Source organism: Arthrobacter sp. B3I9, from assembly GCF_030816935.1.
GTDB lineage: Bacteria > Actinomycetota > Actinomycetes > Actinomycetales > Micrococcaceae > Arthrobacter.
Map to the genome: position 1 here is coordinate 3304597 of NZ_JAUSYO010000001.1, position 818671 is coordinate 4123267.

715 protein-coding genes, 12 tRNA genes, 6 rRNA genes, 1 other RNA gene, 21 pseudogenes and 5 riboswitches (1 of these 760 cut by a window edge) are annotated in these 818671 nt (G+C 66.2%); of the genes and pseudogenes, 356 read left to right on the plus strand and 399 right to left on the minus strand.

Annotation, left to right across the window (positions count from 1 at the left end; genetic code table 11):
- Positions 1-988, plus strand: the 3' portion of a protein-coding gene (locus tag QFZ65_RS15310) for a DUF58 domain-containing protein (protein WP_306911553.1). 443 nt of this gene lie to the left of the window's left edge; only the last 988 of its 1431 coding nucleotides appear in the window; the start codon falls outside the window, past its left edge; the stop codon is at positions 986-988.
- Entirely contained in the window at positions 985-3507 is a 2523-nt protein-coding gene (locus QFZ65_RS15315) for a DUF3488 and transglutaminase-like domain-containing protein (protein ID WP_306911554.1), read from the plus strand. Before QFZ65_RS15310 ends, QFZ65_RS15315 begins: the two co-directional genes overlap by 4 nt.
- Positions 3508-3528: 21 nt before the next feature.
- Here QFZ65_RS15315 and QFZ65_RS15320 read toward each other — a convergent pair whose 3' ends face one another.
- Together QFZ65_RS15320 and rsmI are read right to left on the minus strand one after the other, a co-directional pair.
- A complete protein-coding gene (locus QFZ65_RS15320; protein WP_306911555.1) occupies positions 3529-5028 on the minus strand; it encodes an NAD-dependent succinate-semialdehyde dehydrogenase in 1500 nt (499 codons plus the stop codon).
- Positions 5029-5248: 220 nt separating this feature from the next.
- On the minus strand, positions 5249-6136 hold the full coding sequence (gene rsmI, locus QFZ65_RS15325; RefSeq protein ID WP_306912604.1) for a 16S rRNA (cytidine(1402)-2'-O)-methyltransferase: 888 nt from the start codon (positions 6134-6136) through the stop codon (positions 5249-5251).
- Positions 6137-6203: 67 nt separating this feature from the next.
- Here rsmI and QFZ65_RS15330 point away from each other — a divergent pair, with 67 nt between their 5' ends.
- Positions 6204-7916: a dolichyl-phosphate-mannose--protein mannosyltransferase gene (locus QFZ65_RS15330; RefSeq protein WP_306911556.1), complete on the plus strand. Its 1713-nt coding sequence runs from the start codon at positions 6204-6206 to the stop codon at positions 7914-7916.
- Here QFZ65_RS15330 and QFZ65_RS15335 read toward each other — a convergent pair.
- From QFZ65_RS15335 to QFZ65_RS15355, 5 genes are all read right to left on the minus strand, one after another.
- On the minus strand, positions 7913-9226 hold the full coding sequence (locus QFZ65_RS15335) for a TIGR01906 family membrane protein (RefSeq protein ID WP_373427601.1): 1314 nt from the start codon (positions 9224-9226) through the stop codon (positions 7913-7915). The two genes, QFZ65_RS15330 and QFZ65_RS15335, sit on opposite strands and share 4 nt — an antisense overlap.
- A 145-nt stretch (positions 9227-9371) precedes the next feature.
- Complete coding sequence (locus QFZ65_RS15340) at positions 9372-10595, minus strand: Ig-like domain-containing protein (protein WP_306912605.1); 1224 nt, start codon at positions 10593-10595, stop codon at positions 9372-9374.
- A gap of 64 nt (positions 10596-10659) precedes the next feature.
- Positions 10660-12138, minus strand: a complete 1479-nt coding sequence (ahcY, locus tag QFZ65_RS15345) for an adenosylhomocysteinase (protein ID WP_306911557.1) — start codon at positions 12136-12138, stop codon at positions 10660-10662.
- A 163-nt stretch (positions 12139-12301) separates the two neighbouring features.
- Positions 12302-12547, minus strand: a complete 246-nt coding sequence (locus tag QFZ65_RS15350; protein ID WP_306911558.1) for a Trm112 family protein — start codon at positions 12545-12547, stop codon at positions 12302-12304.
- A gap of 82 nt (positions 12548-12629) precedes the next feature.
- Positions 12630-13019 carry a DUF3499 domain-containing protein gene (locus QFZ65_RS15355; RefSeq protein WP_306911559.1) on the minus strand — a complete coding sequence of 130 codons (390 nt, stop codon included), beginning with the start codon at positions 13017-13019 and terminating at the stop codon, positions 12630-12632.
- Positions 13020-13130: 111 nt separating this feature from the next.
- On the opposite strand from QFZ65_RS15355, the gene QFZ65_RS15360 reads away from it, so the two are divergent.
- Positions 13131-13667, plus strand: a complete 537-nt coding sequence (locus QFZ65_RS15360) for a metallopeptidase family protein (RefSeq protein WP_306911560.1) — start codon at positions 13131-13133, stop codon at positions 13665-13667.
- A 51-nt stretch (positions 13668-13718) separates the two neighbouring features.
- Here QFZ65_RS15360 and QFZ65_RS15365 read toward each other — a convergent pair whose 3' ends face one another.
- From QFZ65_RS15365 to QFZ65_RS15375, 3 genes and pseudogenes are all read right to left on the minus strand, one after another.
- Positions 13719-15413 (minus strand): DUF5719 family protein, encoded by a 1695-nt coding sequence (locus tag QFZ65_RS15365; RefSeq protein WP_306911561.1) that lies wholly within the window; start codon positions 15411-15413, stop codon positions 13719-13721.
- Positions 15406-18805, minus strand: a pseudogene (locus QFZ65_RS15370) (glycosyltransferase family 2 protein). Before QFZ65_RS15370 ends, QFZ65_RS15365 begins: the two are co-directional and overlap by 8 nt.
- A 29-nt stretch (positions 18806-18834) precedes the next feature.
- Positions 18835-19380, minus strand: coding sequence for a WhiB family transcriptional regulator (locus QFZ65_RS15375; RefSeq protein WP_306911562.1), 546 nt, complete (start codon positions 19378-19380; stop codon positions 18835-18837).
- Positions 19381-19745: 365 nt separating this feature from the next.
- On the opposite strand from QFZ65_RS15375, the gene QFZ65_RS15380 reads away from it, so the two are divergent.
- Complete coding sequence (locus QFZ65_RS15380; protein ID WP_306911563.1) at positions 19746-20450, plus strand: TIGR03089 family protein; 705 nt, start codon at positions 19746-19748, stop codon at positions 20448-20450.
- An 82-nt stretch (positions 20451-20532) separates the two neighbouring features.
- On the opposite strand, the gene QFZ65_RS15385 is transcribed toward QFZ65_RS15380, so the two are convergent.
- Positions 20533-21096, minus strand: a complete 564-nt coding sequence (locus QFZ65_RS15385) for a GtrA family protein (protein ID WP_306911564.1) — start codon at positions 21094-21096, stop codon at positions 20533-20535.
- Positions 21097-21325: 229 nt separating this feature from the next.
- Between QFZ65_RS15385 and QFZ65_RS15390 the strand changes: the two genes are divergently transcribed.
- The 5 genes from QFZ65_RS15390 to QFZ65_RS15410 all read left to right on the plus strand — a co-directional run bounded on the left by QFZ65_RS15390 (position 21326) and on the right by QFZ65_RS15410 (position 27139).
- Complete coding sequence (locus QFZ65_RS15390; protein ID WP_306911565.1) at positions 21326-22522, plus strand: 5-(carboxyamino)imidazole ribonucleotide synthase; 1197 nt, start codon at positions 21326-21328, stop codon at positions 22520-22522.
- Positions 22523-22602: 80 nt separating this feature from the next.
- Positions 22603-23127 carry a 5-(carboxyamino)imidazole ribonucleotide mutase gene (purE, locus tag QFZ65_RS15395; RefSeq protein ID WP_306912606.1) on the plus strand — a complete coding sequence of 175 codons (525 nt, stop codon included), beginning with the start codon at positions 22603-22605 and terminating at the stop codon, positions 23125-23127.
- Positions 23128-23138: 11 nt separating this feature from the next.
- Positions 23139-24770, plus strand: coding sequence for an LCP family protein (locus QFZ65_RS15400; protein WP_306911566.1), 1632 nt, complete (start codon positions 23139-23141; stop codon positions 24768-24770).
- A gap of 94 nt (positions 24771-24864) precedes the next feature.
- Positions 24865-26145, plus strand: a complete 1281-nt coding sequence (gene manA / locus QFZ65_RS15405) for a mannose-6-phosphate isomerase, class I (protein WP_306911567.1) — start codon at positions 24865-24867, stop codon at positions 26143-26145.
- A 4-nt stretch (positions 26146-26149) separates the two neighbouring features.
- Positions 26150-27139 carry a peptidoglycan bridge formation glycyltransferase FemA/FemB family protein gene (locus QFZ65_RS15410; RefSeq protein WP_306911568.1) on the plus strand — a complete coding sequence of 330 codons (990 nt, stop codon included), beginning with the start codon at positions 26150-26152 and terminating at the stop codon, positions 27137-27139.
- Between the two features lie 294 nt (positions 27140-27433).
- Here QFZ65_RS15410 and glpX read toward each other — a convergent pair whose 3' ends face one another.
- Entirely contained in the window at positions 27434-28456 is a 1023-nt protein-coding gene (gene glpX, locus QFZ65_RS15415; protein ID WP_306911569.1) for a class II fructose-bisphosphatase, read from the minus strand.
- Between the two features lie 221 nt (positions 28457-28677).
- On the opposite strand from glpX, the gene QFZ65_RS15420 reads away from it, so the two are divergent.
- The 3 genes from QFZ65_RS15420 (at position 28678) to QFZ65_RS15430 (ending at position 31493) form a co-directional block, all read left to right on the plus strand.
- A complete protein-coding gene (locus tag QFZ65_RS15420; protein WP_306912607.1) occupies positions 28678-29358 on the plus strand; it encodes a DUF4245 domain-containing protein in 681 nt (226 codons plus the stop codon).
- 9 nt (positions 29359-29367) lie between these two features.
- Entirely contained in the window at positions 29368-29982 is a 615-nt protein-coding gene (locus tag QFZ65_RS15425; protein WP_306911570.1) for a carbonic anhydrase, read from the plus strand.
- Between the two features lie 74 nt (positions 29983-30056).
- Positions 30057-31493: a class II fumarate hydratase gene (locus QFZ65_RS15430; RefSeq protein WP_306911571.1), complete on the plus strand. Its 1437-nt coding sequence runs from the start codon at positions 30057-30059 to the stop codon at positions 31491-31493.
- 141 nt (positions 31494-31634) lie between these two features.
- On the opposite strand, the gene QFZ65_RS15435 is transcribed toward QFZ65_RS15430, so the two are convergent.
- Positions 31635-32303, minus strand: a complete 669-nt coding sequence (locus tag QFZ65_RS15435) for a vWA domain-containing protein (RefSeq protein ID WP_306911572.1) — start codon at positions 32301-32303, stop codon at positions 31635-31637.
- Between the two features lie 182 nt (positions 32304-32485).
- Between QFZ65_RS15435 and QFZ65_RS15440 the strand changes: the two genes are divergently transcribed.
- Positions 32486-33157, plus strand: coding sequence for a TetR/AcrR family transcriptional regulator (locus tag QFZ65_RS15440; RefSeq protein WP_306911573.1), 672 nt, complete (start codon positions 32486-32488; stop codon positions 33155-33157).
- Positions 33154-34848, plus strand: coding sequence for an MDR family MFS transporter (locus QFZ65_RS15445; RefSeq protein ID WP_306911574.1), 1695 nt, complete (start codon positions 33154-33156; stop codon positions 34846-34848). Before QFZ65_RS15440 ends, QFZ65_RS15445 begins: the two co-directional genes overlap by 4 nt.
- Positions 34849-34957: 109 nt before the next feature.
- Here the strand turns inward: QFZ65_RS15445 and QFZ65_RS15450 are convergent, their stop codons facing one another.
- Genes QFZ65_RS15450 through QFZ65_RS15460 form a run of 3 tightly spaced genes read right to left on the minus strand, consistent with a single transcriptional unit; the run spans position 34958 to position 36890 of the window.
- On the minus strand, positions 34958-35770 hold the full coding sequence (locus tag QFZ65_RS15450; RefSeq protein WP_306911575.1) for an alpha/beta fold hydrolase: 813 nt from the start codon (positions 35768-35770) through the stop codon (positions 34958-34960).
- Between the two features lie 39 nt (positions 35771-35809).
- The gene (locus QFZ65_RS15455; RefSeq protein ID WP_306911576.1) at positions 35810-36280 is read right to left on the minus strand and encodes an NUDIX domain-containing protein; all 471 of its coding nucleotides are present in this window, start codon (positions 36278-36280) and stop codon (positions 35810-35812) included.
- A 58-nt stretch (positions 36281-36338) separates the two neighbouring features.
- Entirely contained in the window at positions 36339-36890 is a 552-nt protein-coding gene (locus QFZ65_RS15460) for an A24 family peptidase (protein WP_306911577.1), read from the minus strand.
- A 59-nt stretch (positions 36891-36949) separates the two neighbouring features.
- Between QFZ65_RS15460 and QFZ65_RS15465 the strand changes: the two genes are divergently transcribed.
- Both QFZ65_RS15465 and QFZ65_RS15470 read left to right on the plus strand, forming a co-directional pair.
- Positions 36950-37777, plus strand: a complete 828-nt coding sequence (locus QFZ65_RS15465) for a hypothetical protein (protein WP_306911578.1) — start codon at positions 36950-36952, stop codon at positions 37775-37777.
- Between the two features lie 36 nt (positions 37778-37813).
- Positions 37814-38464 (plus strand): GNAT family N-acetyltransferase, encoded by a 651-nt coding sequence (locus tag QFZ65_RS15470; RefSeq protein WP_306911579.1) that lies wholly within the window; start codon positions 37814-37816, stop codon positions 38462-38464.
- A gap of 447 nt (positions 38465-38911) precedes the next feature.
- Here QFZ65_RS15470 and QFZ65_RS15475 read toward each other — a convergent pair whose 3' ends face one another.
- Positions 38912-40351 (minus strand): PhoH family protein, encoded by a 1440-nt coding sequence (locus tag QFZ65_RS15475; RefSeq protein ID WP_306911580.1) that lies wholly within the window; start codon positions 40349-40351, stop codon positions 38912-38914.
- A gap of 234 nt (positions 40352-40585) precedes the next feature.
- The gene (locus QFZ65_RS15480) at positions 40586-41347 is read right to left on the minus strand and encodes an isoprenyl transferase (protein ID WP_306912608.1); all 762 of its coding nucleotides are present in this window, start codon (positions 41345-41347) and stop codon (positions 40586-40588) included.
- Positions 41348-41558: 211 nt separating this feature from the next.
- On the opposite strand from QFZ65_RS15480, the gene QFZ65_RS15485 reads away from it, so the two are divergent.
- Positions 41559-42221 carry a hemolysin III family protein gene (locus QFZ65_RS15485; protein ID WP_306912609.1) on the plus strand — a complete coding sequence of 221 codons (663 nt, stop codon included), beginning with the start codon at positions 41559-41561 and terminating at the stop codon, positions 42219-42221.
- A gap of 54 nt (positions 42222-42275) precedes the next feature.
- Here the strand turns inward: QFZ65_RS15485 and QFZ65_RS15490 are convergent, their stop codons facing one another.
- The 3 genes from QFZ65_RS15490 to mca form a co-directional block, all read right to left on the minus strand.
- Positions 42276-44513: a thioredoxin domain-containing protein gene (locus QFZ65_RS15490; protein ID WP_306911581.1), complete on the minus strand. Its 2238-nt coding sequence runs from the start codon at positions 44511-44513 to the stop codon at positions 42276-42278.
- Positions 44491-44907 carry a hypothetical protein gene (locus QFZ65_RS19135; RefSeq protein WP_373427602.1) on the minus strand — a complete coding sequence of 139 codons (417 nt, stop codon included), beginning with the start codon at positions 44905-44907 and terminating at the stop codon, positions 44491-44493. The genes QFZ65_RS15490 and QFZ65_RS19135 overlap by 23 nt, the downstream gene beginning before the upstream one ends.
- A 190-nt stretch (positions 44908-45097) precedes the next feature.
- Positions 45098-46003, minus strand: coding sequence for a mycothiol conjugate amidase Mca (mca, locus tag QFZ65_RS15500; protein WP_306911582.1), 906 nt, complete (start codon positions 46001-46003; stop codon positions 45098-45100).
- A 124-nt stretch (positions 46004-46127) separates the two neighbouring features.
- Between mca and QFZ65_RS15505 the strand changes: the two genes are divergently transcribed.
- Together QFZ65_RS15505 and greA are read left to right on the plus strand one after the other, a co-directional pair.
- Positions 46128-46586 (plus strand): DUF4307 domain-containing protein, encoded by a 459-nt coding sequence (locus QFZ65_RS15505; protein ID WP_306911583.1) that lies wholly within the window; start codon positions 46128-46130, stop codon positions 46584-46586.
- A 185-nt stretch (positions 46587-46771) separates the two neighbouring features.
- Positions 46772-47266 (plus strand): transcription elongation factor GreA, encoded by a 495-nt coding sequence (gene greA, locus QFZ65_RS15510; RefSeq protein WP_306911584.1) that lies wholly within the window; start codon positions 46772-46774, stop codon positions 47264-47266.
- Between the two features lie 117 nt (positions 47267-47383).
- On the opposite strand, the gene QFZ65_RS15515 is transcribed toward greA, so the two are convergent.
- Genes QFZ65_RS15515 through QFZ65_RS15530 form a run of 4 tightly spaced genes read right to left on the minus strand, consistent with a single transcriptional unit; the run spans position 47384 to position 51595 of the window.
- The gene (locus tag QFZ65_RS15515; RefSeq protein WP_306911585.1) at positions 47384-48007 is read right to left on the minus strand and encodes a rhomboid family intramembrane serine protease; all 624 of its coding nucleotides are present in this window, start codon (positions 48005-48007) and stop codon (positions 47384-47386) included.
- Positions 48008-48012: 5 nt separating this feature from the next.
- Positions 48013-49251 (minus strand): threonine ammonia-lyase, encoded by a 1239-nt coding sequence (gene ilvA, locus QFZ65_RS15520; protein WP_306911586.1) that lies wholly within the window; start codon positions 49249-49251, stop codon positions 48013-48015.
- 21 nt (positions 49252-49272) lie between these two features.
- The gene (locus QFZ65_RS15525; protein WP_306911587.1) at positions 49273-50580 is read right to left on the minus strand and encodes an AI-2E family transporter; all 1308 of its coding nucleotides are present in this window, start codon (positions 50578-50580) and stop codon (positions 49273-49275) included.
- Between the two features lie 43 nt (positions 50581-50623).
- A complete protein-coding gene (locus QFZ65_RS15530; protein ID WP_306911588.1) occupies positions 50624-51595 on the minus strand; it encodes an aldose 1-epimerase family protein in 972 nt (323 codons plus the stop codon).
- A 149-nt stretch (positions 51596-51744) separates the two neighbouring features.
- Here QFZ65_RS15530 and QFZ65_RS15535 point away from each other — a divergent pair, with 149 nt between their 5' ends.
- Positions 51745-52323: a DoxX family protein gene (locus QFZ65_RS15535; protein ID WP_306911589.1), complete on the plus strand. Its 579-nt coding sequence runs from the start codon at positions 51745-51747 to the stop codon at positions 52321-52323.
- A gap of 58 nt (positions 52324-52381) precedes the next feature.
- Positions 52382-53617 carry an acetyl-CoA C-acetyltransferase gene (locus tag QFZ65_RS15540; protein WP_306911590.1) on the plus strand — a complete coding sequence of 412 codons (1236 nt, stop codon included), beginning with the start codon at positions 52382-52384 and terminating at the stop codon, positions 53615-53617.
- A 122-nt stretch (positions 53618-53739) separates the two neighbouring features.
- Here QFZ65_RS15540 and QFZ65_RS15545 read toward each other — a convergent pair whose 3' ends face one another.
- Positions 53740-54672, minus strand: a complete 933-nt coding sequence (locus tag QFZ65_RS15545; RefSeq protein WP_306911591.1) for a Bax inhibitor-1/YccA family protein — start codon at positions 54670-54672, stop codon at positions 53740-53742.
- 546 nt (positions 54673-55218) lie between these two features.
- Here QFZ65_RS15545 and QFZ65_RS15550 point away from each other — a divergent pair.
- The 4 genes from QFZ65_RS15550 to QFZ65_RS15565 are packed head-to-tail and all read left to right on the plus strand — an operon-like array spanning position 55219 to position 59341.
- Positions 55219-56502, plus strand: coding sequence for a branched-chain amino acid ABC transporter permease (locus tag QFZ65_RS15550; RefSeq protein ID WP_306911592.1), 1284 nt, complete (start codon positions 55219-55221; stop codon positions 56500-56502).
- 9 nt (positions 56503-56511) lie between these two features.
- Positions 56512-57480, plus strand: a complete 969-nt coding sequence (locus QFZ65_RS15555; RefSeq protein ID WP_306911593.1) for a branched-chain amino acid ABC transporter permease — start codon at positions 56512-56514, stop codon at positions 57478-57480.
- Positions 57477-58571, plus strand: coding sequence for an ABC transporter ATP-binding protein (locus QFZ65_RS15560; RefSeq protein WP_306911594.1), 1095 nt, complete (start codon positions 57477-57479; stop codon positions 58569-58571). The genes QFZ65_RS15555 and QFZ65_RS15560 overlap by 4 nt, the downstream gene beginning before the upstream one ends.
- Positions 58568-59341: an ABC transporter ATP-binding protein gene (locus QFZ65_RS15565; protein WP_306911595.1), complete on the plus strand. Its 774-nt coding sequence runs from the start codon at positions 58568-58570 to the stop codon at positions 59339-59341. The genes QFZ65_RS15560 and QFZ65_RS15565 overlap by 4 nt, the downstream gene beginning before the upstream one ends.
- Before the next feature lie 152 nt (positions 59342-59493).
- On the opposite strand, the gene QFZ65_RS15570 is transcribed toward QFZ65_RS15565, so the two are convergent.
- The 24 genes and pseudogenes from QFZ65_RS15570 to QFZ65_RS15685 all read right to left on the minus strand — a co-directional run bounded on the left by QFZ65_RS15570 (position 59494) and on the right by QFZ65_RS15685 (position 85640).
- A complete protein-coding gene (locus QFZ65_RS15570; RefSeq protein WP_306911596.1) occupies positions 59494-60846 on the minus strand; it encodes an ABC transporter substrate-binding protein in 1353 nt (450 codons plus the stop codon).
- Positions 60847-61131: 285 nt separating this feature from the next.
- Positions 61132-61205, minus strand: a tRNA-Leu gene (locus tag QFZ65_RS15575).
- A 94-nt stretch (positions 61206-61299) separates the two neighbouring features.
- Positions 61300-62241 carry an N-acetyltransferase gene (locus tag QFZ65_RS15580; protein ID WP_306911597.1) on the minus strand — a complete coding sequence of 314 codons (942 nt, stop codon included), beginning with the start codon at positions 62239-62241 and terminating at the stop codon, positions 61300-61302.
- A gap of 119 nt (positions 62242-62360) precedes the next feature.
- Entirely contained in the window at positions 62361-63809 is a 1449-nt protein-coding gene (locus QFZ65_RS15585) for an NAD(P)/FAD-dependent oxidoreductase (RefSeq protein WP_306911598.1), read from the minus strand.
- Between the two features lie 133 nt (positions 63810-63942).
- Entirely contained in the window at positions 63943-65364 is a 1422-nt protein-coding gene (locus QFZ65_RS15590; RefSeq protein ID WP_306911599.1) for a S8 family serine peptidase, read from the minus strand.
- A gap of 92 nt (positions 65365-65456) precedes the next feature.
- Positions 65457-66458: a Ppx/GppA phosphatase family protein gene (locus QFZ65_RS15595; protein WP_306911600.1), complete on the minus strand. Its 1002-nt coding sequence runs from the start codon at positions 66456-66458 to the stop codon at positions 65457-65459.
- Positions 66455-67204: a DUF501 domain-containing protein gene (locus tag QFZ65_RS15600; protein WP_306912610.1), complete on the minus strand. Its 750-nt coding sequence runs from the start codon at positions 67202-67204 to the stop codon at positions 66455-66457. The genes QFZ65_RS15595 and QFZ65_RS15600 overlap by 4 nt, the downstream gene beginning before the upstream one ends.
- An 89-nt stretch (positions 67205-67293) precedes the next feature.
- Positions 67294-68109: a septum formation initiator family protein gene (locus QFZ65_RS15605; RefSeq protein ID WP_306911601.1), complete on the minus strand. Its 816-nt coding sequence runs from the start codon at positions 68107-68109 to the stop codon at positions 67294-67296.
- 144 nt (positions 68110-68253) lie between these two features.
- On the minus strand, positions 68254-69534 hold the full coding sequence (eno, locus tag QFZ65_RS15610; protein ID WP_306911602.1) for a phosphopyruvate hydratase: 1281 nt from the start codon (positions 69532-69534) through the stop codon (positions 68254-68256).
- A gap of 146 nt (positions 69535-69680) precedes the next feature.
- Positions 69681-70316 carry a MazG nucleotide pyrophosphohydrolase domain-containing protein gene (locus tag QFZ65_RS15615; RefSeq protein WP_306912611.1) on the minus strand — a complete coding sequence of 212 codons (636 nt, stop codon included), beginning with the start codon at positions 70314-70316 and terminating at the stop codon, positions 69681-69683.
- 67 nt (positions 70317-70383) lie between these two features.
- Positions 70384-71526: an adenosine deaminase gene (locus QFZ65_RS15620; RefSeq protein ID WP_306911603.1), complete on the minus strand. Its 1143-nt coding sequence runs from the start codon at positions 71524-71526 to the stop codon at positions 70384-70386.
- A 108-nt stretch (positions 71527-71634) separates the two neighbouring features.
- Positions 71635-72372, minus strand: coding sequence for a DedA family protein (locus tag QFZ65_RS15625; protein ID WP_306911604.1), 738 nt, complete (start codon positions 72370-72372; stop codon positions 71635-71637).
- Between the two features lie 150 nt (positions 72373-72522).
- On the minus strand, positions 72523-73239 hold the full coding sequence (locus QFZ65_RS15630) for a VTT domain-containing protein (RefSeq protein WP_306911605.1): 717 nt from the start codon (positions 73237-73239) through the stop codon (positions 72523-72525).
- 184 nt (positions 73240-73423) lie between these two features.
- Positions 73424-74755 carry a thymidine phosphorylase gene (locus QFZ65_RS15635; protein ID WP_306911606.1) on the minus strand — a complete coding sequence of 444 codons (1332 nt, stop codon included), beginning with the start codon at positions 74753-74755 and terminating at the stop codon, positions 73424-73426.
- Complete coding sequence (locus QFZ65_RS15640; protein WP_306911607.1) at positions 74752-75156, minus strand: cytidine deaminase; 405 nt, start codon at positions 75154-75156, stop codon at positions 74752-74754. The genes QFZ65_RS15635 and QFZ65_RS15640 overlap by 4 nt, the downstream gene beginning before the upstream one ends.
- A gap of 5 nt (positions 75157-75161) precedes the next feature.
- Entirely contained in the window at positions 75162-76505 is a 1344-nt protein-coding gene (locus QFZ65_RS15645) for an ABC transporter permease (RefSeq protein WP_306911608.1), read from the minus strand.
- Positions 76502-77755, minus strand: coding sequence for an ABC transporter permease (locus QFZ65_RS15650; RefSeq protein WP_373427603.1), 1254 nt, complete (start codon positions 77753-77755; stop codon positions 76502-76504). Before QFZ65_RS15650 ends, QFZ65_RS15645 begins: the two co-directional genes overlap by 4 nt.
- 158 nt (positions 77756-77913) lie before the next feature.
- The gene (locus QFZ65_RS15655; protein WP_306911609.1) at positions 77914-79533 is read right to left on the minus strand and encodes an ABC transporter ATP-binding protein; all 1620 of its coding nucleotides are present in this window, start codon (positions 79531-79533) and stop codon (positions 77914-77916) included.
- 166 nt (positions 79534-79699) lie between these two features.
- Positions 79700-80809 (minus strand): BMP family protein, encoded by a 1110-nt coding sequence (locus QFZ65_RS15660; protein WP_306911610.1) that lies wholly within the window; start codon positions 80807-80809, stop codon positions 79700-79702.
- Between the two features lie 257 nt (positions 80810-81066).
- Positions 81067-82099: pseudogene (locus QFZ65_RS15665) on the minus strand (NADP-dependent oxidoreductase).
- Positions 82096-82527: an organic hydroperoxide resistance protein gene (locus tag QFZ65_RS15670; RefSeq protein ID WP_306911611.1), complete on the minus strand. Its 432-nt coding sequence runs from the start codon at positions 82525-82527 to the stop codon at positions 82096-82098. The pseudogene QFZ65_RS15665 and the gene QFZ65_RS15670 overlap by 4 nt, the downstream one beginning before the upstream one ends.
- Before the next feature lie 52 nt (positions 82528-82579).
- Complete coding sequence (locus QFZ65_RS15675; RefSeq protein WP_306911612.1) at positions 82580-83044, minus strand: MarR family winged helix-turn-helix transcriptional regulator; 465 nt, start codon at positions 83042-83044, stop codon at positions 82580-82582.
- A gap of 129 nt (positions 83045-83173) precedes the next feature.
- Positions 83174-84373 carry an amidohydrolase gene (locus tag QFZ65_RS15680; RefSeq protein WP_306911613.1) on the minus strand — a complete coding sequence of 400 codons (1200 nt, stop codon included), beginning with the start codon at positions 84371-84373 and terminating at the stop codon, positions 83174-83176.
- Between the two features lie 97 nt (positions 84374-84470).
- Positions 84471-85640, minus strand: a complete 1170-nt coding sequence (locus tag QFZ65_RS15685; RefSeq protein WP_306911614.1) for a mannose-1-phosphate guanylyltransferase — start codon at positions 85638-85640, stop codon at positions 84471-84473.
- Positions 85641-85898: 258 nt separating this feature from the next.
- On the opposite strand from QFZ65_RS15685, the gene sdhC reads away from it, so the two are divergent.
- The 5 genes from sdhC (at position 85899) to QFZ65_RS15710 (ending at position 90439) form a co-directional block, all read left to right on the plus strand.
- Positions 85899-86279, plus strand: a complete 381-nt coding sequence (gene sdhC / locus QFZ65_RS15690) for a succinate dehydrogenase, cytochrome b556 subunit (RefSeq protein WP_306911615.1) — start codon at positions 85899-85901, stop codon at positions 86277-86279.
- 2 nt (positions 86280-86281) lie between these two features.
- The gene (locus QFZ65_RS15695; RefSeq protein WP_306911616.1) at positions 86282-86764 is read left to right on the plus strand and encodes a succinate dehydrogenase hydrophobic membrane anchor subunit; all 483 of its coding nucleotides are present in this window, start codon (positions 86282-86284) and stop codon (positions 86762-86764) included.
- A gap of 161 nt (positions 86765-86925) precedes the next feature.
- Positions 86926-88725 (plus strand): succinate dehydrogenase flavoprotein subunit, encoded by a 1800-nt coding sequence (gene sdhA, locus QFZ65_RS15700; protein ID WP_306911617.1) that lies wholly within the window; start codon positions 86926-86928, stop codon positions 88723-88725.
- 1 nt (position 88726) lies between these two features.
- A complete protein-coding gene (locus tag QFZ65_RS15705) occupies positions 88727-89506 on the plus strand; it encodes a succinate dehydrogenase iron-sulfur subunit (protein WP_306911618.1) in 780 nt (259 codons plus the stop codon).
- A gap of 168 nt (positions 89507-89674) precedes the next feature.
- Positions 89675-90439 (plus strand): S9 family peptidase, encoded by a 765-nt coding sequence (locus tag QFZ65_RS15710; RefSeq protein WP_306911619.1) that lies wholly within the window; start codon positions 89675-89677, stop codon positions 90437-90439.
- On the opposite strand, the gene QFZ65_RS15715 is transcribed toward QFZ65_RS15710, so the two are convergent.
- From QFZ65_RS15715 to glyA, 7 genes are all read right to left on the minus strand, one after another.
- Complete coding sequence (locus QFZ65_RS15715) at positions 90402-91565, minus strand: YihY/virulence factor BrkB family protein (protein WP_373427604.1); 1164 nt, start codon at positions 91563-91565, stop codon at positions 90402-90404. The two genes, QFZ65_RS15710 and QFZ65_RS15715, sit on opposite strands and share 38 nt — an antisense overlap.
- A complete protein-coding gene (locus QFZ65_RS15720; RefSeq protein ID WP_306911620.1) occupies positions 91510-92145 on the minus strand; it encodes a 2'-5' RNA ligase family protein in 636 nt (211 codons plus the stop codon). Before QFZ65_RS15720 ends, QFZ65_RS15715 begins: the two co-directional genes overlap by 56 nt.
- A gap of 4 nt (positions 92146-92149) precedes the next feature.
- Positions 92150-93265, minus strand: coding sequence for a tryptophan--tRNA ligase (gene trpS, locus QFZ65_RS15725; protein ID WP_306911621.1), 1116 nt, complete (start codon positions 93263-93265; stop codon positions 92150-92152).
- 18 nt (positions 93266-93283) lie between these two features.
- Positions 93284-94117, minus strand: coding sequence for an exodeoxyribonuclease III (locus QFZ65_RS15730; RefSeq protein ID WP_306911622.1), 834 nt, complete (start codon positions 94115-94117; stop codon positions 93284-93286).
- Positions 94118-94127: 10 nt separating this feature from the next.
- On the minus strand, positions 94128-94703 hold the full coding sequence (locus QFZ65_RS15735; protein WP_306911623.1) for a hypothetical protein: 576 nt from the start codon (positions 94701-94703) through the stop codon (positions 94128-94130).
- A 199-nt stretch (positions 94704-94902) separates the two neighbouring features.
- Positions 94903-95835 (minus strand): bifunctional methylenetetrahydrofolate dehydrogenase/methenyltetrahydrofolate cyclohydrolase, encoded by a 933-nt coding sequence (locus QFZ65_RS15740; RefSeq protein WP_306911624.1) that lies wholly within the window; start codon positions 95833-95835, stop codon positions 94903-94905.
- A 4-nt stretch (positions 95836-95839) separates the two neighbouring features.
- A complete protein-coding gene (gene glyA, locus QFZ65_RS15745; RefSeq protein ID WP_306911625.1) occupies positions 95840-97141 on the minus strand; it encodes a serine hydroxymethyltransferase in 1302 nt (433 codons plus the stop codon).
- Positions 97142-97517: 376 nt separating this feature from the next.
- On the opposite strand from glyA, the gene purU (QFZ65_RS15750) reads away from it, so the two are divergent.
- From purU (QFZ65_RS15750) to QFZ65_RS15760, 3 genes are read left to right on the plus strand one after another with little or no spacing between them, the layout of a single operon-like run.
- The gene (purU, locus tag QFZ65_RS15750) at positions 97518-98378 is read left to right on the plus strand and encodes a formyltetrahydrofolate deformylase (RefSeq protein WP_306911626.1); all 861 of its coding nucleotides are present in this window, start codon (positions 97518-97520) and stop codon (positions 98376-98378) included.
- 21 nt (positions 98379-98399) lie between these two features.
- Positions 98400-98798, plus strand: a complete 399-nt coding sequence (locus tag QFZ65_RS15755) for a class I SAM-dependent methyltransferase (protein WP_306911627.1) — start codon at positions 98400-98402, stop codon at positions 98796-98798.
- Positions 98799-98836: 38 nt separating this feature from the next.
- Positions 98837-99358 carry a gamma carbonic anhydrase family protein gene (locus QFZ65_RS15760; RefSeq protein ID WP_306911628.1) on the plus strand — a complete coding sequence of 174 codons (522 nt, stop codon included), beginning with the start codon at positions 98837-98839 and terminating at the stop codon, positions 99356-99358.
- Positions 99359-99423: 65 nt separating this feature from the next.
- Here the strand turns inward: QFZ65_RS15760 and QFZ65_RS15765 are convergent, their stop codons facing one another.
- Positions 99424-101133 carry an NAD(P)/FAD-dependent oxidoreductase gene (locus QFZ65_RS15765; protein WP_306911629.1) on the minus strand — a complete coding sequence of 570 codons (1710 nt, stop codon included), beginning with the start codon at positions 101131-101133 and terminating at the stop codon, positions 99424-99426.
- Complete coding sequence (locus QFZ65_RS15770; protein WP_306912614.1) at positions 101130-102728, minus strand: amino acid permease; 1599 nt, start codon at positions 102726-102728, stop codon at positions 101130-101132. The genes QFZ65_RS15765 and QFZ65_RS15770 overlap by 4 nt, the downstream gene beginning before the upstream one ends.
- Positions 102729-102898: 170 nt before the next feature.
- On the opposite strand from QFZ65_RS15770, the gene QFZ65_RS15775 reads away from it, so the two are divergent.
- Entirely contained in the window at positions 102899-104569 is a 1671-nt protein-coding gene (locus QFZ65_RS15775; RefSeq protein ID WP_373427644.1) for a PucR family transcriptional regulator, read from the plus strand.
- Here QFZ65_RS15775 and QFZ65_RS15780 read toward each other — a convergent pair.
- Positions 104548-105369: a nitrilase-related carbon-nitrogen hydrolase gene (locus QFZ65_RS15780; RefSeq protein ID WP_306911631.1), complete on the minus strand. Its 822-nt coding sequence runs from the start codon at positions 105367-105369 to the stop codon at positions 104548-104550. The two genes, QFZ65_RS15775 and QFZ65_RS15780, sit on opposite strands and share 22 nt — an antisense overlap.
- A 205-nt stretch (positions 105370-105574) precedes the next feature.
- Between QFZ65_RS15780 and QFZ65_RS15785 the strand changes: the two are divergent.
- From QFZ65_RS15785 to QFZ65_RS15820, 8 genes and pseudogenes are all read left to right on the plus strand, one after another.
- Positions 105575-106767: pseudogene (locus QFZ65_RS15785) on the plus strand (ROK family transcriptional regulator).
- 131 nt (positions 106768-106898) lie between these two features.
- Positions 106899-108455: a multiple monosaccharide ABC transporter ATP-binding protein gene (gene mmsA / locus QFZ65_RS15790; protein WP_306911632.1), complete on the plus strand. Its 1557-nt coding sequence runs from the start codon at positions 106899-106901 to the stop codon at positions 108453-108455.
- 55 nt (positions 108456-108510) lie between these two features.
- The gene (mmsB, locus tag QFZ65_RS15795; protein WP_306911633.1) at positions 108511-109782 is read left to right on the plus strand and encodes a multiple monosaccharide ABC transporter permease; all 1272 of its coding nucleotides are present in this window, start codon (positions 108511-108513) and stop codon (positions 109780-109782) included.
- Positions 109783-109844: 62 nt separating this feature from the next.
- Positions 109845-110942, plus strand: a complete 1098-nt coding sequence (locus QFZ65_RS15800; RefSeq protein ID WP_306911634.1) for a sugar-binding protein — start codon at positions 109845-109847, stop codon at positions 110940-110942.
- Positions 110943-111099: 157 nt separating this feature from the next.
- Positions 111100-112170: a Gfo/Idh/MocA family protein gene (locus QFZ65_RS15805; RefSeq protein ID WP_306911635.1), complete on the plus strand. Its 1071-nt coding sequence runs from the start codon at positions 111100-111102 to the stop codon at positions 112168-112170.
- Positions 112171-113018: 848 nt separating this feature from the next.
- The gene (locus tag QFZ65_RS15810; protein WP_306911636.1) at positions 113019-114278 is read left to right on the plus strand and encodes a hypothetical protein; all 1260 of its coding nucleotides are present in this window, start codon (positions 113019-113021) and stop codon (positions 114276-114278) included.
- 503 nt (positions 114279-114781) lie between these two features.
- Positions 114782-116038: a serine/threonine-protein kinase gene (locus tag QFZ65_RS15815; RefSeq protein WP_306911637.1), complete on the plus strand. Its 1257-nt coding sequence runs from the start codon at positions 114782-114784 to the stop codon at positions 116036-116038.
- On the plus strand, positions 116035-116622 hold the full coding sequence (locus QFZ65_RS15820; RefSeq protein WP_306911638.1) for a mucin-associated surface protein: 588 nt from the start codon (positions 116035-116037) through the stop codon (positions 116620-116622). Before QFZ65_RS15815 ends, QFZ65_RS15820 begins: the two co-directional genes overlap by 4 nt.
- Before the next feature lie 105 nt (positions 116623-116727).
- Here the strand turns inward: QFZ65_RS15820 and QFZ65_RS15825 are convergent, their stop codons facing one another.
- Both QFZ65_RS15825 and purH read right to left on the minus strand, forming a co-directional pair.
- Positions 116728-118947, minus strand: coding sequence for an NADP-dependent isocitrate dehydrogenase (locus tag QFZ65_RS15825; protein ID WP_306911639.1), 2220 nt, complete (start codon positions 118945-118947; stop codon positions 116728-116730).
- A 530-nt stretch (positions 118948-119477) separates the two neighbouring features.
- Positions 119478-121163: a bifunctional phosphoribosylaminoimidazolecarboxamide formyltransferase/IMP cyclohydrolase gene (gene purH / locus QFZ65_RS15830; protein ID WP_306911640.1), complete on the minus strand. Its 1686-nt coding sequence runs from the start codon at positions 121161-121163 to the stop codon at positions 119478-119480.
- Positions 121164-121310: 147 nt separating this feature from the next.
- On the opposite strand from purH, the gene QFZ65_RS15835 reads away from it, so the two are divergent.
- Entirely contained in the window at positions 121311-122663 is a 1353-nt protein-coding gene (locus tag QFZ65_RS15835; RefSeq protein ID WP_306911641.1) for an MFS transporter, read from the plus strand.
- Between the two features lie 89 nt (positions 122664-122752).
- Here the strand turns inward: QFZ65_RS15835 and QFZ65_RS15840 are convergent, their stop codons facing one another.
- Both QFZ65_RS15840 and purN read right to left on the minus strand, forming a co-directional pair.
- The gene (locus QFZ65_RS15840) at positions 122753-124234 is read right to left on the minus strand and encodes an exosporium protein (RefSeq protein WP_306911642.1); all 1482 of its coding nucleotides are present in this window, start codon (positions 124232-124234) and stop codon (positions 122753-122755) included.
- Positions 124235-124729: 495 nt separating this feature from the next.
- A complete protein-coding gene (gene purN / locus QFZ65_RS15845) occupies positions 124730-125302 on the minus strand; it encodes a phosphoribosylglycinamide formyltransferase (protein ID WP_306911643.1) in 573 nt (190 codons plus the stop codon).
- A gap of 39 nt (positions 125303-125341) precedes the next feature.
- Between purN and QFZ65_RS15850 the strand changes: the two genes are divergently transcribed.
- Positions 125342-125773, plus strand: coding sequence for a hypothetical protein (locus QFZ65_RS15850; protein ID WP_306911644.1), 432 nt, complete (start codon positions 125342-125344; stop codon positions 125771-125773).
- Positions 125774-125793: 20 nt separating this feature from the next.
- On the opposite strand, the gene QFZ65_RS15855 is transcribed toward QFZ65_RS15850, so the two are convergent.
- Entirely contained in the window at positions 125794-127110 is a 1317-nt protein-coding gene (locus QFZ65_RS15855) for a DUF6350 family protein (protein WP_306911645.1), read from the minus strand.
- Between the two features lie 152 nt (positions 127111-127262).
- Between QFZ65_RS15855 and QFZ65_RS15860 the strand changes: the two genes are divergently transcribed.
- Positions 127263-127730 (plus strand): DUF4383 domain-containing protein, encoded by a 468-nt coding sequence (locus QFZ65_RS15860; RefSeq protein ID WP_306911646.1) that lies wholly within the window; start codon positions 127263-127265, stop codon positions 127728-127730.
- Between the two features lie 581 nt (positions 127731-128311).
- On the opposite strand, the gene QFZ65_RS15865 is transcribed toward QFZ65_RS15860, so the two are convergent.
- Positions 128312-128491 (minus strand): hypothetical protein, encoded by a 180-nt coding sequence (locus QFZ65_RS15865; RefSeq protein WP_306911647.1) that lies wholly within the window; start codon positions 128489-128491, stop codon positions 128312-128314.
- A gap of 54 nt (positions 128492-128545) precedes the next feature.
- Here QFZ65_RS15865 and QFZ65_RS15870 point away from each other — a divergent pair, with 54 nt between their 5' ends.
- The 6 genes from QFZ65_RS15870 to QFZ65_RS15895 all read left to right on the plus strand — a co-directional run bounded on the left by QFZ65_RS15870 (position 128546) and on the right by QFZ65_RS15895 (position 137400).
- The gene (locus tag QFZ65_RS15870) at positions 128546-129475 is read left to right on the plus strand and encodes an HNH endonuclease (protein ID WP_306911649.1); all 930 of its coding nucleotides are present in this window, start codon (positions 128546-128548) and stop codon (positions 129473-129475) included.
- A gap of 245 nt (positions 129476-129720) precedes the next feature.
- Positions 129721-131157 (plus strand): flotillin family protein, encoded by a 1437-nt coding sequence (locus QFZ65_RS15875; RefSeq protein ID WP_306911651.1) that lies wholly within the window; start codon positions 129721-129723, stop codon positions 131155-131157.
- Positions 131150-131389: a hypothetical protein gene (locus QFZ65_RS15880; RefSeq protein ID WP_306911653.1), complete on the plus strand. Its 240-nt coding sequence runs from the start codon at positions 131150-131152 to the stop codon at positions 131387-131389. The genes QFZ65_RS15875 and QFZ65_RS15880 overlap by 8 nt, the downstream gene beginning before the upstream one ends.
- Before the next feature lie 200 nt (positions 131390-131589).
- Positions 131590-133914, plus strand: coding sequence for an EAL domain-containing protein (locus QFZ65_RS15885; protein ID WP_306911655.1), 2325 nt, complete (start codon positions 131590-131592; stop codon positions 133912-133914).
- A gap of 231 nt (positions 133915-134145) precedes the next feature.
- Complete coding sequence (locus QFZ65_RS15890) at positions 134146-136275, plus strand: bifunctional diguanylate cyclase/phosphodiesterase (RefSeq protein WP_306911656.1); 2130 nt, start codon at positions 134146-134148, stop codon at positions 136273-136275.
- Between the two features lie 144 nt (positions 136276-136419).
- Positions 136420-137400: a diguanylate cyclase domain-containing protein gene (locus QFZ65_RS15895; protein ID WP_306911658.1), complete on the plus strand. Its 981-nt coding sequence runs from the start codon at positions 136420-136422 to the stop codon at positions 137398-137400.
- A 79-nt stretch (positions 137401-137479) separates the two neighbouring features.
- Here the strand turns inward: QFZ65_RS15895 and QFZ65_RS15900 are convergent, their stop codons facing one another.
- Positions 137480-138325, minus strand: coding sequence for an SDR family NAD(P)-dependent oxidoreductase (locus QFZ65_RS15900; protein ID WP_306911660.1), 846 nt, complete (start codon positions 138323-138325; stop codon positions 137480-137482).
- A gap of 190 nt (positions 138326-138515) precedes the next feature.
- On the opposite strand from QFZ65_RS15900, the gene QFZ65_RS15905 reads away from it, so the two are divergent.
- Entirely contained in the window at positions 138516-139910 is a 1395-nt protein-coding gene (locus QFZ65_RS15905) for an FAD-binding oxidoreductase (protein WP_306911662.1), read from the plus strand.
- A 92-nt stretch (positions 139911-140002) separates the two neighbouring features.
- Here QFZ65_RS15905 and rrf (QFZ65_RS15910) read toward each other — a convergent pair.
- The 3 genes from rrf (QFZ65_RS15910) to QFZ65_RS15920 form a co-directional block, all read right to left on the minus strand.
- Positions 140003-140119: ribosomal RNA gene (gene rrf, locus QFZ65_RS15910) — 5S ribosomal RNA — on the minus strand.
- Between the two features lie 229 nt (positions 140120-140348).
- Positions 140349-143485: ribosomal RNA gene (locus QFZ65_RS15915) — 23S ribosomal RNA — on the minus strand.
- A gap of 515 nt (positions 143486-144000) precedes the next feature.
- A 16S ribosomal RNA gene (locus tag QFZ65_RS15920) occupies positions 144001-145523 on the minus strand.
- Together the 16S, 23S and 5S rRNA genes form the textbook arrangement of a ribosomal RNA operon.
- Before the next feature lie 663 nt (positions 145524-146186).
- Between QFZ65_RS15920 and QFZ65_RS15925 the strand changes: the two genes are divergently transcribed.
- Entirely contained in the window at positions 146187-147080 is an 894-nt protein-coding gene (locus QFZ65_RS15925; protein WP_306911664.1) for a glucose 1-dehydrogenase, read from the plus strand.
- Between the two features lie 169 nt (positions 147081-147249).
- Here QFZ65_RS15925 and QFZ65_RS15930 read toward each other — a convergent pair whose 3' ends face one another.
- Together QFZ65_RS15930 and QFZ65_RS15935 are read right to left on the minus strand one after the other, a co-directional pair.
- On the minus strand, positions 147250-147717 hold the full coding sequence (locus tag QFZ65_RS15930; RefSeq protein WP_306911665.1) for a hypothetical protein: 468 nt from the start codon (positions 147715-147717) through the stop codon (positions 147250-147252).
- Positions 147718-147811: 94 nt separating this feature from the next.
- Positions 147812-148006 (minus strand): hypothetical protein, encoded by a 195-nt coding sequence (locus QFZ65_RS15935; RefSeq protein ID WP_306911667.1) that lies wholly within the window; start codon positions 148004-148006, stop codon positions 147812-147814.
- A 140-nt stretch (positions 148007-148146) separates the two neighbouring features.
- Here QFZ65_RS15935 and QFZ65_RS15940 point away from each other — a divergent pair, with 140 nt between their 5' ends.
- Positions 148147-149949 carry a tetratricopeptide repeat protein gene (locus tag QFZ65_RS15940; protein ID WP_306911669.1) on the plus strand — a complete coding sequence of 601 codons (1803 nt, stop codon included), beginning with the start codon at positions 148147-148149 and terminating at the stop codon, positions 149947-149949.
- A 315-nt stretch (positions 149950-150264) separates the two neighbouring features.
- Here the strand turns inward: QFZ65_RS15940 and QFZ65_RS15945 are convergent, their stop codons facing one another.
- From QFZ65_RS15945 to QFZ65_RS16015, 15 genes are all read right to left on the minus strand, one after another.
- Complete coding sequence (locus QFZ65_RS15945) at positions 150265-150582, minus strand: hypothetical protein (protein ID WP_306911671.1); 318 nt, start codon at positions 150580-150582, stop codon at positions 150265-150267.
- 9 nt (positions 150583-150591) lie between these two features.
- Positions 150592-151308, minus strand: coding sequence for a GAF domain-containing protein (locus QFZ65_RS15950; protein ID WP_306911673.1), 717 nt, complete (start codon positions 151306-151308; stop codon positions 150592-150594).
- Positions 151309-151435: 127 nt separating this feature from the next.
- Positions 151436-152188: a GAF and ANTAR domain-containing protein gene (locus QFZ65_RS15955; RefSeq protein ID WP_306911674.1), complete on the minus strand. Its 753-nt coding sequence runs from the start codon at positions 152186-152188 to the stop codon at positions 151436-151438.
- Positions 152189-152639: 451 nt separating this feature from the next.
- Entirely contained in the window at positions 152640-152843 is a 204-nt protein-coding gene (locus tag QFZ65_RS15960) for a cold-shock protein (protein WP_056738746.1), read from the minus strand.
- A gap of 175 nt (positions 152844-153018) precedes the next feature.
- A complete protein-coding gene (locus QFZ65_RS15965; protein ID WP_306911677.1) occupies positions 153019-154206 on the minus strand; it encodes an acyltransferase in 1188 nt (395 codons plus the stop codon).
- 28 nt (positions 154207-154234) lie between these two features.
- Positions 154235-155479, minus strand: a complete 1245-nt coding sequence (locus QFZ65_RS15970) for a S8 family serine peptidase (protein WP_306911679.1) — start codon at positions 155477-155479, stop codon at positions 154235-154237.
- 151 nt (positions 155480-155630) lie between these two features.
- A complete protein-coding gene (locus tag QFZ65_RS15975; RefSeq protein ID WP_306911681.1) occupies positions 155631-156311 on the minus strand; it encodes an SDR family NAD(P)-dependent oxidoreductase in 681 nt (226 codons plus the stop codon).
- The gene (locus QFZ65_RS15980; protein WP_306911683.1) at positions 156301-157569 is read right to left on the minus strand and encodes an exo-alpha-sialidase; all 1269 of its coding nucleotides are present in this window, start codon (positions 157567-157569) and stop codon (positions 156301-156303) included. Before QFZ65_RS15980 ends, QFZ65_RS15975 begins: the two co-directional genes overlap by 11 nt.
- 5 nt (positions 157570-157574) lie before the next feature.
- On the minus strand, positions 157575-158366 hold the full coding sequence (locus QFZ65_RS15985) for an HpcH/HpaI aldolase/citrate lyase family protein (RefSeq protein ID WP_306911684.1): 792 nt from the start codon (positions 158364-158366) through the stop codon (positions 157575-157577).
- A gap of 71 nt (positions 158367-158437) precedes the next feature.
- Positions 158438-159427, minus strand: coding sequence for an aldo/keto reductase (locus tag QFZ65_RS15990; protein ID WP_306911686.1), 990 nt, complete (start codon positions 159425-159427; stop codon positions 158438-158440).
- 67 nt (positions 159428-159494) lie between these two features.
- A complete protein-coding gene (locus tag QFZ65_RS15995; RefSeq protein ID WP_306911689.1) occupies positions 159495-160328 on the minus strand; it encodes an ATP-binding cassette domain-containing protein in 834 nt (277 codons plus the stop codon).
- Positions 160321-161265, minus strand: a complete 945-nt coding sequence (locus tag QFZ65_RS16000; RefSeq protein WP_306911690.1) for an ABC transporter ATP-binding protein — start codon at positions 161263-161265, stop codon at positions 160321-160323. The genes QFZ65_RS15995 and QFZ65_RS16000 overlap by 8 nt, the downstream gene beginning before the upstream one ends.
- Before the next feature lies 1 nt (position 161266).
- Positions 161267-162208 carry an ABC transporter permease gene (locus QFZ65_RS16005; RefSeq protein ID WP_306911692.1) on the minus strand — a complete coding sequence of 314 codons (942 nt, stop codon included), beginning with the start codon at positions 162206-162208 and terminating at the stop codon, positions 161267-161269.
- Entirely contained in the window at positions 162205-163140 is a 936-nt protein-coding gene (locus tag QFZ65_RS16010; protein WP_306911693.1) for an ABC transporter permease, read from the minus strand. The genes QFZ65_RS16005 and QFZ65_RS16010 overlap by 4 nt, the downstream gene beginning before the upstream one ends.
- A gap of 3 nt (positions 163141-163143) precedes the next feature.
- Positions 163144-164718: an ABC transporter substrate-binding protein gene (locus QFZ65_RS16015; RefSeq protein ID WP_306911695.1), complete on the minus strand. Its 1575-nt coding sequence runs from the start codon at positions 164716-164718 to the stop codon at positions 163144-163146.
- Positions 164719-164907: 189 nt separating this feature from the next.
- On the opposite strand from QFZ65_RS16015, the gene pdxA reads away from it, so the two are divergent.
- Both pdxA and QFZ65_RS16025 read left to right on the plus strand, forming a co-directional pair.
- Positions 164908-167274 carry a 4-hydroxythreonine-4-phosphate dehydrogenase PdxA gene (gene pdxA / locus QFZ65_RS16020; protein ID WP_306911697.1) on the plus strand — a complete coding sequence of 789 codons (2367 nt, stop codon included), beginning with the start codon at positions 164908-164910 and terminating at the stop codon, positions 167272-167274.
- A gap of 105 nt (positions 167275-167379) precedes the next feature.
- Positions 167380-168168 (plus strand): DeoR/GlpR family DNA-binding transcription regulator, encoded by a 789-nt coding sequence (locus tag QFZ65_RS16025; RefSeq protein WP_306911699.1) that lies wholly within the window; start codon positions 167380-167382, stop codon positions 168166-168168.
- A 686-nt stretch (positions 168169-168854) separates the two neighbouring features.
- Here the strand turns inward: QFZ65_RS16025 and QFZ65_RS16030 are convergent.
- The gene (locus tag QFZ65_RS16030; protein ID WP_306911701.1) at positions 168855-170093 is read right to left on the minus strand and encodes a S8 family serine peptidase; all 1239 of its coding nucleotides are present in this window, start codon (positions 170091-170093) and stop codon (positions 168855-168857) included.
- Positions 170094-170388: 295 nt separating this feature from the next.
- On the opposite strand from QFZ65_RS16030, the gene QFZ65_RS16035 reads away from it, so the two are divergent.
- On the plus strand, positions 170389-170841 hold the full coding sequence (locus QFZ65_RS16035; RefSeq protein ID WP_306911703.1) for a DUF4383 domain-containing protein: 453 nt from the start codon (positions 170389-170391) through the stop codon (positions 170839-170841).
- Positions 170842-170985: 144 nt separating this feature from the next.
- Here the strand turns inward: QFZ65_RS16035 and QFZ65_RS16040 are convergent, their stop codons facing one another.
- On the minus strand, positions 170986-171849 hold the full coding sequence (locus QFZ65_RS16040; RefSeq protein ID WP_306911705.1) for an SDR family oxidoreductase: 864 nt from the start codon (positions 171847-171849) through the stop codon (positions 170986-170988).
- A 98-nt stretch (positions 171850-171947) separates the two neighbouring features.
- Between QFZ65_RS16040 and QFZ65_RS16045 the strand changes: the two genes are divergently transcribed.
- Positions 171948-172343 (plus strand): helix-turn-helix domain-containing protein, encoded by a 396-nt coding sequence (locus tag QFZ65_RS16045; RefSeq protein ID WP_306911707.1) that lies wholly within the window; start codon positions 171948-171950, stop codon positions 172341-172343.
- Positions 172344-172444: 101 nt separating this feature from the next.
- Here QFZ65_RS16045 and QFZ65_RS16050 read toward each other — a convergent pair whose 3' ends face one another.
- The 5 genes from QFZ65_RS16050 to QFZ65_RS16070 form a co-directional block, all read right to left on the minus strand.
- Positions 172445-173422, minus strand: a complete 978-nt coding sequence (locus QFZ65_RS16050) for an aldo/keto reductase (RefSeq protein WP_306911709.1) — start codon at positions 173420-173422, stop codon at positions 172445-172447.
- Positions 173423-173531: 109 nt separating this feature from the next.
- Positions 173532-174425 (minus strand): SDR family oxidoreductase, encoded by an 894-nt coding sequence (locus QFZ65_RS16055; RefSeq protein WP_306911712.1) that lies wholly within the window; start codon positions 174423-174425, stop codon positions 173532-173534.
- A complete protein-coding gene (locus QFZ65_RS16060; protein ID WP_306911714.1) occupies positions 174422-175402 on the minus strand; it encodes a helix-turn-helix transcriptional regulator in 981 nt (326 codons plus the stop codon). Before QFZ65_RS16060 ends, QFZ65_RS16055 begins: the two co-directional genes overlap by 4 nt.
- 95 nt (positions 175403-175497) lie before the next feature.
- Positions 175498-176097, minus strand: coding sequence for a dihydrofolate reductase family protein (locus tag QFZ65_RS16065; RefSeq protein ID WP_306911716.1), 600 nt, complete (start codon positions 176095-176097; stop codon positions 175498-175500).
- A complete protein-coding gene (locus QFZ65_RS16070) occupies positions 176060-176812 on the minus strand; it encodes a DUF998 domain-containing protein (protein ID WP_306911718.1) in 753 nt (250 codons plus the stop codon). Before QFZ65_RS16070 ends, QFZ65_RS16065 begins: the two co-directional genes overlap by 38 nt.
- A 99-nt stretch (positions 176813-176911) precedes the next feature.
- Between QFZ65_RS16070 and QFZ65_RS16075 the strand changes: the two genes are divergently transcribed.
- Positions 176912-177400, plus strand: a complete 489-nt coding sequence (locus tag QFZ65_RS16075; RefSeq protein ID WP_306911721.1) for a hypothetical protein — start codon at positions 176912-176914, stop codon at positions 177398-177400.
- A 32-nt stretch (positions 177401-177432) separates the two neighbouring features.
- On the opposite strand, the gene QFZ65_RS16080 is transcribed toward QFZ65_RS16075, so the two are convergent.
- The 3 genes from QFZ65_RS16080 to QFZ65_RS16090 form a co-directional block, all read right to left on the minus strand.
- Positions 177433-177843, minus strand: a complete 411-nt coding sequence (locus QFZ65_RS16080; RefSeq protein ID WP_306911722.1) for a MerR family transcriptional regulator — start codon at positions 177841-177843, stop codon at positions 177433-177435.
- A gap of 9 nt (positions 177844-177852) precedes the next feature.
- Complete coding sequence (locus QFZ65_RS16085; protein WP_306911723.1) at positions 177853-178314, minus strand: hypothetical protein; 462 nt, start codon at positions 178312-178314, stop codon at positions 177853-177855.
- 144 nt (positions 178315-178458) lie between these two features.
- Positions 178459-179718 (minus strand): ATP-binding protein, encoded by a 1260-nt coding sequence (locus QFZ65_RS16090; RefSeq protein ID WP_306912615.1) that lies wholly within the window; start codon positions 179716-179718, stop codon positions 178459-178461.
- Between the two features lie 308 nt (positions 179719-180026).
- On the opposite strand from QFZ65_RS16090, the gene QFZ65_RS16095 reads away from it, so the two are divergent.
- The 8 genes from QFZ65_RS16095 to QFZ65_RS16130 all read left to right on the plus strand — a co-directional run bounded on the left by QFZ65_RS16095 (position 180027) and on the right by QFZ65_RS16130 (position 185771).
- On the plus strand, positions 180027-180290 hold the full coding sequence (locus QFZ65_RS16095; RefSeq protein ID WP_306911725.1) for a hypothetical protein: 264 nt from the start codon (positions 180027-180029) through the stop codon (positions 180288-180290).
- Positions 180250-180531 carry a hypothetical protein gene (locus QFZ65_RS16100; RefSeq protein WP_306911727.1) on the plus strand — a complete coding sequence of 94 codons (282 nt, stop codon included), beginning with the start codon at positions 180250-180252 and terminating at the stop codon, positions 180529-180531. The genes QFZ65_RS16095 and QFZ65_RS16100 overlap by 41 nt, the downstream gene beginning before the upstream one ends.
- 66 nt (positions 180532-180597) lie before the next feature.
- Positions 180598-180993 carry a TfoX/Sxy family protein gene (locus QFZ65_RS16105; RefSeq protein WP_306911728.1) on the plus strand — a complete coding sequence of 132 codons (396 nt, stop codon included), beginning with the start codon at positions 180598-180600 and terminating at the stop codon, positions 180991-180993.
- Positions 180994-180995: 2 nt separating this feature from the next.
- Entirely contained in the window at positions 180996-182279 is a 1284-nt protein-coding gene (locus QFZ65_RS16110; protein ID WP_306911729.1) for an NAD(P)/FAD-dependent oxidoreductase, read from the plus strand.
- A 331-nt stretch (positions 182280-182610) separates the two neighbouring features.
- On the plus strand, positions 182611-183516 hold the full coding sequence (locus tag QFZ65_RS16115) for a diacylglycerol kinase family protein (RefSeq protein ID WP_306911731.1): 906 nt from the start codon (positions 182611-182613) through the stop codon (positions 183514-183516).
- A gap of 118 nt (positions 183517-183634) precedes the next feature.
- Positions 183635-183784, plus strand: a complete 150-nt coding sequence (locus QFZ65_RS16120; RefSeq protein ID WP_306911732.1) for a hypothetical protein — start codon at positions 183635-183637, stop codon at positions 183782-183784.
- 5 nt (positions 183785-183789) lie between these two features.
- A complete protein-coding gene (locus QFZ65_RS16125) occupies positions 183790-184941 on the plus strand; it encodes a N(5)-(carboxyethyl)ornithine synthase (protein WP_373427605.1) in 1152 nt (383 codons plus the stop codon).
- Between the two features lie 143 nt (positions 184942-185084).
- Positions 185085-185771 (plus strand): TetR/AcrR family transcriptional regulator C-terminal domain-containing protein, encoded by a 687-nt coding sequence (locus QFZ65_RS16130; protein ID WP_306911736.1) that lies wholly within the window; start codon positions 185085-185087, stop codon positions 185769-185771.
- A gap of 137 nt (positions 185772-185908) precedes the next feature.
- On the opposite strand, the gene QFZ65_RS16135 is transcribed toward QFZ65_RS16130, so the two are convergent.
- Complete coding sequence (locus QFZ65_RS16135) at positions 185909-186145, minus strand: hypothetical protein (protein WP_306911737.1); 237 nt, start codon at positions 186143-186145, stop codon at positions 185909-185911.
- Positions 186146-186863: 718 nt separating this feature from the next.
- Here QFZ65_RS16135 and QFZ65_RS16140 point away from each other — a divergent pair.
- A complete protein-coding gene (locus QFZ65_RS16140; RefSeq protein WP_306911738.1) occupies positions 186864-187646 on the plus strand; it encodes an ANTAR domain-containing protein in 783 nt (260 codons plus the stop codon).
- A gap of 28 nt (positions 187647-187674) precedes the next feature.
- Here the strand turns inward: QFZ65_RS16140 and QFZ65_RS16145 are convergent.
- Positions 187675-188193: pseudogene (locus tag QFZ65_RS16145) on the minus strand (integrase core domain-containing protein); the annotation flags it as partial.
- A 277-nt stretch (positions 188194-188470) separates the two neighbouring features.
- On the opposite strand from QFZ65_RS16145, the gene QFZ65_RS16150 reads away from it, so the two are divergent.
- Positions 188471-188719 (plus strand): GIY-YIG nuclease family protein, encoded by a 249-nt coding sequence (locus QFZ65_RS16150; protein ID WP_306912616.1) that lies wholly within the window; start codon positions 188471-188473, stop codon positions 188717-188719.
- Between the two features lie 191 nt (positions 188720-188910).
- Here the strand turns inward: QFZ65_RS16150 and QFZ65_RS16155 are convergent, their stop codons facing one another.
- A complete protein-coding gene (locus tag QFZ65_RS16155) occupies positions 188911-189144 on the minus strand; it encodes a hypothetical protein (RefSeq protein ID WP_306911740.1) in 234 nt (77 codons plus the stop codon).
- A gap of 36 nt (positions 189145-189180) precedes the next feature.
- Between QFZ65_RS16155 and QFZ65_RS16160 the strand changes: the two genes are divergently transcribed.
- Positions 189181-189342, plus strand: coding sequence for a hypothetical protein (locus QFZ65_RS16160; protein ID WP_306911742.1), 162 nt, complete (start codon positions 189181-189183; stop codon positions 189340-189342).
- Positions 189343-189432: 90 nt separating this feature from the next.
- On the opposite strand, the gene QFZ65_RS16165 is transcribed toward QFZ65_RS16160, so the two are convergent.
- Positions 189433-190371: a LysR family transcriptional regulator gene (locus QFZ65_RS16165; protein ID WP_306911744.1), complete on the minus strand. Its 939-nt coding sequence runs from the start codon at positions 190369-190371 to the stop codon at positions 189433-189435.
- Positions 190372-190612: 241 nt separating this feature from the next.
- Between QFZ65_RS16165 and QFZ65_RS16170 the strand changes: the two genes are divergently transcribed.
- Positions 190613-191731, plus strand: a complete 1119-nt coding sequence (locus tag QFZ65_RS16170; protein ID WP_306911746.1) for a PrpF domain-containing protein — start codon at positions 190613-190615, stop codon at positions 191729-191731.
- 12 nt (positions 191732-191743) lie between these two features.
- Complete coding sequence (locus tag QFZ65_RS16175) at positions 191744-193207, plus strand: SLC13 family permease (protein ID WP_306911748.1); 1464 nt, start codon at positions 191744-191746, stop codon at positions 193205-193207.
- Positions 193208-193426: 219 nt separating this feature from the next.
- Here QFZ65_RS16175 and QFZ65_RS16180 read toward each other — a convergent pair whose 3' ends face one another.
- On the minus strand, positions 193427-193822 hold the full coding sequence (locus tag QFZ65_RS16180) for a helix-turn-helix domain-containing protein (RefSeq protein ID WP_306911750.1): 396 nt from the start codon (positions 193820-193822) through the stop codon (positions 193427-193429).
- On the minus strand, positions 193740-194933 hold the full coding sequence (locus QFZ65_RS16185) for a GAF domain-containing protein (protein WP_306911752.1): 1194 nt from the start codon (positions 194931-194933) through the stop codon (positions 193740-193742). Before QFZ65_RS16185 ends, QFZ65_RS16180 begins: the two co-directional genes overlap by 83 nt.
- A 163-nt stretch (positions 194934-195096) precedes the next feature.
- Here QFZ65_RS16185 and QFZ65_RS16190 point away from each other — a divergent pair, with 163 nt between their 5' ends.
- Genes QFZ65_RS16190 through QFZ65_RS16200 form a run of 3 tightly spaced genes read left to right on the plus strand, consistent with a single transcriptional unit; the run spans position 195097 to position 197989 of the window.
- Positions 195097-196143 carry an amidohydrolase family protein gene (locus QFZ65_RS16190; RefSeq protein ID WP_306911754.1) on the plus strand — a complete coding sequence of 349 codons (1047 nt, stop codon included), beginning with the start codon at positions 195097-195099 and terminating at the stop codon, positions 196141-196143.
- Positions 196140-196958, plus strand: coding sequence for a metal-sulfur cluster assembly factor (locus QFZ65_RS16195; protein WP_306911756.1), 819 nt, complete (start codon positions 196140-196142; stop codon positions 196956-196958). The genes QFZ65_RS16190 and QFZ65_RS16195 overlap by 4 nt, the downstream gene beginning before the upstream one ends.
- A complete protein-coding gene (locus tag QFZ65_RS16200; protein WP_306911757.1) occupies positions 196955-197989 on the plus strand; it encodes an NAD(P)-dependent alcohol dehydrogenase in 1035 nt (344 codons plus the stop codon). Before QFZ65_RS16195 ends, QFZ65_RS16200 begins: the two co-directional genes overlap by 4 nt.
- A gap of 108 nt (positions 197990-198097) precedes the next feature.
- Here QFZ65_RS16200 and QFZ65_RS16205 read toward each other — a convergent pair whose 3' ends face one another.
- Positions 198098-199000 (minus strand): amidohydrolase family protein, encoded by a 903-nt coding sequence (locus QFZ65_RS16205; protein WP_306911758.1) that lies wholly within the window; start codon positions 198998-199000, stop codon positions 198098-198100.
- Between the two features lie 225 nt (positions 199001-199225).
- On the minus strand, positions 199226-200011 hold the full coding sequence (locus QFZ65_RS16210; protein ID WP_306911760.1) for an IclR family transcriptional regulator: 786 nt from the start codon (positions 200009-200011) through the stop codon (positions 199226-199228).
- Positions 200012-200186: 175 nt separating this feature from the next.
- Between QFZ65_RS16210 and QFZ65_RS16215 the strand changes: the two genes are divergently transcribed.
- Together QFZ65_RS16215 and QFZ65_RS16220 are read left to right on the plus strand one after the other, a co-directional pair.
- The gene (locus QFZ65_RS16215) at positions 200187-201005 is read left to right on the plus strand and encodes an Asp/Glu racemase (RefSeq protein ID WP_306911762.1); all 819 of its coding nucleotides are present in this window, start codon (positions 200187-200189) and stop codon (positions 201003-201005) included.
- Between the two features lie 12 nt (positions 201006-201017).
- Positions 201018-202409, plus strand: coding sequence for an SLC13 family permease (locus QFZ65_RS16220; RefSeq protein WP_306911763.1), 1392 nt, complete (start codon positions 201018-201020; stop codon positions 202407-202409).
- Positions 202410-202530: 121 nt separating this feature from the next.
- Here the strand turns inward: QFZ65_RS16220 and QFZ65_RS16225 are convergent, their stop codons facing one another.
- Positions 202531-203151, minus strand: a complete 621-nt coding sequence (locus tag QFZ65_RS16225) for a flavin reductase family protein (RefSeq protein WP_306911764.1) — start codon at positions 203149-203151, stop codon at positions 202531-202533.
- A gap of 44 nt (positions 203152-203195) precedes the next feature.
- Between QFZ65_RS16225 and QFZ65_RS16230 the strand changes: the two genes are divergently transcribed.
- A complete protein-coding gene (locus QFZ65_RS16230) occupies positions 203196-203942 on the plus strand; it encodes a haloacid dehalogenase type II (protein WP_306911765.1) in 747 nt (248 codons plus the stop codon).
- 150 nt (positions 203943-204092) lie between these two features.
- Here QFZ65_RS16230 and QFZ65_RS16235 read toward each other — a convergent pair whose 3' ends face one another.
- Positions 204093-204752 carry a dihydrofolate reductase family protein gene (locus QFZ65_RS16235; protein ID WP_306911767.1) on the minus strand — a complete coding sequence of 220 codons (660 nt, stop codon included), beginning with the start codon at positions 204750-204752 and terminating at the stop codon, positions 204093-204095.
- A 151-nt stretch (positions 204753-204903) separates the two neighbouring features.
- On the opposite strand from QFZ65_RS16235, the gene QFZ65_RS16240 reads away from it, so the two are divergent.
- Positions 204904-205410, plus strand: a complete 507-nt coding sequence (locus QFZ65_RS16240) for a GNAT family N-acetyltransferase (protein WP_306911769.1) — start codon at positions 204904-204906, stop codon at positions 205408-205410.
- 159 nt (positions 205411-205569) lie between these two features.
- Here QFZ65_RS16240 and QFZ65_RS16245 read toward each other — a convergent pair whose 3' ends face one another.
- Genes QFZ65_RS16245 through QFZ65_RS16275 form a run of 7 tightly spaced genes read right to left on the minus strand, consistent with a single transcriptional unit; the run spans position 205570 to position 213324 of the window.
- On the minus strand, positions 205570-206352 hold the full coding sequence (locus QFZ65_RS16245) for an SDR family NAD(P)-dependent oxidoreductase (RefSeq protein WP_306911771.1): 783 nt from the start codon (positions 206350-206352) through the stop codon (positions 205570-205572).
- Positions 206353-206356: 4 nt separating this feature from the next.
- Positions 206357-207514 (minus strand): dihydrodipicolinate synthase family protein, encoded by a 1158-nt coding sequence (locus tag QFZ65_RS16250; protein ID WP_306911772.1) that lies wholly within the window; start codon positions 207512-207514, stop codon positions 206357-206359.
- Positions 207511-208377 (minus strand): sugar phosphate isomerase/epimerase, encoded by an 867-nt coding sequence (locus QFZ65_RS16255; RefSeq protein ID WP_306911775.1) that lies wholly within the window; start codon positions 208375-208377, stop codon positions 207511-207513. Before QFZ65_RS16255 ends, QFZ65_RS16250 begins: the two co-directional genes overlap by 4 nt.
- 8 nt (positions 208378-208385) lie before the next feature.
- Positions 208386-209516, minus strand: a complete 1131-nt coding sequence (locus QFZ65_RS16260; RefSeq protein ID WP_306911776.1) for a Gfo/Idh/MocA family protein — start codon at positions 209514-209516, stop codon at positions 208386-208388.
- Positions 209513-210886, minus strand: coding sequence for an MFS transporter (locus tag QFZ65_RS16265; protein WP_306911778.1), 1374 nt, complete (start codon positions 210884-210886; stop codon positions 209513-209515). The genes QFZ65_RS16260 and QFZ65_RS16265 overlap by 4 nt, the downstream gene beginning before the upstream one ends.
- 57 nt (positions 210887-210943) lie before the next feature.
- Entirely contained in the window at positions 210944-211948 is a 1005-nt protein-coding gene (locus tag QFZ65_RS16270; RefSeq protein WP_306911780.1) for a zinc-binding dehydrogenase, read from the minus strand.
- On the minus strand, positions 211945-213324 hold the full coding sequence (locus tag QFZ65_RS16275; RefSeq protein ID WP_306911782.1) for an FAD-dependent oxidoreductase: 1380 nt from the start codon (positions 213322-213324) through the stop codon (positions 211945-211947). Before QFZ65_RS16275 ends, QFZ65_RS16270 begins: the two co-directional genes overlap by 4 nt.
- Before the next feature lie 198 nt (positions 213325-213522).
- Here QFZ65_RS16275 and QFZ65_RS16280 point away from each other — a divergent pair, with 198 nt between their 5' ends.
- The 4 genes and pseudogenes from QFZ65_RS16280 (at position 213523) to QFZ65_RS16295 (ending at position 217537) form a co-directional block, all read left to right on the plus strand.
- Positions 213523-214536, plus strand: coding sequence for a LacI family DNA-binding transcriptional regulator (locus QFZ65_RS16280; protein WP_306911783.1), 1014 nt, complete (start codon positions 213523-213525; stop codon positions 214534-214536).
- A 126-nt stretch (positions 214537-214662) separates the two neighbouring features.
- Positions 214663-215055: pseudogene (locus QFZ65_RS16285) on the plus strand (GNAT family N-acetyltransferase); the annotation flags it as partial.
- Positions 215056-215180: 125 nt separating this feature from the next.
- The gene (locus QFZ65_RS16290) at positions 215181-215657 is read left to right on the plus strand and encodes a hypothetical protein (protein ID WP_306911784.1); all 477 of its coding nucleotides are present in this window, start codon (positions 215181-215183) and stop codon (positions 215655-215657) included.
- 29 nt (positions 215658-215686) lie between these two features.
- Positions 215687-217537, plus strand: a complete 1851-nt coding sequence (locus QFZ65_RS16295; RefSeq protein ID WP_306911785.1) for a glycoside hydrolase family 15 protein — start codon at positions 215687-215689, stop codon at positions 217535-217537.
- 106 nt (positions 217538-217643) lie between these two features.
- Here the strand turns inward: QFZ65_RS16295 and QFZ65_RS16300 are convergent, their stop codons facing one another.
- The 5 genes from QFZ65_RS16300 to QFZ65_RS16320 all read right to left on the minus strand — a co-directional run bounded on the left by QFZ65_RS16300 (position 217644) and on the right by QFZ65_RS16320 (position 221961).
- Positions 217644-217874: a hypothetical protein gene (locus QFZ65_RS16300; RefSeq protein ID WP_306911786.1), complete on the minus strand. Its 231-nt coding sequence runs from the start codon at positions 217872-217874 to the stop codon at positions 217644-217646.
- A 133-nt stretch (positions 217875-218007) separates the two neighbouring features.
- Entirely contained in the window at positions 218008-219051 is a 1044-nt protein-coding gene (locus QFZ65_RS16305; protein ID WP_306911788.1) for an Lrp/AsnC family transcriptional regulator, read from the minus strand.
- 114 nt (positions 219052-219165) lie between these two features.
- Positions 219166-220413: an amidohydrolase gene (locus QFZ65_RS16310; protein ID WP_306911790.1), complete on the minus strand. Its 1248-nt coding sequence runs from the start codon at positions 220411-220413 to the stop codon at positions 219166-219168.
- A gap of 59 nt (positions 220414-220472) precedes the next feature.
- A complete protein-coding gene (locus QFZ65_RS16315) occupies positions 220473-221204 on the minus strand; it encodes a hypothetical protein (protein ID WP_306911792.1) in 732 nt (243 codons plus the stop codon).
- Between the two features lie 22 nt (positions 221205-221226).
- On the minus strand, positions 221227-221961 hold the full coding sequence (locus QFZ65_RS16320) for a DUF5058 family protein (protein WP_306911794.1): 735 nt from the start codon (positions 221959-221961) through the stop codon (positions 221227-221229).
- A gap of 143 nt (positions 221962-222104) precedes the next feature.
- On the opposite strand from QFZ65_RS16320, the gene QFZ65_RS16325 reads away from it, so the two are divergent.
- The 8 genes from QFZ65_RS16325 to QFZ65_RS16355 all read left to right on the plus strand — a co-directional run bounded on the left by QFZ65_RS16325 (position 222105) and on the right by QFZ65_RS16355 (position 236320).
- The gene (locus QFZ65_RS16325; RefSeq protein ID WP_306911795.1) at positions 222105-222902 is read left to right on the plus strand and encodes a hypothetical protein; all 798 of its coding nucleotides are present in this window, start codon (positions 222105-222107) and stop codon (positions 222900-222902) included.
- A gap of 1147 nt (positions 222903-224049) precedes the next feature.
- The gene (locus QFZ65_RS16330; protein WP_306911797.1) at positions 224050-225714 is read left to right on the plus strand and encodes an N-6 DNA methylase; all 1665 of its coding nucleotides are present in this window, start codon (positions 224050-224052) and stop codon (positions 225712-225714) included.
- 21 nt (positions 225715-225735) lie between these two features.
- Entirely contained in the window at positions 225736-226965 is a 1230-nt protein-coding gene (locus QFZ65_RS16335) for a phospholipase D family protein (RefSeq protein WP_306911799.1), read from the plus strand.
- 357 nt (positions 226966-227322) lie between these two features.
- Entirely contained in the window at positions 227323-228531 is a 1209-nt protein-coding gene (locus QFZ65_RS16340) for a DUF6361 family protein (RefSeq protein WP_306911801.1), read from the plus strand.
- Positions 228524-230404 (plus strand): phospholipase D family protein, encoded by a 1881-nt coding sequence (locus QFZ65_RS16345; protein WP_306911803.1) that lies wholly within the window; start codon positions 228524-228526, stop codon positions 230402-230404. The genes QFZ65_RS16340 and QFZ65_RS16345 overlap by 8 nt, the downstream gene beginning before the upstream one ends.
- The gene (locus QFZ65_RS16350; RefSeq protein ID WP_306911805.1) at positions 230394-233546 is read left to right on the plus strand and encodes a DEAD/DEAH box helicase; all 3153 of its coding nucleotides are present in this window, start codon (positions 230394-230396) and stop codon (positions 233544-233546) included. Before QFZ65_RS16345 ends, QFZ65_RS16350 begins: the two co-directional genes overlap by 11 nt.
- A gap of 114 nt (positions 233547-233660) precedes the next feature.
- The gene (locus QFZ65_RS19140) at positions 233661-234374 is read left to right on the plus strand and encodes a hypothetical protein (RefSeq protein WP_373427606.1); all 714 of its coding nucleotides are present in this window, start codon (positions 233661-233663) and stop codon (positions 234372-234374) included.
- Positions 234375-235117: 743 nt separating this feature from the next.
- Positions 235118-236320, plus strand: coding sequence for a hypothetical protein (locus QFZ65_RS16355; RefSeq protein ID WP_306911807.1), 1203 nt, complete (start codon positions 235118-235120; stop codon positions 236318-236320).
- Positions 236321-236322: 2 nt separating this feature from the next.
- Here the strand turns inward: QFZ65_RS16355 and QFZ65_RS16360 are convergent.
- From QFZ65_RS16360 to QFZ65_RS16370, 3 genes and pseudogenes are all read right to left on the minus strand, one after another.
- Positions 236323-239443: pseudogene (locus QFZ65_RS16360) on the minus strand (DUF3427 domain-containing protein).
- Positions 239444-239565: 122 nt separating this feature from the next.
- A complete protein-coding gene (locus tag QFZ65_RS16365) occupies positions 239566-240330 on the minus strand; it encodes a hypothetical protein (RefSeq protein ID WP_306911809.1) in 765 nt (254 codons plus the stop codon).
- Positions 240331-240590: 260 nt separating this feature from the next.
- On the minus strand, positions 240591-241670 hold the full coding sequence (locus tag QFZ65_RS16370; protein ID WP_306911810.1) for an ImmA/IrrE family metallo-endopeptidase: 1080 nt from the start codon (positions 241668-241670) through the stop codon (positions 240591-240593).
- A 519-nt stretch (positions 241671-242189) separates the two neighbouring features.
- Between QFZ65_RS16370 and QFZ65_RS16375 the strand changes: the two genes are divergently transcribed.
- The 6 genes from QFZ65_RS16375 (at position 242190) to QFZ65_RS16400 (ending at position 252592) form a co-directional block, all read left to right on the plus strand.
- Positions 242190-242432 carry a hypothetical protein gene (locus QFZ65_RS16375; RefSeq protein WP_306911812.1) on the plus strand — a complete coding sequence of 81 codons (243 nt, stop codon included), beginning with the start codon at positions 242190-242192 and terminating at the stop codon, positions 242430-242432.
- A 383-nt stretch (positions 242433-242815) separates the two neighbouring features.
- Positions 242816-244162, plus strand: coding sequence for a ThiF family adenylyltransferase (locus tag QFZ65_RS16380; RefSeq protein ID WP_306911814.1), 1347 nt, complete (start codon positions 242816-242818; stop codon positions 244160-244162).
- A 109-nt stretch (positions 244163-244271) separates the two neighbouring features.
- On the plus strand, positions 244272-245822 hold the full coding sequence (locus tag QFZ65_RS16385) for a TIGR02677 family protein (RefSeq protein WP_306911815.1): 1551 nt from the start codon (positions 244272-244274) through the stop codon (positions 245820-245822).
- A complete protein-coding gene (locus tag QFZ65_RS16390; protein ID WP_306911817.1) occupies positions 245819-247123 on the plus strand; it encodes a TIGR02678 family protein in 1305 nt (434 codons plus the stop codon). Before QFZ65_RS16385 ends, QFZ65_RS16390 begins: the two co-directional genes overlap by 4 nt.
- The gene (locus tag QFZ65_RS16395; protein WP_306911819.1) at positions 247116-251291 is read left to right on the plus strand and encodes a TIGR02680 family protein; all 4176 of its coding nucleotides are present in this window, start codon (positions 247116-247118) and stop codon (positions 251289-251291) included. The genes QFZ65_RS16390 and QFZ65_RS16395 overlap by 8 nt, the downstream gene beginning before the upstream one ends.
- Before the next feature lie 119 nt (positions 251292-251410).
- On the plus strand, positions 251411-252592 hold the full coding sequence (locus tag QFZ65_RS16400; protein ID WP_306911821.1) for a TIGR02679 family protein: 1182 nt from the start codon (positions 251411-251413) through the stop codon (positions 252590-252592).
- A gap of 194 nt (positions 252593-252786) precedes the next feature.
- Here the strand turns inward: QFZ65_RS16400 and QFZ65_RS16405 are convergent, their stop codons facing one another.
- A complete protein-coding gene (locus QFZ65_RS16405; RefSeq protein WP_306911822.1) occupies positions 252787-253095 on the minus strand; it encodes a hypothetical protein in 309 nt (102 codons plus the stop codon).
- 166 nt (positions 253096-253261) lie between these two features.
- On the opposite strand from QFZ65_RS16405, the gene QFZ65_RS16410 reads away from it, so the two are divergent.
- The 9 genes and pseudogenes from QFZ65_RS16410 (at position 253262) to QFZ65_RS16450 (ending at position 260853) form a co-directional block, all read left to right on the plus strand.
- A complete protein-coding gene (locus tag QFZ65_RS16410) occupies positions 253262-254299 on the plus strand; it encodes a LacI family DNA-binding transcriptional regulator (protein WP_306911823.1) in 1038 nt (345 codons plus the stop codon).
- 125 nt (positions 254300-254424) lie between these two features.
- The gene (locus QFZ65_RS16415) at positions 254425-255438 is read left to right on the plus strand and encodes an extracellular solute-binding protein (RefSeq protein WP_306911824.1); all 1014 of its coding nucleotides are present in this window, start codon (positions 254425-254427) and stop codon (positions 255436-255438) included.
- 82 nt (positions 255439-255520) lie between these two features.
- Positions 255521-255748: a hypothetical protein gene (locus QFZ65_RS16420; RefSeq protein WP_306911825.1), complete on the plus strand. Its 228-nt coding sequence runs from the start codon at positions 255521-255523 to the stop codon at positions 255746-255748.
- 83 nt (positions 255749-255831) lie between these two features.
- On the plus strand, positions 255832-256863 hold the full coding sequence (locus QFZ65_RS16425) for a carbohydrate ABC transporter permease (protein ID WP_306911826.1): 1032 nt from the start codon (positions 255832-255834) through the stop codon (positions 256861-256863).
- The gene (locus QFZ65_RS16430) at positions 256860-257774 is read left to right on the plus strand and encodes a carbohydrate ABC transporter permease (RefSeq protein WP_306911827.1); all 915 of its coding nucleotides are present in this window, start codon (positions 256860-256862) and stop codon (positions 257772-257774) included. Before QFZ65_RS16425 ends, QFZ65_RS16430 begins: the two co-directional genes overlap by 4 nt.
- On the plus strand, positions 257771-259405 hold the full coding sequence (locus QFZ65_RS16435; protein WP_306911828.1) for an alpha-amylase family glycosyl hydrolase: 1635 nt from the start codon (positions 257771-257773) through the stop codon (positions 259403-259405). Before QFZ65_RS16430 ends, QFZ65_RS16435 begins: the two co-directional genes overlap by 4 nt.
- 277 nt (positions 259406-259682) lie before the next feature.
- Positions 259683-259829, plus strand: a pseudogene (locus QFZ65_RS16440) (helix-turn-helix domain-containing protein); the annotation flags it as partial.
- Between the two features lie 417 nt (positions 259830-260246).
- Entirely contained in the window at positions 260247-260549 is a 303-nt protein-coding gene (locus tag QFZ65_RS16445) for a YciI-like protein (protein WP_306911829.1), read from the plus strand.
- A gap of 70 nt (positions 260550-260619) precedes the next feature.
- Positions 260620-260853 carry a hypothetical protein gene (locus QFZ65_RS16450; protein WP_306911830.1) on the plus strand — a complete coding sequence of 78 codons (234 nt, stop codon included), beginning with the start codon at positions 260620-260622 and terminating at the stop codon, positions 260851-260853.
- Positions 260854-260986: 133 nt separating this feature from the next.
- On the opposite strand, the gene QFZ65_RS16455 is transcribed toward QFZ65_RS16450, so the two are convergent.
- Both QFZ65_RS16455 and QFZ65_RS16460 read right to left on the minus strand, forming a co-directional pair.
- Entirely contained in the window at positions 260987-261262 is a 276-nt protein-coding gene (locus QFZ65_RS16455) for a hypothetical protein (RefSeq protein ID WP_306911831.1), read from the minus strand.
- A 577-nt stretch (positions 261263-261839) separates the two neighbouring features.
- A complete protein-coding gene (locus QFZ65_RS16460; protein WP_306912617.1) occupies positions 261840-262655 on the minus strand; it encodes an excalibur calcium-binding domain-containing protein in 816 nt (271 codons plus the stop codon).
- A 324-nt stretch (positions 262656-262979) separates the two neighbouring features.
- Between QFZ65_RS16460 and QFZ65_RS16465 the strand changes: the two genes are divergently transcribed.
- Positions 262980-263333 (plus strand): hypothetical protein, encoded by a 354-nt coding sequence (locus QFZ65_RS16465; RefSeq protein WP_306911832.1) that lies wholly within the window; start codon positions 262980-262982, stop codon positions 263331-263333.
- A gap of 127 nt (positions 263334-263460) precedes the next feature.
- On the opposite strand, the gene QFZ65_RS16470 is transcribed toward QFZ65_RS16465, so the two are convergent.
- A complete protein-coding gene (locus QFZ65_RS16470) occupies positions 263461-264168 on the minus strand; it encodes an LmeA family phospholipid-binding protein (protein ID WP_306911833.1) in 708 nt (235 codons plus the stop codon).
- 58 nt (positions 264169-264226) lie between these two features.
- Here QFZ65_RS16470 and QFZ65_RS16475 point away from each other — a divergent pair, with 58 nt between their 5' ends.
- Positions 264227-264979: a metalloregulator ArsR/SmtB family transcription factor gene (locus tag QFZ65_RS16475; protein WP_306911834.1), complete on the plus strand. Its 753-nt coding sequence runs from the start codon at positions 264227-264229 to the stop codon at positions 264977-264979.
- A gap of 92 nt (positions 264980-265071) precedes the next feature.
- On the opposite strand, the gene QFZ65_RS16480 is transcribed toward QFZ65_RS16475, so the two are convergent.
- The 5 genes from QFZ65_RS16480 to QFZ65_RS16500 form a co-directional block, all read right to left on the minus strand.
- Positions 265072-265437: a hypothetical protein gene (locus QFZ65_RS16480; RefSeq protein WP_306911835.1), complete on the minus strand. Its 366-nt coding sequence runs from the start codon at positions 265435-265437 to the stop codon at positions 265072-265074.
- 166 nt (positions 265438-265603) lie between these two features.
- Positions 265604-267103, minus strand: coding sequence for an MFS transporter (locus tag QFZ65_RS16485; protein WP_306911836.1), 1500 nt, complete (start codon positions 267101-267103; stop codon positions 265604-265606).
- Positions 267104-267263: 160 nt separating this feature from the next.
- Positions 267264-268043 carry a carbon-nitrogen hydrolase family protein gene (locus tag QFZ65_RS16490; RefSeq protein WP_306911837.1) on the minus strand — a complete coding sequence of 260 codons (780 nt, stop codon included), beginning with the start codon at positions 268041-268043 and terminating at the stop codon, positions 267264-267266.
- 19 nt (positions 268044-268062) lie between these two features.
- Positions 268063-269412 (minus strand): APC family permease, encoded by a 1350-nt coding sequence (locus tag QFZ65_RS16495; RefSeq protein WP_306911838.1) that lies wholly within the window; start codon positions 269410-269412, stop codon positions 268063-268065.
- Positions 269413-269421: 9 nt separating this feature from the next.
- On the minus strand, positions 269422-270300 hold the full coding sequence (locus tag QFZ65_RS16500; protein WP_306911839.1) for a carbon-nitrogen hydrolase family protein: 879 nt from the start codon (positions 270298-270300) through the stop codon (positions 269422-269424).
- A gap of 97 nt (positions 270301-270397) precedes the next feature.
- On the opposite strand from QFZ65_RS16500, the gene QFZ65_RS16505 reads away from it, so the two are divergent.
- The 3 genes from QFZ65_RS16505 (at position 270398) to QFZ65_RS16515 (ending at position 273152) form a co-directional block, all read left to right on the plus strand.
- The gene (locus tag QFZ65_RS16505; protein ID WP_306911840.1) at positions 270398-271138 is read left to right on the plus strand and encodes a FadR/GntR family transcriptional regulator; all 741 of its coding nucleotides are present in this window, start codon (positions 270398-270400) and stop codon (positions 271136-271138) included.
- 109 nt (positions 271139-271247) lie between these two features.
- Complete coding sequence (locus QFZ65_RS16510; protein ID WP_306911841.1) at positions 271248-271700, plus strand: SRPBCC domain-containing protein; 453 nt, start codon at positions 271248-271250, stop codon at positions 271698-271700.
- Between the two features lie 219 nt (positions 271701-271919).
- Positions 271920-273152, plus strand: coding sequence for an MFS transporter (locus QFZ65_RS16515; RefSeq protein ID WP_306911842.1), 1233 nt, complete (start codon positions 271920-271922; stop codon positions 273150-273152).
- A 41-nt stretch (positions 273153-273193) separates the two neighbouring features.
- Here QFZ65_RS16515 and QFZ65_RS16520 read toward each other — a convergent pair whose 3' ends face one another.
- Complete coding sequence (locus QFZ65_RS16520) at positions 273194-273433, minus strand: DUF805 domain-containing protein (protein WP_306911843.1); 240 nt, start codon at positions 273431-273433, stop codon at positions 273194-273196.
- Positions 273434-273633: 200 nt separating this feature from the next.
- Between QFZ65_RS16520 and QFZ65_RS16525 the strand changes: the two genes are divergently transcribed.
- From QFZ65_RS16525 to QFZ65_RS16565, 9 genes are all read left to right on the plus strand, one after another.
- On the plus strand, positions 273634-274704 hold the full coding sequence (locus tag QFZ65_RS16525) for a DUF1524 domain-containing protein (RefSeq protein ID WP_306911844.1): 1071 nt from the start codon (positions 273634-273636) through the stop codon (positions 274702-274704).
- A 186-nt stretch (positions 274705-274890) separates the two neighbouring features.
- Positions 274891-275640: a hypothetical protein gene (locus QFZ65_RS16530; RefSeq protein WP_306911845.1), complete on the plus strand. Its 750-nt coding sequence runs from the start codon at positions 274891-274893 to the stop codon at positions 275638-275640.
- A 102-nt stretch (positions 275641-275742) separates the two neighbouring features.
- Positions 275743-276291, plus strand: a complete 549-nt coding sequence (locus tag QFZ65_RS16535) for an RNA polymerase sigma factor (RefSeq protein ID WP_306911846.1) — start codon at positions 275743-275745, stop codon at positions 276289-276291.
- The gene (locus QFZ65_RS16540; RefSeq protein ID WP_306911847.1) at positions 276288-277088 is read left to right on the plus strand and encodes a hypothetical protein; all 801 of its coding nucleotides are present in this window, start codon (positions 276288-276290) and stop codon (positions 277086-277088) included. The genes QFZ65_RS16535 and QFZ65_RS16540 overlap by 4 nt, the downstream gene beginning before the upstream one ends.
- Before the next feature lie 68 nt (positions 277089-277156).
- The gene (locus tag QFZ65_RS16545) at positions 277157-279127 is read left to right on the plus strand and encodes a GAF domain-containing protein (protein ID WP_306911848.1); all 1971 of its coding nucleotides are present in this window, start codon (positions 277157-277159) and stop codon (positions 279125-279127) included.
- A gap of 181 nt (positions 279128-279308) precedes the next feature.
- On the plus strand, positions 279309-280559 hold the full coding sequence (locus tag QFZ65_RS16550) for an iron-containing alcohol dehydrogenase (protein WP_306911849.1): 1251 nt from the start codon (positions 279309-279311) through the stop codon (positions 280557-280559).
- Between the two features lie 36 nt (positions 280560-280595).
- Positions 280596-282071: an NAD-dependent succinate-semialdehyde dehydrogenase gene (locus QFZ65_RS16555; RefSeq protein ID WP_306911850.1), complete on the plus strand. Its 1476-nt coding sequence runs from the start codon at positions 280596-280598 to the stop codon at positions 282069-282071.
- A 42-nt stretch (positions 282072-282113) separates the two neighbouring features.
- Positions 282114-283487 carry an MFS transporter gene (locus QFZ65_RS16560; protein ID WP_306911851.1) on the plus strand — a complete coding sequence of 458 codons (1374 nt, stop codon included), beginning with the start codon at positions 282114-282116 and terminating at the stop codon, positions 283485-283487.
- Between the two features lie 176 nt (positions 283488-283663).
- Positions 283664-284248 (plus strand): histidine phosphatase family protein, encoded by a 585-nt coding sequence (locus tag QFZ65_RS16565; RefSeq protein ID WP_306911852.1) that lies wholly within the window; start codon positions 283664-283666, stop codon positions 284246-284248.
- 75 nt (positions 284249-284323) lie between these two features.
- Here the strand turns inward: QFZ65_RS16565 and QFZ65_RS16570 are convergent, their stop codons facing one another.
- Positions 284324-285151: an alpha/beta fold hydrolase gene (locus QFZ65_RS16570; protein WP_306911853.1), complete on the minus strand. Its 828-nt coding sequence runs from the start codon at positions 285149-285151 to the stop codon at positions 284324-284326.
- 397 nt (positions 285152-285548) lie between these two features.
- Here QFZ65_RS16570 and QFZ65_RS16575 point away from each other — a divergent pair, with 397 nt between their 5' ends.
- Entirely contained in the window at positions 285549-286979 is a 1431-nt protein-coding gene (locus tag QFZ65_RS16575; protein ID WP_306911854.1) for an FAD-binding oxidoreductase, read from the plus strand.
- Between the two features lie 51 nt (positions 286980-287030).
- Here the strand turns inward: QFZ65_RS16575 and QFZ65_RS16580 are convergent, their stop codons facing one another.
- From QFZ65_RS16580 to QFZ65_RS16590, 3 genes are all read right to left on the minus strand, one after another.
- The gene (locus QFZ65_RS16580) at positions 287031-287411 is read right to left on the minus strand and encodes a VOC family protein (RefSeq protein WP_306911855.1); all 381 of its coding nucleotides are present in this window, start codon (positions 287409-287411) and stop codon (positions 287031-287033) included.
- Between the two features lie 383 nt (positions 287412-287794).
- Entirely contained in the window at positions 287795-288997 is a 1203-nt protein-coding gene (locus QFZ65_RS16585) for a cation diffusion facilitator family transporter (protein ID WP_306911856.1), read from the minus strand.
- Positions 288994-289359 (minus strand): metalloregulator ArsR/SmtB family transcription factor, encoded by a 366-nt coding sequence (locus QFZ65_RS16590; protein WP_306911857.1) that lies wholly within the window; start codon positions 289357-289359, stop codon positions 288994-288996. The genes QFZ65_RS16585 and QFZ65_RS16590 overlap by 4 nt, the downstream gene beginning before the upstream one ends.
- Positions 289360-289551: 192 nt before the next feature.
- Between QFZ65_RS16590 and QFZ65_RS16595 the strand changes: the two genes are divergently transcribed.
- Positions 289552-290622 carry a glycerophosphodiester phosphodiesterase family protein gene (locus tag QFZ65_RS16595; protein ID WP_306911858.1) on the plus strand — a complete coding sequence of 357 codons (1071 nt, stop codon included), beginning with the start codon at positions 289552-289554 and terminating at the stop codon, positions 290620-290622.
- Between the two features lie 92 nt (positions 290623-290714).
- Here the strand turns inward: QFZ65_RS16595 and QFZ65_RS16600 are convergent, their stop codons facing one another.
- The 3 genes and pseudogenes from QFZ65_RS16600 to QFZ65_RS16610 form a co-directional block, all read right to left on the minus strand.
- The gene (locus QFZ65_RS16600) at positions 290715-291131 is read right to left on the minus strand and encodes an ester cyclase (RefSeq protein WP_306911859.1); all 417 of its coding nucleotides are present in this window, start codon (positions 291129-291131) and stop codon (positions 290715-290717) included.
- A gap of 186 nt (positions 291132-291317) precedes the next feature.
- A pseudogene (locus QFZ65_RS16605) lies at positions 291318-292678 on the minus strand (MFS transporter).
- A 256-nt stretch (positions 292679-292934) separates the two neighbouring features.
- Positions 292935-293270 carry a cupin domain-containing protein gene (locus QFZ65_RS16610; protein ID WP_306911860.1) on the minus strand — a complete coding sequence of 112 codons (336 nt, stop codon included), beginning with the start codon at positions 293268-293270 and terminating at the stop codon, positions 292935-292937.
- A 146-nt stretch (positions 293271-293416) separates the two neighbouring features.
- On the opposite strand from QFZ65_RS16610, the gene QFZ65_RS16615 reads away from it, so the two are divergent.
- Positions 293417-295201, plus strand: coding sequence for an ATP-dependent DNA helicase RecQ (locus QFZ65_RS16615; protein ID WP_306911861.1), 1785 nt, complete (start codon positions 293417-293419; stop codon positions 295199-295201).
- 96 nt (positions 295202-295297) lie between these two features.
- Here QFZ65_RS16615 and QFZ65_RS16620 read toward each other — a convergent pair whose 3' ends face one another.
- On the minus strand, positions 295298-295603 hold the full coding sequence (locus QFZ65_RS16620; protein ID WP_306911862.1) for an acylphosphatase: 306 nt from the start codon (positions 295601-295603) through the stop codon (positions 295298-295300).
- 170 nt (positions 295604-295773) lie between these two features.
- Between QFZ65_RS16620 and QFZ65_RS16625 the strand changes: the two genes are divergently transcribed.
- The 3 genes from QFZ65_RS16625 to QFZ65_RS16635 all read left to right on the plus strand — a co-directional run bounded on the left by QFZ65_RS16625 (position 295774) and on the right by QFZ65_RS16635 (position 298419).
- On the plus strand, positions 295774-296037 hold the full coding sequence (locus tag QFZ65_RS16625; protein ID WP_306911863.1) for a YegP family protein: 264 nt from the start codon (positions 295774-295776) through the stop codon (positions 296035-296037).
- Between the two features lie 145 nt (positions 296038-296182).
- Complete coding sequence (locus tag QFZ65_RS16630) at positions 296183-297145, plus strand: ABC transporter ATP-binding protein (protein WP_306911864.1); 963 nt, start codon at positions 296183-296185, stop codon at positions 297143-297145.
- 5 nt (positions 297146-297150) lie between these two features.
- Positions 297151-298419, plus strand: coding sequence for an ABC transporter permease (locus QFZ65_RS16635; protein ID WP_306911865.1), 1269 nt, complete (start codon positions 297151-297153; stop codon positions 298417-298419).
- Between the two features lie 28 nt (positions 298420-298447).
- Here the strand turns inward: QFZ65_RS16635 and QFZ65_RS16640 are convergent, their stop codons facing one another.
- On the minus strand, positions 298448-299512 hold the full coding sequence (locus tag QFZ65_RS16640) for an alpha/beta fold hydrolase (RefSeq protein ID WP_306911866.1): 1065 nt from the start codon (positions 299510-299512) through the stop codon (positions 298448-298450).
- Between the two features lie 76 nt (positions 299513-299588).
- The gene (locus tag QFZ65_RS16645) at positions 299589-300002 is read right to left on the minus strand and encodes a hypothetical protein (RefSeq protein ID WP_306911867.1); all 414 of its coding nucleotides are present in this window, start codon (positions 300000-300002) and stop codon (positions 299589-299591) included.
- 73 nt (positions 300003-300075) lie between these two features.
- Here QFZ65_RS16645 and QFZ65_RS16650 point away from each other — a divergent pair, with 73 nt between their 5' ends.
- Positions 300076-300696: a PadR family transcriptional regulator gene (locus QFZ65_RS16650; RefSeq protein ID WP_306911868.1), complete on the plus strand. Its 621-nt coding sequence runs from the start codon at positions 300076-300078 to the stop codon at positions 300694-300696.
- On the opposite strand, the gene QFZ65_RS16655 is transcribed toward QFZ65_RS16650, so the two are convergent.
- The 3 genes from QFZ65_RS16655 to QFZ65_RS16665 all read right to left on the minus strand — a co-directional run bounded on the left by QFZ65_RS16655 (position 300668) and on the right by QFZ65_RS16665 (position 302206).
- Positions 300668-301144, minus strand: coding sequence for a hypothetical protein (locus QFZ65_RS16655; protein ID WP_306911869.1), 477 nt, complete (start codon positions 301142-301144; stop codon positions 300668-300670). The genes QFZ65_RS16650 and QFZ65_RS16655 overlap by 29 nt on opposite strands.
- Entirely contained in the window at positions 301107-301397 is a 291-nt protein-coding gene (locus QFZ65_RS16660) for a hypothetical protein (protein ID WP_306911870.1), read from the minus strand. The genes QFZ65_RS16655 and QFZ65_RS16660 overlap by 38 nt, the downstream gene beginning before the upstream one ends.
- Before the next feature lie 77 nt (positions 301398-301474).
- Positions 301475-302206 carry a hypothetical protein gene (locus tag QFZ65_RS16665; RefSeq protein WP_306911871.1) on the minus strand — a complete coding sequence of 244 codons (732 nt, stop codon included), beginning with the start codon at positions 302204-302206 and terminating at the stop codon, positions 301475-301477.
- Positions 302207-302397: 191 nt separating this feature from the next.
- On the opposite strand from QFZ65_RS16665, the gene QFZ65_RS16670 reads away from it, so the two are divergent.
- Entirely contained in the window at positions 302398-303651 is a 1254-nt protein-coding gene (locus QFZ65_RS16670) for a mechanosensitive ion channel family protein (protein WP_306911872.1), read from the plus strand.
- Between the two features lie 506 nt (positions 303652-304157).
- On the opposite strand, the gene QFZ65_RS16675 is transcribed toward QFZ65_RS16670, so the two are convergent.
- Positions 304158-304955 (minus strand): alpha/beta fold hydrolase, encoded by a 798-nt coding sequence (locus tag QFZ65_RS16675; protein WP_306911873.1) that lies wholly within the window; start codon positions 304953-304955, stop codon positions 304158-304160.
- A 95-nt stretch (positions 304956-305050) separates the two neighbouring features.
- Positions 305051-305947, minus strand: coding sequence for a glycosidase (locus tag QFZ65_RS16680; protein ID WP_306911874.1), 897 nt, complete (start codon positions 305945-305947; stop codon positions 305051-305053).
- 642 nt (positions 305948-306589) lie between these two features.
- Here QFZ65_RS16680 and QFZ65_RS16685 point away from each other — a divergent pair.
- Positions 306590-307036 carry a CPBP family intramembrane glutamic endopeptidase gene (locus tag QFZ65_RS16685; protein WP_306911875.1) on the plus strand — a complete coding sequence of 149 codons (447 nt, stop codon included), beginning with the start codon at positions 306590-306592 and terminating at the stop codon, positions 307034-307036.
- Between the two features lie 241 nt (positions 307037-307277).
- Positions 307278-308252, plus strand: coding sequence for an aldo/keto reductase (locus QFZ65_RS16690; RefSeq protein WP_306911876.1), 975 nt, complete (start codon positions 307278-307280; stop codon positions 308250-308252).
- A gap of 97 nt (positions 308253-308349) precedes the next feature.
- Here QFZ65_RS16690 and QFZ65_RS16695 read toward each other — a convergent pair whose 3' ends face one another.
- Positions 308350-309441 (minus strand): adenosine deaminase, encoded by a 1092-nt coding sequence (locus tag QFZ65_RS16695; RefSeq protein ID WP_306911877.1) that lies wholly within the window; start codon positions 309439-309441, stop codon positions 308350-308352.
- 48 nt (positions 309442-309489) lie between these two features.
- Between QFZ65_RS16695 and QFZ65_RS16700 the strand changes: the two genes are divergently transcribed.
- Together QFZ65_RS16700 and QFZ65_RS16705 are read left to right on the plus strand one after the other, a co-directional pair.
- The gene (locus tag QFZ65_RS16700; RefSeq protein WP_306911878.1) at positions 309490-312114 is read left to right on the plus strand and encodes an excinuclease ABC subunit UvrA; all 2625 of its coding nucleotides are present in this window, start codon (positions 309490-309492) and stop codon (positions 312112-312114) included.
- Positions 312115-312354: 240 nt separating this feature from the next.
- Positions 312355-313032: a transglycosylase family protein gene (locus QFZ65_RS16705; protein WP_306911879.1), complete on the plus strand. Its 678-nt coding sequence runs from the start codon at positions 312355-312357 to the stop codon at positions 313030-313032.
- A gap of 122 nt (positions 313033-313154) precedes the next feature.
- On the opposite strand, the gene QFZ65_RS16710 is transcribed toward QFZ65_RS16705, so the two are convergent.
- Positions 313155-313727: a hypothetical protein gene (locus tag QFZ65_RS16710; protein WP_306911880.1), complete on the minus strand. Its 573-nt coding sequence runs from the start codon at positions 313725-313727 to the stop codon at positions 313155-313157.
- Between the two features lie 144 nt (positions 313728-313871).
- On the opposite strand from QFZ65_RS16710, the gene QFZ65_RS16715 reads away from it, so the two are divergent.
- Positions 313872-314771, plus strand: a complete 900-nt coding sequence (locus tag QFZ65_RS16715) for an MSMEG_6728 family protein (protein WP_306911881.1) — start codon at positions 313872-313874, stop codon at positions 314769-314771.
- Positions 314772-314850: 79 nt separating this feature from the next.
- Here QFZ65_RS16715 and QFZ65_RS16720 read toward each other — a convergent pair whose 3' ends face one another.
- Entirely contained in the window at positions 314851-315306 is a 456-nt protein-coding gene (locus tag QFZ65_RS16720; protein WP_306911882.1) for a hypothetical protein, read from the minus strand.
- 199 nt (positions 315307-315505) lie between these two features.
- Between QFZ65_RS16720 and QFZ65_RS16725 the strand changes: the two genes are divergently transcribed.
- Together QFZ65_RS16725 and QFZ65_RS16730 are read left to right on the plus strand one after the other, a co-directional pair.
- Positions 315506-316450, plus strand: a complete 945-nt coding sequence (locus tag QFZ65_RS16725) for a response regulator transcription factor (RefSeq protein ID WP_306911883.1) — start codon at positions 315506-315508, stop codon at positions 316448-316450.
- Positions 316451-316597: 147 nt separating this feature from the next.
- Positions 316598-317695 (plus strand): GAF domain-containing sensor histidine kinase, encoded by a 1098-nt coding sequence (locus tag QFZ65_RS16730; protein ID WP_306911884.1) that lies wholly within the window; start codon positions 316598-316600, stop codon positions 317693-317695.
- 29 nt (positions 317696-317724) lie between these two features.
- Here the strand turns inward: QFZ65_RS16730 and QFZ65_RS16735 are convergent, their stop codons facing one another.
- Complete coding sequence (locus QFZ65_RS16735; protein ID WP_306911885.1) at positions 317725-318255, minus strand: signal peptidase I; 531 nt, start codon at positions 318253-318255, stop codon at positions 317725-317727.
- 365 nt (positions 318256-318620) lie between these two features.
- A complete protein-coding gene (locus QFZ65_RS16740; protein ID WP_306911886.1) occupies positions 318621-319214 on the minus strand; it encodes a TasA family protein in 594 nt (197 codons plus the stop codon).
- A gap of 189 nt (positions 319215-319403) precedes the next feature.
- On the opposite strand from QFZ65_RS16740, the gene QFZ65_RS16745 reads away from it, so the two are divergent.
- From QFZ65_RS16745 to QFZ65_RS19145, 4 genes are all read left to right on the plus strand, one after another.
- Complete coding sequence (locus tag QFZ65_RS16745; RefSeq protein WP_306911887.1) at positions 319404-320312, plus strand: NAD-dependent epimerase/dehydratase family protein; 909 nt, start codon at positions 319404-319406, stop codon at positions 320310-320312.
- A gap of 54 nt (positions 320313-320366) precedes the next feature.
- Positions 320367-320753 (plus strand): DUF1622 domain-containing protein, encoded by a 387-nt coding sequence (locus QFZ65_RS16750; protein ID WP_306911888.1) that lies wholly within the window; start codon positions 320367-320369, stop codon positions 320751-320753.
- A 42-nt stretch (positions 320754-320795) separates the two neighbouring features.
- Positions 320796-321560, plus strand: coding sequence for a YqjF family protein (locus QFZ65_RS16755; protein ID WP_306911889.1), 765 nt, complete (start codon positions 320796-320798; stop codon positions 321558-321560).
- 86 nt (positions 321561-321646) lie between these two features.
- The gene (locus QFZ65_RS19145; protein ID WP_373427607.1) at positions 321647-322348 is read left to right on the plus strand and encodes a hypothetical protein; all 702 of its coding nucleotides are present in this window, start codon (positions 321647-321649) and stop codon (positions 322346-322348) included.
- Positions 322349-322404: 56 nt separating this feature from the next.
- Here the strand turns inward: QFZ65_RS19145 and QFZ65_RS19150 are convergent, their stop codons facing one another.
- The 9 genes and pseudogenes from QFZ65_RS19150 to QFZ65_RS16800 form a co-directional block, all read right to left on the minus strand.
- Positions 322405-322722 (minus strand): hypothetical protein, encoded by a 318-nt coding sequence (locus tag QFZ65_RS19150; RefSeq protein ID WP_373427608.1) that lies wholly within the window; start codon positions 322720-322722, stop codon positions 322405-322407.
- A gap of 275 nt (positions 322723-322997) precedes the next feature.
- Positions 322998-323852, minus strand: coding sequence for a hypothetical protein (locus QFZ65_RS16770; protein ID WP_306911891.1), 855 nt, complete (start codon positions 323850-323852; stop codon positions 322998-323000).
- A gap of 666 nt (positions 323853-324518) precedes the next feature.
- Positions 324519-324908, minus strand: coding sequence for a hypothetical protein (locus QFZ65_RS16775; protein ID WP_306911892.1), 390 nt, complete (start codon positions 324906-324908; stop codon positions 324519-324521).
- A 36-nt stretch (positions 324909-324944) separates the two neighbouring features.
- Positions 324945-325400: pseudogene (locus tag QFZ65_RS19155) on the minus strand (recombinase zinc beta ribbon domain-containing protein); the annotation flags it as partial.
- On the minus strand, positions 325390-325728 hold the full coding sequence (locus QFZ65_RS16780; RefSeq protein WP_306912618.1) for a recombinase family protein: 339 nt from the start codon (positions 325726-325728) through the stop codon (positions 325390-325392). The pseudogene QFZ65_RS19155 and the gene QFZ65_RS16780, both read right to left, overlap by 11 nt.
- On the minus strand, positions 325718-325930 hold the full coding sequence (locus QFZ65_RS16785) for a recombinase family protein (RefSeq protein WP_306911893.1): 213 nt from the start codon (positions 325928-325930) through the stop codon (positions 325718-325720). The genes QFZ65_RS16780 and QFZ65_RS16785 overlap by 11 nt, the downstream gene beginning before the upstream one ends.
- Before the next feature lie 1281 nt (positions 325931-327211).
- Positions 327212-327343, minus strand: coding sequence for a hypothetical protein (locus QFZ65_RS16790; RefSeq protein ID WP_306911894.1), 132 nt, complete (start codon positions 327341-327343; stop codon positions 327212-327214).
- Position 327344: 1 nt separating this feature from the next.
- Positions 327345-328739, minus strand: a complete 1395-nt coding sequence (locus QFZ65_RS16795) for an OFA family MFS transporter (protein WP_306911895.1) — start codon at positions 328737-328739, stop codon at positions 327345-327347.
- Positions 328740-328914: 175 nt separating this feature from the next.
- A complete protein-coding gene (locus QFZ65_RS16800) occupies positions 328915-331476 on the minus strand; it encodes a Tex family protein (RefSeq protein WP_373427609.1) in 2562 nt (853 codons plus the stop codon).
- 229 nt (positions 331477-331705) lie between these two features.
- On the opposite strand from QFZ65_RS16800, the pseudogene QFZ65_RS16805 reads away from it, so the two are divergent.
- A pseudogene (locus tag QFZ65_RS16805) lies at positions 331706-335388 on the plus strand (TM0106 family RecB-like putative nuclease).
- 10 nt (positions 335389-335398) lie between these two features.
- Here the strand turns inward: QFZ65_RS16805 and QFZ65_RS16810 are convergent.
- From QFZ65_RS16810 to QFZ65_RS16875, 14 genes are all read right to left on the minus strand, one after another.
- Positions 335399-336214, minus strand: a complete 816-nt coding sequence (locus QFZ65_RS16810) for a triose-phosphate isomerase family protein (protein ID WP_306911896.1) — start codon at positions 336212-336214, stop codon at positions 335399-335401.
- A gap of 49 nt (positions 336215-336263) precedes the next feature.
- The gene (locus QFZ65_RS16815; RefSeq protein ID WP_306911897.1) at positions 336264-337610 is read right to left on the minus strand and encodes an MFS transporter; all 1347 of its coding nucleotides are present in this window, start codon (positions 337608-337610) and stop codon (positions 336264-336266) included.
- Between the two features lie 104 nt (positions 337611-337714).
- Entirely contained in the window at positions 337715-337843 is a 129-nt protein-coding gene (locus QFZ65_RS16820; protein WP_306911898.1) for a hypothetical protein, read from the minus strand.
- 14 nt (positions 337844-337857) lie between these two features.
- Positions 337858-338625 (minus strand): SDR family NAD(P)-dependent oxidoreductase, encoded by a 768-nt coding sequence (locus QFZ65_RS16825; protein ID WP_306911899.1) that lies wholly within the window; start codon positions 338623-338625, stop codon positions 337858-337860.
- A 35-nt stretch (positions 338626-338660) separates the two neighbouring features.
- Positions 338661-339647, minus strand: a complete 987-nt coding sequence (locus tag QFZ65_RS16830; RefSeq protein WP_306911900.1) for a 3-hydroxyacyl-CoA dehydrogenase family protein — start codon at positions 339645-339647, stop codon at positions 338661-338663.
- Positions 339648-339649: 2 nt separating this feature from the next.
- The gene (locus QFZ65_RS16835; protein ID WP_306911901.1) at positions 339650-340132 is read right to left on the minus strand and encodes a ribose-5-phosphate isomerase; all 483 of its coding nucleotides are present in this window, start codon (positions 340130-340132) and stop codon (positions 339650-339652) included.
- A complete protein-coding gene (gene dhaL / locus QFZ65_RS16840) occupies positions 340129-341931 on the minus strand; it encodes a dihydroxyacetone kinase subunit DhaL (RefSeq protein WP_306911902.1) in 1803 nt (600 codons plus the stop codon). Before dhaL ends, QFZ65_RS16835 begins: the two co-directional genes overlap by 4 nt.
- Positions 341932-342006: 75 nt before the next feature.
- On the minus strand, positions 342007-343011 hold the full coding sequence (locus tag QFZ65_RS16845) for a sugar phosphate isomerase/epimerase (RefSeq protein ID WP_306911903.1): 1005 nt from the start codon (positions 343009-343011) through the stop codon (positions 342007-342009).
- Between the two features lie 64 nt (positions 343012-343075).
- Positions 343076-344197 carry a 2-hydroxyacid dehydrogenase gene (locus QFZ65_RS16850; protein WP_306911904.1) on the minus strand — a complete coding sequence of 374 codons (1122 nt, stop codon included), beginning with the start codon at positions 344195-344197 and terminating at the stop codon, positions 343076-343078.
- Positions 344194-345534 (minus strand): MFS transporter, encoded by a 1341-nt coding sequence (locus tag QFZ65_RS16855; protein ID WP_306911905.1) that lies wholly within the window; start codon positions 345532-345534, stop codon positions 344194-344196. The genes QFZ65_RS16850 and QFZ65_RS16855 overlap by 4 nt, the downstream gene beginning before the upstream one ends.
- A 138-nt stretch (positions 345535-345672) precedes the next feature.
- Positions 345673-346383 (minus strand): GntR family transcriptional regulator, encoded by a 711-nt coding sequence (locus tag QFZ65_RS16860; protein ID WP_306911906.1) that lies wholly within the window; start codon positions 346381-346383, stop codon positions 345673-345675.
- Between the two features lie 210 nt (positions 346384-346593).
- Positions 346594-347664 (minus strand): alkene reductase, encoded by a 1071-nt coding sequence (locus QFZ65_RS16865; RefSeq protein ID WP_306911907.1) that lies wholly within the window; start codon positions 347662-347664, stop codon positions 346594-346596.
- Between the two features lie 92 nt (positions 347665-347756).
- Entirely contained in the window at positions 347757-348560 is an 804-nt protein-coding gene (locus QFZ65_RS16870) for a hypothetical protein (protein WP_306911908.1), read from the minus strand.
- A 143-nt stretch (positions 348561-348703) separates the two neighbouring features.
- Positions 348704-349357 carry a DUF6318 family protein gene (locus tag QFZ65_RS16875; RefSeq protein WP_306911909.1) on the minus strand — a complete coding sequence of 218 codons (654 nt, stop codon included), beginning with the start codon at positions 349355-349357 and terminating at the stop codon, positions 348704-348706.
- A gap of 172 nt (positions 349358-349529) precedes the next feature.
- Between QFZ65_RS16875 and QFZ65_RS16880 the strand changes: the two genes are divergently transcribed.
- Positions 349530-349970, plus strand: a complete 441-nt coding sequence (locus tag QFZ65_RS16880) for a very short patch repair endonuclease (RefSeq protein WP_306911910.1) — start codon at positions 349530-349532, stop codon at positions 349968-349970.
- Positions 349971-350057: 87 nt separating this feature from the next.
- Here the strand turns inward: QFZ65_RS16880 and QFZ65_RS16885 are convergent, their stop codons facing one another.
- The gene (locus QFZ65_RS16885; protein WP_306911911.1) at positions 350058-350699 is read right to left on the minus strand and encodes a TetR/AcrR family transcriptional regulator; all 642 of its coding nucleotides are present in this window, start codon (positions 350697-350699) and stop codon (positions 350058-350060) included.
- 113 nt (positions 350700-350812) lie between these two features.
- On the opposite strand from QFZ65_RS16885, the gene QFZ65_RS16890 reads away from it, so the two are divergent.
- Complete coding sequence (locus QFZ65_RS16890) at positions 350813-351109, plus strand: hypothetical protein (RefSeq protein ID WP_306911912.1); 297 nt, start codon at positions 350813-350815, stop codon at positions 351107-351109.
- A 64-nt stretch (positions 351110-351173) separates the two neighbouring features.
- Here the strand turns inward: QFZ65_RS16890 and QFZ65_RS16895 are convergent.
- The 11 genes and pseudogenes from QFZ65_RS16895 to QFZ65_RS16945 form a co-directional block, all read right to left on the minus strand.
- A pseudogene (locus QFZ65_RS16895) lies at positions 351174-351305 on the minus strand (restriction endonuclease); the annotation flags it as partial.
- A gap of 5 nt (positions 351306-351310) precedes the next feature.
- Complete coding sequence (locus QFZ65_RS16900; protein WP_373427610.1) at positions 351311-351568, minus strand: hypothetical protein; 258 nt, start codon at positions 351566-351568, stop codon at positions 351311-351313.
- 191 nt (positions 351569-351759) lie between these two features.
- Positions 351760-352206, minus strand: coding sequence for a thioesterase family protein (locus QFZ65_RS16905; RefSeq protein ID WP_306912620.1), 447 nt, complete (start codon positions 352204-352206; stop codon positions 351760-351762).
- A gap of 41 nt (positions 352207-352247) precedes the next feature.
- Entirely contained in the window at positions 352248-354290 is a 2043-nt protein-coding gene (locus QFZ65_RS16910; RefSeq protein ID WP_306911914.1) for an ABC transporter ATP-binding protein, read from the minus strand.
- Positions 354287-356020, minus strand: coding sequence for an ABC transporter ATP-binding protein (locus QFZ65_RS16915; RefSeq protein WP_306911915.1), 1734 nt, complete (start codon positions 356018-356020; stop codon positions 354287-354289). Before QFZ65_RS16915 ends, QFZ65_RS16910 begins: the two co-directional genes overlap by 4 nt.
- A 361-nt stretch (positions 356021-356381) precedes the next feature.
- Complete coding sequence (locus tag QFZ65_RS16920) at positions 356382-358601, minus strand: MFS transporter (protein WP_373427611.1); 2220 nt, start codon at positions 358599-358601, stop codon at positions 356382-356384.
- Between the two features lie 4 nt (positions 358602-358605).
- Positions 358606-359091, minus strand: a complete 486-nt coding sequence (locus tag QFZ65_RS16925) for a MarR family winged helix-turn-helix transcriptional regulator (protein WP_306911916.1) — start codon at positions 359089-359091, stop codon at positions 358606-358608.
- 202 nt (positions 359092-359293) lie between these two features.
- A complete protein-coding gene (locus QFZ65_RS16930) occupies positions 359294-360958 on the minus strand; it encodes a thiamine pyrophosphate-binding protein (protein WP_306911917.1) in 1665 nt (554 codons plus the stop codon).
- The gene (speB, locus tag QFZ65_RS16935; protein WP_306911918.1) at positions 360955-362022 is read right to left on the minus strand and encodes an agmatinase; all 1068 of its coding nucleotides are present in this window, start codon (positions 362020-362022) and stop codon (positions 360955-360957) included. Before speB ends, QFZ65_RS16930 begins: the two co-directional genes overlap by 4 nt.
- Before the next feature lie 80 nt (positions 362023-362102).
- Positions 362103-362531, minus strand: a complete 429-nt coding sequence (locus tag QFZ65_RS16940; RefSeq protein WP_306911919.1) for a hypothetical protein — start codon at positions 362529-362531, stop codon at positions 362103-362105.
- Positions 362531-363106: a helix-turn-helix domain-containing protein gene (locus tag QFZ65_RS16945; protein ID WP_306911920.1), complete on the minus strand. Its 576-nt coding sequence runs from the start codon at positions 363104-363106 to the stop codon at positions 362531-362533. Before QFZ65_RS16945 ends, QFZ65_RS16940 begins: the two co-directional genes overlap by 1 nt.
- A gap of 306 nt (positions 363107-363412) precedes the next feature.
- Between QFZ65_RS16945 and QFZ65_RS16950 the strand changes: the two genes are divergently transcribed.
- Entirely contained in the window at positions 363413-364936 is a 1524-nt protein-coding gene (locus QFZ65_RS16950) for a sodium:solute symporter (RefSeq protein ID WP_306911921.1), read from the plus strand.
- Between the two features lie 90 nt (positions 364937-365026).
- Here QFZ65_RS16950 and QFZ65_RS16955 read toward each other — a convergent pair whose 3' ends face one another.
- A complete protein-coding gene (locus QFZ65_RS16955) occupies positions 365027-365260 on the minus strand; it encodes a hypothetical protein (protein WP_306911922.1) in 234 nt (77 codons plus the stop codon).
- A gap of 258 nt (positions 365261-365518) precedes the next feature.
- Here QFZ65_RS16955 and QFZ65_RS16960 point away from each other — a divergent pair, with 258 nt between their 5' ends.
- Positions 365519-366694, plus strand: a complete 1176-nt coding sequence (locus QFZ65_RS16960; RefSeq protein ID WP_306911923.1) for a VIT1/CCC1 transporter family protein — start codon at positions 365519-365521, stop codon at positions 366692-366694.
- Positions 366694-367629, plus strand: a complete 936-nt coding sequence (locus QFZ65_RS16965; RefSeq protein ID WP_306911924.1) for a matrixin family metalloprotease — start codon at positions 366694-366696, stop codon at positions 367627-367629. The genes QFZ65_RS16960 and QFZ65_RS16965 overlap by 1 nt, the downstream gene beginning before the upstream one ends.
- 33 nt (positions 367630-367662) lie before the next feature.
- Here QFZ65_RS16965 and QFZ65_RS16970 read toward each other — a convergent pair whose 3' ends face one another.
- Together QFZ65_RS16970 and QFZ65_RS16975 are read right to left on the minus strand one after the other, a co-directional pair.
- Positions 367663-368796, minus strand: coding sequence for an LOG family protein (locus QFZ65_RS16970; protein ID WP_306911925.1), 1134 nt, complete (start codon positions 368794-368796; stop codon positions 367663-367665).
- Between the two features lie 10 nt (positions 368797-368806).
- Positions 368807-369286 carry a polyketide cyclase / dehydrase and lipid transport gene (locus tag QFZ65_RS16975; protein WP_306911926.1) on the minus strand — a complete coding sequence of 160 codons (480 nt, stop codon included), beginning with the start codon at positions 369284-369286 and terminating at the stop codon, positions 368807-368809.
- A 164-nt stretch (positions 369287-369450) separates the two neighbouring features.
- Here QFZ65_RS16975 and QFZ65_RS16980 point away from each other — a divergent pair.
- Positions 369451-370163 (plus strand): annotated as a pseudogene (locus tag QFZ65_RS16980) (gamma-glutamyl-gamma-aminobutyrate hydrolase family protein).
- Positions 370164-370171: 8 nt separating this feature from the next.
- On the opposite strand, the gene QFZ65_RS16985 reads toward QFZ65_RS16980, so the two are convergent.
- Positions 370172-371467, minus strand: coding sequence for an MFS transporter (locus QFZ65_RS16985; RefSeq protein WP_306911927.1), 1296 nt, complete (start codon positions 371465-371467; stop codon positions 370172-370174).
- 174 nt (positions 371468-371641) lie between these two features.
- Here QFZ65_RS16985 and QFZ65_RS16990 point away from each other — a divergent pair, with 174 nt between their 5' ends.
- Complete coding sequence (locus QFZ65_RS16990) at positions 371642-372091, plus strand: MarR family winged helix-turn-helix transcriptional regulator (protein WP_306911928.1); 450 nt, start codon at positions 371642-371644, stop codon at positions 372089-372091.
- A gap of 48 nt (positions 372092-372139) precedes the next feature.
- On the opposite strand, the gene QFZ65_RS16995 is transcribed toward QFZ65_RS16990, so the two are convergent.
- Positions 372140-373543: a sugar porter family MFS transporter gene (locus tag QFZ65_RS16995; RefSeq protein ID WP_306911929.1), complete on the minus strand. Its 1404-nt coding sequence runs from the start codon at positions 373541-373543 to the stop codon at positions 372140-372142.
- A gap of 194 nt (positions 373544-373737) precedes the next feature.
- Here QFZ65_RS16995 and QFZ65_RS17000 point away from each other — a divergent pair, with 194 nt between their 5' ends.
- Positions 373738-374097 (plus strand): helix-turn-helix transcriptional regulator, encoded by a 360-nt coding sequence (locus QFZ65_RS17000; protein WP_306911930.1) that lies wholly within the window; start codon positions 373738-373740, stop codon positions 374095-374097.
- Between the two features lie 2 nt (positions 374098-374099).
- Positions 374100-374582 carry an SRPBCC family protein gene (locus QFZ65_RS17005; protein WP_306911931.1) on the plus strand — a complete coding sequence of 161 codons (483 nt, stop codon included), beginning with the start codon at positions 374100-374102 and terminating at the stop codon, positions 374580-374582.
- 200 nt (positions 374583-374782) lie between these two features.
- Here QFZ65_RS17005 and sucD read toward each other — a convergent pair whose 3' ends face one another.
- The 4 genes from sucD to QFZ65_RS17025 form a co-directional block, all read right to left on the minus strand.
- Complete coding sequence (gene sucD / locus QFZ65_RS17010; protein WP_306911932.1) at positions 374783-375685, minus strand: succinate--CoA ligase subunit alpha; 903 nt, start codon at positions 375683-375685, stop codon at positions 374783-374785.
- Positions 375686-375697: 12 nt separating this feature from the next.
- Complete coding sequence (gene sucC / locus QFZ65_RS17015) at positions 375698-376867, minus strand: ADP-forming succinate--CoA ligase subunit beta (protein WP_306911933.1); 1170 nt, start codon at positions 376865-376867, stop codon at positions 375698-375700.
- A 426-nt stretch (positions 376868-377293) separates the two neighbouring features.
- The gene (pcrA, locus tag QFZ65_RS17020; RefSeq protein WP_373427645.1) at positions 377294-379798 is read right to left on the minus strand and encodes a DNA helicase PcrA; all 2505 of its coding nucleotides are present in this window, start codon (positions 379796-379798) and stop codon (positions 377294-377296) included.
- Positions 379799-380112: 314 nt separating this feature from the next.
- Entirely contained in the window at positions 380113-380931 is an 819-nt protein-coding gene (locus QFZ65_RS17025; RefSeq protein WP_306912622.1) for an inositol monophosphatase family protein, read from the minus strand.
- A gap of 117 nt (positions 380932-381048) precedes the next feature.
- Here QFZ65_RS17025 and QFZ65_RS17030 point away from each other — a divergent pair, with 117 nt between their 5' ends.
- Positions 381049-381702, plus strand: a complete 654-nt coding sequence (locus QFZ65_RS17030) for a hypothetical protein (RefSeq protein ID WP_306911935.1) — start codon at positions 381049-381051, stop codon at positions 381700-381702.
- 263 nt (positions 381703-381965) lie between these two features.
- Here the strand turns inward: QFZ65_RS17030 and QFZ65_RS17035 are convergent, their stop codons facing one another.
- Complete coding sequence (locus QFZ65_RS17035; RefSeq protein WP_306911936.1) at positions 381966-382991, minus strand: hypothetical protein; 1026 nt, start codon at positions 382989-382991, stop codon at positions 381966-381968.
- Positions 382992-383189: 198 nt separating this feature from the next.
- Between QFZ65_RS17035 and QFZ65_RS17040 the strand changes: the two genes are divergently transcribed.
- Positions 383190-383342 (plus strand): hypothetical protein, encoded by a 153-nt coding sequence (locus tag QFZ65_RS17040; protein ID WP_306911937.1) that lies wholly within the window; start codon positions 383190-383192, stop codon positions 383340-383342.
- A gap of 109 nt (positions 383343-383451) precedes the next feature.
- Here QFZ65_RS17040 and QFZ65_RS17045 read toward each other — a convergent pair whose 3' ends face one another.
- From QFZ65_RS17045 to QFZ65_RS17055, 3 genes are all read right to left on the minus strand, one after another.
- Positions 383452-384975 (minus strand): bifunctional diguanylate cyclase/phosphodiesterase, encoded by a 1524-nt coding sequence (locus QFZ65_RS17045; protein ID WP_306911938.1) that lies wholly within the window; start codon positions 384973-384975, stop codon positions 383452-383454.
- Positions 384965-385426 (minus strand): hypothetical protein, encoded by a 462-nt coding sequence (locus tag QFZ65_RS17050; RefSeq protein WP_306911939.1) that lies wholly within the window; start codon positions 385424-385426, stop codon positions 384965-384967. Before QFZ65_RS17050 ends, QFZ65_RS17045 begins: the two co-directional genes overlap by 11 nt.
- A gap of 223 nt (positions 385427-385649) precedes the next feature.
- Positions 385650-386405, minus strand: a complete 756-nt coding sequence (locus tag QFZ65_RS17055; RefSeq protein WP_306911940.1) for a DUF998 domain-containing protein — start codon at positions 386403-386405, stop codon at positions 385650-385652.
- Positions 386406-386623: 218 nt separating this feature from the next.
- Between QFZ65_RS17055 and QFZ65_RS17060 the strand changes: the two genes are divergently transcribed.
- From QFZ65_RS17060 to QFZ65_RS17075, 4 genes are all read left to right on the plus strand, one after another.
- Positions 386624-387046, plus strand: coding sequence for a nuclear transport factor 2 family protein (locus QFZ65_RS17060; RefSeq protein WP_306911941.1), 423 nt, complete (start codon positions 386624-386626; stop codon positions 387044-387046).
- A gap of 127 nt (positions 387047-387173) precedes the next feature.
- Positions 387174-387246 (plus strand) — tRNA-Arg (locus QFZ65_RS17065).
- Between the two features lies 1 nt (position 387247).
- The gene (locus QFZ65_RS17070; protein ID WP_373427612.1) at positions 387248-387742 is read left to right on the plus strand and encodes a DUF6314 family protein; all 495 of its coding nucleotides are present in this window, start codon (positions 387248-387250) and stop codon (positions 387740-387742) included.
- Positions 387739-388143, plus strand: coding sequence for an NUDIX domain-containing protein (locus tag QFZ65_RS17075; RefSeq protein ID WP_306911942.1), 405 nt, complete (start codon positions 387739-387741; stop codon positions 388141-388143). Before QFZ65_RS17070 ends, QFZ65_RS17075 begins: the two co-directional genes overlap by 4 nt.
- On the opposite strand, the gene QFZ65_RS17080 is transcribed toward QFZ65_RS17075, so the two are convergent.
- Together QFZ65_RS17080 and QFZ65_RS17085 are read right to left on the minus strand one after the other, a co-directional pair.
- Entirely contained in the window at positions 388140-390053 is a 1914-nt protein-coding gene (locus QFZ65_RS17080; RefSeq protein ID WP_306911943.1) for an ABC transporter ATP-binding protein, read from the minus strand. The genes QFZ65_RS17075 and QFZ65_RS17080 overlap by 4 nt on opposite strands.
- A complete protein-coding gene (locus QFZ65_RS17085; RefSeq protein ID WP_306911944.1) occupies positions 390050-391750 on the minus strand; it encodes an ABC-F family ATP-binding cassette domain-containing protein in 1701 nt (566 codons plus the stop codon). The genes QFZ65_RS17080 and QFZ65_RS17085 overlap by 4 nt, the downstream gene beginning before the upstream one ends.
- A gap of 255 nt (positions 391751-392005) precedes the next feature.
- On the opposite strand from QFZ65_RS17085, the gene QFZ65_RS17090 reads away from it, so the two are divergent.
- From QFZ65_RS17090 to QFZ65_RS17100, 3 genes are all read left to right on the plus strand, one after another.
- Positions 392006-392737 (plus strand): hypothetical protein, encoded by a 732-nt coding sequence (locus QFZ65_RS17090; RefSeq protein ID WP_306911945.1) that lies wholly within the window; start codon positions 392006-392008, stop codon positions 392735-392737.
- Positions 392734-393447: a hypothetical protein gene (locus QFZ65_RS17095; RefSeq protein ID WP_306911946.1), complete on the plus strand. Its 714-nt coding sequence runs from the start codon at positions 392734-392736 to the stop codon at positions 393445-393447. The genes QFZ65_RS17090 and QFZ65_RS17095 overlap by 4 nt, the downstream gene beginning before the upstream one ends.
- Before the next feature lie 141 nt (positions 393448-393588).
- Positions 393589-394314, plus strand: coding sequence for a hypothetical protein (locus tag QFZ65_RS17100; RefSeq protein WP_306911947.1), 726 nt, complete (start codon positions 393589-393591; stop codon positions 394312-394314).
- A gap of 192 nt (positions 394315-394506) precedes the next feature.
- On the opposite strand, the gene QFZ65_RS17105 is transcribed toward QFZ65_RS17100, so the two are convergent.
- The 9 genes and pseudogenes from QFZ65_RS17105 to QFZ65_RS17145 all read right to left on the minus strand — a co-directional run bounded on the left by QFZ65_RS17105 (position 394507) and on the right by QFZ65_RS17145 (position 405278).
- On the minus strand, positions 394507-397539 hold the full coding sequence (locus QFZ65_RS17105) for a glycoside hydrolase family 38 C-terminal domain-containing protein (protein ID WP_306911948.1): 3033 nt from the start codon (positions 397537-397539) through the stop codon (positions 394507-394509).
- A 95-nt stretch (positions 397540-397634) separates the two neighbouring features.
- Positions 397635-398505 (minus strand): annotated as a pseudogene (fdhD, locus tag QFZ65_RS17110) (formate dehydrogenase accessory sulfurtransferase FdhD).
- A gap of 78 nt (positions 398506-398583) precedes the next feature.
- Positions 398584-400146, minus strand: coding sequence for a molybdopterin molybdotransferase MoeA (locus tag QFZ65_RS17115; RefSeq protein ID WP_306911949.1), 1563 nt, complete (start codon positions 400144-400146; stop codon positions 398584-398586).
- Positions 400143-400430: a DUF6457 domain-containing protein gene (locus tag QFZ65_RS17120; RefSeq protein ID WP_306911950.1), complete on the minus strand. Its 288-nt coding sequence runs from the start codon at positions 400428-400430 to the stop codon at positions 400143-400145. The genes QFZ65_RS17115 and QFZ65_RS17120 overlap by 4 nt, the downstream gene beginning before the upstream one ends.
- Positions 400427-401110, minus strand: a complete 684-nt coding sequence (locus tag QFZ65_RS17125; RefSeq protein WP_306911951.1) for a molybdenum cofactor guanylyltransferase — start codon at positions 401108-401110, stop codon at positions 400427-400429. The genes QFZ65_RS17120 and QFZ65_RS17125 overlap by 4 nt, the downstream gene beginning before the upstream one ends.
- A gap of 102 nt (positions 401111-401212) precedes the next feature.
- Positions 401213-401713, minus strand: coding sequence for an HNH endonuclease (locus QFZ65_RS17130; RefSeq protein WP_306911952.1), 501 nt, complete (start codon positions 401711-401713; stop codon positions 401213-401215).
- Between the two features lie 241 nt (positions 401714-401954).
- Positions 401955-402788 (minus strand): NlpC/P60 family protein, encoded by an 834-nt coding sequence (locus QFZ65_RS17135; protein WP_306911953.1) that lies wholly within the window; start codon positions 402786-402788, stop codon positions 401955-401957.
- A gap of 311 nt (positions 402789-403099) precedes the next feature.
- A riboswitch (cyclic di-AMP (ydaO/yuaA leader) is annotated at positions 403100-403293 on the minus strand.
- A 110-nt stretch (positions 403294-403403) separates the two neighbouring features.
- The gene (locus QFZ65_RS17140; protein ID WP_306911954.1) at positions 403404-404219 is read right to left on the minus strand and encodes a M23 family metallopeptidase; all 816 of its coding nucleotides are present in this window, start codon (positions 404217-404219) and stop codon (positions 403404-403406) included.
- A 4-nt stretch (positions 404220-404223) separates the two neighbouring features.
- A riboswitch (cyclic di-AMP (ydaO/yuaA leader) is annotated at positions 404224-404433 on the minus strand.
- A 149-nt stretch (positions 404434-404582) separates the two neighbouring features.
- Positions 404583-405278 (minus strand): metal-dependent transcriptional regulator, encoded by a 696-nt coding sequence (locus QFZ65_RS17145; protein WP_306911955.1) that lies wholly within the window; start codon positions 405276-405278, stop codon positions 404583-404585.
- A gap of 313 nt (positions 405279-405591) precedes the next feature.
- Here QFZ65_RS17145 and serC point away from each other — a divergent pair, with 313 nt between their 5' ends.
- A complete protein-coding gene (serC, locus tag QFZ65_RS17150; protein WP_306911956.1) occupies positions 405592-406722 on the plus strand; it encodes a phosphoserine transaminase in 1131 nt (376 codons plus the stop codon).
- Between the two features lie 29 nt (positions 406723-406751).
- Here the strand turns inward: serC and QFZ65_RS17155 are convergent, their stop codons facing one another.
- The 3 genes and pseudogenes from QFZ65_RS17155 to QFZ65_RS17165 form a co-directional block, all read right to left on the minus strand.
- Positions 406752-408098, minus strand: coding sequence for an MFS transporter (locus QFZ65_RS17155; protein WP_306911957.1), 1347 nt, complete (start codon positions 408096-408098; stop codon positions 406752-406754).
- Between the two features lie 251 nt (positions 408099-408349).
- Positions 408350-408889 (minus strand): annotated as a pseudogene (locus QFZ65_RS17160) (DUF3027 domain-containing protein); the annotation flags it as partial.
- Between the two features lie 242 nt (positions 408890-409131).
- Positions 409132-409515, minus strand: coding sequence for a cold-shock protein (locus QFZ65_RS17165; RefSeq protein ID WP_306911958.1), 384 nt, complete (start codon positions 409513-409515; stop codon positions 409132-409134).
- A gap of 174 nt (positions 409516-409689) precedes the next feature.
- On the opposite strand from QFZ65_RS17165, the gene QFZ65_RS17170 reads away from it, so the two are divergent.
- The 5 genes from QFZ65_RS17170 to QFZ65_RS17190 all read left to right on the plus strand — a co-directional run bounded on the left by QFZ65_RS17170 (position 409690) and on the right by QFZ65_RS17190 (position 416490).
- Positions 409690-409923, plus strand: coding sequence for a hypothetical protein (locus QFZ65_RS17170; RefSeq protein WP_306911959.1), 234 nt, complete (start codon positions 409690-409692; stop codon positions 409921-409923).
- A gap of 10 nt (positions 409924-409933) precedes the next feature.
- Positions 409934-412426, plus strand: coding sequence for a helicase-associated domain-containing protein (locus QFZ65_RS17175; protein ID WP_306911960.1), 2493 nt, complete (start codon positions 409934-409936; stop codon positions 412424-412426).
- A complete protein-coding gene (locus QFZ65_RS17180) occupies positions 412423-414069 on the plus strand; it encodes a DNA repair helicase XPB (protein WP_306911961.1) in 1647 nt (548 codons plus the stop codon). The genes QFZ65_RS17175 and QFZ65_RS17180 overlap by 4 nt, the downstream gene beginning before the upstream one ends.
- A gap of 67 nt (positions 414070-414136) precedes the next feature.
- On the plus strand, positions 414137-414847 hold the full coding sequence (locus tag QFZ65_RS17185; protein WP_306911962.1) for a response regulator transcription factor: 711 nt from the start codon (positions 414137-414139) through the stop codon (positions 414845-414847).
- Positions 414848-414849: 2 nt separating this feature from the next.
- Positions 414850-416490: a cell wall metabolism sensor histidine kinase WalK gene (locus QFZ65_RS17190; protein WP_306911963.1), complete on the plus strand. Its 1641-nt coding sequence runs from the start codon at positions 414850-414852 to the stop codon at positions 416488-416490.
- Between the two features lie 112 nt (positions 416491-416602).
- Here QFZ65_RS17190 and QFZ65_RS17195 read toward each other — a convergent pair whose 3' ends face one another.
- Both QFZ65_RS17195 and QFZ65_RS17200 read right to left on the minus strand, forming a co-directional pair.
- Entirely contained in the window at positions 416603-417016 is a 414-nt protein-coding gene (locus QFZ65_RS17195; protein ID WP_306911964.1) for a hypothetical protein, read from the minus strand.
- On the minus strand, positions 417013-417897 hold the full coding sequence (locus tag QFZ65_RS17200; RefSeq protein ID WP_306911965.1) for a hypothetical protein: 885 nt from the start codon (positions 417895-417897) through the stop codon (positions 417013-417015). The genes QFZ65_RS17195 and QFZ65_RS17200 overlap by 4 nt, the downstream gene beginning before the upstream one ends.
- 395 nt (positions 417898-418292) lie before the next feature.
- On the opposite strand from QFZ65_RS17200, the gene QFZ65_RS17205 reads away from it, so the two are divergent.
- Both QFZ65_RS17205 and QFZ65_RS17210 read left to right on the plus strand, forming a co-directional pair.
- Positions 418293-418529: a hypothetical protein gene (locus QFZ65_RS17205; protein ID WP_306911966.1), complete on the plus strand. Its 237-nt coding sequence runs from the start codon at positions 418293-418295 to the stop codon at positions 418527-418529.
- A 177-nt stretch (positions 418530-418706) separates the two neighbouring features.
- On the plus strand, positions 418707-418994 hold the full coding sequence (locus QFZ65_RS17210) for a WXG100 family type VII secretion target (protein ID WP_306911967.1): 288 nt from the start codon (positions 418707-418709) through the stop codon (positions 418992-418994).
- Positions 418995-419030: 36 nt separating this feature from the next.
- Here the strand turns inward: QFZ65_RS17210 and QFZ65_RS17215 are convergent, their stop codons facing one another.
- The 6 genes from QFZ65_RS17215 to QFZ65_RS17240 all read right to left on the minus strand — a co-directional run bounded on the left by QFZ65_RS17215 (position 419031) and on the right by QFZ65_RS17240 (position 424760).
- Positions 419031-420026, minus strand: a complete 996-nt coding sequence (locus tag QFZ65_RS17215; RefSeq protein ID WP_306911968.1) for a ribonuclease HI family protein — start codon at positions 420024-420026, stop codon at positions 419031-419033.
- A gap of 167 nt (positions 420027-420193) precedes the next feature.
- Positions 420194-421831 carry a chaperonin GroEL gene (gene groL, locus QFZ65_RS17220; protein ID WP_306911969.1) on the minus strand — a complete coding sequence of 546 codons (1638 nt, stop codon included), beginning with the start codon at positions 421829-421831 and terminating at the stop codon, positions 420194-420196.
- Positions 421832-422146: 315 nt separating this feature from the next.
- On the minus strand, positions 422147-423481 hold the full coding sequence (locus QFZ65_RS17225) for an ABC transporter substrate-binding protein (RefSeq protein WP_373427613.1): 1335 nt from the start codon (positions 423479-423481) through the stop codon (positions 422147-422149).
- A complete protein-coding gene (locus tag QFZ65_RS17230) occupies positions 423481-423684 on the minus strand; it encodes a cold-shock protein (RefSeq protein WP_264356172.1) in 204 nt (67 codons plus the stop codon). The genes QFZ65_RS17225 and QFZ65_RS17230 overlap by 1 nt, the downstream gene beginning before the upstream one ends.
- A gap of 48 nt (positions 423685-423732) precedes the next feature.
- The gene (locus QFZ65_RS17235; protein ID WP_306911970.1) at positions 423733-424362 is read right to left on the minus strand and encodes a LytR C-terminal domain-containing protein; all 630 of its coding nucleotides are present in this window, start codon (positions 424360-424362) and stop codon (positions 423733-423735) included.
- Between the two features lie 80 nt (positions 424363-424442).
- A complete protein-coding gene (locus QFZ65_RS17240; protein WP_306911971.1) occupies positions 424443-424760 on the minus strand; it encodes a DUF3263 domain-containing protein in 318 nt (105 codons plus the stop codon).
- A gap of 84 nt (positions 424761-424844) precedes the next feature.
- Here QFZ65_RS17240 and QFZ65_RS17245 point away from each other — a divergent pair, with 84 nt between their 5' ends.
- Together QFZ65_RS17245 and QFZ65_RS17250 are read left to right on the plus strand one after the other, a co-directional pair.
- Positions 424845-425708, plus strand: coding sequence for a uracil-DNA glycosylase (locus tag QFZ65_RS17245; protein WP_306911972.1), 864 nt, complete (start codon positions 424845-424847; stop codon positions 425706-425708).
- A gap of 35 nt (positions 425709-425743) precedes the next feature.
- Entirely contained in the window at positions 425744-426583 is an 840-nt protein-coding gene (locus tag QFZ65_RS17250) for a siderophore-interacting protein (protein WP_306911973.1), read from the plus strand.
- Here QFZ65_RS17250 and QFZ65_RS17255 read toward each other — a convergent pair.
- Positions 426580-428076 (minus strand): threonine/serine exporter ThrE family protein, encoded by a 1497-nt coding sequence (locus QFZ65_RS17255; protein WP_306911974.1) that lies wholly within the window; start codon positions 428074-428076, stop codon positions 426580-426582. The two genes, QFZ65_RS17250 and QFZ65_RS17255, sit on opposite strands and share 4 nt — an antisense overlap.
- A 31-nt stretch (positions 428077-428107) precedes the next feature.
- On the minus strand, positions 428108-429181 hold the full coding sequence (locus QFZ65_RS17260) for a peptidoglycan bridge formation glycyltransferase FemA/FemB family protein (protein WP_306911975.1): 1074 nt from the start codon (positions 429179-429181) through the stop codon (positions 428108-428110).
- Between the two features lie 140 nt (positions 429182-429321).
- Here QFZ65_RS17260 and QFZ65_RS17265 point away from each other — a divergent pair, with 140 nt between their 5' ends.
- Positions 429322-429876 (plus strand): TspO/MBR family protein, encoded by a 555-nt coding sequence (locus tag QFZ65_RS17265; protein ID WP_306911976.1) that lies wholly within the window; start codon positions 429322-429324, stop codon positions 429874-429876.
- A gap of 4 nt (positions 429877-429880) precedes the next feature.
- Here QFZ65_RS17265 and QFZ65_RS17270 read toward each other — a convergent pair whose 3' ends face one another.
- From QFZ65_RS17270 to QFZ65_RS17290, 5 genes are all read right to left on the minus strand, one after another.
- Positions 429881-431293 (minus strand): L-serine ammonia-lyase, encoded by a 1413-nt coding sequence (locus QFZ65_RS17270; protein WP_306911977.1) that lies wholly within the window; start codon positions 431291-431293, stop codon positions 429881-429883.
- Between the two features lie 127 nt (positions 431294-431420).
- Positions 431421-431816 (minus strand): glycine cleavage system protein GcvH, encoded by a 396-nt coding sequence (gene gcvH / locus QFZ65_RS17275; protein ID WP_306911978.1) that lies wholly within the window; start codon positions 431814-431816, stop codon positions 431421-431423.
- Between the two features lie 56 nt (positions 431817-431872).
- Entirely contained in the window at positions 431873-433021 is a 1149-nt protein-coding gene (gene gcvT, locus QFZ65_RS17280) for a glycine cleavage system aminomethyltransferase GcvT (protein ID WP_306911979.1), read from the minus strand.
- Between the two features lie 10 nt (positions 433022-433031).
- Positions 433032-435893, minus strand: coding sequence for an aminomethyl-transferring glycine dehydrogenase (gene gcvP, locus QFZ65_RS17285; protein ID WP_373427614.1), 2862 nt, complete (start codon positions 435891-435893; stop codon positions 433032-433034).
- Between the two features lie 153 nt (positions 435894-436046).
- Positions 436047-436145, minus strand: a riboswitch (glycine riboswitch).
- 231 nt (positions 436146-436376) lie between these two features.
- The gene (locus QFZ65_RS17290) at positions 436377-436916 is read right to left on the minus strand and encodes a TetR/AcrR family transcriptional regulator (RefSeq protein ID WP_306911981.1); all 540 of its coding nucleotides are present in this window, start codon (positions 436914-436916) and stop codon (positions 436377-436379) included.
- Between the two features lie 66 nt (positions 436917-436982).
- Here QFZ65_RS17290 and QFZ65_RS17295 point away from each other — a divergent pair, with 66 nt between their 5' ends.
- Entirely contained in the window at positions 436983-438590 is a 1608-nt protein-coding gene (locus QFZ65_RS17295; RefSeq protein ID WP_306911982.1) for an MFS transporter, read from the plus strand.
- Between the two features lie 81 nt (positions 438591-438671).
- Here the strand turns inward: QFZ65_RS17295 and QFZ65_RS19160 are convergent.
- The 3 genes and pseudogenes from QFZ65_RS19160 to QFZ65_RS17310 form a co-directional block, all read right to left on the minus strand.
- Positions 438672-439076 (minus strand): annotated as a pseudogene (locus QFZ65_RS19160) (SRPBCC domain-containing protein); the annotation flags it as partial.
- Between the two features lie 172 nt (positions 439077-439248).
- Complete coding sequence (locus tag QFZ65_RS17305) at positions 439249-439731, minus strand: Dps family protein (protein WP_306911984.1); 483 nt, start codon at positions 439729-439731, stop codon at positions 439249-439251.
- 152 nt (positions 439732-439883) lie between these two features.
- Positions 439884-440702 (minus strand): sigma-70 family RNA polymerase sigma factor, encoded by an 819-nt coding sequence (locus QFZ65_RS17310; RefSeq protein ID WP_306911985.1) that lies wholly within the window; start codon positions 440700-440702, stop codon positions 439884-439886.
- 221 nt (positions 440703-440923) lie between these two features.
- On the opposite strand from QFZ65_RS17310, the gene flgN reads away from it, so the two are divergent.
- The gene (gene flgN, locus QFZ65_RS17315; protein ID WP_306911986.1) at positions 440924-441472 is read left to right on the plus strand and encodes a flagellar export chaperone FlgN; all 549 of its coding nucleotides are present in this window, start codon (positions 440924-440926) and stop codon (positions 441470-441472) included.
- On the opposite strand, the gene QFZ65_RS17320 is transcribed toward flgN, so the two are convergent.
- From QFZ65_RS17320 to QFZ65_RS17330, 3 genes are all read right to left on the minus strand, one after another.
- On the minus strand, positions 441469-441720 hold the full coding sequence (locus QFZ65_RS17320; RefSeq protein ID WP_306911987.1) for a carbon storage regulator: 252 nt from the start codon (positions 441718-441720) through the stop codon (positions 441469-441471). The genes flgN and QFZ65_RS17320 overlap by 4 nt on opposite strands.
- Before the next feature lie 153 nt (positions 441721-441873).
- Positions 441874-442419, minus strand: a complete 546-nt coding sequence (locus tag QFZ65_RS17325) for a hypothetical protein (RefSeq protein ID WP_306911988.1) — start codon at positions 442417-442419, stop codon at positions 441874-441876.
- A 150-nt stretch (positions 442420-442569) separates the two neighbouring features.
- On the minus strand, positions 442570-442875 hold the full coding sequence (locus QFZ65_RS17330) for a DUF4193 domain-containing protein (RefSeq protein ID WP_306911989.1): 306 nt from the start codon (positions 442873-442875) through the stop codon (positions 442570-442572).
- Positions 442876-443013: 138 nt separating this feature from the next.
- Here QFZ65_RS17330 and QFZ65_RS17335 point away from each other — a divergent pair, with 138 nt between their 5' ends.
- Positions 443014-443361: a hypothetical protein gene (locus QFZ65_RS17335; RefSeq protein ID WP_306911990.1), complete on the plus strand. Its 348-nt coding sequence runs from the start codon at positions 443014-443016 to the stop codon at positions 443359-443361.
- 48 nt (positions 443362-443409) lie between these two features.
- Here QFZ65_RS17335 and QFZ65_RS17340 read toward each other — a convergent pair whose 3' ends face one another.
- The gene (locus QFZ65_RS17340; protein WP_306911991.1) at positions 443410-443898 is read right to left on the minus strand and encodes a GyrI-like domain-containing protein; all 489 of its coding nucleotides are present in this window, start codon (positions 443896-443898) and stop codon (positions 443410-443412) included.
- A 66-nt stretch (positions 443899-443964) separates the two neighbouring features.
- On the minus strand, positions 443965-447651 hold the full coding sequence (locus tag QFZ65_RS17345) for a choice-of-anchor D domain-containing protein (protein ID WP_306911992.1): 3687 nt from the start codon (positions 447649-447651) through the stop codon (positions 443965-443967).
- Positions 447652-448028: 377 nt separating this feature from the next.
- Here QFZ65_RS17345 and QFZ65_RS17350 point away from each other — a divergent pair, with 377 nt between their 5' ends.
- Positions 448029-449063 (plus strand): NAD-dependent epimerase/dehydratase family protein, encoded by a 1035-nt coding sequence (locus QFZ65_RS17350; protein WP_306911993.1) that lies wholly within the window; start codon positions 448029-448031, stop codon positions 449061-449063.
- A 56-nt stretch (positions 449064-449119) separates the two neighbouring features.
- Here QFZ65_RS17350 and QFZ65_RS17355 read toward each other — a convergent pair whose 3' ends face one another.
- The 3 genes from QFZ65_RS17355 to QFZ65_RS17365 all read right to left on the minus strand — a co-directional run bounded on the left by QFZ65_RS17355 (position 449120) and on the right by QFZ65_RS17365 (position 452039).
- Entirely contained in the window at positions 449120-450439 is a 1320-nt protein-coding gene (locus QFZ65_RS17355; RefSeq protein ID WP_306911994.1) for a hypothetical protein, read from the minus strand.
- 417 nt (positions 450440-450856) lie between these two features.
- A tRNA-Thr gene (locus QFZ65_RS17360) sits at positions 450857-450930 on the minus strand.
- 218 nt (positions 450931-451148) lie between these two features.
- Positions 451149-452039 carry a DsbA family protein gene (locus QFZ65_RS17365; protein ID WP_306911995.1) on the minus strand — a complete coding sequence of 297 codons (891 nt, stop codon included), beginning with the start codon at positions 452037-452039 and terminating at the stop codon, positions 451149-451151.
- A gap of 294 nt (positions 452040-452333) precedes the next feature.
- On the opposite strand from QFZ65_RS17365, the gene QFZ65_RS17370 reads away from it, so the two are divergent.
- From QFZ65_RS17370 to QFZ65_RS17385, 4 genes are all read left to right on the plus strand, one after another.
- The gene (locus QFZ65_RS17370; protein WP_306912625.1) at positions 452334-453743 is read left to right on the plus strand and encodes a trehalose-6-phosphate synthase; all 1410 of its coding nucleotides are present in this window, start codon (positions 452334-452336) and stop codon (positions 453741-453743) included.
- Positions 453733-454533, plus strand: a complete 801-nt coding sequence (gene otsB / locus QFZ65_RS17375; protein ID WP_306911996.1) for a trehalose-phosphatase — start codon at positions 453733-453735, stop codon at positions 454531-454533. The genes QFZ65_RS17370 and otsB overlap by 11 nt, the downstream gene beginning before the upstream one ends.
- A gap of 238 nt (positions 454534-454771) precedes the next feature.
- Positions 454772-455854 carry an ABC transporter ATP-binding protein gene (locus tag QFZ65_RS17380; protein ID WP_306911997.1) on the plus strand — a complete coding sequence of 361 codons (1083 nt, stop codon included), beginning with the start codon at positions 454772-454774 and terminating at the stop codon, positions 455852-455854.
- A gap of 243 nt (positions 455855-456097) precedes the next feature.
- Entirely contained in the window at positions 456098-457516 is a 1419-nt protein-coding gene (locus tag QFZ65_RS17385) for a DUF4032 domain-containing protein (RefSeq protein WP_306911998.1), read from the plus strand.
- Positions 457517-457616: 100 nt separating this feature from the next.
- On the opposite strand, the gene QFZ65_RS17390 is transcribed toward QFZ65_RS17385, so the two are convergent.
- The 8 genes from QFZ65_RS17390 to QFZ65_RS17425 form a co-directional block, all read right to left on the minus strand.
- Positions 457617-458984 carry an FAD-binding oxidoreductase gene (locus QFZ65_RS17390; protein WP_306911999.1) on the minus strand — a complete coding sequence of 456 codons (1368 nt, stop codon included), beginning with the start codon at positions 458982-458984 and terminating at the stop codon, positions 457617-457619.
- A 92-nt stretch (positions 458985-459076) separates the two neighbouring features.
- The gene (locus tag QFZ65_RS17395) at positions 459077-459577 is read right to left on the minus strand and encodes a hypothetical protein (RefSeq protein ID WP_306912000.1); all 501 of its coding nucleotides are present in this window, start codon (positions 459575-459577) and stop codon (positions 459077-459079) included.
- Positions 459578-459680: 103 nt separating this feature from the next.
- Positions 459681-459797: ribosomal RNA gene (rrf, locus tag QFZ65_RS17400) — 5S ribosomal RNA — on the minus strand.
- Positions 459798-460022: 225 nt separating this feature from the next.
- Positions 460023-463158, minus strand: a 23S ribosomal RNA gene (locus QFZ65_RS17405).
- 549 nt (positions 463159-463707) lie between these two features.
- Positions 463708-465230, minus strand: a 16S ribosomal RNA gene (locus QFZ65_RS17410).
- A gap of 453 nt (positions 465231-465683) precedes the next feature.
- Positions 465684-469418: a 1,4-alpha-glucan branching enzyme gene (locus QFZ65_RS17415; RefSeq protein ID WP_306912001.1), complete on the minus strand. Its 3735-nt coding sequence runs from the start codon at positions 469416-469418 to the stop codon at positions 465684-465686.
- A gap of 1 nt (position 469419) precedes the next feature.
- Positions 469420-471213, minus strand: a complete 1794-nt coding sequence (gene treS / locus QFZ65_RS17420; protein WP_306912002.1) for a maltose alpha-D-glucosyltransferase — start codon at positions 471211-471213, stop codon at positions 469420-469422.
- Positions 471214-471218: 5 nt separating this feature from the next.
- A complete protein-coding gene (locus QFZ65_RS17425) occupies positions 471219-473291 on the minus strand; it encodes an alpha-1,4-glucan--maltose-1-phosphate maltosyltransferase (RefSeq protein ID WP_306912003.1) in 2073 nt (690 codons plus the stop codon).
- Between the two features lie 150 nt (positions 473292-473441).
- On the opposite strand from QFZ65_RS17425, the gene glgP reads away from it, so the two are divergent.
- A complete protein-coding gene (gene glgP, locus QFZ65_RS17430; RefSeq protein ID WP_306912004.1) occupies positions 473442-476060 on the plus strand; it encodes an alpha-glucan family phosphorylase in 2619 nt (872 codons plus the stop codon).
- Between the two features lie 43 nt (positions 476061-476103).
- Here the strand turns inward: glgP and QFZ65_RS17435 are convergent, their stop codons facing one another.
- Complete coding sequence (locus tag QFZ65_RS17435) at positions 476104-476460, minus strand: barstar family protein (RefSeq protein WP_306912005.1); 357 nt, start codon at positions 476458-476460, stop codon at positions 476104-476106.
- On the minus strand, positions 476457-478610 hold the full coding sequence (glgX, locus tag QFZ65_RS17440) for a glycogen debranching protein GlgX (protein WP_306912006.1): 2154 nt from the start codon (positions 478608-478610) through the stop codon (positions 476457-476459). Before glgX ends, QFZ65_RS17435 begins: the two co-directional genes overlap by 4 nt.
- Before the next feature lie 113 nt (positions 478611-478723).
- On the opposite strand from glgX, the gene QFZ65_RS17445 reads away from it, so the two are divergent.
- Positions 478724-479533 carry a carbon-nitrogen hydrolase family protein gene (locus QFZ65_RS17445; protein WP_306912007.1) on the plus strand — a complete coding sequence of 270 codons (810 nt, stop codon included), beginning with the start codon at positions 478724-478726 and terminating at the stop codon, positions 479531-479533.
- Between the two features lie 578 nt (positions 479534-480111).
- Here the strand turns inward: QFZ65_RS17445 and rlmB are convergent.
- The 6 genes from rlmB to QFZ65_RS17475 form a co-directional block, all read right to left on the minus strand.
- Complete coding sequence (rlmB, locus tag QFZ65_RS17450) at positions 480112-481098, minus strand: 23S rRNA (guanosine(2251)-2'-O)-methyltransferase RlmB (protein WP_306912008.1); 987 nt, start codon at positions 481096-481098, stop codon at positions 480112-480114.
- Positions 481099-481231: 133 nt separating this feature from the next.
- Positions 481232-482692 carry a cysteine--tRNA ligase gene (cysS, locus tag QFZ65_RS17455; protein ID WP_306912009.1) on the minus strand — a complete coding sequence of 487 codons (1461 nt, stop codon included), beginning with the start codon at positions 482690-482692 and terminating at the stop codon, positions 481232-481234.
- Positions 482693-482760: 68 nt separating this feature from the next.
- The gene (locus QFZ65_RS17460; protein ID WP_306912010.1) at positions 482761-483108 is read right to left on the minus strand and encodes a hypothetical protein; all 348 of its coding nucleotides are present in this window, start codon (positions 483106-483108) and stop codon (positions 482761-482763) included.
- A gap of 41 nt (positions 483109-483149) precedes the next feature.
- A complete protein-coding gene (ispF, locus tag QFZ65_RS17465; RefSeq protein WP_306912011.1) occupies positions 483150-483698 on the minus strand; it encodes a 2-C-methyl-D-erythritol 2,4-cyclodiphosphate synthase in 549 nt (182 codons plus the stop codon).
- Positions 483699-483700: 2 nt separating this feature from the next.
- Positions 483701-484480 (minus strand): 2-C-methyl-D-erythritol 4-phosphate cytidylyltransferase, encoded by a 780-nt coding sequence (gene ispD / locus QFZ65_RS17470; RefSeq protein WP_306912012.1) that lies wholly within the window; start codon positions 484478-484480, stop codon positions 483701-483703.
- A 180-nt stretch (positions 484481-484660) separates the two neighbouring features.
- On the minus strand, positions 484661-485143 hold the full coding sequence (locus QFZ65_RS17475; protein WP_026266570.1) for a CarD family transcriptional regulator: 483 nt from the start codon (positions 485141-485143) through the stop codon (positions 484661-484663).
- Positions 485144-485515: 372 nt separating this feature from the next.
- Between QFZ65_RS17475 and QFZ65_RS17480 the strand changes: the two genes are divergently transcribed.
- On the plus strand, positions 485516-486127 hold the full coding sequence (locus QFZ65_RS17480; protein ID WP_306912626.1) for a hypothetical protein: 612 nt from the start codon (positions 485516-485518) through the stop codon (positions 486125-486127).
- Between the two features lie 89 nt (positions 486128-486216).
- Here the strand turns inward: QFZ65_RS17480 and QFZ65_RS17485 are convergent, their stop codons facing one another.
- Both QFZ65_RS17485 and QFZ65_RS17490 read right to left on the minus strand, forming a co-directional pair.
- A complete protein-coding gene (locus QFZ65_RS17485) occupies positions 486217-486897 on the minus strand; it encodes a response regulator transcription factor (protein WP_306912013.1) in 681 nt (226 codons plus the stop codon).
- Positions 486894-488165, minus strand: a complete 1272-nt coding sequence (locus QFZ65_RS17490) for a cell wall metabolism sensor histidine kinase WalK (RefSeq protein WP_306912627.1) — start codon at positions 488163-488165, stop codon at positions 486894-486896. The genes QFZ65_RS17485 and QFZ65_RS17490 overlap by 4 nt, the downstream gene beginning before the upstream one ends.
- Positions 488166-488372: 207 nt before the next feature.
- On the opposite strand from QFZ65_RS17490, the gene phoU reads away from it, so the two are divergent.
- A complete protein-coding gene (gene phoU, locus QFZ65_RS17495) occupies positions 488373-489035 on the plus strand; it encodes a phosphate signaling complex protein PhoU (protein ID WP_306912014.1) in 663 nt (220 codons plus the stop codon).
- A 98-nt stretch (positions 489036-489133) separates the two neighbouring features.
- Here phoU and QFZ65_RS17500 read toward each other — a convergent pair whose 3' ends face one another.
- Positions 489134-489880, minus strand: coding sequence for a phosphoglyceromutase (locus QFZ65_RS17500; RefSeq protein WP_306912015.1), 747 nt, complete (start codon positions 489878-489880; stop codon positions 489134-489136).
- A 92-nt stretch (positions 489881-489972) separates the two neighbouring features.
- Here QFZ65_RS17500 and QFZ65_RS17505 point away from each other — a divergent pair, with 92 nt between their 5' ends.
- Positions 489973-490839: a class I SAM-dependent methyltransferase gene (locus tag QFZ65_RS17505; RefSeq protein ID WP_306912016.1), complete on the plus strand. Its 867-nt coding sequence runs from the start codon at positions 489973-489975 to the stop codon at positions 490837-490839.
- A gap of 32 nt (positions 490840-490871) precedes the next feature.
- Here QFZ65_RS17505 and QFZ65_RS17510 read toward each other — a convergent pair whose 3' ends face one another.
- Both QFZ65_RS17510 and QFZ65_RS17515 read right to left on the minus strand, forming a co-directional pair.
- Positions 490872-491228, minus strand: a complete 357-nt coding sequence (locus QFZ65_RS17510) for a DUF2516 family protein (protein WP_306912017.1) — start codon at positions 491226-491228, stop codon at positions 490872-490874.
- A gap of 9 nt (positions 491229-491237) precedes the next feature.
- Positions 491238-492422, minus strand: a complete 1185-nt coding sequence (locus tag QFZ65_RS17515) for a PLP-dependent aspartate aminotransferase family protein (protein ID WP_306912018.1) — start codon at positions 492420-492422, stop codon at positions 491238-491240.
- 88 nt (positions 492423-492510) lie between these two features.
- Between QFZ65_RS17515 and tmk the strand changes: the two genes are divergently transcribed.
- The 5 genes from tmk (at position 492511) to QFZ65_RS17540 (ending at position 496734) form a co-directional block, all read left to right on the plus strand.
- Positions 492511-493167, plus strand: coding sequence for a dTMP kinase (gene tmk, locus QFZ65_RS17520; protein WP_306912019.1), 657 nt, complete (start codon positions 492511-492513; stop codon positions 493165-493167).
- Positions 493164-494306, plus strand: a complete 1143-nt coding sequence (locus QFZ65_RS17525; protein ID WP_306912020.1) for a DNA polymerase III subunit delta' — start codon at positions 493164-493166, stop codon at positions 494304-494306. The genes tmk and QFZ65_RS17525 overlap by 4 nt, the downstream gene beginning before the upstream one ends.
- Positions 494307-494387: 81 nt before the next feature.
- The gene (locus QFZ65_RS17530) at positions 494388-495956 is read left to right on the plus strand and encodes an alpha/beta hydrolase (protein WP_306912021.1); all 1569 of its coding nucleotides are present in this window, start codon (positions 494388-494390) and stop codon (positions 495954-495956) included.
- Between the two features lie 160 nt (positions 495957-496116).
- Positions 496117-496189 (plus strand) — tRNA-Thr (locus QFZ65_RS17535).
- A gap of 260 nt (positions 496190-496449) precedes the next feature.
- Positions 496450-496734 (plus strand): hypothetical protein, encoded by a 285-nt coding sequence (locus QFZ65_RS17540; protein WP_306912022.1) that lies wholly within the window; start codon positions 496450-496452, stop codon positions 496732-496734.
- 57 nt (positions 496735-496791) lie between these two features.
- Here QFZ65_RS17540 and QFZ65_RS17545 read toward each other — a convergent pair whose 3' ends face one another.
- Positions 496792-497754: a hypothetical protein gene (locus tag QFZ65_RS17545; protein ID WP_306912023.1), complete on the minus strand. Its 963-nt coding sequence runs from the start codon at positions 497752-497754 to the stop codon at positions 496792-496794.
- 746 nt (positions 497755-498500) lie between these two features.
- Here QFZ65_RS17545 and QFZ65_RS17550 point away from each other — a divergent pair.
- The 3 genes from QFZ65_RS17550 to QFZ65_RS17560 all read left to right on the plus strand — a co-directional run bounded on the left by QFZ65_RS17550 (position 498501) and on the right by QFZ65_RS17560 (position 502827).
- Complete coding sequence (locus QFZ65_RS17550; RefSeq protein ID WP_306912024.1) at positions 498501-499958, plus strand: aminotransferase class I/II-fold pyridoxal phosphate-dependent enzyme; 1458 nt, start codon at positions 498501-498503, stop codon at positions 499956-499958.
- Between the two features lie 261 nt (positions 499959-500219).
- The gene (locus tag QFZ65_RS17555) at positions 500220-501485 is read left to right on the plus strand and encodes a LysM peptidoglycan-binding domain-containing protein (RefSeq protein WP_306912025.1); all 1266 of its coding nucleotides are present in this window, start codon (positions 500220-500222) and stop codon (positions 501483-501485) included.
- Positions 501486-501660: 175 nt separating this feature from the next.
- Positions 501661-502827 carry a cytochrome P450 gene (locus QFZ65_RS17560; protein WP_306912026.1) on the plus strand — a complete coding sequence of 389 codons (1167 nt, stop codon included), beginning with the start codon at positions 501661-501663 and terminating at the stop codon, positions 502825-502827.
- Between the two features lie 74 nt (positions 502828-502901).
- Here the strand turns inward: QFZ65_RS17560 and QFZ65_RS17565 are convergent, their stop codons facing one another.
- Positions 502902-503414: a hypothetical protein gene (locus QFZ65_RS17565; protein ID WP_306912027.1), complete on the minus strand. Its 513-nt coding sequence runs from the start codon at positions 503412-503414 to the stop codon at positions 502902-502904.
- Positions 503415-504007: 593 nt separating this feature from the next.
- On the minus strand, positions 504008-504721 hold the full coding sequence (locus QFZ65_RS17570) for a TetR/AcrR family transcriptional regulator C-terminal domain-containing protein (protein ID WP_306912028.1): 714 nt from the start codon (positions 504719-504721) through the stop codon (positions 504008-504010).
- Positions 504722-504963: 242 nt separating this feature from the next.
- On the opposite strand from QFZ65_RS17570, the gene QFZ65_RS17575 reads away from it, so the two are divergent.
- From QFZ65_RS17575 to QFZ65_RS17590, 4 genes are all read left to right on the plus strand, one after another.
- Entirely contained in the window at positions 504964-505221 is a 258-nt protein-coding gene (locus QFZ65_RS17575) for a hypothetical protein (protein WP_306912029.1), read from the plus strand.
- A 299-nt stretch (positions 505222-505520) separates the two neighbouring features.
- Positions 505521-505676, plus strand: coding sequence for a hypothetical protein (locus tag QFZ65_RS17580; protein ID WP_306912030.1), 156 nt, complete (start codon positions 505521-505523; stop codon positions 505674-505676).
- A gap of 203 nt (positions 505677-505879) precedes the next feature.
- The gene (locus tag QFZ65_RS17585) at positions 505880-506923 is read left to right on the plus strand and encodes a hypothetical protein (RefSeq protein ID WP_306912031.1); all 1044 of its coding nucleotides are present in this window, start codon (positions 505880-505882) and stop codon (positions 506921-506923) included.
- Between the two features lie 39 nt (positions 506924-506962).
- Positions 506963-507142 (plus strand): hypothetical protein, encoded by a 180-nt coding sequence (locus QFZ65_RS17590; protein ID WP_306912032.1) that lies wholly within the window; start codon positions 506963-506965, stop codon positions 507140-507142.
- A gap of 141 nt (positions 507143-507283) precedes the next feature.
- Here the strand turns inward: QFZ65_RS17590 and QFZ65_RS17595 are convergent, their stop codons facing one another.
- The 7 genes from QFZ65_RS17595 to QFZ65_RS17625 all read right to left on the minus strand — a co-directional run bounded on the left by QFZ65_RS17595 (position 507284) and on the right by QFZ65_RS17625 (position 513843).
- Positions 507284-508129: an aldo/keto reductase gene (locus tag QFZ65_RS17595; RefSeq protein WP_306912033.1), complete on the minus strand. Its 846-nt coding sequence runs from the start codon at positions 508127-508129 to the stop codon at positions 507284-507286.
- A 172-nt stretch (positions 508130-508301) separates the two neighbouring features.
- A complete protein-coding gene (locus QFZ65_RS17600; RefSeq protein WP_306912034.1) occupies positions 508302-508757 on the minus strand; it encodes a hypothetical protein in 456 nt (151 codons plus the stop codon).
- Between the two features lie 7 nt (positions 508758-508764).
- Positions 508765-509232: a bacterial proteasome activator family protein gene (locus tag QFZ65_RS17605; RefSeq protein ID WP_373427615.1), complete on the minus strand. Its 468-nt coding sequence runs from the start codon at positions 509230-509232 to the stop codon at positions 508765-508767.
- A 275-nt stretch (positions 509233-509507) separates the two neighbouring features.
- Positions 509508-509699, minus strand: coding sequence for a YbdD/YjiX family protein (locus tag QFZ65_RS17610; RefSeq protein WP_306912036.1), 192 nt, complete (start codon positions 509697-509699; stop codon positions 509508-509510).
- Between the two features lie 13 nt (positions 509700-509712).
- Positions 509713-512013 carry a carbon starvation CstA family protein gene (locus QFZ65_RS17615; RefSeq protein WP_306912037.1) on the minus strand — a complete coding sequence of 767 codons (2301 nt, stop codon included), beginning with the start codon at positions 512011-512013 and terminating at the stop codon, positions 509713-509715.
- A gap of 159 nt (positions 512014-512172) precedes the next feature.
- Positions 512173-512709 (minus strand): PadR family transcriptional regulator, encoded by a 537-nt coding sequence (locus QFZ65_RS17620; protein WP_306912038.1) that lies wholly within the window; start codon positions 512707-512709, stop codon positions 512173-512175.
- Positions 512710-512859: 150 nt separating this feature from the next.
- Positions 512860-513843, minus strand: coding sequence for an NAD(P)H-quinone oxidoreductase (locus QFZ65_RS17625; protein WP_306912039.1), 984 nt, complete (start codon positions 513841-513843; stop codon positions 512860-512862).
- Between the two features lie 160 nt (positions 513844-514003).
- Between QFZ65_RS17625 and QFZ65_RS17630 the strand changes: the two genes are divergently transcribed.
- A tRNA-Ser gene (locus QFZ65_RS17630) sits at positions 514004-514091 on the plus strand.
- Positions 514092-514239: 148 nt separating this feature from the next.
- Here the strand turns inward: QFZ65_RS17630 and QFZ65_RS17635 are convergent.
- Positions 514240-514674, minus strand: a complete 435-nt coding sequence (locus QFZ65_RS17635) for an acyl-CoA thioesterase (RefSeq protein WP_306912040.1) — start codon at positions 514672-514674, stop codon at positions 514240-514242.
- Between the two features lie 133 nt (positions 514675-514807).
- Between QFZ65_RS17635 and QFZ65_RS17640 the strand changes: the two genes are divergently transcribed.
- Positions 514808-515611: a VOC family protein gene (locus QFZ65_RS17640; protein ID WP_306912041.1), complete on the plus strand. Its 804-nt coding sequence runs from the start codon at positions 514808-514810 to the stop codon at positions 515609-515611.
- A 213-nt stretch (positions 515612-515824) separates the two neighbouring features.
- Here QFZ65_RS17640 and QFZ65_RS17645 read toward each other — a convergent pair whose 3' ends face one another.
- Positions 515825-517876 (minus strand): FAD/NAD(P)-binding domain-containing protein, encoded by a 2052-nt coding sequence (locus QFZ65_RS17645; RefSeq protein WP_306912042.1) that lies wholly within the window; start codon positions 517874-517876, stop codon positions 515825-515827.
- 91 nt (positions 517877-517967) lie between these two features.
- Here QFZ65_RS17645 and QFZ65_RS17650 point away from each other — a divergent pair, with 91 nt between their 5' ends.
- The 3 genes from QFZ65_RS17650 (at position 517968) to QFZ65_RS17660 (ending at position 522195) form a co-directional block, all read left to right on the plus strand.
- Complete coding sequence (locus QFZ65_RS17650) at positions 517968-520298, plus strand: prolyl oligopeptidase family protein (RefSeq protein ID WP_306912043.1); 2331 nt, start codon at positions 517968-517970, stop codon at positions 520296-520298.
- Positions 520299-520362: 64 nt separating this feature from the next.
- Positions 520363-520450, plus strand: a tRNA-Ser gene (locus QFZ65_RS17655).
- A 233-nt stretch (positions 520451-520683) separates the two neighbouring features.
- Positions 520684-522195, plus strand: coding sequence for an MFS transporter (locus QFZ65_RS17660; RefSeq protein WP_373427616.1), 1512 nt, complete (start codon positions 520684-520686; stop codon positions 522193-522195).
- Here the strand turns inward: QFZ65_RS17660 and QFZ65_RS17665 are convergent.
- A complete protein-coding gene (locus QFZ65_RS17665) occupies positions 522140-524353 on the minus strand; it encodes an ATP-dependent DNA helicase RecQ (protein ID WP_306912045.1) in 2214 nt (737 codons plus the stop codon). The genes QFZ65_RS17660 and QFZ65_RS17665 overlap by 56 nt on opposite strands.
- A gap of 134 nt (positions 524354-524487) precedes the next feature.
- Here QFZ65_RS17665 and QFZ65_RS17670 point away from each other — a divergent pair, with 134 nt between their 5' ends.
- Together QFZ65_RS17670 and QFZ65_RS17675 are read left to right on the plus strand one after the other, a co-directional pair.
- Positions 524488-525906: a phosphomannomutase/phosphoglucomutase gene (locus tag QFZ65_RS17670; RefSeq protein WP_306912046.1), complete on the plus strand. Its 1419-nt coding sequence runs from the start codon at positions 524488-524490 to the stop codon at positions 525904-525906.
- Between the two features lie 6 nt (positions 525907-525912).
- Positions 525913-526440, plus strand: a complete 528-nt coding sequence (locus QFZ65_RS17675; RefSeq protein WP_306912047.1) for a hypothetical protein — start codon at positions 525913-525915, stop codon at positions 526438-526440.
- Positions 526441-526548: 108 nt separating this feature from the next.
- Here QFZ65_RS17675 and QFZ65_RS17680 read toward each other — a convergent pair whose 3' ends face one another.
- Both QFZ65_RS17680 and QFZ65_RS17685 read right to left on the minus strand, forming a co-directional pair.
- Entirely contained in the window at positions 526549-527934 is a 1386-nt protein-coding gene (locus QFZ65_RS17680) for an FAD-binding oxidoreductase (RefSeq protein WP_306912048.1), read from the minus strand.
- Between the two features lie 415 nt (positions 527935-528349).
- Positions 528350-530182 carry a phosphoenolpyruvate carboxykinase (GTP) gene (locus tag QFZ65_RS17685; protein ID WP_306912049.1) on the minus strand — a complete coding sequence of 611 codons (1833 nt, stop codon included), beginning with the start codon at positions 530180-530182 and terminating at the stop codon, positions 528350-528352.
- A gap of 277 nt (positions 530183-530459) precedes the next feature.
- Here QFZ65_RS17685 and QFZ65_RS17690 point away from each other — a divergent pair.
- The 6 genes from QFZ65_RS17690 to QFZ65_RS17715 all read left to right on the plus strand — a co-directional run bounded on the left by QFZ65_RS17690 (position 530460) and on the right by QFZ65_RS17715 (position 536149).
- A tRNA-Arg gene (locus QFZ65_RS17690) sits at positions 530460-530533 on the plus strand.
- Positions 530534-530675: 142 nt separating this feature from the next.
- Positions 530676-532130 (plus strand): NAD(P)/FAD-dependent oxidoreductase, encoded by a 1455-nt coding sequence (locus tag QFZ65_RS17695; RefSeq protein ID WP_306912050.1) that lies wholly within the window; start codon positions 530676-530678, stop codon positions 532128-532130.
- Positions 532131-532259: 129 nt separating this feature from the next.
- Positions 532260-532961 (plus strand): ABC transporter ATP-binding protein, encoded by a 702-nt coding sequence (locus QFZ65_RS17700; protein WP_306912051.1) that lies wholly within the window; start codon positions 532260-532262, stop codon positions 532959-532961.
- Positions 532958-535003, plus strand: a complete 2046-nt coding sequence (locus QFZ65_RS17705) for a YhgE/Pip domain-containing protein (RefSeq protein WP_306912052.1) — start codon at positions 532958-532960, stop codon at positions 535001-535003. The genes QFZ65_RS17700 and QFZ65_RS17705 overlap by 4 nt, the downstream gene beginning before the upstream one ends.
- Positions 535000-535632 (plus strand): TetR/AcrR family transcriptional regulator, encoded by a 633-nt coding sequence (locus QFZ65_RS17710; protein ID WP_306912053.1) that lies wholly within the window; start codon positions 535000-535002, stop codon positions 535630-535632. Before QFZ65_RS17705 ends, QFZ65_RS17710 begins: the two co-directional genes overlap by 4 nt.
- Before the next feature lie 25 nt (positions 535633-535657).
- Positions 535658-536149, plus strand: coding sequence for a hypothetical protein (locus QFZ65_RS17715; protein WP_306912054.1), 492 nt, complete (start codon positions 535658-535660; stop codon positions 536147-536149).
- 77 nt (positions 536150-536226) lie between these two features.
- Here QFZ65_RS17715 and QFZ65_RS17720 read toward each other — a convergent pair whose 3' ends face one another.
- The 5 genes from QFZ65_RS17720 to QFZ65_RS17740 all read right to left on the minus strand — a co-directional run bounded on the left by QFZ65_RS17720 (position 536227) and on the right by QFZ65_RS17740 (position 539977).
- A complete protein-coding gene (locus QFZ65_RS17720) occupies positions 536227-536724 on the minus strand; it encodes a hypothetical protein (RefSeq protein ID WP_306912055.1) in 498 nt (165 codons plus the stop codon).
- A gap of 111 nt (positions 536725-536835) precedes the next feature.
- Positions 536836-537363, minus strand: a complete 528-nt coding sequence (locus QFZ65_RS17725; protein WP_306912056.1) for a histidine phosphatase family protein — start codon at positions 537361-537363, stop codon at positions 536836-536838.
- A gap of 9 nt (positions 537364-537372) precedes the next feature.
- Complete coding sequence (locus tag QFZ65_RS17730; protein ID WP_306912057.1) at positions 537373-537537, minus strand: hypothetical protein; 165 nt, start codon at positions 537535-537537, stop codon at positions 537373-537375.
- A gap of 154 nt (positions 537538-537691) precedes the next feature.
- Positions 537692-538558, minus strand: coding sequence for a winged helix-turn-helix domain-containing protein (locus tag QFZ65_RS17735; RefSeq protein ID WP_306912058.1), 867 nt, complete (start codon positions 538556-538558; stop codon positions 537692-537694).
- A gap of 552 nt (positions 538559-539110) precedes the next feature.
- Positions 539111-539977: a hypothetical protein gene (locus tag QFZ65_RS17740; protein ID WP_306912059.1), complete on the minus strand. Its 867-nt coding sequence runs from the start codon at positions 539975-539977 to the stop codon at positions 539111-539113.
- A 240-nt stretch (positions 539978-540217) separates the two neighbouring features.
- Between QFZ65_RS17740 and QFZ65_RS17745 the strand changes: the two genes are divergently transcribed.
- Positions 540218-540958: a response regulator transcription factor gene (locus QFZ65_RS17745; RefSeq protein WP_306912060.1), complete on the plus strand. Its 741-nt coding sequence runs from the start codon at positions 540218-540220 to the stop codon at positions 540956-540958.
- 3 nt (positions 540959-540961) lie between these two features.
- The gene (locus tag QFZ65_RS17750) at positions 540962-542548 is read left to right on the plus strand and encodes a cell wall metabolism sensor histidine kinase WalK (protein WP_306912061.1); all 1587 of its coding nucleotides are present in this window, start codon (positions 540962-540964) and stop codon (positions 542546-542548) included.
- Between the two features lie 72 nt (positions 542549-542620).
- Here QFZ65_RS17750 and QFZ65_RS17755 read toward each other — a convergent pair whose 3' ends face one another.
- Entirely contained in the window at positions 542621-543364 is a 744-nt protein-coding gene (locus QFZ65_RS17755) for a FadR/GntR family transcriptional regulator (protein WP_306912062.1), read from the minus strand.
- A 241-nt stretch (positions 543365-543605) separates the two neighbouring features.
- Between QFZ65_RS17755 and QFZ65_RS17760 the strand changes: the two genes are divergently transcribed.
- Genes QFZ65_RS17760 through QFZ65_RS17770 form a run of 3 tightly spaced genes read left to right on the plus strand, consistent with a single transcriptional unit; the run spans position 543606 to position 546267 of the window.
- On the plus strand, positions 543606-544577 hold the full coding sequence (locus QFZ65_RS17760) for an aldo/keto reductase (protein ID WP_306912063.1): 972 nt from the start codon (positions 543606-543608) through the stop codon (positions 544575-544577).
- A gap of 57 nt (positions 544578-544634) precedes the next feature.
- A complete protein-coding gene (locus QFZ65_RS17765) occupies positions 544635-545480 on the plus strand; it encodes a fumarylacetoacetate hydrolase family protein (RefSeq protein WP_306912064.1) in 846 nt (281 codons plus the stop codon).
- Between the two features lie 28 nt (positions 545481-545508).
- The gene (locus tag QFZ65_RS17770) at positions 545509-546267 is read left to right on the plus strand and encodes an SDR family NAD(P)-dependent oxidoreductase (RefSeq protein ID WP_306912065.1); all 759 of its coding nucleotides are present in this window, start codon (positions 545509-545511) and stop codon (positions 546265-546267) included.
- Between the two features lie 98 nt (positions 546268-546365).
- Here QFZ65_RS17770 and QFZ65_RS17775 read toward each other — a convergent pair whose 3' ends face one another.
- Positions 546366-546713, minus strand: a complete 348-nt coding sequence (locus tag QFZ65_RS17775) for a carbohydrate ABC transporter permease (RefSeq protein WP_306912066.1) — start codon at positions 546711-546713, stop codon at positions 546366-546368.
- A gap of 9 nt (positions 546714-546722) precedes the next feature.
- On the opposite strand from QFZ65_RS17775, the gene QFZ65_RS17780 reads away from it, so the two are divergent.
- The 5 genes from QFZ65_RS17780 (at position 546723) to QFZ65_RS17800 (ending at position 553723) form a co-directional block, all read left to right on the plus strand.
- Positions 546723-546899 carry an FCD domain-containing protein gene (locus tag QFZ65_RS17780; protein WP_306912067.1) on the plus strand — a complete coding sequence of 59 codons (177 nt, stop codon included), beginning with the start codon at positions 546723-546725 and terminating at the stop codon, positions 546897-546899.
- A 241-nt stretch (positions 546900-547140) separates the two neighbouring features.
- Positions 547141-547323, plus strand: a riboswitch (cyclic di-AMP (ydaO/yuaA leader).
- Complete coding sequence (locus QFZ65_RS17785) at positions 547324-548133, plus strand: hypothetical protein (protein ID WP_306912068.1); 810 nt, start codon at positions 547324-547326, stop codon at positions 548131-548133.
- 215 nt (positions 548134-548348) lie between these two features.
- Complete coding sequence (locus QFZ65_RS17790; RefSeq protein WP_306912069.1) at positions 548349-549782, plus strand: bifunctional glycosyltransferase family 2/GtrA family protein; 1434 nt, start codon at positions 548349-548351, stop codon at positions 549780-549782.
- On the plus strand, positions 549779-551761 hold the full coding sequence (locus QFZ65_RS17795) for a glycosyltransferase family 39 protein (protein ID WP_306912070.1): 1983 nt from the start codon (positions 549779-549781) through the stop codon (positions 551759-551761). The genes QFZ65_RS17790 and QFZ65_RS17795 overlap by 4 nt, the downstream gene beginning before the upstream one ends.
- Before the next feature lie 9 nt (positions 551762-551770).
- Positions 551771-553723 (plus strand): glycosyltransferase family 39 protein, encoded by a 1953-nt coding sequence (locus QFZ65_RS17800; RefSeq protein WP_373427646.1) that lies wholly within the window; start codon positions 551771-551773, stop codon positions 553721-553723.
- A 106-nt stretch (positions 553724-553829) separates the two neighbouring features.
- On the opposite strand, the gene QFZ65_RS17805 is transcribed toward QFZ65_RS17800, so the two are convergent.
- From QFZ65_RS17805 to QFZ65_RS17815, 3 genes are all read right to left on the minus strand, one after another.
- Complete coding sequence (locus QFZ65_RS17805) at positions 553830-554195, minus strand: VOC family protein (protein WP_306912071.1); 366 nt, start codon at positions 554193-554195, stop codon at positions 553830-553832.
- An 81-nt stretch (positions 554196-554276) separates the two neighbouring features.
- Positions 554277-554912, minus strand: coding sequence for a uracil phosphoribosyltransferase (gene upp, locus QFZ65_RS17810; protein WP_306912072.1), 636 nt, complete (start codon positions 554910-554912; stop codon positions 554277-554279).
- Between the two features lie 12 nt (positions 554913-554924).
- Positions 554925-555785, minus strand: a complete 861-nt coding sequence (locus QFZ65_RS17815) for a phosphatase PAP2 family protein (protein WP_373427618.1) — start codon at positions 555783-555785, stop codon at positions 554925-554927.
- A gap of 61 nt (positions 555786-555846) precedes the next feature.
- Here QFZ65_RS17815 and QFZ65_RS17820 point away from each other — a divergent pair, with 61 nt between their 5' ends.
- A complete protein-coding gene (locus QFZ65_RS17820) occupies positions 555847-556350 on the plus strand; it encodes a nucleoside deaminase (protein WP_306912073.1) in 504 nt (167 codons plus the stop codon).
- Between the two features lie 33 nt (positions 556351-556383).
- Here the strand turns inward: QFZ65_RS17820 and QFZ65_RS17825 are convergent, their stop codons facing one another.
- The 4 genes from QFZ65_RS17825 to QFZ65_RS17840 all read right to left on the minus strand — a co-directional run bounded on the left by QFZ65_RS17825 (position 556384) and on the right by QFZ65_RS17840 (position 560446).
- Entirely contained in the window at positions 556384-557679 is a 1296-nt protein-coding gene (locus tag QFZ65_RS17825; RefSeq protein ID WP_306912074.1) for a DNA glycosylase AlkZ-like family protein, read from the minus strand.
- Positions 557680-557792: 113 nt separating this feature from the next.
- Positions 557793-558989 carry a glycosyltransferase family 4 protein gene (locus QFZ65_RS17830; RefSeq protein WP_306912075.1) on the minus strand — a complete coding sequence of 399 codons (1197 nt, stop codon included), beginning with the start codon at positions 558987-558989 and terminating at the stop codon, positions 557793-557795.
- A gap of 7 nt (positions 558990-558996) precedes the next feature.
- A complete protein-coding gene (locus QFZ65_RS17835) occupies positions 558997-559395 on the minus strand; it encodes a 6-carboxytetrahydropterin synthase (protein ID WP_306912076.1) in 399 nt (132 codons plus the stop codon).
- A 55-nt stretch (positions 559396-559450) separates the two neighbouring features.
- Positions 559451-560446, minus strand: a complete 996-nt coding sequence (locus tag QFZ65_RS17840; RefSeq protein WP_306912077.1) for a dehydrogenase — start codon at positions 560444-560446, stop codon at positions 559451-559453.
- Positions 560447-560608: 162 nt separating this feature from the next.
- On the opposite strand from QFZ65_RS17840, the gene QFZ65_RS17845 reads away from it, so the two are divergent.
- The 6 genes from QFZ65_RS17845 (at position 560609) to QFZ65_RS17870 (ending at position 565151) form a co-directional block, all read left to right on the plus strand.
- A tRNA-Ser gene (locus QFZ65_RS17845) sits at positions 560609-560695 on the plus strand.
- A 138-nt stretch (positions 560696-560833) separates the two neighbouring features.
- A complete protein-coding gene (locus QFZ65_RS17850; protein ID WP_306912078.1) occupies positions 560834-561832 on the plus strand; it encodes a hypothetical protein in 999 nt (332 codons plus the stop codon).
- 359 nt (positions 561833-562191) lie between these two features.
- The gene (locus tag QFZ65_RS17855) at positions 562192-562383 is read left to right on the plus strand and encodes an alcohol dehydrogenase catalytic domain-containing protein (protein WP_306912079.1); all 192 of its coding nucleotides are present in this window, start codon (positions 562192-562194) and stop codon (positions 562381-562383) included.
- Between the two features lies 1 nt (position 562384).
- Positions 562385-563341, plus strand: a complete 957-nt coding sequence (locus QFZ65_RS17860) for a glutathione-independent formaldehyde dehydrogenase (protein ID WP_306912080.1) — start codon at positions 562385-562387, stop codon at positions 563339-563341.
- A 63-nt stretch (positions 563342-563404) separates the two neighbouring features.
- A complete protein-coding gene (locus QFZ65_RS17865) occupies positions 563405-564553 on the plus strand; it encodes a zinc-dependent alcohol dehydrogenase (protein ID WP_306912081.1) in 1149 nt (382 codons plus the stop codon).
- Between the two features lie 13 nt (positions 564554-564566).
- The gene (locus QFZ65_RS17870; protein WP_306912082.1) at positions 564567-565151 is read left to right on the plus strand and encodes a hypothetical protein; all 585 of its coding nucleotides are present in this window, start codon (positions 564567-564569) and stop codon (positions 565149-565151) included.
- Positions 565152-565254: 103 nt separating this feature from the next.
- Here QFZ65_RS17870 and QFZ65_RS17875 read toward each other — a convergent pair whose 3' ends face one another.
- On the minus strand, positions 565255-566328 hold the full coding sequence (locus tag QFZ65_RS17875) for a LacI family DNA-binding transcriptional regulator (RefSeq protein WP_306912083.1): 1074 nt from the start codon (positions 566326-566328) through the stop codon (positions 565255-565257).
- A gap of 213 nt (positions 566329-566541) precedes the next feature.
- Between QFZ65_RS17875 and QFZ65_RS17880 the strand changes: the two genes are divergently transcribed.
- The 9 genes and pseudogenes from QFZ65_RS17880 (at position 566542) to QFZ65_RS17920 (ending at position 575419) form a co-directional block, all read left to right on the plus strand.
- Positions 566542-567024: a hypothetical protein gene (locus QFZ65_RS17880; protein ID WP_306912084.1), complete on the plus strand. Its 483-nt coding sequence runs from the start codon at positions 566542-566544 to the stop codon at positions 567022-567024.
- A 156-nt stretch (positions 567025-567180) separates the two neighbouring features.
- Positions 567181-568233: a substrate-binding domain-containing protein gene (locus QFZ65_RS17885; protein ID WP_306912085.1), complete on the plus strand. Its 1053-nt coding sequence runs from the start codon at positions 567181-567183 to the stop codon at positions 568231-568233.
- 52 nt (positions 568234-568285) lie between these two features.
- Entirely contained in the window at positions 568286-569791 is a 1506-nt protein-coding gene (locus QFZ65_RS17890) for a sugar ABC transporter ATP-binding protein (RefSeq protein ID WP_306912086.1), read from the plus strand.
- Between the two features lie 3 nt (positions 569792-569794).
- A complete protein-coding gene (locus QFZ65_RS17895; protein ID WP_306912087.1) occupies positions 569795-570781 on the plus strand; it encodes an ABC transporter permease in 987 nt (328 codons plus the stop codon).
- Between the two features lie 5 nt (positions 570782-570786).
- On the plus strand, positions 570787-571941 hold the full coding sequence (locus QFZ65_RS17900; protein WP_306912088.1) for a Gfo/Idh/MocA family protein: 1155 nt from the start codon (positions 570787-570789) through the stop codon (positions 571939-571941).
- The gene (locus QFZ65_RS17905; RefSeq protein ID WP_306912089.1) at positions 571938-572753 is read left to right on the plus strand and encodes a sugar phosphate isomerase/epimerase; all 816 of its coding nucleotides are present in this window, start codon (positions 571938-571940) and stop codon (positions 572751-572753) included. Before QFZ65_RS17900 ends, QFZ65_RS17905 begins: the two co-directional genes overlap by 4 nt.
- Before the next feature lie 72 nt (positions 572754-572825).
- Positions 572826-573998 (plus strand): Gfo/Idh/MocA family protein, encoded by a 1173-nt coding sequence (locus QFZ65_RS17910; RefSeq protein ID WP_306912090.1) that lies wholly within the window; start codon positions 572826-572828, stop codon positions 573996-573998.
- A gap of 63 nt (positions 573999-574061) precedes the next feature.
- On the plus strand, positions 574062-574385 hold the full coding sequence (locus QFZ65_RS17915) for a putative quinol monooxygenase (protein ID WP_306912091.1): 324 nt from the start codon (positions 574062-574064) through the stop codon (positions 574383-574385).
- Positions 574386-574416: 31 nt separating this feature from the next.
- Positions 574417-575419, plus strand: a pseudogene (locus QFZ65_RS17920) (sugar phosphate isomerase/epimerase family protein).
- A 106-nt stretch (positions 575420-575525) separates the two neighbouring features.
- Here QFZ65_RS17920 and QFZ65_RS17925 read toward each other — a convergent pair.
- Positions 575526-576194 (minus strand): HNH endonuclease family protein, encoded by a 669-nt coding sequence (locus QFZ65_RS17925; RefSeq protein WP_306912092.1) that lies wholly within the window; start codon positions 576192-576194, stop codon positions 575526-575528.
- A 147-nt stretch (positions 576195-576341) separates the two neighbouring features.
- Entirely contained in the window at positions 576342-577133 is a 792-nt protein-coding gene (locus QFZ65_RS17930) for an endonuclease/exonuclease/phosphatase family protein (RefSeq protein ID WP_306912093.1), read from the minus strand.
- A gap of 673 nt (positions 577134-577806) precedes the next feature.
- Here QFZ65_RS17930 and QFZ65_RS17935 point away from each other — a divergent pair.
- From QFZ65_RS17935 to QFZ65_RS17950, 4 genes are all read left to right on the plus strand, one after another.
- Positions 577807-578415 carry an SRPBCC family protein gene (locus QFZ65_RS17935; protein ID WP_306912094.1) on the plus strand — a complete coding sequence of 203 codons (609 nt, stop codon included), beginning with the start codon at positions 577807-577809 and terminating at the stop codon, positions 578413-578415.
- Positions 578416-578446: 31 nt separating this feature from the next.
- Complete coding sequence (locus QFZ65_RS17940) at positions 578447-579097, plus strand: DUF4232 domain-containing protein (protein WP_306912095.1); 651 nt, start codon at positions 578447-578449, stop codon at positions 579095-579097.
- A 137-nt stretch (positions 579098-579234) separates the two neighbouring features.
- On the plus strand, positions 579235-584385 hold the full coding sequence (locus tag QFZ65_RS17945) for a DEAD/DEAH box helicase (RefSeq protein WP_306912096.1): 5151 nt from the start codon (positions 579235-579237) through the stop codon (positions 584383-584385).
- A complete protein-coding gene (locus QFZ65_RS17950; protein WP_306912097.1) occupies positions 584378-585319 on the plus strand; it encodes a DNA-formamidopyrimidine glycosylase family protein in 942 nt (313 codons plus the stop codon). The genes QFZ65_RS17945 and QFZ65_RS17950 overlap by 8 nt, the downstream gene beginning before the upstream one ends.
- Before the next feature lie 31 nt (positions 585320-585350).
- On the opposite strand, the gene QFZ65_RS17955 is transcribed toward QFZ65_RS17950, so the two are convergent.
- A complete protein-coding gene (locus QFZ65_RS17955) occupies positions 585351-585974 on the minus strand; it encodes a YitT family protein (RefSeq protein ID WP_306912098.1) in 624 nt (207 codons plus the stop codon).
- A gap of 154 nt (positions 585975-586128) precedes the next feature.
- On the opposite strand from QFZ65_RS17955, the gene QFZ65_RS17960 reads away from it, so the two are divergent.
- Complete coding sequence (locus tag QFZ65_RS17960; protein WP_306912630.1) at positions 586129-587091, plus strand: RluA family pseudouridine synthase; 963 nt, start codon at positions 586129-586131, stop codon at positions 587089-587091.
- A gap of 90 nt (positions 587092-587181) precedes the next feature.
- A complete protein-coding gene (locus QFZ65_RS17965) occupies positions 587182-587808 on the plus strand; it encodes a DedA family protein (protein ID WP_306912099.1) in 627 nt (208 codons plus the stop codon).
- 33 nt (positions 587809-587841) lie between these two features.
- Here the strand turns inward: QFZ65_RS17965 and QFZ65_RS17970 are convergent, their stop codons facing one another.
- Together QFZ65_RS17970 and ppc are read right to left on the minus strand one after the other, a co-directional pair.
- The gene (locus tag QFZ65_RS17970; RefSeq protein WP_306912100.1) at positions 587842-588147 is read right to left on the minus strand and encodes a hypothetical protein; all 306 of its coding nucleotides are present in this window, start codon (positions 588145-588147) and stop codon (positions 587842-587844) included.
- Between the two features lie 51 nt (positions 588148-588198).
- Positions 588199-591018, minus strand: coding sequence for a phosphoenolpyruvate carboxylase (gene ppc, locus QFZ65_RS17975; protein ID WP_306912101.1), 2820 nt, complete (start codon positions 591016-591018; stop codon positions 588199-588201).
- A gap of 229 nt (positions 591019-591247) precedes the next feature.
- Between ppc and QFZ65_RS17980 the strand changes: the two genes are divergently transcribed.
- Positions 591248-592114 carry a DUF1684 domain-containing protein gene (locus tag QFZ65_RS17980; protein WP_306912102.1) on the plus strand — a complete coding sequence of 289 codons (867 nt, stop codon included), beginning with the start codon at positions 591248-591250 and terminating at the stop codon, positions 592112-592114.
- Here the strand turns inward: QFZ65_RS17980 and QFZ65_RS17985 are convergent.
- Together QFZ65_RS17985 and QFZ65_RS17990 are read right to left on the minus strand one after the other, a co-directional pair.
- The gene (locus QFZ65_RS17985) at positions 592111-593346 is read right to left on the minus strand and encodes an acyl-CoA dehydrogenase family protein (RefSeq protein ID WP_306912103.1); all 1236 of its coding nucleotides are present in this window, start codon (positions 593344-593346) and stop codon (positions 592111-592113) included. The genes QFZ65_RS17980 and QFZ65_RS17985 overlap by 4 nt on opposite strands.
- Positions 593346-594164 carry an SDR family NAD(P)-dependent oxidoreductase gene (locus QFZ65_RS17990; RefSeq protein ID WP_306912104.1) on the minus strand — a complete coding sequence of 273 codons (819 nt, stop codon included), beginning with the start codon at positions 594162-594164 and terminating at the stop codon, positions 593346-593348. The genes QFZ65_RS17985 and QFZ65_RS17990 overlap by 1 nt, the downstream gene beginning before the upstream one ends.
- A gap of 202 nt (positions 594165-594366) precedes the next feature.
- Between QFZ65_RS17990 and QFZ65_RS17995 the strand changes: the two genes are divergently transcribed.
- The 5 genes from QFZ65_RS17995 to QFZ65_RS18015 all read left to right on the plus strand — a co-directional run bounded on the left by QFZ65_RS17995 (position 594367) and on the right by QFZ65_RS18015 (position 601577).
- On the plus strand, positions 594367-595611 hold the full coding sequence (locus QFZ65_RS17995; protein WP_306912105.1) for a glycoside hydrolase family 76 protein: 1245 nt from the start codon (positions 594367-594369) through the stop codon (positions 595609-595611).
- Positions 595612-595776: 165 nt separating this feature from the next.
- Positions 595777-596838 carry an iron ABC transporter substrate-binding protein gene (locus QFZ65_RS18000; RefSeq protein ID WP_306912106.1) on the plus strand — a complete coding sequence of 354 codons (1062 nt, stop codon included), beginning with the start codon at positions 595777-595779 and terminating at the stop codon, positions 596836-596838.
- A 5-nt stretch (positions 596839-596843) separates the two neighbouring features.
- Positions 596844-598436, plus strand: coding sequence for an iron ABC transporter permease (locus QFZ65_RS18005; protein WP_306912107.1), 1593 nt, complete (start codon positions 596844-596846; stop codon positions 598434-598436).
- A gap of 50 nt (positions 598437-598486) precedes the next feature.
- The gene (locus QFZ65_RS18010; protein WP_306912631.1) at positions 598487-599626 is read left to right on the plus strand and encodes an ABC transporter ATP-binding protein; all 1140 of its coding nucleotides are present in this window, start codon (positions 598487-598489) and stop codon (positions 599624-599626) included.
- A gap of 58 nt (positions 599627-599684) precedes the next feature.
- On the plus strand, positions 599685-601577 hold the full coding sequence (locus tag QFZ65_RS18015) for a glycogen debranching N-terminal domain-containing protein (protein ID WP_306912108.1): 1893 nt from the start codon (positions 599685-599687) through the stop codon (positions 601575-601577).
- Positions 601578-601602: 25 nt separating this feature from the next.
- Here the strand turns inward: QFZ65_RS18015 and QFZ65_RS18020 are convergent, their stop codons facing one another.
- Together QFZ65_RS18020 and QFZ65_RS18025 are read right to left on the minus strand one after the other, a co-directional pair.
- A complete protein-coding gene (locus tag QFZ65_RS18020; protein ID WP_306912109.1) occupies positions 601603-602445 on the minus strand; it encodes a phosphatase PAP2 family protein in 843 nt (280 codons plus the stop codon).
- Positions 602446-602518: 73 nt separating this feature from the next.
- A complete protein-coding gene (locus QFZ65_RS18025) occupies positions 602519-603118 on the minus strand; it encodes a YdeI family protein (protein ID WP_306912110.1) in 600 nt (199 codons plus the stop codon).
- 93 nt (positions 603119-603211) lie between these two features.
- Here QFZ65_RS18025 and QFZ65_RS18030 point away from each other — a divergent pair, with 93 nt between their 5' ends.
- The 6 genes from QFZ65_RS18030 to QFZ65_RS18055 all read left to right on the plus strand — a co-directional run bounded on the left by QFZ65_RS18030 (position 603212) and on the right by QFZ65_RS18055 (position 608758).
- Positions 603212-604027, plus strand: coding sequence for a VOC family protein (locus QFZ65_RS18030; RefSeq protein WP_306912111.1), 816 nt, complete (start codon positions 603212-603214; stop codon positions 604025-604027).
- A gap of 42 nt (positions 604028-604069) precedes the next feature.
- Entirely contained in the window at positions 604070-604609 is a 540-nt protein-coding gene (locus QFZ65_RS18035; RefSeq protein WP_306912112.1) for an NUDIX hydrolase family protein, read from the plus strand.
- 129 nt (positions 604610-604738) lie between these two features.
- Positions 604739-605812 carry a DUF6707 family protein gene (locus QFZ65_RS18040; RefSeq protein ID WP_306912113.1) on the plus strand — a complete coding sequence of 358 codons (1074 nt, stop codon included), beginning with the start codon at positions 604739-604741 and terminating at the stop codon, positions 605810-605812.
- A gap of 49 nt (positions 605813-605861) precedes the next feature.
- Positions 605862-606587: an SRPBCC domain-containing protein gene (locus tag QFZ65_RS18045; RefSeq protein WP_306912114.1), complete on the plus strand. Its 726-nt coding sequence runs from the start codon at positions 605862-605864 to the stop codon at positions 606585-606587.
- A 42-nt stretch (positions 606588-606629) separates the two neighbouring features.
- Entirely contained in the window at positions 606630-607919 is a 1290-nt protein-coding gene (tgt, locus tag QFZ65_RS18050) for a tRNA guanosine(34) transglycosylase Tgt (RefSeq protein WP_306912632.1), read from the plus strand.
- Between the two features lie 89 nt (positions 607920-608008).
- On the plus strand, positions 608009-608758 hold the full coding sequence (locus QFZ65_RS18055; RefSeq protein ID WP_306912115.1) for a dienelactone hydrolase family protein: 750 nt from the start codon (positions 608009-608011) through the stop codon (positions 608756-608758).
- A 173-nt stretch (positions 608759-608931) separates the two neighbouring features.
- On the opposite strand, the gene QFZ65_RS18060 is transcribed toward QFZ65_RS18055, so the two are convergent.
- Positions 608932-610347 carry an MFS transporter gene (locus QFZ65_RS18060; protein WP_306912116.1) on the minus strand — a complete coding sequence of 472 codons (1416 nt, stop codon included), beginning with the start codon at positions 610345-610347 and terminating at the stop codon, positions 608932-608934.
- Between the two features lie 142 nt (positions 610348-610489).
- Here QFZ65_RS18060 and QFZ65_RS18065 point away from each other — a divergent pair, with 142 nt between their 5' ends.
- Positions 610490-611353, plus strand: a complete 864-nt coding sequence (locus tag QFZ65_RS18065; RefSeq protein ID WP_306912118.1) for a hydroxymethylpyrimidine/phosphomethylpyrimidine kinase — start codon at positions 610490-610492, stop codon at positions 611351-611353.
- A gap of 35 nt (positions 611354-611388) precedes the next feature.
- Here the strand turns inward: QFZ65_RS18065 and QFZ65_RS18070 are convergent, their stop codons facing one another.
- Both QFZ65_RS18070 and QFZ65_RS18075 read right to left on the minus strand, forming a co-directional pair.
- The gene (locus QFZ65_RS18070) at positions 611389-613137 is read right to left on the minus strand and encodes a pyruvate dehydrogenase (protein ID WP_306912120.1); all 1749 of its coding nucleotides are present in this window, start codon (positions 613135-613137) and stop codon (positions 611389-611391) included.
- A gap of 818 nt (positions 613138-613955) precedes the next feature.
- A complete protein-coding gene (locus QFZ65_RS18075; RefSeq protein ID WP_306912122.1) occupies positions 613956-615440 on the minus strand; it encodes a helix-turn-helix transcriptional regulator in 1485 nt (494 codons plus the stop codon).
- Positions 615441-615609: 169 nt separating this feature from the next.
- Here QFZ65_RS18075 and aceA point away from each other — a divergent pair, with 169 nt between their 5' ends.
- Entirely contained in the window at positions 615610-616956 is a 1347-nt protein-coding gene (gene aceA / locus QFZ65_RS18080) for an isocitrate lyase (RefSeq protein WP_306912124.1), read from the plus strand.
- 261 nt (positions 616957-617217) lie between these two features.
- The gene (gene aceB, locus QFZ65_RS18085) at positions 617218-618882 is read left to right on the plus strand and encodes a malate synthase A (protein ID WP_306912125.1); all 1665 of its coding nucleotides are present in this window, start codon (positions 617218-617220) and stop codon (positions 618880-618882) included.
- A gap of 104 nt (positions 618883-618986) precedes the next feature.
- On the opposite strand, the gene QFZ65_RS18090 is transcribed toward aceB, so the two are convergent.
- A complete protein-coding gene (locus tag QFZ65_RS18090) occupies positions 618987-620180 on the minus strand; it encodes a CynX/NimT family MFS transporter (protein WP_306912126.1) in 1194 nt (397 codons plus the stop codon).
- Positions 620181-620281: 101 nt separating this feature from the next.
- Positions 620282-621442, minus strand: a complete 1161-nt coding sequence (locus QFZ65_RS18095; RefSeq protein WP_306912633.1) for an ROK family protein — start codon at positions 621440-621442, stop codon at positions 620282-620284.
- 478 nt (positions 621443-621920) lie between these two features.
- Between QFZ65_RS18095 and QFZ65_RS18100 the strand changes: the two genes are divergently transcribed.
- The 6 genes from QFZ65_RS18100 to QFZ65_RS18125 are packed head-to-tail and all read left to right on the plus strand — an operon-like array spanning position 621921 to position 627928.
- Positions 621921-622973, plus strand: coding sequence for a zinc-binding dehydrogenase (locus QFZ65_RS18100; RefSeq protein WP_306912128.1), 1053 nt, complete (start codon positions 621921-621923; stop codon positions 622971-622973).
- 44 nt (positions 622974-623017) lie between these two features.
- The gene (locus tag QFZ65_RS18105; RefSeq protein WP_306912130.1) at positions 623018-624370 is read left to right on the plus strand and encodes a sugar ABC transporter substrate-binding protein; all 1353 of its coding nucleotides are present in this window, start codon (positions 623018-623020) and stop codon (positions 624368-624370) included.
- Complete coding sequence (locus tag QFZ65_RS18110) at positions 624370-625302, plus strand: carbohydrate ABC transporter permease (RefSeq protein ID WP_306912133.1); 933 nt, start codon at positions 624370-624372, stop codon at positions 625300-625302. Before QFZ65_RS18105 ends, QFZ65_RS18110 begins: the two co-directional genes overlap by 1 nt.
- 11 nt (positions 625303-625313) lie before the next feature.
- On the plus strand, positions 625314-626147 hold the full coding sequence (locus QFZ65_RS18115) for a carbohydrate ABC transporter permease (RefSeq protein WP_306912134.1): 834 nt from the start codon (positions 625314-625316) through the stop codon (positions 626145-626147).
- Between the two features lie 53 nt (positions 626148-626200).
- A complete protein-coding gene (locus tag QFZ65_RS18120) occupies positions 626201-627040 on the plus strand; it encodes a sugar phosphate isomerase/epimerase family protein (RefSeq protein ID WP_306912135.1) in 840 nt (279 codons plus the stop codon).
- Entirely contained in the window at positions 627041-627928 is an 888-nt protein-coding gene (locus QFZ65_RS18125; RefSeq protein WP_306912137.1) for a sugar phosphate isomerase/epimerase, read from the plus strand.
- Between the two features lie 161 nt (positions 627929-628089).
- Here the strand turns inward: QFZ65_RS18125 and QFZ65_RS18130 are convergent, their stop codons facing one another.
- Together QFZ65_RS18130 and QFZ65_RS18135 are read right to left on the minus strand one after the other, a co-directional pair.
- A complete protein-coding gene (locus QFZ65_RS18130) occupies positions 628090-628947 on the minus strand; it encodes a sugar phosphate isomerase/epimerase (RefSeq protein WP_306912140.1) in 858 nt (285 codons plus the stop codon).
- Between the two features lie 45 nt (positions 628948-628992).
- Positions 628993-630024, minus strand: coding sequence for a zinc-binding dehydrogenase (locus tag QFZ65_RS18135; RefSeq protein WP_306912142.1), 1032 nt, complete (start codon positions 630022-630024; stop codon positions 628993-628995).
- Between the two features lie 302 nt (positions 630025-630326).
- Between QFZ65_RS18135 and QFZ65_RS18140 the strand changes: the two genes are divergently transcribed.
- The 8 genes from QFZ65_RS18140 to QFZ65_RS18175 all read left to right on the plus strand — a co-directional run bounded on the left by QFZ65_RS18140 (position 630327) and on the right by QFZ65_RS18175 (position 638194).
- Complete coding sequence (locus tag QFZ65_RS18140) at positions 630327-631733, plus strand: sugar ABC transporter substrate-binding protein (protein WP_306912144.1); 1407 nt, start codon at positions 630327-630329, stop codon at positions 631731-631733.
- A gap of 32 nt (positions 631734-631765) precedes the next feature.
- Positions 631766-632746 (plus strand): carbohydrate ABC transporter permease, encoded by a 981-nt coding sequence (locus QFZ65_RS18145; RefSeq protein WP_306912146.1) that lies wholly within the window; start codon positions 631766-631768, stop codon positions 632744-632746.
- Positions 632746-633606 (plus strand): carbohydrate ABC transporter permease, encoded by an 861-nt coding sequence (locus QFZ65_RS18150; protein ID WP_306912148.1) that lies wholly within the window; start codon positions 632746-632748, stop codon positions 633604-633606. The genes QFZ65_RS18145 and QFZ65_RS18150 overlap by 1 nt, the downstream gene beginning before the upstream one ends.
- Before the next feature lie 47 nt (positions 633607-633653).
- Positions 633654-634805 carry a Gfo/Idh/MocA family protein gene (locus tag QFZ65_RS18155; RefSeq protein WP_306912634.1) on the plus strand — a complete coding sequence of 384 codons (1152 nt, stop codon included), beginning with the start codon at positions 633654-633656 and terminating at the stop codon, positions 634803-634805.
- Position 634806: 1 nt separating this feature from the next.
- Positions 634807-635817 (plus strand): Gfo/Idh/MocA family protein, encoded by a 1011-nt coding sequence (locus tag QFZ65_RS18160; protein ID WP_306912149.1) that lies wholly within the window; start codon positions 634807-634809, stop codon positions 635815-635817.
- 11 nt (positions 635818-635828) lie between these two features.
- Entirely contained in the window at positions 635829-636824 is a 996-nt protein-coding gene (locus QFZ65_RS18165; protein ID WP_306912151.1) for a sugar phosphate isomerase/epimerase, read from the plus strand.
- A 36-nt stretch (positions 636825-636860) separates the two neighbouring features.
- Positions 636861-637397 (plus strand): GNAT family N-acetyltransferase, encoded by a 537-nt coding sequence (locus tag QFZ65_RS18170; protein WP_306912153.1) that lies wholly within the window; start codon positions 636861-636863, stop codon positions 637395-637397.
- 89 nt (positions 637398-637486) lie between these two features.
- Positions 637487-638194 (plus strand): DsbA family protein, encoded by a 708-nt coding sequence (locus tag QFZ65_RS18175; protein WP_306912155.1) that lies wholly within the window; start codon positions 637487-637489, stop codon positions 638192-638194.
- 108 nt (positions 638195-638302) lie between these two features.
- On the opposite strand, the gene QFZ65_RS18180 is transcribed toward QFZ65_RS18175, so the two are convergent.
- The 5 genes from QFZ65_RS18180 to QFZ65_RS18200 form a co-directional block, all read right to left on the minus strand.
- Entirely contained in the window at positions 638303-638704 is a 402-nt protein-coding gene (locus QFZ65_RS18180; protein ID WP_306912157.1) for a hypothetical protein, read from the minus strand.
- A 224-nt stretch (positions 638705-638928) separates the two neighbouring features.
- Positions 638929-639888: a carbohydrate kinase gene (locus QFZ65_RS18185; RefSeq protein ID WP_306912159.1), complete on the minus strand. Its 960-nt coding sequence runs from the start codon at positions 639886-639888 to the stop codon at positions 638929-638931.
- Positions 639889-639989: 101 nt separating this feature from the next.
- Positions 639990-640784 carry an ATP-binding cassette domain-containing protein gene (locus QFZ65_RS18190; protein ID WP_373427619.1) on the minus strand — a complete coding sequence of 265 codons (795 nt, stop codon included), beginning with the start codon at positions 640782-640784 and terminating at the stop codon, positions 639990-639992.
- Complete coding sequence (locus QFZ65_RS18195) at positions 640781-641827, minus strand: ABC transporter permease (protein ID WP_306912163.1); 1047 nt, start codon at positions 641825-641827, stop codon at positions 640781-640783. The genes QFZ65_RS18190 and QFZ65_RS18195 overlap by 4 nt, the downstream gene beginning before the upstream one ends.
- Positions 641828-641941: 114 nt before the next feature.
- Entirely contained in the window at positions 641942-643060 is a 1119-nt protein-coding gene (locus tag QFZ65_RS18200; protein WP_306912165.1) for a substrate-binding domain-containing protein, read from the minus strand.
- A 164-nt stretch (positions 643061-643224) separates the two neighbouring features.
- On the opposite strand from QFZ65_RS18200, the gene QFZ65_RS18205 reads away from it, so the two are divergent.
- The 4 genes from QFZ65_RS18205 (at position 643225) to QFZ65_RS18220 (ending at position 648336) form a co-directional block, all read left to right on the plus strand.
- Complete coding sequence (locus tag QFZ65_RS18205; RefSeq protein WP_306912635.1) at positions 643225-644223, plus strand: LacI family DNA-binding transcriptional regulator; 999 nt, start codon at positions 643225-643227, stop codon at positions 644221-644223.
- Positions 644224-644279: 56 nt separating this feature from the next.
- Positions 644280-644573, plus strand: coding sequence for a putative quinol monooxygenase (locus tag QFZ65_RS18210; RefSeq protein ID WP_264357464.1), 294 nt, complete (start codon positions 644280-644282; stop codon positions 644571-644573).
- A gap of 294 nt (positions 644574-644867) precedes the next feature.
- A complete protein-coding gene (locus QFZ65_RS18215) occupies positions 644868-647483 on the plus strand; it encodes a GH32 C-terminal domain-containing protein (protein WP_306912166.1) in 2616 nt (871 codons plus the stop codon).
- 178 nt (positions 647484-647661) lie between these two features.
- Positions 647662-648336, plus strand: a complete 675-nt coding sequence (locus QFZ65_RS18220; protein ID WP_306912168.1) for a TetR/AcrR family transcriptional regulator — start codon at positions 647662-647664, stop codon at positions 648334-648336.
- Here the strand turns inward: QFZ65_RS18220 and QFZ65_RS18225 are convergent, their stop codons facing one another.
- Both QFZ65_RS18225 and QFZ65_RS18230 read right to left on the minus strand, forming a co-directional pair.
- A complete protein-coding gene (locus tag QFZ65_RS18225) occupies positions 648337-649011 on the minus strand; it encodes a LytR C-terminal domain-containing protein (RefSeq protein WP_306912170.1) in 675 nt (224 codons plus the stop codon).
- Entirely contained in the window at positions 649004-649303 is a 300-nt protein-coding gene (locus QFZ65_RS18230; protein WP_306912171.1) for a type II toxin-antitoxin system VapB family antitoxin, read from the minus strand. The genes QFZ65_RS18225 and QFZ65_RS18230 overlap by 8 nt, the downstream gene beginning before the upstream one ends.
- 176 nt (positions 649304-649479) lie before the next feature.
- Here QFZ65_RS18230 and QFZ65_RS18235 point away from each other — a divergent pair, with 176 nt between their 5' ends.
- Entirely contained in the window at positions 649480-650394 is a 915-nt protein-coding gene (locus QFZ65_RS18235) for a hypothetical protein (protein ID WP_306912172.1), read from the plus strand.
- Positions 650395-650599: 205 nt separating this feature from the next.
- Positions 650600-652163, plus strand: a pseudogene (locus tag QFZ65_RS18240) (stealth family protein).
- Positions 652164-652169: 6 nt separating this feature from the next.
- Here QFZ65_RS18240 and QFZ65_RS18245 read toward each other — a convergent pair.
- Complete coding sequence (locus QFZ65_RS18245; protein WP_306912173.1) at positions 652170-653111, minus strand: phosphodiesterase; 942 nt, start codon at positions 653109-653111, stop codon at positions 652170-652172.
- 225 nt (positions 653112-653336) lie between these two features.
- Positions 653337-654557, minus strand: a complete 1221-nt coding sequence (gene fdhA, locus QFZ65_RS18250) for a formaldehyde dehydrogenase, glutathione-independent (RefSeq protein ID WP_306912174.1) — start codon at positions 654555-654557, stop codon at positions 653337-653339.
- Between the two features lie 404 nt (positions 654558-654961).
- On the opposite strand from fdhA, the gene QFZ65_RS18255 reads away from it, so the two are divergent.
- A complete protein-coding gene (locus QFZ65_RS18255; protein ID WP_306912645.1) occupies positions 654962-655825 on the plus strand; it encodes a hypothetical protein in 864 nt (287 codons plus the stop codon).
- A 74-nt stretch (positions 655826-655899) separates the two neighbouring features.
- Here the strand turns inward: QFZ65_RS18255 and QFZ65_RS18260 are convergent.
- A pseudogene (locus QFZ65_RS18260) lies at positions 655900-656253 on the minus strand (M23 family metallopeptidase); the annotation flags it as partial.
- Positions 656254-657044: 791 nt separating this feature from the next.
- On the minus strand, positions 657045-658814 hold the full coding sequence (locus tag QFZ65_RS18265; RefSeq protein WP_306912175.1) for a M23 family metallopeptidase: 1770 nt from the start codon (positions 658812-658814) through the stop codon (positions 657045-657047).
- A 438-nt stretch (positions 658815-659252) separates the two neighbouring features.
- Here QFZ65_RS18265 and QFZ65_RS18270 point away from each other — a divergent pair, with 438 nt between their 5' ends.
- The gene (locus QFZ65_RS18270; protein ID WP_306912176.1) at positions 659253-660164 is read left to right on the plus strand and encodes an oxygenase MpaB family protein; all 912 of its coding nucleotides are present in this window, start codon (positions 659253-659255) and stop codon (positions 660162-660164) included.
- A gap of 101 nt (positions 660165-660265) precedes the next feature.
- Here the strand turns inward: QFZ65_RS18270 and QFZ65_RS18275 are convergent.
- A tRNA-Ser gene (locus tag QFZ65_RS18275) sits at positions 660266-660350 on the minus strand.
- Positions 660351-660630: 280 nt separating this feature from the next.
- Between QFZ65_RS18275 and ffs the strand changes: the two genes are divergently transcribed.
- The 4 genes from ffs to QFZ65_RS18295 all read left to right on the plus strand — a co-directional run bounded on the left by ffs (position 660631) and on the right by QFZ65_RS18295 (position 666206).
- An RNA gene (ffs, locus tag QFZ65_RS18280) (signal recognition particle sRNA small type) lies at positions 660631-660727 on the plus strand.
- A 27-nt stretch (positions 660728-660754) separates the two neighbouring features.
- The gene (locus tag QFZ65_RS18285; protein ID WP_306912177.1) at positions 660755-663931 is read left to right on the plus strand and encodes a DNA polymerase III subunit gamma and tau; all 3177 of its coding nucleotides are present in this window, start codon (positions 660755-660757) and stop codon (positions 663929-663931) included.
- Between the two features lie 53 nt (positions 663932-663984).
- Entirely contained in the window at positions 663985-664584 is a 600-nt protein-coding gene (gene recR, locus QFZ65_RS18290; RefSeq protein ID WP_306912178.1) for a recombination mediator RecR, read from the plus strand.
- 263 nt (positions 664585-664847) lie between these two features.
- Positions 664848-666206 carry an aspartate kinase gene (locus QFZ65_RS18295; protein WP_306912179.1) on the plus strand — a complete coding sequence of 453 codons (1359 nt, stop codon included), beginning with the start codon at positions 664848-664850 and terminating at the stop codon, positions 666204-666206.
- Positions 666207-666386: 180 nt separating this feature from the next.
- Here QFZ65_RS18295 and QFZ65_RS18300 read toward each other — a convergent pair whose 3' ends face one another.
- Positions 666387-666614, minus strand: a complete 228-nt coding sequence (locus QFZ65_RS18300) for a hypothetical protein (protein WP_306912180.1) — start codon at positions 666612-666614, stop codon at positions 666387-666389.
- A gap of 148 nt (positions 666615-666762) precedes the next feature.
- Positions 666763-666987: a hypothetical protein gene (locus QFZ65_RS18305; RefSeq protein WP_306912181.1), complete on the minus strand. Its 225-nt coding sequence runs from the start codon at positions 666985-666987 to the stop codon at positions 666763-666765.
- 83 nt (positions 666988-667070) lie between these two features.
- Between QFZ65_RS18305 and QFZ65_RS18310 the strand changes: the two genes are divergently transcribed.
- From QFZ65_RS18310 to QFZ65_RS18325, 4 genes are read left to right on the plus strand one after another with little or no spacing between them, the layout of a single operon-like run.
- On the plus strand, positions 667071-667574 hold the full coding sequence (locus QFZ65_RS18310) for a MarR family winged helix-turn-helix transcriptional regulator (protein ID WP_306912182.1): 504 nt from the start codon (positions 667071-667073) through the stop codon (positions 667572-667574).
- Positions 667575-667602: 28 nt separating this feature from the next.
- A complete protein-coding gene (locus tag QFZ65_RS18315) occupies positions 667603-668154 on the plus strand; it encodes an SSI family serine proteinase inhibitor (RefSeq protein ID WP_306912184.1) in 552 nt (183 codons plus the stop codon).
- Positions 668111-669106, plus strand: coding sequence for a 3-methyladenine DNA glycosylase (locus tag QFZ65_RS18320; RefSeq protein WP_306912186.1), 996 nt, complete (start codon positions 668111-668113; stop codon positions 669104-669106). Before QFZ65_RS18315 ends, QFZ65_RS18320 begins: the two co-directional genes overlap by 44 nt.
- Complete coding sequence (locus QFZ65_RS18325; protein WP_306912188.1) at positions 669103-669483, plus strand: serine protease inhibitor; 381 nt, start codon at positions 669103-669105, stop codon at positions 669481-669483. The genes QFZ65_RS18320 and QFZ65_RS18325 overlap by 4 nt, the downstream gene beginning before the upstream one ends.
- Positions 669484-669591: 108 nt before the next feature.
- On the opposite strand, the gene QFZ65_RS18330 is transcribed toward QFZ65_RS18325, so the two are convergent.
- Together QFZ65_RS18330 and QFZ65_RS18335 are read right to left on the minus strand one after the other, a co-directional pair.
- On the minus strand, positions 669592-672804 hold the full coding sequence (locus QFZ65_RS18330) for a S8 family serine peptidase (protein WP_306912190.1): 3213 nt from the start codon (positions 672802-672804) through the stop codon (positions 669592-669594).
- Positions 672805-673334: 530 nt separating this feature from the next.
- Positions 673335-673520, minus strand: a complete 186-nt coding sequence (locus tag QFZ65_RS18335) for a hypothetical protein (RefSeq protein ID WP_306912192.1) — start codon at positions 673518-673520, stop codon at positions 673335-673337.
- Between the two features lie 312 nt (positions 673521-673832).
- Between QFZ65_RS18335 and purS the strand changes: the two genes are divergently transcribed.
- Genes purS through purL form a run of 3 tightly spaced genes read left to right on the plus strand, consistent with a single transcriptional unit; the run spans position 673833 to position 677165 of the window.
- Positions 673833-674084, plus strand: a complete 252-nt coding sequence (gene purS, locus QFZ65_RS18340; protein WP_015935902.1) for a phosphoribosylformylglycinamidine synthase subunit PurS — start codon at positions 673833-673835, stop codon at positions 674082-674084.
- A 1-nt stretch (position 674085) separates the two neighbouring features.
- Positions 674086-674859 (plus strand): phosphoribosylformylglycinamidine synthase subunit PurQ, encoded by a 774-nt coding sequence (purQ, locus tag QFZ65_RS18345; protein ID WP_306912201.1) that lies wholly within the window; start codon positions 674086-674088, stop codon positions 674857-674859.
- Positions 674856-677165 carry a phosphoribosylformylglycinamidine synthase subunit PurL gene (gene purL / locus QFZ65_RS18350; protein WP_306912203.1) on the plus strand — a complete coding sequence of 770 codons (2310 nt, stop codon included), beginning with the start codon at positions 674856-674858 and terminating at the stop codon, positions 677163-677165. The genes purQ and purL overlap by 4 nt, the downstream gene beginning before the upstream one ends.
- 67 nt (positions 677166-677232) lie before the next feature.
- Here the strand turns inward: purL and QFZ65_RS18355 are convergent, their stop codons facing one another.
- From QFZ65_RS18355 to QFZ65_RS18385, 7 genes and pseudogenes are all read right to left on the minus strand, one after another.
- Positions 677233-678174 (minus strand): hypothetical protein, encoded by a 942-nt coding sequence (locus QFZ65_RS18355; RefSeq protein ID WP_306912205.1) that lies wholly within the window; start codon positions 678172-678174, stop codon positions 677233-677235.
- 135 nt (positions 678175-678309) lie between these two features.
- Positions 678310-678603, minus strand: a complete 294-nt coding sequence (locus tag QFZ65_RS18360; protein ID WP_306912206.1) for a DUF503 domain-containing protein — start codon at positions 678601-678603, stop codon at positions 678310-678312.
- Between the two features lie 75 nt (positions 678604-678678).
- On the minus strand, positions 678679-678996 hold the full coding sequence (locus QFZ65_RS18365; protein ID WP_306912208.1) for a putative quinol monooxygenase: 318 nt from the start codon (positions 678994-678996) through the stop codon (positions 678679-678681).
- 57 nt (positions 678997-679053) lie between these two features.
- Positions 679054-679656: a hypothetical protein gene (locus tag QFZ65_RS18370; RefSeq protein WP_306912210.1), complete on the minus strand. Its 603-nt coding sequence runs from the start codon at positions 679654-679656 to the stop codon at positions 679054-679056.
- 14 nt (positions 679657-679670) lie between these two features.
- A complete protein-coding gene (locus QFZ65_RS18375; protein ID WP_306912212.1) occupies positions 679671-680219 on the minus strand; it encodes a DUF1990 family protein in 549 nt (182 codons plus the stop codon).
- Positions 680220-680293: 74 nt separating this feature from the next.
- Positions 680294-680698 (minus strand): annotated as a pseudogene (locus QFZ65_RS18380) (MmcQ/YjbR family DNA-binding protein); the annotation flags it as partial.
- Positions 680699-680746: 48 nt separating this feature from the next.
- Entirely contained in the window at positions 680747-681172 is a 426-nt protein-coding gene (locus tag QFZ65_RS18385) for a CoA-binding protein (protein WP_306912214.1), read from the minus strand.
- A gap of 350 nt (positions 681173-681522) precedes the next feature.
- Between QFZ65_RS18385 and QFZ65_RS18390 the strand changes: the two genes are divergently transcribed.
- The 7 genes and pseudogenes from QFZ65_RS18390 (at position 681523) to QFZ65_RS18420 (ending at position 689577) form a co-directional block, all read left to right on the plus strand.
- Complete coding sequence (locus tag QFZ65_RS18390; RefSeq protein WP_306912215.1) at positions 681523-682371, plus strand: ABC transporter ATP-binding protein; 849 nt, start codon at positions 681523-681525, stop codon at positions 682369-682371.
- A 141-nt stretch (positions 682372-682512) separates the two neighbouring features.
- Positions 682513-683571 carry an aliphatic sulfonate ABC transporter substrate-binding protein gene (locus tag QFZ65_RS18395; protein WP_306912217.1) on the plus strand — a complete coding sequence of 353 codons (1059 nt, stop codon included), beginning with the start codon at positions 682513-682515 and terminating at the stop codon, positions 683569-683571.
- Positions 683571-684482 carry an ABC transporter permease gene (locus QFZ65_RS18400; protein ID WP_306912219.1) on the plus strand — a complete coding sequence of 304 codons (912 nt, stop codon included), beginning with the start codon at positions 683571-683573 and terminating at the stop codon, positions 684480-684482. The genes QFZ65_RS18395 and QFZ65_RS18400 overlap by 1 nt, the downstream gene beginning before the upstream one ends.
- Positions 684458-686524: an acetate--CoA ligase gene (acs, locus tag QFZ65_RS18405; protein ID WP_306912221.1), complete on the plus strand. Its 2067-nt coding sequence runs from the start codon at positions 684458-684460 to the stop codon at positions 686522-686524. The genes QFZ65_RS18400 and acs overlap by 25 nt, the downstream gene beginning before the upstream one ends.
- An 8-nt stretch (positions 686525-686532) precedes the next feature.
- Positions 686533-687726 (plus strand): dimethylsulfone monooxygenase SfnG, encoded by a 1194-nt coding sequence (sfnG, locus tag QFZ65_RS18410; protein WP_306912223.1) that lies wholly within the window; start codon positions 686533-686535, stop codon positions 687724-687726.
- Positions 687726-689086: pseudogene (locus QFZ65_RS18415) on the plus strand (O-acetylhomoserine aminocarboxypropyltransferase/cysteine synthase family protein). The gene sfnG and the pseudogene QFZ65_RS18415 overlap by 1 nt, the downstream one beginning before the upstream one ends.
- Positions 689083-689577: a CoA-binding protein gene (locus tag QFZ65_RS18420; protein WP_306912225.1), complete on the plus strand. Its 495-nt coding sequence runs from the start codon at positions 689083-689085 to the stop codon at positions 689575-689577. The pseudogene QFZ65_RS18415 and the gene QFZ65_RS18420 overlap by 4 nt, the downstream one beginning before the upstream one ends.
- Before the next feature lie 96 nt (positions 689578-689673).
- Here the strand turns inward: QFZ65_RS18420 and QFZ65_RS18425 are convergent, their stop codons facing one another.
- Together QFZ65_RS18425 and QFZ65_RS18430 are read right to left on the minus strand one after the other, a co-directional pair.
- Positions 689674-690558 (minus strand): glycosyltransferase family 2 protein, encoded by an 885-nt coding sequence (locus QFZ65_RS18425; protein ID WP_306912227.1) that lies wholly within the window; start codon positions 690556-690558, stop codon positions 689674-689676.
- 20 nt (positions 690559-690578) lie between these two features.
- Entirely contained in the window at positions 690579-690710 is a 132-nt protein-coding gene (locus QFZ65_RS18430) for a hypothetical protein (RefSeq protein ID WP_306912229.1), read from the minus strand.
- Positions 690711-690970: 260 nt separating this feature from the next.
- Here QFZ65_RS18430 and QFZ65_RS18435 point away from each other — a divergent pair, with 260 nt between their 5' ends.
- Together QFZ65_RS18435 and QFZ65_RS18440 are read left to right on the plus strand one after the other, a co-directional pair.
- The gene (locus tag QFZ65_RS18435) at positions 690971-692383 is read left to right on the plus strand and encodes an FAD-binding oxidoreductase (RefSeq protein WP_306912231.1); all 1413 of its coding nucleotides are present in this window, start codon (positions 690971-690973) and stop codon (positions 692381-692383) included.
- 46 nt (positions 692384-692429) lie between these two features.
- Positions 692430-693797, plus strand: a complete 1368-nt coding sequence (locus tag QFZ65_RS18440; protein ID WP_306912233.1) for an MFS transporter — start codon at positions 692430-692432, stop codon at positions 693795-693797.
- 171 nt (positions 693798-693968) lie between these two features.
- Here QFZ65_RS18440 and QFZ65_RS18445 read toward each other — a convergent pair whose 3' ends face one another.
- Positions 693969-695258: an adenylosuccinate synthase gene (locus QFZ65_RS18445; RefSeq protein WP_306912235.1), complete on the minus strand. Its 1290-nt coding sequence runs from the start codon at positions 695256-695258 to the stop codon at positions 693969-693971.
- A 286-nt stretch (positions 695259-695544) separates the two neighbouring features.
- A riboswitch (SAM riboswitch) is annotated at positions 695545-695649 on the plus strand.
- A gap of 8 nt (positions 695650-695657) precedes the next feature.
- Between QFZ65_RS18445 and QFZ65_RS18450 the strand changes: the two genes are divergently transcribed.
- Complete coding sequence (locus QFZ65_RS18450) at positions 695658-696866, plus strand: cobalamin-independent methionine synthase II family protein (protein WP_306912237.1); 1209 nt, start codon at positions 695658-695660, stop codon at positions 696864-696866.
- Between the two features lie 188 nt (positions 696867-697054).
- Positions 697055-697687 carry a uracil-DNA glycosylase gene (locus QFZ65_RS18455; protein ID WP_306912239.1) on the plus strand — a complete coding sequence of 211 codons (633 nt, stop codon included), beginning with the start codon at positions 697055-697057 and terminating at the stop codon, positions 697685-697687.
- 128 nt (positions 697688-697815) lie between these two features.
- Here the strand turns inward: QFZ65_RS18455 and QFZ65_RS18460 are convergent, their stop codons facing one another.
- The 4 genes from QFZ65_RS18460 to QFZ65_RS18475 form a co-directional block, all read right to left on the minus strand.
- Positions 697816-698238 (minus strand): DUF3151 domain-containing protein, encoded by a 423-nt coding sequence (locus QFZ65_RS18460; protein WP_306912241.1) that lies wholly within the window; start codon positions 698236-698238, stop codon positions 697816-697818.
- On the minus strand, positions 698238-699260 hold the full coding sequence (fbaA, locus tag QFZ65_RS18465) for a class II fructose-bisphosphate aldolase (protein ID WP_306912243.1): 1023 nt from the start codon (positions 699258-699260) through the stop codon (positions 698238-698240). The genes QFZ65_RS18460 and fbaA overlap by 1 nt, the downstream gene beginning before the upstream one ends.
- 205 nt (positions 699261-699465) lie before the next feature.
- Positions 699466-700254 carry a hypothetical protein gene (locus QFZ65_RS18470; protein ID WP_306912245.1) on the minus strand — a complete coding sequence of 263 codons (789 nt, stop codon included), beginning with the start codon at positions 700252-700254 and terminating at the stop codon, positions 699466-699468.
- Positions 700255-700393: 139 nt separating this feature from the next.
- Entirely contained in the window at positions 700394-701074 is a 681-nt protein-coding gene (locus QFZ65_RS18475; protein WP_306912248.1) for a TrmH family RNA methyltransferase, read from the minus strand.
- Between the two features lie 52 nt (positions 701075-701126).
- Here QFZ65_RS18475 and QFZ65_RS18480 point away from each other — a divergent pair, with 52 nt between their 5' ends.
- Positions 701127-701981, plus strand: a complete 855-nt coding sequence (locus tag QFZ65_RS18480; protein ID WP_306912250.1) for an HAD-IIA family hydrolase — start codon at positions 701127-701129, stop codon at positions 701979-701981.
- A 42-nt stretch (positions 701982-702023) separates the two neighbouring features.
- Here QFZ65_RS18480 and QFZ65_RS18485 read toward each other — a convergent pair whose 3' ends face one another.
- The 5 genes from QFZ65_RS18485 to QFZ65_RS18505 form a co-directional block, all read right to left on the minus strand.
- Positions 702024-703064 carry an alpha/beta fold hydrolase gene (locus tag QFZ65_RS18485; protein WP_306912251.1) on the minus strand — a complete coding sequence of 347 codons (1041 nt, stop codon included), beginning with the start codon at positions 703062-703064 and terminating at the stop codon, positions 702024-702026.
- An 87-nt stretch (positions 703065-703151) separates the two neighbouring features.
- On the minus strand, positions 703152-703703 hold the full coding sequence (locus tag QFZ65_RS18490; RefSeq protein ID WP_306912253.1) for a hypothetical protein: 552 nt from the start codon (positions 703701-703703) through the stop codon (positions 703152-703154).
- Between the two features lie 111 nt (positions 703704-703814).
- A complete protein-coding gene (locus tag QFZ65_RS18495) occupies positions 703815-704609 on the minus strand; it encodes a GAF and ANTAR domain-containing protein (protein WP_306912255.1) in 795 nt (264 codons plus the stop codon).
- Between the two features lie 101 nt (positions 704610-704710).
- A complete protein-coding gene (pyrE, locus tag QFZ65_RS18500) occupies positions 704711-705295 on the minus strand; it encodes an orotate phosphoribosyltransferase (protein WP_306912256.1) in 585 nt (194 codons plus the stop codon).
- 135 nt (positions 705296-705430) lie between these two features.
- On the minus strand, positions 705431-706672 hold the full coding sequence (locus QFZ65_RS18505) for an FAD-dependent oxidoreductase (protein WP_306912259.1): 1242 nt from the start codon (positions 706670-706672) through the stop codon (positions 705431-705433).
- A 103-nt stretch (positions 706673-706775) separates the two neighbouring features.
- Between QFZ65_RS18505 and nadE the strand changes: the two genes are divergently transcribed.
- Positions 706776-707630 (plus strand): ammonia-dependent NAD(+) synthetase, encoded by an 855-nt coding sequence (gene nadE / locus QFZ65_RS18510; RefSeq protein WP_306912261.1) that lies wholly within the window; start codon positions 706776-706778, stop codon positions 707628-707630.
- A 140-nt stretch (positions 707631-707770) separates the two neighbouring features.
- On the opposite strand, the gene QFZ65_RS18515 is transcribed toward nadE, so the two are convergent.
- Complete coding sequence (locus QFZ65_RS18515; protein ID WP_306912262.1) at positions 707771-708547, minus strand: IclR family transcriptional regulator; 777 nt, start codon at positions 708545-708547, stop codon at positions 707771-707773.
- A gap of 223 nt (positions 708548-708770) precedes the next feature.
- Here QFZ65_RS18515 and QFZ65_RS18520 point away from each other — a divergent pair, with 223 nt between their 5' ends.
- The 10 genes from QFZ65_RS18520 (at position 708771) to QFZ65_RS18565 (ending at position 719165) form a co-directional block, all read left to right on the plus strand.
- Positions 708771-709532 carry a CoA transferase subunit A gene (locus QFZ65_RS18520; RefSeq protein WP_306912264.1) on the plus strand — a complete coding sequence of 254 codons (762 nt, stop codon included), beginning with the start codon at positions 708771-708773 and terminating at the stop codon, positions 709530-709532.
- Positions 709533-709571: 39 nt separating this feature from the next.
- Positions 709572-710276, plus strand: a complete 705-nt coding sequence (locus QFZ65_RS18525) for a CoA transferase subunit B (RefSeq protein ID WP_306912267.1) — start codon at positions 709572-709574, stop codon at positions 710274-710276.
- Positions 710273-711469, plus strand: a complete 1197-nt coding sequence (locus tag QFZ65_RS18530) for an acetyl-CoA acetyltransferase (RefSeq protein WP_306912269.1) — start codon at positions 710273-710275, stop codon at positions 711467-711469. Before QFZ65_RS18525 ends, QFZ65_RS18530 begins: the two co-directional genes overlap by 4 nt.
- A gap of 80 nt (positions 711470-711549) precedes the next feature.
- Positions 711550-712605 (plus strand): zinc-dependent alcohol dehydrogenase family protein, encoded by a 1056-nt coding sequence (locus tag QFZ65_RS18535; protein WP_306912636.1) that lies wholly within the window; start codon positions 711550-711552, stop codon positions 712603-712605.
- A 132-nt stretch (positions 712606-712737) separates the two neighbouring features.
- Positions 712738-713055 (plus strand): hypothetical protein, encoded by a 318-nt coding sequence (locus tag QFZ65_RS18540; RefSeq protein WP_306912271.1) that lies wholly within the window; start codon positions 712738-712740, stop codon positions 713053-713055.
- 9 nt (positions 713056-713064) lie between these two features.
- A complete protein-coding gene (locus QFZ65_RS18545; protein ID WP_306912274.1) occupies positions 713065-715800 on the plus strand; it encodes a PEP/pyruvate-binding domain-containing protein in 2736 nt (911 codons plus the stop codon).
- 180 nt (positions 715801-715980) lie between these two features.
- Positions 715981-716385, plus strand: coding sequence for a nuclear transport factor 2 family protein (locus QFZ65_RS18550; RefSeq protein ID WP_306912276.1), 405 nt, complete (start codon positions 715981-715983; stop codon positions 716383-716385).
- A complete protein-coding gene (locus QFZ65_RS18555) occupies positions 716382-717929 on the plus strand; it encodes a cytosine permease (protein WP_306912278.1) in 1548 nt (515 codons plus the stop codon). The genes QFZ65_RS18550 and QFZ65_RS18555 overlap by 4 nt, the downstream gene beginning before the upstream one ends.
- A gap of 191 nt (positions 717930-718120) precedes the next feature.
- The gene (locus QFZ65_RS18560) at positions 718121-718648 is read left to right on the plus strand and encodes a YbhB/YbcL family Raf kinase inhibitor-like protein (protein ID WP_306912280.1); all 528 of its coding nucleotides are present in this window, start codon (positions 718121-718123) and stop codon (positions 718646-718648) included.
- A 313-nt stretch (positions 718649-718961) separates the two neighbouring features.
- Positions 718962-719165: a cold-shock protein gene (locus QFZ65_RS18565; protein WP_013599688.1), complete on the plus strand. Its 204-nt coding sequence runs from the start codon at positions 718962-718964 to the stop codon at positions 719163-719165.
- Between the two features lie 156 nt (positions 719166-719321).
- Here the strand turns inward: QFZ65_RS18565 and QFZ65_RS18570 are convergent.
- Positions 719322-720459: pseudogene (locus QFZ65_RS18570) on the minus strand (acyl-CoA dehydrogenase family protein).
- Positions 720460-720718: 259 nt separating this feature from the next.
- Here QFZ65_RS18570 and QFZ65_RS18575 point away from each other — a divergent pair.
- From QFZ65_RS18575 to QFZ65_RS18585, 3 genes are read left to right on the plus strand one after another with little or no spacing between them, the layout of a single operon-like run.
- Complete coding sequence (locus tag QFZ65_RS18575; protein WP_306912282.1) at positions 720719-722485, plus strand: AMP-binding protein; 1767 nt, start codon at positions 720719-720721, stop codon at positions 722483-722485.
- Between the two features lie 35 nt (positions 722486-722520).
- The gene (locus QFZ65_RS18580; protein ID WP_306912283.1) at positions 722521-723039 is read left to right on the plus strand and encodes a MarR family winged helix-turn-helix transcriptional regulator; all 519 of its coding nucleotides are present in this window, start codon (positions 722521-722523) and stop codon (positions 723037-723039) included.
- The gene (locus QFZ65_RS18585) at positions 723040-723468 is read left to right on the plus strand and encodes a DUF1761 domain-containing protein (protein WP_306912286.1); all 429 of its coding nucleotides are present in this window, start codon (positions 723040-723042) and stop codon (positions 723466-723468) included.
- A gap of 56 nt (positions 723469-723524) precedes the next feature.
- Here QFZ65_RS18585 and QFZ65_RS18590 read toward each other — a convergent pair whose 3' ends face one another.
- The 4 genes from QFZ65_RS18590 to QFZ65_RS18605 are packed head-to-tail and all read right to left on the minus strand — an operon-like array spanning position 723525 to position 727890.
- Positions 723525-724304, minus strand: a complete 780-nt coding sequence (locus tag QFZ65_RS18590; RefSeq protein WP_306912288.1) for an enoyl-CoA hydratase — start codon at positions 724302-724304, stop codon at positions 723525-723527.
- A gap of 49 nt (positions 724305-724353) precedes the next feature.
- On the minus strand, positions 724354-725295 hold the full coding sequence (gene mmsB, locus QFZ65_RS18595) for a 3-hydroxyisobutyrate dehydrogenase (RefSeq protein ID WP_306912290.1): 942 nt from the start codon (positions 725293-725295) through the stop codon (positions 724354-724356).
- The gene (locus QFZ65_RS18600; protein WP_306912292.1) at positions 725288-726391 is read right to left on the minus strand and encodes an enoyl-CoA hydratase/isomerase family protein; all 1104 of its coding nucleotides are present in this window, start codon (positions 726389-726391) and stop codon (positions 725288-725290) included. The genes mmsB (QFZ65_RS18595) and QFZ65_RS18600 overlap by 8 nt, the downstream gene beginning before the upstream one ends.
- On the minus strand, positions 726391-727890 hold the full coding sequence (locus QFZ65_RS18605) for a CoA-acylating methylmalonate-semialdehyde dehydrogenase (protein WP_306912294.1): 1500 nt from the start codon (positions 727888-727890) through the stop codon (positions 726391-726393). Before QFZ65_RS18605 ends, QFZ65_RS18600 begins: the two co-directional genes overlap by 1 nt.
- Before the next feature lie 133 nt (positions 727891-728023).
- Between QFZ65_RS18605 and QFZ65_RS18610 the strand changes: the two genes are divergently transcribed.
- Positions 728024-728830 (plus strand): exodeoxyribonuclease III, encoded by an 807-nt coding sequence (locus tag QFZ65_RS18610; RefSeq protein WP_306912296.1) that lies wholly within the window; start codon positions 728024-728026, stop codon positions 728828-728830.
- Between the two features lie 31 nt (positions 728831-728861).
- Positions 728862-729794: a hypothetical protein gene (locus QFZ65_RS18615; protein ID WP_306912297.1), complete on the plus strand. Its 933-nt coding sequence runs from the start codon at positions 728862-728864 to the stop codon at positions 729792-729794.
- Positions 729795-729810: 16 nt separating this feature from the next.
- Here QFZ65_RS18615 and QFZ65_RS18620 read toward each other — a convergent pair whose 3' ends face one another.
- The 11 genes from QFZ65_RS18620 to QFZ65_RS18670 all read right to left on the minus strand — a co-directional run bounded on the left by QFZ65_RS18620 (position 729811) and on the right by QFZ65_RS18670 (position 738412).
- Positions 729811-730878 carry a LacI family DNA-binding transcriptional regulator gene (locus tag QFZ65_RS18620; protein ID WP_306912298.1) on the minus strand — a complete coding sequence of 356 codons (1068 nt, stop codon included), beginning with the start codon at positions 730876-730878 and terminating at the stop codon, positions 729811-729813.
- 146 nt (positions 730879-731024) lie between these two features.
- Complete coding sequence (locus QFZ65_RS18625) at positions 731025-731291, minus strand: hypothetical protein (protein ID WP_306912299.1); 267 nt, start codon at positions 731289-731291, stop codon at positions 731025-731027.
- On the minus strand, positions 731288-732184 hold the full coding sequence (locus tag QFZ65_RS18630; protein WP_306912301.1) for a carbohydrate ABC transporter permease: 897 nt from the start codon (positions 732182-732184) through the stop codon (positions 731288-731290). Before QFZ65_RS18630 ends, QFZ65_RS18625 begins: the two co-directional genes overlap by 4 nt.
- The gene (locus QFZ65_RS18635) at positions 732181-733218 is read right to left on the minus strand and encodes a carbohydrate ABC transporter permease (protein ID WP_306912303.1); all 1038 of its coding nucleotides are present in this window, start codon (positions 733216-733218) and stop codon (positions 732181-732183) included. The genes QFZ65_RS18630 and QFZ65_RS18635 overlap by 4 nt, the downstream gene beginning before the upstream one ends.
- A 7-nt stretch (positions 733219-733225) precedes the next feature.
- Positions 733226-734521, minus strand: a complete 1296-nt coding sequence (locus QFZ65_RS18640; RefSeq protein WP_306912305.1) for an ABC transporter substrate-binding protein — start codon at positions 734519-734521, stop codon at positions 733226-733228.
- Positions 734522-734739: 218 nt separating this feature from the next.
- Positions 734740-735351, minus strand: a complete 612-nt coding sequence (locus QFZ65_RS18645) for a hypothetical protein (protein ID WP_306912307.1) — start codon at positions 735349-735351, stop codon at positions 734740-734742.
- Entirely contained in the window at positions 735348-735911 is a 564-nt protein-coding gene (locus QFZ65_RS18650; RefSeq protein WP_306912637.1) for a hypothetical protein, read from the minus strand. Before QFZ65_RS18650 ends, QFZ65_RS18645 begins: the two co-directional genes overlap by 4 nt.
- 71 nt (positions 735912-735982) lie before the next feature.
- Positions 735983-736366 (minus strand): hypothetical protein, encoded by a 384-nt coding sequence (locus QFZ65_RS18655; protein WP_306912308.1) that lies wholly within the window; start codon positions 736364-736366, stop codon positions 735983-735985.
- Positions 736363-736554 carry a hypothetical protein gene (locus QFZ65_RS18660; protein WP_306912310.1) on the minus strand — a complete coding sequence of 64 codons (192 nt, stop codon included), beginning with the start codon at positions 736552-736554 and terminating at the stop codon, positions 736363-736365. The genes QFZ65_RS18655 and QFZ65_RS18660 overlap by 4 nt, the downstream gene beginning before the upstream one ends.
- Positions 736554-737012 (minus strand): Asp23/Gls24 family envelope stress response protein, encoded by a 459-nt coding sequence (locus QFZ65_RS18665; RefSeq protein ID WP_306912312.1) that lies wholly within the window; start codon positions 737010-737012, stop codon positions 736554-736556. Before QFZ65_RS18665 ends, QFZ65_RS18660 begins: the two co-directional genes overlap by 1 nt.
- A 155-nt stretch (positions 737013-737167) precedes the next feature.
- Positions 737168-738412 carry a cation:proton antiporter gene (locus tag QFZ65_RS18670; protein ID WP_306912314.1) on the minus strand — a complete coding sequence of 415 codons (1245 nt, stop codon included), beginning with the start codon at positions 738410-738412 and terminating at the stop codon, positions 737168-737170.
- A 265-nt stretch (positions 738413-738677) separates the two neighbouring features.
- On the opposite strand from QFZ65_RS18670, the gene QFZ65_RS18675 reads away from it, so the two are divergent.
- Positions 738678-739022: a hypothetical protein gene (locus QFZ65_RS18675; RefSeq protein WP_306912316.1), complete on the plus strand. Its 345-nt coding sequence runs from the start codon at positions 738678-738680 to the stop codon at positions 739020-739022.
- Between the two features lie 50 nt (positions 739023-739072).
- Here QFZ65_RS18675 and QFZ65_RS18680 read toward each other — a convergent pair whose 3' ends face one another.
- The 5 genes from QFZ65_RS18680 to QFZ65_RS18700 all read right to left on the minus strand — a co-directional run bounded on the left by QFZ65_RS18680 (position 739073) and on the right by QFZ65_RS18700 (position 740752).
- Positions 739073-739420 carry a hypothetical protein gene (locus tag QFZ65_RS18680; RefSeq protein ID WP_306912318.1) on the minus strand — a complete coding sequence of 116 codons (348 nt, stop codon included), beginning with the start codon at positions 739418-739420 and terminating at the stop codon, positions 739073-739075.
- Between the two features lie 179 nt (positions 739421-739599).
- Positions 739600-739675: transfer RNA gene (locus QFZ65_RS18685), tRNA-Phe, on the minus strand.
- Between the two features lie 48 nt (positions 739676-739723).
- Positions 739724-739797 (minus strand) — tRNA-Asp (locus tag QFZ65_RS18690).
- A 95-nt stretch (positions 739798-739892) separates the two neighbouring features.
- A tRNA-Glu gene (locus QFZ65_RS18695) sits at positions 739893-739965 on the minus strand.
- Between the two features lie 184 nt (positions 739966-740149).
- A complete protein-coding gene (locus tag QFZ65_RS18700) occupies positions 740150-740752 on the minus strand; it encodes a LysE/ArgO family amino acid transporter (RefSeq protein WP_306912638.1) in 603 nt (200 codons plus the stop codon).
- A gap of 69 nt (positions 740753-740821) precedes the next feature.
- Between QFZ65_RS18700 and QFZ65_RS18705 the strand changes: the two genes are divergently transcribed.
- The 4 genes from QFZ65_RS18705 (at position 740822) to QFZ65_RS18720 (ending at position 744207) form a co-directional block, all read left to right on the plus strand.
- On the plus strand, positions 740822-741715 hold the full coding sequence (locus QFZ65_RS18705) for an ArgP/LysG family DNA-binding transcriptional regulator (protein WP_306912320.1): 894 nt from the start codon (positions 740822-740824) through the stop codon (positions 741713-741715).
- Positions 741716-741800: 85 nt separating this feature from the next.
- Positions 741801-742808, plus strand: coding sequence for a DMT family transporter (locus QFZ65_RS18710; protein WP_306912322.1), 1008 nt, complete (start codon positions 741801-741803; stop codon positions 742806-742808).
- Between the two features lie 30 nt (positions 742809-742838).
- Positions 742839-743270, plus strand: coding sequence for a metallopeptidase family protein (locus QFZ65_RS18715; RefSeq protein WP_306912324.1), 432 nt, complete (start codon positions 742839-742841; stop codon positions 743268-743270).
- Between the two features lie 10 nt (positions 743271-743280).
- A complete protein-coding gene (locus tag QFZ65_RS18720; protein WP_306912326.1) occupies positions 743281-744207 on the plus strand; it encodes a cation diffusion facilitator family transporter in 927 nt (308 codons plus the stop codon).
- Positions 744208-744267: 60 nt separating this feature from the next.
- On the opposite strand, the gene QFZ65_RS18725 is transcribed toward QFZ65_RS18720, so the two are convergent.
- The 4 genes from QFZ65_RS18725 to QFZ65_RS18740 all read right to left on the minus strand — a co-directional run bounded on the left by QFZ65_RS18725 (position 744268) and on the right by QFZ65_RS18740 (position 748284).
- A complete protein-coding gene (locus QFZ65_RS18725) occupies positions 744268-745068 on the minus strand; it encodes an ABC transporter permease (RefSeq protein ID WP_373427647.1) in 801 nt (266 codons plus the stop codon).
- 76 nt (positions 745069-745144) lie between these two features.
- The gene (locus QFZ65_RS18730; RefSeq protein WP_306912328.1) at positions 745145-746185 is read right to left on the minus strand and encodes an ABC transporter ATP-binding protein; all 1041 of its coding nucleotides are present in this window, start codon (positions 746183-746185) and stop codon (positions 745145-745147) included.
- A 42-nt stretch (positions 746186-746227) separates the two neighbouring features.
- Positions 746228-747331 (minus strand): hypothetical protein, encoded by a 1104-nt coding sequence (locus QFZ65_RS18735; protein ID WP_306912329.1) that lies wholly within the window; start codon positions 747329-747331, stop codon positions 746228-746230.
- 191 nt (positions 747332-747522) lie between these two features.
- Complete coding sequence (locus tag QFZ65_RS18740) at positions 747523-748284, minus strand: hypothetical protein (protein WP_306912331.1); 762 nt, start codon at positions 748282-748284, stop codon at positions 747523-747525.
- A gap of 342 nt (positions 748285-748626) precedes the next feature.
- Here QFZ65_RS18740 and QFZ65_RS18745 point away from each other — a divergent pair, with 342 nt between their 5' ends.
- Both QFZ65_RS18745 and QFZ65_RS18750 read left to right on the plus strand, forming a co-directional pair.
- Complete coding sequence (locus QFZ65_RS18745; protein ID WP_306912333.1) at positions 748627-749712, plus strand: S-(hydroxymethyl)mycothiol dehydrogenase; 1086 nt, start codon at positions 748627-748629, stop codon at positions 749710-749712.
- Positions 749712-750332 (plus strand): MBL fold metallo-hydrolase, encoded by a 621-nt coding sequence (locus QFZ65_RS18750; RefSeq protein WP_306912335.1) that lies wholly within the window; start codon positions 749712-749714, stop codon positions 750330-750332. Before QFZ65_RS18745 ends, QFZ65_RS18750 begins: the two co-directional genes overlap by 1 nt.
- A gap of 162 nt (positions 750333-750494) precedes the next feature.
- On the opposite strand, the gene QFZ65_RS18755 is transcribed toward QFZ65_RS18750, so the two are convergent.
- From QFZ65_RS18755 to QFZ65_RS18780, 6 genes are all read right to left on the minus strand, one after another.
- Positions 750495-753002 (minus strand): FAD-dependent oxidoreductase, encoded by a 2508-nt coding sequence (locus QFZ65_RS18755; RefSeq protein WP_306912338.1) that lies wholly within the window; start codon positions 753000-753002, stop codon positions 750495-750497.
- Between the two features lie 36 nt (positions 753003-753038).
- Positions 753039-754013 carry a formyltetrahydrofolate deformylase gene (purU, locus tag QFZ65_RS18760; protein WP_306912340.1) on the minus strand — a complete coding sequence of 325 codons (975 nt, stop codon included), beginning with the start codon at positions 754011-754013 and terminating at the stop codon, positions 753039-753041.
- A 9-nt stretch (positions 754014-754022) separates the two neighbouring features.
- Positions 754023-755963 (minus strand): BCCT family transporter, encoded by a 1941-nt coding sequence (locus QFZ65_RS18765; RefSeq protein ID WP_306912342.1) that lies wholly within the window; start codon positions 755961-755963, stop codon positions 754023-754025.
- A gap of 391 nt (positions 755964-756354) precedes the next feature.
- A complete protein-coding gene (locus tag QFZ65_RS18770; protein ID WP_306912343.1) occupies positions 756355-757164 on the minus strand; it encodes an IclR family transcriptional regulator in 810 nt (269 codons plus the stop codon).
- 41 nt (positions 757165-757205) lie between these two features.
- Positions 757206-759860: a PEP/pyruvate-binding domain-containing protein gene (locus QFZ65_RS18775; RefSeq protein WP_306912640.1), complete on the minus strand. Its 2655-nt coding sequence runs from the start codon at positions 759858-759860 to the stop codon at positions 757206-757208.
- A gap of 167 nt (positions 759861-760027) precedes the next feature.
- Complete coding sequence (locus QFZ65_RS18780) at positions 760028-761059, minus strand: universal stress protein (RefSeq protein ID WP_306912344.1); 1032 nt, start codon at positions 761057-761059, stop codon at positions 760028-760030.
- 503 nt (positions 761060-761562) lie between these two features.
- Between QFZ65_RS18780 and QFZ65_RS18785 the strand changes: the two genes are divergently transcribed.
- Complete coding sequence (locus tag QFZ65_RS18785; RefSeq protein ID WP_306912346.1) at positions 761563-762201, plus strand: NAD(P)-binding protein; 639 nt, start codon at positions 761563-761565, stop codon at positions 762199-762201.
- 32 nt (positions 762202-762233) lie between these two features.
- On the opposite strand, the gene QFZ65_RS18790 is transcribed toward QFZ65_RS18785, so the two are convergent.
- Positions 762234-762857, minus strand: coding sequence for a copper resistance CopC family protein (locus QFZ65_RS18790; protein WP_306912348.1), 624 nt, complete (start codon positions 762855-762857; stop codon positions 762234-762236).
- A 111-nt stretch (positions 762858-762968) separates the two neighbouring features.
- Here QFZ65_RS18790 and QFZ65_RS18795 point away from each other — a divergent pair, with 111 nt between their 5' ends.
- Positions 762969-764411, plus strand: coding sequence for an NCS2 family permease (locus tag QFZ65_RS18795; RefSeq protein ID WP_306912350.1), 1443 nt, complete (start codon positions 762969-762971; stop codon positions 764409-764411).
- A 116-nt stretch (positions 764412-764527) separates the two neighbouring features.
- Complete coding sequence (gene hutG / locus QFZ65_RS18800; protein WP_306912351.1) at positions 764528-765541, plus strand: formimidoylglutamase; 1014 nt, start codon at positions 764528-764530, stop codon at positions 765539-765541.
- Positions 765542-765610: 69 nt separating this feature from the next.
- Here the strand turns inward: hutG and QFZ65_RS18805 are convergent, their stop codons facing one another.
- From QFZ65_RS18805 to QFZ65_RS18825, 5 genes are all read right to left on the minus strand, one after another.
- Positions 765611-766918, minus strand: a complete 1308-nt coding sequence (locus QFZ65_RS18805) for a sodium:proton antiporter (protein WP_306912352.1) — start codon at positions 766916-766918, stop codon at positions 765611-765613.
- A 113-nt stretch (positions 766919-767031) separates the two neighbouring features.
- The gene (locus QFZ65_RS18810; RefSeq protein WP_306912354.1) at positions 767032-767268 is read right to left on the minus strand and encodes a hypothetical protein; all 237 of its coding nucleotides are present in this window, start codon (positions 767266-767268) and stop codon (positions 767032-767034) included.
- A 150-nt stretch (positions 767269-767418) separates the two neighbouring features.
- Positions 767419-769011, minus strand: coding sequence for a histidine ammonia-lyase (gene hutH, locus QFZ65_RS18815; protein WP_306912356.1), 1593 nt, complete (start codon positions 769009-769011; stop codon positions 767419-767421).
- 113 nt (positions 769012-769124) lie between these two features.
- Positions 769125-770879: a urocanate hydratase gene (locus tag QFZ65_RS18820; protein WP_306912358.1), complete on the minus strand. Its 1755-nt coding sequence runs from the start codon at positions 770877-770879 to the stop codon at positions 769125-769127.
- A gap of 160 nt (positions 770880-771039) precedes the next feature.
- A complete protein-coding gene (locus QFZ65_RS18825) occupies positions 771040-771891 on the minus strand; it encodes an IclR family transcriptional regulator (RefSeq protein WP_306912359.1) in 852 nt (283 codons plus the stop codon).
- Between the two features lie 178 nt (positions 771892-772069).
- Here QFZ65_RS18825 and QFZ65_RS18830 point away from each other — a divergent pair, with 178 nt between their 5' ends.
- Positions 772070-772723: a LysE family translocator gene (locus QFZ65_RS18830; RefSeq protein ID WP_306912361.1), complete on the plus strand. Its 654-nt coding sequence runs from the start codon at positions 772070-772072 to the stop codon at positions 772721-772723.
- A 46-nt stretch (positions 772724-772769) separates the two neighbouring features.
- On the opposite strand, the gene QFZ65_RS18835 is transcribed toward QFZ65_RS18830, so the two are convergent.
- The 3 genes from QFZ65_RS18835 to QFZ65_RS18845 form a co-directional block, all read right to left on the minus strand.
- The gene (locus tag QFZ65_RS18835) at positions 772770-773687 is read right to left on the minus strand and encodes a hydroxymethylglutaryl-CoA lyase (RefSeq protein ID WP_306912363.1); all 918 of its coding nucleotides are present in this window, start codon (positions 773685-773687) and stop codon (positions 772770-772772) included.
- Positions 773687-774958 carry a CaiB/BaiF CoA-transferase family protein gene (locus QFZ65_RS18840; protein WP_306912365.1) on the minus strand — a complete coding sequence of 424 codons (1272 nt, stop codon included), beginning with the start codon at positions 774956-774958 and terminating at the stop codon, positions 773687-773689. Before QFZ65_RS18840 ends, QFZ65_RS18835 begins: the two co-directional genes overlap by 1 nt.
- A 117-nt stretch (positions 774959-775075) precedes the next feature.
- Positions 775076-775873: an IclR family transcriptional regulator gene (locus tag QFZ65_RS18845; RefSeq protein WP_306912367.1), complete on the minus strand. Its 798-nt coding sequence runs from the start codon at positions 775871-775873 to the stop codon at positions 775076-775078.
- A gap of 258 nt (positions 775874-776131) precedes the next feature.
- Between QFZ65_RS18845 and QFZ65_RS18850 the strand changes: the two genes are divergently transcribed.
- The 13 genes from QFZ65_RS18850 (at position 776132) to QFZ65_RS18910 (ending at position 789999) form a co-directional block, all read left to right on the plus strand.
- Complete coding sequence (locus QFZ65_RS18850) at positions 776132-776971, plus strand: ABC transporter ATP-binding protein (RefSeq protein WP_306912369.1); 840 nt, start codon at positions 776132-776134, stop codon at positions 776969-776971.
- Positions 776968-777813 carry an ABC transporter permease gene (locus tag QFZ65_RS18855; protein WP_306912371.1) on the plus strand — a complete coding sequence of 282 codons (846 nt, stop codon included), beginning with the start codon at positions 776968-776970 and terminating at the stop codon, positions 777811-777813. The genes QFZ65_RS18850 and QFZ65_RS18855 overlap by 4 nt, the downstream gene beginning before the upstream one ends.
- A gap of 102 nt (positions 777814-777915) precedes the next feature.
- Complete coding sequence (locus tag QFZ65_RS18860; protein WP_306912373.1) at positions 777916-778995, plus strand: ABC transporter substrate-binding protein; 1080 nt, start codon at positions 777916-777918, stop codon at positions 778993-778995.
- A 165-nt stretch (positions 778996-779160) separates the two neighbouring features.
- Positions 779161-780345, plus strand: coding sequence for an MFS transporter (locus tag QFZ65_RS18865; protein WP_306912375.1), 1185 nt, complete (start codon positions 779161-779163; stop codon positions 780343-780345).
- A 189-nt stretch (positions 780346-780534) separates the two neighbouring features.
- Positions 780535-781521 carry a helix-turn-helix domain-containing protein gene (locus QFZ65_RS18870; protein WP_306912377.1) on the plus strand — a complete coding sequence of 329 codons (987 nt, stop codon included), beginning with the start codon at positions 780535-780537 and terminating at the stop codon, positions 781519-781521.
- Between the two features lie 211 nt (positions 781522-781732).
- On the plus strand, positions 781733-782686 hold the full coding sequence (locus QFZ65_RS18875) for a VOC family protein (protein ID WP_306912380.1): 954 nt from the start codon (positions 781733-781735) through the stop codon (positions 782684-782686).
- A 30-nt stretch (positions 782687-782716) separates the two neighbouring features.
- Positions 782717-783907 (plus strand): acyl-CoA dehydrogenase, encoded by a 1191-nt coding sequence (locus tag QFZ65_RS18880; protein ID WP_306912382.1) that lies wholly within the window; start codon positions 782717-782719, stop codon positions 783905-783907.
- A gap of 124 nt (positions 783908-784031) precedes the next feature.
- Positions 784032-784568, plus strand: coding sequence for a flavin reductase family protein (locus QFZ65_RS18885; protein WP_306912641.1), 537 nt, complete (start codon positions 784032-784034; stop codon positions 784566-784568).
- Between the two features lie 28 nt (positions 784569-784596).
- Positions 784597-785247, plus strand: coding sequence for an alpha/beta hydrolase (locus QFZ65_RS18890; protein WP_306912384.1), 651 nt, complete (start codon positions 784597-784599; stop codon positions 785245-785247).
- Between the two features lie 118 nt (positions 785248-785365).
- Positions 785366-786256 (plus strand): alpha/beta fold hydrolase, encoded by an 891-nt coding sequence (locus QFZ65_RS18895; RefSeq protein WP_306912386.1) that lies wholly within the window; start codon positions 785366-785368, stop codon positions 786254-786256.
- A complete protein-coding gene (locus tag QFZ65_RS18900) occupies positions 786253-788019 on the plus strand; it encodes an FAD-dependent monooxygenase (RefSeq protein ID WP_306912388.1) in 1767 nt (588 codons plus the stop codon). The genes QFZ65_RS18895 and QFZ65_RS18900 overlap by 4 nt, the downstream gene beginning before the upstream one ends.
- Complete coding sequence (locus QFZ65_RS18905; protein ID WP_306912390.1) at positions 788016-789080, plus strand: maleylacetate reductase; 1065 nt, start codon at positions 788016-788018, stop codon at positions 789078-789080. Before QFZ65_RS18900 ends, QFZ65_RS18905 begins: the two co-directional genes overlap by 4 nt.
- A gap of 13 nt (positions 789081-789093) precedes the next feature.
- Positions 789094-789999 (plus strand): dioxygenase, encoded by a 906-nt coding sequence (locus tag QFZ65_RS18910; protein WP_306912391.1) that lies wholly within the window; start codon positions 789094-789096, stop codon positions 789997-789999.
- A 69-nt stretch (positions 790000-790068) separates the two neighbouring features.
- Here the strand turns inward: QFZ65_RS18910 and QFZ65_RS18915 are convergent, their stop codons facing one another.
- Entirely contained in the window at positions 790069-790818 is a 750-nt protein-coding gene (locus tag QFZ65_RS18915; RefSeq protein ID WP_306912394.1) for a 3-hydroxybutyrate dehydrogenase, read from the minus strand.
- A 140-nt stretch (positions 790819-790958) separates the two neighbouring features.
- On the opposite strand from QFZ65_RS18915, the gene QFZ65_RS18920 reads away from it, so the two are divergent.
- On the plus strand, positions 790959-791876 hold the full coding sequence (locus QFZ65_RS18920; protein WP_306912396.1) for a LysR family transcriptional regulator: 918 nt from the start codon (positions 790959-790961) through the stop codon (positions 791874-791876).
- 28 nt (positions 791877-791904) lie between these two features.
- Here QFZ65_RS18920 and QFZ65_RS18925 read toward each other — a convergent pair whose 3' ends face one another.
- Positions 791905-792813: a spermidine synthase gene (locus QFZ65_RS18925; protein ID WP_306912398.1), complete on the minus strand. Its 909-nt coding sequence runs from the start codon at positions 792811-792813 to the stop codon at positions 791905-791907.
- A 221-nt stretch (positions 792814-793034) separates the two neighbouring features.
- On the opposite strand from QFZ65_RS18925, the gene QFZ65_RS18930 reads away from it, so the two are divergent.
- From QFZ65_RS18930 to QFZ65_RS18955, 6 genes are all read left to right on the plus strand, one after another.
- Positions 793035-793889, plus strand: a complete 855-nt coding sequence (locus QFZ65_RS18930; RefSeq protein ID WP_306912401.1) for a hypothetical protein — start codon at positions 793035-793037, stop codon at positions 793887-793889.
- Positions 793886-794299: a phage holin family protein gene (locus QFZ65_RS18935; RefSeq protein ID WP_306912403.1), complete on the plus strand. Its 414-nt coding sequence runs from the start codon at positions 793886-793888 to the stop codon at positions 794297-794299. The genes QFZ65_RS18930 and QFZ65_RS18935 overlap by 4 nt, the downstream gene beginning before the upstream one ends.
- Before the next feature lie 18 nt (positions 794300-794317).
- The gene (locus QFZ65_RS18940) at positions 794318-794968 is read left to right on the plus strand and encodes a DUF3618 domain-containing protein (protein WP_306912404.1); all 651 of its coding nucleotides are present in this window, start codon (positions 794318-794320) and stop codon (positions 794966-794968) included.
- A gap of 81 nt (positions 794969-795049) precedes the next feature.
- Positions 795050-796234, plus strand: coding sequence for a YihY/virulence factor BrkB family protein (locus QFZ65_RS18945; RefSeq protein WP_306912406.1), 1185 nt, complete (start codon positions 795050-795052; stop codon positions 796232-796234).
- A gap of 73 nt (positions 796235-796307) precedes the next feature.
- On the plus strand, positions 796308-797291 hold the full coding sequence (locus QFZ65_RS18950) for a universal stress protein (protein ID WP_306912408.1): 984 nt from the start codon (positions 796308-796310) through the stop codon (positions 797289-797291).
- Positions 797292-797374: 83 nt separating this feature from the next.
- Positions 797375-798370, plus strand: coding sequence for a zinc-dependent alcohol dehydrogenase family protein (locus QFZ65_RS18955; protein WP_373427648.1), 996 nt, complete (start codon positions 797375-797377; stop codon positions 798368-798370).
- Here QFZ65_RS18955 and QFZ65_RS18960 read toward each other — a convergent pair.
- Positions 798367-799044: an O-methyltransferase gene (locus QFZ65_RS18960; protein ID WP_306912412.1), complete on the minus strand. Its 678-nt coding sequence runs from the start codon at positions 799042-799044 to the stop codon at positions 798367-798369. The genes QFZ65_RS18955 and QFZ65_RS18960 overlap by 4 nt on opposite strands.
- 58 nt (positions 799045-799102) lie before the next feature.
- Positions 799103-799474 (minus strand): thiamine-binding protein, encoded by a 372-nt coding sequence (locus QFZ65_RS18965; RefSeq protein WP_306912414.1) that lies wholly within the window; start codon positions 799472-799474, stop codon positions 799103-799105.
- A 131-nt stretch (positions 799475-799605) separates the two neighbouring features.
- Between QFZ65_RS18965 and QFZ65_RS18970 the strand changes: the two genes are divergently transcribed.
- Together QFZ65_RS18970 and QFZ65_RS18975 are read left to right on the plus strand one after the other, a co-directional pair.
- Positions 799606-800238 (plus strand): TetR/AcrR family transcriptional regulator, encoded by a 633-nt coding sequence (locus tag QFZ65_RS18970; protein ID WP_306912416.1) that lies wholly within the window; start codon positions 799606-799608, stop codon positions 800236-800238.
- Positions 800238-800660, plus strand: coding sequence for a YkvA family protein (locus tag QFZ65_RS18975; RefSeq protein ID WP_306912417.1), 423 nt, complete (start codon positions 800238-800240; stop codon positions 800658-800660). Before QFZ65_RS18970 ends, QFZ65_RS18975 begins: the two co-directional genes overlap by 1 nt.
- A gap of 75 nt (positions 800661-800735) precedes the next feature.
- On the opposite strand, the gene QFZ65_RS18980 is transcribed toward QFZ65_RS18975, so the two are convergent.
- The 9 genes from QFZ65_RS18980 to QFZ65_RS19020 form a co-directional block, all read right to left on the minus strand.
- Positions 800736-801047 carry an AzlD domain-containing protein gene (locus QFZ65_RS18980; protein WP_306912419.1) on the minus strand — a complete coding sequence of 104 codons (312 nt, stop codon included), beginning with the start codon at positions 801045-801047 and terminating at the stop codon, positions 800736-800738.
- A complete protein-coding gene (locus QFZ65_RS18985; RefSeq protein WP_306912421.1) occupies positions 801044-801805 on the minus strand; it encodes an AzlC family ABC transporter permease in 762 nt (253 codons plus the stop codon). Before QFZ65_RS18985 ends, QFZ65_RS18980 begins: the two co-directional genes overlap by 4 nt.
- Positions 801806-802001: 196 nt before the next feature.
- Positions 802002-803177, minus strand: coding sequence for an ROK family transcriptional regulator (locus tag QFZ65_RS18990; protein ID WP_306912423.1), 1176 nt, complete (start codon positions 803175-803177; stop codon positions 802002-802004).
- A gap of 62 nt (positions 803178-803239) precedes the next feature.
- Positions 803240-804604 carry a glycogen debranching protein gene (locus tag QFZ65_RS18995; protein WP_306912424.1) on the minus strand — a complete coding sequence of 455 codons (1365 nt, stop codon included), beginning with the start codon at positions 804602-804604 and terminating at the stop codon, positions 803240-803242.
- Positions 804601-805683 (minus strand): ABC transporter ATP-binding protein, encoded by a 1083-nt coding sequence (locus QFZ65_RS19000; protein ID WP_306912426.1) that lies wholly within the window; start codon positions 805681-805683, stop codon positions 804601-804603. The genes QFZ65_RS18995 and QFZ65_RS19000 overlap by 4 nt, the downstream gene beginning before the upstream one ends.
- A gap of 48 nt (positions 805684-805731) precedes the next feature.
- Positions 805732-806574: a carbohydrate ABC transporter permease gene (locus tag QFZ65_RS19005; protein ID WP_306912428.1), complete on the minus strand. Its 843-nt coding sequence runs from the start codon at positions 806572-806574 to the stop codon at positions 805732-805734.
- The gene (locus QFZ65_RS19010; protein WP_306912430.1) at positions 806571-807464 is read right to left on the minus strand and encodes a carbohydrate ABC transporter permease; all 894 of its coding nucleotides are present in this window, start codon (positions 807462-807464) and stop codon (positions 806571-806573) included. Before QFZ65_RS19010 ends, QFZ65_RS19005 begins: the two co-directional genes overlap by 4 nt.
- A complete protein-coding gene (locus QFZ65_RS19015; RefSeq protein ID WP_306912432.1) occupies positions 807464-808804 on the minus strand; it encodes an ABC transporter substrate-binding protein in 1341 nt (446 codons plus the stop codon). The genes QFZ65_RS19010 and QFZ65_RS19015 overlap by 1 nt, the downstream gene beginning before the upstream one ends.
- 97 nt (positions 808805-808901) lie before the next feature.
- Positions 808902-809669, minus strand: a complete 768-nt coding sequence (locus QFZ65_RS19020) for a transcriptional regulator (protein ID WP_306912433.1) — start codon at positions 809667-809669, stop codon at positions 808902-808904.
- A 132-nt stretch (positions 809670-809801) separates the two neighbouring features.
- Here QFZ65_RS19020 and arfB point away from each other — a divergent pair, with 132 nt between their 5' ends.
- On the plus strand, positions 809802-810224 hold the full coding sequence (arfB, locus tag QFZ65_RS19025; RefSeq protein WP_306912436.1) for an alternative ribosome rescue aminoacyl-tRNA hydrolase ArfB: 423 nt from the start codon (positions 809802-809804) through the stop codon (positions 810222-810224).
- A gap of 121 nt (positions 810225-810345) precedes the next feature.
- Positions 810346-811284, plus strand: a complete 939-nt coding sequence (locus QFZ65_RS19030; RefSeq protein WP_306912438.1) for a threonine/serine dehydratase — start codon at positions 810346-810348, stop codon at positions 811282-811284.
- A 31-nt stretch (positions 811285-811315) separates the two neighbouring features.
- Here QFZ65_RS19030 and QFZ65_RS19035 read toward each other — a convergent pair whose 3' ends face one another.
- The 3 genes from QFZ65_RS19035 to QFZ65_RS19045 all read right to left on the minus strand — a co-directional run bounded on the left by QFZ65_RS19035 (position 811316) and on the right by QFZ65_RS19045 (position 813697).
- Positions 811316-811735, minus strand: coding sequence for a nuclear transport factor 2 family protein (locus tag QFZ65_RS19035; RefSeq protein ID WP_306912439.1), 420 nt, complete (start codon positions 811733-811735; stop codon positions 811316-811318).
- 134 nt (positions 811736-811869) lie between these two features.
- Positions 811870-812550 (minus strand): HAD-IA family hydrolase, encoded by a 681-nt coding sequence (locus QFZ65_RS19040; RefSeq protein ID WP_306912442.1) that lies wholly within the window; start codon positions 812548-812550, stop codon positions 811870-811872.
- A gap of 64 nt (positions 812551-812614) precedes the next feature.
- Entirely contained in the window at positions 812615-813697 is a 1083-nt protein-coding gene (locus QFZ65_RS19045; protein ID WP_306912444.1) for a LacI family DNA-binding transcriptional regulator, read from the minus strand.
- A 163-nt stretch (positions 813698-813860) separates the two neighbouring features.
- Between QFZ65_RS19045 and QFZ65_RS19050 the strand changes: the two genes are divergently transcribed.
- From QFZ65_RS19050 to QFZ65_RS19070, 5 genes are all read left to right on the plus strand, one after another.
- The gene (locus tag QFZ65_RS19050; protein WP_306912446.1) at positions 813861-814736 is read left to right on the plus strand and encodes an ABC transporter substrate-binding protein; all 876 of its coding nucleotides are present in this window, start codon (positions 813861-813863) and stop codon (positions 814734-814736) included.
- A gap of 106 nt (positions 814737-814842) precedes the next feature.
- Positions 814843-815631, plus strand: a complete 789-nt coding sequence (locus QFZ65_RS19055; RefSeq protein ID WP_306912448.1) for an amino acid ABC transporter permease — start codon at positions 814843-814845, stop codon at positions 815629-815631.
- The gene (locus QFZ65_RS19060) at positions 815628-816410 is read left to right on the plus strand and encodes an amino acid ABC transporter ATP-binding protein (RefSeq protein WP_306912450.1); all 783 of its coding nucleotides are present in this window, start codon (positions 815628-815630) and stop codon (positions 816408-816410) included. The genes QFZ65_RS19055 and QFZ65_RS19060 overlap by 4 nt, the downstream gene beginning before the upstream one ends.
- A complete protein-coding gene (locus QFZ65_RS19065) occupies positions 816410-817453 on the plus strand; it encodes a Gfo/Idh/MocA family oxidoreductase (protein ID WP_306912451.1) in 1044 nt (347 codons plus the stop codon). Before QFZ65_RS19060 ends, QFZ65_RS19065 begins: the two co-directional genes overlap by 1 nt.
- A gap of 54 nt (positions 817454-817507) precedes the next feature.
- Positions 817508-818629, plus strand: a complete 1122-nt coding sequence (locus QFZ65_RS19070; protein ID WP_306912452.1) for an FAD-binding oxidoreductase — start codon at positions 817508-817510, stop codon at positions 818627-818629.
- Positions 818630-818671 lie beyond the last annotated feature (42 nt).

The following is an 818671-nucleotide window of genomic DNA, read 5'->3' on the forward strand; positions in this document are numbered from 1 at the left end:
CGACCCGTTCGGGCTCTCGCTGCACCGCCACGCGATCGACGACGGCGATATTCTCACGGTGACGCCCGCCGCCGTCGAACTCCCGGTGACCGGCCTGGCCGGCGCCCGCGGGCACGACGGCGTCACCGCGACGCGGACCCGCGCCAACCCGAGCGACGACGACGTCATGACGCGCGAATACCGCCACGGCGATCCGATGCGCCGCGTGCACTGGGCCGCCACGGCACGGCACGGTGAACTCATGGTCCGGCAGGAGGAATCAGTCACCACCCCGGAGGCCACCGTCATCCTGGACCAGCGTCTCGCGGCCTTTCCCCGGGGTGCCCACCCCGGTGTCTCCGCTGTGGCGGACGCGGACGGCCATGAACTCAGCACAAGTGCGGCCTTCGAATGGGCCGTCACGGCGGCCATGTCCATCTCCGCGCACCTCGCCGAGCGCAATTACGCCCTGCGCTTCCTGGACACCGGCGGCGAGCCGGCGTTCCTTCATTCCCCCTCCGCCCCGGAGCCTGAAGCTGAGGAATACATCGGCTCCGCAGGGCTCCAATCGGTCGCCGAGAGCCTGGCTGCCATCCACCTCACCGGGCCGCTCCACCCGCGCCGCGACTCGAAAGGCACCTCGCGGCACGGAGCTCCGGACGGAACAGACTCCGGGCTTCGGCCCTTCGACGACCGGCTGATGGACAAGCTGGCCGCGCACCGGTTGCGCGGACCGGTCCTCGCCATCCTGGGAACCCTTACTCCGGGTGAGGCCCGGGACCTCGCCCCGGCGGCGGGCTTCGGAGCACATGCCTTTGCCCTGGTCGTCAGCGAGCAGGTGCACGAATCCAGCCAAGTTCTCGAGGCATTGCGGCTCGGCGGCTGGCGGGCCGTTGCCGTCTCCGCTGCAACCTCTCTCCCGGACGCCTGGTCGGCCTTTGACCAGGACCAGGCGGCCGGCTTTGCCGGCGCTTCGGATGCCAGGCGCAGTGCGGGGGCGCGGCCATGACACTCACCCCGCAACGGCGCACTCCGGCGGACGACGTCCCCTGGCGGGGCGCAGCCGCGGCCGTCATCCCTTCCCCCGGCGCCGCCCGCCGGCGCCGCGTCGGCGCCCAGCCCTGGATCATGGCCCTGGCCATCGGTACCGCCGTCGCCGGGGCAGCCCTGGGACTCAACGGTGTCCTGCGGGGCTGGGCCTGGTACTCCCCTGTGGTGACAACCGTATTCACAGTCTCCCTGACCATGGCAGCGCTCCGGGCCCTGCGGTGGCGCACCGTTTTCGTAGGTCTGGGTGGCCTGGTCTCGCTCGTTCTGATCCTCACGTTCACCTTCTTCCGCCCGCACAGCATCATGGGTTTCATCCCCTCCGGAGCCACCATGACCCAGCTGGGCCGGTTCCTGCGCCGTGCCAGCGAAACAGTCCTGGCCGAGAGCGCCCCCGTGGCCCCCAATACCGGGATCGTGCTGCTGACCTGCGCCGTCCTCGGGTTGCTGGTGCTGCTCATCGATGCCCTGGCGTTCCCGTTGGCATTGCCCGCAACCAGCGGGTTGGGAATTCTGGCCATCCTGGTGGCCCCCGCCATGATCAAGCCGCAAAGCGTGGGCGTGCTGGGGTTCGTTGGTGCCGCCGTCGGGTACCTGCTCATCCTCGCCTGCAGCGAGTGGTTTGCGCCGGATCCCCGGACCCGGGCGGACACGGCCCGCAATCCCGGGCAGATCCGGCGGGCCGGCCTCACCGGGGCCCTGGCACTGACCGTCACCCTTCTGCTGCAGCTCGTGATTCCAGGTTTCGACCAGGGCACCTTCCCCCAGGGTTCGCGGTTGAACCCGTTCGGCACCGCCACGGGGCTCAACCCGATGATCAGCCTGGGCAACAGCCTGCGGAGTCCCACCGGTGAGGGCCGGATCACCTACGCCACCAATGCCCCCTCCGCCCCGTACCTCCGGTCCGTCACCGTCGACAGCTTCAACGGCGACTCCTGGTCGCCGGACGACCGGGAAGATACCCGCCGGGTAGGCACCGGACGGATGGATCCGGGGCTCGAGTCAGCCGCGACCGAAGTCCGGGTTGTCACGGCCGTCAACACCGGCCTGTTCACCAGCCCCTATCTTCCGGTCCCCTACGCTCCCGAGGCCGTGAACGGCCTCACCGGGCGCTGGAGCTGGGATCCTGCGACGCTCAGCATCAAGGGAGTCGACACCAACTCGAGGGACCAGCAGTACGTCGTGCTCTCCGCGGCCCCGCAACTGACACCGGACCTGCTGGAGCAGGCCCCGCCCCCGGGCCAGGGTGTCGCGGAGCTGTTCCTCCGGCCGCCGGCCAACGTCCCCGAGGTCGTACGCACAACTGCCGCAACAGTCACGGGAGGCAGCGGGACCGCGTATGCCAAGGGGGTGGCGATCCAGAAGTACCTGCGCTCTCCCGAATTCACCTACTCGTTGCAATCCCCGGTGCAGGGCGGCTACGACGGCAACGGTCTGTCCGTGCTGGCGGACTTCCTTGTGCAGAAAAGCGGGTACTGCATCCACTTCGCCTCTGCCATGGCCGTCATGGCGCGGCTGGAGGGTATTCCGAGCCGTATCGCCGTCGGCTACGCGCCGGGGCGCCCCACGGGAGCGACGGTGTCCATCGCCGGCCAGGGCGCGCTTCCGGAGTTCGAGGTGGACGCTCGGGATGCCCACGCGTGGCCGGAACTGTACTTCCAGGGCGTGGGCTGGATTCCGTTTGAACCGACTCCGTCCCGGGGCGTCGTCCCGTCCTACTCCACCGAGAACGCTCTTCCCAGCGGCGCCAGCACCAACGAAAACAACGACGGCCTGATCCAGCCGGAGGAGGAAAACGCCTCCGTCCCCTCCCAGGTTGCTCCGGTCCCGCTGCCCGGCGCCTCAGCCCCCGCCGATGCCGGCACCCAGTGGCTGCCCGCGCTTTACGGTGCCGGTGCACTGCTGCTGGTGGGCGGCCTTGTGGCGTCCCCCCAGCTGGCCCGCCGCCGGGTCCGGCGCCGTCGTTTGAAGGCCGACGGCGGAGCCGGCGGGTCTGCTTTCGCGGCCTTCGCCGAGCTGCGCGATCTTGCAACGGACTACGCCGTTGCACCCCGTACCAGTGAGACGCCGAGGCACTTCTCGGAGCGGCTGCGGCGCTCCGACGCCCTCGGCGATGCGGGAGGTGCCGCGGCTGCCGCGCACGGCGCTGTAACTTCCCTGACCGGTGATTTCGAGCGGCACCAGTACGGGCGGCCCGGCGGAGGGGCGGGCATCCTGCCCGCCGGCCGCACGGCCGACCGCACGGCCAACGCTTCTGCTGCCGCGGCTGTTGCCAGGATCGCCGCGGTCCAGGCCGCGTTGCGGGCAAACGCGCGGCCGCTGGTACGGCTCCGTGCGGCCTGGCTGCCACCCTCCGTCATGGCCAGCTGGCGCAGGACGGTTTCGGCGCCCGCCCGTGCCCTCTCGCAGCTGGCACAGCGCACCCGGCGGGCCGCCAGATCAAGGATCCGCAGCGGGTTCCGCCGGGTGCGCCGGGGCTAGGCCTGCTGTGCCGGCTTCTTCCTAGCCGGCGTAGGGGTCTGCGATGCCGATGTACTGCGTGTAGAGGTATTCCTCGATGCCTTCGAGGCCGCCTTCGCGTCCGAGTCCGGACTGCTTGACCCCGCCGAAAGGCGCTGCGGCGTTGGAGATCACGCCGGCGTTCAGGCCCAGCATGCCGGTTTCGAGCCGCTCGCCCATCCGCAGGCCGCGGTTCAGGTCTTTCGTGAAGACGTAGGCCACCAACCCGTACTCGGTGTTGTTGGCAAGCCGCACGGCCTCATCTTCGGAGGAGAACGTGACAATCGGAGCGACGGGCCCGAAGATCTCCTCGGACAGGATCCGTGCGCCTTCCGCGACGCCCTTCAGGATGGTCGGCTGGTAGAAGTAGCCCGGCCCCTCCACCGGGCCGCCGCCGACCACCGCCACGGCGCCGGAGGAGAGCGCATCGCTGACGAGCTCGTGGACCTTGTTCCGGCTCTTGGCGTCGATGAGCGGGCCGACCTTGGAATCCTGCTCGGTTCCGCGGGCAGTCGTCATCGCGCCCATTTTTGCGGCGAACTTCTCGGCGAACTCCTCGGCGACGGACTCGTGGACGATGAAGCGGTTTGCGGCCGTGCAGGCTTCACCCATGTTGCGCAGCTTCGCCAGCATCGCCCCCGCGACCGCGGCATCGATGTCGGCGTCCTCGAACACGACGAACGGGGCGTTGCCGCCGAGTTCCATCGAGGTCCGCAGCACCGTCCCGGACGCATCCGCGAGCAGTTTCCGCCCGACCTCGGTGGAGCCGGTGAAGGAGAGCTTGCGCAGCCGGGAATCCTTGATCAGGGGACCCGTGGTGGCGCCGGCGGTGGAGGTGGGGATGACGTTCAGGACGCCGGCGGGCAGCCCGGCCTCCATCATCACGGCCGCGAACAGCTGCGACGTCAGCGGCGTGAGGTTGGCGGACTTAAGGACCATGGTGCAGCCGGCGGCCACGGCGGGGGCAATCTTGCGCGTGGCCATCGCCAGCGGGAAGTTCCAGGGCGTGATCAGCAGGCAGGGGCCCACCGGCTTCTTGGTCACGAGGAGACGGGACTTGCCGTCCGGGGAAACGGAGTACCGGCCGAAGGCACGGACGGCTTCCTCGGAGAACCAGCGCAGGAACTCGGCCCCGTAGGTCACTTCGCCGCGGGCCTCGGCAAGCGGCTTGCCCATTTCGAGCGTCATCAGCAGCGCGAAGTCCTCGGCACGCTCGGTCACCAGCTCGAACGCACGGCGGAGGATCTCCCCGCGCTCACGCGGCGGCACCTTCGCCCACGAGTCCTGCGCGGCAGCTGCGGCATCCAGGGCAGCGGCCCCGTCCTCGGCTCCGGCGTCGGCGATGCTCAGCAGCACCTTGCCGGTTGAGGGGTCTTCCACATCGAAGGTCTTTCCCGACGCGGCCGGGCGCCACTCGCCGTTGATGAGCAAACCTGTTGGAACAGTCGCAAGCAGCGCGCCCTCGCGCTCCGCAGTAACACTGGGCTGGGCAGTTACAGTCACGGTTGACTCCCTCGTCGGCAATTCGGGTTAACAGGTAAACATGGGTCGGCTACAGCGCGGCAACAGGCGCTGGATTTACCCTCACGGTACTGCCGGGTTCTTGGCGATGTCTATCCTCGACTGCCCTACTGCGGCCCGGATTCACTGTGCAGCTGCACAGCCTCATCCTCTCGTCCCCCTCCCCGCTCCCCGGTGCGTCCCGGGGCGCGGAGCCTCCGGGTCAGCGGGACGCGAGAACCGCGGAATAGAGCTCCCGCTTGCTGACGCGGGTGTCTTCTGCCACGGCGGCGACGGCTTCCTTGAGCCGGATACCCTGCGCTATGAGCGCATTGACGGCTTCCACGTGGTCCTCCGGTTTGCCCGGCTCGCGTTCCGGGGCGCCGCCGACCACAACGGCGATTTCGCCGCGCACCTCGCTGCTCTCGGCCCACTCCAGCAGTTCGCTCAGGCTCCCCCTGATGACTTCCTCGTAGGTCTTGGTCAGTTCCCGGCAAATGGCGGCACGGCGGTCCGCGCCGAACCGCTCGCGCAGGGCCCGGAGCATCGGCTCCAGCCGGTGCGGCGCTTCAAAGAACACCATGGTGCGGCGCTCGGCGTCGAGATCCGCCAGCCGGGAGGACCGCTCACCGGCTTTCCGCGGCAGGAACCCCTCAAAGCAGAAGCGGTCGGTCGGCAGGCCGGAAAGTGCCAAAGCCGTCAGCACGGCCGATGGTCCCGGGACGGCGGTAACCGTAAGGCCGGCCGCGACGGCCCCTTCAACGAGGCGGAACCCCGGGTCGGAGACCGATGGCATGCCGGCATCGGTGACCATGACCAGGGTCTTCCCGGAGCGGACCTGGTCGAGCAGTTCAGCGGTCTTGGCTGCCTCGTTGTGCTCGTGGTAGCTGATGACGCGGCCGCCCACTGTGATGCCGAGGCTCTGGACCAGCCGGTGCAGGCGCCGCGTGTCCTCGGCGGCGACGACGTCCGCCGTCGTCAGCAGTTCTATCAGCCGGGAGGAAGCGTCCCCGACGTTGCCGATGGGCGTTGCCGCCAGCACAATCCGGCCGGGGCCGCCAGCCTCGGTCTGGTCTGCTGCGTCGACGGCTTGATGCGGTGAGGTGCTGATGTCATGGTCCACACAACCAGCCTACTGCCGCCGCAGGGTCCGGCCGGCGCGGGCCGCGAAAGGTAGCATGGGCAAGGTGACGCAGACCCCCACGAGGCCCGCCGAGGCCCGTTCAGCCGGACCGGCGCCCTCGACAGCCCCGTCCGGACGCAATCTTGAGGGGCACCGCTGGATCAGCCGCCCCACCGAGGCTTTCACCCCCGAGGCCCTGAAAGAGCGGCTGATCGGCAACATACAGAGCTGGCGGGATTATCCTGCGTCGCTGCGTCTGTGGTTCTGGCTGATTCCGGCCCTCACCGCCGGCCTCGGCGGGATCCTGCGCTTTGTCCGGCTGGACACACCCCGCAATCTGGTCTTTGACGAGACCTACTACGTCAAGGACGGCTACTCGCTCCTGGTCAGCGGCTATGAACGATCCTGGCCGGAGAAGGCCAATGACTCCTTCATCGCCGGCAATCCCGGCGTGCTCCTGGACACCCCCGAATACGTCGTCCACCCGCCGGTGGGCAAATGGATGATCGCCGCGGGTATGTGGCTCTTCGGCCCGGACAATCCCTTCGGCTGGCGGTTTGCAGCCGCCCTGACCGGAACGCTGTCCATCTTCCTGCTGGCCCTGATCGCGCAGAAGCTGTTCAGCTCGCTGACGATGGGGGCGGTGGCCGGCGTGCTGCTGGCAGTTGACGGGCACCATCTCGTGATGTCGCGGACAGCGCTGCTGGATATCTTCCTCATGTTCTGGGTCCTGGCCGCTTTCGGCGCCCTGCTCCTGGACCGGCACGACGGGCGGCGCCGGCTCGCGGCCAGGCTGGGCCGGCAGGCCGCCGCCAGCCCGGACGGGAAACCGTCGGCACTCCAGTTGGCTTCCGGCCCCTGGCTCGGTGTCCGGTGGTGGCGCATCGTTGCCGGCGTCTGCCTGGGCCTTGCGGTGGGGACCAAATGGTCCGGACTGTTCTTCCTGGCCGGCTTCGGGCTGCTGACCGTCTTCTGGGACCTCAGCGCACGGCGGGTCGCCGGGATTTCCGGCTGGATCAGCGGCGGCATCCTCAAGGACGGCGTGCCGGCGTTCCTCGGCGTTGTCCCCGCCGCAGCGCTCACCTACGCGGCGACCTGGACAGGCTGGTTCCGGTCGCAGGACGCCTATTTCCGGCACTGGGCGGACACCAACCCGTCCGCGCAATGGGGCTGGCTGCCCAACGCGGTGCGGTCCCTGGCGCACTACCACCTGGAGGCGTACAAGTTCCATCAGGGGCTCAGCGCCGACCATCCCTATGAGGCGAGCGCGTGGAGCTGGCTGGTGCTGGGCCGGCCCACCTCGTTTTTCTACGAATCGCCGCAGCCTGGCAGCCCGGGCTGCCAGACAGGCAGCTGCACCACGGCCATCCTTTCCGTGGGCAATCCCGTGATCTGGTGGGGCGCGGCGGTCTGCCTGGGGGTCCTGCTCTTCTGGTGGGCGGGCCGGCGGGACTGGCGGGCCGGCGCCATCCTCGCGGGAGTCGCCGCCGGCTACCTCCCCTGGTTCCTGTATCCGGAGCGCACGATGTTCTACTTCTACGCCGTGTCCTTCGAACCGTTCCTGGTCCTCGCCCTCGCGTATTGCCTCGGCCTCGTGCTGGGCAAGCGCACGGACCCCCTCTGGCGCCGCCGCTCCGGACTATACGTGGTGACGCTCTTCGTGGTCACCGCCGTCCTGGTGTCGGCCTTCTTTTATCCTGTGTGGACGGCAGAGACGATCTCCTACCAGGACTGGCGTTTCCGGATGTGGATGCCGTCCTGGATCTAGATTGCCCCGGAGTGACCCCGGGACGGCTTGCCGTCCGCTTCCGGGTGGTCGAAGCCCGTCCCTGTACCAGAGTCCGCTCCGGTACCGGCGGTGAAGTTCACTGGCCCGTCAGCGGGATCCTCTTCAGCGCCGGCGTTCGCGGCCTTGGCCCGCCGCCCGAAGCGCGGACGCTTTCCGGCCTGTCCTCCGGCCGGCTCCCCCGCGGCCTGCGATCCGCGGCCGCCTTCGGCCGCTGCGCCCTCGTCCTCCCCTGAAGCGGCGTCTGCTGCAGCACGCCGCTTCGGAAGGCCGCGCCTCTTCCTGGTGGGCCAGGTGAGGATCAGCGTGAGCAGGGAGGCCAGCAGCACCAGGGCGCCGATGACGATGCCGGCGTCCACCCAGAACTGGCCGGGGAACAAACGGATCAGCGTGTCCTGCAGGGAGAACGTCCAGGTGCCGTTCGCGAAGAACAGGCGGTGGAACTCGGTGAAGAACTGTTCCCAGCCGAGAACTGCCAGCACGCCCAGGCCGACAATAAGGGCGAGGCTGACGATTGAGCCGGCGAAGAGCCCCCGGCGGATTCCTCCGGCGCTGCGGCGGCGCAGGTAGATCATCGCGATGAGGCTGAGCAGGATCAGTACGACGCCGGCGCCGAACGCGGACAGGATGACAAGCTTGACGTCGGCCATATGGCTGACTTCGCCCGCCTTGAAAAGCTGGTCCTTGTTGCGGTCGACGAGCTCTCCCAGGTACCTCGGCCCGGCCCAGTTGCTGAGGTAGTCCACGGCGTAGGAACCGTAGGTCATCCTGTCGTCGGTGCTGAAGCCGTAGCCGTCGCCGGGGAAGCCGGGACGGTTGTACTCGACCCACAGGAACAAGGGGCTGGTGACGGCGCGGACGGCCAGGACGAGCAGGATGACCGGGAAGCAGACCGCCAGCAGGACCTGCATGACACGCGGGAGGACCGGCTTGGCCTTGGCCGCTTGCTCACGTTCGGCATTCCGGCGCTCCACCTCTTCGCGGGGCGGGCGGATCTGCAGGGCGGAGGTGTGCAGCTCCTCTTCAGGGGCGGCCCGGTCTGCGGCGGCTTCGGCCGCCCTGCGGCCGGCCCGGCTCCCCGGCACTGCGCCGGCGGCCGGCACGGCGCCGGCGGCCGGCACAGCACTGGCACCCGCTCCGGTTCCAGTTCCGGAAGATCCCGCGTCGTGGTCCGGTTCCCCGGTACCGGGCGCAGCCGGCTTCATCCAGTCGAAGGCGGGTTCGTCGCTGTCATCGGCGGGATCCAGGTGGGGATCCTGCCGATTCTGTGGTGTGGGACTTGTGTCGGTCACTGCAGCTTCGCTTCCATAGGCTTCCGTGCCGCCGGGCCTGCGCCTGGCAACCCAATATCTCTGGTTCCGAGCCTACCGCCAGACCCTCCGGCCGGGCGAGGTGCCACCCCGGGAGTCCGCCGGGATTCCGGGCGCTGTTTGAAGGTCAGTTTGCGTACTGCGCCCAGGGGATGTTCCAGTCCCCGAAGCCGTCGTCGAAAGCGGCAAAGTCGCCTTCCGTGTTGATCACCTGGACCACGTCACCGCTGGTCATGTTGTCGAACACCCATTTCGCGCCGTCCGGTCCCAAGCCGATGCAGCCGTGGGAGAGGTTTGCCGTGCCGAGATAGGGCATGGCCGAGTCCGTGGCCTGGTGGATGAACTCCCCGCTCGGGGTCAGGCGGGTGGCGTAGTTGACGTCGAGCTGGCCGTAGTACGCCGGGTCGCCCGGTTTGAGCCCGATGGTGGACGCATCCATGTGCTCCACGCGGTACTTCTCCATGAAGACGAGGAAACCCCTTGCCGAGGGGAACCGCGTGTCACCCATGGTCGCCGGCCACTTGCCGACCTGCTGGTCGTTGACGCTGGCCGTGAAGGTGTGCGCTGTCGCGTCTGCCACAGCCGTCTTTTTGTCGCCGATGTGCACGGTGACTACCTTGTTGAAGTTCCCGACCTGCCCGTTGCCGAGCTCCACGCCGAACAGCTTCAGATCCATGGTGATGGTGCTGTTCGCGGCCCAGAAGACCTCCGGACGGTACCTGACCATGGTGTTGCTGAACCAGTGGAAATCGCCGGCCTGGCCGGACGTGGAGGTGACCTTGATGGCTTTCTCGACGGCGTCCCGGTTGAGGACCGGTTCACTGAAGGTGATCTGCAGGGGCTGTGCCACGCCGACCTTCATGCCGTCCAGTGGGTAGATCGCGGCGTCGGCCTCATTGGCGGTGGAGACCGTCGTGAAGCTCCGGGTGGTGTTGCTCTTGCGCCCGGCACCGTCGAGCACGGCGAAGGTATAGGTGTAGCGGGTATTGAATTTCAACGGTTCCGATGCTGTCCAGCTGGAGCCGCCTGCGCCGAGGGTGCCCTTCACCGCGTCGCCGGATCCGCTGGTGAGGGCCACGCGCTCGATCTTTCCGTTGGCCACCTTCAAAGTCACCGGCGCGGCCGGATTGACCTGGGTGGCCGCGTTCGCGGGCGAGACGTCAAGCTTGACCGGGGCAACCACAGGGAAGGCAAGCCCCGGCGTCGAACGTTCCGGCGACGCCGCCTCGGAGGCGAAGGACGCGTGGGCCAGCGGCCCCGTCGCGGCAAAAACTCCGCCTGCCGCAGCAAGGGCGCAGACCGCTCCGAGCACGGCGATCTTGCGGCCGGCGCTCCAGCTTTTCGGGGCGATCACGATACTCGGGTCCTTCCAGGGATTACCTTGCTGCGGTCGGGAAACGGGCAGCATCCGGTTTCTAGTAGCGGTAGTGCCCCGGCTTGTACGGGCCCGCGACGTCAAGGTCCAGGTACTGGGCCTGCTCCTTGGACAGCTCGGTCAGCTCGACGCCGAGGGCGTCCAGGTGCAGCCGGGCGACCTTTTCGTCGAGGACCTTCGGCAGCACGTAGACCTGCTTTTCGTATTCACGCTCGCCGTCGGGCTGGTCCCGCTTGGTGAACAGCTCGATCTGGGCGATGGTCTGGTTGGCGAATGAGTTGCTCATCACGAACGACGGGTGCCCGGTGGCATTGCCGAGGTTCAGCAGCCGGCCTTCGGACAGGACGATGATGGACCGCTCTTCGGAGGTGCCCTCGTCGAAGACCCACTCGTGCACCTGCGGCTTGATCTGGACCTTCTTGATGCCGGGGATCCGGGCCAGCCCGGCCATGTCGATCTCGTTGTCGAAGTGCCCGATGTTGCCCACGATCGCTTTGTCCCGCATGCCGGCCATGTGCTCGGCCAGGATAACGTCCTTGTTGCCGGTGGTGGTGATGAAGATGTGGCCCTCGCCGAGGACGGATTCAAGCTTTGCGACCCGGTAACCGTCCATCGCTGCCTGGAGGGCGCAGATGGGGTCGATCTCGGTCACGATCACCCGCGAGCCCTGGCCGCGGAAGGCCTCCGCCGCGCCCTTGCCGACGTCGCCGTAACCGCAGACAACGGCGACCTTGCCCCCCATGAGGACGTCGGTGGCGCGGTTGATGCCGTCCGGCAGCGAGTGCCGGATGCCGTACTTGTTGTCGAACTTGCTCTTGGTGACGGAGTCGTTGACGTTGATCGCCGGGAACAGCAGCTTTCCCTGCTCGGCGAGCTGGTACAGGCGGTGGACGCCGGTGGTGGTCTCCTCGGTGACTCCGAGCAGGCGGGAGCTGATCCGGGTCCACTTCTGCGGGTCCGCCTGCAGCGAGGCGCGCAGGACGTCCAGGAAGACCCGGCCTTCGTCCGATTCGTCCGAAGCGGCCTCCGGCACGGCGCCGAGGGCTTCGAATTCGACGCCCTTGTGGACCAGCATGGTGGCGTCGCCGCCGTCGTCAAGGATCATGTTGGCACCAAGGTCCGGGTCGGTGTCCGCGCCGGGCCAGGTGAGGATCTGCTCCGCAGTCCACCAGTATTCCTCGAGGGTTTCACCCTTCCAAGCGAAGACCGGAACACCCTGCGGGTCCTCAACGGTGCCGTTGCCGACCACGACGGCGGCGGCGGCCTCGTCCTGGGTGGAGAAGATGTTGCAGGAGGCCCAGCGGACCTCGGCGCCGAGGGCGGTAAGGGTCTCGATCAGCACGGCGGTCTGCACGGTCATGTGCAGGGATCCGGCGATCCGGGCGCCTTTGAGCGGTTGGCTCGCGCCGAACTCCGCGCGCAGGGACATCAGCCCGGGCATTTCGTGCTCTGCCAGGCGGATCTGGTGGCGGCCCGCCTCGGCGAGGGAGATGTCCGCGATCTTGTAATCGAAAGTCATGTGAATCCTTTTGGGTTGCCGGCTGGTCATCGGTGGCCGGGGTGGCTGTGACCTTGCGTGTACGGGAAGTAATTCGGTGCGGCCTGGTTCGGGGATCGCCGCAAGGGGGAAGGTCCGGGCGGGACCGTCGCCGGGCTGGTCTGTTCTGCCGGTCAGGGCCGCCCTAGCCGGCGGTGCGGGACGCGGCGTCGTGCTGGTCGGCGTCGTGCTGGGAAGCGGGGGCTGCGGTTGCTGCGGAGAGCAACTCCGGCGGCAGCAGAAGCGGGATACCGTCCTCGATGCGGTAGCGCGGCATCGTTCCGTTACCGTCGGCCTCCGTCGCAACGAGCTCCTCGCCTTCCTGGACCAGTGCGGATCCAGTGACGGGGCATCGCAGGACGGACAAGAGCTCGGGGCTGAGATTCGGCATGGTGAACGCTCCCTGGTGGACGCCGCAGCAGGCGCCGGTGGCTTACGGAGTTTGCACTTCCCAGCCTACCGCCAGTTGGAGCTCACGATGGTTCGCGCAGGATGCGAAGGTGGCCCCGGCGGGTGCCCTCCGCCACAGCCGGCGCTTCCAGGGCCGGATGCGCGCTGCGCTGGCCCTGGACAGTTTCGGGCGCGGCGGGCCGGGACGCCGCTTCGCGGACAGCGTCCGCCAGAGCCAACAGGTCATCGGGTCCGGGGCCCGCCGGCGTCGCGGGCATCGCCAGCCGCAGGACCTCCCAGCCGCGCGGGACCGTCAACGAGTCGGCGTGCTGCTCGCAGAGGTCGTAGCAATGCGGTTCCGCGAACGTTGCGAGCGGCCCCAGCACTGCGGTGGAGTCGGCGTAGACATACGTCAACGTGGCCACCGCCGAATTGCGGCAGGCTGACCTTGAACAAAGACGAATTGCACCCACGAGACCACAGACTACTCCCCTTAGGCGCCGGAACCCGGCACCCTTGGACGTTCCGCGGCGGGTCGCGGGGTCCGTATCGCGTAAATCATCCGCCGGGTTTAGAGTCGAGACATGCAGTCACCGCACCAAGATCCGGGTTTTACGGTCCGCTTGGCTGACCCCGACGCCGGAGCTTCCGGTGCCATTACCGCGCCCACCGGTTCCGGCCCTGCCGCGAGGCCTAAGGGTTTCCGGGAGCGCCGGCGGAACAGGCACGGGCGGGGCCTCAGGGGCGAGCTCATGCTCCCGACCCTCCCGGGCTACCGGACCCGTTCCGACCGTTTCGATGACCTCGTCCTGGATTCGGCCCAGCGGCTCCACGACATCTGGGGGAAACCCCTGGACGGCGTCCGCTTTGCCGTCGACGAGATTCCCCCCGGCCTGGAACAGCTCGTTGCGGATGGAACCCCGGCACCGATGGGCGCTTACAGCCCGGCGACGGAAGAGGAAGGTCCGGTCATCACCCTGTACCGGCTCGTGGTGGAGCAGGCCTGTGGCAGCCGTGAGGAACTCCAGGACCTGGTGCACGACGTCGTGGTGGAGCGCACCGCGGAGATGCTCGGCGTGCCGCCCGAATCCCTGGACCCGGTCTACCGCCGCCGATACTGACCCGGTCCAGATCCGCCGGCGGCCCTGTACCGGTTCCCGCGCCGCCGCCGGTCAGTATCCCAGCGCGACAGGGACCTGCTCCTGGCCAGCGGCGCCGGGAGCCACTGCGACGGTGGAAACGTCCTGCGTGCCGTCCTGCTGCAACAGCACAGTGCCATAGGCGGCTTCGCCGGCGGCGGAGAGCAGGTAGCCGACCACCGGCGAACCCTCCAGCTCGGCGGGTACCTTGATGGAGGCCGTGGTTCCGCCGGCCATATCCGTGGCCGCGGCCGTCCGCACCTTTCCGTCCGCCGTAATCGGCGTATAGGAGATTGTGGCCCGCCCGTCCGGTGCGCCGAATACCAGGTAACGGTCCCCCGCGGTGGGCACGGGCACGACGTGCTCGCTGCCGAGCCGGGCCGAGGCCGGGGACCAGGCGATGTCCGCGGCGTCTTCGGAGGCAAGTCCCTTGGTGACCCGCGCGGCAGCGGTAAAGGAAACGTCCGAGGTGGCCTCGATGGTGTAGTAACCGGCCGGCACGCCGGCCAGCGGAACCTCGGTGACCGCACCGGCCTTCGCCTTCACGACGCCGCCACCGGGCAGGGCCTTCTTCCCGTCGCGTCCGTAGAGCTTGATGGCCACGACGGCGTCGGCGGATCCCGGGACGGCAATATGAAGCGCGGGCCCGGCGTCGGAAAAGCCGGATTTCGCCGTGAGCGCGCCCAGCGCCGCGGGGTCTTGGATGTCCACGCCCGTGACCACCTGGCGGGCCGCGGGGGCGGTCCCGGGAACGATGAAGTCGACTCCGCCGGGAATCAGTCCGCGCAGTACGCTCTGCTGGATGACGGCGGCGACAGGGCCGCCGGCGCTGTGGACCCGAACCCCCAGCCGTTGCTGCCCGGGGGCGAGGCCGGCGAGGATGACCGAACGGGTGCTGCCCGGGGCCAGCAGGAGTCCGCGGCTTCCGGGGGCCTGGATCAGGCCCTTGGCGCCGTAAAGGTCCAGGCTGACCGTGGCCGGAGTGCTGGACGGATTGCTGAGGTTCAGGACCGCTGTCCGGCCGAGTGCGGTGTTCGCCCCGACCAGCCACAGATCATTCCCAGGCTGCTGGCAGCCCGCGGCGGCGGAACCGCGAAGGTCGCCGTCGCCGGCCGTGTAGCTCATGATGGCGCCGGCGGTGGCCTGGCGGTTCGCCTGCGCATCCGCGCTGAGGACGGTGACATCGTCCACCACGTGCCCTGGCGCTACACCGGCCGGCAGCGCCGGCGAACTGGCGGCAGGTTTGGCGGATGAGGTGTCCGTTGCCGAGGGGTCTGCGGCCTTGGCGATTTCGACAAGGGTATTGCCTTTGAGCGTAGCGAGCCGGCTGCCGGGGACCGTTCCCGCGGGCGAGCCCAGCACAACGGCGCTGACCGTGCTCTTCGCGGTGGCTGACTCCGGGCTGAACTGCGCGTCGGTGCCCACCGGAGTCCCTTGCAGCAGCCGGGCGGGGCCCGGGCAAACACCGAGGCTGCTGCCCGCAGGAACGGCTGCCAGGGGTGCCTCCAGCTGCCTGCTGCTGCCGGGCCCCTGCGGCGCGAGCGACGCAGCCGACACGAGCCCGCCGCCCGCGGCAACCAGGACAAGGGCGGAGAGGACCCCGGCCGCAGTGCCGCCGCGGGGACGGCGCTTCTGCTGTGCCGGCTTCGGCTGTGCTGGATTCGGCTGTGCCGCCTTCCGCTGTTCCGGCTTCGGCTGTGCCGCGGTGGCGCCGGGTTCCTTATGCATGTTGATGTTCCTTACGGAGGGAGCCTTCGTCCCGTGAGATCCCGGTGTTCGGCCGGCGGGCCGGCATGGGTATGGCGAGCAGGGCGGTCAGGCCGATCACGACAGCCTGGGCGATGCCCGCCCAGAGAGCCCAGAGGGACTCGTAGCGGATGCTGAGGCTGCCGCCCTCGGCAGGCAGGGTGAAAGCCTGCGCCCAGCCCGAGGTGGTGGCGGTCAGGCGCCGGCCGTCGAGCCAGGCGCTCCAGCCCGGGTCGGCGTGTTCGGCCATCACGACCAGCCTGCCTTCCGGCCCGGCAGGCACCGAGGCGCCGGCTGACACGGTTTCGGACGGCAGGAGCCCGATGGCGGCGCCGGCGCCGTCGGTGATCCGCACGCGGTGGGCGACGTCGGCAGCCGCGATGACCGGCTGGTTCAGGGGACTGATCCGCCAAAGCCAGCCCGCGTCCGTCTTTCCGACGGCGACCAGCCCGGGGACGGCGTCAATCCGGCCGGAGGCGAGCTCGGTGGCGGTGTCTGAAGCCCGCAGCACCACGAAGCCGACTCCGAGCCGTTCCAGGTCCTCGCGCGGATCCACTCCCTGCCCGGCCACGATCGTCGCCACGACACTGCGCAGGGAACTGGCGACGGCGTCGTCGTTCCGGATGGTTTCACTTCCCGGCGCCCCCTGGATGGGCCGGGCGGCGGCGACGGCGGACAGTGCGTCCAGGGTGGTCCCGGCGCCCCGCATGAGAGTGGCATCGTAGCCGCCGTTTCCGGTGATGGAAATAAGCAGGGTGCGGGCCTGTTCCGGGCCCTCCCCGCGGTCGGTCGCCGTGGCCGGGAGCGTGCGCGCCGTGGACGGCTGGATCAGGCGCGCGGTGCCGAGGCTGCCCGTAGGGGCCGGGGAAGAGCCGTCGCCCGACGTCGCAGCCGGACTTTCGCTTTGCGATAGGTTCTGCGCGGCCCAGACCGCCAGTCCGGCCAGGGGCCCGGCGACCAGCAGGCATGTGGCCGCGGCGGCCGTGGTGCGGAGCAGGATAGCGCGGCCGGCTGTGGCTGCGGCGGCCCGGCCGGCGGCGTCGAGCACGCCTTCGGCACCGAGCAAGGCCGCGCCGAGGATCCCGAACCCGGCAGCGGACACCGTGGGTCCGGTGAAGGGGGTGACCAGGATGTCCGTTCCGGCGCCGGTGGCAACGTGTCCGGCGAGCCAGCCGCCGGCGAGCACCAGGGCCGAGCCCGCCCACAGCCAGCGGGAAACGCGTGCCCGGCGTCCCGGCAGGAACAGTGCGGTGATCGCGAGCAGCAGGGCGGGCAGCCCGGCCAAAAGCGCCAATAGCAGCGCCCATGGAACAAACGGGGCCCCGGTGCTGCCGCCGAAGAACGGAAGGCCGGTCAGGCCGCCATCCCCGGCGAAACGCAGCGGCTGCCCCAGCGCCTGCTGCCAGAGTGGCGCGGCATCGAAGCCGAGGGGCAGGCCGGGATCGGCCAGCAAGGCCCGCGGCCGGTCGATGACGGACAAGGCGAACGGCACAAAAAGGGCCGCGCTGGGCAACAGCGCCCACCAGACCGTGCGGCCCCGGCGGCCGAGGAGCACGCCGCACAGGACCACCACCAGGACCAAGGGCAGCAGCAGGGCCGGTGCCGCCGCGGTGACGACCGCCAGGGCGAGGCCGGCTGCGGCCGCCGCGGTCCAGGAAGGCGTTCCGTTGATGCCCGGCTTTGCGGGCGGCTCTTCGGCGGGGCGCCACTTCCCAGCGGAAGGAGCGGCATAGCGGCCACGCCCGACGGCGCTGCCGGTAGCCCGCAGGAGGGCGAGGACAAGCAGGGGAAGCAGCACGTGTGCCAGCAGCGCGCCGAGGCGCCCCTGGTTCAGGGCCACCTGGAGGGCCGGCGCGGCGGCCCAGAAAAAGGCCGCGGCCAGCCGGAGCCGACGCCGCTGGGTCAAGGCGCCGGCCGCCAACCAGGCGCCGAGGGCGGACAGCGGCATCGCGAGGATAAGGAGCCAGACCACGGCCGCGTTGGCATCTCCGGCGCCAAATACGCCGAGCAGCCAGAGCACGTAGTCGAAGGGATCGCCATGGCCGGGGAGCCCGGCGCCGAGGCTGATCCACCAGCTGGAGGCATGGGTCCAGATCTCGTCCAGCCGGAGCGAGACAGGAATCAGCGCACCGCCGGAGACGGCCTCTGCCCCGAACAGGGTAAGAAGCCCGGCCAGCGAAGCGGCCGCGGTGACGAGCACGGCAAGCAGCGCGCCGCTGCCCACCCAGCCGCGCTCGGGCGTGGCCAGGGCTGCGAAGTCTTGGTCCGAGTCGCCGCTGGGCTGTTCGGCCAGCCCGTGGCCGGCAGTGCCCTCCAGCACGTCGTCGGCGCCCAGGGCTTCGATCAGGGAGCGCCGGTGCGCCCAGACTTCACGCCGGGGTGTCTGGAGGCCCTTGATCACGGAACGGCGGATACGGCGGGTACGGGCGGCGTTGCGGCGGCCGGCGGGCGACTGCAGCGGGGCTGCCGAGCGCCGAGAAAGTTGCGAGCAGCTGGGAGAAGCCGTGGCCCGGGTCCTTGACCGCGATGCTCAAAACAAGCCGGAACAGGCTCCCCAGGAGTGCCCCGGCAGCGTGCAGCGGGACCTGCCAGCCGGCCGCGTGTTTGAGGCGGAGATAGACCTGTGCCTTACGTGCCGCTTTCGCGGTGCCCAGTGCGTGGGGGCGGTGGGAGACATGGAACATCGTGGCCGCTGGCACCACCACCACCCGGTTTCCGGCAAGCCGGTTGCGCCAGCAGAAGTCGACGTCGTCGCCGCTCCCGGGGAGCGCAGGATCAAAGCCCCCGAGGTCCTCCCAGACGTCCCGGCGGACGAGCATGCCGGCAGAGTTGACGGCAAAAGTGTCGCTGCGGCCGTCGTACTGCCCCTGGTCCAGTTCGTCAGCGTCGATGAGGGTCACCCGTTCAGCCCAGCGGCTGGTGGAGAGCCCGACGTCGATCAGGCGCCGTTCGGCATCCCAGTCGAGCTGTTTGCAGCCCGCCACGGTGACCGACGGCGCCCGTTCCACGGCGTGCAACAGTTCGGCGAGGGCCTCCGGCGCGGGCGCGGCGTCGTCGTGCAGCAGCCAGATCCAGTCCTTGTCCGGCCGGCTGCCGGCGCCCCTGTCCTGTGTCTTTTCCTGTGCCTGCACGGCCGGGCTTTCCGAGCGCCAGGGCGCAAGGGCGGCGAGGCCGGCCGCCACGGCGGAACCCAGGCCGCTCCGGTGCTGCTCGAAGGAAGTGACGTTGGCCTTGCCGAGCGACTGTTCCAGGAGTGCTGCTGAATGGTCACGCGAGCCGGTGTCGACGCCGATGACAGCATCCGCCGGTCGGGTCTGGGCCGCCAGCGCCGCAAGGGTCCTGGGGAGGAAGTCGCCGCCGTCGTGGGCGACCACGACAGCGGTGACTCGTACTTCCTGAAGAATTAGACTGCTCGCTTCCTAAGCCGGCGGCGCTCCCGCTCGGAGAGACCGCCCCAGATCCCGAAACGCTCGTCGTTGGACAGGGCGTACTCGAGGCACTGCGACCGTACATTGCATGCGCCGCACACCTTTTTGGCGTCGCGGGTGGAGCCGCCCTTCTCAGGGAAGAACGCCTCCGGATCCGTTTGCGCACAGAGCGCATCCGTCTGCCAGCCGAGCTCGCCTTCATCGTCGAAGTCCTGCTGCGAGGGCAGCCCGATCCAGACCGGCTGGGAGGTGTTCCCAGCCTGGAGTGGCGGCAGTTCCATCGGCGGGTCGTCCAGGTCGTTATCCTGGTCCGGGCCGCCGCCTAGAAGCTCGTCGTGCGCCGCAAGGAAGGCGGTGGCCGCGTCCTGGAGTGAATCTCGTGTGTGTTCGTTGTAGCGGTCTGCTGCATCCGGGTCGGCCGGATCCACGTACCAATCACTCGGCACGCCCCGTGAACGGTACTTCGCCGTGGCCTGGCCGGCAACGACGGCATCTTCATGGATACGCTCTGCTAGCCCCATGGCGTTCCTTCCTGATTTTTGCAGCCCCTGCCTGTCGCTTGGACAATCGGATGTGTTCCGGTTTCTGCGCAGCGGCCTTCGATACCTAATTACACGCGTGTAAGTATCCGGGAGTCAAGCCGCGGCCGGAATAATAGTCACCCGCTCATCCAATGCATGGGCACGCCACGCCCGGGATTGTCCGGTTCTTCCGGGCTGCCGCAACCCTGCAACCATCAGTGTACTGAGTACTTTTGGCGCTTTTGCCCGAATTCTGGGGCCGCTTTGCGTCCCGCATGTCGGGAAAGGCCGATTCCCGGGCGGCGCTATGACGGAGAACACACGGCCCGGCGCGGCGTCAGGAGGGCCCGTGACAAGATGAACGCATGAGTATTCCGGCATTCGACCTGATGACCGCCCTGCGTTCCGGCCAGGCCACCTCGCCGCGGCTCACCTGGTACGGACCGGAGGGCGAGCGCGTTGAGCTCTCGGGCCGGGTCCTGGACAACTGGGTCGCGAAAACCAGCAACCTCCTGCAGGACGAACTCGATGCCGAGCCCGGTACGCGGCTCCGGCTGGACCTGCCTGCTCACTGGAAATCGCTGATCCTCGCCCTCGCTGCCTGGCAACTGGGGATGGAGCTCATCCTCGACGCGGGCGAGGCCGACCTGGTGGCCACGGACGATCCCGGCCCCGCCGCGGCCCAGGGGGCGTTCGACGCCGTCCTGGCGGTGGCGCTGCCCGCCCTCGCGATGCGCTGGCCGGGCGAGCTGCCCAGCGGCGTCGTCGACTATGCAGCGGAAGTCCGCTCCCATGGTGACGTCTTCCTGCCGCACGTGGAGCCGGAACCATCGCGCCCGGCCCTGCTGACCACCGCCGGTGCGGAGCACACGCACTCCGGGCTGCTGGACGGGTTTGCTGCCCTGCCGGCCGGAGCGCAGCGGCTGCTGGTGCCCGCGGCGGACGGCCTGGAAGCGGCCCTGTCACGCGCTTTGGGCGCCTGGAAGTCGGACGGCTCCGTGGTGCTGGTGCACCCCGACGTCGAGGTGACGGACAAGCTGCTCAGCGCCGAACGCGTCGACGCCTCGTAGGAGCCGACGCCGGGTAAGAGCCGACGCCGGGTAGGGGCCGTGCCGAGGCCCCGGCGGCGACGCCCCAGGGCTGATGGCCGGGTTAGGACTGGTGCCCGGGCAGATCCGGGTCCTCGACGCGCGCTTCCGGCACCCGGACGCCAGCGGTGCTGTGCGGGTGCCGCTCGATGATTTCGTGGTCGTGCGAGAACTCCGGCTCTTCGTCCAGTTCCTTGTTGAACACCAGGAAGCGGTAGGCGAAAAACCGCACCACGGTGGCTACGAGGATGCCGACGATCCCGGCCGAGAAGAGCAGGTTCTTGTCGGTGACGCCGAACCCGTACTTGGCGAGCGCGGTGAATCCGGTGGAGATGCCGATGCCGATGCCGTTAATGAGGATGAACATCACGAACTCGCGCACCACGTTGTCCTGGCGGCGGTGGCGGAACGTCCAGAAGCGGTTGGCTATCCACGAGAAGATGGTGGCGACGCTGGCGCCGACAAAGCGCGCTTTGGCCTCACTGTCCGTCATCGGTCCGTGCATCAGGTAGTACGTCAGTCCGTTATCGATGACGAACGCAATACCGCCCACGGCTCCGAACTTGGCCACTTCGCGCCAGAACAGCGAGGCCAGCCCGCGCACGCGCTCAGTAAGTGTTGTATTCATGACCCTCCATGGCCTGCTCAGAACTGTCGGCCTTGGCCCAACGGCCCATTTTAGCGCCGTTTGCTGGGCGGCCGCCCCGTTGGAGTGCTTCCCGGGTGCGCTGGAGGGCACCAGGGAGCCCACAAGCCCACCCCCGGAGCGGGCGCACAGGCCGCAGGATTGCCCGTCCTGCCCGCCCCGGCCACGGCAGAGTCGGGGTTCGCGCGAGGTTTTCGGTAGGCTGGGACATATGACTTTTCCTGTAATCGGTGTCGTTGGCGGCGGCCAACTGGCCCGCATGATGGCCCCGGCGGCCACCGCCCTGGGCTTCGAGCTCCACGTCCTTGCCGAAGGTGAGGACGTCTCGGCGGTCTCCGCCGTGCCCAACGCCCCGGTCGGTGATTACACCGATCTGGACCACCTCCTGGAGTTCTCCCGGGACGTTGACGTGCTGACCTTCGACCATGAGCATGTGCCCACCGAGCATTTGCGCGCCCTGATCCAGGCCGGCGTCAACGTCCACCCCGGGCCTGACGCGCTGGTCAACGCGCAGGACAAGCTCGTCATGCGCGCCGCCATCGACCGGCTGGAACTGCCCAACCCGCGCTGGGCCGCCGTCGCCGACGTGGCAGAGCTCATCGCCTTCGGCGATGACAACGGCTGGCCCGTGGTCCTGAAGACCCCGCGTGGCGGTTACGACGGCAAGGGCGTGCGGATCATCGACTCCGCCGAGGACGCCGCCGCTGCCTCCGCTTGGTTCGAGGCCATGTCTCCGCTGCTGGCCGAGGCCAAGGTCGAGTTCAGCCGGGAACTCTCCGCGCTCGTAGCCCGGACCCCGGATGGCGAGTCGCGTGCGTGGCCTGTGGTGCACACCGTCCAGGTCGACGGCGTGTGTGATGAAGTGATCGCCCCGGCACTGGACATTCCACTCGAGGTGGCCGCTGCGGCCGAGAGCGCCGCCCTGCGGATCGCCAACGAGCTCGGCGTCACGGGTGTCATGGCCGTGGAACTGTTCGAGACGCCCGGCGTCGGAGCGGGATTCCTGATCAATGAGCTGGCGATGCGCCCGCACAACACCGGTCACTGGACCCAGGATGGCTCGGTCACCAGCCAGTTCGAACAGCACCTGCGCGCAATCCTGAACCTGCCGTTGGGCGCCACGGACGTCCTCGGCCCCGTCGTCGTCATGAAGAACTTCCTCGGCGGCGAGAACCAGGACCTGTTTTCCGCCTATCCGGCAGCCCTGGCCAGCGAACCTGCAGCCAAGGTCCACTGCTACGGCAAGGCGGTTCGGCCGGGCCGGAAGATCGGCCACGTGAACCTCGTTGGAACGTCGACGGCGGAGGTTGAATCGGTCCGGGCCAGGGCCGCCACCGTCGCCAACATCATCCGCAACGGACGGGTACAGGCCAGCACTGCATCAGGACATCCCGAGGAGACAGTATGAGCGCCAGCACCGAGCCGCAGACCGCCCCCGGTGCAACGCAGGATGCACCCAACGACGGCGCTCCTCTCGTGGGCCTCGTCATGGGCTCGGACTCGGACTGGACCGTCATGGAGGCAGCCGCTGAGGCCCTCGCCGAGTTCGGCATCCCGTTCGAGGCCGACGTCGTCTCCGCCCACCGCATGCCCGCCGAAATGATCCGGTACGGGCAGACCGCGCACGAGCGCGGACTGCGCGTCATCATCGCCGGCGCAGGCGGAGCAGCACACCTGCCCGGCATGCTGGCCGCCGTGACGCCGCTCCCCGTCATCGGCGTCCCCGTACCGCTCAAGATGCTCGACGGCATGGACTCCCTGCTGTCCATCGTGCAGATGCCCGCCGGTGTTCCCGTCGCCACGGTGTCCATCGGAGGCGCGCGGAACGCCGGGCTCCTGGCCGTGCGGATCCTGGCGGCGGGCACCGACAGCCTTGCCGTCCAGCTCAGGGCCCGCCTCGTTGAATTCGCCCAGGAACTCAACGACGTCGCCACGGCCAAGGGCGCCAGCCTGCGGCAAAAAGTAAGCGACGTGTTCGCTGACGGAAACGCCGCTCCGCGGGGCAGCCGCTAAGGAACTCCCTGATGACCAACAGTTACCCCCGCGCCTCGCCGAGCGGCCGTTCCGAGCCAGAGGACCGGCAGCAGCCGCGGGCGGATCCCGTCCGGTATCCCTGGGGCGCCGCGGCACCGGTCCTTACCAAGCGCGCGTTCCTGCTGGTCCTCATGACGATGCTGGTTCCCGGCAGCGCCCAGATCGTTGCCGGCAACCGGCGGCTGGGACGGGCCGCCCTGCGCGTCACCCTGGTGGTGTGGGCGCTGGCACTGGTGGCTGTGGTCCTGCTCCTGACGGCGCGCCCGACCCTGATGAACCTCGTCACCAACCCCCTCGGCTCGCTCCTGCTGGTCCTCGGCCTGGCCGCCCTCGCCGTCGGCTGGGCGGTCCTGTTCTACAACACCCTGCGCCTGATCCGGCCCGTCCTGCTCAGGCCGAAGGTGCGTCCCGCCGTTGTCCTGGCCCTGGTGCTGGCAATGGTCCTCGGCAGCGGTTCCCTCGGCTACGCCGCCTACCTGCTCAACGTGGGACGCGACGCCATCGGGAGCATCTTTGCCAACGGCCCCACCATTGAACCGTCCGAAGGGCGGTACAACTTCCTCATGATGGGCGGCGACGCCGGAGCGGACCGCACGGGACGCCGCCCGGACAGCCTCTCCGTCATCAGCGTTGACGCCAAGACGGGCAAGACCGCGATCATCTCGGTGCCGCGGAACCTGCAGAACGCGCAGTTCAGCAAAGAATCCCCCATGGGCCGCATCTACCCCGACGGCTACGACTGCGGCGACGAGTGCCTCATCAACGCCATCAATACCGAGGTCACCAACGAATACCAGAACCTCTACCCCGGGGTGGCGGACCCAGGGGCGCAGGCGACGCTGGAGGCGGTTTCCGGGACCCTGGGCATCAAGGTGCAGGCCTACGTCCTGGTGGACATGGAGGGCTTTTCCAAGCTGATCGACGCGATGGGCGGCATCAGGATCAAGGCCGGCGGCTGGGTCCCCCTGAGCGGCAATATGGTGGACGAGGCCAACGGAATCCACGGCATGCCGCTGGGCTGGATCCCGGCAGGCGACCAGACCCTGGACGGGTACCACGCCCTCTGGTACGGCCGCTCGCGGGAATTCGTGGACGACTACGCCCGCATCCAGCGGCAGCAGTGCGTCCAGCAGGCGATGCTCAAGCAGCTGGATCCGGCAAAGCTGCTGGCAAAGTTCGAGGACATTGCCAAAGCGGGCACCAAAGTGGTGGACTCCAACATTTCGGCGAGCCAGCTCGGCAGCTTCGTGGACCTGGCCATGAAGGCCAAGGGCCAGGACGTCAGCCGGCTGACCATCGGCCCGCCGGACTTCGATGCCTCGTTCTCCACGGTCCCGGACTTCAACGTCATCCACAAACGGGTGGACCAGCTCCTCGCGGCAAAGTCCTCCGCTGCCGCGGACGACAGCATGGTGCCCCAGGCTGCGCCCGGACCGCTCTCCGCCGCGGGCGCGGCGCCTGCCAAGCAGGTGGCGCCACCGCCGTCGGACTTCACCCCGGTGACCACGACGCCGGACGGCAAGCCGATCACCGAAAAGATGCTCAACGACTTCAAGCGCCAGGGCGACGAACAGTCCATCCGCGACCTCGTCGCCACGAACGGCCAGTGCGCGCCGCTCTAGCACCGGGCCGCCGCCGGGCAGCACTTGCCGCCCGAACCGGCGTTCCACCGAAACCGTAACGACCGAACGTTCTTGACGAGATAGGGACCAGGCAGTGTACGAACTTGAGAACGTCCTCCGGCCCTACGCCTGGGGTTCAACGACGGCGATCGCGAAGCTGCTCGGCAGGCCCGCCTCCGGTGGTCCCGAGGCGGAACTGTGGATCGGCGCGCACCCGGACTCCCCGTCCGTGGCGCGCTCGGCTGCGGCTGCGGCGGCCGTGTCCAGCTCCGAGGGCGACGGCCGCCGCCCCCTGGATGACCTGATCGCGGACGACCCGGTGCACCACCTGGGCAATGAGAGCGTTGCCGAGTTCGGACCCCGGCTCCCGTTCCTGATGAAGGTCCTTGCCGCCGAGCGTCCGCTCTCCCTGCAGGTCCACCCCACCCTGGAGCAGGCGCGGGAAGGCTTTGCCCGTGAGGAGGCGGCCGGCGTCGCCCGTGATGCCACCGAGCGCAACTATAAGGACGACAACCACAAGCCCGAAATGATCTTCGCGCTGACGGACTTCGAGGCGCTGTGCGGTTTCCGCCCGGCCGCGGAGTCACGGGCCGTATTCCTGCACCTGGCGGCATGCTTTGACCTTGCGGGGCTGGACCTGCCGCCGCTGGTCCCGGCGCTGTTGGCGGACCTGGCACAGCCGGACGAGCCGGCAGCCCTCCGCGCCGCCTTCGAGCGCCTCATCGCAGGCGGTGAGGACGTCTCGCATGCCACTGCGATGATCGTGGCCGCCCTCATCTCCGGAGCGCCGATGGCGGGGCACGTGGCGGAGCTGACCACCGTCGTGAACCTCAACGCCGAGTACCCCGGAGACCCGGGTGTGTTGATCTCGCTGCTGCTGAACCGGATCTCGCTGGCGCCGGGCGAAGCCGTGTACCTGCCCGCCGGCAACGTGCATGCCTACCTTCGCGGGCTCGGGATCGAGGTGATGGCCTCCTCCGACAACGTGCTCCGCGGCGGGCTGACGCCCAAATTCGTGGACGTCCCGGAGTTGCTCCGGACCGTGGCGTTCGAAGCCGTCGGGGTGCCTATGCTTGAGGCCGAGACCACGATGCTGGACCAGGAGCTCTACCGTCCCCCGTTCCGGGAGTTCCAGCTGCAGCGCGTCGAGCTTCAGCCCGGCCAAGGACCGGTGCCGCTGGCTCAATCCGGCGCCGGAGTGGTCATCGTCGTTGCCGGCACGGTCCTGCTCGACTCCCCCAAAGGCGAACTCCGCCTGGGCCGCGGCGCGAGCGCGTTCCTGCCCGCCGCCGAGGCCCCCGTCAATGTGCACGCCATCTCCGGCGCTGCAGAGACCGCCCTGGCGTTTGCCGTCACCACCGGACTGAAAGCCTGATTACGTGGATTATTTTTTGCAGGGCCCCCACTGGGCCGACTTCCAGCGCGCGCTCGGCCGGACCGTCCATGAACAGTCCGGGCCCGGCTGGAGCTTCCTCGCTGTGGAGGAGTCGAATCCGGCCGGGAAGCTGCTGTACACACCCTACGGTCCGGTGGCGGCGTCGGTTGAGGCATTCGACACCGCCCTGGCGGCCCTGACTGATCTGGCACGCCGGACAGGCGCGGTGTTCGTCCGGATCGAGCCGGTCAGCGCCGGGCTCGCTGTCCCGGCCGCCGCCGGGGAACTGCGCCGCCGCGGCCTGCAGCCCGCGCCGGTGAACCAGCAGCCGGAGCTGAGCTGGATCGTGGACCTGGACCGCGACTTCAAGGAAGTCCTGGCGGACATGAAGCCGGTGAACCGCAACCTGTACCGGAATATCCATAAAAAGGGCGTGACGTTCCGCGCCACCAAGGATCCGGCCGAGATCTCGGTGCTGCTGGAGTTCCTCCACCTGACGGCTGCCCGCAACGGCTTCAAGCCCCAGAGCGATGAATATCTCAGCCAGGTGGCCCGCTCCCTGATGCCGACGGGAGCCGCGACGCTGTTCATTGCCGAACTGGAGGGCAGTCCCATCGCCGCGGCCCTGGCCTACGACTCCACGGACACCCGGACCTACGCTCACGCAGCGCTGGATGACGCCCACCGCAAGCTCAGTGCCGGAATCCCGCTGCTGGTGACGCTGATGGCCGACGCCAAGGAGAAGGGCTTGAAGCACGTGGACCTCTGGGGCGTGGCCCCCGAAGGCCAACCGGACCACAAGTGGGCCGGCTTCACGGCGTTTAAAAAGTCCTTCGGCGGACGCGGCGTCGAGTACCCCGGGACCTGGGACCTGCCGGTGCGGAAGCTTCGCTACGCCGCGTACCAGCTGGCCCGCAAGGCTGCACAGGCAGCGAAGAGGGCCCCCGCCGGGCTTCGCGCCCTGACAGGCAAGCTCAAGTCCATCCGCCGCTGACGGTCCGGGCGCTGACCCGGGCGCGCGGGCGCGGCCACTGGACATGTCCCCCGGCTGCGTCACTCACCAGCGGGCTGACCCGGGCGCGGCCACTGGACATGTCCCCCGCGAGGCCCCGCGAGTGGATTAAATACCACTATGCCCATCCCCCGGCGCGACCACTGGACATGTCCCCCGCTGCGCCCCGCGGCGGAGCCCACGCCGGAGCCCAGACGCAACGAATCCCGGGACGCTGCGTGCGTCCCGGGATCCGGTGTGGTGGTGCTGGTGTGCTGCGGACGGGTCCGGGGCGGCCTAGCTCTTGCGGGCGTAGCCTTCCCACTTGCTGGCCTGGTGCTCGCCGTCCACAAACCGGATGGTGCCGGACTTGGAGCGCATCACGATGGACTGGGTGAGGACCTTGTTCTTGGAGTAGCGCACGCCCTTGAGCAGGTCGCCGTCGGTGATGCCGGTGGCTGCGAAGTAGCAGTTGTCGCTGGAGACGAGGTCGTTGGTCGACAGGACGCGCTCCAGGTCGTGGCCGGCGTCGATCGCCTTCTGCTTTTCCTCGTCGCTGGTGGGCCAGAGGCGGCCCTGGATCACGCCGCCGAGGGACTTGATGGCGCAGGCGGCCACAATGCCTTCCGGCGTGCCGCCGATGCCCATCAGCGCGTCAACGCCGGTACCCGAGCGTGCTGCGGCGATGGCGCCCGCAACGTCACCGTCCATGATGAACTTGGTGCGGGCCCCGGCTTCGCGGATCTCCTCAACGAGCGGACGGTGCCGGTCGCGGTCCAGGATCATCACGTTGAGCTGGTTGACCTTGACGCCCTTGGCCTTGGCAATGAGGTGCAGGTTCTGCTTGACCGGCAGGCGCAGGTCCACCATGTCGGCGGCTTCCGGGCCGGTCACCAGCTTTTCCATGTAGAACACGGCGGAGGGGTCGAACATGGAGCCGCGTTCGGCCACGGCCAGCACCGCAAGCGCGTTGTTGATGCCCAGGGCGGTCAGCCGGGTTCCGTCGATCGGGTCGACGGCGACATCGCACTCCGGACCGGTCCCGTCGCCGACCCGTTCGCCGTTGAACAGCATCGGCGCCTCGTCCTTTTCGCCTTCACCGATAACCACGACGCCGTTGAAGTGGACGGTCTGGAGGAAGGAGCGCATGGCGTCGACGGCGGCGCCGTCGGCCTTGTTCTTGTCTCCGAAGCCGACCCAGTGGCCGCCGGCGATGGCCGCGGCCTCGGTGACGCGGACCAGTTCCAGTGCAAGGTTGCGGTCAGGCTCGTCGGTCCCGACGGCGAGAGACGGGGAAAGCGTGGAATACTTCTGGGTCATTGGCGCAGGTGTCACGTGAACCTCTTCTTCGAGTGGCGATCATTGAACCCGGACGGCCCAGGTCGATCCGTCGCGGTGATTCGTCTGTAACCGATCATAGTCTCGCCGACGAAGCTACGTCTCGGCATGACGACCATATGAAACACGCCACCGGATCCGGTGCCCGGGACCGTGGATGTGAGAACGGCTCCGAAATGCGCAACTATAGAGGGGTGAGTGAAATGCAGGATACGTCCGCCTCGGCCCCAGCAACCCCCGCCGGCGGAGCCCCGCAAGGTGCCGCCGGGGCGTCCGCCCAGCCACCCGTCAAGCCCGTCATCGCGCCGGGTGCGGCGAAACGGGCGAACGCGTCGGTGATCGGGATGATCATTGCTCTGGCCCTGAGCATCGGGACGTTCCTTCCGATTGTGCTGATGAACCCCTCGCCGAAAAGCGACGGTTACCGGCCCGATGTCAACGTCAGCGCCATTGCAGGCAACGCCGCTGGTGTGGCGGGATTCACACCGGTGGCCCCGCTCACAGGCGACACATTCCGTCCTAATTACGCCCGCTGGGAGTCCGGCACGGGCAGCGGTGTCGCTACCTGGGAGGTCGGCTACATCACTCCGAAGGAGTCCTTCATCGGTCTGGTGCAGACCCGCCAGTCCAACCCCACCTGGCTGGTGCAACAGGTCAAGAACGCGCCGGTGACCGGTACCCGGAACGCCGGCGGGCAGGACTGGGAGCTCCGGGACTCGGGCAAGGGCGAGAAGAGCATGGTGCTGGTCCACCGCGGCACCACCGTCATCCTCAGCGGCACCGCGCAGCTCGACGAGTTCAGCCTGCTGGCCGCCGCCGTCGTGAAGACCCTGGACAGCAACCCGGAGGCAACAGTTTCACATTCGGCCACCCCCTCCCCGTAAAGTAGCCACGTGGCTACTTATCTGACTCCTGCACTTGCCTGGCGCCGACTTCGAGAAGGAAACGAACGCTTCGTTTCCGGCACCTCCTCCCACCCGAACCAGGACGCGTCACGCCGGTCCTCGCTGGTGGAGAACCAGCACCCCTTCGCCGTCATTTTCGGCTGCTCCGACTCCCGGCTGGCGGCCGAAATCATCTTCGACCTGGGCCTGGGCGACGCCTTTGTGGTCCGCACCGCCGGCCATGTGCTCGATGACGCCGTTCTCGGCTCGCTGGAGTACAGCGTCAGCGTCCTGGGCGTGCCGCTGATCGTGGTCCTGGGCCATGACCGCTGCGGCGCCGTCACCGCGACGAAAACGGCGGTCGAGACAGGTCAGATGCCGGTCGGCTTCATGCGCAGCCTGGTGGAGCGGATCACCCCGGCGGTGCTGACCTCCCGGCGGAACAACCAGGACAGCATCAACGAGATGGTGGTCGAAAACGTCAAGCAGGCGTCACGGCACCTCGTGGACAGCTCACGGGTGATCACGGCGGCAGTGGAGGGCGGCCAGGCCTCGGTGATCGGGCTGGCCTACAGCCTGGCCGACGGCAGGGCCGATCTCGTTTCCTCGATTGGGGAACTCTAGGGCTTGCATCGGGCCGGCTGCTCCAACCGGTTCACGGTTTTCGGTGCAGCGCCTTCGCCCAATAAGCTAGCTCCATGACTTCCACTGAAGAGTTGAACACCGAAGAGTTCCGCATTGAACACGACACGATGGGCGAAGTCCGCGTCCCCGTGAACGCCCTGTACCGCGCCCAGACGCAGCGCGCGGTGGAGAACTTCCCGATCTCTGGCAAGACCCTGGAGCGTGCCCACATCGAGGCCCTCGCCCGGGTCAAGAAGGCTGCCGCGCAGGCCAACGCAGAACTGGGAGTGCTCGACGGCGAGCTGGCCCAGGCGATCGCCGACGCTGCCGATGAGGTTGCTGCCGGGAAGTACGACGGCGACTTCCCCATCGACGTCTTCCAGACCGGTTCCGGCACGTCCTCCAACATGAACACGAACGAGGTGCTCGCCGAGCTCGCCTCCCGCGCCCTCAAGGCCGCCGGCAGCGACAAGGTGGTCCACCCGAACGACCACGTCAACGCCTCGCAGTCCTCCAACGACGTCTTCCCGACGTCGGTCCACGTGGCCGCGACCTCCGCGCTGATCAACGACCTGATCCCGGCGCTGGACTACCTGGCCAAGTCCCTGGAGCGCAAGGCAGCCGAGTTCAAGGACGTCGTGAAGTCCGGGCGCACCCACCTGATGGACGCCACCCCCGTCACCCTCGGACAGGAGTTCGGCGGTTACGCCGCCCAGGTCCGCTACGGCATCGAGCGCATCAACGCCTCCCTCCCCCGGGTTGCCGAAGTTCCGCTCGGCGGCACGGCCGTGGGCACCGGTATCAACACCCCCGCCGGTTTCCCGGAGCGCGTCATCGAACTGCTGGCAACGGACACCGGCCTGCCGCTGACCGAGGCCCGCGACCACTTCGAGGCCCAGGCCAACCGCGACGGCCTGATCGAGGCGTCCAGCCAGCTGCGCAACATCGCCATCTCCTTCATGAAGATCAACAACGACCTCCGCTGGATGGGTTCCGGACCCAACACCGGCCTTGGCGAAATCGCCATCCCCGACCTGCAGCCGGGCTCCTCGATCATGCCCGGCAAGGTCAACCCGGTCATCTGCGAGGCGTCGATCATGGTGGCCGCACAGGTCATCGGCAACGACACCGCCATCGCCTGGTCCGGCACCAACGGTGCGTTCGAGCTGAACGTCGGCATTCCCGTCATGGCCGCCAACCTGCTCGAATCCATCCGCCTGCTGGCCAACACCAGCCGCGTCATGGCCGACAAGATGATCGACGGCATCACCGCCAACGTGGAACGCGCCCGCTTCCTGGCTGAGGCTTCCCCGTCCATCGTTACCCCGCTGAACAAGTTCATCGGGTACGAAAACGCCGCCAAGATCACCAAGAAGGCGGTGGCCGAGGGGCTCACCATCCGCGAGACAGTCGTGGCCATGGGCTTCCTGGAGCGCGGCGAACTGACCGAGGAACAGCTGGACACCGCCCTGGACGTCATGTCCATGACGCGTCCCCCGCACAAGGCCTAGTCACCCGAAGGCCCGGCATCCCGGGCGCCGACTGCGCCCGTTCACCAAGGCTCAAACCAAGTCCGACGACGGCCGGCACCCTATTGCAGGGTGCCGGCCGTCGTCGTCCGTTGCGACGGCACCGCCCGGCATTGTCTGTGGCTAGGTCCGGGGCGGCTTTCCCCGGGCGGAACGCCGCTCTTCCGCGGTGTAGGCGGCCGCGGCCGCGGCATCCGCCATGCTGGCGCCGCCAATCCGTGCTTCCCTTAGCCGGCGCGTCTTGGCCGACTGGACCGAAAAGGCAGCGTCCACGTTGCCCACGGCATACGTCAACGCGTCCTCCGCCCGGATCCCCAGGCCGCCGGCCGTCAGCACGGCGTCCTGGTTGGCGCCCAAGTACGTGAACTGCCACCCCCACTGTTTCTGCTGCCGTTCGACGAGTGCCTTGACCATGGCTCCCGACGCCTCCCGCGAGGAGTTCTCCTGGCCGTCGGTCAGAACGGTGACGAGGACCGTGCCCGGGCGCTGGTCTTCCGGCAGCGACGCCAGCTCGGTGCCGGCATCCCCGATGAGCCGCACCATGGCGTCGTGCAGGGCGGTGCTGCCGCGCGGGTGCAGTTCCAGGGCAGGCACACCCTGGATGTCCACGGCGTCGTAGACCCGCTCATAGCTGTCGTCGAACTGGGCGAGGGAGAGCCGGCAGCGGCCGGTCACAGACTGCTGATCGCGGACGAAGGCAGCGAAACCGCCCACGGTGTCGTCCGCGATGGCACTCATGGACCCCGACCGGTCCAGGAGGACGTAGACGTGGGTAAGGGCAGAATCTGTCATGCTTCCCCATTTCCGGCCCGGCAATCCGGGCCAACTTCGCCAGCGGATGCTGGACAGGAGCAGGCTATGACCGGGCACCGACAATAAACCCAGCACCCCAGCCGTGCGATGGGCGCAGCGGCTCAAAGCCGGTCGCCGTCGCTGTTTTGCACTAATTCCGATTCAGTGCAAAACTTCACTATGTGACAAACAGTGCAAATATCAGCGGCGGGCTCCGGGAGCGCAAGCGTGCCGCTACCCGCGCGGCCATCACCGCCATCGCCCGGTCACTGACCTCCGAGCACGGCCTCAACGGCTATACCGTCGAGGAAGTCTGCGAACGGGCGGGCATCTCCCGCCGGACCTTCTTCAACTACTTCCCCACAAAGGAAGACGCGATCATCGGGCACGTCGACGACGATTTTCCGGAAGAGTTCGTCAGCCGCTTCATCGCCGGGGGCGCAGGCTCGCCGGCCGGCGTCATTTCCGCCTCAATGCTCTCCGACCTCGTCAAGGTCTCCCTGGAGCTTTCCGAGCGGATGACCTCCTCCGAGGAAGAAACGCGCCAGCTGATCGGCGTCATCCAAAAAGAACCGCAGCTCATGCTACGGATCATCGGCGCCTCGGAAGAACGCGAGGCCGAGTTCGCTCGGATGCTCGCGGCCCGGGAAGGCGTCCCTGACGACCACCCTGTGGTGCGGATGGCGGTGTCCCTCTTCGGCAGCATCGCTCGGCGGACCAGTGCCGACTACTTCTCCGCGGGCAACACCCGCCCCTACAGGGAGATGCTGCTGGAGAACGTCGAAGCCGCCCGGACCCTGTTTTCCCAGACCCTAGACATCCTGCCGTCCCACCCCACCGAAGGATCCCCATGAGCACCGCCGCCAGTCCCAACGCAGCAGCCGGGCCGCTGCTGCTGACCCAGAAACGCATCTGGATCATCTTTTCCGCCCTGATCGCCGGCATGCTGCTCTCCAGCCTGGACCAGACCATCGTGTCCACCGCCATGCCCACCATCGTCGGCAAGCTCGGCGGCGTCGAGCACCAGGCATGGATCACCACCGCATACCTGCTGGCCACCACCATCGTGATGCCGATCTACGGCAAGTTCGGCGACATCCTGGGCCGACGGAACCTGTTCCTCGTCGCCATCGCACTGTTCACGCTCGCCTCCGTGGGGTGCGCCTTCGCCACCGACTTCTGGGGCTTCGTGATCTTCCGCGCCATCCAGGGCCTGGGCGGGGGCGGCCTGATGATCCTGTCCCAGGCCATCATCGCCGACATCGTTCCGGCCAAGGAACGCGGCAAGTACATGGGCCCGCTCGGCGCCATCTTCGGCCTCTCCGCCGTCGCCGGCCCCCTCCTAGGCGGCTACTTCGTGGACCACCTGACCTGGGAATGGGCCTTCTACATCAACATTCCGATCGGCATCGCCGCATTCACCATCGCCTGGTTCACCCTGACCCTGCCGAACAAGAAAGCCGAGAAGCGGATCGACATCCTCGGCGTGCTGCTTCTCTCCGCGGCCACCACGTGCCTGATCTTCTTCACCGATTTCGGCGGCAAGAAGGACGAAGGCTGGGATTCGCCGCTGACGTGGGCATTCGGCGCCGGCCTGGTTGTGGCAGCCGCCGCCTTCGTGATGGTGGAACGCCGGGCGGAAGATCCGATCATCCCCCTGAGCCTGTTCAAGAACCGCATCTTCGTAAACTCCACCGCCATCGGCTTCACCCTCGGGCTGGGCATGTTTGCCGCCATCGCGTTCGTTCCCACCTTCCTGCAGATGTCTTCCGGGACCTCGGCCGCCGAATCAGGACTGCTGATGCTGCCGATGATGGTGGGCCTCATGGGCACCGCCATCTTTTCCGGCATCCGGATCTCCAAGACCGGCAAGTATAAGCTGTTCCCCATCGTGGGCGCCGCCCTCACCATGGGCGCCATGCTGTGGCTGACCACTCTGACGGCGGACACCCCGATCTGGGTCATCTGCGTCCAGCTGTTCGTGTTCGGCGCCGGTCTGGGGTCGATCATGCAGGTCATCGTCCTGGTGGTGCAGAACTCCGTCCCGGCGGACCAGATCGGAACCGCCACGAGCACCAACAACTACTTCCGTGAAGTCGGGGCATCCCTGGGCGTGGCTGTCTTCGGATCCATCTTCACGTCCCGGTTGTCCGAGTCCCTCGGCAAGGCCTTCACCGGCGCAGGCGCCTCCGCCGAGCAGGCCTCGCAGTCCACCCGCACTTTGGACCCGCAGGCCCTGAGCCAACTGCCGGACCAGCTCAAGGATGCGATCGTCAATGCCTACGCCGATTCGCTGGCCCCGGTGTTCTGGTACCTGCTGCCCTTCCTCGGCATTGCCCTGGTCCTCGCCCTCACCCTGAAGCAGATTCCGCTTTCGGACACCGCCGGCATGGTGGCCCGTGGCGAGGCCGTGGGCGGCGAGGAGGCCGAGCGCCTCGAGGCCGAACGCCGCGCCGGTGCGTCCGCTGCGGACTCTGCCACCGTTGCCGGTGCCGACGCTCCGGCGTCCACGGACGACGACGAGCTCATCACCCAGCGCCGCTAAGCGCCGTCGACAGGGGGCACCGTCAACGCCTCAGGGACGCCGCAACCTGTTGGGTTGCGGCGTCCTCGCGTTGATGCCGGTGGTGTTTCGCCCGCCGCGGGGACCGGTGTTACGCCGTCGTCGACTCACGAACGCGCGCGAGCCATTCGGAAACAAGGGCCTGCACGAGGTCGGGCTGCTCGTGCAGCAGAGCGTGGCCGGCGCGGTCGAGCACGGCCAAGGTGGCGCGAGGGTAGTGCTCGAGCAGGTCCGACGGGCCCTCGTGCCCTGCGGTGGCATCCTGGCGTCCGGCAAGAACCAAGACGGGATGAGGATAGGCAGGTGCGGTTTCCGGCCGATCCCGCAGCTTCCAGTTCGAGAAGATCCGCGCTAGACCCGCCTCGTCAACGAGCGACGTCGCGGGAGCCACATACTGCTGGAACCGGCGCAGAGTTTCGGTCGACTGGATAACGAAGTAGCTCCGGTACGCGGCCTCGAGATCCGGGTCCAGTTCCCCGGCAAGATCGGCCGACGACACCAGGACCTCGTGCGCAGGGAGGTCCTGCGTATGCGCGCCGACCGGGCAGATGAGCGCCAGCCCCACAGCGCGGTCCGGTCTCAGCTGGGCAATCGCCCGAGCCAGGTACCCGCCGTAAGACTGGCCCATGACGAGAAACGGTTCATCACCTACGGCCGTGTCGATGAAGCCGAGGAGAATGTCCAGGACGTCGTCGTTGCTCCTGACCGTCCCGGGCGCCGGAGTGCGGCCCATCCCCGGCAGGTCCGGATAAAGCCGCCGAAAGCCGGGCACGCTGCTGAAAATCGGTTCAAGAGCGCCGGCAATCTCGCGGTGATCCACACCGGCCCCGTGGAGCGCGAGCACCGGCGTGCCGCTGCCGTACTCGGCATAATGCACCGGCACTTCGTTGACCGTGGCTTCCATCCAGACAGTGTAAAAGGCGTGGCCACCCGCGTGGATGGGTCAGCGCTGGAAGTACGCGGCGCCGTCCGCTTCACCGGCCCGTTCGATGCCCTCCAGATGCCCGGGGATGAGTTCCGGGAAGTCCTCCGGCCGGAACCACCCGACGGCGAGGGACTCGTCGTCGTTCACGCGCGCCTCGCCCGAAACGTACCGGCAGCGAAACACCAGCGTCAGGAACTGGCAGACGTCCCCGTTCGGATACGTCACGTGGCCGGACCCATCCACCGCCACGAGGCGTTCGGCTACCGCCACTACACCCGTCTCCTCGAGGATCTCCCGCTCCAGGCCCTGGGCAGGCTCCTCCCCCGGTTCGAGGATGCCGGCGATCAGGCCCCAACGCCCGTTATCGGCGCGCTGGCCGAGCAGCACGCGGCCGGCATCGTCGAACACGACACCCCGGACAGCCGGGATCCAGAGCATGTCGTGCCCGATTGTTTCGCGCAGCTTCACAATGAAGTCAGGGGTTGCCATCCCGTCAGCTTAACCGGCGTTTACGGGGCCGGGACGGGACGGCGCCCCGGGACGCGTGTCACGACGGCAGGAGCATCGCGGCAACCGTTCCGGCGAGCATGAACGGCCCGAACGGGATACTGGTTTTCAGGGTGCCGCGCCGCGAGACCAGCAGGCCCAGGCTCCACAGTCCGCCGAAGAGGAACGCGGCAAAGGTCCCGGCCAGGACATGCTGCCAGCCGAGGAACCCCAGGTACATGCCGAGGACCCCGGCGAGCTTCACGTCCCCGAAGCCCATCCCGGGCGGATAAAGGGCCCGGAGCAGAAAGTAGAAAAGCCACAGCGCTGCACCGCCGGCAACGACGCGCAGACCCGGCCCGCCGAACAAGACCGCGCCGCCCCCAGACCCGGAAACCGTTGCGGGGGCTCCGGCGCCGGCCGCCACCGCGCCCAGCAGCAGCACTCCGGCCACCGCATAGGACGGGAGGACGATCCGGTCCGGCAGCCGGTGGTGCCGGACGTCAATCACTGTGAGCCGCACCGCCACCACCGCAAAGTACGCACAGGCCAGCAGCACCAGCCAGGAGGCCAGGGGCGCCACTTCGCCCAGCTCGCGGAGTCGTTGGATCACCCTCGGATGCTACTGGATATTCCCCGGAACGTGGCCTGGCCTCCGCGTACACTGTGGATATGGCCGCCTGGGACAGCAGAAACCGCTCCGGGCCAGGCATGCCCGAAGGTCCGGATGAGCGGGCGGCCGCCTTCCGGAACTTATGCCGTTCCTCGCCGTGGAAATGGCAGTCGCTGCGCTTCGAGTACCTGGACCGGCCTGCTCCCGGCCAGGACGCGGAGGACCCGGCCGGGGACCCCGCTGCCGGCGCTCCAGACCTCGTACGTGCGTGGCTCCGCCGGCCCGGCGCCCTGCGGCTTGAGACCGCCGAGGGACTCGTCCTCCACAGCACCACGGGGATCAATGATTCTCGTGACGGCTTCTATGTGAGTTCCACGCGGAAGTCCTGGCTGCTGCCCCCGCAGCTTGTCACCCCGGTTTACGACGGCGGCGGCCTGGTCCGGCGCCGGCCCGAAGCCGCGTACGGCGAGCCCTGCTTCGGCAACGGCAGGTTCGGCGCGGCGCTGGATCCCGTGGAACTGGCCGGAAACGCCCCGGTGCCGCTGGAATTTCCGAACTCGAATCCGGTTGAGGTCGGCGCCGTCTCGGAGGTGGACCATGAGGGCCGCCCGGCCCTGGAGGCGACCGTGAGGCCCAACGCGGGCTATCGCCCGGCCTACCCGGACGCGCCCTTGTGCCGGGCCGGCGCCACGCTTGTCAGGATCGACGCCGGTACCGGCGTCTGCGTCGCCAGCCGCTGGCTCGGGGGTGGCACTGTCAGCTACGGCCACTGGATGCGGATCTTGGCCGTGGACGAGTACATGCTCGATGACCTCTTCCTGGCCAACTCCATGAACCTCACGGACGGCCGGCGGCACATCAGCTGGGACGTGTCGCCGGGACTATAACTGGCTGCCGCCTGTTTGCACCGTTAGGCTTCCGGGATGACTGAGCTCGCCGCCTGCTGGCCACCCTTCGGGCTGACCCTGACCACACCCCGGCTGGCGCTGCGCCCTGTCCTGGACGAGGATATCCCCGCAGCGGTCCACGCGGCCCTCAGCGGAATCCACGAGCCCGGCCGCAGCCCTTTCAGCACGCCCTGGGCCGAAACACCCGCCGAGGAACTCGGCCCGAACATGGCCCAGTGGTACTGGCGGTGCCGGGCGAACATGTCGCCGCAGGAATGGACCCTGCTGCTGGGGATCTGGCACGAAGGGGATTTCCTCGGCTGCCAGGACGTTGCGGCCAAGGATTTCGCCACCTTGAGGACGGTCAGCACCGGCTCCTGGCTCCGCCGGGACGTTCAGGGCCGGGGCTTCGGCAGAGAGATGCGTGCCGCCGTTGCCCTCTACGCCTTCGACTGGCTGGGCGCCGACGCCGCCGAATCCGAGGCCGCCACCTGGAACCAACAATCCCTCGGAGTCTCCCGTTCCCTCGGCTACCAACTCAACGGCATCACCAGAGCCTCCTGGGGCGGCAAGGCCCAGGAAGTCCAAAGAGTCCGCCTAACCCCCGCCACCCTCAACCGCCCGGACTGGCAACTGCAGGTGCAGGGCCACGAACCCACCGCAAAATACCTCGGCATCCAAACGTAGCGCGGGGGCGAGGCCACGGCGTTCCGCCGTCGCTTAGACACCTCCCGTCGCTGCGCTGCGGTCGCGGGGCGACCTCCGCTCCGCTTTGGTCGGCGATGCGCTCCTTAGCGGGACCCCGCAGCCTCGGGAAGGTGATCGGCTCACCACGCCGGGGTGGCAGTCCTCAGCAAAAGGTGACGAACGCACTGCCGGGCTGCGGGCCTCAGCAAAAGGTGACGTACGCAAACGCCGGACCACGGTCCTTCGCAAAGGAGCGCATCGCGGCGCATCGGTCCCCGGAGGTCGCCCAGCGACCGCAGGGGCCCTATGCGGTGAAGCGGCGTCCCGAGGGCCCCGAGGCGAGCTTGCGAGCCTTGGGAAGGGACCTCCGCGCTAAGCGACGGCGAAGGGCCGCGGCCCGGCGAACCCGGCCACGGCCCCAACAAAGGAGACGGTAAAAGGGCGAGCCTACCCCTCAGCCCCCTCAAGCAGCTCCGTGACAAGCGCAGCGATCGGCGAGCGCTCCGAGCGGGTCAGGGTGACGTGGCCGAAGAGCGGGTGTCCCTTGAGGATTTCGACGACGGCCGCCACGCCGTCGTGCCGCCCGACCCGCAGGTTGTCGCGCTGGGCGACGTCGTGGGTCAGGACGATCTTGGAGTTCTGCCCGATGCGGCTCATCACGGTCAGCAGGACGTTCTTTTCGAGCGACTGTGCCTCGTCCACGATGACAAAGGCGTCGTGCAGTGACCGGCCGCGGATGTGCGTCAATGGCATCACCTCGAGCATGCCGCGGCCCATGACTTCCTCCACGACCTCCTGGCTCACCAGCGCACCCAGGGTGTCGAAGACCGCCTGTGCCCAGGGGTTCATCTTTTCCGCCTCGGACCCGGGCAGGTAGCCCAGTTCCTGGCCGCCCACGGCGTAGAGCGGCCGGAAGACGATGACCTTGCGGTGCTCCCGCCGCTCCAGGACCGCTTCCAGGCCGGCGCACAGGGCGAGCGCCGACTTGCCGGTGCCCGCGCGGCCTCCAAGGGAGACAATCCCCACGGAGGGGTCCATCAGCAGGTCGATCGCAAGACGCTGTTCGGCGGAACGGCCGTGCAGCCCGAAGATGTCGCGGTCCCCCCTCACCAGACGGACCTGCTTGTCGGCTCCCACCCGGCCGAGGGCGGACCCGCGGCTGGAGAGCAGCACCAGTCCGGTGTTCGCCGGCATCTCGGCTGCCGCCGGGAGAAAGACCGGTTCGTGGCCGTAGAGCGTCGCCACGTCCTCCTCGCCCGCATCGAGCTCCGTCACCCCGGTCCAGCCGGAGTCCTTGACGAGTTCGTTGCGGTATTCGTCGGCCTGCAGGCCCATCGCCGAGGCCTTGACGCGCATCGGCAGGTCCTTGGACACCACCGTCACATCGCGGCCTTCGTTGGAGAGGCTCTTGGCGACGGCAAGGATCCGGCTGTCATTGTCAGCGCCGCGGAAACCCGCAGGGAGCACCTCGGCGGAGATGTGGTTCAGCTCCACCATCAGGGTGCCGCCGTCGTGGCCGATCGGGATGGGCCGGTCCAGTCCCCCGTGCTCCACGCGCAGCTCATCGAGGAGCCGGAGCGCCTTGCGGGCGAAGTAGCCGAGCTCGGGATCGTGCCGCTTGCCCTCCAGTTCGGTAATCACCACGATCGGCAGGATGACCTCGTGCTCCGCGAAGCGCAGCAGCGCGCGGGGGTCCGAAAGCAACACGGAAGTGTCAATCACGAAGCTCCGGGACGGTGCCCTGTCTGCTGTTCCTTCCCCGGAAACAGCAAGACCGGTCGCAGCGGAATCCGCTGCACCGGTCTTTGAGGTGGCTCGCTTGGCGCGAGAGGTAGCTTTCTGTCCCATGTCGGTTCCGACGTCGGGCAGTTGTTCAGAAGTAGCCACATCGACTCCAGCCCCGGGGCGCATGCCCGGAATTGTTAGTGGTGAGGCGGCTCGGCCCGAAGACCGCGCGCGGCCTCCCATACACCCGGTGCGAAAATCCGCTCCATGTATTGGCCTCCCCGATCAGCGGGCGGTTTGCCTGCTAATGGGAACAACGTAATTCGGGGCCGACTTGTTTCCGCGCCTATTTTCCGGCGATTCCTGCTGCCATCGCGTGAACAGGCGGGAAACGGCTCAGGTGCCGAAGCGGCGCTGCCTTCCGGCGTAGTCGCGCAGGGCACGGAGGAAATCCACTTTCCGGAAGGCCGGCCAGAGGGCTTCGCAGAAGTAGAACTCGCTGTAGGCGCTCTGCCACATGAGGAAACCGGACAGCCGCTGCTCCCCGGATGTCCGGATCACCAGGTCCGGGTCGGGCTGGCCGCGCGTGTAGAGGAACCGCGAGATGTCGTCGACGGTGAGCTCATCGGCGAGCTTGCCGATGTCTGCGCCGCGGCCGACGGCGTCGTGCAGCAGTTCCCGGACGGCGTCGACGATCTCCCGGCGGCCGCCGTAGCCGACGGCGACATTGACGTGGAGCTTCTCGCGCGCGGGTGTGCGGGCGGTGAGCTTGGTGAGCCGTTCGGCAAGATAGTCCGGCAGAAGCTCGGGGGCGCCCATGGCGTGCACGGAGATCTCGGCGTCCTCGTCCAGCCGGTCCAGGGTGTTGGCGATGATGCCCATCAGCAGGTCGAGTTCTTCGCCGGAGCGGTTCATGTTGTCCGTGGACAGCATGTAGAGGGTGATGACTTTGACGCCGAGTTCCTGGCACCAGCCGAGGAACTCGTGGATCTTGTCGGCCCCGGCCTGGTGGCCCTGGCTCGTCGGCGCGTTGAACTGGCGGGCCCAGCGCCGGTTGCCGTCCACCATGACGCCGATGTGTTTGGGGATCCGCTCCGGGTCAAGGGACCGCTGGATCCGGCGCTCATAGAAGCCATAAAGGAACCCGGGCAGTTCCATCCGGAGATTCACCTGGCTTCCTTGAAATACGACTGCAGTGCACATCTAGGCTACCTGCCGGACGGCCAAGCCCGGTGCAAGACCGTCCCCTCCACGCGCCGCTGGGCCAGCTACTCATCGGTAACTTGGCCGCCCGCTGGGTTATTATGGCGGGATGGAAAGCAACAGTCGGGAGCCCCTCCCGGAGCGCCCGGCTGACCGCGGAACCCCCATGGACGACGCCGCGGTGAAGCTTGCCGAGCTGCTGATGATCAAGCCCAAGTGGCGCGGCTGGATCCACACCGGAACGGCCCCGCTGGCGCTTGCGGCGGGCCTGGTGCTGGTTCTTCTGGCGCCCAGCCCTGACCTCAAAATCGCTTCCGCCGTCTACGCCCTCACCGGCGTGCTGCTTTTCGGCATCAGCGCGATCTACCACCGCGGAAACTGGTCTCCCCGCGTCAAGATGGTGCTGAAGCGCCTGGACCACACCAACATCATGCTGGTGATCGCCGGCAGCTACACGCCGCTGGCCTGGTCCCTGCTGGACCGGCCCAAGGCGGAACTGCTGCTATGGGTCATCTGGTCCGGCGCCGTCCTTGGCGTGCTGTTCCGCCTGCTGTGGACCAATGCGCCGCGGTGGCTCTACGTGCCGATCTACATTGCCCTTGGCTGCGGCTCCCTGTTCTATTTGCCGGACTTCTTCGCCGCCAATCCGGCGTCGGCCATCCTGGTGTGCGTGGGCGGCGTTTTCTACATCACCGGCGCCGTTTTCTACGCCCTGAAAAAACCCAACTTCAGCTACAAGCACTTCGGCTTCCACGAGCTGTTCCACGCGCTCACGGTCTTTGCCTTTGCCGCGCACTACATCGCGATTGCCCTGGCCGTCCTCAGCTGAGCGCTAGGGCAGCACCCAGCCGCCGGGCCTCCACGAGCGGGTCATGAGGCCTGGTCATGAGGACATCCGGGCCAGCTGTTCCCGTATCCCTTCGACGGAAGCCGTAGGCAGGTCGCAGACCATCCCCCGGCACAGGAACACCTGCGGCGAGCCGTCCGGCGCGGGTCCCCGGTCCTCCAGCAGCGGCACGGCGGGTCCGCCGTCGTCGTCTTCCTTGACGGCAACCACAAGTCCGGGGCTGGGCGAGAGCAGCAGTTCCCGGTGCAGCGCCGCCCGCTCCGGGCCGTCCGGGCCGGCGACGGCGGCCTCCACTGGGCCCACGAGAGCGGCCTGGGCCGTTGCGAGCAGCCAGCCGGCCACCCGCGGCGCCCGGGTGGCCAGCGGCGGCAGGAGTTCGAGGATGTTGCCGGCCAGGGCGCGGTGCCGGCTGGAACCGGACAGCGCCGAGTAGGACAGCAGCGCCCCGGCGAACGCGGCCGCGCCGCTGGGGGCCGCGTTGTCGAAGGGATCCAGGGCCGCCTTGCCACCTTGGGCGTTCAGCACCTGGCCCGACTCCCCTGCAGTGTCCCGGAGGGCCCCGTCAGCGACGAACCGCGAGCATGCTGCGTCAATCATGTCCTCGGCCAGCAGGTACCAGTGCGCCTTGCCGGTGACTGAGGAAAGGGCGAGCAACCCCTCCGCACAGAAGGCGTAGTCCTCCAACAGGCCACCGATGCCCCGCGCGGCGCCATCGTGGGAGACCCGCACCACGCTGCCCGGCGTTTCCCCGGCACCGGCGCGCCAATGCACCCGTTCGAGGTAGGCCGCGATCCGTTCGCCGGCGGCCACCAGATCCGGGCGGTCCAGCACAGCGCCCGTTTCAGCGAGCGCCGCGATGGCCAGGCCGTTCCAGCCCGCCACCACCTTGTCGTCCCGGGCAGGCTGCGGCCGGCGGGAGCGCGCCGCCAGGAGGACCGGGCGTACGCGCTGCCACAGCTCCTTGTCGCCGGCGGACATTTCCCGCCCCGGATGCAGCGGGGAGCCCTCGGCGGTGACCGTGCCCCGGGCGCCGATGTTCATCAGCCGCGCAACGGCGGCACCGTCGTCGGCCCCGAGGAGCCCGGCCAGTTCCCCCGGGGTCCACAGATAAGTAGCTCCCTCGGCGTGCCGACCGGCCACCACGGTGTCCGCGTCGAGGGAGGAGGCCAGCGCTTCGGGAAGTCCTTCGGGGCCGGCGCCAGGAAGCCCCGGCTGCACCGTCCCGGACACCGACGTCCCGGGCTGCGCCCGGGGCGCGAGGCCCAGCGCGGCCAGGAGCCAGTCAGCGGTACGGGCGGCGACGTCGGACGCCTCCGCCACGGGGAACGCGGCCGTGCCGCCGAGCCGCACCCAGTGCGTATAGAGCCGCAGCAACTGGGCATTGTCGTAGAGCATCTTCTCGAAGTGCGGGACGGACCAGTCGCGTGTCACCGAATACCGGGCGAAACCGCCGTCGAGCTGGTCGAAGAGGGCGGAACGGGACATCGCAGCCAGGGCTCGGCCCGCCATGTCCCGGGCTATCGCCGCGGTGTGCGCGGGGCCGGGTCGCGCGGCGGCATGCCGGATCAGGAACTCCAGCACCGGCGACGGCGGGAACTTAGGGGCGGTGCCGAAGCCGCCATTGTCAGGGTCCTCGGAGGCGGCCAGGGCTTCCACCGCCTCGGACAGCAGTCCGGCGCCGACCGGCTCCGGCGGGCGGTCCACCCGCACGGCGGCTCCGAACTGCGCGGCGGCGAGGCCGCGTGCGAGGGCCTCGGCGTTTTGTTCCACCGCGCTGCGGCGCTCCGACCATGCCTCGGTTACGGCTTCAAGGACCTGGCGGAAGGATGGGCGGCCCGGGAGCTGGCGCGGCGGGAAGTACGTGCCTGCGTGGAAGGCACGCCCGTCGGGCAGAAGGAAGACGGACATCGGCCAGCCGCCTTCACCGGTGATCGCCTGGGTCGCGGCCATGTAGACGGCGTCGACGTCGGGCCGTTCCTCCCGGTCGACCTTGACGGCGACGAAGTTGGCGTTCAGGAAGTCCGCGGTGGCCTGGTCCTCGAAGGACTCATGCGCCATGACGTGGCACCAGTGGCAGGCCGCGTAGCCGATGGAGAGGAATACGGGCACGTCGCGCGCGGCGGCGAAGGCAAAGGCCTCGTCCCCGAACGGGCGCCAGTGGACGGGGTTTCCTGCGTGCTGCCGGAGGTAGGCAGAGGGTTCTGTCCCGAGGGCGTTGGCGGCCTCGGGGACAGTCCGGTCAGCTCCGGTGTCAGCGGTTTCCGGGTCCCGCATCGCCGTTGACTTCCGGGCGCCTAGCTGCCCCGTCCTCAGGTTTCCGGCTGGCCGCTTCCGGGAACGTTGCGTCCGGGACTGTTGCGTCCCGGGCCACCGGTGCGCCGTACGCCGGCGCCGCACCGTTCACCGGTGCGCCGTCCGCCGGTGCGCCGCCGTCAAGGGCCGCTTCCGCGGCCGCCGTGCGTTCTTCCTCCACCTGCGCACGGTAGCGCACCCGGCGGATGCGCCGCACCATGTCCACGATCAGCAGCGCCGTCAGCACCACGATGAAGGCAGTCAGCAGGAAGCCCAGCAGCCCGGGTGTCACCTGGTCTTCGGACACTCCCGGACGCAACGACGGCGAAGGAGCCGGCGCGGGTGTTGTGGCCAGGGCGGTGAGCAAGAAATGCACGGTTAAGACCTTCTGTGGGGTACGGAGCGGGGCAACCTCATAGTTCCAGGGAGCCCATATCTCTACGGGGCCTGAATTCTACGGTGCCTGTATTTCTACGGGGCCTGAATTCTACGGTGCCTGTATTTCTACGGGGCCTGAATGCTACGGTGCCTGTATTTCTACGGGGCATAGAACTTGCCTGCTTTGTCTATCTTAGCCCCGCAAAGAAGTCTTTTTCAGGCAGTTCCGTAGGCACGCGTGACTGGATCAGGGAGTAGTCCTCCCACGGCCAGACGCGGCGCTGCATTTCCGCGGACACAGCGAAGAAGAACCCCTCCGGGTCCACCTGGGTCCGGTGGGCACGCAACGCCTCGTCCCGGGCCTCGAAGAAGTCCCCGCACTCGATCTGCGTGGTGGTGGGGTGGGTCGGCGCGGGAGGAGTGTGGCCCTCCGCATCGGCCTCCAGCCAGGCCGCGAGGCGTTCCGCGTAGGGCGACTGGAGTCCCGCTTCCTCCAGCGCGTAATGCAGGGCACGGAACCGTTCCGGGCTGAAAGCGCGGTCGTAGTAGAGCTTGCTGGGCGCCCACGCCTCTCCGGCATCCGGATAGCGGGCCGGATCACCGGCGGCCTCGAACGCCTCGACGGCCACCCTATGCGCCATGATGTGGTCCGGGTGGGGGTACCCCCCGTTCTCGTCGTAGCTGAGGATGACCTGCGGCTTGAACTCCCGGACCAGGCGCACCAGCGGGGCGGCTGCCCGTTCCAGGGGCTGGGTGGCGAACGAACCGGGAGGCAGCGGCGGCAGCGGATCGCCTTCCGGCAGCCCCGAGTCCACGAAACCCAGCCAGCGCTGCCGGACACCGAGGACCCCGGCCGCCCGCGCCATCTCAAGGCGGCGGGCCCCGGCCATGTCCCGCTTGGGATGCGGCTCCCCTTCCATGGCAGGGTTCTGGATGTCGCCGCGGGAACCGTCGGTGCAGGTCGCCACCAGGACGTCGACGCCGGCGGCGGCATACATGGCCATCGTGGCGGCGCCCTTGCTGGATTCGTCGTCGGGATGAGCATGGACAGCCAGCAGCCGGAGCGGCGCTGACGGACGGGGGGACGCTGTCATCGTGGGACGGCTCCTCTTTCATCTACAGGTGATCGGTACTGTTCGTCGCGCGCTGGACTCTCGTCCGGTATCGGCTTGGGGCCCGGGGGAATCTCCGCGTCCCGATCCACACTAAACTGGACTGGTGACTTCCGAGGATCAGCCTGCCGCGCCCGCGTCGGCATCACCCAGCCTAGCCAATCGTTACGGCGGCCAAAAGCGCGCACTCTCCCGCAAGGCCAAGCGCATTATCCTCATTGCCGCCCTCGCGGTCGGCATCGCATTTCTGGCGTGGATCTCGACGTCGAACTCCGTTGGATCGGTGAGCTTCAAGGACCTCGGCTACAGCACGCCGGACGCCACCGTCGCCCAGGCCGATTTCCAGGTCACCAAGGAGCCCACAGCGGACGCCAAGTGCGCCGTAAAGGCGCTGGATGAGAAGTTCGCCGTCGTCGGCTGGAAGGTCATCGACATCGGGCCCAACCCGACAGACCAGGGCACTGACGGCGGCCGCACCACAGCGCACCGGGCGCTGATCCGCACCGAATCGCAGGCCGTATCCGCCGTCGTGGACAACTGCTGGATCCCCGACGGCAGCAAGTAGCCCGACGCAGGTGCCGTTCCGGCCCGCCGTAACACGGTGTGATGCACGCCGCAGTGTTCTTTGGTTTATCCACAGCATTGACTACAATGGATCAATACCTTTCCCCCGCTGAGCTGGTTGCTGAGTTCCATAAGTGGCCACCGAGGCGGGGTCTTTGCTTGTTTGACCACCTAAAGGAGAAGTCCGTGTCTACCCCCAACAGCGCAACTGCAGCTTGGCTCACCCAGGAAGCTTTTGACCGCCTGAAGGCAGAGCTGGACCACCTTTCCGGCGCCGGCCGGGCGGAAATCGTTCAGAAGATCGAAGCAGCCCGACAGGAAGGCGATCTGAAGGAGAACGGCGGCTACCACGCGGCCAAGGAGGAGCAGGGCAAGATCGAGGCCCGCATCCGCCAGCTCACCGCCCTGCTCCGCGATGCCCACGTCGGCGAGTCCCCTGCCGACGACGGCATTGTGGAACCCGGAATGATCGTCGTTGCGAAGATCGCCGGCGACGAGGAGACCTTCCTGCTCGGCTCCCGGGAGATTGCCGGCGACTCCGATCTCGACGTCTTCAGTGAAAAGTCCCCCCTGGGCGCCGCCATCGTCGGCCACAAGGAGGGCGACCAGCTCAGCTACACCGCCCCGAACGGCAAGGACATCGTGGTGGAGATCATCTCCGCCAAGCCCTACGTGGGCTGATAGCGGGCGGGCCGGGCTGACCGGTCTAAGTGCCAACGACGACGCCGGCCTCCCCCTTCGCGGGGGAGGCCGGCGTTTCGTTTTTTCACGGCGCTCCGGCGGTGTAGGTTCCGGCGCTTAGCGCCCGGTCCGCAGGCCCGCGCCCCGGGTGTTCAGCAGCAACGCCGCGACCACACCGCCGATTGCCCCGCCGAGATGCGCCTGCCATGAGACATAGCTCGCCACGGTGGGAAGCATGCCGAACAGGATTCCGCCGTAGACCATGAACAGCACTACGGACAGCACGATCTGCCACCAGTTGTGGTTGACGAACCCCCGGACCAGCAAGAAAGCGAAGAGCCCGAAGACCAGGCCGGACGCGCCCACGGTCACGTGGAAGCCGCCGATCAGCCAGACAACCACGCCGGAACCAAGCCAGCTGGCGGCCAGGGCGGTCAGGAAAACCCGCCTCCCGGACAGGAACACCAGAAACCCGAAAGTGATCAGCGGGAGCGTGTTGGAGACCAGATGCGCCAGGCTGGCGTGCAGCAGCGGGAACGTGAAAATGTCGAGCACTCCGTCAACGCTGCGCGGGCGCAGTCCGAACGTGCGGTTCAGGGAATGCAGCAGAAGGGTATTGAGAATCTCGATCATGTACAGCAGCAGCACAAAGGAGCCCACCACCACCAGCCCGCGGCGGGCCCGCGAGGCGCGTGTTTCGACGGTACGGGGCCGTTCGTCCGGGAAGGAGCCGAGGGTCATGGACCCTAGTGAACCACAATCGGCTGGAAGCCCTCTGCCCGGAGGGCGGCGAGGACCTGCTCGCAATGTTCGTGGCCCTTGGTTTCCAGGTTCACGGTGATGGAAACATCGCCCATACTGATCGAGCCGCCCACCCGGGTGTGGTCCAGGCCGGTCACGTTCGCGTCATTCTCGGCGATGATGCGGGCGATCGTTGCGAGGGAGCCGGGGCGGTCGTCCAGCATCATCCGGACCGTCATGTACCGGCCCGCGGCAGAGAGGCCGCGCTGGATGACCTTAAGCATCAGCATGGGGTCGATGTTGCCTCCGGACAGCACCACCGCCACGGTTCCCGGGTTCTCGATCTTGCCTTCCATCAGGGCAGCGACGCCGACGGCCCCGGCAGGTTCCACGACCATCTTGGCGCGTTCCAGGAGGAAGATCAGGCCCCGGGCCAGTGCGTCCTCGCTGACGGTGACGACGTCGTCCACGAGTTCGCGGATGATGCTGAAGGGCAGTTGGCCTGGCCGTCCCACGGCGATGCCGTCGGCCATGGTCGAGACGCGCTTGAGCGGCACGAGGGCGTCCGCGGCGAGGGAGGGAGGATAGGCCGCTGCGTTTTCGGCCTGTACCCCGATGATGCGGATCTCGCGGCCGAGTTCCTTTGCCCGTGCCTTGACCGCGACGGCGACGCCGGCGAGCAGCCCGCCGCCGCCGACCCCCATGAGGATGGTGTCGACGTCGGGCACCTGTTCCAGGATTTCCAGGCCGACGGTGCCCTGGCCGGCCACCACGTCCACGTCATCGAAGGGATGGACAAAGACGGCCCCGGACTCGTCCGCGTAACGCTTCGCTTCGGCGAGGGCTTCGTCCACGTTGTGGCCGTGCAGCACCACCTCGGCGCCGTGGCTGCGGGTGGCGGCGAGCTTGGGCAGGGCGACCCCGAGCGGCATGTAGATGCGGGCGCCGATGCCGAGGCTCTTCGCCGCGACCGCGACGCCCTGGGCATGGTTGCCGGCGGAGGCCGCGACAACGCCGCGCTTTTTCTCTTCCGGGGAGAGCTTGGCCATCCGCACGTAGGCGCCACGGACCTTGAACGAGCCGGCGCGCTGCAGGTTTTCACACTTGAGGAACACGTCGCCGCCCACCAGGGCCCCGAGCGCCCGGGACGACTCCACCGGGGTCCGCGTGATAATCCCGTCGAGCAGCTTCTGCGCCTCCAGGACATTGTCCAGCGTGACGGGCAGGCTCTCAAGGGTAAGCACGAACGAGTCTCCTTCTTCGGGTCAGGCTCCGGCGCCCCGGCCGGCATTGCTGCCCGGGTCACCATGGTGGTGTGCGGCGTCATCGCGGCCGGCAGGTGTTTCGCCCGGCAGGTCGACGTCTCTGAAGGTGTTGTCGGCGCCCGGCACGGCAGGGGCAAGCACGCCCTGCTGGCCAGCGGTTGCAAGCACATCATCATGTTCCCACGTTCTGCCGGCAATGTAGCGAATCGACGAATTTGCTACGGCGAGGATCGGCACGGAGAACAGGGCACCGGGGATCCCGGCAAGGTAGGAACCGGCCGCGACGGAGAGGATCACGGCCACCGGGTGCAGGGCGACGGCCTTGCCCATCACCAGGGGCTGGAGGATGTGGCTCTCCAGTTGCTGGACCAGCAGCACGATCCCCAGCATGATCAGGGCATTGACCCCGCCGTTGGCGACGAGGGCCAGGAGCACGGCGACGGCGCCGGTCACGAGGGCACCGACGATGGGGATGAAGGAACCGAGGAACACCAGCACGCTCAGCGGCAGGGCGAGGGGGACGCCGATGATGGCGGCGCCGACCCCGATGCCGACTGCGTCCACGAAGGCGACGAACATCTGGATGCGTGCGTAGCTGACCATTGAGGCCCAGCCCTTGCGGCCGGCGCCGAAGGTGGCGGCGCGGGCCTTCCTCGGCAGGAGCCGGATCAGGAATGCCCAGATACGGTCCCCTTCCAGCAGGAAGAAGATCAGGATGAACAGGGACAGGACCAGTCCCGCGGCGAAGTGTCCCGCGGTGCTGCCGAAGGACAGGGCGCCGCTGAGGATGCTGCTGCTGTTGTTCTGCAGCGCCGCGGTGGCTTCCTTGATGTACTGGTCGATCTGCGCGGCTGACAGGTGCAGGGGCCCTTCCGCCAGCCAGCCCTGGATCTGTTGGATCCCCACCAGCGCCTCGCTCCAGAGCTCGGAAAAGCCGGACACGAGCTGCCGGCCCACAAGGGCCAGGGCGCCTGCTATCGCTCCGATGAAGCCCAGGACGGTGACCGCGACAGCGGCCCCGCGCGGCAGGTGCCGTGTCCTGAGCCAGGCCGTCACAGGGCTCAGCAATCCGGCCAGCAGGGCGGCGACCATGAGCGGGATCAACAGGAAACTGATGTGGCTGAGCAGCCAGATCAGGGTGGCGCTGAACAGCAGGATCAGGCCCAGCCGCCAGGACCACGCAGCCGCGATCCGGACTCCGTAGGGGATGTCCCGGTCCAGTTGGCGGTCGGTCAGGACCCGGAGCGGTGCGCCGGGTGTGGCCGGGGTGGATCCAGGATGCGGTGCGGCGGCGTCAGCGTGGGTCATAGCCCCATGATTCCCCAGTGGCGCCCGGATGGGAAACTCCGCCTTAAAGCTCGCAGCCGATGCCCCAGCTCATGCCGGACTCCTCCCCCGGCTCCAGCCAGCGGAGGCCGTCTCCGCTGTTGAAGGCGTTGGCCGGGCCCGTCATGGGTTCGAGAGCCACCGCCTTGGCCCTGCCCGGAAACCTGGTGGAGAGGAAGACGTGGACGTAGGAGCAGTTCTCGTCCTGCCAGAGGCTGACACTGCGCCCGTCCGGGGCGCGCAGCGTGTGCCGGGCGATGCCGCCGTCGAACGCCAGATCCGTGTAGGCGGAGTCGATATCCAGCCCGCCGACCCGCCGTCCGCCGCGCAGGTCAAAGTCGCCGCTGACCGGCTCGCCGCTGCGCGGAATGAGCCGGTCATCGGTCACGAGCCTTGTACTGGCGCCGACGGTGATGGTGAGCTCCTCGCTGGGCACGTCCCCCAGCCGCACGTAGGGGTGCGCCCCGAGGACGTACGGCGCCGGCGCCTGGGAGTCGTTGATAAGCGTCTGCCGGACCACCAGCCCCAGGTCCTCCGCCAACTCGTACCTGACCCGGTGGCGGAGCAGGAAGGGATAACCGTGCTGCGGGAAGATCACCGCTTCCAGCGTGACCGAGAACTGGGATTCGTCCACGAGTCCGTAAGCGGCGTTACGCAGCAGTCCGTGGCTGGCATTGTTGCGGGACACCTCGGTGATGTCGAGCTGCTGCTTCTCGCCGTCCAGGTACCAGACGCCGTCCTCCACCCGGTTGGCCCACGGGGCAAGGGTGATCCCGGCGGCCCCCGGCGGGATCTCCGCGTCACCGTAGGTTTCGGTCAGCTGGACGCCGCCGCGGCTGTAGAGCCGCAGCCCGGCGGCCAGTTCCGTCACGACGGCGAGCGCGTCGCCGCGCCGGAGCTCGTATTGCCGGCCCGTGGCGTAGCGCCGCGCGGTACTCTCCGTGCTGTCTGTCCCGGGAGCGCCGGTACCTGCTGCGGAAATCTTCGTCGAATCCATGCGCACCACGGTACAGACCCGCGCGGCAAGGCGATACCTCGGCCCGCACCTGCCTCCGGTTTCCATGGACCTTGGCTTGGCGTCCGGGATCTGGAAGGCTGGAGAGCGCCGGCCGGCGCAGCGGTACGGCCAACCCAAGGAGGACTCTTATGAGCCATGCAAGGACCAGCCCTGAGGCTGCTGCCGTCGCGCAGACCCTGTTCCGGGTCGGTCTCGGAGGCGTGCTTATCGCCCACGGATCCCAAAAACTCTTCGGGTGGTTCGGCGGAGGAGGTATTGAAGGCACCAGCAAGGGCATGCACGCCATGGGCTTCCGCCCCGCGAAACCCAGCGCAATCCTCGCAGGGGTGGGTGAAGCGGGAGCCGGCCTTGCTTTGACTCTGGGGCTGGCGACTCCGGCAGCAGGCGCCGCTGCCGCGACCACGATGGGTGTCGCGGCCAGCGTTCACGCCCCCAGCGGCTTCTTCGCCACGGAGGGCGGCCTCGAGTACCCCGCGGTGCTGGGGCTGGCGGCAGCATCGTTCACCATCGGAGGGCCCGGACCCTTTTCTCTGGATGCGCTGACCGGTCATGTCCTGGACCGGCCCTGGATGCGGGCGGCCGCTTTAGCCGTGATCCCTGCAGCCATCGCGGTCCAGGTCTACCGCCGTCGTAGTGCCCTGGCCGGCGACACGACGCCACCGGCTTCCGGCACCCCGGTGGAACCTGAACCGTCGGAGACGACTTAGCGCTCCAGCCAACACCGTCAGGATCGCGCGTCGACTGCGCCAAGCGTAGGCTGGGCGCATGCCAGAAGCAGTCATTGTTTCCACTGCCCGAAGCCCGATCGGACGTGCCTTCAAGGGCTCGCTGAAAGACGAGCGACCTGATGACCTCGCCGCCGCGATGGTGACCGCAGCCCTGGCGTCCATACCCGCATTCGACGCCGCCAACCCGGACCGGGGCCTCGACGACCTGTATCTGGGCTGCGCCGAACCGAGCGGCGAGGCAGGCTCGAACATGGCCCGGGTGGTGTCGATCCTCGCTGGCCTGGACAACGTCCCCGCCGCCACCATCAACCGCTTCTGCGCCTCCAGTCTGCAGACCCTCCGGATGGCATTCCACGCCATCAAGGCCGGCGAGGGGCAGGCGTTCGTCGCCGCGGGCGTGGAGGCGGTATCTAGGTACAGAAACTGGGCCGGCGCCGGCGAGACCGACGCCAGCACGCACAACCCCCTCTTCGCCGCTGCAGGGCAGCGCACCGCGGCGCGGGCGGCCTCCAACACCCCGTGGACGGATCCCCGGCTCGGCGACCGGATGCCGGACATCTACATTTCCATGGGCCAGACCGCAGAGAACGTTGCCACCAGCTATGGCATCGGCCGGGCGGACCAGGACGCCTGGGCGGTGCTCAGCCAGAACCGTGCCGAAGCAGCCATCGCCGCCGGCTTTTACGCACGCGAAATCACGCCGTACACCCGCAAGGACGGCACGGTGGTGGACCGGGACGACTCACCCCGTGCCGGTGTCACTCTTGAAGCGGTCAATGCGCTGCAGCCCGTTTTCCGCAGCGGCGGCACCGTGACCGCCGGCAACGCCTGTCCGCTCAACGACGGCGCCGCGGCCGTCGTGGTCATGGACGACGCGCGTGCCCGCGAACTCGGGCTGCAGCCACTCGCCCGGATCGTGTCCACCGGTGTCAGTGCCCTCTCCCCCGAGCTGATGGGGATGGGCCCGGTGGAAGCAAGCCGCCGGGCGCTGAAGCTCGCCGGGCTCGGAATCGGGGACATCGACCTCGTGGAACTCAATGAGGCGTTCGCGGTCCAGGTGGTGGCCAGCGCCAAGGAGCTCGGCATCGACCATGACAAACTCAACGTCAACGGCGGCGCCATCGCACTGGGACACCCCTTCGGCATGACCGGCGCCCGGATGACCGCCACCCTGCTCAACGCGCTCCGCGAACGGGACGGGCACCTTGGCCTGGCCACGCTGTGTGTCGGCGGCGGCCAGGGCATGGCCGTGGTCCTGGAACGGCTTAGCTGAGTACTAAGAAGCGCTGGGTAGCAATAAACGCAGGCCGCCAACAGACGCAGCCCTTAGCAAACGCAGGGAGCCCCGCCGTTCGGCGGGGCTCCCTGTTACTGCGTGCTTAGCCGGTCGGGCTGTCAGTCGTCCCCGCGGAGGATCGACAGCAGGCGGATGATCTCCACGTACAGCCAGACGAGGGTCACGGTGAGGCCGAAGGCGGCAGTCCAGGAGAAGCGCTGCGGGGCGCCGCTGCGGACTCCGGCTTCGATGCTGGTGAAGTCCATGATCAGGGAGAACGCAGCCAGGCCGATCGCCAGCAGGCCGATGAAGACGCCGAGCGGGATCCCGAAGATCTCCATGCTCGTGCGCAGGCCGAACGGTGAATCCACCGCGCCGGTCCACATCATCACCAGGTTGATCAGCGAGAAGACGGCGTAGCCGATGATCGCGATCATGAAGAAGCGCATGGCCTTCGGGGTGGCCCGCACCTTGCCGCTCTTGAAGAGCACGAGGGTGACGGCGAAGACGGAGAGCGTGCCGATGACGGCCTGCAGGCCCACTCCGGGGTACAGCCCGTCGAGGATCCGGGTCAGACCGCCGAGGAAGAGGCCTTCCAGGCCGGCGTAGGCCAGGATCAGTGCCGGTGAGGGCTGCTTCTTGAACGTGTTGACGAGCGCGAGGACGAAGCCGCCCAGCGCGCCGACGATCATCAGCAGGGATGCCAGGCCCTGGGCGACAACGAGAGTCACGGCTGCGCCGGCGACGACCATGGCGAGGCAGGCCGCCGTCTTCATGATGACATCGTCAAAGGTCATGCGACCCGTGTCGGCGGGGCCGGCGGCGGGCCGGTTGTACATGTCCTGGAGCTGGTCCTGGGTCATGCCCTGCTGCGCGGCGTTCCAGCCGCCCTGGGCGTAGCCGCCCTGCGCGTACCCGTTCTGGCCGTACGGGTTCTGGGCGTAGGGGTTCCGGCCGTAGTTGCCCTGGCCGTAGGCCTGCGGGGCAGGCGGTGCCTGGGTGGCTCCACGGAAGTTCTTTCCGTTGAAGATCGGGTTTCCGCCAAGTGCCATTGCGGGTGTCCTCCAAATAAAGGGGGTGAGTGATGAACCGTGCGGGGCTGTTGGTGTTTGTCTACAACCCACGCTACCAAGTCCTACGGCTGACCGGCAGGGATAGTTCCCGGCGGAGGCCCTCCGCAACACAACCGTGATCCGGGGCCCGAATTCCCTTCGTGCGGGGCCCGGCCACCCGGCCGCGGCTGCTCCGGGTGAGTACCCCGGAGACGAATGGTTTAGGAATACTGGCGATCAACAAAAGTTTTCTTTAGCGCAGATGAAGTACCGCGCGGGCATGGCTTCACGGTTGTTACCCGATCGCGATGTAGCCCCTGCTCCGGGCGGCCTTTTTCGCCCATACCGCGCTGTAACATGGGCCACAAGGTGACGGACCTCACAGCCTGTTCTGTTCCGCATCGCACCAAAGCACCACCTTCGTTACCTGACCGTTCGCAGCGGTTGCAAAGGCGCAACCCAGACCATCCCCATGTGGAGGTTTTCAATTTGAGAAGCACAACGAGAGGCCTGTCGCACAGACGGCGCGGCAGACTGCTGAAAGCTGTGGGGGCCCTTTTCGCCGCCGTGGCCGCGCTACTGCTCGTCGTCGCACCGGCGTCGCAGGCCACTACTCCCTCGCCGACACCATCCCCGTCGGCCACCACGTTCCAGAACAGCATCAGCGGCTTCCTCCGCGGCGATGACCGCGCCCCCATAGCCAACGTGACCATCACCGCCAAGAGCGGCGACTTCACGGGAACAACAAAGTCCGCGGCCAACGGCTCATGGTCCATCGGCGTCCCCACCCAGGGAACGTACGAGGTTGAGCTGGACGAATCCACCCTTCCGGAGGGCATAAAGCTCGCCGACGGCCAGGAGAACCCCCGCAAGGTCACGTTCAGCCAGACCACGAACCTCTCGGTGATCTTCGCCTTCGGTAAGGGCATCGTCATCCAGCAGCAGGACTTCGGCCAGAACCTCCTGAACCGCCTCGTTGCCGGACTCAGCTTCGGGTTGCTGCTCGCCCTCGCCTCCGTGGGCCTGTCCCTGATCTTCGGTACCACCGGCCTGACCAACTTCGCACACGGCGAAATGGTCACCCTTGGCGCCGTCCTGGTCTTTACCTTCAACGCCATGAACCTGCCGTTCTGGCTTGCCATCCTGCTCGCCCTTCTCGGCGGGGGGCTGTTCGGCTACGTCCAGGACGCCGGGCTGTGGAAACCGCTGCGGCGCCGCGGTACCGGCCTCGTGCCCATGATGATCGTCAGCATCGGCCTCGCCCTCGCGGTCCGATACGTGATCCAGTTCTACTTCGGCGGTGCCACGCAGCAGCTGCCCTATGCACAGAGCGCGGAGATCCAGATCGGCCCGGTCTCCATTTCCCCCAACAACCTCTGGTCCCTTGTGATCAGCGCCGTCGTCATCGCGCTGATCGGCATCATCCTGCTGAAGACCCGGCTCGGCAAGGCCACCCGTGCGGTGGCCGACAACCCGGCCCTCGCGGCGGCGTCGGGTATCGACGTCGACAACGTCATCCGCATCGTGTGGGTGGCCGGCGGCATGCTGGCGTCCCTTGGCGGGATCCTCTGGGCCTACTACCGGCCCGGCGTCACCTTCGACATGGGCTCGCAGATCCTGCTCCTCATCTTCGCCGGCGTGACCCTGGGCGGTCTCGGCACGGTCTTCGGCGCCCTGATCGGTTCCGTCATTGTCGGCATCTTCGTGGAGCTGACCACCGTCTTCGGCCTCGCAGCCGACCTTAAGTACGTGGGAGCACTGTTCATCATGATTGTTGTCCTTCTGTTCCGGCCCCAGGGCATCTTGGGCCGTCGCGAGCGCGTGGGTTAGGAGACAGCCATGGATTTCGGATTCATATTTTCCAGCGCTGCCGGTGAACTGTTCAGCCCGACGACGGCGGCCTACGCGCTTGCCGCCCTCGGCCTTGCGGTGCACTTCGGCTACTCCGGCCTGCTGAACTTCGGCCAGGCCGGCTTCATGGCGGTGGGGGCCTACGGCTTCGCCATCTCCACTCTGTCGTTCCGCGTGCCGTTCTTCGTGGGCCTGCTGATCGCCGTCATCTGCTCGGCCATTTTCGCCCTGCTGCTCGGCATTCCGACGCTCCGGCTGCGGGCCGACTACCTGGCCATCGTCACCATCGCGGCCGCGGAAATCGTCCGCTACATCGTCACCACCAACCAGCTGACCCCAGTGACCGGTTCGGCCAACGGCCTGGCGGCCTTCGAGGGCGACTTCTACGCAATGAACCCGTTCCCCGAGGGCTCCTATCTGGGCATGAACAACCGCGACTTCTTCATCCGGGTCGTCGGCTGGGTGCTGGTCATCGTCTGCTGCACCCTGGTGTGGCTGCTGATGCGCAGCCCCTGGGGCCGTGTCCTCAAGGGCATCCGCGAAGACGAAAACGCCGTGCGCTCGCTCGGCAAGAACGTCTACGCTTACAAGATGCAGGCCCTGGTCATCGGCGGCGTGCTCGGCGCCCTGGCGGGCATGATCTTCACCCTCCCCCGCGGCGCGGTCCAGCCGGCCAACTACGGCACCGAACTGACGTTCTTCCTGTACACGTGCCTGCTGCTTGGCGGTCTCGGCACCGTGCTGGGACCGGTCATCGGCGCCATGATCTTCTGGGTCGTGCTGTCCCTGACGCAGGGCATCCTGTACGGCCTGATTGAATCCGGCGCCGTCACCTGGCTGAACACCGTCCAGGCCGGTCAGCTGCGTTACATCCTGGTCGGCGTCGCGCTGATGCTGCTGATGATTTTCAGGCCCCAGGGCGTCTTCGGCAATAAGAAGGAGCTGGCATTCGCATGAGCACCCAGAGCGGAGAATCCGCAACCACCGGCAGCACCGGGCTGTCGGAAGAAATCAACTACATGACGGATGCGCGCCCCATTGCCGCCGGCGAGACGGCACCGGGCTGCAAGAAGCGTGATCCGATCGTGGTGGCGGAAAACGTCACGCGCAGCTTCGGCGGCATCAACGCCGTCGACGTCGAATACCTTGAGATTCCGCGGCACAAGATCACAGCGCTCATCGGCCCGAACGGTGCCGGCAAGACGACCCTGTTCAACCTGCTCACCGGCTTCGATACGCCCAACTCGGGCAAGTGGCACTTCGAAGGCCAAAGCCTTGCCGGGGTATCCCCCTACAAGGTCGCCCGGATGGGCATGGTCCGCACGTTCCAGTTGACCAAGGTCATGGGCAAGCTCACGGTCATGGAGAACATGCGCCTCGGCGGCTCCAACCAGCCCGGCGAGCGGTTGTCGAAGGCCCTCTTCAGGGGAATCTGGGGCGGCCGGGAGACGGAAATCACCGCCCAGGCCAACGTCCTGCTGGAAAAATTCAAACTGGATGCCAAGAAGGACGACTACGCCGCGTCGCTTTCCGGCGGCCAGCGCAAGCTGCTCGAAATGGCCCGGTCCCTGATGGTCCGGCCCAAACTGGTCATGCTTGACGAGCCGATGGCCGGGGTCAACCCCGCCCTGACGCAGTCGCTGCTGGACCACATCAAGAATCTCAAGGCCGAGGGCATGACCGTGCTGTTCGTCGAGCATGACATGAACATGGTCCGCCATATCGCTGACTGGGTGGTGGTCATGGCCGAAGGCAAGATCGTGGCCGAGGGACCGCCGTCGGAAGTCATGAAGAACCCCGCCGTGATTGACGCCTACCTGGGCGCCCACCACGATGTGGACCTTGGTGACTCGGAAGGCATCAAGGAGCTGGCTGCCGAACTGGTGGCTGATGACGAGTCGATCGTGGGCACCGAGGATGCCGGCATCATCTCCCTCGACGTCGTCGCCACGGACGGCGAGGGGCCCGCCAGGTCGGGCAGCAGCGCCCCGGCGCATGGCAGGCGCAGCGCCGAGGAACCGAACCGCACAGAGAAGGACACCGAATGAGCGCCACCAGCGCGGCCCCCGCCGCCAAGCCCGTGCACGATGAGGATTCCGTCGTCAAAGTCACCAGCCTGGTGGCCGGCTACCTCCCCGGCGTCAACATCCTCAACGGTTGCAGCATCGAGGCGCGCAAGGGCGAGCTGATCGGCATCATCGGTCCCAACGGCGCCGGCAAGTCGACCCTGCTCAAGGCGATGTTCGGCCTCGTCAAGGTCCACTCGGGCTCGGTTGTGGTCCGCGGCCAGGACATCACCGGGCTCAAGGCCAACAAGCTGGTCAGCAAGGGCGTCGGCTTCGTGCCGCAGAACAACAACGTGTTCGCCACCCTGACCATCGAGGAAAACCTTCAGATGGGGATGTTCCAGCGGCCCAAGGACTTTGCCGAGCGGTTCGACTTCGTCGCCGGCCTGTTCCCCGAGCTCGCCAAGCGACGCGCCCAGCGTGCCGGTTCACTGTCCGGCGGCGAGCGCCAGATGGTTGCCATGGGACGAGCCCTGATGATGGACCCGGCCGTGCTGCTGCTGGACGAGCCCTCCGCGGGCCTCTCCCCCGTCAAGCAGGACGAAACCTTCCTCCGGGTCCACGAGATCAACCGGGCCGGCGTCTCCGTGATCATGGTGGAACAGAATGCGCGCCGCTGCCTGCAGATCTGCGACCGCGGCTATGTCCTTGACCAGGGCAAGGACGCCTACACCGGCACCGGGCGCGAACTCATGAAGGATCCCAAGGTCATCCAGCTCTATCTGGGCACCCTGGCGGACACCGTCGAGTAGCACCCGTCCCAGCAGTTCCCGGGAGGGCCGTCACCAGCCGGTGGCGGCCCTCCCGCATGCCTGCCTGGGGCCCCGCCGCTCCCCATCCCGCTCACACGCAAGAAACCCCCGTCCGGCTGGACGGGGGTTTCTCGGTGTCCGTGGGAAGCGGCTTAGAGCTTGCCGAACTCTTCCTTGACGGCCTTGTAGGTGTTGTCGTCCTGGTACTCGTAGATGCCGATGTAGGCTTCCGTCGGGTCGCCGGCGTCGGAGAACGTCACGGGGCCGGACTGGCCGTCGTAGTCGATGTCCTTGCCGTTGCGCAGCAGGGTGACGCAGGACGGGAAGTCGTTGCACTTCTCGCCCGATTCGGAGACCGCCTTAAGCTGGGCGGCGATGTCGGTTCCCTTGGTGCTCTTGGCAGCCTCAGCGGCCAGGGCGATCAGGTTCACGGCATCGTAGGATTCGCCTGCGTAGCTGTAGTCCTTCAGGGCCGGGTCAATGGCCAGGAGCTTCTTCTTGAAGTCCTCCTTGGCGAAGGTGCCGGGGATGGTGCCCCGTGCGCCCTTCAGCGTGCCGGCCTGGAAGTCCTTGCTGTAGTCGGACGTGTTGCCGTCAACCATGAAGATCTGGGGAGCCTTGATGCCCTTGCCCGTCATCAGCGGGACGATGCTCTTGGCCTGGTCGAACGTGATCAGGGCAATCGCGTCCGGCTTGGCTGCGATGACCTTGTCCACCTGGCTGCTGAACTGGGAATCGCCTTCATTGAAGAGCTCCTGCGCAACAACCTTGCCGCCGGCGGCCTCGAAAGCGCTCTGGACGTTCTTTGCCAGGCCGGTTCCGTAGGCGTCGTTGAGGACGATCATGCCGACTGTCTGGGCACCACAGGTAGCCATGTAGTTGCCGAGGACCTTGCCCTGGAGCACATCCGAGGGGGCGGTGCGCCAGTAAAGGCCCTTGTCATCCCAGGTGGTGAAGTCCGGCGAGGTGTTGGCCGGGGAGAACTGGATGACGCCCGCACCGGTGATCTGGTTGATCACGGTCTTGGAAACACCGGAGGACGCGGCGCCGATGACTGCGCTGACGCCAGAGCCCAGCAGCGCCGTGGTGGACTGGGTCGCGATATCGGTCTTGGTGTCGCCCGAGTCGCGGTGAATGACCTCGACCGGCTTGCCCAGCACACCGCCTGCGTCGTTGACTTCCTTGATGCCAAGGTTGACACCCGCAATTTCGGGCGGGCCGAGGAACGCCAGCGACCCGGTGGTCGGCAGGAGCGAACCGATCTTGAGCGGCGTCGGGGTGGTGGTGGCGGAAGCAGGTACGGAACCGCCGGCACCGGCAGGAGTGGTGGCCCCGCCCGTTGCACTGGGGGCCGGGCAGGCGATGCCCGCAGCCGCGGCGGAGGCGGATCCGGTCGTCGACGTCGGGGTGGACGAGCCACCACAAGCCGTAGCCAGAAGGGCGACGCCGATGCTAAGCGCTGTGAGCTTAGCGATCCGGGGCGCCACCTGGGGGAGTGAAGTCATGTAAAGGTTCTCCTCGATCTAAAGGTGCGAACGGCCCTTTGACGCGAAAGATCAGGTGTTCCTGATTTACTTCAAGCTAGTGCAATTTTTAGCCGAAGATAAGTGAGAACGGTCACATCCTTATAACACTCGTTGCATAGGAGAAATCATCGGAGAGGCCGGGCGGCACGGCTTGTTCCCGGGTGAGGAACCGGCGCGGGAACCGGGCGCAGGTGGGCCTTTTCGGGTCGGGGCGCTCCGACGCAGGAAGAAAGCTGCGCGAATACGGGGCCGCGGCAACTGATGTACCCCAGGTGGGACTCGAACCCACAACACGCGGATTTTAAGTCCGCTGCCTCTGCCAATTGGGCTACTGGGGCGCCCGGTCCATGGTATCCCGTCGGAGCACCCTATGCCCTGCCCCGCGCAGTGGAATCGAAGGACTCAGCGGAACGCTCCTCCCCCGCGAAAGGCTCAGCGGAAGGCTCCGGCGTACCGGAAGGTTCCGCTGACGCCGCCCGGCCAGAGGGCCAGTGGAAGCAGCTGGAAGTCCGCGCCCCACGCGGGGTCCGGGGCTTCGACGCCGAGGGAGGTGGAAGCCACGAACCCGAACCTCGAGTAGTACTCCGGGCTGCCGAGCAAGGCAATCCCCCGCTCCCCCGCCGCATTTGCGCGCGCTATGGTCTCCCTCATCAGTGCGGAGCCGATGCCGTGGCGCTGCAGCCGGGGCACCACGCCGATCGGGCCCAGGCCCAGGAGTTTCAGCTCCCCCGCCCAGCCCCGGGTACTGATGACGTGGCCGACGATCTCACCCTCGAGCTCCGCCACAATGCTGAAGTCCGGCAGGTATTCCTCGCACTCGAACAGCCGGGCGAGCATCTCCACCTCCTCCGGTTCTCCGTCGATCCGCTGGCCGGTGACGGGTGAGACGGCGAAGGCGGCGGCAGCCAGGGCCAGGAGGGCGGGCCGGTCGGCGGGCTGTTCGCTGCGCAGCACCAACTCGGGCGCGGGCTTCTGCCCGCCGCTGTCGGCGACCAGTTCGTGCAGCACCTCCAGGGCACGGTCCGCGTCGGCCACGGGGACCAGGATGTGGTCGTGGTGGAATCCTGCCAGGACGTTGCAGCTGATCTTCGCTTCCGTCAGCGCTGCACTGACGGCTGCCGTCAGGCCGACCGCCTCCAGTGACGAATGCACCTGCAGCGTGATCCATGCGCCGACGAAGTCGTAGGACAGCTCAAGGCGGTCCGCTTCTTCCCGCGGCAGCACAACTGTCAGGCCTTCCGCCTCCCGGACAGCTGCCGAAATGCCGCCGGCCAGGGGTTTGCCGTGCGGCCAGAGGGCGTAGACGAACTCGCCGTCGCGGCGTTCGGGATGCATGGTGGCCAGGAGGGTGTACAGGTCCTTTTCAGCTGTCATGTGAGCCAGTCTAGGTGGGGCGCACCCAAGACCGTCCGGCAGCGGCACCGCGTGGCATCCCGCCAACGCAAACGGCGGCCGTTCCCCGGTGGGGGAACAGCCGCCGTCGAGGGGACTGGCTACTTGGAGTCGGCCGGCACCTTGGAGGCGCCGGCTGCCGGCGCGCCTGCGGCCGGAGCGGGAGCCGCTGCAGGCTTGGGTGCCGGCGTCGCCGCGGCCACGAAAGCGCCGCGGGGGTTGTCCAGGTCCATCAGCTGGGTGGTGTCGCGGCCCAGGAAGAGGGTCCAGAACCAGCCGGAGATCACGCGGATTTTGCGCTCCACCGTCGGCATGGCCAGGCCGTGGTAGCCGCGGTGGGCGAGCCAGGCCAGCGGGCCCTTGAGCCCGATGCGGCCGAGGAGGTTGATGTTGGCAACGCCCTTCCACTGGCCGAAGCCGGCGACGGCGCCCAGGTTCTTGTGCTTGTAGTCCTTGAGCTCCTTGCCCCAGCGGGAAGCCCACAGGTTCTTGGCAAGGCGCTTGGCCTGGCGCAGCGCGTGCTGGGCGTTCGGGACGCAGGTGCCGTCCGGCAGGCCGCTGCCCGTGAGGTCCGGGACAGCCGCGATGTCGCCGGCAGCCCAGGCGTTCTCGATGATGCCTTCATCGCCGGCGATGCGCAGGTCCGGGAGAACACGGACGCGACCGCGCGGCTCAAGCGGGAAGTCGGTGGAGCGGACCATCGGGTTGGCCTGCACGCCGGCGGTCCAGACGAGGGTGTCGGATTCGAATTCCTGTGAGGGGGTCTTGTCCGGCAGGTTGATGAGCTTGATCGAGCCTTCGGCGTTGTCCAGCGAGGTGTTGAGCAGCACCTCGATGCCGCGGCTGCGCAGGTGTTCGACAACCCAGTCGGCCTGCTGGGCCGTGACCTCGGGCATGATGCGGCCCATGGCCTCGACCAGGACGAAGCGGACTTCCTCCTGCTTGACGCGCGGGTTGTTCTTCACCGCGGCGCGGGCCAGGTCTTCCATTTCGGTGAGGCATTCGATGCCGGCGAAGCCGCCGCCGACAACGACGAAGGTGAGGGCGCGGGCGCGCTCGGCCGGGTCGGTCATGAGCGAGCCGGTTTCGATCCGCTCGAGGACAGTGTTGCGCAGGGCCACAGCTTCCTCGATGGTCTTCAGGCCGATGCCCTTGTCCGCGAGACCCTTGATCGGGAATGTGCGGGTGATCGCACCGGCGGCCAGCACGACGTCGAAGTAGGGAACCTCGAAGGTCTCGCCGCCGTCGGACGGTGCCACCACAGCGATGCGGTTGGCGTGGTCGATCGAGGTGACGCGACCCTCGATCAGTTCCGTCTGCTTGAGGTGCCTGCGGTGCGAGACGACCGCGTGGCGTGCCTCGATGTTGCCACCGGCCACCTCGGGGAGGAAGGGCTGGTAGGTCATGTAAGGCAGCGGATCGACGACGGTGACGATGCCACCGGCGTCCGCGATCTTTTTCTGCAGTTTGAGGGCTACATACAGGCCGACGTACCCGCCGCCGACGACGAGTACCCGGGGACGGTCCTGGAGCTGAGGGGAGGATGCCATGGGTCAAGAATACCGTAGTTTGTGAAAAACTTCACTAATGAGACGGGCTCTCAACTGGCTGGCAGCAGGGGCCGTTATGACCCCTCAGAACGGCCCCTGCTGCTAGTTAGTTGGGCTGGTTTAGTTGGGCTTGTTAGTTGGGCTTGCCGGAGTCCGCGGGTTTCAGGGTTCCGGTGCCCGGTCCCCCGGACGCGGAAGCGGCCCCGTCCCGACCCTTGGCACCGACGGGCCTCCCTGCACGGCGGATCTGGAAAACCGCCGCCACAATGATGGCCAGGACCAGCGCCCCGAACCCGAGGACGACCATGGCCGGGACAGCACTGTCCAGCTGCGAGGGCGGCTCCGCCACCGGCACCGTGGCTTCAGGCAGCGTCGGCGGGGCGCTGGACGGCGGGGGCGCTTCTGCGGCCGGTGCCGCCTTCGCCGGTTCTCCACGTCGGTGCACGCGGATCCAGTCCGCGATGGAACCCAGCGGATTCGTCTTGGTTTCCGGCACGTCGGCTTTGAGGGCGGCTTCGGCGTTCAGCACGCCATAGCCGTAGAGCGGGTCCTTGCCGGCAGCCCCGGCGTCCTTCGCGGTGCTGACGATCCTGTTGATGACCTGGCTGGCCGTCATGTCCGGCCACTCGGAGCGGATCAACGCCGCGACGCCGGCGACGACGGGCGTCGCTCCGGAGGTGCCCGCCCATTCGGCGTACCCGCCGGCCGGCAGCCCGCCGACAAGGTTCTCAGCAGGGGCGGCGACGCCAATGCTGATGCCCTGGGAGGAGGAGTCGATACTTGCGCGTCCGTTGCGGTCCAGGCCGGCCACGGTCAACACGCCGGGGATGGTGGCAGGAGCGCCGACCTGGATGTTGCCGCCCACCCGGTTGCCGGCCGCCGCCACGATCACGACATCTTTCTGCTCGGCGTAGAGGAATGCGGCGTCCCAGCTCTGCGGCCACTCCGGAGAGGTGCTGCCGAGGGAGATGTTGATGACGCGGGCGCCGTTGTCGACGGCCCAGCGTACTGCCTGGGGGATCTGGTCCTGGTCGCTCTTGCCGCCGGGGTTGGGCGACCCCAGCCAGGTGGAAACCGACATCAGCTGGGCCTCGGGCGCCACCCCGACGATGCCGTCGGGTCCGACCGTTGGCCCCGGCCGCGGGCTGGGGCTCGGGCTGGGGCTGGGGCTGGGGGTCGCACCGGCGGGCTGATGGCCGCGGCCCGCAAGCATGGTGGCCACCATGGTGCCGTGCTCGGGTTTGGCGCCGATGCTCGTGCGCCCGTCGGGGCTGCCGGCGCCGGACACGTCCGCTCCCCCGGCAAGCACTCCCGCCAGGTCCGGGTGGGTCCCGTCCACGCCGCTGTCGATCACGGCCACTTTGACGTTCGCGCCCTTGGATACTTCCCAGGCCTTGGTGATTCCCGAATCGGCGAGCCAGTACTCCTTGTCGCGCCAGGAGTCCGCGTGCGCGGCGGGAGCCGCCGCCAGCGTTGCCGGAAGGATCCCGGCCGCCAGCACCAGGGCCGTCATCGCGGAGGCGGTCCGGCGGGGCCGGGCTGTTGCTCTGGTCATTCGGGTCCTATCGGCGGTACAGCGGTTCCAGCGGGCTGCGGCGGGTGGAGCGGAAATCAGTCCGGCGGACCTGCCGCCGGCGGACGCCCGGATCAGCTGATGCTGAGGGCAATGCCGTCAAGAATATCGTGCTCGCTGCTGACGGCGGTTGCGATCCGGCCCGCGGTGGCTTCCGCCAGACGCTCCAGGACGCGGCGCCAGACCAGCCCGCCGGCGCCGATCACATCGACCCGGCCGGGGTGCATGTATGGCAGGGAGGCGCGCTCTGCCCGCGTCATCTGCAGGAGTTCGGTGCAGGCACGGCGGACCCTCTCCAGGCTCAGTTCCGTTCCGTGGATTGCCGCCGGGGAGTACTCGGGCAGGTCCAGCGCATGGGCGGTGATGGTCGTGACGGACCCTGCCACCCCGACGACGGCGGTGCTGCGTTCGAGCGGGACGGTGCGGGCCGCGTCGTCGATGGCGGCGTCGATGTCGGCTTCCGCAGCGGCGATCTGCTCCGTCGTCGGCGGGTCGCTGCGGAGGTGGCGTTCGGTCATCCGGACGCAGCCGATATCGACGGACTTGGCCGCCAGGACGCCGTCGGAGTTCCCCAGCACGAATTCGGTGCTGCCGCCGCCGAGGTCCACGACCAGAACGGGGTCCGCGCCGCGGGAGGGCAGGACGCTGCGGGCGCCGGCGAAGGACAGTGCGGCTTCTTCATCCCCGCTGATGACTTCGGGTTCGACGCCGAGCAGTTCCCGGATCCCGTCGATGAAGACCTGCCGGTTTCCCGCGTCCCGGGTGGCCGACGTCGCCACGAAGCGGATCTTCTCAGCCCCGTGGTGCCGGATCAGCTCCGCGTATTCCCGCGTCGCGGCAAACGTGCGCTCGAGGGCTTCCTCGGCGAACTCCCCTGTTGCATCCACGCCCTGCCCAAGGCGCACGACGCGCATCTCACGCACCACGTCGGTGAGCCTCGGAGTTCCGTGCCCGGCCTCGGTGGCGTTAGGACCGTCGGAGTGCAGGCCGTCCGGGTTGAGGCCGTCGGTGTCAACGTCGGCGATGAGGAGGCGGATGGAGTTGGTTCCGCAGTCGACGGCGGCGACGCGGCTCACTGGCCGGCCTCCGGGGAGCCGGCGGTACCGGAGGAGGAGCCGCCGCCCGGGACGCCGGCGTGGGTGGTGCGCGCGGGCCGGACGGGGGCAGGCCGGCCGACGATGTCAGGAAGACCCTGCGGCCCGTGCCGGCTGAGGTCCCGCGAGGGGACCTCACCGCCCGTGTCCCAGGCTCCATCGCAGTAGCAGCGGTCGCTGGTCCACCATTCGGCGATCCCGGCCAGTGCCTCGTCGCCGAGCGGATTCACCCCCGCGCCCGCGGCCAGGGAGTGCCCCACCAGGACGTGCAGGCATTTGACGCGGGTAGGCATCCCGCCGGCGGAAACACCGTCGATTTCAGGCACTGCACCGGTGCCGGACCTCGCACCGATCTCGGCCCGTGAGGCCAGGTAGGCCTCGTGCGCGGCGCGGTAGCGCCCGGCCAGGTCCGCGTCGGCGGCGAGCCGCTCGTTCATCTGGTTCATCAGCCCGGCGGCTTCAAGTCGCGAGACAGCGGACGTGATGACGGGATGTGTCAGGTAAAAGGTGGTGGGGAACGGCGTGCCGTTGCTCAGCCGGGGCGAGGTGGCCGCCACGAGCGGGTTGCCGCAGATGCAGCGGGCCGGGATTTCGACGACGTCCCGGACAGGGCGGCCGAGCTGCCGGCTCAGGACCTCAAGGTCGTGCGGTGACGGCCGGCGCGACTCTTCGGAGGCACCGGCCGTTCCGGCGGGGCCTGCGGTTGCTGATGCCGGAGCCCCTCCCAGGAGGCTGTCGTCCACTCGGTTCTCGTCCACTGGCGCGGCACCTTTCCTGCCCTGTTCGGCCTGTGCGTCGGCCGGCGGCGGGCGCCGCTTTAGTCTGTTGCCGAACGCCGGATGGATTCCCAGAGGGTGTCCACCCATGGCAGCTTGGCCGGGTCTTGGGATGCTGCTGCTCCGGCCGCGCCACCGGAGTCGCCGGCGGGAAGATCACTGCCGAAGACCCAGTAGCCCGTCTCTCCGGGCATAACCATGTTAATGCGGTCCCGGGCCTGCTGCTTAACGTAGTTGGGATCCTGCCAGCGGGAGACCTGGCGCCGGAGGTCGTTCTGCTGGGACTGCTTTGCGGAAATGTCAGCCTGCAGCGCGGCGATTTCGGCGCGTTTCTCGAAGAAGATCTTTACCGTCGGGGCCAGCATGATGGTGATGGCAATCATGACCACGGCCAAGGCCAGCATGCGTCCGGAGAACGCTTTGGCCGGGACCGGGGCCTCGTCCGATCCGGCGGCAGCCTTGCCCGCGCCGCTGGTTGAGGTTGCTCCCTGGCGGCCGGCTGCCTTGGGCGCACCTGCCTTGGTCACACCCGCTTTGGCAGCGCCGGCCCGGGAGGCGCCGGCCTTGTGCCCGGCAGCTTCGGCGTGGTTGTTTGTGGCGGTGTTGGCTCTGTTGGAGCGCGCCGGGGCAGCCTGCCGGTCGGTTGCGGCTTTGCCCGGCGCGGGGCTGCCTGCCTCCGGCTGGGAGCTGTCCGGACGGGAGCTGTCGCGGTGCGGGCCGCCAGCCGGGGAGGCTGCGTGGCCCGGGGCGGTCCGGCCGCCGAAGTCGGCCTGGATGACGTCGCCGCCGTCGCCCGCTTCCGGGGACTTGGGGGCCGCGGGCGTGGCCCGGGGAACCTTGGGACGGCGCGTAGCCATGTCACTCCTGTAATGCCCGGTCCTTGCTGGGCTGGCTTGCTGCTGTGTACTAAAACGACGGTGCCTAAAAACGACGGTGCCTAAAACAGAACCGGCGGCCATGGTCTTTCAACCATAGCCACCGGTTTCCGGTTTTCGGCGCTACTAGCCCTTGAAACGCGGGAAGGCGCTGCGGCCGGCGTACCGTGCGGCGTCGTCGAGTTCCTCTTCGATGCGCAGGAGCTGGTTGTACTTGGCAACGCGCTCGGAGCGGGCCGGGGCACCGGTCTTGATCTGGCCCGCGTTGGTGGCAACGGCGATGTCAGCAATGGTGGTGTCCTCGGTTTCGCCGGAGCGGTGCGAGGTGATGGTCGTGTAACCGGCGCGCTGGGCGAGGGATACGGCGTCGAGGGTCTCGGTCAGCGATCCGATCTGGTTGACCTTGACCAGCAGCGAGTTGGCGGTGCGCGAGTCGATGCCGGTCTGCAGGCGTTCCGGGTTGGTCACGAAGAGGTCGTCGCCGACGATCTGGACCTTGTCGCCGATGGCGTCGGTGAGGGCCTTCCAGCCGTCCCAGTCGTTCTCATCCAGCGGGTCCTCAATCGAGACCAGCGGGTAGTCGGCGACGAGGTCGGCGTAGTAGGCGCTCATGTCGGCGGAGCTCAGGGCCTTGCCTTCGAACTGGTACGCACCGTCGGTGAAGAACTCCGAGGAGGCGACGTCGAGGGCCAGGGCGATGTCCTTGCCCGGGGTGTAGCCGGCGTTCTTGATGGCTTCCTGGATCAGGTCCAGGGCTGCACGGTTGGACGGCAGGTTCGGCGCGAAGCCGCCCTCGTCACCGAGGCCGGTGGAGAGGCCCTTTTCCTGCAGCACGGCCTTGAGGGCGTGGTAGACCTCCACGCCCCAGCGCAGACCTTCGGAGAAGGTCTCGGCGCCGAGCGGGACAACCATGAATTCCTGGATGTCGACGTCGGAGTCGGCGTGCGAGCCGCCGTTGAGGATGTTCATCAGCGGGACTGGGAGGACGTGGGCGTTCGGGCCACCCAGGTACTTGTAGAGCGGCAGGTCGGCGGATGCGGCCGCGGCGTTGGCGACGGCCAGGGAAACGCCAAGGATGGCGTTCGCGCCGAGCTTGCCCTTGTTGGCGGTGCCATCAAGGTCGATCATGGACTGGTCGATGCTGCGCTGGTCGGTGGCGTCGAAGCCGATCAGGGCGGGGGCGATCTGGTCGATGACGGCGTCGACAGCCTTCTGGACGCCCTTGCCGAGGTAACGGCCCTTCTCGCCGTCGCGGAGTTCAACGGCCTCGTGCTCGCCGGTGGAGGCTCCGGACGGAACTGCCGCGCGGCCGATCTGGCCGTCGGACAGCAGAACTTCAACTTCTACGGTCGGGTTGCCACGGGAATCGAGGATCTCGCGGGCGTGGATGGCATCGATAAGCGCCATGAATATGCTCCTTTGGGTGAAGCGATCTGCTGGGAATGACTGCTGGGACTCTAGCTGGGAATCAAGCTGAAAACCGACGTCCTCGTCCCTCCTAGCCTAGTCGAGAGTGGCGCAGGTTACGGAAATCTATCCAATACCGGACGTCATCAGGGCGCCGGCGGGCGGGCATGAAGGTCCTGGAAGCGCCGGGCCGCCCCGCGGAGGGCACGCTCGGCGTCGAGCCCCTTGGCCCGGGCCGCGGCGGCGATGCCGAACAGGAGCTCGCCGAGTTCCTGTTCCGTGCCGGGCAGGTCGACGGCGGGGACACCCGTGGCGCTTTCGGTTCCGGCGGGCGCTCCGGCCGGCGTGAGGCCGGCCCGTTCGGCGCGGTCCAGGAGCTTTTGGGCCCGTGCCAGGGCCGGGAGCGCCCCGGGGACACCGTTGAGGGCGTCCCCGGGGTGGGGTTTCGCTGAATGCAGCAGCTTTTCGGACCGCTTGACGGCGTCCCACTTCAGGACGATTTCCTCCACCGTCGCGGGAAAGGAGTCCTGCAGCGTGCCGTCGGGCCGGAACACGTGCGGGTTGCGGCGGATCATCTTGGCGGTGAGGCCGCGGACGACGTCGTCGAGGTCGAAGGCACGGCGCTCCTGGGCGAGCCGGGCGTGCAGGACAACCTGGAGAAGGACGTCACCCAGCTCCGCCTGCAGTTCCGCGTCGCCGCGGCCGGCCTCGATGGTCTCGGCCACCTCGTGGGCCTCCTCGAGGAGATACTCCACAAGGGACTCATGGGTGAGGGCACCCATCCAGGGGCAGTGCTCACGCAGCGCCGCAATCACCCCCACCAGCACCTGGACGGGTGGAGTGTCCTCGTCAGCCAAGGTCGGCGTAGGCCTCGTTGATGTACTCGACGAGGGCTTCCTTCTCCTCCAGCGGGAGGAAGGCGGCCTCGGCGGCGTTGAGGGTCAGCTCGAGCAGGTCATCGAGGTCGTAGTCGAATGTCTCCACGAGCAGTTCGAATTCGTCGGTCAGGGTCACCCCGCTCATCAGCCGGTTGTCCGTGTTGATAGTGACGTTGAAGCCGAGCTGGTAGAGCATGTCCAGCGGGTGGCTTTCAATTCCCTCGCCGAAGCCGGCAATGGCGCCGGTCTGCAGGTTGGAGGAAGGGCAGATTTCCAGGGCGATGCCGCGGTCGCGGACCCAGCTGGCGAGCTCGCCGAGGCTCACCAGGCCGATGTTGTCACCTTCGTCCGCGTCGTCGTCGTCCTCGAATTCGACGGTGACGTCCTCGGCAATCCGGATGCCGTGGCCCAGGCGGAGGGCCCGGCCGTCCACGAGCGCGGATTGGATGCTGTCCAGCCCGGCGGCCTCACCGGCGTGCACGGTGGCCGGGAAGTTGTGCTGCGCGAGGTAGGTGAAGGCGTCCTTGAACCTGGAGGCCGGGAACCCGTCCTCGGCGCCGGCGATGTCAAAGCCGACTGCGCCCTTGTTGCGGTGCCGGACGGCGAGTTCGGCGATCTCCTGGGCGCGGTCGGCGTGGCGCATGGCGGTGATGAGCTGGCCGACCTGGATTTCCCGGCCGGTCTCGGCAACAGCGTCCACACCCGCGTCGAGGCCGGCCTGCACGGCCTCCACGGCCTCGTCCAGGCTCAGGCCTTTCTGCAGGTGCTGCTCGGGTGCCCAGCGGACTTCTCCGTAGACAACGCCGTCGTCGGCCAGGTCCTCGACGAACTCCTTCGCGACGCGGAACAGACCGTCTTTGGTCTGCATGACGGCGATGGTGTGGTCGAACGTTTCAAGGTAGCGGACCAGGGAGCCGGAGTCTGCGGATTCGCGGAACCACTCCCCCAGGGCGACCGGATCGGTCGAGGGCAGGATGTGCCCCGCAGCCTCGGCCAGTTCAATGATGGTGGCAGGACGCAGCCCGCCATCCAGGTGGTCGTGAAGGGAAACCTTGGGAAGGCCCTTCAGGTCGAAGTCGAGGTCAGGGGCAGCGTCAGGAATAGTCTCAGTCACGTTCCCACCTTAGGGTCGGAGGACCCCGGATGCCAGTTGCAGGAGTCTAGCGCTGGCAGGCACTCCGGCTTGGATGCACCTTGGATGCACCCAAAGTTCGGGCCCGAGTCAGGGCGAGACGGCAGGCACCGGCTCACCGGCGGCCGGACCGTCCTGAAGCCCTGCCGCAGGGCGTGCCGGCGCTTCCGCTGGGGGGCTGGAGGAAGGTTCTGTCGCGGAGCCGGCGGGAACGTCGTCGTGCCGTCCCAGCCGTTTGTGCCACCAGCGCAGGGCGTGATCCATCGCGACGCCCAGCACGATCGCAAACACCACGGCTATCCCGGCGCTCAGCAACGGGTTGTGGTGCAGCCATGGGAAGGAGCTCGCAAGGAGGCCGATGCCGATGGAGTAGATAACCCATGTGAGGCAGGCAACCGCGTCCAGGACGAAGAACCTCCGGTGCCGGAATCCTGTTGTCCCTGCCACGTAGTTGACGGCAACGCGCCCCCAGGGAATGTACCGCGCCGTGAAGATCAGAACCGCGCCGCGCTTTTCCAGCTCGTACCGCGCCCAGCCGAATATCTTCTGGACCTTCGGCTTCCGCATCCACCGCCAGCGCTCGAGACCGATCTTCCGGCCCAGGAGGTAGGCCATGTTGTCGCCTGCCATCGCACCTACCAGCGCGGTCAGGCCCAGGATCCAGAGGTTGGGGTTTCCGCTGTGCCGGGAGAACGCCGCCAGCGCCACGATGAGCGTCTCACTCGGAACAACCATTGCGAAGCCGTCGATAAAGAAAAAGACCAAAAGGAGGGGGTAAATCCACCATTGGCCAGCTGCATGGAGCACGGCCTCATTTATGAACTCCACGCAGCATTGCTCCTAGACGACATGAGGCGAACGAAAGTGACGTAAACCGATCCTTAGTGTCCCACGGCCGGAACGCAGTTCGCTACGGATCCCGCTGGCGGATAGCGTCGGAGGACGGGCTCGTGACGAGCCTCTGGCCCTGCCCGTTTCCTAGTCCCCAGGACGCCCGGACGCCGGACCGGGCTCTTCCGCGGGGGCCGTGCCGGGCTTGTCGGCGGGGGCTGTGCCCGGCTCGTCAGCGGGGGCCGGGCCGGGCTCATCGGCCGGGGCCGGGGCTTTGCCGCGGAGCTTGCTGATCGCCATGTCGATTCCGATGCCAAGGACAACCGCGCAGGCCACGGCCACGATCACTCCCAGCAGGTGGTTGTCCTCAAACCACTGACCAAAAAACAGCCCGATTGCCACGGAGTAGCTGGCCCAGAGCACGGCGGACACCACGGTCAGCGCCACAAACCTGGGCCTCGGGTAGTGGGTTGCGCCCGCAGTGAGGTTCACGGCCACCCGGCCGATCGGAACGAAGCGTGCCACCAGGATCAGCGATGCCGGCCGTTTGCGCAGTTCCGTGCCGGCCCACCGGAAGGTCGCCTGCACCCGGTGCCCCCGCATCCATGCCCATCGGCGCGTCCCGGTCCTCCGGCCGATCAGGTAGGCGGCGTTGTCGCCCACGAAGGCGCCCCCCGCAGCGGTCAGAAGCAGGAGCACGGGCGCCGGGACGTCCGCGGTCGCGGCGACCGCGGCCAGCCCCACCACCACCGATTCGCTGGGGATGGGCGGAAAGAATCCATCGATGACGCAGCACGCGAACACGAGGATGAGGACCCAGGGTTGCGCGGCGGCTGCCAGGATGAAGTCGTTGATTGCCTGCACGGTTTCCTAACGCACGGCGGGACGTGAGCGCTCCCGGGCCGATCGGGCCGCGGTCCTGGCCGTTACCCGGGGTGGACTGCTGTGGAGCTAGTGTACTGCCGGCCCCACCCCTCGTTGCCCTATCACTCCTGGCGGTTAACCGGCCCGGTTAAGGCCCGGAAGTGACAGGGCAACGCGGTGGTGCTCAGGCGATGCGGTCGATGATCAGCTGCTGGGCCGGGCGGGAGCCCTCCGGCGCGACCACCACGGCGTGCTCCAGTGCTTCCCGGGCCCGGTCGAACTTCTCCGGGGTGTCGGTCAGCAGGGTCATCAGCGGTTCGCCGGCCCTGACCACGGCGCCGGGCTTGGCATGCATCCGCACGCCCGCGCCGGCCTGGACCTGGTCTTCCTTCCGCGCCCGGCCCGCGCCCAGCCGCCACGCAGCCACCCCGACGGCCATGGCGTCGAGTTCCACCAGCACGCCGTCAGCAGGCGCGTAGATGACCTCGGATTCCTTCGCCACCGGCAGCTTCGCCCGCGGGTCCCCGCCCTGCGCCTCGATCATGCGGTTCCAGACGTCCATGGCACGGCCATCCCGGAGGGCCGCCCTCGGATCGGCGTCGCGGACACCGGCGCAGGCCAGCATCTCCTCTGCCAGCCGGACAGTCAGTTCGACGACGTCTTCCGGGCCCCCGCCGGCGAGGACCTCCACGGATTCCTCCACCTCGATGGCGTTGCCCGCGGTCAGGCCCAGGGGCGTGTCCATGTTCGTCAGCAGCGCCACCGTGTTGACGCCGGCGTCCTTGCCCAGCGCCACCATGGTCTCGGCCAGTTCGCGGGCCCGGGCCTCGTCCTTCATGAAGGCGCCGCTGCCCACCTTGACGTCGAGCACCAGCGAGCCGGTGCCTTCGGCAATCTTCTTGCTCATGATCGAGGAGGCAATCAGCGGAATGGCTTCGACCGTTCCGGTGACATCGCGGAGGGCGTAGAGCTTCTTGTCGGCCGGAGCCAGTCCGGCGCCCGCCGCGCAGATGACCGCGCCGACGTCCTGGAGCTGGGCCAGCATCTCCTCGTTGCTCAGCGCGGCGCGCCAGCCCGGGATCGATTCAAGCTTGTCCAGCGTGCCGCCGGTGTGGCCCAGGCCGCGGCCGGACAGCTGCGGCACCGCCACGCCGAAGACCGCGACGAGGGGCGCCAGCGGCAGGGTGATCTTGTCCCCCACGCCGCCGGTGGAGTGCTTGTCGCTGGTCGCCTTGACGCCGCCGTCGGGCCGGCGCAGGCTGGAGAAGTCCATCCGCTCGCCGGAGGCGATCATCGCGGCGGTCCACCGTGAGATCTCGGCCCGGTCCATGCCGTTGAGCAGGATGGCCATGTTGAGGGCCGCCATCTGCTCGTCCGCGATGGCGCCGCGCGTGTAGGCGTCGATGGTCCAGTCGATCTGCTCGGGGCTGAGCACACCCTTGTCCCGCTTGATGCGGATGATGTCGACGGCGTCGAACGCTTCGGATCTGCTGTTGTTCTGGGTGGTTTGTGTCACCGGGGTTCCTCCAGGTGTTGGGGGCCAAAGGCGTCGGGAAGGACCTGGTCCATGGTCCTGATCCCCTGGGTGGTCATGAGCTCCATGTCCGGAGCCCGGAATTCGTACAGCAGCTGCCGGCAGCGCCCACATGGCATCAGGACGTTGCCGTCCGCGTCCACGCAGTAGAAGGCGCGCAGCAGGCCGCCGCCGGTCATGTGCAGGTTGCCGACGAGGGCGCACTCCGCGCACAGGGTCAGCCCGTAGCTGGCGTTCTCGACATTGCAGCCGCTGACGATCCGCCCGTCCGCGGTGAGGGCGGCCGCCCCCACCGGGAACCTCGAGTAGGGGGCATACGCGTTGTTCATGGCGGCGACCGCGGAGGCCTCGAGGGCCGCCCAGTCGACGTCGTTGCTTCCCATTTCCGTCAGCCCTTGACGTACGGTATGCCGCTGGCGGCGGGAGGACGGGAGCGCCCCACGAGGCCGGCGACGGCGAGCACCGTCACCAGGTAGGGCAGCATGGCCATGAACTGGCTCGGGACCGGGGTCCCGATGATCGTCACGATGCTCTGCAGGTTGTCCGCGAAACCGAACAGCAGGGCGGCGAAGAATGCCCCGATGGGGTTCCAGCGGCCGAAGATCAGGGCGGCGAGGGCGATGAAGCCGCGGCCGCCGGAGATCTCCTTGGTGAAGCTGTCGATCGCCACGAGGGTGAAGAACGAGCCGCCGATGCCGGCGATGGCTCCGCCGAGGGTGACGTTCCAGAAGCGGGTCGCGTTGACCTTGATGCCCATGGTGTCCGCCGCCTGCGGGTGTTCGCCCACGGCCCGGACCCGCAGGCCCCACTTGGTCTTGAACAACCCGACCCATACCAAGAGGACGGCGGCGTACATGAGGTAGCCGACAACCGACTGCTTGAAGAGGATGGGGCCCAGCACGGGGATGCTGGAGAGCACGGGGATGTCGATGATCGGCAGCCGGCCCGGGGCGTTGAACATCTCCTTGTCCGCCTGCATCACGGTGCTGAACAGGAAGCCGGTGACACCGGACACCAGGACGTTGAGCACCACCCCGACGATGATCTGGTTGACCACGTACTTGATGCTGAACAGCGCCAGCACCATGGACACGGCGGCCCCGGCGACGGCGGCGGCGAGCAGGCCCACGAAGGGGTTGTGGGTCAGGGTGGCCACGATCGCGGCGGTGAACGCGCCGCCCAGCAGCTGGCCCTCGATGGCGATGTTGACGACGCCGACCCGTTCACACAGCACGCCGGACAGCGACCCGAAGACCAGCGGCACCGCGAGGGTGACCGATCCGGCGATCAGGCCCGCCAGCGAGATGCTGGGGGTGCGGGCGCCGCCGACCACCCAGATGAGGAAGGCGGCCACGAAAAGGACCATGAAGGTGACCGGGAGCCAGCGCGGCGGGCGCTGGTTCCTGGTCTTGAGGAACAGTGCATAGCCCGCCAGGGCCAGCATGATGACGGAGAGCACGATGCCGCCCACGAAGGCCGGCACTTCGATCGCCGGCAACTGGAAGAAGTCACCGCTGGAGGAGATGCCGAACTTCGCGGTCTGGTGCGGGCCGAGCAGGCCGAAGAAGATGAGCGCGACGACGCCGAGCGCGAGCAGCGTCACGGGCAGCTTCCAGGTCACGGGTTTGAAGGTGACCACGGGCCCGGCGTCTACGGCCGGCCGGGTCCTTTCGGATCCGGTTTCCTGCGACTGCGGTTTTCCCGGCTGGGGCGACGTTGCTGTTGTGCTCATGCTGCACCTCCGGTGGTTGCTGCCTGCCGGGATTTTCCGGCGGTTGCGGCCTTCTTCTTGCGCGGGTTGAGCCCGAAGATCGCCCGGACCAGGGGCGGCGCCGCGATGAACAGCACAATCAGCGACTGGACCACCAGCACGATGTCGATCGGCGTTCCGGTCTGGATCTGCATCTGGACCGCTCCGGCGCGGAAGGCACCGAACAGCACGCCGGCGGCGAAGGTGCCCCACGGCGTCGAACGCCCCAGCAGCGCGACGGTGATGGCGTCAAAGCCGTAGGTTGCCGCGACGCCGTCGGTGAGGACCTTTTCGGTGCCCGCCACCTGGGCGACGCCGGACAGTCCGGCGAGCCCGCCGGCGATGGCCATCACCAGGATGGTGGCCCGCGGAACATTGATGCCGGCCGTCAGCGCCGCCTTGGGGTTGGCCCCGACGGCACGGAACTCGAAGCCGATGGTGGAGCGGTTCAGCAGCCACCAGACGAAGACGGTGGCGGCGATGGCCAGCAGGAAGCCAAGGTGCAGCCGGTACTGGCTGCCGAGGATCTGCGGGTACACGGCTGACGGGTCCAGGACGGGCGAGATCGGGGTGGTCTCCCCCGGCCGCTGGAACGCAGGGGTATCCAGCAGGTAGCGCACGAGGTACAGCGCGATGTAGTTGAACATGATGGTCACGATCACCTCGTGGGCGCCGGTGCGGGCCTTGAGCAGCCCGACGAGCCCGCCCCAGACGGCACCGCCGACGACGCCGGCCAGCAGGACCAGCAGAAGGTGCAGCCCGACAGGCAGGTGCAGCGCGAAGCCCAGCCAGGACGCGAGGATGCCCGCCATGATGATCTGGCCCTGGGCACCGATGTTGAACAGGCCGGCGCGGAAGGCCAGGGCGACGCCGAGGCCGGCCGTGATCAGCGGGGTCGCGATGGTGAGGGTTTCCAGCAGCGGCGCGAGCTGGCCGCCGATTCCGGATCCCCGCGGGTTGTACACCGAGCCTTGGAACAGAGCGACGTACGAGCGTGTTGCGGCTGACCAGACGGCGGAGAGGAAGTCGCTGGGGCGGGCGAAGAAATAGCCTGCCGTGGCGCCGACCTGCTTGTCCGTGCTGGCGATGAGCAGTCCGCCGAGGATCAGCGCGAGCAGCACCGCGAGGACGGAAACGAGGCCGCTGCCGGTGAAGATTTTGCGCAGCACGGTGTCAGGACCGCCCGGGACGGTGCCGCTCTGGCCCGAGACGGGCACGGCCGAGGGTCGCATGGCGCCGCCGGCGGTGTCCAGCGCGGTGGGCGAGGCGGCGTCGGCTGCCTGGATCTCCCCTTCGGGCGGCGTAGTGCCTGCGGCTGTGCCTGTCGCCTTGCCTGCGGCGCTGCCGGTGTCCCGGGGCCGGTTCGGCCGCGTGCCGGGGCGAGTGTTGTTCAGTCATGGTGCTCTCCTACGGCGCCGGAGTGGGTCTCCGGCACGGGCTGGGCGGCGTGCGCCGGGTTTGTGGCCCGAGTGCCGGCGTGGTGCCTGGTGGCGGTGTCTGCCTGGGCGTCGGCCGGGGACAGCCCGGCCATCATCAGTCCGAGGACGTCGCGTCCGGTGCCCGCGGGGACAATCCCCACGAGCTTGCCCTTGTAAAGCACCGCGATCCTGTCGGCAAGCTCAATGACCTCGTCGAGTTCGGTGGAGACGATCAGCACGGGGGTGCCGTGGTCCCGCTCCGCCACGATGCGTTTGTGCAGGAATTCGATGGATCCCACATCGACGCCGCGGGTGGGCTGGGAGGCGATGAAGAGGCGCAGCGGGCGGGACAGCTCGCGCGCCATGACCACCTTCTGCTGGTTGCCGCCGGACAGCGTTCCCGCGGCGAGCAGGCCCGACGGCGTGCGCACGTCGAACTCGTCGATCCGGGTTTTCGCGTTCTCCAGGACCTTGGCGGGGCTCAGGCTGATGCCCTTGGCGAAGGGTGCCTGGTCGTAGCGGTCCAGGATCAGGTTTTCGGCAATCGAGAATGTCCCGATCAGCCCGTCGACGGAACGGTCTTCCGGGACGAAGCCGACGCCGGAGTTGAGGACGTCCTTGACGTTGCGGCCCACGAGTTCCTCGCCGTCCAGCAGGATGGAACCGGAGACGCGGTCCTGCAGCCCCAGGATGGCCTCGGTCAGCTCGGTCTGGCCGTTGCCCTGGACACCGGCGACGGCGAGGATCTCACCGCGCGCGATGTCGAAGCTGATGCCGTCTACGACGTGCTGGCCGCTCGGTGCGATGACCGTGAGGTCCTGGACCCGGAAGGTCGTTTCCTGCGGCGTGGCCGGGGCCTTGTCCAGGGTCAGGCTGACGGCCCGGCCCACCATCATGGAGGCGAGCTCCGTCGTCGACGCGCCGGGATCCGCGCTGCCCACTACCTTGCCGCGCCGGATCACCGTAATGGTGTCCGAGACGGCCTTGACCTCACGGAGCTTGTGGGAGATGAAGACGATCGAGGTGCCGTGGCTCTTGAGCTGGCGCATGATGTCCAGCAGCTCATCGGTATCCTGCGGAGTGAGCACGGCGGTGGGCTCGTCCAGGATCAGCACCTTGGCGTCGCGGACCAGTGCCTTGATGATTTCGACGCGCTGCTGCACGCCCACCGGGAGGTCCTCGACCAGGGCGTCGGGGTCGACGTCGAAGCCGTACCGGTCGGAGATCTCCTTGATCTTCCGGCGGGTGTCGTCCAGGTTCAGGAAGCCGCCTGCCTTGGTGGTTTCCGCGCCCAGGGCAACATTCTCGGCGACCGTGAAGACCGGGACCAGCATGAAGTGCTGGTGCACCATGCCGATGCCGGCGGCCATGGCGTCGCCGGGGCCGCGGAAGGTGACGGGTTTCCCGTCGATGAGGATTTCGCCCTCGGTGGGCTCGTACAGCCCGTACAACACGTTCATCAGCGTGGACTTGCCAGCGCCGTTCTCGCCGAGCAGACAGTGAATCTGCCCGGGCTCAACAACCACATCAATATGGTCGTTGGCTACCAGGGAGCCGAAGCGTTTGGTGATCCCCTTGAGTTCAAGTTTCAAAACTCTGACCAATCTCGAAGTGCCGGGACAACGTTACCCGGCGGGTGACGGGGCTGCAGAACAAGCCTAGTGCCTGCTGCAGGAGGCGGCCTGCGTCCGCTCAACGAAAAGCGCCACAGCCCGTGCGGTGGATGACCGTACGGGCCGTGGCGCTTGGCGGAGGAGGCTAGGCCTTGGGGCTGGCTGCCGATTCGACCTTCAGCTTGCCGTCGGCGATGTCCTTCTTGATCTGGTCCAGCTCGGTCTTCAGTTCGGCGGGGACCGCGGAGTCGAGATCGTGGAACGGAGCCAGCTGCACGCCGTCGTTCGCGAGGGTGCCGATGTACGGCGCGCTAGTGAACTTGCCGTCCTTGTCTTCCTTCACGACGGTCTCGACAGCTTCACCCATCTGCTTCATGACCGAGGAGAGCATGATGTCCTTGTAGTCAGGTGCCGTGAGGTAGCCGTCGGAGTCGACCCAGACGAGCTTGACGTCCTTGCCTGCGGCCTTGGCTTCCTTCAGGGCAGCGCCGGCACCCTTGCCGACCGGACCGGCGACCGGCATCACGATGTCCGCGCCCTGGTCCAGGAAGTTCTGGGTGAACTGCTTGCCCTTGTCCTGCTTTTCGAAGTCGCCGGTGAAGGAGCCGTCCTGCTTGGCCTTGTCCCAGCCAAGAACCTTGACGTCCTTGCCCTTCTTCTCGTTGTAGTACTTCACGCCGTCGGCGTAGCCGTCCATGAAGATGGTGACGGTGGGGATCTTGATGCCGCCGAAGGTGGCCACCGTGCCGGTCTTGGTGGTGCCGGCCGCGAGGTAACCGGCCAGGAAGGCCGCCTGGGCGGTGTCGTAGATGATCGGCTTGACATTGGTGATCGGGGTGTCGTAGCCGTAGTCGATGATGGCGAAGTGCTTGTCCGGGTTTGCCGCGGCCTGGGCCTTCGTGGCGTCGCCGAGCAGGAAGCCGACCGTGATGGTCAGGTTGCAGCCGGCCGTGACCATGGCCCGCAGGTTCGGCTCGAAGTCGTTGTTGGTCTTGGACTCGACCTGGTTGACCTTGATGCCCAGGTCCTTCTCGGTCTTCTTCAGGCCTTCATAGGAGGACTGGTTGAAGGACTGGTCGTCGAAGCCGCCCGAGTCGGAGACGATGCAGCCGGTGTAGTTGCTGGCCGTCTGGGTTGCGCTGCTGCCGGCTTCGGGGGCTGCCCCGCAACCGGTCAGCAGGAGGGCAGCCGCGCCCGCGGTGGCGACGCCGGCAACGGAACCGCGCTTGAGGGTGGCACGCAAAGAGTTCTTCAATGTTCCTCCAGGAAGAAAGAGTTAGCGCTGCGACGGCAGTCCATTGACCAGCTGTCCACTCAGTGAGTAGCTGTCCGCGGGGTTTCCGCTGAACGCAAGGTGTCACTGTCGGGTCCGCAGCACTGCGCCGAAACGCACTGTTGCAAGCTACTTTAGTGTCCTGCGCCACGTGCCGATAGCACACCGCCGCGCGATTCCGCAGATTGTTGAGAACTTGTTACCAAGCGGTAGCTCTCCTGCCGGGCCGGGGGAAGAGGCTAGATCCGGACGAGCATCTTGCCGGTGTTGGCGCCGTCGAGCAGGTCGATGAAGGCCTGCGGCGCATTCTCCAGCCCGTCCACCACGGTCTCGTCGTAGCGGACGGTGCCGTCGGCGAGCCACGCCGCCATCTGCTGGGCGAATTCAGCCGCATGCTGCCGCTGTCCGCCGACGAGGAAGCCGCGCAGGGTGAGCTGCTTGCCGATCGCGACGGCGAGGTTGCGCGGGGCGGCAGGGGCGTCCGTGGCGTTGTACTGCGAGATGGCGCCGCACAAGGCCACCCGTCCGCCGACGTTCAGGACCGACAGTGCCGCCTCGAGGTGCTCCCCGCCGACGTTGTCGAAGTAGACGTCGATCCCGTTCGGGCCGGCGGCATCCTGCAGCAGTTGCCGCACCGGGCCGTCGTGGTAGTTGAACGCCGCGTCGAAGCCGAGCTCCAGCAGCCTCGCCACTTTCTCCGGGCTGCCGGCACTGCCGATCACCCGTGAGGCTCCCTTGGCCTTGGCGATCTGTCCGACGAGCGAGCCGACGGCCCCCGCGGCTCCGGAGACGAAGACTGCGTCTCCGGGCTTGAATTCGGCGACCTTCAACAGGCCGGCATAGGCGGTGAGCCCGGTCATGCCGAGCGCCCCGAGGAACGCCGACGCCGGGGCGAGGTCCGTGCGGGCCGGAGTGGTGGCGGCGGCATCCACGACGGCGTATTCGCGCCACCCGAGGGAATGGACGACGACGTCGCCCACCGTGCGGTCGGCGGACCGGGACGCGATGACCTCGCCGACGGCACCGCCGTCGAGCGCTTTGTCCAGGGCAAAACGGGGCGGAATAGGACTTGACGTCATTCATCCGGCCGCGCATGTACGGGTCCACGGAGATGTAGAGGTTGCGGACCAGGACCTGTCCGTCCTGCAGGGCCGGCAGCGGCGACGTGGCGAGCCGGAAGTTGTCCGGAACGGGACGGCCGTGCGGTCGGGAGGCCAGCTGGATCTCACGCGTGCTGGCGGGAAGGGCGGGAGTTTCGATGTTGGCGCTCATGCGGCGACCTCCAGGATCTTGATGTCGACAGTCATGTTGCCGCGCGTGGCGTTGGAGTACGGGCAGATCTGGTGCGCCTTCGCCACGAGAGCCTCGGCGGTTTCCCGTTCCACCCCGGGCAGCGCTATCTCCAGTTCGGCAGCCAGCCCGTAGCCGGCGCCGTCGGGAAGGGCGCCAAAGTGGATCTTGGCGGCGACGGCGGAATCGGTCAGGTCTGCCCGTTCCTTCCGCCCCACCAGGCGCAGGGCGGAGTGGAAGCACGCCGCATAACCGGCTGCGAACAGCTGCTCGGGATTGGTCCCCTCGCCGGTGCCGCCCAGTTCCACCGGGCTGGCCAGTGTCACGTTGAGCTTGCCGTCCTGGGTGCGGGCGTTGCCGTCGCGGCCTTCGCCCGAGGCGAGCGCTTCTGCGGTGTAGAGGGTCTTCAAGGGGTTCCGTTCTGTTGGAGAAAATCTGTAGGAGGAACGAGCGATCAGGTGCTCAGCGGGAGGCCTGGAGCGCGGCGGCCAGCCGGCCCAGGGTCTCGCGGAGCTGGTCCAGCTCCGTTGGGGAGAGCCCGGCGGCGTCCGCGAGCTGTTGCGGGATGCCCGCGGCTTTGGCGCTCAGTGCCGCGCCGGCGTCGGTCAGGAAGATCTCCACGCGGCGCTCATCCTCGGCGGACCTATGGCGCCGGACGAGGCCGAGCGCTTCAAGCCGCTTCAGCAGGGGCGAGAGGGTGCCTGAATCGAGCCCCAGCTCCTCCCCCAGTTCCCGGACGCCTCGCGGCTGGTCTTCCCAGAGCACCAGCATCACGAGGTATTGCGGGTAGGTCAGGCCGAGCTCCTCGAGCATGGGCCGGTAGGAGGCCGTGGCGGCGCGGGAGGCAGAGTACATCGCGAAGCACACCTGGCGGTTGAGGCGCAGCGCTTCCGCACCGGGCGCCGGCGTACTTTCTGTTGTGGTCATGGATCGACCCTACGCCGCTATTCGATTGGGCGCAATTCGGTTGTGGACAACCTACCTATCCGCACAGCCGATCCGGCTGCGGTCCGGTGGGGGCTTACGGCGGAGAGGCGGCCGGCTGCGGCCGGGTTCCTAGAGGTCGCGGATGGTGCGCAGCGCCGCGGCGGTGAGGACCCGGATGCCGAGGCCGAGCGCACGCTCGTCGACGATGTAGTCACCGCGGTGCAGGTCGTATTCCTCGCCGCCGGGGGTCCTGGTGCCCAGCCGCATCATGGCGCCGGGTGTTTCCGCAAGGAACCAGGCAAAGTCCTCGCCGCCCATCGACTGGGGCGTCAGGACCACTGCGTGCTCTCCGATTTCAGCGCGTGCTGAGGCCTCGAGGAGGGCGGTCTCGTGCTCCGAGTTGACCACGGGCGGCACCCCCCGGGTGTGTTCGAGGTGGACGTCGACGCCGTAGGGCGCCGCGATCTCCTGCACCACCTCGTCGAGGATTTTTCCGGCGCTGTGCCACGCGTCGCGGTCCAGGCAGCGCATTGTGCCTGCCATGTAGCCGCTGCCCGGGATCGCATTCGGAGCGGAACCGGCTGAAATGTGCCCCCAGACCACCGATACGCCGCTGCGGACGTCCACCCGGCGGGACAGCACCGCGGGGACGTTCACCGCGATCTGGGCCAGTGCGAAGACGAGGTCCTCGGTCAGGTGCGGGCGGGAGGTGTGGCCGCCGCGCCCGGTCAGTTCGATCTTGATGGTGTCCGAGGCCGAGGTGATGGCGCCGATGCGGGTGCCGATCTTCCCGACATCGATCCGCGGGTCGCAGTGCAGGGCCAGGATACGGGGAACGCCCTCCAGCACCCCCTGCTCGATGCAGGAGTGCGCTCCGCCGGGCATGGTCTCTTCTGCGGGCTGGAAGATGATCCGGACCGTGCCTCCCAGCGGGGATTCCTCATGCATCTGCTGCAGGACAAGGGCAACGCCGAGCATGGTGGTGGTGTGCACGTCATGCCCGCAGGCGTGCGTCACGCCGTGGTTTTTGGAGGCGAACTCAAGGCCGGTCTCCTCGATGATGGGGAGGGCGTCGATGTCGCCGCGCAGGGCCGTGGCCACAGGCCCGTCCCCGACGTCCACCGTCAGGCCGGTGCCGTCGAGGCGGCGGGGCTTGAGCCCGGCGGCTTCGAGCCGCTTCGCGAGCTTGTCGGTGGTGCGGAATTCCTTGAAGGACAGCTCAGGGTGCGCATGCAGGTCACGGCGGAAAGCGATCATCTCCGGCAGGAGGGGCTCCAGCCACGGGCTCACGAGCGTGGTGGGTTCGGCTTCAGTAGTGTAATTGCGCACTCAATAACTCTAGCGACCCCGCTCACATTAGCGGCATCCCGAACGCGCGTTACGGGCCGGGGCTCGTCGCCGCAGCCTCGCCCTGCCTCGGCGGACGCTAGAGGACGTCGGTGTCGCCGCTCGCTTTGAGGGCGTCGACGGCCTGCTTGACCCGCTGGGAGTGCTCCTTGGTGGTGACCAGGAGGGCGTCCGGGGTGTCCACGATCACGACGTCCTTGATCCCGATCAGCGCGATCACCCGCTTGGTGTCGGAAACAACCACGCCGCTGGCGTTCTCGGTGAAGACGCGGGCGCCCTCTCCGAGTACGGTGACGTCCTTGACTTCCTTGGCGCTGTTGAGCCGTCCCACGGACGCGAAGTCCCCGACGTCGTCCCAGCGGAAGGCTCCGGGCACGACGGCGACGTCCCCGGCGGCCGCGGCCGGTTCGGCGACGGCGTAGTCAATGGCGATCTTGGGCAGGGTGGGCCAGACCCGGGCCGTGACCTCGTCCCGCTGCGGGGTGTCCCAGGACTTTGCGATCTCCTGAAGCCCGGCGAAGAGTTCGGGCTGGTTCGCTTCGAGGTGCTTGAGCATCAGCGACACGGGGGCGACGAACATGCCGGCGTTCCACACGTAGTTGCCGCTGTCCACGTACTCCTGGGCGACTTCTTCGCTGGGCTTCTCGACGAACTCGACGACGGCCTGGGCGCTGGGGGCCTCCGGGACCCCGAGGGGTTCGCCGGCACGGATGTAGCCGAACCCGGTGGAAGGATGCGTGGGCTTGATGCCGATCGTGACGATCTTGCCGGCCGCGGCGGTGTGGATGGCCTCCCGGACGGCTGCCTGGAACAGGTGGTCCGGGCTGATCACCTGGTCCGCGGCGAAGGACCCCATGATGGTGTCCGGGTCGCGCTCGTGCAGGATGGCCGCGGCCAGGCCGATCGCAGCGCCGGAGTCCTTGGGCTCGCTCTCCAGGACAAGGTCACCGTCCTGTACTTCCGGAAGCTGGCGGCAGACGGCGGCACGGTGGGCCGTTCCGGTGACGACAAGCACGCGCTTGCCTGCAAGCGGCTGGAGCCGGTCGTAGGTGGCGCGCAGCAAGGTGCTGCCCGACCCCGTGAGGTCGTGCAGGAATTTGGGGGCAGCCGCCCGTGACAAGGGCCAGAGTCGGGTCCCCACGCCACCGGCCGGAATCACCGCAACGAAACGGCCCAGCGCGGCATCCTCCGCTGGCTCCTGGGACGGCTCCTGGGACGGGTCCTGGCTTGTCGCTTTGTCGTTAGTCATCAGGGCTACTTTAGCCGAATGCGGTCCGGCGGCCCCGGAGGCTGCCCGGCAAGCGGCCCGCCCGCCCGCGGCCGATGTGGTGTTTGTCTCAAAAAGGCGCCAAAACCGTGCTGGCGCCTGTCACCAACCCCGGCCTGAATTGAATAAGCTGTGAGCGAAGCCTAGATTTAGGCTTGAGCTTACGAGTGCTCTCGCAGCAGGCGTTCCCCCCGCGTGGATCCCATGCCAGCGCCGCTGTGTTGCAGGGAGGTTTATTCAGTGCCGACAAAACCAGCTGGCACCTTGTACCGCGGCCGTGAAGGCATGTGGTCCTGGGTTGGACATCGCATTACCGGTGTAGTGATCTTTTTCTTCTTGTTGGTCCATGTGCTGGACACCTCATTGGTGCGTGTGTCCCCCGAGGCCTACACCGCCGTGATCGGTGCCTACAAGAACCCCCTGATGGCCCTGGGTGAAACGGGCCTTGTCGCAGCGATCGTGTTCCACGCCTTCAACGGCCTGCGGATCATCGCCATCGACTTCTGGAAGAAGGGCGCGAAGTACCAGCGCCAGATGCTGTGGACGGTGCTCATTCTCTGGGTTGTCGTCATGGTGGGCTTCTCCATCCGCCACCTTTCCCTCGCCCTTGGAGGTCACTAGCCATGGATGCAACTGAGATTCAGAGCCCGCGCGCGGCGAAGGTCGGCGCAGGCCGCGTTGCCCCGGAGTACAACCGCAGCGGTGGCTCGAAGGGCAACTTCGAAATGCTCGCGTGGCTCTTCATGCGGCTTTCGGGCGTCGTCCTCGTCGTCCTGATCTTCGGCCACCTGGCCGTCAACCTGCTGGTAGGCGAGGGCATCCACGCCATCGACTTCGGCTTCGTCGCCGGCAAGTGGGCCGACCCCTTCTGGCAGGTCTGGGACCTGGCCATGCTGTGGCTGGCCATGCTGCACGGCACCAACGGTGTGCGCACCATCATCAACGACTACGCCGAAAAGGACGCCACGCGGCGCTGGCTGAAGACCGTGCTGTACGCGGCCACCACCGTCATCGTCATCCTGGGCACCCTGGTCATCTTCACGTTCGACCCGTGCCCCGTGGTCAACGGCGTGCAGCTGCCGGGCGGATTCTGCCCGGCGCCGTAGCAGCGGCTCCGCCGTTCCGGACCGTGCCTGCGGGCACAAGCGGTCCGCCAGGGCAACCGATCCTTGCCTGCCGCGTGCAGGAAGAGGATTTCCCGAGACTTCACCGGGCAGGCTCCGCCGCCGGTGTTTGATAGCGAATTTTGAGAGAAAGAGCATCTGGTATGCAGGTCCACAAATACGACGTCGTCATCGTCGGTGCCGGTGGCGCCGGGATGCGCGCGGCGATCGAATCAGGTCAGCGCGCCCGAACGGCAGTATTGACCAAGCTCTACCCCACGCGGTCCCACACCGGCGCGGCACAGGGCGGCATGTGCGCGGCCCTGGCGAACGTCGAGGAAGACAACTGGGAATGGCACACCTTTGACACCATCAAGGGCGGCGACTACCTGGTTGACCAGGACGCGGCCGAGGTCATGGCGAAGGAAGCGATCGACGCCGTCCTGGACCTGGAAAAGATGGGCCTGCCGTTCAACCGCACGCCCGAGGGACGCATCGACCAGCGCCGCTTCGGCGGCCACACCCGCGACCACGGCAAGGCACCGGTCCGCCGAGCCTGCTACGCGGCCGACCGCACCGGCCACATGATCCTGCAGACCCTGTACCAGAACTGCGTCAAGCACAACGTCGAGTTCTACAACGAGTACTACGTTCTGGACCTGCTGACCGTCGAGGAAGACGCTGTCCGCGAGGACGGCACGCCGTACAAGCAGAAGCGCGTTGCCGGCGTCGTCTCCTACGACCTCGCCTCCGGCGAACTGCACGTCTTCCAGGCCAAGTCCGTGGTGTTCGCCTCGGGCGGCGCCGGCAAGGTCTTCAAGACCACCTCCAACGCCCACACCCTCACCGGTGACGGCATGGGCATCGCGTTCCGCCGCGGCATCCCGCTGGAGGACATGGAGTTCTTCCAGTTCCACCCGACAGGCCTCGCAGGCCTGGGCATCCTCCTGTCCGAGGCCGCCCGCGGCGAAGGCGCGATCCTGCGCAACTCCGAGGGTGAGCGCTTCATGGAGCGCTACGCCCCCACCATTAAGGACCTCGCGCCGCGTGACATCGTGGCGCGCTCCATGGCCAACGAGGTCCGCGAGGGGCGCGGCTGCGGCCCGAACAAGGATTACGTCCTCCTGGACCTGACCCACCTGGAACCGGCACACATCGATGCCAAGCTCCCGGACATCACCGAGTTCGCCCGCACCTACCTCGGTGTGGAACCGTACACGGAACCGGTTCCGGTCTTCCCGACGGCGCACTACGCCATGGGCGGCATCCCCACCAACATCAGCGCCGAGGTGCTCCAGGACAACGACACCGTGGTTCCGGGCCTGTACGCCGCCGGTGAGGTTGCCTGCGTCTCCGTGCACGGGTCCAACCGCCTCGGCACCAACTCGCTGCTGGACATCAACGTCTTCGGCAAGCGCGCCGGCATCGCCGCCGCGGAGTACGCCAAGACGGCGGAGTTCGTGGAGCTGCCCGCGGATCCCGAGGCCTACACAATCCAGTTGCTGGACATCGTCCGCAATGGCACCGGCGACGAAAAGGTGGCGGTCATCCGCAAGGAACTGCAGGACACCATGGATGCCAACATGCAGGTGTTCCGCACAGCGGAGACGCTGAACCAGGTCCTCAAGGACATTGCGTCCTTCGAGGAGCGGTACCGGCGTATCACCGTCCAGGACAAGGGCAAGCGCTTCAACCTGGACCTGCTCGAGGCCGTGGAACTGGGCTTCCTGCTGGAGCTCGCCAAGGTCATGACCGTGGCGGCCCTGCACCGCGAGGAATCCCGTGGCGGGCACTTCCGCGAGGACTTCCCCGAGCGGGACGACGAGAAATTCATGAAGCACTCTATGGCGTACAAGGATGAGCACGCACCGGCGGACGGTTCGGCCGAGTCGATCGCGGGCATCCGGCTTGCCACCAAACCGGTGGTCTTTACGCGCTACGAGCCGATGGTGAGGAAGTACTAAGATGACCGCTGAACTCGCTGAGCCAGCCTCCAAGATCGAACTGCCCGCCGGCACCGGCGGCGGGGACATCCCGTCCTTCGACGTCCACCTTCGGGTGCGCCGCTACAACCCTGAGGTCTCCGACGAGTCCACCTGGGACGACTTCCACGTGACCATGTACGGCACCGACCGCGTGCTCGATGCCTTGCACAAGATCAAGTGGGAAATCGACGGCAGCGTCTCCTTCCGCCGTTCCTGCGCCCACGGCGTCTGCGGCTCCGATGCCATGCGCATCAACGGCCGCAACCGCCTGGCCTGCAAGACCCTGCTGAAGGACCTGGACACGTCCAAGCCCATCACCGTCGAGCCGATCAAGGGCCTGCCGGTGGAAAAGGACCTGATCGTGGACATGGAGCCGTTCTTCCAGTCCTTCCGCGAAGTCATGCCGTTCCTGATCAACCGCGGCCACGAGCCCACCAAGGAGCGCCTGCAGTCCGCCGAGGACCGCGAGCGGTTCGACGACACCACCAAGTGCATCCTGTGCGCCGCGTGCACATCGTCCTGCCCGGTGTTCTGGACGGACGGGCAGTACTTCGGCCCGGCGGCAATCGTCAACGCCCACCGCTTCATCTTCGACTCCCGTGATGACGCCGGCGACATGCGCCTGGAGATCCTCAATGACAAGGAAGGCGTGTGGCGCTGCCGCACCACCTTCAACTGCTCCGAGGCGTGCCCCCGCGGCATCCAGGTGACGCAGGCGATCGCCGAGGTCAAGCAGGCCATCCTGTCCCGCAAGATCTAGCACCCGCTCTTCCCAGGAGTACGACGACGGCGCCTCGCACCTTTCGGTGGGGGCGCCGTCGTCGTACTTCCACCCAAGCACCGCATGCTCTATCACTTGCGGTCCCTAAACCTGCGTTTTGGGCACCACAAGTGATAGCGCAAGAGCCGTCCCGCAGAAAGAGTCCCCATGTCCCGTTCCGAAAAAGTCACCTTCCGGGGCTCCACCGGCGAGCTGCTCTCCGGCGTCGTCGACGTCCCCGAGGGGCCTGTGAAGGGCTGGGGCGTGTTCTCGCACGGCTTCACGCTGGGCAAGGACAGTCCCTCCGCGTCCCGGATGTGCAAGGCCCTGGCGGACAACGGGGTGGGCATGCTCCGCTTCGACAACCTGGGGCTCGGCGAATCCGCGGGCCTGTGGGCCGAAGGCTCCTTCAGCCACAAGGTGGCGGACACCGTGAAGGCGGCGGAGTTCATGCGCGACGCCGGGCGGCCCGCCTCCTTGCTCGTGGGCCATTCCTTCGGCGGAGCCGCCGTGCTGGCCGCGGCAGGAGAAATTCCGGAACTCGACGCCGTCGCGACCGTGGGCGCACCGTTCTCGCCCAGGCACGTGGCCCATGTCTTTGACGCCGCGCTGGACCGGATCCTCAGCGAAGGAAGCGCCGAAGTGGACCTCGGCGGCAAGCACGTTGAGATCCGCCGGCACTTCGTGGAGGACCTGGAACACGCCGACCTGACGGACTGCATCCGCCGGCTGCACCGTCCGCTGATGGTGCTGCACTCCCCCACGGACAACACCGTGGGAATTGAGAATGCCAGCGCCATCTTCCAGGCCGCCCGGCATCCGCGCAGCTTCGTCTCGCTCGAGGGCAGCGACCACCTGCTGACCGGCAAGGGCCAGGCGGCGCGTGCCGCGAAGATTATTTCGGCGTGGGCCGATCAGTACCTCGACGCCTGAAACCGGCCGCCGGGAGCCGGCGGCGCGGGGAAGGTTCCACGGGAGTCTTCCCCGGCTGCACCTGGCGGGCACCCCAGCCGTTGGTCTTGTTGGCCGGCCCGGTCTTTAGGTCGCCCTCGCGCACCGCGGACCAGGCTGCGGAGACAAGGTAGACCTGGCTGACCAGGTTGAACCAGATCAGCAGGCCGATGATGATGGCGAACGGCGCCAGGATCGGGTTTCTGCCGGCGCTGGCCAGCAGCTGGGTGCTGAAGATCTGCAGGACCGCCGTGCCGACCGCGGCGAGGATGGTGCCTTCCAGGAGAGCACGCCGGGTTAGCTTCAGCCCCGCCGCTACCCGGAACATGATCAGCGCGGTACCCCAGCCGAGGAGCAGCGGCACCAGGATCGTGACGGACGTCGTGAGGGGTCCGGCCAGCAGCGGATCAAGGTGCAGCAGGTCCGCCACCCAGCCTGCCGCTGTGCCGAAGACCAGCGAGGCGGCGGCACTGACCACGAGGGCCGCTCCGAGCAGCAGCAAGGTGCCGGCGTCGCGCAGGATCTGCAGGACCGGGTTGGTCCCCCGCGGTCCGAGCTGCATCATGCCCCGCAGGCCGTCCCGGACGCCGCTGATCCAGCCCAGGGCGGTGTAAACCGTCACTGCTGCGGCGATGATGGCGGCCCATCCCAGATTGGAAGGGTTCAGCAGCTCGTGGGGATCAACGAGGCCCTCGCCGCCGTCGACTTTCAGGAGCCCCGGCGCGGCCTTCGCGACGCTCATGATGATCTGATCCAGGAGCGCGGGCTGGCCGCTCAGGAACAGGCCGGCCACGGAGAAGCCGGTGGCCAGCAGGCCCGTGATGGAGAAGAACATCCTGAAGCCGATGCCGGCGCTCATGAGGGGGCCGTGCTGGAGGTTGTAGTGCTGGAAGGTGCGCTGCGGTCGGAAGGTGTTGAGCCGCGCAAGGAGCCAAGGCAGCATCGCCATCAGGGGCGCCGGTCCCCCGCCGGAACGGCGTGCCTTGCCCCACTCGAGCCGTTTCCGGATGACTTCCAGTTTCAGTCCGGCCAGGTCGGTGGGAGGTGGCGGCTTAGCGGGCGTCTGCTGCGCCGCCCGGGCCTCTGTCGTCGTCGCGTTCGGTCCCAAAGTGAAGCTCTTCCCGTAGCTGCCAAATGCCGTTGTCGTCGTGCTCGTAAAGTCCCATGCTAGCCACCGGGAACGTGGCCCTGTAGTTCTTGAGCACCGTTTCGGCCTCATCGAGGCTTTCCGGGGCGACGTCGTGGGCCACCGTGACATGCGGGTGGTAGGGAAACGGCAGTTCGCGCTCCAGGGGGCCGGTCTGGAGCTGCCGATGCAGGCGGACGCATTCCGCGAAGCCGTCGTCGACCTTGAGGAAGACCACGGGAGAGACCGGCCGGAACGATCCCGTCCCGGCGATCGTCACCGTGAACGGCTCCTGCTTGCTCGCGACGTCCCGCACGTGGCAGCGGGTCGCCTCCCAGTCCTGGGTCATGGTGGTGGTGACCAGCGTGATGTGCGCCGGAATCACCCCCGCCATCGGGTCGCCGAACGAGGCCCGCCACCGCTGGAGTTCCTCGGCGACTTCCGGCGGGAACCTCAGGATCACTCCGACGCTGATGCCATCGCTGGAGGACTGTCCGTTGCCGGCGGGGGACCCGCCGGTTCGCGGGGCGTCTGTCGCGGTGACTTTGCTGGCGGCGGACATCGGCCTAGCGGACTCCGTTGCTTCCGGTGTAGGGCAGGAAGCCGACCTTGGCGTACACGTCGCGCAGCGTGGCGGAGGCGATCTCCCGTGCCTTGTCCGCGCCGTGGGCCAGCAGGCGGTCCAGCTCCGCCGGATCGTTCAGCAGTTCGCTGGCGCGGTCCCGGATCGGAGTGAGGCGCTCGGCCACCACCTCGGCGAGGTCCACCTTGAGGTGCCCGTACATCTTGCCCTGGTAGGCCGCAACGATCTCCTCAACGCTCTGGCCGGTGATGGACGAGTAGATGGTCAGCAGGTTGGAGACGCCGGGCTTGGTTTCCCGGTCGAAGCGGATCTCGGTCTCCGCATCCGTCACGGCGGACTTGATCCGCTTGGCGATGACCTTGGAGTCGTCCAGCAGGTTGATCAGCCCGGCCGGGGACTCCGCCGACTTGGACATCTTGGCGGTGGGGTTCTGCAGGTCGTAGATCTTGGCCGACTCCTTCTGGATGAAGGGGGCGGGGACGGTGAACGTCTCGCCGAAGCGGGAGTTGAAGCGCTGGGCAAGGTCGCGGCTGAGTTCCACGTGCTGGCGCTGGTCCTCCCCTACCGGCACACCGTGCGGCTGGTACAGGAGGATATCCGAGGCCTGCAGGATCGGGTAGGTGAAGAGGCCCACGCTGGCCTGCTCGGAGCCCTGCTTGAGGGCCTTGTCCTTGAACTGGGTCATCCGGGATGCTTCGCCGAAGCCGGTGATGCAGTTCAGGACCCAGGCCAGCTGCGCATGCTCCGGCACCTGGGACTGCACGAAGAGCGTGCACTTGTCCACGTCCACGCCGCCGGCAATGTACTGGGCGGCGGTGACGCGGGTGCGGTGGGCCAGTTCGGCCGGGTCCTGCGGGACGGTGATGGCATGCAAGTCCGGGATGAAGAAGATCGCGTCGTACTCCTCCTGCATCCGCACCCAGTTCACCAGGGCGCCGAGGTAGTTCCCCAGGTGCAGGGAGTCGGCCGAGGGCTGCATCCCGGAGAGGATGCGGTGCCGGGCGCCGGTGGCCGTTTCGGCCGGAACGGCGGGCGCGACGGCGGCGCTGATGTCGGCGTCGTGATGGGCGCCGGCGGTCGCGGTGGAAGGAAGGGTCATGTCAGAAAAGCCTTAACACTAGAGCCGGTAGTCCACTACCAGCGGGGCGTGGTCAGAGAAGCGGGTGTCCCAGGACGGTGCCCGGTCAACAACGGCCGACACTGCGGCGGCAGCGAAGGCGGGCGTGGCCAGGTGGTAATCAATGCGCCAGCCGGTGTCGTTGTCGAAGGCCTGTCCCCGTTGCGACCACCAAGTGTAGGGGCCGTCGACGTTACCCGCCAGGCCCCTGTGAACATCCTTCCAGCCGATTTCCTCACCGAAGAAGCGGTCGAAGTACGCGCGCTCCTCCGGCAGGAAGCCGGCACGTTTGACGTTGCCCTTCCAGTTACGGTTGTCCAGCTCCGTGTGCCCCACGTTGAGGTCCCCGACCACGAGGGCATGGTCGCTGTGCTTGGCCAGCTCGGGCAGCCTGGTGCTCATGACGTCCAGGAAGCGGAACTTGTCGTCCTGCTTGGGGCTGCCGGCCTCGCCGGAGTGCACGTAGGCGCTGGCCACAGTCAGCGTGGACGCGTCCCCAGCGGCATTGCGGACGATGTAGTCGGCCTCGACCCACCGGCCGGCGGTAGCGAAGTAGTCCTCGCCGATGCCCACCCTGGTGTTGACGGGCTCGTCGCGGGAGGCAATGGCGACGCCGGCCCTGCCTTTAGCCTCGGCCTCCGCGTGCAGGATGTACCAGCCTTCGCCGATCAGTTCATTGACCACAGCGTCAGGCGCCCGGACCTCCTGGAGGCAGAGGATGTCCACTTCGCGGGGCTCAAGCCATTCCGCCATGCCCTTCTTGTAGGCGGCACGAAGGCCATTGACGTTGACTGATGCGATGCGAAGGTGGTCCTTCTCCAATGCCAAGCTCACCCGGTCCACTCTAGTCGATGACGGTTCCGCGGACGGGCTCGTCGCTTCCGCCCGAGGCCTTGATCATGTCCCGCGCGTTAGTGGCGGTGATCTCGATGGTTTCCAGGGCCCGGCGGATCATTTCCGGGTCTGCAGCGGCACCCTTGGCGCGCTCCTGCTCCACGACGCGGACCTGCACCTGGACGATCTTGAAGGAATGGTCCAGCTTCAGGTCGCGCACCTCGTCGGCCTGGTGCCTCGGGGCCACGAGCCGGGTGCTGCCGGAGTTCACGCTGCCCGACGACGGCGCCCGGCCGGTCGCTGCGTTGAAGGCGTTCTGCGCCTCATTGAGCTTCGCGGTGGCCTTCTTTGCGGCCTTCTGGATGCTGAAGACGACGAACGATGCCAGGGCCAGCCAGAAGGCGGCGATGACCGCCACCACCCAGCCCACGACGTCGTTCTGGTTCGCCGCAAAGATCACGGCGACGAGGAACGCGATGATGAACACGGTCATGCCAAGACCGCCGATCCGGAACATCGAGAACTTGCCCGTTGCGGCGTTGTACGCGGACGGCTTGGAAGACGCGGAGTTGCCCAGAGATTGCATTCCTCCATTATCGCAAACCCGGAACGCACCCCCGGGCGCTTCCACCCCCGGCGAACGTTCCCGCCGTCTCGGACCCAAGTGACTGGCAGCACGTGTCGTTTTGGGCGCCCAAAACGACGTTTGCTGCCAGTCAGTTGGGAGGGCCGGTCAGTTGGGAGGGCCGGTCAGTTGGTAGGGCCGCTCAGTTGGGGAGGGCCGGTCAGTGGGCGGAGGTGCTTCGTTCCGCCAGGTGGCGCTCTGCGGTTTCCACCACGTTGGCCAGCAGCATCGCACGGGTCATGGGACCCACTCCCCCGGGGTTCGGCGAGAGCCAGGCGGCGACGTTGGCGGCCGCGGGGTCCACGTCTCCGGTGACCACGGCCTTGCCGGAACCGTCGTCAACTCGGCTGACGCCGACGTCGAGCACAATGGCACCGGGCTTGAGGTCCTCAGCCTTGATCATGTGCGGCTGCCCTGCGGCGGCGATCACGACGTCGGCCCGCCGGATTTCGGCGGGCAGGTCCACGGTCCCGGTGTGGGCCAGGATGACGGTGGCGTTGACGTCCTTGCGGGTGAGCAGCAGCCCGACCGGCCGCCCGATGGTGACGCCGCGGCCCACCACCAGCACGCGCTTGCCCTTGAGTTCGATCCCGTGCCGGGTGAGCAGTTCAACACAGCCCTTGGGCGTGCAGGGCAGCGGTGACTTCATCGGTCCGCTGACGTTTGCGACCAGCCGGCCGAGGTTGGTCGGGTGCAGGCCGTCGGCGTCCTTGTCCGGATCCATGGCCTCGAGGATGACGTCCTGGTCGATGTGCTTGGGCAGGGGCAGCTGGACGATGTAGCCGGTGCAGTCCGGGTTCTCGTTGAGCTCCCGGACCACGGCCAGCAGGTCCTCCTGCGTGGTGTCCTCGGGCAGGTCGCGGCGGATCGAGGTGATGCCTACCTCGGCGCAGTCCTTGTGCTTGCCGCCCACGTACCAGGTGCTGCCGGGGTCGGAGCCGACCAGGATGGTGCCGAGCCCGGGAACGATCCCCTGGGCCTTGAGCGCTGCCACGCGTTCGGTCAGTTCGGCCTTGATGGCGGCCGCGGTGGCCTTGCCGTCCAGGATTTGGGCTGTGGCCGGTGCTGTTGTTGCGGTCTCTGCAGAACTCATGGGGTCACCACTGCTCGTGCTGCGGGTACAGCGGGAAGTCGGCGGCCAGCTTGTCCACACGGTACTGCAGGGCTTCGACATCCGCGGCGGTGCCGGACTTCAGAGCGGTGGCGATGATGTCCGCCACCTCGGTGAATTCCTCGGCACCGAAGCCGCGGGTGGCCAGGGCCGGGGTGCCGATGCGCAGGCCGGAAGTGACCATCGGCGGGCGGGGATCGAACGGCACGGCATTGCGGTTGACCGTGATGCCCACGGAGTGGAGGAGGTCTTCGGCCTGCTGGCCGTCGAGCTGGGAGTTGCGCAGGTCCACCAGGACCAGGTGCACGTCGGTTCCGCCGGTGAGAACTGAAACGCCGGCGTCGGCGACGTCCGACTGGTTGAGGCGGTCGGCGATGATCCGGGCGCCTTCCAGGACGCGTTCCTGGCGCTCCTTGAATTCCTCGGTGCCGGCGATCTTGAACGCCACGGCCTTGGCGGCGATGACGTGCATCAGCGGTCCGCCCTGCTGGCCCGGGAAGACGTTGGAGTTGATCTTCTTGGCCCAGTCCTGCTTGGCCAGGATCACCCCGGAGCGGGGGCCGGCGAGGGTCTTGTGCACCGTGGAGGTGACGACGTCGGAGTGCGGCACCGGGCTCGGGTGCAGGCCGGCGGCAACCAGTCCCGCAAAGTGCGCCATGTCGGTCCAGAGCAGGGCGCCGACCTCATCGGCGATCGAGCGGAAGGCGGCGAAGTCAAGGTGGCGGGGGTAGGCGGACCAGCCGGCGATGATGACCTGCGGCTTCTCGGCGATGGCCTGCTCGCGGAGCCTGTCCATGTCGATCCGGAAGTTGTCTTCCTCGACCTGGTAGGCGGCGACGTCGTAGAGCTTTCCGGAGAAGTTCAGCTTCATGCCGTGGGTCAGGTGGCCGCCGTGCGCCAGCGACAGGCCCAGGATCTTGTCGCCTGGCTTGATCATGGCGGAGAGCGCCGCGGCGTTCGCCTGGGCGCCGGAGTGCGGCTGGACGTTGGCGAATTCGGCGCCGAAGAGGTCCTTGACCCGGTCGATCGCGAGCTGCTCGGCGACGTCGACGTACTCGCAGCCGCCGTAGTAGCGGCGTCCCGGGTAGCCCTCGGCGTACTTGTTGGTCAGGACCGAGCCCTGGGCTTCCATCACGGCGCGCGGGGCGAAGTTCTCGGAGGCGATCATCTCCAGGGTGCCGCGCTGGCGGCCGAGCTCCTGGCTGAGGACGGCGGCAATTTCGGGATCGAGCTCCGCCAGCGGCTGGTTGCTCACGGCAGTCGAGGAAAGGTTAACGGAAGTAGTCACGAAGAACTCCTGGCTAGGCAACGGGCACTGCTTAAGGTCAGGTTACCGGCTGGCCCGCCGCAGCGCCCTAAATTACGTACCGGGAACCGGTACGCAGCAGGGGCTGGCATCCGCTAAGGGTGCCGACGGCGGGGCGGCAGCAGGAGCTGCCGACCGGCAAAACATGACCCTCGGCCCAGGCGTACGATCCGTGGTCTTCGTGAGTGCCGCTCCCTGGTGGTTACCCACCCAACGCCAGTTGCGACCGTTCAAGCCTACCGCAGCCGCTACCCGGACGCGGGTCCGGGCGCAGGTCCGGGCAGGTCCGCGCAGGTCCGGGCAGTTGCGCGCAGGTCCGCGCAGGTCAGGGCAGTTGCGCGCAGGTAGGCTGTACGTCGTGACTGACCACCAGCAAAGCGATTCCTACATCCTCACCCTTTCCTGCCCGGACCGGCCCGGCATCGTGCACGCCGTCGCCGGGGCCCTCCTCGTGGCGGGCTGCAACATCACGGATTCCCAGCAGTACGGCAGCCAGGAGACCGGAACGTTCTTTATGCGGGTGGAGGCCACGACCGCGGCCGCCCAGGCCGAACTGCAGGCCGCGCTGGAGCCGGTCGCGCTGGCCTTCGGCATGCAGTGGAGCCTGAACCCCGAGGGCCGGAAGGTCCGCACGCTGCTCATGGCCAGCACCTCGGCCCACTGCCTCAACGATTTGCTCTTCCTGCAGCGCTCGGGGACCCTCCCGATCGAGATCCCGGCCATCGTCTCCAACCACCAGGACCTGGCCGGGCTGGCCGAGTTCTATGGCATCCCCTTCCACTACGTCCCTGTCACCCGGGACTCGAAGGCCCGTGCCGAGGACGAGCTGCGCGCCCTGATGGCGGAGCACGACATTGAGCTCACCGTCCTGGCCCGCTACATGCAGATCCTCTCCGACGAGCTGTGCACCGAGCTCTCCGGCAAGGCCATCAACATCCACCACTCCTTCCTGCCGTCCTTCAAGGGCGCCAAGCCGTACCACCAGGCGCACTCCCGCGGGGTGAAGCTCATCGGCGCCACCGCGCATTACGTGACGGCGGCCCTGGACGAGGGCCCGATCATCGAGCAGGAAGTCATCCGGGTGGACCACCGGCGCACGGCGGAGCAGTTCGTCCAGATGGGCCGGGACGTGGAGGGCCGGACGCTGGCCCAGGCGGTCCAGTGGCACGCCGAACACCGCGTCCTGCTGGACGGCAACCGGACGGTTGTCTTTAACTGACGCCGGACTTTTACTTGAGGTATGGCCGCTTTGCGGGAGGAACTCCTCGCGGAGTTTGTCACGCTGCTCAAGGCTGAAGGCCGGCGCGGCGTGCTGGGGCTCAACTGCGCCCGGGGGTCGGACGGCCTGCACTTCGTCCAGTGTGGCATCCATTTCATCGGGGTGGATCCGTCCGAGGAGAATGTGCACTCAGCCCGCGCCCGCGGCCTGGACGTTGCGGTCGCCGGGCCGGAGTCCCTCCCCTTCCCCAACGCCGCGTTCGCCTCTGTGTGGGCGGCGGACGCCCTGGCGGGCCTGCCGCCGGAGCAGTGGGCCGGCGTCGTGCGGGAGATGGAACGGGTGGCCGCTCCGGGCGCCCCGATCGCCGTCGTGCTCCCCGAACCCGACCAGGGTTTCACGATCCTGCGCTCCCCCGCCTGAATCCACAGGACACGCGGCGGGTGTCCTAGGCTGGGGGCATGGCTCCCCTTTACGCATTCGCCGGCGACACTCCGGCCGTCCATGATTCCGCCTTCATCGCCCCCACGGCCTCGGTCATCGGCAAGGCCACGCTGGCGGAAAACTCCAGCGCATTCTACGGCGTCTCCGTCCGGGCGGACACCGCCGCGATCACCGTGGGCGCCGGCACCAACCTGCAGGACAACGTGGTGCTGCACGCCGACGCCGGGTTCCCCTGCACGGTCGGGGCGCGCGTCAGCGTCGGGCACAATGCCGTCGTGCATGGCTGCACGGTGGAGGACGACTGCCTGATCGGCATGAGCGCCACCATCCTCAACGGCGCCGTGATCGGTGCCGGGTCGCTGGTCGCCGCCGGGGCCGTGGTGCTGGAGGGCACCATCGTGCCGCCGCGCTCGCTTGTCGCCGGAGTGCCGGCCAAGGTCCGCCGCGAACTCAACGACGAGGAATTTGCCGGGGTCCAGCGCAACGCGGCGCACTACCAGGACCTGGCCCGGGCCCACCGGGAGCTGCACGGCTCCTGACGGCCGGCGCACCAGCCGCGGCAGCGGAAAGCCTCGCGCACCGACCGGGCACCCTCCGCGAGCGCTTAGTCGAGCGTAACCGGGCCGATTTCCTCCAGCAGCTCCCCTGGCCCCGGGTTGTCCGGAGACGTCCGGCCGCCCAAGTGGTTGACCACGCCCCACACCGCGTTCAGCCCGGTGGTGACGGCACCTTCGGCCCAGCCGGCCGTAAAGGACACGTCGTCCCCGGCCAGGAAAATGCCGCGCTGGTGCACGGCCAGCTCGTCCTGCTTGAAATGCGTGAACAGCCGTTGCTGGTAGCGGTAGTGCCCCGGCAGGTTCGCCTTGAACGCGCCCATGAAGTTGGGGTCCGCCTCCCACGAGACCGTGATGGGCTGCCCCACGATGTGGCCGGCGATGTCGACGTCGGGGTAGATCTGGGCGAGCGAGTGCAGCATCAGCTCCACGCGTTCGTCGGCATCCAGCGCCAGCCATTTGAGCGCATCGTCATTCCAGGTGTAGGACAGCAGGATCACCGCCGGCTGGTCGGGTCCGTTATCCAGCAGGTACGTCGCCCGGTTGAGTCGGTCCGTGAGCGTCATGGAAAGGACGTCCCGGCCGCTTGCTGGGTCGATGTCCTTCCAGAAGGGCCGGTCCACCATGACAAAGGTCTTGGATGACTGCATGTAGTGCGAGCGCTCGATCGCCGTCCAGAGCTCGGCGGGAAACAGCTTCTCCTCCGTATGGATCCGGGTGGACAGCAACCAGGACTGGCAGGTGGTGACGACGGCGGGGTAGGCGGACTCGCGGCCCCACCGTTCCCGGACGCGGAAGTTCCCCTCCCCGTCCCGCGCGATCCGGTCCACCGCACCGCGCGGGGCTCCGGCGTGCAGCGACGCGAGGGAGGTCCCGTCGGGCCAGTGCGCCATGCCCGACGGCGCGTGTTGCCACAGTGCCTCGGGGAGCCGCTGGGCTCCGCCGGCGATAAGGCGGTGCTGGTCGTCAGCGTCGGTGTAGACCACGCGCAGGATTTCCAGGATGGAGTTGGGAAAGTCCGTGTCCCAGCCCCCTGTACCGAAGCCCACCTGGCCGAACGCCTCCCGGTGGGCGAAGCCGGCCTGCTTGAACGAGTCGCTGCCTGCGATGAAGCCGTAGAACGTCTGTTCATCCAGCAGCGGGAGCAGTTCGTTCCAGAGCTCCTTGATCCGCACCGTGTCCCGGGCCCGGATGGCGTCCTGCATTTCGATGAACATGGCGCCGTCACTTACCGCGGCCTTCCAGGCATCAGCCACCTCACGGAAGAACGGCGGAAGGTCAGCGGGCGTTTCGGCGTAGTACTTCTTCCCCGCGAGCTCGATCACCGTACTGGAGGTGGCGCCTGCCAGCGGGTTGGGAAAATCCCGGGTCTCCAGTCCCAGCAGGTCCACGTAATGGTAGAAGGCCTTGCCCGAGACCGGGAACCGCATCCCACCGAGGTCGGCGACCACTCCGGGGGCGGACGGGAAGCTGGCGGTGCGAAGCCGCCCACCGATCCGGTCCGCCTCGTAGACCACCGGGCGCAGGCCGAGCTTCATCAGTTCGTACGCCGTCACCAAGCCCGACAACCCGGCCCCGACCACCGCGACCTCCGTCCCGTACAGCTCGGCCGGAACCGAGCCCAGGCCGTCCGGGTGGGCCAGATAATGGTCGTAGCTGAACGGGAAGTCCGGGTTCAGCATGGTGATCGGCCCTGCTGCGGCGTCGCTGCGACGCCGCGCGTCGGAGCTTGGGGCTGGCAGTTCGGTGGCGGTGGTCATGAGCGGCTTGCTTTCGTCGGTTCTGAGCTGGACTGGGTGGAGCTGGACTGGGTGGAGCTGGACTGGGTGGTGTCGGACGGGGCGTCGGTAGTGGCGTCGGTAGTTTGTCCGCCGGACAGTTCACGGTATTCCTCCGCACTCAGGGCCGCCACCCTCGAGTTCCGGCGCCCGTAGCCGAAGTAGGCGGCGATGCCCACGAGCATCCAGATGCCGAAGGTCGCCCACGTATCCGCCCCGAGATTAGCCATCAAGTAGGCGCACATGAGGGCTCCCAGAATGGGCGTGAGAGGAAATAGCGGGACGCGGAAGGTCCGCTTAAGTTCGGGGCGCTTGCGCCGCAGGTAGACGACGGCGACGTTGACCAGGGCGAAGGCGAAGAGGGTTCCGATGCTGGTGGCGTCCGCCAGCGCGCCGAGTGGAACCAGCCCCGCGGCGAGCGCCACCAGGGTGCCCACGATCAGAGTGCCCGCGGCGGGGGTCCCGGTCCGCCGAGATACCCGGCCGAAAATCTTCGGCACCATCCCGTCCCGCGCCATGGACAGCAGGATCCGGGTCTGTCCGTACAGGACGGTCAGCACGATGCTGGCGATCGCCAGGACCGCCCCGACGGCGAAGACGACGGCGATCCAGGGCTGCCCGGTGATCTCCTCCAGGATTTTCACGAGGGCGGCGTCCGTACCGTCGAACCAGCCCCACGGCCGGGCACCGATCGCCGCGACGGCGACGAGCACGTAGACGGTGGTGACGATCAGCATGGAGAGCAGGATGGCCCGCGGAAGGTCCCGCTTGGGGTTCCGTGCTTCCTCACCGGCAGTGGAGGCCGCGTCGAAGCCGATGTAGGAGAAGAAGACGCTGGACGCGGCGGCGGAGACACCGGCGGCACCCATGGGCAGGAGCGGCTCGAAGTTGCCGGCGTTGAAAGCGGTGAAGGCCACAGCGCAGAAGAAGACCAGGATCCCGACCTTTATCATCACGATGGCGGTGTTGATCCAGGCGCTTTCCTTGGCCCCCCGGACAAGCAGGACCATGGCAAGGACCACAATGACCATGGCTGGGATGTTCAGGACACCGCCGTCACCGGGCGGCTGCGAGATGGCGTCCGGGAGCGTCAAACCGAAGACGGCCAATGCTTCGTTGATGTACTGGCCGGCCCCGACGGCGACGGCGGCCACGGAGACAGCGTATTCCAGGACCAGGCACCAACCGCAGATCCAGGCCATTCCTTCGCCCATGGTCGCGTACGTATATGAGTAGCTCGAACCTGCGGCGGGAACCAGTCCGGCCATCTCCGCGTAGGAGACGGCGGACAGCAGGGCCGCCAGCCCGGCAATCGCAAAGGAGATCCAGATCGCCGGGCCGGCAAGCGGCACCGACTCGCCCAGGATCACCAGAATGCCGGTGCCAAGGGTGGCGCCAACGCTGATCATTGTCAGCTGCAGCACCCCGAAGCTGCGGACCAGCCCGGTCCCGCCGTGGCCGGTCTCGGCTTCGCTGACCAGCTGTCCAATGGGCTTCCTCCGAAGCAGTTGAGCTGCGAGGCCGGGACGGCCGGCAACGGCCGGAGGCCGTTCCCGGATAAGAGTAGGCGCAGTCATCATTGACGTCCGTTCGAGAGTAGTGATGGTTGTCTTCCCCGGTTCAGCCTAGGGCTGTGAGCCAACTCTCATCGATGTGCAAACTGACCTATAATTGGCTGGCATGAGACGTATTGCACCAAAACGGCCGGCCCCCTCCTGCCCCGCCAGGCAGAGCCTGCCAGCCGGAAATCGCCGTGGCTGCTGACGCCGGGGAGCGGCTGGGCTTTGTCACCCTGGGGCAGTTCCTCCAGCAACTGCCGGCCGAACTCACCGTCCTGCACGACGGCGGCAACCAGGCAGACCGGCTGCGCTGGGTGGAGCCCAGCGAACTTGAAGACCCGACGCCCTACCTGCTCGACGGCGAATTCCTGCTGACCGCAGGGCTCCCGTTTCTGGGCGATGGGGGCGGCCCGGACCGGATTGGCGCCTATGTGGACCGCCTGGTTGCGGCCGGCGTCGGCGCCCTGGGGTTCGGTCTGGAACCCTACTTCGACGCGGTGCCCGAGGGCGTTGTCGCTGCCTGCCGGCAGCGCAACCTCACGCTCGTCGCCATCCCTGGGTCCATACCATTCGCTGCGATCGGGCTGGCATTTTCACAACTGCTGGAATCCGAGAATGCCACGACGTTTCGCCAGCTGGCTGACGCCAACCGGCAGCTCATGCGCGCCGTCCTGTCGGCCCGCCCCGAACACGAACTGCTGGCCGTACTGGTACAACGGGTTCCGGTGTGGGCCATCCTTGTCGGTGCTGACGGACGCATTAGGGCCCGCGGTACCGGCGGCGCCCAGGGCACCGGGCCCTTCGCCGGCCGCGAACCGGCCGCCCTGCAGCCGCTGCTGGCAAAGCTGCTGAGCGGCAGCGGCCCGCGGGTGGAGCTTGACTCATTTGACGACGCCGGCTCCGCCCTGGTGTTCGGCCACCCCCTGCGCAGCTCCCGGGACGCCAATCTGGGCGCGCTCGTCCTCGGCACTGACAACCCGCTGACGCCCGCGCAGAACAGCGTTGTCTCGGCCGCCGTCGGCCTGCTGGAGCTCCTGGTCCGCCAGCGCACAAGCGGCTCGCTGGCCCCTAGCCAACTGGCCACGGCCCTGCTGCTGCATCCGGAAACCTGCAGTGCGGGCGGGACCCAGGACATGAACGGCCTCAAGGACCTGGTTACCCAGAGCGTCTCCTCGGCCCGCTCCGGGCAGCTTCGGGTTGTCCAGGGGATCAACTTGGCGGGCACCGTTGTCCGCACCGGTGAAAGTCCGGTGCGGGAACTATTGGAGTGGCGCAGGTTGTTCGACACCAAGCTGGTGGAGATCACGGATTACGGATTTGCCGCCATCACCAGGCTGAAGGTTGACCATGCCCTGCTCGCGGAGGTCGAGCGGCTGGGCTGGCGTCTGGTGGTGGGTAGGGCGGTCGAAGTCGACGGCTTCGCCGAAGCCTACCGACGGAGTTCCTCGCTCCGCGGACGGGTGCGGACCAGCCGGCGCAGCATCCGCGAAGACGACGTGACCTTTTCACTGGCCGGACTGCTGGGTACCGAGGCGGGCGTCATGTTGGCCGCACGCCTGCTCGCGCCGGTCCTGCGGCTGGAAGCCGGGCGCCGGGACGCGCTGCTGGCCGTCCTCCGGGCCTGGCTGGCCGAGAACGGCAGCTGGGATGCAACGGCGAAGGCCACCGGGCTGCACCGCAACAGCGTACGCCGGCACATCGGGACGCTCGCGGAGCTGCTGGACCTGGATCTCAACCAGGCCCAAGCGCGGGCCGAACTATGGATCGCCTTGCAGTACACCGATCCGATTCCGGGCACGGAGGCAGGGACACCATCGGTTCCGGACAACCGCGCAGCTCAGGTGCCCCAGGACCGGTAGGTCTGCGGACGGCGGTCGGCCAGGTACGCCACAGCAGCCTCCGGGGCTTCCCCGGGACCGCTCTCCGCGCCTGCCGTGGCCGGTTCCGGCAGCTCGGCGAACAGCAGTTCGGGACCCGGTCCGGCCTCGGCCAATAAGGACCCGTCCGGAGCTGCGACCACGCTGCCGCCCAGGAAATTGCACCCGGCCTCCGTGCCGGAGTGGTTGGCGTAGGCCACGGTGACCTGGTTTTCCAGCGCCCGAGCCCGGACCAGCAGTTGGGGAACAGCCTGAAATCCCACGGAAAGGGCGGTCGGAACGAGAACCAGTCGGGCCCCTTGGACGGCGGCCGCGCGGACTGTCTCGGGGAACTCGACGTCGTAGCAAATCACCAGGGAAATCGGGACGCCGTGGAGGTCTGCCACCCCTGGAGCGGCGTCGGCAGGGCTGAAAGCCTGCCGTTCCTCCGGCCCGAACAACTGGACCTTGGCATAGCTGAGCAGTTCGACTCCCTCGGCATCGACGAGGGTGGCGGTGATCTGCCAGTCCCCCTTCGGCGTGACGGCCGGGAGGCTGTACACCAGGGCAATCCGGTGCCGGGCGGCGATGGCGGCGAGGTTCCGGTGGACGGACGCGAGCCCGGCGGGGTCAAATTCCGCGCGGATTTTTTCAGGGGCGTAGCCGACTGGAAACAGCTCGGGAGTGAGCAACACGTGGGCACCAGCCGCGGCGGCCTCGCCGGCCGCCTCGTCCACCGCGGCACAGTTCGCCGCCACATCCAGAACGGCGGCGTTCGCCTGCATTAGGGCCAGCAGCACCATTCCACCTCGGCATCTCCAAACGTCCGCACCGGGGCGGCGGACGTGCTTCCCCTCAGCCTAGCCACGCACCGCGGGCACGCCGCCGGTGCATTTCGGCCCGGCGCGGTCCATCCCGGGGCGGAACGTCCCGCGCGTCCCAACAACGACCCCTGGCGCTTGCGTTAACTTCTTGACTACAAGTGCGGGATGCGTCACGCTTCATTGCATGCCCTCATCAACGCGCTCAACGAGGAGCCGAACCAAAAACCCCGGATCGCAGTCCGCACTCCGGCACCTGAACCAGCAACGGATCATCGAATGCCTCCTGGCGGGGCCTTCCACCCAGGCTGAACTGGCACGGCAGACGGGCCTGTCCACCGCCACGGTGTCCAACATCGTGCGCATCATGCAGGATGCCGGCCTCGCTTCAACCGAGCCGATCACCAGCTCCGGGCGGCGCGCCCTGAACGTCCGGCTCAACAGCAATGGCGCCGTGGCTGTGGGCATCGACTTCGGCCGCCGGCACCTGCGCGGGTGGTCCTCGCGTCCCTCAGCTACCACGTGATCGCCGAGGAATCGGTGCTGCTGCCACTGGGCCACCATGCCGAAGAAGGCATTTCCGCCGCCGTCGGACTGCTGGACCGCCTGCTGGAGGACGGCAGGGTGGAACGCAGCGCCGTCGTGGGTGCCGGCGTAGGCATTCCGGGCCCGATTGACCGCCGCACCGGCACCGTGGTGCAGGGCGCCATCCTTCCCGAATGGGTAGGCATCAACATCCTGCAGAGGCTCGAGGACGCCCTGGACATGCCGGTTTTCGTGGACAACGACGCGAACCTGGGCGCCCTGTCCGAGGTGACCTGGGGGCCGCACGGCGGAATCGGCAACCTGCTGTTCCTGAAGATCGGCTCGGGCATCGGTGCCGGCCTGATTCTTAATGGCGTTCCCTACTACGGCAACGTCGGGATCACCGGCGAGATCGGCCACGCCACCATCCACGAACACGGCATGATCTGCCGCTGCGGTAACCGCGGCTGCCTTGAGACCATTGCCTCCACCACCACCATGATCGAACTGCTGGGCCGCGGCGAGGACAAACCGCTGGCAGCGGACGACATCGTCCGCAAGGCCCTCGCACGCGATTCGGCCACCCTGCGTGTCGTGGACGACGCCGGACTTGCCGTGGGCCGCGCCCTCGGCAATGTGGCGAACCTGATCAACCCTGAAGTGATCGTGGTAGGCGGTCCGCTCGCCGGACTCGGGAGGCTGCTGCTGGACCCGATCCGAAGGGGCCTGATCCGCCACGCTGTCCCCGTGATCGGCGAGACCACCACCCTCACGATGTCCTCATTGGGCAACCGTGCGGAGGCCCTTGGAGCCACGTCCCTGGTCTTCCAACACGCCGGAATCCGGCGGCGCTAAGCTTTTCGTTATCGGCCCGTTGCGTTAAAGACTTGACGACAACGGCCCGCACCGAGTTTACTTTTGCATCAGACGGCCCTGCGGTTTGCAGGGGCGGACAACGAAGTCACGCATTGGAGGCGTAAGGGCAGATGACGTCCCTCGACACGCATAGCGATCCGATAATTCTCGAGATGCGCTCCATCACCAAGGAATTCCCCGGCGTTAAAGCATTGTCGGAGGTGAACCTCCGGGTGAAGGCAGGCGAGATCCACGCCATCTGCGGCGAAAACGGCGCCGGCAAGTCCACGCTCATGAAGGTCCTCTCCGGGGTCTACCCGTTCGGCAGCTACACCGGCGACATCGTCTACCAGAACGAGGTCCAGCAGTACAAGGACATCCGTGCCAGCGAGCACGCCGGCATCGTGATCATCCACCAGGAACTCGCGCTGATCCCCGAGCTGTCCATCATGGAGAACATTTTCCTCGGCAACGAGCCGACCAAGCGCGGCGTGATCGACTGGGCCGAGGCCCGGATCCGGTCCACTGAACTGCTGGCCCGGGTGGGCCTGCGCGAGGACCCGGACACCCCCATCAAGGAAATCGGTGTCGGCAAGCAGCAGCTCGTGGAAATCGCGAAGGCGCTGAACAAGTCCGTGAAGCTGCTGATCCTGGACGAACCCACCGCTGCCCTGAACGAGTCGGACTCCCAGCACCTGCTGGATCTGATGCTCGGCCTGAAGGGCCGGGGCATCACGTCCATCATCATTTCCCACAAGCTCAACGAGATCGAGCAGATCGCGGACTCCATCACCATCATCCGCGACGGCAAGTCGATCGAGACGCTCGATGTGAAGGCCGACGGCGTCGACGAGGACCGGATCATCAAGGGCATGGTCGGCCGGACGCTTGAGTCTCGCTTCCCGGACCACGAACCCAAGATCGGCGAGGTGTTCTTCGAGGTCAAGAACTGGAACGTGGGCCACCCGCAGATCCAGGACCGCCTGGTCTGCAAGAACTCGAACTTCTTCGTCCGCCGGGGCGAGATCGTCGGTTTCGCCGGCCTGATGGGCGCCGGACGCACCGAGCTCGCCCGCTCCGTCTTCGGCCGGTCCTACGGCCGCTTCATCTCCGGGCAGGTGTACAAGGAGGGCAAGGAGCTGCACCTCAAGAACGTCCGCCAGGCCATCGACTCCGGCCTGGGCTACGTCACCGAGGACCGCAAGTCCCTCGGCCTGAACCTGCTCGACGACATCAAGGCCACCACCGTCTCGGCAAACCTGCGCAAGATCAGCAAGCACAGCGTGGTGGACGCCAACCAGGAATTCACCGTCGCCGAGCAGTACCGCAAGTCGCTGCGCACCAAGGCGCCGACCGTCGAGGAGGGAGTCGCCAAACTCTCCGGCGGCAACCAGCAGAAGGTGGTCCTGGCGAAGTGGATGTTCACCGATCCGGACCTGCTGATCCTGGACGAACCCACCCGCGGGATCGACGTCGGCGCCAAGTACGAGATCTACGGCATCATCCAGCAGCTCGCCAACCAGGGTAAGGGCGTCATCGTCATTTCCTCTGAACTGCCGGAGCTGCTGGGCCTCTCAGACCGGATCTACACCATCTTCGAGGGCGCCATCACGGGCGTGCTCGACAAGAACGAAGCCAGCCAGGAAAGCCTCATGAAACTCATGACTTCCGCCCGCAAGACCGCCTGACCTCTGCGGCCATCCAGAACAATCCGATCACTGACGGAAAACAAGGACTGAAACAATGAACGCGCTCAAGAAGCTCTTTGGCGGCAATACCCGCCAGTTCGGCATGATCTTCGCCTTGGTTGCGCTGATCGTCTTCTTCCAGATTTTCACAGAGGGCCGCACGCTCACGCCGGGCAACGTCATCAACCTCTTCAACGGCAACTCCTACATCCTGATCCTCGCGATCGGCATGGTCCTGGTGATCATCGCCGGCCACATCGATCTCTCGGTGGGCTCGGTCGCCGCCTTCGTGGGCGTCACCGTGGCGCTGGTCCTCCGCGACTGGCACACCCCCTGGTACGTCGGCGTCCTGCTGGGCCTGCTGCTCGGAGCCGTGATCGGCGCCTGGCAAGGGTTCTGGACGGCCTATGTCGGCATTCCGGCGTTCATCGTGACCCTGGCCGGCATGCTCCTCTTCCGCGGCTTCAACCAGTTCGTCGGCAAGTCCAACACCATTCCGGTGCCGTCGGACTTCCAGTACCTCGGTTCCGGTTACCTGCCGGAGGTCGGGCCCAATACGGGCTTCAACAACCTCACCCTGCTGCTGGGCCTGCTCGCCGTCGCCTATGTCATTTACAGCGAGATCCGGTCCCGCCGCACCGCCAAGGCCCTCGGCGCCGAGGTGCCCGAAAGCTGGGTCTCCATCACCAAGCTGGTCCTGATCTGCGGCGCCATTCTGTACGCGACCTACCTCTTTGCCACCGGCCGCCCGGGCACGTCCTTCCCCATCCCCGGACTCATCCTCGCGGTCCTAGTCATCGTCTACGGCTTCATCTCCTCCAAGACCATCATCGGCCGCCACATCTACGCAGTGGGCGGTAACCGGCACGCCGCGGAGCTCTCCGGCGTCCAGTCCAAGAAGGTCAACTTCCTGGTCATGATGAACATGTCCATCCTCGCCGGCCTCGCCGGCATGATCTTCGTCGGCCGCTCCACCGCCTCCGGCCCGTTCGACGGCGTCGGCTGGGAACTGGACGCCATCGCGGCTGTCTTCATCGGCGGCGCTGCCGTGACCGGCGGCGTGGGCACCGTGATCGGTTCGATTGTCGGCGGCCTGGTGATGGCGGTCCTGAACAACGGCCTGCAGCTCCTCGGCGTCGGCGCGGACCTCACCCAGATCATCAAAGGCCTCGTGCTGCTGATCGCCGTCGCGTTCGACGTCTACAACAAGAGCCAGGGCAAGAAGTCGATCATCGGCATGATGATGAAGAACTTCAACCGCAGCAGCACAGAACTCCAGCCGGACGAAACCACCTCCACCAAAGAGGTCATCTCGAAGGGAGCCTGAGCGGCTCCCTGTCCGAGATCCCCTGATTTTCCCCACACCATCTAAAGAAAGTGAACCAAGCAATGCAACTGATTGGTAAAGCAGGAAAGGCAGCAGCGATCGCTGCTATTGCGGCACTGGCGCTGACAGCCTGCGGCCGTTCCGAAACAGCCACCGGCGGCTCCACCGCCGGCGGCGAGGCGTTCCCGAAGAACTCCCCGATCGGCGTCGCGCTCCCCCAGAAGACATCGGAAAACTGGGTCCTCGCGGAGAAGCTGTTCAATGACGGCCTCAACGGTGCCGGCTTCAAGGCCGATGTGCAGTTCGCCAACGGCGGCGTTTCGGAGCAGCAGAACCAGATCAGCGCCATGGTCACCAAGGGCGCCAAGGTCATCGTCGTCGGCGCCATCGACGGTGCGCAGCTGGGCACCCAGCTCAAGCAGGCCAAGGATTCCGGCGCCACGATCATCGCGTATGACCGCCTGCTCCTGAACACCGAGAACGTGGACTACTACGTGGCCTACGACAACTTCAAGGTCGGTGTCCTCCAGGGCCAGGCGCTGCTGGACGGAATGAAGGCCAAGAAGGCCACCGGCCCGTACAACATCGAGCTGTTCGCCGGTTCACCCGATGACGCCAACGCAAAGGTCTTCTTCGACGGCGCCATGAGCGTGCTGAAGCCGAAGATCGACGACGGCACCCTGAAGGTGCTCTCCGGCCAGACGAGCTTCGAGCAGGCCGTCACCCAGGGCTGGAAGGCCGAGAACGCCCAGCGTCGTGCTGACACCCTGCTGACCGGCAGCTACGGCAGCGCGTCCCTCGACGGCGTGCTGTCCCCGAACGACACGCTGGCCCGCGCGGTGCTGACCTCGGTCAAGGCTGCCGGCAAGCCGCTGCCCGTCATCACCGGCCAGGACTCCGAGGTTGAGTCCGTCAAGTCCATCCTTGCCGGTGAGCAGTACTCCACCATCAACAAGGACACCCGCAAGCTCGTTGAGCACGCGATCACCATGGTCAAGGACATCCAGGCAGGCAAGAAGCCCGAGATCAACGACGACAAGTCCTACAACAACAAGGTCAAGACCGTCCCGGCCTACCTGCTGGAGCCGGTCATCGTGACCAAGGAAAACGTCAAGACGGCGTACGCCGACGATCCGGTACTCGGACCGATGACGAAGTAGTTCCGGTTCAGGCGCGGCCTCGTGCAGCGCTGAACCTGCACCGCGCTGGACCTGCAACACTGGGCCCCGGCTCCCCCGCAAGGGAGGGCCGGGGCTTTTGCATGCCCGGCCGGCGCAGCGCGGCAGGCGGACCCCACGCGGGTGAGAGGATGGCACCATGACAGCCCTCATCGCTACACCCTGGCTTTCGGGCCAGCCGGACCAGGACCCCCGAACAGCCACCGGCGCCAGATTGCGGTGGGGTGTGATCGCCACCGGCGGCATTGCCGCGACGGTCACCCGGGACCTGGAGCTCCTTCCGGACGCCGAGCTTTACGCCGTAAGTTCGCGCACCCAGTCGGCCGCGGACGCGTTCGCGGCCGACTACGGCTTTTCCCGCGCATATGGGGACGCGGGCAGCCTGACCGGCTACGAGCGGCTGCTCGCCGACGAAGCCGTGGACGTCGTCTACGTGGCGACGCCGCACGCCCAACACCACGCGGTCGCCCTGGCCGCCCTGAACGCCGGCAAGCATGTTTTGTGCGAAAAGGCCCTCACCGTGAACGCCCGCGAGGCCAGCGAACTGCTGGCGGTGGCCCGGGACAAGGGGTTGTTCCTGATGGAAGCCATGTGGAGCCGCTTCCTGCCCAGCATGCAGCGCGCCTTCGAGATCGCGGCGTCCGGTGAAATCGGCGAGGTCAAGTGGGTGGGGGCCGATCTCGGATTTCCAGCGCCCTATTCGCCCACCTCCCGGTTATGGGCACCCCGCGACGGCGGCGGCGCGCTGCTGGACATAACCGTTTATCCTTTGCTGTGGGCGCTGGGCACGCTGGGTTTTCCGCAGACCGTCAGCGCCACTGGCTGGGTCAACGACGACGGCGTGGACGCCCAGAACGCGCTTACGCTCGGTTACAACCATGGCGCCCAGGCGCAGCTCACCTCCTCGTTGCTGGCGCACGGACCGCGCACTGCCACCGTGGCCGGCAGCGCTGGTTTCCTGCAGGCAATCGGCTCGATCAACAACCCGAAGGAACTCCAGATCCGGGTCGGCTTTGACGATGCGCGCATTGAACGGTTCGACGTCGTCGGGAGGGGCTACAGCTACGAATTGCGCGAGGTGACCCGCTGTATCCAGCACGGCCTGACGGAGAGCCCGGTGATGCCGCTGGAGGATTCGCTGAACACCATGCGGCTCTTCGACGGCGTGCGCGCGCAGCTGGGTGTCAGCTACGCAAATGACGCCCGCTGACCGGGTCCACGCGGCGTAAAAGCCGTCCCATGAGCGCGCAGGTCCGCGCATTTTTCCGCGCACTCTGGACTGACCCCTCCGGCCGGACTTACCCTGTAGGCATCGTCGAGCTCTTGGGGAATGGGGTGTGCGCAATGGACCCAGCAAAAGTCCTGATGCGCCCGCGCCGCCCAATCCGGCGGGTGATTCTGGCTGGCGTCGCTGGAATCGCCTGGCTGACGCTTTCCGCGACCGCTGCAAACGCCGACGACGCCGCCACTTCAGTTACAGCGGCCGGCAGCTCCGGGACGTCCGTCTCCACGTCACTTGCGGTGGCGTCGGACATCATCGGTATGCCCGGAATGGCATATTTTGCGACTTCGCCGCCCGCCTTAGGCCAGGCGTCAGATGAGGCAGCTGTGGTAACGCCGCCGCTCGTTCCGGAGAAGGCGAGACCGGACCCTTCACCTTCAGCAGCGGTCCCCAAAGCCCCCGTGATACCCCCCGCATCCGGCTCGACCGCACCGGTGCACCGTCCTGATGCCGGGGCTCCGTCCCCGACAGCGTCTGCCACGCCCGTCGCCGACCCGGCCGATCCGGCTCCTGTTACCGAGCCCGCCGCCCCGGTCAAACCCGTAGCCCCGGTCAAACCCGCCGCCGCGGTCAAACCCGTAACTGAGCCCCAGCCAGCCGAGCCCGCACCCGTGGCTTCGGAACCTGCACCCGGGCCTGCATCCGACGCTTCGGAACCTGCACCCGGGCCGGTGGCGAACGCAGGCGATAACTCAGATTCAGAACCGGCTCCGGATTCAAACCGTGCCAACCCCTCGCCAGAACCATCGGAACCGGCGACGGAGCCGACCGAGCCCGTGAGCGCCCCGGACTCGGATTCTGGTACGGCCATACCCACGCCTGAGCCCACCCGCCCCTCCGTTGACGCCGACGATGACCAGGGTGTGGAAGACGATGACCCGGGTGTGGAACCGGTCTCCGACCCGGGCTCGGACCCGGTCATACCCGTGCCTGCGCCTCACCCTGATGCGAATTCCGGTTCCGCCTCAAACTCAGATTCCGGCCGGCCCTCGAAACCCGCCCCTGCTCCAACCAAGCCCACGCCTGGTGCAAGCGAGCCCGCTGCCCCCGGTACTCCAGCCACCCCCGCCACCCCGGGCCCGGGCAAGGTTCCGCCCGGTGCTTCCGACCAGACCACGCCCGACCAGACCAAGCCCGGCGCGACCAAGCCGGACCCGACCAAGCCCGGCGCGACCAAACCCGACGCCACGAAGCCCGGCGCGACCAAACCCGACGCCACGAAGCCCGGCGCGACCAAACCCGACCCGACGAAGCCCGGCGCGACCAAACCCGACCCGACGAAGCCCGACCCGACCAAACCCGACGCCACGAAACCGGACCCGACGAAGCCCGACGCCACGAAGCCAGACCCGACGAAGCCCGACCCCGCCAAGCCCGACGCCACGAAGCCAGACCCGACGAACCCAGGTTCAACTACCCCCGCTCCGGGCGCCCCTGCCTCGGGCGCCCCTGCCTCGGGCACTCCCGCCCCGGGCACCGCGGCAGCGGATCTCGCCGTGACGGGACCCGTTCACCCCGTGGCTCCGGGTGCCAAGAAAACGCCCGTGGCAGTCGTGGAAGCCACCCGGGAGCCTGCGGTGGCGGCTACCGCACCCGAAGCGCGGCCCGATTGTGATGCCCAGGCCCAGGCCGGGCCTGCTCCACGCGAGTTCATGACGGCGCGGGAGCGTGCCCCGATCCGGAATGCCTACGTCCCACCTGCGCCCGGTACTGCACCTGTTCCTGAGCCTGCTTCGGGCGCGCCAGCCGCACCCCCGACAACTCCTCCCGCCGTCCCGGGCCACCCCGGTCCGTCCGGTCCAGGCGGGCCCAACCCGTTGCACGGCGGTCCTGGCCTGCCCGCGCCTGATGCCCTGCCTGCCGGCCCCGGCTCGGGATCGGGCAACGCCCAATCCTCCAACGGTCCTGCGGGCGCTGCTGCCTGGTTGCCAAACCTGTACCTGTTTATTCCCAGCGCCGAAGCCGATCCCATTCGCGGCCCGCTGCAGCACGAGCACTCGGCATTCGCAGCTGATCCCGGTTCATCTCCTGACTAGTTAGCCGTCTCTGCCCTCCACAGAGCACGGCCAATCGGGCTGCCTTGAGGCGCCCGCCAACAGTCATTCAGGAGATCTCCAATGGACGCCCCCGTCCCCGCCCGGACTTCCGGCACCCCTTTTGCCACCGTCATGCGTCATGGCGCCCGCTGCTCGGTTAGCGCCCCGGTCGGGCCGCACCGCTTCTCAGCTGAGCGCCGGCGTCGGCCCGTGTTTTCTCACAAGCCCCGGTGGGCCGGCTCCGCCCGGCAACTGGCGCGCCGAAAACCGTCCCGCCGGCAGGACGAACACCCGCCCTAGTAAAGAGACCGATCCCGTCCTGGTCCTGTGACCGCCGGAGGGACGTCGTTGGGTCCGCTGGGGGACTCAACGGCATTCGCAGACTCCGGTGGAGCACCGCCTCCACACCGCGGCCGCCCTTCGCGGCTGCGGTGTGAGTCGGCGGATCCCCGTACTATCCTTTAGGGGCGCCGCCGTGGCGTCCGGGAAAGGACGGGGAAAACGTGGACAGCTCGCCTAACAGCGTCGCGGTTGATCTTGTCGGCGGCCGCTACCGGCTCGGCGACGTTATTGGCCGCGGTGGCATGTCGGCCGTCTATGCCGCCACGGATGTGAACCTCGGCCGCGAGGTGGCACTGAAGCTCTTTGCTCCCCACTCGGCCGATCCTGACGAACTCAGGCGCCAAGAGGCCGAGATTGAGCTCCTGGCGGCGCTGAACCACCCGAACCTGGTCACACTCTTCGACGCGGGGGTCGACGACCGGAACCCGGAGGAGCCCCGCCCCTTCCTGACCATGGAGCTGGTGGACGGCCAGGACCTCCGGACCCGGATCCGGCGGACTCCCCTCTCGCTCAACGAACTGGCCGTCGTCGGTGCCGGTGTGGCAGACGCCCTGGCCTACGTGCATGCGCTGGGCATCATCCACCGGGACATCAAGCCCGCCAACATCCTGCTTGTGCGGGGACGGCCCGGCGAACCGCTGCGGCCGAAGCTGACGGACTTCGGGATCGCCCGCATCGTCGACGACACCCGGCTCACTGCGACCGGCACCATGGTGGGCACCGCCGCCTATCTGAGCCCGGAACAGGCCCGGGGCGCCGACCTTGGACCGGCAAGCGACATCTATTCGCTCGGTCTCGTGCTGCTCGAATGTCTCAAGGGGGAAATCGAGTTCCCGGGCGGTGCAGTGGAATCCGCCGTCGCGCGTCTCCACCGGGCCCCGTCCATCCCGGAGACTGTCCCGGCCGACTGGGCCCACCTGTTCCAGTCCCTGACCGCACTGGATCCACTGGACCGTCCGGCCGCCGCGGACCTGGCAACCGCGCTTCGCCAGGCGCTCGTCTCGCCCCAGTCGCTGCCCGGCGTCCTGGCCGAGGAACAAACGAGGATACTGCCGGTTCCGCCCGCCCGACCCCCGCGAGCGGCGCTGCCGCCGGAGAACGACACCGCACCGCGGCCCCTTCCCCCGCTGGATCCGGATACGGCCGGTGCCCGGGCGATGCCCCCGGTCCGGGGAAAGCCCCGGCCGGCAACAACCTCCCTCGGCGCACGCGCGGTTGCCCGGTTCCGGGGTGCCACCGTGCGCACCCGCATGGCGGCACTCCTTGTCCTGCTCGCTGTGCTGGGAGGACTGGCGGTGGCCGCCACTGTGGTTCCTTCCCTCGTGGCGCCGGAAGCACCCGCCGTCGTGCCCTATCCGACCGTGACAGGCATTCTGGGCGAACACCTGGCGGAACTGCAGAAGAGCGTGCAGCCATGAGCGCGCGAACCATAATGGGCGCCGGGGGCCGTGCCTGGCATCCGGCTGCCGGCCTGCTCGTGACTGCCGTTCTCGCGGCAGCGCTGGCCGGCTGCTCCGCTCCGCCGCCCGAGCTCGGACGCGACGCAGCCCAGCAGTTCCAGTCCAAGGTCCTGGCCGTCACGGAGGCTGCTGCCGTCAATGACACTGCGGGTTCCCTGAAGCTCCTGGATGAACTTGTCGTCGGGCTGGATGACGCCGCGGCACGCGGTGAAGTGTCGTTCAAGCGCCACCAGAGCATCAAGACTTCCATCGACGCCGTCCGTGTGGACCTTATGGCACAGCAGGCCGCTGCTGCCGAGGCGGCAGCGGAAGCGGCCCGGGTGGCAGCTGAACAGGAAGCGGCCGCGCAGGCGGCGGCAAAGTCGGCTGCCGACGCCGCGGCTGCGCAGGAAGCGGCTGACCAGGCGGCAGCTGCCCAGGCGGCGGCCGCGCGGGCCGCTGCGGCAGCACCGCCACCAGCGGTGGTGGCACCCGCTCCCGCGCCCCCGCCGCAGAATCCAGCCAAGGGCGGTAAAGCCAAGGGCAAGGACAAAAACGGCTGAGGTCCGGACCCTGAAATGGGTCCGGCCAGAAAGAAGGACTGACACCAAAGGGAGGAGCCAGGCGGCTGCTCCCTTTGGTGTCAGAGGCTATGGATCGGCAGGTGCCTAGCCGAGCATGGACAGCACTTCACTGAACTTCGCCGACGGGCGCATGACGGCGGATGCCTTGGCCTCGTCAGGACGGTAATAGCCGCCGATGTCGGCCGGGGAACCCTGGACGGCCAGGAGTTCGCCCGTGATGGTTTCCTCGTTGGACGTCAGCGCTCCGGAGACGGCGGCGAACGCCTCCGCCAGCTCGGTGTCGTCGCTCTGGCGCGAGAGCTCCTCCGCCCAGAACTTGGCCAGGTAGAAGTGGCTTCCGCGGTTGTCCAGCTCGCCGGCCTTACGCTTCGGGGACTTGTCCTCCAGCAGGAAGGTCCCGGTGGCGCGGTCCAGCGTGTCGGCCAGGATCTGGGCGCGGGCGTTGCCCGTGCTGGTGGCGAGGTGCTCGAAGCTCACGGCCAAGGCCAGGAATTCACCCAAGCTGTCCCAGCGCAGGTGGTTTTCCTTCAGCAGCTGCTGGACGTGCTTCGGGGCGCTGCCGCCGGCACCGGTCTCGAAGAGGCCGCCACCATTGATCAGCGGAACAATGGAGAGCATCTTGGCGCTGGTGCCCAGTTCCAGGATCGGGAACAGGTCGGTCAGGTAGTCGCGGAGGACGTTTCCGGTGACGGAGATGGTGTCCTCGCCCTTGCGGATGCGCTCCAGGGTGAACGCGGTGGCCTCCTCCGGGGACATGATCTCGAGCTGAAGGCCCTCGGTGTCGTGGTCCTTGAGGTATTCCTCGACCTTGGCGATCATGTTCGCGTCGTGCGCGCGGCTCTTATCCAGCCAGAACACGGCTGGCGTGGCGGAGGCGCGGGCGCGGGTGACGGCGAGCTTGACCCAGTCGCGGATCGGCACGTCCTTGGTCTGGCAGGCGCGCCAGATGTCGCCGGGGGCGACCTGGTGTTCGATCAGCACCGTGCCGGCGTCGTCGACGATCTGGACGGTGCCGGCGGACTGGATCTCGAAGGTCTTGTCGTGGCTGCCGTATTCCTCGGCTGCCTGGGCCATCAGGCCGACGTTCGGGACGGTGCCCATGGTGGTCGGGTCGAAGGCGCCGTGGGCGCGGCAGTCGTCGATGACCACCTGGTAGATGCCGGCGTAGCTGCTGTCCGGGAGGACGGCGAGCGTGTCGGCTTCCTGGCCGTCGCGGCCCCACATGTGGCCGGAGCTGCGGATCATGGCCGGCATGGAAGCGTCCACGATCACGTCGGAGGGCACGTGCAGGTTGGTGATGCCCTTGTCGGAATCCACCATGGCCAGCTCGGGGCCCTCGTTCAAGCCCTTCTGGATGGCCGCTTCCACCTCCCCGCGGATCTCCTCGGGGAGTTCCCCGAGGCCGTTGAGGATGGAGGCGAGGCCGTTGTTCGGGCTGAGGCCCGCAGCGGCAATCTGGGCGCCGTAGGTGTTGAACAGCTCGGAGAAGTAGGCCCTGACGATGTGGCCGAAGATGATCGGGTCGGAGACCTTCATCATGGTGGCCTTCAGGTGTGCGGAGAAGAGCACGCCTTCGGCCTTGGCCCGGGCCACCTGTGCGGCAAGGAATTCATCCAGGGCGGCGGCACGCATCACGGTGCCATCGATGACCTCGCCGGCGAGCACGGGGAAGGCGCGCTTGAGGACCTTGACCGTGCCGTCCTCCTGGACCAGCTGGATCTTGAGGTTCGTGTCAGCGTCCACAACGACGGACTTTTCGTTGGAGCGGAAGTCATCGGCGTCCATGTGCGCGACGTTGGTCTTCGACTCCGGCGTCCAGGCGCCCATGCTGTGCGGGTTCTGGCGGGCGTAGTTCTTGACCGAGAGCGGCGCGCGGCGGTCGGAGTTGCCTTCACGCAGGACCGGGTTGACGGCGGAGCCCTTGATCTTGTCGTAGCGGGACCGGATGTCGGTCTCCTCATCGGAGCTCGGGTTGTCCGGGTAGTCGGGCAGCGCGTAGCCATGGCCCTGCAGCTCAGCGATTGCGGCCTTCAACTGCGGCACCGAGGCGCTGATGTTGGGCAGCTTGATGATGTTGGCTTCGGGCGTCTTGGCGAGGGCACCGAGTTCGGCAAGGGCGTCGCTGACCCGCTGCTCTTCGGTGAGGTAGTCGCCGAACGCGGAGATGATGCGGCCGGCTAGTGAAATGTCGCGGGTCTCCACTTCCACACCGGCCGTCGAAGCGAAGGCCTCGACAATCGGCAGAAACGAATAGGTGGCCAGCATCGGCGCTTCGTCGGTGTGGGTATAGATAATCTTTGCCATTGCTCGGGCGTCTCCCTGAAGGTCTGCGGATATCCGGAATCGGGTGTTATCTCAACAGTCCTAACTTACCCGAGGTGGCCGGATTGGTGCCTACCGAGTCGGGGAACGAGGTAGCGATGTCCTTCGATCACGGCTGCGTGTCCTGGGGCTCGGCCCGTCAGCAGGACGTCGCTTCGGCTGCCGCTTCTTGTACGCGCCACCGGTGGACATGCTCCGTGCCTCACCCGGCGCCCGGACATGCCCTCCGCTCCATCCACTCGCCGGCCCGAACAATGCGCATGTCCCGCCCTGATGCCCGCCAGGACTGGACATGCTCTCCCTGCACCAGGCAACCACTGGGCATGCTCCACGCTCCGGGCAGGGCCTGGACATAGTCCCACTATGTCCAGCCGCGGCCACGAAAAATGGACATGCCCTCCCGCAACGGGAGGGCATGTCCATTCGTGGTGCCGTAGGGCCGGTCCACTCGAGGGCGGCGCGGTGAAGCCCCAAGCCTGAGTGAAGCACCAGGCCCACGCGGAGCGCAGCCCCTAGTGGAAGAAGTGGCGGGCTCCGGTGAAGTACATCGTGACGCCGGCGGCGTTGGCCGCGGCGATGACTTCCTCGTCCCGGACGGAACCGCCGGGCTGGACCACGGCACGGACACCGGCGTCGATCAGGATCTGCAGGCCGTCAGCGAACGGGAAGAACGCGTCCGATGCCGCCACCGCACCCCGGGCACGCTCGGGCGCTCCGCTCGCGTCAGCGCCGGACGCTCCCCCGGCGGCGTCGACGTCGGAAGTCACAGTGACGCCCAGCGAGTTGGCGCGCTCCACGGCAAGCTTGCAGGAGTCGAGCCGGTTGACCTGGCCCATGCCGATGCCGACAGCGGCGCCGTCGGAAGCGAGCAGGATCGCGTTGGACTTGGCCGCACGGCACGCGGTCCAGGCGAAGGCGAGGTCCGCGAGGGTGGCGGGGTCGGCAGCCTCGCCCGCGGCGAGGGTCCAGTTGGCCGGGTTGTCGCCGTCGGCGTCGACCTTGTCCGTTACCTGCACCAGCACGCCGCCGGAGACCTGGCGGATCTCCGAGGGGTAGCGGCCGTAGCCGTCGGGCAGGGCGAGGAGGCGGATGTTCTTCTTCTTGGACAGGATTTCCACAGCTTCGTCCTCGAAGCCCGGGGCGATGACGACCTCGGTGAAGATGTCCTTGACCGTGTTCGCCATGCCGGCGGTGACGGTGCGGTTGGCCGCGATCACGCCGCCGAACGCGGAGACGGGGTCGCAGGCGTGCGCCTTGGCATGCGCGTCGGCGATCGGATCCGCGGCATCGGCGGAGCCCACCGCAACGCCGCAGGGGTTGGCGTGCTTGATGATCGCGACGGCCGGTTCGGCGAAGTCGAAGGCGGCGCGCAGGGCGGCGTCGGCGTCGACGAAGTTGTTGTAGCTCATGGCCTTGCCGTGCAGCTGGTCGGCCTGGGCGATGCCGGCGGGGGCGGCCTTGTCCACATACAGGGCGGCCTGCTGGTGCGGGTTTTCGCCGTAGCGCAGCACCTCGGAGCGTTCCAGCGCGAGGCCGGCGTACGCGGGCCAGTCGATCACGCCGTCGCCGTCCTCATCGAGGAACTGGCTCGCGGTCCAGCTGGCCACGGCGGTGTCATACGTGGCGGTGTGCGCGAACGCCCTGGCGGCGAGCCGGCGTCGGGTCTTCAGGTCGAACCCGCCGGACGCGGCCGCCTCCACCACGGCAGCGTAGGAGGACGGGTCCACCACAATGGCGACGGCGGCATGGTTCTTCGCGGCCGAGCGCACCATTGCGGGGCCTCCGATGTCGATCTGCTCGACGACGTCGTCCTGCGCGGCGCCGGACTTCACGGTCTCGACGAAGGGGTAGAGGTTCACGACGACGAGGTCGAACGGCTCGATCTCCATCGACTTCAGCGTTTCCATGTGCGCCGGCACGCGGCGGTCAGCGAGGATGCCGCCGTGCACGCGCGGGTGCAGCGTCTTGACGCGGCCGTCGAGCATTTCCGGTGAGCCGGTGACCTCCTCGACTTCCTGGACGGGGATCCCGGCGGCGGCGATCTTCTTGGCGGTGGAGCCGGTGGAGACGATCTTGACGCCGGCGGCGTGCAGGCCCGCGGCGAGCTCCTCCAGGCCGGTCTTGTCGTAGACCGAGATGAGGGCCCGGCGGATGGGGACACGGTCGATGGATTCACGGTCAAGCTGCGTAAAGCTCACAAAAGTCTCCGTCGTAGATCGCGGCGCGGCCGCGGGTGGTGGGATGCGGCCAGTTTATCGCGTCATGCCGTCGGCGCTTTCCGCGCGCCGGAGTGTGAAGCCGCCCGGCCTGCCCGGGGCCACGTAGAGTTTTCTTAGGAGGCGGAAATGAACACATACACCACGGTGCCGAGCGGCGAACAGGTGGTCCAGGAACTGCCCTGGCGCTGGAAAGTGCAGGGGCGGATCTTCCTGATCGGGGGTCTCGGCTTCATGTTCGATGCCTGGGATGTGACCCTGAACGGCATCCTCATTCCGCTGCTGTCGACGCACTGGCAGCTCAGCCCGGGCGAGGCCGCGTGGATCGGCGCCTCCAACCTGATCGGCATGGCTCTGGGCGCCTTCGTCTGGGGCACCATCGCGGACACCATCGGGCGCAAGAAGGCGTTCACCGCCACACTGCTGATTTTCTCGCTGTTTACCGTCTTCGGCGCCTTCTCCCCCGACTTCCTCTGGTTCTGCGCTTTCCGCTTTCTGGCCGGCTTCGGCCTGGGCGGCTGCATCCCCGTGGACTACGCACTCGTGGGCGAGTTCACGCCCCGCAGGCAGCGCGGCCGGGTCCTGACAGCGATGGACGGCTGGTGGCCGGTGGGCGCGGCCCTGTGCGGCTTCGTCTCCGCGGGCCTCATCGCGGCGTTCGCTGACTGGCGCCTGACCATGCTGGTGATGGTACTGCCGGCCCTGCTCGTGTTCTGGATCCGCCGCAGCGTTCCTGAGTCACCGCTGTTCCTGATCCGGAAGGGCCGCCGCGAGGAGGCCGCCAAGGTCATCGACGACATGGTCGACGCCACCGGCGCCGAGCCCCGCGCCTACAGCCTCCCTGAGGCCCAGGACGCCCCGCGGCTTTCCGCAGGCAGCGCCTGGACGCAGCTGGCCCAGCTGTGGAAGTACGACTGGAAGATCACGACGGCGGCCTGGTCCCTGTTCTTCAGCATCCTGCTGGTCTACTACCTGTCGCTGACCTGGATGCCGCGGATCCTGATCGGCGCCGGGTTCGAGGACTACAAGGCCTTCCTCACCACCGCATCGATGGCCGCCGTCGGATTCCTCGGAGTGGTGGTGGCCGCGCTGCTGGTGGAGCGCGTGGGCCGGAAATGGATCCTGGCGATCACCGGCCCCCTTTCCGCGCTCACCCTTGTGGTCGTGGCGATCGTGGTGGACATCCCGACGGCGGCCGTGTTCTGGCTGCTGGTGTTCGGCTTCGTGGTGCAGGTGGCCATCCCCGTGCTGTACGCCTACGTCTCCGAGCTGTACCCTACGGAGCTGCGCGGTTCGGGCTTCGGCTGGGCCTCGACCTTTTCCCGGCTGGGCGCCGGCTTCGGCCCGCTGATCTTTGCGGCCATCCTGTGGCCCGAACTGGGACTCGCGACGTCGTTCGCCCTCGCCGGCGGGCTGGTGCTGGTCTCCGTGCTGTGGATGGCCTTCTTCTCCCCCGAGACCAAGCAGCGCCGCCTCGGCTAGGCCCGAGAAACGCCCGGATGCCCTATCACGTGTAGTTGCCTCCGAGGTCTTGAAAGCACCACAAGTGATAGGGCATTCCTGGTGCGGGCCTACTGGATGCAGGTCACGTAGACCGTGAGGAGGGTGTTGCTCCTCGTCTGGGTGACGGACCAGCCGGTGGGCTGGACTAGCGGACCTGCCGGTTGGCTGATCACAACCTGGTTGCCGCCGGTCGTCAAGGATGAGAAGCCTCCACCGACGGCGACCTTGCCTACGGGGCAGGTCGCTGTAACGATCAGCCCCGTGCCGCTATTCGGCACCACGCTGACGCTGCTGGACGCTGCGTTGCCAGTGTCACCCTTGGGGCCCGCGGGGCCGGTATCGCCCTTCACGCCCTGAGCGCCGGCCGGCCCAACAGGACCCGCCGGGCCGGTGGCGCCCTGAGGTCCGGTCGCTCCAGCTTCGCCCTGGGCACCGGTTGCCCCGGTGTCGCCCTTTTCACCTTGGGCACCGGTTGCCCCGGTGTCGCCCTTCTCGCCCTGGGGGCCTGTGGCTCCGGTGTCACCCTTCTCGCCTACCGCTCCTGTGGCTCCGGTTTCGCCTTGAAGGCCCATCGGACCCATGGGGCCCGTCGCACCGGTTTCACCGGTGGCACCCGTGAGACCCATAAGGCCCATCAAGCCCTGGGCACCCGTTGCGCCGGTTTCGCCTGTAAGACCGATGATCCCCTGCGGTCCAACTGGTCCCATAACGCCGGGTTCTCCTACGTCTCCTTTGTCCCCCTTGTCGCCCTTGTCGCCCTTGTCACCAGTGAGGCCAAGGAGACCCATCAAACCTTGGGCACCCTGAGCACCTGTCGCGCCGGTTTCTCCGACGTCGCCCTTCTCACCTTTGTCCCCCTGGGCACCGGTCGCGCCCGTGGCACCGGTGTCGCCCTTCTCGCCCTGAGCGCCCGTGGCACCGGTCGCGCCAGTGTCACCTTTCTCGCCCTGGGCACCCGTTGCACCCGTGGCACCGGTGTCACCCTTCTCGCCCTGGGCACCCGTGGCACCGGTGTCACCCTTCTCGCCCTGGGCACCCGTGGCACCCGTGGCCCCGGTGTCACCCTTCTCGCCCTTGTCGCCCTGGGCACCCGTTGCACCAACCTCACCCTGGGCACCCGTTGCGCCAACCTCACCCTGGGCACCCGTTGCACCCGTGGCCCCGGTGTCACCCTTCTCGCCCTTGTCGCCCGTTGCACCAACCTCACCCTGGGCACCCGTTGCACCCGTGGCCCCGCTGTCACCCTTCTCGCCCTTGTCACCCGGGGCACCCGTTGCACCAACCTCACCCTGGGCACCCGTTGCACCCGTGGCCCCGGTGTCACCCTTCTCGCCCTTGTCACCCTGGGCACCCGTTGCACCCGTGGCCCCGGTGTCACCCTTCTCGCCCTGAGCGCCCGTGGCACCGGTCGCACCAGCGTCGCCCTTCTCGCCCTGAGCGCCCGTGGCACCAGTCCCGCCCTTCTCACCTTGGACGCCCGCCGCGCCCGCCGGCCCGGCCGGGCCCTGGATCCCCTGCAGATTCCAGGAGACCGGCGTTTCCTTCTTCAAATCGCACGTCTGGCCGGGGCCGAGGACCCGGAGTTGACCGCCGTTGTTTATGTTGTAACAGCCACTGATTTGGCCGGCGCCGGGCGTCGCCGACACTGCGTACGCGGCAGTAACAGCTCCCGTTCCTAGAACGAGCGCGGCAGTAAGACCAAGGACTTTGGGACTGGTTTTGGCAAGGCTGAACTTAGGCATGGATACCCCTGATAGCGAGAAATGAAACGAAGAGGGCGCCAGACTATTTGTTGAACTTCAGGCCAACCAGCGTAATGTCGGGGAATTTGATACTGGCATTCTCGGTGAAGATACTTGTCTTCTGATAGTCGGTACTCGCTTATTGACAGTTCCCGGTACTTGGCCCCCTGAAACGGTGGACATGAGCCCGGCTACGGCCCCGCCCACGTTGCTCTCTCACCTCGGGTCGTTCAAGACGGGCAGAGGCGCAAAGAGTGATAGCTCAACCGGGGGACACGGCCGGACAGTGTCAGGCGGGAAGGGTCAGGCCCGGTGCTCGGCCGCGAGTGAGGCCAGCGTGGATACCAGCAGCCGGCGCTCCACTACCTTAATGCGTTCGTGCAGGGACTCTTCGGTCTCGCCGTCGCCGATTGCCACGGCCTCCTGCGCGATGATGGGGCCGGTGTCAACGCCGGCGTCGGCCCAGTGCACGGTGCAGCCGGTGACCTTCACGCCGTACGCCAGCGCATCGCGCACGCCGTGGGCTCCGGGGAAGGACGGCAGCAGCGCAGGGTGGGTGTTGAGGTACTTGCCGCCGAAGGCATCGATGAAGTCGGCGCTGACAATCCGCATGAAGCCCGAGGACACGACAACGTCCGGCTGGTACGCGGATACAGCTTCGGTTAGCGCAGCATTCCAGGCTGCCCGGTCTGGGTAGGCCTTGAAGTCCACCACGAAGGTAGGGATGCCCGCCGCGGCCGAGCGCTCCACCCCGTACGTCCCCGGCCGGTCCGCCCCAACCGCGGCAATTTCGACGTCGAGCTTTCCCTCTTTCACGGCGTCGATGACGGACTGGAGGTTGGAGCCGGTGCCGGAAACGAGGACTACGATGCGCATTGTCCTAGCTTATGGGGCTGCTCGCGTAGGCTGGAAAACATGAATTCTTCCAACGGCTCCGACGCCGGCCAGCGGACCCAGCGTCCGCCCAGCGACGCGGCCAAGACCTCGCAGGTGCGGACGCAGAATCTTTTCCGCACCTTCATCGTGGTGGTCCTGGGATCGTTCTTCGTGTACCAGCTGGCCATCGATTACCTCTGGCTGAGCGCGATCCTGACGGCGGCCGCCATCGTACTCGGCGTTCTGGTGCTGGTCCGGGCGGCGAAGCTCAAAGAAACCCGGCTCGTGCTGATCGGCGCGATCAGCGGTCTCGTGGTCGCGGCGGTGCAGGTGCTGCTGGTCGCATCCTCGGCGGTATTTTTCAACCAAGTCCGGGATTACCAGCAGTGCGCCCGCCAGGCCCTCACCCAGCAGGCTGCCTCCCAGTGCCGCACGCAGCTGCAAAACTCAATGCCGGTGCAGCTGCGCTAAGCCGCCCCTAGCTGGGAGCCCTAGCGGGCGGCCGGTTCCAGGTCCGCTTCGTGCAGATCCTGCTGGCGTTCCAGCCAGGGTCCCGCCGCGTAGCCGACGACGACGCCGATCCCCACTTCGGCGGCCACGAACAGCGCCGTCCGGAGCGGGTCCGGACCGATTTCGGTCAGGCGCCCGATGCCGGCCGAGCCCCGGGCCAGCCAGGCCAGTCCCGCAGTGAGCAGCCCGGCGACGCCGCCGACGATGACCCCCAGGACAAGGGTCGAGGCCGCGGCGGTGAACCAGCGGGCATGCATCTTGATCGACAGCCATTCGTCGAAGTGGTTTTCGCCCTCGCGCAGGAACCACCAGCCGGCCAGGGTCCCGGCGAGCACCGGCACCACGAGGGCGGCGAAGCCGTAGTCCAGCGAGCCTGCAGGCAGGGCCGCGAAGACCGGGATGGAGGGCAGCGGGCCGACCGCGGTGCCCAGAGCGCCCGCCTGCGAGCCCACCCCAAGGGCGAACCCGCCGCCGGAGATCCAGGCCAGCGCAAACACCACGAGGTTGGGCAGGAAGCCGAGCTGCGCGACGGTGAGGGCCGCGCCTCCCACGGCTCCGGCGTCGAGCGCTTCATAGACGGCGATGACGAGGTTCCAGTGGATGAAAAGGTCGACGGCGAGCAGCGCGGCGGCCATCGCCAGGCTCGCCATCAGCGCGAGATAGCCCGCCTTGATCGCCGAGCCGAGGTAGGAACCGGCCCAGCGCGAGTGCTGGCTGGTCCGGGACAGCCAGTCCACCGCATCGACGCCGATAAGCCGGCTCCACGAACCGGCCTCCCGGCGGGCGCCGACCACCATGCCGAGCGCGAACGGTACCAGCGGGGCGAGGGCGGCGGACCAGAGGCCGATGCCGACGTCGGACGTGCGGCAGATGAAGCCTGTAGTGAGCCCGAAGCCGGCGTAGACCAGCCAGGAACCGAGCAGCGCCTGCCAGAGCTGGTCCGTGTAAGAAGCGCGGGCCAGGCGGCGGCCTGCACGCCAGGCGAGCAGGAACGGGATGAGGGTCAACCCCAGCGGGACCAGCGAGAGGACGCCGGACTCCGGCTGGGCCGCGGCGCCGGAACCCACGGTGTCCAGCAGCAACGGAACGCCGTGGATCAGCAGCCACGCCTGGCCGGCGAGCCGGGCGAGGACGTCGGCGCCGTTGTTCTGGAAACCGGCTGTGGCCCACACCGCGATGATCGGCGCGGCCACCACGAGGGCCGATATGACAGCCGCCTGGGCGGACTCGAGGGCCCCCTGCAGCCACAAGGGCATGGGAAGTCCACGTTCTCCGGTCTGATCAGCGCGCAGTTTCATCGTGATCCATCGTGCCACGGGAGGCCGCCCGCGGCCGTTGCGACAGGCTCAAAAGGACCCGAATTCCGGCGGGCGGCAGGACCTTGGCGGCGCTTTTTCCGGAGGGCCGCCGTAAAATTGTAGGTGTCCGCAATCAGTGGTTGGAGGCAGAAATGACCACCGCATCTCCACACGCACATGGCGTTCACTTCGGACGGACTGATGTTCAGAATGTCGGCATGGGTGTGGGTATCGTCCTGATGGTCGTGGGCATCCTGGGGTTCATCCCCGGCATCACCACGCAGTACGGCGAACTGAGGTTCTTCGGACCCGATTCCAGGGCCATGTTCCTGAACCTGTTCCAGGTGTCTATGTTGCTGAACATCGTTCAACTCGTGATCGGTGCCACGGGCGTAGGCATGTCCCGGAACGCGATGGGCGCCAGGAACTACCTCATGGGCTTCGGCCTGCTGTACATCGTCCTGAGCATTTACGGGCTAATCGTCGGCGTGGGGTCGGCAGCTAATTTCCTGTCGCTGAACACCGCGGACAACTGGACCCTGATGGTGCTGGGCTTAGTGATGCTTGGCGTCGGTTGGCTTATGTCACGGCATCTGGCTGACGACGCAGGGACCCGGTAATTCAGACAACCGGGATATAGGGAGCCGCGAATGAGTAACGTTTCATAGCAATCTGAAAATTCGTACTACCTGCTGGTGTAGGCGTCCCGCGGAAACGCAGCGGCTGCACCAGCTTCCTGATGTCTGGGGCGCTGGGGCGGTCGGTCGCTCGCGGGCGGTCGGGCGGTCGACGGCGCGAACTGTGCCCGCTTTGCACATCCGGCCGCTTTCAAGCCCGGCATGGCGGCCATTTTCCGACCAATCGCGCACCCGCCTCGCTTTTTGCGGCCAGTTCCAACCAATCGCGCAGCACGACGCCGCCACTTTGCCGCATACGGTCGCTTTAAAGCCCCGCGTTGCGGCCACTTCCGACCAATCGCGCAACCTGCAGCTCCAATGGCGCATTTCGGCCCATCGGCTCGATAGAAGGACGACGCGGCTCGACGGTTTGCCGCAAACGGCCGCCCGCCACCCGGACGGAGCGGCGGAGCTACGGCCGTTTGCCGAAAAGGGTCGCTTTCAAGCCCGGCATAGCGGCCATCCGCGGCGAATCGTGTGCGCGGAGACCATAGACTCACGTCCACGGCAACGCGGAGGCGGGCTCAGAACCGCAGGAGCGAGTACGGCATGCTGGGCAGGTTGCCCGCTGTCCAGGGGCGCTCCGATTTCTCAGGCGGAATCTGTTTGCGCCCGTCGCGGATAACCACCACCACGGTGCTGACGACGCCGAACAGGGTCACCGCTGCCAGGATGATCAAGAGGACTGCAATGGATCCGGTCATGTCCAACACCTCTAGGTTAATTTTACTGCTCTTCACTCCTGCGAGAATGGCCAGATGACAGCCATCATCCTGGGATGGGACCCGGAGAACTGGAACCGCTGGAGCTACCCCGCCGCGGTGGCCCACGTCGCAGCGACCGGCTTGGTCGTGGAGCGCTGGGGCGTAGGCGGGCACCGTAATATCGCCGCCGGAACTGATGCCTGGCTGGTCCTCCAAGGGAGCCACGCCGGCGGGCTGATCGGCCACGGCGTCGTCGTCTCAGAACACCCCGAACCGGCAGTCGTGCCTGCGGGCCCGTCGGCGCCCCGGCAGCGCCGCGCGCCCTTACCGGGCGAGCCAGGGGAACACTTCGAACCGGTGCGGGCAGGAGCTCAGGAGGCGACCGTGCTCGTAGCGTTCGATGCCCTCCTCCCCCTCGGTGAGCAGGTCCCCTTTGATCTCCTCCACCGCGCCGTCCCCGGGATCGCGTGGGACGTCCTTCAGGGGTCCGGGCTGCAGGTCGAGCCGGCAGATGAGGCGCTCATCCGGAGCCTTTGGCGCGAGTCCGGACCCCTGCCCGGTCCGGATCCCACTCAGCCCGTCCCCGGCACGCACCCGCAGGACGCTGTCGTGCGTGTCCTCGCGAACCGCTATGAACGGGACGAGGATGCCCGGCGGGCCTGCCTTGCCCGCCACGGCACCAGCTGCGCCGCCTGCGGTTTCTCCTTCGAGCTGACGTATGGCGAAATCGGTATGGATTTCATCCAGGTCCACCACATCGTGCCGGTGGTCCAGCTCGGCGGTACTTATGAGCTGGATCCCATCACGGACCTCGTGCCGCTTTGCCCCAACTGCCACGCGATGGCCCACCAGGGCGTCGGCACCCCTCGGACGGTGGCGGAACTGCGCCGGATCATCGGCGGGGCCGGCTACCTGCGCGGTAGCTTCGTCTCCCCCGAGGAGCTCGAAGCCCAGCGCGAAGCCCGGCGGATCCTGGGAAACTAACCCGCGCTTGGGCCGCCCCCGAGACCCCCAGAGGTTCCCCGGCGGAAGCCCGGGAATCCCGGCGTCGCTGGCCGAAAAATATTCTCTTCCGGCTATGGACTTACGGACAAACAGCCACTCAGACTGTCTACAACAGCTGACTTGGCGGCCCCGTATACCGCTCACAAGTCCAGCCGGGTTCTATCCGCGGCATCGTTGGGGGCTTTGTCGCAGACCCTTTTCCAGCACCGTGAAAGGACCTGGTTATGCCTGACGTGTCAGCATTTCTGCCGCTTATCACCACGATCATCGCAGCGATCCTCGTGGTCGCCGTCATCTGGATTGCCACAAAACTGATGTGGAAGGTGGCTGAGCCCAACGAGGCGCTCATCATTTCGGGTCTGACCCGGGGCACCCTGGACACCCGGGCGGGCATGGATTTCAAGATCGTGACCGGCAAGGGGGCGCTCGTGCTGCCGGGGCTGCAGACCGTCCGGACCTTGTCCCTGACCCTGAACGAAACCGAACTCAAGGTTTCCTGCGTCACCTCCCAGGGCATCCAAGTCATCGTCGAGGGCGTGGTCATCTACAAGATCGGTGACGCCCCGGCATTCATCGCCAACGCCGCACGCCGCTTCCTCGGACAGCAGCCCAAGATGGAAAGCCAGGTGTACAACGTCTTCGAGGGGCACCTGCGCTCCATCATCGGCAGCATGACCGTGGAGGAAATCATCCGCGAGCGCGACAAGCTCGCCTCGCAGGTCCGCAGCGCCAGCGGCGTTGAAATGGAAAAGCTTGGCCTGGTGGTGGATTCGCTGCAGATCAAGGACCTGCAGGATCCCACGGGCTACATCCAGAACATCGCCAAGCCGCATATCGCCCAGGTGAAGATGGAAGCCCGCATCGCCGAGGCCACCAGGAACCGGGAAGCGGCGGAAAAGGAAGCCGAGGCGGAGGCACTGATCGCCGATGCCCGGAGCGTCTCGGCAATCCGGCAGTCGGTGGCGCAGGCCAACGCCGAGCGGGCGAAGGCCAACGCTGCCCAGGCCGGCCCGCTTGCCGACGCGACGGCGCGCCAGCAGGTGGTGGTGCAGGAGACAGAGGTGGCCAAGCTGGAGGCGGACCGCGAGGAACAGAAACTGCAGACCACCATCCGCAAGCCCGCCGACGCGAAGGCTTATGCGAAGCGCACCGACGCCGAAGGCCAGAAGTCGGCCGACATCAGCGCCGCCGAAGCGCTGGCACGGCGCACCGAACTCGAAGCGCAGGTCAACGCCCGGCGGACTGAACTGCAGGCCCAGGCGAACGCGACGGCGGCAGCCGCGGCGGCCGGCGCCACCAAAGTTACCGGCGAAGCGGAGGCCGCAGCCACGAAGGCCCGCGGCGACGCCACCGCTTCCGCCATCAAAGCCAAAGCCCTGGCCGAGGCGGAGGGCATCAGGGCCCGCGCCGAAGCCTTGGGAACCAACCAGGACGCGGTCATTTCGCAGCAATTGGCCGAGAGCATGCCGTCCATCATCGCGGCAGCAGCCGAGCCCTTCGCCCATGTCGGGCAGCTCACCGTCCTCAACGGCGGGGAAGGCGTCAACCGCATGATCGGCGGCATCCTCGCCCAGGTGGGCGACTACCTCCCGGCCCTCAGGTCCGCTCTGCGGAACGGCAGGGAGGACTCCAAGCGGCCGCAGAAAGTCCCAAGTGCATAGGGACGTCGACCGGAGCCTCACCGGCAAGATTGCCCGGGTTACGGGACGGATCGGACCGGGCACCATCGGTGAAGTGATGCTGCCGTACCGGGGTGGCACGAGCGCGTTCCATGCCCACCCTTTTGACAAGACGAGTGTGTACGCCGTGGGCGAGGAAGTGCTGGTCATCTACTACGAGCCGCCCCAGACCGTCTACGTCGACGAACTACCGGACGTTCTCAAAAGCGGCTAGCCGCCGCTGCGCGTTTCAGGTTTCATGGGCCTGTGCCACTTGGCGTCTCCGGGCACACCAAGGCTGCACCGGTGCCCAGGCGTCAAATGCGCTGACGCAATGCACGTCGTTGCACGGCACTGTCGCACGTCACCCCTATGATTTGCTGTGGGGAGGAAGTAAATGAAATATTGGTCTCACATAACCGTTCGGGTGGTCGCATGAGCGCGGAGCGACGCACGGACGCGGCCGCTTCCGTGGGTTCTTCACGCGACGCCGCGGGTGCCAATCCGGTGATCAGCCTTGCCCCCTCCTCCCAGGCCGTACTGGAGTCCTGTCCGGACGCTCTTCTGGTGGTTGGCGAAGACGGCACCATCCGCATGGTCAACGCCGCCACGGAACGAATGCTCGGCTACACCCGCGAAGAACTCGTCGGCCAGGACCACCGGATGGTAGTGGCGGAAGGCTTCCGCAGCAGTTTCCACCGGCTCTTCTCCGCCCTCCGACGGGATGCCGACATCGGTGCCCTTCCGCCCGTCGAGGTCTACGGCCTGCGCCGTGACGGCTCAGAGTTCCAAGCGGAAATCACCTGCTCACTCGTGGCCCCCGTCTGGCCGAGCCCCGACGCAAACCCGCGCACCGACCCAGCCCCGGGAACCGACGCAGACCCAGGCACCGACCCAGCCCCGGGAACCGACGCAGACCCAGGCACCACCGCAGCCCCACCCGCGCACCCCCACGACGACGTCTGCGTCGCCGTTCTGGTCCGGGACACCTCCCGCCGGCTGCAGGCCGACTCGGAATTGCGCTCAGCGATGTCACTGTTGTCGGCCACGCTGGAGTCCACCGCGGACGGCATCCTCGTGGTCAGCCGCGATGGCCAGATCGCGGGCGTCAACAACCGGTTCACCTCCATGTGGGGTATTCCCCGGGAGCTGCTGGCCACCCGGGATGCAGAGGCGGTGCTGGACTTCGCGCTGGACCAGTTGGTGGATCCCGCCGGGTTCATCGAAAGAGTCAAGGCTGTCCGCGCTGATCCCGCGGCGGAAAGCCACGACGTTCTGGACTTCCGGGACGGCAGGACATTCGAGCGCTATTCGCGCCCGCAACTCGTAGCGGATGAGGTGGTGGGGCGCGTCTGGAGCTTCCGGGACGTCTCGCCCGCCCGGACCGCGCAGGACCGGATCACCCAAGCCATGGCGGACCTGGCCGAGCAGGCCGCGCAGCTCAAGGCCCTCGCCTTCAAGGACCCCCTGACCGGCCTCTCCAACCGGCAGCTGTTCAACGAACGTCTCGCCGCTGCTCTGCAGGGGCCCAGCGGGACCGCCGTCGACGTCCTGTTGCTGGACCTGGATGACTTCAAGGAAGTCAACGACATCCATGGCCACCACGCCGGTGACCAGCTGCTGGTCGAGGTGGGCCGGCGGCTGCGCGCGTGTGTCCGCCCGGACGACGTCGTTGCACGGCTGGGCGGTGACGAATTCGTCATTCTGCTGGTCGGTTCGCCCGACGCCGGGGCTGCCGCCGAGCGGATCGTCGAGTTCCTGAAGGTGCCCCTGTGGATTGACGGGACCATGCTGCGGCCCAGCCTCAGCCTGGGGCTGGCCTCGCTTTGCGAGGAGACCGTGGACGCTTCCGAACTGCTGCGGCGGGCCGACGTCGCCATGTATGCGGCAAAAGCTGCCGGAAAGAACCGGTACCTGCGGTTCCGGCCGGAGATGATGGCGGCCCTCGTGGAGCGCACCGAGATGGAAGCCGGGCTGCGGATGGCTATCGACAGCGGCCAGATCGGCGTGCACTACCAGCCGATTCTGCTGGCCAAGCACGACGCCGTCCTCAAGGTCGAGGCTCTGGCGCGCTGGGAACGCGACGGTGAACTCGTGCCGCCGGGACAGTTCATCCCCGTCGCGGAGCGCAGTGGCCTGATCATGGAGATCGGCACCGAGGTCCTGCTCACGGCATGCAGGGAAATGAAGTCCTGGCTCGCGGAGGATGCGGCGCGGTCGCTGGCCGTCAACGTGTCCGGGGTGCAGCTGCAGCACGGCGATTTTGCCGAGGTGGTGCTGGCCGTAGCGGAATCCTGCGGTGTGGCCCCCCGTCAGCTGGTCCTGGAGGTCACCGAGAGCGTGTTCTTCCACGACGACTGCCACGTGATCCAGCAGTTGGTGGCCCTCCGGAAGGCCGGCGTGCGCGTAGCCCTGGACGACTTCGGCACCGGCTATTCGTCGCTGGGCCGGCTCCAGGGCCTCCCGGTGGACACCCTGAAGATCGACCAGTCCTTTGTCTCGATGATCCACACCGGTGCGGAGAAACTGCCGATCCTCAGTTCGATGATCAGCATGGCCCACGGCCTGGGCTTGACCGTCACGGCGGAAGGCGTGGAGACCGAGAAGCAAGCCAAATATCTTCTCCAGCTGGAATGCGATTCACTGCAGGGGTTCCTCTTTTCCCGCCCGGAACCGAGGCCCCTGCTGGAGCCGGCCATCGCCCGCTCGGTCGCCGCTTTCGCCGCCCTGCGGGGGGACCGGGTGTCCGGCAACCGCTGACCCGCCCGTTTTCCGACGGCGTCCCGGCCGTCCAGCACGGCGTACCGCCCCACTTCCGACGGCGTACCGGCCGTTCCGTACCACGCCCCTTCCGGCCGTTCCCGCCGATCTGTCCTGCCATTCCGAAAAAGCAGGCCCAGGATGCTGGACAGCGGGCCGGGGAACCCTATGATCAGTGATAAGTATTGCCCACGGTGTCGCCGCTGGGATCCGTCTACATGACCGCCGCTAATGGAGGCCGGAATCACCGTGGGGAATGGGTTCGAAGAGACCCTGCTCGAGCAGGGTCCAGATTCCTTCTTGCTGCTCACTGCAGACGGCACCATCGCCTACGTGAATGCCGCCGCCGAGTCCCTCTTCGGCTATCCCCGGGAGCAGCTGCTCGGCGTCCACCACACCGTCCTGCTCTCGGACGACGAGCGGGGCGGATTTTTGCGCCTGTTCAGCCTGTTGGGCCGCGGCGGCCGGACCGGCAAGCAGCCTTTTGCGGCGGTAGGCCGCCGCCGGGACGGCACCGAGATCACTCTGGAGGTCACCTGTTCGCTCGTGACGCTCGACGCCGGGGCCGGAGCCGGCATGGCGGTCGCCATCCGGAACGGGAGCCATCGGAACGACGCCGACTCCGGCCGCCGCCTGGCCGTCTCGCTTCTGGACGCCACGCTGGAGACCACGGCCGACGGGATCGTGGTGGTCTCCTCCGAAAGGCAAATCACCGGAATCAATGACCAGTTCCTAAGGATGTGGGGCATGCCGGCTGACATTGTGGCAGCCGAGGACCCAACGGCGCTGATCAGGTTCATCGCCGGGCAACTGGTCCACCCCGAGCAATTCCGGGAAAAGGTCGCGGCGCTCTACGCGGACCCGACCATGCAGAGCCATGACGTGCTCGAATTCGAGGACGGGCGCACCGTGGAACTGTACTCGCGCCCGCAGAAGCTCGCAGACACAATCATCGGCCGGATCTGGAACTTCCGGGACGTCACTTCCCGCCGCCGCGCCCAGGACCAGGCCCGGCAGGCCATGGAGGAACTGGCTGAGCAGGCGGACAAGCTCAAGGAACTCGCCTTCCAGGATCCGCTGACCGGCCTTGCCAACCGGACACTCTTCCACGAACGGGTATCCGCGGCCCTGCTCACGCCCGAGCCGGTGCATGTGCTGCTGCTGGACCTGGACGACTTCAAGGAGATCAACGACGTCCTGGGCCATCACGCCGGCGACGAGATGCTTGTGGAAGTGTCCCGGCGGCTGCAGAACTGCGTCGGACCGCACGGCACCGTGGCCCGGCTGGGCGGGGACGAGTTCGTGGTCCTGCTGGTCGGCTGCCAGGACTCCGACGCCGTCGCGCAGCGAGTGTTGAGCGCCCTCAACGCCGCGACCTCTATCGAGGGCACCATGGTGCGGCCAAGCTTGAGCCTGGGCGTTGCTTCGCGTAACGACGGGTCGACGACGTCCACCGAACTGCTCCGGCAGGCGGACCTCGCCATGTACGCGGCCAAGGAAGCCGGCAAGAACTGCTACGTGCATTTCCAGCCGGAAATGCTCGCGGCGCTGCTCGAACGCACGCAGTTGACGTCCGGGCTGCGGCGCGCCGTGGAGCTGAGCCAGATCACCGTTCACTACCAGCCGGTGATCTCCACGGAACGGCTCGAGGTGGTCCAGTTCGAGGCCCTGGCCCGTTGGGACTGGGGCGGACACCTGATGTCCCCCGACGGCTTCATCCAGACCGCCGAACGCAGCGGCCTGATTCGCGATATCGGCGCCGAGGTCCTGCGGCGCAGCTGCTCCGAACTGCAGCCGTGGCTGGCTGCGGATTCCTTCCGGAGCCTCGCCGTCAACGTGTCCGGCGTGCAGCTCAAGAACCGTGACTTCGCCGAGCGCGTCCTGGACATTGCAGCCTGGAGCCGCGTGGATCCGCACCAACTGGTGCTGGAGGTGACGGAAAGTGTCTTCTTCGACGCCGACACCCACGTCATTTCCCAGCTCGCCAGCCTGCGTGCGGCCGGAATCCGGGTGGCATTGGACGACTTCGGAACTGGGTACTCGTCCCTGGGCCGGCTGCAGGACCTGCCGGTGGATGTGGTCAAGATCGACAAGTCCTTTGTCTCCATGCTGCAGACCGGGGTGGAGAAGCTCCCGATCCTGACGTCCATGATCTATATGGCCCACAGCCTCGGCCTGAAGGTCACTGCCGAAGGTATCGAGACCGCGGCCCAGGCCCGCTACCTGCTGGAGCACGGCTGCGATGCCCTGCAGGGCTACTTGTTCTTCTCCCGGCCGGTGCCCGAATGCGAGCGGCAAAATGCGGTGCGGAGGTCCGTGGCGGCCATTGCCGCGCTGGACGGCGTCCCGCTGAACGGGTAGCGGCCGCAGCGACACCTTCTCCTGGCCTGGGACGGAACACGCAGCGGCGCGGTGCACACCATATGATGCAGGCAGCGCAGTCCTCGGTGTTCTCCGCCTGGCGCCTGCAACATATCGTCGACGCTTTTGGGGACAGGGCAACCTTTGGAATCTGGATTCGCACAAATACTCCTGGAGCACGGCCCGGATGCGCTGCTGCTGCTCGCCCCCGACGGATCCATTTCCTTCCTGAACGCGGCCGCGGAGGACTTCTTCGGCTACTCCCGATCCCAGCTGTTGGGCACCGACTCCAGCCTGCTGCTCGCTGAGTCGTCCCGGCAGGACTTCCATGATGTGCTCGCGGGCCTCGGCTCCAGCGCGGGCCGCTCCGGGCAGCCCTTCGCCGGCTTCGGGCGCCGCGCGGATGGCACAGAGGTGCCGGTGGAGATAACGTGCTCTGCGCTCCCCTCCCGCACCAGCCCCACCGACGACGGCGGAACCGGCGGAACCGGCGCGAATGCCGTTTCTCAGGCTGGGCCTGCCGTCGCGCTGTCGGTCCGCGGCACGGCCCACCCCCGTTGGACTCCCGCCGCGCCGGCTCCGGCGGCGGCTCCGGCAGCGCCGGCGGCGTTTGCCAACCGGGAAGACCAGCTGCGGGCCCGGGTGCTGCGCGACGAACTGACGGCGCTACCCAACGGAAACCTGTTCAACGAGCGGTTGGCCGCCGCGCTGCGCCGCCCGGACCCGGTGGATGTGCTGCTGCTGAACATGGATGACCTCAAGAGCTCAAACGACATACCGGGCCGGTTGACCGACGAGCTCCTGGTGGTAGTCGCCAGCCGGCTGTGGAACTGCGTCCGGCCGCACGACACCGTGGCCCGGCTGGGCGGCAACGAGTTTGTGGTGCTCCTGACCGAATGCCTCAATGCGGACGCGGCGGCCCGGAGGATCGCAGAGTCGGTATCCGCGCCGATGCGCGTCGGCAGGTCCGTCGTCCGGCCCGGGGTCAGCATGGGCCTGGCTTCCAGAACCCCGCAGACGCAGGACGGTGCCGAGCTCCTGCGGCAGGCGGGAGCGGCCCTGACGGCGGCGAGGGCCACCGGGCAGCACACCTGGCTGCGGTTCCGCCCGGAGATGCTGAGCTAGGAGCGAGGCATCCCGGCCCGGGGGCCGCGCCAGCCCCTCCGCGCCAGCCCGTCCAAATCAGCCTGTCCAGGCCCGCTCGTCAGGCCGGTGAATCCAGCTTGTCGAAGTCCTGCGCCACCATCGCCTCGCTGCGCTCCCACAGCGCCCGGGCCAGCTCGGCGTCGTACGCCTGCTTGTTGGCCTTCGCGAGGGCCCGCTTTGCGTAGTACGCGCCGGAGATCCAGTCCTTGCCGGGCGTTGCGGTAGCGAGCCATACGAGCGTGTCGGCTCCCTGCTCCGGGCTGAGCAGGAAGCGGTTGAGGAAGGTCTTGTACGCGTGCCGCATCGGGCTCGTGGACTCGGCGGCGAAGTTCGTGGCGACCACGCCCGGGTGGAAGGCCGCCGTCGCGATTCCCTGGGCACGGTAGCGGTTGTTCAGCTCGGTGGTAAAGAGGATGTTCGCGAGCTTGCCCGTGCCGTAGGCGCGGTTGGTGGAGTATTTGCGCGCCGAGTCGAGGTCGTCGAGGTCCAGTTTGCCGAAGCCGTTGGCCGCGCTCGACGTGTTGATCACGGTGGCATTGCTGGCCGTTAGCACGTCCATCAGCTCCGTCGTGAGCAAGAACGGCGCCAGGTGGTTGACCTGGAAGGTCTTTTCGTGGCCGTCGGCGGTGAGCTGCCGGGGGCCCATGATCCCGCCGGCGTTGTTTGCCAGGACATCGATCCGCGGGTACGTCTCCTTCAGCTGCCGCGCGAGCTCGCGCACCTGCGCCAGCTCGGCGAAGTCGGCCACGAAGTAGTCCGCCCCGATGTCGCCGGCGATCCGTTCGGTCTTCTCGGCGGAGCGCCCGACGACGACGACCCGCTCCCCCTGCCGGCTGAGAGTCCGCGCGGCGGACGCGCCGATGCCGTCGCTGGCTCCCGTGATGACGATGGTCCGTGCGGTCATGAAGTGTCCCTTTGGTTGGAAGCGGTTGCCGTTCCTACAACGGCGCCCGGCCGGGTAATGTTCCCCGTCCGGCCGTTGCTTCCGCAGGCAGCCGGCCGCATCCCTGCCGGCACCGCTGGTCTCCATTTCCCTCTTGCCAGTTCCCCTGAACGGTGGGAATCTGCTCCCAGGAGAGAGAGGCCGTGAGGCCATGGCACAGCGCACGGAGATCGACGGCGGTGCTGTCGACGAACTACACAGGACCTTCCGGGGCGACATCTACCGTCCGGATGATCCCGGCTATGACGAGCTTCGCAGGGTGTGGAACGGATCGATTGATCGCCATCCCGCCATCATAGCGCGATGCACCGGCGCCGCAGATATCCGCGCCGCACTCCGGCTCGCCCGCTCGCAGGATCTGCTGGTCGCCGTGCGTGGAGGCGGCCATAGCTTCCCGGGGCTGTCCGTCTGCGACGGCGGCATGGTCATCGACCTCGGGGCGATGAAAGGGATCCGCGTGGATCCCTCGGAGGGAACGGTACGGGTCCAGGCGGGAGTGCTGCTCGGCGAGCTGGATCGCGCTACCCAGGAGTTCGGGCTCGCTGTTCCTTCAGGAATAGTCACGCATACCGGCATGGCGGGCCTGACGCTGGGCGGCGGCATCGGGTGGGTCATGCGGAAGTACGGACTCACCATTGACCAGCTTCTGTCCGTAGACCTCATCACCGCCGACGGCGAGCTGGTCAGGGCAAGCCAAGAGCAGAACGCAGACCTGTTCTGGGGCGTGCGGGGCGGTGGGGGGAACTTCGGCATCGTCACTGAGTTCGAGTTCCGCCTCAACCCTGTAGGGCCCTACGTCATGGCGGGCCCGGTCTTCTGGCCGATGGAAAATGCACCGGAAGTGCTGAGGTTTTACCGCGACTGGATCGCGCACGCCCCCGACGAGCTCATGACGATCGCCGTGCAGCGGAGGGCGCCGGCGCTGCCGATCGTCCCGCCGGACCTGGTCGGCAAGCACGTGGTGGCGATCGTCGCCTGCTACACGGGCCCCGTCGAGGACGGCGAAAGAGTCCTACGGCCTCTGAAGGAATTCGGTTCGCCCGTGCTCGATTTCTGCCGGCCGAAGCCGTATCTGGAGCATCAGATGATGTTCGATCCATCCTTCCCGCACGGCTGGTCTTACTACGTCCGGTCCTGCGACGTCGCAGCACTGACCGACGACGTCATTGACGTCGCCGTCGAACACGGCAGCAGCATCTCCTCGCCCGTCACCAGCGTCGCCATGTGGCAAATGGGCGGAGCCGTGGGGCGGATCGATGACAGCGACACGGCGTTCAACGGCCGACGAGCCGGCTTCACCTTCAACATCAACGGCAACAGCAAGACGGCCGACAACTTCGATGCTGAGCGGGAATGGGCCCGCAACTACTGGTCTGCGCTCGCACCCCACCACACCGGCGTCTACGTCAACTTCCTCATGGAAGAGGGCGAGGAACGGATCCGGCAGGCTTACGGGGCGGCCAAGTACGACCGGTTGAAGACACTGAAGCGCAAGTACGACCCGACGAACGTCTTTACCCTCAACCAGAACATCAAGCCGGATTGAGGACCTTACCCACGGCTGGTTCGTGTCCGGGGCGTTAACTGCGGGAGAGCCTCCGACCTGGTGGTTGGAGGCTCTCGACCGTGTTAATTTATGTCCGGCGGTGACCTACTCTCCCACACCCTCCCGGGTGCAGTACCATCGGCGCTGTGGGTCTTAGCTTCCGGGTTCGGGATGGGACCGGGCGTTTCCCCCACGCTATGACCGCCGTAACCCTGTTACCCGTCCCCCGGGCCCGGTGACCGGGTGGGGGTGGGAAGTCTGTGGTTACAACTTGTGCTCCTGCCGGTGAGGGCAGGGGTGGTGTTGTTATTCAGTTGTTCGGTTCTCAAGCAACGGGTTTGTTGGTTGGGAACCACATAGTGGACGCAAGCAGTCTTGTTTCTTTTTACCACCCCGTGGTGCAAACGTCTTTTGAAGTGCCGTTTGCGGGAGTGGTGTGTGGTGTAAGTTATCGGCCTATTAGTACCGGTCAGCTTCACGAGTCGTTAGTCCTCGCTTCCACATCCGGCCTATCAACCCAGTGGTCTGGCTGGGGGCCTCTCACACACAAGGTGTATGGAAATCTCATCTCGAAGCGAGCTTCCCGCTTAGATGCTTTCAGCGGTTATCCCATCCGAACGTAGCTAATCAGCGGTGCACTTGGCAGTACAACTGACACACCAGAGGTTCGTCCGTCCCGGTCCTCTCGTACTAAGGACAGCCCTTCTCAAATTTCCTGCGCGCGCAGCGGATAGGGACCGAACTGTCTCACGACGTTCTAAACCCAGCTCGCGTACCGCTTTAATGGGCGAACAGCCCAACCCTTGGGACCTACTCCAGCCCCAGGATGCGACGAGCCGACATCGAGGTGCCAAACCATGCCGTCGATATGGACTCTTGGGCAAGATCAGCCTGTTATCCCCGAGGTACCTTTTATCCGTTGAGCGACGGCCATTCCACAATGTACCGCCGGATCACTAGTCCCGACTTTCGTCCCTGCTCGAGATGTCTCTCTCACAGTCAAGCTCCCTTGTGCACTTACACTCGACACCTGATTGCCAACCAGGCTGAGGGAACCTTTGGGCGCCTCCGTTACTTTTTAGGAGGCAACCGCCCCAGTTAAACTACCCATCAGGCACTGTCCCTGACCCGGATTACGGGCCGAAGTTAGATGTCCAAAGTGACCAGAGTGGTATTTCAACGATGACTCCACCCCCACTGGCGTGAGGGCTTCAACGTCTCCCACCTATCCTACACAAGCCACTCCGAACACCAATACCAAACTATAGTAAAGGTCTCGGGGTCTTTCCGTCCTGCTGCGCGTAACGAGCATCTTTACTCGTACTGCAATTTCGCCGAGTTTATGGTTGAGACAGCGGGGAAGTCGTTACTCCATTCGTGCAGGTCGGAACTTACCCGACAAGGAATTTCGCTACCTTAGGATGGTTATAGTTACCACCGCCGTTTACTGGGGCTTAAATTCTCAGCTTCGCCTTGCGGCTAACCGGTCCTCTTAACCTTCCAGCACCGGGCAGGAGTCAGTCCGTATACATCGTCTTGCGACTTCGCACGGACCTGTGTTTTTAGTAAACAGTCGCTTCCCCCTGGTCTCTGCGGCCCCTGCACGCTCCCCGCAGCAAGTGCGGATCACGATGGGGGCCCCCCTTCTCCCGAAGTTACGGGGGCATTTTGCCGAGTTCCTTAACCATAATTCTCTCGATCGCCTTAGTATTCTCTACCTGATCACCTGTGTCGGTTTGGGGTACGGGCGGCTAAAACCTCGCGTCGATGCTTTTCTCGGCAGCATAGGATCACCGAATCCCCCCATACGGGGGTCCCATCGGGTCTCAGGCATCATGAACGGCGGATTTGCCTACCGTTCGCCCTACATCCTTAGACCGGGACAACCATCGCCCGGCTCGGCTACCTTCCTGCGTCACACCTGTTAATACGCTTGCCTCCCAGGATCAGGTCCCGCGCTCCACCAAAACCCTCACACCACAAGGGTGATCGGGCAGGTCTCGGGCGGTTAGTATCCCCTGTTCAGCATGGGCGGTTTTTCGCCGGTACGGGAATATCAACCCGTTGTCCATCGACTACGCCTGTCGGCCTCGCCTTAGGTCCCGACTTACCCAGGGCAGATTAGCTTGACCCTGGAACCCTTGATCATTCGGCGGACGGGTTTCTCACCCGTCTTTCGCTACTCATGCCTGCATTCTCACTCGTGTAGGCTCCACCGCTGGTTTCCACCGCGACTTCACCGCCCACACGACGCTCCCCTACCACTCCAGACGCCTGAACCACGAGGGCTTGGCTAATATCTGAAATCCACAACTTCGGCGGTGTACTTGAGCCCCGCTACATTGTCGGCGCGGAATCACTTGACCAGTGAGCTATTACGCACTCTTTTAAGGATGGCTGCTTCTAAGCCAACCTCCTGGTTGTCTTCGCAACTCCACATCCTTTCCCACTTAGCACACGCTTAGGGGCCTTAGTTGGTGGTCTGGGCTGTTTCCCTCTCGACTATGAAGCTTATCCCCCACAGTCTCACTGCTGCGCTCTCACTTACCGGCATTCGGAGTTTGGCTGACGTCAGTAACCTTGTAGGGCCCATTAGCCATCCAGTAGCTCTACCTCCGGTAAGAAACACGCAACGCTGCACCTAAATGCATTTCGGGGAGAACCAGCTATCACGAAGTTTGATTGGCCTTTCACCCCTACCCACAGCTCATCCCCTCCATTTTCAACTGAAGTGGGTTCGGTCCTCCACGACGTCTTACCGTCGCTTCAACCTGGCCATGGGTAGATCACTTCGCTTCGGGTCTAGATCACGCCACTGCAACGCCCTGTTCAGACTCGCTTTCGCTACGGCTTCCCCACACGGGTTAACCTCGCGACGTAACACTAACTCGCAGGCTCATTCTTCAAAAGGCACGCCGTCACACCCATACAGCAAGCTGCAGATGCTCCGACGGATTGTAAGCACACGGTTTCAGGTACTGTTTCACTCCCCTCCCGGGGTACTTTTCACCTTTCCCTCACGGTACTGGTCCGCTATCGGTCATTAGGGAGTATTTAGGCTTATCAGGTGGTCCTGACAGATTCACACGGGATTTCTCGGGCCCCGTGCTACTTGGGATACTCTCACAGGCGGTACACAACATTTCGGTTACGGGGCTCACACCCTCTCTGGCCGGCCTTTCAAGACCGTTCACCTATGCCTGCACATCACACCCCACCACCCCGGCAGAGATGGTATGGAAAGTCCCACAACCCCGACCATGCAACGCCCGCCGGCTATCACACATGGAACGGTTTAGCCTGATCCGCGTTCGCTCGCCACTACTGACGGAATCACTATTGTTTTCTCTTCCTGCGGGTACTGAGATGTTTCACTTCCCCGCGTTCCCTCCACGCACCCTATGTGTTCAGATGCGGGTCACCAGATCACTCGCGCGTCTGGCGGGGTTTCCCCATTCGGACACCCTGGGGATCACAGTCCGGTTATCGACTCCCCCAGGCTTATCGCAGATTCCTACGTCCTTCTTCGGCTCCTAATGCCAAGGCATCCACCGTGTGCTCTTAAAAACTTGACCACAAAAGATCAAGGAGTAATTCACGAGAGAACCATGGAACCAGACCGCAACCAGCCACCACCCAAAAGCAGCAGCCACATCACGGAACAGATCCAGGTTCATATTCTTGGAAATTGCTTCTTATAAAAGATGCTCGCGTCCACTATGTAGTTCTCAAACAACAACCCCGTACCACACACCCCACACACAACCCCCAAAAGGGCAAACCGTGTGATCGGTGCAGCCAGGAAACCAGAAACACACAAGTACCGGAAGTTACCCCCCGGTCCTGTTGTCTCAGGACCCAACAGTGTGCCAAACACTAAACCGCCTCCCCCCACCCCGGGACCGTTCCAGGACCACCCTCCAAAAGAGAGGATCCGTACTGGGTCAGGACAGGAAAACAAGCGGCCGCTATTTGCTGATATTCCACCCGTGAGCACCCGCCGCAGAACAAACGTCTGCGCAACGGGCGTACTCCTGACAAACCCCCACACCCGCATACACGGGCCGGATAATTTGTAGGTGCTCCTTAGAAAGGAGGTGATCCAGCCGCACCTTCCGGTACGGCTACCTTGTTACGACTTAGTCCCAATCGCCAGTCCCACCTTCGACAGCTCCCTCCCACAAGGGGTTAGGCCACCGGCTTCGGGTGTTACCAACTTTCGTGACTTGACGGGCGGTGTGTACAAGGCCCGGGAACGTATTCACCGCAGCGTTGCTGATCTGCGATTACTAGCGACTCCGACTTCATGGGGTCGAGTTGCAGACCCCAATCCGAACTGAGACCGGCTTTTTGGGATTAGCTCCACCTCACAGTATCGCAACCCTTTGTACCGGCCATTGTAGCATGCGTGAAGCCCAAGACATAAGGGGCATGATGATTTGACGTCGTCCCCACCTTCCTCCGAGTTGACCCCGGCAGTCTCCTATGAGTCCCCGCCATCACGCGCTGGCAACATAGAACGAGGGTTGCGCTCGTTGCGGGACTTAACCCAACATCTCACGACACGAGCTGACGACAACCATGCACCACCTGTAAACCGACCGCAAGCGGGGCACCTGTTTCCAGGCGTTTCCGGTTCATGTCAAGCCTTGGTAAGGTTCTTCGCGTTGCATCGAATTAATCCGCATGCTCCGCCGCTTGTGCGGGCCCCCGTCAATTCCTTTGAGTTTTAGCCTTGCGGCCGTACTCCCCAGGCGGGGCACTTAATGCGTTAGCTACGGCGCGGAAAACGTGGAATGTCCCCCACACCTAGTGCCCAACGTTTACGGCATGGACTACCAGGGTATCTAATCCTGTTCGCTCCCCATGCTTTCGCTCCTCAGCGTCAGTTAATGCCCAGAGACCTGCCTTCGCCATCGGTGTTCCTCCTGATATCTGCGCATTTCACCGCTACACCAGGAATTCCAGTCTCCCCTACATCACTCTAGTCTGCCCGTACCCACCGCAGATCCGGAGTTGAGCCCCGGACTTTCACGGCAGACGCGACAAACCGCCTACGAGCTCTTTACGCCCAATAATTCCGGATAACGCTTGCGCCCTACGTATTACCGCGGCTGCTGGCACGTAGTTAGCCGGCGCTTCTTCTGCAGGTACCGTCACTTTCGCTTCTTCCCTACTGAAAGAGGTTTACAACCCGAAGGCCGTCATCCCTCACGCGGCGTCGCTGCATCAGGCTTGCGCCCATTGTGCAATATTCCCCACTGCTGCCTCCCGTAGGAGTCTGGGCCGTGTCTCAGTCCCAGTGTGGCCGGTCACCCTCTCAGGCCGGCTACCCGTCGTCGCCTTGGTGAGCCATTACCTCACCAACAAGCTGATAGGCCGCGAGTCCATCCAAAACCACAAAAAGCTTTCCACCCCCCACCATGCGATGAGGAGTCATATCCGGTATTAGACCCAGTTTCCCAGGCTTATCCCAGAGTTAAGGGCAGGTTACTCACGTGTTACTCACCCGTTCGCCACTAATCCCCCAGCAAGCTGGGATCATCGTTCGACTTGCATGTGTTAAGCACGCCGCCAGCGTTCATCCTGAGCCAGGATCAAACTCTCCGTTGAAGAAAAACAGACACAACCAACAACCCCCGGGAAAACGGGAGCATTGACTGCACAAAATTTGAAACCAGCTGTAAAAACCAGACCACACCACGGGGTGGCATAATCCGGCAAAACAACCAATCCATTACAATAAATTGGTATCAACAAACTTGGCACACTATTGAGTTCTCAAACAACAGACACACCCGGCACCACCACAACCATCACAGTCGCGGATCGCTCCGGAGCAACTTTTCAAACTTACCCGGCTTCGAGGAGCTTTGCAAATCAGCGTTTCCGCGATTTGCAGTTCCATGAGCGGGTCCCCGCCCTAATCAGCACACACATTTACGTGCCGTTTTCGGGCTGTTTATCAGGGGGTCGGTCGCTATCTTTCCGCATCAGCGGCGGCGACTCGAATTACTTTACACGGCTCCGGGACCCGGCACAAATCCGGCCAAACGGGATGCCCGTGCGGGCGGAGTCCCCGGAATTCCGCGGACCAGCGGCCTACGCGGGGGGTGCGGCGGGCTCCCCGGCGGCGCGTGAGGATTTGTGGACCCCATCACACGCCGCAGGAGAAACGCCGTCGTCCGTTGCGGGACTCGCGGGACACTCGTTAGGCTAGATGGTAAGCATGCTTAGCATGCTGTCCGTATGCAGACACACCATCGGAGGAGCACCATGACTGACCAGTACACGTTCAAGAACCCGGTAACAGCGTACGAAGACATTGAGCCTCCCAAGCAGCACCAGCCGGAGCCAGGCCTGGACGCGGAACTGACGCCTAAGGCGGACCTCGGCGAAAACACGTACCGCGGCACCGGCCGGCTTGAGGGCCGCAAGGCCATCGTCACGGGCGCTGATTCCGGCATCGGGGCCGCAACGGCCATCGCTTTCGCCCGCGAGGGGGCCGACGTCGTGCTCTCCTACCTGCCGGAGGAGGAAGAGGACGCAGCCCGGATCGCAAACCTGATCGAAAAGGCGGGCCGCAAGGCGGTCAAGGCCCCAGGCGACCTCAAGGACGCGGCGATGTGCCGGGAACTCGTGGACCTTGCCCTGCGCGAGCTCGGGGGCCTGGACCTGCTGGTGAACAACGCCGGCAAGCAGGTGGCGCAGGAGGACTTCAAACAGATCAGCGACGAGCAGTTCGACCACACGCTGAAGACCAACGTCTACGCCATGTTCTGGCTGACCAAGGCCGCGGTCCCCCACCTGCCGGCTGGTTCCACCATCATCAACACCACGTCCATCCAGGCGTACAACCCGTCGCCGACGCTCGTGGACTACGCCACCACGAAGGCGGCCATCAACAACTTCACCAAGGGCCTGGCCCAGCAGCTGGCACCCAAGGGAATCCGCGTCAATGCCGTGGCACCGGGCCCCATCTGGACGCCGCTGCAGGTCAGCAGCGGCCAGCCGAAGGAGGAGCTGCCCGAGTTCGGCAAGAGCACTCCCCTGGGCCGCGCCGGCCAGCCGGCCGAGCTGGCCCCGGCCTACGTGTTCCTCGCGTCGGCGGAGTCCAGCTACGTGGTGGGCGAGACCCTGAACGTCAACGGCGGCAACCCCACGCCGTAGCCCCGACGCCGTAGCCGGACCCCCGCACCGCCGGACCCCCAGCACCGCGGGACGCCCGGCATTCGACGCCCGGCCCGGAGCCGTAGTCCGAGTTCCGGGGATTTAACACAGGCGGGCCCTTCCGCGTACAGCCCTCGGGCTGCATGCGGAAGGGCCCGCCTTTGTGCGCTCAGTGCGCGGGCACTTCGTCCACGAACGGAACCTGGGCAGCGTACTGCTGGTACAGCTTCAGCGCCTCGTCGGTGTCGATGTGGCCGAAGCTCAGGGTGTCCCGTAGCCCTTCCAGCTGGGCGTTGGCCGTCTCCGCCGCGCTGACCCTGTCCGCAATCGAGTGGGAATTGGCGAAGTTCGTTGCCAGTGCCGCGGCGACAGACAGCAGCACGGCCCCTAGGCACAGGGCCCGCCAGACAATGGAGTCGTCCTCCAGCGAGAAAACCCCCTGGAGGGCGTTGGTGAAACCGGTGCCCCCGAGGGCCGGTCCGGCTGTGAGCATGGCGGCCAGGGCGCTACCTATGACGCTGATGTTGGAGAGTTTGTTCCGTCGCGGCCGTTCCCGTCCCAAATAGGAGCGGACGGCCTGCTGTTTCTGTTCAATGCGGTTGGAAAGCAACTGCCGCGTATCCGATGTCTCATCCATGACCTGCTACCAGCCTCCCTCGCCGATGCCACATGGGTCCAGATTCCCACCGCCCCTGTGGTGTGTCCAGACTCGGCGAGGGCCGGCACGGCGTCTACCGGAACCACAAAGCCGGCGGGATCCGGTTGGGGGCACCCGAATACGGTTCGCTGGGCAGATCACCCGCAGTCCATTTGGCGTTGGACCGCACCTCGGGGGTGTGGCCGTGGCCGTCTTTGAGCACTGCGCGGAACGTAGCACCGCCGGAGAAGAGCACGATTCCGGCAATCAGGACTACGAGCATTTCCATTGTTGATACACCTTTGGTGGTGAGTGGATTGGATGAATCCAGTGTCTTCGGCGGCCGTGTGAGCAAGCGTGTGATGCGTCGCCCGGATGCGGAAGAGCCGGGCCGAGACGCCGCGCATCCCCCGGCGTAACATGGCCCGTATGGCCGAGACGTGGATCCGGCTCCTCGGTCCGCCCGTGATCGAGTCCCCCGACACTCCTCCCGCGCAGCCCCGAGGGCGCAAGGCGTGGGCGGTGCTGGCCTACCTCGCCCTGCAGCCCGAAGGCATCAGCCGTTCCCGCACCGCCCCGCTGCTGTTTCCCGACGCCGCCGACCCGCTGGGCGCCCTCCGCTGGAATCTGTCCGAACTGCGCCGGACCCTGACCGGTGTCACCATCGCCGGCGATCCCCTGCGGCTGGTGCTGCAGCCGTCCTGGCGCTGCGATGCCCTGGAGCTTGTGGGCCCGGCGGGCAACGGCGGCCTTGACCCACGCAAGTTCAACGGCCAGCTGCTCGAGGGTCTTGCCTTCGGGGACAGCCCCGTGTTCGACTCCTGGCTGGCGGACCAGCGGTACCGGCTCGAAAAGTGCGTCCAGTCGCTGCTCTACGAAGCTTCGCTGGCGGCCTTGGCGTCGGGCGCTCCGGCGGACGCGGCCGAGCTGAGCTCGCAGGCGCTGCGCCGGGATCCCTTCAACGCGGACTCCACGGCCGTCCTGGTGAAGGCGCTCGTGGCGATGGGCGAGCACCGCCGGGCGCGCGAGCAGGTCACCAAGTTCGAGAACCTCTACCATCAGGAGCTGGGCCTGCCGCTGCCCGCTGAGGTTCGACGCGCCCTTGCCGCGTCGGGTCCGGCGGCGGACCCGAAGATCCCCGCGAATGTGGCCACCGTGCGGTCCTATCTCGACGCCGGAAGCGCCTCACTGTCGGCAGGCGCCGTCGACCGCGGGCTCGATCAGCTGCGTCTCGCCGTCGTGCTGGCCCAACGCCACGGTGACCGTCACCTGATCGCCGAGTCGCTGGTGACGCTGTCCGGGGCGCTGATCCATCAGGCGGGCGGCCGCGGCGCCGAAGTTGCCGATTTCCTGCACCGTGCGTTGTCGGCGGAAGCGTCCGACGGCGTCTCCCGGACTGCCGCGGCTGCCTTGTGCGAGCTGGGCTATCTGTCCGTCCAGCGCGGCGTTCCGGACCGCGCGGCGGGCTGGCTGGACCGGGCGCGGCAGGCCGCCGAGGGCATGCCGGACGAACAGGCGAGGATCCTGGCGATCCAGGGCATGCTGGCCTCGGACACGGCGCATTACGAGGACGCCGTCGCGGCCCTCACCGAGTCCGGAAGGCTCGCCCAGTCGGTCGGGAACCGCCGGCAGCAGGCGTTCAGTGCGGCGTTGCTGGGGCGCGTGCATCTGCTTCGCAAGGAGCTGGACCTGGCTGCGGCGTGCCTGGATCAGGCGCTGGAATGGGTCACGGCGGAGCACTGGACGGCGTTCGAGCCGTTTGTCGACGGGGTCCGGGGCGAGACCTACCTGGCGGCCGGCCGGCTGGAGGAAGCTGCGGCGCTGATCGACCGGTCATGGGTGATGGCCGAGCTTGCCGGCGATCACTGCTACATGGCGCTAGCTGCAGGGGCCGAAGCCCGGCTGTTCCTGGCCCACGGGGACCTGGTCGCCGCCGAACACTGGATCAGCCGGGGCATGGAACCTAAGCCCTGGTACCTCTGGTACTCCGCCCGGCTGCTGGACGCCGCCGCGGAGGTCGCCCTCGCCACTAAGTCGCCGCGTGCCGTGGAGTTCGTGGACCGGCTGGCGGCGCTGGCCAGCAGCAGCGGCATGCGCGAGTTCGCGGTCCGGGCGCAGTCGCACCGGGCGGTGCTGGGTGACGAGGCCGCGGCACAGGCAGTGCCCTGGCTGGCGAAGGAGATCGACAACCCTGCACTGACGGAGTTCCTGGTGCAGCGGCACGGCGCCTGACGCCGCTTGAAAATCTAGCCCACGTGGTGGATGGTGAAAGCCGTCAGGAACGCAACGGATGCCACGAGGCCGGTCAGGTTGTGGTCATGTCGCCCAAAGGTGCCGACAATGACTTAGCCAACAGAAGCTCTCCCCCAGTATGTGAAATAGCTCCCCGAAAGACGGGGTGCGGCCGCGCCAGCCGGAAAAGCTTCATGAGCGAGAGCGCGGACCGCTGACGGGAGCTGACCCCCAGAGGTCAGCCCTCCTGACCGTTGAGCAGGGCCCGTAGGAGGTTGAGGCGGTTCCGGGCCGCCGGAGCGAGCCTTGCCCGGATCATGGGCGGTCTTCTGAGGCGCTGTCTTCCTGTGATCGCTCGCGTTCTGCCGAGGCGTTGGTTTCGTCGTCGCTGTAGGGGGCCTTCCGTCGTGGGGGGAGCTCGTTGATCAGTTCGTTGACGGCGTGGGCGAGGAGGTCACGTTCGTAGGCCGGCAGTTCCAGTGAGCCGTTGAGGTAGGCGTCGATTTCGTATTCACCCGCGGTACCCGTGAAGCTGAAATAACGCATCCACACCTCGCCGAGGGGAATCCGGGATTCTTCCATTGCTTTCCGGATAGCTTGTGCGTGAACGTTGGATTCATCGAACGCGTCCACAGAAACCTCCTACTGTTCAGCCGCGCCGGCGAGGATTTCCCCTGCTACCTTATGCAGTGGCTGACCCTCGCCCCGGGAAGCGGACAGCATGACGGTCAGTGCTTCACGCGGCGTGAGGTTCATCCGCTCGATGAGAACGCCCTGGGCCCTGGAAATCATGTCGCGGTTGGCCAAAGCTTCGACGACTCGGGAGCTGAGCCTTTGGGTAGCTTCCCTGTCCCGGGCGTTGCCGAGCATGACGGCGGCGGGAACAGCGAGCCGCTCGATCAGGAACACCGAATGGTCATCGAAGGCTCCGGGGACCGGGGAGTAGACCTTGAGAGCTCCGATGCGCCGTCCCTCGGTCGTGAGAGGGGCGCTGAGAACGGACCGCAGAGGAAGATCCGCAACGGCCGCCGTCCATTCGGACCAGCGCGTCTCGTCTCTGGTGTCCTGGATGATGATTGCGCGCTGCTCTGCCCAGGCGCTCAGGCACGGTCCCTGCCCGAGTTCGTATTGCAGTTTGTCCGCCTGGAGCACTACGGGATCGGTTGCCCCGGCGCTTTCCCTCCGGCCGCGGCCGTTGATGATCGACGCGCCGGCCCCTGCTGTACCGGGCACGGAGTCTTTGAGTATGTACGCCAGGGACTGCACGGCTTTGGAGGCGCTCTCCTGGGTCAGGAAACCCCCGGCCATCAGCCCGGTCAGCGCAGCGAACTCATCTGCTAGTGGAAGGGAATTCTCCATGGCTTTTGTCACCTCTGTAATGCCCAGGACGACCCGGGCGGCTGCGGAACCATTGTGATTCCAAGTGTGCTCCCTACTGGGAGAGCTAGGACGAGTCGAAGTGGGAGCTGTCCGTCTACTGGCCCCGCTATTCATCGAAATGGGTGCGAAGTTCAGGAGCTTGCGGTGAGACGGCGGCGATCACTCCCATTGCCACGTCGTGTAGTTTGACGTTGCGGGAACTGGAAGCTCTCCTCAGGACGGTGATTGCGGCTTCCTGACTGCACCGGTTCTGAGCCATGATCACCCCGGCAGCAACATCGATGGCTGTCCGGTTCTTCATTGCCGCCTCCATGTTGTCCTTCGCTTCCTGCAGCCGGGTCAGGCGCAGCTCCAACCGGAGGGTCTTGGCTGAGTGTTCGCCGAACAGCTCAGCGCGGGCGATGTCCTCTCCCGTTATGCCGTGCGGCCGCGAGGAGTAGATGTTTAACGCAGCCGTCGATTCTCCCTCCAACGGCAACGGGACGCCCAGGATTGACTGGACGCCCTGTTTGGCGACGGCTCGGATGTATTCCGGCCAGCGGTGTTCGCGGGACACGTCCGGGACGTAGATGGTGATACCGGTTCGCATGGCTGTTAAGCAAGGCCCGTCGCCGAAGGCGTATTGGAGTTCATCCATCACCCGTGCACGGGCATCGCTGCAAGCTACCGTGACAGGTTTTTTCCTCCGCACCACGGTGACATTGCAGTGAACCGTCGAACCGGGTGGAGAAAGGAGGGACGCGGAGAAGACGGCCAGTTCCTGGAAGAACTCCTCAGCATCGGCAGCCTCCAGGACCATGTCCTGGAGCTGGGAAGCAATTTCGCCTTGCAGTCCCGTGAGGATACGTAGAGCCTCCATGGCGTCTCCTTAAGAAGTTATCTTCAACCGCTGAAAACTGCGGCGTGAAGACGCCCACTTCAGAACGTTTCCCTCTAAGCGTACGACAACAATCAGCGCCCGGCAGAAGAACAACACCTCTAATATTGGCCCCCAGAGAGGTGGGAATCAGCTATGGCGGACGCGCTCGTCGCGGACCCGCCGGGTGCAGCCTTCCGGCCGCGTGAAAATTGCTGTCGGCCGGAGTGCGGCCGAGAGCCCTGTAAATTGTCGCAGATCCCGACGACGACGCCGGGCCCCGACGAAGCGGGCGCGCGTCCCCCAACTAACTCGCAGCAGGTGTCGTTTTCAGGGTTGGAAACGGCACCAAGTGCGACCTACTTGGGAAGGGGCACACGGGGGTTAAGCAAAAGCAGGGCCCGTCCGGAGACGGGCCCTGCTCGAAACCTAACGGTCCCGGATCTCTAGGAAATTAGAGAGCCTGGATGTTGGTAGCCTGGGGACCCTTGGGGCCCTGCTCGGTTTCGAAGGAGACCTTCTGGTTCTCTTCGAGGGAGCGGAAGCCGGAGGAGTTGATCGCGGAGTAGTGCGCGAAAACGTCCTGCGAGGAGTCATCGGGGGAAATGAAGCCGAAGCCCTTTTCAGCGTTAAACCATTTGACGGTACCAGTAGCCATTATTTTTGTCCTTCGTGAAGGTGGAGGAAAAGTCCCGACTTTCGGGTCCTCCGGTGTAGGTGCTCAAAACCGCTGCTTCAGAAGAACACGGGCTTTCGACCGTGCGTACTGCCTGAACTACGAACTGCATAAACACAACAACAGGATCAACACTACAACAGATCCGGGCCGCCGATTACCAAATGTCCTTGCGGCCGCCCGACGCCGCCGAGACCATAGACCGGACAGGCGGGTTTTCCACGGGGACGTCGGGGCGGATCCGGCGCTCCACCGCTCGGCCTGCAGCTATCGAGAGACGATGCGCGGGCTGTTCCACGTAGCGGAAGAACAACTCGGCAATTCCCAACGACGCCGCCACGGAGACCGCCAGCGCCATAGGCAGCGACACCGATCGCAGCAAGGTGATGCCGGCAAGAAGGATCGGCAAATGCACCAGGTAGAGGCTGAAGGACACGCGTCCCAGCCACTGGACGACCGCGCTGTCCCCGAACCTCTTGGCCGAGCCACAGCACACAAACAGCACAACGATCAGCGTCGCGCCCACCGTCACAAAGGCCTCGACGCTGTCGACCGGCTGCTCGCGGCTGAGCCATTCCGCGTTGGCCAGGAGGAGGCCCGCTACGGCCACCAACACCCAGGCCACGCGCGGCCAGGACCGCGTCAGCTCACGGATCCGTTCACGTTCGACGCCGAGGACGGCCCCGATGGCGAAGATCGGGAGAAAGGACAGCGCCTCCAGGTTGCACACCGCTCCCACCACGATCAGCAGAAATGCCGCACAGATCTTCGCCTGCCAGAAGCGTCTTCCCCGGAGGGCGAAGAACACGTAGGCCGGGAGCAGGAGGGAAAACATCACTTCCCATTTGAGCGACCACAGCGGGGTGTTGATGGTGCTCGCGTTCAGCAGGAGCAGGGCATCTTTGAAGACCTGGCCGACGCTCGGGTCAATGACGTAGATGTCCGCCCATGCACTCTGCAGCGGCGATGCGGACCGCGGAATGATGCCAATCAACGCGACCGCCACCAGCAAGGATGCCCATGCCGGCAAGTACAGGCGGAGCAGACGCTTGACGTAGTAGGACGCCCAGCTGCGGGTCACCCCTGGCCGGGAGAACGGCAGGACCAGGACGAAGCCGGAGAGCACAAAAAAGAGGTGGACCGCCGGAGTGCCATTCCACAGGACGTGCAGCGGACTGAAGATGGCCCACGTCGCCGCAGCGCTGAGCCCCACTGACCGGTCGCTGAAGACACTCCCGATTCCCGGGAGCGTGGAGAGTACATGGCAGGCGACAACCACGAGGGCAGCGATCCCTCTGAGGCCATCCAGCTGCGTGACTCGTGTTTGCCCAGACCCGCTCCGCATTCACCCAATGTTACCAGTCCGTGACCTTTTACTGCCTCACGGCATTGTTGGCGTTTACGCGGCCATGCGCCCAGGCGGTACCGGTGCCGGAGATTTCGTCGGCGGTTGATTCAAGGTCGGCACGGACGGATTTGTTGGTGGCGTCTGCATGGGCACTCCAGGCGAGCGCAGCAACGCCGGCCACGACTGGTGAAGCCATTGAGGTCCCGCTTTCCACGTCATAACCCTGGGACCGCCGGCCATCCGCACCGAGTTGGAAGGGATGGTTGGGGAAAGTCGAGTAGATGTTGACGCCCGGCGCTGCCACATCCACCCACTTGCCGTAGGTGGAGAAGGGCGCCTTGGCGTCAGCGTTGTCGGTTGCGGCGACGGCAATAACGTTGGAATATGCGCCCGGGTAGACCTTGGCCTGGGTGCCGGCGTTGCCGGCGGCGGCAACAATCACTACACCGTGCTTCCACGCGTTGTTAACGGCGGTTTCGAGGGTGCGGGACGGAACACCCAGCCCGAGGCTCATGTTGATGACCTGGGCACCGTTGCTGACGGCCCAGTCGATACCCTCGGCGATGCGGGACGTCGAGCCGGTCCCGTCGTCGTTGAGCACTTTGGCGTCGAGGATGGTGCAAGCCGGGCACACGCCGGCCACACCGAGCGTATTGTCGGCCGTGGCGGCAACGATCCCGGCGACATGCGTTCCGTGGCCGTACAGATCTTCAGCGGTTGGCGAATCACTGAAGTTGGCACGTGCCACTACCTTTGGTGAGATGTCCGGGTTGTCGCTCGCCACGCCAGTATCGACAATGGCAACCTTTGTGCCGTTGCCGGTGGTGACGTCCCACGCTTCGACGGCGTCGACGTCGGCATCTGCTTTGCCACCCTCGACGGTGAGGGTGCCGCCCGTAGACGTAAATGATTGGCCATCGTTCTGCAGCGCGTACTGGCCGGGGAAATACTGGTCCGCGGTGGCGACGGTGGCCAGCTCGTCTGACTCCGCATATTCGACGGCCGGGTTCCGGCTGAGGGCTTCGATGAGTTGCTGCTCTTTACCTGCCGGTACCTGGACGAGTTGGGCGCCCGTGCTACCGATACCGGCACCTCCCTTGAGGCCGTACGACTGAAGAGCAGTGCCCGCCGCGCCGCTGTCGCGGAACTTGACCAGGACATGCCCCGTCATCTGTGACCGCGGGGCTGCTGCGTTGCCCGGTTCCGCCAGGGTCATTCCGCCCAGCGCCATCATTGCCGCTGTGAAACCCGCCATAACCATTCTTTTCATGCGGTTATTGTGCTTTTGCTTGCCCCGGCTGGGTAGTGTCCGCAGGCCGTTGCTGCTGGACCTTCGGGGGTGTAAGGCACGACGGCGTCGCGAACCATGAGCGGGCGGCTCTCCTTTGAAGTGGCGGCTCAGACGGGGCCCGCGCCGATACTCAAAGCGACGCTCCTCCGCAGATGACGTAGTTCTGGCCGGTGATGGACTTCCCGTGCGGTCCCAGCAGGAAGGCAGCCAGGGCAGCCACGTCATCGGGATCCACAAGGGCGCCCAGCGGCGGCATCCGCACCGGGGTGGCCGCCCGGCCCGGATCGTTCAGCATCGGCGTATCGGTGGGGCCCGGGGACAGCACGTTGACCGTGATCCCCCGCGGCGCGAGTTCCTGCGCCCACGTCCGGCCGAGGCCCATCAATGCGGCCTTGGTGGCGGCGTAGTGGCTTTTGCCCGGCGATCCCGTGGAGGTGCGGCTGCCCAGCAACAGCACCCTGCCGCCGTCGGGCATGGACGGGACCAGGGCGTTGGCCAGGGCGCTGGCCGCCGCCACGTGGACGGCGAACATGCCGGAAAGGGCGGACGGATCCAGGTCCCCCAGCGCCGCCGTCCGCTGGAACCCGGCCGCGTGCACCAATGCCGTAGCCGGCCGCAGCCCGGCCACGGCCTCAGCCAAGGATTCCGGCTCGGCAAGGTCCGCCTGCAGCCACTCGAACTTGCCGTCGAGCGACGTCGTGCTCCGGCTCAGTCCGGTCACGGCCCACCCGTCCGCCAGCAGTCGGCGGGTGATGGCCAGGCCGATTCCCGAGCTGCACCCGGTTACTACCGCGTGCTGCTCAGCCGGCATGCGCGCGGCTCGCTTCGGCTTCTCCCGGTGTTTCGGTGCCGTCGTAGGCCCACTGCGGGTCCACCCGGACGAACTTGATGGCCTGCCGGAAGTACGTGTAGGCGATGTTCAGGGAACCATCCGGCCCCTGGTGGATGGACGGGTAGGAGTATTCGCGGTTGAGCCCGTCGCGGGAGTTGTTGGACAGGCAGTACCCGTCCCCCACGTCCAGGTTCCGGCGGATGGGCCACGAACGCCCGGAGTCCTCCGAGATCGCCAGAGTCATCGGAGACCGCGGCGTCCCCCAGAAAGCGCGGCGCGCGTCGCCGTCCGACAAGACAGCCGCGCCGGGAACCGGCTCGGCGAGCTGGCCCTGTTCCTCGGCCAGGCCGTCGTCGTCGATCTCGTCATAGAGGGAAAGGCGGCGCTCGGTGTGCTCCTCCGCCCGGCTGTGGTTGTACACCAGCGCCAGCCGGCCGTCGGCGAGCGCCGTGAACTGGATGGAGGAGTTGTTGTTCGGCAGTTCGGTGGGAACGGGCTCGCTCCAGGTGGAGCCGTCGTCCGTGGAGCGGGATTCGTAGATCGAGTCCGCCCAGCGGCTGCGGAACAGGGCCAGCAGGGAGCCGTCGGCCACGGGCTGGATGTTCATGTGGACACAGCCCAGGCTGCCGGGCAGCACGTGTTCGCTCCAGGTGGCGCCGGCGTCGTCGGAGATCATCACCGCGCTGTCGTCGCTGTTGCCCACCCATTTCTCCCCCGGCGTCGTGATGCAGCGGAAGATGGGGACGATCAGGCGGCCGGACGGCAGCACCACCGGCAGTTGGCGGACGAACACGCCGCCCGTGTCGTTCGCCGGGAACAGCGTTTCCACCGGTCCCCAGGTGCGGCCGCTGTCCGTGGATATACGACGGCGGACCTCGGCCGTGTCCTGGTTGCCCGCCTTCTGCGCGGTGTAGAGCAGCCATAGGGACGTGTCGGGGGCAGCGAACAGGATGGGGTTCTGCTCCGAGCGGGTGGGGTCGTCCGAAAGCTGCGCCGGCTCGGACCATTGGCTGCTGCCGGGCTCCAGGGTGGAGAACCAGATGGAGATGTCCGGCACGCCTTCCTGGGTGCCGCCGAACCAGACACAGCCCAGCCGGCCATCCGGCAGGGTAAGCAGGTTGGCCGCGTGGCTCTGCACGGTGGGCGCCGGCAGGTAGGCGAAATCGGCGCCGTCCGCGCGCTTCACGGCTCCGTCCGGCGTGATGGTGCTGTAGGCGTCGCTGAGCGTGTTGTGCATGAGGTTCAGTCCTCCTTGGTTCCGGCAGCGGAGGTGGCGGCGTCGAGGTGGGACTTGGCGATCTGTTCCAGGTGCGTCAGGTCCGAGGCGACGGTGGTGAACGTGTAGCCCTGCTGCAGCCGTTGCGCGGCGACGGTGCCCGCCGGCGTATGGATGCCGGCAGCGATGCCCGCGGAGGCGGCTGCCTCGGCGATGGTTTCCAGTGCGGCGTTGAACTCGGCGTCAACGGCGGGGTCCCCGGGGAACGCACCGCCCACCGCGATGGCCAGGTCCGACGGTCCGACATAAATGCCGTCGAGGCCCGGGGTGGCACAGATTTCCTTGACGTTGGCCAGGCCCTCAGGCGTCTCGATCATGGCGAACACCAGGGTGGCGGTGTTGGCGTCGGCAGGCTTCGGCCCGATCCGCAGTGCCGAGCGCATGGGCCCGTACGAGCGGCGGCCCATCGGCGGGTACTTCCCGGCGGCAACTGCGGCTGCGGCATCCTCGGCGTTGTTGATCAGCGGGACGATGACGCCCACGGCACCGGCGTCGAGCGCCTTGCCGATCGCGGTGAAGTCGTTGGCCTCCACCCGGACCATGCCGACGGCGGTGTGCCCGGCGTCGATGGCCATCAGCCCGTTGAGCACGCCCGAGTAGCCGAGCAGCCCGTGCTGCGCGTCGAGGGCCACGTAGTCGTAGCCGAGCCGGCCGATGCGTTCGGTGGCCACGGGCGCGTCCAGCACTGCCCAGTAACCCACGGCCTGTTCCCGGGCGCGGATTCTGCGGGCGAATTCAGTGGCCAGTTCGGATGTCATGGAGATCTTCTACCTTCGGTTTTGGTGTTCGATGGACGGCGTGGGGTGCGGGGTTCTAAGAGAAGAGGGCGTCAGCGGTTGTAGGCGGGCATCGGGCCCCGCAGCGAGCTGCCGACGGCGTCGCAGGCTTCCACGACGTCGGCGGGCAGCGGACCGTTGGCCACGGCGGCGATGTTGGCGCGGAGCTGTTCCACCTTGGACCCGCCCAGCAGCATGGAGCCCACGCCGTCGCGGTAGGCCAGCCAGCGCAGCGACAGCTCGGCCAAGGTGATGCCTGCTCCTGAAGCGATCCGGGACAGCTCCTCGATCGCGTCGAACAGCTGCCGGTCCCAGTAGCGCTGGGTGTACATTGCGGCGAGCTTCGAGTCGCCGTAGCGGCCCTCGGTGGGCTTGGCGTCGAAGCTGTGCTTGCCCGTGAGGAGCCCGCCGCCCAGCGGGTTGTAGACCATGGTGTGCACATTGTGCGTGGCGGCGAATTCGAGGTATTCCTCCTCCAGCCGGCGCGCCACCAGGTTGTAGAGCTGCTGCGCAACGACAGGCTGCGGCGCCCCTACCTCACGTGCCACGTGGATGACGTCGGCGATCTGCCAGGCGGCGAAGTTGGAGACGCCCAGGGCGCCGATCTTCCCCTCGGCCACCAGCTCGGCCACCGTGGAAAGAGTGGAGTGCAGCGGCGTGGCCCGGTCCGGCTGGTGCAAGTAGAACAGGTCGATGCTGTCCACCCCAAGCCGGCGCAGGCTCCCCTCCACGCTGGAACGCAGCCCGGCCGGAGACAACGGCGAGTTGGAACCGTGGTCCGCGTGCGGCATGCCCGCCTTGGAGGCGAGAATCACGTCGTCGCGCCGTTCCTTCAACAGGCGCGAGAGCATCTCCTCGGTGGTGCCGCCCACGTAGGCGTTGGCGGTGTCGATGGTGGTGATGCCGGCGTCGAGCGCTTCCTGCACCATCCGCCCGGCGGTGGCCTCGTCGACGGTGTCGCCGAACGTCATGGTTCCCAGGACCAGCCGGGAAATCGGAAGTTTCAGGCCGTCCACCTGGGTGCCTTCGGGCTGCTTGTTCATGCGTTGGTTCCTCGTGGTTGCGTAGTCGTCGGTGGGAGTCGGTGGGAAGGGTGCTGGGAAAGGGGGCTCAGCTGGCTTGGTTGGCGAGCGCCAGGGAGCGGACCAGGTGCCGCGGCTTCAGGCCCTGCATGGTGGAGGGGTCCAGCGCCGCACGGCGCAGTTTGCGGGTGTAGTCCTCCTTGGGGGCGGTCAGGACGGACGCGGTGGTGCCGTGCTCAACCAGCTTGCCGCGCTGCATCACCATGACGCTATCGCTGATTTCCTGCACCACCCCAAGGTTGTGCGAGATGAACACGTAGGTGATGCCCGTTTCGTCCTGGATGGACTTCAGCAGCCGGAGCACCTGCGCCTGCACGGACACGTCCAGGGCGCTGGTGGCTTCATCGCAGACCAGCAGTTCGGGCTTGGATGCGAGCGCCCGGGCGATCCCGATGCGCTGGCGCTGGCCGCCGGAGAACTCCGCCGGGTGCTTGTCCAGGGACTGGATGGGCAGGCCCACCTGGTCGATGAGCTTGGCGGCGGCCTTGTGCCGCTCCGCCTTGGACCGCACGCCCTGCAGCTTCAGCGGTTCGGCCACGATTTCCTGTGCGGTCATGTGCGGGTCCAGCGATCCGTAGGGGTCCTGGAACACCATCTGGAACTTCGAGCGCATGGGACGGAGCTTTGATTCGCTCATGGCGGCGATGTCCGTCCCGTCGAGTTCGATCCGGCCGCCGGTGGGCGTGACCAGCCGCATCAGCGCCTTGGCCACGGTGGATTTGCCGCAGCCGGATTCACCCACGACGGCGATCGTCTTGCCTTTGTCCACCGAGAAGGACACGTCGTCGACGGCCCGGAAGGTGCCGCCGGGCACGTGGTAGTCCACCACGAGGTTTTCGACGGCGAGGAACGGCTTAGTCATGGCTTGCTCCGGTCTGGGTCAGGGCAGGATCAGTGGTTTCGGGGGCGGCGTGGGCGCCGCGGGAACGGCGTCCGGTTGGACGGCGCGGGGAGGCGTCGGGGGTCTCGTCCCACGGCCCCAGGACGGGCACGGCGGCCAGCAGGGCGCGGGTGTACTCGGTGGCGGGGTGGTCCACGATCTGCTGGACCTCGCCGGACTCGACGAACGAGCCGTCCTTCATCACGTGGATGCGGTCCGAGATCAGCCGGGCCACACCGAGATCGTGCGTGATCATCAGGATGCCGATGCCGCGCTGTTCCTGCAGTTCCAGCAGCAGGTCCAGGATGCCGCCCTGCACCGTGACGTCCAGGGCCGACGTCGGCTCGTCCGCCACCAGCAGCTGCGGCTCGCTGGCCAGGGCAATGGCGATCAGGACGCGCTGGAGCATGCCGCCGGAAAGCTGGTGCGGGTACTTTTTCAGCTGCTTTTCCGGAGTGGGGATGTGCACCTGCTGCAGCAGGCGGACGGCCCGGGCCTGCAGGGCTCCCTTGTCCTTGGAGGCGGCCCCGGCGATCCGGATGGCCTCGAACAGCTGGCTGCCGATCGAGTGGACCGGACTGAGCGCCGTCATGGGGTCCTGCGGGATCAGGGCGAGGGTCTTGCCGCGCACCTTGCCGATGGCCTTGGGATCGGCGGTGATGTCGACGCCGTCGATCAGCACGGTGCCGGACAGCACCGCAAGGTCCTCGGGCAGCAGGCGGAGGATGCCCATCGCCGTCGTCGACTTGCCGGAACCGGACTCACCGATGATGGTGACCGTCTCTCCCCGGTGGATCCTGAAGCTGACGGAGTCCACGGCGCGGATGATGCCGGCGTCGGTGATCAGTTCCACCTGGAAGTCGCGGACTTCAAGGAGCGGCTGTTCCCGGTGGGCGGAAGTCTCGGGTTGTGCGGTCATGTCAGGCACCCTTCTTCTTGCGGCGGGGACGGTCGCGGAGGCCGTCGCCCAGCAGGTTCACGCCCACCACCATGAGCACGATGACGAGGCCGGGCAGGGTGACCATCCACCAGGAGGTGGTGATGTAGTCCTGGCCGTCGGAGATGATGCGGCCCCAGGTGGCGAAGGGTCGCTGCGGGCCGGCGCCGAGGAAGCTGAGCGCGCTTTCCAGCAGCACGGCCTGGGCCAGCAGGAGCAGGACCACCAGCGTGGCCTGCTTGATCACGTTGGGGATGATGTGCTGGATCAGGATCTGGATCCGGTGCAGGCCCAGGATCCGCGCGGCGGAGACGTAGGGCTTCTCGCGTTCCACCAGCACCATGGAGCGGGTGAGACGGGCGACTTCCGGCCATTGGGCGATGGCGATCACGAAGGTGATGACCGGGATGGAGGGGCCGAACAGGGCCACCACCAGCAGCAGCATCATGAGCAGCGGCAGGGACATCTGCGCCTCGAGGACACGGGAGACGATGGTGTCCACCCAGCCGCCGAAGTAGCCGGCGGCCGCGCCGAGGATGATGCCGATGGCACCGGAGACCAGCACCGCGAGGACGCCGATGGTCAGCGAGACCTGGCCGCCGTGCAGCACGCGGGAGAGCAGGTCGCGGCCCAGCTGGTCGGTGCCGAACAGGTGCCCGTCCGTGAACGGCGGCAGGCGCCGGGCGGAGAGGTCCTGGAAGTTCGCGTCCGGCAGCGGGAGCACCTGGGCCAGGATGATGGGGATGATCACCAGCAGGGTGCAGATGGTGCCCACGATGAGCTTCCACTTGGCGGCATTACGGCGGCGGGTGGCGCCCGCCTTGGCAATGTCCGCTTTGGTGACGGCGCTGGGGCTAGGCTGCCGGGCAGGCAGCCCTGCGGGGATTCCGGAGGAACCGGCCGTTGCGGTGTCGCTGAGGCTCATGCTGATGCCGCCTTTCCAAGACGAACGCGGGGATCGAGTAGCGGGTAGGCGAGGTCGATGAGCAGCTGGACGCCCACCGCCAGCAGCGCGGTGAGGAGGACCGTGGCCTGGATGAGGGGGTAGTCGCGGGTTTCCAGTGCCCGCACAATCAGGGAGCCGACGCCGGGCCAGGCGAACACCACCTCCACCACCACCACACCGTTGAGCATGGCGGCGAACCGGGTGCCGAGGGCCGTGAACACGGGGATGGCGGAGTTGCCCATGGCGTAGCGCCACGTGAGGATCGAGTTCCGGACGCCGCGGGAGCGGGCGACTGTGAGGTACGGTGCGGCGAAGTTGGCGGTCATTTCCCGCCGGACCATCCGGGAGATCAGGGCGATCTGCAGGATGGCGATGGTGATGGTGGGAAGGACCAGCCCGCCCCAGGTTGCGAAGCCGGAGGCCGGGAAGATCGGGATGAGGACGGCGAAGCCGGTGAGGAGCATGATGCCGGTCCAGAAGTCGGGCATGGACTGTCCCGCGATGGTCAGGACGTTGACGCCGAGTTCCTTGCCGGTGTCAGGTCGGCGGGACATCCAGACGCCCAGCGGTATGGCGACGACGGCGGTGAGCAGGATCGACGCCGTCGCCAGGGTCAGCGTGTACGGCATCCTTTCCGCCACCACCTGCAGGGCGGGGGCCTGGAACGAGTAGGACTGGCCAAGGTTGCCGCTGAGCAGCTGCTGCAGGAAGATCCAGTACTGCTCGATCAGGGGCTTGTTCAGGCCGAACTGCTCGCGGACTTTGTCCAGCTGTTCCGTGGTGGCCAGCGGCCCGGCGTAGGACACGGCGGGATCGCCCGGGGCCAGGCGGATCAGGATGAACACAGTGGACACCGTGAGGAACACGGTGAGCAGCCCCTGTCCCACGCGCTTCAGGATGTAGTTCGTCATGGCTTAGGCCTCCAGCCGTGCATCAACGAGCGGGTAGGAGTTGGTGGGTGCCAGGTTGATGCCGGACACGCGGTCCCGTTGGGCGAGGACCGACTTGGGCACGAACGCCCAGGCGCAGGGCCAGGTGTCCCAAATGGCCTGTTGCGCAGTTGCGAGCAGTTCCTGCCGGCGGGTGGCATCCACCTCGGAGGACGCCGCCTGGATTTTGGCCTGCACGTCGGGGAAGACGTAACCCTGGTAGGTGTCGCGGGTGGCTTCCTTCTCGGGGGTGCCCGCGTACATGCCCTGCATCATGGTGATGGCCAGGCCGGTGGGGCTGCTGAAGCCGTTGCCCAGCAGGTCCCAGTCGCCCTGCTTGCCCTGGCGCCAGGCGAGGATGTTGCCGCCGGGTTCGAACTGCTGCAGCTCGGTCTTCACACCGATGGCGCCGAACATTTCCACCAGGGCCTCCATGACAGAGGTGTCGGACGCGAACTCGCCGGTTTCCCAGATGATCTTCAGGGTGAGGTCCTTGACCCCGAGCTCGGCGAGCCGGGCCTTGGCCTTCTCTGGATCGTAGGTGTAGGTGCCGGTCTTGTGGTAACCGGTGAGGCTGGACGGCGTGACGCCCTCCGCCTGGCTGACGGAATCCACCAGCACGTCCTTCACCAGCGACTCGCCGTCAATGGCCCAGCTGAGGGCTTCGCGGACCCGGACGTCGGCCAGCGGGTGCCCCGCCGGCTTGCGGAAGTTGTAGAAGATCTGGTTCAGGCGGAGGCTGGACGCTTCCTTCAGCTGGACACCGGGAAGCCCGGCGAGCTGTTCACGGGAGTCGGGCGTGATGGAGTCGATGATGTCCACCTCGCCGCTGCGCAGCGCGATGACGCGGCTGGATTCCTCGGGGAGGAACCGGACTTCCACGTTCTCCACCTCGGGCTTCGGGCCCCAGTAGTTCTCGTTGCGCTTGAGGCTGTAGGTGCCGGCGCCGCGGTTGAATTTGGTGACCACGTACGGGCCGGTGCCCACGCCTTCCTGCAGTTCCTCCGGCTTGTTCTGCGCGGCCGGGGTAATCAGGATCATGCTCATCAGCGAATCCAGGATGGGGACGGGCTTCTGGGACACCATCTTGAAGGTGCGGTCATCCACCGGCACCACCTCGGGGAATTCGGGGAAGAAGCCGGCCACGAAGGACCCCTGCACCTGCTTGTACATCTTCAGCGCGGTGGCCACGTCCTCGATCTTGACCGGGCGGCCGTCCGAGTAGCGGATGCCTTCGCGGAGCGTGACGGTCCATTCGGTGGGGCCGGTCATCTCGAAGCGCTCGGCCAGGACCAGGACGGGCTTGGTTTCGGGGCCGATGGCGGTAAGGCCCTGGCGGACCGAGCGCTGGACAGTGACGGCTGCGTCGAACTGGTTCAGCTTGTTGTCCAGGCTGACCAAGGACCGGTTGAGGGCCAGGGTCAGGGTGCTGGGTCCCGGCAGGCCGGTGGGGCCGGCACAGCCGGCGAGGCTGCCGGTACCCAGCAGAAATCCGGCCGCGGCACCGAACTGCAGCAGGCGGCGGCGGGATATCTCACTTCCTTGAGGAAGAACGGTCATCGTTGACCTCTCGGTTAATCGGGACGGCTGCCGGCCGATTGGCTGCGCCGATGTTGTGTGCATCACTTTGCCACCCATGCGCAAATTGCGCAACCCATCTAGCGTGATTCGCGCAACCGTGACATGATGTGGAGGAAGCATCCCGCTCTTCCGCGGGGTCCGGCCGACTACCGCGTGGAGAGGAGCATCGTGGCTTCCGTATTTGTGCAGGCCGACGATTTCTCAGGCGCCGCAGAGGTCGGCTGCTGCTTTGTGCAGCACGGGCTGAGTGCGCAGGTTCTGCTTGGAACGCACGACGGCGCCTCCTCCTCCCCGGGGCCGGTTGCCGACGTGGTGGTCGCCGATACGCATTCACGCGGCCTGGCTGATTCCGTCGCCGAAGCGCTGGTGGTGGAGGCATTCTCCGGTCCCGCCGCTGCAGGCGCACAGGTGTCCTTTAAAAAGATCGACTCCCTGTGGCGCGGCAACGTCCGCGCAGAGGTCAGTGCGCTGATTCGCCTTGGATACCATGCGGTAGTTGCGGGGGCTCTCCCCCAGCTGAAGCGTTCGGTCCGCGACGGCAAGCCGTTCGCTGCCGGGGCTCATCTGGCGCAGACGGAGTTGTGGCAGGCGGAACTTTCAGCCCCGCCTGCTGATATTCCGTCCCTCCTCCGCCCCGAGGATCCGGCCTCGGTACAGACCTTGGCCTTGGCCGAGGTTCGGTCCGTAAAGCTTGCCGCGAAACTGGCCGCACTGCTGCAGTCCGGACAGCCCGCGCTGGTAGTGGCCGACGGCGAAACTGTCCAGGACCTGGAAAGTGTTGTGGACGCCCTTTTGGAGCTGGGCTTCACCGCCGGAGACCGCCGCATTGTGCTGGTGGGTACCGGTGGAACGGCGGACGTCCTTGCGCAGCGGCTCGCTGCGCACGGTGCGCGAAACGCGCAATCTATGGAACAAACTCTCGCAACCAGTGCGGACCCGCACCAGGGAACCAAACCGGTGCTCGCCGTCGTCGGCTCCGCTTCGGGAACCGCTCAGGCGCAGCTGGTCCAGCTGGAGGCGCGCGGCTTCGAAGTAATAAGGCTGCACCCGCAGCACGCCGGTGCCGCCGGTGCGTACGGGCCGCAACTGCAGGAGACCAGGCTGGCTTTGGCGGCAGGCACCAACGTGGCCGTCACCGTGGCCGAAGGAAAAGTGGACGCGGCACGGGCGCTCAGCATCGTCCAGTCGCTGTCCTCCTTCGCAGCCCAGGCCGCGGAGGGACTGGAAGCGGACCTCATCCTCACCGGGGGTGAGACGGCCCGGGAAGTCCTGGACGCCGTCGGCCTCCACACGCTGGTGCCGCTCGCGGCAGTGCAGCACGGGGCGGTACTCAGCCGCGCCGACACCGGAACGCTGGTGGGCACCAAGCCCGGCAGCTTCGGCGATGACCTCGCCCTCGTGCAGCTTTACGACGAAATCCGGGAGCGCCGCGGCCAGTCCGCGCAAGCACCCGCCAACACCCTTCCCGGCAAGACTTCCGAACGATCTGGAGCAGAAATGACAACCGCCGCAATCAGCAAGACCGAGCAGACCGCCCTTCCCATCGTGGCCGTCACCATGGGCGACGGTGCCGGAGTGGGGCCGGAGGTGGTGGTGGCAGCCGTGCTGGATCCGCAGAGCAACGCCGAGTGCCGGCCCGTGGTGATCGGCGACGCGCTGCGCCTGCGCCAGGCCGCGGACATCCTGGGGATCGAGGCGGACATCCAGAGCATCGAGAACGTGGAGGACGCCGTGTTCACGCCGGGCCGGGTGAACGTGGTGGACCTGGCGCTGCTGCCGGAGGACCTGCCGTGGGGCCGGCTCTCCCCGGTGGCCGGCCACGCCGCGTACGAGTACATCCGGGTGGCCAGCGAGCTGGCCATGGCCGGGAAAGTGCAGGCCATCTGCACGGCGCCGCTGAACAAGGAGGCGCTGCACTCGGCCGGGCACATCTTCCCCGGGCACACCGAGCTGCTGGCGCAGCTCACCGGCACGGAGGAAGTGTCCATGATGCTCTCCTCGCCCAAGATCCGGGTCATCCACGTGACCACGCACATCGGGCTCATGGATGCCATCCGCAAGATCAATCCGGACCTGGTGGAGCGCACCATCCGCCGCGGCCACGAGGCCCTGGTCCGCGCCGGCATCCCCAACCCGAAGATCGGGGTCTGCGCCATCAACCCGCACGCCGGCGAGGGCGGGCTGTTCGGGCAGGGCGAGGAAGCCGAGAAGATCGAGCCCGGTGTAAAGGCCGCACAGGCTGACGGGATCGACGTCACCGGACCGCTGCCGGCGGACACCCTGTTCTTCCTGGCCGGCCGCGGCGATTACGACCTGGTGGTGGCGATGTACCACGACCAGGGGCACGGCCCGGTGAAGGTGCTGGGCATCGAGGCCGGCGTCAACATCACGGTGGGCCTGCCGGTGATCCGGACCTCCGTGGACCACGGCACCGCCTTCGACATCGCCGGCAAGGCCATCGCCGATCCGCGCAGCATGGTGGAGGCGCTGCACCAGGCGGCCGAGATGGCCACCCGGCCCAGCGTGGCCGCGTAGTCGTTCACGCAGGGGGCCGGTTGAGAAGGCACAGGGCGATGCTGCGGGCAGTAGCCCCGGGCGGGAACTAGCATGGTTACCACTGCCACGGGAAGGAGACCGGGAATGCTGTCGGCACATGCCAGGCGCGAGGAGATCTACCACCTGGCGGTCACCACCGGTCTGGCGTCCGTGGAGGAGCTCTCCGCCCGGTTCGAGGTCACCGCCTCCACCATCCGCCGCGACCTTGCGCTGCTGAACGGGCAGGGCCGGCTGGCCCGGACCTACGGCGGCGCGATGGCCCTGGGCGCGCACCCCGAGGCGTCACTCCGGCAGCGCACCGGCGAAGCGTTCGAGCAGAAGCACGCCATCGCCCGCTGGGCGGCATCCGTGATCCGGCCCGGCGAGAACCTCCTGCTCGACGCCGGCTCCACCGTGGGTGCCTTGGCGCACGAGTTGCGCAATTTTGACCCGCTTTCCGTCACCACGCCGGGGATCAACACGCTGCAGGAGCTGGCCGATTCCGACGGCATCGAGGTCGACTGCCTGGGCGGCCGGCTGCGGAACCTGAGCCAGAGCTTCGTCGGGCCGCTGGCCGAGGCGTCCCTGGAGCGGATGAGCTTTGACCGGGTGTTCCTGGGCGCCGACGCCGTCACCGCCGAGGACGGCATCTGCGAGGCCGACCACGCCCAGACCCGGCTCAAGGAGCTCATGGCCAGGCGCGGGAATGCTGTGTATGTACTGGCGGATTCGTCCAAGCTCGGGCTGCGGCCGTTCCACGCGTGGGCGCGCCTGGCGCTGCCCTGGACGCTGGTGACGGACGACGGCGCCGACCCGGAGCAGGTGCAGAAGTTCCGGGACGCGGGGGTTGAGGTCGCGGTGGCAGTTGTTGTAGGGGGGGCTGCTGCTTCCTAGCGCGCCGTTTGGAACTGGCCTGAAGAGTTAGCGTCCTCATGAGCAGGCTGGGCTTGCTCAGCGTCTGCCGGAAGATCGATTAGGGGTGAATCTAGGCTCATACCCAGGCGCCGTTCGCTTTTGCGCCGCTTAAGGCGCATCCTGATCAGGAGGACAGCCGTGAATTGAAGCCTAAGTCGGTTTCCGTCACGTGTGGTTCTCGCGCAGTACCCAGGCCCCCTGGACACCTAAACACCGGTCCGGGCTCCGTTGGAGCCGTCAAGCAGCCGGCGGTTTCTTCAGCGGCAATCCTGCGCCGTCGCCTGCACCGTCAGGCCGGCAAAGACTTTCCCACCCCTAGGCGTGCTCGCACAGCCGGACCGTGTCCGATTCATGCTGGCGGGTAAATAGGGAAAGCCCCTACGGAGGGGCTTTCGTCGGGTTGGGCAGTTGATCTCTGGTATTGGTCAGCGGTGATGCGCTCCTCCTCCCTAGGCGCTGTTTGCGCCCCTGCCGGTTTCCGTAGTTAGAAACTCTAATAAGTAGCCCGGCTGATCGTCCAGCGACAGACCAAGAATTCTCCCGGCTTTCCGGAAACAGCCGTTACCGATCCCGATGGCGTAGGCCCGGGCCATCCATTCACTGTGCCCGACGTCCCTCGAGTGTGAACTAGGCTGCGCCTTCGCGGCTGCAGCGAAGGCCGGTACCTACCGGACGGCGTTGTTGGCGTTCACGCGGCCGTGCGCCCAGTAGGTGCCTACGCCATCGATTGCGTCGGTGGTTGACTCCACCTTGGCGCGTACCGCGGAGTTGGCGGCCGCGGGATCCTTGCTCCAGACAAGAGCGGCAGTGGCGGCGACAACCGGCGTGGCCATCGACGTGCCGCTGCCGATGTCATAACCCTGCGAGCGACCGCTCTGCGTCGCCAGGACGAAGTCGTGGTTCGGGAACGTCGAGTAGACGCTGACGCCGGGCGCTGCGACATCCACCCACGGGCCGAAGGTGGAGAACGATGCCTTGGCGTCTGTATTGTCGGTTGCCCCCACGGCAATGACGTTCTGGTAGGCGCCCGGGTACATCATGGTCTGGCTGCCGGTGTTGCCTGCTGCCGCAACGAGCACCACGCCTTTTTTCCAGGCGTTGTTGACGGCAGTTTCGAGCGTGCGTGACGCCCGCACGGCGAGGCTCATGTTGATCACCTTTGCGCCGGCACCGACCGCCCAGTTGATCCCATCCACAAGGTCTGAGGTGAATCCGGCCCCGCTGTCGTTCAGCACTTTGCCGGCCAAGATTTTGCAATCCGGGCACACGCCTGCGACGCCTTCCGTGTTGTTGGCAACGGCGGCGATGATGCCGGCGACGTGGGTGCCGTGGCCGTACTTGTCCTCGTTGGTTTTCGCGTTGCTGAAGTTGGCGCGTGCAACAACCTGCGGGTTGATGTCGTCGTTGTCGGTTGCGACACCGGAATCGAGAACAGCCACTTTGATGCCCTTGCCGGTGGTGACGCTCCACGCCTCGACGGCGTCGACGTCGGCGTCCGCTTTGCCGGGTGCCACGGTCAGCGTGTTGGCGGTGTTGTTGAATGACTGGCCCTCGTTTTGCAGTGCGTACTGCCGGGGGAAATACGGGTCGTCCGCAGCGGCGGCAGTAGCGGGCTGGTCCGGCTCGGCGTACTCGACTGCCGGGTTCCGGCTTAGAGCATCCGCGAATTGGAGTTCTGTACCGGCCGGTACTTTGACCACGTGCGCTCCGGTGCTGCCGCTGCCCGGTCCATCGCTGAGGCCCTGCAGGCCCAGGACGCCCACCGCGGCACCGTCGTCGCGGAACTTCACCATGATCTGCCCCGTCATTGGCGAGGACTGGGCCGCGTTGCTTGGGGCGGCAAGGGTAATTCCGCCAAACGCCATCATTGCCGCTGCGAAACTGGCCACAACAAGTTTTTTCATGGGGTCATCTTGCCCCGATCACCGGACGCTAGATAGTGCCTGCCGCCTAATTAACAGATGAGTTTCCTTCCAAACCCAGCGCCCGCCGATGGTGGTGGAGGCAGTCGCCCGGCGGCTAACCGCGCGGCTACAGCGGCACGACGGCGGCACGCCGCCATAGGCATGCGCCCCGCCAAAAAAATATTTCGGCGACAACCCATCCGAAATGTGACGGCAAACGAATAGCTGGGGTAACCCCTTGGGTTGGCACGAAGAAAGCTGATCCATAAACGCACAGCACATCTAGGAGATCACCATGGCAACACAAACCAGGACCGGTATGGCCGCCCGTACCAACGTCCAAAAGGCATCGATGGTTGTCGGCGCAGTGTTCCTGCTGGTCGGCATCCTGGGCTTCGTTCCGGGAATCACGGGCAACTACGACCAACTGGGCCTCGCCGGCCACCACTCCGAGGCCATGCTGCTGGGCCTTTTCCAGGTTTCGGCCCTGCACAACATCGTCCACCTGCTCTTCGGCGTAGCCGGCATCGCCATGGCCCGGACCGCCACTGCAGCCCGCTCCTTCCTCCTCTACGGCGGCATCATCTACCTGGTCCTTTTCGTCTACGGCCTGGTGGTCCCCCAGGATTCGGACGGCAACTTCGTCCCGTTGAACGGCTTCGACAACATCCTGCACCTGCTGCTCGGCGTCGGGATGGTGGCCCTGGCCGTGATCCTCACCAAGGGCCGCGCCAAGGCGCGCGCCTGAGGCACTCCCCCGCGGCCACCGGCCGCATTAAGACCGGCGATGGCCCCGATCGCAGCTTCCGCTGTTATCGGGGCCATTGCCGTTTCCTGCGTTCCCCTGCTGCGCAGCGTTATGCCCGCAGAGGCCGCGGCACTCGGCTGCAGGTCAGGCAGAGGCCGTGGCTGAGCGGACAGCTTCGGCCAAGGAGGTGGCGGGGCGTCCGATCAGCGTGCGCAGGTCTCCGGCGCTGACCAGGAGGTCACCGCGGGCAATCCCCAGGTCAGAATCAGCCAGGATCTCCGCGAAGGCTTCCGGCACTCCGACGCCAGCCAGCATTCCGGCGTACTCCTGCGCGGGGAGGTCCTGGTAGGAGATTTCCTTGCCGGTGGCGGCGCTGATCTCTGCCGCAAGTTCCGCCATGGTGAAGGGTTCATCGCCGCCCAGCTCGTAAATCTTGCCGGCCTGGTGGTCGGCAACCAGCACAGCAGCAGCAGCGTGGGCGTAGTCAGCGCGGGAAGCTGCGCTGACCCGGCCCTCCCCGGCGCTTCCGGCGATCCCACCCTGTGCGAGCGTGCCGGGCAGCTGATCGGTGTAGTTCTCCAGGTACCAGCTATTGCGAAGAAGAACGAAAGGAACGCCCGCTTCCTGCAGAATGGCCTCGGTTTCCTGGTGCTCGACTGCCAGCTTCATCGCTGTGGTGTCCGCGTTGGCGATGCTCGTGTAGGCGAGCAGTTCAACACCTTCTGCCTTCGCGGCCTGGATGACGGTTCGGTGCTGCTCCACCCGCTGCCCCACCTCGCTGCCGGAAATGAGGAGCACCTTCTGCGCCCCCTTTAACGCCTCCGCCACGGAGGCGGGATCGGTGTAGTCCATGGCCTTGACCTGGACGCCGCGCGCGGCGAAGTCTGCGAGCTTTTCAATGGAGCGCCCCGTGGCCACGATGTCTTCCGCGGGAACGTGGCGCTCCAACAGTGCCTCGACTACGTGGCGGCCCAGCTGGCCGGTTGCGCCGGTGATGACGATGCTCATGGGTTTCCTTTCGATTTGGTGTCTATCACCGATGCCAACAAAGGCTTTTCGAAGTTGCTTCCCGAAAGAGAGTACGCACTTTCAGGTAAGGTACCTGCATGGACGTTAGTACGGCTGATTCTGCCCATGCCACGCGCCTCCCGGCAGCCCTCGCCGACGGCGTATTTCCGGCCGGGTGCCCCAGCCGCACGCTGCTCGACCACATCACCAGCAAGTGGGGCGTGCTGATTCTGCTTGCTTTATCGGAGGGCGGGCAGCGCTGGAGCGAACTGCGACGGCGTGCAGAGGGCGTCAGCGAGAAAATGCTGGCCCAGACCCTGAAGACCCTTGAGCGCGACGGCCTGGTCAGCCGGAAAGCCCAGCCGGTCATTCCGCCGCGGGTGGACTACAGCCTCACCGAGCGCGGCTATGAGTTGAGCGCCCTGCTGGTTCCGCTGGTGGCCTGGGCCTTCGAAAACGCCGACGACATCATCAACGGGCAGCGCCCCGACTGACGACGGGGTGTGGTTCTGCGCGCATGCAGTTCCTTTGAACAGCTGAAGCCGCCCGCACCTCACTTCAGGGCGGGCGGCTGCAGCTGTCAGTGTTTCCGTGTTCAACCGTCGATGCTGGCCATGTTCGCGTCGTCATGGCGTGCACCGGCGGCGGGAGTGAGCCTGTCCAGCCGGTCGATTTGTGCCGTGCTGAGCTCGATACTGTCGGCTGCGGTGTTCTCCTCGACGCGACCCACCCGTTTCGTGCCGGGGATCGGGGCTACGTCGTTGCCTCGGGTCAGCAGCCATGCAAGTGCGGTCTGGGCGGGGCTCGCTCCGGTTTCGGCGCCGATGGCCCGGACCTCGTCGACGATCCGGAGATTGCGCTGGAAATTCTCGGCGGTGAAGCGTGGGTTGGTTTTGCGCCAGTCGTCGTCAGCGAAGTCGTCAACAGTGCGGATCTGCCCGGTCAGGAGGCCGTGCCCGAGCGGTGAGTACGGCACGAGGCCGATACCGAGCTCGCGCAGCAGCGGGAGGATCTCGGTTTCGGGGTCGCGTGTCCACAGGGAGTATTCGGTCTGCAAAGCTGCCAGGGGGTGGACCGCATGCGCGCGGCGGATCGTGGAGGGGCTGGCTTCGGACAGGCCAATGTGGAGGACCTTGCCTTCTGCGACTAATTCGGCCAGGGCGCCGACAGTGTCCTCGATGGGGGTATTCGGGTCGACCCGGTGTTGGTAGTAGAGGTCGATGTGGTCGGTGCCGAGGCGCTTGAGAGATCCCTCGACGGCGGCGCGGACGTTCGCGGGGCTGCTGTCGATGAGACCGCGTCCCTCGGTGTGGGATAACAGGCCGAACTTAGTGGCGACCACTACTTGGTCACGGCGGCCCTTGATCGCCCGACCAACGACCTTTTCGCTGTGGAACGGCCCGTAGACCTCGGCGGTGTCGATGTGCGTGACACCGAGATCTATCGCGCGATGGATTGTGCGGATCGACTCGTCGTCGTCGGTACTGCCGCCGGTGGTGTAGGTCCCGGCCATGGTCATGGCGCCCAGACCAATCCGGGAGACGCTCAATGCGCCCAGTGCTGAATTCTTCATGGGATGAATCTGTCTTTCTGTGGTGGTGGGGGCTGGTGGTCGCGCGCGCCGGGGCCGGCCCCGTGCCCTTAGCAAGATGCAGGACACCAGGTGAGCTTTGGGCGGGCGGTTAGGGGTTGTTGTGGGCGAGGTTGGAAGAGAGTTCGCGGTGGGCGTCGGCCTGAGCGAGCAGCTCCTTGGCCTTCTGCTCAAAGGTTGCGACGGCGTCAGCGCCGGCGGCAAAACGCAGTGGCGGCTCGTCCAGCTCGGCTAGTTGGATCAGGGCGTCGGCGAGCTTGGCCGGGTCCCCGCCTTGCTTGCCGTTCATGCCTTGCCAAGCGGTGACGGTCTGCTCGGTGCGGTCGGCGTAGTCCTCGATGCTCGATTCGGCGAAGCTGGTGGATTCCGGGCTGAGGAGCTCGGTGCGGAAGAACCCGGGCTCCACCAGCATGGTGCGGATCCCGAACGGAGCGACTTCAGGGGCCAGCGACTCGAGCCAGCCCTCTACGCCGAACTTCGATGCGGCATAAGCGGTGCAGAACTCCTGTCCGGCGATGCCCGCGGTGGAGGAAATCGTGACCAGCAGGCCAGAGCGCTGGGCGCGCAGGACCGGCAGGGCTGCACGGGTGACGTTGATGGGCCCGAACAGGGTGGTTTCGATCTGTGCCCGGAAGTCGCCCGGGGTGATTTCTTCGAAGAAGCCTGCGTAGAAGTTGCCGGCGTTGTTTACCAGCACGTCGATCTTGCCGAACCGCTCAACGGCGGCCTGGATGGCCGCTTCCGCCGCGGCGGGGTCGGTGACGTCGAGCGCTACGGCCAGCAGGTTCTCGTTTTCGCCCACAGCCTGGGCTATCTTTTCCGGGTTGCGGCCGGTGGCGACCACGGCGTGTCCGGCGGCCAGAGCGGCCCTTGCGATGTCGGTCCCCATCCCGCGGCCGGCGCCGGTGATGAACCAGACCTTCCTGCCCATGTCGTGCGGCTGTCCGGTCACGGTGTTCTGTTCGGTAGTGTTCTGTTCAGTCATGGTGTGGTTCTGTCTTTCCCGGGGTGCGTGTTCCCGGCAGCGCTCTGCGTGCGCACATCAGGGACGGTGGATCCGCCGGCGGTTTCGCCGGCAGTGGTTGTTTCGGGAGGCGTTGATGCCCAGCTGGCGAGGAACGCCAGCGCGTTTGCGGACGCGGAGCCGGGCTCTGCGGTGAAGGTGAACAGGGTCTGGCCTTCATCGCCGGGAAGGTCCAGCGTCTCGTATTGCAGCGACAGGTCCCCAGCGACCGGGTGGTGGAAGCGCTTGGTCCCTGTGGTGTGGATCCGCACGTCGTGTCCTGCCCATAACGCGGCGAACAGGCCGCTGCGCGTAGTCAGCTCACCGACCAGTTCGTTGAGCGCCCGGTCGTGCGGGTTGCGCCCAGATTCCGAGCGCAGCATCGCGACCGTGGTGGCGGCGATGGCGCGCCAATCGGGGTAGAAGTCACCTGCGCCCGGATTAAGGAAGAGGTAGCGCGCCTGGTTAGGCAGCCGGACCGGGGTGTCCGGCCCCGACGGTGCGGCGGAGCTGAACACCGGCGCGTACAGCGCCCGGCCTAGCAGGTTTGCAGCCAGCACGTCCGAACGGCCGTTCTGCACCATAGCGACCACGCCGGTCATTCCGTCCAGCAGGCGCAGCACCCCGGGACGGACCCGTTGCTGCGGTGGCCGCTGCAGTGCCCGGCGCGAGGGCATGTTGGCCGCCCGCGCCAGGTCCATCAGGTGCGCCCGCTCAGCCTCGTCGAGGTTAAGGGCAGCGGCCACTGCCTCGAGCACCGAGTCTGAGACACCGCGGATGCTGCCGCGTTCGAGCCGGGTGTAGTAATCAGTGCTGACTCCTGCGAGCTGCGCCACTTCCTCACGGCGCAGGCCGGGAACTCTGCGCAGCTCTCCGTAGCTGGGGATACCGGCCTGCTCCGGGCTGATCTTCGCCCGACGCGAGATCAGGAACTCACGGATGTCGTTATTTCTGTCCACGTCCACCACGTTACGCAGCCCGTTCGGGCGGCGGCAGTGTCTATCAGACACCCCCAACCCTGAGCTGTAGTGGCGGATATCCGCGGAGGTCTACTTCACTTCTGGACGGCGTACCGCACGTGCGTAGCGTACGTGGAGCTGACGGTCTTGACGATCACGAGGTTGACGTCGTGATCGAACCCATCGAACAGACGCTTGCCGGCGCCCAGGATCACTGGTGCTGTTGAGAGCACCAGTTCGTCCAGCCGGCCCGCGGCCAGCGCCTGCCGGATCACGTCCGCACCGCCTCCGATGGCGACATCGGCGCCGTCGGCCTTCTCTATCGCTTGTGCCAGCGCCTCATCGAGCCCGGACACGAAGGTGAAGCCCGCTTCGGCCGCTGGCTGGCCCTCCGTGCGGTGGGTGAGCACGAACAGCGGGCCGGGGAAGGGGTTGGTCCCTCCCCAGGCCCCCGCGGCGTCATACATCCCGCGGCCGACGATGCCGGCGCCGAAGCCAGCGACCAGGTTGTCGTAGAAGTCCTTGTCGGGCCCGTGCATCGCGAAGTTATGTCCTCCGTCGTAGGTCCACGCACCACCCATGACCCAGTAGTGCAGGCGTTCTCCGCCCTTGCCCAGGCCGTACCGTGGTCCGTCTTCAGGGCCGGTAATGAATCCGTCAACGGACGTGGTGATTGATGCGATGACTTTGCCCATGGTTACTCCTTCGATGTGCTGGGAAACCGGAGCTTAACCGGCTCACAGGGTGCTCCCGCCCCCCATGCACGCGGCCAAGGCGGAAAGCGACGGTGAAGATCCACGTAAAGAACGTGACCAGAATTGCATGTTGCACCAGGCCCTTCCACTCGAACAGGCCGCTCTCCGGCTGCTGACTGATCTTGAGCAGGACGATCCCGAGGGTAAGGACAACACCGCATGCCAGGGTCCATCCCCGCAATGAGCGCCAGTCCGGGTTTCGGCGGAAGGACCGGTAGAAAACGAAGCAGCTGACAGGTGCGAGAGTGAATACGAGGGCACCGAAGACGCCATGCACGACGCCGTGGACACTGGCTTGTCCGAACAGTGCTGACGGGTCAGTGGTGAACGGTCCCGAGGCAAGCAGGCCCAGCCCGACGACCTGCACCAAAACGGGCCCGGCACGGGAAGCTGCGCCGGAGCCAGAAGGTTCGGTGAGACCACGGCCGAACACCAGCACAAGGGTGCCGGTGAGCACGAAGTTCAGGACCTGGACCCACCCCAAGGGACCAAGGGACAACTCGCTGACAAACATGGCGGTCCAGGAGTAACCGGGGGTGAGCCACCCGCAAATCGTGAAAACGGATACAAAAAGGACGGCCCCCGTCATGCCCGCCCACGCGGCCGATTCAACCCGCCGCCTAGCGAGAGGGGTAGCCGAAGCTCCTGGATCCATGGCTAAGTTTAGGCGCTGATCGCAAGGGCAGCCTGTTTCTATCGTGCTGCCCGTCGTAGGCTATGGGCATCCATCGCACCATCGCACAAGGAGGCACCCATGCGTACGGCAGAACCCATGACTGAAACCGAGCAGGTCCACCGTCTTTCTGAGAATCTCATGACCCATTTGGCCAAGGGCAGGGAATGGGCCACGCCCGGCGTGCAGACAGCACTGCAAAGAGCGGTCGCCGGGCTGGATACCGGGATTGAAACAGCGTCCCCCCGCCTCCAGTCGCTCCTTCGGCGCCTCGCCGACGAGCTAGCGGGCGGGGTGGAGACACTGACTCCTCGGGTCCAGGAACGCTTGAAGCGTGTTGGGCCGAAGGGCGCTGCTGAGGTGGCGGACACGGAAGTGGTTGGTGGAGGACGTTCGGCTGCACGGAAGTGGTTGTGGATCGGCGGATTGCTAGCCGCCGTCGCGGCCGGCGTAGGCGTATGGCGCTCCTCCCAGAAGTCTAGTGAAGAGCCTGCGCCACCAACTACTGTTCGAGAGGCCGGCGTGGCGGATCCTGATGCTGACGCGGACCTTGCCGCGGGCCGGATGTAGGGGACGCCGCGACCGGACTCCGTGGTCGCCAATCAACGTGTCGATGACTCGACACTGAGTGCTTGCACGATTGGGCATTCCTCATTCGGATCGATGCGCTGCTGGTGCAGGAGCGTCTCGAGAGCGTCGCGCGTGCGCTGCAGATCCTGGATCCGACCATCGATCTCCTGGAGCTTGTCGACGGCGGCGGCGGTTACCGAGCCGACGTCGACAACTCCGGAGCGCAGTCCTGCGGACAGCGCGGTGAAGTCGGTCAGCTCATTGAGAGTGAAGCCGAGTTCCTGGCCGCGCCGAAGGAATCGCAGCTGGGTAAGTGCCGTGTCGTCATAGTCGCGATCACCGCCCGTGGTGCGCGGGGGCTGGGCAAGAAATCCGCGGCGCTCATAGAACCGCACAGTGGAAACTTTCACTCGTGCCCGCCCGGCAAGTTCTGCAATTCTCATGGTCGAAGCCTAGGACGCTGCCGCGATTGCGGGAACTGTGTCCGCCGGCGACCCACTCGAGGTTCGTGCGCGACGAGCCGCGAGAAGCGCAATACTCTGAGCCAGAGCCCAGGCAATCTCGAGGATGAGCATAACGAGCACGAGCGGTGACGCACCCTGCACCAGAGCTGCAGACATCCCGAGTGAGAACAGTACTCGTGCTCCCACGTCAGCTGCTGCCGCGGACAACGACGGACGAAAGATGCGGAAGAGCGCCCATACAGTCACGACGCTGCCCATGAGGTTAGCGAACATCACCGTAAACGGGTCGTGAGGGTCCGGCGTTAGACCGGTCAGGCCGAGGTTCTGGTGGAGCGCACCGAGCATGTCGAAAATGACCGTGGCCGTCGCAACGAAGGCGAACCCCGCGGTGACGACAAGGTCGTAAAGGGCCGACAAACGAACTACACGCAAGGCGTTGTGAAGTGTCATAGCGCCATCTTCAACTATGAACCGCAGTGCGGAGTCAAGGCAGGCTACTCTGAGTGCTCGATGCCCGCAGCGGCCCTGGACTTGCCGAGGTTCTGCGAGTCAAGAAGCAGCCGGTGTCCTCGAAACTGGCCGGTCCCGCGGCAGTTAACTCTTGCCCTTTGAACGTCTCTTCTGGACAGGAGGAACGTCCAGGTCCGGCACAGCTCGGAGCATGAAGCGGTCGAAGTGAGGGACGGTGAACCCTGCGTAGCCGTGCGAGGGAGTGTAGAGCAACCCCATGTTGATGAGCTCAGACCTGGTGGGGGCCAGTTGCGTGGATTCCCTCCCCATTACACCAGCCACGTCCGCCGCCTTTTGAGACTCTGGACCGAGCTGTGCCATGGCGCGCATATAGGCAATCTGCAGTTGAGTGGCCCTATCCAAACGGACCCGGAAGAAGGACGAATCAAGCTTGGCCTCGTATGCGTCTTTTGCGTCCTCCACGTCTTCAAGTGTGATGGTTTCGCCGTCTGCCACTGCCCATACCTGATAGCCAAGCTCTTGGACAAAGTATGGGTAGCCCTCCGTTAGCTCAAACGCCCGGTCTAGGGCGTCGTCATTGAACGAAACACCTTCAAGGTGGGCGGGCTCGGCGAGGGCCTTCTTCGCATCTTCCACATCAAGAGATCCGATTTTGGGAAACTTAAAAAGCCGCTCGGCATATGATTTAGCATCGCCGGCAAGCTCCGCGATTTGGGGCAGTCCGGCTCCAACGAAGGTCACGGGAAGCTTTCTTTGGACTGTCTTGTGTATTGCCTGAATGACGGCTTCCAGCTGCGGCTGACTCAGGAACTGGACTTCGTCGAACAGCAGAACCAGCCCTGTCGCATGTTCCCGCGCAGCTTCGCCGATGGAAACCAGCACGTCGGTCACGTCCAGCGTGAGGTTCCCGTGATCCGCAAACCCCTCGGCGGGGTCGACGTCCAGCGACAACGTCGGAGCACCGGACGCCGGGTCGATGGAAAGGCTGAAGGACTGGAGAACTTGAGCTGCTCTCCTCGCCTTTTCTCCCCATTTGGCCTTTGGCGAAATCTGAAAGAGCGCCGCCCGAAGTTGTGAGTACACCGTCTGCCGGAAATGGCTGTCATCATGCTTGCTGGCCTCTAGTTCAAGGACTCTCCACTTGAACTCCTCGGCTATCTGACGGAACTCGCCCAGCAGGACGGTCTTCCCCACGCCACGCAGACCTGTAACGATCATAGATTGGTTCGTGCGCCCGCGGTCAAGGCGGCGCAGGAGCACCTTAAAATCCTCCAGCAACTCGTCTCGTCCTATGACGATCTCTGGAGTAGCACCAGCATTGGGGGTGTAAGGGTTATTTACCGGATCCTCAGAACCGACCTTACTACCTTTATACGGCTTTATTAGTTTCTAATAAAGCACCCTAAGATGAGTAAACCACCGTGTCGGTGTCCTGTTGTGGGCACTGTAGCCTGTGCTTCGCTAACCGGTGCATCGGCCGGCCCCGCTAACAGCGTGTCATAGCGTCATCCTCCCGTCGTTCGCCGGCGGTCTGGTCGGAGACCCTCGCCTGGGGAACAGCCGCCGACGTCGGCTCGAAGCCGAAGTCCGCGTGGTCCTTTGTCGACTTCGTCGCCTCCGACCTCGACGTCGCCGCGGCGTTCCTGGACCAGCCGCATCTGTCCTACTCGAACCGCAACCTGCTAGTCGCCGTGGACGCTTCTGGGAACGGTCGCGTCGTCGTCCGGATCCCGCTCACGAATCTTCAGCCCGGCAGCGTGGGATGGCAAGACGGGAGTCTCTGGTTCTCCTGGACGGCGCCGCGCAGCGCCGCCGGTGAGAACCCCAACTACCCGCAGCCCTATACCCGGGTGGTGCGCATCAACACGTCCACATGGAAGACCGCCAGCGAACTCCAGGTGTGGAACCCCGGCTATGTCTTCACGTACAGCGCTGTCGCTGAGCTCGAACAATGAGGTCGGGATCGCGGTGGCGTGGGGTGGCCCGAGGGACGAAGCAGCCACAGCGTACGGGATCCTCGGTGGCTTCGTCGTCTGGTACCAGGACGGATCCACCGCGACCGAAGGCCGGTGGGGCGACTTCCTCCGCACACACCGGTCCCAAGTGACTCCTGCCCACTTCGACGGGTTCGGCTACTTCACCACCAACGGGGGCAGCATCACGCAAAACCCCTACCACGTTCGGTACGGGCGCTAAGCGGAACCTCGGTCGCGGGCATATCCTGCAGGAAGACCTGTCGTTGACCAGTTCCCGGAGGAGACCATGGAAATGCCCAAAGCGTCCGACGCCGACAAGGAGCACTTCCGCTCAGTGCTCCCCGACCACCCCGAGGTGGTCATCAAGCCGATGTTCGGAAACCTCGGGGCGTTCATCAACGGCAACATGTTCGCCGGTCTGTTCGGCCCCACCATCGGCGTGAAGCTGGCCGCGGCCGACAAGGAAGAGCTCGAAAGCACCGAACGGACCGTGCCGTTCGGGCCGCCCGAACGCCCCATGGGCGGCTATACCGGGCTGCCGGAGATCTGGAACGCCGAGGGCGACGGCGATGAGGCCCGGGCCAAGGCTTGGGTGGAAAAGGCCTTCGAGCACGTGAGCACGCTGCCGCCCAAGGCTCCGAAATCCGCAGGCGCGCCGAAGGCCAAGGCCGCGAAGAAGTAGCCATGCGCTCCCCCGCCGCAGGACCGCACAACGAGGTCGACACCCTGGTGATCGGCGCGGGGCAGGCCGGCCTGGCCACGAGCTACTGGCTGACCCGGCACGGCGTCGAGCATCAACTGCTGGAGCAGCGGCCGGAACTGGGCGGCGCGTGGCAGGACCGCTGGAGCTCGTTCTACCTGAACACCCCGAACTTTGCGTTCCTGCTGCCCGGCTGGACCTACGACGGTCCGGAACCTGACGCGTTCCTGCCCCGCGACGCCGTGATCGAGCTGTTTAGGAACTATGCGCGGCGGATCATGGCGCCTGTGCTGCTGGGGACCGAGATCACGCGCGTAGCCGAAGCGGACAGCAGCTCCACTACACTGAGCGGCTTCGCCGTGGAAACCAGCAGGGGGAACTGGCTGGCACGGAACGTCGTCCTCGCGAACGGGGCCTACCAGCGGCCGCGGGTTCCGGCGTCGGCCGCTGAACTCCCCCGGCATATCCGCCAGCTGCACAGCCATGATTACCGGAACCCTGCGCAGCTGCCCGACGGCGCGGTGCTGGTGGTGGGGACCGGGCAGTCGGGCGGGCAGATCACCGAGGACCTGCTTGCCGCCGGCCGCGAGGTGCACTTGTCGGTGTCGGCCTGCCCCGAGGCGCCGCGGCGCTACCGCGGCCAGGACATCTTCTACTGGCTCCTGCAGGTCAACCTGCACGGGCCCCACCACGGCATCAACGGCCTGCAGGTGGAGCAGCTCCCTTCCCCCGCCGCACGGTTCCTGTGCAATCCACTCATCTCCGGCAACGACGGCGGGCACAGCATCCGCCTGCGCGATCTCGGCCGCCGGGGCGTCCGGCTGCACGGCCACTTCGAGGGAACGGACGACGGCGTCCTCGTCTTCAGCGACGACCTCCCGACCCGTCTCGCGCTGGCGGAGGCGGGGTTCGGGCAGCGGATGAAGGTGATTATTGACGCGTACATCGCCGCGGCCGGCATTGACGCACCCCCGGCGGAAACCGTGCCCGCCGACGAGTGGCTGCCGGTGGAACCAGGGGCCCGCCTCGGCCTCGACGCGGCGGGCATCACCTCCGTCATCTGGAGCACCGGTTACGGGCTGGACTTCGGCTTCCTGGACATCCCCGTGCTCGACCAGTGGAACTACCCGCGCCACTCCCGCGGCGTCACCGAGGTCCCCGGCCTCTACACCGTGGGACTCCCCTGGCTCACCCGGCACGCATCGTCAACGGTGGCACTGGTCGGGGCGGACGCGGAGTACGTCGCGGGGCACATCGCGGCGCGATGACCAATCAGGCTGCTATGAGGACTTATGGACATGACCTAGAGTTGGCGCACGTCCAATGCGAGGAAGCTGCGAGGTGCAAGTGTGAACGAGTACGAGGCCTCACTGGTCATAAGGTCCGGAGCGGAGCTCCTGTCTTCGGCTTCGTCTGATCCTCGCGCGGAGGAAGGTTACCCGGCGGTCAAGGCCAATATCTCGCAGGCACTGGAGCGCATAGCGGAAGCTCTTGCAAATTTTGAAGCCGGTTCGGGAGCGCCAAGCCGCTCAATCGGGTGGGTTCAGGACCTTCACCGCGTAGCGGACGATTTGATGGATCGACAGGGCTGAAAGACCGATGACAGCCAGCGGCCCTGACCTGGCACCTGCAGCCCGTTTTGATCGGGCTGTGCTGGTCTTCAATCCCGGCAAGCCTGGCATGGCCGCCAGGATCAACGAGCTGCGACGGGATCTGGCCGATGGAGTACCTGATCTGCAGGTTGATGTGCTGCCCACGGGCTTTGCCGGCCACGCGCGGGACCTTGCGCGGTCCGTGGCGGCCACAGGGTCCCCGCTCATTGTTTCAGTCAGCGGCGACGGCGGGTACAACGAGGTCGTGAACGGGGTGATGGACGTTCCAGGCAGCAAGGCGGTGTGCACCGTTGTCCCGGCAGGTAACGCCAACGACCATCACCGCAGCATGCCCGCACGACCGTTGCCTGAGGCGGTCCGGGACGACCCGGTCCGGCACATCGACCTGTTGCGCATTACCTTTGGAAAGGAACAGCCGGCACAGGTCCACTACGCCCACTCCTACATTGGTTTCGGACTTACGCCGCTGATGGCAATCGGAATCGAGAGCGGGGGGAAGGGCAAATTCCTCGAACTTGTGTCCGTCGCCCGCACACTCTCTCACCTGAGTCCGTTCGAGCTCGTCCGGGCAGACGGGGCCACCGCGCGCTTGGACAGCCTGATTCTGGCCAATATTTCGCGGATGGCAAAGTATGGGACTGTCAGCGAGTCTGTCGGCCCCGATGACGGCCGGTTCGAGGTTGTGACGCTCCCGCACTCCGGTCGCTGGAAGATGGCCCTGATGACTCTTCGGGCCGTGACCCTGGGACTCGGAAATCAACCAAGCGTCAGCAGCTACGCATTCACCACGCGGGACGCTGTCCCTTGCCAGATTGACGGCGAGGTCAGGCATCTTCCCGCCGCCGCCCATGTTCTTGTGGAAAGCGCGAAGGGCGCCCTGGCGGTTATCTGATGCAAGGTCGCCCTCGCGTGCCTCGAGGGATCCCGCTCGACGGCTTCGAGGGGTGCGTTAGGCGGGTACCTGTATGGTTCGAAGTCAGGAGCCTTTCGGTTCCGCTACAGGAGCAATCATGGCTGACAAATCCCCCCGCCAAGCAGCATCGAAGAAATCCGCCAAGACCATCAAGGAAAAACGCGCCGACAAGAAGGCCGCCTCGGGACCCTCCACCTCCGGAGACACGACCACCACCGCCAAGTCGGCAAGCTCCAAGAAGAAGTGACCAGTATGACCGATCACCTCACGCTCGGCGTGCTTTCCAGCACCCGAAAACCTGACGAGCGCCGCCTTCCGATACATCCCCTGCATTTGAAGCGCATCGCCCCCGAAATCCGGCAGCACCTGATTTTTGAGGAAGGCTACGGCGAGCGTTTCGGCGTTTCGGACTCCCATCTGGCACCGCTTGTGGGGCGCATCGCCCCGCGCGCGCAAGTGTTGGCGGAGGCCGACGTCGTCCTCCTGCCCAAACCGCAGCCCGAAGACCTCGCCGAACTCCGTGACGGGCAGGTCCTTTGGGGTTGGCCACACTGCGTCCAGGACCGGGCCATCACCCAGTTGGCAATCGACAAGAAACTCACGCTGATCGCCTTCGAAGCTATGAACCACTGGGCCAGCGACGGCGGATTCGGGCTGCACGTGTTCCACAAGAACAACGAACTGGCCGGTTACTGCTCGGTGCTGCATTCCCTGGCCCTGACCGGCTCCACCGGGGACTACGGCCGGAGACTCAGCGCCGTCGTCATCGGATTTGGCGCGACCGCCCGAGGTGCCGTCACCGCCCTTAACGCCCACGGCATCCATGATGTCCAGGTCCTGACCAACCGCGGGGTGGCCGCCGTGGGTTCGCCCATCCATTCGGTGCGGATTGTTCAGTTCGATCATGACCTCAAGGCGCCGTTCCTCAGTGAGGTCATCTCCGAACGCGGACGGGTCCCGCTGGCGCCGTTCCTGGCCGAAAGCGACATCGTGGTCAACTGCACCTTGCAAAACCCCAATGCACCCTTGACCTACCTGCGCACCGAGGACCTGGCCGCTTTCCGGCCCGGCAGCCTGATCGTGGATGTTTCCTGCGATGAGGGAATGGGCTTTAGCTGGGCCAAGACCACCACCTTCGCCGAGCCGATGTTCACGGTGGGTGACCACATCGATTACTACGCGGTGGACCACAGCCCCTCCTACCTTTGGAAGTCCTCCAGTTGGGAAATCAGTGAAGCCCTGCTGCCCTTCCTGGAAACCGTGATCACCGGCCCCACGGCCTGGACGGGAAACGAAACAATCCGCCGCGCTATCGAAATCCGCGAGGGCGTCATTCTGAACCAGGACGTGCTGCAGTTCCAGCAACGGGAGACGGCATACCCGCACTCCCAACTGCCCGCCTAGAAACTGGGTGTCCCTCTTCTTCATCGGGCCGCTGTGCCTTGGGGGTGGTGTCTACAATGTAGACTTTACTTGTAGACCAGATAATAGCAAGCTTGCGATCCCCAAAGGATCAGGCCTGTACTACGCAACAGGACGGTTCCACCATGACCCCCGCCGAGCCCACCCCCACCAGTGCCGCCTCACCGAAGGCGCGCTTGAGCAGGGACGTTGTCCTCTCAACCGCATTGAAGCTGGTGGACGCCGAGGGCTTGGAGGCCCTCACTATGCGTCGGTTGGGCCAGGAACTGGGGCGGGACCCCATGAGCCTTTACCGCTATGCAGCGAACCGCGCCGCCCTGCTGGACGGGGTCACCGAAATGGTGCTGAACGAGCTGGTGATCTTTCCTGATGACCCTGACTGGCAGGCACAGCTTCGTCGGATCGGACACGATCTCCGGTTATTGGCCCTGCGGCACCCCAATGTCGTGCCCCTCTTGGTCACCCGGCCACTGTCCACTCCCCTCGGAATGCGCCCACTGGGAACCCTTCGCCCGCTCGAACAGATACTGGCCCTGCTGATCGAGGCCGGCTTCACCCCCGCGGACGCGTTGCACGTCTACCGCGCCTATTACGGGTTCCTCTACGGACACATCCTGAACGAACTCCAGGAATACATCGTGGACCCGGAAGAAAACGAAGCCATCCTGCGCTTAGGCCTGCACCGCCTGCCGGCAAAAGACTTCCCCCACCTCCGGGCACTGGGTCAAGTCCTCGCCGATTATGACGGTGCCTCCGAGCTTGACCAAGGTCTCAGCATCCTGCTTTCCGGCCTGGCAGCCCAACTCTCATAAAAGTGGCCGCACCCTGCAGGTGCTTCCGAATGGCCTTGGCGTCTTTCAGGCTCTTCACAGGTATGGTTCCCGTTGCAAGAAACCGCTGACATGGATATCCAGCTGATAGTCCCCTTCTTGTGGATGTCGGGGCTGGTTTACGGGATGTTCTCTGCGCGCCTGCTGATAAGGACTTGCGCGGAGGCCTGAAGAATTGAAGGGTCCACGTGGTTACTGCCATGCGCGTATTTCTCCGTCCTGAGTCGCGAGATTACGGTCTCCACGGTGTCCTCATCGCTGAGCGCGCAGGCAGGTCCGGTGACGTCAGCTTCTGAACCACCCAGACTTTTCAGATACAGCATGAATTGTTCGGAGCTGGACTGTTTGGAGTTCATGCACCCTCCCTGAGGGTAGTTGCGCGGCATGTGCCGACACACCCAACACTAGGTCCGGCGGAGCGCATTGCACCTTGAGTTGCCAGGAAAACTTGTTCCTGTGGCTTTGTTCGTCCCGCCGTGAGTGTGTCAACTTCATTTAGGACCACTAGGACGGCTTGATTCAGGACCACTAGGGAGTGGATCGGCTTCCGAGTTCAGCTGCCGTTGGGCGGGCCAGCGCACACCCACTTCGACTGAAGACATGGGTCCTGAGGGGAAGTTCCCGGCCGTGCAGGTACGCGTCGACTTCGAAGAATTTGATGTTCCCTCCGATGCTGAAGTACTGCAACCACACGTCGTACGTGGTCAGTTCCGCATCGCGGGCTGCGTGTCAGGAGCTTCATTGCTGGATTTATTGATGCATGAGACGGCCTGCCTAGGCGTCTATAACCGGGGAATGGTTAATGCCCATGTCCCTACGAGAACACCCCTGGGAAACCGGAATAGCCCCAGCAGACACTGCTTACCATCAGGGTAGCTTCTAATCCTCATGGTAAGCCGAAAAAGATCTGTCTCAATGAGAGGATTGTGGGGTGAGGTTCCCCGCGGCAACCCGATCCTTTTGACACCGTCGATAAGAGGTCAATGCGGACCCCACCGTTGACATGATTATCACGCTTCCGTTTCCAAGCCGCACGAAGGATGCTGAGGTACCGGGTAGGGAGAGGACGGCGACATGGAACAGTACGACAGTGCAGGCGTGGGCGGGTCGGGGAAATCAGTTGATCGGATCAACGATTATGCTCGGGGCATCTTTGAGGCAACGTCGTCGGCGTACTCGCTGATGGATCTCGAGTACGTGATCCTCGCCGTGAATCCCGCGTTCGTCGACCTCGTGGGAATCCCCTCCGTTGATCTTGTTGGGCACCAAGCTTTCGAGGTGTTCGGCGAGAACCCGTCCCAGGCAGAGCAGGAACCGGCCAGGGTGATGCGCGAGTCGCTTGAGCGTGTGAAGAGAACCGGGCAGAGGGACAGCATGTTCCTTCATCGGTTCGACGTCCCTGATCCTGGGCGCCCCGGCGCGTTCCTGGAGCGGTACTGGAGCCCGGTCAATAATCCTGTTTTGGATGAGGAGGGTCATGTGGTCGCTTTCCTGCAAGAGGTACGCGACGTGACCGAGCACCGCGAGGATCTCGTCCGCCTCCTGGCTTACCTCAGTGCTGATCCGGATGTGTCTGACGCCGACCGGAAACAGCGCTTCACCGAGTACTCGGCAGCGACCATGGTGACATCGAGCCTTTATCACTCCGCGCGCAAAGAGGTGGAGCAACTGCAGGAAGCCATGAAGTCCCGGGCCGGCATCGAGCAGGCCAAGGGCATTCTCATGGCTCAGCACCGTTGCACCAGCGAAGAGGCCTTTTACCGACTGCAGACGATGTCCAGCAACACCAACGTCAAGCTAAGGGACGTTGCCGCCGCCGTCGTCTACCAGGCGGCAGCACCGCGCAGAGGCAGATAGCCACCACGCATTTTATCGCGGCGCTGGTCTAGCTGTACTGGTCAGGCAGGTTGGTTAAGCGGCTGATGGGCGGGCGGCCTCCGATTGCGGTGTGGGGCCTGTGGTGATTGTAGTGGTGCAGCCATGCCGGGAGCGCGTTTCTGCGGGCTGATTCGGAGGCGTAGAAGCGCTTGAAAGCCCACCCATCCGCGAGGGTCCGGTGGAACCGTTCGATCTTTCCATTGGTCTGCGGGCGGTAGGGGCGGGTCTTCTTGACCTTGATGTTCAGTTCCCGGCAGGTGTCCCGCCAGAGGTGGGATTTGTAGGCCGATCCGTTGTCGGAGAGAACCCGCTCAACGGTGGCGCCGCGGGCAGCGAACCAGGACACGGCCCGTTTCAGCACTCCCACGGCGGTGGCAGCTGTTTCGTCGCCATGGATCTCGGCGTAGGCGACCCGGGAGTGGTCATCGATGACGGTATGCACGTAAGCGGTGCCGATCAGCGGGTTGCGGTAGCTGCTATGCGGTTTGGCAGGGGTACTTGCCCGATTCCTGTTGCCTTCCAAGCGAGCCCGCCGCGAAGAGCTGCGGGAACAGAAGAAGGCCGAAGCCGAACTCGCCGCTGCCCGACAGAAGCTCGCAAAGGAACGTGCCATGCATCAGGCCATCCTTGAGGCGCTCATCGCCAACGGCGACCTCGAAGGCGCCGAACGCATGCGCACGAAAATCGCTGAAGACGAAGTGGCTCTGGCCGACGTCGAACGCCGCGCGGCGAACATTCGCGCCGGTTTCGTGTATGTGATCTCCAACATCGGCGCCCTCGGGGAGAACATGGTCAAGATCGGGATGACCCGGCGCCTCGAGCCCATGGACCGGGTCCACGAACTCGGCGACGCCTCCGTGCCATTCCGCTTTGACGTGCACGCCCTCTTCTACTCGGATGACGCCGTAGCCACCGAAGCCATGCTGCACCGGACGTTCGCTGAGCAGCGCGTCAACAAAGTCAACCTCCGCCGCGAATTCTTCCGCGTCACCCCCCCACGAAGTTCTGGAAGTGCTCAAGGAACACCACGTCGAACTCGTCGAATTCACTGAGCTGCCGGCCGCCGAGGAATTCCGCCTAAGCTCACCTGAGGCCGAAGCCTTGCCCGTATGAGGCAAGAGAGCCGAAGGGGCATGAGTGTGTGAAGCAGTCGAAAGTGCGGCATGGGGGCGCATAGTTAGACATGACACCTTTTGATTCCCGGACTTTCTACACGCGTGGCGACTCCTTCAGTGTTGGGGCTTCACGGGAACATGTCGAGCGGGCGCTCCTGGACTTTGGAGCGACCGACGTTCGTTTCAGTCAGCGCGGACACCTCAGTGCCATCGCGTTCAGGGCCTGCGGAAGGCAGTTCCGGATGGTCATCTCTTTGCCGCAGCCCGGTGGAACTCCTGCTGTCCGGGGTGACGTCGCCGATGTCCATGGCCGGGAGGTTGCAGCAAAAGTCCTGGAACTCGATACCCGTAGGTTCTGGCATGCCTTCGCCCTATCGACTGACGCCAAACTGACAGCGGTGGCAGCCGGTGTTGCGACGATCGAATCAGAATTCCTCGCCCATGTGGTCCTCCCCGGGAACCGTACCGTGATGGACGAGCTCGAACCGGTCATCGCGTCCGCCTACCGGTCCGGGCAACGTCCCACAATCAGCGATGCCGCTACACCGGGGGCCGATTAGGGTGCACCGCCCATGGGTGTCCGTTGACCGAACGCGGTGACTCGCCGGAGTTTCCGGACGACGACGGCGCACCCGCCTTGCGTGCCGTTGCTACAAGTAGTCTCCGGCTCGCTCGCGGGCGATCTCCAGCAGGGTGGAATGGAAGGCAACCTCTGCCGGGGCGTAGACCTTGTCCTGACGCTGGGCCAGCAGTACCCGCCGCAAGGGTGCGGCGGAGCCGAGGCTGATGACCCTGACGTCGGGGTGTTGGAGGGCGACGGCGGTTTTCGGCACCATGGCCACGCCCATGCCCACGCTCACCATCGCCTGGGCTTCCTGATAGTCGTTGGCCAGGAAGCCGATTGTCGGTTCGAATCCGGCTTCATGGGCAGAGCGCTGCAGCACCTCAACCACGGGGTGGGCCTCGGCCCGGACTATCCACGATTCCTTGCGGAGTTCTTCCATCCGGATCTCCTCGCGGTCGGCCAGCGGGTGCGCGCGGGATACGAGGAGGACCGTGCTTTCCTGGAAGACTTCCGTGATCCGGATGGAATCGTCATGAAAGCGATTCCAGGGGTAGTCCCAGAGCAGGCACAGCCCGGTAACTCCGGACTGCAGGTCCGCCACAAGGTCGTCGAAGCGCGCGCTGCGAACGGAGAGGCCAATTGCCGGGTACCTCTTCTTGAAGGCCCGGATAACAACCGGCAGGAACGAGCCGGCGAGAGTGGGAAATGTGCCTACGGTCAGGGAACCGCGTTTCAGGCCGGCGATCTGGTCCAGGTCGGACTGGGCGGCCCGCATCTGCCCGACGATCTTGCGGGCATGGCCGGCGAGGACCTGGCCCGCTTCGGTGGGGACTACTCCGCGGGAGCGGCGGTTCAGGAGCGGTTGTCCGACTTCCTGTTCGAGTTTGCGAAGCTGCTGCGAGACAGCGGAGGGCGTGTACATCATCAGCTCGGCTGCGGCAGTGATGGATCCCTGCTCTACGACCTCCACGAGTAGTGCGAGGCGCCGGATATCAAACAAATCCTGGTCCGCATCGTTAAGCAAAGCTTTACCCTTCTGTCGAATACGTTCATTCTATGCATTCGGCGCGTAATCGGCGGGAGCACGCCCATCAATTCGGCCTGTTTCGTCAGCAAGGACGGGCCCTGGAAGCCGACCACCGCAATGAATGAAGCAACGCTACAGTCCTCTTCATAAATCCAACCTTGTCTTCATTTGTGATCTGGCTCAATCTCGAATCAAGCCCATGAACACGTCGGGGCAGAAGCGAAGCAAGGAACGGACCATGAAGATCGAAGCGGAGTGGATGCGCGGAGGCACCAGCAAATGCTGGGTCTTCGAGACGGGGCAGCTGGCTGAAACCGGCACCAGCCCGGATGTACTGTTGCCCCGCCTGTTCGGCAGCCCCGACCACAGGCAGATCGACGGCGTAGGCGGCGCCACCTCAACCACCAGCAAGGCGATGATCCTTCACCGCCCCGCCGTCGACGACGTCGACGTCGAGTTCACCTTCGCCCAGGTGGGCATCGAAGAGGCCTCCGTGGACTGGGGCAGTAACTGCGGCAACTGCTCGGCGGTGGTCGGCCTGTACGCCATCGAAAAGGGCTGGGTGGTCCCCACCGGCGACGTCACCCGGATCGTCACCCGGAACACCAACACCGGCCAGATCATCATCCAGCGGGTGTCCACCCCGTCCGGTGCGCTGCCGATCGTTCCCCAGGCACAGATGCCGGGCGTGCCGTTCCCCGGATACCGGGTGGGGCTCGGCTTCCAGGACCCGGCCGGCAAAACCACCGGCAGGCTGCTTCCGACAGGATCAGCCACCGACGTGATCGTCGCCGGAGGAACCCGCTGGACCGTCTCCATGGTGGACGCCGGAGCCCCGGTGGTCATCCTGCGCGCCGAGGACCTTGGCCTTGACCCGGAACGCTACGGCAGCTGGCTCGCCGGGCTGGAGCTGCAACTGGACACCCTGGAACACATCCGCCGTCAGGCAGCAGTTCGTATGGGCCTCGCGACGACTCCCAGCGAAGCGGCCCGCGCCGTCCCCAAGGTCGCGATCGTGGCTGCACCGGCCCGGTCCGATGCGGAAAGCGATGTCAACGTCATGATGCTCTCGATGGGCAAGCCGCACCCGGCCCTGGCCATCACCGGAAGCATCGCACTGACCCTCGCAGCCCGTACCCCGGGAACCGTACTCAACGACATCACCGGCGGCACCGTTCACGCCACCCTGCGGCTGCGCACACCGGCCGGGGTCATCGAAACCTGGAGCGAGGAACGGGACGGGTCGCTGCTCGTCGGCGTGGACCGCACCGCCCGCACTATCGCTTCCACCACCATCCACCTCCCCGAGGCCCTCGGCAGCGCCGTCGACGCCTCACTTGCCAGCGCCACTCGATGAGGAGAGAGCATCATGACTAAGACCGCAGAAAAGGTCGCAGAACAGACCGCAGAACAGACCGTACCCAGCACCACCGCCGTCGAGCCCTCCGGGCGTCCCGACCGCCGCCGCCGTATCCTGCTGATGACGGTAGCCGCCATCACTATCATGGGTCTCGCCGCCCTCCTCTTCGGAGGTGTCCTCTTTAACCCCGCGGCCGCCTCTGAATCGGAGCCGACCATGACCGCCACCCAGATCATCCCGCTGGTCATCCTCGTGGTGATGTTCGTCGTCGCCACCAAATGGCCGCTCAACATCGGCATCATGGGACTGGTCGCATCCTTCGGCGTCGGCTACTTCATGCTCGGGATGAGTGACAAGGAAATCCTGGAGGATTTCCCGGCCAGCATCGTGCTGACGATCATCGGCGTCACCTACTTCTTCAGCATGGCCCAGCGGAACGGGTCCATCGACATCATCGTCCAGACCTGCGTGCGCCTGGTCAGGGGCAAGACAATGCTCCTTCCCTGGGTGTTCTTCCTCCTGGCTGCCGGGCTGACGGCACTGGGCACCTTCTCCCCGGCGGCAGTGGCACTGCTGGCACCGGCGGCCCTCGGACTTGCCTACGAATCCCGCATCCACCCGGTGCTCATGGGAGCCTTCGTCATCAACGGCGCCCACGCCGGCGGCTTCTCCCCGCTGTCCGTCGCCGGCGTGCTGGTGCACGACATCTCCGTGAAAAACGGATTCCCCATCTCGCAGGGCGCGCTGTTCACGGCCAGCTTCGCCCTCAACCTCATCCTGTCCGCCCTGACCATCGTGCTGTTCGGCCTCCTGGGCAAACTGCGTGACAAGCACGCCAACGAGTACGCAGGACTCGACACGCCCCGCTCCGGACGTCCCCAGGGCCAGCAGATCTTCACGCTGGCGCTGATCGCCGCGATCCTCGTGTGCACCCTGGGCTTCCACATGCCGATCGGCTTCGTCGCCCTCTCCGCCGGCCTCCTGCTGGCATTCGTCAACATCAAGGAACACAAATCGTTCATCGGCGGCGTTTCCTGGTCCACCGTCCTGCTCGTGGCAGGCATGATCACCTACGTCTCCCTGCTCCAGCACGTGGGCGTCATCGACACCCTTGCCGAGATGGCCCTGGCTCTGGGGGCGCCGCTGCTGATCGCCCTCGTCCTCTGCTACGTCATCGGCGTCGGATCCGCGTTCGCCTCCTCCACGGCATTGCTGACCGCGTTCATCCCCATGGCCGGTCCACTGCTGGCCACCAGCTCGCTGAGCGCCTCCGGAACCGTCGCAGCCCTCGCCATCGCGGCCACCGTCGTGGACGTATCGCCCTTCTCCACCGACGGCGCCCTCGTCGTGGCCAACGCCCGCGACAACGACCGCCAGCGCGTCTACCGCCAACTGATGATGTACGCCGGAGCAGTAGTTCTCGTGGCTCCCGCGCTGGCTTGGGCCCTGCTCGTACCCACCGGCATCATGTAACCTGCACGATCCAGCCCCCAAGCCAGCGTGGGCACCAAAGGCAGGACGGCTTTCAGAGCCGCCCTGCCTTTGGCTTGCCCATCTGCCCGGTCTCCTTCGCCGTCATTCTCATCCTCAACCTCGTCCGGCTCGCCCGGTTCGCCGCCGACATGCCCTAGGACTTTTTGGACCCGTGTCGGGCGTTCGGCTTCTTCACCTTCATTACGGGGTCGGTGGTGCTTATTTGGGCAGGGTTATGCCGAGCCGGGCCATGCGGCGGTAGATCGTGGCGCGGCCTAGCCCGAGTTCTGCCGCTGCGGCAGCAACGGTGATGCCGGGGCGGGACAGGCACCGGACGATCTCGTCGCGTTCGACGGCCTCTATCCGGCTGAGGTGGGGGCCTGGCCGTCCCACCAGGGTGGACGGCAGGTGCCGCACGTCGATGGTTTCGGCGAGGAGCGCCGCGGCCTGGACGGCACTGAAAAGTTCGTCGATGTTGCCGGGCCAGTGGTGGCTTGTCAGCAGACGCTCGGCGGCGCGGGTGAAGTCGACTTCACGAAGGCGTGCCTGGCGGGCGGCGTACCGGGCCAGCGGCAGAACGTCGTCGGCACGTTCGCGCAGTGCGGGGACCGGCACTACGGTGTCCACCAGGGGCAGCCAGCGGCTGCGGGACTGCGTCGAGGCCCTCTGCAGTGACCGCCCACGTGAGAGTCGGAGGCCCTCCTGCGGGCGGCGCCGGCAGCGATCGCAGCGCAGCGGCTACACGTGCGCGCAATTCCTCGGCCGCCCACGCGGGCAGGGAATGGACGTTCTCGATGATGACGGCGGTTCCCGGTTTGGACAACTCGGGCGTCCACAAGGACAGCCAGTAGTCGACTTCTGCGGGTGCGGGAACGGCCGCGCACAGGATCCGGATCCCGGGAAAGGCCTGACGAAGGGCCTGACCCAAGAGTGTGGAGCGTCCGGACCCATGCTCACCGACGGCGGCGACCACCCGGCCGGCGGCCAGCGCGTGCACCGCCTGATCGAGCGCTTCCGTCCATGCAGCTGACATGGCCCGCAGAGTCCCGGCCCCCGGTTCCAGTCGTCCACGCTGGACACGGTACACCCCACCCTTCGGCTCTGGTTTGGTCCGGTGTCCCTGCGACCGGGCGAGCATGAGCGCCGATGTGTTGCCCGCAGCGGATTGTGCCAGCGCCAGCAGGAGTTCGGGCGAGGACCGGGCCCAGGTAGTGATGTTGACGCTGCCTTCGAGGCGGCCTGTGACGGGGTCGAGGACGGGGACAGCGGCGCACGTGTAAGTGCGCAGGCTGGCGCTGTAGTGTTCCTCGGCCCGCACGAGGCTGGGCGTCCGGTCCGCGAGGGCCAGCCCCAGCCCGTTCGTTCCGGCCTCGCGCTCGGAGAACGCGAAACCGGGCGCCAGATGCACCTTGTCGAGCGCCCGCAGCAGCGAGCTGTCCCCGCTGAACCGGTTGAGGACTAGCCCCTCGGCGTCGGTGAGCATGAGGCTGACCGGTTCGTTCGCGAGAGTCCCATGGAGGCCGGCGAGCACCTCTTGTCCGCACTGGAAGAACAGCGAGTCGCTTGCGGCCGGACCGGCCCACGCCGGGTCGACGATCTCGGCCGAGACGCCGTACTCTTCGCTGCGCTGCCATGACGCGAGAAGACGCCTGGCAGCAGGGACGATCTGGCCGGCACCGGGCACGCCGGCCAGCTTTGCGAGCCCTTCGTCCTGGTTCGGCGCCATCGCCGTTCTCCTTTGCCTCGGTACGTCGAGAATAACGCCCCGGGGTCGGGAGCGGCCATCAGAGATGTCTCAAAATGAGACACACGCCACATGTTAGCGCCCTCCCCGCGGACCTAGCCTCGATGGTGTCGGGACTATGGCAGTCCTGAGAAGGAGACCAGACATGTACAGCAAAGAAGGCGAAAACTATTTCATCGTCGACGCCCACATCGCATTATGGGACGCCCGGCCGGAGAACCAGCGCAACATTCACGGCAAGCAATTCATCGATTGCTTCTACGACTACCACCGCAATCTCTCCCCCGCGGAAGAGCTCTGGACGTACGAGGAATACCTCTATCAGGGCGGACGACGTCTCATGAAGGACATTTTTGAGGACGGTTACGTCGACCACGCGATCTTCCAGCCGGCACATCTCGGCGAGTTCTATAACCGAGGCTTCGGACAGACTAAGGAGGCTTACGACCTCGCGGCAGCGAATCCGGACAAGCTCACCTACAACCACTGTTTCGATCCGCGCAACGGGGAAGCAGGCCTTGACCGGCTGCGTGCCGATCACGAAAAGATGGGGTTCAAGGGCGTCAAGCTCTACACGGCGGAATGGAACGGCGATTCACGCGGGTACAAGCTGTCGGACCCGTGGACCTACCGCTACTTCGAGGAATGCCGCAAACTCGGCATCAAGAACATCCACATCCACAAGGGTCCGACAATCCGCCCGCTCGACCGTGACGCTTTCGACGTCGCGGACGTGGACCACGCGGCGTCGGACTTCACCGATCTCAACTTTGTGGTCGAGCATGTCGGTCTGCCCCGGCTCGAAGACTTTTGCTGGATCGCCACCCAGGAGCCCAACGTTCACGGCGGCCTGGCCGTGGCGATGCCCTTCATGCACACGCGGCCGCGGTACTTCGCCCAGATCATCGGCGAGCTCATCTACTGGATTGGTGAGGACCGCATCCAGTTCTCCAGTGACTACGCCCTCTGGACGCCGCGCTGGCTGATTGAGAGGTTCGTTGACTTCCAGATTCCGGAGGACATGACCGAGTACGCACCCTTGACGGCGGTCCAGAAGAAGAAGATCCTGGGGCTCAACGCCGCGAAGATGTACGACATTCCGGTGCCTGCAGAGCTCCGGCTCCCGGATGCCGACGAGACGGCAACCGGGCCACGTCAGCCGGAGCGGGCCGATCTGGCGGCCAGCCAATGACTGCCACCCAGATCGAGCGTACGGGCCGGGCTGCCGCTTCGGTCAGCGAAGAGGACATCCGCCGGGCGCTGGGCGCAGTTTTCGATCCGGAACTCGACGAGCCGATCACCGACCTTGGATTTGTCCGCTCGGTGGCCGTCTCCCCTGGTCCGGAGGGGACGCAGGCTGTTGTCCACCTGCGGCTGCCCACATCGTTTTGTTCGCCTAATTTCGCCTACTTGATGGCGTCCGACGCCAAAGACGTCATTTCAGCGCTGGAAGGGGTGGACATGGTGGTCGTCGAGCTCGACGACCACCATGACTCCGATCTCATAAATGCCGGGTTGGCCGCTGATGCCGGCTACCGCGGAATCTTTCTGCACGAGGCCGAGGACAGCCTGGAAGAACTGCGGCAGACGTTCCGCCGGAAGGCGCACACGGCCGCTATGGAGCGCTGTCTCACGGACCTCCTGCGGAAGAATCCGGGTCTCGCGGAAGCGGACATGGGGACGGTGCGCCTCCGGGACCTTCCGGGAGGGAGGAACACAGATGCGCTGCTGCGCCGACGGGCGGCCCTCGGACTGCCCGGGGGCGCGGACTCAACGGTCCTGGTCAACCACGAGGGCCGCCCCTACCCGCCCGGGGATGTCCCCATGGCATTGCGCCGCGCCCGCGCGACTCGCATTTCCATTGACGGAAATGCCCACTTCTGCCGCGGCCTGCTGCGCACCCGGTACGAGGGCTCCGGCCCCGAACAGGCACCCCGGCCCGAGGGCGCCGAAGCCGCCGACCACCACAACCTGCTTCCGATTACAGTCAAGGAGATTCACCCATGAAGACCATGCGGGCCGTCCAGGTCGTTGGTTACCACCAAGAGCTCAAGATGGCCGAGGTGCCCGTTCCGGAGGCGACCGGCCCCTGGGACGTCGTCGTAAAAATTGGCGGCGCCGGCGTTTGCAGGACCGACCTGCACATTCTCGAGGGCCAGTGGGCCGAGAAATCCCAGGTCCACCTGCCCTACACGATCGGGCACGAAAACGCCGGCTGGGTGCACGAGGTCGGGAGCGCCGTCACCAACGTGAAGGAAGGAGACAAGGTCATCCTGCACCCGCTGGTCACCTGCGGGCTGTGCCGCGCCTGCCGCTCCGGCGACGACGTGCACTGCGAGGAAAGCAAATTCCCGGGCATCGACACCAGCGGCGGGTACGCCGAATACCTCCTGACGTCGGCCCGATCCGTCGTCAGAATCGACGACTCCCTGGAACCGGCCGACGTCGCCGCCCTGGCCGACGCCGGCCTGACCGCCTATCACGCGGCAGCCAAGGCGGCCACACGGCTGACAGCCAGGGACACCTGTGTGGTCATCGGTGCAGGAGGCCTGGGGCACATCGGAATCCAGGTTCTCAAGGCGCTCACCCCGGCCCGCATCGTCGTCGTCGACCGCAGCCCCGCCGCCCTCGACCTCGCCAGGGAAATCGGCGCGGACGAGGGGGTCCTCGCCGACGGGTCCCAGGTGGAGCAGGTACTTCAGCTCACCGGCGGCAAGGGCGCCGAGGCTCTCATCGACTTTGTCGGGGAAGGAGGGGCCACCGCCCAGGGCGTCGCAATGCTGCGGCAGGCAGGAAACTACTATGTCGTTGGCTACGGCGAGAACATCAGCGTTCCCACCATCGACCTTGTTTCTGCCGAAATCAACATCATCGGCAACCTGGTCGGCTCGTACAACGATCTGCAGGACCTCATGGCCCTTGCTGCCCGCGGGGCGGTCACCCTGCATACCCAGAAGTACGCGCTGAACGACTTCCAACAGGCGATCAGCGACCTGGACGCGGGCAAGGTCCGCGGCCGGGCCATCCTCGTGCCCTGACGGGGCCGCCCAGCTCGTCGGATTGGCTGTCAGGCGTGGATGGCGGCTAATCCACAGTTAGGACTGGGGGTGTGGCCGTCCCGCCTGTGTAAGGCGGGACGGCCACTCCTAGGGCAGCCGGTCCAGCCCCAAGAGTTTCTGCGGGGTATGCCAGAGGACATTTTTCATCCACTGGCTTCCGAGTCCCCAGCCTTCGAGTACCTGAATCTGGTGGCTGTAGGAGTAGGGAATCGACGGAAAATCCGTGCCGAGGACGACTTTGTCTGACAGTCCGGCGAGGGTGTCCAGGTATCCGGGCGGGATCGGGGCGACCTGTTCCATGTACGAGGTGCCGACCATGGTGGTGTCCAGGTACACGTGGGGATTGTTGGCTGCAAGGTCGGCGTACTCCCGGTACTCCGGCAGGCCTGCGTGCGCGATGATGAGCACCAGCGAGGGGTACCTCTTCACGAGTTCGCGTATGGGTCCAGGCCCGGTGAATTCCCCGGGGTGCGGACCGCTGCCGCAGTGAATGACCACCGGTGTACCGGAGTCCTCGACAAGTTCCCACGCGGGCGCGAGCTGGGGGTCCAAGGGTGAAAATCTACCCACCTGGATGTGCACCTTGAAGATCCGGGCGCCCTTTTTCAAGCTGTCCGCGACGACGGTACCCACGCCTGGCTCTGGGTAGAAAGTGGCAGAGTGGATGGCGTCAGGATGGGTCGAGGCGAACGCCGTCGAGTAGTCGTTGAGCCACTGCGCCATGCCGGGGCGGTGCGCATAGTTCAGGGTGGTGAAGGCCTTCACTCCCATATCCCGCAGCGTTCGCACCCGTTCCTCTTCCGTGCCCCGGTAGGTGATGGGCCATGCGGGAGCGCCGCTGTCCGCCACCCGGTCAAAGAACGCCCAGACCTTCTCCAGCACCTGGGAAGGCATGAAATGCACATGCAGATCAATAATCCCGGGCAAGCCCAGCGAGTCGAGGTACGGGCGGATCTCCGCGTCTGACCGCGGTACAAGTGCTACAGCCAAAAAGAACCTCCTGCTTTCCGCATCCCATGAGCACCAGAGCATCGTCAACCCCGATGAAGCCCGTCGGGGCAAGAGGCCTCCTGCGCAAGCGAGCCAGACCTTTGCCCTGCTAAGCATATGTGGGACGCCTACTGGGGATGCCCCTCTTCGGCCCCTTAACCCGCGTTCCGCTGGGATGGCTAATAAGGCCTGCTCGCGCTTAGATCCGGCCGGTTGGCGGCAGGATCAACCGGCGGATTGGCTGCCGTCATACCCCAGCGCACGGCTTGCTTCCAGGCCAGCGCGAGCCACCACGGGCCCCAGCCGCTCCACGTCGGCGGGCCCAATCCGCTGCGTCGGGAATCCCAGGCCCACTGCGCAGGCGAGCCGCCCCGCGTGGTCGAACACGGGTGCGCTGATGGAACCCACATCTTCGTTCCGTTCCCCGAAAGCCGCATAATACCCCTGCTCGCGCGCCACCGCCGCCTGCTGACGGAGCAGCTCCAAGGAGGCCGGCGTGTGGGGGGTAAAGCGGTCCAGTCCGTGTTCGTCCAGGGCGCCCCACGACTCGGGATCGTACGCCAAAAAAATCTTGCCCGGCGCTCCGGCATGAAGGGGCATGACCATGCCCACCATGAACGGCCGCATCACCACGTGGCGTGTCTCCGCAACGGCGATTATGGTCCGGAACGCACCATCCCGGACATACAGGCACGCCGTTTCACCGGTCTCGTCGCGCAGCTGCTGCAAGACAGGCTTCACCAGCCGGACCACGTCCAGCCCGAACGTTCCCGGGGTAGCCCAGCGGACCAGGCCGATGCCGATCCGGTACCGGTCGCCGTCGCGGTCCAAGAACCCCTCCCGCAGCATGTTTTGCACAAGCCGCTGGCAGGTACTGGACGGCAGGCCCGTCTTCCGGATGATCTGCTGCAAGGTCGGTTCCGGAGCCTCGACCGAAAAACAGTCCAGGATCTCCGCCACCTTGTGCAGCACCAGCAGGGGTGATGCCCCGTTGCCCGGCTCCGTCGCCACAGTTTCAACGTCCCTTCATTACTTTTCCGCTAGCAGCCTCCAGCCTAGTAAGCCGGAGGCAGCCGCCGGAACGTGACCCATTTGACATCGTACCCGAGTGACCCACATCATGGGAGCCGAACCCACCTTGTGGGTTTTGTCCCGAAGCCCCCGAGCACAACGACGTGGAGAAATCATGAGCACCCCCGACATCACCTGCGAAACCGCTCCGGAGCCCAAGCGCCCGGGCTCCTCCAGGGTGGGACTGATCGTCCCCAGCTCCAACACCACCATGGAGACGGAGCTCCCCGAGCTGTTCCGCCGCCAGGCAGAGGCAACCGGACACAGCTACACTTTCCACTCCGCCCGCGCCGGCATGAAGAAGGTCACCCGGGAAGAACTGCTGGCCATGGTGGGCAAGGCAGCTGGCTGCGCCGAGGCAGTCTCCGACGCCGATGTGGACGTCATCGCCTACGCCTGCCTGGTCGCCGTCATGGCCCAGGGTCCCGGAGCCCACGAGGGCTCGGAAAAAGTCATCGCCGACGCCGCCGCCGGCAACGGGCACCCCGCCCCGGTCACCAGCAGCGCCGGCGCCCTGGTCCGCACGCTGCAGGAAATCGGCGCGCTGAAGGTCGCCATGATCACCCCCTACATGAAGCCGCTCACCAAGATGGTGGTGGACTACATCGAAGGCTCCGGCATCACCGTACTGGACGCCATCAGCCTCGAGGTGGCGGACAACCTCGAGGTCGGCTGCCTCGATCCGCAGAACCTGCCCGCGCTTGCCCGCAGCCTCCAGCGCGAAGGCGCGGACGCCGTCGTGCTTTCCGCCTGCGTCCAGATGCCGTCGCTGGCTGCGGTCCAGGCAGTGGAGGACGAGCTCGGACTGCCGGTCATCACGGCGGCCACCGCCACCACGTACGAGATCCTCAAGGCACTCGGCCACCGGCCCGCCATCACCGGGGCCGGCAGCCTGCTGTCCGGCGCCGGCGTCCTCACCCCGGCGAGCTCCTAGGCGACCGGCACCATGTCCCTATCACTCATCGCGTTCCTGGTCCTGATAGCGGCCTTTGCCATCGGTTCGTTCACCAAGATCAACGCCGGCCTGCTGGCCACGGTCGCCGCGTTCGGCGTCGGAACCCTCCTGGCCGGCATGTCGATCAAGGACGTCATCGGACAGTTCCCCGCCGGGCTGTTCTTCATCCTGGTGGGCGCCACACTGCTGTTCGCCATCGTGCGGATCAACGGCACCATCGACCTGCTCGCTTACTGGGCTGAACGGCTCGCCGGCGACCGGAAAATCCTGGTCCCCATCCTGATGTTCCTGCTGACGGCGGCTCTGGCTTCGGCCGGCGCGTTCACCCCGGCCGCCATCGCGATCGTGGCCCCGGTGGGTCTGGCGCTGGGCATGCGGTTCGGCATCAGCAGCCTGGCCATGGGCCTGGTCATCGTGCAGGGCGCTAACGCCGGCGCCTTCTCGCCGGTCAACCCGTTCGGTGTACTGGCCAACAAAATGCTGGACGGGGCCGGAGCCTCGGACGATTCCTTCAAGCTCTACGCCTACTGCTTCGTTTTCAATGCCATCCTGGCCGCGATCGCCTACATTCTGGTGCAGGCCATCATGAAGCGGCGCGCGGCCAAGGCGGACCCAAATCACCAGGCAGGTGAGGCCAACGGCATGAAGTACGACGGCGGCGCTGCCGCTCCCGCTGGAAGCGGCACGGAAGGTCCGTCCGGCTCAGGTACGGCCGTGCTCACCGCCCCGGCTCCCACTTCTGTGGCTGCCGGGAGCGGCATGAAGACCGGCCCCGAGAAGGTAGCCGCAACGCCGATGCGGATCCTCACCCTGGTGGGCATCGCCTCCCTTCTGGTGCTCACCACTGTTCTGGGCCTGGACGTCGGAGTCGCTTCGCTGGTCATTGCCACCGTGCTGATCATGCTGGACTCGGGCGTGCAGAAGCCGGCAGTGGAAAGCATGCCATGGTCTGCGATTATTCTGGTGACTGGCATTGTCACCTACGTAGGCATGCTGGAAAAGATGGGTGCGCTGAAGGAACTGCAGGAAGGCATCGCCGGCCTGGGCAACAGCTCCCTTGCCGCCCTGATCACCAGCTATGTGGTGGCCATAGTCTCGGCCTTCGCCTCCACCACCGGCACCCTCGGCGTCATCAGCCCGGTGGTGGCACCTATCGCCATGGATCCCTTGCTCACCCCCATCGGGGTCATCACGGCCATCGCCATCAGCTCGTCGGTGGTTGACGTGAGCCCGATGTCCACCAGCGGCGCCCTGCTGATGGCGAGCGCGCAGCCCAAGGACGAGCGGATGTTCTTCCGGGCCCTGCTGCTCTGGGCCATCGCGATGATCGGCGTGGTGCCGCTCCTCGTGTGGTTCGTGTTCGTGCAGCTGGGCCTCGGCTGATCACCGAACAAAGCTGATCACCGTACAAAGCGGAAGGGGGTGTCCTGCATGGCAGGGCATCCCTTTCCCTTTCTTAACGCCGCCTGGCTCCCGCCAGACGGCGGCCCGGCTCCCGGCGGTTTCAGGCCTTCGGGCGGAAAGACCCCGGCCAGTCCTTGAGCCGGATTCGTTTGAGCTCCTGGATGGTGCCCAGCGTGCCCCACTCGTCCCGGCCCAGCCGGGTCAGCGGCTTCAGAAGTTCAATCCGCGGGTGGCTGCCGTCCAGAACCGCGTCACTCACGGCAGCGTGCGTCACTTCGCCGAAGACCAGGCTGGAGTCTCCCATCGGCAGGACCGAGTGGAGACGGCATTCGAGTACCGCCAGCGACTCCTTGACCCGCGGCGCACCCACGGTGAGGCTCGGCTCCCGTGTGAGGCCGGCGGCGTCAAATTCGCTGACATCAGGCGGAAAGTTGGTCCCGGTGGCGTTGACCTCCTCCATCAGCGTGGTCGGGGCGAGGTTCACCACAAACTCTCCGGACGCGGTGATGTTGCGGAGTGAATCCTTCTCCCCCACCGAGGTGAACTGCACGATGGGCGGATTTGTGGACGCGACGGTGAAAAACGAGTGCGGGGCAAGGTTGTCGACGCCCTCCGGCGAGACACTCGATACCCAGGCGATGGGCCGGGGCACCACCACCGCGGTGAGCAGCCGGTAGAAATCGCGGGCGGACGTGGCAGCGGGATCGAAATCAGTGCGCATGCTGCCAGACTATCGGGCAGGAATCATTGGGAAGGAAACAGGATATGACCATCCAGCCATACCTTTCACCGTCAACCGGGTGCGGGATACGCGCCGTCCTTTTCGACACCTTCGGCACAGTGGTGGACTGGCGTACCGGCGTCGCCCGGCAGGCGGCCGCTTTCGCCGCAACACATGGGCAGCCTCTCGACGCCGAGGCGTTCGCCGATGACTGGCGCGCCCTCTACCAGCCGGCAATGGAGGCCATCCGCTCCGGCTCCCGGGAATTCGCCACCCTGGACACACTCCACCGTGAAAACCTGGATCAGGTGCTCCGCCAACACGGCTTCAATCCCGACGGGCTGGACGCAAGCAGCCTGGAAGAGCTGAATACATCCTGGCACCGTCTGCCCCCATGGCCGGACAGCTTGGAGGGCCTTTCCGCCGTCCGCCGCGGCTACATCGTGGGTCCCCTCTCCAATGGCAACACCTCGCTGCTGCTGGACATCGCCAGAAACGCCGGGCTTCCGTGGGACGTGATCATCGGATCGGACATGACGCGCGCGTACAAGCCGCTGCCCGCGGCCTACCTTCGGACTGCGGAGTTCCTGGACCTCAGGCCCGGTGCTGTGATGCTCGTGGCCGCGCACAACAACGACCTGCGTGCCGCCCGGGAGGCCGGGCTGGCGACGGCGTTCATCACCCGCCCCACCGAATACGGCCCGGGCCAGGTTGCGGATCTGACGCCGGAGAGCGACTGGGATCTCTCGGCGTCGAGCATCACTGAACTGGCTCACGAGCTCGGGGTCTGAGCTGCCCCGGTGACGTCACTCGCCCGGCCTGCCGCCACTCACTAGAAACCTCTCTGTTCGTGTGTCAGGGCTGCGGGCCGGCAATAATCGCTGTGCTGCGAGTCAGCCAGGTTTGGATACCCAACTGTAGGCAGCCGCTCCCAAGTCGGCCTACCGCTCCGTGCGGCGGGTGAAGATCAGATGGGTAACGCCGCTGGGAGATGGGGTCGCTTCGATGTCAAAGCGTTCCTCGAGCCCTTCGAGTCCGTCCCAGAGCCGTTCACCCCGGCCAAGGATGATCGGCACGATGACGAGGTGCATGTGGTCGATCAGGTCCGCCTCGAGGAACTGCCGGACGGTGCTGACGCCCCCGCCGATCCGGACGTCGAGGTCGCCGGCCAGGGCTTGGGCCTGCTTGAGCGCGGTGACGGGGTCGGCGTCGACGAAATGGAAGGTTGTTCCGCCTTCCATCTCGAGTACGGGCCGGGGGTGGTGTGTCAGGACAACGACGGGGGTGTGGAAGACAGGATTATCGCCCCACCAGCCCTTCCATTCCTCGTCCTCCCAGGGACCGCGTTGATAGCCGAACTTGTTGCGCCCCATGATCTCCGCACCGATCCCGGGCCCCCACTGGCTGGCGAAGGCCTCGTCGACGCCGAAGGATGCCTCCGACTCCCCGTGGAGGCCCATCGCGCGGAAGGTTCGCGTTCCGAAAGCCCACTGCATCAGCCGTGAGCCTGCGTGGCCGAAGGGAGTCTCGAGTTGCTGGCCCTCACCGGTGCCGAAGCCGTCGAGGGAAATTGAGAAGTTGTGCACGCGGACGAGGGACATGTCATCTCCTAGGGTGCTAGCCGTTGGCGATCACTCTAGGGTGATCGACGACGGCGACTCAAGAGTTTCGGTACAACAGTCCAGCTGGCGGAGCCTTCCTATCGGTGCCTTCCGCGGCTGTCGCCGTCGCGCAAGTCGCTATCGTAGCGGCATGACCATCGAGCTGCGCACCATCTCTGCCGACGACTGGCGCGTCTGGCGGTCGGTGAGGCTCGCCGCGCTGGCCGACGCGCCGGATGCTTTCGGCTCACACCTGCAGGACTGGGCAGACGCGTCGGAGGACCGCTGGCGGAAGCGCCTGTCTATTCCGGGAGCGATCAACCTGCTGGCCTTCGACGGCGACGGGAACGTTCCTGTCGGCATGGCCACTGGCATCCCGGACGAGGGCAACGGCAGTCGTGCCGAGCTGATCTCGATGTGGGTCAGCCCTGCCGTTCGCGGGCGTGGCGTCGCCACCGCACTCATCACAGCGGTCGCGCGCTGGGCGGCGAGCGCTGGTGCGGCGACGCTCACCCTGTCCGTGATGCCGGACAACCTCACAGCCCGGCGCAGTTACGAAAGGAACGGCTTTACGGTGTCCCGCGAACCCGGCGATCTGCTGCCGGATGGCCGGCGCGAGTTGATTATGCTCCGCGACCTCACGTCGAGCAGCCCATAACAAAGCCGGCCGGTACGCATGTGTTTCGGCGAGGTAGCAGTCCACCGACCGGCAGGACTAAGGCCTTCGCTTCCCTGCCGTTGTCATCGCCCAACTGCGGAAGCTTCCCAGCGCGGTAGGCACCGCCGCAGGCATCGGGGGAGGCCACATGCTCGGTAGTCAATATACGGCCCTTCCTCCGGAAAGGTCATAGATGAATCCCGTCGTATAAGAGGCACCGGGCGAAATGATGTACTCGAGTAGCGCCGCAGCCTCCTCAGGCGTACCCAGACGCCTCATCGGAATACGCTGCAGATCCTCCGCCTTTGGGGGTTGCGACGTGATGAAGGGTGTGTCAACTTTGCCGGGTGCGATCGCGTTGATCGTGACACCAGTCGTGGCATACTCCTTGGCAAGCGCCTTCACAAGACCGGTGATGCCTGCCTTGCTGGCGGAGTATCCGGTCATACCAGGAACCCCTTCTTTTCCCGCGGTCGACGAAAAGTGGACGAGCCGTCCGAACCCATGGCCCACCATCACGGGGAGCACCGCTTTAGACAGCGCGAACGCCCCAACAAGGTTGACACGAAGGAGCCGCTCAAACTCTTCGAGGGTTTCCTCCGAGGAAGGTTGGACTTTGCCCAAGATCCCGGCCGTGTTAATGACGACGTCCAGCCGCCCCACAATTTCTATCGTTCGTTCGACAGCGTCGCGGACAGATGCGGGGTCGGAAATGTCGATGGGCAACTGCGGATACTGGTTGTCGGTGTTCGGCCACGTAGCTGTCGGCAAATCTGCACCGACCAGTCGCCCCGCCTTCTGGCTCAGCATCGCGGCGGTTGCGTAGCCGATGCCGGAAGCGGCGCCAACTACCAAGCAGTTGAGATCCGCAAACGAGCGGATTGCGGTGGATGTGGGCGCAGATGGGTCAATCGCGGCAATGGTGAATCCGTGAGTCGACATCGGATTAGAATCCCTGCGCGCGGAAGTATGCGGACGCGCGCTCAGCGGACGTTTCTGGATCGGGAAACAGCCCGATGCCATTGGCCGCTTGAAATAAGTCCGCGAGGTGCAAGAGGGAGCGGCCGGATTCGAGGCCGGCGATCATACGGAAATGGCTCTGCCATCCTGTCAGGTAGCTAAGCCAGACAACTCCGACTTTGTAATACTGAGTCGGAGCTTCAAAAATAAGGCGACTCAGCGGGATTGTCGGTTCCAGGATGTTGCGGAACGCTGTGTGATCGCCCTGGTCGAGCTTCGCGAATGCCGCGGACGCGAAGCGCGGAACCGCGGCAAACGCGCCGAGGAGTGCGTCGCTATGGCCTTGCTCGTCGCCTGCGATGAGCTCGGCGTAATTGAAGTCGTCGCCAGTGAATAGACGTACTCCGGCAGGAAGCCTGCGACGCAGGCTGACCTCATGTTCCTTGTCGAGTAGTGAAACCTTGATCCCGGCGACCTTGTCCTTTTTGGAGCGTATGAGTGCCAATACGGTTTCGGACGCTTCAGAAATAGAGCGGTCACCCCAGTAGCCTTCGAGGGCGGGGTCGAACATGGAGCCGAGCCAGTGCAGGATCACGGGACGGCTGGCGGAGTCCAGCACCTTGCCGTAGACGCTGAGGTAGTCATCTGCACCTTTAGCGGCGCGGGCGAGGTGGCGGCTGGCCATCATGACAACGCTGCCCCCCGCAGCCTCAATCTCGCCGAGCTGCTCGATGTAGGCGTCCGTGATTTCCTCGAGCGAATGGTGTGCTGCGTCGAGCTGGTCCGTGGCGATTCCAACGACGACCGCACCGCCAGCGGTGCGCGCCTCGGCAAGTGTGCGCTTCGCGAGCGTAAGCGCTGTTGTGGGGTCGAGCCCCATTCCGCGCTGCGCGGTGTCCATGCTCTCCGCGACGCCAAGGCCCAGATCCCAAAGGGAATGGCGGATGCGGAGGGTAGCGTCCCAGTCGATGGCTGCTTGCGATCCGGTGCTGGACCGGAGCGGGTCGCCCACCACATGGCCGGCGGCGTAGGCGATGCGGGACCTGGGCGGGGTACTGACGGTGTCCAGCAGAGCCGGTTCCAAGAGTTCGACCGTGCGGTATCCGTCGGCGGCAGGTAGCTCGATGGTGGTCAAGGTATTCATTCGGATTGGCGCTCCAGTTCGTTGACAGGTTCGGCGATATGGCGCTTGAAGCTGGCGACAGTGCGGCTGATAATCGTTTCCAGCGGTAGCTTCCAGACGTCGTCGTTGAAGATTTCGATTTCGATAGGGCCTTTGTAGCCGGCGTGTCGGACTGATCTTGTGAAGGGGGTAAAGTCGATTTGCCCGTCGCCGGGGAAGAGCCGTCCGTTCATGTTCTCCGGCACCGGCAAGGGCAGTGCGAAGTCGCTCACCTGATAGCCGGCGATCCGCGGTCCGGCTGCCGCAACGGCGTCGTGGAAGTCCGGGTCCCAGAACGTGGCGTATGCGTCGACCAGGATCCCCACGGATTGGACCGGCAGATCCTTCACTACCCGCAGCGCCTGGGCGATGGTCGTAACTACACTGCGGCTGTCGACGAACAAGGGATGAAGTGGCTCGAGCGCGAGCCTCACCCCAGCGCTGCGGGCATGCGGTTCAAGTTCTTCGAGGGCTGTCCTCACTCTCGTCTCGGCGTGGCGGATGTCCCGGTCCTCGGCTGGTAGTCCACCGGCGATGAAAGTGAGCATGGGGCTACCGACCTCATGCGCTAAGTCGAGCGCCCGTTTGACGCTGTCGATCGCGGCCCGCAGTTCGGCTCCTTCCTTGTCGGCGACGAATCCAGCCCGGCAGACCGAACTGACCGTCAGTCCTGTGTCGGCGACTATCCGTCTAGTATTTGCAACCCCGGTGTCTTCCACAGGTTCGACCCAGAGTCCGATGTGGCTAATTCCCGCCCTCATTGCTGCTTCCGCAGTATCAATCAACGGGTACGGACGAGCCGTTGCCTGGTTGAGGCTAAGACGCAGGCTTTCCTCATCAGTCATGGGAAGTGTCATCGCGAGCCCGCCGGTTCGACGGCGCGGGATTCCAGATGGGCAAATTGACGTGATAGCTCGTCAGCCGTGCCGATCTTGACTGGGAGACCGGTACGAGCCGACTCGTAGATGGCGGCGACGATTTGCAGAGATTTCATCGCCTCCTGTCCGCTGACGGCGGGCGCCCGCCGCGTGCGTACGGCGTCAACGAAGTCGGCTACCTGAAGTTTGTGCAGCGGCAGGAGCCGTGCGTTGACTTCCGCGACCGGGATGTCCCCGCTAAGGCCGTCCGCGAACACCGCTGCTGCACATTCCTCGCCGGGTACGGCCCAGAGATCGTTCACGGCATCGGAACCTTCCGGGTACTCCGTGACGTTCACTGTCGCGCCGTTGCTCCCAGTGACGATGATGCGTGTGCCAAGGTTGGGCGACGCAGCCACCGTGGCAGCTAGGGTCGCGATGGCTCCGGATGCGAAGGTGATCAATGCCGCTGCCGTGTCTTCGACCTCGATGCTGTCGCCGAGGACGAAAGCTCCGGCTTTTGCACTCACTTCTACCGGATCGCCCATGAACCACTGCAACAGGTCGATGTTGTGGATCGCCTGGGTCATGAGCACCCCGCCGCCGTCCGCTGCCCACGTACCGCGCCATTCAGAGGCGTCGTAATAATCCGTGCCACGGTGCAGGAGCACCTGGCAGTGACCAAGCATCGGCTGGCCAAGACGGCCGTCATCGATGGCGGCGCGCAGGGCCTGAGCTCCGGGCCAGAACCGGCGCTGGAACACCACGCCCAGCGTGACGTCATTGTGTTCGGCGGCTTGCACCATCCTTTCGGCCGACGCAACGTCGGTCGCGATCGGTTTCTCACACAGAACGTGTACGCCGGCTTCCGCGGCTTTGGTCACGACGGCTTCGTGGGTCGGATGCGGTGTGCAGACACTCAACGCGTCGATGCCCAGCGCAATGAGCTCTTGCACGGAGCCGACAGCGTGAGCGATACCGCGATCACTCGCGAATTCCCGCGCCCTTGCCAGGTCCACGTCGCAGACGCCGATGACTTCAACGTCCGCCAGTGAGGAGTACGACTGGAAGTGGTTGTCGGAGATGTTGCCGCAGCCGACGATTCCTACGCGGAACTGGCCGCTCATGGGCGGGCTCCTGATGCGATCGCCGTCGAAGCGGCCGATGACGTGGTGGTCGAGATCCGCGCACCCAATTGGTCCAGCGGCACCTTGAAGGTTTCTTTCGCCATGAGCGCAGCAACGACGGCGATCAAGGCGATGGTTGCGGAGATTATCGCGACCGGCGTCGCGTCGGCCGGGTTGCCTGCAGTCAAGGCTGTGTAGATCATGGGTGCGAATCCGGACGCGATCAGACCGATCTGCAAGCCGAGCGCCATTCCGGTCTGACGGACCTTGAGGTTGAACATTTCCGCAAAAAATGACGGGTAGGTGGCGTTGATAGCAGCATAGGCGCAGGCGACTGAAAGCATGCCTGTTATGAACAGCAGGGGAACATTCCCAGCCTGAATCGCCCCGAAGTACCCGAAGATCATGACCGCACACCCGATGTTTCCCGCAATAAATACCGGCTTGCGCCCGATCCGGTCGGAGAGCATTCCCAGGAACGGCTGGGTAACAAGCGCGCACACGTGGCTGACCACTAGGACCCACAGCATGGTGCTTCGCGGGATCTCATGCGCGGTCGTGGCGAATGACAGTGCAAACACCTTGATGACGGTGTCAATGGCGAAAGCGAGCGAACAAAAGGTAACGAGGATGATTGCCCGCCAGTGGGAGCGGAATACTTCGACGATCGGCACCTTCACGAGCGAGCCGTCTTCCTTGGCTTCGACAAAGGCGTCGGGTTCGGCGAGCTTGGCCCGGATGACAAATCCAGCGACCGTGACGAGCGCACTGAGCAGGAATGGGACGCGCCACCCCCATGTGAGCAGTTGGTCTTCCGGCAGCGCCGATATGGGTACGAAGATGAGCGTGGCCAGCACGAAGCCACCGACGATCCCGTTGGGAGCCCAACTCGTAAAGAATCCCCTGCGGCCCTCGGGGGACACCTCGATGGTGAGCACGGTTGCGGCGGCCGTCTCACCACCGACGGAAATCCCTTGCAGTATGCGAAGTGTGATCAGCAGGACCGGTGCCCACACACCGATCTGGGCGTAACCGGGCAAGCAACCGACCAGGAACGTGCATGTTCCCATCAGCACGAGGATGAAGACGAGAACTTTCTTTCGGCCGATTCGGTCACCGAAATGTCCCAAGAGAACCGCACCGAGAGGCCGGGCCACATATGAGACTGCGAACGTCGCTAGCGCCGCCAGCGTCGCGACGCCACCGGCTTCGGGGAAGAAGATCTTTCCGAAGACGAGCGCTGCCGCTAGAGCGTAGATGTAATTGTCGTAGTACTCCAGCGTGCCGCCGGCCATGCTCGCAACGGCGGCGCGGGCGGGACTATTTTTCTTGTGCGGCGCGGCCGCAGTGGCTTGTGTCGAGCTACTCACTGACTTCTCCTTCATTGCAGGTTCAGTTGATTCCGGCCCCGGATAGGGACGGGTGGGTTATGGGATGATGACCGTCTTGCCCGTACCGAGGTGACCACGAGCAATATCCTCTATAGCTCCGGGCACAGGAATGAGTCCATGGACGATGTCGACCGGGAGGGCTCCGAGACCGTGCCGGGATACCAGCTCTGCGGCAGTGTGGAGGTCGCCGGCGGTATAACAGAACGTGCCAGTGATGGTGAGTTCACGCCGGACAAGATCTGTCGTCGGAGGCAAAGTGCCGCCGTGGGCGAGGCCTACGACGCAAATCGTGGCACCTTGTTTAACCAGATCCATGGCGGCTGTGATGGTGGATCCCTGCCCCACTGTGTCTATCGCGACATCCCAGCTGACGGATCGTGCGTCCCCAGGCGCGAGGGCCGTAACGCCGTATGTTTCTATAGTTGCGCGGCGGACGGCGTCGGGCTCAACAACGGTGACACTGCTGGCGCCGAGACTTTGGGCTTGCAGGGCGCACGCCATACCGATGGCACCGCCGCCAATGATTCCAAGACTTGTCCCGGCTGTGACGCCGGCGCGTGAGCAGGCATGAACGCCAACAGCGATGGGTTCGACCAGCGCGAGGGCCCGTGGGTCTGGGGTTCCGGGAACGATGATTGCGCTCTCCGGATCTATGGTGACGTAGTTCTGAAGCCCCCCGTCGGTGTCGATGCCCATCAGTTGACGCTGAGGACACCGGCCGCGGGAACCTGTCGCGCATTCCGAGCAGGTTCCGCAGACCAGATTGGGATCAACAGCCACACTCTGGCCGATGGTCCAGCCTGTTACCTGGGTTCCGGTGGCGACGATGGTTCCTCCGAACTCGTGGCCAATGACCGTCCCAGGCACGATTCGCGAGTCGTCTCCTCGCCATAGGCTCACGTCTGTGCCGCACACTCCGATGCTTTCGACGCGAACCACGATCTTGTCGGGGGCGACTGAGGCCATCGGCGGTCGATCCTCGACGGCGATCTGCTGCGGCCCCTGCCAGACGACGGCACGGGCGGGGGTCTGCGTGCTCATAAAGCAGAGACCAACTGAGCGCCGCCTCGCTCCTCAAGGGTGGGAGCGAGTGCTGCATCTGCGGCGCGACGGCCGAACACGAACCCGAAGACGAGACCGCCCACGTAACGGAGATCCTGTGCTCCGCCCGCATCAGCTCCGGCTGCGAACAGCCCTGCGACCGGATGGTTGTCGCGGTCGAGAACCTGGCTGTCGCCATTTACGCGCAGACCACCGAATGGGATGGTGATGCACGGTTGCACCTCAATCGCGCGGAAGGGACCCGTCTTGAGTGGGCTCGGACGCTTCGGCAGGGGTGCGTCGAGAATCGCCGGCTCACCGGTGGCAGCTCGCTGGTAGTTCTCGAGGGTTGAAGCCAGGGCCGAGCGGTCGACGCCCCAGCCGGCGACAACATCGACCAGTTCTTCCAGGGTGTCCGTTTCCGCGGTGCGGGCACCGAGCTTTGTCGCTTCGGCGTGCCTGTCCAACGCCATACCGCTGGGGTACGGAACGGCGAGTGCGCGTTTCTGCTGCACTTCATCGTCCCAGATCAGAATCCCTCGCCGACCGGGTTCACGAACCACGAATTGGTTGGAAACTTCATCACCGAGAGATTCATCCGTGAAACGGCGCCCGAGCCGGTTGACGAGGACACCGTAAGTGGAGAAGTAGAGCGTGAGCCGGAGGAACACCTCGGGCGAGACCGGCAACGGGCTGGGAAGCGTATGGCCATAGAAGCCGGATAGGTGGCGGCTGGCGGCTCCTCCCGCGGCGGTTCCGAGCCGAAAGCCGTCCCCGACCGAATGGGGGTTGCTTCGCACAGCGATGTCATCGGCGCCGTTACCTATGAACTGCTGCTTCAACTCGGGGTCACCTTGAAATCCTCCGGTAGCGAGAACGGTGCCCCCGGCGAACGCAGTCTTCGACTCGCCATCATGTACGAACGACGCTCCAGCAACTCGACCGTCTTCGATGACAAGTTTGACCTCGCTCACTCCGGTCAGAAGTGCTCCTCCCTTGGTGACGACCTTACGCGTCCACTTAGTGAACAAATCCAGAATGTCGATTTTGCAGGCACGCCCCCATTCGAGGTGGTCGTGCCATTCCTCGCTGACGGTCACGCCCGCGGCGCGGACGTCTTCAACTGCTTGCTCGTATCCCGCCACCACGAGCGGTCCAAGCACTGGATCACCGTCGGGCTGGATACGGCGGAGAACCTCGAGGTTTGGCGCGGTCCAGAGAATGCCAGCCGAGAGTGCAGCAGATCCGCCGGCGGCTTCGCCTTTTTCGAGCAGCAGAACGCGGGCACCTAGATCTACCGCTCGATTTGCGGTGGCAAGTCCTGCCGCGCCGGCTCCTACCACTATGAGGTCGAAGGGTTGCGAAAAGTCAGTCATGAGGGTTCTCTCCTTTGAGTCTAAGTGGATAACGTTTGCCGAGGACCATGGACGGCGGGCGATGGCAATGGATAACGTTTTCCGTTACGCTAGCCGTACCGTAGTTTGGCTGTCAAGAAAATTACGAGATGCAAACCACAATCGTTGTTCGGCGTCCAACTACGCTGGAGCGACGATAACGTCGAAGGAGTCCGGATCATGGCCACACTGCGCGAGGTAGCCGAACTGGCGTCAGTCTCAGTTGCCACAGCTTCGCGCGTACTCAACGGTTCCGCTCAGAGTCATCCAGTGTCCCGAAAAGTGCAAGCAAGCGTGCGGACTGCCGCTGAAACATTGGGTTACACCCCGAGTGCTGCTGCGCAGGCGCTTAAGCAGCAGCGAAGCAAGATTATCGGGGTCATTGCCAGCGACATTCTCGATCCGTACTTTGCGGAGATGGCGCGTGGCCTCGAAATCGAGGCGGCAAAATTCGGATACATCACCATTTTGGCTAACGCCAACCGCGATCCCGATCAGGAGCGCACTAAATTTCGTGTGTTGCGAGAGCACCAGGCGTCCGGGATCGTATTCTGCGGCAGCGACATCGAAGGTGCGCCTGGAACCGCCGAGTTGGCCCGCGAGGTCAACGTTGCAGTGAGGGGCGGCACGCGAGTAGTGGCACTGGCTCCCCGCGGGTTCGATTCCACGAGGATCGTCATAGACAACGTTGCGACCGCTCACGAACTCACCCGCTACATGCTCTCGCTTGGCCACCGTAAAGTCGCATTCATGGGAGGTTTGCCAGGTCTTTCAGCCACCGAGCAACGAATTGTCGGCTATCGCAATGCGATGTTTGAGGCGCAATTGCGACCCAACGTCGTCGGGCTCTCGACTATGAATCAGGAGTCCGGGAGAGAAACCGTCGCGCAACTCGTGGCGGACGGTCTCCTTCCCGATGCGATCGTCTGCACCAACGACGAAGTTGCGGTGGGAGTTCTTGCATATCTGTGGAGCTCCGGATACAAAGTGCCGGACGATGTGTCGGTCGCCGGCATTGGTGGAACTCGCGGCGGCCTTGTTTTTGGGCTCACGACAATGACCTTGCCGCTCGTCGAGCTTGGCCGTCTTGCGGCCAGATACATTGCGACGGAGGGAAATGGGTCTGACGTTCCAGCAGCCCCGCCATTCGAACTGCGTGTGGGCTCCACAACGGCACCGCATCCCAATGCGTGAGGGGCCGCCGCCAATGAGCGCTCCGGACCAGAGGTTGTTGGTCGTTGAGGATTACCTTCCTGCTCAGGTGGTGTAGGGCCCCCACCAAGGCGGAAATCCAGCCTTTCCCCGCCGCACTTTGAACCAACCACGTCCCTTCCAAAAAGTACTCGGCATGCGGTCGAGGCCGACCGAAACGCTCCGGTGGGCGTGGCCACTGGCGTCCCGGACGAGGACAGCCGTAGCCGTGAGGAGCTCATCTCGATGTGGGTCAGCCCTGCCGTTCGCGGCCGTGGCGTCGCCGCTGCACTCATCACAGCGGTCGCGCACTGGGCCGCGAGCACTGGTGCGTCGATGCTCGCCCTGTCCGTGATGCCGGACAATGTGGCAGCCCGGCGCACTAACGAACGGAACGGCTTCATCGTGTCCTGCGGACCGGCGATTTGCTACCAGGTGGCAGGCGCGAGCTGGTCATGCTCCGCGACCTCGGCCCGGAACGCAACGCCAGCGACTCGACGCAAGCCGCAGGAATGCCGCTGAGCGCTACCTTCGGGCCTTGCCTGCCGCCCGCAGCACCTTCTAAAATAGAATAAATTACTTTTAGAGGTGCGTCATGACAGCAACCCAAGCAGCTCCCCCTGGCAAGCATCGGGTCGGCGGTTGAGATGGACTGGCCGGGCTGGGCGCTGTTCGGGCTGCTCGCCACCACGGCCCTGACCGCGGTGATGATTGCCTGCCAGATGGCCGGCTGGACCCGGCTCGACCTGCCCCTGGTCCTCGGCAGCCTTGCCACGCCGGATCCGGACAAGGCGCGGATCGCCGGTTTCTTCATCCACCTCGCAGTAGGACAGGTTTTCGCTCTCGGCTACGCGGCGGTCTTTGCGCTGCTCGGCCGGGCCACGTGGTGGATCGGCGCCCTGCTCGGACTCCTGCACGTCGCCGTGGCGCTGACCGTCATCCTGCCCCTGCTGCCCGGCATCCATCCCAGAATGGCGAGCACCAGGGCAGGCCCGGCCGCCCGCGCGGCGCTCGAACCTCCGGGTCTGCTGGGCCTGAACTACGGGATCCAGACGCCGGCGGTGGCCGTGGCAGCCCACGTGGTCTACGGCTCCCTGCTCGGGCTGCTCCTGACGGTCCATTGACGGCAGCACGAGAGAAGGTGCACCAGAACATGGAAACGCGCAACATCCACTCCCCCGCCCTTGCCGACTACGGGCTGCTGGGCGATACGCGCACGGCCGCCCTGGTCTCGGCCGAGGGCGGCATCGACTGGCTCTGCGCGCCCACCTTCGACGGTGATCCCGTCTTCGGTGCCCTGCTCGGCGGACCGGAGGCAGGCACCTTCCGCACCGGCCCCGCGCTGCCTTCACAGCCCATCGTCCGGCGCTACCGGCCGCATACGGCGACGCTCGAAACGGTCTGGGCCACCGACGGCGGCACGCTGACCCTCACCGAGGCGATGGTGGCGGAGGTCTCTGGCCGCCTGCTGCCCACGACCCTCCTGATCCGGCGGCTGGCCGCCGAGGGCGCGCCGGTCCGGACCGCCGTCGACTTTGACCCGCGCTTCGGCGAGCGCCACCTCCGGCCCCGCGTCCGGCGGGGACAACAACTGGTGTGTGAGTGGGGAGCCCTGGCCATGTCGCTCGGCTGCAGCGGAGGGTTGCGGGTGGAACCGGGCACGACGGCGGCACTCACCGTGGTGCCCGGCCGTCCGGTCGTGATGGTGCTGGCCCTGGCGTATGCGGAGCCGCTGATCTGGGTCGATCCCGACACCGCCTGGGAGCTGGTGGAAGCGGACGAAGCACGCTGGCGGGAGTGGGCCGCGGGCATCAGCGACGACGTCCCGTTCCGCGAACCGGTCCTGCGGAGCCTGCTGACGCTGAAGCTGCTGACCTACTCTCCCTCGGGCGCGCCCGTGGCTGCCCCCACCACCTCCCTGCCGGAGGATCCCGGCGGCATCCGGAACTGGGACTACAGATACGCGTGGCCGCGGGATGCCAGCATAGGGATCGCCGCGTTCCTCGCGCTGGGAAAGGACGGCGAGGCCCTGAGCTTCCTGAACTGGCTCCTGCACGCCAGCCGGCTGCAGCGGCCCCGGCTTCCGGCCCTGCTCACGCTGACCGGCGGGCATGTCCCCCGCGAGCGCACGCTCGAGGGCTGGCCCGGCTACGCGGGCAGCGCTCCGGTGCGGACGGGCAACGGAGCCGCGCACCAGCACCAGCTCGACGGCTACGGCTGGGTCCTGGACGCCGCGTGGAACCTCGTCCGGCAAGGGCACCGGCTCAATTCGGAGACGTGGCGGGCGATGCGCGGCTTCACCGACCTCGTGGCGCGGCGCTGGCCGGAGCCTGACGCCGGCATCTGGGAGATCCGCGACGACCCGGCGCACCATGTGCACTCCAAGATCATGGGCTGGCTGGCCCTGGACCGGGCGCTGCGCATCGCCGAGAGCCACCGCATCAGCGAACGGCGGCGCCGCCGCTGGGAAGCAGCAAGACGCGCCCTCTCCGCGGATATTCGGGCCCGCGGATTCGACGCGGCCAGGAACACGTACACCCGCTCGTACGGGTCGGCCGATCTCGACTCGGCCCTGCTGATCCTGCCGGTGACGGGCTTCGAAGACCGGGACTCAGACCGGCTCCGGGGCACGGTCGACGCCGTCGCCGCGGAACTCTCAGCCTGTTACCCGTTCCTCTACCGCTACCCGCCGGGCCAAGACGGGCTCCCCGGGGACGAGGGCGCCTTCCTGCCCTGCTCCTTCTGGCTGGTCCAGGCCCTGGCCCTGACGGGGAGGGCAGCAGAGGCCGAGGAACTGTTCCACGCGCTGCTTGAAGTCGGCGGCCCGCTGGGCCTGTTCAGTGAGGAAGCCGATCCGGCCACCGGTGCCCTCCTCGGAAATTACCCCCAGGCCCTGACCCACGCTGCGCTGGTGCAGGCAGCCTTAGCCCTCCGGGATGCTGCGCAGGAGGAGCTATATGAACCTGTCGAGACAAAACCTATTGGTTCAACCGGTCCAACGTAGGAAAAAGTGGGTGACCACCCCATCAGAACGCGCCCTGCGGATGCACCAGACACCAGTTCCTGACCATCAAGGCATTCAGTCATTCGAACGCCTCAGTCACCACCCACTAAACGGTCTTCTCACTGTTCGCGATTGCCTCGATCCAATCGATGGCATCGTCGGGGAAATAGTGCCCCGAGGTTTCATTCTGGTCAGCCCACCACGAGTCGGCGCCATCAGGGCCGCCGGCGTCGGCAATTTCGGCCACTACTTCCCCCGGCACCACGTCGCCATTGTTCTCGATCAGGTATTCCCGCGTTGACGGCTGCAGTCTTGCCCACCACTGCTCGATGCTCATAGTGGAAGTCTCCCATTCCAGCCGATCCTGGCGAAGGCCCGAATAGATTCCTTCCGAATCTGCTCGTCATGCATACCCAAGCAGCCGAACGGCACCCTGATGCACCGGCCCGTCCGCTGGAATCCGGAAACCGTCAGGCCAGTGTGAAAAGGCCCTCCGGGGCCGTACGGGACTTTCCGTCCTTGCCGTCGACGTCGGCAAGCTGCGGGAGCTTCCCGTCGCGGTAGGCCACCGTGCTGCGCTTGAAGATCCTGGTGAAGAGCGAGACGTCCACACCGGTCACGCCGGCATGGGTCGCGATTCCCTGCATTACCCCGCGGAGCTCGGCGAGGCTCCGGGTCGCGGTCTGGACGAGGATGCGGCCGGAGACGTTAGCGGCCCAGCGGGTTGCCGGGAGATCGGCAATGTACCGTCCGGCGGCGTCCAGCGCGGGGGCCTCTGCGCGCACGGTCAGGAGGGTCTCGACGGGATACCCGATCGACGCGGGATCGAGGATCGCGCGCACGAACACGGCGCCGTCGGCGATGAGTGTCTCGAGCCTCCGGCTCGCGGTGGCCTTGGACACCCCCAGGCCGGCGGCCAGCTCCTCGATGGTGATGCGGCCGTTAGCGCGCAGCAGCTCCGCGAGGGCGCGGCTCGGCTCGTCGAGGGGCGGCATCCCCAGCTCCATGTATCCCGCGGCGAACTGCGGGTGCTCGGAGGGGCTGAGCGCCTCGTACTGCTCCGGGGTGAGGAGGTCGGGCCGCCAGCCGGAGACCGTGCGGTAGTACTCGAAGACCGGCTCGAGCGGGAGGTCCCGCACGCCGTCGAGCCCGGCGAGCTCGCCGTACAGGAACGGGCCCACGGCGTCCCGTTCGAGGGAGAGCTCAACGATGCACTCGCTCGCCCCGGCGAGCGCGCTGATCCAGTGCGTCTCGGGCCGCTGGGCAAGCCAGGTCCCGATAGCCGGAATGGCCGACGGCGCTGCGGTAACGCGGAGCATGTACAGGTCCACGGGCGCGAGCGCGGCCGGGCTCGGGAACGACTGGACGCGCACCTCCCCGGAGGCGAGGAGCCTGTTGCCCCGGCGGGCCACGGTGCGCTCCTGTTGCCCGAGCACGTCGGCAATGTGCCGCCACGGCGCGCGGCCGTTGCGGATGAGGGCTGCCACGATCTGGCGGTCGAGGTCGTCGAGCATGCCTATCATCCTCTCACCCGGAGGGGCTGCGCCCCGGGAACCCCGCCTCACCTCAGGAGGCACCACTTAAGCCGGAGGCACGACGGCGGGTGGGAGCCCGCCGTCGTGCGTCGGCTACTTGCCCAGGTACTCGAGCAGCACCGCGAGCACGGCACCGGTGCCGTTGACCACGGCGAGCTCGGCGTCGGGCGCGAACTGCGGCGAGTGGTTGCCGGCGGGCGAGGCGCCGTCGGCGAACGCCTCCGCGGGGAAAGCGCCGAAGGACCAGAACACCACCGGGACGCCGATCGCGTCGCCGAGCCAGCCTGCGTCCTCCGAGCCCATACCGAGCGGCTCGGCGATGACGGACCCGGGGCCGAAGCCTGCTTCGAGCGCCGCCGTGGCGCGCGCGGTGTGCTCGGCGTCGTTGAAGAGGCGCGGGAAGCGGTTGATTTCCACGATCGCGGGCTCGTCGATGCCGGAGGCGGCGGCCTCGGCGGCCACGATGCGGCGGATGGAGCCCAGGACGTGGGCACGGACGTCCTCGTCGGGCGTGCGCACATTGACGCTGAACTCGGCGGTCTCCGGAATGATGTTCTCCTTGAGGCCCGCGTGGAACGTGCCCACCGTGACGACGGCCGGCGTGACCGGGGCGAGCTCGCGCGAGACGATCGTCTGGAGGCGCAGGACCATCGAGGCCGCCGCGACGATCGGGTCGAGGGACTTCTCCGGCTGCGACCCGTGGGCCTGCCGGCCGCGCACCGTGATCCGCCAGGAATCGGCCAGGCTCGCCATGTTTCCGGGGCGCAGCCAGAACTTGCCCGCCTCCAGCGGCATGACGTGCTGCGCGAGGACCACCTCGGGGCGCGGCGCGCGGTCCCACAGGCCGTCGTCGACCATCGCCTTGGCGCCCCACGCCGTCTCCTCGCCGGGCTGGAAGAGGAGCACCGCGGTCCCGTGCCACGCGTCGCGGTTGGCGGTGAGGTACTGGGCGGCGGCGAGGGCGGCGGTGATGTGGGTGTCGTGGCCGCAGCCGTGCATCGTGGGCGCCTCGCTGCCATCGGGCAGCGTGCCGGTGGCGGTGCTTGCGTAGTCGAGGCCGGTGGCCTCCGCGATGGGCAGGCCGTCCGTGTCCGCGCGGAAGCCGACCACGGGGCCCTCGCCGTTGGTCAGGAGGCCGACGACGCCGGTCCCGCCCGAGCGGAAGTGCTCGATGCCCAGCTCGGTCAGCCGGGCTTCGATCGCTTCGGCGGTCCCGTGCTCGAGCGAGGACAGCTCCGGTGCGCGGTGGTAGCTCTTGTATAGCTCGACATGCTCGGCGACGAAGTCCGCGGGGACCTCGATGCCCCTGGCGAGGGCGACGGTGGTGGAAATGTCAGTCATGGTGGCCTTTCGGGTCAGTCAGGTGAGGTTCAGTTCAGGTTCGATTCTGCTCGTGGAGCTCAGTGTCCGACGGACGCCGGCGCCTCGGCCGCCGTCGGGGCGTCGGTGCGCTTCCGGGCGAACCACGCGACGATGATCACGCCGACGACGGAGATCGCGGTCGCGTAGTTGGCAAGCCCCGGCGCGAGCCGGAGCACGCCGTAGACGACGACGGCCGAGACCGCCGCGGCGATGATTGTGGTCCGCACGTTCTTCATGGACACGATGGCCTGGATGGTGACGGCGCCGAACACGGCCGAGAGGATGTAGACGCGGGCCACCGCGATGAGCCCAGCCGGCAGGAGGCCCAGGAGCCATGTGCCGAGGAAGCCCACGAGGATGATGAGCGTGAGGATGTGGACGAACGCCGCGCCGATGATGGCGGCGCCCGCGATGAGCTCGGCCCGGCGGGTGCCCGGCTTCTCGCCGAGGTCGGTCTGCGCGATGAGCGCGGACGGGAGCAGCTTGTTGGCGATGTTGCCGATCATGAACGCCTGGTACATCGCGGAGCGTCCGAGGATCGGGTAGTACGAGATCGGCTCGACGACGGCGATGATGCCGAACGTCGCGAAGACGATGCCGAACGCGGTCCACACCTCCTGGCCGGTGATGCCGAGGCCGGTGCCGAACGCCGCGAAGAGCGCGGCGCCGAGGGAGACGAGGAAGCCGAGCCCCAGGGTGATGGGACCCCAGATGGACGTGGTGCGGTCGAACTGGGCGAGCCCGTCGAGCGATGTGGTCTGAGAGGACATGAGCGGTTCTCCTGGGCTCGTGCTACTTGGCGGTGACAAGGAAGGCGGCGGCGAGGGCCACGAAGATCGCGATGCCGAGGCCCCACTCGCGCAGCCAGGGCTTGTTCAGGAACTTCGCGGCGGCGATGCACAGGCCCATCACGGCCGCCGAGGCGAGCAGCGTGAGGACGTGGACTCCTGACTTGGTGGTCTCGGTGAGTGCGAGCGTGATGAACGCGGCGAGGATCGCGGCCGTCGGGACCACTGTCATGACGGCGGGGTTGACCTTGCGCAGCGTCTTGTCGCCCTTGGACAGGATGGGGGTGAGGATGAGCGCGGTAAGCATCCACACGAGGCCGCCGAGGGTCATCGCGGCGAAGCCGATCGCGAAGACCTTCTGGGTGTAGCTGGGGCCGCCGAGCTGCGCGCCCTGCGACTGGGCCGCGAGGCCTGCCGCGGCGACGTCGAACGCCGCGGAGCCGACGAGGCCGATGCGGGTCAGCACCGCCGGCGTGCTGAAGAGCGGCAGGAGCGAGACCGCAACGAGTGCGACGGCGAGCGACGGGCCGATCGCGGCGATGCCGCCGCGGCGGACCGAGCCCATGACCTGTCCGTCCGTGAGGTTGGCGGAGCCGGCGGCCTTGCGGATGGCGCGGAGGTAGATGACGGACTGGAGCACGATGACCGCGAACACGGCTGCCGCGCAGATCCAGAGGACGGGGTGGAAAGACACCGGGCTGATGTCTGTCGAGCTGGGGTCGACGGCGAAGCGGTGCATCCGCACTCCTTGGGGTTTCAGTGATGGGCCGAGGTGTGATGTCGATCTAGTACTGCTGTGATCTACGTCATAACCGATTTCCACCATGAAACGGCCTCTGGTGTCCAGAAGTCAAGGTTTTGTCTTGTAATCGGTCGAAAACGATGATCGGGAGCGCTTTCCGAAGCATCGCCCGCAGCGCATCTGGCAACTGCACGGCCACGACTACCGCTATCCACCACAGCTGCCAGACAGCGCAGCGCTGGTGGTGGGGACGCGACAGTCGAGCGGGCAGATCACCGAGGATCACCGAGGACCTGCTCGATGCGGGCCGGGAGGTGCACCTGTCCGTCTCAACCTGCCCTGAGGCGCCGCGGCGCTACCGCGGCCAGGACATCTCCTACTGGCTCCTGCAGGTCAACCTGCACGGGCCGGACCACGGCATCAACAGCCTGCAGGTCGGCCAGCTCCCCTCCCCCGCCGCACGGTTTCAGTGCAATCCGCTGATCTCCGGCAACGACGGCGGCCACAGCATCCGCCTACGCGACCTCGACCGCCGAGGCGTGCGGCTGCACGGCCAGTTCGAGGGAACAAACGACGGCGTCCTCGTCTTCAGCGACGACCTCCCGGCCCGCCTGGCGCAGGCCGAGGCGGGGTTCGTGAACACATCCGGTACCGTTATCGCGGGCCACGCGGTGACGTCGATGGGTGATCGCGGGAGTCTCCGGACAACCACGGGCGCCTTGGTCATCGTCAACCTCCAGAGAGCAACCACTCCAGTTGCCGAAGTCGCTGCACCATCCCGTGTCGGTGTCCTCCCAGAACCCGACGAGCAGCGAACGCCGGTGGGCTGTCGCTCCTTCGACGCCAGCCCACTCCAACGCGCTCATCGCACTGCTGAGCCCGACGCAAGGTTAGCAACCGGCGAGCAACGCGGTCATCGTTTTAGGATGGGCTCTTGATCCTGTTGCTGTAGGTCAGTAGAGACTCGCTGAGCGCACGAAGATGGCCCTGTAACTCGCGCTTTAAGACCTGGACGTCTGATTCGTCGAGAGACACGAGCGGTTTACGGAGCAGCCAGCCCCAGTTTTTTTGTCCATGCAGCGCGTGAATCTGAGGAGCGAGTGGTCCTATTTCTGGGCCCGTCGAGTAGGGAGCCAAGGTCGCAAGCTTGATCTGACAGCCGCTCGCGAACGTACGGCCCGCAATTTCCACCTGGGGGTTGAGCTCGGTGACCTTACTCTGAACAGTTGCAGTACCGATTACCCTAGTTCGGTCCCTAGTGGGATTGTGATACGCGCCTCGCGTCGTCAGCAAGACGAGCTCGTCCCCCGGCTGCAATGCAGAGACCTCTCGTCGGGGTCTGGCCGGAAATGCCATTTGTTCATTTAGGAGAACCCAGAGGATTGCTTCACGCTCAGCTAGGACGAGCAAGTATGCAGCAGTCTTTCCCATGTCTCAATATTTCACAGCTGTGGGCGTGAATGCACGGGGTTGGGCCGGGCGTCACGCACCTTCTGTGAATTGACCTAAGATGAGCTGCAGGGAACGTGCTGGCCAATCGCCAAGACCCGCAGCGCGCCCCGGGTCTGGTGGGTAACCGCACCAGCATCTCGCCGCGGTCTCGGGCGCCAGCTCAGCAAGCCACGGTCGATAGCGAGCTCGCCGATAACATCGGTGCCTGCACGCGCGGCGCTCCGCCCCGGAAAGAGCCAGCAAGCCGGTCTGGGCTACCAAGGACGTGCGTTTGCCTTCCACGGGGTCGAGTGGACCTGCCACCCGGTTTTAGTGATCGATCGGCATTGCTCCTGACGACGACTTGGATGGGCTGGCATTCGATTTTCGTTGCAACTGGTTTCCTCTAGTTCTTGCACCCCCACGCCGGCTCTGAAGCATGGCAGAACGGCCGTAGACAGCGACGCGAGCACTCTGCTCGCCGATCCAGGTCCCAATTGATGAAAGAATCGAGTGCTGTGTTGCGTCGTGTTGCCGAGCCTATCCTGTCGTGGGGCGTCGGTAGAGTGCGGCCCATCAGCAGTAGACACACTATGAATCGAGGAACCCAAATGTTCAGTTCGTTGAGCAGCGCGAAGCTCAGAGGGCGCGGCCTTGAAGACTCGTAGCGAAGTCAGTGCGGAGAAACTCAGGGGCGGCTTCTACACCCCCGCCAGGCTGGTCGCGCATGCGGTCGAGCGACTAGGTCAACTAGTCGGCTCGCACTCGACGGTTCGTGTCCTGGAGCCGAGCATCGGAGATGGTGCTTTTATCGAGGGTTTGGCTTCGGCCACTTTCAACATTTCGGAGCTGGTCGGCATCGAGATTCTGGGATCGGAAGCGGATAAAGCATCAGCACGACTGGAATCGAGCTCGCTGAACGGTACTGTTATCAACGACAGCACGCTTTCCTGGTCATTGAATGAGACCGAATCCACCTTTGATGCCGTCGTCGGCAATTTGCCCTTCGTCCGATTTCAGTTCGTTTCAGAGGCGGACCGCAAGGATGCCGCGTGCCACGCAACTGAACTCGGAATTAGTATTGGCGGCGTTGCCAACCTTTGGCTGCCGATGCTTTTGGCGTCTTTGCGTAAACTCCGGCGGGGAGGAGCATTCGTATTAGTACTTCCAGCGGAATGTCTTACCGGCGTTAGTGCTGGCTCAGCGCGTAAATGGCTTTTAGCGAATGTGGAGTCTCTTCGTTGTGACCTATACCCCGCCGGATCATTCCCTGGGGCGTTGCAGGAAATCGTACTTTTATCCGGAAGAATTGCCAGGATGGAGTCTCCAACCTCTGCTCTTACCGTTGCTTTGCATTCCCGTTCACACTCCGATATGCAGTTTGCTGACTCTCACGCCATACTCTCTCGTCATGTCTTGTCGCCGCGGTCAGATAGTTGGACTCGTTTTCTTCTCACGCCTCAGCACCTAGATGCTCTCGAGGAATTTGAGAATATAGAGGCTGTGCATACGCTCGGGAAATTGGCGAAGTTTGAAGTGGCTATCGTCACAGGAGCCAACGCCTTCTTCTCCCTAACGGCCGCCCAAGTTGCCGACTACGACCTTGGATCCTGGGTCCGCCCGCTCCTCCCTCGCTCCAGATTCGCCCCGGGGTTGGTCTTCAATTCCGAGGACTATGCATCGGCACTTAGCGCAGATGCTCCAATGTACCTCTTAGACGCTTCGCTACAAGAAGGGGACCGAAGCCAGCACCCAGGTCTCGATGAGTTTCTCGCTGTAGGGGAAGGTCAAGAACTTCATTTGCGCTATAAGTGCAGAATTCGATCCCCTTGGTGGGCAGTGCCAGGAATACGACGAGGTGACCTTTTCCTGAGTAAGCGTTGTCATCGTCACCCTCGAATGATCCTAAATGAGACAGCGGCTGTTACGACCGACACCATCTACCGCGGTCGAATATTGCGTCCCGAGGTCGATGGACGGTCTCTTGTCGCAGGATTCCACAATTCAGGAACGCTCCTCTCCGCAGAGCTTGAAGGTCGAAACTTTGGCGGAGGCGTCCTCGAACTCGTGCCTTCCGAAGTATCCAGGCTGCAGGTGCCCCTAACCCCAGCGATGGGGGAAGAACTGGATCGGCTGGATAGGATTTCCCGCGAGGCCGCAGCTCGTGGTCCAGGTGAGGGTGAAGCAATCAGGCATGAGACCGACTTGCTGCTACGAAAGGCGCAGATCGGAGTCACCCAGACACTGCTCGACACTCTGGCGGATGCAAGGAGCGTACTCATGACACGCAGACTCGACCGTACGGCCGCAGAACGCTGATGTATGCCTAAAAAGTAAGATATGTTTGGCCGCGTGCGAACTAATCTTGTTTTACAACCCTTTGCCGACGACGAGGCGCTAGTTGAAGTTCTTGCTGCCGCCCTCGCCAACGAACAGTATGAAAGCTTTCAGGTTGTCGTCGCCTGGGCCAGACCAAGCGGACTGCGGCACCTCGCCGACCATCTTGCTGCTTTCAGCTCTCGTGGCGGGGTCTGTGAGATTACGTTAGGCATTGACGAAGGCGGCGCAACCATAGAAGGTCTCGAACTGGCCCTGAATACCTTCGACACAGCGAGCGTACTTTATGACGCATCAGGGGGGACGTTTCATCCGAAGATTTACCTGCTGCGGGGCCCCGACGAAGCCCTATTGATTGTTGGCTCCAACAATCTCACCGCTGGTGGCCTCTACTTTAACTATGAAGCTGCTAGCGTGATGGCGCTGGATCTTGGGCTCGCGCCTGACCGGGAGGTTCTCGAAACGATCGAGGACTTCATCAGCAGGCTTCGGACGGATACTACTTGTCTTGAACTAACTGCCGAACTAATAGAAGCGCTGGCGACTGACCCGCAATACGGCGTTCGGACCGAGCTACAGAGGGACAACACAAGGGGGGGCGAAGACTCAGTCATTCGTAACCCTAACGCCGATAACTCACTTTTTGGATCGAGCCAGCACCAGCGGAAACGTATCAAACCCGTTGCGCCTGGCAGGCGGGAGCCGGCTCCATTCCGCGATCCAAAGCCAGCTACCCTTGCACAATCATCATCAGTGTCGGGAGATTCGCCTGCTCCTGTCGAGGCTCGGTGGAGCAAGAAGATGACCCGGAGCGACTGTGGACGACCTCGAGAGGGGTCCAATACGACAGGTGCCTTGCGCTTCACCAAGGCGGGGCACCCGATAAGGCAAGCAACTTGGTTCAGGGACGTGCTTTTCAGCGATGCCGACTGGGACGTTGATCCGACGCGTGACAACCGGGAGAGAACGTCGGTCAGGTTTGATGTTCAGCTCTATGGCTCCAAATTGGGTACGCACGTTCTCGCATTGAAATACGACCCGGAACGCGATGCCGAGCAGAACAACTTCACTACAGACCTCAAATGGGGATCTCTCACTCCGGTCATAAGGTCCCAGGACCTCGTAGGCTCGTTCGTCGTCATAGAGCGACTTGCGGACAAGACCTACCGAATGAAGATCGAAATCGAACAGCCCGAAGACTTTCTGGACAATATTTCGACATTCTCCAGTTGAGGAAGCAGACAGGTGAGAATGGTACGTCCTGGGCCGTTCAAGTGTCGGTGACCAAGTGGACTGTAGAGCGGTCAGAACTCGAATCGCCGTGCAGCAGGGTTAGCAAGCGTTCGTTGCACAGATCGGACCGCGGCGGGTGGACCCCGTGGCGATCGATTCGGAGCCTTCTCTGCCAAAAAGCTTGACTCGACCCCAAGGATCGGCGATGCGCGATTATTTGGCCATCGCATCTGCAGTCCGGCGTCGGGTGGATTTTGGTCATTACTTGGCCGAAGTGTCTCGCAATTCACGAGGTGGAACGTTCAGATAGCAGCCAAAATTTGAGTTCTGCAAGGACAGTTTGAAACGAGCGACAACATGACTTCCCTCATCTCCTGGCTCGACGCGTCCACAGAGGAAAACTCGAAGATGCGCGAGCTTGTGAAGCTCTTTGGCACGCCGGAAACCACCGACGACCTCGGCATGGGGCAACTCCGCGATGCGATCAGCAACAGCCTGTTCCCGGGCACTTCTGTGCTGCACCTGGGCGCGCGCTACATGCTCCTCGTTCCGTGGGCCTATCAAACCGCCCACCGCAGCACCCGAAATCCGGAAGACCTGCGCAAGCGGTCCGAGGAATCCGAGCGGCAGCTGATCGGCAGGCTCAAAGAAATCGGGGAGGAAAGCTACATCGGCCGCGACGCCGGACGGAACGTACAGCAGCTGCCGTCCGCCGCGTACTGGACCGCGCTGCGCACCTACGGCATCGTCAGCCCGGACACTGACCGCTCGGCCGTCACCCAGCTCATGTGTGCCGACGCCCCCGCGCCCGAAGAGGGCGAAAGCAGCTATTCGGTCTGGAACCAGACCCTCCCGAAACCTCCGGCAGGCTTTCCCCAGTCCGAAGAACGCGGACTCAAGCTGTCCCCCGACGAAGCCCGCTGGCTGCAGGAACGCATCCTGACCACCTGCCCTGGCACCATGCTGGCCCACGTCGTCGGATCCGAGGTAAGCCCCACCCCGGGACTTTGGGCACCGTGGCTGGACCCGGCGTGCCGCAGCGCGGAGGGTGACCCCGCGCAATGGCTCAAGGACGCCGAAGCGTTCTCCTTCATCCACAACGGCGCCACCATTTTGTACCAGCACCTGCTCGCGGACCTTTCGGCAAAGGTCTTCTCCGCCGGCGAGGACACTTTGGAGCCCACGCAGGAACTGCTCGCAGCGTGGGAGGAGCAGCGGGACAGTAAGCGCGAGCTCCTCGCCGAATGGGACGTCGACGGTTTCATCGCCCGCGCCACGGCACTGAACCGCGGCATCAACAGCAACACCGCCGCCTTCGCGCGGGCCATAGCCGAGGCGGCCACAAGCCCGGGCAAACTGATCGACAACCGGGACTTCCGTGCCGCCGTCGAAACCCGGGAGAAGCTGATGAAGAAGTCCAACTCGCGGTTCCGCAACGAACGCCGGCTCCGCGCATGGCAGCCGCCGGCCCGGGTGGCAGCTCTGACGTTCCGTTGGACGCAAGTACGCCGGAATGTCCTGGACATCCACGCAGGACTCGCACTGGAAGGGCAGTCGAATGCTTGAGGCAGCAAACAGGCAGGCACTCACCCAGCAGCTGCGCCCTCCAGCAGGATTTCGGCTCTCCCACGCCGTCGGCACCACCTTCACCCTGGACATGACCAGCGCCCTCTCGGTACCGCTGAGCTTCGTCGCCGGCTCCGGCGAGGAATTCACAAATCCGGTGGCGGTGCTCAGCGCCCTGCGCAAAGTCTCCTACCGGGTAGACATCTTTTGCCAGGCCGGCCACATCAAGGCGCCCTCGGATGCATCGGACCTGCTCGCACTGCTGGAGCCGATGGTCCACCAGGTCAGCGTACGGCGCGGACTGTTCCACCCCAAGATCTGGCTCCTCGAATTCGAGAACGACACCGAGCGCCGCTACCGCTTCCTGTGCAGCACCCGCAACCTCACCACCGACGCCAGCTGGGACCTCCTCGTCCGGCTGGACGGCGAACCCGTGAAGGACGCCGAGAATGCCGGCCCGGACAGCGCACCTCTGGCGCGCTTCATCGCCGGGCTCCCCGATCTCTGCACAGTGACGCCCGACGCCGGGCGGCTCGCCCGGGTGCGCGGCCTCGCCTCCCGCCTGGCGGACGTCCGCTGGGATCTGCCCGAGGACATCCACCGCCTGGCTTTCCGCCCGATGGGCATGGGCGAAGACTTCGAGCAGGGCTCAATCGTCGCGCACCTCCGCGACCCGGGAAACTTCAAGGCTCTCAACGGCAAGACCGGGAACGGGGCCCATTTTGGTCGGGAGAAGCTGGTTATCTCGCCCTTCCTCGACGACACGATGCTCGGCCGGTTGCGGGACCCGTGGACGGACAACCTCTACGTCTACTCACACGGGGACCAGCTGGATCTCCTCAACGAGACAACGGTGGGTGATACCCGAACGTCGTTTAAGGCTTTTGACGAGCTCGGCGTCCCCGAATCGTCGGAGTCAGGGCAAAGCCATGTGGACGAGTCCGGACTCCAGCGCGTTGCTGACGATCTCACCGGCCTGCACGCCAAGGCCTACTTCTGCGACTACGACCACCATACTTACGCGCTTCTCGGGTCTGCCAACGCCACCGAAGCAGGTTTCACCAGGAACGTGGAGTTCCTGCTGGAAATGCGGGGAGCCAAGAAACGCCTGGGGGTGCAGCGCATCCGGGAGAGCCTCAAGGACGTGCCCTTCGCCGACTATCTGGGCGCCGGCGGCGCAGCCCGACCGGAAGAAGACGTGGCCGCCTTCCGGCTGGAGAACGCCCTGCGCGACGCAGCAGCGCAACGATTCCTCCTCGACGCCGTCCCCGAGGGCGACGCCAAAAACAACTTCGCGGTGACGGTCTCGCATGACTGGTCGCCGAAGCCCGAGTTCACCGCGAAGTTGCGTCTCCTTTCGCTCCCCCAGCCGAGCGCCGTCGTCGAGCCCTCCGGGGGTCAGCACGCACACGCTTTCCACGCCATACCGCTGGCAGACGTAACCCCGTATCTGGTACTGACCATGGAGGACCCGGCGGCCGGGCTGTCCAAGAGCACGGTGATTCAGGGCGTCCTGCGCACCGATCCTGCCGGGCGCCTGGATGAGATCATCGCCCGTCAGCTGGACGACCCGCAAAAGCTCCGGCAGTTTCTGCTGTTGTTCCTTACCCCCGAGGACGCCCTTCCGGGGTCGGGGACTGGCGCCGGATGGTTCGCCGGTTCAGGGTTCGGCGACGGATCCACCGCCGGACTGTTCGAAGCGATGGTCGGCGCCATGGCGGGTCCGGACGCCGGTTCGGTTTTCCCGGATCTGAAGGTAGTCATGGACCGGCTGCTCGCTCTTCGCGGCGATGACCCGGAGATTCAGCAGCTGCACGCGCTCTGGACGGCAGCCACCGAAGCATTGGAAATTGGGGAACTTCATGGGGTTTGAGGCAACGCCCGCGCTGGATGGATTGAGGGGTTTCCAGCGCCGCACCGTGGAACATGTCTTCAAGCGTCTCTACCTGGACGACCAGCCGGCGGACCGCTTCCTTGTCGCGGACGAGACCGGGCTGGGTAAGAGCATGGTGGCCCGCGGCGTCATCGCCAAGGCCATTGAGATGCTCGACCGGCCCGACTCCGGGGTGAACCGCATCGACGTCGTCTATGTCTGCTCCAACGCTGACCTGGCCAGGCAGAACCTCAGCCGGCTGAACGTCACCGGGCAAAAGGACATCATCGAGTCCGGCCGGCTCACACTGCTACCCACCGAGCTGGCCAAGCTCAACGCTCTGGCCGCGCCGGGAACACGGAAGCGCGTCGACTTCATCTCGCTGACCCCGGGCACGTCATTCAACGTGGGCGGAGCAACGGGCCAGGCGAAGGAACGCGCCGTGCTCTTCCGCATTATCGCGCAGCTTGGCGTGATCAGCGAGGAACAGCACGACGACGCCGTCGAGCTCCTTCGTGCGGGCGCATCCCCACAGAACTTCGCGCGCCGCGTCCAGTACATGCACGAGCAGTTCCCGGACGGTTTCTCGGTCCCTGTCCGGAACCGCTTCCGCACGCTGGCGCACCAAAGCGGCAACCTCCCGGCGTTCCGCAAGGCCCTGCGCGAGGCGGCGCGCGATGGGGCGGAGACCGTCCGGCCGCGCATGAGCTCCATAATCGGCGGGCTCCGGGGAGACCTGGCCCAGGCTGGGCTGGATTGCCTGGAACCTGATCTGATCATCTTGGACGAGTTCCAGCGCTTCCGCGATTTGCTCTACTCCCCCGGCTCCGCGCCCGACGACGAGGATTCGGCGGCAGAACTGGCCAGGCAGTTCCTGAATTACAAGGGCGCCAAACTGATCCTTCTCTCGGCCACGCCGTACAAGGCGCACACCGGTGCGAACGAGGAAGACGGTGACGACCACGCAGCCGATTTCCGGCAGCTGCTGCGTTTCCTGAGCAGCGAACGGCCGGGGTACATGGAAGGACTCGAGGCTGATCTCGACGGCCGCCGGACCCAACTCCTGAGGCAGGTCCCGGACGATGCCCTGACGCACCGCATCGAGGACGGCCTGAAGCTGTTCATGAGCCGCACGGAGCGGCCCCAGCTGGGCAAAGACGACATGCTGTCCGTGATCGAGATGGCGCCGACGGACGTCCGGGCCGGAGACCTCACCAGCTACAAGTCCCTCTCCGCGTTGTTCCGGGCAGCGCGCACCGGCAATCCGATGGAGTACTGGAAATCCGTGCCGATGTTCGCGCACTTCCTCACCGACTACAAAGTCGGCAGGATGCTGGACGGCAGGATTCAATGCGACCGGGAAGCCGTTGACCCGGTGCTGCCGGCCCTAACCACCATCGACCCTGAGGCATATCGCCGGTACGGCGCCGTGGAGACTGACAACGCCAAATTCAGGGCCGTGCGTGAGCACACGGTCGGCCGAGGCTGGTGGAAGCTGCTGTGGATGCCGCCGTCGCTCCCCTATGTCGAGCCTTCCGGCGCGTTCGCCCAGGTGGGTCAGGACGTCACCAAGCAGCTGGTCTTCTCCGCGTGGAACGCCGCCCCGACGGCGATCACCACAATGCTGTCCTACGAGGCCGAGCGGCAGATTCTCGAGGGGTCGCCGCTGCATGGTGAAAACACGGCTGAGGCCCGCAAGCGTTTCCGTGGCAGGCTCCGGTTCCGCGTCCGCGACGGCGAGCCCCAGGCCATGTCCACGCTCGCGCTGTTCATTCCGCATGCGGCCCTGGCGCTGGTCGGTGACCCGCTGGAGAGCGCCTCAATGAGCGGCGCCCCGGTGCCCAGAGACGCCGTGCGGGAAGCCGCTGCAGAGGCCGGCAGGGCCATGGCGGGCAGCGTCGCCGTCGACCCGGCCAGCCGCCTCGGTACCTGGGCGTCCTACTTCTCCGTGCTCGGCGCCCTGCCGGCAGAGTGGAACGATGGCGCGAAGCTGGTCAGGCGTGAGCTGCGGCAGCTGGACGAGTACACCCAGCAGCAGGGCAAAGCCTCGGACAGCGGGGAAGCCGAGGAGGAGGGCGGCTCCGAGGCAGGGCTCTACTTGGCCCACGTTGACCGGATGCTGGAGGCAGCGGCCAGTGAACCGGCGGGCTGGGAGGACGGGATTGAAGACCTGGCCGTCAACTCCCCCGCCAACTGCCTCTACCGTGCCCTGAAGCGCGTGCTCCCGGACGACTTCGACGGCACTGAGCTGTGGAAGGCCTCCGTGTTTGCGGCAAGCGGCCTGCGCACGCTGTTCAACCGGCTCGACGCCACGGAGCTGCTGGACAAGCTCTATCCCGAAGGCGACTACTGGCAGAAGGTCCTGCGCTACTGCGAAGCCGGAAACCTTCAGGCCGTGCTGGACGAATACGTCTTCCAGCTCCGCAGCCAGCAGGCGCCCGGGGAGATCACCAGCGAGCAGCTGTGGGCGCTAGCCGATGACATCCGGCGTTCACTGTCCATCAAGCCGGCGCAGATGCTCGCGAAGTATCCGGACGGTTCGCACGAGGATCTCCGCATGGGCAGCCGCTTCGCTGTGCGGTACAGCAACGCCAAGACCGACGACGGCGACAGCAACCGTATGCCCGACGTCCGCCGGGCCTTCAACAGCCCCTTCTGGCCATTCGTTCTGGCCTCGACGTCGGTCGGCCAGGAGGGTATCGACTTCCATTGGTGGGCGCACTCGGTCATCCACTGGAACGTACCTGGCAACCCGGTTGATTTCGAACAGCGCGAGGGCCGGGTACACCGGTATCTGGGCCACGCGGTGCGGAAGAACGTGGCTTGTCGGCATGGTCGCGACGTTCTGAAGCCGGGCGTCACCGATCCTTGGCAGTCCCTCTTCAGGGCGGCCGCAGACTCGGTCGCGGCTCTGACCGAGAATGGGACCCACGAGTTTGCTCCCCAATGGATCTACCGGGGAAAGCACAAGATCGAGCGGCGGCTTCTAGACCACCCGTTGAGCCGCGACGTGCCGCGAACCAAGCAGATGCTTGCTGGACTCGCGAAGTACCGGCTGACGCTGGGTCAGGCTCGGCAGGATGATCTGCTGGGGTTGATTAAGGACGGGAGCGAAATACAGCCGCTAAATCTGCGGCCGTAACTAGGCAAAAACATCATTTGCCTCCGCGTTGCGGCCAAACTGCACCAATCTTAGATGTTCGAAGGATAGGTTTAGGCGGGAACCTTTAGGAACAAAACATTTAGTCACTGCAGGATGCCACAGGAAGTAGAGTCGTTCGTGATCGATCCAGATGCCCCATTGCCAGATGACGTTTACGGACGGCTGCCCAGCCGGGCACAAGTCCTAGGCCATGCGGTATCCGTTGATGCTGCCCGCTGGCAAAAGGAGCTTTCCGCTCGGGGGCTTATGGCTCCAGTCGGCAAACTCCATGGGGCTGGTCTCGTGCAGCTGACGCGCGGCGACGTCTTTTCCGTCGCCGATCAAGTGCCCTCCCCCGAATCCGCTATTCAACTCCTCTGGTACTCCCTTGCTTGGGGCCTCGGTACCCGCGCGCCTAGACTTCATGCTCGCCTTGACGGTGTTGCCGAGGACGAGGGTAAAGCCGCAGATCTCCTCACAGAAGCGTGGGAGGTGGTGCGTAGCGGGGCAGACGCCGAGAAAGCATACTCCGTTCTCACAACTGACAAGGGAAGAGGCCGCATCAAGTGGCTGGGCCGTGCATTCTCGACGAAATTCCTATACTTCGCACAGGGATCCACCGCAGTGCCCAACTCCCTAATTCTTGACGAGGTGGTTGCGACGAATCTCCGCCCCACCGCATGGCCAAGCGCCCCGACGACGGCTTGGTGGCCAAGCACGTATGGCTCATATTGCTTGCTCATGAAAAATTGGGCGGAAAAAGCTGAACTCCGGTCCGGAAATGAAACGAGTCCCGACCAAATCGAATTGGCTGTGTTCAAGAGCTGACCGCCAGCAACTTCCTTCGTAGCTCCAACCGTGCAACTGCTCGTGCTGGGGTCCAAGCAGAAGCATCGGATTCACCGAAATGAAGCGACGTAGCCAAGACGGCGCCTTTCCCGGCCATAACGGAACCAAAATGTCCGTGCCAGTGGGTAGCCTGACTTCGATAACAGGATTTCAATACTGGGGGAACAATGAGTGGGCTCGACGAAGAGCAGCAGGCGGCGCTGCGGAAATTCAAGCAGGACGTGCTGGGGGTCGCAATCGAAGAACGGGTGGTGCCCCCGACGGCTCCTCCTACATCAGCTGAACGACCCCGTCGAGAGCGTAGTCCGCGGACGACGGCCGCTACCCTAAAACCCCGCTCCAAAGCTCCCCGGCCCACAGTTCTGATCAGCGACGTTGTCAGCGAGTCAGGGCTGCCCTTGAAGGTACTCATTGAAGAGTCGCGCCGTTCAGGGATCAAGCTGACTGCATCGCCTGGCCGCACCCGCTTGTTCGCAGAGGAAGCCGAGCACCTCCGGCGTTTTGCGGCGCTAAGGGCAGCAAGACCACCACTGACCGCCAGCACGTACGTGCCCGACCCCGAGGGCCGTATATCTCTAGAGGACTACGACCGGTTGGAACCGCGGTTCGCGGCAAAATTGCTCGTGTGGGGTTACCTACCCGTGCGAAAGGAGCTTAAATCGTTTCCGAACCGGTCCTGGGCTGGGGTAGTCCGACACCACCGGCGGCTCGAAGTCCTCAGAATGCAAAAGGAACGCGAGGCCGCCACCTTGCGGCGATTGAATGGCAATCCTTTCGGTTCGCTCCCCAGTTCCGAACCTCTGCCGACGACTGGTCCGGCTGCCGAGGCGAAGCCGTCGAAAGGGCCTGCCATTGCGGTATCGAGTCCCGTGGCAACAGAAATCAAACGCCAACTCGACGCCCGCCGGCACCGGCGAGAAATCGACCCCGAAGCCAAGCCTGAACCCGTCGGCATCAAGGTCGCGACACCACACACCGATCCCATAGCCACGTCCATCGGCCCCGGAAACCCAGCCCTGGAAGAACTGCAGCTGACCCTTAGCGCTTTTGCCCCGAAGGACCACCCCGTCTTCTTCGAAGGCTTGGCTGCCGCCTTGGCGTTGGACGATCGCAATGTCAAAGCGATGTCCGCCAACGCCAACTCGCTCAATCTCACAGACCGGGCTCTCCGGGACCTGATCCGCCTTGTCTGCACAGGGAAGTTCGGCCTATTCGCCTACCACGACGTTAGCAACACTCTCCGGTCGGCCGCTCGGAGGAACAGCTTGAACGCGTCACCGGTTGCGATGAAGAACGCCCTCACAAATTTGCGCCCAATGCATACCGGTGTCCTGACAGACGCCGGCAAAAACCGCTTCGTATTCTGGCACGTGGAGCAGGACGGAACGCAGCTGGCTGTCATCACTTTCGGGGCTATGTCAGATTGGGTTCAAGGAATGCGGGCCGGCCAATACGTCCCCCTGCGCGGACGGCTGATCAGTGTGTCACGCCATGCAAAGCTGACCGAAGTGGGCCGGGAGGACGCCCAGTTCATGGTCGAGGCAGCACTCAAGCTTCGGAAGGGCATCCACGTCCGCCGGAGCTCGCCGGTATCCTCTGAACCTCGAGGACGGAACTACCTCGACAACCGCACGACCGCGCCTCAACGCACCCTCACATACAAACCGCACAGCGACTGGTTGATTCCTGTGGTCGTCGAGAATGGCTTTGCCACAGCCGGTCTCCAGGAAGGGTTCTTCTCCAATCACGGCGGTAGAAGCGCCCACGAAGTCCGCGAGTTCTACCGGCGGGCGCCCGGCACCTCGTGGAACGCGCCGAAGACAGTACAGGTGAGTGCCCACACGCGCGGCGGCTACGAAGTCGGCGACATCGGATTCATGCCTACAGTCACGATCATGCGAGAAATGGACGCTCACTTGACTTAGTACTACTGCGCTACTGCAGCTGCCGTCGCAAATACATCCGCCGGCATGGGCCGGTGTAGCTTCCAGGTGATGGCAATCGGCTTCTCGCCCGAGTGCTGCACATAGTCCACCTGCCCTAGACACGTGTACGGAACGGTCAGCCCGGTCTCATCCTCTGACGTGTCCCGGGTGAAGATGAGGATCTTCGAGCTGTGCGCGGCCCGATCCAGGTACCGCCTGCCCGTCCGGCTTCTGGGCGAGGTCGCGTTCTGCGATTCCCAGTGGAACAGTTCCGGGCTGATGGCGTAGTCCTTGTACATGGTGGTGGCCGAGTGCTTCTTGTCGTCCTTGTTGAGCGTGACGAAGAAGGCGTCCGTGGAAGTTGCAGGGCACCAGGCCACGCCCTCGCGGTGCTGCACATTCTTGCCGAGCTCCAGCGACCCGTACTGCAGCGCCGCCAGGACCTCTTCTCGCCGGTAGGTCGCATGGGACAGCAGCGGAACGTGCTGCAGCCCGGCGCCCAAGCCCTTGGCAGCGTGCTTTGACCCGGCCACTCCAAGGGCCACGACCTGGCGGATCTCGCTGCAGACATACTGGTAGCCGCGCAGGTAGTCCAGGCCGGCGTCGTACGACTGGAACCCGCCGCCGTCGTCCCAGAGTGTGTAGAAGAGCATGCGGGCGAACGTCTGTTCCCGTATGCCCAGCTCCGCGTAGCGGGGCGCGTCGGCGGCGACGAGCATCGAGTACGCCTCGGCTCGTTCGGGATCGTCAACGTGGATCAGCGCGGCCATCCGGCCGAGGAGCTTCTTCTCGTCGGCGTCGGAGAGTTCACGAATTCTTCCGCTGAGGACCTCCTCCAACGGCGAGAACCCCTCGATCAGGCCTGCCTGGCGCAGATATGCGGTCCAGGAGTCCCTAGTCGACCGGTAGATCGACTTCACGTCGTTTCCGGACCGCTCCAAGTACTTTTCAAGTTCCGTCTCCGCGTATGAGGCAATGTCCCGGACCAGCTGGCCGCGGTTGAACCGCAGTTGCGCCTTAATGTTGTTCAGCACCACCTGCTGCGCCACCCGGTCCAGCACGATCTGCGAGCCCGACGGCAAGTACGGGAACTCGTCCTCGACAGCTTTCTCCAGCTCCTTGCGCCCGTAGCCGGTAAGCGCCCGGTAGCGCAGGTCGAAGCGGAACTCGCGGCGCTGCTGGCCGATGAAGTCCAGGACGGTCAGCACCGCCTTGCCTTCGGCGCGGCGCAGCCCGCGCCCCAGCTGCTGGAGGAAGATCGTGGCGCTCTGCGTGGGCCGGAGCATCAGAATGGTGTCCACCTGCGGCAGGTCCAGGCCTTCGTTGAAGAGGTCGACGGCGAAGATGCAGTTGATCTCGCGTGCGGCGAGACGCTTCAGAGCCGCCGCCCGACCGGCGTCGTCGGTGCTGCCGTCGACGGCGACGGAGGCGATGCCGGCGCGGTTGAAGACGTCGGCCATGTAGTGGGCGTGCTGGACCGAAACGCAGAAGCCGATGGCTCGCATCTGCTCCGTGCTGGTGACCTTGTCGCGGAGTTCGCGGATCATCTTCGCGGCGCGGGCGTCGTTGCCGGTATAGAGGTTGTTCAGCTGCGCGGTGTCGTAGTTGCCGCGCTTCCATTCCAGCTGGCTGAGGTCGACGTCGTCCGACACGCCGAAGTAGTGGAACGGCACCAGCAGATCGGCGTCCAGGGCGTCCCAGAGGCGCAGTTCGCTGGCGGTGCGGCCGTCGAAGAACTGCTGGGCGACGTCGACGCCGTCGCCGCGTTCCGGCGTGGCGGTCAGCCCAAGGAGCTGCTGCGGCTGCAGGTGGTCCAACAGCCGGCGGTAGGTGGGCGCCATGGCGTGGTGGAATTCGTCGATGACGACGACGTCGAAGAAGTCCGGTTTCATCTGTTCAATGCCGAGGGAGGACAGCGACTGGACCGAGGCGAAGATGTGTTTCCACTGCCCGGGTTTGTGCTCGCCGACGTAGAGCTCGCCGAAGGCGCCGTCCTGCATGACATCACGGTAGGTGCGCATGGCCTGCTTAAGGATTTCTTGCCGGTGGGCGACGAACAACAGCTTCAGATCGCGGCCGGCGTCCTCGCAGAGGCGCTTGTAGTCCAGGGCGGCGATAACGGTTTTGCCGGTACCAGTGGCGGCGACCAGGAGGTTGTGGTTGAAGCCTTTGACCCGCTCCGCTTCCAGGTCTTCGAGCATCTCCTCCTGGTGGAGGTAGGGCTGAACTTCGAGCCCGGTGGCTGCCCCGGGGATTGCCGTGCGCCGGCCGCCGTTCCGTTCCAGGGCGGCGTCAAGTTTTTCGCCGTCGCGTTCCGGGTCGTAGCTTTGGAAGGCGCGCTGCTCCCAGTAGCTGTCGAAAGTGACCTCGAACTTGTGCAGGAGTGCGGGCGTGCCGACGGCGCTGAGCCGAACGTTCCATTCGAGGCCGTCGAGGAGAGCCGCCTGGCTGAGGTTGGAGCTGCCGACGTAGGCGGTGTCGAATCCTGAGTCGCGGCGGAACAGCCAGGCCTTGGCGTGCAGCCGGGTGGCCTGGGTTTCGTAGCTGATCTTCACTTCGGGCGCCGTAGCGGTTGACGAGTTCGTCGATGGCCCGGCGCTCCGTGGCGCCCATGTAGGTGGTGGTGATGACCCGCAGTTTGGCGCCGCGTTCCTTGAGCTCCTCAAGCGCCGGATGCAGCAGGCGGAGGCCTGTCCAGCGGACGAAGGCACAGAGCAGGTCTACCGTGTTCGCGGACTCGATCTCGGTGCGCAACTCCGCTGCGAGGTTTGGATCGTCCTTGTTGTTGGTCAGGAGGGCGGAGTCGCTCAGCTTGGTGGTGGGACGGCGGAGATTGCGGCGCTTGAGCGTGTCTGGGCGGTGGAGGGACTGGAGCTGGGCGGGGCCGGGTGCGATGCGGTCTGTGGTGTTCAATTCCTGGAGGAGCCGGTTGGCCAGACCAACTCTGTCTCCCGGTTTGGCTGCCGTCATGACCTGACGGACTGCCTCTGCCACGTGGCGAGAGAGGATGTCAGGAGTATCCTCGTCTTCTATGTCAGTGAAGACCGGCAGCAACCCTGTTCGTTGGCTCAACCGGTTGTCGAGTGCGTCCGTGTTGAGAAGTTCGTACAGCCCCTCGGGCAACTGATCAGTTGCCTCTCCCCCAATGAAATTAGTCACTTCGCCAGGGTATTGGCCGGAGTCCGGACTACCAAACTTCTACTATCCGTGTCTGTCGGTATCTGATCTACAGTCCTGGAGGTCCACTAATCCAAGTAGATCGATTCGTGCGAGGACTCGAAGATTCCCGGCCTCTTACGCCACACGGCCCTGACTTGGAATGAGTGCAACAAATCGACCAGGTCGTCTGAGGGGCGCGATGGCAACAGCAGAGCCAGAGCCTCGCACTCATCGATAAACCTCGAGTAGTCCAGTATCTGGCCCAAGCCCAGTCTCACGTCGGGTCTAGTCGAGGAAGCCTTGGCTTCATAGAGGGTGAGCGTCTCCTCGTCGTAAAGATCGGTAAGCAGGCGCTCACTAGAGCCTCGCGGAAAGATCTCCCACCTGGTGAAGGTTCGGCCCTTTGCTCTCTGAAGCTCAGTAAATTCATCAATCAGACTTTGTTCGACCTTCGTCGCAACGAGTGCATCGACGGCAACACGCCGGAACTCCGAGATCAAGCTGATCTCTAGCGGTATCTGTCTGGCTCGTGAGACGTCTGTACTTGGAGTTGGGTCGCCATGTTGGTCGTTCTTCGGGATCAGGTCGAAACCGAGCCTTTTCAGAGCTAGTCGGGACTGTGCTCCACCGTTGAATGTTGAGGTCGACAGCGGCCCTCGTCGCGGAAACTGAATACCGTATGCAAAAGACAATAGGGGCTTCGAGTCGTAGGTAACACCGTCCACTACTGCCACGTATTTCGCTGATTCCGTGTAGCCGTACCGGTCCAGAAAAACGCGCTGCCCAAGTCGATGAACCTCCGCCGCTGCTTGGCGAACCGCATCCGCACTAGTTAATTCGCTAAGTGTCATGCTTCATTCTGCATTCAAACGACTCCTGGATGGGGAAGGCCGGAAATCGTGCCGTGGTCCTGTCAGCGGCCGGAGGACCGGATCATGGCCATCACAACCTATCCGTGAGGAGCAAGCCTTTTACCGGTAGGCCATCACGAGCTGCAACCAACGCAAGCTACGCTTCCCCTCGCTCGAGCACTACAACGCTGAACGAATCTAATCCGGCATAAGAACCACTCCACTCGCCCGATTGTCACCACCCTAATGGCGCAAAACCCCTAGGACTTCGCAAAAGTAAAACGGCGCTTGAGTGCCGCACCCCGCGTGTAGGGCCACCGCTTCTCAAACTGCAGCCGACCAACCACAATGTCTGGACCAATCCCCAATTCACTTGCGAATTTCGTTACATCATCATCGGATTGAAGGGTGCTTAAGCGATCTTCAAAACGGCGAGGGATCAATAGCTGGGACGCAAAGGCATCGGCTTCGGACTCCGCACCGCTATGAGGTCCTTGGTCATTGATGAAAACGTCCTTCTTGGAATGCAGCAGCAAATGTCCAATCTCGTGGAAAAATGTAAACCAAAAAATGTCACTCCACCGATGTCGCAGCGAGAGCTGAATCAGCACTTTATCCGGTTGGACCCACCGCGTAGCACCGACGATTCGAGCTCCAGAAATCTCAGGCTCGAAAACAACAGCAATTCCGATATCCTCGCAAGCAGACTTCAATCGAGGTACCCACTCGTTGGGATTGGATAAGCGCGTGAGACTTCGTAGGTCCTCTAGGGAACTCAGTAACTTCGCTTTATCGAAGGGGCTGCAACTGATCTTCATTGCTTCGACCTCACCGATCCGAAGCCAAGCTGCGACAGCCGTTGGATCACTTGAGAAGGCCTTGGATCGTCGATATGCGGTCGGACGTTCCCACAAAGCCTCCCATGAGGCTTTGTCTGCGACACCGAAGAAGTTGCATACTTCTCGAAGAGTATCGATCGAGTAGCTCGCCGATTGAATCCGCTTCCTCTTAGCGAGTTCTGCAAGCGGCAGCGTCTTCAGCCAGTCCAGGTCTAACTTAAGCTTCTCTGCCTCTTTAGTACGCGACCGATCCAGTTGATATGTGCTCTCAAGATTTGTCCACATCGACGCAGGGACGCCTGTTGCCCGCTCAAGCAATATCGTCGTCTCAGGGCTTATCGATGCCGTCCCTTTGACAATCTGATTGATGTGCTTAGCGGAAAGCCCTGTCCGGATCGCGAGGTCGCTTTGGGTCATCGCTCGTTCGTCGAGCACCTCCAATAGCGTCGAACCAGGCGGCAGTATGCGCTCAGGAGCGTAAGGATATGCCGTCGCCGTCATGGCTGGCTCCTCCCTGATAGTCGCTGGTAGTCACTTACTGTGATGCTTTCGATCGATTGCCACGCTCGGCCGACCAAGACTTCTCCGCGTTGGCCGATGTCCGTTGGATGAAAAGTAAGTTGGCAGTGCGGTGAAACATCGATTGCGAAGTACCCGCGAAGCGGTGAGTTCAGCTCCCGGCACCTGCCCGGCATCACTTTCATTTCCGCAAGTGTCGACGCACCCATCAGCTGTTGAAGGCGGAGATCAATACGGCCCGCGCCGTCTGCGCCAAACTCGCGGACCCTATTTTGCTCGTTGCCTAACAGCATGGCGAGCCCCTCGGTCCTGAAGAAGACGTCCATGTACCCGCCTGATCGATCCTATTGCCTACCACTCCTGAGCATACCGCCTACGCCCCGTTTCGCGTGAACCGAAACAAGGCCAGTTTCTGCCGGCGTTTAATTAACCCTTTTGGTACATGCTACTGTTGCAATAGAACGGACCAAAACGGTCCATCACAACCAGGAGGTAGTCACCATGACGGCAGAGAAGAAGCCCGCCAACATCACGTTTACGATCGACGGGCGGTCATTTACCGTGGGCGATAAGCACCAGCCCGCCAGCGCACTGCTGGGCCTGGCAGGATTGCCAGCACTGGGATACGACCTCGCCGAGGTGAGGGGACACGGTGACGTTCATACGTTCAAGGACGACCAGCAAGTTGTGATCAAGACAGGGGATGAGTTCGTCACCGTCCGGCAGAGTGCGCAGGTCGCCTAAGTGTCGGGCGCGGGACAGACCAACGGACTCGACGGCCTTATCTTGGGGCTGGAAGTTCTTGGCGCGAAGCCGACTGTCGAAGGCAACGTACTTAGCTTCACAGTGAAGGCAACTTCCGGATCTTTCGCCGGCGTCGAAGTTCGAAGCGGAATCGACTTGGAGGAAACGGGAAGCTGGCCACTCATCCCTCCCCACTGGGTGCACTTCCCAGACTCTGTAGAGTTCCAAACCACCAATGCTCAGCCGTCGAGCAAGGAGGGGTGGCTCAAGCACTCGCGCAACATTGTCAGTTGGGGAGATGCACGTGACCCTGCCCAGTCTTGGCTGTCACATGTTCGCGCTGTCCTTACGGATGCCAGATGACTGCAAGATTTTCCGTCGCCATGACGAACGTGACTAGCAGCAAACTCACTGATCACTTGCTCCGTATGGACGGCCAAGAAGACATCTGTCTTGCCCTTTATGCTCCCTCCACCGGCAGCCTGCGACGCACGGCCATCGTTAACGAAGTACTGCTTCCTCAGTCGGGGGAGCGCTCCGTACATGGCAACGCCTCCTTCAGCGGGAGCTATGTGTTGCGTGCCTGCCAGAAGGCCGCCAGGACTGGACAGGGGGTAATGATTATCCACTCCCATCCGAAAGGCCGCGGCTGGCAAGGAATGAGCTCGCAAGATGCTGACGCAGAGGAATCGTACTCCCGGTTAGCCTTACAGCTAACCGGGGAGCCACTCGTCGGCATGACCTTGGCGGGCGAGGGCACGTGGTCCGCCCGCACGTGGACGGCGTCGGAGTCTACCCAAGCCGACTACGTCCGCGTTGTCGGGCCCTCTCTCAACGTGTACTGGAACAACAAACAACGCCCGATACCCTCAAGCAATGACCGACAAATGCGCACAATCTCAGCCTGGGGAGACAAAACACAGGCTGACATCGCCCGTCTGCGCCTGCTCGTAATCGGTGTCGGGAGTGTAGGGCTGGACGTCGCGGTCCGGCTGGCCGCCGCAGGTGCACGTCATGTGGGTGTCATGGATTTTGACGTCGTCCAAGAACATAACCTGGATCGAATGATCGGCTCAACACAGTCTGACGCAGCGATCCGGCGGCTCAAAATAGAAGTCGCACACCGAGAAATGGCGAGGGCAGCCACCGCCTCCAGCCACGAGTTCCGAACCCATAACCAGGACGTAACGACGGTAGAAGGCCAAGCAACCGCCCTGGACTATGACATTGTCATCAGTTGCGTGGACCGACCCTATCCACGCGCAGTCCTGAACCAGATGGCCTACTCAGACCTAATCCCCGTCATTGACGGCGGCATAGGAATTGACGTCTTCTCTGACGGCGCAATGCGCGGTGCCACTATTCGCACGCACACCCTAACCGCCGGGAGGCCGTGCTTAGTCTGTTCCGCCCAAATCGATATGTCGGAAGTGACCCTGGACAAAGAGGGCCTACTTGATGATCCTTCCTACATAGCTGCAGCCGGACAGGCTCAGCGCGGAAACCAGAACGTCGCCCTGCTTTCCATCGGCGTCACGGCCGGGCTCCTAAGTCAATTGGTCAGTCTCGTTGCAAAGCCCGGAGGGCGTGGTGTCTCGGCGCCGCTGAGATACTCCTTAACGACGCAATCTCTTGAGCACCTTGATGTGAAATCGCGACCACATTGTCCATTTGAGGCGGAGACCGGTAGAGGGGATTTGCGCGTAGCACTGACCCGTCCGGATGCCTGAGAACTCCAAAGTGTCGGACCGCTGCCTTAGTGTGGGCCGGACCACGGTTAGTTACCGACCAATGGCGAGCGACTCGACCGCAGCAGGATCAGCAGAAAGGGATACCGGGATGGACGCTGGGACAACGCAGACTGAGCCCGAGGCACGGCAGGAGCGGCGAGATCTGTACCGGTACGTGACCGCTGACAATGCCGAAGAGTACATCGCCATCATGCGCCTCTTTTCCTCCACTCTCCTTGCCGACCTGTCGGCAGGCGAGGCGCAGGCGGCGCTCGAACGCTCCGGCGCCCTAATAAGTGTTGACGACCTCGAAAGCCGCTGCCGCCAGCTGGAGCAGTGGGGCAATCTGGTGCGGTCGGTTCGCGACGCGCGCGCCGCCACCGTGGCCGAATGGGTCCGCTCCCGCTCCCGGTATCAGGTGTCTAAGCTTGGCGGTCGCGTCGCGCGACAAGTTGACGAGGTGATCAGCGCCAGCGACGGTGCCCGCGAAGTGGCCCGCGAGCTCTTGGGCGTGACTGTGGAGACGCTCCAACGCATCACCGACCGTCTCGACAGCCATAGATCGCTCGACACAGACGCACTCGCGGGCGACGTCACCACTGTGTTCCAGAACCAGCGCTTCTTCGCGGAGTCCGCCACGGACTTCTACGCCTTCGTCCAGTCCCGCATCTCCCGCTACGACCTCGGTGGCCCCGAATATGCAGGCTTCAAGGAAATGTTGATGAGCTACGTCGACCTAATCACCGCCGACGTCGCCCGCCATGCGCCCGCGATCGCCACTCTCCTCGAAGCGCTTGAGCCGCGGCTGCCCGCGCTGCTGGACGCCCTCGATTCGCTGCCGTCTTTGCCCGAATCCGATGGGACAGCCACCGAGCGCTCTCCCGGCCGAAATGCCGAGGACTGGGAAGAGCTCACCGCCTGGTACACCGGGCGTCGTGGTCGATCCGGGCCTGCGCAATTGCGTGGGGCCGCTGACCAGGCTTTGGCGCAGCTCATCGCCAACGCCAAACGGATGCTGGCCGTGGCAGGGACCGGCGTCTCCCGACGCGCCGACCTGCTGCGCTTGGCTCGGTGGTTCGACACCGCCGACGCGGATGCGGCGCACCGCATCTTCAATGCCGCGTTCGGTGCGTACCCGTCCCGACACCTGCTGCGCGGTCCCGACGAGGATACCGGCCGGGACGGCGCCACCACATCGTGGTGGGACGCTGAACCGGTTGATGTGCCTTTGTCGCTGCGCGAGCGTGGTGACCGGGCCGCACGTGGGCGTACCGCCCGCGTTCTGGACCCCGGTCTGGAGCGCGAGCTGCTCCTCGCTCTGGCCCAGGAGGAGGCCGATCGGCTGGCGGCCGCCGCGGCCGAACTCACTGCGTCCGGAAACCTCGACGGCGCACGCCTGTCCCCCGCAGCTCGGAACCTGCTCTTAGACCGGTTCGGCGCTCTCCTGGCGGTGGAGCAGAACCTCGAAAACGCCGCAATCCACACAGACACGAGCCTCGGCCTGGCTCTGACCGCGATCCCGGCCAGGGGGCGCAGCACCGTGATTCACAGCGACGACGGAACCCTGACCGTGCATGACCTCCTCTTGCGGGTCCATCCCGCCGAGGTTCCCGTCACTCTCGACGATGATGAGGGCAAGATGACAGGGACCGGGCCGTGAGCGCGGCCGCCCGTCCGCCAGCGGGGAGCGCCGTGACGGCCTCGCACGCCGCTTCCGAGCGGCGAGAAGCGGCGCGCTTCTTGCTCATGCACCCGGTGATGACCACCGCGCAGTACCCCGAGGAAATGGCCCTGGTGCGCCGGAATGCAGGCGCACTGAAATCCACGTTCGCCACAACGCTCGGCTATACCTTGGTCATTGAGGCGAGCTTTGCCCGACTCGCCAAAGCTCCCCTGCCGGTGGATGCTCCCGTGCGTCCTGCGCGGCGCAGCAATGGCGGCGACTTCACTCCCCGGGCCTACACCTACCTGGCCCTGGTCTGCGCCGGTCTGCTCTCACCGTCAGTCGGTGAGCAGATCTTGCTGTCCCAGCTCGTCGAACAACTGCGCGCCGATGCCGCTAGCGTCGGTATCAGCATCGACGACGCCTTACCCGAACGGCGAGCCCTGGTTGCCGCCATCGGCCTTCTACTCGACTGGGGCGTGCTCGCCGAGACTGACGGGACCGTTGCCGGCTGGAGCGAGCGGCACGATGAGGCGCTCCTGACAATCAACCGGTCCCTGCTGCCGCAGCTGCTCGCCCGGCCGCTCTACACCGTTGAACAGCCGGACCAGCTGTGGGCACATGATCCGGACCTTCCAGCACAGCCGCGGCGCGACTTGCGGCGCCGTATCGTCGAGAACCCCCTCGTGCGGCGCGAGAACCTCACCGAGAGTGAGCGTGACGCGCTGTCCCGCGAGCGAAATGACATCACTCTGGCCCTCGGAGACGCGTTCGGGCTCGAGCTGGAGGTCCGCGCCGAGGGCGCTCTCGCGTATGACACGGAGGAGGAGATGACCGACGTTGCCTTCCCCAGCAACGGCACCACCCGACAGGCCGCACTGTTGCTTCTGGATGCGCTCGTAGACACGCTTCACCCGTCCGCCGGCGCCGAGGCCTTGGTCAGCGGCCGGCCCGTGCCGGGCGTTCTTGCCACGTGGGACTTGGTCGCGGACAACCTTGAGCACCTCGCAGAGCAGAATGCGCGCAGCTGGCGCAGCGAGGTCATTAGCGATCTGGGCCGCCTGCGCGCCGAGGTCGTTCAAGTCCTCACCTCCGTCAGCTTGGCAACGGCCACCGTTGACGGGCTCGTGCTGCACCCAGCATCTGCTCGGTACCGGCCAGAACCTGTCCGATCTGCTGCCAAGCCTCGCGCCCTGCGCCGGCTCGAGGCGCCCCCCGGGCTGCCGGAGCTCACCGAGCCGCTCTTCCCCGCCCCTGCCGACTTTCCGACTCCGTTCATGAGGACCTACCATGACTAACACCCATATCTCCGGTCACGACACCGCTGAAACCCTCGCCCGCCACAACCCGCACCGGTGGCGGATGAGCCGCGCTGGACTGATCAACGTCTGGTACTACTACGACACCACGTTCGACTGCTCCGGCGGCCGTCTCGTGCTGCGCGGCACGAACGGATCCGGCAAGTCCCGCGTACTGGAGATGCTGCTGCCGTACCTCCTCGACGCGGACCGGCGCAAAATGGACGCCACCGGCTCCGGCAAGGTCCGCCTTCAGGACCTAATGAAGGCCGGCGCAGAGTCCGGCAACAGGGAAGGCTACCTGTGGCTGGAACTGGAGCGGGACCTGGCCGAGGACGATTCCTCTGATGGCAGCCACGAGCACCTGACGCTCGGCGCGTTCATCCGGTTCTCGCAGTCCACCGGGGACGCGAAAGTCTGGTACTTCACCACCCCGCTGCGTGTCGGAAACGAATTGCAGCTTATATCGCCGGCCCGGGAGGTCCTCTCCCGCGACCAGCTGACCACACTGGTCGGCGCCGATCGAATCACTGATACCCCTGAGGCACACCGCGACCGAGTACGCAGCACCGTGTACGGCCTGACGGGTGAGTCCGGCCGAGACCGGTACATCGGGCTTATGCAGCTGACGCACACCCTGCGCTCTCCCGACGTAGGGAACCGCATCGAAGAGGGACGCCTTCCGCAGATCCTTTCCGATGCCCTGCCTCCCCTGAGCGAGGCGGCCCTGAACGCAGCCGGTGAACAGCTCGACGGTCTGTCCGAGACGCGTGCAGGGCAGGAACGCCTTGAGCTGGCCTACCATCAGGTCAACACCTTCTTCGGCACGTACCGTCGCTACGCCGCCGGCGTCCTCGGCGGCGCCGCCGCCGCTGCCGAGGAAGCGGCAATGACAGCCCGGCAGGCCGCGCAGCACGCCGACCGGCGCCAGGCAGATCACCGCGATCTTCTGCGCCAGCACAGTGACGTGGAGGGTACGATAGCCGAGCTCGCCACCACCGAGGCTGAGCTCGAAGCGACCATCACCGGCATCAAGTCGTCAGCAGCCTACGCCAACGCCCGCGATCTCGACGACCGGGAGCGGAAGATCTCCGCGCTGGCCAGGTCCGCGGACAGCGCCCTGTCAGAGGCCGCCGCAGCCCGGCGCACCGAGGCTTCATCTGCAAGCGACGCCTCCACCCGCGCCGACGATGCCGCCCAGGCCGCACAGGAAGCCGCCCAGGGGCTCGCCGCAGCCCGCGACCAGCTGCGCTCCGCCGGCGCGCCCACGAACATCGCCGAGACGGCTGCGGTGCGCGCAGTGCCGGCCGCTCGCATCACGAACATCATCCGCACCCGCCGCGACGCCGACCCCGAATCCGTGGCCCGTCCGATCGTCGCCGCCCTGGACGTCACCCCCGCCGACATCCCAGCCGAGCAGGCCCGGCTCACTCTCATAACCCAAGCCGCGAAGACCCGTCAGGGGCAGGCCGGCACCCGGCTTGACCAGGCCCGGCGACTGGAGAAGCAGGAACGGGCCGTCACCGACGCCGACCAGCGCGCCGAAGCGGAACAGGCCCGCGCCGAGCGTGCCGCAGACGAAGCGGCCGAAACTGCCGACCGCCTCGACACCGCCGTGAGCGCGCTGGCGGATCAGTGGCGGGCCTGGACCAGCGCACCGCAGACGTCCGCGGCTCTGGGCGAAGTCGACTTCGAACACGGCCCGCTCGGCGCTTTCCTTGCAGACCCAGATTCCGGCCGGGCCGACCCCGCACTCCTGGACAAGCTCGACCGGATGGCCACCGTCGGAGCGACCGTCGCCCGTCAGCGGCACGCCTCCGCCCTCGCCACCCTGGACACCGCGGAAAAGGCGGACCAGCTACAACGGGCCCAGCTTGAGAACGAGCAAGCCCAACTGCTCGCAGCCGTCGACCCAGCCCCGGCCGGACCGCCCTGGCTGGGCAGGGGTCCCGAGGGATCTGTCCCGCTGTGGCAGGCAGTCGACTTTGCCGACGGCGTCTCTGATGCGGACCGGGCCGGGATCGAGAGCGCCCTCCTAGCTTCCGGCCTGCTGCTCGGCTCCGTCACCGGCGACGGAACACTGCACGCCCGCGACGGGCAACTCCTCCTCCGCGGAACTGGCCCCTCGGCCGGCGGCTCCCTCGCGCAGGCCCTCACGATCGTCCCGACCACCGCTCACCCGGACGCTGTCGCCGCGGTACTCGAGCGGATCGGATACGGCCCCGACTCGCACACCACCTGGGTTGGCACCGACGGCACCTGGGGGAACGGCCCCGTGACCGGCCGGCACCTAGCCGGTCCCGCCCAGCACATCGGCGCCGCCGCCCGCGCCAGCGCCCGCGCGGCACGGCTTTCCTCGATCGCCGCCGAACTCGAAACCCTCGACGATGCCGTCCTCGGGCGCACAGCGGCGCGCGCCAAGGTTGGCCGAGACCAGGAACAGCTCGAAATCGTCGTCGCCACAGCGCCGCGCAGCCAACCAGTCGCGACCGCGGCCGCCCTCACCGCCGCAGCGGCAAACCGGTCCGAGAGCGCCAACGCCGCCGCCCTCACAGCCCTCGAGCAGGCGCAGCAACTGCGCCGCAAATGGACCACGGCGCTGACTGCCCACCGCGATGCCTGCGCAGCATTCAGCCTTCCCACCGGGACGGACTCCCTGAGCCAGGTCCAGCGGGACGCCGCCGAAGCAGCCAGGCTGTGCGACACCGCAGCCAAGTCCCTGCAGCGCCTCGCGGCCGCTCTTGCACGGCACGCTGCCGTCATCGATCGGGCCGAACTCCACGCGGAGGAGCGCATCGGCGCAGAAGCTCGCGCCGACGTCGAATGGCGGACGTGGCACTCAGAGGAGGCCGAGTTCGCCGCTGTCCGCGCAACCGTTGGCGCCGACGCAGCCAGCGTCCGCAAGGACTTGGGTGAGGCTGAGGGCGAGCTGATCCGGGTCCGCGCCGAGCTCGGCACCGAACGTACCCGGGAGTCCGGCCTCGCACAGAAGGCCGGCCACGCCGAGTCCGAGGCAACGGTCGCCCGTGAGCGGGCAACCTCTGCACACCGCAAATTGGAGGCTGCCGCTGCCGCCCTCCAGCAACTACTGGATCTGCCCGGCGTCGCCGCCTCTGCGCTGTCCTCACCGCTCGGTCCTCTGTCCATCGCCGAGGTCACCGATAAATCGGTGCGCGCCGCCGCAGGCGCCGTGACCGCTGCCCTTCAGGGCCAACACACCGCAGACGAGAACGCCCTCATCCGGGCACAGCAGGCACTCGAACGAGAGATCAGTGGCACTTTCGACGTCCTTGCCGAGATCAAAGACGGCGTACGACTCATCGAGCTGTCCGACGCCTCCGGCCGGCGCACCATCGCCGCAGCCGCAACAGAGCTCGCCCGGCAGCGCGATGAGGGCAAGGCCGCTCTGTCGGACCGCGAACACCGCGTTTTCACCGATTTTGTTCTAGGGGGGGTCGCCGACGAACTCCGCCGGAGACTGGACCAGGCCTCGACGCTCGTGGCAGCGATGAATACGTCGCTGTCCTCGATACGGACCAGCCACGGCATTGGGGTCCGACTGCGGTGGAACCTCGCGGAGAGCGCCGGCCCGTCCGCGGCCCGAATCCGCGAACTGGTCACGACCGCGGCCGCGCTGCGCACCACCGCGGCTACCGCCGAGCTGACCGACCTCCTGAAGGCACGCGTCGAGGAGTCATTCGCTGCGGACGCCTCCGCCGGGTACGCCGAGCACCTTCGCAGCGCCCTGGACTACCGAGCCTGGCACATGGTCGAGGTCTTCATCCTCGGACCGGCCACCGGGCAACAGCGTCGGCTGACGCGCAGCGCGAAGCTGTCCCAAGGCGAGACCCGCTTCGTTTCCTACGTAACCCTGTTCGCCGCTGTCGACGCGTACTTGTCCAGTCTTCCCGACAGCGGACGGGCGCTGCGTCTGCTGCTGCTCGATGATGCGTTCGCCAAGGTCGATGACCCAACCATCGCTGAACTAATGGGGCTTCTGGTCCGCCTCGACATCGACTTCGCGATGACCGGACACGCGCTGTGGGGCATGTACCCGCAGGTTCCTGCCCTGGACTGCTACGAGGTCAGGCGTCGTCAGGACGGCCCTGCAGTAACTACGCACATGCACTGGGACGGCCGCAACCGGCACCTGCGGGCCGCTCGATGACCACCGGAAAGGGTCTGCCGCCGAAGACCCGCGAGTACCTAGCACACCCGTCACTGGCACCTCTGTGGGCCGCAGTTCGCATCCGACTCGAGAAGAACCGTCTCGCGGCTTCCGGAAGCGTGAGTTTGGTCGTCGACGACACCGGCGCGGATCTGCTCTCCGGTATGCTGGCGACTCCTGTCACCGCGGGAGCGGTACGGGTTCGTTTGGACCGCCTCGATGCCCGGCTGCGTGACTCCGCCGCGCAGGCCGGACTTTCCGCTGTCGTTGAGGCGTTGACAGGGACACCGCTAAGAGACCGGGCCGCGGCACGGGAGCAATCCGAGGTCTCCCGTGCGTCCGTCTGGGCACGGCTGGACGGGGCCATAGCGGGTGCCGGCCTGGCGTGCGCGCCATGGGTGCCAAAGTTCATCGACGGCGTCCGACAGGCTGGCTTGCTCACCCGCGCTGGCGAGGAGACCGCCAACCGCTGCGCGGACCGAACCGGCGCTGTCCTGACCGCGCTCGGAACTCGCACCGACCTCAGCGCGCCTGATCCGGGGTCGCCGGGACCGGGGCCGGTGTGGGAGCTGGCCGAGCTCGCGTCTCGGTGCACTGGAACGGCACACGGACTTGACGACGGCACACTGACCAGCGCGCTTGTACTTCGAGCTGCAGCAGCAGCGCTTGGCGAGCCGGTGCCCGACCGTGCTGCTACGCGGCGAGCCCTGTGGGAGCGGCTCGGCGTCGTCACCGACGTCCTCTCGGGAACGGTCCTCGCCTGGGGTCTGCGCCCGCCCGGCACCGGCCCGTGGTGCCAGATGATGCGTTCCCGCGCCGGCCTTGGCCTGGTCACCCACCTGAATGTGCATGAGCTGCGCGCTGCCGGGCCCGGCGCACTCCTCGCCAGCCCTGGAACGGTCGTGTCCGTGTGTGAGAACCCGCAGGTGATGCAGGCCGCGGCCAGGGCGGGGGTTCCTGGAGTGCTGTTGTGCCTGTCAGGCAACCCTGCGAGTGCAGGTTTGCTGGCCCTGGATCGACTCATCGCCGACGGTAACGTCGTGCGGTATCATGGCGACTTTGACTGGCCCGGAGTCGCGATCGCCGGCCGCGTCCTAGCCTCTGGCGCCACGCCCTGGCGTCTCACCGCAGGTGACTATGAGGCGGCGGTGAGTAGCCTGCCCGCCGATGAAATGCTTTCACTCGAGGGTAAGCCGGTCCCGACACCGTGGGATCCGGGCCTCGCTGTTGTTATGGCCCGGCAGGGAGTGGCCGTACACGAGGAGTCGCTCCTAGGTCAGTTGCTCGCGGACCTCTCCTAGACACGGGCGGCAGCGCTGCCGCCACGGTTCCGCGCTCGGCCTGCAGACCGAAAGCCTCTACTGCCATGTATTCCCGGGCCTTTCAGTCCCAGCTCACCGTGCTATTGCCCATTCCAAGTCTCGAGCGCGCAGCTGTACCAGATCATCACCGAAGCGTGGAGCAACTTGGGCCTGCCGACCGCGCCAGCAACCGTCTACCGATAGATAGCCGTGACAGGCGTCGAGGAGACTGAACTTTTGCTGCACAGCCAAAACGGCCCCACGCCGATCTGCTGCATCAGGGTCGGGTTGTCGGTGGTGCCCCACTGCTTTGCCACCTTGCGGCCCCTCACCCGGAATGTCCGTACAGTCGAACTCGACGCGCTTGCGTGTTGCCGGATACCGGCTTTGTCCCCGCGGTGGGTGCCGGTCAGGATAATGTGGCACGCTTCCATGTTGCCGGCGGTTAGTGAGGGCTCAATCACTTTGCCCTTGCTGCCCGGTAAGACCGGCCGCATGGTCATCGCTGATCCTGGCCCTGCCCCGTTTACGAAACGCAACGCGATCTCGCACCCACCCCTTACTGTTGATCCTGCACCGAACGAAACCGTTTACGTAAACCGTTTTCCGAAACCGATTACGTAACGTGAGCAGCAACCAAGGTAGAGACAACCTCAGAGAGGAGGAACAGTGGTCACCATCCGCGATGTCGCCAAGCACGCCGGCGTCTCCCCGGCCACTGTTTCCCGGGTCGTCAATGGACTCGTCGGCTACTCCGACGAAACCCGAGAGCGCGTCGAGAATGCGGTCAAGAGCCTCTCCTACGAAACGGACTACCTCGCCCGCGGCCTTAAGACCCGGCAGACCTCCGTGATCGGCCTCCTCGCCCCCATGGTCTCCGATGCCCTGGCCTCCCAGGTCATGCAGGGCGTCGAGGAGGAAGCCCAGGAGCGCGGCTACGCCGTGATGCTCGGCCGCACCGGCGCCAAGTCCGCCTACATCGCCGGCTACCTCCGGACCCTCCGCACCTATCGCGCCGCCGGCGTCATCCTCATCTCCGCCGTGATCACACCAGAGACGCGCCAGCTGCTGGGACCCAACGTCCCCATCATCTCCGTCGCCATCAGCGACAAATCCGGCTCCCCCAGCGTCGCCATCGACGACGAGCAGGCCGCCTACGACGCGACCCGGCACCTGCTCCGGCTCGGCCACCGACGCATCGGCCTCCTTGCCGGTGACCCGGCGTCGGTCCACGTGGCCCACCCCCGCCAGCGCGGCTACCTCCGCGCCATGACCGAGGCGAAATGCACCCCCGTCACCGCGACCGGCAGCTTCTTCTACGAGAGCGGCGCCGCCGGCGTCGACGACCTGCTGCAGCAGGAACCCGGCCTCACCGCGATCTTCGCGATGAGCGACGAGATGGGCGCCGCCGTCGTCAATGAACTGCAGCGCCGCGGGCTCCGGGTGCCGGAGGACGTCTCCGTCCTCGGGTTCGACAACACCTCGACCTCCCTGCACGTGAACCCGCCCCTGAGCACCATGGCGCAGCCGCTCGAGGACATGGGACGGATGGCCGTGAAGAAGCTGCTCCGCTCCCGGGACCTCGGGCCGAAGATCATGCCGCACCGGCTGATCGAGCGCGGTTCCACCGCGCCGCCCAGCTCAAAGCCACGGAGCCAAGCGCCGGTCAGCGAAGCCCAACCCGAAGACCAGGTCCTGGTCAGCTAGCCAGGACCCACAAGACCACCTCCCCAGCGGCGGCCGCCGGCACTCCCCCGTGCCACCAGCCCGCCGCCGCACGTCCGAACATGCACCAAACCACCCGCACCACCCCGATTAACAAGGAGCAACACATGAGGCAGCGCCGCCACACCTGGCAGACTCTTCTCACCACCACCGCAACTGTCGCCGTCGCCGCCGTCGCCCTCACGGGCTGCGGCGGAACCGCCACGGAAGCCAAGAGCACCCCGAAGGCCACCGCAGCGTCCTTCGAGGGCAAGGGCCCCATCAACTACGTCTCCAACCGCGATGCCTCCGGCGCCGCGAACAAGACCATCGAGGAATGGAACGCCGCGCACCCGGAGGAAAAGGTCACGTTCATCGAACTGCCCGACTCCGCGGACCAGCAGCGCCAGCAGCTCATCCAGAACGCGCAGATCAAGTCGGACACCTTCAGCGTGCTGAACCTGGACGTCGTCTGGACCTCCGAGTTCGCCGCCAACAAGTGGATCCTGCCGCTGCCCGCGGACGCCGTCCCCACGGACAAGATGATCCCCGCCACGGTCAACGCCGCGACGTACCGGGACACCCTGGTGGGCGCCCCGTACTACACCGACGGCGCACTGTTCTACTTCCGCTCCGACCTGCTGAAGGCCGCCGGCATCGCCGCCCCGCCGAAGACCTGGGACGAGATGAAGACCGCCTGCAAGTCCATCCTCGCCCTCCCCGAGGCCGCGGGCATGTCCTGCTACGCGGGCCAGTTCGACAAGAACGAGGCCCTGACGGTCAACTTCTCCGAGGCCGTGGCCTCCGCCGGCGGGCACGTGGTTGACGCCGACGGCAAGCCCACCGTGGACACCGCCGAGGCCAAGAAGGGCCTGAACCTGCTGGTGGACGGCTTCAAGGAAGGTCTCTTCCCGTCCGACGCCATCACGTACCTCGAGGAGCAGGGCCGCCGCGCGTTCCAGGACGGCAAGCTCGTCTTCATGCGCAACTGGCCCTTCGTGCACGCCTCCCTCAGCGCCACGGACGGCTCCAGCAAGGTGAACGGCAAGTTCGACATCACCTCCATCCCCGGCACCGACGGCCCCCGGCGTCTCCACCCTCGGCGGCCGCAGCCTGGCGATCTCCCCGTTCACCCCGAATAAGGCCACGGCCCTCGAGTTCACCAAGTTCTTCACCAGCCAGGAGCAGGCCCAGAAGCGCCTCGCCCTTAGCTCCCGAGCCCCGGTGTACGCATCCCTCTTCGAGGATCCCGCCGTCGTCGCCAAGCGCCCGTTCTTCCCCACCCTGCTGACCTCACTGAAGAACGCCCAGCCCCGCCCGAAGGTGGTCCAGTACGGCGCCACCACCAAGGCCATCCAGGAAGAGGCCTACGCGGCGATCACCGGGACCAAGGACACGGACACCGCCCTGAAGGACATGCAGGCCAAGCTCACCGAGGTGTCCAGCAAGTAATCCCAGCAGTTCAATCTCCACACCTGGCCGGCCGGTCCGCCCCGGCCGGCCAGGCACGCTGCAACTCCAGTTAGGTACCAAGGATGACGACGACGACCGCCTCGCCCGCCGGCGCGCAGACCGGCACGCCCCAGACAGGCAGCCCGCGCAGACGCGGCAAACGCACCGCCGGCGAAGGCCGCATGGCCACGATGCTGCTCTCCCCCACCATCCTGGTGCTGGCCCTGGTGATCGTGTACCCGCTGCTCTCCGCGGTGCACCAGTCCCTGTTCCGCGCCGAAACCGGCCTGGACGCGGACGGTTTCGTCTCCGACGTCGAAGCCTTCGTGGGCTTGGCCAACTACGCCGACCTCTTCGCAGGCGAATCCGGCCGGCGCTTCCTGAACGCCTTCGCCAACACCACCTTCTTCACTCTCACCACGGTGCTCCTCGAGACCGTGCTGGGCCTCTGCATGGCCCTCGCCATGAACCGCGCCTTCCGCGGCCGGGCCTTCCTCCGCGCCAGCATCCTGGTCCCGTGGGCCGTGCCCACCGCCGTCTCCGGCCTGCTGTGGCGCTGGATCTTCCAGTCCGACGGCATCGCCAACACCCTGCTCGGCAGCGAAATCCTCTGGACCGCCGAAGGCAACGCCTCCAAGGTGGCCGTCATCATCGCCGAAGTCTGGAAGACCGCGCCGTTCATCGGCCTGCTGGTCCTCGCCGGCATGCAGATCATCCCCGGCGAAGTCTACGAAGCGGCCAAGATCGACGGCGCCGGCTGGTGGCGCCAGCTCGGCTCCATCACCCTCCCGCTGGTCAAGCCCACCCTGCTGGTGGCCGTGCTGTTCCGCATGCTCGACGCGCTGCGCATGTTCGACCTGCCCTTCGTGCTGGTGGGCCCCGGCAAGGAATCCGTGGAAACCCTCTCCATGCTGGCCTGGGACGAATCCAACCAGCTCCGCTACGGCTCCGCCTCCGCGTTCGCCGTCATGCTCTTCCTGTACGTCGCCGTCGTCGCGATCGTCTTCGTCAAGGTCCTTGGCGCCGACGTCACCGGCGCCAAGGAACTGAAGCTGATCTCGAAGAAGTCCCGCACCAAGTCCGCCAGCATCCAGAAGGCCGAGGCCACCCGATGACCATCTCCGACCTCCGCAACGCCGCCGCCGATTCCGGGGCACCCAAGGCGGGTGCCGCCCCCGTCGTCCCCGGAAAGCAGAAGCCCAAGCGCACCTGGCGCTCCTACTCCGTCTACGCCGGCCTGGCCCTGATCTTCGCCTACTGCCTGGCCCCCTTCTACTGGATGATTGTCTCCAGCCTCCGCCGCACCGCCGACATTTTCGACAACACCCTGCTGCCCGCCCCGTTCTCGTTGGAGAACTACACCAAGGTTTTCGACGGCTCCACAATGTTCGGCCAGGCGCTGCTCAACTCGCTGATCGTCGCCGGCACCACCACGTTGTTTGCGCTGGTCCTCGGCGTCTTCGCCGCCTACGCCATCTCCCGGCTGAACTTCCGCTTCAAGTCAGTGATCCTCGGCGTCATCATCGCGACGTCGATGTTCCCCGGTATCTCCGTCGTCGTGCCGCTGCTGCGCCTCTTCACCGACATCGGCTGGATCAACACCTACCAGGCCATGATCGTGCCCAACCTGTCCTTCGCGATCCCGCTGGCGGTCTGGAACCTCACCACCTTCATGAAACAGCTGCCGTTCGACCTTGAAGAGGCCGCGATGATCGACGGCTGCACCAAGTGGCAGGCGTTCCGCAAGGTCCTGCTGCCGCTCGCCGCGCCCGGGGTCTTCACCACCGCGATCCTGACCTTCATCCACAGCTGGAACGAATTCATCATCGCGCTGTCCATGATCAACGACCCCAAGATCCAGACCGCCACGGTCGCGATCTCCAAGTTCACCGGCGCCACCGAATTCCAGGCGCCCTTCGGCGAGCAGATGGCCGCCGGCGTGATCGTCACCGTCCCCCTCGTGATCATGGTGCTGATCTTCCAGCGCCGGATCGTCGAAGGCCTCACCGCGGGTGCCAGCAAATGAGCGCCCAGGTTCCCGTCAGCCTCGTTGAGGAGACCGCCCTCACGCCTGCCGCCCAGTGGTGGCAGTCCGCCGTCATCTACCAGGTCTACCCGCGTTCCTTCGCCGACGGCGACGGCGACGGCGTGGGCGACCTCGCCGGGCTGATGGCCCGGCTGCCGTACATCGCCGCCCTCGGCGTCGACGGCATCTGGATGACTCCCTTCCAGCCCTCCCCGCAGCTGGACCAGGGCTACGACGTCACCGACTACTGCGGCGTGGACCCGCTGTTCGGCACTATGGAACAGTTCGATGCCCTCCTTGAGCAGGCCCACTCCTTGGGGTTGAAGATCCTGCTCGACGTCGTCCCGAACCACTGCTCCTCCGAGCACCCGCTGTTCCAGGCTGCCCTCGCGGCCGGCCCGGGCTCGCCGGAACGGGACATGTTCCACTTTGTGCCGGCTGCCGATCCTGCCGCCGACGTGCCGCCGAACAACTGGCAGAGCGTCTTCGGCGGCCGCGCCTGGAGCCGTGCCAACCCGGAGTCCGAGACGGACACGGACTGGTACCTGCACCTCTTCTCCGCCGGGCAGCCGGACTGGAACTGGCGCAACCCCTCCGTCGGCGACTACTTCGACGGCGTGCTGCGCTTCTGGTTCGACAAGGGCGTTGACGGCCTCCGGATCGACGTCGCGCACGCGCTGTTCAAGGCCGAGGGCCTGCCCGACTCGCCTTCTACCGGCGGCGTGGTGGACGGGCTCCGGTCCAACCCCCAGGTCTCGGACCAGGAGGAAGTCCACGAGGTCTACCGCCGCTGGCGCACCCTTGCCGAGAAGTACTCACCGCACCGCCTGCTGGTGGGCGAGGTCAACCTGGAACCGGCCCGCGCCGCCCGCTACACCCGCGCCGACGAGATGCAGCAGGCCTTCGCCTTTGCCTTCGTGAAGCTCGGGTGGGATCCCGCAGCGTGGGCGGCCGTCGGCAACGACCTCGAAACCGCGCGCCAGCTGCACGGCGGCACGCCCACCTGGGCGCTGGAGAACCACGACATTGTCCGCTCCGCCACCCGCTTCGGCGGCGGTTCACTTGGTGCGGTCCGGGCACGCGCCGCACTTGTTGCGCTGCTCGGATTGCCCGGTCCGGCGTACATCTACCAGGGCCAGGAGCTCGGGCTGCCCGAGGTCGACGTCCCGGTCGAGGCCCGGGTGGATCCCATGTGGGCCCGCGGCGGCGTCTGCCGCGACGGCGCCCGCGTGCCGCTGCCCTGGACTGAGGACGCCGAGCGGAACCACGGCTTCTCGCTGACGGAGCCGGCGGCCGAGCCGTGGCTACCTATTCCCTCGGGCTGGGGGGCGCAGGCGATCGAACTGCAGCAGCAGGACCCCGAGTCCTCGCTGGCTTTGGTGACTGCGGCTTTGGAGCTGCGCCGGAAGCTGTGGAGGAACGAGGTCTTCGGCCCGAACGACGGCGGCACCTGGCGCGTCGAAGCGGGGAACATGCTCATCTGTGAGCGGAACGAGCACTTCTTCGTCGCCGTCGCGATGGGAACCGAACCGGTGCAGCTGCCGGCCGGAACGGTGCTGCTCAGCGCCGCACCCCTTGAGCAGGACGGCTGGCTGCAGCCTAACAACGCCGCGTGGGTGCTGCGGGGCTGAGGCTCCAAACCAGGCGCCTCGCACGTTTCCTTCGGAGACGTGGAGGCGCTGTGCACCGCTGGCCGACCAGCCGTTTTGTCTCTCTTGCCTCTGTCTGGGAACTGATCGGGTAAGTTCGGCCACCGCCGCACGACGACCGTTGCCCAATGGTTCAGGTCAGCCGCAACCGCACGTTGAGGACCGCAAGTAGGTGAATGTCAGTGACGGTCGAAAACTGAGCCATTATGACGGTTGAAAACTGAGCCACCTGTTCCGAACGATTGGACGGGTGATCACAGTGGAGGATTGGGCTCTGATTCGGCGGTTGCATCTGGCCGAGGGCGAATCGATGAGGTCGATAGCGGCACGGCTGGGTGTTTCGAGGAACACGGTCGCGAAGGCGGGTCGATCCCGGCAACCTCCTGATCTGCGAACGCAACGAGCACTTCCTCGTGGTGTCGCCATGGGCACCGAGCCCGTAAAGCTGCAAGCAGGAACGGTTATTCTCACCGCCGCGCCGCTGACCGAAGACGGCTGGCGGCAGCCGAACAACGCAGTCTGGGTGCTGCGGGGGTGAGCGTGCCGACTACGCCCAGACCCGGCTCAAGGACCTCGTGGGCCGGGGCGCGCGGGAAGTCTATGTTCTGGCAGACTCCTCCACGCTCGCCCTGCGGCCCTTCCACGCCTGAGCCCGATTGGCACTCCCCTGGACCCTGGTGTCGGACGACGGCGCCGGCCCCGGGCGGGTGCAGAAGTTCCGGGACGCGGGGTACAGGTGGGGGTTGCCTCCGTTTCTGGCTAAGTCCCGGTGAGTAGGCTACTTCTACAACGAACGAAATTCCTGAACGATATGGAGACAGGCATGCACGCCGTCCTCGAATACACCTACGCAGACAACTACCTTGAAAGCCGCGAACAATACCGCGCAGACCACCTTCGGGCGGGGTGGGAATCAGTCGAACGCGGCGAGCTTCTGCTGGGCGGCGCAGTTGGAGAAGGCCCCTTCAAGGGCTTGCTGATCTTCACCGGCGAAAACGCGCTCGAGGCCGCGAAAGCTTTTGCAGCCGCCGATCCCTACGTCATCAACGGCGTCGTGACGGAGTGGACCGCCAGCCCCTGGACGACGGTGCTCGGAAACGAAGCGGCCTCACCCGTTCGCCCCTAAGCCCAATCAGGCGCGCCTCCCGACACCATGATGCCGCCTTTCGGCGAATCCCGGAAAAGCTAAAGTTGCGGTGGATCCAGCGCACCAGGGCGGCGGCGTTGGCCCGCCCGTGGGCAGGGAGATCGTGGAACACTCCCGGCAGCTGCCCGGTGCCGAGGCGATCCGCATGACCAGCGCCACGTTCATGGAGCGCGCCCACAACCTGTACCGGTCGTTGGGCTTCCGCCGCGCGCCGGAACGGGACTGGTTCGCGCCGGGCGAGGACGTGCTGCTGTGGCTGTTTGCGCTGAAACTCCGTGGTTGAGCCCGTCGAACCCTGTCCAAACGTCCGATGGCACGGAAAAGGAGGCCGATGACGACACCCAGTGTCGCCGTCGGCCTCCTTTTACGCCCGGCTTGCGCCCGGCGGTGGTGCTATCGCCGTATGGGGCTGGACCCTAGGCGGCCGGTGGAAGCGTTACGTAGCTGCCCTCGATGACGCTGGCGGCTACAACGGGAGTGCCGTCTACTGTGACATAGCTGCCACGCGTGACGGGGGGCAGGTTTCGAGCGCCAGCGACGGTGACATAGCTGCCCTCGACGCCGGAGGGGACGCTGCCGGCGGGGAGGGTCACGTAGCTGCCGCCGCGCACTGCGGTGTCAGCGACACCGGTCCCGGTAGTGGCCTGGGTGGTGGATGAGGAGGTTGCGGGGCGTCCGGTCAGTAAAGTCATGGGTTCTCCGTGGGGTTCCGGGATGAAAGACGTACAGGTTCTTGTGCCGCTCAAGCAGGAGGGCGGTTGCGCGTTGTGTCGCTTGCCCCCGCTGGCCCGGGTGTCTTCACCGGTGCGGTACTCAAGGGCTACGGTGGCCTGCATCTAACTTTACAGGCTTATTGCGAGCTACTCAGAATAAGGTGGGAAGGCTCACGTTTATGCAAGGGCGGCCGACCAGAGCGGGGCAGGGAAAGTCCAGCGCTATATGCCTTCAATCTGCGAACGCACAAGCACTTCTTCGTCGCCGTCGCAATGGGAACCGAACCGGTCGCGCTGCCATCCGGAACGGCGCTGCTCAGCGTCGCGCCGTTGGGCGAGGACGGCTGGCTGCAGCCGAACAGCGCCGCCTGGGTGCTGCAGGACTGACGACCGTCGAACACCCCCGTTGCGCTATCACCTATAGCTGCTCTGAGGCACTGAGAACGACCAAACGTGATAGCGCAACGGGCAGGTGGATGGCCGGCCGTGGGCGTTTCCTCGGAGCAACAAGAAACCCCCGCAAGCAATGGCTAGCGGGGGTTCTTATTGTGGGCTGCTATTCGCAGGCTACACCGTCGCCGTCACGGTCGAGTGAGCGGCTGTAGCCGGGCTGGCCTGCGCGGATGGGCGCGGCTCCGGCTGCTCTTACGGCGGAGCAGTTCGCGTAGTACGCGGCCGCAGGCGCGGGCGGTACGTACGGGGCCGGTGCAGGGGCAGGTGCCGGTGCAACATAGGGTGCAGGCGCCGGAGCGACGAACGGGGCCGGCGCGGCCTTGGCAGCTGCGGCTGCGGCTGCCTGCTCGGCGGCGAGCTTGTCGGCAGCAACCTTGTCCGCCACAGCTTTGTCGGCGGCCGCTTTGTCCGCAGCCAGCTTGTCGGCAGCAACCTTGTCCCCAGCCACTTTGTCGGCAGCCGCCTTGTCGGCCGCAGCTTTCTGAGCCACTACCTTCTTGGACTCCGTTTCGTTCAGCCAGACCAAGCGCTCACTGCTGTCCATGGTGCAGATGAACAGCTTGTCGTTGTACTTCTGGCTCTCACCTGAGGTGGTGCAGGGCGAGTTGGCCGGGCTCGTGGCAGTCGGCGTGGCACTGGGCGTGCCACTGGGCGACGGCTTGGGCGAGGCGACCAGGGCAGACTTATCGGCGACGGGGGCGGGCGTGGCGGTAGCGCCGGCTACACCCCCGCCGACCATGCAGACCACTACGCCGGCCGCTGCCACCACGCCAGCGGACTTCCGGTGCGGAAGTCCAACCCACGACCGACGCTTGAAGACCAAGGCATACAGCCCCGTGAAGAGGGCCACGATTCCCAGAATGATGAGGACGCCGGCAAACCCGGCGGAAGCTGCAAAGAGGATGACCAGGAGCAGCACCAATGCTGCAACGATCCAAAAAGACTTAGAGCGCTGTTTTAGGCGCGCGATAACACTGGAACTATCAAACATTATTTCCCCCATGGAAGATGTCACGCATTGTGCGGTTCCGTCACGATAACACCCGGCGTCCATACCGCTGAACCATCGCCCTGCCGAAACGCCCCGTCCGTTCCGTTCGAGCTTCGCGGACCATCACCAAGAAGGGAACAGCCGCATGCCCCGAAGCCAAGTTGCTTCACCCCAAAGCGGAACCGCCGGGCCTTCATTGACCCCCTAGATAGACTGCGGTGGTACATGTCCCTCGACCATTAGGAGAAGTTCATGAGCTACAGCGGAAGTCCGTCCGAGAGGCCGGTGCCGGCCGGTGACCTGGACCGCAGCCATATCGGTCAAACTGTGAGTTTTGAATCTAACGACTTCACAATCGTCTTCGGAACTATCGCCGGCGTTGCCCGGACGGAGGCCATGGTCTACCTGTCTCTTCAGGGAGTGGGCGGAGGCACGCATCTGAAGGACGAGTACGACTTGCCTGTCGGCCACAACGTCTACCTTCCGATGGACCCCCTGAGCAGTGCCGGGAAGACCCTCTCCGAGGCGGAACGGGTCATCAAGGAAAAGTTCGACGAGATTAAGAAGAACCTCCGCGATCGGGAACAGAAATCTGGTTCCGAGTAACCGGCATCCAACCAGCGAGGAACCCCGCCGTGCCCAGCACTGCGGGGTTCCTCTGTTTGTTCCGGCGCCAGGGTGCCGCCTATAAATGGGGCATAAGCCTCGGGAGTATGGGGCCGGGCCGGTTTTGCTACTGCCCGTTGCCGCTTTGTACGAGCTTGATGTTCTCGCCCCGGAGGTTGACGCGGAAGCCGTCGCCGTGAACGGCGACGTCGTGCAGCACGAGGCCCTTGGGCAAGCCCTCGATGTCGTACTCGATGGTCACGAGCCTGCGCACGACGGCGGCGGTGGCGTCGGAGAGGAAGTCCGGGCCGCCAAAGTCGATCGAACGTGGTTCGACAACGAGCTTGCCGGCTTTGGCTTCCACTGTGCCGGTGGCGGTGACGCGCAGTTCGCGGCCCAGGACCGTGACGGTGCGAACCACGGTGGCCTGGCCGCCGTCGGCGGAACGGACCTCGCTCCCATTACCGACCTTGCGGGCGACGACGTCGAACGGCACGGTCGCGTCCACGGCGAGCCGTCCGGCGACCACTCCGTCCGGGCTGGTGACCACGTCCTGCCCGACGGCCCGAACGTCCCGAAGTGTCGAGCCGGCGGTCACCACCGTCCCAGCGTCCAGGGCAAGGTCGCCGAGCCACACTTGGTCCTCGCGCAGGCCGGCGGGAGGCTGAGCAGCCGGCGGCCGGTCGGCTCCCACCGGCGGCGAGGGCACGGGCCCTGCCTCGCCCCCGCCTGCCGGGGAGCTCACCGCCCACCAGAGGAACGCGGCGATCACCACCAGGACAAGAACCATCCCCGCAGCACCGATCAGCCAGTCCCTTACGCGCGTCCACTTCATTAGGACAGTCTGACGGTTCGCCTAGACATGTGACCAATTAGTCACCTATTCTGGATCTGTGGACGATGTGTTTAAGGCTCTGGCCGACGCCACCCGCCGCGATCTCCTGGATGAGCTCTTCAGGAACGACGGGCAGACCCTCAACGCCCTGGAAGCCCGCTTCGAGATGACCCGCTACGGCGTGATGAAGCACCTCAGGATTCTGGAGGAAGCGGGCCTTGTAGTAACCCGCCGTCGGGGGCGCGAGAAACTCCACTTCCTGAATCCGGTGCCCATCCGGCTGGTCCACGACCGGTGGGTGAGCAAATATGCCGAACCATGGGCCGCTAGCCTCAGCGACCTCAAAACCAGATTGGAAAGTCCCATGGAAAAGATCTTCGAAATCTATATCAAGACCACCCCGGAGCGGCTCTGGGAGGCAATCACGGACAGCGGGATCCGCAGCAAGTACCAGTTCGGGAACACGATCGAATCTGACTGGACGCCGGGTGGCCGCTTCGTCATGAACAACGTCAAGGCAGGCGCGCCGCTGGGCGAGGGCGAAAACCTGGAGGTGGACCCACCGCGCCGGCTTGTCCAGACCATGCGCGCCCTGTGGGGCGAGGACGTCAAGGCGGAGGGAACCTCGAAGGTCACCTGGGACATCGAACCCGTGGGCGATTCCTGCCGCCTCACCGTCACCCACAGCGACCTCCGCGAGGGCGCCAACGAACAGCTCTATGGCGGCTGGCCGATGATCCTCTCCGGCCTGAAGACCTGGCTGGAAACCGGTGAGCTTCTGACCACTCCCGGCTCCCTGATGTACACGTGAGGCGCCCCGCAGGCGCAATCCCGGTGCCGCCGTCGTAGTGAACTACTCTGACCAGGGCCGTCCACCTTCCTTTCCGGAACGTGGACGGCCCGCTAGCGTTGCTTGCCCATTTCGGTCCGCGTGACGTTGAACGAGGCGTCCAGTTTCACCGTCGCCGAAGTCCCGTCGGCCTTCCGGATATGGGCCTCGTACGCAGCCCCCTCTGCGTCGGTCTCGACGCGGACGACTGTCGCCCCGGGGTTGGCTGCCTTCGCCGCCGTTTCCACCCGGGCGGCGGTGTCACCCGTCAGCAGCTGCTCGGTGATGCCGTTGGCCTGGTGGCTGCCCTTCTGCTGTGAAGCAGACACCATTGTGGAGGTCGCTGCGCCGTCCGGAACGGCCATTGCGAGATATAGGCCGCCGCCGACGAGAGCGGCAGTTAGTGCTGCGCCGGTTGCGACGCTTTGAACCGTTTTCATCAGGTACTCCTGATATCTGCGATCAGGCCCATCGGTGTCCTTTGGCTGACCGCTGTTGTCCCGGCCGTCACGTCCCAGCAACGCCAGCGCGGTTGGTTCCAGTAGGGACAATTTGGATTTTACGCACCCGTGAGGGCGACGACTAGGACGTCGTACTTCCTGCAATTCAACTTCCCGGTGTCCTCCCCACATGCGACGCACGCGCCGCTTCATAGCTGCTGTCGAACGGCAACGTGTCCATGTCCAGCAACGGGTTTGCGTCCTGCGTCGCCACCAGCTCGCGGGCCGCTTCCTCCGAATCGACGCTGGGCATTGACCCTGGCAGGTGCCGGCCGGCCGATTCCGGCAGGAAATAGATGGTGACTGCAGCGATCGCCGACGTGGCCATCAGGTAGTAGGCCGGCATCATGTCGTTGCCGGTCACCTGGATGAGGGAGGCAATGATGAACGGAGTGGTGCCGCCGAAGATGGCGACAGCGAAGTTGTAGGCGATACCCATGGCCCCGTAGCGGTGGGCCGTGGGGAACAGTGCCGGAAGCGCCGACGCAAGATTGGCCACGTAGAACGTCACCGGGAAGGCAACCAAGGCGAGGCCCAGGAGCGTGGCAGGGACAGTTCCGATCGAGATCAGCACGAACGCCGGGATGGAGAGCACAACGGTGCTGACGGCGCCGATCCAGAGCACGGGGCGGCGCCCGATACGATCCGAGAGATGCCCGGTCAGCGGGATGCACAATGACATGACCACCAGGACCGGGATGGTCAGCAGCGTTCCGTGAATTTCGTCGTATCCCTTGTTGCTGGTCAGATACGTGGGCATGTACGAAGTCAGGGCATAGCCCACCGTGTTGGCAGCCGCAACCAGGATCATGGCCAATACGATCCTGCGCCAGTAGGCCCTGAAAATTCCTGCGGGACCGATGGCACCGAGCACCGCTCCTGTCTCCGGATGCCGGGCCGCTTCCTCTTCCGCCTCCAGGGTCGCCTGGAACACTGGTGATTCCTCGATCTTCAGCCGGAAGTAAATGGCCACGATGCCGAGCGGACCGGCGACCAGGAACGGAAGGCGCCAACCCCACGCCTCCATCTGGTCCTGCCCCAGAGTCAATTGAAGTACCGAGACCAGCGCCGCGCCCAGGGCGAAACCGAGGTAGCTTCCCATGTCCAGGAAGCTGGCGAAGAAGCCGCGGCGTTTGTCCGGAGAATGCTCACAGACAAACGTGGTGGCCCCCGAGTACTCGCCGCCGGTGGAAAAGCCCTGCACCAGCTTCGTGACCACAAGGAGCACCGCCGCCCAGATGCCGAGCACAGCGTAGCCGGGAAGCAGCCCGACGGCGAAGGTCGCCGCCGCCATCAGCATCAGGGTCATGGCCAGCACCTTCTGCCGGCCGATCTTGTCCCCCAGCCAGCCGAAGAACATGCCGCCCAGGGGACGGGCAATAAACGTGGCGCCGAAGGTTCCCAGCAGGAACAGGTTTTGCACGGCTTTGTCCGCCTCGGGCAGAAACACCGGACCCATGGTGGTGATCAGGTAGCCGAACACACCGACGTCGTACCACTCCATGGTGTTGCCGACGATCGTGCCGCCCAGCGCTTTCCTCAGGGTGGGATGGTGGACGACATTGACGTCCGAGACACGGAGGCGGCGAATTTTCGGGGGCTGCATCTTCTTTCCTCCACGGGAGGTCGCGCGTCATCCCCAAATGGCGCCATCTCGGCTTGGCATCACGGTACTCCGACCATTTTCGCACCGCGGTCTTGGTGCATCAATGAAAGGCGGCTTCTCCGTGTGAAGACAGAGGCAACCCGTGGATCTGCCGAGCTCGCTACAGTCGCCGCTGCTGGAGCACCGGGAAGGACTTCCGGACACTGGCCACAGCCTCCAGCGAGAGGTCCAGGGTTCGCACCCCAGGTGCAAGGCCCAGATCCGCTTCCACGACCCCCATGGGATCGACGAGCATGCTGCACCCCACGGAGACCGGCGGCGCCTGGCAGACGCCGGCTACATAGAGGCCGTTCTCGATGGCGCGAGCGCCAATAAGGGTGCGCCACTGCTCGGTCTTGTGACTTCCCGGCACCCATGATGAGCAAACCAGCAGGACCTGGGCGCCGGCGTCGGCAAGGGACCTCGCCAGCTCCGGGAACCGCAGGTCGTAGCAGGTCATAAGGCCCAGGCGTGCTCCCCCGGCCTCGAACACCACCGGGGCGGTGGACGGGCCCGCTTCAATGAACGTCGACTCGCCAAACCCCTGCGCATCAAAGAGGTGGATCTTCCGGTAGGAGGCGAGCAGGCTGCCCTCCGGCCCGAAAGCCACAAGGGTGTTGTAGGCCTTGCCCGGCTTACCGGAGGTTTCCAGCACCCCTGCCACCAGCGCTATGCCGTGGCGACGCGCGGTGCCCGCAAGTTCCTGGCAGATGAAGCCGTCCAACGGCTCGGCCACCGCGGGGAACGACGCATCCACAATCTTTTTTTCGTACGTGGCGTACTCCGGAAAGGCGATCAGCGCGGCGCCGTCGCGGGCGGCTTCCGCCGTGAACCGGTCGATTGCTGCAAGGTTCGCCTTGATGTCCGTGCCCGAGGCCAATTGCCCGAGTGCTATTTTCACGGTTGTTCCCTTCCTCGGCTCAGACGGCGGCCTCGACCGTCGCCTTTTCCGTAACCGTCATCTCCGGCGGGGCAACCCTGAAACCGCGGGTAATCAGGGCGAGGACCACCACGCCCAGCACCAGCCAGGACACTCCCAGCGTAATGGCGTTGCTGTCCAGCTGGGAGAGCAGGTAGGCGCAGATGACGGCCCCGACCACCGGGACCACGACGTAGGACACAGGGTTCAGCTGGTGCCCGGCCCGGCGCTGGCGCACGTAGTGGAACACCACCGAAGCATTCACCAGCGTGAAGGCGGTGAAGGCGCCAAAGTTGATGAACGATGTCGACGTTGCCACGTCCAGGAAGATGGCGATCAACCCGATGATGCCCGTGATGATTAGGTTCACCACCGGGGTGTGGAACTTCTCGCTGAGGTTGCCGAAGACCGCCTTGGGCAGGACGGAGTCGCGGCCCATGGCGTACATCAGGCGTGAGGCGCTGGCCTGGGCGGCGAGGCCGGAGGCGAACTGAGCCACCACCAGGCCGGCCAGGAACACCGCGCCGAACAGCTGCCCGCCGATCTGCAGGGCGATGGAGCTGGCCGCCGATGCCGAGTCCTCGAACACCCCACCGGGGTGGACCAGCTGGGTCACGTAGGACACAGCCACGAAGATACCGCCGCCGATCAAGGCGATGAGCATGATGGCCCGCGGCATGGTCTTGCGCGGTTCGATGGTCTCCTCGGTGAGGGTGGTGACGGCGTCGAACCCCAGGAACGAGTACGCCGCGATGGCCGCGCCGGCGGAAATGGTGGCGAAGCTGGCGGTGTCATTGACGAACGGCTGGCTGCTAACCAGTCCCCCGGCGCCGGACGTGGAGACCACGTTGCCGATCGACAGGGCCACGAAGAACACGATGACCAGCAGCTGGAACGCCATCAGCACGTAGTTGGCTTTGTCCGCCACCTTGATGCCCAGGATGTTCAGCAGCGTGGTGATGATGATGAAGCCCACGATCCAGAGCCCGATGGGGATGCCGGGGAACTGCGCGCTCAGGTACGAGCCGCCGATCAGCCAGATGACCATGGGCAGGAAGAGGTAGTCCAGCAGGATGGCCCAGCCCACCAGAAAGCCCACCCGGGGATCGATGGACCGGCGCACGTAGGTGTAGGCGGAGCCGGCCACGGGGTAGGCGATGGACATCCGGCCGTAGCTGTGCGCGGTGAACAGCATGGCGACCAGCGCCACCAGATAGGCGGCGGGCGATGCGCCGCCGGTGGTTTCGGCGATGATTCCGAAGATCCCCAGGACGATCAGCGGGGTCAGGTACGCCAGGCCGAACAGGACCAGCGAGGGCAGTTTCAGCGTGCGCGTGAGGGTTGTTGTCACGGTGGTTCCTTACGGCTTGTAGGACGGCGGCGTCCAAGTGGCCGGATTGATCCGGCCTTGGTAGACGGAAAGTTCGACGGCGGCCTCCCCCTCGCGGAACTGCGACCAGGGGCGGTTGAGGTTCTCCGTGCCGTGGGTACGGACACGGTCGACGGCGGCAAGGTCCAGTTCCGCTGTGAGCAGCTGCGGGCTGTCGTCGGCTGCCTCGGCGAGGGTGTTGCCCTCCGGGTCCACGATGATGCTCTGGCCCTTCCCGGTGGGGCCTGCGCAGTTGACGCTGACCATGAAGACCTGATTGACGATGGCGTTGGCCTTGGCGAGTATCAGTTCCTGCCTGCGGTCCGGGGTGGTGGTTTTGACGACGTTGAGGATCACGTCGGCGCCCATCCAGGCGAGCTGGCGGGACACCTCCGGGTACCAGGCGTCATAGCAGATGTTCAGGCCCACCCGTCCGATGCCGGGCAGATCCACGGTGGTGAACCGGTCTCCGGGATCGTAGGGCTCAAACGGGCGCCAGGGGAAGATCTTCCGGTAATAGCCGGCGAGCTCCCCCTCCGGTGACAGGACCAGCTGGGTGTTGAACAGCTGCCCCTCCGGGCCGCGTTCGCAGACGCTCCCCGGGACCAGCCAGATGTTGAGGTCTTTGGCAAGCTGTCGGAGCTCTTTGACCCTCCGGCCGTCCAGCGGTTCGGCCGAGGCCTGGAGGATTTCGGTGCGCTGCAGGTCCGGGTCTTCATCGCCGAAGAGATGCAGCTCCGGAAAAACCACCAGCTTGCTGTGCGGCTGTGCGTCAAGGGCTGTTTTAACCTCGTCCGCGAACACCGAGACGGGCTGGCCGATGAGCCGCGGCCTGGCCTGGGCGGCGACGACGGGAAGCTTGCGTTGCATGGGTTTTTTCTCCGCGTTGGGGTGTGATCCGGGTTATATTAGATCAGAATGATCAAATTATGGGAAGAGGGCAGGTTTGGGCCGTAAAGTTACCGATATGACCCATCAGCTGGAGGACACCGCCGAGCCTCCGCGTCTCGGCGCCGGCAAGATGCCCGGAGTGCAGCGCCGCAGCGCCATGGACGCAGTGCGGATGCGGATCGGGATGGCGATTTCCCTGGGACTGCTGAAACCGGGCGAGCGGCTGCCCGACCAGGAGGACGTGGCCCTGGGCCTCTCGGTCAGCGCGATCACGGCCCGCCGTGCGCTGGCGAGCCTGGCGGAGCAGGGCGTGGTGGTCCGGCGGCGCGGCCGGGCGGGCGGGACGTTTGTGGCGGATTCGCCGCCTCAGAGCGTGCTCGCAGAACTCTCGGCTTCACCGGCTGAATCCCAGGCCGTTAATCGGCTGGTGGACCGGCGGCTGTTGTTCGAGTGCGCGGTGACTCATTACGCCGCAGTCAAGGCCACGGCCGAACAGTTGGATGAACTCGACAGGCTGACCCGCGACATGGCGGCATCCCTGGACGGGTCCCACTACCACCAGGCGGACGAACAGTTCCATCAGCTGGTGGGAACAGCGTCGGGGCTGGGCACCGCCGTCGAGGTCTACCATGAGACGCTAGCCGAGCTTTATGACTACTTCATTCCCTACCCGATTGACCAGCTGCACAAATCGAACTGTGACCACATTGCCCTGGTAGCGGCCCTGCGTGCCGGTGACAGCAAAGAAGCGGTTGAGCTGGCCCGCCGGCACGTGGACATCCTTCACCACACCATGTTCATGGGACTGGGTTCATGAGACTGGGCGACGGCGCGGACGCGCTGACGTCCGCCTGACCAACAGACGCCCACCTCCACAGCAGCCCGCCCCGCTTCCGCCGGCGTTCGTAGGATGCCAGAGTTAAGGGATGAGTGAGGAAACTGGCGGGCTGGTCCTGAACCTGGAATGCACGCTCGATGCTCCCCCAGAAGAGGTCTTCAGGATGCTGACGGACTCGACCGAACTGGTCAAGTGGTGGGGTCCGCACGGCTTCACCATCCCTGCAGCCGAGCTGAATCTCTCAGAGGGCGGCCGCTACAGATTCCAAATGGCGCCAACGGACGGCGAACCCTTCCACCTCTCAGGCGAGTTCCTGGAGATCGATGCTCCGTGGCGCCTGGTGTACACCTTCCGCTGGGAGGAACAGACACCGGACGACCGGGAAACTGTCGTCGACCTCGCGCTCGGGAGTACCGGCGAAGCCACACGCCTAGTGCTCTCGCAGGGACCGTTCCTGACGGAAGAGCGGGTGGCCCTGCACCGCACCGGATGGACGGAATCGTTCGAGAAATTGCAGGCAGTATTGCGTACTCGCGATTGAAAGCGGCGGGAGCGGTGCTGTGCGGCTAACGTTTCTCCCTTTGCTCTATCACTTCTGGTTGCTAACAGGCACTGGAAACGACCAAAGGTGATAGCGCAACGGGACGCCCTGTGAGGAGCCCCTCATACGGCAGCGCGAATAAATCAGGTAACTTCGGGGTTGGAACTGCCAGGGCCAGCAGAGCCCTTCCCGCGCCTTCCTTTGAATGGATACCTCCCTTTGTCTTCCGCAACTCATCTGGCGGAGCCCCGTCGGTTCCCGCTCGCCGCGATGCTGGTCCTTGCCACCATCGCCTTCACGGCCATCACCACGGAACTCCTGCCGTCAGGCCTGCTGCCCCAGATCAGCGCCGGCCTAAACGTTTCCGAGCCGGTAGCGGGCTACCTCGCCGCCGCCTATGCCGCCGTCATCGTCGTCACGGTGATCCCGGTTGCTCGGCTGTTGGGCAAGGTGCCGCGGAAAACCCTGCTCGTCTCGCTGGTACTCACATTCGCCCTGAGCAACGTCCTCGTCGGCATCGCGCCGAACTTCAGCGCCGCCATGGGCGCACGCCTGGTCGGCGGTCTGGCTCACGGCCTGCTCTGGACCACCATGGCGCCATTCGTCGCCCGCGTGGTCCCGGCCGACAAGGTGGGCAAGGCCCTCGCCATCGTCTTCAGCGGCAACAGCTTGGGCATGGCCATCGGCGCTCCCGTGGGCACGGCGCTGGGCGCGCTCCTCGGCTGGCGCGCATCATTCATCTTCCTCGCCGGCTTCGGTCTGCTCCTCACCGGCCTGGCCCTCTGGCTGCTGCCCAAGGTCCACCGGATTACCGACGCCGCCCGTCCCTCAATGCGCAAGGCCATCGCCCAGCCCGGCGTGAAATCCGTGGCCATTGCCTGGCCGCTGCTGGTCCTGGCCCACTTTGCGCTCTTCACCTATATCGCACCGTTCATCCGCGAAGTGGGCCTGCCCGATTACGCCATCAGCCTCTCCCTCACGGTCCTCGGCGGCGCGGGCCTCATCGGCATCTGGATCGCCGGCATCACCGTGGACTCGCGGCCCCGCCGCTCGCTGCTGATCACGACGGCGGCAATCGCCGTCGCGATGCTCCTCCTCCCGCTCGGCGGAAGCATTCCCGTCGCCATGGTGCTCATGGCCGTCTGGGGCGCCGGAATCGGCGCGATCGGCATCTTCAACCAGTCCGCAATCCTCCGCGCCGGCCGCGAGTACAAGGAAGCCGCCAACGGCCTCACCGTACTGACCATCCAGCTCGGCATCACCGTCGGTGCGCTCTACGGCTCCGCCGCCCTGGTCCTCGCCGGCCCGCTCATGGTCCCCGTCGCGGCTGCCGTGCCGGTCGTCGTCGCTCTTGTCATTACCTTCGCCGGCCGGAAGCACGCCTACCCGGCGGGCCCCAAAGAGCGCCGCGCGTCAGAGCCCGAGCTCAAGGAATCGGTGCTCACGCACTAACCACACCGCCATCCCCGTTGCGCTATCACCTCTGGCTGCTATCAGCGCTGGAAACGACCCGGAGTGATAGCGCAAGGGGGGATGGTGGCCAGGCTCCAAATGCCGACCAGGATGAATCCGAAGGCGGCGCCCGGGCCCGGCGAGCTGCTGAGGCCGGTGCTTGTCGTGGCAGTGGAGCCCGCCCCGACGATGATGTTCAAGAGAACGCCCACCACGGCGGAAACTAGGGCCCACCACCAGCATTCACTCCGGCTGGCCCTGCCGGAGAAGATTGTGTACATCTTGAAGAACCGTTTAACCGCTACAGGGAACGGCGCCCGTAGTATGGCGCCCGGGCACTCCCGTTGCGCTATCACTTCTAGCCGCTAACAGGTGCTGGAAACGACCAAAGGTGATAGCGCAACGGGGGCGGGGACAGCCGTCAGGCACAAAATCTTCAGGTACTCTGATGGAAATTGTGCATATTGGGGGAAAGACAAATTTGAATAAGAACGCGCCGCGAAGGTTCTTCATCATCCTTGTGGCCATGCTCGCCGCTGCCGCGCAACTGGGCCTGGCGCTCCCGGCCTCGGCAGCCGCCAGCTCGTTGCCGGCAACGTCCACTCCGCGGACCGAAAGTGTCCGGACGGAAGTGCAGCCGGCTACGGAGAGCACGCCCGAGGGCTCCTCCCCCGGCGTGCAGGTCCCGGTGTCACCCTTCCGGGCCCTCGACACGCGGGACACTAGCGGCCCTGTTGCTCGCAGGGGGTACCAGCCGCCGTTCGCCAGCCGGGCTGTGGATCTCCTGGAAACGCTGTCCATCAAGGGCCGTGCACCCAAGACCGGTTACGAGCGTGAGCAATTCGGCCAGGCCTGGGCCGACGTGGACAGGAACGGCTGCGACACACGCAACGACATCCTCCAGCGCGACCTCGTCCAGATCACCTTCACCAACAGCGTGCCCTGCCAGGTGGCGGCCGGCACCCTGCATGATCCCTACACCGCCAAGACAATCGCGTTCGTGCGAGGCGTCGAGACGAGCAGCGCGGTACAGATCGACCACGTTGTTGCCCTCAGCGACGCGTGGCAGAAGGGTGCCCAGCAGCTGACCGCGGCGCAGCGGACGGCATTCGCGAACGATTCGCTCAACCTCCTGGCGGTTGACGGTCCGGCAAACATGCAAAAGGGCGACGGCGACGCCGCCACCTGGTTGCCGCCGCAGCGGAGCTACTGGTGTGACTATGTCGCCCGGCAGATCGCGGTCAAGGCAACCTACAACCTCTGGGTGACGCAGGCAGAACACGACAGCATGGCGGACATTCTGGGGAGCTGCCCCGACACGTCGGTGCCGACCAACCAGCCCGAGCCGCTGCCCGAACCGGAGCCCACGCCCGCACCGGCGCCGGCCCCTGCGCCCGAGCCCGATCCTGCCCCCGCACCTGCTCCGGCCCCCGCACCGTATTACGCCAACTGCACTGCGGTCCGGAATGCGGGCGCGGCGCCGCTCTACGCCGGTCAGCCCGGCTACAGTTTCTCGCTCGATCGCGACCGTGACGGCGTGGCCTGCGAGTAGGAGACCAAGGGGTCCTTCCGAAAGGAAGGGCCCCTCACTTCGTCTTGGTTCCGGTTGCGCACTCCCCCGGATCCAAAAAAGTTTCGCCTAACCCGTAACCTTCGTGACCCTGATTTCGATCCAGAGAGTGCGGGGGAAAAACCGCACAAGTTGAACGCAACCATAAATTCGTCAACGGAGGGTCTCATGTCTTTCTTTACTTATTCCGGAAACAAGCTGGCAGCAACCGTACTCACCGCAGGAGCTTTGGTGGCAGGTGGGACTGGGGTCGCCGCCTTCGCCGTCACGCCGGCTGACGACGCCACGGCGCAGGTCACCGAGACGGAGTCGCCGGCGCCCAGCCCGACAGCAACGGAAACCGAAGCTCCCCAAGCCGGCACCGTAGACGCCGGATCTTCGGACGCCGCAGAGAACGAAACCGAACCTTCGGAGCCCGCGGACAACGAATCCACGGACCCTGCAGAAAACGAAAGCGAACCTTCGCAGGACGCCGGCGCCGAGGAGCCCGCCCCGGCACCAACCGAGACGGAAGCCCCGGCCCCCGAACCCACGGCGTCTGAGGAGCCCGCTCCCCCGGTGGACGCCGCAGTGGGACCGGACGTTACCGGCCCGGCCGCCTTTGGCCTCTGTAACGCCTTCGCCCATGGCGGCCTGAGCACCACGTCCACCGCGTACGCCACCCTCGTGAAGGCAGCCGGCGGTGAAAGCAGCATCGTCACCTACTGCGCGGACGTCGCGCCTGCACAGCCTGCGCAGGCGCCTGCCCGGACACAGGCACCGGAAGCGGACAATGAGTCCACCGCGACGGCGACTGACGGCTCGGGCGACCAGCAGGCACAGCAGGGACAGCAGCGCCAGGGCGCAGCACCTGCAAGCAACGGCCACGAAGGCCACCAGGCCGGCAACTCGCACCAGCAGTCCCACGGCCGCCGGTAACCTATCAGCGTGAGCCCGCCGGGCCGGGACGATCTACGCGTCCCGGCCCGGCGGTACACCCACAACGGTGCCCTGGGCTGGGCATCTGCTGCAGGGGGACGGATGCAGAAAACAGAAGATGAAGCAGAATCGCCGAGTCAGGCCGACGAGGGCGAATTTTGCGCTGCCTACCGGGAGTTGTCCCCAGCCGTGCTGAGCTACCTCCGCGCCCGGAACGTGGAGGATCCGGAGGGAATGACGCAGGAGGTCTTCCTGGCTTTGTATCCGCAGCTCGGGCGCGTGCACGGCGGAGCGCAAGGGATCAAGTCCCTCGTCTTTTCCATCGCGCACGCCCGCTATGTGGACGAACACCGCCGCCGCATCAAGGCCTTGCCAACCACCGACTACGACCCCGAGACAGACCCCCGCTGCGCCGCTTCCGCCGAGGACCAGGTGATGGAGACGGAAAGCACGGCGGAGGTGAAGGCTCTGCTCGGGACGCTGCAGCAGGACCAACAGGAGGTCCTGGCCCTCAGAATTGTCGCGGACCTCTCACTGGAAACAACCGCGGAAATCATGGGCAAATCACCCGGAGCCATCAAACAACTACAACGCCGCGCGCTGTGCCGGCTCAGGAAACTCCGTCATCCGTGGAGAGAAGGCGCGTCATGACCAATACGGGCAGAAGCCAGGAAGAGCGCCGGCTCGCGGACGAGCGCTGCGTCGACGCGCTGCTGGCCGAGGGCGGCTATCCCGACGACGCCGGGCTGCGCGACCTGCTGCTGGAAATGAGAAGCCTTCGGGTCACGGAAGTCCCACGGCCTTCGGCCGAGCTCGCCGCGTTGCTGGGCCAAACCCGGCCGGCGGACGTAACCCGGTTGGAGGACCAGCCCCGCAAACACCGGAGGAAGAAGCGCGCTGTCTTCACTTCGCTGGCTGTGGCGGCTTCGCTCGGAATCGCCGGCGGAGCGGCAGCCGGGAATGACGGGGTGCGCCACCAGGCCGAAGGAACCATCAGGAACATCATCAGCACCTTCATCAACCCCGCACCGGCGACGCCGGCACCCGCCCCGCCCGCCGGGGCACCGGAATCTGCACCCGCCGTCGTTCCCTCCCCAGTCGCTACGACGCCGGTTGGCATTGTTCCCGCTGCCCCGTCGCCTGTTGGTGCTCCCGGCTCCGGGCCTTCCGCACCGGATCGGCAGGAACTGCCGGAGGCGCCGGTGCGCCCATCACAGGCGCCGCAGGAAGGCGCCGCTCCTTCGACGGTTCCTCCGGCTCCAGGAAGAGCGGCGGAGCGAGGCGCCTCCCATGGGAAGGATGCTCCGTCACGGCTCAGCGGACCGCCGGCAGGCAGGGCGGAGCTTTCCCGCAACGGCAACGCCACCGGCAAAGCAGCCTCCGACGGCGCCCCCCGCCAGGACAACAACCAGCCCAAATTTAAACCCGCCCAGGACGACCGCCCGTAAGGAAGCTCGGGAACTGGCGCCCCCGCAGCAAGCTCCGGCCGCGCAGCCCACCTACTAGCATTAGGTGCATGGTTGCCGATGACAGTTCTGCCGTTCACGACGGCGGACGCCCGTCAGGCGGTGCCAACGGCCCCGGGCAACTCATGGCGATGCTGGACCAGGGTGTTTCGGCGGCCGAGCTGGAGACCACTCTCTCCGCCTGGCTGGAAGCCGGGACCATCGACCAGCCGACTGCGGCTGCGGCACGCCGGTTGAACGCCCGGTTGTGGGAGGCGAGCCGCCGGGAAAGCCTGCTGCGCGTCCTTTACGACACCGCCACCGACCTGACCGGCATCCGCGATGTCGAAGCAGTTCTCAAGGCCATCGTCCGGCGCACGCGGTCGCTGATCGGCAGCGACATCGCGTACCTGAGCCTGAACGACTATGACACCGGTGAGTCCTACGTCCGGGTGACAGACGGCGCAACCACCGCCCTCTTCCGCAACATCCGCATGCCCCTCGGCGAAGGCGTGCTCGGCGCCGTCGCGACCGGCGAAGCACCGTCGCAGAGCGCGGACTACCTGATGGACGAGTCCAAATCACACCTGGAGTCCAGCGACACTGCCGTAGCAGCCGAGGGAGTCCGGGCCATCATGGGTGTTCCCCTTCGCGCGGAAGGGAAAGTCATCGGAGCGCTCCTGGTCGCCGACAGGCATCCGCACGTGTTCAGCAGTGACGACATTGCCTTGATGGAATCCATCGGCACCCACGCCGCCGTCGCGCTGGAGAACGCCCGCCACTTCAGCGAAATGGCCAGCGCCCTCACGCGGCTTGACCAGGCGCAGCAGCAGAACCTGGCGAACGTACGGGCCCTCGAGGAGCTCTCGACCGTGGACCGCCGGCTCATGGAAACCCTTGCCTCAACCGGGAGCCTCCCCTACCTGCTCAACCTGCTGGCCGAGTCCCTGGACACTCCTGTCTCTCTGGTCTCTCCCATGGGTGAACCGTTGGCGGGGCTCGCCTCAGCCGGAGACTTCGGCAGCTTCCCGGCCTTGAGCGCGGCCGAGGAGTCGGTAGCAAAACGGACGGCCGTGCCCTTCGAACTCAAGGGCAAAAAGTACACCGTGATGTCCGCCGTCGCGGGCGACCAGCACCTCGCCTCCCTCATCATCGCCGAGCAACTCAGCCCGGCCCGGCTCGCGGTACTGGAACGCAGCGCCGTGGTGCTCAGCGTGTCGCTGCTGCTGGAACGCACCTTCCAGGACGCCCAATACCGGCTGCAGCTGGAACTTATCGACGACCTGCTCAGCCCCCGTGCGGAGCACGCGGCGGCCCTCAGCCGCAGGGCCGGGCAATTCGGCCTGGCCAACCACCTTCAGCTCGTGGTGCGCGTGGTTGGGGTCAGCGACGACCAGCGCCAACGGGCGCTGTCCGTGCTGAGGCACCGGTCCGAGGGGGCCCCGGGAATCATCGCCCTGCACGAATCGCACCTGTGCATCATCGAGCCCGTGGAACGGCACGAGGGACGCGGGAATGAGGCCAGCGGTGCCGGCCGCACCGGCCAGTCCATCATCGACGAGCTCAAACGACGCCGCATCACCGCCACTGTCGGCTCATCAGAACCAGTCACCGGCTTTGCCCGTCTTTCCGCTGCCCACACCGAAGCCCACGCCGTCCTCCGCGCCTTGCAGGCCCTCTCGCGCAACGGCGAGGCAGCGGACAGAGCCGCCCTGGGTACCGCAGGGATGCTGCTCGGCGCAATGGACAGCCCCTTCGCCGGACAGCTGCTGACCGGCCAACTGGGCCCGCTTCTGAGCTACGACGAGCGGCGGGGAACACAGCTGGTCCTCACAGCCTGGACGTTCCACGAAAATGGTGGCGCCGCCCAGGAAACGGCCGACTCCCTCCACATCCACTCCAATACGCTGAGGCAACGGCTGGACCGGATCGACGCCCTGATCGGTGCCTCGTGGCGCCGGGGAAGCCGTTCCCTGGACGTCCAAGTGGCCCTGCGCCTATGGCGGATGAAGACAGCCGGCGTCAGCTCCGGCGGTTCCTGACCTCCGGCGGTTCCTGTCGACCATCGGGCGCCCTAACATAGCCGCCCATGGCACCAGCCCACATGTGAAGCGCACTTCTATGGCATAAACCTACATGGTGGGTGTCACTCCACTCTGGAATGCTGAGATCTGCGGCATCTTTCAGGCAGACCGCCCATCCCATCTCTAGGAGTTATTCACAATGTCGTGTGCGCATGCAGCGGGTATCCGTCCCGCAACTTTCGGCGTCCTCCGCCTGCCGCGGAGCATCGTCGTCGGCGCCCAGCAGCGCTTCGCCGTCGCCGGTATCGCAGCAGAATTCGGCACCAACGTCCTCGTCTGCACCGATCCGCGGCTGGCCGTCTCGGAGGAACTTTCGGCCCTGGTCACCAGCCTTGAGGACCGGAACCTGACCGTACGGGTCTACGGCGACACCCAGGCAGAACTTCCGACGCCGGGCATCATCGCCTGCGTCGAGGAACTCAAGGGCCAGGAGATCGATGTCATCATCGGCTTCGGCGGCGGCAGCTGCATGGACATGGCGAAGGTCGTCTCCGTGCTGCTCACCCACGGCGGCAAGCCCAGCGACTACTACGGCGAATTCGCCGTTCCCGGCCCCGTCAAGCCGGTCATCGCCCTGCCCACCACCGCCGGCACGGGTTCGGAAGCCACCGCAATCGCGGTCGTCTCCGATCCCGACCTCGGCATGAAGATGGGCATCTCCAGCCCGCACATCATCCCGTTCGCCTCGGTCTGCGATCCGGAGCTCACCTACTCCTGCCCGCCGTCGCTGACGGCCGCCACCGGCGCGGACACCTTCGTGCACCTGGTGGAGTCCTTCACCGCCATCACCCGGGAACCCACCTCCACCCTGGCCTCGGAGCGCGTCTTCGTCGGCAAGAACATCCTGACCGACTCGATTGCCCTGAACGGCATCGGGCTGGTCGGCCGCAGCCTGGTCACCGCGTACAAGGACCCGGAGAACACCGAGGCCCGCGCCGGGATGATGCTCGCGGCACTGTACGGCGGCGTGGTTCTCAGCAACGCCGGAACCGCCGCCGCGCACGCCATCCAGTACCCGGTGGGCGCCCTCACCCACACCCCCCACGGTGTGGGAGTCGGCCTCCTGCTGCCCTACGTCGTCCGCCACAACTTCGAGGCCATCCAGCCGCAGCTGGCGCAGATCGCTGAAGCCCTGGGCCGCGACATCCGCGGCCTGGACCAGCGCGCCGCCGCCGTTGCAGGTGTCGAGGCAATCGACGAGGTCATCGCAGCCATCGAGCTCCCCCCGACCTTGAAGGACCTCGGCGTGCAGGAAAGCGACCTCGCCCAGATCGCCAAGCTCTCGCTGAACTCCAAGCGGCTCATCGACAACAACCCCGTGCCGCTCGACCTCGCCGGCGTCACCTCCATCGTCCACGCCGCCTACGCCGGCGACCGCACCATCCGCTGAACCGCACCATCCGCTAATCAGTAATAAGGACTCCTGATGACTCTTCTTTCAACCTCTGAACCGCTCGACGTCGACGGTCTGACGGTTCCCCGCCAGCTGCTGATCGCCGGAGGCTGGCAGGACGCCAGCAACGGTGACACCGTCGCCGTGATCAACCCCTCCGACGCTTCCGTCATCACCGCAATCGCCGACGCCGACGTCGAGGACGGGCTCGCCGCCGTCGACGCCGCCGCAGCATCCCTCCCGGAATGGTCCGCGACGCCGCCGCGCCAGCGCGCCGAAATCCTGCGCCGATGCTTCGACCTGATGACCGAGCGCAGCGAGCAGATCGCCCACCTCATCTCCCTCGAAAACGGCAAGGCCCTCAGCGACGCCCGCGGAGAAGTGGCGTACGCCGCCGAATTCTTCCGCTGGTACGCCGAGGAAGCGGTGCGGATCATCGGCGACGTGTCCGTCTCGCCGTCGGGCTCCAACCGGATCCTTGTCCAGCACATGCCGATCGGCGTCTGCGTGCTGATCACCCCTTGGAACTTCCCGGCGGCCATGGCCACCCGGAAGCTGGCGCCGGCGCTGGCCGCAGGCTGCACCGCTGTGCTGAAGCCCGCCACCCTCACGCCACTGACCACCCTGGCGATCGCCCAGCTGATGATCGACGCCGGCGTCCCGGCCGGCGTGGTCAACATCATCACCACGAGCAAGACCAGCGACGTCATGACCCCGATCCTTGCCGATCCCCGCGTCCGCAAGCTGTCCTTCACCGGTTCCACCAGCGTCGGACGTCACCTGCTCCGCCAGGCGGCCGACAACGTCCTCAAGTGCTCCATGGAACTCGGCGGCAACGCCCCGTTCCTGGTCTTCGATGACGCGGACCTTGACAAGGCGCTCGACGGCGCCATGGTCGCCAAGATGCGTAACGGCGGCCAGGCCTGCACCGCCGCCAACCGGATCTACGTCCAGCGCGGCATCCACGACGAGTTCGCCCGCCGTCTTGCCGAGCGGATGGGCGCCATGCGCGTGGGCCCGGGCACCGACCCCAGCACCGAGGTCGGTCCGCTTGTGGACGAGCCCAGCGTCCGCAAGGTCGACTCGCTGGTCCGCGACGCGGTCAGCCAGGGCGCCCGGCTCCTCGCCGGCGGCAAGGCCGTCGACGGTGCCGGCTTCTACTACCCGCCGACAGTCGTCACCAACGTGCCGCTTCAGGCCCGCATGGTCAGTGAGGAAATCTTCGGACCCGTGGCCTCGGTCATCCCCTTCGACACCGAAGACGAAGTGATCGCCGCCGCCAACGACTCCGAGTACGGCCTCGCAGCCTACGTGTTCACCGAGGACCTCCGCCGCGGACTCCGGGTCTCCGAACGCATTGAAAGCGGCATGGTGGCCCTCAACCGGGGACTCGTGTCCGACCCCGCAGCGCCCTTCGGCGGCGTCAAGCAGAGCGGCCTCGGCCGCGAAGGTGCCCACCAGGGCCTGCTGGACTTCACCGAAACCAAGTACATCGCCCTCGACTGGTAAACCCTGCCACTCCCCTTTGTCTCCATCCGAAAGAAAAGATTAATGACGATCTCCAACACCAAAGCCAAGAAGCAGGCGCTCTGGCGCGTTCCGGCTGCCAGCTTCATTGGCACCACCATCGAGTGGTACGACTACTACATCTTCGGCCTGCTCGCCGCCACCGGCGTCTTCAGCCGCCTGTACTTCCCGGAGCAGGATCCCGCCACCGGCCTGCTGATGGCATTTGTCACCTACGCGGTGGGCTTCGTTGCCCGTCCGTTCGGCGGCATGTTCGCCGGCCACTTTGGCGACAAGATCGGCCGCAAGCCGATGCTGGTGCTCTCCCTGCTCATCATGGGCTTCGCCACCCTGGCCATGGGCATGCTTCCCACTTACGCGCAGATCGGCGTCTGGGCCCCCATCCTGCTGACGGTCCTGCGCCTGCTGCAGGGCTTCGGCGCCGGAGCCGAGTGGGCCGGTGCGGCCGTCATCTCCATCGAGCACGCCCCTGCCGGTCGCAGCGGATTCTTCGGCAGCTTCACCCAGATGGGTGTTCCCGCGGGTATGCTGCTGGCCAACTCCAGCGTCCTGATCGTCAAGGGCCAGGTATCGGCTGAGGCCTTCGACGCCTGGGCCTGGCGCCTTCCGTTCCTGCTCAGCGTGATCCTGATTGTCACCGGCATGGTGGTCCGCAACAAGCTTGAGGACTCCAACGACTTCAAGGAACTCGTCGCGGCGAACAAGACCGCGAAGAAGCCCCTCGGCGAGGCCATGAAGAAGGAAACCAAGGGCATCTGGCTTGTGGTCGGCATGCGCCTGGCGGAGAACTCCGCGTTCTACCTGTACACCACCTTCTCCGTGGTCTACATCATGAAGACGTTCGGTGCTGAACGCGCCAACCAGGGCACCATGTCCGTTCTGATTGCCTCGGCCATCGGCGTCTTCGCTGTCCCGCTGTGGGCGATCCTCTCGGACAAGATCGGGCGCAAGCCGCTGTACCTGTTCGGTTCCATCGGCGGACTCCTGTTCTTCCCGCTCTACTTCGTCATGACGGACACCGGCAGCGCACTGCTGGCAACGCTCGCCATCATCATCGGCCTCGCGGTCTTCCACAACTCGATGTACGGTCCGCAGGCAGCCTTCTTTGCTGAGCTGTTCTCCACCAAGCTGCGCTACAGCGGCGCCTCCATGGGCTACCAGTTCGGCTCGGTCCTGGCCGGCGGCATCGCGCCCCTCGTCGCCGTGGCGCTGCTCACCGCCGGCAACGGCAAGCCGGGCTGGGTGATCCTGTACTTCAGCATCATCGGCGTGATCACGGTCGTCGCAACCCTGCTCGCACCGGAAACCCTCGCGAAGCTGGACCGGCGCATCACCGCCGCCCAGGCGCTGGACGAGAAGAACGAAGCGATTGCACAGGAGCGCGTCAGCTCCAACTGATACTCCTCTGAAATAAAGGCGGGCGTCGTCCGGGTCGAAAGTGGACCCGGGCGGCGCCCTTTCTTTTGGGTCCCGTCCTTGTGGGCCTGACGCGAGCCCGACGGCGGGCGGCTCGTGCTTGGCCCGGTGAAGGACCGGGTTCCGGGGCCGGTCCCCTCTCAGGGCAGAATGGACGCATGACCCTTACGACCTTCGCGCTCATCCGCCATGGCCAAACCGACTGGAACGCGCAGCGCCGTCTGCAAGGATCCAGCGACATTCCGCTGAACAACGTCGGACGTGGCCAGGCCCGGGAGGCCGTCGCCGCCCTTTCCGGCTACGAGTGGGACGCCGTGGTGTCCTCACCGCTGAGCCGTGCCGCCGAAACCGCCGACCTCATCGCCGCAGGGCTCGGAATCAGCGTGACCCGGCGCGTCCCGGAACTCACCGAGCGCGACTTCGGGCCGGCCGAAGGACTGCAGGACGGCCCCGAACTGGACGCCCTGCGCACCACCGACGGTTTCCTCGGAGCCGAAAGCGACGACGACGCGGCCGCCCGCGGGCTGGCTGCACTGGAAGCGCTGGCCGAGGAATTCCGCGGCAGCCGCGTCCTGGTGGTCGCCCACGGAACCCTCATCCGGTTGACCCTTGGGCGCGCGATCGGCCGCCCAGTGGAGAGCATCGATAACGCCGTGCTGAACCTCGCCCACCACCACGCCGTCGACGGCTGGCAGCTCGAGTACCTCAACGGTGAGCCGTGGGCCGCGGCACCCGTCGGCTGACGAGGGCCGCCGGCGCTCAAACCGGCCGTTACCGCTGCCCCTGATCGCCAGGCTGCGGGCAGCTAGGGGTCCGCGTCAGCTTCCGGTCGTTTCCGAGTGCAGCCGCTCCGCCTCCTGCCAGAACTCGTCCACGCGCGCATTCCACACGTCCGGGACCTCCTGGAACGGCTGGTGGGATTCCTCCGGCATCACCTCGAACTGCGCACCCGGTATCCGATGGGCTACGGCTGCACCCAGTTCCGGCCGGCTCATCGGATCCACTCCCCCGGCCAGGACAAGGGTGGGCGCTTTGATCTGCCCCAGACGGCTGGCCGTCTCGTGGGCCACGAACGCGTCCAGGAACTTTAGGAAATCGCTCGTGGACTGGGGATAAGGGAAGGCGAGGGCGTCGTCGATAATTTGGCTGACCATCCCGCTGTTGTGTGCCCGTGGCGTATAGACCAGCAGGAAGAAGAACTCCAGGAATGCGCGCTCGTCCGGTGCCAGCGTGGCCTGCCAGTGGATGGACCGGCAGAGCGACTTCATGTACTGGTCCATTGCCGGCCACGTGCTCTGCAGCACCAGGCTTCGCACCAGCTCCGGGTGCCGCAGGGCAAGCTCCTGGGCGATGATGCTGCCGCCGGAAAACCCTGCGACATGCGCTGGAGGACTGCCGAGACCACGCAGCACCGCAGCCGCGTCGTCCGCCATGGCCTCGACAGTGGGTTGCCCCTCCGGCATCGCCGTGCGGCCGGCCCCCCGGTTATCGAACGCCGTCAGCCTGTAGCGGTCCGCCAGCCCGTCCAGCTGGAACTGCCAGGACTCCACGGTGTCCCCAAGGCCGCCGATCAGCAGGACATCCGGCCCCTCGCCGATCTGCTCCGTCCAGATCTCCAGCTCCCCGGCTTTCACATACCGCCCCACTGCGGCCCTCCTGTCTCGTTCGGCCGCCGGCCAAGCGGTCCTGCCGAGTCCGCTGCCGGTGCAAGTCCGCGGCAACCCGCGAGGCAATGCATGGGTAATCTACTCTCCTGCTGGTGGGGCGCCTAGGGTATTCCGGACCGGCCCGCCCGCTCCCTACTGTCCGGGCGGGGCACTCCACGTTGGCCGTTGTCCGGCTTGGCGGGCGACTTTATACTGTGGACACCGCGAGCTGTTCCAGTGCCTTTGGCGGCTGGACTGTATTCCCGGGCCGCGACGTTCACGGCCCGCACGTACCGGGACGGGTATCGCCCTGCACCGCCGATTCCGGCGAGAACAAATCCACTATTGGACGCACTATTGGGGCCGCCAATCCCCGTGGAACGGAAGCAGCAGACCGATGAGCACAATGCACCAGGCGGAGCAGGACGGCGAAAAGGACCGTGCCCTGCAGGAGTTGCGCAGGCACCTGGCGGGGCAGGTGATCGAACCGCAGGATCCGCTGTACGACGAGGCCCGTGCGGTATGGAACGGCATGATCGACGTGCGTCCGCGGGCCGTCATCCGGGCGGGAGCCGTCGGGGACATCCACCCGGTCCTGCACACAGCCCGCAGCACTGGCCTGCCGCTTGCCGTGCGCGGCGGGGGGCACAACATCGCCGGCCATGGCACCGTGGAAGGCGGCCTCGTGCTGGATCTCAGCCAGTTGCGCAATGTGGCTGTCGACGTCGACAAGCGGCTCGTCGTCGTCGAGCCCGGGGCGACCTTGGCAGACGTGGACCGGGCCACGGCCGCACACGGACTCGCCGTGCCGCTTGGGGTGATCAGCGCAACGGGGGTTGCCGGGCTGACCCTCGGCGGAGGGGTGGGCTGGCTGACCCGGTCCAACGGGCTGAGCCTGGACAACCTGGACTGCGCCGACGTCATCACCGCCACCGGAGAGCACCTGCATGCCAGCGAACAGCAAAACCCCGAGCTGTTCTGGGGGCTCCGCGGCGGGGGCGGCAACTTCGGGGTGGTCTCGTCCTTCACGTTCCGCGCCCGGACGCTGCCTGCTGATGTGCTGGGGGGAAACTTCTTCTACCGCCCCACGCGCTGGAAGAGCGCGCTGAGCGCCTTCGCCCGGTGGACGCAGGACCTACCCGAGGAGATGAACCCGATCATCTCCTTCCTCGTGCTCCCACCCGACATGGAGATGGGCACTGAGCCGTGGATGATCATCGGTTTCGCCTGGGCTTCGGAAAACCACCCGCCCGGGCTCGAGCTGATCGGGCAGTTGCGCCAGTCCGCGCCCCCAGACGCGGAGGAAGTGGGGCCGACCGCCTGGCTGGAGTGGCAGTCCGCCATGGACGCTCTCTTTCCCAAAGGCTCCCGGGGGTACTGGAAAAACATGTCGTTCTCCCGGATGGACGATGCGGCCATTGACGTTCTGGTCAGTTTCGCCTCTGAGGTGACATGGTCCGGGACCGGGATCGATATCCACCACATGGAAGGGGCCTTCGGGCGTGTGCCCGAGGAAGCTACAGCGTTTCCCAACCGCTCGGCAAAGTACTGGCTGAATATCTACGGCTTCTGGCAGGACCCGGCGGAGGACGAGCGGCTGAGCGCGTTCGCGCGGAAGGCCCACGCTCTCATGCAGCCGTTCGGCGAGCACGGCCAGTATGTCAACTTCCTCGGCGCAGAAATCGGACAAGACCCCATCGAGGCCGCACGGCAGGCCTACGGCCCCGAAACATATGACCGACTGGTGGACCTGAAGAACCGCTTCGACCCGCAAAACCTCTTCCGCCTCAACCACAACATCGTGCCGGCCCCCGCCGGAGGGGCCTAAGCCGGGGCGGCCTTCCCCAGGTTCCTGCTCCGACGGGTGCCAGCCTCAGGCCTACGTGCGCTGGGAGAGGTTGAGAATGTTGCCCTCGCTGTCCAGGAACCAGGCTGCCTTTCCCCAATCATTGGTGGCAATCCCGTTCTCCGTCTTCAGGCCGGGGAAATCATATTCTTCGAAAACGACGCCGCGGCCTCGCAGATCCTCCATCTCGCGTTCGAGGTTGTCCGTTTCCCAGCCCATCTGGGTGTTCTTGGCTGTCCCTGCATTCTCCGTCTGGTAAATCAGGAACCCTGTTCCGTTCCCGCAGCGGTAAATGGCGCTGCCCTCTTCCATGGAATCGGAGGGTTCCATGCCCAGCTTGTCCCGGTAGAAATCCTTCGCCCTGTCGATGTCCTTCGCGGGGAGGACAGCCAGAATGTTTGAATCCGTGAGCATGATGATTTCCTTCTCTGGATTGATGTGTCGCACGACGGCGCGGTTCCTCCCCCCTGTTTCGGGTCCCCACTACGTCTTTGTCCGGGGGCCGTGACCGCCCGTTGCGCCGAGTGCCGGGCAGCCACCCGGGACTCTTCACCGCCGTGCCCGCCATCACCGGCGCGAGAGTCCCCGAAGCTTATGTGGCCATTATGGACCGATCCGTAGCCAAGGAAATAGGCAAACGCGTGCCCTGCGGCGGGAACGGCTCCGGTGCCGTCGGCGTCGTCCGTGGCGCCGCTCCTCCGGGACGCGGCCCTGGCCGGCGAAGCGATCCAACGGGCGCGCCGGGCCAGCATGCAGCTGACCTGCGTGGCCGGGATCGCCGGGCTACAGCGGCTACCTCACAGAGCGTGCATGTCAGCGGACGTTGAGTCGGCCAGGTCCACTTCGCCGTGCTCATGTCCGGCAGTTGTCCGGATGACGATGCTGTCCAGATGGGGCAGGGCTCGCCTCACCCGGCGCTGGGCGTCCCGCACAATCTGCTCAGCTGCGGAAACCGGCATGTCAGCCACCTGGATGGTTGCGTTGCCCTGGATTCGGTGTCCGATCCAGCGCAGCTGCAACGCCGGCACCGCGTCCACACCGGGCGTGGCCGTGAGCGCCGCCTGTGCACGATCGAGAAGGTCGGGCTCGATGCCGTCCATCAGACGCCGGCCGATGCTCCGGATGGTGCCCCACAGCAGGATGATGATGGCGACGGCGATCAGCAGACCCACAATCGGGTCGGCCAGCGGGAAGCCGGCCCAGACGCCGATCACTCCCAGCACCACGGCCAGGGAGGTGAATCCGTCCATGCGGGCGTGGACACCGTCGGCAACTAAAGCGGCAGAGCCGATCTTCCGGCCTACCCGGATGCGGTAGATAGCCACAGCTTCGTTGCCCGCGAAGCCGACCAGGCCCGCTGCGGCCACCCACCAGAGGTTCTGCAGGGGCTGAGGATTGAGCAGCCGATCGACAGACTGCCAGCCGGCAACAAGTGCTGAGAGCGCGACGACGGCAACGATGAAGAGGCCGGCCAGGTCTTCGGCCCTGCCGAAGCCGTAGGTGTAGCGCCGGGTTGCCGGCCGGCGGGCGAGGATGAACGCAACCCACAGCGGCACCGCAGTCAAAGCGTCAGAGAAGTTGTGAATGGTGTCGGCGAGCAAAGCCACCGAGCCGCTTCCGAGCACCACGATGAATTGCAGGACGCTGGTGCCAAGCAGCATGAAGAGGCTGATCTTCAGCGCCCGGACGCCTTGCTCGCTCGCCTCCAGTGCGTCGTCGATGGAGTCCACGGCGTCGTGGGTATGCGGAACGAACAAGCCGTAAAAGAAGCCCTTGATTCCCGTCGGGTGGGTGTGGGAATGACCGTGGCCATGCTCGTGACCGTGCCCGCCATGATCGTGGGAGTGCGCGTGGCCATGGCCGTGGTCGTGGCCGTGGCCGTGGTCGTGGCCGTGGTCGTGCCGGTCGTGCCCGTGTCCGTCGTGACCCTGGTCCTGCTTGTCGACGTCGACCTGGGACCCGGTCGAGCTGGAATGGGGGTGATCGCTGTGCGTGCTCATTCTTGTTCCCTGCTCTCGGCGTGGTGGTGTCGGGGCGTTCCCCCGAGCGAGTGCTCGGCTTGGAAGATGGCATCGGTGACGAGCCGCTGGGCGTGTTCGTTCTCGAGGCGATAGAACACGCGTGTGCCGTCCTGCCGCGCGGCCACTATCCGTCCCAGACGCATTTTCGCCAGGTGCTGGGACACGGCCGCCGGCGATTTGTGGACCATTTCCGCCAACTGGTGCACGGGCAGTTCACCGTCCCGGAGCGCAAGGATGATCCGCACACGGGTTGCGTCGGCGAGCATTGCGAACACCTCAACTGCCAGTTCCACAAACTGGCTGTCGGGTTCGCGACCGCGTATCCGGTTATCTGCATTCATGCGCATATTCTGACACACTACCGGTGGACGGCGCCTTCCGGCCTCTAGCCTTGGCGCTGGCGACAACCAGCCCTGCGACGAAGTGTTCACCCCCGGTCCAACAACCCGCCCCGGGCAGTCCATCTCGCCCTCCTAGCGTGGTCGAGTCGCCGGCACAGCGCCGGTAACAGTCACCCAGGAGGAACCATTTCCATGCGCGCACCCCTGACTGCCGCGGCCGCTGCCGCCCTCATCGCCGCTCTGGCGAGCCCCGCCGTCGCCGCTTCCACCCCCGAGACTGGCCCCGCGCCGTCGTCGGACGCTGCCGTAAAAGCAACAGCCAGCATCAAGACCAACGAGAGCAACGGCTCCTTCGACCTGCAGGCGCACCGCGGAGGCCGCGGCGAGTGGACCGAGGAATCCCTGGCCGCCTTCGCCAACTCCCTGAAGCTCGGCGTCACCACGCTGGAACTGGACACCCACCTGACGTCCGACGGCAAGGTCATCGTCTGGCATGACGACACCATCCAGGCGGACAAATGCCGCGACACCGCGCCCGCAGCTCCCGGCGACGCACAGTTCCCGTACGTCGGGGACCGCGTCGCTGAGCTGTCGCTCGCGCAGATCAAAAGCCTCGACTGCGGCTTCACCCAGCTCAAGGGGTTCCCCGAACAGGACGTCATCGAAGGAAACCGGATCGCTGAACTCAAGGACGTCTTTCGGGTGGTGAATGACGCCGACGCCAAAAAGGTCCGCTTCAACATCGAGACCAAGGTGGAGGACGGCCAGGCCGGCGGCGAAGGCTCGGTTGCCCTGACCAAGGCTGTGGTCCACGAGATCAGTAGCGCCGGTATGGCCGGGCGCAGCACTTTGCAGTCGTTCGACTGGTCCTCGCTGAACCTGGCCAAAACGATCGCCCCGCAGCTTCCCCTCGCGGCCCTGTCCAGCGGCGATGCCTGGCTCGAGGTCGGCAAGCCCGGCGCCAGCCCCAACCTCGGCGGCATCGACATCGACACCTACGGCGGATCCCTTGCCAAGGCAGCGGCTGCCCAGGGCTACGACATCATCTCCCCCACCTTCCGTTCCGTGACCCCGGCCATGGTCACCGAAGCCCACGCGCTCGGGGTGACTGTCATTCCCTGGACCGTCAACACCACGGCCGACATGGAGCAGCTGATGGACCTCGGCGTCGACGGCATCATCACCGACTATCCCACCCGCCTGCGGACCGTCACCGAGCAGCGCGGACTGAAGCTCCCCAAGGCTTACTCAACCAAGAGCTAGAAGCACGACGACGGGGCGGCCACCGGGTGGCCGCCCCGTTTGCGTCTCAAGGGACTCACAGCCGCGGTTTCCTCCGAAAGCCCCCTGCCCTGTTATTGAGGCACGGCCCCGATCTGCTGCATCAACTTCAGCGTGTCCGTGGTGCCCCAGTGCTCGGCGACCTTGCCGTCCTCGACCCGGATAATGTCCGTGCAGCCGAACTCGACGCTATTGCCCGTTGCTGCGACACCGGCCATTTCGCCACTGTGGGTACCGGCCAGAATCACGTGGGCCGCCTCCATATCTCCCGACGCCACGGTCGCCGTGATGGCCTTGACGCGGATATCGGGGAAGGCCGTCCGCATCACGTTGACGAAGAACCCGACTCCCTCCCTGCCCGGAGGCTGCCCGGGGAGCGCCTCTTCGTGATCCACATAGCTATCCAGCGCCAACTCATCAATGAGATTCAGGTTTCCGCTCTCAATGATCTCTTTGTAGAACCGTTCAATCAGTCCAGTGCCGTCCGACATTTCCGACTCCTTGTGCGCGAGACCGTTTGATATCCCCCGGTGTCACGCTGTGACTCTCCATGCTCGCGCCAGGCTGTGCGGAGGGGGCCGGACTGAGCGCCGAAGACCTTCGGCATGCCTGGTGAAAACGGGCAAAACGCCCCGATAAGGCCGACGCTAATCCGGGCCATTTGGGGTGTCAAGGCGCTATGCCTGCCGCTCCCGCCACAGCAGGGACACCCCAAAGACCACCGCGCCGAGACCCAGCATCACGAACACCATGAGCCCCCAGTTGGCCGGGTTCACGCCGGTCCCGTAGAAGATGCCGATGAGCACCGTCGCTGTGATCGCGCCGACGTAGCGGCAGGTCTGGTAGATTCCGGCGGCCACGCCGCGTTCCTCCGGCCGGGTGGAGAGGAACATGCCCTGGCTGGTGGCGATACTCACCACCCCGTATGGGACCCCCAGCAGGGCAGTCACTCCAATGACAAGAGGAATGGCGAATGACGCCGTCAGTAGCCACATCGTCGCGGATGCGACGATCAGCAGTACGACGCCGGCAATCAGCACCCGCTTCACGCCGAAACGGTCCATTGCGCGGACCGCGGGCGGCGTCACTACCACCGACATCGCGGCTAGGGGAAGCATCAGGATGCCGACGATCCCCGGGTTGTATCCGCCGGCTTCCTGCAGCAGCTGAGGCAGGCCGAAGAACGCGAAATAGTAGACGCCGCTGAAGAGGGCGAAGCCCAGATAGACGAGCAGCAGCTCGCGGTTTGAACCCAACAGCCGGAGGTCCAGGAACGGCGGGGCGAAGCGCAGTTCACGCCACACGAAGAGCACGGCCAGCAGGGTCCCGGCGCCCAGTAGCCACCAGCGGTATCCCGGCAGGACATTCAGCAGCGACATCATCACAAGCACCATGGCCGCCAAGAAGGCGAGGATTCCCGGTATGTCGGAGTCCCGCAGCAGCTCGGAGACCTTGCCGCGTTCACGTTCCTCATCCGCCGGGGCGAACCGCCGGACCAGGAGAATGGCCGCGAGCGCGAGAGGAACGTTGATCAGGAACAGGGCCTGCCAGCCGACCAGGCTCACCAGAAGCCCGCCGACCACCGGTCCGACGGCCGCCGCTGAGGTGTTGGCCATCTGGATCCGGCCCAGCGGACGACTGGACTGCACCTCGGCCAGCCGGGCCAGCGGCCCCACCAGAACAACGGCACTGGGATACGCCGTCGCGGTCCCGAGTGCCATGAACGCCCGCGCCACGCACAGCAGCGCGAAGTTCGGCGCGAACGGTGCCACGGCGCAGGTCACGGCAACCACTGCCATCCCCAGCATGAACAGGCGGCGCGGCCCGAACCGGTCCGCCAACCGGCCCATCACCGGCTGGCCCGCGGCAGAGGTCAGGTAGAACGACGTGATCACCCAGGTGACCGCGGCGACGTGAGCCCGAAGTCCGCGCGCAGCACCACAAGGGCGACGGCGATCATGGACGAGTTCAGCGGGTTCAGCGCCGTGCCAAGGCTGAGGCCTGCGACGGCGAGGCCGGTCCGGGGAGAGTTGCTCACGGCAACAGTCTGTCGCACGACGGGTGCCGATCAGAACTCGGTGTCAGCCGGCGGACGCCCATGGGCGCGTCATGCGGCGCAGGCTTTGGGCCACGCGGCGCCTGGGAGCCCCCGGAAAACCGCGGATGTCCTCCCCACGCCGGCCGAAAGGCTGCCTCCCGTGACGCCTGGCGCCTTACCCGAGTCTGAGCCCGGCTCGACGCAAGCGACGACAGAAAGGTCGACGCCCGCGCGCTGGCGAGCCGCAAGCCGGCCCTTAGCGGTCCGTCTTCGCCACCGTCATCAGGATGGCAGAATCCTCTTCCGCCTCCAGGCTGTGCAGACCGTCCGGCACGATCAGGAGATCACCGGCCTTCCCCTGCCAGGACTCGTTGCCTGCCTGCAGGCGTACGCAGCCATGGAGCACGAACACCGTGGCTTCACCGGGGTTCAGGTGCTCGCTCAACTGGGTGCCCGCCCGGAACGCCATGACGGTCTGCCGGAGCACTTTCTCATGGCCGCCGAATACCGTGTCACTGGCCCGGCCGCTCGGCGCCGCCACCGCTGCCGCGATCTGCTGTCGGGCCAGGGCCTCGATCGATATCTTTTGCATGGCCCCACCGTACCTAGAATCACCGGTTGTGCCGAGTGCCCTTGGCCCCGGACGGTGCACCCCAGCGGCACTGACGAAGGGAACGGGTTAGGCTGGTGGCACGGCTGAAGCCAACGGCCAACGGATCGTCCCACCGGAGCACCGCCATGACCAAGGCCCTTGAAGACCCCGCCGCCAACTCTCCTGCAACCGCCCCGCCCACCGGCACAGAGGCCCAGCAAACAGCCGCCGAACTGCGCCGGCTTGCCGCGGAAACCTTTGATCTGCCGCACCTGCGCAGCGGACAACTGACCGGAATGGCCGCGCTCGCAGCGGGCCGCGACGTCCTTGCAGTCATGCCCACCGGCTACGGCAAGTCCGCCGTCTACCAGGTCGCCGCCGTGGCCATCCGCCAACGGGAGGCCGACGCTGACCGGCCGGGTATCGCCGTCGTGGTTTCCCCCTTGATCGCCCTGCAGGAAGACCAGGTGGACAGCCTGAACACCCGCCTCGGTCCGCAGACCGCGGTGGTGGTCAACTCCAATCACAGTGCTTCTGAGCTGGAGGAAGCCTGGCAGTCCGCAGAGACCGGAAAAGCTACCTTCCTCTTCCTCGCCCCGGAGCAACTGGCCAAGGACGCCACCGTGGACCGCCTCGCGGCCTTGAACGTCGCGCTGTTCGTCGTGGACGAGGCGCACTGCGTGTCCTCCTGGGGCCACGACTTCAGGCCCGACTACCTCGGGCTGGGCGCGGTCCGCAGCCGGCTTGGCAACCCTCCGGTGGCAGCCCTCACCGCAACTGCCGCCCGGCCCGTCCGGGAGGAGATCCGGGAGCGGTTGAAGATGAAGGACCCGCTGGTCCTGGTCCATGGCTTCGACCGGCCCAAAATCCGGCTCGAGGTGATCCGCCACCAGGAAGACAAGGCGAAGCGCCGTGCCGTCGTCGAGCGGGTCACAGAGCTGGCCACCGGCTCCGTAACAGGGCTCGCCGGACCCGGGCTTGTCTACGCCGCTAAACGCAAGGACACGGAGAAGTACGCGGAGAAGCTGGTCAAGAAGGGCTTGCGTGCCGAGGCTTATCACGCGGGCCGAAGCAAGGAGGACCGCGAGCGCGTCTACGGGCTCTTCATGGACGACCAGCTGGACGTGGTGGTCGCGACCACGGCGTTCGGCATGGGCATCGACAAGCCCAACGTCCGCTTTGTGGTCCATGCCGACATCACTGAGTCGCTGGACAGCTACTACCAGGAAATCGGCCGCGCCGGCCGGGACGGCGAACCCGCCCTCGCTGAACTGCACTACCGGTCCGAGGACCTCGGCCTGCGCCGGTTCTTCGGCACCCACAACGCGGACGAGGACGCGCTGCTGGCTGTCCTTACCGCCCTCCGCAGCGCCGACGGCCCGCTGGCCAAGTCCGCCCTGGCGGAGGCGACCGGCTTTTCGCCGCGGAGGCTAACCGGCTTGCTGAACCAGCTCCAGGAGACGCGGAAAGTCAAAGTAGGAAAGCGGGGCGTGAAGCTCGACGCCGGCGCGAAGCTGCCTAAGGTGGTGGCGGCAGCGGTGGAACTCGCCGAAGCCCGGCAGCGGATGGACCACTCCCGGATTGAAATGGTGCGCGGCTACGCCGAGACCGACAGCTGCCGCCGGCAGTACCTGCTCGGCTACTTCGGCGAGGACCTTCCCGAAGGCTGCGGCAACTGCGACAGCTGCACCAACGCCGCTGCCTCCCCCGCCAGCCCGGACGACGGCGACACCGCCTCAGATGCCGGCTCCGACGACGGCGCCGAGCTTTTCCCGCTGCAGTCCGGGGTGGTCCACAAGGAGTGGGGTCCGGGCCTGGTGATGCGGCACGAGGACGATGTCATTACCGTGCTCTTCGAGCAGGAGGGCTACAAGACCTTGTCCCGGACCGCCGTCGTAGAGCACGGGCTGCTCACCCGGGCACGGGACTGAGCCGCCGCGGAGAACCGAGCCGGGCCGCTCGGCCTAACGAAGAAATATAAGCCGGGCCGCTGGGCCTAACGGGGGAACCGAGCCGGGCCGCTCGGCTTAGTACACGACGTCGAAGTCGTTAAACTCCCCGGTGGCCGCGGTGACCTGTTCCTCGACATTGGCCACACGTCCGGGCGCTTCCGGGGAGCGCAGCCAGCGACGGAACTCGAGTACCGCGGGCTGCGGTCCCTCCGCCACAATGCCGACCGACCCGTCGTCGTTGTTCCGGACGGTGCCCGTCAGCCCCAGCTCCTCCGCCTTGCGCACCGTCCAGTACCGGAAGCCGACGGCCTGGACGGCGCCTTCTGCCTTGGCCGTCAGCCGCACACGCTCACCGGAATCGTCGGCCCGAAAATCTGCCATGCCCTCCAATCTAGCGCGCTGCGGCGGCGGGACATCGGGACTTTCGCCCCTTACCCGGCCATTACCCCCAAGGCAGGCTTGTCAGCACTGCGGGACCTGTCGAGCAAAACGGCATCAGCACAGACGAAGTGCCTCACCTGCCCGCGGTAATTGCCCGAAAGGACAGAAAAATGGCAGGACAATTCGAACTATTCACAGACTCAGAGTCCAACGTCCGGTTCCGGCTGCTCGGAGCGGACGGAACGGTGTTGGCTGTTTCCAAGCCGTACGCCGACAAACGCGCGGCAGCGGACGGCATCATGGCCGTGCGCGAGTGCGCGGGCACCGGCCTGATCAAAGAGACCCGGTCCAACGCATGGGGCGGTACCGGTCGGATCAGGCCGGGCGTGCCCAGCCCCTCGCACCGCAGTCACAGGCATTTCCCCGCCGTCTAGACGCCGCCGTCCAGACGTAAGGTCTCCTGCCGGGAACCAGCCGGCTCCCGGCAGGAGCCCGACCAAGCCCCGGGCCCGCGGTCCAGCCCGGCGGATAAAGTAAGCGCCCGGGCTGCAGGGCGGTCCGGCATAGGCGGGAGCAGCCATGGGCGAACCGCGGGTCCACATCAGCGGCTTCCGAATGGACTTCGGGAACACCACGGTGATCCGCGACCTGTCCTTCGACGTTCACGCCGGCGAAACCTTCGGCTTCTTGGGCAGCAACGGTTCAGGGAAGACGACGACGATCCGGGCGCTCCTGGGAATCTACGAGCCCACCGCAGGCATCCTCCACATCAACGGACGCGGGTTCAAGCCCGAGCACGGCGACAGGCTGGGCTACCTCCCGGAGGAACGCGGGCTGTACAAAAAGGAAAAGGTCATCGACATCATGACCTACTTCGGCCGGCTCAAAGGAGTGGAAAAGCGCGCCGCCCGGCGCTGGTCCCTCGAGTACCTCGAGCGGGTCGCCCTGGCGGACAAAGCCGGTTCCCTGCTGGACAAGCTCTCCAGCGGCCAGCAGCAAAAGGTCCAGCTCGGCGTCACCATCATGAACCGGCCCGAACTCCTCATCCTCGACGAGCCGACGAAGGGGTTCGACCCCGTCAACCGGCGCCTGTTGATCGAGATCATCGCTGAGCAGAAACAGGCCGGCGCCACCGTGGTGATGGTCACCCACCAGATGGAAGAGGTGGAGCGACTCTGCGACCGCGTCATCCTGCTCAAGGACGGCACGGCCGAGGCCTACGGGACCATCGACGAAGTGCAGAACAAGTACGGCGGCAGGATGATCAGGCTCAGGTACAGCGGCGTGATCCCCCGCTCGCCCCATTACGATGCCGTGCTCGAGGAAACCAACTATGCCGAACTGAGCATCACAGACGCCACCGACGAGGCGGCCATCCTCAAAAACCTCGTCGACGCCGGCGTCCGGGTGCGCAGTTTCACCACCACCAAGGTTTCGCTTGAGGACATCTTCATCCGCGTCTACGGCGACCAGAACAGCCCCGGCCCGTCCCCAACAGCCGCTCCGGCCGGGCTTCCCGCGCGGGCAGGGGAAGGGGTGTAGCGTCCGTGGCCCAGCATAATCTCGGAACGGTCATCGGCTTCGAGTTCGTCCGCACCGTGACCAAGCGGCGGTTCTGGATCGGCACGCTGTCCGTGCCCGTCATCATGGCAGTGGTGTTCGGCTTGATCTACCTGAGCAACACCACCACCGACACCGCCTCGGAGGCCCAGAAATCGGCCCAGTTCAGCATCGCCTACACCGATGCCTCCGGCCTGATCACCGCCGAAGAAGCTGCCCTCTTCGGCGCCCGGCCCGCCGAGACGCCCGACGCCGGTCTGCAGGGCGTGCAGGCAGGGACGCTGGAGGCCTACTTCGATTTCCCGGCCCGCCCGGACACGGACGTGATCCGTGTCTACGGCGCGGACAAGGGGATCTTTGAGAACGGCAAGTATGCCGCCGTCGCACAGGCCATGCTGACCCGCGCCGTCGAACAGAAAATCGGCTCAGCCGAGCTGTCCACCCTGGCCGGGGGCAAAGCCACAATCGAAACCGTCACCTACGACGGGACGCAGGAATCCGGCGGGCTGGGCTCCGTCATTCCGCCTCTGGTTTTCCTCGTCATCTTCTACGGGCTCATCGTTCTGCTGGCCGGTCAAATGCTCAATTCCACCCTGGAGGAGAAGGAAAACCGCGTGACGGAGATGATCCTGACCACGCTCAAACCGACCACGCTGATCGCGGGCAAAGTGGTCGCGCTGTTCGCGATAGGGCTGGTCCAGATGATCGTGTTCCTCTCCCCGGTCCTCATCGGTTGGCTGCTCCTGCCCGACCAGCTGACCCCGGCCACGCTGGCCCTGCCACCACTGATCTTCGACCCGATCCGGATGGCCGTGGGCTTCCTGATCCTGGTGGGCGGCTTTGCCTTGTTCACCACCACGCTGGTGGCCATCGGCGCCGTCATGCCGACCGCCAAGGAAGCCGGGAACGTCCTGGGCGTCATGATGGCGCTGATCTTCATACCGTTCTACGCGGTGGCCCTGGTGGTCTCCGACCCGCACTCCATGATCGTGCAGGTCTTCACCTACTTCCCCTTCTCCGCCCCGGTCACCGCGCTGCTGCGCAACGGTTTCGGTTCCCTGAACCCGCTCGAAGCTGGAATCGTGATCGTGATCCTGTTCGTCGGGGCCGCCGTCATGCTCCGCCTCGCCGTGCGGCTCTTCCAGTACGGCTCGATCTCCTACACCTCGAAGGTCAATATCCGCACTGCGCTCCGGGCCGGCTCGCGGCAGGCCTCCCCAGCCGCACCGCAGCCGGGTGGCGAGGCGTCCGGCTAGCGACGCGTCCCGTTAGTGACGCTTCCGGCTAACGAATCGTCCGGCCAGTGACGGCCAGGAACTCCCGGATCTTCTCGGCCATCGGCTTTGCCTGGGTCCAGTGCAGGTAGTGGCCACCGGCAAGCGGAACGATCTCGTGGCGCTGGACATTCTTCAGCAGCTCCTCGAGCGTGGCGGCCTTGGCGGGCTCCTCCGATTCCCCGGCGCCGGACACAAAGGCCAGTACCGGCAGCCCGTCCGGGTAGCGGACGCCCCGGAGAGCCGAAGCGTTGTTTCCGATCCGCGCCGTCTCGTCTTCCACGGCCTGGTTGCCCAGGTTCCAGCTCGTCATGAGGCGTATCCGCTCCCGTTCGTCGGCCGTGTATGCGTTTCCGTCCGGCTCGGCCAACCCCGGAGCCACGGCCACTACCGCGCGGGCCACCCCCGTGACCGAGAGCATCCGCAGCCACCCCGGCCCCTGCAGTGGCAGCTCCACCGGGCCTTCCGTTGCCTTGGGCACGGTGGGGTCAATCCCGATTACGGCTGAGACCTCCGAAGGGTACCGGTTGACGTAGTCCAGCATGTAGAAACCGGCGATCGAGTGCCCCGCCAGTAGATACGGCCTTGCGATGTTGAGATTGGTGAGGACCTCGTGGAGTTCGGTGCTGATGTCCTGGTTGGTCCGCTCGCTGGCAGTGAGGTCACTGTAGCCATATCCAAACCCCTCGACGACGATCACGTTGAAGTCGGGCAGCTCCCGAATCAGGGGCGCGAAGTCCAGCGCCGGCGCGGCCGTACCAAGCCCGCTGAGCAGCACCATCGGCGGCCCGGTGCCCCCACTGCGGTACACGTTGACGGCGCCGCCGGCGATGTCCATCCGTTCCCCGTACGGGGCGATAGTGGCCCGCTCATACCTTTCGAGCAGCAGATTGACCGCCGTCGACGCCAGCACCAGCCCGAGTACGGCCAGGACGACAATAGCGACGCGGCGCAGGGCCCTCCGCGGCCGCCCACGCCGCTCGGGCCGCTGGCGGACCGTTCCCGGTTGACGGTCCGCGTCGTTGGAGGCAGAATCCGCGGAGGATTCTTTGGGGCTGCGAGCGTACGGGCCCATGGCCGCTCTTTCCGTGCCTGGCGTTCCAGCAAGCTGGTGGAACTTGTACGGTGCCAGAACGAACGCTGGAACGCAATCACTTCGCTTTCGCTGCCCTCCAAAGGAGGACAGCCAGCGCCGCCGTGACGGGTGTCCAGATCATCCGTTCAACGATGGACGGGGACGCCAGGTTCACCGCTGCCCCCATCACCATGAGCCCGGCTGCCCCATAGAGGACCCGCCGGCGGAGGACCGGCGGAACCAGGGATGTTCCGGCGGCCGATGCCAGCACCACGTAGACGGCGGATGCTCCCGCGCTCGTTGTGCGGAAGGAATCCGGCAGGACCCCCGGATTCCCACCGCCATAGGAAGCTGCCCCCCACGGCGCCCCCAGGGCAAGGGCGGCCTGGAATCCCGCGAGCCCGAGAAGGAGCGCTGCGGCCGCCTTTCCTGCCGGGACGGCCGAGCCGCTGCCGGCCAAGTGGAGGGGTGCTCGTGTGTCTGCTTCCATCGCGGATCCTTTGGCTCTTCAGCGTTCGGCAGCCGAACGCTCCTACCATCTTCCAGATATAACCGGAGTACCGATGACACGTTCGGACCAGACGCAGACTGCCGTCCTGGGCGCCCTGAGCGTCATGCCGATGTCCGGTTATGCGCTCCGGGAGGAAATCAAAAACACCCTGGGACATTTCTGGAGCGAAAGCTTCGGCCAGATCTACCCTGCCTTGGCCGAACTCCAGCGCTCTGGGCTCGTCCAGCGCCAGGACCAAGCCGGGGGCCGTTCCTCCAGATATGACATCACCCCGGCCGGCACGGCCCGGCTCCGGGACTTGCTCACGGAACCGCCCCAGCCGAACAAACCCCGGAACGGCGTGCTCCTGCGCCTCTTCTTCGGGCGGCAGCTCGGACCGGACGCATGCCGCCGGCTGGTGCTCGAGGCACGTGACCAGGCCGAAACCCAGCTCGCGGCCATGGAAACGGCCCGGTCCGAACTGGCTGAAGGCAAGCTTGGGGACAACACGCCGTTTGCGCTGATCACCGTGGCGGCCGGCGAACACTCCGCGCGGGCCACCATCGCCTGGGCCAACGACGCCCTGGCCATCCTCGAGGCGCTGGACGAGTCACCGAACAATTCGCCGAGCAAGGCACCGAACGATTCACCGAACGAGCCGCCTGCTACTTCCCCGCCGGCCGCAGCGACGTGATCATCTTCCGGATGTCCTGGTACTCGGGCGTCGACGCGTAAAGCCTCGCCTTCTCCAGGTACGGCAGGGACGGGTCGCCCGGCGTCGCATTGTTGTCCGGGTTGTACGCCGCCCCAAACAAGGCACCGCTCGGTGGCCATAGGAACAGGTGGAACATCGGGCATGCCGTACTTCCGGCCTCCTCCGGAACCATGGTGATCCCGTAGCCGGCGATAGTAGGCGGCGCCGCCACCGGAGCCGTGCCGCTTCCGCGGGCCTCGAACACGAAGCGGGGAACCGGGGCATCGGCCCCGCCGCCCTCAGCCAGCGCCTGCAGCGGCACCGTGTCGAACACTTCGGCCGGGTACCTCTCCGTGCAGTCAGCCCCCGTCACCACGTTGGTCCGCAGGCTCGCCATCGGCTTGCCGGCCTCATTGACCACATCGACGAACTCCCCCTCGAGAGGCATCTCCCCCGCGGGGTCCCTGACGGTCCAGCGGGAGGGATAGTCGAACGACAGCCCGCCGTCCGACGTCGTGAAGGTCTTCCAGCCCGACGACGGCGTCGTCGCCGTTGCGCCGCTGGTTCCCGACGACGAAGCGGACGGCCCCGCGGTGCCGGCTGCCGCTGACGACGCCGGTGGCGACGATGCGGGTGGTGTCGATGCCGGCGGTGCCGGCTCCGCCGTCGAACTGCAGGACGCCAACATCAAGACGATGCACAGGCCCGCGCCAGCAGTGGTGGCTGGTCTCCTCCGCCCCATCCTTGCTCCGCGCACGCCCACCATTCGGCCCAACGGCTACTTCCCCGCCGGGCGGAGCGAGGTAATCATCTTCCGGAGGTCTTTGTACTCAGCGGTCTCGGTGTAGGCCTGCGGAGTATCCACGTTGGGCGGGTTTCCGGGCGTCGTGTCGAAGGGATTGTAGGCGCCGCCGAACATCGCGCCGCTGGGCGGCCAGGTGAAGAAGTGGAAGATGGGGCAGGCCGTCGATCCCGAGGGTTCCGGGGCCGAGGTGATCCCGTAAGCCAGCGGGTTCGACTGAGCCGGGTCCGATGCGGAGGCAATGGTCCGGCCCTCAAAAACGAAGCGTGGCGTCTGACCCGCCTGTTCCAGTGCGGGCAGGTCCTCGGAGTCGATGCGGGAATACGGATACTTTTCGGTGCATTCAGCCCCGGTCACCATGTTGGTCCGCAGGGTAGCGATCGACTTCCCCGTGTCCGCGAGGACCTCCACAAAGACACCGCCCGGGGCGGCTTCTGCTGCCCGGTCCCTGACGGTCCACTCGGCCGGGTAGTTGAACGCCAGCTGGCCGTCCGTCGTCGTGTAGTTCTTCCAGTCCCCCGATGCCGGTTCCGAGGGGGATGCCGGCGTCGCTGTTCCGGATGTGCCTTGCGTGGCGGAAGCTGAACTGGCTGTGGCCGGCGGCGCGGTGGCTTCCGGCGCGGTTTGTTGAGGGGCGCAGGCCACCAGCAAAGCAGCTGCGCAGACCGAGGCAGACAAAGCCCTGCAGAATGATCCAATGCGGCGCATGTGCCCCTCCCCCCGGGATACAAGTTGTTCGACAATTCTCGTTTCCCCGGGGCCGAAAAACAGGGTCTTCAGGCCCCTTGCAGGATGCGGCGTCGGCAAGCTCGCTACGCAGGACGGCCATGGGGTGATGCTTCCCACATTGTCCACGCACCGATTTCAGTTGCCCGCGGAAGCTTGCTAGAGCTTAAGTCATGCAAGAGTTTTTGACCCCCGCAATCCCGTTCCTGGCGATGGCCCTCGCCGTGGTCGCCGGACTTGTCCTGTCTTGGCTGGTGCGCCGCGTGGTGCTGCAGCTCAACCGCTCGAAGCCGGAGCTGCGGGAGACCTCCCGCGTTGCCCGGTTGCCCTTGCGCCTGGTGCTGTGCCTGATCGGCGTCCGGATCGCCCTGGCGGTGACCACCGAGGACGTGCCTTGGCGCCGGAATGTGGACCATTTGCTCGTCATCGCCCTGATCGCCTCGGTGGCGTGGCTGGCGATCGCATTGCTGCTCATCATCGAGTTGATGGTGCTGACGCGCTACCGGGTGGATGTAGCGGACAACCGCCGCGCGCGGCGGCTCCGCACGCAGGTCATCCTGGCGCGCCGCATCGGCGTGGCGTTGATTGCTGTGGTGGCGCTGGGCAGCATGATGCTGACGTTCCCGGCCATCCAGGCCCTAGGCGCCGGCCTGCTGGCCTCCGCCGGTGTCATCTCGATCGTGGCCGGCCTCGCCGCGCAGACGTCCCTGGTCAACGTGTTTGCCGGCATCCAGCTCGCCTTCACGGACGCCATCCGGGTAGACGACGTCGTGGTGGTGCAGAAGGAATGGGGCCGGATCGAAGAGATCACCCTGACCTACGTGGTGGTGCATATCTGGGACGACCGCCGCCTGATCCTCCCCTCGACCTACTTCACCACCACGCCGTTCGAGAACTGGACCCGCCGGCAGTCCGAGGTGATGGGCACCGTGGAGTTCGACCTCGACTGGCGCGCCCCCGTCGAGGCCATGCGCACCGAGCTGAAGAGGGTTCTGGCCGGCACCGAGCTGTGGGACGAACGGGTGGGCATCCTGCAAATTACCGACGCGACGTCCGGATATGTCCGCGTCCGTGTCCTGGTCAGTGCCGCGGACAGCGCCTCGCTCTTTGACCTGCGCTGCCTCATCCGGGAAGAACTCGTGCTGTTCCTGCAGCAGGACCACCCCACCGCGCTCCCGCACGTACGCCTCGAATCTCTGCCCTCCGCCGCGGCGGCCGGCACCCCGGGCACGTCCCCAACTGGTGCCGGGGCTCGGCGTCCGGGCAAGCTGTCCGCCGCCGATGTACCCTCCCGGCACCCGGCCGACCCGCAGGATTCGCAGCTGTTCACCGGATCCATCGAGGCAATCCAGCGTTCCCGCGCCTTCTCGGGTCCGGGCGAGGACGTCTTTGAGGACCGGGACAAGACCATCGCCAGCAAGAACTAGGAGGGGTCTTCCCCAGCTCCGGCCAACTGTTCGATAATCAGACGTTGGGCGTGGCCTCCGCGGGTACTGCGCCGGCACCTAGGAGGGAGCTGCAGATGACTATTCCACCGCCGCACGAACCGGACCCGTTCCCGCCGGATCCCGGACCCACGACGCCGCCGCACCCCGGCCCCGGGGACCCGTTTCCCCCTGAGCCCGGACCGGTCACGCCCCCGCCGCCGATCCCGGAGCCCGGTCCGTCCCCGGCTCCCGGGCCTTTCCCGGCGCCGGGGCCGCTTCCGATTCCTGATCCCGGACCTGTGCCGCCAAGCCCTGATCCGACCCGGATCTGAAGAGCTTCGGCCCCTTCTGCCGGTCCATGCCGGTCAGTCGGCCGCCGCGGTCCAAGCTTCGCCGCGCTAGCCACGCGCCTGCGGCCCCAAGCTTCGCCGCGCTAGCCACGCGCCTGCGGCCCCAAGCTTCGCCGCGCTAGCCGCGCCATGCCGGCCACCCCTGCGCCCTGCCCGTCACCCGGCGGCGACACCGCGCAGGAACCGCCGCACCTCGGTGTTGAACGCCTCCGGCGCTTCAACGAAAACCTGGTGGCCGACGTCGGGAATTATCACCAGCGTTGAGCCCGGAATCTGCCGGTGCATCTCCAGGGCCACGCTCTGCGGCGCCCTGACATCTTCCGCGCCGTAGAGCACGAGCGAGGGCACCTTGATGGTTCGCAGAACGTCGCGGTAATCGGCGTGGCCGTTGGCGCCCAACAGGGCGCGCATGCCGATAGGCCGCGAGCCGGCCATGATCCCGCTTTTTTCTTGCACCGCGGCCGGGTCGGCTCGGTGCGTGAACAGGGTGGGCAGCCAGACCGGAATGAATTGCTCCGGGGGCTGCTCGAGCTCGGCCAGAACCTGGGCGTAGCGCCGCTCGACTTCTTCCGGAGGCAGCGACCCGGCCCATCCGGCGTAGGCCGAGACCAGCAGCAGGGACGAAGGGATGTCCGGGTGCGCCCGGTACAACTCCAAGGCGATCCCCGACCCCATGGAAAACCCCAGGAGGTGGGGCCGGTCCGGCACAGCGAGCCGCAGGAATCCGGCCAGCGCCTCCGCCAGATCCACACCGGAAAAATCCGGCGGAGGATCGGCCGAAGCGCCGCATCCGGGCGCGTCCCAGGCCACCACGGTGAACTCGTCCGACAACGCCTCCAACTGGCGGCGCCAGACGCGGCTGTCCTCGTAGGCGCCGTGCAGCAGGACCAGCGGCTGGCCGGTGCCCGCTCGCTGGTACCCGATGCGCAGACCCGCAACCTCGACGGTGTCCATGGGCCCAGTTTAGGAGGATTGGCTACGGCCGGGTGGCTGGGTAACCAGGTGGCCGGGCGCCGGGTGGCCAGCCGCGAGCTGGGCCCGCTCCCGCCTTACGGGTAGACGATGTCGTGCGTCCGGTGGTCGTAGTGGATGACGAGGACGCCGCCGCCGTGGTGCACCTCATGGTTAGGCCCGTCGAATTCCCCGTAGGCGCCGTAGTTCTCATCCCAGGAGCGGTTCAGGGCGATCTTGAAGCTGTAGAAACCGGCCGGAATATCCGCCGCGATCTTCCACAGCTGGTCCACCAGATCCAGTTCCATCTGCGCTTCGTCGTACTGAGGGGCCCAGTTGGCGGGGGCACCCAGCAGGATGTTGAAGTCACCGGCAACCGCAACGGCGTCCGGCTGGTTGATGGTTTCCGTGCTGACGGCGGGAGTCTCCACCGCGGCGGCCGGCGCTTCGGCCGGAGCCGGAGCTTCGGCGGCGGCCGCCGTCTTTTCCGTTTCCGTCCGCTTCTGCACGGCCTTGGCGACCGGGGCGACAGCGCCCTCGATGAGCTTGGCGGCCTTGCCGGCCACCTTGGCAGCCTTCGACGTCGGTTCCTCAGCGGGAGCGGCCTTAACCGCAGGCTTACCCTCCGGAGCAGCCGGCAGGGGCGTGTCGGCCGGAACCGGAGTTCCGGACTCGAGCGCCGCGGCGAACTTAGCCGGTTCGGCGAACGCGACGGTGGCCCGCTGGCCGTCCTCGGTGATCGACCAGCCAGAGCGGCCCTTGACGAGCCAGCCGGCCTTGACCAGCTTCGCGGTGGCGGTGGTCAGCGTCTTGTGTCCGCGGGGAATGCCACCGCTCAGGAGCTCACGCTCATGGTCGTTGAGCGGCACCTGCTCGATCGCTTCGCCCAATACGGCTCCGGCGTTGAGTTTTTCGCCCGTCCACACCCCCTCTGCCAGGACATCCAGCACAGCCTTAAGCCGAAGGTTGGTGTTTTCCGCGGTGTTCGCGCCCATGGGTCTCCTTAGAAGCAATTGATCCACCTGCATTTTGCCAAGGAATGGTGTCTTTTCGCGAGTGGAAACGGTTAACTCAGTGTGTCGTGACCCACTATGACAGTTCAAAGGGGTGTTCTTGCGCAATTAGCGCCGCTGTACTCGCCAGTAGCTTTCCCGCCGCGGCGGGATTCCCGCCGTCGGTCACTACCCGGATCACTGGATTCGGTGCACCGGCGAGCGCAAAATGATCACTACACGTCCTGTTGCTCGGGAGGCCGGCATGCCTCGATTCAAGGTCTGGCTGCAGCGACACCGCCTTCCGGCGTTCTTTGTCCTGGCGCTCGCCATTTCCTGGTCGTCCTGGCCCGTCCATACCGCCGGCCTCCTGCCGCGCTTCGAATTCCTGCCCATTGGCCCACTCGCGGCGGCCCTGATTATTGTCGGGCTCGCCGAAGGCAGGGCCGGGTACCGTGCATGGGGACGGAGGCTGATCCGCTGGCGTGTCGGCTGGGCCTGGTACGCCGTGGCCCTGCTGCTCCCAGCACTGCTGGTGCTGCTCACGGGCTTCGCGAACATGGCCCTCGGCGCGGGGGCACCGGGGCTGGCGGACATCACGTGGTCCGGGCTGCTCACGGTGTTCGCCATTCGGCTGGTGAATCCATGGACGGCCCGCTGGGCGAGGAACCCGGCTTCCGCGGCTACGCCGTACCCCTGCTCCTGGCCCGGTGGTCGCCGCTGCAGTCCGCGGCGGTTCTTGGCGCGCTGGTGTCCCTGTGGCACCTCCCGCTGGTCCTCTTCGGTCAGCTCAGCCTGATCGGGATTCCCACCACGTTTGCCATCACGTTCCTCTACGTGTGGGTGTTCAACCGCACCGGGGGCAGCGTGCTGCTGGCACTGCTGTTCCACAACAGCCAGGGCACGTTCACCGTGGGTTCCTACGGATTCTCCGGCGTCGATGCCGGCCGCGCGGAGTTGCTCTACTTCGGGTTTGTTGTTCTTGCCGTGCTGGCCACCGTGCTCGTGGACCGGGACGGCTGGCGTTCCGCGTTAGCCTCCGCCGTCGACGCCGCCGAACTGCCTTCCGAATCGAACCGGCTCCACCGCTAAGGAGGAAGCCCTTACCTATCGGACTGATGCTCGCGCTGGTGGATCAGCCGCAGCGCCCGCACGCCTGCAGTGCAACAACGAGGCACGCACTCTGAGTTGTAGCGCTCCTCGCGCCGTAGCCCTCCGCCGTTGTGCGCCCGAAGCGATGGGATTACAGTAGCGGTCTGCCCGACGTCGACCCTTCCGGCTCCGCGCCCATCTGCGGGTGCTGGGACCCGCCGCTCTTCTTGAGGAGATCCCCATGCAAACACGCACCCTCGGTTCACTCACCGTCTCTGCCCTTGGCTTGGGCTGTATGGGCATGAGCGAGTTCTACGGCCAAGGCGACGAATCCGAGTCCGTCGCCACCATCCATGCCTTCCTCAACGCCGGCGGCACGTTCCTGGACACGGCCGACATGTATGGCCCCTTCACCAACGAGGAACTGGTGGGCCGTGCCATCTTCGGACGGCGGGACGAAGTGGTCCTCGCCACCAAGTTCGGGAACGAACGGCGCCTGGATGGCTCGTGGGTGGGCATCAACGGCACCCCCGACTATGTCCGGAGGGCCTGTGATGCCAGCCTGCAACGGCTGGGCGTCGACCACATCGACCTGTACTACCAGCACCGGGTGGACCAGAACGTCCCGATCGAGGACACGGTGGGAGCGATGGCGGAGCTGGTCCAGGCCGGAAAGGTGCGGCATTTGGGTCTCTCCGAGGCCGGTGATGAGACCGTCCGCCGGGCCCATGCGGTCCATCCGATCACCGCCCTGCAAACCGAATACTCGCTGTGGGAGCGGGAGCCCGAGACCAAGATCTTTCCGGTCCTGGCCGAACTCGGCATCGGCTTCGTCCCGTACAGCCCGCTCGGCCGGGGCTTCCTGACCGGCCAACTGCGCAGCCCCGAGGACTTTGCGACGGACGATTTCCGGCGTCATTCGCCCCGGTTCCAGGGCGAGAACTTCACCCGGAACCTCGAACTCGTGGACCGGGTCAAGGAGCTCGCGGACCAGAAAAGCTGCACGCCGGCGCAACTGGCGCTTGCCTGGCTGCTGGCGCAGGGCGAGCACATCGCCCCGATCCCAGGCACAAAGAAGCGCGAACGCCTGACAGAAAACCTAGGTGCCCTCGACGTCGAGCTGTCGGCTGAGGATCTCCGCCGCCTCGACGAGCTGGCTCCTGCCGGGGTTGCGGCGGGCGCCCGTTACCCGGACATGGGAACCATCGACGGCTGAAGCGTTCAGCCCCTAGCCCCGCCCTGCGCGTTGCCCTATCAGTCATGGTGCTTTTGCCCTCGTTTTAGCGACCAAAACTGATAGGGCAACGGGGGGCTCAGTGCCCTGATTCCGCCAGCTCTGCCAGCAGCTCGGCCTTCCGTTCCTCGCTGGCGAACGAGGAACGGATCGAGTTGGCCGCAAGGCGCACGCAGTCGAACTCGGACAGGCCGATCACGGTTTTCAGCTTTGCGAAGTTCTCGTCCACGTACCCGCCGAAGTAGGCCGGATCGTCCGAGTTCACGCTCACGTTCAGCCCGGCCGCGAGCATCACCGGCAACGGATGGTCCGCGAGCGTGTCCACGGCCCGGAGCCGCACATTGGACAGCGGACACACAGTCAGCGGCGTGAGGTCGTTCACCAGCCGCTCCACCAGCTCGGGATCCTCCATGCACCGGATGCCGTGGTCGATCCGTTCCACCTCCAGAAGCACCAGCGCATCGATGATGTACGACGGCGGCCCCTCCTCGCCGGCGTGCGCGGTGCGCCGCAGCCCGGCTTCCTTGGCGCGGGCAAAAAGCCGCTCGAACTTTTCCGGCGGATTGCCCACCTCGGCCGAATCCAGTCCGATTCCCGCGATGGGGGCGTTCAGGGCGAGCAGCTGTTCCAGCACGTCGAGGGCGGATTCCTCGGGCAGGTCGCGCAAAAACGCAGCAATGAGCAAGGTGGAGATGCCGAACTCTTCGAAGGAATTCTTTAGCACCGAGGCCACACCGTTGACGCAGGTTTCTAGTGACACTCCGCGGGACAGGTGGGCCTGCGGGTCCATCATGATTTCGGCATGCCGTACCCCGGCGAGCGCCGCCCGGGCAAGGTACGCCCGGGTCATGTCGGCGAAGTCCTGCTCGGTCTGCAGCACCGCCATGTTGGCGTAATAGAGGTCCAGGAAGGACTGAAGGTCCGTGAAGTCATACCGTGAGCGGAGCTCCTCCAGGTCCGCGTACGGCAGCTGGATTCCGTTGCGTTCCGCGAGGGCGAAGATCAGCTCCGGTTCCAGGGTTCCTTCGATGTGCAGGTGCAGTTCCGCCACCGGCAGCAAGGCATCAACGCCCTCGGGAAGCTCCTCCGGTTCCAGTGCCGTGGCGCTCGCCGGGCCGGTGTCTGCCGCATCAGTTCCCGTGGCTTCAGGGCCGCCGTCGTAAGTGTCCATCCGGTAAGGATATGCCCGCCGCTGGAGTGCACCGCTAGAGTCGAACCAATGCCTATTGACCAGCGTGCCTCCGATCTTGCGACTTTGACCCTCGATTCCACCGGCGATGGCTTCGTCCGCGTCCGCGGCGCACGGGAGAACAACCTGCGCAATGTGGACGTGGACGTGCCCCGGGACGCGATCGTCGCGTTCACCGGGGTGTCCGGCTCCGGCAAGTCGTCCCTGGCCTTCGGCACCATCTACGCCGAGGCGCAGCGCCGCTACTTCGAATCCGTAGCGCCCTACGCCCGCCGGCTCATCCAGCAGGGACACAATCCCAAGGTGGAGGCCATCACGGGGCTGCCTCCCGCCGTCGCTCTCCAACAGCGCCGGGGTACCCCGAGCTCGCGTTCCACCGTCGGCACGCTCACCACCCTGTCCAACTCGCTGCGCATGCTCTACTCGCGCGCCGGCAGCTATCCGGACGGCGCCGCCCCGCTGGACTCGGACGCATTCTCGCCCAACACCGCAGCGGGCGCCTGTCCGGAGTGCCACGGGCTCGGCATCGCGCACACGGTCTCCGAGGCGTCCCTGGTTCCGGACACCTCGCTCAGCATCCGCGACGGCGCCATCGCGGCGTGGCCCGGGGCCTGGCAGGGCAAGAACCTGCGCGACATCCTCACCCATCTGGGGTACGACGTCGACACACCCTGGCGGAAGCTGCCCAAGAAAGAGCGCGACTGGATCCTCTTCACCGAGGAACAGCCCGTGGTGGAAGTAACGCCGCAGCGCGACCGCGTCGCCAAGCCGTACAAGGGCCGGTTCTGGAGCGCCCGGAGCTACGTCCTCCACACCCTTGCCGACTCCAAAAGCAACACCATGCGCGAGCGTGTGCTGCGCTTCATGGAAACCGGTCCGTGCGCGCGGTGTGGCGGCAGCGGCCTTACCCCGGCAGCGCTCGCCGTGACGTTCGCCGGAAGGACGATCGCCGAGCTCAACGCCGTCCCCATGAGCGAACTGGCGGAGATCATCCGCCCCACCACCGAACTGACGGCCGCGGGGACCGCCTCGCGCAAGCAGTCCTCCGGCGAGGGCAACGAGGTGGCCGTCGCCATCACCCGCGACCTGCTCCAACGCGTCACCGTCCTGCTGGACCTCGGCCTCGGCTACCTGGCGTTGGGCCGGTCCACCCCCACCCTCTCCCCCGGCGAAATGCAGCGGCTCCGGATCGCGACCCAGCTCCGCTCCGGACTTTTCGGCGTCATCTATGTGCTGGACGAGCCCTCCGCTGGCCTGCACCCGGCCGACGCCGAGCCCCTCCTCGCGGTCCTGGACCAGCTCAAGTCCTCCGGCAACTCCGTGTTCGTCGTGGAGCACAACATGGACATCGTCCGGCGGGCCGACTGGCTCGTGGACGTGGGCCCCCGCGCCGGCGAGGGCGGCGGCGAAGTGCTCTACAGCGGACCTGTCGCCGGCCTGGCCGACGTGGACGCGTCCGTGACCCGGCCGTTCCTGTTCCCGGATGGTGCCGACCGGGATGGCGCCGTGTCTTCAGGGTTCCGCCCGTTGGGCAGCAGCCCCCGGAAAGCCGCCGGCTGGCTTGAGCTGCGCGGTATCACCCGCCATAACCTGCGCGAGCTCGACGCCGAATTCCCTCTCGGTGTGCTGACGGCGGTCACCGGCGTGTCCGGCTCGGGAAAGTCCACGCTGGTCAGCCAGGTCCTTGCCGAAGTCGTCGGGGCGCGCCTTCATCCGGAGTCCGGCGTTACGCCCGACGCGGCAGGGGCGGCGGCAACGACGGTCGACGACGACGACGTGCTGGCCGACGACGACGCGGCGGCGCTCGAAGCCGGCGCAGCCGAGCTCGCCGAGCCTCTGGCGGTCGGTCCGGTATCCGGCCTGGACCAGCTGGACCGGCTTGTCCGGGTTGATCAGAAGCCGATCGGCCGAACGCCGCGGTCCAACCTCGCCACCTACACCGGCCTCTTCGAGGCAGTACGCAAGGAATTCGCGGCCACGGACGAGGCGAGGGCCCGAGGCTTCGGTGCCGGCCGCTTCTCCTTCAACGTTGCTGGCGGGCGCTGCGAAACCTGCCAGGGTGAAGGCTTCGTCGCCGTCGAACTGCTGTTCCTGCCCGGCAGTTACGGCCCCTGCCCGGAATGCCATGGCTCGCGCTTCAACCCGGAAACCCTCGAGGTGACCTACCGCGGCAAAAACGTGGCCGACGTGCTGGGCATGACGGTCAATGCTGCCGCGGACTTCCTCGAGGGCGTGCCCGCAGCCGCACGAAGCCTGCAGACCTTGCGCGAGGTGGGACTCGGTTACCTCCGTCTCGGCCAGCCGGCAACCGAACTCTCCGGCGGCGAAGCCCAACGCATCAAGCTCGCCACCGAACTGCAGCGTGCCCAGCGCGGCCACTCGCTCTACCTGCTGGACGAGCCCACCACGGGGCTGCACCCGGCCGACGTCCAGCTGCTGATGGCCCAGCTTCACCGCCTGGTGGATGCGGGCAACACCGTCATCGTGGTCGAGCACGAGATGGATGTGGTGGCTGCGGCGGACTGGGTGATCGATCTGGGACCTGCCGGTGGCGATGCCGGGGGTGAGATTGTCGCCGTCGGGACCCCTGCCGCCGTCGCCCGTTCCAAAACAAGCCGGACGGCGCCTTATCTGGCCGCGCTGCTGAGCAACTGACAACGCGATGTTCATTGTCCGGCAGAACAGCCTTAATATCACGACTTGATAACGGCGGCGTCCTGCCTTAGCCTTAGGTCCATGCCCGATCTCGGGTATTAAGTGCCCGGTGCCGCCACCACCAGATACTGCCCGACCGGCGGACACCGTAATGACCTCTATTTGTCACGGGGCGGGCAGTAGCGCGACAACGTCCGGGGACGGACCGAGCGCCGGTGGCCCTCAGGAGCAGCTGTCACCATGAAAAAATCCACGTACAGCACTGCAGCGCGCCGCGGCATCACTTTCGCGGCGGTCTCGCTCGCCGGTGTTGCGCTCTCCGCCGCATCGGCCAACGCGGCAGTCCCCGGTTCCACCGCTACTGACGTCTGGGATTCCCTGGCCCAGTGCGAAAGCAGTGGCAACTGGGCCATCAACACCGGAAACGGCTACGCGGGCGGGCTGCAGTTCAGCCCCAGCACCTGGGCGGCTTATGGCGGTACGGGATCCGCAGCCAACGCCAGCCGCGAGCAGCAGATCGCCGTCGCCCAGAGGGTCCAGGCGAGCCAGGGCTGGGGGGCGTGGCCCTCCTGCTCTGCAAAGCTCGGCTTGTCCGGAAGCCCTGCCGCGCAGGCAGCTCCCGCAGCACGGACGCCGGCCCAGGTTCCGGCGGCCAAGGCCCCCGCAGCCAAGGCCCCTGCGGCTCAGGCAACTGCCCCTCAGGCGGCCCCCAAGGCCGCCGCCCCGGCAGCCCGCCACGCTGCGGCCGTCCCCCTGAGCGGCGAGACGTACACCGTCCAGAGCGGCGACACCCTGAGCAAGGTTGCCTCCAAGCTCAACATCGCCGGAGGGTGGCAGCAGCTGGCCGACGCCAACACCGCCACCATCAGCAACCCGGACCTGGTGTTCCCGGGCCAGGTTCTGAACCTTCCCGCGTAGCCCGTCCGGCTAGAGGCGCTCCTTAAACCACGACGCCGGAGCAGTCCCCCAAAGGGGAGAGCTCCGGCGTCGTGGTTGACGACTTCGGGCGTCTGAAAACTTCCGGCGTCGTGAGGACGAGATCAGGCGGCGCGCGGTATCTCGCGGATGATCCGGACCTTCCAGGCGGCGTCGTCGCTGGTGTCGAGGAGGGCAACAGTGCCCATGGCGAGGTGGAGGGCCACCCGCTTGGCGGCAAGAAGCTCAAGGTAGAGGTTCTCATTCATGCGCCCCGGCGCATCAATGACGTACTTCACGGCGTCACGGACCTTGCGGTAGTTCGCACTCTGCTCCCGGTGCAAGTGCAGTTCAAGCATCCGGCGCTGCTTGATGCGCGGCTCGTGGCGGTTCAGCCAGGACACAGCAGCATGCACCGCAACCACCAATGCCAACGAGATGACGTAGATTTCCCAGCCGCTGGAGAGCAGGAAGAGTGGCAGGTTGGCGATCGCCACCACCGCGATGAACAGACGGAGCGCAAGCAGCCGGCGCATCGTGAGGGCCACCGAAGCCATGGCTGCCCGGAGCCGGTGCTGCTCCTTGCGTGCGGCTTCCGGATCGATCGTGAATTCCTCCAGCACCAGGATGCCGTTCGCTTCGGGGCTGAGCATTTGTCCGTACTTGGGCGCGAACGGCGCCGAAACTGCAGTGTTCATGGCGTGTCTTCCGGGGCGGCGGGGCTTGTCCATGTTATTTTATCCGCTCTCGGACGCCCCTGTCTGCCCGGTTCCGAAATGTGAACAGAGTCACCAGCAAAGCCTGCAATTGGCGCAATCGCTCCGGGGCCCCAAACTGGAGAGATGCAGACTTTTCTCCCCTTCCCGGATTTCCAGCAGAGCGCGGCGGTTTTGGACCGCGCGCGTCTCGGCAAGCAGCGCGTTGAAGCCCTGCAAGTCCTGCGTGCGCTGGTGATTCCGCAGTATGGCTGGCAGTCGCACCCGGCTGTCCGGATGTGGATGGGACATGTGCCCGCGCTGACCCTCTACGGCCTGGCGATGGTGGACGAGTGGACGGCCCGGGGCGGCGAGGACACTACGCGGGACAAGATCATGGAGTTCGCGCCCCAGGCAGCCCATCCGGACTATGCCGCCAAAATTCCGATGCCACACTGGCTCGGTGACCCTGATTTCCACTTGAGCCACCGCTCCAAGCTGGTCACGAAGGACCCGCACTTCTACTCCGCTTTGTTCCCGGATACAGAAGCGGACCTGGACTACGTCTGGCCGGAGCCCCGGCTGGAGCTGCTGCCCGAAGAACCCGCCGGGGATCGTATGTGGGTTCTGCGGCTTCCACTCGGAGACACCGATCCTGAGCAGCTGAAAACCATCAGCCTGCCTCCGGTGGGGGGCACCAAGGCGGCGGCCGCGGACGATGAATACCAGTTCGTCTATGCCGATTCAGGCTCGCGGCGCCCGGCCAAGCAGCGGAAGCTGCCGCCGAAGCAACTCGTCAAGAAGCCCAGCCGGAAACGCCTGCACCAGGAAGAGGCGTTCACCACCCTTCCCGGCAACTCCCTGGTGGCCATCCCGGTCGACGGCGGACGCTCCTTTGCCGTGGGCAAGGTCCTGGGCCGCCCGATCACCGTGGACGGCCAGTTCGCCCGCACCTTCCACGTGGACGAGATTGTGGACCGCTCGGCCTTTGATTACCCGGCGCTGCTGCAGGACCCGCGGACCTTCTTCCCGGTTCCCGCACCGTAACGGGGAGGCCTGGGGCGGGGGCTCCCACGGGGGCGGGCGAGGTTCAGGGCCGAGCTAATGCCCGCGAGGTCGCCGACGCTCAACAGGTGACGGATTGCTCCAAGGGCGTGCCGGTCCAGGAGCCTACCCGTGCCACCAGGCTGAACGTGTATGTACCCGCACTGCCGGAGACAGACATCTGGATGGTGGCCCCGGCCGCGACCGGCATCGTCGCAACTCCGCCCGGACCCTTCAGTGTCGCCGTATACCCCGTCGCGCGGGCAACTTTCGCGAATTCCGTGAATTTGATTGTCGCGCCCATCGTCTGGCCGTTCGTCGTGCACTGCAATGTCCCGTTGATGGATGCCGGGGCGGGAATCTTGTAGGTTCCGGCGCTGACTGTCGCGGTGGTGCGGGATGTGAAGGCGGCGTTGGCCAGGCTAGGAACGCCCAGCATCAGGGCCACGGCGACGAGAACAGCCAACGGTCCCCGCAGCCGCATCACAAGAGCGGAGGGGGCCTTGGGGGCTGCCGGAGTGGCCTTGGCGAGGTTCACTGGCGCGCTTTCTTTCGCAGCGGTTGATCTTCGTGCTTTTACTCTGGCATCTCCGCTTCAGGACAAAGCTAGGGAAAGCCTCAACGTTCACTCAAGAAAGCGTGTTAGCCTGTAGCCACTGTGACGCGTGAGGTTGGTGGGACAGGGGCACGTGGGGTGCCTGTGGCGCTAGGTCTCGTTCGTCTTTGAAGCTGGGGTTATGGTTGGTTCGCTGGGGCGGCTCCGCGCCGTCGTCGTCGATGACGATGCAGACATTCGTCTGCTGGTTCGCAAGACGCTCGAGATGCAAGGGTTCGAAGTTTTCGAGGCTGACTCCGGCGCCGAAGCGCTTCTGAGCATCCAAAACAACCTCCCCGACGTGGTGACCTTGGACCTCAACCTTCCTGATTTGGACGGCGTGGAAGTATGCCGCCGCTTGCGCAAATTCTCCGACGCCTACGTCCTCATGATCACGGCCAGGTCAGATGAAATCGATGAATTGATGGGCCTGGAAACCGGCGCCGATGATTTCATCAGCAAGCCGTTCAGCCCCCGCGGCGTCCAGGCTCGCGTGACAGCAGTATTGCGCCGCCACCGTCCCACGCCGCAACGCCCTACGCCTCTTCGCCGCGCAACGGATTTCATGCCCCGTGCCGCCGCCAACGTGGCTGGCGACACGGCAACGCCGCTCCGCCGGTCCACCGATGTCCCGCGCCACACCGACTCCTCCTCTGAGGCCCCCGCGCTGCCTCGGCGCCGAGCGGACGATGTCGCCTCCACGACGCCGGGGAACTCCCCGGCCGAACCCGGCTTAGTTGCTGGATTCGGCCGCCGGCAAAGCGATGCCACCGGCGTAGTTCGGCACGGTCCCCTGGTGGTCGAAGCCGAGGGCCGTTCCGCCTCCTTGGACGGCGTCGAACTGGTCCTGACACGCACCGAGTTTGACCTTCTCGAGGCACTCGTCGGCGCGCCACGGCGGGTGTGGACCCGCAAGGCTCTCCTGACCAAGGTATGGGGCACGGAATGGCCGATGGACGAGCATCTCGTGGAGGTCCACATCGGCAACCTGCGCAGGAAACTCGGTGACAAGGGCCGCGAACCGCGGTTTATCCGCACAGTACGCGGCGTCGGATACCGGATGGCCCCCGCGGAAGTGGTGGTGTAACTGTCTGCGTCGCCGCATTCCGCGGCAAAGGCTGAGGACCGTAAGGAGCGACGGTCAGTACTGGCGGAGTACGGACTGCCGGGCCTGGAAGCGCCAGACCCGGGAACGGATGCACAGGTCCCGGATGCGGTAGGGCAGCTCCGCAAATTGCTGATCCTTGCCACCACCATGACCGGCGTTCCCTACGGGGCCATCAACATCATCACGCCCGACGAGCAGCACCACATCGCCACGGTAGGGATTGACCCGGGCGTTTGCTCCCGTGAGCTGTCCATGTGCGACCGGGTTTTTCTCAGCGGCGAAACCACAGTGGTGCCGGACGCATCGCAGGATCCCCTTTTCCATGACCATCCGTTGGTGACCGGGCAGCTGGCCTCCGTCCGGTTCTACGCATCAGTTCCTCTCAGCACTGCCGACGGCTTCGTGCTCGGGTCGCTGTGTGTCTCTTCGGCGTCACCCGGCCAGCTATCGCCGGAGAAGAAGACCGCGCTGGAAATCATTGCGTCGCAGGCCGTGGAGGTACTTGAGCTCCAACGTCACGCCCGCATGCTGGCCCGCAGCCTGGCGGAAGCACGGAAGAGCAACGAGCTGCTCGAATCCTTCGCCGGGCGCATCAGCCATGATTTGCGCAACCCGCTGACGAGCATCATCGGGTTCACTGAACTTGGCGAGCTGCACAGCGGTCCGAACGCCGCGGAGTACGGCGTGATCGGCAGGACCTCGCGCCGAATGCTGGCCATGCTGGACGACATCTTGTCCTTTTCACGCATCGGCGGGGCGCTCCGCCTCCAGCCAGTGTCACTCGCTGCTTTGGTCCGGGAGGTGGAGGAGGATCTGGCCGCGTCGCTGCAGGAGACAGGGGCGGAAGTTGAAGTGTCAGACTTTGTCCTGCAAGCCGATCCCGACCAACTGCGCGAGCTCCTGCAAAACCTCATCCATAACGCTGTGGCCTACCGTCGCCCGGACGTCCCACCGAGAATTCTGGTCACCGCCGAGGCCGTCGGCGAGGACGTTGAAGTGCAGGTGACGGACAACGGCAAGGGCATCCCGGTGGAGGAACAGTCCCGCGTCACAGAGCCCCTGGTGCGCTTACACCGCGACAGCGACCCTCCCGGTTCCGGGTTGGGGCTGGCGACATGCGTCCGGATCGCCGACGCCCACGGCGGCCACTTGAAGGTCAGAACCAGCCCCGACGGCGGAACCACCGTGTCCCTCAGGTTGCCTTCTCTGGCTGCCACCGACTGACGGTCGGCGGAAGGGGGCGCCAAGCCCCCTCAATCCGAATCGGTGCCTGTGTTTTTTGTGGTTGCAGAACTGCCGGCTTTTGCGGGCGCCGAACTGCCGGCGTCGGCGGGCTTCCCCCAGATGGATGTCAGAAGTACGACGACGAGCAGTGCTGATCCGCCGTACATAATGAGCGGTTGCACCAACGGCTGACGCAAGGCCCTGATGACGTCGCCAAGGTGGGGAACGACGCCGGCCTGGGTGTACACATAATCCTCGCCCAGCACTGCAGCCCACGGATCCGGCGTAGGGTTCGCGTCACCTTTCGTGGTCACCGTTGTCACGCCAGCATCGCTGCGTTGGATGCTCGTGATGCGGTGGGTTTCGACCCGGCGATCATCAATCGGAATGCTGTAGGTAATGACATCGCCAACTTCTAGCTCCGACACGGGCGTCTTCACGCTGACCACGACGTCGCCCGGGTTGATTCCCGGCGACATGCTTCCGGTGAGCATCGTGGAGGTCTGGTAGTTCAGGACACGTGGCCCAATGGCGAGGAAGAAGAACAGCAGGGCGGCCAAAACCAGGAAACCTGTGAAAGCCGTACGCCCGGCCGCGACTCCAAACTTCGACGCCGAGCGCCATCTGGAGTTCGAGGCGACCCTCGGGTCCACGCCGGCTGCTTGACGTGACCGTGGGCCCCGGTTGGGGGCGGGCCGGGGCTGAGCCGGCCGGGGCGGAGCTGCCACGAATGGCAGGTCCCGGGGCGCGTCGCTGACCGAGCCGAGCCCGAGGGAATCCCTGGGACTCGGATTGATGACGGTAGTCACAGAAAGTTCCCCCTGCCGATGTTAAAAGTACGGATACAGCCGGTACGGATAAGCGGTGCGAACAAACCAGGGTCCAATCCAACCGGCTCCGGGCTGGACCGAAGTTCTGAAAAAGACTACTTGCTGGTCGCGAGGCGTTGGACCGCGTCAAACTTTAGGGCGATGGTGGCCCGCAGACCTTGGTACCTATCGTCTGCCTGCCCTGGAAGAGTAAGGGTCACCCGGAGGTTGTCTCCAGCCTTGGCTTTGAGGGATGCGAGGGGTGTCAGGGAGACGCCACTGAAGGTGGCAGCTTGCGACTTGAGTACGGCGACGGGAGCAGCACACGTGAAGACATTGCTGCCCGCAGGACTTGCAGTCCACTCGACAGGGCAGCTGTCGATCGCCATTGTCAGCCCGTTCTCCCCGGTCGTCAGGAGCGACGCCGCCGCCGAGGACGTCAGGATGATGCTGGCCAGATCCGTGTTGCCGTCGTTGGACAGCTTGAAGGTGCGTTGCATGGAGTCCCCGGGGATCATTCCGTCGGCAGAGAATGTCACCTGGCCGTCGCCGGCCTGAAGTTTTACAGTGCCCGCGTTGACGGTGGCAGACGCCACTGTCGTGGACGTGAAGTCGCCGTAGGTGCCCAGCCCTGCGACAGCGGCGGCCGCGGTCAGGAGGATGGCGGAGGCAAGGACCTTGCTGGACGTGGACTTGAGGTTGAGACCCATCGAACATCCTTTTCATGGTGCCGGCCATCGTCGGCCGGTCGAGGTAGTTCTGCAGTCAGCCCCGTTGGCTGACCCTCCCAACGATGCCCGGAGTCCTTCAAGGCAATGCTTCTGCCCTAAACAAGATCAATGCAAGATTCCCTCAAGCCGCGTCCAGGTGGCTCGTGGAAAGCTGGCAGACTGGGTCCTATGACTGTTCTCCTGGCCGGCTGCGGCGATCTCGGCACCGAGGCCGGGCTGCGTTTTGCCGCCGTGGGCCACCGTGTGGTGGGCTGGCGGCGTTCGCCCGCTAACCTTCCGCCCGCCATCGAAGGGGCAGCGGCTGACTTGAGCGCTGGCAACCTGCCGCCCATCCCGGCCGGCACTTCCGCCGTCGTCGTGGCCGTCGCGGCGCAGTCCCCCACGGAGAACGCCTACCGGGCCGCGTATGTCGACGGGCTGTCCCATGTGCTGGATGCCGTACTGGCGTCCGAGGCCGGCGTCGGCCGGGTCCTGTTCGTCTCCTCCACGGCCGTCTACGGTGACGCCGCCGGTGGCTGGATCGATGAAAGCACGACGCCGGAACCCGGCGGGTTCTCTGGCCGCATCATGCGTGAGGCGGAGGAATTGCTGTTCGAGCGGTTGCACGGCGCAGGTATGACTCCTATCGCCCTGCGACTCGGCGGCATTTACGGCCCTGGCCGAACCCGGCTGATCGACCAAGTGCGCAGCGGGACAGCCGTGATCCCGGCGGAACCGCGCTACACCAACCGCATCCACCGCGACGACGCGGCTGCCGCAATCGTCCAGCTGTGCTCCATGGACGCGGTTCCCGCGCCCATGTACCTGGGAGTGGATGACGACCCGGCGGAGCTGGGCGAGGTGCTGACCTTCCTGTCGGTCGAGCTGGGGCTCCCCCGTCCGGCGTCGTCCGCTGGCGTGGATGCCCAGGCGGGCGGGGACGCCGTCGGGTCCAAGGCAGGCGGGGAGCCGGCACGGGGCGGCAACAAGCGCTGCTGCAATGCGCTGCTTAGAAGCACCGGTTTTGAGTTCCAGTACCCGAGCTTCCGTGAGGGTTACCGCGACATCCTTGCCGGCGTCGGCGTGCGTCATCCCTAGCCTGCTTGCGCTACCCCCGCTTGCACTCTCACTGGCCAAATCTCAAAGGAACCCATGGATTTTCAGCACCTCATCGAGAACGTCGGCCGCTATATGGACCTCGCCGGAGTAACGGTTATGGTGGTCGGCGCCGTCGTGTCACTCGTGTTGGCTCTGCGCGGATTCCAGCCGCGGCGCATGCCGGCCGGATCCGAACCGCTTTCCGTCTACCGTTCCTACCGCCAGCTGCTGGGTCGCTCGATTCTGTTGGGCCTCGAGCTCTTGGTGGCGGCCGACATCATCCGGACCGTTGCCGTCACCCCGACGTTTGAGAGTGTCGGTGTGCTGGCCATTATCGTGCTCATCAGGACGTTCCTGAGCTTCTCGCTTGAGCTGGAGATCACCGGACGCTGGCCCTGGCAGAAGGAGCCCGAGCGCCCGACGGCGGCAGCCGCGAGCTGAAGACCCCTTTCGGGCGTCGTGGGGTCACGTTAGGCTCAGGCAATGAGCAGGCTTCAGCCTAAAGGCCGTGATCCCTCTGTAGGCGGCGATCCCTGGCCGGCTGCCCCGGAGCTCCCGTCCCCGGCCATCATGGACCAACGATGGTTGGATGCCGTATTCCTGCATTGGCGCATCCCTCAAGCCGTCGCCGCGGCGTATATGCCTTCGGGCGTCATCGCAGACGAATTTGACGGGTCCTCGTGGGTGGGGCTGATCGGTTTCCGGATGCACGGAGCAGGGCTGGGTCGCGGGCCGGGCGTCCCATACCTCGGCAACTTCAATGAGATCAATGTCCGCCTCTACTCCAGGGAACCCGACGGCACGCGGGGTGTTGTGTTCCTGAGCCTGGACGCTTCCCGGTTGGCGGTGGTGCTGGCGGCGCGCGCGGCCGGAATCCCGTATGTTTGGTCGCGGACGGGGTGCACCCTCGATGCCTCGGACTCCGTCGGGTACACCGTGAGGCGGTTCCGGGCCGGCGCCCGGAGCTCTTTCACTGTGATTCCTGACCTCGACGCCGGCGCCACAGACCCGCTCTCCGTCCACGTCACAGCCCGGTTTGGCCTGCATAATCGCCTCTTGGACCGAACCCTGTACATCCCCAACACACACGGCGCGTGGCCGTTGTATCGCGCGCGACTGACCCGGCTTGAGGACCAGCTCGTTGCCGCCACCGGCATCAGCGTCACGGGGCCGCCGGAGTCCGTCCTGTTTTCCCCAGGGGTGCACACGCAGTTCGGGCGGCCGCGCGTTGTCGATCGGCGAGTGTGAAAGCAGCTTGATGGTGGCTGCGCAACCGGGACCTGAACGTATCGGTCGTCGCTAAAAATGTCGGAGCCAAGTATTAGCGTGTGGGTATGGAAGCCGTCAGGGATTTCCTCCCGCTTGCGGACGCTGACCAGGCCAGAAGCCGGTCCGTGGATTCGGCTGTGGACGAGGCCCTCGCGCTGCTCCGGAGCGCGAGCTCGACGGCGGTAGCTGACGCGGCGTCCTGGGGATTCGGGGCCGCGTCCGACTTCGCCGGCAAGGTGGAGGAACTGTCCCGGGCCACGGAGTATCTGCAGCTCCTCGCGGCCGGCGCCGTGGACCGGACACGGAAACAAGACATAGCCACGGCCGGCACAGGCTCCGGAACCACCGGCTGGACCACCGGCTGGCGCGACACCCCTGCCGCCGGAAGCCCGGCTGCACAGAGCCGGGGTGCTTCTGCAGTTGCCGACAGCACGATGGGAACGCCGGACGACAGCATCCGGGCCGCAGACATGACGGCCTTACCGGGCGGCACAGGTTCGGCGATCGACCGGGACGCCGCGAGTGACCGCGGCGCCGTGCGTGACGGGGCTGCCTCGGGTGACTCGGACGCCGCAGGTGACGGGAACGCCACGGTCGGCAGGGATACCGGGAACGCGGTGGACGACGGGGTACCAGAACACCACCGAGTTCCTGCGGGCCCGGTTGCGGATCAGCGCCCCGGAGGCCCGGCGCCGGCTCGCCCTCGCCGGGGACCTGCTGCCCCGCACCCGGTTCGGCGGCCAGGAGCTGCTGCCCCCTGTCCGTGAGGAACTCGGCGCCGCGGTCGCCTCAGCCGAGGTCTCGTCCCGGACCGCGGGCATCATCACCGCAGCACTGGACCGGGTCCGGCACGTCTGCGACCCGGAAACCGCAGCACGGATGGAGGACGTCCCAGGCGCAGAAGCTTCTCGACGGCCTCGTCGGCGGCTGCAAGGTTGCCCTCGCCGCGGGGTCCCTGCCCGCCACCGGCGGACTCCGCCCCCAGGTCATGGTCACCATCGGCTATTGCGACCTCCTGGCCCGGCGCGGCACCAGACGGCGCCGACGCCGGCGCAGGGAGGACGGAAGGCACCGGGACGCTGCTGTTCACCGGCCCCGTCACCGCCTCCACCGCCCGGAAAATCGCCTGCGACGCCGACATCCTCCCCGTCCTGCTCGGCAGCGAGGGCCGGATCCTGGACATCGGCCGGACCACACGGATCTTTCCCCCGCACATCCGCAAAGCCCTCACCGCCCGCGACCAGGGCTGCACCATCCCCGCCCCCGGTGCGAGGCCCACCACATCACCTACTGGTCCCGCGGCGGGACCACCGGCACGGACAACGGGACAACTTGTGATTGTGCCCCCTAATTTGGTCGTGTGGGGGCAACGGGAGAGTAAGCATTAGCGTCCTTGCGGCGCTTAAACACAGCCGGTCAGGCTCTACGTGATGACCGCTCCCAAGGGTAGGGCAGGAGGCAGATCGCCATCAACGTCAGTGGTTTGCCTGGGCTAAGGCTGCCAGAGAACTTTGGGTGGCTCCCCGGCAAATATTTTGGGAGCGGTTTGGCGGCCTCAGCCATACTTTTGCGCGCCCACACAATCGCAGCACCTCGATCATAGGGTCCACGGTCGATGTCGAAATGCATAGCGGCAGGACCACTACCGCCGCTACCGTCTCCGACTGAAATGGCCGTGTCGATTCCTGCGATGGAACTGCCCGAAACAAGGATGAGGTTATTCAGGATGCAAAGACCACGCGGATCGATTAGCAGGTCGACCCCATTGTGAGACACAAGGCCCTTTTCGATCACCACGCGCTGCTTGTCGGCCTCGAAGACAACCGTCAGGTAAATCTGCCCTTTTCTCTCCCGAATGGACAGCTGCTTTCCAGTGAACTCGTAGTCCCAGAGGTGCGTGGAGTGTACTAATTCATTTTGCCGCACAGTAAGTACGGGTGCGCCGTCTCGGTCCCGAAAGTCTAGGTTGAGCATGAGGTTGCCTTCAACCAACTCAAAGTCAACGAGACTATCACCGTCAATTTTGACCCCGGAAGCGCTCCGATTCGAGACGACAACGCGGTTTCCTCCGGCCACAATTTCCGCATGGTCGGCGAAGTAGAACAGGGAATGCGTTGCGGTGCTGTTTTGAACCACGTTGTGCGGATTAGCGTTCTTGGCCCGCACCACTTCGACCGGCAACTGGCCCCGCGACTTAAGATCGTGGTGGTAACCGCACAGTAGCGTCAGGTTAGCCTCGGCATGTTCTTGGACAATGTTGTACTCATCCATGTGGTCATAGTGATAGACGGGAATTCCGCAAATCACGCAGCCGAAGCCGCAACGTTGGCGAACTCGCCTCTTCATGCCTTCTCGTATTTCCGGTCGTCCAGAGCTCATTCGTCAAGCATACGAGCCGATCGTTCCCAGCTGTGCAGCGCCAGTAACCCGCAGAGCGTGTTCAACGAGGAACGGCGGCGGAGCCGCCGCTTCACTTGAAATAGCAACATAACTCGGCGCTAGATCAGGCACATATCGCCGTCTACATCGGTGATCGCCGCAATCCCCTTTTTCCGTGCTGACTTGGCGCAACGCTTGCATCCGGTCAGAGCGAACCACGTCCGTGAGGGCCAGGAAGTCTCCACTCCGCAAAAGGTGAGGTACGGGTCATCCAGCAGTGCCAGGTGAGGCGGCTTCCGAGTATCTGAACGCACCTCCAGTGACTCAGTGGTCATCGGAGGATGTTGAGGACTGGGCCGGGGCTCCTGCCATCTGGGCGCAGTGGGGTGCATGATGCTCAATAGGCAAAGACTCGCAGCATGGGTAGAGGCTAGCTGCGCTGCGCAGGGTGTCCCCGTTCGGGTGACTGATCCTAGCGTTACCGCCCGTATCGGTGTCCTTCTGGGGGCCGCGCCCGGAACGGACGGACGCGCCAGCGGCCGGAGTACCGCCGCGGCCTCAGAGCCGCCAGACGGGTTCAATGCGGGCCGGATCCAGCGAGCGTGACCCTGGGGTTCCGGGGAGGATTGTGGCGTAGTCAAGGACGGCTTTGATAATCGCCGACTGTCGGTCGAGATTCAAGGTCTCCCAGCTCGCCCGGAGTTCTTCGCCGTGTCCGATGAGTCCGTCCAGGCTGCTCGATCCGGACAAGTGGGCAAGTTGACGGCTTCGGGTCCGGATGCGGGCTTCAATGGGTTCACGGGCGGCTTTCCATTCGCCGACGGATATCTCCTTTGCCGCCCACGTCTGGGAGAGGACCTTCATCTGTTCCTCGTCGTCGTCCAAGTCGGCCACGAGAGCGCTGTGCTGTTCGTCCGCTGCCCTGCGGCCAGCAAGCGCGTCGGACATCGCAGGAGTGTCCAGACGCATTAGGACGGCATCGCACAGGAACTCTTCCAGCGGCGGCGCAACAACAGTGATGACGCCGCAACCTCCCCGGTCGGGCCCGGAAGCACAAACATACCGGCGCGTATCAACACGGACCGCTGAATAGAGCTTGTTGCCGCATTTGCCGCACCGCAGAAGCCCGGACAAAACATACCGGCGCGGGGCCCTCGTATTGTTGCGCTTCTTTGTGGCGAAGTGAGCCAGGATGCGCTCTCGTTGATCCTGCGTGGTAATCGGGTCCCACACGGCCTCCGCCACGACAGTTCCCTTGCGTTCCCTGAGCCCGGCGATCCTGGCAGATTTCAGCATCGCGTTCAGCGTCATAGTTTGCCACTGCCCACCGGCGCTGGTGGATACGTTTTGGTCGTTGAGCCAGACACAGATGGACCGCGACGACTCCCCGGACAGAAACCCGGGCCACGATCTGCCGCAGAATCTCCGACTAGGACTCAATGACAGTCCTGCGGTCCCTTTTGTAACCGAATGGGCGCAAATTGCCCCCGTTTGGCATCCCCTGCTCTGCCAGCTGCTGCGCCTTCCTCTTCAGCCTCTCGGATTTCCTCGCTGACTCCTTGGAAGCGATCGCCGCGAGGATGCGCGCCATGAACAACCCGTCATCATTGCCGAGATTTATGTCAGCCGTCACGGACTTCACCTGAGTCACCCCGGCGCGTGCACACAAACGAGTGAACTCCTCCAACTCCATCGGCTGCCGTGTCAGCCGGTCCAGGTTGTAGACGATCACAGCGTCGCGGTGGCCGTCGGCCAGGTCAGCCAGCAGCCGCTGATACTGCGGGCGTAGTTTCGCTGCGCTTGACTTGTAGGCTGCTCACGTCGTTGTCGACATATTCATCACCCACGGTCCAGCCTTGGTCCGCAGCCAGCTTGCGGCAGTCCTCGAGCTGTCTGGTGACGCCTAAAACCTCGCCCGTATGATCCGACGAAATACGGGCGTAGATTGCGGCGGAGCGCGGCGTATTCATCGGGGTCAGACTAACAAACAGTCAGCAACGGAACCCTGCTCTGCTCCCACCACCACGTCATCCACAAAGAACACTGGACCATCCAACTCCAGGCCGGGATCCCCTGGTTCATCCCACCCCCACACCTCGACCCCCGCCAAAGACCCCGCCGCAACCACTACTTCCAACCCGTCGCTCCGCCTGCCACCGCATAGTCACGGCCAGGCAGCTCCGGTCGGCCGTCTGCGTAGTCACGGCCTGAGCAGCTCCGGTCGGCCGTCCGCGTAGCTTGCGGGACGCGCCACACGAACGGCCGCGCGGTTGGCGCGGCCCTACAAAGATCCACCATCAGCCAACTGGCGCTCATCGGCGGTGATCTGGATTCATCCTTCTATCAGCTCGGACGCAAGGCCGTCGACAGTTATCCTGTATATCCGCAAGACTTCCAAACTCATATCAGATTTGCGCGTTCCAGAGTTTCTTGATCGATCTTGACGACCAATTCCAAAGTGGGAAAGCATATGACAAAGACATTGCCGATACATCTAAGAGCAACGAGGATAACCAGGAACCGCCGGTCACTGATATTTGGCAAAACGTACTTTACTTACGACGTTCGATTCCGGGATGGCGAAGTTCAAGTCAACGTAAATCCCAATGATGTGCTGGAGGGCGCCCGTTACCCAGCTGATTATCGGACGGTCATGCGCGGCGCGGAGGCAGTGGCCGGTGATGGCGTTCCGGGCGAGTGGGTGGACTATCCGTATGGGCGACTGCTCGCTGATTGACGGATGAACGAGAAGCGAGGTTCCTCGGGTATTCCAGCGGCCCTCCATGAGACCGAAAACTTTCGCACGTGTAGGGTTAGCCCCGTTATAGTCGGGATCTGCAACCTCGAATTCGGGTGATACGCATGCCATATCAGGAGAAGTTTTTCAGGGTGGTCGAGCATAAGCGGTCGGGCCTATTCGGGCTGACGCACCGTTGGACGTATGTGCTTGTCGATGCTCTCGGCGACGAGCGCAGGCTGGATAGGCGTGAATTACTGGCAGCACTCCTGTCGCACGGAAAGACCACGAATCAGGATGCATACATGTGTATGCATCGCGCCTCCGAACTCTTTCGCAACGGTCAATCCGAATGGGTGGGGTATCCTTCCGGAGCTGTCGTCGCTGATTTGAACCGTATATAAAGGCAACTGCCCGTGGTCATCTAAAGCCAGCCGCCAGTGGTCCTCACAAGATTCGCGTGCCGGCGACCACCCGAGGTCCTCCAAATGCAACGTTCACCCGAACAGCGCAGTCACCCGAACAGCGCAGTCACCCGGGTAAGGGTCTCGTACACGCCGTAGGCAAGGGGCACCCCGACGAGGGCCCAGGCAACGGTGAGTCTTCCGGTGGACTGTTTAGCAGCTGAAGTATTTGCTGTACTCATCTCAAGCCTCCAAAGCGGGTTCGTCGGTACGGGCACGGCCGGGGCGGGGTTCATGGAACTTGGTGTCCACAGGCTTCACCAGCAGGTTGGCCACGAAGCCAATCACCAGCAGCGCCACCATGGTGAGCAGCGCCGGCTGGTAGGACGCGGCGTTCAGCTGGCCGGGCTTGCCCTGGGCGTCCAGGATGGCGTTGACGATCAGCGGTCCGGCGACGCCGGCGGCAGACCAGGCGGTCAGCAGCCGGCCGTGGATCGCGCCGACCTGGAAGGTGCCAAAAAGGTCCCGCAGATACGCCGGCACTGTCGCGAAGCCGCCGCCATAGAAGGAAATGATCAGGAATGCGAGGGCCACGTAGAGAACAGTGGTGGTCGACCCGGCCAGTGCCAGCACAACGTACAGCACGGCTCCGACTCCGAGGTAAAGCATGTAGATGCGCTTGCGGCCCGTGATATCGGAGGTGGCGGACCAGGCAAAGCGGCCGGCCATGTTGCCAATGGAGAGCAGCCCGACGAAGCCCGCGGCAACCGTCGCGCTCACGAGTGATACGCCGTCGGACTTGCGGAAGAAGTCCTGAATCATGGGAGCGGCCTGCTCCAGAATCCCGATCCCTGCAGTGACGTTGCAGAACAGCGCGATCCAAACGAGCCAGAACTGCTTGGTCTTCACGGCGTTCTTGGCGGAGACGTTTTCCGTGGTCACCAGCTTGGCCGCCTTGACCTTGGCGGGGTCGAAGCCGGCGGGCCTCCAGCCTTCGGCCGGTACCCTGATGGTGAGGGCGCCAAACAGCATGTAGGCCAGGTAGACGACGGCGAGGGTCAGGAACAGCTTGCCGACCGAGTCGCCGCTGGCCACCCAGCCCTGGGCGCCGGAGTTGGGGTCGTACATCTTGAGCAGGGCCGTAGAGACCGGGCTGGCGATCAAGGCTCCACCGCCGAACCCCATGATTGCCATGCCCGTGGCGAGGCCGGGACGGTCCGGAAACCACTTGATCAGTGTGGAGACCGGGGAGATGTAGCCGATGCCCAGGCCGATCCCGCCCACGACGCCGTAGCCGAGGTAGACGAGCCACAGCTGGTGCGTGAAGATGCCGAGCGAGCCGATCAGGAAGCCGCTGGCCCAGAACATTGCCGAGGTGAACATCGCCTTGCGCGGGCCATTCGTGTCCACCCAGGTCCCCATGATGGCCGCCGAGAGCCCCAGCATCACGATCGCGATGGAAAAGATCACACCGATCTCCGTGAGGCTGGCGCCGAAGTGTTTCACCAAGGCCGTCTTGTAAACACTCGTCGCGTACGCCTGGCCGATGCACAGATGCACGGCGAGCGCTGCAGGCGGGACCAGCCAGCGGTTGAATCCGGGCGGCGCAATGGTTCGTTCTCTGTCCAACCAGCCCATGATTGTTCCCCTTGCTCGTCAGCGAAAGCGGTGCCAGGACACAGCAAAGGCGCCTAACCGGGCCGTTGCCTACGGCAATCATGGTCCAGATACTCAGCAGACGTACTAAGCGTGCGCCGAACGGTGGCGCTGCCGCGGTAAGCGGCAGGAGGCCGGCGCCAAGACCGGCGGGGCGCTACTTGGCCAGTCCTGCCTGACGGAGTGCTTCGGCCATCGCCGTGTTAGCGGGCGACGGCGTGGTTCCCGGCTTTGTGGACCGCCGCTGGGGCTGGGGCTGCCTTTCCGGTGATTTTTGGGTGTTCGGTTGCCGCGGCTGAGACTTCGCCGCTTGCGGCTGCCCGGACTGCGGCTGCTGGGACTGCACTTGCCGCGCACCGGCGCGGCCCCCACCTCCGTTGCCCCCGGCGGCGCGGCCCCCGGAATTAGGTGCGGCACCCGCGGAACCTGCCGGTTCGTCGTCGAGCCTCAGCGTCAGCGAGATGCGCTTCCGTTCCGGATCCGCCTCCAGCACCTTGACCCGGACGACCTGCCCGGACTTCACCACCTCGCGGGGGTCTGAGACGAAGCGGTTCGCCAGCGCGGACACGTGGATGAGTCCGTCCTGGTGCACGCCGACGTCGACAAACGCCCCGAACGCCGCCACGTTGGTCACCGTCCCTTCCAGCACCATGCCGGGCACCAGATCCGAGATCTTCTCGATGCCTTCGGAGAACGTCGCGGCCGCGAAGGCCGGACGGGGGTCCCGGCCTGGCTTCTCGAGCTCGGCGATGATGTCCCGCACCGTCGGCAGCCCGACGGAGCCGTCCACGAAGTCCTGCGGGTTCAGCGCCGAGTACGTCCCGGCCCCGCTGCCCGCGGCGGCCTTGATTTTGCGGGCCACCGGGTATGACTCCGGATGGACACTGGACCCGTCGAGGGGCTCCGCTCCCCCGGTGATCCGCAGGAAGCCGGCGCACTGCTCGAACGCCTTGGCACCCAGCCGCGGCACTTTTTTGAGTTCACTTCGCCTGGTGAAGGGACCGTGCTCGTTCCGGTACGCCACGATGTTCTCGCTCAGGAGCGGCCCGACGCCGGCCACGCGGCTCAGCAGTGCGGGCGAGGCGGTGTTGACGTCCACGCCCACCGCGTTCACGCAGTCCTCGACCACCGCGTCCAGGCTGCGGTCCAGCTTGGCCGCCGTGACGTCGTGCTGGTACTGCCCGACGCCGATCGACTTCGGCTCGATCTTCACGAGCTCGGCGAGCGGGTCCTGGAGCCGCCGCGCGATCGAGACCGCACCGCGCAGGGAAACATCCATGCCCGGCAGTTCCGCGGCGGCGAGCGCTGACGCCGAATAGACCGAGGCCCCGGCCTCGGACACGACAATCTTCTGCGGCTTGGTGCCCGATTCCGTGCCCAGCTGCTTGAGGAGTTCGGCCGCGAGCTTGTCCGTCTCCCGCGACGCCGTCCCGTTGCCGATGGCCACGAGTTCGACGCCGTGCTTCCGGGCGAGGATTACGAGTGTTCGCAGCGCCTCGTCCCATTTCCTGGCCGGGGCGTGGGGGTAGACGGTGTCCGTCGCGACCACCTTGCCAGTGCCGTCCACCACGGCCACCTTCACGCCGGTCCGCAGCCCCGGGTCCAGGCCCAGGGTGGCGCGGTTTCCGGCGGGCGCCGCGAGCAGCACGTCCCGCAGGTTGGCCGCGAACACCCGCACGGCCTCGTCCTCGGCCGCGGCGAACATCCGGCTGCGCAGATCCCCGGTCAGCCGTGCCAGCACACGCGAACGCCAGGCCAGTTGCGCGGTCTGCAGCAACCAGGCGTCGGCGGGCCGGCCACGGTCGGCGACCCCGAGGAACCTGGCCACGGCGGCTTCGTACCGGGCGCGGGCAGCGGCCAGGGCGGCGTCGTCGGCCGGCTCCGCTTCGGCAAGATCGAGCTCCAGCACCCCGTCCTTCTCCCCGCGCAGCAGCGCCAGGACGCGGTGTGAGGGCATCCCCGACGGTTGCTGGGAGAACTCGAAGTAGTCCTTGAACTTCTGGCCCTCGGCCTCCTTGCCCTTCTTGACGCGCGACACCATCCGGCCCTGCATCCACAGCCGCTCCCGCAACGTCGCTGCAAGGTCGGCATCCTGCGCGACGCGCTCCACCAGAATGGAGCGGGCACCGGCGAGCGCGGCGGCCGCGTCCGCGATGGCGTGCTCCGCGTTCAGGTACTTGGCCGCCTCGCGCTCCGGATCCAGTTCCGGGCGCTTGAGCAGCGCATCCGCAAGGGGCTCCAGGCCGGCCTCACGGGCGATCTGGGCCTTGGTGCGGCGTTTGGTCTTGAACGGCAGGTAGATGTCTTCCAGCCGGGACTTCGTGTCGGCACTGACGACGGCGGCCTGCAGTTCCGGAGTCAGCGCACCCTGCGCTGCGATCGCTTCCAGGACGGCACGCCGGCGGTCCTCGAGCTCGCGGAGGTAGCGCAGCCGCTCTTCCAGCTCGCGGAGCTGGGTATCGTCCAGCGTGCCGGTGGCTTCCTTGCGGTACCGGGCGATGAACGGCACCGTCGAGCCGGCGTCGAGCAGGTCCACGGCAGCCTTGACCTGCCACGACTGCACTCCGAGTTCGGCGGCAAGTTGGGTCTCGATCGGTGCGCCGATGCCGGATTGCTTGGTGGGGGTCCGGGCCTGGGGGGAACTTGCCTTCGACGACGGCGTGGAAGCGGGTGTGGCGGGGCGCTGCGGGTGTTGGGTCACCCTGCTATTTTGCCCCATGCCGTTCATCCGGCGGCTGTCACGCGGCGCCGGAAAGGAATGCCCGGCGTCACAAGAGGATGCCCGGGCGAATTGTCAGAGGGCTTTGATAGCTTGGCAGGAAGACATCGACGGCGACAGTCACCACCGGTTACAGGTCCACAACAGGCGGGCCACAACAGCGGGCCCAAACAAGACCGCGCCACACCATACGGGGCCACTACGGCCAAGCAATGACAACGGGGGCACAGTGTTTTTTCTCGAACCGGAAGTACCGGGCGCAGCACCGGATCTGGTCTTCTCCGCGAGCGACCTGGTGATCGCGGCCAGCTGCGAATACCAGCTTCTGCGGAAACTCGACGAGAAGCTCGGCCGCTCACCGAAGGCCACCTTCGAGGACGACGAGATGCTCAAGCACGCCGCCACGCTCGGCGACGTCCATGAGCGCAGGGTCCTGGACGCGTTCGTCAAGGAGTTCGGGATGTGGGATGCCGCGGCCGGACGGGGCGTCTACGATGTCGCCACGGCCGAAACCATGGACCGCGCAACCTTGCTCGCGAAGCACTCCGAGTCCGTTGAAGCGCTGCGCTCGGGAGCGGACGTGGTGTTCCAGGCGGCCTTCTTTGACGGCAAGTTCCACGGACGCTCCGACTTCCTGGTCCGGCAGGATGACGGCAGCTACGCCGTGTTCGACACCAAGCTGGCCCGCCACGCGAAGGTGACCGCCCTGCTGCAGCTCGCGGCCTACGGGGACCAGCTCCTGAAGGCCGGGATTACGCCGGACCCGGCCGTGACGCTCGTCCTCGGTGCCACTGCGCCGTTGCCCGGCGGTGGATTCGACTACGTCCGCAGCCACCACAAACTAGCGGACATCCTGCCGGTGTTCCGCGAACGCCGGGAACGCTTCCTCTCCCTTACCGCCGGGCACGTGGCGCAGCCCGGCACCGTCAGCTGGGGCGCGGCGGGCATCACCGCCTGCGGCCGCTGCGACTATTGCCGGGAAATGGTCAAGGCAACCGACGACCTGCTCCTGGTGGCCCGGATGAACTCCGCGCAGCGCAAGGCGCTCCACAAAGCCGGCATCTTCACTGTGACGGAACTGGCGCAAGCCACCCTTCCGGACGCGAGTCCTGCCCTCCGGCGGCTGCAGGAGCAGGCCCGGATGCAGAGCGGGACCGGCGGCGCCGACGGCGGCGTGCGGTACGTCAAGGACGGCGAGGAGCGTTCGCTCCGGTATGCCGTCCTGCCAGACAACACCCTGGACAAATTCCGGCACCAAGCAAGGGCGACATCTTCTTCGACTTCGAGGGCGACCCGCTTTGGCAGGAAAGCGCCACCGGTGTCTGGGGGCTGGAGTACCTTTTCGGCGTCATCGAAGCACCCGCCGAAGCCGGCGCCCCGGGCGTGTTCAAGCCGTTCTGGGCGCACAGCCGGGAAGCGGAAAAACAAGCCTTCCTGGACTTCCTCGCCTACGTGGAGAAGCGCCGTCAGGAGTACCCGGACATGCACGTCTACCACTACGCCGCGTACGAGAAGACTGCCTTGCGCAAGCTGTCCGTGATGCACGTCGCAGGCGAGGACACCGTGGACCAGTGGCTTCGTGACGGGCTTCTCGTGGACCTGTACCAGACAGTGCGGAACAGCATCCGCATCTCGGAAAACTCCTACAGCATCAAGAAACTCGAGCCGCTCTACATGGGGCAAAACCTCCGCTCGGGAGATGTAAAGGATGCGGGCGCTTCCGTGGTGGCTTACGCCCACTACTGCGAAGCCCGGGATAACGGCCGGCCCGAGGAAGCGGACAAGATCCTCGACGGGATCGCGGACTACAACGAGTACGACTGCCTGTCCACGCTCGAGCTCCGGAACTGGCTCCTGGGCCTGGCGCAGGACCGCGGGATCACACCGCGAGGCCAGGCCAGCGACGCCGGTGCTGAGTCCGGCGCCGCCGGCGGCGCCGGCGTTGATGCCTCCCTGGACGCCGGTGCTGCGGCCGGCGCCGGCGCTGATGCTGGCGTCGGCACTGCGGAGGAACCCGGGCAGGAAGACCAAGGCACCGTCGCCCTGAGCCCAGCCGAACTCGCACTGACAGAGTTCGCCGCGCCGGGGAGCGATCTGCCGGAGGACGACCGGAAGGCCGTATCGATCTTGGCGGCGGCCGTGAGCTATCACCGCCGGGAGCGCAAGGCGTTCTGGTGGGCGCACTTCGACCGGTGCGAACACGGCCCCGACACCCATGTCCGGGACCGGAACGTCTTTCTCGTGGAAGCGGCCGAAATACTGGACGAGTGGCAACAGGAGGGCACCAAGCTCCCCGAACGCCGGGTCAAACTCACCGGCACCGTCAGCCCGGGCTCGGATCTGCGCGTGGGCAGCAAGTGGTTCCGGATGTATGACCGCCCGCTTCCTGCCGGGCTGGAGGGCACAGGGAAAGACGGAATCGGACGCAATGGTTGGTTCGGGACGGAAGTACTGGAGCTGGGACACGAGGACGGCAGCGACACGGTCATCATCCGGGACCGGCTGCACCGTAAGGTGCCACCCCACAATGCCCTCCCCATTGCCCTGACGGAGGACCAGCCGCTCGCGACCAAGAGCCTCGAGGAGTCACTGGCGTCCCTCGCTGAGAAGGTGGCAGCTGGACTTAGATTGCGGTCGATTCCCCGTCATCCCGCGCTGGACCTCGTCCGGCGGCTGCCGCCGCGGCTGACCGCCGGGCGTTCGTTGCCGCAGCCCGGCGAGGGGCTGGACCGCTTTATCGACTCCATCGCGGAGGCTGTCCTGGGCCTCGATCACTCCTACGTGGCCGTGCAGGGACCTCCGGGCACGGGCAAGACCTATGTGGGTTCCCGCGTCATCGCCCGGCTCGTGGCCCGCGGCTGGAAGGTCGGCGTCGTGGGCCAGTCCCACGCCGTCGTGGAGAACCTGCTCAAGACTGCCGTGACCAGCGCCGGAATCGATCCGTCCATGGTGGCCAAGGAGGTGAAGCATTCGGATCCGCTGCCCTGGGAGCAGCGTGCTGCGAAGGATGTTGCGCGGCTCCTCGGCTCCCCCGGCGGGGCGCTCGTTGGCGGCACCGCATGGACCATGACGGGAGCCAATGTTCCCGCCGGATCGCTGGACCTGCTGGTGATCGACGAGGCCGGCCAGTTCTCCCTGGCCAACACCCTGGCGGTGGCACAGGCCAGCAGCCGGCTGCTGCTGCTGGGCGATCCCCAGCAGTTGCCTCAGGTCAGCCAAGGCTCGCATCCCGAGCCGGTGGATGAGTCCGCCCTGGGCTGGATATCGGCCGGCCACGCCACGCTGCCCCCGGAATTCGGGTACTTCCTGGCCGACTCGTGGCGGATGACGTCCGAGCTGTGCCGGGCCGTGTCCGAACTGTCCTACGAAGGGCAGCTCCGGTCCGCGCCCGCCGCGGATCTCAGGCGGCTTGACGGGGTTCCAGCGGGCATCGAAACCGTGCTGGTCGAGCACAGCGGAAACATCACCTCCTCGGTGGAGGAGGCCCAGGAAGTTGTCCGCCAAGTACGCCGGCACCTGGGGCTGCAATGGCACACCGAGCAGGGCTCCCGGCCACTCGGAACCGACGACGTCCTGGTGGTGGCAGCCTACAACGCACAGGTCAACACAATCCGCGACGCCCTTGAGGCGGCCGGCCTGTCAGGGATTCGGGTGGGGACGGTGGATAAGTTCCAGGGCCAGGAGGCAGCGGTGGTGATCGTGTCGATGGCCTGTTCGGCCGTGGCCGAAGCTCCACGCGGGATGGAGTTCCTGCTGTCGCGCAACCGGATCAACGTGGCTGTCTCCCGCGGGCAATGGCGTGCGGTGATCGTCCGCGCCCCGGAACTGACCAACTACCTGCCTGTGCACCCGGAGGGGATGGAACAGCTCGGCGGTTTCATTGGCCTGTGTCAGCGGACTGCCGCTTCCTGAGCGGCGCCGCCTAGGGGGTGCTGGGAGCGTCCGCCGGGCGGATGCCTCCGGCCAGGGTCAGTGCTTCATCCAGCACCGCACCGAAGTTCGCGGGATCGTGCGCGAAGCGCCCCAGGAACAGGCCCGAGACGCCGTCGAGTGTGGGCAGGAGGCCAGGCTTGGCCGAACCCCCGTAGATAATCGGGAGCCCTGACACGCCGGCCGCGGCAAGCTGCGCCCGGACCCGGTTGACGACGTCGGACACGTACTCGGCGCCGGCAGGCTCAGCCGCGCCAATGGCCCAGACCGGTTCATAGGCGATGGTGAGCCGGCCGGCGAGGGTCCAGTCGCCGTCGACGGCCGATTCGATCTGACGGTACACAAACTCGGCCGCCGCGGCCGGCTCGCCGGAGTCGGACTCCCCCACGCACAGTAGCGGCGTGAGCCCGGCGTCGGCCGCGGCCCGGACCTTGAGGGCAACCGTGGCATCGTCTTCGTTGAAGTGCTTCCGCCTTTCGGCGTGGCCAATCTCGACGAGCCGGACACCAAGTTCCGCGAGCATGGACGGGGCCACCTCACCGGTCCAGGGTCCGTCTGCCCAGCCGCAGTTCTGCGCCCCGAGCAGCACCTGGGAACCAGCGAGAAGCTGCGCCGCCGCAGGCAGAACCGGGAAGGACGGGATGACAAACGGGACAACCCGCCCGGCCGCAAGGGCCGGACGGGTGTCCACTTCGTGCCTCAGCCGTTCCAGCCAGTCCAGGCTGTCCCGGTAACCCAGGTACATCTTGGTGCTGACGCCCACCAGGATGGGCGGCCGGGAGGTCTGGCTGGCTGGGCTCTGCTGCATTTTGTTGCTGCTTTCGCTGGGTCGAGTTGCCGTGCGGGGCCAGAAGGCCTTAGTGCTCCAGCAGCTCGTCGGCCTTGTTGTGGAACCTCTTCGTCGCATACATCATGACGGCCGCCAGGAACGGGAGCACGCCCAGGGCGAAGATGCCTGCAGAGCCGGTGGGGTCAGCCGCCATCTGGTTGACGGTGGTCCGGAGGATCGGCGCCACGAACCCGCCGAGGTTTCCGAGCGAGTTGATCAGGCCGATTCCCGCAGCTGCCGCCGTTCCGGTGAGGAACGCCGTCGGGTAGGACCATGCGATCGGGCCGATGGAGAGGAAGCTGCACACGGCAAGGGTGATGAAGATGATGCCGAGTGCCGGGAGGTGGTTGGTGCCGGCCCACGCGGAGCCGAAGATGCAGAGGCCGGTGGAGATGAACAGCCCGGTGCCCCAGACCCGGCGGCGGACCAGGGTGTTGGCGGCCTTGCCGATGAAGTAGCAGGCAAAGATGCCGAAGAACCACGGGATGGCTGCCATCAGGCCGACGGCGAGGCCCACCTTCTGGCCGGTCAGCTGGGACACCTGCTGCGGCAGGTAGAAGGTGACACCGTAAACGGCGATCTGCAGGCAGAAGTAGATGATGGTGAAGTACCAGACCTTGCCGTTCCGCATGGCGGGAAGGACACCGCGCGGGCCGGTCTCTTCCTTGACGTTGTCTTCCAGCGCCATGACCTCGAGGAGCGCGTTCTTCTCGTCCTTGTTCAGGAACTTGGCGTCCTGCGGGCTGTTGATGAGGAAGAAGTACGCCGCGATGCCGGCGAGTACGGCCAGCATGCCTTCGACGAAGAACATGACCTGCCAGCCCTGGACTCCGGGCACCTGGTCGCCGATGTTGATCAGCCAGCCGGACAGCGGCGCGCCCATCATCTGGGAGAACGGCTGGGCCAGGTAGAAGATGGCGAACATCTTGACGCGGACCTTGTTGGGGAACCACGCCGCCAGGAACATGATGACGCCCGGGAACAGGCCGGCCTCGGTGACACCCAGCAGGAACCGCAGGATGATGAAGGAGGTCTCGCCCTGGACGAACGCGAAGCAGGCGGACACGATGCCCCAGGTGATAGCAATGCGGGCCAGCCACACCTTCGCGCCGAACTTGGTCAGGAGCAGGTTGCTGGGGATTTCGAACAGGGCGTAGCCGATGAAGAAGATACCGGCGCCCAGCGCGAAGGCTCCGGCACTGATGCCCTTGTCCACGCCGAGGGCTGCTTCGGAGAAGCCGACGTTGGTGCGGTCCAAGAAGGCGACCACGTAGAGGATCACCAGCATGGGCATCAGCCGGCGGGAGGCCTTGGAAATCGCCGATTTAAGGACCGGCGAGTCCAGGAGCTCCTTGGTGGATGTTGTTACGGACATAAAAACTCCTCGTCGAGCAATCATTGGTGTAACTCAGTGGGGTGAATCAGTTGCGTGGAGAAAGGCCGGATCCGGTCAGGCCGGATCCGGCCGGGAAAAACTGCCTAGCGTGAAAAGACCATCATCAGTACCCCGGCCACGCAGGCCAGGATCCCGACGGCGAGATAAATCTTCCGGCCCTTGCTCCAGGATGCGAAGCCGGAGCCGGCCGGAGGCTGATTGCGTGGGGCCACAATGCTTCTCTTTCTTAGTGCATGTAGAGTCCGCCATCCACATTCAGCGTCTGGCCGGAGATGTACCCGGCGTCCTCGCTGATGAGGAAGGCGATGGCTGCTGCGATGTCCCGGGTGGAACCAACGCGGTTGACCAGGAGGTCCTTGGTGAGTTCGTCCTTGCGTTCCTCGCTGAGGGTGCCGCCCATGATGTCGGTGTCGATGGGACCCGGTGAGATGGCGTTGACGGTGATGTCGTACTCGCCCAGCTCGCGGGCCGTCGCCCGGGTCAGGCCGATGACGCCCGCCTTGGCAACCGAATACGGGGTCTTGGAGAACGTGCCGCCGCCCCGCTGCGCGGAGACAGAAGAAATGTTCACGATGCGCCCGATCCGGTTCTTGACCATGGACTCTGCAACGCGGCGGGTGGCGTAGTGGACACCGTTGAGGTTGATGTTCAATACGCGGTCCCATTCGGCTGCGTCGAGCTCCAAGTAGGGAACCGGTGAGCTCACGCCTGCCACGTTGGCCAGCGCAACGATCTGCGGCAGTTCCGCCTCGATGGCGTCGATGGCCGCACGCACCGAGCTCTCGTCAGCTACGTTGGCGCCGGCGCCGAAGGCCTTGACGCCGTGCTCGGCGGCCAGCTCCTTGGCGGCGATCTTGCACATCGCGTCATCGAGATCGATGATGCCGATGTTCCAGCCCTGTGCCGCGAGGTAGCTGGCGGTGGCGCGGCCGATGCCTCGCTTGGAAACGGCGCCGGTGATGATGGCTGTGCGTTCAGTGGGGAAAGTGCTCATGGATGCTCCTGGAGTGGGAAGGAAAAGTTGGGGGCTCAGCTGATGGGGGCCGGACCGAGGTCCTCGATGAGCTTCTGCATGGCCACGTAGGCCTTGTTGCGGTAGGCGATCAGTTCCGGGGTGCGCTCAGCAGGGACGTTGAGGAAGCCGCTGCCGGTCTTGGTGCCCAGCTTGCCGGCTTCCACCAGGTCACTGAGGATCTTCGGGGTTGCGAAGCGCTCAGGGAAGTCCGTCTGGAGGGACTTGTAGCAGAAGTTGTAGACGTCCAGACCGGCCATGTCGGCGATGGCGAAGGGCCCGAAGAACGGCAGCCGGAAGCCGAAGGTCGTGCGGACCAGGGTGTCGATGTCTTCCGCCGTCGCAATGTCCTGCTCCACCAGCTGCGCGGCTTCGTGGAACAGCGCGTACTGCAGCCGGTTGAGCACGAAGCCGGTGACGTCCTTGACCACGGCGGTCTGCTTGTTGGCCGCGTGGACCAGGTCGCGGACCGCACCGACGGTCTCTGCCGAGGTGCCGGCGTGAGGGATGATCTCCACGCCAGGAATGAACGGGGACGGGTTGGAGAAGTGCACGCCCAGGAAGCGTTCCGGGTTGCTGACCGGCTCGGACAGGTCCGCGATGGAGATCGTGGAGGTGTTGGAGCCGATGATGGCGTCGGGACGGGCGGCAGCGCTGATGCGGGCCAGCGTCTCGTGCTTGATGGCGATGACCTCGGGCACTGCTTCCTCGATGAAGTCCGCATCCGCCACGGCCTCCTCAATGTCCTTGGCGGCCCAGAGGTTTTGCCGCAGGATGTCGGTGGCGCCTTCGGGGAACAAGCCGTCGGCCACGAACTGGTCGGACTCGGTGAGGAGGCGCTCGTAGTTCTTCTGGGCAACTTCGGCGGAGACATCCGCCAGGGCGACCCGGGCGCCGCCGAGGGCCAGGACCTGGGCGATGCCGCCGCCCATGTAACCGGAGCCGACGACGGCGATCTTGCGGGCGGCGTTGACTGCGGCTGCGGTTTCTGGTGATTCGGTCATGTTCAGACTGCCTTTGAGTATTCGGGTTCGTACGAGCAGATGGCATCCACCTTGGCGGCGGAGGAGGAGTTCTCATCGAAGCGGTGGTTCAACCATTCGCCGACGAGCTTTTTGGCGAGTTCCAAGCCGATGACGCGCTGGCCCATGGTGAGGACCTGGGCGTTGTTGCTCAGGACGGAGCGTTCCACGGAGTAGCTGTCGTGCGCGGTAACGGCCCGGATCCCGGGGACCTTGTTGGCTGCGATGGCAACGCCGAGGCCCGTTCCGCAGATCAGGAGCGCGCGGTCGGCTTCGCCCTCGGCGACTTTCCGGGCGGCGGTGACAGCGAGGTGCGGGTAGGCAGTGGAGTCGTCGGCGGCAACGCCGATGTCCACCACCGAGGCGACGCGCGGGTCCGCTTCGAGGAATGCCTTGAGGGCGTTCTTGTATTCGACTCCGGCCTCATCGTTGCCGACGACGATGCGCCAGCCTGATTGTGTGCTCATGCTTTAGCTCCTTGTTCCGCCGACCCGTCATCAGCGGGCCCGGCGTCGGTGTATGCAGTATCGGTGGGTGCAGCGTCTGAATGTGTGCTCTCGACGTATTTTGAAATCCGTGTCGCGATCAGTCCGAAGGAGACCGCGCCGGGGTCCGGGTGTCCCAGGCTCTTTTCGGCCAGCGGACGGGCGCGGCCCTTGAGCGGGCGGAGTTCGGCCGTCGCGTCGGCGGCTTGCGTTGCTGCTGCGGCCGCCTCGGTCAGGGCGCCGGCCACGGAGTTCCCTTCCTCGAGCGCGTTTAGGAAGGCGTCCCGGAAGGGCAGAAGGGCATCGACCATGGTTTTGTCGCCGGGTTCGGCCTTGCCGAGTTCGGTGATGGCATTGCTGAAGGCGCTGACTGCCGCGGCGGCGTCCTCGCGGGAGTAGTGGTTCCGGTTCCCCAGGGCATGCCCGGCCGCGATGACCGCCGAACCCCACAATGCCCCGGAGGTCCCGCCAGCCCGTTCGCTCCACGCCTCACCGGCCGCGGCCAGCACCCGCTCCGGCGAAGCACCGCCGGACGTGGCCGCTGCCTGCTCTGCTGCGGCAACCGCCGCGTCCACACCGCGGCGCATCCCGATCCCGTGGTCACCGTCCCCGGCGATCGCATCCAGGTCGCCCAGTTCCGCTTCATGCTCGACGACGACGTCACGCACCTGCCCGAGCACGGCCGCGGCCTGCCCGCCCAGGACCGCCGCCGCCGTCGTGGCCTGTTCGGATTCCTCAGCGGCCGCGTCATCGGCTGCGGCGACTTCCCGGCGCGCCCGCGGGGCGAGGTTGCCCTTCCGGAACGCCGGAGTGTCCGCCGGCGCTGCCCAGTACTGCTCGAGCTCATCATCAAGCCACAGCAGGGTCAGGGAGAGCCCGGACATGTCCAGGCTGGTGACCAGCTCCCCGCACTCGGGCTCCACGACCGTCAGGCCCGCGGCGTCAAGCAGCTTTTCGATCTTCCCGAAGAGCAGGAACAGCTCGTCGTACTTGACCGTGCCGAGGCCGTTGACGATCGCCACGACGCGCGTGCCGGCGTCCTCGGGCTTGTCCGCCAACAGCCGGGAAACCAGCAGCTCAGCCAGTTCGGAGGCGGTGGGCATGGGATGTTCGGAAATCCCCGGCTCGCCGTGGATGCCAAGACCCAGCGACATCTGCCCGGCCGGCACGGTGAACAGCGGTTCGCTGGCGCCGGGCAGGGTGCAGCCGTCGAAGGCAACGCCGAGGGAACGGGTCCGGTAGTTGGTCTTGACCGCCAGCCGCTCCACCTCATCCAGGTCCAGGCCCGCCTCGGCGGCGGCGCCCGCGACCTTGAAGACCGTCAGGTCCCCGGCGATCCCGCGCCGTTTCTCGATCTGTTCCAGCGGTGCGCTGGCGATGTCGTCTGTGACCAGAACGGTGCGGGTCTCGATGCCCTCGGCGTTCAGGCGCAGCTGGGCCTGGCCGAAGTGCAGGACATCGCCCGCGTAATTGCCGTAGCTCAGCAGCACGCCGCCGCCGGCATTGGCGGCCTTCGCCACCCGGTAAACCTGTCCTGCGGCCGGCGAGGCGAACATGTTCCCGCATGCCGATCCGGCGGCCAGGCCCGGACCCACCAGTCCAGCGAAGGCCGGGTAATGCCCGGAGCCGCCGCCGATCACGAGGGCCACCTGGCCGGCAGTCATCTCGGTGGACCGGACCACGCCGCCGTCCACCCGGGCCACATAGCCGCGGTTCGCGGCAACGAAGCCGTCCAGCGCCTCATCCGCAAAATCAGCGGGATTATCGAAAATCTGGGTCATGGTTTCCTCATTGAATCCGTTGTGGAATAGTCATGCCGGTCTGCGTCAGACGCCGGTGCGTCCGACGCCGGTGCGTCAGACGCGGGCGGGTTCCGTCGTTGCCGGCTGCTGGTGGCCCTGGGCGACCTTGCTCTGGCCGAGGGCGTAGCCGTCCTTCTTTGGCAGGACGTGGCGGCGCAGGTAGTCCTGGTTGCTGGCCGTGATGGAAAGCCCGTCGCCGCCGTAGTGCTCCGTGCAGAGAATCCCCTGGAAGCCCACGGACAGGGCAACCTTGAAGGCCTCGCGGTAGTTGATCAAGCCGGACTCCATCGGGGTTGGCATGGCGACGTAGCTGTCCCGGGCCACGTCCTCATCGCGGAGGTAGTTCTTCATGTGCCAGTAGTTCGAGTAGGGCAAGGTCTTGGCGAGCACTTCCCGCCAGTCCTCGATCGGGCGGTGCAGGCGGATCAGGTTCCCGGTATCAGGATTGAGGCCCACGTTGTGGAGTCCGATGTCCTGGACCAGCTGGACGGACATATCCGCCGTGCCGACGAAGGTGTCCTCGTACATTTCCAGGGAGAGCAGGAGACCAACTTCTGCTGCGTGGCGGCCCAGTTCACGGAAACGCGCTACGGCGTTGTCCCAGGCTTCCTTGTCCCCCACCGGGTCCTTGTAGCCGTCAACCGTCCAGAACCAGAGCTGCTTCTGCTGCTCCGGCGTGATCGCCTGGTGCAGGCCGACCGAAACCACCTCGCAGCCGAGCTCGGCGGCAGCATCGATGGTGCGGTGGCTATAGGCCAGGTTCGCCTCCCAGTTGCGCTCGTCGATGACGCTGCGACGGATGGCCGATATAGCGGGAAGGCCAATTCCCACGTTCTCCGCGGTCTGCTTGAACTCAGCGAGTCGGGCAGGGCTCAGATCGCCGGGGCGGACCCAGCTGTCCGTGAGGTCGGCAAGCGCGAAGCCGGCTTCCTTGACCTCCGTGAGGACCTCGGCCCAGGCGGAGGCATCGGCGTCGTTGATGTGTTTGCCTTGGCTGTCGGTTCCCGGGAACGGCAGAAGCGCTCCTGTGATGGGCCAGTTTTCCGCTGTATAGGCCATGGGTCACTCCTTCGTGCGATCCTGTTTCCTATAGGATTCAGCATCTTGGCCGATGTTGTCAAGCTCACATTTGGAGCTGCCGCCTCTTTGCCGCGAAAGCCGCCGTCTCGAAGACCTCCGGGTTCAGGACGTTGGCCGGTCGCTCCCCTGCCGCAACCGCCAGGATCGACGAAAGGGCGCTGGCCGACACATCGCGGGTGAAGTCCTCGGTCCAGCAGAGTGAATGCGGGGAAAGCACCACGTTGTCGAAGGTGAGCAGCTCGTCATCGGGCAGGAGGGGCTCCGGCTCGAACACGTCCAGTCCGGCGCCGGCGATACCGCCGCGCCGCAGGGCGTCCCGAAGGGCGTCCGTATCCACAAGTTTTCCGCGGCCGATGTTGATCAGGTAAGCGCTGGACTTCATCCGGGCCAGGGCAGCGGTGTCGATCAAGTTTTCCGTCTCCGGCGTCAGTGCGGCACAAAGCACAACGTAGTCCGAGCGCTCCAGGAGTTCGTTCAGGCCCAGCAACTCGACGCCGAGCTCGGCGGCCTCCGCGTGGCGGCCGCTACGGTTATTGCCCACCACGTTCAGCCCAAGCGGGGCCAGCAGGCGCGCGAGCTCGGCGCCGACGCTGCCGAAACCCACGATCCCGACCGTTTGGCCCACCAGCGGCGCCCCGCGGTAGTGCTCGCGGCGGGCCCAGTCCGAAGTCCGCGTCAGCCGGTCCTTGGCCAGCAGCTTATGCGAAAGCGCCAGAAGGAGAGTCAGTCCCGCCACCGCCAAGGGCCGGCGGATGGCATCCGGCGTATTCGTGACAACGACGCCGGCGCGGGTGCACGCGTCCAGGTCGATGGTTTCGTAACCTGCCCCGAACCGGGCAATCAGCTTCAGGTCCGGGGCGTGGTCCACGGTGCGCGAGTCGAAGGTGATGTGACCCAGCGACAGAACGGCATTTACACCGGAGAGGTCGGGCAGGGGAACCGGGTCCGTGTAACTGGGCAGAACCCTCCAGCTGATGCCTTGCTCGTTAAGCCGGCCCAACCCCAAGTCACCGTGGATCGAGCTTCCATCCGGCCGGGCAGCATCGGCCGTGACCGCAACGGTAAAAGGTGAGCGGGTGGTTCCCGCCGGCTGGGTGGTTCCCGCCGGCACGGCGGCCGCCTGGGTGGCGGCCGCCGTCGTCAATTCGTTGGTGCTAGTGCTCACGCGTCGATTCCACTTTCCGTCTTGCTTGCGTTTGTCTTGTCCTTGATGGGCTCGCGGACGAGGACACCGTAGGCCACGGCAGCGAGGGCGGCGATGACGCCGCCGATCACGAACGACGGCGCATAGGAGCCCGTGGCGTCGGCGATCACACCGGTGAGCAGCGGGGCAAAGGCACCACCGAAGTAGCCGCCGAAGTTCTGGATGGCGCCAACCGACGCCACTTGGGAGTTGTCCACGACGTCACCGGGCATGGCCCAGGCCGCTGCCTGCATGGTGGCGACGAAGCCCAGCGCCACGGTCATCACGGCGATAGCGAGCGGGAGGGAATCGACAAACGGGATGAGGCAGATCAGGATGCCTGCGACTACAGCAGCAACGGACATCACATGGCGCTTAGCCAGCAGAGGGTCACGGCCCGCCTTCTTGGAGTAGCGCGTCATAACCCAGCCGCCGGTAATGCCCAGGATGGCCGCACCGAGGTATGGCACTGAGGCCAGCCAGCCGGAGCTTGCGATGCTCGCGCCACGCTCTTCCTGCAGGTAGAGCGGAAGGAAGACGATGAAGATGTTCCAGATCCAGATGACACAGAAGAAGCCAGCCATCATGCCCCAGATCTGGCGGTGCTTGAAGAGTCCCAGCCAGGAGACCTTCTTGGCGGTCAGGACCTGCGTGGCGCGCTGGCTTTCGATGTACTCCAATTCCTCAGCGCTGATGCGCTTGTGCTCTTCGGGAGCCCTGTAGTACATGAAGAACGCAAGGGCCAGGACGAGGCCGGCGACGCCGAGGAAGAGGAAGATGGCCTGCCAACCGAAGGCGAGCATGATTGCCGTCAGGACGGGAGGGGCGATCGCGGGACCCCACTTGGAGCCGCTGTCCCAGATGGCGGTGGCCTGTCCGCGCTCAGCACGGGGGAACCAGTCAGCGGTGAGCCTGGCCGAGGCCGGTGCGTTGGGGGCTTCGGTGACGCCGAGCAGGAAGCGGAAGGTGACGAACTGCCACATCTTGCCGCCGATAGCCATCAGCGCGGTGGCGATGCTCCAGCCCGCGATCGCGAGGAAGTACATCCGGCGGGCACCCAGTTTGTCGACAAGCCAGCCGACGGGCAGCTGGGCAAAGGCGTAGGTCCAGGAAAAGACTGTGCCTAAGAGTCCGATGTCCGTCCGGCTCATGCCGAAATCCTTGATCAGCTGCGGCGCGGCAATGGAGATCGCACTGCGGTCCATGTAGTTGATGATGCCGGCGGCGAGCGCCCAGCCGAGGATCCACCACCTCAGATTCTTAATGGTGCGGCGCGTTGCTGATTCCCTGGGCCCTGCGGCCAAAGCTTCTGTTTGCACTCTTCACTCCCTCGTGACTTGCGGTGCTGGCACCATAGCCCGCACAGTCGAAGATCCTATAGGGTCTTTGATCCGCTGTGAAGAGAGTCACATAAATAGCGGATTATGACCTTCGGGACCCGCTGTAGGGAGGCTCAGTTACTCTGCCGGAGCGTCAGCGATGGCGCGGCCACGCACGTTCCGCACGTGCTCCGCCATGGCCGCTGCAGCCTTTTCAGGGTCCCCTGAGGAAAACGCGTCGAGGACCGACTGGTGCTCGGCGATTGCCTGTTCCGCGTCCGTGATCCCGACGCCGCCGAACAACCGGAAGCGCTGGACCTGGCCGCCGAGGGCGGAATAGGCGGCCACCATGAACTGGTTGCCCGTCTGCTCCGCGATCAACCGGTGGAACCGCTCGTCGGCCTCCAGATAGTCACGGAACTCCGCGAACGAGGGGCCGCGCCGGGCCTTCTTCAGGTCGGCGACAGCCTCGGCCAGCGCGGCATGGTCCGTTGGCGTCAACCGGGCGCATGCCAGCCGGGCGTTGACTGGCTCTATGGCGAGCCGCGCTTCCATGAGTTCCGCAAAGTCCTCCTGCGTGAACATCGGCGCAACCCGGTAGCCCTTGAGGGCGACGCGGCGGACCATTCCGGTATGTTCGAGCCGTGCGAGCGCCTCGCGCACCGGCGTGGGAGAAACATTGAGCTCCCGGGCGGTTCCATCGATGCTCACCGCTGCCCCGGGTTCGAGCCGCCCGTCGATGAGCGACGCCAGCAGTTCTTCATAGACATGGTCGGCGAGGACCTGGCGGCTGACAGGACGGCCCGTTTGGTAGCCCTCAGGGCGACTCCCGGAGGAAGCTAATTGCATGTTTAAATCCTATAGGACAGGGACAGGCCCATCCTCAGCGTGACATACCCGTCCCTTTCCAGGGACTTGCCAGTCCTTAAGGTGGACATGTCCAGCCCTTATAGGGGGACATGCTCATCCTTAAACGCGAACAGTGGACAGAATCCCATTCTGCCCACTGTTCCTGGTTGCAACGGGACATGTCCCGTGCCTGTGGAGCTCCTTTAAGCCCTAGTTCTGGTACGCCGGGTAATCGGTATAACCCTTGGCACCCTCACCGTAGAACGTGGTCGCGTCCGGCTCGTTGACCGGCAGCCCTTCACGCCAGCGGCGCACGAGGTCCGGGTTGGCGATGGCAGGACGTCCGACGACGACGGCGTCGGCGTGGCCGTCCGCAACCAGGGCCTTGGCTTCCTCGCGTGTAGTGATGACGCCGAAGCCGGTGTTCACCAGGAAAGTGCCACCAAAGCGCGCGCGCAGGCCCTGAACCAGCTCGCCTGTTGGCTCCTTGTGCAGGATGCTCAGGTAAGCGAGTTTCAGCGGGGCCAAGGCGTCAACCAGGATGCCGTAGGTCTCAGTCACATCGGCTGCATCGAGTTCCAGGTTGCCCTGAACGTTGTGCTCGGGCGAGATGCGGATGCCGACACGGTCTGCGCCGATGGCGTCCACGACAGCACGGGTGACCTCGAGAACGAAGCGGGCGCGGTTCTCCGCGCTCCCGCCGTAGATGTCGTCGCGCTGGTTGGCGGACGGAGCAAGGAATTCGTGCAGCAGGTAGCCGTTGGCAGCGTGCAGCTCAACGCCGTCGAATCCTGCCCCTATGGCCTTGCGGGATGCCGTCACGAATTCCTCAACGATTCCGGGCAGCTCGTCGGTGGTCAGGGCGTGCGGAACCGGGAACGGCTTCTTGCCCTCGTAGGTTCGGGTCTCACCGTCGATGGCAATGGCACTCGGTGCGACTACCTCGTAGCCACCCGTGGTGGCCTCGTGGGTGACCCGGCCAGCGTGCATGACCTGGGCGAAGATGCGGCCGCCCTCGGCGTGGACGGCGGAGGTGACGTTGGCCCAGCCCTTGAGCTGTTCCTCTGTCACGAGGCCGGGCTGGCCCGGAAATCCCTGGCCGGCGTGGCTGGGGTAGGTGCCCTCGCTGACGATCAGGCCAAGTGACGCGCGTTGGCGGTAGTGCTCAACCACCAAGGGGCCGGGAATGCCGTCTTTGCCGGAGCGGACGCGGGTAAGCGGCGCCATCACCAGTCGGTTGGGCAGTTCAAGATCACCAAGGGTCATCGGGGAAAACAGCAATGCACAGTTCCTTTCAAAGGGATTGGGTTCGCTTGTTGTAACTGTGCGGCGCCTGCAAACTATTCCGGTTGAGACTCGGATCACTAAGGGTGTCAGGGAACGGAGGGAGCGGCGGCGGGGCATCCTTGCCCCTGAGGGTTTTGGAGGCAGTCGTCAGCGTAGTTCCGGGTGATGGTACGCCACACACTTATCGGCTGGGGCGGGGAGTTGAAGGAGCCTTGTCCCGGAATGGGCAGCGGCGGGCCGTCATTGACGGAGTAGGTGCCTTTGAAATGGGTGGTCAGCACCACTGCGAAGTCACCCGTCTGCGTGTAGACGTGGCTGGTGAGGGTCTTTTCGCCCCAGCGTTCTTGCGGCAAGGGAGCCCCGGCGGCCCGCTGCGGACCCATCACTGCTCCGTCGCCATAACTCCAGGTGTATTCGACTGGCCTTGCCACCACATGCACTCGCTGCGCAAGAATGGTGATGTCGAATTGCTGTTCGGCTGCATTCCCGAAAAAGTTGGTTTCGGCGCCGCGCAGGGTGTGCGGGCTCGGCTGGGCGGTCACGGTGCCTGCCGACACCGGAAGCCGCTGGAACTCGGTTTGGATGACGGCCGCTATTCGGGGCAGCAGGTCTTCGGGCTGGGGATCAAAAAGGCACGTTGGGCCGGAGTGGTAGCTCCACGAGGGGTTAGGCACTCCGGCTGGCGCCTTGAGCCACACGACCGGAATCCCCTCTTTACCTTCCGGTCCGTTCTTGCAGTCGACAAGACCTGCCAGGCACACCGTGTCGAAGTCTCCGCCGCCTAAGTGGCACTGAAGTTCGTACTTGTACTGGTAGGGGTCCGTGGGCGGCGTCCCAGGCTGGAGGGCGACGAATTTACCTGTGGCAGGGTCAAGGCCCCAAGCGCTCACATTGACCCCTTGGTTTCCAAAACCCGCGTCTACACCGTCGTCCTCCGCCCATACAACACTGGGATGAAGGACGATCAGGGCCCCCACCAGGATTGCCGTGGCAAGTCTCAGGAACTGATCGAGAACCCGGCTGCTTGACCGGCTCATCGGATGGGATGTAGTCCCGTGAGCCGCCAAGCGCCGCCGGCGAATTCGGCGACCACGACGTTGCCGGTATCCGAGGGAGGCGTCGGCTTCCTGAACTCACTCCCAGCAGGACCGATGTACGAAATCATGTCTTGCTGAACTTGAACTATGACTTGGTACTGGCCATCGGGTTGGGCATCGAATGACGCAGTAACGGAAGGAGTTTTGACACGACCCCCTGCCAGCCACTTCTCTGCTTGGTAACTGGAAGTAATGGCGCGGGTGACATTCTGGCAAAATTCGCATCCCGGCCCGGTGATGGAGTTCAAAGCAGAAGTGTCGCCCGTCTCGTATCCGTAGCTCAGCAACTGGAACCAGTACCGGGCGAATGCTTCAAGCCCTTCCTTCGTCTCCGTCTTCGCGACCTCGGGCAGCACTGGGATCGGGACGTTCTGGGCCCTGCCTGAAGCGTCGGCGGGTTTGTAGCTCGGGGTTGCGGTTGGCGTGGCACTGGGGATGGACGTGGCCGAGGGGGTCGGGGTCCCTGGAGAAGGCGATGCGGGTGGTTGAGCGCCGGCCCCGCTGCAGGCACTAGCAGACACCAGAATCGCGGCAACAAGGGCAGCCGACCAAAAGCGCTTGATAGTGGATCTCGAAGTGCGAGATGTCATGGTCAGCTACTCCCCCGATAGGAAATCAAGACGCCCAGAGCCAAACAGTGGCTTAAGGGTAACCGACGTCACATCTCGGCTGTCAGACTTATCCACAGCCGGACCGTCGCGCTCCATGCGAGCGAGGCCGGGCGCGGGAGGGGTCGTTAGCACTCCGGCCTAGACTGAATCCATGGCGGACAAGCTGACACCGGAGCGGCGCAGCTGGAACATGTCCCGGATCAGGGGCAAGAACACCAAGCCGGAACTGCTGGTACGAAGACTCTTGCATTCAAAGGGCTACCGCTACCGGTTGCACGGCACGGCCCGCGGCGGCAAGCTCCCGGGCAGTCCCGATCTGGTTTTCGCCAGCCGCCACAAAGTCATCTTCGTCAACGGGTGTTTCTGGCACTTCCACGACTGCCGGGTCGGGCAACACGCCCCCAAAGCCAATGCGAAGTTCTGGGAAACGAAGCGGACGCGAACCAGGAACCGCGATGCGGAACAGCTACGCCAACTTGAAACCTCCGGGTGGAAGGTCCTCACAGTCTGGGAGTGCGAGCTCAAGGACCCGCGGACGCTGGAGGAGCACCTGGACGCCTTCCTTAAGAACGCCGAACAGCCCTCGGCGTAACCCTCATCCACCGGCTAACTCCCAACAGCCGTCGTCGTAACTCCCCACCGCCGGCCTGATCCCCCTGCCAGGCCACAAACCAACAGCTCAACTCCGGCTGTGGGCGATCAGCCAACCAGCCATTTCACGCGCCCGCCCCGCGGCGACGAGATCCCCCTCTGCAGCGGAGACGATCGATCCCTTCATGAGGATGTGCCAAGAGCGCGAAAAGCTTTCCGGATCGCGCAGCCCGGCCTCCTCTGCCAGAAGCTGGACGTGGCCGCGGATCCTTGCAAGATAGTCGATGCTCGCCTGGCCGAGGGGGTGCTCTGCCCCCATTTCGAGGAGGATGTTCACGAAGGAGCATGCCTCAAAGTCTTCGCGCGCAAACCAGTCCGCAAAGACGTCAAAAATGGCGAGCAACTGCTCCTCCGGGGACTCACCCCGGCGCCGGGCCTCCGTGATGATCTTCTCGACGGTCCACTGCTGGTCCCTGCGTTCGAGGAAGGCCAGCACCAGCTCATCCTTGGACGCGAAATGCCGGTAGAAACTGGCTTTGGCTACGCCAGAACGGCTGATCAATTCGTTCACGCCGACATCCCGCACTCCCCGACGCGAAAACAGCTCGTATGCGATGTCGAGGATCCGCTCCCGCACAGCCGGCGGCGCAACAGACGCCGGAAGAGAGCCACTAATCGGCACCCCAAGCGGCGATGACGATCTCGGATCTGGACTGGTGGAAAGCGACATTAAAGACATTTTAGCGTGTTGCGAGACAGAGTGGTCTGTCCGGAGTACAGTTCGTATTCGGGGCTCGGACAACTTTAGTCCGCACCGCCTGAATCACTACACGGGAGAGCCGGATGTCGCACCAGCTGATGTCAGATGGGTCCCTTCCTCCCGGCTCACCGGACACTGGGCCGTCCGCTGTAGCCCAGCTGCACGACTACCGCCGGACCAAAGACGTCCGCTCCGATCTCGAGCCTTTGCGCAAGCAAGTTTCGGAGATCATCGCTGCGATTCTTGCCGGCAAGTCGCCGGACGAGGCCGAACTGCGTGAACAACTTCGCCGGCATGTGGCACGGCACCCCGGGCGGCCGGAAAAGGCGTTGCTCGGTCATCTGATCTCAGTTTCAGACCGCCAAAACGAAGCAGGATAACTACCACCGAGGCGCGGTCCCCTACGATCCGAGCGCCCGTTCCTGCCGGCAGAACCGCCGGCACTCAACGGCCGTTCGCGGCCTGCCGCACGACTTCGCCCCAAGACTGCTGTGCAAGATCGGCCACGGAGGCCAGGATCTCCGACGACGACTGCGACAGATCCAGCGGAAACTCCACGATGTCGATGTCCGTGTCCGGCGCTAGTGGACCTCAGGGTGGCGCCGGACGCCGAAGGTGAAATAGCTGCCCGGGCCGATGAAGTTAATCAGCGTGACCGCGCGCCACAGCGCCTTGCTGCCGCGGATTTCCTCGGCGGGGCGCCGCGAGATGTCCCGTTGGGCCGCGATGAGCATGGAGAGCTGCACCCCGGCGGCCACGATCGTCCCGAACTTCGCCCGCGGCGGGAGTTCGGCCCAGGTCTTCTTCCGGGCATTCTTCATCTTGCGATGTTTTGTCACCGTCACGACTCCTTTGCTTCCAAGGGGAGTGGCTGCTCCGGGCCGGAGTGGCTGCTTCCGGGGTGTCCATTCTAGGGGCGATCCCTGACGGGAGGTAGAGGCCAGAAGCAGGGGCTGCGGGCACGGCAACGTACGTTCGCTGCCGCGGAGTTCACGGTGCTGCCGCGGAGTTCAGGTGTCCGGCGGCGGAGTTAAGGTGCCGGACGGACTGCACCCGCGTGCGCCGGGGCGAACTGGGCGAGGGTCTCTTTCTGCTCCACAGTCAGCCGCAGCACCCGTCCGGTGGCTTCCTCCACGAAGGCAAGATGGCTTGTGGCGCGGACGCAGTCCTCCCGGGTCACAGGGTCCTGCACGAGGTAGTGGATGTCGAAGCTTGCTCCCTTGACGGCACCGATCCAGAGCTGGACCACTGCCGGAACGTTGCGGTATTCAAGCGTGCGCACGTAGCGGATCTTGTGCTCCACCACGAGGGCCAGGGTGCCCTCGGGGACCTCGCTGAACAGCGGTGCCGGCGGCCCGACCCCCGGCAGTCCGGCGCCGCGGGGAGGCCCGAACGCCGCGATGCGGGCCTCCTCCAGGATCCGGACGATCTGCACGTTGTTGATGTGGCCGTACGCATCCATGTCGCCCCAGCGCATCGGCACCTCAACCTCGATGCGGCCTGGGTGCTCGGCGGCGCTCAGCTTCGCACCGCCGTCGCATCGTCTACCGCGTTATCCGACAAGACCGCCTCGGCGTTCTCCCCGGCGAACTGGGACATGTACAGGCGATAGTAAGCGCCCTGCAGCTGCAGCAGCTGCGCATGGCGGCCCTGCTCCACGATCCGGCCCGCTTCCATCACCAGGATGGTGTCGGCATCGCGGATGGTGGAGAGCCGGTGCGCGATGACGAAGCTGGTCCGGTCCGTGCGCAGCGCCGCCATGGCCTTCTGAACCAGCACTTCGGTGCGGGTATCCACCGAACTGGTCGCCTCGTCCAGGATCAGCAGCGAGGGGCTCGCCACGAACGCGCGCGCGATGGTGATCAGCTGCTTCTCGCCGGCGCTGACGTTGTTGCCTTCCTCGTCAATGATGGTGTTGTAGCCGTCCGGAAGGGCGCGCACGAAGCGGTCCACGAACGTGGCCTTGGCCGCCTCCATGATCTGGTCCTCGGTGGCGTCCAGTTTGCCGTAGCGGATGTTCTCGTAGATGGTGCCGCCGAACAGCCAGGCGTCCTGCAGCACCATGCCCACCTTGGACCGCAGCTCGGCACGGCTCAGATGCGTGATGTCGACGCCGTCGAGGGTGATGCTGCCGTCATTGAGCTCGTAGAAGCGCATCACGAGGTTCACCAGCGTGGTTTTGCCGGCACCCGTGGGACCGACAATCGCCACGGTGTGCCCGGGCTCGGCGGTGAAGGACAAATCCTCGATCAGCGGCTTGTCCGGGGTGTAGCTGAAGGTGACGTGCCGGAACTCGACGTGGCCGTCGGTCTTGGCCGGAAGCTGCTCGCTGGCGGTCTCGGCGTCCTGCTCATCGGCGTCGAGGAATTCAAAGACCCGCTCCGCGGATGCCACGCCGGACTGCAGCATGTTGGCCATGCCGGCCATCTGCCCCAGCGGCTGGGTGAACTCGCGGGAGTACTGGATGAACGCGGTGGCGTCGCCCAGGCTCATGCCGCCGGAGGCGACTCGGAGGCCGCCGACCACAGCGATGCCCACGTAGCTGAGGTAGGACACGAACTGCATGACGGGCATGATCATGCCGGAGACGAACTGCGCGCCGAAGCTGGCCTTGTAGAGGGCTTCGTTTCGCTCGTCGAACCGGGCCAGCATGTCCGCATCGCGGCCGAACACGCGGACCAGGTCGTGGCCGGAGAACGACTCCTCGATCTGCCCGTTGAGCTCGCCGGTGTTCTTCCACTGCGCGGCAAAAAGCTTCTGGCTCCGGGCGCCGATGATGCCGGCGGCGACCCCGGAAAGCGGCAGCGCGATCAGGGCGATCAGGGCCAGCTGCCAGGACACCACGAACATCATGATCACGATGCCGAGCACCGTGAGGGCGGAGTTCACCAGCTGCGCGAAGGCCTGCTGGAGCGCCTGCTGGATGTTGTCCACATCGTTGGTGACGCGGGAGAGGGTATCGCCGCGCTGCCGGGTGTCGAAGTAGTTCAGCGGCAGCTTGTTCAGCTTCGTCTCGGTGTCATCGCGCAGCCTGCGGACCACCCGCATGACAAGTACGTTCAGGACATAGCCCTGCAGCCACAGGAAGATGTTGGCCACGAAGTACATCACTAGCACCACGCTGATCAGGAAGGCGAGCTTCTGGAAATCGATGCCGACGCCGGGGACCAGGTCCATCTTGGAGAGCATGTCGGCGAAATTGTTCTCGCCCTGGGCGCGCAGGCCCTCGACGAACTGATCCTTGCTGGCACCGGTGGGCAGTTGCTTGCCCACCACTCCCCCGAAGATCACGTCCATGGCCTGCCCGAGGATCCGGGGAGCAATCACATTGAGCACGACGGCGACCGTCACCATGGCCAGGACCGCGATGATGCCGGCCCGCTCCGGCTTGAGCAGCCCCATCAGCCGCTTGGCGGAAGGCCAGAAATGCTCGGCCTTTTTGGCGGGGACGCCGCCGAACATGCTGCCGTCGGCCTCGCCCGGCGTGAACTCTTCCTCGTAGAAGTCATCGTCCGGGGCAGCGGCCGCGGTACTGGTGGTGGCGTTCTCGTTGGTGCTCATGCCACGGCCTCCGCGCTCAGCTGGGATCCGACGATTTCCTGGTAGGTGCTGGAGCTCTCCAGCAGTTCTTCATGCGTGCCACGGTCCACGATCCGTCCCTTGTCCAACACGAGGATCTGGTCGGCGTCGGCGATCGTGGAGACGCGCTGGCCGACAATGATCACTGTGGCGTCCGCGGTCTTTGCCTTCAGCGCGCGGCGGAGCCTGGCGTCCGTCGCGACGTCAAGGGCCGAAAACGAATCATCAAACAAGTACACCTTGGGTTCGGTGACCAGCGCCCGGGCGATACAGAGCCGCTGCCGCTGGCCGCCGGAGACGTTGGTGCCGCCCTGGGCGACGCGGGAACCCAGCCCGTTCTGCTTTTCCCGCACGAAGCCCGCCGCCTGCGCCACGGTGAGCGCGTCCCACAGGTCCTCGTCGGTGGCCTCGGGCCTGCCGAAGCGGAGGTTGTGCTCGATGGTTCCGGAAAAGAGGTAGGGCCGCTGCGGCACCATGGCGACGCGCTGGGTGATCTCGGCGCGGTCAAGGTTGGTGACCGGAACGCCGTCGAGCAGCACTTCACCGGAGGCGGCATCGTAGAGCCGGGGCAGCAGTGCCAGCAGGCTCGTCTTGCCGGCGCCGGTGGAGCCGATGATGGCCACCGTCTGGCCGGGCTCCGCGGTGAAGCTGATGTCGCTCAGCACGGGTGCTTCGGCGCCCGGGTAGGCGAAGGACACGTTCCGGAACTCGACGCGGCCGGCCTTGGCCAGCGGCGGCACGGGGCTGAGCGGCTCGTGGATGGAGGGCTCGACGTCGAGCACCTCCCCGATGCGGTCGGCGCAGACCGAAGCGCGCGGGATCATCATGGCCATGAAGGTGCCCATCATGACCGCCATCAGGATCTGGAGCAGGTACTGCAGAAACGCGGTCAGGGATCCGACCTGCATCTCGCCGGCGTCGACCCGCTGTCCGCCGAACCACAGCACCGCGGCGGTGGAAACGTGCAGGATCATGCCGATGGCAGGGAACATGAGCACGAACAGGGCACCGATCTTCAGCGAAACGTCGGTGAGTTCCTTGTTGGCCGCGCCGAAGCGTCCGGCCTCGTGGGGCTCGCGGACAAAGGCACGGACCACCCGGATGCCGATGATCTGCTCGCGGAGGATTCCGTTGAGCCGGTCGATCTTCGTCTGCATGGAGCGGAAGAGCGGCATCAGGCGGACCACGAGGTAGCCCACAACGACCACCAGCACCGGTACCGAAACCCAGACCAGCCAGGACAGGTTCAGGTCCTCGCGGAGGGCCATGAAGATGCCGCCGATGCACATGATCGGCGTGGCCACCATGAAGTTCAGGCCCATCAGCACCAGCATTTGCACCTGCTGGACATCGTTGGTGCCGCGGGTGATCAGGGTAGGCGCGCCGAAGACGTTGACGTCTTTGGCGGAAAAGCTGGTGACCTTGCGGAACACGCCCCGGCGTAGGTCCCGGCCGAACGCCATGGCGGCCTTCGACCCGTAGTAGACACCGGCGATCGCGGTGACGACCTGGACCAGGGCGACGCCGAGCATGACTCCGCCGGTCCGCCAGATGTAGTCCGTATCGCCACGGGACACGCCTTCGTCGATGATCTGCGCGTTGAGGCTGGGGAGGTACAGGGCCGCGATGGTCGAGGCGAGCTGGAAGATGACGACGGCCGCAATATACGGCAGATACGGCTTGCAATAGCGCCGTATGAGAGTGACAAGCATGCCCACGAGTCCTTAGGAATACCGAATGGTTGAGGCTGAAGCAGAGACCGGAGGAATGACTGCAGATGGAACACCGAAACGATGATTCCAGTAGTAGCAGGTGGGGCCGACAGCCTTAGCGCTCCAACTCTACGTAATCCCTTGCGGGCCGGAAACTCCGACGCCAAAAATCATCCCTGCGGCGTACTTTCGGCGTCCCGGAGCTTTGGAGTGCGAAGGCGCTTTGGAATGCGAAGGGCGTCTGGAGTGCGAAGGCAGTTGGGAGTGCAAAGGCCCCGCGGCCGCCTTATTGGCGGCCGCGGGGCCTCTTTGCCGCAGGGCCTCTTGGTGCCCGGACGTTCGGAATCCCCCCGGCTTGCAGCTATTCGCCGCGGTGCCGGCCGTGCGTGGCGATGTAGTGGGCCGCCGAGCGCTGCATCTTGCGTTGCTTGGCCAGCTGCCGGCGCAGCACCGTGAGCTCCTCGGCAACCCGGGCCTGCTCGGCGGCAACGGCACGCTGCTCGGCAGCCTGTTCGGACACGGCCCGCAGCGCCTCTGACAGCTGCAGCTGTTGCTTCGCCAGCAGTTGCTGGGTCTGTACCAGCACGGGCAGGACGTCCGCGGCCTCGGTCCGGCCCTCGGTCACGAGGGTCCGTGCCCGCTGGCGGTTCGCTTCCCCCTCAGCCGCACGGTCCGCGCGGGAGTCCCCCGGACGGGAATCCGGATCGAGAGCGCGGTCGGCCTCCCGGCGGGCGGCATCGGGAAAGCGGGCTTCGGCTCGGTCCCGGCTGAGCACCTCCATGAATTCCCGGTCCAGGTCCACGGTGCCGGTTGCGGTGCCGGTGCCGGTTGCTGACGAGGTGACGTTGGCGGCGTCGTTACCGGCATTTCCCCGGCCCGTCCCGGCGGCACCGCCAGCGGCAGCAGCACCGCCAGCGGCAGCAGCGGCGGCAGCGGCACCAGCGGAAACCGGGGTGGCGTTGCCGGCGTTCCCGGCCGTCTCCGGCCGGATGTCGACGGTGCGGCGCAGCGGGCGTTCCTTGATGAACAGGATGGCCGCCAGCGCCACCAGGCCGATGATTGCCGAGATCATGAAGACCTCCGCGATGGCGTCACCGTAGGCGGCCCGCATGATGTCGCGGATCGGTGCCGGCATGTCCTTGAGGTCCATGCTGGCCCCCGACGATCCGGCCGGAACCTGGATTCCGGCGGCAGCGAGCCCTTCCACGGCGAGTTCCTTGACCCGGTTGCCCAGCACGGCACCGAGGACCGAGACGCCGATGGCGCCTCCGACGGAGCGGAAGAAGGCAACGGAGGCACTGGCGGTTCCGATGTCCTTGGCCTGGACCGTGTTCTGGACGGCGAGGACGAGGTTCTGCATCAGCAGGCCGAGACCGATGCCGAGGATGGCCGTATAGAAGCCGGCCAGCCACAGGTCGGTGGTGTGGTCCATGGTGCCGGCCATGCCGAGGCCGCCGATCAGCAGGACAGCGCCGGCGATCAAGTAGCGCTTCCACTTGCCGGTACGGCTGATGAGCATGCCCGAGGCGACCGAACCGATCAGGTTGCCGGCGATCATGGGCAGGGTGAGCAGGCCGGCTTCCGTGGGGGTGGCACCGCGTGCCACCTGGTAGTACTGGCCAAGGAACGTCGAGGAGCCGAACATGCCGACGCCGACGGCCACCGAGGCGAGGATCGCAAGGGCCGTGGTCCGCTCGGAGATGATCTTGAGCGGGATGATGGGCTGGGCTACCCGGGATTCCACCAGTACCAGCAGGCCCAGGAGGACGACGCCGCCGCCCACCATGGTGACCGACTGCCACGACCACCAGTCGTAGTAGTCCGGGTTGCCCGCGAACGAAACCCAGATGAGCAGCAGGCTGACACCGGAGGTCAACAGGACGGAGCCGAGCCAGTCAATCTTGGCGGGGCGCTTGACGTGCTGGATCTTCAGCGTGACCTGCAGCAGGATGAGGGCGACGACGGCGAGCGGGACGCAGACGAAGAAGGTCCAGCGCCAGCCCAGCGGGCTGTCGACGATGAAGCCGCCCAGCAGCGGGCCGCCCGCCGTGCCGACGGCCATGACGCCGCCCATGTAGCCGGAGTACTTTCCGCGGTCCCGCGGCGGGATCATCGAGCCGATGATGGCCTGCGCCAGCGCGGTCAGGCCACCCATGGCGATGCCCTGGATGACTCGGGCGGTCAGCAGCAGCGGAATGGTCTCGGAGAGGCCGGCCATGACGGAGCCGGCCACGAAGATCACGATGCTCAGCTGGACGAGGACCTTCTTATCGAACAGGTCAGCCAGCTTGCCCCAGATCGGGGTGGTCGCCGCGTTGGCCAGAAGCGCTGCGGTGATTACCCAGGCAAAGTCGGTCTGGGTGCCCTTGAGTTCGGACATGATGGTGGGCAGCGCGTTGGCAACGATGGTGCTGCTCAGGATTGCGGTGAAGAACGCCGCCAGCAGCCCGGTGAGCGCCTCCATGATCTGGCGGTGGGTCATCACCCCAGGTTCCGCTGCGGACTGGGATGCGCGGGATGATCCCGGCGGTGTCTGCGACGGGTCCGTGGACGGCCCCGTCGCGGCAGCGTGGCTAGCCATATGTCTACTCCTCAACAATTTCGGTCGTATTCGTGGGTCCGGCCGTCGTTGCCCGGGCTGAGTTCCTGAGGGACTCAGCAAGTTTCTTGAGGGTGCGTGCCGTCAGTTCGACGTCGTCCTCGCTCCAGTCCTGCAGCAGGCCCTGGAGGGTTGCCGTGCGCTGGTCCTCGATCCGGCGGAGTTTCTCCGCTCCGGAGGCGGACAGGGCGATCAGTTGCGCGCGGCCGTCCTCGGGGTCCGGCCTCCGCAACACATAACCCTGCTCTTCGAGTTCGGCGATATGCCGGCTGAGGACCGGAGCGCTGACGCCGAGCCGCTCCGCAAGATGCGTGGCCCGTGACTCGCCCTCCCCGACGAAGCGGAGAACACCCTGAAGTGCCACGCCCGTGTCCTGCCCGCGCATGCTTGCGGCGGCAACGCAGCGTACGGCGCGCTGGAGGTCGAAAATCTGGTAGACGAGTTCGGCTGCAGCGATGGATTCAACTGACAATGTAGGACACCCCTTTTTTGTTTGCCCAAGGCAACTATATCCGAGATTGGTTACTTTGGGAAACTAAACCTTTCTCGGGAAGCCGTGCACGAACAACGCCCCTTAAACATCGAGCGCGGACCGGCCGGTCCGCCCTCCAGAGGAAGGGCAGACGCGGCGGTCCGCGCTAAGGCATGCAGTGTTGTTTTGTTGGGCTGCCCGTTCAGGTGGCCAGGTGGGTGGGGGCGAACATTTTCAGCAGGGTCTCGACGACGACGACGTTGGGGCCGTCCGCGGCGAAACCGGCTTTGAGCGCATCCCCCACGTCCTCCGGAGCGACCCGGACGGCGGGGACACCAAAGGCTTCGGCCAGCTTGACGAAGTCGGGCCGGGCGAGTTCCGTGGCGGTGGCCTTGCCGAAGGCACCCACCATGTATTCGCGCAGGATTCCGTAGCCGCCGTCATCTACGATCAGCCAGGTGACCGGAACGTTGTGCTGTTTGGCGGTGGCCAGCTCCGAGATGGAGTACATAGCGGAGCCGTCGCCGGATACCGCCAGCACCCGCGAAGAACCGCCGGAATTACCTGTGGTTTCGAGGCCGACAGCACCGCCGATGGCGGCCGGGAAACCGAAGCCCAGGCCGCCGGCGCCCTGCGCGGAGTGGAACTGGCCCTCGCGGGCGTCCCAGCAGCTCCAGGCCCAATAGGCGGAGATTGTCATGTCCCAGAACGACTGCATCCCCGCGGGCACCGCCTCTCGGATGTCCGCCATGAATTTCAGTTCCTTGTCCAGGTCCTGGGATTTCAGCCTCTCAGCAACCTTGGCCAGGGTTTCTTTGACCAACGACTCGGGCGGGGTGCCGTGCCAGTCGGCCCGGTCGCCATGCGGTTCCACCAAGGCCTCATCGAGGGCGGCGAGGGCCTGGCCGGCGTCGGCCCGGATGCCCAGTCCGGGGCGGTTGGATTCGAGCACCCGGGGCTCGGCGTCAATCTGGATGATCCGGCCGCGGGGCTCGAAGGTGAAGTAGTTGGACGTGACTTCGCCCAGGGAGGAGCCGATGACCACGAGCACATCAGCGTCTTCCAGCAGCTCCGTCATGTGCTGGTCCTCGATCCAGGACTGCAGGGACAACTCGTGGTTCCAGGGGAATGCACCGTTGCCGCCCGGAGTGCAGATCACCGGCGCGCGCAGCTTCTCCGCGAGGGACACCAGGGACTTTTCGGCGCGGCCGCGGCGCGTGCCCCCGCCGGCGATGATGGCGGGACGTTCCGCAGCCGAGAGCCACTTGACGGCTTCGCGGACCAGTTCCACGCGGGGCGGATTGTCCGCCGCCTCGGCGAGGGCGTCCTCCACCGGGGGCACCATGATGGGGTCCAGCAGCACGTTCTGCGGAATTTCGAGCCAGACAGGGCCTTGCGGTGAGGATATCGCCTCGGTCCAGGCATCCTGGATGGCCGAGGGGATTCCGGAGGCATGCTGGATCAGCCGCTGGCTCTTGGTGACGTTGGCCGCGGAGGCCTTCTGGTCATCGAGCTGGTGGAGCATGCCCTTGCGCCGGGCACCGAGGCCTTCGAGCGGGATCTGGCTCGCCACGACCACCATGGGGACTCCGGTGGCGTAGGCCTCCTGCAATCCGGCCAGGGAGGTCAGCGCGCCAGGGCCGGTGGACAGGAACAGGACGCCGACCTCGCCGGTGGCGCGGGAGTACCCGTCCGCGGCGAACGCCGAATTGTTTTCCACCCGGGAGGAGACGAAGTGCAGGTTTCCGCGTCCCATGGCATCGAACAGGCCCAGGGCGTGCTGGCCGGGGATGCCGAAGACGGTCTTCGCGCCGAGCGCCTCGAGGGTTTCGACGACGAGGTCCCCGCCGTTGCGCACGCCGCTCACTGGGTCACGGCCTGTGATGCAAAGCCTGCCGGACGGCGGGATTCCTGGCCGAGGGCCTGGGCGGCGTATCCGTTGGCAGCACCGAACCTGTCCCCCGGCACGGCGCGGTCCGCCATCTGGGTAACGAGCTCATAGGCGACGTGGCTGGCGGCAACACCGGTGATGTCGGCGTGATCGTAGGCGGGTGCCACTTCGACGACGTCGGCGCCCACCAGGTTCATGCCGCGGAGGCCGCGGATGATTTCCAGCAGTTCGCGGCTGGTGATGCCGCCGGCTTCCGGCGTTCCGGTGCCCGGGGCATGCGCGGGGTCCAGGACGTCGATGTCCACCGAGATGTAGAGCGGTCGGTCGCCGATCCGGTCCCGCACCTTGGCCACGGTCTCCAACACGCCCTGGTAGTAGACATCGGCGGAGGTGACGATTCCGAAGCCGAAGCGGTGGTCGTCGTCGAGGTCCTTCTTGCCGTAGAGCGGACCACGGGTGCCGATGTGGCTGATGGCCTCGGTGTCCAGGATGCCTTCCTCGACAGCCCGGCGGAACGGCGTTCCATGCGTGTACTCGGCACCGAAATAGGTGTCCCAGGTGTCCAGGTGCGCGTCGAAATGAAGCATCGCCACCGGCCCGCCGGCGCGTTCCGCCGCTGCGCGCAGCAGCGGCAAGGCGATCGTGTGGTCGCCGCCAAGGGTCAGCAGTTTGCTGCCGGATGCCGTCAGATCCAGCGCGTTCTGCTGGATGGTCTCGATGGCATCGTTGATGTTGAAGGGGTTGACCGCCATGTCGCCGGCATCGGCAACCTGGATGTTCTCGAACGGGCTGACGTCCCACGCCGGGTTGTAGGGGCGCAGCAGGCGGCTGGCTTCACGGACATGGTTTGCCCCGAAGCGGGCCCCCGGGCGGTAGGAGACGCCGGAGTCGAAGGGGACCCCAACCACCGTCACGTCGGCCTTGGCCACCTGGTCCAGCCGGGGAAGGCGGGCGTAGGTGGCGGCTCCGGCGTAACGCGGAATGCGGGATGAATCGATGGGGCCAACGTTGCCATTGGCCTCAATACGCAGCTCTTCCAAAAGAAGCTTCTCCTTCGAGGGTGGACCGACGGGTGTGACAGCCATCATATACTCGAAGTTTCGTATTGCGCACCCTTTGTTTACTCCCCGACGAACGAGTCAAAGGCGAAGCCAAAGTCGAGCTGCTCGCCGGAGGTGTCCTTCAGCCCGGGCACCGGCTCGTTATCGAGCACTGTCCGGAGCACCGGCCCGGACGCACCGCCGCCGTAGGCGTTGCTCGTGACGGCGAGCAGTTCATTGCCCGCCTGGTCGGCCAGCACCGCCTGGACGGGGACCCCCGGAGGCTGGTTGGCCGATGGGGCCGTTTTCTCCAGCCGGACGGCCCAGTTCGCGGGATAGGAGAAGGACAGGTGCCCGTCGGGGAAGGTAAACGACTTCAGTGCAGCGGAGGCCTCCGCGCCCGGCGTCCCCGTCGGTGCCGCCACAGACGGAACGGCCGACGCCGAGGGCGAGCCCGTCGAGGTGGCCGACGGTTCCGCGGCGGACGGCGTTGCCGCCGCCGGGGACACTAGCGGCTCGCCGCGGGCACCAGCACCCAGAGGACTTCTACAGGGTCATCCGTGGGATTCACCCAGGTGTGCGGCTCCCTGCCGGGAAATGTCACGGTGTCTCCGGCGGTCAGCTCAAACTCCTCATTGGTGAGGATCAGCCGGATGCTGCCCTTGATCACGTGCAGCACGTCAACGTCGCAGTCCACGGCATAGAGTTCCGACTCGCCGCGGCCTCGGGGCTCGATCACGGCCTGGATGATCTGGACCCGCCGCTCGGAGCGCGCGGTCAGCAGCCGCTCCACAATCCCGTCGCCGCCGAGGCTGATCCGGGGACCCTCGCTGTGCTTGGTGAGGTGCGTTTCCGGGGCCGCGAACAGGTCTCCGATCGAGATGGAGAGCACCTGGCACAGCGTCACCAGCGAGGCCACGGACGGCGAGGTCAGGTCCCGTTCCACCCTGCTCAGGAATCCCTTGGTCAAGCCCGTCGCGTCGGCAACCTGCTCAATGGTCAGCCGCTGCGACTGCCGGGCGGCACGGATCCGGGAACCTATAGCAACGGGAACATTGCTCGGTTCGACTGGTAGAGCCTTCATTATGGAACCTTTCACGGCCGTCCGCTCGGCCCCATCATTTCAGCAATCCTAACGGGGCGGGTGCGCCCGCCAACGCCGCAAGCGACAGCGGCGTGTAATGAGTCTTGACTGTTGCCCGGATCACAGCCTAACCTTTTGGCAACAACCGTTGCCTAGTAGGCAAATAATCGTTTACCGGTGCATCGGAATCCGTTGGAGCCGCGCCCGGAGTCTCCCCTTTCAAACCTCTAGACGCAGCCGGACCGCCGTGCGCGATGGTGCGCAGCGAATGTCCCGCACTGCTCGGACCTGCTCCAAGGAGCCCTTATGGACGCAACCTTCCTCAACATTGCCATCGTGGTGGTGTACCTGGCCGCCATGCTGGCGTTCGGCTGGTGGGGTAAATCCCGCACCAAGAACAACAGCGACTTCCTCGTCGCGGGCCGCCGGCTCGGCCCGTTCCTCTACACCGGCACCATGGCCGCCGTCGTGCTCGGCGGGGCGTCAACCGTCGGCGGCGTGGGCCTCGGCTACAAATACGGCATCTCCGGCATGTGGCTTGTGGTCGCGATCGGCGCCGGCGTGCTGCTGCTGAGCCTGCTCTTCGCCGGCACCATCCAGAAACTGAAGATTTATACGGTCTCCCAGATGCTCAGCCTGCGGTACGGCAGCCACGCCACCCAGACCTCCGGCATCGTGATGCTGGCGTACACCCTGATGCTGTGCGCCACGTCCACCGGCGCCTACGCCACGATCTTCGTGGTGCTCTTCGGCTGGGACCGTGCCCTGGCCATCGCCATCGGCGGCGCAATCGTGCTGGTCTACTCGACCATCGGCGGCATGTGGTCCATCACCCTCGCGGACCAAGTGCAGTTCGTGATCAAGACGGTCGGCATCTTCCTCCTAATGCTGCCCTTCACGCTCAACGCGGCCGGCGGAATCGATGGGATCCGCGCCCGCGTGGACGCCAGCTTCTTCCAGATTGACGGGATCGGCGTCCAGACGATTGTCACCTACTTCGTGGTGTACACGCTGGGCCTGCTGATCGGCCAGGACATCTGGCAGCGCGTCTTCACCGCCAAGTCCCCCACCGTCGCCCGCTGGGGCGGCGCGACCGCCGGCATCTACTGCATCCTCTATGGTGCCGCCGGCGCCCTGATCGGCCTTGGCGCCCGCGTCGCGCTGCCGAACATCGACGTCAAGGCCCTCGGCAAGGACGTCGTCTACGCCGAGGTGGCCACCAACCTCCTGCCGGTCGGCATCGGCGGCCTCGTGCTGGCCGCCGCCGTCGCCGCCATGATGTCCACGGCATCCGGCGCCCTGATCGCCGCCGCCACGGTGGCACGCGCCGACGTCCTCCCCTTCGTCGCAAGCTGGTTCGGCAAGAACATCAATACGGACGACACCGACAACCCGGAACATGACGTGAAGGCCAACCGGAGGTGGGTCCTGGGGCTAGGGATTGTCGCCATTGTCATCGCGATCATCACCAAAGACGTCGTTGCGGCCCTGACCATCGCTTACGACATCCTCGTCGGCGGGCTGCTGGTTGCCATCCTCGGCGGGCTCATCTGGAAGCGCGGGACCGGAACCGCGGCCGCAGTCTCCATGGCGGTCGGTTCCGTGGTTACCCTCGGCACCATGATCGTCCTGGAGATCAACGCAGAGGTTCCACTGGACGGCATCTACGCCAACGAACCGATCTACTATGGCCTGGCTGCTTCGGCGGTGGTGTATTGCGTGGCGTCCCTGCTGACCAAGCCCACCGACCCTGCCGTCATGGCGAAGTGGCGACGTCGGGTGGCCGGCGGCGCCGCCAAGGAGGAAGCGCTCCCGGTACTGTCCCGTTAGGGACGTGCACCGCTAGGCGGTGGAAAGCCCGACGGCGGCGCCTCCCCATCCCGGGGAGGCGCCGCCGTCGTCGTTCACGGGCGGTGGTGGTCACTCCTCTTCGTTCGGTTCGAGGAATTCCTCCCCCTCCAGGGGCACTACCGTCTGCTCATCGCCGAGGAAATCCTCCTCGTCGAGCGGAACGTGGCGTTCGGCCTCGTCAAAGAGTTCCTCCTCCTCGGTCTCCACAGGTACCACGGGTGCGTCGTCGGCATAGTCGTAGGCGGGATCCGACTCGAGGGAATCCCTGGCCGGCTGGATTGGAACGGATCCGGTGCTGTCCATGGTGAAACCTCCATGCTTCGGCTGGCGGCAATGGTTCAAGGTGAACCCGCCCTGGGTTTCATTCGAACACCGGGAACCGGGACGGTCAAGGGTCCCCGGAGGGCGGACGGACTCCGCGGCAGGGCCTTCCGGAAGGCCCGGATTTGCGGTCCACCTAAACATTCCAGTGAGGATTGCCAGCCGAAAATCCGCGGAAATACGGGGTAGGCTGGAAAGGCAATGGGGCCGGACCATGCCCTATCAAGCCCAGGAGTTTTCGTGTCTCAGCACGCCCAATCTGACCCTCTCAACCCTTGCACCGGTGAATCCCGTCCTGCCTCCGGAGCGGAAGACGGCGCCGCACGGCCGGGCCCTTTGCCCAGCCCCGCGGACATCAAGCGGTGGCGTCAGTACCTGGCGGACGAACGTGCAGAGGCCGCCGTCTACCGTGACCTGGCGCAAAGCCGCAGCGGCGAGGAACGCGACATCCTGCTCGCCCTGGCCGAGGCCGAGGGCCGCCACGAGGCGCACTGGCTCAAGCTGCTGGGCGAGAATGCCGGCAGGCCCCGTGCCGCGTCCCTCCGCAGCCAGCTGCTGGGATTCCTGGCACGGCACTTTGGTTCGGTTTTCGTCCTGGCCCTCGCCCAGCGCGCGGAAAGCCGCTCGCCCTACGCCAGCGACCCGTCCGCCACCCCGGCCATGGTCGCCGACGAGCAGATCCATGAAGAAGTGGTCCGCGGCCTGGCCACGCGCGGCCGCAACCGCCTCGCCGGCACCTTTCGGGCGGCCGTCTTCGGCGCCAACGACGGCCTGGTCAGCAACCTTTCCCTGGTGATGGGCATGGCTGCCTCGGGAGTCGCCAGCTCCGTGGTCCTCCTCAGCGGCGTGGCCGGACTCCTCGCGGGAGCACTGTCGATGGGCGCCGGCGAATTCATCTCCGTCCGGTCCCAGCGTGAACTTCTCGCCGCGACCCTTCCCACCCAGATCACCTTGGCCGCCGCGCCGTCCCTGGACATCGAGCACAATGAGCTCCTGCTCGTCTACCTCGCCCGGGGAATGTCCCGGGAGGCCGCCGAGCACCGGGTTGCGGAGCGCATGGGCCTGCTCGACTGCGACTGCGATCCCAGCCTCTCGCTGCGCCCCGAACTGCCCGAAGCCCAGGACGAGCACGAGGCCGTCGGCACCGCCTGGGGCGCGGCGGCGTCGAGCTTCTGCTTCTTCGCCTCCGGCGCAATCGTGCCGATCATCCCGTTCCTCCTTGGCATGACCGGCATCGCCGCCCTGGTGGTCTCCGCCGCGCTAGTGGGCGTGGCCCTCCTCCTCACCGGCGCCGTCGTCGGACTGCTGTCCGGCACCTCCCCCGCCTCCCGCGGGGTCCGGCAGCTCGCCATCGGCATCGGCGCTGCGGGCGTGACGTATCTGCTGGGAATGGCCTTCGGCGCGGTGGTCGCTTAGTGGACGGTCCTGACTTCCGGGACCGGACTCCGCGGCACGGCCGCCCACGAACCGCCTGGCGGATTTTCCGCGACCTGGCAGCTGCCGCTGTCATTGCCGGCGCCGCTTTCCTGGCCGCCGGGCTCATCTACGGTGACCCCCGCTTCGTGGGGCTATTCGAGGTCAGCCGCGGAGCCGGCCCGGACGGTAAGGCGGCAGCCACGGCGCGGCCGGCGGAGGGCCAGGCCGGACAACAATCCGTTGTTCCCGCCGACGCACCGCGAACCGACGCTCCTCCACCCGGATTCGAGGAACAGCCGGAGCCGCTTGGCCGGCCGGAAACACCCACCCATTCCAGCGGCTCGTATAAGTTCCTTGCCACGAATGACGACGGAACGCCGGTGGGTTACTCGCCATGCCGCCCGCTGCATTACGTCGTCAATGCCGCCCTCGAGCCGGAGGGCGCAGAGAGCCTCGTCGACGACGCGATCGGCACCATATCCCGCGCCACAGGCATCCAGTTCGTCAATGACGGTGCCACCGCCGAGGAACCCAACCCGTCCCGCGCGCCGTACCAGAAGGATGCCTATGGCGAGCGGTGGGCCCCGCTGCTGATCGCCTGGACTACCCCGGAACAGGCACCGCAGCTCAAGGGCCCCGTCATCGGCACCGGCGGCAGCACCCACTTCAGCTTCGGTGGCGGACCCAAGAGCTTCGTCACCGGCAGCCTGGAGCTGGATGCCCCGCAGATCACCGAGGACCTTCGGCGGGCGTCCGGCGGCGCGTACGCCACCGCGGTAATCCTCCACGAACTCGGTCATGTCATGGGGCTGGAACACGTGGACGATCCGCTGCAGCTCATGTACCCGGAGATCGGCACCCCGGACGGGCTGGCCGACGGCGACCTGAACGGCCTGCACGAGCTGGGCCGCGCCCAGTGCCGGAAGGACCTGTAGCCGCATCCGCCCGCCTTCGAGGGCGCGCCGGCGCTACCCGTCCAGGACGGCGAGCGCCTCCTCCACTGTATTCACCAGGAAGATCTTGTTCTCCATCGGCCGGCCCGCGGCCAGGCTTTCCAGCAGCGGCCATGCCGGGAAGCGGCGCAGCCAGTGCTCCCGGCCCACCAGCACCATGGGGTTGACGGCCTCCGGAGCGCCGTAGTAGTTCTCGCACGCGTCCTGGAAGATCTCCTGCACCGTCCCGCCTGAGCCTGGCAGGAAGATAGTGCCCCCGGTGCACAGCTCAAGCAGGATGGCTTCACGGACGGCGTTTGCGAAGTACTTTGCGATGTGGGTGGCGAAATAGTTCGGTGGCTCGTGCCCGTAGAACCAGGTGGGAATCCCGAGCGACGGCGTCCCGTCCGGGTGGCGTTCGACGACGGCGGAGGCGGCGCGCGCCCATGCGGACACGGAAGGGCGGAAGCCAGGGACAACCGCCAGCTCGGCCAGCGCCTGCCGGAAGTGCTTTTCCGGCGCCTCGCTGAGGTAGGCGCCGAGGTTCGCGGCCTCCATCGCGCCGGGGCCCCCGCCCGTGGCGACCACCCTGCCGCTCCGGGCCAGCAGCCGGCCCAGCAGCGCAGATTCCGCAAAGACGGCAGAGCCGCGGAGGGCCGCGTGGCCGCCCATCACGCCGACCATGGCACGTCCGGCCCACAGCCCCGAACGTGTCAGCTCGTCGACGGCGATCCCGATCGAGTGGTCATGGAGGGCCGCGGCCAAGGTGGCGTCCAGGCGTTGCCGCTGGCCCGGCCGGATGCTCCACTGGTACACCCGCGCATCCAGCGTCTGCTCATAGCTCGAACCGGAAATACCGGCATACAGCTCCTGCGGGGAGTACAACTGTCCGCGGTAAGGGTCGAACGGCATGGCCTCGAGCCGGGGGAAGATCAGCGCGCCACGGCTGCGCAGCAAATCCTCCACTCCGTCGTCGAAAGTGCAGCCGAGGAAAATCGCTCCCTGGACGTCCAACGCCGCGAGCGGCGCCGTGCGCCCGCGCAGGTCCAGCGACTGCGCATGCCAGGCCCGCATGGTGCGCGCTCCGGCAGCAACAAGGCGGTCAAAACTGGCAAGGCTTTCGACCTCCAGTGTGCGCGGGCTGGGGTGCAGGCTGCGGGCGGCACTCAAGGCGTGCTCTCTAGGGGCGCGGGCCGGAGGCGTTGCCGGCACCGGCCAGATGGTTCTCGAGCTTGGCCAGTGTCTTTTCCAGGTTTGCCGGGTGGCGGCGCAGGTATCCCGCAAGCCGCAGGAGGGATTTCCCGCGGACCTGCCGGGCGTCCCACTGTTCGGTGACCAGGGTGCCGCGCCGGCCGGCGTCGTCCGTGGCGCCCTCGAGGAGGTAGCGCCAGACGTGGCCGTAGAAGTGCCGCCACGCGATCCGGCGCCCTTCCTCGAACTCGCAAACCGTGTTCAGAATCTTGTAGTCCACGCCGACCTTCATTTCCATCCCGAACCGGGCACCGAGGGCCAGCCGTTCGGGGCCGCGGGGCTGGGCGCCCTTGACCGTGTCCGAGCCATCGATCACGCTGTGCAGCGCCGGGGTGGCCAGCACCTCGAAGACCGCTTCGGGAGCGGCCGCGATGAAGCGGCTGCGGGACACGAGATATCTGTTGTTCATCCGGCAATCCTAGTCCGGCCAATCCGGTGCAGAATGAACCATGCAGTTTCCTTCCTTCCCCTTCCCCGGCCTCCCCGGCAACGGCCGGCCCCCGCCCCACCAGCGGCCGGCCCCGCATCGGCATCCCTGTCCGCCTGAGCGCCTCGACGGACCCGGACCCCCGTGTGGGTGAGGCCAACGCGCTGTTCGACTACATCGTGGAGCTGGTCCGCGAGGGCGGCGGCGAACCCGTGCTGTTGACTGCAGTGCCGGCGTCCGGAAACCTGGCGGACCCGGAAGGCCAGGCGCTCGACGGGGTCCTGCTCCCCGGCGGCGGCGACTTGGACCCGCGGCTCTACGGCGAGGAGCCCGGGGACGCCTGCTACGACGTGAACCACACCCAGGACGAGCTCGACCTTGCCGTGGCACGGCAAGCGGTCGACGCCGGCCTTCCGTGCTGGGGATCTGCCGGGGACACCAACTCCTCAATGTCCTCTACGGCGGAACCCTTATCCAGGACATGGAGTCCGGCACTGTGGTGCACCACGAACCGGCGCCCGTGCAGGGTGCCGGCCCGTGGGCGTGGCACGAGGTTGAGGTGCAGCCCGGCTCCAAGGTGGCCGCACTCTACGGGAGCGCGTCCGGCACTGTGACCGTGAAGATCGCCTCAGGACACCACCAGGCGGTGGCCCGCGTCGCAGACGGGCTCCGGGTCACGGCGCTGGCCGAGGACGGCACCGTGGAGGCGCTGGAGGATCCGGACCGGTGGGTGGCCTCCGTCCAGTGGCACCCCGAGGCCTTGGAACTTTCCGCCGCCGAGCGGCTGGCGCCGTTCCGCGGCTTCGTGGAGGTGTGCGGTGCCGCCTCCCCGCCCGCCCCCGGTGAGCCGCTGGGCTAGCAGTACAGCTAGCTCCGCTGCAGCTCCGGGTCGAGGCTGCCGGCCGGAGCCGGGGCGCCCGAATCGGGCGGGACCTCCGTGGTGACAGGAGTGGCGCCGTTCCGCTTCGCTTTAGCCGCGGCGAACAGCATCACGCCCAGCCCCAGCACGGTGATTCCTGCGCCCGCCCAGATCGGCGACGTGTAGCCGAGGCCGGCGGTGATGGTCACGCCGCCCAGCCAGGCCCCGAGGGCGTTGCCCACATTGAAGGCGCCGATGTTGGCGCCTGAGGCCAGGGTGGGCGCGTTGCTGGCGTACTTCATGACGCGCATCTGCAGGCCGGGGACCGTGGCGAAGCCGAAACCGCCCAGAAGCACCATGGCGCCGATGGTCAGCGGTTGGTTGGCCGAGACCAGGGCGAAGGCCACGAGCACCACCACCAGCGCGGAGAGAACCACCACCAGAGTACGGTCCACGTTCTTGTCCGCCGCTTTGCCGCCGGCGGTGTTGCCGATGAAGAGGCCCACACCGAACAGGATCAGCAGCCACGGGACGGTGCCGGCGGCGAAGCCCGTGACCTCAGTCAGCGTGAACGCGATGTAGGTGAAGGCGCCGAACATGCCGCCGTAGCCCAGGATCGTGACCAGGATGGACAGCCACACTTGGCCGGAGCGGAACGCCCGGAGTTCACCGCGCAGTCCCCCCGGCAACCCGCCCGATGACTGGACCGGGTCCACGACCGGGGACCCGTCCGGGGCAGAAGAGGCGGCCTGGCCCGGTCCTGTTTTGGGCACCAGGGCCAGAATGCCGGCCAGGGCAAGCACGCCGATGCCCGTGATGGCCCAGAAGGTGGACCGCCAGCCCGCGGCCTGACCCAGCATCGTGCCGAACGGGACCCCGAGCACGTTGGCCGCGGTCAACCCGGTGAACATGATGGCGATGGCCCCGGCCTTCTTCGTGGGCGCCACCATGCTGGCGGCAACCACCGCGCCGATGCCGAAGAACGCGCCGTGGGACAGGGCGGCGATGATGCGGCCGACCATCATGGTCCAGTAGTCGGGTGCGGTGGCCGAGACGAGGTTTCCGGCCGCGAAGACCACCATCAGCACGGCGAGGACGGGTTTCCGTTCGAACCGGGTCACGGCGGCAGTCAGGAGCAGCGCTCCGACGACGACGGCGAGCGCGTAGCCGGAGATGAGCCAGCCGGCGCTGGCCTCGCTGACCTGGAAGTCGGCGGCCACGTCGGGCAGCAGGCCCATGATGACGAACTCGGTGAGTCCGATGCCGAACCCGCCGAGGGCGAGGGCGATCAGGCCAATTGGCATGGCGAAGCTCCTTTGGAACTGTACGGGAGGATGTGTCGGGCGTAAGCTATTAGTTGCAAACGCGTTATTTATCATTGCACAAGCAGATACCGCGCGCAAGCAACTACTGCGCGTAAGCAACTAGTTTGCGGTTGCGGAATCCCTGGAACAGGCCGACATGAAGGAAACACACTGATGGGCATCAAGGACGACGCTGTCGAGGTACGGACGCAAGGCTGGCGGACCCTGGCGGCCCTGCACGGGCTGATCGAGGCAGAGCTGGAGCGCTCGCTGCAGGCCGAAGCCCAGCTTTCCGTGGTGGAGTACACAGTGCTGGACGCCCTGAGCCGTCAGGACGGGTGGCACATGCGGATGCAGCAGCTGGCCCGCGCCACCGCCCTGAGTGCCAGCGCGACGACGCGCCTGGTCAACCGGCTCGAGGACCGCGGCCTGCTGACCCGGATCCTCTGCGCCGACGACCGCCGCGGCATCTACACAGAGCTCACCGCGAGTGGCATCAAACTCCTGGAACAGGCCCGGCCCACCCACAACGCCACGCTTGAGCGGGCCCTGGCGGAGGCGCAGGAGATTCCCGAGCTCGCCACCCTCGTCGACGCACTCCCCCGCCTGCATGCGGAGGTCTGAGCCGGGGCTTGACCCGGGCCCGAGCCTCGGGGTCCGGGCTTGTAAGAGCTACGCCGCGGCGAGCTGCTTGAAGTGATGCTCGAGGTCTTCGAGGCTTTTGTCCTTTGTCTCGGGCACATACCTGACGGCGAACAGAATCGCCCCGACGCCCAGCACGGCGAAGACGAAGAAGGTGCTGGAGAGCCCAATCGCGGCGAGCAGCAGCGGAAACCCGAAGCCAACCAGGAAATTCACCATCCACAGCACGAATGCCGAGGCGCCCATACCCAGCCCCCGGATCTTGAGTGGAAAAATCTCGGAAAGCATCAGCCAGGTCACCGGTGATATCGCACCCTGCTGGAAGGCGAGGAAGGTGACGGTCAGGGCCAGGATCACGAAGCCGCGGCCGGTGCCCTCGGGGAGGATGAGCGAGAACAGCCCGATCAGCAGGAGCGCCGCCGTCGTTCCGCATTGCCCGGTGACCAGCATCCTCCGCCGTCCGGCCTTGCCCAGCAGCCAGATCCCCACGAACGTGGCCAGCACGGAGATCACGCCGTTGGCGATGTTGGCCGTCAGCGCGGCCTCACGGCCGAAGCCCGATTCCGCGAGGATCTGCGTGCCGTAATACATGATCGAGTTCACGCCGGTGATCTGCTGGATGACAGCCAGGCCGATTCCGACCACGAACAGATGCCGCAGCCAGGGTGCCCGAAGATCGGCCCAGGACCCCATCTGCGCCTTGGCGTCCTCCACCGCCATGGCCTTGACGTCCTCGAACTCGGCCCGGGCCTCCGACCGGGAGCGGATTTGTTGCAGCACCTTCAGCGCTTCACCGAAACTGCCGACGGAGGCCAGCCAGCGGGGTGTTTCGGGCATGAAATACATCCCGATCCAGAGGGCGATGGCCGGCAGGGTGGCGACCACCAGCATCCAGCGCCAGATTCCGCCGGATTCGCCGAAGCTGTTGCCGAGGTAGGCGTTGAAGATGAAAGCCAGCAACTGGCCGGTAACGATCATCAGCTCGTTCCGCGTGACGATCCGGCCCCGGCGGGCGCTTGGCGAGACCTCGGCAAGATAAACCGGCACGGTGACTGAGGCTCCGCCGACGGCCAGCCCCAGAACGAAGCGCGCGAGGATCATGACCACGGTGTTCGGCGCGAAGGTGCAGGCAAGGGTGCCCACGAGGAATACAGCGGCAAGGGCGAGGATCATCCTGCGGCGTCCGTTCCGGTCCGCAAGCCTGCCGCCAAAGAGGGCGCCGAAGGCCGCGCCGACCAGCAGCGAGGACGTGACCAGCCCCTCGGTCAGGGGCGTGAGGCCCAGGTCCTCCTGCATGTAGGGCAGCGCGCCGTTGATCACGCCCGTGTCGTAGCCGAAGAGCAATCCGCCCAGGGTGGAGACGATGGTGGCCGTCCGCAACGTCCTGCGGTGGCTGCCGTCCGGCCTCGGCTGCGTCTGGGTAGGGGCGCTCATTTTTCAAGGATGGCACGGCATAAGCCATTGCGGACAAATGCAGGCGGCGGTAGCCTTAAACAACCAAAGAGTTGATCAACCCAAGGATTGAATAAGAGCCACTTGAACAACTCGGCCTGAACAACGCAGCACTTGAACAGGCCTAGGTTGGTCAGCAAAGCGGCGAGTAGAGATCGGGAAGGGAGGCGGTCCTGGTGCAGCTCAACGATGATGAACACCTCGATGCCGCCTTCCTCGCCCTGGCCGACCCCGTCCGCCGCCGCATCATCGCCCGGCTCAGCCGGGGCCCGGCTACCGTAAACGAACTGGCGGAACCCTTCGCAATCACCAAACAGGCGGTCTCGAAGCACATCCAGGTCCTCGAGCAGGCACAACTGGTCACCCGCACCCGCGATGCCCAGCGCCGGCCCGTCCACCTGAACCCTGCACGGCTGGAGGCGCTCACCGCATGGATCGACCAGTACCGGCTGGTCCGTGAGGGGCAGTTCCGCCGCCTGGACGCCGTGCTTAGCTCAAACGCCGCGGACAGCGGCACGCAAGCAAAGGACTTTTGATCATGACCAACCCACTGAAAGTCACCGTTCCGGAGGGTCTTCCCTTCATCGATTACGAGCGTGAGTTCGATTTCCCCGTCGCCGACGTCTTCCGGGCCCACAAGGATCCCGAGCTGATCGCCCAATGGCTCGGCCCGCGTGGCCTCAAGATGGAGATTGACCACTACGACTTCCGCAGCGGCGGCGGCTACCGCTACACGCACGTGGCACCGGACGGCAGCACTTACGGCTTCAGCGGCGTCTTCCATACCGTCCGGGAAAACGAGTTCGCCGTCCAGACCTTCGAGTTCGACGGCTATCCGGACGTGGTCAGCATCGAGTTCATGACCCTCGAAGACCTCGGCGGCGGCCGCACCCGCCTGACCGGACACTCGGCCTACCCCACCGTTGAGGCCCGCGACGGCATGGCCCAGTCCGGAATGGAAAGCGGCATGTCCGAAGGCTACGAGCGGCTCGATGAGCTTCTCAGCGGAGCGAAGGTCTAAGAACACAGACTGTACGACGGCGGCAGCGCACCTTTACCGTGAAGGCAACCGGCCGCCGTCGTGCTTAAACATCCCCCGCCTCCTACCGCGGTTAAACGCCGCAGCGCGGGGCCGCTTCCGCCGGTCCACCAAGGTGGAACGGCAACAAGCGACCCCGCGCTGGGGTGTGCTCGGGAGCTGTGGGCCCCGGAGCTGTGGGCCTAGAGCGCCGCGTAGACTTCGCGCAGCAGCTTGGCGGTCTCGGACGGCGTCTTGCCGACCTTGACGCCGGCAGCCTCGAGGGCTTCCTTCTTGGCCTGGGCGGTGCCCGCGGAGCCGGAGACGATGGCGCCGGCGTGGCCCATGGTCTTGCCTTCCGGGGCGGTGAAGCCGGCCACGTAGCCGACGACCGGCTTGCTGACGTGGGCCTTGATGTAGTCCGCGGCACGCTCTTCGGCGTCGCCGCCGATTTCGCCGATCATGACGATCGCCTTGGTTTCCGGGTCGGCTTCGAACGCCTCGAGTGCGTCGATGTGCGTAGTGCCGATGACCGGGTCGCCGCCGATGCCGATGGCGGTGGAGAAGCCCAGGTCGCGCAGTTCGTACATCATCTGGTAGGTCAGGGTACCGGACTTGGAGACCAGGCCGATGGGGCCCTTGCCCGTGATGTTGTTCGGCGTAATGCCGACCAGCGCCTCGCCGGGGGTGATGATGCCGGGGCAGTTCGGTCCGATGATGCGGGTGACCTGCTTGCCGTTGGCGTCGACCTTGGACTGGGCCAGCGCCCAGAACTCGGCCGAGTCCTGGACCGGCACGCCTTCGGTGATGACGACGACCAGGCCGATGCCGGCCTCGATGGCTTCGACAACAGCGTCCTTGGTGAAGGCCGGCGGAACGAACACGATGGAGACGTCGGCGCCGGTCTCGGCCATGGCTTCCTTGACGGTGCCGAAGACGGTGATTTCGTTATCGCCGTGCAGGACCGTGGTGCCGGCCTTGCGGGCGTTGACGCCGCCCACAATGTTGGTGCCGGCCTTGAGCATGAGGGCGGTGTGCTTGGTGCCCTCGCCGCCGGTGATGCCCTGGACGATGACCTTGGAGTCCTTGTTCAGATAGATAGACATAGTCGTGTCCCTTTACTTCGCTGCGTTGGCGAGCTCGGCAGCCTTGTCGGCGCCCTCGTCCATGGTGGCGGCCAGGGTAACCAGCGGGTGGTTGGCCTCGGCCAGGATGCGGCGGCCTTCCTCGACGTTGTTGCCATCGAGGCGCACGACCAGCGGCTTGTTCGCGGAGGAGCCCAGCTCGGCGAGTGCGCCGACGATGCCCTTGGCGACAGCGTCACAGGCGGTGATGCCGCCGAAGACGTTGACGAAGACGGACTTGACCTGCTCGTCGCCGAGGATGACGTCGAGGCCTGCTGCCATGACCTCGGCGGAAGCTCCACCGCCGATGTCCAGGAAGTTGGCCGGCTTGACGTTGCCGTGGTTTTCGCCGGCGTAAGCGACGACGTCGAGCGTGGACATGACCAGGCCGGCGCCGTTACCGATGATGCCGACTTCGCCGTCGAGCTTGACGTAGTTGAGGTCCTGGGCCTTGGCCTTGGCCTCGAGCGGGTCGGCTGCGTCCTTGTCTTCAAGGGCGGAGTGCTTGGGGTGGCGGAACTCCGCGTTCTCGTCGAGCGAGACCTTGCCGTCGAGGGCAACGATGTCGCCGGCGCCGGTCTTGACCAGCGGGTTGACCTCTACGAGGGTGGCGTCTTCCTTCTTGAACACGTCCCAGAGCTTCAGGATGACGGCGGCGACCTTGCCGCGCAGTTCCTCGGCGAAGCCAGCGGCGGCGACGATTTCGTCGGCCTTGGCCTGGTCGATGCCTACGGCGGGGTCGATCGCGATCTTGGCCAGGGCTTCGGGCCGCTCGACGGCGAGCTGCTCGATCTCCATGCCGCCCTCAACCGAGCACATGGCCAGGTAGTTGCGGTTGGCCCGGTCCAGGAGGACGGAGAAGTAGTATTCCTCGGCGATGTCCGCACCCTGGGCGATCATGACCCGGTGAACGGTGTGGCCCTTGATGTCCATACCGAGGATGTTGGTGGAGTGTTCCAGCGCCTCGTCGGCGGTCTTGGCGACCTTGACGCCGCCGGCTTTGCCGCGGCCTCCGGCCTTGACCTGCGCTTTGACGACAGTTACGCCGCCGATCTTCTCGGCAGCTGCCTTTGCTTCTTCAGGGGTGTGCGCCACGATGCCAGCAAGCACGGGTACACCGTGCGCCTCGAACATATCGCGCGCCTGATATTCAAACAGGTCCACGGTTTAGTGTCCTTCTACGTCGAAGTAGTTTCTGTACAGCCGGACCCCACGTTCTCGCGGTTACCGGGCTGCGGAATAAACGCACCCTGCGACAGGCTTGGAAACGAGCCCCACGGCGCAATGCTCCTCTCTCGAACTCTAGTCCTTTCTTTCGAGGAGCCGTTCCAGAGTACCCGTTCTGTGAGTAAGGACACTATTCTATGGAGCGTAGAAAATCCGCTAGATTCCGGGGTTTTTCGGCCCTTCGACGGGCTCAGCAGGGCCCGGTTGAGGTGTCCGAGATTGGTCCGTAACGGTTCCGTCGGTGACCGAAACAGGCTGCCTCCGATGGCGTTGGCACACGCGGCGCAGCTTTGGCCCGCAGTGGCTGCGCCGCTACGTCCCGGCGCTGGCTACGCTTCGACTTTGGCTACGCGTCGACTTTGGTCACGCCTCGACTTTGGTCAGCGGGGCGTAGCGCAGCAGGAGCCGCTTCTCGCCGATATCGAACTTAACCTTGGCCACGGTCTTGTCCCCCGCGCCTTCGACCGCCAGGACGGTGCCGTTCCCGAAGCTCGTGTGGTTGACCTTATCCCCCACGCTGACGGCAACGATCTCCTTCTGCGGCTGTACCCGGTTCTTGGCGATGGCGGCCGGGACGTCGGCGTTGAAGCCAGCGGACGCGCTAGCCTCCGTGCCACGCGCGGTGCCGGCGCCCCAGAACGACCCGCTGTAGCGGCTGGAACCGATGGAGCCACCGCTCCCCCAGCCCCCGGCCTGCCGGCTGGAGCCTTCGCGCTTCCACTCAACCAGCTCGGACGGGATCTCCTCGATGAACTGGCTGGCCGGGTTGTACTGGCTTTGACCCCACATATTGCGCACCTCGGAACGGGTCAGGTACAGCCGCTTCCGGGCCCGGGTCAGGCCCACGTAGGCCAACCGGCGTTCCTCCGCCAGCTCCTTCGGGTCCGTGGCGGAGCGTTGGTGCGGGAACAGCCCGTGCTCCATGCCGGTCAGGAACACCACCGGGAATTCGAGTCCCTTGGCGGTGTGAAGGGTCATCAGGGTGACGACGCCGAGCCGCTTGGCTTCGGCGACGGCGGCGTCGATGTCGGCCCCGGGGGCGTCCGGGATCTGGTCGGCGTCGGCCACCAGCGAGACCTGCTCCAGGAAGGCGCCCAGCGATCCTTCCGGGTTTTCCTGTTCGTATTCGCGTACGACGGCGACCAGCTCGGCGAGGTTCTCCACCCGCGACTCGTCCTGCGGGTCGGTGCTGGAGCGCAGCCCGGCAAGGTAGCCGGTCTGTTCCAGCACGGCTTCGAGCGCCGCGGCGGCACCTGAGCCGGAGGCCACTTCGGCGAGGTCGTCCAGCAGTTTCACGAAGCCGAGCACGGCGTTGACGGACCGGGTGGCCATGCCCGGCGCTTCCTCGGCGCGGCGGGCGGCGGCCATGAAGGAGATCCGGTCGCGCTGGGCGAGGGAGGCCACGGCCCCTTCGGCACGGTCGCCGATGCCGCGCTTGGGTTCGTTCAGGATCCGGCGCAGGTTGACGTCGTCGTCGGGGTTGACCAGCACCCGCAGGTAGGCGAGGGCGTCCTTGATTTCCTTGCGCTCGTAGAAGCGGGTGCCTCCGACCACCTTGTAGGGCAGGCCCACGCGGACCAGGACATCCTCGATGGAGCGGGACTGGGCGTTGGTGCGGTAGAAGATCGCGACGTCGCCGGGGCGGAGGTTGCCCTCATCCTGCAGCCGGTCGATCTCCTTGGCGATGAATTGGGCCTCGTCATGCTCGTTCTCACCCACATAGCCGACGATCTTCTCGCCGTCGCCCTCGGCCGTCCAGAGCCGCTTTTCCGGGCGGTTCGGGTTGCGGGAGATCACCGAGTTCGCGGCGCTGAGGATCGTCTGGGTGGAGCGGTAGTTCTGTTCCAGCTTGATGGTCCGGGCGTCGGGGTAGTCCTTTTCGAACTCCACGATGTTGCGGATGTCCGCGCCGCGGAAGGCGTAAATGGACTGGTCTGAATCTCCGACGACGGTCAGCTCGGCCGCGCCGGGGCCTTCACCGACGATCTCGCGGACGAGCGCGTACTGGGCATGGTTGGTGTCCTGGTATTCGTCAACCAAAACGTGGCGGAACCGGCGCCGGTAGGAGTCGGCGAGCGCCGGGAAGGCCCGGAACATGTAAACGGTCTCGGCGATCAGGTCATCGAAGTCCATGGCGTTGGCCTGGCGCAGGCGCTGGGTGTAGCCCTTGAAGACCTCGGCGACGGCCTGGTCGAAGGGGTCGTTGTAGTTGGCGCTGGAGGCGTAGCTGTCCGCGTCGATGAGCTCGTTCTTGAGCGCGGAAATCTTGTGCTGGATGGCCTTGGGCGCGAACCGCTTAGGATCGAGGTCCAGGTTCTTGGCCACGAGCGTGATCAGGCGCAGCGAGTCCGCGGAGTCGTAGATGGAGAAGTTGGAGTTCAGGCCGATGTTCTTGGCTTCGCGCCGCAGGATCCGGACGCAGGAGGAGTGGAACGTGGAGATCCACATCGTCTTGGCACGGCCGCCGACCAGGTGCTCGATCCGCTCCCGCATTTCGGCGGCAGCCTTGTTGGTGAACGTGATCGCGAGGATCTCGCCGTGGTGGGCGCGCCGGGTGGCAATAAGATAGGCGATGCGGTTACTCAGCACACGCGTCTTGCCCGAGCCGGCACCGGCCACGATGAGCAGGGCACTGCCGGCGTGTTTGACCGCCTCTTCCTGCTGCGGGTTCAGGCCCTCCAGGAGCTCGGCGGCACCGGGCAGCTTGGGCCGGTCGTGGTCCCCCGCGCGTCCGTCGTCTGCGCCGCGTGGCATCCATCCGGCCCCGGATCCCACCGCGGCCGTGCCTGTTCCGGCGGACGATTTAGTGGCCGTCGCCGTCCTGGTGGCAGCTTGGAAGGGTCCGTCGGCGAAAGGGTCAAACAACATATCCATGGTTTAACAAGTCTAGGCGGTGCCACCGACAGCAGCGTCCGCCCCACGGGACATGCCCTCCCCAGCTTAGGGCCATTGGACATGCAGCCACTATGTCCATCCTTCGCGGCCAAGGATGAGCATGCCCCCCAGACCGGAGCCGAACAATGAGCTTGCCCCACCGGGCTGGGTCCAAGAATGGCATGTCGCACCGGACCGGAGCCGAACAATGAGCATGTCCCGCGGATGGGCCCAAAACTGAGCATCTCCCCCGCACCGGAGCCGAACAATGAGCATGTCCCGCGGGGAAAGGCGCGAAACGGCCGCTGCTAGACGACGGAGCCGGACTCGAGGGCGGCACGGAGCTCCCGAACAGCCCTCGCGCCTCCGGCCAGGAACCACTCCAGTCCATTGACCCGGACGACGTCGACCGCGCCGCCAGCCGCGAAGACCAGCGCCTTGCCGGGAAGCCAGTCCCATTCGGGGCAGCTGTGCTGGAACCAGCAGCCTACCTGCCCGTCGGCCACGCGGCTGAGGTCGCACGAGCCTGACCCGTTCATCCGCAGCGACGCCGCCGACGTCGCGGCCGCATGCCACGGCATGGCGCACATCGGGTCTGCTAGCCAGGTGGGATGGATATACGTGGCGGCTCCGAGTTCGGAGAGCGGAGTATCCGCCCTGCTGGAACCGTCGGCGCTCCCGGGCTCGAAGCTGGTCAGCCGTTCCCCGTTCAGCGTCGTGGCCCGGGCGGTTCCGCCCAGCCAGAGCTTGTCCTCCTCCGGCTGGAAGACCGCGCCGAGCAGCACACCAGAGGAGTCCTTCAACGCGATCGCGGAACACCAATAGGTCGACCCATGCAGGAAGTTGTAGGTTCCGTCCACCGGGTCGATGACCCACGTGCGTCCACTCGTTCCGGCCACCGAGGCGCCCTCTTCACCGAGAATGCCGTCATCCGGCCGGCAGCGCCGAAGCTGCTCCAGAACATATGCCTCGGCAGCATGGTCCGCGGCAGTGACAACATCCGAGACCGAGGTCTTCTGCTGGCCTTCCAGCCCGGCCTCCCGCATCAGCAATGCCAGCTGTCCGGATTCCCGCACGAGGGCCTCGGCCAATTGATAGTCGTCCAGGCCGGGGTCGAGATCCGCCATGCTGTGCCGGCCCAGCCGGTGTTTTCCTAGTTCGGTCACGCCTTCCACCCTATCGGCGGCCAGCGGTGGTGAACAGGCAAGGCCAGTCAGGACGCTGGGCCGCGCGATAATGTAGCCATGGCCAAAACCCCCGCACAGCGAATCAAGAAGCACGGCGCCAAGGCAGTCGTTCCGCAGCATGAGCTACCGCCGGTGATCAATCCCAGCACCAAACGGACGCCGCAGAAAGCGCAGAGCAACAGCAATCTGATCCTGATCGCGGGCGTCGTGGCCAGTCTGTTCCTGTTCTGGTACCTCCACCTGCTCACCCTGAACCAGCTCACCCAGCTTTCCGGCGGCCTGGCCATGCCGGATTCCCTGGTCGGCGGCTTCGACCAGCGCTTCGTGGAGCAGCTGCGGACCGCGATGGATCAGGATGCCCGCGGCCAGCTCAATTACGTCCACAAGACGGCGGGCACACTCTTCCCGCTGATTTTCGGCTTCAGCTGGCTGCTGTTGATCGGTACGAATGTGGCGCGCAAGTCCTGGCGCTGGGCGCTTTGGGCCATTCCGCTGGTTTTTGCCGCTGTGCGGCTGTGGGGCAATGCGACCATAGACGCCATGATGTCCGCCGAGACCGTCGACGCCGGCCAGGTGGCTCTCGCGTCCGGCCTCACCGTGGCCGGTTGGGTGCTACTGCTGCTCAGCCTCCTGGCCGGCGCCGCTGCGGTGTTCCTCGGCCGGAAGCCCGCGCCGTCCGCTGCCCAACCCGCGGGACATGCCCACCCGTAGCGCCACCACCACGGGACATGCCACCAGTAGCGCCACCACCACGGGACATGCCCACTCGTAGCAGTCAGCACCACGGGACATGCACAGTCCTTGTCCTCGCCACTGGACATTATCCCGCTATGTCCATTCTTGGTGGGTTCCGGGGGGCATGTCCCCGTGGCGTAGCACCGCCCGGAGGACATGTCCATCCGTAGCGTCTGAGAGTGGGCATGTCCCCGCCTCGAAAGGGGCAGGCCCCGCCAAGAGAACGGGCCTAGCGGAGATCAGCCCTCGGTAGAGAGGAGGTCCCTGGCCTGCGCAGCGCGTTGCTGGGCTCCGGCCGCTTCAAAGTGTTCGGCGGCATGTAGCAGATGGTCCCGCGCCGCGTCGCGGTTGCCTATCTTCAAGTGCGCACGGCCCAGCAGAAGACAGGCCTCGCCAAGGATTTGGGGTGACGGCTTATCCGGGTCCGCACGAATCTGGTCCAGAAGATCAATTGCTGCCTGCGCCTCTCCCGCCAGGAAGTTCCAGTGGGCCCGGTTCAGCTTCATCAGCAGGTAGTCGTTGGAACTTCCGCCGATGATGTCCGTGGCCAGCTCCGCACGTTCAATGCAGCGCAGGGTGTCCGCGTCGGCTACATCGGCCGCCAGCCGCATAGCCGCCGAGGCCTTGTTGAATTTTGCCCAGATATCGAGGTTTCTGGCGGGCGAAAGGGTTGCCGCGGCGAGCTCGTGGTAGTGCAGGCCTTCTTCCACCTTGTTGTAAAGGAAGGCGACGTTGCCGATGACCCAGTAGCCCTTGCCGGCCAGCTGATCGTCGACCTCTGTCTCGATAGCATCGGCCAAGCCGAGGCTTTCCGTCCAGGCCTCCTCCAGCCTCCCGCTGTCAGCCAACGCAGCGATTAGGGCCTGGCGCGCCTTCACATTCGTTTCGATCTCATTCTCGTCTGCGACCAGTGCCACCGCAGCGCGCGCCGCATCTGCGGCCTCTTCCAACGCACCCTCGCCTTGGCGGGCCATGGCCAGAAGGATGTATGCCTGGGCTTGGACGTGTGGTGCGTTGGTTGCAGCATGACCGCCGACCAGCGACGCTGCTATCGCTGCACAGGCAGCGAAATCCCCGGCGTCGAGGAGATTTTCTGCCTGCAGGAACGTCATCTTCCACCAGGAGTCCGCGTCTCCTTCGCTGAGGGCAATTTCCGCGGCACTGTGCGCGCTGACGGCTGCGTCGCTGAAGGCATGATTGGTCCGGTGCTCATAGGCCTGCAGTTCGGCGGTCGCGTAAAGCGGTGAAACGGTGTTCCTTGGCATGGGTCAATTATCCGTCGTGCTAGAAGCGGAAATGAACAAAGCCCGCAAGCAGGAACAGTGAAGGACTTGCGCAGGACTGGCGCAGCCAACACAGGATCCGGTACAAAGGTCCCAATTGTTATCAAACAGAAGCGCACCCGCCCCTATACTGGCGATGTACCCCTAGTCACAGCAGTCACTTACGTATCAGGAGCACTCATGAAGAAATCAGTTGCAACACTCATCGTCGCCGGTGCACTGGCCGTTGCCGGCCTCTCCGCAACCTCTGCGATCTCCGCTAGCAGCGACAACGCCGGGCAGGGCTCTGTTCAGGCTGTTAACTGGTGGCCGAACTCGACTCCGAAGAACTAACTGACGGAGCAAGCCGCGACGGCGGGTACCGGGCCATTGGGTCCGGTACCCGCCGTTTTTGCTTTACTCCCGAACGAACACCGGCCGCCGGATGAGCGGACCGGCGGCGCTACCGCGCTTCGCTGATCATTTCCGCCAGTCTCGACGCCGGAACGGGCCGGCCGAAATAATAGCCTTGCCCGCTGGCGCAACCCAGCCGCGCCAGCTCTGAGGCCTGCTCTGCAGTCTCGATACCTTCGGCGACGGCCTTGAGCCCGCAGGCGTGAATGAGGTGGAGCACTGCCTCGACGAAGTTCCCCTGTTCCTCGTCACCGCCCAGCCCGTCGATCAGGCTGCGGTCGATCTTCACGACGTTGACGGGCAGCTTGCGCAGGTAGCTGATCGAGGAATAGCCGGTGCCGAAGTCGTCGATCTCCAGCTGAACCCCTAGCCGCCGGAGTCCGCTCAGGGAGTATCTGTCGACGTCACCGCCGTTCACGGCCATGGACTCTGTCAGCTCCACGACGAGATTCGCAGCGTCAACCCCCGTTTCACGGAGGATGTCACGGACGTGTTCAATCAGGTCCAGATCTTGCAGCTCGGTTGTCGAGATGTTGACCCGTACGTTGAAGGTCGGATCCAGGTCCAGCTCCCGCTGCCAGTCCCGCAGCTGACGCACGGCGTTCTTCAGAACCCAGTGGCCGAGATCCAGGATCATGCCCGTCTCTTCGGCCAGCGGAATGAACTGGTCGGGCATGAGCAGGCCCCGGCTCGGGTGGTTCCACCTCACTAGAGCCTCAACGCCTTCCATGCGGCCGGTCGCAAGCTCCACCACGGGCTGATAGTGCAGGGTGAGCTGGTCCTCGCGGATCGCTTCGCGCATCTCACTGATCATCACGCTCTGAAGCCGGCGGGCATGCAACAGCGCGGGTTCGAACACCTTGACGCTGCTCTGCGGCTGGGCCTTGGCCGCATACATGGCGGTGTCGGCTTCCATCACCAGATCGTCAACCGACTGCCCGGGCTCGGCAACACGCACCCCGATGCTCGTGCCGCAGGTGATCCGGAGATCACCGACGTCGACGGTCTCGCTGAGCGCTTTGAGAATCCTGTTGGCTACCCGGCGCGCCCGGACGAGGGTGGATTTGGGAAGCATGACGGCGAACTCGTCGCCGCCGAGGCGGGCCACGGTATCCGTCTCCCGTACCGAGTCCTGCAACCGTTTGGCAATAACCCGGAGGACGTCATCTCCCGCGCTGTGTCCCAGCGAGTCGTTGATGCCCTTGAACGAATCCAGATCGAGGATCAGCAGCGCCGGCGGCATTTCGCCCCGCGAGGTTTCCGCCAGGGCGTGGCTCAGCGCCGAGTTGAGGGCCGTCCGGTTGGCTAACTGCGTCAGCGGGTCGGTCAGCGCCATCCGCTCCAGCTCGACCTGGGCTTGGCGGAGCATCGCGGTGCGGCTCTCGACGCGCTCTTCCAGTTCCTGGTAGATGGTCTGCAGGTCGTCGGCCATCAGGTTGATGCCGGCGATGACGGCAGCGATGTCGTCGCGCGCTCCGGAGTGCGGGATCCTGGTGCTCAGGTCACCGCCGGCAATCCGGACAATACCCTCGACCAGGGCGTGCAGCCTGGGGTCAGGAGGATCAGTGCTCACTCGCGTATTGCCCTAACCACTCGACAGCCGCTGCCTCCGACGTGAAGAACTGCGCAGGGACCTTCTCGGTTTTGGAGCGCAACAAGTAGTGGGCAATGACGCGGTCCACCGGGGTTTCACCCACCAGTGCGAAGGCGGAAGCGGCGATTGATGAAACGTAAACCTGCCGCGCCTCGACGCTGACGCCAAGCACTCCGGTGATGACGACCACTACCGGCACTCGCCTGCCATTCGCGAGGGCACGGACGGCGGCCCCGGCAGCCCGCGCCTCGGCTCCCGCGATTTCCTCGTTCGGAGGCAGGGTGATTTGGATCATTCCGTTTTCCAGCGGGCGCACTCCGATGGGAGCAGCCTCACCGGACGCGGCATCGGGGGTACGGGCAGGGGCGACGGCGGACGCCGTGCGGTTGGGGAGGCGTTCTTCGGGCGTGGCCAGCGCTTCAACGGTCATCGGACGGGACCCCGCCAGGCTCGCCTGCGGGAGGCAACCACTGCATCAAAACGCGGCGAGGCTAGCTGATCAAACATTCGTCCCCATAGACTACAAAATCGGCAACCCGGCATGCACGGACAGACAGCTCGCGCACGAGCCACCGGAACGTTCCGGTGAGTGCCCTCATGATAATGCAGACCCGCTCACTTCGAAGACACAAACACCAAGGGTTGCGCAGTCGTCACCCGGCGGCCCGCGTTACAACCGCACTCCGCACGCGCTGGGCGACCACCAAACCTCCCGCTGCCATGCCGATCGTGATCGGGTACCCCATCAGCCGCTCCAGGGTCCCCGGTTCCGGCACTGCCATTCCGGTCACTCCGGCCGTGATGAGTGCTCCGAGGGTCACCCCGCCGCAAACGAGGATGAACCAGCCCAGCGGGGTCTGCCGAACCCAAAGCCAGCCCAGGAGCAACAGGGACAGTGCCCCCGCCACGAAATACGTTACTGCCCCTGCCTCGTGCCAGCCGGACCCCACATCCTCCGGCACCAGGCCCACAACAACGGTGCCGGCCCCCGCGGTGAAACTGGACAGCCGTGCGCCTAGGGCAACGCGCGACGGCGAGCGCCGGCCGGCGCGCCGCTGGATCATGACGCCGCTCCGCGCAGCAACGCACAGCAGGGCCGAGCTCAGCAGCAGCGCCCCGACCATCATCCCGACGCCCTGCACCACGAACGAGGCGTTCATCAGCAGGTGGGCCGGGGAGCACACGTCACGGCCGTCGAACACGCCGCAGTTCAGGGCGCCAAGATCGCTGATGTAGCCCGTCCGGCGGCTGTAGGGTTGCCGGCCCGCCCACGCCCCGATCACGGCCGACTCGGCCACGAAATACTGGAGCACGCTGAGCAGGGCGAGGGCTCCGACATAAAACCTGGTGGTAGCCACATCGGGGATGTACAGAACGTCTTCCGGTGCGGCCGGAGCTGGGGCTGTCATGCCAAGAGCGTAGTACGGCGTCCACCCTGGTGTGCTTGAGCGTGGTTCTGGTGGCAGTTTGGGGTGTGCTGGCCTGTTGGTCCCGAACCGTTGCCTCCATCCGTCTCCGCACAAGTACCGCCAGGTTTTGAAGGACCAGGAGACCAGTGACGGGCCGGCCCGGAACCGCTAGGATGCGCATACGCGAGACGCCCCCGAGGAGCCAGAAGGTGGGACCAATGCAGCTTGACGAGGTTATCGACCAGTTTCATCAAGCGTTGAATGACTTTGCTAGAGGCGACCCGGAGCCCGTCAAGGCCATGTTTTCCCACAGCGGAGATGTCTCTCTTGCTAATCCCTGGGGCCCGCCGGTGGTGGGCCGGGAGCGAGTATCGGGAGCCCTCGAATCAGCGGCGGCACGATTCAAAGATGGACGCGTCACGGCTATTGATGCCCTCACCAAGCACGTCACTACAGATCTCGCCTGTTTTTTGGACATGGAACACTGGCAAGCCAAGGTCGGAGGGGGCGATGAAGCGTCGCCATTTGACCTGCGGGTTACAAGCATTTACCGGCTCGAAGGGAACCGTTGGGCACTTGTGCACCGCCACGCGGATCCGATCACCACGCCGAAGGCCCCGGACGCCGTTTTAGGACATTGACACCGGAATCAGGCGATGGATGCGGCGTGGCCCTCCCAAGCACGTTGACGAAAACCCTAGGGGCACCTTGTATGCTTATATCCGTGTCCGAACGGGGCCGGCCAACGGCCGACCAGCGCGGACGCCCGCCCTCGTAGCTCAGTGGATAGAGCACGGCTCTCCTAAAGCCGGTGTCGTTGGTTCGATTCCAATCGAGGGCACTTGAACTTGCCAGCATCGGGCACCGCTCCGGACTTCGACCTCCGCGCTTATCTGCAGGGCAGCTGGAGCGTGGAACGCACACTGCTGGACCGGTCCACCGGCACCCGCGGAACCTTCACCGGCGTCGTGCGCTTCACCCCCCTTAGCGGCCCTGACGACGACGGCGCCCTCCGCTTCCGCGAAGAAGGCACCGTCGCCTGGACCACCTCGAGCGGAACGCCGTTCACCTCATCGGCCAGCCGGGAGTACCTGCTGCGCCCCTCCGGAGCCCCGGACACGATGGACATGTTCTTTCCCGACGGCCGCCCGTTCCACCGCATGGGGTTCGGCACCGACACCAGCCACGCGGAGCACTGGTGCGATCCGGACGACTACCGGGTGGAGTACACCCTGGTGGGGCCGGACGAGTTCCGCTACCGCTGGGACGTCACCGGGCCAGCCAAGGACCAGCTGCTCGAATCCGTGCTTCGCCGTGTGCCGGGCGCGGCTGCGTGAACCCGCTCATTGTGGTCTCCGCCGTCTGCGTCTTCGACGACGCCGGACGCCTCCTGACCGTCCGCAAACGCGGCACGGACATGTTCATGCATCCTGGCGGGAAGCCCGAGGCGGGCGAGAGCCCAGCCCAGACGGCGTCCCGCGAGCTCGAAGAAGAGGTGGGGATCGTGCTGGCGCCGGAGGCACTGGCGCTGCTGGGTACCTGGCTCGCCGACGCCGCGAACGAGCCGGCCACCCAGATCGAGGCCACTGTCTTCACCGCGCCCGGGACCTGGAGCGCCCGGCCCTCCGCCGAGATTGCCGAGATCCGCTGGCTGGATCTGGCCGCAGACCTGCCGGATGACCTTGCCCCGCTGCTGACCGACCACGTGCTGCCGGCCCTGGGGGGCCTGCCGGGCTAGTGCTCCGGCACGGCCTCCTCGGCGACAGCCGTCGCCTCGGCGAACTGGGTCCGGTACAGCTCCGCGTAGCGGCCATCAGCGGCGAGCAGCTCAGCGTGGGTGCCGCGCTCCACGATCGAGCCGTCCTCCACCACCAAAATAGCGTCGGCGGCGCGGATCGTGGAGAGCCGGTGGGCAATCACGACGGCGGTGCGGCCTTCCAGGGCGGCGCCGAGGGCCTCCTGCACCGCGGCTTCGTTGGTCGAGTCCAGGGCGGCCGTGGCCTCGTCCAGGATCACCACGCGCGGCTGCGCGATCAGCAGCCGGGCGATGGTCAGGCGCTGCCGTTCGCCGCCGGAGAGCCGGTAGCCGCGCTCCCCCACCACGGTGTCCAGGCCGTCGGGCAGGGACCGGATCATGTACTCGAGCCGGGCGCGCCGCAGCACCTCCCACATCTGCTCCTCGGTGGCGTCCGGGCGGGCCAACCGCAGGTTCGAGGCGATGCTTTCGTGGAACAGGTGCCCGTCCTGCGTCACCATGCCGAGGGTCTGGCGCATTGAATCGAACGTGAGGTCGCGGACGTCCACGCCGGTGCCCGGCGCGGTGCCGCCCAAGCGGACAGCGCCGGAATCGACGTCGTACAGGCGGGAGAGCAGCTGCGCGATGGTCGACTTGCCGGCACCCGAGGAGCCCACGAGGGCGACCGTCTGGCCGGGTTCCACCCGGAAGCTGATGCCGTGCAGCACCTCCTCGCCGCCGCGTGTGTCGAGCGTGGACACGTCCTCGAGCGACGCGAGCGAGACCTTGTCCGCGGAGGGGTATGCGAAGCGGACGTCGTCGAACTCGACCGCGAGCGGGCCCGGCGGCGAGGCCACCGCATCCTGTTTCTGCTGGATGAGCGGCTGGAGGTCCAGGATCTCGAAGACCCGCTCGAAACTGACCAGGGCGCTCATGATCTCCACCCGGGCGTTGGACAGCGCGGTGAGCGGGGCGTAGAGGCGCGTCAGGAGCAGCGCCAGCACGACGACGTCGCCGGCTGCCAGCTGCCCGCCGAGCGCCAGCCAGCCGCCCAGCCCGTAGACGAGCGCCAGGGCAAGGGCCGAGACGAGCGTCAGGGCCGTAACGAACGTGAACTGCAGCATGGCCGTACGCACCCCGATGTCCCGGACGCGTCCCGCCCGGAGGGCAAACTCGCGGGACTCCTCATCGGGGCGGCCGAAGAGTTTCACCAGCGTGGCACCCGGGGCGGAGAACCGCTCGGTCATCTGCGTGCCCATGGCGGCGTTGTGCTCTGCGGCCTCCCGGCGCAGGTCCGCCAGCTTCGAACCCATCCGGCGGGCCGGGATCAGGAAGATCGGCAAGAGGATCATCGCCAGCACTGTCACGAGCCAGGACTTGCCCAGCATGACCACGAGCGTCAGGACGAGGGCGACGACGTTGCTCACCACGCCGGAAAGGGTGCCGGCGAAGGCGGACTGCGCGCCGATCACGTCGTTGTTCAGCCGGCTGACCAGCGCGCCGGTGCGGGTGCGGGTGAAGAAGGCAATCGGCATCTTCTGGACGTGGTCGAACACCTTGGTGCGCAGGTCCACGATCACGCCCTCGCCGATGGTGGAGGACAGCCAGCGCGTCACCAGGCCGATCCCCGCTTCGGCCACGGCGACGATGGCGATCAGCGATGCCAGCCAGAGCACCGTGCCGGACTCAGCGTGGGCGATGATCGCGTCCACCACCTGGCCTGCGAGGACCGGGGTGGCGACGGCCAGCACGGCCATCAGGATCGAGAGCAGCACGAAGGCGATCAGCTTGCCCCGGTGCGGCCGGGCGAAGCCGAGCACGCGCTTGAGCGTCTCCTTCGAGAACGGCTTGGAGCCGCTCGAGGCGCGCGTGATGTTGTAAAGGGAGCTCCAGGCAACCCGGTCCATGCTCATTTGTTGGTGCCTTTCGGGGCGGTACCTTGTCCGCCTGAGGATGCCGGGGAGGTGTCCCCCAGCAGTTCGGTGACGACGCCGTTGTCCACGTTCCAGCGTGCGTCAAGGCGCACGTTCTCCAGCAGCCGGCGGTCGTGGGTGACCAGGAGCAGCGCACCGTCGTAGCTTTCGAGGGCTTCCTCGAGCTGTTCGATGGCAGGCAGGTCAAGGTGGTTGGTGGGCTCGTCAAGGACCAGCAGGTTCACGCCGCGGGCCTGGAGCAGCGCCAGGGCGGCCCGGGTCCGCTCCCCGGGCGAGAGCGAGTCGACCGGGCGGGAGGTGTGGTCGGCCTTGAGCCCGAACTTGGCCAGCAGGGTGCGGACTTCGGCGGGCGTCATGTCCGTCAGGACGGCTTCCACCGCGTCGCCCAGCTTCAGTTCACCGGCCAGCAGCCCGCGCGCCTGGTCGATCTCGCCCACAGCCACCGAGGCGCCCATGGAGGCGGCGCCGGCATCGGGCGCCTGCACGCCGAGCAGGAGGCGCAGCAGGGTGGACTTGCCGGCGCCGTTGGGCCCGGTGATGCCGATCCGTTCGCCCGCGTTCAGCTGCAGGTTCACCGGCCCCAGGGTGAAGTCCCCCTGCCGCGCCACGGCGTCGCGCAGCGTCGACACGACGGCGCTGGAGCGCGGGGCCTGGCCGATGCTGAACTGCAGCTGCCATTCCTTGCGCGGTTCCTCCACCTCGTCCAGGCGCGCGATGCGGGACTCCATCTGCCGGACCTTCTGTCCCTGCTTTTCGGAGGACTCGGTGCTGGCAGCACGCCGGATCTTGTCGTTGTCCGGGTTTTTCTTCATGGCGTTCCGGACGCCCTGCGAGCTCCACTCCCGCTGCGTCCGGGCACGCGAGACGAGGTCCGCCTTGGTGGCGGCAAACTCCTCGTAGCGTTCCCGGGCGTGACGGCGCGCCACCGCCCGTTCTTCGAGGTAGGACTCATATCCGCCGTCGTAGACGGCCACGGCGTTCTGGGCCAGGTCCAGTTCCACGACGGTGGTCACGCAGCGGGCCAGGAATTCGCGGTCGTGGGAGACCAGGACCGCCCCGCCGCGCAGGCCCTGCACGAACGCTTCGAGCCGGGCGAGGCCGTTCAGGTCCAGGTCATTGGTGGGCTCATCCAGAAGGACGATGTCGAAGCGGCTCAGCAGCAGGGCAGCCAGCGCCACCCGGGCGGCCTGGCCGCCGGAGAGCCCGGTCATGCCGGCGTCGGGCCCCACCTCCAGGCCGAGGTCGGCGAGCACCGGCCGGATGCGGTCCTCAAGGTCGGCCGCGCCGGACGCCATCCAGCGGTCGAAGGCCAGGGAGTAGGCGTCATCTGCCCCCGCGGCGCCGGAACCCAGGGCCTCGGCAGTGGACTCCACCTCGAGGGTCGCCTGGGCGCATCCGGTCCGGCGGGCGATGTACCCGCCCACGGTTTCACCGGCAACGCGTTCATGTTCCTGCGGCAGCCAGCCCACGAAGGCGTCCGCGGGGGCAAGGCTGACCGTGCCCTCCTGTGGCGCGTCGACGCCGGCCAGCAGCCGGAGCAGCGTTGATTTGCCGGCGCCGTTGGCACCCACGACGCCGACCACGTCGCCTGGCGCGACAGTCAGGGAAAGTTTTGAGAAGAGGGTGCGGTGGTCGTGACCACCGGAAAGGTCTTTGGCAACAAGGGTTGCAGTCATTAGTCCATCCTCTCACCGCGGCCGGATCCGGGCGCCCGCAGGGGCATCCCCCACGCCAGCCAAACACCGGCGCCGGCGGCTGGATTCCGCCGGACGCAAAGGAACCCGCTGGTCCGGACTTGGGGGGTGTACGGACCAGCGGGTTCGACCAACTAGCATAGTTCAATCAGGCCCTCCCGTAAAATCCGCCCCGGAAGATCCTGCGCCAGCGCACGACCTATGCCGCCCGCCCACCGAGCCTGCAGGAAGCCGTAGATGCCCTTACCAGCCAAAGCGTTTCAACTCTGGCTTCATGGTGTTGCCCCGACGGCAACCACCGCGGACATCTGCAGGATTTCCGGCATCAAACGCACCACCCTTGCCCAGCAACTGGTGCGCGGCAAGGTGGCGGAAACCACGCTTGTCCGCATCTCCCGCGCCCTGGGGCTCAGTCCCCTGGCGGCCCTGGGTTCCTTTCCGAACTTCGCGGAACTCGCCGACGAACAGCAACCGCCCACTGCCGCCGAACTCGTCAGCCAGATTGCCACGGTGGACCTGCTGCGCGCGGTCATCGAGCGTTCCTCCCCTGCGCACGGCGGCGGGGACGGGCTGTCCGCCCTCATCCCCGCCCCGCATGGGACCTCGGTCCGCAACTGGGTGGACGCGATCGACGACGGCGAGCTGCGGCACCGGGTGTCGCAAGCCACCAGGGTGGCGCCCCAGAACTTCTCGGCGCAGCTGACGGCAAACCGGCTTTCACCGGAGCTGGCCGTCGCCACCGCCCGAGCGGCCGGAGTGGGATCCACCGGCGGGCTCGTCGCCACCGGCCTCATCACCGAGGAAGAGGCCGGCTGGGCGCCGGACGCGAAGCAGTCAGCCTTGGCTGCACTGTCGGATGGAGAGCTCACGGCACTCGCAGGGGAACGGTTGCAGGCATTGGGAAAGGCCCTCCGGCGCCAGGAGCACGAACAGGCACAAACAGACAAGATTTGGGAGAACCTCGGATGATTGCCGTGCTGCAATGGACAACGCTGGCACTTTGTGCCGTCGTGGCCATCGCCCGCATCCCGAGCGCCCTGCGGGGCCAGAACCGGTCCGTCTTCGGCCTCTTCGTACTGGCAACCATCGCCATTCTCCTGAGCATCGACCTCCCCTATAGGGTGGTGGATTCGTGGCTCGGCGCCGAGAACTACGCGAACCTGATCCTGCGCTTCGTTGTTTACAGCACGGTGCTCCTCGCCGGCTACCGGATAGCCAAGGCCTTCGACGCCCCGGAGAGCATCCGCCTCGTCGTCGGTCCGCTCGGTCTTGGTGTCCTGTGCGCCGTCGGTATCGCAACCGTGGCACTTTTCCTGTTGGCGGACACTACAGGCACTGCGACGGGGCTGAACTCTCTTCCGTCAAGGAGCCCCGAGAATGCGGCCCTCATTGAAGGGTATGCGGCAGCAGGTCGCCTGTATCCGTCCTTTGTGGCAGTCTGCGTCCTTCCCGCCACGTGCCGGGCCGTCAGCCAGAGACTGCCCAAAGCCATCCGCCTGGCAGCATTGCTGCTGACCGTGGCGTTCGCAACCCTGGCTTTGGGGTCGCTCTATCCGCTGATCCCCCGGGAAGCTGGCTTTGTAAAGTACGTCATCAACTACACCTCGGCGCTGTGCTTCACGGTTGGACTGACGTTGGTCTGGGTGTCCAGCCTCATGGCCAACCGGGTGCGCCGCTAAGGTGATCAGATGGGCGACGGGCCGGCGGGGCATATCGATGGCCGGGAACGACAGTGGCGGAACGAATTTAAAGCAGCAGACTGACTTCGAGGGAAAGGATTCTGAGTTGGGCGGGCGACCGATGTGGGCGAGCTGGGGACGATGATAGCCCTTGAATGGGCCACGCTCGTCGTGTGCTGCACGGTTCTCTTGCTCCGCGTCCCGGATGCCGTGAGGGGCCGAAACCGGACCGTTTTCGGTATCCTGCTGCTGGCCACGCTGTGCAGTCTGCTGGCCGTTTCGGGGCCCTACGAAGCTATCGACCGGGCCCTCGGCGGCTGGAACGTCACCAATCTGGTCCTGCGGTACCTGGTGTTCGCCACGGTCCTGCTGATCGGCCTCCGGGTCACCAAAGGCCTCGGAGCGGAGCGGGGATACCGTTTCATCGCAGGCAGGCCGGGGCGGTGGGCCCTCGGAATCAGCTGCCTCGCAATTGGCATAATCTTCTTCCTCATGGACACCCGGGGCTCGTCCGCCGGTCTGGAAGGGCTCTCGGGCGACGGGCGCAATGCTGTCCTCGGTCCGCTGTACGCCGCCGCCGGACGCAGCTATCCGGCGTTCGTCTCCGTCATCCTGGTGCCACCCCTGCTGGACGCCATCCGAAGCCGGCTGCCGCCGCTTGTACGTGCCGGCGCGCTCGCGACCCTTCTCGGCGCCGTCGCCGTGGTGCTCAGCGTTCCGGCGTGCTTCGCCCCGCCCCGGTTTGCCCTAGGGCAGCACCTGGCCAATTATTCAGCGGTCCTGGGGTATGTCGTAGGCCTCGCACTGTTCTGGTTCGCCGGCCTGATTGCCCAGCCGCGGGGTCACACGCGCGCAACATTCCGGTAGAAGTTCTGGCAACCATTCACAAAATCATTAGACCGTGAGAGAATCATGAATGTGTGAAAGCGACGAAAGCTTCGTGAACGGAAGTAAGCCGTGCGGGGCCGAAGAAGTCGTCCGAGCGCCATTGGGGGGATGAGTGGTAGCGGTCCAATCTGGACCGCTCCCACTCAGCCTGTTTAACACCCTTTTTGGCGCTCAGCGGACAAACCGCAAGGTCACCAGCTGGAAGGGCCTGAGCACCAGCTCCGCCGAATTCCGGCCCGCAGTCACACCAGGGGCGTCCACCGGACGCTCCAACAGATCGACGGTGTAGGCACCCGTCACCTCGAAGTTGGCCGTCACCAGACCGGCCGAACGCTCGCCGAGGGATTCGTACACGCGCACCACCACGTCCCCGGAACCATCCTCTGCGAGCTTGACCGCCTCGATCACTAGAGCCGGGTTGGACATGGTAAACAGCGGTTCGATTCCGTGGGCTCCCTTGGCAATCCGCGGTGCAAGGTTGGTGCGGTAGCCCTCTTCGACGGCGTCGGCGATGCTGGCACCGGGCCTGATCGTCACCCCCAGCTCGTGCCGGCCGCGGTCCGCGCCCGGGTCGGGGAACTTCGGCGCCCGGAGCAGCGAAAGGCGCACGGTGGTGGTGGTCCCTCCGTCGTCACGGACATCCCGGGTGACGTCATGGCCATAGGTGGAGGTGTTCGAAACGGCGACGCCGTACCCGGGCTCGCCAACATGGATCCAGCGGTGCGCGCAGATTTCGAACTTGGCCGCTGCCCACGAGGTATTGACGTGGGTGTCGCGGAAAACGTGTCCGAACTGCGTCTCCGCGGCTGACCGGTCCGCGCGGACATCGAGGGCAAAGCCAAGCTTGAGGAGTTTCTCCCTCTCCTGCCAGTCGACCGTCGTCGTGATCGACAGGGAATCGGCGCCCGGGGACAGCGAGATGCGCTGGGTCACCGGCGAGGCCCCGGCCAGCCGCTCCACCACGACGACGGCGTCCGTGCTTTCCCCTCCGGGATCGCTTTCCAGCGTGACCGAGTGCGCCTCTGTCAGCGCGAGGACATTGCGGCGGTAGAAGGAATCAATGTCCCAGGCGTCCCAGGCGTTGGGCGTGTCCCGGTGCAGCTCCAGCAGGTTTCCGAAGTGCCCGGGCGCGATCGCCTCCCGGCCGCTGGCGTAGTCCGTCAGGGACGCCAGCAATCCGTCGGGGCTGACCACGGCCCGGATCAGCCCGTTGTCCAGGACGTATCCGCCCCCGGCTTCGGTCACGCGCACCGGCTGGCCGGGGCGGACCGGTTCGGCCCCGGCCAGGGCCGGGACACCATGCCTCCCGTGCGGCGCCGCATTGAGCAGGAAGTCCCGCTCGCCGGCGCCGAGCACCTCAGCGGCGGCACCGGAGATAATCACCTCGAGATGGTCGGCGACGGCGGCATAGTTGCGTTCGGCGTCCTGGTGGACCCAGGCGATGGCGCTGCCGGGGAGGATGTCATGGAACTGCTGCAGCAGGACCAGCCGCCAGAGGCGTTTGAGCTCCTCCGCCGGGTACCGGTACCCGGTGCGGACCGTAGCCGTGGCGCACCAGAGCTCCGCCTCCCGCAGCAGGTGTTCGCTGCGCCGGTTGCCACGTTTGGTGTTGGCCTGGCTCGTGTAGGTGCCGCGGTGGAGTTCCAGATACATTTCCCCCACCCAGACGGGGAGCGGATCGTACTCGGCCTGGGCCCGGGCGAAGAAGTTGGCTGCGGAACCGAGCTGCACCTTCGGGGATCCTTCAAGGTCCGCCGTGCGGAGCGCCGCCGCCAGCATCTCCCGCGTGGGGCCGCCGCCGCCGTCGCCGTAGCCGAACGGGACCAGCGACATGGTGCCGCGGCCGTGGTCGCGGTAGTTCCGTTCAGCGTGGGCGAGTTCGCGGCCGCTGAGTTCGGAGCTGTAGCTGTCCACCGGAGGGAAGTGGGTGAACAGCCGGGTGCCGTCTATCCCCTCCCAGTTGAAGGTGTGGTGGGGCATCCTGTTGACCTGGTTCCAGGAGATCTTCTGGGTCAGGAACCACTTGGTGCCGGCGGCCTTGACGATCTGCGGGAGGGCCCCGGAGTAGCCGAAGGAGTCCGGCAGCCACGCTTCCTGGCATTCCACGCCGAATTCGTCCAGGAAGAAGCTCTTGCCTTCCAGAAACTGGCGGGCCAGAGCCTCACCGCCGGGCATGTTGGTGTCCGACTCAACCCACATGCCGCCCACGGGAACGAATTGGCCCGATTTGGCCTTTTCCCGGATGCGGCCGAACAGCTCCGGATAGTATTCCTTGATCCAGGCCAGCTGCTGGGCCGAGGAGCAGGAAAATACGAACTCGGGGTTCTCGTCCATGAGGGCGACCACATTCGAGAACGTCCGGGCGCACTTGCGGACGGTTTCCCGCACCGGCCACAACCAGGCGGAGTCGATATGGGCATGCCCGGTGGCCACGAGCCGGTGCGCGGAGGCGTTGGCGGGTCCGGCCAGGACACCGGCGAGCGCGGCGCGGCCGGCGGCAGCGGTTCCGGGGACGTCGTCGGGATCCAGGACGTCCAGCATGCGCTCGAGTGCCCGCAGTATCTCGTGGCGCCGCGGCTGGTCCCTGGGCAGCTCGTGCATGAGGCCGCTCAGCGTCCAGATGTCCTGCTGCAGCTCCCAGACGGTCTGGTTCAGCTCAGCGATGAAGATCTGGCCCAGCCGGTAGATCGGCGCCGTGCCCGATGTCGCTTTGTCCCCGAAAGGGGTTGCCGCGAAGGTCCATCCTTGCGAGAGGTCCGGGTTTGCGGCTGCCTCGACATAGAAATCGACGGACATGCCGCTGCCGAGAAGCTTCAGCGGGATGTACTGGCTCCTCGGGGAGACCGCCTTGATGATGCTGCCGTCGGGCCGCCAGGCGATGCCCTCACACTGGAATCCCGGAAGGTCCGTGCCGAACCCGAGATCCACGACGACCTCCACCGCGGTGTCCGGCGTGGTTCCCCAGGAATCCGGCACCTCCCCCTGAATCCGGAACCAGGTGGTGCTCCAGGGCCGGCCCCACGGCGCGCCGTGTTCCTGCGGAGCGAAGTCCTGCTGGAGAGCCTCCATGACCGGAACCGGTTCGTCGGGCACCTCCCAGCTGCTCAGCTCGAGCGGGGCGCTGCGCGGGTAAACGGCCGGAATGATGCGCTCGCGCAGAAAGCGGTCCAGCCGGACTTCCGTGAGACGGCGGTCATCGTGCAAGGTGTTCCTCTTAGCGCCGGAATGGATAAAGCCGGAGTGGGTCCAATCAATGGATAAAACCTACTCCGCGCTTCGGCATCCAGCCAAGGCCGCTGCTACGTCACCGGGGCCGGGACTGAGATCCGGCCGCGTCCCGCATATACGTTGAGTGATGTGCCGCGGCTGAACCCGGCGAGAGTCATTCCGCTCGCCTCGGCGAGTTCGACGGCGAGGCTCGATGGCGCGCTGACGGCCGTCAGCACGGGGATGCCGGCCAGGGACGCTTTCTGCACGAGTTCGAACGAGGCCCGGCCGGAGACCTGCAGTACGGTCCCGCTCAGGGGCAGCAGCCCCTCACGCAGCGCCCAGCCGACCACCTTATCCACCGCGTTGTGGCGGCCTACATCCTCGCGCAGGCACAGCAGTTCGGCAGAGCCGTCGTCGGCAATCCGGAACAGCCCCGCGGCGTGCACGCCGCCGGTCACCTCGAACACGGACTGGGCTTCCCGGAGCGCGTCCGGCAAGGACGCGAGGACCTCCACCGGGACCGTGAGCGGGTCCGTCGCAGGACTGAAGTGTGATGACTTGTGGACCGCCTCGATGGAATCCGTGCCGCAGATGCCGCAGGAACTGGACGTGTAGACGTTCCGTCCGGTATCGGGCAGCACGACGTCGGGGCGCAGCTGTGCCTCCACGACGTTGAACGTCTGGACCCCGTTCTCGTCCTCTCCGGCGCAGAACCGGAGGGACACCAGCTGGTCAGGGCTCCAGATCACCCCCTCGGAAACGAGGAAACCGGCAACCAGGTCAAAGTCGTTTCCCGGCGTCCGCATGGTGACGGAGTAGGAAAGTTGCCCCAGGCCGGATCTCCAGCGGCTCCTCCACTGCCAGAACGTCCTCCCGGTACCGGACCGGGAACTCAAGGGCCTGCGGCGAGCCGTCCAGGACAATCTTGTGCACCTTGCGGCGCTGCGTCACACGACCCATCAGAAACTCCTTAGCAACATGCAATCATCATGCCAAGCAACGGCCGGTGGTGCCAGCGCCAGCCACAGCCAGCAGGGTTCAGTCGAACAGGGCGCTCCAGTCGACCGGGCCGCCCGTGCCCGCAGGCTTCCGGGCCGGACGTTTGGGAGCGGCCTTGGGCTTCGACGCAGGGCTCCCCGGTTCCGGGATCGGCGAACCCCACGGCAAGGCGAAGGCAGGGACCAGCTCCCCCAGCTGGACGCCGTGGGGCGGCACCACCAGCACGCCCTCGGCTGCCGACAGCCCCCTCATCATGCCCGGTCCGGTGTGTTGTGCCGGCGATGCCATCCCGTACAGCAGCCTGAAGGGCATCAGCCTGGTCCTTCCAGGGTCGGGCTCGATCGTCGAACCGCAGGGGACCTCCACCACCGGTGGGATTGGTCCGTGGCCGAGTGCGGCCAGGAGCGGTCCCGCCAAGGTGGAAAGAGCCATCATCGCTGCCAGCGGATTACCGGGCAGGCCAACGATGAAGCGTCCGTCGGGCAGTTCCGCCAGCACAGCCGGATGGCCCGGCCGCATCGCGATGCCGTCGACCAGGAGCCGGCCGCCGAGTTCGTCGACGGCGCGCCGCAGGTGGTCGGTTCCGGAACGGCCGGTGCCCCCGGTGGTGATGACGACGTCGGCAGGCAGAGTCCCGACGTCGGCCTCCTCCTCCGCGGCAGCCTCAGGACCAGCCGGTTCCTGGTCCTCGAGGGCGGCCAGCCACTCGCGGTAGCTGTCGCCGATCTTGACCGCGCCGCTGCAGATGCCGCCGAGCATCTCCACCACACCGGCGAGTTGCGGGCCGAAGGTGTCACGGACCTTGCCCGGTTCCGGCACTCCTGCCGGAACAACCTCCGAACCGGTAAACACCAGCCGGACCACGGGCTTGCCCAGGACGGGGAGCACGTCGTGGCCGGCGAGGGCCGCCAGGGCCAGATGGGCGGGATTGAGCAGCGTGCCGGACTTCACCAGCAGCTCCCCCGCGCCCGCTTCCTCCCCGGCCTTGCGGATGTGCTCCCCGTTCCGGGGCTCACCGGGCTTGGCGGCACCGCTGGTCCGCAGCACCGGCAGGCCGTCCTCATCGGGTTCGATGCTGCCGCTCTCGCTGCGGAGCACCGCTTTGGCCCCGGGCGGGATCAAACCGCCGGTAACGATCGGGCTCGCCTGGTGCGGAGCCAGCCGCTGGCCGGGTTCGGCCAGGATCCAGGGGCCGCTGCCGTTGACAGCCCAGCCGTCCATCGCCGAAGACGCGTAGTGCGGGATGTCCTGCAGCGCTTCGACGTCGGCGGCGAGGACCCGCCCCAAAGCGTTCCGCAGCGGCACCGGCGCGGCGGGAATCGGCGCGGCGCAATGGAACGCGAGTTCCCGGGCCTCCTGCCACGTGTGGGCCAGGTGCCGGTGCGTTGCATCGGGTCCGGCCGCGGCGCCCTTGTTCTCGCCCGCGGCATGCTCCGCTGCCGCCTTCTCCGCTGCCACATTCTCCGCTGTGGCGTGCTCCTGTACGGATTCCTCCCATGTGGCTTGCTCGGCTGTCGCATTCTCCCCGGTGTCCGGTATTCCACCGGGCGCCGGATTGCCTCCGGCGGCTGGAGCGCCACCGGAAGGGGGCGCAGGCGTCATGCCTCGGGGGCTTCGGCGGAGGCGTAACCTTGGGCAAGTTTCCGGGCGACGCCCATCGCGGCCTGCATCGATGCGGTGTCAGGGGTCTGCCCGGCCCCGGAGGCCAGGCCGGCCGCGAGGCCGGCGATGAAAGTCGTCAAGGGGGCGGCAGGGCGCACTACGGCATGCGCCGCTACGCCCGCAAGGGCCAGGACTTCGTTGACGTCGACCTCGACCTCTTCCAGTTCGAAGGCCTGGAGCAGTGCGCGGCACCAGTCTTCCAGAGTTTCATCCTGGCTCTTCACCGTTTTCCTCCAAGGTCGCGATCAGTTCCTTCAGCTCCGGGCGGCTCCTCAGGTACAGCTGCCGGAGGGCGGCCGGAGACACCCAGCGCGGCGGCGTCGTCCCAGGTGTCGACGTCGTCTGTCGAACCCGGGGGAACACGAAGTCCCCGTACGTCAAGACTAGCAAGGAGGGCGAATACAGAGGCGTTTGCCAGTGCGCCCCGCCGGGCGGCGTCTGCAATCGAGCGTTGTAGCGCAGCCGTGCCATAAAAGCCGGCGAGGGGCTGCCGTCGCCCGTCCGCTGAGACCGCGAGGACGCCATCCCCCTCCACCCCGGCAGCAAGTGACTCGCGCATGGCGGTGACTGCGGCAGCGGCCCTGGGCATGTCGCAGGCCAGCACCAGGGTCAACGGGGGAACGGTCCGCGCCGGGCGGGCGGCCTCGCGGTGGGCTTCGAGGGCAGCCATCCCGGCGGCAAGGGCGGCCGCCGGGCCGGCGAACGGAGGTTCTTCCCGGCACTTCAGCACCCCTGCCGGAAGCGGTCCGGGGTCCGGTCCGACCACGACCACGCTCCCCGCTCCGCGTGCGGCCCGCAGCGTCAGTTCAAGGAGGGTCCGGCCGCCGGAGACCAGGCGCGACTTAGGTGTGCCGCCCAACCGGGAGGACCGCCCACCGGCGAGAATGACAGCATCGAATTCCACCCGCCCAGCCTAGCGCGCCGTCACTGAGATCCCATCGGCGAGACAACCGGCGCGAGACGTCATGCACTCGTGAAAGGTTGGACGCTGACACCAGCGGGCAGGTCAGGCGGCGGATTCCGGCAGCAGGAAAGGGTCCCAGTCAGGGGCGGGCTTTTCCAGTTCCTTGATCTGCCAGACCGTACCCTTTGGCGGGCCCGGCGCGAAGCCGAGCTTCCACCCCATCTCCGCAGGGGTGTGATCACCCTTGGCGTTGTTGCACCGGAGGCACGCGGCCACCAGGTTCTCCCAGGAATCGGCGCCGCCCCTGGACTTGGGCTGGACATGGTCAATGGTGTGGGCGGCTTTGCCGCAGTACGCGCAGCGTTGCCCGTCCCGGCGAAGCACCCCCCGCCGGCTGACCGCCGTAATGGTGTTATACCGGGGCCGGATGTACCGATTCAGCAGAATCACCGACGGCCGGCCAAGGATGTCCTGTGGCCCGACGACGGGGTCGTCGCCTTCGGCCACCACGCTGGCCTTTCCGGTAAGCACAAGAACGAGCGCCCGGCGGAAGGTGACTACCGCGAGCGGTTCATATCCAGCATTCAGAACGAGTGTGCGCATCCGCATACCTCTTCACGGCCGCACCCGCCAGGGGCACGAGGGCCGGCTGCCCTCTGCATGGTCGGGCTATGGATCGACACCACAAGAGTAAACACCGAAAGGCCAGATCACCGAATTTTTGTCCGTGGCAAACTTCGTGTCCGCCGGAAAAGAACCCCATGCCGGCCGGAAAAGACCGGGGGAAAAGCAAGGAGGACCCCCGCCATAAGGCGGAGGTCCTCCGGATGCTGACGAGCGGTGCTTAGCCGCCGACGCGGATGAAGACAGGGCCGGAGCCGACGTTGGCGCTGTACAGTGCGGTGGTTCCGCCGTTCCAGCCGCCGTGCACGGCCATGCCGTTGCCGACGTAGACGGCGATGTGGGCCATGCCGACGCCACCGTTCTGGTAGTAGGCAAGGTCGCCGGGGAGAGCTTCAGCAGCGCTCACCGTGCGGCCGAGGGACAGGTATCCGGCCGGCCAGCCGTGGAAGTTGATGCCCGCTGCGGCCAGTGACTTCGTGGCCAGCGCGGTGCAGTCCTGCGACACGCCGAGCTGGGCGTACGCTGCGGCAGCGATGGTTGCTCCCCTGCCGCTGGCGACGGACAGACCCTGCGTGCTTGCCGAGGTGCCGGCGGCAGCCTGCGTGGCAGCGGCGGCCCGGGTGCCCGCAGCGGCGGGGGTGCCAGCGGCGGCCGGGGTGCCCGCAGCGGCGGGGGTGCTAGCGGCAGCCGGGGTGCCGGCGTCGGAGTTCCGGACCTCCACGGCCGGCTTCGGGGCCTCGACGACAGGAGCCGGCGAGGTGGAAACGGCAGGCTTCTCATAGGAAATCGCAATGGTGGAAGCGGCCGAAATGGTGGCCGGCGCACCGGACTGCACCTCGAAGGCGGAAGCGGAGGTGGACTCGCGCTGAACGTTGATTTCGGCGGCGTTGGCTGCAATGCCGCTGGTCAGTACGAGACCGGAAGCGGCAGCTACGACGGCGGCCTGGCGGCCCATGGTGCCAGCGTTGTCGCCGACGGCCTTAGCAATGACAGCAAGCGACCTGGTCTCGGTGACCTCGGCGCGGTGCCGTGCAGAGTGTGCACGAGTAGTCATTAAGTTCTCTCTTTCGTGTTCCTTGGACCGCGCTTTTTAGGCGCGGAGTAAGGACGCTCCGGCATCTTGGGGGTACGCCGGATCGCCCCGAAAAATGGGTTACTTAGCGAAGGGTGTACTGCGAAGACGCGCCAAAAGCGGTAGCTGCGCGCAGGTGCGATGCCTGCAGGCCGGACTCGGCAGAGATTGAGTCGGCGGAGTGAGATCCATTCCGGGCGCCGGCAAGGGCAGCACGGGACATGGATTTCAGCGGGCTCAACAGAGCCGCGCCAGCGCGGTGACGCGCAGCATTATGGCGTGAAGACACGAAAGTAGCCTCTCCCAATGCCTACGAGGTGAGCTGTCGGATTCGGATGGGAGTCACCCGGCCGCGCTGCTCCCTGGGAAGCTTTGCGACTTAACCCCTAGGTCTTCTCGCGAAGACCGAAATTGGTTCCCCCGCCCCTGCCAGACGATGTCATGCGAACGGACCTTGAGCGGTGGCAGAGTTAGGCAATCCACTCAAGAGCGCCAACTTCGGAGAAGTTGGCGTGCTTCAAACGATACAGCAGTACTGATGAAATGTCACATTCAGATCACGGCGGGTTCCCAAAAGGCGAGAGTCGCCCATCGCTATTAGAGCCAGCCGGTGGGGTCAACGACGTCGCCGTTGACCATTACTTCAAAGTGCAGGTGGCAGCCGGTGGACGCGCCCGTGGTTCCGCTCATCGCGATGACATCGCCGCGGGAGACCTTTTGTCCGACCTTCACGCTGGAGGAGGACAGGTGGTTGTAGGTGGTCTCCAGGCCGTTGCCGTGGTCGATCACCACACGGTTGCCGCCGCCGTACGGGTGCCAACCCGTGAAGGTAACTGTTCCGCTGGCCGCGGCACGGACAGCCGTACCGCATTGCGCAGCGTAGTCCTGGCCCCGGTGGAACTCGCCTTGGCCGCCGGTGATGGGACTCACCCGGAAACCGAACGGCGAGGCCGTTTCCATCTTCTCCAGGGGCGCACCAAGGGTGCCGGAAGAAGCAGCGCGGGTGATGGTTCCCACGGACTGTGCGCTCAGCAGCTGCTTCAGCTTTCCGTCGGGGTCACCCTGGGTGCTCACGGCGGTGCGGCTGAAGTCGATCTTGGTGGAGGCGGCGGTCACGGCAGGCTGTGAAGCAGCGGCGACGGCGACAGCGGCTGTGTCGCTGGCCATGACCGGCCCGGTGGCGGGCACTGTGACCGTCAAGACCAGCCCGGTAGCGGCAAGGGCGATGCCGGCACGCTGCCCGAAGCCGCTGGCGGCGGCAAAGTCCGTCACCTGGCGAAACGTGCTCCGGCGGCCGCGGCGCTCATCGCGGTGCGCATCACGCGGGCGGTCTGCCTGAACGGCGACGGCCGGGCGCGGCTCAGGAGCGGGGCCGAAGGCGCGGCGGCGGCCCGGGGTGGTCTGGGTGGTCAAGAATGGTTCCTCTCTGGACGGCCTGCGGAGTTAGCTGTCGGATTCGGGCCAAAGATCAAAGACCCGGTCCGCCGTAAACAGGCGTCCAGACACAGGGGAATCGCAAAATCCCACGGTGGAGTGCGCCTGCCGCTGGCGGACTTCACCCCGAGGCTGCTCTATAGCAGCCGGAATTGGTTCCCCCGCCTCTGCCAGAAGGTGACTCGACTTCTGATCCGCTGGCAGAGCTCGGCTGCGGATCAGGTAACGGTTTGGTATCGTACTGCAGATTAACTATAGGCGATTAATCCCGCTCAGTAATAATCCCGTTATCTCCTTGTGGACATCCCAGGGGTCAGGCCGCAAGTGCTGGTGTGGACGGGCTCAGCCGACCGTAACGAAGACGTGGGCCGCGACCTCCGGCGGCAGCTCGAGCGCACCTTCGAAGTCCGGCACGCGGACTGAAATGTACTCCCCCACGCGTTCCAAGGACACGAGTGCCCCGGGCCGGATGCCGCCTTCATCCAGCTGGACGAGCAGTTCCGGCTCGACCTGGATGGGTTCGGCCAGGCGGTTCACGGTGATCCGGGACCCGGCGCCGTAGCCGGTCATGGCTTCAAGCAGGTTCACGACGCCGTCGGCGAAGGGCTGGGAGGGCAGGCCGCCCAGTTCCGCGAGACCGGGAATCGGATTTCCATACGGGGAAACGGTCGGGTGATCGAGCATCTCGAAGATGCGCCGTTCCACACGCTCGCTCATCACGTGTTCCCAGCGGCAGGCCTCCTCGTGGACATACGCCCAATCAAGGCCGATGACGTCGGCCAGGAGCCGCTCGGCGAGGCGGTGCTTGCGCATAACCTCGATGGCACGTTTCCGGCCGGTCTCGGTCAGTTCAAGGTGCCGGTCGCCGGACACCACCACAAGGCCGTCGCGCTCCATGCGGCCGACAGTCTGCGACACCGTGGGGCCGGAGTGGCGCAACCGTTCTGCGATGCGGGCACGGAGGGCGACGATGTTCTCTTCTTCAAGTTCCAGGATGGTCCGAAGATACATCTCGGTTGTATCGATCAGATCCGTCATTCAGCTCAGCTCCTCGAGCGCCGTCCTTGCGTCATTCCCACCGTACCGTGTGCCGATGTCTGCGGCTTGCCTCGGCGGGATCCGCCCGTACGTTCGCAATCCAGCTTAGCCTTTTTTGAATTACTCCGGATAATTCGGCCGGCCCAGCCGACGGCTGCCGCGGCGCCCATCCGTCTCAGTGACCGGACTATGACGGATCTTTTTCCCGTCCCTACGGGGCGGTCAGGCAGAATGAAAAGGAGGCTTCGTCGCAGCCACCGCTGCCGGGCCGCCCCCAAGCCACGCTTTGTACCAGCCGAAAATTGGAGCCCCTGTGAGCCACACCAGCGTCACGATTCCCGCAAACCTCCTCCCGAAGGACGGCCGGTTCGGCGCCGGGCCGTCGAAGGTGCGTCCGGAGCAGATGGACGCCCTCGCGGCCGCCTCGGCAACACTGCTGGGAACCTCCCACCGCCAGGCTCCGGTCAAGAACCTTGTGGGCTCGGTCCGGAACGGTCTCAGCGAGTTCTTTCGAGCCCCCGAAGGCTATGAGGTAGTCCTGGGGGTCGGCGGCTCCACCGCATTCTGGGACATCGCCAGCTTCGGCCTGGTGGAGAGCAAGGCCCAGCACCTGTCTTTCGGCGAATTCGGCTCGAAGTTTGCCTCCGCCACTAACAAGGCGCCGTTCCTGGCGGAATCCTCCATCATCAAGTCCGAGCCCGGCACCCGCCCCACAGCACGGGCGGAGGCCGGCGTCGACGTCTACGCGTGGCCCCAGAACGAGACGTCAACGGGCGTGGCGGCCCCGGTCCGGCGCGTGGCCGGCGCCGAGGACGGCGCCCTCGTGCTCGTGGACGCCACCTCAGCTGCGGGCGGCCTGGACGTGGACGTTGCCGAAGCGGACGTGTACTACTTCGCGCCGCAGAAGAACTTCGCTTCCGACGGCGGCCTGTGGCTTGGCTTGTTCTCCCCAGCCGCCTTGGAGCGCGCGGCCCGGATCAAGGCCAGCGACCGCTGGATCCCGGACTTCCTGGACCTGCAGACGGCCATCGACAACTCGCGCCTGAACCAGACCTACAACACCCCGGCGCTGGCGACGCTGGTGACGCTGGACGCCCAGGTACAGTGGCTCAACGCCAACGGGGGTCTGGACTTCGCCGCGGGCCGGACGGCCGACTCAGCGGGCCGGATCTACAGCTGGGCGGAAGCCTCGGACTACGCCACACCGTTCGTGCCAAATGCCGAGGACCGCTCCAACGTGATCGCCACAATCGACTTCGACGACTCAATTGACGCCGCCGCCGTCGCCAAGGTGCTGCGCGCCAACGGGATCGTGGACACCGAGCCTTACCGGAAGCTGGGACGCAACCAGCTCCGCATCGCCACCTTCGTCGCAATCGAACCGGACGACGTGTCGGCGTTGCTTGAGTGCATCGATTTCGTCGTCGCCGAGCTGAAGAAGTAGGCGCCCGTTCCGCTCACAGTACGGAAGCTTCAGCGTTCGACGGCGTCGTCCGGGTTTGATTCCCGGGCGGCGCCGCCCGCTTTAACCGCGGGGTCCTGGGCAGTCCGGCCCGCGGCGCGCGATTCCAGCCGGAAATGGTGCAGGCCCCGGGCCCGCCGGTCGAAGCGGATCCTCAGCTGGCGCGCACGGACAATCCACACCAGGCCGATCAGGGCCGCCAGGACGCCGGACGCGGCAGCGACGCCCATCGACCAGCGCGGCCCGGCGACGTTGGCCACCCAGCCGACCAGCGGCGCGCCGATGGGTGTCCCACCCATGAAGATCGCCATGTAAAGGGCCATCACCCGGCCCCGCATGACGGGGTCCGTCGTGCTTTGGACGTAGCCGTTTGCGCTCGTCATCATGGTGATCGCGAAAAGCCCCACCGGCACGAGCGCCACCCCGAACCAGAAATAGCTGGGGGTGAGGGCGGCAATGCCGGAGGTCACGCCGAACGCGCCGGCCGCCCCGAAGATGAACCGCAGCCTTGGCTTGCCGCGTCCGGCGGAGAGCAACGCCCCGGCCACGGAGCCGATGGCCATGATCGAATTCATCAGCCCGAAGGCACTCGCGTCCAGGCCGAACTCGGTGCCTACCATGGCGGCGATGAACAGCACGAAGTTAAGCCCCAGCGTCCCCACGATGAAGACCGCGACCAGCACCACAACGATGTCGGGCCGGAAGCGGACGTACCGCAGGCCCTCGCGGATACGGCCCTTGCCTGCCGCGGCCCGCGGCAGCTGGCGAAGCGAGGCGGCGGGAATCCTCCAGAGGCTCAGCAGCAGCGCCAGGAACGTGACGGTATTGATGAGGAAGACCCAGCCGGAGCCGACGGCGACCGTCAGGAATCCCGCCACCGCAGGTCCGATCATCCTCGCCACGTTAAAGGAGGCACTGTTGAGCGCCACGGCGTTGGGCAGGAAGTCGTCACGGACCAGTTCGGAGACAAAGGTCTGCCGCACGGGGGCGTCCAGTGCGGACACCACGCCAAGGAGCAAGGCGAAGCCGTAAACGTGCCAGAGCTGCGCGCCGCCAGAGAGCACGAGGACCCCGAGGCCCGTACTCAGCAAGGCCATGGCCGATTGTGTGAGGATCAGCAGCTGTTTGCGGTTGAAGCGGTCAGCCACCAGCCCGGCCACGGGCGCAAGGAAGAGTTGCGGGCCCAGCTGCAGCGCCATCGTGACGCCCATCGCTCCGGCGTCCTGCTCCGTGAGGCGGTCAAAGACCAGCCAGTCCTGGGCCGTGCGCTGCATCCAGGTCCCGATGTTGGAGATCAGGGCCCCGATGAACCAGATCCGGTAGTTCAGGATGTGCAGGGATTTGAAAGTGGACGTCATGCCCGGCCTTCACCCCCCGTTCTCCCGAAGTGTTCCAACCCCTAGTCAGCCTCTTCGTCCGGTAGCACCGGCTGGACAAAGCCGTCGACGTCGGCTTCTTCGTCGTCGTCGTGCTCGAGGTCGGCGTCGGGTTGGCCGGCGTTTGTAACTGCCGACTCGGCGTCGGCCGCGTCCGTGTCTACCGCATCCGCGTCGGCCGCGTCCGTGTCCACCGCATCGGCGTCGGCCACGTCCGGCTCTACCACATCGGCGTCGGCCGCGTCCGTGTCTACCGCATCGGCGTCGGCCGCGTCCGTGTCTACCGAATCGGCGTCGGCCACGTCCGGCTCGTCGGCATCCTGCCCGGCAGCGGCGGGGGCCGACTCGGCGGATTCCTCGTCCTGGGCGTCCTGGTCGGCGGACTCCTCGTCCTGGGCGTCCTCCGGGCGGACCCGCTCGGCCCAGGGGACCCACTCGGGCGCCAGTATCGAGTCTTCGGAGGGCAGCAGGCCCAGCTCATCGACCGTGACCACCTTGGACCGCGAGTTGCGCGTGAGCACGGCGTACCACTGCCAGCCCCCGTAGCCGGCGAGCTTCGATTCGAAGAGATGCGTGACCAGGCGGTCACCCTCGGTGCGCGCACCCAGGTGCCGGCCGATCTGCTCTGCGGCGGCAATGGTTTCCACGGCAGCGCGGGCGACGTCGACGGCGGCGGCGAGAACGGCGTCGGGCTTGCCCGTTCGCCAAACCGGAACACCGGCACGCGGTGTCGTCGCGGCCACGGATCCCGGCGCCTTTGCTTCCACAGCGATCACTCCAGCGGCGTCTGCTCCGGCAACAGCTGCTTCGGCCGCATCTTCGGCGGCCGTATCCACGTCGGCCACACCGACGCCAGCCGCATCTTCGTCGGCCACGTCCACGTCAGCTGCATCAACGTCAACCGCATCCACGTCAAGTGCCTCCACGTCGGCTGTGTTCTCTCCGGCTGTGTTTATTCCGGCGGTGCCGCGAGCCTCGGGCGCGTTCTGCTCAGGTTCCGCTGCCATCAGGAGCCTTACGCGTCCAGCTCGTCGGCGACCTTACGAAGGGCCACCGCGATCGCCTTGGCTTTGTTGCCCTCCGGGTACTTGCCCGCCGAGAGAGTTCCGGAAAGGTTGTCCAGAACGGTCACAAGATCCTGGACCAGCGGGGCAAGATCCTTGGCGCTGGGACGCTTGGCCTTGGCGATGGACGGCGTCTTGTCCAGCACGCGCAAGCCCAACGCCTGGGCGCCCTTGCGGCCGTCAGCTACGCCAAACTCCACACGGGTCCCCGCCTTGAGGTCCGTTACGCCCTCGGGAAGCGCCGATTTGGGCAGGAAGACTTCCTGGCCGTCTTCAGCCGCGAGGAACCCGAAGCCCTTTTCCTTGTCATACCACTTGACCTTGCCGGTAGGCACGTAATCAACCTTCTTCGTTCTGCTGGTGACACAGCCGGCGGCCACCGCATCCACATTGATATGCGGGTTCAAGGTATGGCTGCCTGGACCGTGTTGGTCTGTTCCTTCAAGGTTATCCTGCCATGGGCACTATGACAGTGTGAGGCGCGGGGCGGGACTGTTAGCGTTGGCCACATGAGACCATTGCGCTTCCGCCGGGCCCTGCAGATTATCGCGGCCGGAGTCGCCGTACTGTCACTGCTGGCAGTCGGAGCAGTCATGGCCCTGGCCTTCGGCAGGCTCGTTGCCCCGGTCTGGCTCACCTCCACGGCGCTCTACGGCCTGCCCGTAGCCTTCCTGCTGATGCTGGTGCTCGTGGCCGACGCGGTTACGGCCCGACGCCGGACGCGGCAGCCCGGCGGAGGGTAGCGTTGAACTGATGTCCCTCATCCGCGCCCTCAGCAAGGAACTGGAAGCACGCAGCGACGACTCGCTGCGGGCCCTGTTCTCGGCGCGGCCGGACCTCATTTCCCCCGGAGTTCCGGACTTCGCAGCCCTCGCTGCCCGCGCGAGCAGCCGGGTGAGCGTGCAGCGTGCCCTGGAGCGGCTCAACCGGCCCGAAATGCAGGTGCTGGAAACGCTGCATCTGTGTACCAACACCGACACCGGGCACAGCGCCTCGTCAGCGATGCTGAAGAAGCTCATCAATGGCGCCTCCCTGGCCTCTCTGGACCGCTTGCTGCACTCGCTGCAGGAGCTGGCGCTGGTGCACCGGGCCGAGCCTCCGCACGGGGTTACCCCGGCACAGTCACGGCATCGGTACTACCTGCCGGTGGGGAGCCTCAAGGACGTCATCGGCATCTACCCGGCCGGCCTCGGGCGCAGTTACACGGAGTTGGTCCGGCTGCAGCCGGCGTTTGCGCAGCGCGTGGTCCAGCTCGTCGGGGAACTGCACCGCAGCGGGGCGGCTGTCGCCCCTGCCACGACGCCGATGGAGGCGGCCCTGTCACTGCAGCACTGGACGGCGACGCCGGAATCGCTCCAGCGGATCCTTGCCACCGCTCCGGAACGCACCACTGCCCTCCTGGACCGGTTCGGCAACTGGGCCATGGGCGCCGTCCCGCAGGCCCAGCGCCGCGCTTCCGTCATCCACCAGGCCTCCGACGTCGGGCCCGTGGACTGGCTGCTGGCGCGCGGCTTGCTGGTGCCGCTGGATGCCGCCCACGTCGAGCTTCCGCGCAGCGTGGGCGTCTCCCTCCGCGGCGGCTTCGTCATTGAGAACTTCGCCCTGACACCCCCTGTTCCCCGGCTGGGCTTCACGAGCGCCGCACTGCGCCGGAACGCGGCCCTGGGTGCCATCGCCGAGACCCTCCGGCTGGTCGGCGAACTGCTTCACGTGATCCGGGAACAGCCGCTGGCAACGCTTCGCAGCGGCGGCGTCGGCGTGCGCGAGATGAAGCGCCTGGCCGACGCGCTGCGGATCGAACTGCGCGACGCCGGAGTGCTGGCCGAGCTGTGCGCCCTCGCGGGATTACTGCGCCTCGACGTCGACAGTTCCTCCTGGGTCCAGCCGCCGCAGCTGGAGTGGCTTGCGCTGCCGCGCCAGGAACAGTGGCTCTGGCTGGTCAACGCCTGGCTCGCCAGCGAGCGCGCTCCGTCGCTCGTGGGGCAACCCGTTACCGGCGGCGCCCCGGCGCCCTCGGCGCACCGGGGCACGGCGGGGGCCATGATCAATGCGCTTTCTGCGGAGGCGCAGCGGCCGGACGCGCCTGTGATCCGGAAACGGATTCTGGAGATCCTTCGGGAACTCAGCCTGGAAGCCTCGACACTGGACGGCCAGGCCCCCGTGCTCGACGCGGCGGCCGTGCTGGAACGCGCCGACTGGTCACAGCCCCGGATGGCCCGGCGCTTCAGCTCGCTGGTCCGGGGGGTCCTGGCAGAGGCTGAACTGCTGGGGTTGATGGGATCCGGAGCCCTAAGCCAGATCGGCGCCGCGATCGCCGCCGGAGAGCCCGAAGAGGCACTGGGCATCCTTGGCGAACACCTCCCCGCGGCGCTCAACCATGTCCTGCTGCAGGCGGACCTCACCGCCGTGGCGCCGGGCTATCTCGCCCCCGAACTGAGCGAGAAGCTCCTGACCATGGCTGACGCCGAGGGCCAAGGACCAGCCACCATCTACCGGTTCTCCGTCTCGTCGGTCCGTCGCGCCCTCGACGCCGGCCAGGACGGGCAGGCCCTGCTGGACTTCCTGCGCCAGCATTCCGCCACCGCCATTCCGCAGCCCCTCACCTACCTGATCGAAGACACCGCGGCCCGGCATGCCAGGCTCCGGGTCGGGGCTGCCGCCAGCTTCATCCAGAGCGAGGACGAAACGGCGTTGCTGGAGCTGCTCAACGCATCCGCGGCGTCCGGGCTGAGCCTGTCCCGCATCGCCCCGACCGTGCTCGTCTCCTCCGCCCCGCCCCGTGAAACCGCCCAGGTGCTCCGGAGCCTGGGGCTATCCCCGGCCGTGGAGGAGTCCGAGTCGGCCGTCGTCCGGCTGCGCCGCGCCACGCCCGCCCCGAACGGCACCTCGCGGCCGGTGTACACCCCGCCGCGCACCGCTCCGCCGGAGGCTGACGTCGACGCGCAGCTGGCCGTGCTGCGCGGTGGCCGCCCTGCAGCCGACGGAACCGGGGCCCATCCCGCCGCCGCCGGCAGCGAGGAGGCCGTCCAGCTGGGGCTCGAGACCTTGCTCAAGGCGATCAGGCTCAAGCAGCGGGTGGTGATGAACGTCGTGGACGGGATGGGGAATGCGGTTCCCGAAACAGTTGTTCCGCTAGCTGTGAACGGTGGACGCGTACGGGTCTTTGATCCGGCGAAGGAGACCGAACGTGTGCTGTCCATCCACCGGATTATTGATGTAGAAGCGGCTGAGGAATTGCTCCAGTGAATGACGGACCCCTGATCGTCCAGAGTGACAAGACCATCCTGCTCGAGGTCGACCACGAACTGGCCACCGAGGCCCGACACGCCATCGCGGCCTTCGCGGAACTGGAGCGCGCCCCGGAGCATGTACACAGTTACCGGTTGACGCCCCTGGGCCTCTGGAATGCCCGGGCCGCCGGGCTCGACGCCGAAAAGGTTCTCGACACGCTGCTGAAGTACTCCCGGTTCCCGGTGCCACATTCGCTGCTGATCGACGTCGAAGAGACGATGTCCCGCTATGGGCGGCTGCGGCTTGAAAAAGACCCGCAGCACGGCCTGGTCATGCGCACCTCCGACTATCCCGTGCTGGAGGAGGTGAGCCGTGCCAAGAAGATCGCGCCCTTGCTGGGGCCGCGGATCGACGGGGAGACCGTGGTGGTGCACTCTTCCCAGCGCGGACAGCTCAAGCAGCTTCTGCTTAAGCTCGGCTGGCCCGCCGAGGACCTGGCCGGCTACGTCGACGGGACGCCGCATGCGATACTGCTGGACGAATCCGACTGGAAACTGCGCCCGTACCAGCGGCTGGCGACGGAAAACTTCTGGGCTGGCGGCAGCGGCGTCGTCGTGCTCCCCTGCGGGGCCGGCAAAACGCTGGTAGGCGCCGCGGCGATGGCCACAAGCTCCACCACCACCCTCATCCTGGTCACCAACACCGTGTCCGCCCGCCAGTGGAAGGACGAACTGCTCAGACGGACCTCCCTGACCGAAGAGGAGATCGGCGAATATTCGGGCTCCGTCAAGGAGGTCCGGCCAGTCACGATCGCCACCTACCAGGTCCTGACTACGAAGCGGGGCGGACTGTACCCGCACCTGGAGCTTGTGGACGGCAATGACTGGGGACTCATCATCTACGACGAGGTCCATCTGCTGCCCGCCCCGATTTTCCGGATGACGGCGGACCTGCAGGCGCGCCGCCGGCTCGGCCTCACCGCCACCCTGGTCCGCGAGGACGGTCGGGAGGGCGAGGTCTTCAGCCTGATCGGGCCCAAGCGCTATGACGCGCCGTGGAAGGACATCGAGGCCCAGGGGTACATTGCACCGGCGGACTGCGTGGAGGTCCGGATCGACCTGCCGCGCGATGAGCGCGTCGCGTACGCCATGGCCGAGGATGCGGACAAATACCGGCTGTGCTCCACGTCAGAGTCCAAGACCCACGTGGTGGAGCAACTCGTCGCCGAGCACGCCGGTGAACAGCTCCTCGTGATCGGGCAGTACATCGACCAGCTGGACGAGCTCGGCGAGCGCCTGAAGGTACCCGTCATCAAAGGCGAGACGTCCGTGAAGGAGCGCCAGAGGCTCTTCGACGCCTTCCGCGCCGGTGAGGTCCAGACCCTGGTGGTGTCCAAGGTCGCCAACTTTTCGATCGACCTGCCCGAGGCCTCCGTTGCCATCCAGGTCTCCGGGTCCTTCGGTTCCCGACAGGAGGAAGCCCAGCGGCTCGGACGGCTGCTGCGGCCCAAGAAGGACGGCCGCGCGGCCCGTTTCTACTCGCTCGTGGCCCGCGACACCCTGGACCAGGACTTCGCGGCCAAGCGCCAGCGCTTCCTGGCCGAGCAGGGCTACGCGTACCGGATCATGGACGCGAAGGACGTGGGCGCAACCGGCTAGCTGGCGTCCACCGAACACACATCTGCCATTCAGAAAACTCCCAGTGTCTGGGAGCATCATGGGAGTCATGAAAAAGAACGGTCCAGAAGCCAAGCTGCTTGTCGTCGATGATGAACCGAACATCCGCGAGCTGCTTTCCACTTCCCTCCGCTTCGCCGGCTTCGAGGTCGTTTCGGCCGGGAACGGGCGGGACGCGCTTGCCGCAGCCGAGCTCCACTCCCCCGACCTCGCTGTGCTGGACGTCATGCTGCCGGACATGGATGGATTCACCGTCACCCGCCGCCTGCGTGCAGCCGGCAAACACTTCCCCGTGCTGTTCCTGACTGCCAAGGACGACACCGAGGACAAGGTGATGGGGCTTACGGTGGGCGGCGATGACTACGTCACCAAACCTTTCAGCCTCGACGAAGTCGTGGCGCGCATCCGCGCCGTGCTGCGCCGTACCCAGCCCCTGCAGGACGACGACGCGGTGATCCGGGTGGATGACCTGGAGCTCGACGACGACGCCCACGAGGTGCGCCGCGGCAGCACCGTGATCGAGCTGTCCCCCACCGAGTTCAAGCTCCTGCGCTACCTCATGCTCAACCCCAACCGTGTCCTGTCCAAGGCGCAGATCCTGGACCACGTCTGGGAATACGACTTCAACGGGGATGCCTCGATTGTGGAGTCCTACATCTCGTATCTCCGCCGCAAGGTGGACATCGACCCGGAGGCCCCGGCTTTGATCCAGACCAAGCGCGGCGTCGGCTACGTGCTGCGGACGGCAGAGAAGCGCTGACCTTGCTGCTGCGCTGGAAATCGGCCCCGCTGAGGTCACAGCTCGTCGCCATCATGACGGCCTTGATGCTGGTGGCCCTGACAGCGACCGGCGCCGGTACCCTGACGCTGCTGCACAGCTACCTGCAGGGGCAGGTCGACGACAAGCTCAAAGCCGCCGTCGAATCGGTGCGCCAGCAGAATTCCTTCAGCCAGCTGCAGGAACAAAACCCGAACATCCCCACCGACTATTCCCTCATGCTCTTCAGCCCCGGGCTGCCGCCCTATCCCTTCGGCGGGGACAAGGCATCGCGCCCGGACATCAGCAATATCTCCGCCGCCGAGGCCAGGGTCCGCCAGCAGCAGCCCTACCAGGTCAGCGGCACGGACGGACACAACTGGCGGGTCGTGGCCCTCAGCGTGGTGGACTCCAACGACCGCACCGCGGTGGTGGTGATCGGGCTCCCCCTCGCGCCGGTGGACTCCGTGATGGAACATGCCGTCCTGGTGGTGGTCGGCGTCGGGCTGCTGACCCTGGTGCTGGCCTTCCTGATCGCCACCTGGAGCATCTCCCGGTCCTTCCGTCCGTTGGCCCGGGTGGAGAAGACCGCGGCGGCCATCGCCGCCGGGGACCTGTCACGGCGCGTGGAAATCGAAAACCCGAGCACCGAGGTCGGCCGGCTCGGCAGCTCGCTGAACGCCATGCTGGCCCACATTGAAACTGCCTTCGCCGCCCGGATGGCGTCCGAGGAGCGGATGCGCCGCTTCGCCGCTGACGCCTCCCACGAACTGCGGACCCCGCTCGTGACCATCCGCGGATTCTCGGAACTGTACCGGCACGGTGCCCTGTCCACCCCGGAGGACGTCGCCACCGCGATGGGGCGGATTGAAAGCGAAGCCAAGCGCATGGGAACCATGGTCGAGGACCTCCTGCTGCTGGCCCGCATCGACGAGCAGCGCCCGCTGGCGCGGAAGCCCGTGGACCTGCTGTTGCTGGCCCATGATGCGGTGGTGGATACCCAGGCAAGCGACCGCAGCCGCGCCATCTCCCTCAGCGGGCTCGACGGCGGCCCTGCCACCGCCGCGCCGGTGCTCGGCGACGAGGCCAAACTGCGGCAGGTGCTGGGCAACCTGGTCGGCAATGCCCTGCGCTACACCCCGGAGGGCAGCCCCATCGAGCTCGCCGTCGGTGTGCGGACATCGGAGGACGGCCGGCGGCACTCGGTGATTGAGGTCCGCGACCATGGTCCTGGGGTCCCCGAGGAGGAGGCCGCCCGGATTTTCGAGCGGTTCTACCGCGCGGACACCTCCCGGACACGGGAAACCGGCGGCAGCGGACTGGGGCTCGCCATCGTTGCTGCCATCGTCGGATCCCATTCGGGCACGGTCCAGGCCACAAAGACCGACGGCGGCGGCGCCACCTTGGTGGTCAGCCTTCCATACCTGGACGGAGCCTTCGCCGACGAGGACGCGGCCGATGACGGCAGGCCCGATGAGGCGACCGCCGACGACGGCATACACGATGAGGTGACCGCCGACGACGGTACGGCACACCACGGCACTGTTGGCGACGACACGGCAGGCAGGGCTAGGGCGGGCAGCCACGGCGCGGCCGAGGCGGACAGCCACGGCGCGGCCCAGCCGGACAACCGCCTTTCCCCATAAAGGGCTCACTCCAAGCGATCCTTGGCGTCCCACTCGGCGCCACCAGTTCCCCGGATCGTCCCGACCTCGCGGCCGCGCTTTGCCGGCCAGCGCCAGAGCTCCTGATGCCGCCCTACTCGCCGAGAAACAGGTCGCTTTCCGTCGTCAGCGCGATCTCGCCGACGGGCCGCCCCGACGTCCCGTGGTAGCCGCGGTTCGTATAGCCGGCCTCGAGCAGGTAGGCTCCGCCGGCGAGCTGGGGAAGGTCGACAGCAAGGACGATGCCGTACGAGTAGCCGGGTTCGAGCCCGAGGTAGCTGTCGTCGTCATCGGGCCTGAGCTTCGGCTTGATCTTCGGCGGGTGGGTTTCGAAGCGGGTCTCCCCGGCGGGGTCGCGCACGACGAGCGTGATGAACGCCCCTGCCGGTGCGAGCAGCTTCGGCACCCAGGCCACTTCGTCGGCGGTGTCCGGCTGGTGCAGGCTGACGTGAACTCGCAGCGGCGCCGTCGCCAGCACGTCCATAAGCAGCGTGAGGGACCCGCTCACCACTTCTGCGCCTTCTTGTGGGCTTTGACCCGTGTGGCCAGCGCGTCGACCGCCGGCGCCTGTGCGCGGTAGGGCGGGTCGCCGGGTGAGTCGCCCATCGCGTTCCACTTCATGCGGGCCGCTTTCATCTCGGCGTCGAAGAGCGTCTTCGCCTGCGGCTCGAGGATCTTCTCGGCGTCCGCCTGGGCCGGCGTGGCTGTGGTGTCGACTTGGAGCTTGGCCACCTTCTTGTCGGCCTCCGTCATCCCCACCCGGGCGAGTTTCAGCCACTCGTTGCTCCAGTGGTAATCCTCGTGGAGGTCTTCCGCCCGGTACGCGGACCAGTGGTCCGGGATGCCTTCTCGATTGTCCTTAAAGTCCTTGAGAATGGCCGTGACATTGCCGCTGGTGACATTTGTCAGCGCCCCGGAGTCGTCGTCCGGTGTCGGTGCAGGGTAGCGGTCGTTGGTGAAGTAGACGATCTGAATGGTCCCGGTGGCCTCGACCGTGTCGACGACATAGGTCCAGCGCTTGCGCTTCTTGTCCTCCACGGCGTGACCGGTAAACGTCGGATCGTCCGCGTGCGTGGTGCTGGCGGCCGAGTTCGACCGCGTCGGCGCGGGCTTGTTGAGCGTCGCGTTGAAGGCGGCCCGCTGGACGGCGAGCATGGGCACCGGGTCGGCCAGCACTCGCTGCACGACGCAGGCCCCGTCCTTGAGACGTTCCTTGTCCTCGTCACCCTCCATCTTCGGCTTGGCGTGTGCGGCCGACCCGGCGACCAGTCGCTGGACGGCGCGGTTGCCGGCGCTGCGCTGCAAGGCCAGGACCGCTGCCTCGCGGGAGCGGAAGGACGGAGCGGGGGACGGGGTGATGGCTTCCTCATCTCGGTCGGACCGGCGCATGCCCGCCCGATTTGGACTGCCGTCGGATCCGATTCGCGTATTCCTGCCCATCACTCACCATCCGTTCCGTAGCATCGGGATCACCCCTCGGGACCCGGGGCGACCGCAGCGGATGCCACCATGCTCCTCCAAAAAGGTCCCCCCGGATAGGGTCAAACCGCTGGCGTGGTGCCGCTGACGGACCCAAGGGTCCGCTTTCGGAACACAAAGCCGCCAAATAGATAAAACAGAACGGCGCCATCAAACGGCGATAGTCACGGGCCGTTCATGGTGCAGCCTCACCTGCTGTCGAAGTCGTTCGAACAAGATCGCGCGAAGGTTTTGGTGTTGTGTAAACGGGTTTGACCGCTGAAGCGTTCGATATCCACTAGCCGCCTTCGTCCGCCTGTGGGTTCATGGAGGGTCTACAGCGCTGGACGGCCTCGGAAAGATGCTGGGCACCGCTCACCTTCGAGCGGCGCATGCGGCCGGTCGTGGAGGTGGCGCAGGCCTCCGGGACGCGAGCCGCATCAACGTTCCTCCCGGCGAACAGGGGGCAACGCCTCCTGCGGCGGTGGGTCATCCGGGCCACCGCCATGCCCGGAGTCGACCGTCTGGTGGCGCGGCAGATCCTGCGGACGATCGCGAAGTAACGTCAGCCGGGTGGAAAAGCCTCCGTGGTTGTCCACATAGGCCCATCCGCCAAGGACCGCGGCGGCCTCACCTGCCTAGGCTGGTGGTGTCCGGAAAGCCCGGACGAGCCAGCCCCGTCCGGCGTCGCCTGCCGGCGACGGACCGGGCTGCTCCCAGCAGCCACCGGGAGGTTAACCATGAGCATCATCTCCGTCGACACCGAGCTTCTCCAGCTGAAGTCGGCGAACGTCAAGGCGACGGTCGAGAGAATCAGCGCTGACGTCCAGTCGATGAAACTCGGCCTCGACGAGCTGCAGGCCAGCTGGCGCGGGGCAGCGGCAACGAACTTCCAGGCCCTCGTCGCCGAGTGGGCCTTGACCCAGGGCAGGGTCGAGGCCTCCCTGGCCTCCATCAATCTGGCGCTTACCGCCGCGGCAGCCAGCTATGACCAGACCGAGATAACCAACACCCAGCGCTTCGGGTAACACCGCCAACGGCCAGTGTCTGGCCCGGGCCGCGCCTCAGGCCTCCGGAGTCCCCTGGTGGAACCGCAGCCGCCACTGGGCACCTTCACGCACCCACAGGGAGCTGCGCAGGGTGGTTCCGGAGCGGGCGTAGCTGCGGTAAGTCAACAGAACGGTGCTGTCCCCCAGCCGGTCGGCGCCCAGCAGCTCCAGATCCGTCGGGCCTTCGGGGCTCTGCTCCAGCTCCATCATCATCGCGTCCCGGGTCCAGATCCGGCCCGAGGCTCCGATCTCGGTGAAGTCCGGATGCAGCAAGACGCCGGTCCGTCCCAGGTCTGCCCGGGTGTCCGGGCGCAGGAGCTCACGTTCGAGCGCTTCGACGATGGCCTCCGGGCTGGCGTCCATGCCCGGCGCCGGCGTGGACTCCTCCTCGAGCACACTGAAGAGGTCCGGTTCGTCGAACCCTCCGGCGTCGCCGAAGAACTCTTGTTGGCCTATCCGCGGCGGCGCCATGGGTGGTGCTGCGGCCCCCGCCGGGGACGCGGGCGCGCCGGCCGGGTGTGCTGCCTCGCAGGAGCTCTCGGCGCTCGAGCCGAAGCCGGGTCCCTGGCGGACGGCGACGCCTTGCTGGTAGGCAGTGGCCGCGGCCCGGGCGCGCTCGTCGGCGGCCTCGTTGAGCTCATGCCCGGCGTGGCCGCGCACCCACTCGAACGTGTACTTGCGGCCGCGGAGTTCCTGGTCAATTTCCTTGAGCAGTTCGACGTTCAGCACGGGCTTGCCGTCCGACTTGCGCCAGCCCTTCCGCTTCCAGCCGGGCATCCACTTTGTGACCGAGTTGATGACGTACTGGCTGTCACAGAGGATGTGCAGGTCCTCGCCAACGAGGTGGGCGGTGGCCCGGAACAGGTCGAGCACCGCCATCAGCTCACCCTGGTTGTTGGTGCCGTGCGGCCATCCGCCGGCCCGCCAGCAGTCGTCGTTCACATACCAGGCCCATCCGGCCGGGCCGGGATTTCCTAAAGCCGAACCGTCGGCTGCTGCTGTAATCGTCACTGCACTATCCTGCCAGACTGTGCCTGGCAGGATAGTGCCTGCCGGACGGCGGTCGGATAACGCCGACGGCGGCCCCACCCCAAGGTGAGACCGCCGTCGTGAACTATGCGTCGTTGTGAAACTACGCGTCGCCCGCTGACCTGAGGTCAGCGGGCGCGAGCGGGTGGTTAGAAGCCGCCCATGCCGCCCATGCCGCCCATGTCGTCGCCGCCGCCCATGGCCGGAGCGTTCTTCTCCGGCTTGTCGGCCACAACGGCCTCGGTGGTGAGGAACAGGCCGGCAATGGAAGCCGCGTTCTGCAGCGCAGAGCGGGTCACCTTGACCGGGTCGTTGATGCCGGCAGCCAGCAGGTCGACGTATTCGCCGGATGCTGCGTTCAGGCCGTGGCCTGCGGGCAGGCCGCGGACCTTGTCGACCACAACGCCCGGCTCGAGGCCGGCGTTGAAGGCGATCTGCTTCAGCGGGGCGTCGATGGCAACACGGACGATGTTCGCACCGGTTGCTTCGTCGCCGTCGAGCTGCAGGTTGGCGAATGCCTTGGCACCGGCCTGGATCAGGGCAACGCCACCGCCGGCGACGATGCCCTCTTCAACAGCAGCCTTGGCGTTGCGGACTGCGTCCTCAATGCGGTGCTTGCGTTCCTTGAGCTCGACTTCGGTTGCGGCACCGGCCTTGATGACTGCAACGCCACCGGCCAGCTTGGCCAGGCGTTCCTGCAGCTTCTCGCGGTCGTAGTCGGAATCGGAGTTCTCGATCTCGGCACGGATCTGGGAAACGCGGCCAGCGATCTGGTCGGCGTCGCCTGCACCCTCGACGATGGTGGTCTCATCCTTAGTGACAACGACCTTGCGGGCGCGGCCCAGGAGTTCGAGGCCGGCGGTCTCGAGCTTGAGGCCGACTTCCTCGGAGATGACCTGGCCACCGCTGAGGATGGCGATGTCCGCGAGCTGTGCCTTGCGGCGGTCGCCGAAGCCGGGAGCCTTGACGGCTACGGACTTGAACGTGCCACGGATCTTGTTCACGATCAGTGTGGCAAGGGCTTCGCCCTCGATGTCTTCGGCAATGATCAGCAGCGGCTTGTTGGACTGCATGACCTTTTCGAGGACAGCAACCAGTTCCTTGACGCTGGAGATCTTGGAGTTGACGATCAGGATGTACGGGTCCTCAAGGACCGTCTCCTGGCGCTCAGCGTCGGTGACGAAGTAAGCGGAGATGTAGCCCTTGTCGAAGCGCATGCCCTCGGTGAGCTCGAGTTCCAGGCCGAAGGTGTTGGACTCCTCGACCGTGATGACGCCTTCCTTGCCCACCTTGTCGAGGGCTTCGGCAATCAGGGCGCCAATCTCATTGTCACCGGCGGAGATGGACGCGGTGGCGGCAATCTCTTCCTTCGTCTCGATTTCCTTGGCGGAAGCCAGGAGTTCGCGGGTGACGGCTTCGACAGCCTTCTCGATGCCGCGCTTGAGGGACAGCGGGTCAGCTCCGGCAGCGACGTTGCGCAGGCCTTCCTTGACCAGGGCCTGTGCCAGCACGGTGGCGGTGGTGGTTCCGTCGCCGGCGACGTCGTCCGTCTTCTTGGCAACTTCCTTGACCAGCTCGGCGCCGATCTTCTCGTAAGGATCGTCCAGCTCGATCTCCTTGGCGATGGAAACACCATCGTTGGTGATCGTGGGGGCGCCCCACTTCTTTTCGAGGACGACGTTGCGTCCACGCGGGCCGAGGGTGACCTTGACGGCGTCGGCGAGGATGTTCAGGCCCCGCTCAAGACCGCGGCGTGCCTCTTCATCAAATGCAATGATCTTGGCCATAACGGCAGTAGTCCTTTCGGGACAGTCGTTAAGAATGAACCCGGCTGCAGTGCCCGCGACGGACGATCCAACACCTGCCAGCCTCTGTACGCCGCCAGGCCCGGGATCTCACCCAGCCAGGTATTTCTTTCGCTCCCGGCCCGATCACCTGACTTCGCAACCGGTGGACCGGGCGTCGTTTTAGCAGTCGGTACGCGGGAGTGCTAAGTCAATAATTAGCACTCCCCCGGGGAGAGTGCAACCAGTGAAGACCCGGTTCCGGCCCGTTTCGGCTCCTTCAGTGCCTTCTGTTGCGCCAGAATTCGCTCGTGGCGATCAGCCGGCGCCGCTGCTGGCGGTTTCGCTGCCACTCATCGTGGCCTGGTTATCCGCGCCGAAGCTGAACACCATGTAGTTGGCCGACGAGACGTCGCCGTTGGAGTTGAAGTTGATCGGTCCGGATTGGCCGTCATAGTCGGGGCGCTTGCCTGCCCTTAGCACGTCAAGGCAGGTCTGATATGACGTGCACGCCGCCGCATCCCCTGCTGGCGGCGCTCCGCCTGCGCTCTGCGGTTGCCCGCCGGAAACGGCAATGAGGCGGGCCACGATGGACGTGCCGGCGTCGTCCTCCGCCGCGGCCGCCGCGATGGCGGCCAGATTGACGGCGTCATAGGTTTCCGCAGCGAAGGTCATGTCTTTCAGGCCCGGATCAACGGAGACCAGCCCGCCCTGGAACTCGGCCGACGGAAAGACGCCGGGCAGGATCCCGCGTGCCCCCTCGAGGGCTCCGGACCCGAGGCCGGAGCCGTAGTCGTTCACCGCGCCGTCACTGAGGATGAGCTTTGGTCCCGCCATGCCGGCGTTGTGGAGCTCCGCGATGGCGCCTTGCGCACCCGCTCGGGCGATGAGCACGACGGCGTCCGGGGCCGCCGCCTTGACGGCCGCGGCAGCCTGGTGCGCCTGGCCCGGCGTGAATTCCGCCGCTGTGACCGGCCCGAGGCCGTCTTCTTTGGCCGCTGCACCGACTGCTGCGGCCAGGCCTGCGCCGTAGCCGCCTTCCTCGTGCACGATGGCCAGTGTTTTGGCGCTGCCCTCCCGGGCGAGCTTGACAAGGACGGCAGCCTGGGCGACGTCGGCCGCGGCGGTCCGGAAGTAGTAGCCGCCGCTGGCGTAGGTGCTCAGCCCGCTCGCAGTGTTGGCCGGGGAAATGAGGGCGATCCTGGCGTTGGACAGCACGTCGATGGCCGCCGGAGCGCGGCTGGAATCGGTGGGCCCAATCACGACGTCGGCCCTGGCGGCTGCGAGGTCACGGGCCTGGCCGGCAGTGTCGCTGCTGATGGACTCCGGGAGCAGCTCGACCGGCTTGCCTTTGTGGCCGCCAGCGGCGTTGATTTCCCGAACGGCCAGTTTCGCGGCCGCGAGCTGGGACGCATTGAGGAAGTCCTGCTTGCCGGTGTTGTCCAGGATCAGGCCGATCCTGAGCGTGCCGTCACCGCTGGCTTCGGCATGTTCGACCCGGGCGCCGCCGGCCGGTCCCAGGCAGCCGGTCAGCGTCAGCAGCACGGATGCGCCCGCCGCCACCGCGCCAGCAGGCCGCAGGGCGGAAGTCCGGCGTCGAACCGGCTTGTGTCCGGCGGGATTCTGCGGCGTCGCCGCGGCGGGGAATGCCACTAGGCCGGCCGGACGCTCTCGGCCTGGGGGCCCTTCTCGCCTTCGCCTACTTCCAGCTCCACGCGTTGCCCTTCGTCGAGCGCCCGGTAGCCTTCGCCCACGATGGCCGACCAGTGCACGAAGACGTCATCGCCCGAATCGTCCACGGTGATGAAGCCGTAGCCTTTTTCGGCGTTGAACCACTTGACGGTTCCCAAGGCCATGGTGCCCACACTTTCAGGTTGCTAGTTGTTCAGGCGTAACCGGGACGGCTACTGGAAGCCGGGGCCGAGGACGACGACGAGCGGCATGTTGAACTCGGCGGTGTCCACGACGGAGGGGATGCCGAGCAGGGAAGAAAGTGCCTTCGCGTTTCCCTCCTGGTCCGGTCCGTTATAGAAGATCACCGAGCTTGTTTGCCGCGCGCCGCCCCAGTTGCCCACCGGGCCAAGGGTCCAGCCGTCGGAAGTGACGGTAGCGCCCACCTTGCTCGCGAGTCCTGCCGTGCCGGCGGCATTGTAGATCGCGACGGGTTGCGTCCTGTCCACGGCGTCCCCGCCCTCCGGGGAGGCCGTGGGCGACGGCACGCCGGACGGTGTTGCCCCGACGGATTGTGCGGCCTGCGACTCGCCGGCCGGGGCGGCGCCGCTGGCGCTGGGCACTGCAGAAGCGGCGGGGCTGGCCGGCTGTACCGCCGTGACGGCCGAGGAGCTGCCGGCCGAGTTGAAGCCAAGCTTGGGCAGGAACAGGAAGGCCACCAAACCGATGACCAGTGCCACGGCGCCGGCTGCCAGCACCGGGCCCAGGCTGCGGCGTCGGGATTCGGCGGCCGCCCGGTGAACACCCTGTCGGGTGGGGATCTCCGGGACCCGGTCAAATTCATCCCGCGCGTATTTGGTCATGGTGAAAACGACGTCCTTGCTGATTTCTAACGAGTTGCCTGAGCCCTGTCCGCGGAGAGACCGCGCGTCAGGCTGGCGTTTTACGCATCTGAGCCCAGGCGGCGGGCAGTGCGGGCACGTTGGCGTGACGTACGTAGTCTACGCAATCTCTTCACCAGCATGGGATCGTGGGCCAGCGCAGCCTCGGTATCGATGAGCGCATTCAGGATCTGGTAGTAGTGCGTCGCGGAGAGGTCGAAGAGCTCACGGATGGCTTGTTCCTTGGCGCCGGCGTACTTCCACCACTGCCGCTCCAAAGCCAGCATCTGCTGGTCCCGGCCGCTGAGGGGCGGGCTGCTGGCGGCCTCCCCCGCGAAAGATTCCGGCGTCGAAAGGTGCTCTTGCGCTGCTTCGGCCACGACACACTCCCTGGCTGGATCCGGACAAAGGTCAGTCCCATGTTACGGGCGAATAACAGCCTTGTCATTTGGCGCCCTGCCAGAATGGAACCGTGCCTTCCTTCGATTTGCCCCTGGGACCGCCCCGGTACCCGCCACTCGGACCCGGGTGCGCTGTTCGCCCTGGAGCCGCCGTCGGGCGACCCCTTGGGGTTCGCTGAGCTGGAGCGGCTGCCCCTGGCGGAGCTCGTGGCTCCCGACTGGGCGGAGGCGTTGGCGCCCGTGGAAGGACACCTGCGCGAAGTACTGGGATTCCTCGCCGCAGAGTCCGCCAACGGCCACGTGGTTCTCCCGCGGCCGTCCAATCTGCTGCGGGCCTTCCGCCAGCCCCTGGCCGGAGTCCGGGTCCTGATCGTCGGCCAGGACCCCTACCCGACGCCCGGCCACGCCGTCGGCCTGTCCTTCGCCGTGGACCCCGGCACCCGACCCATTCCGCGGAGCCTCGCCAACATCTACAAGGAACTCGACGCCGATCTGGGGCTTCCGCCCCGGATCCATGGCGATCTCAGCCGGTGGGCCGAGCAGGGAGTCCTGCTGCTGAACAGGGTTCTCAGCGTCCAGGCAGGGGCGGCAGGATCGCACCGGAACAAGGGCTGGGAGGCGATCACGGCGGCCGCCATCGGAGCCGTGGTAAACCGAGGCACCGAAACCGGCGGACCGGCGCCCCTCGTGGCGATCCTCTGGGGCAAGGATGCCGAGGGCGTCCGCCCGCTGCTGGGGGCCACCCCGGTGGTCGCCAGCGCGCACCCCAGCCCGCTCTCGGCCGCACGGGGGTTCTTCGGTTCTCGTCCCTTCAGCCGGGCCAACGCCCTGTTGCAGGCCCAGGGAAACGGCACGGTTGATTGGGAGCTGCCCCCGCTTCCGCAAGGAATTTCAGGACCAGGGATGGCCGGCAGGGCCGGTTTATAGGGCGAGTTAGCAGGGTGGTTGGCTAGGCTTGAGGCATGACCGCAATTCCCGCCGCCACCTCCGCCAGCCGAAAATCGCGCCCACAGATCAACCTCACCGTGTTGCGCCGCGAACTGCTGTCCGCGCACATGGTCCGCATCGTCGCGGGCGGACCGGGCTTTGACGCGTATGTCAACAACGACTTTGTGGACCGATACGTCAAGATCGCGTTCCCGCAGCCCGGCATCGAGTACCCGGAACCGCTGGACCTGTGGACCATCCGCGAGACCATGCCGCGCGAGCAATGGCCGCACACCCGCACCTACACGGTCCGCTGGGTGGACGAGGCTGCCGGGGAACTCGCGATCGACTTCGTGGTCCACGGCGACGAAGGCCTTGCCGGCCCATGGGCAGCCCGCGCACAGCCCGGCGACAGCCTCGTGGTCACCGGCCCCGGCGGCGGCCACAACCCCGACCCTGCGGCCGACTGGTACCTCTTCGCCGGTGACGAATCCGCCCTGCCGGCGATCGGAGCCGTGGTCGAGGCACTGCCGCAGCATGCCCGCGGCCTGGCCTTCCTGGAGGTGGACAGCGAGGCCGACATCCAGGCCATCGCCGCGCCGGCCGGCGTCCAGCTTCGGTGGCTCTTCCGCCGCGGCACGCCGGCAGGCGGCAGCGACGTGCTGATCGACGCCGTGCGGGACTCCGAGTGGCTTGACGGCCGCGTCCAGGTCTTCGCCCACGGTGAGCGCGGCTACATGAAAGCCCTGCGGGATGTTTTTTATGCGCAGCGCGGGCTGGAACGCGGCCAGGTGTCACTCTCCGGCTACTGGGCCAGGGGCCGTGTGGAGGACGACTTCCAGGCCGAGAAAAAACTGCCCGTAGGGCAGATCTAGCGGCGCCGGGCCCGGCGTCGTTCGTTGCTCGCCAGGCTCTTCGTCAGCGGCCGGGCGAGGGTGTCGCCGAGGACGATGCCCGCGGCAACGCCCAGCACGATAGCCCCCGCGTTCAGCATGCCGCCGGCACCCATCAGGATCTCGGACTCCTCGATGGTCAACACATACATCGAGCGGAATATAGTAAGGCCGGGCAGCAGGATCAGCGCGGCCGGAACCGCCACCACCAGCTGTGGCGCGCCCATCCGCAGCGCGACCACGCGCGCCAGCAGGCCGATCACTACGGCGGCGAGGGCCGGCGAGAACCGCGGCCCCACCCCCGCGGCCTCGCCGCCGATGAGGACGAGGTAGCCCAGGACGCCAATGGCTGCCGTGGGCAGCAGCAGCGGCCAGCTGGTCTGCTCCGTGACGCCGATGGCGACGACGGCGATGGCCACCATGATCCCTATCGCCCACCACGGGTACGCCGGCGGGAATGTTTCGGTGACGTCGATGGGTTCCATCCCGGTCATGTCGCCCACCACGAAGCCGACGGCAATGCCGGCGACCAGCGCACCGAATGTCAGCATGGTCGACAGGAACCGGCCGGCCGCCGTGACCGGGAAGCCGTTGATAGCATCCTGCACAGAGGAAACCAGCCGCCCGGTCGGCAGCAGCAGCAGGATGCCGCCGACCACCACGATGGCAGGGGCAATCTGGATCCCGAAGGGACTTCCAAACCGCCACAGGAGCAGGGCGACGAAGGTCACCAGGAAGGAACACGACGCTGTGATGAAGAAGTCCGGCGTGCGCCAGCGCCCCAGCTGCCGGGCCAGCAGGCTGACCAGAAGGTTGGAGAGGAAGGCCACGGCGGAGGCGCCGGGGCCGCCGCCGAGGACGCCGACGAAGACGGCGGAGAAGACCCCGAACGCAACGGTAACCATCCAGCGCGGGAACGGCTTCGGACTGCGGGCAATATCATCGAGCCGGCGCACCGCCTCCTCGCGCCCCACGCCGCCGACGACGATGTCCGTGACCAGCTGGTGGACCTTCGCCAGGCCGGCGTAGTTGTTGGTCCAGGACCGCACCACCCGCAGCAGGGTGATGGGGGTCTGGTCCTTCGGGGCATAGTTGATGGCCACCGACTGGTTGGTGATGTCCACCTCGATGTTCTTCAGCCCCAAGGCTGCGGTGATGGCGATGATGCTGGTCTCGACTTCGAGGGCTCCGGCACCGTACCGGAACATCGACTCTGCCAGGTGCAGCGCGAAGTCGATGGTCTTGCGCGCCGAGGTGTCGACGCCGCCCACCTGGATCATGGGGTTGGCGTAGGGGCTGCCGGCGAGCCGCTCCACGATGCTCATGGGCGCGGTTGGCGGGTTCTCCCCCTGCACCAGCCTGCGCAGCATCCGCTTCGCGGCAACGTTCTGGCGTACCTGCATGGGCGACATCGGCTCGGTCCGGGGCAGTCCATCTGTGCGCGGCCTGCGTCGGCGGTCGGGTTCATTGGTCATTCCGGCCTCCTGGGTGTTTGTTGCGGCCGGATCAGTAGAACTGCTGGCCCGTGCGGCGGGTGTAGATCTGCCGGGCAACCCGCTCGCCGAAGGCGGTCCAGGCCTTGTACTTCAGCGGGCTCAGCACCTGGTCGTAGCAGCCGACGAAGTCGGTGACGGTCTTGCTGAAGCTGGTCTTGAACAGCCCCAGCCCGTGGAAGGGGTTCGAGGTGTCCTTGAGCTTGTCGCTTGGCGGCGTGCCGCAGAAATCGTATTCGGTGCACCCCAGCTCCTTGAGCTGGTTGATGGCGGTCCACTGGACGAGGTGGGAATCGCCGTACTGATTGCGTTTCTGCAGTGAACCGCCGTCCTTGTAGGTCGCTTTGCGGCCGTAGTTGATAACGAACGCGCCCACGGATGGAACGCCGTCCTCGTAGACGAACAGCAGCCTGCCCTGGCCCCGGTTCAGGAAGTTGGTCCAGAACTGGCGGTAGTACTCGTATTCCCGGACCCGGACCTGCGATTTGGCTTCGACCGTCGTGGTCATGAGGCCGTACATCGCCCTGAAGTTCTCCTCGGTGGGTTCCACGTTGTGGACTTCCACACCTTCGCGGAGGGCCCGCCGGACGGCATTGCGGCCCCGGGAATGGAGGTTGCGCAGAAGCTGGTTTTCCTCCGGGGAGATGTCCAGCAGGGCCGTCGAGTCGTTCGGCTGCAGGTTGGGCGTCTTGACGAGCCCGGCTCCTTCAATGACAGTACGGGCCTCGTCTGACAGCACGATGTCGGGTTCAATCTTGACCGCAAAAACCCCCAGCTTCGCGCGCTTGACGAAGTCGGCGTTGGCGGCGGCAATGCCGGGAATGTCCTGGACGGAGGCGACGTCCGGGCCCTTGATCAGATACCAGAGCTTTCCGAGGACCGGAAAGGACTTCTCCAGCACGAGGTTGTAGCTCACGTAATCAGTTGTTTCGTAGACAAGATGCAGGGGCTTCCACCCGAAGTGCTGTTTGACCTCCGCAAAGGCCTCCGACTGGAGAAGATTGCCGCCGTTGGGGTTCGCGGTGACGTGGGCATCCCAGTTGGCGATCTCTTCGGCGGAGGCAAATCGGGCAGTGAATTCACGCAAGGGTGCGGCATCCAATCATGGCGGTACGAGCTTCGGCGGCATGCAAACATGCAGCTACAAGTCTATCTGCCCGGCCCTGTGCTCCGGCCCCGAACGTGGCCTGAACGGACTGTGAACGGGGGGGGGGTTACGCTGGAACCATGCCGCTCCACGACCAACCTCTCGCGCCGCTGCCGGGGGCGCCGACAGCGGGCCCCGGCAGGCACGGTCCCGGTCCGCAACTGCTGGGGCTGCTGGTGTTCCTTGCCGCCTCCGCCCTCGTTGCCGGCTTGGGCGGGCTGGCCACCGTCAACAACGTCAACGGCTGGTACGCCACCGCCGACAAGGCTCCGTGGTCGCCGCCGAATGGAGCGTTCGGGCCGGTGTGGACGGCGCTCTATACCGCCATGGCCGTCGCGGCGTGGCTGGTCTGGCGCCGCCGCGACGCAGCCTCGCGGCCCGCCCTCGCGGCCTACGCCGTGCAGCTTGCCCTCAACCTGCTGTGGACTCCGGTGTTCTTCGGCCTGTATCCGGCGCTGGGGACCCTGGCGCTTTGGATCGGTTTCGCCATTATCGTTGCCCTGGCGGTAGCCGTGTCAGTCACCGTGCTGCGCTTCGGTCCCATCAGCCGCGCGGCCGGGCTGCTGATGCTGCCTTACCTGTCGTGGATCGTCTTCGCAGCGTCACTGAACCTGTGGGCGGCGCTGCACAACTAAGGATTCAGCATTCGACGACGTTGACGGCGAGGCCGCCCATGGCCGTTTCCTTGTATTTGGAGCTCATGTCCTTGCCGGTCTCACGCATGGTGATGATGACCTCGTCCAGGGACACCCGGTGCGTGCCGTCGCCCCAGAGGGCCATCTTCGCGGCGTTGATCGCCTTCGCCGCAGCGATCGCGTTCCGCTCGATACACGGGACCTGGACCAGCCCGCCGATCGGGTCACACGTCAGGCCCAGGTTGTGTTCCATCGCGATCTCCGCCGCGTTCTCCACCTGCGCCGGAGTCCCGCCCATCACCTCGGCCAGCCCGGCAGCAGCCATCGAGGACGCCGACCCCACCTCACCCTGGCAGCCGACCTCCGCACCCGAAATCGACGCCTGCTCCTTGTAAAGCACCCCGACCGCGCCCGCGGCCAGCAGGAACTTCACCACGACGTCGTCGCGGTCACCCTGCGTGGCCTTGTCCATCCCCGGCGCGAAATGCAGCGCGTAATACAGCACCGCCGGAATGATCCCGGCAGCGCCGTTCGTCGGAGCGGTGACCACCCGGCCGCCGGAGGCGTTCTCCTCGTTCACCGCCAAGGCAATCAGGTTCACCCACTCCTGCCAGTACTTCGGATCCCGGTACTCCGGGTCCTGCCCGGCGTTTTCCTTCAACAGCCGCTCGTGCCAGTCCGGGGCGCGGCGGCGGACCTTCAACCCCCCGGGCAGCAGACCCTCACGCTTCAGGCTGGTCGCCACGCAGCCCTCCATCACGGAGTAGATGTGCAGCAGGCCCTCCCGGATCTCCTCCGGGGTACGGCTGTCTTCCTCGTTGACCCGCATCACGTCGCTGATGCCCAGCCCCGTTTCCCGGCAGTGTTCCAGCAACTCCGCAGCCGTCCGGAACGGCAGCGGCAGTTCCTTCTTGGACTCCTCGAGCTCCTGCTGCGCGGCGTCCTCCTCGCCCTCACGGATGATGAACCCGCCGCCCACCGAGAAAAACGTCGCGCTGTGCAGCACACCGCCCCCGGCATCGGACACCGTGAACGTCATGCCGTTGGTATGCCGCGGCAACACCGTCAACGGCCGCAGCACCATGTCCTTCACCCCATAAGGCAAGGAAACAGCACCGGCCAGCTGCAGCAACCCGCTCTCCGCGATCGCCGCCAGCCGGTCCTCCACCTCCTCCGGCAGGATCAGCTCCGGATGGAACCCCTCCAACCCCAGCAGGATCGCCGTCATCGTCCCATGCCCATGCCCCGTCGCGGCCAGCGACCCAAAAAGGTCCACCCGCAACGACGCCACCTCCGCAAGCTTGCCCAGGGATTTAAGTTCCTCCGCAAACACAGCGGCAGCCCGCATCGGCCCCACAGTATGCGAACTGGACGGACCTATGCCGATAGAAAAAAGATCAAAGACGCCAACAGCCATGTGCATGTCCTATCTGAAAGTACGTATCGAGTTGGCAGTTCGCACCAATGTTCTTTGGAAACACTGCCGCGAACTGCCATCTCGACGACGTTTTAGCGGCCCGGGTAGAGCGGGCCGGCGGTGGCGTTCACAGCTCGCCGCCGTTTTTGGAGGCGTAGTCGTGGGCAGAGAGCAGCGGTCCGTCGGATTCGGCGGCCACCTTGAAGAGCCAACCGGCACCGTAGGGATCACTGTTGATCAGCGCAGGGTCGTCGACGACGGCGGGATTGATCTCCGTAACCTCGCCGGTGACCGGGGCATACAGATCGGAGACGGACTTGGTGGACTCCACCTCGCCGCACGTCTCCCCCGCCGTTACAGCCGAGCCGACCTCGGGCAGGTCCACGTAGACAATGTCACCCAGGGCATCCGTGGCCACGGCCGAGATGCCGATGGACACAATGTTCGACCCGGTGTTGCCGGAGTCCCGCGCAACCCACTCATGCTCGGCGGAGTACTGCAGTTCAGGGGCAACCTTTGCCATGTGCTTTTTCCTTAAATTTTGTATGTAAAGAGTGAGGGAGCGTCCGGGGTGAAGGACTACTTTGCGCGCTTGTAGAACGGCAGGGTGACCACCTCGAACGGCTCGCTCTTGCCGCGCAAGTCGATCTCAAGCGCCGTGCCCGGTTCAGTGAAGGCGACGTCCACGTAGGCCATCGCTACCGGGTAGCCCAGACTAGGGCTGGGCTGGCCGGACGTGACTTCGCCGACGACGCTGCCGTCTTTGAGAACCGGGTAGTGGCCGCGCCCGGCCCGGCGCCCGAGGCCTTTGAGGCCCACCAGTTTGCGGCCGGCCGTGGCTCCGGCACCGGCTGCCTTCTTGGCGGCCAGCGCAGCCTTGCCGACAAAGTCGCCCTCCTTGGACAGCGCGACGACGGGGCCAAGCCCGGCGGCGAAAGGATCACCTTCGAGGGAAAGTTCGTTGCCGTACAGCGGCATGCCCGCTTCGAGGCGGAGGGAATCGCGGGAGGCGAGCCCGGCGGGCGTCAGCTCGCCGTCCTCGGCGACGGCGAGAAGCGCCTGCCAGAGGGCGGCAGCGTCGTCGTTCGGAACGAAGATCTCGAAGCCGTCTTCACCGGTGTACCCGGTCCGCGCGAGCAGCAGCTCCTGGCTGGTGCCGCCGGAGAGGACGGGGACCTCGACGGCGGCGTAGTACTTGAGGCCGGTGACGAGACTGTGCTGCGCGGCCGGAACCAGGCGGAGCAGGATCTCTTCGGCCTTGGGCCCCTGCACGGCAATCAGCGAGGTCCCGGCGGAGGCATCCTGCACGGTGACGTCGAAGTTGGCTGCACGCTCGGCCAGGGCTGCTGCCACGGTCTTGGCGTTGCCCGCGTTCGGGACCACCAGGAACTTGTCCGTACCGTCGGCCGCCGCGGGCCGCCGGTAAGTGATGAGGTCGTCGATGATGCCGCCGTCCTCGTTGCAGATGAGCGAGTACTTGGCCTTGCCCACCGCCATCGCGGAGATTTTACCCACGAGGGCGTAGTCGAGGTATGCGGCGGCGTCCGGGCCGGTCACCCAGACTTCGCCCATGTGGGAGAGGTCGAACAGGCCTGCCGTCTTGCGGACTGCGTGGTGCTCGGCCAGCTCGGAGCTGTACTTCAGGGGCATCTGCCAGCCGCCGAAGTCCGTGAAGGACGCGCCGAGCTTCTTGTGCTCCTCGTACAGGGCCGTGTGGTTCTCAGTCATCAGCGGAGGCTCAGTTCTCGAACTCGGAAAGCGGCGGGCAGGAGCAGATCAGGTTGCGGTCCCCCGCGGCGCCGTCGATCCTGCCGACCGGCGGGAAGTACTTGTCCTGCCGGAGCGTGTGGACCGGGAAGACGGCCTGCTCGCGCGGGTACTGGCGGGCCCAGTCGGTGCTGATGACGGCGGCAGCCGTATGCGGGGAGTTGCGCAGCGGAGAGTCCTCCACGCTGAAATCACCGGCAGCAACCTGGTCGATCTCGGCACGGATGGAAATCATCGCCGTGATGAACCGGTCGATCTCGCCGAGGTCCTCGGACTCGGTGGGTTCGACCATCAGGGTTCCGGCCACGGGGAATGCGAGCGTGGGCGCGTGGAAGCCGTAGTCGATCAGGCGCTTGGCCACGTCTTCGGCGGTCACGCCGGTCTTGGCCGTGAGTTCACGCAGGTCCAGGATGCATTCGTGCGCGACAAGTCCGCCTTCGCCGGTGTAGAGCACCGGGAAGAAGTCGTTGAGGCGGGCCGCGACGTAGTTGGCCGCGAGCAGGGCCGACCTGGTGGCCTCGGTCAGCCCCTGGCCGCCCATCAGCTTCACGTATGCCCAGGAGATCGGCAGCACACCGGCGGAACCGTAACGCGAGGCCGAGATCGGGGTCCCGTCGGCGCCGTTTGCCGGATCCGCGGCGTTGCCGGGCATGAAGGGTGCCAGGTGGGCCTTCGCCGCGACCGGGCCGACGCCGGGTCCGCCGCCGCCGTGCGGGATGCAGAAGGTCTTGTGCAGGTTCAGGTGCGAAACGTCGCCGCCGAACTGGCCCGGCTGGGCGAGGCCAACGAGGGCGTTGAGGTTGGCACCGTCAATGTAGACCTGGCCCCCGGCGGCGTGGACCGCGTCGCAGACTTCGCGGACGTCGGCGTCGAACACCCCGTGGGTGGACGGGTAGGTGATCATGATGCAGGACAACGCATCCTGGTGGGCCTCGATCTTCGCCTGCAGGTCAGCGTGGTCGATGGTTCCGTCGGCGGCGGTGGCCACAACGACCACCTTCATTCCGGCGAGCACGGCAGAGGCGGCGTTGGTGCCATGGGCCGAGGCCGGAATCAGGCAGACGTTGCGCTGCTGGTCGCCGCGGGAGTGGTGGTAGCCGCGGATGGCGAGCAGCCCGGCGAGCTCGCCCTGGGATCCGGCGTTCGGCTGGATGGAAACCTGGTCGTACCCGGTGATCTCGGTCAGCTGGGCCTCGAGGTCCTCGATCAGTTCGCGCCAGCCGGCGGTCTGGGAGTCCGGCGCGAAGGGGTGGATGGAGGCGAACTCGGGCCACGAGATGGCTTCCATCTCAGCGGTGGCGTTCAGCTTCATGGTGCAGGAACCCAGCGGGATCATGGTGCGGTCCAGGGCCAGGTCGCGGTCCGAGAGCCGGCGGATGTAGCGCAGGAGCTGGGTCTCGGAGCGGTGCGTGTTGAAGACCGGGTGCTGCAGGTACGCGGAGGTCCGCTGCACGGTGGAGTCCAGCCCGAAGGCTGAACCGTCGGTGACGACAGCCGCACCGAAAGCGGCAACGACGTCGGCGACGATGGCCGCCGTCGTGGCTTCATCGGCGGAAATGCCCACAGTGTCCGCGTCGATGCCCCGCAGGTTGATGCCCCTGGCCTCGGCAGCGGCGAGAACCTCTTCGGCCTTGCCGGGAACGGAGACGGTGACGGTGTCGAAGAAGCTGGTGTGCAGCACGTCCAGGCCGGCGGCCTTGAGCGAGGCGGCAATTGTCTTGGCGTGGCCGTGGGTGGTTTCCGCGATCGCCTTCAGCCCGTCGGGGCCGTGGTAGACGGCGTAGAACGAGGAGACGATGGCCAGGAGCGCCTGGGCGGTGCAGATGTTGGAGGTGGCCTTCTCGCGGCGGATGTGCTGCTCGCGGGTCTGGAGCGCGAGGCGGTAGGCGGGGACGCCGGCGTTGTCCTTGGAGACTCCGACGAGTCGTCCGGGCATGGACCGTTCGAGGCCTTTCTGGACGGCCATGTAGGCGGCGTGCGGGCCGCCGAAGAACAGCGGCACGCCAAAGCGCTGTGCGGAGCCGACGGCGATGTCTGCCCCCTGCTCACCCGGAGGGGTGATCAGGGTCAGGGACAGCAGGTCCGCGGCGACGGTGACGAGGGCGCCGCGCTCCTTGGCGTCCGCGATCACGGCGGTGTGGTCGAAGACGCGGCCGGAGACGCCGGGCTGCTGCAGCACCACGCCGTTGATGACACCTTCTGGCAGTCCCTTGGACAGATCCGCGACCTCCACCTCGAAGCCGAGCGCCTCGGCCCGGCCCCGGACGATCGCGATGGTCTGCGGCAGGCAGTCGGCATCCAGGACAGTCTTGCCGTCGCGCGCCTCTTTGTTCTTATTGGCCCTGCGCATCATCAGCACGGCCTCGGCCACCGCGGTGGCTTCGTCGAGCAGGGACGCGTTGGCGATCGGCAGGCCCACGAGATCCTGGACCATGGTCTGGAAGTTCAGCAGCGCCTCGAGCCGGCCCTGCGAGATTTCCGGCTGGTAGGGCGTGTACGCCGTGTACCAGGCGGGGGCCTCGAGGATGTTGCGCCGGATCACGGCGGGGGTGAGGGTGTCGTAGTAGCCCTGGCCGATCATCTGGACGGCGGTCTTGTTCTTGGCGGCCAGCTTGCGCAGCTCGGCGAGAACCTCGACTTCACTCAGGGCCGCGGCGAGCTGCAGCGGGAAGTCCTGCCGGATGTCCTTCGGAACAGCGGTGTCCACAAGGGCATCAACGGTGTCGTAGCCGACAGCCTTCAGCATGGTGTCGATGTCGGAGGCCCGGCGCGCGCCGATATGCCGGTCAACGAAGGATGAGGAGGCTGGGGTAACAGTCACAAGGAACTCCATAATTCAGGCGGCGCAGGGTACGCCGCAGTGATTCGGGTTCCTCCCCGCTCTGTATTGGACCTGAGAGTTTCCGCGCGACCACGCTTCATGGTTCCGCTTGCACCGTCGGTGAGCACAGCGTGTCAGGGACAGCCTGCTGCTTTCCAGAGTTGCCTTGCCGCGGCGGTACATGGGCCTGAGAGATTCCTGGGGAGGATTTGCTCCTACGGCGCCTGCTTGTACCTACTTGCAGGACTCTCCCGCCGCAGATCAAATGGCATATTCAGTTGCTCATGACCATAGTCACAGCTTCCATTGTCCTATGCCCGGCACCGCTCCGCAAACCAACTGTCGGCCGCGCAACCGCGTCCCTGCGAGGCTCAGGCACCGGTGCCGTGCGGTCGCGAATTCACCGAAGCGCTGCGGTTCCGCCCGGAAAGGTCAGCCCGAAGTTCCGGCGAGCTCGCCCGGTTTCGGCGGCCCCGGCGACGGCGGAAGCAGCCGTCAGCCGCGCAGCCGCTCGACGGCGGCGAGCAGGCTTTCGACGTCGTCCTCCACTTCCGGGAGCGGGCCGCCGGGGCCGCGGGCCAGCATGGCGCTGAAATACAGGCCGTCCCCCATATAGAGAACGGCTTTCGCCATGCCCGGCCCCACGTCGGCCGCCAGGAGCTCCAGCCAGTTGGCCTGGGCGGCGGCGATCCGCTGCAGGGTTTCCTGATGGGCCACCTCGGCCAGCCGGGTCGCGGCCACGAAGACGCGGTCCAGCCCAGTATCGGCCCAAACCGAGGACTTGATGAAGTACGCGGCGGCTCCTTCGGGGGCTCCGGCCATGGCTGCGAGGTCCGCCGCGAGGAGCCGGTCCAGCCGTTCCAGCAGGACAGAGACCATGGCCTCCTTGGTCGGAAAGTGGTACAGCAGCCCGCCCTTGGAAACACCGGCCCGCCGGGCCACGGCATCGAGCGTGGCTGCGCGTTCGCCCTCTTCGATGAGCAGCGACTCAAAGGCGTCGAGGACTGCCTCGCGGGCAACGGGTTGTCTGGCCATGCGTTCCATCATGCCTCGCCGGGAGGCGTTTCTTAACTGTACCGTCCAGACGGTACAGTTAAGAGCATGAGCAACACGTTCCTGACTGCCGGCAGCCCGACCAGTGCGGCCCTTCGCCCGCGGGCGCCGTGGCGGGACTGGCTGGCGCTGTCCCTGCTGATGTTCCCGGTCCTCCTGGTTGCCGTGGACAACACGGCGCTCACGTTCGCGCTGCCCGCCATCGCACGCAGCCTCGATGCCTCCGGCGTGCAGCTCCTCTGGATTGTGGACGCCTATCCCATGGTCCTGGCCGGTCTCCTCGTGGCCATGGGCAGCCTCGGTGACCGGATCGGACGCCGGCGGCTGCTGTTCATCGGCGGCACCGGTTTCGCCGCCGTCTCGGCCGCAACGGCGTTCGCGCCCAGCGCCGAAGCGTTAATCGCCGGCCGGGCAGCACTCGGATTTTTCGGCGCCATGCTGATGCCCTCTACGCTGTCCCTGATCCGCAACATCTTTCCCGAGCCCAACCGCCGCCGGCTTGCTGTCGCCATCTGGGCTGCAGGGTTCTCCGGCGGTGCCGCGTTGGGTCCCATATTCGGCGGCTGGCTCGTGGAGCACTTCTGGTGGGGCGCCGTCCTGCTGGTCGCGGTCCCGATCATCCTGCCGCTGCTGGCCCTAGGCCCCTTCCTGGTTCCGGAATTCCGCGATCCCAACCCGGGCCGCGTGGACGTCCCCAGCATCATCCTGTCCCTGACGGTGATGGTGCCGGTGGTCTTCGGCATCAAGGAGCTGGCCACCCACGGCACGTCCCCGGTGCCACTGGCCGCGATCGGCGTCGGCCTGCTCATGGGGTACGTCTTCGTGCGGCGGCAGCGTGCCCTCCTGCGGGACGGCCGGAAGCCCCGCCCGGGCGGGACCCCGTCGGGCACAGCCGCACCGTTGCTGGACGTCAGCCTTTTCGGCAACCGGGTCTTCAGCACGGCCATTACAGCGAACGTCCTGGCCCTGTTTTCGTTCAACGGCTTCATTCTTTTCCTCGCCCAGCACCTGCAACTGCTCGAGGGCCAGTCGCCGTCGGAGTCCGGCGCCGCCATGGTACCGGCGCTGATTGCCACCGTGGCAGCCGGCCTGCTGGTGGTGCCGCTGGTGCGGAAGGTCCGGCCGGGATTCGTCGTGGCCGGCGGCCTGCTGCTGAGCGGCACGGGCTACAGCATCGTGGCCTTCGGTGACCACGGCCACGGACCTGCCCTGCTGCTGGCAGCACTGCTGATCCTTTGCCTGGGCGTCGGCGCCGCGGAGACCATCTCGAACGACCTGATTCTCGGCGCTGCACCCGCGGAGAAATCCGGCGCGGCGGCAGCAGTGTCCGAGACCGGTTATGAGATCGGGTCCCTGCTGGGCACGGCCATCCTCGGATCCATCCTGACCGCCTCCTACCAGGGGAACCTCCGGCTTCCGGACGGCGTCGGGGAAGCAGCCCCGGCGGAGGCGGTAGCCCAGGCCAAGGAAACGCTGGCCGGCGCCGTGGACCTGGCCCAGACCCTTCCCGGCCCGCTGGCGGAGGCGGTGACCGCTGCGGCGGGGGCCGCCTTCGATTCCGGCGTCCACATTACGGCGGCCATCGCACTGGTGCTGATGGCGGGCGCTTCGGTGCTGGCCGCCGTCGTCCTCCGCAAGGTACCGACGGCGGGATAGCAGGGCTGGAAGTCTGCTGCCCTCGACAAACGCCCTGAGGGCGTCCAGCAGGTCGGACGTGCCTTGCTTGCGCCCGGCGACCTGTGCCTGGTCGCTTTCCCGGGTGCCGGTGAAAAACGCCCCCTGCTCGGTCAGGGCCAGCACGGTACCCTCGCCGTCGGGCTCGAACTCGAGTGTGCTGAGCGAAACGGACACGCGTTGCCCGTCCAGGAGCATCTCGTAGGTGAAAACGATCCGTTCATCCTCCACGATGTCGTGGTAGATGGCCTGCATCTCGGAAACGAAGCCGCCTTCAGGACCGCCGATGTCCGTTTCGCGGCCGCCCACCCGAAAGTCCAGGCTGGACTCGCCTTGGTGCCACTCGGGCGGGCCGCCGAACCATTTTTTCTTCTTCGCATGATCCGCGAAGGCCTGGAAGACTGTTGAAGGCGGGGCGTTGAAGCTGCGCTCCAGGCTGAAGCTCGCGTGTGTGATGGGGGTGCTCATGGCTGACTCCTTTGGGCCGAATCATTGGCGCGGCTGAGTTCCCGTTTGTTAGGCCACACACTTAGGTATTCGCCGCCTCCTCGCCGGATGTCAAGGGTTAAACGCCAAGCGCCCGACGCCGGGGGGACCCTGGCGCGGGCGCTTGGATGAGTGGGGCTTGAGCGTTAGCGGGCTACTTCTTGCTCTCCGCGGCGGTGACGTTGGCGGTGGCGCGCATGGTCTCCGCGTTGACCATCCAGGCGAACTGCTCAAGCTTGGCGATGAACGCGTGCAGCAGGTCCGCCGTCGTGGGATCCTCTTCATCCACCTCGTCATGGACCTTGCGCATGGTGCCGACAGCAGCATCAAGGGCCGCGACGATCTTGTCGATGGCGTCCTTGGTGTTGATCAGGCCGGCCGGGAACTCGGGGAGGGACGTGGATTTGGCGACGGTCGAGCTGCGGCCGTCCGGCAACGCGTGCAGGGCGCGCATGCGCTCGGCCATTTCATCCGCGAAGGCCCGGGCCGCTTCGATGATTTCATCCAGCTGCAGGTGCAGGTCACGGAAGTTTGTCCCCACAATGTTCCAGTGTGCCTGCTTGCCCTGGACGTGCAGTTCGATCAGGTCCACGAGCACTGCCTGGCAATTGGCGGTGAGGGTAGGTGAAGCTTTCATGCGTCCTCCTGAGTAGGTCCGTTACCGTTTGGCCGGCGCCGCTAGGGCCGATGCTACCGACGCTACCCCAGCGGGATACCGACGGCGACCGGCACTCCGGAATTTCTCAGTCAGCTTACTAAGTCGGCTTACTACCGCTCCTGCGGACGGTCCTAGACGGCGTGGTTGAGCCGCGGCATCGACGGGAAGATGGTCCGGGTGATGCCTCCGGAGGTGGCATCTGCCAGTTGGGACAGGTAGTCGTTGCGGCGCCGCGGCGTGATGCGCGACTGCGGCTCGAAGCTCTGTTCAGGATCGTCCGCATAGTGGGCCGTCAGGCCGTCGCGCATGAGGCGGATGGCCTCGGAGCGCTGCTGGGAGACTGCCGCGTGGGTGGAGCCCAGTTCCGCAGCCAGTTCCTTTACTGTCCTGTCGCCGAAATAGATTTCCTCCACCACGTAGCGCATCCGTTCCGGGAGCGACTTCACCGCCGCGCGGAGGTACTGCAGCCGCTCGTCCGCCAGCACGGAGTGCTCAGGGGACAGCGTTTGCGCTGCCAGCGTGTCTACGACTGATTCATCAAGGGGAGTCAGCGTGCGGGACGCGTCGGCCAGGGCGGCCTCGACAACGCTCTGCTGCACGCCGAGGGAGGAGGCGATCTCGTCAACCGTCGGGGTTCGTCCGAGAGCGGCCGCGAGGGTCTCCTGCACGGACATGGTTTCCTTGATCCGCCGCCGCGCCGAACGGGTGGCCCAGTCGCTTGCCCGCATCTCGTCGGCGAAGGCACCTACGATGCGCCGGCGGGCGAACGCCCCGAAGGGCACGCCCAGGTCCGGGTCAAAGGAGTCGGCGGACGTAATCAGGGCGACGGCGCCCGCTGACGCCAGGTCGTCACGCGAAAGGTGCGACGCCTTAGAGCACAAATCTGAAACGAGGTAGCCCACCAGCCGAAGGTGCTGTGTGACGAGCTCGTTGCGTTCCGCGCGATTCAATGTTGTCCCCCTGAGACCGGATCCGGACCTTAAAAACACCGAGAGCTGCACCCGCAAACGGTCCCTCACTCCCCCCAAGGGAGGCGGTGTTCGATATCCGGGCGCAGCACCCATTGCAGGAAACTTATCACCCTAACAACCCGTACCTGTACGCTCAGGAAAAAGCTTGGCTGAAACTGCGGTAACACTGTTTTGGCGGCAGCGGAAACACGAGGGGGCGCATGGGTGCGACTGATCTTTCGGCAGCTCTCTGGCAGGAGCGGCGCGGGCTCGAACTGCTTTTGTTCAGGCTCGAAACACAGCGATTGCACATCGAGGCCGGGAACCTTCACTGGCTCGGTTTTACCACTTCCGAAGTGGAGAATGTCCTGGACCGCCTGCGGTTTGAAGCCCTGGCCCGCAGCGTCGAGTCGGCCGCTGCGGCGGCGGAGTGGGGACTGCCGGCCCAGGCCTCACTGGTGGAATTGATCAGGGCGGCACCTGAGGGCCCCTCGGCCGAGATCCTGCAGGAACATCGCGCCGCCCTAGGGGACCTGCTCCGCCGGCTTGGCGATGCCGCGCGCGCCGGCGAACAGCTCCTGCGGAAGCTGGCCCGGCAGGGATCTTCCGGTACGACGCCGGGAGGCGCAGCGGGAACGGGACCCGGCGCGGACTCGGCCGAGATCCTCGACCAGCTGGCCATGGCCGCTAATATCGAACGGGCCCTGACCGTGGTGCAGCGGACCCCGCAGCCCCTGCTGAGCGATTACCTCGACGGCGAACAGCGCTAGCGGGAGGGGTCCGGGGGCACCAGCCCCCGGAGGGCGTCCTCAGTCTCCTGGCCGGCCCCCGCGCCCGATTCTGCCGCGGCAAGGTTTGCGGCGGCAATGGCCTCGATGACTTCCTTGCGCTGGATCCGAACGCCGCGGGGTGCCTCGATGCCTATCCGGACGCCGTCGCCGCGGCCCTCCAGAACCGTGATGACGATGCCGTCGCCGATCATGATCTGTTCGCCCGGCTTGCGTGTGAGTACCAGCATGCTCTCAATGTACCCTTCACGGGGTCGAGCTGAAGACGCATGGGCGCGTGGAGCCGTCGGCAGGGATCCGTGGCTGCCGTTGGGCTGCGGACCGAGCAGCCTGAACCTGCGGTCGGTATCCGGACTCTTTGGGCTCCGGCGTAAAGGGCGGCCTCACCAGAAGTGGGCGACGTCGACCACCAGGCGGGTTCCGGCGTCGGGCCCCTCCAGCGTGAAGACGCGGAACGGCAACCGGGCGCGGACACCGAGCCCAAGGTCCGTGTACCCTTCGAAGCTGCCGGCCCAAGCCACCTGCCGGAACGTCTGATAGCCGGTCACGTTGCTGAGCTCGTTCTTGTCCGGCGGGTTGTAGGTGGCGCTTCCGGTGTCATCGTAGGCCGGAGAATTCACAGTCACCTGGAGGAAGGCCTGGCCCCGCAGCGGCACTGCGAAGCCGGAGCCGCCCTGCGTCACCTGCGGAACGTAGCGGACGTTGTAGCCGGCCACAGTACCGCTGAGATCGATCACCAGCCGGTCGAAGCAATAATGCTGGCCGGTACGCACGTTCGTGACCCTCGCCTGGCTCATCGCCGGGTCGGCCTTGCTTAGCGACCCCCAGACCAGGCCGCAATAGGGTTCGGCTGACGCCGCTCCGGGGGCGACCAGTGCCATGCCGACGGCCAGCAGCACTGCGGCCAGCCATACCTGGATCTTCTTCAATCCGGCCACCCCCTGAAGCAATGAGATGCTTCTAGCGTAGGAGCATGGACGGCGGGAATCGAGGGCCGGACGCACTTCGCCGCCTAACCGTTAACCGGCGTTGCCCGAATCACGGGACCCGTGATCTGCCGCACCCCCGTGGAGCCGCGACTAGCCCTCGCACTCCCGGCAGTACTTCAGGCCGTTCTTTTCCTTGGCCACCTGCGACCGGTGCCGGACCAGGAAGCAAGAGGAGCACGTGAATTCGTCGGACTGCTCCGGGATGACCATGACGGTCAGCTCTTCGCCGGACAGATCGGCGCCGGGAAGATCGATGCCTTCAGCCGTGTCGTTCTCGTCGAGATCAATGACAGCGGTCTGCGCGCCGCTGCCGCGGGACGCCTGCAGCGCCTCCAGCGATTCAGATTGAGATTCTTCGTCCGTCTTGTTGCGTGGGGCGTCGTAGTCGGTAGCCATATCGGGGTTCACTTTCGTTGCTGCGCAGCGCCATTTCAGGCACCTCAGTGAAGCAGTTTAGGTCATGGTCCCGGCGGGTGAAGAATAGTGTGTGCAACCAGACAATGCCCAGCGCGGCAACCCGAGGAGGCTCCTTCAGTGGATGCAAAACTCAACAAGAAATCTCTGGAACACGCGAAGAAACTCATCAAGGAAGGACATGTCCACCGGGATGAACGCGGCGACTGGAGCGAGCACGCACCGTCCGCCGAGCAGGAAAACAAGTTCATCGAAAACCACGGCTTCAAGGAGTTCGCCAGCTGGCACTTGGGCCTGGACGGTGATGCCTCCGAAGGCACAAAGGGCAGCGTGAGCTTCCCGTTTGGGGATTTCAAGACGATCCACCGCTGCGCGGTCATCTCGCTTGAGAGCCGGGCGGCCCAACACGGCCATGACGACATCGCCAAGGCGGCCAAGGCACTTCTCGAGCAGATCGACGCCGGCTAGACCGACGCCGGTTGAAACAACGCCGGGGTAGCCGTTCGGCCGGGCGCCCTACGCCACGGGCCAGACGACGAGAGTCTTCCACCGTGCCGGATCCGGCTCCCTCCCGGGATCGCTGAGGTAGTACTCCCACATCTCCCTCGCGGGCGCGACAGCCTCGGCTGCCATGCGGGCCATCAGCGCCCGGTAGGTGTTCTCCAGCCCCTCGTAGGGTCCGATGTGCATCGCCTCGTACGCCTGCCCGGCGGGGAGCGATCCCGCGGTCACCCCGCCCTCGCCGGTTCCGGGCAAGGGTGCGGCCAACGGAAAGCCGGCCTCAACGTCGACGACGTCGCTGGGGGTCCCCCGGTACAGCGCAAACGGTGGTCCCGACAACTGGACGTGCTGTTGCCTCACCGCGCCCAGCACGGCACCGTAGGCCCGGCCGAAGAACTCGCGCAGGCCGGACAACGGCACGGTTTCCCGCACGACGGCGGTCGGCTGCTCCTGAAGTTGGGCGGACTTGATCTCCGGCGTCATTTCCGGATTCTCTTCAGTCATATGCCCAGCCTCCGTCCGCTATTTTGACCGGTCTAGGGCCTAACGTCCCGCCGCCCGGCGGGAGCGTCAGCCGCTGACTGCTCCTGTTTTCGAGTTCCACACGAGCCGGCCGTTACGGAAATCAGAGGCCCTGCCTTCGGGAACCGAGTACTCGTCCGAAACCGGGTAGCCAAGGCTACTTCTCTCCCAGCCCAGGGCCGCCCACCTGGCCCGGATCGCACCTCGCACCTCGTGCGCCCCCGTTGCCGGCGACCAGAAGATGGAGCTCCCGTTCGAGCCCGCAAATTGGTTGTACCGTCCCACGCCATCCAAGGTTCTCATCTCGTCCGACACTGGATACCCGAGTTTGCCTGTCTCCCAGCCAAGGGAGGCCCACTTCGCCCGGATGACGCCCTGCAGGGCGTGCGCCCCGGTGGACGGCGTGAAGTAGATCGATGCGCCGTTCTTGTCGGAGAAGTGGTTGTACCGCCCCACGCCGTCGGGCGAGCCCTTCTCGTCCGTCGTCGGGTAGCCGAGGCCTTTCTCCCAACCCATGGCTGCCCATTTGGCCCTGATGGAACCGTGGATTTCGTGCGCCCCGGTCGCCGGCGTCCAGTACACGGAGGCCGACAGCGAAAAGTGGTTGTAGCGCCCTACGCCGTCCGGCGTGCCCAATTCGTCCGTGGTCGGATAACCCAGGCCTGTCTCCCACCCCATGGACGCCCACTTGGCCCGGACGGCACCGTGGATTTCGTGGGCACCGGTGGACGGTGACCAGTAAATCGAAGCCCCCCGGCTGAAGTTGTTGGACCGCCCCACACCGTCCGCCGTCGCCTTCTGGTCGGTGGTCGGATAGCCCATCCCAGCCTCCCAGCCGAGGGATGCCCATTTGGCCCGGATCGCACCGTAGACCGCGTGTGCCCCGGTTCCGGGCGACCAGTAGATGGAGGCCCCTCCCGAACCGGAGAAGTGGTTGTAAGAGCCCACCTTGTCGGGAGTGCCCTTCTCGTCGGTGGTCGGGAATCCGAGGGCCCCGCCGGCGCCACCTGCGGCCTTGAAGGCGCCGTAAATCCCGCCGTGGATCTCATGCGCGCCCGTCGCGGGCGACCAGCAGATAATCCCCCGGTCGTAATCCTGGCACTTCCCTCCCGCCACCGAGTACTCCAGGGTCAGCGACCGCCCCAGGGTGGACCTCGGGTCGCCGGCGCCAAGACTGTTCGCCTTGACCGCAATCGGGTCGTCAGTACCTTTTCCAGTGAGCATCACCTTCAGCGGGCCTTGGCCGTCATCCGCCGTTACCAGGTAGAACGTGTCCTGGATCCCCGCCTGTCCGAGGGCTGTCGGCGTGAAGGTGACACTCTGGTAGGCCGATTCACCCGGCGGGATCACCAGCCCCTCGGAGATGGGGGTGGTGGTTGAAAAGACCCCCTGGGGCGCCTTCGCCTTAGTGACGGTCATCGGTATGTTGCCGGTGTTCTTTATGGTGAAGTCCCTGGTGGCCGACATCCCCACGGGAACGTCGCCGAGATCCAGGGATGGGGGCACTTCCAGGTGCGCCGTGCCCGAGACGGCCGTCGCGTTGACCGCCACCGTCACCGAACCGCGGTCGCTTTTGACCACCAGCCTGTCGGCCATGGGCGTCGCCGTCGTGGGGCTAAAGGTCACAGACACCGGAACCGAGGCGAGCGGCTGGACGGTCTGCCCCACGACCGGAACGGTGCTCGGATCCACTTTGAGCGCTGCATTGGCAGGCAGCGTCACGCCGGTGATCTTGACGGCCGTCGTGCCGGTGTTAATGATGTTGACGGTCTGCCTGCTGCCCGTACCGGTGGGGACGTCCGTGAACTCGAGCGTGCTGGGTGACGCACCGAGACCGTCTTTCGTGCCGACGCCATGGACGCCGATGAGGTCCGTTTCGCCGTCGGACGTCTTGACGGTGAGCGTCCCGTCAGCCTGGCCGGCGGCTGTGGGCGAGAAGGTCACCGGGACCGTCATGCTGCCGCCCTTTGCCAGTGTCCGAGGCAGCGTCAGCGTTCCGAGCCCGAACGGGGCGCCGGCCGTCACCGTGCTGACCGTCACCGTCCGCGACGCCGTGATCGTCACGGTGCCTTTGCCGGTGGCGCCGACCGCAACCGTGCCGAGGTCCGTGTCCGTTGCCCCCACGGCAGAGGTCGTCGGGGCGCCGAAGGCGAGCACATGCCCGTCACGTGTGCCGACGTATACGCGGCCACCGTCGGTCGCCGCCGTAGTGAACTTGGCCGCTGTACCCAGGGGCGCGGCGAATACCTGCTTGAGTTGCCCGGCCGCGTCCGGGAGGGCGCGGTAGGCCCGCAGTTCCGCGTTGGCTCCGGTGCCTCCGCTGGTGTAGGTGACCCAGACGAGGGCCGAGGACCCGTCCTTGCCGTTGGACGTCACGGCCGGCGCACCGGAGCTGAACCCGAAGGTGCCTGCGGATGTCCCCACGGAGGAGAGCTTGATTGCGCCCGTCGCGCTCGGCACGAGTTTGTGCGCGCGCAGGTATCCTCCGCTCTCGACCGTGTAGATGTACCCGCCGTTGCTGGTTCCGAGGAACGCGGGCCGCCCCCAGACTCCGTTGTACGGGCCGGCTTCGTCGAGGACGTCGTCAGTGCCGCCGGGCCCCTGCGCCATGCCGCCCAGGTCGTCCCGGTCGAGCAGGTAGACGCGTCCGTCCTTGCCGACCTGGGCGAGCAGGTGCGGGTGCGCCGCGGTGCCGTAGCCGTCCGGAATGGCGACCGGGGCGCCGGAACCCAGGTCGGCGTCGTCCTGGTCCAGTTTGGCGTTGTTTGCCGGGCTGAAGAAGTCAGTGGGTTTGAGGTTTCCGTCCGTTCCGACCCGGAGCCGGACCACGGACTCCGCCAGGGTCTTCGGAGGCGTCGTGCCAGGGCCGGGCTTCGGGGAGATGCCGTTCCCGGTGGTCAGCAGGATCTGGCCTGCGCCGTCGGACACCAGGCCTCCGCCGGACTGCCAGATTCCGCCCTCGGCGTTGCTGTTGCCCGATTCGGTGGCCCACATGGTTGTTTGCCGTCCGCTGGTTGACACCCCGATCACGTAGCCGACGAAGGGGACGTAATCGCAGTGGCTGGCGAAACCTGCATATACGACCCCGTCCAGGAGCAGCAGGCCGGGCCGCTGCATCGCGGTCATCGCGTTGAAGGGACGGCTGGGGTCGTTGGTCGGGGCGCCGCCGATAAGGACGGGGAACCCGGGCCGTTCGGCCCCCGTGGTCCGGTCCAGGGAGTGCATGTACCAGTGCGGAAGCTGGGGGGTGGGCCCGTCGTTGGTCTTCGCCATCAGGAAGACGCTGTTTGTCGCCGCGTCGTAAACCGGAGTGGATGTGATTCCGATGTTGGGCGTGAGGTCACCGCAGCTCACGGTCGACGCCGGCCAGGCGGGACCGAGGTTGCGGGTCCACTTTTTCGCGCCCGTGGAGCCGTCAAGCCCGTAAACGTTGTTGTTCTCGGTGGCCGCAATCACCGTGCCTCCGACCACGAGCGGCTGGGCGTAAACCTGCCCGTCGACCGCGGCGGAGAACAATTTTCCAAAGTTGGAGGAGGCAACCGCCGACGGCGAGAGCGCAGTCTCGTTGTTGTCCCATCCCGTCCGCAACGAGTCGTGAGCAATGGTCCCCACGTCAGCTATGGCGGTCCCGCTGACGGACAGCCCGGCAAATGCGAGCAACGCGGACAGGAGCGCCGGCACCGCCCGGCCGCCGAAGCGCCGGGAGGACAATGTTGTTCCGTGGGCGCCGGTCAACGCCCGAGGTTTTGGTTGACCACGCATTGTGAGACCTGTTCCTTGCGTCATTGGACTTCCCCGTTGCGAGGAGCCTAGGGACGGAACTGGACCTGCACAGGAGTGGCCGCTACCCGTCTGCTGGCGGGGGACTCTCGCTTTCCGGCGGGTACTACTTGTCCTCCGGGCGGCCGGCCCACGTAGTCACTTGGGGTCGAGGAGCTACTTGCGGCGTGTTGAGATGGAGATGCTGTCCTGCCACTTCCTGCTGGAGCAGGGCAGAACTTGGCCGGTGGTCTGAAGGCCGTGACAGCGGGCGGAGGCGCGGCTACCGTCGAGGAGAACACAGGGACGGGAGCGCTGCCCATGGGCGCCCGCTCCATGAGCAAGGGGAAGATATGCGAATCGTCATCACCGGTGCAACAGGCAACGCCGGCACGGCACTCCTAAAGCGGTTGGCCACGGCAAAGGCAGAAGGCGAGAACCTGGAAATCGTGGGGATTTCCCGGCGCCATCCCGAGCCCCTTGATCAGCCGCACTACCTCGGCGTCGAGTGGCAGACGGCCGACGTGGGCGACCCCTCCGCCCTTCCGCGCCTCCAGAGCATCCTGCAGGGGGCCGACGCGGTGGTCCACCTCGCCTGGGAGATCCAGCCGAACCACCGGCAGGACGAGCTTTTCCGGACCAACGTCACCGGGACCGCGAATATGCTGACCGCCGCAGGCCGGGCGGGAGTGGGCCACTTTGTCTGTGCCTCATCGGTTGGCGCGTACTCCCGCGGGCACAAGGACCGGCGGGTGGCCGAAGACTGGCCCGTGGACGGCATCCCGGGATCCCACTACAGCGTGCACAAGGCGAAGCAGGAAGCCCTGCTGGATGAATTTGCAGACGCGAACCCGACCATGGCCGTCGCAAGGCTCCGCCCCGGACTGATCTTCCAGAAGCGGGCCGGCAGCGAGATCGGAAGGTATTTCCTGGGCCGGCTGATACCCCGGGCACTTCCACCGCGGCCCCGCGTTCCGGTGCTGCCGGTCCCGAAGAAGTTTGTGTTCCAGGCGGTGCATGCAGACGATGTCGCGGACGCTTACTGGCGCGTCCTGCAACAGAGAGCAACAGGCGCGTTCAACGTGGCCGCAGAACCTGTAATCGACCCGAACGCGCTGGGCTGGCTGCTGGGCGCACGGCGCACCGTGCCGCTTTCCGTCGCGGCGCTGAGGGCCGTCGTCGATTTCTCCTGGCGGGTCCGACTGCAGCCGACGGATGCCGGCTGGGTGGATATGGCCGCCGGCGCACCGATCATGGACACGACGAGGGCACGGGAAGAACTCGGCTGGTCACCACGCCACACCTCTCTGGAGGCCATAGCGGAAGTCCTCGCCGGGATGGGAAGGGGCGCCGGCGTTGCCGGTTCCCCTCCCCTGCAGGCGCGGTGATTCCTGCACCATCCACCGCTCGGCCCCGCCATCACAGAGGGTGCCGGCGGGGTGCGTCAGCAGTTGGGTGAGTCGTACTCGTAGGTCCCTGAATCGGCAGCTGCCGTTCCTGCGCAGTCCCCGTTCTGCGGCACTGCCTTCCCGCCCAGGTCAAAGGTTGAAAAAACGGCCCCTGCACGGTCGATGGCTGGGCTGCCGCCGGTCAGGTGGAGGTCGCTGGGTGCGTTCACGAAAGCAGCCGGCGCCGTGCTGGACGTGCTGTTGCGCGTGAAGTTGATCGGACCGTTGAAGACATTCTGTTTCTCCGTCCAGCCCGAGCCGTTGATCCACAGCGAATTCTCGACGCCGACGAGGATGTTGGCTCGGATCACCGTCGACGAAGGGCACGACGCGTGGCAAACCACTGCCTGCGACTGCGGACCGTTCAGGTAGACAGTGTTGAACTCGAAGACAGTGCCGTTCGTGGGTCCGAAAGAAGTTCCTGATCCGCGGGCTATGAGACCGGTGCTCTCGGAACAGTCAGCGCCGCAGGTGGACCGGACCAGGTTGTAGCGGAAGATATTGCCGTCCGCCGTTCCGGAGGACTTTCCGATCTCCGAGAAGTTGTTGTTGTCCAGGGCTACATTGTGATGAATGTTGTTTCGGTTGCCGTTGTAGATTTCGACTGCGCCGCCGTCGCGGTTGTAATCGTAGGAAAGCCCGTTGGAGCCGCTCACCGTGTTGCCGGAGAGCTCGTTGTCGTTTCCGTTGATCAGCACGCCAAAAGCGCCTGAGTCGTCACTGCAGTTGACCGCCTGCGGAGTGCCGCAATTCGTGCCTTGCGTTTTCACGTTCATGACGTTGTTGTTCGTCAGCGTGTTGCCGGTGTACTTTCCGAAGTCTGAGCCCGTCCCTATTTTGATCCCCACCGCGTTGTTGGAGGCGCTGGAGTTGCGGACCGTGTTGCGGTCACCCGTGACGCTGATCCCCGCATAGCCGCAGGAGACACCCCGAATCCCGTCAACGATGGTGTAGCTGCCGTTGATCCTGATGCAGTTCCCGGACTTACCGCCGGTGATTGTCGGCGGATTGCCGCTACCGTAGCTCTTCAGGGTGATGGGAGCACTGGAGGTTCCGCTCTGGGCGGTGACAATACCCCCGGTCCACGTGTCGCCCTTGCGGAAACTGACAGTGTCGCCGGGCGCCAGGACCTTCGAGTTCACCTTTGCCAGCGACTTCCATGGCGTCAAGCTCGAGGTGCCCGAGTTGCTGTCGTTTCCCACGGCACTGACGTAGTAGGTGGTACCGGCAGCCGAGGCCGGGGTTGAGGTTCCGGCCAACAGGCCGGTGGCCAGAAGGGCAGTCGTAAGCACGGCGGCGGCAAACTTGAATTTCATGTCATCCCTGCGGTTTGAGAGTGAACGGAGCTGGCCGCATGCAATTCGTTGGTGCATGCGAAAAGTCAGTTCCGGCTTTCGTGGGCGTGAAAAAGCAAGGCCGCAGGGAATCAGACCGTTGCTCTTAATAGCCGAGACGCGTTTATGCCTGCACTTTGCGCGTCCGGTGAACTGGCAGGTAAGCCAGTTCAGGAGTAATTCGCACCCATGTGCGCTTAAAGGTAGGTAGAGCCCTAATGGAAGTCAAAACGATTCACGGCGGTCGGCGAGTCGCCCGGCAAGTCGGTCGCCAGTGACCATCAGGCGGCGGCTCGGCGGGGTTGTCTCAGGTTCGCTACGGAACAAACCAGGAACCCGCGTATAAAAAAACCGCGCCGCCACCGGGAGGAATCCCAGTGACGGCACGGTTATTTCGTGGGCCCCCTGTCGGATTCGAACCGACGACCCCCGCTTTACAAGAGCGGTGCTCTGGCCAACTGAGCTAAGGAGGCATTCCTTCGCGCCAGATGGGCCATGCCCCGGAAAAGGGGCAGGCGCCACGGCGCTACATAAGGTTAGCCCACGGACCCCCGGTGGGAAAAACCCGGTCGGGGCGCGTGCCGGGACGAAGCCAGCCCGCCCGGGTGCCGGAGGCCGGCACAAAAACAGCCGGCCCGGTCCCGGACGAATCCGGACCGGGCCGACTGCTGATGCGGGCGCGGGTGCCCTGTTACTTCTTGGCGTCGATGGCGGCCGTCAGGAACTGGTCAAACGGAGTCTGGGCGCTGTCACCCTTGCCCCACTGCTTGCCTTCGACGAAGACGGTGGGCGTTCCCGTGACGCCGATGGCGGCGGCTTCCTTGGTGGTGTACTTCACGTAAGGGCGGTACGTCTTGTCATCCACGCACTTGTCGATGCTCGCCGCTCCGACGTCCGTGGCCATCTTCTTCAGTTCCGTGTCGGACAGGCCGGCCCCGCCTTCTGCGGGCTGTTTGTCGAAGAGCGCGTTGACGAAGTCCGAGTACTTCTCCGGGGACTCATTAACAACACACGCGGCCGCATTTGCCGCGCGGGAGGAATAGTTGGTGCTCGAGCGGCTGTCCAGGAAGCCCAGCGGCCGGTACTCCACGGTGATCTTGCCTTCGTTGCGCAGGCTTGTCAGGGTTTCGTTGTACTGGGCCTCGAAGTTCTTGCAGACGGGGCAAATGAAGTCGATGTAGAGGACCACCTTGACGGGCTTGCCGGCCTCCGGCTCGGCGCCCGGCGCCGCGAGCTCAGCCGGCGGTGTGGCCGGCGCCGCCGGAAGGTCGGCGGCCTTAACGCTCGCCGCGGGCGACTTTGCGACTTCAGCGTTGGCCAACAAGGTGACGCCGCCGTGGATGTTGCCGTTGGCCGGCGTCGGGCCGTCATCGGCGATCGGGGCGTTGTTCTTGATGCTCGAGGTGACCACCAGTGCCACAATGGCGAGGATGGCGACGACGGCGGCAACAATGCCCCAGCCGATGAGCATTTTGTTGCGCTTGTCCTTCTTCAGCTTCGCCTCGCGGATCTCACGGGCTTTCTCGCGCGCCGCGACAGTACGCTCTGCTTTGGACTGACGGGGGTCGTTTGCGGGGCTCATTAGTTCCTCGTGTCGATCGGCCTGGAATGCTCCACTGGGTGGCAACCACATCATTTTAGGGGAGAAAACTGAGAGCTTGCGCTTTCAAGTTTCCCTGCCTGCCCACGGTGGACGAATGGCCCGGAAGATTACGTCCGGCTAGGGTGGGCAGAGAGCCACAAGCGACCCCAGGGGGCAGCAATGCAAGCAGAGGACCGCGCCGACCACGGCGAGGAACAGACCATCGAAGCGGACGGAACAACCCGGGGCGACGGCTCCGAACCCACGGCAGCGACAGATTCACCCTACGACTTCATGGTGGTTTCCAACCGCCTTCCCGTGGACCGCTGCTCGCCGGAGGAGCGCGGCTGCGAGGACGGCTGGCGCCGCTCCCCAGGCGGCCTGGTCACCGCCCTGGCACCCATGATGACAAAGACCGACGGCGCCTGGGTGGGCTGGCACGGTGCCCCCGATGAAACCGTGAAGCCCTTCAGCCACGGGGGCATCGACCTGGTCCCGGTCCAGCTGAGCACCGAAGACATCGAACTGTTCTACGAGGGCTTCTCGAACTCCACGCTCTGGCCCCTGTACCACGACGTCGTCGCGCCCCCGGAGTTCCACCGGACCTGGTGGGACTCATACCGGAAGGTCAACCGCAGATTCGCGGACGCCGTCATCAACAATGCGAGCGACGGCGCCACGGTCTGGGTGCAGGACTACCAGCTCCAGCTCGTCCCCAAGATGCTCCGCGAGGCACGGCCGGACCTGAAAATCGGCTTCTTCAACCACATCCCCTTCCCGCCGCCGGAGATCTTTGCCCAGCTGCCGTGGCGGCGGGCGATCATTGACGGGCTGCTCGGGGCCGACCTCATCGGCTTCCAGCGCAGCAGCGACGCCGGCAACTTCATGCGCTCCGCCCGCCGCTTCCTCGGCGCCAGCGTCAAACAGCAACAGATCCACGTCCGGGGCTCCGACGGTGAGACCACCCATATCGCCCGCGCCCAGGCGTTCCCCATCTCGATTGATGTCCGGCAGATCAGCGAGCTGGCGCGGAAACCCGAAATCATCGAGCGAGCCCGCCAGATCCGCAGCGACCTGGGCGACCCCAAGACGATCCTGCTTGGCGTGGACCGTCTCGACTACACCAAGGGCATCCGGCACCGCCTCAAGGCCTATGAGGAACTGCTGGCGGACGGCAAGGTCACGGTGGAGGACGCCGCGCTAATCCAGGTGGCGAGCCCCAGCCGGGAACGCGTCGAACAGTACCGGCTGCTGCGCGAGGAGGTCGAAGGGACGGTCGGCCACATCAACGGCACCTACGACACCATGCAGCACAGTGCCGTGCGCTACCTGCACCACAGCTACCCCATCGAGGAGATGGTGGCGCTGTACCTGGCAGCGGACGTCATGCTGGTCACCGCGCTCCGGGACGGCATGAACCTCGTGGCCAAGGAATATGTCACGGCCCGCACGAACAACGACGGCGCCCTCGTCCTCAGCGAGTTCGCCGGCGCCGCGGACCAGCTCAAGCAGGCCCTCCTGATGAACCCGCACGACATCGATGGGCTTAAAGACACGATCATGAGGGCCGTCAACATGCAACCGGCGGAGGCCGGACGCCGGATGCGCGCCATGCGCAAACAGATCCTGGACCACGACGTCGACCTCTGGTCCTCCGACTTCCTGAGCGCCCTTAAAGAGAAGGTGATCCGCGATGACTCCTGAGGCCTCGCCGCTGTCCCTCTCCCCCGCGCTGCTGGAGGCCGTCCGCCGGGTGGCAGCCACGGACCACCTCCTCATCGCAATGGATTTCGACGGCACCATGGCCCCCCTGGTGGACCACGCGGCGGATTCCCGTTCGCTCCCGCGTTCGGCCGCAGCCTTCAGCGCCCTGACCGAACTGCCGCGGACGTCGACGGCGCTCATCTCGGGGCGCGCGCTGGACAGCCTCCGTGCCACTGCCTTCCCGCCGGAAAAGACGCTTCTGATCGGCAGTCACGGGGCGGAAGCGTGGATGGGCCCGGGCTCCTCCCCCCTTGTCCTCGACGAGACGCAGCGGGAAGAGCTGGCCGACATCCGCCGGGTCCTGGAGGAGATCGTGGACCAGGCGCCGGGCACGCTGCTGGAGGACAAGCCCGCCGGCGTCGTGCTCCACACGAGGCTTGCCGCCGACGACGTCGCCGAGGATGCCGTGGGGGCGGCCCGCGCCACGTTGCAGGACCGGCCGGGTGTCTTCCTGAAGGACGGCAACCGCGTCCTGGAAACCGCCGTGGTGCATGCCTCCAAAGGTGAGGCGGTGGACTTCCTGCGGCAAGCCACGGGTGCCTCGGCCGTGGTCTTCGCCGGTGATGACGTCACTGACGAAGACGCCCTGGGCCGGCTGCTGCCGGGAGACGTCGGCGTGAAGGTCGGACTGGATTTCACCCAGGCCGAATTCCGCGTCGAGGCGCCGGTGCACGTCGCCGAACTGCTGGAGGCGCTCCTCCGGGAACGCCGTCGGGCACTGGGCGCCTAACGGGGCCGTAAGCCGGATCACGCGTGACATTCGTAACGTTTTGGCCCATTTGCTAGAAATCTGACATACTCTAGGTGTGATGTTGCGCACAAGAACCGTGCGGCGTCGCTGGATACTCCTCGGCCTCGGCCGGGGAGTATGCGCATGAGCGGAACCACAACTGAATCAACAACTGCATAAAAAGACCATTCACTACGGATCGTCCGGCACGTACCTGCCGGTGAAGGGATTGATAACTGTGGCTACAGTTACTTTTGACAACGCAACACGTCTGTATCCGGGCACCGAAAAGCCCGCTGTTGACAAGCTCAACATCGAAATCGCCGACGGCGAATTCCTCGTCCTCGTTGGACCCTCCGGCTGCGGAAAGTCGACCTCGCTGCGGATGCTCGCCGGACTTGAGGACGTGAACTCCGGCCGGATTCTGATCGGCGACCGTGACGTCACTGACGTTCCGCCGAAGGACCGCGACATCGCAATGGTTTTCCAGAACTACGCGCTGTACCCGCACATGACTGTTGCCGACAACATGGGCTTCGCCCTGAAGATCGCCGGCGTCAGCAAGGAAGAGCGCGCCGAGCGTGTCCGTGAAGCTGCCAAGCTCCTGGACCTCGAGCCGTACCTGGACCGGAAGCCGAAGGCACTCTCCGGCGGCCAGCGGCAGCGCGTAGCCATGGGCCGCGCCATCGTGCGTAACCCGCAGGTCTTCCTCATGGACGAGCCGCTGTCCAACCTGGACGCCAAGCTGCGCGTGCAGACCCGCACGCAGATCGCGTCCCTGACCCGCCGCCTGGGCGTCACCACGGTCTACGTGACCCACGACCAGGTCGAGGCCATGACCATGGGCGATCGCGTCGCCGTGCTGAAGGACGGCCTGCTGATGCAGGTTGACACCCCGCGCAACCTCTACGACAAGCCGAAGAACGTCTTCGTTGCCGGCTTCATCGGCTCCCCCGCGATGAACCTGCTGGAACTGCCCGTCGTCGACGGCGGTGTCCAGTTCGGCGGCACCGTCTACCCGGTACCCCGCGATGTCCTTGACGAAGCGCACGGCCAGACCGTCACCGTCGGTTCCCGCCCGGAAGACCTCGAGAACGCACCGGAGGGCGAAGGCCTTCAGGTCGAGGTCGACGTCGTTGAGGAACTCGGCGCCGACGCTTACGTCTACGGGCACACCACGCTGGACGGCAAGAGCCACGACATCGTGGCCCGCGTCGACGGACGCCGTCCCCCGATGAAGGGCGAGTCCATCTGGGTCCGCCCCCAGTCAGGCCACGTGCACCTGTTCGACACCAAGACCGGCCTGCGCCTGGGCGACTGACCCCACGGGCACCCTAGCCTCGCTCCGCTTCGGCCAGGGAACCCTGCCCGCGTGGGCCCACCCACCGGCACCCTAGCCTCGCTCCGCTTCGGCCAGGGAACCCTACCCGCGTGGGCCCACCCACGGGCACCCTAGCTTGAGATCGACGGCGGTCCTCCTCACCGGAGGGCCGCCGTCCGCCTTTAACCGGCAGACCTGGCCCGATCGTTAGGGCCATTGCCCCGAGTACGGAAGAATTGGCACATGACCGAGGAAAGCAACGCCCAGTGGCACGACGAACCCACCGACTACGGTCAGATCGGAAAGCTGCCCCGATTTGAAGCCGCCAGCGCCAACGACGCCAAGAGCACTGCGACTTCCAGTTCCCTGAGCATCACCGCGGCCGCCGCCGAGCCCGAACTGCTTGACCTGCCCTGGCACGTGGCGCTTGAGGACTGGCCCGCGGAATACCTCGCTGCACTCCCCCGCGGCATCTCCCGGCACATCGTGCGGTTCGCCCATTTCGGCGGTTCTGTCATCGCCATCAAGGAGACCTCAGAGCACGTCGCGCGCCACGAGTACCACATGCTGCGCAAGCTGGCCCGGCTCGATGTCCCCTGCGTGGAGCCGGTGGCGGTCATCACCGGGCGCACCACGCCGGACGGCCGCCCGCTCAACCCCGTCCTCGTCACGCGGCACCTGAAGTTCTCCATGCCCTACCGTGCGCTCTTCTCCCAGATGCTGCGCAAGGACACCCTCACCCGCCTCATCGATGCCCAGGCCCTCCTGATGGTCCGGCTGCACCTGATCGGCTTTTACTGGGGCGACGTCTCGCTTTCCAACACCCTGTTCCGCCGTGACGCGGGCGCGTTCGCCGCGTACCTGGTGGACGCGGAGACCGGTGAGCTCTATCCGGACCTTTCCACCGGGCAGCGCGAATACGACCTCGAGATAGCGCGCGTCAACATCGCCGGCGAACTGATGGACTTGCTCGACGGCGGCCTGATCGAGGAAAAGGTGGATCCCGTGGCCACCAGCGAACTCATCATGGACAGCTACCGCCGGCTCTGGACGGAGCTGACCGAGAAGGAATCCTTTGAGATCGGCGAGCGTTGGCGCGTGGCTGCTCGCATCCGGCGGCTCAACGAGCTCGGGTTCGACGTCGGCGAATATGCCATTAAGACCACGCAGAACGGCTCCACCATCCAGCTCCAGCCCAAGGTGGTGGATGCCGGGCACCACCAGCGCCGGCTGCTGCGCCTGACGGGACTGGATGCCCAGGAAAACCAGGCACGCCGCCTGCTGAATGACATGGACTCGTTCCGTGCGGACAACAACCCGGACATGGACGAGGAATACAGCGCCCACCTTTGGGTCAGCCAGATCTTCGAGCCGATTGTCCGCGCCATCCCCCGGGACCTCTCCGGCAAGCTCGAACCGGCCGAGGCCGTGCACGAGATCCTTGAGCACCGCTGGTACATGTCCGAGAAGGAGAACCGGCACATTCCGCTGGCTGAAGCGGTGCAGTCTTACATCGACTCCGAGCTGCGCCACCGCCGCGACGAGGCCGCCATCATGCTCAACCCGGACACCGAGCTTCTGAAGATCCTGGCGGTGGAAAGCGAAGAGTCCCGCTACGGCGCCGACGAATCCGTCGAGGAATACCCCGACTCCGACGACTAGGGGCTCCCCGCAACACAACTGGCTGGCAGTTAACGCCGTTCTCAGAGCTCAGAATGACGTTAAGTGTTAGCCAGTTGGGTGAGACGGGAAGCGGGGCGCTCTAGATGGCCTTGCCGGGGTTCAGGATGCCTGCGGGGTCGAACAGCTCCTTGATCCGGCGCTGCAGTTCGCGCACCGGCTCCTTCTGCTCGAGTCCAAGCCAGCGCAGCTTGTACTGGCCGATACCGTGCTCGCCGGTGATGGTGCCGCCCATCGCAAGGGCAATAGTGACGGACTTGTCCAGGGCCGCACCAAGGCGTTCCAACGCGTCGGAGTCGACCGAGCTATCCGGCCGGTCCACCCAGAAGGTGGGGTGCAGGTTGCCGTCGCCCGCGTGCGCGACCACCTTCAGGTGGACCCCGTACGTCACGGCCATGGCCTCCAACTCGGCCACGTAGTCCACCAGACGGGAACGGGGCACGGCAACGTCCTCACCCACCCGGTATTCGTCCTCGTCCCCGACTCCACGGCTGCTGCGGCGGAGCTCCACAAGTTCCTCGGCCTCGGCGTTCGCCTCCATGGTCACCACGGCCCCGCCGGCCACGAGCAGGGGTCGTATGGCTGCCGCCTCGGCGTCCGCCCCGAAACCGTCTGTCTGGATGAGCAGCAACGCTGCCCCGCGCGCGGCGAGGTCTGAGCCGTGCACCGCGTCCAAGTGGGCAAGGGAGCCGCCGTCGAGCAGTTCCATGATGGCCGGCTGCACCCGCGCCCGGCCGACGGCGAGAACGCCTGCTGCCGCGCTGCGGAAGTCGGGGTAGAAGGCAGCAATCGTGTGCACCTCGGGCGGCAGGTACTTCAGCCGGACCGTAACGCCGACGACGATGCCCAAGGTCCCCTCGGAGCCCACGAACAGCCCGGTGAGGTCGTAGCCGGCGACGCCCTTAAAGGTCTGGTGGCCTGTGTGGATGAGCGACCCGTCTGCGAGGACAACGCCGAGGGCCAGGACGGAATCGCGCGTTACGCCGTATTTCGCGCAGCGCAGCCCGCCGGCATTGGTGGCCACGTTCCCGCCGATGGTGGATCTCTTGTAACTTGCCGGGTCCGGGGCATACATCAGGCCGTGCGGTGCGGCGGCGGCGTTAAGGTCCGCGTTGACGACGCCGGGCTCGACGACGGCCGTCTCGTCGTCCGGGTTGAGGTCCAGGATGCGGTTCATGCGCTCCAGGCTGAGCACGATGCTGCCCTGGCTGGCATGAGCGCCGCCCGACACTCCTGTGCCTGCTCCGCGGGCCACCAGGGGGACGCCACGTGCCGCGCAGGCACGGACGGTCGCCTGCACGTCTTCCACGGATTCGGCGAAGACCACTGCCAGGGGCAGCTGGTAGTCCAGCACCGGGGCTTCGTCGACTGCGTAAGCCGCCAGCGTCGGCTCGTCAAGCAGGACCTTTGTCGGTCCCAGGGCAGAGGTGAGCTCGCCAGTGATGCTCATTCAATCTCCAGTTCTTCGAATTCGGCCTTCAGTCTAAACCGGAAAGGCCCTTCCTCAGGGATGCGCCGGTACTCATTTCCACGAACCCAGGCTCAGCTGTCAGCGCCGCCCATGAACCGCAGGAACCGCTGCAGCACGCCCGGCCAGCCTGCTTCATATTCCGCTCGGGCGGCTACGGGGTCCTCCGCCCCTTCCCAACCGCTGTGCACCAGCCGGAGCTCGGTGCCGGCGTCCATCGCACGGAACGCCACCCGGAGTTCCGTGGACCAGACGGCCGAGGTGCCGGGGTGCCAGCTGGCGTGGAAGGATAGCGGCGGCTGCCAGTCGTCAATGGAACCCCAGATGGAGGTCCTGCCATCGTCTGCGGTCTCCAGAATCAGGTTCTCTTCGAACTCTACGTAGGAGCCGGCGCCGAAGACGCTGTGGTCCTCGAGCGGCCACCAGAGATGCGTATGCTCGGTGAAGCCGACGAAAGTGCGGGCGACGGCGCCCGGCACAACGATCGTGTAGACGAGGGGCTCGAGGCCGTCTCCGACGGCGGGCTCCGGGCTTTCCGGCGGATCGGCAGGAGCGTGGCTAAAGAGGTTGTCCATGGGCATTTACTCTACCCGCGGGACCCCCTGCCCTCCTTTTGGCGCTTAAATGCGGGAGAGCCTCCGACCTGGTGGTTGGAGGCTCTCGACCGTGTTAATTTATGTCCGGCGGTGACCTACTCTCCCACACCCTCCCGGGTGCAGTACCATCGGCGCTGTGGGTCTTAGCTTCCGGGTTCGGGATGGGACCGGGCGTTTCCCCCACGCTATGACCGCCGTAACCCTGTTACCCGCCCCCCAGGCCTGGGCCGAGGGTGGGAAGTGTGTGTGGTTACAACTTGTGCTCCTGCCGGTGAGGGCAGGGGTGGTGTTGTTATTCAGTTGTTCGGTTCTCAAGCAACGGGTTTGTTGGTTGGGAACCACATAGTGGACGCAAGCAGTCTTGTTTCTTTTTACCACCCCGTGGTGCAAACGTCTTTTGAAGTGCCGTTTGCGGGGGTGGTGTGTGGTGTAAGTTATCGGCCTATTAGTACCGGTCAGCTTCACGAGTCGTTAGTCCTCGCTTCCACATCCGGCCTATCAACCCAGTGGTCTGGCTGGGGGCCTCTCACACACAAGGTGTATGGAAATCTCATCTCGAAGCGAGCTTCCCGCTTAGATGCTTTCAGCGGTTATCCCATCCGAACGTAGCTAATCAGCGGTGCACTTGGCAGTACAACTGACACACCAGAGGTTCGTCCGTCCCGGTCCTCTCGTACTAAGGACAGCCCTTCTCAAATTTCCTGCGCGCGCAGCGGATAGGGACCGAACTGTCTCACGACGTTCTAAACCCAGCTCGCGTACCGCTTTAATGGGCGAACAGCCCAACCCTTGGGACCTACTCCAGCCCCAGGATGCGACGAGCCGACATCGAGGTGCCAAACCATGCCGTCGATATGGACTCTTGGGCAAGATCAGCCTGTTATCCCCGAGGTACCTTTTATCCGTTGAGCGACGGCCATTCCACAATGTACCGCCGGATCACTAGTCCCGACTTTCGTCCCTGCTCGAGATGTCTCTCTCACAGTCAAGCTCCCTTGTGCACTTACACTCGACACCTGATTGCCAACCAGGCTGAGGGAACCTTTGGGCGCCTCCGTTACTTTTTAGGAGGCAACCGCCCCAGTTAAACTACCCATCAGGCACTGTCCCTGACCCGGATTACGGGCCGAAGTTAGATGTCCAAAGTGACCAGAGTGGTATTTCAACGATGACTCCACCCCCACTGGCGTGAGGGCTTCAACGTCTCCCACCTATCCTACACAAGCCACTCCGAACACCAATACCAAACTATAGTAAAGGTCTCGGGGTCTTTCCGTCCTGCTGCGCGTAACGAGCATCTTTACTCGTACTGCAATTTCGCCGAGTTTATGGTTGAGACAGCGGGGAAGTCGTTACTCCATTCGTGCAGGTCGGAACTTACCCGACAAGGAATTTCGCTACCTTAGGATGGTTATAGTTACCACCGCCGTTTACTGGGGCTTAAATTCTCAGCTTCGCCTTGCGGCTAACCGGTCCTCTTAACCTTCCAGCACCGGGCAGGAGTCAGTCCGTATACATCGTCTTGCGACTTCGCACGGACCTGTGTTTTTAGTAAACAGTCGCTTCCCCCTGGTCTCTGCGGCCCCTGCACGCTCCCCGCAGCAAGTGCGGATCACGATGGGGGCCCCCCTTCTCCCGAAGTTACGGGGGCATTTTGCCGAGTTCCTTAACCATAATTCTCTCGATCGCCTTAGTATTCTCTACCTGATCACCTGTGTCGGTTTGGGGTACGGGCGGCTAAAACCTCGCGTCGATGCTTTTCTCGGCAGCATAGGATCACCGAATCCCCCCATACGGGGGTCCCATCGGGTCTCAGGCATCATGAACGGCGGATTTGCCTACCGTTCGCCCTACATCCTTAGACCGGGACAACCATCGCCCGGCTCGGCTACCTTCCTGCGTCACACCTGTTAATACGCTTGCCTCCCAGGATCAGGTCCCGCGCTCCACCAAAACCCTCACACCACAAGGGTGATCGGGCAGGTCTCGGGCGGTTAGTATCCCCTGTTCAGCATGGGCGGTTTTTCGCCGGTACGGGAATATCAACCCGTTGTCCATCGACTACGCCTGTCGGCCTCGCCTTAGGTCCCGACTTACCCAGGGCAGATTAGCTTGACCCTGGAACCCTTGATCATTCGGCGGACGGGTTTCTCACCCGTCTTTCGCTACTCATGCCTGCATTCTCACTCGTGTAGGCTCCACCGCTGGTTTCCACCGCGACTTCACCGCCCACACGACGCTCCCCTACCACTCCAGACGCCTGAACCACGAGGGCTTGGCTAATATCTGAAATCCACAACTTCGGCGGTGTACTTGAGCCCCGCTACATTGTCGGCGCGGAATCACTTGACCAGTGAGCTATTACGCACTCTTTTAAGGATGGCTGCTTCTAAGCCAACCTCCTGGTTGTCTTCGCAACTCCACATCCTTTCCCACTTAGCACACGCTTAGGGGCCTTAGTTGGTGGTCTGGGCTGTTTCCCTCTCGACTATGAAGCTTATCCCCCACAGTCTCACTGCTGCGCTCTCACTTACCGGCATTCGGAGTTTGGCTGACGTCAGTAACCTTGTAGGGCCCATTAGCCATCCAGTAGCTCTACCTCCGGTAAGAAACACGCAACGCTGCACCTAAATGCATTTCGGGGAGAACCAGCTATCACGAAGTTTGATTGGCCTTTCACCCCTACCCACAGCTCATCCCCTCCATTTTCAACTGAAGTGGGTTCGGTCCTCCACGACGTCTTACCGTCGCTTCAACCTGGCCATGGGTAGATCACTTCGCTTCGGGTCTAGATCACGCCACTGCAACGCCCTGTTCAGACTCGCTTTCGCTACGGCTTCCCCACACGGGTTAACCTCGCGACGTAACACTAACTCGCAGGCTCATTCTTCAAAAGGCACGCCGTCACACCCATACAGCAAGCTGCAGATGCTCCGACGGATTGTAAGCACACGGTTTCAGGTACTGTTTCACTCCCCTCCCGGGGTACTTTTCACCTTTCCCTCACGGTACTGGTCCGCTATCGGTCATTAGGGAGTATTTAGGCTTATCAGGTGGTCCTGACAGATTCACACGGGATTTCTCGGGCCCCGTGCTACTTGGGATACTCTCACAGGCGGTACACAACATTTCGGTTACGGGGCTCACACCCTCTCTGGCCGGCCTTTCAAGACCGTTCACCTATGCCTGCACATCACACCCCACCACCCCGGCAGAGATGGTATGGAAAGTCCCACAACCCCGACCATGCAACGCCCGCCGGCTATCACACATGGAACGGTTTAGCCTGATCCGCGTTCGCTCGCCACTACTGACGGAATCACTATTGTTTTCTCTTCCTGCGGGTACTGAGATGTTTCACTTCCCCGCGTTCCCTCCACGCACCCTATGTGTTCAGATGCGGGTCACCAGATCACTCGCGCGTCTGGCGGGGTTTCCCCATTCGGACACCCTGGGATCACAGTCCGGTTATCGACTCCCCCAGGCTTATCGCAGATTCCTACGTCCTTCTTCGGCTCCTAATGCCAAGGCATCCACCGTGTGCTCTTAAAAACTTGACCACAAAAGATCAAGGAGTAATTCACGAGAGAACCATGGAACCAGACCGCAACCAGCCACCACCCAAAAGCAGCAGCCACATCACGGAACAGATCCAGGTTCATATTCTTGGAAATTGCTTCTTATAAAAGATGCTCGCGTCCACTATGTAGTTCTCAAACAACAACCCCGTACCACACACCCCACACACAACCCCCAAAAGGGCAAACCGTGTGATCGGTGCAGCCAGGAAACCAGAAACACACAAGCCCCACACCACAACCCCGCCCCCCGCACAACGCGGGAAACAAGGCCATGCCATGGTCCTGTTGTCTCAGGACCCAACAGTGTGCCAAACACTAAACCGCCTCCCCCCATCCCGGGACCGTTCCAGGACCACCCTCCGAAGAGAGGATCCGTACTGGGTCAGGACAGGAAAACACGCGGCCGCTATTTGCTGATATTCCACCCGTGAGCACCCGCCGCAGAACAATCGTCTGCGCAACGGGCGTACTCCTGACAAACCCCCACACCCGCATACACGGGCCGGATAATTTGTAGGTGCTCCTTAGAAAGGAGGTGATCCAGCCGCACCTTCCGGTACGGCTACCTTGTTACGACTTAGTCCCAATCGCCAGTCCCACCTTCGACAGCTCCCTCCCACAAGGGGTTAGGCCACCGGCTTCGGGTGTTACCAACTTTCGTGACTTGACGGGCGGTGTGTACAAGGCCCGGGAACGTATTCACCGCAGCGTTGCTGATCTGCGATTACTAGCGACTCCGACTTCATGGGGTCGAGTTGCAGACCCCAATCCGAACTGAGACCGGCTTTTTGGGATTAGCTCCACCTCACAGTATCGCAACCCTTTGTACCGGCCATTGTAGCATGCGTGAAGCCCAAGACATAAGGGGCATGATGATTTGACGTCGTCCCCACCTTCCTCCGAGTTGACCCCGGCAGTCTCCTATGAGTCCCCGCCATCACGCGCTGGCAACATAGAACGAGGGTTGCGCTCGTTGCGGGACTTAACCCAACATCTCACGACACGAGCTGACGACAACCATGCACCACCTGTAAACCGACCGCAAGCGGGGCACCTGTTTCCAGGCGTTTCCGGTTCATGTCAAGCCTTGGTAAGGTTCTTCGCGTTGCATCGAATTAATCCGCATGCTCCGCCGCTTGTGCGGGCCCCCGTCAATTCCTTTGAGTTTTAGCCTTGCGGCCGTACTCCCCAGGCGGGGCACTTAATGCGTTAGCTACGGCGCGGAAAACGTGGAATGTCCCCCACACCTAGTGCCCAACGTTTACGGCATGGACTACCAGGGTATCTAATCCTGTTCGCTCCCCATGCTTTCGCTCCTCAGCGTCAGTTAATGCCCAGAGACCTGCCTTCGCCATCGGTGTTCCTCCTGATATCTGCGCATTTCACCGCTACACCAGGAATTCCAGTCTCCCCTACATCACTCTAGTCTGCCCGTACCCACCGCAGATCCGGAGTTGAGCCCCGGACTTTCACGGCAGACGCGACAAACCGCCTACGAGCTCTTTACGCCCAATAATTCCGGATAACGCTTGCGCCCTACGTATTACCGCGGCTGCTGGCACGTAGTTAGCCGGCGCTTCTTCTGCAGGTACCGTCACTTTCGCTTCTTCCCTACTGAAAGAGGTTTACAACCCGAAGGCCGTCATCCCTCACGCGGCGTCGCTGCATCAGGCTTGCGCCCATTGTGCAATATTCCCCACTGCTGCCTCCCGTAGGAGTCTGGGCCGTGTCTCAGTCCCAGTGTGGCCGGTCACCCTCTCAGGCCGGCTACCCGTCGTCGCCTTGGTGAGCCATTACCTCACCAACAAGCTGATAGGCCGCGAGTCCATCCAAAACCACAAAAAGCTTTCCACCCCCCACCATGCGATGAGGAGTCATATCCGGTATTAGACCCAGTTTCCCAGGCTTATCCCAGAGTTAAGGGCAGGTTACTCACGTGTTACTCACCCGTTCGCCACTAATCCCCCAGCAAGCTGGGATCATCGTTCGACTTGCATGTGTTAAGCACGCCGCCAGCGTTCATCCTGAGCCAGGATCAAACTCTCCGTTGAAGAAAAACAGACACAACCAACAACCCCCGGGAAAACGGGAGCCATCGGCTGCACAAAATTTGAAACCAGCTGTAAAAACCAGACCACACCACGGGGTGGCATAATCCGGCAAAACAACCAATCCATTACAATAAATTGGTATCAACAAACTTGGCACACTATTGAGTTCTCAAACAACAGACACACCCGGCACCACCACAACCATCACAGTCGCGGATCGCTCCGGAGCAACTTTTCAAACTTACCCGACCGCTTCACCCTAGTCAAATCGGCGGTCCGACTCATTGCCGTTGGCATCTGGGTCGCGGTGGCCGATCAACTCCGGGGAGCAGCGCGGAAATAAACTGTACCACCACTTTCGCGGCGTGACAAAGCGGCCCCTCAGACGGTCCTGCCCGGGACGGTGAAAAGCCCGGAACCACGGGGGTTCCGGGCCTTTCACCGTCGCTGCCGCTAGGCCTTGGGCTTGAAGTACGTTGCCCCCAGCGGGGGAAGCGTGACGGTAAGGGAAGCCGGCTGGCCGTGTGTATCGGCGGCCGTAGCTGTCAGCGTTCCCTCGTTCTGGACGCCGGAGCCGCCGTAGCTGGCGGCGTCAGTGTTGAGCACTTCCTGCCACTCACCTTCCGCGGGCACTCCCAGGACATAGTCCAGGTGCGGGCTGCCCGAGAAGTTGAATGCGCAAACCACCGGGTTGCCGGCCTTGTCGCGGCGGATGAAGGTCAGCACGTTGCGGTTGGCGTCACCTCCGTCGATCCACTCGAAGCCCGCGGGATCGTTGTCGAGCTCGAACAGTGCGGGAGTGGAGCTGTACAGCTGGTTCAGGTCCCTGGTCAGGAGCTGCACGCCGCGGTGGGCCGGGATTTCCGCCAGGTACCAGTCAAGGCCGTGCTGTTCGGACCATTCCGCTTCCTGGCCGAACTCGGTTCCCATGAAGATCAGCTGCTTGCCCGGGTGCGCCCACTGGTAGCCCAGGAAGGCGCGCAGGTTGGCCAGCTGCTGCCAGCGGTCCCCGGGCATCTTGCGGAGCATGGACCCCTTGCCGTGCACGACTTCGTCGTGGCTGATGGGCAGCAGGAAGTTCTCCGTGAAGGCGTAGACCATGGAGAAGGTGATGGTGCCGTGGTGCCACCTGCGGTTGTACGGATCCTCGGCCATGTACTTGAGCGAGTCGTGCATCCAGCCCATGTTCCATTTGAGGCCGAAGCCGAGTCCGCCCTGGCTGGTGGGGGCTGTGACACCCGGGAACGCCGTTGACTCTTCGGCAATCATGACCGCGCCCGGATGCGTCTTGTAGACCGTGGCATTGACCTCCTGCAGGAAGGACATCGCCTCGAGGTTCTCCCGTCCGCCGAAACGGTTCGGCCGCCACTGGCCTTCCTCGCGGGAGTAGTCCAGGTAAAGCATGGAAGCGACGGCGTCCACGCGCAGGCCATCGATGTGGAATTCATCCAGCCAGTAGAGCGCATTCGACACGAGGAAGTTGCGGACCTCGCGCCGGCCGAAGTCGAAGATCAGGGTGCCCCAGTCCGGGTGCTCTCCCAGGTTCGGATCCCCGTGCTCGTAGAGGGTCTCGCCGTCGAAGCGGGCCAGCGCCCACTCGTCTTTCGGGAAGTGCGCCGGCACCCAGTCGAGCAGGACGCCGATGCCGGCCTGGTGCAGTTCATCCACGAGGTGCCGGAACTCGTCCGGGTGGCCGAAGCGGGAGGTCGGGGCAAAGTAAGACGTGACCTGGTAGCCCCATGACCCGCCGAAGGGGTGCTCGGCCACGGGCATGAATTCAACGTGGGTGAACCCGAGTTCCTTGACGTAGTCGACGAGCTCTTTGGCGAGCTCCCGGTAGCCAAGGCCCAGCCGCCAGGAGCCGAGGTGGACCTCGTAGACGCTCATGGGCGCGTTGTGCGGATCCCGGGCGGCCCGGGCCTTCATCCACTCGTCGTCCCTGAAGGCATACGACGGTTCGACCACGCGGGATGCCGTCAGCGGAGGTACCTCGGTACCGAAGGCCAGCGGATCCGCCTTCTCCACCCAGTAACCGTGCCGCGTCCGGATTTCGAACTTGTAGCACGCCCCTGCCAAAACGCCGGGGATGAAGAGTTCCCAGACTCCGGAGGAGCCCAGGGAGCGCATGGACTGCTCCCGTCCGTCCCAGCCGTTGAAGTCACCCTTCACCCGGACGGCCTGCCCGTTCGGTGCCCACACAGCGAAGGAGACGCCGTCCACGTCGCCGAGGGAGGACTTGTAGTGCTGGACGTGCGCCCCGAGCACGTCCCAGAGCCGTTCGTGCCGGCCCTCACCGATCAGGTGAAGGTCCACTTCCCCGACCGTGGGCAGATACCGGTAGGGGTCGTCCACGGTCAGTGGCCCTTCGCCCTCATAGGTCACCTCGAGGCGGTAGTCCGGCACATGCCCGCGCTCCAGCGGTTCCAGCACGGCCACCCAGACGCCGCCGGACTCGTGGTCCATGGGGAACGTGCCGGCTGCCGTGATAACGGAAACGGACTCCGCCATATGCTTCACGGTCCGTATGGTGACGTGCCCGTGGTCATCGAGGTGCGCGCCGAGGACGGAGTGCGGGGCGTGGTGTTCGCCCGCCGCGACCCTTGCGAGGGTGTCCGAGTCTACGGGGAGCGGAGCTCCGGGCCGATCGATCCGTGCTGCTGTCATTGTGATACCTTCCGCTTCGACTTCGGCGGGAACGCCGGAGCCTGTACTGCCAAGGAGACGTCGTGATGCGTTGACCGGAATGGAAAGCCAGTCCGGCCTGTTCCGTAATTCATAGATGACTTCATAGAGGGCCTTGTCGAGCCAGAGGGCTACGAACAGGGGCGAATCGCGGTCGATGCTTCCCGGCACCACTTCCGCGTAACCGGCCAGGAAAGCCTCGGCGCAGTCGTCCACCCAATCCGCCGGAACGGCGGCGTCGGCGGATTCACGGACGGCGGCACCGGCCGCGTAATCGAAGGAGCGGAGCATCCCGACGACGTCGCGCAGCGGCACGTCGGGAAAGCTGCGTTCCGAAATCGGCCGCAGCGGCTCGCCCTCGAAGTCGAGGATGGCCCATCGGGGAGCTCCGCCGGCCGCGCCGGGCACCTGGAGGATCTGCCCGAGGTGGAGGTCCCCGTGGATCCGCTGCAGCGGGCCGGCGTTGCAGCCGTCGAGGCGCTGCAGAAGCTCATCGAGGGCACCGTCGTAGCTGCCGACCGCGCCGGCGGCCTGCGCCCAGGACTGGCGGACACGCTGGGCCACGCCGGGCGCGATGACACCGCCCGGAACAGCTTCAGAGGCAACTCCGAGGAACTCGGCCAGCCTGCGGTGCACCATGGCGGTGGCGGCACCGAGGGCGTGTGCCTCTGCGGAGAAGTCCCGTCCCTGGCTTGCCGCACCGACGGCCAGCCGCCAGGCATCCAGCCCGCCGGCGAGGAACTCGTGCGCCACGGCCAGCTCGCCGCGCGCCGATCGGGTCCCGCCCTGCGGGTCCTCCGCAGGCGCTTCCCATTCTCCGGTGACCCAGCCCAGGGTGGCGGGAACCTCCGCCGTGCGGCCGGCGGTGAGGGCGGCCCCGATTTCGACTTCCGGGTTCTGGCCCTCGGACAGGACCCGGAAGAACTTGAGGATCGCGGCCGATTCGCCGTCGTGGACGATCACCGAAGTGTTGGATTGCTCGCCTGAGAGCACCTTCACCGAGCCGGTGGCGAGGGGCAGACGGTAGTCCGACTCCACGAGGTGCCCGACGGCGTTGCCCGCCGGGCTGGCCTCGCCGCTCCGCATGAGATCCAGCCACGCGACGACAAACCCCGGGTCATGGACGCCGTCGTAGATCCAGCGTTGCCCGGAGACGGCGCCGGAAGCGCCGTCATCAGCGGTAACCGCCCGCCCTGATGCGTCACCGTGCGTGGCGCCCGCCTGGTCCGTCTCCCCCAACAGCGCGGACTCAGCCGCGGGCAGCGGGGCCTGGCGGAAGCTAAGCGGTACCTGCACGACGTCGGTCCGGTTTCCATCCGCCGTCGGATAGGTCACCGCGAGCAGCCAGACCTCGAACTCGGCGCCGACGCGGGCGGGAGCCGCCAGGTTCAGCGCGCCGACCGGTTCGAAGCTGAACTCCGCCGTCTTGACGGGAAACCAGCGCTGGCGGGGAAGCCACTCACCGAGCAGTCCGCTGAGGGCAGGGGGCAAAGTAGGCCGGGTCATATCAACCTTCGATGGACAGGATAGGCATCGCCTGGGTGAAGGGCGAAGCGGGATTGGAGGCTGCCGAGCGGATCCGCAGCCAGAAGAAATCGTGGCTGCCCAGAGTCAGGGTCAGGCTTCCGTCCTCCCCGATGCCGGGGAAGGGCTGCCCGCCGAAGACGTCGCGAAGGCCCCGCCCTGCAAACCTCGGCACGCGCAGGGTGGTCGCGACCGGGTGCTGGGAGAGGTTGAAGGCGCACAGGATCGTCTCGGGGTCCTCACCGGCCGAATTGCCGGCGGGAAGCTCGCGCAGGTAGGCGAGGACGACGTCGTGATCGGCTTCCACGTGCTCGAACCCGCCCAGCCCGAAGGCCGGGTGGTTCCTGCGGACGCTGAGGATCTGCCGGGTCCACCGCAGCAGTGAGCCCGAATGGGCGGCCTCGGCCTCGACATTGGCCATGCTGTAGTTATAGACCAGCGATTGGATGACCGGCAGGTACAGCTTCCCCGGGTCCGCGTGCGAGAACCCGGCGTTGCGGTCCGGGTTCCATTGCATCGGGGTGCGGACCGCATCGCGGTCCTCGAGCCAGATGTTGTCCCCCATGCCGATCTCGTCCCCGTAGTACAGGAACGGGCTGCCGGGCAAGGACAGCAGCAGGGCGTTGATCAGTTCGATCTCGGACCGGGAGTTGTCCAGCAGCGGCGCGAGCCGGCGCCGGATGCCGATGTTGGCCCGCATGCGCGGGTCCGGTGCGTACCATCCGAGCATGGCGGCACGTTCATCCGCCGTGACCATCTCCAGGGTCAGTTCGTCATGGTTGCGCAGGAAGGTCCCCCACTGGGCCCCCTCGGGGATGTTCGGTGTGTCCTTCATCGTCTCGATGATGGGGGCGGCCTTCTGGTCCCGCAGCGCGTAGTACAGCCGGGGCATGATCGGGAAGTGGAAGGCCATGTGGCACTCCGGCTCCTCCTCGGTGCCGAAGTACTCCACGACCTCCACGGGAGGCTGGTTGGCCTCGGCGATGATCACGCGGCCCGGGTAGCTTTCATCGACCATCTTGCGCAGCTTGCGGAGGAACTCGTGCGTCTGCGGCAGGTTTTCGCAGTTGGTGCCCTCCTCCTCGAAAAGGTATGGAATCGCGTCGGCCCGGAAGCCGTCGATGCCCTGGTCCAGCCAGAACCTCACGACGTCGAAGAGCGCGTCGATGACCTTGGGGTTTTCGAAGTTCAGGTCCGGCTGGTGGCTGAAGAAGCGGTGCCAGAAGAACTGCCGGCGGATCGGGTCGAAGGTCCAGTTGGACTCCTCGGTGTCGACGAAGATGATGCGGGCGTCCTGGTACTTTTCGTCGGTGTCGCTCCACACATAGAAGTCGCCGAAGGGTCCGTCCGGGTCCTTGCGCGACTCCTGGAACCAGGGGTGCTGGTCCGAGGTGTGGTTCAGCGGCAGGTCGATGATGACCCGGACGCCGCGGGCGTGTGCCTCGGCCACGAGCCGCTTGAAGTCGCTGATGGTGCCGAACTCATCGAGCACGGAGTTGTAATCCGAGATGTCGTATCCGCCGTCCCGGAGCGGGGATTGGAAGAACGGCGGCAGCCAGAGGCAGTCGACGCCGAGCCACTGCAGGTAATCGAGTTTCTCGATCAGGCCGTGGAAGTCGCCCGAGCCGTCACCGTTTCCGTCCGCAAACCCCCGGACCAGCACCTCATAGAACACCGCTTTCCGGTACCAGAGCGGGTCGTGCTGGAGTCCGGGTGCGTTGAGTTCAAAGGTCCCCTTCGTACTGAAGTGGCTGGGGTTGGTCGTGCTGAAACTCACTCGTACTACCTCCGGATGCTGAGAATGTGGGCGGGTTCGACGTGGGCGTCCAGCCGGACGTAGTTGTACTCCCCCCATTCCCAGCTTTCGCCGGTCAAGAGATCCTCCACCATGAACCGGCCGTTGTGGGTCAGGTCCTCCGGGTCGAGTTCCAGGGCGGCCAGGTCCAGTGACACGGTGCTCTCCCGGGTGCCGTGGGGATCCACGTTGACCACGATGATGAGGGTGTCCTTGGTGCCGTCCGGAAGGGTCTTGTGCTTGGAATAGACCACGGTGGCGTCATCCGTGCTCTGGTGGACCGTCAGGTTCTGCAGGTCCCCCAGGGCCGGGTGGGTGTGCCGGATTTCATTCAGCCGGGTGAGGTAGGGAGCAAGCGTCCGGCCGGATGCGGCGGCCGCGTCCCAGTCCCGGGCCTTGTACTCGAACTTTTCGTTGTCGATGTACTCTTCGGCGCCCGGCCGGGCCACGTGCTCGTACAGCTCGTACCCGGCGTAGACGCCCCAGATGGGGCTGGCGGTGGCGGCGAGGGCGGCGCGGATCTTGAACGCGGCCGGCCCGCCGAACTGCAGGAACTCGGTCAGGATGTCCGGAGTGTTCACGAAGAAGTTCGGCCGGAAGTACGCAGGGGACTCGTGGCTGACCTCCTGGAAGTACTCCTCCAGCTCCTCCTTCGTGTTCCGCCAGGTGAAGTAGGTGTAGGACTGCTGGAATCCTGCGCGTCCGAGTGCGTGCATCATTGCCGGGCGGGTGAAGGCTTCGGCGAGGAAGATGACCTCGGGATGCTTCTTGTTGACCTTGCCGATCAGCCATTCCCAGAACCACACTGGCTTGGTGTGCGGGTTGTCGACGCGGAAGACCTTCACTCCGTGGCTCACCCAGAGCAGCACGATGCGGAGGATTTCGTTGGAGAGGCCCGCGGGGTCGTTATCGAAGTTGAGCGGGAAGATGTCCTGGTACTTCTTCGGCGGGTTTTCGGCGTAGGCGATGCTGCCGTCCACGCGCGTGGTGAACCATTCGGGATGGCTTTCTACCCAGGGGTGGTCCGGGGCGGCCTGCAGTGCCAGGTCCAGGGCGACTTCCAGCCCCAGCTCACCGGCCCGCGCCACAAAGGCGTCGAAGTCTTCGAAGGTGCCGAGGTCCGGATGGATGGCGTCGTGTCCGCCCTCCTTGGATCCGATGGCCCACGGTGACCCCGGATCGTGCGGTCCGGCCAGCAGGGTGTTGTTCGGTCCCTTGCGGTGCTGTACACCGATCGGGTGGATCGGCGGCATGTAGATGATGTCGAAGCCCATGGCGGCGACGGCGTCCAGGCGCTTGGCAGCGGTGCGGAAGTTGCCGGAGGTCCATTCGCCGGTTTCGGAGTTCCGGAAGGCGCCTTCGGAGCGCGGGAAGAACTCATACCAGGCACCGCGGCCGGCGAGTTCCCGCTCCACCAGCAGCGGGTACGGCTCGGAGACCGTCACCAGTTCGCGGATCGGCTGGCGTTCCACGATGTCCCTCACGTCCGCGGAGAAGCCCGCCGCGAGGCGTTCCTCGGCAGTCAGGGAAGCATCGGACAGCACGTTGACGGCCATCCGCAGCGTGTGCCGGTCGGCCGAGGGGCGGGTGGAGTCTTCGGACGCTTCTGAAAGCAGTGCGGCTCCCTCGGCCAGCATCAGCTCGACGTCGATGCCCGCTTCCACCTTGACCTCGGCGTTGTGGTGCCACGTGCCGTAGCGGTTATGCCAGGCCTCGATCACGAACGACCAGTTACCGGTGCCAGTGGGCGTCAGGATCCCTTCCCAGCGGTCGGTACCCATACCCCGGGGCCCCCGGGGTATGGCCAGGCGGACGCGTTGGCTTTCCTTCCCGCTCGGATCGAGCAGGACGGCGCTGACGCCGAGCTCGTCATGGCCTTCGCGGAAGGCGGTGGCACCGACCACCACGCTCTCGCCCACGACGGCTTTGGCCGGGAACTTCCCGTTCTCGACCGAAGGCTGCACGGCGGTGATCGGAAAGCGGCCAAATCGAAGGCCCTCCGTGATCAGGGCCTTCGGCTTTTGCTTGGACACGGCACTGGTTCGCGAGTTATTCGTCACAGGCTCGACGTTATCTACAAATCCAGCATTTTGCTAAGCCTGCGAAGTTTTTTTGAAGGTTTCCGCATTTTTGCCTCGACGAACCGTCATTTTGCGGAAAGAAACCCAAACCGGTGACGAAGATCTCACTTCTCGGTTAGTGTTTCGCTCGTGAAGGCAATCCGCAGATTTACCGTCAGAACCGTCCTCCCGGAACCCATCCGGCCGCTCGCCAGGCTGGCCACCAACCTCAGGTGGTCCTGGCACCGGCCCACCCGTGAGCTTTTCGAGGAGCTGAACCCCCGGGCGTGGGCCGACAGCGGCCACGATCCGGTGACGTTCCTGGGCCTGGTCAGCCGGGAAGAACTGCAGCGCCTCGCGGCCGACGAGGACGCCGTGCGCCGCGTCCAGTCCGCCGCTGACGACCTCGACCGGTACCTCCAGCAGCCCCGCTGGTACCAGAGCCTGGGCGACGACGCGCCGTCCTGCATCGCGTACTTCTCCCCCGAGTTCGGCATCACGGAGGTGCTGCCGCAGTACTCCGGCGGCCTCGGCATCCTGGCCGGCGACCACCTCAAGGCGGCCTCGGACCTGGGCGTTCCCCTGATCGGCGTGGGCCTGCTCTACCAGGCGGGCTACTTCAAGCAGTCGCTTTCCCGCGATGCCTGGCAGCAGGAGACGTACCCGGTCCTGGACCCGGACGGACTGCCGCTGACCCTGCTGCGGGAGGCGTCCCCGGACGGCAACGGCAAACCGCTCCAGATCTCCCTGCCGCTCCCCCAGGGCCGGCGCCTGCTGGCGCACGTCTGGCGGGCCGACGTCGGGCGCGTTCCCCTCCTGCTGCTGGACTCCAACGTTCCCGGCAACGACGACGCCGCGCGCGGCATCACCGACCGGCTGTACGGCGGCGGCGGCGACCACCGCCTCCAGCAGGAGCTCCTGCTCGGCATGGGCGGCGTCAAGGCCCTGCGGGCCTACCAGAAGCTCACCGGCAGCCCGGCCCCGGAGGTGTTCCACACCAACGAAGGCCACGCTGGGTTCCTCGGGATCGAACGCATCCAGGAAATGATGTCCGCGGCGGAACCGCTGAGCTGGGAAGAAGCTCTGGCCGCGGGCCGCGCATCCACCGTCTTCACCACCCACACCCCCGTTCCGGCCGGCATCGACCGCTTCGAGACCTCGCAGATCCAGCACTTCTTCGAAGCCGGGCTTGCTCCGGACGTTCCGGTGTCGAAAATCCTGGACCTTGGCCGCGAAGACTTCACCGACGGCAACCCGTTCGTCTTCAACATGGCCGTCATGGGCCTCCGGCTTGCCCAGCGCGCCAACGGCGTGGCCAAGTTGCACGGCGTGGTCTCCCGCGGCATGTTCTCCTCCCTCTGGCCGGGCTTCGACCACTCGGAGGTGCCCATCACCTCGGTCACGAACGGTGTGCACGCCCCGACATGGGTGGATCCCCGGGTCTCCAAGCTGGCCCGGGACCACTTCGGGTCCGAGGCGGAGGCGCAGAGCCGGTGGGACCTTGCCTACAACGTCAGCGACGAGGAGGTCTGGGCGCTCCGCCGCGAGATGCGCGTATCCCTCGTTGACGATGTCCGCCGCCGGCTCCGGGCTGCGTGGAAGAAACGCGGCGCGGCCGACGCCGAGCTGGCGTGGACCGATTCGGTGCTGGATCCGGACATCCTGACGATCGGCTTCGCACGGCGTGTGCCGACCTACAAGCGCCTGACCCTGATGCTGCGCGAGCCCGAACGCTTGAAGGCCCTGCTGCTGCACAAGACCCATCCGATCCAGCTGGTCATCGCCGGAAAGTCGCACCCGGCGGATGACGCGGGCAAGAAGATGATCCAGGACCTGGTGCGCTTCACCGACGATCCTGCGGTGCGGCACCGCATCGCGTTCCTGCCCAACTACGACATCGCCATGGCCCGGACGCTGTTCCCCGGCTGCGACGTGTGGCTCAACAATCCGCTGCGTCCGCTGGAAGCCTGCGGAACGTCCGGCATGAAGGCGGCCATCAACGGTTCACTCAACCTGTCCGTCCTGGACGGCTGGTGGGACGAGATGTACGACGGCGAGAACGGTTGGGCGATTCCGACCGCCAACAACGACGCCTCCGCCGAAGAACGTGACGACATCGAGGCTGCGGCGCTCTACGAACTGCTCGAGACCCAGGTTGCTCCGCGCTTCTACGGGCTGACAGTGTCTGACCGGGCCGGAGCGGCAGGGGCCTCGCAGCCCGGGGCGCAGCGGGTGCCGACGCACTGGGTTTCAATGATCAAGCACACCATCTCGCACCTGGGCCCGCAGGTGTCCGCGGAGCGGATGCTCAAGGACTACGTCAACATTCTCTACCGCCCGGCGGCAGTCGCCGGACGGCGGGCCGTGGCGGACAACTACGCCCAGGCAAAGGCCCTCGCGGCCTGGATCTCCCGCATCCGCGCCGCCTGGCCGCACCTTCAGGTGGAGCACGTCGACTCGGTGGGCGTTTCCGAGGATCCACAAATCGGCGACCTCCTCCAGGTCAACGCCTACGTCGCCCTGGACCAGATCACTCCGGAGGACGTGTCCGTGGAGGTCGCCTACGGCAAGGCCGGGGACAACGATGAGCTCGCCGACGTCACGGTGGCTGAACTGAAGGCGGCGGAGGAGCTCGGGAAGGGCCGGCATCTCTTCACGGGCACCATCCTGATCAACCGGTCCGGGTCCTTCGGCTACACGGTCCGGGTGCTGCCGACGCATGAGGCGCTGGCCTCCAAGGCGGAACTTGGCCTGATCGTCAACGCCTGATTCCGGAGTGGCGGAGCTTTAGGAGTTCCGGAGTGCCTCGGGGTCAGAGGCAGACGGCGACGAAGTCGAGGTGCTTGCCGGCGTACCGTTCGGCGTCCTGCAGGACTTCACAGATGACGCCGAAGGAGCGGTCTGCGCGGAAGACGGCCGGCACCTGCCAGATGCACGTGGTGGGGGCCTCGCCGTCGTCGGAAATCGAATCGGCGAAGTCATGCAGCGAGTCGTTGAGGGCGTCGAGGTCCAGCCCGTCGTCGGCCTGGAAACCGAGCGCTCCCGCAAACGCCTCCAGGACAGCCTGCTTTGTATCCGCGGCAGGAATCAACACGGCGCGACGGCGGGCGTCGCCCACCAGTTCCTGCAGCTCTTCGATGGTCCAGGTGTCTGCCGAATAGATTCTCATGGTTCCTTTACGGGGCCGGGCGCCCGGCTGCCGGGCTCGGTGCGGTAGATGCTGATGGAGTTTGCCTCGACCACGTCGCGCTCCCCGGAGGATACGCGGACGCCCTGGCGCCGGTCGTGCAGCTCGGAGGTGGTCAGGCGCAGTTCGAAAAGCCTGATGCCCGTGCCGTCCTCGTTCAAGATCAGGGGCAGGGTGACCTTGATGTCCTCGGCGCCGCCATTGACCACCACCAGCCCGTCCATACGCCCGTCGTCGGAGCCGAGCAGGAGCTGCACCACGCGCTGGGAAGGGTCCTGCCAGACTTCCCCCGACATCGGCTCCCCGTGCGCGTCGAACCAGTGGAAGTAGGACTGGTTGTCGTGTGTCGGATAGTGGTGCGGCTGGCTGGCAAGGAATTCCTTGCGGAGCCGGATCACACGCTTGGTGCTGCGTAGCATCGCGTGCGACTCCGGCGTGCTGGTCCAGTCGATCCAGGTGATGGGGTTGTCCTGGCAGTAGGCGTTGTTGTTGCCCTGCTGCGTCCGGCCCACCTCGTCCCCGGCGGTGATCATCGGCACGCCCTGGGAGATCATCAGGGACGCCATCAGATTGCGGCTTGACTGGGCACGGCGGGCCAGGATCTCCTCGTCCTCGGTGCGGCCTTCGAAGCCATGGTTGTAGCTGCGGTTGTCCCCGTGTCCGTCACGGTTCTGCTCCCCGTTGGCCTCGTTGTGTTTTCGGTCGTATGACACCAGGTCAGCCAGGGTGAACCCGTCGTGGGCGGTGATGAAATTGAGCGAAGCGAGCCGGGACCGGCCCGACCCCTCAAACAGGCTCGCGGAGCCGGACAGGGCATCTGCGAGGCGCGCCACCGATCCTCCCTGTCCGCCGGCGGCGATAGCCGCACGGTCAGGGAGCCAGAAAGTGCGGACGGCGTCGCGGAAGTGGTCGTTCCAATCGACCCAGCCGGGCGGGAAGCGGCCGGTCTGCCAGCCGCCGTAGCCGATGTCCCAGGGCTCGGCGATCAGCTTCGCGGTGGAGAGGAGGGGATCGGCGGCAATCGCGACCAGGAAGGGGTGGCGGGGGTCGAAGTCATTCGCGGCATTCCGCGCCAGGGTCACGGCCAGGTCAAAGCGGAAGCCGTCGATGTGGAATTCATTAACCCAGTAACGCAGCGAGTCCAAGACCAGCTGGATGACACGCGGCTCGCTGAAGTCGAGGCTGTTCCCGCAGCCGGTGGTGTCCAGGTAGCGGCCCTGGCCATCGTTGCGGTAATACTGCATCTCGCCGAGGCCACGGAAGCTTAGCGTCCGCCCGTCGGCACCGCCCTCAGCCGTGTGGTTGTAGACGACGTCGAGGATGACTTCCAGCCCGGCCGCGTGGAGGGCCTTGACCATCCCCTTGACCTCGTCCTGGACTGCCTGCGCACCGGCGGCCTGCGCAGCCTCGGTGGCGTAACCGGGGTGCGGGGCGAAGAACGCGGCCGTGTTGTAGCCCCAGTAGTTCGTCAGGCCAAGGCTTTGAAGGTGCGGCTCGTCAACGTGGAAATGCACCGGCAGCAGCTGGACCGCCGTGATGCCGAGGGAAATGAGATGCTCCACCATGGCCGGGTGCGCGAGCCCTGCATAGGTGCCCCGGAGGTCCTCCGGCACGTCAGGGTGGAGCATCGTCTGGCCTCGGACGTGGGCCTCATAGATGATGGTATTCCGCCAGGGAATCCGCGGGCTGCTGTCCATGCCCCAGTCGAAGTCGCTGGACACGCGGACGTTCGTGATGAAATTCTCGCGCTGGTCCACTGCCCGGCCATATGGATCCAGCAGCAGTGGCTGCTCGCCGGCGGCGTCAAAATCGACGGCGGGCATCGGCAGCGGCAACGACTCGTGGTCCGGCGACGATCGGAACCCGTAGCGGGCACCGAGCGGCAAACCCTCCACGATGCCGTGGTGGACGCCGTTGCTCACATTGGGCAGTGTCTTGAGCTGCCACGCCCCGCCCGGCGCCTGGTAGGCGATGTCAAGGGTCGTCACAGCCGGGGCATACACAGCCACGTTCGCGAAGGCACCCCGGGGGTCGTCCATGACCGGCGAGCCCGCGCTTGGCACGCTGACACCCAGCGGAAACGCCCGTGAGGCGTCTACGGTGGAGGCTCTCTCTATGTAAGGCATAACCATCGCCTATAGCTTAGCGGGGCAGAACAAGCGACCCCTTGGGTTTTCCTTATCCTGTGCAGTGTACGGAAAAGGGGACTGCATACTGGAATGAAGCGCCGAAACTGGAGGTAACTATGCGGATTGCACTGGCCCAAATCATCACAGGCCGTGATCTTGCCACGAATCTGGCCCTCCTCGAGGACCTCGCCGGGCAGGCCAAGGCCGGCGGCGCAGACCTCGTTGTCTTTCCCGAGGCGGCAATGCGCGCCTTCGGCAACTCGCTGCTGGACATCGCCGAACCCCTGGACGGCCCCTGGGCCACGCGTGTCCGCGCCATCGCCGCGGAGCACGACATCGCGATCATTGCCGGGATGTTTACGCCGGGAAGGTCCGACGACGGCGACCGCGGGAAGGTCCGGAACACCCTGCTGGTCACCGGCCGCGGCCTGGACACCAGCTACGACAAGATCCACCTCTTCGACGCCTTCGGCTTCGCGGAATCCGACACCGTGGAGGCAGGCAGCGACCCCGTCACGTTCCAGCTCGACGACGTCACGTTCGGGCTCGCCACCTGTTACGACATCCGCTTCCCCGGCCTCTTCACCGCCAACGCGGACCGCGGCGCCGACGTGAACATCGTCTGCGCCTCCTGGGGTTCCGGTCCGGGCAAGGCCGAGCAGTGGAAGCTGCTGGCCCGCGCCCGGGCCCTGGACTCCACCACCGTGGTCCTTGCCTGCGGCCAGGGCGATCCCGCTAGCCAAGGAACCGAGGTCAAGGGTTCCGCCCCCACCGGAGTAGGGCATTCCGTCGCAGTATCCCCCTTCGGCGACGTCCTCGAAGAGCTCGACGGCGCGCCGGGCCTGCTGTTCGTCGACCTCGACACGGCCCTGGTCAAGGAAGCCCGCGCCAAACTCCCGGTCCTCGCCAACCGCCACAAGTTCTAAGCTTGCGGCTGGGTTCCCTGTTGTCGCCTCCGCGTGCAACGGAGTCTTGCCGTCGCTTAGCGGGTCGCCGTGGTCACCTCCGCGTGCAACGGAGTCTTGCCGTCGCTTAGCGGGTCGCCGTGGTCACCTCCGCGTGCAGCGGAGTCTTGCCGTCGCTTAGACACCTCCTTTCGCCTACTTCGGCCGCTGGGCGGCCTCATCCGGCTCCAGTCGGCGATGCGCTCCTTAGCAAGACCCCGCCGCCCGCTCGAAGGTAAGGCCCCTACCGCTGAGCTACTTCAACGGACAAGGAAACCTGGGCGTCAGGCAAATAGTTAAAGCACCGCTCCCTTACGAGACGTAAGGGAGCGGTGCCGTAGTACGAAAGGTGACCTACCGTTGTGGTTGCTCAACCGTAGGTGACCGGCCTCCAAGCCGGAACCGGGGTTTTGCAAAGGAGCGCATCGCCGACCGGAAGCGAGTGAGGCCGCCAGCGGCCGATTGAGCTGAAGGGAGGTGTCTAAGCGACGGCAAAACTCCGGTTCCGGCGAACCCAGCCACAACTCAAGCGACCAAGGAACGGCCGAATCCGGAAAGGGCTACTTGGCCGCGCGCTGCCGAGAGATCTCGTAGAGGGAGATGCCCACCGCCATGGACGCGTTGAGGGACTCCATGGCCGAGTCGATCGGGATCGAGACGATCTGGTCGCAGTTTTCGCGGACCAGGCGGCTCAGGCCCTTGCCTTCGGAGCCGACGACGATGCAGACCGGCTCCGTGGCCAGGGACAGGTCCGGCAGCGAGACGTCGCCGTCGCCGTCGAGGCCCAGGACGTAGATGCCCATGTTCTTGAACGCCTTGAGCGTGTTGTTCAGGTTGGCGGCGCGTGCCACGGGGACGCGGACGGCGGCTCCTGCGCTGGTCTTCCAGGCCGACGCGGTGACGCCGACGGAGCGGCGTTCCGGCACGATGACGCCGTGGCCGCTGAAGGCGGAGACCGAGCGGATGATGGCGCCGAGGTTGCGCGGGTCGGTGATTCCGTCGAGCGCGGCGAAGAGCGGCGCGTTGGCGACGTGGCCCTTCTTCCAGGCCTCCAGCGTGTGCTCGGCGAGCTCGTAGGCGTCCTGGTACTCGTACGGCGGGATCTGGAGCACGAGTCCCTGGTGGATGGCGTCGTCGGTCATCCGGTCCAGCTCGGGCTTGCCGGTTTCCAGCAGGGGGATGCCGCGCTCTGCCGCGAGCTTGAGGGATTCCTTGACGCGGTCATCCATCTCGATGCGGATGGCGACGTGCAGGGCCTTGGCGGGGATGCCCGCGCGCAGGGCTTCGACCACCGAGTTGCGTCCGGTGACGACTTCCTCGGTGGCGCGGCCCTTAGGGCCCGAGCGGGCGCCGGCGTTGCGGGGGGCTCCCGGCCGCTTGGCCGCCGAGCGTTCCGCCAGCTGCTTGTTCTTGTGGGCCTTGTGATACGGGCGGTCCTCCGCCTTCGGAGTGGGGCCCTTGCCCTCGAGAGCCTTGCGGCCGTGGCCGCCGGTTCCGACCGTGGGGCCCTTCTTCATTTTGACCGACCGGCGACCGTTGTTGGCCATGATTTCCACCCTTTTAAATACGCGATTCGTTGATAAGCCTGAACTCCAGTCTACTGACTCGAGTTAAATCCACGACCGCGGGCCGGGACGTCAGGTTCCCGTAACCCCATTTCCAGTGCGGGGTGCCGGCAGCTCAGTTGCGCTTGAGGCTCCAGCTTGCGCCGTCCGCGCCGTCCTCGACGACGACGCCGGCCGCGGCGAGGGTGTTCCGGATCGCGTCCGATGCGGCCCAGTCCTTGCCGGCCCGGGCCTGTGCGCGCGCCGCGAGCTGCGCCTCGACCAGAACCTCGAGGGCGGTGTTGCTTTGTTCATCCACAGCCGGGGCTGCGGTGTCGTTCAGGCCGAGGACCCCCACCATGTTGGCCGCGCTGACCCAGGCTTGGCGGGCGTCGTCCAGCTCCCCTGCGGTGAGGGCGGTGTTGCCTGCCCGAACGGTGTCGTGCAGTACCGCCAGTGCCTGCGGGACGTTGAGGTCATCGTCCATGGCCGCGGCGAAAGCATCCGGGACCCGGCCGTCGCTGCCCGAGGCCAAGCCTGCACCGTCGGCACCGGCGAGGGCCTTGCCCGCGCGGCTGAGGAAGCCGTCGATCCGCTCCATGGCAGCGGCGGCTTCCTGCAGGGAGGTGGGCTGGTAGTCCAGGACCGAGCGGTACTGGGCCTGTCCGAGGTAGTAGCGGACCACCCGGGGCGAGGCCAGCTCCAGCATCTCGGCGGGGCTGACCGTATTGCCGACGGACTTTGACATCTTCTCGCCGGCGTACGTCACCATGCCGTTGTGCATCCAGAAGTTGGCGAACGGATGGCCGGCCGCCTGCGACTGCGCCATCTCGTTTTCGTGGTGCGGGAAGCGCAGGTCGAGGCCCCCGCCGTGGATATCGAACTCTGTGCCGAGGTATTTGGTGACCATCGCCGAGCATTCAAGGTGCCAGCCCGGCCGTCCGGCGCCCCACGGCGATGCCCAGCTCGCCGTCGTCGGCTCCCCGTCCTTGTGCCCCTTCCAGAGCGCGAAGTCGCGCGGATCTTTCTTTCCCCGGGGATCGGCGTCGGGGGCGCCCTGCATGTCATCGACCTTCTGCCGCGTCAGAGAGCCGTACTTGCTCCAGGAGCGGACGTCGAAGTACACGTCCCCCGAACCGTCGAGGGCCGGGTAGGCATGGCCACGGTCGATCAGCTGCTGGATCAGGGTGTGCATCTCCGGGATGTGCCCGGTGGCGCGCGGTTCGTAGGTGGGGCGGGAAACGCCGAGGGTGTCGTAGGCCTTGAGGAATTCCTGCTCATACCGGTAGGCCAACGCCCACCATTCCTCCTCGCGGACGGCCCCGGGCTCGTCCTCGAGGTCCGGGCCGAAGGAGGCCGCGGACTTGGCCAGGATCTTGTCGTCGATGTCGGTGACGTTACGGACCACCGTGACGCGGAAGCCACGGTACTGCAGCCAGCGGGTGAGCTGGTCGAAGGCGATGGCGGAGCGGATATGCCCGACGTGCGGCATGCCCTGCACGGTCGCCCCACAGTAGTACAGGCTCACCTTGCCGGGAACCAGGGGGACGAAGTCGCGGACTTCGGCGGATGCAGTGTCGTAAAAGCGCAGGGTCACCGCTCCAGATTAGCCGATGGCCCGGCGCTGCCCGCCCGCGCGCTGGCTCGGGGCGCTGGACGGGCACGCTACTTGCAGTACTCGCCGATCCTGTTGATCTGTTCCCGGAACTGGTCCGTCTGGGCGGGGGTCTGGTTCCCGTCGGGGGTGGCCGCGACCTCTTTCATGAGATCCGCCATCTTCTGGATCGGGGCTGACACTTCGGGGGCCACCTTGTCCGCTACTTCCTGGTAGTGCTGGGCGATCTGGCCCGCCCGCTCCTTCTGGCTCCCGCTGGGCACGAAGTTATCGCCGTTGAGGAAGGTGCAGCTTTCCTGCACGGTCATCCGGGCTGGCTGCGGCGGGGGCCCCGATGCCTGGCAACCGGTCAGCAGGGTTCCCATGAGGAGTACGACGGCGGCGGGCAGCTTTTTCACGGTGTCTCCTGTTGTCGCGGAACCGGACTCTTGCTTTAACTCTAGGTGACGGGGCCCGGTCCGGACTCGCCGGAGCGGTAGACAAGAGCGGTGGCAATGGCGGAAATCCCTTCACCGCGGCCGGTGAAGCCCAGCCCGTCGCTGGTGGTGGCCGTGACGCTGACGGGAGCTGAAGCAGCCTCGCTGAGGACACGCTGCGACTCCTCGCGGCGGGGTCCGAACTTCGGCCGGTTGGCGACAAACTGCACAGCGATGTTGCCGATTTCGAACCCTTCGGCGCGGACTATCCGGGCCGCCTCCGCCAGCAACGTAACCCCGGACGCGCCGGCGTATTCCGGCCTGGAGGTGCCGAAATGTGTGCCAAGGTCCCCTACTCCGCAGGCGGAAAAGAGGGCGTCGGCCGCGGCATGCGCCACCGGGTCACCGTCCGAGTGGCCGGACAGTCCGCGCTCCCCTTCCCAGAACAGACCCCCGAGCCAGAGCGGCTGGGGCGCCTCGTCGGGCGCGTAAGCGTGGACATCGACTCCGATGCCGGTGCGCGGGATGACGGACAGGGCCGCGTTCGGGGGCACGTCGTTAGGGGTCGTCATTCTCAGCCTTCCACCCAGCGCACGCCGAGGGGCCCCTCGAGGAGGCCCTCGGCAATGATCAGGTCCAGGGGCGTGGTGATCTTCAGCGACTGGCTCGCGCCGCGCACGGCGTGGACGGGAACGCCGAGGCGTTCGACCAGCATGGCGTCGTCCGTGACCGCCGCTGCCTCGCTTGCATCGAATCCTGCGGCGCCTTCGTGGGCGCGGCGCAGCGTGGCCAGGTCGAAGCCCTGCGGCGTCTGGACTGCCCGGAGTGTCTCCCGGTGCGCCGTGCCGGTCACCAGTTCCGGGGCAATGGCGGCCCCGTCTCCGGTGGTAGGCTGCACGGTTTTGACGGTGTCCACCACCGGGATGACCGGGATGACGGCTTTCGCGCCGGCTGCCAGCGCCTCGACCACGCGCTGGAATACCGATTCGGGCGTCAGCGCACGTGCGGCGTCGTGCACCAGCACGGCCTGGGTCCCGGGTTCGAGTACCGCCATCGCGGCGCGGACCGAATCGGCGCGGCTGGCTCCGCCGTCGACGAGGGTAAGCAACGGGCCGCCGTCGACCAGTTCCGTCCTGAAGTCATCGCAGAGCGCACGGAGCACCCCGTCGCCCTCGGGTAGAGCCACGCACACCTGGCTTGCGACGCCCGACGCCACTATCCCCCGCAGGGCATGCATCAAGATAGGCTCGCCACCAAGTGGAACGCGCGCCTTCGGCATGCCGTAGCCCAGCCGCTGCCCGGAACCGGCCGCGACGAGGATGACGGCGGTGGCAGGGGTTGTCGCAGTATCCATGCGGACAAGAATACGTCCCAGCACCCCCGCGCGGCCCAACTAGGTCGCACCTGTTGTCGTTTTGGGCGCTGAAAACGACACCTGCTGCGACCCAGTTGGGGGGGAAGCGGCCGCAGGGACGGGAGGAAAAGGGCAAAAAGAAACCCCGGCGGCTTGCGCCACCGGGGTTCAATTCTTGCCTTAGGAAGCCAGGACTTCGTCGAGAACGCTTGCGGCCTTCTCTTCATCCGTCTTTTCAGCCAACGCCAGTTCTGAAATCAGAATCTGCCGAGCCTTGGCCAGCATGCGCTTCTCACCTGCAGAAAGACCCCGATCGTGATCGCGGCGCCACAGGTCGCGGACGACCTCTGCAACCTTGATGACGTCACCGGAAGCCAACTTCTCCAGGTTTGCCTTGTATCGACGCGACCAGTTGGTGGGCTCTTCAGTGAACTCGGCTCGCAGCACGTCAAACACGTGCTCCAGGCCTTCCTTGCCCACTACGTCCCGGACCCCAACAAGGTCAACGTTTTCTGCTGGAACTTCAATGGTCAGATCACCCTGAGCCACCTTGAGCTTGAGATACATCTTCTCTTCGCCCTTGACAGTGCGCATTTTGATTTCTTCAATTTTGGCTGCACCGTGGTGAGGGTAAACTACTGTCTCGCCGACCTCAAAAACCATGTGGACATTCCCCTTTCCCGCAGACCAGTTTATCACGATTAAGGCATACGACTGCCATCGTTTGGGCCCTGGAACCGCATGATTCCGGGGAAAATGGGCTGAAAGGGACCCCTTTGCCCCCTTGACGAAAGCGGATATTAGTGCATGCGGAAGCCCCTGCCAAGGGTCTCCGGCCGCCCGTCCGGGAGTCCTGCGGGAGCCCATCGGACGGGGAACCGCGGCTCCCCCGCATGTCCGTCCGGACGCCGGACGGACGCAAACCGCGCGCGTATGTGTACGTGCGGAATCATGGTTTGCCGCCGATTGCCGATAGGCTATGGCTGGATACTGTTTCAAGACTCTCAAGGAGTGCGTGACGTGCGTTTCACTGCGATGAACCGGGGCCAGCGCGGCAAGCTGGCAATGGCAACGGCTGCACTTGGCATCAGCCTGCTGTCGGTGACCGGCTGCGGCTACATCAACCCCCAGCAGACCTCTGAGCAGTACTCCGCGTCGGACGGAACCCGGGCGGACCTCGGCCCGCTTCAGCTGCGCAACATGATGATCATTTCGGACGGCGAAGACAAGCCCGGCCGTGTCATAGGCGCGGTCTACAACGACTCGTCGCGCGATGTGAAGCTGACCATCGCCGGTGCCGGCGGCGCCCAGACGGAGATTTCCGTCAAGAAAAACTCCTATGTCCTGCTGAACGAGGATTCCGCAGACGAGGCGATCCTCAGCACCACCGGCGCCAAGCCCGGTTCCCTCGCCGAGGTGACCATCCGCGAAGACAGCACCAACGAGAACGCCAAGTTCAAGGTCCCGGTCCTGGACGCCACCATCGTCGATTACAAGCAGTACGTGCCCACCAGCACGCCGACCGCGGGCACCAGTACCGCTTCCCCGACGTCGACGGCGTCTCCCACCAGCAGCGCGAACTCGACTGCATCTCCGACCGGCGGCGCGGACTCGACGCCGTCTCCCACCAGCAGCGCGAACCACTAGCTCCCGGCTCCCAGCAGCAGGAGGGGCACCCGGACTGATACGTTCAGACCGGGTGCCCCTCCTTTTTGCTGCCTGTTACGGCCTTCGGCCTACGGCTCGAACTTGTAGCCGAGCCCGCGGACGGTGATCAGGTAGCGCGGCGTGGAAGGGTCGGGCTCGATCTTGCTGCGAAGCCGTTTCACGTGGACATCCAGCGTCTTGGTGTCCCCCACATAGTCCGAGCCCCAGACGCGGTCGATCAGCTGTCCCCGGGTGAGCACCCGGCCGGAGTTCCGCAGCAGCATCTCCAGCAGCTCGAACTCCTTGAGCGGAAGCGAGACCTGCTCGCCGCTGACGCTCACCACGTGCCGTTCGACGTCCATCCGGACGGGGCCGGCGTGCACCGTGCTGGAAATCAGTTCCTCTGGTTCGCCCTGCCGGCGGAGCACGGCCCGGACCCGGGCGACAAGCTCCCGGGAAGAGTACGGCTTGGTGACGTAGTCATCGGCGCCGAGTTCCAGCCCCACAACCTTGTCGATTTCGGCATCTTTGGCCGTCAGCATTATCACCGGAACAGAGGAACGTTGCCGTAGCTGGCGGCAGACTTCGGTGCCGGACTGGCCGGGGAGCTGCAGGTCCAGGAGGACCAGGTCGGCGCCGTTGCGGTCGAACTCGGTGATGGCGTCAAGTCCGTTGTCCACCACCTCCACCTCGAATCCTTCCTTGCCCAGCAAATAGGACAGCGGGTCGCTGAACGACTCTTCGTCCTCGACAATCAAGATCCTGCTCAAGCGGTGGCTCCTTGCTCATGGACGCCTGCGGCGTTCCTTCTCTGGGGTTGTTGCGGTTGCGGGGCTTGTCTGGGTTCTCCGGCGGGCGGAACCGCGCGCCGCGTGGCGGGCGCCGATGGCTTAGCCGCCTCGAGGGCGTCGGCGTCGTCCTGGCCCTCCATCTCCGGAAGCCTGATGGTGAATGTGGATCCCTGTCCAGGCTGGGACCAGAGGGTGACTTCGCCGCCGTGGTTGGAGATGACGTGCTTCACGATGCTCAGGCCAAGGCCGGTGCCGCCGGTATGCCGGGACCGTGCCGCGTCCACCCGGTAAAAGCGTTCGAAGACCCGTTCCTGGTCCTCGGGACTGAGCCCTTCACCCTGGTCCGTCACCGACACCGCAACCAGGCCCTCTTTGGCCCGGACACCGATGCCCACCCGGGTGTTCTCAGGCGAGTACCGGATGGCATTGTCAATGAGGTTCCGCAGCGCTGTCACGAGCAGGTCCTGGTCGCCGTGCACCATGGCATGCACGCGGCCCCCGACCACCAGCTGGATATTCTTCGTCTCGGCCGGCAGCTGCGACCGGTCGACGGCCTCCGACACCACCGTGTTGATATCCACCGGCCGTCCCTGCTGCGCGACGTTGGCCCCCTGCAGGCGGGACAGCTCGATGATGTCCTGGACCAGGGCCGCCAGCCGGGCCGACTCCTTGTGCATGCGTTTGGCAAAGCGCCGGACGGCTTCGGGGTCGTCCGCGGAGGACTCCAGCGCCTCGGCCAGGAGGGAGATGCCGCCGACCGGGGTCTTCAACTCATGCGAGACGTTGGCGACAAAGTCATTCCGGACTTCCTCGGTGCGGGTGAACTCGGTGCGGTCATCGGCCAGCAGGAGGATATATTCCTCTGCGATCATGGCCGCCCGGACCTGCACCACGATGGTGCCCTGGCCCAGCGGGCCGCGGGGCAGCTCGAGCTGTTTCTCCAGGATCACCCCGTCCCGCCGGACCCGGGCCGTCATGTCCAGGACCTGGTCGTGCACCAGAGTGTGCCCGCGCACCAGGCCGTAGGCGTAGGCCGCGGGACTGGCCCGCACGACGCCGTCGATCGCATCCACAACAACAAAGGCGCGCCCCACGGCGGCCAGCACTTCAGCGGCCCCGTCCGGGAGCGCGGGATCGGCGAACTCCATGTCCGTAAGCTGGCGTTGCTGCTCGCTGACCCGGAACGCGAGAAGGCCGACGATGCCAAGCGAGAGGCCGATCAGGCCGGCAATCACACCGATGAGCATTGGATCCACGGCTCCAGCTTATGCTCTGGCGCGGGGCCTAAATCGAAATCTCGTGCCATTCCGGCCGCGGTTCAACTAACGTTCATCTGTTGGGACGTAACAGTTCACCGGAGACTGGAAGAGTTGAGCGTTGAAGCGCCGAGAGGTGAACCGAAATAGGCCTGCCGCCCCCATGGCCGGCAATATTTCCGAGGAAAGGACGCACACGTGCGTAAGGTTTTTCAGGAAGAGCTTACCCAGGTCGGGGAACAGCTCGTCGAGATTTCCCAGCTGGTCAGTGAGGCCATCGGTAAGGCCGTAACAGCCTTCGAAGGCGCCGACGTCGACCTCGCCGAGGACGTCATTGCCGCCGATGCCAGGATCGACTTCCTGCAGAACAGCCTCGACGAGCGCGCCATCGACATCCTGGCGCTGCAGGGCCCGGTCGCCAGCGACCTGCGCATGATCGTGGGCTCACTCCGGATGAGCGCTTCGCTGGAGCGGATGGGTGACCTCGCCCGTCACCTCGCCCAGCTGGCCCGGCTCCGTTACCCCGCGGCCGTGATCCCCGCTTCGCTGCAGGAGACGTTCCGCAGCTTTGCCGAGCAGGACCTGCTGATCGCCACCAAACTTACAGAGCTGCTGGAGACCCGCGACCTGGAGGTGGCCCGGGACATCATGAAGGCCAACAGCGCCGTCAACGATCTCCACTTGAGCGTCTTCAAGGCAATCGCCCGGAACGACTGGCAGGAATCCCCCGCCACCACGGTCGACGTCGCGTTGGCCAGCCGCTACTTTGAGCGCTTCGCGGACCACGGGGTCTCGGTGGCCCAGAAGGTGACTTACCTGGTCACCGGGGCGTGGCAGCCCAACAGCATCGAGCACAGCTGACGCCAGCGCCGGCAGCAGGGCGCGGCGTACGACGGCGGCCGGTCACCTTCTCGGGTGACCGGCCGCTCGTTGTTGCCTGGTGGTGTGGATCGAAGTTGTTACTTCTTGCCCTGGTTGGCCACGGCCTGGATGGCAGCAGCAGCGGCCTCCGGGTCGAGGTACGTGCCGCCCGGCTTCACCGGCGCGAAGTTCTCGTCCAGGTCGTAGACCAGCGGAATGCCGGTCGGGATGTTCAGGCCGGCGATGTCCTCGTCGCTGATGCCGTCCAGGTGCTTGACCAGGGCCCGCAGCGAGTTGCCGTGGGCCGTGACCAGGACAGTCTTCCCGGCCTTGAGGTCCTCTTTGATGTCAGATTCCCAGTACGGCATAAGACGGTCCAGGACGTCTTTGAGGCACTCGGTGCGGGGGATGGCTTCGCCGAGGTCGGCGTAACGGGGGTCACCCGCCTGGGAGAACTCCGAGTCGTCGTCGAGGGGCGGCGGCGGGGTGTCGTAGGAGCGGCGCCAGAGCATGAACTGCTCCTCGCCGAACTCGGCGAGGGTCTGGGCCTTGTCCTTGCCCTGCAAGGCACCGTAGTGGCGTTCGTTGAGGCGCCAGTCTCGCTTGACGTCGATCCAGCCCCGGTCGGCTGTCTCGAGGGCCAGGTTAGCCGTGTTGATGGCCCGCTTCAGGCGGGAGGTGTACAGGATGTCCGGGAGAATGTTGTTCTCCACGAGAAGCTCGCCGCCGCGAACCGCTTCGGTGCGGCCCTGGTCGTTCAGGTCAACGTCCACCCAGCCGGTGAACAGGTTCTTGGCGTTCCATTCGCTGTGGCCGTGGCGCAGCAGAATCAGCTTGTAGGTCATGGTTTTCATCCTAGCGGAGCAGTCGGGGACGGTGCCGAGCGTTACATTCGTGGGGCACAGGTGCCTGCGCGGGCTCAAGATAGGGTGGGCGTGTGGTGCAAAAGGCTGAGCGCGTTGGTTCCTCTGGAATTCGGAGCGGCCCCCAGGGCGCGGTCCGCAGCGGGCGCCCGGTGGGCAACGTGACCCGCGGGACCACCAACCCGAACAGGATGCGGCGGCTCGACCGATGGTTGGCCGGACCGCAGGCGTGGCGGCTCCGGGCGGCCGCCGATCCCCTCGTGGTCGACCTCGGCTACGGCGCCTCCCCCGCCACCGCCGTCGAACTGTTCGAGCGCCTCTCCGTGGTCCGCCCGGAAGTCCAGGTGGTCGGCATCGAAATCGAGCCCGAGAGGGTGCGGTTGGCGAAAGAACTGGAACGGCCTGGCCTTAGCTTCCGGCTCGGCGGTTTCGAGCTTCCCGTCCCGGGCCTGCCGGTGCTGGTGCGTGCCTTTAACGTGCTGCGGCAGTACGAGGAAGCCGACGTTGAGGGTATCTGGCGGCTGGTGCAGGGCCGGCTGGCGCCCTCTGGCCTGTTCATTGACGGCACCTGCGACGAAATCGGCCGCCGCGTCACGTGGGTGGCCCTCGACGCCGAGCGGCCGCTAAGCCTGAGCCTGTCCATGCGCTTCGGCAGTTTTGACCTGCCCTCCGACGTCGCGGAACGGCTGCCGAAGGCCCTGATACACCGGAACGTGCCCGGCGAAAGAATCCATTCCTACCTGCAGGCCATGGACCAGGCCTGGCTGGAGGCGGCACCGCTGGCCTCGTTCGGGAACCGGCAGCGCTGGTCCGCAATGTGCCGGGGACTGCTCGACGCCGGCTGGCCGGTCCACGACGGGCCCTCCCGCTGGCGGCTCGGTGAACTGACCGTCGGCTGGGACGCCGTCGCCCCGCGGGCCCACGCCGGCAGGGTTCCCTGAGCGAGCTTGCGAGCTGAGGGGGCGGGCGGGAATCACCAGGGGCCGTAGGGTCCTTGGCTGCGGTTTCCGCCGCGGCCCGCGTCCGTGACAGCGGGGCGGACGTCGGCGAGATAGACGGAGGCCGCCGTCACCGCTGCGAGACCGAACAGTCCCAGCGGGCCCAGGAGTCCCCCGCCACCGCCGCCCAGTACTGAGAGCAGGCCCACGGCCAGGGCGCCACCGGTGAGGCCCAGCCAGAAAGCCTTGGTCCGCTTGGACACGGCTTCGAAGGCCGGGGCCTTGTGCCGGAGGCAGTCGAAGAATGCCCACACCTCGATGACCAGGGCTACCAGGGCCAGGAGAAGATAGACCCCTGTTTCGACATAGTAAATAAGCGCGCGACCATCCATAGCCCCAGCCTAGCCGTCCAGAGTACTCAAGGCCTGCTCCAAGTCGGCCCAGAGGTCTTCGACGTTTTCGATCCCCACGCTTAGCCGGACCAGATTGTCCGGCACGCTCAGCGGCTCCGCAGCGTGCCGGCGGCGCCGCTCAATGAGTGATTCCACCCCGCCGAGGGACGTGGCCGGCAGCCACAGCTGCAGGGCGCGGACCATGCGGTCGGCGGCGTCCGCGCCGCTGAGCCCGCCGGACTCCCCGATTTCGATGCAGAGCACCGAGCCGAAACCCTTCATCTGCGCCTTGGCCCGATCGTGGCCCGGATCCGAGGCCAACCCCGGGAAACGGATGCCGGCAACCCTTGGATGAGCGCTCAGCCGCTCGGCAAGGACAGCAGCGGATGCCTGTGACCGCTCAATCCGCAGGGCCAGCGTGCGCAGCCCGCGCAGGGCGAGCCAGGCTTCGAAAGGTCCGGCGATTCCGCCGTGGATGGTGCGGTGGTGCAGCAGCGTGGCCCGCAGCCCGGCGTCGGACGTCACGAGCGCGCCCAGCACGACGTCGGAATGGCCGGAGAGGTACTTGGTCACGGAATGCAGCACGACGTCGGATCCCAGCGACAGCGGCTGCTGCACCAGCGGGGTGGAGAACGTGTTGTCGGTGACGACGACGGCACCTGCGGCGTGGGCCGCCGTGGTCAGCGCGCGGATGTCAGCGACGCCGAGCATCGGGTTGGTGGGGCTTTCCAGCCAGAGCATGCTGGCTGCTGCTCCCTCGGACGGCGTGAGCTGTTCCAGCACCGCATCGGTATCCGTGATGTCGACCGTCCGCAGTTCCAGGAATCCCTTTTCGGCCAGTTCCGTGGCCATCACGAGGGACCCGGCATAGCTGTGGGAGGGCATCACGAGCACTCCCCCGGCGGGCACCAGGGACAACGCGGAGCTAACGGCGGCGAGCCCTGAGGCATACAGCAGCCCTGGCAGCTCGGCGCCTTCGAGTTGGGCCAGGGCTTCCTCAAACGGATCCCAGGTGGGGTTGGAGTACCGGCCGTAGCCGCGGTCGCCGTCGCCCAGGGGTCCGGTGCCGAAATAGGTGGAGGACAGCACGAGCGGCGGGTTGACCGGCTGGTCGCGGGTGCGCGGGGGACGGCCGGCCGCCACCACGACAGTTTGGGCGGACAGCGAGGCTGCCTGCTCTTCGGAGAGACTCATGGTGACAGGGTACTTCGACGGCAAGCGCGGCGGCCAAGGCGTTACGCGGGCACTCTACTGTGTCGGTGATTGTCGGTAGGCTAGGGAAGTGACCACCCAGAGCCCCGGACTGTTTATCGCCTTTGAGGGCGGCGACGGTGCCGGTAAGTCCACGCAGACCGCCGAACTGGCCGAGGCGCTTGAGTCGCAGGGCCTCACGGTGCTGCGAACCCGCGAGCCTGGCGGCACCCCCATCGGCGAGAAGCTGCGCTCGCTGGTGCTGGATCACGGCCACGGCCACATTGACGCCCACACCGAGGCCCTGATCTTCGCGGCTTCCAGGGCCGCCCACGCCGGCCAGGTGATCCGGCCCGCCCTCGAACGCGGCGAGATCGTCCTCACCGACCGTTACATCGACTCCTCGGTCGCCTACCAGGGCGCTGGACGCGGCCTCGGTACCGATGCCGTCCGGGAGATCAACGAATGGGCAACGTCGGGGCTGCAGCCTCATCTGACGGTGCTCCTGGACGTGGACCCTGAAGTCGGCCGCCGCCGCCGCACGGCGGGCGATGCCGCCGAGGACAGGCTGGAATCCGAAGCCGATGAATTCCACTCGCGCATCCGTGCCGCGTTCCTCAACCTTGCCGACGCCCACCCGGAGAAATACTTGGTGCTCCCCGCGCACCTGCCGGTCAAGGAACTTTCCGCACGGATCCTCGAGCGCGTTGAGTCCTTGCTCCCACTGTCCGGCAGCGTCGCGAGATGACCGTCTGGGATGACCTCCAGGGCCAGCCCGCCGTCGTCGCACAGTTGCGCCAGGCCGCCCAGGGTGAGGGGCTCACGCACGCCTGGCTTTTCACCGGCCCGCCGGGATCCGGCCGGTCCAACGCGGCAAAGGCCTTTGCCGCGGCGCTGAATTGCGACCAGGAGGATGTCAGCGAGCGCGGCTGCGGTCACTGTGCCGCGTGCCTGACCATCCTTGGCGAAACGCACTCGGATGTGGCCTTCGTGCGCACCGAAAAGGTCACCATCACTATCGACGAGGCCCGTGAGTTGGTGGCCACAGCCGGTAACCGGCCGTCCTCGGCCCGGTGGCGCATCATCGTCGTCGAGGATGCCGACCGGATGGCCGAACGCACCACCAACGTGCTGCTCAAAGCCATCGAGGAACCAACGCCCCGCACCGTGTGGATGCTCTGCGCGCCGTCTCCGGCCGACGTCCTCGTGACCATCCGCTCGCGGTGCCGGGCGGTTGCCCTCCGGCTGCCGCCCGCCGCCGACGTCGCGGCCCTGCTGGTAAAGCGCGACGGCGTGGATCCTGCCGTGGCGGAACGTGCGGCCCGAGCGGCGCAAAGCCATGTCGGCATAGCCCGGCGCTTGGCCCGGGACCCCGACGCGCGGCAGCGCCGGCTGGACACGGTGCGGTTTCCGCTCGGTCTTCGCGGCGTCACAGCAGCCGTGATGATGGCGGACAAGCTCGTCAAGATTGCCACCGAGGAAGCCAACAGCTCCAACGACGAGCGTGACGCCGCAGAAAAGGCCGCCTTGCTCGCCACCCTCGGCGCACCCGAGAGCGGCACCCTGCCCCCGGCCATGCGCGCCCAGGTGAAACAGCTCGAGGACGACCAGAAACGCCGCGCCAAACGTTCGGTGACGGACTCCCTTGACCGGACGCTGACGGACCTGTTGTCCTTTTACCGGGATGTTCTCATCATCCAGATGGGGAACGCGGTGGAACTCGTCAACGTTGAACTCAGGAGCGAGCTTGAAGAGTTTGCACGGCATTCCACTGCAGACACCACCCTCGCCCGGATGGACGCCATCAACACGGCGCGCCAAAGAATCACAACCACCAACGTTGCTCCGCTGCTGGCCATCGAGTCCATGGCCAGCAGCCTCATCTGATGTTGCCCGTGCCGCACCCGTCCGCCCCGGACCTACACGGCCGGCAACGCTGCTGCAATCCAAACCAATGAGGAGAACCGCATGAAGTCAGCACGACCCGTGCCCGCCAGATTCCGGTCCTTAGCGGTCGCGGTGCGAGCTGCCGGCGCCTTGGCCCTCGCCGCGGTGCTCGCCTCGTGCAGCCTCCTCGGCGGGGAAGGCGGGTCCAAGGACGCCAACCAGGGGCAGCCCGATCCGGGTATCGCAGCGGCAGCACCAGCCGAGCTCCGCAGCTTCTACTCCCAGCAGGTCAACTGGGCGCAGTGTGAGAGCGACTTCCAGTGCGCGAAGATCAAGGTGCCGCTGGACTACGGCAAGCCTGACGGGGAGAGCATCGAAATCGCCGCCATCAAGCTTCCCACCAAGGGCGCAAAAAAGGGCAGCCTGCTTGTTAACCCCGGCGGGCCAGGCGGCTCAGGATACGACTTCGTCAGGGATGCAGCGACTACCAACATTTCGGACAAGGTCCGCGCGAATTTTGACGTCGTCGGCTTCGACCCCCGGGGCGTGAAGCGTTCCGCTCCGGTAACCTGCCTCTCGGATGCGGAACGCGATGCCTTCGGCGCCAAGATCTATGCCCTGAACACCGACCCGGGCCTGGCGGAGGCCTTGTCGGACAATAAGGTCATCGCGGACAAATGCGTCGAAAAGACCGGCCCCATCCTGGGCCACGTCGACACCGTCAGCGCGGCCAAGGACCTCGACGTCCTGCGGGCCGCGGTCAACGACACCAAGCTGAACTACCTCGGCTACTCGTATGGAACGTTCCTCGGCTCCACATATGCCTCCCTGTTCCCGGACAACGTCGGCCGCATGGTCCTGGACGGTGCCCTCGATCCCTCGATCAGCTTCGAGGAACTAACCAGCGGACAGGCCAAGGCCTTCGAAAAAGCCTTGCATGCCTATGTGCAGCGTTGCCAACAGGGGACCGGCTGCCCACTGAGCGGGAGCGTCGACGACGGCCTGCAGCAGATCAGCGACCTTGTTGCTTCAGTGGAGAAGAACCCGCTGCAGGCCCGGGACGGCCGTACTGTCTCGGCGTCGATGGTGGTGACCGGCATTATCGTGCCGCTCTATAACGACTCCAACTGGCCGATCCTTACCCAGGCCCTCGCGCAGATCATGAAGGGCGACCCGACGCAGATGCAGCGGCTGGCCGACTTCAACGCGGACAGGCAGCCCAACGGCACCTACTCCTCGAACAGCACGTTCGCGTTCAACGCCATCAACTGCCTGGACCACCCCATGGCGACGGACACCGCCGCGATGCGCGCTGATGAGCAGGCGCTCCGCCAGGTCGCCCCGACGCTGGGCTACTACTTCGCTTACAGCGGGAGCAACTGCAAGGGTTGGCCTTACAAGAGCACCCGGACGCCAGCACCCGTGGAGTACAAGGGTTCTGCCGATATCGTCGTCATCGGGACCACGGGAGATCCTGCCACGCCCGTGGAGTGGGCCAGCTCGTTGCGCAAGCAGCTCGGCACGGCCTCCCTGCTGACCTGGAAGGGCGAGGGCCACACGGCCTACGGACGTTCCAACGATTGCATCCGCAGCGCCGTGGACAGTTACTTGGTGGACGGCAAGACTCCTGCGGACAACACCGTCTGCTGAGCCGGTCGCCTGACGTCTGGCTCCGGTCCTGGCAGGGATGCTGACCGCACCTGCCGGGTACTGTCGGGCGACTATCGCCGCTCATTTTGACCCGGGTGCTGGAACTCTATTACAGTTATCTCTTGCATGATCCGCCCGGTTCTCCGGGTTGCATGCGGTTGCTTCCTTAGCTCAGTTGGTAGAGCGTCTCACTCGTAATGAGAAGGTCGCCAGTTCGATTCTGGCAGGAAGCTCACAGAAAAACCCCGTATTTCCGCTGCTTCAGCGAGGATACGGGGTTTTTGTTTGTTGCGGTGTGACGGACGTGTGAGGCCACGGCACTCCTTGGGCACACTTTGACGACAGTACTCCTAGGTATTCGAAGTGGCGTCTCGGCTAGAATCGCGGGACGACGGGCCTTCTACTATGGCGTGGGTGGCTGGGATGTCCAGTCTGCGTACCCGTGCCTTCGGTTGTTCGGCTACTGGAACGGCGGAACGGGAGCAGACAGATCATGCAACCCCTGGTAACCCCCAAGCCCGGCCGCGTTCCGGTCTCGACCTATCTTCTGATCGCAGCGGCGGCAGCCATGCTCATCCCGGTATTCCCAATGACGGGCGTATCCGCGGTGCTCTCGGCAGCCGGCCTGGTCATGGCCCTCCGTGAGGCGCCCGGCCGGAACCGCGTCATCGCCATCGTGCTGGCAGCGGTGCTCCTGGTTGCCGCAGTCGGCATAACCCTGATGTCCCTGCAGACGGGCTTCACGGAAATGGGTCCTCCGACCGTCGAGCCCAGGTAGGGGATCCACGGTTTTCGTTGACAACCCGCTGCTACGGATCGTCCTTCCCTTCGACCGTCAGGAAGCTTTGATAATTACATCGTCGATATAGCTGTCGCCCACCTGCCGAGGGTGTTCCGCCCCCAGTTGCACCCGGTTCAGCATCTTGAACCCGGTGCTGACATGGTTGCTGGAGTAGAGGAGGCGGCCGTCGAACCAGACCTCGATGGTGGAGGCGGCACCGTTGGCCTCCACATGCATCACCATCCGGTGCCAGGAGCCGAGCTGTACCGCCTGCCCAAGATTGGTGTATCCGAAAGCGCCCGAAGGTGACGTTACGCGCAGCCACAGCTGGCCGTTGCGGTTGTCCCGAAAAACATCAGCCACACGGGTAGCACCATTGAAGAAACGGAAATACGGGACGTTGTTTCCTACATTGCCGGCCGTCGTGATGTTAAACCAACCGTCGGCGTAGCCACCCGAAGAGCCCGCGGGCAGAGTCGCTGATATCTTGGCTACCGAGCCGGGGTCATCCGTGACTTTTAAGAAGGCCGCGCAGCGCCCCGAATGGTGCTCGCGTGAGCTGACAGAGGCAGTCCCGGTGCCCGACGTGCTGGCAATGAATCTCTCGAGGGTTCCGGCTTCGAAACTGGTTGCTACAACGAGCACACCTGGGTACTTGTTGGCAGGTTTCGGCGTGCCGGGCTGGCATGCCGCGGCCGGCGGCTTCTTGTTGTTGTCGTTGTTGTCGCCGTTCCCGTTGCCGCCGCCGTTATGCCCGCCGCCGTTCCCGTTGCCGCCGCCGTTATGCCCGCCGCCGTTCCCGTTCCCGCCGCCATTATGCCCGCCGCCGTTCCCGTTGCCGCCCCCGTTGCCATTGCCGGGGCTGCTGTTGATGCCACCGTTGTCGTTGTTGCTACTAGTGCTGCTGCTGCTGTTGTCGTTGCTGCTGTTGGTGATCGCTGTCGTCGCTGTTGCGGCCATCGGGGCGGCGAACATCAGGGCGATTGCCGTGGGCAACGCGAGCAGGGTCTTCTTCATGGGGTTTCTCCCCGGAAAATATGTCGCGGTTTTATTGGAGGCTGTGAAGCCAGGGGCGGCGAGACCGGCCGCTGTAGGAGCCGGATTTATCCGGCCCTGCGTCGTAAATCACGTTACTCTGTCTGTCACTAGTCGCGGACTCGCGACGACAAAGTTCTGTTGGGATCCTGGTGGACCGGATCGGCAGGACGGCCATGGCCATCGCTTCCGGTACCACCCTCCTACTTGCCGGCGTCAGCGCCGCGACCCTGGGCGATTCCATGACCACCTCGATCGTCGCGCTCTGCCTTGGAGGAACTCGGCTGGAACTTCGGAGTCATCTCAGGCACAGCGATGGTGGGCGATGCGACCTCACCCACGAGCGGGCCCGTATCCGGGGAAGCGTCGACGTGCTGAACACCCTCGCGGTGGCAATCCCGCCGAAGAAGGCGCCCATGCCGACGTCGAATGGGCCAACATCACCAACACTATTGACTGCACACGGATCCTCATCGAAGCCGCCCCGTCGATGGAGCACAGACGAGCGCCAGGAAGACCCTCAATGCGTGTTCTGGGTCATAAGTATGCTTAGTATTATGTTGACAGCGGGGAGCGGGAAGAACCGGGCGTAGGTCCGGCGCCGGCCAACGACGGCGATCACTGCACGGAGGCCGGGGAGCGGCCGGTGCGTGGATGCGTCCGCGGCACCCGGCACTGGAGGCCGACGGCGAACCTGCCCCCGTCAACGGACCGGAAGAGAGAGCGCGATGGACCAGAATGAAGCACCCTTGGTAGAGGCCCTGGCCGACTATCACCGGTTGGACCGCTATGGATTCACGCCGCCCGCGCACCGGCAGGGCCGTGGCGCCGATCCCCGCGTCCGCGAGGTCCTAGGGGAACAGACGTTCCGCTCGGACGTACTGGCATCCGCAGGTCTGGACGACCGCTCGTCCTCCGGCGGGTACCTGAAGAAAGCGGAGCAGCTCATGGCGGAGGCCGTGGGCGCGGAGCAGGCGTTCTTCTCCACCTGCGGCAGTTCCCTCTCGGTCAAGGCCGCGGTTCTCGCCGTCGCAGCCGGCAAAGGTGATCTTCTGGTGAGCCGGGACGCCCACAAATCGATTACCGCCGGCCTCATTTTCTCCGGGATCCAGCCGCGCTGGATCCGGCCGCGCTGGGATCCGGAACTGCACCTGGCCCATCCGCCGGCACCGGCCGACGTCGAGGAGATGTGGGAAAAGTATCCGGACGCCGCCGGAGTCCTGATCGTCAGCCCCACACCTTACGGGACCTGCGCGGACATCGAAGCGATCGCGAAGATCTGCCACGACCGCGGCAAGCCGCTGATCGTTGATGAGGCCTGGGGCGCCCATCTGCCTTTCCATGAAGGCCTGCCCACCTGGGCCATGAGCGCCGGAGCCGACATCTGCGTGGTCAGCGTGCACAAGATGGGCGCCGGGTTCGAGCAGGGATCCGTCTACCACCTCCAGGGCGACCTGGTGGATCCGGCACATCTGTCGGCCTGCGCGGATCTGCTGATGACCACCAGCCCGAATACGATCCTGTATTCGGCCATCGACGGATGGCGCCGCCAGATGGTCCAGCACGGAACTAAACTGCTGGGCAACGCCCTAGGCCTCGCCCGCCGGCTGCGCGCCGACATCGACACACTGCCTGGCATCCATGTGCTCGAAGATGAGCTGCTCGCCGCAGAGTCCTCCCACGACCTCGACCGGATGCAGATCCTGATGGATCTGTCCGGCCTGGGCATCAGCGGCTATCAGGCAGCGGACTGGCTGCGCGAACACCAGCGGCTCGACATGGGCCTCAGCGACCACCGGCGGATCATGGCGACACTCTCAATGGCCGACGACGACGCCACGGCCGCGCGCCTGCTGGAGGCGCTGAAGGCGCTGGTGGAGGCAGCTCCGACGTTGCCCTCCCCTCCCCCGGTGGATCTTCCGGATCCGACGGGCCTTGAGCTGGAGAGTGTGGTCCTGCCGCGGGATGCGTTCTTTGGACAGTTTGAGGACGTCCCGGCCCGGGAAGCGGTGGGCCGGGTGGGCGCCGAGCAGATTACCCCGTACCCGCCGGGAATTCCTGTGATCCTTCCCGGCGAGCGGATCAATGCCGCTGTCATCGACTACCTCGAGACAGGACTGAAGGCAGGCATGGTCCTCCCTGACCCGGCGGACCCGTCCTTGGAGACAATCCGGGTCCTCAAGTAGCGGGCAAGTCCCGCCCCGGCTATGGCTCACCCCCTGGAGATAGAAGATTTCCAGGGGGTGGGCCTTTTTCATTGGCCTTGACCTTCCGTATTGATTACATGCGGGCCGGTCCGGCCGATAGTGACAGATAGGCCGCCCGCTTCCATTCGTGCAGTGATGCTGAAGGACCCCGAGCTGGCGCCGACTTCGACCGACGGTCTTGTCCACCGCCTTGGTTCCGCGGAGAGCATCCGCGGAACCGCCCCCAGTTTGAGGAAGTTCATGAGTAAGCCCACCCGGCGTCTTGGCGCCGCCGTTACCGCTGGGGCTATGTCCGCGGTTGTCCTGTCCACGATGTTCGGCGGCACGGCCAGCGCCGCCACGCCCGCGGCCGTCTATGCGCCCCTCAAGGTCGCCGCCCCGGCGACCTACACCGTCCGCTCCGGAGACACTCTGGGCGGGATCGCCGCCCGGCACGGCGTTAGCCTCGCGTCCATCTTCGCGGCCAACAACATGAGCGCCCGGACCATCATCTATCCTGGACAAAAGATCAAGCTCCAGGCGGCCACCAAGCCGGTTGCCAAGCCCGCACCCAAACCGATTGCCACGACGCCGGCCGCCAAACCTGCCCCGTCGAAGCCGGCGGCCACGCCGGCCGCGGCGACCCACACTGTCAAGCCCGGCGACACGCTCAGCGCGATCGCCGCCCTGCATCGGGTAAGCCTCGCGTCCATCTTCGCGGCCAACAACATGAGCGCCGGGACCATCATCTACCCGGGTCAAAAGATCCGTCTGGCGGCCGCCGCAGCACCGGCTCCCAAGCCGGTTGCAAAACCCGCGCCGAAACCGGTGGCCAAGCCGGCACCCAAGCCGGTTGCAAAACCCGCGCCGAAACCGGTGGCCAAGCCCGCACCTAAGCCGGTTGCAAAACCCGCACCCAAGCCCGTTGCGAAACCAGCCTCCACGACGTCTTACGTGGTCAAGTCCGGCGACACGCTCTCCCGGATCGCGGCCAGCAACGGTGTCAGCCTCGCGGCCGTCCTGGCCGCCAACGGTATGAATCTGCGGACCATCATCTATCCCGGACAGAAGATCATTCTCACCGGGAAGACCACAGCCGCCCCGGCACCTGCTCCAGCAGCGCCGTCGTCGTCGCCGTCAGTAGCCCAGCTGAAAGCCATGGTGACCGCTACCGCGCGACGCATGAAGGTGGATCCGTCCCTGGCGCTGGCGTTCGCCATGCAGGAGTCCAGCTTCCGGCAGAACGTAACGTCGTCTGCGGGCGCGGTCGGCACCATGCAGGTCATGCCGACCTCCGGCGAATGGGCCTCGCAACTCGTCGGCCGCCCGCTGGATCTGCGTAAGGCGCAGGACAACGTCACCGCAGGCGTCGCCATCATCTCGGCGCTGGTCAGCACCAGCCCGAGCAAGGAGATCGCCATTGCAAGCTACTACCAGGGCCAGTATTCCGTGATGAGCAGGGGCATGTACGAGGACACCAAGGATTACGTTGCTTCCGTCCTGCGGCACCAGAAGTCGTTCCGCTAGCCGGTTGTAGGATCCGGGCCGACTCAGCGCGCAAAAGGCTGGTCTGGTCTCTGCTCACCTACTGACAGCTCGAAGCCACTTGGATAAGCTCGAGCCCTGACGGGCCGCTTGGGCCAGTCGCCCCGACGCGTCGGCCAGGGCCGAAAGACCGCCGGGCTGAGCAGAGAGGCCAGCGATGGATTTCGTACTGGACGACGAGCATCCGCTGAACCCCTTCCCGCACTACGAGAGGATGCGGGAAAGCGCCCCCGTCTTCCACGATGAGCAGTCCGGGAGCTGGCATGTTTTCGGGTACGAAGACGTGCAGCGGGTACTTACCGAACACGCCGCGTTTTCTTCGAAGATGGTGCCAGATGATCCCTCCGAGACGGGGCAGCTGTTCGCGGCAAGCCTGATCTCCACTGATCCGCCGCGGCACCGTCAACTGCGCTCCCTCGTCACGCAGGCGTTCACGCCAAAGGCCGTGGACGCGCTGGCTCCGCGGATCTCGGCCCTCGCCGACGAGATGCTGGACGTAATCGTATCCACCGGCAGAGCCGACCTGATCGAGGCGTTGGCCTACCCGCTGCCGGTGATCGTGATCGCGGAGCTCATGGGCATCCCGGCCGAGGACCGGAACCGCTTCAAACAGTGGTCCGACGTCATCGTCAGCCAAACGCGGACAGGCGCCGAGAACGTCGACCACCGCGCCACCAACCGGGAAATGACCGAGTATTTCCTCGCCATGATCGAACAGCGCCGAAGCCGCCCGGGCAACGACCTGATCAGCAGCCTGTTGGCAGCCGAGATCGAGGGCCAAAAACTGAGCGTGGCCGAACTGCTGGGATTCTGCAGCTTGTTGCTCGTCGCCGGCAACGAGACAACCACCAACCTCATCGGCAACGCGGTGCTTAGCTTCACCGAAGCGCCGGAGACCATCGAACGGCTCGCAGCCGACCCGTCGCTGCTGCCGCAGGCCATCGAAGAGGTGCTGCGCTACCGTTCGCCGGTCCAGTCCATGTACCGGGTGACAGCTACGGACACCACACTCGGTAGCCGCCCGATCCCTGCCGGTTCCCCGGTGGTGGCTTGGATCGGCTCCGCGAACCGGGACGAGCGGCAGTTCGAGCGGCCTGAGCGCTTTGATATCCAGCGTTCGCCCAACCGCCATCTCGCTTTCGGCCAAGGCATCCACTTCTGCCTCGGAGCCCCGCTCGCCAGGCTCGAAGCCAGAATCGCCCTCGGGGCCGTGCTGTCCCGCCTGCCAGGTCTGACCCTCGCCGCCGGATCGCGCCTCGAGCGCATGGAAAGCACCATAATCTACGGCCTGAAAGAGATCCCGGTCAGTTGGCAGGCTGCGTGACCCCACGGGCCCAGGCCTCCCGCCGGTGGGCGCCGGTGCCCACCGTACGGGAAGCCCGGACGGCCGGGCCAGCGTCAGCCGTTGGCGAGGACCGCGTTGAGCAGCTGGGTGAGCTCAGCGGAGGCGTATTCGGTGACCCCCGGGCCTGTCTTCACGGCAGTGACGGCCATGTTGCCTTTAATGCCGGTGACTGTAAGTGCTGACTGGGCTTGACCAGTGCCGAGGCTTTGCTTTGTAAGGGCAGCAAAGGACTCGTCCCCGTTGGTCGCGGCGTCAATGGGCGTCGTCTCGGTGGTGATCTTCTGTCCGGCCGCTTCCACGGTAAACGTCCGGCACTGTGCGGCCGTTGCCTCGGATGCTTTCAGCTGGTCGGCCATGGCCTTGGCATCCTTAAGGGCGATGACCGTGATCACAGTTGTCGTCTTGTCAGTTGCGGAGACGCTGGTGCCCGCCGCGTACGTGCTGCCGTCCGGGACCTGCGCGCTGCTGTCGGCGACGACCTTGCAGGCCTCCGGGGTGAAGACGGCGGTTTTGAGGAGTTCCTTGGCCTTGATGATCCCCTGGTCGATCTGTGCAGCCGGGATCACGGTCAGCGGCTGTCCCTGGGCATCCTTCAGGGTGGAGATCAGACCTGTCAGGTCTGCATTGGTGTAGTTTTTCGCTGGGGTGGGCGTGGGGGTCTGAGCGGCCGCCGCCGTAGCCGACGCCGTTGCCGAGCCGGTGCTGCTTGCAGTGCCGGTGCCGCCACTGCCTGTCCCGCAGCCGGCAAGGCCGCAATAGACATCAGGATTATGGCCGTCTTTGTGATTCGTCGCTGCATAAGTTTGTCCCCGTTCGTTTCACCGGTCCGTTTCCCGGGATTTGGGAGGCGCGCTCCGGCGCCGACCGGCCCCTGTCCTCGTGCAGGATCCGGGCCGGTGCGGCCTGTAGCTACTCGTCCGGAAGCGGCAAGGGGTGATTAGCGCGGGCGGCCCGAGTCGCGGAAAGGCCGGTGCAATGATCCCCCTCGCGCACGCTGGCTGACGCGATGGGCTCAGGGTACAGGACGAGGTCAGAACCACAATAGAGAGGCAAGTACCTGTTTTTTCTGGCTTGTTTTGGGGCTCGATCCTGACAACTCGCGGCTGGTATTCATCCGGCACCGGGCCACCCTCGCGCCCCGTATCGGAGACCGGTTTGGTCAGCTCCCGGTCGGGCAACTCGGGAGCGAGAGGCGGGAGGCTAACCCCGACAACAGGATGGTGATGCCTTCATCCAGTTCGGCCATCCCGTCATAATCGGCGAGGACCGGTGCGAGGGCGCGCAGGCGGGGGAAGTCCTTTGCCGGCAACCGGTGGAGGCCCAGACGGAGCAGGGCCTCGTGCTCGTCCGGGTCCACGACGAACTCCTGCAGTTCGTTGAGGATATGGCCGTACAGATACCCGTAGTAGGCGCGGTAGACATGGAGGGCGTCAGCCGGGGCAAAACCCGCATCGATCAGCAGGGCCAGGATTTGTTCCAGGGGCCGCAGGGTCCCCAGTGGGCGGAGGCCCAGGGGCGTGGACAGAGGCCGGGTCACCAGCAGGGGTACAACATTGGGGTGCCGGAGCGCCAGCCGGCGCAGATCGTGGGCGATACGCCGGAGCTGGACCTGCCAGTCCGGGTCATCCGGGACGATTGCTAGTTCGTTGAAGACAAGCTCCGAGACGCCGTCCAGCAGCGCGGCGCGGTTTTCGGCGTAGCGGTACAGGCTCATCGGATCCCGGCCGAGCTCCTGCCCCAGACGGCGCATGGTGAGGGCGTCGAGCCCTTCGGCATCTACGAGTGCCAGGGCTGCGGACAGCACAAGGTCCCGGCTAAGCCGCTGCTTCGTACCACCGGCCAAGAGGGGCACCGGGTTCTCTACGGGCGACATGGGATCCATTCTGAAGAGCCGGTAAACCCGCCTTTCCAACAAGGTAAGCGGGGTTGCTAATTGTGTAGTCTACGCCTACAGTCTACAACGTAGGGAAGATCGTTTTCCGACGCCGCATCATTCCGGAGCCGCAGGGTTGTGGCAATCCGGATGCCCGTTTCTCCGCCCCGTGCACGGCGATGGAACTTTAGCTGCTGTAGCCACACGGCGGCACGAAATGCACCGCGAGGAAAGAGCCAGCCATGGCGTATTCTCAGTTCGACCGGTTCCTGCAGGAAGCCACCGCCCACGACCCCGCCTCCGACCGCGCCCTGGGCCGCAACCGTCTCTACGGCCTTTACACCAGCTGGTGTTTCGTCAGCCAGGCAGTGCCGGGTCCTGAGGACGAGTTCTGGGCAGCCATGAGAGCGCACCACATCAAACCAAAAGGCACCGGCCTCCGCATGAAGGGCCCCGCCGCAGCCGACTACATCATGACGAGCTACTTGGGACTGGTCTGACTGGCCGTCACGGCAAGCACATACCTGCCCCGGAACGCCCACCAGCCCCGAGGCCCTCGCCCCTGGTGCGCCACCTGCGACACCGACCAGCACCTCCTCGCCGACGCCGTCACCACGCTGGATCTGCTCCAGAAAACCCTTGCCGCCGCGGTCAGCTGCGCGGGATGCGGCGACTCGCGCGTCTTGGCCACGACTGCAGCTTTCCTTGCCGCGATCAGTGCCCGAGCAGTGCAAGAAACAGTATCGATTGAGAACCGCAGGCCGGCAGCGGCATGCCCCCGACAAGAGAATGGCCACAAATGACCCATCACATCGCCCCGATCCCAGGGTTCCCTGGAGCCGCTCCTGGAGAACGCCTCGGCGTGGAAGATCTGGACCTCTCGCCCCAGGGACTCGCTGACGCCCCTGCAAGCCAGCAAGACCCCGACAGCATCGTGTACGCCGGCAACAGCTGAGACGACACTGCGGGCACGGCCTCTGTGAAGAGACCGTGCCCGTACGGCTGTCTCCAAGGCGGCCTCCGCGCTGACAGTCCTCCGCAGCCCACCTCGCTGACGAGCACGACGGCGGACACCCGCAGTTCATTCACGGCGCCCCGGGCGGGGCACTACCTCCTAGTCCCGAGCGGGCACCCGGCTGCGCCTTCTATGATTCATGCATGGGAGAGCTGGAGCTGGCGGATATTGCGGCACGGCTTTACGCTGTGCCGTTCGACGATTTTGTAGCGGCAAGGACGGCCGCCGCGAAGAAGGTGGCGGCCGCCCCGCCGGGCACGGGCTCGGGGGCGAAGGAGCACCGGTCCCTTGCGGCCGACGTGCGTTCGCTGCCTAAACCATCCGTGGCGGCATGGACCGTGAACATGCTTGCGGTGCACCAGCCCGAGACCCTCACCGAGCTAGCCTCGCTGGGGCACAGCATGCGCGCCGCGCAGTCGGCTCTGGACGCCGTCGAGCTCCGCCGCCTGTCCCAGCAGCGCCGTGAGCTCCTTGCAAACGCCGTCCGGGTTGCCCAAACCGTCGCCGAACAGCAGGGCAGGAAGATCAGCGGTGCGATAGCCACCGAAGTGGAGGAGACCCTGCGCGCCGCCACAGCTGACGAAGGCGCTGCCGCCGCCGCCCGGAGCGGTCGCCTGCTCCGGAGCCTCTCTGCCGACGGCGTCGACGTCGTCGAACTCGCCGGCGCCGTGGCACTGCCGTCTGCCGCCGGCCCGGCTGCGGTCGACGAGTTCCCGACCGGCACCTCCCCTTTGGTCTCGCGGCGCAAACCCGCGGTTCCGAAGCAGGCCGCACAGAAGACGGCGCAGAAGACAACGCAGGAGGCTGCGCGGGCTGAGGACGAGCCCGTGCAGCCGCGGCTGCGGGCGGTGCGCGAGGCGCCCCGTGCGGCACCGCCCTCGGTGATCGAAAGGGCCCGTTCCGCGTTCGCCGAGGCCGAGGACTTCGCCCGGGAAGCGACGGAGGAGGCACTCCGGTACGGGCAGGAACTGGACGAGACAACGTCTCTGGCGACGGAACTGGCCGAGGAGGCCCGATCCCTGCGGAAGCAGCTGGAACAGACGGAGCTGGACCTCAAGTCGTCGCGCAAGCGGCAGGAGCTGTTGACGGCCCAGGCCCAGCAGGCAATCCGCGCCGCGGACCGGGCCCGGCGGAAAGAGGACTTGGCCCGCGAACGGATCCTCCGGCTTGGCAACACGCCGGACTAGCGAACGAATACTGTCGGAGGCCAGTTGCACACTTGAAGCATGGAAACGAACCCGTACTTCGAAGTGACCTATCTGGATACCGACTGCGGCCGCATCCGCACCGAGACATTCGACGACGCCCGTGCAGCGGAACGCTTCGCCAGCCGGCGTGCGGCCGATGAAGAGGGCTGGGCGATCATCGACGCCGTGCCCGGCGCGCAGCGCCAGAAAGCAGCCTGACCACGTCTGGGCCGGCCTGAGCCCGGCTCGGGCCAGGATGGTCGGCCCAACAACGAGGGCCTCCACCCGGCATGGGTGAAGGCCCTGGTGTGGTCCGGTTCAGCGACGGATAAAAGCCGGCGGCCGGACCGCGGACTGGCTTTAAGCGAAGTCGGCCACTGCCGGGTCCGCACCGATGCGCCCGGCACCCTCGGCGGAGTTGTCCAGGCCGTTGATGGCCTGGATGTCCGTTTCGTCCAGCGTGACGTCCAGGGCGGCGTAGTTTTCCCGGATCCGTGACTCGGTCACGGACTTGGGGATGACCACGTTGCCGATGGCGAGGTGCCACGCGATGACAACCTGCGCCGGCGTGACGCTGTGCTTCGCCGCGATCTGGGCGATCACGGCGCTCTCCAGCAGCTCACCGCCCTGGCCCAGCGGCGACCATGCCTCGGTCAGGATGCCCTTGGAGGCGTTGAATTCACGCAGCTCGGCCTGGTTGAAGAAGGGGTGCAGTTCGATCTGGTGGATGGCCGGCACAACGCCGGTCTCGTCGATCAGACGCTGCAGGCCTTCCTTCGTGAAGTTGGAGACGCCGATCGACTTCACGCGCCCCTGCTTCTGGAGCTCGATGAGGGCCTTCCAGGTGTCCAGGTACTTGTCCTGCTTCGGCTGCATCCAGTGGATCAGGTACAGGTCCAGGGTCTCAAGGCCGAGTCGTTCCATCGAGGATTCGAATGCCGCCAAGGTCGACTCGTAGCCCTGGTCCGCGTTCCACAGCTTGGTGGTGATAAAGATTTCCTCTGGGGTGAGCCCGGAGCGCTCAATGGCGCGGCCCACGCCGGCCTCGTTGCCGTAGATCTTTGCGGTGTCAATGTGGCGGTAGCCTGCTTCGAACGCCTGGACAACCACCTTTTCGGCTACGTCGTCTTCAACCTGCCACACCCCGTAGCCGAGCTGGGGAATGGTGTTGCCGTCATTGAAAGTCAGTTCAGGAGAAGATGTCATCCGTCCATCCTGCCAACTTCGGAGTGGTCCGGCCACAGCGGGAGCGGATCTAAGCTAGCCGCGTAATCGGGAATACCGGCCCCACTTTGCGGCCTCAGCCCCGGCTCACCGGCCCCGGGACCTCAGCTCGCCGCAGCCTCAGCTCGCCGCGGCCCTCAGTTCCCCGCGGCCTTCAGTTCCCCGCCGGGGCTTCATTCAGGCGCCGTTCAGCGTCGCGGACGTGCTCCTGCACGGCCTCGGCGCGCCGCCGGACCGATTCTGCGCCGGCGGGCACGGGACCGACCGCCAGCCGGAGCATAGCGGCCGCCTCGGCCGTTGTGGCCAGTGAGTTGCCCGCGGTGGACAGGGAGCGGTGGACGCCGGCCAATGCGCCGGGAATGTCAAGGCCGTCGCTGGGTGACCGCCTTTGGGCCTCGACGCAAATGGCCCGGACGCGTGCCGCCAGTTCGAACAGTTCGTTGGCGATCTCCACTAGTTCGGCGTAGAGCGCGTCGTCGTCCACGCCGTCCAGGACCTGGTGGTAGCGGTCCAGGCCGCGGGTAAAGCGGTCGTTCGCCCGCCGCCAGAGTCCCTTGCCCAGCTCGGCGTCGTCCCTCTTTCCCTGCCGGGCGGTACGGAAGAATCCCAAGGTTCGCCTAGAGGTACTGGCCGGGACCGTGGTCCGGATCTGCGGATTCCGGTAGCGGGGTCCTGTCCGTGCCGGATCTGGGCGCCCCTGCCCGCTGGGGTTCACCGTTCTCACCGATGATGACGCCCGGCGCGATCACCGTTCCGGGGGGCAGCTCCCGGAGCTGGCGCTGGGCGGCGTGCTCCCTCGCTGCGTGCTGCGCCGCGAGCGCCGTCTGGATGCCGTGGAAGAGGCCTTCCAGCCAGCCGACGAGCTGGGCCTGCGCGATCCGCAATTCGGCGTCCGAAGGTGTGGTGTCCTCGGTGAACGGGAGGCTTATCCGTTCGAGTTCCTCCACGAGCTCGGGCGCGAGGCCGTCCTCGAGTTCCTTCAGCGAGCGCTCATGGATCTCGGCAAGCCGGGCCCGCGCGGCGTCGTCCAGCGGCGCAGACTTCACCTCGTCCAGCAGCTGCTTCATCATGGTTCCAATCCGCATGACTTTTGCAGGCTCATCCACAAGGTCCTGCAGCTGGCTGCCCTTGGGGCGGGGAGGTTCTGGCTGCAGGCCGTCGGAGTGGCTCGGTGGTCCCGGCCGGTGGGCTTGCACGGCGGGGGCCGGCTGCCCGGCCTCCCCCGCGGGCGGGTTCCGGAGCCGTGGCCCCGTCGAGGGGGGTGCCCTCGACGGGGACGTCTTCGGCAGACTGGGTGGCGTTGGGATCGCTCATGGCTTCATACTCTCATGAGCCGGCAGCCGGGACCCGGCCAGCCGCCTCAGCAGCACCGGCCCTGCGGGTTGCTGTCCTGGCGGTCCGTCTGGTCCCGCCAGAACTCGCGCTCGGTCAAGGGCGGGCCCGCATGACCCGAGCTGGCATGGTGCTCCAGGTACTTGGCGTAAGCATCGGCTCCCATGACTCCGCCCAGATAGCGGGCGAAGCCCCGGAAGCCTGCCATCACCGCATTCATGCCCGGCTCCGCATCAGTGGTGCCCGGCCCTTTCGAACCGCTTGTCCGCCGGGAGCTTGTTCCACTCGGCCAGGAGCTCGCGCTCGGACGCGGTGGGCACCGGGCCCGCCGGGGCGAAAACGCGGGACGCAAGGGCGGGGTCCTCATGGTCCGTGCTGGGCACACCAGCCCTGGCATTGCGGAACGCCTTGTACGTGGTCAGCAATGCCGTCGCGATGACGATGATGCTGAGAACCACGAAGATGACCGAGAGCCAGCCCTGGATGGCGGTGTTGCGGACCACGGCCTCCATGGCCGGAACGGTCTTGGCCGTGCCGAAGGACGTCTTCCCTTCCGCGAGGGCCTTGGCGAACGCCGCGTTGTTGGCGAAGTAGCCGACCGCCGGAGTGGGGGAGAAAATCTTCTGGTAGCTGGCCGTAATGGTGACCACCGCCGCGAAAGTCAGCGGCAGGGCCACGATCCAAAGGTACTTGAAGGTGCCCCGCTTTGCCACGATGGCAAGGCAGACGGCCAGCGCAATTGCCGCGAGCAGCTGGTTGGCGATGCCGAACAGCGGGAACAGGGTGTTGATGCCGCCCAGAGGGTCGGTCACGCCCATGATCAGCACGGCACCCCAGGCGCCCACCATGACGGCCGTGGCCAGCCAGGCCCCGGGCCGCCAGGAAGCTTCCTTGAACTTCGGCACGAAGTTCCCGATCGAGTCCTGCAGCATGAAGCGGGCCACCCGGGTGCCGGCGTCGACGGCGGTCAAGATGAACAAGGCCTCGAACATGATCGCGAAGTGGTACCAGAAGCTCATCATTGCGGTGCCGCCGATGAACTGCTGCATGATGTGCGCAAGTCCGACGGCCAGGGTGGGTGCGCCGCCGGTACGCGAGATGATGCTCTCCTCGCCGACGTTGGCGGCCGTCTCGGCCAGATCGCTCGGGCTGACGTTGACGCCGGACAGACCCAGGCTGTTGACCCACGCGGCCGCCGTCTCCACGGTGCCGCCGGTCAGGGCAGCGGGTGCGTTCATGGCGAAGTACAGTCCGCGGTCGATGGAGATCGCGGCAACCAAGGCCATGATCGCAACAAAGGACTCCATCAACATTCCGCCGTAGCCGATGAAGCGGGTCTGGCGCTCCTTCTCGATCAGTTTCGGCGTCGTACCCGAGGAGATCAGCGCGTGGAATCCGGAGAGGGCACCGCAGGCGATGGTGACGAACAGGAACGGAAACAGCGAGCCGGAGAGGACCGGACCGTTGTCCCTGCTGGCGAATTCGCTGAAGGCCGGGACGGAGACTTCCGGGCGGACCACGACGACGGCCAGCGCCAGCATCACGATGACGCCGATCTTCATGAAGGTCGAGAGGTAGTCACGGGGGGCTAGCAGGAGCCAGACCGGCAGGATTGCGGCGATGAAACCGTAGATGATGAGGGCCCAGGCCAGGGTGACCTTGTCGAGGGTGAAGAGCTCGGTACCCCACCCGGTGCTCGCCACGGCGCCGCCGCCGATGATCGCAGCCATCAGCAGGGCAAAGCCGATCAGGGAGACTTCCATGATTTTTCCGGGCCGGAGGAAGCGCAGGTAGACGCCCATGAAAAGGGCGATCGGGATGGTCATGCCGACGGAGAAGACACCCCAGGGGCTCTCGGCCAGGGCGTTCACGACCACGAGGGCCAGGATCGCGACAATAATGACCATGATCAGCAGCGTGGCGATCAGCGCGGCAGTTCCGCCGATCACGCCGAGTTCCTCGCGGGCCATCTGGCCCAGGGAACGTCCGCCACGGCGCATGGAGAAGAACATGACCAGGTAGTCCTGGACGGCACCGGCCAGCACGACGCCGATGATGATCCAGATGGTGCCCGGGAGGTACCCCATCTGGGCAGCGATGATCGGGCCCACGAGCGGGCCGGCGCCGGCGATGGCGGCGAAGTGGTGGCCAAAAAGAACGTTTCGGTCCGTACGGACGTAGTCCTTGCCGTCGGCCTTGTATTCAGCCGGGGTGGCGCGGCGGTCGTTCGGCCGGAGGAGGTAGCGCTCAATGAACTTGGAGTAGAAGCGGTAGCCGATCAGGTAGGTGCAGACGGCTGCAAAAACGAACCAGATCGCGTTGACGGTTTCACCGCGGACGATCGCGAGCATGAACCAGGCCACGGCGCCCAGCAGGGAAATTGCCACCCAGGTGGCGATTCTGGCCGGCGTCCATCTGCGCTCTTCAGCCTCGCGGACGGAGTCGTCCACGAATGTTGGCGGCAACGCCGGATCCGGCTCGATGCCGTCCGCAACCTGTAAGTTTTTTGGCGTGCCTTCTGGCAATGTGCCCACGTCTCCTCCTTGAGAAACCTAGCTGGACAGGATCCAATTAACGGATCCGCCCCAAGGCACCTTACCAAGCGGCGGTATGCACGGTCGTCGCTTCGCGGTAGCGGTGCGCCGGGCGGTTCGAAGGTGGCGGTGAACGGCGGCTCAACCCGCCGAGAGTGGCTAGCGCGGCGGGTTGGCCAGCTGCATCAGCCGGGCCTCGCAGAGATCGAGCCAGCGGACTTCGGCCTCGGTCTGGAAGATGAGGGAGTCCAGGACCAGGAGCCGTGCCGTATCAGCAGGGCGAGCCTGCGCTGCCGTCTCGCGCCGGGCCCTGGTGTAGTCCTGCAGGGCCTTTATCGATACTCCGCGCTGGGCCTGGATAATGGCGCCGACGTCGACGCCGGGCACAGTCAGCCCGAGGGCGAGTTTGATGGCGAGTTCATTCCGCGAGGGCACGGCGCGCGAAACTGGAGACGTAAACCAGCCGCTGACTTCGGTTCGCCCCTCAGCGGTGATCCGATAGACCACGTGGCCTTCGCCGTCGGCGCCCTCTTTGCGTACCAGGCCGTCGCGTTCCAGCCGGTCCAGCGTGGTGTAGACCTGCCCGATGTTCAGTGGCCAGGAAGCCCCGGTGCGGTCCTCGAACTCGTTCTTGAGCTGATAGCCGTAGCGGGGGCGGTCCTGCAGCATTGCGAGGAGGCTATGACGGATCGACATGATGCTCCCGGAGGTAGCGGGGACCACAGCATACACGCGCCCCAAGACGCGTGTATACCGCGTATGGAACTCACCCTATCGCCAGGCCGGGGCCCGAAGCAAAAGGAGTATTCCGGTAACGGCATATTCCTTGAGGTGCTTGGTGGCCGCCTACATCACGAGGAGGATCTTGCCCACGTGGTCGCCGGAGTCGAAGTAGCGGTGTGCGGCCTGGACCTGGTCCAGCGGGAACGTCTTTGCCACGAGCGGCCGGATGCGGCCGTCGGCCAGAAGCGGCCACACGGCATCGCGGACCGCATTCATAATCACGGTCTTTTCTTCTACCGGCCGCGGCCGGAGTGCCGTGGCAATGATGGCGGCACGCTTGCGGAGCAGCTGGCCGAGGTCCAGCTCTGCTTTTGCTCCGCCCTGCAGCCCGATGACGACGAGCCTGCCGTAGTCGGCGAGGGCGTCTACATTCCCGCTGAGGTACTTGGCGCCGACGACGTCGAGGATGACGTCCGCGCCTTTGCCGCCGTTTTGTGCGCGAAGGCTTTCGGGAAAGTCCTCCTCGGCATAGTTGATGGCGATGTCGGCGCCGAGGAAGGCCTTCGCCGTGCTGACTTTCTCGGCCGTCCCCGCGGTCGTCGCCACCACTGCACCGACGGCCTTCGCAAGCTGGATGGCCATGGTGCCGATCCCGCCGGTGGCTCCGTGGATGAGGACTGTCTCGCCCGGTTGCAGCTGCGCTGTCATGATCAGGTTGGAATAGACGGTAGCTGCGACCTCCGGGAGGGAGGCAGCCGTGACAAGATCGACGCCCTCGGGAACCTTCAGGACCTGCCCGGCCGGAACTGCCACCTGCTGCGCGTACCCGCCCCCGGCCAGCAGTGCTACCACCTTGTCCCCCACCGAGAAAGGCTTCGCCACGCCTGGCCCGAAGCCGGCAATGCGGCCGGACACTTCCAGGCCGGGGATTTCCGAAGCGCCGGGCGGGGGCGGGTAGTGGCCCTTGCGCTGCTGGACGTCGGCGCGGTTAAGCCCCGCCGCGACGACGTCGATGAGCACTTCGCCCGGGCCGGGCTCCGGGGACGGGACTTGGCGCACTACCAGGGCCTCGGGACCGCCGGGCTCGGAGATATAGACAGCCTTCATGGAGAACTCCCGATTCCTTACTCACTTCGCGCCGGACGGCACCTGCACCAGCCGCGTCCGGGCTGCAACTTCAACAAGGGTAAATGGGGGAAGGCGTCCTTTGCCGCCAGCCCCGCCATTTTTTGTGGCAGCCGACTGCCTATGAAACACTACTCGTTAGGGAAGGTTGTCCGAGCGGCCGATGGAGCTGGTCTTGAAAACCAGTGTGCGGTAACCCCGTACCAAGAGTTCGAATCTCTTACCTTCCGCGAGAGCGCAGAGTTTGCGCGGTTTAGAGGCCGGTTGAGCCAATCGAAAGATTGGCTCAACCGGCCTCACTCGTCTCGCCAGTCGGTTCACTCGCAGTCGCTTCGCTCGCAGCGGTTCGCTCGCTGCGGGAGGGACGGGCCGCCGTCGTCAGTCCTGATCAAGCGTTTCCGTGAGGTGATGGGTGGGAATCCTGTCCCGGTCGTAGGTGATCTCGGTGTAGCCGTGCGCCTCCGGCCGCCCCGAGGGGCTGAGGTTCACGAAGACGATCTCCTCGATGGTGAGGATGCTCTGCCTCGTGATCATGTTGCGGACCTCGGCGCGCATGGTCAGGGAAGTCCGGCCAAACCGCGTCGCCGTCAGGCCCATCTCGATCAGATCACCCTGCACGGCAGAGCTGACGAAGTTGATTTCCGAAATGTACTTTGTGACGGCGCGCCCGTTGCCGAGCTGGAGGATGGCGTAGATGGCCGCTTCCTCGTCAATCCACTTCAGCAGGCTTCCGCCGAATAGCGTCCCGTTGGCGTTAAGGTCCTCGGGGCGGACCCACTTACGGGTCCGAAAGGTGATGTCTGCTGTTTCCATAGGCCGAGGTTATCCGAGCCGGAGCAGCCATTGAAACTGTCGGTCCCCCGGCATAGTCTCTCTGGTGTCTCGACCATCCCTACCCGCATCCACGCAACGAGGCATGGGCTGCCGCGAAGAGCAGGAGTACGCAATGCCAACACCTGACCACTCCAATGGAGCACCGTGCTGGATCGATCTCATGACTTCGGATACCGAAAAGGCCAAGGACTTCTACGGGACGCTCTTCGGCTGGACCTTCCAGACCGGCGACCAGGAAAAGTACGGCGGGTACATCACGGCGGCGAAGGGCGGCAAGACCGTTGCGGGCATGATGCAGAAGGATGACTCCATGACCGGCATGCCGGACATGTGGAGCACATACCTGCGCTCGGACGACGCTGCGGCCACCGTGCGGGCCGCCGCGCAACACGGTGGACAGGTTTATATGGAGCCTATGGCTGTGCCGGAGCAGGGCCGCATGGCCATGATCGCCGACGTCACCGGCGCTTCCGTCGGAATCTGGGAGCCGGCCGAAATGAAGGGCTTTGAGCTGGCGGCCGAGGCCGGCTCCCCGGCATGGCATGAGCTCCACACCAAGGACTACGCAGCCGCGGTGAAGTTCTACCAGGACGTGTTCGGCTGGGACACCGACGTCATGAGTGACACTCCTGAGTTCCGGTACACCACGTTGGGCGCCGGGGATGCCGCCAAGGCAGGGATCATGGACGCCTCCGGCTACCTTCCCGCCGAGGTCCCGTCCAACTGGCAGATCTATTTCGCCGTTGAGGACGCCGACGCCTCGGTTGAAAAGGCCGTGTCCATGGGCGCCCAGGTCATCCACGCAGCCGAGGACACCCCGTTCGGACGGCTTGCCACCCTGGCGGACCCCACCGGCGCCATGTTCAAGATCGTGGCTGACACCGGACAGGGGGCGCAGGCTGCCACGGAGGCCTAGCCGGGATTTCCCGACGGAAAGCTGTAGGAACGGGAGGCTAGAGGAACGCTCCTCCAGCGAGGGACATGCTCGATCCTGGGCTGCAGCGGGGGACATATGGGCATCATGTCCAATCCTTGGCCCGGGGCGCGGAGCATGCTCAATGGCCGTGGAGGAGCCAGTGGGACATGTCCATTCCTCGGCCCGTCCGCGGAACATGCTCAGTGGTTGTGGTCAGAGACCTAGGATGTCGCGGGCGATTTCGTCGGCGTCACGCAGGGTGCGCTGGCCGCTGCGGTAGGCCGGGCCGTTCTTCTGCCGGGCCTCGGCGGCGATGGCCGTTCCCCACTGCGCGGCCGACAGCTGCAGCCCAAGGACGTAGAGGCCGTCCGTCACGGAACCGTTGGAGCCCACCGGGCGGTACGGATGCGGAACCACGTCCAGGCCGGTGGTCTGCACCGGGACGCCTTCCACCGTCATCATCAGGCGCGGCCGCACCAGCCCCTCCTTGAGCAACTGTTCCAGCAACGGTGACTCGTTGATGGTGACCCGGTTGGCCGGGGCGAGCGCTTCAATCAGGGATGCGGCTGCCACGGGCTCGCCCTGGGCATCGCCGGCGCCGGTCCCGCCGGAGCCCGGGTGCGCGGCGCCGTGGCTGCCCGGGGCGCCCACCCACGGCGAGGCCGCCGTGAAGGTCCCTGCTTTGCGGTCCACCCCGAACTTCGGGTCCGGTCCCACGAAGCGGACGACGCCGGCCCGGGCCAGTGCTGCCAGCTGTTCCGCGCGCAGCGCGGGCGGGCCGCTGGCCAGGCCTTCCACAAAGGATTCGAACCAGCCTCGGAGCCCGGCCACCCAGGATTCGTCGGTGATGCCGCCGTCGGCCACCGCCGTCTTGAGTACGGCCCGGCCATGATGCAGGGCTCCGATCGCCATCTTCACCGGGTCGTCCTCACCGAGCGCGGAACGCCGGGCATCATCGAGGAGGTACTCCACGACGGCTGCGTCCAGCTCGGCACGGGAGCCGAACGAGCGGCCCGCCAGCGGCGCCGCCAGACCCAGCAGGTCCAGCCGGTGGGCCGGCCGGACCTGCAAATCGATCACATCCTCAACCGCATCCTCCCACTTGGCGGCGCTGTGCGCATGGGGGCGCAGGGACTCTTCCAGAGTTTGAAGGAACTGATCGGGATCGGTGAGGACGGCGCCCGGTTGCGAGCGGGCGAGCGTCGAATAGTAGGCCCAGATGGCGTCGCGGTGCAGGAGTGGCCACAGATCATGGTCGAAGGCGGGCTGGATCCCCGCCTCCGCGAACCGGGACAGCGCGCCCTCGGTGCAGTACCGCAGCATCACAGCCTGCGGGTAATACCCGTCGAGCGCGGCCTTGGCCCTGTAGGGGGTGCCCCGGCGGGAGGCCGCGATGATGAGGGGCTCGCGGCCGGAGGGCCGGTAGCTCAGGCGGCCGTCCTCCCCGGGGACAAAGGTACCGCCACGGCCTTCGGTCAGCTGCCCCATGACGTCGAAGAAGTTCAGGCCCATGCCCCGAACCAACACCGGCTCTGCCGCCGGCACCCGGGACCAGTCGACGTCCGCCGGCGCGGCAGGCGGGAGGTAGAGCAATCCCAGGTCCTCGGCGGCGGCCTTGAGTTCGCGCTGTTCCGGGTTGAGCCGCGACTCGAGGTGGCCAAGCGCCAGCACCACCGCGTCGACGGTGAGCACCGCTCCGCCCCGCAGTACGACGTCGAACTTCCGGCTCCCCGGCCGGCCGCCTCCCGGTGCGCTGCTGCCGCCCGCTTCCGCCCCGTCCGCGGCCGCCTGCCGGACGGAGACCGCCGTCGTTTCGTGAAAGTCCACTGTGACCCCGGAGGGCAACCGGGAGAGCAGTTCTTCGAGTGTGGACCGCAGGTAGCGGCCATACAGGGCGCGGCTGGGAAAGTCCGCGGAGCCCAGCCGTGACAGTTCGGCGCGTTCCTCCGCGGTGAGCGAGGGGTGAGGATCCTGCTGCTGCTGTTCGCGCCAGCGGTCAAAGGTGCACCCGGCCAGCGGGGCCGCCAGCTCCGGGTCCTCGGGAACGATCGTCGGGTAGAACGACTGCGTGTTCATCAGGTACAAGCGGGACTGGCCGGGCTGCCACACATGGCCCGGGCCGGCAGGGTGGGGATCAATCACGTCGATGTGGAGGGTGGCGCCAGGGGTTGCCGGTGCCCAGTTCGCAAGCAGCCGCTCCAGCACACTTGTGCCCCGGGGACCGGCTCCTATCAGTGCCGTCCGGATGCTTTGCGATATGACCACGGAATCCAGCGTATCGGCATCCGGCTTTGTCCCAGGACACCGGCGGAGGGGTGACTTGCCTGCGGCGCAATGATGTTGCTTGGATGGGAAAATGACCACCACCGAAGCTGCTCCCCCGCCCGCGCCCGGCCACCCCTCCGGACCCGTCGGCGCCGCAGGCACCGCCCCTGAACCCGTCGATGAGAACATCTGGCTGGAGGACATCTACGGCGAACAGCCATTAGCGTGGGTCCGCGAGCAGAACGCCCGGACGGAGGACCTGCTCGAGGATGGGCAGTACGCCGAACTCGAGGGCAGCATCCTGGAGGTGCTGGACTCGACCGACCGGATCGCGATGGTCGGCAAGCACGGCCAGTGGTACTACAACTTCTGGAAGGACAGGGACAACCCCAAGGGGCTGTGGCGCCGGACCAGCTGGGAGAGCTACCGCGGCGGATCACCCGAGTGGGACATCCTCCTCGATGTGGATGCGCTGTCCGCGTCGGAGGGCCAGGAATGGGTCTTCCATGGGGCCAATTTCCTCCGGCCGGCAAAGGGCGAGCCGCACCGGCGCGCCCTGCTGGCCCTCTCCCCCGACGGCGGTGACGCCAACCGCTACCGCGAGTTCGACGTCGAGTCCCGCAGCTTCGTGGACCCCGCCGCCGGCGGCTTCGACCTGCCGACGGCCAAGGGCAACGCCTCCTGGCTCGACGCCGACACGCTGCTGGTGGCCACCACCGCTGAAGGACTGCCCGGCACGACGTCCTCCTACGCCCGCACCGGCGTGAAACTGCGCCGCGGCGGCTCCCTGGCCGCGGCAGAGCGGGTATTCGAGATCCCCGAAGACCACATGATGGCGCTTGTCGCCCACGACTCCACCCCCGGCTTCGAGCGGACCTTCGCCGTGGACTGGATCAGCTTTTTCGAGCGGACCACCTCGGTGCTGCGGGACGGCCGCTGGGTGCAGCTCGATGTCCCCGTGGATGTGAACCTCAGCTCGCACCGCGACTGGCTGCTGTTCCGGCCGCAGAAGGACTGGACGGTCAACGGGACGGCGTACCAGGCGGGGTCCCTGCTCGCCGCCGGGTTCGAGGACTTCCTGGCAGGCAGCCGGGAGCTCGCCGTGCTGTTCACTCCGGATGCCCGCACCTCGCTGCAGTCCTGGAGCTGGACCCGGGACTTCCTGCTGCTGAACCTGCTCCGCGACGTGTCCTCGGAAATCCGTGTCCTTGATCCGCTGCGGCCCGGCACCGACGGCGCCTGGGCCTCGACCGTCCTGGACGCCTGCCCGCCGCTGCATGACGTCAACGCATACGCGGTCGACGATGAGGACGACGCCGGGGACGCCGACGACGACGGCACCGACGGTACCGGTGGCGGCTCCGTGATGGAACGCGAAGCCCCCGGCGCCGGAAACGACTTCTGGCTCGTGGCCACGGGGTTCACCACGCCCAGCACCCTAACCCGCGGCACCCTCACCCGCGGAACGCTGAAACAAGCGGAGAGCGCCGAGGACGGCAGCGGCGACGGCGGCCCCGGCGTGGTCAGCACGCACGAGGCGATCCGCACCTCGCCGTCGTTCTTCAACGAGGAGGCCTACGAGGTCCAGCAGCACTTCGCAGTGTCCACGGACGGCACCCGGGTGCCGTACTTCCAAGTGGCCGGCAAGGACCTTGTGCTCGACGGCCAGAACCCGACCCAGCTCTCCGGCTACGGCGGGTTCGAGGTTTCCCGGACCCCCGCCTACAGCGGCGTGATCGGCCGCGCCTGGCTGGAGCGCCGCACGGAAGGGTCGTTCGGCCCCGACGGCGACGGACCGCACACCCGCGGGGGCGTCTACGTCGTGGCCAACATCCGCGGTGGCGGTGAATACGGCCCGTCCTGGCACCGAGCCGCGCTGCAGGAGAACCGCCACCGGGCGTACGAGGACTTCGCCGCTGTGGCTATGGACCTCATTTCCCGCGGCGTCACCTCCCGGGAGCGCCTCGGCTGCGTGGGCGGGTCCAATGGCGGCCTGCTGGTGGGCAATATGCTCACCCGCTACCCGGAACTGTTCGGAGCCGTGTCCTGTGGTGTGCCGCTGCTGGACATGCGCCGCTACACCAAGCTGTCCGCGGGCTACTCCTGGATCGCCGAATACGGCGACCCGGACGTTCCTGAGCAGTGGGAGTTCATCAAGACCTTCTCGCCGTACCACCTGCTCCGCGACGGCGTGGAGTACCCGGAAACCTTCATCTGGACCGCCACCTCGGATGACCGCGTCGGCCCGGTCCAGGCCCGGAAGATGGCCGCACGGATGCAGGCCATGGGAATCCCCAATGTCTGGTTCCATGAAGCGCTCGAAGGCGGCCACGCGGGCGCCTCCGACAACCGCCAGGCCGCGGCGCTGCAAAGCCGCAGCCAGCACTTCCTGTGGCGGGCGCTGGCCGGAGACGGAGCCTGAGCAGGCACGTTTTGCACTGCATGGCCCCTTCTGCGTATCCTTGGTTGGCTAGTTACTAGCAATTGGAGACGTGCCAGAGCGGCCGAATGGGCTTCACTGCTAATGAAGTGTGGGGCACAACTCCACCGGGGGTTCAAATCCCCCCGTCTCCGCGTTTGGCCCCGGTCCTGGACCGGGGCCTTTTGCGTTCCCGGAACCGTCCAAGGCCCCCCGGTGCACCTGGCTTGTGGGTGCGCACGCAGCTCAGGGAAACCGCCCCGGCGCGTCCGGGCACCGGACACCCGAGGCCAACTCGCGGCCCAGATGGCAGGATGGGGCCCATGTCGAGCAACAACGCCTGGCCAGCGCCGCCTGGCACCCAGCCCGGCGCCGCACCGGTACCTGCATGAGTGAGCCGTCGCCCCCTTCCAACCCGCCCGGGAAAAGTCCCGTGGAGGCAGCGGCGGGCACTCCCGCGGACAAGTGGAGTCCCCGGCTGGCCCTGCTGGTGGCAGCCACGTTTTTTATGGAGTTCCTGGACGGCACCGTCCTGACCACCGCGGTGCCCAGCATCGCGGCGGACTTTTCAGTCCCGTCAGCAGACGTCAACATCACCATGACGGCCTACCTGATGACCGTGGCAATGGGGATCCCGCTCAGCGGCTGGCTGGCCGAGCGCTTCGGCGCGCGGTGGGTCTTCTGCCTGGCGATCGCGACGTTCACTGTGGCCTCACTGATCTGCGCAGTGAGCCAGGACCTGACCATGCTGACCCTTAGCAGGGTGCTGCAGGGTGCGGGCGGCGCCATGATGGTTCCCGTGGGCACGCTCGTTGTGCTCCGCGGAACCGCAAAAAAGGATCTTCTCCGCGCCACTGCCTACTTGGTGTGGCCCGGGCTGCTGGCACCGGTCCTCGCCCCCTTGGTGGGAGGCGCACTCACGACGTTCCTTTCTTGGCATTGGATCTTCCTCATCAATCTCCCGCTGGGTCTCGCGGCGTTCCTCGTGGCCCTGCGGCTGGTCCCGACCGCGCCGGGTGACGACAGCCGGCGCCTCGACTGGCGGGGACTTGCCCTCACGTGCCTGGGCGTGGGGTGCCTCGTGGTGGGTATGGAGCTCGCCGGTGGTCGCGGCTCCGATGCCTTTGCGGCCCTCAGCCTCACCGGAGGGCTACTGTTCCTTGGCCTTGCGGTCTGGTGGCTTCGGCGGGCGCCCTTCCCGCTGTTCGACCTGGGAGTCTTTTCCACCCGCACTTTCCGCGCCACGTCGACCGGCGGCTTCATGTACCGGCTGACCATCAGCGCGGTGCCTTTCCTGCTACCACTCATGTTCCAGAATGGCTTCGGCTGGGATCCGCTGCGCGCCGGAGCCTTCGTTGCCGCGGTGTTTGTCGGCAATATCGGGATAAAACCGGCCACCACTCCGCTCATCCGTCGCTTCGGCTTCAAGCACGTGCTGGTCTTCGCGTCGCTGGCGTCGGCGGCTACATTCGCGCTGTGTGCCATGCTGGACCCCGGAACCCCGGAACTGCTGATCGTAGCGCTGCTCGTAGCCAGCGGAGCTTTCCGGTCCATCGGTTTCTCGGCTTACGCCTCGGTGCAGTACGCGGACGTCGCCCCCGCCCAGCTGCCGTCCGCGAACGCTGTTTCCGCCACGCTTGTGCAGCTCGCGGCGGCAGCCGGAATCGCGGTCGCGGCCCTGGTGATACGGATTTCCGGCGCGAGCGGCCCGTTGCTGGGCGGGATGCTTGCGGCGGGAGAGGCTCCGGTGGCGCCGTACAGGGCTGCGTTCCTGGCGATTGCCGCGATGATGCTCCTAAGCACGCTGGACAGCCTTGCGCTGCCCCGCCACGCCGGAGCCGAGGTCAGCCGGCCTGCCCCAGCACCAGCGGCAGAACCGCTCCGGCGCCGGCGAGCCTGAGGGCCCTTCCTGCGACGGTCACGGTCCAGCGGCTGTCCACCAGGTCGTCAACGAGCATCACACTCTGTCCCTGCAGTCCGGCGAGTGCCGCTTCCAGGTCCGGGCCCACGACAAGCCGGTCCCAGACGCCGGCCAGGCGGTACGCGCTGTTGCCGCCCCGGCCGCCCGTGGGGCCGCCGTGTTCGAGCTGCAGCTGGCCGAGGTACGGGATGCGGCCGATCTCCGAGATGCCGCGGGCCAGCGAATCCACCAGCGCCGGCTTGGTGCGTGAAGGCACGCTGATGATAGCCGCCGGCCGTCCGACGCCGCTCCATCCCGGAGTGCGAGCGTCGCCGGCACCCCATTCCTTCAGAACCTGGACGCAGGCCTGCAGCATGCCGGGATCCACCGTGCGGTCCGGCGCACCGGCCGCGAAGGTCTCGCGCAGCGCACCGCCCCAGCCGAGGTCCGTGAGCCGCGCCAGGGCCCGGCCGCCGGCCACGTTCTCCTCCGGCTTGATTTTGCCCTTCACGCCCACGCCGAGGCGGTCCATGCCGCTGGGCCACTGCAGCCTGGGTTCCAGCGGCACCCCGGCACGGCTCAGCGTCTGCCCGGCGGCTTCAACGGCGGAGTCCGCGATGTCTGCCGGGAACCATTGGCCGGCGCAGTTGTCGCAGCGGCCGCAGGACTTGGCGGTCTCGTCGTCCAGGACCGAGGTGATGTACTCCATCCGGCATCCAGCGGTGTCCTGGTAGATGACCATGGAATCCTGCTCGTCCACCCGGGCTTCGGCGATCCTGCTGTACCGCTCGGCGTCGTACGTCCAGGGCTGGCCGGTGGAGCGCCAGCCGCCGCCCACGCGTTCCACGGCCCCGTCCACGGCCAGCACCTTCAGGAGCAGTTCCAGCGGCGTCCGGCGAAGGTCCACGCGTGCCTCGAGCGCCACGGTGGACACCGCGGTTCCCGCTTCGGCGAGCGCAGTCAGAACGGCCGCGGCCTTTTCCTCCGAGGGCATCGAGGCCGTGGCGAAGTACTGCCAGATGTCGCGGTCCTCCGCGCCGGGCAGCAGCAGCACATCTGCGTTGGCGGCACCTCGGCCCGCGCGGCCCACCTGCTGGTAGTAGGCCACCGGCGAGGACGGTGCGCCCAGGTGCACCACAAAGCCGAGGTCCGGCTTGTCGAAGCCCATCCCGAGGGCGGAGGTGGCCACGAGGGCCTTGACCTGGTTGTTCTTGAGGAGCTGTTCGGCACGTTCCCGGTCTGCGGGGTCCGTGCGGCCGGTGTAGGCGAGCACTTCGTGCCCGGCTTCGGCCAGGAGGCGGGCCGTGTCCTCTGCGGCGGACACCGTCAGCGTGTAGATGATGCCGCTGCCGGGCAGGTCTGAAAGGTGTGTCAGCAGCCAGCCCAGCCGGCCGCGGGAGTCCGGCAGGCTCAGGACCCCCAGACGCAGCGACTCGCGGCCCAGGGAGCCACGGATGGTCAGCACCCCGGTGCCCAGCTGCTCCTCAATGTCGTGGACCACCCGGGAGTTGGCCGTGGCCGTGGTGGCCAGGACGGGCACGGATTCGGGCAATTGGGTGATCAGGTCCGCGATCCGGCGGTAGTCGGGCCGGAAGTCATGGCCCCAGTCCGAGATGCAGTGCGCCTCATCGATGACCAGGAGCCCGGTGCGCCGGACCAGCTCCGGCAGCTGGTTCTCCCGGAAGGACGGGTTGGTAAGCCGTTCCGGTGACACCAGCAGGACGTCGACCTCGTCCGCGGCCAGCTGCTGGCGGACCGTGTCCCATTCCAGCTGGTTGGCGGAGTTGATGGCAACGGCCCGCACACCGGCCCGGGCCGCCGCCGCAACCTGGTCGCGCATGAGGGCCAGCAGCGGGGAAACGATCAGGGTGGGGCCGGCACCGCGGCGTCGCAGCAGCAGGGAAGAGACGAAATACACTGCCGATTTGCCCCAGCCGGTGCGCTGCACCACGAGCGCCCTGCGGCCGCCGTCCACGAGAGCCTCAATGGCCTCGAACTGGCCGGCGTGGAATTCCGCGGCCGGGTGACCGACAAGCTCGCGCAGTACTTCCAGGGCCTGTTCCCGCGTTCCGGCGCCCGCGGCTGCACCGGAGCCCGAAGCACCGGCAGTCGCTGGATCGGAGACAGGAAGGGTTGCAAAGTTCTGGGTATTGGCCATTGATTCAGTATCCCAGCCTCCTCGGACAACGATGAAGCCAGGCACTGGCATCTGGATAAAGACCGCCCAACAGGCCGCAGTCCGCCGCCTCTTCTCCTCCACACGATCTTAGGCTTCCACGTAAGATAAGACGCGTGACTACGGACAAGACGAAGACTTTTGATCTCTCGGCCTCCTTCAAGGCCTACGACGTGCGCGGAATTGTGGGCGAATCCATCACCGTGGAAATCGTCGAGGCTGTGGGTGCGGCGTTCGTCGATGTCCTGGACCTGCAGGGCCAGACAGTGCTGGTCGGTGGCGACATGCGCCCGTCCTCGCCCGAGTTCACCAAGGCCTTCGCCAACGGCGCGGCCACCCGCGGAGCCAACGTGCAGCTGCTGGACCTGATCTCGACCGACGAGCTCTACTACGCCTGCGGCGCCCTCGACGCTGCCGGCGCCACGTTCACCGCGAGCCACAATCCGGCGGCGTACAACGGCATCAAGATGGCCAAGGCCGGCGCCGTGCCGATCTCCTCCGAAACCGGGCTCAAGGAGATCCAGGCCCTCGCCGAGGAGTACCTCAACTCGGGCACCATCCCCGAGGCCGCCAGCCGCGGCCAGATCGGAGTCCAGGACGTCCTCCGCAGCTATTCCGAGTACTTGCGCAGCCTCGTGGACCTGCGCGGCTCACGGCCGCTGAAGGTCGTCGTCGACGCCGGCAACGGCATGGCCGGCCTGACCACCCCGGCCGTGCTCGGCGATGCCCTGCTGCCCAAGCTTCCGCTGGATATCGTCCCGCTGTACTTCGAGCTGGACGGCACGTTCCCGAACCACCCGGCCAACCCGCTGGAGCCCGAAAACCTGCGGGACCTGCAGACCGCCGTCGTCGAGCACGGCGCGGATATCGGCCTGGCCTTCGACGGTGACGCTGACCGGTGCTTCGTCATCGACGAGCGCGGCGAGCCCGTTTCGCCCTCGGCTATCACCGGCATGGTGGCCCGCAGGGAGATCGCCCGTGCGCAGGGGCTGGGCGAAGCCAATCCCATCGTCATCCACAACCTGCTGACGTCCCGGGCCGTTCCCGAACTGGTGGAGCGCCACGGCGGCCGCGCCGTCCGGACCCGCGTGGGCCATTCCTTCATCAAGGCCGTCATGGCTGCCGAGGGAGCCATCTTCGGCGGCGAGCACTCCGCCCACTTCTACTTCCGTGACTTCTGGAACGCGGACACCGGCATGCTGGCCGCCATGCACGTCCTCGCAGCGCTGGGCGAGCAGGAGGGTCCCCTGTCGGAGCTGGGCCGTGAATACGAGCCCTACGTGTCCTCCGGCGAAATCAACTCCGAAATCGAGGACAAGGCCGGCGCCGTGGAACGGGTCCGGGCGGACTTCCGGGCCGAGGACGTCAACGTGGACTACCTGGACGGCAGCACCTTCATCGCCGCGGACGGCAGCTACTGGTTCAACCTGCGTCCTTCCAACACCGAACCGTACCTGCGCCTGAACGTCGAGGCCACGGACAGAGGCACCATGGAACTCGTCCGCGACCGCGTCCTGGCTCTGGTCCGGGGCTAGGCGGCGATGGAGAGCCCCGACGCCGGAGCGCACGCAGCCCAAACCGGCACCGACCCGTTACTTCCGGCCGACCCTGCCAAGGATTCGTGGCGCGGGACCGTTCCAGAGGCCAGCGCCACCGACCTTGAGAACCTGCTCGGTACCGGAGTCGGCGCAGCCCAGGAGCAGCTGGAGCGCAACGGCGCGTTCCTGCCGTTTGCCCTTGTGGTCCACAACGACGGCGAAGTCCGGCTGGTGGCAGTCACCCCGGCCGATGCCGCCGAGGGCAGCGACGCAGACTTCGACGCCGACGCAATGATCAGCGATCTGACCGAACTGCTCCGGCAGCACCGGGCTGAGTTCCGCGCCGCCGCCGTGGTCTGCGACATCACCCTGCTGGAGGAGGATTCGGACGCCATCCACGTGGCCGCCGAGCACCGCGACGGTTCACTCTTTGCTGCCGTCCTGCCGTACACCGCGAACCCGGCAACCCATGAGCTGGAGTTCGGCGAGCTCGCCGCCGACACGAACGAGCCCGCCGTCTGGGTGGACTAGACCGGGCGGGCCTCCGGCATCCCGGCAACCTACCCATCGATTGCTCCGCAACGGCCCTTTTGAGGGGCCAAAAGGGCACTTGTGGAGCAATCGATGAGGCAACGACGCTCAGCCCGCGGCGGGCGCCCCGGTGATTGCATGGCCGAAGCGCAGCAGGTTGCCGGGGTCGTAGCTGGACTTCGCGGCCCTCATGCGTTGGTAGACCGCGGGCGACCATGCCCGGGCACGGTCCGCCTCATCGCCCGGCTCGCCGTGGAAGTTCACCAGCGTGTATCCGGTTGAATACGGAGCCATCGCGGCCAGGATGGCTCGGATGGATTCGGAGACAGCCGCAGCCACGGGCGGCAGCCTGAACCCCAGGAGGAACAGCAGGAACGCCGCGTCCCGTCCGGACACGGCGTCCGGCACAATCCCGCCCCGGGACAGCGCCCCGCCGAGGGGCCGGATCTCGATCAGGAGCAGCGGACAGTCAGTGCCGTCACCGGCAAGGCGGAGCAACTCGGCGACGGCGTCCTCGCCGAAATCGGTCAGGAGGGCGCCCGCATCCTGGAAGGGAAGTGGATCCGCCGGGTCCATATGGATCTGGTCGACATCCAGGTAACTCATGGGTCCGGCCGTGTCCATCAAGGGTGTCGAGACCGCGCGCATGGGCGCTAGCAGTGCATCGCCGTCCTCCTTATTCCCAAGGAAGGCAAAGCGCAGGTGGACGACGAACTGGCCACGGAGGGGTGGCGGCACGAAGTCCAGATCCGGAAGGCGCAGCAGGGAGATCGACGGCGAGGCGTCGTCGGGCAGCGTGGGCAGCCACTCACGGAAGGCGGTCAGGATGGCTGCCGCGTCCGCCCCGGGGTACATGATCCCTCCGCCGTAGAACTCGCCCAGCGGAAAGAGGCTGAACTCAAGCGCCGTGACGATGCCCAGGTTGCCCTTGCCCCCACGCATCAGCGAAAAGAGTTCGGCTTCGGTCTCAGCATCGATCCGGCGCAGTGCACCGTCGGCGGTGACCACCTCCATGCTGCGGACGTGGTCGGCTGCGAAGCCGTGGACACGGCCCAGGACGGGCAACCCGCCGCCGACCGTATATCCGACCACGCCGACGTCGGTGCTTGAACCGTGCAGTCCGATCAGCCCGTGCGGAACACTGGCTTCCAGGACGCTGCGCCATTTGACCCCGGCTCCCACCCGAGCGGTCCGCTCGACCGGATCGATGTGCACGTCCTGCAGCCGCCGCGTGGTGATGAGCAGGCCGCCGTCGACCGCCGATTCCGCGCCATGCCCGGTGGACTGGACGGACACCGGGAGGCTGCGTTCAGCCGCCCACTTCACGCCGGCGGCAACGTCCTGCGCGTCTGCGGCGCCGAGTACCACCTCGGGCCGGTGGACCGTGGCGGCATTGAACGCGAACGTCTCCTCCGCGAATTCCGGACTGTCCGGCACGGCCACGATGCCGCTGACCGCCGTGGACAAGGCACGGATATCGTCTTCGAGCAGCATGATGTACTCCTGAGCTCTCGCGTCCAGCGAGCAGGTCGGGGGCACGGCTGCATCCATCTGGAACGCCCCAGCACCCTTTTCCAGTCCGCGGCCGGCCCGGCTGGTGGATGCGCAAGAGCCTAGAAGGCTTGATGGGCGCGGGCTAGGGGCCAACGTCCCAGGTGGACTGGCCTACCGGTACACCTCTCCCGGACCGGATAGGGAAGCCGGCCCCAGCCAGATACTCATCGATTGCTCCGCAACGGCCCTTTTGAGGGGTCAAAACGGCCGTGGTGGGCCCACGCCGGCAGGGTTCCCTGGCCGAACTTGTGAGGCTAGGGAACCGGTGGGGACAATCGATGGGAGGACGACGGCGGGGCCGCACCTTTCGAGAAGGTGCGGCCCCGCCGGTGGTTGCGCCCGGTTATGGGTGCGGCTAGCGCGCCGTCAGGCGGGACTTCAGTCCCGCCAGTTCGGAGCGCAGCGCCTCGGGCAGCGAGCCGCCGAAGTTGTCGAACCAGTCCTCGATGGAGGCAAGCTCGGTCGCCCATTCCTCGGGATCCACCCGCACTGCGTCTTCAACGTGCGCCTCGGTCAGATCCATGCCGGCGAGGTCCAGGGAGTCCCCGGTCGGTACGTAGCCGATGGGCGTTTCGACGGCGTCGGCCTTGCCTTCGATGCGCTCGATGGCCCACTTCAGCACCCGGGCGTTGTCGCCAAAGCCGGGCCAGGCGAAGCCGCCGTCAGCCGTGCGCCGGAACCAGTTGACCAGGAAGATGCTGGGCAGGCGTTCCTGGTTGGCCTTTGCGGACAGGTTGACCCAGTGGTTCAGGTAGTCCCCGGCGTCGTAGCCGATGAACGGCAGCATGGCCATCGGGTCGCGCCGCACCACGCCGACCTGGCCGGCGGCGGCGGCCGTGGTCTCGGAGGACAGCGTCGATCCCATGAAGACGCCGTTGGACCAACTCCGGGCCTGGGTCACCAGGGGGATGGTGGTCTTGCGGCGTCCGCCGAACAGGATGGCCGAGAGCTCGACGCCGTCGGGGTTGTAGTACTCCTCCGCCAGCATGTCGATCTGGGAGATCGGAGTGCAGAAGCGGGAGTTCGGGTGCGCCGCCGGCCTGCCCGAATCCGGTGTCCAGGAGTTGCCCTGCCAGTCGGTCAGGTGCGCCGGAGTCTCCTCCGTCATGCCCTCCCACCACACGCCGCCGTCGTCGGTGAGTGCGACGTTCGTGAAGATGCTGTGCCCCTTGGCGATGGCCCGCATGGCGTTGGGGTTGGTACCCCAGCCCGTGCCAGGCGCGACGCCGAAGAGGCCGGCCTCGGGGTTGGTGGCGCGCAGTTCACCTTCCTTGCCGATCCGGATCCAAGTGATGTCGTCACCCAGGGTTTCGACTTTCCAGCCCTCGATGGTCGGGTCGAGCAGGGCAAGGTTGGTCTTGCCGCAGGCGGAGGGGAAGGCCGCGGAGATGTAATACTTCTTCTGCTCCGGCGAGGTCAGCTTGAGGATGAGCATGTGCTCGGCGAGCCAGCCCTCGTCGCGGGCCATGACAGAGGCGATGCGCAGGGCGTAGCACTTCTTGCCCAGCAGGGCGTTGCCGCCGTAGCCGGAGCCGAACGACCAGATGGAGCGCTCTTCCGGGAAGTGCACAATCCACTTGTCCGGATTGCAGGGCCAGGGGACGTCCTGCTGGCCGGCGGCCAGCGGGGCACCCAGGGAGTGCAGCGCGGGAACGAAGAAGGCGTTGGTGGCGGTGATGCGGTCCAGCACCTCGGTGCCGATCTGGGCCATGATGCGCATGGAGGCGACAACGTATGCGCTGTCCGTGATCTCCACGCCGAACTTCGGGTCCTCGGCGTCGAGGTGGCCCATGACGAACGGGATGACGTACATCGTGCGGCCGGCCATGGAACCGGCGAACAGCCCGCGCAGCTTCGCCTTCATTTCCGCCGGCGCCATCCAGTTGTTGGTGAAGCCTGCGTCGCGTTCGTTTTCGGAGCAGATGAACGTCTGCTCCTCGACCCGGGCGACGTCGGCCGGGTCGGAGAACGCTGCAAAGGAGTTCGGAAACAATTCCTCGTTCAGCCGGGTCAGGGTGCCGGCCGCTACGAGCTCGTCCGTGAGCCGGGTGTTTTCCTCGTCAGACCCGTCAACCCAATGGATCCGGTCCGGCTGGGTCAGTTCAGCTACCTCTTCGACCCATGCCAGTAGACCGGCATGTGTGGTGGGTGCTTTTTCAAGCAACGGCAGTCGCGCCAGATCGCCCATTACGGTTCCCTTCCTCGGGTTCAGTGGTGTGTCCTAAATGTAGGGCTAGATCACCCCGCTAGAGTTGGCCCCGATCCGCAGCCTTCGTAAGGCGGGAAATGAAAAACCGCGGAAATTCACGGATCTACCGGCCAGTTCTGGTGTCTTATTGTGATTAAGGTCACGTAGACCGGTCTAGTCAGTTAGATTACACCCGTTTCGATTTGTAACTACGGCCCCTCCTCGCGTAAAGTAATTCGAGGTTCGGGGAGCGAGAAGTTCTCCAGGAGCCGAGAATGCGCCCATAGCTCAGCTGGATAGAGCGTCTGTCTACGGAACAGAAGGTCAGGGGTTCGAATCCCTTTGGGCGCACAGAAGAAAAATCCGCACCGGTCCGCCGGTGCGGATTTTTTTGTGCCCTCGCGCTTATGGTTCCACCGCCACCGCCGTGGCGCCGGAGGCCGCCACCGCTATGGCGCCGGAGGCCGTTCCGGCCCGGGCGTAGGATTCTGCCATGACGGCACAGGTGGAGCGGGAATTCGATGTCATTGTGATCGGCGCAGGCGCCGTGGGCGAGAACGTGGCGGGCCGGGTGGTCCAGGGCGGCTTGACCGCCGTCCTCATTGAGGCCGAACTGGTCGGCGGCGAGTGTTCCTACTGGGCCTGCATGCCGTCCAAAGCGCTGCTGCGTCCGGGTACAGCCCTGCACGGAGCCCAGTCGGTCCCCGGCGCCGCCGAGGCCGTCACGCGGACCCTCGACGTCGCCGCCGTGCTGAAGCGGCGTGACTACTTCACCTCGAACTGGCAGGACGACAGCCAGGTCAAGTGGGTTGAAGAGACGGGAATTGAGCTGATCCGCGGCAGCGGCCGGCTCACCGCCCCGCGAAAGGTGGAAGTGTCCGGGCTCGACGGCAACAGCTACGCCCTCACGGCGCGGCACGCCGTTGTGGTCGCCACGGGATCCACGCCCAACGTGCCGCCGGTCGAAGGACTGGGCGACATTGAATACTGGACCACGAGGGAGGCCACCTCAGCCCGCGCGGTTCCCCGCCGGCTGGCCGTACTCGGCGGCGGCGTCGCAGGCACCGAACTCGCCCAGGCCTACGCGCGCCTGGGCTCGGCCGTGACACTCGTGGCCCGTGGGGACCTGTTGCGGATCTTCCCCGGCGAGGCTGCGGATCTGGTCGCCGCGGGGCTCCGTGCCGACGGCGTCGACCTCCGGTTGCGTACCGGCACGCAAAGCGTCCGAAAGAACGACGACGGCTCCTTCACCTTGACGCTCGACGGAGGCGCCACGGTGACGGCCGACAAGCTGCTCGTCAGCACCGGCCGGAGCCCGGCACTCGAAGGGCTCGGGCTGGAGAATGCGGGGGTCACCGCCGCCGAAGGCAAACCGCTCCGGCTCAGCACCGACCCCACCGGACTGGTTACCGGCACGGCCGGCGACGGCGGTCGCTGGCTCTACGCCGTCGGCGATGCCGCCGGGAAGGTCATGCTGACGCACCAGGGAAAGTATGAAGCCCGGGCCACGGGCGATGCCATTGCCGCGCGGGCACGGGGAGAACTCGCCGGGGAGCCGGAGCCCTGGAGCCGCTACACGCAGACGGCGGACGAACACGCGATTCCCAACGTGGTGTTCACCGACCCCGAGATCGCCAACGTGGGCCGGACGGTGGAGCGCGCGGAGAAGGACGGCTTCAAGGTCAGTTCTGTGGAACTGCCCATCCAGGTGGCGGGTTCCTCACTGCACGCCCAGAACTATGAGGGCTGGGCCCAGCTGGTGGTCGACGAAGACCGCAAGGTCCTGCTTGGAGCCACCTTCGCCGGACCCGACGTTGCAGAGCTTCTGCACGCCGCCACCATCGCCATTGTGGGCGAGGTTCCCATGGACCGCCTGTGGCACGCCGTGCCGTCCTACCCCACGATTAGTGAGGTCTGGCTCCGACTGCTGGAGGAATACGGCCTCTGACCGGGCCGCGGAGGTCCGGAGGTTGCCTCCGCCACACCCTCCACTCCGCCCAGTCCTCCCGTCTTGTATTTGAACTGACCAGTCAGTTCGATTAGCCTTGAGCAGACATTCCTCTGCGAAAGGCATCCTGTGCTCTCCGTGCGCCAGCTCTCCGTGAACGGACGACGGCAACCCCTGCTACCTGGCACCTCCCTCTCCGCCGCCCGGGGCGGGCTCTTGCTCGTGACGGGCGGCCGGCAGGACCAGCGGACCTCCCTCGCTTTGACCTTGACCGGGCGGATGAAACCCTCCGGCGGCAGCATCGAGTGGGACGGCAGCGTCAGTATCAGGCACCTCCGGGCCGCGAGCGCCGTCGTGGACTCCCCCGGCGTCAACGAGCCCGAACAGCACCTAAGCGTCCGCGACCTCGTCATGGAGGATCTCGCGCTGGTCCCCCGCCGCTACCGCGGCGCCCTGCACGGTGGTTCGTGGCTCACGGCCAACGGCTTCGAGGACATCGCCGAGCGGTGGGTCGAACAGCTCGACGCTGGCCGGCGCATTGGGCTGCTGACCGCGCTGGCCCTCGCTGACCCGAGGATCGAACTCCTCGTTGTCGACTCCCCGGACCGGCACAGCGGCAATCCTGCCGACTGGTTGCCGCAGCTTGAAAAACACGCGAACGACGCCGGGCGGCGGCTCGCCGTGGTTGCCACCGTCAGCAGCCTCCCGGCCGGATGGGACGGGCCCGCCGCCTTCATCGGGAACGCCCAGCCCGAGATACACCACGGCCAGGAGCCGCCCTCGGGGCAGGAAGAACTGATGACAACCCTCATGGAAGAAGACGCAAAGTGACTGTGCTGCGGCTGGGCCGTTCCGAACTGAAACGGATGACCGGAGGCCTGCTGCCCAGGCTGACCATCCTGGCGCTGACCCTGGTTCCGCTGCTTTACGGCGCCGTGTACCTCTATGCCAACTGGGACCCGTACGGCAAGCTCAACCAGATCGACGCGGCACTGGTGGTTCAAGACTCTGGCGCTGCGTCCAGCGACGGCACCAGGCTGGAAGCCGGCAAGAAAGTGGCGGAAAGCCTGGTGGACGGCCACATCTTCAACTGGCAGCTGGTCGCAGGGCCGGAGGAGGCCGACCAGGGCGTGAGTTCGGGTAAATACGGGTTCGCCCTGAAGATCCCCGAAGACTTCTCCGCGAACCTGGTCTCCCCCGGCAGCTTCGACGCCGCCAGCCAGGCCATGCTCAACGTCACCACGAATGATGCCAACAACTACCTCCTGGGTACGATCGTGGATAAACTCACCACCGCCGTGCACACGACGGTTGCCACCGAGGTGGGAGAGGACACCGCCAACCAGCTCCTTACCGGTTTTGGGACCATCCATTCGGAACTCCTCCAGGCGTCCGACGGCGCCGGGGACCTGGCGGACGGCGTCGCCACCCTGCACGACGGAACGGTTACGCTGCACCAGGGAACGACTGACCTGAAAAACGGCGCCACTGCCCTCTACCAGGGCCAGCTCAAGCTCCGGGACGGAGCGGATGCCCTCAGCGGCGGAGCGGCCCAGCTCAGCTCAGGACTCACTGCGCTACAGAACAAAACTGCCACGCTGCCGGCCGATTCGCGGCAGCTCGCGGACGGTGCGGCGCAGGTGGCGTCCGGCAACGCCGCCCTCAAGGCGCAGCTGCAGGGCTTGGCCGGACAGCTCAGCGCCGGGGAGCAGTCCGCGGCGCAGGCACAGCGGAGCCGGGTGACGGCCGCCAACAGCAGGCTCGTCGCCGCCGGTGTCCTCACACCGGACCAAGCGGCCCAAATCCTCGCCGACTTCGACGCCAACCCCGGCCCGCCGGCGTCGGGGTCCGCCGAAAAGCTCAAGCTGGCCGCCGCCCAGGTCCAGCAACTGGCGGACGGTTCCGCCGCGGTCAGCGCCGGAGCCGCAAGACTTGCCGCCGCGTCACCGGCCCTCAGCGACGCCGTCGGCAGTGCCTCTACGGGCGCCGGGCAGCTCGCAGGGGGCGCGTCCGCCCTCGCCGCCGGACAGCAGAGCGCCCTGGAAGGCACAGGGAAACTCTCCCAGGGATCGGAGAAACTGGATGAGGGTGCGGCCCAGCTTGAGGGCGGTGCTGCTACAGCGTCCGACGGCGCGGGAACCCTGGCCCGCGAGCTCGCCACCGGCGCCGGAAACGTCCCGCACCCCGACGACGCCCAGAAGGACAGCCTCGCGCGGGTAATGGCAGACCCCGTGGCCGTCAGCAACGTCTCCCAGGCCAAGGCCGGATCCTACGGCGCCGGACTCGCACCGTTCTTCCTCACTCTTGCCCTCTGGATCGGTGTCTTCATGCTGGTTCAGGCCATGCGGCCCGTCACGCAGCGGGCACTGGCGTCCAACGCCCCGGCCTGGAAGATCGCCGTCGGGGGCTGGCTTCCGTTCCTGGCGGTCGCCGTCGTCCAGGCGAGCCTGCTGACCCTTGTGGTGGACGTGGGACTGGGACTGAACCCCGCACACCCGGTCCTGATGTGGCTCCTCATGCTGGCGGCGGCGACGGCGTTCAGCGCAATCATCCAAGGTGTTGTGGCGCTGCTCGGATCACCGGGCAAGCTCGTGGTCCTCATCCTCCTGGTGCTCCAGCTGGTCTCCTCCGGCGGGACGTTCCCCTGGCAGACCACACCCGGGCCGTTGCATGTGGTGCACCAGCTTCTGCCGATGGGGTACGTTGTCAGCGGCATGCGGCACCTCATCTACGGGGCCGACCTCGCCATCATCCTGCCCACCATGCTGGGACTGCTTGGCTACACTTTGCTGGGGACGGCGCTGTCCACCCTTGCCGTCCGCAAGCACAAGTACTGGACCCTCAAGACCCTGAAACCGGAGATCGCCGTATGAGCAGCAGTTCGTTGGACAGCGGCCCGGAGCCGTTGAAAAAGCTGCGGCCGGGGCGGACCAACGCCACCAAGCAGAAGCTGTTCGAAGCTTCCATGGAGTTGATCGGCGAGCGGGGTGCTGCGGGGGTCACAGTTGACGAGATCGCTGCGGCTGCAGGGGTTTCCAAAGGCACGGTGTATTACAACTTCGGCAGCAAGTCGGACTTGATCGCGCAGCTTCTGCGCCACGGGGTGGACATCCTTCTGGCACGGCTGCTGAGCGTCAAGAACGCCTCGGACGATCCCCTGAGCGCGATGGATGAAATGATCGGCCAGGCGATGGATTTCATGGCAGAGTATCCTTCCTTCGCCCGGCTGTGGGTCAGCGAGAACTGGCGTATCCCCAGCGAATGGCAGGACACCTTCGCCGAGCTGCGCGAGCGCTTGCTGGCCGTCATCCGGACAGCGATCGACGCCGTAGCAGAGGTCTACTCCGTCGATCCCGGCGTCTCCCGCGGAAGTTTGGAGACCGCCATTTTCGGCGCCTGCTTCGTGGTGGGCCTGGACCGGCAAACCTACAACCCCGAACGGACCCGGGAACAAAGTATCGCCGCGATTATGGCTTCCATGCGCGGCTACGTGGTGAAGTAGCCCGTGCTCAGGGATGATTGGTCCCATGCGTCACATGGGTAACAGCGGCAAGATAGCCATCGGGGCGTTCGTGGCCGCCGCCGCTTTGCTGGTCCTGACGGGCGTCACGTTGAATGAGGCAGTGCTGATGTGCTTCCTGGCCGCATCGGCCGCCGCCTACGTTGCGTGCGTGGCTGAGGTGGTCATCCGCCAGCGGCACAAAACCCTTGCGGCCAGCGGCGTCGGCACCATCCTCTTCGTCGCTTTCGGCGTCGCCTTCCTGCGGCAGTGGGGGCTGGCCTTCAGTCCGGACCCGGCCGCTCTGACCGCGCCCGTGACCACAACACATCCGGACCTTTACTTCTACCTCGCGGCAGCGGCAGGTGCAGCCACCTTGCTGCTGCTGTTCGCCGGGACCGTCCTACCCGGCAGGCGCGGCACTGCACGCGCCTACGCCCCCCGCCCTGCCGCGGCCTCAGGGGTCGCCAGGGCACGTCCAGCGGCCCCCTCTCCACAGCGGACGTCCACCCGGCGCTGAAGGCCAGCGCCGTACGCCACGCCAGATTTTGCGGCGCCGTCGTCCCGACCCGCATGAGCGGGGATTCGCGGAGGGTGTCAGAGATTCCGTGGACGTTCGCCGTGGGGCTGGTCGTCGCCGGGCTGGTGCGTGCCGGGCTCGCCCTCGACGCGGTTCCTGGCACTGCGGTCCCGGCGCAGTTCCTCGCCGTCACCGCCTTCGCGGCGGGCCTCATCCTCCGCCTGCGGGCCACGGCCCTTTTTGGTCGGCACATCGGGGTCGAGTTCGTCGGCCTTCCGCCGTTTTTCTTCAATGTCGGCGCGGACGCTCTGGGCCTCTTGCTGCGAGCCGCGGGCCTCCGCGCGCAGGCGCTCGGATTCGACTTCCGCTTGTTTCGCGTCGGCCTCGGCGCGGAGCGCTTTCGCTTCCCGCTCCTTCGCACCGAGTTCGTCGGCCTGGGCCTGCTCACGCATCTCCACTGCCCGGTTGCGGTTCACCTTCGCCTTGCGCTTACGGCCAAGAACCAGGACCGCGGCGATGATCGCCAGCACGACGACGACGGCGATTATGATCCATATGAGCTGCCCAGAATCCACGATGATCCACCTTTTCTCTCGAACCTGCAGTCGATGAGTAGACAGCATCAGTAAACCGCAGAAACTCGCCGCTGACTACGGATCGTGCGGTGAAAACCGGCGCTCCGAAAGCTACTTGGCCCGCGGCACCCTAAAGTGCGTGAGCCGCGCATCCTGGCCATCAAGCTCGGCCCACGTCTTCTCCGTCTCCAGCACCGTCAGGCCGCTCGTGGGGAAGCGCGTGGCCGCCTCCATATAGGCGTCATGGTCCGAGTCACGGGAAGCAAGGTGCATCGCGAGATCCTGTACGCCCGGCATGTGGGCAATCACCATCAGCGTGGTGACGGTGTCCGGGACGTGATTGATAACGGTCAGCATCCGCTGCGCCGAAGCGGAATAGAGACCGTCTTCGAGTTTCGGCGTGGGGGCCTTGTCGCCCAGTTCGCTGCACACCCAGGTGCAGGTTTGCCGGGTCCGCAGGGCACTCGAGCAAAGAATGAAATCGGGGATCACGTGATGCTTGAGCAACCATTTTCCGGCCATCGGAGCGTCCCGGTGTCCCCGCTCTTCCAAGGGCCGCTCGTGGTCCGCGACTCCTCCGGGCCAGTCGGCCTTGGCATGGCGCATGATCACCAGGCGTTTGATGTGATGGGCGCTCATGCCCCAATCCTAGTGCGGCGGTAAGGCCCGACGCCTGCCGTAGACAGCGGGGCGGACCGTGGCGAGAGTGCGCGCGCCGTGGCCGTGGTTACCCACGGTCGGATCGGCTTTCTTCTCGGCGAAGAGGTCTTCGAGGCAGGCCCGGGCGAGCTGGTCCGGAAACCCAGGGATCAATGGCACACCTTCTGGAACGCAGGCGCAGCGCGCACCGGGCCCGCCGGCAGCACTGCCCCCGACACGCAAAAGCGGCACCCCGCGCGCCGGAACGTCGCTCGAGGAGCGAACGCTTTGGCGCAGCGGGATGCCGCTTGAGCGCGTGCAGCTGAAACTAGATCGAGTACTCGGGGGCAGCCCAGACGATTACTTCGGGGTGCTCGTAGAAACGGTAGCCCTGGCCACGGACCGTGCGCACGGTGTTGGCAAGCCGGCCCAGCTTGGAGCGGAGGCGGCGGATGTGCACGTCAATCGTGCGCTCATTCGGGACTTCCTCGGCGTTGCGCCACAGCCCTTCGAGCAGCTCGTCGCGGCCCACCGTGCGGGTGCCGTTCTCCACCAGGTAGTTCAGGAGCTCAAATTCCTTGAACGTCAGGTTCAGGGAATCGCCGTCGAGGTGCACCTCGCGGCGGGCAAGGTCGATGAGGACCCCGGACGGACGCGGATCCTGCGGCTGTTGGAGGCGCGCCGTCTCGGCACGCTGGCGGGCGCCGACGGTCGGGTCGCCGAAGGTGGAACGGACGACGTCGAGCGCCGAACCCGGAGCGCTTGCTGGCGCCACGGCGACGGCGGCGTAGCTTTCCGCGCCGGAAACGAGCGACTGGGCGTAGGTCCGGATCTCCTGGGCCAGCTTGGCAATGGAGGTGCCGGCAGCCGCCGCGGTTTCCTCGTCAATACCCATGTAGAGCACGAAACCACGGGCGACGTTGTCGCTGGTGACGGGGCGGGCGGGTCCGGCGCCGCCTGGCGCAATCACGGGGGTGGGAGCGGTGGCTGGGGCCGCGGGAACAGCGCGGAGCTGGCCATAGGAATTGGGGTTGTAGCCCTCTGCCACGTAACCGGGGGCCGAGAAACCGCTGGTGGGCGCCGCGGGGGCGAACGACGGACGGCCGCCACCGAATCCTTGGCGGATCCCCGCGGGCTGGCCGGGCTTGCCGGCGTTACGGACGGAGATGTGGACGTATCCGGATGCAACTGACATGAATGCTTACCTCAATGTGAATGGCCGTCATCGCGGCTCGAATGCTGGTTTCCCCGCAATGGAACTGGGGAGGGACGCCCGACTCTGGGCTTGGGGCGAATGCCTAAAAACTTTCGGGGGTGTAAAAGTTAGGCGTGCATTCGACAACAGCGCATCTCGAACTCAGCGGGTGTGCTGATCCAGGAAGCTGCGGCTGCAGGTGCTGTTGAGTTCTTGTTCACAATTGAAAGTGTGCAACGTAACAATAAGAACTAGCAAGTAACAAAGGACGTCACGGTCCGCATAGTGAGACAAAACCGCTGAATGTAGTGCACATCACAATTCTGGGCGGACAAGCAAAGATCTGCAGTTTTTCCGCAAAAGCCCGACGTGAGGCGCTTCTATCGAAGGATATTTTCTCCGGCGGGCTTCATCCGCAGAATCGTTCAACGCTTGCCGCTTGGACCAAACGTGCGCATACTTATCAATTCCATGTCTACAGTCCACAACGTGGTCATGCCTTTTTTCGTGCCAAGAGGGCCGCGAGGAACGTGGCCGAGGGGCTCCGTCCGTTTAACTCACCCTTCCGGCGCCGGCGGTGACGCCCCTGGTGGTGCCCCCGGTGGTGCTGCCGGCCGTCGTCGCGGTGACGATCACGGACTCAGCCGTGTAGTCGCTGCCGTTCTTAGTGGCCGCAATGCGCACCGTCCCGCCCGCTACGATGTCGGCCGCGGTAAGCTGCGAGCCGGCGTTGCCTGCCTGTTGGCGCCGCAGCTGCTGGTTTGTGACCAGCACGTCAGCAGCCAGCGCGTAGCTGCGGCTGAAACCGTCGCTGCTCTTGACCGTGAGGGCCCCGGAACTGACTTCCGTGACGGTGCCGAGCTGTTCTGCCCTGGTGACGTACTCGCTGCCCTGCAGGACGACGTATTCGGAATGGACTGCTTCGGACAGCCCGCTCACGCCAGCCATCCCGTCGGGCGGAATGCTGCCGGCTCCGCCTTGGCCCGGCGCAGCCACGTCCCCAAACTCGCCCTGCGTGCCCGGCCCACCCTGGACCGATCCCTGGTTGCCCGGGCCGACCAGTCCCCTGCCCGATGCGCCGGTTGTTCCAGCCGCGGCCGAGCTGGATCTACTTGAGGTAAGGGCGTAGACGCCTACTCCCGCTCCTGCGGCGAGGACCGCCGCAGCACCGGCGACGGCGAGACCGCGCTTCACCGTCCACGCTTGAGCTGCGGAACCGTTGCCTTGCCTTGCCGCCGGAGCACCCCAGCCCTCAGCAGGGCCAGCAGGCTCCCGGGCCGGAGCACCCCCCCCCTCCACCATCGGTGCGGTGGTGCCGGCAGGCGAGGAGACCGGCGTCGGCGTCGTAGTTTCGTCTCGGGCGATCTCCGGGACGGAACCGTCCGGCTGCCCGTCGGCTCCGCTGCGCTGTCCGTTCATGGTGCGTGCTCCTTAAGGAAGAGATGATGATCGCGACAGGAATCGGGACCAGCTCCAGAGTGGTCACCGACCCTGTGCCCGCGCTGTGCGGCGTGACAGCCTGGGCTGTGACAAGCCGCTCCGATCTCCCTGCATCCCCTCACTGCATCGCCGCGGCACCCAGCTGGCTAGGCTGGGATGCACAGGTTCCCCACAGGATCCCCAAAGCCCAGCCTCATCGGCAGAACAGAGAGTTGTTCCATGGCCACCTCGCACTCCATGACCAACAACCTTCCCCAGCTCACCCACCCGGACGGGTCCCCCATCCGGGCCCTCGTGGTGGACGACGAACCCAGCCTCTCCGAACTTATGAGCATGGGTCTCCGGATGGCCGGCTGGTCCGTGGCCGTCGCTGCCGACGGGCCCGAAGCAGTCAAGCTCGCCAAAGACTTCCGCCCCGATGTGCTGGTGCTGGACGTCATGCTCCCCGGGTTCGACGGCGTCGAACTGCTCGGCAGGATCCGCGCCTTTGCACCCGAGGTCCCGGCCCTGTTCCTGACCGCGAAGGACGACGTCCATGACCGCATCATCGGCCTCGCTGCCGGCGGTGACGACTATGTCACCAAGCCGTTCAGCATGGAGGAAGTCTTGCTGCGCCTGCACCGCCTGGTGCAACGCTCCGGAGTAGCGGCGATGGATTCAGCGGAACTTGTGGTCGGTGACCTTGTGCTCAACGTCGACACCCGGGAAGTAACCCGCGCAGGCGAAGGGCTGCACCTCACGGCTACGCAGTTCGAACTGCTGCGCTATCTCATGGAGAACCCCAAGCGCGTCATCAGCAAAGCGCAGATTCTGGACCGGGTCTGGGACTACGACTTCGGCGGCCAGGCCAACATCGTCGAACTGTACATCTCCTATCTCCGCAAGAAGATTGACGTCAACCACCCACCGATGATCCACACCGTCCGCGGCGCAGGCTACGTCCTGAAGCCGGCGGACTGATCCGTGTCCAGCCTCTCCGGCAAGGTCCGGACTCCCGGGCGCAACTGGCGCGACCCGTCCACGTGGCATCTGCGCACCCGGCTGGTCCTGGTCGCGATGGCCCTGCTGGTGGCCATCTGCGGCGCGGTCGGCCTCTTCAGCTACGCGTCCATGGACTTGTTCCTGACCCGCCAGCTCGACACCCAGCTGGCGCAGGCCTCGGACCGGGCCCGCGACTTCGGCCGCCCGTCCGCAGGCAACTCCGGAGGCCGTCCTGACCCGTTGGAGGCCAGGGGCCAGGGCATCGGTACCCTCAACGCCCGGATCCTCGACGGCGTCGTAAGCAGTGCGGGTTTCCTGGCCGGCGACGCCACACGCAAGTCACTTTCGTCCGAGGACAGCCAGATCCTGCTCGCGCTCACTCCCAACAGCGCACCCGTTGACCGGACCCTCTCCTCTGGGGCGTACCGGCTCACCGCAGTGCGGGCGCCCTACGGGGACGTGATTGTCACCGGGCTCCCCCTGGCGGAGAAGCAGAACACCCTGGCCTCGCTGGTCTGGACCATGGTGGTGGTGTCAGCCGGCGGCCTGGTGGTTATCGGATTGGCCGGCACTGCGTTGATCCGGCGGACCATGAAGCCGCTCGAACAGCTTTCCGAGGTCGCCACCAAGGTCTCCCGGCTTCCGCTCGACGCCGGCGAGGTGGCCCTTGCCGTGCGCGTTCCGGCGGCGGCCGCGCACCCCGGCACGGAGGTAGGCGGTGTGGGCTACGCCCTGAACCAGATGCTGGACAACGTCTCGAGCGCACTGCAGGCACGGCAGAACAGCGAGATGAAGGTCCGCCAGTTTGTGGCCGATGCTTCGCACGAGCTGCGAACCCCGCTCACTTCCATCCGCGGTTACACGGAGCTGATGCGCATGACCGAGCAATTTACGCCGGACGGCGAGCGATCCTTGGCCCGCGTGCAAAGCCAGTCCGAGCGGATGACTGCCCTGGTGGAGGACCTGCTGCTGCTGGCACGTTTGGACGAGGGACAGCCGCTCAAGCTCACCGATGTGGACCTGACGCAGCTGTCGGTCGAAACGGTCAGCGACGAGAAGGTCATGGCGCCCGGCCACGCCTGGCGCCTGGAACTCCCGGAGGAACCGGTGGTGGTCCGGGGCGACTCGACGCAGCTTCACCAGGTGCTGGCCAACCTGCTGTCCAATGCGCGCAAGCACACGGCGCCCGGGACCACGGTGGTCACCGGTGTGATGCGGTCAGCCGACGGAAGCGCCGTGGTCACGGTGACCGATAACGGGGACGGGATCCCCGCCGAGTTCCTGAATCAGGTTTTTTCACGTTTCGCGCGTGCCGACGCCTCCCGGAAGAACCCGGCTGCTTCGGCGGCGGCCGCGGGCGGTCCCGGCAGGTCCGCCGGATCCGGGATGGCCGGCGGACCCGCAGCTCCGACTATGGCCGCGGCGCCCACCTCCGAGGGGACCAGCGGGCTCGGCCTCTCGATCGTGCAATCCATTGTCGAAGCCCACGGAGGCACCGTCGAGGTGACCTCCCGGCCGGGCCGGACCGAGTTTGCCGTGCGGCTTCCCGGTGGTCCCCGGGAGGCTTAGTCTTCGGGCTCCTGCATCCCCGCGCGGCCGGCGAAAAGGCAGGCCGCGCCGCCAGGCGGCGGAGCGCGTTACCTACCGCAACTCCCCGCCGGCGGCCGGCTCCTCGAACTCCGGGGCCGAGATGGCCGTGACGTAGTCCTCCACGGCATACAGGTGATTGGCCATCCGCATCCTGGCCCGGTCCACGTCGTGCCGTCGCAGCGCATCGAGAATCGCGAGGTGCTCCCGGTGCGTCGCGAGCAATCCGTCAGTGTCATGGATCGAGCGCGACATCCGACCTTGGATCGTCGTGGTGGAGACTGTCTCGATCAAGGCGGACAAGACGTGGTTTGCGGAAGCCTTTGCTACCACGCGGTGAAACTCAATGTCGCACTGCAAAGCGCCATCGTGGTCGATGGGTGTTCCATGGATGGCCGAATGTGCCCGTCCGAGGATCGTTTCGGCCTCCTGCAGCTGCTCCTCACTGATGGAGACGGCCGCGGCGGCGGCCGCCTCTGTCTCCAGCGCCCTGCGGACGGTATGCACCTGATTGGCCCGTACGCCGTCCTGCAGGCCTACCCAGAATTCCATCGCGGAGAGCAGCGCCGAAGGCTCCAGCCGAGTCACGAACGTCCCCGCACCTTGCCGCGTTTCCAGGATTCCCATCGTGGACAGCGCGCGGACACCTTCGCGCAGCGAGCCTCTGGACACCTGCAGCTCCGCCGCGAGGTCTTTCTCAATGGGCAGCCGGTCCCCCGGGCTGAGCCGGCGTGAGGACAGCATGCGTTTTACGCCAGAGATTACGACGTCGGTCTGGGACATCGGGCCGTTCGACATGGCAGTCCCCTTTCTTAGCGGCTACTTGCCGGACGCTGCACAACGAAGGATTTGGTCGGATGTATTGCTTGGAAATGCCCTGTAACTCCTATACTCTCATCGAATACTGCTTAATACATCGGATGAAACTTGCGAAGTTGCAAGCGTCGACTCCGCCGTTGATCCACTCCTGATAAGCGATGGCTAGCGCCGTCCGCACGTACCGGCTGGACCTACCCACAGACGAGGTAAAGGACTGATTATGCAAGCAGAGACCCGCACCATCCCCGGGACGGACGTCCGGCTGCCGGTACTCGGCTTCGGCGGAGCGCCCATCGGCAATCTGTACAGGCCCGTGGCCGACCAGGAAGCGGTCGGCGCCGTCGCCGCGGCATGGGAGGGCGGCATCCGCTACTTCGACACGGCACCGCATTACGGGCTAGGGCTGTCGGAACGCCGGATCGGCGAGGCCCTGGCGGGGCAGGACCGCAGCAGCTATGTGCTCAGCACCAAAGTCGGGCGGCTTCTGCGGCCCAACCCGTCACCGCAGGGCAAGGATGCCGAGGGCTACGACGTCCCCGACGAGCTTATCCGCGTCCGGGACTATTCCCGCGACGGCGTGCTGCGCTCCATCGAGGAGAGCCTGCAGCGGCTCGGAACTGACCGGATCGACGTCGTCTACATCCATGACCCTGATGACTACTGGACCGAGGCAGTCGAGGGCGCCGCGCCCACACTGTCCGCCCTCCGGGACGAAGGCGTGATCGGCGCCTGGGGAGCGGGCATGAACCAGTCGCAGATGCTGCACCGGTTCGTCACCGAGACAGACATCGACGTCGTCATGCTCGCCGGCAGGTACACCCTGCTGGAGCAGGGCGCCGCGGACGACCTACTTCCGGCCTGCCTGGAGCGGGACGTCGGCGTGGTGAACGTAGGAGTCTTCAATTCCGGACTGCTTTCGAAGAACCGGCCGGCCGGCGACGCAACCTACAACTATGCGCCGGCACCGAAGGAACTGCTGGACAGGGCCAACCTGCTGGCGGACATCTGCGAATCGCACGGCACCACGCTCCCCGCTGCGGCCCTGAAGTACCCGTACCAGCATCCGGCGGTGACTAGTGTCGTGCTGGGAATGCGGACACCGGAGCAGGTGCAGCGAAACCTCGAACTCGCGGCGCAGGCTGTCCCCGAATCCCTTTGGAACGAGCTGCGCGGGAACGGCCTGATCACCTGACCAGGCCCCCCTTGCAGCTTGTGCTGACATCACCCGAACGGAAAGAAAGAAGAACCAATGAAATTTGCGCGCATCGGTGCACCCGGCAAAGAGATCCCTGCTGTCCTGCACAATGACACGTACTACTCGCTGGAGCAGGTGACGGCGGACATCGACGCCGACTTCTGGGAATCGGACGGACCGAGGCGTGCAGCCGCGGCCCTCGCCGCCGGGGAACTCACCGAACTCTCCGCCGACGGAGCCAGGATCGGTGCACCGATTGCCAGGCCGTCGTCGGTGATCTGCGTCGGCATGAATTATGCGGCGCACGCGGCGGAATCGGGATCGAATCCCCCAACAGTTCCCATCATTTTCCACAAGGCCCCGAACACCGTGGCCGGACCCTTCGACGCTGTCGCCATCCCCCGCGGTTCAACCAAGACTGACTGGGAAGTCGAGCTGGGCGTCGTCATCGGCCGGCGGGCGTCCTACCTGGAATCCCCCGGTCAGGCCCTCGACCGCATCGCCGGATACGTCACCGTCAACGACCTCTCGGAGCGGACGTTCCAACTGGAGGTGTCCGGTGGACAGTGGTCCAAGGGGAAGAGCTGCGCGGGCTTCTGCCCCACCGGGCCGTACCTGGTGACGCCGGACGAGATCGACTCCGGCGACCTTCAGCTGCGCAGCTGGGTCAACGGGGAGATCCGGCAGGACTCCTCCACACGCGATTTGATCTTCGGGGTGGAACAGGTCATCTACGACCTCAGCCAGTTCCTGGTCCTCGAGCCGGGTGACCTGATCTGCACCGGCACTCCCGAAGGGGTGGCCCTGTCCGGCCGTTTCCCGTACCTGAAGGCCGGAGACGTCGTCGACATCGAAGTGGCCGGACTCGGACGCCAGCGGCAGGAATTTTTCCAGGGCTAGAGAAGCCCGAACACGAAAGGACCAAACAATGGAGTTTGCGGGATTGAAGGCACTTGTCACCGGCGGATCGTCCGGGATCGGGGCCGCCACAGCCCTGCTCCTCAAAGAGCGCGGCGCCGACGTGGCGGTACTTGACCTCCAGCCCGAGCAGGCCGGCGCCGGGTTGACCGCCATCAGATGCGACGTTTCCGATGATGCGGCCGTCCGCCACGCCGTGAAGGAAGCCGCGGAACGCCTGGGCGGACTCGACATCGTGGCCAACAATGCCGGCGTGGGTGCCCAAGGCACAATCGAGACCAACGACGACGCCGAATGGCACCGGGTGTTCGACATCAACGTGCTCGGCATGGTCCGGGCCTCCAGGGCCGCCCTTCCTTACCTGCGCCAGTCCCGCCACGCTGCCATCGTCAACACGTGCTCCATCGCCGCGACGGCCGGGCTTCCGCAGCGTGCGCTCTACAGCGCCACCAAGGGTGCGGTGCTGTCGCTGACGCTAAGCATGGCCGCCGACCACCTGCACGAGGGCATCCGGGTCAACTGCGTGAATCCAGGCACCGCTGACACGCCGTGGGTCAGCAGGCTTCTCTCCGCCGCCCCGGACCCGGCCGCTGAGCGCGCGGCGCTGGAAGCCCGCCAGCCCCACGGCAGGCTGGTAACCCCGGAGGAGGTTGCAGCCGCGATCGTTTACTTGGCAAGCCCGTTGGCCGGTTCCACCACCGGCGTGAACCTCGCCGTCGACGGGGGCATGCAGGCGCTGCGTCTGCGGCCAAGCCCTGCCGCTTCCTAGACCGGCAGCACAAACTAACCACGGGCCATGAAAGGCCGGCACCCCTGCGGGTGCCGGCCTTTCACTGTGCGCAGCTGAGATCCGTGGGGCTGTCAGGCTTAGCCCTTTACGGAACCGGCCGTCAGTCCCTGCACGATGAACTTGCTGGCAAAGGCAAAGATTGCCAGCGTTGGCACTACCGTCAGGACCGCAGCGGCGGACATGGAGCCCCAGTCGATGTTGAAGCTCGAGATGAAGCCGGCCAGGGCCGTGGGAATGGTCTTGTTGGAGTCGCTGTTCATGAGCGTCACGGACAGGAAGAGCTCATTCCAGCAGTTCACGAAATTGAAGATGAAGCTTGCCGCGACGCCGGGCAGCATGACCGGAACCAGCACCTTGAACAGGGCACCCAGCCGTGAACAGCCATCGATCATGGCAGCTTCTTCTTCCGTTCCCGCGACGGTCACTTCCACATCATGGACGGAGAGGACGGCCAGGCCGTGCGGGCGAGCAGCAATGCGGGGCACCGCGCAATCGTCGAGGCAATAACGAACCGTGATCCGTCGTCGGCCGCCACCGCGGCGGCTGCCCATATCGCCCAGACGGAGTTCTGGCTCAAGAAGCTCCGCCCGGCCCCTCGGCCGCAGGACTGACATCCGCAGAATTGATCCTGCCGCGCCGCCATTTCGACGGGTTCCTAGCCCGCTAGACGCGCGGCCACATCGAGTGCGCGGAACCGTCCAAACGGCGTTGCGCGGCAGGAAGAATCGCCGGGCCGCACCCTCTCACAGCGCAAGAGCGACACGCCGCTACCGTGATTTCCGTTACCTAAATGTGACTCTAGCGGAAATACCCTGTACGGTCGATAGAGTGCGGTCGCAATTGGAACCGCACATCCGGATTACGCCAAACTCTGCCGCTTCCCGGATTCCGCTGGACCAGGCAGAGACGGGGAACCCAAGTTCCCGGGCACCCTGCATCCATGGACCCTTGGGGTTAAGCCGACACGTGAGCATCCGTGCGGCCGGATTTCCCATCCGCACCCGACAGCTAACTCCGTAGGAGTTGAGAGGCATCATGACTGACATCAAGGTACAAACGCGCCCGGACGGCGACGCCGCAACCCACGCCACGCATTCACGCCATCGTGCCGAGCCGGCCAGACGCGGCCCGGCCGGGTTCGCCAGAGGCATGGGCTACACCGGGCGCCGCGCCGCTGTCGTCGTCACCGTCTGTGCGGTCCTGCTCGGCGTTGGAGCGGCCGGACAGGCAACCGAGTCCACGGCCAGCCCGCAAGCCACCGGCAGCACCGGTGCATCCGCCATCACGGCGACCCCGGTGACGCCCCTCAATTTCGAACGGGTTCGGGACGATTCGCTGTTTCCGACGCCAACTGTTGAAACCACCGCTGCGCCTGCCCCGGCCGGCGCCCAGCCTACCTCCGCTGACGCCACGCCGGCTGAAGCGCCGGTACCCGCAGCCCCGGCGGCCGTGCCGGAACCAGCCGCAGCACCAGCCCCCGCCCCGGCTCCAGCTCCGGCACCCGCTCCTGCCCCGGCCCCGGAGCCTGTTGCAGTCGATGACCCCGCCGGCGCACAGGCTTACGCTGCGTCCCAGCTTGCCTCCTACGGATGGGGGCCCGACCAGATGCAGTGCCTGGCGAAGCTCTGGACCAAGGAATCCGACTGGAAGACCACGGCCACGAACGCCAGCAGCGGTGCCTACGGCGTGGTCCAGGCCCTGCCCGCCGAGAAGATGGCCAGCGCCGGCGCAGACTTCCGCACGAATTACCGGACCCAGATCAACTGGGGCCTCAACTACGTCAAGGAGCGGTACAACTCCCCCTGTGGAGCCCTGAACTTCCACTACGCGAACAACTGGTACTAAGCCGCAAGGCAGCATCAGCGTAGACAGTAGCCCGAAAGCCCCGGATCCTCTTCGATCCGGGGCTTTTCGTGCCTTCCGGTTCGTGCCTTCCGGCGCGTCTTTAGCGTGCACGGCTGGTGCCTGCCCGGATCCTTCCACTTGCATCCTTCCACTTGCACAGCACTTGCACAGCTTGCCGCTAAAGCCCTCATATGAGGCGGCGCCACAGTTGAGCCATGACGTTCACCGACCACGCCACAGAAACCCTGCCGCACAGCGCTACGGCCCCGGGCGGCCTGGCGCCGAGCACCCTGCTGGTGCCCGGCGGCCCCGTTCCGGGCGCCGGTCTCCGCCCTGAGCCGCCGGCCGCAGCGGAAACGCGGCGCGCACCCGTCAGGCCCGGCGTCGGGCTGCCGCTGCTGGACGTGACCATCCCGGTCTACAACGAGGAACAGGACCTTGAGGAGTGCCTGCGCCGCCTGCAAGCCCACCTGGCCGAGTCCTTTCCGCACAGCTTCAGGATCACGGTGGCGGACAACGCGAGCACTGACGGCACCCTTCAGGTTGCGGAGCGTGTCGCGCGGGAACTCCGCGAAGTCACCGTGGTCCATCTGGCAGAGAAGGGACGGGGCAACGCCCTGCGGAAGGTGTGGCTTGGCTCCCCGTCACCGGTCCTCGCGTACATGGACGTGGATCTGTCAACCGACCTCGCGGCACTTGGCCCCCTGCTCGCCCCGTTGATTTCCGGGCATTCGGACCTGGCCATCGGCACCCGGCTGACCAGGAACTCGCGGGTGGTCCGCGGACCCAAGCGCGAATTTATCTCCCGGAGCTACAACTTCCTGCTGCATTCCCTCCTGGGCGCCCACTTCAGCGACGCCCAGTGCGGGTTCAAAGCCATCCGCGCCGATGTGGCGCAGCAGATCCTCCCGCACACGCTGGACAACGCCTGGTTCTTTGACACTGAGCTTCTGGTGCTCGCGGAACGCTGCGGGCTGCGCGTCCATGAGGTCCCCGTCGACTGGACGGACGACCCGGATTCCAGCGTCGACATCGTCCAGACAGCCCTGGCCGACCTGCACGGCATGGCCCGGTTAGGCCGGGACCTGCTATCCGGCAGGATCCCCATTCCCGAGCTGCGCGCTGCCATGGCCCGCGGTCCGCTCCCTGCCGCATCCCGGCCGCAGGAACAAAGCCTCCGCGGGAGCCTCTTCGGCCAGCTGGTCCGCTTCGGCAGCATCGGGGTGGCCTCCACCCTCGCCTACCTCCTGATCTTCCTCAGCTGCCGCGGGATCATGGACCCGCAGCTCGCCAACTTCCTGGCGTTGCTCGTCACTGCCGTGGCCAACACGGCCGCGAACCGCCGCTTCACGTTCGGCATCCAGGGCCGCAGCCTCGCGGCCCGGCACCACTTCGAAGGCCTGCTGGTGTTCGGCATCGGGCTGGCCCTGACCTCAGGCGCGCTGGCCCTGGTTCACAGCGGCGCGGCCGGTACGCCGGACCGCTGGCTGGAGATCGTCACTGTCACCGTGGCGAATCTCGCCGCCACGGCCATCAAGTTCCTCCTGTTCCGCCTGGTGGTGTTCCGCCCCGGCGTCCGACGCACGGGCCCTGGCTGGGGCAACACAGCTCCCTCCCAGAAGCACACAGAAACGGCAAAAGCAAGATGACCGCCAGCCTCGATTCCCACGCCGCGCCCGTCACCGGCGCAACCCCAGTTCCCGACGCCCCGGCACTGGGCCACGTACTGGCACGGCGTCCTGCCCGGCCGGACCACAGCCGCCGTGCACGGCTGCTGTTCGGAAACCAGGCCGGTTGGGTCCGCCCCTCGGCCGCGCTGTTGCTGGTGCTCACCGCGGCCCTGTACCTGTGGAACCTGGAAGCCACGGGTTACGCCAACTCCTTCTACGCCGCCGCCATCCAGTCCGGCAGCCAGGACTGGACGGCCCTGCTGTTCGGCTCCCTCGACGCCGGCAACGCCATCACCGTGGACAAACCGCCGGCGGCGCTGTGGATTCCCGCGCTTGCCGGGCGGATCTTCGGATTCTCGCCGTTGAGCATGCTCATTCCGCAGGCCCTCATGGGCGTATCGGCCGTGGGCGTGCTCTACCTGGCCGTCAAACGCGTGTCCGGCCCCGCGGCGGGCCTGCTGGCCGGCGCCGCGCTGGCGCTCACGCCGGTGGCGGCGCTCATGTTCCGCTTCAACAACCCGGACGCCATGCTGACCCTGTGCCTGGTTCTCGCCGCCTACCTCACCACCCGGGCGATCGAGAAGGCGAGCTGGAAGTGGCTGGTGGCGGCGGGAGCTGTGATCGGCCTGGCGTTCCTGGCCAAGATGCTCCAGGGATTCCTGATTGTGCCGGGCCTGGCGCTGGCGTACCTGTGGGCGGCCCCCGCCACCCTGGGCCGGCGGGTGCTGCACCTGCTCGGCGCGGCCGCGGGCATCGCCGTGGTGGCCGGAAGCTACCTTGCCCTCTTCCAGCTGACCCCGGCGTCGGCCCGGCCGTACATGGCGGGTTCCGAGACCAACAGCTTCCTCGAGCTCACCTTCGGCTACAACGGCCTGGGCCGGATCACCGGCTCCGGCGGCGACACACCGGGAGGCGGCGGGATGCCCGGTGGCAGCGGAAACGTCGGCTTCGGCGGAGCCACCGGGATCACACGCATGTTCGGCGCCAGCTTCGGCGGGGAGGTGTCGTGGCTGCTGCCGGCGGCCCTGATCCTGCTCGTCGCCGGATTGTGGTTCACCCGCAGGGAAGCCCGGACCGCCACGCGCGCGGCGCTCCTGCTCTGGGGCGGCTGGCTTCTGGTCACCGCGGCAATCTTCAGCTTCATGGGCGGCACCGTGCACCCTTATTACGCGGTGGCCCTCGCCCCCGCGGTGGCTGCCCTGGTCGGAATAGGAGCGGTGGAACTGTGGCGCGGACGGGCCTACTGGCCAACCCGCATCGTGCTGGCCGCCACGGTCCTGGCGGCCTCCGTCTGGTCCGCGGTACTGCTGAGCCGCGATCCCGCCTGGCTCCCGGGCCTCAGGGTTGCCGCCGTCGTCCTCGGCTTCCTCGCCGCCGTCGCCCTTGTCCTGCGGGTAGACAGCTTTCCGGGCCTTCCGGCCCGGTTCCGCAAGGCAGTGGCGGCGGGCGTCGTCACCGTCTCGCTGCTGGCTGGGGGTTTGGGGACGACGGCGTGGACGCTGGCGACGGCGGCCCAGCCGCACTCCGGTTCCATCCCCACCTCCGGCCCCGCCGCTTCAGCGATGGGCGGCGGGATGGGAGGGGTGAACCGCGGCGGCTCAACTGGCGCCCCGGGCGGGATGGGGACCGGATCTACCGCAACCGAGCTGACCGCCTTACTGAAGTCGGCCGGAACAAAGTGGTCCGCCATTGTCTCCGGTGCCACCCAGGCCGCCAGCCTGGAACTCGCCACCGACACCAGCGTGATTGCGCTCGGCGGCTGGAACGGCGGGGACCCCTACCCCACGCTTGCCCAGTTCCAGGCCATGGTGGGGCGCGGTGAAATCGGCTACTTCATCTCCGGGGGCGGAATGGGCGGTGGCGGCCGCGGAGGAAATTCCGAGGTGGCAGCCTGGGTCGCGGCAAACTTCCAGTCCGAATCCGTCGGCGGCACCACCGTCTACAAACTGAACCAGTAGGCCGCCGTGATCAAGACCGCTGAGACCAAGGCCGCCGTGACCAAGACATTCACCCGAGCTACCGCCGGCACGGGCCTCCGCCAGCGACTGGAACTGGCCCTGCTGCTGCTGGCCACGGGCACCCTCTACCTCTGGAACCTGGGAGCCTCCGGCTGGGCCAACGCCTTTTACTCCGCAGCGGCCCAGGCCGGGGCGCAGGACTGGACCGCCTGGTTCTTCGGCTCCTCCGACGCCGCCAATGCCATCACCGTCGACAAGCCCCCGGCCGCGCTCTGGCTGATGGGCCTGTCGGTGCGGCTGTTCGGACTTAGTTCCTGGAGCATCCTCGTTCCACAGGCCCTCCTGGGAACCGGGACGGTCTGGCTCCTGTACCTGGCCGTGCGCCGGGCCGCCGCTCCGGCCGCTGCCGACGCACGCCTCGCCCACATCGCGGGACTGCTGGGTGGCGCGGTTATGGCGCTCACCCCCGTGGCTGCGCTCATGTTCCGGTACAACAACCCTGATGCGCTGCTGGTCCTGCTCATGACCGCGGCCGCCTACGCCGTCATCCGTTCGATCCAGGAGGCACGCCTGCGCTGGCTCCTGCTCGCCGCCGTGTTCCTGGGCCTGGGCTTCCTGACCAAACAGCTGCAGGTCCTGCTGGTGGTCCCTGGCTTCGCCGCGGCGTATCTGCTGGCGGCCCCGGCCGGCTTCGGCAAGCGCGTGCTGCACTTGCTCGGGGCGGCCGGGACCATGGCGGCTGCGGCAGGATGGTGGCTGGCCGCCGTCGAACTCATCCCCGCGGAAGCCCGGCCCTACATCGGCGGCTCGCAGAACAACTCCATTTTGGAACTGACCTTCGGGTACAACGGCCTGGGACGGCTCAATGGCGAGGAGACCGGGAGTGTGGGCGGCGGGAACGGCTGGGGAACGCCGGGACTGTTCCGGCTGTTCAACAGCGAGTTCGGCGGCCAGACTGCGTGGCTGCTTCCTTCGGCGTTGGTGCTGGGCGCCGGACTGCTCTGGCTGGGCCGGTGCGCCCCGCGCACCGACGTTGTGCGGGCCTCCGTGGTGATCTGGGCGTCCTGGCTGGCAGTGACCGGCCTGACCTTCAGCCTGATGGCCGGCATCATCCACCCCTACTACATGGTGGCCCTGGCGCCAGGGATCGCTGGGCTGGCCGGATTGGGCGGCGTCCTGCTGTGGCAGCGCCGGGACCAGCCGGTGGCGGGCGCGGTGCTCGCCACCGCCGTCGTGGCGTCGGGTTTCATGGCCTCCGAGCTTCTGGCCCGCACGCCCGCCTTCCTGCCCTGGCTGCGCTGGCTGGTCTTGTCCGGCGCGCTGGCCGCCGGTGGCCTGCTGATCGTGACCGCCGTCGCCCCGCGGCTCCGCGGTTTCCGGACAATCGCCCGCACGACGGCGGCCGTCGCCATCGCTGCCGTCCTCGCCGGCCCTCTGGCCTACTCCCTCGCCACCGTAGCCACCCCGCAAAGCGGTGCGATTGTGAGCGCCGGGCCGGCCGTGAACAGCAGGAGCGCCGCCGCGGCCGCCGGTGCCCTGGCGCCGGGCCGGGGCGGCACCGGGACGGGCCCGGCCCGTGGCGCGGCAGGCGGGGCCGGTGCCATGGGCGGCCTGCTCGGCGCCAGCACACCGTCGGCGGCGATGGTGCAGGCGTTGAAAACCGGCGCCGGGAACTTCACCTGGGCAGCCGCCGTCGTTGGCTCCAACAACGCCGCCGGGTACCAACTGGCGACGGAACTGCCGGTCATGGCCGTGGGCGGGTTCAACGGCACGGATCCGGCGCCCACGCTGGCCAAATTCCAGCAGCTCGTGGCCGAGGGCAAGATCCACTACTTCATTGCCGGGCGGATGACGCAGGGCGTAACCGGTTCAGACGCCGCCGCCCAGATCGGGGCGTGGGTGCAGGCGAACTACGCCGCGCAGAGTGTGGGCGGCACCACCGTGTACCTGTTGGCCGGCTGAGCACCGCCGCCCCGACGCCCGGCGGCCGACCGAGCCGGCCGGGCACGCCGCGGGCGCGGCGCCGGCCCGGCGCCGGCGGCCGACTGAGCCCGCCAAGCACGTGGGCTCAGCGCGGGATGTACTGCACGGCCCACTTGTTGCCGTCGGGGTCCGAGAAATAGACGAAGTGCCCCCACTCCTGGACATCGACGTCGCTGACGTCCACGCCGTTGTCCTTGAGCTGTTTGTGCGCGGCGTGGATGTCGCTGACGACGAGCTGCAGGCTGGGCGCGGTCCCTGATGGCGCGTCGTTGAGGCCTTCACCGATAGCGATCGAGCAGCCGGAACCAGGCGGGGTCAGCTGCACGAAGCGGAGGCCCTCCCTGGGCCGCTCGTCATAGTCGGCGTTAAACCCGACCTTGTTGACGTAGAAATCCTTGGCGCGGTCCACATCGGACACGGGGACAAACACGAGCTCGAGTTTCCAGTCCATGGAGGTCAGGGTAGCCCGGGGCCGTGCTTTCCGGAACCCTGGCCGTCCCGTGCGACCTGAAGCCCTAGGGGCGGCAGCCTGTCAGCCGGCGATGCCGTAGAGGCGGTCGCCGGCATCACCGAGGCCGGGCACAATGTACGACTTTTCATTGAGCTTCTCATCGATGGAAGCGAGCACAATCGTCACGTTGGCCTCTGAGAGCTCTTCCTCCAGCTTGGCCAGACCCTCGGGGGCGGCGAGCAGGCAGATGCAGGTGACGTCGGAGGCGCCGCGCTTGAAGAGGAACTTGATGGCCTCGCGTAGGGTTCCGCCAGTGGCCAGCATCGGGTCCAGGACGAAGATCTGGCGGTCGGTGAGGTCCTCGGGGAGCCGCTCGGCGTAGGTGATGATGTCGAGGGTTTCCTCATCCCGGGCCATGCCCAGGAAACCGACCTCTGCCGTGGGCACGAGCTTGGTCATGCCCTCGAGCATGCCGAGTCCGGCGCGCAAAATGGGAACCACCAGCGGGGTGGGTTTGGTGAAGGCGGTGCCGATGGTGGTGCTGACCGGCGTCTCGATGGTGACGGGCTCGGTGCGCACCTCGCGGGTGGCCTCATACGCGAGGAGGGTGACGAGTTCCTCGGTGAGCTGCCGGAAGACCGGGGACGGGGTGTTCTTGTCCCGCAGGACGGTGAGCTTATGGGCGACGAGCGGGTGGTCCACAACGAGAGTGCGCATTGGTCAAAACTATCACCCGGTTGCTGAGGATCCGCCCGAGGGGCCCGGCGTATCGGGAGTGCCCGTCGCGGCGGGACGGGCAATGCCGGATCCGCCGCTGGCTGCCGCTTCGCCGTCGCGAAGGTGGGCGGGATGGTCGAACGTGGGAGCGGGACCCGCGTGTTCCCGGTGCCGCAGCGCGTGGAATAGCCTGTGGGCCATGATCACGATCCCCACCCAGGCCAGCCCCAACACCCACCCCATGATGACGTCCGTCATCCAGTGATGGCCGAGGAAGACCCTGCTCATGCCCATCGCACCGATGAAGATCACACCGGCCGCGATCAGGCCGACGCGTACGACCGTCCGTCGTAGCTGCAGGCAGGCGAGGTAGACCACCAGCGCGATCACCACCGTGGTGTTGAGCGTGTGGCCGCTGGGAAAGGAGGGTGAGTTTTCATAGGGCGGTACGGCGTCGGCGTGGTCCGGGCGGGTCCGGCCAACCAGTTTCTTGCCCAGGGTGGTGGCGGTAGTGGATACCGCGGCGGCGCCTCCGATCAGGATCAGTGGCCGCCAGGTCCGGGAGGCCCAGATCAGCCAGGCCGTGAGGATGCTGGCGAGGATGGGCATGCCGACTCCGCCGCCGATGTTGGTGAAGCCGGTGACGAAGGCATCCAGCGCAGGGTTGCGCACCTGTTCCATGAACGCCAGCGTGGGCTTGTCCAGGTTGGCCAGCCCGGCGTCGTCCACCACGTTGTCGTACACTTCGGCACTCCACAGGGCCAGGCTCACCACCACCACGCCGCCGATGAGCATCGTGATCCACAGGGCGGCGTACGGCACCACCCATCTGCCCCAGCGCTGCGTCAGCCGGCTCTCTGTTCGGGTGCTCACGGCCGCCTCTCCGATCCCTCGTGTTGCACAGCTTGCTTACGGTCGAAACTATCATTGAGCCATGACGTCCCCGGAGCCACGGCATGCCCAATGGATGGGCCTTGCCCTCGCGGAAGCGCGCAAGGCGCTGGCCACCGATGACGTGCCGATCGGCGCCGTCGTGATCGGGCCCGACGGCGTGGTGCTGGGTTCCGGCCGGAACGAACGGGAGGCGTTGGGGGACCCGACGGCGCACGCGGAGATGGTGGCCATCCGCGAGGCAGCGGCACGGCTGCGGGAACGGCGCACGGAGGACGGCCAGCGCGACGACGGCTGGCGGCTGGAGGACTGCAGCCTGGTGGTGACGCTGGAGCCCTGCGCCATGTGCGCCGGGGCCGTGGTGCTGGCCAGGATTCCGCGGGTGGTCTTCGGCGCCTGGGACGAGAAAGCCGGAGCCGCCGGTTCCGTGTTCGACATCCTCCGCGAGCGCCGGCTCAACCACTGGGTGGAAGTGTACGCCGGCGTCCGCGCGCCCGAGTGTGCTGGCTTGCTGTGGGACTTCTTCGCCGGCCATCGCGGCAAGTGATCCACCGGCCTCATGCCTTCCGCGGCTGCCGGCTTACTTGCCGACGGCGGGGCTGCTTGCGGAGCCCGCTGCGGCGGAGCCTGTTGCGGCTGCCACCAGGCCGTCGATCCGTTTTTGCCGGGTGGCCGGCGAATCGAGGCTGAAGGCCCGGAAGTCGCCCAGGTCCTCGCGGATCCATGCCTCCACCTCGGCGATCCGGCGGGTTACCGCCGGCGTCGGACCGTGGAACAGCCAGGGCACAATGCGTTCCTTGCCCGGTTCGAACTGCCACAGCCCGATGATCCGGCCCCGGTCCAGGATCGGATGGTCCGGAAGGTCAGCCTGCAGTGCCAGCGAAGCCAGCACCGGCCTGTCGAGGCTCTTCCCCTCAGGGCCTTCCTCCACCAGCAGTTCCGCGGCATTCCGGCGCAGCAGCATCAGGGAATCCGTTCCTGCGAGCAGCTGGATCTGTTCCTCGGCCGGCTCCTCGAAATCGGCCAGCCGTCCGACGTCGTCGGGCAGCATCCACAGCGAGGCGCCGGCGGCCGTGGGTACCTCCAGGGCGTCGACGGCGGCCAGCGCCGCCTTGGTCTGGGCCACCGTGAAGCCTGTGAACCATTGGGACTGCTTGAGTGTGGCGCCGCCCGTCCAGGTCAGGTAGCGGCTGATGAGCTCCGCGTGCACCTCGCCTTCGGCCATTGGGCTGGCGGGCAGGTTCCAGAGCTCGTAGCTGTAGCGCTGCTGGTCCAGCCGGCCGTTGGCCGGGACCCGGCGGATACGGCCTTGCGACTGAAGGATGCCGAGGGCGGTGGGCAGCGTGGTGGCTGCACCTTTGCGTTTGCCTTCTTCGCCGAGGTTCCGCACCGAATCGCCGAGCTCGTCCTTCAGCTGGCGGGGGTCCATTGGCGCACCCGCTTCGGCGAGCGTGTGCAGGATCTGTTCCTCCAGCAGGGTGATTTCGCCGCTGTCCACCCCGAGCCGTCCGAGTACCCGGACGGCCTCGGCGGCATCCTTGCCCAGCTTGAGGGCCCAGCCGAAGTCCTCGCGGCCCAGGACATAGGTGCAGCCGCGGGCCGCGGGCAGTTCGAGGATCCGGTGGGCGAGGACGTCGGCGTCGACCTGCTTCCGGCGGATGCCAGCTCGGGCGAAGAGCGTCAGGTACGGGTTTGCCCCGCCCACGGAGCGCGCCCAGCCGGCCCGCGCGAAGACCTCTTCGGCCGTGCAGCCGGCGAGGGAACCGTCAAGGCCCTGCCTGTGCCAGGCCCAGGCGCGGAGCCGCCCGGGCGTGAGGGTCCGGGCTGAAGGAATCTTCACGGCGGGAGGCTGCGCGGTGAGCTGCTCTGGCGTCATGGGGTCATTGTCCACCAGCGGGTCCGGCAGGGGAATCATCTGCCGCCGGCAATTCCGCCGGACCTGAGCCGCCTTTGGTACCTTGACGCGCCCCGGCTGCTACCCGGGCCGCCCTAGGGTGGGCGGTGCCCCTCCCCCGCCGGCGCCGCGCAGAGGGCTTCGATGACTGTCCGGGCGGTGCGGTCCCAGCCGGGCAGCCGGTCCCTTGCGGCCAGGGCCGCCGAGCGCCACCCGGCGTGGAGTGCTGCGTCGGTGAGCCAGCGGCGCAGGAGGTCGGCAAGCGGGGACGGGTCTGTGCCGAGGGCGACGGCGGTGCCCGGCAGGGTGCCCGGCTCGGTGCCCGGCTCGGCTTCCGGCTCCGCTCCGGGGATGTCCCGATACGTGTTCGGATGCGTGCCCGGCGTCAGGCTTTGCGGACTGCCGGCTGCGAGCGCTTCCACGGCTCCGGTGCCGGCGCGCACCAGCACGGGGACACCGCGGGCGATTGATTCCGGAACGACGAGTCCGTACGTCTCGGCCCGGGAGATGAGCAGGCTGAGGTCGGCACGCGCCCATTCGGCCTCCAGCGCCTGGCCCCGCAGTTCCCCCGGGATGCTGACCCGGGCCTGCAGCCCGAGCCGGCCGACCTGCTCCCGCAGCTGGGCGGCGTAGGAGGGATCGGCGGAGTCGGAGCCGACGAGGGCCGCCGTCCACGGCAGATCGGTGAGCCCGGACAGCGCGTCGAGCAGCAGCGACTGGTCCTTGTTCGGCAGCAGGGCCGCCACCGCCAGGAGGTGAGGGGGCTGGGAGCCGTGGGCGGGCGGGCCGGGATCCGTGCCCGGGAGTGCCACCGTGATGCCCTCGAGTCCGTGCCGGGCGCGGAGCCCGGCGGCCGCTGAACTGCTGGTGCAGATCACCCCGGCCGCCTCCCGGAGCGCGCGACGTTCCAAGCCGGGATCTTCCAGGGGCATATGCAGCAGGATCCAGGCCGGCTGTCCGGCGGCGGCCGCAGCCGCAAGCTCCTCCGGCGCTCCGCAGGCAAGGAGACCGTCGACGACGGTGACCCGGCGGGACGCCCCCGGGCGAGCGCCGCCGTCGTCGTCGCGGTCGCCGCCGCCGTCGTGCGTTCCGTCGGAATACAGCGCCGCCGCGAGCCGCTGCCGGTCCGCCGCGCTGCCGGCCGGCCAGCCGCCGTCGAGCGCTACGGTTTCCACCTCAACGCCCTGCGCCGTCAGCCCCCGGGCGAGCGCCGCGTTATAGACGTTCCCGCCGGAGTTGTGCCGGACGTTGCCGGGCACCACCAACCGGAGGCGGAGGCCCGACGGCTGCATTTGTGGCCTAACCGGCGTTGAAGTCGAGCGAGAAGCTGGCCCAGGCGTCGGGAGTCTCGCGGAGCGTGACGTCCAGCCCGGCGAGGTCGCGGCCGTCCTGGCCGGTGCGGATCTTGGCCGCCACGGCGTCGGCGATGTACTGGGCAAGGGCCTCGGTGGTGCTGAGCTTTCCGGCAAAGTCCGGGTGCTCGTCCAGGTTCTTGTAATTGAGGCCCTCGAGGACGTTATCCAGCACCTCGCCGGCCTCCCCGATGTCCAGCACGATCGAATCATCATTCAGCGAGCGGCGCCGGAAGGTCACCTCCGTGACGAAGGTTGCGCCGTGCATCCCCTGGGCCGGGCCGAAGGCAGGGCGGGGAAGGCTGTGGGCAATCATGAAGTTACGGCGGACGGTCAGGCTGAACAATATTTTACCTCGTGGCTTTAGTAGGAGCGGGGTCGGTGCCCCAGGGCGGGTTTATTCAGTCTCTGGGGTATTCGATGACGTGGCAGAGCGCGTCAAGGTTGCCGTCGGAAAGCCGCTGGACGACATCGGGAAGCTCGTCGAAGGTGGACGAGCCGGTGAGGAACGCGTCAAAGGCGGGGTCGCGCAGCAGGGAGGCAGCAAGCTCGAGCCGGTCCGCGTTGGTGCGGCGGTGGCGGCGTGAGCGGGCCACCACGCCCACCTGGCTGGCGCGGAGGGAGAGCCGGCGGGCGTGGAAGTCCTCCCCCAGCGGCAGTGTGACGTGCCGGTCTGCATACCAGGACATCTCGATGATCTCGCCTTCGTCGCCCACGAGCTGCAGGCTCCGCTCCAGGCCGGACTGGGAGGCGGAGCAGTGGATCACGATGTCGCAGTCCGGCAGCGCGTCGTCGGGATGGCTGAATTCGACGCCCAGCGCGTCCGCAAAGGAGCGCTTGTCCGGGTCGATGTCGATGAGCTGCAGCCGCCCGAGCGGGAAGGCGCTCAGGAGCTTGGCCACCATGCCGCCCACGAGCCCGGCACCGATGACGGCGACACGGTCGCCCAGGCGGGGGCCGGCCTCCCACAGTCCGTTGACGGCAGTTTCCACGGTGCCGGTGAGGACTGCACGGCGGGCCGGGACGTCGTGGGGAACAACGGTGAGCGACTCGACGGGGACGACGTAGCGGTCCTGGTGCGGGTACAGGCAGAAGACTGTTTTGCCCAGCCAGTCGGCCGGACCCTTCTCCACGACGCCGACCGAGAGGTAGCCGTATTTCACCGGGCCGGGAAAGGAACCTTCCTGGTTGGGCGCGGCCATTTTCTCCGCGACGCATTGCGGCACGCGGGCGTTGTGGACGACGAGTTCCGTGCCCTTGCTGATGCCGGAATAGAGTGTGCGGACCAACGCCTCACCCGGCCCGGGGGCAGGCAGCTCCTCATGGCGGAGCTCGCCTTTTTCGGGTCCGACGGTCCAGTATGCGGTTGCTGTGGCGTGCTGTTTCGAAGTACTCATCCTGCTTATGAATCTAGTGCCCCCTGCAGGCGGGCGAAAGTCTGGCGCGCCCGGGCGGGTGGCTGCAGGCCCTGGTTGGGGCTTGGCGAGGGGCCGCCCGAGCGGGCGTCACGGGTGGCCGTTTTGGGGAACAGCGCCTGACTCCGGTACCCTATACAGGTTGGTGACGTGTCCGAGCGGCCGAAGGTGCAACACTCGAAATGTTGTTTGGTGTCAAAGCCAACGTGGGTTCAAATCCCACCGTCACCGCGAATGAGAAAGGCCCTGCTTCCCTTGTAAACAAAGGAAAGCAGGGCCTTTTGGTTGTCCGTAAAAGGCCTTGCGGTGACGCAGCAGTGGCCCGCCCAACCTATCGTCACTCCTGCCGTTTCGTGGTAGCTTGCCGTGATGAAGCGGATCCAGGTCGGGTTGGTGGCGGACCCGGCCTCGCCCACGGAGATCGCGTGCCTGCTGAGTGACCTCGAGCCGCTGAACGGCGAGGATCGCGAGGGCTGGGACATCGAGGTCGTGAGCGAACCATTCACCGTGGGTTCCGAGGACGTGGAAACTGCCATGGCACGTCTTCGGGAGCACGCTGGTCAGCACGAATGGGACATCGTTATCGGGCTGACCGAGCTTCCCTTCCGTGGCGAGCATGACGGCCGATACCTGCTCGTCAAGACCGACCCGCAGCAACGCACAGCTGTGCTGTCGTTGCCGGCGCTCGGCGGGTTCGGTATACGCTCGCGTGCCCGGCATGCAGTGCGCGCGCTCGTCAGCGGCATGGCGGAGAATACGCAGAACAGGCCCAGTGAGCCGCTCCTCCGCTTCACCAGCCGTTGGCGGCTGCTCGTGGGAATGGTGCTCGCGAATCGTCCGTGGCTCCTCGTGCCTGGGCTCAAGTCCGCGCTCGTGGCAGCGCTGGCAACAGGGGCGGTGGCCACGGTCAACTCCACGGCTTGGCAACTCGCGGGCTCTCTGTCACCGTGGCGCCTCATAGTTGCGACAATCGCCTCCATTGCGCTCGTCGTCGCCTGGCTCGTCATCGACGGCGAACTGTGGGACCGCCCCGACGACAATTCTGCGGAAGCCAAGGAAAGGTCCCTTCTCTACAACACTTCGACGTTGGTGACCCTGAGCATCGGGGTAACCATCTGCTATCTGGCGCTCTACGTGGTGAATCTGGCCTGGGCACTGTTTGTCCTCGACCCGGCCGTCATGGGCGGCTACCTCCACGCAACGCTCGGCTACGGCGACCTGTTCGTGCTGACCTGGTTCGTCGCGTCGGCAGCGACCGTCGGCGGCGCCCTAGGCAGCGGACTGGAGTCAGACGAAGCAATCCGCGCGGCTGCCTACTCCAAGCGCGAGGAGGAGCGCCGCAGCCGGCTCGCGGACGAGCGGGCCTAGGGACCAGCCAGCAACGCTCCTGGGTCTCCCGTGTCCGTGGACGGCTTCAGACCCGGGTGGTCCTGCGGCCCAGCGTTTTTTGCAGCGTTCCACGCTACCCCTCGACATCGTTCCCTAAGGGTGCTTAGCATGAGGCTGCAGCTGTACCTATTTCGCCAACAGGCTGGCCAGCCGGGGTTTTCCGGGGCAGCCAGCTGCTTTAGTCCTTGGGCCTCCCGCTCACTTCGGGCGGACTCAGAGGTCCTAAACGTTTCCCCACTCCCTCACGGGCTCACTTACATCGTTCCTGGTGACGTCCACCCCGGGCGACGCATGCGCGCGGGCCCCAATCAGGGTAGGCAAAGGAAGAGAGCGGAACAATGAAGGCAGTAGTTTACAAAGGACCGAAAGACGTCAGCGTCGAGGACGTGCCGGACGCCAAGATTGAGCACCCCGCCGACGTGCTGGTGCGGATCACCACGACAAACATCTGCGGCTCGGACCTGCACATGTACGAGGGCCGCACCAGCTTTGAACCCGGCCGCACCTTCGGGCACGAGAACCCTCGGTGAAGTGGTCGAAGTCGGCCCGGCGGTCAGCAAGGTGAAAGTGGGAGAACGTGTGGTGCTCCCGTTCAACATCTCCTGCGGATTCTGCAAAAACTGCGAACGTGGCTTCACCAATTACTGCCTGACCATGCAGCCCGAACCAAAGCTCGCCGGCGCGGCCTACGGCTTCGCGGACATGGGTCCATACCAGGGCGGACAAGCCGAATATTTGCGCGTGCCCTACGGGGACTTCAACTGCCTGCGCCTGGGCGAGGACGCCGCGGAGCGAGAAGTCGACTACGTCATGCTCGCCGACATCTTCCCCACCGGCTGGCACGCCACCGAGATGGCCGGGGTCTACCCGGGCGACTCCGTCGTGATCTACGGCGCCGGACCCGTCGGGCTCATGGCCGCCTACTCAGCCACCCTCAAAGGCGCCGGCAAAGTCATGGTCGTTGACCGCCAACCCGACCGGCTTAAGCTGGCCGAAAAGATCGGCGCCATCCCTGTCAATGACGCCGAAGTGGACCCCGTCGAATTCGTCAAGGACCAGACTATGGGCTTCGGCGCGGACCGTGGCTGCGAATGCGTCGGCTACCAGGCCCACGACACCGGCGGAACCGAACACCCCAACATGACCCTGAACCGGCTCGTGGACTCCGTACGCTTCGTCGGCGGCATCGGCGTGGTTGGCGTGTTCCTGCCCCAGGACCCCGGAGGCCCCGACGAACTCGCCAAGCAGGGCCAGGTGGCCTTTGACTACGGGAACTACTGGTTCAAGGGACAGACTATGGGCTCCGGCCAGTGTCCGGTCAAGAAGTACAACCGCGCCCTGCGCGACCTCGTCGCAGGCGGAAAGGCCACTCCCTCCTTCATCGTCAGCCACGAGCTACCACTTGACCAGGCCCCCGAGGGCTACAGGAACTTCGACAACCGTGAAGACGGTTGGACAAAAGTTGTCCTCCACCCCGCCAGCGCCTAAGAGAGCACGAAGAGGAGAAATTCCGATGTCGAAACAAACAACAACTTCCGGGATGTGGTGTTGATGCGAGCAATGGTTTACCGGGGCCCGTACAAAGTACGGGTCGAAGAGAAAGACATCCCGAAGATCGAACACCCGAACGACGCCATCGTGCGGGTCAGCAAGGGCGCCATTTGCGGGTCCGACCTGCACCTCTATCACGGCATGATGCCGGACACCCGGGTGGGCATGACGTTCGGGCACGAGTTTGTGGGGACAGTGCATGAGGTGGGATCCTCGGTGCAGAACGTGGCGGTAGGTGACCGCGTGATGGTGCCGTTCAACGTCTATTGCGGCTCCTGTTACTTCTGCGCCCGCGGCCTGTACTCCAACTGCCACAACGTCAACCCCAATGCCACGGCCGTGGGCGGCATCTACGGCTACTCCCACACCTGCGGAGGTTACGACGGCGGCCAGGCCGAATTCGTCCGCGTCCCCTTTGCGGATGTGGGGCCATCGAAGATTCCGGACTGGATGGACGAGGAGGACGCGGTGCTGCTCACAGACGCATGCCCCACAGGCTACTTCGGCGCCCAACTCGGGGACATCGTGGAGGGCGACACCGTGGTGGTGTTCGGCGCAGGCCCGGTGGGGCTGTTCGCCGCCAAGTCCTCCTGGCTGATGGGGGCAGGGCGGGTGATCGTGGTTGACCACCTCAATTATCGACTTGAAAAAGCCCGCAGCTTCGCCCATGCCGAGACGTTCAACTTCGCGGAGTACAAGGACATCGTGGTGCACCTGAAGAAGGAGACCGATTTCCTCGGCGCCGACGTCGTGATTGACGCCGTGGGGGCCGAAGCGGACGGAAACTTCCTCCAGCACGTCACCAGCAGCAAGCTCAAACTGCAGGGCGGCTCCCCCGTCGCACTCAACTGGGCCATCGACTCCGTCCGCAAAGGCGGCACCGTATCCGTTGTGGGCGCCTACGGCCCGATCTTCAGCGCCGTGAAGTTCGGCGACGCCATGAACAAGGGCCTGACGCTGCGCATGAACCAGTGCCCGGTCAAACGCCAGTGGCCGCGGCTCTTCGAACACATCCGCAACGGATACCTGAAACCCAGCGACATCGTCACCCACCGTATCCCGCTGGAACACATCGCCGAGGGATACCACATGTTCTCCGCCAAACTGGACAACATCATCAAGCCGCTCGTTGTCGCCGACCAGTCGTGAAGGGAAGCACACCATGACTGAAATAGCCACACCCTACATCGCCGGCAAACCCGCCCTTAAGAAGTCTGCGGAAGACCTGCGGGCACAGATCCCCGGATGGGGCGCGGACCTCGACCCAGCCGACCGGCCCTCCTACCCCCGGGAGCAACCCGGAATCGAGACCGGCGCGCGCTGGGACTTCCCGGAACGCCAGCCGGAGAAATACCCCCGGGAGCGTTCCGTCGAGCACGCCTTCCTGCCCCCCGTTTTCGGCACATCGACACCGCCTGCCGGGATATCGGGGGTCATCCGGAAGTACGCCTACAAGTACAGCGAGGGCAGGGCCGCGCACTGGTTGCTGCTTGTCGCGGCCGACCGGGTGGACGCCTGGGAACACCACGTGAAGTCCTTTGCCACCCTGCACCCCGACAACCCCATCACCGAAACAGGGGTGCTCAGCGAGTTCTCCCGCCACGGTGTCCGCTCCCGGTTCGGACAAAAACGCGCCGACGTCAACCACCAGTGGATCGACCCAATTATCGTGGGCGGCCCCTGGGTGCTCGCCGGCCTGGGTGCTGTTGCAGCCGTCCGGGCGCTGCGAAAGCATCGCACAGCCTGACAACCATTGTGCGACGAGGGTGGCGGACCACCACGGGTGTCACCAGCAGCTCATGTGCTGGTGACACCCGCACGTCATCCTTGCACGTTGCGGCATGCCCTCCTCAGTGCCCCTTGCGGGGTGCGGCGCGGGTGGAGCTACTGCGTACAACAAGTGTCGGCGCGATCGGCGTACGGTCTACCTCCCGCCCTTCCATTGCACCGATAAGCACTTCCATGCTCATGAGTGCCAACGCGGTGAAGTCCTGGCGGACTGTGGTCAGGGGCGGCAGAAAATAGTCTGAACCTTCGATATCGTCAAAGCCGACGACACTGACGTCGTCCGGGACGCGGACGCCGTTTTCGGCGAATGCGCGTATGAGACCGAGGGCGGTGTGGTCGCTGGCTGTGAAGATTGCCTGCGGGACCTTGCCCTCCCGGACTAGCTGGAGGCCGGTCTCGTAGGCCCATCCGGGGCTCCAGTCGCCCTCCATGCAGAGCCCTGCCGGCAGTCCGGCGTCACGCAGCGCAGCCTCCCATCCACGCTTGCGCACCCGCCCGTCAAACCAGTCCATAGAGCCGGCGAGGTGGGCGATGTCAGTGTGGCCGAGGTCAATGAGGTGCTGGGTGGCCAGCCTGGCTCCGAGTTCCTGGTTTTCGGAGTATGTGAAGACGTTGGGAGTCGATGACGCTCCGGCCGCTATCATCTCCACTGGGACGCGGCATGAGGCATTCCACACAGCTGATGCCATGTCCACCAAGGGTGCGACGACGATGATTCCCCCTACGCCGGTATCGTCCAGGGTATCGAGGGCGGCCTGCACGGACTCTTCATAGGGTTGCTCGACACTGATGACCGTGGTGGCGTAGCCCTTCTTCCGCGCAACGTTTTCCAGGGCCATGAGCGTCCCCACCGGGCCGAATCGCGGAGAGCCGTCAGAGAGTAGGCCGATGGACGTCGACCGGTTGGTGACCAGCGCGGTCGCTGCCCGGTTCCGGCGGTACCCGATGTCCTTAATGACCTGCAAGACGCGTTGCCGGGTTGCCGCGCTGACATCCGGTGCGTCATTGAGTACCCGTGAGACCGTGCCGAAGGAAACGCCGGCAATCTGTGCCACATCGTTAATGGTCGGCTTCCTCCGCAATGTGGCGTCCGAAGGCCTCGCATTCGCCCCCCGTGGAACCGCTATGCCTTTCACGCTCTCTCCTGTCGTGCACCGCCCGGACCCAGCCGATGTGGGTCCTGTGCTTACCAATCTTACGACCGTGCGACTTTCCCGGGTCCTGACGGATCGGCTGCAGTGATGTTTGACACGTCGTTCCGTAAACGTTTACGATTTCGGAAGCGTAAACGTTCACGGTCTTTCAGGAACGGCTACGCAGCAGTGAAATTCAACGAGGAAGGAGCGCAAATGGCCGACACCATCGTCGACGCACTCGCGCTCGATCCCACCGCTGGGCCTCGGGATATCGACCAGGCCCAGTGGAGAAATCTAGAAGTGTTCCTGACAGATGCCGCACGCGATGATCTCGCCGGGGCTGTCCGAACCTTCGTCTCCGCCGGCTCCTCGGCTGTCGCGGGCATCTTCCTTGGCAATCTCCTGTGGGCGAGCCTGGTCATCACCGTCGACGACTCAGGCGCGGCCGCAACGGTGTCCACCATTGACGGCCCGGCTGCCCAAACTGCCGGCGACATGACAAAAGCAGCAGGCGAGGCTGTGAAGTGGGTTCAAGCCCACCATGGGCCATGTTCGCTGGGCTTCTTTGTCGACAAAGTACACGCAGAAGCGCTCCTTGGGGCTTCAGATAAGGCCGGTGCTATCCGCACAGCCTCCGCCGCGGGAGGGCTCGTCCTGTCGCCTGTTCCGGCGGCACTGGCCACAGCCCTCGCCTGATCCATCCGAACCACCAACCCATCCATCCCCTCAAAGCACTGGAGAACAATGATGATCCGCAGGCTTCCCTTTGTGGCCTTGGCCGCAGCCCTGTCACTTTCCGTCGCCTCTTGCAGCAGTTCGACAACGGGCGCGTCAAACGCTCCGGACGCCGGCGTGTCTGAAAAGGCTCAGCTCGCCCTCGACAAGATCAAGGGACAGGTCTTGAGCAAAGGCCCCAACGGCGAGACGCCCTCCCCCGCATCCGCTGCAGACCTGACGCCCGAAGAGATAGAGAAGATCAAGGGACTCAACGCCAAAGCTGCAATCGTCATGCACTACGGCGGCAACGACTGGGCCACGGCCCAGGTCAATGGACTCAAGAGCGAATTCGAAAAGCTCGGCATCAAGGTCATCGCCACAACCGACGCGAATTTCAAGCCGGACAAGCAGGTTTCGGACATCGAGACGGTCATGACGCAGGACCCGGACGTCGTCGTCTCCATCCCCACGGACCCTGTGGCCACAGCCTCCGCATACAAGAAAGCCGCCGCCGCCGGCACGAAGCTCGTCTTCATGGACAACATCCCCCAGGGACTGACTGCCGGCAAGGACTACGTCTCCGTTGTTTCTGCAGACAACTATGGCAACGGTGTCGTCTCCGCCCACCAGATGGCCAAAGCGCTCGGCGGTAAGGGGAAAATCGGACTTATCTTCCACCAGGCCGACTTCTTCGTGACCAAGCAGCGCTACCAGGGATTCAAGGAAACAATCACGAAGGAATACCCGGAGATCCAGATCGTCGAAGAGAAGGGCATCGCTGGGCCCGACTTCGCTGGAGACGCCCAGGCCTCTGCGAACGCCATGCTGAGCAAGTACGCCGACCTGTCCGGCATCTGGGCGGTGTGGGACGTTCCCGCAGAAGGCGTCATGGCCGCGGCGCGTGCCGCCGGCCGGCAGGATCTGAAGATTGCCACCGAGGACCTCGGCAAGAACGTCGCCATCGCCCTGGCCAAGAACGAACTCGTTGTCGGCCTCGGTGCCCAGGTTCCGTTCGACCAGGGTGTCACGGAAGCCCGGCTGGCTGCGGGAGCGCTTATCGGTAAGGAAGCGCCGGCATATGTGGCACTGAGTGCCCTCCCGGTTGACCACTCTAACGTCCTCGAGGCCTGGAAGCAGGTTTACCACGAGGACGCTCCAAAGGACATTCAAGAGTCCCTCAAGAAGTAGCCAGACCCGACGGTGCGGGGGGCTACCCCCGCACCGCGCCGAAAGGGCAACAATGAACACCGCAGACAATGTCGTCGAGATGCGCTCGATTTCCAAGGGCTTCAACGGCGTCTCCGTGCTGAAGGATGTCGGCTTCGACGTCCGGAAGGGCGAGGTCCACGCACTCGCCGGCGGCAACGGGGCCGGTAAGTCCACGCTCATGAAGATCCTGCAGGGCGTCTACCAGGCAGACGCCGGAGAGATCCTCATCGGAGGCAAACCGGCCTCCATCAACTCGATCCAGGACGCGAAGGCCGCCGGCATCGGTATGGTTTTCCAGGAATTCAGCCTCGTACCGAGCCTCACCGTTGCCCAGAACATCTTCCTCGCAGCTGAACCGCTCGGGAAGGGCGGGTTCATTGATGACCGCGCAGCAGTAAGGCGCGCCAAGGAAGTCTTCTCCGAAATGGAGGTCGACGTCGACCCCCGTGCGGAGGTCTCCCGTCTTGGCACCGCATACTGGCAGCTGACCGAGATCGCCAAAGCCCTTGCACAGAACGCCACAGTGCTGATCATGGATGAGCCGACCGCCAGTTTGGCCCGGCACGAGTCCGAAGCGCTCTTCGATCTGATCGACCGTCTCAAGCAGCGGCGCATCTCAATCATTTACATATCGCACCGCATGGACGAGGTGTACAGGCTCGCGGACCGGATCACCATCCTCCGCGACGGCCGCCACCTCCTCACCGAGCCGCTTACCAATGTCACCCCCGAGCAGATTGTAGAGGGGATCGTCGGCAAGAAAATCGAGGGCCAGCTTTCCTACCGCGCCCGTCATGTGGCTCCCGACGGGGAACCGCTCCTGGAGGTGCGCGGGCTGAACGCCGGAGACCGGGTCCGGAACGTTTCCTTCGCACTCCGGCCCGGCGAGATCCTGGGACTGGCGGGACTGATGGGCAGCGGACGAACTGAACTTGCCCGGGCACTCTTCGGCATTGACAAAGTGGACAGCGGCGAAATCCTCCTCCGGGGCAAAAAGGTCAATCTCACTTCACCACAGCAGGCCATCACTGCGGGCGTCGCCCTGGTCCCGGAGGACCGCAGGGCCCAAGGTCTCGTCCTGGAGCACTCCGTCCAAGACAACCTGCTGCTGCCGTTGCTCGGGCAGATTCAGCGGGGACCGCTTCTGGATGGAACCAAGGGCAAGCAGTTGTCCTCATCACTGATTAAGAGGTTCGCCGTCAAGGTCGCACACCCCCACCGACCGGTGCGCCTGCTCTCGGGCGGCAACCAGCAGAAGGTTGTCATCGCCAAGTGGCTGGGCACCGACCCGGACATCCTGATTCTGGACGAGCCAACCGCCGGTGTTGACATCGGCACCAAAAGCGAAATTTTGGACATGATCCGTGAGTTGGCCAGTGCCGGCAAAGCCGTCATCGTCATCTCCTCCGAGTACCCCGAACTACTCGCGGTCAGCGACCGCGTCCTCGTCCTCAGGGACGGCTCCATCATCCGCGACATCCCCCGCAGCGAAATTGCTGACGAGGAATATCTCCAACTTGCAGTCCAGGGAGTCTGAACAGTGAGCAAGGCAAACACCATCGCGCCCCGGGACACCGTGGCACCCCGTAATTTCGGCACCATCCTGAAAGAACTCGACTGGCGCCGCTATGTCATCTATATCGGCTTCGTCGTCGTCTTCCTTTTCTTCGCCGTCCTCCTGCGTGACCAGGGCTTCCTCTCGCCGAACAACCTGCTGAACATCTTCCGGCAGACGGCCACCATCACCGTCATCGCAGTAGGCATGACCTATGTGATCGCCTGCGCGGAGATCGACCTGAGCGTCGGATCCGTCGCTGGCCTCTCCAGTGTCTGCACGGCCATGGCACTCTCCCAATGGGGCCTGATCCCCGGCATCCTTGCCGGCCTCGCCGTCGGGCTCGTGGTCGGATCGATCAACGGTGCCCTGGTCAGCCTCCTAGGCATCCCCTCCTTCCTGGTGACTCTCGGCATGCTCGGGATAGCCGTCGGCGTCGCGCAGTGGATCACCGCCTCAGCGCCGCAGCCGATTCTGAGCGATACGTTCAACATGCTGTTCGGGTCCGGCAACTTCGGCCCCGTTCCTGGCCTTGTCGTCTGGAGCGCCATCTTCGTCGCCATCGGCGCCGTCGTCCTGAACCGCACCAGGTTCGGCCGGCAGGTCCTGGCGACAGGAGGCAACCGCAACGCCGCGGAGTTCACCGGCATCAACACCAAGCGCATTAAATTCCAGGTGCTCCTCATCTCGGGCATGGTCGCAAGCGTCGCGGGCATGCTTTACGCCGGCCGCCTCCAGTCGGGCCGGTTCCAGTGGGGCGCCGGTGACGAACTCTCCGCCATTGCCGCCGTCATCCTGGGTGGAACCAGCCTCTTCGGCGGATTCGGCTCCATCATCGGAACCCTCTTCGGGGCCTTGCTGATCGGCCTGATCAACAACGGACTGATTCTGGCCGGACTCGACAGCAGCCAGCAGCAGGTGGTCCGCGGCGCCATCATCATCCTGGCCGTCGCCCTCGCCCGGAAGAAGTAGAACCTATGACCGCCAAGCTACGTTCCGGAATCATCGGCACAGGATTTATGGGGTCCGTCCACGCGCACGCAGTGCGCGCAGCAGGGGGCGAAGTCAGTGCAGTCGCCGGAAGCAGCCAGGCTTCCGGGGAGGCGGCAGCCGTCAGCCTCGGTGCGCGGACCGCTGCCGCGTCTCCTGAGGCGCTGATCGGACGCGACGACGTGGATGTCGTTCATATCTGTACCCCGAACGCGACCCATGCCGACCTCGCCCGCAAGGCCATCGCCGCGGGGAAAGCCGTAGTCTGCGAGAAACCCCTCGCTACCAGCGTGCAGGACGCACAGGAACTGACAGACCTCGCGGACCGTGCAGGAGTGGTTACGGCCGTACCGTTCGTCTACAGGTTCTATCCGGCAATTCGCGAAGCACGCGATCGGATTAGCCGCGGCGAGGCCGGCCACCTCTGGCTGTTGCACGGCTCGTATCTGCAGGATTGGCTAGTCGGCGCAGAAGCCACGAACTGGCGGGTCGATTCCACGCTCGGAGGAACATCGAGGGCGTTCGGTGACATCGGCGTGCACTGGTGTGACCTGATGGAATTCACTACAGGACACAGGATAACCAGGCTTGTGGCCAGGACCAGCCGGGCGTATGACCAACGCGAAAGTGGCGGACAGTTATCGTCCGTTGCGACCGAGGACGGGGCTACGCTCCTGTTCGAGACCGAAAAGGGAGCCACCGGTTCCCTGGTGGTCAGCCAGGTCAGCCCCGGCCGGAAAAACCGCCTGTGGTTCTCCTTTGATGGAACCGAAGCATCATTCAGCTTCAATCAGGAGCGGCCGGACACCCTGCACGTGGGCCGCACAGAGTCCACTTCTAAAATCGCCGTCGGCCCGCAAACTCTTGCCACTCCGGGCGGCCGACGGTACGCGAAACTCCCTCCGGGCCATCCTCAGGGATACCAGGACTGCTTCAACGCCTTCGTCGCAGACGTGTATGCGGCTGTCCAGGGACAGGAACCCGAGGGCCTTCCCACGTTCCGGGACGGTCTGCGGGCAGCCCTCCTGACTGACGCACTCGTCAGCTCCGCTGCGCAGCAGTCATGGGTGGACGTCCCCAGCGTTGACAATCCCCTCGAACTACTTAAGTCTTCCTCCGCAGTTGAAAGGCAAAAACAATGAAACTTGGTTACTGTTCCATCACCTGGGGCGGGGTCGTCGGACATCCCCAAGGCGTGACGAGCGTCAAGGACCTCTTCTACCTGACCCACGGATCCATGAAGGATGCCGTGCAGGACATAGCATCTGTCGGCTACGAAGGCGTTGAAATGTTCGACGGCAACCTTGCGGAATACGCCGACAAGCCCGAAGAGCTTAAAGAGATCCTCAGCAGTAACGGCGTCGCGTTGGCCAGCGTGTACACCGGGGCGAACTTCATTTACACGGACATCCTCCCGGACGAAATGCACCGGATCCACCGGGCCGCGGAATTGGCCGCGACCTTCGGAGCGGAACGGCTCGTAGTCGGGGGCGGAGCGCGGCGCGCGGCCGGAACGACCGAAGGCGACTACCACCGCCTGGGTCATGCGCTGGACCGGGTATCGGACATCGCAGAGAGCTTTGGCCTGTCCGCTAGCTACCACCCGCATCTGAGCACCATCGTCGAGAGCCCGGACGAGCTGGACAAGCTCATGCCGCTCACCCGAATCGGCTTCTGCCCGGACACCGCCCATCTCGCAGCCGGCGGAGCAGACCCGGCCGCAGTCATCCGGAAGTACCCCGACAGGATCCGGCATGTCCACCTCAAGGACTTCCAGCAGGACCCGTTCAACTTCCTGCCCCTTGGCGAAGGCGAACTCGATTTCCCGGACATCATCGCCGCCATCCGCGAAAGCGGATACGACAGCTGGCTCATGGTCGAGCTCGACAACTACGACGGCGACCCGAAAGCCGCTGCCGAAATCAGCAAGAAGTACCTCGAGACACTCCTCTAACCGATTTTTTGACCGCAAGGGAAAGCCACAGCCGGCACTTCCCGCCTTTTTTCTGAAGGGAACCTGATTCACATGCAGAACCTCAACGTCGGCCTCATCGGAGGCGGCTTCATGGGCAAAGCCCACTCCCTCGCTTACGCCGCTATGCCCATGTTCTTTTGGCCAGCACCGGCGCTCCCGGTCCGCAAGGTCATCGCGGAGGCCACTCCGGACCTGGCCGCCGAAGCCGCCCGCCGCTTCGGCTTCGAAAACTCCACCTCGGACTGGCGCAGCATCATCGAAGATCCAGACATCCACGTCGTAGACATTGCCACGCCAAACCACCTCCATGCCGAGATCGCCATCGCCGCCGCTGAAGCAGGCAAGCACATCATCTGCGAAAAGCCCCTGGCGCGCACCGGTGAGGAATCCAAGGCCATGTACGACGCCGTCAAAGACAAGAACATCGTCCACATGGTCGCCTTCAACTACCGGCGCACCCCGGCAGTAGCGCTGGCAAAGAAATACATCGAGGAAGGGGCCATCGGCCAGATCCTGAACTTCCGCGGAACCTACCTGCAGGACTGGAGCGCTGACCCTAACTCCCCCTTGTCCTGGCGCTTCCAGAAATCCATCGCAGGTTCCGGCGCCCTTGGCGACATAGCGACACATGTCATCGACATGGCCCGCTACCTCGTCGGCGAGTTCAGCGCTGTCAATGCCGTCATGTCGACCTGGATCCCGGAGCGGCCGTTGCAAACGGGCGGGGCGGACGCACTCGGCACCGTACGGGGCGGGGAAGGTCCGCGGGGCCAGGTTGATGTCGATGATGAAGTCATGACGATGATCCGCTTCGCGAACGGAGCCGTTGGCTCCGTGGAGGCGACCCGCAACGCGCACGGCAGGAACAACTACATCACCTTCGAAATTCACGGAACCGAAGGCAGCATCGTCTTCAACTACGAACGGCGCGACGAACTGCAGGTGTCCTTCGCCTCCGACCAGGCCGACCGGCGCGGATTCCGCACGGTCTACACCGGTCCGGCCCACCCGTACGGAGAAGGGCTCTGGCCCATTCCGGCGCTCGGCATCGGTTACGGCGAAACGAAGATCATCGAAGCCTATGACTTCTTCAAAGCCATCGCAGAAGGGGGCAGCGTAAGCCCCAGCTTCGCAGACGGCTACCAGGTCGCCCTGATCGACGACGCCATCGTCGAGTCCGCTGCCAAAGAATCATGGGTCGACGTCCCGCAGATCAACGCCTGACCCATCCACCTCGGGAGGGGCGGTGCCCCGCCGCCCCTCCCCCAGGACCGTCAAGGACCCAAGATGACCGAACCCCTCCTGACCCGCCACAGCACCGAAGAAGTCTGGCTCATGCCGGTCTTCATCGCCAAAGCCGGACACGAAGCCGATCTTCAGGAAGCACTCCTGACCCTGCAAACGGTAAGCCGCAAGGACCCGGGATGCCTGCACTACACAGTTTTCGCCGACGCCCACGGACCCGGAACGTTCGTACTTTTCGAAGGATGGTCCCGTTCCGAAGACCTGAAGGCCCACAACGACGAGAACCACGTCAAGGAATTCGTGAAAAAGGTGGAGCCACTCCTGGCCGTCCCCTTCTCCGTAACTCCCCTTAATCCCCTCCCCTGACCTTCCGGACCAGACCAGCAAAGGACACAAGATGCCCCGCCCGTTCACCCTCTTCACCGGCCAGTGGGCCGACCTGCCCTTCGAGGAAGTCGCGCGGCTCGCCTCCGGCTGGGGCTACGACGGCCTGGAGATCGCCGTTTCCGGCGACCACCTGGACGCCTGGCGCTGGGACGAGCCCGGCTACGTCGAGTCCAAGCTCGCCGTGCTGGAAAAGTACAACCTCAAGGTCTGGGCCATCTCCAACCACCTCAAAGGCCAGGCCGTCTGCGATGACCCCATCGACTTCCGCCACGAAGCCATCGTCGGGTCCAAGGTCTGGGGCGACGGCGACCCCGAAGGCGTCCGTCAGCGCGCGGCGGAGGAGATGCAGCAGACCGCACGGCTCGCCAAGGCACTGGGCGTGGACACCGTCGTCGGGTTCACCGGCTCCTCCATCTGGCAGTACGTCGCGATGTTCCCGCCCGTCCCGGAAAAGGTGATCGAGGCCGCGCTACCAGGACTTCGCCGACCGGTGGAACCCCATCCTGGACGTCTTCGACGAGTGCGGCGTCCGCTTCGCCCACGAAGTCCACCCCTCCGAGATCGCATACGACTACTGGACCACCGTCCGCACCCTCGAAGCGATCGGCCACCGCGAGGCATTCGGGCTGAACTGGGACCCGTCCCACTTCATGTGGCAAGGCATCGACCCGGTCTCCTTCATCTGGGACTTCAAGGACCGGATCTACCACGTGGACTGCAAAGACACCAAGCTCCGCCCCACCGGCCGGAACACCGTGATGGGCTCCCACCTGCCCTGGGGCGACCCGCGCCGTGGCTGGGACTTCGTCTCCGCCGGACGCGGCGACGTGCCCTGGGAATCCTCCTTCCGCGCCCTGTCCGCGATCGGCTACACCGGCCCCATCTCCGTTGAGTGGGAAGACGCCGGCATGGACCGCCTCCACGGCGCCCCCGAAGCCCTCGCCAACCTCAAAAAGTTCGACTTCCCGGCGTCGAACACCTCCTTCGACGCCGCCTTCAGCACCAAGGACTAAAGTCATGGCCGTTCCGCCTCGCGTGGCGGGGCCTTTTGCTTTGCCTGGGCTGTCTCACTGAAGCGCCTGAAACTCTGAAGCGGAGGGCGCCGTATTGGACCTGTCTCTAGACCCGGCGCACGGTCAGGAGAACGTTGGGGCAGGCATTCGCGTAGCGGAGCAGCGTCATTTTTTCCCCGCTATTGACTGTGAGTCCCCACCGGATTTTCACCGCCACCCACTGTTCGATGTAGGTGCAGCGGTTCGCCGGTGGCATCCAGTACTGGGGGCTTGCACCGTTCTTTTCCACGTTGAGCTCTGTGGTCTGAACAGTCAGGGCGCGTGGGTCTCCCAGGTCGTTGAGGTAGGCCACCCGCCGGGACTGGGACCAGTACCTCGCGCCGGAGCCCCACGCTTCATGGACGGGTACGGTGTGGTCGATCTGCACGGTTGAAGGGGACGTGTGGATCCGGTTGTCCCACGTGGTCACCCATCGTCCCCCGGTCACCTCACAGCCGTCTTTCGAGTAGGAGGGGCGGGTCTGGCTCTCTGCGGCCAGTACTTCCTGCCGGGTGTTCCGGCAGTCACCGTCGGCGTCCGCCCACTGGCCGAAGTAACGGTCCCTGTCGTAGCCCACGTTTTCCTCGTCTGACACAGCCAGCCCCTGGATAGCGGTGCGGAGGGTCGCGCGGTAGGGGGCCGCCGACTCGTCCGGCACAAAGCGTGCGGCAGGTGGTATGGCCGGATTAGCAGGCCCCACCAGCAGCAGGCCGGCCGCGAGAGCCACGGAAGTCACGGCCCGCCATAGATCAATTCCCGGCCCGGGCATAAGCGCTCTCACGCTGCCCCGGATGTCCTGACGGACGTTCATGATTCTCCAAATGACGCTAAGAAGATGATGATGCACCAAGGTGGGTGCGAAGGCAACGAGGCCTTATCGGCACTACCGGATCGCGGCGATCGTATAAATCAGGTCGTGGTCCGACGGCGGTCGTCCACCGACCACCTGGTCGCCGTAAGGCAGCCAGTTCTCCCAATAACTGACACTGGAGTTGCCGGCAGCGAAATACACCTGGTCAATGCGGGAAGACCCGACGACGCCCAGTGTGTATTCGTTGTAGGTCTTGAACTCGGAATGCATTCGGGCGGCGGTGCCGTCGAAGCTGTCCGCGTACCCGATGGCACCAAGCTGGGCGGTCTGCGGCGCGGAGCTGCTTGCCGAGGCGTTGAAGTCACCCGTCACGAACGCCGGCAGGCCGCCTGGATTTACCTGCAGGATCTCTGCGGAGAGCATCGCCGCTTCGGAGTCGCGGGCGGCCTGCTGGTCGACGCCGTGCTCAAAGTGCGTGTTGAAGACGAAGAATTCCTTCGCCGTCGCCTTCGCCTTCAGCTTGACCCAGGTCATGGCGCGGCCAAAGACCGGATACGGCCTGTACTCGAAAATCTTGTAGCCCGCAGCAGCCAGATCAAAGCGGCCCGCGCGCCAGAGGATTGGGATCGGCTCGGTTGCACCATCGGCGGGCTGGTAGAGGGCGTAGCTGGTCATCCGCTGGATGTCCGAGGCCTGGGTGTAAGAGCGGGCCCCGATCCAGATGTTCGGCGCCTCCTGGATGCCGATCACGTCAGGCTTGATCGTGTTGATGATGTTCTTAACCCCGACTACACGGAGATCCCAGTTCGGTATCTCCGGCTGGGACACATCGCGCCACGCTGAGTCGACGTTGAAAGAAGCCACTTTAACTGTGGTGCTGCTGGCGTCCGACCGAGGAGCGCCAAGCAAGGACAATCCGACGGCGAATGCGACGGCCAAAGCGGTACCGGCCGCACTCGGCCTATGAGAATTAGTGCGGTCAGGATTCAACTGCTTGAAAGATAGCAACGTATTCCCCGTTCGCTTATCCTCAACCATCCTTGAAGGAATCTCGATAACGCGGGGGTTATGAGGGCTTTATTGTAGGCCCCCCGATACTGCCAGAAACAGGGTCACAAGCAACCAGATGGCGGTCACTTTTGCCATCAAGAGCAAGGCCGCTGCCGCCATTCAAACAAGGGAAGCAGAGGCCTGGTTCGGCCAAGGGCCGGCTGCTTGGTTTACATGTGGTCCGGCCGCTGATCGCCCTTGTGGCTGCGCAGGTTCTCCTGCACTTTTCCGAACAGATCCTTGATGGTGGACTCGGTGTTCGTGAGCATGTCCGGCTGCACGTAGACCTGCTGACCCGGCGGGAGGCTGTAGTGCGACGGCAGAGCACCGCCGTCGACCCCGTCCAGGGCAATGGTGACGCCGCCTAGGTATTCCTGCTGAAGCGGACAGCCAGGCCATTGACCGCGTCTGGCCGGCTGAGTACGGTCTAGCCCAGCGGTCCGGACACGACAGCACCCGGCCTCGGATCAACAAGCAGGAGGTCCCGGTGGGAAGCGCAGACTACGACTTCCGGACGGTATGGCGGGTGGCGGGAACGCCGGAGGAGGTGGCGGGCGTACTCGGCGACGCCACCACATTGCCTCGCTGGTGGCCCTCGGTCTACCTCGGCGTGGTCCCGGCACCGGAGCCCGTGGACGCCGCGCGGACAGGACTCCCGAGGCCAGTCGCGCTCCACACCAAAGGATGGCTGCCTTATACGCTGCGCTGGACCCTGACGGTCACCGAACCGGTCACCAACCACGGGTTCGCGCTCACCGCAGCCGGTGACCTGAACGGAACGGGCCGGTGGACCTTTGAGCAGGACGGACCGGAAACCGTCATCACCTACCGCTGGCGCGTCCGCGCGGCTAAGCCCATCCTCAGACGCCTGAGCTGGCTGCTGAAACCTGCCTTCGCCGCCAACCACCGCTGGGCTATGGCCCGCGGCGAGGAGAGCCTAGCCCTGGAGCTGCGACGCCGCCGGCACCGCGACGAACCGGAGTCCGTTCCCCCTCCCCCACCGGCGACCTTCGCGAGGCTGACCCGGATTGCTGGGCCGATGTTCGGAAATCACAATCCGGTCAACAATCCGAGCCCGCTCACGCGGCGTCGTTGACTAAGCCCACTTGTGGCGTAAGAGTGGTGCCATGACGGCTCACCGAATTAATAACGGACTGGCACTCGCAACGGCAGCAGCCGCCGCAGTGCTTCTGCTCGGTGGCTGCAGCAATGCCGCCGCTCCGGCTGCAAGTGGATCGGCGTCCGCCACACCAAGCTCTCCGTCGCCCCAAGGTTCTGCCGCCCCCACGACTTCCGCGGCTGAGACGTCGTCCCCACCGCCGGCGGCTCCCCCCTCGTCTACAGCAGCCCAGGCCGGGCCCGCCACGTGCAAGTCGGCCGGCCTCAAGGCCACCACGGATTCCACCGGGGGCGGTGCAGCGGGCAGCGTTTACATGCAGCTGATCCTGACAAACTCCGGGGCCGAACCCTGCGTGCTCAAGGGCTACCCCGGGGTCTCCCTGACTGCAGACGCAAATGGCGACCCCATCGGGGCCGCGGCCACCCGCGACGACGCCACCCCGGTCACGGAAGTTTTGCTCGCTCCCGGGAAGGCCGGCACCGCGACGCTGCGTTACACCCAGGCCGGCAACTACCCGGATTGCTCCCGGACCCCGGCGGCCGGCTTCCGGATCTACCCCCCGGAAGACACCTCCTCGGTATTCGTCGCCCACCCCCTGGACGCCTGCAGCAACACCGGCATCGACCTGTTGACCGTCGGCGCCTTCCAGGCCAAGTAGGTTCCCCCGGCTAGATCAGGGCACGATCTGGACCTGGGCACTCAGCGGAGCGGGGCAGCGAGCTCCGTTCAGCTCCCCCGGGACTGGCCGCGCTGCCCCCGCGGAATACTGTCGGTGCCGTAGGGCATGATGGAGGAATGAAGGGGCAGCAGCTCGCCGGCGGCACACTCGCGGCCGACGCCATGGACCGATTCAGCCGTCCGACCAGGGACTGGTTCCTGGGCGCCTTTACCGCGCCCACCCCGGCCCAGAACGGTGCGTGGAACGCAATCTCCTCCGGTTCACACGCCTTGGTGGTGGCGCCGACCGGCTCCGGCAAAACCCTCGCGGCGTTCCTCTGGGCACTGGACCGGCTGCTCGTCTCCGCTCCCGAAGCGCCCGAGGAACTCCCCGGCCTCGCCCCCGCTAAGGGCACACGCCGCAAGGCACCGAAGCGGAACACCCGGGTGCTGTACATCTCACCGCTGAAGGCGTTGGGTGTCGACGTCGAACGGAACCTCCGCGCGCCACTCATCGGCATCACCCAGACCGCGAAACGTCTCGGATTGCCTGCCCCGTTGATCACCGTGGGCGTCCGCTCCGGCGACACCCCGGCGTCGGACCGCCGCGCGCTGCTCAGCAACCCGCCGGACATCCTCATCACCACGCCCGAGTCGCTGTTCCTGATGCTCACCTCCAAGGCGCGGGAGACCCTGAGTGAAGTGGACACGATCATCGTGGACGAGGTGCACGCCGTCGCGGGCACCAAGCGGGGGGCGCACCTGGCCGTATCGCTGGAACGCCTCGACGCGCTGCTGCCCAAACCCGCACAACGGATCGGGCTCTCGGCCACGGTGGAGCCCAAAGAACTCGTGGCGCAGTTCCTGGCCGGCGCGGCACCCGTCGAAATCGTGGCGCCGCCGTCGAAGAAGAACTGGGACCTGACGGTTTCTGTTCCGGTGGAGGACATGTCCGATCTTCAGGGGGCGGCGGGGGCCTTCGACTCCGGTCCGGCTTCCGGGCTCCAGCCGCAGGCCTCGATCTGGCCGCATGTGGAGGAGAAGATCGTGGACCTGGTGCTGGCCAACCAGTCCACCATCGTGTTCGCGAACTCCCGTCGGCTCGCGGAACGGCTGACCGCCCGGCTCAACGAGATCTATGCCGAGCGCCAGCTGATGGCGGCGGGCGCCGGTTGGGACGAGCTCGGCGGTCCGCCTCCGGATTTCGGGGAGCCCGGGGAACCCTCCGGCGGCCCCGATGCCCGGCCGAGACCGGCCGCAACCGGCACCTCGACCGCGACGCCCGCCCACATGATGGCCCAGGCCGGCAGCACGGCCGGCGCCGACCCGGTGCTCGCCCGCGCCCACCACGGCTCTGTGTCCAAGGACCAGCGGGCCCTCATCGAGGACGACCTGAAATCCGGGCGGCTGCGCTGCGTCGTCGCCACGTCGTCCCTGGAACTTGGAATCGACATGGGCGCCGTGGACCTCGTCGTCCAGGTGGAGTCCCCGCCCTCGGTCGCCAGCGGGCTGCAGCGCGTGGGCCGTGCCGGCCACCAGGTCGGGGAGATCTCCCAGGGCGTGCTCTTCCCCAAGCACCGGGCGGACCTGGTGCACACGACCATTACGGTCGAACGGATGCTCGCGGGCAAGATCGAACGGCTGTTCGTCCCCGCGAACCCGCTGGACATCCTGGCCCAGCAGACCGTCGCAGCCACCGCGCTCGGGTCCATCGACGTGGAGGAATGGTTCTCCACCGTCCGCCGCAGCGCCCCGTTCGCTTCCCTGCCCCGCTCGGCCTTTGAAGCCACCCTGGACCTGCTGGCCGGGCGCTACCCCTCGGATGAATTCGCGGAGCTGCGGCCCCGCATCATCTGGGACCGCAACGCCGGCACCATTGAAGGGCGGCCCGGCGCCCAGCGGCTGGCCGTCACCTCCGGCGGCACCATTCCGGACCGCGGCCTGTTCGGCGTCTACATCATCGGCACGGAAGTGGAAGGCCCGGGCGGTGGGGGCTCCCGCGGGGCGAGCGCCGACGGCCGGGCGGCGAGCCCTGCTGCTGCCGCGGCCAAAGGCGGGCGGCGCGTGGGTGAACTCGACGAGGAGATGGTCTACGAATCCCGGGTGGGCGACGTCTTCGCCCTGGGGGCCACCAGCTGGAAAATCGAGGACATCACCCACGACAGGGTCCTGGTGTCCCCCGCCTTCGGCCAGCCCGGAAAGCTCCCGTTCTGGAAGGGCGACTCCCTCGGGCGGCCGGTGGATCTGGGCCGGGCGCTCGGCGCGTTCGTGCGCGAACTGTCCGCGTCCGACGTCGGGCCGGCCACGGAACGGTGCAAAGCCAGCGGCCTGGACGATTTCGCGGCCAACAACCTGATCCAGTACCTCGCGGAACAACGGCTCGCCACCGAAGTGGTGCCCAGTGATACAACCCTGGTGGTGGAGCGTTTCCACGACGAACTCGGCGACTGGCGCGTGGTCCTGCACAGCCCCTTCGGCATGCCGGTACACGCACCCTGGGCGTTGGCTGTCGGGCAGCGCCTGCACCAGCGCTATGGGCTGGACGGCTCGGCCATGGCCGCCGACGACGGCATTGTGCTGCGGGTACCCATGATGGAGGACGAACCGCCCGGAGCGGAGCTGTTCCTGTTCGACCCGGAGGAACTTGAGCAGATCGTCACTGCGGAAGTCGGCGGCAGCGCCCTCTTCGCCTCCCGCTTCCGCGAATGCGCCGCCCGCGCGTTGCTGTTGCCACGGCAGAACCCCGGCAAACGGCAGCCCCTGTGGCAGCAGCGCCAACGCTCTGCCCAGCTTCTGGATGTCGCACGGAAATACCCGAGCTTCCCGATCGTGCTGGAAACGGTCCGCGAATGCCTGCAGGATGTCTATGACCTCCCGGCGCTGAAAGACATCGCGGCGTCCATCGAGCGCCGGGAGCTGCGGATCGTGCAGACCACCACGCAGCAGCCGTCGCCGTTCGCCAAGTCCCTGCTGTTCGGCTACGTGGCGCAGTTCCTCTACGAGGGGGATTCCCCGCTCGCCGAGCGGCGGGCAGCCGCGCTGGCTCTGGATTCGACCCTGCTCAACGAGCTCCTGGGCCGGGTGGAGCTGCGCGAACTCCTCGACGCCAAGGTCATCGACGCCACCGAGCGCGAGCTGCAGCGTCTCGCCACCGACCGGAAGGTACGCGGCCTGGAGGGAGTGGCGGACCTGCTCCGGCTGCTGGGCCCTCTTACCCCGGAGGAAGTCGCCGCACGCCTGGAACCGCCGGCGGATGCCATGGTGGCGGAGCCCGTCCCGGCGGAGCCCACGGCGGCTGGGCCCGTCCCTGCCGAGCTGGCCGAGCCCATGGCCGCGGCCAATGCCGGGGCGCCGGCCGCGGAGCTTGTCCAGCCGGTTCCGGAAGCCGGCGGCATCCTGCTCGTCGACGCCGCCACCCACCTCGCCGCCCTCCAGCGGGCCAATCGTGCCATCAAGGTGAACGTCGGCGGCGTGGAACGCTTCGCTGCCGTGGAAGACGCGGCCCGCCTGCGTGACGCGCTCGGCGTCCCCCTCCCCATGGGTGTGCCGCTGGCTTTTATCGAACCCGTGGCGGATCCGCTGGGCGACCTCGTCTCCCGCTACGCCCGGACGCACGGACCGTTCACCTCCGGCGAGGCGGCCGCCCGGCTGGGACTGGGCGTCGCCGTGGTCGGCACTGCACTGAAAAGGCTCGCCGCGGACGGCCGCGTTGTGGAGGGGGAGTTCCGTCCGCACGCCTCCCCGCCGGAAGCGACGGCGACGACAGCCGCCGCGGACGCCGCCTCGGCCGGCACGGATGCCGGTCCCGGAACACAGCACTCCCCCGCAGTGCCGTCCTTGGCGGGTGTCAGCGAGTGGTGCGACGCCGAGGTCCTCCGCCGGCTCCGCCGCCGGTCCCTCGCCGCGCTCCGGGCCGAGGTCGAGCCCGTGGACGCCGCCGCCTATGGCCGTTTCCTGCCTGCCTGGCAGAATGTCCGCACTCCCGGCCGGCGCGGCCAGTCCGCGCTGCGCGGGCTGGACGGCATCATCACCGCCGTCGACCAGCTTTCCGGGGTCCCCATCCCGGCGTCCGCCTGGGAACCACTGGTCCTCGCGAGCCGTGTGTCCGACTACCAGCCGGCCATGCTCGACGAACTCATGGCTGCTGGCGAAGTACTCTGGTCCGGCGCCGGTGCATTGCCGGGCAATGACGGCTGGGTGAGCCTGCACCTGGCCGACTCGGCCCAGCTGACGCTGAACCCCGCCGTGGAGTTCGAGCCTGGGGACGCGCAACAGCGGTTGCTGGACCACCTGCGGAACAACGGCGGCGGATACTTTTTCCGGCAACTGACCGAGATCGCCGGTGGCATGGACACCGTGCTGAGCGACCAGGACGTGACCTCCGCGCTCTGGGACCTCGCCTGGGCCGGCCGGGTTACCGGCGACACCTTTGCCCCGGTGCGTGCCCTGATTGCCGGCGGCCACACCGCGCACCGGCAGGTGTCCCGGGCTCCGCGGGCGCGGGCACCAAGGATGAGCAGGCTCGGGCGCGCCCACGGCACCGGTCTTCTGGGCTCGCCCGGGTTGACCGGCGGCCGCTACGGCTCGATGTCAGGCACGGCACCGACTCCGCCGCTGGCCGCGGGGCGTTGGTCCGCACTGCCCGCCCCGGAACTCGATCCCACCATCCACGCCCGGGCGACGGCTGAACTCCTGCTGGACCGTTACGGGGTGGTCACCCGCGGTTCCGTCATGGCGGAGAACATTCTGGGCGGGTTCGGGCTGATGTACAAGGTACTGGCCCGGCTGGAAGAGGCCGGGCGATGCCGGAGGGGTTACTTCATCGAGCATCTCGGCGCTGCCCAGTTCGCTGTCCCCGCCACGGTGGACCGGTTGCGGTCCTATGCCGAGGACACCGAGCTGCATAAACCCGAGCCGACCGCCCTGGCCCTCGCCGCCACGGACCCTGCCAACCCCTACGGCGCTGCCCTGCCGTGGCCTGCCCTCAACGTCGAAGCGGGGACGGGACACCGCCCGGGCCGGAAAGCGGGAGCGCTTGTAGTGCTGGTCGACGGCGCCCTGGTCCTGTACGTGGAACGCGGCGGAAAGACCCTGCTCGCCTTCAGCGAGGATACCGACACCCTGGCTGCCGCCGGCGCGTCCCTGGTGGGCGTGGTGACCCGCGGGGCGGTCGACAAACTGATCATGGAAAAGGTCAACGGCCACGGCATCCTGGACACGCCCGTTGCCTCTGCCCTCGCCCAGGCCGGCGCCTACTCAACCCCGAAGGGACTGAGAATCCGTGCCTGAGGGAGACTCCGTGTTCCGCGCCGCCGCGCAGCTCCACGCCGCGCTGGCCGGCCAGCAACTGCTGTCCTCGGACTTCCGCGTGCCACGCTTCGCCACGCTCCGACTTGGCGGCTGGACCGTGACGGAGGTGGTGCCGCGGGGCAAGCACCTGTTGATGAGGTTGCAGGGGCCCGCGGCGCAGGAGTCGGACACCGTGCCAGGGCCCGCGGAGCAGCCGGGACAATCGGCTTCCGGACACGCGGCGGCTCCCGCCGGCGCCGCCTCCCCCGACAGGAACCGGCTGACCATCCACTCGCACCTCAAGATGGAGGGGACCTGGCAGGTCTACCCGCCCGGGGGACGGTGGCGGAAACCCGGGTTCACAGCGCGGTGCGTCCTGCGCACGGCAACAGCAGATGCCGTGGGCTTCTCGCTGGGCATCCTCGAAGTGGTCCGGACGTCCGAGGAGGACTCGGTTGTGGGACATCTGGGTCCGGACCTCCTCGGTCCGGACTGGGATCTGGCGGAGGCAGAACGGCGGATCCGTGCTGCCCCCGACGTTCCCATAGGTGTGGCGCTGCTGGACCAGCGGAACCTGGCAGGGATCGGGAACATCTATCGCTGCGAAGCCTGTTTCCTCTCCGGCGTCCATCCGGCGTCGCCCGTCTCCGCTGTGCCCGACCTGGCCGGCATGATTGACGACGCAAAGGTCCTGCTGGAGGCCAACGTCGGGGCGGGCCGCCGGAGCACAGTCCTGAATCCGCGAGGTGTGGCCGTGGGCCGGACTTCAGGGTTGCCCGGCTATTGGGTCTACCGGCGTGAACACCAGCCCTGCCTCAAATGCCGTACGCCCATCCGGCGAGGAGTGCTCGGACCAGCAGGCGGTACCGAGGAACGGGACATCTATTTCTGTCCCAAGTGCCAGCCGGCCCCGGTGAGCGGCGCCGCCCAGTGACGCCGGCCCCGCCCATCTCAACCCCGACGGGTCAGGGAGCCAGCGGCACCTCGGATGCCTCCGGCGTCGTTTCTTTGCGCTCCGGCACGGTGAAGCGCGGCAAGAGGAGCTGCACGAGCGGACCGATGGCGAGGGCGTAGAGCACCGTCCCGACCCCCACGGATCCGCCCAGCAACCAGCCAGCGGCCAGCACCACCACTTCGATTCCGGTCCGGATGGCCCGCACCGACCAGCCGGTGCGCCCGACGAGTCCGGTCATCAGCCCGTCCCGTGGGCCCGGCCCGAGACGGGCGCCGATGTAGCAGGCGGTGGCGATGCCGTTGAGCAGGACGGCCCCGGCGAGCATCGCTGCCTGCCCGACAAGGTGCGAGAACGCCGGCATGAGGGCCAGCCCGATGTCGGCGAAGACGCCCACCAGCACGGCGTTGAGCAGCGTGCCGATGCCGGGCCGCTGCCGGAGCGGGATCCAGAGGAGCAGCACCAGGAAACTCGTGATCATCACAACGGCGCCGATGCTCAGTCCCGTTTTGGCCGCGATGCCCTGATGAAAAACGTCCCAGGGATCCAGTCCAAGACCGGCCCGGATGAACATCGCGATCGAGAGGCCGTACATGGCAAGGCCAATGAGGAGCTGCAGGAGCCGTCGAGTCATCATCGCTCCATTCTCTTCGATAACTGGCCGGTCACGAACCGGGCGCCGGATAGACGGTTCCCCGCCGCCTCGTGGAAGGCCACGTCGTGTGCGCAGGGAACCATCAAAACCGCGACAAAACGGCGCAGGAAGCACCGCCACGTAGAATGGACCGGTGATGCAATCCCCCCTTCCCGTGCGCGATGGCGTCAACGCCACCCGCCTTCGCCTCCCGGACGAGGGACCGTGGGACACCGCGATGGACTACATGATGCACCGCTGGGGGCACATCGACCCGCAGGGCATCGAGGACCGGTTCGACGCCGGCGAAATCGTGGGTGAAGCCGGACTCCCCCTGGACCGGACCACGCCGCTCCAGAACCACACCTTCATCTGGTACTACCGCACCCTGCCCCCGGAGACCCGGATTCCGGTGGAGCTGGACATCCTGCACCACGACGAGCACCTCCTCGTCGTGGACAAACCCCACTTCCTGCCCACCACGCCTGGGGGTACCTACATCCAGGAGTCCGCCCTGGTCCGGCTCCGGAACCAGCTCAAGCTGCCGGACCTCGTACCGATGCACCGGCTGGACCGCATGACGGCCGGAATCCTCTTGCTGTCCACCAACCCGGAAACCCGCGGCAAATACCAGGTGCTTTTCGAAAAGCGGAAGGTCCAGAAGGAGTACGAGTGCGTCGCCGCGGCCGAGCCCGCCGCAGGTTACCCCGGCGTCGACTTCCCGGTGGTGGTCCGGAACCGGATGACCAAGTCGCGCAGCTACCTGCTGGCCGAGGTGGTTGACGGCGAACCGAACGCGGAGACCCGCATCGAGCGGCTCCGGACCTTCGGAAAGGCTCCTGCTGCTGGAAGTACAGGGATGCCCGACGGCGAAAACCGCCATCGTGCGCTGTACCGCCTGCAGCCCCACACCGGGAAAACCCACCAGCTGCGGGTGCATATGGCATCGCTTGGCCTTGGCATAGTTAACGACGCGTTCTACCCGGAGCTGCTGGACAAGGCCCCGGACGACTACGCCAAACCACTGCAGCTGCTGGCCCGCGGGATCCGGTTTGTCGACCCCATCAGCGGCAAACCGGTGGAGTACCGCAGCCGGCTGACCCTCAGCGAAGCCCGCTGAACCTGCCGGGAGCATCCCGCCCATGAGCCGCCCCTAGTCGCGGAGCGGACGGGAGGTTCAAGGGGGCCGGAAGTGCGGTACGTTGTGCCCATGGACTTCGGCAGCGCGGACAGCTGGGGGGACATGATCTATATGTGGATCGTCCCGATCGTCATGGGCGACGCCATTTTTCCTCCGGTCCCGTCCGAGATGGTAGTCATCACCGGCGGCGCCCTGTCCGCGGACGGCCGGGCCAATGTCGTCCTGGTGGTCCTCCTCGCCACCCTGGCGTCCTGGCTTGGCGACGTCCTCGTGTTCCAGCTCTTCAAGCGGCGCCTCAGCCATGTTCTGGACCGCTGGCACTGGGGCCGGGCGTTCCACCTGGCCGTACACAGGGCCATCGCCCAGGCCGGCCGGTCCTCCACCTACGGAGCGATCATCGGCATCCGCTTCATCCCCGGCGGGCGGCTCGGGACAACGGCAGCCGCGGGCATCGCCAACGTCTCCACCCGCGGCTTCAGCCTCTGCGCCGCCCTCGGGGGCCTGCTCTGGGCCGTCTGGTCCGTGAGCCTGGGCTATTTCACCGGCGCGGCCACTGGGCTGCCTTTCTGGGCGAGCTCCCTGATCGGGGTCGGCGTGGGGCTGGCGATCGGCGCGGTGGTGGGCATCATCGTCACGCGTCGGCGCGGCGACCGCTCCCCCGTGGTGGAAGGCCCCGAGGACCAGCTGGACGGCTGACGCCCGCGGCTGCGGCTGCGGCTGCGGCTGCGGCTAGACGGGTGCCCATCGGCCGCGGCTGCGCCGGAGCACCGTCATGGCGCCGGTCACCGCAACGCGTTCGACGGCGTCGCGCATCATCGCTGCCGACTCGTGGGCCTGGCTGTTCTCTCCGCCGTATGTCGTCGCGTTAACGAGGAACCGCAGATTCAGCTGGGGAACGCCGCCGGCCAGCTCCAGCTGATTTGATTCGACATGGTGCCGGGTCTCCAGCGCCTCCACGGCAGCCGCCATCACGGCCTCCGGCGGATTGCCCGGCTTGAGCCCGGTGATTTTCAGTCTGGTCTGGAACGACGGCATGACCTCCAGCCTAGATGGTCCGGATACCGCGCCCAAGAGCGCGGAACGGGACTAGCCGGTGTTGCGGAGGCCTGCCGCGACTCCATTGACGGTGATCAGCATGGCGCGCTGGAGCCGTTCGTCGATTTCGGCGCCCGACAGGCTCTCATCGCCCGTTGACTCAGACCGGATGCGGCGCAGCAGCTCCACCTGCAGGTAGCTGATGGGGTCGAGGTACTGGTCGCGGATCTCCAGCGACCGCTTGAGGGTCGGCTGGGCATCGAGCAGCAGGTCCTCGCCGGTGAGCCGCTGGATCTCGGCGACCGTAAGGTCGTACTCGTCCCGGATGGCCCGGAAGAGATGGTGGAGCCCCTCCGGCACCAGCGTGGAAACGTAGTAGCCGGCGATGTCCATGTCCGTCTTGGCAAGCGTCATTTCGACGTTGGAGAGCACCGACCGGAAGAAGTGCCAGCCCTCCATCATCTCCCCCAGCTGGGCCGAGTGGCCGGCCTCGCGGGCGGCCTTCAGGCCGGAGCCGACGCCGAACCAGCCCGGCACGATCTGCCGCGACTGGGTCCAGCCGAACACCCACGGGATCGCGCGCAGGCCTTCGAGTCCGGCGCCGGAATCGGGGCGCTTGGACGGGCGGGAGCCGATGTTGAGGGAGCCCAGCTGCTCCACCGGGGTGGAAGCCACGAAGTAGGCGGGCAGGTCCGGGTCCTCGATCAGCGCCCGGTACCGTGCGAAGGCCGCGTCGGAGATCGTCTCCATCACGTGGCCGTACCGTCCGCGCTGGTCCTCGGAGGTGCGCGGGGCGCGGTGCAGCGCCGAGCCCTGCAGCACGGCGGCCAGCGAGAGCTCCAGGTTTTCCCGGGCAAGCTCGGGCAGCGAATACTTGTCCGAAATGACCTCGCCCTGCTCGGTGAATTTGATTTCACCCTCCAGCACGCCGTTCGGCTGGGCCAGGATCGCGTCGTAGGTGGGCCCGCCGCCACGGCCCACCGAGCCGCCGCGGCCATGGAAGAGGCGCACGCGCACACCGTGCTTCGCCGCGACGTCCCGGAGTTTCCGCTGGGTCTTGTGGATCTCCCACTGGCTTGTCATGACGCCGGATTCCTTGTTGGAGTCCGAGTAGCCGAGCATGATCTCCTGCACGTCCCCGCGCAGCCGGACCAGCTCACGGTAAGACGAATCGGAAAGCAGTTGGTCCACGATCTCGGCCGAGGCACGCAGCTCGTCCACGGTTTCCAGCAGCGGGGCGAAGCCGATCCTGGCGTAGGGCCTCTCGCCGAAGAGGCTCACAAGCCCGGCCTCGCGGGCCAGGACGGCCGCGGCCAGCACGTCGTCGGCGCCGCGGGTCATCGAGATGATGTAGGTCTCGATCACATCGGGGCCGTAGGTCTTCAAGGCGCGGCGGATCTCACGGAAAACGTCGTACGTGCCGTCGGCGGCGCCGTCGAGCTTAATGGGGTGGCCGGAGAGCGGGCGCCGCGACGCCAGCTCGGAACCCAGCACCTCCAGCCGTTCGGCACGGCTCAGTTCGGCGTACCGGACGCCGGGACCGCCCAGCCGGTCCATCAGCTGCCCGACGGCGTCGTGGTGGTGGTCTGCATGTTCGCGGATGTCCAGGGTTGCCAGGTGCAGCCCGAACGACGCGATGGCCCGGCGTACCCTCGCCAGCGCACCGTCCGCGGCAAGAGCGCCGTGGTGGTTCCGCAACGACCCGTCCAATAGAGCCAGCTCGGCGAGGAGCTCCGCGGTGGTGGTGTAGTCGCGTCCGGGCTCGTGCGCAGACCCGGACGCGACCCGCCGCCCGGTGTTCAGCAGCTTGGCCTTGATGCAGGTGAGCTTGAGCCGGTACGGCTCCTGGCCGTTCAGTTCGAGGACCCTGCGGTCCAGGCCCGGCAGGTTGCCGAGGTCGACGTCGATCGAGTCCAGCAGCTCCTGGTCCGCCCCGGCGAGCGCCGTCGAGTTGGACAGGATGGAGATGAGCCCGTCGAGCAGGGCGATGCTGATCCGGACTGCATGCTGGTTCTGGATCTGCAGGATCTCTCGGGTGACCGCTGCCGTGACGTTCGGGTTGCCGTCCCGGTCCCCGCCGATCCAGGAACCGAAGCGGATGGGCGCCTTTTCCGCGGGCAGCGTGACGCCGTGCTCGCCGAGGAGCTCCGAGAGGTCCGCCAGCATTTCCGGCATGGCGTCGGTAAGGATGCTCGTGAGGTAGTAGATGGCGTTCCGGGCCTCGTCCACCGGCGTGGGCCGGACCTGCCGGAGCTCGTCGGTCTGCCACATCTGGTCAATGACTTCTGAGAGCTGGCGGTCCTGGCGGCGCCGCGCGGAGGTCCCCTCCGCGGTGCTCTCGGCGAGGATGTCGGAGAGCCGGCGGACTTTGTCGAGAACGGAGCGGCGGGACGCCTCGGTGGGATGCGCGGTGAAGATGGGGCGGACATCGAGTCCGTTGACCACCTCCTGCAGCACCGCCGGTCCGGCCTGTCCGGCGATGTCACCCACGGTCTTGGCCAGCCAGCCGTCCTTTTCCTGGCGGCTCCGCAGCCCGCGGACCCGGTGGACCTGCTCGGCGGCGTTGGCCAGATGGAAATAGAAAGCGAAGGCGCGGACCAGGTCCGTTGCCTGGTCAAGGGGCAGGGAGCCGAGCAGTTCGCGGACCTGCGCCACGACGTCGTACGAGCTCCACGGGCCGGTGGCATCCGCCCCGCCCCGGGCGGCTTCCTTGGACTCCTTGGTCAGCAGCCGGACCTGCTCGACGAGGTCAAGGAGTTCAGGCCCGTGTTGGCGGACCAGGGATTCACCCAGCAGGGTGGACACCCGGCGAACATCGGCGCGCAGTTCGGCGGCGAGATCGGTGTCGGAATTGATTGCAGTGTCAGCCATGGAAACTATCTTTCGAGGGTTCGGCGTGGCTCGTACACTGCGCTGGATACTGTGAGCCCGGTTACTTCTTCCTAAGGGATGCTACCCGCAGCCGGGGCCGGCTGGGAATCCGTCTCAGATAGTGTCACCGCCCCGCTTGCGCCCCGCCCGCCCCAGATAGCTGGCAGTTGGGGTCGTTTTGGGGGCTCATAACGACAAGAGGTGCCAGCCAGTTGGGAGGACCCTAGGCTTGGATGAAAGGCACGCATCCACCGCTCGGGAGGCACCCACGACCACCAACCCCGGCCCCGACGCCCAGCTCGCCCGCTGGCAGCGTTTCCGGACCAGCCGCAACAGGGCCCTCGCAAGCGGGCACGGCTGGCTCACGCTGACATCGTTGCAATGGTTGGAGAGCGAGCCGTCCGCCGTCGAGCTCGCACCGGGCCGGTGGTCCACGGACGATACGACGGCGTTCCTTACCGCGGACGCCGCCGAGGGACTTACGCTGGTGGACAGCGGTGCGGCGGTGGACGGCACCATCAGTGCCCGGCTCTCCGATGAGGAGTCCTTGATGTGGGTCCAGTACGGCGGGGAGGACGGGCAGCAGGTCGTCGTGGAGCTCGCCATGCGGGCCGGAAAGTACGCCATCCGCACCCGGGACTCCCAGTCGCCCGTGTTAACCGAGTTCGACGGCGTGCCCGTCTTCGATTACCGCCCGGACCTCGTGGTCGAGGCGCGGTTCGTGCCCTACCCCGAGCCGGTGGACATGCCCGTCGGCACCGCCAACCCCCTGGTGGACGGCATGCACCGTTCGGTGGGCGAGCTGGTGTTCCGGCTGCCCGGCAAAGACCACGAGTGCCGCCTGCAGGCCGAGGAAGAAAAGCTCGGGGCACTGACCGTGACGTTCCACGACGAGACGAACGGAGAGACGACAGACGAGTGGCGCAAGGTCTCCACCACCCGGCCGCGCCCGGACAACACGGTGATCCTGGACTTCAACCGGGCCATCAACTACCCCAGCGCCTTCACCCCGTACGGCACCTGCCCCATGCCGGTGAAGAACAACAGCCTGGACTACCGGATCGAAGCCGGCGAGAAGGAGCCGGGACTCTACTAGACGATCGCGGACACCCCGGTGACGGCGCGGCCCACGATCAGGGTGTTGATCTCGTAGGAGCCCTCGTAGGTGTAGATCGCCTCGGCGTCGGAGAATATTTTGGCCATCCGGTAATCGGTGACGATCCCGTTGCCGCCAAGGAGGGACCGGCCCAACGCCACCGTTTCGCGCATCCGGGCGCTGACGTAGGACTTGGCCAGCGCCACTTGGGGCATGTCCGCCGCACCCCGCTCCTGAAGCTGGGCAATCCGGACCATCATGCCCATGCTCGCCACCGCATTTCCGAGCATCGTCACCAGCTGCTGCTGGATGAGCTGGAACTTCGCCAGCGGACGGCCAAACTGCTGGCGTTCGACGGCGTACTGCCGGGCGACGTCGAACGCGGCCAGCTGCTGGCCAACGCCCTGCCACGCGACCATGATCCGCGACCCGCGCAGCAGCTCGTTCGTGTCCTCGAAGCTGCTGATGCCGGCGAAACGGTCCGCTTCCGCCACCCGGACGTCCTCGAACACGATGTCCGCGTTCTGCACGGTGCGCAGGGCGATCTTGTTCTCGATCCTGCTCCGCCGTACGCCGGGCAGCGTCGCATCCACGATGAAACCGCGGATGGCGCCGTCGTCCTCGTCCCGGGCCCACACGAGCATGTAGTCGCAGAACGTGCCGTTGCCGATCCAACGCTTGGCGCCGTTGAGCACCCAGCAGTCGCCGCCGTCGTCCGCTCCCCCGGGAACGCGCCGGGCGCGGGTTTCCATGCCGCCGGCGACATCGGAACCGTGCTGCGGTTCGGTCAGGGCGAAGGCGCCGGTGGTCCGCAGGCTGGCGGCGTCCTCGAGCAGGCGCGCCTTCTGCTCCTCCGAGCCGAAGCCGTAAAGGGATTCGACGAAGAGGTCGTGGTGGACCAGGAAGAACGTCGCGAGCGAGGTATCCACCCGGGTCATCTCGGCGATGACCAGCCCGGCGAACAGGTGGCTGTAGCCGCGTTGGGCCGGTGCGCTCAGTTCCAGGGCGGCCAGCCTGGGCAGGATGTGGGCAGGGAATTCGGCCTTGTTCCACCAGTCGGTGGCGAAGGGGGCCACTTCGCTCGCCAGGAACCCGCGCAGCTCCGCCAGCTTGGCCTGTTCGGTGGCGCTGAGCAGGGACTCGAAGTCGAAGAAGTCGGCGGCCGGCAGGCTCGACGCCGAGCCCGACACCGACGGCAGGCCGGAGGCCGGCCCGGTCGCCCCGGCCGGCATCACTTGGGCCCCATCCGGATGGCGCCGTCGAGGCGGATGGTCTCGCCGTTGAGCATGGCGTTGTCGACGATGTGCGCCACCAGGTTCGCGTACTCCCCCGGGCGCCCGAGCCGCGAGGGGTGCGGTACCTGGCGGCCCAGGGAGTCCTGGGCCTCCTGGGGCAAGCCGGCCATCATCGGCGTCTCGAAGATGCCCGGCGCGATGGTGACCACGCGGACCAGCGAGCGCGCCAGTTCGCGGGCAATCGGAAGGGTCATCGCCGCCACGGCCCCTTTGGAGGCAGCGTAGGCGGGCTGGCCGATTTGGCCGTCGAAGGCAGCAACGGACGCAGTGTTGATAATGACACCGCGCTCCGGTCCGCCGAGCTCGGTCATGGCAGGCTCGGTTGCCGCCATCGCCGCAGCGGCCAGCCTGAGCACATTGAAGGTGCCCACCAGATTGATCTGGACGACGCGGTTGAAGTCCTCCAGCGGCAGCACACCGTCACGGCCCAGGACCTTGCCGGGGGTGCCGATGCCGGCGCAGTTCACCACGATCCGCAGCGGCCCGAGGTCGGCGGCGGCATCGACGGCGGCCTGCACCTGCTCTTCGTTGGTCACATCCGCGGGGACGAAGACAGCCGTGGGGGCTGGTGTCACGGGATCGGCGTCGTTTTGCTCGGTGCGGCCGTTCAGCTCGGCCGCGAAGGCTTCCCCGGCCGAGCCCGGCAGGTCCAGCAGCACCACGGAGGCACCAGCGTCGAAGAGCCGCCTCGCCGTAGCCGCGCCCAGGCCCGAGGCCCCGCCGCTAACCAGCGCAACAGTACCTTTGATGTCCATGCATCCTCCTTGATGTGGATCCTGCTCCCGGCCGCGTACTGCACCAGCACGCCTCCCGGCGCCGGCCGCAGCTGCCCCGGTTGCCGCTACCGACAGCCGCCGCACGCAACATTAGTTAGTTCAGGTTAACTGGAAGACCGGGCGTTCCGCACCTTTTCCCGGGATTCCGCTACCGCGGCCTGCGCGCCGCTAGGCTTGTGGCATGACCCCAACAGACGCCTCTGCCGCTCCGGACTGGTCATTCCGCGCCGACGAAGCGGCCCGCTCGGTGACCAGGCTTTTCGGGCAGCGGCTCTGGTTCCTGCCGGGGACCCACATCGGCGCGATCGTCCGGCCCTCGCGCGGGCTGAAGAACCTCGCCCGGCCTTGGCACTACTGGTGGCAGGCCCAGTATCTGGACTGCCTGGTGGACGCGGGCCGCCGTGAAGCAGGCGCCGGCGGCCGGCCGGGAGCCAGGTTCGACGGCGTGAACCGGCCCAGCGCGGGCCGGCTCGCCTCACAACTGCTCACCGGCGTCCGGCTGCGGAACTTCCTCACCTTCGTCAACAACTATTTCGACGACATGGCCTGGCTGGCCCTCGCCACCGGCCGGCTGCAGGAACTGGCCGAGGACACCCGCAACCCGGCCGGGCGGCGGCGGAACGCCAAGGCCCTGCACACCCTCACCCTGCAGTTCGACTCCGCCTCCACCGACGACCTTGGCGGCGGCACTTTTTGGAGCAAGAAACGGGACTTCAAGAACACTCCGGCCACCGCCCCGGTGGCGCTGTACTACGCGCGCCGCGGCTATCGGGCCAAAGCGCAGGCCCTGCTGGACTGGCTGGACGCCCGGCTTTACGACCCCGAACAGGGCCTGTACCAAGACGGCCTGCGCATCTCCGGCGGAGGCGGCGTGGTGCTCGAAAGCGCCATCTACACCTACAACCAGGGCCCGGTCCTCGGCGCCCTGTTGGAGCTCGGGGGCGCGGCGAACCTGGAACGGGCGTCCAGCCTGGTTGCTTCGGTGGCGCGGGGGCTCACCCGCCCGGCCCCGCTACCCGGGCGGAACGCCACCGTCCTCCGCTGCGAAGGAAACGGCGACGGCGGACTCTTCACCGGAATCCTCGCCCGGTACCTGGCGCTGGCCGCCGTCGACGTCCGGCTCCCCGCCGGGACCCGCGCGACGGCCGCGGCGCTGGTGAACGACACCGCACAGGCGCTCTGGGAGGGCCGCCGGATCCTCCCTGCGGACGACCCCCTTGCCCGCGCGGGCGGCCGGCTGGTCTTCTCGGCTCGGCCGGAACTGCCGGCCGGTCAAACTTACCCGGCGGGCTCCGCCGTCGAACTCTCCACCCAGCTCCAGGCCTGGATGGTGCTGGAGGCGGCGGCGGCAATCGCCGCAGCACCCGACGGGCGGGCCGGAAAACCGCACGCCCCGCAGGCCGAGCGAGAGGGCCGCAGCAATTAAGTCACGACATAGTGTCGTAATTCATGTGATCCTGATCACATAAAGGGTCCTCGGCTTGGTTGCTTAGGTTTGGCTAACCTACAGTTTTTCGTAGTGAGCATGCCCTAAGTTCCCCGCTCACGGGAACGCGGGCTCCCTGACGAATTCCTTCCAGAAAGTAGCCCCATGAAGATCCGCAACAACGCGCTGGCAGGCATTGCCCTCGCCGCCACCGCCGCGCTCGGCCTGGCAGCCTGTGGCTCCGGCACCTCCTCCTCCACAGGCAGCAGCAGCGCCGCTGCAGCCGACGGCAAGGCTTCCGGTGAGATCACCGTGTACAACGCCCAGCATGAATCCCTGGCCAAGGAATGGGTGGACGCGTTCACCGCGGAAACCGGCGTCAAGGTGACCCTCCGGCAGGGCTCGGACACGGAAATGTCCAACCAGATCGTCCAGGAAGGCGCGGCGTCGCCCGCCGACGTGTTCCTGACCGAGAACTCCCCGGCGATGGCCCAGGTGGAAAACGCCGGGCTGTTTGCGGACGTGGACAAGGCCACCGTCGACCAGGTGCCGGCCGACTTCCGCCCCTCCACCAACAAGTGGACCGGCATCGCCGCACGCTCCACGGTCCTGGTCTACGACAAGGCCAAGCTGACCGAGGACCAGCTGCCCAAGTCCATGCTGGATCTGGCCAAGCCGGAGTGGCAGGGCAAGTGGGCGGCATCGCCGTCGGGTGCCGACTTCCAGGCGATCGTCTCGGCGCTGCTGGAACTCAAGGGCGAAGCCGCCGCCGCGGAATGGCTCACCGGCATGAAGGAAAACTACAAGCCCTACAAGGGCAACAGCACGGCAATGAAGGCCGTCAACGCCGGCGAGGTGGACGCTGCGCTGATCTACCACTACTACTACTACGGCGACCAGGCCAAGACCGGGGAGAACTCCAAGAACGTCACGCCGTACTACTTCAAGAACCAGGATCCCGGCGCCTTCGTCTCCGTGTCCGGCGGCGGCGTGCTGAAGTCCTCCAAGAACGCGGCGGCCGCGCAGGCGTTCATCAAGTTCATCACGGGCAAGAAGGGCCAGGAGATCCTGCAGACGGGCACCTCCTTCGAGTACCCCGTTGCCTCCAGTGTCCCGGCCAATGACAAGCTCGTCCCGCTGACGGAGCTGCAGGCGCCGGTCGTGGACCCGGCCAAGCTCAACTCCGCAAAGGTTACCGAGCTGATGACCAAGGCAGGGCTGCTCTAACAACTGTGACAACCAAGCTGGCGGTCCCCGGTAACCCCGGGGGCACGACGACGGCGGGCAGGGGCAAACGTCCCCGCCCGCCTGTTGGCGTTTCTGTTGTATCCGTCCTTGCGGTGCTGATCGCGTTGTTCGCGCTCCTTCCGCTGGGGTACGTCGTCGTGATGACCGCCGCCACAGGCTGGGACACCGCCGTCGCGCTGATCTTCCGCGAGCGAGTGGGCGAACTGCTGCTGAACACCGTGCTGCTGATGCTGTTCAGCGTGCCCCTGTGCCTCATCCTCGGCGTCGGCGGGGCATGGCTGGTGGAACGCACGCAGCTCAAGGGACACAAGTGGTGGGCGGTCCTGCTCGCGGCCCCGCTGGCGATTCCTGCCTTCGTCAACAGCTACGCCTGGGTTTCGGCGGTGCCCTCCCTTGGCGGCCTCTGGTCCGGCGTTCTGATCGCCACGTTGTCCTACTTCCCGCTGGTCTACATCCCCGCCGCCGCGACGCTCGGCCGGCTCGACCCCGCGATCGAGCAGTCCGCGGCCTCGCTGGGACTTGGCGCCTGGCGGACCTTCTTCCGTGTGGTGCTGCCGCAGCTGCGGATCGCGATGACCGGCGGCGCACTGCTGGTGTCACTGCACCTGCTGGCCGAATATGGCGCCTTCGCCATGATCCGCTTCGACACCTTCACCACCGCGATCATGGTGCAGTACCAATCCACCTTCAACGGCACCGCCGGCAACATGCTGGCCAGCGTGCTGGTGTTCTTCTGCCTCATCCTGCTGGTGCTGGAGGTCCGCGGCCGGGGCAGCGCCCGGTACGCAAGGATCGGTTCCGGCGTTCAGGGCGGGGCATTGCGCCTGCCGCTGCACGTTTACCAGCTCCCGGCCCAGCTGGCCCTCCTTGCCCTGACCGCGCTGGCCTTCGGGCTGCCCCTGACCTTCGTGCTCCGGTGGATCCTCGCGGGCGGGCCCGGCATCTGGGCCGCGGACGAATTCCTGCCGGCACTGCTGCAGACGATCGCCTACGGCCTTGCCGGTGCCCTCGCCACTACGGTTGTCGCGTTCCCCATGGCCTACCTTGCCGTCCGGCACGCCAGCTGGTTCAGCAAGGCGCTGGAACTGTCCAACTATGTGACCAGTTCGATGCCCGGGATCGTGGTGGGCCTGGCGTTCGTGACCGTCAGCATCCGCCTCCTGCCGGCCGTCTACCAGAGCGCCGGGGTCCTGATCGCCGCCTACGTCCTGCTCTTCCTTCCCCGCGCCCTGGTCAATATCCGGGCCGGACTGGCCCAGGCACCCAAGGAGCTCGATGAGGCGGCGCAGGCGCTGGGCAAGCCGCCGCTGGTGTCCTTCCTCCGCGTGACACTGCGCCTCACCGCGCCCGCGGCCGCCGGCGGCGCGGCCCTGGTGTTCCTTGCGATCGCCAATGAGCTGACCGCAACGCTGCTGCTCTCACCCAACGGCACCCACACGCTGGCCACCGAGTTCTGGAGCAAAAGCAGCGAAATCGACTACGCAGGTGCGGCCCCCTACGCCTTGCTGATGATCCTGATCTCGGCTCCGATGACCTACCTCCTCTTCCAGCAGTCCAAGAAAGTTGCAGGACAGTGACCGAAACTTCGCCCTTGCGCGATGCGCCCTCCCGGCTGCCGGAGCCGCGGATCGCCGCCTCCGTGGCCACCAGCACCAACAGCCACCTGGAGATCGACTCGGTGACCAAGAGCTTCGGCACCCAGGCCGTCCTCCAGGGTGTCAACCTTTCGGTGGCGAAGGGCGGAACCACGGCGATCGTCGGTCCCTCCGGTTCCGGCAAGACAACGCTGCTGCGGCTCATCGCCGGGTTCGAGCACCCGGGCACCGGCACCATTTCGCTCAACGGACGAAAAGTAGCCGGCGACGGCGTCTGGGTCCCCGCGCATAAGCGCCACGTAGGATACGTGGCGCAGGACGGCGCCCTCTTCCCGCACCTGAGCGTCGGACAGAACATCTCGTTCGGCCTTGACGCCGCCAAGCTCGAAGGCGGGCACCGTGCCGTCAAGGCCCGGGTCGCGGAACTGCTGGAGATGGTGTCCCTCGACGCCGCAATGGCCAAACGCCGGCCGCACCAGCTCTCCGGAGGCCAGCAGCAGCGCGTGGCCCTGGCCCGGGCCCTGGCCAGGGAGCCCGAACTCATGCTGCTGGACGAACCCTTCTCCGCCCTGGACGCCGGGCTCCGCGTGGCCACCCGCCGGGCGGTCGGCAAGGTCCTGCAGGACGCCGGCGTCACCACGATCCTGGTGACGCACGACCAAGCCGAGGCATTGTCGTTCGCGGACCAGGTTGCGGTGATGCGCGGCGGCCGGCTGGCGCAGATCGGCAACCCGTTCGTCGTCTACACCCGCCCCGCGGACCGCGCCACCGCTGAGTTCCTTGGTGACGCCGTGATCCTGGACGCCTGGATGGAGGGCTCGCTGGCGACCTGCTCGCTTGGCGGCATCCCGGTCCGCAGGCCCCCGGCGCAGGGACGGGTCCAGCTCATGCTGCGGCCTGAACAGATCCGGATCGCCGAGGACGGACCCATCCGCGGCGTCGTGGTGGACACCGACTACTTCGGGCCGGAAACCACGGTGCGCCTCAAGCTCGCCGTTCCGCCCGTCCTCGCCGAGGGTGCGGTGGCGGATCACCGCTACCCGGGCGGCGGGGAAATCATCACTATCCGCCACTGGAACGCCTCGATCGCCCGTCCCGGCACCGAGCTGTGCCTGCGGGTGGTGGGCGAAGCCGTGGCCTTTCCCATGGACGACCCCGCGCCGCAGCAGTAGCGCCGCGCCCGCCCGCACCTTCCGTTGAGCCCGCCCCGCCCGGGCATAGGGTTGGGGCATGACTGTCCAGCCAGCGCTCCACCGTCAGCACTGCTCCGTCGCCGCTCCCACCCAGCTGTGGCTCGACGCCGACGGCCGGCTCGGAGGCGAAGAGAGCGGCTGGTTCACCGGCCTGCTGCATGGGGCCACGCGGATGCTGTGCCAGGCCGAGGTCCGCGTCAACGGCATGGCGCCCGAACCGGCTTCGGTCGAGGCGGAGGCCGGCGGAGTGCTGCGCGTCCGGGGACTCGTCCGGGGCATTCCCGGACCCACGGAAGATCCCGCCGTCGAACTCGTCCAGACGTGGACCGTCACCCCGGGCGTAGTGCGCCACGCGCTGCAGGTGAACACCTCGTTCGATGCCCTCGACGTCGAGATCGAAATCCGGCTCGCCGCTGACTTCACCGACATGGCCGCCATCCGTCTCAGCCGGTTCCGCGAGCCGGTCGCACCGTTCGCCGCGGACGACTCGGCCCTGCGCTGGCGCAGCGGCGCCCGGACCCTCACGGTGGCCGCGGCCGGCAACATCGCCCCGGAAGAACGGCTGCTCTGGCATGGAACGGCGGGACGCGGCAGGCCCTTCGAAGCGGAATGGCAGGCCGTCGTGGCGGACAGCGAGGACGCGGTGGTCGCTGCCCGCCCTCCCGCCGCCAGGGAGCCCCGCCCGGCGCCGTCCGGCGCACTTGGCCTGCTGCTCGAGAATTCCCTCGACGAACTTGCAGGACTCCGACTGGCTTCCCGGCAACTTCCGGACGCACCCTTCCTGGCCGCCGGGGCGCCCTGGTATTTCACGCTCCTTGGCCGGGAATCGCTGTGGGCGGCACGCCTGCTGTTGCCGCTCGACACCGCGCTGGCAGGCGGCACCCTGCGCACCCTGGCCGCCTACCAGGGGGCCAAGCATGATCCGGCCGCCGCCGAGGAACCCGGGAAATTCCTGCACGAACTGCGTTCCAAGGAGTTGGTGCTGGAGAGCCAGGGACTTCGCCTGCCGCCGGTCTATTACGGGGCCGTGGACTCCACACCGCTGTGGCTCTGCCTGCTCGGGGAACTGGGCCGCGCCGGGACCGATGACAGCACCGTCCGCGCACTGTTGCCGAACGCCGCACGCGCCGCGGAATGGCTGTTGGCTGCCGGCAACGCAGGTTCCGCCGCCGACGCCGTTGCCGCCAACGCCGGCTTCCTTAGCTACCAGGACACCACGGGGCACGGGCTCAGCAACCAGGGCTGGAAGGACTCCGGGGACGCCATGCAGTTCCGCAACGGCCGCCGGGCGGACGGCCCGATCGCGCTCTCCGAGGTCCAGGGCTACGCGTACCAGGCCGCAGTGGAAACCGCCGAGCTGTTTGATGCCTACGGAGAGCCCGGCGGCCAGGCGCTGCGGGACTTCGCCGAAGCCCTGAAGCAGGCTTTCCGCGAGCGCTTCTGGCTGGAGGACGAGGGAGGCCTGTTCCCGGCCATGGCCCTCGACGGACACGGTGAGCCTCTGGATGTGCCGGGCTCGAACATGGGGCACCTGCTCGGCACCGGCATCCTCGACGCGTCCGAGTCACGCCTGGTGGCGGACCGCCTGCTGAGCCCGGAGCTGTTTTCCGGGTTCGGGGTCCACACGATCTCGCGCCGCGCCGCCGGATTCTGGCCGTTCAGCTATCACTGCGGCTCTGTCTGGAGCCACGATACGGCCATCGCGATCCGCGGGCTGCTCGCCGAGGGCTTCCTCGCGGAGGCGCGGAGCCTGGCCGAAGGACTGCTGACCGCCGCCGCCGCATTCGACCACCGGCTGCCGGAACTCTTTGCCGGCGTGCCCTCCGACGAATCCGCCCGCGCAGTCCCGTATCCGGCGTCCTGCCATCCGCAGGCGTGGTCTTCAGCCTCGGCTGTGGTGATCGCCCAGGCCATGGGCGCGGGGTTCTGATCCCGGCCGCATTCCGTGCTTCCGGCTAGGGCCGGGCGCCCCGGGCCGTGCGGAGCCCGTCGGCCAGGATGACGATCCCGGTGACGGCCACCGCCAATCCCACTGAGGCGGTCACGTCCGTCAGCCAGTGATAGCCCAGGTAGAGCCTGCTGAGGGCCACCAGCGCTGTTCCGGCGGCCGCCGCGGCATAGGCCACCACCGCCGTCGGACGGCCCGCCCGGCCGGAGCCGGCAACCAGGTAGGCGAGCACGAGCAGGAAGACGCCGGTGCCGAACGTGTGGCCGGACGGAAAGGACAGCGCGTCGTCCGGGCCGAGGAGGAAATCCGCGGCAGGCGGCCTGCCGCGGTCCACCGCATGCTTGATGAGCGTGGACAGGACAAAGGTCGCCGCCATCGCGCCCAGCAGCAAGGCCGGCCGCCACAGCTCCCGTTTCCAGATGGCCCAGCCGGCGGCGAGCACCAGGCCGGCCACCGCCATGCAAACCGGCGAGGTCACGGCCGACACTCCTGCCAGGATCGCCGTCGCCATCGCATTCCGCGTCGCCACGAGGCCGTAATGGACCGGCCCGTCCCAGGCCGCCATACCGGTGTCGGACTGGACCGCCGCCAGCATCGCCCAGAACACCGCGTCCCCGGCCACCAGCAATCCGGCGGCCAGGAAGAAAAGCCGGCGCTGTGACGCGATCGGGGCGGAAGCTCCGCGGGAAGTGTCTGCGGCCGGGCCGTCAGGAGTCACCGGCCCGTGAGGGGTCAGCCGGCCGGCAAGGGTTACCGGACCGTCGGGGGTCACCGGGCTGTCGAGGGCTACCGGGCTGTCAGGAGTGACCGGGCCGGCAGGGGTGAGCGGCAGGCGCTGGGCAGAGGGCATGGTTCGAGTCTGGCATGCCCACCTGCCGTAGGTCCGGACGTCCGCTGGGAGTTTCCTTGGTACGCGCTTCCGGTCAGGGGCCCGACGGGCGTTTGACCTGCGGGTACGGTGTCTCGTGACGCGCGAGCATGGCAACGAACCCGGCGATCTTCCGCTGTCTCGTCGATGCCTGCTTGACCGCATTGGTGCGGTAGATCAGCGCATACCGGTTCACCGAAGTCAGCACGTCGAACATTGCCTGCGCCCGCGGCTCGGCCGCGATGGCCGCAGCCAGATCCTCGGGCACCTCGGCGGTCGCGGCCCCGGAGTACGCGGCCTCCCACCTCCCGTCGGCCTTCGCAGCGGCGACGGCGGCGGCGCCCGCAGGTGCCATTCGCCCTGCGGCTTCAAGCAGTCCGATCCGGTCCACGTTCCTCGCGGACCAAACGCTCTTCGGCCCCCTCCGGGTCATGCGCTGGAACGAACTTTCGTCGTCCCGGCGCCTGCCCTGGCCGTCGATCCAGCCGAAACACAGCGCTTCCTGCAGCGCCGCCTCGTAGTCCAGGCCGGTCACCGAACCGCCTTTCTTGTGCAGCACAAGCCACACGCCCGGACTGTCTGCGTGGTGCTCCTCGAGCCAGGCGCGCCATTCGGCTGCGTCCCGGACCAGCAGTTCCTCAAGTTCAACAGGCATGCTTCATCGTCTCCCGGCCCTGACCAAAATCACCCTTTGGTGGCACGATTATCCCTGAGAGCCGGAACTTCTCCGATCCCTAGGGAGCTACCCATGTTGCGTGTCCGACCCATCCATTTCACCTCCCGGCCGGACGAGTGGGGGCGGCTTCTCACGGCGCTGGGCATGGTCAAGACCGTCGACGACGGCGACTGGCAGGAATTCGACGCCGGCTCAGGCCGCGTGGCGCTGCACAAGGTGGATCGCGATGCCGGGGAATCCGGGGGCGCGGAATCTGGAGGCGCTGTATCCGGGGGCGCGGTATCGGGGGGCCCGCGCGACGGCAGGACCGAGTTCGGCGTCGAGGTCGGTGATCTTGCGGAGTTCACGCGCCGCACGAACGCCGCCGGCGCGGAGGACGGAACGTCCCCCGCCGAGCTGGTCCGGGCTGCGCACGGCGAGGCGTGCCGGATCACGGGCGGGGACGGGTTCGCCTTCTTCGCGGACAAGGCAGGAGACGGCGCTCAGGGCGCGGGTGCCGATCCTGCCCTTGCGGTGGCCGCTGTCTGGTTCACGCCGGACACTGCCGCCGCCGCTCAAACTCTGCGGAACATGGGCGCGAGGCTCCGCCCGTCGCCGGACGCCGACGAAACGGCGGACTTTACGGCTAAGAACGGCGGCGTGCTGATGGTGCGCCCCGCCAGCGGTGCACCACACTGCAGCCTGGGCTTTGAATACACCGGCAACCTTTCCGCCCTGCGGGACCGACTGGCCGCGGCGGGCCACCGGGTCAGCGTTACGGAGGAGGCCTTCGGACGGACCCTGCACGTGGCCAATCCCGACGCCGCCAATCCGGACGGGGCCGGTCTGCCGGATGGGTCCGCCAGGGGGACGGCGCTCTGGATTTCGGCCAAACCCGCGGCCGGGTGAGTGCAGCCACGCGGCACGTCAGGGATGCGGTAGAACTTAACCATGAACGTTCGCACTCCTGACCCGAATCCCGGCTGGCTCTCTGAAGACGATTTATTCGAGGCGCGCGGCCGGCTGCCCATGGTCTACGTGGAGGCCGTGCCAGTCCGGCTGGATCCGCTCGGGTTCGTGAACGAGGTCGGCACGCTGCTGCAGGCCGACGAAGACGGAAACATGATTCGGTCCTTGGTCTCCGGCCGGGTCCTCTACCGCGAGACCATCCGCGCCGCGCTCCTGCGCCACATGGAGAAGGACCTGGGGCCGCTGGCGTTCCCGCAGCTTCCCATCAGCCCGGTACCCTTCACGGTCGCCGAATACTTTCCGGCGCCGTCGCACACCGGGTTTACCGACGACCGCCAGCACGCCGTCGCGCTGGCGTACATCATCCCGGTCACTGGCGAATGCTCGCCCCGGCAGGACGCCCTGGAGCTCACCTGGATGACACCGCAGGAGGTCATGGGCTCGGACGTGCAGCTCGAATTCAGCGGTGGCCGCGGTGCGCTGATCCGGCAGGCCCTCGCCTTCGCAGGCGTCGGAAACTGACGTCTGCCGGGCGGCTGCGGCCTGCCCCGGACGCGCCCGATGACGCTCGGGACAACCCCAGCGTCCCCGACTTAGCCCCCTTGCCTTTGTAGACTGTTGGGCGGACCGCAAGAGAATTTAAGGACCCAGATGACCCACCCGCCAGCTTCCCGGAACTACAGCGAACAGCAGGCTGGCTCTCTGCAGAGCGGCCACCACCTGCTCCTTCCGGACGGCCAACGCTCCGCCGAGATCCAGAGCGTGGACGTCGAAACGGACGATTTCGGCAACGCTGCACTTGTCCTCGCCACCCTGACCGGCGGCGGGATGCTGCGGATCGCTGCCGGTTCCGCCGTCACCGTCCTCGTCGGCTCCGAGGACGCGGCCGAGGAGGCTGCCCGCCGAGACGGCGCAGATCCGGTCGCCACCCCGGAGGTCCGCCCCCAAGACGGCGCCGTCGCTCCCGGCCCCGGTAGTGAGACGCGCGCCGCGGACGCTCCCACGGCTCAGGCTCCTGCCTCTGTGGCGCCCGGCACTGCGCTGCCTCCCGCCCTCGTCGTCCCTCCCCTGCCGGCCGTACCGCCGGCGGTGAGCGGCCCGAGCGAGGAGGACCTCGCATTGATCCCGTCCTTCGAGGGGACGCCGGAGTCCGTGGTGGAGGCCGCGGCGCTGGCACACCCGGACGCGGTGGGCGTGCAGCTGCTCGCCGAGCGGTTGGCCAAGGGCATCAACACCAAGTCGGGCAGCTGCCTGAAGGACCTCAGCGACCTGGCGCACGAGCTGTACATTCTCCGCAAGGACGACCAGAACGCCCTCGCCGTCGCCGACTTGCTCAACGTCCTGCCTTTCGACGGAAACCCCGGACGGTGGGCGTCGGTGGTGGCGTCCCTGGCTCTCTCCAGCTACATCTGCCGCAGGCTCGGGCAGGAGGAACGCGCCACTGTCTATGACAAGTTCCTCCGCGCGCCGGACAGCATGGAAACGGATCCGTTCAAGGCGCGGATCAACGCGAAGGTGCGGCAGCGATCGCTGAATGAACCCAACCTGTATGACAAGGAAATCTTCCGCTCCATCGACAACGCGAACCCGGACGCGGAACGGGAATGGCGCCTCCTGCGGCTGGAGGCTCTGCTGTTCCTGCGCGCGCATGGGGGCTCGGAAACAATCGGCACGCAGGAGCTGGAGCGCCGCATCAGCAACGAGCTCGAGTCGGTCCGCGCCTGACACCCGTGCGGCCCTACCCGGTTGGGTCCTGTCGTTGTAGATTCGCCCCATGACGAACAATCTGAGCGTTGTGATCAACTCCGACGCGCAGCAAGTCTGGACAATGCTGCGCGAACCGTCCAAGGTGGCAGAGTGGCACGGCTGGCAGGCTGACGATCAGGCCGCCGAGATCAATGAGATCTATTTCAGCCCCAACGTGGTGGAAGGCGCGGACCACACGTCCCTCGTGGTCGACGGCGGGGACGTGTTCACCCTGAAACCGGTCCCGACCGGCACCGAGGTCAGCGTCACCCGCGCCGCCATGGACCACAACTCCGAGTGGGCCGCCTGGGATGAGGACATCACCCAGGGCTGGCTGACTTTCCTTCAGCAGCTCCGCTTCGCCCTGGAACGGCATCCCCACGGACGGCGCCGCACCATCTTCTTCTCCGTTCCGGGCACCGAGGGCTCAGCCATCGAAAAGCTGGGCGTCAGCGATGTCCCCTCCCCTGGCGAACCGTATTCGCTGACCTTGGCCACCGGCGAGGAGATCACCGGCAAGGTGTGGTTCCGCAGCAACCACCAGGTGGGCCTGACGGTTCACGGCTACGCCGAGCACGGCGAAGGGCTCGTGATCGTGGCGGACCAGCCCTCCATCCCGGACATCCGGCCCGACGGCGGCTCCCTCGTGATCGTCTCGACCTACGATCTGGGAGCCCAACGGCTGGAGGACGTCCGGAAGTACTGGGACAAATGGCGCGCTGAGAACTACCCCACATCCGACCCGCTGCACTAAGGGTTGCGCTCTGTTAGCTGGCACACTTGAACGGTGCCAGCTATTCCTGAAACAGACGCGCCTCCGCTGCAGCCTGCCCGGCAATCCGAGTTTTCCTTCCGCGTGGGCAAACGCCTGAGCGAAAGCTGCCCGCCGTCGGACACCCAGCTCGCGGAGAACGGCGGGCCCTTCCTGGGCCGCACGGGCACCATCACCACACCCCACGGCGAGATCCAGACGCCCGCGTTCATCGCCGTCGGCACCAAGGCCACGGTGAAGTCCGTCCTGCCGGAGTCCATCGCGGAACTGGGGGCGCAGGCAGTGCTGGCCAACGCATACCACCTCTACCTGCAGCCGGGCCCGGACATCCTGGACGAGGCGGGCGGGCTCGGCGCGTTCATGAACTGGCGCGGCCCGACCTTCACGGATTCCGGCGGCTTCCAGGTGATGAGCCTGGGCTCGGGCTTCAAGAAAGTCATCGACATGAAATCGGTGGACCACTCCGGACCTGATGACGCCGTCGCCCCTGGCAAGGAACGCCTCGCGCACGTCGACGAGGAGGGCGTCTGGTTCAAGAGCCACCTCAACGGGGACCGGCACCGCTTCAGCCCCGAGATCTCCATGAACGTCCAGCACCAGATCGGCGCGGACATCATGTTCGCTTTTGACGAGCTGACCACGCTGCAGAACTCCCGCGGCTACCAGGAGGAATCCCTGGAACGCACCCGCCGCTGGGCCGAGCGCTGCCTCACCGAACACTTCCGGCTCACCTCCGAGCGCGCCGGCAAGCCGTACCAGGCATTGTTCGGAGTCATCCAGGGCGCCCAGTACGAGGACCTGCGCCGCAAGGCCTGCCGGGACCTCGGAGCCATGAACTTCGACGGCTTCGGCATCGGCGGCGCGCTGGAAAAGGAGAACCTGGGGACGATCGTGCGCTGGTGCAACGAGGAGCTGCCGGAGAACAAGCCGCGGCACCTGCTGGGAATTTCCGAACCGGACGACATCTTCACGGCCATAGAGAACGGCGCGGACACCTTCGACTGCGTCTCCCCCACCAGGGTGGCCCGGAACTCGGCTTTCTATCACCCGACCGGCCGCTATAACCTTTCCGGTGCCAAATACAAGCGCGACTTCGGCCCGCTGCAGGAAGGCTGCGACTGCTACGCCTGCCAGAACTACTCCCGGGCCTACATCCACCACCTGTTCAAGGCCAAGGAGATGGTTTCGGCCACGCTGATCTCGATCCACAACGAGCGCTTCGTCGTGAAGCTGGTCGACGACGCCCGCCTGGCCATCGAGGCCGGCAGCTTCTTCGAGTTCAAGGCCGAGACGCTGGGCCAGTACTACTCCTAGGCCCGCCGCGCCGGGCCGGGGGCAGGCCGCAGCTCCTCCGCACGCCGACCCTGGACCCCGCTCTTAGGTGCGTCGGCTATCCTGACCGGATGTTCATCGAGATTCCTGCCGCAGCCGGCACAGCCGAGGCCCTGATAGCCCGCCCCACGACCGGTGAGGGCCCTTTCCCGGGCGTCATCTTCTACATGGACGCCTTTGGCCTCCGCCCGCGCATCCAGGAGATGGCGCAGCGCATCGCGGACTGGGGGTACGTGGTCCTGGCCCCCAACGTCTTCTACCGGGAGGGAACGCCAGCGGAACTGGCACCGGCCGGGGACATGACCTCGCAGGAGGGCCGCGAGGCCGCCGGCGCCGCCGCCTTCCCGCGGGTCGGGCGCCTGACGCCGGACAAGGCGCTGCCGGACATCGATGCATGGCTCGACGCGCTGCGCAGGCTCGACGGCGTCACACTCGGCCCTATCGGCGTCACCGGGTACTGCATGGGCGCTCGGCTCGCCGTCCGCACCGCCAACGCCCACCCGGAGGCCGTCGCGGCCTGCGGCGGCTTCCACGGCGGCGGCCTGGCCACCGACGACGCCGACAGTCCCCACCTGGGGCTGGAGCACGCCCGCGCCCGGTTCGTCTTTGGCCATGCTGATCACGATCGGAGCATGGATCAGGCCGCGGTTGCACGGCTGGGCCAGGCCCTGGACGCGGCCGGACTGAAGGCTTCCAACGAGATTTACGACGGCGCCCCACACGGCTACTCCATGGCGGACACGTCGGCGTTCCACCCGGAGGCCACCGAACGGCACTTCCGCGAGCTCCGCGAACTGCTCGACACGACGCTCAAGGCCTGACCCGGCCGGAACCCGCGAAATGGGCCCGGAAGCGGGCTGCCACCGGCCTTCTCGCGGATAACCGGCACGGCGCTAACGACAGCGGCGGGCCGCCGGTTTCCGGGACCGAAGTCCCTTAACCGGCAGCCCGCCGTCGTGCCGCCCGGCGCCATGGCGGCCCGGCGTGCAGGAACCTAGCGGCGCGAGGTGTCCAGAAGGTCCTTCTCGTCCTCGCCGCGGCCCCTACCGGGGGCACCGGCGTCGGCGGATACCGGGTGCCAGGCGTGGCCCTGTTCGTGGTCCAGGTGCGTGGACTTCTTGTTCTTCAGCGCGAAGATGTAGACCAGCAGCGAGATGGCGATGGCCACCGTGACGTAGGTGAAGAACAGATCCTCCCGGCCTTCCTTCTGCAGGGCCGCACCGATCAGCGGCACCGTGCCGCCGAAGAGCGAGTTCGCGATGGCGTAGCCAAGGCCGACGCCGAGGGCGCGGATGGAGGCGGGGAACAACTCGGCCTTCACCAGGGCGTTGATCGAGGTGTAGCCGCCGACGATCAGCAGCCCGCCCATCATCAGCAGGAACGCCGTGAACGTATTCTTTGTGCCGGCCAGGGCGGAGAGCAGCGGCCAGGTAAAGAGCACACCAGTTATGCCGAACCAGAGCAGCAGCGGCTTGCGGCCCACCTTGTCGGAGATGATGCCGTACACCGGCTGGAGCAGCATGAAGATGAACAGCGCCCAGAAGTTGATCACGGAGGTGTCGGTCTTGGCGATGCCGGAGGTGTCATTCATGAACTTCAGGATGAAGTTCGTGTACGTGTAGAACGCCACCGTGCCGCCGAGCGTGATGCCGATGCAGATCAGCAGCGGCTTCCAGTAGCTGGTGAACAGCAGTTTCATGGTGCCCGGCTGGGCCTGGCCAGCGACAGCGGGGGCCTTCGCTGCCTCGATCTGTTCGGCCGAGACGGTTTCTTCCATGGACCGGCGCAGCCACAGGACCACGAGGGCCGCGACGCCGCCGATCGCGAACGGAATGCGCCAGCCCCACTCACCCAGGTCCGACTTTGGCATCACGTTCTGCAGGACCACCAGGACCAGCAGGGCCAGCATCTGCCCGCCGATCAGCGTGACGTACTGGAAGCTGGAGAAGAAGCCGCGGCGCTTGCTGGTCGCTGCCTCGGACATGTACGTGGCGCTCGTGCCGTACTCGCCGCCGACGGAGAAGCCCTGGATCACGCGGATGAGCACCAGCAGGATCATGGCCCACAGGCCGATCTGCTGCTGGGTGGGCAGCACCGCAATGGCGAACGAACCGGCGGACATCATCGTCACGCTCAGCGTCAGCGCCGCTTTGCGTCCCTTGCGGTCGGCGTACCGGCCGAAGAACCAGGCGCCGATCGGGCGCATCAGGAACGACGTCGAGAAAACGGCCATCGCCTCAAGCCCGGCCTGGAGATCGTCCTTGGAGTTGAAGAAGTGCGACTGGAAATAGGCCGCGAAAACTGTGTAGACGTAGAGGTCGTACCACTCCACAAGGTTGCCGGCAGATCCCTTGAGGATATTGCCTACGGCTCTTCTGGTTTGTGCCGCTTCGGACAGCTGGGTGCTCATCAATGAACCTTCCTGGATCCGGCGCCGCAAGTAAGCAACGCCGTCCGCCACCTTAGTCTTCGTGATCCGGAACACTCGGGTTTTGGTCATATTGGTCGCAGACGCCGCGCGGACGGTTTTCGAAGGGTGGCAGGATAGACACATGACTTCTTACGCCGTGGACAACGTGCCCTCCGACGCGGACGCCTACCCCGCCGTCGCCCTGACCATCGCCGGCTCCGAGGCCACCGGCGGTGCCGGTGCGCAGGCGGACCTGAAGACCTTCCATGAACTGGGCGTCTTCGGCATCGTCAACCTGACCTGCATCGTCTCCTTCGATCCGAAGGACAACTGGAACCACCGCTTTGTTCCGGTGGACCAACAGGTCATCGCGGACCAGCTGGAGGCAACGACGGCGGCGTACGGCGCCGCGTCCGGCGCACCGTCCGTACTGGACACGGTGAAGATCGGGATGCTGGGCAGCCCCGCAACCATTTCCACTGTGGCGTCGGCGCTGACCGAGTCCGCCTTCCGGAACGTCGTGCTGGACCCGGTGCTGATCTGCAAGGGGCAGGAGCCGGGCCACGCGCTGGACACCGACCAGGCGCTGAAGACGCAGATCCTGCCGCTGGCCACCTTCGTCACGCCCAACCATTTCGAGTCCGAGTCGCTCTCCGGGCTGGAAATTACCGACGTCGAATCGCTTAAGGCCGCGGCCGTCCGCATCCATGAGCTCAGCGGCGCTGCCGTGCTGGCCAAGGGCGGGGTGCGCCTGGCGGGCCCGGATGCCGTCGACGTCTACTACGACGGCGAGACGCTGGAAGTCCTCTCCGCTCCGAAGGTGGGTGAGGTGGCAGTTTCCGGCGCCGGCTGCTCGCTGGCCGCTGCAGTGACGGCCGAACTTGCCAAGGGTGCGACGCCGCTGGAGGCCGCCCGCACCGCGAAGGACTTCGTCACCGCCGGGATCCGGAACCGGGTGGCCTCGGGCGCACCGTTCGACGCCCTCTGGCAGGGCGGCCCCCGCTAGCCCCGACTCTCCGGCCCGCAGCTGCCGGTCCCGCCCTAGCGCCGCGGGATGTTGCGCAGGTTGCTGCGGGCCATGCTCACTGCCTCGCCGGCGCCCCGGTTGAGGACCACCTTGGACATGGCCGTGGCGAAGCCGAGAATCTGGGCGCCCTTGATCTTCGGCGGGATCGAGAGTGCCTTGGGGTCGGTGATCAGCTCCACCAGGGACGGCCCGGGGTGCGCGAACGCCTCCCGGTACGCGGCCTCGATCTTGGCCGGATCGGTGACGCGGACGGCGTGGAACCCCAGCGCCCGGGCAACGTCCGCGTAGTTGGCGTCCGGGACGTCCACGCCAAAGTCCGGCAGCCCGTCCACCAGCATCTCGAGTTTGACCATGCCCAGCGTGGAGTTGTTGAAGACCACCACGTTGATCGGCAGCCGGTGCGCGGCAACAGTGATCAGCTCGCCCAGCAACATGGACAGGCCGCCGTCGCCGGAGACGGAAACGACCTGCCGGCCGGGGTAGGCGACCTGCGCCCCGATCGCATGCGGGAGAGCGTTGGCCATGGACCCGTGCAAGTATGATCCGATCAGTCTGCGCGTGCCCAGCGGGTTGATGTACCGCGCCGTCCAGACGTTGCACATGCCCGTATCCGCCGTGAAGACCGCATCCTCCGCGGCGACCTGGTCCAGCAGCGAGGCCGCGTACTCGGGATGGATCGGCTGGGTTTTTTCGACCTTGCGGGTGTACGCACCGACGGCCTTGTTCATCAGCCGGTCGTGCTTCTTGAGCATCGCGTCGAGGAAGCGGCGGCTCTTCTTCGGCGTCAGCAGCGGCATGAGGGCCGTGAGGGTCGGCAGCACGTCACCGTGCACGGCGACGTCGACGTCGGTCCGCCGGCCCAGGTTCTGCGCCGCCCGGTCCACCTGCGCCGTCCGGGTGTCTGGAAGGAACTGATCATAGGGGAAGTCCGTGCCCAGCAGGACCAACAGGTCCGCGTCCTCGATCCCCTCGGCCGCGGCGCCGTAGCCGAGCAGGCCGGTCATGCCGATGTCAAAGGGGTTGTCGTACTGCATGAAGTCCTTGCCGCGCAGCGAGTGCCCGATGGGCGCCTTGACCAGCTCGGCCAGCGCAATCACTTCATCGTGCGCACCGTCGACGCCGGCCCCGGCAAAGATAGCGACCTTGCCGGCGCCGTTGATGGCGTCCGCCAGCTCCCGCACGCTGGCGGGGTCCGGCACCAGCGCGGCCGGCCGGAAGGCCGCCGGCGCCGGGGTTTCGGCGGTCGCCTCCAGCCCGGCAATGTCGCCGGGCAGGGTCACGACGGCGACGCCGCGGAGGGCGACGGCATGCTGGATGGCGCTGTGCATCACCCGAGGGGCCTGCTCGGCGGTGCTGATGAGTTCGGAGTACACCGAGCACTCGTTGAAGAGCCGGTCCGGGTGGGTCTCCTGGAAGAAGCTGCTGCCGATCTGCTTGCTCGGGATGTGCGAGGCGATGGCGAGGACTGGGGCGCCGGAGCGGTTGGCGTCGTAGAGGCCGTTGATCAGGTGCAAGTTGCCCGGACCGCAGGAGCCGGCGCAAACTGCGAGCCGGCCGGTCAGCTGGGCCTCCGCGGCGGCGGCGAAGGCCGCGGCCTCCTCGTGCCGGACGTGGATCCAGTCAATCCCGCCCTTCGTGGCGCCCCCGGTCTTCCGGACGGCGTCGACGATCGGGTTGAGGCTGTCGCCCACAATCCCGTAGATCCGCTGCACGCCCGCAGCCTGGAGTTGTTCGACGAGCTGGGTGGCTAGTTCCTTGGCCATGGGTGCACGCTCCCGCGAGGGTGGATCGATGAGCTGACACTGGCCAATATAGTCCGCCCGCCTGGGCGCGGGTTCCAGATTAACCGGCGGCGGCGTTCTGCAGGTGGTCCGGCGGGGCCGTTTTCCACATACGGCTAGGCCACCGTTGAGGCCCTGTGTTCACCACTCATAGCGTTGTTGTAGGCATTCCGCCTTTTGCCGCTGCTAAAGCAAGGATGGACTTTGGCTAATAAATCCCGCCGCCCGGCAGCAACACGTACCTTCAGCAGTGGGCACCCTTCCGGGAACGCCGCCCGTAGCGCAAAGGACTCCCTCGCGTCGCATCTAAGCGCCCAGGAACTGGATTCGCTGGTCCCCGCATTCGTGCGTTGGCACTCGGAGCACCCCGTCGTCCGGGACGTGTCACTCGTCCTGAAGCTGCTGACCATCTTCTTTTACACTCACGCCGAAGTCTATGGTGACTCGACTGTCAGAGCGATAGAGCCAGAAGATACGGCCGAGCTCGTGGTGTTGCTCATTGAACGCGATGCCGATGTTGCGGTCCTTTACTGTGGCTCCCTACTCGAGTTCGTTGACTTTCTGAGGGACACGGGCCGGTGGTCCGGCACCCCGGAAAGCTATAAGGCCGTGCGCCGTACCCTCTGCGACGGGCTGTTCACTGCGAGATTCTTACCCGAAGGGCAGCCGCGCAAACGAGCCGGCAGCGGTCATCGGGCCTCCCGCAACAGTGCATGAGCGTCACGGGAGCGCAACGAAAAGTGTGGCGCGTCGGAGGAGTACGCGCAGGACCCGAGGGGGCGTCCCGGGTCCCGTCGAGTTCAGTTCCCGGAGTGGGCCTGCAGGAAGGAGTAGACCTCGGTCTCGTCCACGCCCGGGAACGCGCCCGGCGGCATAGCGGCGAGCAGGTGCGAGTGGGCGCGGGCCGAGGGCCAGGCGTTTCCCGCCCATTCCGACGCCAGGGCTGCCGGCGGCCGTTTGCAGCAGCTCTCGTCCGGGCACGTCGACTTGGACCGCTCGGTGGTGTCCCGGCCGCGGAACCACTTGACCTGGGCGTAGGGAACCCCCACAGAGAGCGAGAACTCGCCGTTCGCGGAGCGCTCCGTGCGGGCCGTGCACCAGTAGGTTCCGGCGGGGGTGTCGGTGTACTGGTTGTAGGCGCTGAACTTGTCCGGCACGTCAAACACCACCCGGGAGGTCCAGTTCCGGCAGGAAAACTGGCCCTCGATGGCACCGGTGTGGTCCTGGGGGAACGTCACGCCGTCGTTCTCGTAGGCCTTGTAGATGATGCCGCTTTTGTGCGTCTTCTGGAAATGCGTGCGGATGTCCAGGTGCTGGGTGGCGAGGTTGGTGAAGCGGTGCGCGGCCGTCTCGTAGGACACCGCAAACGCGTCCCGGATGTCCTCGACGGCGATTTCCTTGGCCTGCTTGGCCTTCTGCAGGAACTCAACGGTCGCCTGCTCGGGGAGCAGGAGCGCCGCGGCAAAGTAGTTGGTGGCCACCCGCTGCATCAGGAAGTCCCCGTAGTTGTTGGGTGTCCGGTGCCCCAGCACGTAGTGCCCCAGTGCCTGCAGCAGCACGGAACGGGGATCGTGATCGCTGCGGACATTCTGCGTCAGATAAATTCGGCGGTTCTTAAGGTCGGTCACGGAGCGGGTGGAATGGGGCAGATCGCCCACGTGATGGAGGCTGAAGCCGAGGTGCCCGGCGATGTCCGCGATCACATGGTGGGACAGCGGACCGCTGGTGTGCCCCACCGAGGCGAGCACCTTCTGCGCCTCACCCTCGTACTCGGGGAAATAGTTGTTCCGCTCGCGCATCATCGCCCGCAGTTCGCCGTTCGCACGGCGGGCTTCCTCCGGCGTCGCGACCTGTTCGTTGAGACGGCGTTCGAGCTCATGCTGCAGCCCCACCATCGACTCCAGCACGTCCATCGGCAGCCGCGAGCTGATGCGGATTTTGGGCAGCTTCAGCGACTCGTAAAGCGGGCTGCGCTGGTACCGCTCCAGTTCAATCTCCAGGGCGGCGCGCCGGCTGGGCGGCTCGGCGCCAAGCAGACCGTCCATGGTTGTGCCGAGAGCCGCCGCGAGCTGCTGCAGCAAGCACAGCTTGGGCTCCCGCTTGCCGTTTTCGATCAGGCTCAACTGGCTCGGGGCGGTTCCGACGGCAGCGCTCAAGTCATCGAGCGTAAGGCCGGCGGCCTTGCGCAGGTGCCGGACCCGGCGGCCCAGGCTGATGACGTCCACCTCGGGCGCAGCGGGCGAGGACGGTGATGCCGCGTGGCGGTTCCAGCTGCTCGGATGCATTTATGCAGGATATGGGAAGAAGCGCGTTTCTTTCCAGAGGTTTCCCCTAGAAACCCGCTTGGAACTGCAGAAAAGTAGGTCTCACGGAAAGTTTCGCCACTCCGGCAGGCGAGCAAGGACCGCAGCGACGCGGACCGAGCCGGCCCCGGACCACTCAAGGAGATCAGCAATGACTGCAGCATTTGAGCCCGCCCAGCAGCCGTCCGTGCAGGACACGGTAAACGAACAGGCAGCCGCCCTTGAGCTCGAGTGGGCTGCCAATCCGCGCTGGGAAGGCGTCACCCGGGACTACTCAGCGTCCGACGTCGTCCGCCTCCGCGGCCGCGTCTCCGAAGAACACACCCTGGCCCGCCGTGGTTCCGAGAAGCTCTGGAAGCAGCTTACCGAGGAGCGCCAGACCGGCGGGTACACCAACGCCCTCGGCGCCCTGACCGGCAACCAAGCCGTGCAGCAGGTCAAAGCCGGCCTCCGTGCCATTTATCTGTCCGGGTGGCAGGTAGCGGCCGACGCCAACAACTCCGGACACACCTACCCGGACCAGTCGCTGTACCCCGCGAACTCGGTGCCCACCGTGGTCCGCCGCATCAACAATGCCCTGCTCCGCGCCGACCAGATCGAATTCTCCGAAGGCATCCAGACGGTCGAGGACTGGATGGTCCCGATCGTCGCCGACGCAGAAGCCGGGTTCGGCGGCCCGCTGAACGCCTACGAACTCATGAAATCCATGATCCAGGCCGGCGCCGCGGGCGTGCACTGGGAAGACCAGCTCGCTTCGGAAAAGAAGTGCGGCCACCTCGGCGGCAAGGTCCTCATCCCCACCCAGCAGCACATCCGGACGCTGAACGCGGCCCGCCTGGCCGCTGACGTCGCCGGCACCCCGTCCGTTGTCATTGCCCGCACCGACGCCGAGGCGGCCACCCTGATCACTTCCGACGTCGACGAGCGGGACCAGGAATTCATCCTCCGCGAAGGCGGGCAGCCGGTCCGCACCCCGGAAGGCTTCTACAAGGTCCGCAACGGCATCGAACCCTGCATCGCCCGCGCCAAGGCCTACGCCCCGTACTCGGACCTGATCTGGATGGAGACCGGCACCCCGGACCTGGAGCTGGCCCGCAAGTTCGCCGAGTCCGTCAAGGCCGAGTTCCCGGACCAGATGCTCTCCTACAACTGCTCGCCGTCCTTCAACTGGCGCAAGCACCTGGATGACGCCACCATCGCGAAGTTCCAGCGCGAACTCGGCGCCATGGGCTTCACGTTCCAGTTCATCACCCTGGCCGGCTTCCACGCCCTGAACTACTCGATGTTCGACCTCGCCCACGGCTACGCCCGGGAAGGCATGAGCGCCTACGTCGAGTTGCAGGAAAAGGAATTCGCCTCAGAATCCCGCGGCTACACCGCGACCAAGCACCAGCGCGAAGTCGGCACCGGCTACTTCGACGACATTGCCACTGCGCTCAACCCGAACGCATCCACCCTCGCTTTGGTCGGATCAACCGAAGAAGGCCAGTTCCACTGACCTTTCGCCGCTCCCAAGGTGAGCTAATCAGCTCGCTCACCAGAAGGCACGACGGCGGCCCGCACCTAGGGCGCCGCTGCCAACAGGGGCCGGGAAAGGTAATCCGGAAGCGTGCGTAAAAGGGGCCCTGTCCCCGCCGGCCGAGCTCTGCGAGGCCAAAGGCGGGGACGGGGAATAGCACGCGGAGGATTGCCTTTTTCGGCCCCAACCCACCACACCCGCCGCCGTCGAACTTCCTTCTTCTCTAAGGAGAGATTTGAAATGAACAGCTTCACTGACAACTTCACTATCAATGGGATCACGTTGACCGCGCAGCCTATCTGCCGGCAGAGCGAGGTTCTTACTCCTGATGCCTTGGCGTTTGTCGCCAAGCTGCACCGGGCGACTGCCGGGCGGCGGCTGGAACTGCTGCAGGCGCGGCAGGAACGGCGCCAGCAGATCAGCAGGGGCCAGGATCCGCGGTTCCTTCGGGAGACGGAGTCCGTCCGGAACGACCCGGGCTGGCGCGTCGCTCCCCCGGCGCCGGGCCTGGAGGACCGCCGGGTGGAAATCACCGGGCCGGTGGACAAGAAGATGACCATCAACGCACTGAACTCCGGCGCCAAGGTGTGGCTTGCGGACATGGAAGATTCATCCACCCCGTCGTGGCGCAACGTCATCCAGGGCCAGCTCAACCTCACGGACGCCCTGGAACGGAGGATCGATTTCACCACCGACGAGGGCAGGGAATACAGGCTCCGCGCAGCCGGGGACCTGCCTACGATCGTGGTCCGTCCCCGCGGCTGGCACCTGCCGGAAAAGCACATGCTCATTGACGGCACCCCCATAGCAGGCGGAATCGTCGACTTCGGCCTGTACTTCTTCCACAACGCCCGCCGCCTGATCGCGCAGGGGAAAGGCCCGTACTTCTACCTGCCCAAGATCGAAAACCACCTCGAGGCCCGGCTCTGGAACGACATCTTCGTTCTGGCCCAGGACCTGCTCGGCATCCCGCAGGGCACCATCCGTGCCACGGTCCTGATCGAGACCATCACCGCTGCGTTCGAAATGGAGGAGATCCTCTACGAACTGCGCGACCACGCTGCGGCCCTGAACGCCGGCCGCTGGGACTACATCTTCTCGCTGATCAAGAACTTCCGGACCCGCGGGCCCCGGTTTGTGCTCCCGGACCGCGGCCAGGTCACCATGACGGCCCCGTTCATGCGGGCCTACACCGAGCAACTCGTCCGGGCATGCCACAAGCGCGGCGCCATGGCGATCGGTGGAATGGCCGCGGCGGTACCCAACCGCAAGGACGCGGCAGCCAATGCCATCGCCTTCGAGAAGGTCCGCGCCGACAAGACCCGGGAGGCGGCCGACGGTTTCGACGGTTCCTGGGTGGCTCATCCGGATCTGGTGCCGGTCTGCCGTGAGGTGTTCGACGGCGTCCTCGGCGAGCGCCCGAACCAGCTGGACCGGCTCCGTGAGGATGTCATTGCCGACGACCGCACGCTCCTTGACGTCGCCTCGACCACCGGCACCATCACCGAGCAGGGCATCCGGAACAACATCGAGGTCGGGATCCGCTACATCGAGTCTTGGCTTCGCGGCAACGGCGCGGTCGCCATCCACAACCTGATGGAGGACGCCGCCACTGCGGAAATCTCCCGCTCCCAGCTGTGGCAGTGGATCTTCTCCCGGGCCATCACGGACAAAGGCGACGTCGTCACGCGCGAAGGAGTCGAGGACATGCTGGACGAGGAGTTCGCCAGGCTCGAACGCTTCGAAGGGGACCGCTTCGCCGACGCGCGGGACATCTTCGAGGAAGTCACGCTTGGCGCCTCCTTCCCCCCGTTCCTGACACTGCCGGCCTACGACCGCTTCCTGCACGAAGCGCGCGACGGCGGCAAGGTCCGCACCAAGGACTCCGCGCTGGTGCCCGCCTAGAGCGGCTCCCGTCGACGACCGCGTCGAGAGGACAGTTGAGGCCGGTGTTCATCGCGAACATCGGCCTCAACTGTCACCTCGATGGAGGCCGGGAGGTTGGGGCCTCAGCGGACCTTGGGCACGTGCCGCACGGACAAGGCGGTTCCGAGGATAAAGACCGCCACGGAGCCAAGCACCATGAGCAGCGGGCCGGTCCAGGAACCGGAGACGCCGCGCACATACCCCAGCAGGGTGGGGGCAGCGGCCCCGAAGCAGTAGCCGGCACCCTGGACGACGGCGGACATCCGCCCTGCCGTGGCCTGGTCCCGGGCCACCCGGATGATGGCGATGAAGATGAGCGTGATGCCGCCGCCCTGGGCAATCCCGCCCACCGCGGACCACAACCACCACAGCTCGGGCGCCAACAGCAGGCCCAGCGGCACGGTCAGCCACAGGAGCCCCAAGGTGAGCGCGACCGCCGTCGTACTGCTGAAACGGGCCACGAGCGGAACGCCCAGGGCACCGGCAATGGCGAGGATCTGGAACAGCGAGGACCCGGCGCCGGCCGCGGCTGCCGACATGCCGAGCTCGTCCGACAGCAGGCTGGGCAGCCACGCGGTCAAGCCGTAGTAGGAGAATGCCTGGCCGGCGAATCCAGCGGTGAGGCCGGCGGTGATCCAGCGCGACGCCGGTTTGCCTCCGGCGCGTCCCGGGTTCGACGCCGGCACGGCTTCCGGCCGGAAGGCCCGGGCGCCGAAGGCAAGCAGCCAGACCGCCGCTGCCGCGAGGGCGAACAGACCGCCGGCCGCCAGCGCCGGCCGCCAGCCCAGCAGTTCGGCCAGCGGCGCAGTCACCATGGAGGTCACGAAGGAGCCGATGTTCATCGCAGCGGTGTAGATGCCCATGGCGGTTCCCTGCCTGGCCGGGGAGAAGTCGCGGCGGATGATCAGCGGGAGGGCGATGTTGCCCACCGTGATGGCGAGGCCGAGAATCACGGTGCCCAGCATGACAAGGGCACCGTCTCCGGCAGAACGCACAACAACGCCCAGCAGCACGCCCAGGAGGGTGAGGGTGATGGCCACCTCCGCGCCCAGTTTTCGGCCCGCCAGGGAAGCCAGCGGTGATGCGAGGGCGAAGCAGAGCACCGGGATCCCGGTCAGGAAGCCCACTTCCACCGGCGAAAAGCCGAGGTCACGCTGCATCGGGCCGACCACCGGAGCGACGGCGACGAACGGGCCGCGCATGTTCAGGGCGATGAGGCCGATTGCGGCCAGCAGGAGCATGGCGCGGGGCACGCGGGAGAGGATGCCGGCCCTCATTGGTGTTGCTGCTGGGACGGTGGGTACAAAGGTGCTTTCATCAGTCCCATTGCTATCACGCACCGCCGCCGCGGACGGAACATGACGCCCGCGCGGACCTCCTAGGCCGCGGTCAATACGGCGAGGTTTTCCGGCGCCAGGACGTAGTCAATCGCCATGATTCCGGCGCCGATGACCCCGGCGTCCGCCCCCGTCCTGGCTTGAACGATGGACAAGTGCTGCGTGGCCAAAGGGGTGGACCGCGAATAAACGACCTCCCGCATTCCTGCAATCAGCTGTTCGCTCGCTTCAGCCATGGAGCCCCCAATGACGATCAGCGACGGATTCAGGATGCTGACGCACATGTTGAGAACTTCACCGATATCCCGCCCCGCCTGCCGCACGACCTGGCCCGCCAGGAGGTTGCCCTGCTGGACAAGGGCCACCACATCCCCGTCCCGCTCCAGCTCCATGCCTTCCGCCCGAAGGGCCGCTGCGATGGCCGGGCGGCCGGCTATTGCCTCGAGGCACCCTATGTTGCCGCAGCGGCAGGCGATGCCGGCGGCCCTCGCGACGGCGATGTGCCCGACGTCGCCCGCGGAGCCATCCGCGCCGCGCTGCAACTGTCCGCTGCTGATGATGCCCGATCCGATGCCGGTCGCTACCTTAAGGAAAATCATGTTGTCGGACTCCGGCCACGCCACCGCCCGCTCCCCCAGCGCCATGATGTTGACGTCGTTGTCCACCAGGACCGCCACGTCGTAACTGCGCTGGATGTAGCGTGGAACGTCGAATCCATTCCAGCCCGGCATGATCGGTGGCTGCGACGGCTTTCCCGACGAGTGCTCCACAGGACCGGGAAGCCCGATGCCCACTGCGATAACATCGCCCTTTTCCCGCCCAAGCTCGGCCAGGAGCGCATCGACCGTCCCCACAAGCCTCTCCAAGACAGGCTCGGGCCCTGCAGCAATCTGGATCTCTTCCGTGACCTTGGCCAGGGTGCTCCCGGCAAGGTCGAGCAGGGCCACCGTCGCGTGGGTGGCACCGATGTCCGCCGCAGCCACCAGGCGCGCAACGGGGTTGAAGGCCACCAAGGCCGACGGCCGGCCTCCGGTTGAAGCGGCGTCCCCGACCGGCGCAATAAAACCGGTGTCAATCAGTTCATCAATGCGGGAAGTGATCGTAGAGCGCGCAAAGCCCGTCGCTGCCGACAGTTCGGAACGTGTCCGCGGCCTGCCATCCCTTAATATCTGAAAGAGTTCGCTGGCACCGAATCCTGGCATTTGCTTTACCGCTTTCTTCGTCCTCAGCCGGCTGAGCTCGCTCGCCAGGGATTGGGTCAAGGTCATCAACGCCTTACTGATCGGTCGTGCATAGCCGTTGGCCGTGGGGCGGTGCTGCGAGTCCGGCAATAAGACGATCTGCGTAACCCCCCAGGGGCGTACGAAACCATTATGGCCCGGAGGTGGGGGGTTATGCCACCCCGAATATAAAGTCGCGCTATTTCTGTCAACTTCTGCGGTTATAGCGCCGTAAGAACCGCCTCGCCCACTATCCGGCACCCCGGTCACTCCGCGGGGCCAGACCCCTTCAAAACAACACCGGCGGCCCTGCAACTTCAGCGTCACACCGCACGACTTTTGTATGAGCCCTAGTAAAAGCTGTGGGACCTGTGTCACACTCTTCCCACCAGCAAGCCGGAAGCCTGTGGGCTGATTGCCGAGCCGCTGGTATTCACCCCGCAACAAAGGAGCAGTTTTTATGGGAAGAACGATGATGGCTGTGCGGCTCCACGGCGCAGGCGACCTCCGATTGGACGAGGTCCCCGTCCCTGAGCCTCGGGACGGTGAGGTTCTCGTCAGCGTATGGCGTAGCGGAATCTGCGGCACCGACCTGCACATCGCCAAAGGCACGTTCCCCGCGCCCAACCTCCCGCTGACCCTGGGGCATGAATTTTCTGGAACTATTGCAGCCCTCGGTTCAAACACCGGCTCTCTGGCAGTGAATGACAATGTCGTCGTCGACATCAACATCGCCTGTGGCCATTGTTTTTTCTGCCGACGGGGCCAAAAACTCTTCTGCCCGGCCGTCTCGCAACTCGGTGTCCATTCCTCGGGCGGACTCGCGGAGTTCGTCGTTGTACCCGTATCAAACGTCTACGTTCTGCCGCAATCCCTGAGCCTGGACGCGGCAGCATACGTTGAACCCCTTGCCTGCGCGATCCATGGCCAGGACCGGATCGGGATCAAGTCCGGCGAACGCGTACTCATCATCGGGGGCGGCCCGATGGGGCTCGCTCACATTGCCTTGGCCAAACTCGGCGGAGCGAGCAATGTGATCGTCTCAGAACCGGATCCGGACCGTCGAGCGGTTGCCGAACGACTCGGCGCCGACTACGTTCTCAGCCCTTTCGACAACGGCTTCGCCGACGAGGTCGCCTACCTGACCGACGGTGTAGGGCCCGACGTCGTCATCGAAGCCGTCGGCTCCATCCCCACCTACGAAGCGGCGATTTCCCTCGTACGCCGCGGTGGCCGGGTGCTTGCCTACGGTGCAGCGCCTCAAACGGCCTCCATGTCTCTGCGGCCCTTCGATATCTATTCCAAAGAGCTCACGATCGTTGGCTCGTACGCGGGCACCTACGACACGTGGCCCCGGGCCATCGAGCTTCTCGCTTCAGGGCGATTCGACCCGGCCCTGATTGTTGACTCCGTCCGGCCGCTTAGCGAAGCCATCGAAGCCATCCGCGGCCTGGAGACGGACAAATCGATTGTAAAGGTCCAAATCCAAGTGCCCAGCCTTTCCTCCTCCTAACGCGTCCCACCACCCGTCCAATTTCGATGAAGAAAGTGAACAACATGAAAGCTAGCCAGAAACGAGCCGCAAAGCTGCGGATCGGGGCTCTCGGCGTGATTACCGCTGCGGCGGTAGCATTGAGCGGCTGCGCTGCCGGCGCACCCCAGAACGATTCAGGCAAGAAGACGCTAAATGCCATTTTCCTCCCTGCCGACTGGGGCAAGGTTGTCCAGGAGAAACTCGCCCCCGAGTATGAGAAGGAAACCGGGGTGAAGGTGAATGTCGAACTCGTGGGTCGTGATGCGATCCATGAAAAGATGGCCACCCTGTTTGCCGGACAGGACTCCAGCTACGACATCTTCAACGTTGACTACAACTGGATCCCGGAATTCGGTAAGGGCGGCCATCTGCTTCCCTTGGACAATGCCCTCCAGGACAAGGAGGACTTTCTGCCGCTGAGCCTCAAGGTCGCCACTTGGGACAACAAGCTCCTGGGAATTCCGCAGACGGTCCACCCGGCGACGCTCTGGTACAACAGCGCACTCTATGGCGATCAGACGATGAAAGACCAGTACCAGGCGGAAACCGGGAACGCGCTCGCTGTACCGAAGACGATGGACGAGTGGCTGACCCAGGTTAAGTTCTTCAACGGCAAGACGTTCAAGGGCCAGAAGCTTTCGGGCTGGGCCGCCCAGGCCGCCAAGGGCTTCGGAAACGTGCACACGTGGCTGAGCTTCGCCTATTCGTTCGGCTGCAAGCCGTTCAACGCCGATTTCACCAAATCGACACTGACGACGCCTGAGTGCCTGGGGGCCACCGAGCGGTGGTCCGAGATGATGAAGTACATGCCCGCGGGAGCCAACGACTTTACGTACGACAGCGTTACCACAGCGGCCCAGCAGGGTTCGATCGCTACAGCCATCCAGTGGTCCTGGGGCCAGTTCGCCACCGATAACCCATCCGCGTCCAAGACCGTCGGAGACTGGCAGATGACGACGATTCCGAAGGGCCCCACCGGACTCAGTTCGGCTCATCTTGCAGAATGGGTGATCTCGGTGTCCAAATACTCCAAGAACACCGAGGAGGCCACGAAGTTCGCTGTTTGGCTTGAGTCGAAGAAGAACGACGTCCTGCAGGCAGCCAATGGCGGCGGCGATCCCGTGCGCGCCTCCAGCTACTCGGATCCGACGCTGACGGAGCAGAAGCTTGAGGGCAACGGAGCGGCCCGGTTCCGGCGTTTGCCGGTGACCTTGGAGGCCATGAAGACGGCACAGCCCAGGCCGTTCTTCCCCGGCGAAGAAACCTGGGAAACGGCCCTGAGTACCGAGCTCAGCGCCATTTCGCTGGGGCAGCGCGGTGTACAGGAGGGTCTCTCTCGCGCCAACGAGGCCATAGACAAGAACCTCTCGCGGTAATGACCACATCAATCACAGAGTCTCCGGCGCCCCGGAAAGCCGCTCGGCGTTCCGGGGCGCCCGCGGGGCGCCGGCCCAAGAAACTCGGACGCTACCTCGCGATGTCCCCCGGCCTGCTGTTTTTGGCCGCGATCTCCCTTTACCCCACGCTCTACTCTCTCGTCGTCTCCTTCATGCGCTGGAACCTCTCGAGCGGTGAAGCCGCTCGCTTCGCAGGCGTTGACAACTTTGTCGGCCTGCTGACCGACGGGCTGTTCTGGAACTCGGTTCGCGTAACCCTGGTGTTTGTGTTCTTCTCGGTTCTCATAGAGCTCGTTCTCACCTTTGGGTTGGCTCTCCTCTTCTTCCGCGGCTTTCCGGGGGATAAGTTGCTACGGGCTTTGATCATGATGCCCATGCTCTGCGCGCCGGTGGTCGTGGGCCTACTAGCCCGCTTCAGCCTTGAACCGACGTACGGGATCGTCAATCAACTTATGCGTAGCATCGGTCTTCCAACCACCGAATTCCTTGGGAACGTCGACCTGGCGCTGCCCACGCTTATAGCGATCGATGTATGGCAGTGGTCCCCGTTCCTGTTCCTCATCCTTCTCGCCGCCATGCAAGGCCTCCCAGAGGAGGTCATCGAGGCATCCAAGATCGACGGCGCTTCGTGGCCCCGCATCATCTGGCACCAGTTCCTTCCGCTCCTGCGCTACCCGATCCTCGTCGGCGTGCTCCTGCGGCTCATTGATTCATTCCGTGTCTATGACATCGTCTACATGACGACCCGTGGCGGACCGGTCGATGCGACTTCCACCATGTCCTGGCAGATCTACAACGTGGGGTTCCGCGCTTTTGATATCTCCTATGCTGCCGCGTTCTCGTGGCTGCTGCTCCTGCTCGTTCTACTAGCCGTCAATTCGCTGATCCGGCGAATGGTCGCGCGCTCTTGAAGGGTTCAGTCATGTCCGTAAGACGCCGCAGCATCAACTGGAATGTGGGAGTGCGAGCTGCCGTGGCCGTCATCTGCACGTTTCTCTTCATCGCGCCGGTCCTGTGGATGGTCACTACGGCCTTCAAAACCGGCAACCAGGCATTCTCCGGAGAGATCCAGTGGTTCTTCACACCCACCCTTGAGAACTTCGCTGAAGTGCTTGGCGGTACCAGGCTCACCTACGCCTTGATCAACAGCCTGCAGGTATCAGTGATCTCCTCCATCGTGGCGATCTTGCTCGCCTCCGGCATCGCGTACCCACTGGCCCGATACGAGTTCAGAGGCCGGGACCAGATCGCGGGAACAATCTTGTCCCTGCGTATCGTGCCTCCCATCGTGACCATCATCCCGCTTTTCCTGGTCATGCGGACAGTCGGCCTGAACGGTTCGCTGCTCTCCATCATTATTCTTCACGTCTTCATGAACCTGCCGCTGGCTGTCTGGCTGCTGCGGGGCTTCTACGAGGACGTCCCCAAGGAAATCGAGGAAGCAGGGGCAATCGACGGCCTGGGCAGCGTCGGGATCTTCTTCCGTATGGTCCTTCCACTCGCTATGCCCGGCGTCGCCTCAACCGCACTGCTGTGCTTCGTCTTCTCCTGGAATGAGTTCCTCTTCGCAAGCGTGCTGTCGAACGCCGGCAGCCAAACCGTGACAGTGGCCCTAACCCAGTATGTGACCCCAGTGGGGACTGAGTGGACCTTGATCATGGCGGCGGGCACCGTGGTTGCAGTGCCGGTATGGCTGGCAGCCCTGGCTGCCCAGAAATACCTCGTCCGCGGGCTCTCCCTCGGCGCGGTCAAATAAGATGCGCCCACTCTAAGCCCCCTCTAATCCCAGTCCCGAAAGGCAGTTCAATCATGTTCCGCTACACATACAACACTCTCGTCTACGGCGGCGAGGCCATCGAGACCGGCATCGAGCGCATCGCCAAAGCTGGCTATAACGGCGTGGAACTGGTGGGAGAACCAGAACAACAGGACGAATCCGCTCTTCGTTCTGCCCTCATTGAGCACCAAGTCGTTGCCTCTTCCATAGTGAGCATCTACACGCCGGAGCGTGACATCGTCAGTTCGTCCCCGGAGGTCCGAGCGAACGCCGTCAAGTACGTCAAGGGAAACATCGATTACGCAGCCCGGCTGGGCGCGGAAATCGTAACGTTCACCCCCACTGCGTGCATGAAGATCACGCCGGAGGCCGACATCAAACAGGAATGGGCCTGGGCCGTTGGCGCCGCAAGCGAACTCTCTGCCTACGCCGGGGACAACGGAGTACGCTTGGCCCTCGAACCGTGGAACCGCTACGAGACCTACCTCATCAACCGGACAGAACAGGCTCTTCAGTTCCTAGACGAAGTCGACAGCCCACATATCGGTTACATGGTTGACACCTTCCACATGTCCATTGAAGAGCGGGATATCGCGGACTCGATCCGCAAAGCCGGAAGCCGCTTGGCGCACGTGCACCTGGCCGACAGCAACCGGGCGGCTCCCGGATACGGGCACCTGGACTTCGAGCCCATCATCCAGGCCATTCTCGACGCAGACTATAAGGGCTGGATCTCCTACGAGCTGCTACCCGCAGCGGGAGACGTCTGGGGAGTGCTGAGCGGTGCCGGCGCGCCGGAGTTCAAGGACGAATACACAGCAGCGGCAATTCAGCACACGCGGACGATTGAACGTCGCTTGGGAGGTCTGTAAATGCCGGCCAACCCCATTGGGCTCAGCACCTTTATCCTCGCCTCGCCCTTCTCCTTCGAGGAGGCGTGGGCCTTTGACCGGGTGGCAGAGCTCGGCTACGACGTCATTGAAGTGTGCATCGAAGATCCGCAGAGGATCACGTCAGAATGGCTCGTCCAGGAATCCCGGCGGACAGGGATTGACGTCGGCATCTGCGGCGCGTTCGGCCCAGACCGCGACGTGTCGGATCCCGACCCCGGCCGACGCGAGAACGGCATGGCCTACCTTCGCGGCTGCGTTGACGTAGCAGCAGAAGTAGGTTCCCCCCATGTTGCCGGCCCCATGTTTTCGGCAACGGGCCGGGCGGAGCTATTGGAACCCGGTGAGCGCCAAGCCCGGTGGCAGAACGCCGTCGAAAGCCTCCGCGCGGTAGCGGACTATGCCGGCGACCGCGGAGTGCGTCTCGCCATCGAGCCGCTCAACCGCTTCGAGACGGACATGGTCAACACGGTCGAGCAGGGGCTGAACCTGTGCGATGACATTGGCAGGGAGAACGTCGGACTCCTGGTCGACACGTTCCACATGAACATCGAGGAAAAAGACATCGCCGATGCGGTCAGGAGCGCCGGATCGCGAATCTTCCACGTGCAGGTGTCAGAAAATGACAGGGGTACCCCTGGATCGGGCCACGTCCCCTGGGACAGCTTTTTCAATTCCCTGAAGGATATCGATTATTCAGGCCAGATTGTGGTCGAGTCATTCCTGCCGACAGTGAAGGAGATCGCCCGAGCGGTCTCCCTGTGGCGTCCCGTGGCGCCGTCGATGGAAAGCCTTTCGGAAGAGGGTCTCGCCTTCGTCAGGCGCATGCTGGCGGACAGCAGCGTGGGCGGACCGACCCGGCAAAACTGAGGGCAGGCATTCCCCCTGAACGGGTCTTGCCGTCCGCGGAACCGGGCCTTCACGCGGTAACGGCATTTTGGAGGCGAGGTTCCCCCGAGGGTACGGGCGCCCCCGGGCGTTCTGACTAGGTGTGATCAGCCAGAACGCCCGGGGCGCCGTTCGCAGTCGCCTTACTTGGCTAATGCGTTGTAGGCGTCACGCACGTAGGCATCCGAAGCCCGGAGCTCACGGCCGATCTTCTCCAGGCTCCAACCGTGCGTTCCGTGGCACTTCAGGCTGGCGGCGCCCTGATAGCCTGCGCGGTGCAGCTCCGAAAGCAGGAACCTATGGTCCAGCGTCCCGTCGGGTGAGGGCAGCTGCTTCTCGCCGGGCCCGAAGTTCAGGCCATCCACACCGTGGCGGTAGCCGCGGTCGACGTCCCAGATGTAGTAGTAAAAGAGCCTTTTGCGTTCGGTCAGGAACGTGATGACCTCGCTGATCGTCTCCTGCATGACCCACAGGTGCGGCGGCGCCAGGCAGACGCCCAGGTAGGGATCGTCGATGTCGCGCACCAGGCGTTTGATCTGGGCAAACGTGTCGACGCCCTCGTCCCACCGTTTGTCTTCGTTGCCACCGGCTTCAAAGTCGGCGGAAAAGGGAACCGTCAGATGGTTCTCAACCGCAATCCGCACACCTGCGCGGGCCCCTGCTTCCACTATCGGCGGCAGAAAGGACCCCACAAAGTCCGGGTAGTTTGCTTCGCAATCGAAAATGACGGTGTCGATGCCCAACTGGGAAGCGAACTCAACGCGTTCCAGTATCTCGTCCTGGTTCTTTCCATAGACGGTGAGACCGGAAGGCTTCATTCCGTACTTATCGAGGAGGTCGCGGATCTTTCCGGGATCGTCCCCCGGGTTGACGTGATGCGCCAAGGGAGCCGCCGAAGACCAGAGGTTGACCTCCTTAAAGCCGATGTCAGCGAGGTCTCTGAGTGCCTCTTCAAGGGACATGTCGTGGTACGGGAGGATCTCTGCGGTGTAGCGGAACATGCTGCTTGTCCTTTTCCTAGGTGCCGGTCGCTGGTGCGTTCGCGGTTAGCTCCACACAAATACGGCTTTTTCGGTCTCACGCCGGTCGAAGGCACCGAAGGCCTGCTCGGCATCTTCCAATGAATATTCATGACTGATGATCGCTTCGACGTCGACCTTGTTGTCGTCGACAAAGCGCAGAATCTCCTGCCATTCACCGATCGGGAAGTACCAACCGCCGACCACGGTGAGGAGTTTGCGGATGACCTGGTCACTGGGGTTGATCTGCGTGGCACGGGACTCACCGACGAAAGCCACGCATCCCAGCTTCGCCGCGGCGTCCAAAGCGGTGTTCTGGCCCGCCGGGTTGCCGGAGCAGTCGATTGCCGCCTCGACGCCGCGGCCGCCGGTCATTGCGAGGATCGCTTCGACGGCGTCCGAATCTTTACTGTTCACGACGTCGTCCGCGCCGAGAGCTCGCGCTTGCTGCAAACGCTCATCGAGGATATCGACGGCGATCACGCGGGCGCCGAAGGCTTTGGCTACAAGAACGGCCGCCGACCCCATGGGCCCGAGGCCAATGACGGCGACGGTCTTGTTGCCGCTGACTGCCATCTTTTTCTGCACGTGGTACTGGCTGCCGATCATGTCGGTCATGACAGCGCCGGCTTTGAAGCTGAAGTGGTCGGGCAACGGCAAAGCGTTCCTGGCCGCAATGGTGAAATAGTCGGCGTCCCCTCCGGGGAAGTCGAACCCGAAACAACTCCATTCGGCGCACAGCATCGAGTAACCCTGGCCGCAGTACTCACAGTGGCCACACCCGACAGCAAGATGAGCCGCGACGCGGTCTCCCACACGGATGCCATTGACCGCTTCTCCGACCGCCACCACAACCCCTGCGGCCTCGTGGCCAGGTACGACGCCTCCAGTCCCGGCGGCGTCTCCTCCGACGATCGGGGTGCCATAGTAGAGGCTCATATCGCTCCGGCAGATGGCGGAGGCCCGGGTCTCCACCAGGACTTCATGGGATGCCGGCTCCGGCCGTTCGCGGTCTGCAACCAGGACCTTTTTGTCCCCCGGAAGAATTACTGCACGCATCAACGCGACTCCTTCTTGTCGTCTTTGTCCCGGTGAGCACTGCCCGCTGAGTCGGCGTGCCGACCGGTGCCTTACGGCCCGCCCTTAGTTCGGACGCCTGTATCGAGTATGACATCGGACACACGTCCTATGTCAATACGCATACAAAAGTCCGTGCGACTTTTGCTTGACCGAAAGCAAAAGTCCCCCTAGTCTGTTGTGAGACGGATCACCGTCCGCACAAACGGGAAGCATGCCGGCTGTGTTCCAAGGGCCGACGTCCGGATACGAAAGACAGGCACATGTTCAAAACTCAAAGTCGAGTGGCAAAATCTCGCCTGGTTACGGGGCTTGGCGTCGTCGCCACCGCAGCCCTGCTGACAACGGGGTGCACGGCCAACGCCCCAGCCCCCAGCGCCAGTGCTGCGAAACCAGCCGAACTCAAGATGCTGTACACCACCGACGAGGCCAACAGCGCGGCTGTGGCGTCTCTTATCCCGCAGTTCAAGGAAAAGTTCGGCATCGATCTTAAGATCGACAACCAGCCGTATGACGCTCTCCAGCAGAAAGTCTTTTCCGAGTTCGCGTCCGGCAGCAGCTACTACGACGTCGTGGTCGTTGACACCCCATGGGCCCCTGCCCTGGTGCAGAACCTGGAACCACTGAGTCCTTACCTCCAAAACAAGGACCTGAACCCTGCAAGCGCGGAATCCAACGTGGGCGACTTCGTTCCCAAGGTCTTTTATGACACAGCTGTTTACAACGCCGAGTCGCCGGTAAAGCGGTACGCGGACGAGACCGCCAAACCGGACGTCTCCGCGATCAAGAACGCCGGGTTCGACGTTTACGGGCTTCCCATCCAATCGAATGTCGCCGTCATGGCATACCGCAGCGATCTCTTCAACGATCCGCAGCAGCAGGCCAACTTCAAGGCGAAGTACGGCAAGGACCTGAAAGTCCCGACCACCTGGGACGAGTACGCCCAGGCGGCCGAATTCTTCACCCAGCCTGACAAGAACCTCTTCGGCACCACCGTCATGGCCGGTGTAGGCGACTGGGCCACCGATGACTTCAAGACCCTCCTGGCGTCCTTCGGCGGCGACGGCACCCTTGTCACCCAGGATCTCAAGCTCGCCTTCGACTCGCCGGAAGGCGTGGAGGCGTTGACCTATTACTCCAAGCTGGCGCAGAGCGGCCATGTACCGCCGGGCAGCACTTCGGCCGACTGGGGCACCACCGCCGAGTCGTTCGACAGTGGACTCACCGCGATGACCATCAACTACCACGACCTCAAACTCGGCGACAACGTCAAGGGGGGAACCATCGGTTATGCGCCGGTGCCCAAGGCGAAAGCAGCCGGCCCGCACTTCGGAACGTGGATGCTGAGTGTCAACAAGAACTCGAAGAACAAGGAATGGGCCTACCAGGCCATCAGCTGGTTGACTGCCGCAGAGCAGCAGACGACGATGACGGCGAAGTCCCTCCATCCCAGCCGTTCCTCGGTGTACTCCTCCATCAAGAGCGACAATCCCATGGCACCGTTTTACGCGACCCTCGGGAAATCGCTTGAGGTAGGTGTGGGCCGCGCCCGCCTGACCAACTACACGGAGGTCAGCCACGAGGTTGCTGTAGCCGTGAACAATGCGGCCACGGGTTCCGCCTCGCCCCAGGACGCTCTGAAGACCGCGTCCGGCAAGGTGTCCACCCTCCTTAAGTCTGCGGGCTACTGAGTGATATCGACGTTCTCCAAGGAGCACCAATCATGAAATCCACAGCAGTCGTTTCCGATGCTGGATTGCAGGCTCGGCCGTCCCGCCGCGAGCACGGTCACAACCCGACCGTTCCGCGCGGCGGGAAGCGCCCGTCGTGGAAAAAAAGGTCGGCCCCCTGGGCCTACATGGCACCCTCCATGATCGTCCTGCTGCTGATGACGGTCGCTCCGGCCATCTTCATCTTCTACTCGGCCTTCCGCAACGATAAGATCCTCGGCGGCGCCGGAAGGTTCGTGGGGCTGAACAACTTCATTGAGGCAGTCACGAACGCCTCAGTCCGCCACGCGTTCCTGATTACGTTCGCCTTCGTGGCAGTTGCCGTCATCCTGGAGATGCTGCTCGGGTTTGCGCTGGCGCTGCCGTTGGCGGCCCAGACGACGGCCAACAAAGTGGGGGCGGCGCTGATGCTGCTGCCCTTCGCGGTGACGCCCGCCGTGGCGGCGATGATCTTCAAGCAGCTGCTCAACCCGAACTACGGCTGGGTGGGCTACTACCTGGGCTACCTCGGATTCCCCCGGGGGATCGATCTCCTGGGCGACCCGACTTCGGCCTGGATCGTTCTCATCATCCTCGACATGTGGCAATGGACGCCCTTCATCGCACTGATCCTGATGGCGGGACTACAGTCCCTGCCCGGGGAACCACGGGAAGCCGCTCTGGTTGACGGCGCGACTCCTTGGCAGATGTTCCGGCACATCACGTTGCCGGCCATGGTGCCTTTTATTGCTATCGCGGCGGTCCTGCGCACCATCCAGGCATTCAAGACCTTCGACGCATTCAAGATCCTGACCGGCGGAGGCCCGGGCGAGTCCACCGAAATCATCAATCTCGGCATCTTCCGCGTCGGGCTTCAAAGCTTCAACGTGGGTCTGGCCTGCGCCCTGGGCGTGATCTTCCTGATCATTCTCTCCCTTCTGATACCGATCATGCTGCGCGTCATTGGACGCCAGTCCGATCCTGAGGAAATGTAATGACAACCACTGCACCATCCGTCCGGCGAGGTCTGATTGCTCGAGTGATCATTGGCCGCACCTTCCTTTGGGCCTGGCTCATTGTGGGCCTGGTGCCCCTGCTGTTCATGCTCGTCACCTCCATCAAACCGGCCGGTCTGGCGAACCAGATACCGCCGGCCTGGCTGTTTACACCGACCCTTGAAAACTACGCCTCCGTCCTCTCGGCAGGCGGCGGGAAATCTGAAAGCTTCGGGCAGCTCCTGCTCAACAGCGCGATCGTGAGCCTTGGCGCGACTTTGCTGGCGATCGCGGTCGGGGTCCCGGCCGCCTACGCCCTGACGATGAGGGAATTCCGCGCGCGGAAGGGGCTGTCATCCTGGATACTCTCCACCTACATGTTTCCGCCCATTGTCGCGGTCATCCCGATCTTCGTTTTCGCCGGCCGTCTTGGCCTCATCGACACTTATCCCGTGCTCATCGTCCCCTACGCCGCTTTCAACCTTCCGATCGTGGTGTGGATCCTCCGCAGCTCGATCCTGCAGCTCCCGTACGAGATCCAGGAGGCGGCCATGGTGGACGGCGCTTCCAGCTGGAACATCCTGCGGCGGATCATCTGGCCGCTGCTGGTGCCGTCGGTTGCGACAGCAGCGGTGCTGACGATCGTCCTGTCCTGGAACGAGTTCCTTTTCGCCCTGTCGCTCACCCGCAGCGGTGCCAAGACAGCTCCGGTCGGCCTGCAGCAATTCACGGGCATGTACGGAACCGACTGGGGCAACATCACCTCAGCCGCCACGCTCATTGTCGCGCCGATTCTTGTCCTGATGATCATCCTGCGGCGCCAGATGGTCGCCGGCCTCTCTTTCGGTGCCGTGAAGTGACGGTTCCCGAGGGTGACGGCGCCACACCGCGGCCCCTGGGCGTGGCCATGATCGGCTACGCCTTCATGGGCAAGGCCCACTCGCATGCCTGGCGGAACGTTGGCAGCTACTTCGACGTTCCCGCGTTTGAGCAGAAAGTCCTCGTGGGCCGGAACTCCGCCGGTGCCGCTGCCGCAGCCGCCAAGTACGGCTGGGCGGACTCATCCACGGACTGGCGCTCGGTCATACGGCGCGAGGACATCGACATCGTGGACATCTGTGCCCCGGGCTTTCTGCATGCGGAAATCGCGGTCGCCGCGCTCGCCGCAGGCAAGCATGTTCTCGTGGAAAAGCCTCTGGCAAACACTTTGGCCGAAGCCGAATCCATGGCCGCGGCAGCCCGCGAGGCCCGCGCGGGAGGTGTGCAGTCCATGGTGGGCTTCAACTACCGCCGCGTCCCGGCCCTCGCCCTGGCGCGGGAACTGATCGCCGAAGGCCGGATCGGAACGGTCCGGCACGTGCGCGCGGCGTATCTGCAGGACTGGCTGGCGGATCCGGAGTCGCCCATGAGCTGGCGCCTCAAGCGGGAAACGGCCGGTTCCGGGGCCCTGGGCGACATCGCCTCGCATGCGATCGACCAGGTGCTGTTCCTGCTGCGGGACCACGTCACGGAGGTTTCCGGGCGGACGCACACCTTCACGACGCACCGCCCGGGGACGCAGGGGCTGGAGGAAGTAACGGTCGACGACGCTGCCTGGGCCACGCTGACGCTGGCCTCCGGGGCGGTCGCCTCGGTTGAGGTTTCCCGGGTGGCCACGGGACAGAAAAACTCGCTCAAGCTGGAGATTTACGGTGACAAAGGCTCGCTCGTGTTCGATCTGGAGGACCTGAACGAACTTCGCTTCCTTGACGCCACCGTGCCCGTCCGGGAACAGGGGTTCCGCCGGATCCTCGTCAACGAACCTGAGCATCCATATATCGACGCGTGGTGGCCGCAGGGCCACATCCTCGGGTGGGAGCACACTTTCACGCACGAAATCCGGGACTTCCTGACGGCCATCAACAGCGGAGCCGAGCCGTCGCCGTCGTTCGATGACGGACTTGCTGTCCAGCGGATCCTGGCCGCGGTGGAGGAAAGCGCAGCTGCAAAAGGCGCGCTGATCCAGTTGGCGTCCCCGGTTAAATCGCCGGCTAAATCCCCGGTCACAGAAGGAGCGTGACATGACGGATCCGCTTCGAATCGGGGTGCTCGGGGCATCCCGCATAAGTCCGACCTCCATTGTTGAGCCCGCCAGGCTGACGGGCGCACGCCTGGTCGCTGTGGCCGCACGGGACCGCGGGCGGGCGGAGAATTTCGCGGAGCAACACGGGGTCGAACGGGTTCACCAGACCTATGCCGACGTCATCTCCGACCCGGAGGTGGAGGCCATCTACAACCCCCTCGCCAACGGCCTGCATGCCGAGTGGAACCTGGCTGCCATTGCCGCCGGAAAACATGTCCTCTCGGAGAAACCCTTCGCGGCCGACGCTCCTGAGGCCCGGGAAGTGCGCGACGCCGGCAAACGCGCCGGCGTCGCCGTCGTCGACGGTTTTCACTACCTTTACCACCCGGTGACAAGACGACTCCACGAATTGCTGGGTTCAGGCGAACTCGGGGAACTGCAACGGGTCGAGACGACCATGAGGATCCCCGCTCCGGCACCCGAGGACCCCCGCTGGTCGCTCGCCCTGGCCGGCGGCGCCCTCATGGATCTGGGCTGTTACAGTCTCCATGCCGTCCGCGCGATAGCTCCGTGGGCAGGCGGGGAACCCCGGCTGGTCGGTGCCCGCGGCGGCGAGCGGGCAGGGCTCCCGGGCGTGGACGAATGGGTTGATGCCGACCTGGTTTACCCCTCGGGCGTGACGGCGTCGGCGCAATGCCACATGGCGGCGGAGGGCCGGGAGATGACCTACCGCCTCATCGGCAGCAAGGGCCAGGCAACGGTGGCGAACTTCGTTCTTCCGCACACCGATGACCGCCTGTTCGTGAAGACTGCCGCGGGCGAGCGGGTGGAGCAGCTCGGTACCCGGTCGTCCTACACCTACGAGCTTGAGGCGTTCACGGAACTGGTGCGCAACGGAGTCCCGATGCCCACCGACAGCGACGATGCCGTCCGCACCATGGAACTGATCGACGAGAGCTACCGGGCCATCGGCCTCGAGTCCCGACCCCGCCACCGTCCTGCCGACTGAAGGAGCCTGACATGCCCCGCCCTTACACACTGTTCACCGGCCAGTGGGCCGACCTGCCCTTCGAGGAAGTCGCGCGGCTCGCCTCCGGCTGGGGCTACGACGGACTGGAAATCGCCGTCTCCGGCGACCACCTGGACGCCTGGCGCTGGGACGAGCCCGGCTACGTCGAATCCAAGCTCGCCGTGCTGGAAAAATACAACCTCAAGGTCTGGGCCATCTCCAACCACCTCAAAGGCCAGGCCGTCTGCGATGACCCCATCGACTTCCGCCACGAAGCCATCGTCGGGTCCAAGGTCTGGGGCGACGGCGACCCCGAAGGCGTCCGTCAGCGCGCGGCGGAGGAGATGCAGCAGACCGCACGGCTCGCCAAGGCACTGGGCGTGGACACCGTCGTCGGGTTCACCGGCTCCTCCATCTGGCAGTACGTCGCGATGTTCCCGCCCGTCCCGGAAAAGGTGATCGAGGCCGGCTACCAGGACTTCGCCGACCGCTGGAACCCCATCCTGGACGTCTTCGACGAGTGCGGCGTCCGCTTCGCCCACGAAGTCCACCCCTCCGAGATCGCATACGACTACTGGACCACCGTCCGCACCCTCGAAGCGATCGGCCACCGCGAGGCATTCGGGCTGAACTGGGACCCGTCCCACTTCATGTGGCAAGGCATCGACCCGGTCTCCTTCATCTGGGACTTCAAGGACCGGATCTACCACGTCGACTGCAAAGACACCAAGCTCCGCCCTACCGGCCGGAACACCGTGATGGGATCGCACCTGCCCTGGGGCGACCCGCGCCGCGGGTGGGACTTCGTCTCCGCCGGCCGTGGCGACGTCCCCTGGGAATCCTCCTTCCGCGCCCTCGCTGCGATCGGCTACACCGGCCCCATCTCGATCGAATGGGAGGACGCCGGCATGGACCGCCTGCACGGCGCTCCGGAAGCCCTGGCCGCCCTCAGGAAGTTCGACTTCCCCCCACCGAGCGCCTCCTTCGACGCCGCCTTCAAGCAGTAGCCCGGTGCAGCCCAGGCGGCGACTAGAGTTTTCGGCATGATGCACGTAATAAGGACAGCAACCACGGACGACGCCGGCCGCCTGGCCGAGCTGGCCGCCGTCACCTTCCCGCTCGCCTGTCCGCCCGGTTCGGACCCCGAGGACATCGCGGCGCACCTGGCCAGCGCGCTCAGCCCGGACAACTTCCGCGCTTATCTGGCCGACCCGTCGGTGACCGTGCTGGTGATCGACGCGGGCGGCAGGCTGCGTGGTTACAGCATGTTGGTGAAGCGTCCGGCTACAGATCCGGATGTTGTTTCCGCGTTGGCAATCCTGCCGTCAGTGGAACTCAGCAAGTGCTATGTGCACCCGGAGCACCACGGACTAGGTGCCGCTGCGGAGCTGATGCGTGCCAGCCTGGCGGCGGCTGCCGAGTCTGGCGGGAAGGGCGTCTGGCTGGGAGTCAACAGCCAAAACGCCCGGGCCATCCGGTTCTACGAGAAATCAGGGTTCCGCAGGGTCGGCACGAAATCCTTCAAGCTCGGGAGCACGGTGGAACACGACTTTGTGATGGAGCGCGCGGTCCAGCCCTGAAGCGCTCCCGTGCCTGTCTGCGGGGCCGCCGTGACGGAGCCAACAGCTTCTCCGGGAATGGGGCAGCGAGTTGCCGGGTTGTTGCGGTCATGAAGATTGAGATCTGGTCCGACGTGGCCTGCCCCTGGTGCTACATCGGCAAGCGCCGCTTTGAAACCGCCCTGGCGGCCTTCCCGCACCGCGAGTCCGTGGAGGTGACGTGGCGCAGCTACCAGCTGGATCCCACCGTTCCGGACCACTACGACGGCACCGAACTGGACTACCTGAGCACGCGCAAGGGCATGGCCCCGGACCAGGTCTCGCAGATGTTCGAACACGTGGCCGCCCAGGCCAAAGGCGAGGGCCTGAACTACCGCTTTGACGACGTCGTGGTGGCCAACAGCTTCACAGCCCACCGGCTCATCCACCTCGCCGCCGCCCACGGCAAGCAGGACGCTGCAAAGGAACGGCTGCTCAACGACCACTTCGAGCACGGCAAGGACATCGGCAACGAGGAGTACCTCACGTCCGTGGGCCTGGACCTCGGCATCGACGCCGGCGACGTGGCGGAGCTGTTCAGCACCGCCAAATACGCCGACGACGTCCGCCAGGACTTTGCGGAGGCCCGGGCCCTGGGCATCACCGGGGTCCCCTTTTTCGTGATCGACCGCAAGTTCGGGCTCTCCGGCGCCCAGCCTGCCGACACCTTCACGGCAGCTCTCGAACAGGCGTGGCAGGAAAGCAACCCGCTGGTGCTGGTCAATTCGGCCGGCGACGGAGCCGGAGAGGCCTGCGGCCCGGCCGGCTGCTCCCACTGACGGCGGCTGGTGGCCCCTGACCGCTGTAAATTCTCGGGAACTGTTGAGGTGCAGCCGGAGCGGACGTCCGCTCCGGCTGCACCTGCGTTTAAGGTCCCGCCGCGAAAGTCAGTCTTCGAGATCGTCGGGGTCGAACTGGCTAAGCGGAGACCCGCCGAAGTTCGTCTGGTCGTCGCTGCCGTCCGCTTCCTCGCCGGACGGCACTTCGCCGAAGTCGACGTCGGCAGCGGCCTCACCGATGGTGGGCACGTCAGTCGTTCCGTACGTATCATCGCGCAGCGTCTGTTCACTGAGGAAGTCCTCTTCCTCCCCCGAAACCGCTTCCTCCTGCAATAGCGGATCCTCCTGCCACCGGTCCGGGTTGTTCTCGGCGGCCCCCGGATAATCATCCGGCTTACCGAAAACGGGGTCGAGCTCCAGCGACGAAGCTGCGCCCGGGGTCTCGTCCAGCAGGATGTCGTCATCCTGGACAACCTCAAGTTCTTCGTCCGGAAGATTCTCTTCAGTCATGGTCACGCCTTTCTGGGGATCAGCTATACCAACCCACCAAGCATATTCACGCAAAGCACAGCCCGCGACGCATCCCAAGGAAACAGAAGCAAGTATGGCAACGGGGCCGGACTCCATGCCGTAAGAGGAGTCGATCCTTGGATAGGCGATCTGACGCGGCCCTTACGTCCAATGGGCGGCCCATGGACCGTCCTTCGTGACAACCAGTTATTTGAGGATGCGCCTCAGAAACCGACGTATTGGGCGGCGGAATGTGCCTCGATTGCCAGGTCGAGTTCTTGCAGGTTCGGAGGGTTCGCTCCCGGGCGTTGAACGGTAATGGCCGCGGCTGCAGCTGCGGTGTGGCCAAGCTGTTCCAGGACAGCCGGGGCGAAGCCTTCGGTTCCTTGGGTGAGGAAGCCCAGGATTAGAGCGGACATGTAGGAGTCGCCGGCGCCGATGGTGTCTGCGACTTTCGATTTCACGGCCGGGATGCTGATGTTGGCGGCGGGGGTGGTGAAGTGTGAGCCGTCGGCGCCCTTGGTCATGACGGTCAACTTGGTGCCCAGTCCGAGGATGTGGGCTGCGGTTTCGTCCAGGCTTTTTTGGGGGTAAAGCCAGTGGGCGTCCTCGTTGCTGAGTTTGACGACGTCGGTTAACGGTACGAGCTCTTCGAAGGTGGCTTTCGCTTCTGCATGGCTGCCGAGCAGGGCTGGGCGGATGTTCGGGTCATAGGTGATCATGCAGTGTTTGTGGGCCTGTTCGAGCAGGGATTTCACGGCGCCGGCACCGGGGCTCAGGAAAGTAGCGATGGACCCGGTGTGCAGTATCTTCGGGAAGTAGGCGGGTGCTGTTGGGACAAGGTGCCAGGAGATGTCGAAGTCGTACCTGGCGGAGCCATCCGGTTCAAGGGTTGCTGTTGCCGAGGCTGTCCGGGTGAGTGATTTCGATCCGGGTAGAAGTCTGACCCCTGCGCTGCGGAGATGGTTTTCGATGGAGATCCCGCGGGCGTCCGGGGCGATGGCCGTGAGCAGACCTGTGGTCACGCCGAGGCGGCCGAGTCCGTAGGCGACATTGGCGGGCGAGCCGCCCGGGTGTTCCACTCGGCCGTGTGAGGTCGTGACCACGTCCATCAGCGCTTCGCCTACGACCATGACGTCAAGGGTCTGGTGAGCGTCATGCCGGGCTGTCTTGAGGTAATCCATGATCTGTCTCTCGTGTGAATCTGATGGTGAGGGCGGTCCCAGTGACGTCAGTCCGCGGACCGCTTACGCGGTCTGCGGACTGACGTGGGGACAGCAGTTGTTCAAGCGGTGGCTGCACCGGTCATGATCGCAACTGCATCGGTCATGGTGTGTGATTGCGGCGTGATGGTGGCGGCGCACTTGCCGAGGCGCTGGACATGGATCCTGTCCGCGACGTCAAACACGTGGGGCATGTTGTGGCTGATCAGGATCACCGGCAGGCCGCGGTCCCGCAGGTCACGGACCAACTGCAGGACCTGGTTGGATTCCCGGACGCCCAGGGCCGCCGTCGGTTCATCCAGCACGACCACCTTTGAACCGAACGCCGCGGCGCGGGCCACAGCGACAGCCTGGCGCTGGCCGCCGGACAGGTTCTCCACCGGCACAGTCACGTCCTGCAGCGTGGAGATGCCCAGCCGGGTCAGCTCCTGCCGGGCCTTCTTGCGCATGCCTTGGGTGTCGAGCATCCGGAAAACGCTCCCGAGGAGTCCCGCGCGCCGTTCCTCCCGTCCCAGGAACAGGTTGGAGGCGACGTCCAGGGCCGGGGAGACCGCCAGGTTTTGGTACACGGTTTCGATTCCGTGGACCCTCGCGTCCTGCGGCCGCTTGAAGTGCACGGGCTGTCCCGACACAAAGAGCTCCCCGGAATCCGGGACTTCTGCTCCGGTGAGGCACTTGATCAGGGTTGATTTTCCTGCACCGTTGTCCCCGATGATCGCCAGGACTTCGCCCGGGTACAGGTCCAGGCTGACGCCGTCCAGGCCCACGACGCGGCCGAACGTCTTGACGAGGTTGCGGGCCTGCAGGATGGGCTCGCGGGTGGTGACGTGGGAGGCTGCAGATTCTGTCATGGTCATGACTTGACCTTTCGGATCCACTGGTCGATGGACACAGCGAGGATGATCAGGACGCCCACTGCAAGGGTCTGGTACAAAACGTCCAGCCCGGCGAGGGAGAGGCCGTTGCGGAAGACACCCACGATCAGGGCGCCGAGGAGGGTTCCCCAGACGGAGCCGCGGCCGCCGAAGAGGCTGGTTCCGCCGATGACGACGGCGGTGATGGAGTCCAGGTTCAGGTCCACTCCGGCGTTGGGGCTGGCGGCATTGGTTCGGCCGATCTGGATCCAGGCGCCGATGGCCAGGACGGCGCCGGCGGCGAGGTAGACGCTCATGAGGACCCTGTTTACGGCGATGCCGGCCAGGCGGGCGGCTTCCTTGTCATCGCCCACGGCGTAGACGTGCCGGCCCCAGGCGGTTTTTCCGAGGATGAACGCGATCGCGATGTAGAGCAGGAGCATCACGACGACGCCGGTGGAGATCCTGACAGGGCCTACCGGGAACGTGGTTCCGGTCCAGGTGAGCAGGGCCGGCATGGCCGAGCCGCGCACTGTCGCTCCGTTGGAATAGAGCAGAGTCAGGGCGATGAAGATGTTCAGCGTACCCAGGGTGACGATGAACGGGGGGAGCCGGAATCTGGTGACGAGGAACCCGTTCAGGGCTCCGGCGGCGAGTCCGACAATCAGGCCTGCGAGCAGGGCAACAGGCGCGGGCAGTCCGTTGTTGACGGCGAGCTGGGCCACGACCATGGAGGAAAGGATCATGACGGCACCGACGGACAGGTCAATGCCGGCGGTCAGGATGATGAGGGTCTGGGCGATGGCCAGGGTGCCGACGACGGAAACCTGCTGGGTAATGAGGGAGAGGTTTTCAACCCGCAAGAACCTGTCATTGAGGAGGCCGAACACGACCACTGCGATGAGAAGTACGAGTGCGGGGCTGACAGCGGGGTAGCGGTGAAGGATATTGCGTATCCGGCTAAGCGGTGTCTGGCGGTCAAGGAATTCCTCCGCCAGATCGGCTTGCCCGGCACTGGGCGGGCCGGCAGTTTGTTGCTGGGTCACGATTGGTCCTGATCTTCCGTGATGGTTGCTAGAGCGGAGCTAGCTCGGTAGATGCAGTGCGGGGAGGCCGATAGCGGACTCCGACCTCCCCGCCCCGCATTGAAGCTGGGCGGGTTACTTTCCCCAGCAGATGTCGGAGGCCTGGGTGGTAGTGATGCTCTTGACGCCGTCGGCCGGCTTGTCCGTGACGAGCTCGACGCCGGTGTTGTAGAAGTCCAGGCCCGGTGAGTTGGCCGGTTTCTGGCCGGTCTTGGCGAGGTCGACGATGGCCTTGACGCCCAGTTCGGCCATTTTGACCGGGTACTGCTGGGCTGTGGCGCCGATTACGCCGGACTTGACGTTGTTCACGCCGGGGCAGCCGCCGTCAATCGAGACCACCAATATGTCCTTTTCCTTGCCGGCGGCCTTCAGCGCCTCGTAAGCACCAGCGGCTGCAGGTTCATTGATGGTGTATACGACGTTGATATTGGGGTTCTTGGCGAGGAGGGTTTCCATGGCGGTGCGTCCGCCGTCCTCGGCGCCTTGGGAGGCCTGGCTGCCCACAATCTCGTAGTCGCCGCCCTTACCTCCGGTGTACTTGCCGGTCTTGGCTTCGTCGCCGTTCTTCTTCTTGTCCGCGGTGTCGATACCTAGCCCGGTCAGGAAGCCCTGGTCCCGGTTGTAGTCCACCGAGACGACCTTGTCGTCAAAGAGGTCGACGAGGGCAATGGTCGCTTTCTTCCCGTCCAGCTGGGCTGCTGTCCATTTGCCGATCAGCTCGCCGGCGGCGAAGTTGTCTGTGGCGAAGGTGATGTCGGCTGCGTCGGCGGGGTCCGGCACCGTGTCCAGGGCGATGACGAAGAGACCGGCGTCCTTGGCCTTCTTCAGGGCGTCCACCACGGAGGGGCCGTTGGGGGTGATCAGGATGCCCTTGTCGCCCTTGGAGATGGCGTTCTCGATGGCCTGGATCTGGGTATCCTCATCGCCGTCAGCTTTGCCGGCTGCGAGCTTAAGGTCCACACCGCCGGCTTCGGCTGCCTTCTTCGCCCCGTCCTGCATGGAGACGAAGTACGGGTTTGTCGTGGTCTTGACGATCAGGGAGACGCCGACTTTTTCAGCGGAAGAGCTTCCTGTTGAAGATGTGGACGTGGAACTTCCTCCACAGGCTGAAAGACTGAGCGATCCCAGGGTCAGCACTGCTCCTGCAGCGAACAGGCGGGTGGCCGTTGAACGGGGTGCTTTGGAACTCAACATTGAATCTCCTGGTGTTTGAGGCCCTCACTGGCCTCGACAACGATGTCATGTACGATGTAAGCAGCATCACACCTGCGAGTCAATAGATGCACTAAGAAGGAGCGATTTATTTGACAACGATGTCCAATCGTAGCCAGCCGGCCGTTTCCGCGAGCCGCCCGACGATGCGCCATGTGGCTGCGCTTGCGGGCGTCGGAATTAAGACCGTCTCGCGGGTGATCAATGATGAACCTGGCGTGTCGGAAGCCACTCGGGACAAGGTGCTCAGCGCTTCCCGTCAACTGAACTACCAGCTGGACATGGCCGCCGGCAGTCTGCGGCGCGCGGGTAGGCGGACACTCTCCGTCGGGCTCTTGCTGCCCAGTGTCTCCAACCCGTTCAGTGGCGAGATCAACCGGGCCATGGAAGATGCACTGGGTGCAAGGGGAATAGCGGTTTTCGCGGCGAGCCTCGATGATGACCCCAAGCGGGAGCAGGCCATAGTTACAGCATTCCTTGGCAGGCGCGTCGACGGACTAATCCTCACTCCGATCGCAAGGAGCCAGGCATATGTGATCCCGGAGCATTCCCGTGACCTGCCATTGGTCTTCATCGACCGCGAACCGGTAGGACTAGAAGCAGACACCGTCGTGACCGACAACGCAGCAGGTGCCGCGCGGGCCGCTGCTCACCTCATGAGCCACGGCCACACCAGGCTCGCCTATCTGGGGGACCGCACAGACATCCAGACCGCCCGGGAACGCCGACGGGGGTTTGTTGAAGAGATCGGCCGGCAGGGCATACCCACGTCAACGATTCCCGTGCGTGAAAACCTTCACGATGAAGAATCGGCGAGGCTGGCCGCATTGGAGCTTCTCACCGCTGCAGAACCCCCGACGGCCATCTTCTCCAGTCAGAACCTCATTACCTTCGGTGCAATGCGCGCCCTGCGAGAGCTCGGTCTAAGCAACCGGGTGGCCCTGATTGGGTTCGATGACTTCACTCTCGCCGACATGATGGATCCCGGCGTGACCGTCATCGCGCAGCACCCCGAGCGGATCGGGAAGCTGGCAGCGGAGCGGCTGCTGGCCCGGATTGATGGCGACAATCAGGCCCCGCACACCTATGTCGTCCCGTCTGAGCTGATACAAAGGGGCTCCGGAGAGATTCGCCCCCCGGCCTGACCGTGCAGAGACTTCCTGAATACTCCGCCGGACCCATTGACCTGAAAGGGACCATGATGACCAAAACCCTGTACGCCGAGTTCACCGTCAAACCCGGCAGTGAAGCCCGCGTGGCAGAAATGATGCTTGAACTGACCCGGCACGTCCGGCGGGAGCCGGGCAATGAGTTGTTCCTTCCCTATACCCGCGAAGAGAATCCCCGGGAGTACTTTGTCTTCGAGGTCTACCGGGATGAAGCCGCCTTCCAGGAACACATAGGCGCCGATTACGGCGCCAGGTTCAACGAGGAACTGGCCCGCCACATCGAAGGTGACGGCTCGGAGCTGACCTGGCTCCTGCCGGTGGAATAGCCATCAGCCCACGCCCTGCCACCGGATTCATCGAAACGAAGCCTGAGCCCCCTTGGTAGGACCGTAAAGGAACCGCGTACCAGAAAAGACCCCTCCAGCAGTGCAGTCCAATGGTGGGGAATTTTCTGGTGCCTCGTCCCCGGCCCGGCACGCCTGCAACAGCAGTCAATAGTCGCCTCATCCGGTCGCCGAATCCGTTGACTTGTCTGACGGACATCACTTAGAGTCCGACGCACTGACAACGTTGTCTACGGAAGATACGCGCAACGAAGGGCGAACAAGCAGATGAAGAAAATGACCACCCGCAGGACGCACGCCGTTTCTGCACTGACACTCACGGGACTGACGCTGGCCTCGGCACTGGCGGGTTCCCTGCCGGCGTCTGCCGGGACAGGCCCCGGGGACGAACCCTACCGGCCAGCCATCCACTACACGCCCGAAAAAAACTGGATGAACGATCCCAACGGACTCGTCTTCTATAAGGGCGTCTACCACATGTACTACCAGCACAATCCTTCCGGTAACACCTGGGGGAACATGTCTTGGGGCCATGCCATATCCAAGGACCTCGTCCATTGGGAGGAGCAGCCGCTGGCGATCTCCACCGACGTACAGGAGGATGTGTTTTCTGGCAGCATCGTCGTCGACAAAAACAACACTTCCGGACTCGGCACCGCAGAGAAACCCCCGCTGATCGCGATCTATACCAGCGCCTACAAGGACGCGTCCCCGCACCGTGGCCTCCAGGCGCAGTCACTGGCCTACAGCCTGGACGATGGACAGACCTGGACCAAATACTCCGGCAACCCTGTGCTGGACCGGAACTCCGCCAACTTCCGCGACCCCAAAGTGTTCTGGTACGACAACCCGGCCGGAGGCGGTTACTGGGTGATGACCGCTGTGGAAGCTACCGCGCACAAGGTTGTCCTGTACAAGTCCGCCAACCTCAAGGACTGGACCGCGTTGAGCGAATTCGGCCCCGCCAACGCCACAGGCGGGCAATGGGAATGCCCTGACCTGTTCCCGCTGGCCGTGGACGGCGACAAGAACAACATCAAATGGGTCATGGTCGTCAACATCAACCCCGGCGGTGTGGCAGGCGGCTCCGCCGGCCAGTACTTCGTGGGTAATTTTGACGGCACCACGTTCACCTCCGAAACCACCAAAGCCGTGGATACGCTTCCTGCCGGCAAGGTCCTGGCCGGATTCAACGACGGAACCTACAACGGCTGGACCGTCAACAACGAACCGGGCAACTGGAAGAACGGGCCCTTCGGTGACGCCCCCGCTTCCGGTGCCATTGCCGGCCAGAGCCCGGTGTCCGGATTCGACGGCCCGGGCCTGATCAATTCCTTCAACGACGGTGACTGGCCGCTCGGGTCCATGCAGTCACCAACCTTTACGGTCTCCGACGACTATCTGAACTTCCTCGTGGGCGGCGGTAAACACCCGCGAGTTTCCGACAAGCTGGACAACACGCCACCCGAGGGTGAGCTCAAGTTCAACGGCTTCGAGGTTCCTGCAGGGACCACGCTGGCCGACTCCGGCTGGACCGGAACCGGCGATCTGACACCTAACTTCCAGCCCGCTAGTAGTGGTGGGGACTTCTACATCGGGGCTAAGCGGATCAACACCTTCGAGACCGGCACCGCACCGGGCGATGACCGGCAGGGCACCCTGACATCACCGGAATTCCCCATCACCAAAAAGTTCATGAGCATGCTGGTCGGCGGCGGCAACCGCTCCGCGGAGTCCGGACAGATCCTGGCCGTCCAGTTGCTCATCAACGGCAAAGTGGTCCGCTCCCTGGCAGGGGATAATTCCGGAGTCCTGAACTGGAAGGGCTGGGACGTTTCCGAATTCGCGGGACAGAATGCACAGTTGCGGGTCGTTGACCAAGCTACCGGCGGGTGGGGCCACCTGACCCTGGACCACGTCATGCTCACCGACACGGCCGCTGTTCCCAGGTCGGATGAAGAAACCGTCAACCTAGTGGTCAACGGAAAGGTGGTCCGCACGGCCACAGGCAACGACAGTGAATCGCTCGATTGGGCATCGTGGAATGTCAAAGAATTCGTTGGCCAACAGGCACAGATCAAAGTCGTCGACAACAACCGATTCGGCTGGGGGCACATCCTCGCTGACCGGTTCATGGCGAGCTCCACAGCAGCGACAAGCCGACTGCAGTCCTATGACTGGCTGGACTACGGCCGTGACTATTACGCCACCGTATCCATCGGCAACATGCCCGATAACAAGCGGATCATGCTTGGCTGGATGAACAACTGGGACTACGCCAACAACATCCCCACCAGCCCCTGGCGCAGCGCCATGGCACTCCCCCGCGAGGTCGACCTGACGCAGACACCCGACGGCCCCCGCCTCACCCAAAGCGCCGTGAAGCAAACGGACAAACTCGCCGGAAAGGTCTCATACAAAGACAACAAGGGCGGCCCGATCCCCACAGGAACACACCAATTGCCGGCTGCCGCATCAGGCCAGGTCCAGAAAATCGACATCACCTTCGCCCCCGGTACCGCAACAAAATCCGGCATCACCGTCCTGGGCGACGGAAATTCATCCACCGTCATCGGCTACGACACCATGACCGGAAAGGCGTTCGTTGACCGGACAAAGTCCGGCAACACCGCCTTCCACCCGGCGTTCGCTTCCATAGAAGACGCCCCCGTCACCTTGGACAAGAACGGCAACATCACCATGCGGGTCTACCTCGACCGATCCTCAGTGGAAGTGTTCGCCCAGAACGGTCTGAGGACCATCACGGACCAAGTCTTCCCAAACCCCGGCGCCGACAAAATGACCCTCTTCGCCGAAGGCGGAACCGCACAGCTAAACTCGCTTACCGTTACACCGCTGGACAAGGCAATGTTCCTCCCCGAAAAGAAGTAACCCTAACCGCGGTATGGCCTGCTCCCCGGGGAGCTGGAGCTGAAGGGATTGAGCTCGGTATGGCCGGGCTCAGTCCCTTCGGCTTTTCCATTCGGCGGTGATTGCATTGGGCGCTTGATCCGGGAGAACCCGGCGCCCGGTCCGCCGCTTTACTGACAGATCGCGCTAAAGTGTCCGTATGCCCAGGATTTCGGCCGCGAGCAACGCCGCCCAACGTGCCGAGACCCAACGCCGCATTCTGACCGCGTTCGGGGAGTTGCTGTTCACGCACGGCCTGCCCGGCCTGACGATGACCGATGTTGCCCGGCATGCCAGGATCGGCCGAACCGCCGTCTACAACTACTACGCGGACATTGAAGAGCTCCTGATCGCCTACGCCCTGGAGGAGACGGAGCGGTTCCTGGTAGACCTCCGGGGCTCGCTGGACTCGCTGGAAAACCCAGTGGAGCGGCTGGCCCTGTACGTCCGCGCGCAGGTGGCGGACCTCAGCCGCCGCCATCTCCCGCCCGGCCCGGCCATGGGCGCGGTGCTCTCGCCGGCGTCGTTCGCGAAGCTCGCGGTCCATGTCGGTGAGCTGAGCCTCCTGCTGGAAGGCATCTTGCGCGAAGGGATGGCCCAGGGCTACCTGCCCGAGGCGGACATCGCCCAGCTGGCTCAGCTGATCCACGGCACGCTGTCCTCCAGCGCTGCCCGGGGGGACGGCGCCGGCAACGGCACGGGCGGCGGCACGGGCCACGGCCTGGGCCAAGACCCAGCCGTCGAGGCACGGATCCAGCGGACCGTCCTGTTCATCCAGCTCGGCGCCGGGGCCCGGTTCGACGACGCCGGCAGGCCTGTCCGGGTCGACGTCTAGCTAGCCGGCCGGCTGCGAAGCGGGCGCGGCCGGCCGGACAGAGTCATCGGGGATCCGCCGATCTTCGGGCTGGCACTTGAGTTTCCCCGGCGTCTGGTCCACCAGTTCCGGCTTGGCCAGTCCGAGGAAGTCGTTGGACAGGATGACGTCGACGCTGGGGTCCGTGCGTCCGTCCTGCACGTATTCCGAGCCCAGCAGGTTCCGCTGCACCGTGAACGCGGCGGGCTGCCCGGCGGCACCGGAGACGATCAGGGCTACGCCCCGGTAGCCCGACGCGGCGTTGTCGACCGTTCCGACGGCGAACTTCCGGGCGACCAGTTCATCGGCCACGCTCCGCGCCAGGCCGGGCCGGTTGGTGGCATTGAAGACATTCAGGTTGATTTTTTCGGGCGGTACATAGTCATATGTGGCGTCCGGGCATGGCGGCGCAGCAGCGACGCTCCGCTCCGGCGTCTGAAGCGTGATCCGGCCGTTCATGATTGCCATGGCGACGATGATCCCGGCGGTAATGAGGCAGATGAGAACCGCAAGTACGGCGCCGTGCAGAATGCGCCGGCGCCGCCGGAGAGGATTGTTCTGGACGTCGTCTTCTCCGACGAAGGTGGCCCGGAGTTCAGGCCCTGTGATGACGCGGTGCCCGTGGAGGGCCGTGACGTCTTTCGGCTTTCTAGCCATCTATTACCAGTACGCGGGCGTGGATGGCGGTGCGCTGGTGAAGGGCCGTCCGCACGGCACGGTGCAGTCCGTCCTCCAGGTACAGCACGCCCTTGTACTCAACGACGTGCGGGAAAAGGTCGCCGAAAAAGGTGGAGTCCTCGGCCAGCAGGGCCTCGAGGTCAAGGGTCCGTTTGGTGGTCACCAGCTCATCCAGCCGGACCGGGCGCGGGGGCAGGGCGGCCCAGTCTTTGGGCGTGTTGTAACCATGGTCGGGGTACGGGCGTCCCTCGCCCACAGCTTTGAATATCACCCTGCAAGCCTATGGAACTTGGGCGGGCAAAGGAATCCAGGACCGCGGGAGGAGTCAGGTTGTGGCCAAACGGTGACCAACGTCACTCCGGCTGTTCCGGCCTGTCCCGGCCGCCCGTTCCGTCATGTAGGTCGGCCGGACATGCCGCGGAGCCGTTCCGCTGACAGAATGGGGCAATGACTGCACTCCAGACGACGGCTGCCCCCGCGCTGACTTCTCCCCCGCTGGCCCTGTTGCTCGACGTCGACGGGCCGGTCGCAAGCCCCGTGACGCGCAACGTGCAGCCAGGAATTATCGCGGACCTGCTGGCGCTGGCAGCGTCAGGCATTCCGGTCGTCTTCAATACCGGACGCTCGGACACTTTCATCCGTGAGCAGGTGATGGGGCCGATGATCGCCGCCGGAATGCCGGCCGGAGTCCTCGTCCACGCGATCTGTGAAAAGGGCGCGGTGTGGTTCAGCTATACCGCCGAAGGCCCCGGCCCCATCCACGTGGACAGGGAACTCGCCATGCCGCCGGCCTTTGGTGACGACGTGCGCCGCCTTGTGGCGGAAGACTATGCCTCCCACATGTTCTTCGATGAAACGAAGCGGGCAATGGTCTCCGTGGAACAGCACGTCAGCGTGGACAATTCCGAATACCGCGCGGAGCAGGAACTGTTCGACGCCGACGCGATGGTACTGATGGGGCGGCACGGTCTTGGTGTGGTGCGGCTGGACCACCATGCACCGAACTCGGACGACCAGATCGATTACCGGGTGGATCCCACCATCATCTCCACGGACATCGAGTCCGTCCGGCTGGGTAAGGACCTGGGCGCGAGCCGGGCCGTGGAGCTGCTCGCTGCACAGGGCATCACCCCGCAGGCGTGGCGCACCGTGGGCGATTCCCGCACCGACTACGCCATGGCCGACTGGCTCCACCACAACGACCATCCGGTGAAGCATGTGGATGTCCGCCCGGCCGACGGTATTCCGGTCAAGCCGTATGAGGTGCTGACGGCGGCAGACCTGGGCCTGGGCGGGGATGTCATCCACGACGACGCCGGGGCGGCCTTCCTGCAAAGCTGGCGGTCCGCGCTGGCCGGCTGAGTCCGGCGCCGATTGGGTCATCGCCGGCTGGGTCGCGCGGCGCTCCCGCGCCGCTGTGGTCCCGCGCCGCCTAAGTCCCGCATCGCTCCCGTAGTGACGGGATGTTGCGGGCCGATTTTAGGCCCCGCGTTATCATGCAGGTAAGTACACGTTCACGCACAGAAGCCGGAGAATCAACATTTCAGAAGCAGTGGTCCAGGATGAGATTTATTACGGCAGCCAGGCATCCGTCGACGCACATGAAGAGGTCACCTCCGCTGCGGCCGTCGCCAGATTCCGGACCCGCTCTGACGTAGTACGCCGGCGTGGCCGGTATGCGCTGATCAACGAAAACCGCACGCCCTACCAGGCCATGGTCGAAGACCTGCTCTTTGTCCGCGCTGTGCTCGCTGCCGCGGGCCTGGACTACCTGCTGGTCCGCGGCAACAACGACCGCCCGGTGATCGCCGTCGACTGGAAGAACCGCAAGGAGCTCCGCGACGCACTGGTGGAGGCCTGCCGGGACGAGCCCTTCTATTCAATGAGCGTCGACGCGAAGAAGAAGTCATCGGTGCTCGTGGCCGACGGTGAACTCTCCCCCAACCGCCAATCCCGGATCTTCCGGCTCTACCGTCCACGGGTCGAGCCCACGGGCGGCTTCGAGTTCGGGGCCTCCGCCGGCGTCCAGCTTGAACTCTGGAGCTTCGAAGGCGACCAACTGATCCTCCCGATTGAAAACTCGCTGACCCGCCGGACGCTCCTCGCCCAGGACGCCGTCCGCGGCACCGTGGAGCGGTACGGCCACACCTGGCCCACCATTGAAAACATGTTCGCGGACCACGCCAGCGACATCAGTTTCGATATCGACCTGGTCTTCTCCTGGGTGGACGGCAGCTCTCCCGAGTACATCGCCGCGCGCCGAGCCCGGATGGCCGGCGTCGTCGTCGGTGAAGGCGATGACCATGAGGCCCGGTTCCGGCAGATCAATGAGCTCAAGTACCGCCCTGCGCTCGGTGTACATGTTCGCGCCCTGGATCCGCCGGATCTTCATCGCCACGGACTCCCGCGCGCCGTCCTGGCTGGCGGACCACCCGAGTGTCACGATCGTCCGCAGCGAGGAGTTCTTCGCCGACCCCTCCGTGCTGCCCACGCACAATTCACAGGCAGTTGAGTGCCAGCTCCACCATATCGAAGGCCTCTCCGAGCACTTCCTGTACTCCAATGACGACATGTTCTTCGGACGGGCCGTCTCGCCGGACCTGTTCTTCACTCCCGGGGGCATCACCAAGTTCATCGAGGCGGAAACCAGGATCGGCCTGGGCGAAAACGACGCGGAGCGCAGCGGGTTTGAGAACGCCGCACGGGTGAACCGCAAACTCCTCTGGGACCGGTTCGGCCGGATCACCACACGGCACCTCGAGCACACCGCAGCGCCCCTTCGCCGCAGCGTCGCTGCCCAGATGGAACAGGAGTTCCCGGCGGAGTTCGCCAAGACGGCCGCCAGCACTTTCCGCGCGGCGGACAACATCTCGGTGACCAACTCGTTCTACCACTACTACGCGCTGCTGACCGGCCGCGCCGTCACCCAGACGGCAGCGAGGGTGCGGTACGTGGACACCACGGCACGCGCCGGACTCAACTACCTGCCCAAGCTGCTGGCCAAGCGGAACATGGATTTCTTCTGCCTGAATGACGGCAGCTTCCCGGAGGTCCCCGCGGAGGAACGCGCCGAGGTGGTGACAGACTTCCTGGAAAAGTACTACCCGATCAAGGCGCCCTGGGAAAAGTAGAACGGCTTACTTGCGGGAGGACATCCGGCTGCGGTCCGGCACCCGGGCCGGGTCTTCCAGCCTGGCCTGCCGCGGGATCCTGATTCCCGCCGCTGAAAGCCGCCGCTGCGTCTCCTCTGCGGTGACCCGTTCGCCCACGGTGGGAGAGTCACCCAGAAGCACCACGGAGTGCACAATCGTGTGTTCGTAGACGTGGACCAGATTGAAGGCCTGGCCGCCGTCGCGCCCGCGGGTTCCACCCACACGCACGTTCAGGTCCTGCGTGTAGCAGGTTGCGGACGCAACGGACACCGGGATGCCAGCGAAGCTCGCCGTCGTCGAGTAGTGCAGGTGGCCGCCGAGGATAGTGCGCACATCCGAGTTCCGCAGCACCCCGGCGAGCGCCGCCTGGCCGCGGAGTTCCACCAGTACGGCGAGATCCAGCACGGACGGCACCGGAGGGTGGTGCAGGGCGAGGATGGTCCCGTCGGGGGCAGGTGTTTCCAGTTCCGTGGCCAGCCATTCCAGCTGTGCCGGGCTGAGTTCACCGTGGTGGAATCCCGGGACTGACGTGTCCAGGGTAATGATCCGCAGCCCGTTGATGAAATAGCTGCGGTCCACCGGGGCGTCATCAGCGGGCTCGCCCAACAGTCCGGCGCGGAAGTTGGCGCGGTTGTCGTGGTTCCCCATCGCCCAGATGACTTTGGCGCCCATGGCCCGGCACGCGGGCTCCACAATGTCCCGCAGTTTGGTGTAGGCCTCAGGCTCGCCACGGTCCGCCAGGTCGCCGGTGAAAATCACCGCCTCGGGCCGCGCGCCGGACGCGCGGACTTCGTCGAAGAGCTGTTGGAGCAGCGCGTCGCTGTCGACCACGCCATGCAGGCGCTCCGGACCTCCCAGCAGGTGGGAGTCGCTCAGGTGGAGTAGGAAATGACGTGGCCGCGGGTGTTCGGCCTCGATGAGCTCCATTGCAACCTTCCTGGTTGGGTGGAAGCGGTGCCTCCAGTGTCCCTCTCAGTTAGGTCCATCCAACCAGACATTGGGCAAACAATGGGCAAATGACAGCAGGCTTATTAAAAAAATCGGCGTTAAGGCTGTTCCGTCGGGAGCGGACCGCGGGGCCCGGCACGCCGTGGGCACCGCCCGGATCCCGCCGCTGCGGAGATCGGACGGTGCCCCGGAATGCAGCCGTGGCTAGCTCAGGTAACCGTTGGGGTTCAGCACGTACTTTGTTGCTGCCCCGGCGTCGAATTCGGCGTAACCCTTCGGCGCGTCCTCCAGCGGAATTGCCTTGGCATTGACGTTCTTGGCGATGCTCACCTTGTCATGCAGGATCGCCATCATCAGCTGCCGGTTGTACTTCATCACCGGACACTGACCGGTGGTGAAGCTCAGCGACTTGGCCCAGCCCGTGCCGAGACTGAGCGAGAGCGAACCCTTCTTGGCGGCCTCGTCGATCCCACCCGGGTCCCCCGTAACGTAGAGGCCCGGGATGCCAAGCGCGCCGCCGGCGGCGGTGATGTCCATCAGTGAGTTCAGCACCGTGGCAGGCGCTTCCTCCGCGTCCCTTCCGTGCCCCTGCCCCCGGGCCTCGAAGCCTACCGCGTCAACGCCGCAGTCCACTTCCGGAACGCCCAGGATCTGTTCGATCTGCTCGGCCGGGCCTCCCTTGGTTAGGTCCACCGTTTCGCAGCCGAAGCTCCGTGCCTGCTTCAGCCGGTCCTCGTTGAGGTCCCCCACAATCACGACGGCGGCTCCCAGCAGCTGCGCGCTTGTCGCTGCTGCCAGGCCGACGGGACCTGCTCCGGCGATGTACACCGTGGAGCCGACACCGACACCGGCGCTGACGACACCGTGGAAGCCTGTCGGGAAGATGTCGGAGAGCATGGTCAGGTCCATCATCTTTTCCAGAGCCTGGTCCTTGTCCGGGAACTTCAGCAGGTTCCAGTCGGCGTAGGGCACCAGCACATAGTTGGCCTGGCCACCGACCCAACCGCCCATGTCCACGTAGCCGTAGGCGCTGCCCGGACGGTCCGGATTGACGTTAAGGCAGATGCCGGTCTTGCGTTCCTTGCAGTTGCGGCACCGACCGCAGGAGATGTTGAAGGGGACGGAGCAGATGTCCCCCACCTTGATAAATTCCACATCCGGCCCGACCTCTACCACCTCGCCGGTGATTTCGTGACCGAGCACAAGGTTGGCCGGAGCAGTCGTGCGGCCCCGCACCATATGCTGGTCCGAGCCGCAGATGTTCGTGGCAACGGTCTTGAGGATGACGCCGTGGCGTACCTGGCGCCCCACGTTGGCGGGGTTGACGCCGGGTCCGTCTTTGAGTTCAAAGGTGGGGTAGTCAATATCGATAAGCTCGACTTTTCCTGGACCCTTGTACGCAACAGCTTTGTTGCTCTCTGTCATCACTTTCCTCCTGGTTTCACGGACCCCACGTTGAGTGTCCAGTTGTGTGATTCACGAATCGGTTCTTGATGCACCCTCCGCCGGGATACCTCGGCCACGTTGCCCAGCAGGCAGGCATAACTGCCCTATCGGTTTGCCCGGATTCTTGGATGGTGCGGCCAGTCTAGGCCGCCGGAATTCGATCCGATAGGGGCCGTTGTCCTCTGTCGGGAAGGAGAAGCGTCGTGGGCTCGCGACCCTGCGTCAGCCTCGGCGGACCGGGCGGTGTCTCTGCTGGGGGGCAACGCCTAGTCATGACGGGCGCGGGTCTCCCCGCTTTTCGGGGCGTCGGCCCGTCACGCGCCGGCCCCGTTAGGCCCGGCCCTTACCGTCGTTCCGCCTGCGGTCAGCCCTTCGGCTTCTTTGTGGGAGCGCGCGTAGCGGCTGCCTCCGTAGCGGTTGCCGATGCAGATCCGGGGGTTGCGGTCCGGGTCGTGGGTGCCGGCGTTGCCACCGGAGACTTCTTCGGTGGCGGGGTGCTGCTCGCGGAGGTGGCGGGTTTCGTCGGCGCGGCTGGTGTCCGTGGCGCCGTGGCGCTTTGGCTTGCGGTGGCGGCCGGCGGGATCGGGGCCGAGGGGGGCACGCTGGGCAAAGGCGCCGTAGTCGACGACGGCTTGCCAGGTGCCGGAGTGCCAGGGGTTGTCGTTCCCGGCGTCGAGGTGCCCGGCGTCGTAGTACCCGGCGCCGACGTCCCCGGCGCCGACGTCCCCGGCGCCGAAGTACCCGGCGTCGAAGTACCCGGCGTCGAAGTACCCGGCGTCGAAGTACCCGGCGTCGAAGCGCCCGGCGTCGAAGTCCCCGGCGTCGAAGTCCCCGGGGCTGTCGTTCCCGGCGTCGAAGTACCCGGCGTCGAAGTCCCCGGCGTCGAAGCGCCCGGCGTCGAAGTACCCGGCGTCGAAGTCCCCGGCGTCGAAGTCCCCGGGGCTGTCGTTCCCGGCGTCGAAGTACCCGGCGTCGAAGTCCCCGGCGTTGACGTCCCCGGCGTGGTCGTCGTCGGGCTCGTCGGCGTCGCAGGGGTGAGCGTCAGATCCGGCAGGGTAGGTGTCGGCGTGGCCGTCATGGATGTAAGACCCGGCACGGTCGATGCAGGGGGCGAGCTGGGGGTTACCGGTACAGCAGCAACTGGTGTTTCCTCATCCCCGCCGGTGACTTCATGGGTCCGGTCGGTCCGGACCGGAATTGCCCACCCGATGGTGGCGTTCGAAGACTTGTCGGCCTCCGGCTCGTAGCTGGTCATGTCGATCGGGCTGAGGGGATCCACCTGTGTGGTGGGGAGCAGCTTCCAGCCGTGGGGGTCCGTATGGGCCCCGTTGAGGATCGTTTCAAAATGCAGGTGGCACCCCGTAGAGGAGCCGGTGGTCCCGACTCGGGCAATGACCTCGCTCACGCGGACCGAGTCGCCCTTCTTGACGGCGATGGCTTCCAGGTGGTTGTAGGTGGTGATGAGCCCGTTGCCATGGTCAATTTCCACGCGGTTCCCGCCGCCCCAAGGGTGCCAGCCGACCGCCCGCACCACTCCGGCGTCGGCCGAGTAAACCCTGGTTCCGCAGGCCGCGCCATAGTCCTGTCCCCAGTGGAATTCGCCGGACTGACCGGTCAGCGGGCTCCTGCGCAACCCGTAGGACGACGACTCGCGCAGCGATTCCAGGGGCGCCATAAGCCAACCCGGCGCGGGACGCTGCAGGCCGGCAGAAGCAACGTTCAATTCCCCCGGCCCGCCGAGCTCCGAGCTCGTCTCCACCAATGATCGGCTGAAGCCGAGCAACGCCGAGGCATCGGCGGCGAAGGCGCCGGGGGCCAAGGCGCCGGGGACTTCCGCCGCGGCGCTGGTTGCAGTTGCGGCAGCGGGAAAAGCTGAAAAGACGGCCGCCAGCGGTTCAGGTCCGACGACGCCGGTGACGGGCGCCGACGTCGGAGCAGGCTCTGCCGTGCCGCCTGTCAGCCCCTGCACCCCGAAGGTCAGGACGGCCAACGACAGGCAGAAACCCCCTGACAAACAGCGAACGGCAATAGTCCGAGCTTTGACGGGTTTCGCACTCAATGAGCTTCCCCAGTGTTTTCCCACGTTGTGACTCCTGCATCATGTCCGGTAGACCGCAATCTTCACGGACTCACCTTTCAATGTGACCACAGCCGGTTTGGTCTGGGAACCGTAAAAACCACTCATATGTGGTGCAGGCCAGCTTCTCAGTGCCGCCCCGACAACGCCCCAGTAGCGGCTCAGTAGCGACCCAGTAGTCCCGGTCCTCGAAGCAGGTATCCGTGCGCACGGAGCGGGTGGGAAAGGAGTAACGCCGGAGTGTTCGAGGCGGAGATGGCGAAGGTGGGTTCGTCGGCAGGGCGGGTTGAGCGGGGGCCGCCTGTGCAGGCCTTGGCAGAGCGACGGCCTCAGCCCCGCGGGGGCCTAATGAGCTCGTTCCAGGACCGACTCTCGCCCCATGGGAGGCGTCACCGCACGGGGGCACCATTCACCGGCGGCACAGTGACGGGCTGCGAGCTCGTGCCCTCGAGGCCGGCATTGTCGGTGACCTTCAAGCTGACCGTGTATTTCTTCGCCGTCCCGTAAGTGTGCCGCACCTTCGGCCCGGTCGCCGCAGCAGTGCCATCACCAAAGTCCCAGGTGTAGGAAACCACCTTCCCATCATCCGAGGAACCGGACCCGTCAAAATCAACAACCAGGCCCGAGACCACCGCAGTAAACAAAGACACCGGGGCACGATTGACCGGCGGGGCGGTGACGGTGACGGGCTGCGAGCTCGTGCCCTCGAGGCCGGCATTGTCGGTGACCTTCAAGCTGACCGTGTATGTCTTCGCCGTCCCGTAAGTGTGCCGCACCTTCGGCCCGGTCGCCGCAGCAGTGCCATCACCAAAGTCCCAGGTGTAGGAAACCACCTTCCCATCATCCGAGGAACCGGACCCGTCAAAATCAACAACCAGGCCCGAGACCACCGCAGTAAACAAAGACACCGGCGGCATAGTAGCGGTGACGGGCTGCGAGCTCGTGCCCTCGAGGCCGGCATTGTCGGTGACGTTCAAGCTGACCGTGTATGTCTTCGCCGTCCCGTAAGTGTGCTGCACCTTCGGCCCGGTCGCCGCAGCAGTGCCATCACCAAAGTCCCAGGTGTAGGAAACCACCTTCCCATCATCCGAGGAACCGGACCCATCAAAATCAACAACCAGGCCCGAGACCACCGCAGTAAACAAAGACACCGGGGCACGATTGACCGGCGGGGCGGTGACGGTGACGGGCTGCGAGCTCGTGCCCTCGAGGCCGGCATTGTCGGTGACCTTCAAGCTGACCGTGTATGTCTTCGCCGTCCCGTAAGTGTGCCGCACCTTCGGCCCGGTCGCCGCAGCAGTGCCATCACCAAAGTCCCAGGTGTAGGAAACCACCTTCCCATCATCCGAGGAACCGGACCCATCAAAATCAACAACCAGGCCCGAGACCACCGCAGTAAACAAAGACACCGGGGCACCATTGGGGCCACCCTGCGGCCTACCCGGGTCCTGCCCCTTGTCAGGCAGCGCATATACCGGCGGCTCCGGTGGGGGTGGAACCACCGTCTCGGCGTTCCCTCCGGTGACGGCGTGCGAGTTGTCCTCCCGCACGGGAATGGCCCAGCTCGGAGCACTCTTGGAGCCGTTCGCACCGGCGGCGTAGCTGATCATCTCTATGTTCCCCAATTTGTCGATCTGCTTAGTTGGCAGGAGTGTCCATTCGAGCGGATTGACGTGGCGACCACTTTTTATGGTCTCGAAATGCAGGTGGCATCCGGTGGATGAACCGGTCGTGCCCACCTTTGCGATAACTTCACCTACCTCGACGGATTCACCCTTTTTTGCGGCGATCTCCTGTAGGTGGTTGTAGGTGGTGATCAGCCCGTTTTGGTGGTCAATTTCCACTCGGTTCCCACCGCCCCACGGATGCCATCCCACGGCCCTGACGACGCCGGCGTCGGCCACGTACACCCGGGTGCCGCAGGGGGCGGAGTAGTCCTGGCCCCAGTGAAATTCTCCTGCGGCACCACTGAGGGGACTGATCCGGGGGCCGAAGGCCGACGTTGGGGTCAGCTTTTCAAGTGGCGCCATGAGCGACCCAAACGGCGGACGCGCCATGCCCAGCGACGCAACGTTCATCTCGTGCTTGCCGTCTTTGGACGCGGTCCTGACGCCAGCGCGACTGTAGGACACCAGGGCGTTTACGTCCGCGGTGAACATTCCGCGGGCTGTTACCGAATTGCCGTTAGGTCCTGCTGACCGTTGGGCCTGCGATTCGTCATCGAGCGGTTTCAGTTGCGCGCCGGAAAACCAGGTCACCAAGGCGGCCACGGACGTAACAAGGCACAGCGCGAGGATCCATGCCGCCTTTGGCCACAATCCGCCGGACCGGCTTTCGCGTCCGTTTCCCCACGGTATCCCCACGATGTGACTCCCGCGCTAGGCCTTCCAGACCAAACTCGACGGCTTCCGTTCCTATGCGACCACAGGCTGCGCGGTCCCTGAATCCCCGGAACGCGATCATTAGGGCGCGCCCCGCGTTCTGTTTGGGCAACCATTCAGGCATTGGGTGCGTCTGGGAGAAGCCCGTGGTTGCTTCTCCGCCGGGGGCCGGGCGGCAACGCTGCAGGCTGCGGGAAAGTGCGGGAGAATTCGAGCATGCGCACCGTGCTCAGGGGATTGCAGTCAGAGCTAAGAGAGACATTTACGGGGACCCGCGACCCGGTTCCGGAGTGGGTACCTCGGCTCGCCAGCGGAAACGACGCCGGTTACCACCTGCCGGGCTCCGCCGTCTGGGCCGTCCACGGGGACATGCCCACTATTGTGGCGGGCATCCGCGCCCTGCTGATGCAGGCACTCCATCCAGGCGCCCTCGCCGGGGTGTACGAGCATTCCAACTTCCGCGATGACCCCCTGGGGCGGCTCGCAAGGACCATCCGATGGATCTTCACCGTATCCTACGGTTCAACGGAGGCCGCCCGCGCGGCGTCGGCGTGGGTGCTCCGGCTCCACGAATCCGTTCGCGGAAGTTACATAGACGGACACGGCACCGCCCGGGACTACACGGCGAATGATCCCGAACTGCTCCGCTGGGTCCATATCGCCTTCACGGACGCTTTTCTCTCCGCCCACAAGCTCTGGGGCCGGCCCATCCCCGGCGGCCCCGACGCCTACGTCCGGGAATGGGCTCAAGCCGGCCGGCTGATGGGCGTGGATTCCCCTCCGCAGAGCGAGGCGGAGATGCGCCAGCAGTTGGACCGCTGGTATGACAACGGAGAGCTCAGAAGCGATGAAAGGGTCGCCGAAACGGTGGCGTTCATCCGCAACCCGCCACTGAACCCCGCTCTCCGCCTGGGCTACAGGGTGCTGTTTGCCGCGGCCGTGGCCAGCCTCGAACCCAAGTACCGCGAACTCCTCGGTCTGCGGACTCCGCGGCTGGGCCCCTTCCCGCTGCCGGTGGTGCTCGCGACGCGGGCGACTCTCGCCGTCGTCCGACTGGCACTGGGCCGGATGGGCCCAAGCGAACAGGCCGCCCGGGACCGGCTACGGAGGCTGGGTCACGAGTCCTGATCCGGGACGTGCGTCAGATTTGGCTGCCGCGGCGGGCTCGAAACCGGCGGCCTGCCATCGGGCACAAAAAGGCCCCGGTCCAGAGGACCGGGGCCAAAACGCGGAGAATGGGGGATTTGAACCCCCGAGGGCGTTAACCCAACACGCGTTCCAGGCGTGCGCCATAGGCCGCTAGGCGAATTCTCCAGTAGCTTCTGAATCAAAAGCAGATACTAGAATACCTGAACTTCTCCGCTTCGCCCAATTGGCCCTCCCCGCCCTTCAACCAGGGGCGGAGCGCGGGGCCTGCAGGCACATGCTCCACCGGATGCGACTCCCCCCCTGGACATGCCCCACGCAGGGCACCGTCAATGGACATAGCCCCCATATGCCCACCCGTGCGCCCCAAAAATGGGCATGTTCCACTGGGATCGGCGGCGTCAGGAGACACGATTCGAGGCATCCCCAAACGTCGGGTAAACTTGCTGACGGCCCCTCATGTGGCGTCATCCTGTTGAACTCCCCCAGGACCGGAAGGTAGCAAGGGTAAATGGGCTCTGGCGGGTGCATGAGGGGTCTTTTATGTCTGTGCCGATTGGTAGGGTTTATCTGTGACTGTTACTACCGCGCTTTATCGTAGATACCGGCCCGATTCGTTCGCTGACGTCATCGGGCAGGAACACGTCACCGAGCCGCTGATGACGGCCCTGCGCAAGAATCGCGTCAACCACGCTTACCTGTTTTCCGGCCCGCGCGGCTGCGGAAAGACCACGTCCGCCCGCATCTTGGCCCGCTGCCTGAACTGCGCCGAAGGCCCGACGGACACCCCGTGCGGCAAGTGCCCCAGCTGCGTCGAACTCGCCCGTGGCGGCTCCGGTTCATTGGACGTCATTGAGATCGACGCCGCCAGCCACGGAGGCGTCGACGACGCCCGCGACCTGCGGGAGCGGGCCACCTATGCCCCCGTCCGCGACCGCTACAAAATCTTCATCATCGACGAAGCCCACATGGTCACCTCCGCAGGCTTCAACGCGCTGCTTAAGATCGTCGAAGAGCCGCCGGAACACATCAAGTTCATCTTCGCCACCACGGAGCCGGACAAGGTCATCGGCACCATCCGCTCCCGCACGCACCACTACCCCTTCCGGCTTGTGCCGCCGGAACCCCTCATGGCGTACCTCGAACTGCTCTGCAGGCAGGAAAACGTCCCGGTGGCGCCCGGCGTGCTGTCTCTCGTGATCCGCGCTGGCGGCGGATCAGTCCGCGACTCGCTCTCCGTCCTGGACCAGTTGATGGCAGGTGCTGGTCCCGCCGGACTCGACTATGAACTCGCCGTTGCCCTCCTCGGCTACACGCATGCCTCGCTGCTGGACGACGTGGTCGAGGCCGTAGCGGCATCCGACGCCGCCACCGTGTTCCGCGCGGTGGACCGGGTCATCCAGACCGGGCATGATCCCCGCCGGTTCGTGGAGGACCTGCTCGAGCGGTTCCGCGACCTCATCATTGTGCAGGCCATGCCCGGAAGTGCCCAGTCGATCCTGCGCGGCATGCCGGCGGACCAGATCGCACGGATGCAGAACCAGGCGCACAACCTCGGTGCCGCAGAGCTCTCCCGTGCGGCGGACGTCACCAACACCGCACTGACAGACATGACCGGGGCAACCTCGCCGCGGCTGCACCTCGAACTACTGTGCGCCCGGATCCTGCTGCCCTCCTCCGAGCAGACCGAACGGGGCATCGCCGCCCGCATCGACAGGGTCGAGCGCCGGCTGAACTACGCGGGGAACGACGTCGCTGCTCCCGCCGTTGCCACCACCCCCGCCGCCCCGGCGGCCCCCACTCCGGTTCGGCCCGCCGCCGCCAGTGCTGCTCCAGCCGCCCCCGGGCCAACTCCGGCTCCGGCCGCCGCCCCCGCTACTCCCAGCGTTGCTGCTGCTGCCGCCCCAGCGCCAAACGCCGCAGCCGCGACGCAGCCCGAGGCCGGACCCGCCCGGGAACAACTCACAGCGCCTCGGGTCAGCACCACCGACTGGCCGGTCGGCGACGCCGGAGCACCAGCCCGGTCGGCAACGAACCCGTCGGCGGCTGCCCCAGTTCCGGCGCAGCTTCCCTCGGCCAGCCCGGCGCAGCCAGCCGCTCAACAGCCGCCGGCCGAGCCGCAGCGGCGTCAGGATACCTCCGTCCCGGTCCCCGCGGCGCCTGCCGCCGGAAGCGGCGCCGACGTCGAGGTCCTGCGCCGGGCCTGGCCCGAGATCCTGCAGACATTGACCAAGATCAAGCGCAGTACCTGGGCACTGGTGGAACCGAACGCCCAGGTCGGCCAGTTCGAGGACCAGGTGCTGACGCTTGCGTTTACCACCTCCGGGCTGGCCGGCGCCTTCGGCCGGGCCGACCACGCCGAGAACCTGCGCCAGGCCATCCACAAAACCATCGGCATCGACTGCCAGATCCACGCCGTCGCCGGTGGCGCCAAAAGCGCAGCGAGCTCTGAGCCAAACCCAAAAGTACCTGCTAGCCGGAACGAGCCGGCCACCTCCGCCGACGCGGCTTGGGGGTTGACGCCCGACACCCTGCAGACCGCACCGTCGCCTGCCCCGCGGCAAGAGGCGCCGTCGCCCGACACCCTGCAGACCGCACCATCGCCCGCCCAGCGGCATGAGGCACCATCGCCTGCCGCGCGCGAGGAGGCACAGGCGGTACCCCGGGGAGCGCAAGGCACCACCCCGACGGCGGCGTCCAGCCCTGTCCCCGCTAAGTCAACCTCTGCCGCAGCGGCAGAAGACGGCCTGGCACAGCAGCCCTCTGCTCGCGAGCCGGGTCCGGTGGCCTCCGCGGCCCTGCACGTCTCACGGGACGAATCAGACACGGACGCGCGCGGAGCGCGGCCCGCTGCTCCGGAGGCGGCCGAACCGTCGGGCTCCTACGCCTACCCGGATGATGACTGGGGTCCGCCACGGGACGAGGACGCGCCGCCGCTGGACGAGGAACCGCCCATGGACTGGGTGCCGTCAGCTTCGTCGCCACCCGCGTCATCACGACCCATGCCTGCGGAGCCATCCGTCGCACCGGCACCGGCCGCCGCGAGGCCCAGGACGGCTCCCGCCTCCGCGGCCGAGCGCAATGCCGCCGCGCCATCATCTCCAACGGGGCCAGCCCCCGCACCCGTCGACGACCCTTGGTCGCGCGCGGTTGAGCAGTCCCCGGGAGTCTGGACTGTGGGCAGCAACTCGAACGTGGGTGTCAGCAGCCCCGCGGTGAACGAACTGCCGCCCGAGCCAGAACGGGAACCGGAACCGCCCCGCTATGCGCCCGCGGCAGCCCAGATCCCGCAGTATGCTGCCGCCGGATCGGTGGCTTCCGCTGCGCCCGCCAGCGACCCGGACGGCTGGGGGGCCCCGCAATTGGTGCCTGTCGGGGCCGCTCCTGCCGACCGGGCCTCGCTCGCCGCCGCCGATATTGCCCCGATAACGGCACCGTCGACGCCGGTCGCGGCGCCGCAGAGACCCATCCCCGCTCCGGATTCTGCTGGGCACTCAGCGCAGGAGAGCGCCGGGCGGCTGAGCCTCTATCAGCGGTTGTCCAACAGCCCTGAAGCCGAGGCCGGACGAGCCAAAGCGCCAGCCCGTGCGGCGTCACCTGCGACGTACGTTCAGGACGTCCCCAGCGCAGACGACGAGACCATCGAGGAATCAGGCGTCTTCGGCCGCGCCGCCGTCGAGCGTATTCTGGGCGGGAAGCTGGTGGAAGAGCGGTCCTTGGACGGCACTCCATTGGCCCCGCGCTTCTAGCCGCCCGGCCCGCCCCGTGGCCCCCGCCCACTCCCCTAACGAACGAGGAAATTGTGTACGAAGGTGCAGTTCAAGAGCTGATCGACGAGCTCGGACGCCTTCCCGGGGTCGGGCCCAAGTCCGCGCAGCGCCTGGCTTTCCACATTCTGGAGGCCGACCCACAGGACATGAAACGCCTGGTCGAGGCGATCACGACCGTCAAGGAACGCGTTAAATTCTGCACCGTCTGCGGAAACGTCACAGAGCAGGAGTTGTGCAATATCTGCCGCGATCCGCGCCGGGACCCCTCAGTGATCTGCGTCGTCGAAGAATCGAAAGACGTGCTCGCCGTCGAGCGGACCCGTTCGTTCCGTGGCAGGTACCACGTACTCGGCGGCGCCATTAACCCCATCGCCGGCGTCGGCCCCGAGCAGCTCCGGATCCGTGAGCTCCTCACGCGGCTCAACGACGGCGCCATCCAGGAAATCATCATCGCCACCGATCCCAACCTCGAAGGTGAGGCCACGGCCACCTATCTCGCGCGGATGCTCAAGTCGATCGGCATTGCCGTCACGAGGCTTGCCTCCGGGCTGCCAGTCGGCGGGGACCTCGAATACGCCGATGAAGTCACCCTTGGCCGGGCCTTTGAAGGCCGCCGCAGCGCGTTGAGCTGACCGCCGGTCTGCACGCACCAGACTTGCCATCATCGTCAGCTCAGCCACTGGACATGTACCGTGCCTCACGCCAGGAACGGACATGATGCCAATATGTCCAGTCCCCGCAGCAAAAGGAGGGCATGTCCCGGCGGGAGGCGTCTGGCATGCGGTCACAATTTATCGCCGGAGGGCCGCCGGCGATAAACTTGGGAAAGAAGTTACGCGGTCGCGCCATTTGGCTGCTTGGCCCAGAACCCCGATGATCCAGTGAGGGTGCGCGCATGAGTTTGCCCACTACAGAAGCCCAGCCCGGACAGCAGCCGCAGCAGCTGCCTGCCTCGACCGCCGTCACCCAGCACCTCGTGGTGAAGAAGTTCGGCGGATCCTCGGTGGCGGATGCGGAAGGCATCAAGCGCGTCGCCCGGCGGGTCGTCGATGCCCACAACGCCGGGGACGAAGTGGTTGTGGTGGTTTCAGCCATGGGCGACACCACCGACGAACTGCTCGACCTTGCCGCCCAGGTTACTGATTCAGCCCCCGCCCGTGAGATGGACATGCTCCTCTCCGCAGGAGAGCGGATCTCGATGGCACTGCTGGCGATGGCGATCAACAAGTTCGGCGCCTCCGCCCAGTCCTTCACCGGATCCCAGGCCGGCATGATCACTGACGGCATCCACGGCAAGGCACGGATCATCGACGTTGATCCGCACCGAATCCGCACCGCCCTGGACAAGGGCCACATCGCGATCGTCGCCGGCTTCCAGGGCATGAGCCGCACCACCAACGAAATCACCACGCTGGGACGCGGCGGTTCAGACACGACGGCGGTGGCACTCGCCGCTGCGCTCGAGGCCGACGTCTGCGAAATCTTCACGGACGTCGACGGCATCTACACCGCCGATCCACGAGTCGTTTCGTCCGCCCGGAAAATCGACCGGATTTCCAGCGAGGAAATGCTGGAACTGGCCGCCTCCGGAGCCAAGATCCTCCACCTGCGCTGCGTGGAATACGCGCGCCGCTTCGGCGTGCCGCTGCACGTCCGGTCCTCATTCAGCCAGAACGAAGGCACCTGGGTAATGCCCAGTGCCGACGACAAGATCACGACCCAAAAGGGAGTTGCCTTGGAGCAGCCAATCATCTCAGGTGTCGCCCACGACCGTTCCGAAGCGAAGGTCACGGTCGTCGGAGTCCCCGATATCCCCGGCAAGGCTGCGGCGATCTTCCAGGTCATCGCCGATGCGCACTCGAACATCGACATGATCGTGCAGAACGTCTCGACCCACGGCACCGGCCGGACCGACATTTCGTTCACGCTGCCCATCATCGAGGGCGCCGACGCCCTCGCCGCCCTCCGTGCCGCGCAGGCCGAAATCGGCTTCGAGAACGTCGAGTACAACGAGAAGATCGGCAAGCTGTCCCTGATCGGTGCCGGCATGCGCTCCCACCCGGGCGTTTCGGCGCGCTTCTTTGCGGCGCTCTCCGCGGCAGGGATCAACATCAACATGATCTCCACCTCGGAAATCCGCATCTCGGTGGTCACGCACGCGGACCTGCTGGATGACGCCGTCCGCGCCATCCACAAAGCGTTCGACCTGGACACTGAGGATGAGGCGACTGTCTACGGGGGCACCGGCCGCTGAGGCAGGTGCCCCCGAGTTCCCCCGGCCGCTGAGGCAGGTGCCCCCGAGTTCCCCCGGCCGCTGGGGCAGGTGCTTAAAGCCGGCGCCAACAGCCGGACGGAGCGGACAGCAACGCGAGTGGAACAATAAAAGGGAGCGGCACCGGCCGCTCCCTTTTTTTCTGCCCTTGCGGGGCACTATTCAGACTTGCTCTTTCGGGAGGTCTTCCCGGCGGACCGCGTAGTGGTGTCCCTGAGCATCGGTCTCCACTTCAAAACCTGCCAGGTCCGACTCGGAGGCCAGCTCGAAGTCGTCATGCCTGTGAATGACCGGCGCGGCGTAGTCCCCGCGTTGGGCCGGGCCAAAAAGGAAACGAGCCCACGACGACGGGTGCAGGTGCTGCCTCAGCACACCCAGTGCAATTGCCACAATTCCCACCCCCTTTCCACCGTTGGGGTCCGGCAGAAACGGCGCTGGCGCAAAGCTGGTGCCGTTGAGGTCATCTTACGCCCCACCTGCAGGGAAAGGCACGGGATGCCGGCGTCCGAACCGCATGCCGACCGGCCGCCGGAGCTGCCTACCGCAGGGATTTATCGTCGGGGTTTTTGGGCACAACGTAGGTGCTGCCGTCCGGCCGGCGCACCGTTTCCCACTGTTGGGTTTCGGCCTCGCGCTGGGCCAGCAGCTGCCGGTTCTGCTCCGTCATTTCGTGCACGGCGGACGTCCGGCTGGCGGGGCCGAAAATCGCCCGGAGCTTGCCGGTTTTGCGCATGAACCTCTGGGCTGGGCTTTCCTTTTCCATTTATCCACTCCACTCCTCAGGACGAACGACTTCCATCAGTGTACGCTAATCATTAGTGCGTTAACTATCGACCGGAGGCGCCCATGACAAATCTGACCGAAGTCCCAGCCGAAAGCCCCGGCGGGCAAGCTGCAGCTGACGACGACCTTCTGCTGGAGCGGCAACTCTGCTTCGCCCTGACCGTCGCATCCCGCAGCGTGGTGGGCGCCTACAAGCCCGTACTCGACAAGCTCGGCCTGACGCACCCGCAATACCTCGTCATGCTCAGCCTGTGGGAGTCCAGTCCCCGGTCGGTCCGGGACATCAGCGAGGCGCTGGCCCAGGAGCCCGCAACCATTTCGCCGCTGTTGCGCCGTCTGGAAGCCGCGGGCTTCATCACCCGGCAACGCATCCCAGGAAATGAACGCACCCTCGCGGTGGGCCTGACCCCCCTCGGAGCCGCCCTGCGGCAGCAGGCCACCGAGGTCCCGACAACCATGATGGCGCGGCTGAGCCTGACCCGGGAACAGGTCGGCCGGCTCCATGCGTCGATGATGGAGTTGATTGCCGCCACCCGCGCCACTGCCGAAGAAACGCCCCGGCGGTAGAATGTGCGTAAAAAGAGGAGGACTGCTGATGTTCAAGCAACTGAGCCGTGCCGCGTTGGTCCTTACGGCGGTGGCAGGACTTGCCGCCTGCAATCCCGGTGCGGCGCCGTCCCCCTCGCCTTCCGCCCCAGCAAGCGCCAGCCCTTCCGCGTCCTCGGGCACCCTCGCCCCGGACACGGAGACCACTGCCCCGGCGCCTTCGCCGTCGGCAGCGCCGCTGACTGCCGGCCCGGGCCAGGGCAACGCGGAACTCTCCATCATGGTCAAACCCTCCGAAAACGGCGCGCCTTCCAACTTCACGCTCGTCTGCCAGAACGGGGTCCCCGCCGCGGAAAGCCAGCACCCTAATGCCGCCACCGCCTGCACTGCCCTTAAGGGCAACGCGGCCATTGTCAGCCCGGCCACAAAGGCACCGGACCAGACCTGCACGCAGCAGTACGGCGGCCCGCAGCAGGCCACGGTCTCCGGCGTGGTGGACGGCAAGCCTGTCGAAGCGAGCTTCAGCCTGAGTGACGGCTGCCAGATTGCCGCCTGGAATGCCGCGAAGGACGTCCTTGGGTCAACTGCAGGGGCTGTCTGAGCTGGTGCACCTTCCGCAGGAAGACTGGCTGCCGCGCCAGGCCGCGCACCAACAGCGTGTCCGGCACTATTCCGAGCCCTACCTCGCCCGCCGTTCCGCCGGCCGCAAGCACCCCGTGGAGGATTTCCTCTTCACGTACTACACGCAGAAACCCGGGCAGCTGCTGCGCTGGCACGCCGGTGCCGGCGTCGTCCTTTCCGGCCCCGAGGCGGCCGAGCGCAGCGGGTGGAAGTATTACCGCCCTGCCGACGACGGCGAGCGCGCCGCCGCTGGCATCCCGGGCGGCACCGCTGCGGTGACGGTCGACGTCGACTCCTTCCTCCGGGACCGCCGCCCGGCCGTGGAGTTCGCGGCCGTCATCCTGGCCGGCACGGCCGGAAGGCCCGCACAATTCGGTTGTTTCGGCCTGCATGAATGGGCCATGGTCTACCGGCAGGACAAGTTCGAGCTGCGGCACGAATACCTGCAGCTGCGGCTCGGCTCCGAACAGACCGACCAGGTGGTGGAGGACAACCGGATCCGCTGCAGCCATTTCGACGCTTTCCGCTTCTACACGCCGGACGCCGTGCCGCTGAACAGCCTTGCGCCGAGCCGCGAAAACCAGCGGGTCATGGAGCAACCCGGCTGCCTGCACGCCAATATGGATCTCTACAAATGGGCGTACAAGCTCGCTCCCCTGCTTCCCAGCGAACTCGTCATGGACTGCTTCGAATTGTCCTGGCGCATCCGGACGATGGACATGCAGGCGTCCCCCTATGACCTCGGCGAATGGGGTTACCCGCCCATCCGCATCGAAACGCCCGAAGGCAAAGCCGAGTACGTGGAGCAGCAGCGGTCCTTTGCCGCCGAATCGCAGGAGCTGCGGGCGCGGCTGCTGCACGAACTCGCGCCGACTCTCCAGGCGCTGACATTGACCGGCGCCCGCAGCCTGAGCCCGGAGGGAGCACAATGACCATTCCCGATGAGGCACCGAGCAGGCTCGACGTCGACCTGACCATCCGTCTGACCGAGGCACCGGGCGGCCCGCAATACACGTTCCGGCTGGAAGCCAGCGGCGGCACCCCCGGCGCCGGCTGCACGCTGCCGGATCCTGCCGCGGCCCTCAAGGCGGTGCAGCGGTTCGGCGAGGACATCTTCTTTCCGAGGCCAGGGCCGCCGAAGATGTGCACGCAGCAGTATGGCGGCCCCCAGGTGGCAGTGGTGACGGGCTGGTTCATGGCCCGCAAGGTGCACAGCCAGTTCAGCCGTACCGATGGCTGCGAGATCGCGCGCTGGCGGGCCATGGCACCGCTGCTCGGCGGCGTAGCCGGCTCCACGGGCGCGGTTTAGCCGGACCGCGGCCGCACCAACCAGACCGGCACAGTCCGGCCCAAGAAACGGCAATGGCCGGCGGTGGAGACCGCCGGCCATTGCCGTTTAAGGGGCTGCAGTGCGTGCTTAGATGGCGTTGTTGGGAGCGTGCTTGGGATCCTCGTTCTGGATCTTGCCCTTCTCCTTCTTCACCTTCTTGCCCTTGTCCTTCTTGTCCTTCTTGTCCTTCTTGTCCTTGCTTTCGTGCTTGCCGCCGTCGTCGCCGCTGTCACCGGGACCGTCATTGCTGTCCTGGTCCTCGGAGACCGGCGGAACCAGGACGGTGCCCGCCGGTGTCACGAGGACGCTGACGAAGGTCGGATCACTGGCTCCGGCGAATGTTACGCGGCCGATGTAGGAGCCGGCCTCCAGGCCCTTCCAGTTCAACGAAACCGAGCCGGATTTGCCGCTCGCCAGCCGCAGCGGATTCGGCGTGAGCGTCGCGTTGCCCACGTTCGGTACCAGCACTGACGCATCGACGCTTCCCTTGGTGGCCCGCATGTCCGGGCTCGCGAACAGGTTCGCATAGATCGTGTATTCGCCCGGCGTCGGGTCCGGAATGGAAACCGACTCGCTGGCGGACGAGGTAGCAACCGTCAACGGGCCGTCGGGGGTCATCACGTACATGTCGAAGTCCGCGTCCGGGTCCGAGGAAAAGACAGAGAACTTCGCCAGCGGGCTGCCGGCCGGGACCACGACCGTCTTGGTGAAGGTCGAGGCGTCCGTATCGCCGGGAACGAGTTCAATGGGTGTGGAATCGGCCTTGGACAGCCCGTCCAGGGTCATGCTGATGGGGCCGTTGGTGCCGGAGACCACCTTGATGGCCCCGGAACCGGTGCCGCCCTCGGAGGTGAAGGCGACATCCGGCGCGGCCACTGCCGACTGCGGACGGACCGCGACCGGGGATGCCACGGTCTTGTTGGCACCCTGCCAGGTGAGGGAACCCATGGCGAACCGGCCGAGAGCGGCGTTCTGGTTCTCGAAGGAGACCTTGAAGGTCTTCTTCTCGCCCGCTGCACTGAAGTTCAGCACACCCGGGCTCACGTTGACCTTGATACCGGGAACATCAGCACTGACCCGGTAGGTGCCAGGGGTCAGCGCCGTCAGCGTACGGGTGACTTCGACTTTTCCCGTCAGGTTGCCCAACGAGAACGACGGAACGTTCATGTCACGCGGCTTGGTGGTACCCAGGCCCTCCATGCCGAGATCGGTGCCGGTGCCCTGGACGAAGGCAAGGTAGTCGTTCGTGCCGGCGTCGTACACCAGGCCCGGATCCAGCACGCGGGCGGGGTCCACCTGGCCGGCGCCGGTAGCGAGGACGTCCCTATCCTTTGCGCCATTGGCGAGCTTGACGTCGCCTGCCGTGGTCATCATGGCGGACTTCACGACGGCGGGTGACCACTTGGGGTTCTTAGCCAGGATCAGGGCGGCGAACCCCGCAACGTGCGGTGAGGCCATGGACGTGCCGGACAGGAAGCCGAAGTTGTCCCCGCCCGTTCCGATCGGTGACACACCGGCCAGCACCGCAACACCCGGGGCCGCGACATCGGGCTTAAGAAGGTCGGATCCGGCAGCGAGGAGCGGGCCGCGGGAGGAGAAGCCGGCGATCTGCGGCTGCGCCTCGAGCGGCTCCCCCGTGGTGTCCTTGTTGACGAGGGACACGGTCAGCGCCGGGTTGGCGGCAACCAGGTCCTTGATCGCCTCGGTGGCGGGCGGATTCACGTGGACCGTGGGGACGGCGTGCTTGTCCGTGTCCAGCGAGGAGTTGCTCAGGTTCACCAAAATCATGCCGACACCGCCGCCGCGGGCTACCTCAGCGCTTTTGGCCACACGGTCAAACACACCGCGGTCGCAGACGACAACATTGCCGGCCACTTTGGCCGGATCCAGCGTGTCCGGTCCGCAGAGCGCCGCGTTGGAATCCCCTACCGTGGAGGCTGCATCGGCGGAGAGGACGACGCTGGCGTTCGCCACCTCGCGGTTCATGATGCTGGCACCACGGAACTTGCTGCCGTTGGAGAATTCGATGGTTCCCTGCAGTTCCTGCGAGAAGCTGGTGGCGGCAACCGTGGTGACCCACGGTTCGCCGTGGGTGACGGAACTGGCGGCGGGGCCGGAGTTGCCGGCCGATACAGCGACGAAAATACCGGCCGAAGCGGCCGAAAGGAACGCCATCGACACAGGATCCGTCGTCGTGGTCGTCGAGCCGCCGATCGAGTAGTTAAGCACGTCTACGCCGTCGTGGATAGCTTGGTCGACGGCGGCAACGGCGGAGGAGCTGTAGCAGCCTCCGCTGTTGGGGTCGGTGTCCTCCCAGCAGACCTTGTAGATGGACAGCTTGGCCGCCGGGGCCACGCCGCTTGTCTTTCCAAAGCTGCGGCCGTCAACGACGGCTTCAACGTTGGCGTTGCCGGCAGCGGTGCTCGCGGTGTGGGTGCCGTGGCTGTCCACATCGACCGGGGACAGCACTTCCTGGGATGCCCGGCCTTCTTCCGGGACGTACCTGAGGAAGTCGTCGGAGAAGTAGTGGGCGCTGAGGACCTTCGAGTTGCAGGCGGAGCCATCGAAGTCCGCGCCGGTTCCGACGCCCTTCTGGCACTCTCCGACGAATGTGTCGCCGTCGGACTTGAGCATCGCGATTTTGCCGTCGTCGGTGCGGTAGGGCATGCCGACCACGGGGTCTCCTACGAGCGGCTGTACCTGCTCGCCCGCGAAGAACGGGTTGGACGGGGTGTAGCCGGTGTCGATGACGCCGACCACCACCCCCTTACCGGCACCGTCCTGGCCGCCGAACTTGGTGTCCCAGGTGCCGCCGGAACCGCTGAGCTTCAGGAAATCGGAGGTGGAATAGTCCGGAGCGTTTTCCGTGTCCGGAGCAACCACCAGGACGCCAGGATCCTTGGCGAGCTTGACGGCCTGGTTCGCAGTCAGGGTCGCGCTGAACCCGTTGACCGCCGCCGTGAACTGCCGCTGGATCTGGATCTTCTGCTGCCCGGCGACATCCGCCTGCCTCTTGGCGAGGTGCTCCTCGTACTTCCGGACCTCGGCCTTGCCGGCGTCGAGCTTCTTGCCGGGTTCGGGTTTGGTGGACGGCAGGCCGGGGGTGCCGCCGTCATAGGTGGCGGCCGGCTTTTCCGCGAGGACGACGATGTAGCGGCCGTCCCGGTAGCTGTTCGGGTCCAGATTCTTCTGGACCGCGTTCTTCTGAACCGCGCCGGCTTTGGACGGTCCTTCCGAGGGGGCTGCTGTTGCGGGTGCAATTGCAGCCCCTGTCAGAAGGACCGGCAAGCCCAGGGTCAAAGCCGCGGCCCTCCGGAGTCCCCCGCTTCGAAGGAAGCTCTTTCCTGGTGATTTCACGAGCGATTTAAGCCTTTCATAGGTACGGTTCCGGCGTCCTCGCCGGATGCTGCAGACCGGCTGCGCGGTGGGACAGGTGAGACCAATACTTCGCGCAGCCGCGGCGTATACCAGCCGAGTCAAACAGTACAGACTGAGAGCGAGTTATGACATGCTTCACAACCGATAATCGAAATCTGTCACGCAGTGCGACAGGCCGCCGCGGCAGAGTCGCTGCAGAGTACGGCCGGCCGGAGCGCCGAAACGAGGACGCGGATGATGTGCCGAGGGCAGGCAGAGGCGGCCGAACTCCGCTGGGCGGAAGGCCTGGAACGGGCACCAGGAGGGACCGGACCGGCAATGCCGGCCCGGTCCATGCGTGTGATGAGGGTGGCCGGAAAAGGCCCAGGAGTTACCCGGAGATTACCGCCGGGGGCCGTAGCACGGGGCCGTAGTAGAGGAAGCGCGGGCGACGGCCGGGCGCTAGCAGGAAGCTACTGCCGGGGCGTCCGGACAACCTCGCTGATCCATTCACGTGTCTTTTCATCAAGGGGACCGGCCACGTTGGTAGCCCGGGCCGCCCGGTCCGCCTTGATCTTCTGGAGGACCATCCGGCCGAGGCCCGCGAAAACGGCTGCGGCGAGGACGGGCAACAGGACGGATTTTGATTTCTCAGACATGCGGCCAATCCTACTGACCGGCTCCGACACAGGCCAGAGGCACTGCGGCCGCAGCCGTCGAGTGGCCCGGCCGGCCGCCCCTCCGCACCGGCCGTGGAGCCCTGAATGCGGCCGCAGGCACCGCGGCCGGTAGAATAGGTATGCAAGCTCGCGGAGCGCCCGATCCCGTCTGTTATTGACAGGTCGATTGACAAAGTTTGACGGACCGTCCCAGTGATGACCCCCGTCCGAGGTTCATATCGACACCGACCGGCGTGAGACGGCATCACTCCGCTGCGCCCTTACCCAACGCTCACGCACAGGAGTTACCGGATGCCCCGGATCGTTGTCGACGTCATGCCCAAGCCCGAGATTCTGGACCCCCAGGGGAAGGCCATCGTGGGTGCACTCCCCCGGCTGGGTTTCACCTCCTTCAGCTCTGTCCGCCAGGGCAAGCGTTTTGAACTGACGGTCGACGGCGAGGTGACCGAGGAGATCCTTGCCCAGGCCCGCGACGCCGCGGAGACGCTGCTGTCCAACCCCGTCATCGAGGACGTCGTCAACGTCGAGGTCGTCGAGGCCTGACATGACTGAACTCCCCCTGATCGGCGAGGCCATCGCTGTGGCCGCGGAGCCCAGCCTCGCGGGCGCCCGGATCGGCGTCGTCACCTTCCCCGGAACCCTTGATGACCGGGACGCCGCGCGTGCCGTCCGCCTTGCCGGCGGCACCCCGGTTTCCCTCTGGCATGCCGACACGACGCTGGGCGACGTCGACGCCGTCGTCATCCCCGGAGGCTTTTCCTACGGCGACTATCTCCGTGCCGGCGCGATCGCACGGTTCGCGCCCCTGATGTCCAAGGTCATCGACGCCGCCAATTCGGACGCCAAACTGCCCGTACTCGGTATCTGCAACGGCTTCCAGATCCTCACGGAATCGCACCTGCTGCCCGGCTCCATGATCAAGAACGACCACCTGAAGTTCATGTGCCGCGACCAGACCCTCCGGGTGGAGAACAACACCACGGACTGGACCGGCGATTATGCCGCCGGCCAGGAAATTGTCGTGCCGCTGAAGAACCAGGACGGCCAGTACCTCGCGGACGAGAAAACCCTCGATGCCCTGGAGGCTGAAGGCCGCGTCGTGTTCCGCTACGTCGGCTTCAACCCGAACGGCTCCCGCCGCGACATCGCCGGCATCTCCAACGCCGCCGGCAACGTGGTGGGCCTCATGCCGCACCCGGAACACGCGGTCGAGGTAGGCTTCGGACCCGAATCGCTCGACGGCATCGGCGGCTCCGACACCCACGGCCTCGGTTTCTTCACCTCCGTCCTGAACAAGATTGTGGGAGGCGCCAAATGAGCATCGACACCACCAAGAAATTCAACATCGACACCGTTGAAAACGCCGCCAAAACCCCGGACACCGAGCTTCCTTGGGCAGAACTGGGCCTGAAGCAGAACGAGTTCGAGGAGGTCGTGAAGGTCCTGGGCCGCCGTCCGACCGGCGCCGAGCTCGCCATGTACTCCGTGATGTGGAGCGAGCACTGCTCCTACAAGTCCTCCAAGAACCACCTGCGCCAGTTCGGCGAGAAGGTGACCGAGGAGATGAAGAAGGACATGCTGGTCGGGATCGGCGAAAACGCCGGTGTCACCAACCTCGGTGACGGCTGGGCCGTGACGTTCAAGATCGAGTCCCACAACTCGCCGTCGTTCGTGGAGCCCTACCAGGGTGCCGCAACCGGCATCGGCGGCATTGTCCGCGACATTATCTCCATGGGTGCCCGCCCGGTGGCCGTGATGGATCCGCTGCGCTTCGGCGCCATCGACCATCCGGACACGGCCCGCGTCATGCACGGCGCCGTGGCCGGTATCGGCGGCTACGGGAACTCCCTGGGGTTGCCGAACATCGGCGGCGAGATGGTCTTCGACTCCGTGTACCAGGGGAACCCGCTGGTCAACGCCCTGGCAGTCGGCGTGATGCGCCACGAGGACATCCGCCTCGCCAACGCCTCCGGCAAGGGCAACAAGGTGGTGCTGTTCGGCGCCCGCACCGGCGGTGACGGCATCGGCGGCGCCTCCGTGCTGGCCTCGGAGTCCTTCGACGACACCAAGCCCTCCAAGCGTCCCGCGGTGCAGGTGGGTGACCCCTTCGCCGAGAAGGTCCTGATCGAGTGCTGCCTTGAGCTGTTCAAGGGTTCGCTGGTTGAAGGTATCCAGGACCTCGGCGCCGCGGGCATTTCCTGCGCCACGTCCGAGCTCGCCTCCAACGGCGACGGCGGCATGGAAGTCGAGCTGACTTCCGTGCTGCTGCGCGACCCGACGCTGACCCCGGGCGAAATCCTGATGTCTGAGTCGCAGGAACGCATGATGGCCGTGGTCACCCCCGAGAACGTCGCCGCCTTCGAGGCGGTCATGGACAAGTGGGCCGTCGAGTACTCCTGGCTGGGCCACGTCACCGACACGGGCCGCCTCATCATCACCTGGGACGGCGAGGTCATCGTCGACGTCGACCCGCGGACCGTGGCGCATGACGGACCGGTCTACGACCGCCCGTACGCCCGCCCCAAGTGGCAGGACTCCGTGCAGTCCGACGTCTTCACCGGATCCGTGCAGGACGCCGGCCGGCCTTCCACCGCGGAGGAGCTGGCCGCAGCCGTCACCGAGCTCATTGCCTCGCCGAACATGTGCGACAAGTCCTGGATCACCAACCAGTACGACCGGTACGTCGGCGGCAACACCTCGATGGCCATGCCGGACGACGCCGGCGTGGTCCGGGTGGACGAGGAAACCGGCCTGGGCGTGGCCCTGGCCACCGACGCCAACGGCCGCTACACCTTCCTCGACCCGTACCACGGTGCGCAGCTGGCCTTGGCCGAGGCGTACCGCAACGTTGCCACCGCCGGCGCCGTGCCGATGGCCGTCAGCGACTGCCTGAACTTCGGCTCCCCCGAGGACCCCGACGTGATGTGGCAGCTGGCGGAGGCCATCCGCGGCCTCTCCGACGCCTGCATGGAGCTGGGCATCCCGGTCACGGGCGGCAACGTCTCGCTGTACAACCAGACCGGAACTGTCCCGATCCACCCCTCCCCGGTGGTCGCGGTGCTCGGCAAGCTCGACGACGTCGCCCGGCGCACGCCGTCGGGCTGGCGCGAGGACGGCCAGGCCATATACCTGCTCGGCACGACGGCGGCAGAGCTGGACGGTTCGGAGTGGTCGAACCTCCGGGGCCACCTGGGCGGGCTGCCGCCGAAGGTTGATCTCGGCGCTGAACGGGCGCTGGGCGAAATCCTGATCAACGCCTCGCGCGACGGCATGATCGATTCCGCCCACGACCTCTCCGAAGGCGGCCTCGCGGCAGCCCTCGTGGAGTCCTCGCTGCGCTACGGCGTGGGAGCGCGGATCGCCCTCCAGGATGTCCTGGACCGCGACGGCGTGGACCTGTTCACGGCGCTGTTCTCCGAGACCCAGGGCCGCGCCGTCGTGGCCGTGCCCCGCTCAGAGGAGATCCGGTTCACGGACATGTGCACCGCCCGCGGCTTCGCCCACGTCCGGATCGGTGTTGTGGACGCCGAGAGCGGCAAGCTGGAGATCAACGGCGTCGAGAGCCTGTCGCTCGAGTCGCTCCGCGAAGCCCACGAGGCGACCCTGCCGAAGTACTTCGACTGAGTTTCATCGATTGCTCCGTAACCGCCGTTTTGAACCCTCAAAATGGCAGTTGCGGAGCAATCGTTGGTTAACGGCCGGGCCGCCAGCCGGCCTGAAGGAGTGCGGCGCGCACCTTGGCCACCGCGGCTTTGGCGTCATTGAGCATGTGCTGCTTGGAAATACGGACCTCGGTCCAGCCCAGGGCCGCGTACCGCTCGGACCGGGCAATGTCCCGGACGATCTGCTCGTTGTCACCGTGGTGTTCGCCCTCGTACTCGATGCCGATCCTGTACCGGCGGTACGCGAGGTCGGGCTCGTGGTGGCGGACGCCGTCGTCCGTAATGATGGGCTTGTTCAGCTCCGGCTCGGGCAGGCCTGCCCGCACAATCGCCAGCCGGAGCATCGTCTCCTGCGGAGAATCAGACCCCACCCGGATGAGCTCGATCGCTTCCTTGGCCTTGCGGATGCCTGGCTTCCCCTTGTGCCTGTAGATCATCCGCTGCAGGTCAGAAACGTCGCAGTGCGGGCTGTCCCGGCCCTCAAGGTCGGCCCGCGGCACGCGAACACAGCTATCCCCCAGAGCCACAACCTCATCCACGGACAGCGTTTCCGCCATGTCCAGCCAGGTGCGCTCAGGAGTGGTTACAGAAATGCCTCGCACCGTGGTGATTTCGTCGTCGTACAGTTTCATCCGGTGCACGACGACGTATGGCCGGTTGAGATGGGCCGCGCCCTCCGGCCTGATGATGTGAAAGGTCTCGGGAGTTTCTTTCCGCCGTCGTCGCGGCAGCAACAGGAGCTCCGCCGCGGTGACGTGCGACGCGGCGCACCGCTCGTTGACTTCAATAAAGGGGCGCACTCTGATGCCCAGGGGGAGCTCGGCCGTCGTCGCGGGACCCCTGATTCCCTTACCGAGGGCGTGCAGCGAACCATGCCGCAGCCGCTTCGGCGACACTCCGGCGTGTGCAGCCTCAGCAACGGTGAAAGGGCGGTCCTGGAGCTCCCCCGGCAATTGCCTTGCGGTCTTCATCGACCCATCGGACCAGAATCCGGCCGGCCGTGCAGAAGTTATCCACACGGCCCATCGATTGCTCCGCAACGGCCCTTTTGAGCCTTCAAAACGGCCGTTGCGGAGCAATCGTTGGGGGTTAGCAGTCGATGGGTGTTAGTCGTCGCTGCGGAGTTCGCGCTGGCGGGCGCTGAGCAGCTCGAGTTCCGGGCGTGCTGCCATGAAGCGTTCGACGGCGGTCAGCACCTCCACGAGGTGCGCCCGGTCCGCAGCCACCAGTCCGACGCCGATCACGGTGCGCCGGTACTGGTCCTGCAGCCCCGCTTCGGTGACGGAAACGTCGAACCGGCGCTTGAGCTCGGCGAGCACGGGACGCACCACCGAGCGCTTCTCCTTGAGACTGTGGACGTCGCCAAGCAGCAGGTCGAATTCAATCCAGCCAATCCACATGTCCTAAGCCTATCCATTGCTCCGTAACCGCCCTTCTGAGGCTTCAAAACGGCGGTTACGGAGCAATCGATGGGGTTAGATGGTGAGTTCGCCCATCTGGTCCCAGCCCTCGCCGTCGAGCTGGCGGCTGATGATCCGGGGTGTCTCCGCGAGGGCCTGTGGCATGTCCGCCATGGCCTTCTGGAAGTGGGCACTGTTAACGTGGTCCCCGGCGGCGTCGTCCTTGAAGGCCTCGACCAGGACGAACTCGTTAGGGTCCTCGATGCTCCGGGACCAGTCGAACCACAGGTTCCCCGGCTCCCGGCGGGTTGCCTGCGTGAAGTCCTCCACAAGGCCGAGCCAACGCTCGGACCATTCGGGCTTGACCTTGAACTTGACGACAATGAAAATCACTGGCTGATCCCTTTCCTGGGGTTTTCGAAGTTTCCGAAGCTTCCATTCTGCAGCACCTCAACAGGCACCGATGGCCTCCCGTGCCAGCTGCTGCTGCTGCGGGGTTCCCACCCTGACGGCCCACTGTTCGGCGAGCTGGAACTCCACCATCGCCTCGGTGCAACGCCCGGCGTGGTGCAGGATCCAGCCCAGCTTGATGTGCAGCGCCGCGAGCCACCGCCTGGTCCGGTCGTCGTGTACCGTCGACGCGTACTCCAGGGCGCTGCGGGTCCACGTCTCGGCGTGGGCTGTGTCCGCGGCCGCCAGCATCTGGAGCGCATCGACGGCCAGGTATTCCTCGCTCAGATGGTCAGCGAGCTCGGCGGCCTGTTCGAGCAGCGGCACGGCCATTTCCGCGTGGCCGCTCGAGTTCAGCACCCTCCCGCGCTCCAGCAGCACCCGGACCGCCACGGTCGGCTCGTCGCCATCGATGGCGTCTAGCACCGCGTCCGCCTCCTCGAAACGGCCTTGCAGCCCGATCGCCCGGCCCAGCTGGGTTCCAAGTTCGGCGCGTTCGTCCGGGTCAAACCGGTCCTCGGACATCGCGGCGCGGAAGCGGGCTTCCGAGATCTCCGGGTGCTCGAAGTCCCAGAGTTGGTCAAGGGTCTGTTGGGTCAGCATGTGCGTGCTCCTGATCAGCTCTCACCGGCGGCCAGTTGACGTGCACTTTCAATGTAGCGGGAAGTGACCCGGCTCCGCGCCCACTTCGTCAGGGCGCCGCCCGCGGCGTAAAACCAGTTGGAGGGCGTGCCGAAGGCGGTAATGGCGATGCTGACGCGGCCTTCCCCGTCGATCTCGACCTCGAAGGCTTCCTCGCCGCGGACGGGATGTCCGGGCAGCGTCCCGTATCCGAATCCTGCGGATTGCGGCCCGTCGCCGGGCAGCGGCCGCCGGACCCAGACCACCTCGCAGGGGGCGTTGATGCGGAACGGGCCGAGACCGAATCCGCTGACCACCCGCGTGCCAGGGACCACCGCGTCGGACTCCGCGCGCACACGCAACCCGGCGCCCTTCTGCAGCCGCCAGGTCAGAATGCCGTCGGCCACGCGCCGGTACGTCGCATGGCCTTCTCCCAAGTAGGCCCGGGTGATGACGGATTCCAGGTGCGCGGGGAGAGGCCCATGCTCTGTGAGGCCAATCCCGTCGTAGTTCAGCTCACCCGCGGCGAGCCGAGGACCGGTCACCGCCGTCCCTGCGGGCCAGTCCCCCGCGGACCGGCATCCTCCGGACCAGGACCCTGCGGACCGGCATCCTCCGGGCCAGGACCCTGCGCCAGCCGGGACCAGCCCAGCTGCTCCTGCTGGCGCCGGCTCAGGGTGGCTACGACCAGGTCGTAGGAGTCCTCAACCATGTCCCTGATCATCGAGTCCGGCAACGTGCCGTCCAACCGGACGCCGTTCCAGTGGGTCTTGTTCAGGTGCCAGGCTCCGGTGATCTCCGGGTGTGCGGAGCGCAGCTGCTCGGCCAGCGCCGGCTCACACTTCAGGCTCACGGAAAAGTCGTCCTCGTCCATGGCGGACAGTGCGAACATCTTGGCTTCGTGGCGGCCGCCGTCCGCAACCGCCGCGCGTACCTTGAAGACGGACGTCTCAGGCCCGAACGGAAAATCCTCGAAGGCGCCGGGAAAGTCCAGGCAGAATTTCCGGAGCGCAGCTGGATCCATGCCTAGAGCCTACTTCGCTTGCCGTTCATTCGGCGGCGGTCCCGCGGCTTAAAGCCCGAAACGCCGGGCGTCCTGGGCCGGGCAGGCGTTCATGATGACATCGAGACCGGCCGCCTTTGCTCGTGCGGCGGCCTCTTCGTCGATGACTCCCAGCTGCATCCACACGGCTTTGGCCCCGACGGCGATCGCCTGGTCCACGACTGCCCCTACTTTTTGGGAGTTCACAAAACAGTCGACGACGTCGATGGGGCGCTTTTCCGCGGGGATGTCGGCAAGCCGTTCGTAGCCTGGCTCGTTGTGGACGGGGTCGCCGGGAAGATTGACCGGGATGATCTCCATGCCGAGCCGGTCCCGGATGAACAGCGAGGTGTCGTAGGCCGCCCGCCACTGATTGGTGGTCAGGCCGACGATGGCCCATCGTCCCTTGGTGCGCAGGAGCCGTTCGAGGACGGCAGGATCGTTGACGTGAGGCATGAGCACAGCCTAGCCCCCGCGGCAGCACTGGCACCTGCTGCGGCGGCGCGCACAAGGGATGTCCCCGAAGATGTGAATGACCGGCCAGTGCCGGGACGCCACGTGACCGAATATTACGCGGCGCCACAAAGAAATTAGGCAAATCTGGTCGGCTCCGTTTTAGTAGGAAGTGACCATCCCGAGCGGCCGAGAGACCTGGATCGATGAAGCCGCAGCAACCCTGGTCGCCGGAAGTCCTCCCTGGGCTTCGGCGATAGCAAGGATTTGAGCCACGGGAACCATCGGACTGACCACCCGATACAACGGCTCATTCCGTAGGGTGCTACTGCCAGGACCGATGGAGTATTCCTATGTCTGCTGTCCTGTCCTCTTCCGCGACCGAAACACCCGCCGCGGGCACTTCCAGCGGAACGCCCGCGCTGCCGGTTTCCTTCCGCGGGCTGCGCCGCACCTTCGGTAAGGGCTCCGGCGCCCGCACCGTCCTCCGGGACCTTGACTTCGACGTCCATGCCGGCGAGGTCCTGGCGATCCTCGGCACGTCAGGCTGCGGCAAGTCCACCCTGCTCCGGGCTACGGCCGGGCTCGACTCCCCCACCTCGGGAAGCGTCGACATCGACGGCACCCCGGTCCAAGGCATCGACGCCCGCTGCGCCTTCGCCTTCCAGGAACCCCGCCTGCTTCCGTGGCACACCCTGCAGGCCAACATCGCGATTGGCCTGCCCACCGGGGTCAGCGCCCGGGACGGCAAGGCCAGAGTGTCCCGCCTGCTCGAACTTGTCGGCCTCCAGGACTTCGCCAAGCACCGCCCGCGCGAGATCTCCGGCGGCATGGCCCAGCGCGCCTCCCTGGCCCGCGCCCTCGCCCGCAACCCGGGCGTCCTGCTGCTCGATGAGCCGTTCGGCGCACTCGATGCCCTCACCCGGATCAAGATGCAGGACCTGTTGCTGGACATCCACCGCGCGGCGCCCACCACGGTGCTGCTGGTAACCCACGACGTCGACGAGGCCCTCCAGCTTGCCGACCGCATCATCATCCTCGGCAAGGAACCGGCCGGGGACGGCTCTTCCGCCGCCGCGCCGGGGGCCACGATCGTCCGCACGGTCACGGTGCCGGGCAAACGGCCCCGGGACCGCGGCTCCGTGGAACTGGCCCGAATGCGGGCCTCGCTGCTCGAAAGCCTCGGCGTCGACGGCCACTAGCCCTACTGGTGCCCGTGCCCGGCCGGCCGGACGCCTCACCCGCCCGGCTGCCCCGGGACACCGCAAACCTCCCCCGCAAACCCCGCCCCGATCTTCTCCTCCTCCGCTCGCCTCATCCGATCTCTGTCCCGAAGGATCTCCATGTCATTCGCCCGCAAAGCCACCCGCAACTCAGTACCGCGCCGTTCAGTGCTTGGTGCGGCCGCCGTTTCGGCCGCCCTCCTGCTGAGCGGCTGCGTCGCCGGTGAGGGTTCCGGCGGGGCGCCGGCAGCGAGCGGCGCCGTCGAAGGCGGCACCCTCAACATCGACTTCGCCACCTACAACCCGCTGAGCCTGGTCATCAAGAAGAAGGGCTGGCTGGAAGCCTCGCTCAAGGACCAGGGCGTGACCGTCAACTGGGTGCAGTCCGCAGGATCCAACAAGGCCAACGAGGCACTGCGCTCCGGCGCCGTCGACGTCGGCTCCACCGCGGGATCCGCCGCGCTGCTGGCCCGGGCCAACGGCTCACCGATCAAGACCATCGACATCTACTCCCAGCCGGAGTGGGCAGCGCTGGTGGCCGGCCCCGCGTCCACCATCACCAAGGTCGCGGATCTCAAGGGCAAGTCCGTGGCTGCGACGAAGGGCACGGACCCGTACTTCTTCCTGGTGCAGTCCCTTGCCGAGGCCGGGCTCTCCGCCAAGGACGTCACGGTGCAAAACCTCCAGCACGCGGACGGGCGGACCGCGCTGGAAAACGGGTCGGTGGATGCGTGGTCCGGCCTGGACCCGATCATGGCAGGGGCCGAGCAGAAGGGCGCCAAACTCTTCTACCGGAACCTGTCGTTCAACACCTATGGCTTCCTCAACGCGACCGAAACGTTCCTGAAGAACAAGCCCAAGCAGGCGCAGGCTGTGGTCAACGCCTATGAGAAAGCCCGGGCCTGGGCCGCTGCCAACCCGGACGAAACCGCACAGATCCTCGCCGACGTCGCGGGCTTGGACCTCGCCGTTGCTAAGACTGTGGTGCTGGAACGCAGCAACCTCGACGTCGACCCGGTGCCGGGCGAAGCGCAGCGGAAGGTCCTGGCGAAGATCGGTCCCACCTTCGTGGAGACCGGAGATGTCGCCAGCCAGAAGCAGGTCGACGACGCCGTTGCCTCCATTCTTGATGACTCGCTGGTGAAGAAGGCGGACGCGTCCGCCATCAAGGATTCCTGATGTCCCGCCTCGGAAATCCCTTCCTCACCGGCAACAGTGTTGCGGGCGGACGCGCTGCAGCCGTCCCCGCAACTCCAGCAGACGCTGCCCAGCCGGGCTCGCCCGAAACAGGTGCGAGCGGCTCCCCGGCGAACGGATGGTCCCCCGCCGGGATCCTGGCCAACGGCTGGGCGCGTCTGCTCCTTGGACTGATTCTGCCGGCGGCGGTGCTGGCGGCCTGGCAGCTGTCCACCGCTGCCGGGATCTTCAGCGTCGTACAGCTCCCGCCGCCCGCCATGGTGCTGGAGGCCGGGCTCGATCTGCTCCAGCGCGGGCAGCTGGGCCAGCACATTGCCATCTCCACCCAGCGCGTGCTGGTCGGCTTCGCCGCCGGGGCTGCCCTCGGGCTCGTGCTCGGCTCGCTCGTGGGACTGTCCCGGTTGGCCGACGTCCTGCTGGCCCCGACCATCGGGGCGCTGCGGGCTGTACCGTCCCTGGCATGGGTGCCGCTCCTCATCCTCTGGATGCGCATTGGCGAGGACTCCAAAATCACCCTGATCCTGATCGGCGCTTTCTTCCCGGTCTTCACCACGGTCTCCCTGGCCCTGCGCCACGTTGACCGGAACCTCGTCGAAGCGGCGCGGGCCTTCGGGCTCAAGGGCGTCAGGCTCCTGACCACCGTCCAGCTCCCCGCGGTCGTCCCCGCGGTCTTCTCCGGACTCCGGCTGGCCCTGGCGCAGGCATGGTTGTTCCTGGTGGCTGCCGAACTCATCGCATCCTCGATGGGGCTTGGCTTCCTGCTGACGGATTCCCAGAACAACGGCCGCACCGACCGGCTGCTGCTGGCAATCGTGTTGCTCGCGGTGATTGGAAAAATAACGGATGGCCTGCTGGGCCTGGCAGAGAAATGGGCGGTGAAACGATGGGCCTGAACACCACAGGAACCACGCTGGCCGAACGCGGCGCCACTGCAACCGCCACGGATTCCTTCCCCTCAACGGAGGCGGAACGCATCGCGTTCTGGGAGCAGGCGGCCCTGCGCCTCGACTGGGAGCCGGCGCCCGGCAGCCAGTCCCCCGCGCAGGACAGAGTGCAGGACAGAGTGCAGGACAGGCCGTGGCACACGGCGCACCGCTTCGTCCCCGCCGACGTCGACGCCGGTACCGGCCCGGCCATCACCTGGTTCGAGGGCGGCAAACTCAACGTCGCGTACAACTGCGTGGACCGCCATGTCGCGGCCGGCCGCGGCGACAAAGTGGCCCTCCATTTCGAGGGCGAACCCGGCGACCGCCGCACCGTCACCTACGCCGACCTCCAGCGGGAGGTGTCCAAGGCCGCGAACGCCCTCCTCGGCCTCGGCATCACCAAGGGCGACCGGGTGGTCATCTACCTCCCCGTCATCCCCGAAACCGTGATCGTCACCCTCGCTGTGGCCCGCATCGGTGCCATCCACTCACTGGTCTTCGGCGGCTTCTCCGCGGAGGCGCTCAAGTTCCGTGTGGAGGACACCGGCGCCAAGCTGCTCGTCACCACCGACGGCCAGTTCCGCCGCGGAAACGCCGTGCCGGTCAAGGACAACGCTGACGCCGCCGTCTCCGGCGACAACTCCATCGAACACGTCCTCGTGGTCAACCGCACCACGGCACCGGAACTGCTGGATACCGTGCCGATGACCGAAGGCCGCGACGTCTGGTGGCACGACGCCGTCGGGCAGGCCTCCGACGTCCACGTCCCGGAGGCGTTCGACGCCGAGACGCCGCTGTTCATCATGTACACCTCCGGAACCACGGGCAAGCCCAAAGGCCTCGTGCACACCTCCGGCGGGTACCTCACCCAGGCGTCCTGGAGCTTCGAGCACCTGTTCAGCAACCCGGACCCCGCCCTCCGCGACCGGGACGTCCACTGGTGCACCGCCGACCTCGCCTGGGTCACGGCCCACACCTACGAGCTCTACGGCCCGCTCTCCAACGGCGTCACCCAGGTGATCTTCGAGGGCACTCCCAACACCCCGCACCCGGGCCGCCACTTCGAAATCATCGAACGGTACGGCGTCACGCAGTACTACACCGCCCCCACGCTGGTCCGCTCCCTGATGGGGTGGTTCCCGGACGGCGTCCCGGACACCTACGACCTCTCGTCGATCCGGATGCTTGGAACCGTCGGGGAAGCCGTCAATCCGGAAGCCTGGCGCTGGTTCCGGGCCAACGTCGGCGCCGGTACCGCACCGGTGGTGGACACCTGGTGGCAGTCCGAAACCGGCGCCACCATCCTCTCCCCCGCTCCGACCGACACGGAGTTCAAGCCCGGCTGCGCGGCCCGGCCGTTGCCCGGCGTCAGCACCCGGATCGTGGACGACGCCGGCAGGACGGTACCGCCGGGCGTCCATGGCTTCATCGTGGTGGACGCCCCCGGCCCCGCCATTGCCCGCACGGTGTGGGGCAACCCGCGGCGGTACTTCGATTCGTACTGGCGCCAGTACGCCGACCAGGGCTGGTTCCTGGCCGGTGACGGCGCCAAGTATGACGACGACGGCGACATCTGGATCCTTGGCAGGGTGGACGACACGCTCAATGTCTCCGGGCACCTGCTCTCCACCATCGAAATCGAATCGGCCCTGGTGTCCCACCCGGCCGTCGTGGAAGCGGGCGTCTGCCCGGTCGAGGATCGGAAGACCGGCCACGCGATCGTCGCCTTCGTCGTATTGAAATCCCCGCACGCAGACGGGGAGATCACCTCCGAGCTGAAGGCGCATGTGGCGAAGCAGATCGGGCCGATCGCCAAACCGCGCGACGTCGTCGTCGTCCACGATGTGCCCAAGACGCGCAGCGGCAAGATCATGCGCCGGCTGCTCACCCAGCTGTTCGAGGGAACCACGCTCGGGGACACGACATCCCTGCAGAACGAACCATCGATCGCCGGCATCCAGCGCGTCCTGCACGAGCGCTCCAACCCAGCAGTAAATTCCCGGAAGTAAGGAACACCATGACCGAGATCAGCAACGTCGCACGCCTCTCCGAACCACTCAAATTCGCCTACTGGGTTCCGAACGTCTCCGGCGGCCTGGTGGTGTCCACGATTGAACAACGCACCAGCTGGGACTTCGACTACAACAAGAAGCTCGCCCGCATCGCAGAAAACTCGGGCTTCGAATACGCGTTGTCCCAGACGCGCTACGCCGCCTCCTACGGCGCGGACAAGCAGCACGAGGCGACCTCGTTCAGCCTGGCCCTGCTCGCGGCAACCGAGCGGCTGAAGGTCATCGCGGCCGTCCACCCGGGCATGTGGCACCCCGGTGTCCTGGCGAAGTACATCATCACCGCCGACCACATCTCCAACGGCCGCGCGGCCGTGAACATCGTCTCGGGCTGGCTGAAAAGCGAGTTCACCAACTTCGGCCTCGAATGGCTGGAACATGACGAACGCTACGTCCGCACCGAGGAATTCATCCGCGTGCTCCGCGGACTGCTGACCGAAAAGAACTTCAGCCAGTCCGGCAAGTACTACAACATCACCGACTTCACCCTGCAGCCGGCCCCCGTGGATGTGCCGGGACGTGCGCACCCGGAGATTTTCTTCGGCGGCAACTCCACGGCAGCCCAGGCCACGGCCGGCCGCGTGGCGGACTGGTACTTCTCCAACGGCAAGGACCTCGAGGGCTTCAAGGAGAACATCGCCGGCGTCTTGGCTTCCGCAGGAGAAAGCAAGCGCGGCACGGAGGGTGCCCTGGCGGCCCCGAAGTTTGGCCTCAACGGCTTCGTGATTGCCCGCGATTCCGAAAAAGAAGCGCGCGAAACCCTGCGCGAGATTGTGGCGAAGGCGCACAAGCCTGCCGTCGAGGGCTTCCGCGACGCCGTGCAGGAAGCCGGCGCCTCCACCAAGGACGGCAAGGGCATGTGGGCCGATTCCTCCTTCGAGGACCTGATCCAGTACAACGACGGCTTCAAGACCCAGCTGATCGGCACCCCGGAGCAGATCGCCGAACGGATTGTGGAGTACAAGAAGATCGGCGTGAACCTGCTCCTGACCTGCTACCTGCATTTCCAGGAGGAGGTGGCCGCGTTCGGCAAGGACATCCTGCCGATTGTCCGGGAGCTTGAGGCGGACCTGGCCCGCAAGCACGGCACCGAGCTTGACCTCTCGCAGACGCCCGCCACGAAAATTGAGGTAAACGCATAATGGCTGACCGCACCTTTGGATTCCGCACCCGCGCCCTGCACGCCGGCGGCACCCCCGACGCCGAACACGGTGCCCGCGCGGTGCCGATCTACCAGACCACGTCCTTCGTGTTCAAGGACACCCAGGACGCCGCGAACCTGTTCGCGCTGCAGAAGTACGGCAACATCTACTCCCGGATCGGCAACCCCACGGTCGCCGCGTTCGAGGAGCGCATCGCCTCGCTTGAGGGCGGCATCGGTGCCGTGGCCACGTCCTCGGGCATGGCCGCGGAGTTCATCACCTTCGCCGCGCTGACCCAGGCCGGAGACCACATCGTGGCGGCGTCCCAGCTTTACGGCGGCACCGTGACCCAGCTGGACGTCACGCTGCGGCGCTTCGGGGTCGACACCACCTTTGTCCCGGGGACGGACCCGGCGGACTACGCCGCCGCCGTGCGGGAGAACACGAAGGCGATTTTCGTCGAGGTGGTGGCCAACCCCTCCTCGGAAGTCCAGGACCTTGCCGGCCTCGCGAAGGTTGCGAACGACGCCGGCATCCCCCTCGTCGTCGACGCCACCTTGAGCACGCCCTACCTCGTGCGGCCGCTCGAACACGGTGCGGACATCGTGATCCACTCCGCCACGAAGTTCCTCGGCGGCCACGGCACCACCCTCGGCGGCGTGATTGTCGAAAGCGGCCGCTTCAACTGGGGCAACGGCAAGTTTCCCACCATGACCGAACCCGTCCCCTCCTACGGCAACGTCTCCTGGTGGGGCAACTTCGGCGAATACGGCTTCCTGACCAAGCTCCGCTGCGAGCAGCTGCGCGACATCGGACCCGCGCTGTCCCCGCAGTCGGCCTTCCAGCTGCTGCAGGGCGTCGAAACGCTCCCGCAGCGCCTGGACGAGCACCTGAAAAACGCCCAGGCCGTTGCGGAATGGCTCGAGGCCGACGACCGGGTGGCCTACGTGAACTTCTCCGGGCTGCCCTCGCATCCGCACTTCGAGCGGGCCAGGAAGTACCTGCCGCTGGGACCGGGCTCGGTGTTCTCCTTCGGTGTGAAGGGCGGCCGCGCCGCGGGCCAGAAGTTCATCGAGGCTTTGCAGCTGGCCTCGCACCTGGCCAACGTGGGCGACTCCCGGACCCTGGTGATCCACCCCGGTTCCACCACACCCACCAGCAGCTGAGCCCGGAACAGCTCGAATCCGCCGGCGTTCCGGAGGACCTGGTCCGGATCTCGGTGGGGCTCGAAGACATCGAAGACATCCTCTGGGACCTGGACCAGGCCCTGGACGCCGCATCTGCCGTAGAAGCGGACACCGAGTCCTCCACGGCGCTTGAGCCCACCGCGGAGACCTGCACGATTGGAGCACTGTCATGAGCACCGAAGACCGCACCTGGACGGGCCCTTCCGCTCCGGAACGGCTGAACCTGCTGCGGCAGGCAAAGTCGATCGCGATTGTGGGGGCCTCGGACAAGCCCTCGCGTGCCAGCTACTTCGTGGCGACCTACCTGCAGTCCTCCACCCGGTACAAGGTGTACTTCGTGAACCCCGTGGTGAAGGAGATCCTGGGTGAACCGACGTACGCCTCGCTGGCCGACCTGCCGGAGAGCCCGGACATCGTGGACGTCTTCCGCAAGCACGACGACCTGCCCGGGGTCCTCGACGAGGCCATTGCGGCGGGCGCCAAGACCCTCTGGCTGCAGCTCGGTTCGTGGCATGAGGAGGTGGCCAAGGAAGCGGAAGCGGCCGGCCTCGACGTCGTGATGGACCGCTGCGTGAAGATTGAGCATGCCCGCTTCCACGGCGGCCTGCACCTGGCCGGCTTCGACACCGGCGTCATCTCCTCGAAGCGCCAGGTCCTGGCCTAGCTGTATCACCTGGCCCAGCTGTACTACCTGACCCAGCTGTACTAAACAGTCCCGTCCCCCTGCCGGCGTGCCGGCAGGGGGACAACCATCGGGACATCAGGGCTTCGCGGTGCCGGCGTCCTCCCGCAGAACCACCTTGTACGCCTCCACCCTCCGGTCCGTGACCGTCGTCGGCGACTCCAGGTGCACGGCCCCTGAGGGCAGGATGCCGGCCCCGCCGAACTTCTCCATCACCCGCCACTGCGCAACGACATCCTCGCCGGCGTGCTCCGGGGGCAGGAGGTCCCAGAAGCGGAAGCCGCCGGTGTCCTCCAGCGCCTGGCGGTTGTACAGGGCGCAGCCGCCCAGCCAGGCCACCCGGTAAGGAACCCACTCCCCCGGCTGCAGCTCGAGGTCCGCACTGAGGTGGCTGAGGTTGGCGGCGTTGTGCAGCGGCCACCGTTCGAAGCCCGGGCTCTCCGGCCGGACCCTTTCCGGTGTGACGGCTCCGTCCCACCGTTCGAAGGTCACTACCTCCTGGGGTCGCCGGTCAGTGAGGTAAGACAGTCCCTGCGGCGCCATGCCCACAAAGCCGCAGCCTAACTCCAGCAGTGCCTTGTCCATCCGTTGCAGCGCGCCCGGTTCCAGCCAGATGTCGTCGTCCAGAAACAGGCAGTGCCGCGTTCGGGCCTGCTCCAGCAGAAAATGCCGGTGTTCGGCCAGGCCCAGCCGGGGTACATGGCGCAACACCACTACTTCGCGGCCCTGGGCCTGCAGGACACGGATCATCGCGGCAGGGGCAGGGTGCTGCCACGCCGGCTGTTCGCGGGACTGGTCGCTGATCACCACCCGGAAGGACGGGTCGCGCTGGGCCGCCAGGCCGGCCAGCGTGACAGCGAGCTCCGCGGGTCGGTCGCACGTCGGTATCAGGACATCCACGCTGGGAGGCTCGGCGGAGGCATCGGGTTCACGCGCCCACGATTCCGATGTCCTGTGGCTCATGACCTTCTCCCGTCCCCGGATCAATCCTCGGTGTCGGGGCCTTCGGCAGGATCCTGCGTGTGGACCCGGATCTCCGATGCATCGGCGTCCGGATCCCCTTCAGCGGGCACCTCGCTGTGGCGGCGCTCGCCTGCCTCTGGCGTTTCGCTCATGTCGAATCCTTTCCTGTACCTCCCCCAACGGCCGGTCTGCGGCCGCTCCTTGGCACTGGCCGGGAATCCCTGGCAGTGCCGGAAGGCTTTTTTCTCATGGTGTCTTGGACGCGAACCGCGGTCAAGGCCTTGTTCAACGCCGACGGCGGACCGCCCAAACACCTGAGTAACAATGCATTGGAATGCATCATTTGGAGGGCTAGCGTTGTCCCTTAGGGCGCACTGGCCCGTTTGACCGCTTTTTTGGCAAAGGAGCTGCAATGAGCAGGATCACCGTCCAGGCAGCCAGCTTGGCGCAGGACCTTACAGGTTTGGTGCCGGGGGGCAGGGTGCTGACCGACACGGAGTCCCTCCTCCGCTACAGCCATGACGACGCCGAGTGGGCACCCTACGAGACCCCGCTCGCCGTCGTGCTGGCATCGGCAACGGAAGAAGTCGCGAATGTCGTCCGCTACGCGGCACAACGGGGACTCCATGTCGTACCCAGAGGCGCGGGAACGGGATTGTCCGGCGGTGCAAACAGCGTGGCCAACTGCATCGTGCTGTCCTTGGAGCTCATGACTGCGATCCTTGAGATCGATACCGACGAGCGTCTGGCCGTTGCCCAGGCCGGCGTCATCAATGACGTCCTCCGCCAGGCGGTGGGGCGGGTGGGGCTCTGGTACCCGCCGGACCCGGCCAGTTCCGCCATCTCGACCATCGGCGGCAATGCAGCCACCAATGCCGGCGGGATCTGCTGCGTGAAGTATGGCGTCACCCGGGATTACGTGCTGGGTATGACAGTGGTGCTTGCCGACGGTGAAATCGTCCACCTTGGGCACCGGACTGCAAAGGGCGTGACCGGCTACGACCTGACCGGGCTGATGGTCGGTTCAGAGGGCACGCTGGGGATCATCACGGAGGTCACCGTGAAGCTCCTGCCGTTGTCCGGCCGGGAAGAAAAGGGCATCATCGGGTACTTCCCCTCACTGCGCGCCGCGGGGGATGCCGTGGCCGCCGTATCCGCAGCAGGCGTGGTGCCTGCCGCCCTGGAACTCATCGACCATACCTGCCTGCGGGCGGTCGACGAGTGGCTGGGCCTTGGCCTGCCCGGGGACGTTGAAGTTCTCCTCCTTGCCAAGATCGATGAACCCGGAACTACCGGTGCTGATCTCGCCGACCGTCTGGCGGGCATCTTCACCGATTCCGGCGGCACCAATATCGAACAGGCCACGGACCCGGAGGAGATAGACCGGCTCTTCCTTGCCCGGCGGATGGCATATCCCGCCCTTGAACGGCTTGGCCCGGTCCTAACCGAGGATGTGTGCGTGCCCCGGTCCGCCGTTCCGGAAATGCTCTCCCGCATCCAGTCATCAGCGGTTAAACACAATGTGGTCATCGCGAACATCGCCCATGCCGGTGACGGAAACCTCCACCCGCTCATCATCGCACCTGTCGGCGCCCTGGCAGCGGTGGCCCGGGCCAAGACAGCCTTCGACGAGATCGTCGACGACTGCCGTGAGCTGGGCGGCACCGTGACGGGTGAACACGGAGTCGGCCTGCTCAAACTGCCCGGGGCGGCCGAGGAACTGGAGCAACGAGTCATCAGCCTCCACGGCAGCATCAAAAGTGCCCTCGACCCCCTCGGCACCCTTAACCCAGGCAAGGCATTCCCCCAGCAAACCCAGCCATAGACGCCGGCTAGCTCTTACGGCCGAGCTCCTAGCACCGAGGACCACAATGACCTCTTCCACTCAGCTGTCCGCCGCCGATGCAGCCATGCGCAAACTGGTTGTGCGCAAAGTGTCCCGTCGGCTGCTTCCGTTTCTCGGCCTCCTGTACCTGATCAACTATCTGGACCGAACGAACCTGGCCTTTGCAGCGCCTCACGGCATGAACGAGGCGCTCGGGCTGACGGCGACCACGTTCGGGTTGGCCTCAGGCTTGTTCTTCATCGGCTACCTGATCCTCGAGGTGCCCAGCAACCTGGCCCTGCACAAGTTCGGCGCCAGACGTTGGATGGCCCGGATCATGGTCAGCTGGGGGATCATCGCCACGCTGATGACTTTCGTCCCGAACGCAGAGACCCTGTACGTCCTTCGCTTCCTGCTCGGGGTGGCGGAGGCCGGGTTCTTCCCGGGCATCATCTTCTACATGACCTTCTGGTTCCCGAAGCAGCAACGGGCCAAAGCCCTCGCCCTGTTCATCCTGGCCGTTCCCCTGTCCTCGGCCGTCGGAAGTCCGCTGTCCTCGATGCTCATCACGGCAGGCCACCAGGTATTCTTCGGGCTGGACGGCTGGCGGTTCATGTTCCTGGTTGAAGGTATTCCTGCCATCGTCTTTGGCGTCATCTGCTGGTTTTACCTGACGGACAGGCCGGCGAAGGCCACCTGGCTGAACCCGAACGAACGTGAGTGGCTCCAGCGTGAGATCGACTCCGAGGCCGAGGACACCGCCAGCCGCCACCACCTGTCCATCAAGGACGCACTGACCAAGGGCCGCGTCTGGGCCCTAGCGTTCGTCTACTTCGGCATCGTTTACGGCCTCTACGCCATCAGCTTCTTCCTGCCCACGATCGTTGCCGGCTTCAAGAAGGAGTTCAACACCGATTTCACGGTGTTGCAGCAGGGATTCATCGTCGCAATTCCCTTCGCCTTCGGGTGCCTGTCCATGTACTTCTGGGCCATGCACGGCGACAAGACCGGCGAGCGGATCTGGCACGTCGCGGCACCCACAGCAATTGGTGGGATAGCCATTCCCATCGCCCTGTACCTGAACTCTCCCCTGGCCGCCATGGCAGCCATTACGGTGTGCACCATGGGCATCTGCGCCGCACTGCCCACATTCTGGCCGCTGCCCAGCCTGTTCCTGACCGGCGCTTCCGCGGCCGCCGGCATTGCTCTCATCAATTCCTTCGGCAACCTGTCCGGCTTCATCGGGCCGCTGGTGACAGGCAAGCTGGCCGAGGTCACAGGCTCCCAGCAGGCCGGGATGTGGGTCGTGGGCGCGGTCATGGTCCTGGCGGCCGTCGTCGTGGTGGCCCTGAAGTCCACCCTCGCGCCGGACCTCCGAGGCGCGACCGCAGCCGAAGCGGACAAGGCGGCCTAGTAAAACCCGGCACGGTCACTTTAACGCGATACGGTCGTTGCACCTCCCGATGAAGGGTGGTGCAACGACCGTCAGAACCCAGGCTTTCCCGCGAAGGCGACCCTCCGCCGTCGTACTCTCCCCGTAAGTGGGTCCGCCGTAGGCGGGGCAGGCGACGTCAGTCAGTCAGGGTCAGTCAAGGATCAGGTCGTTGATCACGATCGTCTGGTCGCGGTCCGGGCCCACACCGATGGCCGAGAACCGCGTTCCAGAAAGCTTTTCCAGGGCCAGCACGTAGTTCTTGGCGTTTTCCGGGAGGTCCTCCAAGGTGCGGGCCCCGGTGATGTCTTCCGTCCAGCCCTCGAAGTACTCGAAGATCGGCTTGGCGTGGTGGAACTCGGTCTGGGTCATCGGCATTTCGTCGTGCCGGACACCATCAACGTCGTAGGCCACGCAGACCGGGATCTGCTCGATGCCGGTGAGCACATCGAGTTTGGTGACGAAGTAGTCCGTGAAGCCGTTGACCCGGGAGGCGTGGCGCGCCAGCACGGCGTCGTACCATCCGCAGCGGCGCGGACGGCCGGTGTTGACGCCGAACTCGCCGCCGGTCTTCTGCAGGTACATGCCCATCTCGTCGAACAATTCTGTGGGGAACGGCCCGGCGCCGACGCGGGTGGTGTACGCCTTGATGATGCCGATGGAACGCGAGATCCGGGTGGGGCCGATGCCCGACCCGACGGAGGCGCCGCCGGCCGTCGGGTTGGAGGACGTCACGAACGGGTACGTGCCGTGGTCGACGTCCAGGAACGTGGCCTGGCCGCCTTCCATCAGGACAACTTTGCCCTCGTCAAGGGCGGTGTTCAGGACGAAGGTGCTGTCGATAACCAGCGGGCGGAGGCGCTCTGCGAAGGACAGGAAGTAGTTCACGATCTCGTCCACCTCGATGCTGCGGCGGTTGTAGACCTTGACCAGCAGACCGTTCTTCTGGCGGAGCGAGCCCTCGACCTTCTGGCGCAGGATGGAGGCGTCAAAGACGTCCTGCACCCGGATGCCGAGGCGGGCCACCTTGTCCATGTAGGCCGGGCCGATGCCGCGGCCGGTGGTGCCGATGGCCCGGCTGCCGAGGAAGCGCTCGGTGACCTTGTCCAGCACCTGGTGGTAGGGGGCCACGAGGTGGGCGTTGGCGGAGACGCGCAGCTTCGACGTGTCCGCGCCGCGGGCTTCCAGTCCGTCAATTTCCTGGAACAGGGCCTCCAGGTTCACCACGCAGCCGTTGCCGATGATCGGAACCGCGTTCGGGCTCAGGATGCCGGCCGGAAGGAGCTTGAGCTCATACTTCTCACCGCCCACGACGACGGTGTGGCCCGCGTTGTTGCCGCCGTTGGGCTTGACGACATAGTCAACCCGGCCGCCAAGCAGGTCAGTGGCTTTACCTTTACCTTCGTCGCCCCACTGGGCTCCGACGATCACGATTGCTGGCATGGGATCCTCCCCCATTCGTTCGGGCTGACCTTCGGTGATCCACCAGGGAGCCATGGGATGCTCCGAGGTGCTTCGCCTGGGGTCAGCGCCGTTCATGAGAATGCCCCGAATCTACCGCTGTGCTCTTCCATCAACGCCAGAGTCCGGGGCTCTTACCACCCAAGTTTAGCGGATAGGGGCCCGTAGCCCGTAGCGGGTGTTGACGCAATATGCGCCAGCCGGGCCTGCAGGCGACATACTGCAACCCCGACTTGCGGAACATCCGGCAGTGCAATTGAGTGGGAGTTGACCATCCCGAGCGGCCGAGGGACCTGGACCTTTGACGCCGCAGCAACCCTGACCGGCACCCGCATGTGACCGGCAAAGGTGCTACCGCCAGGACCGATGGAAGGAACCGCTATGCTCCCGAACACAGACCACATCCGGGTAACCCACGCCGGCTCCCTGCCCCGCACCCCCGAATTGATCGCCGCCAACAAGGCCAAGGAAGCGGAGGGCATAACGCCCGAATTCCTCGACCTGCTGGAGACCTCCGTTGTGGACGTGGTGCAGCGCCAGAAGGACCTCGGCATCGACATTGCCAACGACGGCGAATACGGGCACACCATGTCCAGTTCCGTTGACTACGGGGCCTGGTGGAACTACTCCTTTTCCCGCCTCGGAGGCCTGGTGCCGACGGACGTCGACCGCTGGGCCGACGCAAAAGTGCACCGCTCCAGCCCCGGAAACATCGTCCTGACCTCCTTCCCGGACCGGCGCGACCGGCAGAAGTTCGACGAGGCGTACAGCGACCCCTCATCCGGAATCCTGGCGCACCGCCGGAGCGTCACCCAGCCGAAGATCGCCGGGCCCCTGACTTACACCGGACAGGCACTCGTGGCTTCGGACATCGCCAATCTCAAGACCGGGCTGGCCGCGGCAGGGCTTACCGAGGGCTTCGTTGCGTCCTTGTCCCCCGGGTCCTGCGCCCGCGTCGCCAACGAGTACTACGCAAGCGATGAGGAACTGCTCTACGCCTGCGCCGACGCCATGCGCGAGGAGTACAAGGCCATCATCGACGCCGGGCTCACGGTACAGCTCGACGACCCCTCACTGGCCGAAAGCTGGGACCAGATCAACCCCGAGCCAAGCCTGCCGGACTACCTCAAGTTCATTCAGCTCCGCGTCGAGGCCACGAACTGGGCCCTGCGCGATCTGCCGCAGGAGCGGATCCGGCTGCACGTCTGCTGGGGCTCCTGGCACGGGCCCCACACCACGGACATCCCCTTCGCGGACATCATCGATTCCGTCCTGCAGATCAATGCCGGCGGCTACTCCTTCGAGGCCGCGAACGTCCGGCACGAACACGAATGGCGGGTCTGGGAGAACACAAGGCTTCCCGAGGGCAAGGTCATCATCCCCGGCGTCGTCTCGCACGCCACCAACGTCGTGGAACACCCGGACCTCGTGGCGGACCGGATCGTGCGGTTTGCGCAGCTTGTTGGCCGGGAAAACGTGATTGCGTCCACGGACTGCGGCCTCGGCGGCCGGGTGCATCCGCAGATTGCTTTCGCCAAGCTGGAAGCACTCGGCGAGGGCGCACGCCGTGCCAGCCGGAGACTCTGGTGACCGGCTGGAGCCCTCGGGGGTTTCCTGGCCGGTCCAGCACGTCGCGGGGCTTGATAGACTGATAAGGATCGACTCGGAATCGGTCCACCTCACCTTTTCAATCCACACCATGTTTTGGCGTGCCCGTACAACGGCGAGCCGTGCACGGCCTGGCAGCTTGACCAATCCCGCAGGAGACTCAGCAATATATGACAGCCTTGGCTACTGAAAATTTTCGCGAACAGCTACTGAGCCGCCGCTACGAACCTAGCGTCGCAGCCGTAAACGAGCTGTGCGACACGCTCCAGTCCGCCAAGCCCGGTACGAATGTCGCGTACGTGGACCCCATCCATGACGTCGACGAGTGCCGCATCATCAGCCTCTACTCCAACATCGGCACCGCCGACCCGTCCGGCTTCATCACCGCCGGTGAGGACGAAGCGGCCACCCGCATGCTGGGCATCCAGTGGAAGCTGGGCCTGCGGCCGGAGTTCGTCATGCCCTGGAACGTCCACCCGTGGAACGTGGCAGGCCAGCCCAACGGCAAATTCACCCCCGACCAGATCTCGGCCGGCCTGAAGCCGCTGCTGAAGTTCCTGGCCCTCGTGCCGCGCGCGTCCGTGATCGTCGCGCACGGGACCGAGGCCAACCGCCTGGCGAACATGCTGCTCAAGACCGAAGTGCCCATGATCTGGCGCCGCGGCCTCAAGACCTACAAGGTCCGTTCACTCAGCGGCCGCGCCTTCGCCGGAACCCCTGCCCGCCAGGAACAGTATCTCGAGGAGATGCACGCGGCCTACGCCGATGCCATGGCCCGCACCGGGTTGACCAAGGCCAGCTGATCCCCACCCGCCCCCTGACCTCGCACGCTCGGCCAGGGAACCCGGCGGGCGTGGGCCCAAACCGGCTTAACGACGGCGGGCGCCCACCGAAAGGTGGGCGCCCGCCGTCGTCGTTAATGCAGTTGCAGCTACCCGGCTTCGATCGCGGCCTTGGCGTTGGGAGCGGAGTCCTTGAGGAACTTCTCGATCCGCTCCGGTTCCTCGGCTTCGCCGATCGCCGCGGAGGCCCGTCCCAGCGAGTACAGGGCACGCAGGAAACCGCGGTTGGGCTCGTGCTCCCACGGGATCGGCCCGACGCCGCGCCAGCCGTTACGGCGCAGCGAGTCGAGCCCGCGGTGGTAGCCGACGCGGGAGTAGGCGTAGGAATCGATGGTCCGGCCCTCGTTCCACGCTTCCTCGGCCAGCACGGCCCAGAGCAGCGAGGAGGTCGGGTGCTTCTCCACCAGGTCCAGCGCTTCCTGGCCCGCATCCAGCGCCGCGTAAACCTCCGTCTCGGCCGGCAGCAGCGTCGGCTCGGGGTCCATCAGGTTCTTGCGGAACTCGTCGGACATTACTTGAGGGACTTGCCGGTGGAGCCGAGCTGCTGGGCAGCCTCCACGACGCGGGCCGCGAGGCCGGCTTCGGCGGATGCACCCCAGACACGGGGATCGTAGAGCTTCTTGTTGCCCACTTCGCCGTCGACCTTCAGCACGCCGTCGTAGTTGCGGAACATGTGGTCCACCACCGGGCGGGTGTAGGCGTACTGCGTGTCGGTGTCGATGTTCATCTTGATCACGCCGAAGGAGACGGCGTCGGCGATCTCCTTGTCGGAGGAGCCGGAGCCGCCGTGGAAGACGAGGTCGAACGGGTTGTTCTGGCCGATCTTGGCGCCCACCTGCTCCTGGATGTCCTTGAGGATCTCCGGGCGGAGCTTGACGCCGCCGGGCTTGTAGACGCCGTGAACGTTGCCGAACGTCAGCGCGGTGATGTAGCGGCCGTTCTCGCCGGCGCCAAGGGCGTCGATGGTGGCCAGGGCGTCCTCGACCGTGGTGTAGAGCTTCTCGTTGATGGCGTTCTCCACGCCGTCTTCCTCGCCGCCGACGGTGCCGATTTCGACCTCGAGGATGATCTTGGCGGCGGCGGTGCGCTCGAGGAGTTCACGGCCGATGCGCAGGTTTTCCTGCAGAGTCTCTGCGGAGCCGTCCCACATGTGGGAGTTGAACAGCGGGTTGCGGCCGGCCTTGACCTCGGCCTCGGAGGCGGCGAGCAGCGGAAGAACGAAGCCGTCCAGCTTGTCCTTCGGGCAGTGGTCGGTGTGCAGCGCGACGTTGACGCCGTAGTTCTTGGCGACTTCGCGGGCAAACGCGGCGAAGCCCAGCGAACCGGCCACCATGTCCTTGGTGGAAGCGCCGGACCAGTAGGCGGCGCCGCCGGTGGACACCTGGACGATGCCGTCGGACTCCGCTTCGGCGAAGCCGCGGAGGGCCGCGTTGAGGGTCTGGGAGGACGTGACGTTCACGGCCGGGAACGCGAAGCCGTCCGCCTTCGCGCGGTCGATCATCTCGGAGTAAATCTCTGGGGTTGCAATGGGCATGCTGACTCCTAAAGTGAATTTCGTCTGCTGGCTGGGTTGACCCTGAAGTGAACCTCCTCGGCTAGGAACCATCCTAGCCATTCCTGCCCGCGGGCAGTGTTTCTCCTCACTCGGGCCCTGTAACACTGGGGTGCAGACGGCTCCCCGTTCCTCCATCGAGTTGGCACTTCGCAGCAGTGCCGGCGCGAAACACTGCGGCGAACTGTCAACTCGTGCTCCAGCCACGGGCCGCCAAGGCATTGCAGACCTTCGGGACGGCGGCAGGACGCTCACCCAAGAGGTCGAGCCGGGAGATACGTACCTCATGCCAGCCGGACCGCGCCGTCGTATCTGCCCTGCGGATGTCGCGCAAGTACTGGTCCTCACCGTTGTGGTGGGCCCCTTCGTACTGCAGCGAAACCCGCCATGGTGGGAACGCAGCGTCGGGCCACAGGACAGGCCAGCCCCTGCCGCCCCAGGGATCCTCGCTCCAAACAACGTGGTTGAGTACCGGTTCCGGCAGGCCGCCCCGGATAAGGACCAGGCGCAGGCGCGTTTCCGGCGGCGAGTCGGCGCCCACCCTGATGAGCTCGACGGCGGCCCGGGCTTTGCGTATCCCGCGGCTGCCGGGGTGCCGCTCCAGCACGGACCGCAACTCCTCGATGCTGCACAGGGCCTCGCGAGGGCGCGGGAATTCCGGTCCGTGCTCGTACACCATGGAATCACCAACGATGACAAGCTCATCAGCGCTGAGGACCGAGGCGAGGTCCAGCCAGGTCCGGGCAGGCGAGGTGAGCCGGACGCCGTCGAGCTCCACCACCTCATGCGGGAGCAATGCGAGCTGGTGTCCTACAACGTTGACCCGTCGTGGAGTGCTTTGTCCCCGCCGCCGGGCGAGGTGGATGCGCCAGTCGTCCTCGAGCCGGCCGGGCAGCGGAGCGTTCCAGAGCCGCGCGGCCGAGCCGAGGCTAAGGTGGTCAGGTGAGGCGGAAGCGGTGCCCTGCGCATGGCCCATTGTGGCCCGCATTTCCAAGGCGCACCGGCGATATCCACAGGCCCGGCCCGCCCGGCACATCGAGTGGGCACTTCGCGGGGGTGTTTGCGCAAAACACTGCCGTGAAGTGCCAACTCGATGGGGGTGCGTGCGGGGGAACCTAGCCCGGGAGCTGGTTGAAAACGTGGCGCCGGATCCAGGCGTGCATCGCGATGGCCGCGGCGGAGGCGGCGTTGATGGACCGGGTGGAGCCGAACTGCTCGATGGACAGCGTGTCCACCGCGGCCTCGTGCACCTCCGGGGTCAGCCCGGGCCCTTCCTGGCCGAACACCAGCACGCAGTCCTTGGGCAGTTCGTAGGTCTCCAGCGGCACGGAGTCCGGGAAGATGTCGATTCCGATGATGGCCAGCCCCTCCCCCTTTGCCCAGGCCACGAATTCCTCGACTGTGGCGTGGTGGCGGACATGCTGGTAGCGGTCGGTGACCATTGCCCCGCGGCGGTTCCACCGGCGTCGGCCGATGATGTGGACCTCCTTGGCGAGGAAGGCGTTGGCGGTGCGGACGACGGTGCCGATGTTCATGTCGTGCTGCCAGTTTTCAATCGCGATGTGGAAATTGTGCCGCTTCGCGTCGAGGTCGGCCACGATCGCTTCGTGCTTCCAGTAGCGGTATTTGTCCACGACGTTCCGCCGGTCGCCGTCGGCCAGGAGGTCCGGATCCCAGTGCCCGCCGGCGGGCAGTTCGCCTACCCAGGGGCCGACGCCGACCTCCGCCTTGGTTTCCGCTTCTTCCGGAACAGCAGAGTTGGCGGCGGGTTCACTGGGCGTCTCCGGTTCGGTCACTCCTCAACACTAGACTGGGACGGTTAGCGGCACACTATCGGCGGAGGGCACCATGGCGGAGCAGCGCAGACACGAAGGAAGAGACCCGGACCAGGTACGTTCCTCGGCATCGGTGTACCGCAGCGGACAGGACATCGAGTGCTGGCTGACCGACATGGACGGCGTGCTGGTGCATGAGAACCAGCCCATTCCCGGCGCCGCGGAACTGATCCAGCGGTGGGTGGACACCTCGAAGCGTTTCCTCGTGCTGACCAACAATTCGATCTTTACGCCGCGGGACCTCGCCGCCCGCCTCAAGAGCTCGGGCCTGGAAATCCCGGAGGAGAACATCTGGACCTCCGCGCTGGCCACGGCCCAGTTCCTGAAGGACCAGGTGAGGGGCTCGGACTCGGGCAACCGTGCGTACACCATCGGTGAGGCGGGACTCACGACGGCGCTGCACGAGGCCGGCTTCATCCTCACCGACCAGGACCCGGACTTCGTGGTGCTCGGCGAAACCCGTACGTACTCCTTTGAGGCCATCACCATGGCGATCCGGCTGATCCTCGGCGGCGCACGCTTCATCGCCACCAACCCGGACGCCACCGGACCCTCCAAGGACGGCCCGATGCCCGCCACCGGCGCCATCGCGGCGCTCATCACCAAAGCCACCGGCCGCGAGCCATACATCGTCGGCAAGCCGAACCCGATGATGTTCCGCTCGGCCATGAACCAGATCGACGCCCATTCCGAGACCACCGCCATGATCGGCGACCGGATGGACACCGACATCATCGCCGGGATGGAGGCGGGCCTGCACACCGTCCTGGTGCTCAGCGGCATCACGCACAAGGACGATATCGCTGCCTACCCGTTCCGGCCCAACCAGATCCTGGACTCCGTGGCCGACTTGAAGAACCAGATCTGAGCTGCCCCGAAAGGGGGACCCCGCTTAGGATCCCTGGACCGCCTAGAACGCGGTTCTCTTGCCGCCGCCGGAAGGCAGTGGGAAAAGGCCGTCCTGCAGGGTGTCGATGATCGGCCGGTACACCGACGGGCTCCAGCCCGGGCTGGCGTGCGCCGGACGTGCGCCGTCGGTGCGGAGCGTTTCCGGGTCCATGTTGTCCTTGAACGTCAGCGTCCAGGAGTCCCGCGCTGTCTCGTAGTCCACGGTCTGGTCCCTGGGGTTGCCGATGAAAGCCATCCGCGTACCGCCGAGGTGTCCGGCGAAACGGCGGGCATCAAAGTGATAGATGTAGGCGGACTCGGACTGGATCAGCACGTTTGAGGGGGCGATGGGTGCCAGTTGCTCCAGCGTCTGGTCCAGGATCTGCCCCCAGCTGCGCTCATCCTTGTGCAGCATCCGCTCACCGAGTTCGTAACCGCCGCGCAGCACCGTAGGGAAACGGAATCCGCTCTCATAGAGGAGCACAACACCTTCAAACCAGCTCTGGTCCAGAACGTCGTATCTGCTGTACGGGCTGGAGTCGAGCAGGATGAAGGCAACCTCCAGGCCGTGCAGCTCTCGGAGCCGGGCTGCAACCTGGGTGGCCACCATGCCGCCGAAGCTGTGGCCGTAGAAGTACAGCCGGGTCAGTTTGAGCGCCCGCACATGCTCGACGACGGCGATGACGATCTGGTCGATGTCCAGGCCCATGTTGGAGTATCCGACGGCGGCGAGCTGGCCGCGCTGGTTCAGCGACCCGCGCAGGGCGTTGAGGATCCAGAGGGCTTCTTCCCAGCTGGTCTTGTAGCCCGGGAACAGGAACCAGCTTGCATTGGGGAAGTACTTCTCGGCCGTCTCGTCCGGGACCGTCAGGATCTTGTGGACGCGGCGTTCAGCCTGGACCCGCCGGGTGAACAGCATGTCCGCCGCCAGCAACGAAGCAGACCCGGCGCCGAAGAGGAAGTTCCGGCGCGAAAACCGCTTCAGCTCGGCGGCATGCCGAAGGACACGGGCCTCGGCGGCGCCGGGACCCCGGGGATCGTTGTCTTCCGTCGTACCCGGCACACCCCTACCGTATCCAGTGCCGAACTGGGATCAGAAGTCGGAGCGGATCACGGCTCGGCAACGGGTCGGGCCCAGGGCGGAATCCGGCTACACGGGTTCCGGCTGGCGTCCGTCCTCGCGCCTGCTGATCTCCAGGCTGATGGCATCGTAGGAGGCCAGGAGTTCGGAACCCGCCATGTCCGAGGGGTCGTCCAACATGCCGAACACGGAGTCGCTGGCGGCCAGGAGTTCATCGTCGGTGAACCGGGTCAGCGGACCTGCTTCGGAAGAACCGGCCGGGTCCGTGATTCCGGCGGTGAGGTCCAGGGACTTCAGCACCGCCTTCGGATCATCCGCGTGCGGGTTCAACTCGAGGGAAACACCGCTCACCAGTGGCTCCGCGCCTGCTGCGTCCGGCCGGGCAACACCGGAATCCGTGGCGTTGAGGTCGTTGCGGAGTCCGGCAAGGGCCGCGGACTCGACAAACCTGGCGTGGCCGAGGTCAACGCGGATGTGGGAGTTGATGCCCATCTGGCGCACACGGCGGATGGTTTCCAAAAGGGAAGGGCGGGAGGCCTGCGAAAGGCTTCCCCGGACGTCTATCCAGACGACGTCGGAGGCGGTGTCGAGTTTAACGTCGGCATTAAGGCTGGTGTCCATAGGTACTCCAAAAAAGGGTGTCCATGGCCGGCGGCTCAACCGCTTTCAGCCTAACGGGGCCGCCGCTCACGGCACAAGTCAGGCCGCTCGCCGAAATCCAGGGGCGCGGGCTTACACCGCTTCTTTTCGTTCTGGCTCTTCGAAGTGCGTGCGCGTTGCACTTCCTCCCACGGACTGCACAAGGGAGGCGGCGATGTCGCGAAGCTTCACGTTGCCGTTGCTGGACGCATCGGTGAGGATCCGGACGGCTGTCTGCTGGTCGCACCGGTTTTGCGCCATGACGATGCCAATGGCCATGTCGATGACGGTGCGCGATTCGAGGGTTGCCCGGAGGTTCGTTGCGCTGTCCGACTGCAGCGAGAAGCGGACGGCGAGCCGCAGCGCCTGGGAGATCTCCCGGGTGTAGCCGCGAGCGCGGGCGGCGAGGTCGCCGTCGAATTTTCGGGGAACGTCCGAGTACAGGTTGAGGGCCGCCTGGGCTTCTCCCTGCAGGTGGAACGGCACTGACAGCACCGAGCGCAGCCCGTGCGAGGCGACCGCTCGGGCGTAGTCGGGGCCCCAGCGGTCCTCGTCATGAAGGTCCGGGACGTAGACCTCCCGTTCCTCCTTCGCCGCCGTGAGGCACGGCCCCTGGGAAAGCGAGTACTGGATCTGGTCCACCTCGCGGGCGGAGTCGCTGCTCCAGCCGATGGTCGCGGCCTTCCGGTCCCGCAGGAGCGTGATGCCGCACAGGGCGTCCTCGCCCGAGCCCGCCATCTGGTGCGCGGAAAACCGGGCCAGTTCGTTCAGGAACGCCTCGAAGTCCGCGCTGTCGAGGATCAGGTTCTGGATCTGCTCGACTGTGGTCAGCGGCAACGCGGAAAGCGGCGAAGGATCCGTGCTCGGGAACTGTTCGGGCGGGACCATGGGCGCGTGTTCTCCAAGGGCGAGTACTGACGGGTAATTAGGACATGATAGGGCAGCCCGGCACACCGGTCCACAGGCGGCGGGCGGGTGACGCGGCAGGCTCAGGCCAGGCCGAGCTCGTCTTTGCCGAAGGCGAACAGGTAGGGAACGCCTGCCTCGGCTTCGATCTTTTCCTTGGCGCCGGTATCGCGGTCCACGATCACGGCCACGGCCACCACGTTCCCGCCGGCTTTGCGGACGCCCTCGACGGCGGTCAGTGCGGAGCCGCCGGTGGTGGAGGTGTCCTCCAGGACCAGCACCTTGCGCCCCTCAACGGACGGGCCTTCCACCTGCCGGCCCATGCCGTAGGACTTTTGCGCCTTCCGGACGACGAAGGCATCGACCGGGCGGCCGGCGTCGACGGCGGCGTGCATTACCGCCGTGCCGACGGGATCCGCTCCCATGGTGAGGCCGCCGGCGCACTCAAAATCGATCCCGGCGTCGTCCAGCAGCGAAAGCATCACCTGGCCGACCAGCTTGGACGCCTCATGGTGCAGGGTGATCCGGCGCAGGTCGATGTAGTAGTCCGCCTCCGCGCCGCTGGAAAGGATGACCTTGCCGCGCACGACGGCCAGTTCCTTGGTCAGTTCCAGCAGGCGGGCACGGGCGGAGGCAGCATCAGCCGCAAAATTACTGGAAGCAGTCATGGGTTCCAGTTTAGTGGGAGCCCGACGGCGAAAATCCAGCCGCGGGGTCCGGATTCCCGGCGCCCGCATCCCAGGCGGTGTGCGCGGGAACCCCGTTACCCTGCGGTGTTGCCCGCGCATCCCGGTCAGGCGCGCTCAGGGCAATGACTGCACGCGCCGCGCAAACTCCGGTGCATGCTCCGGCCGCGGCCCGAAGCCGATGAGCCTGGGCATAATGCGGCGGACCGCCGGGGCGTGCCGGGCCACGAAGAGCGCGGCGGCCGGAAACCTCGTCCGCTTCCCGGCCATAATCGGGCCGAAGACGGCCCGGTGCATGAGCCGCTGAGCGGTCTGCACGATGACGGTGGGTGGCCGCCGTCGTCGTTCGACGCGTCGGAGGTCGGCCGTGGTGACCCTGCCCCGGAGCAGGGCCGGGGCAAGAAGCTCCGCCGCCGCGACGGCGTCCTGAATGGCCAGGTTGATGCCGACGCCGCCGGCCGGTGACATCGCATGCGCGGCGTCACCGATGCAGAGCAGTCCGTTGATGTGCCACGAATGCAGTCGGTTTAGGCGCACATCGAGCCAGTGCAGGTCATCGAGCGAACGGATGGCGTCAACGCGGTCGGCGAGGTCCGGGCGGAGCCCGGCTATCCTCCGCCGGAAACCTTCGACGCCCTCCGCCCTGATCCTGGCATCCGCACCCTTGGGGGCGAGGTAGCCCATCTGGTAGTAGTCGCTGCGGGTGAGGGCCACCATCGCTTCCCCCGGGCCGAACGCCGGTACCAGGCCGGCCACCTCACCGGCTTCGGCGGCATGCCGGGGCAGCCGGAACCACCAGGTGTCGAAAGGCACCGGAAACTCCTTCGGCGCCAGCCCCGCCGCGGCGCGGAGCGCGGAATGCCTGCCGTCCGTGGCGACCACCAGGTCCGCCAGCAGTTCGTCCTGAGCGCCGTCCGGGCCACGGAATCGCACTCCGCGGACACGGCCCCCGCTGCGGACTAGGCCGGTGGCGGTGTGGCTCATGAGCAGCGTGAACCCGGGTTCCTCGGCGGCGGCCGCGGCGAGGAAGTTCAGGAAGTCCCACTGCGGCATCATGGCGATGTAGTTGTAGGGCGGCGGCAGGGCATCAAAGTCGCCCATCGTCACCGGCGGGCCGCCCGCGACCGGGAGGACGACACTCTTCAGGCGGCTCTGCGGCAGCTGGCGGAACTCCTCGCCGAGGCCGAGTTCGTCGATCAGCCGGATCGTGGAGGGATGCACCGTGTCTCCGCGGAAGTCGCGCAGGAAGTCTGCGTGTTTCTCCAGGACCGTCACCTGCACCCCGGCCCGGGCCAGCAGCAGGCCGAGCATCATGCCTGCCGGGCCGCCGCCCGCCACCACGCATCCGGTCTTCTCCATGGCCATACGCTACGCCGCTGCGGCCGCGAGCGGCAGGATTTTCGGGGCGGATTCTGCCGGACACAGTTGAGCGTTGTTGACACTGCTGGCTAGGCTTTGAGGCATGCGTGAACTCCAGGCGAAGATCATTGAAGAAATGGGCGTGCAGCCCCGGATCGACCCCGCCGAGGAGGTGCGCAAACGCGTCACGTTTTTGAAGGAGTACCTCAAGGCGACCCACACCAAGGGCTTCGTCCTGGGCATCTCGGGCGGACTGGATTCCTCCCTGGCAGGGCGCCTGGCCCAGCTCGCGGTGGAGGAGTTGGCATCGGAAGGCGTGGAGGCGAACTTCGTGGCGGTCCGCCTTCCCTATGGCGTGCAGCATGACGAGGACGACGCCCAGGCGGCCCTGGACTTTGTGCGGGCCAAGACGGAGTGGACTTTCAACATCTCGGCCGCGGTGGACGGCTTCGAGGATGAATTCGAAAAGACCGTAGGAAACGGCATTTCCGACTTCCACAAGGGCAACACCAAGGCCCGCACGCGCATGATCGCGCAGTACGCCTTGGCCGGGGAGCACAACTACCTCGTGATCGGCACCGACCATGGCGCAGAGTCCGTGACCGGGTTCTTCACCAAGTACGGCGACGGCGGCGCGGACATCCTTCCGTTGTTCGGCCTCAACAAGCGCCAGAACCGGGCCTTGCTCGCGGAGCTGGGTGCCCCGGCGCGAATCTGGGACAAGGTGCCCACAGCAGACCTCCTCGACGGGAAACCCGGCCGCACCGACGAGGACGAACTGGGCCTGAAGTATGACCAGATCGATGACTACCTCGAGGGCCGCGAGGTCCCGGACGAGGTGGCCGACCGCATCGAGCAGATGTATCTCCGGACCCGGCACAAGCGAACCGTTCCGGTCAGCCTTTTCGATACCTGGTGGAAGCACGAGGGCCCCGAGGAAGCGCGCGCCGGTCTCTAAGCCGGGCCCCCCGACGGCGGGGGCACCTTCCAAAGGGCACTTTGAGCCGCGTTTGGGCTATTTCAGCCTCCTGAAGCGGCGTGTCCGTGTCAATATGCCCCCGGAAGGTCCGCAACCCGATCCGCTGGAACCGGGGCCTGCTACCCGGCACCCTGCAGCAGGGTGGAGATCCGGTGGGCCTCGTCCATCAGCAGCCGGCCCAGGTGCGCCCGGCGCTCCTGCCGGAAACGCGGCTCGATGCCGGTCAGGGAAACTGCCCACGCAGGGCGGCCGCGGCGGTCGAATACCGCAGCCCCCATCCCCCAGCTTCCCTCCAGCACCAAGCCCGGGTTCACGGAGTATCCGGCCTGCCGTGTGGCCTCCAGGTTCCGGCGGACCAGCGACTCGGTGTGCGCGGCGGAGAAGCTGCCCGCATGCGCGGCCCAGTCGGCCAGCAGTTCCTCCTGCTCCTCCGGCGGCAGGAACGCCATGATGGCAGTGCCGGCCGAGGCGACCCCCAGCGGGAAGCGCACACCCTCGTGCAGCACGAAGGACCGCACCGGAAAACTCCCCTCCTCCCGCAGCAGGCATACCGTCTCACCGCCGCGGCGGATGGAAAAGAAGGCGCTTTCGCCCGTCTCCTCAGCCAGCCGCCGGAGGCTGGGCCTGGCGATATCCTCAAGGGGGAACCGGGCGGAGGCCACTGAACCCATCAGCAGGATCTCCGGCCCCAGCACCCAGCTGCCGCTGCCCCCGTCCTGGTCCAGCAGGCCTTCGGCTGCCAGGGAGCTCAGCAGCCGGTGCACTGTGGGACGGGTGAGGCCGGACTCACGGACCAGCTCCGCCAGCGCCGAGCCCCCGGGGTTGCGTCCAATGATCCGCAGCAGCGCCGCCACCCGGCTGACCACCTGCGCACCCTGGACCGGCACCGCGTTCATGTTTACCGCCTCATCGAGTAGAAAAGTCCTCAACCATCCATAATGTGGACGCTCCTAAGCCTAGCGTCCACACTGTAAAAGCGCGCGGGCGGGCGTCCTAAACCTTCATTGACAGCCCCTGTTTCCACCCGTACGCTCCAAGGTCAGAGAACGAGTCCACAACGTGGAGTCAGTCGGCGGATCTACCGGCCGCCCTTGAACCGAAGCTCAACGAGGAGATGCAATGTCAAAGGTGAAATCCGGCGCGGCCGCCGCGCTGCAGGACGTCCTGCGGGATGGAATGACCCTGGCCGTCGGCGGCTTCGGCCTCAGCGGCATCCCGGCGGACCTTATCGAGGCGGTGCGTGATTCCGGCGTTCAGGATCTCACGGTGGTGTCCAACAACATGGGCGTCGACGGCAAGGGCCTCGGCGTGCTGATCGAGGCCGGGCAGGTCCGCAAGGTCATCGCCTCCTATGTGGGTGAAAACAAGCTCTTCGCCGAGCAGTACCTTGCCGGAAAGCTCGAGGTGGAGTTCACCCCGCAGGGCACCCTCGCGGAACGTCTCCGCGCCGGCGGGGCCGGCATCCCTGCCTTCTACACCAAGACCGGCGTGGGCACGCTGGTCGCCGAAGGCAAGCCGCTGGCCGAGTTCGACGGCGAGACTTTCGTCCAGGAGCGCGGCATCAAGGCCGACGTGGCGCTGGTCCATGCACACACCGCGGACACCGACGGCAACCTGATTTACCGCTACACCGCACGGAACTTCAACCCTGTGGTGGCAACGGCGGGCGCCATAACCGTCGCGGAAGCCGAGGTGATCGTCCAGCCCGGCGACCTCGACCCCAACCACATCGTCACCCCCGGCGTCTTTGTCCAGCGCCTGGTCCAGGCCAGCGGGCGTGAAAAGGACATCGAGCAGCGCACCGTCCGTCCCCGCACCGCCGCGGCCGGGACGGCCAATACTTCCGCCGGAACGCCCAGCACTGCCGCCGTCACCGTCTGATCCGGCCTCACCGCCCCACAATTTTTCAGGAGAATCGTCATGGCTTGGACCCGCAACGAAATGGCCGCTATTGCGGCCGAAGAACTCAACGACGGCGACTACGTCAACCTCGGCATCGGCATCCCCACGCTGGTCGCCAACAACCTGCGCGAGGGCGTCCGCGTCGTCCTGCAAAGCGAGAACGGCTTGCTGGGCATGGGCCCGTTCCCCTACGAAGGGGAAGAAGATGCGGACCTGATCAACGCCGGAAAGCAGACCGTCACGGTACTGCCCGGCGGCAGCATCTTCGACTCCGCGACGTCCTTCGGCATGATCCGCGGCGGACACGTCAAGGTCGCGATCCTCGGCGCCATGCAGGTCTCCGGCGCGGGTGACCTCGCAAACTGGACCATCCCCGGCAAGATGGTCAAGGGCATGGGCGGTGCCATGGACCTCGTCGCCGGCACGCCGCGCGTCGTTGTCCTCACCGAGCACAACGCCAAGGACGGCACCGCCAAGATCGTCAAGGAATGCACCCTGCCCCTGACCGGCCTGAGCTGCGTGGACCGCATCATCAGCGACCTCGCGGTCTTCGACCTTGTGAAGCAGGAACAAGAAACGGACGGGGCCCGACGCCTCACGCTGACCCGCCTCGCCCCGGGCGTCACTGTCGAGGAGATCCGCGCGAAGACCGAGGCAGAGTTCGACGTCGCCCTCGAGGACGCTCCGGAGGACGCGCCGGAACTCGAAGGGTCCCCGGCATGAGTTTGCGTGAGCAGTTCGGCAAGGACGTCCTGCTCACCGGCTGGGGGCACAGCCGCTTCGGCAAGCTGACCGACGAGACCCTGGAATCGCTGATCGTCCAGGTTGCCACGGAGGCGATCGGCAACGCCGGCATCGAGCCCGGGCAGATCGACGAGATCTACCTCGGCCAGTTCAACTCGGGCATGTTGCCCCTGGCCTTCCCCTCCTCGCTCGCCCTGCAGGTGTCCGAACAGTTGGCCAATGTCCCGGCGACCCGTGTCGAGAACGCCTGCGCCTCCGGCTCAGCCGCGTTCCAGCAAGGCACCAAGTCCCTGCTGGCCGGCACTGCCAAGACCGTGCTGGTGATCGGCGCAGAGAAAATGACCCAGGCCGGTGCCGACGTCGTCGGCGCCGCCCTCCTCGGGGCCGACTACGACATGGCGGGCCAGCCCTCCACCACAGGCTTCACCGGGCTGTTCGCCGACGTCGCCAAGCACTACGAGAAGCGCTACGGCAACGGGTCGGGCAAGCTTGGGGACGTCCTGGGCACGATTGCGGCCAAGAACCACCACAACGGCGTGGACAACCCCTACGCCCAGCTCCGCAAGGACCTCGGCGAGGACTTCTGCCGGACCGTCTCGGACAAGAACCCGATGGTCGCGGATCCCCTGCGCCGCACCGACTGCTCCCCGGTCTCCGACGGCGCGGCCGCCGTCGTGCTCAGCGTTGCCCCCACCGGCGGCGCCGCAGCCCCGGTCCGGCTCGCGGGCTTCGGCCAGGCAAACGACTTCTTCCCGGCCGACCGCCGGGACCCCTCCGCCTTCACCGCGACCCGCGCCTCGTGGCAGCGCGCGCTGGCGATGGCCGGCGTCGGGCTCGAGGAGCTGGACTTCGCGGAAGTGCACGACTGCTTCACGATCGCAGAACTGCTGATGTACGAGGCCATGGGATTGACCGAACCCGGCCAGGGCGCCCGGGCGCTCGAGGAGGGGTGGGTCTTCAAGGACGGCAAGCTTCCCGTCAACGTTTCCGGCGGGCTCAAGGCCAAGGGCCACCCGGTCGGCGCCACGGGGGTGTCCCAGCACGTCATCACCGCGATGCAGCTCAGCGGCACCGCCGGCGCCATGCAGCTTCCCAACCCGCGCCGTGCCGCCGTCCAGAACATGGGCGGCGTGGGCATCGCCAACTACGTCAGCGTGCTCGAGGCGGTCTAGGGCTCGAGGCGGTCAAGGACCCGGCTGCTTCCGTGGGGATAAACTCGAGCGAAGTCCACAGCCTCTACGTCAGGAGCCCCATGCGCGCCACCATCATCCACGGCCCGGGCGACGTCCGGGTCGAAGACCGCGACTACCCGAGCATCCAACTGCCCAGCGACGTGGTGGTAAAAGTCACCGCGTCCTGCGTCTGCGGCTCGGACCTGTGGCGGTACCGCGGCGTTAAGCCCGTCCCCCGGCCGACCGCCATCGGGCATGAGTTCATCGGCACGGTGGAATCCGTTGGCAACGCGGTCACCACCCTGGCGGTCGGTGACCTCGTGATCGCCCCGTTCGTCGTCAGCTGCGGCGCCTGCCCGCAATGCCGGAACGGCGTGACCGTGGCGTGTGACCACCTCGCCGGCTGGGGCGGCCAGGACGGCTCCGGCCTGGCCATCGACGGCGGCCAGGGCCAGGCGGTCCGCGTCCCGCTGGCTGACTCCACGCTGGTAAAGGTTCCCGGCATCAAGGAGCCGGATGATGCTCTTAAGAAGAGCCTGTTGACCCTGTCCGATGTGATGGCCACCGGCCACCACGCGGCCCTGGCCGCGAAGGTCGGCCCCGGCCGGACCGTCGTGGTAGTGGGCGACGGCGCGGTCGGACTGTGCGGGGTCCTCGCTGCCAGGCGGCTCGGGGCGAAGCGGATCATCGCCATGTCCCGGCACGCTGACCGGCAGGCCATCGCCCTGGAGTTCGGCGCCACCGACATCGTGGCCGAGCGGGGCGACGACGGCGCCGCGAAGGTCCGCGAACTCCTCGGCGGAGTGCTCGCCGACTCCGTCCTCGAGTGCGTCGGAACCAAGGAATCCATGGAGCAGGCCCTGCACACCGTCCGCCCCGGCGGGGCGCTGGGCTTCGTGGGTGTCCCGACGGGCGGCGCCGAGGCACCGCTGCGCTACCTCTTCGACACGAACATTTCGATTGCGGGCGGCATGGCCCCGGCGCGGACGTACATCCCGGAACTGCTGGCCGACGTCCTTGACGGCTCCATCAATCCGGGCCGGGTTTTCGACGTCGTTCTGCCGCTGGAAGAAGCCCCCGAAGCCTACCGGGCGATGGATGAGCGGCGTGCCATCAAGGTCCTGCTGACCCCGTAGCCAGCGCCCGACGGCGGCGGCCGGGGCCGTGGCGGGGGCCGTGGCGGGTGTGGGTGGCGCACTCTATTGCACTGCCCAACGCGGAGGTCTAGCCTGATGCGCATCAGCATCCGCCGCCGTCAAGGAGCCGTCATGGCCAGGTTTGTGCAGATCATTGAATTCAAGACCTCACGCATTGACGAAATCGAGGAACTGGGCCGGCCGTCGCGGACGGAGGGAAGCACCGCCCCCACGTTCGGCCGGATCCTGGCCACCGCCGACCGCGACCGTTCCGGAACGTACCTGACCATTGTCGAGTTCGAGTCCTACGAGTCCGCGATGGAAAACTCCAACCGGCCGGAAACCTCTGATTTCGCCGCCAGGATGGCTGCCCTGTGCGACGGGCCTCCTGTCTTCCGCAATCTCGACGTGATGTGGGAAGACACTGCGGGAACGGCGGACGTTTCCTAGGAGAGGGACATGGTTGCTGCAGACCGGACTTCCCCGGCCAGTTCTGCGGCGGATGATCTCCTGGCGGCGCCCCTTGTGATCGATCTCCACGAGGCCGGCTCGGCTCCGCTGGAATCTGTGGGCGGCAAGGCACTCAACCTCGGCAAGCTCCTAGTAGCGGGCTTTCCCGTCCCGTCCGGCTTCTGCCTGAGAACCGAGGCCTATAAGCGGGCGGTTCCGGCGCAAGTGGCGCACCTGGCGTTACAGCTCGACGCCGCGGCCACCGGAGCCCAGCCCCCGCCCGCAGATGCCGCGCACGGAACTTCCAACCGGCCAACACCGGACGCCGCCGCGGAGCGTGCGAGGGACCTGGTCGGAGCCTCCCCGGTTCCGCCCGATGTGGAAGCCGCTCTCCGCGCGGCCTACGCCGGACTCGGCGGCGCCGGGGGTGCCGAGCCGGTGGTCGCCGTGCGGTCTTCGGCCACGGCCGAGGACCTGCCGTCCGCCAGTTTCGCCGGCCAGCAGGACACGTACCTGGATGTTGTGGGTGCGGCTGCCGTAGTCGACGCCGTCCGGGGGTGCTGGGCGTCCCTCTGGAATGACCGGGCGGTGGCCTACCGGTCCGCCAACGGGGTCAGCCATTCCGGCGCGGGGCTCGCCGTCGTCGTCCAACGGCAGGTGGACGCCGCCACCGCCGGAGTGCTGTTCACCGCCAATCCGGTCACCGGAACGCGGACCGAGACCGTGATCGATGCCAGCCCCGGCGCCGGGCAGGCGGTGGTCTCCGGCATGGTCAATCCGGACCACTTCGTGCTGGAAACGGCGACGGCCAAGGTCCTGCACATTACACGCGGCGGATCGGAACCCCGCCGGCCAGCCAGCCTCGACGACGCACAGCTGGGCGAACTCACGGCGTTGGGCAGCGGCGTCCAGCGCCTTTTCGGCAACCCCCAGGACGCGGAGTGGGTGATCGATGCGGGGGGCAAGATCTGGCTGACCCAGTCCCGGCCCATCACCACGCTGTATCCGCTGGAAGACCCGCTTGCCGGGAACGGGAAGGGCCTTGCGCAGGAGGCCGGGACGCGGGTGTACTTGTGCGGCTCCCTGCTCCAGGGGCTCACCCGTCCGCTCACGCCGATGGGGCTCTCGGTTCTGGGCAGCATGGGCAACCGGAACGGGCCCTGGCAGTACTTCAACCCCGGGTTGCGCATGTTCATCGACCTGACCGCCGCCGTCCGCAGCAGGACCGGCCGCCGCTACCTGCTGAAGATCCTGCCGGCCGCGGACGGGAGGTCCGCCGCGGTATTTCCCGCGCTGCTCGAAGATCCCAGGTTCAGGGACCTGTTGCATTCTCGGGAGCGCAGCGCCACGGTGAAGGGCTCCGGCCGCGCTGCGCGGACCCGGGGTGCCCAGGGGGCCTACGGTCCCGGCGTCTTCCTCAAGATGGTACCGGCGCTCGTCAGGGCGGCAGTCAGGCCCGGCACGGAAGCGGGCCGGGCGAGGGCCTACGGAAACCGGCTTGCCGCCGAACTGGAACTGCCCGAGCCTGCCACCGCCCTTCAACGGCTCGATCACGCCCGGCATGTCCTGGACCGGACGGTCGCCCCTCTGATGGAGGCCACCCTGCCCGGTCCGGCCACCGGCTACCTCATGCTGGCCGTGGCCCGAAGGCTGCTGCGCGGTATTGCCCCCGCGCGCGAGCTGGAGGCGGTGCTGCGGGGACTGCCGCACAATGTCACCACCGAAATGGACCTGGAACTCTGGGATCTCGCCGTCGCCGTCAAAGCCGATCCGGCTTCCCGGGAGGAGTTCCTGGAACGGCCCCCGGACCAGCTCGCCGCCAGCTACCGCGCCGGCTCGCTCCCTCCCGTGGCTCAAGCCGGAGTCCAAGGGTTCCTGGCGGCGTATGGCCACCGCGCCGTGGCCGAGATCGACCTCGGCATGCCGCGGTGGGCCGAGGAACCGGACCATATCCTCGGCATGATCTCCAACTACCTGCAGGTGGAAGACCCTGAACAGGCCCCCGACCGGCAGTTCACCCGGGCAGCGGAAGGCGCCGAAGCCCGGATCCGGGCCCTGGTGGAGCAGACCGCCGCCCGGAGCCGCTGGCGGGCGCGGCTCCTGGGGTTCGCCCTGAGCAGGGTCCGGGAACTCTGCGGGCTGCGCGAGCTGCCAAAGTTCGACATCATTCTGGTGCTCGCCGAAATGCACCGGCAACTCCCCGTAATCGGCGGCGAACTGGCCGGAAGCGGCAGGATCACGGCCGCCGCCGATGTCTTCTTCCTGGATTTCGATGAGCTGCAGGTAGGCCTGCGCGGCGCTGACCTGACGGGCATTGTTGCCGGCCGCCGCCGCCTTTACGACCGGGAACTGCGGCGCCGGCATATCCCGCGGATCCTCCTGTCCGACGGCACCGACGTCGAGGCGGCCATAATGGCGAAGTCTCCGCCAGGCGACGGCCTCGCCGGCACCCCTGCCTCGGCCGGCACGGCCACCGGAAAGGTGCGGGTGGTCCTGGATCCGGTGGGCGCGCATCTTGAACCGGGTGAAATCCTGGTGGCACCCTCAACCGATCCGGGCTGGACGCCGTTGTTTCTGACCGCGGGCGCCTTGGTCATGGAGATGGGCGGTGTCATATCGCACGGTTCTGTAGTGGCCCGGGAGTACGGCATCCCGGCCGTCGTGGGGGTACCCGATGCCACCACGCGCCTGAGCACCGGGCAGACGGTGACTGTGGACGGCTCCGCGGGTACCGTCCGCCTTTGACGGTGCGCCGGTACGGTGCGCCGGCGTAAGGGCGGGCTTCGCAACGAAAGTCACTCAGAAGCAACAATTGTTGACTATCAGATACCCTTCAGGTTTACTGACACCCGGGGCGGATGTGAACTGGGACACGCCTGGGCAAAAAACTACAATCAACGCTGAGAGCGAGTTCTCGTGGACCTAATGACCATCGCCGAGGTGGAGGCAGCAGCGAAGAGGCTGCTATCCGCCTTCGCTGCCACCGACACAGACGAGTACTTCGACTGTTTCGCGCCTGAGGCAACCTTCATCTTCCATTCCGAACCGGACCGCCTCACTTCTCGTGCGGAATACCGCGCCTTGTGGCAGAACTGGCTGGAAGATGGTTGGAGGGTCGCAGGGTGCACAAGTTCCAACGCCCACATCCAGACCGCCGGCCCTAGCGCCGTGTTCAGTCATGATGTCGAGACCGTAATCGAAGTTGACGGAACCGAAGAGACCCTTCACGAGAGGGAAACCATCATCTTCACGAGGACGGAGTCTGGCAGCGTGCTCGCCGTTCATGAGCATCTTTCTGCTGCGCCCGCTAGCCAGAAGGGCATCTCATGACCAAGGACACCAAAGCCCCTGCCGTGACCGAAGTCGAAAGGCATGGGATCGAACCGATTCCCGCCGGGGACAGGACTGCGACGCCGCTGGACCTGTTCCGCCTGGTGTTCGGCGGCGCAAACACCTTTGCAACGGTGGTCCTGGGATCGTTCCCCATCCTCTTTGGACTGTCCTTCAAGGACGCGGCGTTGGCCACTGTCCTGGGGGTCGTGGCTGGCGGCCTGATACTTTGCCCGATGGCCGTTTTTGGTCCTACCAACGGAATGAACAATGCCGTTTCGTCCTCTGGGCATCTGGGCGTCCACGGCCGCGTGGTGGGATCTTTCCTGTCTCTCTTGACGGCCTTCGCTTTCTTCTCCATCTCCGTATGGAGCTCCGGGGACGCTCTGGTAGGGGGCGCCAACCGTCTGGTCGGCCTGCCCCAGAACGCCGTAACACTGAGCCTCGCCTACGGTGTCTTTGCTGTCCTGATCCTGACCGTGTGCATCTATGGGTTCCGTTTCATGCTGTGGGTCAACAAGATCGCGGTGGTCGCGGCCTCCCTGCTGTTCCTGCTCGGCATCTTTGCATTCGCGGGTTCGTTCGACGCGTCCTACGCGGGGACGTTCGGGCAGGCGGCGGACGTTGCTACTAACGCCCTGTTCTGGCCGTCCTTCATAGGATCGGCACTCATCGTCATGTCTAACCCGATCTCCTTCGGCGCATTCCTCGGGGACTGGTCCCGGTATATCCCGGCTGAAACGCCAAAGCGAAAGGTCATGGCTGCTGCCTTCCTGGCCCAGGTGGCTACCCTCGTGCCATTTGGCTTCGGGCTGGTCACAGCCACCATCATTGCCACGGAGGCGCCGTCGTTCTTTGAAAACTCGGACTACGTGGGCGGGCTCCTGGCTGTCTCCCCTGCCTGGTACTTCCTGCCGGTGTGCCTTATAGCCCTGGTGGGCGGAATGTCTACAGGCACCACCGCGCTCTACGGAACGGGCCTCGACTTCTCCAGCGTCTTTCCCAGGTTCTCCCGCGTCCAGGCCACACTGTTCATCGGGTCCATCGCCATCGTATTCATCTTTGTGGGCCGCTTCGCTTTCAACATTGTGCAGAGCATCTCCACCTTCGCGGTGCTCATCATTACCTGTACCGCTCCGTGGATGATCATGATGATGATCGGGTACGTGACGCGCCGGGGCTGGTACGACGCCGACGCCCTTCAGGTTTTCAACCGCCGCCAGGTTGGCGGCCGGTACTGGTTCAACCGTGGGTGGAACTGGCGGGCGATGGGCGTCTGGATCTTCTCTGCAGTCATGGGGATCATGTTCGTGAACGTTCCGAACCAGTTCGTCGGTGCGCTAGGCAATCTCGCCGCGGGAGTGGACCTGAGTATCCCCGTCTCAATTGGCCTGGCTGCAGTACTTTACCCCGCAGTACTGTGGCTCTTCCCGGAACCAGCAGATGCCTACGGGCCGGACGGGCCAAGGTTCGTCAGGGCGGCGGCACCGAAGAGCATTCCGATCGTCGAAGACAAAAAAGATCTCGAGTCCGTGATGTCCTAGGCTGCCGGCGAGGTGCGCCGGACGACACGGTCAAAATTGGGACCGCCCCAAGCCCAGGTGGTCCTCACCCCTATTCCAGCTTTCCCCATTTCGTCCCTGTGCCGGAGTGTCAGAAGCAGTCATCGGCGCATCAGCCCACCGGCTAGGGAAGAATCGGGCAGTCAGCCTAGTGAAGAGGAGAACAACACCCAATGACATCCCGTGACCCTTACGAGGATCTTCCCCAGCTTCCGGAATTTGAGGTAACCAGCACCGACATCGAGCACGGTCTTGTGCTTCCCCCGGCGCAGCGCAGCGGGAAGATGGGCATTGAAGGCGGCCAGGACCGATCCCCGCAGCTGTCGTGGTCGGGGTTTCCGGCGGAGACCAAGAGCTTCGCGGTTACCGTCCTGGATCCCGACGCTCCCACCGGGAGCGGTTTCTGGCACTGGGCTGCCTTCAACCTGCCGGCGTCGACCACCTCCCTGCCCTCCGGCGCAGCGGAGAACGGGCTGCCCGAGGGCGCCGTCCAGCTGGCGAACGATGCCGGCTTCCGCGGCTTCGTGGGTGCAGCCCCGCCCTCCGGCCACGGCGTGCACCACTACCACGCGGTGGTACACGCGCTGGACGTGGAGAAGCTCGACATCCCCGCTGAGGCCAGCCCCGCTTACCTGGGGTTCAACCTCTTCTCGCACGCCATCGGACGGGCACGGCTGGTCGGTACTTTCGAGCAGCGCTAACCCCTAGGCGGGTTGCTTTTCCGAGCGGAGTTAGCACGGTTGTGCCACTTGCGCCGCAGCCCCGCGAGCGCGGGTCGTGCGGCGCCGGAAGTGCGGGCTAGACAGGAGGCTCTCCACCCGGTTTTGGAAGTGGCCGGCGACGCGAAACGCCGGCTTCGTGGCCGGCCATAAGACTTCACACGCGAAGAAAAGGCCCCCCTGGCCCCTTGCACCCTAGCCCGGCGCCCCGTACGTTTGGGACAGCGGACGAATGTCTCCGCAGCCGTTGGCCTTCGGGCCGCCGGAGATCAGCAGCGTTTCAGAAGGATATGGCATGGCTACAGGCACAGTTAAATGGTTCAACGCCGAAAAGGGTTTTGGCTTCATTGCCCCGGATGACGGGTCGGCCGACGTTTTCGCCCACTACTCGGCAATCGCTTCCAGCGGCTACCGCTCGCTGGACGAGAACCAGAAGGTTGAGTTCGACGTCACCCAGGGCCCGAAGGGCCCGCAGGCTGAGAACATCCGCCCGCTCTAAGTACTTCGGATAGCAGCACCGGCCAGCCGGCCGCCATGCTTTCCCCAACACCACAAACGCCCCTCCGGAGGATTCCTCTGTAGGGGCGTTTGTCGTTGCCGCAACAAACGCCCCTACGGGCCCTCCCGCGGCCCGGGCTGTCCTAGGCGGCCTGCCCTAGACGAAGGCGGACTTCCCCGTCACAGCTCTTGCCACAATAAGGGAGTTGATCTCGTAGCTGCCCTCGTAGGTGTAGAGGATTTCGGCGTCCCCGAAGAGCTTTCCCATCTCGTAGTCGCTGCTGATGCCATTGCCGCCCAGAAGGGACCTGCCCATCGCCACCGACGCCCGCGCCAGCCGGGTGGTGGTGGACTTTGCCATCGCGGCCTGTACCATCTCCAGCTTCCCCTCTTCCTGGATCCGGGCCAGCTCCGCCATCAACGCCAGCGAGGCCGTGGCGTTGCCCAGAATCTCGGCCAGCTGCTGCTGGACGAGCTGGAAGCGCGCCAGCTCCTTGCCGAACTGCTTCCGCTCCAGGGAATAGGACCGTGCGACGTCGAACGCCGCCAGCTGGATGCCGGCAGCCTGCCACCCCACCCAGGCGCGCGAATCCCGCAACAGTTCATTGGCCTTCGAGAAGTCCGTGGCCCCGGGAAGCAGGTTGGACTCCGGGATCCGCACCTCCTCGAGCACGATGTCGGCATTCTGCATGATCCGCAGCCCGATCTTGTTGGCGATCTTCGTGGCGGTGTAGCCGGGGCGCTCCGTCTCCACGATGAAGCCCTTGATCTGCTGGTCGGCGACGTCGCGTGCCCAGACCAGGGCGAAATCTGCGATGGTGGCGGCCCCGATCCAGCGCTTCGCTCCGTTGATCACCCATTCGCCGCGCTCCAGCCGTGCAGTGGTGGACAGCCCGCCGGCGATGTCCGAGCCGTGGTCAGGCTCGGTGAGGGCGAAGGCGCCGAGCTGGGTGAAGGCGGTGAGCCCGGGCAACCAGCGTGCCTTCTGCTCTTCCGAGCCGAGCTCGTCGATCATCCCGACAATCAGTTCGTTGTGGATACCCACCAGGGCTGAGAGCGAGACGTCCGCCCGCGCCACCTCGACATACATCAGGCCCTTGAAGAGCATGGAGCTGCCGTCGGTCTGCAGTCCTCCCAGGCCGTACTTCCCCAGCTCGGCCAGCAGGTCGAAGGGGAACTCCTCACGGTTCCAGTAGTCGATAGAGGCGGCCCCGGATCCGGGACTGCAGGAACTCCCGCACCTCCTGGTAGCGGCGCCGTTCCGCCACGGGCAGGAGATCCACAACGTACATCATGTCGGCGTCGGGGAACGGGGGAGCCGCCGGACTTTCCGGCTCCGCCGCCACTGCGTCGTCCGACCGTCCGCTGGCATGTCCTCGTGGCTGCACGGGCATAGATCCCTTCCTGACGGGCCGCTGGGCAACAGCCTCGGCTCTTCCAAACCCTTGGATGTCCTAGTATATTGCACAGTGACGGGGATCACTAGGAAACGCGGCTCCCCGCACCGGCGCTGGCTCCTGAACGGCTGCGCCTGAAGACGTTGAAAGGTGCATCATGACCGCCACCGAGGAGTTCCGCGCAGCGCGGGACAGGCTGCTTGCCCTCCGGGAGGACTATTCCCGGGCCCGGGGCGAATTCCGGTGGCCACGGTTTGAGCAATTCAACTTCGCCCTCGACTGGTTCGACCAGATCGCCGCGGACCCGGCCAGGGGTGGCCGGCCAGCCCTCGTGATCGTGGAACAGGACGGCTCCGCGACCCGGCGGAGCTTCGCTGAACTGTCCCGCAGTTCCGCCCAGGTGGCCAACTGGCTGCGCACAAAAGGCGTCCGGCGCGGCGACCGGATGATCATCATGCTCGGCAACCAGGTGGAACTCTGGGAGCTCATGCTGGCAGGCATGAAGCTCGGGATCGTAATGATTCCCACCACCACCCTGATGGGCACAGCGGATCTGCAGGACCGGGTGGACCGCGGCAAGGCGGACTGGGCCACCGTCGGGAGCGCCAACATCGGTAAGTTCGCCGGGGTGACCGGCGGCTACGGCCTGATTGAGGTCGGCGCGGGAACGGAGCGGGCGGATCAGGGAGCGGCCCCGGCCGCCCTGCAGTACGCCGAGGCCTACCGCGCCCCCGCAGGATTCAGCCCTGACGCTCCGACGCTCGCGGATGAGACCCTGCTGCTCTACTTCACCTCCGGAACCACCTCCAAGGCCAAGCTTGTGGAGCACACCCACACGTCCTACCCGGTGGGCCACCTGTCCACGATGTTCTGGATCGGCCTGGAACCGGGCGATGTGCACCTTAACGTGGCTTCCCCGGGGTGGGCGAAGCATGCCTGGTCCAATGTCTTTACGCCCTGGATCGCTGAGGCCTGCGTCTTCATCTACAACTACGAGCGCTTCGACGCCAAGGCCCTGATGGAGCAGATGGAGCGCGAAGGCGTCACCAGTTTCTGTGCCCCGCCCACGGTATGGCGGATGCTGATCCAGGCCGACCTGACGCTGCTCAAGAACCCGCCCACTAAGGTGGTTTCCGCCGGCGAACCGCTTAACGCTGAGGTGATCGACCAGGTCCGCCGCGCCTGGGGACAGACAATCCGTGACGGGTTCGGACAGACCGAGACCACTGTCCAGGTTGCCAACACGCCGGGCCAGCCGATCAAGATCGGCGCCATGGGCAAGCCGCTCCCGGGCTACGACGTCGTGCTGGTGGATCCTGCCACGGGCGAGGAGGGCGACGACGGCGAGCTGTGCCTGCGCCTGGACCCGCGGCCCGTCGGGCTGATGAAGGCCTATCACGGAGATCCGGCAAAGACGGCGGAGGCGTTCCGCGGCGGCTACTACCACACGGGCGACATGGCCAGCCGGGATGGGCAGGGCATCATCACCTATGTCGGCCGGGATGACGACGTCTTCAAGTCCTCCGACTACCGCCTCTCCCCTTTTGAATTGGAAAGCGTCCTGATCGAGCACCCGGCCGTGGCGGAGGCCGCCGTCGTCCCCTCACCGGACCCGCTCAAGCTGTCCGTGCCCAAGGCGTTCGTGGTACTCGCCCCCGGGCAACAGGCGGGGCCTGAACTGGCTGAGGATATCCTCCGGTACTGCCGGGACCACCTCGCACCGTTCAAACGGATCCGCCGGATTGAGTTCGCCGAACTGCCCAAGACGATCTCGGGCAAGATCCGGCGCGTGGAACTGCGGCATACCGAGGAAATCCGGCACGGCGGCGGGGCGCTCCCGTCCGGATTCGGGAGGGAATACTCCGAATCCGATTTTCCCGGGCTGAAGAGCCCGGCCGCACACCCGCCTGAGCAGCAGCACTGAAGCCATGCCGCTCGCGACAACAAGCAGGGAGCACCGTGGGAATGCCGCTGCCGCGTGATCCGATTGCCGACGCCCGGCTGAACTGGGAACGGCACGGGTGGTCAGATGTCGCCGCCCCCATGGCGGCCATCACGGCCATCATGCGCACCCAGCAGATCCTGCTGGCCCGCATCGAGGGGGCCCTCAAGCAGTTCGGGCTGACCTTCGCCCGGTACGAACTGCTGGCGCTGCTGAGTTTTGCCCGCAGCGGAGCGCTGCCGATGAACAAGGCCAGTGCACTGCTGCAGGTCCACCCGACCTCGGTGACCAACGCCGTCGACCGGCTGCAGGTGGCAGGGCTGGTGCTCCGCTCCCCCCACCCCACCGACGGGCGCACCACGCTGATCGAACTCACGCCCGAGGGACGGACGCTGGCCAAGCGGGCGACGGCGGTCCTGAACTCTGAGGTCTTCGGACAATCAGGCTTCGCCGAGCAGGACGTGGACGAGCTGATCCGGATCCTGGGAAATTTCCGCCGGAACGCCGGCGATTTCAATGACGGAGGAGAAACTTAAATGGTTCCGGAGATCAACTTCTGGGGAGTCCTGGTGGCCACGTTGTCCAGCATGGTGGTGGGGTCCGTCTGGTACACACCGAAGGTCTTCGGCAGCTACTGGATGCGCGTTGCCAAGGTCACGCCGAGCGGGGAATCCCGGGACGCCGTCAAACCCATCCTGATCACCCTGGTGGTCAGCTTCGTCAGCGCCTGGGTCCTGGCCGGGTCCGCCGCCATCTCACAGCACTTCTACGGCGGAAACTTCCTGACCAACGCGCTGGTCACGGCCCTGATCCTCTGGGCGGGGTTCACGGCCGCCCGGTTCATCACCCACGACGCCTTTGAAGGCCGCCCCGCCGGCCTGACGGTCCTGAACTGCGCCCACGAGCTGGCAACCCTGATGGTCATGGCCCTGGTCATCGGCTTGTTCGGGATCAGCGGGGCGTAACCGAGTGACGCGCTAGCTGCCTGGGGGATGTGGCGCGACGGCAACCGCGCCCGTGCCTAGCGGTGGTTGAATTCCGGCTGGCGCTTCTCGCTGAAGGCCGCCATTCCTTCCTTCTGGTCCTCGGTGGCGAACAGCGAGTGGAACACACGCCGCTCGAACAGCACGCCCTGCGCCAGCCCGGTCTCGAAGGCGGCGTTGACCGCTTCCTTGGCCACCATCGCCACCGGCTTGGATTTGGAGGCAATCACCGCGGCGGCTTTCAACGCCTCCTCGACGACGTCCGAGGCAGGGACCACGCGGGACACCAGCCCCGAGCGCTCGGCTTCCTCCGCGTCCATGAAGCGGCCGGTCAGGATCATGTCCATGGCCTTGGACTTGCCGACAGCGCGGGTCAGCCGCTGGGAGCCGCCCATGCCGGGAAGCACTCCGAGGTTGATTTCCGGCTGGCCGAACTTGGCGTTGTCCCCGGCGATGATGAAGTCGCACATCATCGCGAGCTCACAGCCGCCGCCCAGCGCGAAGCCGGACACCGCGGCCACCACGGGAATCCGGAGCCGGGTGAAATCCTCCCAGCCACGGAACCAGTCGGCCGCGTACATGTCCATGTACCCCTTGGACTGCATCTCTTTGATGTCGGCACCCGCTGCAAAGGCTTTCGCGGAGCCCGTCACCACCACCGCGCCCACCTCCGGGTCGGTGTCCATGGCAGTCACGGCGGCCACAAGCTCGTCCATCGTGGCCTTGTTGAGGGCGTTCAGGGCCTCGGGCCGGTTGAGCGTCACCAGGCCCACCCGGCCGCGGCGTTCCACCAGGATGTTTGCGTACTGTTCCGTCATGGTCGTCCCCTTGGGTTTGTCTCAGGTTGAAAACTCGGGCGCCGCGCCGCTAGGACGCGGACTTGTCCCGGATGTCCGTGATGATGCCGGAGAAGTCCCGCCCGGCACCGCCTTCCGCGGCAAACGTATCGTAGATTTCGGAGGCGAGCGGGCCCAGCCGGGCTGCGACCCCGGTACTTTGCAGGGCATTGAGCGCCAGCTTGAGGTCTTTCGCCATCAGGGCGCCGGCAAATCCGGGCTGGTAGTCGCGGTTGGCGGGGCTCGTCGGCACCGGACCGGGAACGGGGCAGTTGGTGGTCAGCGCCCAGCATTGCCCCGAAGCCGCAGACGCGACGTCGAACAACGCCTGGTGGGTCAGCCCCAGCTTCTCGCCGAGCACGAAGGCCTCACTGACGGCGATCATGGAGACGCCGAGGATCAGGTTGTTGCAGATCTTGGCGGCCTGTCCCGCGCCGTGCTCTCCGCAGTGCACTACGCGCTTTCCCATCACGTCCAGCATCGGCTTCACCGCTTCGAAGTCCTCCGGCAGCGCCCCGACCATGAAGGTCAAGGTCCCTGCTTCGGCTCCCACGACGCCGCCGGACACTGGAGCGTCAACTGAGCGGTGGCCTGCGGCCACAGCCAGTGCCGCGGCCTCGCGGGCCTCGTCCACGTTGATGGTCGAACAGTCCAGGAACAGCGTGCCCGGGGCGGCAGCCTGCAGCAGCCCCGGTTGGCCGTCGGTGCCGCGGTAGGCGTCCAGCACGTGCCTGCCGCTTGGCAGCATGGTCAGCACGACGGCGGCTCCGGCCAGAGCGTCGACGGCGGAGTCCACCGTCGGAATGCCGTGCGACCGGGCGGTGTCCAGCGCCGCGGGGACGACGTCGAACCCGGTCACCGTGTATCCGGCCTTGACCAGGTTGACGGCCATCGGTCCTCCCATATGGCCGAGGCCGAGGAACGCGATGGAACCCGCGGCGGGCTGGCCCAAGGGCTGCACGTTGTCAGACATGATCCTTCTCCTCGTCCTTCTCCTGCGGAGAGAGCTGCAGTTCACGCCCGCCCAGCGGCGCGAAGAAGGACTCGACGTCCTGGCGGCCGACCTCCGCGAGCGTGGCGGGCTGCCAGCGCGGAGTGCGGTCCTTGTCCACCACCTGGGCGCGGATGCCTTCGCGGAAGTCGGGGCCGGCGAGGCAGCGCAGGCCCACCCGGTACTCCTGTTCCAGGGCCTCCTCGAGGCTCAGCCCGCGGACGCGGCGCAGGGATTCCAGGGTGACCTTCACGGCCGTCGGTGACTTGGCCTCTATCGTGTCCGCGGCTTCCGCGGCTTCGGGCCCTGCTTCGCCGTCAAAGCTGCGCAGCCGGCGCAGGATCTCCTCGGCGTCATCACTGGCGTAGCAGGAGTCAATCCAGCCACGCTGTGCCGCCAGCGCCGCGGGCGGAGCCTGTTCGCTGAAGCGCCCGACGGCGGCGTCCGCGGGCCCGGCCTCGAGCGCGGCCGCCAGTTCGGACAGTCGCGCGGAGGGCACGTAGTGGTCCGCCAGTCCGAGGAACAAAGCGTCGGACCCGCTCAGATGCGCGCCGGTCAGCGCCGCGTGGGTTCCCGACTCCCCCGGTGAGCGGGCGAGCAGCAGGGTGCCGCCGACGTCGGGCACGAACCCGATGGTGGTCTCCGGCATGCCCGTCCGGGTGCGCTCCGTGACGATCCGGACAGAGCCGTGCGCGGAGATTCCCACCCCTCCGCCGAGGACCAGCCCGTCCATGAAGGCCACATACGGCTTCGGGAAGGCGGAGATGAGCGCGTTGAGACGGTACTCCGATGCCCAGAAGTCCGCTGTGGCCGAGCCTCCGTCGAGCATGTCACGGTAGATGGCCACGATGTCGCCGCCCGCGCACAGTCCGCGGTCACCGGCGCCATGGACCAGCACCGTGGCCACGGCGTCGTCCTCGGCCCACATTGTGAGCTGGTCCAGCATGGCCGCGGCCATGCCGGCGGTGAGCGCGTTGACGGACTTGGGCCGGTTCAAGGTGACGACGCCGAGGCGCCCGCGGCGCTCGAACAGAACCTCGGCCGCGGAGTCCGGGGCGTCCTGGACGGGCGCCGCCATCAGCTTCCTTCCGGCATGACGAAGCTGCTGCCGGACCGGATGCCCGAGGGCCAGCGGGTGGTGACGGTCTTGGTCTTCGTGTAGAAGCGGAAAGCGTCGGCGCCGTGCTGGTTGAGGTCACCGAAGCCGGAGGCCTTCCAGCCACCGAACGTGTAGTACGCAATGGGGACCGGAATCGGCACATTGATTCCCACCATGCCCACCTGGACGCGGCTCGCGAAGTCCCGGGCAGCATCGCCGTCGCGGGTGAAGATGGCCACGCCGTTGCCGAACTCGTGCTCGCTGCACAGCCGCAGGGCCTCATCGTAGTCGTCGGCCCGGAGCACACTCAGCACCGGCCCGAAGATCTCCTCCTGGTAGATCTTCATGTCTTTGGTGACGTTGTCAAAGAGCGTCGGCCCCACCCAGAAGCCGCCGTCGTAGCCTTCCACCTTCAGTCCGCGGCCGTCGGTCACGAGGCTCGCGCCTTCCTCCACGCCGGAAGCGATGTACCCCTCGATCCGCTCCTTGGCGGACGCCGCCACGACGGGGCCGAAGTCGGAATCCGCGGCGAGGGACGGGCCCACCTTCAGGCCCGCGATCCGCTCCTGCAGTTTGGCGACGAGCGTGTCGGCCGTCTTCGGGCCGACGGGCACCGCCACGGAGATTGCCATGCAGCGCTCGCCCGCGGAGCCAAAACCGGCCCCGATCAGCGCATCCGCCGCCATGTCGAGGTCCGCGTCGGGCATGATCACCATGTGGTTCTTGGCGCCGCCGAAGCACTGGGCGCGCTTGCCGTTCGCCGCCGCTGTGGCGTAGATGTACTGGGCGATCGGAGTGGACCCGACGAAGCCGATCGCCTGGACCCGGGGATCCTCCAGCAGCGTGCCCACGGCTTCCTTGTCCCCGTTGACCACGTTGAAAACGCCGTCGGGCAGGCCGGCCTCGGTGAACAGCTCGGCGAGGCGGAGCGGCACGGAAGGGTCGCGTTCGGAGGGCTTGAGGATGAAGGAGTTGCCGGCGGCGAGCGCCGGGCCTGACTTCCACAGCGGAATCATGGCCGGGAAGTTGAACGGCGTGATGCCGGCGACGACGCCGAGGGGCTGGCGCATCGAGTGCACGTCGATGCCGGCCCCGGCGTTGTCCGAGAATTCGCCCTTCAGCAGGTGGGGGGCGCCGGCCGCAAACTCCACCACCTCGATGCCGCGCTGGATGTCGCCCTTGGCGTCGGGGAAAGTCTTGCCGTGCTCGGAGGACAGCAGGGTGGCGAGTTCGTCCATGTTCTCGTTGACGAGGTCCACGAACTTGAGCAGGATCCGGCCGCGCCGCTGCGGATTCATCGCGGCCCATTCGAGCTGGCCCTTCTCCGCGCTGGCAATCGCGTTGCGCACTTCCTCGGAGCTGGCGAGCGGGAGCCGGGCCTGCACCTGGCCGGTACAGGGATCGTAAACGTCACTGAAGCGCCCCGACGTGCCTTCCACGCGCTGGCCGCCGATGTAATGGGATAGTTCGCGCACCATGGTCGAATGCTCCTTTGCATGTGATCCAGATCATCTCTGCTGCTGAATATACTCGGACTTCCTACTAATTTCCAGAGAACCGGCCCGCCCACCGCTGCCTCGCCCGGCATCCAAATTCGGTAAGTTAGGGACTGTGAAGATTGCTACCTGGAATGTGAACTCCCTCCGTGCCCGAGCCGACCGCGTTGAGGCCTGGCTTCAACGCACAGACTGCGACGTCCTGGCCATTCAGGAAACCAAGTGCAAGGACGACAACTTCCCGTGGGAGCTGTTCGAGAACATGGGCTACGAGGTGGCGCACTTCGGCGTGAACCAGTGGAACGGCGTTGCGATCGCCTCCCGGGTGGGTCTTGCCGACGTCGAACGCACGTTCATGGACCAGCCCGTCTTCGGCAAAAGCGGCAAGGACGCCGTCCAGGAAGCCCGGGCGATCGGTGCCACCTGCGGCGGGATCCGGGTCTGGAGCCTCTACGTACCCAATGGCCGCGCGCTCGATGACGAGCACATGCCGTACAAGCTGGACTGGCTGGACAAGCTGAGGACGCATGCCGAGGGGCTGGTTCAGAGCGACCCCGAAGCGCAGATTGCCCTGATGGGCGACTGGAACATTGCACCGCAGGACGACGACGTCTGGGACATCGACCTTTTCCGTACCGGGGGCTTCACACACGTCAGCCCGCCGGAACGCGCCGCGTTCCACGCCTTCGAACAGGCCGGTTTCCGCGACGTCGTCCGCCCGCACACCCCCGGCCCCGGCGTCTACACCTACTGGGACTACACCCAGCTGCGCTTCCCCAAGAAGGAAGGCATGCGGATCGACTTCATCCTCGCGTCCCCCGCCCTGGCCTCCCGCGTCACCGGCGCGGCCATCGACCGCGAGGAGCGCAAAGGCAAAGGCGCATCGGACCACGCACCGGTCATTGCGGAGCTGAGCGACTGATGACCGCGACTGACGGGAGGTCTGCGCGCCGATGACGGGGAACCTTTACCGGGGACAGGTCGGATTGCCCTTCACGTCCGCCCTGCGGGTCTACGAGCCGCTGGAAGCCTTCCCGGCCGAACAGCAGGACGCCCTGCGGAAGTCCGGAGCCCGCAAGGATTCACGCGCGGCGGTGGAAAACGCCGAGCTGCTCGCGTCCCTCGGACGGATCACCCGGCCCGGCGGGGACCCCTTCCCCACGGGACGGACAGATCTCGTGCGCGTTGTCCCGGCACCGGCAAAGGATGCGCCGACTCAGGGGACGCCACCGGCCGCGGACCTGAAGGACCCCGAGGGCGCCGCAAAACCCGCCGGCCCGGGCACTCCGGAGAGGCTGCTGTATTGCCCCAGCCAGCTGGTGCTCCGCGCCGGCCTCGCGGCAAACGCCCTGATGGAAGGGATCCACGGGCCCCTGGCGCAGCTCCTCATCCCTGAAGAGCAGCGCGACAAGCACCAGGAACGCATCGACGAGGCCCGCTCGCATGCCGGGCTGGGCCGCGTGCACACCCGGGCCTCCACCTGGGGCATTCCTTTCAGCTGGTTCTGCCTGTTCCAGGAATCGGACCCCACGGACGTGGTGGAATCGGACGGGCACATCGTCACCGTGCGCATCCGGGCCAGCATCGCCCAGACGCTCGCACGGGTCCGTAACGCCGTGGCCCACCTGGCTATTGCCGCACCGGAGCTGGACATGCTCGAGGACCTGACCCAGCTCACCGAGTGGCTTGAACTTTTCCATCCGGATTCAGCGGTGGAACTTGATTACGGTGCGGTGGCGGACAAGGTCTACCCGGATGACTCGCCGCTGGACGTGAGGCTGGGCATCGAGTGCCTCGCCGAGGGAGATATGACCGGCGCTGCCGCGGCGTACCGCCGGCTGGCGTCCCGCTGGATCCCGATCCGGCAGCTGGCCCGCGCGTCCTGACCGGTAATCAGCAGGCCTAGGCGAGCGGGCCTCCGGAGGGTGGCGGCGCCGTCGTCCGCCGGACAATCAGCCGGTGGGGCGCAACGGTGGAGCGGACCGCGCCGGGAGCTCCGTCAAGCTCGTCCAGCAGCATTTTCGTTCCCAACTCGGCCTGTTCGTCGGGGCGCTGCCCCACTGTGGTGAGGCCCATGGCGTCGGAGAAGTCATGGTCATCGATCCCGATCACCGACAGGTCTTCCGGAACCCGGACCCCAAGGCGGCTGGCCTCGAAGATCACGCCCATGGCCATCTCGTCTGAAGCGCAGAAGATCGCGGTCGGCTTCGGGCCGGGGCGGTTCCAGAGCCTGTTGAACGCGTCCTGGCCGCTGCGGACGGTGAAATCGCCCAGCTCGTCCCACTCAGGCCGGACCACCAGACGGGCTTCCGCCATCATTTCGTGGAACGCCCTGATCCGGACCCGGGGGACGTCGAAGTTCAGGTCGGTTTCGTCGTCGCCGTGCAGCAGGGCGATGTCCTTGTGCCCCAAGTCGATGAGGTGGCGCACGGCGGTCGCGGCGGCCGCGTAGTCGTCAATGCCGATGTAGGGGCATTCCTCCACGTGTCCACCCACCACGACGAGGGGGATGTCGATCTTCTGGAGGTGCTCGATCTCCTCGTGCGTCAACGCCATACAGAGGACCAGGAGCGCATCGATCTGCTTGTACACCATCGTCTTGCTGAAGAGCCGCTCACGGTTGGATCCGTGGCCGCCAAGGTTGAACAAGGAAAGGTTGTACTGCCGGGCGTGCAGCTCGCGGTCCGCGCCCTCGATGGCTTTGGAGAAGAACCAGCGGGAGACGAACGGGGCCAACACCCCGATGGTGCGGGTGCGGCCGGTGGCCAGCCCTGACGCGGACGACGACGCCACGTAGCCCAGGTTTTCCGCGACGGCCAGGATTTTCTCCCGGGTGGCCGGGGACACCTTGGGCAGGCCGCGGACGGCCCGGGACACGGTGGCGGTGGAGACCCCGGCTGCGGCTGCGACGTCCTCAATGCTGACGCCGGCATGGCCGCCCCGTTGCGCCCTGTCTGTTGTCCGTGCCACAGTGTCCCCTGCTCCCATCTCTGCGCTAGCGTCCCCCAAAAGGACGGCCCCTCGCGGCGCGCGCCGGCGCGCCATTGCTCGGCCCCCTCGCTGCAGGCGCCCGCGCCATAGCGCGCGGCGTCCCGCGGCGGCCGTCAAACCGCGCCTCAGCTGCGCCGCGTCGCCGTCCTTAGGGGCAGCCGGCGGCGCAGCCGGATCATTCCGTACAGCGCCAGTACGCTCACCAGCAGGCCGAGGGCCCAGCCGAGGGCGGGCTGGGCCGTCACCTCCATCCAGACGGTCACCGCCAGCAGCACCAGCGCCCAGAAACCGAGGAATCCGATGATGATGTCGAAATCCTCGCCGGACCTGATGAGCCGGCGGCCGTTTCCCGCCCCCTTGGACTGAGCAGGGCGGGAAACGTTCTCCGTCACTTGACTGCACCTGCCGTCAGGCCGGCCACAATCTTGCGCTGGAATACAAGCACCACGATCACCAAGGGAATGGTGACGATGGTACCGGCGGCCATGATGGCCGTGTAGGGAATCTGGTTGGGCTGTGCGCCGGCAAAGTTTGCAATGGCCACCGTGACGGGCTGGGTGGCATCGCTGGACAGCTGGCTGGCAATCAGGAACTCATTCCATGAGGAGATGAATGCCAGGATTGCGGTGGTGAAGATCGCCGGGGCTGCCAAAGGCATGATGACCTTCCGGAACGCCTGGCCCTGCGTGCAGCCGTCGACCCTCGCGGATTCCTCGAGCTCCCACGGCATTTCCCGGAAAAAGGAGGTCATGGTGTAGACGGTCAAGGGCAGCACGAACGAAATGTTCGGGATGATCAGTGCCTGGTAGGTGCCCATCCAGCCGATGTTCGTGAACAGCTGGAACAGCGGCGTGATGAGGGCGACCCCGGGGAACATGGATGCCCCCAGGATGAAGCCCAGCACCAGGTATTTGAACCGGAAATTCAGGCGGGCCAAGGCGTAGGCGGCAAACACGCCGATCAGCAAGGAAACGATCGTGACGACGAGGCCGATGAACACCGAGTTGAGCAGGGCCTGCCCGAACCGGTTACCGAAGGAAGTGTCGAACGCCGTGTTGAAGTTGTCCATGGTGACGTGCGTGGGCAACAGTGACGTGTCGTAGGTGAAGCCGACTTCGCGGAAGGCGGTGACCACCATCCAGTAGGCCGGCGCCAAGCACCAGACCAGGATGACGGCTGCGCTGATGTAGGTCCGCGCCTGCCCCCACTTTTCCCGGTTCTGCGCCGTCTTACGGCCTTTGTCCTGCCGTGCACGCAGCTCGGTGGCTGCCGTTGCGGTGGTCATTTCTTCCCCTTACCCGTGGCGCCGCTTTGTTCGACCACATTGGCGCCGAGGAAGCGGACGAAGATGAAGGCGACGATGAAGATGATGATGAAGGTGATGGTGGACAGGGCCGCGGCCGCGTTGAAGCCTTGCCTGATCTGGTTGATGACCAGGATGGACAAGGTGGTGGTGTTGTTCGCCCCGCCGGTCAGGATGTAGGGCAGGTCGAACATGCGCAGCGCGTCCAGGGTGCGGAACAGAATGGCCACCATCAGGGCCGGCTTGACCAGCGGCAGGGTGATCATCCGGAACCGCTGCCATGCGGAAGCACCGTCGACCTTCGCGGCTTCGTACACTTCAGCGGGAATCATTTGCAGGCCGGCCAGGATCAGGAGCGCCATGAACGGAGTGGTCTTCCAGACATCCGCGATGATCACCGCCCATTTGGCCGGCCACTCGCTGCCTGTCCACAGGATGGACGCGTTGAACAGCTTGTTGGCAATTCCCTCAAAAGCGAAAATGAAGAACCACAGCTTCGCGGTGACGGCGGTGGGGATGGCCCACGGCACCAGGACAGCCGCGCGGACCAAGCCGCGGCCCCGGAAGGTGCGCGCCATGATCATGGCCATCCAGAAACCGAGGACGGTTTCCAGTGTCACCGTGACAATGGTGAAGAAGAACGTGGTGGCGGTGGCGGACCAGAATTGACCGCCGAGGGTGCCCGGCGGGCAGGCGACGGTTCCGCCGCCCGGGGCGGAACACTGCTGGGCCAGCCAGTTCACATAGTTCTGGACCCCTGCGGGGCCGCCCGCCGTGAAAAGCCCGGTGGCCGGATCAAGGCCGGCATCCTTCTGAAAGGACATCACGATCGCGCTGATGATCGGGTAGACGATCACGATGCCCAGCGCGATGACGGTTGGCGCGAGCAGCCACGATGCCCAGCGGCCCTGGCTCGCGATGCGGTTGTCCTCACCGACGCCCTTCGGCGCGTGGTGGACCGGGGTCCCGCCCGACGCCGGTGTCTGTACCGGCGTCGGGCCTAATTCGGTTGCCATGATGAAGCTACTGTCCCGCGCTAGCGGACTCGATGGACTTCTGCATGTCAGAAAGTGCGCTTTCCACTGTCTTTTCTCCCTTGATGGCGGAGTAGGCGTTATCCTGGATGGCCTTTGTAACAGCCGGGTAGAACGGCGTCACGGGACGCGGAACCGCGTTCTCGATGGACGTCTTCAGGACCGGCAGATAGGGCAGCTTGGCGACCAGTTCCGGGTCGTCATACAGCGAACCAAGGACCGGGGCCAGCGAGCCCTGGGTGGCGTAGAACTTCTCGGTCTCCTCCGAAGTCAGGAACTTCAGGAAATCCAGGGCGGTGGCCTTGTTCTTGGAGTAAACGCTGACCGCCGCGTTGTGCCCGCCCAGTGAGGACGCGCCGGGACCATCCTTACCGGGAAGCGGAGCCAGGCCCAGCTTGTCCTTCACCTGGGAGGACCCTTCGGTGGTGATCAGGTTGTAGGCGTAGGGCCAGTTGCGGAGGAACATGAGCTTGCCGTCCTGGAAGGCCTGGCGGCTCTCTTCCTCCTTGTAGGTGATGGCTTCCTTCGGAATGTTGCCGTCGGCGTAGGCCTTCGCGAGATTCTCCAGGCCCGCCTTGGCATCCGCGGTGTTCAGGCTGGGCTTGCTGTCCTTGTCCAGGACCGAGCCGCCGGCGGAGTTGATGGCCTCCGAAGCGTTGACCGTGAGGCCTTCATACTTGCTGAACTGGCCCGAATAGCAGCCGATGTTGTTGGCCTTGGCGATGGAGCACATCTCCATCATCTCGGCCCAGGTCTTGGGCGCGTTGGGGACCAGGTCCTTCCGGTAGTACAGGAAACCGCCGTCGGAGGTCTGCGGAGCTGCATACAGCGTGCCCTTGTAGGAGGCACTCTCAACCGTCGGCTTCAACATCTTTGACGTGTCGAGCGCCATCTTGTCCTTCAGGGGCTGCAGCCAGCCCTTGGCGGCGAATTCCGCCGTCCACACGACGTCCACATCGACGACGTCGTAATCGGACTGCTTCGCCTGGAAGTGCTGGACAATGTCGTCGTGCTGCTGGTCCGCCTGGTCGGTCTGTTCCTTGAACGTGACCTTCTCGTTCGGGTGCGCGGCGTTCCACTTGTCGACCAGCGGCCGGACAACGTTGCTGTTGTCCTTGCCCTGGACGTAGGTGATGGGGCCGCGGCCGTCGAGGCCCTGCGCTGCGTCGCCGCCGCCGCTTCCAGCGCTCGTGCCGCCGCCACCACCTCCCCCGCCGCAGGCTGAAAGGGCCAGGGCCAAGACGCCTGCTGTGGCTACGGGAAGTAGGAACTTAGGGGTTTTCATACGTAGGGTCTCCTCGCTGAGTACCGATAAAAAGGCGGTGCAATGGTGTGGTGCCCATCACAGTAGTAAACGCACAGTCGCAAGTGCAAGCGTTTACATCGGACTTTATCAAAAGGAAACGCTGGCCGGGCGGAACGCCATCCCCGAGAATCCGCCGTTTCGCGACCCCGAAGGACTCCCGGGCGGTGAGGAATGTTACCGGAACGTAACCTTGGGGGTCAGCGCACCCGCTCAGCCCGCCCAAACCGGGAGCGCGCCCCTGAGCTTATATGGATAAGCACCGGCGTGCGCTTGCCGACGACGGCGTCGAGCGCTTCGACGAGGGCCGACACATCCGCGGCAAGCAGGTGCGGGGCAACCCCCTGGCGTGGCTGGACGCGGACTCGAAGCGCGGGCTGGCCGCGGCGTTCATACGTCGCGACGGTGGCTCCTGCGACGTCCGCGCGGTCGGCCAGGGCGGCCCGGAGGACCTGCTCGGCAACTCCGCCGCCAATCAAGACGTTGCCGGGGATCTCCCCGGGGTCCTCGCCGGCCGCCAGCAGGTTGGCTCGGCCTTTGCCCTGCTGCGCGATCCACGCCACCATGGCGCCGATCACGGCCGCCAACAGCACGGTCAGCACCAGCCACAGCCAGCTTTCCGGCTGTCCCGGAAAGCGCGTGCGGGCGAGGGCGTCCTGCCAGTTGCTCCAGGCGCCGGCGGACCAGCCCCGCCACCAGCGCCCGACAGCCGGGACGGTGGCAAGCAGAAGCAGCAGGGTGCCGGCGGCCACCATCAGGATGCCCAGAATTCCGATCAGGACGCGGTTAAGGAGCCGGGGGGTGCTGTTCATGCGCCGATGACCCCCGCGGTGGCCAGGTTGATCCGGACATCCAGCGTGGGGACTGGCGCCATTTCGCCCAGTTCCTCCTGCACCGCCGCCAGGACAGTCTCCGCTTGAAGTGGAATTCCTGAGGTCGGGCGGACATTGACCACCACATGGTTCTTAGAGACGGTCACCATCACCTGTTCCTGCGTCACGTTGGCAGCCAGCCTGGCCCGGCGCGCCAAAGCCGATGCAATCACCTCGTCATCCACGACGACGGCGGCGCGGCGGTCCTTCAGGAGGTGGCGGGCCCTCCGGCCCGGCAGCACGCCATTGAGGAAGAAGAACAGTCCGACCATCACCAGCACGGCACCGAGGGCGCCGAGTAAGAGTGGAGGGACGCCGCTGGGGAGTGCCACGACCTGCTCAGCCGCGGTTTCCGGATCCACCAGCCAGGCGGGCTGTCCTGTCGCCCGCACGGCTGTTTCCAGAAGGGCGTAACCGCACAGCACGATCACGAGAACGGCGGCGATAATCGCGGCCATCGCCCGCGAGGGGTGGGTCTCGCGCGCGAGAATACGTTCCATCCCCGCGGCGCCGTCACCCAAGCCCGCGGGAGCGGCACTCTTTCCGCGGAGCTTGCTTTCCGTCACGTGGCTCACCGGACCCGTCGTCCTTCCTTGACGCTTGCCCCGCTGATCCGGATGTCCACGCGGCTCAGCCCTGCCCCGCTCAGCTCCGTGACGCGACGCAGGATTGCCGCCTTGGCTGCGACAGCGCGGTCCCAGATGGAGCCGCCGAAGCCGGCCACCCGGCCGGGGTCGCGCAGGATGGCCGACAGCGGGGGCACAGCGATCGGGGTGACCAGGGACAAGGCAAGGAGGCCGTCGTCGTCGGACCAATCCGCCCGGACGTCCTGCGCTTCGACCCCGAGGGCCTCTGCTGCCGCGGCGCGTGCCAGGCTGGTCAGGGCCTGGGTGCTGATGCGGTTATGGCCTGCCAGCGTCCGGCCGCGGAGTGCCCCTTGGGCCGTGTTGGTCATGAGGAGGAACGCCGGCCGTTCAGGGCGTCCAGCATGCCGCGCAGGTCCAGTTTCCCTTCCGCCGCACGCCCCAGCAGGGCTCCGATGCCCACGAACAGGAGCGAACCCAGGAAGCCCCACGCGCCAAACTGGAAGGACATGAAGGCCACGAAGGCGCCGACGGCCATCCCTACAACGGTCAGACTCACTAGATTACCTCCCTTGTGGGCCGTGCCTCACCGGCGACGGGCGGCTTCACCGGGCCCGGCACGTACACGTCATGAATTTCGATGTTGACCTCGATGACCTGCAGACCGACAAGTTCCTCGACCGCGGCGTAGACGGCAGCGCGGATCTGGTTTGCCAGAGGATGAAGGGGTGTGCCGTAGACCGCTACGAGGTCTATGTCGACCGCCACCTGGGTCTCGCCGACTTCCGCCCGCACACCGGCGGCGTGATCAGCCCCGCCGACCGCATCGCGGATGGCCCCCAGGGCTCGGGAGGGTCCTGAGCCCAGGGAATAGACGCCGGGAACCGAGCGTGCGGCGATGCCGGCGACCTTCGCGACAGCGGCCTCGGTGATGACGGTCCGGCCGCCACCGAATGGTGCTGCCACGGGCAGTTTGGGCACGGGGCCCGCAACGGGCTGGGAATTCTGGTATTCCATGAGCCACTCCCCCTTCTCTTTGACACCACCCTAGACCCTGGCGGCGGCAAGGGGGATGCATGCCGCAGATGGAAAAACCCGGGGAAATTCTGAAGGCGGGGTTGGGTCACGGGCTCGGTCTCCGAACTTCTCCGAACGTAGGGGACCACGGATGCTCACTTTGGTGCTTCGCCTACGACGTCGGCCTGGTGCCGTCTCCTGCGGGAGTTCTTTGCGCCGCGTGGGCGTCGCGACGGTTTGCCTTGGTGCTGACGAAGTGCGAGCAACGGAAACAGGAGCACCGACAGCATTCCTGCTCCTATGAGCGCGGACGACGTTCCGCTTGTGATGAGCCCCTCGTCTCTGCCGATCGCTGCCACGGCCACGATAATCGGCAGTCCCGTTGCACCAAACAGTATGATGGCCCGTTTCTCGGCAGGAGTGGACCCGGGAGGAGCGGCGAGCAGCGACGGCAGACCGCGGATGATGAGCAGGAGGAGCAGGAACAGGGGGACCAACGCGAGGGCGGTCGGACTGGCGGTCAGCGCGCGTAGATCGAAGTCGATGCCGGTGTCGATAAAGAAGATCGGCACCAGGAAACCGAACGCGATGGCGTCGATTTTTGTCTCGATGACCTTCCGGTCTTGTTCAGGAGCCCGCGCGATGGCAACCTTCCAGAGGACGCCGGCGGCGAATGCACCCAGCAGCATGTCCAGTCCCAGCACCATGCTGAGCACCACGAGCACGGTGAGGATGAACATGATGGACCGGACGGCGAACTGGCCGCTGGTGTGCAGGGTCCTGGTGACCTGGGAGTGGAACAGGGAGTGCCGTGCGCGGGAGGCGAAGTAAATCGCCAGGCCCGTCAGGAGAACGAATCCGAGAAGTACTGCTGTTGCCGGTCCCAACTGCCGGCCGCTGAAGAACAGCGAGATGGCCAGCAGGGGTCCGAACTCCCCGGCAGCACCCAGTGCGGTGACCGCGATACCGATCGGCGACTTTGATTCGCCGGCGTCGCGAAGGATTGGCAGCAGCGCGCCCAGAGCCGTGGAGCACAAGGCGACACCGACGATCACAGCAGCTTCGGGTGTGGGAGCGAGGACAAAGCCAGCGCCGATGCCTGCCGCCAATGAGAGGATCCAGCCAGCGGACGCACGGTTGGCGGGCCGGCCGCGGATGAGGGCGAAATCGATCTCGTTGCCGGCAACGAAGAAGAGCATGGCCAGCCCGAAGTCGGCCAGCGTATCCGTGAACTGGGTGGACTGGATCCACCCCAACAGGCTGGGGCCGAGCAGGATTCCGAGGACAATCTCGAACACTACGATGGGCACCTTGACCACCCGATCGAGGAAGCGGGCCGCAAGGGGAGCTGCCACAGCCAGCATGGCGATCAAAAGCAACGACGTGGACAAGCCAAGCATCAGCGGTACCTCCGGTACCTCAGCTTTCCCGACAAAGAGTATGCCAAAGCTACCGCCGCCGTTGGTGACGGCGCCACAACAACCAATTCCCGGGTTCCGCTTGAGCAAATGTTGAGCTTCCGTGTGCGCCGGTCTTGATGCTCGTCCGGAAGACTGGGCCCAAGGCCGTGCAGCAGCGTCGCGGCCTGTAAACCTTCGGCTTTGGGCGGTGCCTTACATGAACTATCCACAGATTCCGGAGCCACTCCCAGCCCGTCCTGTACTTATGCCTGAAGGACTGCGGCTCCTTACCGAGGACGTGGGCTACGAATCTGCCCACGACTTCCTCAACGCTTACCTGCGGCTGCTACCTTCGCGCTCCGACGCAATTGTGGAGATGCTCGCCGGCGGCGATGTCCAGGGCGCCCGCAAGGCCATCTCAAGCCTGCACGTCACGTCCTCGATGGTCGGTGCCGCCAGGCTCGAGGACTACTGCCGCGCCCTGCTTCGGCAGCTCGCCCTCGGCTCCCTCCCGGACGCGAATGCCGTGAGGGCGGTACTCCGCAGGAATGTCTCTTTGCTGAGCCAGGAGATCCAACAACTGCTCGGCGGGCAGGATGGAGCCCGATAAAGTCCTGCGGAACAGCGGTCAGGTTGCCAGACGCCGGGGCTAGGCGGCCGTTATGCCGCCGACTGCTCACTGATCGCGGCTTGGACTTCCGTGAGGTTCACGGTGTTTTTTCCGTCCTTCGCAGCGTGGTCCACCAACCGGGCAACGGCGTCGAGTTTCGCGGCCTGCTCCCTCGCCAGTGCAAGGAGGTAGGCCCGGTCCTGCACGAACTCAGCGGGGATGCCGGTGGCGAAGTCTTGGCGGTCCCCCGCGAGCCGGGCTTCGATCTCGGCGAGCTCCTTGGGCGTCGTGGCCGGTGCTTCAACGATGCCGTCCGCCAAGTCCAGGCGGGAATACTGCGGCCACGGGTCATCGGCGATCAGGTGCCGGCTGACAAACGTTCGCAATTTCGCGATCATCGGTACTCCTCGATGTGAACCGTAGCAACAGCGTACTGCTCGCCGGGGCCGACGAACCGTGTCTAAATCTGCACACCGCCGCCGCCCATCTGCATCCTTGCACGTTGGTGTGCACCAGTGGCATGCGGCGACAAAAAACCCCGCAGTTTCCGTGTGAACGGAAACTGCGGGGTTCTAGCTGGTGGCTCCGACCGGCGTCGATCCGGTGACCTTTCGATTTTCAGTCGAACGCTCTACCAACTGAGCTACAGAGCCTAGGTGACGTGTCACCATGAGAGCCGGAATTTCTTCTGGCAATCAGAGCGACCCTGACGGGACTTGAACCCGCGACCTCCGCCGTGACAGGGCGGCGCGCTAACCAACTGCGCTACAGGGCCTTGCTGTTTCTTGCTTCTCTACAGTATCGCTACTGCAATTTTTCAAGGCCTTTAGCCTACCAGACTTTCACATCCGGTTTGACCAGTTCCTTGCGTACCCCCAACGGGATTCGAACCCGTGCCGCCGCCGTGAAAGGGCGGTGTCCTAGGCCGCTAGACGATGGGGGCCAGGACGCCGTCCGACTGAACACGCTAAAAACAAGGGCAAAAACTAAGGGCCGAAGCCTTCTGTTCTTGTCCTTCCGGGTTCCTCCGAACTGGACTATAAAACTATAAGGGCACACCCCCGGATAATCCAAAATCGGCTGTCCGGCGGGTGCAGCGAGGGGCTAAGGGCGGGCCGACGTGACGCTCAGGCAACCAGGAGGACGGCGAGTGTGATCATGACCAGGGCGATCCCTGCGTCCAGCACCCGCCACGCGTTCCGGCGCTGGAACAGCGGCGCAAGATACCGGGCACCCGCCCCGAGCGCGGCGAACCAGGCGATGCTCCCCAGTCCTGCGCCGGCCGCGAACCACCACCGCCCTTCGGGGCCATGCGTGCCCGCCAAGGAGCCCAGCAGCAAGACCGTGTCCAGATAGACATGCGGGTTGAGCCACGTCAGGGACAGACAGGTGCCCAGCGCCGCGAGCCACGTGCCGCATTGCCGGACGCCGGGCTGGGAAACCGCTCCGCCCCGGACCGCCCGCATGGCCGCGAGGCCTCCATACGCCAGCAGGAAGGCGGCGCCTGCCCACCGCACCACGTCGAGGACGGCGGGCGCCCGCTCGATCAGGACGCCGATACCGGCCACGCCAAGCCCGATCAGCACGAGGTCTGAAACAGCGCACACCACCACAACCAGGAGGATATGCGAGCGCAGGATGCCTTGGCGGAGCACGAAGGCGTTCTGGGCACCGATGGCGACAATGAGGGAAAGGCCGCTGGCGAGGCCCGAAAAGGCGGAGAGGATCACTGTCTCCACGTTAGGTGCCCGCGCATCATGATGCCAGCTAAAGATTCTTAGGCATCGTAAGCTGTGCTAATGATGGACATCCAGTCCGACCATGCCCGGACCCTTGCCGCCATCGTCGCCCACGGAAGCTTCGAAGCAGCAGCCAGCCATTTGTCCGTCACCGCCTCCGCCGTCAGTCAGCGCGTCCGCGCCCTGGAAGTGGCAATTGGCCGCCCGGTACTCCGGCGGACCCGTCCGCTGGAGCTCACGTCCTCGGGACAGGCCGTGGTGCGTTACGCCCGGCAACTGGACATGCTCTCCGCTGATCTGGCCGAGGAACTGGAGCCTGGGGCGGCTGGGTCCCTGCCCCGGCTCACCCTCGTTATCAACAGCGATTCGCTGCACACCTGGGCGCTAGCAGGCCTGGCCGCGGTGGCCGGCACCGTGCAGCTCGAAATCCTGCGTGAGGACCAGGATTACTCGCTCGAGCTGCTGCGCAGCGGGGCCGCGGCGGCGGCGGTCACCACCACCGCCAAGCCCTCCCCCGGCTGCTCCTCCCGCCGCCTCGGAGTCATGCGGTACCTGCCGGTCTGCAGCCCCGGCTTCGCCGGCCGCTGGTTCGGCACCGGCGCCGGCACAGGCGCGGACGCCGCAACGCTCGCCGCAGCACCCGTGATTGTCTTTGACCGCAAGGACGATCTCCAGGACCGCTACCTCCGCAGGATCAGCCGCGGACCACTGGATCCGCCGCGCCACTACGTCCCCGCAGCCCAGGAATTCGGCGAAGCCATCCGCCTCGGGATGGGCTGGGGCCTGATGCCTGAAATCGAAGCAGCAGCGGATGTGCAGCACCGGCGGCTTGTTACCCTGACCCCTTCCAGCCACCTCGACGTGCCGCTGCACTGGCAGCAGTGGCGCCATGGATCAGTGGCGCTGGACAGGGTTGCCTCGGCCATCGAGGAGGCGGCGCGCGTGCTCCGGTGAGGTCGCTGCCCCTTTGGCAGGAACTCGACTAGACGTGGCCGATTTCCGCCAGCCGCGCGGGTGCCGCACGCACTACATTGGCAACATGGCAACAACCGCCCACGCAGGCTCCCCACACCCGGAAAGCAACCACCGCGAAACCCCGCAGCCGGACAGCACCTACGAAGTGCCGCCAGAGGCTGCTGCCGCGGCATCCCCCAAACCGCCGCCCCGCCCCGGCCAGATCAGCAGACTCGGCATCGCCGCCGTCGTGGTCACCGTGGTGCTCTGGGCATCGGCGTTCGTGGGCATCCGGGCCGTCGGTCCCAGCTTCTCCCCCGGGTCCCTAACCCTTGGCCGTCTGGCGATAGCCGCCGTCGTGCTGGGCCTCGTGGTACTCCCGAAACTCGGGAAAACCAGCCCCCTGCCCGCGGGCCGGGAATGGTTGCCCATCCTGGCGTACGGCATCATGTGGTTCGGCGGGTACAACGTCGCCTTGAACGCCGCGGAACACCTGCTTGACGCCGGGACAGCCGCCCTGCTCATCAACGTCAATCCCATCCTCGTCGCGGTCATGGCCGGCATCATCCTGAAGGAAGGGTTCCCCCGCTGGCTGATTATCGGCAGCCTGGTGGCCTTTGCGGGGGTGGCGGTGATTGCGCTCGGTTCCGGGCAGCGGTCGACGGCGGATGTAGGCGGCGTGTTCCTGTGCCTCCTCGCCGCTGCCCTCGCCGCCGTGAGCGTGATCGTCCAGAAGCCCGTGCTGCGGAAATTCCCCGCAGCCCAGGCAACGTGGTTCGGCATTCTGGTGGGTGCCGCCTGCTGCCTGCCCTTCAGCGGGCAGCTGGTGACTGAACTGCAGGCCGCACCGTTGCCGGCCACACTCGGGCTGGTCTACCTCGGCATCTTTCCGACGGCGATCGCCTTCACCACCTGGGCCTACGCCCTCTCCCTGATCGACGCCGGACGGCTTGCCGCCACCACCTATCTGGTGCCCGGCACCACCATCCTGATTTCCTGGCTCGTCCTGGGCGAGATTCCCACCGTCTGGGGCCTGATCGGCGGCTGCATCTGCCTGGTGGGCGTTGCGCTGACCCGCCGGAGGTCCCGCTAGGGTCCACCGGTTCGGCGCTAGAGTTCAACTGTGCCCGCTTCGCTGCCGCCAGGCCTCCCGATCGTTCCTTCCGGTCCCGACGAGGACCCAGAGCCGTTCCCGATGTCGGAATCCGACTTCGAGGCTGCGGTGAGCGATGCGCTCGACCGGATCCCGCCGGAGCTGGCGAAGACCATGAACAATGTGGCGGTTTTCATCGAGGACGACTACACCCCGCAGCCGGGCGAGGACCCCGACACGGTGCTGCTGGGCCTCTACGAGGGCGTGCCCCTGACCGAACGGGACTCCTGGTGGGATGCCGGCTCGCTGCCGGACCGCATCACCATCTACCGCCAGCCGATCCTCGACATCTGCGCCTCCCGGGAGGACGTGATCGAGGAAGTCACGGTCACGGTGGTGCACGAGATTGCGCACCACTTCGGCATCAGCGACGAGCGCCTGCACGAGCTGGGCTGGGGATAGCCTTATATCCATGGGACACGACCACAGCCACTCGCACGGCATCGCGGCCACTGGCACCGGGAAACATCGGAAGCGGTTGGTGGGCGTCCTGTGCATCACCCTTGCGGTGGTCCTGGTCCAGGTCATCGGCGCCGTGCTGTCCGGTTCGCTGGCACTGCTCGCCGACGCCGGGCACATGCTCTCGGACGCCGCCGGGGTCTCCATCGCCCTGTTGGCCGCCTGGATCGCCGCCCGCCCCGCGAGCAATCAGCGCACTTACGGGTACCAGCGCGCCGAAGTCCTGGCGGCGCTGGCCAATGCCCTGGTCCTGATCGTCATCGCGGTGGTCATTGTCACCGAAGCGATCGCCCGGCTCGGCACGACTCCTGCGGTGCGCACCGACGTCATGCTGACCGCCGCCGCCCTCGGCGCCGTCGCTAATCTCGTCTCGCTGCTGATCCTGCGCGGCGCCCAGAAGGAAAGCCTTAACGTCAGGGGCGCCTACCTCGAAGTGCTGGGAGACCTGCTTGGCTCCATCGCCGTCATTGCCGCCGGGATTATCATCCTGGCCACCGGCTACCAGGCGGCGGACACCATTGCGTCCATCCTCATTGCGTTCATGATCGTGCCGCGGGCCTGGCACCTGCTGCGTGACGTCGTGGACGTTCTCCTCGAAGCATCCCCCAAAGGCGTGGATGTAAAGCTGATCCGGGAACACATCCTCGCCGTGGACGGGGTGGTGTCGGTCCACGACATCCACATCTGGACCATCACGTCCGGAGTGCCGGTTTTTTCGGCACATGTTGTGGTGGAAGATGACGCCCTGAGCGCCAGCGGAGCCGACCGGGTGCTGGACAAGCTGGTCACCTGCTTGGGATCCCATTTCGACACCGAGCACTGCACCTTCCAGCTTGAACCGGTGAGCCACGCGGAACATGAGGCCCACCAGCACGCCTGAGGCGCGGCGCGGGCGGCGCCTGAGACCTGCAGCGTGCCTGGGTGTAGCTCGGCAGTACAACTAGGACAGCACGTCCTTGGTAATGAACCTGCTGTAGGCGAGCGCGCCGAAAAGCGCGACGTAACCGCCCTGCAGCAGGACGTTCGTGGCGAAGGAATCCCAGGCCACGGGCTGGCGGAGCAGGTCGCCGAAGTCCAGCCAGTAGTGGCTGAACAGCCAGGGGTGGAGCCATTCCAGCTGCGGCAGGGCGTCGAGCACCTGCGAGACAACCGAGAGCACCACCGTGGCGGCCATCGCTCCTACCGGCACGTCCGTGAGGGTGGACACGAACAGGCCGATCGCGGAAAGCCCCAGCAACGAGACGGCAAGGTACGCGGCAACGAGCAGCAGCCGCACGAAGGCCTCGCCCGCACCGATCGAGTCACCCGAGAGCAGCGGCACCGGCCCGACAGGGAAAAGCAGGGCACCCATCCCTGCCCCCACCAGCGCCACCACCAGCGGGGCCACGACGGAGAACACCACGGCACCGGCATACTTCACCAGCAGCAACCGGACCCGGCCGGCCGGGGCAGCGAGCAGGTAGCGGAGGGTTCCCAGCCCGGCCTCTCCGGCCACGGTGTCTCCCGCAACCACGCCTATGGTCAGCGGGAGGAACAACGGAACCGAGACGAGCATGGCGGTGAGCCCGACGAACAACCCGTTCTGCGAGACCCTGTCGAGAAAGGCCGGTCCGCGGCCCGCCGGAACAGGGGACGAGACCCGCACGGCCACAGCGATCAGGATCGGAATGGCGGCCAGGGCGCAGAGCATTGCCCAGGTCCGGCGGCGCCGGAACATCACGCCGAGCTCGGATCCCAGCAGAGCGCCGGTCCGGGGATGGCGCCGGACCGGAACCTGCGTGGAGGACCCGCCGGCAGGGCCCTCGGCGTCGCGGGATTCACTGGACAACGTCGAAGCCCTCCCCTGTCAAGGCCACAAACCGTTCTTCAAGGCTGGCCTGTTCGGTCGCGAAACCGCGGACCCGGACACCTGCTGCCACCAGCGCGGCCACCACGGCCTCGGGTTGCACGCCGGCGTCGGATCCAGCAGCCGGCAGGGGCGCGAAGAGAACGGCGCCCTCCGGTGTGGAGCCGTTCCCGGTGCTTCCCGGGCCCACGCCGGACACGGATGCCACCCGGGCGTGGCGGCCGCCGTCGCCGTTGACGGTGAAGCCGAGACCCGCCAGGACCTGTACCGCCGTCCCAGCATCGGGGGTCAGCACCCGGATCCGCGCCTGCCCGGCCTGGCGGAGTTCCGGAAGTGTCCCCTGGGCAACCAGCCGGCCAGCACTCATGATGGCCGCGTGCGTGCAGATCTGTTCCACTTCCGCGAGCAGATGACTCGAGACGAACACCGTGGCGCCGTCCGCCGCCAGCGAGCGCACCAGGTTCCGGACCTCCCGGGTACCTTGCGGGTCGAGGCCGTTGGTGGGCTCGTCCAGGACCAGCAGCTCGCGCGGCGCCAGCAGTGCGTTGGCGATGCCGAGCCGCTGCTTCATGCCGAGGGAGTACGCCCGGACCTTCTTGTCCGCCGCATGGCCCAGGCCCACCCGCTCCAGCGCTGACCGCACCCGGGCGTTCCGTGTGGCTGCGGCCCCGTACGGGTCCGCGGCGTCGAAGCGTTGCAGATTGGCCGTGCCGGACAGGAACGGATAGAACGCCGGCCCTTCAACGAGGGCACCCACGCGCGGCAGCACCTCGTGCAGGTGTTGGGGCATCTCCTCTCCCAGCAGGCGCACAGAGCCGCCGGTGGCTGCGGCGAGGCCCAGCATCATCCGGATTGTGGTGGTTTTGCCCGAACCGTTGGGTCCCAGGAAACCAAAGACCGAGCCTTTCGGGACGGAAAGGTCGACGCCGTCCACGGCCAACTGGTGACCGAAGCGCTTGCTCAGACCGCGGGTCTCGATACTCAGTTCAGCATCAGGCGCGACGGCAGTCACAGGGAACCCACTCTGCTGTCACCGCTCGCCCCCACCGAGCGGTCAGCCCTTTGCGGCGGCGGACTGAAGCCGTTCCAGAGGCACGGAACCGGCGAAAATGCGTCCGTCGTCGAGAATCAGGACGTTCACGAGCGCAGTGGACAGGAGCTTGCCGCCCGGAACGGCGACGGCCGCCTGCTCAAGCAGGGCACCCGCACCAGATCCTGATTCGAGTCCGTTGTCCTCCGACGGCGGGCCGGCCGACGTCGAGCCCGGCTGCCAGGCACTGGCGGGTAGCTCGACCACGGACTCCCAGCCCGTGCCGGTAACGGAGTGGCGCTCGCTCTTCGGCCCAAGGTCTTTCGACGGGTCTTCCGACGCCGGCGGCAGGGAGCCTTCGGCGCGGTGCTCCGGAAGGGGGATCTCCCTGACCGTAGCGCCGGGCGGCGGGCTGAACTCGAAGACGGAGGGGTCCGGGGCATCAAGCGAAAGGCTAGTGAACGCAACGCGGAAGGCGGGTTCGGCGTGACCCCGCGCCTTCAGCTCGACGCCGAGCGGCAGCCCGCTTTCGCCGTCAACCGAGATCGCCAAAGACCCCATCAGCGTCACCGCGGACTTGGGCGCGAGCACGAGGTTGTACGCTGCCCGCCCCGCGACCTTAACATCGGCACCCACCGACACGTCCGACGTTTCACCGACTTTCGCCAGCAGGGTGTCGGCCAGTTCCTCCGGGGTCCGCATCATGCCGGGCCTGTTATGCTGGTGCTCGGCGGCACGGGCAGGCAGCTGGGCATGGGCGGCCGAGTTGTCCTTGGAGTTGTAGAACCAGAGGTCACTTCCGCGCTTGATGGCATTGCGCTCAGCCAGCCGGTCCATCACTTGGATGCGGGCCTTCTCCGGCCCGTCGAGGTACACCCGCGCCGTGTGGGGTCCGGACAGCAGCTCCAAGAACGCGGTGTCCGGGGAACCAGCCTCCGGGCCGGCCTTCGGCGGCTGCGGCAAACCGAGCTCCGACGTCTGCTCCAGCGTCCCGGAGAGGGACTTCTCCTGGTGCTGGGCGATCATCGCCAGCACCTGCTGCGGCGTCTTGGCCGGCAAAGGATCACCGGCGCTCGCGGGCAGCGAGCCCACCAGGACACCGCCCGCTACTACGGCGGGGACAGCCACGGCGGGAATCCAGCGTAGCCAGTTGCGCGTCACAGGGACCGCGCTCCAACGTTGCAGCTCATAGTCCAACAGTACGCCCGGATATGCCGGGCATCACCCCCGGAGCGGGACACTGCCGTAGCGGCCCGCGAGCTGCCGCACGGAGATAATGCAGTACTGAGTGCAGCCGGCGTTAGTGCAGCCCGCGGTTACTACTCCAACACGGAGAGCGTCAGCTCGACCGCGCCCAACAGGAGCGCCAGGACCGAAGTTCCGAGCCCGGCGACGAGCAACAGTCCGGGGTGGGCGAGCCCGAGCACCACCCGCCGCAGCCGCGGCCGCGTGCGCAGGAACTTTTTCGGCACGCGGGCCCCGGCCGGATCCTGCGCCCAGCCACGCAGCCGGCGGAGGAACCACGCACACCGGATGATGAAAGCCAGCCACAGCACGGACACCACGAGGGGGGTGGAGGCCAGGAGCAGATTGAAGCCCAACGAGGTGACCTCCCGCTCCGAGGCGCCGACGAGCGACTGGATGGTTGTGGAGATCGAGGCACTCATTACCACCGAGAGGCCCCAGACGAGGAACGCCGCCGTCAGGGCCAGGAAGCGGACAAAGAAGTGCGCCAGCACAGATTCCCTGCGGGACTTCAGGAAGCGCCTTGGCGTGGCATGCAGCAGGGCCAGGCTTGCCAGCAGGGTGGGAAGCGCGGCCATTCCCACCAGGACATACCAGGACCAGCCGGCAAGGTCGAGGAATTCGTCGGCGATGATCAGCGCACTCCAGAATGCGGTCCAGATCCAGCCTGCCGTCAGCGGACGCCGCACAAGCCAGCCCGGGAGCCAGGGGTCGTCGACCACCGGCGGAGCGTGCGGAGCGGGCGCGGGCGGAACCTGCCATGCGTCGGCCGGCGCGGGCGGAACCTGCCGGGCGCCGGCCGGGTTCCCGGCGCCCGGGTCCTGCTCTTCACTCATGGCCCAACTGTAGCGACCAGGACGCCTGGGGAGCCGCCCGGGTGCCCTGTAACCACGAACGCTGCCTGGGTGCACGGATGAGCAATGGCCATCGGCATGGGGGCGGTCGCAATGACGTAGCACATTGCTGTTCTATTGACACTCCTCGACAGCGCCCGACATATTTCGAGTACGCGCTATGTGCACCATGTTGTGTAATACGCAATAAACGCGGCATTACTATCGGCCGGCTCAGGGCATCGATCGACGCATGAGAACTAGACGCATGAAAACTAGGGACTCTGGCCGTTGTCGGCCCATGCCCCGACCCACATTCCCGTACTTAGGAAGGAACACCAGCTGATGGTTCACAAGGTCAAGGCAGTGATTGCCAAGGAAAAGAACGCCCCGGTGTCAGTGGAGACCATTCTGGTCCCGGACCCCGGTCCAGGCGAGGCCCTGGTGGACATCCTTACTTGCGGGGTCTGCCACACGGACCTGCATTACAAGCAGGGCGGCATCACCGACGAATTCCCCATCCTTCTGGGCCACGAGGCCACCGGTGTTGTCAGCGCCGTCGGCCCCGGCGTCACGGAAGTCGCCCCAGGCGACCGGGTCATCCTCAACTGGCGGGCCGTCTGTGGCCAGTGCCGTGCCTGCGCCAAGGGCCAGCCGCAGTACTGCTTCAACACTGCCAACGCTACCCAGAAGATGACCCTCGAGGACGGCACCGAACTCTCGCCTGCCCTGGGCATCGGCGCCTTCGCGGAGAAGACGCTGGTGGCGGCCGGCCAGTGCACCAAGGTGGACCCCGAGGCTGACGCTGCCGCGGTCGGCCTGCTCGGTTGCGGTGTGATGGCCGGCATCGGCGCCGCCATCAACACCGGCGGGATCCAGCGCGGCGAGTCCGTGGCGGTCATCGGCTGCGGCGGCGTTGGCATCGCAGCCGTCACGGGCGCGAAGCTGGCCGGCGCAACCACCATCATCGCCGTCGACATCGACGCCAACAAGGTGGAGATGGCCAAGTCCCTCGGCGCCACCCACGGCGTGGACTCCAGCAAGGAAGACCCCATCGAGGCCATCCGCGCCCTCACCAACGGCAACGGCGCTGACGTGGTGATCGACGCCGTCGGCCGTCCCGAAACGTACAAGCAGGCCTTCTATGCCCGCGACCTGGCCGGCCGCGTGGTCCTGGTGGGCGTCCCGGCACCGGACATGAAGCTTGAGCTTCCCCTGCTGGACGTCTTCGGCCGGGGCGGTTCCCTGAAGTCCTCCTGGTACGGCGACTGCCTGCCCTCCCGCGATTTCCCCATGCTCGTGGAGCACTACAAACAGGGCAACCTGGACCTGGACGCCTTCGTGACCGAACGCATCACCATCGACCAGGTGGAGGAAGCCTTCGCCAAGATGCACGAGGGCAAGGTCCTCCGTTCGGTGGTGGAGCTCTGATGGCGGTACGGATCGAGAACCTGGTCACCTCGGGCACGTTTTCGCTCGACGGCGGCACCTGGGCCGTGGACAACAACGTCTGGATCGTGGGCGATGACGATGAGTGCGTCATCATCGATTCCCCGCATGACGCCGACGCCATCATCGCCCAGGTGCAGGGCCGCAAGGTCCTGGCCATCCTGCTCACGCACGCGCACAACGACCACATCGGCGCAGCACGTGAAGTCGCTGCCGCGGTGGGTGCCCCGATCTTCCTGAACCCCGAGGACCTGGTTCTCTGGAAGCAGGTGTACCCGGATACGGAACCGGACCGGCAGCACGCCGACGGCGACGTTTTCCAGGTGGGCGGAGCAACCCTCCGTGCCATCCACACGCCCGGCCACTCCCCCGGCTCGACGTGCTTTTACCTGGAAGGCGAAGGAACGGTCTTCACCGGGGACACCCTGTTTAACGGCGGTCCGGGTGCCACCGGGCGCTCTTACAGCGACTACCCCACCATCCTGGCCTCCATCCGGGAACGGCTGCTCACGCTGCCACCGGAAACCGTGGTCCGCACCGGCCACGGCGACAACACCACCATTGCCGCGGAGCGGGAAACGCTGGCGCAGGTTCCGCAGTAGCCACGCCAGTAACAGAAGCGTCCAGCAAGGGCGCACCAGGATCCCTGGTGCGCCTTTTCTCGCGTCAGGACGGTCGCGGTGAGCTGGTTTCCGCGCGAGTTGGCACTTAACGGCAATCCCCGACGCCGGGACTGCCGGTAAGTGCCATCTCGGTGAAGAAGGTCAGCCCCGGAGGCGCTCCATGCCCGGGTCGAAGAGCGGTTCGGCCGTGACGGTCGCGGCGATGCGCTTGCCGAAGTACTCCACCTCCACGGAGTCCCCCTCGGAAACCGAAGCCGGCAGCCAGGCATACGCGATCGGTTTGCGGACCGAGTAGCCGTAGGCGGCGCTCGTAACGTACCCGGCAGCCGAGCCGTTCACGTAGACAGGTTCCTTGCCCAGCACCAGGGACGTGCCGTCGTCGACTGTCAGGCACCGCAGAGCCCGCGTGGCCGGCTGCTCCTTGCGCGCCGCAAGGGCTTCGGCCCCCACAAACCCCGTCTTGTCCTTGGCCACGGAGAAGCCCAGGCCGGACTCGTAGGGGTGGTGCTCCGACGTCATGTCCGTGCCCCACAGCCGGTACCCCTTTTCCAGCCGCATGCTGTTGAACGCGCCGCGGCCGGCGGCGATGATGCCGTGTTCCTGGCCCGCCTCAAACAGCAGATCCCACAGCTTCAGCCCGTACTCGGCGGTGGTGTAGAGCTCCCAACCGAGTTCGCCCACGTAGGAGAGCCGCATGGCGGTGACCGGGATGCCGCCCACCGAGATTTCCTTGGTCCGGAAGTACTTCAGGCCGTCGTTGGTCAGATCATCAGAACTGACCTTGCCGATCACTTCTCGGGCCAGCGGCCCCCAGAGCCCGATGCAGCAGGTGCTGCCGGTGATATCGGAAACGTGCACCCACTGGGCCGGATCGGCCGCGGACTGCTTCCGGGCCTCCACCCGGAGGTAGTCGAAGTCCACGTTGCTGTTCACGCCGAGCTGGAACTCTTCCTCGGCCAGCCGTGCGACGGTCACGTCACTGCGGATGCCGCCGTCGTGCTCCAGCAGCAGGCAGTACGTCACGGCACCCGGCTTCTTGGCGATGTTGCCCGTGCTGAGCCGGTGCAGCAACGCCTGCGCACCGGGGCCGACCACCGACAGCCGCTTCAGCGGCGTCATGTCGAAAAGCGCGACGGCGGTACGCGTCTTCCACGCTTCGGCGGCGGAGATGGGGGAAGAGAACATGGCGGACCACTCATCCCGCTCGGGCGCCTGCCACTCTGCCGGAAGCTCCTCCAGCAGGCCGCGGTTGGCCTCAAACCAGTGCGGGCGCTCCCAGGCAGCGGACTCCAGGAAGAACGCCCCCAGTTCCTTCTGCCGGACGTTGAACGGGCTGACGCGCAGGTCCCGCGGGGACTCCTTGGGCTGCAGCGGGTGCAGGACGTCGTAGATTTCCACGAAGTTCTGCTGGGATGTCTCGCTGACGTACGCGTCGGATGTCTGCACCTTTTCGAAGCGGGTGAGCTCGCAGCCGTGCAGGTCGGTGCGGGACTGGCCCTCGATCAGGAGCTCGGCCATTGCCTTGGCGACGCCTGCCGAGTGCGTAACCCACACTGCCTCGGCCACGAACAGGCCTTCCACGTCGGGCGCCTCGCCCATCAGCGGGCCGCCGTCCGGAGTGAAGGAGAAGATGCCGTTGAAGCCGTCATCGATCCGGGCCGAGTGCAGGGCCGGGAGCAGGTCCTGGCAGTCCTCCCACACCGGGGCAAAATCCTCCAGCGTGAAGTCCAGGCGGGACGGCATGTGGTGGTCGGACATCTCATCGGCCGCGACGCGCGGCAGGTTGCCCATGTCGGCGGGCATGGGCTTGTGTGCGTAGCTGCCGATGCCGATCCGGTCGCCGTGCTCGCGGAAGTACAGGTCCCGGTCCTGGTAGCGCAGAATGGGCTTGCTGGCCCCGTTGGGCAGCTCGTTGACGCCGCGGAGCACATCCAGCGGGGTGGTCTTTGCGTACTGGTGTGCCAGCGGCAGCAGAGGCACGCTCAGGCCTGCCAGCCGTCCCAGTTCACGGCCCCAGAACCCGGCGCAGGACACGACGATGTCTGCCGGGACCACCCCGTCAGCCGTTTCCACGCCCGTGACCTTGCCGCCCGAGTGCTCGATGCCGGTGACGGCGGTGGAGCCCAGGTACGTCACCCCTGCCGCGCGGGTCTTGCTGATGAGGAGCTGAACGGCACGCGCCGCGGCGGCCAGGCCGTCGGAGGGGACGTACAGGCCGCCCAAGATGCGGCGTCCGTCGGCCAAGGCGCCCTTGTTCAGCAGCGGGTAGTGCTTCTCGCACTCGTCGGCGTCGATGATCCGGCCTTCGACGCCCCAGGAGGTGGCGTAGCCGAGCTTGCGCTTGAGGTCCTCAAGACGCGCCTCGGTGGTGGCCAGCTCGAGCCCGCCCACCTGGTTGAAGCAGGAGATGCCGTCGGCGCTGAGTGAGAGCAGCTTGTCCACGGTGTAGCTGGCAAACTCGGTCATGGTCTTGGACGGGTTGGTCTGGAAGACCAGGCCGGGGGCGTGCGAGGTGGAGCCGCCTGCCAGTTCCAGGGGCCCCTGTTCCACCACCGTGATGTTGGTCCAGCCGCGGCTGGCGAGTTCATCGGCAAGGTTGGTGCCGACGATGCCGGCACCGATGATGACAACGCGTGGTGATGCGCTCATAAGTGTTTCTCCTGTTGTGCTTGGCGGGCGTTCGCGTTAGCGGAATACGACAGTGCGGGTGTTGTTGAGCAGGACTCGGTGCTGGCAGTGCCATCTCACGGCCCGGGCAAGTGCCTGGGTTTCGGCGTCCCGGCCCACGGTCACCAGGGCCTCCGGGTCCAGGCTGTGGTCCACACGGAACACCTCCTGCTCGATGATGGGCCCCTCGTCGAGGTCCGGCGTCACGTAGTGCGCGGTGGCCCCGACGAGCTTCACGCCGCGGTCGTAGGCCTGGTGGTACGGCTTGGCGCCCTTGAAGCCGGGCAGGAAGGAGTGGTGGATGTTGATGGCCCGCCCGCGGAGGCTGGTGCAGAGGTCGTTGGACAGCACCTGCATGTAGCGGGCCAGGACCACCAGGTCCGCGTTGTACTCGGCCACCAGTTCCAGCAGGCGGGCCTCGGCCTCGGGCTTGGTGGCGGCCGTCACGGGAACATGGATGAAGGGCAGTCCGGCGGCCTCGGCCATAGGCCGCAGGTCCTGATGGTTGGAAACCACGACGGCGATCTCCGCACCGAGGCTTCCTGCCTGCGACCGGAATATGAGGTCGTTGAGGCAGTGCCCGAACTTCGAGACCATCACCAGCAGCCGTTGCGGCCTGCCGTCGTTGATGGTGAAGTCCATGCCGAACTCGCCGGCGACGGGGGCAAAGGCTGCCGTAAGACTTTCCGCGTCCTGCTGGTCGAGTTCGCCCTCCCGGGGGTTGAGCCCCTCGGAGCCGCCTCCGGTGAAGGCGGTGCGCAGGAAGAGCTTCCCGCTGACGTGGTCGTCGAACTGCTGGTGCTCCACGATGTCGAAGCCGCGGTCTGCGAGGAAAGCCGTCACCGCACGGACGATGCCGGGTTGCTCGGGGCAGGACAGGGTGAGGACGAATCCGGCCCGGCGGGTGGTGGATTCTGCCGACGCGGCACCGGTTGCTGCGGTGGCACTGGCCTCGGTGCTCCCGGGGGGGAGGCTGTCAATAAGGATGGTCAAGGGTTGCTCCTAAAGTGTGGGCGTCGGCTTGAGGACGTCGGTGCCGCTGAGATCAGTGCTGCTGGACGCATCTTTGCTGCCGGGGTTGTCGACGCCGGGGCAGCGGACGCCGTCCTGGCAGCGTTCTCCGCATTCATGCTTGGTCACGAGGTCGAACTGGGCTCCACCGTGCTGGTCTACACCGTCGCGGATGGCACGTTCCACCACTGAGTCCGCCAACCGCCGCCGCAGGGACAGCGGGTCCCGCCGAAGGTCCTTGACGAGGGCGAAGCACAGCAGCAGCATGACCAGCACGAACGGCAGGGCCGCCACAATGGTGATGCGCTGGAGCCCGGACAGTGCTTCCGACGGCTCGTCGCCGCCGGCGAGCAGCATCACCGCCGCCACCGCGCCGGTGAGGACTCCCCAGAAGATCACCAGGCCGCGTTTCGGGTCGGAGGACCCGTTGGAACTCAGGGAGGCCATGATGATCGACGCCGAATCTGCGCCGGTGATGAAGAAGATGGCCACCAGGACCATGGCCAGGACGATGACCGCCGTGGTGAGCCAGCCAGGCATGGACATGTTCTTCACGAGGTCGAACAGAGCGCCATCGAAGTCGATGGACGGCGTCCCGTTGGCCATGGACACCAGCCCGGGAGCGTTCGACTTGTCCGCTTCCTGCTGGATGTGGAAGGCGGTGCCGCCAAAGATTCCGAACCAGATGACGCTGACAATGCTGGGGACCAGCAGGACGCCGGTGACGAACTGGCGGATGGTCCGGCCGCGGCTGATCCGGGCAATGAACATGCCGACGAAGGGCGTCCAGGATACCCACCACGCCCAGTAGAAGATGGTCCAGCCGGACATCCAGGTGCGCAATGCCTCGTCGCCGACGGCTTCGGTGCGGGAGGACATTTCGGCAAGGTCCCTGGCGTAGTCTCCCACTGCAGCGGGGATGAGGTTGAGAATGAACAGGGTTGGCCCGGCGATGAAGACGATGAGTGCAAGCACCACGGCCAGGACCATGTTGATGTTGGACAGCCACTGGATGCCGCGGCTGATGCCTGACACCGCCGATGCAACGAAACAGGCCGTCAGGATGGCGACGATCGCAACGAGGACGGGTGTGCCGACTTCATCGATCCAGCCGTTCGACGTCAGTCCGCTGCCGATTTGGAGGGCGCCCAGTCCCAGTGATGCTGCGGTGCCGAAAAGCGTGGCGAAGATTGCCAGTATGTTGATGAACTTCCCCACGGGTCCTTCCACGGTCCGGAGTCCGAACAGTGAGGTGAAGGCGGCGGAGATCAGTTGCCGGCGGCCCAGGCGGTACGTTCCATAGGCCATTGCAATACCGACGACGGCGTACATGGCCCAAGGGTGCAGGGTCCAGTGAAAGATGGAGGTGGCCATGGCAGTTTGAATGGCAGCGGGCGTCCTTCCGTCCACCGTTCCGGGCGGAGGGGAGATGTAGTGGTAAAGCGGCTCGGCCACGCCGTAGAACATCAAGCCGATGCCCATGCCGGCGGCAAACATCATGGCGATCCATGAGACCGTCTTGTACTCGGGCTTTTCACCGTCCTTGCCGAGCGGGATATTTCCCCACTTGCCAAGGGCCAGCCACAGGATGAAAACAACAAACAACGAGGCCAGGACCATAAAGAGCCAGCCGGTGTACTCCATGACCCAGCCGAGGGCGAGGGTGGACGTGGTGGCCAGGCTGTCCCGCCCGAGGAAGCCCCATGCCACGAACGCCAGGGCAACAGCGCCGGTAATGCCGAAGGTGGCCTTATCGAGGGTGAGCTTACGGTTCCGCCGCTCGGCCACGGCCTGCTCGGCCCGGGTCTGGCGGAGCTCCTGCATGATCTGTTCGGTGTCTGCTGCCTCCGCCTCGGGGCCGGTGGACGCGGGAAGGAGGTCGTCTTCCACCAGGAGGTCATCGTCCGCACGGGTTTCACTGTTTAAAGCCATGAGCAAGTCCTTTGGTCTGGGGGCAGCGAGCCGACGTTCCGTCCTGAACAACTGCACTCGCGATAAGCAACAGAGTGCGGTAGCTCACAATCCTTGTCAAGGCTTTTCTCTTCTATAACGCGGCCTCTGCCTCCTGTTGCGACGGCCTTTGACAGCGGGGGTGGGGTCGGTCACGCTGTTGCACATAGCGCTAGTTGTTGCGAAGTAAGCAGTTGAAAGAAGGCGTCGGATGCAGACGCTAGCTACTGCGGGAATCGAGGACGGCCAGGACCGCCGTTACGACGCACTCACCATCAACCCAGGAGAGGGTTGGCGACGTGCCGCGGCCAGGAGAGGTGCGGCTGGGCCTCGCCGCCGGCACTCCGCCGTCGGTGGAGGGGGCAGGAACGTGTCAGCGCCGGGTGTAGCCCATCTTGGCGCTGATCTGAAGTCCCGCCTCTTTGAGGCCCTCCACGAGCCCCGGCTCCTTCTCGGGGTCAAAGCGGAAAGCCGGACCGGAAATACTCACTGCCCCGATCACCGCTCCAAGATGGCTGTAGACCGGCACAGACATGGAATTGATCCCGATTTCAAATTCCTCGAGCGTGACGCCATAGCCGTCCCGTGCGACGTCCAGCAGCTCGTTCTCCAGCTTCCCCCGGCTGGTAATGGTCCGGGGGGTCCTCGCCGGCAGCCCGGTCTCTTTCAGGATCCTGTCCCGATCGTCCGCTGACAGCGCCGCCAACAGGACCTTTCCGCTGGACGTGGCGTGAAGCGGTGTGAGGCTGCCTACCCAGTCGTAGGTGGCCAGTGTCGATGGGCCCATCGCCTGGTCCACGTTGACGGCGAAGTTGGAGCGCAGGACGGCGAGGTTCACCGTTTCCTTGAATTCCTCCGCGAGGGCCTCCAGAACGGGCCGGGCCTCCCGGACCAGGCTGAGCCGCCCGGGGATGGAACTGGCCAGGCGCAGGATGCCAAAGCCCAGCTGGTACTTTCCGCGCTCGCTGTTCTGGTGGACCATTTCGCGGCTCACCAACGAACCCAGCAGCCGGGAAACCGTGGACTTATGGATGCCCATCTCCTCGGCGATGTCACTTACGCCGGCGTGGCCGTCCCGGGCCAGGATCTCTAGGACCGCGAGGGCCCGGTCTACGGACTGGACGCCGCCGTGCTGGCCCGCCTCGGCATCGGCATCGGGTTCGCGGTCGTTGTTCAAAGCCATGACTAATACTCTCAAGTAGCTTCCGCCTGGAGAAATCAGTACTACGGAGCGTGCGTGCCCGGCTCGACGGTGCCCGCGGCGCCGTCGACGGTGATGCTCTGCCCGGTGTGGATCCGGGAGGTGGCGTCCGGGACGCCCACCACCGCGGGGATTCCGTACTCGCGGGCAACAACTGCCCCGTGCGAGTTCGGCCCGCCCATCTCCATCACCAGGCCACCGGCAGTGAGGAACAGCGGCGTCCAGCCCGGGTCGGTGGACGGCGCCACGAGGATTTCGCCCGGGTCCAGGCGCGCCCCCTCGGGGTCCAGGATCACCCTGGCCCGGGCGGTGACGGTGCCCGCCGATGCCGGAGCCCCTGTTAGAACGCCCGGGCTGGCCTCCGCCCAGGTGCCTGCGCCGCCGCGGGCCGGCAGCGCCTCGGGCTCGGTGCCGTCCGACAACAGCACCCGGGGAATGTGCCGCCGGCCCAGCTCCTCCTGGTAGGCATTCCGGCGCTGCTCCACGGCGGCGTGCAAATCCTGCCCGCCGAGCCCTGCCCGGGCCTCGGCGAGATCCAGGAAGAAGACGTCATCCGCTGTCCGGATGCGGCCCAGCGCCGCCAGCTCCGCCCCGACCAGGGCGAGCTGCGCGCGCACCGCCGCCAGCGCCTCCACAATGCGGTACTTCGGCAGCTCGCGAAGCCCGGCGAACAGGCGGGTCCGTTTGAGGGCGGCGCGGACCAGTGCCCCGCGCAGCCGGCTCTGTTCCGCGGCGGCGGCCGCGAGCCTCTCCGCCTGCTCTTCCGCCTCGAGCGCGGCCTTGCTGAACTGCCGGTCCGGGGCCAGCGCGGGATCGTCCAGCCGGAGATAGTTCGCCAGGACGCCAAGGATGTGGGAGGGGTCATCGGACCAGCGGGGCATCCCGAGGTCGATTTCGGCCACGGCCCGGTGCCCGTACTGTTCCAGGAACCCGGCCAGCCCGGACTGCACGACGGCGGGAAGCTCCCGTCCGCGGTAGCGGCGGGCCAGTTCGGGGACGGCAGTGTCCGAGAAGACGGCGGCGGAACCGGCATCGGCCCGGATTGTGGCGGCAAGGTGCCAAAGAGCCAGGTCCATCTCTGTGGTCACGTTGTTGGGCAGCCCCCGCAGGACGGCCTGGAGCTGACCCGGTTCGGCGCGGGTGCCGAGCAGTTTGCCGGCGGCGGCCAGCAGGGCGAAGCCGAGCGCGGGCAGGGGAAGGATGTTCGGGACCACCGGGAACAGTTCCCGGCCCAGGATGCGCTCGGCATGGTCCAGGCGCTGCAGGGGCGTGGCGTCCGCCGGCACCTGGAGGGCTGCCCTGAACCGTTCGCCGAACCGTTCGACGTGGCGCAACGCCGCCTCCGGAGAGACCAAAGCACGGAGCAGGGATTCCGGGACCCGGCCGCGCGCGGCGACCGGAAGGATGTGCTTCAGGACCGGCCAGGGCGACTTGAGGGTGACGGAGAACCTGGGATCCTCGAAGAGCCGGCGCAGCACCGCCGCGGAACGCGCCTCCATCACGTCGAAAACCCGCGGGACTATCGCACGGCCCGTGGAGCTGCGGGCCACGGCCGTCAGGTCGAAGAAGATCCGCTGCCCGGCCTGGGCGTAGGGGGAAGGGCCGGCGGACGGTTCCGGAACCTCAAACCGTGCCGCCTGCGCCACGGAGGAGGCAATCCGCCGGAAGCCCGCCAGCCCCATCGGCGTCAAGGGGCGGGTGAGGCCTTGCGCCAGGCTGAAACACAGGTAGACGCGGGGGCCGTCCGCATGCAGGCGCTTGTCAGGGAGCGGGTAGAGCGTGGTGATGGGACGGGACTGGGTCAGCCAGGCAACACCGTCCTGGTCGATGGCCCATTCGAGGTCCTGAGGTGAGCCGAAGTGGACTTCCGCGCGGCGGCCGAGCATTTCCAGTGCGCCGAGCTGGCTGTCCGTCAGGCAGGGTGCGGACACGGCCTCCGCCTGCTCGATCCGGGTGGTCCCCCCGCCGCGCAATGGCCGGATCGCGACCGTCTTGCTCCCGATTCTGCGCTCGAGGACTTCGCGGGTAGCGCCGTCGACGACGAAGTGGTCCGGGTTGACGGCCCCGGACACGACGGCCTCACCGAGGCCGGGGCTGGCATCGATGACCGCTTCGTGGCGCCTCCCGGTCACAGGGTTCGCGGTGAAAAGCACTCCGGCGACGGCGGCGTCAACCATCTGCTGGATGACGACGGCCAACGTCACTGTTGCCGGGCTGATTTCATGGGTGGCGCGGTAGCTCACCGCCCGGTCCGTCCACAGCGAGGCCCAGCACCGGCGGACCGCGTCGAGCACGGCTTCGGCGCCGACCACGTTGAGGAACGTGTCCTGCTGTCCGGCGAAGCTGGCGAACGGCAGGTCCTCCGCCGTCGCGGAGGACCTTACTGCCACCGGGACATCCGGTCCGAGGGCGGCGTAGGAATCCGTGACGGCCTCGGCGATCTCCGCGGGGACAGGAGCGCCGATGGCCAGGCCACGGGCGGTGGCGGCCAGTTTGGCCAGTTCCGGGAGGTCTTCGGGGGAGGCCGCAGAGAGTCCGCGGTGGACCTGCTCGAGGCCCGCCGGAGCCATCGCTGCCCGGTAGGCGTCCATTGTCACGCAGAACCCGGCCGGCACCGGCAGTCCGGCGCGGAACAATTCCCCGAGGTTGGCTGCCTTTCCGCCGACGTCGGCCAGCATGTCCTCGCTGACCAGCTCCAGCCCGAGGACGAACCACTGTTGCGGCGACGGCTGCCGCTCGGGCTCGGGTTCGGGCTTGGGCTCGTGCGGAGGCTCGCGGCCGGGCGAATCCACGCTTCGCAGCTCCTCCACTGGCCTGCCCCCTTCGGTACGAGGATTAGGGATGGTCAGTCACCGAGGAGGGGGCCGAAGGCTGCCCGGTCCGCGAGCCGCGGATCATCCCGGTCCGGGACCACCATGACCGGGCCTTTGGCGTGGTGCAGGATGCCGTCCGACGTCGAGCCGAGCAGCATCCCTGTGAAGCCGCCGCGGCCTCGGGTTCCGACCACCACGAGTTCGACGTGCCGGCTGGCGTCCACGAGGATGTCGACCGGGGAGCCGTCGACGAGCTGTGTCTCCACCGTCAGGCGGGGGAAATGGCTCTTAAGCCAGGCCACGCCGGCGTCGAGCTGTACCTTGATGTCGGCGAAGAGGGCATCCCGGTCCATCGGGGCGGGCACCCAGGCGAGCGATCCGTTGTACTGCGGGACCGCGCAGACCAGCCGGAGCGGTGCCGAGAACCGCTCGGCCTGGGCCGCCGCCTCCAGCACAGCCACCCGGGCCTGATCCGAGCCGTCGACCCCCACGACCACGACGTTCTCGACCGGCACGTGCCCGGACTTCGCCCGTTCAGCCAGGACATGCCTGTCGTCCGTCGTTTCCCCCAGGCGGTCGGCGCAGATCAGCGGGATGGTGACCGTTGGGCACTTCGCGTGTGCCGGCAGAGCGCTGCTGACGGAACCGAGCAGCCGGCCGACGAAGCCACCGCGGCCGCGCGTGCCAAAGACCAGCAGCTCGGCTGTCTCGCTCATGTCCAGGAGCACCCCTGACGCATCACCGTTCTCCACGGAGGCATCGACGTCGATGTTGTAGCCGGCCACCTTGTCCATCGCTTGCTTCAGGATGGCCTCGGCACCCTCCCGGATCACCGAGTCGTCCACCGTGGCGTAACCGCCGTCCAGTCCTGAGGCCGCGAAGATCGGGACGGAGTAAGCAGTCACGATGTGCAGCGGCCGCTGGCGGCGTTCGGCCTCACGGGCAGCCCACACCAAGGCGCACTGGCTGTGGTCCGAACCGTCCACGCCGACCACGATTCCCTGGGGAGCCGGGCTGTTCCGCGCTTCCCCTGCCGGATCCGGATGAACCTGTTCTCGGCCCATGGGGTCCGCCTCCTCGCGATTCTTGCCTGATGTTGCCGCTATTCTGCCAGAGGTATGACCGAGCACCGTCCGCGGCAGCCGTTCACCGGCGTCGCGGTCCAGATGCTGCAGGCAACAGCCCTGTTTTTCCCAACTATTCTCGGTTAAGCGAGAACTGGCAAGCATGCCCCAAGGTGCTTCCAAGGACGCCAACGGCCAAGGTTTTACACAGAGTTAACGCCCCTCGGGGAAGGGCGCCGGACGGCCGTTTCCAGGGCCACCGCCGCCGTCGGAAAGCGGCCAGGACGGGGTTGGCGCAGGGTCAGCGCGGGGCCGTCGCTAGCCCCGGAGGATTGTTCGTCGGGCTCTATCCACGGCAGGGAATCTTGGGTAGTCTACGAGGCATCGCTGAACCGAGACTCGAGTTTCAGAACGCAGCTCCCCCGGGGAGCCGGCGCCCGGACCGGTCAACGGACAGCGATATGTATTGCCGCCCCGGGCACCATTCGAGAAAGGACCCTGCAGTGTCGGACGCGCCTGTAGACGGGGCTGTCGAGCAGACCACCGCGGTCATCATCGGCACCGGCCTTTCGGGACTGGCGGTTGCCAGCGAGCTGCGGCGCCGCGGGGTCAGCTGCATCGTCGTGGACGGCCTGGACCTGCTGGGCGCGGGCCATCCCGCTAACAGGTCCTCGCTCCAGCGCTGCGACGCCGCCGATGCAGCAACGCTCAGGGAACGCAACGAAATCCTGCGGCACCTGAGGAATTACGCCACCAACCACAAACTGGATATCCGCAGCAACCTCCGGGCCCTGCAGCTGGACCACCTTGATGCCGGCGACGCCGGCTCCCCCGCCCAACATTGGGCCGTCCGCACGCCGGGTGGCGTGCTTCTGGCGGACCATCTGGTGTTGACCCGGTGTGCCCACAGCCAGCTGCGGCGCATGCTGTCAGAGCTCGGCGTCGCGGCCGGGCAGAACCTGATGGCCGCCATGCACGCACTCGGCATGTATCTGGTGGGTGTGGGCGAGCTCATCACTCCCACGCCGAAGGAAGTCCTGCGCCAGGCCAAGGTGGTCGGCAACGCGATTTCCGCCAAAGTACATCCCGGCGGCTTCCCGGCCGCACTGTCCGGCGGCTTCGCCCTCGCGGCCCACGCCTGATCAGGCCCACGCCTGATCAGGCCTACACCTGATCACACCGGCGGCGAATCCTCACTGCTTTGGGCGGCCGGGCCGTCCTCCACGGTGAGCCGCCGCTTGGCCATCAACGCCAAGGCGACCAGGATCCCCACCGCCGTTCCGACGAAGATCACCAAGCTCCACGGGAAAGGCTCGGCGGCGTTCGGCACGGGCGCCGGCGTCGCCGTGACGCCCGGCTCCGGGGTGGTGAGCGTAGGAACCGCGGGGGCCGCGGAGGCCGCCGTCGAACCCGGCGCTCCTGCCGTAGCGGTGAAGGTGAAGGTGCCCTCGATGGGATGGGAATCCGAGCTGACTATGCGCCACGACACGGTGAAAACCCCGGCGGGGGCGCCCTGCCGGAGCCTCTGCGAGGCGACGTTGTCCACAATCTCCACGTTGCCGTCGGCCCAGCTGTTTCCCGCGGCATCGCTGACCAGGATTTGCGACCCCAGGCTCAGGGGGTTCCGGTTGAACGTGATCGACACCTTCTCCGGCGGTGTCGCCACTGTGGCCCCTGAGGCGGGGCTGGTCGATTCCGCGACGTCGTGGGCCGACGCCGGAACCGCGGCCCCGAACAGGACCGAAACGAGGGTCATGGCCGCGAGCACGCCGGTCAGAAGCTGTCGGATCAGGCGCATGGGCTGATTCCTCCTAGTGTTGGCTTGCTTACAGACTAGGTGAAATCGCCGGGTGGGCAGGTCGGCGCCGAATAGGATGCAAGTAACCACCCTTATCTTCCCGGAGGACCAATGCTCAAGCAGGGCTCTGCACTCGACCGGTATTTCAAGATTTCCGAGCGGGGGTCGAACTTCTCGCGGGAGATCCGTGGAGGTTTCGCTACGTTCTTCGCCATGAGCTACATCGTCGTGCTCAACCCGCTCATCCTCTCCGGCCCCGATTCCTCCGGGGCAAGCCTTGGTTTCCCCGCGGTCGCCGCCGTCACCGCCCTGGTCGCCGGCATCCTCACCATCCTCATGGGGGCCTGGGCCAAGCACCCCTTCGCAATGGCCACCGGATTGGGCGTCAACGCCTTCGTTGCCGTCACGGTGGCCACGAACCCCGGCCTGACCTGGCCGGACATGATGGGCCTGGTGATGCTTTCCGGCGTCACCATGCTGATCCTCGTCCTCACCGGATTCCGGACCGCCGTGTTCAAGGCCGTTCCGGAAGGGCTGAAGACCGCGATCGTGGTGGGCATCGGCCTCTTCATCGCCCTGATCGGACTCGTCAACGCGGGCTTCGTGCGCCGTATCCCCGACGTCGCCGGCACCACCGTTCCCGTGGGCCTGGGCTTCGACGGCAAGCTCTTGGGCTGGCCGACCTTCGTGTTTGTCTTCGGGCTGATCCTGACCATCGCGCTCGTGGTCCGCAAGGTCAAGGGTGCCATCCTTATCGGCATCGTCACCTCAACCGTCCTGTCCGTGCTCCTGGAATTCACCCTGCACATCGGCCCGAGCTTTGACGGCAAGAACTTCAACCCGCAGGGCTGGTCCCTGGTGGCCCCGAAGTTCTCGGAATGGGCTGCCCCGGATTTGTCCCTGATCGGCAAGGCCAACCCCTTCGGCGCGTTTGAGCACCTGGGCTTTGTCGCGGCGACGCTGCTGGCCTTTGTGATCCTGCTGAGCATCTTCTTTGACGCCATGGGCACCATGGTGGGCCTGGCCACCGAGGCAGGCACCATCGACAAGGACGGCAACATCCCGAACGTTGACCGCGTGCTGCAGGTGGATGCGCTGGGCGCCATCCTGGGCGGCGGATCGTCCGTGTCCTCCAACCAGATCTACGTCGAATCGGGCGCGGGCATCGGCGAAGGCGCCCGCACCGGGCTGGCCTCGATCGTCACCGGCCTGCTGTTCCTCGTGGCCATGTTCTTCACACCGCTGATCAACCTTGTGCCGTTCGAGGCCGTCGCCCCGGCCCTCGTCGTCGTCGGCTTCATGATGGTCGCCCAGGTCGGCAAGATCGACTGGCAGGACTGGGGCATCGCGATTCCGGCGTTCCTGACCTTCACCCTGATGCCGTTCACGTACTCGATCGCCAACGGCCTGGGCGCCGGCTTCATCGCCTTCGTCCTGATCCGCACCTTCCAGGGCCGCGCCCGCGAGGTGCACCCGCTGATGTGGGCCGTGGCGGCGGCGTTCCTGCTGTTCTTCTCCATCGGCACGATCGAAACGGCGCTCGGAATCCACTAGGCGCCTACCGCGTCCCTCCCCCGCCCTTTCCCGTCCGCTCGAGCGTTTCCGGGATTCCGGACGGCCCGGCGGCGGCGCTGCTGGTTTTCCCGCCCTGGCTGCGATGAGCTAGGGGCATGGTTTCTCCGACACTTCCCGTGGACGTCCCGCCGCAGCCCTGGACCGGTCGGTTCGACGGCGACGGCGCCGAGCACCGCCGCTGGTGGCAGGCCGTCGGCGCGTATCCCGCTTCCGCGCTCCCGAACCCCACGGCCCCGCTCGCTGCGCGTCCGTCCGCTGGAAACCCGGCCCCTGACGGGCGCCCCGCTACCGGGCGCCCCGCCGTCGTCCTCGGTTTCTGCAGCGATGCCGGGGTGCGCCGCAACAGCGGGCGCACCGGTGCCGCTGCCGGGCCCGCCGCCATCCGCGCCGCCCTCGGCCCGCTCGCCTTCCACCTGACGCGGTCGGTGCACGACGCCGGGAACGTCACCGTGGCGGGGGACGCGCTGGAAGCCGGACAGGCGCGGGCGGGACTGGCCATCGCCGGGCTCCTCGACGCCGGCGCGCTTCCCGTGGTGCTGGGCGGCGGGCACGAGACGGCGTTCGCCAGCTACCTCGGCGTGGCCGGGTCGGCCGCGGTCCGGGACGGCCTGCGGGTGGGGGTGCTGAACCTGGATGCCCACTTCGACCTCCGCGACGCTCCTGCTCCCAGTTCGGGCACCCCGTTCCTGCAGATGGCCCGCGCCGAAGCCGCCGCGGGCCGCGGACTACGGTACGCCGTCGTCGGGATCTCCGAACCGAACAACACCCGGGCGCTGTTCCGTACCGCGGACGAGCTGGGGGTGGACTATCTGCTGGACGAGGACTGTTCGGCGGAGGCGACCAGTAGCTTCGTGGCCTCTTTCCTGGCGTCGGTGGACGCGCTGTACCTGACCATCGACCTGGACGTGCTGCCGGCGTCGGTCGCTCCGGGCGTCAGCGCACCGGCCGCCTTCGGTGTTCCGCTGGCGGTGATCAGTGCGGTCTGCCGGCAGGTCGCCGCGAGCGGAAAGCTCCTGCATCTGGATGTGGCAGAGCTGAATCCGGAATTCGATATCGACGGCCGCACGGCCAAGGTCGCGGCGCGGCTGATCGACACCCTGCTGCGGTAGGCCTGCCATGGAGGGGCCGGTAGGCCTGCCCTGGAGGGGGCGGTGGGCCCGTCAGAACGAGGGAACCCGTCAGATCGGCGTCGTGGGTGCCTGGCCTACGTCACCGTGCTGCTCCTCGGCCCGCCGCTCGCGGATCCGGTCCAGCCTGTTCATGACGGGAGCCGTCGTCGCCCCGTGCACCACGATGGACAACGCCACGACCAGGCCCACGAAGGCCCACAGCTGCGTGGCCTGGGCGCTGAAATTGCCCTTGCTGAGCGCATACGCGAGGTAATACAGGGAGCCGATCCCGCGAATACCGAAGAAGGAAATCGCGGTCCGTTCCCGCGGTCCGGTCTTCCCCCGCATGAGGGCCAGCCACCCCGCCAGCGGCCGGACCAATACCAGGAACACGAGCGCCACCAGGAGCTCCGGCCAGCCGATGCCCGCCAGCAGGCCACGCGCGATGGCCCCGCCCAGCAGCACCAGGATTACTACAGTCATGAGCCGTTCGAGCTGCTCGACGTAGGAGTGCATGACGCGGTGGAAGCCGTGAGTCCGTTCCGCGGCCCGGATGGTCACGGCGCACACGAAGACGGCGATGAACCCGTAGCCTTCAACCATCTCCGTCGCACCGTAGGTCAGGAAGGTAGCCGCCAGTGCCACGAAGCCTTCGGAGTGAGCGGACAGCCGGATCGTTTCATGGCGGGCGGCGAAGAAGAGCCGGCCCAGCGCCTTGCCGGCGAGCCAGCCGAGGAGCACGCCCGCCCCGATCCGCCAGAGAAGGTCCATGGTGAACCACGGAACGAACCATTCCCTCGGTGATGTCCCGACGAGGCTGATGGCGATGGCCAGATAGACAAAGGGAAAAGCGAGTCCATCGTTGAGGCCGGCCTCGGACGTGAGGCCGAACCGGATCTCGTCTTCGCCGCGCGCGCTTTCGTCCTCGTCATCTGCCGGCTCCCCCACCTGGACTTCGGAGGCGAGCACCGGGTCGGTGGGCGCGAGGGCGGCGCCCAGGAGCAGGGCGGCGCCCAGGCCAAGGCCCAGCACCCCAAGCCCCAGCAAGGTCAGCGCGATGATGCAGAGCGGCATGGCAAGGCCCAGCATCCGCCAGGTGGTCGACCACCGGCGCAAGCCGAGGGGACGATCGAGCGCAAGGCCCGCACCCATCAACGAGATGAGGACGCACACCTCGGTCAGGTGCATCGTGAACTCGGTGTATTGCAGGGGGTCCGGGTCGGGCAGGCTCGGAATGAAGGTGAACGCCAGCATTCCCGCCCCGAGGAACACCATCGGCATGGACAGCGGCGCATTGCGCAGCAGCTTGGGCAGAAGGGCAGCGGCCAGGACTGCCAGCCCTGCCGCCGCAAAGACAATGCTGGGTGCCTCGAACAATTTGCTTCCCTTCGGCCGCCGCCACATCGCAAAAATGAGTCGGGGCGCCGTCCCTGCGGAACGGCGCCCCTCCTGTCACGATACCCGCGTGCGGCGCGGAAACCTGTTAACTGCTAGCTCCGCCGCACCTCCACGCCGTCGGACTTCAGGAATAGCTGGGTCTCGGACGGGTCCGCCGGGACCAGCCAGAGGACGTTGCCGCTCGCTGACACTTCTTCAACCTCCCCGGCAGCCAGAACCCGTGCGTGCTTGAGGATTTCGACCCGGTCGCCCGTCTTAAGGCTTCTCCAGTCGGAAACCGTGGCGGCGGATGCCTGGCGCTTGGACAGAACCGTCCCGCGTGCTTTCATGAACCTCTACCCCTTTGTATATGTTCTTCATCACAACTTCATCGGTGTGACTCTCCATTAGTACTACAGTTCCGGGCCCCCGTCCGGGCGTGTTGCAGACTATTTCGGGGAAACCGCGCATTGTGCGCCTGAACTGCACTTTCTTCTCGCTCAGGCGAGATTTCCGACGGCGGATTCGGCCGCCGCCCGCACCTTGCCGGAGGCGACCAGCCGATCCGCCGCCTCCAGCTCAGGCGCCAGGAACCGGTCGGTTCCCGGGCCGTCGACGACGTCCCGCAGTGCCGCGATCACGGCGGTGCCCGCAGGCCCAGGCGTCAGCTCGCCGCCGGAAAGCTGGGTGCGGATGTCCAGCGCCCGGGCCGAGGTGACAAGTTCGATCGCGAGCACGCGGCGCAGGTTCTCAACGGCCCTGCGGAGCTTGCGCGCCGCATGCCAGCCCATCGAGACGTGGTCCTCCTGCATCGCGGAACTCGGGATCGAATCCACCGACGCCGGGACCGCCAGCCGCTTGTTGTCCGAGACCAGCCCGGCCTGGGTGTACTGCGCGATCATGAGCCCGGAGTCGACGCCGGGATCCGCGGCGAGGAAGGCCGGCAGCCCGTGGGACCGCGCTGGATCCAGCATCCGGTCGGTCCGGCGCTCGGCGATGGAGCTCAGGTCCGCGACGGCGATCGCCAGGAAATCCAGCACGTACGCGACCGGCGCGCCATGGAAGTTGCCGTTGGAACTGACCCTGCCGTCAGGCAGCACCACGGGGTTGTCGATCGCGGCAGCCAGCTCGCGCGAAGCGACCAGCGCGGCGTGGTCCACGGTGTCCCGGACCGCGCCGGCAACCTGGGGCGCGCACCTCAGCGAGTAGGCGTCCTGGACCTTGGTGTCGTTGATCCGGTGCGAGGCGACGATGGGCGAGCCGGAGAGCACCCGCAGCATGTTGTCCGCGGCCGCAGCCTGGCCCGGATGCGGCCGAAGCGCGGCGTGCAGCTCGGGCAGGAAGACCTGGTCCGTGCCGAGCAGCGCCTCAACGCTGAGCGCTGCCGTGATGTCCGCCGTCGTAAGCAGCTGGCGGAGGTCCGCGATGGCCATCAGCAGCATGCCCAGCATGCCTTCGGTGCCGTTGACCAGCGCCAGCCCTTCCTTCTCGGCGAGGGTGACGGGTTCGATCCCGTGCTCGGCGAGGAGCTCGGCGACCGGGCGGCCGCCCTTGGTGCCGTAAGTCTCCCCGTCGGGGCCGGTGGCTTCGCCTTCGCCCATCAGCACCAGCGCGCAGTGGGAAAGAGGCGCGAGATCGCCGGAGCAGCCGAGGGAACCGAATTCGCGGACCACCGGGGTGATGCCGGCGTTGAGCACGTCCACCATGGTTTGCAGCACCACCGGCCGGACCCCGGTGCGGCCGGAGGCGAGGGTCTTGGCGCGCAGGAACATGATGCCGCGGACCACCTCCCGCTCCACGGCCGGTCCCATCCCGGCGGCGTGGCTGCGGATCAGCGACTTCTGCAGCTGCGTGCGCAGTTCGCCCGGGATGTGCCGGTTGGCGAGCGCGCCGAAGCCTGTCGAAATGCCGTAGGCAGGGACGTCGCTGTGGGCGAGGCCATCAATGTGGGCGCGGACCTTAGCGACGGCGTCGAGGGCATCCGGGGAAATGGCCACCTTCGCGCCGTGGCGGGCGACGGCGAGGACGTCCTCCGGCGTGACGCCGCTGGAGCCAAGGGTGACGGTGAGCGGTTCGTGGGTGATCGTGGTCATGGTGTGTTCCTACTTCAGTTCTCGTCCATTGCTCCGCAGGTGCCCTTTTGGGAGCTCATAACGGCAGTTGTGGAGCAATCGATGCTGGGCGGGGCGTGGTCAGCGGCTTTCGGTCATGGGGTTTCTCTGGCCACGCGGACAGGGTTCCCTGGCCGAGCTTGCGAGGTTAGGGAGTCCGTGGGGAGCATGGGGATGCGGACGCCGCGTTCCTGGGCGACCTCGACGGCGCGTTCGTAGCCGGCGTCGGCGTGGCGGATGACGCCCATGCCGGGGTCGTTGGTGAGCAGGCGTTCGAGTTTCTGCGCGGCGAGGTCCGTGCCGTCCGCGACGGAGACCTGGCCGGCGTGGATGGAGCGGCCGATGCCGACGCCGCCGCCGTGGTGGAGGGAGACCCAGGTGGCGCCGGATGCGGTGTTGAGCAGGGCGTTGAGCATCGGCCAGTCGGCGATGGCGTCGGAGCCGTCCGCCATCGCCTCGGTCTCGCGGTACGGGGAGGCGACGGAGCCGGAGTCGAGGTGGTCGCGGCCGATCACGATGGGCGCCTTGACCTTGCCCTCCTTGACGAGCTGGTTGAACAGCAGCCCGGCCTTGGCCCGCTCGCCGTAGCCCAGCCAGCAGATGCGGGCGGGAAGGCCTTCGAACTCCACGCGTTCACCGGCGGCGTCGATCCAGCGGTGCAGGTGCTTGTTGTCCGGGAAGAGCTCCTTGATGGCCCTGTCCGTGACGGCAATGTCCTCAGGATCGCCCGAGAGCGCCACCCAGCGGAACGGGCCCATCCCCTCGCAGAACAGCGGGCGGATGTAGGCCGGAACGAAGCCGGGGAATTCGAAGGCGCGGGTGTAGCCGCCCTTGCGGGCCTCGTCACGGATGGAGTTGCCGTAATCGAAGACCTCGGCGCCGGCGTCCTGGAATTCCACCATCGCCTGGACATGCTTTGCCATCGAGGCCTGGGCCTTCTTGGTGAAGCCCTCCGGGTCGGCGTCGGCCTCGCAGTGCCACTCTTCTACCGAGATGCCCTCGGGGAGGTAGCTCAGGGGGTCGTGTGCGGAGGTCTGGTCCGTGACGATGTCCACGGTGAGCTCGCCGGCGTTGTGGCGGCGCAGGATCTCCGGGAAGACCTCGGCGGCGTTGCCGACGTAGCCCACCGACCAGCCGCGGCGCTCCTCCTTGGCCTTGAGCACCTTGGCGATGGCGGCGTCGAGGTCGGTCTCCACCTCGTCGAGGTAGCGCTTGCCGGCGCGGCGGCGCAGGCGGGTCTCGTCGACGTCGACAATCAGGCAGGCGCCGTCGTTCAGGGTGACGGCGAGCGGCTGCGCGCCGCCCATGCCGCCGCAGCCGCCGGTGAGCGTGAGCGTGCCGGCGAGGGTCCCGTTCTCGTCCCCGGTGAGCTTGCGGGCGATCGCGGTGAAGGTCTCGAAGGTGCCCTGCAGAATGCCCTGGGTGCCGATGTAGATCCACGACCCGGCCGTCATCTGGCCGTACATCATCAGGCCCTCGGCTTCGAGCCGGCGGAACTCGGGCCAGTTGGCCCAGTCCCCGACCAGGTTGGAGTTGGCCAGGAGCACCCGGGGCGCCCATTCATTGGTACGGAAAACCCCGACGGGCTTGCCGGACTGGACCAGGAGCGTTTCGTCCTTTTCCATGGTTTGCAGGGTGCGGGTGATGGCGTCGAACGCAGCCCAGGACCGGACCGCGCGGCCGGTTCCGCCGTAGACCACGAGGTCATCGGGGCGTTCGGCCACCTCGGGGTCGAGGTTGTTCATCAGCATGCGCAGCGGGGCTTCGGTCTGCCAGGACTTGGCGGTGAGTTCCGTGCCGCGGGCGGCTTTGACCGGGCGGGCACCGGTGGTGAAATCGGCGGGTGCCATGAGGGCTCCTTTGTTGGCTGGTGCGGTTCCTGGGAGAAGGTTCTGTATCAACTAAAGCGTGCGGGCGGCCCCGCAGACAGGTGCCCAGGACGGGTGCTGTCCGGTATCCCAGACCGCACTGACTGGCACTACATGTCGTTTTGGACGCCCTAAACGACGCCTACTGCGAGCCAGTTGGGTTGCGGCGGCCGTGGATGCGGACCGAAAGCTCGTCCGCGACCTTCTGCACACGGGCGGCCAGGGCCGGCCATTGGTCCGCCGGCAGTTTGTCCTCGAGGAACGTCACGGCGACTGCCGCCGTCGGCCAGCCCACGTGGTCCGTCACGGCGGCGGCGATGGAGCCAAAGCCGGGCGTCACTTCGCCGTGTTCAGTGGCATAGCCGCGCTGCCGGACCTGGTCCAGATGCGAGGACAGCGCCGAGTACTTTGTGATCGGCGATTCGGTCTCGTGCCGGGCAGTGAACGCCGCCGCGTTCGGGTACAGCGCACGGACCTGGGACTTCGGCAGCGCGGCCAGGATCGCCCGGCCGCTGGCGGTGAGGTGGCTGGGCAGCCGGACGCCGACGTCGGTCACGAGCGAGGGCCGGTTCTTGGCCCGCTCTTCCACGATGTAGAGCACGTCACGGCCATGCAGCACGGCAAGGTGGGCGCTTTCGCCGATCACGTCCACCAACGAGGCCAACAGCGGCCGGCCCAGCCGGGAGAGCGGCTCCTGGCGGGAATAGGCCGAGCTCAGCTCGAAGGCGCTGATGCCCAGGCCGTAGCGCTGCTCCTCATGCAGGTGCAGCACAAACCCGTTCTCTTCCATCACGCCGAGCAGGTGGTAAACACTCGAACGCGGCAGGCCCAGGGAGGTCGCAATGTTCGACGCCGCCATCGGGCCCCGCTTGGAGGCCAGCAGTTTGAGGATGCGCAGCGTGTTTTCCGCCGCCGGTACTTTGGACGCCGCCCGGGCAGCCGGCCTCGGCACGGCATTAACGGGCGGCGCAGTCTGGTTGGTCAGGGCAGTCATGTGTTCCTCTTCGACGTCGGGGGGTGTCCGGTATCCCGTACTTAAGCATGCACCCGGCCGGCTCCGGCCTATTGTCATGCCGGTGCAGCGTGTCTGAAATCCCAGACAACGCCCACCGGCTGACTCCACGGGCGACGGCGCCCTGCCGTCCGCCGCCCGTGGAGGCTTAAGATCGGGCATGGTCCCGCTGAGCAACGTGCTGGCCTTCGCGCTGGCGTCCGCAGTCCTGATCGCCGTCCCCGGGCCCAGGGTGTTGTTTGTGGTCGGCCGCTCGCTTGCGTTGGGCCGCAGGGGCGGGCTGCTGAGCGTGCTGGGAAATGCCTTGGGTGAGCTGCTGCAGGTCGCCGCGGTGGCGCTGGGGCTGGGCGTCGTCCTGGCCCAGTCGACGGTGCTGTTCACCGTGGTCAAGTTTGCCGGCGCCGCCTACCTCGTATATCTCGGCGTCCAGGCGATCCGGCATCGCGGCGGCAGGGCGGCGGCCTCTGGTCCCGCACGTTCCTCGTCGGTCCGGCGCGTGCTGCAGGAGGCGTTCATCGTTGGTGCCACGAACCCTAAGTCGGTCGTGTTCTTCGTGGCGGTGCTGCCGCAGTTTGTCGACTATCCAGCCGGCGCGATTCCCCTCCAGCTTGCCACGCTCGGTGCGGTCTTCCTGCTGATCGCGCTGGTTTCCGACAGCGCCTGGGCCCTTGCCGCGGGGACCGCCCGGCACTGGTTCGCCCGGTCGCCGCGGCGGATCGCGGCGCTGGGCACCACCGGCGGGATCATGATGGTCGCCCTCGGCGGCACCCTGGCCCTCGCCGGCCAGGCCGGCGAGCTGCCGGCGGGCAAGTAGCGCTGGGCGGGCGGAGAGTCGTTGCAGGGGCCGGGCGACCGGAAGCTCAGGCCGCGCTGGGGAAGGCCCCCGCGCCGGCGAGCCCGGAGCGCGGAGCCGTCTCCACTTTGGCGCAGATCCAGCGGCCCAGCTCGGTGGCGCGCACCGGATCGATGGAGGTATCGAACCCTGCGCGCCCCAGCATCCACGCCAGGTCCTCGGTGGAGACGTTTCCGGCGGCTCCGGGGGCGAAGGGGCAACCGCCCAGGCCTCCCACCGCGCTGTCGAAGACCCTGACGCCGGCGGCCATCGCCGCATACGTATTGGCGAGGGCGGTGTGGCGGGTCTCGTGCAGATGCGCCCGCAGCTGGACGTCCGTTTCGGAGCGCAGCGCTGTGAACAACTCGCCCACCTGCCACGGGACGGCGCAACCGATGGTGTCGGCGAGCGCCAACTCTGCCAGGCTCCCGCGCCGCAGGGCACTCCGGGCCACCGACAGAACCTGCTCCTGCGGAACATCGCCCTGGTACGGGCAGCCAAATGCGACGGCGGCCGTCACGGTGAGTGGAATCGCAGCCGCCGCCGCGATTGAGGACACCTCCTCCAGGGAGTCCAGGGCCGCCGCGACAGTGGTGTTCTGGTTTGCCGTTGCGAAGGCATCCGTCACGGGCAGTACGTAGTTCATCTCGTCCACGCCCGCATCCACGGCCCGGAGGGCGCCCCTGGTGTTCAGGACCAACCCGATGAAGCTCGCACCCCTGTCGCGGGGCACACCTGCCATGACGGCATCGGCATCGGCCATCTGCGGGACTTTCCGGGGGTTCACGAAGCTGACCGCTTCAATCCGCCTGGCCCCGAGTGAGATGAGCTCGTCGATGAGCCTCAGCTTGTCCTCAGTACTGACCGGCACCTTCTCGTTCTGGAGTCCGTCCCGGGGGCTGACGTCCACGATGGAAACGGACCGTGCTGCTTGTACATCAGTCATCAGATCGCACCTTCGTCTTTGGCGTCCTGCAGTTCCTCGTCGGAGAGCCCGAGCAGCCCTCCGTATATTGCCCCGTTGTGCGAGCCCGGAGTCAACGGCCCGCTCCAGGCGATGCCCCCCGCGCTCCGCGTCAGCCGGGGAACGATCCCGGGCTGGACCACGGTGCCCAGCTCCTCATCCTGCACTTCCACCAGCATCTCCCTGGCGCGCAGCTGCGGGTCGGCAAAAATTTCCTCGATGCTGCTGACCGGGCTGTTCGGCACGGAGTGCCGGTCCAGGAGCGAGGTCAGCTCGGGCTCGCTGTAACCGGCGGCCCACCCGGCAATCAGGGATTCCAGCTCCTCCTGGTGCACGCCCCGCGCCGCGTGGTTGCTATAGCGCGGATCCGACGGCAGTTCCGGGCGTCCCATGGCGGCCGCAAGCCGCACAAACACCGAATCCTGGTTCGCGGCGATCACGACCCACTTGCCGTCGCTGGAACGGAAGATGTTCGACGGCGCGATCCCCTTGAGCCCTGATTCGCTGGGACCCGGAATCACGCCCGCGGCGGCGTAGTCCGGGACGGCGCTCTCCAGAAGGGAAAAGCAGGCTTCCACCAGCGACACGTCCACTACTTGGCCGGTGCCGCCGCGCGCGTCCCGCCAGTACAGGGCCAGCAGAATGCCCTGCAGCGCGTAGAGCGAGGCAAGGCTGTCCCCGAGCGAAATGCCGGTGCGTGGAGGTGCCTGGTCCGGGTAGCCGTTGAGGTACCGCAGCCCTCCCCTGGCCTCGGCCACGGAGGCGTAGCCCGGCTTCTGGGCGTCGGGGCCGGTCTGTCCGTAGCCGGATACCCGGGCGATGATGAGCCCGGGAGTCACCTTCCAGAGTTCCTCAGGTGCAAGGCCCAGGTGTTCCAGCGTTCCGGGACGGAAGTTTTCCAGGAGCACGTCGGCTTCCCGGCAGAGCTCAAGGAAGATTTCACGTCCGCGCGGCGCCTTCAGATCGAGGGTCACGCACTTCTTCCCGCGGGATTGCACCGACCACCACAACGTGTGCCCGTGCACCCGCGCCCTGCCCCACTCCCGCATCGGGTCCGGCCGGCTGGGCGATTCGATCTTGATGACCTCAGCACCGAAGTCGGCCATCTGGCGGCCGGCGAAGGGCCCCGCAATCAGCGATCCGAGTTCCAGGACACGTACACCGGCCAGAGGCGCGGCGGTGTGCGGAATCCCGGTTCCGGCCGCGGCACCGGGCTCGCCGCCTCGTGAGGCGGTTTCGAAAACCTTCACCATGTCTCGGACTCCTTGTTCTGCCGGCGCCGGCACTCCGTGGCGGACGTGGCGGGTCTGTTTAGCGGGGAGCCTAGTGAGCCGCTCCTCGCCGCCGCCAGACTATTTCACATTGTGGACCTAAATCCACGATGTGGATAGAGGGGTGGTCGGGATCGTTCCCCCGATGACTCGTGTCGATTCTTCAGCGGCCGCAAGGACGGGCTCGACCCATGAGGCACAGACGTCGTACGGCATCCGCAGGGCCGGGCCCATGACGGTGAGCGCCCCGTACAGTTCGGCCTGCGGTCCGAAGATCGGCGCGGAGATCCCGCTCGCACCCGAGACGCGCTCGCCCGTGGTGATGGCGAAACCGTCCGCCCGGGTCTTGGCGACGGCGGTCTCCAGGCTTGCGGCGTCCGTGATCGTCCGGGCGGTCAACGAGTGGAGCCCGGAGCGGTAGATCTGCTCCGCCACGTCAGGGTTCCAGGCGAGGAGGACACGTCCGGCCGCCCCCACGTGGAGCGGCATGATCTCACCCACCTGCACCACCCTGCGGAGCATGCGCCGGGTTTCCGCCAGCGCTATGCACACCCGGCTCCCCTGCGATTGGCGGAAGATGCACGCCGTCTCACCCAGCTCATCACGAAGGTGCCGCAGCACGGGGGTGAGCAGTTCGAGGTAGTCGAGACCCTGGCTGGCCGGGGCCGCCCAATGGGCCATCCGGACGCCGACCCGAAACTTGTCCCCCTGGCGGTCCAGAATGCCCTCCTGCACCATGTTCGCCACGAGGCGCTGCACGGTCGAGTGGGGAATGCCGGTAGCGCCACGAAGTTCGGCCAGGGAAAGCTCCGGCTGGGCAAGCGAAAAAGCGTCCAGGATGGAGGTGATTTTTCGAAGAACCAGCAACGGCGTGGCCGGGGATTCGGTGGGCGTCATGGAGAAAGTGTAAGAGCCTGCGGACGGGGCGCAGGCGCCGCTGGTGCGGCGCCGTCATGCTACCGCCCGGACGTTGAGTGTGACCCGGGTTACTGTTACCATCGGGTCCACATCATGGTGGCGAACCCACGATGTGGCAGGTAGGACCCGATGCGTCAGAGCCGACGCAATGGGCGTGGAGACGACAGACCCATGTCGACCCCCGTAAGGATCAGCAGCGAAAACAAGCGGCCAGCGACGGCCGGGAAGAGTGCAATGATGCCAGCTGCAAAGGCAGAAACGTCAACGTACGCGGTGGAGCTCACCGGGTGCACCAAACAGTTCCCGACGCCCGGCGGTGAGACCTACTTCGCCGTCCGCGACATCAACCTCAAAGTTGAGCCTGGCCGGTTTGTTTCAATTGTTGGCCCCACGGGATCAGGCAAATCCACCATCCTCAACATGGCCGCGGGACTGCTGAACCCGAGCGCCGGCGAAGTCAAGAGCTTTGGCGAGCCGGTGATCGGAGTGAACCGGCGGGCCTCCTACATGTTCCAGCAGGACCCCCTGCTGCCGTGGAAGACAGTGATCGACAACGTCAGCCTCGGCTTGACGATGGCCGGTGTGTCAAAGGCTGAAGCCCACTCGGAAGCGCGCCGGTGGTTAGAGAAGGTGGGACTCAAGAACTTTGCGGACCGCTACCCGCACCAACTCAGCGGCGGGATGCGGAAACGCACGGCCATCGCGCAGGCCTGGATTGTCAACCCGGACGTGCTGCTCATGGACGAACCGTTTTCCGCACTCGATGTCCAGACCCGTCAGATCATGGAAAACGAGCTCCTTCAGCTGTGGCAGGAATCCGGCAAGGCCGTCGTCTTCATCACCCATGACCTGGACGAGGCCATCGCCCTTTCCGACGAGGTAGTGATCCTCGGGGCCGGCCCCGGAAGCACGGTCGTGGGAAGCTACGAAATCGACATCCCGCGCCCCCGGGACCTGCTGGACATCCGCGATGACCCGCAGTTCGTCACCCTGCACCGCGAGATCTGGGGCCGCTTGAAGCTCGAAGTGTCGAAGACCTACGAAACCGCCATGGCGGAAGAAGGTGAAGTCGCATGACTCTGCTGGAATCGAACAAGAACGGCCTCTCGGCGGCGTTGAACGGCGGCTCGCGCCGACGGACGCGCAGAACGGAGATGTCCCCGCTGGCGATGCGGAGCACGCAGCTGTTGCTCACCCTCGCCGTCCTCGGCGCCTGGGAGCTTTCCGTCCGCGCCGGAATAGTGGATGAATTTTTCTTCCCGCTTCCGTCGGACATCTTCCAGACCGTCTGGCTGTGGGTCTCGACCGGGTTCGTCTTTCCACATCTGTGGATCACTATGCAGGAAGCCATCCTCGCCTTCCTCGTCGGCGCCGCCGCGGGCCTGCTCCTGGGCTTCGTCCTCGCCCGGGTGCGTTTCCTCGAGCGCCTGCTGGACCCGTTCCTGCAGATGTTCAACGCCCTCCCCCGCGTGGTGCTGGCACCGATCTTCCTGCTGTGGTTCGGCCTCGGGATCTGGTCCAAGGTCGCCTTCGGCTTCACGCTCGTGTTCTTCATCGTCTTCTTCAACACCCTCGAAGGCGTCAAGAGCGTTGACCGCGTCCTCGTGGACAACGCACGGATGCTGGGGGCATCCGAGAAGCAGCTCCTCCGCCATGTCTTCATCCCCAGCGCCCTGACGTGGATCTTCTCCAGCCTGCACATCAGCGTGGGCTTCGCCATCACGGGCGCCGTGGTGGGTGAATACCTCGGAGCCTCCGCCGGTGTCGGTTATGCCATCGCCCAGGCACAGGGAGTCTTCGACACAAAGGGTGTCTTCGCCGGGATGTTCATCCTGATGATCGTGGTCCTCATTATCGACCTCCTCGTCAACCGCCTGGAACGGCACCTGCTCCGCTGGCGGCCTGTCCAGTCGTCCTAGCCAAGCCTCTTTGTACCGGCCGTCCGGCCTGCCTTATCCATCCACGCGTCCGGCGTTTCCGGGCCCGAACGAATCCACTACTACCGCTTAGAAGGGCCACCGATGACACAGAACGAATCCCGGCCAAGGCGCAGGAGCATCCTCCGGCCGGTCACCCTTGTTGCCTCCATTGCGCTGGCCCTTTCCGCCTGCGGCACTCCGGCGGCGGCGCCTCCCGGCCAGTCCGGCAGCGCCGCGGCCGGCGGTGGCAGCAGTTCCAAGGTGACCATCGGCGTCGGCGGCCAGACCCTGCTGACCTACCTCCCGACTACGCTTGCCCAGCAACTGGGCTATTACCAGGAGGAGGGCGTGACCGTCGAGCTCCAGGACCTGCAGGGCGGCTCGAAGGCACTGACGGCCATGATCGGCGGCAGCACCAATGTGACCAGCGGGTACTACGAGCACACCATCCAGATGCAGGCCAAGAACCAGAAAATCAAGGCCTTTGTGGATATGGGAAGGTCCTCCGGCCTGGTGCTGCTGGTCGCCCCCAAGAATGAGGGCACGATCAAGACCCTCGCGGACCTCAAGGGCAAAAACGTGGGCGTGACGGCCCCTGGCTCCTCCACGGACATGTTCATCAAGTACCTCCTCGCAAAGAGCGGCATGCAGAAGACCGACGCCGCAGTCTCGGCCATCGGCGCCGGCTCCTCGGCGGTTGCGGCCATGGAACAGGGCCAGGTTGATGCCGCCGTCATGCTCGAACCGGACGTGTCCGTACTGAGCAAGCGCATCGGACATGATCCGGTGATCCTCGAGGACGTCCGTTCCGCCGACGGACTCAAGGAAGTTTTCGAGACAGACGCGTGGCCGTCCTCCAGCCTCTACGCCAAGACCGAGTGGCTGGACGCGAACAAGGAAACGGCCGGCAAGCTCGCCAAGGCCATAAAGCGGACCCTGGAATTCATCGACGGACACTCCGGCGAGGAGATCGCCGCCAAGATGCCCGAGAATTACGCCGGCGGGGACAAGGCCCTTTACGCCAAGGTGATCGAGGACCTGAAGAAGACCCTCAGCAAGGACGGAACCTTCACGGAGAACGGCGTGCAGGCGGTGCTGAAGACCCAGCAGGTGGCCAACCCGGAGGTCGGAGACAAGGAGATCCAGCTGGCCGATACGTACACAAATGAGTTTGTGAAGTAGAACCGAGCCCGGCAGTTCCAGAGGCCCGCCATCCGGAGACGGGTGGCGGGCCCTTGCTGTTTCTGGCGCTGGCGGCTCCTTCACACGGCGGTGTAATTGCCGTTGAGGCAGTGCAGGAGCTCCATACTGGTGGGGATGTATACAACAGCCAGTTCAAGACGATGAATGATTGACCAACTCGGCCGCCGATCGACGATCGCCCTCCTGATCCATTCCGCGCTGATCCAGGCAGTCACATTCCTGGTCCGGCCGGCCGCCACCTACCGTGCGCTGGAGCTCGACGTTCCGGATTTCGCCCTCGGCCTGCTTGCGGCCAGTTACGCCGTCTTTCCCCTGCTCCTGGCGATTCCCACCGGCGGCCTTGTGGACCGCCTGGGCGAGCGCCGGCTCATGGCCGCCGGGTCCGCCGTCGTCCTTTGCAGTTCCTCTTTCCTCCTGCTTTGGGGAACGTCCGTTACATCCCTCGTCATCGGCACGGCGCTGCTGGGTGCCGGACAGTTGGCGTGCGTGGTGGGTCAGCAGGCAGTGGTGGCCAACAACGCCTCGGCGTCCCGCCTGGATTCGGCCTTCGGTTATCTGACGTTTGCCGCATCCCTGGGGCAGGCACTGGGGCCGCTGGCAATTTCCGTCGTCGCCGGCACTTCCGTCCGCCCCGATACCCAGGCGATCTTCGGGCTGGCCGCCGGCATGAGCGCGGCGCTCTTCGCCGGCACCTTCGCCGTATCCGCGAAGCCGGGCGGCAGGACGCGAACGGTCAAGGCGTCCGGGCGAAGCGGGGGCACCGTGTCGCTGCTGCGGACGCCGGGCGTGGTGCGGGCCCTGGCAACGAGTGCGACAGTCCTGGCCGTCGTCGACCTCACCGTGGTGTATCTCCCCGCGCTCGGCACTGAGCGCGGCCTCACTGCAGCCACTGTGGGCTTGATGCTCGCGGTCCGGGCCGTCTTCTCCATGGCCTCGCGGCTGGGGCTGGGCAGAATGTCCCGGAAGCTGGGGCGGACGCGCCTGCTGGTAACCAGCCTTGCCATCTCCACCTTCGCTCTGGCGGTGGCCGCAATTCCCATGCCGGTCTGGCTGCTGTTCGTCGTGATGGCAGCGCTGGGGCTCGGCCTGGGCATCGGCCAGCCGCTGACTATGTCGTGGCTTTCCGCGCAAGCACCCGATGGGCAGCGGGGGCGGGCCCTGGCCCTCCGGCTCGCCGGCAACCGGGCGGGGCAGGTGGTCCTTCCCAGCGCCATCGGAGGCGTGGCCGCGGGCCTGGGAGCGGCCGGCGTGTTCCTGGCTTCGGCCCTGGCTGTAGGCGGAACGCTCCTGCTGGTGCGCGGCGTACGCCTGGACGACCAGGACTCCTAGCGGTCTCCCTATGAAGGATCCGGGCGACGGGACCGAACCCGCCCACTGGCAAGCTTCCGTGGACCTGCCGAGGAGGTGTCACTGCAGCGCAATCCACTGTCGTATCCGTGCACTTCCTACCTCCGTGACGTTCGGACGACTACGGCGCTGTTACCATCACATTCAGGCAGCTCAAGGAGGATGTTTGCCATGGTTCACGCGACGCCGGGGGAACATGCCTCTCTTGCGTTCCCCGCTGTCGCCTCAAAGGCCCCGGAGGCTACCTGGAGCGAGACAGTCGAACGCTCACTACTCAGCTTCGATTTTGACTTCGATAAGCACCGTACGTTTCACGGGTCCGTGCAGAGCAAACCCTTCGCTGACATCGAATTCATCGACTTGAGCAGCGGCCGTCACGCCGCTTATCGCGACGAGTCCAAGATCCGCGCGGAAGACCGACCGGACTACTTGATGACTCTGCAACTCTCGGGGGAATTCCGTCTGACGCAGGACGGCAGAACTGCTGTGCTCAGGCCCGGGGAGTTCGCCTTCTACGATTCGACCAAACCAGCCACGGCGATTAGCAGCGACGACTACCGTTCGCTCTGCGTCAAGTTTCCGAAGAAGCTTCTCCGGTCGCTAGGCGACACACTCGCTGAACGGACCGCCACGCGACTTGACGCGGACGCCGGCCTGTCACCCTCGGTATGGGCGCTCCTGAGCACCCTCAATGCGACGGCGGACTCAGTTACAAATGTCAACCGCCATTCGACGGTCCGAGGCATCATGGGGCTGGTCGGCTCCATGTTGACCAGCCAGTCCGGCACCACCAACCCCCGCCGGCAAATCGAAACCCGCGACTCCCTGCTGGAACAGATCGGCAACTACATCGACGACAACCTGGGCAACCCGGAACTGGACCCGCAGGAAATCGCCCGTGCGCACTTCATCTCCGTCCGGCACCTGCACAGCTTGTTCCACGACGCTGGCCTCAGCGTTTCGGCTTGCATCAGGGACCGGCGGGTGGAGCGGTGCAGCAGTGATCTCGCCGACCCGCTACTCCTCAACGTGCCCGTTGCGTCAATCGCACGTCGGTGGGGCTTCAAAGGCGCTTCGCATTTTGGTCAGATATTCAAGGCTGCGACCGGATTTACCCCTGCGGATTTCCGCCAGATGGCGCTGAAGGAAACCAGCTAGGCCCTGCCTGAGCGTGCGCCGGCTGCGGCCCGAAACGGATTCGCATGCCGGGGAAATGGTCCATATCCAGCTGCCGTCACGTCTCCTATGCCAAGGTTGCGCGCATTCGACAGTCACCGGCACTCTCACGCTATTTAAGTGACGTGAAACACACGTACGGTAAAGCCAGCCCCAGAAATTCGGGTTACACGAGATGTCAAAGGAGACACCCATGGCCTACATTGAAGGCTCGCACCACGTGACGCTGTCAGTCGGCAACGCCCAGGAAGACGTGGACTTCCACGTTAAAACCTTGGGAATGCGCTTCATCAAGCGCACGGTACTTTTCGACGGCAGCACGCCGATCTACCACCTGTACTACTCCAACGCCAACGGCGACCCCTCCTCCGTTGTCACCACCTTTCCTTGGGCGCAGGCCGGGCTCTACGGCAAGCGCGGCACCAACCAGGCCCGCGAAGTCCTGCTGTCAGTTCCCTCCACCTCGTTGGACTTCTGGCACCAGCGCCTCAACGAGCACAAGGTCGACGTCCAGAACATCGAGGTGTTCGACCAGCGCCGGCTGGCGTTCCGCCACCCCTCTGGAATCGAATACGTCTTCGTGGGCAACGACGGCGACGAGCGCGAAGGCTTCGCGGGCAACGGTGTACCGGAAGAGCACGCCATCCACGGGATCCACGGCGTCGGCATCCATGTCACCACTCCGGAACGGATGGTCGACTTCGCCAACGACACGTTTTTCTCCCAGGGCAACCTCGCCGAGGAGGGAGACCGGGCCGTTTTCCAGATCGGCAATGCCAAGCACGGGAACCACGTCGAGTTGACCGCCAACATCTCCGAGGATCAGGGCACGTGGCACTACGGTTCGGGCACTTACCACCACTTCGCCTGGAACCTGGACACGTTGAAGAACCAGGACGAGGCCAAGTTCGGAATCGAAGGCGCCGGCTACACGGACATCTCCGAGCTCAAGGACCGCAAGTACTTCAAGAGCGTCTACGTCCGCAGCCCCGGCGGCGCGCTGTTCGAACTCGCCGTCACCCACGACGACGGCGGCTGGGACTGCGATGAATCCCCGCAGGAACTCGGCACCCGCTTTCAGCTCCCCGAGCAGTTCGAACACCAGCGCACCCAGATCTTTGAGCAGCTCGAGCACATCGACATCTAACGGCTCATTACGCAAAAGGAAACCAGTCCCGTGAGTGAACAGACGATCACAGCATCATCCCGCCTCCATGTCAGCAATGAATTTGACGCCCTCCTGGAGCGCCTGGACGCGATCACCCCCTTGCTGAAAGCCAACGCCGACGCGAATGAAGCCGGCGGAAGGCTCACCCCCGAAGTCGAAGCGGCGCTGCTCGACTCCGGCGCTTACCGCGTCGGAATCCCGGAAAACCTGGGCGGCTACGAGTTTTCGCCGCGCCAGGTTATAGAAACCATCGAAAAGATCTCCTACGCCGACGCCTCCGCTGGCTGGGTCTTCATGGCACTGCAGATGATCACCGGAACCACTGCCGCATGGCTCCCCGAAGAAGCCACCCAGGAGCTGTTCGCCGGGGACAACCACGCCTTGATCGCCGGACAAGGGACGCGGTTGGGAACAGCAGCGAAGGTCGACGGCGGCTATCGCCTCTCCGGCTCCTGGTCCTTCGCCTCCGGCATGCACCAGGCCACCCACATCCACACCGCTGCCTTTTGCCCGGATACGAACCAGGCCCTGGTCTTTACGCTCCCCAAGGAACAGGCAACGCTGATCGACAACTGGGACGTCATGGGCCTGAAGGCCACGGGCAGCATCGACTACGTGATCGAGGACGTCTTTGTCCCGGACAGCTTCACCTACGAGGTCTCGATCATGGATGCCCTCAACGGCGGCGCCATCTACCATCTGGGGCTCGCCAACATGTCGGGTATCTGCCACACCGGGTGGGCCCTGGGCGTGGCGCGCAGGCTGCTGGACGAGATGAAGGAACTGGCCGGCAAGAAGACGGGAGCTCCCGGGGCCACCGTCGATACGGACCAGTTCCATGCGGCGTACGCGAAGGCGGAAGCAACGCTGCGTTCGGCCCGCGCCTGGACCATGGAGGTCTGGGCGGACAACGAGGCGACCCTGGACAGGGGCGAGCTGCTTTCCACCGAACAGGAGACGCTCACCCGTCTCGCCCTGAACAACGTCACATGGTCAGCCCATGAGGTCACCATGGCGGTCTACAAGTGGGCCGCCACCGCGGCCCTTCGCTCGGGAGACATCCAGCGGTTCTTCCGCGACATGCACGCCGGCACGCAGCACGTTACCTCCGGCCCGGTGGTCCTGCAGAACTGCGGACGGCAGCTCGCCGGACTCGCGCCGAACGCGCGCTGGGTCTTCCTGGATCTCCAGGACCAGTAGGACCACACCTCGTCACACCGTCCGCGCGTGCCGGCTGCAGCGGCTGCCGGCACACGCGCAACAACCAGGAGCAATCGTGTCCACCACGTCACCCACTTCCCATTCCGCACGCCTCAGCGAGGAAATTACCGAAGGTCATTTCGAACAGACGCTGACCGCAGATGACTTCAAAGAGGCTTTCCGAAACCACCCGGCCGGCGTTTCCGTCGTGACCGCGGACCCCGGAGACGGGCCCGTCGGGCTGACGGCCACGTCCGTCTTCTCCGTCTCGACCACCCCGCCGCTGCTGGTCTTTTCCCTGTCGGGCCGCTCGTCTTCAGCTCCCGCGCTACGCCGGGCTGACACCGTCGTCGTCCATCTCCTCGGCGCTGACCAGATCGGCCTGGCCAAAACGTTCTCCACCTCCGGCATCGACCGCTTCGCTGACAGCAGCATATGGACCCGGCTGGTCACAGGAGAGCCTGTGCTTCCCACCGCCAATGCATGGCTCCGGGGCAGAATCGTCAACCAGATGGAGGCCGGGGACTCGACGGTCGTCGCCGTCCAGGTCCTGCAGGTCAAAATCCCCGACGCCGAGTCCCGCCCGGCCGGCCAGTCCCATCCGCTGGTTTACCACAACCGCACGTGGCACCAGCTCAGCGACAGCTCAGTGATGCCCTGATGTCGATTCCGACTCCGAAGGAATAGCGATGCCGCCCAATCCCCATCTTGCCCAGGAACCGATGCTCCAGGGGGCGCCCCCCGAAGCCGCGAACCTCACCGTCTACGCCGTTCACGGCCGTGGCCAATCCCCCGCATTCATGGCGGAACTGGCGGACCGCATTGGTCTTCCCGACATCGCTTATCTGCTTCCCGCCGCCCATGATTCGAGCTGGTATCCAGCCGGTTTCATGGAACCGCTCGATCAGAACCAGCCCAATCTTGACCACGCCCTGGAGGCCGTCGGGCACCACCTTGAGCGGCTCGCCGGGCAAGGTGCCCCGAAAGAGTCGGTTGTGCTGCTGGGCTTCTCCCAAGGAGCCTGCCTGCTTTCGGAATTCCTCCTGCGCAACCAGCACCAATACGCGGCCGTCGTGCTTCACACTGGCGGCTACCTTGGCCCCGTCGAACACGGCTGGCCGGAAAACGGCGGGCTGGACGGCGTCCCCGTGTTGATGGCCTCCTCGGCCAAAGATACGTGGGTTCCTCTGCCCCGCATCGAAGCGACGGCCACAGCCCTGGCCAAGGCGGGCGCCGCCGTCGAGCTTCACACCTACGACGACGCCGAGCACCACATCAACGATGATTCGGTTGCCCGGATCCGCAAACTGCTCACCAGCCTTATGACAAAGGAGTCCTGACATGCCTTCCACCGCCCCTCATCTCATTGACAGCCCACTCGTCACGTCCCGACGCGGTCATTTCTGGATTCCCGGGGAGCGGGTCGCGACGCCGGGGGGTACGGTTCAGCGTGCTCCCATGTTCGTGGCCTGGGAAGCGCCGGAGAACATCACCCAGCCCCATCCGCTGGTGCTGGTGCACGGCGGCGGCGGGCAAGGAACCGATTGGACGGGCACACCCGACGGCCGGCCGGGGTGGGCGCAACGTTTCCTCGAAGCCGGCTTCGCCGTCTACATCGTCGACCGGCCCGCCCACGGCCGCTCCCCCTACCACCCGGATGTCGTGGGGCCCATGGGCGGCGCCTTCCCCTATGAAGCCGCCGCAGGCTTGTTCCTGCCGGAAGAAGCGGCCGGCTCACAGACGCAATGGGGTTATGACCGGGAAATCGGTTCGGCGGACATTGACCAGCTGGTCGCCGCCATGGGCCCGCTACCGGCGGACCTGGCCGAATCGCAGGCGATGGACGGTGATCGGCTTGCAAGGCTGCTCGACCGGATCGGTCCGGCGATCATCGTGACACACTCCGCGGGCGGTCCGGCAGGCTGGCTCGTGGCCGATGCGCGTCCCGAACTTGTTGTGGGCATCGTGGCAGTGGAACCAATCGGCCCTGCATTCGCCGATTTCCCGGGCCTGGGCAGCCTCTCCTGGGGACTCACGGCAACCCCCATGAGCTATGTGCCGTCACAGGCAACCCCGGAAGAGCTGCAGAGTGCCGACCCCGGATCCCTGCGGCTGCCGGCGCTGAAGGGCAAGCCGATCGCCGTCATTACCGGCAGCGCCTCGGGATTCGCCGGGTTCGCGCCAGACGTCGTCGATTTCTTGACCACGGCAGGCGCCGATGCAGAATGGCTCCACCTGAAGGAATTCGGTATCGAGGGCAACGGCCACGGCCTCATCTTCGAATCCAATTCCGATGACACCATCAAGCCCGTCATCGCATGGATCGAAGCACACTGGCCGCGGTCATGAGCGATTCCGACGTCGTTGAAACCGATGTGCTGATTGTCGGTTCCGGACCTGCAGGCGCATCAGCCGCGTTGTTTCTCTCCTCGCTGGGTGTGCAGAACATGATGGTCACGAAGTACCGGTGGACGGCCAACACCCCGCGCGCCCACATCACGAACCAGCGGACCATGGAGATCTTCCGGGACGTGGGCATCGAGGAACAGGTGCTCGCCGAGGCAACACCGCACGCGATGATCGGCGACACGGTCTTCTGCACCTCCATCGCCGGCGAAGAGATTGGCCGCATTCTGACGTGGGGAAACCATCCAGCCCGCCACGCCGACTACGAGCTTGCTTCGCCCTCGTTGAACTGTGACATCCCCCAGACTTACCTGGAGCCGATCCTTGTCCGGAACGCCACCGTACGCGGAACGCAGACGCAGTTCTCCACCGAGTATCTCCTCCATACCCAGGACCCGGACGGAGTCACCGTCCGGGTCCTGGACCGGGTCACCGGCAACGAATACAGCATCCGTGCCAAGTACCTGATTGGCGCGGACGGCGCCCGGTCCAAGGTCGCGGCGGACATCCAATTGCCCTACGAGGGCCGGATGGACATTGCCGGGTCGATGAACATCACGTTCAAGGCGGACATCACGGAACTGGTGGGGCACCGCCCCTCGGTCCTGTACTGGGTGATCCAGCCGGGGTCGAACATCGGAGGCATCGGCGCCGGCCTGGTACGCATGGTCCGGCCCTGGAACGAATGGTTGATCGTCTGGGGTTACGACATCACCAAAGAACCCCCGGAAGTGACCGACGACGCTGCCACGGAGATAGTCCGCAACCTGATCGGGCTCCCGGATCTCGAGGTGGAAATCACGGGCACGTCGCTCTGGGGAAACAACGAACAGTATGCCACCGAACTGCGGTCCGGGCGGGTGTTCTGCGCAGGGGACGCCGTGCACAAGCACCCGCCCAGCAACGGGCTGGGTTCCAACTCTTCCATCCAGGACTCATACAATCTGGCATGGAAACTGGCCGCTGTCCTCAGCGGACAAGCGGGCGAGGAGCTTCTGGACAGCTACAGTGCGGAACGGGCACCGGTGGCCAGGCAGATAGTGCTGCGCGCCAACCAGTCCGGCCGCGAGTTCGGCCAGCTGTTCCAAGCGCTCGGAATCGACGGGGCGGAATCAGCCGAGGAAATGCGCGCCCTGATCGAGTCGCGCAAGGACAACAGCCCCGCAGGCGCAGCCAAGCGCGCGGCCGTCCAGGAAGCGATGGAACTCAAGAACTACGAGTTCAACGCCCACGGCGTGGAACTTGGCCAGCACTACGTCTCAACGGCCGTGGTCGGGGACGGCAGCACCAAGCCGGCACCGTCCCGCGACCCCGAGCTGTACTACGAGCCCTCCACCTACCCCGGAGTGCGGCTACCCCACGCGTGGGTTGGCGACAATAACAAAAAGCACTCCACCCACGACCTGGCGGCCTACGACCAGTTCACGCTCTTCACCGGCATTACCGGCGAGGACTGGGCCACCGCTGCCCGGAAGGTCAGCGATCAGCTTGGCGTGAAGGTAAAGGCAGTGGTGATCGGACCTGGCCGTGACGTCACCGACCTCTATTTCGACTGGGCGAAACTGCGCGGCGTCGAAGAAGACGGGGCGGTCCTGGTGCGGCCGGACAAACACGTCGGCTGGCGTGCCGCCCGCTTGCCTGAAAATCCTGAAACCGCCCTCCGGGACGCCATGTCCGCCATCCTGAATCGAGGCACGCCAGCGTGAGCCTGAACTTTAACCACGTCACCCTGGGCCAGCGGGTCCTTTTTGGCTCCGGGAAGGCTGCCGAGAACCTCGCGGCCGAGGTCGAGCGCTTGGGTGCCAGGACTGTGATGGTCATCGCCTCTGCGTCCGAGGAACAGGCCGCCCGGGGCGTCACTGCGGGTATAACCGTGGCATTACAGTACGACGACGTCGCCCCGCACGTGCCGCTCGAGAAGGCCGAAAAGGCCCGCGCGGCCGCCGCCGGGCATCACGTCGACCTGATCGTATGCGTCGGCGGGGGTTCGACGACGGGCCTGGCCAAAGCCATTGCATTGACCTCCGGCCTGCCAATCATTGCTGTCCCCACCACCTATGCCGGGTCCGAGGCCACCAATGTGTGGGGCATGACGGAATCATCCCGCAAAACCACCGGCGTGGACGACGTGGTCCTTCCCGTCACGGTGATTTATGACGCCGAACTCACGCTCTCGCTGCCTGCGGAACTCTCCGTGGCCTCCGGCTTGAACGCCCTGGCCCACTGCGTGGACTCCATGTGGGCTCCACGGGCAGACCCGATCAACAGTGCCCTCGCTGCGGAAGGCATCCGTGCACTCTGCGAGGGCCTGCCGGCAGTCAAGGCAGACCCTGCCGGGTTGGAGGCACGGGAACAGGCCCTGTACGGGGCCTACCTCGCCGCGGTCGCCTTCTCGTCGGCCGGATCCGGGATGCACCACAAGATCTGCCACGTCCTGGGCGGGGCCTACAACCTGCCGCATGCCCAGACGCATGCCACCGTACTTCCCTACGTGCTTGCGTTCAACGCACCCCGCGCGCCCGAAGCCGCAACACGCATAGCGGCTGCCTTCGGCGCGGCGGACGCCGTCACCGGGCTGAACCGGCTGCGGGGCGTGCTTGACGCGCCGAAAGCCCTGAAAGGCTTCGGCATGGCCGAACATGCCATCGGCGAAGCCGTGGAGCTCATCCTCCCCGTCATTCCCGACTCCAACCCCAGGCAGGTCACGGCCGAGAACCTCACCGAGCTGATCACTGCCGCCTACTTCGGCACCACGCCGGGCCTCTAGAAAGACAACACACATGACCAGTACTATCCCCTCCGCAGTTTCCGCCGAGCAGGAAGCAGTTGAACAGCAGCTCGTCGACGCCGTCGTAGCTTCATTCGACAACACCGAAGATCCGAGGCTGCGCCAGCTTATGCAGGCCCTCACCAAGCACCTCCACGCCTTCATCCGCGAAGTACGCCTCACCGACGACGAGTGGAACAGTGCGATCCGGTTCCTCGCCGAAGCCGGGCACATCACTGACGACCAGCGCCAGGAATTCATTCTCCTCTCGGATGTCCTCGGGGCATCCATGCAGACCATCGCCGTGAACAACCAGGCCTACCGCGGCGCCACGGAGTCAACAGTGTTCGGGCCCTTCTTCGTGGAGGATGCACCCGAAATCGCCAATGGCGGTGACATCGCCGGCGGTGCGCCCGGACAACCCTGCTGGGTCGAGGGCACTGTCACAGACACCGAAGGCAATCCCGTCGCCGGAGCCCGGATCGAGGTCTGGGAAGCTGACGAGGACGGCTTCTATGACGTCCAGTACTCGGAGCACCGGGTAGGCGGGCGGGCCCATCTTTACTCGGATGAACAGGGCCGCTACCGTTTCTGGGGGCTGACCCCCACGCCGTATCCCATTCCGCACGACGGACCGGTCGGCAAAATGCTCGCCGCCACGGGTCGTTCCCCCATGCGCGCCTCGCACCTGCATTTCATGGTCACCGCCAAAGACATGCGGACGCTCGTCACGCACATCTTCGTCCGCGGCGACAGGCAGCTCGACATCGGCGACAGCGTCTTCGGCGTCAAGGAATCCCTGATCAAGGTCTTCGAGGAGCAAGCCCCCGGCACTCCAACCCCGGACGGGCGGAGCCTCGGGACACGCACCTGGTCCCGCACCCGCTTCGACGTCGTCCTGGCCCCGAGCACAGTGTGAGCGGCGGGACGGGCACATGACAGCCTGCCGAGGCGGCCGCAATGTGTCAGCGGCGGCTCACAGCCGGAGTCAGCGGGCGGACCAGCCGCCGTCCATGGTGTAGCTGGCGCCCGTGACCATGCCGGCGTCGTCCGAGGCGAGCCAGGCCACCAGGGACCCCACTTCCTCCGGCTCCACGAGGCGCTTCACGGCGGATTCGGTCAGCATGACCTTGGCAAGCACCTCGGACTCCGGGATGCCGTGGACCTTCGCCTGATCCGCGATCTGCTTCTCCACCAGCGGCGTCCGGACGTAGCCGGGGTTGATGCAGTTCGACGTGACGCCATGGGCGCCGCCCTCCAGCGCGGTGACCTTGCTCAGCCCTTCCAGCCCATGCTTGGCGGAGACGTAGGCGCTCTTGAACGGCGAGGCACGCAGGCCGTGCACGGAGGACAGGTTGATGACCCGGCCCAATCCGTTGGCGTACATGTGCGGCAGGGCGGCCCGGATCAGCAGGAAGGGGGCCTCGAGCATGAGGGTGATGATGCGCCGGAAGTCCGCGGGATCGAAGTCCTGGATGGGGCTGATCCGCTGGATGCCGGCGTTGTTGACGAGGATGTCGCAATCCAGGGTCAGGGCCTGGAGGGCTTCGACGTCGAGCAGGTCGACGGCCCAGGCCGTGCCGCCCAGCTCGTCGGCGAGGGCGGCAGCCGCAGCGCCGTCGACGTCGGCGATCGTCACCTTGGCGCCGCGCGCCGCGAGTGCCCGGGCGCTGGCCGCGCCGATTCCGCTGGCACCGCCCGTGACGAGGGCCTTGCGGCCGTTCAAGCTGCTCTCCATGTCTGCACTCCTCAATTCGCGCCGGATAGCGGCCCAGGCGCGGCAGGATGCCCGGCGCTGAGCAGCTTTCCTGAGTATTGCCGCAGACGGTGGGCGATTCAATGGTCAAACCGGCACCCCTTGTGTGCAGAATTGCAGATATGAAGGCAAACCCCGACGACCTCCTCGTGCTGCTGGCCGTTTCCCGCTCCGCAAAGTTCACGACGGCGGCCCAGGCCTTGGGGCTGAACCACACCACCGTCTCCCGCCGGATAGCCGCCCTGGAGAAGGCACTGGGCGGCCGGGTGCTGTCCCGGGCCGCGGGCGGCTGGGAACTGACGGACCTCGGTATTGAAGCCGTCCAGGTGGCCGAGCGGGTGGAGGAGGCCGTCGGGGCGCTTGGGCAGACCGGCCGCGCGGCGGACCCCATCACCGGCGTCGTCCGCATGACCGCAACTGACGGCTTCAGCGCCTACATCGCGGCCCCCGCAGTCGCCCGGCTCCGCCGTCAGCATCCCGGCCTGAGCGTCGAGATCATCACGGTCACCCGGCGTGCGCTCCAGCAGCGCTCAGGGCTGGATATCGAAGTGGTGGTGGGTGAGCCCCAGGTTCACCGGGCCGCGGCGGCCCGGCTTGGTGAATACATGCTCGGCATGTACGCCTCCCGCGACTATCTGGCGGAGTACGGAACGCCCGCGACGGTGGAGGAGCTGACGGCCCACGCCCTGGTGTACTTTGTGGACTCCATGCTCCAGGTGGACGACCTGGACGCGCCGCGCCGGCTGGTGCCGGCCATGCGGGAGGGGCTGAGCTCCACCAACGTCTTTGTCCACGTGGAGGCCACACGCGCCGGCGCCGGGATCGGCTTCCTGCCCTGCTTCGCGGCGGACCTCCACCCCGACCTCGTGCGGCTGCTGCCGGATGAGTTCGCCGAGCGGCTGCCGTACTGGATGGTGTTGCGCCCCGATTCGCTGCGCCGGCCGGCGGTTGCAGCCGTGGTGCAGGCGCTCCGGCAGCAGACCGCCAACCATCGCGAGGCCCTCCTGGGACGGGGCGCGAACTCATCGATTGCTCCGTAACGGCCGTTATGAGGCCTCAAAAAGGCCGTTACGGAGCAATCGACGGGGTTACCGGGTCGCGCCGGACGGGGGCGCCTGCGGCGAAGGCCCGGACCTTGGCGTCATCCCAGATGTGGGCCGGCATCGCGCCGGCCAGGAGGCGCCTTGCCAGCCGGGGATCGTCCTCAAAGGGAAGATCGCTGCCCGCCATGACCATGTTGCCGTAGCGCCGGCCCTTGAGCATTGCGGGGTCGGCGATGATCACTGTGTGCTTGAAGGCATCGGCAATGGTGGCTGCATCCTCCCTGGCGTTCCGCAGGTCGGGAGCGTCGCCGGAGTTCACCACGTAGACCCCGCCCGGGGCCAGGACGCGCTTGGCGTGCGCCGTGAACTCCCGGGTGGTCAGCGGCCGGGGCGTGACCGCACCGGCAAAAACATCGCGGATGACGACGTCGCGGGTCTCCGGGGTCAGGCTCTCGGTGACCTCCCGGGCTTCCCCCACCCGCAGCCGCAGCAGCGGTGCCTTCGGCAGGTCGAACCAGCCGCGGACGTACTCGGCGAGCTTGCCGTCGAGCTCCACGACCACCTGGCGGGCGTCGGGGTACGCGGCATGGAAGTATCGGGCCAGTGAGCATGCTCCCCCGCCCAGGTGCAGGGCCCGCAGCTTGGGCCTCGTGTCGGGGGGCCAGCGCGATTCCACCAGTGCGGCAATCCAGCGCATGTACTCGAAGTCGAGGAACAGCGGGTCGGCTAGATCGATGTGGGAACTCATCACGCCATTGATGCGCAGCAACCACCCCGTGGAGTTGTCCTGGTCCGCGACCAGCTCGCAGTCTCCGGTGTCGATGTAGTAGACGCCCGCAACGGGGCCGTCGGGACGGCTTCCCCTCGGCACCTCCACAACTCCGGGCCCGGCCTGTGCCGCATTCCGGCTGGCCGCCCTGCCACGTTTCGCCATCAGCCGTCCGCCGTTTTCCTCATCCTTTAAGCCTAGTTCACGGCCGGCCGGAGCCGCGGGGGCCGCGGAAACCCGGCAGCGAAGTCCTGCCGGCAGGCGACGACACGAAAAAAATAACAGCAAGGGTACTTACTATTCGATAGTAACCATGCTTACTATTGGTACTCCAGTATTGCTGGTTTGCGATCAGCATCCGATCTTCTTGGAAAGAGAGAGCGAAGATGACAGAGAACCAATGGCCCCAGGACCCGAGCCTCGGCACCCCTACGGCTACCCAGCAGACTACCGTTCGCCCGGCTTCAACCTTCCCGGCGGGTGCTAGCGCCGGAACACCGCTTGGCGAGTCTGCAGGTGCGGACTCGAAGAAGGATGCCGCTAAGGACGAAGCCGCGGCGGTAAGCCGCCAGGCCGCGGATGCGGCACAAAACGTTGCAGGAACGGCCAAGGCAGAAGCGGCCAACGTCGCCGCCGAGGTCAAGACCAACGCGAAGGACCTCTTGGACCAGGCCAGGTCGGGCCTTACCGACCAGGCCGGCACGCAGCAGCAGAAGGTGGCCGAAGGGCTTCGTTCCATCTCCACGCAGCTGCACTCGATGGCCTCCGCGCCCGATCAGCCCGGCGTTGCCAGCGACCTCGTGCGCCAGGCCGCCGAGCGGTCCTCTGCCGTCGCATCCTGGCTGGACGGACGCGATCCCGCTTCCCTGCTGACGGAAGTCAAGTCGTTCGCCCGCCAGCGTCCGGGCACTTTCCTGTTGCTCGCAGCCGGTGCGGGCGTACTCGCCGGACGGCTCAGCCGCAGCCTCAGCGCCGGGGCTCCCGAAGCGACGGGTACCGCGTCGACGGCGTCGGTGTCGCGGGTTCCGGATACCGGCATGGCAGTCCCCCCGCCGTCGGTCCAGCTGCCTGCTCCGGCAACGACGACCGCTGGCGTAGCCGACACCTACCCGCCCAGCCCGTTGAGCTCCGGCACGGGCATCGCCGGCCAACAGGACCGCTGGGGCTCAGAGCCGGTAGTCACCGACCCGCTGGGCGCTGCCCCGCTGAGCGATGACCCCTTCGAGGGTGGTCGTCGATGAGTAGCGAATTGCCTCCCACGGCCGCGCACGCAAAGGCCGAGACCTCGTCCCTGGGTGAGCTCCTGGGCGATGTCACCCGGGACATGTCCACCCTGATGCGGCAGGAAGTCGAGCTGGCGAAGGTCGAGCTCAAGCAGTCCGCCACGCGGGCCGGCAAGGGCGGCGGAATGCTGGCCGGAGCAGGCGTCGCGGGCCATTTCGTGCTGGTCTTCCTCTCGGTGGCGCTCTGGTGGGCGCTCGGAGAGTTGATGGGCCACGGCTGGTCCGCCGTTGTCGTAGCCATTCTCTGGGGCATCATTGCAGCCGTCCTGGCCTCGAAGGGCCGGAAGGAACTGAAGGCGATCAAGGGCCTGCCCCGGACCGCCGAGACGCTGCAGGAAATCCCGCCCACGCTCAAGCCCAACTCTTAGATTTAGCGAGGAAACAGTATGAGTGAAAACCCGGATGCCATCCGAGCAGATATCGAAGCAACCCGCGCGCGCCTCGGCACCAATGTCGACGCGGTGGCGGACAAGGTCACGCCGGCGAACATCGTTCACCGGCAGAGTGACAAGGTCAAAGCGTCCGTCAAAGACGCCGTCTTCGGAGTGAAGGAGAAAGTCATGGGAGCAGCAGACCACGCAGCCGGCAGCGTACATTCGGCGACCGGCAATGCCGGTACGCACCTCGGCAATGCCGGTACGCACCTTGGCAATGCCGGTTCGCACCTTGGCGACGCCGGCTCCGCACTTGCGGACGCGCCCACCCAGATGAAGGCAAAAGCCCAGGGCAACCCCCTGGCGGCCGGTCTGATCGCGTTCGGGGCAGGCCTGCTGGTCTCGTCCCTGATTCCGGCGAGCCAGAAGGAGCGCGAAGCAACCGAGGCACTCAAGTCGGCCGCTGAACCGCTGAAGACGGAACTTACGGACGCAGCCAAGAACGTCGCGGAAGGGCTTAAGGAGCCCGCCCAGGCGGCCATGGAAAACGTCAAGGCAACCGCCGCGGACGCCACCGAAAACGTCAAGGCCGAAGGCCAGGGCGCCGTTTCGGACGTGAAGGACAAGGCTGCGGATGCCAAGGACAACGTCCAGCAGGCTTAGCCCCTAGGATCCGGCCGGCCGCCCTCGCTGATGTGACGGGCGGCCGGCTGCTGCACTGAAACCCCTAAAAGGATGGTCCCCATGGCAAAGAACGACGCCGCAGAGCACGCCCGCCCAAACGCGGAAACCGAGGAGAGCAGTACGGCTAAGGCCCGCAGGGCGCCGGCTCCGGATGACTCCCGCAAGCCGGACAGCCCGGGTGATGTCACCAAGCCCTCGTGGAAGTACATCGCGAAGAAGACTTTGCGTGAATTCACCAAGGACCAGTGTCCTGACCTCGCCGCCGCCCTGACCTATTACTCGGTCCTCTCGCTCTTCCCGGCACTTCTGGCCCTGGTGTCGCTGCTGGGCCTCTTCGGCCAGGCCGAGAAGACCACCGGCGCGCTCTTGGAGATCATCTCGGGTTTTGCCCCGGGTGACACAGTTGAAGCCATCCGGCAGCCGATCCAGGAGCTGACCAGCTCCTCCGCCGCGGGCTTCACGCTCGTGCTCGGCATCCTGACAGCCTTGTGGTCCGCTTCCGGCTACGTGGGCGCATTTGCCCGGGCCACGAACCGGGTCTACGAGATCGACGAAGGCCGGACGTTCATAAAGCTGCGCGGCACGGTACTTGGCGTCACGATCGTGAACCTGCTGATCGTAGTAGTCCTGGCGACCATGCTGGTCCTGACCGGCCCGGTGGCGGAGTCCGTCGGCAACTTGATCGGCCTGGGCGGCACCTTCCTGACCGTGTGGAACATCCTGAAGTGGCCGGTGATGGTGGCGCTCGTCGTGCTGGCCATTGCCATCCTCTACTACGCCACCCCGAACGTGAAGCAGCCCAAGTTCCGCTGGATGAGCCTGGGGTCCTTCATTGCCTTGATCGTCTTCCTGCTGGCTTCGCTCGCCTTCGGGTTCTACGTCGCCAACTTCGGCAGCTACAACAAGACCTACGGCGCGATCGGCGGCGTCATCGTTTCGCTGCTGTGGCTGTGGATCCTGAACATGTCGCTGCTGTTCGGTGCAGAGTTCGACGCCGAGATGGAACGCGGCCGCCAGCTCCAGGCCGGCATCGAGGCTGAGGAGACCATCCAGCTGCCGCCACGGGACACCAAGAAGAGCGACAAGATGCAGGAAAAGGAAGAAGAAGACATCCGGCACGGCCGCGAACTGCGCGAACAGCACAACGCCGACGACGAGGATAACGGCCGGAAGAACGCCGATGAGGCGGACAACGACCGGAAGGGCGCCACGGTCCGCCGCGACGCGGGGGACCAAAGCCCCTAGCCCGGAAGAACCTCCTGCTGTCTACTGGGCCAAGATCCGGCGCGCGGCGCGGGGACAAGCCGGGAGGAAGCATTTGACACCCGAAGCAGGACACAGGCACGGCACAGTGGCGGTGGGCTACGACGGCTCCGAAGCAGCGCAACAGGCTGTGAGGTGGGCCGCCGAGTACGCCGCCACTGTGCATTCCTCGCTCCGGGTGGTGCACGCCTTTGTCTGGCCCGTCTTCACCAAGAACCTCGGGCCGGTCAAGGGGGTGGAAGGCAGCGGGCTGCGGCACGCCGCGGAAACCATCCTGGCGGAAGGGGTCCAGCTGGCACGCCGAGCCTACCGCCCGCTCCCGGACGTAGCCCCGGGCGCCTCAACTGGCGTGAACACCGCCGTCTCCATCGACGGCGGCGGTATGGACGGTGTCGACGTCGACAGGCCCGACGTCGACAGTACAAACGCCGGCGGGCCCGCCGACGACAGTGCCGACGTCGACGGCGTCATGGAAGCCGGGCTGCCGGCCCAGGTTCTCCGGAGTGCGGCGCGCGATGCCCGCCTCCTCGTGATCGGCAGCCGCGGCATCGGCGGCGTACTGGGGCAGCTGGCAGGATCCGTCTGCCTTGACCTGGCGGGCTCCTCCCCCTGCCCGATGATAGTCATCCGCCGTCCGCGCAGCCCCGGCAAACCTGTGGTCACGGGCATCGACGGGACCTCCCGCAGCTCGGCGGCCCTGGCCGGGGGTGTCCATCTTGCGACAAGGCTCCGCACTCACCTGCAGCTGGTCTACATTGACCAGTCCCACGGCAGCGACCACGACGACCACGGCCGCCACGCGCCGCTCCAGGGCCAGGAGGTGCTGGACCGGGCGCTGGCCGAAGCCCGGCTGCTGGCTCCTGACCTGGACGTGGCGGGCACCCTGCTCCACGGCCGCGCCGCCTCCAAGGAGCTGCTGGCAGCTTCGGTCGACGCGGACGTCCTGGTGATCGGAACGCACAACCGGGAGGGCGGGCCGGGCAATACCGTCTCCGCAGTGCTGCACAAAGCGCGCTGCAACGTGCTGATCACGCGCTGACGCCGAGTGGGGGAACGCTCCTACGGCATCAGCTTCACAGCGATCAGCGGGTGAGGAGAGGAGGCAAGGTGCATGCTTGGCGGGTGGTCCGGCCGGGGCCGATCAGGACCGGCCCCATGGCTTTTGCAGAATGCCCTGACCCGCGTCCGGGGCCGGACGAGGTGCTGCTGAAGGTCCGGGCCTGCGGGGTATGCCGGACGGATCTGCATCTGGCCGAAGGCGATCTTGCGCCGAAGCACGACGGGACGGTTCCCGGGCATGAAGTTGTTGGTGAAGTTCTCAGGTGCGGCACGCGGGCAAGCCGGTTCAAACCAGGTGAGCGGGTCGGCGTGGCCTGGCTGGGCCGGACATGCGGTTCCTGCAGGTTTTGCCTGCGCGGTGAAGAGAACCTCTGCCTGGACCCCACGTTCACCGGGTGGGACCGGGACGGCGGGTATGCCGAGCTGGTCACCGTGGCGGAGGAGTTCGCTTATCGCATTCCGGAGGTCTTCCCGGATGAGGAGGCCGCTCCCCTGCTCTGCGCCGGCATCATCGGGTACCGCGCCCTGTCCCGCGCCGAGCTGCCCATCGGCGGCCGGCTGGGCATCTACGGTTTCGGTGCCTCCGCGCATCTGGCAGCCCAGATCGCCCTCTATCAGGGCGCCCGTGTGTATGTCATGACCCGATCCGAGGGTGCCCGCCGGTTGGCCATCGAGCTGGGAGCCACTTTTGCCGGCGGCGCCGAGGAGGAGCCCCCCGACCCGCTGGACGCCGCGATCCTGTTTGCTCCCGCGGGAAGCCTGGTACCGGTGGCGCTGCGTGCCCTGGACCGCGGCGGGACCCTCGCGGTGGCGGGCATCCATCTCAGTGACATCCCGCCGCTGAACTACGCCCGCGAACTGTTCCAGGAACGCCAGGTCCGCAGCGTCACGGCCAACACCCGCGCCGACGGCGAGGAGTTCTTCCAGATCGCCGCCGAGATCCCGCTGCGCCCGTCGGTGGTGACCTACCCGTTTTCCTCCGCGGACAAGGCGCTGCTGGACCTGGCGGAGGACCGGATCACCGGCGCCGCCGTGCTGCAGATGGGCGGGGGCGCCTAGCGGACCAGGGCCAGGGCGAAGCCGTCCCAGCCTTTGGAGCCCACGGTCTGGATGACCGTCCCGTCCAGCCTCGGATCCTCGCCCATCAGGGTCACGGCGCTGATGATTCCCGGCGCGTTTTCGGGATCCAGGTCCGCGTCCAGCAGCGCGCCCTCCCAGACCACGTTGTCCATCACCACGGTTGTGCCGGGACGGCCCAGCCGGATGGCCCAGTCCAGGTAATGCGCGTTGTTTTCCTTGTCCGCGTCAATAAAGATGAAGTCGAACGGCGCTGCGCCTTCATTCTCGAGGGCCTGCAGGGTGTCCAGCGCGGCGCCGACCCGGACCTCCACCTTGGCACCCAGACCGGCTGCGTCGACGTTCGCGCGGGCCACCTCGGCATGCCGGGGCAGGTACTCGCAGGTGACCAGCTGGCCGTCGTCGGGCAGGCCCTGTGCCATCCATATCGTGCTGAAGCCAGCCAGGGTGCCGATCTCCAGCACGCGGCGGGACCCGGAAAGCCGGACCAGCAGCTTGAGAAGCTTGCCCGCGTTGGGTGCGACTTCGATGGGTGGCATGCCCGCTTCAAGGGCACTCGTCACGGCACGGTCGAGGGAACTGTCCGGACGGACCACAACCTCTGTCAGGAAGTTCTCGACGGCGGTCCAGCGTGGTGTGCTCTGATGCTCGATCATGCCCCAGTCTGACAGTTCACCCCGCCGGGCGGTAGCGTTCCCGCCCCGGGGCTTTGCCCTACCCTGCGTCCTCCGCGGCACCGCCACCGATCGCCGCTTCAAGCCGTTCCAGCTTGCCGGTCAGTTCACCGGAATAGCCGGGGCGGATATCGGCCTTGATCACCAACGAGACACGGCTGCCGTAGCGGCCCACGGCCTCCGTGGCGCGCTTCACCACCGCGAAGACTTCATCCCACTCCCCCTCGATGGTGGTGAACATCGAGTCGGTATGGTTGGGCAGCCCGGACTCCCGGACGATCCGCACCGCCTCCGCGACGGCGTCATGGACCGAGGCGTCATCGGCTGCGGTTGAGGGAACCGGCGGCGCATCCGCAGCGCCGGCGGTGGCAACGGGACGGCCTGAGGGGGCGACAGAGAACGCAAGCAACATGGTTCCAGTCTGCCATGCGGCGCGGGGCCACCGGATGCCGCGGACGGGCCGTTGAGGCAGGGAAATCGTCATGTTGATACCTACCGGCCAGTATCAGCTTTACTGAACCTCCGCGTTGCTACCCTAGGCAGATGAACCGGGCAGTAGAAGGCAGGCCGCTCCGCGCTGACGCGGCACGGAATGTGGACAAGATCATCACCGCGGCCCGCGCCTGTTTCCGCGAACACGGCCCCGAAGTCCCGCTGCAGACCATTGCTGTCACCGCCGGCGTGGGCCCGGCGACGCTGTTCCGTAATTTCGCGGATAAGGAAGAACTGGTCCTTGCGGCGCTGAACCGGCAACTCCGGCGCCTGGTTGACCCCGTGATCGACGAGGCCCTGACCGGGCCGGACGCGGCGGAGGGGCTCTTCCGCGTCATCAATGCCGTGATGGGCGTCGCCAGCGAGGAAGCCAACCTGCTCGGCGCCGTCGCCGGACGGCGCGGGCTGTTGGCCGGGATCACCGGTGAGCTGTTCGAATCGATAGCGGTGCTGCTCGGGCGTGGCCAGGGTCAGGGTTCGCTGCGCAGTGACATCTCCATGACGGACCTGATCCGGCTGCTCGCCATGCTGATCGGCGCCGTGGACACCATGGAAGCCGGATCGGACGCCTGGCGACGGCCGGTGGCGCTCGTGGAGGACGCCATCCGCGCGGAACGGCCCGACCGCCCGTTGCCGCCGCAATCGCCGTTGCCCGGGACGTCCTTCGACACTATCCTCGGCTAATGCCGATTCCTTGGGACCTGATTGCCCCCGTCGTCGGTGGTCTCCTGCTGGTTTACGTCGCCCTCCTGGTGCTCCTCGGCGCATACGCACGCCGGCACCCCGAGACGGTCAGCATGAAGGACGCGCTGCGGCTGCTGCCGGACCTGCTCCGGCTGCTCCGCCGCTTGCTCTCGGACCGCACCCTGGCGGTTGGGCTGCGGATCCGGCTGGCGCTGCTGCTGGCGTATCTGCTGTCCCCCATCGACCTCGTCCCCGACTTTGTGCCCGTGATCGGCTATGCGGACGACGTCATCATCGTGGCCCTGGTCCTGCGGTCCGTGATCGCGCGGGCCGGCATTGAGGCGCTGCAGAAGCACTGGCCGGGCACGCCCGAAGGGCTGCTGCTCGTGCTCCGCCTGGCCGGGATGGCCGCCCCGCGGTAGGCACGACGCCAACGGGAGGTTCGCTCCCACCGGACCGCTTGCGGCTTGCCGGTTGCCGCTTGCGGGCTGCGGCAGTCAGCTCCAGCCCAGCAGCCGCAGTCCGGCCGCAGCGCCCGCGCCGGCAAGCACCACCACGAGGAACGGCGCGCGGAAACACAACGCGATGCCGGCCGCGGCCAGCGCGCCCAGCCGGGCATCCAGCGCCAATGACTGGCCCGACGCCACGGCGTTCACGACCGTCAGGGATGCCAGCAGCCCGATGGTCATGGTGCCGGCGACCCGGGACATGCGCGGATTACGGAGCAGGCTGGCGGGAACGAGGTAGCCCAGGAGTTTCCAGGCGTAGCCCATCAGGCAGGCCAGCAGAACCCAGAGCCAGAGGTTCATGCCGTCTCTCCGGACGGGTGGTGTGCGGAACGGGCGGGATGATGCCCGGTGTAGGGGTCCACGTCCGGTTCCATCCCTTCGTCGCTGCGGCCATGGCTCAGCCAGCCGATCGTGGCCGCGACCACGGCGACCACGGCGGCCACCAGGATCGGCACCCCGGCGGGCACGAACGGGACGGCCAGCACCGTCGCCAGCGCACAGACGACGGCGATCGCCACGGGTTCGCGGCCTTTCAGCCGGGGCCAGAGCAGGCCCAGGAACGCCGCGACCGCAGCGCCGTCGAGCCCCCATTGTTTGGGATCCCCCAGGGCCGCCCCCGCGAGCGCGCCGACGGCGGTGAACAGGTTCCAGAGGGCGAAGATGCCGAGGCCGGCCGTCCAGAAGCCGCGCTTTTGCTCCAGCGGATCCGTCTGGCCGGTACTGGTCGCGGTGGACTCGTCGATGGTCACGTGGGCGGAGGCGAACCTCAGCCATCCCCGCGGCTGGAGCAGGGCGTTGATCTGCATACCGTAGATTCCGTTGCGCATGCCCAGCAGCGTGGCGGCGCCCATCGCCGCGACTCCGGAGCCTCCTCCCGCCACCACACCGATGAAGGCAAACTGCGATCCCCCGCTGAAGAGCAGGAGGCTCAACGCCATGGTCTGCCAGAAGTCCAGGCCGGAGGTGACCGAGAGGGCACCAAAGGACACGCCGTAGAGGCCGGTGGCAATGCTGATCGACAGCCCCACCCGCACCGCGGGCGACTGTAGGAGCTTCACCCCAGCCGTCCCGGTACCCGGGCGCCGACCAGCGGCAAGGCGCGCGGCAGCATGGCGCCCTGCGGCAAGGCGCTGGGAGCAACCGCGGAAGAGGTCTGGGTGGCCCGGCCGGACCAGCAAAAAGGCATGAATCAACTCAATCACAGCAACCGACCGCGTTGAAACCGGGCGGAGGCTGCGCCGTCGGGGATCCTGCTCAGGAGGCGAGGAAGTCAGCGACGGCGCCGTCGATTGCTTCGGGAGCAAAGACTTGGCGCATGACAAGCGTAGCCAGCCCGTGTATCGCGGAGTCGTCGCCGGGGTCGCCTGCCTCAACAATCAGGCCGTCAGCAATCCTGTCGGCGACGTCGGCCAGAACCCGGGCCCGCACGCGGTCCACCATGCCCGCTATGGATCCGATTTTGCCTCCGAGTACAAGGCGGTCGGGATTGATCGTCGTTATTGTCGCCGCGAGAGCACGTCCGAGGACGTCTGCAGCCGCCGCCAGGAGTTGCGAAACTTGGCTATCAGGGACGCGGGCAGCCTCCCGGACGGCATCGGGGCTGACGTAGCTATCGCCGTCGAGCTGTGCTGCTATCGCCCGTCCCGAACTGTACGCCGCGAGGCATCCGTGGCGTCCACACCGGCAGAGCGGCCCGTTGTCCGCTATCCGGATATGCCCGATGTCGCCGGCAGCTCCGTGGGCACCCCTGAGGATCGAACCCTCGACGACGATGCCGCAACCGATGCCCGTGGCCACTTTGACATACACGATGGTTTCGGAATCGCTTTTCCGCTCGCCGAGTGCTGCCGCGCGGGCGTCGTTTTCCACCACGAGGGGCACATGCCATGCCTGGGAAAACGCCTTCGTCACCGCGTCCGGGCGCCATTCGGGGATGGTGGTGGCGTGGGCAACGAACCCGGTCCCGGCTTCAACGGGAGTAGGCAGGCTGACGCCGACACCGGTCAGGACTTCACCGGTTCCCTGCCCGAGCAACGACTTTCCGGCTCCGATCAGGGGCGAGAGAACCTGGTCGGAGGGACCGCTGATGTCGTGCTGGACGGTGACCGACCGCAACGGGAACCCTTCGGTGTCCGTCACGGCGACAGTGGCATGCGTCTGGCCGAGCGCGAAGACCAGAATGACCCGGCCGCGGTTGTCGAAGCGGATCCTGCGTGAGCGGCGGCCTCCCGTGGCCTCCAGGGACTCCGCCTCGTAGACGAAGCCGTGACGGAGCAGAGCCTCAAGTCGCTCGTAGAGCGTCGCGCGGGACATGCCCGTCGCGGAGAGAAGTTGCTGACGGGAGAGACCGTCCGCTGACCGGATCAACTCCAGCAGGTGCCCATGGGAGGTTGCTCCGCCAGGACTGGCCGGCATTCGTTCAACCGTCATTTGTGTCCCTCCCGTCACCGACTACCAACATAGTTCATCGGAAAGTCCGCGGGCGGTCCTCGCTATCGGGACGGGCCGGCGCCGTCGACGGGCGCGCCATCCCCGAGCCATTCCAGCGCGGCCGCGGCAGTCCACGCCTGGGCCAGGCTTCCGAGGGGTTCGCCGGTGAACGGCTCGTAGTATTCTCCGAATTTCACGTCGGAGAGTTGCCGCAGAGATTCCACGCGCAGCGTGTTGTGCAGTTCCGACTGCCCGTCGCGGGCGCACGCCCAGCCCAGCAGCAGGTTCAGGAACGGCCACACCGGCCCGCGCCAGTAGGTGCGGGCCCGGAAGGCCGGGCTGGCCGGGGAGGTGGAGGGCGGCAGCGCAAACTGGAGGCCGGGGAATCCCATCCAGTCCGGGCCCAGCAGGGTCTCGCGTTGGGCATCGAGGAGTGCCGGCTCGCCACCTGCCACGAGAGGGGCAAAGCCGGAGACCGTGTCGGTTGCGATCCATCGCCCGGCCCGGACGTCGAAATCGCGGGCCAGCCCGGTTGCGGGATCCACCGTGGCGGCCACACCGGCGCGGAAGCGCGCCGAGATCTCCCGGAGTTCGGCAGCCTCCGGACGTCCGATGTCATCCGCCAGTTCAGCCAGGACCTCACTTGAGGCCGCCATGATGCCCGAAAAAAAGACATCGCGGACGCGGAAGTCCACCGTTTCCTGCACGGCCTGGTCGTCGAAGCCCACCGAGGCCATCTGCTGGACGAGCCAAAGGTACTTGGCGTACTCGGCGTCGTCCGGGCGTTCGCTCGCGTCGGACACGTGCAGGGTGTCCCGGCGGGTGAACGGCTCGAGGTGACCTGGCTGGATGGCCGCATACGGCCCGTCCCAGCGCGGAGAATTGTCGAAGCCGGACTCCCACCCGTGGTGGATCTCGATCAGTCCCACCCGGTCCGGGTCTCGTACGTCGGCCAGCCAGCGGTGCCAGGCAAGCCAGCCGTCGAAGGAATCGCGGAGGAACTGTTCGGCAGCCGCCTGGTCGGTGCCGCCGTTTTCGCGCGCCCGGTCCAGGATGTGGCGCAGCGCTATCGCGTGCACCGGAGGCTGGCAGATCCCGCTGCTCTTGACGTGGGCCGGACGGGCGGCGGCCGCGGCGGTTCCCCAGCGGTCGAAGCCGGGAAAGTAGCCGGTGTCGTTGTCGCTGAACACGATGTGGGGAATCATTCCGGTGGACCACTGGGCATCGAGCAGGGTGCGCATCTCGGTGATGGCCCGGGGCACATCGAACCTTGCCAGGCCGATGGCGACGAAGGCTGCGTCCCAGCTCCACATGTGCGGGTAGAGGTTGGGCGCGGCGGTGGTCATCGTCCCGAGGTCGTTCACCCGCAGGACTTCAATGGCCGCTTCACGCAGTTGTTCCGTGCTGATGATCTGGTTGGTGGTCATTTGGCCTCCAGTGCCATTGAAGTTTCGCGGTCGTAGAAGCGCATGGTGTTGGGCGAGAAAGTGAGCCAGATGGTCTGTTGCGGGGCCGTCCGGAACGTCGGCGGGGCCTGGACCTTGACCGTCTGCCCCTCGACGTCGACCGTGAGCAGGATCGTGGACCCCATGGGTTCGACCACCAGGACCGTGCCGGCGATATCACCGGAGGAACGCTCGGTTCCGACCCCTACATTTTCGGCACGGATGCCGAGGACGACGTCGGAAGCCCGGAAGGAGCGCAGCAGGGACGGAGCCATCAGCTTCTGGTCCCCGACCACCAGTGTGTCGCCGTCGGCCGTTACGGCAGCGTCGATGAAGTTCATCGGCGGGGATCCGATGAACCCTCCCACGAAACGGTCGCCGGGGGCGTCGTAAACATCGAGCGGGTCGCCGAGCTGGGCGATCCTTCCCTTGCGCATGACGGCCACCTGGTCGCCCAGGGACAACGCTTCACTCTGGTCGTGCGTGACGTAGACGGTGGTGGTGCCCAGGTCCTGCACGATCTTCTTCAGCTCGGAGCGGAAGGTCAGGCGCAACAGGGCGTCCAGGTTGGAAAGGGGTTCGTCCATGAGCAGGACATCAGCGTCCATGACGATGGCCCGGGCGACGGCGACGCGCTGGCGTTGCCCGCCCGAGAGCTGCGCGGGCAGCCGGTCCAGGTACGGGCTGAGCTGCAGCAGTTCTGCGGCCCACTGGACCTTTTTCTCGACCTCGTTTTTGGGCATCTTTGCCATGTGCAGGCCGAAACCGATGTTGTAGCGGACGGACCGGTGCGGAAATACCGCGTAGGACTGGAACACCATGGAGATGTTGCGCTTGTTCGGCGGCTGGTACGTGACGTCGCGGCCGCCGATGGCGATGGAACCCGAGTCCGGAAGCTCCAGGCCGGCGAGCATCCGCAGAAGAGTGGTTTTGCCGCAGCCGGAGGGGCCGAGGAGGACGGTGAACTCGCCGTCGGCGATTTCGAGGGACACGTCGTCGGTGGCCCTTTCGGTCCCGCCGGGATAGGTCTTGACGAGGTGCGAGATGGAGATGTCAGCCATGGGATCGGCTCCTTGAACGATGCTGGAAGAAGGAAGGAAGGGGGCGTGCTAACGGATGGTGGAGCCCCACATGTTGGTGAGGTACCGGCGCATCAGTGCGATGAAGATGATGGACGGAATGACCAGGGCGAAGCCGCCGGCAAACCTGTAGGCCAGGGGCGAATCGGCGAGCGAGGTGAGGACCTGGGCCGGGAGCGTCCGGTGGTCCAGGGTCAGGATCGATGCACCCAGGACTTCGTTCCAGGACATGACGAAGGTGAAGATCGAGGCGGCGGCGATGCCGGGAAGCGCCATCGGCATCACTACCTTCAGAAAAGCCTTGAAGGGGGTGCAGCCGAAGACCCGGGCGGCCTCCTCGACGTCGTGGGGCACGCCGAGGAAGACGCTCGCCGAGATGAGGATCGTCGTGGGGAGGGCCAGCGCCGTGTGCAGCAGAATGACGCCGTATGTCGTGTCGTACATGTCCACTGTCAGGAAGAGCCGGGCCAGCGGAACGGAGAGCACCACGATGGGCAGTGCGCGGGTGAAGAGCAGGAAGAGCTGGTACGGGTCTTTGCCGGGGAAGGCAAAGCGTGCCAGGGCGTACCCGGCCGGTACGCCGATCAGGGCGGAGAGAAGCAGGGTTCCCACGCCCACGATCAGCGAGTTGCCCAGGGCCCCGAAGACGCCGGTGGATCCGAGGAAAGCGTTGAGCGTGTCAAAGGAGAAGCTGGTGGGCAGCAGGCTCAGGGGGAACTTGTTGAGTGACTCCCTGGTGGACAGTGCAGCCAGTGAGATCAGGTAGATCGGTACCAGCATGAAGAGCGAAACCGCGATGCAGGCGGCCTGGAGCAGGACCCTGTTGCGCTTCTGCCGTTTCAGCGGAGCCGTGTCAACGGTTATCTGGCTCATCGGAGGCCTCCCTGGTTCTTTTCGCGGAGAGCCCGCAGGTAGAAGACTGACGTCAGCATGGACACCACGAGGATGACCAGGGCGAGCGCCGCTGCGACATTGGGGTTTTGCAGGCCGGTGTACCAGCGGTAGGTTTCGCCGACGACCAGCGGGAAGTTTTGGCCGGTCAGGGCCTGGGCTACGGCAAAAGTCTGGAACGCCAGAATGGTGCGCAGGATCAGCGCCACCTGCAGGCTGGGCTTGAGCAGCGGGAGCGTCACGAAGCGCAGGCGCTGCCAGAAGGTGGCCCCGAAAACCTGGGCGGCCTCATCGTAGTCCTTGGGTATGCCCTGGAGGCCGGCCACCACGATGACCAGGACCAGTGAGGTTGCCCTCCACAGTTCGGCGATGAGAACACAGATGAACATCGTCGTCTGGTTGTCATACGCGAGCCATGATGTGCCTTCGAGGCCGAACCACGACAGTACGGAGTTCAGGTAGCCGCGGTCGTTGAAGATGGCCAGCCACACCAGGCCGGCGGCCAGGTCGCTGAGCGCCAGCGGGATGGCCCAGACGAAAAAGTGGACTTTGTGCAGGCGCGGGTTTGCGCGCAGCAGCAGCGCCATCGTGATGGCGAACGCGAACTGGATCGGAATCATGACAGCGATCAACAGCAGGGTGTTGCGGACGGCCGGCCAGAAATACGGGTCCTGCACCATGCGGGTCACGAACTCGAGCGTGAATCCCTTGTCGTTTTGGAACGCCTGCAGTACGCCCTCAACCACGGGCCAGCCAAGCAGAAGCACCATGAAAAGGACGGACGGGCCGATAAGCCAGACTGCGGCAGGAACACGACGGCGGGGAGCCCCGACGGTCGTTGGAGTGGGCGCCGTCGGCGCTTGAACGGTCATTAGGCTACCTCGCATTTCGCGGAGATGGGGTCCGGTGCCCAGCACGGCACATTCAGTGTGTTCAGGATGGTGTTGAGCTCCCTGGCCTGGCGGTCGAGGACCGGCTGTACGTCGCCGTTGTTCAGGCAGATCTCCTGGAAGCAGTTCTTGAAGATCTGTGACACTTCGCCTTCCTTGGTACCCAGACCGACCGGCGGCAGTGCCAGCAGGGCGCCGGCGGACCGCTGCTGACGGCGGACGGCGGCTGCTTCGAGGGCGACGGCGCCGACCAGGTCGGTGGGAAGTTCGGTCTGCACCACGGGGAAGAAGGCGTTGCGGCGCAGCGTCTCGATTTGTGTCAAGGGTTCGGACAGCCCGCGGATGACCTGCTCTGCCAGATCGCGGTCCTTTCCGCCGTTCGGCAGGGCAAGTCCGGCGACGATAAGCATGTAGCCGCGGCCCTTGGGCCCGCGCGGCGCGGGAACCATCAGCCAGTCATCGGGCTTGTCCGCGGGGGCGTTGACGAGCCTTGCCACGTGGTCCCAGGCCACCAGCACCTCGCCCCGGCCGAGCGGCTCCTGCATGGAGTCGTAGTTCGTCGAGGCAGGTGCCATGTAGCCCCACAGTTCCTGCATGTAGTTCCAGGCCGCGACCGCGTCGGGATTGCGGAAGGTCGTGATCTGGCCTCCCGTGAAGCTCGGCAGCAGGAATCCCTGGTAGAAGCGGTGGTGCAGGCCTTTGGGGCCAGCAGGCATTCCGAACACCGGGCGCCCGGCCCCCTGCTTGGCCGCCTTCGCCCAGGCCAGGTAATCCTCGTAGCTCAGGTCGTTGACATCCACGCCGGAGGGGAGCCACTCCAGGGCCTTCTTGTTGACGGCGACGACGTAGGTCGCCTGCATCCAGGGGATGTACTTCGAGGTGGAGCCGCCCACCTTGGTCAGGTCGAGCATTTCCTTGGTGAAGCCGCGTCCGGACAGGTCCCGCAGGATGTTGTCGACGTCGTCCAGGGAACCCGACAGGGGTGCGAGTTCACCATGCAGCCCGCCGAGCAGGGAGGTGCGGATATTCTGCGCCGCCGCCTGGGACTTCACCGTTGAAGCGAAGACGCCCGGGTCAACGGAGTTGTAGGCAACAGGCACACGGACGAACTTCTTCAGCACGGTTTCGTAGCGCTGCTTCTCTTCCACCGGCGTGAACTGTGTGGAGAGGAACCCGACGGTCCCTTGCCCCGCCGCCGCACCGCTGGTGTCGAAACCGGCGCAGGCGGACAGGAACGGCACCGAGAGCGCCGTGCCCAGGCCGGCGAGCAGCATGCTGCGCCGGCTGGGAAGGCGGGGAGGGGCCGAGAAATGGTCGCTCATTGACTACTCCAATCGGATGTGCACCGCTGCACATCTTTCGTCTAAGCATCAGACAAAAGTAGTCGAGTGTCAAGAGTCACACTTTTCCGGCGGTTGTTTACAGGTCCCGGATAAGGGCGTGCAGCGCCTTCAGATGACGGCCCAGCGCCGCACGGCCCTCGTCGGTCAGGCTCAGCCAGGTCCGCGGCCGCTTGCCCGCGTAACCCTTCTTGGCGTTCACGTAGCCCGCGCTTTCCAGCACCCCGACCTGCTTGCTCAGCACGGGGTCGCTTACCTCGATGATGTCCCGCACGACTCCGAACTCAGCCTCGTCAACCTTGGCCAGTGCCGCCACGATGCTCAGGCGGACCGGCAGGCTCAGATACTCGTCGAGGTCGAGCCGCGGGTGCACCGAGGCGCCGTCGGCGTTCACTTGGCACCGCGCCAAAGTCCGGCTGTGGCCAGGGGAAGTGCCGTCAGGACGGCGTAGGGCAGCCACAGCCACCAGGCGCGGTTGTCCGTCGTGCCCAGCAGCGCGACGCCGACACCGTAGAGCCCCAGGGTCAAGGCGAAGGCGGCCGAATACGCGCTTTGTCCAGCCGCGGCTGGACGCCCGCCGCCGCCGTTCGTGCCACCGGACGGTCCCCACCATGCAGGCAACAAAGGCCGCGGTGGCGACGACGTTCAGCCATGCGTTGCGCTGCGGATAGACGTAGACAACGACGAGGAGATACAGCGCCACGAGGGTGCCCATCAGCAGTGCGTAGCGGCGTCCGAACAGCGCGGCTGAGCGCGACAGGCGCTCCCCTCCGCCTCCGCCCGACTCCGCCGCCTGCAGTTGATCGCGGAGGTTCTGCTGCGCTTCGCCGGCATGATCGTTGGTCATCGGTTCTCCTCAACAAGGTCTTGGATGGGTGGTGCTAATGAGGACAACTGTAGATAACTACTTTCCAGTTGGAAAGTAGTTATCGGAACTTATTTTTCGTCCGCCTGCGCGACATCGTGCGAGGCTAGTCGCATGGATCTGGAGGTTTCGTCCGCGCTCACGATTCCCGCCGCGGAACTCGACTGGCGGTTCTCCCGTTCGTCCGGGCCCGGCGGCCAGCACGTCAACACCTCGGACAGCCGGGTGGAACTCTCGTGGAACGTCGCCGGCTCGGCGGCTCTTTCGGATGCCCAGCGGTTGTTGCTGAACGAGCGCCTGGGACGACGACTCATCGCAGGAGTCGTGACCGTAACCGCCTCCGAGCAACGCTCCCAACTGCGCAACCGCGAGCTGGCCCTGGCCAAACTTTCCGCCCTCGTGGCAGAGGGCCTTGCTCCCGGCGCAGCCCGCCGTCGTGCGACCAAACCCACCCGGGGCTCGAACCGCCGGCGCCTCGCCGCAAAGCAACAAAGGGCAGCGACAAAACTTCAACGAAAGCGGCCGACCGCCGACTGACCACATTCGTGCCAACCAGTTTCACCGCCCTTATGGTCCGGGGTGGCAGGATCTCGTACGGCACAGGGCGCCTGCCGCAATTCGCTAAGCTACAGAGCACAGCCCCGCCAGGAGGTACCCGATGATCCGACGAAATGACGTACTCTCGGCCGAAAAGCGAATCAGGAGTTATGTCCGGCGCACGCCCCTGCTACGCGGGGGCAGCGCGTCCGCTCCGCTGTGGTTCAAATGCGAGTTCCTGCAACACACAGGCGTGTTCAAAGCCCGAGGAGCATTCAACCGCCAGCTCGCTGCCTTGGAACGCGGGGAGCTGGACCCCGACGTCGGCATCGTCGCCGCGTCCGGCGGAAACGCCGGGCTGGCGAATGCGTACGCCGCCGCGGCGCTGGGGGTCCCCGCCACAGTGTTCGTACCGGAGAACGCGCCGCGCGTTAAGGTCGAACGCCTCCTGGCGTACAGGGCGACTGTCCGGCAGGTTGGCGCGGAGTACATCGAGGCCTACGGTGCTGCAATGGAATACGTCGGGCGGAGCGGCGCCCTGTTCTGCCACGCCTACGACCAGCCCGAGATCGCCGCGGGAGCCGGGACCATCGCCGAAGAGATTCTCCAGGACGAACCCGGCATCGACACCATCGTCGTCGCCGTCGGCGGTGGCGGCTTGTACGCGGGCCTGGCCGCGGCGGCGGCAGGCAGGGCAAGGATCGTCGCCGTCGAGCCCTTCACCATCCCGACCCTGCACGCGGCACTGGAAGCAGGCCGGCCCGTCGACGTGGCCGTTTCCGGGATCGCCGCGGACTCCCTGGGAGCGCGGCGGGTGGGTGAGATCGCGTTCAGCATGGCTTCACAGGACCCGCCAACCTCAGTACTGGTGCCTGATGAGGCAATCATTGCCGCTCGGGCACAGCTGTGGAGCGAGTACCGTATCCCCGCCGAGTACGGGGCCGCGACGGCTTTCGCGGCACTCACCGCCGGGGCCTACGTTGCCCAGGACGACGAGCGCGTGGCCGTTATCATCTGCGGAGCGAATACCGATCCGCGCACCCTCGGCAGCACCGCCTAGGTACCGGGCCGAGCGGCGGGAGACTTAGCGTTCAGGCGCCCTGGGGCTTATCCGCCTGCTCCAGCGTGTCCGCATGCCGATGAGCCACCTTCCACTCGCCTTCCTCGCGGCGGTAAATCTGGGTAACGCGCAGCGTGTAGTCCCTCGGCACACCGTTCACCGAGGCGCTCGTGTGCTCGTACCCGACGGTGTAGGCGAGGTCCCCCATCACGTCCGCGGCGATGACCTCGTGAGAGTAGGACGTGCAATCCGAGAAGGAGGCCTCCAGCTGACGGAAGATGTGCCCCACCTCCTCCGGACCGCTGCCGGAGGTCCAGGCGCCCAGCACGGTGACTGGCTCCCTCGTCGACCAGATGGCGGAGCGGGGAGCGGCATCGCCGTTGTGGAGGGCGATCTCGGCGTCCTTAAGGCGCAACCCGACCCAGGCCATAAAGTCATCCCGTTCACTCACGCCTGGCCTCCAAAGGGCTCACTCGCTGCCAAGAATCGACACTGGTCTTGCGCGAAAGGGACACAGCCCCGGCGTCGTCCCTTTAGTAGAACACCCCTCGGGGCCGGGGAACAGTGAAAGCTGCGGCAGCGGTACTAAAGCCGTAATGAAATGGTCGGGGATCCGGCGGCATCCGGCTCCACTGAAGCGCGGACGGAACTGTAGTCGTCGATGTGGAGCACACCGTCGGGAAGTGGCCCCGTGTTCGGGCCGACCGCCACCGTGCGGATGCCGGCAGCCAGGGCCGCGGCGATCCCGGCAGGAGCGTCCTCGAAGACCACGGCCTGCTCAGGCTGCACGCCCAGCAGTTCGGCGGCCCGCAGGTACCCTTCCGGGTGCGGCTTGCCCCGGGTGATCAGGTCCGCTGTGACGGCGGTCGCGGGCATGGCGAGCCCGGCCGCTTCCATCCGGATGTCCGCCAGGATCCGGTCGGCGGAGGTCACGAGGGCAACGGCGTTGCCTGGAAGACTGCGCAGGAGCTCGGCGGCCCCGGGCAGCGGCACTATCCCTTCCGTCCGGACACGTTCCATCGCATCGATCTCGGCAGTAAGCGCCGCGACGTCGGCGCCCGGCGGAGCGAACCGGCGAACTGTGTCGATGCTCTGTACGCCATGGGACGTGCGCAGGATCTCGGTGGAGTCCAGGCCGTAATGAAGAGCAAACTCGTGCCAGACCTGTTCCACGATGAGTGTGGAATCCACCAGCGTTCCGTCCATATCGAAGAGGACGGCACGGCAGACGAGCGTGGGCGCGGCAGGGGGTGCCAGATTATCCATGCGTCCATCATGACCCGATGCCGCCGCGGACCGGACGTGTGACGCTCCGCAACCACGCGCTCCGCTAGCCGACCACCTCCGCAGCGCGGGGCGCCCCCACGGATCCGCGGCGGATCAGCGTGGCACTGAGTTCCCCGGACGGCGCCGCGGACCTGCGCCCCTCGATCTGCCGGATGAGGGCCTGCGCGGCCGCCATCCCCATGTCATAAACGGGCTGGGCAATGACGGTCAGGGGCGGCGTGGTCAGGCGTGTCCAGGCAAAGTCGTCATACATGAGGAACGAGACATCCGCCGGAATGGACAGCCCCAGTTCCTGGATGGCCTCGACAACGCTCAAAGCGATGAGGCCGTCCGAGGCAATAATTGCCGTGGCGGGGTCAGGGCCCGACAGCAGGTCCTGCGTGATCCTCTTTATTGATTCCGAGTCGCCGGCGTTGAGCCGGATCAGATCCAGGGGCTGGCTCAGTCCCTTCTCCTCGAAGGCGCGAAGCATCCCCTCGCAGCGCTCGGCGATCTGAGAGGAGTCCAGTTCCATTCCCGCGACATAGGGCCGCTCCGTCTTGAGGGTCGAGACGAAGGCGATCCGCCGGTGCCCAGCCTTAAGGAGGTACAGCGTGGACTCGTAGGAGATCCCCGTCATGTCCACCGCGACGGTTTCTATGTTGAGGCCCGTTGCCGCACGGTCCAGGAGAACCAGGGGGCGGCCGGAATCGTACACCTGGCGTAAATGCTCCGTTTCAACCGACGACGCCGGCGCCACGATAAGCCCGTCCACCCGCTTGTCCAGGAGCACCTTCACGGCGTCCACTTCCGCCGCCCTTTCCTCATCGGTATTGATGAGGATGACGTTGTAGCCGCTCTTCTTCGCGGTGTCGGTAATGCCCCTGGTGGCCAGGCCGAAGTGCGGGTTTTCGATATCCCCCACCACCACACCGATAGTGTTCGATTTTCCCGTATTCATGCTACGGGCGAGTTCGTTCGGGCGATAGGAAAGCTCCTCCGCCGCGGCCAGAACCCGCTCCCGCACGTCGTCGCTCACGGCACCGTAATTTCCCAACGCTCGTGCGGCCTGCGCCTTCGACACTTGGGCGGCCTTTGCGACATCAGCGACTGTGATGTCCCGGCGCCTTGCACCATTGCTGCTCATCTGCGCCTTCCGAAATGGGCCTTGACGGCCCTTGTGGTCTGGGTTACATTTTTAGCAACCCCGATGTGAGTCCGGTCTCAATCGTAGCGGGTGAGACCGGACTCAGCAAGGGATTCAGACCAAAAGGCCAAGGCCGCCCCGCTTCCCAAGATTGGACAAGACTTTGAGCAAACGATTGAACTTCCGCCCCGCGGCGGTGGTCGCGGCTGGCGTCGCGGCACTCCTGGCACTGTCGGGCTGCGCAGGAACCCCGGCTTCGTCCTCCGGCTCCGCTGACAACCCGTACGGGCTGATCCAGTCCGGCACCATCCGCGTTGCCAGCCTGGGAGATTCGAAGCCCTACACGTTCACCGACGCGCAGGGTAACTTCACGGGCTTCGACGTCGAACTGTTCAAGGACGTCGCGCACCGTGCCGGGGTCGACAACGTTGTCTTCACCGGCCAGGACTTCTCCGCGATCCTCCCGGCCGTCTCCAATGGCCAGTTCGACGTCGGCGTGGCCGCGATCGGCATCACGGACAAGCGCAAGCAGACCGTGGACTTCTCCGACGGCTACCTCGCTGGCTACCTGACCGTCATCACCGGCAAGGACTCCGGCATCAAGGACGCCAACGGCCTCTCCGGCAAGCGGCTCGGCGTGGTCCAGGGATCCCTGCAGGAAGCCTATGCGGTGAAGAACTTCTCCTCGGCAAGCCTGGTGCGGTTCCCGGACAACAACACCGCCATCGCCGCCGTCAACAGCGGTGCCGTCGATGCACACTTCCTCGACTACGAGGCCGCCAAGGCCTACGAAGCCCAGTACGGGCTGGTCAGCGCCGCAGATATCCCCTCCTTCGACGCCCCGGCCGGCTTCGCCATCGCCAAGGGCAAGACCGCCTTCAAGGACGCCTTGAACAAGGGTCTGAAAGCGGCGATGGAGGACGGCACCTGGAAGAAGCTCTACCAGAAGTGGTTCCCGGGCTCCCCGATGCCCGAGCAGTACCTGCCCACGGCCGAGCAGACCACCAGTGCCTCGCCCAGCCCGTCGGCCAGCAAGTAACCCGACCGCGGAGCTCCGGACGCCCTAGTCCGGCTGCCATAACCCGGGCGGACCGTCACCAGCGGTCCGCCCGGAACCTCCAAACCAACTACGTCTGAGAGCAACCATGGACTGGTTTACCACCATCATCCGCACGTTTTTCGATTTCGGCGCGATGGCCGAAGTCTTGCCCCAACTCCTCGCGGTCGGGCTCCTGAACACCCTGATCATCTCCGTGTCCGCCACCGTCATCGGCGTCGCGCTCGGCATGGTGGTCGCCGTCATGGGAATCTCCCCCTCCCGCTGGCTGCGGGTCCCGGCCCGGATCTACACCGACCTCTTCCGCGGCCTCCCGGCCATCCTGACCATCCTGCTCATCGGCCAGGGCTTCGCCCGGCTCAGCCAGTCGATCTTCGGACCCTCCCCCTACCCGCTGGGAATCATCGCCCTCAGCCTGATCGCCAGCGCCTACATCGGCGAGATCTTCCGCGCCGGCATCCAGAGCGTCGACAAGGGCCAGGGCGAAGCCTGCCGTGCCCTCGGCATGAGCTACGCCAAATCCATGGCCCTCGTCGTCGTCCCGCAGGGCATCCGCCGGGTCCTGCCGGCCCTGGTCAACCAGTTCATCGCCATCGTCAAAGACTCCTCCCTCGTCTACTTCCTCGGCCTGCTCGTCACCGAACGCGAACTCTTCCGCGTCGGACAGGACGCCGCCGTCCTCTCCGGCAACCTTTCACCCCTGGTCATGGCCGGAATCTTTTACCTCGTCATCACCGTGCCCCTGACCCACCTGGTCAACTACTTCGACAACCGGTTCCGCACCGGCCGGCGCCGCCCCGCCGCCCCCAGCAGCGGACTGAACGAAGTCAAAGAACTCGACGCGGCCTCACCGCTGATCTCCGGGAGCAACACATGAGCACCAGCACCAACAACACCCCCCACACCGCCGCCCCCGACATCGAGACCTTCCACGGCTCCAGCCTGGAACTGCGGAACCTCACCATGGCATACGGGGACATCGAGGTCCTCCGCAACGTCAGCCTCACTGTCGCCCCCGGAACCACCACGTGCATCATCGGACCCTCCGGCTCCGGCAAATCCACGCTGCTCCGCGGCGTCAACCGCCTCCACGAGCCCAAAAGCGGTGACGTGCTCCTCGCCGGCGAAAGCGCCCTCGACGTCAAACCCGACCTCCTCCGCGCCCGCATTGGCATGGTCTTCCAGCACTTCAACCTCTTCCCGGACCACACCGCCCTCGAGAACGTGGCCCTGGCGCTGTGGAGCGTCAAGGGCATGCCGAAAGCCGAAGCCAGGGCACGCGCCCACCGCCGCCTCACCGAAGTCGGCCTCGCCGAACGGGCGGACCACCGCCCACGGGACCTCTCCGGCGGACAGCAACAACGCGTCGCAATCGCCCGGGCCCTGGCCATGGAACCCGAAGTCATGCTCTTCGACGAAGCCACCAGCGCCCTGGACCCCGAGCTCGTCAAAGGCGTCCTGAACCTCATGGCAGGCCTCGCCAAACGCGGCATGACCATGGTGGTCGTCACCCACGAGATGGGCTTCGCCCGTAAAGTCGCGGACCAGGTTGTCTTCATGGACGAAGGCGAGGTCGTCGAAGCCGGCACACCCGCCGACCTTTTCGACAACCCCCAAAGCGAACGCCTCCAACGCTTCCTCTCCGAGGTCCTGTGATGAGCACCAGCACAGCGGCACCCATCAGGACCGCCGTCGTCGGTTTCGGTATCTCCGGCGGGGTCTTCCACGCACCGCTGATCCAGGCTGACCCCGGTTATTCGCTCGACGTCATCGTCACGGCCGATCCGGAGCGTGCAGCCGAGGCGGCACGGCGCTACCCCGGAGCCCGGATCGTTCCGACACCGCAGGCCATGTTCGCCCTGGCCGCGGACCTCGACCTCGTTGTCCTCGGCACTCCCCCGCTCACCCACTTCGACCTCGCCGCAACGGCCATAGGCCACGGGCTCCATGTTGTGGTGGACAAGCCCTTCGTCACCACATCCGCGCACGGCGAAGAGCTGATCTCCCGTGCGGCCGACGCCGGTGTACAACTGACGGTGTTCCAGAACCGCCGGTGGGATGCCGACTTCCTGACGCTCGAAAGGCTCGTGCGGGACGGCGCGCTGGGAAGCGTCCGCACCTTTGAATCGCGGTTTGAGTGGTGGCGGCCGGAAGGCTTCGGAAACTGGCGGGACAGCGCCACCCTGGCGCAGGGCGGCGGTATCCTGTCCGACCTCGGCGCCCACCTTATCGACCAGGCCATCCAGCTGTTCGGTCCCGTCCAGGACAGCTATGGGGAGACCGCCAACCACAGCGTGAACCCCGACGGCGCCGATACGGAGGCGTTTGTGTCCCTGCTCCACGAATCCGGTGTCCGGTCCAGGCTGTGGATGAACGGCATGGCCGCGCAGGTCGGCCCGCGCTTCCACGTCCTGGGGTCCGACGCCGGCTACACCAAATGGGGACTCGACAGCCAGGAACCCGCCCTCGCGGCGGGAACGGGCCCGGCGGATCCCGCCTACGGCGTAGATCCCCAGGACTCTTGGGGGGTCCTGGGAATCGACGGGAACGCCGTGCCCGTACCTGCCGAGCGGGGTAACTACCCGCAGTTCTACGCGGAGCTCGCGGAAGCCCTGCGCGGACAGAGGCCCTTACCGGTTCAGCCCGCTGAGTCCCTCGAAGTCCTGAAAATCATCGAAAAAATCCACGCCTTCGCATAACCGCCGGGCCACCCCGAGCGGACCAAACACCAGTCACGAAGAAAGGGAAGACGCATGTCCTCCACCACCTCACCCAAGCGCGTCGCCATCATCGGCGGCGGAATCCTTGGCGTCTCCACCGCCGTCCACCTGCTCCGCCAAGGCGCATCCGTCGCCCTGCTGACCGAACGTGGACTGGCCAGTGAAGCCAGCGGCCGGTCGCTCTCCTGGCTCAACTCCGCCGGAGAACGCTCCACCCCCTACCACCAGCTGCGCCTGGCCGGCGTGGACCGCTACCGCACCCTCTTCGCTGCGGACCCCGGCAGGGAATGGCTCCAGTTCGGCGGCGGCCTCATGTGGAACGCCGCCGGGCAGCACGATGTCACGGAAACCCGCCACGCCTACGAAAAATCCGTCGGCTACGACTCCAAGTTGCTCGCACCCGAGGACATCGCCGCAGCGACCCCCGGCATCGATTCCAGTGCAGTGCCAGAAAACGCCATCTTCAATCCCGGGGAAGGCTGGGTCAGCCTCCCGCACCTGGTGGACTTCCTGATGGAGGAATTCCACGCCCGCGGCGGCAAGCTGGTCCTCAACGCCGGCAAGACCGCCGTAGCGGTCGACGGCGGCCGGGCCACCGGCGTCGAAACGGCGGCCGGCGAGACCTTCGAGGCCGATGCGGTGCTGGTGGCCTGCGGCGCCGGTACGCCCGCCGTCGTCGCACCGCTCGGAGTTGAGATCCCGAACGGGTCCCCGGTATCCATGCTCGTGCTGACCAAGCCTGTGGAGCACGACGTCAAGGCCGTGATGAACACCCCGCGGGCAGCGGTCCGCCCCAACCCGGGAAGCACCTTCGCGCTGGACCACGACTGGTATGAGGAGCGCATCACCGAGCATCCGGACGGCTCGTTCAGCATTCCGGACGAGGTGGTCCAGGAACTGGCCGACGAAGCGTCCAAACTGATCGCCGGAAATACCGAGCTCAAGCCCGCGTCCTGGAAGATCGGCTACAAGCCCATTCCCGGAGACGGCGAACCGGTCTTCGGCGAACTGGGCCAGGTGCCCGGCTGCTTCGTGGCCTTCACGCACTCCGGAGCCACGCTCGGGCTCATCGCCGGCGAACTTCTTTCCGACGAGATCCTGACCGGCAAGAAGCACCCCATGCTTGCCACGTTCCGCCCCGGGCGCTTCTCGTAATTCCCGGCCCTTGGGCCCGGCAGGCCGGAGTCCCCGCGGCTC

What these genes read in the sequence shown, in the direction of transcription:
- QFZ65_RS15315 (WP_306911554.1), top strand. Translation starts at nt 985, where the DNA reads ATGACACTCACCCCGCAACGGCGCACTCCGGCGGACGACGTCCCCTGG.
- QFZ65_RS15330 (WP_306911556.1), top strand. Translation starts at nt 6,204, where the DNA reads ATGGGCAAGGTGACGCAGACCCCCACGAGGCCCGCCGAGGCCCGTTCA.
- ahcY (WP_306911557.1), bottom strand. Translation starts at nt 12,138, where the DNA reads ATGACTTTCGATTACAAGATCGCGGACATCTCCCTCGCCGAGGCGGGC.
- QFZ65_RS15350 (WP_306911558.1), bottom strand. Translation starts at nt 12,547, where the DNA reads ATGCCGAATCTCAGCCCCGAGCTCTTGTCCGTCCTGCGATGCCCCGTC.
- QFZ65_RS15360 (WP_306911560.1), top strand. Translation starts at nt 13,131, where the DNA reads ATGCAGTCACCGCACCAAGATCCGGGTTTTACGGTCCGCTTGGCTGAC.
- QFZ65_RS15365 (WP_306911561.1), bottom strand. Translation starts at nt 15,413, where the DNA reads ATGCATAAGGAACCCGGCGCCACCGCGGCACAGCCGAAGCCGGAACAG.
- QFZ65_RS15375 (WP_306911562.1), bottom strand. Translation starts at nt 19,380, where the DNA reads ATGGGGCTAGCAGAGCGTATCCATGAAGATGCCGTCGTTGCCGGCCAG.
- QFZ65_RS15380 (WP_306911563.1), top strand. Translation starts at nt 19,746, where the DNA reads ATGAGTATTCCGGCATTCGACCTGATGACCGCCCTGCGTTCCGGCCAG.
- QFZ65_RS15385 (WP_306911564.1), bottom strand. Translation starts at nt 21,096, where the DNA reads ATGAATACAACACTTACTGAGCGCGTGCGCGGGCTGGCCTCGCTGTTC.
- QFZ65_RS15390 (WP_306911565.1), top strand. Translation starts at nt 21,326, where the DNA reads ATGACTTTTCCTGTAATCGGTGTCGTTGGCGGCGGCCAACTGGCCCGC.
- purE (WP_306912606.1), top strand. Translation starts at nt 22,603, where the DNA reads ATGGGCTCGGACTCGGACTGGACCGTCATGGAGGCAGCCGCTGAGGCC.
- QFZ65_RS15400 (WP_306911566.1), top strand. Translation starts at nt 23,139, where the DNA reads ATGACCAACAGTTACCCCCGCGCCTCGCCGAGCGGCCGTTCCGAGCCA.
- glpX (WP_306911569.1), bottom strand. Translation starts at nt 28,456, where the DNA reads ATGACCCAGAAGTATTCCACGCTTTCCCCGTCTCTCGCCGTCGGGACC.
- QFZ65_RS15420 (WP_306912607.1), top strand. Translation starts at nt 28,678, where the DNA reads ATGCAGGATACGTCCGCCTCGGCCCCAGCAACCCCCGCCGGCGGAGCC.
- QFZ65_RS15430 (WP_306911571.1), top strand. Translation starts at nt 30,057, where the DNA reads ATGACTTCCACTGAAGAGTTGAACACCGAAGAGTTCCGCATTGAACAC.
- QFZ65_RS15435 (WP_306911572.1), bottom strand. Translation starts at nt 32,303, where the DNA reads ATGACAGATTCTGCCCTTACCCACGTCTACGTCCTCCTGGACCGGTCG.
- QFZ65_RS15445 (WP_306911574.1), top strand. Translation starts at nt 33,154, where the DNA reads ATGAGCACCGCCGCCAGTCCCAACGCAGCAGCCGGGCCGCTGCTGCTG.
- QFZ65_RS15450 (WP_306911575.1), bottom strand. Translation starts at nt 35,770, where the DNA reads ATGGAAGCCACGGTCAACGAAGTGCCGGTGCATTATGCCGAGTACGGC.
- QFZ65_RS15455 (WP_306911576.1), bottom strand. Translation starts at nt 36,280, where the DNA reads ATGGCAACCCCTGACTTCATTGTGAAGCTGCGCGAAACAATCGGGCAC.
- QFZ65_RS15465 (WP_306911578.1), top strand. Translation starts at nt 36,950, where the DNA reads ATGGCCGCCTGGGACAGCAGAAACCGCTCCGGGCCAGGCATGCCCGAA.
- QFZ65_RS15470 (WP_306911579.1), top strand. Translation starts at nt 37,814, where the DNA reads ATGACTGAGCTCGCCGCCTGCTGGCCACCCTTCGGGCTGACCCTGACC.
- QFZ65_RS15480 (WP_306912608.1), bottom strand. Translation starts at nt 41,347, where the DNA reads ATGGAACTGCCCGGGTTCCTTTATGGCTTCTATGAGCGCCGGATCCAG.
- QFZ65_RS15485 (WP_306912609.1), top strand. Translation starts at nt 41,559, where the DNA reads ATGGACGACGCCGCGGTGAAGCTTGCCGAGCTGCTGATGATCAAGCCC.
- QFZ65_RS15490 (WP_306911581.1), bottom strand. Translation starts at nt 44,513, where the DNA reads ATGCGGGACCCGGAAACCGCTGACACCGGAGCTGACCGGACTGTCCCC.
- mca (WP_306911582.1), bottom strand. Translation starts at nt 46,003, where the DNA reads ATGACAGCGTCCCCCCGTCCGTCAGCGCCGCTCCGGCTGCTGGCTGTC.
- QFZ65_RS15515 (WP_306911585.1), bottom strand. Translation starts at nt 48,007, where the DNA reads ATGACCCTCGGCTCCTTCCCGGACGAACGGCCCCGTACCGTCGAAACA.
- QFZ65_RS15525 (WP_306911587.1), bottom strand. Translation starts at nt 50,580, where the DNA reads ATGACCCACGCTGACGCCGCCGCACCGCATCCTGGATCCACCCCGGCC.
- QFZ65_RS15530 (WP_306911588.1), bottom strand. Translation starts at nt 51,595, where the DNA reads ATGGATTCGACGAAGATTTCCGCAGCAGGTACCGGCGCTCCCGGGACA.
- QFZ65_RS15535 (WP_306911589.1), top strand. Translation starts at nt 51,745, where the DNA reads ATGAGCCATGCAAGGACCAGCCCTGAGGCTGCTGCCGTCGCGCAGACC.
- QFZ65_RS15540 (WP_306911590.1), top strand. Translation starts at nt 52,382, where the DNA reads ATGCCAGAAGCAGTCATTGTTTCCACTGCCCGAAGCCCGATCGGACGT.
- QFZ65_RS15545 (WP_306911591.1), bottom strand. Translation starts at nt 54,672, where the DNA reads ATGGCACTTGGCGGAAACCCGATCTTCAACGGAAAGAACTTCCGTGGA.
- QFZ65_RS15555 (WP_306911593.1), top strand. Translation starts at nt 56,512, where the DNA reads ATGGATTTCGGATTCATATTTTCCAGCGCTGCCGGTGAACTGTTCAGC.
- QFZ65_RS15560 (WP_306911594.1), top strand. Translation starts at nt 57,477, where the DNA reads ATGAGCACCCAGAGCGGAGAATCCGCAACCACCGGCAGCACCGGGCTG.
- QFZ65_RS15565 (WP_306911595.1), top strand. Translation starts at nt 58,568, where the DNA reads ATGAGCGCCACCAGCGCGGCCCCCGCCGCCAAGCCCGTGCACGATGAG.
- QFZ65_RS15570 (WP_306911596.1), bottom strand. Translation starts at nt 60,846, where the DNA reads ATGACTTCACTCCCCCAGGTGGCGCCCCGGATCGCTAAGCTCACAGCG.
- QFZ65_RS15580 (WP_306911597.1), bottom strand. Translation starts at nt 62,241, where the DNA reads ATGACAGCTGAAAAGGACCTGTACACCCTCCTGGCCACCATGCATCCC.
- QFZ65_RS15585 (WP_306911598.1), bottom strand. Translation starts at nt 63,809, where the DNA reads ATGGCATCCTCCCCTCAGCTCCAGGACCGTCCCCGGGTACTCGTCGTC.
- QFZ65_RS15590 (WP_306911599.1), bottom strand. Translation starts at nt 65,364, where the DNA reads ATGACCAGAGCAACAGCCCGGCCCCGCCGGACCGCCTCCGCGATGACG.
- QFZ65_RS15605 (WP_306911601.1), bottom strand. Translation starts at nt 68,109, where the DNA reads ATGGCTACGCGCCGTCCCAAGGTTCCCCGGGCCACGCCCGCGGCCCCC.
- eno (WP_306911602.1), bottom strand. Translation starts at nt 69,534, where the DNA reads ATGGCGCTTATCGATGCCATCCACGCCCGCGAGATCCTCGATTCCCGT.
- QFZ65_RS15615 (WP_306912611.1), bottom strand. Translation starts at nt 70,316, where the DNA reads ATGGGTGCCCTCACCCATGAGTCCCTTGTGGAGTATCTCCTCGAGGAG.
- QFZ65_RS15640 (WP_306911607.1), bottom strand. Translation starts at nt 75,156, where the DNA reads ATGGGAAGCAACGACGTCGACTGGGCGGCCCTCGAGGCCTCCGCGGTC.
- QFZ65_RS15645 (WP_306911608.1), bottom strand. Translation starts at nt 76,505, where the DNA reads ATGAGCACAACAGCAACGTCGCCCCAGCCGGGAAAACCGCAGTCGCAG.
- QFZ65_RS15650 (WP_373427603.1), bottom strand. Translation starts at nt 77,755, where the DNA reads ATGCGACCCTCGGCCGTGCCCGTCTCGGGCCAGAGCGGCACCGTCCCG.
- QFZ65_RS15675 (WP_306911612.1), bottom strand. Translation starts at nt 83,044, where the DNA reads ATGACCACAACAGAAAGTACGCCGGCGCCCGGTGCGGAAGCGCTGCGC.
- QFZ65_RS15685 (WP_306911614.1), bottom strand. Translation starts at nt 85,640, where the DNA reads ATGACTAACGACAAAGCGACAAGCCAGGACCCGTCCCAGGAGCCGTCC.
- QFZ65_RS15695 (WP_306911616.1), top strand. Translation starts at nt 86,282, where the DNA reads ATGGATGCAACTGAGATTCAGAGCCCGCGCGCGGCGAAGGTCGGCGCA.
- sdhA (WP_306911617.1), top strand. Translation starts at nt 86,926, where the DNA reads ATGCAGGTCCACAAATACGACGTCGTCATCGTCGGTGCCGGTGGCGCC.
- QFZ65_RS15705 (WP_306911618.1), top strand. Translation starts at nt 88,727, where the DNA reads ATGACCGCTGAACTCGCTGAGCCAGCCTCCAAGATCGAACTGCCCGCC.
- QFZ65_RS15710 (WP_306911619.1), top strand. Translation starts at nt 89,675, where the DNA reads ATGTCCCGTTCCGAAAAAGTCACCTTCCGGGGCTCCACCGGCGAGCTG.
- QFZ65_RS15720 (WP_306911620.1), bottom strand. Translation starts at nt 92,145, where the DNA reads ATGTCCGCCGCCAGCAAAGTCACCGCGACAGACGCCCCGCGAACCGGC.
- trpS (WP_306911621.1), bottom strand. Translation starts at nt 93,265, where the DNA reads ATGACCCTTCCTTCCACCGCGACCGCCGGCGCCCATCACGACGCCGAC.
- QFZ65_RS15735 (WP_306911623.1), bottom strand. Translation starts at nt 94,703, where the DNA reads ATGCAATCTCTGGGCAACTCCGCGTCTTCCAAGCCGTCCGCGTACAAC.
- QFZ65_RS15740 (WP_306911624.1), bottom strand. Translation starts at nt 95,835, where the DNA reads ATGAGTTCTGCAGAGACCGCAACAACAGCACCGGCCACAGCCCAAATC.
- QFZ65_RS15755 (WP_306911627.1), top strand. Translation starts at nt 98,400, where the DNA reads ATGGCCGCTTTGCGGGAGGAACTCCTCGCGGAGTTTGTCACGCTGCTC.
- QFZ65_RS15760 (WP_306911628.1), top strand. Translation starts at nt 98,837, where the DNA reads ATGGCTCCCCTTTACGCATTCGCCGGCGACACTCCGGCCGTCCATGAT.
- QFZ65_RS15765 (WP_306911629.1), bottom strand. Translation starts at nt 101,133, where the DNA reads ATGACCACCGCCACCGAACTGCCAGCCCCAAGCTCCGACGCGCGGCGT.
- QFZ65_RS15770 (WP_306912614.1), bottom strand. Translation starts at nt 102,728, where the DNA reads ATGACTGCGCCTACTCTTATCCGGGAACGGCCTCCGGCCGTTGCCGGC.
- QFZ65_RS15780 (WP_306911631.1), bottom strand. Translation starts at nt 105,369, where the DNA reads ATGGTGCTGCTGGCCCTAATGCAGGCGAACGCCGCCGTTCTGGATGTG.
- mmsA (WP_306911632.1), top strand. Translation starts at nt 106,899, where the DNA reads ATGACGTCCCTCGACACGCATAGCGATCCGATAATTCTCGAGATGCGC.
- mmsB (WP_306911633.1), top strand. Translation starts at nt 108,511, where the DNA reads ATGAACGCGCTCAAGAAGCTCTTTGGCGGCAATACCCGCCAGTTCGGC.
- QFZ65_RS15800 (WP_306911634.1), top strand. Translation starts at nt 109,845, where the DNA reads ATGCAACTGATTGGTAAAGCAGGAAAGGCAGCAGCGATCGCTGCTATT.
- QFZ65_RS15805 (WP_306911635.1), top strand. Translation starts at nt 111,100, where the DNA reads ATGACAGCCCTCATCGCTACACCCTGGCTTTCGGGCCAGCCGGACCAG.
- QFZ65_RS15820 (WP_306911638.1), top strand. Translation starts at nt 116,035, where the DNA reads ATGAGCGCGCGAACCATAATGGGCGCCGGGGGCCGTGCCTGGCATCCG.
- QFZ65_RS15825 (WP_306911639.1), bottom strand. Translation starts at nt 118,947, where the DNA reads ATGGCAAAGATTATCTATACCCACACCGACGAAGCGCCGATGCTGGCC.
- QFZ65_RS15835 (WP_306911641.1), top strand. Translation starts at nt 121,311, where the DNA reads ATGAACACATACACCACGGTGCCGAGCGGCGAACAGGTGGTCCAGGAA.
- purN (WP_306911643.1), bottom strand. Translation starts at nt 125,302, where the DNA reads ATGCGCATCGTAGTCCTCGTTTCCGGCACCGGCTCCAACCTCCAGTCC.
- QFZ65_RS15850 (WP_306911644.1), top strand. Translation starts at nt 125,342, where the DNA reads ATGAATTCTTCCAACGGCTCCGACGCCGGCCAGCGGACCCAGCGTCCG.
- QFZ65_RS15855 (WP_306911645.1), bottom strand. Translation starts at nt 127,110, where the DNA reads ATGAAACTGCGCGCTGATCAGACCGGAGAACGTGGACTTCCCATGCCC.
- QFZ65_RS15860 (WP_306911646.1), top strand. Translation starts at nt 127,263, where the DNA reads ATGACCACCGCATCTCCACACGCACATGGCGTTCACTTCGGACGGACT.
- QFZ65_RS15865 (WP_306911647.1), bottom strand. Translation starts at nt 128,491, where the DNA reads ATGACCGGATCCATTGCAGTCCTCTTGATCATCCTGGCAGCGGTGACC.
- QFZ65_RS15870 (WP_306911649.1), top strand. Translation starts at nt 128,546, where the DNA reads ATGACAGCCATCATCCTGGGATGGGACCCGGAGAACTGGAACCGCTGG.
- QFZ65_RS15875 (WP_306911651.1), top strand. Translation starts at nt 129,721, where the DNA reads ATGCCTGACGTGTCAGCATTTCTGCCGCTTATCACCACGATCATCGCA.
- QFZ65_RS15885 (WP_306911655.1), top strand. Translation starts at nt 131,590, where the DNA reads ATGAGCGCGGAGCGACGCACGGACGCGGCCGCTTCCGTGGGTTCTTCA.
- QFZ65_RS15890 (WP_306911656.1), top strand. Translation starts at nt 134,146, where the DNA reads ATGGAGGCCGGAATCACCGTGGGGAATGGGTTCGAAGAGACCCTGCTC.
- QFZ65_RS15900 (WP_306911660.1), bottom strand. Translation starts at nt 138,325, where the DNA reads ATGACCGCACGGACCATCGTCATCACGGGAGCCAGCGACGGCATCGGC.
- QFZ65_RS15905 (WP_306911662.1), top strand. Translation starts at nt 138,516, where the DNA reads ATGGCACAGCGCACGGAGATCGACGGCGGTGCTGTCGACGAACTACAC.
- QFZ65_RS15925 (WP_306911664.1), top strand. Translation starts at nt 146,187, where the DNA reads ATGACTGACCAGTACACGTTCAAGAACCCGGTAACAGCGTACGAAGAC.
- QFZ65_RS15930 (WP_306911665.1), bottom strand. Translation starts at nt 147,717, where the DNA reads ATGGATGAGACATCGGATACGCGGCAGTTGCTTTCCAACCGCATTGAA.
- QFZ65_RS15935 (WP_306911667.1), bottom strand. Translation starts at nt 148,006, where the DNA reads ATGGAAATGCTCGTAGTCCTGATTGCCGGAATCGTGCTCTTCTCCGGC.
- QFZ65_RS15940 (WP_306911669.1), top strand. Translation starts at nt 148,147, where the DNA reads ATGGCCGAGACGTGGATCCGGCTCCTCGGTCCGCCCGTGATCGAGTCC.
- QFZ65_RS15950 (WP_306911673.1), bottom strand. Translation starts at nt 151,308, where the DNA reads ATGGAGAATTCCCTTCCACTAGCAGATGAGTTCGCTGCGCTGACCGGG.
- QFZ65_RS15955 (WP_306911674.1), bottom strand. Translation starts at nt 152,188, where the DNA reads ATGGAGGCTCTACGTATCCTCACGGGACTGCAAGGCGAAATTGCTTCC.
- QFZ65_RS15960 (WP_056738746.1), bottom strand. Translation starts at nt 152,843, where the DNA reads ATGGCTACTGGTACCGTCAAATGGTTTAACGCTGAAAAGGGCTTCGGC.
- QFZ65_RS15965 (WP_306911677.1), bottom strand. Translation starts at nt 154,206, where the DNA reads ATGCGGAGCGGGTCTGGGCAAACACGAGTCACGCAGCTGGATGGCCTC.
- QFZ65_RS15970 (WP_306911679.1), bottom strand. Translation starts at nt 155,479, where the DNA reads ATGAAAAGAATGGTTATGGCGGGTTTCACAGCGGCAATGATGGCGCTG.
- QFZ65_RS15975 (WP_306911681.1), bottom strand. Translation starts at nt 156,311, where the DNA reads ATGCCGGCTGAGCAGCACGCGGTAGTAACCGGGTGCAGCTCGGGAATC.
- QFZ65_RS15980 (WP_306911683.1), bottom strand. Translation starts at nt 157,569, where the DNA reads ATGCACAACACGCTCAGCGACGCCTACAGCACCATCACGCCGGACGGA.
- QFZ65_RS15985 (WP_306911684.1), bottom strand. Translation starts at nt 158,366, where the DNA reads ATGACATCCGAACTGGCCACTGAATTCGCCCGCAGAATCCGCGCCCGG.
- QFZ65_RS15990 (WP_306911686.1), bottom strand. Translation starts at nt 159,427, where the DNA reads ATGAACAAGCAGCCCGAAGGCACCCAGGTGGACGGCCTGAAACTTCCG.
- QFZ65_RS15995 (WP_306911689.1), bottom strand. Translation starts at nt 160,328, where the DNA reads ATGACTAAGCCGTTCCTCGCCGTCGAAAACCTCGTGGTGGACTACCAC.
- QFZ65_RS16000 (WP_306911690.1), bottom strand. Translation starts at nt 161,265, where the DNA reads ATGACCGCACAACCCGAGACTTCCGCCCACCGGGAACAGCCGCTCCTT.
- QFZ65_RS16005 (WP_306911692.1), bottom strand. Translation starts at nt 162,208, where the DNA reads ATGAGCCTCAGCGACACCGCAACGGCCGGTTCCTCCGGAATCCCCGCA.
- QFZ65_RS16010 (WP_306911693.1), bottom strand. Translation starts at nt 163,140, where the DNA reads ATGACGAACTACATCCTGAAGCGCGTGGGACAGGGGCTGCTCACCGTG.
- QFZ65_RS16015 (WP_306911695.1), bottom strand. Translation starts at nt 164,718, where the DNA reads ATGACCGTTCTTCCTCAAGGAAGTGAGATATCCCGCCGCCGCCTGCTG.
- QFZ65_RS16025 (WP_306911699.1), top strand. Translation starts at nt 167,380, where the DNA reads ATGCTGTCGGCACATGCCAGGCGCGAGGAGATCTACCACCTGGCGGTC.
- QFZ65_RS16030 (WP_306911701.1), bottom strand. Translation starts at nt 170,093, where the DNA reads ATGAAAAAACTTGTTGTGGCCAGTTTCGCAGCGGCAATGATGGCGTTT.
- QFZ65_RS16035 (WP_306911703.1), top strand. Translation starts at nt 170,389, where the DNA reads ATGGCAACACAAACCAGGACCGGTATGGCCGCCCGTACCAACGTCCAA.
- QFZ65_RS16040 (WP_306911705.1), bottom strand. Translation starts at nt 171,849, where the DNA reads ATGAGCATCGTCATCACCGGCGCAACCGGCCAGCTGGGCCGCCACGTA.
- QFZ65_RS16045 (WP_306911707.1), top strand. Translation starts at nt 171,948, where the DNA reads ATGGACGTTAGTACGGCTGATTCTGCCCATGCCACGCGCCTCCCGGCA.
- QFZ65_RS16050 (WP_306911709.1), bottom strand. Translation starts at nt 173,422, where the DNA reads ATGAAGAATTCAGCACTGGGCGCATTGAGCGTCTCCCGGATTGGTCTG.
- QFZ65_RS16055 (WP_306911712.1), bottom strand. Translation starts at nt 174,425, where the DNA reads ATGACTGAACAGAACACTACCGAACAGAACACCGTGACCGGACAGCCG.
- QFZ65_RS16065 (WP_306911716.1), bottom strand. Translation starts at nt 176,097, where the DNA reads ATGGGCAAAGTCATCGCATCAATCACCACGTCCGTTGACGGATTCATT.
- QFZ65_RS16070 (WP_306911718.1), bottom strand. Translation starts at nt 176,812, where the DNA reads ATGGATCCAGGAGCTTCGGCTACCCCTCTCGCTAGGCGGCGGGTTGAA.
- QFZ65_RS16075 (WP_306911721.1), top strand. Translation starts at nt 176,912, where the DNA reads ATGCGTACGGCAGAACCCATGACTGAAACCGAGCAGGTCCACCGTCTT.
- QFZ65_RS16080 (WP_306911722.1), bottom strand. Translation starts at nt 177,843, where the DNA reads ATGAGAATTGCAGAACTTGCCGGGCGGGCACGAGTGAAAGTTTCCACT.
- QFZ65_RS16085 (WP_306911723.1), bottom strand. Translation starts at nt 178,314, where the DNA reads ATGACACTTCACAACGCCTTGCGTGTAGTTCGTTTGTCGGCCCTTTAC.
- QFZ65_RS16100 (WP_306911727.1), top strand. Translation starts at nt 180,250, where the DNA reads ATGTCTTCACGTACAGCGCTGTCGCTGAGCTCGAACAATGAGGTCGGG.
- QFZ65_RS16105 (WP_306911728.1), top strand. Translation starts at nt 180,598, where the DNA reads ATGGAAATGCCCAAAGCGTCCGACGCCGACAAGGAGCACTTCCGCTCA.
- QFZ65_RS16110 (WP_306911729.1), top strand. Translation starts at nt 180,996, where the DNA reads ATGCGCTCCCCCGCCGCAGGACCGCACAACGAGGTCGACACCCTGGTG.
- QFZ65_RS16115 (WP_306911731.1), top strand. Translation starts at nt 182,611, where the DNA reads ATGACAGCCAGCGGCCCTGACCTGGCACCTGCAGCCCGTTTTGATCGG.
- QFZ65_RS16120 (WP_306911732.1), top strand. Translation starts at nt 183,635, where the DNA reads ATGGCTGACAAATCCCCCCGCCAAGCAGCATCGAAGAAATCCGCCAAG.
- QFZ65_RS16125 (WP_373427605.1), top strand. Translation starts at nt 183,790, where the DNA reads ATGACCGATCACCTCACGCTCGGCGTGCTTTCCAGCACCCGAAAACCT.
- QFZ65_RS16130 (WP_306911736.1), top strand. Translation starts at nt 185,085, where the DNA reads ATGACCCCCGCCGAGCCCACCCCCACCAGTGCCGCCTCACCGAAGGCG.
- QFZ65_RS16135 (WP_306911737.1), bottom strand. Translation starts at nt 186,145, where the DNA reads ATGAACTCCAAACAGTCCAGCTCCGAACAATTCATGCTGTATCTGAAA.
- QFZ65_RS16140 (WP_306911738.1), top strand. Translation starts at nt 186,864, where the DNA reads ATGGAACAGTACGACAGTGCAGGCGTGGGCGGGTCGGGGAAATCAGTT.
- QFZ65_RS16150 (WP_306912616.1), top strand. Translation starts at nt 188,471, where the DNA reads ATGACCCGGCGCCTCGAGCCCATGGACCGGGTCCACGAACTCGGCGAC.
- QFZ65_RS16155 (WP_306911740.1), bottom strand. Translation starts at nt 189,144, where the DNA reads ATGCCAGAACCTACGGGTATCGAGTTCCAGGACTTTTGCTGCAACCTC.
- QFZ65_RS16170 (WP_306911746.1), top strand. Translation starts at nt 190,613, where the DNA reads ATGAAGATCGAAGCGGAGTGGATGCGCGGAGGCACCAGCAAATGCTGG.
- QFZ65_RS16175 (WP_306911748.1), top strand. Translation starts at nt 191,744, where the DNA reads ATGACTAAGACCGCAGAAAAGGTCGCAGAACAGACCGCAGAACAGACC.
- QFZ65_RS16185 (WP_306911752.1), bottom strand. Translation starts at nt 194,933, where the DNA reads ATGGCGCCGAACCAGGACGAAGGGCTCGCAAAGCTGGCCGGCGTGCCC.
- QFZ65_RS16190 (WP_306911754.1), top strand. Translation starts at nt 195,097, where the DNA reads ATGTACAGCAAAGAAGGCGAAAACTATTTCATCGTCGACGCCCACATC.
- QFZ65_RS16195 (WP_306911756.1), top strand. Translation starts at nt 196,140, where the DNA reads ATGACTGCCACCCAGATCGAGCGTACGGGCCGGGCTGCCGCTTCGGTC.
- QFZ65_RS16200 (WP_306911757.1), top strand. Translation starts at nt 196,955, where the DNA reads ATGAAGACCATGCGGGCCGTCCAGGTCGTTGGTTACCACCAAGAGCTC.
- QFZ65_RS16215 (WP_306911762.1), top strand. Translation starts at nt 200,187, where the DNA reads ATGAGCACCCCCGACATCACCTGCGAAACCGCTCCGGAGCCCAAGCGC.
- QFZ65_RS16220 (WP_306911763.1), top strand. Translation starts at nt 201,018, where the DNA reads ATGTCCCTATCACTCATCGCGTTCCTGGTCCTGATAGCGGCCTTTGCC.
- QFZ65_RS16225 (WP_306911764.1), bottom strand. Translation starts at nt 203,151, where the DNA reads ATGCGCACTGATTTCGATCCCGCTGCCACGTCCGCCCGCGATTTCTAC.
- QFZ65_RS16230 (WP_306911765.1), top strand. Translation starts at nt 203,196, where the DNA reads ATGACCATCCAGCCATACCTTTCACCGTCAACCGGGTGCGGGATACGC.
- QFZ65_RS16235 (WP_306911767.1), bottom strand. Translation starts at nt 204,752, where the DNA reads ATGTCCCTCGTCCGCGTGCACAACTTCTCAATTTCCCTCGACGGCTTC.
- QFZ65_RS16240 (WP_306911769.1), top strand. Translation starts at nt 204,904, where the DNA reads ATGACCATCGAGCTGCGCACCATCTCTGCCGACGACTGGCGCGTCTGG.
- QFZ65_RS16245 (WP_306911771.1), bottom strand. Translation starts at nt 206,352, where the DNA reads ATGTCGACTCACGGATTCACCATTGCCGCGATTGACCCATCTGCGCCC.
- QFZ65_RS16250 (WP_306911772.1), bottom strand. Translation starts at nt 207,514, where the DNA reads ATGAATACCTTGACCACCATCGAGCTACCTGCCGCCGACGGATACCGC.
- QFZ65_RS16255 (WP_306911775.1), bottom strand. Translation starts at nt 208,377, where the DNA reads ATGACTGATGAGGAAAGCCTGCGTCTTAGCCTCAACCAGGCAACGGCT.
- QFZ65_RS16260 (WP_306911776.1), bottom strand. Translation starts at nt 209,516, where the DNA reads ATGAGCGGCCAGTTCCGCGTAGGAATCGTCGGCTGCGGCAACATCTCC.
- QFZ65_RS16270 (WP_306911780.1), bottom strand. Translation starts at nt 211,948, where the DNA reads ATGAGCACGCAGACCCCCGCCCGTGCCGTCGTCTGGCAGGGGCCGCAG.
- QFZ65_RS16275 (WP_306911782.1), bottom strand. Translation starts at nt 213,324, where the DNA reads ATGACTGACTTTTCGCAACCCTTCGACCTCATAGTGGTAGGAGCCGGC.
- QFZ65_RS16280 (WP_306911783.1), top strand. Translation starts at nt 213,523, where the DNA reads ATGGCCACACTGCGCGAGGTAGCCGAACTGGCGTCAGTCTCAGTTGCC.
- QFZ65_RS16290 (WP_306911784.1), top strand. Translation starts at nt 215,181, where the DNA reads ATGGACTGGCCGGGCTGGGCGCTGTTCGGGCTGCTCGCCACCACGGCC.
- QFZ65_RS16295 (WP_306911785.1), top strand. Translation starts at nt 215,687, where the DNA reads ATGGAAACGCGCAACATCCACTCCCCCGCCCTTGCCGACTACGGGCTG.
- QFZ65_RS16300 (WP_306911786.1), bottom strand. Translation starts at nt 217,874, where the DNA reads ATGAGCATCGAGCAGTGGTGGGCAAGACTGCAGCCGTCAACGCGGGAA.
- QFZ65_RS16305 (WP_306911788.1), bottom strand. Translation starts at nt 219,051, where the DNA reads ATGCTCGACGACCTCGACCGCCAGATCGTGGCAGCCCTCATCCGCAAC.
- QFZ65_RS16310 (WP_306911790.1), bottom strand. Translation starts at nt 220,413, where the DNA reads ATGACTGACATTTCCACCACCGTCGCCCTCGCCAGGGGCATCGAGGTC.
- QFZ65_RS16315 (WP_306911792.1), bottom strand. Translation starts at nt 221,204, where the DNA reads ATGTCCTCTCAGACCACATCGCTCGACGGGCTCGCCCAGTTCGACCGC.
- QFZ65_RS16320 (WP_306911794.1), bottom strand. Translation starts at nt 221,961, where the DNA reads ATGCACCGCTTCGCCGTCGACCCCAGCTCGACAGACATCAGCCCGGTG.
- QFZ65_RS16325 (WP_306911795.1), top strand. Translation starts at nt 222,105, where the DNA reads ATGATCGGGAGCGCTTTCCGAAGCATCGCCCGCAGCGCATCTGGCAAC.
- QFZ65_RS16335 (WP_306911799.1), top strand. Translation starts at nt 225,736, where the DNA reads ATGTTTGGCCGCGTGCGAACTAATCTTGTTTTACAACCCTTTGCCGAC.
- QFZ65_RS16340 (WP_306911801.1), top strand. Translation starts at nt 227,323, where the DNA reads ATGACTTCCCTCATCTCCTGGCTCGACGCGTCCACAGAGGAAAACTCG.
- QFZ65_RS16345 (WP_306911803.1), top strand. Translation starts at nt 228,524, where the DNA reads ATGCTTGAGGCAGCAAACAGGCAGGCACTCACCCAGCAGCTGCGCCCT.
- QFZ65_RS16350 (WP_306911805.1), top strand. Translation starts at nt 230,394, where the DNA reads ATGGGGTTTGAGGCAACGCCCGCGCTGGATGGATTGAGGGGTTTCCAG.
- QFZ65_RS19140 (WP_373427606.1), top strand. Translation starts at nt 233,661, where the DNA reads ATGCCACAGGAAGTAGAGTCGTTCGTGATCGATCCAGATGCCCCATTG.
- QFZ65_RS16355 (WP_306911807.1), top strand. Translation starts at nt 235,118, where the DNA reads ATGCAAAAGGAACGCGAGGCCGCCACCTTGCGGCGATTGAATGGCAAT.
- QFZ65_RS16365 (WP_306911809.1), bottom strand. Translation starts at nt 240,330, where the DNA reads ATGACACTTAGCGAATTAACTAGTGCGGATGCGGTTCGCCAAGCAGCG.
- QFZ65_RS16370 (WP_306911810.1), bottom strand. Translation starts at nt 241,670, where the DNA reads ATGACGGCGACGGCATATCCTTACGCTCCTGAGCGCATACTGCCGCCT.
- QFZ65_RS16375 (WP_306911812.1), top strand. Translation starts at nt 242,190, where the DNA reads ATGACGGCAGAGAAGAAGCCCGCCAACATCACGTTTACGATCGACGGG.
- QFZ65_RS16380 (WP_306911814.1), top strand. Translation starts at nt 242,816, where the DNA reads ATGACGAACGTGACTAGCAGCAAACTCACTGATCACTTGCTCCGTATG.
- QFZ65_RS16385 (WP_306911815.1), top strand. Translation starts at nt 244,272, where the DNA reads ATGGACGCTGGGACAACGCAGACTGAGCCCGAGGCACGGCAGGAGCGG.
- QFZ65_RS16395 (WP_306911819.1), top strand. Translation starts at nt 247,116, where the DNA reads ATGACTAACACCCATATCTCCGGTCACGACACCGCTGAAACCCTCGCC.
- QFZ65_RS16405 (WP_306911822.1), bottom strand. Translation starts at nt 253,095, where the DNA reads ATGACCATGCGGCCGGTCTTACCGGGCAGCAAGGGCAAAGTGATTGAG.
- QFZ65_RS16415 (WP_306911824.1), top strand. Translation starts at nt 254,425, where the DNA reads ATGAGGCAGCGCCGCCACACCTGGCAGACTCTTCTCACCACCACCGCA.
- QFZ65_RS16425 (WP_306911826.1), top strand. Translation starts at nt 255,832, where the DNA reads ATGACGACGACGACCGCCTCGCCCGCCGGCGCGCAGACCGGCACGCCC.
- QFZ65_RS16430 (WP_306911827.1), top strand. Translation starts at nt 256,860, where the DNA reads ATGACCATCTCCGACCTCCGCAACGCCGCCGCCGATTCCGGGGCACCC.
- QFZ65_RS16435 (WP_306911828.1), top strand. Translation starts at nt 257,771, where the DNA reads ATGAGCGCCCAGGTTCCCGTCAGCCTCGTTGAGGAGACCGCCCTCACG.
- QFZ65_RS16445 (WP_306911829.1), top strand. Translation starts at nt 260,247, where the DNA reads ATGCACGCCGTCCTCGAATACACCTACGCAGACAACTACCTTGAAAGC.
- QFZ65_RS16455 (WP_306911831.1), bottom strand. Translation starts at nt 261,262, where the DNA reads ATGACTTTACTGACCGGACGCCCCGCAACCTCCTCATCCACCACCCAG.
- QFZ65_RS16465 (WP_306911832.1), top strand. Translation starts at nt 262,980, where the DNA reads ATGAGCTACAGCGGAAGTCCGTCCGAGAGGCCGGTGCCGGCCGGTGAC.
- QFZ65_RS16470 (WP_306911833.1), bottom strand. Translation starts at nt 264,168, where the DNA reads ATGAAGTGGACGCGCGTAAGGGACTGGCTGATCGGTGCTGCGGGGATG.
- QFZ65_RS16480 (WP_306911835.1), bottom strand. Translation starts at nt 265,437, where the DNA reads ATGAAAACGGTTCAAAGCGTCGCAACCGGCGCAGCACTAACTGCCGCT.
- QFZ65_RS16485 (WP_306911836.1), bottom strand. Translation starts at nt 267,103, where the DNA reads ATGCAGCCCCCGAAAATTCGCCGCCTCCGTGTCTCGGACGTCAATGTC.
- QFZ65_RS16500 (WP_306911839.1), bottom strand. Translation starts at nt 270,300, where the DNA reads ATGCAACGCAAGCTTCCCGTCGTCGCCGCCCAGGCCAGGCCGCGGCTC.
- QFZ65_RS16505 (WP_306911840.1), top strand. Translation starts at nt 270,398, where the DNA reads ATGACCCATCAGCTGGAGGACACCGCCGAGCCTCCGCGTCTCGGCGCC.
- QFZ65_RS16510 (WP_306911841.1), top strand. Translation starts at nt 271,248, where the DNA reads ATGAGTGAGGAAACTGGCGGGCTGGTCCTGAACCTGGAATGCACGCTC.
- QFZ65_RS16520 (WP_306911843.1), bottom strand. Translation starts at nt 273,433, where the DNA reads ATGTACACAATCTTCTCCGGCAGGGCCAGCCGGAGTGAATGCTGGTGG.
- QFZ65_RS16530 (WP_306911845.1), top strand. Translation starts at nt 274,891, where the DNA reads ATGTCTTTCTTTACTTATTCCGGAAACAAGCTGGCAGCAACCGTACTC.
- QFZ65_RS16535 (WP_306911846.1), top strand. Translation starts at nt 275,743, where the DNA reads ATGCAGAAAACAGAAGATGAAGCAGAATCGCCGAGTCAGGCCGACGAG.
- QFZ65_RS16540 (WP_306911847.1), top strand. Translation starts at nt 276,288, where the DNA reads ATGACCAATACGGGCAGAAGCCAGGAAGAGCGCCGGCTCGCGGACGAG.
- QFZ65_RS16545 (WP_306911848.1), top strand. Translation starts at nt 277,157, where the DNA reads ATGGTTGCCGATGACAGTTCTGCCGTTCACGACGGCGGACGCCCGTCA.
- QFZ65_RS16550 (WP_306911849.1), top strand. Translation starts at nt 279,309, where the DNA reads ATGTCGTGTGCGCATGCAGCGGGTATCCGTCCCGCAACTTTCGGCGTC.
- QFZ65_RS16555 (WP_306911850.1), top strand. Translation starts at nt 280,596, where the DNA reads ATGACTCTTCTTTCAACCTCTGAACCGCTCGACGTCGACGGTCTGACG.
- QFZ65_RS16560 (WP_306911851.1), top strand. Translation starts at nt 282,114, where the DNA reads ATGACGATCTCCAACACCAAAGCCAAGAAGCAGGCGCTCTGGCGCGTT.
- QFZ65_RS16565 (WP_306911852.1), top strand. Translation starts at nt 283,664, where the DNA reads ATGACCCTTACGACCTTCGCGCTCATCCGCCATGGCCAAACCGACTGG.
- QFZ65_RS16575 (WP_306911854.1), top strand. Translation starts at nt 285,549, where the DNA reads ATGAGCACAATGCACCAGGCGGAGCAGGACGGCGAAAAGGACCGTGCC.
- QFZ65_RS16580 (WP_306911855.1), bottom strand. Translation starts at nt 287,411, where the DNA reads ATGCTCACGGATTCAAACATTCTGGCTGTCCTCCCCGCGAAGGACATC.
- QFZ65_RS16585 (WP_306911856.1), bottom strand. Translation starts at nt 288,997, where the DNA reads ATGAGCACGCACAGCGATCACCCCCATTCCAGCTCGACCGGGTCCCAG.
- QFZ65_RS16590 (WP_306911857.1), bottom strand. Translation starts at nt 289,359, where the DNA reads ATGAATGCAGATAACCGGATACGCGGTCGCGAACCCGACAGCCAGTTT.
- QFZ65_RS16595 (WP_306911858.1), top strand. Translation starts at nt 289,552, where the DNA reads ATGCGCGCACCCCTGACTGCCGCGGCCGCTGCCGCCCTCATCGCCGCT.
- QFZ65_RS16600 (WP_306911859.1), bottom strand. Translation starts at nt 291,131, where the DNA reads ATGTCGGACGGCACTGGACTGATTGAACGGTTCTACAAAGAGATCATT.
- QFZ65_RS16610 (WP_306911860.1), bottom strand. Translation starts at nt 293,270, where the DNA reads ATGCAAAAGATATCGATCGAGGCCCTGGCCCGACAGCAGATCGCGGCA.
- QFZ65_RS16615 (WP_306911861.1), top strand. Translation starts at nt 293,417, where the DNA reads ATGACCAAGGCCCTTGAAGACCCCGCCGCCAACTCTCCTGCAACCGCC.
- QFZ65_RS16620 (WP_306911862.1), bottom strand. Translation starts at nt 295,603, where the DNA reads ATGGCAGATTTTCGGGCCGACGATTCCGGTGAGCGTGTGCGGCTGACG.
- QFZ65_RS16625 (WP_306911863.1), top strand. Translation starts at nt 295,774, where the DNA reads ATGGCAGGACAATTCGAACTATTCACAGACTCAGAGTCCAACGTCCGG.
- QFZ65_RS16630 (WP_306911864.1), top strand. Translation starts at nt 296,183, where the DNA reads ATGGGCGAACCGCGGGTCCACATCAGCGGCTTCCGAATGGACTTCGGG.
- QFZ65_RS16640 (WP_306911866.1), bottom strand. Translation starts at nt 299,512, where the DNA reads ATGGGCCCGTACGCTCGCAGCCCCAAAGAATCCTCCGCGGATTCTGCC.
- QFZ65_RS16645 (WP_306911867.1), bottom strand. Translation starts at nt 300,002, where the DNA reads ATGGAAGCAGACACACGAGCACCCCTCCACTTGGCCGGCAGCGGCTCG.
- QFZ65_RS16650 (WP_306911868.1), top strand. Translation starts at nt 300,076, where the DNA reads ATGACACGTTCGGACCAGACGCAGACTGCCGTCCTGGGCGCCCTGAGC.
- QFZ65_RS16655 (WP_306911869.1), bottom strand. Translation starts at nt 301,144, where the DNA reads ATGCCTCTCGAGGGGGAGTTCGTCGATGTGGTCAATGAGGCCGGCAAG.
- QFZ65_RS16665 (WP_306911871.1), bottom strand. Translation starts at nt 302,206, where the DNA reads ATGCGCCGCATTGGATCATTCTGCAGGGCTTTGTCTGCCTCGGTCTGC.
- QFZ65_RS16670 (WP_306911872.1), top strand. Translation starts at nt 302,398, where the DNA reads ATGCAAGAGTTTTTGACCCCCGCAATCCCGTTCCTGGCGATGGCCCTC.
- QFZ65_RS16675 (WP_306911873.1), bottom strand. Translation starts at nt 304,955, where the DNA reads ATGGACACCGTCGAGGTTGCGGGTCTGCGCATCGGGTACCAGCGAGCG.
- QFZ65_RS16680 (WP_306911874.1), bottom strand. Translation starts at nt 305,947, where the DNA reads ATGGGCGCGAACACCGCGGAAAACACCAACCTTCGGCTTAAGGCTGTG.
- QFZ65_RS16685 (WP_306911875.1), top strand. Translation starts at nt 306,590, where the DNA reads ATGGACGGCCCGCTGGGCGAGGAACCCGGCTTCCGCGGCTACGCCGTA.
- QFZ65_RS16690 (WP_306911876.1), top strand. Translation starts at nt 307,278, where the DNA reads ATGCAAACACGCACCCTCGGTTCACTCACCGTCTCTGCCCTTGGCTTG.
- QFZ65_RS16695 (WP_306911877.1), bottom strand. Translation starts at nt 309,441, where the DNA reads ATGGACACTTACGACGGCGGCCCTGAAGCCACGGGAACTGATGCGGCA.
- QFZ65_RS16700 (WP_306911878.1), top strand. Translation starts at nt 309,490, where the DNA reads ATGCCTATTGACCAGCGTGCCTCCGATCTTGCGACTTTGACCCTCGAT.
- QFZ65_RS16705 (WP_306911879.1), top strand. Translation starts at nt 312,355, where the DNA reads ATGAAAAAATCCACGTACAGCACTGCAGCGCGCCGCGGCATCACTTTC.
- QFZ65_RS16710 (WP_306911880.1), bottom strand. Translation starts at nt 313,727, where the DNA reads ATGAACACTGCAGTTTCGGCGCCGTTCGCGCCCAAGTACGGACAAATG.
- QFZ65_RS16715 (WP_306911881.1), top strand. Translation starts at nt 313,872, where the DNA reads ATGCAGACTTTTCTCCCCTTCCCGGATTTCCAGCAGAGCGCGGCGGTT.
- QFZ65_RS16725 (WP_306911883.1), top strand. Translation starts at nt 315,506, where the DNA reads ATGGTTGGTTCGCTGGGGCGGCTCCGCGCCGTCGTCGTCGATGACGAT.
- QFZ65_RS16740 (WP_306911886.1), bottom strand. Translation starts at nt 319,214, where the DNA reads ATGGGTCTCAACCTCAAGTCCACGTCCAGCAAGGTCCTTGCCTCCGCC.
- QFZ65_RS16745 (WP_306911887.1), top strand. Translation starts at nt 319,404, where the DNA reads ATGACTGTTCTCCTGGCCGGCTGCGGCGATCTCGGCACCGAGGCCGGG.
- QFZ65_RS16750 (WP_306911888.1), top strand. Translation starts at nt 320,367, where the DNA reads ATGGATTTTCAGCACCTCATCGAGAACGTCGGCCGCTATATGGACCTC.
- QFZ65_RS16755 (WP_306911889.1), top strand. Translation starts at nt 320,796, where the DNA reads ATGAGCAGGCTTCAGCCTAAAGGCCGTGATCCCTCTGTAGGCGGCGAT.
- QFZ65_RS19145 (WP_373427607.1), top strand. Translation starts at nt 321,647, where the DNA reads ATGGAAGCCGTCAGGGATTTCCTCCCGCTTGCGGACGCTGACCAGGCC.
- QFZ65_RS19150 (WP_373427608.1), bottom strand. Translation starts at nt 322,722, where the DNA reads ATGTCGGCGTCGCAGGCGATTTTCCGGGCGGTGGAGGCGGTGACGGGG.
- QFZ65_RS16770 (WP_306911891.1), bottom strand. Translation starts at nt 323,852, where the DNA reads ATGGATGAGTACAACATTGTCCAAGAACATGCCGAGGCTAACCTGACG.
- QFZ65_RS16775 (WP_306911892.1), bottom strand. Translation starts at nt 324,908, where the DNA reads ATGTCCGACGCGCTTGCTGGCCGCAGGGCAGCGGACGAACAGCACAGC.
- QFZ65_RS16785 (WP_306911893.1), bottom strand. Translation starts at nt 325,930, where the DNA reads ATGAATACGCCGCGCTCCGCCGCAATCTACGCCCGTATTTCGTCGGAT.
- QFZ65_RS16790 (WP_306911894.1), bottom strand. Translation starts at nt 327,343, where the DNA reads ATGAGTACAGCAAATACTTCAGCTGCTAAACAGTCCACCGGAAGACTC.
- QFZ65_RS16795 (WP_306911895.1), bottom strand. Translation starts at nt 328,739, where the DNA reads ATGGGCTGGTTGGACAGAGAACGAACCATTGCGCCGCCCGGATTCAAC.
- QFZ65_RS16800 (WP_373427609.1), bottom strand. Translation starts at nt 331,476, where the DNA reads ATGGGGCAAAATAGCAGGGTGACCCAACACCCGCAGCGCCCCGCCACA.
- QFZ65_RS16810 (WP_306911896.1), bottom strand. Translation starts at nt 336,214, where the DNA reads ATGCAGCAGAGCCCAGCCAGCCAGACCTCCCGGCCGCCCATCCTGGTG.
- QFZ65_RS16815 (WP_306911897.1), bottom strand. Translation starts at nt 337,610, where the DNA reads ATGTCCGTAACAACATCCACCAAGGAGCTCCTGGACTCGCCGGTCCTT.
- QFZ65_RS16825 (WP_306911899.1), bottom strand. Translation starts at nt 338,625, where the DNA reads ATGAGCACTTTCCCCACTGAACGCACAGCCATCATCACCGGCGCCGTT.
- QFZ65_RS16830 (WP_306911900.1), bottom strand. Translation starts at nt 339,647, where the DNA reads ATGACCGAATCACCAGAAACCGCAGCCGCAGTCAACGCCGCCCGCAAG.
- QFZ65_RS16835 (WP_306911901.1), bottom strand. Translation starts at nt 340,132, where the DNA reads ATGAGCACACAATCAGGCTGGCGCATCGTCGTCGGCAACGATGAGGCC.
- dhaL (WP_306911902.1), bottom strand. Translation starts at nt 341,931, where the DNA reads ATGACCCAGATTTTCGATAATCCCGCTGATTTTGCGGATGAGGCGCTG.
- QFZ65_RS16845 (WP_306911903.1), bottom strand. Translation starts at nt 343,011, where the DNA reads ATGGCCTATACAGCGGAAAACTGGCCCATCACAGGAGCGCTTCTGCCG.
- QFZ65_RS16860 (WP_306911906.1), bottom strand. Translation starts at nt 346,383, where the DNA reads ATGCAATTAGCTTCCTCCGGGAGTCGCCCTGAGGGCTACCAAACGGGC.
- QFZ65_RS16875 (WP_306911909.1), bottom strand. Translation starts at nt 349,357, where the DNA reads ATGACATCTCGCACTTCGAGATCCACTATCAAGCGCTTTTGGTCGGCT.
- QFZ65_RS16880 (WP_306911910.1), top strand. Translation starts at nt 349,530, where the DNA reads ATGGCGGACAAGCTGACACCGGAGCGGCGCAGCTGGAACATGTCCCGG.
- QFZ65_RS16885 (WP_306911911.1), bottom strand. Translation starts at nt 350,699, where the DNA reads ATGTCGCTTTCCACCAGTCCAGATCCGAGATCGTCATCGCCGCTTGGG.
- QFZ65_RS16890 (WP_306911912.1), top strand. Translation starts at nt 350,813, where the DNA reads ATGTCGCACCAGCTGATGTCAGATGGGTCCCTTCCTCCCGGCTCACCG.
- QFZ65_RS16905 (WP_306912620.1), bottom strand. Translation starts at nt 352,206, where the DNA reads ATGCGCTGGGGCGACATGGATGCGTACGGCCACATCAACAACGTGCAG.
- QFZ65_RS16910 (WP_306911914.1), bottom strand. Translation starts at nt 354,290, where the DNA reads ATGAGCACCAACGAGAACGCCACCACCAGTACCGCGGCCGCTGCCCCG.
- QFZ65_RS16915 (WP_306911915.1), bottom strand. Translation starts at nt 356,020, where the DNA reads ATGCTTGTCACTCTCATACGGCGCTATTGCAAGCCGTATCTGCCGTAT.
- QFZ65_RS16920 (WP_373427611.1), bottom strand. Translation starts at nt 358,601, where the DNA reads ATGGCTAGCCACGCTGCCGCGACGGGGCCGTCCACGGACCCGTCGCAG.
- QFZ65_RS16945 (WP_306911920.1), bottom strand. Translation starts at nt 363,106, where the DNA reads ATGAAGGCTCTACCAGTCGAACCGAGCAATGTTCCCGTTGCTATAGGT.
- QFZ65_RS16950 (WP_306911921.1), top strand. Translation starts at nt 363,413, where the DNA reads ATGGACGCAACCTTCCTCAACATTGCCATCGTGGTGGTGTACCTGGCC.
- QFZ65_RS16955 (WP_306911922.1), bottom strand. Translation starts at nt 365,260, where the DNA reads ATGGACAGCACCGGATCCGTTCCAATCCAGCCGGCCAGGGATTCCCTC.
- QFZ65_RS16975 (WP_306911926.1), bottom strand. Translation starts at nt 369,286, where the DNA reads ATGAACAACAGATATCTCGTGTCCCGCAGCCGCTTCATCGCGGCCGCT.
- QFZ65_RS16985 (WP_306911927.1), bottom strand. Translation starts at nt 371,467, where the DNA reads ATGCCAATTGGCCTGATCGCCCTCGCCCTCGGCGGGTTCGGCATCGGA.
- QFZ65_RS16990 (WP_306911928.1), top strand. Translation starts at nt 371,642, where the DNA reads ATGGGCATCAAGGACGACGCTGTCGAGGTACGGACGCAAGGCTGGCGG.
- QFZ65_RS16995 (WP_306911929.1), bottom strand. Translation starts at nt 373,543, where the DNA reads ATGAGCGCCCCTACCCAGACGCAGCCGAGGCCGGACGGCAGCCACCGC.
- QFZ65_RS17005 (WP_306911931.1), top strand. Translation starts at nt 374,100, where the DNA reads ATGACCAACCCACTGAAAGTCACCGTTCCGGAGGGTCTTCCCTTCATC.
- sucD (WP_306911932.1), bottom strand. Translation starts at nt 375,685, where the DNA reads ATGTCTATCTATCTGAACAAGGACTCCAAGGTCATCGTCCAGGGCATC.
- pcrA (WP_373427645.1), bottom strand. Translation starts at nt 379,798, where the DNA reads ATGTTGTTTGACCCTTTCGCCGACGGACCCTTCCAAGCTGCCACCAGG.
- QFZ65_RS17025 (WP_306912622.1), bottom strand. Translation starts at nt 380,931, where the DNA reads ATGGCGGATCTCGACCCCGGCCTGGACGACTATCAATTGGCCGAGGCC.
- QFZ65_RS17030 (WP_306911935.1), top strand. Translation starts at nt 381,049, where the DNA reads ATGGCCAAAACCCCCGCACAGCGAATCAAGAAGCACGGCGCCAAGGCA.
- QFZ65_RS17035 (WP_306911936.1), bottom strand. Translation starts at nt 382,991, where the DNA reads ATGCCAAGGAACACCGTTTCACCGCTTTACGCGACCGCCGAACTGCAG.
- QFZ65_RS17040 (WP_306911937.1), top strand. Translation starts at nt 383,190, where the DNA reads ATGAAGAAATCAGTTGCAACACTCATCGTCGCCGGTGCACTGGCCGTT.
- QFZ65_RS17050 (WP_306911939.1), bottom strand. Translation starts at nt 385,426, where the DNA reads ATGACCGTTGAAGCGCTGGCCACGCCCGAAGAACGCCTCCCCAACCGC.
- QFZ65_RS17055 (WP_306911940.1), bottom strand. Translation starts at nt 386,405, where the DNA reads ATGACAGCCCCAGCTCCGGCCGCACCGGAAGACGTTCTGTACATCCCC.
- QFZ65_RS17060 (WP_306911941.1), top strand. Translation starts at nt 386,624, where the DNA reads ATGCAGCTTGACGAGGTTATCGACCAGTTTCATCAAGCGTTGAATGAC.
- QFZ65_RS17080 (WP_306911943.1), bottom strand. Translation starts at nt 390,053, where the DNA reads ATGAGCATGGACCGGGTTGCCTGGAGCTCCCTTTACAACATCACGCGC.
- QFZ65_RS17085 (WP_306911944.1), bottom strand. Translation starts at nt 391,750, where the DNA reads ATGACTGCAACCCTTGTTGCCAAAGACCTTTCCGGTGGTCACGACCAC.
- QFZ65_RS17090 (WP_306911945.1), top strand. Translation starts at nt 392,006, where the DNA reads ATGCCCTTACCAGCCAAAGCGTTTCAACTCTGGCTTCATGGTGTTGCC.
- QFZ65_RS17095 (WP_306911946.1), top strand. Translation starts at nt 392,734, where the DNA reads ATGATTGCCGTGCTGCAATGGACAACGCTGGCACTTTGTGCCGTCGTG.
- QFZ65_RS17100 (WP_306911947.1), top strand. Translation starts at nt 393,589, where the DNA reads ATGATAGCCCTTGAATGGGCCACGCTCGTCGTGTGCTGCACGGTTCTC.
- QFZ65_RS17115 (WP_306911949.1), bottom strand. Translation starts at nt 400,146, where the DNA reads ATGACGCCTGCGCCCCCTTCCGGTGGCGCTCCAGCCGCCGGAGGCAAT.
- QFZ65_RS17130 (WP_306911952.1), bottom strand. Translation starts at nt 401,713, where the DNA reads ATGCGCACACTCGTTCTGAATGCTGGATATGAACCGCTCGCGGTAGTC.
- QFZ65_RS17135 (WP_306911953.1), bottom strand. Translation starts at nt 402,788, where the DNA reads ATGACTACTCGTGCACACTCTGCACGGCACCGCGCCGAGGTCACCGAG.
- QFZ65_RS17145 (WP_306911955.1), bottom strand. Translation starts at nt 405,278, where the DNA reads ATGACGGATCTGATCGATACAACCGAGATGTATCTTCGGACCATCCTG.
- QFZ65_RS17155 (WP_306911957.1), bottom strand. Translation starts at nt 408,098, where the DNA reads ATGACGTCCACTTTCAAATCCCTGCACATCCTGAACTACCGGATCTGG.
- QFZ65_RS17170 (WP_306911959.1), top strand. Translation starts at nt 409,690, where the DNA reads ATGAGACCATTGCGCTTCCGCCGGGCCCTGCAGATTATCGCGGCCGGA.
- QFZ65_RS17175 (WP_306911960.1), top strand. Translation starts at nt 409,934, where the DNA reads ATGTCCCTCATCCGCGCCCTCAGCAAGGAACTGGAAGCACGCAGCGAC.
- QFZ65_RS17185 (WP_306911962.1), top strand. Translation starts at nt 414,137, where the DNA reads ATGAAAAAGAACGGTCCAGAAGCCAAGCTGCTTGTCGTCGATGATGAA.
- QFZ65_RS17200 (WP_306911965.1), bottom strand. Translation starts at nt 417,897, where the DNA reads ATGCGCCGGTCCGACCGAGATGAGGAAGCCATCACCCCGTCCCCCGCT.
- QFZ65_RS17205 (WP_306911966.1), top strand. Translation starts at nt 418,293, where the DNA reads ATGGAGGGTCTACAGCGCTGGACGGCCTCGGAAAGATGCTGGGCACCG.
- QFZ65_RS17210 (WP_306911967.1), top strand. Translation starts at nt 418,707, where the DNA reads ATGAGCATCATCTCCGTCGACACCGAGCTTCTCCAGCTGAAGTCGGCG.
- groL (WP_306911969.1), bottom strand. Translation starts at nt 421,831, where the DNA reads ATGGCCAAGATCATTGCATTTGATGAAGAGGCACGCCGCGGTCTTGAG.
- QFZ65_RS17230 (WP_264356172.1), bottom strand. Translation starts at nt 423,684, where the DNA reads ATGGCCTTGGGAACCGTCAAGTGGTTCAACGCCGAAAAAGGCTACGGC.
- QFZ65_RS17235 (WP_306911970.1), bottom strand. Translation starts at nt 424,362, where the DNA reads ATGACCAAATACGCGCGGGATGAATTTGACCGGGTCCCGGAGATCCCC.
- QFZ65_RS17245 (WP_306911972.1), top strand. Translation starts at nt 424,845, where the DNA reads ATGGAACCGTGCCTTCCTTCGATTTGCCCCTGGGACCGCCCCGGTACC.
- QFZ65_RS17250 (WP_306911973.1), top strand. Translation starts at nt 425,744, where the DNA reads ATGACCGCAATTCCCGCCGCCACCTCCGCCAGCCGAAAATCGCGCCCA.
- QFZ65_RS17255 (WP_306911974.1), bottom strand. Translation starts at nt 428,076, where the DNA reads ATGACCAATGAACCCGACCGCCGACGCAGGCCGCGCACAGATGGACTG.
- QFZ65_RS17265 (WP_306911976.1), top strand. Translation starts at nt 429,322, where the DNA reads ATGCCGCTCCACGACCAACCTCTCGCGCCGCTGCCGGGGGCGCCGACA.
- QFZ65_RS17270 (WP_306911977.1), bottom strand. Translation starts at nt 431,293, where the DNA reads ATGGCTGTTGGCGTCTTTGATCTTTTTTCTATCGGCATAGGTCCGTCC.
- gcvH (WP_306911978.1), bottom strand. Translation starts at nt 431,816, where the DNA reads ATGGCAAAGGTTGCCCCTGAACTGCAGTACTCCGCCGAGCATGAGTGG.
- gcvT (WP_306911979.1), bottom strand. Translation starts at nt 433,021, where the DNA reads ATGACTGAGAACCACACGGCCCTGTACGAGGAGCACAAGAAGCTCGGC.
- gcvP (WP_373427614.1), bottom strand. Translation starts at nt 435,893, where the DNA reads ATGGAGTTCCTTGTGACTGTTACCCCAGCCTCCTCATCCTTCGTTGAC.
- QFZ65_RS17290 (WP_306911981.1), bottom strand. Translation starts at nt 436,916, where the DNA reads ATGGCCAGACAACCCGTTGCCCGCGAGGCAGTCCTCGACGCCTTTGAG.
- QFZ65_RS17295 (WP_306911982.1), top strand. Translation starts at nt 436,983, where the DNA reads ATGAGCAACACGTTCCTGACTGCCGGCAGCCCGACCAGTGCGGCCCTT.
- QFZ65_RS17305 (WP_306911984.1), bottom strand. Translation starts at nt 439,731, where the DNA reads ATGAAAGCTTCACCTACCCTCACCGCCAATTGCCAGGCAGTGCTCGTG.
- flgN (WP_306911986.1), top strand. Translation starts at nt 440,924, where the DNA reads ATGGGTGCGACTGATCTTTCGGCAGCTCTCTGGCAGGAGCGGCGCGGG.
- QFZ65_RS17320 (WP_306911987.1), bottom strand. Translation starts at nt 441,720, where the DNA reads ATGCTGGTACTCACACGCAAGCCGGGCGAACAGATCATGATCGGCGAC.
- QFZ65_RS17330 (WP_306911989.1), bottom strand. Translation starts at nt 442,875, where the DNA reads ATGGCTACCGACTACGACGCCCCACGCAACAAGACGGACGAAGAATCT.
- QFZ65_RS17340 (WP_306911991.1), bottom strand. Translation starts at nt 443,898, where the DNA reads ATGACTGAAGAGAATCCGGAAATGACGCCGGAGATCAAGTCCGCCCAA.
- QFZ65_RS17350 (WP_306911993.1), top strand. Translation starts at nt 448,029, where the DNA reads ATGCGAATCGTCATCACCGGTGCAACAGGCAACGCCGGCACGGCACTC.
- QFZ65_RS17355 (WP_306911994.1), bottom strand. Translation starts at nt 450,439, where the DNA reads ATGAAATTCAAGTTTGCCGCCGCCGTGCTTACGACTGCCCTTCTGGCC.
- QFZ65_RS17365 (WP_306911995.1), bottom strand. Translation starts at nt 452,039, where the DNA reads ATGAGCCCCGCAAACGACCCCCGTCAGTCCAAAGCAGAGCGTACTGTC.
- QFZ65_RS17370 (WP_306912625.1), top strand. Translation starts at nt 452,334, where the DNA reads ATGGTGGTTTCCAACCGCCTTCCCGTGGACCGCTGCTCGCCGGAGGAG.
- otsB (WP_306911996.1), top strand. Translation starts at nt 453,733, where the DNA reads ATGACTCCTGAGGCCTCGCCGCTGTCCCTCTCCCCCGCGCTGCTGGAG.
- QFZ65_RS17385 (WP_306911998.1), top strand. Translation starts at nt 456,098, where the DNA reads ATGACCGAGGAAAGCAACGCCCAGTGGCACGACGAACCCACCGACTAC.
- QFZ65_RS17390 (WP_306911999.1), bottom strand. Translation starts at nt 458,984, where the DNA reads ATGAGCATCACTGGCGAGCTCACCTCTGCCCTGGGACCGACAAAGGTC.
- QFZ65_RS17395 (WP_306912000.1), bottom strand. Translation starts at nt 459,577, where the DNA reads ATGGACAACCTCTTTAGCCACGCTCCTGCCGATCCGCCGGAAAGCCCG.
- QFZ65_RS17415 (WP_306912001.1), bottom strand. Translation starts at nt 469,418, where the DNA reads ATGACCCGGCCTACTTTGCCCCCTGCCCTCAGCGGACTGCTCGGTGAG.
- QFZ65_RS17435 (WP_306912005.1), bottom strand. Translation starts at nt 476,460, where the DNA reads ATGAGAATCTATTCGGCAGACACCTGGACCATCGAAGAGCTGCAGGAA.
- glgX (WP_306912006.1), bottom strand. Translation starts at nt 478,610, where the DNA reads ATGGTTATGCCTTACATAGAGAGAGCCTCCACCGTAGACGCCTCACGG.
- QFZ65_RS17445 (WP_306912007.1), top strand. Translation starts at nt 478,724, where the DNA reads ATGCGGATTGCACTGGCCCAAATCATCACAGGCCGTGATCTTGCCACG.
- rlmB (WP_306912008.1), bottom strand. Translation starts at nt 481,098, where the DNA reads ATGGCCAACAACGGTCGCCGGTCGGTCAAAATGAAGAAGGGCCCCACG.
- ispF (WP_306912011.1), bottom strand. Translation starts at nt 483,698, where the DNA reads ATGACGACCCCTAACGACGTGCCCCCGAACGCGGCCCTGTCCGTCATC.
- ispD (WP_306912012.1), bottom strand. Translation starts at nt 484,480, where the DNA reads ATGGATACTGCGACAACCCCTGCCACCGCCGTCATCCTCGTCGCGGCC.
- QFZ65_RS17475 (WP_026266570.1), bottom strand. Translation starts at nt 485,143, where the DNA reads ATGGTTTTTGAGGTCGGCGAGACAGTAGTTTACCCTCACCACGGTGCA.
- QFZ65_RS17480 (WP_306912626.1), top strand. Translation starts at nt 485,516, where the DNA reads ATGAACCGGGGCCAGCGCGGCAAGCTGGCAATGGCAACGGCTGCACTT.
- QFZ65_RS17490 (WP_306912627.1), bottom strand. Translation starts at nt 488,165, where the DNA reads ATGCTCATCGGTGTGATTGCCGGCCTGATCGGCCTCTCGCTTGGCATC.
- QFZ65_RS17500 (WP_306912015.1), bottom strand. Translation starts at nt 489,880, where the DNA reads ATGACCTACAAGCTGATTCTGCTGCGCCACGGCCACAGCGAATGGAAC.
- QFZ65_RS17510 (WP_306912017.1), bottom strand. Translation starts at nt 491,228, where the DNA reads ATGGATGGTCGCGCGCTTATTTACTATGTCGAAACAGGGGTCTATCTT.
- QFZ65_RS17515 (WP_306912018.1), bottom strand. Translation starts at nt 492,422, where the DNA reads ATGAGTCTCTCCGAAGAGCAGGCAGCCTCGCTGTCCGCCCAAACTGTC.
- QFZ65_RS17525 (WP_306912020.1), top strand. Translation starts at nt 493,164, where the DNA reads ATGACCGTCTGGGATGACCTCCAGGGCCAGCCCGCCGTCGTCGCACAG.
- QFZ65_RS17530 (WP_306912021.1), top strand. Translation starts at nt 494,388, where the DNA reads ATGAAGTCAGCACGACCCGTGCCCGCCAGATTCCGGTCCTTAGCGGTC.
- QFZ65_RS17540 (WP_306912022.1), top strand. Translation starts at nt 496,450, where the DNA reads ATGCAACCCCTGGTAACCCCCAAGCCCGGCCGCGTTCCGGTCTCGACC.
- QFZ65_RS17545 (WP_306912023.1), bottom strand. Translation starts at nt 497,754, where the DNA reads ATGAAGAAGACCCTGCTCGCGTTGCCCACGGCAATCGCCCTGATGTTC.
- QFZ65_RS17550 (WP_306912024.1), top strand. Translation starts at nt 498,501, where the DNA reads ATGGACCAGAATGAAGCACCCTTGGTAGAGGCCCTGGCCGACTATCAC.
- QFZ65_RS17555 (WP_306912025.1), top strand. Translation starts at nt 500,220, where the DNA reads ATGAGTAAGCCCACCCGGCGTCTTGGCGCCGCCGTTACCGCTGGGGCT.
- QFZ65_RS17560 (WP_306912026.1), top strand. Translation starts at nt 501,661, where the DNA reads ATGGATTTCGTACTGGACGACGAGCATCCGCTGAACCCCTTCCCGCAC.
- QFZ65_RS17570 (WP_306912028.1), bottom strand. Translation starts at nt 504,721, where the DNA reads ATGTCGCCCGTAGAGAACCCGGTGCCCCTCTTGGCCGGTGGTACGAAG.
- QFZ65_RS17575 (WP_306912029.1), top strand. Translation starts at nt 504,964, where the DNA reads ATGGCGTATTCTCAGTTCGACCGGTTCCTGCAGGAAGCCACCGCCCAC.
- QFZ65_RS17580 (WP_306912030.1), top strand. Translation starts at nt 505,521, where the DNA reads ATGACCCATCACATCGCCCCGATCCCAGGGTTCCCTGGAGCCGCTCCT.
- QFZ65_RS17585 (WP_306912031.1), top strand. Translation starts at nt 505,880, where the DNA reads ATGGGAGAGCTGGAGCTGGCGGATATTGCGGCACGGCTTTACGCTGTG.
- QFZ65_RS17590 (WP_306912032.1), top strand. Translation starts at nt 506,963, where the DNA reads ATGGAAACGAACCCGTACTTCGAAGTGACCTATCTGGATACCGACTGC.
- QFZ65_RS17595 (WP_306912033.1), bottom strand. Translation starts at nt 508,129, where the DNA reads ATGACATCTTCTCCTGAACTGACTTTCAATGACGGCAACACCATTCCC.
- QFZ65_RS17605 (WP_373427615.1), bottom strand. Translation starts at nt 509,232, where the DNA reads ATGCGGATTGGAACCATGATGAAGCAGCTGCTGGACGAGGTGAAGTCT.
- QFZ65_RS17610 (WP_306912036.1), bottom strand. Translation starts at nt 509,699, where the DNA reads ATGAATGCGGTGATGGCAGGCTTCCGGGGCTTCGCCCGCTATCTGGGC.
- QFZ65_RS17620 (WP_306912038.1), bottom strand. Translation starts at nt 512,709, where the DNA reads ATGTCGATCCGTCATAGCCTCCTCGCAATGCTGCAGGACCGCCCCCGC.
- QFZ65_RS17625 (WP_306912039.1), bottom strand. Translation starts at nt 513,843, where the DNA reads ATGAAGGCTGTCTATATCTCCGAGCCCGGCGGTCCCGAGGCCCTGGTA.
- QFZ65_RS17635 (WP_306912040.1), bottom strand. Translation starts at nt 514,674, where the DNA reads ATGGAAACAGCAGACATCACCTTTCGGACCCGTAAGTGGGTCCGCCCC.
- QFZ65_RS17640 (WP_306912041.1), top strand. Translation starts at nt 514,808, where the DNA reads ATGCCAACACCTGACCACTCCAATGGAGCACCGTGCTGGATCGATCTC.
- QFZ65_RS17650 (WP_306912043.1), top strand. Translation starts at nt 517,968, where the DNA reads ATGACCACCACCGAAGCTGCTCCCCCGCCCGCGCCCGGCCACCCCTCC.
- QFZ65_RS17660 (WP_373427616.1), top strand. Translation starts at nt 520,684, where the DNA reads ATGAGTGAGCCGTCGCCCCCTTCCAACCCGCCCGGGAAAAGTCCCGTG.
- QFZ65_RS17665 (WP_306912045.1), bottom strand. Translation starts at nt 524,353, where the DNA reads ATGGCCAATACCCAGAACTTTGCAACCCTTCCTGTCTCCGATCCAGCG.
- QFZ65_RS17675 (WP_306912047.1), top strand. Translation starts at nt 525,913, where the DNA reads ATGGAGAGCCCCGACGCCGGAGCGCACGCAGCCCAAACCGGCACCGAC.
- QFZ65_RS17680 (WP_306912048.1), bottom strand. Translation starts at nt 527,934, where the DNA reads ATGCTGCTCGAAGACGATATCCGTGCCTTGTCCACGGCGGTCAGCGGC.
- QFZ65_RS17685 (WP_306912049.1), bottom strand. Translation starts at nt 530,182, where the DNA reads ATGGGCGATCTGGCGCGACTGCCGTTGCTTGAAAAAGCACCCACCACA.
- QFZ65_RS17695 (WP_306912050.1), top strand. Translation starts at nt 530,676, where the DNA reads ATGACGGCACAGGTGGAGCGGGAATTCGATGTCATTGTGATCGGCGCA.
- QFZ65_RS17710 (WP_306912053.1), top strand. Translation starts at nt 535,000, where the DNA reads ATGAGCAGCAGTTCGTTGGACAGCGGCCCGGAGCCGTTGAAAAAGCTG.
- QFZ65_RS17715 (WP_306912054.1), top strand. Translation starts at nt 535,658, where the DNA reads ATGCGTCACATGGGTAACAGCGGCAAGATAGCCATCGGGGCGTTCGTG.
- QFZ65_RS17725 (WP_306912056.1), bottom strand. Translation starts at nt 537,363, where the DNA reads ATGAGCGCCCATCACATCAAACGCCTGGTGATCATGCGCCATGCCAAG.
- QFZ65_RS17735 (WP_306912058.1), bottom strand. Translation starts at nt 538,558, where the DNA reads ATGTCAGTTGCATCCGGATACGTCCACATCTCCGTCCGTAACGCCGGC.
- QFZ65_RS17740 (WP_306912059.1), bottom strand. Translation starts at nt 539,977, where the DNA reads ATGAACGGACAGCGCAGCGGAGCCGACGGGCAGCCGGACGGTTCCGTC.
- QFZ65_RS17745 (WP_306912060.1), top strand. Translation starts at nt 540,218, where the DNA reads ATGGCCACCTCGCACTCCATGACCAACAACCTTCCCCAGCTCACCCAC.
- QFZ65_RS17755 (WP_306912062.1), bottom strand. Translation starts at nt 543,364, where the DNA reads ATGTCGAACGGCCCGATGTCCCAGACCGACGTCGTAATCTCTGGCGTA.
- QFZ65_RS17760 (WP_306912063.1), top strand. Translation starts at nt 543,606, where the DNA reads ATGCAAGCAGAGACCCGCACCATCCCCGGGACGGACGTCCGGCTGCCG.
- QFZ65_RS17765 (WP_306912064.1), top strand. Translation starts at nt 544,635, where the DNA reads ATGAAATTTGCGCGCATCGGTGCACCCGGCAAAGAGATCCCTGCTGTC.
- QFZ65_RS17770 (WP_306912065.1), top strand. Translation starts at nt 545,509, where the DNA reads ATGGAGTTTGCGGGATTGAAGGCACTTGTCACCGGCGGATCGTCCGGG.
- QFZ65_RS17780 (WP_306912067.1), top strand. Translation starts at nt 546,723, where the DNA reads ATGGACGGAGAGGACGGCCAGGCCGTGCGGGCGAGCAGCAATGCGGGG.
- QFZ65_RS17785 (WP_306912068.1), top strand. Translation starts at nt 547,324, where the DNA reads ATGACTGACATCAAGGTACAAACGCGCCCGGACGGCGACGCCGCAACC.
- QFZ65_RS17790 (WP_306912069.1), top strand. Translation starts at nt 548,349, where the DNA reads ATGACGTTCACCGACCACGCCACAGAAACCCTGCCGCACAGCGCTACG.
- QFZ65_RS17795 (WP_306912070.1), top strand. Translation starts at nt 549,779, where the DNA reads ATGACCGCCAGCCTCGATTCCCACGCCGCGCCCGTCACCGGCGCAACC.
- QFZ65_RS17805 (WP_306912071.1), bottom strand. Translation starts at nt 554,195, where the DNA reads ATGGACTGGAAACTCGAGCTCGTGTTTGTCCCCGTGTCCGATGTGGAC.
- upp (WP_306912072.1), bottom strand. Translation starts at nt 554,912, where the DNA reads ATGCGCACTCTCGTTGTGGACCACCCGCTCGTCGCCCATAAGCTCACC.
- QFZ65_RS17820 (WP_306912073.1), top strand. Translation starts at nt 555,847, where the DNA reads ATGACGTCCCCGGAGCCACGGCATGCCCAATGGATGGGCCTTGCCCTC.
- QFZ65_RS17825 (WP_306912074.1), bottom strand. Translation starts at nt 557,679, where the DNA reads ATGACGCCAGAGCAGCTCACCGCGCAGCCTCCCGCCGTGAAGATTCCT.
- QFZ65_RS17830 (WP_306912075.1), bottom strand. Translation starts at nt 558,989, where the DNA reads ATGCAGCCGTCGGGCCTCCGCCTCCGGTTGGTGGTGCCCGGCAACGTC.
- QFZ65_RS17840 (WP_306912077.1), bottom strand. Translation starts at nt 560,446, where the DNA reads ATGAGTACTTCGAAACAGCACGCCACAGCAACCGCATACTGGACCGTC.
- QFZ65_RS17850 (WP_306912078.1), top strand. Translation starts at nt 560,834, where the DNA reads ATGAAGCGGATCCAGGTCGGGTTGGTGGCGGACCCGGCCTCGCCCACG.
- QFZ65_RS17855 (WP_306912079.1), top strand. Translation starts at nt 562,192, where the DNA reads ATGAAGGCAGTAGTTTACAAAGGACCGAAAGACGTCAGCGTCGAGGAC.
- QFZ65_RS17865 (WP_306912081.1), top strand. Translation starts at nt 563,405, where the DNA reads ATGCGAGCAATGGTTTACCGGGGCCCGTACAAAGTACGGGTCGAAGAG.
- QFZ65_RS17870 (WP_306912082.1), top strand. Translation starts at nt 564,567, where the DNA reads ATGACTGAAATAGCCACACCCTACATCGCCGGCAAACCCGCCCTTAAG.
- QFZ65_RS17880 (WP_306912084.1), top strand. Translation starts at nt 566,542, where the DNA reads ATGGCCGACACCATCGTCGACGCACTCGCGCTCGATCCCACCGCTGGG.
- QFZ65_RS17890 (WP_306912086.1), top strand. Translation starts at nt 568,286, where the DNA reads ATGAACACCGCAGACAATGTCGTCGAGATGCGCTCGATTTCCAAGGGC.
- QFZ65_RS17900 (WP_306912088.1), top strand. Translation starts at nt 570,787, where the DNA reads ATGACCGCCAAGCTACGTTCCGGAATCATCGGCACAGGATTTATGGGG.
- QFZ65_RS17905 (WP_306912089.1), top strand. Translation starts at nt 571,938, where the DNA reads ATGAAACTTGGTTACTGTTCCATCACCTGGGGCGGGGTCGTCGGACAT.
- QFZ65_RS17910 (WP_306912090.1), top strand. Translation starts at nt 572,826, where the DNA reads ATGCAGAACCTCAACGTCGGCCTCATCGGAGGCGGCTTCATGGGCAAA.
- QFZ65_RS17915 (WP_306912091.1), top strand. Translation starts at nt 574,062, where the DNA reads ATGACCGAACCCCTCCTGACCCGCCACAGCACCGAAGAAGTCTGGCTC.
- QFZ65_RS17940 (WP_306912095.1), top strand. Translation starts at nt 578,447, where the DNA reads ATGACGGCTCACCGAATTAATAACGGACTGGCACTCGCAACGGCAGCA.
- QFZ65_RS17945 (WP_306912096.1), top strand. Translation starts at nt 579,235, where the DNA reads ATGAAGGGGCAGCAGCTCGCCGGCGGCACACTCGCGGCCGACGCCATG.
- QFZ65_RS17955 (WP_306912098.1), bottom strand. Translation starts at nt 585,974, where the DNA reads ATGATGACTCGACGGCTCCTGCAGCTCCTCATTGGCCTTGCCATGTAC.
- QFZ65_RS17960 (WP_306912630.1), top strand. Translation starts at nt 586,129, where the DNA reads ATGCAATCCCCCCTTCCCGTGCGCGATGGCGTCAACGCCACCCGCCTT.
- QFZ65_RS17965 (WP_306912099.1), top strand. Translation starts at nt 587,182, where the DNA reads ATGGACTTCGGCAGCGCGGACAGCTGGGGGGACATGATCTATATGTGG.
- QFZ65_RS17970 (WP_306912100.1), bottom strand. Translation starts at nt 588,147, where the DNA reads ATGCCGTCGTTCCAGACCAGACTGAAAATCACCGGGCTCAAGCCGGGC.
- ppc (WP_306912101.1), bottom strand. Translation starts at nt 591,018, where the DNA reads ATGGCTGACACTGCAATCAATTCCGACACCGATCTCGCCGCCGAACTG.
- QFZ65_RS17985 (WP_306912103.1), bottom strand. Translation starts at nt 593,346, where the DNA reads ATGCCGGCCGGGGCGACCGGGCCGGCCTCCGGCCTGCCGTCGGTGTCG.
- QFZ65_RS17990 (WP_306912104.1), bottom strand. Translation starts at nt 594,164, where the DNA reads ATGGACATCAAAGGTACTGTTGCGCTGGTTAGCGGCGGGGCCTCGGGC.
- QFZ65_RS17995 (WP_306912105.1), top strand. Translation starts at nt 594,367, where the DNA reads ATGACCCCAACAGACGCCTCTGCCGCTCCGGACTGGTCATTCCGCGCC.
- QFZ65_RS18000 (WP_306912106.1), top strand. Translation starts at nt 595,777, where the DNA reads ATGAAGATCCGCAACAACGCGCTGGCAGGCATTGCCCTCGCCGCCACC.
- QFZ65_RS18015 (WP_306912108.1), top strand. Translation starts at nt 599,685, where the DNA reads ATGACTGTCCAGCCAGCGCTCCACCGTCAGCACTGCTCCGTCGCCGCT.
- QFZ65_RS18020 (WP_306912109.1), bottom strand. Translation starts at nt 602,445, where the DNA reads ATGCCCTCTGCCCAGCGCCTGCCGCTCACCCCTGCCGGCCCGGTCACT.
- QFZ65_RS18025 (WP_306912110.1), bottom strand. Translation starts at nt 603,118, where the DNA reads ATGCCTGTTGAACTTGAGGAACTGCTGGTCCGGGACGCAGCCGAATGG.
- QFZ65_RS18030 (WP_306912111.1), top strand. Translation starts at nt 603,212, where the DNA reads ATGTTGCGTGTCCGACCCATCCATTTCACCTCCCGGCCGGACGAGTGG.
- QFZ65_RS18035 (WP_306912112.1), top strand. Translation starts at nt 604,070, where the DNA reads ATGAACGTTCGCACTCCTGACCCGAATCCCGGCTGGCTCTCTGAAGAC.
- QFZ65_RS18040 (WP_306912113.1), top strand. Translation starts at nt 604,739, where the DNA reads ATGACCCACCCGCCAGCTTCCCGGAACTACAGCGAACAGCAGGCTGGC.
- QFZ65_RS18045 (WP_306912114.1), top strand. Translation starts at nt 605,862, where the DNA reads ATGACGAACAATCTGAGCGTTGTGATCAACTCCGACGCGCAGCAAGTC.
- QFZ65_RS18055 (WP_306912115.1), top strand. Translation starts at nt 608,009, where the DNA reads ATGTTCATCGAGATTCCTGCCGCAGCCGGCACAGCCGAGGCCCTGATA.
- QFZ65_RS18060 (WP_306912116.1), bottom strand. Translation starts at nt 610,347, where the DNA reads ATGAGCACCCAGCTGTCCGAAGCGGCACAAACCAGAAGAGCCGTAGGC.
- QFZ65_RS18065 (WP_306912118.1), top strand. Translation starts at nt 610,490, where the DNA reads ATGACTTCTTACGCCGTGGACAACGTGCCCTCCGACGCGGACGCCTAC.
- QFZ65_RS18070 (WP_306912120.1), bottom strand. Translation starts at nt 613,137, where the DNA reads ATGGCCAAGGAACTAGCCACCCAGCTCGTCGAACAACTCCAGGCTGCG.
- QFZ65_RS18075 (WP_306912122.1), bottom strand. Translation starts at nt 615,440, where the DNA reads ATGCATCCGAGCAGCTGGAACCGCCACGCGGCATCACCGTCCTCGCCC.
- aceA (WP_306912124.1), top strand. Translation starts at nt 615,610, where the DNA reads ATGACTGCAGCATTTGAGCCCGCCCAGCAGCCGTCCGTGCAGGACACG.
- aceB (WP_306912125.1), top strand. Translation starts at nt 617,218, where the DNA reads ATGAACAGCTTCACTGACAACTTCACTATCAATGGGATCACGTTGACC.
- QFZ65_RS18090 (WP_306912126.1), bottom strand. Translation starts at nt 620,180, where the DNA reads ATGAGGGCCGGCATCCTCTCCCGCGTGCCCCGCGCCATGCTCCTGCTG.
- QFZ65_RS18095 (WP_306912633.1), bottom strand. Translation starts at nt 621,442, where the DNA reads ATGCCAGGATTCGGTGCCAGCGAACTCTTTCAGATATTAAGGGATGGC.
- QFZ65_RS18100 (WP_306912128.1), top strand. Translation starts at nt 621,921, where the DNA reads ATGGGAAGAACGATGATGGCTGTGCGGCTCCACGGCGCAGGCGACCTC.
- QFZ65_RS18105 (WP_306912130.1), top strand. Translation starts at nt 623,018, where the DNA reads ATGAAAGCTAGCCAGAAACGAGCCGCAAAGCTGCGGATCGGGGCTCTC.
- QFZ65_RS18110 (WP_306912133.1), top strand. Translation starts at nt 624,370, where the DNA reads ATGACCACATCAATCACAGAGTCTCCGGCGCCCCGGAAAGCCGCTCGG.
- QFZ65_RS18115 (WP_306912134.1), top strand. Translation starts at nt 625,314, where the DNA reads ATGTCCGTAAGACGCCGCAGCATCAACTGGAATGTGGGAGTGCGAGCT.
- QFZ65_RS18120 (WP_306912135.1), top strand. Translation starts at nt 626,201, where the DNA reads ATGTTCCGCTACACATACAACACTCTCGTCTACGGCGGCGAGGCCATC.
- QFZ65_RS18125 (WP_306912137.1), top strand. Translation starts at nt 627,041, where the DNA reads ATGCCGGCCAACCCCATTGGGCTCAGCACCTTTATCCTCGCCTCGCCC.
- QFZ65_RS18130 (WP_306912140.1), bottom strand. Translation starts at nt 628,947, where the DNA reads ATGTTCCGCTACACCGCAGAGATCCTCCCGTACCACGACATGTCCCTT.
- QFZ65_RS18135 (WP_306912142.1), bottom strand. Translation starts at nt 630,024, where the DNA reads ATGCGTGCAGTAATTCTTCCGGGGGACAAAAAGGTCCTGGTTGCAGAC.
- QFZ65_RS18145 (WP_306912146.1), top strand. Translation starts at nt 631,766, where the DNA reads ATGAAATCCACAGCAGTCGTTTCCGATGCTGGATTGCAGGCTCGGCCG.
- QFZ65_RS18150 (WP_306912148.1), top strand. Translation starts at nt 632,746, where the DNA reads ATGACAACCACTGCACCATCCGTCCGGCGAGGTCTGATTGCTCGAGTG.
- QFZ65_RS18155 (WP_306912634.1), top strand. Translation starts at nt 633,654, where the DNA reads ATGATCGGCTACGCCTTCATGGGCAAGGCCCACTCGCATGCCTGGCGG.
- QFZ65_RS18160 (WP_306912149.1), top strand. Translation starts at nt 634,807, where the DNA reads ATGACGGATCCGCTTCGAATCGGGGTGCTCGGGGCATCCCGCATAAGT.
- QFZ65_RS18165 (WP_306912151.1), top strand. Translation starts at nt 635,829, where the DNA reads ATGCCCCGCCCTTACACACTGTTCACCGGCCAGTGGGCCGACCTGCCC.
- QFZ65_RS18170 (WP_306912153.1), top strand. Translation starts at nt 636,861, where the DNA reads ATGATGCACGTAATAAGGACAGCAACCACGGACGACGCCGGCCGCCTG.
- QFZ65_RS18175 (WP_306912155.1), top strand. Translation starts at nt 637,487, where the DNA reads ATGAAGATTGAGATCTGGTCCGACGTGGCCTGCCCCTGGTGCTACATC.
- QFZ65_RS18180 (WP_306912157.1), bottom strand. Translation starts at nt 638,704, where the DNA reads ATGACTGAAGAGAATCTTCCGGACGAAGAACTTGAGGTTGTCCAGGAT.
- QFZ65_RS18185 (WP_306912159.1), bottom strand. Translation starts at nt 639,888, where the DNA reads ATGGATTACCTCAAGACAGCCCGGCATGACGCTCACCAGACCCTTGAC.
- QFZ65_RS18190 (WP_373427619.1), bottom strand. Translation starts at nt 640,784, where the DNA reads ATGACCATGACAGAATCTGCAGCCTCCCACGTCACCACCCGCGAGCCC.
- QFZ65_RS18200 (WP_306912165.1), bottom strand. Translation starts at nt 643,060, where the DNA reads ATGTTGAGTTCCAAAGCACCCCGTTCAACGGCCACCCGCCTGTTCGCT.
- QFZ65_RS18205 (WP_306912635.1), top strand. Translation starts at nt 643,225, where the DNA reads ATGCGCCATGTGGCTGCGCTTGCGGGCGTCGGAATTAAGACCGTCTCG.
- QFZ65_RS18210 (WP_264357464.1), top strand. Translation starts at nt 644,280, where the DNA reads ATGACCAAAACCCTGTACGCCGAGTTCACCGTCAAACCCGGCAGTGAA.
- QFZ65_RS18215 (WP_306912166.1), top strand. Translation starts at nt 644,868, where the DNA reads ATGACCACCCGCAGGACGCACGCCGTTTCTGCACTGACACTCACGGGA.
- QFZ65_RS18220 (WP_306912168.1), top strand. Translation starts at nt 647,662, where the DNA reads ATGCCCAGGATTTCGGCCGCGAGCAACGCCGCCCAACGTGCCGAGACC.
- QFZ65_RS18225 (WP_306912170.1), bottom strand. Translation starts at nt 649,011, where the DNA reads ATGGCTAGAAAGCCGAAAGACGTCACGGCCCTCCACGGGCACCGCGTC.
- QFZ65_RS18235 (WP_306912172.1), top strand. Translation starts at nt 649,480, where the DNA reads ATGACTGCACTCCAGACGACGGCTGCCCCCGCGCTGACTTCTCCCCCG.
- QFZ65_RS18245 (WP_306912173.1), bottom strand. Translation starts at nt 653,111, where the DNA reads ATGGAGCTCATCGAGGCCGAACACCCGCGGCCACGTCATTTCCTACTC.
- fdhA (WP_306912174.1), bottom strand. Translation starts at nt 654,557, where the DNA reads ATGACAGAGAGCAACAAAGCTGTTGCGTACAAGGGTCCAGGAAAAGTC.
- QFZ65_RS18265 (WP_306912175.1), bottom strand. Translation starts at nt 658,814, where the DNA reads ATGTTCACCGCGGACGTAAACGCCCTGGTGTCCTACAGTCGCGCTGGC.
- QFZ65_RS18270 (WP_306912176.1), top strand. Translation starts at nt 659,253, where the DNA reads ATGCGCACCGTGCTCAGGGGATTGCAGTCAGAGCTAAGAGAGACATTT.
- QFZ65_RS18295 (WP_306912179.1), top strand. Translation starts at nt 664,848, where the DNA reads ATGAGTTTGCCCACTACAGAAGCCCAGCCCGGACAGCAGCCGCAGCAG.
- QFZ65_RS18305 (WP_306912181.1), bottom strand. Translation starts at nt 666,987, where the DNA reads ATGGAAAAGGAAAGCCCAGCCCAGAGGTTCATGCGCAAAACCGGCAAG.
- QFZ65_RS18310 (WP_306912182.1), top strand. Translation starts at nt 667,071, where the DNA reads ATGACAAATCTGACCGAAGTCCCAGCCGAAAGCCCCGGCGGGCAAGCT.
- QFZ65_RS18315 (WP_306912184.1), top strand. Translation starts at nt 667,603, where the DNA reads ATGTTCAAGCAACTGAGCCGTGCCGCGTTGGTCCTTACGGCGGTGGCA.
- QFZ65_RS18320 (WP_306912186.1), top strand. Translation starts at nt 668,111, where the DNA reads ATGCCGCGAAGGACGTCCTTGGGTCAACTGCAGGGGCTGTCTGAGCTG.
- QFZ65_RS18325 (WP_306912188.1), top strand. Translation starts at nt 669,103, where the DNA reads ATGACCATTCCCGATGAGGCACCGAGCAGGCTCGACGTCGACCTGACC.
- QFZ65_RS18335 (WP_306912192.1), bottom strand. Translation starts at nt 673,520, where the DNA reads ATGTCTGAGAAATCAAAATCCGTCCTGTTGCCCGTCCTCGCCGCAGCC.
- purS (WP_015935902.1), top strand. Translation starts at nt 673,833, where the DNA reads ATGCCCCGGATCGTTGTCGACGTCATGCCCAAGCCCGAGATTCTGGAC.
- purQ (WP_306912201.1), top strand. Translation starts at nt 674,086, where the DNA reads ATGACTGAACTCCCCCTGATCGGCGAGGCCATCGCTGTGGCCGCGGAG.
- purL (WP_306912203.1), top strand. Translation starts at nt 674,856, where the DNA reads ATGAGCATCGACACCACCAAGAAATTCAACATCGACACCGTTGAAAAC.
- QFZ65_RS18355 (WP_306912205.1), bottom strand. Translation starts at nt 678,174, where the DNA reads ATGAAGACCGCAAGGCAATTGCCGGGGGAGCTCCAGGACCGCCCTTTC.
- QFZ65_RS18360 (WP_306912206.1), bottom strand. Translation starts at nt 678,603, where the DNA reads ATGTGGATTGGCTGGATTGAATTCGACCTGCTGCTTGGCGACGTCCAC.
- QFZ65_RS18370 (WP_306912210.1), bottom strand. Translation starts at nt 679,656, where the DNA reads ATGCTGACCCAACAGACCCTTGACCAACTCTGGGACTTCGAGCACCCG.
- QFZ65_RS18385 (WP_306912214.1), bottom strand. Translation starts at nt 681,172, where the DNA reads ATGCCTCACGTCAACGATCCTGCCGTCCTCGAACGGCTCCTGCGCACC.
- QFZ65_RS18390 (WP_306912215.1), top strand. Translation starts at nt 681,523, where the DNA reads ATGTCTGCTGTCCTGTCCTCTTCCGCGACCGAAACACCCGCCGCGGGC.
- QFZ65_RS18395 (WP_306912217.1), top strand. Translation starts at nt 682,513, where the DNA reads ATGTCATTCGCCCGCAAAGCCACCCGCAACTCAGTACCGCGCCGTTCA.
- QFZ65_RS18400 (WP_306912219.1), top strand. Translation starts at nt 683,571, where the DNA reads ATGTCCCGCCTCGGAAATCCCTTCCTCACCGGCAACAGTGTTGCGGGC.
- acs (WP_306912221.1), top strand. Translation starts at nt 684,458, where the DNA reads ATGGGCGGTGAAACGATGGGCCTGAACACCACAGGAACCACGCTGGCC.
- sfnG (WP_306912223.1), top strand. Translation starts at nt 686,533, where the DNA reads ATGACCGAGATCAGCAACGTCGCACGCCTCTCCGAACCACTCAAATTC.
- QFZ65_RS18420 (WP_306912225.1), top strand. Translation starts at nt 689,083, where the DNA reads ATGAGCACCGAAGACCGCACCTGGACGGGCCCTTCCGCTCCGGAACGG.
- QFZ65_RS18425 (WP_306912227.1), bottom strand. Translation starts at nt 690,558, where the DNA reads ATGAGCCACAGGACATCGGAATCGTGGGCGCGTGAACCCGATGCCTCC.
- QFZ65_RS18430 (WP_306912229.1), bottom strand. Translation starts at nt 690,710, where the DNA reads ATGAGCGAAACGCCAGAGGCAGGCGAGCGCCGCCACAGCGAGGTGCCC.
- QFZ65_RS18435 (WP_306912231.1), top strand. Translation starts at nt 690,971, where the DNA reads ATGAGCAGGATCACCGTCCAGGCAGCCAGCTTGGCGCAGGACCTTACA.
- QFZ65_RS18440 (WP_306912233.1), top strand. Translation starts at nt 692,430, where the DNA reads ATGACCTCTTCCACTCAGCTGTCCGCCGCCGATGCAGCCATGCGCAAA.
- QFZ65_RS18445 (WP_306912235.1), bottom strand. Translation starts at nt 695,258, where the DNA reads ATGCCAGCAATCGTGATCGTCGGAGCCCAGTGGGGCGACGAAGGTAAA.
- QFZ65_RS18450 (WP_306912237.1), top strand. Translation starts at nt 695,658, where the DNA reads ATGCTCCCGAACACAGACCACATCCGGGTAACCCACGCCGGCTCCCTG.
- QFZ65_RS18455 (WP_306912239.1), top strand. Translation starts at nt 697,055, where the DNA reads ATGACAGCCTTGGCTACTGAAAATTTTCGCGAACAGCTACTGAGCCGC.
- QFZ65_RS18460 (WP_306912241.1), bottom strand. Translation starts at nt 698,238, where the DNA reads ATGTCCGACGAGTTCCGCAAGAACCTGATGGACCCCGAGCCGACGCTG.
- fbaA (WP_306912243.1), bottom strand. Translation starts at nt 699,260, where the DNA reads ATGCCCATTGCAACCCCAGAGATTTACTCCGAGATGATCGACCGCGCG.
- QFZ65_RS18470 (WP_306912245.1), bottom strand. Translation starts at nt 700,254, where the DNA reads ATGGGCCATGCGCAGGGCACCGCTTCCGCCTCACCTGACCACCTTAGC.
- QFZ65_RS18480 (WP_306912250.1), top strand. Translation starts at nt 701,127, where the DNA reads ATGGCGGAGCAGCGCAGACACGAAGGAAGAGACCCGGACCAGGTACGT.
- QFZ65_RS18490 (WP_306912253.1), bottom strand. Translation starts at nt 703,703, where the DNA reads ATGGACACCAGCCTTAATGCCGACGTTAAACTCGACACCGCCTCCGAC.
- QFZ65_RS18495 (WP_306912255.1), bottom strand. Translation starts at nt 704,609, where the DNA reads ATGGTCCCGCCCGAACAGTTCCCGAGCACGGATCCTTCGCCGCTTTCC.
- pyrE (WP_306912256.1), bottom strand. Translation starts at nt 705,295, where the DNA reads ATGACTGCTTCCAGTAATTTTGCGGCTGATGCTGCCTCCGCCCGTGCC.
- QFZ65_RS18505 (WP_306912259.1), bottom strand. Translation starts at nt 706,672, where the DNA reads ATGGAGAAGACCGGATGCGTGGTGGCGGGCGGCGGCCCGGCAGGCATG.
- nadE (WP_306912261.1), top strand. Translation starts at nt 706,776, where the DNA reads ATGCGTGAACTCCAGGCGAAGATCATTGAAGAAATGGGCGTGCAGCCC.
- QFZ65_RS18515 (WP_306912262.1), bottom strand. Translation starts at nt 708,547, where the DNA reads ATGAACGCGGTGCCGGTCCAGGGTGCGCAGGTGGTCAGCCGGGTGGCG.
- QFZ65_RS18520 (WP_306912264.1), top strand. Translation starts at nt 708,771, where the DNA reads ATGTCAAAGGTGAAATCCGGCGCGGCCGCCGCGCTGCAGGACGTCCTG.
- QFZ65_RS18525 (WP_306912267.1), top strand. Translation starts at nt 709,572, where the DNA reads ATGGCTTGGACCCGCAACGAAATGGCCGCTATTGCGGCCGAAGAACTC.
- QFZ65_RS18530 (WP_306912269.1), top strand. Translation starts at nt 710,273, where the DNA reads ATGAGTTTGCGTGAGCAGTTCGGCAAGGACGTCCTGCTCACCGGCTGG.
- QFZ65_RS18535 (WP_306912636.1), top strand. Translation starts at nt 711,550, where the DNA reads ATGCGCGCCACCATCATCCACGGCCCGGGCGACGTCCGGGTCGAAGAC.
- QFZ65_RS18540 (WP_306912271.1), top strand. Translation starts at nt 712,738, where the DNA reads ATGGCCAGGTTTGTGCAGATCATTGAATTCAAGACCTCACGCATTGAC.
- QFZ65_RS18545 (WP_306912274.1), top strand. Translation starts at nt 713,065, where the DNA reads ATGGTTGCTGCAGACCGGACTTCCCCGGCCAGTTCTGCGGCGGATGAT.
- QFZ65_RS18550 (WP_306912276.1), top strand. Translation starts at nt 715,981, where the DNA reads ATGACCATCGCCGAGGTGGAGGCAGCAGCGAAGAGGCTGCTATCCGCC.
- QFZ65_RS18555 (WP_306912278.1), top strand. Translation starts at nt 716,382, where the DNA reads ATGACCAAGGACACCAAAGCCCCTGCCGTGACCGAAGTCGAAAGGCAT.
- QFZ65_RS18560 (WP_306912280.1), top strand. Translation starts at nt 718,121, where the DNA reads ATGACATCCCGTGACCCTTACGAGGATCTTCCCCAGCTTCCGGAATTT.
- QFZ65_RS18565 (WP_013599688.1), top strand. Translation starts at nt 718,962, where the DNA reads ATGGCTACAGGCACAGTTAAATGGTTCAACGCCGAAAAGGGTTTTGGC.
- QFZ65_RS18575 (WP_306912282.1), top strand. Translation starts at nt 720,719, where the DNA reads ATGACCGCCACCGAGGAGTTCCGCGCAGCGCGGGACAGGCTGCTTGCC.
- QFZ65_RS18585 (WP_306912286.1), top strand. Translation starts at nt 723,040, where the DNA reads ATGGTTCCGGAGATCAACTTCTGGGGAGTCCTGGTGGCCACGTTGTCC.
- QFZ65_RS18590 (WP_306912288.1), bottom strand. Translation starts at nt 724,304, where the DNA reads ATGACGGAACAGTACGCAAACATCCTGGTGGAACGCCGCGGCCGGGTG.
- mmsB (WP_306912290.1), bottom strand. Translation starts at nt 725,295, where the DNA reads ATGTCTGACAACGTGCAGCCCTTGGGCCAGCCCGCCGCGGGTTCCATC.
- QFZ65_RS18600 (WP_306912292.1), bottom strand. Translation starts at nt 726,391, where the DNA reads ATGGCGGCGCCCGTCCAGGACGCCCCGGACTCCGCGGCCGAGGTTCTG.
- QFZ65_RS18605 (WP_306912294.1), bottom strand. Translation starts at nt 727,890, where the DNA reads ATGGTGCGCGAACTATCCCATTACATCGGCGGCCAGCGCGTGGAAGGC.
- QFZ65_RS18615 (WP_306912297.1), top strand. Translation starts at nt 728,862, where the DNA reads ATGACGGGGAACCTTTACCGGGGACAGGTCGGATTGCCCTTCACGTCC.
- QFZ65_RS18630 (WP_306912301.1), bottom strand. Translation starts at nt 732,184, where the DNA reads ATGACCACCGCAACGGCAGCCACCGAGCTGCGTGCACGGCAGGACAAA.
- QFZ65_RS18635 (WP_306912303.1), bottom strand. Translation starts at nt 733,218, where the DNA reads ATGGCAACCGAATTAGGCCCGACGCCGGTACAGACACCGGCGTCGGGC.
- QFZ65_RS18640 (WP_306912305.1), bottom strand. Translation starts at nt 734,521, where the DNA reads ATGAAAACCCCTAAGTTCCTACTTCCCGTAGCCACAGCAGGCGTCTTG.
- QFZ65_RS18645 (WP_306912307.1), bottom strand. Translation starts at nt 735,351, where the DNA reads ATGAACAGCACCCCCCGGCTCCTTAACCGCGTCCTGATCGGAATTCTG.
- QFZ65_RS18650 (WP_306912637.1), bottom strand. Translation starts at nt 735,911, where the DNA reads ATGGAACGTATTCTCGCGCGCGAGACCCACCCCTCGCGGGCGATGGCC.
- QFZ65_RS18655 (WP_306912308.1), bottom strand. Translation starts at nt 736,366, where the DNA reads ATGACCAACACGGCCCAAGGGGCACTCCGCGGCCGGACGCTGGCAGGC.
- QFZ65_RS18665 (WP_306912312.1), bottom strand. Translation starts at nt 737,012, where the DNA reads ATGGAATACCAGAATTCCCAGCCCGTTGCGGGCCCCGTGCCCAAACTG.
- QFZ65_RS18670 (WP_306912314.1), bottom strand. Translation starts at nt 738,412, where the DNA reads ATGCTTGGCTTGTCCACGTCGTTGCTTTTGATCGCCATGCTGGCTGTG.
- QFZ65_RS18675 (WP_306912316.1), top strand. Translation starts at nt 738,678, where the DNA reads ATGCCTGAAGGACTGCGGCTCCTTACCGAGGACGTGGGCTACGAATCT.
- QFZ65_RS18680 (WP_306912318.1), bottom strand. Translation starts at nt 739,420, where the DNA reads ATGATCGCGAAATTGCGAACGTTTGTCAGCCGGCACCTGATCGCCGAT.
- QFZ65_RS18705 (WP_306912320.1), top strand. Translation starts at nt 740,822, where the DNA reads ATGATGGACATCCAGTCCGACCATGCCCGGACCCTTGCCGCCATCGTC.
- QFZ65_RS18710 (WP_306912322.1), top strand. Translation starts at nt 741,801, where the DNA reads ATGGCAACAACCGCCCACGCAGGCTCCCCACACCCGGAAAGCAACCAC.
- QFZ65_RS18720 (WP_306912326.1), top strand. Translation starts at nt 743,281, where the DNA reads ATGGGACACGACCACAGCCACTCGCACGGCATCGCGGCCACTGGCACC.
- QFZ65_RS18740 (WP_306912331.1), bottom strand. Translation starts at nt 748,284, where the DNA reads ATGAGTGAAGAGCAGGACCCGGGCGCCGGGAACCCGGCCGGCGCCCGG.
- QFZ65_RS18745 (WP_306912333.1), top strand. Translation starts at nt 748,627, where the DNA reads ATGGTTCACAAGGTCAAGGCAGTGATTGCCAAGGAAAAGAACGCCCCG.
- QFZ65_RS18750 (WP_306912335.1), top strand. Translation starts at nt 749,712, where the DNA reads ATGGCGGTACGGATCGAGAACCTGGTCACCTCGGGCACGTTTTCGCTC.
- QFZ65_RS18755 (WP_306912338.1), bottom strand. Translation starts at nt 753,002, where the DNA reads ATGAGCGCATCACCACGCGTTGTCATCATCGGTGCCGGCATCGTCGGC.
- QFZ65_RS18765 (WP_306912342.1), bottom strand. Translation starts at nt 755,963, where the DNA reads ATGGCTTTAAACAGTGAAACCCGTGCGGACGATGACCTCCTGGTGGAA.
- QFZ65_RS18770 (WP_306912343.1), bottom strand. Translation starts at nt 757,164, where the DNA reads ATGGCTTTGAACAACGACCGCGAACCCGATGCCGATGCCGAGGCGGGC.
- QFZ65_RS18775 (WP_306912640.1), bottom strand. Translation starts at nt 759,860, where the DNA reads ATGCTGGCCGACGTCGGCGGAAAGGCAGCCAACCTCGGGGAATTGTTC.
- QFZ65_RS18780 (WP_306912344.1), bottom strand. Translation starts at nt 761,059, where the DNA reads ATGGGCCGAGAACAGGTTCATCCGGATCCGGCAGGGGAAGCGCGGAAC.
- QFZ65_RS18790 (WP_306912348.1), bottom strand. Translation starts at nt 762,857, where the DNA reads ATGCGCCTGATCCGACAGCTTCTGACCGGCGTGCTCGCGGCCATGACC.
- QFZ65_RS18795 (WP_306912350.1), top strand. Translation starts at nt 762,969, where the DNA reads ATGCTCAAGCAGGGCTCTGCACTCGACCGGTATTTCAAGATTTCCGAG.
- hutG (WP_306912351.1), top strand. Translation starts at nt 764,528, where the DNA reads ATGGTTTCTCCGACACTTCCCGTGGACGTCCCGCCGCAGCCCTGGACC.
- QFZ65_RS18810 (WP_306912354.1), bottom strand. Translation starts at nt 767,268, where the DNA reads ATGAAAGCACGCGGGACGGTTCTGTCCAAGCGCCAGGCATCCGCCGCC.
- hutH (WP_306912356.1), bottom strand. Translation starts at nt 769,011, where the DNA reads ATGACCACGATCACCCACGAACCGCTCACCGTCACCCTTGGCTCCAGC.
- QFZ65_RS18820 (WP_306912358.1), bottom strand. Translation starts at nt 770,879, where the DNA reads ATGGCACCCGCCGATTTCACCACCGGTGCCCGCCCGGTCAAAGCCGCC.
- QFZ65_RS18825 (WP_306912359.1), bottom strand. Translation starts at nt 771,891, where the DNA reads ATGACTGCCCTGACCAACCAGACTGCGCCGCCCGTTAATGCCGTGCCG.
- QFZ65_RS18830 (WP_306912361.1), top strand. Translation starts at nt 772,070, where the DNA reads ATGGTCCCGCTGAGCAACGTGCTGGCCTTCGCGCTGGCGTCCGCAGTC.
- QFZ65_RS18835 (WP_306912363.1), bottom strand. Translation starts at nt 773,687, where the DNA reads ATGACTGATGTACAAGCAGCACGGTCCGTTTCCATCGTGGACGTCAGC.
- QFZ65_RS18840 (WP_306912365.1), bottom strand. Translation starts at nt 774,958, where the DNA reads ATGGTGAAGGTTTTCGAAACCGCCTCACGAGGCGGCGAGCCCGGTGCC.
- QFZ65_RS18845 (WP_306912367.1), bottom strand. Translation starts at nt 775,873, where the DNA reads ATGACGCCCACCGAATCCCCGGCCACGCCGTTGCTGGTTCTTCGAAAA.
- QFZ65_RS18850 (WP_306912369.1), top strand. Translation starts at nt 776,132, where the DNA reads ATGCCAGCTGCAAAGGCAGAAACGTCAACGTACGCGGTGGAGCTCACC.
- QFZ65_RS18855 (WP_306912371.1), top strand. Translation starts at nt 776,968, where the DNA reads ATGACTCTGCTGGAATCGAACAAGAACGGCCTCTCGGCGGCGTTGAAC.
- QFZ65_RS18860 (WP_306912373.1), top strand. Translation starts at nt 777,916, where the DNA reads ATGACACAGAACGAATCCCGGCCAAGGCGCAGGAGCATCCTCCGGCCG.
- QFZ65_RS18865 (WP_306912375.1), top strand. Translation starts at nt 779,161, where the DNA reads ATGATTGACCAACTCGGCCGCCGATCGACGATCGCCCTCCTGATCCAT.
- QFZ65_RS18870 (WP_306912377.1), top strand. Translation starts at nt 780,535, where the DNA reads ATGGTTCACGCGACGCCGGGGGAACATGCCTCTCTTGCGTTCCCCGCT.
- QFZ65_RS18875 (WP_306912380.1), top strand. Translation starts at nt 781,733, where the DNA reads ATGGCCTACATTGAAGGCTCGCACCACGTGACGCTGTCAGTCGGCAAC.
- QFZ65_RS18890 (WP_306912384.1), top strand. Translation starts at nt 784,597, where the DNA reads ATGCCGCCCAATCCCCATCTTGCCCAGGAACCGATGCTCCAGGGGGCG.
- QFZ65_RS18895 (WP_306912386.1), top strand. Translation starts at nt 785,366, where the DNA reads ATGTTCGTGGCCTGGGAAGCGCCGGAGAACATCACCCAGCCCCATCCG.
- QFZ65_RS18900 (WP_306912388.1), top strand. Translation starts at nt 786,253, where the DNA reads ATGAGCGATTCCGACGTCGTTGAAACCGATGTGCTGATTGTCGGTTCC.
- QFZ65_RS18910 (WP_306912391.1), top strand. Translation starts at nt 789,094, where the DNA reads ATGACCAGTACTATCCCCTCCGCAGTTTCCGCCGAGCAGGAAGCAGTT.
- QFZ65_RS18915 (WP_306912394.1), bottom strand. Translation starts at nt 790,818, where the DNA reads ATGGAGAGCAGCTTGAACGGCCGCAAGGCCCTCGTCACGGGCGGTGCC.
- QFZ65_RS18920 (WP_306912396.1), top strand. Translation starts at nt 790,959, where the DNA reads ATGAAGGCAAACCCCGACGACCTCCTCGTGCTGCTGGCCGTTTCCCGC.
- QFZ65_RS18925 (WP_306912398.1), bottom strand. Translation starts at nt 792,813, where the DNA reads ATGGCGAAACGTGGCAGGGCGGCCAGCCGGAATGCGGCACAGGCCGGG.
- QFZ65_RS18930 (WP_306912401.1), top strand. Translation starts at nt 793,035, where the DNA reads ATGACAGAGAACCAATGGCCCCAGGACCCGAGCCTCGGCACCCCTACG.
- QFZ65_RS18935 (WP_306912403.1), top strand. Translation starts at nt 793,886, where the DNA reads ATGAGTAGCGAATTGCCTCCCACGGCCGCGCACGCAAAGGCCGAGACC.
- QFZ65_RS18940 (WP_306912404.1), top strand. Translation starts at nt 794,318, where the DNA reads ATGAGTGAAAACCCGGATGCCATCCGAGCAGATATCGAAGCAACCCGC.
- QFZ65_RS18945 (WP_306912406.1), top strand. Translation starts at nt 795,050, where the DNA reads ATGGCAAAGAACGACGCCGCAGAGCACGCCCGCCCAAACGCGGAAACC.
- QFZ65_RS18960 (WP_306912412.1), bottom strand. Translation starts at nt 799,044, where the DNA reads ATGATCGAGCATCAGAGCACACCACGCTGGACCGCCGTCGAGAACTTC.
- QFZ65_RS18965 (WP_306912414.1), bottom strand. Translation starts at nt 799,474, where the DNA reads ATGTTGCTTGCGTTCTCTGTCGCCCCCTCAGGCCGTCCCGTTGCCACC.
- QFZ65_RS18970 (WP_306912416.1), top strand. Translation starts at nt 799,606, where the DNA reads ATGAACCGGGCAGTAGAAGGCAGGCCGCTCCGCGCTGACGCGGCACGG.
- QFZ65_RS18975 (WP_306912417.1), top strand. Translation starts at nt 800,238, where the DNA reads ATGCCGATTCCTTGGGACCTGATTGCCCCCGTCGTCGGTGGTCTCCTG.
- QFZ65_RS18980 (WP_306912419.1), bottom strand. Translation starts at nt 801,047, where the DNA reads ATGAACCTCTGGCTCTGGGTTCTGCTGGCCTGCCTGATGGGCTACGCC.
- QFZ65_RS18990 (WP_306912423.1), bottom strand. Translation starts at nt 803,177, where the DNA reads ATGACGGTTGAACGAATGCCGGCCAGTCCTGGCGGAGCAACCTCCCAT.
- QFZ65_RS18995 (WP_306912424.1), bottom strand. Translation starts at nt 804,604, where the DNA reads ATGACCACCAACCAGATCATCAGCACGGAACAACTGCGTGAAGCGGCC.
- QFZ65_RS19000 (WP_306912426.1), bottom strand. Translation starts at nt 805,683, where the DNA reads ATGGCTGACATCTCCATCTCGCACCTCGTCAAGACCTATCCCGGCGGG.
- QFZ65_RS19005 (WP_306912428.1), bottom strand. Translation starts at nt 806,574, where the DNA reads ATGAGCCAGATAACCGTTGACACGGCTCCGCTGAAACGGCAGAAGCGC.
- QFZ65_RS19010 (WP_306912430.1), bottom strand. Translation starts at nt 807,464, where the DNA reads ATGACCGTTCAAGCGCCGACGGCGCCCACTCCAACGACCGTCGGGGCT.
- QFZ65_RS19015 (WP_306912432.1), bottom strand. Translation starts at nt 808,804, where the DNA reads ATGAGCGACCATTTCTCGGCCCCTCCCCGCCTTCCCAGCCGGCGCAGC.
- QFZ65_RS19020 (WP_306912433.1), bottom strand. Translation starts at nt 809,669, where the DNA reads ATGACCAACGATCATGCCGGCGAAGCGCAGCAGAACCTCCGCGATCAA.
- arfB (WP_306912436.1), top strand. Translation starts at nt 809,802, where the DNA reads ATGGATCTGGAGGTTTCGTCCGCGCTCACGATTCCCGCCGCGGAACTC.
- QFZ65_RS19030 (WP_306912438.1), top strand. Translation starts at nt 810,346, where the DNA reads ATGATCCGACGAAATGACGTACTCTCGGCCGAAAAGCGAATCAGGAGT.
- QFZ65_RS19040 (WP_306912442.1), bottom strand. Translation starts at nt 812,550, where the DNA reads ATGGATAATCTGGCACCCCCTGCCGCGCCCACGCTCGTCTGCCGTGCC.
- QFZ65_RS19045 (WP_306912444.1), bottom strand. Translation starts at nt 813,697, where the DNA reads ATGAGCAGCAATGGTGCAAGGCGCCGGGACATCACAGTCGCTGATGTC.
- QFZ65_RS19055 (WP_306912448.1), top strand. Translation starts at nt 814,843, where the DNA reads ATGGACTGGTTTACCACCATCATCCGCACGTTTTTCGATTTCGGCGCG.
- QFZ65_RS19060 (WP_306912450.1), top strand. Translation starts at nt 815,628, where the DNA reads ATGAGCACCAGCACCAACAACACCCCCCACACCGCCGCCCCCGACATC.
- QFZ65_RS19065 (WP_306912451.1), top strand. Translation starts at nt 816,410, where the DNA reads ATGAGCACCAGCACAGCGGCACCCATCAGGACCGCCGTCGTCGGTTTC.
- QFZ65_RS19070 (WP_306912452.1), top strand. Translation starts at nt 817,508, where the DNA reads ATGTCCTCCACCACCTCACCCAAGCGCGTCGCCATCATCGGCGGCGGA.